Annotated in this window: 786 protein-coding genes, 4 tRNA genes, 13 pseudogenes and 2 riboswitches; of the genes and pseudogenes, 464 read left to right on the top strand and 339 right to left on the bottom strand. The window is 70.6% G+C overall.

The window, feature by feature from the left end; translation table 11 throughout:
- The first annotated feature begins 451 nt into the window (after positions 1–451).
- The 8 genes from rpmH to ACQPZQ_RS45325 all read left to right on the top strand — a co-directional run bounded on the left by rpmH (position 452) and on the right by ACQPZQ_RS45325 (position 5692).
- Positions 452–595: a 50S ribosomal protein L34 gene (gene rpmH, locus ACQPZQ_RS45360; protein ID WP_241041616.1), complete on the top strand. Its 144-nt coding sequence runs from the start codon at positions 452–454 to the stop codon at positions 593–595.
- Positions 596–608: 13 nt separating this feature from the next.
- Positions 609–965, top strand: coding sequence for a ribonuclease P protein component (rnpA, locus tag ACQPZQ_RS45355; RefSeq protein WP_433290685.1), 357 nt, complete (start codon positions 609–611; stop codon positions 963–965).
- Complete coding sequence (yidD, locus tag ACQPZQ_RS45350; protein WP_241041618.1) at positions 962–1249, top strand: membrane protein insertion efficiency factor YidD; 288 nt, start codon at positions 962–964, stop codon at positions 1247–1249. The genes rnpA and yidD overlap by 4 nt, the downstream gene beginning before the upstream one ends.
- Positions 1243–2394 (top strand): membrane protein insertase YidC, encoded by a 1152-nt coding sequence (yidC, locus tag ACQPZQ_RS45345; RefSeq protein ID WP_433290683.1) that lies wholly within the window; start codon positions 1243–1245, stop codon positions 2392–2394. The genes yidD and yidC overlap by 7 nt, the downstream gene beginning before the upstream one ends.
- A gap of 94 nt (positions 2395–2488) precedes the next feature.
- The gene (locus tag ACQPZQ_RS45340) at positions 2489–3007 is read left to right on the top strand and encodes a protein jag (RefSeq protein WP_433290681.1); all 519 of its coding nucleotides are present in this window, start codon (positions 2489–2491) and stop codon (positions 3005–3007) included.
- Between the two features lie 31 nt (positions 3008–3038).
- On the top strand, positions 3039–3695 hold the full coding sequence (gene rsmG, locus ACQPZQ_RS45335) for a 16S rRNA (guanine(527)-N(7))-methyltransferase RsmG (protein WP_344720757.1): 657 nt from the start codon (positions 3039–3041) through the stop codon (positions 3693–3695).
- 23 nt (positions 3696–3718) lie between these two features.
- The gene (locus ACQPZQ_RS45330; RefSeq protein ID WP_241041632.1) at positions 3719–4654 is read left to right on the top strand and encodes a ParA family protein; all 936 of its coding nucleotides are present in this window, start codon (positions 3719–3721) and stop codon (positions 4652–4654) included.
- 3 nt (positions 4655–4657) lie between these two features.
- On the top strand, positions 4658–5692 hold the full coding sequence (locus tag ACQPZQ_RS45325; protein ID WP_433290679.1) for a ParB/RepB/Spo0J family partition protein: 1035 nt from the start codon (positions 4658–4660) through the stop codon (positions 5690–5692).
- Positions 5693–5745: 53 nt separating this feature from the next.
- Here the strand turns inward: ACQPZQ_RS45325 and ACQPZQ_RS45320 are convergent, their stop codons facing one another.
- Entirely contained in the window at positions 5746–6690 is a 945-nt protein-coding gene (locus ACQPZQ_RS45320; RefSeq protein ID WP_433290677.1) for a D-alanine--D-alanine ligase family protein, read from the bottom strand.
- 3646 nt (positions 6691–10336) lie between these two features.
- Between ACQPZQ_RS45320 and ACQPZQ_RS45315 the strand changes: the two genes are divergently transcribed.
- The 3 genes from ACQPZQ_RS45315 to ACQPZQ_RS45305 all read left to right on the top strand — a co-directional run bounded on the left by ACQPZQ_RS45315 (position 10337) and on the right by ACQPZQ_RS45305 (position 11764).
- On the top strand, positions 10337–10588 hold the full coding sequence (locus ACQPZQ_RS45315) for a 2Fe-2S iron-sulfur cluster-binding protein (RefSeq protein ID WP_433290675.1): 252 nt from the start codon (positions 10337–10339) through the stop codon (positions 10586–10588).
- Complete coding sequence (locus ACQPZQ_RS45310) at positions 10585–10734, top strand: hypothetical protein (RefSeq protein ID WP_433290673.1); 150 nt, start codon at positions 10585–10587, stop codon at positions 10732–10734. The genes ACQPZQ_RS45315 and ACQPZQ_RS45310 overlap by 4 nt, the downstream gene beginning before the upstream one ends.
- Positions 10735–11530: 796 nt before the next feature.
- Positions 11531–11764 (top strand): hypothetical protein, encoded by a 234-nt coding sequence (locus ACQPZQ_RS45305; protein ID WP_433290671.1) that lies wholly within the window; start codon positions 11531–11533, stop codon positions 11762–11764.
- A gap of 2077 nt (positions 11765–13841) precedes the next feature.
- Here the strand turns inward: ACQPZQ_RS45305 and ACQPZQ_RS45300 are convergent.
- Positions 13842–14047, bottom strand: a pseudogene (locus ACQPZQ_RS45300) (M20/M25/M40 family metallo-hydrolase); the annotation flags it as partial.
- A 12-nt stretch (positions 14048–14059) separates the two neighbouring features.
- Entirely contained in the window at positions 14060–15364 is a 1305-nt protein-coding gene (locus ACQPZQ_RS45295) for a PLP-dependent aminotransferase family protein (protein WP_433299700.1), read from the bottom strand.
- A gap of 263 nt (positions 15365–15627) precedes the next feature.
- Here ACQPZQ_RS45295 and ACQPZQ_RS45290 point away from each other — a divergent pair, with 263 nt between their 5' ends.
- Positions 15628–16284, top strand: coding sequence for a GNAT family N-acetyltransferase (locus ACQPZQ_RS45290; RefSeq protein ID WP_241036536.1), 657 nt, complete (start codon positions 15628–15630; stop codon positions 16282–16284).
- A 140-nt stretch (positions 16285–16424) separates the two neighbouring features.
- On the opposite strand, the gene ACQPZQ_RS45285 is transcribed toward ACQPZQ_RS45290, so the two are convergent.
- The 9 genes from ACQPZQ_RS45285 to ACQPZQ_RS45245 form a co-directional block, all read right to left on the bottom strand.
- The gene (locus tag ACQPZQ_RS45285; protein WP_433290668.1) at positions 16425–17585 is read right to left on the bottom strand and encodes an N-acetylmuramoyl-L-alanine amidase; all 1161 of its coding nucleotides are present in this window, start codon (positions 17583–17585) and stop codon (positions 16425–16427) included.
- Positions 17586–17760: 175 nt separating this feature from the next.
- Positions 17761–18087 carry a thioredoxin gene (gene trxA, locus ACQPZQ_RS45280; RefSeq protein WP_241036538.1) on the bottom strand — a complete coding sequence of 109 codons (327 nt, stop codon included), beginning with the start codon at positions 18085–18087 and terminating at the stop codon, positions 17761–17763.
- Positions 18088–18127: 40 nt separating this feature from the next.
- Complete coding sequence (gene trxB, locus ACQPZQ_RS45275; RefSeq protein WP_433290666.1) at positions 18128–19126, bottom strand: thioredoxin-disulfide reductase; 999 nt, start codon at positions 19124–19126, stop codon at positions 18128–18130.
- Positions 19127–19218: 92 nt separating this feature from the next.
- Positions 19219–19920: a hypothetical protein gene (locus ACQPZQ_RS45270; protein ID WP_433290664.1), complete on the bottom strand. Its 702-nt coding sequence runs from the start codon at positions 19918–19920 to the stop codon at positions 19219–19221.
- Positions 19917–20468, bottom strand: a complete 552-nt coding sequence (sigM, locus tag ACQPZQ_RS45265; RefSeq protein WP_241036541.1) for an RNA polymerase sigma factor SigM — start codon at positions 20466–20468, stop codon at positions 19917–19919. Before sigM ends, ACQPZQ_RS45270 begins: the two co-directional genes overlap by 4 nt.
- 60 nt (positions 20469–20528) lie before the next feature.
- Entirely contained in the window at positions 20529–22229 is a 1701-nt protein-coding gene (locus tag ACQPZQ_RS45260; protein WP_433290662.1) for a protein kinase family protein, read from the bottom strand.
- 54 nt (positions 22230–22283) lie between these two features.
- Complete coding sequence (gene murJ / locus ACQPZQ_RS45255) at positions 22284–23942, bottom strand: murein biosynthesis integral membrane protein MurJ (RefSeq protein WP_433290660.1); 1659 nt, start codon at positions 23940–23942, stop codon at positions 22284–22286.
- Complete coding sequence (locus ACQPZQ_RS45250) at positions 23939–26527, bottom strand: DUF6049 family protein (protein WP_433290658.1); 2589 nt, start codon at positions 26525–26527, stop codon at positions 23939–23941. The genes murJ and ACQPZQ_RS45250 overlap by 4 nt, the downstream gene beginning before the upstream one ends.
- Entirely contained in the window at positions 26524–27018 is a 495-nt protein-coding gene (locus tag ACQPZQ_RS45245) for an NUDIX domain-containing protein (protein WP_241036543.1), read from the bottom strand. Before ACQPZQ_RS45245 ends, ACQPZQ_RS45250 begins: the two co-directional genes overlap by 4 nt.
- A 101-nt stretch (positions 27019–27119) precedes the next feature.
- On the opposite strand from ACQPZQ_RS45245, the gene ACQPZQ_RS45240 reads away from it, so the two are divergent.
- A complete protein-coding gene (locus ACQPZQ_RS45240; RefSeq protein WP_433290656.1) occupies positions 27120–28586 on the top strand; it encodes a CCA tRNA nucleotidyltransferase in 1467 nt (488 codons plus the stop codon).
- A 7-nt stretch (positions 28587–28593) separates the two neighbouring features.
- Here the strand turns inward: ACQPZQ_RS45240 and ACQPZQ_RS45235 are convergent, their stop codons facing one another.
- On the bottom strand, positions 28594–29922 hold the full coding sequence (locus ACQPZQ_RS45235) for an MFS transporter (protein ID WP_433290654.1): 1329 nt from the start codon (positions 29920–29922) through the stop codon (positions 28594–28596).
- A gap of 33 nt (positions 29923–29955) precedes the next feature.
- Here ACQPZQ_RS45235 and ACQPZQ_RS45230 point away from each other — a divergent pair, with 33 nt between their 5' ends.
- Entirely contained in the window at positions 29956–30561 is a 606-nt protein-coding gene (locus tag ACQPZQ_RS45230; protein WP_433290652.1) for a YqgE/AlgH family protein, read from the top strand.
- A gap of 11 nt (positions 30562–30572) precedes the next feature.
- On the opposite strand, the gene ACQPZQ_RS45225 is transcribed toward ACQPZQ_RS45230, so the two are convergent.
- On the bottom strand, positions 30573–31028 hold the full coding sequence (locus ACQPZQ_RS45225; RefSeq protein ID WP_433290650.1) for an SdpI family protein: 456 nt from the start codon (positions 31026–31028) through the stop codon (positions 30573–30575).
- A gap of 189 nt (positions 31029–31217) precedes the next feature.
- Between ACQPZQ_RS45225 and leuS the strand changes: the two genes are divergently transcribed.
- Complete coding sequence (gene leuS, locus ACQPZQ_RS45220) at positions 31218–34124, top strand: leucine--tRNA ligase (RefSeq protein ID WP_433290648.1); 2907 nt, start codon at positions 31218–31220, stop codon at positions 34122–34124.
- Between the two features lie 36 nt (positions 34125–34160).
- Here the strand turns inward: leuS and ACQPZQ_RS45215 are convergent, their stop codons facing one another.
- The 4 genes from ACQPZQ_RS45215 to ACQPZQ_RS45200 all read right to left on the bottom strand — a co-directional run bounded on the left by ACQPZQ_RS45215 (position 34161) and on the right by ACQPZQ_RS45200 (position 37820).
- Positions 34161–34859: an SDR family oxidoreductase gene (locus ACQPZQ_RS45215; protein WP_344720367.1), complete on the bottom strand. Its 699-nt coding sequence runs from the start codon at positions 34857–34859 to the stop codon at positions 34161–34163.
- 112 nt (positions 34860–34971) lie between these two features.
- A complete protein-coding gene (locus ACQPZQ_RS45210) occupies positions 34972–35562 on the bottom strand; it encodes a C40 family peptidase (protein ID WP_433290646.1) in 591 nt (196 codons plus the stop codon).
- Between the two features lie 544 nt (positions 35563–36106).
- On the bottom strand, positions 36107–37186 hold the full coding sequence (locus ACQPZQ_RS45205) for an inositol-3-phosphate synthase (protein ID WP_433290644.1): 1080 nt from the start codon (positions 37184–37186) through the stop codon (positions 36107–36109).
- Positions 37187–37199: 13 nt separating this feature from the next.
- Complete coding sequence (locus ACQPZQ_RS45200; protein WP_241036551.1) at positions 37200–37820, bottom strand: PadR family transcriptional regulator; 621 nt, start codon at positions 37818–37820, stop codon at positions 37200–37202.
- 155 nt (positions 37821–37975) lie between these two features.
- Here ACQPZQ_RS45200 and ACQPZQ_RS45195 point away from each other — a divergent pair, with 155 nt between their 5' ends.
- From ACQPZQ_RS45195 to ACQPZQ_RS45185, 3 genes are all read left to right on the top strand, one after another.
- Positions 37976–38392: a DUF5318 domain-containing protein gene (locus ACQPZQ_RS45195; protein ID WP_241036552.1), complete on the top strand. Its 417-nt coding sequence runs from the start codon at positions 37976–37978 to the stop codon at positions 38390–38392.
- A 249-nt stretch (positions 38393–38641) separates the two neighbouring features.
- Positions 38642–41023: a transglycosylase domain-containing protein gene (locus tag ACQPZQ_RS45190; protein WP_433290641.1), complete on the top strand. Its 2382-nt coding sequence runs from the start codon at positions 38642–38644 to the stop codon at positions 41021–41023.
- A gap of 124 nt (positions 41024–41147) precedes the next feature.
- Positions 41148–42668, top strand: coding sequence for a glycosyltransferase family 87 protein (locus ACQPZQ_RS45185; protein ID WP_433290639.1), 1521 nt, complete (start codon positions 41148–41150; stop codon positions 42666–42668).
- Positions 42669–42678: 10 nt separating this feature from the next.
- Here ACQPZQ_RS45185 and ACQPZQ_RS45180 read toward each other — a convergent pair whose 3' ends face one another.
- Complete coding sequence (locus tag ACQPZQ_RS45180) at positions 42679–43500, bottom strand: N-acyl homoserine lactonase family protein (RefSeq protein ID WP_433290637.1); 822 nt, start codon at positions 43498–43500, stop codon at positions 42679–42681.
- A 66-nt stretch (positions 43501–43566) separates the two neighbouring features.
- Between ACQPZQ_RS45180 and ACQPZQ_RS45175 the strand changes: the two genes are divergently transcribed.
- Complete coding sequence (locus ACQPZQ_RS45175; RefSeq protein ID WP_433290635.1) at positions 43567–45033, top strand: phenylacetate--CoA ligase family protein; 1467 nt, start codon at positions 43567–43569, stop codon at positions 45031–45033.
- A gap of 49 nt (positions 45034–45082) precedes the next feature.
- Positions 45083–45664 (top strand): NUDIX hydrolase, encoded by a 582-nt coding sequence (locus tag ACQPZQ_RS45170; protein WP_433299698.1) that lies wholly within the window; start codon positions 45083–45085, stop codon positions 45662–45664.
- Between the two features lie 27 nt (positions 45665–45691).
- Here ACQPZQ_RS45170 and ACQPZQ_RS45165 read toward each other — a convergent pair whose 3' ends face one another.
- Both ACQPZQ_RS45165 and ACQPZQ_RS45160 read right to left on the bottom strand, forming a co-directional pair.
- Positions 45692–47011 (bottom strand): glycosyltransferase family 87 protein, encoded by a 1320-nt coding sequence (locus tag ACQPZQ_RS45165; protein WP_433290633.1) that lies wholly within the window; start codon positions 47009–47011, stop codon positions 45692–45694.
- 121 nt (positions 47012–47132) lie between these two features.
- Entirely contained in the window at positions 47133–47903 is a 771-nt protein-coding gene (locus ACQPZQ_RS45160; protein WP_433290631.1) for a deoxyribonuclease IV, read from the bottom strand.
- A gap of 249 nt (positions 47904–48152) precedes the next feature.
- Here ACQPZQ_RS45160 and rpsF point away from each other — a divergent pair, with 249 nt between their 5' ends.
- The 6 genes and pseudogenes from rpsF to ACQPZQ_RS45130 form a co-directional block, all read left to right on the top strand.
- Positions 48153–48491: a 30S ribosomal protein S6 gene (gene rpsF / locus ACQPZQ_RS45155; RefSeq protein ID WP_241036557.1), complete on the top strand. Its 339-nt coding sequence runs from the start codon at positions 48153–48155 to the stop codon at positions 48489–48491.
- 10 nt (positions 48492–48501) lie between these two features.
- Complete coding sequence (locus ACQPZQ_RS45150) at positions 48502–49002, top strand: single-stranded DNA-binding protein (RefSeq protein WP_241036558.1); 501 nt, start codon at positions 48502–48504, stop codon at positions 49000–49002.
- A 57-nt stretch (positions 49003–49059) separates the two neighbouring features.
- Complete coding sequence (gene rpsR, locus ACQPZQ_RS45145) at positions 49060–49296, top strand: 30S ribosomal protein S18 (RefSeq protein WP_241036559.1); 237 nt, start codon at positions 49060–49062, stop codon at positions 49294–49296.
- A 43-nt stretch (positions 49297–49339) separates the two neighbouring features.
- Positions 49340–49789 (top strand): 50S ribosomal protein L9, encoded by a 450-nt coding sequence (rplI, locus tag ACQPZQ_RS45140; RefSeq protein ID WP_433290629.1) that lies wholly within the window; start codon positions 49340–49342, stop codon positions 49787–49789.
- Positions 49790–50326: 537 nt separating this feature from the next.
- Positions 50327–51736, top strand: a complete 1410-nt coding sequence (gene dnaB / locus ACQPZQ_RS45135; protein ID WP_344720749.1) for a replicative DNA helicase — start codon at positions 50327–50329, stop codon at positions 51734–51736.
- A 210-nt stretch (positions 51737–51946) separates the two neighbouring features.
- Positions 51947–52320, top strand: a pseudogene (locus ACQPZQ_RS45130) (transposase); the annotation flags it as partial.
- A gap of 335 nt (positions 52321–52655) precedes the next feature.
- On the opposite strand, the gene ACQPZQ_RS45125 reads toward ACQPZQ_RS45130, so the two are convergent.
- From ACQPZQ_RS45125 to ctaD, 5 genes and pseudogenes are all read right to left on the bottom strand, one after another.
- Complete coding sequence (locus tag ACQPZQ_RS45125; RefSeq protein ID WP_433290627.1) at positions 52656–53033, bottom strand: hypothetical protein; 378 nt, start codon at positions 53031–53033, stop codon at positions 52656–52658.
- A gap of 275 nt (positions 53034–53308) precedes the next feature.
- Positions 53309–53893 carry a peptide-methionine (R)-S-oxide reductase MsrB gene (gene msrB / locus ACQPZQ_RS45120; protein ID WP_433299695.1) on the bottom strand — a complete coding sequence of 195 codons (585 nt, stop codon included), beginning with the start codon at positions 53891–53893 and terminating at the stop codon, positions 53309–53311.
- A gap of 78 nt (positions 53894–53971) precedes the next feature.
- Positions 53972–54137 (bottom strand): annotated as a pseudogene (gene groEL, locus ACQPZQ_RS45115) (chaperonin GroEL); the annotation flags it as partial.
- A 226-nt stretch (positions 54138–54363) separates the two neighbouring features.
- Positions 54364–54711, bottom strand: coding sequence for a GNAT family N-acetyltransferase (locus tag ACQPZQ_RS45110; RefSeq protein WP_433290625.1), 348 nt, complete (start codon positions 54709–54711; stop codon positions 54364–54366).
- A gap of 877 nt (positions 54712–55588) precedes the next feature.
- Positions 55589–57343 (bottom strand): aa3-type cytochrome oxidase subunit I, encoded by a 1755-nt coding sequence (gene ctaD / locus ACQPZQ_RS45105; RefSeq protein ID WP_433290623.1) that lies wholly within the window; start codon positions 57341–57343, stop codon positions 55589–55591.
- Between the two features lie 565 nt (positions 57344–57908).
- On the opposite strand from ctaD, the gene ACQPZQ_RS45100 reads away from it, so the two are divergent.
- The 5 genes and pseudogenes from ACQPZQ_RS45100 to ACQPZQ_RS45080 form a co-directional block, all read left to right on the top strand.
- Complete coding sequence (locus ACQPZQ_RS45100) at positions 57909–58517, top strand: sulfite oxidase-like oxidoreductase (RefSeq protein ID WP_433290621.1); 609 nt, start codon at positions 57909–57911, stop codon at positions 58515–58517.
- A 1-nt stretch (position 58518) separates the two neighbouring features.
- On the top strand, positions 58519–58974 hold the full coding sequence (locus tag ACQPZQ_RS45095) for a DUF5709 domain-containing protein (RefSeq protein WP_433290619.1): 456 nt from the start codon (positions 58519–58521) through the stop codon (positions 58972–58974).
- A 187-nt stretch (positions 58975–59161) separates the two neighbouring features.
- The gene (locus ACQPZQ_RS45090; protein WP_433290617.1) at positions 59162–59488 is read left to right on the top strand and encodes a hypothetical protein; all 327 of its coding nucleotides are present in this window, start codon (positions 59162–59164) and stop codon (positions 59486–59488) included.
- Positions 59489–59769: 281 nt separating this feature from the next.
- On the top strand, positions 59770–60690 hold the full coding sequence (locus tag ACQPZQ_RS45085) for a ferritin-like domain-containing protein (RefSeq protein WP_433290615.1): 921 nt from the start codon (positions 59770–59772) through the stop codon (positions 60688–60690).
- A 137-nt stretch (positions 60691–60827) separates the two neighbouring features.
- Positions 60828–61019 (top strand): annotated as a pseudogene (locus ACQPZQ_RS45080) (transposase); the annotation flags it as partial.
- A 94-nt stretch (positions 61020–61113) separates the two neighbouring features.
- Here ACQPZQ_RS45080 and ACQPZQ_RS45075 read toward each other — a convergent pair.
- Complete coding sequence (locus ACQPZQ_RS45075; RefSeq protein WP_433299722.1) at positions 61114–61419, bottom strand: hypothetical protein; 306 nt, start codon at positions 61417–61419, stop codon at positions 61114–61116.
- Positions 61420–62336: 917 nt separating this feature from the next.
- Between ACQPZQ_RS45075 and fdh the strand changes: the two genes are divergently transcribed.
- From fdh to ACQPZQ_RS45040, 7 genes are all read left to right on the top strand, one after another.
- A complete protein-coding gene (gene fdh, locus ACQPZQ_RS45070; protein ID WP_433290613.1) occupies positions 62337–65543 on the top strand; it encodes a formate dehydrogenase in 3207 nt (1068 codons plus the stop codon).
- A gap of 255 nt (positions 65544–65798) precedes the next feature.
- Entirely contained in the window at positions 65799–66791 is a 993-nt protein-coding gene (locus ACQPZQ_RS45065; protein ID WP_433290611.1) for an iron-siderophore ABC transporter substrate-binding protein, read from the top strand.
- A gap of 242 nt (positions 66792–67033) precedes the next feature.
- On the top strand, positions 67034–67984 hold the full coding sequence (locus ACQPZQ_RS45060) for an alpha/beta hydrolase (RefSeq protein ID WP_433290609.1): 951 nt from the start codon (positions 67034–67036) through the stop codon (positions 67982–67984).
- Between the two features lie 405 nt (positions 67985–68389).
- Positions 68390–68809 (top strand): YciI family protein, encoded by a 420-nt coding sequence (locus ACQPZQ_RS45055; protein ID WP_433290607.1) that lies wholly within the window; start codon positions 68390–68392, stop codon positions 68807–68809.
- A 5-nt stretch (positions 68810–68814) separates the two neighbouring features.
- Positions 68815–70089 carry an RNA polymerase sigma factor gene (locus ACQPZQ_RS45050; RefSeq protein ID WP_433290605.1) on the top strand — a complete coding sequence of 425 codons (1275 nt, stop codon included), beginning with the start codon at positions 68815–68817 and terminating at the stop codon, positions 70087–70089.
- A gap of 582 nt (positions 70090–70671) precedes the next feature.
- Complete coding sequence (locus ACQPZQ_RS45045) at positions 70672–71106, top strand: hypothetical protein (RefSeq protein WP_433290603.1); 435 nt, start codon at positions 70672–70674, stop codon at positions 71104–71106.
- Between the two features lie 67 nt (positions 71107–71173).
- Positions 71174–71803, top strand: coding sequence for a DUF305 domain-containing protein (locus ACQPZQ_RS45040; RefSeq protein ID WP_433290601.1), 630 nt, complete (start codon positions 71174–71176; stop codon positions 71801–71803).
- Positions 71804–72031: 228 nt separating this feature from the next.
- On the opposite strand, the gene ACQPZQ_RS45035 is transcribed toward ACQPZQ_RS45040, so the two are convergent.
- On the bottom strand, positions 72032–72670 hold the full coding sequence (locus tag ACQPZQ_RS45035; protein ID WP_433290599.1) for a TetR/AcrR family transcriptional regulator: 639 nt from the start codon (positions 72668–72670) through the stop codon (positions 72032–72034).
- A gap of 91 nt (positions 72671–72761) precedes the next feature.
- On the opposite strand from ACQPZQ_RS45035, the gene ACQPZQ_RS45030 reads away from it, so the two are divergent.
- The 4 genes from ACQPZQ_RS45030 (at position 72762) to ACQPZQ_RS45015 (ending at position 77998) form a co-directional block, all read left to right on the top strand.
- A complete protein-coding gene (locus ACQPZQ_RS45030) occupies positions 72762–74141 on the top strand; it encodes an MFS transporter (RefSeq protein ID WP_433290597.1) in 1380 nt (459 codons plus the stop codon).
- 279 nt (positions 74142–74420) lie between these two features.
- Entirely contained in the window at positions 74421–75026 is a 606-nt protein-coding gene (locus ACQPZQ_RS45025; RefSeq protein WP_433290595.1) for a hypothetical protein, read from the top strand.
- 130 nt (positions 75027–75156) lie between these two features.
- A complete protein-coding gene (locus tag ACQPZQ_RS45020; RefSeq protein ID WP_433290593.1) occupies positions 75157–76836 on the top strand; it encodes an ArnT family glycosyltransferase in 1680 nt (559 codons plus the stop codon).
- A gap of 238 nt (positions 76837–77074) precedes the next feature.
- Positions 77075–77998 (top strand): decaprenyl-phosphate phosphoribosyltransferase, encoded by a 924-nt coding sequence (locus ACQPZQ_RS45015; protein ID WP_433290591.1) that lies wholly within the window; start codon positions 77075–77077, stop codon positions 77996–77998.
- A gap of 63 nt (positions 77999–78061) precedes the next feature.
- Here ACQPZQ_RS45015 and ACQPZQ_RS45010 read toward each other — a convergent pair whose 3' ends face one another.
- Positions 78062–78697: a TetR/AcrR family transcriptional regulator gene (locus tag ACQPZQ_RS45010; protein ID WP_433290589.1), complete on the bottom strand. Its 636-nt coding sequence runs from the start codon at positions 78695–78697 to the stop codon at positions 78062–78064.
- A gap of 50 nt (positions 78698–78747) precedes the next feature.
- Between ACQPZQ_RS45010 and ACQPZQ_RS45005 the strand changes: the two genes are divergently transcribed.
- From ACQPZQ_RS45005 to ACQPZQ_RS44995, 3 genes are all read left to right on the top strand, one after another.
- Positions 78748–79704 carry a zinc-binding dehydrogenase gene (locus ACQPZQ_RS45005; RefSeq protein WP_433290587.1) on the top strand — a complete coding sequence of 319 codons (957 nt, stop codon included), beginning with the start codon at positions 78748–78750 and terminating at the stop codon, positions 79702–79704.
- A gap of 175 nt (positions 79705–79879) precedes the next feature.
- Positions 79880–80497: a TetR/AcrR family transcriptional regulator gene (locus ACQPZQ_RS45000; RefSeq protein ID WP_433290585.1), complete on the top strand. Its 618-nt coding sequence runs from the start codon at positions 79880–79882 to the stop codon at positions 80495–80497.
- Between the two features lie 76 nt (positions 80498–80573).
- A complete protein-coding gene (locus tag ACQPZQ_RS44995; protein WP_433290583.1) occupies positions 80574–81242 on the top strand; it encodes a heme oxygenase (biliverdin-producing) in 669 nt (222 codons plus the stop codon).
- 27 nt (positions 81243–81269) lie between these two features.
- On the opposite strand, the gene ACQPZQ_RS44990 is transcribed toward ACQPZQ_RS44995, so the two are convergent.
- The 8 genes from ACQPZQ_RS44990 to ACQPZQ_RS44955 all read right to left on the bottom strand — a co-directional run bounded on the left by ACQPZQ_RS44990 (position 81270) and on the right by ACQPZQ_RS44955 (position 90301).
- A complete protein-coding gene (locus ACQPZQ_RS44990) occupies positions 81270–82481 on the bottom strand; it encodes a cytochrome P450 (RefSeq protein WP_433290581.1) in 1212 nt (403 codons plus the stop codon).
- Positions 82482–82565: 84 nt separating this feature from the next.
- Complete coding sequence (locus ACQPZQ_RS44985) at positions 82566–83408, bottom strand: DUF4097 family beta strand repeat-containing protein (protein WP_433290579.1); 843 nt, start codon at positions 83406–83408, stop codon at positions 82566–82568.
- Positions 83409–83478: 70 nt separating this feature from the next.
- Complete coding sequence (locus tag ACQPZQ_RS44980; protein WP_433290577.1) at positions 83479–84006, bottom strand: YlcI/YnfO family protein; 528 nt, start codon at positions 84004–84006, stop codon at positions 83479–83481.
- A 163-nt stretch (positions 84007–84169) separates the two neighbouring features.
- Positions 84170–85111 (bottom strand): helix-turn-helix domain-containing protein, encoded by a 942-nt coding sequence (locus ACQPZQ_RS44975; RefSeq protein WP_433290575.1) that lies wholly within the window; start codon positions 85109–85111, stop codon positions 84170–84172.
- 193 nt (positions 85112–85304) lie between these two features.
- Positions 85305–87611 carry a UvrD-helicase domain-containing protein gene (locus tag ACQPZQ_RS44970; protein ID WP_433290573.1) on the bottom strand — a complete coding sequence of 769 codons (2307 nt, stop codon included), beginning with the start codon at positions 87609–87611 and terminating at the stop codon, positions 85305–85307.
- A 316-nt stretch (positions 87612–87927) separates the two neighbouring features.
- A complete protein-coding gene (gene pcaD / locus ACQPZQ_RS44965; protein WP_433290571.1) occupies positions 87928–88701 on the bottom strand; it encodes a 3-oxoadipate enol-lactonase in 774 nt (257 codons plus the stop codon).
- On the bottom strand, positions 88698–89498 hold the full coding sequence (locus tag ACQPZQ_RS44960) for a CoA-transferase subunit beta (protein ID WP_433290569.1): 801 nt from the start codon (positions 89496–89498) through the stop codon (positions 88698–88700). The genes pcaD and ACQPZQ_RS44960 overlap by 4 nt, the downstream gene beginning before the upstream one ends.
- Positions 89495–90301 carry a CoA transferase subunit A gene (locus tag ACQPZQ_RS44955; protein WP_433290567.1) on the bottom strand — a complete coding sequence of 269 codons (807 nt, stop codon included), beginning with the start codon at positions 90299–90301 and terminating at the stop codon, positions 89495–89497. The genes ACQPZQ_RS44960 and ACQPZQ_RS44955 overlap by 4 nt, the downstream gene beginning before the upstream one ends.
- A gap of 146 nt (positions 90302–90447) precedes the next feature.
- On the opposite strand from ACQPZQ_RS44955, the gene ACQPZQ_RS44950 reads away from it, so the two are divergent.
- The 3 genes from ACQPZQ_RS44950 to ACQPZQ_RS44940 all read left to right on the top strand — a co-directional run bounded on the left by ACQPZQ_RS44950 (position 90448) and on the right by ACQPZQ_RS44940 (position 92716).
- On the top strand, positions 90448–90819 hold the full coding sequence (locus ACQPZQ_RS44950) for a BlaI/MecI/CopY family transcriptional regulator (protein WP_241036585.1): 372 nt from the start codon (positions 90448–90450) through the stop codon (positions 90817–90819).
- Entirely contained in the window at positions 90816–91778 is a 963-nt protein-coding gene (locus ACQPZQ_RS44945; RefSeq protein ID WP_433290565.1) for a M56 family metallopeptidase, read from the top strand. Before ACQPZQ_RS44950 ends, ACQPZQ_RS44945 begins: the two co-directional genes overlap by 4 nt.
- A 74-nt stretch (positions 91779–91852) precedes the next feature.
- A complete protein-coding gene (locus ACQPZQ_RS44940) occupies positions 91853–92716 on the top strand; it encodes an aldo/keto reductase (RefSeq protein WP_433290563.1) in 864 nt (287 codons plus the stop codon).
- Between the two features lie 233 nt (positions 92717–92949).
- Here the strand turns inward: ACQPZQ_RS44940 and ACQPZQ_RS44935 are convergent, their stop codons facing one another.
- Positions 92950–94443, bottom strand: a complete 1494-nt coding sequence (locus ACQPZQ_RS44935; RefSeq protein WP_433290561.1) for an SDR family oxidoreductase — start codon at positions 94441–94443, stop codon at positions 92950–92952.
- Between the two features lie 127 nt (positions 94444–94570).
- Between ACQPZQ_RS44935 and ACQPZQ_RS44930 the strand changes: the two genes are divergently transcribed.
- The 3 genes from ACQPZQ_RS44930 to ACQPZQ_RS44920 all read left to right on the top strand — a co-directional run bounded on the left by ACQPZQ_RS44930 (position 94571) and on the right by ACQPZQ_RS44920 (position 98975).
- The gene (locus ACQPZQ_RS44930; protein WP_433290559.1) at positions 94571–96727 is read left to right on the top strand and encodes a hypothetical protein; all 2157 of its coding nucleotides are present in this window, start codon (positions 94571–94573) and stop codon (positions 96725–96727) included.
- A gap of 165 nt (positions 96728–96892) precedes the next feature.
- The gene (locus ACQPZQ_RS44925) at positions 96893–97252 is read left to right on the top strand and encodes a hypothetical protein (protein WP_241036589.1); all 360 of its coding nucleotides are present in this window, start codon (positions 96893–96895) and stop codon (positions 97250–97252) included.
- A gap of 337 nt (positions 97253–97589) precedes the next feature.
- Positions 97590–98975 (top strand): MFS transporter, encoded by a 1386-nt coding sequence (locus ACQPZQ_RS44920; protein ID WP_433290557.1) that lies wholly within the window; start codon positions 97590–97592, stop codon positions 98973–98975.
- A gap of 243 nt (positions 98976–99218) precedes the next feature.
- Here the strand turns inward: ACQPZQ_RS44920 and ACQPZQ_RS44915 are convergent, their stop codons facing one another.
- Both ACQPZQ_RS44915 and ACQPZQ_RS44910 read right to left on the bottom strand, forming a co-directional pair.
- Positions 99219–100544 (bottom strand): amidohydrolase family protein, encoded by a 1326-nt coding sequence (locus tag ACQPZQ_RS44915; protein ID WP_433290555.1) that lies wholly within the window; start codon positions 100542–100544, stop codon positions 99219–99221.
- Complete coding sequence (locus ACQPZQ_RS44910; protein WP_433290553.1) at positions 100541–101149, bottom strand: NYN domain-containing protein; 609 nt, start codon at positions 101147–101149, stop codon at positions 100541–100543. The genes ACQPZQ_RS44915 and ACQPZQ_RS44910 overlap by 4 nt, the downstream gene beginning before the upstream one ends.
- Before the next feature lie 237 nt (positions 101150–101386).
- Here ACQPZQ_RS44910 and paaI point away from each other — a divergent pair, with 237 nt between their 5' ends.
- On the top strand, positions 101387–101770 hold the full coding sequence (gene paaI / locus ACQPZQ_RS44905; protein ID WP_433299693.1) for a hydroxyphenylacetyl-CoA thioesterase PaaI: 384 nt from the start codon (positions 101387–101389) through the stop codon (positions 101768–101770).
- 15 nt (positions 101771–101785) lie between these two features.
- On the opposite strand, the gene ACQPZQ_RS44900 is transcribed toward paaI, so the two are convergent.
- From ACQPZQ_RS44900 to ACQPZQ_RS44885, 4 genes are all read right to left on the bottom strand, one after another.
- Complete coding sequence (locus ACQPZQ_RS44900; RefSeq protein ID WP_433290551.1) at positions 101786–102859, bottom strand: nitric oxide synthase oxygenase; 1074 nt, start codon at positions 102857–102859, stop codon at positions 101786–101788.
- Positions 102860–103012: 153 nt separating this feature from the next.
- On the bottom strand, positions 103013–103762 hold the full coding sequence (gene trmB, locus ACQPZQ_RS44895; protein ID WP_433290549.1) for a tRNA (guanosine(46)-N7)-methyltransferase TrmB: 750 nt from the start codon (positions 103760–103762) through the stop codon (positions 103013–103015).
- Positions 103755–104825: a glycosyltransferase family 2 protein gene (locus ACQPZQ_RS44890; protein WP_433290547.1), complete on the bottom strand. Its 1071-nt coding sequence runs from the start codon at positions 104823–104825 to the stop codon at positions 103755–103757. The genes trmB and ACQPZQ_RS44890 overlap by 8 nt, the downstream gene beginning before the upstream one ends.
- A gap of 36 nt (positions 104826–104861) precedes the next feature.
- Complete coding sequence (locus ACQPZQ_RS44885; protein WP_241036594.1) at positions 104862–105590, bottom strand: glycosyltransferase family 2 protein; 729 nt, start codon at positions 105588–105590, stop codon at positions 104862–104864.
- Between the two features lie 314 nt (positions 105591–105904).
- Here ACQPZQ_RS44885 and ACQPZQ_RS44880 point away from each other — a divergent pair, with 314 nt between their 5' ends.
- The 7 genes from ACQPZQ_RS44880 (at position 105905) to ACQPZQ_RS44850 (ending at position 113326) form a co-directional block, all read left to right on the top strand.
- Positions 105905–107815: a DUF2339 domain-containing protein gene (locus ACQPZQ_RS44880; protein WP_433290545.1), complete on the top strand. Its 1911-nt coding sequence runs from the start codon at positions 105905–105907 to the stop codon at positions 107813–107815.
- Between the two features lie 77 nt (positions 107816–107892).
- Complete coding sequence (locus tag ACQPZQ_RS44875) at positions 107893–108687, top strand: hypothetical protein (RefSeq protein WP_433290543.1); 795 nt, start codon at positions 107893–107895, stop codon at positions 108685–108687.
- Entirely contained in the window at positions 108680–109018 is a 339-nt protein-coding gene (locus ACQPZQ_RS44870; protein WP_433290542.1) for a hypothetical protein, read from the top strand. The genes ACQPZQ_RS44875 and ACQPZQ_RS44870 overlap by 8 nt, the downstream gene beginning before the upstream one ends.
- A gap of 44 nt (positions 109019–109062) precedes the next feature.
- Positions 109063–110574, top strand: coding sequence for a TldD/PmbA family protein (locus ACQPZQ_RS44865; RefSeq protein WP_433290541.1), 1512 nt, complete (start codon positions 109063–109065; stop codon positions 110572–110574).
- On the top strand, positions 110571–111986 hold the full coding sequence (locus ACQPZQ_RS44860; RefSeq protein WP_433290540.1) for a metallopeptidase TldD-related protein: 1416 nt from the start codon (positions 110571–110573) through the stop codon (positions 111984–111986). Before ACQPZQ_RS44865 ends, ACQPZQ_RS44860 begins: the two co-directional genes overlap by 4 nt.
- A gap of 136 nt (positions 111987–112122) precedes the next feature.
- Positions 112123–112419 (top strand): hypothetical protein, encoded by a 297-nt coding sequence (locus ACQPZQ_RS44855; RefSeq protein WP_433290539.1) that lies wholly within the window; start codon positions 112123–112125, stop codon positions 112417–112419.
- Positions 112420–112441: 22 nt separating this feature from the next.
- Entirely contained in the window at positions 112442–113326 is an 885-nt protein-coding gene (locus ACQPZQ_RS44850) for an aminoglycoside phosphotransferase family protein (protein ID WP_433290538.1), read from the top strand.
- A gap of 30 nt (positions 113327–113356) precedes the next feature.
- Here the strand turns inward: ACQPZQ_RS44850 and ACQPZQ_RS44845 are convergent, their stop codons facing one another.
- Positions 113357–113902: a TetR/AcrR family transcriptional regulator gene (locus tag ACQPZQ_RS44845; protein WP_433290537.1), complete on the bottom strand. Its 546-nt coding sequence runs from the start codon at positions 113900–113902 to the stop codon at positions 113357–113359.
- A gap of 145 nt (positions 113903–114047) precedes the next feature.
- Between ACQPZQ_RS44845 and ACQPZQ_RS44840 the strand changes: the two genes are divergently transcribed.
- A complete protein-coding gene (locus tag ACQPZQ_RS44840) occupies positions 114048–115589 on the top strand; it encodes an MFS transporter (RefSeq protein ID WP_433290536.1) in 1542 nt (513 codons plus the stop codon).
- A 20-nt stretch (positions 115590–115609) separates the two neighbouring features.
- Here the strand turns inward: ACQPZQ_RS44840 and ACQPZQ_RS44835 are convergent, their stop codons facing one another.
- Complete coding sequence (locus ACQPZQ_RS44835) at positions 115610–116059, bottom strand: hypothetical protein (protein WP_433290535.1); 450 nt, start codon at positions 116057–116059, stop codon at positions 115610–115612.
- Between the two features lie 433 nt (positions 116060–116492).
- Between ACQPZQ_RS44835 and ACQPZQ_RS44830 the strand changes: the two genes are divergently transcribed.
- The 4 genes from ACQPZQ_RS44830 (at position 116493) to ACQPZQ_RS44815 (ending at position 122502) form a co-directional block, all read left to right on the top strand.
- Positions 116493–118319 (top strand): phosphoenolpyruvate carboxykinase (GTP), encoded by a 1827-nt coding sequence (locus tag ACQPZQ_RS44830; protein WP_433290534.1) that lies wholly within the window; start codon positions 116493–116495, stop codon positions 118317–118319.
- Positions 118320–118494: 175 nt separating this feature from the next.
- Complete coding sequence (locus tag ACQPZQ_RS44825) at positions 118495–118707, top strand: DUF3311 domain-containing protein (protein WP_433290533.1); 213 nt, start codon at positions 118495–118497, stop codon at positions 118705–118707.
- Positions 118707–120362: a monocarboxylate uptake permease MctP gene (gene mctP / locus ACQPZQ_RS44820; protein ID WP_433299691.1), complete on the top strand. Its 1656-nt coding sequence runs from the start codon at positions 118707–118709 to the stop codon at positions 120360–120362. Before ACQPZQ_RS44825 ends, mctP begins: the two co-directional genes overlap by 1 nt.
- Positions 120363–120624: 262 nt before the next feature.
- A complete protein-coding gene (locus tag ACQPZQ_RS44815) occupies positions 120625–122502 on the top strand; it encodes a hypothetical protein (protein WP_433290532.1) in 1878 nt (625 codons plus the stop codon).
- 34 nt (positions 122503–122536) lie between these two features.
- Here ACQPZQ_RS44815 and ACQPZQ_RS44810 read toward each other — a convergent pair whose 3' ends face one another.
- Positions 122537–122842, bottom strand: a complete 306-nt coding sequence (locus tag ACQPZQ_RS44810) for a hypothetical protein (RefSeq protein ID WP_433290531.1) — start codon at positions 122840–122842, stop codon at positions 122537–122539.
- 40 nt (positions 122843–122882) lie between these two features.
- Here ACQPZQ_RS44810 and ACQPZQ_RS44805 point away from each other — a divergent pair, with 40 nt between their 5' ends.
- From ACQPZQ_RS44805 to ACQPZQ_RS44790, 4 genes are all read left to right on the top strand, one after another.
- The gene (locus ACQPZQ_RS44805; protein WP_344720276.1) at positions 122883–123470 is read left to right on the top strand and encodes a peroxidase-related enzyme; all 588 of its coding nucleotides are present in this window, start codon (positions 122883–122885) and stop codon (positions 123468–123470) included.
- A 71-nt stretch (positions 123471–123541) separates the two neighbouring features.
- Positions 123542–124648 (top strand): glycosyltransferase, encoded by a 1107-nt coding sequence (locus ACQPZQ_RS44800; protein ID WP_433290530.1) that lies wholly within the window; start codon positions 123542–123544, stop codon positions 124646–124648.
- A complete protein-coding gene (locus ACQPZQ_RS44795) occupies positions 124627–125124 on the top strand; it encodes an acyltransferase (RefSeq protein ID WP_433290529.1) in 498 nt (165 codons plus the stop codon). Before ACQPZQ_RS44800 ends, ACQPZQ_RS44795 begins: the two co-directional genes overlap by 22 nt.
- Positions 125121–125627 carry a class I SAM-dependent methyltransferase gene (locus ACQPZQ_RS44790; protein WP_433290528.1) on the top strand — a complete coding sequence of 169 codons (507 nt, stop codon included), beginning with the start codon at positions 125121–125123 and terminating at the stop codon, positions 125625–125627. Before ACQPZQ_RS44795 ends, ACQPZQ_RS44790 begins: the two co-directional genes overlap by 4 nt.
- A gap of 10 nt (positions 125628–125637) precedes the next feature.
- On the opposite strand, the gene ACQPZQ_RS44785 is transcribed toward ACQPZQ_RS44790, so the two are convergent.
- On the bottom strand, positions 125638–126153 hold the full coding sequence (locus ACQPZQ_RS44785; RefSeq protein ID WP_433290527.1) for a hypothetical protein: 516 nt from the start codon (positions 126151–126153) through the stop codon (positions 125638–125640).
- Between the two features lie 138 nt (positions 126154–126291).
- Here ACQPZQ_RS44785 and ACQPZQ_RS44780 point away from each other — a divergent pair, with 138 nt between their 5' ends.
- The 3 genes from ACQPZQ_RS44780 (at position 126292) to ACQPZQ_RS44770 (ending at position 132670) form a co-directional block, all read left to right on the top strand.
- Positions 126292–127851, top strand: a complete 1560-nt coding sequence (locus tag ACQPZQ_RS44780; RefSeq protein ID WP_433290526.1) for an AAA family ATPase — start codon at positions 126292–126294, stop codon at positions 127849–127851.
- A 147-nt stretch (positions 127852–127998) separates the two neighbouring features.
- The gene (locus ACQPZQ_RS44775; RefSeq protein ID WP_433290525.1) at positions 127999–130311 is read left to right on the top strand and encodes a LuxR C-terminal-related transcriptional regulator; all 2313 of its coding nucleotides are present in this window, start codon (positions 127999–128001) and stop codon (positions 130309–130311) included.
- 79 nt (positions 130312–130390) lie between these two features.
- Positions 130391–132670 (top strand): helix-turn-helix transcriptional regulator, encoded by a 2280-nt coding sequence (locus ACQPZQ_RS44770; RefSeq protein WP_433290524.1) that lies wholly within the window; start codon positions 130391–130393, stop codon positions 132668–132670.
- Here ACQPZQ_RS44770 and ACQPZQ_RS44765 read toward each other — a convergent pair whose 3' ends face one another.
- The 4 genes from ACQPZQ_RS44765 to ACQPZQ_RS44750 form a co-directional block, all read right to left on the bottom strand.
- Positions 132671–133435, bottom strand: a complete 765-nt coding sequence (locus ACQPZQ_RS44765) for an amino acid ABC transporter ATP-binding protein (protein ID WP_433290523.1) — start codon at positions 133433–133435, stop codon at positions 132671–132673.
- A gap of 4 nt (positions 133436–133439) precedes the next feature.
- Positions 133440–134354 carry an amino acid ABC transporter permease gene (locus tag ACQPZQ_RS44760; RefSeq protein ID WP_433290522.1) on the bottom strand — a complete coding sequence of 305 codons (915 nt, stop codon included), beginning with the start codon at positions 134352–134354 and terminating at the stop codon, positions 133440–133442.
- 7 nt (positions 134355–134361) lie between these two features.
- The gene (locus ACQPZQ_RS44755) at positions 134362–134538 is read right to left on the bottom strand and encodes a hypothetical protein (protein ID WP_433290521.1); all 177 of its coding nucleotides are present in this window, start codon (positions 134536–134538) and stop codon (positions 134362–134364) included.
- Positions 134539–134644: 106 nt separating this feature from the next.
- Positions 134645–135559, bottom strand: coding sequence for an ABC transporter substrate-binding protein (locus ACQPZQ_RS44750; protein ID WP_433290520.1), 915 nt, complete (start codon positions 135557–135559; stop codon positions 134645–134647).
- Positions 135560–135770: 211 nt separating this feature from the next.
- Between ACQPZQ_RS44750 and ACQPZQ_RS44745 the strand changes: the two genes are divergently transcribed.
- The 5 genes from ACQPZQ_RS44745 (at position 135771) to ACQPZQ_RS44725 (ending at position 140467) form a co-directional block, all read left to right on the top strand.
- Positions 135771–136091: an Rv0909 family putative TA system antitoxin gene (locus ACQPZQ_RS44745; RefSeq protein ID WP_433290519.1), complete on the top strand. Its 321-nt coding sequence runs from the start codon at positions 135771–135773 to the stop codon at positions 136089–136091.
- Positions 136092–136299: 208 nt separating this feature from the next.
- A complete protein-coding gene (pdhA, locus tag ACQPZQ_RS44740; protein WP_433290518.1) occupies positions 136300–137547 on the top strand; it encodes a pyruvate dehydrogenase (acetyl-transferring) E1 component subunit alpha in 1248 nt (415 codons plus the stop codon).
- A 1-nt stretch (position 137548) separates the two neighbouring features.
- The gene (locus tag ACQPZQ_RS44735) at positions 137549–138523 is read left to right on the top strand and encodes an alpha-ketoacid dehydrogenase subunit beta (protein WP_433290517.1); all 975 of its coding nucleotides are present in this window, start codon (positions 137549–137551) and stop codon (positions 138521–138523) included.
- Positions 138524–138528: 5 nt separating this feature from the next.
- Positions 138529–139890 carry a dihydrolipoamide acetyltransferase family protein gene (locus tag ACQPZQ_RS44730; RefSeq protein ID WP_433299689.1) on the top strand — a complete coding sequence of 454 codons (1362 nt, stop codon included), beginning with the start codon at positions 138529–138531 and terminating at the stop codon, positions 139888–139890.
- 79 nt (positions 139891–139969) lie between these two features.
- Positions 139970–140467, top strand: coding sequence for an FxsA family protein (locus tag ACQPZQ_RS44725; protein ID WP_241036622.1), 498 nt, complete (start codon positions 139970–139972; stop codon positions 140465–140467).
- Here ACQPZQ_RS44725 and ACQPZQ_RS44720 read toward each other — a convergent pair.
- On the bottom strand, positions 140464–141027 hold the full coding sequence (locus tag ACQPZQ_RS44720) for an Rv1733c family protein (protein ID WP_433290516.1): 564 nt from the start codon (positions 141025–141027) through the stop codon (positions 140464–140466). The genes ACQPZQ_RS44725 and ACQPZQ_RS44720 overlap by 4 nt on opposite strands.
- Before the next feature lie 79 nt (positions 141028–141106).
- On the bottom strand, positions 141107–141736 hold the full coding sequence (locus tag ACQPZQ_RS44715) for an SIMPL domain-containing protein (protein ID WP_433290515.1): 630 nt from the start codon (positions 141734–141736) through the stop codon (positions 141107–141109).
- A 168-nt stretch (positions 141737–141904) separates the two neighbouring features.
- Between ACQPZQ_RS44715 and ACQPZQ_RS44710 the strand changes: the two genes are divergently transcribed.
- From ACQPZQ_RS44710 to ACQPZQ_RS44690, 5 genes are all read left to right on the top strand, one after another.
- Positions 141905–142669: a DUF1206 domain-containing protein gene (locus ACQPZQ_RS44710; RefSeq protein ID WP_433290514.1), complete on the top strand. Its 765-nt coding sequence runs from the start codon at positions 141905–141907 to the stop codon at positions 142667–142669.
- Between the two features lie 124 nt (positions 142670–142793).
- Positions 142794–143984: an AAA family ATPase gene (locus ACQPZQ_RS44705; RefSeq protein ID WP_433290513.1), complete on the top strand. Its 1191-nt coding sequence runs from the start codon at positions 142794–142796 to the stop codon at positions 143982–143984.
- Positions 143985–144192: 208 nt separating this feature from the next.
- Positions 144193–144510 carry a GroES family chaperonin gene (locus tag ACQPZQ_RS44700; protein ID WP_433290512.1) on the top strand — a complete coding sequence of 106 codons (318 nt, stop codon included), beginning with the start codon at positions 144193–144195 and terminating at the stop codon, positions 144508–144510.
- A 51-nt stretch (positions 144511–144561) separates the two neighbouring features.
- Positions 144562–147222 (top strand): VanW family protein, encoded by a 2661-nt coding sequence (locus ACQPZQ_RS44695; protein ID WP_433290511.1) that lies wholly within the window; start codon positions 144562–144564, stop codon positions 147220–147222.
- A 99-nt stretch (positions 147223–147321) separates the two neighbouring features.
- The gene (locus tag ACQPZQ_RS44690) at positions 147322–147750 is read left to right on the top strand and encodes a CBS domain-containing protein (RefSeq protein WP_433290510.1); all 429 of its coding nucleotides are present in this window, start codon (positions 147322–147324) and stop codon (positions 147748–147750) included.
- A 72-nt stretch (positions 147751–147822) separates the two neighbouring features.
- Here ACQPZQ_RS44690 and ACQPZQ_RS44685 read toward each other — a convergent pair whose 3' ends face one another.
- A complete protein-coding gene (locus ACQPZQ_RS44685; protein ID WP_433290509.1) occupies positions 147823–149673 on the bottom strand; it encodes an acyl-CoA dehydrogenase in 1851 nt (616 codons plus the stop codon).
- A 267-nt stretch (positions 149674–149940) separates the two neighbouring features.
- On the opposite strand from ACQPZQ_RS44685, the gene ACQPZQ_RS44680 reads away from it, so the two are divergent.
- Positions 149941–150903, top strand: coding sequence for a peptidoglycan recognition protein family protein (locus tag ACQPZQ_RS44680; protein ID WP_433290508.1), 963 nt, complete (start codon positions 149941–149943; stop codon positions 150901–150903).
- 30 nt (positions 150904–150933) lie between these two features.
- Here the strand turns inward: ACQPZQ_RS44680 and ACQPZQ_RS44675 are convergent, their stop codons facing one another.
- The gene (locus ACQPZQ_RS44675) at positions 150934–151755 is read right to left on the bottom strand and encodes a sugar phosphate nucleotidyltransferase (RefSeq protein WP_433290507.1); all 822 of its coding nucleotides are present in this window, start codon (positions 151753–151755) and stop codon (positions 150934–150936) included.
- 331 nt (positions 151756–152086) lie between these two features.
- Between ACQPZQ_RS44675 and ACQPZQ_RS44670 the strand changes: the two genes are divergently transcribed.
- Positions 152087–154744 (top strand): LuxR C-terminal-related transcriptional regulator, encoded by a 2658-nt coding sequence (locus ACQPZQ_RS44670; protein ID WP_433290506.1) that lies wholly within the window; start codon positions 152087–152089, stop codon positions 154742–154744.
- A 23-nt stretch (positions 154745–154767) separates the two neighbouring features.
- Here the strand turns inward: ACQPZQ_RS44670 and ACQPZQ_RS44665 are convergent, their stop codons facing one another.
- From ACQPZQ_RS44665 to ACQPZQ_RS44650, 4 genes are all read right to left on the bottom strand, one after another.
- Complete coding sequence (locus ACQPZQ_RS44665; RefSeq protein WP_433290505.1) at positions 154768–156255, bottom strand: dynamin family protein; 1488 nt, start codon at positions 156253–156255, stop codon at positions 154768–154770.
- The gene (locus tag ACQPZQ_RS44660; protein ID WP_433290504.1) at positions 156252–158099 is read right to left on the bottom strand and encodes a dynamin family protein; all 1848 of its coding nucleotides are present in this window, start codon (positions 158097–158099) and stop codon (positions 156252–156254) included. The genes ACQPZQ_RS44665 and ACQPZQ_RS44660 overlap by 4 nt, the downstream gene beginning before the upstream one ends.
- Positions 158100–158267: 168 nt before the next feature.
- Positions 158268–159128 (bottom strand): IniB N-terminal domain-containing protein, encoded by an 861-nt coding sequence (locus ACQPZQ_RS44655; RefSeq protein WP_433290503.1) that lies wholly within the window; start codon positions 159126–159128, stop codon positions 158268–158270.
- Positions 159129–159633: 505 nt separating this feature from the next.
- Positions 159634–160554 carry an IniB N-terminal domain-containing protein gene (locus tag ACQPZQ_RS44650; RefSeq protein ID WP_433290502.1) on the bottom strand — a complete coding sequence of 307 codons (921 nt, stop codon included), beginning with the start codon at positions 160552–160554 and terminating at the stop codon, positions 159634–159636.
- Positions 160555–160847: 293 nt separating this feature from the next.
- Here ACQPZQ_RS44650 and ACQPZQ_RS44645 point away from each other — a divergent pair, with 293 nt between their 5' ends.
- The 6 genes from ACQPZQ_RS44645 to ACQPZQ_RS44620 all read left to right on the top strand — a co-directional run bounded on the left by ACQPZQ_RS44645 (position 160848) and on the right by ACQPZQ_RS44620 (position 165344).
- Positions 160848–162860: an Hsp70 family protein gene (locus tag ACQPZQ_RS44645; RefSeq protein WP_433290501.1), complete on the top strand. Its 2013-nt coding sequence runs from the start codon at positions 160848–160850 to the stop codon at positions 162858–162860.
- A gap of 186 nt (positions 162861–163046) precedes the next feature.
- Positions 163047–163319, top strand: a complete 273-nt coding sequence (locus ACQPZQ_RS44640) for a hypothetical protein (RefSeq protein WP_433290500.1) — start codon at positions 163047–163049, stop codon at positions 163317–163319.
- Positions 163320–163352: 33 nt separating this feature from the next.
- Positions 163353–163826 carry a GNAT family N-acetyltransferase gene (locus ACQPZQ_RS44635; RefSeq protein ID WP_433290499.1) on the top strand — a complete coding sequence of 158 codons (474 nt, stop codon included), beginning with the start codon at positions 163353–163355 and terminating at the stop codon, positions 163824–163826.
- A gap of 48 nt (positions 163827–163874) precedes the next feature.
- Positions 163875–164693 (top strand): hypothetical protein, encoded by an 819-nt coding sequence (locus ACQPZQ_RS44630; RefSeq protein ID WP_433290498.1) that lies wholly within the window; start codon positions 163875–163877, stop codon positions 164691–164693.
- A gap of 28 nt (positions 164694–164721) precedes the next feature.
- A complete protein-coding gene (locus tag ACQPZQ_RS44625) occupies positions 164722–165108 on the top strand; it encodes an MmcQ/YjbR family DNA-binding protein (RefSeq protein WP_433290497.1) in 387 nt (128 codons plus the stop codon).
- Positions 165105–165344, top strand: a complete 240-nt coding sequence (locus ACQPZQ_RS44620) for a hypothetical protein (protein WP_433290496.1) — start codon at positions 165105–165107, stop codon at positions 165342–165344. The genes ACQPZQ_RS44625 and ACQPZQ_RS44620 overlap by 4 nt, the downstream gene beginning before the upstream one ends.
- A gap of 108 nt (positions 165345–165452) precedes the next feature.
- Here ACQPZQ_RS44620 and ACQPZQ_RS44615 read toward each other — a convergent pair whose 3' ends face one another.
- Entirely contained in the window at positions 165453–166367 is a 915-nt protein-coding gene (locus ACQPZQ_RS44615) for a LysR family transcriptional regulator (RefSeq protein ID WP_433290495.1), read from the bottom strand.
- Between the two features lie 71 nt (positions 166368–166438).
- Between ACQPZQ_RS44615 and ACQPZQ_RS44610 the strand changes: the two genes are divergently transcribed.
- Together ACQPZQ_RS44610 and dinB are read left to right on the top strand one after the other, a co-directional pair.
- On the top strand, positions 166439–166933 hold the full coding sequence (locus ACQPZQ_RS44610) for a cupin domain-containing protein (RefSeq protein ID WP_433290494.1): 495 nt from the start codon (positions 166439–166441) through the stop codon (positions 166931–166933).
- A gap of 43 nt (positions 166934–166976) precedes the next feature.
- The gene (gene dinB, locus ACQPZQ_RS44605) at positions 166977–168179 is read left to right on the top strand and encodes a DNA polymerase IV (RefSeq protein ID WP_433290493.1); all 1203 of its coding nucleotides are present in this window, start codon (positions 166977–166979) and stop codon (positions 168177–168179) included.
- Positions 168180–168387: 208 nt separating this feature from the next.
- On the opposite strand, the gene ACQPZQ_RS44600 is transcribed toward dinB, so the two are convergent.
- Positions 168388–169713, bottom strand: coding sequence for a phosphoribosyltransferase family protein (locus ACQPZQ_RS44600; RefSeq protein ID WP_433290492.1), 1326 nt, complete (start codon positions 169711–169713; stop codon positions 168388–168390).
- Between the two features lie 258 nt (positions 169714–169971).
- Positions 169972–170045, bottom strand: a tRNA-Gly gene (locus tag ACQPZQ_RS44595).
- A gap of 185 nt (positions 170046–170230) precedes the next feature.
- On the opposite strand from ACQPZQ_RS44595, the gene ACQPZQ_RS44590 reads away from it, so the two are divergent.
- On the top strand, positions 170231–171382 hold the full coding sequence (locus ACQPZQ_RS44590; protein WP_433290491.1) for a UDP-N-acetylglucosamine 2-epimerase: 1152 nt from the start codon (positions 170231–170233) through the stop codon (positions 171380–171382).
- Between the two features lie 23 nt (positions 171383–171405).
- Positions 171406–171987, top strand: coding sequence for a dCTP deaminase (dcd, locus tag ACQPZQ_RS44585; RefSeq protein ID WP_433290490.1), 582 nt, complete (start codon positions 171406–171408; stop codon positions 171985–171987).
- 19 nt (positions 171988–172006) lie between these two features.
- On the opposite strand, the gene ACQPZQ_RS44580 is transcribed toward dcd, so the two are convergent.
- Together ACQPZQ_RS44580 and ACQPZQ_RS44575 are read right to left on the bottom strand one after the other, a co-directional pair.
- The gene (locus tag ACQPZQ_RS44580) at positions 172007–172792 is read right to left on the bottom strand and encodes an ABC transporter permease (RefSeq protein ID WP_433290489.1); all 786 of its coding nucleotides are present in this window, start codon (positions 172790–172792) and stop codon (positions 172007–172009) included.
- Complete coding sequence (locus ACQPZQ_RS44575) at positions 172789–173739, bottom strand: ABC transporter ATP-binding protein (protein ID WP_433290488.1); 951 nt, start codon at positions 173737–173739, stop codon at positions 172789–172791. Before ACQPZQ_RS44575 ends, ACQPZQ_RS44580 begins: the two co-directional genes overlap by 4 nt.
- A gap of 138 nt (positions 173740–173877) precedes the next feature.
- Here ACQPZQ_RS44575 and ACQPZQ_RS44570 point away from each other — a divergent pair, with 138 nt between their 5' ends.
- Positions 173878–175074, top strand: coding sequence for a histidine kinase (locus ACQPZQ_RS44570; protein WP_433290487.1), 1197 nt, complete (start codon positions 173878–173880; stop codon positions 175072–175074).
- The gene (locus ACQPZQ_RS44565) at positions 175071–175718 is read left to right on the top strand and encodes a response regulator (protein ID WP_433290486.1); all 648 of its coding nucleotides are present in this window, start codon (positions 175071–175073) and stop codon (positions 175716–175718) included. The genes ACQPZQ_RS44570 and ACQPZQ_RS44565 overlap by 4 nt, the downstream gene beginning before the upstream one ends.
- Positions 175719–175722: 4 nt before the next feature.
- On the opposite strand, the gene ACQPZQ_RS44560 is transcribed toward ACQPZQ_RS44565, so the two are convergent.
- Positions 175723–176367: a class I SAM-dependent methyltransferase gene (locus ACQPZQ_RS44560; RefSeq protein WP_433290485.1), complete on the bottom strand. Its 645-nt coding sequence runs from the start codon at positions 176365–176367 to the stop codon at positions 175723–175725.
- Positions 176368–176491: 124 nt separating this feature from the next.
- On the opposite strand from ACQPZQ_RS44560, the gene ACQPZQ_RS44555 reads away from it, so the two are divergent.
- Together ACQPZQ_RS44555 and ACQPZQ_RS44550 are read left to right on the top strand one after the other, a co-directional pair.
- Positions 176492–177400, top strand: coding sequence for an AraC family transcriptional regulator (locus ACQPZQ_RS44555; protein WP_433290484.1), 909 nt, complete (start codon positions 176492–176494; stop codon positions 177398–177400).
- 52 nt (positions 177401–177452) lie between these two features.
- The gene (locus ACQPZQ_RS44550) at positions 177453–178355 is read left to right on the top strand and encodes a hypothetical protein (RefSeq protein WP_433290483.1); all 903 of its coding nucleotides are present in this window, start codon (positions 177453–177455) and stop codon (positions 178353–178355) included.
- 24 nt (positions 178356–178379) lie between these two features.
- Here the strand turns inward: ACQPZQ_RS44550 and ACQPZQ_RS44545 are convergent, their stop codons facing one another.
- Entirely contained in the window at positions 178380–180722 is a 2343-nt protein-coding gene (locus ACQPZQ_RS44545) for a heterodisulfide reductase-related iron-sulfur binding cluster (protein ID WP_433290482.1), read from the bottom strand.
- A gap of 432 nt (positions 180723–181154) precedes the next feature.
- Here ACQPZQ_RS44545 and ACQPZQ_RS44540 point away from each other — a divergent pair, with 432 nt between their 5' ends.
- The 11 genes from ACQPZQ_RS44540 to ACQPZQ_RS44490 all read left to right on the top strand — a co-directional run bounded on the left by ACQPZQ_RS44540 (position 181155) and on the right by ACQPZQ_RS44490 (position 193282).
- The gene (locus ACQPZQ_RS44540; RefSeq protein ID WP_433290481.1) at positions 181155–181418 is read left to right on the top strand and encodes a hypothetical protein; all 264 of its coding nucleotides are present in this window, start codon (positions 181155–181157) and stop codon (positions 181416–181418) included.
- Positions 181419–181422: 4 nt separating this feature from the next.
- Positions 181423–181908, top strand: a complete 486-nt coding sequence (locus ACQPZQ_RS44535; RefSeq protein WP_241036658.1) for a hypothetical protein — start codon at positions 181423–181425, stop codon at positions 181906–181908.
- Positions 181895–184903, top strand: a complete 3009-nt coding sequence (locus tag ACQPZQ_RS44530) for an ATP-binding protein (RefSeq protein WP_433290480.1) — start codon at positions 181895–181897, stop codon at positions 184901–184903. The genes ACQPZQ_RS44535 and ACQPZQ_RS44530 overlap by 14 nt, the downstream gene beginning before the upstream one ends.
- On the top strand, positions 184903–186822 hold the full coding sequence (locus tag ACQPZQ_RS44525) for a hypothetical protein (RefSeq protein ID WP_433290479.1): 1920 nt from the start codon (positions 184903–184905) through the stop codon (positions 186820–186822). The genes ACQPZQ_RS44530 and ACQPZQ_RS44525 overlap by 1 nt, the downstream gene beginning before the upstream one ends.
- On the top strand, positions 186812–187429 hold the full coding sequence (locus tag ACQPZQ_RS44520) for a hypothetical protein (RefSeq protein WP_433290478.1): 618 nt from the start codon (positions 186812–186814) through the stop codon (positions 187427–187429). Before ACQPZQ_RS44525 ends, ACQPZQ_RS44520 begins: the two co-directional genes overlap by 11 nt.
- 16 nt (positions 187430–187445) lie before the next feature.
- The gene (locus ACQPZQ_RS44515; RefSeq protein WP_433290477.1) at positions 187446–188438 is read left to right on the top strand and encodes a C40 family peptidase; all 993 of its coding nucleotides are present in this window, start codon (positions 187446–187448) and stop codon (positions 188436–188438) included.
- A gap of 37 nt (positions 188439–188475) precedes the next feature.
- Entirely contained in the window at positions 188476–188904 is a 429-nt protein-coding gene (locus ACQPZQ_RS44510; protein WP_433290476.1) for a hypothetical protein, read from the top strand.
- 167 nt (positions 188905–189071) lie between these two features.
- On the top strand, positions 189072–190931 hold the full coding sequence (gene dnaK, locus ACQPZQ_RS44505; RefSeq protein ID WP_433299687.1) for a molecular chaperone DnaK: 1860 nt from the start codon (positions 189072–189074) through the stop codon (positions 190929–190931).
- Positions 190928–191602 carry a nucleotide exchange factor GrpE gene (gene grpE / locus ACQPZQ_RS44500; protein ID WP_433290475.1) on the top strand — a complete coding sequence of 225 codons (675 nt, stop codon included), beginning with the start codon at positions 190928–190930 and terminating at the stop codon, positions 191600–191602. The genes dnaK and grpE overlap by 4 nt, the downstream gene beginning before the upstream one ends.
- Before the next feature lie 19 nt (positions 191603–191621).
- Complete coding sequence (dnaJ, locus tag ACQPZQ_RS44495) at positions 191622–192827, top strand: molecular chaperone DnaJ (RefSeq protein WP_433290474.1); 1206 nt, start codon at positions 191622–191624, stop codon at positions 192825–192827.
- A complete protein-coding gene (locus tag ACQPZQ_RS44490; protein ID WP_433290473.1) occupies positions 192824–193282 on the top strand; it encodes a heat shock protein transcriptional repressor HspR in 459 nt (152 codons plus the stop codon). The genes dnaJ and ACQPZQ_RS44490 overlap by 4 nt, the downstream gene beginning before the upstream one ends.
- A gap of 76 nt (positions 193283–193358) precedes the next feature.
- On the opposite strand, the gene ACQPZQ_RS44485 is transcribed toward ACQPZQ_RS44490, so the two are convergent.
- From ACQPZQ_RS44485 to ACQPZQ_RS44475, 3 genes are all read right to left on the bottom strand, one after another.
- Positions 193359–194531 carry a globin domain-containing protein gene (locus ACQPZQ_RS44485; RefSeq protein WP_433290472.1) on the bottom strand — a complete coding sequence of 391 codons (1173 nt, stop codon included), beginning with the start codon at positions 194529–194531 and terminating at the stop codon, positions 193359–193361.
- Positions 194532–194717: 186 nt separating this feature from the next.
- Entirely contained in the window at positions 194718–195740 is a 1023-nt protein-coding gene (locus ACQPZQ_RS44480; RefSeq protein WP_433290471.1) for a tetratricopeptide repeat protein, read from the bottom strand.
- Positions 195737–197005 carry an AAA family ATPase gene (locus tag ACQPZQ_RS44475; protein WP_433290470.1) on the bottom strand — a complete coding sequence of 423 codons (1269 nt, stop codon included), beginning with the start codon at positions 197003–197005 and terminating at the stop codon, positions 195737–195739. Before ACQPZQ_RS44475 ends, ACQPZQ_RS44480 begins: the two co-directional genes overlap by 4 nt.
- A gap of 125 nt (positions 197006–197130) precedes the next feature.
- Here ACQPZQ_RS44475 and clpB point away from each other — a divergent pair, with 125 nt between their 5' ends.
- Both clpB and ACQPZQ_RS44465 read left to right on the top strand, forming a co-directional pair.
- Positions 197131–199743 carry an ATP-dependent chaperone ClpB gene (clpB, locus tag ACQPZQ_RS44470; RefSeq protein WP_433290469.1) on the top strand — a complete coding sequence of 871 codons (2613 nt, stop codon included), beginning with the start codon at positions 197131–197133 and terminating at the stop codon, positions 199741–199743.
- Positions 199744–199920: 177 nt separating this feature from the next.
- Entirely contained in the window at positions 199921–200400 is a 480-nt protein-coding gene (locus tag ACQPZQ_RS44465) for a cupin domain-containing protein (protein ID WP_433290468.1), read from the top strand.
- A gap of 12 nt (positions 200401–200412) precedes the next feature.
- On the opposite strand, the gene ACQPZQ_RS44460 is transcribed toward ACQPZQ_RS44465, so the two are convergent.
- Entirely contained in the window at positions 200413–201657 is a 1245-nt protein-coding gene (locus tag ACQPZQ_RS44460; protein WP_433290467.1) for a flavin-dependent oxidoreductase, read from the bottom strand.
- Between the two features lie 191 nt (positions 201658–201848).
- On the opposite strand from ACQPZQ_RS44460, the gene ACQPZQ_RS44455 reads away from it, so the two are divergent.
- The 3 genes from ACQPZQ_RS44455 to pyrE are packed head-to-tail and all read left to right on the top strand — an operon-like array spanning position 201849 to position 203914.
- Positions 201849–202499 carry a hypothetical protein gene (locus ACQPZQ_RS44455; protein WP_433290466.1) on the top strand — a complete coding sequence of 217 codons (651 nt, stop codon included), beginning with the start codon at positions 201849–201851 and terminating at the stop codon, positions 202497–202499.
- 44 nt (positions 202500–202543) lie between these two features.
- The gene (locus tag ACQPZQ_RS44450) at positions 202544–203311 is read left to right on the top strand and encodes an SDR family NAD(P)-dependent oxidoreductase (protein WP_433290465.1); all 768 of its coding nucleotides are present in this window, start codon (positions 202544–202546) and stop codon (positions 203309–203311) included.
- A gap of 33 nt (positions 203312–203344) precedes the next feature.
- Positions 203345–203914 carry an orotate phosphoribosyltransferase gene (gene pyrE, locus ACQPZQ_RS44445; protein ID WP_241036675.1) on the top strand — a complete coding sequence of 190 codons (570 nt, stop codon included), beginning with the start codon at positions 203345–203347 and terminating at the stop codon, positions 203912–203914.
- A gap of 95 nt (positions 203915–204009) precedes the next feature.
- Here pyrE and ACQPZQ_RS44440 read toward each other — a convergent pair whose 3' ends face one another.
- The 3 genes from ACQPZQ_RS44440 to ACQPZQ_RS44430 form a co-directional block, all read right to left on the bottom strand.
- Positions 204010–205056, bottom strand: coding sequence for a hypothetical protein (locus tag ACQPZQ_RS44440; RefSeq protein WP_433290464.1), 1047 nt, complete (start codon positions 205054–205056; stop codon positions 204010–204012).
- Positions 205057–205177: 121 nt separating this feature from the next.
- Positions 205178–206380, bottom strand: coding sequence for a DUF4142 domain-containing protein (locus tag ACQPZQ_RS44435; protein WP_433290463.1), 1203 nt, complete (start codon positions 206378–206380; stop codon positions 205178–205180).
- A gap of 18 nt (positions 206381–206398) precedes the next feature.
- Entirely contained in the window at positions 206399–207727 is a 1329-nt protein-coding gene (locus ACQPZQ_RS44430; protein WP_433290462.1) for a ferredoxin reductase family protein, read from the bottom strand.
- Between the two features lie 1018 nt (positions 207728–208745).
- On the opposite strand from ACQPZQ_RS44430, the gene ACQPZQ_RS44425 reads away from it, so the two are divergent.
- Both ACQPZQ_RS44425 and ACQPZQ_RS44420 read left to right on the top strand, forming a co-directional pair.
- Positions 208746–209372 carry a TrmH family RNA methyltransferase gene (locus ACQPZQ_RS44425; protein ID WP_433299685.1) on the top strand — a complete coding sequence of 209 codons (627 nt, stop codon included), beginning with the start codon at positions 208746–208748 and terminating at the stop codon, positions 209370–209372.
- 122 nt (positions 209373–209494) lie between these two features.
- A complete protein-coding gene (locus ACQPZQ_RS44420; RefSeq protein ID WP_433290461.1) occupies positions 209495–210184 on the top strand; it encodes an HAD family hydrolase in 690 nt (229 codons plus the stop codon).
- 6 nt (positions 210185–210190) lie between these two features.
- Here the strand turns inward: ACQPZQ_RS44420 and ACQPZQ_RS44415 are convergent, their stop codons facing one another.
- From ACQPZQ_RS44415 to ACQPZQ_RS44405, 3 genes are read right to left on the bottom strand one after another with little or no spacing between them, the layout of a single operon-like run.
- On the bottom strand, positions 210191–210571 hold the full coding sequence (locus tag ACQPZQ_RS44415; RefSeq protein ID WP_433290460.1) for a hypothetical protein: 381 nt from the start codon (positions 210569–210571) through the stop codon (positions 210191–210193).
- 2 nt (positions 210572–210573) lie between these two features.
- Positions 210574–211212: a DJ-1/PfpI family protein gene (locus ACQPZQ_RS44410; RefSeq protein WP_433290459.1), complete on the bottom strand. Its 639-nt coding sequence runs from the start codon at positions 211210–211212 to the stop codon at positions 210574–210576.
- Positions 211213–211214: 2 nt separating this feature from the next.
- The gene (locus ACQPZQ_RS44405) at positions 211215–212210 is read right to left on the bottom strand and encodes a GlxA family transcriptional regulator (protein WP_433290458.1); all 996 of its coding nucleotides are present in this window, start codon (positions 212208–212210) and stop codon (positions 211215–211217) included.
- A gap of 78 nt (positions 212211–212288) precedes the next feature.
- On the opposite strand from ACQPZQ_RS44405, the gene ACQPZQ_RS44400 reads away from it, so the two are divergent.
- On the top strand, positions 212289–213356 hold the full coding sequence (locus ACQPZQ_RS44400) for a glycoside hydrolase family 76 protein (RefSeq protein ID WP_433290457.1): 1068 nt from the start codon (positions 212289–212291) through the stop codon (positions 213354–213356).
- A gap of 21 nt (positions 213357–213377) precedes the next feature.
- On the opposite strand, the gene ACQPZQ_RS44395 is transcribed toward ACQPZQ_RS44400, so the two are convergent.
- The 4 genes from ACQPZQ_RS44395 to ACQPZQ_RS44380 form a co-directional block, all read right to left on the bottom strand.
- Positions 213378–214091, bottom strand: coding sequence for a DedA family protein (locus ACQPZQ_RS44395; RefSeq protein WP_433290456.1), 714 nt, complete (start codon positions 214089–214091; stop codon positions 213378–213380).
- A gap of 91 nt (positions 214092–214182) precedes the next feature.
- A complete protein-coding gene (locus ACQPZQ_RS44390) occupies positions 214183–214827 on the bottom strand; it encodes a DedA family protein (RefSeq protein ID WP_433290455.1) in 645 nt (214 codons plus the stop codon).
- A 28-nt stretch (positions 214828–214855) separates the two neighbouring features.
- Complete coding sequence (locus ACQPZQ_RS44385; protein WP_241036686.1) at positions 214856–215080, bottom strand: hypothetical protein; 225 nt, start codon at positions 215078–215080, stop codon at positions 214856–214858.
- A 5-nt stretch (positions 215081–215085) separates the two neighbouring features.
- Entirely contained in the window at positions 215086–215670 is a 585-nt protein-coding gene (locus ACQPZQ_RS44380) for an RNA polymerase sigma factor (RefSeq protein WP_433290454.1), read from the bottom strand.
- Positions 215671–215775: 105 nt separating this feature from the next.
- Here ACQPZQ_RS44380 and fbaA point away from each other — a divergent pair, with 105 nt between their 5' ends.
- The 4 genes from fbaA (at position 215776) to ACQPZQ_RS44360 (ending at position 219287) form a co-directional block, all read left to right on the top strand.
- Entirely contained in the window at positions 215776–216807 is a 1032-nt protein-coding gene (gene fbaA / locus ACQPZQ_RS44375; RefSeq protein ID WP_433290453.1) for a class II fructose-bisphosphate aldolase, read from the top strand.
- Positions 216808–216886: 79 nt separating this feature from the next.
- The gene (locus ACQPZQ_RS44370; protein WP_433290452.1) at positions 216887–217300 is read left to right on the top strand and encodes a DUF3151 domain-containing protein; all 414 of its coding nucleotides are present in this window, start codon (positions 216887–216889) and stop codon (positions 217298–217300) included.
- 3 nt (positions 217301–217303) lie between these two features.
- Entirely contained in the window at positions 217304–218407 is a 1104-nt protein-coding gene (locus ACQPZQ_RS44365; RefSeq protein WP_433290451.1) for an FUSC family protein, read from the top strand.
- 217 nt (positions 218408–218624) lie between these two features.
- Positions 218625–219287: a lysophospholipid acyltransferase family protein gene (locus tag ACQPZQ_RS44360; protein ID WP_433290450.1), complete on the top strand. Its 663-nt coding sequence runs from the start codon at positions 218625–218627 to the stop codon at positions 219285–219287.
- On the opposite strand, the gene ACQPZQ_RS44355 is transcribed toward ACQPZQ_RS44360, so the two are convergent.
- From ACQPZQ_RS44355 to ACQPZQ_RS44325, 7 genes are all read right to left on the bottom strand, one after another.
- Positions 219263–220093: an urease accessory protein UreD gene (locus ACQPZQ_RS44355; protein WP_433290449.1), complete on the bottom strand. Its 831-nt coding sequence runs from the start codon at positions 220091–220093 to the stop codon at positions 219263–219265. The genes ACQPZQ_RS44360 and ACQPZQ_RS44355 overlap by 25 nt on opposite strands.
- A 4-nt stretch (positions 220094–220097) precedes the next feature.
- A complete protein-coding gene (ureG, locus tag ACQPZQ_RS44350) occupies positions 220098–220805 on the bottom strand; it encodes an urease accessory protein UreG (protein WP_433290448.1) in 708 nt (235 codons plus the stop codon).
- A complete protein-coding gene (locus tag ACQPZQ_RS44345) occupies positions 220795–221478 on the bottom strand; it encodes an urease accessory protein UreF (protein WP_433290447.1) in 684 nt (227 codons plus the stop codon). The genes ureG and ACQPZQ_RS44345 overlap by 11 nt, the downstream gene beginning before the upstream one ends.
- A complete protein-coding gene (locus ACQPZQ_RS44340; RefSeq protein ID WP_433290446.1) occupies positions 221478–223208 on the bottom strand; it encodes an urease subunit alpha in 1731 nt (576 codons plus the stop codon). Before ACQPZQ_RS44340 ends, ACQPZQ_RS44345 begins: the two co-directional genes overlap by 1 nt.
- On the bottom strand, positions 223205–223579 hold the full coding sequence (locus tag ACQPZQ_RS44335; protein WP_433290445.1) for an urease subunit beta: 375 nt from the start codon (positions 223577–223579) through the stop codon (positions 223205–223207). The genes ACQPZQ_RS44340 and ACQPZQ_RS44335 overlap by 4 nt, the downstream gene beginning before the upstream one ends.
- A gap of 1 nt (position 223580) precedes the next feature.
- Positions 223581–223883: an urease subunit gamma gene (locus tag ACQPZQ_RS44330; protein ID WP_433290444.1), complete on the bottom strand. Its 303-nt coding sequence runs from the start codon at positions 223881–223883 to the stop codon at positions 223581–223583.
- A gap of 70 nt (positions 223884–223953) precedes the next feature.
- Positions 223954–224670, bottom strand: a complete 717-nt coding sequence (locus ACQPZQ_RS44325; RefSeq protein WP_433290443.1) for a hypothetical protein — start codon at positions 224668–224670, stop codon at positions 223954–223956.
- Positions 224671–224723: 53 nt separating this feature from the next.
- On the opposite strand from ACQPZQ_RS44325, the gene ACQPZQ_RS44320 reads away from it, so the two are divergent.
- Positions 224724–226004: an adenylosuccinate synthase gene (locus tag ACQPZQ_RS44320; RefSeq protein ID WP_433290442.1), complete on the top strand. Its 1281-nt coding sequence runs from the start codon at positions 224724–224726 to the stop codon at positions 226002–226004.
- A 130-nt stretch (positions 226005–226134) separates the two neighbouring features.
- Here the strand turns inward: ACQPZQ_RS44320 and ACQPZQ_RS44315 are convergent, their stop codons facing one another.
- The 6 genes from ACQPZQ_RS44315 to nth form a co-directional block, all read right to left on the bottom strand.
- Positions 226135–226629: a universal stress protein gene (locus tag ACQPZQ_RS44315; RefSeq protein WP_433290441.1), complete on the bottom strand. Its 495-nt coding sequence runs from the start codon at positions 226627–226629 to the stop codon at positions 226135–226137.
- Between the two features lie 213 nt (positions 226630–226842).
- Positions 226843–226906, bottom strand: a riboswitch (Fluoride riboswitch).
- Between the two features lie 53 nt (positions 226907–226959).
- Complete coding sequence (locus tag ACQPZQ_RS44310) at positions 226960–228156, bottom strand: MarP family serine protease (protein WP_433290440.1); 1197 nt, start codon at positions 228154–228156, stop codon at positions 226960–226962.
- Positions 228153–228305: a hypothetical protein gene (locus tag ACQPZQ_RS44305; protein ID WP_433290439.1), complete on the bottom strand. Its 153-nt coding sequence runs from the start codon at positions 228303–228305 to the stop codon at positions 228153–228155. The genes ACQPZQ_RS44310 and ACQPZQ_RS44305 overlap by 4 nt, the downstream gene beginning before the upstream one ends.
- A 49-nt stretch (positions 228306–228354) precedes the next feature.
- Positions 228355–229053, bottom strand: coding sequence for an NUDIX hydrolase (locus ACQPZQ_RS44300; protein ID WP_433299683.1), 699 nt, complete (start codon positions 229051–229053; stop codon positions 228355–228357).
- Positions 229044–229706 carry a redoxin domain-containing protein gene (locus ACQPZQ_RS44295; protein WP_433290438.1) on the bottom strand — a complete coding sequence of 221 codons (663 nt, stop codon included), beginning with the start codon at positions 229704–229706 and terminating at the stop codon, positions 229044–229046. The genes ACQPZQ_RS44300 and ACQPZQ_RS44295 overlap by 10 nt, the downstream gene beginning before the upstream one ends.
- A 49-nt stretch (positions 229707–229755) precedes the next feature.
- Entirely contained in the window at positions 229756–230580 is an 825-nt protein-coding gene (gene nth, locus ACQPZQ_RS44290; protein ID WP_433290437.1) for an endonuclease III, read from the bottom strand.
- Between the two features lie 165 nt (positions 230581–230745).
- Between nth and ACQPZQ_RS44285 the strand changes: the two genes are divergently transcribed.
- The 3 genes from ACQPZQ_RS44285 (at position 230746) to ACQPZQ_RS44275 (ending at position 233239) form a co-directional block, all read left to right on the top strand.
- Positions 230746–230997 carry a hypothetical protein gene (locus ACQPZQ_RS44285; protein WP_241036703.1) on the top strand — a complete coding sequence of 84 codons (252 nt, stop codon included), beginning with the start codon at positions 230746–230748 and terminating at the stop codon, positions 230995–230997.
- A 181-nt stretch (positions 230998–231178) separates the two neighbouring features.
- A complete protein-coding gene (locus ACQPZQ_RS44280) occupies positions 231179–231853 on the top strand; it encodes a Crp/Fnr family transcriptional regulator (protein WP_241036704.1) in 675 nt (224 codons plus the stop codon).
- A gap of 105 nt (positions 231854–231958) precedes the next feature.
- Positions 231959–233239, top strand: a complete 1281-nt coding sequence (locus ACQPZQ_RS44275) for an MFS transporter (protein ID WP_433290436.1) — start codon at positions 231959–231961, stop codon at positions 233237–233239.
- Positions 233240–233247: 8 nt separating this feature from the next.
- On the opposite strand, the gene ACQPZQ_RS44270 is transcribed toward ACQPZQ_RS44275, so the two are convergent.
- Together ACQPZQ_RS44270 and ACQPZQ_RS44265 are read right to left on the bottom strand one after the other, a co-directional pair.
- On the bottom strand, positions 233248–234039 hold the full coding sequence (locus ACQPZQ_RS44270) for an MBL fold metallo-hydrolase (RefSeq protein ID WP_433290435.1): 792 nt from the start codon (positions 234037–234039) through the stop codon (positions 233248–233250).
- Complete coding sequence (locus tag ACQPZQ_RS44265; RefSeq protein WP_433290434.1) at positions 234036–234845, bottom strand: NUDIX hydrolase; 810 nt, start codon at positions 234843–234845, stop codon at positions 234036–234038. The genes ACQPZQ_RS44270 and ACQPZQ_RS44265 overlap by 4 nt, the downstream gene beginning before the upstream one ends.
- Positions 234846–234874: 29 nt before the next feature.
- On the opposite strand from ACQPZQ_RS44265, the gene ACQPZQ_RS44260 reads away from it, so the two are divergent.
- Entirely contained in the window at positions 234875–235774 is a 900-nt protein-coding gene (locus tag ACQPZQ_RS44260) for a Gfo/Idh/MocA family protein (protein ID WP_433290433.1), read from the top strand.
- Between the two features lie 9 nt (positions 235775–235783).
- Here ACQPZQ_RS44260 and ACQPZQ_RS44255 read toward each other — a convergent pair whose 3' ends face one another.
- From ACQPZQ_RS44255 to ACQPZQ_RS44240, 4 genes are all read right to left on the bottom strand, one after another.
- Positions 235784–239179, bottom strand: a complete 3396-nt coding sequence (locus ACQPZQ_RS44255; protein WP_433290432.1) for a hypothetical protein — start codon at positions 239177–239179, stop codon at positions 235784–235786.
- Between the two features lie 93 nt (positions 239180–239272).
- The gene (locus tag ACQPZQ_RS44250) at positions 239273–239860 is read right to left on the bottom strand and encodes a hypothetical protein (protein WP_433290431.1); all 588 of its coding nucleotides are present in this window, start codon (positions 239858–239860) and stop codon (positions 239273–239275) included.
- A complete protein-coding gene (locus tag ACQPZQ_RS44245) occupies positions 239857–240321 on the bottom strand; it encodes a RidA family protein (RefSeq protein ID WP_433290430.1) in 465 nt (154 codons plus the stop codon). The genes ACQPZQ_RS44250 and ACQPZQ_RS44245 overlap by 4 nt, the downstream gene beginning before the upstream one ends.
- 4 nt (positions 240322–240325) lie before the next feature.
- A complete protein-coding gene (locus ACQPZQ_RS44240; RefSeq protein ID WP_241036712.1) occupies positions 240326–240505 on the bottom strand; it encodes a DUF4177 domain-containing protein in 180 nt (59 codons plus the stop codon).
- Positions 240506–240578: 73 nt separating this feature from the next.
- Here ACQPZQ_RS44240 and ACQPZQ_RS44235 point away from each other — a divergent pair, with 73 nt between their 5' ends.
- Both ACQPZQ_RS44235 and ACQPZQ_RS44230 read left to right on the top strand, forming a co-directional pair.
- On the top strand, positions 240579–241607 hold the full coding sequence (locus ACQPZQ_RS44235) for an ArsA-related P-loop ATPase (protein WP_241036713.1): 1029 nt from the start codon (positions 240579–240581) through the stop codon (positions 241605–241607).
- Positions 241604–242776, top strand: a complete 1173-nt coding sequence (locus ACQPZQ_RS44230; RefSeq protein WP_433290429.1) for an ArsA family ATPase — start codon at positions 241604–241606, stop codon at positions 242774–242776. The genes ACQPZQ_RS44235 and ACQPZQ_RS44230 overlap by 4 nt, the downstream gene beginning before the upstream one ends.
- An 8-nt stretch (positions 242777–242784) precedes the next feature.
- Here the strand turns inward: ACQPZQ_RS44230 and ACQPZQ_RS44225 are convergent, their stop codons facing one another.
- Entirely contained in the window at positions 242785–243135 is a 351-nt protein-coding gene (locus ACQPZQ_RS44225; RefSeq protein ID WP_433290428.1) for a WhiB family transcriptional regulator, read from the bottom strand.
- A gap of 156 nt (positions 243136–243291) precedes the next feature.
- Here ACQPZQ_RS44225 and ACQPZQ_RS44220 point away from each other — a divergent pair, with 156 nt between their 5' ends.
- The 6 genes from ACQPZQ_RS44220 (at position 243292) to ACQPZQ_RS44195 (ending at position 252734) form a co-directional block, all read left to right on the top strand.
- Complete coding sequence (locus ACQPZQ_RS44220) at positions 243292–245721, top strand: penicillin-binding protein (protein ID WP_433290427.1); 2430 nt, start codon at positions 243292–243294, stop codon at positions 245719–245721.
- Positions 245722–245814: 93 nt separating this feature from the next.
- Complete coding sequence (locus tag ACQPZQ_RS44215) at positions 245815–246138, top strand: hypothetical protein (RefSeq protein WP_433290426.1); 324 nt, start codon at positions 245815–245817, stop codon at positions 246136–246138.
- A 247-nt stretch (positions 246139–246385) separates the two neighbouring features.
- Complete coding sequence (locus ACQPZQ_RS44210; RefSeq protein WP_433290425.1) at positions 246386–248371, top strand: bifunctional MFS transporter/dTMP kinase; 1986 nt, start codon at positions 246386–246388, stop codon at positions 248369–248371.
- Between the two features lie 10 nt (positions 248372–248381).
- Positions 248382–249533, top strand: a complete 1152-nt coding sequence (locus ACQPZQ_RS44205) for a DNA polymerase III subunit delta' (protein ID WP_433290424.1) — start codon at positions 248382–248384, stop codon at positions 249531–249533.
- 49 nt (positions 249534–249582) lie between these two features.
- A complete protein-coding gene (locus ACQPZQ_RS44200) occupies positions 249583–252378 on the top strand; it encodes a LuxR C-terminal-related transcriptional regulator (protein WP_433290423.1) in 2796 nt (931 codons plus the stop codon).
- Between the two features lie 122 nt (positions 252379–252500).
- Complete coding sequence (locus ACQPZQ_RS44195; protein WP_433290422.1) at positions 252501–252734, top strand: hypothetical protein; 234 nt, start codon at positions 252501–252503, stop codon at positions 252732–252734.
- 22 nt (positions 252735–252756) lie between these two features.
- On the opposite strand, the gene ACQPZQ_RS44190 is transcribed toward ACQPZQ_RS44195, so the two are convergent.
- Positions 252757–253485, bottom strand: coding sequence for a class I SAM-dependent methyltransferase (locus ACQPZQ_RS44190; protein ID WP_433290421.1), 729 nt, complete (start codon positions 253483–253485; stop codon positions 252757–252759).
- A 134-nt stretch (positions 253486–253619) separates the two neighbouring features.
- On the opposite strand from ACQPZQ_RS44190, the gene ACQPZQ_RS44185 reads away from it, so the two are divergent.
- The 4 genes from ACQPZQ_RS44185 (at position 253620) to ACQPZQ_RS44170 (ending at position 256297) form a co-directional block, all read left to right on the top strand.
- Positions 253620–253696 (top strand) — tRNA-Thr (locus ACQPZQ_RS44185).
- A gap of 369 nt (positions 253697–254065) precedes the next feature.
- Positions 254066–254797: an IPT/TIG domain-containing protein gene (locus ACQPZQ_RS44180; protein ID WP_433290420.1), complete on the top strand. Its 732-nt coding sequence runs from the start codon at positions 254066–254068 to the stop codon at positions 254795–254797.
- Positions 254798–254946: 149 nt separating this feature from the next.
- Positions 254947–255735, top strand: coding sequence for a hypothetical protein (locus ACQPZQ_RS44175; RefSeq protein ID WP_433290419.1), 789 nt, complete (start codon positions 254947–254949; stop codon positions 255733–255735).
- A 70-nt stretch (positions 255736–255805) separates the two neighbouring features.
- Entirely contained in the window at positions 255806–256297 is a 492-nt protein-coding gene (locus ACQPZQ_RS44170) for a putative immunity protein (protein WP_433290418.1), read from the top strand.
- A 27-nt stretch (positions 256298–256324) separates the two neighbouring features.
- Here the strand turns inward: ACQPZQ_RS44170 and ACQPZQ_RS44165 are convergent, their stop codons facing one another.
- Positions 256325–256855 (bottom strand): TetR/AcrR family transcriptional regulator, encoded by a 531-nt coding sequence (locus tag ACQPZQ_RS44165; protein WP_433290417.1) that lies wholly within the window; start codon positions 256853–256855, stop codon positions 256325–256327.
- 184 nt (positions 256856–257039) lie between these two features.
- On the opposite strand from ACQPZQ_RS44165, the gene ACQPZQ_RS44160 reads away from it, so the two are divergent.
- The gene (locus ACQPZQ_RS44160; RefSeq protein ID WP_433290416.1) at positions 257040–257471 is read left to right on the top strand and encodes a nuclear transport factor 2 family protein; all 432 of its coding nucleotides are present in this window, start codon (positions 257040–257042) and stop codon (positions 257469–257471) included.
- A 10-nt stretch (positions 257472–257481) separates the two neighbouring features.
- On the opposite strand, the gene ACQPZQ_RS44155 is transcribed toward ACQPZQ_RS44160, so the two are convergent.
- The 3 genes from ACQPZQ_RS44155 to ACQPZQ_RS44145 all read right to left on the bottom strand — a co-directional run bounded on the left by ACQPZQ_RS44155 (position 257482) and on the right by ACQPZQ_RS44145 (position 261074).
- Complete coding sequence (locus ACQPZQ_RS44155; RefSeq protein ID WP_433290415.1) at positions 257482–259179, bottom strand: esterase-like activity of phytase family protein; 1698 nt, start codon at positions 259177–259179, stop codon at positions 257482–257484.
- A gap of 495 nt (positions 259180–259674) precedes the next feature.
- Positions 259675–260349 carry a PhzF family phenazine biosynthesis protein gene (locus tag ACQPZQ_RS44150; protein ID WP_433290414.1) on the bottom strand — a complete coding sequence of 225 codons (675 nt, stop codon included), beginning with the start codon at positions 260347–260349 and terminating at the stop codon, positions 259675–259677.
- Positions 260350–260429: 80 nt separating this feature from the next.
- Positions 260430–261074, bottom strand: a complete 645-nt coding sequence (locus ACQPZQ_RS44145) for a dihydrofolate reductase family protein (RefSeq protein ID WP_433290413.1) — start codon at positions 261072–261074, stop codon at positions 260430–260432.
- Positions 261075–261285: 211 nt separating this feature from the next.
- Here ACQPZQ_RS44145 and ACQPZQ_RS44140 point away from each other — a divergent pair, with 211 nt between their 5' ends.
- Entirely contained in the window at positions 261286–263316 is a 2031-nt protein-coding gene (locus ACQPZQ_RS44140) for a GAF domain-containing protein (protein ID WP_433290412.1), read from the top strand.
- Between the two features lie 24 nt (positions 263317–263340).
- Here the strand turns inward: ACQPZQ_RS44140 and ACQPZQ_RS44135 are convergent, their stop codons facing one another.
- A complete protein-coding gene (locus tag ACQPZQ_RS44135; protein WP_433290411.1) occupies positions 263341–264864 on the bottom strand; it encodes an FAD-dependent monooxygenase in 1524 nt (507 codons plus the stop codon).
- Positions 264865–264946: 82 nt separating this feature from the next.
- Complete coding sequence (locus ACQPZQ_RS44130) at positions 264947–265573, bottom strand: TetR family transcriptional regulator (protein WP_433290410.1); 627 nt, start codon at positions 265571–265573, stop codon at positions 264947–264949.
- Positions 265574–265794: 221 nt separating this feature from the next.
- Between ACQPZQ_RS44130 and ACQPZQ_RS44125 the strand changes: the two genes are divergently transcribed.
- The 6 genes from ACQPZQ_RS44125 to ACQPZQ_RS44100 all read left to right on the top strand — a co-directional run bounded on the left by ACQPZQ_RS44125 (position 265795) and on the right by ACQPZQ_RS44100 (position 276442).
- Positions 265795–267099, top strand: coding sequence for an MFS transporter (locus ACQPZQ_RS44125; RefSeq protein ID WP_433290409.1), 1305 nt, complete (start codon positions 265795–265797; stop codon positions 267097–267099).
- Positions 267100–267139: 40 nt separating this feature from the next.
- Positions 267140–269497 (top strand): xanthine dehydrogenase family protein molybdopterin-binding subunit, encoded by a 2358-nt coding sequence (locus ACQPZQ_RS44120; protein ID WP_433290408.1) that lies wholly within the window; start codon positions 267140–267142, stop codon positions 269495–269497.
- A complete protein-coding gene (locus tag ACQPZQ_RS44115; protein WP_433290407.1) occupies positions 269494–270405 on the top strand; it encodes an FAD binding domain-containing protein in 912 nt (303 codons plus the stop codon). Before ACQPZQ_RS44120 ends, ACQPZQ_RS44115 begins: the two co-directional genes overlap by 4 nt.
- Positions 270402–270899 carry a (2Fe-2S)-binding protein gene (locus tag ACQPZQ_RS44110; RefSeq protein WP_433290406.1) on the top strand — a complete coding sequence of 166 codons (498 nt, stop codon included), beginning with the start codon at positions 270402–270404 and terminating at the stop codon, positions 270897–270899. Before ACQPZQ_RS44115 ends, ACQPZQ_RS44110 begins: the two co-directional genes overlap by 4 nt.
- Before the next feature lie 308 nt (positions 270900–271207).
- Entirely contained in the window at positions 271208–272659 is a 1452-nt protein-coding gene (locus ACQPZQ_RS44105; protein ID WP_433290405.1) for an MFS transporter, read from the top strand.
- Between the two features lie 1143 nt (positions 272660–273802).
- A complete protein-coding gene (locus ACQPZQ_RS44100) occupies positions 273803–276442 on the top strand; it encodes a Pls/PosA family non-ribosomal peptide synthetase (protein WP_433290404.1) in 2640 nt (879 codons plus the stop codon).
- 6 nt (positions 276443–276448) lie between these two features.
- On the opposite strand, the gene ACQPZQ_RS44095 is transcribed toward ACQPZQ_RS44100, so the two are convergent.
- Entirely contained in the window at positions 276449–277720 is a 1272-nt protein-coding gene (locus ACQPZQ_RS44095) for an MFS transporter (RefSeq protein WP_433290403.1), read from the bottom strand.
- A 418-nt stretch (positions 277721–278138) separates the two neighbouring features.
- Here ACQPZQ_RS44095 and ACQPZQ_RS44090 point away from each other — a divergent pair, with 418 nt between their 5' ends.
- Complete coding sequence (locus tag ACQPZQ_RS44090; RefSeq protein ID WP_433290402.1) at positions 278139–279065, top strand: LysR family transcriptional regulator; 927 nt, start codon at positions 278139–278141, stop codon at positions 279063–279065.
- A gap of 471 nt (positions 279066–279536) precedes the next feature.
- Here the strand turns inward: ACQPZQ_RS44090 and ACQPZQ_RS44085 are convergent, their stop codons facing one another.
- Both ACQPZQ_RS44085 and ACQPZQ_RS44080 read right to left on the bottom strand, forming a co-directional pair.
- On the bottom strand, positions 279537–280715 hold the full coding sequence (locus tag ACQPZQ_RS44085; protein WP_433290401.1) for a serine hydrolase domain-containing protein: 1179 nt from the start codon (positions 280713–280715) through the stop codon (positions 279537–279539).
- Between the two features lie 41 nt (positions 280716–280756).
- On the bottom strand, positions 280757–281134 hold the full coding sequence (locus ACQPZQ_RS44080; RefSeq protein WP_433290400.1) for a hypothetical protein: 378 nt from the start codon (positions 281132–281134) through the stop codon (positions 280757–280759).
- Between the two features lie 221 nt (positions 281135–281355).
- Between ACQPZQ_RS44080 and ACQPZQ_RS44075 the strand changes: the two genes are divergently transcribed.
- Positions 281356–281976 carry a hypothetical protein gene (locus tag ACQPZQ_RS44075; protein WP_433290399.1) on the top strand — a complete coding sequence of 207 codons (621 nt, stop codon included), beginning with the start codon at positions 281356–281358 and terminating at the stop codon, positions 281974–281976.
- A gap of 12 nt (positions 281977–281988) precedes the next feature.
- On the opposite strand, the gene ACQPZQ_RS44070 is transcribed toward ACQPZQ_RS44075, so the two are convergent.
- A complete protein-coding gene (locus tag ACQPZQ_RS44070; RefSeq protein ID WP_433290398.1) occupies positions 281989–282819 on the bottom strand; it encodes an MBL fold metallo-hydrolase in 831 nt (276 codons plus the stop codon).
- Between the two features lie 98 nt (positions 282820–282917).
- On the opposite strand from ACQPZQ_RS44070, the gene ACQPZQ_RS44065 reads away from it, so the two are divergent.
- The gene (locus ACQPZQ_RS44065) at positions 282918–284360 is read left to right on the top strand and encodes a carboxylesterase/lipase family protein (RefSeq protein ID WP_433290397.1); all 1443 of its coding nucleotides are present in this window, start codon (positions 282918–282920) and stop codon (positions 284358–284360) included.
- 125 nt (positions 284361–284485) lie between these two features.
- A complete protein-coding gene (locus ACQPZQ_RS44060; RefSeq protein WP_433290396.1) occupies positions 284486–285085 on the top strand; it encodes a dihydrofolate reductase family protein in 600 nt (199 codons plus the stop codon).
- Here ACQPZQ_RS44060 and ACQPZQ_RS44055 read toward each other — a convergent pair.
- The 3 genes from ACQPZQ_RS44055 to ACQPZQ_RS44045 all read right to left on the bottom strand — a co-directional run bounded on the left by ACQPZQ_RS44055 (position 285064) and on the right by ACQPZQ_RS44045 (position 287339).
- Positions 285064–285753 (bottom strand): cysteine hydrolase family protein, encoded by a 690-nt coding sequence (locus tag ACQPZQ_RS44055; protein ID WP_433290395.1) that lies wholly within the window; start codon positions 285751–285753, stop codon positions 285064–285066. The genes ACQPZQ_RS44060 and ACQPZQ_RS44055 overlap by 22 nt on opposite strands.
- 105 nt (positions 285754–285858) lie before the next feature.
- Positions 285859–286641 (bottom strand): class I SAM-dependent methyltransferase, encoded by a 783-nt coding sequence (locus tag ACQPZQ_RS44050; RefSeq protein ID WP_433290394.1) that lies wholly within the window; start codon positions 286639–286641, stop codon positions 285859–285861.
- Positions 286642–286688: 47 nt separating this feature from the next.
- Positions 286689–287339: a TetR/AcrR family transcriptional regulator gene (locus ACQPZQ_RS44045; protein WP_433290393.1), complete on the bottom strand. Its 651-nt coding sequence runs from the start codon at positions 287337–287339 to the stop codon at positions 286689–286691.
- Between the two features lie 98 nt (positions 287340–287437).
- Between ACQPZQ_RS44045 and ACQPZQ_RS44040 the strand changes: the two genes are divergently transcribed.
- The 4 genes from ACQPZQ_RS44040 to ACQPZQ_RS44025 all read left to right on the top strand — a co-directional run bounded on the left by ACQPZQ_RS44040 (position 287438) and on the right by ACQPZQ_RS44025 (position 291589).
- Positions 287438–288664, top strand: coding sequence for a cytochrome P450 (locus ACQPZQ_RS44040; protein WP_433290392.1), 1227 nt, complete (start codon positions 287438–287440; stop codon positions 288662–288664).
- Between the two features lie 86 nt (positions 288665–288750).
- Positions 288751–289713, top strand: a complete 963-nt coding sequence (locus ACQPZQ_RS44035) for an ATP-binding cassette domain-containing protein (RefSeq protein WP_433290391.1) — start codon at positions 288751–288753, stop codon at positions 289711–289713.
- Positions 289710–290501: an ABC transporter permease gene (locus ACQPZQ_RS44030; RefSeq protein WP_433290390.1), complete on the top strand. Its 792-nt coding sequence runs from the start codon at positions 289710–289712 to the stop codon at positions 290499–290501. Before ACQPZQ_RS44035 ends, ACQPZQ_RS44030 begins: the two co-directional genes overlap by 4 nt.
- A 221-nt stretch (positions 290502–290722) precedes the next feature.
- Entirely contained in the window at positions 290723–291589 is an 867-nt protein-coding gene (locus ACQPZQ_RS44025) for a helix-turn-helix domain-containing protein (protein WP_433290389.1), read from the top strand.
- A gap of 5 nt (positions 291590–291594) precedes the next feature.
- On the opposite strand, the gene ACQPZQ_RS44020 is transcribed toward ACQPZQ_RS44025, so the two are convergent.
- Together ACQPZQ_RS44020 and ACQPZQ_RS44015 are read right to left on the bottom strand one after the other, a co-directional pair.
- A complete protein-coding gene (locus ACQPZQ_RS44020) occupies positions 291595–294729 on the bottom strand; it encodes an ATP-binding protein (RefSeq protein ID WP_433299681.1) in 3135 nt (1044 codons plus the stop codon).
- A 32-nt stretch (positions 294730–294761) separates the two neighbouring features.
- A complete protein-coding gene (locus ACQPZQ_RS44015) occupies positions 294762–295523 on the bottom strand; it encodes a MerR family DNA-binding transcriptional regulator (RefSeq protein WP_433290388.1) in 762 nt (253 codons plus the stop codon).
- Between the two features lie 159 nt (positions 295524–295682).
- Between ACQPZQ_RS44015 and ACQPZQ_RS44010 the strand changes: the two are divergent.
- Positions 295683–296099 (top strand): annotated as a pseudogene (locus ACQPZQ_RS44010) (DUF6194 family protein); the annotation flags it as partial.
- 45 nt (positions 296100–296144) lie between these two features.
- Here ACQPZQ_RS44010 and ACQPZQ_RS44005 read toward each other — a convergent pair.
- A complete protein-coding gene (locus ACQPZQ_RS44005) occupies positions 296145–297032 on the bottom strand; it encodes an AraC family transcriptional regulator (RefSeq protein ID WP_433290387.1) in 888 nt (295 codons plus the stop codon).
- Positions 297033–297228: 196 nt separating this feature from the next.
- Between ACQPZQ_RS44005 and ACQPZQ_RS44000 the strand changes: the two genes are divergently transcribed.
- On the top strand, positions 297229–297987 hold the full coding sequence (locus tag ACQPZQ_RS44000) for an SDR family NAD(P)-dependent oxidoreductase (RefSeq protein ID WP_433290386.1): 759 nt from the start codon (positions 297229–297231) through the stop codon (positions 297985–297987).
- On the opposite strand, the gene ACQPZQ_RS43995 is transcribed toward ACQPZQ_RS44000, so the two are convergent.
- The 3 genes and pseudogenes from ACQPZQ_RS43995 to ACQPZQ_RS43985 all read right to left on the bottom strand — a co-directional run bounded on the left by ACQPZQ_RS43995 (position 297988) and on the right by ACQPZQ_RS43985 (position 299632).
- Complete coding sequence (locus tag ACQPZQ_RS43995; RefSeq protein WP_433290385.1) at positions 297988–298263, bottom strand: hypothetical protein; 276 nt, start codon at positions 298261–298263, stop codon at positions 297988–297990. It lies immediately after the preceding gene.
- Between the two features lie 90 nt (positions 298264–298353).
- Positions 298354–298509, bottom strand: a pseudogene (locus tag ACQPZQ_RS43990) (class F sortase); the annotation flags it as partial.
- A gap of 361 nt (positions 298510–298870) precedes the next feature.
- Positions 298871–299632 (bottom strand): class I SAM-dependent methyltransferase, encoded by a 762-nt coding sequence (locus ACQPZQ_RS43985; protein ID WP_433290384.1) that lies wholly within the window; start codon positions 299630–299632, stop codon positions 298871–298873.
- 43 nt (positions 299633–299675) lie between these two features.
- Here ACQPZQ_RS43985 and ACQPZQ_RS43980 point away from each other — a divergent pair, with 43 nt between their 5' ends.
- Positions 299676–300065 carry a YybH family protein gene (locus ACQPZQ_RS43980; protein WP_433290383.1) on the top strand — a complete coding sequence of 130 codons (390 nt, stop codon included), beginning with the start codon at positions 299676–299678 and terminating at the stop codon, positions 300063–300065.
- Positions 300066–300081: 16 nt separating this feature from the next.
- On the opposite strand, the gene ACQPZQ_RS43975 is transcribed toward ACQPZQ_RS43980, so the two are convergent.
- Entirely contained in the window at positions 300082–303510 is a 3429-nt protein-coding gene (locus ACQPZQ_RS43975; protein ID WP_433290382.1) for an ATP-binding cassette domain-containing protein, read from the bottom strand.
- A 116-nt stretch (positions 303511–303626) separates the two neighbouring features.
- Between ACQPZQ_RS43975 and ACQPZQ_RS43970 the strand changes: the two genes are divergently transcribed.
- Both ACQPZQ_RS43970 and ACQPZQ_RS43965 read left to right on the top strand, forming a co-directional pair.
- Positions 303627–304673 carry an alpha/beta fold hydrolase gene (locus ACQPZQ_RS43970; RefSeq protein ID WP_433290381.1) on the top strand — a complete coding sequence of 349 codons (1047 nt, stop codon included), beginning with the start codon at positions 303627–303629 and terminating at the stop codon, positions 304671–304673.
- Positions 304674–304744: 71 nt separating this feature from the next.
- Positions 304745–305143: a hypothetical protein gene (locus ACQPZQ_RS43965; protein WP_433290380.1), complete on the top strand. Its 399-nt coding sequence runs from the start codon at positions 304745–304747 to the stop codon at positions 305141–305143.
- 9 nt (positions 305144–305152) lie between these two features.
- Here ACQPZQ_RS43965 and ACQPZQ_RS43960 read toward each other — a convergent pair whose 3' ends face one another.
- On the bottom strand, positions 305153–305578 hold the full coding sequence (locus tag ACQPZQ_RS43960; protein ID WP_433290379.1) for a DUF1810 domain-containing protein: 426 nt from the start codon (positions 305576–305578) through the stop codon (positions 305153–305155).
- A 151-nt stretch (positions 305579–305729) separates the two neighbouring features.
- On the opposite strand from ACQPZQ_RS43960, the gene ACQPZQ_RS43955 reads away from it, so the two are divergent.
- Positions 305730–305921: a hypothetical protein gene (locus ACQPZQ_RS43955; RefSeq protein WP_433290378.1), complete on the top strand. Its 192-nt coding sequence runs from the start codon at positions 305730–305732 to the stop codon at positions 305919–305921.
- Here the strand turns inward: ACQPZQ_RS43955 and ACQPZQ_RS43950 are convergent.
- The 5 genes from ACQPZQ_RS43950 to ACQPZQ_RS43930 form a co-directional block, all read right to left on the bottom strand.
- Positions 305908–306972 carry a lysylphosphatidylglycerol synthase transmembrane domain-containing protein gene (locus tag ACQPZQ_RS43950; protein WP_433290377.1) on the bottom strand — a complete coding sequence of 355 codons (1065 nt, stop codon included), beginning with the start codon at positions 306970–306972 and terminating at the stop codon, positions 305908–305910. The two genes, ACQPZQ_RS43955 and ACQPZQ_RS43950, sit on opposite strands and share 14 nt — an antisense overlap.
- 6 nt (positions 306973–306978) lie before the next feature.
- Entirely contained in the window at positions 306979–307281 is a 303-nt protein-coding gene (locus tag ACQPZQ_RS43945; RefSeq protein ID WP_433290376.1) for a DUF3040 domain-containing protein, read from the bottom strand.
- Between the two features lie 158 nt (positions 307282–307439).
- Entirely contained in the window at positions 307440–308855 is a 1416-nt protein-coding gene (locus ACQPZQ_RS43940) for an FAD-dependent oxidoreductase (RefSeq protein WP_433290375.1), read from the bottom strand.
- A gap of 45 nt (positions 308856–308900) precedes the next feature.
- Positions 308901–309638 (bottom strand): acetate uptake transporter family protein, encoded by a 738-nt coding sequence (locus ACQPZQ_RS43935; RefSeq protein ID WP_433290374.1) that lies wholly within the window; start codon positions 309636–309638, stop codon positions 308901–308903.
- Between the two features lie 274 nt (positions 309639–309912).
- Complete coding sequence (locus ACQPZQ_RS43930) at positions 309913–310701, bottom strand: enoyl-CoA hydratase/isomerase family protein (RefSeq protein WP_433290373.1); 789 nt, start codon at positions 310699–310701, stop codon at positions 309913–309915.
- Between the two features lie 281 nt (positions 310702–310982).
- Between ACQPZQ_RS43930 and ACQPZQ_RS43925 the strand changes: the two genes are divergently transcribed.
- A complete protein-coding gene (locus ACQPZQ_RS43925; RefSeq protein WP_433290372.1) occupies positions 310983–313712 on the top strand; it encodes an ATP-binding protein in 2730 nt (909 codons plus the stop codon).
- A gap of 16 nt (positions 313713–313728) precedes the next feature.
- Here ACQPZQ_RS43925 and ACQPZQ_RS43920 read toward each other — a convergent pair whose 3' ends face one another.
- Together ACQPZQ_RS43920 and ACQPZQ_RS43915 are read right to left on the bottom strand one after the other, a co-directional pair.
- Complete coding sequence (locus tag ACQPZQ_RS43920; RefSeq protein WP_433290371.1) at positions 313729–314169, bottom strand: DoxX family protein; 441 nt, start codon at positions 314167–314169, stop codon at positions 313729–313731.
- 80 nt (positions 314170–314249) lie between these two features.
- Positions 314250–314693: a DoxX family protein gene (locus tag ACQPZQ_RS43915; RefSeq protein ID WP_433290370.1), complete on the bottom strand. Its 444-nt coding sequence runs from the start codon at positions 314691–314693 to the stop codon at positions 314250–314252.
- 452 nt (positions 314694–315145) lie between these two features.
- Here ACQPZQ_RS43915 and ACQPZQ_RS43910 point away from each other — a divergent pair, with 452 nt between their 5' ends.
- Positions 315146–316639, top strand: coding sequence for an aldehyde dehydrogenase family protein (locus ACQPZQ_RS43910; protein ID WP_433290369.1), 1494 nt, complete (start codon positions 315146–315148; stop codon positions 316637–316639).
- 4 nt (positions 316640–316643) lie between these two features.
- On the opposite strand, the gene ACQPZQ_RS43905 is transcribed toward ACQPZQ_RS43910, so the two are convergent.
- Entirely contained in the window at positions 316644–317165 is a 522-nt protein-coding gene (locus ACQPZQ_RS43905) for a PadR family transcriptional regulator (protein WP_433290368.1), read from the bottom strand.
- A gap of 113 nt (positions 317166–317278) precedes the next feature.
- Between ACQPZQ_RS43905 and ACQPZQ_RS43900 the strand changes: the two genes are divergently transcribed.
- On the top strand, positions 317279–318376 hold the full coding sequence (locus tag ACQPZQ_RS43900; RefSeq protein ID WP_433290367.1) for a MucR family transcriptional regulator: 1098 nt from the start codon (positions 317279–317281) through the stop codon (positions 318374–318376).
- 82 nt (positions 318377–318458) lie between these two features.
- Here the strand turns inward: ACQPZQ_RS43900 and ACQPZQ_RS43895 are convergent, their stop codons facing one another.
- Positions 318459–319619 carry an NAD-dependent formate dehydrogenase gene (locus ACQPZQ_RS43895; RefSeq protein WP_241036794.1) on the bottom strand — a complete coding sequence of 387 codons (1161 nt, stop codon included), beginning with the start codon at positions 319617–319619 and terminating at the stop codon, positions 318459–318461.
- Between the two features lie 444 nt (positions 319620–320063).
- Here ACQPZQ_RS43895 and ACQPZQ_RS43890 point away from each other — a divergent pair, with 444 nt between their 5' ends.
- Entirely contained in the window at positions 320064–320834 is a 771-nt protein-coding gene (locus tag ACQPZQ_RS43890) for an IclR family transcriptional regulator (RefSeq protein WP_433290366.1), read from the top strand.
- A 235-nt stretch (positions 320835–321069) separates the two neighbouring features.
- Here ACQPZQ_RS43890 and ACQPZQ_RS43885 read toward each other — a convergent pair whose 3' ends face one another.
- Positions 321070–325434: an HAD-IC family P-type ATPase gene (locus ACQPZQ_RS43885; RefSeq protein ID WP_433290365.1), complete on the bottom strand. Its 4365-nt coding sequence runs from the start codon at positions 325432–325434 to the stop codon at positions 321070–321072.
- A gap of 63 nt (positions 325435–325497) precedes the next feature.
- The gene (locus ACQPZQ_RS43880; protein WP_433290364.1) at positions 325498–325995 is read right to left on the bottom strand and encodes a hypothetical protein; all 498 of its coding nucleotides are present in this window, start codon (positions 325993–325995) and stop codon (positions 325498–325500) included.
- Between the two features lie 246 nt (positions 325996–326241).
- On the opposite strand from ACQPZQ_RS43880, the gene ACQPZQ_RS43875 reads away from it, so the two are divergent.
- Positions 326242–326676, top strand: coding sequence for a DUF3618 domain-containing protein (locus ACQPZQ_RS43875; RefSeq protein ID WP_433290363.1), 435 nt, complete (start codon positions 326242–326244; stop codon positions 326674–326676).
- 54 nt (positions 326677–326730) lie between these two features.
- Positions 326731–327645, top strand: coding sequence for a Dyp-type peroxidase (locus ACQPZQ_RS43870; RefSeq protein WP_433290362.1), 915 nt, complete (start codon positions 326731–326733; stop codon positions 327643–327645).
- A gap of 13 nt (positions 327646–327658) precedes the next feature.
- On the opposite strand, the gene ACQPZQ_RS43865 is transcribed toward ACQPZQ_RS43870, so the two are convergent.
- Complete coding sequence (locus ACQPZQ_RS43865; protein ID WP_433290361.1) at positions 327659–328417, bottom strand: Clp protease N-terminal domain-containing protein; 759 nt, start codon at positions 328415–328417, stop codon at positions 327659–327661.
- Between the two features lie 108 nt (positions 328418–328525).
- Here ACQPZQ_RS43865 and ACQPZQ_RS43860 point away from each other — a divergent pair, with 108 nt between their 5' ends.
- A complete protein-coding gene (locus ACQPZQ_RS43860) occupies positions 328526–329593 on the top strand; it encodes a YihY/virulence factor BrkB family protein (RefSeq protein WP_433290360.1) in 1068 nt (355 codons plus the stop codon).
- A 25-nt stretch (positions 329594–329618) separates the two neighbouring features.
- Here ACQPZQ_RS43860 and ACQPZQ_RS43855 read toward each other — a convergent pair whose 3' ends face one another.
- A complete protein-coding gene (locus tag ACQPZQ_RS43855; RefSeq protein WP_433290359.1) occupies positions 329619–329786 on the bottom strand; it encodes a hypothetical protein in 168 nt (55 codons plus the stop codon).
- A 632-nt stretch (positions 329787–330418) separates the two neighbouring features.
- On the opposite strand from ACQPZQ_RS43855, the gene ACQPZQ_RS43850 reads away from it, so the two are divergent.
- The 3 genes from ACQPZQ_RS43850 to ACQPZQ_RS43840 all read left to right on the top strand — a co-directional run bounded on the left by ACQPZQ_RS43850 (position 330419) and on the right by ACQPZQ_RS43840 (position 332448).
- Positions 330419–331411: a Gfo/Idh/MocA family protein gene (locus ACQPZQ_RS43850; protein ID WP_433290358.1), complete on the top strand. Its 993-nt coding sequence runs from the start codon at positions 330419–330421 to the stop codon at positions 331409–331411.
- 86 nt (positions 331412–331497) lie between these two features.
- On the top strand, positions 331498–331890 hold the full coding sequence (locus ACQPZQ_RS43845; RefSeq protein ID WP_433299679.1) for a VOC family protein: 393 nt from the start codon (positions 331498–331500) through the stop codon (positions 331888–331890).
- Between the two features lie 63 nt (positions 331891–331953).
- Entirely contained in the window at positions 331954–332448 is a 495-nt protein-coding gene (locus ACQPZQ_RS43840; protein WP_433290357.1) for a bifunctional nuclease family protein, read from the top strand.
- On the opposite strand, the gene ACQPZQ_RS43835 is transcribed toward ACQPZQ_RS43840, so the two are convergent.
- Together ACQPZQ_RS43835 and ACQPZQ_RS43830 are read right to left on the bottom strand one after the other, a co-directional pair.
- A complete protein-coding gene (locus ACQPZQ_RS43835; RefSeq protein WP_433290356.1) occupies positions 332416–333681 on the bottom strand; it encodes an MFS transporter in 1266 nt (421 codons plus the stop codon). The two genes, ACQPZQ_RS43840 and ACQPZQ_RS43835, sit on opposite strands and share 33 nt — an antisense overlap.
- Positions 333678–334139, bottom strand: a complete 462-nt coding sequence (locus ACQPZQ_RS43830; protein ID WP_433290355.1) for a MarR family winged helix-turn-helix transcriptional regulator — start codon at positions 334137–334139, stop codon at positions 333678–333680. The genes ACQPZQ_RS43835 and ACQPZQ_RS43830 overlap by 4 nt, the downstream gene beginning before the upstream one ends.
- Positions 334140–334187: 48 nt before the next feature.
- Here ACQPZQ_RS43830 and ACQPZQ_RS43825 point away from each other — a divergent pair, with 48 nt between their 5' ends.
- The gene (locus ACQPZQ_RS43825; RefSeq protein ID WP_433290354.1) at positions 334188–334631 is read left to right on the top strand and encodes an NUDIX domain-containing protein; all 444 of its coding nucleotides are present in this window, start codon (positions 334188–334190) and stop codon (positions 334629–334631) included.
- 27 nt (positions 334632–334658) lie between these two features.
- On the opposite strand, the gene ACQPZQ_RS43820 is transcribed toward ACQPZQ_RS43825, so the two are convergent.
- The 6 genes from ACQPZQ_RS43820 to ACQPZQ_RS43795 form a co-directional block, all read right to left on the bottom strand.
- Entirely contained in the window at positions 334659–335240 is a 582-nt protein-coding gene (locus tag ACQPZQ_RS43820; protein ID WP_433290353.1) for a hypothetical protein, read from the bottom strand.
- Positions 335237–336082, bottom strand: a complete 846-nt coding sequence (locus ACQPZQ_RS43815) for a carbohydrate ABC transporter permease (RefSeq protein WP_433290352.1) — start codon at positions 336080–336082, stop codon at positions 335237–335239. Before ACQPZQ_RS43815 ends, ACQPZQ_RS43820 begins: the two co-directional genes overlap by 4 nt.
- Positions 336079–336915, bottom strand: a complete 837-nt coding sequence (locus ACQPZQ_RS43810) for a carbohydrate ABC transporter permease (protein WP_433290351.1) — start codon at positions 336913–336915, stop codon at positions 336079–336081. Before ACQPZQ_RS43810 ends, ACQPZQ_RS43815 begins: the two co-directional genes overlap by 4 nt.
- Before the next feature lie 155 nt (positions 336916–337070).
- Positions 337071–338339: an ABC transporter substrate-binding protein gene (locus ACQPZQ_RS43805; RefSeq protein ID WP_433290350.1), complete on the bottom strand. Its 1269-nt coding sequence runs from the start codon at positions 338337–338339 to the stop codon at positions 337071–337073.
- Positions 338340–338373: 34 nt separating this feature from the next.
- A complete protein-coding gene (locus ACQPZQ_RS43800; RefSeq protein WP_433290349.1) occupies positions 338374–338592 on the bottom strand; it encodes a hypothetical protein in 219 nt (72 codons plus the stop codon).
- A 551-nt stretch (positions 338593–339143) separates the two neighbouring features.
- Positions 339144–340136, bottom strand: a complete 993-nt coding sequence (locus ACQPZQ_RS43795; RefSeq protein ID WP_241036811.1) for a LacI family DNA-binding transcriptional regulator — start codon at positions 340134–340136, stop codon at positions 339144–339146.
- A gap of 204 nt (positions 340137–340340) precedes the next feature.
- Between ACQPZQ_RS43795 and ACQPZQ_RS43790 the strand changes: the two genes are divergently transcribed.
- The 5 genes from ACQPZQ_RS43790 to ACQPZQ_RS43770 all read left to right on the top strand — a co-directional run bounded on the left by ACQPZQ_RS43790 (position 340341) and on the right by ACQPZQ_RS43770 (position 346272).
- Entirely contained in the window at positions 340341–340589 is a 249-nt protein-coding gene (locus ACQPZQ_RS43790; RefSeq protein WP_433290348.1) for a hypothetical protein, read from the top strand.
- A gap of 52 nt (positions 340590–340641) precedes the next feature.
- Complete coding sequence (locus tag ACQPZQ_RS43785) at positions 340642–341952, top strand: extracellular solute-binding protein (protein WP_433290347.1); 1311 nt, start codon at positions 340642–340644, stop codon at positions 341950–341952.
- Positions 341953–341972: 20 nt separating this feature from the next.
- Positions 341973–342845, top strand: coding sequence for a carbohydrate ABC transporter permease (locus ACQPZQ_RS43780; protein WP_433290346.1), 873 nt, complete (start codon positions 341973–341975; stop codon positions 342843–342845).
- 150 nt (positions 342846–342995) lie between these two features.
- On the top strand, positions 342996–343913 hold the full coding sequence (locus ACQPZQ_RS43775; RefSeq protein ID WP_433290345.1) for a carbohydrate ABC transporter permease: 918 nt from the start codon (positions 342996–342998) through the stop codon (positions 343911–343913).
- 34 nt (positions 343914–343947) lie between these two features.
- The gene (locus tag ACQPZQ_RS43770; RefSeq protein ID WP_433290344.1) at positions 343948–346272 is read left to right on the top strand and encodes a beta-glucosidase family protein; all 2325 of its coding nucleotides are present in this window, start codon (positions 343948–343950) and stop codon (positions 346270–346272) included.
- Positions 346273–346276: 4 nt separating this feature from the next.
- On the opposite strand, the gene ACQPZQ_RS43765 is transcribed toward ACQPZQ_RS43770, so the two are convergent.
- Positions 346277–348265, bottom strand: a complete 1989-nt coding sequence (locus tag ACQPZQ_RS43765; protein ID WP_433290343.1) for a TPM domain-containing protein — start codon at positions 348263–348265, stop codon at positions 346277–346279.
- Between the two features lie 118 nt (positions 348266–348383).
- Between ACQPZQ_RS43765 and ACQPZQ_RS43760 the strand changes: the two genes are divergently transcribed.
- Together ACQPZQ_RS43760 and ACQPZQ_RS43755 are read left to right on the top strand one after the other, a co-directional pair.
- Positions 348384–349025 carry a YczE/YyaS/YitT family protein gene (locus ACQPZQ_RS43760; RefSeq protein WP_433290342.1) on the top strand — a complete coding sequence of 214 codons (642 nt, stop codon included), beginning with the start codon at positions 348384–348386 and terminating at the stop codon, positions 349023–349025.
- 138 nt (positions 349026–349163) lie between these two features.
- Positions 349164–350018, top strand: coding sequence for an LLM class flavin-dependent oxidoreductase (locus ACQPZQ_RS43755; RefSeq protein WP_433290341.1), 855 nt, complete (start codon positions 349164–349166; stop codon positions 350016–350018).
- A gap of 73 nt (positions 350019–350091) precedes the next feature.
- Here ACQPZQ_RS43755 and ACQPZQ_RS43750 read toward each other — a convergent pair whose 3' ends face one another.
- Positions 350092–351297, bottom strand: coding sequence for a multidrug effflux MFS transporter (locus ACQPZQ_RS43750; RefSeq protein ID WP_433290340.1), 1206 nt, complete (start codon positions 351295–351297; stop codon positions 350092–350094).
- A gap of 141 nt (positions 351298–351438) precedes the next feature.
- On the bottom strand, positions 351439–352806 hold the full coding sequence (locus tag ACQPZQ_RS43745; RefSeq protein ID WP_433290339.1) for a glutamine synthetase: 1368 nt from the start codon (positions 352804–352806) through the stop codon (positions 351439–351441).
- 63 nt (positions 352807–352869) lie between these two features.
- Between ACQPZQ_RS43745 and ACQPZQ_RS43740 the strand changes: the two genes are divergently transcribed.
- Positions 352870–353862, top strand: coding sequence for an alanine racemase (locus ACQPZQ_RS43740; protein WP_433290338.1), 993 nt, complete (start codon positions 352870–352872; stop codon positions 353860–353862).
- 9 nt (positions 353863–353871) lie between these two features.
- Here the strand turns inward: ACQPZQ_RS43740 and ACQPZQ_RS43735 are convergent, their stop codons facing one another.
- Positions 353872–354474: a TetR/AcrR family transcriptional regulator gene (locus tag ACQPZQ_RS43735; protein WP_433290337.1), complete on the bottom strand. Its 603-nt coding sequence runs from the start codon at positions 354472–354474 to the stop codon at positions 353872–353874.
- An 83-nt stretch (positions 354475–354557) separates the two neighbouring features.
- Between ACQPZQ_RS43735 and ACQPZQ_RS43730 the strand changes: the two genes are divergently transcribed.
- The 3 genes from ACQPZQ_RS43730 to ACQPZQ_RS43720 are packed head-to-tail and all read left to right on the top strand — an operon-like array spanning position 354558 to position 357628.
- Positions 354558–355523, top strand: coding sequence for an SDR family NAD(P)-dependent oxidoreductase (locus ACQPZQ_RS43730; RefSeq protein ID WP_433290336.1), 966 nt, complete (start codon positions 354558–354560; stop codon positions 355521–355523).
- 39 nt (positions 355524–355562) lie between these two features.
- Positions 355563–356723 (top strand): pyridoxal phosphate-dependent aminotransferase, encoded by a 1161-nt coding sequence (locus ACQPZQ_RS43725; RefSeq protein ID WP_433290335.1) that lies wholly within the window; start codon positions 355563–355565, stop codon positions 356721–356723.
- A complete protein-coding gene (locus ACQPZQ_RS43720; RefSeq protein WP_433290334.1) occupies positions 356720–357628 on the top strand; it encodes an NADP-dependent oxidoreductase in 909 nt (302 codons plus the stop codon). The genes ACQPZQ_RS43725 and ACQPZQ_RS43720 overlap by 4 nt, the downstream gene beginning before the upstream one ends.
- A gap of 188 nt (positions 357629–357816) precedes the next feature.
- Here ACQPZQ_RS43720 and ACQPZQ_RS43715 read toward each other — a convergent pair whose 3' ends face one another.
- The gene (locus tag ACQPZQ_RS43715) at positions 357817–357957 is read right to left on the bottom strand and encodes a hypothetical protein (protein WP_433290333.1); all 141 of its coding nucleotides are present in this window, start codon (positions 357955–357957) and stop codon (positions 357817–357819) included.
- A gap of 480 nt (positions 357958–358437) precedes the next feature.
- Between ACQPZQ_RS43715 and ACQPZQ_RS43710 the strand changes: the two genes are divergently transcribed.
- The 6 genes from ACQPZQ_RS43710 (at position 358438) to ACQPZQ_RS43685 (ending at position 365003) form a co-directional block, all read left to right on the top strand.
- Positions 358438–360024 carry a peroxidase family protein gene (locus ACQPZQ_RS43710; RefSeq protein WP_433290332.1) on the top strand — a complete coding sequence of 529 codons (1587 nt, stop codon included), beginning with the start codon at positions 358438–358440 and terminating at the stop codon, positions 360022–360024.
- 124 nt (positions 360025–360148) lie between these two features.
- Positions 360149–360379 (top strand): hypothetical protein, encoded by a 231-nt coding sequence (locus ACQPZQ_RS43705; RefSeq protein ID WP_433290331.1) that lies wholly within the window; start codon positions 360149–360151, stop codon positions 360377–360379.
- A gap of 18 nt (positions 360380–360397) precedes the next feature.
- Positions 360398–360544 carry a zinc-binding dehydrogenase gene (locus ACQPZQ_RS43700; protein WP_433290330.1) on the top strand — a complete coding sequence of 49 codons (147 nt, stop codon included), beginning with the start codon at positions 360398–360400 and terminating at the stop codon, positions 360542–360544.
- Between the two features lie 60 nt (positions 360545–360604).
- Positions 360605–361153: a hypothetical protein gene (locus tag ACQPZQ_RS43695; protein ID WP_433290329.1), complete on the top strand. Its 549-nt coding sequence runs from the start codon at positions 360605–360607 to the stop codon at positions 361151–361153.
- A gap of 44 nt (positions 361154–361197) precedes the next feature.
- Complete coding sequence (locus tag ACQPZQ_RS43690) at positions 361198–361800, top strand: hypothetical protein (protein WP_433290328.1); 603 nt, start codon at positions 361198–361200, stop codon at positions 361798–361800.
- On the top strand, positions 361797–365003 hold the full coding sequence (locus tag ACQPZQ_RS43685) for an ATP-binding protein (RefSeq protein WP_433290327.1): 3207 nt from the start codon (positions 361797–361799) through the stop codon (positions 365001–365003). Before ACQPZQ_RS43690 ends, ACQPZQ_RS43685 begins: the two co-directional genes overlap by 4 nt.
- Positions 365004–365006: 3 nt before the next feature.
- Here ACQPZQ_RS43685 and ACQPZQ_RS43680 read toward each other — a convergent pair whose 3' ends face one another.
- Positions 365007–365279, bottom strand: a complete 273-nt coding sequence (locus ACQPZQ_RS43680; RefSeq protein ID WP_433290326.1) for a helix-turn-helix domain-containing protein — start codon at positions 365277–365279, stop codon at positions 365007–365009.
- Positions 365280–365312: 33 nt separating this feature from the next.
- On the opposite strand from ACQPZQ_RS43680, the gene map reads away from it, so the two are divergent.
- On the top strand, positions 365313–366092 hold the full coding sequence (gene map, locus ACQPZQ_RS43675) for a type I methionyl aminopeptidase (protein ID WP_433290325.1): 780 nt from the start codon (positions 365313–365315) through the stop codon (positions 366090–366092).
- A 114-nt stretch (positions 366093–366206) separates the two neighbouring features.
- Here map and ACQPZQ_RS43670 read toward each other — a convergent pair whose 3' ends face one another.
- The 4 genes from ACQPZQ_RS43670 to ACQPZQ_RS43655 form a co-directional block, all read right to left on the bottom strand.
- Complete coding sequence (locus ACQPZQ_RS43670; RefSeq protein ID WP_433290324.1) at positions 366207–367019, bottom strand: NAD(P)H-binding protein; 813 nt, start codon at positions 367017–367019, stop codon at positions 366207–366209.
- A 418-nt stretch (positions 367020–367437) separates the two neighbouring features.
- Positions 367438–367893: a VOC family protein gene (locus tag ACQPZQ_RS43665; RefSeq protein ID WP_433290323.1), complete on the bottom strand. Its 456-nt coding sequence runs from the start codon at positions 367891–367893 to the stop codon at positions 367438–367440.
- Positions 367894–367957: 64 nt separating this feature from the next.
- On the bottom strand, positions 367958–369922 hold the full coding sequence (locus ACQPZQ_RS43660) for an acyl-CoA dehydrogenase family protein (RefSeq protein ID WP_433290322.1): 1965 nt from the start codon (positions 369920–369922) through the stop codon (positions 367958–367960).
- Positions 369919–370575, bottom strand: a complete 657-nt coding sequence (locus tag ACQPZQ_RS43655; RefSeq protein ID WP_433290321.1) for a TetR family transcriptional regulator — start codon at positions 370573–370575, stop codon at positions 369919–369921. Before ACQPZQ_RS43655 ends, ACQPZQ_RS43660 begins: the two co-directional genes overlap by 4 nt.
- A gap of 80 nt (positions 370576–370655) precedes the next feature.
- On the opposite strand from ACQPZQ_RS43655, the gene ACQPZQ_RS43650 reads away from it, so the two are divergent.
- The 3 genes from ACQPZQ_RS43650 to ACQPZQ_RS43640 are packed head-to-tail and all read left to right on the top strand — an operon-like array spanning position 370656 to position 374159.
- Complete coding sequence (locus ACQPZQ_RS43650; protein ID WP_433290320.1) at positions 370656–371966, top strand: acetyl-CoA C-acetyltransferase; 1311 nt, start codon at positions 370656–370658, stop codon at positions 371964–371966.
- 1 nt (position 371967) lies between these two features.
- Complete coding sequence (locus ACQPZQ_RS43645) at positions 371968–373308, top strand: 3-oxoacyl-ACP reductase (RefSeq protein WP_433290319.1); 1341 nt, start codon at positions 371968–371970, stop codon at positions 373306–373308.
- The gene (locus ACQPZQ_RS43640; protein ID WP_433290318.1) at positions 373308–374159 is read left to right on the top strand and encodes a MaoC family dehydratase; all 852 of its coding nucleotides are present in this window, start codon (positions 373308–373310) and stop codon (positions 374157–374159) included. The genes ACQPZQ_RS43645 and ACQPZQ_RS43640 overlap by 1 nt, the downstream gene beginning before the upstream one ends.
- A gap of 34 nt (positions 374160–374193) precedes the next feature.
- Here ACQPZQ_RS43640 and ACQPZQ_RS43635 read toward each other — a convergent pair whose 3' ends face one another.
- A complete protein-coding gene (locus ACQPZQ_RS43635) occupies positions 374194–375159 on the bottom strand; it encodes a hypothetical protein (protein WP_433290317.1) in 966 nt (321 codons plus the stop codon).
- Positions 375160–375520: 361 nt separating this feature from the next.
- On the opposite strand from ACQPZQ_RS43635, the gene ACQPZQ_RS43630 reads away from it, so the two are divergent.
- Both ACQPZQ_RS43630 and ACQPZQ_RS43625 read left to right on the top strand, forming a co-directional pair.
- Positions 375521–377065, top strand: a complete 1545-nt coding sequence (locus ACQPZQ_RS43630; RefSeq protein WP_433290316.1) for an adenylate/guanylate cyclase domain-containing protein — start codon at positions 375521–375523, stop codon at positions 377063–377065.
- A 47-nt stretch (positions 377066–377112) separates the two neighbouring features.
- Entirely contained in the window at positions 377113–378021 is a 909-nt protein-coding gene (locus tag ACQPZQ_RS43625; RefSeq protein WP_433290315.1) for a DMT family transporter, read from the top strand.
- A 4-nt stretch (positions 378022–378025) separates the two neighbouring features.
- On the opposite strand, the gene ACQPZQ_RS43620 is transcribed toward ACQPZQ_RS43625, so the two are convergent.
- From ACQPZQ_RS43620 to ACQPZQ_RS43610, 3 genes are all read right to left on the bottom strand, one after another.
- Complete coding sequence (locus ACQPZQ_RS43620) at positions 378026–378919, bottom strand: biotin-dependent carboxyltransferase family protein (RefSeq protein ID WP_433290314.1); 894 nt, start codon at positions 378917–378919, stop codon at positions 378026–378028.
- Positions 378920–378989: 70 nt separating this feature from the next.
- Entirely contained in the window at positions 378990–379595 is a 606-nt protein-coding gene (locus ACQPZQ_RS43615; protein WP_241036844.1) for a 5-oxoprolinase subunit B family protein, read from the bottom strand.
- A complete protein-coding gene (locus ACQPZQ_RS43610; protein WP_433290313.1) occupies positions 379592–380362 on the bottom strand; it encodes a LamB/YcsF family protein in 771 nt (256 codons plus the stop codon). The genes ACQPZQ_RS43615 and ACQPZQ_RS43610 overlap by 4 nt, the downstream gene beginning before the upstream one ends.
- Positions 380363–380512: 150 nt before the next feature.
- On the opposite strand from ACQPZQ_RS43610, the gene ACQPZQ_RS43605 reads away from it, so the two are divergent.
- The gene (locus tag ACQPZQ_RS43605; protein ID WP_433290312.1) at positions 380513–381370 is read left to right on the top strand and encodes an SDR family NAD(P)-dependent oxidoreductase; all 858 of its coding nucleotides are present in this window, start codon (positions 380513–380515) and stop codon (positions 381368–381370) included.
- 99 nt (positions 381371–381469) lie between these two features.
- Here the strand turns inward: ACQPZQ_RS43605 and ppc are convergent, their stop codons facing one another.
- Positions 381470–384310, bottom strand: coding sequence for a phosphoenolpyruvate carboxylase (gene ppc, locus ACQPZQ_RS43600; protein ID WP_433290311.1), 2841 nt, complete (start codon positions 384308–384310; stop codon positions 381470–381472).
- 115 nt (positions 384311–384425) lie between these two features.
- A complete protein-coding gene (locus ACQPZQ_RS43595; protein ID WP_433290310.1) occupies positions 384426–385019 on the bottom strand; it encodes an SACE_7040 family transcriptional regulator in 594 nt (197 codons plus the stop codon).
- Positions 385020–385108: 89 nt separating this feature from the next.
- On the opposite strand from ACQPZQ_RS43595, the gene ACQPZQ_RS43590 reads away from it, so the two are divergent.
- Complete coding sequence (locus ACQPZQ_RS43590) at positions 385109–386773, top strand: sensor histidine kinase (RefSeq protein ID WP_433290309.1); 1665 nt, start codon at positions 385109–385111, stop codon at positions 386771–386773.
- Here the strand turns inward: ACQPZQ_RS43590 and ACQPZQ_RS43585 are convergent.
- The gene (locus ACQPZQ_RS43585; RefSeq protein WP_433290308.1) at positions 386749–387423 is read right to left on the bottom strand and encodes a response regulator transcription factor; all 675 of its coding nucleotides are present in this window, start codon (positions 387421–387423) and stop codon (positions 386749–386751) included. The two genes, ACQPZQ_RS43590 and ACQPZQ_RS43585, sit on opposite strands and share 25 nt — an antisense overlap.
- A 127-nt stretch (positions 387424–387550) precedes the next feature.
- Here ACQPZQ_RS43585 and ACQPZQ_RS43580 point away from each other — a divergent pair, with 127 nt between their 5' ends.
- From ACQPZQ_RS43580 to ACQPZQ_RS43560, 5 genes are all read left to right on the top strand, one after another.
- Positions 387551–389140, top strand: coding sequence for a carboxyl transferase domain-containing protein (locus tag ACQPZQ_RS43580; RefSeq protein ID WP_433299677.1), 1590 nt, complete (start codon positions 387551–387553; stop codon positions 389138–389140).
- Positions 389141–389167: 27 nt separating this feature from the next.
- Positions 389168–391183 (top strand): acetyl-CoA carboxylase biotin carboxylase subunit, encoded by a 2016-nt coding sequence (locus ACQPZQ_RS43575; protein WP_433290307.1) that lies wholly within the window; start codon positions 389168–389170, stop codon positions 391181–391183.
- 1 nt (position 391184) lies between these two features.
- Complete coding sequence (locus ACQPZQ_RS43570; protein ID WP_433290306.1) at positions 391185–392336, top strand: acyl-CoA dehydrogenase family protein; 1152 nt, start codon at positions 391185–391187, stop codon at positions 392334–392336.
- Between the two features lie 77 nt (positions 392337–392413).
- A complete protein-coding gene (locus ACQPZQ_RS43565) occupies positions 392414–393829 on the top strand; it encodes a fused MFS/spermidine synthase (protein WP_433290305.1) in 1416 nt (471 codons plus the stop codon).
- 40 nt (positions 393830–393869) lie between these two features.
- Entirely contained in the window at positions 393870–394259 is a 390-nt protein-coding gene (locus tag ACQPZQ_RS43560; RefSeq protein WP_433290304.1) for a YbjN domain-containing protein, read from the top strand.
- Positions 394260–394333: 74 nt separating this feature from the next.
- Here the strand turns inward: ACQPZQ_RS43560 and surE are convergent, their stop codons facing one another.
- Positions 394334–395134: a 5'/3'-nucleotidase SurE gene (surE, locus tag ACQPZQ_RS43555; protein ID WP_433290303.1), complete on the bottom strand. Its 801-nt coding sequence runs from the start codon at positions 395132–395134 to the stop codon at positions 394334–394336.
- Between the two features lie 106 nt (positions 395135–395240).
- Here surE and ACQPZQ_RS43550 point away from each other — a divergent pair, with 106 nt between their 5' ends.
- Positions 395241–396149: an aldose 1-epimerase family protein gene (locus ACQPZQ_RS43550; RefSeq protein ID WP_433299675.1), complete on the top strand. Its 909-nt coding sequence runs from the start codon at positions 395241–395243 to the stop codon at positions 396147–396149.
- Between the two features lie 74 nt (positions 396150–396223).
- Here ACQPZQ_RS43550 and ACQPZQ_RS43545 read toward each other — a convergent pair whose 3' ends face one another.
- Positions 396224–396562 carry a YybH family protein gene (locus tag ACQPZQ_RS43545; RefSeq protein ID WP_433299673.1) on the bottom strand — a complete coding sequence of 113 codons (339 nt, stop codon included), beginning with the start codon at positions 396560–396562 and terminating at the stop codon, positions 396224–396226.
- A 76-nt stretch (positions 396563–396638) separates the two neighbouring features.
- On the opposite strand from ACQPZQ_RS43545, the gene ACQPZQ_RS43540 reads away from it, so the two are divergent.
- Complete coding sequence (locus ACQPZQ_RS43540) at positions 396639–397613, top strand: helix-turn-helix transcriptional regulator (RefSeq protein WP_433290302.1); 975 nt, start codon at positions 396639–396641, stop codon at positions 397611–397613.
- A gap of 20 nt (positions 397614–397633) precedes the next feature.
- Here ACQPZQ_RS43540 and ACQPZQ_RS43535 read toward each other — a convergent pair whose 3' ends face one another.
- Together ACQPZQ_RS43535 and ACQPZQ_RS43530 are read right to left on the bottom strand one after the other, a co-directional pair.
- Positions 397634–398410, bottom strand: a complete 777-nt coding sequence (locus ACQPZQ_RS43535; protein WP_433290301.1) for a transglutaminase family protein — start codon at positions 398408–398410, stop codon at positions 397634–397636.
- Between the two features lie 74 nt (positions 398411–398484).
- Positions 398485–399426 (bottom strand): ATP-binding protein, encoded by a 942-nt coding sequence (locus ACQPZQ_RS43530; protein WP_433290300.1) that lies wholly within the window; start codon positions 399424–399426, stop codon positions 398485–398487.
- A 150-nt stretch (positions 399427–399576) separates the two neighbouring features.
- Between ACQPZQ_RS43530 and ACQPZQ_RS43525 the strand changes: the two genes are divergently transcribed.
- From ACQPZQ_RS43525 to ACQPZQ_RS43510, 4 genes are all read left to right on the top strand, one after another.
- A complete protein-coding gene (locus tag ACQPZQ_RS43525) occupies positions 399577–400029 on the top strand; it encodes a MaoC family dehydratase (RefSeq protein ID WP_241036859.1) in 453 nt (150 codons plus the stop codon).
- A 57-nt stretch (positions 400030–400086) separates the two neighbouring features.
- Entirely contained in the window at positions 400087–401301 is a 1215-nt protein-coding gene (locus ACQPZQ_RS43520) for an acetyl-CoA C-acetyltransferase (RefSeq protein WP_433290299.1), read from the top strand.
- Positions 401302–401435: 134 nt separating this feature from the next.
- The gene (locus ACQPZQ_RS43515; protein WP_433290298.1) at positions 401436–401942 is read left to right on the top strand and encodes a MarR family winged helix-turn-helix transcriptional regulator; all 507 of its coding nucleotides are present in this window, start codon (positions 401436–401438) and stop codon (positions 401940–401942) included.
- 9 nt (positions 401943–401951) lie between these two features.
- Positions 401952–403715 carry an MDR family MFS transporter gene (locus ACQPZQ_RS43510; protein ID WP_433290297.1) on the top strand — a complete coding sequence of 588 codons (1764 nt, stop codon included), beginning with the start codon at positions 401952–401954 and terminating at the stop codon, positions 403713–403715.
- A gap of 60 nt (positions 403716–403775) precedes the next feature.
- Here ACQPZQ_RS43510 and ACQPZQ_RS43505 read toward each other — a convergent pair whose 3' ends face one another.
- On the bottom strand, positions 403776–404279 hold the full coding sequence (locus ACQPZQ_RS43505) for an inorganic diphosphatase (RefSeq protein WP_241036863.1): 504 nt from the start codon (positions 404277–404279) through the stop codon (positions 403776–403778).
- Between the two features lie 154 nt (positions 404280–404433).
- On the opposite strand from ACQPZQ_RS43505, the gene dacB reads away from it, so the two are divergent.
- From dacB to hpt, 4 genes are all read left to right on the top strand, one after another.
- Positions 404434–405858, top strand: a complete 1425-nt coding sequence (gene dacB / locus ACQPZQ_RS43500) for a D-alanyl-D-alanine carboxypeptidase/D-alanyl-D-alanine endopeptidase (protein WP_433290296.1) — start codon at positions 404434–404436, stop codon at positions 405856–405858.
- 162 nt (positions 405859–406020) lie between these two features.
- Positions 406021–407037 carry a zinc-dependent metalloprotease gene (locus ACQPZQ_RS43495; RefSeq protein ID WP_433290295.1) on the top strand — a complete coding sequence of 339 codons (1017 nt, stop codon included), beginning with the start codon at positions 406021–406023 and terminating at the stop codon, positions 407035–407037.
- A gap of 119 nt (positions 407038–407156) precedes the next feature.
- The gene (tilS, locus tag ACQPZQ_RS43490) at positions 407157–408149 is read left to right on the top strand and encodes a tRNA lysidine(34) synthetase TilS (protein ID WP_433290294.1); all 993 of its coding nucleotides are present in this window, start codon (positions 407157–407159) and stop codon (positions 408147–408149) included.
- Positions 408150–408181: 32 nt separating this feature from the next.
- Positions 408182–408733: a hypoxanthine phosphoribosyltransferase gene (gene hpt / locus ACQPZQ_RS43485; RefSeq protein WP_433290293.1), complete on the top strand. Its 552-nt coding sequence runs from the start codon at positions 408182–408184 to the stop codon at positions 408731–408733.
- Between the two features lie 9 nt (positions 408734–408742).
- Here the strand turns inward: hpt and ACQPZQ_RS43480 are convergent, their stop codons facing one another.
- Positions 408743–409636 carry a serine protease gene (locus tag ACQPZQ_RS43480; RefSeq protein ID WP_433290292.1) on the bottom strand — a complete coding sequence of 298 codons (894 nt, stop codon included), beginning with the start codon at positions 409634–409636 and terminating at the stop codon, positions 408743–408745.
- Between the two features lie 298 nt (positions 409637–409934).
- Between ACQPZQ_RS43480 and ftsH the strand changes: the two genes are divergently transcribed.
- The 10 genes from ftsH (at position 409935) to ACQPZQ_RS43430 (ending at position 419434) form a co-directional block, all read left to right on the top strand.
- A complete protein-coding gene (gene ftsH, locus ACQPZQ_RS43475; RefSeq protein ID WP_433290291.1) occupies positions 409935–412337 on the top strand; it encodes an ATP-dependent zinc metalloprotease FtsH in 2403 nt (800 codons plus the stop codon).
- Positions 412338–412414: 77 nt separating this feature from the next.
- The gene (gene folE / locus ACQPZQ_RS43470; RefSeq protein ID WP_433290290.1) at positions 412415–412978 is read left to right on the top strand and encodes a GTP cyclohydrolase I FolE; all 564 of its coding nucleotides are present in this window, start codon (positions 412415–412417) and stop codon (positions 412976–412978) included.
- 59 nt (positions 412979–413037) lie between these two features.
- The gene (gene folP / locus ACQPZQ_RS43465; RefSeq protein WP_433299671.1) at positions 413038–413868 is read left to right on the top strand and encodes a dihydropteroate synthase; all 831 of its coding nucleotides are present in this window, start codon (positions 413038–413040) and stop codon (positions 413866–413868) included.
- A gap of 79 nt (positions 413869–413947) precedes the next feature.
- Complete coding sequence (folB, locus tag ACQPZQ_RS43460; RefSeq protein WP_433290289.1) at positions 413948–414358, top strand: dihydroneopterin aldolase; 411 nt, start codon at positions 413948–413950, stop codon at positions 414356–414358.
- Entirely contained in the window at positions 414355–414864 is a 510-nt protein-coding gene (folK, locus tag ACQPZQ_RS43455) for a 2-amino-4-hydroxy-6-hydroxymethyldihydropteridine diphosphokinase (RefSeq protein WP_433290288.1), read from the top strand. Before folB ends, folK begins: the two co-directional genes overlap by 4 nt.
- A complete protein-coding gene (locus ACQPZQ_RS43450) occupies positions 414861–415325 on the top strand; it encodes a DUF3180 domain-containing protein (protein ID WP_433290287.1) in 465 nt (154 codons plus the stop codon). Before folK ends, ACQPZQ_RS43450 begins: the two co-directional genes overlap by 4 nt.
- Before the next feature lie 41 nt (positions 415326–415366).
- Positions 415367–416644 (top strand): PrsW family intramembrane metalloprotease, encoded by a 1278-nt coding sequence (locus tag ACQPZQ_RS43445; protein WP_433290286.1) that lies wholly within the window; start codon positions 415367–415369, stop codon positions 416642–416644.
- Positions 416645–416798: 154 nt separating this feature from the next.
- On the top strand, positions 416799–417692 hold the full coding sequence (locus tag ACQPZQ_RS43440) for a Rossmann-like and DUF2520 domain-containing protein (RefSeq protein ID WP_433290285.1): 894 nt from the start codon (positions 416799–416801) through the stop codon (positions 417690–417692).
- Positions 417693–417727: 35 nt separating this feature from the next.
- Positions 417728–418564 carry a pantoate--beta-alanine ligase gene (panC, locus tag ACQPZQ_RS43435; protein WP_433299669.1) on the top strand — a complete coding sequence of 279 codons (837 nt, stop codon included), beginning with the start codon at positions 417728–417730 and terminating at the stop codon, positions 418562–418564.
- A 12-nt stretch (positions 418565–418576) separates the two neighbouring features.
- Positions 418577–419434, top strand: a complete 858-nt coding sequence (locus tag ACQPZQ_RS43430) for a type III pantothenate kinase (protein ID WP_433290284.1) — start codon at positions 418577–418579, stop codon at positions 419432–419434.
- On the opposite strand, the gene ACQPZQ_RS43425 is transcribed toward ACQPZQ_RS43430, so the two are convergent.
- Entirely contained in the window at positions 419350–420096 is a 747-nt protein-coding gene (locus ACQPZQ_RS43425) for a class I SAM-dependent methyltransferase (RefSeq protein ID WP_433290283.1), read from the bottom strand. The two genes, ACQPZQ_RS43430 and ACQPZQ_RS43425, sit on opposite strands and share 85 nt — an antisense overlap.
- Before the next feature lie 156 nt (positions 420097–420252).
- Between ACQPZQ_RS43425 and lysS the strand changes: the two genes are divergently transcribed.
- The 5 genes from lysS to ACQPZQ_RS43400 all read left to right on the top strand — a co-directional run bounded on the left by lysS (position 420253) and on the right by ACQPZQ_RS43400 (position 426919).
- The gene (lysS, locus tag ACQPZQ_RS43420) at positions 420253–421707 is read left to right on the top strand and encodes a lysine--tRNA ligase (protein ID WP_433299667.1); all 1455 of its coding nucleotides are present in this window, start codon (positions 420253–420255) and stop codon (positions 421705–421707) included.
- 116 nt (positions 421708–421823) lie between these two features.
- Complete coding sequence (locus ACQPZQ_RS43415) at positions 421824–422168, top strand: histone-like nucleoid-structuring protein Lsr2 (RefSeq protein WP_433290282.1); 345 nt, start codon at positions 421824–421826, stop codon at positions 422166–422168.
- An 81-nt stretch (positions 422169–422249) separates the two neighbouring features.
- Positions 422250–423050, top strand: a complete 801-nt coding sequence (locus ACQPZQ_RS43410) for a siderophore-interacting protein (RefSeq protein WP_433290281.1) — start codon at positions 422250–422252, stop codon at positions 423048–423050.
- Between the two features lie 174 nt (positions 423051–423224).
- Complete coding sequence (locus ACQPZQ_RS43405; protein WP_241036879.1) at positions 423225–425771, top strand: ATP-dependent Clp protease ATP-binding subunit; 2547 nt, start codon at positions 423225–423227, stop codon at positions 425769–425771.
- A gap of 146 nt (positions 425772–425917) precedes the next feature.
- Positions 425918–426919, top strand: a complete 1002-nt coding sequence (locus ACQPZQ_RS43400; protein WP_433290280.1) for a YihY/virulence factor BrkB family protein — start codon at positions 425918–425920, stop codon at positions 426917–426919.
- Positions 426920–426943: 24 nt separating this feature from the next.
- On the opposite strand, the gene ACQPZQ_RS43395 is transcribed toward ACQPZQ_RS43400, so the two are convergent.
- On the bottom strand, positions 426944–427639 hold the full coding sequence (locus tag ACQPZQ_RS43395) for a helix-turn-helix transcriptional regulator (protein WP_433290279.1): 696 nt from the start codon (positions 427637–427639) through the stop codon (positions 426944–426946).
- Positions 427640–427703: 64 nt separating this feature from the next.
- Here ACQPZQ_RS43395 and ACQPZQ_RS43390 point away from each other — a divergent pair, with 64 nt between their 5' ends.
- Positions 427704–428597, top strand: a complete 894-nt coding sequence (locus ACQPZQ_RS43390; protein ID WP_433290278.1) for an alpha/beta fold hydrolase — start codon at positions 427704–427706, stop codon at positions 428595–428597.
- Positions 428598–428638: 41 nt separating this feature from the next.
- Here the strand turns inward: ACQPZQ_RS43390 and ACQPZQ_RS43385 are convergent, their stop codons facing one another.
- Complete coding sequence (locus tag ACQPZQ_RS43385; RefSeq protein ID WP_433290277.1) at positions 428639–428860, bottom strand: hypothetical protein; 222 nt, start codon at positions 428858–428860, stop codon at positions 428639–428641.
- Positions 428861–429081: 221 nt separating this feature from the next.
- Between ACQPZQ_RS43385 and ACQPZQ_RS43380 the strand changes: the two genes are divergently transcribed.
- The 4 genes from ACQPZQ_RS43380 (at position 429082) to ACQPZQ_RS43365 (ending at position 432454) form a co-directional block, all read left to right on the top strand.
- Entirely contained in the window at positions 429082–429867 is a 786-nt protein-coding gene (locus ACQPZQ_RS43380) for a FadR/GntR family transcriptional regulator (protein WP_433290276.1), read from the top strand.
- A 58-nt stretch (positions 429868–429925) separates the two neighbouring features.
- Positions 429926–431014, top strand: a complete 1089-nt coding sequence (locus ACQPZQ_RS43375; protein WP_433290275.1) for a hypothetical protein — start codon at positions 429926–429928, stop codon at positions 431012–431014.
- Position 431015: 1 nt separating this feature from the next.
- Positions 431016–432146, top strand: a complete 1131-nt coding sequence (locus tag ACQPZQ_RS43370; protein ID WP_433290274.1) for an aKG-HExxH-type peptide beta-hydroxylase — start codon at positions 431016–431018, stop codon at positions 432144–432146.
- 146 nt (positions 432147–432292) lie between these two features.
- Positions 432293–432454 (top strand): hypothetical protein, encoded by a 162-nt coding sequence (locus ACQPZQ_RS43365; protein ID WP_433290273.1) that lies wholly within the window; start codon positions 432293–432295, stop codon positions 432452–432454.
- Between the two features lie 139 nt (positions 432455–432593).
- On the opposite strand, the gene ACQPZQ_RS43360 is transcribed toward ACQPZQ_RS43365, so the two are convergent.
- Together ACQPZQ_RS43360 and ACQPZQ_RS43355 are read right to left on the bottom strand one after the other, a co-directional pair.
- Complete coding sequence (locus tag ACQPZQ_RS43360; protein WP_433299665.1) at positions 432594–433346, bottom strand: SIR2 family NAD-dependent protein deacylase; 753 nt, start codon at positions 433344–433346, stop codon at positions 432594–432596.
- A gap of 90 nt (positions 433347–433436) precedes the next feature.
- Positions 433437–433742 carry an antibiotic biosynthesis monooxygenase family protein gene (locus tag ACQPZQ_RS43355; RefSeq protein ID WP_241036888.1) on the bottom strand — a complete coding sequence of 102 codons (306 nt, stop codon included), beginning with the start codon at positions 433740–433742 and terminating at the stop codon, positions 433437–433439.
- 19 nt (positions 433743–433761) lie between these two features.
- Here ACQPZQ_RS43355 and ACQPZQ_RS43350 point away from each other — a divergent pair, with 19 nt between their 5' ends.
- From ACQPZQ_RS43350 to gabP, 4 genes are all read left to right on the top strand, one after another.
- On the top strand, positions 433762–434550 hold the full coding sequence (locus ACQPZQ_RS43350) for an alpha/beta fold hydrolase (RefSeq protein ID WP_433290272.1): 789 nt from the start codon (positions 433762–433764) through the stop codon (positions 434548–434550).
- A gap of 23 nt (positions 434551–434573) precedes the next feature.
- Positions 434574–435140, top strand: coding sequence for a PadR family transcriptional regulator (locus ACQPZQ_RS43345; protein WP_433290271.1), 567 nt, complete (start codon positions 434574–434576; stop codon positions 435138–435140).
- On the top strand, positions 435137–435622 hold the full coding sequence (locus ACQPZQ_RS43340; RefSeq protein ID WP_433290270.1) for a peptide deformylase: 486 nt from the start codon (positions 435137–435139) through the stop codon (positions 435620–435622). Before ACQPZQ_RS43345 ends, ACQPZQ_RS43340 begins: the two co-directional genes overlap by 4 nt.
- A 92-nt stretch (positions 435623–435714) precedes the next feature.
- On the top strand, positions 435715–437124 hold the full coding sequence (gene gabP, locus ACQPZQ_RS43335; RefSeq protein ID WP_433290269.1) for a GABA permease: 1410 nt from the start codon (positions 435715–435717) through the stop codon (positions 437122–437124).
- Here gabP and ACQPZQ_RS43330 read toward each other — a convergent pair.
- The 4 genes from ACQPZQ_RS43330 to ACQPZQ_RS43315 form a co-directional block, all read right to left on the bottom strand.
- Positions 437071–437529: a 2'-5' RNA ligase family protein gene (locus tag ACQPZQ_RS43330; protein WP_433290268.1), complete on the bottom strand. Its 459-nt coding sequence runs from the start codon at positions 437527–437529 to the stop codon at positions 437071–437073. The two genes, gabP and ACQPZQ_RS43330, sit on opposite strands and share 54 nt — an antisense overlap.
- A gap of 2 nt (positions 437530–437531) precedes the next feature.
- Positions 437532–438416, bottom strand: coding sequence for an A/G-specific adenine glycosylase (locus ACQPZQ_RS43325; protein ID WP_433290267.1), 885 nt, complete (start codon positions 438414–438416; stop codon positions 437532–437534).
- A gap of 16 nt (positions 438417–438432) precedes the next feature.
- On the bottom strand, positions 438433–438921 hold the full coding sequence (locus tag ACQPZQ_RS43320; RefSeq protein ID WP_241036895.1) for a beta-class carbonic anhydrase: 489 nt from the start codon (positions 438919–438921) through the stop codon (positions 438433–438435).
- 97 nt (positions 438922–439018) lie between these two features.
- Positions 439019–439159: a hypothetical protein gene (locus ACQPZQ_RS43315; RefSeq protein ID WP_433290266.1), complete on the bottom strand. Its 141-nt coding sequence runs from the start codon at positions 439157–439159 to the stop codon at positions 439019–439021.
- A 113-nt stretch (positions 439160–439272) separates the two neighbouring features.
- Here ACQPZQ_RS43315 and ACQPZQ_RS43310 point away from each other — a divergent pair, with 113 nt between their 5' ends.
- The gene (locus ACQPZQ_RS43310; protein WP_433290265.1) at positions 439273–440067 is read left to right on the top strand and encodes a hypothetical protein; all 795 of its coding nucleotides are present in this window, start codon (positions 439273–439275) and stop codon (positions 440065–440067) included.
- A gap of 9 nt (positions 440068–440076) precedes the next feature.
- On the opposite strand, the gene radA is transcribed toward ACQPZQ_RS43310, so the two are convergent.
- Positions 440077–441444, bottom strand: a complete 1368-nt coding sequence (gene radA, locus ACQPZQ_RS43305; protein WP_433290264.1) for a DNA repair protein RadA — start codon at positions 441442–441444, stop codon at positions 440077–440079.
- A 19-nt stretch (positions 441445–441463) separates the two neighbouring features.
- Entirely contained in the window at positions 441464–442198 is a 735-nt protein-coding gene (locus ACQPZQ_RS43300) for a hypothetical protein (RefSeq protein ID WP_433290263.1), read from the bottom strand.
- A gap of 283 nt (positions 442199–442481) precedes the next feature.
- Here ACQPZQ_RS43300 and ACQPZQ_RS43295 point away from each other — a divergent pair, with 283 nt between their 5' ends.
- From ACQPZQ_RS43295 to ispF, 3 genes are read left to right on the top strand one after another with little or no spacing between them, the layout of a single operon-like run.
- On the top strand, positions 442482–442973 hold the full coding sequence (locus ACQPZQ_RS43295; RefSeq protein WP_241036899.1) for a CarD family transcriptional regulator: 492 nt from the start codon (positions 442482–442484) through the stop codon (positions 442971–442973).
- Between the two features lie 41 nt (positions 442974–443014).
- On the top strand, positions 443015–443683 hold the full coding sequence (locus ACQPZQ_RS43290) for an IspD/TarI family cytidylyltransferase (protein WP_433290262.1): 669 nt from the start codon (positions 443015–443017) through the stop codon (positions 443681–443683).
- A complete protein-coding gene (gene ispF / locus ACQPZQ_RS43285) occupies positions 443680–444147 on the top strand; it encodes a 2-C-methyl-D-erythritol 2,4-cyclodiphosphate synthase (protein ID WP_433290261.1) in 468 nt (155 codons plus the stop codon). Before ACQPZQ_RS43290 ends, ispF begins: the two co-directional genes overlap by 4 nt.
- 29 nt (positions 444148–444176) lie before the next feature.
- Here the strand turns inward: ispF and ACQPZQ_RS43280 are convergent, their stop codons facing one another.
- Entirely contained in the window at positions 444177–444611 is a 435-nt protein-coding gene (locus ACQPZQ_RS43280; protein ID WP_433290260.1) for a VOC family protein, read from the bottom strand.
- A gap of 95 nt (positions 444612–444706) precedes the next feature.
- Here ACQPZQ_RS43280 and cysS point away from each other — a divergent pair, with 95 nt between their 5' ends.
- Positions 444707–446098: a cysteine--tRNA ligase gene (gene cysS / locus ACQPZQ_RS43275; RefSeq protein ID WP_433290259.1), complete on the top strand. Its 1392-nt coding sequence runs from the start codon at positions 444707–444709 to the stop codon at positions 446096–446098.
- A 5-nt stretch (positions 446099–446103) separates the two neighbouring features.
- The gene (gene rlmB, locus ACQPZQ_RS43270) at positions 446104–447096 is read left to right on the top strand and encodes a 23S rRNA (guanosine(2251)-2'-O)-methyltransferase RlmB (protein WP_433290258.1); all 993 of its coding nucleotides are present in this window, start codon (positions 446104–446106) and stop codon (positions 447094–447096) included.
- A gap of 12 nt (positions 447097–447108) precedes the next feature.
- Here the strand turns inward: rlmB and ACQPZQ_RS43265 are convergent, their stop codons facing one another.
- The 3 genes from ACQPZQ_RS43265 to ACQPZQ_RS43255 are packed head-to-tail and all read right to left on the bottom strand — an operon-like array spanning position 447109 to position 449770.
- Positions 447109–447966 carry a metal ABC transporter permease gene (locus ACQPZQ_RS43265; RefSeq protein WP_433290257.1) on the bottom strand — a complete coding sequence of 286 codons (858 nt, stop codon included), beginning with the start codon at positions 447964–447966 and terminating at the stop codon, positions 447109–447111.
- Positions 447963–448805 (bottom strand): metal ABC transporter ATP-binding protein, encoded by an 843-nt coding sequence (locus ACQPZQ_RS43260; RefSeq protein WP_433290256.1) that lies wholly within the window; start codon positions 448803–448805, stop codon positions 447963–447965. Before ACQPZQ_RS43260 ends, ACQPZQ_RS43265 begins: the two co-directional genes overlap by 4 nt.
- Positions 448802–449770 (bottom strand): metal ABC transporter solute-binding protein, Zn/Mn family, encoded by a 969-nt coding sequence (locus tag ACQPZQ_RS43255; RefSeq protein ID WP_433290255.1) that lies wholly within the window; start codon positions 449768–449770, stop codon positions 448802–448804. Before ACQPZQ_RS43255 ends, ACQPZQ_RS43260 begins: the two co-directional genes overlap by 4 nt.
- Before the next feature lie 128 nt (positions 449771–449898).
- Here ACQPZQ_RS43255 and ACQPZQ_RS43250 point away from each other — a divergent pair, with 128 nt between their 5' ends.
- On the top strand, positions 449899–451002 hold the full coding sequence (locus ACQPZQ_RS43250) for a LacI family DNA-binding transcriptional regulator (RefSeq protein WP_433290254.1): 1104 nt from the start codon (positions 449899–449901) through the stop codon (positions 451000–451002).
- Here the strand turns inward: ACQPZQ_RS43250 and ACQPZQ_RS43245 are convergent, their stop codons facing one another.
- Positions 451003–451563: a TetR/AcrR family transcriptional regulator gene (locus tag ACQPZQ_RS43245; RefSeq protein ID WP_433290253.1), complete on the bottom strand. Its 561-nt coding sequence runs from the start codon at positions 451561–451563 to the stop codon at positions 451003–451005.
- Between the two features lie 91 nt (positions 451564–451654).
- On the opposite strand from ACQPZQ_RS43245, the gene ACQPZQ_RS43240 reads away from it, so the two are divergent.
- Positions 451655–452044: a hypothetical protein gene (locus tag ACQPZQ_RS43240; protein WP_433290252.1), complete on the top strand. Its 390-nt coding sequence runs from the start codon at positions 451655–451657 to the stop codon at positions 452042–452044.
- 9 nt (positions 452045–452053) lie between these two features.
- Here the strand turns inward: ACQPZQ_RS43240 and otsB are convergent, their stop codons facing one another.
- The 4 genes from otsB to ACQPZQ_RS43220 form a co-directional block, all read right to left on the bottom strand.
- A complete protein-coding gene (gene otsB / locus ACQPZQ_RS43235; protein WP_433290251.1) occupies positions 452054–452809 on the bottom strand; it encodes a trehalose-phosphatase in 756 nt (251 codons plus the stop codon).
- Entirely contained in the window at positions 452806–454236 is a 1431-nt protein-coding gene (locus ACQPZQ_RS43230; RefSeq protein ID WP_433290250.1) for an alpha,alpha-trehalose-phosphate synthase (UDP-forming), read from the bottom strand. Before ACQPZQ_RS43230 ends, otsB begins: the two co-directional genes overlap by 4 nt.
- A gap of 73 nt (positions 454237–454309) precedes the next feature.
- A complete protein-coding gene (locus tag ACQPZQ_RS43225) occupies positions 454310–455620 on the bottom strand; it encodes a threonine/serine ThrE exporter family protein (protein ID WP_433290249.1) in 1311 nt (436 codons plus the stop codon).
- 201 nt (positions 455621–455821) lie between these two features.
- Positions 455822–456400 (bottom strand): LysM peptidoglycan-binding domain-containing protein, encoded by a 579-nt coding sequence (locus tag ACQPZQ_RS43220; RefSeq protein ID WP_433290248.1) that lies wholly within the window; start codon positions 456398–456400, stop codon positions 455822–455824.
- Positions 456401–456875: 475 nt separating this feature from the next.
- Between ACQPZQ_RS43220 and ACQPZQ_RS43215 the strand changes: the two genes are divergently transcribed.
- Together ACQPZQ_RS43215 and ACQPZQ_RS43210 are read left to right on the top strand one after the other, a co-directional pair.
- A tRNA-Thr gene (locus ACQPZQ_RS43215) sits at positions 456876–456947 on the top strand.
- Positions 456948–457157: 210 nt separating this feature from the next.
- On the top strand, positions 457158–457910 hold the full coding sequence (locus ACQPZQ_RS43210; RefSeq protein WP_433290247.1) for a thermonuclease family protein: 753 nt from the start codon (positions 457158–457160) through the stop codon (positions 457908–457910).
- A 455-nt stretch (positions 457911–458365) separates the two neighbouring features.
- On the opposite strand, the gene ACQPZQ_RS43205 is transcribed toward ACQPZQ_RS43210, so the two are convergent.
- Entirely contained in the window at positions 458366–458800 is a 435-nt protein-coding gene (locus tag ACQPZQ_RS43205) for a DUF7144 family membrane protein (RefSeq protein WP_433290246.1), read from the bottom strand.
- 297 nt (positions 458801–459097) lie between these two features.
- On the bottom strand, positions 459098–459553 hold the full coding sequence (locus ACQPZQ_RS43200; protein WP_433290245.1) for a DUF7144 family membrane protein: 456 nt from the start codon (positions 459551–459553) through the stop codon (positions 459098–459100).
- A 532-nt stretch (positions 459554–460085) separates the two neighbouring features.
- On the opposite strand from ACQPZQ_RS43200, the pseudogene ACQPZQ_RS43195 reads away from it, so the two are divergent.
- From ACQPZQ_RS43195 to ACQPZQ_RS43185, 3 genes and pseudogenes are all read left to right on the top strand, one after another.
- Positions 460086–460307, top strand: a pseudogene (locus ACQPZQ_RS43195) (Rv3235 family protein); the annotation flags it as partial.
- Positions 460308–460347: 40 nt separating this feature from the next.
- A complete protein-coding gene (locus tag ACQPZQ_RS43190) occupies positions 460348–460482 on the top strand; it encodes a hypothetical protein (RefSeq protein WP_433290244.1) in 135 nt (44 codons plus the stop codon).
- 810 nt (positions 460483–461292) lie between these two features.
- Positions 461293–466296, top strand: a complete 5004-nt coding sequence (locus ACQPZQ_RS43185; protein ID WP_433290243.1) for an AAA family ATPase — start codon at positions 461293–461295, stop codon at positions 466294–466296.
- On the opposite strand, the gene ACQPZQ_RS43180 is transcribed toward ACQPZQ_RS43185, so the two are convergent.
- Positions 466181–466942 (bottom strand): hypothetical protein, encoded by a 762-nt coding sequence (locus ACQPZQ_RS43180; RefSeq protein ID WP_433290242.1) that lies wholly within the window; start codon positions 466940–466942, stop codon positions 466181–466183. The genes ACQPZQ_RS43185 and ACQPZQ_RS43180 overlap by 116 nt on opposite strands.
- A gap of 106 nt (positions 466943–467048) precedes the next feature.
- Here ACQPZQ_RS43180 and ACQPZQ_RS43175 point away from each other — a divergent pair, with 106 nt between their 5' ends.
- Entirely contained in the window at positions 467049–468251 is a 1203-nt protein-coding gene (locus ACQPZQ_RS43175) for an acyl-CoA dehydrogenase family protein (protein ID WP_433290241.1), read from the top strand.
- A 167-nt stretch (positions 468252–468418) separates the two neighbouring features.
- Here ACQPZQ_RS43175 and ACQPZQ_RS43170 read toward each other — a convergent pair whose 3' ends face one another.
- The 4 genes from ACQPZQ_RS43170 to ACQPZQ_RS43155 form a co-directional block, all read right to left on the bottom strand.
- Entirely contained in the window at positions 468419–470017 is a 1599-nt protein-coding gene (locus ACQPZQ_RS43170) for an ABC transporter substrate-binding protein (protein ID WP_433290240.1), read from the bottom strand.
- A 607-nt stretch (positions 470018–470624) separates the two neighbouring features.
- The gene (locus tag ACQPZQ_RS43165; protein ID WP_433290239.1) at positions 470625–472247 is read right to left on the bottom strand and encodes an AMP-binding protein; all 1623 of its coding nucleotides are present in this window, start codon (positions 472245–472247) and stop codon (positions 470625–470627) included.
- A 319-nt stretch (positions 472248–472566) separates the two neighbouring features.
- The gene (locus tag ACQPZQ_RS43160; RefSeq protein ID WP_433290238.1) at positions 472567–473628 is read right to left on the bottom strand and encodes an ABC transporter substrate-binding protein; all 1062 of its coding nucleotides are present in this window, start codon (positions 473626–473628) and stop codon (positions 472567–472569) included.
- A gap of 54 nt (positions 473629–473682) precedes the next feature.
- A complete protein-coding gene (locus tag ACQPZQ_RS43155) occupies positions 473683–474192 on the bottom strand; it encodes a MarR family winged helix-turn-helix transcriptional regulator (RefSeq protein ID WP_433290237.1) in 510 nt (169 codons plus the stop codon).
- Positions 474193–474562: 370 nt separating this feature from the next.
- Between ACQPZQ_RS43155 and ACQPZQ_RS43150 the strand changes: the two genes are divergently transcribed.
- The 4 genes and pseudogenes from ACQPZQ_RS43150 to ACQPZQ_RS43135 form a co-directional block, all read left to right on the top strand.
- Complete coding sequence (locus ACQPZQ_RS43150) at positions 474563–475477, top strand: LysR family transcriptional regulator (protein ID WP_433290236.1); 915 nt, start codon at positions 474563–474565, stop codon at positions 475475–475477.
- Positions 475478–475723: 246 nt separating this feature from the next.
- Entirely contained in the window at positions 475724–476836 is a 1113-nt protein-coding gene (locus ACQPZQ_RS43145; protein ID WP_433290235.1) for a sulfite oxidase, read from the top strand.
- A gap of 129 nt (positions 476837–476965) precedes the next feature.
- The gene (locus ACQPZQ_RS43140) at positions 476966–477604 is read left to right on the top strand and encodes an HD domain-containing protein (protein WP_433290234.1); all 639 of its coding nucleotides are present in this window, start codon (positions 476966–476968) and stop codon (positions 477602–477604) included.
- 67 nt (positions 477605–477671) lie between these two features.
- Positions 477672–477839 (top strand): annotated as a pseudogene (locus ACQPZQ_RS43135) (transposase); the annotation flags it as partial.
- Between the two features lie 128 nt (positions 477840–477967).
- Here the strand turns inward: ACQPZQ_RS43135 and ACQPZQ_RS43130 are convergent.
- Positions 477968–478207, bottom strand: a pseudogene (locus tag ACQPZQ_RS43130) (DUF4232 domain-containing protein); the annotation flags it as partial.
- A gap of 212 nt (positions 478208–478419) precedes the next feature.
- Between ACQPZQ_RS43130 and ACQPZQ_RS43125 the strand changes: the two are divergent.
- The 5 genes from ACQPZQ_RS43125 (at position 478420) to ACQPZQ_RS43105 (ending at position 483207) form a co-directional block, all read left to right on the top strand.
- Positions 478420–479775 (top strand): FAD-dependent oxidoreductase, encoded by a 1356-nt coding sequence (locus ACQPZQ_RS43125; protein WP_433290233.1) that lies wholly within the window; start codon positions 478420–478422, stop codon positions 479773–479775.
- Positions 479776–479828: 53 nt separating this feature from the next.
- A complete protein-coding gene (locus ACQPZQ_RS43120; RefSeq protein WP_433299663.1) occupies positions 479829–480224 on the top strand; it encodes a DUF3040 domain-containing protein in 396 nt (131 codons plus the stop codon).
- Between the two features lie 410 nt (positions 480225–480634).
- Positions 480635–481624 (top strand): class I SAM-dependent methyltransferase, encoded by a 990-nt coding sequence (locus ACQPZQ_RS43115; protein ID WP_433290232.1) that lies wholly within the window; start codon positions 480635–480637, stop codon positions 481622–481624.
- A gap of 39 nt (positions 481625–481663) precedes the next feature.
- The gene (locus ACQPZQ_RS43110) at positions 481664–481891 is read left to right on the top strand and encodes a hypothetical protein (RefSeq protein ID WP_433290231.1); all 228 of its coding nucleotides are present in this window, start codon (positions 481664–481666) and stop codon (positions 481889–481891) included.
- 83 nt (positions 481892–481974) lie between these two features.
- Positions 481975–483207: a hypothetical protein gene (locus ACQPZQ_RS43105; protein WP_433290230.1), complete on the top strand. Its 1233-nt coding sequence runs from the start codon at positions 481975–481977 to the stop codon at positions 483205–483207.
- A gap of 116 nt (positions 483208–483323) precedes the next feature.
- Here the strand turns inward: ACQPZQ_RS43105 and ACQPZQ_RS43100 are convergent, their stop codons facing one another.
- Both ACQPZQ_RS43100 and ACQPZQ_RS43095 read right to left on the bottom strand, forming a co-directional pair.
- Positions 483324–483665 (bottom strand): cupin domain-containing protein, encoded by a 342-nt coding sequence (locus tag ACQPZQ_RS43100; RefSeq protein ID WP_433290229.1) that lies wholly within the window; start codon positions 483663–483665, stop codon positions 483324–483326.
- A gap of 26 nt (positions 483666–483691) precedes the next feature.
- On the bottom strand, positions 483692–483964 hold the full coding sequence (locus ACQPZQ_RS43095; protein ID WP_433290228.1) for a hypothetical protein: 273 nt from the start codon (positions 483962–483964) through the stop codon (positions 483692–483694).
- A 345-nt stretch (positions 483965–484309) separates the two neighbouring features.
- On the opposite strand from ACQPZQ_RS43095, the gene ACQPZQ_RS43090 reads away from it, so the two are divergent.
- Positions 484310–484687 (top strand): cupin domain-containing protein, encoded by a 378-nt coding sequence (locus tag ACQPZQ_RS43090; RefSeq protein ID WP_433290227.1) that lies wholly within the window; start codon positions 484310–484312, stop codon positions 484685–484687.
- A 301-nt stretch (positions 484688–484988) separates the two neighbouring features.
- Positions 484989–485951, top strand: a complete 963-nt coding sequence (locus ACQPZQ_RS43085; RefSeq protein WP_433290226.1) for a LysR family transcriptional regulator — start codon at positions 484989–484991, stop codon at positions 485949–485951.
- A gap of 36 nt (positions 485952–485987) precedes the next feature.
- Here ACQPZQ_RS43085 and ACQPZQ_RS43080 read toward each other — a convergent pair whose 3' ends face one another.
- Together ACQPZQ_RS43080 and ACQPZQ_RS43075 are read right to left on the bottom strand one after the other, a co-directional pair.
- Positions 485988–486731, bottom strand: coding sequence for an SDR family oxidoreductase (locus tag ACQPZQ_RS43080; protein WP_433290225.1), 744 nt, complete (start codon positions 486729–486731; stop codon positions 485988–485990).
- Between the two features lie 70 nt (positions 486732–486801).
- On the bottom strand, positions 486802–487569 hold the full coding sequence (locus tag ACQPZQ_RS43075; protein ID WP_433290224.1) for an oxidoreductase: 768 nt from the start codon (positions 487567–487569) through the stop codon (positions 486802–486804).
- A gap of 502 nt (positions 487570–488071) precedes the next feature.
- On the opposite strand from ACQPZQ_RS43075, the gene ACQPZQ_RS43070 reads away from it, so the two are divergent.
- The 4 genes from ACQPZQ_RS43070 to ACQPZQ_RS43055 all read left to right on the top strand — a co-directional run bounded on the left by ACQPZQ_RS43070 (position 488072) and on the right by ACQPZQ_RS43055 (position 491283).
- Positions 488072–489013, top strand: a complete 942-nt coding sequence (locus tag ACQPZQ_RS43070; protein ID WP_433290223.1) for an NADP-dependent oxidoreductase — start codon at positions 488072–488074, stop codon at positions 489011–489013.
- A gap of 108 nt (positions 489014–489121) precedes the next feature.
- Positions 489122–489505 (top strand): cupin domain-containing protein, encoded by a 384-nt coding sequence (locus ACQPZQ_RS43065; RefSeq protein WP_433290222.1) that lies wholly within the window; start codon positions 489122–489124, stop codon positions 489503–489505.
- Positions 489506–489534: 29 nt separating this feature from the next.
- The gene (locus ACQPZQ_RS43060) at positions 489535–489807 is read left to right on the top strand and encodes a hypothetical protein (RefSeq protein ID WP_433290221.1); all 273 of its coding nucleotides are present in this window, start codon (positions 489535–489537) and stop codon (positions 489805–489807) included.
- 321 nt (positions 489808–490128) lie between these two features.
- Positions 490129–491283 carry an acyl-CoA dehydrogenase family protein gene (locus ACQPZQ_RS43055; RefSeq protein ID WP_433290220.1) on the top strand — a complete coding sequence of 385 codons (1155 nt, stop codon included), beginning with the start codon at positions 490129–490131 and terminating at the stop codon, positions 491281–491283.
- A 44-nt stretch (positions 491284–491327) separates the two neighbouring features.
- On the opposite strand, the gene ACQPZQ_RS43050 is transcribed toward ACQPZQ_RS43055, so the two are convergent.
- On the bottom strand, positions 491328–492005 hold the full coding sequence (locus tag ACQPZQ_RS43050) for a TetR/AcrR family transcriptional regulator (protein ID WP_433290219.1): 678 nt from the start codon (positions 492003–492005) through the stop codon (positions 491328–491330).
- 218 nt (positions 492006–492223) lie between these two features.
- The gene (locus ACQPZQ_RS43045) at positions 492224–493177 is read right to left on the bottom strand and encodes an alcohol dehydrogenase catalytic domain-containing protein (protein WP_433290218.1); all 954 of its coding nucleotides are present in this window, start codon (positions 493175–493177) and stop codon (positions 492224–492226) included.
- A gap of 541 nt (positions 493178–493718) precedes the next feature.
- Here ACQPZQ_RS43045 and ACQPZQ_RS43040 point away from each other — a divergent pair.
- The 6 genes from ACQPZQ_RS43040 to ACQPZQ_RS43015 all read left to right on the top strand — a co-directional run bounded on the left by ACQPZQ_RS43040 (position 493719) and on the right by ACQPZQ_RS43015 (position 501295).
- Positions 493719–494621: a helix-turn-helix domain-containing protein gene (locus tag ACQPZQ_RS43040; RefSeq protein WP_433290217.1), complete on the top strand. Its 903-nt coding sequence runs from the start codon at positions 493719–493721 to the stop codon at positions 494619–494621.
- A gap of 99 nt (positions 494622–494720) precedes the next feature.
- Positions 494721–495665, top strand: a complete 945-nt coding sequence (locus ACQPZQ_RS43035) for an alpha/beta hydrolase (protein WP_433290216.1) — start codon at positions 494721–494723, stop codon at positions 495663–495665.
- A 458-nt stretch (positions 495666–496123) separates the two neighbouring features.
- Positions 496124–497236, top strand: coding sequence for an alpha-hydroxy acid oxidase (locus ACQPZQ_RS43030; protein ID WP_433290215.1), 1113 nt, complete (start codon positions 496124–496126; stop codon positions 497234–497236).
- Entirely contained in the window at positions 497233–497610 is a 378-nt protein-coding gene (locus tag ACQPZQ_RS43025) for a RidA family protein (protein ID WP_433290214.1), read from the top strand. The genes ACQPZQ_RS43030 and ACQPZQ_RS43025 overlap by 4 nt, the downstream gene beginning before the upstream one ends.
- A 1003-nt stretch (positions 497611–498613) precedes the next feature.
- The gene (locus ACQPZQ_RS43020; protein WP_433290213.1) at positions 498614–499831 is read left to right on the top strand and encodes a lipopolysaccharide biosynthesis protein; all 1218 of its coding nucleotides are present in this window, start codon (positions 498614–498616) and stop codon (positions 499829–499831) included.
- Between the two features lie 312 nt (positions 499832–500143).
- Positions 500144–501295 carry a GNAT family N-acetyltransferase gene (locus tag ACQPZQ_RS43015; protein ID WP_433290212.1) on the top strand — a complete coding sequence of 384 codons (1152 nt, stop codon included), beginning with the start codon at positions 500144–500146 and terminating at the stop codon, positions 501293–501295.
- 24 nt (positions 501296–501319) lie between these two features.
- On the opposite strand, the gene ACQPZQ_RS43010 is transcribed toward ACQPZQ_RS43015, so the two are convergent.
- Positions 501320–502732, bottom strand: coding sequence for a serine hydrolase domain-containing protein (locus tag ACQPZQ_RS43010; RefSeq protein WP_433290211.1), 1413 nt, complete (start codon positions 502730–502732; stop codon positions 501320–501322).
- Between the two features lie 340 nt (positions 502733–503072).
- Here ACQPZQ_RS43010 and ACQPZQ_RS43005 point away from each other — a divergent pair, with 340 nt between their 5' ends.
- The 4 genes from ACQPZQ_RS43005 to ACQPZQ_RS42990 all read left to right on the top strand — a co-directional run bounded on the left by ACQPZQ_RS43005 (position 503073) and on the right by ACQPZQ_RS42990 (position 506369).
- A complete protein-coding gene (locus ACQPZQ_RS43005) occupies positions 503073–504599 on the top strand; it encodes a GMC family oxidoreductase (RefSeq protein WP_433290210.1) in 1527 nt (508 codons plus the stop codon).
- Positions 504600–504728: 129 nt separating this feature from the next.
- Positions 504729–505487, top strand: a complete 759-nt coding sequence (locus ACQPZQ_RS43000) for an SDR family oxidoreductase (protein WP_433290209.1) — start codon at positions 504729–504731, stop codon at positions 505485–505487.
- Between the two features lie 85 nt (positions 505488–505572).
- Complete coding sequence (locus tag ACQPZQ_RS42995; protein WP_433290208.1) at positions 505573–505713, top strand: hypothetical protein; 141 nt, start codon at positions 505573–505575, stop codon at positions 505711–505713.
- Between the two features lie 14 nt (positions 505714–505727).
- Positions 505728–506369, top strand: coding sequence for a hypothetical protein (locus ACQPZQ_RS42990; protein ID WP_433290207.1), 642 nt, complete (start codon positions 505728–505730; stop codon positions 506367–506369).
- Between the two features lie 99 nt (positions 506370–506468).
- On the opposite strand, the gene ACQPZQ_RS42985 is transcribed toward ACQPZQ_RS42990, so the two are convergent.
- Positions 506469–506867 carry an ArsR/SmtB family transcription factor gene (locus ACQPZQ_RS42985; protein ID WP_433290206.1) on the bottom strand — a complete coding sequence of 133 codons (399 nt, stop codon included), beginning with the start codon at positions 506865–506867 and terminating at the stop codon, positions 506469–506471.
- A 103-nt stretch (positions 506868–506970) separates the two neighbouring features.
- Here ACQPZQ_RS42985 and ACQPZQ_RS42980 point away from each other — a divergent pair, with 103 nt between their 5' ends.
- Complete coding sequence (locus ACQPZQ_RS42980) at positions 506971–508953, top strand: heavy metal translocating P-type ATPase (protein WP_433299661.1); 1983 nt, start codon at positions 506971–506973, stop codon at positions 508951–508953.
- A 73-nt stretch (positions 508954–509026) separates the two neighbouring features.
- The gene (locus ACQPZQ_RS42975) at positions 509027–509683 is read left to right on the top strand and encodes a nitroreductase family protein (RefSeq protein ID WP_433290205.1); all 657 of its coding nucleotides are present in this window, start codon (positions 509027–509029) and stop codon (positions 509681–509683) included.
- Positions 509684–509695: 12 nt separating this feature from the next.
- On the opposite strand, the gene ACQPZQ_RS42970 is transcribed toward ACQPZQ_RS42975, so the two are convergent.
- The 8 genes from ACQPZQ_RS42970 to ACQPZQ_RS42935 form a co-directional block, all read right to left on the bottom strand.
- Positions 509696–510199, bottom strand: coding sequence for a hypothetical protein (locus tag ACQPZQ_RS42970; RefSeq protein ID WP_433290204.1), 504 nt, complete (start codon positions 510197–510199; stop codon positions 509696–509698).
- A gap of 154 nt (positions 510200–510353) precedes the next feature.
- Entirely contained in the window at positions 510354–511034 is a 681-nt protein-coding gene (locus tag ACQPZQ_RS42965) for an NADPH-dependent F420 reductase (RefSeq protein WP_433290203.1), read from the bottom strand.
- 55 nt (positions 511035–511089) lie between these two features.
- Positions 511090–513591 carry an ABC transporter transmembrane domain-containing protein gene (locus tag ACQPZQ_RS42960; protein ID WP_433290202.1) on the bottom strand — a complete coding sequence of 834 codons (2502 nt, stop codon included), beginning with the start codon at positions 513589–513591 and terminating at the stop codon, positions 511090–511092.
- Positions 513592–513658: 67 nt separating this feature from the next.
- Positions 513659–513844: a hypothetical protein gene (locus ACQPZQ_RS42955; protein ID WP_433290201.1), complete on the bottom strand. Its 186-nt coding sequence runs from the start codon at positions 513842–513844 to the stop codon at positions 513659–513661.
- Between the two features lie 548 nt (positions 513845–514392).
- On the bottom strand, positions 514393–514737 hold the full coding sequence (locus ACQPZQ_RS42950) for an ester cyclase (RefSeq protein WP_433290200.1): 345 nt from the start codon (positions 514735–514737) through the stop codon (positions 514393–514395).
- Positions 514737–515168, bottom strand: coding sequence for a MarR family winged helix-turn-helix transcriptional regulator (locus tag ACQPZQ_RS42945; protein ID WP_433290199.1), 432 nt, complete (start codon positions 515166–515168; stop codon positions 514737–514739). Before ACQPZQ_RS42945 ends, ACQPZQ_RS42950 begins: the two co-directional genes overlap by 1 nt.
- 59 nt (positions 515169–515227) lie before the next feature.
- Complete coding sequence (locus ACQPZQ_RS42940) at positions 515228–515824, bottom strand: hypothetical protein (protein WP_433290198.1); 597 nt, start codon at positions 515822–515824, stop codon at positions 515228–515230.
- A gap of 84 nt (positions 515825–515908) precedes the next feature.
- On the bottom strand, positions 515909–516610 hold the full coding sequence (locus ACQPZQ_RS42935) for a GntR family transcriptional regulator (protein ID WP_433290197.1): 702 nt from the start codon (positions 516608–516610) through the stop codon (positions 515909–515911).
- A gap of 135 nt (positions 516611–516745) precedes the next feature.
- On the opposite strand from ACQPZQ_RS42935, the gene ACQPZQ_RS42930 reads away from it, so the two are divergent.
- Positions 516746–518119, top strand: a complete 1374-nt coding sequence (locus ACQPZQ_RS42930) for an MFS transporter (RefSeq protein ID WP_433290196.1) — start codon at positions 516746–516748, stop codon at positions 518117–518119.
- Complete coding sequence (locus ACQPZQ_RS42925) at positions 518113–518319, top strand: hypothetical protein (RefSeq protein WP_433290195.1); 207 nt, start codon at positions 518113–518115, stop codon at positions 518317–518319. The genes ACQPZQ_RS42930 and ACQPZQ_RS42925 overlap by 7 nt, the downstream gene beginning before the upstream one ends.
- A gap of 14 nt (positions 518320–518333) precedes the next feature.
- Here ACQPZQ_RS42925 and ACQPZQ_RS42920 read toward each other — a convergent pair whose 3' ends face one another.
- Positions 518334–519182, bottom strand: a complete 849-nt coding sequence (locus ACQPZQ_RS42920) for a nitroreductase/quinone reductase family protein (RefSeq protein ID WP_433290194.1) — start codon at positions 519180–519182, stop codon at positions 518334–518336.
- A 65-nt stretch (positions 519183–519247) separates the two neighbouring features.
- Here ACQPZQ_RS42920 and ACQPZQ_RS42915 point away from each other — a divergent pair, with 65 nt between their 5' ends.
- The 4 genes from ACQPZQ_RS42915 (at position 519248) to ACQPZQ_RS42900 (ending at position 521911) form a co-directional block, all read left to right on the top strand.
- Positions 519248–519679, top strand: coding sequence for a MarR family winged helix-turn-helix transcriptional regulator (locus ACQPZQ_RS42915; RefSeq protein WP_433290193.1), 432 nt, complete (start codon positions 519248–519250; stop codon positions 519677–519679).
- An 89-nt stretch (positions 519680–519768) separates the two neighbouring features.
- Entirely contained in the window at positions 519769–520293 is a 525-nt protein-coding gene (locus tag ACQPZQ_RS42910; protein WP_433290192.1) for an N-acetyltransferase family protein, read from the top strand.
- Between the two features lie 49 nt (positions 520294–520342).
- Positions 520343–520882 (top strand): AAA family ATPase, encoded by a 540-nt coding sequence (locus tag ACQPZQ_RS42905; protein ID WP_433290191.1) that lies wholly within the window; start codon positions 520343–520345, stop codon positions 520880–520882.
- Between the two features lie 183 nt (positions 520883–521065).
- Positions 521066–521911, top strand: a complete 846-nt coding sequence (locus tag ACQPZQ_RS42900) for a hypothetical protein (RefSeq protein WP_433290190.1) — start codon at positions 521066–521068, stop codon at positions 521909–521911.
- Positions 521912–521926: 15 nt separating this feature from the next.
- Here ACQPZQ_RS42900 and ACQPZQ_RS42895 read toward each other — a convergent pair whose 3' ends face one another.
- Positions 521927–523150 carry a serine hydrolase domain-containing protein gene (locus tag ACQPZQ_RS42895; RefSeq protein WP_433290189.1) on the bottom strand — a complete coding sequence of 408 codons (1224 nt, stop codon included), beginning with the start codon at positions 523148–523150 and terminating at the stop codon, positions 521927–521929.
- Between the two features lie 312 nt (positions 523151–523462).
- On the opposite strand from ACQPZQ_RS42895, the gene ACQPZQ_RS42890 reads away from it, so the two are divergent.
- A complete protein-coding gene (locus ACQPZQ_RS42890) occupies positions 523463–524263 on the top strand; it encodes an SDR family NAD(P)-dependent oxidoreductase (protein WP_433290188.1) in 801 nt (266 codons plus the stop codon).
- Positions 524264–524329: 66 nt separating this feature from the next.
- Here ACQPZQ_RS42890 and ACQPZQ_RS42885 read toward each other — a convergent pair whose 3' ends face one another.
- Positions 524330–524869 carry a GNAT family N-acetyltransferase gene (locus ACQPZQ_RS42885; RefSeq protein ID WP_433290187.1) on the bottom strand — a complete coding sequence of 180 codons (540 nt, stop codon included), beginning with the start codon at positions 524867–524869 and terminating at the stop codon, positions 524330–524332.
- 162 nt (positions 524870–525031) lie between these two features.
- On the opposite strand from ACQPZQ_RS42885, the gene ACQPZQ_RS42880 reads away from it, so the two are divergent.
- The 3 genes from ACQPZQ_RS42880 to ACQPZQ_RS42870 all read left to right on the top strand — a co-directional run bounded on the left by ACQPZQ_RS42880 (position 525032) and on the right by ACQPZQ_RS42870 (position 527065).
- Positions 525032–525946: a LysR family transcriptional regulator gene (locus tag ACQPZQ_RS42880; RefSeq protein WP_433290186.1), complete on the top strand. Its 915-nt coding sequence runs from the start codon at positions 525032–525034 to the stop codon at positions 525944–525946.
- A gap of 157 nt (positions 525947–526103) precedes the next feature.
- Positions 526104–526532, top strand: a complete 429-nt coding sequence (locus ACQPZQ_RS42875) for a PAS domain-containing protein (protein WP_433290185.1) — start codon at positions 526104–526106, stop codon at positions 526530–526532.
- Between the two features lie 134 nt (positions 526533–526666).
- Positions 526667–527065 carry a DUF805 domain-containing protein gene (locus ACQPZQ_RS42870; RefSeq protein WP_433290184.1) on the top strand — a complete coding sequence of 133 codons (399 nt, stop codon included), beginning with the start codon at positions 526667–526669 and terminating at the stop codon, positions 527063–527065.
- A 1436-nt stretch (positions 527066–528501) separates the two neighbouring features.
- On the opposite strand, the gene ACQPZQ_RS42865 is transcribed toward ACQPZQ_RS42870, so the two are convergent.
- The 4 genes from ACQPZQ_RS42865 to ACQPZQ_RS42850 all read right to left on the bottom strand — a co-directional run bounded on the left by ACQPZQ_RS42865 (position 528502) and on the right by ACQPZQ_RS42850 (position 531568).
- On the bottom strand, positions 528502–529263 hold the full coding sequence (locus ACQPZQ_RS42865; protein ID WP_433290183.1) for a methyltransferase domain-containing protein: 762 nt from the start codon (positions 529261–529263) through the stop codon (positions 528502–528504).
- Positions 529264–529428: 165 nt separating this feature from the next.
- Positions 529429–530181 (bottom strand): 3-oxoacyl-ACP reductase family protein, encoded by a 753-nt coding sequence (locus ACQPZQ_RS42860; protein WP_433290182.1) that lies wholly within the window; start codon positions 530179–530181, stop codon positions 529429–529431.
- Positions 530182–530280: 99 nt separating this feature from the next.
- Positions 530281–530889 (bottom strand): TetR/AcrR family transcriptional regulator, encoded by a 609-nt coding sequence (locus ACQPZQ_RS42855; RefSeq protein WP_433290181.1) that lies wholly within the window; start codon positions 530887–530889, stop codon positions 530281–530283.
- A gap of 187 nt (positions 530890–531076) precedes the next feature.
- Positions 531077–531568, bottom strand: coding sequence for an Ig-like domain-containing protein (locus tag ACQPZQ_RS42850; protein ID WP_433290180.1), 492 nt, complete (start codon positions 531566–531568; stop codon positions 531077–531079).
- A 356-nt stretch (positions 531569–531924) separates the two neighbouring features.
- On the opposite strand from ACQPZQ_RS42850, the gene ACQPZQ_RS42845 reads away from it, so the two are divergent.
- Together ACQPZQ_RS42845 and ACQPZQ_RS42840 are read left to right on the top strand one after the other, a co-directional pair.
- The gene (locus tag ACQPZQ_RS42845; protein ID WP_241036967.1) at positions 531925–532158 is read left to right on the top strand and encodes a hypothetical protein; all 234 of its coding nucleotides are present in this window, start codon (positions 531925–531927) and stop codon (positions 532156–532158) included.
- 55 nt (positions 532159–532213) lie between these two features.
- Complete coding sequence (locus tag ACQPZQ_RS42840) at positions 532214–532915, top strand: PASTA domain-containing protein (protein WP_433290179.1); 702 nt, start codon at positions 532214–532216, stop codon at positions 532913–532915.
- A gap of 46 nt (positions 532916–532961) precedes the next feature.
- Here the strand turns inward: ACQPZQ_RS42840 and ACQPZQ_RS42835 are convergent, their stop codons facing one another.
- The 3 genes from ACQPZQ_RS42835 to ACQPZQ_RS42825 form a co-directional block, all read right to left on the bottom strand.
- Positions 532962–534179, bottom strand: coding sequence for an FAD-dependent oxidoreductase (locus tag ACQPZQ_RS42835; protein ID WP_433290178.1), 1218 nt, complete (start codon positions 534177–534179; stop codon positions 532962–532964).
- A 214-nt stretch (positions 534180–534393) separates the two neighbouring features.
- Positions 534394–535041 (bottom strand): PadR family transcriptional regulator, encoded by a 648-nt coding sequence (locus tag ACQPZQ_RS42830; protein ID WP_433290177.1) that lies wholly within the window; start codon positions 535039–535041, stop codon positions 534394–534396.
- 447 nt (positions 535042–535488) lie between these two features.
- Positions 535489–536889: an MBL fold metallo-hydrolase gene (locus ACQPZQ_RS42825; RefSeq protein WP_433290176.1), complete on the bottom strand. Its 1401-nt coding sequence runs from the start codon at positions 536887–536889 to the stop codon at positions 535489–535491.
- A 260-nt stretch (positions 536890–537149) separates the two neighbouring features.
- On the opposite strand from ACQPZQ_RS42825, the gene ACQPZQ_RS42820 reads away from it, so the two are divergent.
- Positions 537150–537875, top strand: a complete 726-nt coding sequence (locus tag ACQPZQ_RS42820; RefSeq protein WP_433290175.1) for a Mut7-C RNAse domain-containing protein — start codon at positions 537150–537152, stop codon at positions 537873–537875.
- A 9-nt stretch (positions 537876–537884) separates the two neighbouring features.
- Here the strand turns inward: ACQPZQ_RS42820 and ACQPZQ_RS42815 are convergent, their stop codons facing one another.
- On the bottom strand, positions 537885–538913 hold the full coding sequence (locus tag ACQPZQ_RS42815; protein ID WP_433299659.1) for a sigma-70 family RNA polymerase sigma factor: 1029 nt from the start codon (positions 538911–538913) through the stop codon (positions 537885–537887).
- Positions 538914–539028: 115 nt separating this feature from the next.
- A pseudogene (locus ACQPZQ_RS42810) lies at positions 539029–540291 on the bottom strand (IS110 family transposase).
- A gap of 197 nt (positions 540292–540488) precedes the next feature.
- Here ACQPZQ_RS42810 and ACQPZQ_RS42805 point away from each other — a divergent pair.
- The 4 genes from ACQPZQ_RS42805 to ACQPZQ_RS42790 all read left to right on the top strand — a co-directional run bounded on the left by ACQPZQ_RS42805 (position 540489) and on the right by ACQPZQ_RS42790 (position 544168).
- Positions 540489–541316, top strand: coding sequence for an alpha/beta fold hydrolase (locus ACQPZQ_RS42805; protein ID WP_433290174.1), 828 nt, complete (start codon positions 540489–540491; stop codon positions 541314–541316).
- Between the two features lie 38 nt (positions 541317–541354).
- A complete protein-coding gene (locus tag ACQPZQ_RS42800; protein WP_241036980.1) occupies positions 541355–541645 on the top strand; it encodes a DUF1905 domain-containing protein in 291 nt (96 codons plus the stop codon).
- A gap of 307 nt (positions 541646–541952) precedes the next feature.
- Positions 541953–543311, top strand: coding sequence for an FAD-dependent oxidoreductase (locus tag ACQPZQ_RS42795; RefSeq protein WP_433290173.1), 1359 nt, complete (start codon positions 541953–541955; stop codon positions 543309–543311).
- 179 nt (positions 543312–543490) lie between these two features.
- Positions 543491–544168: a dienelactone hydrolase family protein gene (locus ACQPZQ_RS42790; protein ID WP_433290172.1), complete on the top strand. Its 678-nt coding sequence runs from the start codon at positions 543491–543493 to the stop codon at positions 544166–544168.
- Here the strand turns inward: ACQPZQ_RS42790 and ACQPZQ_RS42785 are convergent.
- Positions 544122–544943, bottom strand: coding sequence for a class I SAM-dependent methyltransferase (locus ACQPZQ_RS42785; RefSeq protein ID WP_433290171.1), 822 nt, complete (start codon positions 544941–544943; stop codon positions 544122–544124). The genes ACQPZQ_RS42790 and ACQPZQ_RS42785 overlap by 47 nt on opposite strands.
- A gap of 118 nt (positions 544944–545061) precedes the next feature.
- On the opposite strand from ACQPZQ_RS42785, the gene ACQPZQ_RS42780 reads away from it, so the two are divergent.
- Positions 545062–545979: a phosphotransferase family protein gene (locus ACQPZQ_RS42780; protein ID WP_433290170.1), complete on the top strand. Its 918-nt coding sequence runs from the start codon at positions 545062–545064 to the stop codon at positions 545977–545979.
- Between the two features lie 15 nt (positions 545980–545994).
- Here the strand turns inward: ACQPZQ_RS42780 and ACQPZQ_RS42775 are convergent, their stop codons facing one another.
- Positions 545995–547377 (bottom strand): acyl-CoA dehydrogenase family protein, encoded by a 1383-nt coding sequence (locus tag ACQPZQ_RS42775; RefSeq protein ID WP_433290169.1) that lies wholly within the window; start codon positions 547375–547377, stop codon positions 545995–545997.
- 217 nt (positions 547378–547594) lie between these two features.
- Here ACQPZQ_RS42775 and ACQPZQ_RS42770 point away from each other — a divergent pair, with 217 nt between their 5' ends.
- Genes ACQPZQ_RS42770 through ACQPZQ_RS42760 form a run of 3 tightly spaced genes read left to right on the top strand, consistent with a single transcriptional unit; the run spans position 547595 to position 550711 of the window.
- Entirely contained in the window at positions 547595–548935 is a 1341-nt protein-coding gene (locus ACQPZQ_RS42770; RefSeq protein WP_433290168.1) for a LytTR family transcriptional regulator DNA-binding domain-containing protein, read from the top strand.
- Between the two features lie 27 nt (positions 548936–548962).
- Entirely contained in the window at positions 548963–549748 is a 786-nt protein-coding gene (locus tag ACQPZQ_RS42765) for an isocitrate lyase/PEP mutase family protein (protein ID WP_433290167.1), read from the top strand.
- Positions 549749–549796: 48 nt separating this feature from the next.
- A complete protein-coding gene (locus ACQPZQ_RS42760; protein ID WP_433290166.1) occupies positions 549797–550711 on the top strand; it encodes a cation diffusion facilitator family transporter in 915 nt (304 codons plus the stop codon).
- A 24-nt stretch (positions 550712–550735) separates the two neighbouring features.
- Here ACQPZQ_RS42760 and ACQPZQ_RS42755 read toward each other — a convergent pair whose 3' ends face one another.
- From ACQPZQ_RS42755 to ACQPZQ_RS42745, 3 genes are read right to left on the bottom strand one after another with little or no spacing between them, the layout of a single operon-like run.
- Entirely contained in the window at positions 550736–552067 is a 1332-nt protein-coding gene (locus ACQPZQ_RS42755; RefSeq protein WP_433290165.1) for an alkaline phosphatase family protein, read from the bottom strand.
- Positions 552057–552599, bottom strand: a complete 543-nt coding sequence (locus ACQPZQ_RS42750; RefSeq protein WP_433290164.1) for an adenylyltransferase/cytidyltransferase family protein — start codon at positions 552597–552599, stop codon at positions 552057–552059. The genes ACQPZQ_RS42755 and ACQPZQ_RS42750 overlap by 11 nt, the downstream gene beginning before the upstream one ends.
- Positions 552596–553855, bottom strand: coding sequence for an acyl-CoA dehydrogenase family protein (locus tag ACQPZQ_RS42745; protein WP_433290163.1), 1260 nt, complete (start codon positions 553853–553855; stop codon positions 552596–552598). The genes ACQPZQ_RS42750 and ACQPZQ_RS42745 overlap by 4 nt, the downstream gene beginning before the upstream one ends.
- 95 nt (positions 553856–553950) lie before the next feature.
- Between ACQPZQ_RS42745 and ACQPZQ_RS42740 the strand changes: the two genes are divergently transcribed.
- From ACQPZQ_RS42740 to ACQPZQ_RS42715, 6 genes are all read left to right on the top strand, one after another.
- Entirely contained in the window at positions 553951–554574 is a 624-nt protein-coding gene (locus ACQPZQ_RS42740; RefSeq protein WP_433290162.1) for a TetR family transcriptional regulator, read from the top strand.
- Between the two features lie 146 nt (positions 554575–554720).
- On the top strand, positions 554721–556454 hold the full coding sequence (locus tag ACQPZQ_RS42735; RefSeq protein WP_433290161.1) for a peroxidase family protein: 1734 nt from the start codon (positions 554721–554723) through the stop codon (positions 556452–556454).
- A gap of 180 nt (positions 556455–556634) precedes the next feature.
- Entirely contained in the window at positions 556635–557306 is a 672-nt protein-coding gene (locus ACQPZQ_RS42730) for an RNA polymerase sigma factor (protein WP_433290160.1), read from the top strand.
- 35 nt (positions 557307–557341) lie between these two features.
- The gene (locus tag ACQPZQ_RS42725; protein WP_433290159.1) at positions 557342–558145 is read left to right on the top strand and encodes an anti-sigma factor domain-containing protein; all 804 of its coding nucleotides are present in this window, start codon (positions 557342–557344) and stop codon (positions 558143–558145) included.
- A gap of 52 nt (positions 558146–558197) precedes the next feature.
- Positions 558198–559778, top strand: coding sequence for a molybdopterin-dependent oxidoreductase (locus tag ACQPZQ_RS42720; protein WP_433290158.1), 1581 nt, complete (start codon positions 558198–558200; stop codon positions 559776–559778).
- A gap of 111 nt (positions 559779–559889) precedes the next feature.
- Positions 559890–560564, top strand: a complete 675-nt coding sequence (locus ACQPZQ_RS42715) for a fasciclin domain-containing protein (protein ID WP_433290157.1) — start codon at positions 559890–559892, stop codon at positions 560562–560564.
- Positions 560565–560623: 59 nt separating this feature from the next.
- Here the strand turns inward: ACQPZQ_RS42715 and ACQPZQ_RS42710 are convergent, their stop codons facing one another.
- Complete coding sequence (locus tag ACQPZQ_RS42710; RefSeq protein ID WP_433290156.1) at positions 560624–561736, bottom strand: MalY/PatB family protein; 1113 nt, start codon at positions 561734–561736, stop codon at positions 560624–560626.
- A 297-nt stretch (positions 561737–562033) separates the two neighbouring features.
- Between ACQPZQ_RS42710 and ACQPZQ_RS42705 the strand changes: the two genes are divergently transcribed.
- The 3 genes from ACQPZQ_RS42705 (at position 562034) to ACQPZQ_RS42695 (ending at position 564201) form a co-directional block, all read left to right on the top strand.
- Entirely contained in the window at positions 562034–562609 is a 576-nt protein-coding gene (locus ACQPZQ_RS42705; RefSeq protein WP_433290155.1) for a type VII secretion system-associated protein, read from the top strand.
- A gap of 142 nt (positions 562610–562751) precedes the next feature.
- On the top strand, positions 562752–563546 hold the full coding sequence (locus tag ACQPZQ_RS42700) for an alpha/beta fold hydrolase (RefSeq protein WP_433290154.1): 795 nt from the start codon (positions 562752–562754) through the stop codon (positions 563544–563546).
- 40 nt (positions 563547–563586) lie between these two features.
- Positions 563587–564201: a TetR/AcrR family transcriptional regulator gene (locus tag ACQPZQ_RS42695; RefSeq protein WP_433290153.1), complete on the top strand. Its 615-nt coding sequence runs from the start codon at positions 563587–563589 to the stop codon at positions 564199–564201.
- Positions 564202–564221: 20 nt separating this feature from the next.
- On the opposite strand, the gene ACQPZQ_RS42690 is transcribed toward ACQPZQ_RS42695, so the two are convergent.
- Together ACQPZQ_RS42690 and ACQPZQ_RS42685 are read right to left on the bottom strand one after the other, a co-directional pair.
- Positions 564222–565094, bottom strand: coding sequence for a TetR/AcrR family transcriptional regulator (locus ACQPZQ_RS42690; protein ID WP_433290152.1), 873 nt, complete (start codon positions 565092–565094; stop codon positions 564222–564224).
- A gap of 95 nt (positions 565095–565189) precedes the next feature.
- Complete coding sequence (locus tag ACQPZQ_RS42685) at positions 565190–566158, bottom strand: phosphotriesterase family protein (RefSeq protein ID WP_433290151.1); 969 nt, start codon at positions 566156–566158, stop codon at positions 565190–565192.
- 277 nt (positions 566159–566435) lie between these two features.
- Between ACQPZQ_RS42685 and ACQPZQ_RS42680 the strand changes: the two genes are divergently transcribed.
- Both ACQPZQ_RS42680 and ACQPZQ_RS42675 read left to right on the top strand, forming a co-directional pair.
- Positions 566436–567476: an NAD(P)H-dependent flavin oxidoreductase gene (locus ACQPZQ_RS42680; protein ID WP_433290150.1), complete on the top strand. Its 1041-nt coding sequence runs from the start codon at positions 566436–566438 to the stop codon at positions 567474–567476.
- Positions 567477–567503: 27 nt separating this feature from the next.
- A complete protein-coding gene (locus ACQPZQ_RS42675) occupies positions 567504–568571 on the top strand; it encodes an NAD(P)H-dependent flavin oxidoreductase (RefSeq protein ID WP_433290149.1) in 1068 nt (355 codons plus the stop codon).
- 1762 nt (positions 568572–570333) lie between these two features.
- Here ACQPZQ_RS42675 and ACQPZQ_RS42670 read toward each other — a convergent pair.
- The gene (locus ACQPZQ_RS42670) at positions 570334–570849 is read right to left on the bottom strand and encodes a pyridoxamine 5'-phosphate oxidase family protein (protein ID WP_433290148.1); all 516 of its coding nucleotides are present in this window, start codon (positions 570847–570849) and stop codon (positions 570334–570336) included.
- An 80-nt stretch (positions 570850–570929) separates the two neighbouring features.
- Positions 570930–571799 (bottom strand): alpha/beta fold hydrolase, encoded by an 870-nt coding sequence (locus ACQPZQ_RS42665; RefSeq protein ID WP_433290147.1) that lies wholly within the window; start codon positions 571797–571799, stop codon positions 570930–570932.
- Between the two features lie 355 nt (positions 571800–572154).
- Between ACQPZQ_RS42665 and ACQPZQ_RS42660 the strand changes: the two genes are divergently transcribed.
- On the top strand, positions 572155–573591 hold the full coding sequence (locus ACQPZQ_RS42660; protein WP_433290145.1) for an FAD-binding oxidoreductase: 1437 nt from the start codon (positions 572155–572157) through the stop codon (positions 573589–573591).
- A gap of 4 nt (positions 573592–573595) precedes the next feature.
- Here the strand turns inward: ACQPZQ_RS42660 and ACQPZQ_RS42655 are convergent, their stop codons facing one another.
- Positions 573596–574381: an SDR family NAD(P)-dependent oxidoreductase gene (locus ACQPZQ_RS42655; RefSeq protein ID WP_433290144.1), complete on the bottom strand. Its 786-nt coding sequence runs from the start codon at positions 574379–574381 to the stop codon at positions 573596–573598.
- 268 nt (positions 574382–574649) lie between these two features.
- On the opposite strand from ACQPZQ_RS42655, the gene ectA reads away from it, so the two are divergent.
- Genes ectA through thpD form a run of 4 tightly spaced genes read left to right on the top strand, consistent with a single transcriptional unit; the run spans position 574650 to position 577763 of the window.
- A complete protein-coding gene (gene ectA / locus ACQPZQ_RS42650; RefSeq protein WP_433290143.1) occupies positions 574650–575186 on the top strand; it encodes a diaminobutyrate acetyltransferase in 537 nt (178 codons plus the stop codon).
- Between the two features lie 2 nt (positions 575187–575188).
- Entirely contained in the window at positions 575189–576451 is a 1263-nt protein-coding gene (ectB, locus tag ACQPZQ_RS42645) for a diaminobutyrate--2-oxoglutarate transaminase (RefSeq protein ID WP_433299657.1), read from the top strand.
- The gene (locus ACQPZQ_RS42640; RefSeq protein ID WP_433290142.1) at positions 576448–576858 is read left to right on the top strand and encodes an ectoine synthase; all 411 of its coding nucleotides are present in this window, start codon (positions 576448–576450) and stop codon (positions 576856–576858) included. Before ectB ends, ACQPZQ_RS42640 begins: the two co-directional genes overlap by 4 nt.
- Positions 576858–577763, top strand: coding sequence for an ectoine hydroxylase (gene thpD, locus ACQPZQ_RS42635; protein WP_433290141.1), 906 nt, complete (start codon positions 576858–576860; stop codon positions 577761–577763). Before ACQPZQ_RS42640 ends, thpD begins: the two co-directional genes overlap by 1 nt.
- Here the strand turns inward: thpD and ACQPZQ_RS42630 are convergent.
- The gene (locus ACQPZQ_RS42630; RefSeq protein WP_241037040.1) at positions 577760–578545 is read right to left on the bottom strand and encodes an SGNH/GDSL hydrolase family protein; all 786 of its coding nucleotides are present in this window, start codon (positions 578543–578545) and stop codon (positions 577760–577762) included. The genes thpD and ACQPZQ_RS42630 overlap by 4 nt on opposite strands.
- 161 nt (positions 578546–578706) lie before the next feature.
- Between ACQPZQ_RS42630 and ACQPZQ_RS42625 the strand changes: the two genes are divergently transcribed.
- Positions 578707–579390: a DUF3159 domain-containing protein gene (locus ACQPZQ_RS42625; protein ID WP_433290140.1), complete on the top strand. Its 684-nt coding sequence runs from the start codon at positions 578707–578709 to the stop codon at positions 579388–579390.
- A 297-nt stretch (positions 579391–579687) separates the two neighbouring features.
- Positions 579688–580632 carry a hypothetical protein gene (locus ACQPZQ_RS42620; RefSeq protein WP_433290139.1) on the top strand — a complete coding sequence of 315 codons (945 nt, stop codon included), beginning with the start codon at positions 579688–579690 and terminating at the stop codon, positions 580630–580632.
- 25 nt (positions 580633–580657) lie between these two features.
- Here ACQPZQ_RS42620 and thiE read toward each other — a convergent pair whose 3' ends face one another.
- On the bottom strand, positions 580658–581326 hold the full coding sequence (gene thiE / locus ACQPZQ_RS42615) for a thiamine phosphate synthase (protein ID WP_433290138.1): 669 nt from the start codon (positions 581324–581326) through the stop codon (positions 580658–580660).
- Positions 581327–581373: 47 nt separating this feature from the next.
- A riboswitch (TPP riboswitch) is annotated at positions 581374–581481 on the top strand.
- On the opposite strand from thiE, the gene thiO reads away from it, so the two are divergent.
- The 3 genes from thiO (at position 581473) to ACQPZQ_RS42600 (ending at position 583641) form a co-directional block, all read left to right on the top strand.
- Complete coding sequence (gene thiO / locus ACQPZQ_RS42610) at positions 581473–582663, top strand: glycine oxidase ThiO (protein WP_433290137.1); 1191 nt, start codon at positions 581473–581475, stop codon at positions 582661–582663. It overlaps the preceding riboswitch by 9 nt.
- Positions 582641–582841 carry a sulfur carrier protein ThiS gene (gene thiS, locus ACQPZQ_RS42605; protein WP_433290136.1) on the top strand — a complete coding sequence of 67 codons (201 nt, stop codon included), beginning with the start codon at positions 582641–582643 and terminating at the stop codon, positions 582839–582841. Before thiO ends, thiS begins: the two co-directional genes overlap by 23 nt.
- Positions 582842–582843: 2 nt before the next feature.
- Positions 582844–583641 (top strand): thiazole synthase, encoded by a 798-nt coding sequence (locus tag ACQPZQ_RS42600; protein WP_433290135.1) that lies wholly within the window; start codon positions 582844–582846, stop codon positions 583639–583641.
- Between the two features lie 9 nt (positions 583642–583650).
- Here the strand turns inward: ACQPZQ_RS42600 and ACQPZQ_RS42595 are convergent, their stop codons facing one another.
- Together ACQPZQ_RS42595 and ACQPZQ_RS42590 are read right to left on the bottom strand one after the other, a co-directional pair.
- Positions 583651–583992: a VOC family protein gene (locus ACQPZQ_RS42595; protein WP_433290134.1), complete on the bottom strand. Its 342-nt coding sequence runs from the start codon at positions 583990–583992 to the stop codon at positions 583651–583653.
- Between the two features lie 7 nt (positions 583993–583999).
- A complete protein-coding gene (locus ACQPZQ_RS42590; protein ID WP_433290133.1) occupies positions 584000–584539 on the bottom strand; it encodes a gamma carbonic anhydrase family protein in 540 nt (179 codons plus the stop codon).
- Positions 584540–584635: 96 nt separating this feature from the next.
- Between ACQPZQ_RS42590 and ACQPZQ_RS42585 the strand changes: the two genes are divergently transcribed.
- Positions 584636–585493: a Gmad2 immunoglobulin-like domain-containing protein gene (locus tag ACQPZQ_RS42585; RefSeq protein WP_433290132.1), complete on the top strand. Its 858-nt coding sequence runs from the start codon at positions 584636–584638 to the stop codon at positions 585491–585493.
- Between the two features lie 12 nt (positions 585494–585505).
- Here ACQPZQ_RS42585 and ACQPZQ_RS42580 read toward each other — a convergent pair whose 3' ends face one another.
- Positions 585506–586117: a hypothetical protein gene (locus tag ACQPZQ_RS42580; RefSeq protein WP_433290131.1), complete on the bottom strand. Its 612-nt coding sequence runs from the start codon at positions 586115–586117 to the stop codon at positions 585506–585508.
- A gap of 120 nt (positions 586118–586237) precedes the next feature.
- On the opposite strand from ACQPZQ_RS42580, the gene ACQPZQ_RS42575 reads away from it, so the two are divergent.
- Positions 586238–587110, top strand: a complete 873-nt coding sequence (locus tag ACQPZQ_RS42575) for a hypothetical protein (protein WP_433290130.1) — start codon at positions 586238–586240, stop codon at positions 587108–587110.
- A gap of 34 nt (positions 587111–587144) precedes the next feature.
- Here the strand turns inward: ACQPZQ_RS42575 and ACQPZQ_RS42570 are convergent, their stop codons facing one another.
- Genes ACQPZQ_RS42570 through ACQPZQ_RS42560 form a run of 3 tightly spaced genes read right to left on the bottom strand, consistent with a single transcriptional unit; the run spans position 587145 to position 590304 of the window.
- Entirely contained in the window at positions 587145–588260 is a 1116-nt protein-coding gene (locus tag ACQPZQ_RS42570) for an XdhC family protein (RefSeq protein ID WP_241037060.1), read from the bottom strand.
- Positions 588253–589386 (bottom strand): vWA domain-containing protein, encoded by a 1134-nt coding sequence (locus tag ACQPZQ_RS42565; RefSeq protein WP_433290129.1) that lies wholly within the window; start codon positions 589384–589386, stop codon positions 588253–588255. The genes ACQPZQ_RS42570 and ACQPZQ_RS42565 overlap by 8 nt, the downstream gene beginning before the upstream one ends.
- 18 nt (positions 589387–589404) lie before the next feature.
- On the bottom strand, positions 589405–590304 hold the full coding sequence (locus ACQPZQ_RS42560; protein WP_433290128.1) for an AAA family ATPase: 900 nt from the start codon (positions 590302–590304) through the stop codon (positions 589405–589407).
- Between the two features lie 505 nt (positions 590305–590809).
- Here ACQPZQ_RS42560 and ACQPZQ_RS42555 point away from each other — a divergent pair.
- Positions 590810–591475, top strand: a complete 666-nt coding sequence (locus ACQPZQ_RS42555; protein WP_433290127.1) for a transglycosylase family protein — start codon at positions 590810–590812, stop codon at positions 591473–591475.
- Positions 591476–591550: 75 nt separating this feature from the next.
- Here ACQPZQ_RS42555 and ACQPZQ_RS42550 read toward each other — a convergent pair.
- Both ACQPZQ_RS42550 and moaC read right to left on the bottom strand, forming a co-directional pair.
- A pseudogene (locus ACQPZQ_RS42550) lies at positions 591551–592449 on the bottom strand (molybdenum cofactor biosynthesis protein MoaE).
- Between the two features lie 23 nt (positions 592450–592472).
- On the bottom strand, positions 592473–592952 hold the full coding sequence (moaC, locus tag ACQPZQ_RS42545) for a cyclic pyranopterin monophosphate synthase MoaC (RefSeq protein ID WP_277398731.1): 480 nt from the start codon (positions 592950–592952) through the stop codon (positions 592473–592475).
- Between the two features lie 407 nt (positions 592953–593359).
- Between moaC and ACQPZQ_RS42540 the strand changes: the two genes are divergently transcribed.
- Positions 593360–593947 carry a transglycosylase family protein gene (locus tag ACQPZQ_RS42540; protein WP_433290126.1) on the top strand — a complete coding sequence of 196 codons (588 nt, stop codon included), beginning with the start codon at positions 593360–593362 and terminating at the stop codon, positions 593945–593947.
- A gap of 96 nt (positions 593948–594043) precedes the next feature.
- Here ACQPZQ_RS42540 and ACQPZQ_RS42535 read toward each other — a convergent pair whose 3' ends face one another.
- Positions 594044–594631 carry a nucleotidyltransferase family protein gene (locus tag ACQPZQ_RS42535; RefSeq protein ID WP_433299655.1) on the bottom strand — a complete coding sequence of 196 codons (588 nt, stop codon included), beginning with the start codon at positions 594629–594631 and terminating at the stop codon, positions 594044–594046.
- Positions 594628–594810 carry a hypothetical protein gene (locus ACQPZQ_RS42530; RefSeq protein WP_241037072.1) on the bottom strand — a complete coding sequence of 61 codons (183 nt, stop codon included), beginning with the start codon at positions 594808–594810 and terminating at the stop codon, positions 594628–594630. The genes ACQPZQ_RS42535 and ACQPZQ_RS42530 overlap by 4 nt, the downstream gene beginning before the upstream one ends.
- Positions 594811–594938: 128 nt before the next feature.
- Between ACQPZQ_RS42530 and ACQPZQ_RS42525 the strand changes: the two genes are divergently transcribed.
- Complete coding sequence (locus ACQPZQ_RS42525) at positions 594939–597185, top strand: helicase-associated domain-containing protein (RefSeq protein ID WP_433290125.1); 2247 nt, start codon at positions 594939–594941, stop codon at positions 597183–597185.
- A gap of 6 nt (positions 597186–597191) precedes the next feature.
- On the opposite strand, the gene ACQPZQ_RS42520 is transcribed toward ACQPZQ_RS42525, so the two are convergent.
- The 5 genes from ACQPZQ_RS42520 to ACQPZQ_RS42500 form a co-directional block, all read right to left on the bottom strand.
- The gene (locus ACQPZQ_RS42520) at positions 597192–598388 is read right to left on the bottom strand and encodes a cytochrome P450 family protein (RefSeq protein WP_433290124.1); all 1197 of its coding nucleotides are present in this window, start codon (positions 598386–598388) and stop codon (positions 597192–597194) included.
- A 154-nt stretch (positions 598389–598542) separates the two neighbouring features.
- Entirely contained in the window at positions 598543–599115 is a 573-nt protein-coding gene (locus tag ACQPZQ_RS42515) for a GTP-binding protein (protein WP_241037077.1), read from the bottom strand.
- Between the two features lie 73 nt (positions 599116–599188).
- Positions 599189–599803, bottom strand: a complete 615-nt coding sequence (locus tag ACQPZQ_RS42510; protein WP_433290123.1) for a DUF742 domain-containing protein — start codon at positions 599801–599803, stop codon at positions 599189–599191.
- A 68-nt stretch (positions 599804–599871) separates the two neighbouring features.
- Complete coding sequence (locus tag ACQPZQ_RS42505) at positions 599872–600297, bottom strand: roadblock/LC7 domain-containing protein (protein ID WP_169397043.1); 426 nt, start codon at positions 600295–600297, stop codon at positions 599872–599874.
- Positions 600294–604235: a nitrate- and nitrite sensing domain-containing protein gene (locus ACQPZQ_RS42500; RefSeq protein WP_433290122.1), complete on the bottom strand. Its 3942-nt coding sequence runs from the start codon at positions 604233–604235 to the stop codon at positions 600294–600296. Before ACQPZQ_RS42500 ends, ACQPZQ_RS42505 begins: the two co-directional genes overlap by 4 nt.
- 459 nt (positions 604236–604694) lie before the next feature.
- Between ACQPZQ_RS42500 and ACQPZQ_RS42495 the strand changes: the two genes are divergently transcribed.
- Entirely contained in the window at positions 604695–606356 is a 1662-nt protein-coding gene (locus ACQPZQ_RS42495) for a DNA repair helicase XPB (RefSeq protein WP_433290121.1), read from the top strand.
- A 17-nt stretch (positions 606357–606373) separates the two neighbouring features.
- Here ACQPZQ_RS42495 and ACQPZQ_RS42490 read toward each other — a convergent pair whose 3' ends face one another.
- A complete protein-coding gene (locus ACQPZQ_RS42490) occupies positions 606374–607210 on the bottom strand; it encodes an NAD(P)-dependent oxidoreductase (protein ID WP_433299653.1) in 837 nt (278 codons plus the stop codon).
- A 575-nt stretch (positions 607211–607785) separates the two neighbouring features.
- On the opposite strand from ACQPZQ_RS42490, the gene ACQPZQ_RS42485 reads away from it, so the two are divergent.
- Positions 607786–608103, top strand: coding sequence for a PspC domain-containing protein (locus ACQPZQ_RS42485; protein WP_433290120.1), 318 nt, complete (start codon positions 607786–607788; stop codon positions 608101–608103).
- 25 nt (positions 608104–608128) lie between these two features.
- Here the strand turns inward: ACQPZQ_RS42485 and ACQPZQ_RS42480 are convergent, their stop codons facing one another.
- From ACQPZQ_RS42480 to ACQPZQ_RS42445, 8 genes are all read right to left on the bottom strand, one after another.
- Positions 608129–609175, bottom strand: a complete 1047-nt coding sequence (locus ACQPZQ_RS42480; RefSeq protein ID WP_433290119.1) for a LacI family DNA-binding transcriptional regulator — start codon at positions 609173–609175, stop codon at positions 608129–608131.
- Positions 609176–609347: 172 nt separating this feature from the next.
- Positions 609348–610103 (bottom strand): cupin domain-containing protein, encoded by a 756-nt coding sequence (locus ACQPZQ_RS42475; protein ID WP_433290118.1) that lies wholly within the window; start codon positions 610101–610103, stop codon positions 609348–609350.
- An 85-nt stretch (positions 610104–610188) separates the two neighbouring features.
- Positions 610189–611094 carry a PmoA family protein gene (locus tag ACQPZQ_RS42470; RefSeq protein ID WP_433290117.1) on the bottom strand — a complete coding sequence of 302 codons (906 nt, stop codon included), beginning with the start codon at positions 611092–611094 and terminating at the stop codon, positions 610189–610191.
- Positions 611095–611179: 85 nt separating this feature from the next.
- On the bottom strand, positions 611180–612298 hold the full coding sequence (locus tag ACQPZQ_RS42465; RefSeq protein ID WP_433290116.1) for a Gfo/Idh/MocA family protein: 1119 nt from the start codon (positions 612296–612298) through the stop codon (positions 611180–611182).
- Positions 612299–612331: 33 nt separating this feature from the next.
- Entirely contained in the window at positions 612332–613195 is an 864-nt protein-coding gene (locus ACQPZQ_RS42460) for an ABC transporter permease (protein ID WP_433290115.1), read from the bottom strand.
- Positions 613192–614118, bottom strand: a complete 927-nt coding sequence (locus tag ACQPZQ_RS42455; RefSeq protein WP_241037093.1) for an ABC transporter permease — start codon at positions 614116–614118, stop codon at positions 613192–613194. Before ACQPZQ_RS42455 ends, ACQPZQ_RS42460 begins: the two co-directional genes overlap by 4 nt.
- On the bottom strand, positions 614102–615229 hold the full coding sequence (locus tag ACQPZQ_RS42450; RefSeq protein ID WP_433290114.1) for an ABC transporter ATP-binding protein: 1128 nt from the start codon (positions 615227–615229) through the stop codon (positions 614102–614104). The genes ACQPZQ_RS42455 and ACQPZQ_RS42450 overlap by 17 nt, the downstream gene beginning before the upstream one ends.
- Positions 615216–616436 (bottom strand): extracellular solute-binding protein, encoded by a 1221-nt coding sequence (locus tag ACQPZQ_RS42445; RefSeq protein ID WP_433290113.1) that lies wholly within the window; start codon positions 616434–616436, stop codon positions 615216–615218. The genes ACQPZQ_RS42450 and ACQPZQ_RS42445 overlap by 14 nt, the downstream gene beginning before the upstream one ends.
- A 456-nt stretch (positions 616437–616892) precedes the next feature.
- Here ACQPZQ_RS42445 and ACQPZQ_RS42440 point away from each other — a divergent pair, with 456 nt between their 5' ends.
- Positions 616893–617300, top strand: coding sequence for a hypothetical protein (locus ACQPZQ_RS42440; protein ID WP_433290112.1), 408 nt, complete (start codon positions 616893–616895; stop codon positions 617298–617300).
- Between the two features lie 84 nt (positions 617301–617384).
- Here the strand turns inward: ACQPZQ_RS42440 and groL are convergent, their stop codons facing one another.
- Complete coding sequence (gene groL / locus ACQPZQ_RS42435) at positions 617385–619016, bottom strand: chaperonin GroEL (RefSeq protein WP_433290111.1); 1632 nt, start codon at positions 619014–619016, stop codon at positions 617385–617387.
- Between the two features lie 255 nt (positions 619017–619271).
- Entirely contained in the window at positions 619272–619475 is a 204-nt protein-coding gene (locus ACQPZQ_RS42430) for a cold-shock protein (protein WP_241040170.1), read from the bottom strand.
- A gap of 102 nt (positions 619476–619577) precedes the next feature.
- Between ACQPZQ_RS42430 and moeA the strand changes: the two genes are divergently transcribed.
- The 4 genes from moeA to ACQPZQ_RS42410 all read left to right on the top strand — a co-directional run bounded on the left by moeA (position 619578) and on the right by ACQPZQ_RS42410 (position 625493).
- Positions 619578–620804 (top strand): molybdopterin molybdotransferase MoeA, encoded by a 1227-nt coding sequence (moeA, locus tag ACQPZQ_RS42425; protein WP_433290110.1) that lies wholly within the window; start codon positions 619578–619580, stop codon positions 620802–620804.
- Positions 620805–621201: 397 nt separating this feature from the next.
- Entirely contained in the window at positions 621202–621951 is a 750-nt protein-coding gene (locus tag ACQPZQ_RS42420; protein ID WP_433290109.1) for a phosphatidylserine decarboxylase, read from the top strand.
- Entirely contained in the window at positions 621951–622940 is a 990-nt protein-coding gene (locus ACQPZQ_RS42415; RefSeq protein ID WP_433290108.1) for a CDP-alcohol phosphatidyltransferase family protein, read from the top strand. The genes ACQPZQ_RS42420 and ACQPZQ_RS42415 overlap by 1 nt, the downstream gene beginning before the upstream one ends.
- 264 nt (positions 622941–623204) lie before the next feature.
- Positions 623205–625493 (top strand): AAA family ATPase, encoded by a 2289-nt coding sequence (locus ACQPZQ_RS42410; protein WP_433290107.1) that lies wholly within the window; start codon positions 623205–623207, stop codon positions 625491–625493.
- 10 nt (positions 625494–625503) lie between these two features.
- Here the strand turns inward: ACQPZQ_RS42410 and ACQPZQ_RS42405 are convergent, their stop codons facing one another.
- Both ACQPZQ_RS42405 and ACQPZQ_RS42400 read right to left on the bottom strand, forming a co-directional pair.
- Complete coding sequence (locus ACQPZQ_RS42405) at positions 625504–626166, bottom strand: LytR C-terminal domain-containing protein (protein ID WP_433290106.1); 663 nt, start codon at positions 626164–626166, stop codon at positions 625504–625506.
- A gap of 54 nt (positions 626167–626220) precedes the next feature.
- On the bottom strand, positions 626221–626526 hold the full coding sequence (locus ACQPZQ_RS42400) for a DUF3263 domain-containing protein (protein WP_241040174.1): 306 nt from the start codon (positions 626524–626526) through the stop codon (positions 626221–626223).
- 159 nt (positions 626527–626685) lie between these two features.
- Here ACQPZQ_RS42400 and ACQPZQ_RS42395 point away from each other — a divergent pair, with 159 nt between their 5' ends.
- A complete protein-coding gene (locus ACQPZQ_RS42395) occupies positions 626686–627258 on the top strand; it encodes a peptide deformylase (RefSeq protein WP_433290105.1) in 573 nt (190 codons plus the stop codon).
- A gap of 62 nt (positions 627259–627320) precedes the next feature.
- Complete coding sequence (locus tag ACQPZQ_RS42390) at positions 627321–628232, top strand: S1C family serine protease (protein WP_433290104.1); 912 nt, start codon at positions 627321–627323, stop codon at positions 628230–628232.
- 14 nt (positions 628233–628246) lie between these two features.
- Here the strand turns inward: ACQPZQ_RS42390 and ACQPZQ_RS42385 are convergent, their stop codons facing one another.
- Both ACQPZQ_RS42385 and ACQPZQ_RS42380 read right to left on the bottom strand, forming a co-directional pair.
- Positions 628247–628885, bottom strand: a complete 639-nt coding sequence (locus tag ACQPZQ_RS42385; protein WP_433290103.1) for a response regulator — start codon at positions 628883–628885, stop codon at positions 628247–628249.
- Positions 628882–630060 carry a sensor histidine kinase gene (locus ACQPZQ_RS42380; RefSeq protein ID WP_433290102.1) on the bottom strand — a complete coding sequence of 393 codons (1179 nt, stop codon included), beginning with the start codon at positions 630058–630060 and terminating at the stop codon, positions 628882–628884. The genes ACQPZQ_RS42385 and ACQPZQ_RS42380 overlap by 4 nt, the downstream gene beginning before the upstream one ends.
- A 118-nt stretch (positions 630061–630178) precedes the next feature.
- Here ACQPZQ_RS42380 and ACQPZQ_RS42375 point away from each other — a divergent pair, with 118 nt between their 5' ends.
- Genes ACQPZQ_RS42375 through ACQPZQ_RS42365 form a run of 3 tightly spaced genes read left to right on the top strand, consistent with a single transcriptional unit; the run spans position 630179 to position 633275 of the window.
- Entirely contained in the window at positions 630179–630301 is a 123-nt protein-coding gene (locus ACQPZQ_RS42375) for a hypothetical protein (protein WP_277398841.1), read from the top strand.
- An 11-nt stretch (positions 630302–630312) separates the two neighbouring features.
- Positions 630313–631095, top strand: coding sequence for an ABC transporter ATP-binding protein (locus tag ACQPZQ_RS42370; RefSeq protein WP_433290101.1), 783 nt, complete (start codon positions 630313–630315; stop codon positions 631093–631095).
- Positions 631095–633275 (top strand): FtsX-like permease family protein, encoded by a 2181-nt coding sequence (locus ACQPZQ_RS42365; RefSeq protein WP_433290100.1) that lies wholly within the window; start codon positions 631095–631097, stop codon positions 633273–633275. Before ACQPZQ_RS42370 ends, ACQPZQ_RS42365 begins: the two co-directional genes overlap by 1 nt.
- Positions 633276–633279: 4 nt before the next feature.
- Here ACQPZQ_RS42365 and ACQPZQ_RS42360 read toward each other — a convergent pair whose 3' ends face one another.
- From ACQPZQ_RS42360 to ACQPZQ_RS42350, 3 genes are all read right to left on the bottom strand, one after another.
- The gene (locus ACQPZQ_RS42360) at positions 633280–633858 is read right to left on the bottom strand and encodes a Uma2 family endonuclease (RefSeq protein ID WP_433290099.1); all 579 of its coding nucleotides are present in this window, start codon (positions 633856–633858) and stop codon (positions 633280–633282) included.
- Between the two features lie 22 nt (positions 633859–633880).
- Positions 633881–634480, bottom strand: coding sequence for a class I SAM-dependent DNA methyltransferase (locus ACQPZQ_RS42355; RefSeq protein WP_433290098.1), 600 nt, complete (start codon positions 634478–634480; stop codon positions 633881–633883).
- Positions 634481–634545: 65 nt separating this feature from the next.
- Positions 634546–634986, bottom strand: coding sequence for a nitroreductase family deazaflavin-dependent oxidoreductase (locus tag ACQPZQ_RS42350; protein WP_241040182.1), 441 nt, complete (start codon positions 634984–634986; stop codon positions 634546–634548).
- 172 nt (positions 634987–635158) lie between these two features.
- On the opposite strand from ACQPZQ_RS42350, the gene thiD reads away from it, so the two are divergent.
- From thiD to ACQPZQ_RS42320, 6 genes are all read left to right on the top strand, one after another.
- Positions 635159–636016, top strand: coding sequence for a bifunctional hydroxymethylpyrimidine kinase/phosphomethylpyrimidine kinase (thiD, locus tag ACQPZQ_RS42345; protein WP_433290097.1), 858 nt, complete (start codon positions 635159–635161; stop codon positions 636014–636016).
- 139 nt (positions 636017–636155) lie between these two features.
- Complete coding sequence (gene thiC, locus ACQPZQ_RS42340; RefSeq protein ID WP_433290096.1) at positions 636156–637808, top strand: phosphomethylpyrimidine synthase ThiC; 1653 nt, start codon at positions 636156–636158, stop codon at positions 637806–637808.
- Positions 637809–637975: 167 nt separating this feature from the next.
- On the top strand, positions 637976–640267 hold the full coding sequence (locus tag ACQPZQ_RS42335) for a xanthine dehydrogenase family protein molybdopterin-binding subunit (protein WP_433290095.1): 2292 nt from the start codon (positions 637976–637978) through the stop codon (positions 640265–640267).
- Positions 640264–640848: a (2Fe-2S)-binding protein gene (locus ACQPZQ_RS42330; RefSeq protein WP_241040186.1), complete on the top strand. Its 585-nt coding sequence runs from the start codon at positions 640264–640266 to the stop codon at positions 640846–640848. The genes ACQPZQ_RS42335 and ACQPZQ_RS42330 overlap by 4 nt, the downstream gene beginning before the upstream one ends.
- The gene (locus ACQPZQ_RS42325; protein ID WP_433290094.1) at positions 640845–641660 is read left to right on the top strand and encodes an FAD binding domain-containing protein; all 816 of its coding nucleotides are present in this window, start codon (positions 640845–640847) and stop codon (positions 641658–641660) included. The genes ACQPZQ_RS42330 and ACQPZQ_RS42325 overlap by 4 nt, the downstream gene beginning before the upstream one ends.
- A gap of 63 nt (positions 641661–641723) precedes the next feature.
- Positions 641724–642773 carry a serine/threonine-protein kinase gene (locus ACQPZQ_RS42320; protein WP_433290093.1) on the top strand — a complete coding sequence of 350 codons (1050 nt, stop codon included), beginning with the start codon at positions 641724–641726 and terminating at the stop codon, positions 642771–642773.
- A gap of 4 nt (positions 642774–642777) precedes the next feature.
- On the opposite strand, the gene ACQPZQ_RS42315 is transcribed toward ACQPZQ_RS42320, so the two are convergent.
- Positions 642778–643428: a response regulator transcription factor gene (locus tag ACQPZQ_RS42315; protein WP_433290092.1), complete on the bottom strand. Its 651-nt coding sequence runs from the start codon at positions 643426–643428 to the stop codon at positions 642778–642780.
- Positions 643425–644624, bottom strand: coding sequence for a sensor histidine kinase (locus ACQPZQ_RS42310; RefSeq protein ID WP_433290091.1), 1200 nt, complete (start codon positions 644622–644624; stop codon positions 643425–643427). The genes ACQPZQ_RS42315 and ACQPZQ_RS42310 overlap by 4 nt, the downstream gene beginning before the upstream one ends.
- 121 nt (positions 644625–644745) lie before the next feature.
- On the opposite strand from ACQPZQ_RS42310, the gene ACQPZQ_RS42305 reads away from it, so the two are divergent.
- Entirely contained in the window at positions 644746–645345 is a 600-nt protein-coding gene (locus ACQPZQ_RS42305; RefSeq protein WP_433290090.1) for a hypothetical protein, read from the top strand.
- The gene (locus tag ACQPZQ_RS42300; protein ID WP_433290089.1) at positions 645332–646495 is read left to right on the top strand and encodes a DUF418 domain-containing protein; all 1164 of its coding nucleotides are present in this window, start codon (positions 645332–645334) and stop codon (positions 646493–646495) included. Before ACQPZQ_RS42305 ends, ACQPZQ_RS42300 begins: the two co-directional genes overlap by 14 nt.
- 2 nt (positions 646496–646497) lie before the next feature.
- Here the strand turns inward: ACQPZQ_RS42300 and ACQPZQ_RS42295 are convergent, their stop codons facing one another.
- A complete protein-coding gene (locus ACQPZQ_RS42295; RefSeq protein ID WP_433290088.1) occupies positions 646498–647796 on the bottom strand; it encodes a DUF4232 domain-containing protein in 1299 nt (432 codons plus the stop codon).
- Between the two features lie 178 nt (positions 647797–647974).
- Between ACQPZQ_RS42295 and ACQPZQ_RS42290 the strand changes: the two genes are divergently transcribed.
- Positions 647975–648640 (top strand): helix-turn-helix domain-containing protein, encoded by a 666-nt coding sequence (locus ACQPZQ_RS42290; RefSeq protein ID WP_433290087.1) that lies wholly within the window; start codon positions 647975–647977, stop codon positions 648638–648640.
- Positions 648641–648772: 132 nt separating this feature from the next.
- Positions 648773–650275 carry a GMC family oxidoreductase gene (locus tag ACQPZQ_RS42285; protein ID WP_433290086.1) on the top strand — a complete coding sequence of 501 codons (1503 nt, stop codon included), beginning with the start codon at positions 648773–648775 and terminating at the stop codon, positions 650273–650275.
- 12 nt (positions 650276–650287) lie between these two features.
- Here the strand turns inward: ACQPZQ_RS42285 and ACQPZQ_RS42280 are convergent, their stop codons facing one another.
- Positions 650288–651463: a GNAT family N-acetyltransferase gene (locus ACQPZQ_RS42280; RefSeq protein WP_433290085.1), complete on the bottom strand. Its 1176-nt coding sequence runs from the start codon at positions 651461–651463 to the stop codon at positions 650288–650290.
- A 61-nt stretch (positions 651464–651524) separates the two neighbouring features.
- Between ACQPZQ_RS42280 and mftA the strand changes: the two genes are divergently transcribed.
- From mftA to mftE, 6 genes are read left to right on the top strand one after another with little or no spacing between them, the layout of a single operon-like run.
- The gene (gene mftA, locus ACQPZQ_RS42275) at positions 651525–651626 is read left to right on the top strand and encodes a mycofactocin precursor MftA (RefSeq protein WP_241040196.1); all 102 of its coding nucleotides are present in this window, start codon (positions 651525–651527) and stop codon (positions 651624–651626) included.
- Between the two features lie 7 nt (positions 651627–651633).
- Positions 651634–651927 carry a mycofactocin biosynthesis chaperone MftB gene (gene mftB, locus ACQPZQ_RS42270; protein WP_433290084.1) on the top strand — a complete coding sequence of 98 codons (294 nt, stop codon included), beginning with the start codon at positions 651634–651636 and terminating at the stop codon, positions 651925–651927.
- A 19-nt stretch (positions 651928–651946) separates the two neighbouring features.
- On the top strand, positions 651947–653170 hold the full coding sequence (gene mftC / locus ACQPZQ_RS42265) for a mycofactocin radical SAM maturase (RefSeq protein WP_433290083.1): 1224 nt from the start codon (positions 651947–651949) through the stop codon (positions 653168–653170).
- A gap of 16 nt (positions 653171–653186) precedes the next feature.
- The gene (locus tag ACQPZQ_RS42260; protein WP_433290082.1) at positions 653187–655184 is read left to right on the top strand and encodes a mycofactocin system FadH/OYE family oxidoreductase 1; all 1998 of its coding nucleotides are present in this window, start codon (positions 653187–653189) and stop codon (positions 655182–655184) included.
- Positions 655184–657115 (top strand): mycofactocin system FadH/OYE family oxidoreductase 2, encoded by a 1932-nt coding sequence (locus ACQPZQ_RS42255; protein ID WP_433299651.1) that lies wholly within the window; start codon positions 655184–655186, stop codon positions 657113–657115. The genes ACQPZQ_RS42260 and ACQPZQ_RS42255 overlap by 1 nt, the downstream gene beginning before the upstream one ends.
- Complete coding sequence (gene mftE / locus ACQPZQ_RS42250) at positions 657112–657813, top strand: mycofactocin biosynthesis peptidyl-dipeptidase MftE (protein ID WP_433290081.1); 702 nt, start codon at positions 657112–657114, stop codon at positions 657811–657813. Before ACQPZQ_RS42255 ends, mftE begins: the two co-directional genes overlap by 4 nt.
- A 28-nt stretch (positions 657814–657841) precedes the next feature.
- On the opposite strand, the gene ACQPZQ_RS42245 is transcribed toward mftE, so the two are convergent.
- Entirely contained in the window at positions 657842–658987 is a 1146-nt protein-coding gene (locus tag ACQPZQ_RS42245) for an alkaline phosphatase family protein (RefSeq protein ID WP_433290080.1), read from the bottom strand.
- Positions 658988–659135: 148 nt separating this feature from the next.
- Between ACQPZQ_RS42245 and mftF the strand changes: the two genes are divergently transcribed.
- The 5 genes from mftF (at position 659136) to ACQPZQ_RS42220 (ending at position 665644) form a co-directional block, all read left to right on the top strand.
- Positions 659136–660638: a mycofactocin biosynthesis glycosyltransferase MftF gene (gene mftF, locus ACQPZQ_RS42240; RefSeq protein WP_433290079.1), complete on the top strand. Its 1503-nt coding sequence runs from the start codon at positions 659136–659138 to the stop codon at positions 660636–660638.
- A 294-nt stretch (positions 660639–660932) separates the two neighbouring features.
- A complete protein-coding gene (locus ACQPZQ_RS42235; RefSeq protein ID WP_241040204.1) occupies positions 660933–661451 on the top strand; it encodes a (2Fe-2S)-binding protein in 519 nt (172 codons plus the stop codon).
- 1 nt (position 661452) lies between these two features.
- A complete protein-coding gene (locus ACQPZQ_RS42230; protein ID WP_433290078.1) occupies positions 661453–663930 on the top strand; it encodes a xanthine dehydrogenase family protein molybdopterin-binding subunit in 2478 nt (825 codons plus the stop codon).
- Positions 663927–664778 (top strand): FAD binding domain-containing protein, encoded by an 852-nt coding sequence (locus ACQPZQ_RS42225; RefSeq protein WP_241040206.1) that lies wholly within the window; start codon positions 663927–663929, stop codon positions 664776–664778. Before ACQPZQ_RS42230 ends, ACQPZQ_RS42225 begins: the two co-directional genes overlap by 4 nt.
- Positions 664779–664882: 104 nt before the next feature.
- A complete protein-coding gene (locus ACQPZQ_RS42220) occupies positions 664883–665644 on the top strand; it encodes an SRPBCC family protein (RefSeq protein ID WP_433290077.1) in 762 nt (253 codons plus the stop codon).
- Positions 665645–665715: 71 nt separating this feature from the next.
- Here ACQPZQ_RS42220 and ACQPZQ_RS42215 read toward each other — a convergent pair whose 3' ends face one another.
- From ACQPZQ_RS42215 to ACQPZQ_RS42205, 3 genes are all read right to left on the bottom strand, one after another.
- A complete protein-coding gene (locus ACQPZQ_RS42215; protein WP_433290076.1) occupies positions 665716–666186 on the bottom strand; it encodes a PepSY domain-containing protein in 471 nt (156 codons plus the stop codon).
- A gap of 86 nt (positions 666187–666272) precedes the next feature.
- Positions 666273–667565, bottom strand: coding sequence for an ATP-binding protein (locus ACQPZQ_RS42210; protein ID WP_433290075.1), 1293 nt, complete (start codon positions 667563–667565; stop codon positions 666273–666275).
- A 9-nt stretch (positions 667566–667574) separates the two neighbouring features.
- Positions 667575–668258: a response regulator transcription factor gene (locus ACQPZQ_RS42205; RefSeq protein WP_433290074.1), complete on the bottom strand. Its 684-nt coding sequence runs from the start codon at positions 668256–668258 to the stop codon at positions 667575–667577.
- 112 nt (positions 668259–668370) lie between these two features.
- Here ACQPZQ_RS42205 and ACQPZQ_RS42200 point away from each other — a divergent pair, with 112 nt between their 5' ends.
- Both ACQPZQ_RS42200 and ACQPZQ_RS42195 read left to right on the top strand, forming a co-directional pair.
- Positions 668371–668829, top strand: a complete 459-nt coding sequence (locus tag ACQPZQ_RS42200; RefSeq protein ID WP_433290073.1) for a hypothetical protein — start codon at positions 668371–668373, stop codon at positions 668827–668829.
- 53 nt (positions 668830–668882) lie between these two features.
- Positions 668883–669641: a phytanoyl-CoA dioxygenase family protein gene (locus ACQPZQ_RS42195; RefSeq protein WP_433290072.1), complete on the top strand. Its 759-nt coding sequence runs from the start codon at positions 668883–668885 to the stop codon at positions 669639–669641.
- Positions 669642–669644: 3 nt separating this feature from the next.
- Here the strand turns inward: ACQPZQ_RS42195 and ACQPZQ_RS42190 are convergent.
- Positions 669645–670300, bottom strand: a pseudogene (locus ACQPZQ_RS42190) (alpha-ketoglutarate-dependent dioxygenase AlkB family protein).
- 104 nt (positions 670301–670404) lie between these two features.
- Between ACQPZQ_RS42190 and ACQPZQ_RS42185 the strand changes: the two are divergent.
- Positions 670405–671229 (top strand): isocitrate lyase/PEP mutase family protein, encoded by an 825-nt coding sequence (locus ACQPZQ_RS42185; protein ID WP_433290071.1) that lies wholly within the window; start codon positions 670405–670407, stop codon positions 671227–671229.
- 7 nt (positions 671230–671236) lie between these two features.
- On the opposite strand, the gene ACQPZQ_RS42180 is transcribed toward ACQPZQ_RS42185, so the two are convergent.
- Positions 671237–671950, bottom strand: a complete 714-nt coding sequence (locus ACQPZQ_RS42180) for a 2OG-Fe(II) oxygenase (protein ID WP_433290070.1) — start codon at positions 671948–671950, stop codon at positions 671237–671239.
- Between the two features lie 74 nt (positions 671951–672024).
- Here ACQPZQ_RS42180 and ACQPZQ_RS42175 point away from each other — a divergent pair, with 74 nt between their 5' ends.
- Both ACQPZQ_RS42175 and ACQPZQ_RS42170 read left to right on the top strand, forming a co-directional pair.
- Positions 672025–673044, top strand: coding sequence for a P1 family peptidase (locus tag ACQPZQ_RS42175; protein ID WP_433290069.1), 1020 nt, complete (start codon positions 672025–672027; stop codon positions 673042–673044).
- 32 nt (positions 673045–673076) lie between these two features.
- Positions 673077–674174: an alcohol dehydrogenase catalytic domain-containing protein gene (locus ACQPZQ_RS42170; RefSeq protein WP_433290068.1), complete on the top strand. Its 1098-nt coding sequence runs from the start codon at positions 673077–673079 to the stop codon at positions 674172–674174.
- 12 nt (positions 674175–674186) lie between these two features.
- On the opposite strand, the gene ACQPZQ_RS42165 is transcribed toward ACQPZQ_RS42170, so the two are convergent.
- The 4 genes from ACQPZQ_RS42165 to ACQPZQ_RS42150 form a co-directional block, all read right to left on the bottom strand.
- Positions 674187–674738: a L,D-transpeptidase gene (locus ACQPZQ_RS42165; protein ID WP_433290067.1), complete on the bottom strand. Its 552-nt coding sequence runs from the start codon at positions 674736–674738 to the stop codon at positions 674187–674189.
- 162 nt (positions 674739–674900) lie between these two features.
- Entirely contained in the window at positions 674901–675170 is a 270-nt protein-coding gene (locus ACQPZQ_RS42160) for a MoaD/ThiS family protein (protein ID WP_433290066.1), read from the bottom strand.
- A gap of 15 nt (positions 675171–675185) precedes the next feature.
- The gene (gene moaA, locus ACQPZQ_RS42155; protein WP_433290065.1) at positions 675186–676247 is read right to left on the bottom strand and encodes a GTP 3',8-cyclase MoaA; all 1062 of its coding nucleotides are present in this window, start codon (positions 676245–676247) and stop codon (positions 675186–675188) included.
- Between the two features lie 185 nt (positions 676248–676432).
- Positions 676433–677638: an acyl-CoA dehydrogenase family protein gene (locus ACQPZQ_RS42150; RefSeq protein WP_433290064.1), complete on the bottom strand. Its 1206-nt coding sequence runs from the start codon at positions 677636–677638 to the stop codon at positions 676433–676435.
- Between the two features lie 69 nt (positions 677639–677707).
- Here ACQPZQ_RS42150 and ACQPZQ_RS42145 point away from each other — a divergent pair, with 69 nt between their 5' ends.
- From ACQPZQ_RS42145 to ACQPZQ_RS42110, 8 genes and pseudogenes are all read left to right on the top strand, one after another.
- Positions 677708–678112 (top strand): TOBE domain-containing protein, encoded by a 405-nt coding sequence (locus ACQPZQ_RS42145; protein ID WP_241040223.1) that lies wholly within the window; start codon positions 677708–677710, stop codon positions 678110–678112.
- Positions 678109–678894 (top strand): molybdate ABC transporter substrate-binding protein, encoded by a 786-nt coding sequence (modA, locus tag ACQPZQ_RS42140; RefSeq protein ID WP_433290063.1) that lies wholly within the window; start codon positions 678109–678111, stop codon positions 678892–678894. Before ACQPZQ_RS42145 ends, modA begins: the two co-directional genes overlap by 4 nt.
- On the top strand, positions 678891–679727 hold the full coding sequence (locus tag ACQPZQ_RS42135; RefSeq protein ID WP_433290062.1) for an ABC transporter permease: 837 nt from the start codon (positions 678891–678893) through the stop codon (positions 679725–679727). Before modA ends, ACQPZQ_RS42135 begins: the two co-directional genes overlap by 4 nt.
- Positions 679728–679735: 8 nt before the next feature.
- Positions 679736–680206: pseudogene (locus ACQPZQ_RS42130) on the top strand (ATP-binding cassette domain-containing protein); the annotation flags it as partial.
- Between the two features lie 39 nt (positions 680207–680245).
- Entirely contained in the window at positions 680246–680839 is a 594-nt protein-coding gene (locus ACQPZQ_RS42125; RefSeq protein WP_433299649.1) for a TOBE domain-containing protein, read from the top strand.
- Positions 680840–680922: 83 nt separating this feature from the next.
- Positions 680923–681915: a hypothetical protein gene (locus ACQPZQ_RS42120; protein WP_433290061.1), complete on the top strand. Its 993-nt coding sequence runs from the start codon at positions 680923–680925 to the stop codon at positions 681913–681915.
- Positions 681909–682268, top strand: coding sequence for a GntR family transcriptional regulator (locus ACQPZQ_RS42115; RefSeq protein ID WP_241040227.1), 360 nt, complete (start codon positions 681909–681911; stop codon positions 682266–682268). The genes ACQPZQ_RS42120 and ACQPZQ_RS42115 overlap by 7 nt, the downstream gene beginning before the upstream one ends.
- Positions 682269–682428: 160 nt before the next feature.
- Positions 682429–683601, top strand: a complete 1173-nt coding sequence (locus tag ACQPZQ_RS42110; RefSeq protein WP_433290060.1) for a S8 family serine peptidase — start codon at positions 682429–682431, stop codon at positions 683599–683601.
- A gap of 21 nt (positions 683602–683622) precedes the next feature.
- On the opposite strand, the gene ACQPZQ_RS42105 is transcribed toward ACQPZQ_RS42110, so the two are convergent.
- The 5 genes from ACQPZQ_RS42105 to ACQPZQ_RS42085 all read right to left on the bottom strand — a co-directional run bounded on the left by ACQPZQ_RS42105 (position 683623) and on the right by ACQPZQ_RS42085 (position 689242).
- Positions 683623–685056 (bottom strand): aminobutyraldehyde dehydrogenase, encoded by a 1434-nt coding sequence (locus ACQPZQ_RS42105; protein ID WP_433290059.1) that lies wholly within the window; start codon positions 685054–685056, stop codon positions 683623–683625.
- 44 nt (positions 685057–685100) lie between these two features.
- Positions 685101–685904 (bottom strand): ABC transporter permease, encoded by an 804-nt coding sequence (locus ACQPZQ_RS42100; RefSeq protein WP_379660302.1) that lies wholly within the window; start codon positions 685902–685904, stop codon positions 685101–685103.
- 13 nt (positions 685905–685917) lie between these two features.
- Complete coding sequence (locus ACQPZQ_RS42095; RefSeq protein ID WP_433290058.1) at positions 685918–686784, bottom strand: ABC transporter permease; 867 nt, start codon at positions 686782–686784, stop codon at positions 685918–685920.
- Positions 686785–686880: 96 nt separating this feature from the next.
- On the bottom strand, positions 686881–688083 hold the full coding sequence (locus ACQPZQ_RS42090) for an extracellular solute-binding protein (protein ID WP_433290057.1): 1203 nt from the start codon (positions 688081–688083) through the stop codon (positions 686881–686883).
- Positions 688084–688171: 88 nt separating this feature from the next.
- A complete protein-coding gene (locus ACQPZQ_RS42085; protein ID WP_433290056.1) occupies positions 688172–689242 on the bottom strand; it encodes an ABC transporter ATP-binding protein in 1071 nt (356 codons plus the stop codon).
- A 103-nt stretch (positions 689243–689345) separates the two neighbouring features.
- Here ACQPZQ_RS42085 and ACQPZQ_RS42080 point away from each other — a divergent pair, with 103 nt between their 5' ends.
- Complete coding sequence (locus ACQPZQ_RS42080; RefSeq protein ID WP_433290055.1) at positions 689346–690152, top strand: FadR/GntR family transcriptional regulator; 807 nt, start codon at positions 689346–689348, stop codon at positions 690150–690152.
- Between the two features lie 1153 nt (positions 690153–691305).
- Here ACQPZQ_RS42080 and ACQPZQ_RS42075 read toward each other — a convergent pair.
- Positions 691306–693123, bottom strand: coding sequence for a DUF222 domain-containing protein (locus ACQPZQ_RS42075; RefSeq protein WP_433290054.1), 1818 nt, complete (start codon positions 693121–693123; stop codon positions 691306–691308).
- 543 nt (positions 693124–693666) lie between these two features.
- Here ACQPZQ_RS42075 and ACQPZQ_RS42070 point away from each other — a divergent pair.
- A complete protein-coding gene (locus ACQPZQ_RS42070) occupies positions 693667–693903 on the top strand; it encodes a hypothetical protein (protein ID WP_433290053.1) in 237 nt (78 codons plus the stop codon).
- Here ACQPZQ_RS42070 and serS read toward each other — a convergent pair.
- A complete protein-coding gene (gene serS, locus ACQPZQ_RS42065; protein WP_433290052.1) occupies positions 693900–695180 on the bottom strand; it encodes a serine--tRNA ligase in 1281 nt (426 codons plus the stop codon). The two genes, ACQPZQ_RS42070 and serS, sit on opposite strands and share 4 nt — an antisense overlap.
- A 138-nt stretch (positions 695181–695318) precedes the next feature.
- Between serS and ACQPZQ_RS42060 the strand changes: the two genes are divergently transcribed.
- Both ACQPZQ_RS42060 and ACQPZQ_RS42055 read left to right on the top strand, forming a co-directional pair.
- Positions 695319–696980, top strand: a complete 1662-nt coding sequence (locus ACQPZQ_RS42060) for an AMP-binding protein (RefSeq protein ID WP_433290051.1) — start codon at positions 695319–695321, stop codon at positions 696978–696980.
- A gap of 184 nt (positions 696981–697164) precedes the next feature.
- On the top strand, positions 697165–697554 hold the full coding sequence (locus ACQPZQ_RS42055; protein ID WP_433299647.1) for a cold-shock protein: 390 nt from the start codon (positions 697165–697167) through the stop codon (positions 697552–697554).
- Positions 697555–697749: 195 nt separating this feature from the next.
- On the opposite strand, the gene ACQPZQ_RS42050 is transcribed toward ACQPZQ_RS42055, so the two are convergent.
- From ACQPZQ_RS42050 to ACQPZQ_RS42040, 3 genes are all read right to left on the bottom strand, one after another.
- Positions 697750–698238 (bottom strand): DUF2771 family protein, encoded by a 489-nt coding sequence (locus ACQPZQ_RS42050; RefSeq protein ID WP_433290050.1) that lies wholly within the window; start codon positions 698236–698238, stop codon positions 697750–697752.
- Positions 698239–698261: 23 nt separating this feature from the next.
- On the bottom strand, positions 698262–700016 hold the full coding sequence (locus ACQPZQ_RS42045; protein WP_433290049.1) for an MFS transporter: 1755 nt from the start codon (positions 700014–700016) through the stop codon (positions 698262–698264).
- Between the two features lie 122 nt (positions 700017–700138).
- On the bottom strand, positions 700139–700918 hold the full coding sequence (locus ACQPZQ_RS42040; protein WP_433290048.1) for a glutaminyl-peptide cyclotransferase: 780 nt from the start codon (positions 700916–700918) through the stop codon (positions 700139–700141).
- 27 nt (positions 700919–700945) lie between these two features.
- Here ACQPZQ_RS42040 and ACQPZQ_RS42035 point away from each other — a divergent pair, with 27 nt between their 5' ends.
- From ACQPZQ_RS42035 to ACQPZQ_RS42005, 7 genes are all read left to right on the top strand, one after another.
- The gene (locus ACQPZQ_RS42035; protein ID WP_433290047.1) at positions 700946–701725 is read left to right on the top strand and encodes a DUF3027 domain-containing protein; all 780 of its coding nucleotides are present in this window, start codon (positions 700946–700948) and stop codon (positions 701723–701725) included.
- Entirely contained in the window at positions 701722–704670 is a 2949-nt protein-coding gene (locus ACQPZQ_RS42030) for a sacsin N-terminal ATP-binding-like domain-containing protein (RefSeq protein ID WP_433290046.1), read from the top strand. The genes ACQPZQ_RS42035 and ACQPZQ_RS42030 overlap by 4 nt, the downstream gene beginning before the upstream one ends.
- 30 nt (positions 704671–704700) lie before the next feature.
- On the top strand, positions 704701–706014 hold the full coding sequence (mshA, locus tag ACQPZQ_RS42025; RefSeq protein WP_433290045.1) for a D-inositol-3-phosphate glycosyltransferase: 1314 nt from the start codon (positions 704701–704703) through the stop codon (positions 706012–706014).
- A gap of 43 nt (positions 706015–706057) precedes the next feature.
- Positions 706058–706516: a YbjN domain-containing protein gene (locus ACQPZQ_RS42020; RefSeq protein ID WP_379658906.1), complete on the top strand. Its 459-nt coding sequence runs from the start codon at positions 706058–706060 to the stop codon at positions 706514–706516.
- An 81-nt stretch (positions 706517–706597) separates the two neighbouring features.
- Positions 706598–707224, top strand: a complete 627-nt coding sequence (locus ACQPZQ_RS42015; protein WP_433290044.1) for a class I SAM-dependent methyltransferase — start codon at positions 706598–706600, stop codon at positions 707222–707224.
- Between the two features lie 123 nt (positions 707225–707347).
- Positions 707348–708352: a DUF4349 domain-containing protein gene (locus ACQPZQ_RS42010; protein WP_433290043.1), complete on the top strand. Its 1005-nt coding sequence runs from the start codon at positions 707348–707350 to the stop codon at positions 708350–708352.
- 304 nt (positions 708353–708656) lie between these two features.
- Positions 708657–710234, top strand: coding sequence for an AMP-binding protein (locus tag ACQPZQ_RS42005; protein ID WP_433290042.1), 1578 nt, complete (start codon positions 708657–708659; stop codon positions 710232–710234).
- Positions 710235–710327: 93 nt separating this feature from the next.
- Here ACQPZQ_RS42005 and ACQPZQ_RS42000 read toward each other — a convergent pair whose 3' ends face one another.
- Complete coding sequence (locus ACQPZQ_RS42000) at positions 710328–710906, bottom strand: GNAT family N-acetyltransferase (protein ID WP_433290041.1); 579 nt, start codon at positions 710904–710906, stop codon at positions 710328–710330.
- 127 nt (positions 710907–711033) lie between these two features.
- Complete coding sequence (locus ACQPZQ_RS41995; RefSeq protein WP_433290040.1) at positions 711034–711621, bottom strand: hypothetical protein; 588 nt, start codon at positions 711619–711621, stop codon at positions 711034–711036.
- Between the two features lie 153 nt (positions 711622–711774).
- Between ACQPZQ_RS41995 and ACQPZQ_RS41990 the strand changes: the two genes are divergently transcribed.
- A complete protein-coding gene (locus ACQPZQ_RS41990; protein ID WP_433299645.1) occupies positions 711775–712377 on the top strand; it encodes a cadmium resistance transporter in 603 nt (200 codons plus the stop codon).
- Between the two features lie 21 nt (positions 712378–712398).
- Here the strand turns inward: ACQPZQ_RS41990 and ACQPZQ_RS41985 are convergent, their stop codons facing one another.
- Positions 712399–712836, bottom strand: a complete 438-nt coding sequence (locus ACQPZQ_RS41985; protein WP_433299643.1) for a GNAT family N-acetyltransferase — start codon at positions 712834–712836, stop codon at positions 712399–712401.
- Between the two features lie 109 nt (positions 712837–712945).
- On the opposite strand from ACQPZQ_RS41985, the gene ACQPZQ_RS41980 reads away from it, so the two are divergent.
- Positions 712946–713593, top strand: coding sequence for an IniB N-terminal domain-containing protein (locus ACQPZQ_RS41980; RefSeq protein ID WP_433290039.1), 648 nt, complete (start codon positions 712946–712948; stop codon positions 713591–713593).
- A gap of 13 nt (positions 713594–713606) precedes the next feature.
- Here ACQPZQ_RS41980 and ACQPZQ_RS41975 read toward each other — a convergent pair whose 3' ends face one another.
- From ACQPZQ_RS41975 to ACQPZQ_RS41960, 4 genes are all read right to left on the bottom strand, one after another.
- Complete coding sequence (locus tag ACQPZQ_RS41975; RefSeq protein WP_433290038.1) at positions 713607–713963, bottom strand: DUF1636 family protein; 357 nt, start codon at positions 713961–713963, stop codon at positions 713607–713609.
- A 245-nt stretch (positions 713964–714208) separates the two neighbouring features.
- Positions 714209–715504 (bottom strand): amidohydrolase family protein, encoded by a 1296-nt coding sequence (locus ACQPZQ_RS41970; RefSeq protein ID WP_433290037.1) that lies wholly within the window; start codon positions 715502–715504, stop codon positions 714209–714211.
- A gap of 29 nt (positions 715505–715533) precedes the next feature.
- Positions 715534–716295, bottom strand: coding sequence for an alpha/beta fold hydrolase (locus tag ACQPZQ_RS41965; protein ID WP_433290036.1), 762 nt, complete (start codon positions 716293–716295; stop codon positions 715534–715536).
- 12 nt (positions 716296–716307) lie between these two features.
- A complete protein-coding gene (locus tag ACQPZQ_RS41960; protein WP_433290035.1) occupies positions 716308–717186 on the bottom strand; it encodes a fumarylacetoacetate hydrolase family protein in 879 nt (292 codons plus the stop codon).
- A 144-nt stretch (positions 717187–717330) separates the two neighbouring features.
- Between ACQPZQ_RS41960 and ACQPZQ_RS41955 the strand changes: the two genes are divergently transcribed.
- The 3 genes from ACQPZQ_RS41955 to ACQPZQ_RS41945 all read left to right on the top strand — a co-directional run bounded on the left by ACQPZQ_RS41955 (position 717331) and on the right by ACQPZQ_RS41945 (position 719562).
- The gene (locus ACQPZQ_RS41955) at positions 717331–717993 is read left to right on the top strand and encodes a FadR/GntR family transcriptional regulator (protein ID WP_433290034.1); all 663 of its coding nucleotides are present in this window, start codon (positions 717331–717333) and stop codon (positions 717991–717993) included.
- 267 nt (positions 717994–718260) lie between these two features.
- The gene (locus ACQPZQ_RS41950) at positions 718261–718713 is read left to right on the top strand and encodes a MarR family winged helix-turn-helix transcriptional regulator (RefSeq protein WP_433290033.1); all 453 of its coding nucleotides are present in this window, start codon (positions 718261–718263) and stop codon (positions 718711–718713) included.
- A gap of 90 nt (positions 718714–718803) precedes the next feature.
- A complete protein-coding gene (locus ACQPZQ_RS41945) occupies positions 718804–719562 on the top strand; it encodes a GntR family transcriptional regulator (protein WP_433290032.1) in 759 nt (252 codons plus the stop codon).
- Positions 719563–719585: 23 nt separating this feature from the next.
- On the opposite strand, the gene ACQPZQ_RS41940 is transcribed toward ACQPZQ_RS41945, so the two are convergent.
- The gene (locus tag ACQPZQ_RS41940) at positions 719586–720092 is read right to left on the bottom strand and encodes a VOC family protein (RefSeq protein WP_433290031.1); all 507 of its coding nucleotides are present in this window, start codon (positions 720090–720092) and stop codon (positions 719586–719588) included.
- An 80-nt stretch (positions 720093–720172) separates the two neighbouring features.
- On the opposite strand from ACQPZQ_RS41940, the gene ACQPZQ_RS41935 reads away from it, so the two are divergent.
- The 5 genes from ACQPZQ_RS41935 to ACQPZQ_RS41915 all read left to right on the top strand — a co-directional run bounded on the left by ACQPZQ_RS41935 (position 720173) and on the right by ACQPZQ_RS41915 (position 724227).
- A complete protein-coding gene (locus tag ACQPZQ_RS41935; protein WP_433290030.1) occupies positions 720173–720730 on the top strand; it encodes a MarR family winged helix-turn-helix transcriptional regulator in 558 nt (185 codons plus the stop codon).
- A gap of 61 nt (positions 720731–720791) precedes the next feature.
- A complete protein-coding gene (locus tag ACQPZQ_RS41930; protein WP_433290029.1) occupies positions 720792–721394 on the top strand; it encodes an LpqN/LpqT family lipoprotein in 603 nt (200 codons plus the stop codon).
- Between the two features lie 35 nt (positions 721395–721429).
- Positions 721430–722164 carry a phosphoglyceromutase gene (locus tag ACQPZQ_RS41925; RefSeq protein WP_433290028.1) on the top strand — a complete coding sequence of 245 codons (735 nt, stop codon included), beginning with the start codon at positions 721430–721432 and terminating at the stop codon, positions 722162–722164.
- Positions 722165–722317: 153 nt separating this feature from the next.
- The gene (locus ACQPZQ_RS41920; RefSeq protein WP_433290027.1) at positions 722318–723523 is read left to right on the top strand and encodes an ATP-binding protein; all 1206 of its coding nucleotides are present in this window, start codon (positions 722318–722320) and stop codon (positions 723521–723523) included.
- A gap of 14 nt (positions 723524–723537) precedes the next feature.
- The gene (locus ACQPZQ_RS41915; RefSeq protein ID WP_241040262.1) at positions 723538–724227 is read left to right on the top strand and encodes a response regulator transcription factor; all 690 of its coding nucleotides are present in this window, start codon (positions 723538–723540) and stop codon (positions 724225–724227) included.
- Between the two features lie 61 nt (positions 724228–724288).
- Here the strand turns inward: ACQPZQ_RS41915 and ACQPZQ_RS41910 are convergent, their stop codons facing one another.
- The 4 genes from ACQPZQ_RS41910 to ACQPZQ_RS41895 all read right to left on the bottom strand — a co-directional run bounded on the left by ACQPZQ_RS41910 (position 724289) and on the right by ACQPZQ_RS41895 (position 727069).
- Positions 724289–724597: a hypothetical protein gene (locus ACQPZQ_RS41910; protein WP_433290026.1), complete on the bottom strand. Its 309-nt coding sequence runs from the start codon at positions 724595–724597 to the stop codon at positions 724289–724291.
- Positions 724598–724729: 132 nt separating this feature from the next.
- Positions 724730–726094: an MFS transporter gene (locus ACQPZQ_RS41905; protein WP_433290025.1), complete on the bottom strand. Its 1365-nt coding sequence runs from the start codon at positions 726092–726094 to the stop codon at positions 724730–724732.
- Positions 726095–726425: 331 nt separating this feature from the next.
- Positions 726426–726851 (bottom strand): DUF6941 family protein, encoded by a 426-nt coding sequence (locus ACQPZQ_RS41900; protein WP_433290024.1) that lies wholly within the window; start codon positions 726849–726851, stop codon positions 726426–726428.
- Positions 726851–727069 carry a hypothetical protein gene (locus tag ACQPZQ_RS41895; RefSeq protein ID WP_433290023.1) on the bottom strand — a complete coding sequence of 73 codons (219 nt, stop codon included), beginning with the start codon at positions 727067–727069 and terminating at the stop codon, positions 726851–726853. Before ACQPZQ_RS41895 ends, ACQPZQ_RS41900 begins: the two co-directional genes overlap by 1 nt.
- A 203-nt stretch (positions 727070–727272) precedes the next feature.
- Between ACQPZQ_RS41895 and ACQPZQ_RS41890 the strand changes: the two genes are divergently transcribed.
- From ACQPZQ_RS41890 to ACQPZQ_RS41850, 9 genes are all read left to right on the top strand, one after another.
- Positions 727273–728283 (top strand): hypothetical protein, encoded by a 1011-nt coding sequence (locus ACQPZQ_RS41890; RefSeq protein ID WP_433290022.1) that lies wholly within the window; start codon positions 727273–727275, stop codon positions 728281–728283.
- Complete coding sequence (locus ACQPZQ_RS41885; RefSeq protein WP_433290021.1) at positions 728280–729812, top strand: hypothetical protein; 1533 nt, start codon at positions 728280–728282, stop codon at positions 729810–729812. Before ACQPZQ_RS41890 ends, ACQPZQ_RS41885 begins: the two co-directional genes overlap by 4 nt.
- Entirely contained in the window at positions 729809–730660 is an 852-nt protein-coding gene (locus ACQPZQ_RS41880) for a sugar phosphate isomerase/epimerase family protein (protein ID WP_433290020.1), read from the top strand. The genes ACQPZQ_RS41885 and ACQPZQ_RS41880 overlap by 4 nt, the downstream gene beginning before the upstream one ends.
- Positions 730661–730761: 101 nt before the next feature.
- Positions 730762–731592 (top strand): thioesterase family protein, encoded by an 831-nt coding sequence (locus ACQPZQ_RS41875; RefSeq protein WP_433290019.1) that lies wholly within the window; start codon positions 730762–730764, stop codon positions 731590–731592.
- Between the two features lie 51 nt (positions 731593–731643).
- Entirely contained in the window at positions 731644–732456 is an 813-nt protein-coding gene (proC, locus tag ACQPZQ_RS41870) for a pyrroline-5-carboxylate reductase (RefSeq protein ID WP_433290018.1), read from the top strand.
- Between the two features lie 225 nt (positions 732457–732681).
- Positions 732682–732891: a helix-turn-helix domain-containing protein gene (locus ACQPZQ_RS41865; RefSeq protein ID WP_169399268.1), complete on the top strand. Its 210-nt coding sequence runs from the start codon at positions 732682–732684 to the stop codon at positions 732889–732891.
- Between the two features lie 179 nt (positions 732892–733070).
- Positions 733071–733172, top strand: a complete 102-nt coding sequence (locus ACQPZQ_RS41860; protein WP_010241351.1) for a 30S ribosomal protein bS22 — start codon at positions 733071–733073, stop codon at positions 733170–733172.
- Between the two features lie 164 nt (positions 733173–733336).
- A complete protein-coding gene (locus tag ACQPZQ_RS41855; RefSeq protein ID WP_433290017.1) occupies positions 733337–734374 on the top strand; it encodes an NAD-dependent epimerase/dehydratase family protein in 1038 nt (345 codons plus the stop codon).
- Positions 734375–735053: 679 nt separating this feature from the next.
- Positions 735054–736052 carry a lysophospholipid acyltransferase family protein gene (locus tag ACQPZQ_RS41850; protein ID WP_433290016.1) on the top strand — a complete coding sequence of 333 codons (999 nt, stop codon included), beginning with the start codon at positions 735054–735056 and terminating at the stop codon, positions 736050–736052.
- On the opposite strand, the gene ACQPZQ_RS41845 is transcribed toward ACQPZQ_RS41850, so the two are convergent.
- The 3 genes from ACQPZQ_RS41845 to ACQPZQ_RS41835 form a co-directional block, all read right to left on the bottom strand.
- Entirely contained in the window at positions 736049–736921 is an 873-nt protein-coding gene (locus tag ACQPZQ_RS41845; RefSeq protein WP_433299641.1) for an HAD family hydrolase, read from the bottom strand. The two genes, ACQPZQ_RS41850 and ACQPZQ_RS41845, sit on opposite strands and share 4 nt — an antisense overlap.
- 233 nt (positions 736922–737154) lie before the next feature.
- Positions 737155–738663, bottom strand: a complete 1509-nt coding sequence (locus tag ACQPZQ_RS41840) for a DUF5667 domain-containing protein (protein ID WP_433290015.1) — start codon at positions 738661–738663, stop codon at positions 737155–737157.
- A 187-nt stretch (positions 738664–738850) separates the two neighbouring features.
- A complete protein-coding gene (locus tag ACQPZQ_RS41835; RefSeq protein WP_433290014.1) occupies positions 738851–739654 on the bottom strand; it encodes a sigma-70 family RNA polymerase sigma factor in 804 nt (267 codons plus the stop codon).
- A 444-nt stretch (positions 739655–740098) separates the two neighbouring features.
- Between ACQPZQ_RS41835 and ACQPZQ_RS41830 the strand changes: the two genes are divergently transcribed.
- From ACQPZQ_RS41830 to ACQPZQ_RS41795, 8 genes are all read left to right on the top strand, one after another.
- A complete protein-coding gene (locus ACQPZQ_RS41830) occupies positions 740099–741670 on the top strand; it encodes an AMP-binding protein (RefSeq protein ID WP_433290013.1) in 1572 nt (523 codons plus the stop codon).
- Positions 741667–741924, top strand: coding sequence for a glutaredoxin family protein (locus ACQPZQ_RS41825; protein WP_379660299.1), 258 nt, complete (start codon positions 741667–741669; stop codon positions 741922–741924). The genes ACQPZQ_RS41830 and ACQPZQ_RS41825 overlap by 4 nt, the downstream gene beginning before the upstream one ends.
- Before the next feature lie 84 nt (positions 741925–742008).
- Positions 742009–743601, top strand: a complete 1593-nt coding sequence (locus ACQPZQ_RS41820) for a molybdopterin-dependent oxidoreductase (protein WP_433290012.1) — start codon at positions 742009–742011, stop codon at positions 743599–743601.
- A 205-nt stretch (positions 743602–743806) separates the two neighbouring features.
- Positions 743807–744487, top strand: coding sequence for a fasciclin domain-containing protein (locus ACQPZQ_RS41815; RefSeq protein ID WP_433290011.1), 681 nt, complete (start codon positions 743807–743809; stop codon positions 744485–744487).
- Positions 744488–744820: 333 nt separating this feature from the next.
- Positions 744821–745570, top strand: coding sequence for a redox-sensing transcriptional repressor Rex (locus tag ACQPZQ_RS41810; RefSeq protein ID WP_241040277.1), 750 nt, complete (start codon positions 744821–744823; stop codon positions 745568–745570).
- Complete coding sequence (locus ACQPZQ_RS41805; RefSeq protein ID WP_433290010.1) at positions 745567–746940, top strand: glutamyl-tRNA reductase; 1374 nt, start codon at positions 745567–745569, stop codon at positions 746938–746940. The genes ACQPZQ_RS41810 and ACQPZQ_RS41805 overlap by 4 nt, the downstream gene beginning before the upstream one ends.
- On the top strand, positions 746937–747905 hold the full coding sequence (gene hemC / locus ACQPZQ_RS41800; protein ID WP_433290009.1) for a hydroxymethylbilane synthase: 969 nt from the start codon (positions 746937–746939) through the stop codon (positions 747903–747905). Before ACQPZQ_RS41805 ends, hemC begins: the two co-directional genes overlap by 4 nt.
- On the top strand, positions 747905–749446 hold the full coding sequence (locus ACQPZQ_RS41795) for a uroporphyrinogen-III synthase (protein ID WP_433290008.1): 1542 nt from the start codon (positions 747905–747907) through the stop codon (positions 749444–749446). The genes hemC and ACQPZQ_RS41795 overlap by 1 nt, the downstream gene beginning before the upstream one ends.
- 167 nt (positions 749447–749613) lie before the next feature.
- Here the strand turns inward: ACQPZQ_RS41795 and ACQPZQ_RS41790 are convergent, their stop codons facing one another.
- The gene (locus ACQPZQ_RS41790; RefSeq protein ID WP_433290007.1) at positions 749614–750411 is read right to left on the bottom strand and encodes a hypothetical protein; all 798 of its coding nucleotides are present in this window, start codon (positions 750409–750411) and stop codon (positions 749614–749616) included.
- A complete protein-coding gene (locus ACQPZQ_RS41785; RefSeq protein ID WP_433290006.1) occupies positions 750408–750854 on the bottom strand; it encodes a hypothetical protein in 447 nt (148 codons plus the stop codon). Before ACQPZQ_RS41785 ends, ACQPZQ_RS41790 begins: the two co-directional genes overlap by 4 nt.
- A gap of 102 nt (positions 750855–750956) precedes the next feature.
- On the opposite strand from ACQPZQ_RS41785, the gene ACQPZQ_RS41780 reads away from it, so the two are divergent.
- The 11 genes from ACQPZQ_RS41780 to ACQPZQ_RS41730 all read left to right on the top strand — a co-directional run bounded on the left by ACQPZQ_RS41780 (position 750957) and on the right by ACQPZQ_RS41730 (position 761889).
- Positions 750957–751532, top strand: a complete 576-nt coding sequence (locus ACQPZQ_RS41780; RefSeq protein ID WP_433290005.1) for a hypothetical protein — start codon at positions 750957–750959, stop codon at positions 751530–751532.
- Positions 751533–751708: 176 nt separating this feature from the next.
- Positions 751709–752689, top strand: a complete 981-nt coding sequence (hemB, locus tag ACQPZQ_RS41775) for a porphobilinogen synthase (RefSeq protein WP_433290004.1) — start codon at positions 751709–751711, stop codon at positions 752687–752689.
- 111 nt (positions 752690–752800) lie between these two features.
- Positions 752801–753292 (top strand): DUF4282 domain-containing protein, encoded by a 492-nt coding sequence (locus tag ACQPZQ_RS41770; protein WP_433290003.1) that lies wholly within the window; start codon positions 752801–752803, stop codon positions 753290–753292.
- Between the two features lie 43 nt (positions 753293–753335).
- Complete coding sequence (locus ACQPZQ_RS41765) at positions 753336–754190, top strand: hypothetical protein (protein ID WP_433290002.1); 855 nt, start codon at positions 753336–753338, stop codon at positions 754188–754190.
- Between the two features lie 48 nt (positions 754191–754238).
- Positions 754239–755585, top strand: a complete 1347-nt coding sequence (gene hemL / locus ACQPZQ_RS41760) for a glutamate-1-semialdehyde 2,1-aminomutase (protein ID WP_433290001.1) — start codon at positions 754239–754241, stop codon at positions 755583–755585.
- A gap of 58 nt (positions 755586–755643) precedes the next feature.
- Positions 755644–756282 (top strand): histidine phosphatase family protein, encoded by a 639-nt coding sequence (locus ACQPZQ_RS41755; RefSeq protein WP_433290000.1) that lies wholly within the window; start codon positions 755644–755646, stop codon positions 756280–756282.
- Entirely contained in the window at positions 756279–756854 is a 576-nt protein-coding gene (locus ACQPZQ_RS41750; RefSeq protein WP_241040288.1) for a TlpA family protein disulfide reductase, read from the top strand. Before ACQPZQ_RS41755 ends, ACQPZQ_RS41750 begins: the two co-directional genes overlap by 4 nt.
- Before the next feature lie 99 nt (positions 756855–756953).
- A complete protein-coding gene (locus tag ACQPZQ_RS41745; protein ID WP_344725920.1) occupies positions 756954–757730 on the top strand; it encodes a cytochrome c biogenesis CcdA family protein in 777 nt (258 codons plus the stop codon).
- Between the two features lie 2 nt (positions 757731–757732).
- Positions 757733–759532, top strand: coding sequence for a cytochrome c biogenesis protein ResB (gene resB, locus ACQPZQ_RS41740; RefSeq protein WP_433289999.1), 1800 nt, complete (start codon positions 757733–757735; stop codon positions 759530–759532).
- Positions 759532–760467 carry a c-type cytochrome biogenesis protein CcsB gene (ccsB, locus tag ACQPZQ_RS41735; RefSeq protein WP_433289998.1) on the top strand — a complete coding sequence of 312 codons (936 nt, stop codon included), beginning with the start codon at positions 759532–759534 and terminating at the stop codon, positions 760465–760467. Before resB ends, ccsB begins: the two co-directional genes overlap by 1 nt.
- 108 nt (positions 760468–760575) lie before the next feature.
- Positions 760576–761889, top strand: coding sequence for an AAA family ATPase (locus ACQPZQ_RS41730; RefSeq protein ID WP_433289997.1), 1314 nt, complete (start codon positions 760576–760578; stop codon positions 761887–761889).
- A gap of 439 nt (positions 761890–762328) precedes the next feature.
- Here the strand turns inward: ACQPZQ_RS41730 and ACQPZQ_RS41725 are convergent, their stop codons facing one another.
- Positions 762329–762556 carry a BldC family transcriptional regulator gene (locus ACQPZQ_RS41725; RefSeq protein ID WP_169400036.1) on the bottom strand — a complete coding sequence of 76 codons (228 nt, stop codon included), beginning with the start codon at positions 762554–762556 and terminating at the stop codon, positions 762329–762331.
- A 158-nt stretch (positions 762557–762714) separates the two neighbouring features.
- On the opposite strand from ACQPZQ_RS41725, the gene ACQPZQ_RS41720 reads away from it, so the two are divergent.
- On the top strand, positions 762715–763074 hold the full coding sequence (locus ACQPZQ_RS41720) for a DUF4229 domain-containing protein (RefSeq protein ID WP_433289996.1): 360 nt from the start codon (positions 762715–762717) through the stop codon (positions 763072–763074).
- Here the strand turns inward: ACQPZQ_RS41720 and ACQPZQ_RS41715 are convergent.
- The 6 genes from ACQPZQ_RS41715 to ACQPZQ_RS41690 form a co-directional block, all read right to left on the bottom strand.
- Positions 763030–763911, bottom strand: coding sequence for a 1,4-dihydroxy-2-naphthoate polyprenyltransferase (locus tag ACQPZQ_RS41715; RefSeq protein ID WP_433289995.1), 882 nt, complete (start codon positions 763909–763911; stop codon positions 763030–763032). The two genes, ACQPZQ_RS41720 and ACQPZQ_RS41715, sit on opposite strands and share 45 nt — an antisense overlap.
- A gap of 9 nt (positions 763912–763920) precedes the next feature.
- Complete coding sequence (locus ACQPZQ_RS41710; protein ID WP_433289994.1) at positions 763921–765186, bottom strand: hypothetical protein; 1266 nt, start codon at positions 765184–765186, stop codon at positions 763921–763923.
- A 115-nt stretch (positions 765187–765301) separates the two neighbouring features.
- Positions 765302–766453 carry an o-succinylbenzoate--CoA ligase gene (menE, locus tag ACQPZQ_RS41705; protein ID WP_433299639.1) on the bottom strand — a complete coding sequence of 384 codons (1152 nt, stop codon included), beginning with the start codon at positions 766451–766453 and terminating at the stop codon, positions 765302–765304.
- 59 nt (positions 766454–766512) lie between these two features.
- The gene (locus ACQPZQ_RS41700) at positions 766513–767436 is read right to left on the bottom strand and encodes a 1,4-dihydroxy-2-naphthoyl-CoA synthase (RefSeq protein ID WP_433289993.1); all 924 of its coding nucleotides are present in this window, start codon (positions 767434–767436) and stop codon (positions 766513–766515) included.
- 133 nt (positions 767437–767569) lie between these two features.
- Positions 767570–768823, bottom strand: a complete 1254-nt coding sequence (locus ACQPZQ_RS41695; RefSeq protein WP_433289992.1) for a PP2C family protein-serine/threonine phosphatase — start codon at positions 768821–768823, stop codon at positions 767570–767572.
- Positions 768824–768876: 53 nt separating this feature from the next.
- Positions 768877–769083, bottom strand: coding sequence for a DUF4177 domain-containing protein (locus ACQPZQ_RS41690; RefSeq protein WP_241040297.1), 207 nt, complete (start codon positions 769081–769083; stop codon positions 768877–768879).
- A 135-nt stretch (positions 769084–769218) separates the two neighbouring features.
- Between ACQPZQ_RS41690 and ACQPZQ_RS41685 the strand changes: the two genes are divergently transcribed.
- The 11 genes from ACQPZQ_RS41685 to ACQPZQ_RS41635 all read left to right on the top strand — a co-directional run bounded on the left by ACQPZQ_RS41685 (position 769219) and on the right by ACQPZQ_RS41635 (position 780516).
- Positions 769219–769917, top strand: a complete 699-nt coding sequence (locus ACQPZQ_RS41685; RefSeq protein ID WP_433289991.1) for a GntR family transcriptional regulator — start codon at positions 769219–769221, stop codon at positions 769915–769917.
- A 106-nt stretch (positions 769918–770023) separates the two neighbouring features.
- Positions 770024–770836, top strand: coding sequence for an N-acyl homoserine lactonase family protein (locus ACQPZQ_RS41680; RefSeq protein ID WP_433289990.1), 813 nt, complete (start codon positions 770024–770026; stop codon positions 770834–770836).
- A 38-nt stretch (positions 770837–770874) separates the two neighbouring features.
- Positions 770875–772170, top strand: coding sequence for a hydroxyacid-oxoacid transhydrogenase (locus ACQPZQ_RS41675; protein WP_433289989.1), 1296 nt, complete (start codon positions 770875–770877; stop codon positions 772168–772170).
- Positions 772171–772226: 56 nt separating this feature from the next.
- Positions 772227–772718, top strand: coding sequence for an FmdB family zinc ribbon protein (locus tag ACQPZQ_RS41670; protein WP_433289988.1), 492 nt, complete (start codon positions 772227–772229; stop codon positions 772716–772718).
- A 4-nt stretch (positions 772719–772722) separates the two neighbouring features.
- Positions 772723–775605, top strand: coding sequence for an FAD-binding and (Fe-S)-binding domain-containing protein (locus ACQPZQ_RS41665; RefSeq protein WP_433289987.1), 2883 nt, complete (start codon positions 772723–772725; stop codon positions 775603–775605).
- 102 nt (positions 775606–775707) lie between these two features.
- Positions 775708–776532 carry a hypothetical protein gene (locus tag ACQPZQ_RS41660; RefSeq protein WP_433289986.1) on the top strand — a complete coding sequence of 275 codons (825 nt, stop codon included), beginning with the start codon at positions 775708–775710 and terminating at the stop codon, positions 776530–776532.
- Between the two features lie 141 nt (positions 776533–776673).
- Entirely contained in the window at positions 776674–777306 is a 633-nt protein-coding gene (locus ACQPZQ_RS41655; RefSeq protein WP_433289985.1) for a DUF998 domain-containing protein, read from the top strand.
- Positions 777303–778142: a patatin-like phospholipase family protein gene (locus ACQPZQ_RS41650; RefSeq protein WP_433289984.1), complete on the top strand. Its 840-nt coding sequence runs from the start codon at positions 777303–777305 to the stop codon at positions 778140–778142. Before ACQPZQ_RS41655 ends, ACQPZQ_RS41650 begins: the two co-directional genes overlap by 4 nt.
- A 31-nt stretch (positions 778143–778173) precedes the next feature.
- Complete coding sequence (locus tag ACQPZQ_RS41645; protein ID WP_433289983.1) at positions 778174–779001, top strand: aldo/keto reductase; 828 nt, start codon at positions 778174–778176, stop codon at positions 778999–779001.
- Between the two features lie 62 nt (positions 779002–779063).
- Positions 779064–779372 (top strand): adhesin, encoded by a 309-nt coding sequence (locus tag ACQPZQ_RS41640; RefSeq protein WP_344725887.1) that lies wholly within the window; start codon positions 779064–779066, stop codon positions 779370–779372.
- A 133-nt stretch (positions 779373–779505) separates the two neighbouring features.
- A complete protein-coding gene (locus ACQPZQ_RS41635; RefSeq protein WP_433289982.1) occupies positions 779506–780516 on the top strand; it encodes an aldo/keto reductase family protein in 1011 nt (336 codons plus the stop codon).
- Positions 780517–780609: 93 nt separating this feature from the next.
- On the opposite strand, the gene ACQPZQ_RS41630 is transcribed toward ACQPZQ_RS41635, so the two are convergent.
- On the bottom strand, positions 780610–782247 hold the full coding sequence (locus ACQPZQ_RS41630) for an ABC-F family ATP-binding cassette domain-containing protein (protein ID WP_433289981.1): 1638 nt from the start codon (positions 782245–782247) through the stop codon (positions 780610–780612).
- A gap of 135 nt (positions 782248–782382) precedes the next feature.
- On the opposite strand from ACQPZQ_RS41630, the gene ACQPZQ_RS41625 reads away from it, so the two are divergent.
- Entirely contained in the window at positions 782383–783177 is a 795-nt protein-coding gene (locus tag ACQPZQ_RS41625) for an MIP/aquaporin family protein (RefSeq protein WP_433289980.1), read from the top strand.
- 9 nt (positions 783178–783186) lie between these two features.
- Here ACQPZQ_RS41625 and ACQPZQ_RS41620 read toward each other — a convergent pair whose 3' ends face one another.
- Both ACQPZQ_RS41620 and ACQPZQ_RS41615 read right to left on the bottom strand, forming a co-directional pair.
- Positions 783187–785094: an FtsX-like permease family protein gene (locus tag ACQPZQ_RS41620; RefSeq protein WP_433289979.1), complete on the bottom strand. Its 1908-nt coding sequence runs from the start codon at positions 785092–785094 to the stop codon at positions 783187–783189.
- Positions 785095–785099: 5 nt separating this feature from the next.
- Positions 785100–785876, bottom strand: coding sequence for an ABC transporter ATP-binding protein (locus ACQPZQ_RS41615; RefSeq protein WP_433289978.1), 777 nt, complete (start codon positions 785874–785876; stop codon positions 785100–785102).
- A gap of 225 nt (positions 785877–786101) precedes the next feature.
- Here ACQPZQ_RS41615 and ACQPZQ_RS41610 point away from each other — a divergent pair, with 225 nt between their 5' ends.
- The 6 genes from ACQPZQ_RS41610 to menD all read left to right on the top strand — a co-directional run bounded on the left by ACQPZQ_RS41610 (position 786102) and on the right by menD (position 794220).
- Entirely contained in the window at positions 786102–786788 is a 687-nt protein-coding gene (locus ACQPZQ_RS41610; protein WP_433289977.1) for a hypothetical protein, read from the top strand.
- Between the two features lie 140 nt (positions 786789–786928).
- Positions 786929–788320 (top strand): ABC transporter substrate-binding protein, encoded by a 1392-nt coding sequence (locus tag ACQPZQ_RS41605; protein ID WP_433289976.1) that lies wholly within the window; start codon positions 786929–786931, stop codon positions 788318–788320.
- A complete protein-coding gene (locus ACQPZQ_RS41600; protein WP_433289975.1) occupies positions 788317–789336 on the top strand; it encodes a carbohydrate ABC transporter permease in 1020 nt (339 codons plus the stop codon). The genes ACQPZQ_RS41605 and ACQPZQ_RS41600 overlap by 4 nt, the downstream gene beginning before the upstream one ends.
- Entirely contained in the window at positions 789336–790265 is a 930-nt protein-coding gene (locus ACQPZQ_RS41595; protein ID WP_433289974.1) for a carbohydrate ABC transporter permease, read from the top strand. The genes ACQPZQ_RS41600 and ACQPZQ_RS41595 overlap by 1 nt, the downstream gene beginning before the upstream one ends.
- A gap of 597 nt (positions 790266–790862) precedes the next feature.
- Positions 790863–792533: a choline dehydrogenase gene (locus tag ACQPZQ_RS41590; RefSeq protein ID WP_433289973.1), complete on the top strand. Its 1671-nt coding sequence runs from the start codon at positions 790863–790865 to the stop codon at positions 792531–792533.
- A gap of 46 nt (positions 792534–792579) precedes the next feature.
- Positions 792580–794220, top strand: coding sequence for a 2-succinyl-5-enolpyruvyl-6-hydroxy-3-cyclohexene-1-carboxylic-acid synthase (gene menD / locus ACQPZQ_RS41585; RefSeq protein ID WP_433289972.1), 1641 nt, complete (start codon positions 792580–792582; stop codon positions 794218–794220).
- A 52-nt stretch (positions 794221–794272) separates the two neighbouring features.
- Here the strand turns inward: menD and ACQPZQ_RS41580 are convergent, their stop codons facing one another.
- On the bottom strand, positions 794273–795505 hold the full coding sequence (locus ACQPZQ_RS41580; protein ID WP_433289971.1) for an isochorismate synthase: 1233 nt from the start codon (positions 795503–795505) through the stop codon (positions 794273–794275).
- 94 nt (positions 795506–795599) lie between these two features.
- Between ACQPZQ_RS41580 and ACQPZQ_RS41575 the strand changes: the two genes are divergently transcribed.
- Entirely contained in the window at positions 795600–796085 is a 486-nt protein-coding gene (locus ACQPZQ_RS41575) for a DUF3592 domain-containing protein (protein WP_433289970.1), read from the top strand.
- A 4-nt stretch (positions 796086–796089) separates the two neighbouring features.
- Here ACQPZQ_RS41575 and ACQPZQ_RS41570 read toward each other — a convergent pair whose 3' ends face one another.
- Both ACQPZQ_RS41570 and ACQPZQ_RS41565 read right to left on the bottom strand, forming a co-directional pair.
- The gene (locus tag ACQPZQ_RS41570; protein ID WP_433289969.1) at positions 796090–796935 is read right to left on the bottom strand and encodes a DMT family transporter; all 846 of its coding nucleotides are present in this window, start codon (positions 796933–796935) and stop codon (positions 796090–796092) included.
- Positions 796936–797093: 158 nt separating this feature from the next.
- Positions 797094–797924 carry an inositol monophosphatase family protein gene (locus tag ACQPZQ_RS41565; RefSeq protein ID WP_433289968.1) on the bottom strand — a complete coding sequence of 277 codons (831 nt, stop codon included), beginning with the start codon at positions 797922–797924 and terminating at the stop codon, positions 797094–797096.
- Between the two features lie 154 nt (positions 797925–798078).
- On the opposite strand from ACQPZQ_RS41565, the gene ACQPZQ_RS41560 reads away from it, so the two are divergent.
- From ACQPZQ_RS41560 to ACQPZQ_RS41470, 19 genes are all read left to right on the top strand, one after another.
- The gene (locus tag ACQPZQ_RS41560) at positions 798079–799233 is read left to right on the top strand and encodes a glycosyltransferase family 4 protein (RefSeq protein WP_433289967.1); all 1155 of its coding nucleotides are present in this window, start codon (positions 798079–798081) and stop codon (positions 799231–799233) included.
- Positions 799234–799235: 2 nt separating this feature from the next.
- Positions 799236–800339: a glycosyltransferase gene (locus ACQPZQ_RS41555; protein ID WP_433289966.1), complete on the top strand. Its 1104-nt coding sequence runs from the start codon at positions 799236–799238 to the stop codon at positions 800337–800339.
- A gap of 106 nt (positions 800340–800445) precedes the next feature.
- On the top strand, positions 800446–801156 hold the full coding sequence (locus ACQPZQ_RS41550; RefSeq protein WP_241040324.1) for a demethylmenaquinone methyltransferase: 711 nt from the start codon (positions 800446–800448) through the stop codon (positions 801154–801156).
- Positions 801157–801243: 87 nt separating this feature from the next.
- A complete protein-coding gene (locus ACQPZQ_RS41545) occupies positions 801244–802554 on the top strand; it encodes a geranylgeranyl reductase family protein (protein WP_433289965.1) in 1311 nt (436 codons plus the stop codon).
- Between the two features lie 109 nt (positions 802555–802663).
- Positions 802664–803029 carry an NADH-quinone oxidoreductase subunit A gene (locus ACQPZQ_RS41540; RefSeq protein WP_232667592.1) on the top strand — a complete coding sequence of 122 codons (366 nt, stop codon included), beginning with the start codon at positions 802664–802666 and terminating at the stop codon, positions 803027–803029.
- Between the two features lies 1 nt (position 803030).
- Entirely contained in the window at positions 803031–803582 is a 552-nt protein-coding gene (locus ACQPZQ_RS41535; RefSeq protein ID WP_241040326.1) for a NuoB/complex I 20 kDa subunit family protein, read from the top strand.
- A 6-nt stretch (positions 803583–803588) separates the two neighbouring features.
- Positions 803589–804461, top strand: a complete 873-nt coding sequence (locus ACQPZQ_RS41530; RefSeq protein ID WP_433289964.1) for an NADH-quinone oxidoreductase subunit C — start codon at positions 803589–803591, stop codon at positions 804459–804461.
- A gap of 34 nt (positions 804462–804495) precedes the next feature.
- Complete coding sequence (locus ACQPZQ_RS41525) at positions 804496–805830, top strand: NADH-quinone oxidoreductase subunit D (RefSeq protein WP_433289963.1); 1335 nt, start codon at positions 804496–804498, stop codon at positions 805828–805830.
- 25 nt (positions 805831–805855) lie between these two features.
- Positions 805856–806659, top strand: coding sequence for an NADH-quinone oxidoreductase subunit NuoE (gene nuoE / locus ACQPZQ_RS41520; RefSeq protein WP_433289962.1), 804 nt, complete (start codon positions 805856–805858; stop codon positions 806657–806659).
- Positions 806656–807999 (top strand): NADH-quinone oxidoreductase subunit NuoF, encoded by a 1344-nt coding sequence (gene nuoF, locus ACQPZQ_RS41515; RefSeq protein WP_433289961.1) that lies wholly within the window; start codon positions 806656–806658, stop codon positions 807997–807999. The genes nuoE and nuoF overlap by 4 nt, the downstream gene beginning before the upstream one ends.
- Positions 807996–810449 (top strand): NADH-quinone oxidoreductase subunit G, encoded by a 2454-nt coding sequence (locus ACQPZQ_RS41510; protein WP_433289960.1) that lies wholly within the window; start codon positions 807996–807998, stop codon positions 810447–810449. Before nuoF ends, ACQPZQ_RS41510 begins: the two co-directional genes overlap by 4 nt.
- A 32-nt stretch (positions 810450–810481) precedes the next feature.
- On the top strand, positions 810482–811774 hold the full coding sequence (gene nuoH, locus ACQPZQ_RS41505) for an NADH-quinone oxidoreductase subunit NuoH (RefSeq protein WP_379658904.1): 1293 nt from the start codon (positions 810482–810484) through the stop codon (positions 811772–811774).
- Positions 811767–812309, top strand: coding sequence for an NADH-quinone oxidoreductase subunit NuoI (gene nuoI / locus ACQPZQ_RS41500; protein WP_344723221.1), 543 nt, complete (start codon positions 811767–811769; stop codon positions 812307–812309). Before nuoH ends, nuoI begins: the two co-directional genes overlap by 8 nt.
- Positions 812306–813157 (top strand): NADH-quinone oxidoreductase subunit J, encoded by an 852-nt coding sequence (locus tag ACQPZQ_RS41495; RefSeq protein WP_433289959.1) that lies wholly within the window; start codon positions 812306–812308, stop codon positions 813155–813157. Before nuoI ends, ACQPZQ_RS41495 begins: the two co-directional genes overlap by 4 nt.
- Complete coding sequence (nuoK, locus tag ACQPZQ_RS41490; protein ID WP_241037138.1) at positions 813154–813453, top strand: NADH-quinone oxidoreductase subunit NuoK; 300 nt, start codon at positions 813154–813156, stop codon at positions 813451–813453. The genes ACQPZQ_RS41495 and nuoK overlap by 4 nt, the downstream gene beginning before the upstream one ends.
- Before the next feature lie 179 nt (positions 813454–813632).
- Positions 813633–815543 (top strand): NADH-quinone oxidoreductase subunit L, encoded by a 1911-nt coding sequence (gene nuoL / locus ACQPZQ_RS41485; RefSeq protein WP_433299637.1) that lies wholly within the window; start codon positions 813633–813635, stop codon positions 815541–815543.
- Positions 815540–817207, top strand: a complete 1668-nt coding sequence (locus tag ACQPZQ_RS41480; RefSeq protein WP_433289958.1) for an NADH-quinone oxidoreductase subunit M — start codon at positions 815540–815542, stop codon at positions 817205–817207. The genes nuoL and ACQPZQ_RS41480 overlap by 4 nt, the downstream gene beginning before the upstream one ends.
- A 23-nt stretch (positions 817208–817230) precedes the next feature.
- Positions 817231–818808 carry an NADH-quinone oxidoreductase subunit NuoN gene (gene nuoN / locus ACQPZQ_RS41475; protein WP_433299635.1) on the top strand — a complete coding sequence of 526 codons (1578 nt, stop codon included), beginning with the start codon at positions 817231–817233 and terminating at the stop codon, positions 818806–818808.
- A 98-nt stretch (positions 818809–818906) separates the two neighbouring features.
- Positions 818907–819890, top strand: coding sequence for a polyprenyl synthetase family protein (locus ACQPZQ_RS41470; RefSeq protein ID WP_433299633.1), 984 nt, complete (start codon positions 818907–818909; stop codon positions 819888–819890).
- Here the strand turns inward: ACQPZQ_RS41470 and rarD are convergent.
- A complete protein-coding gene (gene rarD, locus ACQPZQ_RS41465) occupies positions 819866–820795 on the bottom strand; it encodes an EamA family transporter RarD (protein ID WP_433289957.1) in 930 nt (309 codons plus the stop codon). The genes ACQPZQ_RS41470 and rarD overlap by 25 nt on opposite strands.
- A 244-nt stretch (positions 820796–821039) precedes the next feature.
- On the opposite strand from rarD, the gene ACQPZQ_RS41460 reads away from it, so the two are divergent.
- Positions 821040–821561: a hypothetical protein gene (locus tag ACQPZQ_RS41460; protein ID WP_433289956.1), complete on the top strand. Its 522-nt coding sequence runs from the start codon at positions 821040–821042 to the stop codon at positions 821559–821561.
- A gap of 74 nt (positions 821562–821635) precedes the next feature.
- Here the strand turns inward: ACQPZQ_RS41460 and ACQPZQ_RS41455 are convergent, their stop codons facing one another.
- The 3 genes from ACQPZQ_RS41455 to ACQPZQ_RS41445 form a co-directional block, all read right to left on the bottom strand.
- On the bottom strand, positions 821636–822709 hold the full coding sequence (locus ACQPZQ_RS41455; RefSeq protein ID WP_433289955.1) for a 2-oxoacid:ferredoxin oxidoreductase subunit beta: 1074 nt from the start codon (positions 822707–822709) through the stop codon (positions 821636–821638).
- Positions 822706–824637 (bottom strand): 2-oxoacid:acceptor oxidoreductase subunit alpha, encoded by a 1932-nt coding sequence (locus tag ACQPZQ_RS41450; RefSeq protein WP_433289954.1) that lies wholly within the window; start codon positions 824635–824637, stop codon positions 822706–822708. The genes ACQPZQ_RS41455 and ACQPZQ_RS41450 overlap by 4 nt, the downstream gene beginning before the upstream one ends.
- Positions 824638–824766: 129 nt before the next feature.
- Positions 824767–825534, bottom strand: a complete 768-nt coding sequence (locus ACQPZQ_RS41445) for an enoyl-CoA hydratase (RefSeq protein ID WP_433289953.1) — start codon at positions 825532–825534, stop codon at positions 824767–824769.
- 124 nt (positions 825535–825658) lie between these two features.
- On the opposite strand from ACQPZQ_RS41445, the gene htpX reads away from it, so the two are divergent.
- Positions 825659–826522: a zinc metalloprotease HtpX gene (gene htpX, locus ACQPZQ_RS41440; RefSeq protein WP_241037151.1), complete on the top strand. Its 864-nt coding sequence runs from the start codon at positions 825659–825661 to the stop codon at positions 826520–826522.
- 15 nt (positions 826523–826537) lie between these two features.
- Here htpX and ACQPZQ_RS41435 read toward each other — a convergent pair whose 3' ends face one another.
- Genes ACQPZQ_RS41435 through ACQPZQ_RS41420 form a run of 4 tightly spaced genes read right to left on the bottom strand, consistent with a single transcriptional unit; the run spans position 826538 to position 828931 of the window.
- The gene (locus ACQPZQ_RS41435) at positions 826538–827335 is read right to left on the bottom strand and encodes an SRPBCC family protein (RefSeq protein ID WP_433289952.1); all 798 of its coding nucleotides are present in this window, start codon (positions 827333–827335) and stop codon (positions 826538–826540) included.
- The gene (locus tag ACQPZQ_RS41430) at positions 827332–827955 is read right to left on the bottom strand and encodes an ArsR/SmtB family transcription factor (RefSeq protein ID WP_433289951.1); all 624 of its coding nucleotides are present in this window, start codon (positions 827953–827955) and stop codon (positions 827332–827334) included. Before ACQPZQ_RS41430 ends, ACQPZQ_RS41435 begins: the two co-directional genes overlap by 4 nt.
- 50 nt (positions 827956–828005) lie before the next feature.
- The gene (locus ACQPZQ_RS41425; protein WP_433289950.1) at positions 828006–828362 is read right to left on the bottom strand and encodes a nuclear transport factor 2 family protein; all 357 of its coding nucleotides are present in this window, start codon (positions 828360–828362) and stop codon (positions 828006–828008) included.
- Positions 828359–828931, bottom strand: a complete 573-nt coding sequence (locus ACQPZQ_RS41420; protein WP_433289949.1) for a TIGR03086 family metal-binding protein — start codon at positions 828929–828931, stop codon at positions 828359–828361. Before ACQPZQ_RS41420 ends, ACQPZQ_RS41425 begins: the two co-directional genes overlap by 4 nt.
- A gap of 107 nt (positions 828932–829038) precedes the next feature.
- Here ACQPZQ_RS41420 and ACQPZQ_RS41415 point away from each other — a divergent pair, with 107 nt between their 5' ends.
- Both ACQPZQ_RS41415 and ACQPZQ_RS41410 read left to right on the top strand, forming a co-directional pair.
- Positions 829039–829866 (top strand): DUF6597 domain-containing transcriptional factor, encoded by an 828-nt coding sequence (locus ACQPZQ_RS41415; protein WP_433289948.1) that lies wholly within the window; start codon positions 829039–829041, stop codon positions 829864–829866.
- 40 nt (positions 829867–829906) lie between these two features.
- Complete coding sequence (locus ACQPZQ_RS41410) at positions 829907–830632, top strand: alpha/beta fold hydrolase (RefSeq protein WP_433289947.1); 726 nt, start codon at positions 829907–829909, stop codon at positions 830630–830632.
- Between the two features lie 36 nt (positions 830633–830668).
- Here the strand turns inward: ACQPZQ_RS41410 and ACQPZQ_RS41405 are convergent, their stop codons facing one another.
- Positions 830669–832348: an alpha/beta hydrolase fold domain-containing protein gene (locus ACQPZQ_RS41405; protein ID WP_433289946.1), complete on the bottom strand. Its 1680-nt coding sequence runs from the start codon at positions 832346–832348 to the stop codon at positions 830669–830671.
- 120 nt (positions 832349–832468) lie between these two features.
- Between ACQPZQ_RS41405 and ACQPZQ_RS41400 the strand changes: the two genes are divergently transcribed.
- Both ACQPZQ_RS41400 and ACQPZQ_RS41395 read left to right on the top strand, forming a co-directional pair.
- Positions 832469–833083 (top strand): PadR family transcriptional regulator, encoded by a 615-nt coding sequence (locus ACQPZQ_RS41400; protein WP_433289945.1) that lies wholly within the window; start codon positions 832469–832471, stop codon positions 833081–833083.
- A gap of 141 nt (positions 833084–833224) precedes the next feature.
- On the top strand, positions 833225–833656 hold the full coding sequence (locus ACQPZQ_RS41395) for an SgcJ/EcaC family oxidoreductase (RefSeq protein WP_433289944.1): 432 nt from the start codon (positions 833225–833227) through the stop codon (positions 833654–833656).
- Between the two features lie 100 nt (positions 833657–833756).
- On the opposite strand, the gene ACQPZQ_RS41390 is transcribed toward ACQPZQ_RS41395, so the two are convergent.
- Positions 833757–834248, bottom strand: coding sequence for a YajQ family cyclic di-GMP-binding protein (locus ACQPZQ_RS41390; protein ID WP_433289943.1), 492 nt, complete (start codon positions 834246–834248; stop codon positions 833757–833759).
- An 80-nt stretch (positions 834249–834328) separates the two neighbouring features.
- Here ACQPZQ_RS41390 and ACQPZQ_RS41385 point away from each other — a divergent pair.
- A tRNA-Tyr gene (locus ACQPZQ_RS41385) sits at positions 834329–834410 on the top strand.
- 385 nt (positions 834411–834795) lie between these two features.
- On the opposite strand, the gene ACQPZQ_RS41380 is transcribed toward ACQPZQ_RS41385, so the two are convergent.
- The 5 genes from ACQPZQ_RS41380 to ACQPZQ_RS41360 all read right to left on the bottom strand — a co-directional run bounded on the left by ACQPZQ_RS41380 (position 834796) and on the right by ACQPZQ_RS41360 (position 838953).
- Positions 834796–835401, bottom strand: coding sequence for a pentapeptide repeat-containing protein (locus ACQPZQ_RS41380; RefSeq protein WP_433289942.1), 606 nt, complete (start codon positions 835399–835401; stop codon positions 834796–834798).
- 784 nt (positions 835402–836185) lie between these two features.
- On the bottom strand, positions 836186–836596 hold the full coding sequence (locus tag ACQPZQ_RS41375) for a hypothetical protein (protein ID WP_433289941.1): 411 nt from the start codon (positions 836594–836596) through the stop codon (positions 836186–836188).
- A gap of 369 nt (positions 836597–836965) precedes the next feature.
- Entirely contained in the window at positions 836966–837169 is a 204-nt protein-coding gene (locus ACQPZQ_RS41370; protein WP_433289940.1) for a hypothetical protein, read from the bottom strand.
- Between the two features lie 286 nt (positions 837170–837455).
- Positions 837456–837911, bottom strand: coding sequence for a hypothetical protein (locus ACQPZQ_RS41365; RefSeq protein WP_433289939.1), 456 nt, complete (start codon positions 837909–837911; stop codon positions 837456–837458).
- Between the two features lie 250 nt (positions 837912–838161).
- Positions 838162–838953, bottom strand: coding sequence for an SDR family NAD(P)-dependent oxidoreductase (locus tag ACQPZQ_RS41360; protein WP_433289938.1), 792 nt, complete (start codon positions 838951–838953; stop codon positions 838162–838164).
- 57 nt (positions 838954–839010) lie between these two features.
- Here ACQPZQ_RS41360 and ACQPZQ_RS41355 point away from each other — a divergent pair, with 57 nt between their 5' ends.
- Positions 839011–839463: a winged helix-turn-helix transcriptional regulator gene (locus ACQPZQ_RS41355; RefSeq protein WP_433289937.1), complete on the top strand. Its 453-nt coding sequence runs from the start codon at positions 839011–839013 to the stop codon at positions 839461–839463.
- 102 nt (positions 839464–839565) lie between these two features.
- Here the strand turns inward: ACQPZQ_RS41355 and ACQPZQ_RS41350 are convergent, their stop codons facing one another.
- Positions 839566–840345 carry an inositol monophosphatase family protein gene (locus tag ACQPZQ_RS41350; protein WP_433289936.1) on the bottom strand — a complete coding sequence of 260 codons (780 nt, stop codon included), beginning with the start codon at positions 840343–840345 and terminating at the stop codon, positions 839566–839568.
- Between the last annotated feature and the right edge of the window lie 1125 nt (positions 840346–841470).

The following is an 841470-nucleotide window of genomic DNA, read 5'->3' as shown; positions in this document are numbered from 1 at the left end:
CGGTCCGGGCTCCCCTCCGGTCGTCGCTCCGGACGTGCTCGCGCCCGATCGATCGATCATCCCCAGGCTTGTCCACACCTGTGAGCAAGACGCTACGCGGACACGCAGCGACGAATGCGCGCGGGCCCGCGAAGGTGGTGGTGGCCGTGTTTCGGCGATCCCCCCGGATCGAACTGTGAAGGGCGCACGCTAACAATCAGAGCGACTTGCCACAAGCCGCCTGATCGCGCAAGGCTGCATCGGGATGACGAGGCGTGACCTGGTTTGACCCTCTGTGCGGCGGCTGCGTACCCTGGAATCAACCGCGCCCGCGCAGGTGAGCCGCGTGCTGTCCTAGGACCGCCGTCGGTTTGTGCGGGTGTCGCAGCACCACCGCACCACCAGTCCGAACCCGAAGCACGATGATCACCGACGGTCGGCTTTGCCGCGCCGTCGACCAGGAGAGCCGACCGTGAGCAAGGGCAAGCGCACCTTCCAGCCGAACAACCGCCGCCGGGCCCGTACCCACGGCTTCCGGTTGCGCATGCGTACCCGCGCCGGCCGAGCCATCATCGCGGCCCGCCGCGGCAAGGGCCGCGAGCGGCTCTCGGCCTGATTCGGCCGTCCCGGTGTTGCCGGCCGGATCCCGGCTAACTCGCCGGGACGAGTTCGCTTCCGTCGTTCGGCGGGGCCGGCGCAGCGGACGGTCACGGCTTGTCGTCCACATCTGTGGCGGGGCCGGAGACGGTGGGCCGCGGGCGGGGTTCGTCGTGAGCAGAGCAGTCGGAAACGCCGTCGTCCGGCACCGGGTGACGCGCAGACTCCGCCATCTCGTCGCGCCCCGGCTCCAGCAGCTCCCGTCGGATGCTCTCCTCGTCGTCAGGGCGCTGCCGCCGGCTGCTGACGCCTCGTCGGCCGAGCTCGCCGAGGACCTCGACGCCGGCCTGCGGAGTGCGATGCGAAAGCTTTCCGGGAGCTCACGATGACTGACGGCGCGCGCCGCTCCGTCGTGACGCGGGCGCTCATCGGCTTGTTGCACTTCTACCAGCACTGGATCTCTCCGGCGCTGCCCCCGACGTGCCGCTTCTACCCCTCCTGCAGTGCCTATGCGATCGAGGCGCTGCAGGTGCACGGCGTGCTACGCGGATCGTGGCTCACGCTTCGTCGGTTGCTGCGGTGTGCGCCGTGGCACCCTGGCGGTATCGACCCGGTGCCACCGCGCCGTTCCCGCTCGGCCCGGAACCACCTCGAGGAGCAAGCGCCGTGCTGAACTTCATCTACTACCCGGTCTCGTTCATCCTCTGGGTATGGCACAAGGCGTTCGGCTACCTGTTCGGTGAGTCCAGCGGCATCGCCTGGGCCCTGGCGGTGGTGTTCCTCGTCTTCACGCTGCGCGCGATCCTGTACAAGCCGTTCGTCGGCCAGGTGCGCTCGATGCGCAAGATGCAGGAGTTCCAGCCGGAGATCGCGAAGCTCCGCAAGAAATATGCGAACGACCGGCAGAAGCAGGCCGAGGAGATGCAGAAGCTCCAGAAGGAGCACGGCGTCAACCCGGTGGCCGGTTGTCTTCCCGTTCTCGTCCAGGTGCCGGTCTTCATCGGCCTCTTCCACGTGCTGCGTGAGTTCGGCCCGATCCTGCCCAACGGCGCACCGCGCACCGAGAACTACTACTTCGACGCGAGCGGCGTTCAGTCGTTCAACGACGCCAACCTCTTCGGCGCCAAGCTGGGCGCCTGGGTGACACAGGGCGAAGCGGCGTTGCGTGCGCTTCCAGGCGGTGGCACCACCATCGCCAACATGCTCATCGTGATGATCCCGCTGATGATCGCGGCGGGCATCTTCACCCACATCACGGCACGGCACTCGGTGGCCCGCCAGACCGCGGCGCAGGGTGAGAACCCGCAGACCGCGATCATGAACAAGTTGATGCTGTACGTCTTCCCGATCGGCGTCGTGGTCGGTGCGCCGTTCCTGCCGCTCGCGGTGCTCCTCTACTGGGTATCCAACAACCTGTGGACGCTCGGCCAGCAGTACGTGGTGTACCGGCGCATCGACGCCGAGGAGAGCACCAAGCGCGAGCAGGCGGTTGCCAACCGCCAGTCGCTGGCACCGCGCCCCGGCCAGAAGCCGGTGCGGCCCGAGACTCAGTCCCAGGATCAGCCGACGAAGCGGCCCGGCGCGAAGCCGGTCGCCCGCAAGCCGGATACGTCCTCCACGAACGGCACCACGAACGGCACCGCGAACGGCACCGCGAATGGAACGGCCAACGGTTCGGCCACGCCGGCCGCCGCCGGGGAGTCCTCAGCCAACGGCGCCACCAAGAGCACGAACAGCACAGCAGGCGACTCCGCGAGAAGCGCGCGCAGCGGTGGTGGCTCTCGGCCGCCCGCGCGGCGCCCGCGCAAGCGCCGCTGACGACGAGCCATCCGCGGTCGCCCTCGCCGGCGACCGCAGCGGTGTGCCGGGGCGCCCCGGTGTCATCGCAACCGTTTGGGAGAGGAGACGCATCGTGCCGAAGACTGCGCAGGACGGGGCCACCGAGAGCGTCGCTGCGAGCAGCGCCGAGGACCAGCTGGTGCGCGAGGGCGATATCGCTGGTGACTACCTCGAGCGGTTGCTCGACGTGCTGGACTACGACGGGGACATCGACCTCGACGTCGAGGCCGGCCGGGCGATCGTGAGCATCGACGGTGGTGACGACCTGGACAAGCTGGTGGGCGAACGCGGCGCGGTGCTCGAGGCACTGCAGGAACTCACCCGGCTCGCTGTACAACAGGCGTCCGGAAACCGCAGCCGGTTGATGCTCGACATCGCCGGCTGGCGAGAGGCGCGGCGTGAGGAGCTCACCAAGCTCGGCACCCGCACGGCGAAGGACGTTCTCGCCTCCGGCGAGTCCGTACGGCTGCGGCCGATGACCCCCTTCGAGCGCAAGGTCGTGCACGACGCCGTCGCTCGCATCAAGGGCGTGTCCAGCGAGAGCGAGGGCGAGGAGCCGCGGCGGCAGGTCGTCGTCTTCCGCGGTGCCTGACGTTCCGGCCACCCCCGTCTCGAGCGAGGGGGTGGCCGGTTCTGTTTTCGGGGATCGCTTGCCCCTCGCTCAGCGGTTCGCCGAGCACCTCGTTACGTCCGGTGTGGAGCGAGGTCTGATCGGGCCGAGGGAGGCTCCGCGAGTCTGGGATCGGCACGTCCTGAACTGCGCCCTCGTCGCGGAACTTGTGCCGAATGGCGCTCGTCTTGTGGATGTGGGTTCGGGAGCGGGGCTTCCCGGGATACCGTTGGCGCTGGCCCGGCCTGATCTCCGCATCGTCCTCATTGAACCCCTCGCGCGTCGTGTCGAGTGGCTCCACGAGGTCATCGCGGATCTCGGCCTGTCGATAGCGGTTGAACGCGGTCGGGCCGAGGAGACTGTGGTCCGGCGGCGATGGGAGGGAGCCGACGTGGTGACCGCTCGCGCCGTTGCGCCCCTGGCACGGCTCGCTGGTTGGAGTCTCCCCTTGCTGCGGCCGGGCGGGTTGATGCTCGCCATGAAGGGCGAGAGCGCCCCGGCCGAAGTCGAGCGGGATGCGGCGGCAGTCCGCAAACTCGGCGGCGGGATCCCACGAATCGAGCGGGCCGGGGTCGGAGTCATCGATCCCCCGAGCACGGTGGTCGTCGTGGAGCGGGTACGGGGAGCCGGCAGCCCCGAGCGCTCACGGCGCAGGAGAGGGCAGGCGTGACGTTCAAGGTGTCCCAGCACGAGATGTCCCAGCGCGAGATGCTCCACAACGTTTCACGTGAAACACCGGGATGGACTCCCATCGCGGAGGAGGCGGAGCGAGCGGCGCGGGTACTCCATCCCGACCGACACCGCATGCCGCGGCCGACGCACCGGCGCGTCCTGACCGTGGCCAACCAGAAGGGTGGGGTCGGCAAGACCACGAGCACGGTCAACATTGCAGCGGCACTTGCGATGCACGGTGTCCGCGCGATGGTGATCGACCTCGACCCACAGGGCAATGCCAGCACCGCCCTCGGCGTCGAGCATCGGCTGGGCACGCCGTCGGTGTACGAGGCATTGCTCGGCGAGATCCGTCTCGCCGATGCGGCGGTGCGGAGCACTGCCTCGCCCGACCTCCTGTGTGTTCCGGCCACCATCGACCTCGCCGGTGCCGAGATCGAGCTCGTCAGCATGGTGGCGAGGGAGAACCGGCTGAAGCAGGCGCTGTACGACGGATCGCTCGCCGAGCTCGGGGTGGACTACGTCTTCGTCGACTGTCCGCCCTCGCTCGGGCTCCTCACCGTCAACGCGCTGGTGGCCGCCAGCGAGGTGCTGATCCCCATCCAGTGCGAGTACTACGCGCTCGAGGGGCTCGGCCAGCTGCTGAGCAACATCGACCTCGTGCGGTCGCACCTCAACACGGCACTGCACGTTTCGACGATTCTGCTGACGATGTACGACGGGCGCACTAAGCTGGCCGACCAGGTCACCAACGAGGTGCGCGGCCACTTCGGCCCCACAGTGCTGCGTACAGTAATTCCCCGCAGTGTCAAGGTCTCCGAGGCACCCGGGTACAGCCAGACCGTGCTCGCCTACGACCCAGGCTCGCGTGGAGCGATGAGCTATGTCGACGCGGCCCGTGAGATCGCCGAGCGCGGAGCGCGCATGGACGTACCCATCGACCAAGACGGGCGGTAAAGGATGAGCGAGCGGGCAGGCCCAGCGGAGCGGGTGGCAACCCAGCGCAAGGGCGGGCTGGGACGTGGCCTGGCGGCTCTCATTCCCACCGCACCGCCTGGTGGCGCCCCGGCGGCGTCGGCATCCACGGCAGTTCTCACCGCCGCACCCGCCCCCTCGGCAGGCCCGTCATCCACGCCGCGTCCAACCCACCCGGTCGAGCTTTCATCCGTACCGGCGCCCAGCGCCGTCGCCGGGGCCGTTTATCGCGAGATCGACCTGGCCGCGATTCGGCCCAACCCGCAGCAGCCGCGCACCCAGTTCGACGACGAGAGCCTCGCCGAGTTGGAGCACTCGATCCGCGAGTTCGGGCTCCTGCAGCCGATCGTGGTTCGCGAAGCCTCCCCTGGTTCGTATGAGCTCGTGATGGGCGAGCGCCGGTGGCGCGCCGCGCAGCGAGCCGGTCTCGTTCGGCTGCCGGCGATCGTCCGGCGCACGAGCGACGACGCGATGCTGCGTGACGCGCTGCTCGAGAACATCCACCGGGTACAGCTCAACCCGCTCGACGAGGCGGCCGCCTATGAACAGCTGCTGGCGGAGTTCGGCGTCACGCAGACCGAGCTCGCCGACCGGTTGGGCCGTAGCCGTCCGGTCGTCACCAACACGATCCGACTACTGAAGCTGCCGGTATCGGTGCAGCGCCGCGTCGCGGCAGGAGTGCTCTCCGCCGGCCATGCTCGCGCGCTGCTCGGGTTGGACGACGTGGAGCGGCAGGAGGAGCTCGCGGCGCGGATCGTGGCCGAGGGCATGTCCGTCCGCGCCACGGAGGAAGCCGTCGTGCTCCTGCGGCGGGAGGCTCCCGCGTCCGCCAAGTCGGTGCGCCGCAAGACGATGCAGGCGCCCGGAATCCAGGACCTCGCGGATCGCCTGTCCGACACGTTCGACACCCGTGTGAAGGTCGAGCTGGGTCAGCGCAAGGGGCGGATCGTCGTGGAGTTCGGGTCCGTGGAGGACCTGGAGCGCATTGCGAAGCTCATGGACCGCCCCACCGAGGAGTGAGCCTGCCGTCGGATTTCACGTGAAACACGACGGCCGCGTTTCACGTGAACGCCTCAGCGTCGCGCCACCGCCCGCTCGATCAGAGCGGCGTAGAGGTCACCGAGCTTCATCCCCGCCGCCCGTACCGCAGTAGGCAGCAGCGAGGTCTCGGTCAGGCCGGGCGAGACGTTCACCTCGAGGATCTGCACCCGCCCGTCGCCGTCCACCACGGCATCCATCCGGGAGACGTCCCGTAGCCCCAGGAGTTGGTGCGCGGCCAGGGCGGTCTCGGCCAAGGCAGCGAGCGTCATGTCGTCGAGCCGTGCCGGGCAGTGGAACGTCGCGGCGCCCGGCGTGTATCGCGCCGTGTAGTCGTAGACGCCGCCCGCGTCGACCTCGACCGGCGGCAGGGCGCGTGGCTCCTCGCCGTCGTGAACGACGGACACGGCCACCTCGGTGCCGGTGACGTAGCGCTCGGCGAGAACTGTGTCGGCGTACGCGAGGCAGCTGACCATCGCGGCGGGAAGCTCCGCCCGCTCCTTCACCACCTGCGAACCGAGCGCGGAGCCCCCCTGGTCCGGCTTGAGCATCAGCGGGAGACCGAGGCGATCGACCATCGCGTCGAGCACCGCTTGCGCGCCGAGCGCGCGGAACGTCGTGTGCGGGAGCGCCACCCAGTCCGGGGTGTCGAGCCCGGCGCGAGCGAGCTCCGCCTTAGCGGTCGGCTTGTCCCAGGCACGTCGGCACGCTTGCGCCGGCGTGCCGACGAACGGAACCCCGAGAAGCTCGAGCACGGCCTGGACCGAACCGTTCTCCCCCTCGCCGCCGTGCAACGCGATCGCGACGGCGTCCGGCGGGTCGGAACGGAGACGCTCGACGAGCGCGGCGTCGACGTCCCACTCCCGCACCGAGGCGCCCGCCTCCGAGAGAGCAGTGGCGAGCCGCCGCCCGGAACGCAGGGACACCTCGCGCTCGTGGGAGAGGCCTCCGGCCAACACGGCCACAGTTCGTTCGGTCACGGCCGCATTCTGCGGCACGCCGATCTCAAGCGCCGTCTCGGCTCAACTCCCTCGTCTGCGTGACCGGCGTGCCGGGGGCATGGGCGCGCTGGAGGACCCCGGCTGGTCGAGGCGGACCCGGCGTTCGACGGCAAGTACTGCACGAGCCCTCCGGCAGACTGCATCAGCGCCCGCAACCGCTGGCATCCGCGAGCCACCGCGAGCGGTGGCGGCCGTGGGCCGCGCCCCGGCTCCGGGCCACCGATCGCCCCGCTCCCGTCCGCACGATTTCCGCCCCCGACCACACGCGCCGCACCGACGTCCGGTGGGTGCCTTTTACCCGCAATGTGGAGTGGGTCCTGGAGTCGTCCGAGCGTGTCGCGGGCCCATGGCGGGGCACAGGCGGAGTCGGAGGTGTTGGGAGCAGCGACCAGCGGTGCGCGAGCGCGCGCGATCCTGCGCAGGCGGTGCACCACGAGGAGAGGCGGATGACGAACGCCTCCGGCGGGAGACGACACCGCGCGCTTCCCCTGCCCCGCGATGGGCGGCCGTGTGCCCGGCCGCCGTTGTGGAGCTGAGCAACGGCGTGAGTGTCGGATGAACGCCTGCGGAAGCCCCTGCCCCGGTCGCTTTGCCGGCGCGACGGCGGGATCGCGAGCGAGCGGCTCCGGTCTCGGGCCGCCGATTCACGCGCCCGGACAGCGGGGCGGGATGGAGCGGGCGCAACTGCCGCCCACGCCGGAAGCGACCGCACCCCGGCGCACTCGGTCGAGCCGCGTGCCAGGCCGAGGCGGTGCGGATGTTCCGGCTGGACCCGTCGCGGTCTCGACGGCTCGCCGATCGGGCGAAGACTGCCGCGGCGCCCGCCGGGCCGGAGAGGGCGGAGCTGATCAACCACCGGCATGTGCCTCGGCCACTCCCAGAGCTGTCGGCCGACCGGGGATCGTGTTTCACGTGAAACGGCGTGGCTCCAGGGTGAGGACGGCCGTCGCCGCGCGGGTGCCGAGTCTGCGCACCGGGCTACCGGCATCTGGGAGGAACCCCGAGATGCGACCGAAGTGAGCCCGCCACACCCCCGCCGCGAGAGGAGCACGCGGCTCGCCCGCGACCCCCATCCCGCGGCGTCTTGCCGAACATGGGGGCGGGCATCCGGTCCGCGCGCCGGCGCTGTTCCGCGCAGGCGTCCAAGGCGGCGGTGCCAGAACACCGAGGACGGCGCCGAGGCCGACACGACCGCCTGGACCGTCGGCGCGGATCCGCGCGCCGGCAGCACCGCTGGGTCGCCGCGACAGCGGCGTCGACGGCAGTGAAGCCCGACTCAGGCAAGGAGCCACAACAAGCGCACTCAGTGGCAGCCGACCACGTCCGGCATTTCGCTGACACGGACTACTCGCCGACTCGCCGAAGGGGAAGGCGGGTGTCGGTCCTGTGGCGGGAAGGTGATGAAACCAGTCGACTTGCGTGGCCAACTGCTGGCGGCACGAGCCGGCACAGAGAACGCTGAGTGTGCGAGCGGAGACCGACGATGCGGATCCGCCGGCGATGTCAGGAAGCCGTGGATCGCCCGACGGTGCCGTGCGACGGCGCAGCCCGGCGAACCATCGCGTGACGGAATCGTCGCCAGCGCTCTGAGCGAGTGACCTTGCGCCGGAACGGAACGGTGACGAGTTGCCGAGGAGCGGCCAGGCGGCGGAGCCGTTGCAGTGCGCCCATTGAGCGAGCAGGCGACGGATCCGCTGCCGACGTGCCCGACGGACGGCCGCGTCAGCGAACCGCCATCAGGTCGGCGCAACCAGTGACCCCGTACCTATGCGACCGAGGCGTCCCCGTGCCGTGGGACTGGTCGGCTCGGGCGGGGGCGAGTGAGCCGCGCGCGGGGCTGGTCGACTCGGGCCACGGTGCCGTGCGGCCGGTGGTGTCGTAGGACTGACTTGGTGGCGAGATCCGGATAACCGTGCGGCGGAATCGACCGACCTGCGTGGCTGGGCGGAGCTGTGAGGCGGAACCAATCGGAGCCATGGGGCGGAGCTGATCGAGGCGTGGGGCGGAGTCGATCGAGCCGTGGGCGGAACGAGCGAACTTCGCGGCGGAACCGACCAATTTGCGTGGCGGGGCGGAGCTGTGCGGAGGAGCTGATCGAGCCGTGGGGCGGAGCCGAACGAGCCGTGCGGAGGAGCGGGCGAGTTGTGGGCGGAGCCGGGCGATCTGTGTGTCCGCGCCGAGTGAGCAGCGGGGCCGGGTTCGGGCAGGCTGTGGGGCGGAACCGAGCGGAGCGCCGGGGCGGAGCCGAACGAGCCGTGCGGAGGAGCGACCGAGCCCTGGGCGGAGCCGGGCGATCTGTGTCTCCGGGCCGAGTGAGCAGTGGCGCCGGGATCGGGCGAGCTGTGAGGCGGAACCAATCGGAGCCATGGGGGCGAATCGGGCGAGTTGTGCGGGCCGGATCTCTCCTGCGAACGGTGACCGCGTCACCGCGCCGACTGGGTCGCGTCGGCCGTCCGGGCGGCGGTGGCCGCAGGCCGCGAAGCGTGTGTTGGAGCGGCGTTCGATGCGGGCGGGCGATCTGGGCTCGGAGGTCCGCCCGACCGGTTTGGCCGCCACTCGCTCGCCGCGAACCACGTCCCCGCCAGAGGAGCGAGGCGGCAGATCTGGGGTGGTCAGGCGCAGGATCGAGGTTTCACGTGAAACACCGCGCCGCAACCCCCGGGCTCGGACTGAACAACGTGGCCGGGTCAGACGGCTCATCATGCCAACGGTCGACTTGTGCCGGCCGCGACGCCGATCACCCGAGACCACGTGGCGGCGCCGTTTGGCGGTTCGCCTATCCCGGAACGACGGTGGTGCGATCAGCAGCTAGCTGGCCTCGGTGCGCCGTGCGGCCAGAACGGATGACGCGTCTGGCGCGCTCTCATATCGAACCGACGCTGGAGGGTGGCGCGCCCCAGCGCACGTTCGGAACCGTCGCCGAGGAGCTCCGGCAAGAGAAGTCGGCTCCGCCGCGCGGGGCGCTCGGTCCGGCTTCCCCGACGAGTGATGCGGCGGTCCACGCCGACCTCCTCGACCCCGCGTTCGCTCTGTGCGAGCGGCACGAGGGAGGCGGCGGCCGGCGCGTGACACACGTAGCCGGGTCAGCCGAGGCGGGTCATTGCAATGTCCCCGGCCGGACCGTGCGCGCCCGTGCTCGCGGGAATCGGCGTGGAATCCGCCCCGCTCGGGCCGACCGCGGACGGCCCGCCCTCCCTCGGAAGCTGAACGTCTCAACGGCATCGCCCCCACGGCGTCACGCGCATTCCTCCCCGGGCGGACCTCGCGGGGTTGTCGTGTCGGTCGCGGCGGAGGACTCCTTCTCCGTGCCGGATCGATGGTTCACGCGCGGGACCAGCGTCCAGGGTGTGCGAATGCCGACCTGTGCCGCGGAGTATCGAGCCGCTGTCCGGGGCCGGTCCGCTCGGACGGCGGGTCAGACAAGTCGCGAGCTGGGCTACCCGGATAGCGACCCGCGGCTGTGTTTCACGTGAAACAGGTATGGAGCGCCGGTGTCGGCGTGGGTGCACGTCGCCCTGCGCGGCACCGTCCCGTCGTCTGCTGACAGACGACGGGAGCCGCCGAGTCGACCGATCGTTGCGCGGGCCGGCCGCTCGCGGCGGGAACGCAGGCGCTGACCCCCGGGGTGGAGTGTGGAGGATTGCCGCCTGGCGGCGGCCCGCGATCCCGGCACGGTCGGCTAGGCCCTCGCACGAGTGCCGGTGTTCCGAGCGTCGTCACCGAACATCTCGCTGCCGGGCCGGCCGAGCTCTCGGGCCAGGAGATCCGGGAGCGCATGACCGGCAACCTGTGCCGGTGTGGCGCTTACAACGGGATCGTCGAGTCGATCCAGGAGGTCGCCTCGGGCGACCTCGATCTGCTGGAGGGCGCGCGATGAGGCCGTTCGCCTACGTCAGCGCGCCGGACGTCGCCACCGCGTCGGAGCCCCGGGCGAACTTCATCGGGGGCGGCACCAACCTCGTCGACCTCATGCGCGAGGACATCGATCAGCCGGCCGCCTCGGCGGCTCTGCTCTCCCGGTAGCAGACAGACTCGGCCGTTTGCTCCCGCCCGGGCGCGAGGCATTCCGACGGCCTGTTTCACGTGAAACCACGCCAGGCCCGACAGCCGCACGCCACCAGTCAGCAACCCCCCCCGCACGCTCAACCCGGCGCCGGAGCCGAGGACCCAGCACGGCCAGCCGGCCCCGGAAGCCATCAGCTCGGCGGCTCCCGTCGCCTGGCCGCAGGCGGACTGGACGGCGTCGTCGATGGGTTCCGCCCCGCCGCCAGCACTCAGAACGCGCCATGTTTCACGTGAAACGGCGCTGTGCTCGACAAGCCGCGCCACCAGTCGGCAGCCGTACACACGCTCGACCCGGTGTCGGTGCGCCGGGGACCCAGCACGGTTGGCCCCGCCCGCAGAGCGACTCGGCCGACTCGGCGGCCCCTAGTCCGCCTGCACACGGAGAGGACGGGGGCGCGCACGGCAATGGGCTCGACCGGCGCCGGAACTCCCACGCCTTGTTTCACGTGAAACCGCGCCACGCTCGACAAGCCACAGCATCAGCCCGCAGCCCTACACGTACGCCTGGGGCAGCGCGCGCAGTCCCGCGCAGGCGGCTAGCCGTGGAAACGCTCGGCGGTGGCGACGCGGTGTTTCACGTGAAACCCCGATCCAGTGCCAGCCCGCTCATCCGATCACGGCGACCCGCTGGGCAGAGAAGGTTCCGGAACGATTCGGCCGACTCGGCGGCCGGATCGGACGGTGCCGCGGAGGGCGGCGGGCTCCGCCTCAGCGCTCGCAGCCGGCCGTCTGTTTCACGTGAAACACGCCGCGCTTGAAGCCGCAGCGCCCTGAAGACAACGGGTTCGAGCCGCTCAACTTCGTGGGCGTGACTGGCGAGCGGCTGCAGAAGATGACCGTTGCCAAGGTCTTCGGCGGCACCTTCGCCCGCCCGGTAGGCGAATCGTTCCCCCTGGCGGTTCTCCCCTACGACAATCCGTGCGACGCCAGCCGGCGCCGGCGTTCTCGGAAGCAGGCGCGCGACGCCAGGACGAACGCTCGGCGGTGACGACGCGATGTTTCACGTGAAACCCCGATCCAGCGCCAGCCCGCCTATCCGATCACGGCGACCCGCTGGGCAGAGAAGGTTCCCTCCGAGGCGCCTCCGCGACGCGCGCTAGCCGGGATAGGTGCGCGCAATGCGCTTGCTGCCGGGCGCCCGTGCCGCCCGGACGGTCGACGCGCGATGGGGGAAGCCGCCGAGTCACGGCTCCTTTGTCCGCGCGGCTCGGGACTGGGCAGGTTCTGCTGATGAGCCGGTGAGTTCCATCGAACGACCGGGCGAGTCGAATCGCGTGACTCGCCTCCTCGTGCGGCGAGGATGTGATGAGCGGACCGGGACCGCCGTCGTCGGGAGGACCCGTTGGATCGCATCCTCCACCGGCGGTCAGCGTCGCGAACTGATCGACCTTCCAGCCGGAGCGGTGGTTGCACTGGCGGACTCTTCCGCTGGCTTCGACGCCCGCCGCGACCGAGGCGCCCCCGTGCTGCGGGACTTGTCGGCTCGGGTGGCGTGGGCGAGTGAGTCGCGCGCCGGGACTGGTCGACTCGGGCCGCGGTGTCGGGCGGCCGGCGGTGGGGCAGGACTGAATTGGGCGGCGAGATTCGGATAATCGTGCGGCGGGACCGACCGACCTGCGCGGAGGAGCCGTGCTGCGCGGAGGAGCCGATCGAGCCGTGCGGCGAAACGAACGAACTCCGTGGCGGGCTGGGCGAGCTTTTCGTAGGAGCCGTGCGAGCTGTGGGGCGGGGCCGAGCGAGCCGTGCGGCGGAACGAACGAACGCCGCGGCGGGGCCGGGCGAGCTTGCGGAGGAGCCGATCGAGCTGTGGGCGGAGCCGTGCGAGCTGTGGGGCGGGGCCGAGCGAGTCGCGCGGAGGAGTGATCGGGCTGTGGGAGGAGCCGGGCGATCTGTGTGGCCGGGCCGGGTGAGCGGCGGGGCCGGGATCGTGCGACCTGCGGGGCGGAACCGAGCTGAGCCGTGGGGCGGGATCGGGCCGATCTGTGTGGCTGGGTGGAGTGAGCAGCGGGGCCGGGGTCGGGCTCGCCGTGGGCGGAACCGAGCCGAGCCGTGGGGCGGATCGGGCGAGCGTTGCGGAGGGGCCGACCGAGCGGCGGGGCAGGATCGGGCGAGCTATACGGGGACGAGGGAGCAGCGGGGCAGTGTCAGGCGAGCTGTTGGCTGAGCTGAACATAGGTGGGCGGGGCCGGGTGAGCTGTGCGATGGGCCGAGCACGCAGCGGGGTGGGGTCGGGTGAGCTGTGGGTGGTCCGGGCTAGCTGTGCTGTGGGGTGCGGAGAGCCGTGTCGAGGGACTGGCTGATCCGCGCTCTAACTGGCTCCCTCACGACACGGCGCCTGGTCCAGTAATCGCAACCGCCGACCGGCGGGTCCATCGCGGGCGCCCCAGGGCCAGCCGGAGCTCGCCTCTCTTTCACGGCGCGTGGTTCGACCCGCGCTCACCGCCGCTCGGGTGCCTGCTCCACCACGGCGGAGGCGGCGCGAGCGGCCAGCTCCGGTGTTGCGACGTGGTGGTCGATGCGCCCTCCCGTGTCGTTGTCGGAGGCCCGTCCCCCGTAGGGCCACCGGTACGGCCGCTGCTGCCCATGCCCGAGGCGACCGCCTCTACTGGTTCGAGCCCGATGTCCTCAGAGTCGGCAACGAGCCGGACGACGAGGTCCTCGCTCGCGCGCCGGGTGCTGCAGGACGGCGGACCTGCTTTCAGTATCGGGATCGGCTGGTCACGGCGCTGAACCGCTTGGGCCGCGTCGTCACCGCTCGGGATCTCGGTTGCGGGCCCGGCTTGTCGTTTCACGTGATCGGCTCGCTCATGCTGTGGGGCCGAGTGATCCGCGCGCCGCTGGTTTCGTCTGTAGCGAGTCGCACCGCCTCGACCGGCGATGCGAATCGCCGGGCCGCCCGACTCTCCTACCCTCGACCCCGCCCGCCCTGATGCGCCGCCTCTTTCGCGCTGCCGCTCGGCGTCCTGCTGCCGGATCGACTGCGCGCGCGTGCATTTCGACTGGCCACCTCGCGTAGCGAGGCCGTCGAATTGGGAGCGGCGGGGGTTTGCGCCTGCTGATGTGGCGGGCGGGTTCTGCACCCACTCCCGCGTGACGTCCGGACCGAGCAGCTCGTCGACCTCACGCAGGAACGCCTTCTCCCGCCCCGACAACACGCGGCAGTCGACCACCGCTTCGGCCGAGGAGGGATGACGTTGGCCTCGCAGCCCGCCGAGAGGTTGGCCGTGTCGCTTACGGTGGCGCCCACCATCCGGGCGAGCAGCCCGAGCTTTGGCAGCTCGGTTCAGGGGGTGTGAGGGCTGGGTGTCTGGGGGCCGTTGCGAGCCGGTGCCGGGCCGAGCGCCGGGCGGGTAGGCGTGCCGAACGTGCGCATGACGTCGAGCTCGGCCTCGAGCACTCCCGCGAGCCGCCGCACGCCCTCCGTGATGCGCTCGGGCGTCGGGTAGCAGTACGACAGCCGCAACTGCCGGCTGCCGAACCCGTCGGCGTAGAAGCCGGTGCCGGACGCGTAGGCGACGCGCGCGGTGACCGCCCGCGGCAGCATCGCCTTCGTGTCGACGCCCTCCGGCACCGTCAGCCAGACGTAGAAGCCGCCGTCAGGCACGTTCCACGTGCAACCGTCGGGGAGGTAGGTCTCGAGGGCGTCCAGCAGAGCGTCCCGGCGGTCGCGGTAGGCCTCGGCGAACGTCTTGATCTGGCTGTGCCAGTCGTGGCCGGAGAGGTAACGCGACACGAGCATCTGCGTGAAGCTCGGCGGGCAGAGAGTGGCCGACTCCGCGGCCAGCACGAGCCGATCGCGTACCGCGGGTGGCACCAGCGCCCACCCGACGCGCAGCCCGGAGGCGAACGTCTTGGAGAACGACCCGAGGTAGACCACCGACGAGTCGAGGGAGCGCAGGGCCGGGTAGGTGCGGCCGCTGAAGCCGAGGAGGCCGTACGGGTTGTCCTCCACGACGCCGACGCCGTGGGCGGCGCAGATCTCCAGCACCTCGGCCCGGCGCTCGACGGCGAGCGTGACGCCGGCCGGGTTGTGGAAGTTCGGGATCGTGTACAGGAACTTGGGAGTGATGCCCTGCGCCGCGAGCGTGCGGAGAGCATCGCGCAGCAGGTCGGGCACCAGGCCGTGCTCATCCATCGCGATGTGCACCACGCGGGCCTGGTAGGCCGCGAAACTGCCCAGCGCGCCGACGTACGACGGGCCTTCGGCGAGCACGACGTCGCCGGGGTCGCAGTAGATGCGGGTGACGAGGTCGAGCGCCATCTGCGACCCGACGGTGACGACCACGTCGTCCGGGTCGGCGCGGATGCCTTCGAGCGCCATCACCTCGCAGATCTGCTCGCGCAGGGCGGGCACTCCCTGCGCCGAGCCGTACTGCAGCGCCACCTCGCCCTCGCGCTGTACGAGGTCGGCCACCTCGGCCGCGAGTGCGCCGAGTGGCAGCGCGGCGAGGTTCGGCATGCCGCCCGCGAGGGAGACGACCTCCGGCCTGCTGGCGACGGCGAACAGGGCACGAATCTCCGAGGCCGTCATGCCCGCTGTGCGGGCTGCGAACCGCTCGGTTGGTGCTGCCGCTGCTGCCGTGTGGATGCCGAAGGGTCGTGGAGACGGGGGCGTGTCCGACTGCGGCACGGTGGATCCTCCCGGAGAATTCCTCGGCAGTGGGGATGTCGTTCAGCTAAGCAGGCTGGCCGAGTGTAACCGGGAAGGGGGAACATTCTTCAGTTCGTCGTGGGTGAGACACCGGTCGCAGTACTTGGGGTGTCCTTCCATGCTGGATCGATCTATCGTCGGAGAAGTCGGCGCGAGGGGCGGCGGCATTCCGATGATGATCTTGGCGCCGGAGGTTGCTCTTGTCCTGGCATGTGGCGCCCCTCACCCTGGACAATCTCGATGATTTGCCCAAGCGGTGCCGAAGGTGCGTGTTCTGGGAGCTGTCGGAGCACCTGGGTAAGCAGGCGGCCGACTTCGGTTCCACCGAGCTCGAGAAGGAAGCCTGGGTCTCCGAGGTGCTCCTCGAGTGGGGCTCGTGCGGACGCATCCTGCACATGGACGGCGTTCCCGCCGGCTACGTGATCTACGCACCGCCCTCAGCGGTGCCGCGCGCCGCGGAGATGCCCACCGGCCCGGTAAGCGCCGACGCCGTGTTGCTCACCACCATGCAGGTGATGCCGGAGTTCGCCGGCGAGGGTCTGGGCCGGATGCTCGCTCAGGCCGTCGTCCGTGATCTCACTCGTCGTGGTGTCAAAGCCATCGAGGTGTTCGGTGAGCAGCGCCCGGGCAACGAGCCCGCTTGCCTCATCCCCGCCGACTTCCTCCGCCGCGTCGGCTTCAAGACCATCCGGCCGCATCCGCGCTACCCGCGGCTGCGCATGGAACTGCGTTCGGCGATGACGTGGAAAGAGGACGTAGAGGCTGCGCTGGAGCAGCTGCTCGGCACGATCACGATCCCGATGCAGGCCAGCAGTGTGACCCAGGAGTCCTACCGTCAGGTACCCAGCCGCTCGTGATCGCCGCTCACAGCGGCGTACAGGGCGCGCTGTACGCCGCGCTGGCGGCCTGTGACGACCACCCTGGGGCGATGGGCCGATGGTGGGTATTGCACGCCCCAGGGTGGCGTACGTCGTGATTTTCCGTTCCGGAGCCCGGATCAGATGGCCTGTGCGCCGCGTTCCAGCTCGCGAGCCAGCACATCCGAGAAGGTGAACGTGCCGGTGGGCTGATCGTCCTGGCCCAGCAGGTAGAGCCGCTTCACGGCGACGAGGATGCCTTCGGCGACGACGTCACGGAACGCGGGATCCAGCAGCCGCCTGCGGTCACCGATGTGGGAGAGGTAGCCGATCTCCACGCGCACGGTGGGCATGCGCGTCAGTCGCAGGAGTTCCCATGTGCGGCCCTGCGTGCGGCAGTCGTGCATCGCGGTACGGGTGAGCAGCTCCCGCTGGATGAATCCCGCAAGAGCCTCACCGACGGTGGACGTGGCTCCAGAACCGTTGCCGAAATGGAACGTGGCAAGGCCCTGGGCGTGCATGCTCCGGTTGGCGTCGGTGTGCAGCGAGAGCACGAGGTCGGCGCCCGCGTTGTTGGCGAAGGCTGCACGCTCGGTCTCAGCGGGGCAGGTGTCCTCCTGCCGGGACAGCATCGCGTCCATCCCCGTGGCCGACATCCTGCCGACCAGCCGGCGCGCGAGGTCCCACATGAGGTCGGCCTCCGCGACACCGGCGGCGACGATGCCGCGGTCGGGTCCGCCGTGTCCCGGGTCGACGACGATTCGCTTGCCCCGCAAACGGGGCCCGGCCTGCCGCAGCAGCTCCTGTTCGCGCAGGAGGTGCGGACGGCCGCCGGTGACCTTCCGCCCGAGCTGGCGCAGGGACCGTAGCGTGGCGGGCCCGCAGAGTCCGTCGGGCAGGAGGCCGTACTCGCGCTGGAACTTGCGCAGCGCGGCCTCCGTCTGCTCGTTGAACACCCCGCCAGGGCGGCCGGGGTCGTAACCGAGTTCGAGGAGCCGCTCCTGCAGGGCGACGACGTCGTCGCCGCTCATCGGTGCAGAGATCATCAGGGCGAGCATGCGGTCGCCGAGGCTCCAGCCGGCCTCACGCAGCGCCCGGTAGGTAGCCGGCCCGACGATGCCGTCGGTGATCAGGCCCCGCTGTTGCTGGAAGGCCCGCACGGCCTGCTCGAGGGCGGCGTCGAACCGGTCGTCTTCCTGAGCTGGACCGCCCGTACTGTCACCGAGCAGGCCGAACCGTCGCAGCGTGGACCGGATCTCGACAACGTTGGGACCGCTGTCACCTCGGCGCAGCAGCTGCATGCACCCCTCGCTCGTTCGTCAGGCACCGACGTTTCGGTGCTGGGCCGTCGCTCATTGTGCCCTGCCGGTTCCCCGATGGGGGACGGCGGGCCGTGTCCACCGAATTTTGTGTCGTGATAGACAAGTACCCCGCTTCCGGCTTCGGGAAGCGGGGTACTTATGGGTGGTTCTGGACTCAGCCCAGGTAGTCGGCCAGGTCGGAGAGCAAGGCGGCCTTCGGCTTGGCCCCGACGATCTGCTTGACCGGCTTACCGTCCTGGAAGACGATCATCGTGGGAATGGACATCACCTGGTAGTCACGGGCAGTCGCCGGGTTGGCGTCGATGTCCAGCTTGGCCACGGTCAGCTTGTCCTTGTTCTCACCAGCGATCTCGTCGAGCACCGGGGCGACCATCTTGCACGGGCCGCACCAGGTGGCCCAGAAGTCAACAACGACCGTTTTGTCGCTCTTGAGGACGTCGGCGTCGAAAGAGTCGTCGGTGACGTTCACCGTGTTGGCCATTCTGATCTCCGTTCTCGGGAAAGAAACTAGTGAATTCGATTCAGCCGCTGACTACGGCGACCTGTTCGGCCGCCTGCCCGTATCCACCGCCGGCCAGTTCGCTGGGGACGGGGCCGTCGGCCAGCCAGCGCTCTGCATCGATCGCGGCCGAACAGCCGGTGCCGGCGGCGGTGATCGCCTGCCGGTAGGTGCTGTCGACGAGGTCGCCCGCGGCGAAGACGCCCGGGATCCCCGTGCGGGTGGAGGGAGCCTCGACCTGGACGTAGCCGGCCTCATCGGTGTCGATCTGACCCCGCACGAGCTCACTGCGGGGGTCGTGGCCGATCGCGACGAACATGCCGGACACCTCGAGGACGGACTCCTCTCCGGTGACCGTGTCGCGCAGCTTCAAACCCGAGACGCTGCCCTCACCGAGAACTTCGAGGACCTCGGTGTTGGTGCGCCAGTGAATCTTCGGCTCGTTCTGGGCGCGCTCCAGCATGATGCGGGAGGCGCGGAACTCGTCGCGGCGGTGCACGATCGTGACCGTGCGGCCGAAGCGCGTGAGGAAGAGGGCCTCCTCCATCGCCGAGTCACCGCCGCCGATGACAGCGATGTCCTTGTCGCGGAAGAAGAAGCCGTCACAGGTGGCACAGGCGCTGACGCCACGGCCCAGGAGCAGCTGCTCCCCCGGAACGTGCAGGTAGCGAGCGGCGGCACCCATCGCGAGGACCACGGCGCGGGCGCGGTAGGTGACCCCGTTGGCCACGACCGTCTTGACCTCGCCCTGCAGCGACACCTGCTCGACGTCCTCGGCGCGCAGCTCGGCGCCGAAGCGCGTGGCCTGGTTGCGCATCTGCTCCATGAGCTCAGGGCCCATGATTCCGTCGGTGAAGCCCGGGTAGTTCTCGACCTCGGTCGTGGTCATCAGGGCGCCGCCGAACTGGGTGCCTTCGAAGACCAAGGGCCGCAGCTGCGCACGCGCGGCGTAGACCGCTGCGGTGTAGCCTGCCGGCCCGGACCCGATGATGATCAGTTCACGCACCTCGTCGGTGGTCACTGGCGCGTCCTCCCTGTTGTCTCTGCCTGTCAACACGATCCCAGGGACGGGCATTCCTACTGCTACCGGGCGGCGACCGAGGGTGAGGCGGCTCACCCCCCGACCACCATTGACTCCAGCAACATGCCGTGACCAGGGCCGCATTCCGAGTCGACGACGACGACGTCGAAGGTTCCCAGCCGTCCGGTGACCAGCACGAGTAGCACTGCCTCCTGGCCGCCCAGCGTGACCTGGCGGCCTCCCACCAGGGGCGCGTCGGGTGCCAGCGCCGGTGCGGCGGCTCGCAGGCAACCGGCGCGTCGTGCGGGATCCGCCAGCGGGCCGGCGTCCACCGAGCCGACTGCGGAGCGAGCGACGGCAGCCAAGTTCACCCGGTCGATGGACGGGGCGGGTTCGGGTCGAGACGACAGCACGCCGGCGAGAACGAGCACGACGAGCACGGCGGCCACGCCGACCACGGCCAGCGGCCGACGCCACGACGACCTCGTGGCAGTCGTCCACGACCGGCGCCGCCGTGCGGGCCGTCGCTGATCGAGAGAGGAGACGGCCGGACTCGGCTCACCGGTCGCGGCCTCTGCCTCCAGAGCGGCCACCCATCGAGCGGCGAACTCCGGTGGTACGGGCGGTGCGGGCAGCTCGGCGAGCTCGCGGCGAGTGGCTGCGAGGGCGTGCAGTACCGCGGCCGACTCGGGGTGGGCCGCAGCGGCCGCGCGCACCTGCGCGGCCTGCGCCGGCTCCAGCACACCCCCGTGCAGGTCGGCGAGCTGCGCGAGGTCGGGGCGTGGAGGGGTCATCGCTCCTCCTCCCGCAGGTGTCCGAGCAGCACCGCCAGGCGTGCGCGGCCCCGTGCGCAGCGGCTCTTCACCGTGCCCACTGGCACCTCCAGCATCTCGGCGGCTTCCACCACCGGCCAACCCTGGACGTCCACCAGCACCACCGCCAGCCGCTGCTCGACGGGGAGCGCCGCGAGCGCGGCGTCGACGGACAGGCGCGTGACCAGTTCCGTGGCGAGGTCGGGATGCCTCGCCGGCAGCTCGCGCTCCGGCAGCGGGACCGTGCTGCGCCTGCTGTCGTGCCGGATCCGGTCGATGCACGCGTTGACGAGGATCCGGTGCAACCACGTGCGCACCGAGGCCTCGCCCCGGTAGGAGCCCGCCCGGCGGTAGGCGGCGACGAGGGTCTCCTGCACGGCATCGGCGGCGTCCTCGGGATGGTGGAGCGTGCGCAGTGCCAACCCCCACAGCCGGGATTGGTACCGCGTCGCCAGCTCGGTGAACGCGCTCGGATCGCCGGCCCGGTGCGCGGCCAGCAGCTCCGCGTCGGTGGGAGCCGGGGAGCGCACGACGCGGAGATTAGGTCGAGATGCCCGTCTCCCGTGGCCGTTCCGGAGAATTGATGGTGGTCAGGAGCCCGCGCGGTGGAACTGGACCTCGTCGATCTGGCTGACGTTGGCGTCGCCCCCGCCGCTGAGCTTGGTGATCCACAGCAGCACGTGGGTGACGGGCTGGCTCCCGGCGAGCGAGACAGGCGTGGTGCCGTCCCGGAGGGTGACCTCGGTGATCGGTGAGGTGTCGCGGAAGGACGAATCCGCGGCGGGAGCCGAACGCACCTCGATGACGGTGCCGGCGCTCGGCGACTCGATCTGCAGTTGGGAGAGCTGCACCGCCGAGGCGAACGACACCATCACCCCGACGCCGGGCTTGAGCGCAGGGAACTGCTGCTTGTAGATGAAGGTGCTCCACCCGCTCGACGGGTCGCCGTCGATCACGCGGGACACGCGGCTGGAGTTGTCGGCGTCACCCACCGGGTCATAGACCTTGACGCCCGCGACTGCCGCGATACCGCCGTCGCCGCCGACCTGTGGTGCGGCGTCGGCCGGGGCGCCGTTCGACGAAGCGGACGGGCTGTCGACGACGATGGGCGGCCCGTTGCCGTCCGAGAACACCGAGCCCAGCTGCATGCTGATGTAACCGATGACGAAGACCACGGCCACGGCGAGTGCGGTGAGTCCGATCGCGAGCTTGCGCTTCCGCCGCGGGTCGGGTGCAGCGACGGAACGGCCACCGTCCTGCCATACGTCTCCCGGGTCGGACGGGACGCCGTCGTGGGCCGGGGGGAACAGGGCCATGCGGTCGTGCTCGTCGACCACCTCGGTGAGCAGGCGGTTGACCGCCGCGGCGGTGTGGACGTGGCCGGGGGCGCCGTCAGGTCCGAGGGTGCCGCGGGCGAGGGTGTCGAGCTCGACGGGAACGCCCGGCCGCTGCTCCGACGGCGGCAGGAGTGCCCCGGCCGGGGTGCGCTCGGCCGGGCTCAGGCCTGCGAGGGCGGCGTCGGCGCTCGACAGCGGCCAACGGGCGGTGAGCAGGGTGTAGAGGACGGCTCCGAGTCCGCGCACGTCGTCGGCCGGGGTGACGTCGGGGCGCGGTAGGACGAAGGACAGCTGCGCGCGCCCCTCCGGGGTGATCCGTACCCGTTGAGGGTGGTCGCAGCCCAGAACCAGGCCGTGGCGGTGTGCCTCCTCGGCAGCCGCGGCGAGCGGAGCGACCGCCCGGGCTGCCGCGATCGGCTTGATGAGCCCCTCGGCCATCACCTCGGTGAGGCTGCGCCCGGGCACCCATTCGGTGACGGCGACTCCCAGCACGTCGTGCGGCATGCCGCCGGTGCCGGGAGTGAGGACGTCGAGCAGGCGGGCGCAGCCGCTGTGCTCGAAGCTGCCCGCGCGCAGTGCGCGGGCCACGATCGCGTCTGCGCGTGCCATGGCTTCGTGCTCGGACCCGCGGTCGGCGGGGAAGCGGCGCAGCACGGTGGCGCCCACGTCACGGCGCAGGATGGTGTCCTGGGCACGCCAGAACTCGGCGCCCGCCGCCGCGTCGGATCCGACGCGCGTGCGCAGGCGGTAGCGCCCGGCGAGCTCGGTGCCCGGGGTGGTGCCGGGCGGGACAGCGGGGAGGGTCGGGGCGTCCGGAGGTGACGCATTGTTCGCCGGGGTTCGGTCCTCAGGGCGCATCTGCTCCGGAACGACCGGTGCGGGCGTCTTGCTCGTGGGCGCGCCCCCATCCCATGGCGCCGCCGCACCCGACGGTGGGCTCGCCAACTCACTCACTGCCAGACCTCCCCGCACACTGCGAAACCACTCCCGCCCCTGTTGAAGAGTACGTCAGCGGGTGGTGCCGCGCCGAGGTTTGCGCCGGTCGACGAGCCGTTCGAGGCGTCCGAGTGCTGTGTCGATTTCGCGAACTCGCAGCAGCTTCATCGCGATGAGGGTGATCACTCCCATGATGACGGTTGCGACCGCGAGTTCGATCCACGCCCTCCCCAGAGTCGAGAGGACGCCGAGCGCCCCGTCGAGCAGGGTGATCGCTCCGAAGGCGACCAATCCGCCGACGATCGAGGCGACGAGTGTGCGTCCGACGCAGGAGAGCACCTCCCCGGTGGGAATCCGCCCCATCCTGCGTCGCAGCAGCATCTGGCCGACCACCGCACCGGCGAGGAAGGACACCGCGTTGGCGGCGGCCAACCCCAGCACGACGTCCTCGGCCGGCAGCAGGAGCGGGCACACCAGCAGCAGCGGAACCTTCACCGCGACGGTGAACAGCTGGATGAGCGTGGGGGTGCGGCTGTCGGTGAGCGCGTAGAACACCCGCAGCTGCAGCATCGTGACCGCGTACGGCAGCAGCCCGAAGGCTGACACGGCGAGCGTCGCGCCCAGCTGGGCGGCGCCGTCGAGGTTCGCCTCCCGAAGTCCGAACAAGGCGACGCCGACCTGCGAGCCGAAGATCGTCAGCAGCGCCGACACCGGCACGAGCAGGACGGCCGAGAGCCTGCTGCCCAGCGACAGGTCCGAAACGACGTCCGCGTTGCGGCCCTCGGCCGCCGCACGGCTCATCCGGGGCATCAGCGCCGTCAGCAGCGAGACGCCGAGCACGCCGTAGGGCACCTGGAGCAGCAGCCACGCGTAGGAGTAGATCGTGACCGACCCGGCGGCCGACGACGCGGCCACGCGTGTGGTGAGGACGAGCCCGACCTGTCCGATGAGCACGTACGCCGCAACCCACACCGCGAGGCCGCCCGCAGTGGTGAGCCGAGGGTCCCAGCCCCAGACAGGGCGGTAGCGGAAGCCGGCCCGGCGCACCGCCGGGATCAGCACCACGGTCTGCACGACGATCCCGAGCGTGGTGCCCAGGCCCAGCACGAGGAGCCGGGCGCTGTCGGGAACCAGCAGGTAGACCCCGACGACCCCGATGACGACGATGTTGTTGAGCACCGGGGCCCAGGCGAAGGCGCCGAAGGCACCACGGCTGTTGAGGATCGCGCCCAGCAGGGCGCCCATGCCGTAGAAGAAGACCTGTGGGAGCAGGAGGTAGGCCAGCACGGTGGCGAGCTGGGGATCGGCCGTGCCGGTGGTGTGGCTACCGAGGTAGAGCCGGGTGAGCAGCGGTGCGGCGAGCATCCCGGCTGCGGTCGCGATCAGCAGCGCGATCCCCGCGAGCGTGAGCAGCCTGCGGGTGTAGGTCTCGCCGCCGTCGCGGTCCTCGGTCTGGGCGCGTACCAGCAGCGGGATCATCACGCTGGACAGCACGCCGCCGATCAGGAACTCGTAGACGATGTTCGGCAGCGTGTTCGAGATCGTGTACGAGTCGTTGAGGATCGTGTCGCCCAGCACGGTGAACAGCGCCACCTGGCGCAGGAAACCGGTGATCCGGCTGACCAGGCTGGCCACCGCCATCAGGCTGCTCGAGCGCCCGAGCGACTGCTCCTTGCGCGGCACGACGACCAACTGCTCCGTCGGGCTGTCGTCCGGTGCGGGACCGCTCATGGGCTCGGGACGCGGGGCGGCGGCTGGGGCCCCCTGCCAGGGGGCCGGGGCGGCCCGTCCGGCCGGCGACGGGCCACCGGGAGGCGGTCGGTGGGCTGGAGGGGGTCCGGGAACGGGTCGCCGGTCTTCGCCGCCGGCGGGACCGGGCCATGGCCGGCCGGGCCTGGGCCGGGGTGCTCCGGGCTGAGGGGCACCGCCTGGTCCGGGGAACCCGGCAGGGGGCCCGTCGCCGGACCGACCTGGGCGGTCCGCGCCGGTTCGCCGCGGACCCGTCGGAGTACCCGGCGGACCGCCAGCACCACGAGCAGTGCCCCCGCGCTCGCCGTCAGCCACACGGTGATGGTGCCGTAAGCGGTGGAGCGCACGCGCAGGCGGCTCGGTGGTCCGAGCAGTTCCCCGTTCGGGGTGCGCACGGCCGCCTGGACGATGAACTGGCCCGAGCGGGTCACCTCGGCACTGACCCGGATCTGGCGGCGCCCCAGCGGTGGCACCTGCTGCGGCGGGATCGGCGCCACCCGCAGGCCTGCGGAGGGCAGGATCTGGACGTTGACCTCGACCGTGACCGGCAGCCCGTTGGCCACGGTGATCAGGATCGGGGCGTCCGACGTCCCGAGCGAGTACGGGCTGGGCGGCTCGAGCACTCGCACCGAGGCACGCAGATCCGCCACCCGCGCTGCCGCAGCGCTCGCTGCGGCGACCGCCTCGGCAGGCCGCCCGCGCCATGCTGCTGAGACGGGCCGCGCGAGGCCGCGTCGCAGTGGACCGAACGCCTCCTCCGGCGTGGCACCTACACCCGAGTCCGGGACGGCCGCGGAACTCAGGTCCTCGATCTCCTGCTCCGTCTTCCGGACGATGTCGACCGCACTGGTGGGTGTCTCCTGACCGCCCGAGCGCAACGGGTAGGCAGGGGCCAACGGGGCCGTACCGGCGGACGGGCCGGCCGCGAGAACCCCGTCGAGCGCGGTGGGCACGATCCGGCCCTCCCCGATCAACTGGTTGACCGTGGTCAGCAGGGCGGCGGCACCGTTCCCCTCCACCGCCCACTGGTGCGGGGGTGCGAGAACGAGGGGGCCCGCCGGGGCGGTCGGACCACCGGCGATCGGGCCGGCCTCGATACGGAAGACGAGCGCGCCGATCAGGTCCTGAGTGGACAGCGCGCCGACCGTCCCGGCGGGAGTGGACGATGCCACCGCTCCACCGGTGCTGGGATCCGGACCCGATGCGGCGCTGGGCCCGGCGGCTGCACGGGTGAGCAGCGGGTCGGTCAGCACCGCGAACTGTGGCAGGCGTCCGCCCACAAGGGGTACGACACCGCTGTGGCGCTGCACGCGGCCCTGGTCGACGCCGTCCGCGGACAGCAGCACCGAGCGACCGTCGGCCGACGCGATCTCGTCGAGAGTGGCGTCGTCGGCGACCCCTCCGACCGGCCAGGTCACCCCGGGTGTGACGGGGGCGTCGAGGACGTCGGAGAGGATCTGGCGACCGTCCCGGATGGTCTGGGCCGCGAGCTGCCCGAGGCCACCTCTCGTCAGAGCGACGAGATCTGCGTCGGCGTAGGGCAGCGCTATCACGCAGCCGCCCTTGGCCACCGCCGCGAGACTGTCCAGCCACTGCCCGGCCACCGCGGCGCCGGTGCCCGGCACGGGCGGGCCACCGCCGGGTTGCTGGACCTGGTAGCCCGCGCGCATCAGGGACGCGGTCTCCACCAGGTCGGGGTCGATGGCCAGACAGGTGGCAGCCCGCACCCGGGAGCCGGGGGGCGCGTCCGCGGCGAGCGCGGCGACGAGGCTGCCGAGTCGTCCGCTGGGAGCCATCGACGCGGCGAGGTCGTCGTCGGTGAGCAGCGTGGGCTCGCCCGGGACGGTCGAGACCCGCCGCGGCGTGTCGGTGATCGGGAACAGCATGGAGAACGGCGTGGCAGGAGGCGGCGGGGGCGCCACTACGGGTCCGGCCCGGCCCGGGCCAGGTGGCAGTGACAACACCGGCAGCAACATCCGCACCGCGGCCAACCGTGCCCGCCTGCCGTCGCTCGGCACCCCGTTGACGTTGACGAGCAGCTCGTGCACTCCGGTCTCGGCGAGCGCGAGAGACGAGTCGGGTGCGCCGCGGAGCGGAACGGTGAGCCGGACCGGCATCTGACCCCGTGGTGCGAGCTCCCCGGGGATGGGCGTGAACTGCGGGGTGATGGCGTCGGCTCTCCCGTCGCCGTCCAGCGCGTCGCGCAGCGCGCCCTCGGTCTGCAGCGCGTTGCCGCGCTGCATCCGGATCACCAGGTCGTCGATGGGCTGGTCGCCGGTATTCGTCAATGTGCCGCTAAATGTGAGCGTGGACGGCCCGGTCGAGGTGACGACACGCGGAGAGAGCTGCGTCAGGTCCAGCCGGAGCGGGCCTGCTGTGTCGTCCGGCCCCTGCTGGAACGGCTCCGGCAACGATGCGGCCGGACTCGGCGCGGCGTTCGCGGCCGTGGCTCCCGGGGCGCCGGGTAGCAGCCCGATGAAAGTCAGGCCTGCCAGTATCAGCCCCGTCAGCGCCAGCGCTGTGGCTACCCGAACCGGTATCGCGACCAGGGTCGCGATCCGTTTCACGCCGTCTCCTCCAACAGCTCCGTGGCCCGTCTGATCAAACGGCGCTCGTCGGCGTAGGCCAAGCGTGACTCGAGCTCGTGGAGTGGCACCCAGGCCACCTCGGAGACCTCGACGTCGGAGTCCGAGAGCTCGCCGCCGAGTGCGCGCAGCAGAAAATGATGCACGGTCTTGTGCACGCGCCGATCCTCGGCGACGAACCAGAAGTCGATGGTGCCCAGTGGTGCGACCACGCGGCCGATGATGCCGGTCTCCTCCTCGACCTCTCTCACCGCCGCCTCCTCGGCCGTCTCACCGGCTTCGATATGGCCTTTCGGCAACGACCACAACAGACGTCCTCGCCGGTCCAGGCGTCCGATCACCGCGGCCGTGCCCGACGCAGGGTCCACGACCAGTCCCCCGGCCGACGTCTCGTCGACAGTCCGCAACCGCCGCCTCCGGTCCGTGGGGCGGCTCGCTCGGCGCCCCCCGGAACGGCCGCGGGATGTGGACATGCGGCGATCGTATCGACCAGACCGGTTCCGGTGCCCGGCCAGCGCTTCGAGTGCAGCATCCTCGTCGCTGCTCGTAATGGGGACGCCTACACTGGCCCGCCGTGTCCGCAGCAGCCCTGGCGCCCGGCGCCGTTCCCCCTGATCTTGTGCGCGCCCAGGAGAATGCGGTCGTGGAGATGGTGCAGATCGGGGCCGTCGCCGAGGAGCTCGCCGGCCGCTTCGCCCTGGCGGGGCACCGGCTCTACCTCGTCGGCGGCAGCGTTCGCGACGCCTTGCTCGGTCGTGAGTCCGGGGACCTCGACTTCACCACCGACGCGCGGCCCGACGCGATTCTCGAGATCCTCTCCGGCTGGGCCGAGGCGGTCTGGGACACCGGCATCGCCTTCGGCACGGTCGGTGCACGCCGCCACGGCAGCACCGTCGAGATCACCACGTTCCGCGCGGACGCCTACGACCGGGTCACGCGCAACCCGATCGTGGCCTTCGGCGACAGCATCGAGGACGACCTCGTCCGACGCGACTTCACCGTCAACGCGATGGCCGTGGAGCTCACCGCGGACGAGCGCCGGTTCGTCGATCCGCACGGCGGCCTGGCGGCGCTCGCGGCCGGTGTCCTCGACACGCCGGCCACCCCCGAGGAGTCCTTTGCCGACGACCCGCTGCGGATGCTGCGCGCCGCGCGGTTCGTCTCCCAGCTGGGCCTGTCACCCGCGCCGCGGGTGGTCGCGGCGATGACGGCGATGGCGGGCGAGCTCTCCCGGATCACGCGCGAGCGTGTCCAGGTCGAGCTGACCAAGCTGATCTGCGGCACGCATCCGCGCCGCGCGATCGAGTTGATGGTCGACACGGGCCTCGCCGAGCAGGTGCTGCCGGAGGTGCCTGCGATGCGCCTGGCCATCGACGAGCACATGCAGCACAAGGACGTCTACACGCATTCGTTGGTGGTGCTGGAGCAGGCGATCGACCGGGAGGAGCCCGGCAGCCCCGACCTCGTGCTCCGCCTCGCCGCGCTGCTGCACGACATCGGCAAGCCCGACACGCGCCGCAAGGAGTCGGACGGGCGGGTCAGCTTCCATCACCACGAGGTGGTCGGGGCGAAGATGGTGCGGCGGCGGCTGCGCGAGCTGCGCTACCCGAAGTCGATCATCGACGACGTCGCCCAGTTGGTGTTCCTGCACCTGCGCTTCCATGGCTACGGCAGCGGCGAGTGGACCGACAGTGCGGTGCGGCGCTACGTCGCGGATGCCGGTCCCCTGCTCGACCGCCTCCACAAGCTCGTGCGCTCCGACTCGACCACCCGCAACCGGCGCCGTGCTGCCGCGCTGCAGCGCAGCTACGACTCGCTCGAGGACCGGATCGCGCAGCTGCGCCAGCAGGAGGAGCTCGACGCCATCCGGCCGGACCTGGACGGCAACGCAATCATGGAGCTGCTCGGCATCCCCCCGGGCCCGCTCGTCGGCAAGGCCTACAAGCACCTGCTCGCGCTGCGCATGGAGCGCGGACCGGTGTCGCGCGAGGAGGCGGAGGCCGCGCTGCGCGCCTGGGCCGCCGAGAACGGTCTCGGCTGAGTACCTCTCAGGTGCGGCGGGTGCGGCGCATCTGCTGGTCGTGCGCCAGGAGGCCGAGCACGTAGAGGACTGCCGCCGCCGCCAGTAGCCACGGGGCGTAGCCGTTGGGTGGGCTGAGCAGTGCAGCCGCGGCCACGGCCAGCACGTACCCGACGTTGAAGACGACGTCGTAGAGGGCGAAGACCCGCCCGAGCACCCCGTCGCCGGCCTCGCTCTGAACGGCGGCGTCGGTGCACAGCTTGACGATCTGACCCGTGGCGCCGAGCACGAACGCCGCGGCCAGGACGGCGGGCATGGACAGCAACGCGGCAAGTGCGAGCTGGGTGAGCGTGGCGACGATCAACGCCACGCGGATCGTGCGGGGACGTCCCCAGCGCCGCACCATCCACGGCGCGATCAGCGCCGCGACGCCGAGGCCCGCCGCAGCGAGCAGGACGGCCTCCCCGATGCCCGCGAGCCCGGCCCGGAACGGTCCACTGTCGATGAAGGAGTACCGGAACAGCAGCAGCGTGAGCAGGGTCGTGATGCCGACCGAGAACCGGTGGGCCGCCAACGCCAGGAAGGAAGCGGCCACCGAGGGGGTGGCGGCGGTGGCGCGTGCTCCGTCGGCGAGCCCGTGCAGCACCGTGACGGCCGTGCGGCGGGCCGGGTCGGTGCGGTCGGGGCCGAGAGCACCACGCCGGAACCTGGAGGCCAGCGCGGCGGCGAGCAGCGATCCCGCGACGGCGACCGTGGTGGTGATGGCCGAGCCCGTGTCGTCGGGCCCGACGATCTCGCGGAGCCCGATGGCGCAGGCTCCGCCGATCGCGGTCATGGCGGCGCCCACGGTGACCGCGAACGTGTTCGCCTCGACGAGGTGACGGCGCTCGACGACGTGCGGCAGCGCCACCGACAGGCCGGAGTTGACGAACCGGCTGACCCCCGCCACGGCGAGGGCGGCCAGGTAGAGGGCCGGCCCCGTGATGCCGGCGAAGACGACGGCGGCGACGACCACGATGAGCACCGCCCGGACGAGGTTGGCCCCCATCAGCACGCGCTTGCGGTCCCAGCGGTCGAGCAGCGCCCCAGCGAACGGACCGATCAGCGAGTAGGGCAGCAGGAGCACGGCCAGACCGGCCGCGACGGCGAGTGGGTCGGCCTGCCGCTCGGGGTTGAACAGCACAGCTCCGCCCAGAGCGGCCTGGAACACGCCGTCGGCCCACTGTGTGGCGAAGCGCACTGCGAGCAGACGCCGGAGCCCGCGCGTCCGGACAAGCCGGACGAAACCCAGCCGCTCGCTCTTCGCCGTGGCGGGCGTCCCCACGGCGACGGGCGGTGTCGGTCCCGATGTCGGCACGGGCGAAGGCTACGCGGCCCGTCGGATGCAACGATGGAACCTGTGGTGGACGACCGCTCCGGCTCTGGCAATTCCTCCGGGTCCGAGCCGGCGCCGGGCAGCCTGCTCGTCGCCGCGCCGGGCCTGCTCGACCCCAACTTCCTCCGCACTGTGATCTTCATGATCGAGCACCGGGAGCGGGGCAGCCTCGGCGTCGTGCTGAACCGTCCGAGCGAGGTGACGGTGCGCGACGTCCTGCCGGCATGGGCTGCGCTCTCCGCGGAGCCGCGCTCGGTGTTCGTGGGCGGCCCGGTGGAGGGCGAGACCGCACTCTGTCTCGGCGCCGTGCGCACCGGTTACGACCCGACCGCCGTGGAGGGGTTGGTACGGGTGCGGGGCCCGATAGTGCTGGTCGACCTGGACACCGACCCCGCCGTGATCGCCCCGAGCTTGCGCGGCATGCGGGTGTTCGCCGGCTACTCGGGCTGGGACGCAGGTCAGCTCGCCGGGGAGATCGAGCGCGGCGACTGGATCGTCGTGCCCGCGCTGCCCGACGACGTCATCTCCGAGAACGACGCGCTCTGGGGTCACGTGCTGCGCCGTCAGGGCATGCCGCTCTCGTTGCTCGCGACGTACCCCGCCGACGTCCGGCACAACTGACCCCGAAGGGATCAGCCGCGCTCGGATCCGGCCGGGAGCGATGTGGCCGCGTCGCGGCAGCCGGCCACGAGATCGCATCCCGCGCACGAGCCCGAGCAGACGGGCCCGGGCGGTGGCAGTGTCACGGCGCTCGCGGCGCGGTTTCCCACCATCCCGGCGACGCCCGCGAGGCCGAGCATCCCGACCACTGCCACGGCGAGCACGACCCAGCCCAGCGCACCGCCGGGACCGGCCAGCAGCGCCGCCCCGCCGGCGAGGGCCACCACGCCCGCGGCACCGGCCGGCACCGCCGCCGCCGCGTTGCCGACGGCGAACGCGTGGTCCGACCGCAGTGTGGTGGCCGTCCGGACCCCTACCCAGGCGTTGCGGCGCAGCCGCCCTCGGGCCCCGAGCACCGCGACGGCAAGGAGTGCGACGCCTGCGAGCACGAGCAGCGAACCCAGGACCAGACGCAGTGACAGCGGCACATCGACCAGCGTAGGTGAACCCGGAAGCGAGCCCGCAGCCAGCGGAGCTACCCTTGAGACGTGGCCCAGCGACTTCTTGTCTAGGCCGCGTCGCAGTCTCAGTACCCGGCGCGGCCGACCCCTCATGCCCGAGCGGCAGGGGGGTCTTCTGGTTTTCGGGCCGATTAGAGACCTCCCAGGAGTGGGGACATGAGCACGGACACGACCGCAGTGGCACCGGAGCGCGCCGACGGCCCGGCCGACGACGCTGAGCTGCCCTACCGGTACAACGCGGTACTGGCCGCGCAGATCGAGGATCGCTGGCAGGAGCGGTGGGAGCGCGAGGGCACCTTTCACGCGCCCAACCCGTCGGGTCCCTGGGCCGACCCGTCCGCCACGGAAGGCGACAAGGTCTACCTGCTCGACATGTTTCCGTACCCCTCCGGGTCCGGGCTGCACGTCGGCCACCCGCTCGGCTTCATCGGCACGGACGTGCTGGGGCGCTACCTGCGGATGACCGGCCGCACCGTGCTGCACGCGATGGGTTTCGACGCCTTCGGCCTGCCCGCCGAGCAGTACGCGGTGCAGACGGGCACCCACCCGCGCAAGACCACTGAGGAGAACATCCAGCGGTACAAGGCGCAGCTGCGCCGGCTGGGCCTCGGCCACGACGAGCGCCGCTCGGTGGCCACCACCGATGTCGAGTTCTACCGCTGGACACAGTGGATCTTCCTGCAGATCTACAACTCCTGGTACGACGAGGAGCAGCGGAAGGCCCGGCCCATCGCCGAGCTGGAGGCGGAGTTCGCGGGCGGCCTGCGGCGCACGCCGGACGGCCGTGGCTGGAACGAGCTGACCTCTGCGGAGCAGCGCCGCATCATCGACTCCCAGCGGCTGGCCTACATCTCCGAGGCGCCGGTGAACTGGTGTCCGGGCCTGGGCACGGTGCTGGCCAACGAGGAGGTCACCGCCGACGGGCGCAGCGAGCGGGGCAACTTCCCCGTGTTCCGCCGCAACCTGAAGCAGTGGATGATGCGGATCACTGCCTATGCCGACCGGCTGGCGGCCGACCTGGACCGGCTGGACTGGCCCGACTCGGTCAAGGCGATGCAGCGCAACTGGATCGGCCGTTCCGAGGGTGCGCAGGTCCGCTTCCCGGTCACCGGCGTCGACACGCCGATCGAGGTCTTCACCACCCGCCCCGACACACTGTTCGGCGCCACGTACATGGTGCTCGCGCCCGAGCACCCGCTGGTCGACGAGATCGTCCCCGACGCCTGGCCCGCGGACGTCGACGCGCGCTGGACCGCCGGTGCGGCCACCCCGCGCGAGGCCGTGGCCGGCTACCGCAGCGCGGCGGCCCGCAAGTCGGAGCTGGACCGGCAGGAGAACCGGGAGAAGACCGGCGTCTTCACCGGCGCGTACGCCACCAACCCCGTCAACGGGCAGGCGATCCCGGTCTTCGTCGCCGACTACGTGCTGATGGGCTACGGCACCGGCGCCATCATGGCCGTGCCCGCCCAGGACCAGCGCGACTGGGACTTCGCCACGGCGTTCGGCCTGCCGATCGTGCGCACCGTGCAGCCGAGCGAGGGCTGGGACGGCGAGGCCTACATCGGCGACGGTCCGGCGATCAACTCGGCCAACGACGAGATCAGCCTGAACGGGCTGGGGGTCGCCGAGGCCAAGCGCGCGATCACGGAATGGCTGGCCGCTCGCTCGGCCGGTTCGCCGGTCGTCCAGTACAAGCTGCGCGACTGGCTGTTCTCCCGGCAGCGTTACTGGGGCGAGCCGTTCCCGATCGTCTGGGACGAGGACGGCCTGCCCGTCCCGCTGCCGGACGACCAGCTGCCGGTCGAGCTGCCGGAGATCGACGACTACTCACCGAAGACCTACGACCCGGACGACGCCGACACCGAGCCGGAGCCGCCCCTGTCGCGCGCGAGCGAGTGGGTGGAGGCGGAGCTGGACCTGGGCACCGGCCGGGGTCCGCAGCACTATCGCCGCGAGACCAACACGATGCCGCAGTGGGCGGGCTCCTGCTGGTACTACATCCGCTACCTGGACCCCGAGAACAGCGAGCGGTTCGTCGATGCCGAGGTCGAGCAGTACTGGCTGGGCAAGGACCCGTCCCGCGGCCCGTCCGACCCTGGTGGCGTCGACCTGTACGTCGGCGGTGTCGAGCACGCGGTGCTGCACCTGCTGTACGCCCGGTTCTGGCACAAGGTGCTGTACGACCTGGGCCAGGTGTCGTCCGAGGAGCCGTTCCGGCGTCTGTTCAACCAGGGCTACATCCAGGCGTTCGCCTACACCGACGCCCGCGGCGCGTACGTGCCGGCGGAGGAGGTGGTCGAGGTGACCGCGGCCGACGGATCGGTCGGGTACTCGTGGAAGGACCAGACCGTCCGCCGCGAGTACGGGAAGATGGGCAAGTCGCTGCGCAACGTGGTGACCCCCGACGAGATGTGCGAGCGCTACGGCGCCGACACGTTCCGCCTGTACGAGATGTCGACCGGTCCGATGGACGTGTCCCGTCCGTGGTCCACACGCGACGTCGTGGGGTCGCAGCGGTTCCTGCAGCGCGTGTGGCGCAACCTGGTGGACGAGCGCACGGGCGAGCTCCGCGTCACCGACCAGGAGCCCGACGAGACCACGCTGCGCCTGCTGCACCGCGCGATCTCAGGCGTGCACGTCGACTTCGCGGCGCTGCACTACAACACGGCCGCGGCCAAGCTGATCGAGCTGAACAACCACCTGACCAAGGCCTACGCCGGCACCGGGGTGCCGCGCAGCGTGGCCGAAGCGCTAGTGCTGATGATGGCCCCGCTGACGCCGCACGTGGCCGAGGAGCTGTGGTCGCGTCTCGGCCACGAGGGCTCGCTCGCCCACGGCCCGTTCCCGGTGGCCGATGAGCGCTATCTGGTGGCCGACAGCGTCGAGTACCCGATCCAGGTCAACGGCAAGGTGCGATCCCGCGTCACCGTGCCCGCCGACGCGGACACCGACACGGTGAAGGCCGCTGCGCTGGCCGACGAGAAGGTGGCGGCGATGCTCGGCGGCCAGGAGCCGCGCAAGGTGATCGTCGTGCCCGGTCGTCTGGTCAACGTGGTGCTCTGACGATGCCGGCCGGCCTTCCCGCGCCGCCGTTGCGGGTCAGCGGGGGGCCGGGCGCAGCACGAGCTCGGTGAGGGCGGCGTCGTCGGGAGCTGTCACGGCCAGCAGCACGGCTCCGGCCACCGACTCGGGCCGTAGATAGGTCTCGGCCTGGTACTCGCCGCCCTCCTGGGCGACGACGCTGCGCTGCATCTCGGTGTCGACCCGCCCGGGGTGCACCGAGGTGACCCGCAGGCCGTTCGGCCCCTCCTCGGCCCGCAGGGCGTCGGCGAACGCCCTCAAGGCGAACTTGCTCGCCGCGTACGACGCCCAACCGGGCAGGGCGTTCAGGCCGACCCCGGCGTTCAGCAGCACGACGCGGCCCCGCGCCGCCCGCAACGCGGGCAGCAGCAGCCTGGTCAGCTCGGCCACCGCCACGACGTTCACCTCGAACTGGCGGCGCCATGTCGCGACCGGAGTCTCGGCGATCGTTCCGAGCGCGCTCATGCCCGCCGAGTGAACGAGGACGTCCAGCCGCTCCACGCCGCCCGCCGCCTCGGCGAGCGCCGCGGTGTCGGTGAGCTCGACGGGCCACGGGCGCGCCCCCGGCAGCTCTGCCGCGAGCGCCTGCAGTGCCTCCGTGTCGCGGCCGCCGAGCAGCAGGTCGTGCCCGGGCGCGAGCGCCCTCGCCACGGCGGCGCCGATTCCGCGGGACGCCCCGGTGACCAGGGCGAGGGGACGCAGGTCGAGCTCCGTCACGGGCGCGCACTCTACGCGGAACGTGATCGAGCTCGCGCTCACGTCCACAAGTGACAGCGTCCGCCCGGCCTGGGAGCCATCGGGGAGGTGTGGCCGGGCGGAGCTGCCCTGGTCAGACCCGGCGAGCCGAGTGGAACGGCATGCCGCTGATGTTGGAGACCTTGACGGGAGTGCCGGGCTGGCTGGCGTTCACGACCTTGCCGCCGCCGATGTAGATGCCCACGTGGCTGACGGGTGTGTAGAAGAAGACCAGGTCACCGGGACGCAGGGCGGACCTCGACACAGGCGTGCCGACCGTCGACATGGCCCGGCTGGTGCGGGGCAGGGAAATGCCGACCTTCTTGTAGGCCCAGGTCACCAAGCCGGAGCAGTCGAAGGCGGAGGGGCCGGCCGCGCCCCACCGGTAGGGAGCACCGAGCTTGCTCATCGCGTGGCTGACGGCGGCCGAACCGGCCCTGCTTGGAGCGGACAGGGCAACGTGCCTGACCGGCAGATCGACGGTCGGTGTCGTACGCGCCGGGGTTGTGCGTGCTGCCTCGGGTGCCGCTGCGTCGGGGACTGCTGCGTCGGGAGCGGCTGCTTCGGGAGTTGAGCGGACTGCCGTGTCGGTGGCGTTGGGGAGAACGCCGACCAAAGCTGCTGCGGCGGCAGCGGTAGCCGTGATGGCGAAGCGGGTCGCCAGGGCAGGCATGTGCTTGGACACAGGTGTCGTTCCTCGGGGTGAGCACCGCCTGACGTCCGCCGCCGAGGGGGGAGCAGGCGGCGCCGAAGGGGAGCGGATGCAGCAGGTCTCGACTTTCGAGGGCCGTGCCGCACCCCGCCAGTCAGGCGGTGACCCGGCGCTCGCAGCTCCGGTTGAGCGGCGATGTTCGCAGGGCCATCGCTGACGCTACGAAGACGTTTCTTGAATTTGTCATGACGCAAATCTCAGTTTCCGGAGTGGTTGCAGTGAGAGAGATCACTTGATCTTCCACTCGGAAAGAGCAGCAGCGTACGGGCGTGATCGGGGCGAATACCCGCCATTGGCGGCGTATTTATCGATGTCACAGTATGGTAGGGACCCCGGAGTCCGACCGGGTCTGCGACGCAAGAGTGAATTCGTTTCCGGAATGGAAGGAGTCGTAAGTAACGAAAAGGTTGTCGCTATGGAATGAAAAGGACTCCGGACAGCAGGCGGCCCCGGTCGCGGCGAAACGCCCACGACCGGGGCCGGGAAAACCAGCCTGCTGGATGCCCGCGCCGGGCGGTCAGCGCTCCCGCTCGCCGCGGATGAACTCCTCCACGGCCTGGCGGGCCACGTCGTCGCTGTACTGCTCGGGCGGCGACTTCATGAAGTAGCTCGACGGCGACAGCAGCGGGCCGCCGATGCCGCGGTCCTTGGCGATCTTCGCGGCGCGCACCGCGTCGATGATGATGCCTGCCGAGTTGGGTGAGTCCCAGACCTCGAGCTTGTACTCCAGGCTCAACGGCACGTCGCCGAACGCCCTGCCCTCGAGCCGCACGTAGGCCCACTTGCGGTCGTCGAGCCACGCGACGTAGTCGGACGGTCCGATGTGGACGTTGTCCCGACCGAGGTCACGGTCGACCTGGGACGTGACGGACTGGGTCTTGGAGACCTTCTTGGACTCCAGGCGCTCGAGCTCCTTCATGTTCAGGAAGTCCATGTTCCCGCCCACGTTGAGCTGCATCGTGCGGTCGAGCTGCACGCCGCGGTCCTCGAAGAGCCGCGCCAGCACCCGGTGGGTGATGGTGGCACCGACCTGGCTCTTGATGTCGTCACCGACGATCGGGATGCCCGCCGCGCGGAACTTCTCGGCCCACACGGGGTCGGACGCGATGAAAACCGGCAGCGCGTTGACGAAGGCCACGCCCGCGTCGATGGCGGCCTGCGCGTAGAACCGGTCGGCGGCCTCGCTTCCCACAGGCAGGTAGGACACGAGCACGTCGGCCTGCGTGTCCCGCAGCACCTGCGCGACGTCGACCGGTTGCTCGTCGGACTCGGTGATCGTCTCGCGATAGAACCGGCCCAGCCCGTCGAGCGTGTGGCCGCGCTGGACCGGCACGTCGAGCGGTGGCACGTCCGAGATCTTGATGGTGTTGTTCTCGCTGGCGCTGATGGCCTCGGAGAGGTCGCGGCCCACCTTCTTGGCGTCGACATCGAACGCGGCGACGAAGGTGACGTCCCGGACGTGGTAGCCGCCGAAGTCGACGTGCATCAGCCCGGGGACCCGCGTGGCCGGATCGGCGTCCGCGTAGTAGTGCACACCCTGCACCAGCGATGCTGCGCAGTTCCCGACGCCGACGACGGCGACACGGACCTGACTCATGGCCGGCTCCTCCTCATATTCCAGTGTGCCCAGGCCCCGGCTCACGGGTCCCTGGGTCGATCTGCGGGCGATGGTCGGCTTCGTCGCCGGTAGCACCTTCCTGTTGTGCCCGCTCGGTGGCGATCAGCTCGTTGAGCCAGCGCACCTCGCGCTCGCTCGAGTCGAGGCCGAGCTGGTGCAACTCCCGGGTGTAGCGGTCGATCTGCGCGCCTGCCTTGGTCAACGCCGACCGCAGCCCCTCACGGCGCTCCTCGACGGCGCGCCTGCGGCCCTCGAGGATCCGCATCCGGGCCTCGGCAGGCGTGCGGGAGAAGAAGGCGAGGTGCACGCCGAAGCTCTCGTCGTCCCACGACTGCGGGCCCGACTCGCTGAGCAGCTCGGCGAGTCGCTCCTTGCCCTCGGCGGTGATCCGATACACCCGTCTGGCCCGCCGCGACCAGGCACCCGGTTCGGGAGTCGGCTGGCCTGGATCCTCGACGATCAGGCCGGCGCGTGTCAGGCGGCGCAAGGCGGGGTAGAGCGAGCCGTAGGAGAAGACCCGGAACCCGCCCAGCCGCAGCCCGAGCTGCTTGCGCAGCTCGTAGCCGTGTACCGGTGCTTCGTGGAGTAGACCGAGGATCGCGAGTTCGAGCACGGGCGACCCCTCCTTCTGCTCCCGCCACCATGGCGTCGTTGATTATATCGGCTCGATACATCTGATCGCTGTGTCGAGCCGCACCCTGCCCAGCTGATCGGGTAGTCCGGAGGCGTTCTCCACGGGGGTGGTGACAGCCCGCGTACCCTGACCGAGTGCGCACCCAGCGACAGGTGGTCGACTACGCGTTGCAGCGTCGAGCGCTGCTCGCCGAGGTCCACTCCGGTCGGGTCGGGGTTGCCGAGGTCTGCGACGCCAGCCCGTACCTGCTCCGCGCGGCCCGGTTCCACGGCGAGCCGACCGACCAGACCTGCCCGGTTTGCCGCAAGGAGCGGCTCACCCAGGTCTCGTGGATCTTCGGCGACGCCCTCAAGCACGCCGCGGGCTCAGCCCGCAAGCCCGAGGAGATCGAGCAGCTGTCGAACTCCTACGCCGATTTTTCCGTTTATGTAGTGGAGGTCTGCCGCACCTGCAGCTGGAACCATCTCGTGCTGTCGTACGTCATGGGAACTGGTGATGCTCCCCACACCAGTGGCCGCAGGTCGGATCGCCGCCGGACCGCCGCCGAGTGACCGACTCCCCACCCCCGAACCCCCGGAGCACCGGTGAGTGATCAGTACCACCCCCGGCCCGGCGCGGTCGGGGGCCCTGGCCGCATTCCGCCGGGCGCCCCCGGTCCCCGATCCGGCCTTCCCCCGCGCCCACCGATGCCTGCAGGTCCGCCCCCCGGGGGTTGGGCCGCACCGCCTCCACCCCACCGTCCCGGGCAGCCGTATCCGGCTGCGCCGCCTCCGGGCGCGCGCGGCCGCGGCGGCCCGCCCGTGCCGCCCGGTGCACCCGGCAACGGTCGTGTTCCCCCGCAGCGCTACCGCGCGGACGGTCCGCCGGTCACGCAGCAGGGCGGTGCGCAGCGGCCGCCGTACAGCTCCGGCGACATGCCGCTGCTCACCCACGACGAGACCGGTGCCACATCGGTGGCGCGGGAGGGCGCGCTGGCCGTCGCCGAGCGCACAGAGGTGGTCTCCGGCGCTCCCGGGATGCCGCAGAAGCCGGCCCGCAAGGGCAGTCCGTGGCAGCGGGTGCGACGGATCCTCTACGTCCTCCTCGGTCTGGCGGTGATCGGGCCGCTACTCGCCTTCGTCATCGGCTGGATGATCTTCCCGGTGCCCAGTTCGGACGAAGCGGCGCTCACCCAGGTCGCCACGTTCACGTTCGCCGACGACCAGCCGCTGGCCACCGTCCGCCCGGAGAACGTCAACAGGGTCAGGATCACCCTGGACAAGGTGCCCCTGCAGACGCGCCAGGCCGTGGTGGCCACGGAGGACAACACCTTCTACTCCAACCCTGGCTTCGACATCACCGGCATCATGCGAGCGGTGTACAACCAGGTCACCGGGGGTATCGGTGGCGGTTCGACGATCACGCAGCAGTACATCAAGGTGTCCAGCGGACACGACGAGAACTCGCTGTGGCGCAAGTACAAGGAGGTCGTCCTCGCGGTGAAGATCTCCCGCGAGCAGACGAAGGACCAGATCCTCGAGAACTACCTCAACACGATCTACCTGGGCAGGGGCGCCTACGGCATCCAGGCCGCGGCGAAGGCGTACTTCAACAAGGACGTCGGCCAGCTGACGGTCTCCGAGAGCGCGATGATCGCCGGCATCATCCAGTCGCCGTCCAACTGGGACCCGGCGAAGAACCTCGACAACTCCAAGAGCCGATGGACCGTCTCGCTCGATCGCATGGTCGAGAACGGATGGCTCTCGCCGGCCGAGCGCGCGCAGCAGACGTTCCCCACCAACTGGCTTCCCGAGCCGCCCTCGTCCGGCGGCATGCCGAGCGACGATCGCTACCACATCTACGAGAAGGCGGTGCAGGAGCTCGCGACCAAGGGGATCACGCAGGACCAGATCGACACCGAGGGTCTGACGATCACCACCACCGTGCAGCAGCAGCGGCAGGCGCAGGCCGTCGACGCGATCAAGAAGGTGATGAAGGGCCAGCCCGACAACCTGCGCACCGCGCTGGTGTCGGTCGACCCGAAGACAGGCGCGATCCTCGCCTACTACGGCGGAGCCAACGGCCTCGGCACCGACTACGCCAACGCGATGCGTCAGCCCGGGTCGTCGTTCAAGCCGTTCGTGCTGGCCGCCGCTCTGCAGAGCAACGAGGGCATCGGGCTCGGCTCCCTGTACGACGGCTCGTCGCCGCAGGTGTTCGAGGGCCAGTCCGTCAGCAACTCGGAAGGCTTCAACTGCGACAGCTGCACAGTGCAGACGGCCATGACGAAGTCGATCAACACGATCTTCTACCGGATGGCTGTCGACGTCGGTACGCAGCGCGTGGCCGATGCCGCGCACCAGGCCGGTATCCCGTCCGACGTGGAGCTCGCGGCCCGGGGTGGTATCGCCCTCGGTGACTCGGAGGTCCACCCCGTCGACATGGCATCCGCGTTCGCGACGTTCGCCGACGACGGGGAGCGGCACGAGCCCTACATCGTCTCGAAGGTGGTCGCCGCCGACGGTCGGGTGCTCTTCGACCGCGGTGATGCCGCCGGTGAGCAGGCGATCCCTCAGCAGGTGGCGCGCAACGTCACCGAGTCGATGATCGACGTCGCGAGCAGTTCCCGCATCGCGCTGTCCGACGGCAGGCCCGTCGCGAGCAAGACCGGCACCGTGCAGCTGAACAAGACCAACCAGAACAAGGACGCGTGGACGGTCGGCTACACGCCGTCGATCTCCACCGCCGTGTGGGTCGGCAGCGACCTCAGCGACCCGATCAAGAACTCGGCAGGCCAGCCGATCTTCGGGCGCATGCTCCCCGGGTCGATCTGGCAGGAGTTCATGAACAACGCCCTCCGGGGCACGCCCAAGGAGCAGTTCTCCAAGTTCGTGCCCATGGGCGTGCCGCCGGCCGCCGACCCGGCGCTCAACCCGAACCCGTCCGGCTCGCTGTCCCCCTCCGGTACGCCCGGGGACGGCTCGGACGAGAACGACGGCCGTGGTCGCGGGAACGGCAACGGCCGGGGCAACTCGGATGACGACTCGAACGGCAACTCCGACGACGAGTCGGACTCCGGGTTCGGAGACGGCGGCCTCTTCGGCAGCGACAACGGCAACGGCAACAGCAACAATGGCAACGACAACAGCGACTCAGGGAACGACAACAACAACTCCGATAACCGCAACGGGAACAACGACTGATGACCGGGCGCGGCGCGAAAGGGTGCGCGACACCGACTGACGACACGGCCGGGTTCGCGCCGCAGTCCGGCCCAGCGGGGTGAGCAGGGCAGGGCGCGGGGCGGGGCCGCCCACTCTGTCCCGCGTGGTGCCCACCTGGACCGAACCGCTCGCGGCCTCCGCGAGCCGGATCGTCGGCGGTCCGCTGGGCCGCCACGCGCTGATCGGACGCAGCTCGTTCTGGACGCCGCTGCGCGTCGTGCTGCTCCTCGCGGTGATGGTGTTGGCGCTGGGCTGGCTGGGCAAGGCCCCGTGCCTGCAGCAGGGTCCATCCGCCGACGGCGGGGTGATGCTCGACTGGCGCAACGGCCGCCAGTACGTGGCGATGTGCTACTCCGACACTGTCCCGCTGTACGGCGTGGAGGGCCTCGACAGCGGGGCGCTGCCGTACCGGGACTCGTGGGTGGAGGGTGCGGGCACGCCCGACGAGCAGGTCCGCTACATGGAGTACCCGGTCCTCACGGGCTTCTTCCAGTACGCCAACGCCCGCCTCGCCGATGGCTGGCTCTGGCTGGTGCAGCAGGTTCCGGCACTACCGACGGCCCTGCCCGTCGTCGTGTACTTCGACATCTCAGCGGCCTGGCTCGCCATGGCCTGGCTCGTGGTGGTGTGGGCGGTGCGGATGCTGCGGACCGCGCGTCCGTGGGACGCCGCGCTCGTCGCGTTGTCGCCGCTGGTCATCGTGCACGCGTTCACCAACTTCGACACGCTCGCCGTCGCGTGCGCCACGGCCGCCTTCCTCGCGCTGGCCCGGCGGCGCCCGGTGCTGGCCGGGGTGCTCATCGGACTGGGCGGGGCGTTCAAGGCCTATCCGCTGTTGTTGCTCCTCCCGGTCGTTCTGGTCGCGTGGCGCCGCCACGACCTGCCCACGGGTGTGCGCACGGTGGCCGCGGCCGTCGTCACGTGGTTGGTGGTGAACATCCCGGTCGCGGTGGCCTTCACGCCGGGCTGGTGGGAGTTCTTCCGGCTCAACCAGACGCGGCCCGCCGACCCCGACTCGCTCTACTTCGTCGTCTCCTACTTCACGGGCTGGCCGGGTTTCGACGGTCCGCTGGAGCCCGGTCAGGCCGCGGTGGTGCTCAACACCGTGAGCGCATCGCTGTTCGTGGTGTGCTGTGCGGGATTGGCGGTGCTGGCGTGGCGGGCGCCGCAGCCGCCGCGGCTCGCGTCGCTCGGCTTCCTGGTGGTGGCGGCGTTCCTGCTGGTGAACAAGGTGTGGAGCCCGCAGTACTCGCTCTGGTTGGTGCCGCTCGCCGTGCTCGCACTACCGCGCTGGCGGCTGCTGATGGCGTGGATGCTGATCGACGCCCTGGTCTGGGTGCCGCGGATGTTCTACTACCTGACCCCAGCGCAGAAGGGGCTGCCGCCGGACTGGTTCCTCGGCGCGGTCGTCCTCCGCGACGCCATGGTCGTGCTGCTGTGCGTGCTGATCGTGCGGTCCATCCTGCGGCCCGAGACCGATCCGGTGCGCACGGCACGGTCGCGGAGCCGCTCGGACGATCCGGACTGGCCTGCGCCCCGCCCGTCCGGCACTCGTGAGGGGCCCCCGCTGCGGCCGGGGTCCGGAGTCGCCACCGACGCCGACCCCGTCCGCAACGGGTCCTGATCCTCCGGGATCACGCCAGTACGACAGCAACCTTGCCGGCGGCTCCGGGCGCCGTGGGGAAGCGCTCGCGCGTGCGGGCGTCGTGGCCCGGCACGATCGTGGCTCCGAACTCCTTGCCCATCCGGTTGATCAGCGCCAGGCCGTCGCGCATCTCGTCGATGTCGGTGAAGGCGAAGAACGGCCAGCCGTGCTCGATCTGCTCGTAGAAGTGTGCGGCGTCCGACGCCAGTACGAGCGGGCCGTTCGCCGTCTGCACGGTGACGACCAACTCGCCCGGGCAATGGCCTCCCACCGGATGTACCGCGATCGAGGGGGCGACGGCGGCGGGTTCGCGCACCAGACGGAGTCGGCCCTCGTCCTCGGCCCGTTGCACGACGGCGAGGTCGGCCTCCGTGGTGAACTCGCCGTTCAGGGCGCCGGAGGCGCGCTTGCCGAACCAGTAGTCGTACTCGCGGCCGCCCGAGACCACCTCGGCCGTGGGGAACAGCCCCAGGTGGCCGATGTGGTCGTAGTGGAAGTGGCTGGTGACCACCCGCGCGACCGAAGCGGGATCGATCTGCAGCAGTTCGAGGCACTCCGGAGGCGAGGTGACCGGAACCTCGCCCAGCCAGTCGCGCGCCACGACGTCGTAGCCGGTGTCGACGAGAGTGATCCCGTCGTCGCCGTGGATGACCCAGAAGTTGTAGTCCATCTCGAGCCAGCCGTCGGGGACGCCGTACGAGGCGTAGTCGTGGAACACGTCGCTGCGGCGGACGCGGCGCTCCGCGTACTTCACCGACAGAACTTCTCGCGCGGGAGCGAGCACAGCCGGATCGATCAATTCGACCTCCATGTCCGATCATCAGACTGTCCTACAACCGGTGGCAGCCTAGCCGACCGGGATCGCTAATCTCGGCAGATGCTCGACGAGCGACCAGCCGATGTTCTCGCCGCCTACAGGGAGTTCTTCGACGGTGCGGATTCCGGCGGCGAGGAGCGGGTCCTGAGGCTCTTCCACGACGTGGCGGGCTCGGTGCCGGCCTACCGGGAGTTCCTGCGGGACCACGAGGTCGACCCCGACTCGATCCGCTCCCTCGGCGACTTCCGCGGTCTCCCGTTGATGACCAAGGACACCTACCTCCGGCGCCATCCGCTGCCCCGGCTGTGCCGGCACGGCCGGATCGACGACAGCGACATGATCGCGGTGTCCTCCGGCTCGACCGGCCGCCCGACGATCTGGCCGCGGTCGCTCGTCGACGAGCTGCACATCGCCCGCCGGTTCGAACAGATCTTTCGCGACGGGTTCGGCGCGGCCGGCCGCAGCACGCTCGCCGTGGTGTGCTTCCCGCTGGGCACCTGGGTGGGCGGCTTGTTCACCGCCTCGTGTGTGCGGCACCTCGCGGCCAAGGGCTACCCGATCACGGTGGTCGCGCCGGGCAACAACAAGGGCGAGATCCTGCGCGTCCTACCGGAGCTCGGGCCGCACTTCGACCAGGTCGTCCTGCTCGGCTATCCGCCGTTCGTGAAGGACGTGATCGACACCGGAGTGGCCGAGGGCCTCGACTGGTCGTCCTACGCCATCAAGCTCGTTCTCGCGGGCGAGGTGTTCAGCGAGGAGTGGCGCGACCTCGTCGCGCGGCGCGCCGGGATGGCGAACCCCGTGACCGACTCGGCCTCGCTCTACGGCACCGCCGACGCCGGCGTGCTCGGCAACGAGACTCCGCTGTCGGTGTCGATCCGCCGCTTCCTGGCCGGGCGTCCCGAGCTGGCGAGTGAGCTGTTCGGGGATCTCCGGCTGCCCACGCTGGTCCAGTACGACCCCGGCAGCAGGTTCTTCGAGGCGCAGGACGGCACCCTGCTCTTCTCCGGTGACAGTGGCATCCCGTTGATCCGCTACCACATCGCCGACGAGGGCGGCGTGCTCCCGCATCGGGAGTTGCTCGACGTCTGTGTGCGCCACGGGTTCGAGCCGGTGCCCGGTCCTGCGCTGCCCTTCGTCTACGTCTTCGGACGGTCGCTGTTCGCCGTCTCGTTCTTCGGGGCGAACGTCTACCCGGAGAACGTTGCCGTAGCGCTCGAGCAGCCGGTGATCAGCGAGCAGGTCACGGGCAAGTTCGTCCTGGAAACGATCGAGGACGAGGACCGGAACCGCCGGCTGCGGATCACCGTCGAGCTCGCCCCCGGCCGCACGGTCGACACGGATGCCTTCTCGTTCGACGTGGCCGAGTCCGTCCGGCATCAGCTCCAGCGGCGCAACAGCGAGTACGCCCACTACGTGCCTGCCGACCAGCAGCTGCCTCAGGTGCAGCTGCGGGCCACGGGCGACGCCGAGTACTTCCCCGTCGGCGTCAAGCATCGCTACACGCGGCAGAACCCTGGCAACTGACCGTGCTGCCCAGGACCGTTCCGTGAGGCACGATCAGGACGTGGACAGCATGCGCTCGCGGGTGGTCGATGCCCTGCGCCGGTTCGACCGTCGTCCTGCCGAGCGGCCGGACCTCAAACGCGCCTCGGTGGCGATCGCGATCATCGAGCCGGGGTCGTTCCTGCTGACCCGTCGTGCGCCGACACTGCGGGGCCACGCCGGCCAATGGGCGTTGCCCGGTGGACGCAACGAACCCGGCGAGTCGCCAGGGGAGGCGGCGCGGCGCGAGCTCGCGGAGGAGCTGGGGCTCGTCCTGGGCGCGGACGCCGAGCTGGGCATGCTCGACGACTACCCCACGCGGTCGGGCTACGTGATCACGCCCGTGGTGCTCTGGGCAGGAACCGACGGGGAGCTGCAGCCGAACCCTGCCGAGGTGAGCGAGCTGCACCGCGTGCCCCTGGAGCTGATCGACATCGAGCCGCGGTTCCTCACGATCCCGGAGTCCGACGCACCGGTGATCCAGCTCCCGTTGTTCGGCCGGTTCGTGCACGCGCCCACCGGTGCGGTGCTCTACCAGTTCCGGGAGGTGGTGCTGCACGGGCGCCCCACGCGGGTGGCGCACCTGGAACAGCCGGTGTTCGCCTGGCGCTAGTGTCGCGGAAACCCCGTTTCCTCGCCACTAGGCCGGCGACGGGCGAACGGCCCCTGTGAGCGCGACCGGGGAGTCGGCCTCGCCGTCGGCCAGCCGGTCGGGCAGGCGGAGGAACACCACGAACAGGACGACGAGGAGCGCCGCCCGTCCCCAGACGCCGATGGCCACGGCCTGCGCCGCGAAGCCCTCGTAGATGCCGATCCCCACGCCGGTCTTCAGCGCGTAGAACCAGCGGAAGATGCCGATGCCCATCATCAGGTCGACGATCAGGTAGCCGACGACCCACCGCCACGGCACCTGCAGCAGCACGAAGAACGGCAGGAGCCACAGCGTGTACTGCGGGGAGTGCACCTTGTGCAGCAGCAGGAAGCCGCACAGCATCGCCGCGCTCACCGCAACCCAGGGGAAGACGCCGCTGCGGCGCCACCGCCACCAGCCCACAGCCGCGGCCACCGCGAAGGACAGCATCACGAGGCCTGGCGAGAGCCAGTTGATGACGGCCTGGAAGGCGACGTTGTCGGGTTCGGACTCCGGCCGGAATCCCCAGTACCAGATGGAGTTGGTGGTGAGGTCGACCTTGCGCAGCTCCTGGAACGTGAACGACGCGCGCCAGCCCTCGTACCCGGCCACTGCGAAGGGCAGGTTCACCAGGATGACGGTGCCGGCGGCGGCCAGCGCGACCCGCAACGCCGCGCCCCAGTGCAGCACCCCCGGCCGCGACGCGGTGAGCACGTAGAGCGCGAGCGGGAGCACGAAGGCGCCGGGGTAGAGCTTGAACGCGAAGCCGAGCCCGAGCAGGACGCCCGCCACGGCGCCCCGGTCGGCGAGGGACCGTTCGGTGCGCCAGCCGTGCATCACGAACACGGCCCCGACCGCGCAGGCCACCACGGGCAGGTCCCAGTTGTGGAACGCGTAGAGCACCAGCGGCGGGCCGAGCGCCCACACCAGCGCGCGCCATCGGGACAACCTGCCCAGCATCCAGCCGGTGAGCAGGCCGAACGGGGCCATCAGCAGTGCCGAGCCGAGCAGGAAACCGGCGTCGTTGTGCGCGAACAGCGCCCCGGCCCAGATGAGCATCCCGGTGAGCACCGGGTACTCGACCGTGCCGCCGACGAGCTGGCCTTCCGGGGTGATCGAGCCGTTGAGGTACGGGAAGACGTGGTGGTTGATCTCGCGGCCGAGCCACAGGTGCTGGATGTCGGAGTAGCAGACGTCGCGGTCGATCCGGATGTCGTAGTCGGGCTCGCTGCGGCCCGCCGCGTCGAACTCCGGTCCGGTGCAGCGGGCCTTGTTGGCGTAGCCGAGCACCAGCATGAGGCCGGTGAGCAGCACCAGCACGACCAGCATGGTGCGGCCTGCCCGGGATACGGGAACGGCTGCTGGAGCGGACCGGTCCGTTCGGACGGGGCCCACTGCGGAGCGTGTCACCGGCCGGCCCCGGCGCCGTCCGGTTCGTCCTGCGGACAGTTCACGACCCCAGCCGCTCGCGGAGGAACGCGATGTCGTCGGCCTGACCCTCGGCCGGCGTCTCGACGACCACCGGCGCGCCCGCGGCGGCGCAGACGGCAGCCAGCTGCTCGGGCTCGATGGTGCCGTCGGCGATGTTGGCGTGGCGGTCGCGGGCGGAGCCGAACTCGTCGCGGGAGTTGTTGAGGTGCACCAGGTCGATCCGGCCCGTGATCGACTTCGCCCGGTCGACGACGTCGACGAGATCCTCACCGGCAGCGAAGGCGTGGCACGTGTCGAGGCAGAACCCCATCCCGAACTCACCGACGGCATCCCAGAGGCGGGCCAGGGCGTCGAACCGGCGCGCCATGGCGTTGTCGCCGCCTGCGGTGTTCTCGATGAACACCGGCACGGCGAAACCGCCCTCGTCCATCTGCCGCTCGACGAACTTGCGCCAGTTCTCGAAGCCCTTGGCGGCGTCCTCGCCCTGAGTGACGTGGCCGCCGTGGACCACCAGGCCGATGGCGCCGACCTCGGCTGCTGCCTCCGCATGCTGGATCACGAGCTTGCGGGACGGGATGCGGATGCGGTTGTTCAGCGACGCCACGTTGATTACATACGGTGAATGCACCACGACGGCGAGCGGGCCCGTGCGCAGCTGCTCGGCCTGCGGGTGCGTCGGCGGCTTCTTCCAGCCCTGTGGGTCGGCCAGGAACATCTGCACGATGTCGGCCCCACGGTCGTCCGCCGTGACCAGCGGGTCGTCCTCGCGCACGTGGGCCCCGATGAGCATGCGGGCAAGCGTAGTGACCGCCCCCGACAGCCGTTCCCTGGCGTGGTCCGCTCGGCCCAACAGGGCCGCGGGGGCGACCAGAGCTCCACTCGTTCGCCCTGGTAGCCTCGTCATGTCGACCCGACCGGCGTCCTCCGGATGCCGCACGCGCTGCCCATTTGGGGTGGCCGTTTCTGTCGGGGCTTCCTGAGAACCTCCTGTCGCGGATGGACCGCGACCGTTCCAGTCCATAGGAGGTGAGTGGTTCTCATGCGTCATTACGAGCTGATGGTCATCCTCGACCCCAGCCTGGACGAGCGCACTGTGACGCCGTCCCTGGAGACGTTCCTCAACGTCGTCAAGAACGACAAGGGCACCGTCGAGAAGATCGAGGTCTGGGGCAAGCGCCGCCTGGCCTACGAGATCGCCAAGAACGCGGAGGGCATCTACGCCGTCCTCGAGGTCACCTGCGAGCCGGCCACCGTCGCCGAGCTCGACCGCCAGCTGGGGCTCAACGAGTCCGTGCTGCGCACCAAGGTGATGCGCCGCGAGCCGAAGCGGGCCGTCGAGCCGAAGCGGGCGCCCGCGCCTGCTGCCGCCGCGAGCTGAGGCGACAGCCATGGCCGGCGAGACAGTGATCACCGTGGTCGGCAACCTCACCGCCGACCCGGAGCTGCGTTTCACCCCGTCCGGCGCCGCGGTCGCCAACTTCACCGTGGCGGCCACCCCGCGCACCTTCGACCGCCAGTCCGGCGAGTGGAAGGACGGCGACGCGCTGTTCATGCGCTGCAACGTGTGGCGGCAGGCGGCGGAGAACGTCGCCGAGACGCTCACCCGCGGTATGCGAGTGATGGTGCAGGGCAGGCTGCGGCAGCGCAGCTTCGAGACCCGCGAGGGCGAGAAGCGCACCGTCGTCGAGCTCGAGGTCGACGAGGTCGGCCCGTCGCTGCGCTACGCCACGGCCAAGGTCAACAAGGTCAGCCGCGGTAGCGGCGGCGGTGGCTTCGGCGGTGGTTCCGGCGGCGGCGGTGGCGGCGGCGGCGCCCCGATGGACGACCCGTGGGGATCCGCCCCGCCGGCCGGCAGCGGCCCGGCGATGGACGACGAGCCCCCGTTCTAACCCAGAGACCACTCTCCGCCCGCGTGGCGGTATCGAGCACAACCAGGAGCAACCCCTATGGCCAAGCCCGTCCTGCGCAAGCCGAAGAAGAAGGTGTGCGCCTTCTGCAAGGACAAGGCCCAGGTGATCGACTACAAGGACACCGGCCTGCTGCGGAAGTTCATCTCTGACCGCGGCAAGATCCGAGCCCGCCGGGTCACCGGCAACTGCCGTCAGCACCAGCGTGACGTCGCGGTCGCGGTGAAGAACTCCCGCGAGGTCGCGCTGCTGCCCTACACCTCGACCGCCCGCTGAGCGAGCTCGCGAGCGAACCTCAGTACAGCGGAGGACCTACACCATGAAGCTCATCCTCACCGCCGACGTGCCCAACCTCGGTGCACCCGGCGACATCGTCGAGGTCAAGGACGGTTACGGGCGCAACTACTTGCTGCCCCGTTCGCTGGCCGTGGCGGCCACGCGTGGCGCGGAGAAGCAGGTCGCGGCGATCAAGCGGTCCCAGCAGGCCCGCCAGATCCGCGACCTCGGCCACGCCAAGGAGGTCGCCGGCCAGCTCGGCGGGCTCACGGTTACCGTCCGGGCCAAGGCGGCGGGCGACTCCGGCCGTCTGTTCGGATCGGTCACCGCGGCCGACGTCGTCGAGGCCGTCCGTGCGGCGGGCGGCCCGCCGCTCGACCGGCGCGCTGTGGAGGTGCCCGGTCAGATCAAGACCGTCGGCACCCACGCCGTCACGGTGCGCCTGCACCCGGAGGTCACGGCAGAGCTGGACATCGCCGTCGAGGCGAGCTGACTCGACGCGCTCACCGTCACCAACAGTAATCAGGGCGGGACGCGGGCCACGTGCCTGCGTCCCGCCCTGTTCTCTTTCTGGTTGATCTCGGACGCTCTCTCCCTTGCGCTCGCCGGCGGGTTCGCGGAAAGGTGACGGAGGCATCGCCGAGTGACCGTCCGGACGCGCCAGGTGTGTGCTTCGTAAGCGCGCCCGACACGCCGAAACAGTCTCGTCGGCGTGTCGTGACAAGAAAGTTGTCCACATTTGCGATCATGCCGGTGAGCTGCGGAGACACAGCGTAGAAGCTAGTTGTCCCCATGTGCTCCACAGGCTGCTCCCTACCCGCTCCTGGGCGGCTCTCGATCCGTCCCCACCCCGTCCCCAGCTCCGTGCACAGGGCGGTTTTGAACCGTCGGTGGAGCCCCATAACCTGCTCGCTCGGGGTCCGAGATCGCCTGCCCGGCGACAACTTCGGTTCACCGGAGTGTCACCCCGGACCCGGGAGGCGCTTCGAACGCATGTTCGATATGATAGTGACTGGGGGTGACGCTGCGTATGGCACTGGCTGACGATCGTCCCGCAGGTAGACCGCGCCCGGTGCGCGCGGCGGGCGAGGCAGCGCCGGAGCAGGGTGGCAGCGCATTCGACCGTCAGCCCCCGCAGGACCTCACGGCCGAGCAGTCGGTTCTCGGCGGCATGCTGCTGAGCAAGGACGCCATCGCCGACGTGGTCGAGGTGCTGCGGCCCGACGACTTCTACCGCCCGGCCCATCAGACGGTCTACGACTGCATCCTCGACCTCTACGGCCGGGGCGAGCCCGCCGACGCCGTCACCGTGTCGTCCGAGCTGCAGCGCCGGGGCGAACTGATCCGTCTCGGCGGCGCGCCGTACCTCCACACGCTGATCGCCACGGTGCCCACCGCGGCCAACGCCGCGTACTACGCCGAGATCGTCGCCGAGAAGGCCATCCTGCGGCGTCTCGTCGAGGCGGGCACGCGCATCGTGCAGCTCGGCTACCACGGCGCCGACGGAGCCGAGGTCAACGAGGTCGTCGACCGCGCCCAGGCGGCCATCTACGAGGTCACCGAGCGCAGCACCAGCGAGGACTACGTGGCGCTGGAGGAGCTCCTCCAGCCCACGATGGACGAGATCGACGCCATCGCGTCCCGAGGCGGCGTCGCGCTCGGTGTGCCCACCGGGTTCGCCGACCTCGACGCAGCCACCAACGGGCTCCACCCCGGGCAGATGATCGTTGTGGCCGCGCGTCCCGGTCTCGGGAAGTCGACGCTCGGCCTCGACTTCGCCCGCTCCTGTTCGGTCGCGCACGGCCTCACCAGCGCGGTCTTCTCGCTGGAGATGAGCAAGTCCGAGATCGTCATGCGGCTGCTCTCGGCAGAGGCACGCATCCGGCTCGCCGACATGCGCGCCGGCCGGATGAGCGACGACGACTGGACGCGGATGGCGCGGCGGATGAGCGAGATCAGCGAGGCGCCGATCTTCATCGACGACTCGCCCAACCTCACGCTGATGGAGATCCGTGCCAAGGCGCGCCGTCTCAAGCAGCGCAACGACCTCAAGCTCGTGATCCTCGACTACCTGCAGCTCATGACGTCGGGCCGCAAGGTCGAGTCGCGTCAGCAGGAGGTGTCGGAGTTCTCCCGGCAGATCAAGCTGCTGGCCAAGGAGCTCGAAGTGCCGGTGGTGGCGATCAGCCAGCTGAACCGTGGGCCCGAGCAGCGCACCGACAAGCGCCCCATGCTGTCCGACCTGCGTGAGTCGGGCTCGATCGAGCAGGACGCCGACATGGTCATCCTGCTCCACCGGCCCGACGCGTTCGAGCGCGACGACCCCCGAGCCGGCGAGGCCGACCTGATCCTCGCCAAGCACCGTAACGGCCCCACGAGCACGATCACCGTGGCCCACCAGCTCCACTACAGCCGCTTCGCCGACCTGGCCCACGGGTGATCGCCGCCCGCAGGATCTCAAATCAGATGTCGTAATCTCAGAACCGATGTCGTATGGATGTCGTATACGACATGGCTTGGGATTCTGTGTCCAGTCCCAGCGAGGTTTGCAGAGACTCGCGGCGTCAGCCCGCCCGGCGGTCCGCCACTCCCAACACGCCCGTCGAAACCCGAGGGTTGAGAGGAGCGCGATCCCGCTGCCCGCGCAGTCGAAGGGCATGCCCTGCACGCGGTGATCAGTGGGGTCAACGCTCACGACAGCACCCTGCTCGCGGCGCTGCTGGACACCAACCCGGGCGTCCGTCGGCCGGAGAAGTTGCACGCCGACAAGGGCTACGACTATCGCGGGTGCCGCCCCTACCTGCAGCGGCGCGGATCGCCCGCCGCGGTATCGAGGACTCCAGCCGGCTGGGCCGGGCGCGCTGGGTCGTGGAACGAACGATGGCGTGGCTGCTGAGTTACCGTCGTCTCGCGCTGCGCTACGACCGCACCCAGGCCACGCTCTCGGCGCTGCTCACCCTGGCCTGCACGCTGATCGGCCACCGCGGTGGAGATCCAACTGCGAGTTCGCCGCTTCTTCTGTGAGAATGCCAGGCTTTCGGCGCGGACGTTCGCCGAGCAGATCGTGGGGCTGACCGCGCGCCACGCGCGGGGCAGCCCGCTTCCGCGGCAGATGCTCGAGTCGATCGGGTTGGCGTTGGCCGGGCGGGCGGGTGCCCGGCTGGCCGGTGGGCGGCAGCCGCGGTAGCCCCGCTCGCTGATCTCCCGGAACAGGATGCTGGCGTTGCGCACCCCAGCGTTGAAGCGTTCGTGCAGGTAGGGCGTGAACTCGTCGAGCACGCTGGGTCGACCGGTGCGCGGCTTGGCCAGCAATTCCTCGACGCTGCTGGCACGGTAGAAGCGGCGCACGGTCTCCTTGGCTAGCCCGAGTTCCCGCATGATGTTCGTGATGGCCCTGCCTGAGCCTTGAGGGCCTGCACCCGCTCGTATCGGTCTTCGGCGCGGGTGACCAGCGCGGAGTTCTCGATCCGCCCGGCCTGCGCGACCGAGGCGGCCTCGGCCAGGTCGGCGGGGCGACCGGGCTGTGCGGGAATCTCGGGTGGGATCTCCTCGGCGGCGGCGCGGATGCAGCCGTGGTGTGCGGCGACGGTCTTCTCCACATGCTCGGCCAGGTTGTGCCACAGGTGCCGGCGGTCTGCGACCTGGATCGCATCGGGCGCGCCGGTGCTCGCTCTCTCGGCACAGACGCCACCGAGTTCGGCCCCGGCCGTGCGGGCACTGGCCGAGCAAGAGGTCACCGAGGTCCAGCTGCAGCCGACCGGCCCGGACATACATCCGGCGCGAACTGGAAGTATTCGCAGACGCCGTGCGTTCCTGAACACTCCTGAGCTTGCTCACCGGTGTGCCTCGGCCGCCGGACAGTCGGGTAGCCCTGGCGGCGTCTGGTGCGGGCGCATGTCGGTCGGTGAGCTCGCGACCGGAGTGGAGCCAGTGTCAGCGGCGTTTCTCCGTGCGGTTCTCCCGGGCGATCAGGATATGCCCGAGGCGGGCCGTCCGACTTGGGCGGGCAAGGTTAACTCACGCTGGCCGGCGGGTCGTCGGCGTCACCCTCCTTTTCGGCGCTGAATAGCTCGCGGTAATCACCGTACCCTTCGCGTTCCAGGTCAGCTAGGGGCACGAACCGCAGTGCAGCGGAGTTGAGGCAGTAACGGCGTCCACCTCTGTCGCGCGGACCATCATCGAAGACGTGTCCTAAATGACTGTCTGCATGAGTGGATCGAACCTCGACCCTGCGCATCCCGTAGCTCCGGTCGTCGAGCTCCGCTACATTGCGCTGGACGATCGGCTTTGTGAAGCTCGGCCAGCCCGTATGGCTATCGTACTTGTCGATAGAGGCAAAGAGCGGCTCCCCGGACACGACGTCCACGTAAATGCCCGGCTCCTTGTTGTCCCAATAGGCATTACTGAAAGCGCGTTCGGTTGCGCCCTCCTGAGTGACACGGAACTGCTCGGAGGTCAATCGAGCGATGGCCTCCGGCGATTTACCGTACTTCGGCTTCAAGTCATCTCCTCCGTTTTCGCTGTAGGTAGTATCGTGATAATGATTGCCTGGCCGACCAGAGATCAGCTGCCCGAACAGGTTGGTTGGCCCGCACACCCCTCCTGATCGCAACCGCAGCCTGCTAGGTGGCGGCCTGACAGCCAGACTAGACTGTCTAGTCCGATTATAGGCACGGCCTGCGGCGGCGTCGAGGGCCTCGCCCGCGGTGAGTCCGCGGACCTCCTCCGCCACAACGCCGCCATCGAGGCCGCCGTTGACCGCGATCTGCTTGAGCGGGGCCTCCAGGGCGACCTTGACGATGTTGGCGCCGGTGGGCCTCGTCACCGTCGAGGGCCGGGCCCTCGAATAGGCCGCCGGCAGGGCCTATGGGGCCTGGACGAGGCCCCGCAGCCCCGGCTCGGCATCGGCGGGACGTGCGAGCCGCCTCCCCCGCATGCCCCGGGGTTGAGGCCGGCTTTCGAGGCGCGCCCAGCAAGGCCGCATCACTCAGCTCGTCGCCGTGACAGCGCGTCGCCCGACCCTTGATAGTCGGACGTCCTAGTCCAATACAGGACCGCGGGCGTTCGTCAGTTGGCGCGTTCGCGCGGTGCGCGGTCGGGTACCTTCGCCTGGCCCGGGAATCGACTGTCGACGAGGTCCTTGTATTGAGGGTGGTCGGCAATGTAGTCCGCCACGAAGGGGCAGTAGTTGGTGAGTTTCAGGTCTTGCGCTCGTAGATCGTCCAGGGCGTGTTTGACAAGCCGGGTTGCGACCCCTCGGCCGCGGTACTCAGGCTCAACGATCGTGTGGGTGAGTGTCACGCGTTGGTCGCCTCGCGGAGCGTGGTAGACGATCATGCCGACTACCTGTCCGTTAACCACGGCTTCGTACGAGCCGCTGTCGCTGTTCTTCTGTACCTTCATCTCAGGGTTCACCTGGATTCTCCTGATATTTCCTTGAGCAGTTCGGTCTTCGCTGCCCAGTTTGGGCGGCTCGAGCCTGGCCAGGAGCCATCGTGCATCACTGATGCTCCCATCCTGTGCCGAATCGGCGAGGGCAAAGCAATCTCAGGGTTGTGGTCCCGTCGATGTCGTCGTCATCGCGCAACTCCGCTGCACGGCGTTATAGGTCCAACCCCACGTCCAAAGGGGTAGAGCAGCACTGACCGCGGAACGTAACGGGACCGTTTTGAACGGCCGTGTTACGGTCCGCGCTGACTCGACTAGCGGGCTATGTCTCGGCGACGAGCTCGACCTCCATCAGTTGGTCAGGGGATGCCCGCATGCTCGGGCAGCCGACCTGTTTCACCTCGTTGTCTCGGTGTGCCGACCCGAGGAGCTGCACGCGCAGCATCGACATCACAGGCACGATTCCACCGGCCACCCCGAGTGCGGGTTGTGGTATTAGGGTGAAGTGGCCGCCGATTCGCCCCGGCACCCCAAGCGCGTCTCCCACTTCGAGAGCGTCGTGGAGGAAGCCTGAGACCTCACCGCCCTGGAGGAGACCTCGATGGTGAGATCGATCTTGCACACTGCGAGGCCTGTTCCCCGCAAATCCGAGAGCGCTCCCGGCGTCGCGCATCGGTCGATGCCGTGATAATCGAGCGCATGATCGCCGACTTTCGACACCGGGGCTGCCGAACATGACATCGATCGCGATGCGATGGTTAGCATCCGCCCGGACGGCATTAGGCAGCCGGATCCCCCGCAGGAGCGCTCTGAGGATCAGACTTCCCCCTTCCTCCAGAAGTGTCGAGGCCGGATCGCAGTGCGCCGAGCCTCCAGTGGTTCCGCGGAGCACACCGCGTCTCCGTCAGCGTGATCGTGGGTCTGAGTTGGGTTGCGTTTCCTGCGCCGTGGCCTGAGCCGCCACTTCGGAGGGCGCGGCCCGGCCGCCGGCGTGTGCCTCGCGGCGGTAGCGCTCCACCATGTGCGGGTAGTGCAGCTCGAACGCCGGGCGCTCGGAGCGGATCCGGGGCAGCTCGGTGAAGTTGTGCCGCGGCGGCGGGCAGCTGGTGGCCCACTCCAGCGAGTTGGCGAAGCCCCATGGGTCGTCCACCGTGACGATCCGTCCGTAGCGGTAGCTGCGGAAGACGTTCCAGATGAATGGAAGCGTGGAGGCACCCAGGACGAACGCGCCGATCGAGGAGACTGTGTTGAGTGTGGTGAAGCCGTCGGTGGGCAGGTAGTCGGCGTAGCGGCGGGGCATGCCCTCGGCGCCGAGCCAGTGCTGCACCAGGAATGTCAGGTGGAACCCGACGAACGTGAGCCAGAAGTGCACCTTGCCGAGGGTGTCGTCCATCATCCGGCCGGTCATCTTCGGGAACCAGAAGTAGATGCCGGCGTAGGTGGCGAACACGATCGTGCCGAACAGCACGTAGTGGAAGTGCGCGACCACGAAGTAGGTGTCCGAGACGTTGAAGTCGACCGGTGGTGAGGCCAGCAGAACTCCGGTGAGGCCGCCGAGCAGGAACGTGACCAGGAAGCCGAGCGCGAACAGCATCGGTGTCTCGAAGGTCAGGTGGCCCTTCCACAGGGTGCCGATCCAGTTCACGAACTTGATGCCGGTGGGGATCGCGATCAGGAAGGTGGTGAAGGAGAAGAAGGCCAGCAGCACTGCTCCGGTGGCGTACAGGTGGTGGGCCCAGACCGCTACCGACAGCGCGGCGATGGCGATCGTGGCGTAGACCAGGCCCTTGTAGCCGAAGACCGGTTTGCGGGCGAACACCGGGAAGACCTCGGAGACGATGCCGAAGAACGGCAGCGCAATGATGTAGACCTCGGGGTGGCCGAAGAACCAGAACATGTGCTCCCACAGGATCGTCCCGCCGTTGGCGGGGTCGAACACGTGGGCGCCGAGTTGGCGGTCGGCCAGTAGGCCGAGTAGCGCCGCTGTGAGCTCGGGGAACGCGATGAGGATCAGGATCGCGGTGATGAGGATGTTCCAGGTGAAGATCGGCATCCGGAACATCGTCATGCCGGGGGCGCGCATGCAGACGATCGTGGTGATGAAGTTGACGGCGCCGAGGATCGTGCCCAGTCCTCCGACGACCAAGCCGACGATCCACAGGTCCGACCCGCTGCCAGGCGAGTGGAGGGCGCCGGACAGGGGCGTGTAGGCGGTCCAGCCGAAGTCGGCGGGCCCGCCCGGTGTCAAGAAGCCCGACAGTACGATCAGCCCGCCGAACAGGAACAGCCAGTACGAGAAGGCGTTGAGCCGCGGGAACGCCACGTCAGGGGCGCCGATCTGCAGCGGCACGATGTAGTTGGCGAAACCGAACACGATCGGCGTCGCATACAACAACAGCATGATCGTGCCGTGCATGGTGAACAGCTGGTTGTACTGCTCGTTCGACAAGAACTGCAGACCGGGGCGGGCGAGCTCGGCGCGTATCAACAACGCCATCGCCCCACCGGCCAGGAAGAACACGAACGACGTCACCAGGTACAGGATGGCGATGTCCTTCGGATCCGTCGTCCGCAACATCCTCGCCAGAACGGTCCCCGTGGCCGCACGGCGCACCGGTGCCGCACGAGCACGAACCGGAACCGGAACAACTTCCGTCATATCGCCTCCCGGACCAACCAGCCCGCCAGATTCACACCGCCTTCGCTCGACCGCTCGGCGAGCGTCTGCGCGGACAGGTAGACCGCTTCGCATAGCGAAGGGCAGTAGCTACTATGGGTAATCGTGGATCGTGAGGAGCGCTCGAACGACATAGGGTGAGGCTCGATGTCTCCGATGGCCACACGCAGACGCCCCTCTGGACTATCCAGGCCAACTATTAGGTCTTCTCGTTGGACTGTCAAGTCCACTGAGACCTGACTCCACCCATCTTCGGACGGAGCCAGAGACCAGACCGCGGGGGTGTAACTTGCGGCCTATGCCCCCTTCGCGCACCTACGTGGCCGCGAGCGCCTGCGGCGAAGAGGATCTAACCTCGCGTATGCACTGGACTTGACAGTACCAAATTTGACGGGTAGCTAGGTGTCGCACGGTCTGGCGGGTACCGCGTCAAGTTGTCCTGCGGTCGCTCGTGCTGGCCGGATGACCGGCAAGATTCGAACACCGACAGTGACGTCGTGGCGGCCAGCGCGAATCGCACGGCCGAACACAGACGAGAGGAACCATCATGCCGGCCACCAGAGGCTTCGCGGGGCGTGGCCACACGGCACGTGATTCGCACCTGCCGCCGGGTCAGTACGACGCCGGCGACGGGTGGCCCGTGCTGCACGCGGAAGCCACCCCGTCCATCCGCACCGATCGCTGGACCTTCACCGTCGACGGCCTCGTTCAGTCGCCCACCACGTGGAACTGGCAGGAGATCCAGGCACTCCCGGGGTCCCGGTACGAGGGCGCCATCCACTGCGTCACCACCTGGTCGAAGTTCGGCATGACATTCGACGGGGTCTCCGTCGACACCCTGCTGACGTCAGCCGGTCCACGCGACGACGCAGCGTTCGTCCTCGCCCGTTCACACACCGGCTACACCACCAACCTGCCGATCGAGGACGTGACCGACGGCAAGGCCTGGGTGGTCTGGAACGTGAACGGATCGCCCCTGGAGGAGATCCACGGAGGCCCGGCCCGGCTGCTCGTGCCCCACCTGTACTTCTGGAAAAGCGCGAAATGGGTGTCCGGGCTGACGCTACTGGCCCAAGACCAGCCCGGCTTCTGGGAGCGCAACGGGTACCACGACCGGGGAGACCCCTGGCTCGAGCAGCGCTACCAGGGAGATTGACATGTCCACAGATGACAATGACGCGACCGACGGCGTCGACATCGACTCCGGGCTCCTTCAGCCGGAGGACAGCCTCGACGACCGCGGGGTCGTGGACGTACTGGACGAGGGCTACTCCCCTCCGGACCGTCCGTGGGAGCTCAACGACTACGGCCTCACCGCGCGGGAAGCGGCCGAACACGAAAGCCTCGACGGCCGTCTGGCACGCGAGCTGCCCGACATCATGATCCCCGACGGGGACGGGCTAGGAGACACCTCGGACACCGACGGCGAGCTGTACGACAACGAAGCCGGCACGGCCCGCTCCGGGAGGTTGATCGACGTCGAAGCCACCGGCGAGATCGACGACTACGCCTACCTCTACGCGGTGGACATCGGTCGCGATGGCGGCGCGGCCTCCGCCGAAGAGGCCGCAGTACACATCGTCGCCGATGAAGACGAACCCGAACCGGTCTGAGAACGCCGACGCGCCTGAAACGACACTGCTGCTACCCGATCAATCAGTGGGTGAGACTCGCGAACCAGTGCGCACCCCATCGGACGGACGCGGCCCAGGATCGGAAGCAACACCCAGCTCGCGGCGCCTCGGACATCGACAGCGCGTCCCGTCCCACCAGGTTGAACATGTTCCGAAGGAGGAACTGATGGACGACACGCTCAAGAACATTCATATCGTGGATGGCGACCCTGTGATCGAGGGTCACATCGCCATCGCGGTTACGGCGCACGCCTTCGTGTACAACGACGGCTCCACCCAGGTCTTCGAATCCAGCGGGGCTACCACCTACGTCGAGCAGGGCCGGCCGACACAAGGCAACTGGTACGTCGATGACGGCCGCTTCTGCTCATTCTGGCCTCCCAGCTATCGTGCCTGCTACGACTTGCATTGGATCGTGGAGGAAGGCCGGATCGTCGGCGTGCGGTTCACCGAACCCAACCGGGGATCAAGCTTCGACGGCCGTTATCGGTGAGCCCGGTTTCCCGGCCGCACGGAAGGCGGCCGGCCGACGCCCTGCATTCCTCCGCCGACCGAGCCGAATCCTATGCCAACCTCCTGGTGAACTCGCCGGGTTCTTGGTTCCCGAGCCGTTCGTCGAAGGACGGTGCGGACTACGACGCGTACTTTGAGCTGAACTCGGCCACGTTCTTCCTTTTTCGTTTGGAAGGTAGCGGTGGTCTCGACAGCCGATTTGAGATCACAGCGGATTGCCTCTAGGCACGACCGTCATCATCGAACAACACAGGAGTCAGGATGTCTGAGAACCGCTTCATCGACGACGCCATCAACCGTAGCGCCGAAACCGCGGAAGATCGCGCCAAGCTCACCAGCATGGTCGCCGAAACCGCCACCGGCGCACCGACGACCGCGACAGAAGGAGGCGGGCCAAGTGACGGTTCGATCCTGAACTTCGCGCTCAACCTGGAGTACCTCGAAGCGGAGTTCTACCTTCGTGGCGCAACAGGTCAGGGACTGCCCGATGACATGGTGGGTGGGACAGGGACGCCCGGCCAGGTGTCCGGCGGCCGACAGGTCGCCTTCCGTAGTCCTCTGATCAAGAACATCGCCCGCGAGATCGCCATGGACGAGCGAGCCCACGTTGCGTTCCTCCGCGGCGCACTCGGTAACGCGGCCGCTGCGCGCCCACGGATCTCCCTTGACCACAGCTTTACCGCCGCGGCGACTGCGGCCGGATTGATCAAGCCCGGAGAGATCTTCGACGCCTATGCGAACGACCGAAACTTCCTCTTCGCTGCCTTCCTCTTCGAAGATGTAGGAGTCACCGCTTTCAAGGGTGCGGCACCGTTCATCTCCAACAAGACCTACCTGGATGCAGCAGCAGGCCTGCTGGCCACCGAGGCCTACCACGCCGGGATCGTGCGGGCCACGCTGTTCAGTGAAGGGCTCGCGGATGACTCGGTGTTCGACGCCGTGCACAAGATCTCCGCGGTTCGCAACGCGGTCAGCGGCCCCGCTGACGATGATCAGGATCTCGGCACCAAGGACGAGGCCAACCTAGTTCCCACCGATGAGTACGGCCGTGCATTCGGCAGGAGCGCCGCGCAGATCCTCAACATCGTCTACCTTGATTCTCAAGCAGGCTCCTCCGGCGGCTTCTACCCAGATGGACTTAATGGGGACATCGTCCAAGGCACCGGGCCCGCCGCGGGCTAGTTTCTGCCTCCGCCATTCAGCCGTGCCGACGGAAAGCTCATGGAGCGAGCGAGGCAGCTCAGTCGTGTGCGACTGTCTCAGAGCGTGTTTGAGAGGGCTCGGCGTGTCTGTGTGATCACCCGCCTGTCTCGGTTCCGGTGGACCGATGCCCGGACGTCAGACCGAGCCCCGTACCCACCAGCGCAGCTACCCGTCTGACACCAGCGACGCGCAGTGGGGAGTTGATCGAGCCGCTGCTACCGGCGACCCGCCCGGGTGGGCGGCGGGGGAAACACCCGCGGCGGGCGGTGGTCGACGCGATCCTCTACGTGGTGCGCACCGGGTGTGCGTGGCGGCAGATCCTGCAAGTCGTGGGCAGGCGGGTCCGTGAGCGGGAAGGCTGCGGCCCCGAGCCCTCGGCAGGGTTGGTGGACTCCCAGTCGGTCAAGGGCGCCGACACCGTCGGGACGGATTCCCGCGGGCGCGCAGGCCCGACACCACGGCGGAGGACGTCGCGCTGTCGACGAGCACGCGGTCGAGCGTGGAGAGTTCGACGAGCCGGTGCAGGGCACGCTTCGCGAACTTCGTGTGGTCGACGAGCGCAACGGTGCGGGCCGCGAACGGCGCGGTCAGTGGGCCGACGGAGCCCGCAACCGCCGACAGCACCGCGAGCCCGAACGCGGCGGCCGACATGACGAGCAGAGTTGGTAACAGGCCGGGGAGCACGAACCACAGCCTGCCAACGCCCACCGAGGGCTGTTACTCGCCACCGCGGGACCGCGCGCCGGGTTGACAGACCGATCGGGAGTCCCCCGCGGCCCACATCTGTCTCGACGAGCGGGGGAGCCAGTGCGGGAAGCAACAGCAGGTATGACCGGGACCGGCCGGTGGGCGATCGTGCGGCCACGGAGTCCCGAGCGCTCATGGGGGAGGCCCACCGTGTAGAGCAGTCCGGCTATTGTGCTGGCTCCGACGTTCTCGATGGCTTGCACGGTCGCGAGAAGCCCGAAGGCGGATCCGCGGATCTCGACCGAGGTGAACGCGGCCACGGCGGCATGTTCTGCGGTCTCGGTGCACCCGATCCCGATTCCGGCCAGCGCGAACGCCACCGTGGCATTCGTCTACCTCGCAGCCTGGATGCTGCTGGCTCTCGCGGTCCTCGGATGGGTCACCAGCACGCGGACAACGGCGCACAGCCAATGAGGCACGAGATCGGCTGCTCGGGTCCAGCGGTCTCGGTCTGGCGAGAACCATCGACTATGTGCGCTTGCGCCCCGGACAGAAGGGGCCAGGATTACCCGAACGGGCGATGTCCACGGCGCGCAAGCTGGGGATCGTAGGCCGGCCACGGTGTGAAGGATGAGGGCCGCCAGTTCTCGGCGCAGCCAGCCGGTGCAGTGGGGGCCTCCAATTGCGGGGAACGACATTAGTCTCCGTTGCGAGCATCCGAAAGGCGCGGCAGAGCCCTCGGTCGGTCCGCCGACGTCGGTCAACAACGGGAAAGTCAGCACGCATGACAAACAATCTCGTGTCTCGGACCACGAGTTCAACCGCGCGGTTCGCGAGTCAAGACTGCCGTTCGGTCGACGGTGGTTTCTCAGGGCTGTCGCCGGCGGGGTGAGCGGCGCGAGCGCTGCGGGGGCGTTGGACGGCTGAGGAGGCTGCTCGTGGGAGTGCGGCAGTGGCTCGGGAGTTGGCCGGTGATACGGCAGGTCACGGGAGCGGACTGGACCGCCCGGGGTGAGGCTTCCCGGTCGTCGCGCAGCGAGCACCTCGTACCGCGGACTGCGGAGGCCGACCGCGTCGTCCAGTCCATCTGCCCCTATTGCGCGGTCGGCTGCGGGCAGCTTGTGTTCGTGAAGGACGAGAAGATCACGCAGATCGAGGGTGATCCGGACTCGCCGATCTCGCTGGGGAAACTCTGCCCGAAGGGCGCGGCCAGCAGGCAACTCGTGCTGCTTCCCGACCGCGTCACTACCGTTCGATACCGGCGTCCTGGTGGGACGGAGTGGGAGGACCTCGACCTCGACACGGCGATGCAGATGATCGCCGACCGCGTGCTCGACACGCGACGCCGGACCTGGCAGGACACTGACGAGGATGGCCAGCCGCTGCGCCGCACGATGGGCATCGCGCACCTCGGCGGGGCCACGCTGGACAACGAGGAGAACTACCTCATCAAGAAGCTCTACACGGCTCTCGGCGCGATACAGGTCGAGAACCAGGCCCGCCTTTGACACTCCTCCACCGTCCCCGGTCTGGGGGCCTCGTTCGGTCGCGGCGGCGCCACGACTTTCCAGCAGGACCTCGCAAAGAGCGACTGCATCGTGATCCAGGGGTCGAACTTCGCCGAGTGCCATCCCGTCGGCTTCCAGTTCGTCATGAACGCGAAGATGCGCGGGGCGAAGATCATCCACATCGATCCCCGCTTCACGCGCACGAGCGCGCTGGCAGACCTGCACGTCCCGATCCGGGCGGGCTCGGACATCGCGCTGCTCGGCGGGCTGATCAACCACGTGCTCACCGAGGGCAAAGAGTTCCGCGAATACGTCGTCGCCTACACCAACGCCGCGGCGATCATCAACGACGCATACCGCGACACTGAGGACCTCGACGGGCTCTTCAGCGGCTGGGACCCGGAAAGGTCCTGCTATGACGTCGACACCTGGGCCTACGAGAGCGCCGGCCCGGGCGCCGACGAGCCGAGCGGATCGGTCCAGCAAGGCGGTCACCAGCACAAGTTGACCGCGGGCGGTGACAAGTACGGAAGTGGCGGCCCGTCGGTCGCCACGAAACCGCCGCGAGACGAGACACTGCAGCACCCGCGCTGCGTCTTCCAGATTCTCAAGCGGCACTACGCCCGCTACACCCCCGAGTTCGTGGAAGAGGTCTGCGGCATCCCGCAACACACGTTCCTCGAGGTCGCCAGGGCGATCACCGAGAACAGCGGGCGCGACCGCACGACGAACTGGTCCTATGCGGTGGGCTGGACGCAGCACAGCGTCGGCGTGCAGTACATCCGGGCCGCGGCGATCCTGCAGGCGCTGCTGGGCAACATCGGCCGCCCGGGCGGCGGGATCATGGCGCTGCGCGGGCACGCCAGCATCCAGGGCTCCACCGACATCCCCACGCTGTTCAACATCCTTCCCGGCTACCTGCCGATGCCGGCCGGCCCGCTCGGGGCGTCCCTGGCGAACTACATCGCCCCGGACGTCGGCGTTGCCGGGTTCTGGGGCGACATGCCCAACTACATCGTGAGCCTGCTCAAGGCGTGGTTCGGAGACGCCGCCACCGCGGAGAACGACTACGGCTTCGACTGGCTGCCGCGCCTGACCGGAGACCACAACAACTACCGCACTGTCCTCGACATGGCCGACGGGAAGGTGGCCGGCTACATCGTGGCCGGGGAGAACCCGGCTGTCGGCAGCGCAAACGCCCGGATGCAGCGGCTGGGCCTGGCGAAGGCGGACTGGCTGGTCGTCCGCGACTTCGCCTGCATCGAGACCGCGACGTTCTGGAAGAACTCGCCCGAGATCGAAACCGGGGAGCTGCGCACAGAGGAAATCAACACGGAGGTTTTCCTCCTGCCCGCGGCCAACCACGTGGAGAAGGAAGGCACATTCACCAACACCCAACGACTGCTGCAGTGGCGACACAAAGCCGTCGAGCCACCCGGCGACGCCCGCAGCGACCTGTGGTTCTTCTACCACCTCGGCCGAATCATCAAGCAGAAGGTGGCCGGGTCGGATGACCCTCGCGACGCCCCGATCAAGGCGCTCACCTGGGACTACCCCGTATACGGGCCTACGGCCGAGCCCAGCGCCGCAGCCGTGCTGCAGGAGATCAACGGCCACGGGACCGACGGGCAACTGCTCACCACCTCTTCCCAGCTTCGCGACGACGGCTCCACCTGCTGCGGCTGCTGGATCTACTGCGGCGTGTACGCCGACGGGGTCAACCAGGCCGCACGGCGCAAACCCGCCCGCGAGCAGGACTGGGTAGCCGCGGAGTGGGGCTGGGCATGGCCCGCGAACCGGCGCCAGCTCTACAACCGGGCCTCCGCTGACCCCGCCGGCAGGCCATGGAGCGAGCGCAAAGCGCTGATCTGGTGGGACGGCGAGAAATGGACGGGCCACGACGTACCGGACTTCCCGGCCGGGACCGCGCCGGACTACATCCCGCCACCGGGCGCGACGGCGGGGGCAGCGTTGGCCGGCGATGACCCGTTCATCATGCAGACCGACGGAAAGGCGTGGCTGTTCGCGCCTGCCGGGCTGGTCGACGGACCGATGCCCACACACTACGAACCAGCCGAGACCCCGCACAGCAACCTGTTGCACCCGCAACAGCCGCGCAACCCGGCGGCCATGCTGTACGACCAGCCAGGCAACCGGCACCACCCGAGCGGTTCCGAGGTCTTCCCGTACGTGCTCACCACCTACCGCCTCACCGAGCACCACACCGCAGGCGGCATGAGCCGACACCTGCCCCACCTCGCCGAGCTACAGCCCGAGGCGTTCTGCGAGGTCTCCCCCGAACTTGCCCGCGAGCGAGGCCTGACCCACCTCGGCTGGGCCACCGTCATCACCGCACGCAACGCGATCGAACTGAAGGTGCTCGTGACCGATCGGATGACACCGCTGCGCATCGAGGGGCACGAGACCCACCAGATCGGCGTGCCATGGCACTTCGGCCACAACGGGCTCGCCACCGGCGACAGCGCCAACGACCTGCTCTCGATCACACTCGACCCCAACGTCCACATCCAGGAGTCCAAGGTGCTCACCTGCGACATCCGACCAGGGCGACGCCCGCACGGCCCGGAACTGCGCGCGCTCGTCGAGGACTACCAGCGGCGGGCGGGCCTGGCGTGACTCGACACTTTGATCGGCGTGTGCCCTGGCTGGTTGCACGCTAATTGCGCGGCGGGCCGCGCCGAGGAGAAGCAATAAAAGGCATGGATGGGATCTAGGCCTGCGGCTGCCGGCTCACGAGGACCCGGTGTTCTTCGCCCCGTGGTCGCCCGTGACATCGGGGGCGTGTAGTGGTCGGCTCGTGCGTCATTTCGCCGTAGGCGCCCGGCCGGCGAAGTTATGGAAGGTTTGCCTAACTTCCGGTAGGAAGGTCGGGTGCGTCTCCGTCTCGCTCTCCTCGTCGCCGTCGGCCTCGCGGCGCTCGCCCTGCTCACCAGCTGTTCCTCGTCGTCGATCGAGCAAGCCGCGCCCGCGCCCACAACGGATGGCACTTACCCGGTGACGATCGACCACAAGTTCGGCAGCACCACGATCGCGGCGCCGCCGCAGCGCGTGGTCTCGCTCGGCTACACCGAGCAGGATGCGATCCTTGCGTTCGGCGTCGTGCCGGTCGGCGTGCGCTACGCCTTCGGCCCGCAGGACGATGTGTTCTTCCCCTGGGCCGACACGGCCGCAGGCAGCGCGACGCCGACGATCCTGCCGCGCGAGGAGGTCGACCCCGAGGCGGTCGCCGCGCTCCGGCCGGATCTGATCATGGCCGTGACAGCCGGGCTCGACCAGAACCAGTACGAGGTGCTGAGCCGGATCGCGCCGGTCGTCGTGCCGCCGAAGGAGTTCCGGGACTTCGGTGTGCCGTGGCAGGACCAGACCCGCATCACCGGCCGCGCCCTCGGCCAGAGCGGCAGAGCCGAGGAGCTCGTAGCCCGAGTCGAGGCGAAGTTCGCCGAGGTCAAGGCCGCGAACCCTGGCCTGATCGGGAAGAGTCTGGCGCTCTCCGGCCCCTCCTACGACGGCCGCTACCCCATCCACGCCAGCGCCGACACCCGCACGCGGTTCTTCGGCGAGCTCGGGATGGTGGTGCCGCCAGAGCTCGACGCGATCGCCGGCGACCAGTTCTACGGCTACCTGAGCCGCGAACAGGCCGGAATGCTGAACGAGGACGTGGTGGTGTTCCAGTCGGGCTCGCAGCAGGAGAAGGCCTCGATCGAGGCGGACCCGATCCTGAAGGTCGTGCCAGCCATCGGGCAGGGCCGGTCGCTGTTCATCGAGGGCGCCGACTACGACGCCCTGCAGTTCGCCAGCGCGCTCTCGCTGCCGTACCTGCTCGACTCGTTCGTCCCGAAGCTCACGGCCGTCGCGAAGGCGTGATCGAGACGCGACGACGGCGGTTCCGATCAGTGTGACCGGGCGCACGACCAACTCGGTACAAACTCAGTACTCACCTGTCCTACCCTGGCTGTGCCGTACTGGTGACCTAGCGCGGCCCGAGAGGAATCGAACGAGCGTCGCCCGGCAAGGGGTGTGTGCCAGTGGAAATCACCGAGCACGTCCTCAGGTCGCCGAGACACACCACGTCCTATCTGGCTGCGGGTCCGCCCGACGGTGCACTGATGATCTTCGTGCACGGCTGGCCTGCCACCGCACGGACCTGGAAGCGCCAGCTTCACTGCTTCGCCGCTCTCGGTTTTCTGGTGGTCGCGCCGGACATGCGCGGATACGGCAACTCGACGGTGCACGGATCATCCGACGCGTACGCCCAGGAGCATGTCGTCGCCGACATGCTGGAACTGCTCGATCACCTCGGCCGACGCAGCGCGGTGTGGATCGGACACGACTGGGGAAGCCCCACGGTCTGGAACCTGGCCGCTCACCATCCCGACCGCTGCGTTGCCGTCGCCAGCCTGTGCGTCCCCTACGCCCGGCTCGAACGCGGGTTCGATGCCCTCCTGTCGTCGGTCAACCGCACCACCTATCCGGCGGAGACATATCCGGCCGGGCAGTTCGACTACATGGCCTACTACGAACAGCACGCCGATGAGGTCATCGAGCTGTTCGACTCCGCACCGGCAGGCGTGGTGAAGGCGTTCTACCGCCGTGGTGATCCGGCGAGTATCGGCACCGTGTCGAGAACCGCCGTGATCAGCCGCGACGGTGGATGGTTCGGCGGGGCCGGCAGCGTGCCGGACGTTCCGCTGGACACCACGGTGCTCGGCGAGGTCGACCTCGCCGCGCTCGCCTCGTCATTCGCCCGCAACGGTTTCGCCGGACCGACCGCCTACTACCTCAACCACGTCGCGAACCGCGCCTTCGCGTCACGCGCCCCTGGGGACGGCCACCTCGATCTTCCGGTGCTGTTCGTCGGCGCGGCGTACGACCAGGTAGCCGACGTCGTCACCACGGACGCCGCCGAACCCATGCGACGCTGGTGCCGCGACCTCACCGAGATCACGATCGACGCAGGTCACTGGGTGGCCCTGGAGCAGCCCGAGAAGGTCAATGCTGCGCTGGCCCACTGGTTGGCCACCCGTACCGGGAGCTTCTGGCCGACCGGCTCGCCCTGATCCAGCGCCATGCGATCCTCTCGGCCTGCTCGTCCCGCTGCTCAACTGTGGACGCGATGTCGGGTAGCCGCGGGCGGCGGCTTCTCGTGATCGGTGTGACTCACGCCGCTGCACCTGCCGTGCGCGGGCCTGCGATTACCTAGACTCGCGGCGACGGAGAACGATCGTTCTGCTCGGTCGGGTCTGCCGGTCCGGCCGGTCGTTCCGGCCACTCGTCACGGCATCGGCGCATCGACACCCGGCAGGCACCGGACCATCAGCGGCAGGCGGCGAGGGAGACGTAGACGAGCGCGACGAGCACGGGCCGTCGATCACCGCGGCCCCGATGTCGATCCGGGCGCTTCACCGTTCGACCTGGGTGATGAGAGGGTCCGCACCGGGACCCGTCGACCACAGGAGCCGATCGTGAAGTACATGCTGATCATGCGCGCCACCGACGAGGCCTACGCCGCGTTCCAGGACGTGGGCTTCCTCTCCGAGGCCATCGAGCGGGTGGGCCGGTTCAATGAAGAGATGATCAAGGCGGGCGTCCTCATCTCCGCCGAGGGGCTGGACCCCGCGGAAGGCGTGGTCGTCGACTACTCGGCGGAGACCCCGGTGGTCACCGACGGCCCGTACGGCGAGACCAAGGAACTGTTCGGCGGCTTCTGGATGGTCGACGTGGCCTCGCAGGAGGAGGCCATCGAGTGGGCCAAGCGGGCCCCGATGTCCGGCCCTGGCGCGAAGATCGAGATCCGCCGGGTCGCCGACCCCGACGAGGGCCCGCACGACAACGAGTGGGTCCAGAAGGAGCGGGCCTGGCGGGACACCACCGGCCGGCGGTGACCGGGATGGACGGTCGGCGCGCCGTGGAGGCGATCTGGCGGATCGAGTCCGCCCGGATCGTCGGCGCGCTGGCCCGCTACACCGGCGACTTCGCCCTCGCCGAGGACCTCGCTCAGGAATCGCTGGCCGAGGCGCTGGTCAGCTGGCCCCGCGAGGGCGCACCCCGCAACCCGGCGGGATGGCTGCTCACCGTCGGCCGCCGCCGGGCCGTCGACGGCTTCCGCCGCCGCGCCGTCCAGGACGACCGTTACGCCGCCCTCGCCCGCGACCTCGGCGAGGGCGGCGCCACGTCCGGCGCCCCGGCCCCGCGCGAACCCCCGGACGGCGACGTGCTGTGGGATCCCGACCAGATCGACGACGACGTCCTGGCCCTGGCGTTCATCGCCTGCCACCCGGTCGTGTCGCGGGAGGCGAGAGTGGCGCTCGCACTGCGCGTGCTCGGGGGCCTGACCAGCGACGAGATCGCCCGCGCCTTCCTGGTCCCCACCGCCACCGTGCAGGCCAGGATCACCCGCGCCAAGAAGACCCTGGCCGCCGCCCGCGTCCCGTTCGAGGTGCCGCCCCCGCAGGACCGCCCGGCTCGCATCGGCTCGGTGCTGAGCGTGGTCTACGTGATCTTCACCGAGGGCTCGACGGCGACTTCGGGGGAGCGCTGGATCCGCACCGACCTGGCCCACGAAGCCGTCCGGCTGGCCCGCGTCCTGGCCCGCCTGCTGCCGCATGAACCGGAGGTACTGGGCCTGCTCGCGCTGCTGGAGCTCACCGCCGCTCGCTTTCCCGCTCGCACCGGCCCGTCCGGCGAGCCGGTCCTGCTCGAGGACCAGGACCGCGCCCGCTGGGACCGCGCCGCCATCGGCCGCGGCCGGGCGGCCCTCACCAGCGCCGCCCGGGTGGGCCGCGGCCTGGGCCCGTACGGCCTGCAGGCCGCCATCGCCGAGTGCCATGCCACCGCGCCGTCGGTGGAGCAGACGGACTGGCCCCGCATCGTCCTGCTCTACGACGCCCTCGGCCGCCTCGCCCCGTCCCCGGTGGTCGACCTGAACCGCGCCGTGGCCGTCTCGATGGCCGAGAGTCCGGCGGCCGCCCTCACGATCGTGGACGGGCTGGCCGCCACCCCCGAGTTCCGCGACTCCCATCTGCTCCCCGCCGTCCGCGGCGAACTGCTGACCCGGCTCGGACGGCCGGTGGAGGCCCGGGAGGCGCTGGGCCTCGCTGTGGAGCGGTGCGGGAACGCCCGCGAGCGGGAATTGCTGGAACGCAAGCGGGACGCGCTCGATTGACGTTCCGCAAGATACGTCGACGTTGAATGCCTGATGACGCTCCTGACGAGCGATGTTCACGCATCGCGACCCCGAACTCGAGGGAGCCGTTTCCTGAGGTGGGCGAACCGGATCGCCCAGAGCTGGTCAGGGATGGGCGGGGCGGCCGGCGCAGCCGTGAACGACGACCTCCCACGCTGAAACGAGGGCGAGACAGGCCGACGGTCGGGGTGCGACGCGATCCTCACGAGCGCGGTGCTCGGGGGCGTGCACACAGGCGTGCAGGAGTTGTGGCAACGAGTGCCCGTGTCACGCAGAGGTGGGGGTGGAGCGCTGCCAAGTGTGTGCCGACAAGTGCCGGCGTTGTCAGGCGGCTTGCCGCGAGCTCCTTGCCACACTTTGATCAACTCAGCCCGACATGCGGACCCAGCCGCGAGTAACCCAGGCTCGCCCGCGCTCGAACCGTCGCCGACGACCGTGTGAACGCTGGTCCATCCTTCGAACAGTCGTCGGCATCGTCGCGACCGTTGGGCATCATGGGACGTGATGGGTGAGCGAGCAGCACGGCCGGCGGCCACGCGTCTGTCCGCGTGGCGACTGATTGTGCTCGCGTTCACCCTCGCCGGAATCGTCGCGATGCACGGGCTCGCATCGACCGATCCCGCCGGGCAGCATCAAAGCGCGCTCGATGTGACGATGGCACCAGGAACCGTCGAGCCGCCGGCCGTCCCCGCTGTGCCTGCTCGTGGCCAGAGACAGAACGCGATGCCGGCAGCCCATGCGGCGCCCGTCGATCTGCCTACCCGTCTCAGCGACGGCGTGGTGTTTACACAGGGCAATCAGCACGACGGGCACGACCTGATGGCTGCGTGTTTGGCCGTTCTGTTGGGTCTGCTTGCCGCAGTCGCTCTCGCGCTCGTCGGGTCCTGGCGCGGATCCGACTGGATGGCCAACGCCACTCGTCGCTGGTCCACCGCAGCAGCAGCGAGAGCTCCGCCCCGGCCGCTGTTCCTATCTCTCTGCGTGTTCCGGAACTGAGGAGAAGCGCGCCCGGCGCATCCCGGGCCGCCGCCCCTTTGATCCCGCACACCCAGAGGAAGCTTTCATGCCGCTCCACCAGTTCGCCGCCGGAACCATTGCCGCACTCGCGCTGTCTCTCACGCTGGCCGCTTGCGGCGGCAACACCCCGACGACACCGCCCTCACCAGCCGGCGCCGCGTCGACCGCGGCCCAGCCGAGCCAGCAGTTCAACGACAACGACGTCCACTTCACACAGATGATGATCCCGCACCACCGGCAAGCGATCGCCATGGCCGAAATGGCCACCGGTCGCGCCCAGAACCCAGACGTCAAGGCGCTCGCACAACAGATCAAGAACGAGCAGGACCCGGAGATCCAGACCATGACCGGGTTCCTCAAGGCCTGGGGAGCTCAGGTAGTGCAGGACGACGCCATGGGCGGGATGGACCACGGAAACATGAGCAACGGCGACATGACAGACATGGCCGGGATGATGAGCCCCGAGGAAATGACCCAGCTCAGCAGCGCCGGCGGAGCCGAGTTCGACCGGATGTTCCTGCAGATGATGATCGCCCACCACCGGGGCGCGGTCACGGACGCACAGCAAGAACTGTCCGAAGGCATGAACGAGCAGGCGAAAGCCCTCGCCTCGAACATCGTTACCACGCAGACCGCAGAGATCAACCGCATGCAGCAATTGCTGCAGGCGCTCTGATCTCACCGGCTGTCCCGGTTCAGCCGGGGGCAGTGGCGGACCACGGCACTGCCCCCGACTGGCCATCTCGGCAATGTGTGGGCCAGTGACGTCGTTGCCTCCGCTCTGCAATCACCGTGACGGCAACCGCCCGTGCCCGCCGAGCACGAACTCCCTCACCACGACACCTCCCATCGCGCAGAACGTGCGTGGCGTCGCCTCGCCGCTAAGAGGGTGTCCCGCGCCGGGTCAGCTCTGTGTGGGTCTGGTGAAGGCGGCTTGCAAGGTGGCATCGATGACGTGTGGTGCGTCCTCGGTGGCGAGGCGGCCGGCGGCGATCTCGTCCGCGGCGCCATGCATCACCACGTGGGTCGTGGCGAGCAGCCAGCTCACAGGGAGGTCGGTGCGGAATGCGCCCTCCCGCTGCCCCCGTTCCAGCAGACCGCGGACGCGAGCCTCGGCCTTCTGGTGCAGTTCACGAATGCGCGCCGGGGACAGCTCCTTCTGCGCCGTGGCAAGCAGTGCGCGGGACTGGTCGACGAGCATCCAGCTCGAAGCGATCAGACGGCTGAACGCCTGACGGGCGTCTCCGTCCAGATTCACGTCCTCGAGGACAGCATCGCCACGGTCGAGGCTGTCGACGAGTGCTGCCTCGATCAGTTCTGGTCGCGTCCGGAAGTGGCCGTAGAGCGTCATGCGGCCCACTCCGGCCTCGGCGGCGATCTGCGCAACCGACGCGTCAGGATCCTTCCGCAGCGCACCCACCGTGGCCTGCAGGATCGCCGCCCGGTTCCGCTGCGCATCGGCCCGTGCATTAGACGCCCGGCGCCCGCCTGTCGATGAGCGTCGAGCGCTGCCGTCGGTCGCACCGGCCTTCATCGCCGCCATCGCACACCTCACAACTCGTACTGGACTGCTTGAGTTAGTCTAGCCGTCATAACTCGTACTCACATGCTCGACTTATGTCGAAGGAGGAGCCATGAGTAGCTACCCCAGACGCTGGCAGACGCTGGCGTTGCTCGGGATCGCGCAGTTCATGCTGATCTTGGATGTGACCGTGGTGGCGATTTCGTTGCCGCTGATGGGCGCCGACCTGGGCCTGGACCGGCAGACGGTGACCTGGGTGGTCAGCGCCTACACGCTCACCTTCGGCGGCCTGATGCTGCTGGGCGGGCGGATCGCCGACCTGATCGGCCCGAAGACGATGGTGATGCTCGGCCTGGCCGTCTTCACCGTCGCATCCCTGATCACCGGCGCCGCTCAGGATGGCGTCACGGTGCTGGCCGGCCGGGTCGGTCAGGGCCTCGGCGCGGCCATGCTGTCACCGTCGGCACTGTCGGTCGTGGTGCGGATGTTCGACGGCGATGAGCGGAACAAGGCGCTCGGGATCTGGTCCGCACTCGGCGGTGGCGGCGCCGCGGTCGGCGTGCTCGTCGGCGGCCTGCTGGCAGCCGGCCCCGGCTGGCCGTGGGTGTTCTACATCAACGTGCCGATCGGCGTGATCATCTTCAGTGTCCTTACTCGCCTGCTGCCGACGCTCCAGCCGGTTGAGAGCGGTCAGCGGCGCAGTGCGGACGTGCTAGGGGCCCTGCTGGTGACCGCGGCGACCGGGTCGGTGATCTATGCGATGATCGGCGCCGGAGAGGCCGGATGGCTCGCACCGCAGACGCTGATCACCTTCGCGATCGGCATCGTGTTCTACCTGCTGTTCGCGCGGCGGCAGCGCGCAGCAGCAGCGCCATTGATGGACCTCGGACTGCTGTTCCGACGACCGGTCATGGCGGGCACATTCGTGATCGCGATTGCGACTGCGCTGATGGTGGCCGTCTTCTTCCTCGGATCGTTCTACCTGCAGAACCACGCCGGTCTCGGGCCCCTGGTCACCGGGCTGCTGTTCCTGCCGGTGGCGATCGCGACCATGACCGGCGCTCAGCTCGGCGGCCGGATCATCGGCAGGTCCGGCGGGCGGGTCCTGGCGATCATCGGTCTGATCATCGCCGCAGCAGGCCTCGCGATCCCCGCGATCTGGCCTACCACCGTCGGCGTGGTCCTGGGCGTCAGCGTCGGATCGGCCGGGATCGGCACCCTGTTCGTGGTCGCCTCAGCCACCGCGCTCGGGCAGGTCGCCCCGCATGAAGCCGGCATCGCGTCAGGGATCGTCTCCACCTTCCACGAGTTCGGCGCCTCCATCGGGGCCGCGGTGACCTCGAGCGTCGCAGCGGCCAGCCTCGCCACCCAGGCCGAGAGCGGCTACGTCACCGCGTTCATGGTCGCGGCCGTCGCCGCGGTGTTCGGGGCGGTCATCTCTGGCGCGCTGATTTCCGGGCGCCAGGCATCGGCGGCCCCGTCAGTGCACTGACGACGACCCTCATTGAGCACGTTCCGAGTACTACGGCAAGCGAGCCTGGGTACCGTTCGGTGTTGCGGTATTCGGCAACATTGTTGTGGCGAGGTACCGCAGCGGGATCGATGGTGCCCTTCCTGCAGGATTGCTGCCGTAAGGGAGCGTCGTCGCCCTCGCTGTGTCGCCGAGGCCGCCAAGTGTGGCGCCGGCGGAGCGGGCGGTCAGGCGGCAACTATGTGACGGCCGGACCGATCTCAGCGTCCTTTCAACTTGGGCTCTCTAACCTTCCTGCCCGTGACCCGAGAGCCGGCGCAGCTGAACGTGGCCGCGTCCGGCCATGCTGTGGATCCGGTGAAGCCTGCATGTTCTGGCCCCTCAGGTCTGCGTCGCCTGGCCCTACTGGCCGTGATGGCAGTGATCGGTGGATTGCTGGTCCTGTGCTGCTGCTCCGAGGACGCGAGCGAGGCGCACTCGGCTGACGCACAAAGCGCGACGCCGCCGCTCAGCGATCTTGGTCACGCAGTGGCCGCATCCGATCCGCTCGCCGAGCATCTGTCCGACGTCGTCGAGGACGGGTCCCGGACGCTGTTCGTCGATACCGACGCCCTGGGGAGCCGACGCGATGACGGCTCGTTCACGGCAACGGTGGAGACGGGCACAGGTGTGTATGACGGGCTCGTCGCCACCGCTGCCCCGCATCCGGATTGCGATCCACATTCTGATGGTTTGGGCGCCATAGTTCTGTCGGCCGCACCCGCGCTCGATGGTATGCCGGGGCTCATCGTGCTTCCCGCGAACATTGATGCGCCTTCCGGCGGGGCCGGCTCGGGCCGGAACGCCGTGCTCCGTCAGGCCACACCGGAATCGTCTCCCTATCTGCTCTGCATCTTGCGGACATAGGCCGTACGGCTAGCTGACTCCACTTCCCGGACAGCGTCTTCGACGCATCCGCGCTACCCAACGGTCTGCTGAGGCGCCGTTTCCCTCCAAGGAGCTTGGCGTCTCCTCTTTTCTGCAAGGTGATTGAACTGTGTCTGCCAAAGAACGTGTGGGTCCGACCCACGAGGCGATGGTCGACGACCCCGGCCGCGCGTCCGATGGGGGAATCGACACCGTCGAAATTCGTCCGCGACTGCCGACGTTGCAGTGGTGGGTTCTGGCGATCGTCGGGATCGTGGTCGTGCTGTCGGTCGTGCGCGCATTCGGGCCGCTGACCTATCCGGGTGATATCTGGCGGCAGAGTGACACTGCCACTATCGCGCGCAACTTCGCCGCAAACGGCATGAACATCTTCTTTCCGCAGATCAACTGGGGTGGGGCGGGCCCCGGATATGTGGAGAGCGAGTTCCAACTGCTGCCGTGGCTGACCGCGGTGCTGTATCTCGTCTTCGGTGAACATGTCGCGCTGGGCCGGCTGGTCTCGCTGGGTTTCATGCTGGTGGCTGCGGGCGCGTTCTGGGGCCTGGCTCGGAGGCTGCTGCCCGCGACCGCGGCTCGGTGGGCGCTGGCAGCGTTCTTCCTCTCCCCGGCGTTCATGCGCTGGGGGACGGCGTTCATGCCCGAGGCGACGGTATTGGCGTTCTACATGCTTGCCCTGCTCGGGTTCTGTCGCTGGCTGCGCGAGGACCGGGTCATCTTCTTGGTGTGGGCCGCGGCCGCGACATCGATGGCTGCGTTGGTGAAGCCGACGTCGCTGCATATCGGGGCGGTCCTCGGGCTGTGGCTGGTCTTCGCCGCCCGGGACCGGTTGCGCCGGCCCTCCCTGTACGTGGCCGGCCTGGCGGCGTTGGTGGCGCCCGTGCTGTGGCTGCGCCAGGCGGCGTGGCTGCACGCCACGTACGGCAACACCTTCGGCGTGATCTCCGGCGGTGACAGCAAGTGGGGCAGCCTCGAGCTGTGGCTGAGCCCCGACTTCTACGTGGGCAACTTCCGCAGCGAGGCAATTTTCATCTACGGACTGATCGGGGTGCCACTGGCAGTGCTCGGCGCTGTGTGGCTATGGCGGCGCCGCTCGAATACCTCCCTCCCCGTGCCATTGCTCGCCGCCGGGGTGATTGCGTTGGCCGTGTACTACTTCGCGGTCGGCCGCTACAGCAGCACCGACCTGGGAATCCAGTACCACGTCTACTCGCTGCCCTACGCGGCACTCGCCATCGGCGCCGGATTTACGCCGGTACTGCATTGGGCCCGCAGACGATGGAGCCCTCTGACAATCGGAGTGACCGGCGCCGCGATGGCCGTGCTGTTGGGCGCCCAGTCGGTGAACGTGTTCATCCAGTCATTGCCGGATCGCTCCGGAGTCTTCGGGGCCTGCGCGACGCAGCTCGATGCGGTGTCAGATCCGGGGGAACTGGTGGTGGTCAGTACCACGAGCCGCACGATCGAGGACGGGGTAACCAACAACTACCAGGAACCGATCGTGTTCTTCCTCGCCGACAGGCGGGGCTGGAGCCTGCCCGCGGACAAGCACACCCCTGAGAGTGTGCAGGGCCTGCGCGCCGCGGGGGCGAGGTTCCTGGTGGTCGGCGATCCGCAGCTCGTTCCGGCCGGTGGGCCGCTGGCCGGATGGCTGGCCGACAACGCCGGCCAGATCCGCTCCTCCGCTCAGGACGGCTGCGCGATCTGGGACCTCGGCCAATCCCCCCGCCATTCTTCGGCCTCCGCGGGTGGGAGCGCTCCCGAGTCCGAGAACTCACCTGGCAACTCATGAGCCCACATCGCAACGGCCGAACGGCTGCCGGCAATGGTGGCCGGAGCCGCTTCGAGCCCTACTCGTCCGACCGACCCAGGAAGGTTCAGCTCGTGGCCGAACCCCTCGTCATTTCTGCTGCGATCCCCCCGCCTGGCTGGAGCCCGGTGTCATTTCGCGCGGCTGAGCCGCAGCCGAGGCCCTGTGAATCGTGCTGCGGCCCGCTCTCCGTCCGCCGTCTCTCCCGAAAGGGCGACTGATGACCAGTACCGACGTGCCGGCACAGGCCGTCCCACGGCTGCACCGCACGCCCGTGAGCGTTGCCCGCGGCGTCGTCAGGACGATGCGGCCGCGGCAATGGCTGAAGAACGTCTTGGTGCTCGCGGCGCCCTTCGTCGGCGGTGACCTGTTCACCGAGGGCATCGCGATCAACCTCGCCATCGCGTTTGCGGCGTTCTCGCTCGCCGCATCCGGCATCTACCTGGTCAACGACGCGAACGACGTCGCGGCCGACCGGGCGCACCCGACGAAGCGCAACCGTCCGATTGCGGCCGGGGTCGTCCCGGGTCCGCTCGCGATGGTGGTGGCCGGCGTGCTGCTGCTGAGCTCGCTCGCGCTGAGCCTGCTGGCGGGCGCGGGCCTCGTGATCGTCCTCGCGGTCTACATCGGGGTGCAGCTGGCGTACTGCTACTGGCTCAAGCACCAGCCGGTGCTCGACATCTGCATCGTCGCGTCGGGCTTCTTGCTCAGGGCGATCGCGGGTGGTGCGGCCACCGGTATCGCGCTCTCGCAGTGGTTCCTGCTGGTCGCCGGGTTCGGGTCGTTGTTCATGGTGGCCGGCAAGCGCTACGCGGAGATGATGCTGGCGGAGCGCACAGGCGCGAAGATCCGCAAGTCGCTGGAGAGCTACTCCTCGTCCTACCTGCGGTTCGTCTGGGCGTTGTCGGCCACCGTGCTGATCACGACGTACTCCCTGTGGGCCTTCGACATCGGCGTGGAGCAGCACAACACGGTCTGGTCGGTGATCTCGATCGTGCCGTTCGTGATCGCCGTGCTGCGCTACTCGGTGGACGTCGACTCGGGCAACGGCGGCGCGCCCGAGGAGATCGCGCTCGGCGACCGCGTGCTGCAGGTACTGGCCCTCCTCTGGATCGCAGCCCTGGTGCTCACGGTGTACGCCTAGCCCGGATACGAGCGCCGGCGGCTTGACGTAGGCGAGACGGTGGACCTGGCCTCGTCGGCGCTCTCATCTGGCGCGGCTTCCCGCCATCAGTGCCAGCCTGGCGGTGGGCGGGAGCGGCGCCGGCGTCGGTGTGGCCTGAAAAGCCTGGATCACGAGAGCGGCGAAGCGACGGGACGCCGCGACGCGGGCCGCAGGCGACACGGAGCGAATGCCGTCGTTCGCCATGAGCACCAGGATCATGTCGTCGAGGACGAAGTCGGGCCGCAGCCGCCCCGCCGCCTTGGCTCGCCGCGCCAGTTCGGCGATCGCCTTCAGCGCGTGGTCGCGGTTTGCGGCGAAGTCCGTGGCGTGCGGGTAAGCCGCCATGAACGCCGCAGTGAGCCCGCGGTCACGCGCGTGCAGCTCGCAGATCCGTTCGATCACCAGGCGGAAGCCATCCCAGGGATCCTGCTCCCGAAGGCCTTCATCAACGATCGCCCGACACGCCTGCACCTGGTCGGCGAAGGCCTCGGTGACCAGCGCCTCCTTGGCTGGGAAGTGCCGGTAGAGGGTGGCGGGCCCGACCCCTGCGCGCCGCGCGACCTCCCGCATCGGGACGGCCAGCCCCTCGGCGGCGAACAACGCGCGGGCCGCTTCGAGGATCCGGTCGCGGTTGTCACGGGCATCGGAGCGCAGGGAACGAGGCAGACGGTGGACCACTTCTCTCACTTCGGGTAAACGGACGGGCACGTCCGTTAGCTTCCGACGACGTGAAGGCGATCGTGATCAAGTCGTTCGGAGGCCCGGAGGGCCTCGAGGTGGTAGACGTCCCGGAGCCGGTCCCGGCTCGCGGCCAGGTGCTGGTCGCACCTGAGGCGATCGGCGTCGGTGGCGTCGACGCCGTCATCCGCCGGGGCACCCTCGGCTCCTACGGCTTCACCGAGGGCCACGTCCCCGGCAGCGAGGTCGCCGGCGTCGTGACCGCGGTCGGAGAGGACGTCGACCCGTCCTGGATCGGTCGCCGCGTATGGGCCTTCACGGGAACCGGCGGAGGCTACGTCGAACGTGCGGTCGCCACCGTCGAGGAGATCCACCCCCTGCCGGCGGACCTCTCGCCGGCCGACGCAGTCGCCCTCGGCAGCTCCGGTGTGGTGGCGCACTTCGGCCTCGCCCGCGCCCACCTCGCCGCCGGCGAGTCGGTGCTCGTGCGGGGCGCCTCCGGCAGCATCGGCACCACGACGGTCCAACTTGCTGCTCAGCAGGGTGCCGGCGCCGTGGCGGTCACCACCTCCTCGCCCGAGCGCGGCGAGCGCCTCCGCGAACTCGGTGCGACGCACGTGCTCGACCGCACGGCACGGGGAGGCTCGGGGTTCGACGTGATCATCGACATCGTTGCGGGCCCCAACCTGCCCGATCTCCTCGACTCGCTCAACGCGAACGGGCGCATCGTCGTGGTCGGGGCAGTCGGCGGCCTGCCGCCCAGCGACCTCGGCTCCAGGTTGATGGCCTCCTTTCAGAAGTCCCTGTCCATCTCCACCTTCAGCACCGCCACCGTGCCCGCCGCCGATCGACGCGCCGTGCGCGCTGCGCAGTTCGCGGCCGCGGCACGCGGTGAGCTCCGCACCGTGATCCATGACGTGCTACCGCTGGACCAGGCCGCAATCGCGCACCACCGGATGGACGCGGGCGAGGTGTTCGGCCGGATCGTGCTGACTCCCGGTCGGTAGCCGCACGGAGCATCCGATCGCTCCACCGGCGACCTGCAGCACGGACGGTGCGTGCGGCGCGGCGGATCCGCCGGCAGACCACGAATTCGGCACTCCGCGTTGCCCGTACGTCAGGATCTGATCGAGGCGCGTCGCCTAAGTTGGCCTTAGAGGCACGGGCGGAGGGAGGTGCGCGATGCCGAAGATCATCGGGGGCTCGCTGCATGCCCACCGCCAGCAGGTGCGGGCACGGGTTTTCGAGGTGCTGCGCACCCAGCTGTACGAGCGGGGGTTCGACGCGGTCACCCTCGCCGGGGTCGCGGCAGAGGCCGGCCTCGGCCGTACCGCGATGTACAACCACTTCCCCGACAAGGAAAGCCTGCTCGTCGCCTTCGTCGAGGCCGAGGCGGCCCGCTACGTCGACCGGCTGCGCGAGGCCGTCGACGCGGTGCCCGACCCGGTGGCCAAGCTCGCCACGTTCGTGCGGCTGCAGTTGCGTGTGCTCGCCGAGTACCACCTCCCGCCGGGCACCGCGCTGGCGTCCGCGCTCGCCCCGGCTGCGTACCGGCGAATTAGTGCGCACGCCGACCCGATCACCGAACAGCTGCGCGAGATTCTCGACGCCGGCCGGCTCGCGGGACGGCTGCCGGACGAGGATCCGGACATCCTGCTCCCGATGATCACTGCGGCGCTGACCAGTCGCCAGGTCGTCGACGTGCCGCCTGCGCAGCTGGATCAGGCCATCGAGGCCGCCGTCCGGTTCGTGCTGCGAGCAGTCGGAGCGAGTGCGGTCGACGAGGGGGCAGCGAAATAAGGGTCGCCTAACTCGCGGGGATGACCTAAGCTCTTTCTGACAAGGTGTCAGATCGTTGCCCCGAGGAGACGCCCCTATGCCGGTGACCACCAACCTCGTCTCGGCCCCGTTCTCCGCGACGCTGCGCGCCTCCACCAGGGCCGTCCACGAGCGCGCCAACCACTCCGGCTACATGAACGCGCTGTTGGGGAGCGAGCTCACGCTGGCCGGCTACACGCAGCTCGCGGTCCAGTACTACTTCATCTACCAGGCGATCGAACAGGTCAGCGACACGATGGCCGGCGACGACACCGGCCGCGAGTTCGTCTTCGACGAGCTGCGCAGGCTGCCGAAGCTCGAGGCCGATATGGCGTTCCTCGTCGGGCCGGACTGGCGTGAGACGATCCGCCCGCTCCCCGCCACCGAGTCGTACGTGCGACGCATTCACGAGGCGTCGGTGTGGGCAGGCGGCTATGTCGCCCACCACTACACCCGCTACCTCGGCGACATCGCGGGCGGCCAGATCATCCGCCGGCTGCTGGCCACGAACTACGGCATCGTCGACGAGGGCGCGCTGTTCTACCACTTCGACGAGATCGGCAGTGCGCCCGCGTTCCGCGACCGCTACCGCGCCAAGCTCGACGCCGCCCTGTGGAACGAGACCGACCGCACCAGGGTCGTCGACGAGACGCTCATCGCGTTCGAGTGCAACGTCGCGGTGTTCGCCGAGCTGGCCGAGGACATGCACCGGTACCAGGCGGCGTAAGGCCACCTGCCTCACCTGTCGACTTGATCACGCGTCCCAGGTGACCGGGAGGCTCTTCACTCCGTAGATGTCCGCGGTCTCCGGGCGCAGGCCAACCTCCTCGGCAGGTACGGCCAGACGCAGGGTGGGGAAGCGGTTGACCAGCGCAGGGAGCGCGACCCGCATCTCGACGCGGGCCAGTTGCTGGCCAAGGCACTGGTGGATGCCGTGGCCGAAGGCCAGGTGCCCGCCGTCCTGCCTGTGGAGGTCGAGCACGTCGGGATCGTCGAAACGCTCGGGGTCGCGATTGGCGGTGTTGATCGACATGATGACCGCTGTGCCGGACTCGATGGTCTGGCCGCCCAGCTCGACGTCCTCCAGTGCCGTTCGCATGAACGTCTTCGCGACGCTCAGGTACCGCAGCAGTTCCTCCACGGCCCGGTCGGCGAGCGCGGGATCGGCACGCAGAGCGGCTAGTTGCGCCGGGTTGCGCAGTAGCGCGAAGGTGCCCAGCGCCAGCATGTTCGCGGTGGTGTCGAGCCCGGCCGCCAGCAGAGTCAGGCTGATCCCCCTCAGCTCCTCATCGGTCAGATCGCTGCCGCTGAGGTCGCTGAGCACGTCGTCGGTGGGGTGCGCGCGCTTGGTGGCCACCAGCTCAGCGAGGTACTGCTGGGTCGCGAGGTAGGCCGCGATCAGGTCATCGTCGCTCGTCTCCCCGTTCATGAACTTGTCGATGTTCTCCTGGAAGGAGTCCCGCTCCTCGTAGGGCACCCCCAGCAGCTCGCAGATCATGATGGCGGGGATGGGCTTGGCGAATGCGGTCACCAGGTCCGCCGGCGGCCCGGCCTTCGCCATGGCGTCCAGGTGGTCGGTGGTGACCTGCTCGACGCGCTCGGCGAGCAGGCGCATCCGCCGGACGGTGAACTTGCCTACCAGCGGCTTGCGATAGCGGCTGTGCTGTGGCTCGTCCGTGAGGAGGAACTCGCCGGGCGACGCCGGAGGGACTTCGATGAGGTCGCCGTAGTCGATGAGCGGGTGGTGGCGCATGAGCTCCTTGCGCGAGCTGAAACGCGAGTCGGCCAGGACCGACCGGACCAGGTCGTATCCGGTGACCAACCAGCCCTGGTGCCCGTCGGGGAAGGGGTAGCGGCTGATGGGGCCGTGCCGGCGAGCGTCGATCAGCTCTGCCGGCGGGTCGAAGGGGCAGCCGGATTCGCGCGCCGCCGGCAGCGTCGTGACGGTGTGGACGGATTCACTCATGGTCATTCCTCATCTCGCGATAGTTCATATTCGGCGCGACTCGAAAACCGTGGTGCATTGAGAACGAGCGCGATCCACGCGCGGTCAGGAGCGGCGGATCGTGACGTCGCCGTAGGACGTGCGTGCTCGCACCTCGACGGTCTCGTCGGACTCCCCGGGCCTGCCGGCGGTGTCCAGTTGGTTGCGCACATGCCCGAACCCGGTGTTCACCTCGAGCCAAGCGGCGGTGCCCTCGGCGATGCCGATCTCGAGGTCGCCCGCGGCGGTGCCGAGAACGACCGTGCCGCGGACCACTTCGCCGAGGCGGATACCACCGTTGGCCGTTTTCGCTTCGACGCCGGCGCCGGCCCGGTCGATGGAGATCTCGCCGTTGGCCGTACGCACCCGCGCGTCGGCAGCGACCTCGTCGATCACGATGTCGCCGTTGGAGCTCTTGACGACCGCTGTTCCCTCGATGGTGCCGAGCCGGACCTTGCCGGTTCCGGTGGAGAGCTCTGCGTTGCCCGCGACGCCGTCCACGGTGAGGTGACCGGCGCCCGAGTTCAGGCGCAGCGGGCCGGTCCGCTCCAGCTGGGCGTTCCCGGCACCGGTCTTGAACCGGCACTCGCCGAGCCGGCCCGCGCTGCGGAAGTCACCCGCCTGTATCTCGGCGGACACCCGGGAACCGGTGGGCAGTTCGATGGACACGTCGACCGATCTGGTCTTGCGGGAGAAGTCGAAAACGCGCTTAGGGCCTGTGACCTGGAGAACGCCGTTGGTGTAGTCGACGCGGACCTGCTGCGCGGCCTTCACGTCGGACTCGTCGGACTCCTCACTGGGACACACCTCGACGACCGTTTCGGTCCGGTCGCTCGCGGTGATCCGCACATCGGCGACGCCGAGTTCGATCGTGACGGAGATCGGTTCGGGTGTCTCGAAATTGGGCATGGTTATCCCCTCATCATGAGTCGGTAGGGCGTCCCCGCAGATCAGGGACGTGTGATGGAAAGCGGTGTGGCTAGCGCACCCAGCCGGTGAAGCGCTGCTGGCTGCGTTTGATGCCGCGCGGCTCGGGGCGCTCGTCGCGGCCGCTGTGCAGGGCCGCGGCGGCCGCACGCACCAGCCAGGCGTTGACCGAGCGTCCTTCCTTGGCGGCGGCCTCTTCGATCGCGGCCTTGAGCTGCTCCGGCAGGCGCACGTTGATCCGCGCGGTGGGGCCGTCCTCGGTGATCGACGGAGCGCTGTCCGCGGCGTCGTCCTCCACCGCCGGGCTGTCGTCGGTCGCGTTCTGGAGCGGCTGCGCGGGCGGCGAGGCCACGACGAATTCCGGATCGCGTCCGCGCAGCCGCAGCTCCACCGAACCGGGGGCCAGGTCGCGGGTGATCTCGTCCGTGGCGGCCGCCAGCGCTTCCAGCAGTGTCATCCGGATCGCGGACTCGAGTGGGCCGGTGAGGCGCTCGACCACCGCACGTGCCTCGTCACCGCCGGCTTCGGCGAGTGTGGCGAACTCACGTCCGAGGTTGCCCACATACGAGGTCAAGTCCATGGCATCACTTTGGCACGCGAATGGCACCACTGCAAGCCAGATTGGCTCAGTATCGACGCCGGATGGCACCACGCACTGATGCGGTGGAGGGCGTTGGCGGGCTCGTCGATGAGCACGCACGACCTCGGGCCGGTACGTGGCCATGAGCGGCTTCGAGGTCGCGTCAGCCCTCGCTCGCCGCGCCGTTGTGCTCGCGGCGCCAGCCGGCCGGCGTCGTCCCGTACCGCCGCCGGAACGCCCGTTCGAACGTACTGAGGTCGTGGATCCCGACCGCAGTCGCGATGCTCGACATCCCGAGCCGGGCGTACCTCGGATCGGAGAGCATGGTCTGAGCAACGAGCAGCCGCTGTTCGCGAAGGAAGGCGCCGGGCGTGGTCCCGGTCCGTTCGAACAGGGTGTACATCCGGCGGACCGACACGTGGTGGCGCCGCGCCAGCTCCTCGACCCGCAGGTGCGGATCGGCCAGGTGCTCGCGAACGTGCACCCGCATCATCTCGAGCAGCACGTCATCAGGGCCGTCCCCGCCCGGCACGGAGGGGGCGACGTCCCGCAGCGCCATCGCCAGCAGATCGATCGTGGCCCGCCCGGCGTCCAGCCGTTGCTCCCCGGTGAGCTCGTCGGCCATCTCGAACAGCCGGCCGAGGTAGCCGGACAGCACCCGCATCCCAGGCGCTGCGGGGTCGATGCTGCGCGCGCACGCCTCGGTGATCTCGGTGGTCCGGAACGGGAGCAACTCGCGAGAGAAACGCAAGCTCATGCGCCGGGCCCCGGCCGACGAGGCCCACTCGAAGCGGCTACGGACCTCGGCGAGCACCCCCGTACCCGCCGCCAGCTCGGCGAAGCGGTCGTGCTGGCGGACGCGACACCGGCCGTCCACGTATATGCAGAAGAGCATCAGGTTGTCGACCGATGCTTTCACCGCCATTCGGTCGGTTCGGACTGCGGACATCCGCCCTGAATGCGATTGGGAGAGTGTCAGGGTTTCGCCCAGTTCCTGGATCGCCGCCCGTCCGCGGAAGTCGGGATCTGTCCGGGCGATCATCGGAAGGAAGAACTCACCGGCGACGTCTTCCAACTCCTCACCGGAGTACTCGATGATCTGCACGGCCTGAGGCTAGTTCCGCCATCATCCCAGGTCGGAGGGCTTTCGCTGAGATTGCTCGGAGTGCAGGTGGTGAGACTTCGACCGAGCGCACCTGGTTCGTTTCCTGTGGCTGGTTATCGGAAGGGGCCGGAATCCGCTTTCCCGCGGCGGAATCCGGCCCCTTTCGCGTATCCGCGCCGGGCCTCACAACCGATCAGACGTGCAGCAGCCCCAGCCGTCGGGTGGCGCGGGTGATGGAGACGTACAGGTCGGCGGGATTCTGTGCGCGGATCCGTTCCGGATCGACGATGACGACCGCGTCGAACTCGAGGCCTTTCGCCGACACCGGTGTGTGCACAATGGCCTGCGTGTCGCCGAGGTCGGGGAGGCCTGCGAGATCCGGGGCGATCACCGCCAGGGTCCCTCGACCCAGCTCTGCGGCCTCCTGGTCGACGGCCGCACGTACCTCGGCTGCGAGGTCGGCGGCCGGCACGGTGCGCTGCCACGGCTTCTCGCCCGTCGACCGAACCGATTCGGGCGCCCTGCGCTCAGGGGCGAACTCCGCCAGCACGCCGGCCGCCAGTTCCATGATCTCGGACGGGGTCCGGTAGTTGACCGTGAGCGTCCGGTAGGTCCACCGGGAGTCGAGGTGCGGACTGAGCACGTCGGCCCACGCCTGCGCTCCCGCCGGGGCGCTGCGCTGTGCGAGGTCGCCGACTGCGGTGATCGAACGGGAAGGGCATCGGCGCAGCAGTACGTGCCAGTCCATGGCGGAGAGCTCCTGCGCCTCGTCCACGACGATGTGCCCGAACCGCCAGTCGCGGTCGCCCGCTGCCCGTTCGGCGACGCTCATGAGGTGCTCCGGCACGTGACGGGCAGCGAGCACGTCCGCGGTGACGAAGTCGGTGGGGCGCAGCTCGTCGGGATCCTCTCCGGCGAGCTGGCGGTCGGCCGACTCGAGGATGGTCAGCACCTCCGCGGCGTATGCGCTGTCCGGTTCGCCTTGCTGCGCCTGCGGCTCCTGCGATGGTCCGAGCAGCTCGGCCAGCTCGTCGAGCAGCGGGGCGTCCGCCACGGTCCAGCCGCCGGCTTCGCGGTACAGCTCGGAGACGTCGATGTCCCCACCGGCGGCCGCCAGTCGTTCCCGTGACGCGTAGAGGTCGGCGAGTACCTGCTCCGGCGTCAGCGCAGGCCAGAGCCGCTCCACCGCGACATGGAAGTCGAGGTGCGATCGCAGGTCGTCGCGTAGCTCCTGGCGCAACTCGGCCGTCAACTGCGCCGCGCTGGCCGGCGCGAGCTCCGGGAGATCGCCGAGCTCACGCAGGATCTCGGCGAGCTCCGGCGGGTCCTGGAGGTCCTGGTTCAGACGCTCGACGCCCTGCTGGACGAGCAGGCTGCCGAGCGTGTCGCGGAACGTCGTCCGAGCCGCGTTGTGCGGCAGCCCGGTTGCGCGAGCGCGCGCCCGCGCCTCTGCCGCCGTCGCATCGTCGATCTCGACGGTGACGTCCTCGAGATCGATCGCGATCGGCGCTCCGGGTAGTTCCTCCCTGTCGGCGGCGGCGCGGCGCATCACGTCCACCATCACGAGGCCGCCTTTGAGGCGCGCCACGTCGTCCGGATCGACGGCGGTCGCCACAACACCGTGGCGCAGTCGGCCGGGCGTCGTGAAGACCACTGCGGACTCGCCCAGCGCCGGCAGCACACCCCCGACGTAGCGGATGAAACCTGCGCTCGGGCCGACCACCAGAACGCCGCTGCGCGCGAGCCGATCGCGGTGCGTGTAGAGCAGGTAGGCGGCTCTGTGCAGCGCGACCGCGGTCTTCCCGGTTCCCGGTCCGCCCTCGATGACGACGGTGCCGGAGAGCGGCAGCCGGATGATCGCGTCCTGCTCGGCCTGGATCGTCGTCACGATGTCGCGCATCGTCGAACCGCGAGGCGCCTTCAGCGCGGCGAGCAGTGCCGGATCGGAAGCGGACCCCGAATCGGTTTCAGCCGCCGCGCCACCGTCCAACACGTCGTCGTGGAAATCCACGACACGCTCGCGCGGCGCTGTGCCGGCGAGCTGGAAATGGCGCCGCCTGGTCACGCCGAGCGGTGTGGCCAACGTGGCGCAGTAGAACGGCTGCGCAGCCGGGGCGCGCCAGTCGATGAGCGCGCTTTCGCCGTCACTCGGGTCGGTGAGTCCTATCCGGCCGATGTAGCTCGTCGCCCCTTCGGTGTGGTCGAGCCGGCCGAAGCACAATCCGGAACGGGCGGCGGTCAGCGTGGTCACTCGCTCCGACCAGCGATGTACGGAGACGTCCCGCTCCCAGCGGGCGCTGAACTCGTCGCCCGTCGGCGCGGCGAGCATGTCATTCGCCTGAGCACCGGCCGCTTCGAGCTCGGCGGACAGCAGCGCATGCAGTGCGCGAAGTCGGGCGGTCTCTGCCTCGAGCTCACGTTCGAAAGGGGGTCTTCCCACGGCTTCCCCGCCCATGATAGTATTAACTTGCAAAGGACCGTTCTCATTCTCGAATGGCACCCTTCAGGATAACCATTCCGCACGATTCCGTGCAAAGCCACTCGTCCGGTCCGTGCAAGGACTACTTCGCCGTTTCCACGACGTGCGCCGCTGACCTGACGTCATTACCTCAGGCCGAGCCGATCGGCGCACGATCACCGCGGTCGACATCTCTCGGGCAGCACTGCAACGCGCCGCGACAGCCACGTGTGCCCCGGCGCGTTCGCGCATGGTGCCCGCTACTTCCCGCTCTCACACCAGTGACAGCGTCCTGCGAGCGCGGGCGCCCCACGACCAACATCACGGAACCCGTGTGCTGGTCGCGAGGTCCGGCCCGTCAGCGTCCCGCGTTCTCGGCGATCAGCGGTGTGGCCTCGTCGGCCCGCTCGATGGTCGCGAGGTGTGCAGCCTCCAGTACTTCCAGCCGCGCGCCGGGAATGCCGTCGACGATCGTGCGGGCATGCGGTTCGACGGGGGTGGACAGGTCGGCGGAGCCGGCGATCACCAGCGTGGGCGCGGAGATCGCGGGGAGCCGGTCGCGGTGGTCCCACACCTCGAGCGCCTGGCAGCTGGCCAGGTAGCCCTCGTCGGACGAGCCCGCGACCATGGCGACCGCCTCCGCGACGGCGTCGGGGTGCTCGGCAGCCCATCCGGGCGTGAACCAGCGGGAGACCACGGTCTCGGCGATCGGAGCCGTGCCCCCGTCGGCGACCGCCTTGATCCGGTCGGCCCACACCGACGTGTCCGGGAAGTTCGACGACGTGCAGCACAGGGTGAGGCTGGTGAGCCGCTGCGGCGCCTCGGAACCGAGGTATATCCCGACCATGCCGCCCATCGACAGACCGCACCACGCCACCTGATCGAGGCCCAGGTCGTCGAGCAGGGCGATCACATCGCCCGCGAGGTCGGCGATCCGGTAGGGCCCGGGGGGCACCGGGGACCCGCCGTGGCCCCGGTGGTCGATGCGGATCACGCGGAACCGCTCCGTCAGCGGCCCGACCTGCGGACGCCACATCTCCAGTGTCGAGCCGAGTGACCCCGACAGCACGATGACCGGCGCGTCGCGCGGCCCTTCGTCGACGTGGTGCAGCCGTACCGGACTCTCCGTCATGACTCTCCCGATCCCACCGTGCGCAACGAGCGCAACGTGTCCAATTCGGTGTCGCTGGGCGGCGCCGTGATCATCAGGTCCGCCGACACCTGTAGCGGCCAACCCGTCTCCGACCGCACCTGCTCGACGGTGATGCCGTGATGAAGTGCCGAGAGCACCAGCTCGGCGGTGTCCGGGTCGGGTTCGAGGACGCCGAGGTCGGTGATCACCCGGACCGGCCCCGCTCCGCGCAGTCCCAGGATCTGGCGGTCGAGCGGGCCACTCCCGTGCCCCACGGAGGTCACGAAGTCCACTTGCTCGACGAAGGCGCGCAGGCGGTGGCGCATCACGACGATCACCTCGCGGCACGACGCCGCGATCTCGGGAGCCCCACCCGATCCGGGCAGCCGCACGTCCGGCTCGTCGTACTCGCCGATCACCGTGGTGTTGATGTTGCCGAAGCGGTCGAGCTGGGCGCCGGAGAGGAACCCGACGTCGATCCGCCCGGGCTGCAGCCAGTAGTTGAAGATCTCGGGCACGCTGACGACGGACAGCGCCGACTCGGCGAGGATGCCGTCGCCGATCGAGAGCGGCAGCTCGTCGGGCCGGGTGTCGAGGGTGCCCGACTCGTAGATCAGCACGAGGTTGGGGGCGTGCAGGCGGCGCGCCAGGTTGGCCGCCGTGGACGGCAGGCCGATCCCCACGAAGCACGCCTGCCCGTCTCGCAGGGATCGGGCTGCCGCGATGCTCATCATCTCGTCGGCAGACCAAGTGACGGTGGCGCCCGGCTCCGTCACCCGGTCGGTCGTGCCGGTCATGCCGCCTCCTCGAGCGTGCGCAGCCAGCGGGTGAACGCCTCGCGATCGCGACTGATCGCGTCCCAGTTGCGGTAGGCGGCGTTGTCACGGTCGTAGTAGCCGTGTGCGTACGACGGCGCGGCGCCTCCGGGTGCCACCGCCACCGCATCGAGCACCCAGTTCGGGAGGATCACCGCCCCGGGAACCGGCGTCAGCTCGTCGACGATCTCCTCGACGGTGGCCAGGGAGCGCTTCGCGGCGAGCACCGCCTCCTTCTGCACCCCGGTGATGCCCCACAGCTGGACGTTGCCTGCCTGGTCGGCGCGCTGGGCGTGCACCACCGTGACGTCCGGGTTGAGCGCGGCCACGGCGGCGAGACGCTCGCCCGTGAAGGGGCACTCGACAGTGGAGATGGTCTCGGTGTGGGCGGGCAGGTCGGTGCCGGCGTAGCCACGCAGCACGGCGAACGGCAGCCCCGATGCGCCTGCGACGTAGCGGTTGGCCATTCCGGCGTGGCTGTGCTCCTCGAGCTGAAGGGGCGCCGGCCAACCGGTGGCGAGGGCGTCGCGCATCCTGTGCAACGAGCCGACGCCGGGGTTGCCGCCCCAGGAGAACACGAGCTTTGCCGCGCAGCCTGCGCCGATGAGCTGGTCGTAGATCAGGTCCGGAGTCATCCGGACGAGCGTGAGGTCTCGGCGTCCTTGCCGGATGATCTCGTGTCCGGCGGCGAACGGGATGAGATGTGTGAAGCCCTCGAGCGCGACGGTGTCCCCGTCGTGCACAAGTTCGGACACAGCCTGCGGCAATGACACGATCTTGGCCACGTGGAAACGCTAGTGCGCCCGGCCGGGCCGGGCAATCGAAGAGCGGGTGGCCGGCGTCCCCCCGTCGGGTGGCCGAGCGCGCGACGTTCCGCCGGGGGCCGCATCGGGCTTCGAGACCCTTATGCTGCTGCTCGGGGGGAGGACACGTGCGAGGTCTCGGTGAGCTCGAAGCTGCGGTCATGGACGTCCTCTGGTCGTCGCCGGAATCGCACCGGGTACGCGACGTCCTCGAGGAGCTTGCCCCGCAGCGCAAGCTCGCCTACACCACCGTGATGACCGTGTTGGACAACCTGCACCGCAAGGGTTGGGTCCAGCGCGAGATGGACGGTCGCGCCTACCGCTACCGGCCCAGTGCCACCCGCGAGGAGGTCACCGCCCGCGCGCTGCGCGATCTGCTGGATGCCTCCAGCGACGTCGAGACGGTGTTGCTGCATTTCGCACGTTCGGTCTCCGAGAGGGAGTCCGCGGTCCTGCGTGACGCGCTCGGCGAGGCGCCCGACGGCGCTGACGGGCGATGACGATAGCCCTCGCGCTGCTGCTCGGTTCCGCGATCGTCGCACTGACCGCACCGGTGTTGCTGCGGCATCTCGGTGCCAGAGCGGTCGACCCGGTTGCCGTCATCGTCTGCTGGATGCTCGCGGTGCTCGGCGTGTCGATCACCGTGTGCGCCGGCCTGGCGATCATGGCGATGCCGGGGTACGCGGCCGACACCCCGTTCGTGTATCTCGTGGGGCGGCGCTGGTGGTCGGCCGTGCAGGACGCCCCCCACTTCGCTGCCTACAACGCCGCGGCATGGGCCGCCGTCGTGGTTCTGGCTGCGGCCGGGCTGCGGCTCGCCTGGGTGGCTGTGCGGCACGGCCGGGCACGGCGCGCCCTGGTGCGCGATCGGCTCGACGTGCTGCGCATGGTCGGCACCACCGTTCCCTGTCGCGAGGGTGGTCCGCCGACGCTGTGGGTGCGATCGGAGCGAGGGCTAGCGTTCAGCCTGGCCGGCAGGCCGGGCACGATCGTGGTCACCGACGGGTTGCGCAGGCAGCTCTCGCCCGACGGTATCGCTGCCGTCCTCGCCCACGAGCGGGCCCATCTCCGCGGGCGGCACCACATGATCACCGCGTGGGCCGAGGTGGTCTCCGTCGCGTTCCCGTTCGTCGTACTGTTCCGGGCCGCCTCGCCGGCACTCCGGGAGCAGGTCGAGATCGCTGCCGACATCGCCGCCGCGCGCTCCTCGGGACGTGAGGCGCTGCGTGCCGCGCTGCTGGACGTCACCGGTTCCGGGACACCGGAGGTCGCACTCGCGATGGCTCGCGACGCGGTCGCCCTGAGGCTGCGCTACCTGGCCGTCGTCGCCGAACCGCCGTCCCTCCTCGGCACGCTCTCGCGCTGCGGGACGCTCGGCGTGCTGTTCGCCGTCACTCCGCTGCTGGCAGCCGCGGTGCTGCTGCGGGTTACGTCCGCCCTGGCCACCGCATTGCCGTGAGATCCCGGTGACATCGGGCGAGGCGCCGGTCACGAACTGCGGCGCCCGGTTCGTCACGGTGCAATCGTGACGGCGTGGTCACTCTTCATGACATCGGTCCCGAAATCAGTACGCGCTTCATGCTGCCGACCGGGCCGGTGGAGCGCCTCGGCTACGGCACCATGAGCCTCACCGGCCCCGGCGTCTGGGGGCCTCCGGCCGACCCGGACGCCGCCATCGCCGTGCTCCGCAGAGCGGCCGAGATCGGCGTCGACTTCTTCGACTCCGCCGACTCCTACGGCCCCGAGGTCACCGATGACCTCGTGCGCCGTGCGCTGCATCCCTACGAGGGCATCACGGTCGCCACGAAGGCCGGCTTCCTGCGGACCGGCCCGAGCAAGTGGCACCCCTGCGGCCGCCCGGAGTACCTGCGCCAGCAGTGCGAACTGAGTCTGCGCAGGCTCGGTGTCGAGCGGATCGACCTGTTCCAGCTGCACCGGATCGACCCGTTGGTGCCCGCTGACGAGCAGTTCGGCCTCCTCGCCGAACTGCAGGCGGAGGGCAAGATCGCCGCGGTCGGGCTGTCCGCGGTCGACGTCGACCAGATCGAACGCGCCACCGCCGTGGTGGATGTGGCGACCGTGCAGAACCACTACAACCTGCTCGACCGCTCGAGCGACGCCGTACTGCGGTACTGCACCGAGCTCGGCATCGGTTTCATCCCGTACGGCCCGATCAGCAAGGGCGAACTGGCCGCGCCCGAGAGCCCGGTGACCGAGATCGCCCGCCGCCTCGGCGCCACCGCTTCGCAGGTGTCGCTGGCGTGGCTGCTCCAGCGCTCGTCGGTGATGCTCCCGATTCCCGGCACGAGCAGCGCGGCGCACCTGGAGGAGAACATCGGGGCGCGAAGCCTGCAGCTCGACCAGGAGTCGGTCCAGAAGCTGGACGACGCCGCCTGACACCCAACCCCCGCGGGTCGCCCGGAACCTCCGCGCGAGTCGCCCCCGATCCGGTGCCCGAGCCGCCCGGATCCTGGCCCGCGAGTTGCCCAGCGTTGTGCCCAGGTCCGTCTGAAAGGACCCAGCGAGTCGCCCGAATTCCGGCCGCGAGTCGCTCGAAATCGCCGGTGAGCCGCCCGAAAGCGGGACGGGCCCTCGCCTGATCCGGCCCCACGTGCGTGCCGATCGATCCGCTATGCGATGTCAGCCGCCTCGTCGTGCCTGCGTTGCTGCCCGAGGCGCTCGGCGGTACGGGTGATGTTGCGGACCATGCCGCCGAACACGATGCCGTGGAACGGCGCCACCGACCACCAGTAGAGGTGACCGGCCAACCCGCGCGGGATGAACACCGCCCGCTGCTCGTAGGAGGAGCCGCCCGGCACCGGACGCACGACCATCTCGAGCCACGCGCGGCCCGGCACCTTCATCTCGGCACGCAGCCGCAGCATCCGGCCGTCGGCGCCGTCGCGGAGCTGCTCGACCCGCCACCAGTCCAGGGCGTCGCCGGTCTGCAGGCGGTCGGGATCACGCCGGCCGCGGCGGAGCCCGACGCCGCCGACGATGCGGTCCATCCACCCCCGCACGGCCCAGGCCAGCGGGAACGAGTACCAGCCACGCTCACCGCCGATTCCGGTGACCACCTCCCACAGTGCATCGGGATCGGCGGTGCCGGCGTGCTCCCGCTCGTCGAGATAGACGGTGCCGCCGGACCACTGAGGGTCGGTCGGCAACGGGTCCGACGGCATGTCGGCCACCGCCGCGCCCGACCACCTGGTCTCGACGTCTCCACCGGAGATCTTCGCCAGTGCCAGCTGGACGGCCCGGTCGTAGCCGGTGCGGCCCTCCGGCGGGTCGGGCACGTACTCGCGGATGTCCTGCTCGGAGCACACCACCTCGTGCACGAGCGACTCGATGAGCGGCCCTGCGATGCTCTTCGGCACCGGCGTCACGATGTTCACCCAGTGCGCCGAGAGGTGTGGCGTCAGCACCGGCACGGGGACGATGCGCCGCGACGGCAGGCCGGCCACCGCGGCGTAGCGCTGCATCATGTCGAGGTAGGTGAGCACTTCGGGGCCGCCGATGTCGAAGGTCCGGTTGACCTCCGGCGGGAGGGTGGCCGCTCCGATGAGGTAGCGCAGCACGTCCCGTACCGCGATGGGCTGGATCCGGTTGTGCACCCAACGCGGCGTCACCATCACCGGCAGGCGCTCGGTCAGGTAGCGCAGCATCTCGAAGCTCGCGGAGCCCGATCCGAGGATCACCGCCGCCTGCAGCACCGCGGTCGGTACGCCGCTGCGCAGGAGGATCTCGCCCACCTCGGCGCGCGACGCGAGGTGCTCGGACAGGGGGCCGTCGGGATGCAGCCCGCCGAGGTAGACGATCCGGCGTACGCCCGCGTCCCTCGCGGCCTGCGCGGTGATGAGGGCGGCACGGCGGTCGGTGGCGGCGAACTCGCGGTCCGAGAGCGAGTGCACCAGGTAGTAGAGGACGTCCACCCCCTCGCATGCTGCGCGGATGCTCACGGGATCCAGTAGGTCCCCGCTCACGATCTCGGCGCGCCGCGCCCACGGCACGTCCAACAGCTTCTCCGGATCGCGCACCAGGCACCGCACCGGGCCGGCATCGACCAGCCGTGCGGCGAGCCGGCCGCCGATGTACCCGGTGGCCCCGGTGACGAGGTAGCGCATCCCCCGATGCTCCCGGCCGTCCCCGAGTCCCGCGACTCGACCAGTCGCTGTTTCTCGGCCTCCCGCTCGTTCACTCCATCGTGATAGACATCCCCGCGAATCCGACGATCATGGGGAGGCCGCCGCGGTGGTAGAGGATGCGGCCGACTTGCTCGTCGATGCGCTGGCAAACGGACGCGAGCTCGACCTCGCCGGAGCGGCCTTGCCGGCAACGACCCTGGCGGCAGTGCTCACGGACACGCCGCCACCGGGAGCTCCGGCATTGCGGCTGAGGCGGGCCACCATCACCGGCCTCCTGCGGCTCACCGGCGCCGAGGTCAAGATGCCCGTCGAGCTGCGTGGGTGCGTGTTCGCCCAGATCCCCGACCTGCGGATGGCGCACTTCGCCGGTCTCGCGCTCACGGGGTGCCGGCTTCCCGGGCTCCGGGCCGGCAACGTGCGAGTGGCAGCCGACCTGCTGCTCGACGACGGGTTCACCGCGGCCGCACCGGTGCATCTCACCGACGCGCAGATCGGCGGGTCGCTCCGGTTGTCGGCAGGCAGGCTGCGAGGCGCCGGAGGCCGCGCGCTGATCGCCGACCGGATCGTCGTCGAGGGCACCTTCTACGCGCGGCGGCTACGCAGCAGCGGCGAGCTCCGGCTGCCCGGGGCGCGGATCACCGGCAACCTCGACTTCGGCGGCGCCGACCTCAGCAGCCCCACCGGCGACGCGTTGGACGCCACCGGCATCACGGTGGGCGGCAGTCTCCTCGCCGGTCGTCACAATGCCGGGCCGGATGTGGCCTTCTGCGCGTCGGGCCGCGTCCTGCTGGCGGGGTCCCGGGTGGGTGGTGACCTGGTGCTTTCCGGGGCGCGGATCGAGCGGGGCGCGGCGGCCGCGGCCGCCGATCTGGTGCCGGCGCCGGGGGAGAGCCGGATGCCGGTCGTCCCTGGCGGGATCGTCGACGGCGCGGCCTGCCTGGTGGCCGACCGCATCCGGGTGGAGGGAAACCTGGAGCTCGACGACGGCAGCCGCACCGACGGCACGGTGCGGCTGCCGAACGCCGTCGTCGGGGGATACCTGCGGCTCTCGGGTGCTCGGCTGGCCGGGCCGGCGGGCGCGTCGGAGTTCGGGATCGCGCTGCTCGGTGACGGGATGGACGTCGGCGGCGACCTCGAGGGTCGCGACAACGGACGCGGTCCACTCGTCTGTGCGGGGCAGTTGCGCCTGGTGGACGCCCACGTGCGGGGAAGCGCGAGCCTGTCCGGGATCGAGCTGGCCGCACCGGGCGGGTACGCGCTGCTCGCCGATCGGCTGCGCATCGGGGGCGAGTTCTACATGCGCCGGCTGCACTGCGCGGGCACCGTCCGGCTGCAGAACGCCGAGATCGGAGCCACGCTCGACTGCACGGCAGCGCGGCTCGAGAAGCCCCGGCTGCGGCCCGACGGCACCGCACGTCCGTCCCTCGATGCCCGTGCCGCGACCGTCGGCAAGGACATGGTCTGTTCCGAGGGATTCCTGGCCGCGGGTGGCGTTCGGTTGCGGCGCATGGAAGTGGGCAAGTCGGTGCAGTTCGTCGACGCGACCTTGGGCACTTTGCCGTCCACTGTCATTCCCTATGCCCTCAACGCCTATGGACTGGTGACCGGCGAGCTCATCGTCAGGCCGGCTGCGCCGCCCAGTGGAAGAGTGCGCCTGACCCAGGCTCAGGTCGGCACCTTCGCCGATTCCGCTCCGTTATGGGCGGCCGTTGGTGGCATCGATCTGGACGATTTTGATTACCAGAAAATGAATGACACACGTGTGATTGACATCCGTACGCGGCTACGCTGGCTCAAACAGGTGATGCCCGACTACGCTCCGGGACCATACGAGCAGTTGGCCGCCGCGTACCGGCGCGCGGGCGACGAAGAGCTCTCCGAGCGAGTGCTCATGGAAAGACAGAGCCGACGTTCCGCGGAGGCCGGAGTCGCCGGGCGGATCTGGGGCGTGCTCCAGCGATGGACGGTCGGGTTCGGCTATCAGCCCTGGTTGGCGGTCTGCTGGCTCGTGCTGTTCGCCGTTCTCGGCGGCACCTGGTTCGCGATGCACCCGCCGCCTCCGGTCGACGAGGGACAAAACCCCGTTTTCAATCCCTGGCTCTTCGCCGCCGACACGCTCCTCCCGATCGTGAACCTCGGACAGGACGGGTACTGGCGGTTGGACGGGGCATCCCAGTGGATAGCGAGTTCATTGGTGGCCGCGGGGTGGATCCTCGCCACAACGGCTGCAGCGGGCGCAGCACGAATACTCAAGCGAGTGTGAGCAGGGGCAAAGACCACCCGAACGAGCGGAACCGGGCCGCGGAGCTGTAACGGTCGCTCCGAACCCGTTTCCACGGCCGAGTGTCCCCGTTGTGGGTGTTAGTACGCCGAAAGCCGCACCAAGGCAGCACCATGGTGGCGCACAGGATCATGACGGAGGTGACGCGTGTCCCCAGCGACCCGCTACTCGACGACCGACGACGACTGGAGCCCGGCGACGGGTAGGCATGCCTTCGACGAGGACGCGGAGCTGACGCCGATCTTCCATGCGCTCACGCGTGGCGGCTGGCGAGCCCGCCAGCACGAGCCGGCCGCTCCGACCCCGCCACCCCGTGTCCCCGACCCTGTCGAAGCTTTCCGCCGGGATCCGTTGACCGCGCCGATTCCTGTCGTGAAGGACGTCGCTCCCGCGATCCCGGCCTCGCGGGTCGGCCCCGGGGCACACTCGGTGCCGGCGGCGCGTCACGAACTGACCGATGAGGGTCGGCACCACCGCAGGCGCAAGGCGATCAGCTCGCACTGGTGAGATCTGTGCGCCTCGGGCGCATGGACCAGCGGCCGCTGGGGAGTGGCCGTGCACGACGGCAGTAACTGCACTACTGCCTCTGACGAGGGCCGGGGTCACGTTGGGACCTCGGCACCGGGACCCCGGCCCTCAGCAGCACCCCGATTCCGCGAGTCGCCTCGTGAACTCGGGGACGTGACCCGCCTCACGATTCGATGACACAATGCGCTGTGGGACGGGCGATATCCATCGCCGCCCTTGGTGAGCAGATCTTTCATCACGGGCAGCGGAGCCATCTTCGAGGTTTGGCGGTCTCACGATCCAGTACTGACATCTCATTACGTGATGAGAGGTGGCGATGGATCGCCACACAACTCCTGACACCCGCGCCGGCCGGAAAGACGCGGCCGTCGGGTTCGCGGCGATCTGCTTCGCCTATTTCGCGATCATCCTCGACGGCAGCATCCTCAACGTGGCCATCCCGTCGATCCGGGACAGCCTGAACGGCTCCATGGCCGAGGCCCAGTGGGTGCTCAACGGCTACACGCTCGCCCTTGCCGCGCTACTCCTGACCGGGGGCGTGATGGGCGACAGGATCGGCCTGCGCCGCAGCCTGCTGTGGGGAACCGGGGTGTTCACGCTGGCCTCGGCCGCCTGCGCCGTGGCCCCGACCGTCGAGTTGCTCATCGTGGCCCGAGTCGTACAGGGCATCGGAGCCGCGGCACTGCTGCCCGCCACCCTGGCGCTGGTCCCCCACCTGTTCACGGAGCCCGGCGAACGAGCGCGCGCCACGATCGTCTGGGTTGCCACCGGCGGGATCGCCGTGGCCGTCGGTCCGCTGGTCGGAGGGCTGCTGATCGACGCACTCGGGTGGCGAAGCGTGTTTCTGATCAATCTTCCGGTCGGCATCGTGAGCATGGCGCTCGTGCTGTGGCGCGTAACCGCTCCACCGCCCCACGTGAGCAGGATCGATCACGCCGGTCAGCTCGCGGCCGGGGCCTCGCTGGCTCTGCTGACGGCCGGACTGATCCTGGGCGGATCGGCCGGATGGTCGTCACCGGCGACGATCGGCCTGCTGTTGGGCGGGATCGCAGCCGGCGCGGGGTTCTGGGTGGTCGAATGTCACTCGACCCACCCCATGCTTCCCCCGGCGTTCGTCAAGAACCAGATCCGCTCCACGGCGTTGGCCAGCGCCGCGCTGATGGGCTTCCTCTTCTACGGAACTTTGTTCGTCATGTCGCTCTACTTCCAGGACGTTCGCCACTGGCCTGCAGGCCGGGCGGGCGTGGCGTTGATCCCGCTGACAGTGGGCACGTGCATCGGGCCGCTGATCCTGTACCGGCCACTGGCCGACCGCTTCGGCCACCGGGTGATGCTCCTCGCCGGTTTCTGCTGCTGCCTGCTGGGCGTACTGGCACTCGGCCGGGCACAGCCGAGCACCTCCTACCCGACCCTGGCCGTCGGCCTGTTCCTGGTCGGTATCGCGAGCACGATCTCCTTCTCCGCCCTGACCTCGCTGCTGCTCTCGAACATCGCGGACCACCAGAGCGGTCTCGCCTCCGGCGCCCAGAACACCACGCGGCAGACGGGAGCCCTCATCGCGGTGTCGATCCTCGGTTCCGTTCTGAACGCACCGGACATGGCGGCTCGCGTCTGGCCGGCGTTCGCCGTACTGGCCGGAGCGAACCTCGTCGCCATCCTGATGAGCGCGGCCGCCCTTCGCGCACGGCAGCCTGCCGGATGAACGCCCGGACGCCGGTCCCAGCCGGAACCGGCACGCGATTCGCCGTTCGATGCCAGCGAGTCGTCCCGCCTTCACGGCGCGTCGCCCCAGGGACTCGGCGCGGCGCTGTGGAGAGTCTCGGGGCCTGTTTGTCCTGACGACAGCCCCCGCGCGCGAGAGTTGTCCACAAGGAAGCCCAGTTATCCACAGCTAGCCGTCAGTCCCCTGGCTGTGCCTTCACACCCGGGAGCGCGGGTGTTCCGGTCAAGCGTGCAGGCGGGCTGCCACTGTGCGCAGTTCGGCCGTGGCAGCGGCTCGGTTCACGCGCGTCGGCTCCTGGTCGGCGAGCACCTGCTCCCCCGCAACCCAGACATCCCGCACGAGCCGGGAACCTCCGGCCCACACCAGGTTCGACAGCAGCTGGGCGTCGTCCTCGGGGGTGACGAACGTGGAGTCGCTGAGGTCGACGTGAACGAGGTCGGCCCATCGGCCCGGTTCCAGCGCGCCGAGGTCGTCGCGCCCGATCGCGGCCGCGCCGTCCCGCGTGGCCATCAGCAGCAGCTCGGCCGCGGTGAGCGCTGCCGCGTCGCCGCTGCTGACGCGGGCGAGCAGTCCGGCGAGCCGGGCCTCGGCCCACAGGTCGAGATCGTCGCCGGAAGCCGGCCCATCGGTGCCGAGCCCCACGCGGACGCCCGCGCGTCGCAGCAACGACACACGCGCGATCCCGGCGGCGAGCTTGGCGTTGGAGCCAGGGCAGTGGGCCACGGCGGCGCCGCGAGCGGCCAGCAGCTCGACGTCCTGGTCGGAGAGTTGCACGGCGTGGGCTGCCAGCACCCGGCCGCCGAGCATGCCGACCTTGTCGAGCAACGCGGGCACCGAGCCGTACGCCTCGCGCTGGGCGAGGTCCTCCTCGGCGGCCTCCGCCACGTGGATGTGCACGAGCGCTCCACGCTCTCGCGCATGCTCGCCCACCGACTCGAGCGCCTCGGGCGGCAGGGTGTAGGCGGCGTGTGGTCCGTAGCCGAGCTCGATGCGCTCACCGGGACCCGACCGCAGCCCGTCGGCGTCGATCCGTGCCGACACCTCGTCGCGCATCTCCTGCCAGGAGCCGAGCCGGTCCCAGCCCGGCGCGGCGATGATGCCGGGGGTGAGGACGACGCGGGATCCCACCGTGGTGACGGCGTCGATCACCGCGTCGGTGAAGAAGTACATCTCGACGCTGGTGGTGCAGCCGGTACGGAGCAGCTCGACGCAGCCCGCGGTCATCCCCACCCGCACGTCGGACGCCTCGAGCTTGCCCTCTGCCGGCCACATCACCTCCTGCAACCAGCGCATCAGCGGCAGGTCGCCACCCATCCCCCGCAGTAGCGACATCGGGGTGTGGGCGTGGGTGTTGACGAGCCCGGGGAGGAGCGCGCCGGGCAGGGCGCGGACCGGTGCGTCGGTGGGCGGGGCCGAGGACCGCGGCCCGACGTGGGTGATCCGCCCCGTGTCGTCGACGTCGACGACACCGTCACGCAGCACGGTGCAGGCGGGGTCGCAGGGCAGTACGACCGGCGCGGTGAGCCGTGCCGCGAGTGCCGTTGTCATCGTCGCGCCTCCAGCAGCGAACGCAGTGAGCGGAACGGCGGCAGCCAAGCACCGCCCTCCGGCAGGGAGTCGAGCGTGATGCGCGGCAGGGGCTCGCGGAACACGCCCTCGATGTCTTCCAGGTCGATGAACTCGATGACTTCCGAGGTGAGTGCGAAGCTCGCGTGCTCACGGAACCCGATGACCGTGACGCTGGTGCCGTGCTTCTCGAGATCCTCGAGCGGCTCCCGGAACGCCCGTCCGTCACCGGATGCCACGACGACGTGGCGGAGCGCGCCCTCCTCGGCCCGCAGCCGGATGTGGGCGAGCATGTCCTCGTCGACGTCGGAATCCTCGGTGAGCTTCGGCTTTGCGAACACGGCGAAGCCCACGTTGCGCAACGCCTCGACCCACGGCCGGACGACCTCGGTGCTCCCCGGTACCACGTTGGTGAAGACGGTGGCTTCAGCGATCGCGTCCGGCCCGGCCAGATCCAGCAGCCAGCGGCCCACCGCGTCGAAGCGCGGCCTGAAGGTCGCCGTCGGTCGCGCGCCGAGCAACGAGCCGAGGCTCATGTCCATGTTGGGCGCGTCCCAGACCAGCATTACGCGCGGGGCCGTACCCATGGGGATGGCCGCCGTCACGGGCGTCGGGCCGGGGAGCAGTGCGGGGTCATGACCCGACCCTAGCCCTGTGTGAGCGATAGCATTCGCGGCGATGGACGAGAGCCGGGACGCCCTGATCCTGCGACGTGGCGCCCACCGGCGACGCCTACTTGTCCGGGTCGCGGCTCGGCCGAACGGCGGTTCGTCACGGTGACAGACGACACATCCGAGGCCGTCGCTGCGCGCGCCGCCGAGGCGATGCTTCGGGCCGACGCGGCCGGCCGTGAGGCCGGAGTCAGCCTGCTCGACGTGGGGCCGGGCCGGGCCGTGGTCGGCATGACCGTGCAGGCTCGCCACGTGAACGGCCACGGCATCTGCCACGGCGGATACCTCTTCCTGCTCGCCGACGCGGCCCTCGCCTACGCGTCGAACAGCCATGGCGTCTCGGCCGTCGCCTCGGGTGCCGACATCGCGTTCCTGCGGCCGGTGCCCCTCGGCGCACAGCTCGTGGCCGAGGCGACGGAACGGGCGCGCACCGGCCGGTCCGGCCTCTACGACGTCACCGTACGTAACGGAGATCAGGCGGTGGCGGAGTTCCGCGGACGCACCCGGCAGGTGCCAGGCCTGCCGCCGCCGAGCTGAGCCGGCGCGCGGGTTTCAGGGCTGCAGGAAGGCCGGGCGCGTGGCGGGGTCGGGCTCGTCGTAGTAGCGGTGGTAGACGGGGGTGAGCCCGCCCGAGACGGGCGGCACGATCCAGCTCCAGTCGGCGGGGCAACGCCGCCCGGCGCTCTCCTCGCGGGCCAGGTGGGTGAGGAAGCGTCGCGACTCGGAGTGGTGGTCGGCCATCGTCACCCCGGCCACGTCGAACGAATGCTGCACGGCCCGCACCATCTCGACCAGCGCGCGATCGCGCCACAGGGTGCGTTCGGAGCTGGTGTCCAGGCCGAGGCGTTCCGCGATGACGGGCAGCAGGTTGTAGCGGTCGGAGTCGACGAGGTTGCGAGCGCCGATCTCGGTGCCGAGGTACCAGCCGTTGAACGGAGCGGCCGGGTAGGTCACGCCGCCGATGTCGAGCGGCATGTTGCTGATCGCGGGCACCGCGTGCCAGCGCAGCCGCAGGTCGGCCAGCCACTCGTGGTCGGGGTGGCTGAGCGGCACCTCGAGCACGGCGTCGGCCGGGAGGTCGAAGATCTCCGGCTCGGCGTCGCCGTCCGAGATGACCAGCGGCAACACGTCGAATCGCCCGGGTGGCTCCGGGCGCTGCCATCCCAGTGCGACCGCGCGGTCGGTGAAGTCCGCGTACCGACCGTCACCGCGGACCTCCCCGCTGGGTAGGCGGTGGCCGGCGTAGCGCACGAGCTGGTCGTTGTGGATGCGCGGTCCGGGCCCGTCCGGCCGGTCGGGGGCGAAGACGGTGATCGTGGAACGGATCCGGCCGCCACGGGTGGCCTCGTGCAGGTGCTCGACGCACTGCGCGGCGACGTCGGCCGGTTTGGTGACGTCGCGCCGGTCACGAACGCGCAGGCTGTTCCAGTACAGACGGCCGATGCAGCGCGCCGAGTTGCGCCAGGCCACACGTGCGCCGAACGTCAGCTCGTCGGCCGTGTGGGTGTAGCTGCCGGTCGTCTCGATCTCGTGGCGGATCTGCCACAGCCGGTGATCGAATCTGGTGGTGGGCGAGGTCTCGGCATAGAACTGGTCGAGGAACTCCTGCGCCTCCGCGAGGTCCACGGAACCCCTCGCCGGTCGGGGGTTGGCGCGGGAGGTCTGGGGCTCGCGGGGAGCAGGAACAGCGGCGTTCGTTGCAACGAGCGATGACACTCGGCGTCTGGCCTTTCACTCGCCCGACACCCCTGGGGAGCGGGGTGCGTCCTTCCTACCTGGTCACGCTCTGTGGCCAGAAGGTGGCTCGGTGGAGACGCGACGGTACACGAGGTCGTGAACGGCGCGACCTTCGTGAACGGCGCGTTGCTCGAATTTCGTGACGGGTCGCCATTCCGGTCGCGGTGTCCATCCGTCGGGCTCCCTGGCCGCGGTGTTCTCGAGGAGGGGCTCGGCGTCGCAGACCTGGCGCATCTGGACGGCGTAGTCGTCCCAGTCGGTGGCCATGTGCAGCGTGCCACCCGGCTCGAGCCGCGACGCCGCCAGAGCAACGAAGTCCGGTTGCACGAGCCGCCGCTTGCGGTGCCTGCGCTTCGGCCAGGGATCCGGGAAGAAGACCCGGATCGCGGTCAGCGAGGCAGGCGGCACGCACTGGCGCAGCAGCGCGACGGCGTCCCCGCGCAGCAGAGCGACGTTCGTCAGATCGGCCTCGGCGAGCCGCATCAGCAGCTGGGCGAGGCCGGGCTCGAACACCTCGACCGCGATGTGGTCGACGTCCGGAGCGGCCGCGGCGAGCGCCGCCGTCGACTCCCCCATTCCGGACCCGATCTCCAGCACCAGCGGGGCGGTCCGGCCGAACCAGGCAGGTGGGTCGAACGGCTCGGCCCCGCTCAGCAGATCCTCGACGTCCCGGCCGCGGGTGTGCCACCACCGCTCCCAGGCGTGCTGCTGACCTTCGGTGAGGCGGCTGCGGTGGTGGACGAAGCTGTGGATCGGCGGGTGCTGCACCCCGGCGGTCCCGACCTCAGCCACCCGCGTTCGGGTGGGTGGCGGGCGCAACCGCTCCGTCGCCCTGCGCGGCGGGCAGCCGCACTCCATCGGTGGCGCCGGGCAGCTTGCCGCGCATGTAGCCGGCCCCGGTCCAGGCGAGCGCGGCGACGACGGCCGCGGCCGAGGTGATGTTGCGCTGCCGTAGCTCCCGCAACACGGCCCCTGGCAGCACCTTGGCGACGTAGCTGCGCTCGGTGGAGAGAGCGTCGTCGCTGCCCACGAGCTTGGAGACGGCAGCCTTGGACAGGCCCTCGGCCCAGCTGCGCCTGCGCAGGTAGGCCCACTCGACGCGGTCCTCGCTCACCCGGTGGTCGACGATCGCACGCGGCTCGAAGACGATCCGGATCTTCTCGCCCGCCCGCTGATAGGCCTGCCGGGCACGGATGCAGAGCTCGGTCTCCTCGCAGCCGAGCGGGTTCTTGCCGATCCGCCCGATGTCCTCCGCGAATCCCCCGACGCGCTCGAACACCTCCCGGCGGAACGACATGTTGCAGCCCATGAGGTTGCGCACCTCGGCCTGCTCCGTGGGCTGGCCGGTGTAGGTGCAGCCGACGATCCAGTCGAGCTCGCCGGTCGCGTCGCCGTTCCACGGCTCGGCACCGGGCAGGACGGTCGGACGTGCGGTGCGGACGAAGGCTCGCCCAGCCGGCCAGCGTGGGTGGGCGACCCCGCCCACCGCGGCGACCGTGGGGTCGCTGTAGGGCGCGAGCAGCGCGGCGAGCCACCCCGGCCGGGCCGCGGCGTCGTCGTCGAGGAAGACGATCACGCTGCCGGTGGCTTCGGCGATCGCGGTGTTGCGGGCGCCGGACAGGCCCTGCTTGTGCGCGTTCGGCAGGACCCGTACCCCGCGAGGGGCGAAGGCCTGCTGAGCCCGCGACAGGAGCGCATCGTTGTGGTCGACGATCACCATTGTCTCGACCGCGCTGATCTCCTGCGCGCTGACCTCCTGCGCAGCGACCGACTCGACAGCGGCGACGATGTCGTCCCAGCGCTTCTCGGTGTAGACGCAGATCACGACGGATGCCGTGACGGCGGTCGTACTCACGGGGCGGTCTCCTTCACGAATGGTGACCGCTCGTGTCTAGCGGCGGTCGAACTTGCGTCGGTCGGCACGCCGGTGCTCGGCCAGCAGCGTACGCAACACCCGGGTGCCATCGGCCCACGTGCGGAGGTTGGTCTCGCCGAACATCCGCTGCCGCTCGATCGAGGGCACCTCGGTGATCTTCAGCCCGGCTGCGGCGATCCGGCAGTTGAGCACCGTCTCGATCTCGAAACCGTCGCCCCACAGCATTCCGTCCGGCGGTGGCGGAGCGTCCACCGGGGGGAGCTCGAGGACCGGCAGCAGGTCGGCCCAGAAGGCGTTGTAGCCGTAGCAGAGGTCCGTGTACGTCGTGCCGAACAGCGCGTTCGCCACGCCGTTGAGCCCGGCGTTCCCGGTCTTGCGCAGCAAGGTGATGTCGTCGCTGCCGCCACCGGAGGTGAACCGGCTGCCCTTGGCGAAGTCGGCGCCCGCGACCAGGGCCGAGACGAAGGCGGGGATCTCGGCGGGATCGGCGGAGCCGTCGGCGTCGAACATCACGATGATGTCGCCGGTGGCCGCCTTGAACCCGCAGGCCATCGCGTTGCCCTTGCCCTTGCGGGTCTGCGTGATCGTGCGGACCGAGGGCAGGACGCGCTTGGCGGCCTCGATGGAGCCGTCGGTGGAGTTGCCGTCGACGACGATGATCTCGTGGACCGCAGGGCGGACCGCGGCGATCACCGGCAGGATGATCTCCAGGTTGCGTGCCTCGTTGCGCGTCGGCACCACCACGGAGACGGACGGGAACCGCGACCGGTTGGGTTGAGGACGAGGTCGGGGTCGGCGCAGCGCTCGCGGCCGACGAGCCGTCTCGTGGAGTGGCGTATGCGGCGCCGCCCCAGCGGGGACGGCTGGGCGGGCAGGTGAAACGGCGCTCACACAACCTCCAGACAAGTCCGCTCGATCCGGTTAACGAGACCGGGCCGAGTGGGTTGCGGGTGATCGGACACGAACCCCCCGGATGGGGGAACGTGATGAACTTGTGACCGGAACCAGGTAGTGATACGGACCCCGTTACGCACGGTGGGCCCCCATCCTTTCTCGGCATGAGCACCGAAACCAGGGATCCCTACATCGCTCTGTCGAGGGAACTTGCCTGGTTGGGACGCAGGATCGACGGGATCGGCGCGGAGCTGCTGCAGCTGCGCGCTGCTGCCGCTCCGGTCGGTTCCGGAGCGGCGCCGGCCGTGGAGGCGCCACAATCGTCACAATCAGGAGACGTGCGTTCGGTGGAGCAGGTTGCGTCGAATGTCGACCCTGTCACTCCGGCGAGATCGGATTCGCCCGACAGCAGCGTCGTTCCGCCGCTCCGCGAGGCCGGTCAGATGGCATCTCCCGCCCCTTCTCCCCAGGTGGTCGCGCCGCCCCGGTTGCGGTCACCGATCTCCGGAGCGCGGCTGCTCGCATGGGTCGGCAGCGGCGTCACCCTGCTCGGGATCGTCATGCTGCTCGTGCTGGCCGCGTCCCGCGGCTGGTTCTCACCGGCCGCGCGGGTGAGCGCGGGCGCGGTGCTCGGCGTGGCGCTGGTCGCCATCGCGCTGCGGCTGCACCGCCGGGAGAGCGCTCGAACGGGTGCCCTCGCGCTGGCGGCGACGGGCTTCGCGACGCTCTACCTCGTGGTCGCTGCGGCGACGGCGCTCTACGGCTACCTCCCGGACGTGCCGGCGCTGCTGGTCGAGCTGGTGGTGGCCGCCGCCGGACTCGGCCTTGCCGGCCGGTGGCGGTCACAGCTGCTCGCCGGCGGGGTGGTCGTGGGGGCAGCGCTGCTGGCGCCGGTGATCGTCACGGACTGGCTTCTGGTGGCACTCGTGCTGGCCCTGCAGCTGACCGCGCTGCCGATCGTGGTGCGCAGGCAGTGGCCCGTGCTCATGATCGTTGCGGCTGCCGGGCCGGTGCTCTTCGGATCGGGGGTGGGCGCCCTCGTCGCTGTGAACGGGGAGGACGCCGCCACGATCGCGGTCGTACTCGCCTGCCTGGCCGTCGGCCTCGGCACCGCCGTTCCCGCCGCGCAGCGGCTCCCGCGCGAGCCGGTTGCCGGGCTGGTCGCGGCCACGCCTGTTCCTGTGCTCGCCACGGGAGCTGCTCTCGGTGACTGGGGCGGTGCCGCGGTCGCGGGCGTGGCCGCGCTGGCGCTCGCCGGGTTCGCCGCGGTGCCCGGGCTGGACCGGCTCTTGCGGACTGTGGCGGTCACCGCGGCGACCGTCGCTCTCTTCCAGGCGACGCTGGTGGCGATGGAGGGGGCCGCTGCCACCACGGCGCTGCTCGGCCAGGCCGTGGTGGCGGCCGTCGTGGCCGCCGTGCTGCGCACGCGGACGCCACTGATCATCGCCATGGCCTACGGGACGGTCGGGGCGCTGATGGCGCTCGCGCAGGACGCTCCCCTCGTAGCGCTGGTGCTGTTCCCGGCATCCCCGTACGACGAGGCGGGCGCGAGCTCTCTCCTCGTCGGTGCCGGGGTCTCTGCCCTCGTGCTCGTGCTCGCGGTGGCGCTGCTCGTGGCGGGCGGGAGGGTCGGCCTGATCCGGCCCGATCAGGAGTCGGCACCGATGTGGGTGCCGATCGGGCTCGTCGGCCTGTACGGCGCGACGTCGCTGGTGGTCACCGTCGCCCTGCTGGCGTCCTACGACCGGGCCGGGTTCACGGCGGGCCACGCCGTCGTCACGGTGTCCTGGACGGTCGCCGCACTCGTGCTGCTGGCCCGCGGGATCAGCCGGTCGGCGCTGCGGATCTCCGGGCTCGTGCTGGTCGTCGCGGCGGTCGCGAAGCTGGTGCTGTTCGACCTCGTGGCGCTCGACGGGCTGGCGAGGGTGGCCGCGTTCCTCGGCGCGGGTCTCGTCCTGCTGGCGGCGGGCACCCGCTACGCCAGGCTCGTGGCGGAGGCCGAGACGAGGGCCGACCAGCAACCGGAGGAGGAAGACGATCAGCCGGTCGGGGACGTCCCGGCGGACCCACGCTGACGGTCGCCCGTTCGCGATCGCACACCGGCGGGCCTGTTCGGGCCCGCCGCAGGGGGAGGCGCTGCGACCCTGGCGAGATGCCCGATCGGTACGTCGATGCCGTCCGCGCTCGCCGCGCCGAGCTGCGCGCCGAGCGGAGCCTGCTCACCGGTGACCACCGCGCCGAGATTCGCAGTTGCCTCGCCCTGAGCCGGATCGCCGCATCCACCCGGTCCGGAGAGGCGTTCGCCTGCCTCGCACGGGAGGCGGCCGATCACGTCGAGGCCGCCGACCGCGCGGCGAGGCAACGGCTCCCCGCGCTCCTCGCCACGGCCGTCCACACGCTCGCGGTGGAGGTCCACGACGGGTGGGCGAGCGCCCTGCGTCCCGCGCTGCGCCGGATCGCGGCAGAGCGCGATCTCACGGTGGATCTGCAGTGGCCCCGGCTGCCGGCACCGCTGATCCCGGTCGTGCCGACGGTGGTCCCGATCCCGGCGGCGCCTCCCCGGTCGCTGCTCGCGGGCGCGGCCGCCGGGGCGGCGGTCTGGCGGCTCGCCCTGTTTCCCCTGGCCGTGCTGCCGCTGCTCGGGTTGCCCGTCCTCGCCGGGCCGACGCTTGCCCCACTCGCGATCGCCGCGGGAGTGGCGGCTGTGGTGGCCACGGCCCGGGTCCGGCGCACAGCCGCCGAACGTGCCCGGTTGCGCCGCCACATCGAACAGTCGCTCGCCACGGCGGCCCTCGCGGTCGACGCCGACCTCGGACGGCGGCTCGTCGAGCTCGAGCGTGCGGTCGTGCCTGTTCTCGACGCCGCGGTGCTCCGCCGCCGCGCCGCGGTCGACGCCGAGCTGGCTCTGCTGGCTCCCGCGCCCGCCGGGGAGGCGTCCCGTGGCTGAGAACCTGATACCCCGGCCCCGTCATCCCGCGCTCGTGCCCGACGACGACCCTGTCGACGCCGCCGGCGGCCCTGCGCTCTCCACCGGCGGTTTCGACGTCTCCTACGGGATCGACACCGACGGCGACAGCCGTGCCGACACGGTGGCCACCAGCGACGGTGTCGATCTCGTCCTGCTCACCGATCTCGATGGCGACGGCTTCGCCGACCAGATCCTCCGCATCGGACCGGACGCCGTGGTGCGGGAGCAGGCACCGAGCCCGGCGACGGGCGCGGCCGCCGCCGTCGCCGACGGTCTGCGCAACGGTGCCGAGGCGGGGTACGAACCGTGAGGTCGATACGGCGGGCTTCACCGCGGGGCAAGTAGGTTGCCGACATGCCCGTTGATCGCATCGACCCGGATTTCCGGGCCCTGCCGCTGGCCGCTCTGGCCGACGCCGCGTTGAGCAGGGGACGTGAGCTGGGTGCGCAGCACACCGACCTGCGGGTCGAGCGGATCGTGTCGCAGTCGATCGACCTGCGCGACGGCACGGTCACCGGCGTCGTCGACAGCACCACCGTGGGGCTCGCGATACGTGTGATCGTCGACGGGGTGTGGGGCTTCGCGTCGCACGTCGAGCTCACGCCGGAGCGGGCCGCCGCCACTGCCGAACGCGCGGTGGCCGTGGCACGCACCCTCGCGCCGGTGGCGATCGAGAGGGTCGAGCGCGCCGACGAGCCGGCCTACCCCGACGCCGTCTGGGTGTCGGACTACACCGTCGACCCGTTCACCGTGCCCACGCGGGAGAAGGTGGAGCTGCTCACCGAGTGGTCGCAGCGGTTGCTCGCCTCCGACGGCGTCGACCACGTGCAGGCCGCTGTCGCACAGGTGCGGGAGAACAAGTTCTACGCCGACACCGCGGGCACCACGACCATCCAGCAACGCGTCCGGATCGGGCCATCGGTCACGGCCACCGCCGTGGACCGCGCGGCGGGTGGCTTCGAGACGATGAGCGCACTCGCGCCCCCGGCAGGCCGGGGCTGGGAGTACCTCACCGGCGACGGCTGGGACTGGGACGGTGAGATCGGCCGGATCCCCGAGCTGCTCGCGGAGAAGACCAAGGCGCCGTCGGTGCAGGCAGGCGCCTACGACCTCGTGATCGACCCGACGAACCTGTGGCTCACGATCCACGAGTCCGTCGGGCACGCCACGGAGTACGACAGGGCGATCGGCTACGAGGCCGCCTACGCCGGCACCAGTTTCGCCACCCCCGACCAGCTCGGGAGCCTCCGCTACGGCTCCGAGCACATGCACGTCACGGGCGACCGCACCGTGCCGCACGGCCTGGCCACGATCGGCTTCGACGACGACGGGGTCGCCACCGGCGAGTGGGATCTCGTGCGCGACGGCGTCCTCGTCGGCTACCAGCTCGACCGGACGTTCGCGCCCCGGCTGGGGCTCGCCCGATCGAACGGGTGCGCCTTCGCCGACTCCCCGCATCACGTGCCGATCCAGCGCATGGCCAACGTGTCACTGCGCCCCGACCCCGCCCGCGACACCACCACCGACGAGCTGATCGCCGGCGTCGACCGCGGCATCTACGTCGTCGGCGACAAGTCCTGGTCGATCGACATGCAGCGGTACAACTTCCAGTTCACCGGCCAGCGCTTCTACCGGATCGAGGGCGGGAAGCTGGCGGGCCAGCTGCGTGACGTGGCCTACCAGGCCACCACCACCGACTTCTGGGGTTCGCTCGACGCGGTTGGCGGACCTTCCACATGGCTGCTGCACGGCGCGATGAACTGCGGCAAGGCCCAGCCCGGTCAGATCGCTGCGGTCAGCCACGGCTGCCCGTCGGCGCGGTTCCGCGGCGTCACCGTGCTCAACACCCAGGAGGAGGGCCAGTGATCCCGACGAGGCCGAGCGGCGCCGCGGCATCGGTGCTCGCGCCACAGGAGGTCGTGGAGCGGGCGCTGGCAGCGGGCGCACACCTACCTGGCTGCGCCGTGCTGGTGCAGGAGACGAGCGAGGCGGTGCTGCGCTGGGCCAACTCCACGATGACCACCAACGGGCACACCACGTCGGGCCAGGTCACGGTGATCGCGTTCGTCGCGCTCGAGGGCGGCACGGCGGCCGGTGTCGTCAGCTCCAGCGCCGCCGTCACCGATGCCGCGCAGCTCGACGAGCTGGTGCGCGGGGCGGAGGCTGCTGCCCGCGATGCCGGACCGGCGCGCGACGCCATGCCACTCGTCGAACCGGACGGCCACGATCTCGCCTGGGACGAGCCCGCTACCGAGACGTCGATCGGGGTGTTCGGGTCGTTCGTCGAGGGCCTGTCGGAGGTCCTGGCCGGGCCGCTGCGCCAGTACGGTTTCGCCAGCCACGAGCTGACCACGATCTGGCTCGGCACCTCCACCGGAGTGCGGCGGCGCTGGGTGCAGCCCACCGGTTCGGTCGAGCTCAACGCGAAGACGCCGGACCTCGCAGGGTCGGCCTGGACGGGTGCTTCCACAGCCGACTTCACCGACGTCGACGTGGTGGATCTCGCCGCGGCGGCGGCCCGCAGGCTGGAGTGGGGGAAGCGGCGCGTCACTCTGCCGGCAGGTCGGTACGAGACGCTGCTGCCACCGTCGGCGGTCTCCGACCTGATGATCTACCTCGCATGGTCGATGGAGGGGCGCCCCGCGCAGGAGGGCCGCAGCGCCCTCTCCGGTCCGAACGGACCGCGGGTCGGTGAGCTGCTGACCGACCTGCCGCTCACGCTGTTCAGCGACCCTGCGGCGCCGGGGCTGGAGTACGAGCCGTTCCTCACCGCCTCCCGCTCCGGTGAGGGGATCAGCGTCTTCGACAACGGCGCGCCCACCCGGCGGGTGGACTGGGTCGACCGGGGTGCGATCCGCGAACTGGCCTACTCGCGCGCCGAGGCCGCCGAGTTCGGCACGACGTTCACCCCGGCCGGGGGCAACCTGCTGCTCCACGGCGGCTCGGAGGCGTCGATCACGGACATGGTCGGGCGCACCGGGCGGGGCCTGCTGCTCACCTGCCTCTGGTACATCCGCGAGGTCGACCCCACCACGCTGCTGCTCACCGGACTCACTCGCGACGGCGTCTACCTGGTGGAAGACGGCGAGGTGGTGGGCGAGGTGGACCACAACTTCCGGTTCAACTACTCGCCGCTCGACGTGCTGCGCCGCACGTCCGAGGTCGGGGCCACAGAGCGCACGCTGCCCCGCGAGTGGAAGGACTGGTTCACCCGTACGGCGATGCCGCCGGTGCGGGTTCCCGAGTTCAACATGTCGTCCGTCTCGCTGGGCCGGTGAGGGTGCCACCGGACCTCGATGGGCGACCGGAAGGCGCTCTACGGGGTGGCCCTTCGAACCTGCGGGGGCTGGATGCCGTTGACTCAGAGGTGCGCCGAGGTCGTCGCTTTGTCATTGCTGCAAGGGGGGCCTACGGATGTCTTTCGAGGTGGTGAGCGTGTACACGCTGCTCGTCGGGGATGCTGGAGGCCCTCCGACAGTGAGCGTGCACACCACGGCCGACGACGCTTGGCGGGCACTGGACGCCGAGGTGCGCAGGCGGTGCCGGATGCGCCCGCGGCCGCGGCGGCGGATGGACGCCGAGGCGGCCACCCGGCTCGCCGACGCCTGGCGGGCCGGTGAGCCCGATTCACGGTTCTGGAACGTGGCCGTGCACCGGTTGCCGGTCCCGTTGCCCGAGATCGCGCGCTCGGCGGTTCCCGCATCACGGTGACGCACCGGCAGGATGAGGCCTCGTGGCTTCGTTCTCGCTGCCGGTCAGGCTCGCCAACGCGGTGGGAAGCGATGGCGCCGCGGAGCGCAGCGGCTGGATCGCCCGGCTCCCCGCCACCGTGCAGGACCTGGCGGATCGCTGGTCGTTGACGCTCGGTCCGCCCTTTCAGCCCGGCGGCGTCAGCTCGTGGGTGGCCCCGGCGCGGGACCGGGCCGGACGCGATCTCGTCGTCAAGGTCGGCAGGCGCCACGCCGAAGGCGAACACGAGGCCGCCGGACTACGTGTGTGGGCCGGGCGCGGCGCCGTGCACCTGCACGACGTGCACGTCGACCCGACCACGATCGCGCTGCTGCTGGAGCGCTGCCGGCCCGGCAGCACGCTGGAATTCGCGCGGGCCGAGCCGGAGCAGGACGAGGTCGTTGCCGGGTTGCTCCATGGGCTCTGGCGCGAACCGCACGCGGGGCATCCGTTCCGCTCGCTTGCGCAGATGTGCGACCACTGGGCCGATGAGTTCGAGACGTCCCTGGCCGCGGAGCCGGATGCGCTGGACCCGGGCCTGGCCCGCGCCGGCATGGCGCTGTTCCGGGAGCTGCCCCGCGCGGCGGGAACACAGAGGTTGCTGGTCACGGACCTGCATGCGGGGAACATCCTGGCTGCCCGCCGGGAGCCCTGGCTGGTGGTGGACCCGAAGCCGCACGTCGGCGATCCCGCCTACGACGTGCTCCAACACATGCTGAACTGCCGCGAGCGGCTCGTGGCCGACCCGCGCGGTCTGGCCCGTCGGATGGCCGAGCTCGCAGGCCTCGACGCCGAACGTGTGGAGCGGTGGCTGTTCGCCCGCGCGGTGCAGGAGTGCCTGGGGTGGCGGTGGCTGCGCCCGGTGGTCACCGAGCTCGCTCCGGCCTGATCACAGGACCACTCCGGGTGGCTGTCCTGGTCAGCTGTTGCCCGCGGCGAGGCAGCGGCGCAACCGTTCCAGCAGATCCTCCACACCCAGCCCGGGTGGCAACGGGGTGCCGGTGAGCGTGCGCAGGTAGAGCCCGTCTCCCACGAGCTGGGCCAGCCATGCGAGCAACGGGTCGTCGAGCTCGTCGCGCAAGGCTGCGTAGGCGTCGGCGTCGACTGCGGCCAACGTGTCGCGGGCGGCGTGGCCGGAGACGGTGTTGTCGGCGAGTCTCAGGACGGCGAGGTAGGTGCGCGTCATGCCGCCCTGCACGCCGCCTCCGGGTGCGGACGTGCGCACGTAGTACGCCACCGCACCGTCAGGGGCGGTGCGGATGGCCTGCGCGTCGGCCGCGCTGCGCTCGCGCAGCCGGTCGAGGAGCCCGGCGGCGAGCGCGTCCTTCGACGCGAAGTGGTACAGCAGCCCGCCCTTGGACACCGAGGCCGCCGCAGCCACGGCGTCGAGCGTGACGGCTGCGGCGCCGTGCTCGATCAGCAACGTCTCGTACGCGTCCAGCACACGGTCGCGGGCCTTCGCCATCGACCGAGTGTAGAGGCGGGGTGGTCTTGGCCACGTTGCCCACGTCAAGGGAACAACCAGGGGAACTGTACCGTCTAGACGGTATATTAACGCGAAGCCCCCCGATCATCGCGCCCCACTGACGGGCCCTTCCCCAGAGGACCACGTGACTGTTCTTGCCCCCGCCCGCCTCCCACTCGCCCCGGCCCGTGCAGGTCGGCGCGCGTGGGTCGGCCTCGCCGTCCTGCTCCTGCCCACCCTGCTGGTGTCCCTCGACAACACGGTGCTGGGCTTTGCCCTGCCCGCGATCAGCGCTGCGCTGACCCCGTCGGCGTCGCAACTGCTGTGGCTCGTCGACATCTATCCCTTGGTGCTCGCGGGTCTGCTCGTCACGATGGGCACGCTCGGCGACAGGATCGGGCACCGCCGGATGCTCATGCTCGGCGTCGCGGGGTTCGGCAGCGTCTCCGTGGTGGCTGCGTTCGCACCCGGCGCCATGTATCTCGTCGGAGCCCGCGCACTGCTCGGGTTCTTCGGCGCCATGCTGATGCCGGCCTCGCTCGCTCTGCTCCGCGAGCTGTTCACCGACCGGGCGGAGCGGCGGCTGGCCGTCGCGATCTGGGCCACCGGCTTCGCCGCAGGCGCGGCGCTCGGCCCGATCTTGGGTGGGGTGCTGCTCCAGCACTTCTGGTGGGGCGCGGTGTTCCTCGTGAACGTGCCGCCGATGGTGCTGCTGCTCGGGCTCGCCGGCCTGATGCTGCCCGAGTCCAGGGCGCAGGCCCCCGGACGGCTCGACCTGCTGGGCGTGTTGCTGTCGCTGCTGACCATGGTGCCGGCCGTGCTGGCGATCACGCTCCTCACCGAGGAGGGCTTCAGCGCGACGATGCTGCTCTTCCTCGCGGTCGGCGTGGGGTCGGGGGTCCTGTTCGTGCGGCGGGCCCGCGCGCGGCTGGCGGTGGGCGAGGAGCCGTTGCTCGACGTCTCGCTGTTCGCATCCCCCGTGCTGCGGGCGTCCGTGCTGGCCAACGCGACCACGATGTTCGCCCTGACCGGCCTGCTCTTCTTCGCCGCTCAGTTCCTGCTGCTCGTGCGCGGACTCTCGCCGATCGACGCCGGGCTGGTGCTGCTGCCCGGGTTCCTCGTGACGATCATCGCGGGGCTGTTGGCAGCGCGACTGGGCCGCGTCTTCCCGCTGCGCGTGCTCGTGCCGACCGGGCTCGGGCTCGCCGCGATCGGGTTCCTGCTGTGCACCCTCCTCGGCGGCCCCACGTCGGTCGGCCTGCTGGTCGTGGCGTCCGTGCTGATCGGCGGCGGGATCGGACTCTCGGAGACGATCACGAACGACGCGATCCTGTCGGCGGCCCCTCCGGAGCGTGCAGGCTCGGCGTCCGCGGTGTCGGAGACGGCCTACGAGATCGGGGCCGTGCTCGGCACCGCCGTGCTCGGTGGCGTGCTCACGGCCGTGTACCGCGCGGTCGTGCAGGTGCCGTTCGGTGCCTCACCCGCCGACGCGCACGCGGCGGGGGAGACCCTCGGTGGTGCAGTGGCCACGGCGGCGCGGCTCCCCGGTGCCGAAGGCGTCGCGCTGCTGGCGTCGGCCCGTGCGGCGTTCGTGACGGCGATCGACGTCACGGCGCTGGTCGGGGCGGGCACGCTCGTGGCAGTGGCGGTGGTCGTGCTGCTCGGCCTGCGCAGCAGGATGCGTTGAGGGGCCCGGCCGCCCGGGTGTCACTGACTCGGCGTTGCGGGGGGCGCAGGCGGGGCCTGCGCGGCGCTGCCCTGTGCCGGGGTGGCGCCCATGCTCCGCTCGGCCAGCCGCTCCTGGACGTGCTCGGAGATCTGGTCGGCCCGGCGCCGCTCCCGGACGCGGATGAGGACCAGCATGGAGACGCCGTACGCGATGCCGAGCACCAGCAGCACCACGCCGAGCCGCGCGACCAGCGTCTGGAACGGATCGTCGTTGCCGACGATGTTCACGACGGAGATGATCGCCAGCACGCCGAGCGTGATGAGGTGGAACAGCACCGAGAGCAGCAGGTTGACCGAGCGGGTGACCTTCTCGTCCTGGAAGACCTCTTGCAGGAACGGCTCACCGGCCGTCACCAGCAGCCGGCCGACGCCGAACGTCAGGGCGATCGACACTACGAGCAGGGTGATGTACATGCCGGTGTCGGTCATCGGGTCCTCCCCCTCGGACGGTGACCGGAACCTTACGCGGAGTACGCAGGCCCGACCACCGGAAGCGTGCCACGAAGATGGAGTGCCCAGAGGCCGTTCAGGTGATGCGGAGCACGGCAAAGTGGGGGATGTGGCGGTCGTCTCGATGATCGTCGGGGTGACCGGCGAAAGCCGTCACGCCCTGTCGACAACTCACTGGTCACCAGGGTGCAACACAGACGTAGCCCATTACCGCTGGAAAGCGTTTCCTGGTCATCTGAATCGATTACATGATCGGTCCTGTGAGTCAATCGACAGCTGCCAGCGGTGGGGGAAACCGGACACCGGCGGTACCGTCACTTTCTATCTTTGACCTGCACACCCGGCCGAGCAACGGATCGGGTGCGCGCAGCATTCCCGGGGACCGGGCGTCCCGGCGAGGAGCGAGGAAAACATGACAGCGATGACCGTGTCAGGGATCGACGAAGCGCCGACCGAGAACGCGCGCCTGCTGTCGTGGGTACGTGAGGTCGCCGAACTCACCAACCCGGACCGCGTCGTCTGGTGCGACGGCTCGGACGAGGAGTGGGACCGCATGACCACGCGCCTCGTCGAGGCCGGGACGTTCGTGAAGCTCAACGAGGAGAAGAAACCGAACTCCTACTGGGCCGCGTCCGACCCGGACGACGTGGCCCGCGTCGAGGAGCGCACCTTCATCTGCTCGGCGCGCGAGGTCGACGCCGGTCCTACCAACAACTGGATGGACCCGGCCGAGATGAAGGCCACGATGACCGAGCTCTACCGCGGCTGCATGCGCGGTCGAACGATGTACGTCATCCCGTTCTGCATGGGTCCCCTCGACGCCGACGAGCCGTTCCTCGGTGTGGAGATCACCGACTCCGAGTACGTCGTGGTCTCGATGCGCATCATGACGCGCATGGGCAGCGCAGTGCTGCCGCTGTTCGACGGCCCGGCGGGCGACAAGTTCGTTCCGGCGCTGCACTCCGTGGGTGCGCCTCTCGAGCCCGGTCAGAAGGACGTTGCGTGGCCGTGTAACGAGACCAAGTACATCACCCACTTCCCGGAGACCCGTGAGATCTGGAGCTACGGCTCCGGATACGGCGGTAACGCGCTGCTGGGCAAGAAGTGCTACGCGCTGCGGATCGCCTCGGTCATGGCCCGTGACGAGGGCTGGATGGCCGAGCACATGCTGATCCTCAAGCTCATCAGCCCCGAGGAGAAGGCGTACTACGTGGCGGCGGCATTCCCGTCGGCATGCGGAAAGACGAACCTCGCGATGCTGCAGCCGACCGTGCCCGGGTGGCGTGCCGAGACCGTCGGCGACGACATCGCATGGATGCGTTTCGGCGAGGACGGCCGCCTCTACGCGGTGAACCCCGAGTTCGGATTCTTCGGTGTGGCGCCGGGGACCAACTGGAAGACCAACCCCAACGCGATGCGCACCATCGAGAAGGGGAACTCGCTGTTCACCAACGTCGCCCGCACCGATGACGGAGACGTCTGGTGGGAGGGTCTCGAGGGCGACCCGCAGCACCTGACGTCGTGGCTCGGCGAGGACTGGACGCCCGACTCCGACAAGCCGGCTGCGCACCCGAACTCCCGGTACACCACGCCGATCTCGCAGTGCCCCGTCGTTGCGCCGGAGTGGCAGGACCCGAAGGGCGTGCCGATCTCGGCCATCCTGTTCGGTGGCCGCCGCAAGACCACCGTCCCGCTCGTCACGGAGGCGCGTGACTGGCAGCACGGCACGTTCATGGGCGCCACGATGTCGAGCGAGAAGACCGCGGCCGCCAAGGGCGGTCTCGGCCAGGTCCGCCGCGACCCGATGGCGATGCTGCCGTTCCTCGGCTACAACGTCGGCAACTACTTCCAGCACTGGGTGAACATCGGCAAGGGCGCCGACGCCGACAAGCTGCCGCGGATCTTCTACGTCAACTGGTTCCGTCGCGGCGAGGACGGCCAGTTCCTGTGGCCGGGCTTCGGCGAGAACTCCCGTGTCCTCAAGTGGGCGATCGAGCGCATCAACGGCACTGCGGCGGCCACCGAGACGGCGATCGGCTACGTGCCCACCGCCGACCAGCTCGACCTCGAAGGTCTCGACGCCCCGCTGGCCGACATCGAGGCGGCGCTGGCCGTCGACCCCGAGGACTGGAAGGCCGAGATCCCGCTCATCGAGGAGTGGTTCGAGGTGATCGGGGACAAGCTCCCCAGCTCGATGCGTGACGAGCTCGAGGCCCTGAAGCTGCGCCTGGGCATGTGAGGCGTCCGGCGGGCCGCAGGTTGTGTGAGTATCGCCATGCGGCCCGCCGGATCAGGCGCTCATACGATCGCGGAATATCTGCGATCGGGGGGCTTGTGTGCCAAATTCGAGGGATTTGAAAGTCAATAGTGGTGGTTCGTACGGTTTGCGCTGGAACGCCTGGAATCTCTTGCTCGTGGTGCCGTTCCTGATCCTGGTCACGCCCTGGATCAACAGCGTGGAACCGCGGTTTCTCGGGTTGCCGTTCTTCTACTGGATCCAGCTGGCCTGGGTGCCGGTGAGCGTGGCGATCGTCGCGATCGTGCATGTGCGCACCCGCGGCGGCCGCGCGCCGTCCGTCTCCGTTGCGAATGACGTCGATGCGCTGGATACGGGGTCCGGCCGGTGATCCGGGTGCCCGAACTGATCGTGTTCGCGGTGTTGTTCGTGGCGGTGTCGGCGCTGGGATTCGTCGCCGCCGGGTGGCGGCGCGGGCAGACGCTGGATCATCTGGAGGAGTGGGGGCTGGGCGGGCGCCGGTTCGGTTCCTGGATCACCTGGTTCCTCATCGGCGGTGACCTCTACACCGCCTACACCTTCGTCGCGGTGCCCGCGTTGTTGTTCGGCGCCGGCGCCGCCGGGTTCTTCGCACTCCCGTACGCGGTGATCGCCTACCCGCTGGTGTTCCTGCCGCTGCTGCGGATGTGGTCGGTGTCGCGGGTCAACGGCTACCTCACCCCCGCCGACTTCGTCCGCGGCCGCTACTCCAGCCCGGTGCTGGCCCTGTTGGTGGCCATCACCGGCCTGGTCGCGACGATGCCCTACATCGCGCTGCAACTGGCCGGGCTCGAAGCGGTGCTGCGCACGATGGGCCTCAACGCAGGCGGGCTGCTCGGGCACCTGCCGCTGCTGGTGGCGTTCCTGATCCTGGCCGCCTACACCTACCAGTCCGGGCTGCGTGCCCCTGCCCTCATCGCCTTCGTCAAGGACATCCTGATCTACATCGTGGTGCTGGTCGCCGTGGTCTACCTGCCGCTGCGGCTGGGCGGCTGGGCGGCCATCTTCAACGCCGCCGACGCCAAGTTCACCGCCACCCCCAGCCCCGCCGACGGGATCGTCCTGGGCGCGAACAACCAACTGCAGTACGTCACCCTCGCGCTCGGTTCCGCGCTGGCCCTGTTCCTCTACCCCCACGCCATGACCGGGGTGCTGGCCTCGCGCGGCCGCGACGTGATCCGCCGCAACATGGTCGCCCTGCCCGCCTACTCGTTCGTGCTGGGCCTGATCATGCTGCTGGGCTTCGTCGCGATCGCCGCCCACGTCCAGCCCATCACCAACGCCGCCACCGGCCGCCCCGACACCAACACCATCATCCCGATGCTGTTCGCCGACGAGTTCGGCCCCGTGTTCACCGGCGTGGCCTTCGCCGCGATCGGCATCGGTGCCCTGGTGCCCGCCGCGATCATGTCCATCGCCGCGGCGAACCTGTGGACCCGCAACATCTACAAGGAATTCCTGCGCCCCGACGCCACTCCCCACCAGGAGGCCAAGCAGGCCAAGCTCGCGTCGCTCGTGGTCAAGGTCGGTGCCGTGCTGTGCATCGTGCTCATCGACCCGCAGTTCTCCGTCGACCTGCAACTCATCGGCGGCGTGATCATCCTGCAGACCCTGCCCGCGGTCGCGATCGCGCTCTACACCCGCTGGCTGCACCGCTGGGCACTGATCATCGGCTGGGTCATCGGCATGGCCTACGCCCTCTACCTGCTCTGGATCATCCCCAACCCGGCCACCGGCAGCGCCCACTTCGGCGGCTCCGCCCTCCCGCTCGACCGGCTCCCGGTATTCGGCTGGCACCCCTTCGCAGGCTCTCAGCTGCAGATCTTCGTCGGGTTCGTCGCGCTGGCCGTCAACGTCGTCGTCTCCGTCGTGGCGACGCTCGTGCTGCGGGCCGCCCACGTCCCCGAAGGCGAGGACCGCACCACCGACGCCGACTACCACGCCGACGCCGACTCCGACGATCTCCCGGAGTTGGTGCCGGCACCGGCCGCAGTGGCCGGCCGATGAACATCGGGAGGCTGCCCGTCGGCGGGTCATGACCGTTCGGCCGGGAAAAGCGGCCGCTCCTCGGCCGAAGGAGCGGACAGGGCGCCACTTACCGGACACTCGGAATATTTCACTCATCCGGGTGACCGAACACCGCCCGGGGTGAACCGTTCGGTTGCCAACCGATTGCTCGGCGTGCCCCGTGAGGTGCAACATCCCTCACGGCGCTCGCGATACGAGGGGTGACCGTCGCTGCTCGGCGCCGGCAGTCGGAGGTGACCACGTGCTGGATGTCGGACCGGCGAACCAGAACGGCGAGGATCACGACCTCGCCGTCTTCGTCGATCGCCTGGCCGCAGCGGGGTCGGATCCGGCCACAGCGTCGGCCAAGGAACAGATCCGCCGATCCATCGCGGCGGGAGCGCCCCCGCCCGGGCTGCGCAGGCTCGCCGAGGCACTCGCGGCGTCCGTCGGGGAGCTTCCACCCCCGCAGCGCCACCCCGCCGAGGATTCGCGGTCGATCGTCGCGGCGATGCGGGACAACACCCTCGTGGTCCTCGAGGAGTTCGACCCCGCTGCCGTGGCGGGCGCCGTCGCGGCCCTGCTCGCCGACGGCAGGCGCGTGGTCGTCACGGCCACCGACGCCGTCGAGCTCGGAGCGGTTCGCACTGCGATGCCTGCGGATGCCGCGGCGCGGGCCCTCGACGGTCTACCCCCGCTCACCACGGCCGAGCTACGCGAGCTACGCAGGTTGCTGGCCACCTCCACCCCGGAGCGACGTGCCCGGGCCGCCCAGGAGCTCCCGGCCGACGGGCTGCTGCCCGCGCCGCACGAGGTCGCGGCGCTGTGTACGCAGGCCGACTGGAACAACTCGGTGAGCAACCGGGCGTCCATGGTCCCAGCGCTGCTGTCGAACCTCGACCCCGAGCGGCGCAACGCGGTGACGTCGGTGGCCCGCTGCGTGAACCGCTCGCTCGGTGCGCTGCCGCCCCGCACCGAGCACACCTGGATGCGGGGGCTGCTGTCGCATCTCATCTACGGCCAGAACCGCGCGCCGTTCGACCGGATGCTGGAGGACACCGCCCAGGCCGTCGCCGTCCTCGACCGGGCCCGCTACCTGCCACCTGTGTCCTTCTCCGCCACGCCGCCGCCCGGTGCGCTGGACGTACTGCGCCGGTACCGGGAGTACCTCGAGTCCGGAGGCCGGGCCCGCTCCTACTTCCGCAACTCGGTGCAGCGGGAGGTGCGGGCCATCCTTGCCCCGGCCCGCGTGGGCCCACGTGCCCCGGAGACCGCCGACGACATCCAGCGCGTCATCGAGCACCTCGAGCTCGGAGAACGGCGTCATCGCATCCACCTCGGGTGCATGGAGCTGGGCCTGCCCACGCCACGCAACGAGAGCGAGCTGTCCGAGCTGGCCGAGGGGCTCGTGAAGGTCGCGGCGGCGGCCCGCTCGGTCGGGGCCCTGCGCCACGACGTGCTGTTCCTCGCGCCCGACTCGCCGCTGTCGGTGCCCGACGTCGAGAGCGCAGAGGAGATCGCAGGCGCGATCCTCGAGTACGCCGACCACGGCGGGGCCATCATGGCCGAGCGCAGGCTGGACTCCATCGCAGGCGAGCTGGCCGCCCGGGGCGGTGCCGAGCAGCCACCGGAGTACGAGCAGGCCGTCGTCGCATTGCGGAAGCGCGACGCCAACGCCTACGCCGCGGCCTTCGACGCCCTCGCGGGGGCACGTCGCGACGTGCACGACGAGAACCTCCAGGCGACGCTGCTTCAGCGGCTGGGCGCCGGTGCGCCCGAGCTCGCCCAGGCCTGGACGGCGCTGGCCCAGAACGACCCTGCGGCGCTCGGCGTGGCCTCGTTCGTTCCGGTGGAGGCGCTGCTGGCGGCGGTCCCGCCTGCCGACAGCGCCGATGTCGTGCTGGTGCTGGACGCGTCCGAGCTCGGCGTCGAGCGGTTGCTGCTCACGGCGGTGGCCCCCCGGATGGTCGCGGTGGTCGCACCGGACGAGCAGCCGAGCGACACCCCCTCGCTGCTCAGCGTGCTGCGGCGGGCGTCAGCGCTGGTGATCCGCCGCGAGAGCAAGGGTGGCGGAGGCCGGGTCGTTCCCCTGAACAGCGGGAACCGCAAGACTGCTCCGGCCAGTTGGGCCGCGACCTGAGGGCGAACGTCGGCCGGAGGGGCGCTTCCTCTGTTCAGCCGCGCACCTGTTCCAGGAGTCCGATCGGGTCGTCGCCTGCCGTCTCGCGTTGCCAGCCGTCAGCGATCGGCCGATAGAGCACCCAGCCGCCGGGTTCCTCGTCGTTCGGGCGCAGCAGGGCGATCGGCGTGGCCGACCAGGCGGCGGAGAGCTCGGGGTAGGCGGGCGGTCGACGGTCGAGGATCGTGATCTCGTCGCCCTGGATCGTGTAGCCGATCTGCCACTGCTCACGCTCGGCCTCGGGCACACGGTCGGCGCACCAATGGGACAGGAGGGTGCGGATCTCCTCGGACACGGGCATGAGCGCATCGTGGCGCTTCTGGGGGCTACCGTCGAGGGCTATGGATGCTGCGCCGCACCCCGTGAGCCGGTTCGGCCACGTCGAGCTCGAGGACATGCCCGCCGACCTGCGCCGACGCATCGAGGTGATCACCGAGAAGTCGGGGTTCGTGCCGAACGTCTTCCGGGCGCTCGCCCGCAGACCCGCCGAGCTTCGCGCGTTCCTCGATTACCACGATGCACTGATGGACTCCGACGACGGCCTGAGCAGAGCGGAGCGGGAGCTGGTGGTGGTGGCCACCTCGGGTGCCAACCACTGCACCTACTGCGTGGTCGCGCACGGCGCCATCCTGCGGGTGCGCGCGAAGGACGCGGAGATCGCCGACCGGGTGGCCACGAACCCCTGGGGGGTCGAGCTGAGCCCACGGGAACGCGCCATCGTGGACCTGGCGCTGCTGATCGCCACCGACTCCGCATCGCTCACCGACGCCGAGCTCGACGACGCCCGGATGGCGGGCCTCTCCGAGGATGAAATCTGGGACGTCGGGGCGATCACGGCGTTGTTCGCGATGTCCAACCGCCTGGCCCATCTCACGGCCCTTCGACCGAACCCCGAGTTCTACCTCATGGGCAGGCTGCCGAGATCGTAGAACCTCTCCGTGCAGTCTCCGTGCAACCAGCAGGTCATGCGGTGGTGATGCAACCCAGGGACGATGCGCGAATGTCGAACCTCGTCGGGAAGCGGGTGGCGATTGTCTCCTACCGCCTTGGGATGGCCGACGGTGTGTCGGTCACGGCGAGCCAGTGGGCTGCGGGTTTCCGGCGTATCGGGATGCGGGTGCGGCTGGTCGCCGGGGACGGATGCCCCGACGTGCTCGTGCCCGGTCTCGCGCTGGACGCCGCGAAACCGCCGTCGCGACGGTCGCTGGACCAGGCGTTGCAGGACGCCGACGTGGTCGTGGCCGACAACGTGTGCTCGCTGCCGGTGAACCAGGCTGCGGGCGAGGCGGTGGCCGAGTACCTGCGGGGCCGCCAGGCGATCCTGCGTCACCACGACCTGCCGTGGGAGCGCGAACGGTTCGCCTCGGTGACGACGTGGCCGCCGGACGACCCGTCGTGGCGCCACGTCACGGTCAACGACATGGCTCGCCTCTCCCTGGCCGACCGGCGCAGCATCTCGGCCACCACCGTCTACCACGGGTTCGACGAGGTGCCGCGACCCGAGGCGCGCGACGCCGTGCGGGCTCGGCTCCAGGTCGGTGCCGGCCCGCTGGTGCTGCAGCCGACCCGCGCGATCGCCCGCAAGAACGTCGACGTCGGGCTGGCGCTCGCCGAGTCGCTGGGCGGCACCTTCTGGCTCACCGGCCCGGCCGAGGACGGGTTCGCGGACGAGCTCGCCCGGCTCTTGCGGAGGGCCCGGGTCCCCGTGCGGCGCGGGCTCCCACCGGGTGCCGACATGGCCGCGGCCTACGCGGCGTGCGACGCCGTGGTGCTCCCGTCGTCGTGGGAGGGCTTCGGGCTGCCGCTGATCGAGTCGGCGCTGCACCGAAAGCCGCTCGCGGTGGGTGACTTCCCGGTGGCCGACGAGCTCGCCGCGTTCGGGTTCCGCTGGTTCCGGGCGGCCGACCCCGAGCCGCTGCGCGCCTGGTTGGCCGATCCGGACGTATCGATGCTCGATCACAACGAGGCCGTCGCAAACAAGCACTTCGGGCTCGACGCGCTCTCCACGAGACTCGAACTGCTGCTGTCCGGTGCGCCCGTGTGCCACCATTCCGACACCGACAAGGATGCCGGAGGGCAAATCGCATGCGACTGCTTGACCGCCTGATCGCCCGCGCCCTGCGCGGCCCGCTGGATGCACTGGTTGCGGAACAGGTGGCCCGACAGGTCCAGGAACTGAAGCTGGACGCGCTGTACTCCTACCGCTGGCACGGCGACCGCTCGCGGTTGCACATCCCGGATACCGCCGTGGTCAACAACGCGCTGTTCAACATGTCCGGAGGCACGATCACGATCGGCGAGTACGCCTTCTTCGGCCACGACGTCGCGGTCCTCACCGGCACCCACGACATCGAGCAGTTCGGCCGTGCCCGGCAGTTGGCCTTCCCCAAGTCCGGCCGTGACGTGGTGATCGGTGAGGGGGTCTGGCTGGCCAGCGACGTCCTCGTGCTCGGTCCGGTCACCATCGGCGACCACGCCGTCGTAGCCGGCGGGTCGCTGGTGCGTGAGGACGTCGAGCCCTACACGGTGGTGGCGGGGCGCCCGGCGAAGGTCATCAAGAAGATCACGCCGCCCACCACATGAGGCTGGAGATCGGCGCAGGGGAGAAGCCGCACCCCGATTACGACCTGCACGTCGACCTGCTCGCGCTCCCGGACATCGAGGTCCGCTGTGCGATCGACCGCCTGCCGTTCGCGTCGGGCTCGCTCGACGCGCTACGTGCCAACCACGTGCTCGAGCACCAGAGCTACGAGCTCATCCCCGAGACGTTGCGGGAGTGGGCTCGCATACTGCGGCCCGGGGCGACGATCGACATCGGCGTCCCGGACGCGCGGTTCATCGCCACTCAGTGGGTCGAGGGCACGATCGACACCGCAGAGGCGAACTACTGGATGCTCGGCGGCCACTCCGAGCGCGAGGCCCACAAGGGTGTGGACGGACGCGGCGTGCCGCTGTGGATCTGGAACGCCCACCACACCATGTTCGACGCCGATTCGCTGCGGGCGGCCGTCGCGCCGTTCTTCGTCGTCGACGAGCTGTTCACGTACGACATCCGCAACCTGCGTCTGTACGCGACCAAGCCCTGACGGGCGCCTACTACGTCGACTTCGTCGGGTCCGCGCCCTCCTGCTCCGGGGCGCGCTCCGAGACCGCGAGCCACACTCCACAGAGACCGGAGACGAACAGCAGACCGGTGACGATGCCCTCGATCTGCAGCGGCGTGAGCCGGGTGGCGCCGGGCGGGACGAACGCGGCGGCCACCACGAGGGCGTAGAGCAGTGGGTCGACCACCGAGAGCTTCCGGACGGTGATGCGCCCGACCTGGCCGCCGCCGTGCTGGAGGTAGCGCACCGACTCGACCAGACCGATCAATCCACCCAGCACGAACGTGATCCGCCAGATCAGCCCGCCGTCGTTCACCGACGCCAGCAGCGAGGCGAGGCCCATCACGCCGGGCAGGAAGAACTTCAGGGTCACGTGCAGGGTGGTGGCGTGCCGCTCCGGATCGGTGCGCCATCCGCCGTGGGCGAACTGCATGACTGCGAACCAGATCGCGAGCAGCGTGAGGCTCATGCTGCTGAGGGTCTGGTAGAACGTCGTCGCCGGGTCCATGTCAGCCCTTTCGGGAGGGGGCGGCGGCGTCGATGCTGTGTGGCCCAGCAGGGTGAGCGGTATCGGGGAGACCCCGCGACCTCGCGGTATTTGGGTACCGTCGCCCCACGAGCGGGGGTTCCTGACCAGGGGTGACGCATGCCGAGGTCGGAAGGGGAGCTCGCCGGGCGGACGCTGGAACTGGCCCGGCTCGACCACGCGTGGGGCAGGGCGGCGCGCGGTGGCGTCGTCGTGGAGCTGGTCGGCGAGCCGGGGATCGGCAAGAGCGCACTGCTCGACGTCCTCACCGAGCGGGTGCGCGCCGACGGCGGCCTGGTGCTCCTCGGTCGCGGCGCCGAGTGCGAGCAGAAGAGCCCGTACGTCCCGCTCGCCGAGGCGCTGGGCGCCCACCTGCCCGCGGCCGGCCTGACCGCGCTCCCGCGTCCGCACGCGGTCGTCGGGTCGCTGCTCGAGCGGCTCGCCGCAGGTCGACCCGCGGTTCTCGCGCTCGACGACCTCCAGTGGGCGGACCGGGCGTCCGTCGCGTTGCTGGAGCATCTGCTCCGCGCGCCGCCCCGGGCGCCCGTGCTGTTCGTGCTCGCCCGCCGGTTGCTCCCTCGGCAGGAGCGGCTCGCCGCCGCGCTGGCCGAAGCAGCCGTATCCGGGCTCGTCGAGCGGGTCGAGCTCGGTCCACTCGACGACCGGGCGGCCGCGCGGCTCGTCGCCCCGACGGCCCGGCTGATGCAGCGGCGTGACGCGCTGGTGCGCCGATGCGGCGGCAACCCGTTCCACCTGCTCCACATGGCGCGCCACGGCGAAGGAGTCCCGGGGGCGGTCGTGGACCTGGTGGTCGAGGAGATCGAGCAGCTCGTTCGGGAGGCTCGATGCCTGCTGCAGGGCGCGGCTGTCGTCGGTGACCCGTTCGACCTCGACCTGGCGGCCGTGGCGGCGGGCACTCCCGTGCGGCCCCCGATCGACGAGCTCGTCGACGCCGGCCTCGTCCGTCCGGCCGACGCGATCCGCACGTTCCGGTTCCGGCACCCGCTGCTGCACCGGATCGTCCGCGACCACACGGGCCCGGGATGGAGCACCGGCGCGCACGGGAGGGCCGCCGTTGCGCTCGCGCGCGCCGGGGCGCCGCCGGTCGTGCGCGCCCCGCATGTCGCACGGTCGGCCCGGCCGGGTGACCGCGCGTCCGCCGGGCTGCTCATCCGCGCCGCCGACGACGTCGCGGCGCGCGTGCCCGGCGATGCCGAGCAGTGGTACGCGGATGCGCTACGCCTGTTGCCGCACGCCACCCCCACCGAGCGGGTCGTTCTGCTCACGCGGCGGGCCCTCGCCCTCGAGAACGCCGGCAGGCCGGGCGAAGCCCGGGCCACCTTCCGGGATGTCCTCGACCTGGTGGCTGCAGGCAGGAGCGCTGCCGGAAGCCCTCCCGAGGCCCACCGGGGGACCGCGCCGGGCTGCCGGGGCTCCGCCCGCGCCCCCGAAGGCGCCAGGATCGTCGTGCGTCGCGTGCTGCGGCCGCAGGCGGACGAGCTGACCGACCGGGAACGGATGGTCGCCGCACTCGTCTCCGAGGGCCGGACGAACCGGGAGATCGGCGCCGCACTGCATCTGGCCGAGAAGACCGTGGAGCGCTACGTCTCCCGGGTGCTCGGGAAGCTCGGTGCCCGCACCCGCGCCGCTGTCGGCGGTCTCCTCGTCCCGTCGCGGTGAGGGAGTGGGGCCGTGTCGGAGTCCCAGGGGTACCGCATAGGGGTTATCCCTGATGGTCCCGCGACTGTGGGCGGGACAGGCTGCATGTGGCCCGCTCTGAGGGGGTGTGCGGGCCGTTCGGAACCACGACGGGGAGGACCCGCCACGATGGTTGGGCGCGAGGTCGAACAGGCTTTCGCCGACGTCATCGTGGCTGAGGTCGCCGCAGGCTCGTCGCATGCCCTCGTGGTGTGCGGCGAGCCCGGCATCGGCAAGACCCTGCTGCTGGAGCATCTGGCGGGGAGCGCCGAGGCTGCGGGTTTCTTCGTCGTGGTCGGCCGGGTCGGCCGGGACGGGCAGGCGCCGCACGTCGCGGCGCTGTCCGCCGGCGGGGCACCGCTGCTCGTCGTCGTGGACGACGTCCACCGGGCCGACCCGGCCACCGTCGAGCTCGTCGACCGCATGCTGCGCCACCCGCCCGGCCACCGGGTGCTCCTGGGTATGGGGCTGCGACCGCAGTACGCCCCCCGCAGGCTGCTGCGGGCACTGCGGGCTGCCGAACGGGCCGGCACGCTGTCGACGGTCGAGCTCGGGCCCCTGCCCCCCGACCAGGCCGATGCGTTGCTCGATGGCCGTCTCCCCGATCCCGAGCGGGCCCGGATCCGCGAGGAGAGCGGAGGCAACCCGTTCTACCTGCGCGAGCTCGCACGCTCGGCGGCGGAGCCGTCCGACGGGCCGGACGGTGCCGGGCCGGGGGTGCCGAGCGGCATCGTCGCGTCGCTGCGCGAGGAGTTGGGCGCGCTGCCGGTCTCCGCAACACGGTTGCTCACCGCGGCCGCCGTCGTCGGGGACCCGTTCGAGATCGGACGGGCCGCGGCTGCCGCCGCACTGCCGGAGGGGGAGGCGCTCGACCTGCTCGACGAGCTGTGCAGTCGCGACCTCGTGCGTGCGACCGAGGTCCCCCGGTGCTTCACGTTCCGGCGCCCGGTGTTGCGGCGCGCGGCGTACAGGTCGACCGGCCCGGGCCGTAGTGCCGACGCACGCGCCCGCATCTCTCCCGCTGAGCCGGACTCCGCGGGCCTCGGCGGGCACACGCGCCAGGGGCCGGAGGCGCTGCGGCTGCTCACCGCGGCCCTGGGCGCCGTTCCCGACGCCGACTCGGCCACCGCCACCCGGCTGCGGCTGGCGATCGGTGCGGCTCATCTGTGGGCTGCCGATCACGAGCAGGCACGGAGCTGGGCGAGCCGGGCTCGCGACGCCGCCGGCACGGACCCCGCCCTGCAGGGGGCGGCGGCTGCACTGCTGGCCGGAGCGGCCGGTCGGGGCGGCTCCGTTGCCGAGGCCGGCGCGGCGGCCGACGAGGCGGCCGCGCTGCTCGATGCTCTCCCGGACGAGGTCCTCACCGCGCACATCGACGCCCTGCTCCTGCTGGGCTGGAGCGAGATCACGATCGAGCGGCCGGACCCCGCATGCCTGCACCTGCGCCGGGCGCTCGCCCTCGCCGAGCAGACGGGCCAGGTCCACCTGCTTCCCGAGGCGCGCTCCGCCCTCGCCGTCGCGCTGACCTGGACGGGCGCGCTGGCCGAGGCCGCGCGCAGCGGTGACGCGGCCATCGCCGGTTCGCGGTCGACGGGGGCACCCGACAGCCGGCTCCGCGCGCTGTGGAGCCGCTGTACCACCGCGATCGTCGCCGGGGATCTACCCGGGGCGGCGCGGCTGTGCCGGAGGGCGCGCGGGCTGTCCGGGACCACCGCCGAGATCGCTGCCACCACCGCGGAGGTGCGGCTCGTGGCAGGCGACCACAACGCCGGGATCGCTGCGTTGCGGGAGGCCGGAGGCGGAGAGGAGCTCCCGCGGATCCCCCGGAGCCACCGGCCCTACTGCTTCGCGTTGCTCACCGAAGCCGAGATCCGCTCGGGGCGCCGGTCCGACGCCACGGCCTGGGCCGAGCGGGCCGAGGAGGCGGCGACCGGTCTCGGTCTCGCAGGCCGCACCGGGTGGGCCCTGAGAGCGGCAGCGGCCGTCCGCAACGCCCACCGCGAGCACGCGCGGGCGGCCTGCCTGGCGCTGCGGTCCGCCGAATTGCTCGACGGCGCGGGGAACCCGATCGAGGCGGCCCGCTCGCGCACGCTCGCCGGCATCGCGCTGGGCGCTGCCGGACAGAGGTCCCGCGCGACGGCCGAGCTGGGCGAGGCGGCCGATGTGCTGGCTCGATACGGGGCCGCCGGGCTCGGTGCACAGGCAGCCGCGCTGCTGCGGGGGATCCGCAGCGGTGGAGCCGGAAGCACTGCCCGCGACGTGCTGAGCCCCCGCGAGCACCAGATCGCGCTGATGGTCGCGACCGGCCGCACCAACCGCGAGATCGCCGAGGAGCTGATGTTGTCGGTCAAAACCGTCGAGACACATCTCGGGCGGGCTTTCGGCAAACTCGGTGTCCCGACTCGGGCGGCTCTCGCAGCGCAGGTCAGAGCCGGGACCTGAGCGATCGGGGATTCCGCCGAGCGGGTCACGGGGCCTGCGTCACATGGTCCGGGCCGCGCCGCTGTGGAAGCATCCGGCCGTGGCCAGGACGACCGGCGCCGCCTCCGCGTGGCAGGTCGTGCCCGAGGACAGCGTCCACAACCTGCCCTTCGACCTCACGCGCTTCGTCGGGCGTGGCGCGGAGGTTGCCGCCGTCACGGCTGCGCTCGCCGAGCAGCGGTTGATCACGCTGACCGGGCCCGGCGGCTGTGGCAAGACGCGGCTCGCCACCCGTGTCGCCGTGGAGGTGCTCGGCCGGTTCCCGGAGGGCTGCTGGTTCGTCGACCTGGCCGCCACAGGCGACGCCGACCTCGTCCCGCAGCTCGTCGCGCAGGCCCTCGGTGTGCGTGAGCAGCCCGGCGTCCCACCGCCGGACGTGCTCACCGGCGCCCTGCGTGAGCGCACACTGCTCGTCCTGCTCGACAACTGCGAGCACGTCGTCGAAGCCGCGGCGGCGCTGGTCCACGCGCTGCTGGCCGGGTGCCCGCGCGTGCGCGTGCTCGCGACCAGCAGGCGGTCGCTCGGCCTGCCGGGTGAGATCGTCTGGCGGGTGCCGCCGTTGCTGCACGGCGACGCGGTGCGACTGTTCGTCGAGCGTGCCCGCAACCGGTTGCCCACCTTCTCGCTGACGCCCGCCACGTCGCAGGCGATCGGCGAGATCTGCCGGGGACTCGACGGTCTCCCGCTGGCCATCGAGCTCGCCACCGCCAGGATCACCGTGCTCGCTGCTCCGGAGATCGCCGCGATGCTGTCCGACCAGCTCGAACTCCTCGCGGGCGGCGATCGCGGCGTCGAGCCCCGGCACCGCAGCCTGGAGGCGGCGCTGCGCTGGAGCCACGACCTGCTCGACGATCCGCAACGGCTGTTCTTCGCACGGCTGTCGGTGTTCTCGGGCTGGTGGGGGTTGGACGCCGCCGCGGCCGCCGCCCCGGCCGACCAGCGTCCGCTCGACCTGCTGACCGTGCTGGTGGACCAGTCACTGGTGGTGGCGGAGGCAGGCGCCGGGGCCGGCGGGACCACCCGGTATCGGATGCTCGAACCGGTCCGCCAGTTCGGGCTCGCGCTCCTGGACGAGCAGGACTCGATGGCCGCTGCACTGGCCGCGCACGCCGCGTGCGTCCTCGCCCTCACCGGGCAGGCGGCTACGGGGCTCCAGGGCCCCGAGCAGCTGAACTGGCTGCACCGCCTTGACGACGCCGAGCCGGACCTGCGCGGAGCGGCCGCGACGCTGGCGCAGACCGGCGACGGGGAGCGCCTCGCGCGGCTCGGCTGGCACGTGTGGCTGTTCTGGTGGTTGCGCGGCCGGTTCAGCGAGGGGCGCCAGGCGATGGAGCAGGCGCTCGCCGTCCCGCTGTCGCAGCAGGCCCGGGCGCGGGCGATGTACGTGGCCGGCACGATGGCCTGCGGGCAGGCCGACTACCGGACGGCCGCCGACCTGCTCGACTCCAGCATCCGGTTCGCGCACGGTGTGGGCGACACCGCTGTCGAGACCTACGCGTTGAGCAGCGCCGGGTTCGCCGCGATCGGGCTCGAGGAGCAGGAGCGGGGCGTCGAACTGCTCGAGCGGGGTGTCGGGTTGGCGCTGTCCTGCGGGCAGCCATGGGCGGCGTCGTTCATGTCGTGCTTCCTCGGCACGATCGCCCGGGGCGAGGGCAGGCTCGACCGGGCGGAGGCCCAGGGACGCAGGGCACTCGACCTGGCCGAGTCGGTGGGTGACCGGGAGGGCGCGGCGATGGCGTCGCACCTGCTGGCCGGCGTGGCCATGGACGCCGGGCGCGATGCCGACGCCGCCGCCCGCTTCCGGGAGGGGCTGCGACTGGCCGCCGAGGTGGGTGACGCGCCGAACGTGGCGTTCTGCCTGCAAGGGCTTGCCACAGTGGACGCCGACCTACCGCGTGCGGTCCGGCTCTTCTCGGCCGCCGAGGCGCTGCTGTCGCGCGTCGACGCGGGGGGCTACGTCTCCGCACCCGACCAGGAGGGGATGCGCCAGGCGGTCGCCTCGGCGCGGGCCGGACTCGGCGAGGCGGCGTTCGCCTCGGCCTGGGCGAGCGGCCAGGACCTCGCCCCCGGGGAGGTGCTGGCGCTGGCGCTCGACCGCGGCCCTGCACGGGAAGGCACGGATCCCGACGGGCTCACCGCCCGCGAGGCCGAGGTGCTCGACCTCATCGCCGGCGGCCGGGCGAACAAGCAGATCGCGTCCGAGCTGTCGATCAGCGTGTCCACGGTGGAGCAGCACGTCACGCGGATCTACTCGAAGATCGGCGCCAGGGGCCGGGCCGACGCCACCGTGCACGCGCTGCGCCGCAGCGCCCGCCGCTGATCAGAGAACCTTCGACAGGAACGCCTGCGTGCGCTGGTGCCGTGGGTTGGTGAGTACCTGGCGCGGATCGCCTGCCTCGACGATGCGGCCCTCGTCCATGAACACCAGCGTGTCGCCGACCTCGCGGGCGAATCCCATCTCGTGGGTCACCACGACCATCGTCATGCCTTCGCGGGCGAGACCGCGCATCACGTCGAGCACCTCGCCGACGAGCTCCGGGTCGAGCGCCGACGTGGGCTCGTCGAAGAGCATCAGCCGCGGCTGCATCGCGAGCGCCCGCGCGATCGCCACCCGCTGCTGCTGCCCGCCGGAGAGCTGGGAGGGGTAGGAGTCGTACTTGTCCGAGAGGCCGACGCGATCCAGCAGCTCCATCGCGCGTACCAGGGACCGCTTCTTCGGCTCCCGCCGGACCGTGCGGGGCGCCTCCACGACGTTCTCCACCGCCGTCTTGTGCGGGAACAGGTTGAACCGCTGGAACACCATGCCGATCTCGCGCCGCTGGCGTGCCACCTCGGATTCGCGCAGCTCGTGGAGCTTGCCGCCGGACTCGCGGTAGCCGATGAGCTGGCCGCTCACCCGCATCGCACCGGCGTCGATGCGCTCGAGGTGGTTGATGCAGCGCAGGAACGTGGACTTGCCCGATCCCGACGGGCCGATGATGCAGGCGACCTCGCCGGGCATGACGGTCATGTCGATGCCGCGGAGTACCTCGACGTGCCCGAAGCTCTTGTGGACCTCGGTCGCTTCGACCATGGGTGTGGTCATGTCGTCACCGTGCCTGCTCTGGGGCCCGCCACGGCAACAGCCGTGAGCCCGTGGGACCGCGACTCGTGCCCCGCCCGTAGTGGCGCTCGATGAAGCCCTGCCCGATCGAGAGCACCGACGTCAGCGCCAGGTACCAGGCGGCGGCCACGATGAGCAGCGGGATCGTCTGGAAGTTGGTGGAGTAGATCCGCTGCACCGAGGTGAGCAGTTCGAAGTAGCCGATCACGACCACCAGCGAGGTGGTCTTCAGCATCGAGATGGTCTCGTTGCCGGTGGGCGGGATGATCACCCGCATGGCCTGGGGCAGCACGATCCGCCGCAGCGTCTGCGCCCGGGACATGCCCAGCGCTCCCGCCGCCTCCGACTGGCCGTGGTCCACCGACTGCAGCCCGCCGCGCACGATCTCGGCCATGTAGGCCGCCTCGTTGAGGCCGAGGCCGAGCAGGCACGCCGCGAACTGGTTGATCAGCTGGTTCGTGTCGAACGAGATGAACTCCGGGCCGAACGGGATGCCCAGCGCGAGCCGCGGGTAGAGCGCGGCCAGGAAGTTCCAGAACAGCAGCTGCGCGATCAGCGGCGTGCCGCGGAACAGCCAGATGTAGACGGCCGAGACGCTGGAGAGCACCGGGTTCGGCGACAGCCGCATGATCGCGAGCCCGATGCCGCCGACGATGCCGATCGCCATCGACAGCACGGTCAGCACGAGCGTGTTGCTCAGGCCGTTCAGCACCGGAGGGGAGAAGAGGTACTCCCCGACCACCGGCCAGCGGAAGCCGGGGTTGGTGAGGATCGTGTTGACGAGCATCGCCGCGAGCACGGCCAGCACGGCGACCGCGAGCCATCGGCCGGGGTGCCGCACGGGCACGGCCTTGATCGGCGGCGGCCGCCGCGTCGTCTCCACGGGCGGGGAGGTGGTCACTGCGAGATCAGCTCCGGATCTCGGAAGTGGATATCGCGCCGTTGGCCACGTTCCACTTCTCGAGGATCGTCTTGTAGGTTCCGTCGGTCATCAGGGACTTCACAGCACCCTGCACGGCTTGTGCGAACTGCCAGTGGTTCTTGCGGGATGATGCCGTACGCGCTGTGTCCCCTGGGTCCCCCACCACCCCGACGGTGCCGCCAGGGGTACCCCGACGAACACAGCCGGTGACGAACGGGTGGCGTACACCTTGACCTCCGGTACCTGACGGGAGCGCGGCCGCAGCGAATTCAGCTGCTGATCTCGGAAGTCGTGATCGCGCCGTTGGCCACGTTCCACTTCTCGAGGATCGTCTTGTAGGTCCCGTCGGCCATCAGCGACTGCAGGGCACCCTGCACGGCCTGGGCGAACTGCCCCTGGTTCTTACCCAGGATGATGCCGTAGGGCGCCGTGTCCCACGGCTCCCCGACCACCTCGACGGCTCCGCTGGTGGTGGTGACGGCGTAGGAGGCGACCGGCGAGTCGGCCAGCATCGCGGCGATGCGGTTCGACGTCAGCGCGAGTGTCACGTCGGTCTGCTGTTGCAGTTCGGTGACCTGGATCGCCGCCTTGCCCGCATCGGTGCAGGCCTTGCTGCGAGCGGCGATGTCGTCGACCTGCACGGTGCCTGCCTGCACGCCGACCCCGCGGCCGCACAGGTTGTCGGCCGTGATGCCGTCCGGGTTGCCGGCCTTCACCGCCAGGCTGGTGCCTGCCGAGAAGTAGCTGACCATGTCCACGGTCTGGACGCGCTCGTCGTTGACCGTGAAGGAGGACATGCCCAGCTCGTAGCGGGCACCTTCGATACCAGGGATGATCCCGGAGAACGCGCTGTTCTGGAATTCCGGAGTGAGCCCCAGCTTCTGGGCCACGGCTGTGCCGAGGTCCACGTCCATCCCGATGATGGTGGTGCCGTCCTGGGCGGTGAACTCGTTGGGCGGGTACGACGCATCCGTGCCGAACACGAGCTTGCCGTCGCTCGCGACCGAGGCGGGCACCATCGCCGCGAGCGCGTTGTCCTTCGGCGCGGCCGGGAGGGCCCCTGCGGTCGCCGAGTCGGGGGATGCGCCACCGCTGCCGTCCCCGGTGGCCCCGCAGCCGGCAAGGACTACGGTCAGCGCAGCAACGGCGAGCACGGTCGGTAACGAACGAGTGGTGGCGTGCACGATAACCTCCGGTACCTGACGGGGAGCTACGCCGGGATGCTGCCATTTCACCCCTGTATGGGCACTCACGGATTGGTCACTGTTGTGTGACGTCACGCTCCGTGACGCCTTGAGGATGCCAGGTGAGCGACGGCGCTAGGCTGGGTACAAGGACAACAGGGACAGCGTCGTTGCGCTGTCTGCGGTAGCACCACAACCACGGAGGAGCGCAATGCCGCTGTTCAGAAAGCTGGCCACCCTGGCCACGGTCGCGGAGGTCGCGCGCCGCTACGCCAAGAGCAACCCGGACCAGGCGGCCAAGTTCGTCGACCAGGCCGCCCAGTTCGTCGACAAGCAGACGAAGGGCAAGTACTCGGGCCAGATCAGCGGCGTCGCCCAGAAGGCGAAGGGCCTTGCCGGCATCCGGCAGACCCCCGGTGCCGGCGGCAACGGGTACAACCCCGGTTACGAGCGCCCCACGAACTTCAACCGGCCCCCCGGCAGCACCACGCCGCAGCCCGGCCAGTCGTACCCGGGAACACCGGAGCGCTGACAGCCGACTGCAGGTCCGACAACGGCACGTCCCCGGCCGGGGGACGTGCCGTTCGTGCGTGCGGACGTTGCTCCCACGCGCCGGGTCGATCGTGCCAGGATTGCGCCAGCGCCCGGATGCGGCGCCCTCACCCGGGCGTCGGGTTCGAACACGCGCCCGCCCCGTGCCGCCACGAGCGGTTGCGGGTCCCGAGCACGAGGAGGCAACCGTGACCGTCCCGCATGAGTGGGTACCGCCCGCCACCCTGGGCGCCGAGCAGCACCCGAGCCGCGAGCAGGTGCTGGCCGGCCTGAAGGGCACCGACGAGGGCGACCCCGACCTCGTCCAGCTCCTGACGCCCGAGGGCGAGCGGGTGTCCGACCCCCGCTTCGACCGCTACGCCACCGACCTCGACGTCGCCGCCCTGCGTGGGCTCTACCGCGACATGGTGCTGGTGCGCCGCTTCGACCGCGAGGCCAACGCGCTGCAGCGACAGGGTCAGCTCGGCATCTGGGTGCCGCTGCTCGGGCAGGAAGCCGCGCAGATCGGCGCGGGTCGCGCACTGCAGCCCCAGGACATGGCGTTCCCGTCCTACCGGGAGCACGGAGTGGCCTGGACCAGGGGCATCGACCCCACCGAGCTGCTCGGGATCTTCCGCGGCACCGACCAGGGCGGCTGGGACCCGAAGGCCACCCGGTTCCACCTCTACACGATCGTCATCGGCAACCAGTGCCTCAACGCCGCCGGCTACGCGATGGGCCAGCGGTTCGAGGGCCGGGTCGGCAACGCGGTCGGCGAGGGGGCCGACGCCGGATCGGTCAACGAGGCCACGATCTGCTTCTTCGGCGACGGCGCCACGAGCCAGGGCGACGTCCACGAGGGTTTCGTGTGGGCCGCGGTCTACGACGCCCCGGTGGTCTTCTACTGCCAGAACAACCAGTGGGCGATCTCGGAGCCCACCGAGCGTCAGTCCAGGGTGCCGCTCTACAAGCGCGCCGGTGGGTACGGCTTCCCCGGTGTCCGGGTCGACGGCAACGACGTGCTCGCCTGCCTGGCCGTCACGCGTTGGGCGCTGGAGGAGTGCCGCAGCGGCAACGGGCCGGTGCTCATCGAGGCGTTCACCTACCGGATGGACGCGCACACCACGTCGGACGACCCATCGCGCTACCGGTTGGCCGACGAACTGGAGCTGTGGAAGCTCAAGGACCCGATCGAGCGGGTGCGGGTCAACCTGGTCCGCGAGCACGGCGTAGGGCAGGAGTTCTTCGCGGAGGTGCAGGCCGAGTCCGACGAGCTGGCCGCCCGGTTCCGCGAGTTCTGCCTACAGATGCCCCCGCCCGCTCCTGACCGGATGTTCTCCGAGGTCTACGCGGGAGGCTCGCCCACCGTCGACGCCCAGCGGGAGGAGTACCTCGCCTACCACGAGTCGTTCGAGCCGGAGGGCTCCCTCTCCGGTGCGAGCGGGGAAGGGGCCTGAGATGACCGTTCTGACGTTGGCCAAGGCGCTGAACGACGGCCTGCGCGCGGCGATGGAGCGCGACCCGAAGGTTCTCGTGATGGGAGAGGACGTCGGCAAGCTGGGCGGCGTCTTCCGGGTCACCGACGGGCTGCAGAAGGACTTCGGCGAGCAGCGCGTACTCGACACGCCGCTGGCGGAGTCGGGGATCATCGGCACCGCCGTCGGCCTCGCGATCCGGGGTTTCCGGCCGGTGTGCGAGATCCAGTTCGACGGGTTCGTCTTCCCCGGTTTCGACCAGATCAGCTCCCAGCTCGCGAAGCTGCACTTCCGCTCGCAGGGCAAGGTGCGGATGCCGGTGGTCGTGCGCATCCCGTTCGGTGGAGGCATCGGTGCGGTCGAGCACCACAGTGAGTCGCCGGAGTCGTTCTTCGCCCACATCGCGGGGCTGAAGGTCGTGGCGTGCTCCAACCCGGTGGACGCCTACTGGATGATCCAGCAGGCCATCGCCTCCGACGACCCGATCATCTTCTTCGAGCCGAAGCGGCGGTACTGGGAGAAGGCCGAGGTCGATCTCGATGCCACGCCGATGCCACTCTTCGCGTCACGGGTCGCCCGTCCCGGGTCGACGCTGACGCTCGCGGGTTACGGCCCCGTGCTGCGCACGTGCCTGGAGGCCGCCACGGCCGCCGAGGCCGATGGCCATGACATCGAGGTGATCGACCTGCGCACGCTGTCGCCGTTGGACCTCGGTCCCGTCGTCGAGTCCGTCCGCCGTACCGGGCGGCTGGTCGTCGTGTCCGAGGCTCCGTCGGAATCCTCGATCACCGCCGAGGTGGCCGCGAGGGTGCAGGAGTTGTGCTTCCACTCCCTGGAGGCGCCCGTCATCCGGGTCGCGGGGTTCGACACCCCCTATCCGCCGTCGAAGTGCGAGGAGGACTACCTCCCCGATCTCGACCGGGTGCTGGACGCCGTCGACCGCTCACTGGCCTGGTGACGGGGATGCGTCGTGAGTTCGCGATGCCGGACGTCGGCGAGGGGCTGACCGAGGCCGAGGTCGTCACCTGGCACGTCGCCCCTGGCGACACCATCACCGTCAACCAGGTCATCGTGGAGATCGAGACGGCCAAGGCCGCGGTCGAGCTGCCGAGCCCGTACGCCGGCACGGTGGGGGCGCTGCTGGTCGAGCCGGGCCAGACCGTCCCGGTCGGGGCCCCGATCATCGCGATCGAGACCGCCGAGGCAGGCGCCCCCGCCCCGGCGGCAGGCGACACCGCGGAGGAGGGCGCGAAGATCGGAGAGGCGGGAGCCGACGGCCGTATCGCCACGCTCGTCGGCTACGGCCCCCGGCAGGGCTCGGTCCAGCGCCGCCCCCGCCGCGCCCCCGCCTCCGCACCTCCAGCGCCCCCGAAGCCGGACGAACGGGGCGCTGGTCCGGACCTGCCGGGCGAGAGTGGCGTCGGCGCGGGTGAGGGTGCACGGAACGGGACGAGCGCGGGTCCGGTCCCGCTCGCCAAGCCCCCGGTCCGCAAGCTCGCGAAGGACCTCGGCGTGGACCTGCGGTCCCTCGCCGGCACCGGTGCTGGTGGCGTGATCACGCGGGAGGACGTCACGGCCGCCGCTGCCGCGCCCGTCGCAGCCGCGTCCGCTCCCGCGCCCTCGGCCGGTGGGGTGCGGCGCGAGCCGATCCGCGGGGTCCGCAAGGCCACCGCGGCGGCCATGGTGAGCAGCGCATTCACCGCGCCGCACGTCACCGAGTTCCTGGCCGTCGACATCACCGAGACGATGGCCCTGCGCGACAGGCTGCGTGACACGCGGGATTACGCCGAGGTCAGGCTGACGCCGCTGGCGTTCGTCGCCAAGGCGGTGTGCCTCGCGGCCCGGCGTACCCCGGAGGTCAACGCGTCCTGGGACGAAGCGGCGGGCGAGATCGTCTACTACGACCGGGTGCAGCTCGGGATCGCGGCGGCCACTCCGCGCGGGCTGATCGTCCCCAAGGTGCGCGACGCCGACACGCTCACCCTGCGGGAGCTCGCCGCGGCGCTGGGCGAGCTCACTGCCACGGCACGGGCCGGCCGGACGCTCCCGGCCGACCTCGTCGGCGGCACCTTCACGATCACGAACGTGGGGGTCTTCGGCGTCGACACGGGCACCCCGATCCTGAACCCGGGTGAGGCCGCGATCCTCGCGGTGGGGGCCATCAAACCGATGCCGTGGGTCGTCGACGGCGAACTGGCGGTCCGTACGGTCTGCCAGCTCGCGCTGTCGTTCGACCACCGGCTGGTCGACGGCGAGCAGGGGTCGCGCTTCCTCGCCGACGTCGGCGCTCTGCTCACCGACCCGTCGCTCGCTCTCACCTGGTGAACGGCCGCCCGGCCAGGGCGGATGTTTCACTCGGGTGACCGATCCGTGACCACGAGGTCGGGAGCACGGAGGCCATCTCGTGCGTTACTACGGTATGGCGTTCGTCCTCCTGTACCTCGTCGTCGAAATCGTTGCGCTCATCGCGCTGTGGTCGGTGATCGGGTTGGGCTGGACGCTGCTCGTCCTGGTGGCCGGATCGATCCTCGGTCTGTGGCTCGCCCGCCGGGAGGGACTGCGTGCGGCGCAGGCGATCGGTGATGCGATGGCCAACCGCAAGGTGCCCACGGCGGAAGTGACCGATGGGATGCTGGTCGCCGCGGGTGGCGTGCTGCTCTTCGTCCCGGGCCTGGTCACCGACGTGGCGGGGCTGCTGCTCCTGCTCCCGCCCACCAGGTCACTCGTGCGCCGCAGGCTCGTGCTCGCCGCGGAGCGGCGCTCGCCGGGGCTGAAGACGGCGCGCATCCGCTCGCAGGGCACGGTCGTGGACGGCGACGTGGTCGAGGAGCCGCGTCCGTCCGACGGGCGGCTGGTGATCGAGGGCGGCACGGTGCCTGCCCCGGGCGAGCCGCGGAGCTAGGCTCGGCCGCTCCACTCCGGCTCGACCCTCGCCCAGCCGGTCTCCCAGTCCTCGGCGTCGATGGCGTCGAGCCGCGACCGGCACAGCGACACCGCGAGGGCGAGAACCGCCCAGCAGGCGAGCAGGGTGCTGAGCCCGGCCACCAGCCCGGCGCGGAGGGGGTCGGCGCCGCCGACGCGGGCGTCCACCACGCTGCCACCGGCGTCCACCGCGACGGGCACGAGATCACCCTTGGCGAGCCCGGCCACCACCGGCAGCTGTCCGGTGTGCTGCGTGCCGCCTGGCGCCGTCCAGCGCGCTCGGGTGGTCAGGGTGGAGGTCAGCATCGCCACCTCGGGCAGCGGCGACGGTTCGAGCAGTTCGGCCTGCACGAGCGTGGTGCCCGGGGCGGGGGCCGGAACCACCTGCTGCGCTGCGGCGGCCCCGCCGACCAGCACGGCCACGGCGATCGCCAGTAGCCCCAGCAAGAGCTGCGCGTGGCGCAGAGCCCGGCGTCCACGGTCGGTGGCACGGAAGAGTGATGGTTCCTGATCGTCGTCACGCGGCGTGGGGACATCCACGGGCGACATTGTCGGGTATGCACCCGATCAGCCGCAGGCACCACCCCGTCGTGTCGCGCAGACGAGTCGAACGGGCACGTCAGGTGACGAGCGTCCAGCTGATCGTGCAGCGCGCCGTGACCCGTACCGGCTCCGGTTCGAGCCCGAGCTCCCGGACGTCCGGGCCGCCCATCGAGTCACGCGCCGCCAGCGCGACCGCACCGCCGTGGGTGGGTGCGTCCGACAGCCTGCGCAATGCGCCCAGCCTGCCGCCGAGGGCCTCCGCGTAACCCTCCGCCCGCTGTCGTGCGTCGCCGACCGCCCGCCGCTGTGCCTCCCGCTGTGCGACCGCAGGGTCGGCGAGGATCCACCGCGGGCCGTGCACGGCGGTCGGCTCGGCGCCGACGATGGCCGAGAGCGCTCGCTCCAACCCGGTCGGGTCGGTCAGCGTCAGGGCGAGGTCCTCTCCGGCCCGGCAGCCGATCACGCGGTCGGTCTGCCATTCGTCGTGCACCCAGAACCGGCGGTTGCGGACGATGAGCCCTGGCAGCTCCAGTGCGGGTTCCGCGGCTGCCATCCGAAGGCCGAGCTCACGGACGGCGTCGCTCCGGTTCTCGGCAAAGCCGGTGAAGGTCACGTCGAGCTCGGCCTGGTCACCGAGCTGCTCGAACCAGCCGGTGCCCTCGGTCACGATCTCCGGGCCGTTCGGGTCGATCGGCGTTTCGGTCACACCGACAGGAAACCAGATCGCCTTCTCTTCGCCTATCTAGCAATGGTTCAAGAATGCTGAAGAGTATGAGATCGAGTGCGGCTGGATAATCGACCTCTGATGGCCCCTCCTCTCACGCGCTTGCGCAGCCTCGTGCGCGAAGGCCGGTCCGATGCGCCAGGACACCTCGTGGACGTTCTCGGACGGATCGGGCTCGTCGGGTACGGGGTGGTGCACCTGTTCGTGGCCTGGCTCGCGCTGCAGGTCGCGTTCGGCGTCCCGAACGCCCCGGCCGACGCAGAGGGAGCGGTCGGCACGATCGCCCGCACGCCGGGCGGGCTGATCGCACTCGCGGTGGCCGATGTCGGGCTGGTGGCGTTCGCGCTGTGGCAGGTCACGGCGGCCGCGATCGGCTTCAGATGGGTCGACGGGGGTGAACGCGTACGCAAGCGCGTCGGGGCCGTGGCGAAGGCGATCGCGATGTCGGCGCTCGCCGTCGTCATCGCCGACTACCTGCTGGACATCGGCTCGGCCGGCGGGACGACCGCGCAGGCGGCGGCGGCCGGCGTGCTCGGGCTACCGGCCGGGCGGGTGCTGCTGGGGCTCGGTGCGGGCACGATCCTGGTGATCGCGGGGGCGATGGTCTACACGGGGCTTCGGCGAACGTTCATGGGCGACCTCGACGTGCGCCGCCTGGGCCCGATCGCGCGGCAGACGATCGAGTTGCTCGGTGCGGTCGGTCACCTGGCACGTGCGCTCGCCCTCGGTGTGGTCGGCGTGCTGGCCGGGAGCGCCGCGTTGTTCGCCGACCCCGGGAGGGCCGGTGGGCTCGACGCGGCCCTGCGCACGCTGAGCGCCACGGCGCTGGGCTCGTCGTTGCTGGTGGTGGTGGCCGTCGGGTTCGCCGCGTTCGGGCTGTTCTGCCTGGCCGACGCGGGCACCCGACGGGCTTGATCGGCGTTTCTATTGATTTCTAGCTCTCAGCAGAGAGAGTTGTATACGAACCGATTCGCGACACGCCATCGGGTTCGATAGCCGCTTCTAGGCTGTGGGCAAGATTCGTGGATACCGTCCGATCGTGGATCCCGTACGCAACCCGTTCGCTCCAGGCGCCGGCCAGCGCCCGCCCGAGCTCGCCGGGCGTGACCGTGAGGTCGACGCGTTCGAGATCGTGCTCGAACGGGTGTCCCGCGGACGCCCCGAGCGCAGCCTGGTGCTCACCGGCCTGCGTGGGGTCGGGAAGACCGTTCTGCTCGGTGAGCTGCGTTCGATGGCGGTGCGTGCCGGGTGGGGCGCCGGGAAGATCGAGGCCCGCCCCGACGCAGACCTGCGCAGGCCGCTGTCTGCCGCGCTGCACCGGGCGATCCGGGATCTCGCCATGCGGCACAGCGCCCCCGACCGTGTGGACGAGGTGCTGGGCGTCCTCAAGGCGTTCGCCATGCGTTCCGGACCCGACGGGGCGAAGCTGCGCGACCGGTGGCAGCCCGGCATCGACGTGCCCGTGAAGTCGGGACGCGCCGACTCCGGGGACATCGAGATCGACCTCGTCGAACTGTTCACCGAGGTGGCGGAGCTCGCCGCGGACGTCGAGACCGGTGTCGCGATCCTCATCGACGAGATGCAGGACCTCCGTCCCGACGACGTATCGGCGCTCTGCGCCGCCTGCCATGAGCTGTCCCAGTCGCGGGCACCGCTCGTGGTGGTGGGCGCCGGGCTGCCGCACCTGCCCGCGGTGCTCTCGGCGTCCAAGTCCTACTCGGAGCGGCTGTTCAAGTACGTGCGGATCGGCCAGCTCGACCGTCCGGACGCCGACTTCGCCCTGCTCGCGCCGGCCGAGCGCGAGGACGCCTCCTTCGACGCCGATGCCCTCGACGCCCTGTTCGAGGCCTCCAGCGGCTATCCCTACTTCGTGCAGGCCTACGGAAAAGCCGCGTGGGACGCCGCGACGCGCAGCCCGATCAGCGCGGCCGACGTGAAGCTGGCGGCTCCGGAGGCCGAGGCGGAGCTCGCCGTCGGGTTCTTCGGCTCGCGCTACGAGCGCGCCACACCCGCGGAGCGGGAGTACCTGCGCGCCATGGCCGAGCTCACGGAGGGCCGAGACGACCCGGTGCCCACCGCCCAGATCGCCGAGCACCTCACCCGCCGGGCCTCGTCGCTGTCGCCCGCCCGGGACAGCCTGCTGAAGAAGGGGCTCGTCTTCTCCGCCCAGCGTGGCCAGATCGCGTTCACCGTGCCGCACTTCGGTCGCTTCCTCCTCACGCAGGCGTGAGCTAATGACCCGAACGGGTGAAAGGGGAGGATTACGAGGAGTGAAGTAACGCCCCGCCCTTCCGGTTCGATTCTCAGTACGACCCCGCGGTGCTGTCGGACCCCCGACCTGACAGCACTGCGGGGTCTTCTCGTTCCAGTGCGGTGCGTGTGCCCGATCTGCGAGGTCAGCGACGGCCACGCCGGGCAGGGGTCGTAGCATCTGGCCGGTGCAGGACCCGAAGCTCGAGATCCAGATGCTGCACGACCGCGTGATGGTCAAGCCGGAGACGAGCGGTGAGCGGCGCAGTGGCGCCGGCATCGTCATTCCGGCAACCGCCGAGGTCGCCAAACGTCTGGTGTGGGGAGAGGTGTTCGGCGTGGGGGCGAATGTCCGCACCGTCAAGGTCGGTGATCGGGTGTTGTTCGCCCGCGACGACCAGTACGAGGTCGACGTGCAGGGGACGACGTACCTGGTGCTGCGGGAACGTGAGTTGCACGCCGTCGCGACCGAGCGCACCGAGCACGGTACGGGGCTCTACCTGTGACGAACCGGGCCTCGTGAGGTTCGGTCCGAGTTTCGAGGGGAAAAGGACTTCATGCCCGAGCGGCAGTCCTCGCCCGGCGAGGTGACGTCCCGTCCGGACATGGACGGGGCGGAGAACGAGAACGGCCAGGTGCCGGAGGCGCAGGAGCGCTCGTCCGGCACCAACGGGGGAACGGAAAGCGCAATCACCGTGGGCGAGCAGGTGGCCGAACAGATCGAGGCATCGCCGCCGGCGACCGAGCCCGGTCCCGTCGAGCCCACGGCCGACGCGCCGACCGGGGCCGAGCCCGTACTGGACGCCCACACCGCAGTCGAGATCGCCCAGCCCGCAACCGAGGGCACCGGCGGCGCAGTGGCGCCGCCCACACAGAATCCCGCCGCCCAGGCGCCGTCCGGCCCGCCCGCCGAGGGAGCGCGGCCCGCGCCGCGTCCCCGGCCGCGCCCGCACCAGGAGCCCGACGGTCCCGACGCCGACGAGAGCCCGACCGTCCGCACTGCCGTCGGCGGCTCCGCGCCCGGCGACGACGAGGCCCCCACCGACCGCACGCCGCTCGCCGCTGCCAACGCTCCCGCCACCGCACCCCCGCGCGACCAGCCCCGAACAGGCGCCCCGAATCAGGCCGGGCGGAACGCGGGGGGCCAGGCGCAGAGTCCGGCGCAGGGCGAGGCGCCGACCGTGGCCGTCCGCGCCGGGGGCACCGCTCCGGCCGCCGCCGGCCACTCCGCGTCGACCGCCTGGTTCAACCCGGTCGACCAGGAAGCCACCCAGATGATCCCGCGGGCCGCCGTGCCGCCCGCCCCTGCGCCGCCCGCCCCCGTGCCGCCTGCTCCTGCGCCGCCTGCACATGTCCCGCCCGCTCCTGCCGCGCCCCCGCAGCCGGCCGAGCCCGCCACCGAGCGCATCCCGCTCGTGCCCCCGGCCGGCAGCGCCACCGCCTTCCTGGCCCCCGCCGTCGACGCCACCACCACCTCCATCGCGTCCCCTCCGATGCCTCCGCCCACCGGCGGTCCGGGCCAGCAGGCGGCCGCCCCCGGCGAGCCTCCCGTGCGCAAGCGCAAGCGCCGGATCCTCCTGCTCACGGGCATGGTCGGCGCGCTGGCCCTGCTCTACGTCGGTGACCTGGTGATCAACTCCGGCTCGATGCCCCGTGGGGTCACGGTCGCGGGCGTGCAGGTGGGCGGCCTCGGTCTCGACGAGGCCGAGCAGCGGCTGCACAGCGAGATCGACCCCCGCACGCAGCAACCGATCCAGGTCAGCGTCGGGGAGGCCCGCAGCGAGATCGATCCAGCCGCCGCCGGCCTGGCCATCGACTGGGACGCCACGCTGGCCGAGGCAGGCTCGCAGCCGCTCAACCCGATCACCCGCATCACGTCGTTCTTCAGCGAGCGCGAGGTCGGTGTCGTCACGAGGAGCGACGGCGAGGCGCTCAACGCGGCGCTGGAGGAGCTGTCGCCGATCGTCGACAAGGCGCCGGTCGAGGGCTCGGTGCGGTTCGACGGCACCGACCCGGTCCCGGTCGACCCGGTGCCGGGCCAGAAGCTCGACGTGCCGGCGGCGGCCGGTGTGCTGCAGGACGAATGGGCGGTCGGCCTGCCGGTGGCCCTTCCGCTCACCGTGCTGCCGCCGTCCACCACCCCCGAGGACGTCATCGCCGCCATCGACCAGGTCGCCCGCCCGGCCGTGTCGGGTCCGGTCGAGATGATCGGCGAGGGCGGCACCACCGGCACCGTCACGCCGGACGTCATCGCGTCGGCCCTCACGTTCCGCGCCGATGCAGGCAACCTGGTGCCGGAGATCAACACCGCTGCCATCACCGATGCGCTCAAGCCCCAGCTTGCGGAGTCGGAGCGGCCGGGTCGCGATGCATCGCTGGACTTCTCCTCCGGCAGGCCGGTCGTCGTCCCCTCGCAGGACGGTCGCGGCGTCGACTACGAGGCCAGCCTCGCGCCGCTGCTCGACGTGCTGACCGGTACGGGAGAGCGCGAGATCACCGCCGTCTACGGCGACCAGCCGGCCGAGCTCACCACCGAGGAACTGAACGCCCTCGGCATCACCGGTGTCATCGGTGAGTTCACCACCGGCGGTTTCGCCGCCGACTCCGGGCGCAACATCAAGCGGGCTGCGGAGCAGATCAACGGGATGATCGTGAAGCCCGGCGAGACGTTCAGCCTCAACCAGGCCACGGAGCCGCGCGACGCGAGCCACGGTTACGTCGAGGCCGGCATCATCTCCGACGGCCACGCCTCGCGCGGCATCGGCGGCGGTGTCTCCCAGGTGGCCACCACGCTCTACAACGCGTCGTACTTCGCGGGCATGACCAACGTGGCGCACAAGGAGCACAGCTTCTACATCAGCCGCTACCCCGCCGGTCGCGAGGCCACCGTCTTCGAGGGCGCCATCGACCTGAAGTTCCGCAACGACAACCCGACGGGCGTCATGATCCAGACGGTGTGGACGCCGAGCTCGCTCACCGTGCGGCTCTACGGCACGAAGGTCTACGAGGTGACGTCCACTCCGGGCCCGCGCACCAATCCGACGGCCCCCACCACCGTGACGATCCCGGCCGGCGAACCGTGCAGCCCGAGCCAGGGAGCGCCCGGGTTCACCATCACCGACACCCGCACACTGCGCAACATCAGCACAGGCGAGGCGCGCCACGAGACCCGCACGGTGCGGTACAACCCGTCGCCGATCGTCGTCTGTGGGCCGTGAGCTGGGGGCGCTCGGCGATCTTTCTCGGGCGCCAGGTCTTTCGCGATCCAGCTCACATTCGTACTCTCGGTAAAAGCCGAGTGGAACGGAGGGCTCGACATGCGTATCGCGGACGTGCTGCGGAGCAAGGGCAGTGACGTGGCGACGGTCGCCCCGAGTGTCACTGTCGCCGAGCTGATCTCCCAACTGGCCACCCACAACGTCGGGGCGCTACCCGTCGTCGACGGCGGGGAGCTGGTCGGAATCGTCTCCGAGCGTGATGTCGTGCGCAGGCTCGACGCCGCGGGGCCGGGGCTGCTGGAGGCCAGGGTCGGCGACATCATGATCACCGGGGTCACCACGTGTGCTCCCGGCGACAGCGTCGCGGACATCGCGGCCGTGATGACCAACCGCCGGTTCCGGCATCTGCCGGTCGTGGTCGAGGGTCAGCTGGCCGGAATCGTGAGCATCGGCGACCTGGTCAAGGCGCGGATCGACCTTCTCGAGTCCGAGCGCGAGCAGCTGCAGAGCTATATCGCGGCCGGTTAACGGCGGGCGGAGGCAACGGACAGGGCCGAGGGCGAATTCCGCCCCCGGCCCTGCCATTACCGCCCCCTGTGCTCAGAAGCCTGCTTCGGACAGCTCCATCAGCGAGTTGTCGGCCGTCTCGACCACCACACGCTGGGCCGTGAGCAGCGGGAGCACGGTCTTGGCGAAGAACCGGGCCACAGCCACCTTCCCCTCGTAGAAAGCGGCGTCCTTGACCGGACCGTCCCCGTCCTGACTCAGCGCCGTGAGCGCGACCTCGGCCTGGCGCAACAGTAGCCAGCCGATGAGCAGGTCGCCGACGGCCATCAGCAGCCGGACGGTGTGCTGCCCGACCTTGTAGATGCTCGACGGGTCCTGCGCGGAGGCCATCAGGTATCCCGTGAGGGCCGCGAGCATGCCCTGGACGTCGGCGAGGGCCACACCGAGCAGCGCGCGCTCCTCCTTGAGCCGCCCGTTGCCCGCCTCCGCCTCGAGGAAGGCCTGGATCTCGCCCGCGACGTGCCCGATCGCCTGCCCGTTGTCCCGCACGATCTTGCGGAAGAGGAAGTCGAGCGACTGGATAGCGGTGGTGCCCTCGTACAGCGAGTCGATCTTGGCGTCGCGGATGTACTGCTCGATGGGGTAGTCCTGCAGGTAACCCGAGCCGCCCAGCGTCTGCAGTGAGAGCAGGAGCTGTTCGGTGGCGCGTTCGGAACCGACCCCCTTGACGATCGGGAGCAGCAGGTCGTTGACCTTCTCGGCGAGCGTGACGTCCTCGCCCGCGGCCTGCCCGATGCGGATGCGGTCCTGGTAGGTAGCCGTGTAGGTGTACACGGCGCGCAGCCCCTCGGCGTATGCCTTCTGCAGCATCAGGATGCGGCGGACGTCCGGGTGGTGGGTGATCGTGACGCGCGGGGCGGCCTTGTCGAGCATCCTCGGCAGGTCGGCGCCCTGGACGCGTTCCTTCGCGTACTCCAGCGCCGCGAGGTATCCCGCCGAGAGCGTGCCGATGGCCTTGGTGCCCACCATCATCCGCGCGTACTCGATCACCTCGAACATCTGCGCAATGCCGTCGTGCACGTCGCCGAGCAGCCAGCCCTTGGCGGGGACGCCGTGCTGGCCGAACGTGAGCTCGCACGTGGTGGAGGCCTTGAGACCCATCTTGTGCTCGACGTTCGTGACGAAGGCGCCGTTGCGCTCGCCTGTCTCGCCGGTCTCGGAGTCGAAGAGGAACTTCGGCACGAGGAAGAGCGACAGGCCCTTCGTGCCGGCTCGTGGCGCGATCCCCGGACCCTCGGGGCGGGCCAGCACGAGATGCATGATGTTCTCGGTGAGGTCGTGCTCGGCCGAGGTGATGAAGCGCTTCACCCCCTCGACGTGCCAGCTCCCGTCGGCCTGCTGCACCGCCTTGGTGCGCCCGGCGCCCACGTCGGATCCCGCGTCGGGCTCGGTCAGCACCATCGTGGCGCCCCAGCCGCGGTTGATCATCAGCTCGGCCCAGCGCTTCTGCTCGTCGGTGCCGTTGCGGTGGACCACCGCCGCGAAGCTGGGGCCGGCCAGGTACATGAACGCCGCGGCGTTCGAGCCGAGGATGAGCTCGGCCGCGGCCCACTGCACGGTGGGCGGGATGCCATAGCCACCGAGCTCGGTGGGCAGGCCCAGCCGCCACCACTCGCCGTCCCAGAGCACCTTGTAGGCGTCCTTGAGCGACTGCGGCAGCGTGACGGTGTGGGTGGCCGGGTCGAAGACGGGCGGGTTGCGGTCGGCGTCGGCGAACGACTCGGCCAGCGGCCCCGTGGCCACGGCGTTCAGCTCCTTGAGCACCCCTCGGACGGTGTCGATGTCGACTCCGTCGAACGGCGCGGTGTCCAGCCGGTCCTGCACTCGGAACACCTCGAACAGGTTGAACTCGAGATCGCGCAGGTTGCTCCTGAAGTGGCCCATGTCCGGGACTCCTCACCACTGACTACTCGCCGGTAACAACGAGCATATTACTCACGGGTAACAGGGACAAGGCACTCAGAGGCCCCAGCTCGCTTCACACCTTCGAGTCCGCTGGTTGTGTCTTCCGCACGATGTGACGCATGGTCTCCGTGAGGCGAATGAGAACAATGCGACGGTCGTGACGGAGGCGATGTGGCTCGGGATCACGTGTCCCGCCGGGGATTCCTACTCGGTGGGCTGGCCGTTGTCGCCACTACCGGCGGCCTGGTGAGCACTGGCAATGCCTGGGCAGGCGAGCCGGAGATCATCGACTGCGACGGGTGGGGGGCCCGTCCGAACAGCGACATCGTGCCGATCTGGAACCAGCGACCGGTCAAGATTCTCGTGCATCACACGGCCACCCCCAACCAGTCCGATGTGAGCCGAGAAGCGGCCGACCGGCTTGCCCGCGGAATCCAGAACTTCCACATGGACAACCGCGGATGGCTCGACACCGGACAGCACTTCACGATCAGCCGCGGCGGGTACGTGCTCGAGGGCAGGCACCGCAGCCTCGAGGTGCTGGAGAGAGGCGAGCGCCAGGTCGAGGGAGCGCACTGCACGGGGCAGAACGTCGTGGCCATCGGCATCGAGAACGAGGGCACCTACACGTCGGTCGGTCCGCCGCCCGTGCTCTGGAACCGGCTGCGCGACATGTGCGCCTACATCTGCGACCAGTACGACATCGAGCCGACCGAGATCTTCGGGCACCGCGACTTCAAGGACACGGCCTGCCCGGGAGACGTTCTCTACGGCATGTTGCCGCAGCTGCGCAGCGAGGTCGCGGGCGTGCTCGGGCAGCATCTCAGCTCCCGTGTCGCGCTGAAGGAGTCGTGGCCGTTGCTGCGGGTGGCCGACCAGGGGCCTGCGGTGGCCGCCGCGCAGCATCTCCTGCGAGACGCGGGTATGACCGAGGTACAGCCGAGCGGGAGCTTCGACCGCACGACCTCCGACGCCGTGCGTCAGTTCCAGACGGTCCACCGCACGGAGGAGGTCAACGGCATGATCGGCGGCGAGTCCTGGCCGCTGCTCGTGCGCGCCGTGGCGCCCGGCGAGGACGGGGAGGCGGCGCGGGCGGCGCGCGTCCTGGTCGAGGCCCAGGCCGATCCCGTCGGCCCCGCTGCCGTGTCCCTCGTCGGCGCCGAGGACTGGCGCAGGCTCCTCTCGACTCCCACGTCGCTGGTGCGGTGACGCGCGACGCGTGTCACCACCGCCGGAGCGTCACCAGCCGCGGGATCCGTCCTCCCACAGTTTCCAGGGGGCCTTGCCCGTGGCCCAGTGCTTGTTGAGCCATTCGTAGTCCTTGTAGGTGTCCATCGCGGCCCAGAAACCCTCGTGTTTGTTCACCGTGAGCTGCTGGTTGCGGGCGAGTTTCTGCAGCGGCGATGCTTCGAGGAACAGGTCCTCGTCGTCGTCGAGATAGTCGTCGAGGAACGATCTCTCGAACATGAAGTACCCGCCGCTGACCCAGCCGTCGACATGTGTGGGCTTCTCGTTGAACTCCGAGACGACGTTCCCTGCGACCTGCATCTCACCGAACTTCGACGTCGGGTGCACCCCTGTGACCGTGCCGACGCGGCCACCTTCCGCATGGACAGCCGCCAGGTTCGCGATGTCCACGGCGCTCACGCCGTCTCCGTAGGTCACCATGAATCGCGGCGTGTCGATGTAGTGGCGAATACGACGCAACCGGGCGCCGGTTCCGGCCGCGAGCCCGGTCTCGGCAAAAGTGATCTCCCAGTTCTCGTCCGCAACGCCGTTGCGAAACTGCGGTTGGTGGTCGCCTGTGGACAGCGACAACGTGAAGTCGGACATGTGGGCGCGATAGTCGAGGAAGAACCGCTTGATCTCCCAGCCCTTGTAACCGAGGCACAGCACGAAGCGGCGGTAGCCGTAGTGGCTGTAGAGCTTCATGATGTGCCAGAGGATCGGGCGGCCGCCGATCTCGACCATGCCCTTGGGTAGCCGTTCGCTGGCTTCTCGAATGCGTGTGCCCTGCCCTCCGCAGAGTACGACGACCGGAATGTCCGTTTCTTCGTGCACTGCGTGCTTCCCTCCGCCGCGCCGGCCGCCGATGTCCGTTTTGAGGACGTCGCCGAGATCGACCACTTGATAGTGGAGAGATCGTGTTTGGGCAACAGCTGTCCTTGTGAGCATCTGCACCCCACGATCGGGGGCTGCGAGCCTGCGTGACTCCGGATGGCGGTGCCCGCTGACCCGATCGGCGGACATCTCCCCTGTTCACGGCGGTGGCGCGTGGAGACGCTCGCCACTCTCGGTAGGCTCCCGGGCGCCCATCGAACAGACGCACGACGGGGGTCAGCTGGTGTCGACGCGAACTCAGCCGGTTCCGGGGCTCGCGTCGGAGGGTGCGGTGGCAGGCGCACCGGTGGCCCGGCGGCTCGTCCGCGAGGCGGCCGCCGCGGGCGCAGGGGTGCGCAGGGTGGACATCATCGCCACGGGCGGCCACGGCAAGACCGTGCTGCTCGAGGCGATGTCCGGGGCCTTCCGGGACGCCGGCGTCCTCGTCCGGCACGACGTGCCCTCGCCCGGTGATCCGCTCGCGCCCGACACGGCGCTTCTGGTGGACGACACCCATCTGCTGAGCCCGGCCGAGCTGGACCGGCTCGCTGAGGTGGCTGCGGCTCCGCACGGCTATGTCGTGGTCGCCCACCGGCCGTGGCCGCGCCCGGCGGGCACCGCCGCCCTCGGCGCGACGCTGGCCGTGAGCCGGCCCCCGGTGGTACTCGACGCGCTCGACCGCGCCGGCGTGTCCGTCCGGGCCGGTCTGCTCATCGGCGGCCGGTCCGGCACGCCCGAGCACGCGCCCGCAGAGCTCGTCGACCAGGTACTCGTCCAGACGGCCGGGTCACCCGCTCTGGTCGATCGGCTGCTGACCGCCCTCGTCGAGCAAGCCGGTCCGGACCGCACCCGGATCGGGACGCCGAGCCGGCCGCCTGCGGGGCTGCTCGCACAGCTCGGCTACGCGGTGCACGGCCTCGGGCCAGGGGTCCGCGGACTCCTCCTGGCCCGCGCGCTCGGTGCGTCCCTGGAGGCCGAGGTCCTCGTCCCGCTCCTCGGCCTGCCCGACGGTGATGGTGCGGCGCAGCTCGACGAGTTCGTGGAGGCCGCGCGCGCGGCCGGCCTGCTGACCGCCGACGGCATGGCGGTGCCGCTGGTCTCGGCGGCGGTCCTGGCGCATACGCCGCAGGCGTCGCACGTGGAGATGCGGCGGGCGCTGGCCGAGATCGAGCTGAACCGCGGAGGCAACGTCCTCGCCGCCGCCCGTGGGCTCCTCGCCGCGGGTGCGAGCGGAGCGAGGGTGGCGGCCGTGTTCACCGCAGCCGCGGAGGAGGCGTTGCGGACGGGCGCCCCGGTGGCCGGCGAGTACTTCGAGGCCGCGGTCCGTGCGGGCTCACCCGCTCTGGAACTCGCGGCACGCCGGGCCGAGGCGGCGATGCTGGCCGGTGATCTCGACCTGGCTCTCGCCCAGGCCGACCAAGTGCTCTCGGACCCCGGCCAGGCGCCACCGGAGGACGCCGTCCGGGCCGGCACCGTGGCGGCCGCCGTTCTCGCCCGCCGGGGCATGCTCGCTCGCAGCGCGGAGCTGTACCGCTGGATGGGCAGTGCCTCGATGGGCAGCGCGGCCGTGCTGTCGGTGCCTGCGCTGATCGGCACCGGCGCGCTCGACGAGGCACGCGAGGTGCTGCGCGGCCCGGCCAGGGAACCCGGCGCCCCGCCCCGTCCGCCGACGCTGCTCGCCGGCGCCGAGGAGCTGATGGCCAAGGGTGTGTACGACTCGGTCGCCGGGTCGCCGACGGCGGCGCTGTCGCAGCTGACCCGCGCGGCGTCGCTGCTGGAGTCGTCGAACCGCGCGGCGCTGCTTCCCGACACCCCGGCCGCGCTGGCCGCGCTGGTCGCGGTGCACTGCGGGGAGCTCGACGTCGCTCAGTCGGTACTGGAGCGGGCGGTCCGGGTGGGTCTCGGCGGCCGCAGCGCAGCCACCCGGCACCGGCTGCTGCTCGGCTGGATCGCGCTCTTCCGCGGTGCCACCACGGCCGCGAGGGCGGCGCTCACCGCGGTGTCGCCGCCCGGCGCTCAGCTCGAGCCTCGCGACGAGTTCCTCGCCGCGGCGCTGGAGGTCGCACTGACCCGCCGCACCGGCGACCTCGCGTCGCTGATGCCCGCGTGGGGACGTGCCCGCGAGGCGATCGTGCGCCACCCCGTCGACCTGTTCGTGCTGCAGCAGCTCGGCGAGCTGTCGATCGCCGCCACGCGGCTGCGTGAGCCGAGCTGGGTGCGTCCGCACCTCGACGAAGCGGCTGAGCTGCTCGCGAGCCTGGGGGATCCTGGGCTGTGGGCGGCGCCGCTGGCCTGGTCGGGCCTGCAGGCGGCGATCCTCGCCGAGAGCCGCGAGGCCGCAACGCGGCACGCCGCTGCGCTGGAGGCGGCGGCGGGTGCCAGTCGGTACACCGCGGCGATGGCGACCGCCGCCCCGCACTGGGTGCGGCTGCTGGACTCGGAGGTGGACGCAACGGCGGTCGAGGCCGCGGCCCGCGGCCTGCACGCCGTGGGGCTCGCGTGGGAGGGCGGGAAGCTTGCGGGGCAGGCTGCGATCCGCACGCGTGACCGCAAGGCGATGAGCACGCTGCTCAGCTGTGCCCGCGCGCTGCAGAGCAGCGGGTCCGCAGGCCGGGCGGGGGCGGAGCCGGACGTCGTCGCGGACGCCGACACCGACACGGGCCCGGCAGGCATCCCGGTGACGGTGCCGGCGTCCCGGATCGCGTCGCACCCGGCCGATGCCGACGCCTCTGCCACCCCCGGAGACGACGGCCCGTTGAGCGAGCGCGAACGGGAGGTCGCCGCGCTGGTGCTCGAAGGGCTGACCTACAAGGAGATCGGCGAGCAGCTCTTCATCTCGGCGAAGACCGTGGAGCACCACGTGGCCCGGATGCGCCAGCGGCTCGGCTCAGGGAGCCGGGGGGAGCTGTTCGCCCACCTGCGCCAGATCGTCGGCACGCCCGAGCCCTGACGCGCGCCGCGGTCCGGCCTGCGTCAGCGGCGAAGGCCGGCGAGGATTCCCTCGCAGCTGCGGACCACCAGCCGCGCCATGTCCGACACGGCGCGGCCGGACATCGGGCTCTCGGCCCGCCGTTGCCAGCGGGCCGCGGCGTCCAGCGCGGCGCTCCACAGCTCGTCCGGTCCGGCGTCGGGTTCGAGCCCGAGGCGGGCGGCGGCCGACCCGCCGTCGCCGCCGAGCAGTCGCTCGGCCTCCTGCAGGGCCTCGGTGGGCATCTTTATCGCACCGGAGCGCAGCGTGGACAGCAGCCGCAGCTCGGCGAACTCGTGTGCGCCCGCGAGGATCCTCTCGACCTCTGCCACCAGCGGCGCCGCTGCCGGGCGCGGCTCCCTGGTAAGCACGAGATCCACGGCCAGCAGTGCAGAGCGGGCCTTGAGCAGGTCGCGGCGCTCGCTGAACTGGGTGGTGAGCACGCTGCGCAGCTCGTCGAGGCCGCTGCGCTTGACCAGCTCGGACGCGATGGCGTTCGGGTCCGTCACGCCCTGCCGGATCAGCGTGGTGGACAGTCGCACGCCGAACAGGCCGAAGCGCTCCATGAGCCGGGCGCGCGCGTCGGCGTCGGGCCCGGCCGTGCCGTCGGGGAGGTCGGTGCGGGAGAACCGGTCGACCGAGAGCAGCATCCCGTCGAGGTCGGATCGGGGAAGCTCGGCGAGGGCCGTGAGCGCGGCGAACTCGTCCTGGCGCATGGTGCGGCCGGTCTGGGCGAGCAGTCCCGCCACAGCGACGACGGTCTGGCACAGCCCCCGGATCTTCTCGTCGGCCCGGTAGCGTCGCGCGATCCGCCGCGCGGAGCTCAGCGCGTCCAGTCGCCCGACGCCGATCTCGTCGGCGCGGGACAGGACGCCGATCGTGTTGATCGGCGTCGCCTTGGCCACGCCCTGGTCGAAGAACGACTCGAGGAACCGCACGTCGGTGGCGTGCAGGTGGCGCATCAGGTAGATCACCGCGTCGGCCTGGCTGGGCGAGTCGTCGGGCGTGAGGAACGCGCCGGCTCGCGACGAGGTATCGCTGGAGAGCGACGCGATACCGGGCGTGTCGATGAGGGTGTGGGTGCGCAGGCTCTGCGACGGCCACTGCACCTCGAGCTTGTCCACGTCCTCGACACGCGTGCCCTGCAGGTCGAACTTCAGGGCACCGCTGGCCCGGCTGATCGTCAGCTGCCGTGGCGACGTGTTGCGCGGGAACATCGTCACCTTCGGGATCTGGGCGTCCAGGTACCAGGTGACGATGCGTGTGCACTCGCCGGCGTCAGTGGGGGCGATCTCCTCACCCACGAGCGCGTTCAGCAGCGTGGACTTTCCGGCCTTGACCTTGCCGGCGATCGCGACCCGCAGCGGTTCGTCGAAGCGGTTCAGGTTGTACTGCAGCCAGCCGACGGCCTGTGGGCTGTCGTGGTAGGCGTCGATCGTGCGTCGCAGCAGCACCCGGACGACGGACCCGAGATGGGGAGCGGGAGCGGTCACGACGAGGTCCCCGAGCCCGTCCGCGCCCTGACCGAGGCCTTTGCAGGGGCGGACACGTTCTTCACGAGCGCTCGCGCCCTGGTGGCGAGACCGTCGATGCGTTCCAGCTCGGCCTTCAGGTCGCGGATCCGCCGCTCGCGCTCGGAACTGGTGGTCTTCACGGCGTTCTGGGCCGCCATCACGGACGCGGCGAGCGACGTGCTCATCTCCTCGGCGATGGCGCTGAAGTGGTCGCGCAGCTGGCGCTGGCTGCGCCGGAGCATGTCGCGGGAGTCCTTGCCCACCTGGAAGGTCACCTCGTCGATGTGGCGTCGCACCGCCTGCTTCGCGTCGGACCGCCGCTTCAGCAGCTGCCGCTTGCTCTCGTCACGCACCGTCTTGATGCCCAGCGCGATACCTGCCGGTGCGCCCGCGAAGATCGGGAGGCCCATCAGGGCGCCGAGCATGCCGAACATCAGCACACCGCTGTAGCCGCCGCGCAGGCCGGTCAGGAGCTTCTGTCCGGTGTTGAACTTCTCCACCTCCGGCTGCACGAGCGGATTGACCTTCCCGGCCATCCCCTCGTCGTCGAACCGCAGCTCGGGCATCGCGATGTCGGCACCGGCCGCGAAGTGCTCGGCCACCTGACCCGCGAGCCAGCGGGCGCGCTCTGCGGCCCACACGAAGTTCGCCGACGCCGCCGAGGACACCTGCTGGTGGAACCACTCGGCGAACTGCTCCCAGATCTCGGCGGGGTCGGCGTCGTCGATGAGCTGCTCGGCCTCGCGCGTGATCGTGCGCAGGCGGTCGCGCAGGTCGTAGTCGATGTCGGACTGCAGGTCGGCGACCCCGTCGTTCAGCGTGATCTGCCAGCGCGACGAGCGCTGCTTGAGCTCGTCGGCGTGGGCCTTCGCGCGGGTCAGCTGGCCGACGAGCGACTCCATCCGCTCGGGATCCTGCTGGACCTCGAGCTCGGCCTTCATCCCCGCCGAGAGCTGCTCGGAGACGGACAGCACGTCGTGGCTGGTGGAGCGCCGGTCCAGGTCGTCGGACTGGGCGACGACCTTGTTGAGCAGGAAGTCCACCAGCTGCCGGAACCCCGACTCGTCCATGAGCGCGGCGTCCTGCGTCTTGGCGGCGTGCAGCCGCAGCATGGACGACACGGGGAACATCTCGGCGTTGATCCCGGCGTTCCCGAGGTGGCCGCGGTCGAGCTCCATGATGCGGCGCCAGTGCGGGTAGAGATCCGTCTTGGTGAGCACGCACGCGACGTTGGGGCACAGCTTCATCGCGGCTTCCAGGAACTCCAGCTCCGGGCCGGTGTACTCCTGGGCCGCGTCGGAGACCAGCAGCACGGCGTCGGCGCTCGGCAGCGCCGACATCGTGGCGGCGCCGTGCGCGGAACCCAGGCCGCCGACACCCGGGGTGTCGACGAGCACGAGCCCACCGGCGAGCAGCTTGCGCGGCAGCCCGACCTCGGCGTAGCTCAGCATCGCCTTGTTACCCGGGTTGCCGGCTTCGGAGACGTATTCGGAGAGCCGGGCGGCCGGCACCTCCATGCGCTCCGGGGGCCTGTCCTCGCCGCTCTCCCGCACCAATGCGGCGGTGGTGGTCTCCGCGTGCTTCACGACGGTCGGCACGGCAGTGGCGATGTCGTCGTCGACCGGGCACACGGGAGCGTTGACGAGCGCGTTGACCAGCTGGCTCTTGCCCTGCTTGAACTCTCCGACGATGAGCACGCGCACGTCGGGGTCGACGAGCCGTCGTCGCGTCTGGAGCAACCGGCCGCCGAGGTCGGGGCGGTCGTAGGCGGTGGTCGCCTTCAGAGCGAGGTCGACCAGTTCGACCGCTGCGGGTACCGCCACGGCGTCCCTGCCTCCTCAATGCTGCACGTGCAGGCCGGGGCCTGCGTCGTCTCCAGGACGACACCGGCCCCGCCACCTCGGAGAATCCCGTGGAGTGGCGGGGCCGGTGGTCACATCACCTGGAGATTACCCCGGCAGGGGGCAGCCTCCGGAGGCCGGTGAACCTCGTCAGTGGTCGATCGCGACGTCGTTGTGGCTCTGGACGTCGTTGTGCGTGGTGTTGTGCGAGTCGGTGTCGACATCGGTGTCGGTCTCGTTGAAGGAACCCGACGTGGCGTCGTTGTCCTGGTTGAACGAGTCCTCGAACTCGGTGTTGTTCTCGGTGGTCGTGGTGGTGTCGTTGAACGAGCCGTCGATGTCCTGCTCGCCGGTGGCGTCGCCGCCGACGGCGAGCGCGCCGCCGTCGCTGACGTTCACGTCCTCGAGGGAGGTGCTGTTGGCGTCACCGTCGCCGAAGGACGTGGTGTTGTCGTCGCCGTTGACGACGTCGTTGCCGTCGCCCACCACGTTGCCGTCGCCGCTGACGTTGCCGTCGCCGACCTGGTTGTCGTCGCCGGTGACGATGTTGGAGCCCTCGATGTCGTCGCCGGCCGCGACGGCGCCGTCGCCGGTGGCGGCGGTGGAGTCGATGTCGATCTCCTGGTCGAAGTCGCCGCCGCCGGTGTCGATCTGCTGGTTGACGGAGTTGTCGATGATGGTGTCGCGGTCATCGACGTAGTTGTTGGTGACGTAGGTGTTGACGTAGCGGACGGCGGCCTCGTGGTCGCTCTCGCCCTCGTGCTTCTCGGGGACGGGCGGCGGGGGGACGTGTCCGTGGCCGCTGGTGTGGCTGGAGCCGGTGTTGTACTCACGGCTGAAGTCGGCGTCCTGGTTGTCCTGGAGCAGGACGAGGGCGTCGTGGACGTCGTCGGGCGAGATGTCGCCGCACGGTGCGAGGTAGCCGTTGGGGTCATCCTTGAAGGCGGCCATGGCCTCGGGATCGCGGAAGAGGTTGAGCAGCAGATCGAGCAGCGAGGTCGAGGTGGTCATCTCGGATCATCTCCCAAGTGGTTCGGCGGGTTGCCGGTCGTCCCGGCGTTGCGGAGAAAGTTAGGGCGCTGCGCCGTTCGGGCCATCGGGGATCGTCCAGGGTCCTGATCCCTCATCCGTGCGGGGATCCGAGGCGCGGGTGCTAGGGGATCGGGGGATTAGGGGATCGTCCCCCTGGGCGGGGAGGGGAAGCCTCTCATGCGTGCGCTCGGTAGCGGGGACCCGTCGAGCCCGACCCGGGGATGCGCGAACGGGGTAATCGTCATCGGCGAATGGGCTACGGAGCGTGGACCCATCGGTGCACTCCCCCGGCGACCATCTGCGAGCCGTCGGGGGTTGTTTCGGGGCCGCCCCCCACGACCGGCGCTACGCCCGGGAGCTCGACCGGTTCGGAGGGCATGGGGCGATCCGCAGGGCTGGGAGACGGCAGCGGCCCCGCCCCTGCAGGTGCAGGAACGGGGCCGCCTCGCCGATCGGGGGAGTCGATCGGGATTGGGTGGAGAGATCAGTCGTCGATGTCGACGGTGTTGTGGCTTCCGACGTGGCTCACGGACTCGTTGTGCGAGTCGCTGTCGATGTCCGTGTCGGTGTCGTTGTGCGAGTTCTCCGTGGAGTCGTTGTCCTCGTTGAACGAGTCCTCGAAGTGGGTGTTGGTCGTGGTCGTCTCCTCGGACTCGTTGAACGAGTCGTCGACGTCGTAGGAGCCGCTGGCGTTGCCGCCGACCGAGATCGCGCCGCCGCCGCCGACCTCGACGTCCTCGAAGGAGGCGTTGTTGGCGTCGCCGTCACCGAAGGCGGTGGTGTTGTTGTCGCCGTTGACGACGTTGTTGTCGTCACCCGCCACGTTGTTGTCGCCACGGACGTTGCCGTCGCCGACCTGGTTGTCGTCGCCGGACACGATGTTGGAGTCCTCGATGTCCCCGCCGGCGGCCACGGCGCCGTCGCCGGTGGCGACCACCGAGTCGACGTCGATGTCCTGGTCGAAGTCGCCGCCGTGCGTGTCGATCTGCTGGTTCGTCGAGTTGTCGACGATCGTGTCGCGGTCGTTGACGAAGTTGTTGGTGATGTAGCGGTTGATGGTCTCGACAGCGGCCCGGTGGTCGTCGCTACCGTGGTCGTCGTCGTTGTCACGGCCGCCGTCGCGGTCGTGGTCGCGGTCGTCGTCACGGCCGTGGTCACGGTCGTTGTCGTCGTCGTGACGCCCCGAGTGGCTCGGGCCGTCCCAGCCGGTGTTGTGGTCCCGGTCGAAGTCGGCGGTCTGGTTGTCCTCGAGCAGCACGAGGGCGTCCCGCACGTCCGCGGGGCTCAGGTCGTCGAGCCCGTAGTACTTGAGGGCGGCGTCGGGGTCCTCGGCGTACCAGTCGCGGGCCTGCTCGTTGGTCAGCAGCTCGCGCAGGAACTCCAGCAGCGACATGTGCTCGGCCATGGTGATCATCTCCGATGTTCGTGTGCGGATCGTCGTGTCGGTCGGGGCCGACCGGCGTTGATGCAGAAGTTAGGAGCGGGGTGCCGCCGGGCCATCGGGGATCAGCCAGAGTTCTCCGACCCCTCCGGTAGGGGGTAGTTCGGTTGGCTGTGGGGGGTTTCGGTAAACACAGATGGGATCCGGTCCGTTTCGATACGTGACACGATCAGGAGCTAACGGACCAGCTTGTTACTGCGATTGCGAGAGGTGAGGACCGATCCGGCTACTGCCGGACCGGCTGTGAGGGGAGCACGATGAGCTACCAGCTCGGTATCGATCTCGGGACGACGTACACCGCTGCTGCCGTGTGCCGCTCCCAGGATCGGGGCTGGGCGGAGCCGGAGGTCGTCACCCTCGGCACCAGGAGCGCCATCGTCCCGTCGGTGATGTTCGTTGCCCCCGAGGGCTCGGTCGTGGTGGGTGAGGCCGCGGAGCGCCGCGCCCTGACCGACCCCGGCCGCGTCGTGCGCGAGTTCAAGCGCCGGATCGGCGACCCCACGCCGATCGTCGTGGCCGGGCAGGCCTGGGCCCCCGAGGAGCTGTCCGCTCGGCTGGTGCGGTGGGTCGTCGACCGCGTCGCCGAACGCGAGGGCGGGCCGGCCGATGGCATCGCCGTCACCCACCCCGCATCGTGGGGTGCGCACAAGCTGGATCTGCTCGCTGCCGCGCTCGCCGTCGAGGGCGTCACGGCCACGTTCCTGGCCGAGCCACAGGCCGCTGCCCTGCACTACGCCGCCGCCGAGCGTGTCCCCGCCGGCGCAGCCATCGCCGTATACGACCTGGGCGGCGGCACATTCGACGCCGCGGTCGTCCGCAAGGGCGACCCCGCGATCGCTCCGACCACGGCGGGATTCGGGTTGCTCGGCCGTCCGGAGGGCCTGGAGCGCCTCGGTGGCGTCGACTTCGACGATGCCGTCTTCGAGCACGTCTACTCGGGCCTGCCCGAGGCGTTCGCCGACCTGGACGAGACCGATCCGGCGGTACTGGCCGCCGTGGCGCGGGTTCGACGTGAGTGCACGGAGGCCAAGGAGGCCCTGAGCAGCGACACGGACGTCTCCATCCCGGTGCTCATGCCCGCGGGGCGTGGCTCGGTACGGCTGCATCGCAGCGAGTTCGAGGCCATGATCCGGCCGCAGATCGAGGAGACGGTCTCCGCGTTGCGCGCGGCGGTGACCTCGGCGGGCCTTTCTCCCGAGGAGCTCACGGCCGTGCTGCTGGTGGGCGGTTCCTCGCGGGTCCCGCTGGTCGCGCAACTCGTGTCCGAGCAGCTGGGCAGGCCGGTCGCCGTCGACGCCGACCCGAAGAACGCCATCGCCAAGGGCGCCGCTCTGGCGATCTCCCCCACCCCCACGGCGTCCTGGCCGGGTGCGGAGATCGAGCCCGTTCCCCCGGGCTTCGTGCCGTCGCCGAGGCCACCGGCGTTCGCGGAGGGCACCTCGGACCGGATCCCGGTGCTGGCGTCGGCCGGGGGCGCAGCTGCGGCCCCACCCGCCAGGCCCGCGCTGCGGTCTCTCACGCCGTCCTACGAGGTCGGCCCCGACGGTGTGTTGCGCGAGTCCGCCGTGTCCCTGTTCCCGGACACCGGCAGGCAACTGGTGGCCCCGCCGGCCTGGGCGCACCAGAAGGCGAAGGCGGAGCGCCCGGTCGGGCTGTTGGTCGGGATCGGTGGGTTGCTGGCCTCCGCTGCCGTCATCGCCGCGGTCATGTTGTGGCCCACCACGCCCTCCGCCGCCGAGGTCGGCGCGAACACGCCGAGCGACGCCGTGTCCACCCTCGCGCCCATCCCCGGCTCCGCGCCGGCGGCGCCCCAGCCCACCCCCGATGAGTCGGGCGCCAGGAACAGCGACGGAGGCGGTGGCGCCGCCCCCGATGGCGCTCCCGCACGCGGTGGGCCCCCTGCCGGCGGTCCGCGTGGTGGCGCCGCGCCGACGCCGTCCGCCGCCACCGGCCCACCACCGGGGGGCGCAACGACCACCAACCCGTCGCCGGTGACCACCACGACGGGGAACGCGACCAGCACCACCACGCGCGCCACCACCACGACCAACAGCACCCCGACCACTACCCGCACGACCCCGACCCCGACCACTACCAACACGACCCCGACCACTACCCACAGCACTCCGACCACTACCAACGGCAACACGCCCCCGGTCAACACGCTGCCGGGCGGGAGTACGGCGACCCTCGGAAGCCCCGCCGCTCCCACCGGCCTTGGTCCGGCTTCCCCGGCAGGGTCGCTCACAGAGGGATCCCCGGCGGTCTGACCAGGTGGGCCCGGCTGTCGTCCGGGCCTCGCGCCGGTCGTCGTTCCGCCGGGCGAGCGAGCGTGCTCGCTCGCCCGCCTTCACTCGTGTCGCTGTGGCGCCGCCCCGTCACATATGAGCAGGCTTCGGCGATGTAGGTGGGGTGTGGCGCCGACAGTGGGTGCCGGGGGGATAGGGAGATCTGTCGTGGTGAGGTTGGGCGGGGCGGTCATCGCCATGGAACTGGCGGCTTTGGGCGTCGCGTACGTGGGGTTCGGCTGGCTGGTGCTGCTGGTGGGAGGCCCGGTCGTGCTGGGGACGGTGTTGGTACTGGCGTTCGTCGGGATGTCGGAGAAGCCTCGGCAGATGCTGCACGAGCACCGCGCGCAGCGGTGGGATCCGCGTCAGGCGGTGGCGGGCGGCCTCATGAGTGGGTTCTTCACACCGGTGCCCAGCGGTGAGGACCGCTCGGGGCGCTGACCGGGTTCCGGTGGCGGGCGGCAGACTGACAATGTGCTCATCCGGCCCGCCCGCGCGGAGGAGGCCGGCGCCCTCGCGGCGCTGGCCGTCCGTTCCAAGGGGCACTGGCCCTACTCGGCAGCGTTCCTGAAGCGCTTCGAGCGCACACTTGCGCTCACGCCCGAGGTGGTGGCGTCGAACGACGTGCTCGTGGCCGAACGCGACAGCGTGGTCAGCGGGTTCTACGTCCTGCTGCACCGCGATGGGCTGGCCGTGCTCGACGACCTGTGGCTCGAGCCCGCCGAGATCGGCCGCGGGTGCGGGCGGAAGCTCTTCGAGCACGCGGCGGCCAGGGCGGCTGCGCGAGGCGCGCGCGTCCTCGAGTGGGAGGCCGAGCCGTACGCCGTGGGGTTCTACGAGCGCATGGGCGGCGAGACGGTCGGCTGGGTGGACTCGCCGCTCGGCCGGCGGCTCCCGGTGATGCGGCTGGGACTGGAGGGTCCGGAGGGCGGCACAACCACCCCCTAGTGGCGGGTCGGACGAGCGTCGGCCCTGCGGGGGCGGCATGCTGGCAACGTGCTGGTCGGGATCCTGCTCGCGACGGCCGCGATGGTCCTGAACAGTTTCGGCGCGCTACTCCAGGCCGAGGGCGCCCGGCGGGCCACCCGCAAGCGGCCCGCTTTCCTCCAGCCTCGGTTCGTCGCCGGGGTCGCGGTGGACTTCGTCGCGTGGGGGTGCGCCGTGCTGGCGCTCAGGGTGCTGCCGGTGTTTGCGGTGCAGGCAATCATCGGCGGCACCATCGCCATGACCGCCGTCATCAATGCCCGGATGATCGGGGTGCGGCTGCCCCTCGAGATCCGGATTGCCGTCGCTGTGTGTCTCACGGGTCTCGTCCTGGTGGCCGCCAGCGCGGGCACCGAGCAGCCGCCGATCCGCCCGCGTGGGGTGGACGTCGTCCTGCTCGTCTCGCTGCTGCTGCTGGCCGTCGCCGTTCTGGTGCTGCGGCAGGGCAAGCACGCGTGGCCGCTCGCCCTGCTCTCGGGCCTCGGGTTCGGCGGCACGGCGCTGTCGGTGCGGGCAGCCCACGTCCAGACCGGCGAGGGACTCGACCTGGCCCTGCTGCTCGGTCAACCGGCCACGTACCTGGTGGCCGGGTTCTGGCTGGTCGGGATGACCGGCTACACCGCAGCCCTGTCACGAGGTGACGTCGGTGCGGTCACCGCCGTGTTCACGGTGACCGAGGTGCTCATACCGGGGATGGTCGGTATCTGGCTGCTGGGGGACCCCGTTCGTCCAGGCTGGGCGTGGGTGCTCGCGGTGGGTCTGGCGATGGCGCTGGCCGGCACCGTGGTGATCGCGAAGGCGCCACCGCTGCGGCCGCCCCGCGTCCGCTGAGCGTCACCCGCCCGGTTCCGATTCGTCCATGACGGGAGGGTGCGCGGCACGCCAGGATGTGGCCGTGCTGAGCTGGGACGACGTCGTGACGATCGCGAGTGGGCTGCCGGAGGTCGAGCAGTCGACCTCTTACGGCACGCCCTCCCTCAAGGTGAAGGGCAAATCGTTCGCACGCCTCCGCACGGAGGCCGAGGGTGGGCTGGTGCTGATGTGTCAACTCGACGAGAAAGAAGCGCTGCTCGCCTCCGGCGACCCCGCGTTCTACACGACGCCGCACTACGACGGGTACGGCGCGATCCTCGTCGACCTGGAGAAGGTGTCCCCGCAGCAGCTGGCCGAGCTGATCGAGGACGCATGGCGCGAGCGGGCTCCGGTGCGTCTTCGCAAGGCGTTCGATGAGGAGAAGATGGGATGAGCGACCAGGAGATCACGCTGGTCGTCGGCCATCGCCTCACCGATGCTGAGCTCGACGCCCTGTTCGAAGCAGGCGCCGACGACACCGCACCCGAGCTGCGGGCCGATCGGACCGCCGTCCACTTCGACCGTGAGGCCGAGACGCTCGCTGACGCGCTCCAGAGCGCGCTCGCCGACGTCACCCGCGCAGGCCTGAAGGTCATTGCCGTCCAGGCGGGGGACGTCGCCGCTGCCTGAACCGGCACGAGCGAGCCCAGCGCCCCGGGACCACCAGGTCCCAGGGCCTTTCCGACCCGACGTCGCGAGAACACGTGCAGGACGCAATTGGGCTCAGGAAGCTGGTGCTCAACGGCCGCCTGGGTCCGGTCCGCCGGACGGGCCCGTCGGGGTCCGGGCGCGCTCGGCGAACTCGCGCACCCGTGCCGTCCGACCCGTGCGTGGCCACACCAGGGCCCACCGCGCGTCCGGCGCGTTGCGGAACGGCACGAACGCGATCGTCGGCCGCGCGAAGTACTGCCTCGCGTGCGCCGCGAGCGGGCAGACACCCTCGCCGGCGGCGATCACCGCGAGCAGTTCCTGGAACGTCGCGAGCGGGCGCCCGCGCCGCACCGGCTGCCCGCTCGGCGTCGTCCACGGTTCGGGCGGCTCCACCCAGTAGGGCGGTGCAGGGCGCGCCGCCCGGAACACCGTGTCGCGCGCCAGGTCGTCGAGTGTCACGGAGTCCAGCCGGGCGAACGGATGCCGCGCCGGCACCGCCAGCACCATCGGTTCGGTGAGAACGACCGGGCCGGTGGCGAGATCCGGCTCGGGGACGGGCAGCAGCGTGACCAGCACGTCCACCTCGCCCGCGCGGAGCAGGCCGAACGGGTCGGCGAAGTCGGCCTCCCGGATCTCCACCTCACCGTCGGCTGCACGGGAGCGGTACGTGTCGAGCACGCCTGCGATGAGGTCGGCCACGCCCGGGGCCTCGAACCCCACCCGCAGGACCCCGCCCGTGCCGCGGCCGGCGTCGGTCGCCCTGGCCACGGCGTCGACGATCTGCCGGTACGCGGGCGCGAGGTCGTCGCGCAACCGGGCGCCGATCGGGGTGGGCACCACGCGGCGGCTGGTCCGGTCGAAGAGCGGTGCGCCCACCTGCCGCTCCAGCTTCTTGATCGTCTGGCTGATGCGGGCCTGGGACACGTGCAGCCGCTCGGCGGTGCGGCCGAAGTGGAGTTCCTCGGCGAGCGCGAGGAAGATCTCGATCTCCCGGAGCTCCATAACGTCGAGGTTATCGTTCGAGGTCACTTCCGTCGTTGTTCGTGGCCTCGGCGACGACGATCGTCGTTGACATGAACACCGACACCAGCACGACCGGTCCGCTGCTCGTCCGTGCCTCCGAGGCCGAGACCCTCACGGGCGACCCCGGCGGCACGATCGCCCTGCTCGCCGACTCCGCCACCACGGGTGGGGCGATCACCTGCAACAGGTCGACCTTCAGGGCAGGCGTCGACGGCGCTCCGCCGCATTTCCACACCCGTGCCTCCGAGCTGTTCGTCGTGCTCAGCGGAAGGCTCCAGGTGCTCGTCGGCGACCGCGTCCACGTCCTCGACCAGGGCGACGTACTGCTCGTCCCGCCGCGCGTGCCGCACGCCTTCGGCGCCGTTGCCGGTGTCGACGCGGACGTGCTGTTCGTCTTCACCCCTGGCATCGACCGGTTCGACTACTACCGCCTGCTCGACCGCGTCCACCGCGGCGAGGCCGACCCGCGGGAGATCGGGGAGTCGCAGGAACGCTTCGACAACCACTATGTGGACAGCCCCCTCTGGCGTGAATCCCGCTCCTGAACGGGTGCGGTCGCTCGCTCCGACCGGGCATCGATGCGAACATATGTTCGTGTCCGGCGAGGGGACGATCCTGCATGCCGATCTGGACGCGTTCTATGCGTCGGTCGAACAACGCGACGATCCCCGGCTGCGCGGGCGGCCGGTGATCGTCGGCGCGGGCGTGGTGCTGGCCGCGAGCTACGAGGCCAAGGCCCACGGCGTCCGCACGGCGATGGGTGGCGCCCAGGCCAGGTCGTTGTGCCCGCAGGCCGTCGTCGTGCCGCCGCGGATGCCGGCCTACTCCGCGGCGAGCAAGGCGGTGTTCGAGGTCTTCCGCAGCACCACTCCGTTGGTGGAGGGGCTCTCGATCGACGAGGCGTTCCTGGACGTCGGCGGTCTCCGGCGGATCGCGGGGTCGCCGAGCGGAATCGCGGCCCGGCTGCGCGCAGAGGTACGCGAGCGAGTCGGGCTGCCCATCACCGTGGGGGTGGCGAGGACGAAGTTCCTCGCCAAGGTGGCGAGCGGGGTGGCCAAGCCCGACGGCCTGCTCGTCGTGCCGATCGGTGAGGAACTCGGGTTCCTGCACCCGCTCGCGGTGGAGCGGCTGTGGGGCGTGGGCAAGGTGACGGCCGCCAAGCTGCACGACCACGGCATCACCACGGTCGGGGAGGTCGCCGAGATCCCCGAGCGGATCCTGGTGTCGCTGCTCGGCCCGGCGCTCGGCCGCCATCTGCACGCCCTCGCCCACAACCGCGACCCGCGGCCGGTGCAGGCCGGCCGCAGGCGTCGGTCGATCGGCGCGCAACGCGCGATGGGGCGTCGCGCACCGAACACCCCGGAGGCTGTCGACGCCGTGGTCGTCGCGCTGGTGGACCGGATCGCGCGGCGGCTGCGTGCGGCCGAGCGGGTCGGCCGCACGGTCATGCTCCGCCTGCGGTTCGCCGACTACTCCCGTGCCTCGCGATCTCACACCCTGTCCCAGGCGACGTGCTCCACCGACGCGATTCTCACTGCGGTGCGGGCGCTCGTGGCCCGGGCCATGCCGGTGATCGAGCAACGAGGCCTGACCTTGGTCGGGGTGGCGATCGGCAACCTCGACGACGATGACGCCGTACAACTCGTACTGCCGTTCGACGAGGTGGCCGGCACCGCGCTCGACGCCGTGCTCGACACCGTCCACGATCGCTTCGGATCCACCGCGGTCACCCGCGCGGTGCTGCTCGGCCACGATCCGGGCCTCACCGTTCCGATCCCGCCGGACCGATGAGACGCGGCCGCGGGCCGGACTCAGGGTGCACCGAGGAACAGTGCGAATTTGCGCAGCGCGGTTCCTTCGATGTTTGCGTGGTGCCGGCCTCGCGGAGCCGGGCATCGCACACGACATGCGACGGCCGTCACAGTCACGCAGTTTTCGGTGGAACTACCGGGAATCGAACCCGCGTATTCAGTGTGGGAACCATCGTGTCGTGCACACGTCAGCCACTCGGTGCTGCGGCGGGGACGAGGTGCTCGGTGAACCAGGCCAGTGCAGCCGCTGCGGCCGCCTCGAGCGCGCCGGGTTCTCCGAACAGGTGGGTGGCGCCAGGGATGACGACGAGGCTGCTCTCGCAGCGCATCGAGGCCTCCGCTTGCCGGTTGCGGGCGAGCGCCTTCGTGTCCTGCCCGCCGACGATCAGCAGCGTCGGTGCTCGCACATCGCCCAGCCGCGACTCGGCGAGGTCCGGCCGCCCGCCACGGGACACCACTGCTCCGATGTCCGCGTATGCAGCCGCGGCGGCCCACAGCGCCGCCGCGGCACCCGTGCTCGCACCGACGTAGCCGACGGGCATGCCGGCGAACTCGGGCCGGCGCCGCACCCAGCCGGTCACCTCGGCGAGCCTGCCGGCCAGCAGTTCGACGTCGAAGACCTTGGCCCGGCGTGGCTCCTCCTGCGTGGTCAGTAGGTCGAACAGCAGCGTCGCCAGTCCCGCCTGCTGCAGGACCCCGGCCACGTACGTGTTGCGCGGGCTGTGCCGGCTGCTGCCGCTGCCATGCGCGAACACCACGACGCCGCAGGCGCCCTCCGGAACGGTGAGGCACCCCTTGAGCCGAACGTCCCCCACCGGTATCTCGACCTCGTCATCGCCGGCTGCGCTCACCTCGGCCGGCTGCTCGCGCACCGCACGCCGCAACAGGCCCACGACCTCCTCGTCGGAGACCTGGCGGAAGTCGTCGTAGAAGTCGGTTACGCGACCCGTTCGCCCGCCGACCTCCAGGCACACCAACTCGTCGACCTCGTTGCCCAGCTCGGCGGCCGAATTGGGAGAGCAGACCGGTCCTGCCACCACCACCCGGGCTGCGCCCTGCGCCCTGACGACCTGGCACGCCGCCCGAGCGCTCGCCCCGGTCGCGATCCCGTCGTCGACCAGCACGACCGTCCGACCGGCCAACGGAAGCGGCGGCCGATCGTGGCGGAACCGGTGGGCCCGCCGATCGACCTCGGCGCGCGCCCGCCCCTCGATCTCCGCGAGCTGCGCGTCGCTCACATCCGCCTGCTGGATGACCGGTTCGTTGAGAACCAGCACACCGCCCTCGCCGACCGCACCCATCGCGGGCGAGCGTTTGTGTCGATCGGGCTGGGCCGGGACTCCCAGCTTGCCCACGATGATCACATCCAGCGGCGCATCGAGCGCCTTGGCCACCTCGAACGCGACCGGTACCCCACCCCGTGGCAGGCCCAGCACAACCACGTCCTCACCCCGCAGTTGACGCAACCTGCCGGCCAACCGACGCCCCGCGTCCACGCGATCGGTGAACGGCATGGCACCCTCCCTGGAGACCGAGTCTTCGGGCGGCGACCCGGTCCACGGTAGGGGTATCGGGCCGTTGTCGCCGACCAGGCGACCTGGCGAGATCACCTTCTTGCGGCCGCGAAGGCAGGTCGATCAGCGTCACCAAGATCGCCACCGGGCGTTGACGCCGACGTGCCGAATGGCCCGGAAATGGTGTGGTTACTGCTGCGGAGTGCGCATAACAAAGGCCCAGGTGCGGTGAATAGCCCGCATCTGGGCCTTTACTCATGGAGCGGATGACGGGAATCGAACCCGCGTATTCAGCTTGGGAAGCTGATGTTCTACCATTGAACTACATCCGCAGAGTGATAGGGGAGAGCTTAGCACTTCACGCTGCGTAACGAGCAAGGCCAGGTCGGTCCCCCAAGAGGGTGGTTCTCATCCTCACGATCCGGTTACTGGGATCAGGGCTCGACGGCCGGTAGCCGTCCAGTCACACTGCTGGAGCCCCGTAAGGCCAGCTCCCCCGGCCGCGAAGGACCCGAGCATGACCGAGCTCGAACCGCCCCTGGGTTCGCTCCCGATCCAGGATCACGACCACGACGTCCTCCTGATCGCCGGCAGCCGACCGGAGGTCGCCCGCCTCGCGCCGGTGGCCACCGCGTTCGCCGACTCCGACCGGATCCGAGCCCTCACGGTCGCCACCGGACCGGACCCGATGACGGTCCACGAGGCGTTCGAGTCGCTGGGGGTGCCCGCCGACGTCACGCAGTTGCTGCGGGAGCCCCCCAGCCCGCAGCCCGCCGCGATCGCATCCCTGCTGATGACGCGCCTCGACGAGCTGCTGGTCGACCTCGATCCCTCCGCCGTCATGGTCTACGGCGGCGGGATGACCGCCGTGGTGGCGGCGCAGGTCGCCTTCTGGCGGCAGATCCCGGTCGTGCACCTGCAGGCCGGCGTCGCAGGCGACGATCTGCTGTGCCCGTTCCCGCAGGAGGCCAACCGGCGCGTGATCGGTCAGCTCGCGTCGCTCTTCCTCACCACCACCGGCGACGCCACGCTGGGCAGCCCTGTCGGGCCCAACGCCATCTCGGTGGGCGACACCCTGGCCGCCAACCCCCGCCCCGCCGATCTCCGGTTCGCGCGGCTGCTGCGCCGCGTATCGGCAGGCGGTCCGCAGGTGGTTCTCGTCGGCCTCGACCGTCCCGACTCCCTCGGCGTGCTCGCCAGCCTGCCCGACCTGCTCGACCGCGAACCCGGCATCGAGATCGTCGTCTACGGCGAGCTCGCGAGCCACGGTGCGGCCTACCCGCTGCTGAACCACCCGCGGGCCATTGTGGTGCGCAACCTCCCGCTCGCCGAGCTGGTCTGGCTCATCGCGGCCAGCGCCGTGCTGGTCTCCGACGATCCGGAACTGGTTGCCGACGCTCCCGGCCTCGGCACCCCCGCGGTGCTGGTCGACGGGCCGCACATCCCGGAGCCCGGCGACTCGATCCGCAGCATCCTCAGCCCCAAGGTCATGACCACGGTGCGGCAGGTGCTCGCGGCACCGAAGACGCTGCCCCCGCTGTCCGACGGCTTCGAGGCCGCCCGCGTCGAGCAGGCAGTCGCGTGGATGTTCGGGCTGTGCTCGTCTCCGATACTCACGTCGCCCTTCTCGTCGTCGCTGGACGATCCGGCCACCAACACCGAGGTCTGATCGGGCGCCGATACGCTGGCACTGTGCTGTTGTCGGACGGTGACCTGCGCAAGGAGCTCGAGGCGGGACGTCTCGTGCTCGAACCGTGGGATCCAGACATGCTCCAGCCGTCGAGCATCGACGTGCGGCTGGACCGGTTCTTCCGGGTGTTCCAGAACTCCTGGTACACCCACATCGACCCTGCCCAGCAGCAGGACGAGCTGACCACGCCGGTCGAGCCCGAGGGCGACGAGCCGTTCGTGCTGCACCCCGGAGAGTTCGTGCTGGGCTCGACGTTCGAGTCGGTGTCCCTGCCCGACGACCTGGCCGGGCGGCTGGAGGGCAAGTCGAGCCTCGGGCGCCTCGGCCTGCTCACCCACTCCACCGCGGGCTTCATCGACCCCGGCTTCACCGGTCACATCACGCTCGAGCTGTCGAACGTGGCGAACCTGCCGATCACGCTCTGGCCAGGGATGAAGATCGGGCAGCTCTGCCTGTTCCGGCTGTCGAGCCCGGCCGAGCGGCCCTACGGCAGCGAGGGCGTCGGCTCCCGCTACCAGGGGCAGCGTGGGCCGACGCCCTCGCGGGCGCACCGGAACTTCCATCGGGCCGACACCCGGCGCTGAGGCGGCACGACCACCGCTGTCAGTGCCGCGGGTCCCAGCGGAACCGCTGTGCTGCGAACGTCCCGAACACGGCAGGCCAGACCAGGAGCGCCGCGAGTGGCGGCAGGATCGCCGGCAGGCCCGCTGCGCCCGCCGACCAGGCGCCGCCCGTCATGGCGAGCTGGGTCAGGTCGCCCACCGCTGCACCCGGCACGACCATCAGGGCGGGCCACCAGCCGTCCGCGGGCGCGATCGCGGCCACGACCCCGACGCCGAGCATCAGGAACATCAGCGGCAGCGTCGTGATCTGTGCCCGTTCCGGCGAGGGGGTGACCACGCTCGTCGCCAGCGCCGCCGCGACGACGAGCGCCACCCCGCCGAGCACCGCCAGCACCAACGGCAGGGGATCGCTCGGCAGCGGCGTCCCGGTCACCACGTTGACCACCGAGAAGACCGCCAGCTGGAAGAGAGCGAGCACGACGCTCGGCGCCAGGGTCGCCGCGAGCAGGCCGCGGTCGGACAGGCCGCTGGTCCGCATCCGCTTGAGCACGCGGGTGTGCCGCCTGGCCACGAGTGTCTGTGTGGCCGTGAGGTACAGCCCCATCGTCATTGCCACGGCGAGCTGCAGCGTGATGCTGACGGCCTGTCGCGCCGGGTCGCCGCCGGACTCGAACTGGAAGCTCCAGAACACGCCCAACGCCACGGGCAGCACGACGGAGGACACAGCCACCGTCTTGTTGCGCATGATCAGCCGGGTCTCGGTGATCGCCAGTGCCAGAGCCCTGCTCGTCGGCGTGGTCGTGGCGGCCGCCATCGCGATGGTCATGCCCGGTCCTCCGTCTCGGTCCGTACGGCGTGGTAGATGTCGGCCAGCGAGGCGGGCGCGGCGCGCAGGTCGGGCAGCCGCACCCCTCGAGCGGCTGCCCAGGTCAGGAACATGGTCAGGTCGCCCTGCAGGTCGTCGGTACGGACCTGCAGCCGCGTCCCCTCGCGATGTGTGGATCCGCGCAGCTCAGGCAGGTCGACCGCGGCCCCCGGCAGCGTGACGGAGAAGCGCGCGGGCTGTGCGGCCACGATCTCGGCCAGCGTTCCGGCGACGGCCACGCGGCCCTCGTGCATGATCGCGATGCGATCGGCGAGGGCCTCGGCCTCCTCGAGGTAGTGCGTGGTGAGCACGATGGTGCGGCCCGCGTCCTGCAGCTCCTGGATGGCGTCCCAGGTGCGCCTGCGCGACTCCGGGTCGAGCCCGGTGGTCGGCTCGTCGAGGATCACCAGCTCCGGTGAGCCCCACACCGCCATCGCGAGGTCGAGCCTGCGCTTCTCCCCACCGGAGAGCTTCCCGACGGGCACATCGGCGCGGCCGGTCAGCTCGAAACGGTCGAGCAGCCGCCCTGGCCGGTCCGGCCGGTCGACGAGGCGCTGCCAGAGCATCAGCGTCTCCCGCACCGTCAGCTCCTCGACGAAGCCGCCCTCCTGCAGCTGCACACCCATTCGCGGGTGGAGCGCCGCCCGTTCGGTCGCCGGGTCGAGCCCCAGGACCGAGACGGTTCCGGCGCTGCGGGTGCCGAACCCCTCCAGCACCTCCAGAGTGGTGGTCTTGCCGGCGCCGTTCGTGCCGAGCAGCGCGAAGACCTCGCCCCGCCGCACGTCCAGGTCGATCCCTCGCACGGCCTCGAAGTCGCCGTACCGGACGCGCAGGCCGCGTACCGACACGGCTGTCATCTGCTCCGGTGGAGCCACCGCCCGCCCGGCCCGAAATGTCGCCTCTGTCATGAGATCCACTGTCCCGAGGTGGGGGACGGTGCCGGTAGTGGCGATCAGCATCGGTCGGGCTGACAGTGCGCAGCGGCCCCGATGACAGCTGTCATCAACTCCGGGCGTTGATCGCGATACGTCCGATACGTTCGGGCCGTGGAGATCTCGCAGCCGCTGCCCGGAGCGGAGGAGCGCACCGTCCGCGCCGCCCGCCGCTTCGGCCGGATCGGGCTGTTGATGACCATCGCCTGGCTGCTCGTGGTGCCGATGTCGATGACGCTGACCGGCTGGCCGCCCGCCGGGTACACCGCAGCGCTCCTGGCCCTCTTCGTCGTCGCGTTGGGCCTGCACGTGTGGCGGATCCGGGAGCTGACGAAGTCACTCGGCAGGCAGGCGCCCGCCTGGTTCATGATCGTCGCAGCGGTCGTCGGGTTGGCCGTGTCACTGGTGGCGCTCGCGGGGAGCCCGGTCGGGTTCTTCTGGGCGCTGGTCAGCGGTGTGCTGCTCGGCGACATCGTCGGGGGCTTGCGGGCCCGCTGGACCGTCGTCTGGGTACTCGGTGCGGTCGGTGTGTTGTTCGGGTCCGGCTACCTGGTGATAGTCCAGGCCTTCGGCGAGACGATGGAGCGGTCGCCGTCCATTCCGTTCTACGTCGCCGGTCTCGCCGCGTTCTTCGTCGGCTCGATGTGGACCCTCGACTTCGAGCGGCTCTGGTGGCTCAAGGCGGTCACCGACCTGGACGACTCGCGGCGCGTCGCCGCCGAGCTCGCCGCCGCCCGCGAGCGGCTGCGATTGGCCGACGACCTGCACGACATCCTCGGTCACGCGCTGGAGGTCGTGGCGTTCAAGAGCGAGCTGGCGTCGAGGCTGCAGGTTGCCGATCCGGAACGTGCCCGCTCAGAGATGGACGAGGTCCAGCGGGTGGCCCGGGAGTCGCTCGGCGAGGTGCGCGCCCTGGTGCGCGACGGGCGCTCGACGGACCTCGTCACGGAGCTGGCGGGGGCCCGGGCGGTGCTCGAGTCCGCGGGGGTCACGTTGGTGGTACGGGGCGACCCCACCGCGCTCGGACCGACCGTCCGCAACGTGCTGGGCCGGGTGTTGCGGGAGGCGATGACGAACGTGCTGCGCCACGCCCAGCCGAACCACTGCACGATCGAGATCGACGTCACCGACGGACACGCTCGGTTGCGCGTGGAGAACGACGGTGCCCTGCCTGCCGAGAGCGCGCCGCCGGGCACGGGCCTCGACGCGCTGGGCCGCTACCTCGACGAGCACGCCGGGCGGCTCGACGCCGGCCCCGGCCCCGACGGCACCTTCCACGTCGACGCAGTGCTGCCCGGGGCCGCACGATGACCACGGAGAGCGGCCCCGGGCGTCCCGCTCAGCCCGCTCGGATCCGGCTCGTGCTGGCCGACGACGAGTCCCTCACCCGGGGCGCGGTGAGCGCGCTGCTGGGCCTCGAGCCCGATCTCGTCGTCGTCGGCGAAGCCGCCACCGGCGACGAGGCCATCGCCCGTGTGCAGCAGCACCACCCGGACGTCGCCGTGCTGGACGTCGAGATGCCGGGCCGGGACGGGTCCGAGGTGGCCCAGTGGATAGCGGCCAACCATGCGTCGACGCGCTGCATCATCCTCACCCGCCATGCCCGGCCGGGCGTCCTGCGCCGCGCGCTCGTCGCGGGCGCCACGGGCTTCGTCACGAAGAGCGCTCCCGCCAGCGTGCTCGCCGACGTCATCCGCCGGGTGCACGGCGGCGGCCGCTACGTCGACCCCGAGCTCGCCATGACGGCGCTGATGACCGAGGACTGCCCCCTCACCGGTCGCGAGCTCGAGGTCCTGCGCGCCGTCGACGGGTCCGGCACGGCCGCCGACATCGCGCGGCGCGTGCACCTCTCGCCCGGCACCGTGCGCAACTACCTGTCGTCGGCGATGCAGAAGCTCGGCGTCGGGACCCGCCTGGAAGCGGTGGAACGGGCGCGCGACAGCGGCTGGCTCTGACCGTTCACCGGGTGGCGCGGTAGAAGCCGACACCGAGCCTGCCGCGGCCGCATTCGGCCACGTCCGTCAGACCGGCTTCGCGCATCCGCGTGGGGACCTGGTCCCCCACGTTGCCGTGCAGCCGCCTGTTCCGGCCGGCCCATCGGCTGAACACGCCGTGGGGCTGACCGGCGAAGTCGACGAGGTGCAGGCGCCCGCCCGGTCGCAGCACACGCCGCACCTCGGTGAGGGTGCGCTCCTTAACGGCCTCGTCGAGGTGGTGGAACATCAGGGCGGAGAGCACCCGGTCGACGCTCCCGTCCGGATAGGGCAGCTCTGCGGCACTCCCGAGGTCCCACTGCACGTCGAGCCCGTCACGAGCAGCCTTTCGCCGCGCACGGCCGAGCGCGAGCGGGTCGGGGTCGAGCCCGACGACATTCGCCTGCGGGTGCCGGCGCTTGACGAGGAGCGCGAGGTTGCCCGTGCCGGTACCGATCTCGAGCACCTGATGGCCCGCTGCGATCCCGGCCTGGTCGGCCAGCCTGCGGTGCATGGACCGCACGCCCACCAGCCGGGTGAAGGGGTCGTAGAGGGGCAGCAGCCCGTCGCGCCCCATCGCGGGGAGGTAGCCGTGTCCGTGCCCTCCGTGTAGCCGTGCAGACTCGCTCATGGTGATGCCCCCTGATTCATGCGACGATCCTTTGGTGTCATCCCCGAGTCTGGAACGGGACCCACCTGCAGCCAAGGATGGTTCTGCGGGAGCAGTAGCACGATCTTCGGCCCCGTCGACAGCTGTGGCCGGCACGGTGGACCAGGGCGTCCCCCTCTACGCCTACGTACGGCTACCCGGGGTGCCGCCCGTCGGCGTGCTGCGCTGGGGTGAGGTGCTGCGCCACGACGTGCAGCAGCGCTTGCATCCCCACGCACACGACTTCCTCGTACTGCTCTACGTGGAGCGCGGAGGTGGTTCCTTCCGCGTGGACGGCCGCGAGTGGCCGCTCGGCACCGGAGACCTGTTCGTGGTGGCGCCCGGTGAGGTGGTGACGCCCGGCGAGGGCGCCGATGGCGAGCACGGCACGGCCTGGGCGGTGTTCTTCCCCCCGGACGTGGTCGAGCCGAGCCTTCCCGGGGCCTTTCTCTCCTGGCGTGCACATCCCCTGCTGTTCCCGTTCGTGCGGGGCGTGGTGGGCGGTGCGCAGCGGCTCCACGTGCCCCACGCTGAGCGGGCCGGCTTCTCCGAACGCCTGGCCGCGCTCGAGCGCGAGCTCCGGGAGCGGCGCGACGGCTACAACGAGGCCGTTCTGGCGCATCTCACGCTCGTGCTCGTTGCCGTCTCCCGGCTGGCCGCCGACGTTTCCGGTGACCTCATGCTGCGGGACGAGCCGATGCTCGCCGCCGTATTCGACGTCATCGAGGAGAGCTACCGGCGTCCCATCTCGTTGAGCGACGTCGCGCGCGCCGTCGGGCTCACACCCGGCCACCTCACCACCGTGGTCGGCCGGAAGACGGGCCGCACCGTGCAGCAGTGGATCACCGAGCGGCGGATGAGGGAGGCGCGCCGTCTCCTCGCGGAGACCGCCCTCACCGTCGAGGCGATCGGCGCCAGGATCGGCTACCGCGACGCCAGCTACTTCATCAAGCGGTTCCGGCGTAGCCACGGCTGCGCCCCGCAGGAGTGGCGTCGCGCGGGCCGCAGCAGCTGACCCAGCGCGATCGCTGGGACACGGACAGTCCGAGCAGTAGATTCCGATACCGATGGATCCGCGACGTCCCACCCCGCCTCCGTGGCTGCCCGCGGCGCGTCCGCAGGTTCCCCCACCGGCCGTCCCCGAGCCCCCGCCTGCCGCTCCGCCTCCCGGGCCGCCCGCCCGCCCGCGGTTCGACTGGCGCAGGCTCACCCGCTCGCGTCGAGGTGCTGCCGGCCTCGCCATCCTCGCCGCTGCCCTGCTGCTGTGGCCGTTCTCGGGACTGTCGTGGATCCCCTGGCTGGCAGGGCTCGGAGCACTCATCGTCCTGCGAATACTGCGGCTGGACGGACTGCTGCGCGGATGGGACCTGCCCTTTGCGGGCCTGGTGGTCGTCGTCGGGCTGATGATGAGCACCGGCCCCTGGGCATGGGCGCTCGCGGCGAGCATCGGGGTGCTGATCGCAGGGCTCGTCCGGCTGCCGGCCTGGCGGCTTGCAGCAGTCGGTGCGGCGCTGTGCCTGATCACCGGCATCGGTTTCGCGGTGACGAACATTCAGCAAGGGCAGCAGGCCGCTGCGTCGTACGAGATGACGCAACAGCAGAACCGAGCTGATCAGGGCGCACCACGGCCGCAGAGCGTGCTGCCGTCGCTGCTCAACCGGATCGCCATGGGCAGTCCGGGCGCCGTCTGCGACAACCTGCTGAGCGAGCCGGCCCGCACGCCCTTCGCTGCCTCCGCCGGACAGCCCGACTGTGCAGCCGCGGTGATGGCGCTCGCGGCGCGCGTGTCGGACCGCATCCGGTACGCCCAGGCCGAGATCCCCTCGACGCCCACCGCCACGGGGATCGAAGCCGACGCGTGCAACATGAGCTGGGGTTCGGGTGCGCAGGCAGGGCCGCAGCTCGGCCACTTCACCATCGGCCCCGTGGCGCCGTCCCGCTACGTCGTGACCGGCTTCCGTCCCTGCTGAGCGCGGTCACGACGTAGCGGCTGGTCAGTCCCCGCCCGAGCCGGACTCCTGCGAGGCGGCGCCCTCAGGTCGCGCACTCTTCGGCTCGGCGCCGTTGGTGGCCGCACCGTCCGCCGAGTTGTGGGCCGAGCCCGCGCCGACGGCGTCCACCGAACCGTTGGTGTCGGCGGCCGTCGCGTCGCCACGCCTCACCGAGGCGAGCAGCATCTGGGAGACGTCGAGGATCTCGACGCCCGCGCCCTTGTCCTCGCTCTGGCGCTGGGTGAGGCCGTCGGAGAACATCACGCGGCAGAACGGGCAGCCGGTGGCGATCTTCTCCGCGCCGGTGCCGAGCGCCTCGTCCACGCGTTCGAGGTTGACGCGCTTGCCGATCTTCTCCTCCATCCACATGCGGGCGCCGCCTGCGCCGCAGCAGAAGGACCGGTCGGCGTGCCGGGGCATCTCGTTGAGCTTCACGCCCGCGGCCCCGACGAGCTCGCGCGGCTCCTCGTAGATCTCGTTGTGCCGGCCCAGGTAGCACGGGTCGTGGTAGGTGACGTCGGTCATCGCCCCGTCGGGCGCGGCGACCGGGACGAGCTTGCCCTCGCGCACCAGCTTGTTGAGCAGCTGCGTGTGGTGCACCACCTCGTAGTGCCCGTCGAGCTGCGGGTACTCGCGGCCGAGGGTGTTGAGGCAGTGCGGGCAGGTGGTGACGATCTTCCGGGTGCCCGGCTCGCGACCCTCGAACACCGCGTTGAGGACCTCGACGTTCTGCTGGGCGAGCATCTGGAACAGGAACTCGTTGCCCGAGCGGCGGGCAGGGTCGCCGGTGCAGCTCTCCTCCGGCCCGAGCACGACGTAGCCGACGCCGGCCCGGTGCAGCAGCTCCGCGGTGGCCCGCACCGTCCTCTTGGCGTTGTCGTCGAACGCGCCCGCACAGCCGACCCAGAACAGGTACTCGGTGTCGGCGGACAGCTCGCCCGACCCATCAGCACCGAAGACGGGCACCTCGAAGTCGAGGCTCTTGGTCCAGTCGAGCCGGTCCTTGGCGTTCTGACCCCAGGGGTTGCCCTTGTTCTCCAGGTTGCGGAACAGCACGCCGAGCTCGGACGGGAACTCCGACTCGATGAGCACCTGGTTGCGGCGCATGTCGACGATGTGGTCGACGTGCTCGATGTCCACCGGACACTGCTCGACGCACGCGCCGCACGTGGTGCAGGACCACAGCACGTCCGGGTCGATCACGCCGCCCTGCTCCAGCGTGCCGACCAGCGGGCGCAGCGCCTGCTCGGGCCCGGAGCCGGGCACGCGGGGGAAGCCCGCCTCAGGGACGGCGTGTCCGTGCTCCTCACCCGCGAGCTCCAGCGACCCGCCCTCAGGCACTTCCTTGCCGCCGATGATGTACGGCGCCTTGGCGAGCAGGTGGTCGCGCAGGTCCATGATCACGAGCTTCGGCGAGAGCGGCTTGCCGGTGTTCCACGCCGGGCACTGACTCTGGCAGCGACCGCACTCGGTGCACGTCGCGAAGTCGAGCATGCCCTTCCAGGTGAAGTCCTCGATCTTGCCGCGGCCGAACACGTCGTCCTCGCCCGGATCCTCGAAGTCGATCGGCTTGCCGTTCGACTCCATGACGGGCAGCGGGCCCAGCGCCTTGGGCAGGCGCTTGGCCGAGACGTTGATCGGCGCGACGAAGATGTGCAGGTGCTTGCTGTAGGCGATGATCACCGTGAAGGCGAGCATCACGCCGATGTGCAGCAGCAGCCCGACGCTCTCGACCACCTCGAGCGTGCCCGTCGACAGTCCGCCGAACAGGTGGCCGACGCCGATCGAGATGAACGCCCCTGAGGTGTAGGGGAAGACGCCGAGCGCGGAGGACGCGCCGCGGAAGAAGAACAGCGTCCACAGCACGTTGAAGATCATGAAGAGGATCAGCCACGCGCCGCCGGTGTGGGAACCGTAGAACCGGGAGGCCCGCGCCTCGCGCTCCGGGGCGTTGCGCAGCCGGATCACCGAGAAGACGACGAGGGAGATCAGGGCGGCGGCGGCGATGAAGTCCTGCAGGAACCCGAGCACCGGGGACCGTCCGATGAGCGGGATGTGGAAGTCGTGGTCGAACAGCGCCCCGTACGCCTCGATGTAGACCGTGATCAAGATCACGAAAGCCCAGAACGTGAAGAAGTGGGCCAATCCGGGCACCGACCACCGCAGCAGCTTGCGCTGCCCGAAGACCTCGACGAGCTGGGCCCGCAGCCGCGCGCCGAGTTCGTCCTTTCGGTCGTGGGCCGGCTGGCCGGACATGATCAGGCGATAGAGCCAGAGCGCCCGACGGCCGGACACCGCCAGGGCGACCACTGTCATGGCCAGTCCGATGACCAGTCTGACAACCACAGTCTTCCTCCCAGGGCTGGCGCGGCGAGCGGGGGCCGCGGGCCGCCCGCGAGCAGGGTAGACCGCTGGCCCCTACTTGCCACCGGGAACGATAGGGCCGTTCGGGGCTAACTTACCGGCCGGTAACGGCTTGTGCGATCCAACACGTGATGGCGTGAAAGTGCTGCTCGCCGTGCCCGTTTCTGATGGACCATCACTCGATCGGTACAGATAGTCGGACCACCAACAAATCCCTGGTCAGTCACCCTGTCGGCGGTGTCGGTGGCACTTGGTGCAACCTCATGACCGCCGTGCGGGCGACCTACTATGCTCCGGCTGGTCAGCATGGTCTACTCAACGCGGGATAGCTGAGTCCACACGTTCGGGTATCCACGAGCTCGGGGGGTCTGGTACGGGCAGCCCCGGGTGGGTAGCGCCGCAAGGAGGAGCCGTATGACCGGACCAGAGGTGCTTGCGCAGTACGCGCAGGAGAGCCTGAGCACCACCGGTCTCCAAGGGTGGATCCAGAACAATATCGTCCCACTCGTACTGCTCGCTATCGCAATCATCCTTCTATGGATCGGCGGGCGGGGCGACAACGCCGGCGTCGCACGGCGCAGCGTCGGGCTTCTGATCGGTCTGGTCGCGCTCGGCATCGCCGTCTCGGGTAACGGCCCGCAGATCGGTAATTTCCTCGCAAGCCTCCTCGTCGGGTGACCAGTTGCTCGTTCGCACCGACGACGAGATCTACCGCGTCGACTCCGTCTGGCTGGGTCCGCCGCGGGCCACGTTCCCCTGGCGTGCGCGCTACGTCAGCTACGGCGTCGGCCTACTCGTCATGATCGGCGTCATGTTCCTGCAACGGCGGGTCGGCATCGGGCTCGACTTCTTCTCCGTCGCATGGGCGCTCGTGATCACCATCGTCGTCACCCGTTTCATCGGCAAGCGCATCAACTACGAACGACCCCTCGGGCAGGTTGTGGAGCTCTTCCGTCACGAGATCACCGGACCGAGGGCGCGCACGGCCATCGGGGGTGGCGAGGTCCGCTCCGAGCACGTGCGGGTCGGTCCGGTCGTCCGGCCCCGCAAGTCGTCGGCAGACCGCGGTTCCCGGCAGCCGGCCCGGACCACGGGCAGAACCACGGGCCGTGCGAAGGGCCGTGCGGCGGCCGGGCGCGGGAAGGGACGGGCACGTGGCGCGACGTGACGCCCGTCGTGACAGGAGTCCCCTGGAGAGACAGCGAGGCAGGCGTCGCGGACGTGCGCTGGCGGGCGAGTCGGGTCTGCCCAAGTACGTGCCCGACATCGCGCTGCGGTCGATCGAGGGCCACCTGACGCGCACCGGTACCCAGGTGATGGCCTGGTATCGGCTCTCTGCCCAGGCCTGGAGCTTCCGCAGCGACTCCCAGCGCGAGGTGCTGATCCGGCAGATCGCTGCGCAGCTCGGGGAGCTGCAGGGCCGCTGGCTGCACCTGCGCGTCACGACGCGGCCCTACCCCGTGCACATGTGGGCGGAGTCGTTCGACCACAACGCGATGGGCCGCCTGCCCGACGTCGCCGGTGCCCTGGGCTGGGACGGGTTCCTCGAGGGTGAGCAGCGGCACCTCATGGGACTGTCGATGTCGGACAAGGAGGTCTTCCTCGGCATCGAGGTCTCCGGGCGGGGGATGCTCGACCGCTGGGTGGAGCGTGCCGCGCCGGTGCTGGGCAAGGTGGCGCCCGCCGCGGTGCGTGCCGAGCTCGCGGCGCTGGCCACCGAGGTCGGCCACCTCGACTCGCTCGTGGCGGGAAGCGGGCTGGACGCCGTGCCTGCCTCGGCCGACGACATCGCATGGCTCATGCATCGCTCGTGTTCGCTGGGCCTGCCCGCGCCGCGCACTCTCTCGGTGGTGCCCGGCGGTGTCACGCGCTGGGAGACCGAGGACCTCGCCGCGTTCACCGACGGCGTCGAGATGTACCAGGAGCCCTACGCGCCCACGGTCCGGGTGATCGGCCGGCTACGCACGCAGACCGTCTCCCGCAACGTCGCGGTGCTGTCGGTCGGGCTGATGGAGGGGCTGCGCATCCCCGAGGTCGACGACCCGTGGATGCAGCATTCCGACCGGCTCCCGTTCCCGGTGGACTGGTCGGCGCGCATCTACGTCCGGCGCCCCGAGGAGGTGGCCGGCGAGCTGCAGCGACAGATGGGCAAGGTCCGCAGCCAGATCCGGCACTACACACACGACCACGACCTCGATCCGCCGATGTCGCTGGCCCGCCAGGCCGACCGCGTGCTGGAGGTCGAGGACGAGCTGACCACCGGGCTCACCCAGCTCAACACCCGCCTCTACGGCTGGTGGCGGATCGCGGTGGCGGGCAAGGACGAGGCGGAGGCCGTGAGCCGGGCGCAGCAGGTGCTCGACGTCTACCGGCCGAAGGTGCAGATCGAGCACCCGGAGGCGCAGTACCGCTTCGCCCGCGAGTTCATACCCGGCGAGCCGCTCGCGTCCACCGCCTACCGGCGGCGCGGTTCGGTCACGTGGGCGGCGTCCGCCGTTCCCGCGGCCACCGCGTCGGTCGGCGACCGGCGCGGCATCATGATCGGCGAGACCTGCACGGCCACCCGGCGGCCGGTGGCGTGGGACCCCTGGCTCGCACAGGAGGTGCGCCGGGCCTCCGGGCTCACCGCCGTGGTCGGCGGGCTGGGATCGGGCAAGTCCTTCCTCACCGGCCTGATCGTCTACAAGACACTGCGCTCCGGTGCACGGTGGACGGTGCTCGACCCGTCGGGCCCGCTCGCCGAGCTCACCCGCCTACCCGAGCTCGCCCCGTTCTCCCGGCACATCAACCTCCTTCGCGCCGACCCCGGCATCCTCAACCCGTACCGGGTGGTCGCCGAACCACGCGCCGACCACTTCGCCGACGAGGAGGACCCCGAGCGGGCGTGGCGCCGTGAGCGCTCCCTCGCCGCGGCCACGAGACGGCGGCTCGTCCTGGACGTGCTCACGGGGCTGCTGCCCTACGACGTGGCGCGGCTGCCGCACACCCGCATCGTGCTGCTCCGCGCGGTGCGGGAGGTCGGTGGCGCCACCGACCGGCACCCTGGCCAGGTGATCGACGCGCTGCGCAGGCACGCGCGTGAGGGCGAGGAGCACGCCGGGGTGGTGGCCGACTTCCTGGAGGAGCGCCGCGAGCTCCCCCAGGCGGCGCTGCTGTTCCCCGACACCTCCCGCGACGACCCGTGGCACGCCGAGCGGGACTACCGGCTCACCGTCCTCACCATGCAGGGGATGACGCTGCCTCGGCCCGGCAGTCCGCGGGAGGAGTGGACCGACGGTGAGTCTCTCGCCGTCGAGCTGCTGAACCTGGCGTCCTGGCTCACCCAGCGCACGATCTACGACGCCGACCGCAACCTCCGCAAGGGAGTGGCGCTCGACGAGACCCACTTCCTGTCCCAGGTGCCCACAGGCAAGGTGCTCATCGACCGGCTCGCCCGCGACTCGCGGAAGTTCAACGTCCGCGCACTGTTCGCTTCGCAGCTCGCCGGCGACCTTCTGCGGGTGTCCGGGTTCGCCTCGCTCGTCAACGCCGTGTTCGTCGGGCGTACCGACGACGAGGAGGCGCAGGGTGAGGCACTGCGCCTGCTGAAGGTGCCCACGGGCGTGGGGTACGAGCAGATGCTCGGCACGCTGTCGCCACGGCCCCGCCACGACGACCGGCCCGACGACACGCCGCGCCAGTTCATCTTCGCCGACGGGCACGGTGGTGTGGAGAAGATCCGGATCGACCTCGAGGCTCCGCACCTCGAGCACGTCCGTGAGGCTCTCGACACCAACCCCGACGCCAGCCGGGTGACCACCCGCGCCGTGTCGGGCCGCACCGCTGCCGCGGTCCGCGCTCCCGACGAGCCCGCTCCCCGCGGCTCCGCCGTGGCGCCCCACATGCTCCGCCCTGCTCCCGGGCGCGAACGTGACCACGTGATGCTCGGCGACGACCTCGACGACGAGTTCGCCGACGTCGACGACCTGCTCACGGTGAACCGGCCGACCACCGGCTCCACCCGTGGCACGGTCAACGAGCTTCTCGACGACGAGGAGCTCGATCTCCTCGGCGACGCCGACGGCGGCGGCGACGACCGCCACCCCACCGACGACAACGGCGGCGGACATTCCGCAGACCAGGGCCAGGAGCGTGTCCGGGCGGTCGGGGAGGCCCGTCGGTGATGCCCGGGGGGCCTCCACCGGTCGCAGCCTGGCTGCCGGTGGCGCTGGTGCTGGGCGCAGCCGTCCTGGTCGACCTTCGACGCCGGCGCCGTCGCAGACGTGGTGACGTCCGGCCGCGTCGCCGGGTGGCCATCGGGATCGTCGTCGGTCTCGTCGCGGGCTCGGTGCTGATCGGGTCGCCTGCCTTTGCGCAGTCTCTGGACTGCAAGGAGTCGCCCGAGCCGGACCGTCCCGGCACCGGACTGGTCGGTTCGCTCGATCCGCCGACCTACGGGGTGGGTGAGCCCGGCAGCGTCTATGACGAGGTCGGGTACGCGGGCCTCGTCTGGCACAACTACGACCTCGGCTGCGCAGGCGCGGTCGTCAACCCGGCCACCAGCACCGACACCTGGCTGGGCAACCAGACGTTCAACGTCGCGAAGTTCCTCGTCGCCGGGGTCAACTGGGCCCACTACCTGATCGCCGACGGTGGCGAGGTGCTCGCCCCGCTCGACCAGCTGATCAGCGATGGCACCCGTGCGATGTACCAAGCCGTGTTCACCACGTTCATCGGCCCGGTGCTGCTGATCCTCGCGGTGCTGCTGCTCGTGCTCGCGCTGCGCGGGGATCTCGCACGGCAGACGCAGCGCGCCGGGTTCGCGGCGCTCGCCCTCCTCATCGGCTCGGCGGCGTACCTCGCTCCGGTCGACTGGGCGAAGGCGGCCGACCCCCTGCTGCTCAACGGGGTCACCGACATGCAGCAGGGCTTCCTCGGCCAGGTCGGGCTCGGCGACCGGGACACCCTGCCGACCGTGCTGGTCGACCAGGTGATCTACCAGAACTGGTTGCGCGGCGAGTTCGGCTCCCCCGATGTGCCACAGGCGAAGGAGCTGGGGCGCGACCTGCTGCGGGCTCAGACGTTCACGAAGCCCGAGGTCGCCGAAGGCCGCGACACGGTGCAGCTCGCCGAGCAGAAGAAGGCCGACTTCGCCGCGCTCGCCGGCCGCATGGGCGACCGGTACTCCTATTTCCAGGGCACGTCCGGGAGCCGCATCGGGGCCGGGCTGCTGGCAGTGGTGCAGGCGTTGTGCATCGCGCTGTTCCAGCTGTTGTCCAAGGTGCTCGTGCTGGTCGCGATGCTGTTGCTGCGGCTTCTGGTGATGACCGCGCCAGCGGTCGCCGTGGTGGCCGTGCTCAAGCCCGACATCCTCCCGGCGGTGCTACGCGTCGCGGGCGCGGCGATCGTCAACACCCTGGTCGTGGGAGCACTGGCCGGGCTCCACGCGCTGCTGGTGGTGTCGCTGTTCCGTCCCGGCAGCGGTGTCGATCTCTGGCTCGGGCTGCTCGTCACGGGCGTGGTCACGGTGGTGCTCTGGGCCGTGGCCCGGCCGTTCCGGCGGCTCGTGTCGATGGTGTCGCTCACCCGCGAGCAGTTCGGTGGGATCGTGCCCGGCGCTGGCTCCGGCCCGATGTCCCGGGTCTGGCTGCGCATGCGCGGCGGGCCCACCGAGGACCGGCAGTCCCGGTGGTGGAACGAGCGGCGCGATGCGGCGTCGGCCTACCCGTACCCCGACGGCGGGCGTCCGGAGGCCGAGCCGGGCATCCGGATCCCCACCCAGCAGGGCGCCCGGCCGGCGCGCCGGCGCGCGGAGTCCGAGGTGCCGTCTGCTCCCCTGCTCGTTCCGGCGGCCCGCCGCCCGGCTCTCCCCGCCGGGCCCAGCGGTGCGCGCGCCGGTGGGTCGACGCCGAGCTGGGCCGATCCCGGTGAGGTCGACGACCGCGTGATCTACCGCCGCCCGGACTCCGTGCCGCTGCGTCCGGGCGGAGCGCGTCCGGTGCAGGCCGAACTGGTCGACGGCGTCCCGGTGTATCGCATCTACCGGCCGCGTTCGGCGCCGGTTGCCTACAGCCCGAGCGGCGGGACCGGCCGTGCCGATTAGGTCGCCGCGCGGGCGGGCTGCTGCCTACCGCGGGGTCTGGCAGTGGCCACTGCAGTCCCCGGCCCGGCTCGTGATCACGGTGATCGTGGTCGTCGTGGTGGCAGGTGGGGTCAGCTTCGGTGTCACGTCGCTCGCCGGCCGCTCGAACGAGCGAGGCCTGCTCACCGGCCCGGAGCCCTCGAACCCGGCTTCCTCGGCGCCACGGCTCCCGGGATCGCCTGCCGTTCCGCTGACGCCTGCCCCGACGGCGCTGCCGCCCGTGCCGGAGCTCGAGCCTAAGAACCTGCCGCTGTCGCAGGCCCCGGCGGCCGCCCTCTCCGTGGCGGCCCGCTGGTCGGCCGCGTGGGTTCGGCCGCCGTCCGGCACCACCACCGATGAGTGGCTCGACGGGCTGCGGTCCACCACGACCGACGAGTACCTCGGGGTGCTCAGCGGCGTCGACCCCGCCAACATCCCGGCCACCAGGGTCACGGGGGAGCCGCGCGCGGTGCGGGTCTCCCCGCGGTCGGTGCAGGTCGCGGTGCCCACGGACGCGCTCACCCTGCTCGTCCTCGTGGTCGACACCGACACCGAAGGCTGGCGGGTCGCCGGCTACGACCGGACCTGAGGGCCGTGGACCGGCGATGAACCTGCTCCGGCCGCTGCGGCTTCTCATCCCGTTCGTCGCGATTGCGGCCGCATTGGGGTTGTTCCTCGGAGTCGGGTTCGTCCTGTTCAGCGCGGGGAGCGGGGCAGGCCGCTCGCAGTCGTTCGGGCCCTGTGACGCCGGGCTCGTCGGGGGCGGCTCCGGAATCCGGGCGAGCAACCTGAGCGACGAGCAGCGGCGCAACGCCGCGATCATCATCCAGACCGCCCGGAACATGGGCGCCCCGCCACGGGCCTGGCTCGTCGCGCTCGCCACGGCGATGCAGGAGTCCACCCTGCGCAACATCAACTACGGCGACCGGGACTCGCTCGGGCTCTTCCAGCAGCGGCCCTCGCAGGGGTGGGGGGCGCCGAGCCAGGTCACCGACCCCGTGTACAGCACCACGATCTTCATCCAGCGGCTCCTCGCCGTGCCCGGGTGGGCCGACATGCCGGTGACGGTGGCGGCGCAGATCGTGCAGCGCTCGGCCTTCCCCGACGCGTACGCCAAGTGGGAGGGCCTGGCCTCCGATCTCGTCCAGCAATTGGCCGACGTGAGCGATCCGGCCGGGTGCGGGCAGACGGCGACGCTCCCCCAGGGGGCAGCCGGGGCGGCGATCGCCTTCGCCCTCGACGAGGTCGGGAAGCCCTACGTGTGGGGCGCCACCGGGCCCAACACGTACGACTGCTCCGGCCTGATGCTGCGTGCCTTCCAGTCGGCCGGGATCAACCTTCCGAGGGTGTCGCGACAGCAGTTCTACGCGGGCGGTCACGTCCCCGTCTCGCAGGCGCAGCCGGGGGATCTGCTCTTCTACGCCTCCGATCCGTCCGACCCGTCCACCATCCATCACGTGATGCTGTACATGGGCAACGGGCAGATGGTGGAGGCGCCCTACACCGGGCAATCCGTGCGGGTGCAGCCCGTGCCGTGGAACTATTCGGAGCTCGTGCCGCTGGCCACTCGCCCGGGCACGTCACCGAACCGCGCTTAGGGTCCTGACCGGCGTCCCCGTAAGAGCAGGAGTAGCAATGCCACCCGAACCCTCCGTACCGGCATCCACGACCCCGCTGCAGGACTACCTCGATCTGCCTGCCCGTGGCGCCAACGAGGACTACCTGGTGGTTCCGCGTTCGCTCGCCCAGTCGATGCCGTTGCGGTGGCAGCAGGTGTTCGTGGGGCTGCTCGCCGATCTGCACGACGCCTACGGGGACCTGCCGTGGCCCGACTACCTCGTCGTGGCGAGCCGCTGGGAGCGGCTGGTCGATCTCGACGAGGAGCAGCTCGCGGCCGCGGGCTACGTGGCCGACCTCGGCCCGGACGGGGAGCTGGAGTACCGCGACAGCGCAGACCAGGTGGTGCCCGATCCGGAGGACCACCGCGTGCTCGCACCGGTCACCGATCCGCTGCCCCCGGCCTCTGCCGGCCGGATCGAACCGCGCCCCGCCGAGGCCCTGTAGGAGCTGCCGGTCGCCTCCGCGCGATGGAGCGGGAACACCCGCGCCGGGAACTGCGTTGGAGGGAACGAGCAAGTTGAGCGGGACCGACTCAAGGGTGCATCGCAGGCCCGGTCGGTACCGTGGAAGACTTGAGCGAACCGAACTCAAGCTACTCGGAGGCAATCACCATGGCTCGTGCGGTCGGCATCGACCTCGGGACCACCAACTCCGTCGTCGCCGTCCTCGAAGGTGGCGAGCCGACGGTCATCGCCAACTCGGAAGGTGCCCGGACCACTCCGTCCGTGGTCGCTTTCGCCCGCAATGGCGAGGTGCTCGTCGGGCAGTCGGCGAAGAACCAGGCCGTGACGAACGTCGACCGGACGATCCGGTCGGTCAAGCGTCACATCGGCACCAACTGGTCAACGCCGGACATCGACGGCAAGAAGTACTCCGCACAGGAGATCAGCGCGCGCGTGCTGCAGAAGCTCAAGCGCGACGCCGAGTCGTACCTGGGCGAGACGATCACCGACGCGGTGATCACCGTCCCCGCATACTTCGAGGACGCGCAGCGCCAGGCCACCAAGGAGGCCGGCCAGATCGCGGGCCTCAACGTCCTGCGGATCGTCAACGAGCCCACCGCTGCCGCTCTGGCCTACGGGCTCGACAAGGGCGAGAAGGAGCAGACCATCCTGGTCTTCGACCTGGGTGGCGGCACGTTCGACGTCTCGCTGCTGGAGATCGGCGAGGGCGTCGTCGAGGTGAAGGCCACCAACGGCGACAACCACCTCGGTGGCGACGACTGGGACGAGCGGATCATCACCTGGCTCGTCGACAAGTTCAAGAACAGCCAGGGCATCGACCTGACCAAGGACAAGATGGCGATGCAGCGGCTGCGTGAGGCCGCTGAGAAGGCCAAGATCGAGCTGTCGAGCCAGTCGACGGCCACGATCAACCTGCCCTACATCACGGTCGACGCCGACAAGAACCCGCTGTTCCTCGACGAGACTCTGTCGCGGGCCGAGTTCCAGCGCATCACCTCCGACCTGCTCGACCGCACCCGTGCGCCGTTCAACCAGGTCGTGAAGGACGCCGGCATCTCCGTCGGCGACATCGACCACGTCGTGCTCGTGGGTGGTTCCACCCGCATGCCGGCCGTCACCGAGCTGGTGAAGGAGCTCACCGGCGGCAAGGAGCCCAACAAGGGCGTCAACCCGGACGAGGTCGTCGCCGTCGGCGCCGCCCTGCAGGCCGGTGTGCTGCGCGGTGAGGTCAAGGACGTCCTGCTGCTCGACGTCACCCCGCTGTCCCTGGGCATCGAGACCAAGGGTGGCGTGATGACCAAGCTCATCGAGCGCAACACCACGATCCCCACCAAGCGGTCGGAGATCTTCACGACGGCCGACGACAACCAGCCGTCCGTGCAGATCCAGGTGTTCCAGGGCGAGCGCGAGATCGCGTCCTACAACAAGAAGCTCGGCATGTTCGAGCTGACGGGCCTCCCGCCGGCCCCGCGTGGCGTGCCGCAGATCGAGGTGTCCTTCGACATCGACGCCAACGGCATCGTCAACGTGTCGGCGAAGGACCTGGGCACCGGCAAGAGCCAGGCCATGACGATCACCGGTGGTTCCGCCCTGGGCAAGGACGAGATCGACCGGATGATGCGCGAGGCCGAGCAGCACGCCGAGGAGGACAAGAAGCGCCGCGAGGAGGCCGAGGTCCGCAACCAGGCCGAGTCGCTCGTCTACCAGACGGAGAAGTTCGTCAAGGAGAACGACGAGAAGCTTCCGTCCGACGTCAAGGACAGCGTCAACGCCGCTCTCGGTGAGGCGCAGGCCGCGCTGAAGGGCACCGACACCGACGCGATCAAGTCGTCGATGGAGAAGCTCGCCACCGAGTCCCAGAAGATGGGCGCCGCGCTGTACCAGCAGCCGGGTGCCGATGGTGCCGCCACTCCGGGCGCCGACGGCGGCCAGGCCCAGGGCAGCAACAGCGCCGACGACGACGTCGTGGACGCCGAGATCGTCGACGAGGACAAGGACAAGAAGTGACCGAACGCGACCACCGCAACGAGCGCAGCGAGAACGGCGCAGAGGGCGAGCGGGTCGTGGTCCGGAACCGGCGCCGGATCGACCCGGCGACCGGTGAGGTTCGCGTCCCGGCCGAGGAGTCGGCCGGGACCGCCCCGGAGGCGCCGGCACCGGACAGCGCGGCCGACGTCCTCGCGGCCGCGGAGCTCGCCGCCCAGGTTGCCGAGCGCACCGCCGACCTGCAGCGGGTCAGCGCGGAGTACGCCAACTACCGGCGGCGTGTCGACCGCGATCGCGAGAGTGTGCTCGTCGGCGCGCGCGTGCAGTTCGTCTCCGAACTGCTCACCGTGCTCGACGACCTGGACCGCGCCGAGGCGCACGGCGATCTCACCGGTCCGTTCAAGGCGGTTGCCGACAAGCTCGTCGCCGTCGTGCAGAAGTTCGGCCTGGAGCCGTTCGGGCTGGAGGGCGAGCCCTTCGACCCGTCGGTCCACGAGGCCGTGCAGCACGAGGGGGGCGGGTCCGGCGGACCGACGGTCACGGTGGTCTCGGCGGTTCTCCGCCCCGGCTACCGCATCGCCGACCGCGTACTGCGGCCCGCGATGGTGGCGGTCACCGACCGCCCTGACGACGGCACCACCCAGCCTCCGCTGACCACCACAACTGAACCCGGCCCCGCTGAGGGGCTCTGAAAGACGCGAAGGAGGCGGAGTGACCCAGCGCGACTGGATCGAGAAGGACTTCTACCGCGAGCTGGGCGTCACCTCCGGCGCGTCCGCGGACGACATCAAGAAGGCGTACCGGAAGCTTGCGCGTGAGCTCCACCCGGACGCCAATCCGGGTGACGCCAACGCCGAGGCGCGGTTCAAGACCGTGTCCGAGGCGTACGGGGTGCTGTCCGACGAGAAGAAGCGCCGTGAGTACGACGAGACGCGTGCGCTCTTCGCCGGTGGCGGCGGCTACGGAGCCGGCGGGGGCTTCCCCGGCGGCTTCGGCGGCGGCGCGGCAGGCCAGGGCTTCGACCTGAACGACCTGTTCGGCCGGGCCGGTGCCGGGTCACCCGGCGCGGGCGGGGCAGGCGGGCTCGGCGACATCCTCGGTGGGATCTTCGGAAACCGCGGCGGGGCCGGCACCACCACCACGGGCCCTCGGGCGCAGCGTGGTGCCGACGTCGAGAGCGAGCTGCGTATCGACTTCATCGACGCCGTCCGCGGTGCGGAGGTGCAGCTGCGGCTGTCGTCGCCGGGCCGGTGTGAGCGGTGCGGCGGCACTGGTGCCCGGCCGGGCAGCACGCCGCGGCAGTGCCCCACCTGTGGTGGCGTCGGCCTGGTCAGCCGCAGCCAGGGCGCGTTCGCGTTCTCCGAGCCGTGCCGCGACTGCCGCGGCACCGGCCGGATCATCGACGACCCGTGCCCCGAGTGCGGGGGCGACGGCGTCAGCACCCGCACCCGCCTGCTCACCGTCCGGGTTCCGGCCGGTGTGGCCGACGGGCAGCAGATCCGGCTCAAGGGGCAGGGCGAGCCGGGCCGGGGTGGTGCACCGGCCGGTGACCTGTACGTGAAGGTGCACGTCAGCCCCCACCGGCTCTTCGGACGGTCGGAGCGCAACAACGACGACCTGACGCTGACGGTGCCGGTCACCTACCCCGAGGTGGCGCTCGGCAGCACGCTGACCGTGCCCACACTGGACTCCACCGTGTCGCTCAGGATTCCCCCGGGCACCTCGAGCGGGCGCACGTTCCGGGTCCGCGGGCGAGGTGTGAAGCGGAAGAGCGGAAAGACCGGTGACCTGCTCGTCACGGTCGAGGTGGCCGTGCCGAGCTCGCTCGACGACGGTGCCACCGAGGCGTTGCAGGCTTACGCCGAGGCCACCAAGTCGTTCGACCCGCGCGCAGATCTGCTCGGGGGCGGGTCATGAGCACCATCCCCGGCGGCCCGGCGCTACCGCCGGGCGCCAACCCGGACAGCCCCATCTTCGTCATCTCGGTGGCGGCGGAGCTGGCCGGGCTGCACGCCCAGACGCTGCGCAGCTACGACCGGCTGGGACTCGTGAGCCCCGGTCGGTCGCCTGGCGGCGGGCGGCGCTACTCCGTTCGTGACATCGCCCTGCTCCGCGAGGTCCAGCGGCTCTCCCAGGAGGAGGGCGTGAACCTCGCGGGCATCAAGCGGATCATCGAGCTGGAGCAGCTCGTCGACGAGCTGCGCGCCCGGCTGGACGAGCTGACACACGAGCTGATGGCCGCCCACGCCGCGGCGGAGCAGGCGGCAGCGAGCGTGCACGCCTCGTACCGGCGGGACCTGGTGCCGGTGGACCGACGCCAGGCCTTGGTGGTGTGGCGGCCGAAACCGCGCCGCGAAGAGAAGCAGAGCTGACCGCACGTACCTCTTGGCCACCGCACAGACGTCCTGACGTGTGCGCGGTGGCCAAGACGTGTGCGTGGTGGCTTGGTCAGTCCATCGTGAACGGGTCGTACCGGATGCGGTCGAGCGGTGTGCCCGCCACCAGCATTCGCGACACCGTGGAGCGGATCATGGCCGGTGACCCACAGACCAGCACGTCGTGGTCGGCCCACGCCCCGTAGCGCGTGACGACGTCGGCCAGGGTGCCCCGCTCGGCGCCCGAGCCGCCCTCGTCCTTCTCGACGACGGGGATGATGTCGAGCCAGGTGTTGCTGTAGGAGAGCCGCCGCAGGCTGGGGAAGTCGTACAGGTCGTCCCAGGTGCGGCCGCCCACGAACACCTGGGTGCGGGGCTGCTCCTCGCGCGTGGCCAGGTCCTCGAGGAGGGCCTTGATCGGAGCCATGCCGGTGCCGCCGGTGACCATCAGAAGCTCGCGTCCCGTGCCGGCTTCGACGTGCATGCGGCCCATCGGCGGCCCGATCCGCCAGGTGTCGCCGATCCGGGAGTGGGCGACGATCGCCCGGCTCACCCACCCGCCGTCGACGGCGCGGACGTGGAACTCCAGGGTGCCGTCGCTCCTCGGGGCGTTGGCCGGGGACAGGTAGCGCCACAGGCGTGGCCGCTGGGGCGTCTCCACACTCAGGTACTGGCCCGCCCGGTACGGGATCGCCTCGCTGGTCTGCACCGTGATCACCGCGAGGTCCCATCCGACGCGTCGGTGGTCCACCACCCGCCCGAGCCAGGACGCGGGGCCGCGGTCGGCCTGTGCGGCACTGATCATGGCGGCGGCGACGATCGCGTAGGCCTCGGACCAGGCCTTCTGGACCTCCGGCGTCCATGCAGCGCCGGAGTGGTGGCTGATGGTGCCGAGCAGCGACGCCCCGACCGCGTCGTAGTGCTGGGCGAGCACCCCGAACTTGCGGTGGTCGCGTCCGAGCTGCTCGAGGAAGGGCGTGAGGTCGTCGGGCTGGTCGACCATCTGGACGACGTGCACGAGCGCCCGCAGCAGGCGGCTGCGCTGCACCTCCATGTTGACCGGGAAGAGGTCGCGGGTCTGCGGGGCGATCTGGAACAGCGTGGCGTAGAAGTACCGCCCGAGGTCGTCCATGTGCGGCTCGACCACCGCGAAGCTGGAACGGATCAGCTCGACCATTCCGGACTGCTCGCTGCGGGGCGCGCCGACGCTGGGGAGGTCGGCAGCGAGCAACTGTTCAGCGGTCATGGATGGCCGACTCTTCCTGCTCGATGATCGGGGGGCGAGGGAGGGGCGTCCCTGGCCGGGGCAGCCTAACGCTCCGAGAGCGCCTTGGAGACCCTCCGTGCCTGGACCAGATCGTGTGGTGGCAGAAATGCCTCGTCCCCACCGCCGACCGTTCGGCGAACCGGCGGTCCGCAGGCAGGCGCGGGGTCAGCCGTGGCGCAAGCGGCGCACCGTTCTCACGACGATCGCCAGGCCACCCAGCAGGCCCAGCACCAGCCACACCAGCGCAGCGAACACCCCGACCCCGGTGATCAGGACGACGACGAGGAGCAGCACGCACGCGGCGACGGCGGCGTACGTGAGGCGCAGCGGCCCGTCCCCCTGCAGCGCCGCACGGACCACGGGCCTGGTCTGCTTGGGGAGGTATCGGACGGTCCACCACGTCAGTCCGCCCGCGATCACCAAGGTCACGGCTGCGGCGATGCGGCCCGACCACGTCGAGTCGAGCGGATCCTCTCCGCTGGAGACGATCACGGCCACGGTGGCCACCGCGAGCAGCATCCGCAGCCGCCAGGACAACTGCCAGAGCACCGCAGTGATGGTCTGCATGACCTTGGGCATCCCCGGCGCGAGCATGCCGGCGTCGATGAGCCCGCGCAGAGCCTGCGCGGGGCGGTGCCCTCTGGCGTCGAGGACGGCCAGGTCGTGCCTGGCCACGGCATGCTGCGGATCGAGCCGGAGCACCTCCTCGTAGGCCTGGCGGGCCGTCTCCTTGTCCCCGAGATCGCTGGTGACGTCGGCGAGCAGGAAATGCGACGCCGGGGAGTTCGGAGCGAGCTCCACGACCCGCCCGGCGGCCTGTGCTGCCTCGGGCAGGCGCCCGGCCCGCTTCAGCACCTCGGCGTACATCGTGGCGCCCGGGGTCTCCTCCGGGGCGAGTGTCACGGCCCGATACGCGGCCTCGACGGCCTCGTCGTGCCTGCCGAGTCCGGAGAGGAGCGCGGCCCGCAGCACGTGCGGCCGGTCGAACTCCGGAGCGGCGGCCGACGCTGCTTCGGCCGCGGCCAGCCCGTCGACGAGCTGCCCGGACTCGTACAGCACGGCCGCCAGCCCCAGGAGCAGCCCGGGATCGTTCGGGGAGGCGGCGAGCGCCTCGCGCGCGGCCCGTTCGGCGTCGTCGAGCCGGCCGAGGAGGCGCAGCTGTTCCACGCGGTGGAACGCGGTCGTCACAGCTTCTTGTGCTTCCGTAGGTAGGCCGAGAGGTCGTCGTAGTCGCCGTCGGAGTTGGAGAACGCGACGACGTTGCGGGCCGTGGCGAACCACGCTCCGGTGCTCGGCCGGACCTCCTTCACGGCCGCCTCCAGGTCCTTCGTGGTCAGCGCGTGCAGCCGGCCGATCTGCATCGACAGGGCGAGGGCCCGCTCGGCTGCCGTGGTGCAGACGTGCGCGACGTCGGCCCCGGAGAAGTGTTCGGTGAGCCGGACGATCCGGTCGAGGTCGACCTCGGCCACCGGGCGGTCGCGCAGGTGGTAGCGCAGGATCGCGGCGCGCGCCGGGGCGTCCGGCGGCAGGACGAGCACCATGCGGTCGAACCGGCCGGGGCGGCGCAGGGCGCTGTCGACGTCCCACGGGTGGTTGGTGGCACCGAGGGTGAAGACGCCGTCGTTGTTCCCGCCCAGGGAGTCCATCTCGCTCAGCATCTGGTTGACCGTGTTACGCATGCTGTTGGCGTGGCTGAGTTGCGAGCGCTTCTGGCCGAGGGCGTCGAGCTCGTCGAAGAACAGCACGCACGGAGCGCGGCGCCGGGCCTCGGCGAAGATCCGGGCCATGTTGCGCTCGCTCTGACCGGTGTACATATCGAGGACGTCGGAGACGCCGACGGTGAAGAAGTTCGCCCCGAGCTCGCCCGCGACAGCACGGGCGATGAACGTCTTTCCGCAGCCGGGAGGTCCATACAGGAGCAGGCCGCCCGTGAGGGTCTTGCCGAAGGCCTTGGCGAGCTCCGGGTTGCGCATGGGTCCGAGGAAGGCGAGCTCCAGGCGCTGCTTGACGTCCTCCATGCCGCCCACGTCGGCCAGCCGGATGCCGGGCTGCTCGATGTCCTCGACGACCGGTGACGACTCGCCGTGGGCGAGCACCGGCTCCGGGGTGCCGGCGACCTCCTCCTCGGCGTGCGTCCAGTCGTAGCCTTGCAGCCGGTGCTGCCCCGTTCTGTCGGGAGCCGGCGGCGCTGCGGGAGCCGGCTCGGCAGGCGCGGGCGCGGCGGCCACCTCCGGGGCGGGGGGCGCTGTGAGCCCGCTGGTCAGACGTTGCAGGAGGCCCATTGCGTCGGTGTTGGACGCGTCGCGGGCCAGCACCTGGATGCAGTGCTGCAGGGCCTCCGTGCTCCGGCCTCTTTCGGCCAGCAGCCCGGCCACATGCAGCCGGAGCGGAACGTCGTCAGGGGCGGTGGTCACCGCCGTGAGCAGGCTGGTCAGGAGAACATCGTCAGACATCGGCCGGAAGTATCGCCGAGACAGGGGCCTGGCTTTGCCTTGAGCGGAACAGACTCAACTTTCCTTACGTTCTTCCAAGCGACGGGCACGATGGTGCCCAGGCGACGATGCAGGAGGTACAGGGGATGGACTCTTTCAACCCCACCACCAAGGCGCAGCAGGCCATCTCGGCCGCCGTGCAGGCTGCTGCGCTCGCCGGCAACCCCGATGTCGGCCCGACGCACCTGTTGGGAGCTCTGCTCGCCCAGGGTGACGGGATCGCGGTGCCGCTGCTCACGGCGGTGGGTGCTGATCCGGCGGCCGTGCGGGGTGAGCTCGCGCAGCTCGGCAACCGCCTGCCCTCGGCGGCAGGTGCCACGGTGAGCGCCCCGCAGCTGTCCCGCGATGCCATCGCGGCGATCACCGCTGCCCAGCAACTAGCCACGGAGATGGGCGACGAGTACGTCTCCACCGAGCACCTGCTGTTCGGGCTCGCATCGGCGCATAGCCAGGTCGCCGACCTGCTGCGCCGCCACGGAGCCACGCCGGAGGCGCTGCGCGAGGCGTTCAGCAAGGTCCGCGGCAGCTCGCGGGTGACGAGCCCCGACCCCGAGGGCACCTACCAGGCCCTGGAGAAGTACGGCGTCGACCTCACCGAGCGGGCCCGCAAGGGCGAGCTCGACCCGGTGATCGGGCGCGACACCGAGATCCGCCGCGTCGTGCAGGTTCTGTCGCGGCGCACCAAGAACAACCCGGTGCTCATCGGTGAGCCCGGCGTCGGCAAGACGGCGATCGTCGAGGGGCTCGCCCAGCGGATCGTGGCGGGCGACGTCCCGGAGTCGCTGCGCGGCAAGCGTGTCGTGGCGCTCGACCTCGGGTCGATGGTCGCCGGCGCGAAGTACCGCGGTGAGTTCGAGGAGCGGCTGAAGGCCGTCCTGAAGGAGATCACCGACTCGGCGGGCCAGGTCATCACGTTCATCGACGAGCTCCACACGATCGTCGGTGCGGGTGCCACCGGCGAGGGCGCGATGGATGCCGGCAACATGATCAAGCCGATGCTGGCCCGCGGTGAGCTGCGGATGGTCGGCGCCACCACGCTGGACGAGTACCGGCAGCGCATCGAGAAGGACCCTGCGCTGGAGCGCCGTTTCCAGCAGGTACTGGTGGGCGAGCCCAGCGTCGAGGACACCATCGGCATCCTGCGCGGGCTCAAGGAGCGCTACGAGGTGCACCACGGCGTCCGGATCACCGACGCCGCTCTGGTGGCCGCTGCCACGCTGTCCGACCGGTACATCACCGCCCGGTTCCTCCCCGACAAGGCGATCGACCTCGTCGACGAGGCTGCGTCGCGACTTCGCATGGAGATCGACTCCCGTCCCGTGGAGATCGACACGGTCGAGCGAGCCGTGCGTCGGCTGGAGATCGAGGAGATGGCGCTGGAGAAGGAGGACGACCCCGCCTCCCGCGACCGGCTCGACGCGCTGCGTGCCGAGCTGGCGGAGAAGCGCGAGGAGCTGTCCGCCCTCACCGCCCGGTGGCAGAACGAGAAGGGCGCGATCGAGAGCGTCCGCGAACTGAAGGAGCAGCTCGAGGGGCTGCGTGGAGAGTCGGAGCGCGCCGAGCGCGACGGCGACCTCGGCAAGGCGGCTGAGTTGCGCTACGGGCGCATCCCGGCGCTGGAGAAGAGGTTGGAGGAGGCCACGGACGTCACGGCCCCCGATGCCGACGTGATGCTGAAGGAGGAGGTCGGCCCGGACGACGTGGCCGACGTCGTCTCCGCGTGGACCGGTATCCCCGCGGGCCGCATGCTCGAGGGCGAGACGGCCAAGCTGCTGCGCATGGAGGACGAGCTCAGCAAGCGGGTGGTCGGGCAGTCCGAGGCCGTGCGCGCTGTGTCCGACGCCGTGCGCCGGGCGCGGGCGGGGATCGCCGACGAGAACCGGCCCACCGGGTCGTTCCTGTTCCTCGGCCCCACCGGCGTGGGCAAGACCGAGCTGGCGAAGGCGCTCGCCGAGTTCCTGTTCGACGACGAGCGGGCGATGGTCCGCATCGACATGAGCGAGTACTCGGAGAAGCACAGCGTCGCCCGGCTCGTCGGTGCCCCGCCCGGCTACGTGGGCTATGACCAGGGTGGCCAGCTCACGGAGGCCGTGCGGCGCCGTCCGTACACGGTGGTGCTGTTCGACGAGGTCGAGAAGGCGCACCCGGACGTCTTCGACACGCTGCTCCAGGTGCTCGACGACGGCCGCCTGACCGACGGCCAGGGCCGCACGGTCGACTTCCGCAACACGATCCTCGTGCTCACGTCCAACCTGGGCACGCAGGCGATCTCCGACCCGTCGCTCGACGATCGGGGCCGCAAGGATGCCGTGATGGCGATCGTGCAGCGACACTTCAAGCCGGAGTTCCTCAACCGGCTCGACGACGTCGTGGTGTTCCACGCGCTGTCCACGGAGGAGCTCACGCACATCGTCGACATCCAGCTCGACGTCCTGCGTCGCCGGCTGGCGAAGCGGCGGCTCACGCTGGAGGTCTCCGATGCGGGCCGCGAGTGGCTGGCCATGAACGGTTTCGACCCCGTCTACGGGGCGCGGCCGCTGCGGCGGCTCGTGCAGTCGGCGATCGGCGACGCGCTCGCGAAGGAGTTGCTGTCCGGCGACATCCGCGAGGGCGACACCGTGCGCGTCGACCTCGACCCCATGGCGAGCGGTGGCATGGGTGGTCTGATCGTCGGCCGGGCGATGCCCGCAACGATCTGATCCAGTCGCCTGACGAACGGGGAGGGTGCCGGGTCGGTCACATGTGGGCCGGACCAGCACCCTTCCCGCCGTGGTGCCCCCGAGATCTCGCCATCGTGGGCTCGTGCCTTGCGCGCGGTACGGATCTGCTGTGACATCGAATGGACGCAGACACCGAGATCACGACCAGGAGGGGACATGACCGCCGGCGAGGAGATCGTGCTCGGCCCGCTGCCCAAGGGCATCACGCTTGCGAGCGAGGGCATGAACAAGAAGGTGTGGAACGTGCTCGGCCACACCTACTCGATGAAGGCCGCGAGCGAGTCGAGCTTCGCCTTCGAGACCTACGACCCGCCCGGCACCGGCGTGCCCCCACACGTGCATCCCACCCAGGACGAGCACATCTACGTGCTCGAGGGAGTGTTCACGCTCTACCTCGACGGCCAGTGGGAGACCGCAGGCCCTGGCGACACCGTGCGGATGCCGAGGAACCTCCCGCACGCGTACTACAACCGCGGCGAGGTGCCGACCCGAGGGCTCTTCTGGGTCAGCCCCGCCGGGCGTCTCGCTGCGCTGTTCGACAACCTGCACAACCTCGAGGACCCCGCCGAGGTCGTGCGGCTCTCCGCGCAGCACGACGTGGACTTCCTGCCGCCTGGTTCGGTCGAGGGCGCCTGAGGCTCCCCGCGGTCACGACGGGCGGTTCACCTGCTCGCTCGACGACCCGGATGCCCGGGCGTACCCGCTGACCACGGCGTCGATCTCCTCAGAGGTGATCACGTCCTCGAGCCGGGAGAACCCACGGGGAGCCCGGCGTTCGACCTCGTCGATCACGACCTCCGGCCCGCCCACCCGGTTGCGCAGCACCACCTCGCTCGTGGTGGGTAGGCGGTCGTCCTCGTACGCCTTCAGCGCGCGGACGGGGTCGGCGTGCTCGGCGAGGTGGCTGCTGATGCTCGTGGCGTCGAGGATCGCCTGGCCGGCTCCGTTGGAGCCCATCGGATACATCGGGTGGGCGGCATCGCCCAGGAGCGTCACCCGGCCACTGGTCCAGTAGGGCAGGGGGTCCCGATCGCACATCGGGAACTCGAAGCGCTCCGGCGTCGCGCGGATGAGACCTCTGTGGTCGACGTGCGGAACGTGGAATCGATCGAGATGCCCCGCGAACTCGTCCAGGTCGGCGGAACGCGACCAGTCCTGACGACGGGGCGGTGGGTCGCCTTCCTGGCCGGTCAGCACGCAGACCGCCCAGTTGGTGAGGTTCGTGCCGGGGCTCCGCCCCTCCGCGATCGGGTAGATCACCAGCTTCGCCGCAATGCCGCCGGCGATGATCATCGAGCGTCCGGTGCCGAACTCCGGCCAATCCGTGGCTCCTCGCCACATCAGCACGCCGTTCCAGCGGGGCGGGCCCTCGTCGGGGAAGAGGCTGGCGCGCAGTGCCGAGTGGATCCCGTCGGCGCCCACGAGCACGTCGCCCCGGACCATTCCCAACGTCTCTCCGCTGAGATCGACGAACTGCGCACTCACCCCGTCGGCGTCCTGTTCGAACCCGACCAACCGGTGGCCGGTCCGCACCGCGTCGGGACCCAGACGCTCCAGCACCGCCCGCAGCAGCACGCCCTGCAGCCTGCCCCGATGGTAGGAGAGCTGCGGAAACGCGAACCCGGCCGCCGTGCCGCACGGTCTACGGAGAATCTCCTGCCCTAGCCGATGGTGGTACGACAGCTCCCTGATCCGGATCCCCGCCTCGTCCAGCCGGTCGAGGAGCCCGAGCGCGGCCAGCTCCTTCACCGCGTGCGGCAACGCGTTGATGCCGACTCCGAGCGGGCGGATGTGCTCGCTCTGGTCGTAGACCGTGCAGTCGATGCCTTCATGGTGCAGCCGTAGAGCGGTGGTGAGGCCCCCTATGCCCGCTCCCACGATGATGACCCGCATGACGGTTCCCCCCGTCGTATCGATCAGCCCAGGATGGACCAGAGAGGCCCGTCACACATCTGTCCGACTCGGATCGCCACCAACGAGTCGGTGGATGGCACCCCGCGTCCGTTCACCCAGGAGGCTGTACCGGCGACATCAGGTGATCGGGCGTCCGCGCAGATCGAGGACCATCGGTCTAGGCTCCGGCCGTGGGACTCTCACCGACGGTGTGGTTCGTCATCGCCGTGATCGCCTTGGTGCTCGGCGCCGGCCTGGTGTTCGCCGACCGTCGGGGTGTGCCGGGCGGCGCCAAGGACCGGAAACGTTGGGCTGCCACGCACGACTGGGAGTACCTCGACACCGATCCCGTGCTGCCGAGCCGGTGGCGCTACGGGACGATCCACCAGGGTGGGCCCGGGGTGGCCCGCAACCTGATGAGTGGTGACGTGCCCACCCCCGAGGGACCGCGGCACGCCTACGTGTTCGACCACGAGCAGGCAGGCCGGCTCAACTCCGTGCTGGTGGCGGTGCAGGTGCAAGAACAGCTGCCCGCAGCCGTGGAACTGCGGCTCCCGTCGGCCCCGCTTCCCGACGATGCCGGCCTCGACCTGCTGGAGCCCGTCGGCGAGCGGTACGCGTTCGTCTCCGACCCCGACGTCGTGCGGCACCTCATCACGCCCCGCCTGGCGAAGGCCAGCGACCTCGTCGGCGACGACGTCGAGCTGTTGTGGGCGGAGGAGTCCTGGGTGCTCGCCACCGCTCCGCTGGGGTCCAGCTCGGAACGCGTGCAGGAGCTGCTCGCCGACCTCGCCGAGGTGGCCGCGGTGCTCGAGCAGTCTCTCCGGGTCAAGCGGCGCTGACCTGCCGCGACGCCGTCAGGGTGGCGCCTCAGTAGGCTCCGTCCGTGCCCATCGCGCTCATCACCGGAGCCACTTCTGGCATCGGCGCCGCATTCGCATCCCGCCTGGCACGTGACGGCCGGGACCTCGTACTCGTGGCGCGGAACCGCGAACGCCTGGAGGCCGCCGCGGTCGGGTACCGGGCTGCCGGTGTCGCCGTCGAGGTGCTGCCCGCGGATCTGTCCGTCGAGGAAGAGCGCGCCCGGGTTGCGGCGCGGCTGTCGAGCGCGGATGCCGCACCCGTCGACCTGCTGATCAACAACGCCGGCTACACGACCGGTGGCCTGCTCGACGTGGACAGCTCGGCCTTGCGAAGCCAGCTCGAGGTCAACGTGGCGGCCGTGCTCGAGCTGACCGTCGCGGCCTTGCCCGGCATGATCGACAGAAGCCGCGGTGCCGTGATCAACGTGTCGAGCATCAGCGGGTTCCTGCCCGGCAACTCGCAGTACAGCGCGGACAAGGCGTGGGTCACGGCCTTCACCGAGGCGGTGGCGGCCAAGGTCGCCGCCACCGGCGTGCGCGCGATCGCGCTCTGTCCCGGCTATGTCCGCACGGAGTTCCACGAGCGCGCCGGACTGGACGTCGGCGGCCGGAAGGGCCCGTTCTGGCTCGACGCGGACCGCGTGGTCGAGGAGTGTCTGGCGGATCTTGCGAGGGGAAAGGTCGTGTCGGTACCGAGCCCGCAGTACAAGGTCGTCGCTGCCGTGGTGGATCTGTTGCCCCGGCCGTTGGTCCGGCGACTGGTCAACTTCGCCCAGCGGGACCGCAAGTGATCGTCCCCTCCGGCGCTTGTGAAGGATGACGGCATGAACCCAGACACCGAGCGGGAGGAGCTGGCGGCCCTGATCCGCGAGCTTGGCGTGGTGCACGGCCGCGTCACTCTGTCCTCGGGCGCCGAGGCCGACTACTACGTCGATCTGCGACGGGCCACCCTCGAACACCGGGCTGCGCCGCTGGTCGGCAGGCTCCTACGGGTGCTCACCGCCGACTGGGAGTACTCGGCCGTCGGCGGCCTGACCCTCGGCGCCGACCCGGTGGCCGATGCCGTTCTGCACGCCGCGGCGGCCGAGCGGGCGGCGCTGCCCGATACCCCGCCCGTCGACGCGTTCGTCGTGCGGAAGGACACCAAGCAGCACGGCATGCAGCGCCTCATCGAGGGACCGGACATCGCCGGGCGCAACGTTCTCGTCGTGGAGGACACCTCGACGACCGGGGCGTCCGTGCTCACCGCGGTGCGGGCGGTACGTGATGCCGGAGCCACCGTCGTCGGTGTCGCCACCGTGGTGGATCGGGACACCGGCGCGCGCCAGGTGATCGAGGACGAAGGAATTCCGTATCGAGCGCTGCTCGGGCTGGCCGATCTCGGCCTGGGCTAGCCCTCCGCGTACCCCCCGTACGACCGGAACGCGTGTGGCCGGCCGGGGTTCGCCCGGCACAGCCACACGCGTTCCGTGCGACGGCTCTGGTGGGGTTACTCCACCGTGATGCGCACCGCGTCGAAGGCGGGAGTCTGGTCGGCCCGCTGCATCATCGGGATGCGGTGGGAGCCGTCACCTGCCCACACCGCGCACTGGGCGGTGCCGGCGGTCGGCATCCCCGTCACGGTGATCTTCACGGTGTCGGGCTCGGCGCCACCACCATTGTCCTGCGTGGCGAGGAAGAACTCCGGCGCGGGCGCAGCGTCCGGCGCGGTGTCGGTGGTCTCGAGCATCCGGCAGGCGGTGTGGAAGTGCCCGCGCTGCAGGCCGTCCTCGTTGAGGAAGGAGCTCTCGAGGTAGTAGCCACCCGCTGCGGCACCGAGGAACCGGTCGCGCACCAGGTTGCGGGTGCTCACGGAGATCGTGAACTTCTCGTTCGCGCGGACGCTGCGGGGTGAGTCCGTGATGAGCAGCGACGGGCTCTTGTCCTCCGACGCCACCTCGCCGAACGCCGTGCTCACACAGCGCGGGGCGAGCTGGAAGCCGTCGTGGGGCTGGAGCTTGCTCTCCGTGCAGTCCCTGCCCAGCACGTCGAGCCCGTTGTTCTCGGCGGGCGGCTGCTCGTCGCCGTTGTCGCCCTGGCCGTTGTCGTCCTGCCCGTTGTTGCCCTGCCCGTTGTTGCCCTGCCCGTTGTTGCCCTGCCCGTTGTCGCCCTGCCCGTTACCGCCGCCGCCGTTGTTGTCGCCGCCGTTGTCATTGCCGTTGTTGTCGCCGCCTTGGCCGTTGTCGCCCTGGCCGTTGTCGCCGTTGTTGTTTCCGCCTTGGCCGTTCTCGTTCTGGCCGCTGTCGCCGTTGTTGTCGCCGTCTTGGCCGCCGTTTCCGCCGTTGTTGTCGCCGGAACCTTCTGAATTGTTGTCATCGGGGGCCTGCCCCGGGTTGCCGCCGTGGTTCTGGCCGCCTTCGGCGCTGTGGCCGCTGTGACCCGATCCGCCTGCCGGGGTCGACACGCTGCTGTTGCCCGAGGACGCGTATGCGTAGTCGCAGGCGGTGGGAAGGACGGTCACCACCAGGGCGGCCGCAGAGATCGCGAGCTTACGCACCGTGCTCCGGTGTCGTTCGCTTCTGGACGGGGACATGAAGCTCCGTTCGGGGTCGGGGAGCGGGGAACCGGAGAGCCGAGTGGCCACTCCGGCTGGGATCCGGCGGCTTGGGAGCGTTGAGCTAGCGCCGGGAATGGCGGGACTTGGCGGACTTGGAACGGCCGCCGCTGCGATGGGATCCGCTGTCGGACACGGCGCGGTGGGATCCGGTGCCGGACACAGCGCGCTGCGATCCGGTATCGGAGACGGTCCGGTGGGACCCCGTGTCGGAGACGGCCCGGTGTGAACCGGTCTCGGAAACCGTGCGGTGGGATCCGGTGTCGGAGACCGTGCGGTAGGAACCGGTGTCGGACACCGCCCGGCGGGACCCGCTGTCGGAGACCCACCGATGCGACCCGGTTTCGGTGACGGTGCGGTGGGGGCCCGTGTCCGAGACGCTGCGGGTCGATCCGGTGGTGGAGTAGGTCGAGGTGCCTGCGTCGAGTCCGGCGCCGACGGGCGACTCCAGGTGGGAGAAGCGGGGGCCTGCGATCGCCGCGACGGGCGTGAGTTCGGGGAGGGGCGCCGCGGCGGGTGCCGGGCTGCGCTGCGGCACGGTGACCCTGCTCCGTTTCGCGGCGTTACGGCTGCGCACGGCGGCGAACGCGGCGATGGCCGCGAGGAGCGCGGCGACGAACACCAGAATCGGCACGATGAGGTCGCTGGTCTGGGTACCACCGGAGAGCAGGCCCGGCGATGCCTCCGGGAGCGCCGCGTAGTCCACCAGACCCGTGCCCTCGAGATATCCGATGTGCCGGCTGACGAACGCGTTGGCCGTCTCGGCGAACTGACGCACCAGCTCGTTACGCGTGGTGGCCCGCACCTGAGCGATGATCGGCAGCACGGTGCCGTGCGCGTCGCGCAGCCGCTGGACGAACACGCGGTCGTAGTCCGAGCCCGTCTGCCGCGAGATCTCGTTCATCCAGCCGACCTGCTGGTCGCTGGGGCTGCTCGGCAGCAGCACGCCGAGCTGGTTGGCGGCCTTACGGACCTCCGCGTCGAGGTTGGCGTGTTCCTCGGAGATCTTCCGTCCGGCTTCCTGCACCTCGGGGGAGCTCGCCTGCGTCTCCGCCTGCTGACCCGTCGGTCCTTCCCAGAGGCCGGCGAGCCTCACCTTGACGAGCAGGTCACGGTCGGCCGGTCCCAACGGTCCCCACTGGGTCTGGGTCCAGCCGCCGGTGCCGGGAGTCCCGGCGGCCCACGATTGGTACACCGATGCGGACACGGCGAGGATCACGGCGACGATCACGGCGCGGCGAAGCAAGCGGGGGATACTGCGGAGCATCGGAGCCTTCCTGATGGTTCACACGAAGTCGAACTGTTCGGTGTGCACGCGGGCCGGTGCCACACCGAGGGTGTCGAGAGCGCTCAAGGCGTCCGTGACCAACGCGGGCGGGCCACAGATGAAGAAGTCGAGATCGTCGGGGTGCTGCCCTTCCGGAAGCACCATCGAGAGCAGGCCGGCACCGATGTCGCCGGTGTAGCCGTCCCAGCCGTCGTGCGGACGGCGCAGCACCTCGGTGACCACGAGATCGAGGTGGAACCGCAGCTCCGCGAGCTCGTCGCGGAACAGCAGGTCTTCCGGTGAGCTGGCCACGACGACCAGCCGGTACGGCCGCGGATCCCCCCGGTGCGCGGCCGTGCGGAGCATGCTCATCATCGGCGTGATCCCGACGCCGCCGGCGATCATCACGAAGCCGGCCCCCGCGCCGACGTCGTTGGTGAAGGCGCCGTGCGGGCCGTCCACCCAGACCGGGGAGCCCGGCGGGAGGCGGCGCAACGCGCGGGTGAAGTCCCCGGCGTGGCGGATCGTGAACTCGGTGGTGTCCATGTGCGCGCTGGAGGCGATCGTGAAGGGGTGCTCCTCGGCGGTCACCGACCGGTCCAGCCGGATCCAGGCGAACTGGCCGGGCGCGAAGGCCCAAGAGTTCACCGGCGGACCGTGCCGTTGGCGCCGAGGCTCCAGCACGAGCGTGCTCACCGTCGAGTTCTCGCGGCGCACTTCCCGGACCAGGAACTCGGTGGACGTGTCGAACATCGGGCGCCATGCCCAGCGGTAACCGAAGATCCCGACCACGATGGCCGCGAGCAGTCCGAAGACGGTGCCGGTCGCCGGCATGGCCACGAGGTGGTCGAGCCACCACACGTGCAACGCCGACAACGTGATCACCACGACTGCCAGCGCAACGTGGAGCCACCGCCACAGCTCGTAGCGAAGCCCCGTCCGCCCCTTCAGGGCGACGAGCGCGACGAGAGCGGCGAGTGCGACGGTCGCCCCGACCGCGGCACGTGCCCGGGCAGGGGCCGTCTCGAAGTTCAGCAGCGCGACGTTGGCCGGGTTCGCGGCGACGACGCAGGCGAGATGGACGAATACCAGCGTCGCCGTGACCACGCCGAGGAACCGATGGATGTCGATCACGCTCTCGATGCCGAACGCACGGTTCAGAGACCGGAGCCGGGACGGCAGGACCGCCGCCGAAACCAGCGCGGAGAGCGCCAGCAACCCGGTCACGACGGAGAGGTGATCCCACAGCGGCTCGTTGGGTGCGATCGCGAGCCACATGAGGGAGGGCGCGACGACGATGAGGCCGAAGACGCTCAGCCACGCCGTGCGCACCATCCGTTGATCCATGGGCGGGACGGTAGGAGGCAGCCTCAGGTCCAGGTTGCGAAGCTGAGAACGCAGTGGGCCGGAAGCGGCTGCTGGCGCGACGAGTGGTCGCGGTATTGCTCCGAATGTCCTAGTACTTGGGGCCGAATGCCGCGTAACACCCTCAGGTCCGGCTGCGATCTCGCCGCGCAAACCGCCGTTCGCCACTCGCCGCTGGCGGCCCACCGCACGAGGACGGACGTCGAGGACGAACGGGACCACCGGCACGACGGACGGATCTCGCCCCAACCGCCAGCAGCCGAACCCGGCGAGTCGCCCGTTCCTCGCACCGCTGACGGCTCCCCCACAAACACGCGAGTCGCCCGTATTCAGTTCGAGAGTCGCCCGACTTCTGGGCGCGCCGTCGTGTGGATCAGTGGGGGCGACCCGTGCCCCGGTGCGCGAGCCGCCCGTTCGCACACTACGAGCAGCCCGCCCCCGGCGCAGTGTTCGCGACGCAATCGTTGCCCTCCGGCACAACGAGCAACGGCCGAACCCGGGCACGGGCGGAGCGCGGGAGAATTCGGTCATGAGCAAGGACGAGACGGAGCCGGCCGAGGACGGGCCCGCACCAGCACGCCGGAGCGCAGCGACGCGGGACGGGCGGCTCGTCGACTCCGAACGGACACCTCACGCTCGGGACGAGGGCCACTCGCGGGAGGGCGGCGGCCGGGCGACTTCGGCGCGGGATTCGAGCGGCTCGCGTGGGGGTGAGGAGCGGGCGACTCACGCTCGGGATGAGGGCCACTCGCGCGCGGGGGGCGGCCGGGCGACTCCGGCGGAGGACGCGGGCAGCTCGCACGGGGGTGGCGGCCGGGCGGCTCAGCCGGAGGAAGCAGGCGACTCGCGGGAAGGCTGGGAGCAGCCGGCTCGGGGCCGGGTTTCGGGCGACTCGCGCGGGAGCGGGGAGCGGGCGACGCGGGCGGAGGAAGCGGGCGACTATCGGGGGGAGGTTGCCGGTGACGATGCCGAGGTCGGCGGCGGGCCCAGCGAGTGGCAGGTGCCGGGACAGGTCGGCGTCGGGCCGTGGCCGGGCGGCCGGACGGCCTGGCCACAGGGCGAGCGCTACGACCCCGACCTGCTCGAACACGGCGACGCGCGCAACGTCGCCGATGCCTATCGCTACTGGCGCCGTGAAGCCGTGGCCGCCGAACTCGCCCGGCGCGCGCATCCGTTCCACGTGGCGATCGAGAACTTCGGCCACGACCACAACATCGGCACGGTGGTGCGTACCGCCAATGCGTTCGGCGCGGCGGGCGTGCACATCGTCGGGCGGCGGCGCTGGAACCGCCGCGGCGCGATGGTGACCGACCGCTACCTGCAGGTGCACCACCACGACGACGTCGCCGGCCTGATGACGTTCGCGACGGAGCACGGGCTCGTCGTGGTCGCCGTGGACAACACGCCCGGCGCGCAGCGGCTCGAGACCGCGGACCTGCCGCGCAACTGCCTGCTGTTGTTCGGCCAGGAAGGCCCCGGGGTGACCGGTGAGGCGCACGCGGCCGCCGCGATGACGGTGTCGATCGCCCAGTTCGGCAGCACCCGTTCGATCAACGCGGGCGTGGCCGCTGGCATCGCTATGCACGCCTGGATCCGCCGGCACGCGGACCTGTCGGACGCGTGGTGAACGAGCCCGGCAGACGACGAACGCGCACTGGTTCATCGTGCCGGCGGACCCACTGCGCGCTCGCCACGAACCCGGTCGAAAACCCGGCTGGAGATCGGTCCTGAGGTACCTAGACTCCGCCCGTGACCAGCCGCCAGACGCTCGTGTTCGACGCCGACGACACGTTGTGGGAGAACAACGTCCTCTTCGAGCGGGTGATCGATGCGTACCTCGACTGGCTGGCACACCCCACCCTCGACCGGGCGGCCACCCGCGCGGTGCTGGACGAGGTGGAGCGGGCCAACGTCGTCGTCCACGGGTACGGCAGCGCAAGCTTCCTGCGCAGCCTCGGCGACACCTTCCAGCGGCTCAACGAACGCCCCGCCACGACGGCCGAGGCGCGCCGGATCGAGGAGCTCGCAGGCGCCCTGGTCAACCACGAGGTCGAGCTCGTGCCGGGGGTGGCCGAGACGCTCGCCGAGCTCGGCGAGCGCCATGACCTCCGCCTGCTCACCAAGGGCGATCACGCCGAGCAGCAGCGCAAGATCGACGCGTCCAACCTTGCGCACCACTTCCGCAGCGTGCACATCGTGGCCGAGAAGCGGGAGACGACGTACCGCGAGCTCGTTGCCGAGCAGGGGCTCGTCCCGGCCACCACGTGGATGATCGGGAACTCGCCACGGTCGGACATCCTCCCGGCCCGTGCGGCAGGCCTCGGGGCGGTGTTCATCCCGAACCGGTACACCTGGGTGCTCGAGCACGACGAGCTTGACCTCGACGACCATGGTGTGCTGCACCTGCAGCGGTTCACCGAACTGGTCGAGCACTTCTGAGGAGAGCTAGCAGAGGTACTCGGACGGCCTGCGGAGCATGGCGAGGAGCATCGCCGGCAGCATCAGGACGTGGCCGAGCACGAACATCGCATCGGCCGACAGCCAGCCCGCCCAGAACGGCGGGAGAAGCACCACGAACGGCACGTACATCGCCAGGCCCATCTCCGCGATGGCCACCCACCGGTGCCGGCGCACGGCCATCCAGAGGGCCATGCCCAGCGTCATGTTCGTGGCCATGACGAGAAGGTGGAGCTCGGTGCTTCCGTGCAGCTCGGGCCACAACGGCCCGAGCGCCACCATCCCGACGACCATCGCGAGCAGCATCTCGAGGAAATGGCGCCAGAAGCGGCGGTCGGCGAGCGCCGCGCGCCTGGCCTGCGCCGGCATCGTCATGACCGTGCCCGCCGGTACTCCTGCGCCCGCTCCATCACGGCTGAGCCGACCCGGCTGGGGTGCCCGGCGTCGAACGGGGGCTGCGGGTCGTACTCGATGAGCATCTGCGCCGCCCGCGCCGCCACGTCGTCGACGAGCACCTCGACGAGCCGGATGGCCATGTCGATACCCGATGACACGCCCGCTGCGGTGATCAGGCGCTCGGGCAGGTGCTCGACCACCCGTTGCGTCACGGGCACGGCACCGAGCTTCTCCAGGTGATCCATGGCCCCCCAGTAGGTGGTGGCCGTGAGCCCGTCGAGAAGCCCGGCCGCGGCGAGGACGAGCGAGCCCGTGCAGACCGACGTGGTGAATCGCGTGCGCGGGTGGACCGCGCGCAGCCAGTCGAGGTGGGCTCCCCCGTTGAGCAGGGCACGTGAGCCGGGTCCACCCGGCACCACCACGATGTCCGGCGACTGCACGTCGGCGAACGTCTTGTCGACCGTGAGGCCGAGGAAGCCGGTGTCGGCGCGGACCTCGCCGCGGTGCTCGCCGACGAACACGACGTCGTGCTCCGGCACGGTCTGCAGCACCTCGTAGGGCCCGATCGCGTCGAGCGCGGTCAGCCGGGGGAACAGCATGATGGCGACCTGCATGGTCACGTCCTTCCGTCGATGGGCGCGGTGGTGGCGAAATGCCGTCGGTACTGGTCGGGGGCCACGCCGATCCGGCGCAGGAACGCGCGCCGCATCGTCTCCGCGGTGCCGAAGCCCGCACGCGCCGCTGCGACGGTGACGAGCACCGGTTCGGACTCCAGCAGCCTCTTGGCGGCGTCGACGCGCACCTGCTCGACGTAGTCGCCCGGCGACCGCCCGAGTGCGCGGGTGAACTCGCGGCTGAAGTGGCGCTCGCTCATGCCCACGCGTGCTGCGAGGACCGGCACCCGCAGGTCGGCTGCCGGGTCGCTGTGGATGAGGTCCTGCGCGGCCCTGATCGAGGGCTGGCGCGCAGGCGGCGACCAGACGGGTCCGGCGAACTGGCTCTGCCCACCCGGCCTGCGCAGGAACACCACGAGCTCGCGCGCGACGTACTGTGCGATCTCGGCGCCGTGGTCGGCCTCGACGAGAGCAAGGGCCAGGTCGACACCGGCGGTGACGCCCGCGGCCGTCCAGATGCGGCCCTGCTGCAGGTAGATGGGGTCGGGACGCACGTCGACGGCCGGGTACCGGGCGGCGAGCGCCGGTGCGTAGCGCCAGTGTGTGGTGGCGGACAGGCCGTCGAGCAGTCCGGCGGCGGCCAGCGCGAACGCCCCCGTGCACACCGAGACGACCCGCTCGGCGCGTGGGGCGGCGCGGCGGAGCCACTCGACCAGCGGGTGGTCGGACGTCATGGCGCGTGACCCGCCGCCGCCCGGCACCAGCAGCGTGCCGATCTCACCCGTCTCCGGGAGCGGGCCGTCCGGGCACATGCGCATGCCGCTGTCGGACGTGACGGTTCCCGGGGTCTCCGCGACCAGGGTGACGCGGTAGCCCGCCCTCTCGGACCCGAGGTGGTCGAGTAGCCGCGTGGCACCCATCAGCACCTCGTGCGGGCCCGTGGCGTCCAGCGGCTGGATGCCGTCGAAGACGGGGATGACCACCTGGTGGCTGGGCATGTACTCACGGTGGTCGCACGACGGTATGGCGTCAACGACACGAACCCCACTCATTCGGCCATCGGGCAGACTGGCTCGGTGGCTGCCGCTGAGGTCGACTGGTCGGAACGGGCGGGCATCGCCGAGCGGGCGGTCGTCCGCCGCCACCTACGACGGCTCGCCGGGGTGGTGCCAGGCACCCGAATCGGACGCGTCCGGTGGCCGAGACCGTTGCCCTCACCCCCGGCGCCGTGGCACTACTGGTGGCAGGCGCACCTCCTGGACTGCATGGTCGACGCGCAGCTGCGCTCACCCGAGCGGCGTCGAGCCCGCGCGATCGCGGCGCTGGTCCGCGGCATCCGGCTGCACAACACGGGTTCCTGGCTCAACCGGTACTACGACGACGTCGCCTGGCTCGGCCTCGCGGTGCAACGCGCGGGACTCCTCGCCGGCCGCCCCGGCCTTCCCGCGCTCGCCGCGATCATCAACCGGCTGCACGAGGGGTGGACGGAGGGCGCGGGCGGCGGCATCTGGTGGCGGCGCGAGGACGACTTCAAGGCCGCGCCCGCGAACGGCCCGGCGGCGATCCTGCTCGCCCGTGACGGCCAGTCGGCGTTCGCCGCGGCGATCTGCGACTGGATGGCGGAGACGTTGATCGACCCGGACTCCGGGCTCGTCCGGGACGGGGTGCGGGTGGCCTCGGACGGCAGCATCCGCGCCGTCGAGCCCTACATCTACACCTACTGCCAGGGCGTGTACCTCGGCGCCTGTGTCGAGCTGATCGAACGCGACGGCCACCTCCGCTTCACGGACAGGGCGATGGCGATCGTCGACGCGATGACCCACCGGCTCGCTGATTCCCGCGGCGTGCTGCCCGGTTCGGGTGGGGGCGACGGTGGTCTCTTCGCCGGCATCACCGCGCGCTACCTGACCGATGCCGCGCTGCGCGTGCCGGAGCTCGCCGGCCCCGCGACACGGATCGTGCGGTCGAGCGCTACCGCTGTGTGGGACGGCCGGGCGGAGGTTCGCGGTGGACCGGTCTTCTCCGCGGAATGGAGCAGGCCCGCCTTCCCGCCCCACCCCGGGGTTCCGGAGGCCGACCTCTCGGTGCAGCTCTCGGGATGGATGCTGATGGAAGCCGCAGCACGGCTGCAGCGGGGCGGCTGAGCCGCTCCCAGCACTCGCGCCTCAGCCGGTGTCGCGGAGGCCCTCGTCCTGGTCCGGTTCCTCGGGTTCGTCGTCCGCCGGTGTCGTCGGCGTGTCATCGATCGGGCGGCGCATCTCCTGGCGATAGCGGAAGAGCCCGTAGCCGGTACCGACCACGAAGAATGCGATCGCGACGAGGGCCGCGGCGTCCTTGAGCCAGGGAACGACGTCGAGCAGCCCCGCGCCGTAGTACCCGAGCATGATCAGCGTGGGAACCCAGCAGACCGCGCCGACGGCGTTGGCGACGATGTAGCGCCGGTTGTCCATGCGGGCGGCGCCGGCGATCATCGGCGCGAGAGTGCGTACCCAGGGCACCCAGCGGGCCACGACGATGGCCCAGAACCCCCAGCGGTCGAAGAAGGCGCTGGCCCGTGCGAGGTTGGCGCGGTTGAGGATGCGGCCGTCGCGGCGCGCGAGCATCCGCGTGCCGGCGTAGCGGCCGACGAGATAACCCACCTGGTTTCCGGCCACGGCGACGCCGGTGGCCACCACCCCGAGCGTCCAGGCGCTGGCCTCGTGGTCGCCCTGGGCGAGCACGACTCCGGCTGCGAGCAGCAGCGTGTCGCCGGGCAGGAACATCCCGATGATGAGCGCGCATTCGAAGAAGACGAAGACGAGCACGACCACCCACACCGTGACCGGTCCGGCCTGGGTGAGGGGCCCGAGGGCGTGGTACACGGTGGGCGCAACGCTCACAGCACTCCAGGGTAGGTACCCCTGGGCTCGCCCGGGCGCTGAGCGGTGTTACCACGAGCGATGTCGCCCGGGGCGGTGTTACCCGGAGGTGTTACCTGGCGTGTGCGCCTGGCGTGCGGCGGGCGCGCAGCACCTCGATGACGATCGGCACGATCGACACGGCCACGATGGCGATGAGCATCAGCTCGATGTTGTTGCGCACGACCTCGAACTGGCCGAGCCAGAAGCCCAGCACGGTGACGCCCGCCGCCCACGCGACGCCGCCGATGAGCGAGTAGCCGAGGTAGCGCTTCGGTTCCATGCGGCCGACGCCTGCCATCACCGTGATGAAGGTGCGCACGACCGGCACGAACCGGCCGAGCACGATGGCGCGGTTGCCGTACTTGTCGAAGAACTCCTGCGTCTTGCGCACGTGCTGCGGCTTGAACAACCGCGACTTGGGCCTGTCGAACACCGCGGGACCGGCCGCGCGTCCGACCCAGTAGCCCGTGGCGTTGCCGGCGAAGGCCGCGACCACGAGGATCAGGCAGACCAGCCACAGCGGGGTCTGGATCGACCCCTGCGCCACGAACAGGCCACCGGTGAAGAGCAGGGAGTCGCCGGGCAGGAAGAACCCGAGCAGCAGCCCGCACTCGGCGAAGACGATGAGGGCGAGCCCGATCAGCGCCCACGGGCCGAGCCAGGAAATGATCGTATCCGGCTGGAGCCACTCGGGGCCGAGCGCGAGCGCAGTCACGGGAGGGAACGGTACCGGGCAGCTGTGGTCAGCCAAGGGCGGGGAGGAGCCCCGGCACCAGCAGCGACAACAGCGCGAGCGCGACGCCCAGCACCACGCCGCCGAGCAGCGCGATCAGCAGCGCCTTGCGCGCTCCCGTGGGGGATGCGGGGGTCGCCCGCGCCGTGCGGGGCACTCCGGGGCGACCCGCTCCCGACGCTCTGGCCCGCAGCGCCTCGGCGACGCGTCGCTCGGAATCGTCGCTCGTGCTCACAGGCATCATCGTGCCCCACCGCCGCTCATCACGCGCGCGACGGCCTCGAGCGCCCGGCTCGCCGTCGACTTCACGGTGCCGCGGCTGATGCCGGTGGATTCGGCGATCTCGGCCTCCGACAACCCGCCGTAGTACCGCAGCACCAGCACCTCACGTTGGCGTGGCGGCAAGGTGGAGAGCGCGTCGACCACGGCCTGGTGCTCGGACGACAGCATCGCCAGCGACTCGGCCGAGCGGGCGTTGACCTGGTGCGGCGGGACGTAGTCGCGCGCGGTGCGCCTGCGGCGCAGCACCGACCGTGAGCCGTTCACCACAGCCGTGCGCAGATAGCCGACGGCCGCAGCCTCGTCGCGGAGCCCTGACCAGTGCCGATGCAGACCGGTGAACGCCTCCTGGACGACGTCCTCCGCTGTGCTCGGATCGTCCACCAACAGCACGGCGAGCCGCACCATCCGCATCCGGTGGTCGCGGTAGAGGTCCGAGAGGGTGCGCGGCGTACCGGGAGCCGGTGCCGGCTCCCGGCTGGTGTCGATGCGGCGCAATCTGCTCAGCGTCTGCTCGACGGCGTTCTCCCCACCGTCGCGGATCATGCGACCCAGCCTAGTAGTGCGTACCTTCTCCGCTGACGGCGCCGTCGTCCTTTCATTGCGGGATACTGCGGCTGGAAACACCGAGGACGTCGAGGAGGCCCGACCGTGCCGATCGCCACCCCCGAGAAGTACAACGAGATGTTGGACAAGGCCAAGAACGGTGAGTACGCCTACCCGGCGATCAACGTGACGAGCACCGAGACGTTGAACGCCGCGCTGCGGGGCTTCGCCGAGGCGGAGAGCGACGGGATCGTCCAGATCTCCACGGGCGGAGCCGAGTTCCTCTCCGGCACGGCCGTCAAGGACATGGTGACCGGCGCCGTCGGACTCGCCGAGTTCGCGCACGTCGTCGCCGCGAAGTACCCGATCAACGTCGCGCTGCACACCGACCACTGCCCCAAGGACAAGCTCGACACCTATGTCCGTCCGCTGATCGCGATCAGCCAGGAGCGGGTGGCCCGCGGGGACAACCCGCTGTTCCAGTCGCACATGTGGGACGGGTCGGCCACCGAGCTGCACGAGAACCTGCGGATCGCCGCTGAGCTGCTCGATCAGGCCGTCAAGGCCAAGATCATCCTCGAGGTCGAGATCGGGGTGGTCGGCGGCGAGGAGGACGGCGTCGCCAACGAGATCAACGAGAAGCTCTACACCGCCCCTGGTGACTACGAGGACACCGTGGACGCGCTCGGTGCCGGCGAGAAGGGCCGCTACCTGCTGGCCGCCACGTTCGGCAACGTGCACGGCGTCTACAAGCCCGGCAACGTCAAGCTGCGCCCGGAGATCCTCAAGCAGGGCCAGGAGGTGGCCAGCCGCAAGCTCGGGCTGCCCGACGGCTCCAAGCCGCTCGACCTGGTCTTCCACGGCGGATCTGGTTCGCTGCTCGAGGAGATCCACGAGGCGCTGAGCTACGGCGTGGTCAAGATGAACGTCGACACCGACACGCAGTACGCCTTCACCCGCCCGATCGTCGGCCACATGTTCAACAACTACGACGGCGTGCTCAAGATCGACGGCGAGGTGGGCAACAAGAAGGCCTACGACCCCCGCTCGTACCTGAAGGCGGCCGAGGTCGGGATGTCCGATCGCGTCGTCGTCGCCTGCGAGAACCTGCGGTCCACAGGACAGACCCTCCGCTGATCGACCCTCGGCAGCGGGTGGGCCTGCTGCCCCGGCACTCGGAATCCGAACACGGCGGGGAAGGCGGCAAGATGCTGGCATGACGCTGCACGGCAACCTGCTCGGACCTGAGCCCACCCTGCTGCCCGTCGACCCGGCCGCCGCGGAGCTCGATCGCGGCGTCGCGCCGGAGGAGGTCGCGGCCGCATACCCGACGTCCTCACTGGCGTGGGCGGTGCTCGCCGAGCGTGCTCTCGAGAACGCGCTGACGATCACCGCCTACGCATACGCCCGCACCGGCTACCACCGTGGCCTCGACCAGCTCCGTCGTTCCGGCTGGAAGGGCTTCGGCCCCGTTCCGTGGTCGCACGAGCCCAACCGGGGCTTCCTGCGCGCACTGGCCGCGCTGCAGCGAGCCGCCGCCCTCATCGGCGAGACCGATGAGGCGGAACGCTGCCTGGCCTTCCTCACCGACTCCGATCCCGCTGCCCCGGCCGCACTCGGCCTGGGCTGACCCTTGCCAGCGGCGGTCCGGCTGGACCGGCTGGGCGTCCGGCTCCGGCGCGGCACCCATCGGCTGCGGGCGTCCGCGATTCCGATCACACAGTGCGCGGTGGCGGCGGGGCTGGCCTGGTTCGTCGCCCACAACCTGATCGGTCACCAGCGGCCGTTCTTCGCGCCGATCGCGGCCGTGATCAGCCTCGGTGTGTCGCTGGGCAACAGGCTGCGCCGCGTCGTCGAGCTGGTCCTCGGGGTGAGCCTCGGTGTGCTGGTGGGCGACCTGCTGATCTCCGCGATCGGGAGCGGCGCCTGGCAGATCGTCCTGGTGGTCGGCCTCGCGATGGCCATCGCGGTGTTCGCCGACGGCGCCACGCTGCTCGTGGCCCAGGCCGCGTCGTCCGCGGTGCTGGTGGCGACCCTGCTGCCACCCGGTCAGCAGGGCGGGATCGACCGCTGTATCGACGCGCTGGTCGGCGGTGCGGTCGGAGTGCTGGTCGTGGCCGTCCTGCCGACGGATCCGGTGGGCCCGGTCCGCCGCCAGGCGCGTGCCCTGCTCGACGAGCTGGCCACCGTGCTCGACCTGATCGCGGACGCACTGCGCAACCGTGACTCGGGTGCGGCCGCCCCGGCCCTGGAACGCGCACGGGCCAGCCAGCCGCTCATCGACGAACTGCGTGCCGCCCTGCGCGCGGGGCAGGAGGTCACCGCGGTCTCGCCTCTGTACCGCCGGCGCCGCCGGGTCCTCGGCCGGTTCGCGGAGCTCGCCGAGCGGGCCGACTACGCGATGCGCAACGCCCGTGTGCTCGGCCGTCGTGTCTACGTCGCCCTGGAGAACGACGAGCCCGTCACACCGGAGCTGCCCGACCTCCTGTGCGAGCTCTCCTCGGCCGTCCGGGCGCTGACCGGCCAACTCGGGCGTGAGGGCGACCGGGAGCGCGCCCGCGAGCCGGTGCTGGACGTCGTCCGGCACTCGTCGGAACTGTCGGGCGAGTGGAGTGGTGGGCCGTCGGAGCAGGTGATCGTGGCGCAGCTGCGTTCGATCGCGCTGGACCTGCTGCAGGCCACCGGCATGACCCGTGCCGAGGCCCGCGAGGCGATGCTGCACCAACCCCAGTCGTGACGAGATCGGCGGCCTGACGGGGCCGTGAGCGAGGAGTGTCGCCTGCCCTGGGGACCACCGGAACACCGTGGGAGCCCTCCCCGCGCAGGGCGGCCGAGTGGGCACAGAACGTGATCGGACCGGCCTCAGGTCGGCGATATGAGCGCCATCCGGGTGATCGTGGGTCCCAATTGCCGCGCGGCGGGAACCTGTCGTCCACAGCCGACGTTCTCGGCGCGTGCATCTGGTCGTTCGCTGGCTCCTCGCACCGTTCGTCCGATTCCTCTACCGCCCGGTCGTCCACGGTGCGGAGCGGGTCCCTCGCTTCGGTCCGGTGATCATCGCGGCCAACCACCGGGCCGCCGTCGACACCGCTGTGATCGCGCTGACCGCGGGCCGTCCCGTCTCCTTCCTCGGCAAGGCCGAGTACTTCACCGGCACCGGGCTACGCGGCCGTGCGTTCGCGTCGTTCCTCTCGGCGCTGGGCTACGTCCCCGTCGACCGTGCCAACGCCAAGGCCGGGCTCGCGGCGCTGGAGGCTGCCCGCGGCGTGCTCGACGACGGGGGCGCGTTCGCGATCTACCCCGAAGGCACGCGCTCCCTCGACGGCCGGCTGCACCGCGGCCACACGGGCGTGGCCACGCTCGCGCTGAGCACAGGTGCTCCCGTCGTCCCGGTCGCGTTGATCGGCACCGAGCGGGTGCAGCCCGTCGGCGCGCGCTTCCCGCGCCTGCGCCGTGTGACGGTCCACTTCGGCGAGCCGCTCGACTTTTCGCGCTACGAAGGGCTGGAGGGCTCGGGCATGATCCGTCGCGCCGTGACCGACGAGATCATGGACGCGATCGCCGGACTCTCCCACCAGGAGTACGTCGACACCTACCACGAGCGCCCGGCGGCCTGATCCAGCGAGCCTGAGCGCTCCGGCTCCGGCGGGGCCATTGCGGTCACCATCGCCGCGGCCCAGCCGGGGTGGCCTGCGATGGAGAGGGCGAGGCCCCGCTGCGCCGTCACCGCGTCGGGGCCTACGGCCATGGCGAGCGATCCACGGCAGGCGAGCGGGGTGAGCGACCACCACGGGCCGGCCAGGCCGGGGTGGGGGTCCTCGCCCCACACCAGCACCTCGGTGGCGAGCACGCGATGCTCGGCGAGGTGGGCCGCGGAGGCGTGCAGGGTGGGGTCGCCGAGTTCCTGCTCCTGCACCAGCAGCGGGCGGCCCGCTGCGGTGTCGACCACCCGTGTGAGCCCGCGGAAGCGGCCCGATGCCTCGCCGCTGCGGCCTGCGACCAGCACCTCGCGGCAGCGCATCCGGGCCCCGGCGCCCAGCTCGGCGTGCAGTTCGGTGCGGTGGTCTGCGCGCCGGGTGACGACGGTGGGCTCCGGCAGGTACTGGACGCCCGCCCCGTCGCCGATCCGTAGCCGGACGACGAGCCGGCTGCTCGCTCCCGCGCCCTGTCCGGGCAGCGCGACCGTGGCGGCCACCCCGGTGAGCACGAGGTCCGCCCCCGGCCCGACGACGACCTCGAGCCCCACGTCGTCACCGCCGAGCGGTGTGGTGGCCGAGCCGACCATGTGGACGGTGGCGGCCGGGGAACGGGCCGCGGCGGCGCCCCGCCGGGGCAGCAGCGTCAGCGGCGGCTGCGACTGCAGGTCGCGGACGACACTGCGTTCGCCGTCCTTCTCGACGACGATCCGGGCTCTGGCCAGCACGGCGTCAGGCCGCGGGGACCCGCACGGCGGCGAGCTGGGCGAGCACCCACTCGGCGACGTCGGAGGCGGCCGGGTCGGTCACCAGGGACTGTGCGATCACCGGCAGCTCTCCGCGCATGCGGTGCGCATCGGTGGTCATCACGACGAGGTCGGCGCCGACGTACGGGGCGAGGTCGACCTTGTTGATCACCAGCAGGTCGGCGGTGGTGACGCCGGGACCGCCCTTGCGCGGCACCTTGTCCCCGCCCGCCACGTCGACGACGAAGATCTGCCGGTCGATCAGGCCGCGGCTGAACACCGCCGTCAGGTTGTCGCCGCCGCTCTCCACGAGCACCAGGTCCAGGTCGCCGAACCGCTCCTCCAGCAGCTCGACGGCGTCGAGATTGGCTGTGATGTCGTCGCGGATCGCCGTGTGCGGGCAGCATCCGGTCTGCACGGCCTCGATGCGGTCGGGAGTGAGCACTCCGGCCCGGCGCAGGAAGTCGGCGTCCTCGGTGGTGTAGATGTCGTTGGTCACCACACCGAGGCGCAGCGTCGGCCCGAGCGTGCGGGCGAGGGCCGCCACCAGCGCGGTCTTGCCGCTGCCGACCGGGCCGCCGATGCCGATCCGCACCGCTCTCCCGGACGGGGTCGGCGCGATGTGTGGGTCGGGCTCGGTCGCCGTCGGATCGAGTGAGTGCCCGTGTCCGTGGCCATGGCTACTAGCTGACAAAGAGACGCACCTGCTCTCCGTGATGGTGGATGTGGGCCTGGGCCATGAGGTCGAGGACCGGCGCGCCCGGTGCGGGGAGCCGGTCGGACGGCAGCGTCGCGGCATGCGCGGCCTGAGCCACGACGGTGTCGAGCACGGGGCGCAGCGCGACGATCGCGGCGTTCACCGCCAGCGGGTCGAGCCCGAGCAGCCGCACCGCCGCCGAGGCCGGGCCGCTGATCGCGAGGTAGGCCACGCACTGGGCGGCCTCGGCCGGCGTGCCGCCGTCGATGCCGATGACGGCCCCGACCAGCAGTGCGTGATGAGGGCGGGGCGCCACGGCACACAGCGCGTCGAGCGCGGGCGAGGGCCAGGAGAGCCGGGCAGCGCGCAGGGCGGCCCGGCCCTGCGCGCGTGACGCGTCGCGCTGGGCTGCGGCGGGTGTGCGTGCGTCCAGTTCGGCGTCGAGCCCCGCCCAGTCCGCGGCCGGGTTCGTCGCCGCCACCACCGCGGCCGCCGCGAACGCAGCGCCGACGAGCCCCGCTGTGCGCAGGCGCCCGGACAGGAACGACCCCAGCTCGGGCACACCGGCGAGCAGCCCGCGGGACACCGCTTCCTCGAGCCCGCCCGAGTGGGCGTGCCCACCGCCAGGGAACCGGGCGTCGGAGAGGGTGAGGGCGGCCAGGCTCGCCATCAGAAGAGGAAGTAGCGCTGGGCCATCGGCAGCTCATCGACCGGTGCCGGCTCGATGAGCTCACCGTCGATGCGCACGGCGAAGGAGTCGGGGTCGACCCGCACGTTAGGCATGGCGTCGTTGCCGATCATGTGGTTCTTGGTGATGGTGCGGGTGTCGGCCACGGGCACCGGGCATTTCGCCAGTCCGAGCCGTTCGAGCGTGCCGAACTCCATCGCTGCGGCCGCCACGAAGTTCACGCTGGTGGCGGCTGCGACGGCGGGTGCGGCGCCGAACATCGGGCGGGCCAGCACGGGTTGTGGGGAGGGGATCGAGGCGTTGGCGTCGCCCATCTGGGCCCAGGCGATGAACCCGCCCTTGAGCACCAGGTGGGGGCGCACCCCGAAGAACTTGGGGTCCCACAGCACCAGGTCGGCGAGCTTGCCGACCTCGACCGAGCCGATCTCGTGGGCCATGCCGTGGGCGATGGCCGGGTTGATCGTGTACTTCGCGACGTAGCGGCGTGCGCGCAGGTTGTCCGCACGTCCGTCGCCGGGGAGCGCGCCGCGGGCGGCTTTCATCACGTGCGCGGTCTGCCAGGTGCGGATGATCACCTCGCCGATGCGGCCCATCGCCTGGGAGTCCGAGCTCATCATCGAGATCGCGCCCATGTCGTGCAGGACGTCCTCGGCGGCGATCGTGGTGGGCCGGATGCGGCTCTCGGCGAAGGCGAGGTCCTCGGGCACGTTCGGGTTGAGGTGGTGGCAGCAGATGAGCATGTCGAGGTGCTCGTCGATGGTGTTGACCGTGTGCGGCCTGGTGGGGTTCGTCGAGGACGGGAGGATGTTGGTGCGCTCGACGATCTCGATGATGTCCGGGGCGTGCCCACCGCCGGCGCCCTCGGTGTGAAAGGCGCTGATGGAGCGGCCGGCGATCGCGTCGAGCGTGGACTGGACGAAGCCTGCCTCGTTCAGCGTGTCGGTGTGGATGGCCACCTGCACGCCGGAGGCGTCGGCCACCCGGAGGCTGGCGTCGATCGCGGCGGGGGTGGTGCCCCAGTCCTCGTGCAGCTTGAACCCGCCGGCTCCGGCGCGTAGCTGCTCCCACAACGCATCGGTGCTGGTGGTGTTGCCCTTGCCCATCAGCAGCACGTTGATCGGCAGGTGGTCCATCGCCTGCAGCATCCGCCCGATCGAATGCGGGCCGGGCGTGACGGTGGTCGCCTTGGTGCCCTCGGCGGGGCCCGTGCCGCCGCCTGCGAGCGTGGTGAGCCCGGTGGAGAGTGCGGTGTCGACCAACTGCGGGCAGACGAAGTGGACGTGCGGGTCGATCCCACCGGCGGTGAGGATCATCCCGTTGCCCGCGATCACCTCGGTGGACGGCCCGATCACCAGGGCGTCGTCGACACCGTCCATCGTGTCGGGGTTGCCGGCCTTGCCGATCCCGGCGATCCGCCCGTCGCGGATGCCGACATCGGCCTTCACCACACCCCAGTGGTCCAGCACCACGACGCCGGTGATGACGACGTCCGGGGCGCCTTCGGCGCTGGTGCGCTGCGACTGGCCCATCGACTCGCGGATCATCTTGCCGCCGCCGAAGACCACCTCGTCGCCCGACGCCGGGCCGCGGCTCAGGTCGTCGGTGACCTCGATCAGCAGGTTGGTGTCGGCCAGCCGGATCCGATCGCCGACGGTGGGGCCGAACAGGTCGACGTAGCGGGAACGCTCGATCGCGGACACCGGCTCGGTCATGTGGCACTCCCGTAGGTGAGCGGGCCGGGTTCGTGGCTGCGTTCGTCCAGAGCGCCGGCGAACTCGACGCGCAGGCCGTGGACGACCCGCGCACCGGCCAGCGGCACCAGCGTCACCTCCCGCTCCACCCCCGGCTCGAACCGGACGGCGGTGCCGGCCGGAATGTCCAGGTGCCGGCCCCATGCCGCGGCCCGGTCGAATTCCAAGCCGAGGTTGGCGGCCGCGAAATGAAAGTGTGAGCCGACCTGTACCGGTCGATCTGCCGCGTTCGTCACCACCAGGGTGATCCGATCCCGCCCCGGATTCAGTGGAATGTCCCCTTCGCCCGGAATGATCTCGCCAGGGCCGCCCGACGCGCCTCCGCCCGCCACGTCAGGCGATCGGGTCGTGGACGGTGACGAGCTTCGTGCCGTCGGGGAACGTGGCCTCGACCTGCACCCGATCCAGCATCTGCCCCACCCCGTCCAGCACCTCGTCACGGGTCAGGACCTTGCGGCCGCTCGACATCAACTCACTGACACTGCGGCCGTCCCGCGCGCCCTCCAGGACGTGATCGGTGATCAAAGCGACCGCTTCGGGGAAATTCATCCGCAGGCCACGGGCACGGCGGGAGCGCGCGACGTCCGCTGCGACGTGGACGAGCAGCTTGTCGCGCTCCTGGGGAGACAGGTGCATTCAGCCAGTTTTGACCGGGATTGTTAACGGGATGGATCAGCGATGTTTCGTGACTCCCCGCGGTCACCCGTCAGGGGCGCACGAGCAACCAGTCCTGCGTGTGGCGGTACCAGGTCCAGCGCGGCACCTCGCGCGGATGGGCCACACCGTCGTTGATGACGATGGCCGGCTCACAACCCACTTGCACCGCCCGGCCAAGCGCCGAGCCCCGGCCGTGCGGCGCCCTCGGTGCGACCGCGCGCTCGCGCCCGTCCGGGGGCCGTCCGGTCCATCCGGCGCGCACGGCGATGCCGGCCGGGCCCGGCGTGACCACCAGTCGCCGCGTCCTGCCGCGAAGCACCAGAACCGAGTCGCAGTAGCACTCGCCTGCGATGTCGTGAATTTCCGCACGCCCGACGAGCACCCCGCCGGCGTCGTCACGGACCAGGGGGACGGGCGACGCCGCACCGGTGAGCGCGAGGCGCAGTGCGTTCTCCCCGGTCGGGAGGCCCCACGCGGCGGTCGCAGCCGACCGGGCGGAGGGCAGGTAGGCGACCTCGACGCCCAGCCGGTCGGTACGCAGCAGCCGGGTCAGCACGGCCGCGAGATCGGCATCGGTGCCTGCTACGACCACTCGCTGCGGCTCGTGTTCGGCGAGCACAGGGTCGACAGCGGTTCTGTCCGGTCTCGTGGGCAGGGCGACTTCGGGCACCCCGGTCACCAGACCACTACTGTTGACACCAAGCGGACGTGCCTGCCCGTCATCCGAGCAGGTCAGCAGCACCACTGTGGAATCGATCGTGCTCACGGGATCGGTTACCCTCCCCGCCGCGGTGATGGGCATAGGACTGGAGTTTTCACATGCCGGCGATCGTGCTGATCGGCGCCCAGTGGGGCGACGAAGGCAAAGGCAAGGCCACCGACCTCCTCGGGGGGCAGGTGCAGTGGGTGGTGCGCTACCAGGGCGGCAACAACGCCGGCCACACAGTAGTGCTGCCCGACGGGCAGGACTTCGCCCTGCACCTCATCCCATCCGGGATCCTCACGCCAGGCCTGCGCAACGTGATCGGCAACGGCGTGGTGGTGGACCCAGGTGTGCTGCTCGACGAGCTCTCCGGCCTCGAGGCTCGCGGTGTGGACACCAGCAACCTGCTGATCAGCGCGGATGCGCACTTGATCATGCCGTACCACGTGGCGATCGACAAAGTCACCGAGCGGTTCCTCGGCAAGGCGAAGATCGGCACCACGGGCCGGGGCATCGGGCCCGCCTACCAGGACAAGGTCGCTCGCGTGGGCGTGCGGGTGGCCGACGTCCTCGACGAGAAGATCCTGCACCAGAAGGTGGAGGCGGCCCTGGAGTTCAAGAACCAGGTGCTGGTGAAGGTCTACAACCGCCGCGCGCTCGACGTCGACGAGGTGGTGGACACGGTGCTCGCCCACGGCCGCCGGTTCGCCGACCGGATCGCCGACACCCGCCTGCTGCTCAACCAGGCACTCGAGGCCGACGAGACGATCCTGCTGGAGGGCTCGCAGGGCACCCTGCTCGACGTCGACCACGGCACCTACCCCTTCGTCACCAGCTCCAACCCCACCGCCGGTGGTGCGGCAGTGGGCTCGGGCATCGGCCCCAACCGCATCACCCGGGTCATCGGGATCCTCAAGGCCTACACCACGCGTGTCGGCTCCGGCCCGTTCCCCACCGAGTTGCTGGACGCGATGGGTGAGCAGTTGCGCAAGGCGGGCGGCGAGGTGGGTGTCACCACCGGGCGGCCGCGCCGCTGCGGCTGGTTCGACGCCGTGATCGGCCGCTACGCGGCACGGGTCAACGGGATCACCGACTTCTTCCTCACCAAGCTCGACGTGCTCTCCGGGCTGGAGAAGGTGCCGATCTGCGTGGGCTACGAGGTCGACGGGAAGCGGATCGACGAGATGCCGATGACGCAGACCGACGTGCACCACGCCGTGCCCGTCTACGAGGAGCTCCCGGGCTGGTTCGAGGACCTCTCCGGCTGCCGCACATTCGACGACCTCCCGGGCGCGGCGCGCGACTACGTGCACCGCATCGAGGAGCTCACCGGCGCGCCTGTCAGCGCGATCGGAGTGGGCCCCGGCCGCGACCAGACGATCACGCGCGACGTCTGAGGTCGGGACTGGCGGCCCGTTGGACGGCGACGCCGTCGCAACCCGTCCATCAGTGCCGAGGCGTAGGTCCCTGCGCGGGCGCGCGGTTCACGAGATGCCGCCCGGGGCCCGGCTTGTTGATGTGGCCGTGTCAGTTGAACTGTCCAGGCGGGACGACGAGAACCGGGCGGTTTTGGCGCTCGATCAGGGCGTGTGAGACCGAAGGTTGGACGAGCCGGGCGAGGGTGGCTCGGAGTCCTTCGCCGCGGGTGCCGACGACGATCATGAGTGCGTCGTGTTCGTCGGCTGCGGCGGCGAGCGCCCTGACCGGGTTGCCTCGGCAGGATTGGTAGGTCCATGCGAGGCCGCTTCGGGTGAGGGCGGCTTCGACCTGGTGACGCTCCTCGACGAGGGTTTGTTCGCCTTGCTCCTCCCAGTCGGCGGCGTCGGGGTCGATGGGGTAGTCGTCGAGGACCACGGCGTGGACGACGTGTAGTTGAGCGCCGAGTCGGCGTCCGAGCTCTGCGGCGACGGCGAGGGCGTGGTCGCTCGCGGTGTCGCGGCAGTGTCCGACGATGAGGGTGTTGGCCGGGTTCTTGCTGGGTGTGGCGGGCACTCTCTCGGGTTGTTCAAGCAATGCGCTCATGTCCGCGCTCCAGTTGACGTGCTCCACCGATTGTGTCGGGTGTGCAACTCGGATTGTTGTTGTGCGGCTCTTCCGGCGGGATGGCGGTAATCCGGGCAGCGGTACCCGCACCCACGCTGCGATCCGGCGACGAAGGACGACGGCAAGCCGCGGTGCTGCGGGACGGGAGAGTGGGGAACTTTTGCTGTCATGCCCTACCTCCAGAGTCGAGCCCTGTTGGTAGGAGCTATCAGCCCGGGGTGGGCGGTCAACGGCGAGCCCCATCGCCTGTGACCCACAGCATAAACCTCGCTGGGCCTTCGTGCGCGCTTCCCGCAGCAGCTGAGCGGCTCAGGCCGCGCAGCTACCCGTGTTCACTTCGCTGCGCAGCCCGGATGCGGCCTGCACGACGTGCGACACCTGGTCGACGGTGAGGACGAACCCGGTCTCCTGGTCGTCGAGCGCGGCACCGAAGACCACACCGATCACGGTGCCGTCGGGTGCCACGAGCGGGCCGCCGGAGTTGCCCGAGCGGACCACAGCTCGCACCGTGTACACCTCGCGGGTGACCTCGCCGTCGTCGTAGATGTCGGGGCCCTTCAGGTTGATCATCGACCGGATCTTCGCCGGGGTGGCGGTGAAGGGCCCGTCCAGCGGGTAGCCGAGCACCACGGCGTCGTCGCCCGGCTTGGCCGGCTGCGGATCGAACGTCAGCGGCTTCGCGGCCAGGTCCGGCACCCGCAGCACCGCGAGGTCGACGCGGGGGTCGTAGGACACCACCTCGGCGCTCAGCTCGACCGTGCGGCCGCGCCTGTTCACCACCTCGACGCCGGTCTCGGACGTGCCCGCGACGACGTGGGCGTTCGTGAGCACGAGCTGAGGTCCGATCACGAACCCCGTGCCCTCGAGCTGGCGGGCGCACGACGGGGCGCGGCCACGAATCTTGAGGACGCTGCTGCTCAGGTTCTCGATCACCGGGCTCTGGGCGAGCGCCGGATCGGGCGGGCCGACCTCCGTGATCGGTGTCTCCGCGAACGGGCTGAGCACGTCGGGGAAGCCGGAGTTGTTGAGTAGTTGCCGCAGCTCCGCGGGCAGCGCCTTGGCCCCTGCCGGCATCACCGAGTCGACGGCGCGGAGCACCTCCGACCCACGGACGCCCGAGGCGAGACCGGGGAAGCTCGCCGAGGCCAGTGGCAGCGCGACCAGCCAGGCCGCGATCACCACGGTGACGGCCTGCAGCACAGAGCCCAGCGTGGAGTCGACCTGCAACGAGCGATGGCCGGTGATCCGGTCGCGGATGCGGCGCCCGAAGAAGACGCCGGTGGTCTCGCCGAGGGCCACCAGCAGCACGACCACGACAACACTGACGATGACTCGCGTGGTGGGCGCCTCCACGCCCGCGGCCAGCAAGGGCGCCAGCCGGACCCCGAGCACCGCCCCCGTGAGCACCCCGACGAACGACAGCAGAGCCACCGCCATGCCGTGGCGCCAACCGGAGACGGCCGCGATCAGTGCCAGCGCCAGAACAACCCCGTCAACCCAACTCATCGCATGACCTCGCTGCGCTCGGTCGGCGCTTCGCTGGGGCGCTGTGTTGATGATTCGCTCGCGCGCTCGCTCATGGGCATGACGTCGCTGTGCTCGGTCGGCGCTTCGCTGGGGCGTTGTGTCGATGGTTCGCTCGCGCGCTCGCTCATCGCACGACCTCGCTCCGCGCGTCCAGCCCAGCCCCCCGGGGCCCCGCGCTCATGATCCTGCGACCTCCTGCCGACCGGCCCGTGCCGCCGACCACGCTGCGCCTAAATCGTCCACCCGTGTGGTGTCCCAAGGGCGCGCCCAGCCCCCCAGATCCAACAGGGCGGACAATAAGCCCCCCGTGAACCCCCACACCAGCAGCCCCGCTACGACGAAGGCGGGGCTGCTCGTACCAGAGGGATTACGCACCGTGATTCTGTTGGCGGGCTCTGCCAGATCGACGAGTGGCACGCGCACCACGGCTGCGGTCTCTGCCGCGTCGACCGCGTGCACGGCGACAGGGCGTTCCCAATGCGCGAGCACCGGGGTGACGACGAAACCCGATGGCGGGATGAACAGTTCGGGGAGCACGGCCAGCGGAACGACCCCTTCGGGTTCCACGCCGGTCTCCTCCTCGGCCTCCCGCAGCGCCGTGGCGACCTCGTCGCGGTCGTGCGGGTCGGCGCTGCCGCCAGGGAACGCCACCTGACCGGCGTGAGTGCGCAGGGAGCTGGCCCGCTCGACGAGCAGCACGTCGGGACCGTGCACCTGGTCCTCACCGAACAGCACCAGCACGGCGGCCCGGCGGGCATTGGCGCGGGGCGGGATGCGGTGGTGGCTCAGCGTCTCCGCGTCGGCTTCGCCGATCCGCCGGAGCAGAGGTGAGAGCCATTCCGGTGCGCGCTCCGGCTGCAGCCGCGTCACGACGATCCCTTCGACAGCCGGTCCACAGCGGCCGCGACCTCGTCGGCGCTGCGGAAGGGGATGGGTGGATCGACCATGACGACGCTGCCGTCGGCGCGCACGACGTAGGAAACGGGCAGCGCAGGCGGGATGCCGAGGGCGCCCCGAAGCGCGCCGTCCGGGTCGGTGACCGAGGGCAGCGTGACCTCGGTGTCGCGCAGGAGCGCCAGCGCGGCCCGGGGGTCGTCGCGCTCGTCGATGCCCAGCACGGGAACGGCGCCCGGCCGGGCCGCGTACTCGGCGATGGCCGGGAGCTCGGCGCGGCACGGCCCGCACCAGGACGCCCAGACGTTGATGAGGGCCGGACGCCCGGCGAGCGCGGCGCCGACGTCGACGTGGCCGGGTGCGCCGAGGCAGGGGACGGTGACACCCGCCAGCGGGCCGGCGGCCGGAGCGCCGCTGCCCGAGGGGCACGGCTCGATGCGTGCGGCGGCTCGCAGCGGAGCAAGCTCGGAGTCGGGTACGGAGACCGACTGTGGTGCGGTGGGCGCCTCGCCTGCGGTGGAGGGCTCGGATGCGCTGCGCGGCCACAGCGCGAACACTGCTCCCGCGGCGAGCAGGACGACGACCAGGGTGGTGATCAGCTCCGATCGCCGGACCTTGAGCTGCTCACGGCTCACCGCCGCGCCTCCCGGCCGCAACGGTGGGGCCGGCCCCGGACGAGCGAAGTCACGGCGCGTCCTGGTCCTCGCCGCCGGGCGCTGGTGCGGGTGCCTCGTCGTCGGGGATGCCGACCATGGCGAGCAGGTGCGGCCGCGACGGTCCCTTGAGGAGTGCGGCGGCCTTGATCGGATCGGTGGGGCCCGCGCCGTAGGCGGGGCAGTCGCCGGCCAGTGTGCAGGCGCCGCACGCTGGCTTACGTGCGTGGCAGACGCGGCGGCCGTGGAAGATCACGCGGTGGGAGACGATCGTCCAGTCGCGCTTGGGCACGAGCGCACCGACGGCGTGCTCGACCTTGACCGGATCCTCTTCCTGTGTCCAACCCCAGCGCCGGACGAGCCGGCCGAAGTGGGTGTCGACGGTGATGCCGGGTACGTCGAAGGCGTTGCCCAGGATCACGTTGGCCGTCTTGCGGCCGATCCCCGGGAGGGCGACCAGCTCGGGGAGGGTGTTCGGCAGTACACCGTCGTGCTTCTCGACGACGGCGGCACCGAGCCCGATGAGGGAGTTGGCCTTGTTCCGGAAGAAGCCGGTGCTGTGGATCATCCCTTCGAGCTCGGTGCGGTCGGCCTTGGCGTAGTCGATCGCCGTGGAGTACCGCCCGAACAACGCGGGCGTGACCGAGTTGACGAGCTTGTCTGTGCTCTGCGCGGACAGGATCGTGGCGACGGCCAGTTCCAGCGGCGTGGTGAAGTCGAGCTCGCAATGCGCGTCGGGATGGGTGGCGGCGAGGGTGCGAAGCATCCGGCCGACCCGCCGGGCCCGGCCTAGAGACGGCTCGCCGTCGGCCACCCGTTTGGCAAGGCGCGCAGCGTTCCGCGCAGCGGTGGTCACGCTTCGAGCGTACGGCGCCACCCCGACAAGAGGCGAAGGTGCCGGTTGGTCAGCGGTCATCACGGACCGTGACCGGCGGAATGTTACGAGACGATATCGACATGCCGACGTGCTCACCCCCTGCCCGACGGTCGCCATCACTCGTGCGGGAACATCAGTGTCGTCATGACTGCCTGGTTGTCAGTCCTCGTGCCGCTGCTGGTGATGTTCTTCGCGCTCGGGATGGAGCGTGTGGAGTCGAAGCTGCGTGAGGCCACTCTGCGCCCGGAGGAGCTCGAAGAGCTCCTCGAACGACCGCGCCCGGACGAGGTTCGGGCCCTTTTCAGGCAGGGCACGGGCCGCGCGCTCGAGCTGTTCCGGCTACGCAACCGGCGCGGCCGGGGGCCCCGCCCACCCAAGCGCAGCAAGGCGGCATGACCGGGCTCCGGTGGAGCCCTCAAGACCGGTCGAACCGCACTGAACTGGGCTTATACGTGATGAAAACGCCCCATGGTGGCCACCGGAGAGCGGTCGCGGCGGCACGCACCAAACGCACACCCCCTAGACTGGCGCGCCAGTGGTCCGCCGCGGCTGAGCGGCCGGAACGAGGGGCGGTGCAGTGGACGAGGTTCTGATCCGCGCGGGGATCTTCCAGGGGGTGGAGCCGCACGCGGCTGACGCTCTGGCTCAAGCGCTGGAGCCGGCGGAGTTTCCGCGTGGGCATGTCATCTTCGCGGAAGGTGAGCCGGGAGATCGGCTTTACATCGTCGGTAGCGGCAAGGTGAAGATCGGACGGAAGTCGCCGGACGGTCGCGAGAACCTGTTGATGGTGGCCGGGCCGTCCGACATGTTCGGCGAACTCTCGATCTTCGACCCGGGGCCGCGCACGTCGTCGGCCACCGCGGTCACCGAGGTTCGGACGTACACGATGGACCGCGCGGCGTTGCGGGAGTGGATCGGGAAGCGACCCGAGATCGCCGAGCAGCTGCTCCGGGTGCTCGCCCGGCGGTTGCGGCGCACCAACAACATGCTCGCCGACCTGATCTTCACGGACGTGCCTGGCCGGGTGGCGAAGTCGTTGCTGCAGCTGGCGCGGCAGTTCGGGTCGCAGGAGTCGGGCCTGTTGCGGGTCACCCACGACCTCACCCAGGAAGAGATCGCGCAGCTCGTCGGCGCGAGCCGCGAGACGGTGAACAAGGCGCTGGCCGACTTCGCCCACCGGGGCTGGCTGCGACTCGAGGGCAAGAGCGTGCTGATTCTCGAGCCCGAGCGGCTCGCTCGTCGGGCCAGGTAGCGCACCGACCTCCGTCGGCTCGGCTCTGCTCGACCTGACCGGGACCTGACGCACGGTAAGTCGCCAATCGGTCCTGCGGTAATGAACTGGTACGCACGTACCAGAATGTGTCACGCTTCTGGTGTGTCCTCATCGTCCGCATCGCTGTCCGACTACCGCGTCGTCCTGACGTCACCCGGCGCCCCGGGCCCCGTGCTCGCCTCCGTGGTCGGCCGTCTGCCGATCGCGATGATCGGCCTGGCCACGCTGCTCTTCGTGCAGCGCGCAACCGGCTCGTTCGCGGCTGCCGGTCTCGTCTCGGCGGGCGTGCTGGTCGGGGAGGGGACGGGCGCTGTCCTGCAAGGCCGCTTCATGGACCGGCGCGGGGCGACGAGGCCGCTGATCCTGGCCGCGATGCTGTTCGGGCTGGCGGTCGCCGCTCTGGCTGCCGCGGTCGAGGCCGATCGGCCACTGCCGGTGCTCGTGGCGCTCGCGGTGGTCGCCGGTCTCGTGCAGCCCGCCCTACCCGGAGCCTCCAGGGCTCTGTGGGCCGATCTCGTGCCGCCCGGCCCTCTGCGCTCCACCGCTTACGCCTACGAGGCGATCAGCCTCGAGGTCTTCTTCATCCTCGGTCCCGCGATCGCCGCGTTCCTCGTGGCTGCACCGTGGCCCGGCACCGGCTTGGCGGTGGCGGCAGCGGCCATGGTGGTGGGCGCCGTCGGCTTCGCACTCACCCCCGCTGTCCGGGCCCGGTCGGCCAGAACGACTCACGGCGGCTCACCCGCTGTCGGGCCCACGTCGCCAGGGCTGCTCGGCGTGCTGGCGGAGCCGGGAATGCGCACGGTGGCGATCGCGTCGCTCGGGTTCGGGCTCGTCGTCGGCACGGTCGAGGTCGGCGTGCCCGCGGTGACGGCTGCGGCCGGCTCAGCAGCGATGGGTGGCGTGCTGCTGTCGGCGTGGTCGGTCATGTCGGTGCTCGCCGGCGTGCTCTACGGGCTCCGGCCGTGGCCGCGCCCGTTGCACCTGCGGATGCCGGTGCTGCTCGGCGTGTTCGCGGTGTTCGTCGCCGCCATGGCGCTGACCGGGCCGTCGGGGTCGCTGGCCGTGCTCGTCGTGGCGATGCTCCTGGCCGGAGCCGTGATAACCCCGCAGGTCACCGCCCACTCGATGGCCGTGGACATCGCGGCCCCGGCCGAGTCGGCGACGGAGGCCTTCGGCTGGGTGATCACCGCCGCCACGATCGGGATCGCGGCCGGGCAGTCGGTGGCGGGGGTCGTCGTGGAGGAGGCGGGCCCTCCTGCGGCGTTCCTGGCCGGTGGTGTGGCAGGCGTGGTGCTCGCTGTGGTGCTGTGGCTGCGCCGGGGCACGCTCGCGACCACGCCTGCTGCGGTCCCCGTGGTCGCCTGACGGCGTCCTCAGCGCTCCGTGCGCAGGTAGTCCAGCTGCGCCTGCACCGACAGCTCCGCCGCCGGCCAGAGCGTCCGGTCGACGTCGGTGTAGACCACCTCCACCACCTGCCGTGCCGACGCGCCCTGGCCGAGCTTCCCGAGTGCGGTGCGGACCTGGTCGAGCCGCTGCTCGCGGTGGGCCAGGTAGGCCGACGCCGCCGCCGGGGCGTCCGGGAGCTCCGGACCGTGCCCGGGCAACACCGTGGTGCCGGCAGGCAGCTCGCTCAGCAGCCGGAGCGAATCCAGGTACGGGCCCAGGGCCCCGTCGGGGTGCGCGATCACCGTGGTGCCACGGCCCAGGATCGTGTCGCCCGTGAGCACGGCGGGTCCTGCAGGGGGACCGTCGAGCAGGAACGACAGGGAATCCGACGTGTGGCCCGGTGTGCCGACCACGCGCAGCTCGACTCCGGCGCCGGCCACCACGTCGCCGTCCCCGAGCGCCTCCGACCCCAGCACGAGCGAGGGGTCGAGGGCCCGTACCGGCGCTCCGGTGAGCTCGGCGAAGCGCCGTGCTCCTGCGGCATGGTCGGGGTGGCGATGCGTGAGCAGGACCAGCGCCACCGGACCGTGCGCGGCGACCCGGCGCAGATGCTCCTCGTCCTCCTCGCCGGGGTCGACGACCAGACACTCCTCCACGTCAGGAGCCCGGAGCACCCACGTGTTCGTGCCCTCCAACGTCATCGGCGACGGGTTCTCCGCCAGCAGCACCGACGCCAGCGCGGTGACGGGCCGCAGCTCGCCGTACGCGGGGTGGCTCATGCGCTCCCTCCGGGAGCGATGCGTTCGATGTCGAGCGCGAAGTCGGGGTCGCCCGGGAGGACGACGACGACCTTCTCACCATCGCGGCGCACCACCGGCGTCACCGGCTGCACCACGCGGTCGTCGGCGGCCGCGAGGACCGATGCGCTGTCGGGGTGCTCGGCGATCTCCTGCAGCGTGCGGACCGTGGGGGCCATCAGCTCGATCTCGCCGCGCTGCCAGTGCTCCAGCGCCTCGGACGGGTGCCACCACGTGGCCTCGACGGCCTCGGTGGTGTGGGCGTCGGCCTCCTGTCCCTCCGGGACGAGCGCCACGAAGAACACCGTGTCGTACCGGCGTGGCACCGCGGGGGGCGTGACCCAGCGTGCCCACGGACGGAGCAGGTCGGCGCGCAGCACGAGCCCGGTCTCGGTGAGCATCTCGGCGAGCGTCCGCTGCCGGGCGACCAGGTCGGCCCGGTAGCGCTCCACGTCTGCGGGTAGTTCGGGCGCGGCCAGCAGCACGCCGCACTCCTCGAAGGTCTCCCGCACCGCGGCCTGCACGAAAGCCCCTGCAAGCTCGGCGTCACAGCCGAGCCGCTCGGCCCACCAGCCCGGATCCGGTCCGGCCCAGGCCGGCAGCACCTCGCGGTCCGCTGCGGCGACACCTCCGCCGGGGAAGACCGTCATGCTGCTGGCGAAGGCCATCTCGGGCACCCGTCGTTGCAGGAAGACCTGTAGTGGGGTGCGCCCGGGCGGAGCGGCGGGGGCGTCTCGCACGAGCAGCACGGTTGCCGCAGGCCTCGGGACGACGGGCTCAGAGGGCATGAACGGACAGTAACCCGCGGCCGGGCAGGATGGGTGGTGTGGATCAGCTGCGAGTGGGTCTTGTCGGTGGTGGCCCGTGGGCCCGCAACGTGCACGGGCCCGGACTCGCGGCACACCCCGCAACGGAGATCACGGCGGTCTGGACTCGCAGGCCGGAGGCGGCAGGCGAGCTCGCTGCCGAGTTCGGGGGCCGCGCGTGCGACCGGCTCGACGACCTCCTCGACGACGTCGACGTGGTCGCCTTCGCCGTTCCGCCGCAGGTGCAGGGCGAGCTGGCCGTGCGGGCCGCCGCGGCGGGCAGGCACTTGATCTGCGAGAAGCCGCTCGCCGGTTCGGTCGAGGATGCGCGAGCGGTGGTGACCGCCGTGCAGCGAGCGGGTGTCCACTCCTCGATGGTGCTGACGCTGCGGCACTCTCCCGCGGTGCGCGAGTGGCTCGCGGGCCTGCCGTCGGCCCCGGCAGGCCCGGACACGGTGGCCTCGGCGCGCTGGCTCTCGGGAGCGCTGCTCGGTGGCCCCTACTCCGCATCGTCCTGGCGCATCGAGCACGGTGCGCTCCTCGACCTGAGCCCACACGTGATCGATCTCCTCGAAGCCGCCGTGGGCCCGGTCGCGTCGGTCGGCTGGGCGCACCACGACGAGCCCGACCTGTGGCGGTACGGCCTCGTGCACGAGGGCGGGGCCCGCAGCACCGTGACGATGTCGATGCGGCTGCCCATCGATCCGACGGAGACCGAGTTCGCGGTGTTCGGTCCGGGCACGTCCCACCGGCTCGCGGGCCGCACCGCAGACGCGTCCACCTGCTACGCGGCGCTGCTCGACGAACTCGTGGCCGCCGTCGCCGGAACAGGGCCGGCGCCGGCACTGGGCGTCGAGCAGGGCCTGCGTCTGCAGGAGCTCATCGAGCAGGTGCGCGCCGCCGCCGGATGACGGGCGGCGTCAGCCTGCCAGGTCGGGCGGATCCCTCCGGGGGTTGCCGTTGCCGCCGGAGCCGTTGCCGTTCGACCCGCCCGGCCCCGATCCGTTGGCGATGCCGGCCCGGCGGATGACCCGCGGTCGGGTACCGCCCTGGAGCTCGGCCTGGAGCCGGGCGAGCAGCTCGCGATCGGAGTCGCTGAGCCGCGCCAGCGACTCCGGCCGCAACCCGAGGTCGGCCCCACCTGCGTCGGGCCGAGGCGAGGGCGCCGGAGCGCCCTGAACAGGCGGCTCCGGGCGGGGTGCGGGTTCCGGCTCCGGGCGAGGCTCGGCCGGCGGCTCGGCGACGCCCTTGCCCTCGCCGATCTGTTCGTCGGCGTAGCGGTGCCGGGCGGGACGCCGGGGTGCGGGCCTGGGCTCGCGCGATGGCAGCTCGTCGTCGAAACGGGCGGCTGCTTGGCCCGGCCGAGGGGGGCCGACGCGCCGTTCGGGCACCTCGTCGGATGCCGACTCCGGCTCGTCGGGGCGCCGCGGCGGCCTGTCGGCCAGCGCCGATGGCGCCATCGCCCACGATCCCGACAGCCACTCGGAGGACCACTCGTCGTCGGCGCGAGCCGGCTCGCGGTCGTCGTCGCCCGGCGTCGGAGTCTCGGCCGCAGCACCGAGCGGCTTGTCCTCACCGATCGTGGGGTCGAGCAGGGGCTCCAGCAGCGGCTCGCGAAGCGGTCCGCTCAGCGGATCGTTCAGCGCGTCGAAGGCCGGTGTCTGGCCGAGCGAGCGGAAGATGTCGTCGTCCCGCGGCTCCTGAGGCGATGGGCGGGGCGGTTCCGCTGCCTCGGCGACCCGCTGCGGCAGCTCGGTGCGGGGCTCCTCCACGGGCGGTCCACCCGCCTGTCCGTTGACGTGCGTGCCGGCGGGCGGCGGGACGCTCTCGCCGCGGCGGGGCAACGGGCCCGGCGCCGGCGCGGGAGGGCGGTTGATCGGGGTGACCCCGGGACGCGGGGGTTGTGGTGCAGGCGAAGGCCGCGGCAGCCGGTCTCCCCGGACGGGGAGCGGGTCGGACGGCGGAAGGTCCTCCTCCTGCGGGTCGCTGAACAGCGGGTTCTGCTCCGCCGGTCGCCGTGCCCCGGTGCCACCTGGTCCCGGGCGCGCTCCGGTGTCCTCGGCCCCGAGTGGTGCTGCCGTGTCACCGGTGTCAGTCGGACGTTCTCCGAGCCCTGCTGCGTCGTCCCGTGCGTCGCCTGCGCGGTCGTCTGATCCGGGCTGCTCGGTGTTGCTACGAGTGCCGAGCCAGGCCGCGGTGTCGCTCCCACCGGGCGCGCGGTCGCGGGTTGTCTGGTCGTCGGGTGCGGGTGGTGTCGCGTGGTCGCCTGTGCCGTCGGCTGCGCCGGGTCGTGCTGCGGTGTCGGCGGAGTCGTCTGCGCGGTCGTCGACACCGGGCTGCGCCGTCTGCTCGCGAGCCCCGGGCCGTGTCTCGACGTCCCCGGTGCTGGTCGCTCGATCGCCCGCCGGTGGCTGTGCCGTCTGGTCGCGAGCGGCCGGTCGTGCTGCGGTGCCGCCGGGGCGGGAGCGGTCGTCGGCGCCGGGCGGTGGCGTCTGCCTGCGGGGACCACCGGGCCGTGCCTCGGCTATCGACCGTTCCAGGAGGGCTTCGAGTCGTGCTGCGGTGTCTCCTGCACCGGCCATGCGACCGGGAGCGTCGGGTCGTGGCGCGGCGGCTCTGGTGCCGCCTGCGGGGTCGCCCGTTCCCGGCCGCGTGGTGGGGTCGTGGGCGTCCATGCGTGGGGCGGTGTCAGCGGTGCTGGTCGGGTGCTCACCGGCTGCGGGCTGTGCGGCCTGGTCGCTGCGGGCGTCGAGCCGTGCCGAGGTGTCGCCGGTGCCGTTGGTGCCGGGCGGGGTGCCGTTGCTGCCGGGCGGGGTGCCGTTGTCGCGGGGTCCGGCGTGGTCGCTGCTGCCCGGCCGCGCTCCGGCGCCGGTCGCGTGGTCGCTGGTTCCGCGCTGTGCTGCGGGATCGCCTGCCCCTGGCCGTGCTGCGGGCTCACGCGCTTCGAGCCACGACGGGCCGCCGCGGCTTCCGTCACGTCGCGGGAGGTCTGCCGGCCATGCCCCGGGGTCCACTGCTCCGAGCCGCGCTGCTGTGTCGTCGGCGGAGGGTCGCGCGGGCGTGTCGCCCGGACCGGGCCGCCCCGCGGGATTGCCGGCCTCGCGGCGTGCTCCGGTGTCGCCGACGCCTGCCCGTCCAGCGCCCCCGTCGGTGCCGGGTCGTGCTGTCTGCTTGCGGGATGCGGGGCGCGTGGTGTCGGCGCCTCCCAGCCATGCCGCGATTTCGCCGACCACGGGGCGTGCTTTCGTGCCGCCTCCGAGCCACGCCGCGCCTTCGCCCGGTGCGGGCGGTGTCTTCGGGTTGGCTGCGGGGCGTTTTCTGGTGTCGGCGCCGCCCAGCCACGCTGCGCCTTCGCCCGGTGCAGGGCGTGCCGCCGGCTCGACGGCTCCGGCTCGCGCGGCGGGATCGTCGGCGCCACGGGGCTGGACGGCCGGCAGCGAATCGGTGCCTGCCTCCGACGACCCGGACTCCGTCGCCGCCGCGGGCCTGCGGTGCGGGAGCGGGCCGGCAGGCGGTGATTGGCGTGGGTCGGCAGGAGTGGCCGGCCGCGGGTCGGAGACGCCGGCTCGGGGCGGAGTACCCAGGAGGCCCGCGACGTCGGCCTGTGGTGGTGCCAGCGGGTGCCGGGCCCGGCGCGCGTCGGGGGACGCTTGCGCACCAGGGGTGGGCGCCGAACGCTCGGAGAGCCAACCGGGAAGCTCCGCGGCGCGCTCGTTCTCGTCGTCCCATCGGATGGGACGGGCACGGCGCAGGGCGGCTGTGTGGTACGCGGGCAGGGGATCGCCCGCGATGAGGACCTCCACCGAGGCGGGAACGCCTGCCCGATCGAGGATGACGGCGAGCTGGTAGGCCAGCACGTCGGTGGCCGGCGCTCCCGGCTGCGCCTCCACGAGCACCACCGGGTGCGGCAGGGGACCAGGAGCGGAACCGGCGGGTGTCAGGCGACGGGCGACGAGTACGCGGCAGCCCTGCAGCTGCCGGGCGGGCACGGCCAGCAGGGCCGCGGCCACGACGTCGTCGGACGGACCGGGCTCGAACCGGTGCTCCGAGCCCTCCTCGGGGCGTGCGGGAGGCAGCGTGGCGTCGGGGTCGAGGTCGGTGCGGGCGGAGCGGGCGGCGGCAACGAGTGCGGAGCGCACCGGCTGGGGGAGAACCGCGCAGGCGGCCACCAGGCTCGCGGTCAGGATCTCGACGGCGTGGGCGTCCTCACCCACGGCGACCAGCTCACGGGCCCAGGCCAGCAGGTCGTCGTCCACCCGGCCGGCCAACGACAGCAGCAGGTCGTGCGTCGTCTCCGGTGACGTCTCGTGCTCCACTCGGCCTCCCTCCCGTACGCCGGTCCGAGCCGACTGCCATGCGACGCCCTGGCACCGCCGAGTGTCAGTCCCCGCCCGTTACGCGTCGGTTGGTCACGCCCCCACGAGTGCGGACGGGCAGTGCCACAGCGACGCCGACCCAATGATGGCGGCCTGGTGGTACGCCGGTGGCTCTCCGTGCGGCGGGAGCACCTCCACACACGGTGTGCGGTCGCCGTGTGCCCGCAGCACGCGCTGAAGGGTTCCGGCGAGAACCCACGGCCGTTCGCCGCCGGACACGATGACGACACGCTGCCTGCCACGACCGCCGGTGCGCCACGCGTGGCGCAGCTCCACGCAGCCGGGGTGGCCGCGGACCACGGCGAGCACGCTCAGCGTGGCCTGGTCCGGTCCGTCCGGAGCCTCGAAGGCGACGACGAGATCGTCGGGGGTGTGGGCGGGAAGCACGGCGTCGAGCAAACGGCGCGAGGCGCCCCACTCACCGGCGGCGGCGGCGAGCATGTCGCGCTCGTCGTCGGTGAGGCCCACCCGGTGGCGCAGCAGCTCTCGGGGGAGGGTGGCGCTCAATGCGGACCGGCCGCTGTCGGCGAGCCAGTCGCGCATCCGCCACAGCAAGTCGTCTGGCAGCCTTCCGGCCAGCCGGACCAGGAGGTCGTGGCACGCCTGGTCGGCCGCGCTCACGGCCCTGACACCTCGACGACCAGCTCGACCTCGACCGGAACGCCCAGCGGCAGCTCGGCCACGCCCACGGCGGACCGTGCATGCCGGCCCGCCTCGCCGAAGATCTCGCCGAGCACGTCGGACGCCCCGTTGATGACTCCGGGCTGCCCGGTGAACCCGGGAGCGGAGGCCACGAACCCGACGACCTTCACCACGCCGGTGACGGCGTCGATCCCCACCAGGGCGTCCACCGCCGCGAGGGCGTTGAGTGCGCAGATCCGGGCGAGGCGGTAGGCCTCGTCGGGGTCGATCTCCGCGCCGACCTTGCCCGTGCCCGCCGGCTTGCCGTCCACGAAGGGCACCTGACCCGAGGTGAACACCAGCGAGCCCGTGCGGCGTGCCGGGATGTAGGACCCGGCCGGAGCTGCGACGGACGGGAGGGCGATGCCGAGCTCATGCAGACGATCGGTGGTGGTCGCCATGCCGTCAGCCCCTCACCGGTCGCTTGAACCAGGCGACGAGCTGCTCGGGGCTGGCGCCGGTGGTGACGGCGACCAGCTCCCAGCCGTCCCGGCCGAAGTTGTTGAGGATCGCCTGCGTGCTGTGGATCAGCACCGGAGCGGTGAGGTATTCCCATGTCGTGACCGAGGACCCTGGGCTGCTCATGAATGGTCACTGTAGCCAGCGCCTCATCCCGTTCGAGCGGCCGGGCGGACGCAGGCTCCGTAACCTGACAGACGTGACGTCTTCCCACTGGCCCGCCGCGCTGTCGGCGGCCCGCCTGCACGTCGTCTCCGGGAAGGGAGGCACGGGCAAGACCACGGTGGCAGCCGCGCTGGCGCTGGCGCTGGCGAGCGGTGGCCGGCGCACGCTGCTGATCGAAGTCGAGGGGCGGCAAGGCATCGCCCAGCTGTTCGACACGCCCCCGCTGCCCTACGAGGAGCGCAAGATCGCGGTGGCGCCCGGGGGTGGGGAGGTCAGGGCGCTCGCGGTGGACGCCGAGGCGGCGCTCCTGGAGTACTTCGAGCTGTTCTACCGGCTGGGAATGGCCGGGCGCACGCTGCGCCGCATGGGTGCCATCGAGTTCGCCACCACGCTGGCGCCCGGCTTGCGCGACGTGCTGCTCACGGGCAAGGCCAAGGAGTGCGTGAACCGCCGCGGGCCCGACGGCAGGCCTGCGTACGACGCGGTGGTGCTCGATGCCCCGCCCACGGGCCGGGTGGTGAGCTTCCTCGACGTCACGAAGGCGATGGCCGACCTCGCGAAGAGCGGGCCGATCCACAGCCAGGCCGCGGGTGTGGTGAAGGTGCTGCACTCGGACCTGACCGCGGTCCACCTGGTGACGCTTCTGGAGGACCTGCCGGTGACCGAGACGCTCGAGACCGTCGACGAGCTGTCCGTCGCCGGCTTCCCGACGGGAGCGTTGATCGTCAACCGGGTACGGCCGCAGTGGCTGCCGGACCGTTCGGTCGCCGCCGCAGCCAACGGGCGCGTCGACGCCGAGCGCATCCGCGCAGGGTTGTCGACGGCCGGGCTCGATCTTCCCGCGGACGTGATCGACGGGCTGGTCGCGGAGACCGTCGACCACGCGGTACGGGTGCACGCCGAGGGCCTCGCCCTCGCGCGACTGGACGAGGGGCCGCCGCTGCCCCGGCTCGTGCTCCCGCAGCTCGTGGAAGGTGTCGACCTCGGCTCGATCTACGAGCTGGCGGAGACGCTCGTCGAGCAGGGCGTGTCGGTGCCTGCGCTGAGTGGGGCCACGTCATGAGCCCGCGTGTTCCTGATCCGCTGGAGGTCGACGCGCTGCTCGACGACCGCGACACCCGCGTGATCGTCTGCTGCGGCTCCGGTGGCGTCGGCAAGACCACCACGTCGGCGGCGCTGGCGCTGCGGGCCGCGCAGCGCGGCAGGCGCACGGTGGTGCTCACGATCGACCCGGCACGCCGGCTGGCGCAGGCGCTCGGCCTGGAGGCCCTCGACAACGAGCCGCACCGCGTGGCCGGTGTGGACGGTCAGGGCGAGCTGCACGCGATGATGCTGGACATGCGCCGGACCTTCGACGAGATGGTCTACGCGCACGCCGAGCCGGGACGCGCAGAGTCGATCATCGAGAATCCCTTCTACCAGACCATCTCCTCGTCGTTCTCCGGCACGCAGGAGTACATGGCGATGGAGAAGCTGGGCCAGCTCGCGGCCACCGGCGAGTGGGACCTCATCGTGGTGGACACCCCGCCGTCCCGCTCCGCGCTGGACTTCCTGGACGCGCCCCAGCGCATGTCGAACTTCCTCGACGGCCGGATGATCCGGCTGCTCTCCGCCCCCGCCCGCGCGGGAGGCCGGGGCCTACGCAAGATCGTCGGGGCGGGCTTCACGCTGTTCGCCAAGGCGGTGTCCACGATCCTGGGCGGCCAACTGCTGGCCGACGCCTCGGCGTTCGTGCAGGCGTTCGACACGATGTTCGGCGGGTTCCGTGAGCGCGCCACGGCCACGTACGCGCTGCTGCGCTCACCCGGCACCGCGTTCCTGGTGGTGGCAGCGCCGGAACCCGACGCACTGCGCGAGGCCGCGTACTTCGTGGACCGGCTCTCCGCCGACGACATGCCGCTCGGCGGCCTGGTGCTCAACCGCACCCACCCGGTGCTGGCGCAGCTCTCGGCGACGAAGGCACGTGCCGTGGCCGAGGGGCTGCGCGGCGCGCCCCTGGCCGCCGCGGTACTCCGGCTGCACGCCGACCGGGTGGACCTCGCCGAGCGGGAGGACCGGTTGCTCTCCCGCTTCACCAGCGCCCACCCGGCCGTGGCCGTCACGAAGGTGCCGGTAGTGGCGGGAGACGTGTCCGACCTCGACGGGCTGCGTGAGATCGGCGCACTCCTCGCCGCGGGCGACCGGGAGCCGGCAGCCGCCGCCTCTCAGCGACGGCTGCGCTCGGCCCGGTAGCAGCGCGCTCAGGCCGACTCCTCCAGCTGCCCGAACTCCCGCTCGTCCACGGCGCGTGGGTCGGCCGATTCCTCCGCCACGGACGAGTAGTGGGCCGTGCGGGCATCGGCGAGCAGATCGGCCCACGAACGCACCCCGGGGCGGGCACGGAGCAGCGCGCGCCTCTCGCGTTCGGTCATTCCGCCCCACACGCCGAACTCGATGCGCTGGTCGAGGGCATGCGCCAGGCACTCGGTGCGGACCGGGCAGGTGCGGCAGAACTGCCGTGCCTCCCGCTGCCGGGCCCCGGTCACGAACAACCCCTCGGCGTCGACCGTGCGGCACCGTGCTGCCACCCGCCAGTTCCAGCGACCCGCCATGGCTCCTGATCCCCTTTCCGGAGTCGTGATCGTCACGACCGGCACAGACGGATTCTGGAAGCCTCTGGTTCCGCGGGTAACCGAGCAAAACTACTCAAATCAGCTGAAGGGTGACCTGACGGTAGGACGACACTCTCCCGCGTACCCTCATTGCCCGTGAGCCCCCGGCATCCGCTCCTGCGGCCCGCAGCCATGTTGCTCGGACTCTGCGTGCTCGCAGGGCTGGTCGTGGCGGGTATGGCGTTCCCGCTCGCCGCCGGGATCGGGGTCACGTCGAGCGACGTGGGAGACAGCGTCAACACGGTCTCCACCGATCTGGTCGACCAGCCCCTGCCGCAGACCACCACGATCACCGACTCGGCGGGCGTACCCATCGCCCGGTTCTTCGAGCAGAACCAGAACCGGCAAGCCGTGAAGGCCGAGGAGATCTCGCCCGCCATGAAAGCGGCGATCGTCGCGATCGAGGACCGGCGCTTCTACCAGCACCAGGGCGTGGACTGGCAGGGCACGATGCGCGCCCTCATCGCGAACTCCGCGTCCGGCGACGTCGTGCAGGGCGCGTCCACGCTCACGCAGCAGTACGTGAAGAACTACATGCTCTACGTCGAGGCCGAGACCGAGACCGAGCGGCTCAAGGCCACGGAGCAGACCCCGGCCCGCAAGCTCAAGGAAGCGCAGATCGCGCTGCAGATGGAGCGGGCGCTGAGCAAGGAGGAGATCCTCACCCGTTACCTGAACATCGTCTCGTTCGGCAACGGGGCCTCGGGGATCGCCTCGGCCGCGCGCACGTATTTCGACACCACTCCCGACAAGCTCACCGTGCCGCAGGCGGCGCTGCTCGCGGGCATGGTGAACAGCACCACCGCGTTCGACCCGGTCAGCAAGCCCGCGGCGGCGCTCGAACGCCGCAACATCGTCATCCAGCAGATGCGCGACCAGCAGATGATCGACCAGACGCAGATGCAGGCAGCGCTCGCCGCGCCGCTCGGCGTGGTCACTCCGTTGATCACCCAGCCCAACGGCTGCATCGGGGCCGGTGACGCCGGGTTCTTCTGCAAGTACGTGGCCGAGTACCTCACCGAGGCCGGCTTCTCCCAGGAGCAGCTCAACCGCGGCGGCTACACGATCAAGAGCACCCTCGACCGCAATGTGCTGGAGAAGGTGAAGGCGTCCCTCGTCGCGGAGGTTCCGCCACAGCAGGCCAACGTCGCCAACGTCATGTCGGTGGTGCAGCCGGGACAGGACAAGCACCGCGTGCTCGGCATGGCGTCGAGTCGCACGTTCGGCCTGGATGCCGAGGCCGAGGAGACGAGCTACGGGCTGCCCTACGAGCCGGTCAACCTCGGTGCCGGGTCGACCTACAAGATCTTCACCGCTTCCACGGCCCTGGAGAAGGGGCTGGGCATCAACTACCAGCTCGCCGTGCCGCCGAGCGGGTACGCGTCGCCGATCTACGTCGACGGCAACGGGCGTCCGCTCCCCGTGCAGAACGCGAGCAGCGGGCTCCCGGAGCGCCTGTCGCTCACCGACGCACTCGCTCTCTCCCCCAACACGGCGTTCATCAAGCTGGAGGAGTTCACCGGCGTGCCCGACGTCGTGGACATGGCGGTGCGGCTGGGCATGCGCTCGCTGGCCACCACCCCGTTCGTCGACCCGTCCACCGGACGTCCCACCGACCGCTCGATCGCCGAGGTCACCAAGGCGCAGAAGCAGGCGTCGTTCACGCTCGGGGTGAGCCCGACGAGCGTGCTGGAGCTGTCCAACGTGGGCGCCACCCTCGCCAGCGGCGGCATGTGGTGCCCGCCCAGCCCGATCGAGTCCATCACCGACCAGGCCGGCAACCCCGTGCCTCTCACCGAGGCCCCCTGCCAGCAGGTCGTCGACCGGGGCCTGGCCAACGCGATGATGACCGCGCTGAGCCACGACGACCTCAACGGCACGTCGGCGGGAGCCGCGCGCCAGGTCGGGTGGAACCGGCCGATGGCGGGCAAGACCGGCACCACGCAGCAGCACAAGTCGGCGGCGTTCGTCGGCGTCGTCCCGCAGATGTCCGGCGCGGTCATCACGTTCGACAACTCCAACTCGCCCCGGCCGCTCTGCGACGGCGCAGGTTCGCCGTTCGCCTGCCGCAGCGGCAACATCTTCGGCGGCAAGACCCCGGCCGAGACGTGGTTCGGTGCGATGTCGCCCCTGCTCCAGGGCCAGCCCGTGATCCCGTTGCCACCCGTGGAGCAGCGGTACCTGGAGGGTGGCGCGGAGTCCCGCGTTCCCGACGTCGTGGGCCGTAGCCAGAACGACGCTCGCGGCGCGCTGGAGCGGGCAGGCTGGACGGTCTCGACGCGCACGGTCGACAACGCGGCGGCGCGCGGCACGGTGGTCGGGCAGAGCCCGCGCGGCACCGCCCTTCCCGGCGAGACCATCGTGCTGAGCGTCAGCAGTGGAACCGTGCCGCCACCGCCCGCCGCTCCGGGCGGTCCGCCACAGGCGGGGCAGCCTCCGGGCGACGACCAACCGCCTGGCGATGACGGGGGCGACGGCGGTGGTGGCGGTGACGATGGTGACGGCGGCGACGGCGACGGCGGCTGATCGGGTGGCGTGCTGGCCCGACCGTGTGGTGACCGGTCAGCGGCGTGCCGGACGCGAGGTCATTTCCTGGTCCCGGGCCTAACATCCGCCACCATGACGGCGGAGGCAGGTGATGAGCAGGTCCACCCGCGCGGCCCCGGCGCAGGCTCGTCCGTTCCGAGCCCTGGCGGTCGGGCCGTTCCGGCCTCGCCGCACGGCGCAGGCGCGCCGCGTGGCCCAGCGCAGCCCGGTCGTCCACCCGGGACGGCCGGGGCCAATCAGCCCGAGGCCCGCCCGCCCGTCGTCGACGAGTTGGCCGTGCTGGGGTTCTCCCGGCACCTGCGGAGCCGGATCGGCACGCGCCTGTTCACGTGGTTCTTCGTTCTGGTGTTCGCGCTGATAATCGTCCAACTGATCTCCTCGCTGCTCGACCCGTAGCTCCGTTCTGTGAGCCGCACGGCCTGCGTGAGCGCTGAGAAGGTGCTGTGAGTGGCGTGCCCGGATGCGGGCCGTGTCGGTCAGCCGGGCTACCCTGGGCGATCGACGGCGGTCCCCGGTTCCGCCCAGGCCGGCCCCGGTGGGCGGCCGCCCGGCGAGGAGGTGAGGAGCGATCACCCCCGAGTCCGCTCCGCCCGAAGCACGCATGCAGGCGTTGTCGCCGCCCACCTCACACCGTGTGCGCAGTGTGTTGGCGATTCCCGCGTTCCGCCGGTTGTGGCTGGTCACGTCCGTCGCAGCCACGTGCGACTGGCTGAGCCTGCTGGCGCTGTCCGCGCTGGCCACCCAGCTCACCAGCGGCTACCAGGCGCAGAGCTTCGCCCTGGGCGGCGTGGTGGCCACGAAGCTGCTGCCGGCGCTGGTGCTCGGGCCGCTGGCGGGTGCACTCGCCGACAAGTTCGACCGGCGCGTCGTCATGGTCGTCTGCGACCTGCTCCGGTTCGGGCTCTTCGTGTCGATCTTCCTCATCGGCTCGCTGTGGTGGCTGTTCGCCGCCACGTTCCTCATCGAGATCTGCGCGCTGTTCTGGATTCCCTCGAAGGACGCCTCGGTCCCCAACTTGCTCCGACGACCCGACCAGGTCGAGACGGCCAACCAGCTCGCTCTCGTCATGACCTACGGCGTCGCGGTGATCACGGCGTCCGGCCTGTTCTCCGTGCTCTCGAGCATCGGCCGGGTGCTGGGCACCTCGGCGCTCTCGATGGTGTTCGTGGCGCTGGTCCTGAGCGGGGTCGCCTACCTGATCATCGCGCTCACGGTCTGGTTCCGCATTCCCGAGATATCCGGCCGGGCCACCTCCCGCCGGGAGGTCGCGCCCGGCGTGCTCGCCATGATGCGCGACGGGGCCACGTTCGTCGTGCGTACGCCGATGATCCGGGGGCTGGTCGTCGGCATCGTCGGTGCGTTCGCGGCCGGTGGCACCGTGGTCGGCTCGGCCACGCTCTACGCCGCGAGCCTCGGCGGCGGCAACGCGGCCTACGGCGTGCTGTTCGCCGCCGTGTTCATCGGGCTGGCGATCGGGATGGGCGCAGCGCCGCAGATGGCTCGCCGCCTGCCGCACAACCGGCTGTTCGGAGCCGCGATCGTGGCCGCCGGGCTGGCGCTCGTGCTGGTGGCCCTCGCCCCGCACCTGTTCGTGGCGATCGTGGCGGTCATGCTCGTCGGCGGATTCGCCGGCATCGCGTTCCTCACCGGGCTCACGATCATCGGCTCCCAGGTGGCCGACGAGGTGCGCGGCCGGATCGTGGCGTTCGTGCAGTCGATCGTCCGCCTGACGCTGCTCGGGTCGATGGCGGTGGTGCCGCTGTTCGTCGGCCTGGTCAGCGCCCGGCGCGTCGAGGTGCTCGGCTATCCCTTCCTCATCGACGGCACCCGGATCGTCATGCTGGCCGGAGGCCTCGTCGCCGCGGGTGTCGGGATGCTCGCCTACCGGCAGATGGACGACCGGCGCACCGAGCCCATGCTCCCCGATCTGCTCGCCGCTCTCCGCCGAGGTCATCCCCGGTCGGGGTCCGGCATGCTGATCGCCGTCGAGGGTGCTCCCGCGGAGGCCACCACCGAGCAGGCCGCACGCCTGGCCGCGCGGTTGCGGCAGGAGGGGCACGTCGTCGTCGCGATCGACGACGGCGAGCGCGACCGCGAGCGCTGGGCTGCCGCCACCCGGGAGGCGGCGCTGTCAGGTGTGCGGGCGAAGGCGCTCGCCGCCGCAGCAGTACGGGCCGACCAGGTCGAGCGGGTCATCCGGCCTGCCCTGGAGAGCGGCGCCGTCGTGATCGTCGACCGCTTCCTGATGAGTCCGCTCGTGCAGTTCGGCGTGGCGGCCGACCGGGCCGAGGCCGAGCTCGACCCCGGCGAGCTGGAGAACCTGGCCGCGTGGGCCACCGGCAGGCTCCGAGCCGACGTGTCCGTGCTGCTCGACCGCGCCCCCACCGAGACCGATTCGCCGGTGCGCGGCATCTCCGGTGAGGAGCACTTGCGCGTGCAGCGGCTGCTCACCGGGCTGGCGGCCGCCGAGCCCCACCGCTACGTCGTCGTTGACGCCGACGGCTCGTCCGACGAGGTGGCCGATCGCGTCCACAGTGGCATTCGGCCGTTCCTGCCACGGCGGCCGGCAGCCCCCACCGTCGACGACGCGGTCGCGGAGTCCCCCGCCCCGGCTCCCACCGCGCCATAAGCTGGACGCCATGACGGTGTGGGACGAGGTGGTCGGTCAGGCGTCGGCTGTCGCCGAGCTGAGCGCCGCCGCCGAGAACCCCGCCGCGATGACCCATGCGTGGCTGTTCACCGGTCCGCCCGGCTCCGGGCGTTCGGTGGCGGCCCGGGCCTTCGCGGCTGCGCTGCAGTGCCCGTTCCACGGGTGTGGCCAGTGCCCGTCCTGCCACACGGTCATGGCAAGCACCCATTCCGACGTGCGGGAGGTCGTCCCCGAGGGGTTGTCGATCTCGGTGCGGTCGGTACGGCAGCTCGTGCAGTCCGCCGCCCGTCGTCCCGTCAGCGGGCGCTACCAGATCCTGATCATCACCGACGCCGACCGGCTCACCGAGAACGCGGCCAACGCCCTCCTCAAGTCCATCGAGGAGCCACCCGACCAGACGATCTTCCTGCTGTGCGCGCCGTCCGACCATCCGGAGGACGTGCCGATCACCATCCGCTCCCGCTGCAGGCCGGTGCCGCTGCACTCCCCGTCGCCCGAGGCCATCGCCGACGTGCTGGCTCGCCGCGACGGGATCGACCCGGAGACCGCCACCTGGGCGGCGTCGGTGGCCGGTGGCCACGTCGGGCGGGCCCGGCGGCTCGCCCGCGACGCCGAGGCGCGCACCTACCGCGAGACGGTGCTGTCGCTGCCGCTGCGGATCCGTGGGCTGGGCGACGCGTTCGCCCACGCCGGTGATCTGGTGCGCAACGCCAAGGCCGAGGCCACGGAGCTCAGCGAGTCCCGGGACGCCGCGGAGCGGGAGGAGCTGGCCGTCGCCATGGGTGCCGGCGGCGTCGGCAAGGGGGTTGCCGCCGCCGCGCGCGGGGCGAAGGCGGCCGAGCGGGATCTGGAGCGTCAGCAGAAGTCGCGCAACACCCGCAACCAGCGCGACGCGATCGATCGCGCGCTGATCGACCTGGCCGGTTTCTTCCGCGACACGCTCGTGGCCGGTAGCGGTGCGCAGGTCGCCTTGACCAACCCCGACCGTGACGCCGACGTCCGTCGGGCGGCGAGCCAGTGGTCGCCCGAGTCGGTGCTGCGCAGGCTGGAGGCCGTGCTGGCGTGCCGCACGGCGCTCGACCAGAACGTCAAGCCGGAGATCGCCGTCGAGGCGATGATGACCGCCTTGCAGCGGGGCTGATCCACACCTCGCGCGGCCGGGCAGAATCTCTCGCGTGAAGCAGGAAGGGATGGTTGAGGCGTCCGTCTCTGCTCGCGAGGCCGAGGTGCTCGTCGCGGTCGGAGAGCACCTCACCAACGCCGAGATCGCCGCCCGTCTGTTCATCTCGATCCGCACCGTCGAGAGCCACGTGTCGTCCCTGCTGCGCAAGTTCGGGGTCAGCGACCGGCGCGCGCTGTCGTTGCTCGCCACGGAGAGGTCCCGCGACCCGGTGCCGCCGTCCGGACCCGCGTCCCGGCGAATCACCCCGTTGCCCTCGCCGCTCACGTCGTTCGTCGGCCGGAAGAGCGAGCGGGCCGAGCTCGCGGCAGCGCTCCGCGGGCCGCGGCTCGTCACCGCTGTCGGGCCCGGCGGGGTCGGGAAGACGCGGCTCGCGCTGGCCGTGGCCGCCGATGTGAGCGAGCGGTTCGCCGACGGAGTGTGGTACGCCGACCTGGTCCCGGTGACCGACTCCCCCTTGGTTGCGGCGGTCGTCGCCGGGGCGATCGGGCTCGGTGAGCAGCAGGGACGCTCGGTGCAGGACACGGTGCTCGCGTGGGCGGCGGACCGGCAGGCCCTGTTCGTGCTGGACAACTGCGAGCACCTGGCGGACGGGGTCGCGCTGTTCGTGGAGGAACTGCTGGCGCGCAGCCCCGGGCTCGTGGTGCTGGCCACGAGCCGTGCGCGGCTGTTGCTGCCGTTCGAGCGCGTCTTCCCGGTGGTCGGCATGTCCGTCCATGCCGGGGACGATGCCGAAGGTGGCGACGCGACCACGCTCTTCGAGGAACGGGCGACCGCGGCCGGCTTCCCGATCACCGCCGCCGACCGGAGCGGGATCGTGCGGATCTGCCGCAGCCTCGACGGCGTGCCGCTGGCGATCGAGCTGGCGGCGGCCCGGCTGCCCTCGCTCGGCGTGGACGGGCTCGAAGCAGGTCTGGCCGACCGGCTACAGCTGCTGACCGGCGGACGCCGCGTCGACAGCAGACACAGCTCCCTGCGGTCGATGTTGGACTGGAGCTACGCACTGCTCGACGAACAGACGCAGGCGGTGCTGCGCCGAGTGGCCGTCTTCGCCGGGGCGTTCCGCGCGGAAGACGCGGCGGCGGTGGCGGGATGGCCTCCGGTGGCTGCCCGCGAGATCGGCGTGCATCTCGCCGCGCTCGCCGACCACAGCCTGCTGGTGCCGACGACCCTGACCGACGGCACGCGCTACCGGGCGCTGGAGGCCGTGCGCCAGTACGGCGCCGAGCTTCTCGACGACACCGGAGAGCTCGTCGAGACCCGGACGCGACATCTGCGGTGGTCGCAGGACGCGGGCAGGGCCCTCCTGACCGTCGCCGACGTCGACAGCGTCGGGTGGCGCACGAGCTTCGACCGGCTCGGTGACGAGCTGAGGTCAGCTCTCGCCTGGTCGGCACCCAGACCGGACCACCGACGGGTCGCCTACGAGGGGAAGAGGCTGCTCGCGGCCCTGTGCTATCGCCGCGGCCTGCCGGGCGAGTCACAGTGGCGCTACGAGCAAGCGGCCGGGTTGGCCCCGGACGACCGGCACGCCGCCGTCGAGCTGCGCATGGCCGCGGGTGCCGCGGAAGCACAGCTCGCGGGGGACGAGGCGGTCCGGTTGCGTCGTGCCGCGGCGGCCGCAGCCCTGCGCGCGGGTGAGCCCGAGCGTGCCGGGCGGGATCTGGCACAGGCGGCCGAGCTGATGAACCGGGGGCCGGGGACCATGACCCGTCCACCACAGCCGGATGTGGCGCGGGCCTTGCTGGAGGAGGCCCGCGGTTACGTCTTCGGGGACCTCGTCTCGCAGGCTCGGCTCGCCACGGCCGAGGCGTTCGCGATGCCGGAGACCGATGCGCAGGCTCCGGGAGGGGCCGACCGCGCGCTGGAACTCGCCCGGAGTTCCGGTGATCGGCTGGCGGAGAGCGCGGCGCTGGACCGGCTCACCACCGTGCAGCTCGCCAGGGGCGACGGGCGTGCGGCGTTGGCGAGCGCGTTGCGGCGCATCGATCTGCTGACACCGGTGGCGCTCGACGCCGATGCGGGCTTCGAGCTGTCCGACGCGCACATCATGGCCGTCGAGTCGGCGATCGCGGCAGGCGACCTGCGTGAGGCGAGGCGGGTCGCCGAGCGTGTCCAGGACCTTCCCCTGCACCGCGAGGTCGGTCATGTCGCCGTTGCGCGGCTGATGACCGTGTCCTCGCTGGACGGTGACTGGGACGGCGCGCTCGCCGCGGGCGCGCGCTTCCGGGAGGGCTGGGAACGAGCGGGGCGACCGCGCGTCCCCACGCTCCGCCGCGCCGTAGAGGCAGTGGCCACGGTGCACGGTCTGCGCGGTGAGGCCGATGAGTGCGCCGCCTGGATGGAGATCTTCAACGCACTCGAGCCCCGAGAACGGCCGGAGCACGACAAGAACCCGCGCGCGTTCTTCAACGCCCTCCTGTTGCTCCATCTCGGTCAGCCCGACCGGGCGCTGCACGTGCTCACCGCTTCACCGGACGAGATCCAAGGCTGGTACCAGGCCATCTGGCGCCCCTGGTACGTGGCACTGTGGGTGGAAGCGGCGGTGCTCGCCGACGTGCCGGACGCGGCCGAGCGCATGCTCCGAGCCCGCCCGTTCATCGCCGACAACCCGGTCGCGGCCGCGCTCGTCGACCGCGCTGCCGCGCTCGGCGCGGGTGATCGCGATGGCGTGCTTGCTGCCGCCCGCGCCCTGGACGCCGCCGGGTGCCGGTACCAGTGGGCGCGCAGCCTGGTCCTCGCCGGTGGCGCCGACCGCGAACGGGGAGTGTCGGCGCTGCGCGCCATGGGCGCGACGGTCGTCTGACGACGGTACGTACGGGACGGCACGGACCGGGACATCCGTGTCCGTTCCGTACCGGACACGGATGTTCGGGCGCCCCTGGCAGCCGATGGTGGGTCTCGTCAACCAGCACCGGAACCGAGGACGTGACCACAGTGCTCCCCCTGAGCTTCCCCGCCGCAGAGATCGCGAACGACCGCCGACGTGTGCTGCTCGCGGAGGCCGAGGCGCACCGGCTCGCCCGTGTGGCCGCGCGATCGCACACCTCACGCAGGGGCCGCCTGCCCCGGCTCGCGGGCTTGTCGGCCCGCATCCGACGTGGACGGTCGAGCGGCGCCGCGTGTAGCGGGGTCGTGTCTGGTGGAGCCGTCGTGGAGTAGCCCGGCTACGACGCGCCGAAGGTCACGCTCCTGCCGGCAGGGAGGGCATCGTGAAGAAGATCATCGGGTTGTCGCCCGCTCCGCGGATCGGTGCGAGCCCGAGCTCGTCGCGCAACGCGTTGAGGGCCTTGTAGTCGGCGCGTGACCTGGCCCGGGACGGGGTGAAGAACGGAACGTCCTGCTCACCCAGCCACCGCACCACGACCTTGCCCTCGTGCATCGGGAGGGTGGTGCGGAAGTGGAAGACGTCGTGGACGCTCACCGGGATGCCGGCCGGCACGCGGGGGAACAGGTTGTCGAGGTACCAACGCGCGAAGCTGCCGTTGTGGGCGGCGTCGACGAACAGGTAGCCGGTGTCGGCGGGCACCCGGGCGAGGGTCTCCTTGATGTCGCCCTTCACGAACGTCCACCGGCCCTCGGCAAGGTCCGCAGGCACGTTGCGCACCACGTTGTCGATGATGTCGAAGCTGTGCAGGTGCCCCGTCCCGTTGTCCCGCAGTGCGCTGAGGATCCACGTGGTCGACCACCCGTGGAACGTCCCGAGCTCCATCACGGATGCGGGCCGGGTGGCGCGCAACAACAGGTAGGTGATCTCCGCTTCGAGGTCGTCGAGCTGGGGCGTCATGGTCGCCTTCATCGAATCGGCGTACTCCCGCTGAGCCTTCCCGACCGCGGCGAGCTCGCCTGCGAACTCTTTGTAGAGCTCGAAGATGTACCCCAGGTCGATCAACCTCAACTGACGGTCCTCCATGTGGATCTCTCCTACCCGCAAGGCGAGCGGCCACTCTATCGAGTGACTGGCGATCTGCTGGACAGGGCGATCAGCAGGGGGACCGTGGTGGCAGGGCGTCCGGACGCGGTCGCTACACTGACTGCGCACCATCGGCCGCCTTAGCTCAGTCGGTTAGAGCGACGCACTCGTAATGCGTAGGTCTGGGGTTCGACTCCCCAAGGCGGCTCCACCATCCACCTGTTCGGCGGGTAGCAGCTCGTCTGCTCACCCGCCCCTTGTGCCGCTTCCATTCGAGCAGTACGAGCACGCCCGTCGGCTCTACTACGTTCGCAGCCCCGAAGGACCGTCGTCGCCATTGTCGAGCAGTTCAGCTGAGGCGTTCACAAGATCCCGTCGCCCGACGACGCTAGAGGGGTTCGTCATCAGTACCCGAAATGCACCCGTTTGGGTGATTTTGGAGTACGAAGCTTGTCGCGCCTTTCTGCCGCTGAGTCACTGAGCGACAACAGCCCGTCACCAATTCTGGTCCCACCGACGGCTGTAGGTGCCCAGATGAAGCGTCAGCGGCCGCCGGCTGTCACGCGACGGGGAGGAAGACATGGCGATCAGTCCCCATCAGGGTTCCACCGGCGGCGGTACCGCGGCGACCATCACCGGCACGAACCTCGGCGGCGCGATCGCGGTGCGCTTCGATGGCCGGACGGCCGTCATCACGGCCAACACACCCACGTCGGTGTCGGTCCTCACGCCGTCAGGGACGGGCGTCGCGGACGTCACCGTCACCACGGGCGGGGGAACCAGCAGCCCGCAGCGGTTCTTCTACCTCCCGCCGCCGGTCGTCCTGTCCGTGTCACCCGCGTCCGGGCCGCTCGTGGGGGGAACCACCCTCACCATCACCGGACGCAATCTGTCCACGGCCACGTCGGTGGCCTTCGGCGCGAGCACCGTCACCCCCACCGTCGTCTCGGACGGGGAGATCACGGTTGTCGCCCCCGCGGGGGCGGCGGGTGTCGCATCCCTCGTGGTCACCACTCGCGGAGGGGTGTACTCGGGCGCGTCCTTCACCTACGCCGCCCCACCGACCGCCACCAGCTTCACGCCGACGACGAGCGTCCTGGCCGGCGGAGTCCTCGTGAGCATCACGGGCACCAACCTTGCGACGACCACCGGCGTGACGTTCGGCGGCACGCCGACCACGTTCGCCGTGCTGTCCCCCACGCGGGTCGCCGCTATCGCCCCCACCCGCGGGATTGCGGGTGCGGTCCAGGTCGCCCTCACGACGACGGGCGGCAGCGCGACCGCACCCGGCACCTTTCTGTACATCCTGTGACGGGCCGTCGGACGCCGACGGCCGGCTGAGGGCCCCGCTCGGGCCCGGACCCGCCACCCACTCGTCTACCGGTGCTTCCGCGCCGGTCAGCAGGCCGCCATTGTGGACTCTCGCCCATCAGGAGTCAGCGATGCGGGGAGTGTGGGGCCGTGAGCAGCTGGATCGTGAGCAACGTCCCGTCCGTGTTGCTCCTGGCCGCGCTCGTGGTTGGCGTCGCCGCCGGGACGGTAGCCGTATTGGCGTACGTCCGGCATCGTTTCCCCTGGCTCGCGGAAGGCGGGCACAACGACGTCGCGAAGGTCGGCTTCTCCGTTGTCGGACCTGTCTACGGATTCATGATCGGTTTCATCGTGGTCGTGCTGTGGGGCCAGGTCAATGCGGCGGACGAGGTGGCGCGGACAGAGGGAGCCTCGGCCGTACAGATGGCCAGGGACCTCAGGTATTTCGAAACGGCTGACAGCGACCGCATCCGCCAAAGCCTGCTGGAGTACGAACGTGCGGCAGTAGCCGAGTGGCCCCAAGCCGCGAGCGGTCAGAGCGCGCCGGAGGCGGAGAGCGCGTTGGCGCGTCTGTACGCCGCGTACGAGAGCGTCCAACCGCGCGACGACCGGCAACGGGCCGTCCTCGCGAACTCGCTGGCTTCCCTGGACCAGTTGAGTCTGTCGCGCACGAACCGGCTGGTCATGGCGGTGACGAACGCCGGCCCATCGTGGTCCTTGTGGCTGGTGATCTTCCTGCTCAGCGGGTTGGTGCTCGGGTTCGCCGTCATCTACGGCGAGACGCGGGCCCGCATGCACTATGCGATGGTCACGGCCGTCAGCGTGCTCGTTGCCGTCAACCTGTTCCTCGTCACGGAGTTGGCCCATCCACTCCTCGGTGAGCTGGGTACATCGCCCGAGGCGCTGAAGGAAGCGATCAACTATCTGGGACCCCAATAGCTCACGCTGCCGGGTGCCGGCCGCGCACGACGCAGGCGCCAGTGATCACCGCGGTCGTATCGTCGCCGCGGTGAAGAAGTACCCCGTGGACCATCAGCGCGCCATGGCTTCCTGGGCGGCCGACTGTGCAGAGCGCGCACTCCCACTCTTCGAGCGAATGCTTCCCACCGATAGCCGCCCACGTGACGCGATCGACGCTTGTCGCAGGTGGGTTGACACCGGCGTTTTCAGCATGGCTGCTATCCGCGGTGCCTCTCTGGCTGCTCACGCTGCGGCACGTTCGGCGACAGGGGACGACCCTGCGTGCTTCGCCGCCCGCGCCGCAGGTCAAGCCGTGGCAACCGCGCACGTACCGCAACACGCCTTCGGCGGCGCCTACTACGCCCTGAAGGCGCTGGCCGCAGCGAATCCGCAGGATGCCGAGGCTGCTGTGCGCGATGAACACGAGTGGCAGATGAACAGGCTTCCCGAGGTGCTTCGGGAAGAGGCGCGTAAGCGAGTGGTCGTGGAAGTGCGCAGGACAGGCGTCTTCGTGACGGTCACGAAGGACGACGATTTCTAGCCCGGCTCGTTGTGGGGCGCAGCTGGGTCATCTCCGGACGCCACCGTGACGTAGCCCGTTCATGAGGAGGGCGAGCAAGCGGTCGGCTCGAGCTGAGCTGTCCGGGGCGTCCTGGGCGGCCCAGGCGATGGCACCGACCATCTTGAGCACGTCCGCTTCATCCGCATCGCGGACCACCGCCCCTGAATGCTGCGCCCGCGCCAGCAACGCAGCCCCCACCTCGAACAGCTCCGCATGCCAGGTGGATGCCAGGCCGTTCCCGCGGTCGAGCGCCGAGTTCATCACCGCGGCCGCCAGGCCTCGGTAGGTCAAGGCATGCATGAGCGCGGCACGCAACCACGTGGACAACGCGTCGAATTCGTCTTCGGCCGTCAGCAGTCCGCGACCACGGCTGACCAACTCGGATATCTGCTCGGCGAGCACCGCCTCGATGAGATCCAGTCGAGTGGGGAAATGCCGATACAGCGTTCCGCTGGCCACCCCTGCCCGCCGAGCGATCTCATCAAGGGAGGCGTCCACGCCGAACGCGGCGAACGCGATCCTCGCCTGCTCGACCAACTGGTCGTAGTTGCGCCGAGCGTCTGCACGCCTCGGACGCCCCGCGTCCGACCGCGACTCGTGACCCGTCAGCGCGATCACCACATCCTTGCTAACCGGGGACACAGTCCGCTACCGTGCCCTCTAACCGGACTATGCCTCACCTTAATGGCGTGACGTGGTCAGAGCATGGAGGGCCGCCCGAATGCCGCTGCCGGAACGAGACCGGATGCAAGCAACTGGTGCGCGTGACGTGCTGGAGCGTCTCCGCCGGGCCGCTATCACCCAGTCCGCCGACGACATGAGCCGTCTGTACGCGGTGGACGCGATCCATGAATTCCCGTTCACCGCCCCAGGCTTCCCGTCCCGGCTCGAAGGCCGGGACGAAATCGTGAGCTGGATAGCCGCAGGGTGGAAGACGAACACGTTGACGTACGAGCGATACCGCACTCTCGCCACCTATGACACCGACGACCCGGAAACGATCGTCGTCGAGCAAGAAGCGCTCGGGACGAGCGCATCCACCGGCGATTTCGCGCTTCCCAACATCGTTGTGCTCACCGTGCGCGACGGGCAGATCGCCCGTCTGCGCGACTACGTCAACGTACTGGCGGCCGCAGCCGCCATCGGCCGTTGACCTCGGATGGCTAGCCGACGTTGATCGTCGCGGTGGCCGTGCTGGTTGCCGCGGCGCTGCCGGTCAGCTTGGTCATGTCGATACGCAGGAACTCGCCGTTGTCCTGCTGGCCGGTCGCGGGGCTGACCTTCATCTCGAGGTTGTACGGCGGATTGGGCGTCGCGTCGGAGATATCGGAGATGCCGAAGTCGCTGTCGTTGCTGATGATCAGCGTCTTGCCGCCGTCCAGCGCGGCGACGCCCTCGACCTTGTCGTGGGAGTAGAAGCGGCTGTAGCCGTCGACCGGGTTCGGGTCCAGCGACGCCAACAGGCCGTCCACGTCGAGGTACTGCGACTCGGCGACGGGCTTGATCCCGACGCTCTGGTAAGCGCTCAGCGCGTCGCCCGTCGTCAGCGGCTTCTCATCGGACGAGAGCGAGAGCGCCTCGATCGTCTTGCCGCCGACGAGTAGGCCCTTCGCCGGGTCGTAGGTGGCACCAGGCACGCGCGCCGACGGGCCGACGTCGGTCGCGCCGTTCAGGTCGATCTTCCAGAGTCGCTTGTAGCCGTCCGCTTTCGGGAACTTGGAGTCGCGCTCGTCGACGAGGAACGTCGTGTCCGACAGCGCGGTGATCTCGCTGTTGGCCGTGCCGTTCGAGTCCGGATCGTGCAGCAGATAGAGGTACTCGTGGAGTGCGTGCGTCTGCAGGTCATAGGTGACGATCCGCGTCGGGGCGATCTTCGTCGCGTCTTCACCATCCAGGTCGGACTGCTGGAGCCCGGACTGCATCAGGCCGACGAGGGTCTTGCCGTCCGGCGTGACGGTCAGGCCCTCCATCCCGCGGTTCGGCACGCGGTTGAGCAGTTCCTTGGGGAGCGTTCCGTCTTTCGGCGAGAGGCGCTGGATCGTGCGGCCGTTTGCGTCGAAGTGCGTGATGAACGGGCCGTACTCGTCCGAGATCCAGAACGTGCCGTCGGGCAGCGCGGCGATGCCCTCGGGGTCGTAGCCGTTCGGGTCGGGCGGGAGGACATGGCCGCCCAGGTCCTCGGTCGTCTCGCCCGTCGGGTTGTCGGTGTTGACCCGGCCCGAGTACGGATGGCCGGATTGGTCGGCGAGCGGGATCTCGCGGATCAGCGTCGCCCGACCGTCCGAATCCAGCTTGAACTGGCCGATGGACGGGTCGTAGTTGGGAATCGGCTCGATGGCGTCTCCGTTCTCAGCGGTGACGTTGGGGCCGCGATCCTCGAGTCCGTAGACCTCGTCGGGGTGGCCCGGCACCATCGTCACCGCTGAGCCGAACGAGCCTGCATTCAGCGGCACAGTGCCGTAGCTGCCCAGGGACGGAACGTGGTCGGAGTAGAGCGAGACGGCATTGCTCACCGTGTAGGTGAAGCTGTCGTGACCGGTGAACCCGGCGGCGGGGACGTATCTGAACGAGCCGTCGGGATTCAGCTGCACCGAGCCGTGCTGCGGTTGCGAGTGCACCAGCAGTTGAACGCTGCCGGCGCTGTCGCCTGCCAGGAGGCCGTGGGCGGCGTCGACCGAGAGCGCTCCGCCGGCCCCGGTCGAGTAGGTGGCGGCTTTCGCGACGGCATTCGTGGGCTCGACGGCTGCGTGGGCCTGGCCCGGCGTCAGCGGTCCGGCGAGGGCCGCCGCGGCTAGGACGAGGGTGGTGGCGGCGGCGCGCCGGGCGAGACGTCGGGGCGCGGTGGGGCGCGACGCTGGCATTGGGTCTCCTTGGCGGGGGCGAGCAACGCCGAAAACGTGTGGGCGCCTCGCGCGGGGAATATGATCGGCCCGTTGCAGATATGTGATCTTATGTGATCTTTATATGATGGGGAGCTGTCGGATCTGATTTCGGATCTTGCGATAAATCTACTAGATCGACAGTGTGTGGGCAATGCCCGTGGTAAACGGCACAATGGTAGGCGTGCTCTGGTTCCGCTAAACGACCGTCAACGATGCTCTCAAAATCCTGGCCGGTCGACTGGTGTGTTCCGGGCGATTTGCCCCGCGATGCGCTTGTTGTTCGCGGGTTCTTCTCGATCGATTCTCCGGCCCGCCGGCTCACGGTAACCGTGTGTTCGAAGATCTTGTGCCCGATTACCACGGGCTACTGATCCATTTCATCGGCACTGTCGAGTACGCGCGGCAATGCGGCCGATCGTGGATCTTTCGATGCTGCTCGCCGCCTCGTATCCCGAAGCGCCCGTTTCCCCTGCGTCACGTGTTCGTGGCGGGCTCCTCGGCCGGCCTGACACGGCCCCCGACGGCGATGCGGCCGTCCGGCTGCAGCCGGGTGCGGATTTCGGACCCGACACCCTGATGCACTGTCAGCGACCGCCCCAGCTCGGCGGTGAGCTGGAGCGCCGCTGCGCCCGTGGCCTCGTCCTCCACGATCGCGTCACCGCGGCGCGGGAAGGCTCTGGCCCGCACGACGCCGGCCGCCTCGTCCACCCATGCCCACGTGTACAGGAAGCCGTTGCCGGCGGGCGGACCGGGCAGGGCCTCGATCTCCGCGGGCGACGCGTACTGGTGCGTGGTCCGTCCGGTGACCCACTCCGGCCGGCCCGACACCCAGCTGAAGTCGCCGTCGGGCCAGGTCGGGACGGCGCCTGCCCCGGGGCGGACCACGTCGCACGCCCCCAACCGTGCGCGCAGCAGCCAGGACACCCCCACCAGCGGATGCCCGGCGAACGGCAACCGGATGCTCGGCGTGTAGATGTCGACGACGCCGCGGCGGACGTCATCGATGAACACGGTCTCGCTGTATCCGAGCTCAGCCGCTCGTTGCTGCCGCGCTGCAGGGCCGGTGTCACCGCCGATGATCACTGCGAGCCGATTTCCGGCTGTATGTCCAGGACCGCAGAAGACGTCGACGACCACGAGTTCAGGCACGCCCTCATCGCAGCACAACGAGCTGTGTCAGCCGATCAACGCCGGGCCCGCCGGCCGCCGGCACCGCGCGAGCAGCCCGGTCACCTCCGCCAGAACAGGTGGTGGGTCACGCCGCTCGGGCTGGGCACGACATCGAGGTGGAACCGGTCGAGCAGCTCGTCCGGCGACTTCCAGAGTTGCACGCCGGATCCGAGCTCTACCTGCGAGACGGCCACGTGCATGGTGTCGACGAGGTCGGCGTCGAGGAACTGCCGGATGGTGGTTGCCCCGCCGCCGAGCCGGACGTCCTTGCCCCCCGCCGCCTTCCGCGCCCGCTCGAGGACCGTGGCCGGATCGTCGTCGACGAAGTGGAACGTGGTGTCGGAGAGGGTGAACGACGGACGCTTGTGGTGGGTCAGCACGAACACGGGGGTGCGGAACGGAGGCTCGTCGCCCCACCAGCCGCGCCATTCGTGGTCCTGCCAGGGGCCGCGCTGCGGGCCGAACTTGTTGCGGCCCATGATCTCGGCGCCGATGTTGCGGGCGTAGTCCCGCGTGAAGTAGTCGTCGAGGCCGCGGCTTCCTCCTGGGTCGGTGCGCATGGGCCAGCTCGCCGTGGCGCCGGCCCAGGCGAACATGTCGCCAGGGTCGACGTCGCCGAACGGCCTCTCCAGGCTCTGGTTCTCACCGGCACCGAATCCGTCACGCGAGACGTTGAAGTTCTGCACCCTCAGCAGCTGATTCACGCGGGCTCCTCCTGCACTCTCGATGATCGGTAGACCACGCGGGCCGGACGGAATCATCGGCGGAATCGGCCCGATCATCGGAGATGCCGATCACACCGAGATAGCCGGGAAACGCATCCGGAGACCGGGGCTGTTCCTCGGCCGAGAGTGCGCTCTTCGGCGACGGCGCTGGTCAGGGGCGCTATCAGCCTGCTGCGGGTAACCTGATTCCGTGGCCCCATGGGAGCGGGCCCGCTGGCTCCCGCTCGGCGCGGAGATCGTGCTGGCGTTCATGACGGGCGCCGGCACTTTCGTGCTGGGAGCCGTAGTTCTCGCGAGCATCGATTCCGACGTCGTCGCCGCGCTCCTCGGCGCTGTTTGTCTCGTCGCCCTGACCGCGATCGCGCGGTTCACGAGCGTGGCGTACGCGGTCCCGGTCGGAATGGCGGGCATGCTCGCCTTCGACTGGTTCTACCTCCCCCCGACGCATCCGCTGGAGTTCCCGGACACCGCTAACCTCGTGGACCTCATCGTCTACCTGGTCGTAGCGGTTTTCCTGGGCGAGATAGCGGCGCATGCCGCCCGCCGCGCCCTTGCTGCCGAGCGCGCCCACGCGGACATCGCCGACGAGCAGGCGGCGCTTCGCCGGGTGGCGACCCTCGTCGCCAAGGGTGCACCAGCCGATGAGCTCTTCGCTGCGGTGGCGGCGGAGGCCGGCAACCTGCTCGACGTGCACGGCATCCGGATCGCTCGATTCGAGGACGTGACGGAGCTCGTCCACGTGGCCGAGTGGAGCAAGCCTGGATGCGCTCCAACCCCTTACGAGCGCGCCAAGCTCGAGGGAACGAGTGTGTCGGGCCAAGTGCTCAGCACGGGACGTGCCGCACGCATCGACAACTACGAGGACATCGCGGTGCGGGCGCCGTTCGCTCGTGGTCTGGATCTGAAGTCGGTCGTCGGTGCTCCGGTCGTCGTCGAAGGCCGCCGATGGGGCGTTCTGATCGCCTGGTCCGTGAGCGGCCCGCTCCCGGCCGACACGGAAGGCCGGTTGACCGGCTTCAGCGAGCTCGTCGGCACTGCGATCGCCAACGCGCAGGCCCGGATGGAACTGCGGAACTTCGCCGAGGAGCAGGCGGCGCTGCGGCGGGTCGCCACGCTGGTGGCAGGCGGAGCGGATCCGGCTGAGACGTTCGGCTTCGTCGCCGCCGAGGTCGGCCAGTTGTTCGGCGCCGACCTCGCGGTGGTGTTCCGTTACGAGCCGGATCGCACCGGCACGGTCGTCGGGCTGTGGAACGGGCCGGGCGTGGAGTTTCCCTGCACTGTGCGGCTCGGAGTGACGGGAGTCGGCCCGGCGGCGACGGTGCTGGAAACCGGCCGACCCATGCGAACGGACCGGTTCGAGGGCCCTGAAGGATCGATCTCGAGCTGCTTCGCGCATCTCGGTGCCCGGTCGGGGGCGGGCGCGCCGATCACCGTCGAGGGCCGGCTGTGGGGAGTGATGATCGCCGCGTCGCACGCGGAGCCGCTCCCGTCGGGCGCCGAGCTGCGGCTGGCGGCCTTCACCGAGCTGGTGGCCACCGCCCTGGCCGACGCCGACGCCCAAGCAGCGCTCACCAAATCGCGAGCGCGGATCGTGACCGCCGCCGACACCGCCCGCCGTCGCATCGAGCGCGACCTGCACGACGGCGCCCAGCAACGCCTCGTCGCCCTCGCGCTGCACCTGCGCGGCGCCGTGCAACAGGCGGTACCTCCCGGTGCCGACCACCTGACCGCGGAGCTGGATCGGGTGGTCGCCGAGCTGGGCGAGGTGCTGGACGACCTGCGGGAGCTCGCCCGCGGCCTCCACCCTGCAGCCCTCGCCGAGGGCGGCCTGCGACCTGCGCTGAAGATGCTGGCCCGACGCTCGGCCGTTCCGGTCAGCCTCGACGTCCGCGTCGAGGGCCGACTGCTCGAGCCTGTCGAGCTCGCGGCCTACTACGCCGTTTCCGAGGCGCTCACCAACACGGCCAAGCACGCGGACGCCTCCGGCGTCGACGTCAGGATGGAGACCGACAACGGGGTCCTGCACCTGAGCGTCCGCGACGACGGGCGCGGTGGCGCCCGTGCCGGCGGCGGGTCGGGTCTCATCGGCATCAAGGACCGCGTCGAGGCACTCGGCGGCAGACTCTCGCTGCACAGCCCGCCCGGTGCGGGCACGACCCTGCAGGTGTCTCTGCCACTCACTCCGAACGGGGCGGGGTCGAGCCCCCAGCCGGTCGAATGACGCGGGATGACCGTTGCCGGCGCTCTACGTCGCCTCTCCGAACCATCGGGTGAGCGCGGCTCGGAGCGTCGCCAGGTCGGGTTCGCGGTCGGAGGATGCCCAGGCGACGTACCCGTCGGGGCGGATCAGCAAGGCGGTGGGCCCGTCGGCCACCCGGCCTTCGACGAGGTCGACGCGGTCGTTCCATCCCTCGGCCGCGTTCGCCAGCGCGCCGGAGAGGTCGAGCAGCACCGGCCGCGCCGCCTTCATCAGCTCCGCCAGCTTCTCCCCGCCCTCGGTCGGTTCGAGGTCCGGAGCCCAGCGGCCGACCAGGGGATGGGGGTCGGTGAGGCCCCAGTCGTAGCGGATGTCGGCGCCGGACATCAGCTCGGCGATGTGCCGGACGACCCGCTCCTCGCCCAGCAGTTCGGCGAACAGCTCACGTAGGGCGGTGATCTCCGCGCCCGGCGAGATCAGCGCGGACTGAGCCTGGGTGTGCATCACCACCCGCTCGCTGACCGGTCGCCGCTCGCTCTCGTACGTGTCGAGCAGGTCATCGGGCGCCCAGCCGCGCACGGTGCCGGCGAGCTTCCAGCCGAGGTTCACGGCGTCCTGGAGCCCCAGGTTCAGTCCGGGGCCTCCGATGGCGGAGTGCACGTGTGCCGCGTCCCCGAGCAGGAGTACACGGCCGGCGCGGAACGACTCGGCGAGCCGGGTGTTGCCGCCGGTGCGGCGTCGCAGAAGGTGCGGCCCGTCTCCCTCGGGAGGGCCGAGTGGGATGTCCGCGCCGAGCACCCGCCGGATGCTGGCCCGCATCTCGCCGAGGCTCATCGGCCCGGCCAGCTCGTGCGCGGGGCGGTTCCACTCGAGTGTTGTGACCATCGGGCCTCCCGCGAACGGCGCGTAGACGAACACGCCGTGGTCGGTGCGGAAGTGGAAGAACGGCGGGACGTGGACGTCACCGGCGCGCACTCCGCCTGTGACGGGATCGAGCACGGACGCGGGCAGGCTCACGTGCGTCGACCGCGACACCGTGTCCTCACGGGTCACGCCCGGGAAGCCGATCCCGGCGAGCGTGCGCACCGTGCTGTGCCCGCCGTCGGCGCCCACGAGGTAGCGCGCCCGCAGTGCCTGGGTGCCTCCCGGCGTGTTCGCCTCGACGGTCACCCCGTCGCTGTCCTGTGCCATGGCGGTCACGTCGTGGCCGTAGCGCAGGTCCACCCCCAGCTCACGGGCGTGCGCTTCCAGGCGTCGGACGAGCTCGGGCTGGGGTAGGCCGAGGATGGTCAGCGGGTTGTCAGGCAGTTGATCCAGCAGTAGGGGCAATCCGCCGAACACGAACCGCGGCGCCGGGATCGGCGGCCCCGGCATCCCGCTCAGCCGTTCGTAGAGGCCGCGCCGGTGGAGCATGCGCACGACCTGCCCGACCAGTCCGTTGGCTCGGTGCTCCTGGCTGCGCTCGGGCAGCCGCTCCACCACCACCGGGCGGACCCCGGCCAGCCGCAGCTCGCAAGCCAGCAGGAGCCCGTTCGGCCCTCCACCTGCGATGATGACGTCCACTGTGGACATGATGATGCTCCTCACCTGGTGACGGAAACGGACACGACGAACCGGCCCAGGCGCTCCTGGGCGTACAGGGGTCAGGGACGGATCAGGGCTGGGAAAGGCCGGCCGCCAGCCGGTTGAGTGACTCGCGCAGCACGTGCGTGAACGGCACCGGTGGGTCGGCGTTGACCCACTGGTCCATCGCCACCCGCACAGCGGCCCACGCCGTGGCGGCGACGAGTCGTGGATAGAGGTCGCCTGCGTCGGTGCCGGTTCGTTCGGCGACCGCGACCGCGAGTTCGTGCTCGGTGGTGGCGTGCGCCTTGAGGAACTCGCCCTGCAGCGAGGGGTGCTCCATCATCAGCCGGACGCCCTGGGTCCACGCCGGATCGGGCGTCCGGCCCCGAACCCCCTGCTGATCGTGGTGGATCTGCGCGAGCACCGCTTCCACGATCGCCTCCCACAAGGGCTCGTCCGCAGGCCGGGCGCGCAGCAGTGCCGCGGTCTGCTTCGCCCGGTCGGCCTGACGGGCCGCGATCGCCTCCGGGATGCTCGAGAAGTAGTTGTTGAACGTCCGGTGCGACACCCCTGCCGCGGCTGCGATGTCCATCGCCGTGACGTTCGCGAGCCCGCGCTCGACGGTGAGACGGATTGCGGCCCAGCTCAGCGCGGTGCGCGTCTCCTGCCGCTTGCGCTCCCGCAGGCCGACGCGAGCGTCGCCGTCCGGTTCCATGGAGCCACCATACAGAATCTTGCGTCTGACGCAAAGATGCGTGCGGCGCAAGATTCGAGCGCAACTCCGTCCTGGTTCCGCGGCGTTGACCCCGCTGATCACGGCGCTGACAATCAGCGGGTGATCGTGCTGACGCGATCTCCGCCGTGGACCGGCCCGATCACTCGGAAGCTCCATCGGTCAACGTCAGCGAGGTCGATTTGTCCGGAGCACGAGAGTCCATGCGCGGGTCGGCGTGGCTGCCACGCGCCCACCCACTGTCCTGGGTGACGCTCGCGATCACGACGTGCGCGATCCTGATGACGGCGGTGGACGGCGGGATCCTCCCGGCCGTTCTGCCCGCCATCCAGGAGGAGTTCGGGCTCAACTCGACCCAGGCCGGACTGATCAACTCGGTGTTCTTCGCCGGCCTGATCGTCGGCGCGCTGGTCTTCGGGTGGGCCTCCGACCGGATCGGCACCGGATACCGCCGGACCTGGACCTGGAACGTGGCGATGCTGATCGGCATCCTCGGGGGCGCCCTGACGTTCGGCTTCGCGGGCAGCTTCGTGGCGTTCCTGCTGCTGCGCATCCCGATGGGGATCAGCCGGGGCGGATCGGAGCCGGTCAACGTCGCTCTCGTCAGCGAGTGGTGGCCCAGGGAGCACCGGGGATTCGCCGTGGGCGTGCACCACACCGGCTTCCCGTTCGGCCAGTTCCTCACCGGTGCGCTCATCGCCGTCGTGCTCGGTGTGGCCGGGTGGCGGGAGGCGTTCCTGCTGATCCCGCTGCTCGGCATCCCGATCATCGTGGCGCAGACCTTTCTCGGCACCAGGCGCAACCAGCAGCGGGTCTACGACTGGATCGACCGCCGCGGACTCACCCGCCCGCTCCCGGAGCTCTCCGTCCGCCACACCGGGTCGGCCCTCGCGCCCGTCCGGGAGGCGTTGAGCAACGCGAACGTCCGCTGGTCGGTCGTGCTGATCTTCCTCTTCCTCTGGGCGGAGGCCGGGGCCGTCACGTTCCTGACGGGGCAGTTGGTGGACCAGGGCATGAGCCTCGCACTGGCGGCCCTCCTCTCCGGGGCCTCCGGGCTGACGGGATGGATCGGCCAGGTGGTGTGGGGCGCATGGTCCGACCACGCAGGGCGGAAGTTCGCCATCCGGTTCCTCGTCATCGGCTGGGCGGTGACCCTGCTGGCGATGATCTTCATCTCGAGCCCGGCGAGCGCATGGATCGTCCTGCTCGCCTGGGGTCTGTTCCGCAACGCGCCCTTCCCTGTGGTCTACGCGCTGCTCATCGACTCGGTGCCGCGGTCGGCCGGCACGGCGATGGGCATCATGATCGGCATCGCGCTGGGACTGTCGGGCGTGCTCGCCGCCGCCGTTTCCGGGTGGATCATCGACGGGTTCGGGTTCCCGGTGCACTACGTCGTGCTGGCCGTGATCTGCCTGCTCGGCCTGATCCCTCTCGCCATGATCACGGAGACGGTGGGCGCCGGGCGGGGCGCCGGACAGGACGGGATGGCCACACGACCCGCCGGCTGACGGCAGCCTCGCCCCGGCGGAGAGGCCTAGTCTGAAGCGAGTGAGCGACTTTCCCGAGAGCCGTACCCCCGTCCAGCCTCCGGTGTCGCCGCCCCCTACCACCACCCACGTTCCCGAGGGAGCGCAGTCGTGGATCCTGGGGAGACGGGAGGACGCCCGGCTGATCACCGGTGCGGGCCGCTATGTCGGTGACCTCGACGTCGCCGACTGCCTCGACGTCACGTTCGTGCGCAGCAGGGTCGCGCACGGGCGGCTGCTCCGCGTCGACACGAGCGCGGCGGCCGAGGTCGACGGGGTGCTCGGCGCGTGGAGCGCGGCGGACCTGGGCGACGAACTGACGTACGTGCCCCCGTTCCGTCCCACGGGTGAGCCCGACATGCGTCGGGTCCCGGCGCTCGCGGACGGACGGGTGCGCTACGTCGGGGAGCCGGTGGCCGTCGTCCTCGCCGCCGACCGCTACGTCGCGGAGGACGGTGCCGACGCCGTGCGGGTGGACATCGACCCGCTGGCCGTGCTCGTCGACCCCGGCGCGGCCGCAGCGTCCTCCACCTGGCTCTTCGACGCGGTCGACAACGTCGTCTCCGACATGGAGTTCGGCGATCCCGTTCCCGACGAGGTGTGGCAGCAGGCCCACGTCGTCGTCGAGGGCGTGTACCGGCAGCCGCGCCTCGCTCCCACACCGATGGAGCCCCGTGCGATCCTCGCCGTGCCCGAGACGGACGGACGGCTGACGGTCTGGGTCTCCCACCAGGCGCCCCACCGGCTGCACCGGGACCTGGCCACGGCGCTGGAGCTGGACGCCGAGCGGATCAGGGTGCGCGTGCCGGACAGCGGCGGGGCCTTCGGCGCGAAGAGCGGCACATTCCCCGAGTACCTGTCCGTGGTGCGGCTGGCGCTGCAGTTCGGCCGGCCGGTCCGATGGCTCGAGGACCGCGCCGAGACGCTGTCGGGCGCCACGCACGGGCGGGGTCAGAACCAGCGGGTGCGCATCGCGGCCGACGCGAACGGCCGGATGCTGGCGCTGTCGCTCGAGGTGGACGCGGACATCGGCGGCTACCCGACCGGGGGGTTCTTCAACGCCGAGACCGGGCAGGCCGCAGGTGGTGTGTACCGCACCCCGATGGTGCACGCCCGGATCCGCACGGTGGTCACCAACACGACGCCCACCGCGCCGTACCGCGGCGCGGGACGTCCCGAGCAGGTCTACGCGGTGGAGCGCACGGTCGATCTTCTCGCCCGCAGGCTCGGGATGGATCCGGCGGAGCTGCGGCGGCGCAACTTCATCCCGCCGGAGGCGTTTCCGTACGAGTCACCGACCGGCAGGCGCTACGACAGCGGGCAGTACGAGTTGGCACTGGACAGGGCGCTGGAGCTGGTCGACTACGCGTACTGGCGGGAGGAGCAGCAGCGGCGTCGCCGGTCGGGCAGCGAGTGGCCGCTCGGCATCGGGATCTGCAGCTTCGCCGAGCGTTCGGGGCTCGAACAGAAGCCCATGGCGAACGAGTGGGCGGCCCTGTCCGTTGAGCCCGACGGGAGCGTCACCGCACGCATCGGCACCTGCTCCACGGGCCAGAGTCACGAGACCGTCTTCCCCGAGCTCGTGGCGCGCACCCTCGGCATACCGGCGCACAACGTGTCGCTCGTCCAGGCGGACACCGACGAGGTCCCACAGGGCATCGGTACCTTCGGGAGCCGGTCGATGCAGGTCGGCGGCGCGGCCCTGCACCAGGCGGCGCGCGACCTGATCGCGGAGGCGAAGCGGCGCGCCGTCGAGCCGGCAGGTGGCGACGCCGACTACGCGAACGGCGTCGTCAGCACCGGGGAGCGCAGCTGGACGCTCGGGGAGCTGGCGAACGCCTCGCCCGAACCGCTGCGGGTCGAGGGCGTCTACGACGGCCCGGCGGCCTTTCCGTTCGGCGCGTACGTGGCCGTGGTCGAGGTCGACCGGGAGCTGGGCAACGTGCGCGTGCTGCGCCTCGTCGCGGTGGACGACTGCGGCGTGGCGATCGACCACCAGATCGTGGAGGACCAGACGCGCGGGGGCATCGTGCAGGGGATCGGGCAGGCGCTGTACGAGGAGATGCCCTTCGACGACGAGGGCAGGCCACAGGCCGACAACCTGCTCGACTACCTGCTGCCGACGATCGGTGAGCTCCCGCCGCTCACTCTCGGCACCACCGTCACCCCCAACCCGAACAGCGCGCTCGGTGCCAAGGGTGCGGGTGAGGCCGGATGCATCGGCACGCCTCCCGCGATCGTCAACGCCGTGATCGACGCGCTGGGACCGTCGGCCACGGGTGGCGGAACGGCGGAGACGGACATCGGCGGGGTCCAGCTTCCGCTGACACCGGAGGCATGCTGGCTGGCCAGCGGCCTGCAGGAGGTGGGCGCGCGATGAAACCCGCACCCTTCGACTACGTGGCACCGACCGCGCTCCCCGACGCCGTTGCCGCTCTCGCCGAGCGGCCCGAGACGGCCCGCGTGCTGGCCGGAGGCCAGAGCCTGGTGCTGGAGATGCACTACCGCCGCGAGCGGCCCGCCCTGCTCGTCGACATCAACAACGTGCGCAGCCTGGACGCGATCACGGTGGACGGTGACGTGCTGCGCGTCGGTGCGCTCGCCCGGCACCGTGCCTTCGAGACGCCGAGCGTGGCGCCGGGGGCTCTGGGCCGGCTGCTGAGCAGAGTCAGCCCGTTCATCGCGCACCCGCCGGTACGTGCGCGCGGCACCATGGTCGGCAGCCTGGCCTGGGCCAATCCCGCGTCCGAGTGGTGCGCCACGGCCGTTGCCCTGGACGCCGCGATCGAGCTGACCGGGCCCGGCGGCACTCGCAGGGTGGTGGCCGGCGACTACTTTCTCGGCCCTTTCCGGACGGCACGGCAGCCGGACGAGATCCTGACGTCCGTGCGGCTGCCGCTGCTGCCCGGGCCCGTCGGTGAGGCGGACGTGGTCGGCGTCGGCTTCTGCGAGCAGCACCGCACCCACGCCAGCTTCGCCCAGGTCGCGGTTGTGGCGGTGCTGGCCCTGCGGCGCGGCGTGATCACCGGCGCCCGGCTCGGGCTGGCCGGGGCGGCCGATCGTCCGATGCGCGCGCATGACGCGGAGCGTCATCTGGTCGGCCAGGAGGCCGAGCCGGGTGCGTTCGCCCGGGCCGCCGAACTCACCGTGGCCGCTGCCGCTCCGCTTCCGGAGCCGCACGCGGGGGTCGAGTACAAGCGGAACGCGATCGGTGTGCTCGTCCGGCGGGCGCTGACGCAGGCACGTGAGGACGGCGAGGTCAACGTCGAGAGGCGGGCGGAACGATGACAGGGCGCACTCCGATACGCCTCACGGTCAACGAGGCCGAGTACGACGTGACGGTCGAGCCGCGGCGGGTTCTGGCCGACGTGCTGCGCGACGACTGTGGCCTCACCGGCACCAAGCTCGGCTGCGAGCACGGGGTCTGTGGCTCATGCACCGTCCTGGTGGACGGCGAGGGCGTGCGTTCGTGCCTGATGTTCGCGGTGCAGTGCGCGGGCCGCGACATCCGTACGGTCGAGGGACTGGCGGCGGACGGCCGGCTGCACGCCTTCCAGGAGGCGATCTCCGCCGAGCACGGGCTGCAGTGCGGTTTCTGCACCGCAGGGTTCGTGATGCTGGTGGTCGGGGCCCTGGAGGAGGAGCCGGCGATCGCCGAGGACCCCGAGCGTCTCGACGGGCTGCTGAGCTCGAACCTCTGTCGCTGCACCGGCTACGAGGGCATCCGTCGCGCCGTGCTGCGTGCGTACGGCAAGAAGGGCGCGGGCGAGAACGGCGCCTGAGGGTTCTCCGGTCCTGCGCCGAACCTCCCACCTGCTTCTCGGCGCGGTCGACGTGGATTTCGGAACTTACCGGGCACCTGCTCCTGTCGCTGCTCCGCTCGGCGGAAGAACGAGCCGTCCGAACTGACTACCAGTCCTGCCCGAAGGAGCAAAGCCGCGAAATCGGAGGCAGTTAGTTGCTTCGGGCGGATTGCCCAGGGCAGGTGATGCGTTGGGCTGACCCAGGGACGGACTTCGGGGGCTCGTTTCGGAGGAGGGCACAGCGGTTGATTCGTCGTCGGCAATCCGCTGGTGGCTCCGGAGTCCTCATGACGAACCCGGCCTCGTCGAAGGAATCCCGCGAATTGCGGGACCGGGCCGGCCAGGAGCTCGCCTCCTCGCTGGATCGCATCCCGTTCCGACGGGCCCACGTGCTCGTAGTGGTGTTGGTCGCGGTCGGCACACTGATCAATGCGATCGAGGAGTACAACGTCGGCCTGGCAGCGCCGCTGATCGCGAGCGAGTGGTCGCTGTCCCACGTCCAGGTGGGTCTGCTGACCACTCTGACGTTCGCCGGCATGGCGATCGGGTCGCTGATCGCCGGTGTCACCGCCGATCGCTACGGGCGGCGCGTGACCTACACCTACAACTTCGCGCTCTACACGGTGGGCGCGCTGCTCGCCGCGTTCTCCCCGAGTTTCGGCTGGCTGCTCGCCGCCCGGTTCATCGTCGGGATCGGACTCGGCGGGGAGACGAATACTGCGCTCACCCTCGTCGCGGAACTGATGCCCACCAGGTTCCGGGGCGCCGCGGTGGCCACGGTGAACGTCGCGGGCGGCGGCCTGGGGATCTTCGCCTCGTCCGCCTTGGCCGTCGTCATGCTCGGCCCGCTGGAGTCGGCGCTGGGCGGGCCCGAGGTCGCATGGCGCTGGTTGCTCGGGGTGCTGGCCATCCCCGCACTGCTGGTGTTCGTCTACCGCCGGTTCCTGCCGGAGTCGCCGCGCTACCTGCTCGTGGCCGGCCGGGTCGACGACGCGAACAAGGTGCTCACCAGGCTTGCTGCGAACCGGCTGCGGGCCGTGCGCGGCATGGAGGCCACCAGGTACATCGGCGGGGCGGAAGGCACGCGGCTCCCCCGGCAGCGGGTGCGGCTCGCGGAGGTGTTCGAGGGCCGGTTGGCTCGCAACACGCTGGTGATCTGGGTGGTGTCGGCGATGACGTTCGGCGCGCAGGTGGCCGTCACGGTCTTCATGCCGACGTTGCTGGTCTCCCGCGGTCTCGACGTCTCCACAGCGCTCGTCTACACCATGCTCATCAACGTCGGCGGGCTGCTGGGAGCCCTGCTGGCCACCGCGTTCGGATACTGGTTCAGGCGCCGGGTGGTGCTCGGCTACGGCGCACTCGTTGCGGTCGTGGTCGCGGTGGCGCTCGCCGGTTCGTCGAGCCTGGTCATGGTGCTCGTCCTGGGCGGGCTGCTGCAGCTGATGTTCATCCTGCTCAACACCACCGCCTTCATCTGGGCACCCGAGCTCTACCCGACACGGGTGCGGGCGTTCGGCACCGGCGCGATGGTGACGGTGTTCCTGCTGGCCGCATCGATCGCCCCGCTGGTGGCCGGGGCGGTCGCCGACGCGACCGGCGCCGGCGGCGTGTTCGTCACGGTCGGCGTGATGTACGTGATCATGGCTGCGGCGGTGTGGTTCGGCCCCGAGACCCAGGGGTTGTCGCTGGAGGAGGCCAGCGAGGGGTGGATCGGGGACACCGATCTCGACGATCACTGAGAAACCACAGCATGGACGTTCACGCGGGAAGTCGTGCTCTCAACGGTCTGTCGGCCAGACGGGTCTCCCGCTTCCGCCCAGATCGCGTAACGCGGGCGCGCCTTCGTGTGTACCTTCAACGACCACCGGATGGCCCCTCGGCGGTACGGCGAGGCCGGGTAATCTCCTCCCGCCGCGGTCGATCCCGGATCCTCGCCTCGGCCGATCACGCTGCCCGCAGCCGGGACGATGGCGGAGGGCGTGCCGATCTCGCCTGAATTCCCGTGGATCTCCAGCGCGTCGGCTACGCAGCGCCACAACGATCCTGACCTGCGGCATCGAGTACGCGCGCCCTTGCCGCCTCGACAGGCGCTGCCGCCGGCGTCCGGGCCGATGCGGCTGTGCCGCGCGAAGGGACGAGATGACGATCGGCGCCGCGCGGACCGGATCACCGTGGTCGGCATCGCAACAGCCAGGGCACGTCGCGGGTGACGTTGTTCCCCGGCGAATGGAGGAAAGGATCCAAGATCCCATCTGGCGCCTGGCGCACGAAGGCTACCCCAATTGCCGCTGCCTGCTGAGCGTGATTGGCGCAGCCTTGGTAAAAGGTGATTCTACTGGGCTTGACCTGCGCTTGACAGCCGGGCGTCGCCCACCACTAATCTGGTTCTGCGCGCCATAACGGGTGCGCTCTCAGTGGCGCCAGCGCTGATCATCATATGCGCTGGGGCGTGTCAGCATGGCCGAACGTGGGGAGCAAGGCCGGCAATGGATATGGTCGACGATCTGGCCGGGGCGGCATATTCGAACGTCTCCGTGGGGTTTCTCAGGACTGGCTCTGGTGGGTCCGACGATTCGTGGAGCAGTGGCGAGTCGAATGAGAGAGTCGGTGCCCCGTCCTCGGGTCGGGATCGACGAGGCCGTGGGGAGTCGCTGATCGGACGGCGGTGTTTCCGGGTGTCCGGGCCCGGCGCGTCCGTGGGTTGAGTATTTCCCTCGCACTTCTCGTGCGTTTTCCCATCCGTACACTCATGACCTAGGGAGCTCGCCCTCGTGGGAGAATATGTCGAGACACCGCTCGGATCCGTAGTTGAATCCTCAATAACGGAGATCCGGAACGGGGCCGCCAGTGCGACGGCCGGTACCGAGCGGAATCTCGCCGACGTGCTGGCCGGCGTCGTCGGTGTCGAGCGGGTGTCGGCGGACAGCAACTTCTTCGAGGACCTGGGCGCCGATTCCATGGTGATGGCGCAGTTCTGTGCGCGAGTGCGGAAGCAGCCCGAGCTCCCGGACGTCTCCATGAAGGACATCTACGAGCACCCGACGATCCGAGACCTGGTGACGGCGCTCGCAGCGACGGCACCCGCCCCTGTCGAGGAAAAACTCGCCGAGGTGCTGGCCGGCGTCGTCGGTGTCGAGCGGGTGTCGGCGGACAGCAACTTCTTCGAGGACCTGGGCGCCGACTCGATGGTGATGGCCCGATTCTGCGCGAAGGTCAGAAAGCAGGAAGATCTCCCGACCGTATCGATGCAGGATGTTTATGCGAATCCGACGATCCGCAGTCTGGCGATAGCGCTCGCGGTGCCGGCGAGCCCGTCCCCCCTCGAGTCGCTGTCTACGGCGGAGGTGGCGCAGCTGCGCCCGGTCGGCTCGTTCGGGTACGTCATGTGTGGGGTGGTGCAGTTCCTGGTTCTGGTCGGTTACGCCTACCTCGCCGCGTACATTCTCGAACGAGGATACAAGTGGATCTCCACCGCCCCGGGCCTGCTGGACATCTATTTACGTGCGACTCTCCTGGGTGTTATCGGTTTCCTGATCCTGTCCATCCTCCCGATCGTGGCGAAGTGGGTGCTCATCGGCCGCTGGAAGCCTCAGCGGATACGTGTGTGGAGTCCGGCATATGTGCGCTTCTGGATCGTCAAGACGTTGGTGCGGGCGAATCCATTGCTGCTCGTCGCCGGCGGTCGGACACGCACGAGCGCCAGTTCGCCGCTCTACGTGCTCTACCTGAAGGCCCTCGGAGCGCATGTCGGACGCGGCGTCGTGATCTTCTCCCGGAACCTTCCGGTGTGCACCGATCTGCTCACCATCGGTGACGGAACCGTCATCCGCAAGGACTCGTTCTTCAACTGCTACCGAGCCGAGTCCGGGGTGATCCGGACGGGCGCCGTCACCCTCGGAAAGGACGTTTTCGTCGGCGAGTCGACGGTGATCGACATCGAGTCCTCGATGGGCGACGGCACCCAGCTCGGCCATGCCTCCTCGCTGCATACAGGGCAGGCCGTGCCCGACGGCGAGCACTGGCACGGGTCGCCCGCGCAGCGCACCGAGGTGGACTACCGGACGGTCGAGCCGGTCGGCTGCACGTCTCTGCGGAGAGGCGTCTATGCCGGCTTACAGGTGGCGGGCCTGCTGTTCGTCGGCCTGCCGTTGCTGATCGGCGGGGTCGCCATGCTCCTGCTGGAGTTCCCGAGCCTCGCGACACTCCTGGACTCCGGGCCGCTGGCCTTCACGAGCACGGTGTTCTACGTCGACGCAATGATCGGCTCGGCGGTCCTCTTCTTCGGCTCCCTGCTCGTCGGACTCCTCGTCGTGGTCACCCTTCCGCGCCTGCTCAACCTCACCATCAGACCGGGCAAGGTCTACTGCCTGTACGGCGTGCACTACTGGGTCCACTACACGATCGCCCGGCTGACCAATATCAGGCTCTTCACGATTCTCTTCGGGGACAGCTCCTACATCGTCAACTACATGACTCGCGTCGGGCATGACCTGTCCGAGATCGAGCAGACCGGATCGAACTTCGGGCTGGACGTGCGGCACGAAACTCCGTACCTCAGCACGGTCGGCAGCGGGACGATGGTCGCGGACGGGCTGTCGATCATGAACGCCGATTTCTCGAGCACGTCGTTCCGCGTCTCTCGGGCATCGATCGGGGCGCACAACTTCCTCGGGAACAGGATCGCCTATCCGGCGCAGGGCAGGACGGGTGACAACTGCCTCCTCGCCACGAAGGTGATGGTTCCGCTCGACGGGAGGATCCGGGAGGGCGTCGGGCTCCTGGGTTCGCCGAGCTTCGAGATCCCGCGGACCGTGCGGCGTGACGCCGACTTCGGTCTCACGAGCCGGGACGAGCTCCGCCGCCGCCTGGCCGCCAAGAACCGGCACAACCTCGTCACGATCGGCCTGTTTCTCCTGGCGGGCTGGGTGTACTTCCTCGGGGTGGTCCTGTTCGGCATGGCCGCCGTGGACCTCTTTGACGGTTTCGGCGCCTCGGCGATCGCAGCGGCCTCGCTGGTGATCATCGCGTGGACGGTCGTCTACTTCGTGCTGGTCGCGCGGGCCGTCACGTCGTTGGTGACGTTGAGGCCCCAGGGCTGCTCGATCTACGACGTCGCGTTCTGGCGGCATGAGCGCTTCTGGAAACTCTCCGTGCCGGCGCACTTCCCGATCTTCAACGGCACGCCGTTCAAGAGCGTGATCTGGCGTCTGCTGGGCGTGCGGCTCGGGAGGCGCCTGTTCGACGACGGCTGCGACTTCGTGGAGAAGACGCCGGTCACGGTCGGCGATGACGTCACTCTCAACGTCGGGTCGGTCATCCAGTGCCACTCCCAGGAGGACGGCGCCTTCAAGTCCGACTACATCACGATCGGTTCCGGCTGCACACTCGGGGTCGGTGCGTTCGTCCACTACGGCACGACGATGGGAGACGGGTCCGTGCTCGAGCCCGACTCCTTCCTCATGAAGGGCGAAGAGGTCCCGCCCCACGAGCGCTGGGGCGGGAACCCTGCGCGCAAGATCTGAGTGGTCTCACCCGGTCTGCTGCCGTGGCGGCACGATCATCCGGCGGGTGTCCACCAGCACGAGCGCGGCGAGGCCGACGAGCGGGAGCAGCGTGAGCTGCACGAGGCCCGCGCCCTGCCAGCCCATGCCGGCCACGAGGCGCGCGAAGATCAGCCCGGACACGGCGGCGGCCACGTAGTAGGCCAGCATGAACAGGCCTGCCCCACGTCCGACGTGCTCGGGTCGCACGGCTCGCTGGAGCGCGGTGGTGCAGTTGGTGAACAGCACGCCGCTGGCGAAGGTGCCCATGAGGAAGGCGAGTACGTACTGGGCGGCCGCTCCCTCCGCCAGCTGGTACGCGGCGAGTGCGGTGAGCGACGAGCCGACGAACCCCACGGCCAGGAGCAGACGCTGGTCGACGCGATCGGCCAGCCAGCCCACCGGAAGCGCCATCATCGCCCCGAACCCGACCAGCGCCGAGGCGAGGGCGGCCTGCCCCGCTCCGAACTCGAGCTCCTCGCGAAGGAACGTCGGGTACAGCCCCAGGAATCCGTAGAAGACGAGTCCCGACACCGCAGATGCCGCTGCGAGGGCGAGAGCGTTGCGGTTGTAGGGGCTCGCGGGAATGTGGTCGTAGGTGGCGGTGTCGGTGGTGTTGTCCCGGCCGGCCACGGCCTCGCTCATCGACCGGGGCACCGTGACGATCAGGACGACGGCCATTGCCAGGCCCACAGCACCGAAGATGAGGAACGGGCTTCGCCAGCCACCACCAGCGACCGCCAGGCTCTGCCCGATGAGCGGTCCGAGGAACACACCCAGGCCGAAGGCGAGACCGATGAAACCAGCGGCGAAGGCGCGGCGGTGGAAGAAGTAGGCGCCGATGATCGCGTAGATGGCCGTGGCCTGCACGCCCTCGCCGACGCCACTCAGGAGCCGGTAGACGGCCATGTCCGCGAAGCCGGCCGCGAACGGTATGGCGATCGTGCCCAGCGAGTAGACGACCACGCTGATGACGACGATCATCCTGCGGGAGAGCCGGTCGAGCAGATATCCGGCGGGTAGTCCGGTGAGTGCGAGACCCAGGGTGAAGCCGGTGGCCAGCAGCCCGGCCTGGTCGAGCGAGAAGGCGAACTCCTCACGGATCTCCGGCAGCAGCGGGTAGAAGACCTGCCGGTCCATCGCGTTGAGCATGTACGACAGGCAGAGTGCCGTGAACCCGACGGCGATGGCCGCCGCGGACGTCCGCCGGCTCGGTCCAGAAGTGCTCGTCGCGTCCACGCCACCGGTCGGCCGCGCCATTGGAGCTCCTGGTGTCGGTGGATGTCCGCTGCGCGGACACTCGTCCGGCGACGAGTCGATGTAGCGTGACCGAGGCGTGGAGCGGCGTCAATAGGTCATTTCGGGCGGCCTGGCACCTCATCCGGACGGAGGCGGGCCGGGTGCCGCGGCGCGATGCGTCGGGCGCGGCGCCCTGACCGGTCCGGCGACCGAGAAAACGACCCGGTATCAGCGGCCAGTACGAGAACCTGACGAATTCGGTTTCACGGAATTACCGATCCGTGTGATGTTCCCGTGAAGCGCCCGCCGTGCTGTCCAGCCTGGTCGAGTAAAGCGCGGGAAACTATTCCCCGGGGCGCCGCAGAATCGAGCATCCCGCTGATTGGACGGTCCCGGCTTTCGGCGTCCGTGACTTGGCCGACGCGCTAATATCGCGGAGGTGAATAAGCCATCGACGGCTTCGGGTGCCGGTGTCGAGCTGCGGCTGCTTGCCGCACTCGTCGCCGTTGCCGACGAGTCGAGCGTCAGCGCGGCGGCGGTCCGGCTGCATGTGGCGCAGCCGTCATTGAGCCGCCAACTGCGAACCCTCGAGAGGCGTCTCGGTCTGACCTTGTTCGAACGGTCGGGTCGGCGGCTGCAGGTCACCGCCGCCGGCGAGCAGGTGGTCACTGCTGCCCGACGTGCCTTGGCCGCGGCCGACGACGTCGTTCACGCCGCTCATCGCGCAGCGGTCGGACAGGTCGGGCGCCTGCGGATCGCCGTGCTGCCCGGCACGTCACCGATGATTCTGGTGGGCGGACTGGCTGCCTTTCGCCGACGCCACCCGGAGGTGGAGACGACCGTCACGGAGTTGCCCGACGACGAACAGCACCGTGCCCTGCGCGAGGGACGTATCGACGTCGCTTTCAACGGGATAGTCGCGCCGCCGCAGGATCTGGCGCACCGAGTGCTGATGACCGAACCGCTCTGCCTCGTGGTGCCCAGCGGGCACCGGCTGGCCGGAGCGGACAGGGCGACCATCGGGGACCTGGCAGGCGAGCGAGTGGTGTTCTTCGACCGCTCGGTGCAGCCCATCGGGCATCAATGGCTCACCGAGCAGTTGCGGGCGGCCGGTGTGGCCACGGAACTGCAATCGGCGACGCTGATGAACATCTTCGCCACGGTTGCCGCGGGACTTGCCGTCTCGGTGCTGGTTCGCTCGTACAGTTCGCTCCTGCAACCGGCGGGTATCCGCTTCGTGCCCCTGACCGACGTCAGCGCCGACCTCATCATGCTCTGGAGGCCCGGTCCGGAGTCAGCCGTGGTGCGGGAGTTCCGTGAGGAGATGACGCTCGCCAGTCACGACGTGCTCGCGGCCGAACTCTGACGACGAGTGCGCGTGGTCAGTGCGACGCCGTTTCCGGCACATCGTCGTCGCACCGATCCGTGTGCGAGCGGAGCGACCCCGTCGTACGGCACGACGGGTCCTGCTCGTCACGAGTGCCGTCGAATTCGCACCGAAGCCTGGACCCATCTCGATCAGCGCGAGAGCGGCTGTCGCGATCGGCCACGTCGGCTGGGTGGTGCGACCGGCTCGTGGCAGTGGTATCACAATCCCTCGTCGGTGCGCGGTGTGACCGCAATGCTCCCGGTGCGGTGACCAGGAGCACCACCACTACCGCAATCAAAGCAAAGGCAAACATTCGCACGCCTGTTCGGCCCCCCTCGTTTTGCTCAGCCTACTGGGGTGGACTCCGAGGATTCATTGTGGTCCAAACCGGGCGACGGCACACTATCGGTGTCGATCGGGTCGAGTCGGAAATCCCGCCGCGGCGGGTCATGAATTCACCGGTACGGGTCATATGCCCTTCATTGCGGTGCGAACCGCATCGACCAGGAGCGCGGCCCGGAGATCTTGTGCGCCTTCCTTGATGTGGTTCATCACGTAGCCGAAGGCGAGTCCGGTTGCGGTGTCGGCGAAGCCGAGTGAACCGCCGAGACCGGGAAATCCGAAAGCGCTCGGGCTGTACCAGAACGTGTCGGGCGTGGGGAGGCCGAGACCGGTGCCGATTCGGACGGGTATGCGCAGGATCCGGTCGATGCCGCTCGCCCGCTGCGCGGTTGCCCCAGCCAGCGCGTCGGGTTCGAGGATGCGGTGCCCGTCGACCTCGCCGATGAGTGCGGCGTAGAAGCGAGCAAGTGCGCGGGCCGTGCAGATGCCGTTGGTCGAGGGCATCTCGGCACGCTGTTCGTCGGGGTTGTTGTGATCGAGCGCGGGTGTTACGGCTCTGAGCGAACGGACGGTCAGCGACGTCGGATCGGCGTAGGCCGCCATCACGTCCCGCACGGACTCGGGAAGGGCGTCCAGATCGATCCGGGACAGCGCATCGAAGTCGGGCACGGCCGCGATGATCCGGCTCACCCGGTGCTGCTCGGACTTCGGCAGCCCGATCCAGAAGTCGAGCCCGAGAGGCGAGGCGATCTCCTCGGCGAGGAAGGTGCCCAGGCTGCGGCCCGACACCCGCCGGACGACCTCGCCGACGAGCCATCCGAAGGTGAGCCCGTGGTAGCCGTGCTCGGTGCCCGGCTCCCAGAACGGACGCTGGGCCGCCAGCGCCGTCACCATCGGCTCCCAGGCGATCGCCTCGGCGGGCGTGATCGGGTGGTCGATCGCGGGCAGCCCGGCCTGGTGGGTGAGCAGCCAGCGCACCGGAATGCGACCCTTTCCGTTCGCTGCGAACTCGGGCCAGTACTCGGCGATCGGTGCGTCGAGGTCCAGTTCTCCGCGCTGGGCCAGCAGAAGCGCGCACGTGGCCGTGACGGCCTTGGTGGTCGAGTAGACGACCTGCAGGGTGTCGCTCTCCCACAGGCGGTCCTGCTCGGGATCGGCGATGCCGCCCCACAGATCGACGACCTTCCGGCCGTGCAGGTACACGGCGACCGCTGCGCCCACCTCGTCGTCTCGCTTCAGGTTTTCCGCGAACGCGTCGCGCACGATCTCGAAACCTGCTGTCGTGCCGCCGCCGATTTCAGGCATGCGTCATCGCCTTCTCCTTGCGTTACGTTTTCGGGCAGGCGCTAGCTGCGCCAATGGTCGACGAGCCAGGCGCAGATCTCGGGCTCGGTCATCTCGGGGAACTCTTCGGTGAGCGCGTCGAGCGCACGCAGCGCCTCGTCCCTCGTGAAATCGCGGGCGGCCGCTTCTCTGAGGTATTCCTGACGTGAGGCGGACGGGCGACCGCCGCCCGCACCACGGCCGGGTAGGCCTTCTCGCCACTGCATTATCTCGTCCAATCGCGGGGGTCGCCAGCCAGGCACCCCGTCAATGTCGACATCGGGCTCGGGGAATGGGTGACTCGAATCGCTCGGATAGCGCGAGCGCCATTTGTGCACCGCGTGCCGGCTCACGCCCAGCGCTTCGGCGATGCCGATGACGCCGAGGTAGTGCTCGGTCATGGTGCACCCAACTTTTCCGGCCGGCCTCCTGTGACGATCTGATGAGTACCACGCTCGGGGCTGGGGACTCGCAGTGGTGGACGAATAAAACGTCGTCTTCGGTCGAGACGAGGTTAACGGAGCAGTGGAACCTCGTCAACGTGAGAGACGATGTTCCGTGGTGCGTGAGCCGTTCGGCGATCACGCTCGGCCCGAGGCGCTCTGTCGGCCAATCTGGTCGCATGAACGACTGGACCGAATGGCACGGCGCCTACGACGACCCGGACAGTCCGCTGTCACAGCGACTTCTCGCCGTGCAGCAGCAGATCCGGCTGGCGCTCGATCGGACCTCGCCCGGGCAGGTGCGCCTGCTGTCGCTCTGCGCCGGGCAGGGCCGCGACGTCCTGCCGGTGCTGGCGACACACCCCCGCGGAGCCGACGTCACCGGCCGCCTGGTCGAGCTCGACCCGGACCTCAGCGCCGTGGCTCGCTCGGTGGCGCCGGCGTCCGTCGAGGTGGTGGAGGGTGACGCAGGCACCACCGCGGCCTGCCGAGGAGCGGCGCCTGCGGACGTGCTGCTGCTGTGCGGGATCTTCGGCAACATCTCCGACGAGGACATCGCGCGAACGATCGCCGCAGTGCCGGCCCTTCTCGTGGAAGGCGGGACGGTCGTGTGGACGCGCAGCACCCGCGCGCCGGACGTGACTCCACGGCTGCGCTCGTGGTTCTCCGACGCCGGGGTGGCCGAGACGGCGTTCGTGGCCGCGCCGCGGCCTGGATGGGCCGTGGGGGCAGGCGTGCTCAGGGCGCCGTCGGTCCCCCTCGAGCGCGACCGCCGCCTGTTCGGCTTCGTCGAGGCGTAGTCGCGCCGCCGGTCAGACCGGCTCTGCCGAGAGCTGCAGATATGCCCGCTCGACGGCCTGCAGCGCGAACTCGCCGAAGTACGGCACGTCCCGCGCGACCTCGACGGCCGGCCTGCCCGTCGCGTATCCGTCTCGCGCGACCTCGGCGAGCCGGGCCAGCTCGTCGCGCTGGCCTTCGACGAACGCCCGGTCGACCACGGCGCCGTGGCCGGGCACCACCGCGCCGCTGATCAAAGCCAACACCGCGTTCATGGTGGCCGGCCAGTCCAGCGGGAACCCGTCGCCGAACTGCGGTGGAGCACCCTCCTCCACCAGGTCACCGGCGAGCAGCAGGTCCGCGTCGGGCACGAGCACGACGAGGTCGTTGTCGGTGTGACCGCGCCCGAGGTGGCGCAGCTCCACCGGGCGACCGCCGACGTCCAGAGTTGCCGTGTCGTCCACCGGCAGGTCGGGCGGGTCGATACGGGTAGCGGTGAGCTGCGCAACCTTCTCCGCATCGCCCGCCTCCCGGTAGCGCTCGACGCGCCGGAGGCGCATCGCCTCACCATCGCGGGTCAGGGCTTCCACGCAGCGGCGGTGTCCCCAGATGCTCGCGGGGCGGAAGGCTCCGTTGCCGAAGCTGTGGTCGAAGTGCATATGGGTGTTGACCACTGCCCAGGGGTGCGGGGTGACGGTGCGGACCGCGTCGGTCAGCTCGCGACCCTGCTCCCAGGTCGCCCGCGTGTCGACCACGAGGCACGCGCCGTCGCCGACCACCAAGCCGACGTTGAGATCCATGTCGTGGTGGCGTCGCACGTACACGCGGTCGCCGACTTCGCGCCACCTCTCGGTCGCGCCGGTCACCTGGCATTCACGGACGCACAGTATCCGGAGCGGATGTTCGGGTCCGTGACCCTTCGCGGGGTCTGTCGGAGCCGATCATCCAGGACGACACTGCGGTCATGGATCGCGTAGTGATGACGTCGGCGGGCAAGGTTCGTGGACGGGCGGCAGACGGCGTGTCGCGTTTCCTCGGTGTTCCGTACGCTGCGGCCCCGCTCGGGCCCCACCGGTTCGCCCCGCCCGCCCCGGCGCCTGCCTGGGACGGCATCCGCGACGCGCTGGAGCACGGCCCGACGGTGCCGGGGCCCGGCTACCCGGCGCCGATGGACCGGATCCTCCCGGCAGTGGCCGTCCCGGGTGAGGAGTGGCTGAACGTCAACGTCTGGGCGCCGGAGAACGCCGAGGGTGCCCCGGTGATGGTGTGGATCCACGGCGGCGCCTTCGTCAACGGTTCGAACTCGCAGCCGACCTACGACGGCACGGCCTTCGCCCGAGACGGCGTGGTGCTGGTGGGTGTGAACTACCGGCTCGGCGCCGAGGGCTTCCTGCTGCTTCCCGGCGGCACGGCCAACGTCGGCCTGCTCGACCAGGTGGCGGCGCTGCGCTGGGTGCAGGACAACATCGCCGCGTTCGGGGGCGACCCCGCCAATGTCACCGTGTTCGGCGAGTCGGCGGGCTCGATGAGCATCGCAGCTCTGCTGGCGATGCCCGCGGCCACGGGTTTGTTCGGGCGGGCCGTCCTGCAGAGCGGCGGGCGCCACCCCGTCCTCTCGGCGGCGACCGCAGTGCGTATCGCGGGCCATGTGGCGGACGAGGTCGGCGTGCCCGTCGAGGAGCTCCGGCAGGTGCCTCCGCAGCGGTTGGTCAAGGCGCAGCAGGAGCTCGCCGTCCAGATGCAGTCGGCGCCCGACCCCGACCGGTGGGGCGAGGCCGCCGTGAACGGGCTGATCTACGCGCCGGTGGTGGACGGCGACGTCCTGCCCGACGTGCCGACAACCCGCATCGCCGACGGCGTCGACCTGCTCGTGGGGTCCACCAGGGACGAGTACCGGCTGTTCATCGTGCCGTCCGGCCTGATGGACGGTGCCACGGAGGTGACGCTGCAGGCCGTCGCGGCGAAGTACGGGTTGCCGGTCGGCGCGCTCGACGCGTATCGGGCGGTCCGGCCGGGCACGTCGCCCGGTGTGCTTCTCGCCGACGTCGTGACGGACTGGTTGTTCCGCATCCCGATGCTGCGGATCGCCGAGGCGCACGCGCGCACGTACGTCTACGAGTTCGACTGGGCATCGGCGGCGTTCGACGGCAAGCTCGGTGCCTGTCACGCGCTCGAGCTGGGCTTCGTCTTCGACAACCTGAGCAGGACAACCGGTCTCACGGGCCAGGACGCGCCGCAGGAGCTGGCCGACGCGATGCACCGGACGTGGGTGTCGTTCGCGACGAGCGGTGATCCGGGGTGGGAGCCCTACGGGCAGGAGCGCTGTGTGCGGCGTTTCGGCACGACGGTCGAGACGGTGCACGACCCCCGTGGCGGCACCCGCGCTGTGTGGGAGGGAATCCGCTGATCCAGTGACCCGCGTCGATCGCCGGTCACGGCTGTCCCCGGGTGGTCACCGATGAGTTCCGGGTAGGCCGCTGGTCCGCCTCATGTGGGCCCGACCAGCGGGCCGCTCACCACGCGGGGGCAGACATGACCAAGGTGACCGCCGGGATCACGATGTCGGTCGACGGCTACATCGCCGGACCGGACGACGGCCCGGGCAAGGGGCTCGGCGTGGGCGGTGAGCGCTTGCACTACTGGGTGTTCGGCGGACCGTGGACCTATGACGCCCCTCCCGAAGGAGGGGCCACCGGGGAGGACCAGGCCTGGTTGGAGTCGGTCATGGCCGGCCTCGGAGCGGTCGTCACGGGCCGGTGGACGTACGAGGCGGCAGATCGTTGGGGCGGCACCAACCCGGCGGGGGTGCCGTGCTTCGTCGTGACGCATCGGCCGGACGAGCAGCCGGACGGAGCGGGCTTCACGTTCGTCGACGGCGTGGAGAAGGCCGTGGCATCGGCGAAGGAAGCCGCGGGGGCCGGGCACGTCAACGTCATGGGCGGCGCCGATGTCATCCGGCAGGCTCTCGACGCCGGGCTGGTCGACGAGCTGACGATCATCGTGGCGCCGGTGGTGTTCGGCGCAGGCAAGCGGCTGTTCGACGGGTTCACCCGCCCGGTCCAGCTGCAGCACCTCGGCGTGCGGCAGTCGGCGCACGCGACGTTCATCGACTATCGGGTGCTTCCGGCCTGAGTCGACTCGCTCCAGTAGGCGGGATTGCGGCCGTAGTCGGGTGTGGTGAAGGCCCGTTCCCACGTCGCACCCGGGGCGATGAGATCCTTCCACGGCGCGACCTCGATGTAGAGGACGCGCATGGCGTTGAGGGCCGCGACGTGGAGGTCGGGACCGTCGGTGGAGACCGCATCGTCGGGGACGGCGACCTCGAAGTTGCGGCTGAGTGCCGCGCGGGCCGTCTCCTCGACGCAGACGTTGGTCTGCAGGCCTGCCACGATCAGGCGGGTCACGGCGAGGTTGCGCAGTAGTGGTTCGAGCTCGGTGTAGTCGAAGAGGCTGGGACGGCTCTTGTCCAGCACCATGTCGTCGGCCCGCGGTGCCACGGCGTCCATGATCTGCCGGCTCCAGACCTGTTGGGCCTGCGAGAGCTCGGGCATGCGGTCGGCGCGATGCCGGAGCAGGCGGGTGAAGCGCGGGTTGTTCCCGAGGGGACCTGCCGCACTGCCGACCCCGCGGGAGTAGATGATCGGAAGCCCCTGCTCGCGGGCGGCGGCCAGCAGAGCGGCGCAGGCGGCGACCGTCTCCTCCAGCCGCCAGATCGGTGGCCAGCCCAACGCGTCACGCATGCCGTCCTCGGCGATGTACGCGTTCTGCATGTCGATCATCAGTACGGCGGTCTGATCCATCGGACGTCCTTCCCGCGGCGGACCGGGGGGCCGGCAACCCTTCACGTCCATGGTGCAGGGCGGGGCCGCCGCGCCGCATGATTCACGTGAAACATTGCGTCCGCGTCAGCCGGGGCGCCGCTGCGCCACGACGACCAGCGCGTCCAGCTGGTCGAGCTGCTCGACGCCGGCGGCCTCGGCGAGCAGACCGGCCGCCACCACCTCGCCGAGCTCGGACCGCAGGTCAGCGGCGTGCTCGTTCCACAGCGTGTAGAGCCGCCGGAAGTGCTCGTGATGGAAGGCGTTGATCATCCGCGTCTCCACGGTGAAGCCCGCATCCTCGAGATGGCGCTCCCACGTGCCCGCGGACCCTGGCGCCTGCGCCCTGCTCTGTGCGGCCGTGAAGACGAGACGCCCGCCCACCCGCAGGATGCGGTGTATCTCGCGCAGCGCGGCGTCGAGGTCCGGGGCGAAGGGCAGCGCGTCGACGCTCACCACAGCGTCGGCCGTGGCGGGCTCCAGCCCGGTGGAGCCGAACTCGGCCACATGGAACGAGGCCTGGTCGTCGGCGAGGAACTGCGGTGCCCGTGACCGCGCCAGCTCGATCGCGACCGGGCTGATGTCGATGCCGACCAGACGGGCGGACAGCGCCCTGGCCAGCCACAGGCCCGGGCCGCCGCGGCCACATCCGAGATCCACCACCGTGCCGCCCGGTCCCAGCCGGAGACCGGCGACGAACTGTCCGAGCAGCCACCAACAGCACGAGCTGAAGGGGTCGACCTCCTCCGGGTACTGCTCGCCCATTGCCTCGGCCCAGAGTCTCCGCACGAGGCGGCTGTCGTGCAGCGCCCGGAACGCCTGGTCGTAGCCGTCCGTCTCCGTGATTGGTGTCGCAAATGTCTCATTCATCACCAAGAGACTCTCACGCCGCGGATCAACGTCCAGTGTCCTCGGCGCTAGGCGAGAAGGCCGCTGAGTACCCGCCGGAGGATCTCGGGGAACGGATCCTCGGTGGGCGGTGAGGGGAACTCCAGGGCCGCGAGGTGAGGATGCTTTCCCTCCGCGGCCACGTGGGCGACGTATCGGCGCGCGCCGGCGGAGCGGTCGGTCGGTGAGAGTTCGTTCTGGGCCACCGACGCGACCACGGCGTTGAGCATCGCGAAGGCGATGAGCTTGTCGCCGTCGCTGACCGGGTGATCGGCGAGCACGGCGAGGACGTGCTCGATCACCTCGATCGCGTTGGGGCCGACGACCGGGTGGCTGATGGCCAGGTCTGCCATCCAGGGATGCCGGCGGTAGATCTCCCGTGCCTGCAGTCCGACCTCGACGAGATCACCGAGCCAGTCGCCGGTCGGTGTGCCGAGCTCGTACTCCCCGGAGACGTGGTCGGCCATGAGATCGATCAGGTCGTCCCGGGTGTCGACGTAGCGGTAGAGCGAACCCGCGCCGGTACCGATCTCGGCCGCGACCTGGCGCATGGACACCGCGTCGAGGCCGGAGCGGTCGGCGAGCCGGACGGCTGCTTCGGTGATCTCGGCCCTGCTGCGCTGCGCCGGACGTCCCACGCCGGACTTCTCGGGGCGCAGCCAGATCACCTCGGACTCCATCGCACCTCCTCTGTCGATTGTTTGCGAACACCGTACTCGATCGGATACGTTTGCGAACGACGTTAGCGAACGGCGATCGCAAAGAGGGAGAGAACATCATGACCACTCCGGCCACCCACCTTCCCGGTGACCTGGCACCCGACCTCACCGACGACACCGTCGTGTTCGACTGGCTGACCACGATGCGCGAGGAGCACCCCGTCTGGGCCGATCGGTACGGCGTGTTCCACGTCTTCCGGCACGACGACGTGCTGGCAGCTCTGCGGGACACGGCGACCTTCTCCTCCGAGATGACCCGCGCCGTCGAGGGGGCGGCTCCCACGCCGGGGATGCTGACCCAGATCGATCCTCCCGAGCACCACGCACTCCGGAAGGTCATGAGCTCGGCGTTCACCCCGCGCTCGGTCGCCGCGCTCGAACCGCGCATCCAGGAGATCACCCGCGGCCTCCTCGACAGGGCCGGCGAGCGGTTCGACCTGGTCGACGCCCTTGCCTTTCCGCTGCCCGTCACCGTCATCGCCGAGCTGCTCGGCCTGCCGCCTGGCGATCACGCCAGGTTCCGGGAGTGGACCGACCAGCTCTTCGACGTGCAGGTAGGCGACCCCTCCGACCCGGAGGCTGCCGCTCGCCTCAGCGAGGTGGTCGCGCCGATGGTCGCCTACTTCCGCGACCAGGTCCGGCATCGCCTCGTCGACCCCGGCGACGATCTGATCTCACGCCTCGTCACCGCCGAGGTCGACGGCCGCACGCTCGACGAGACCGAGGCATCGAACTTCGCATTCAGCCTGTTGCTGGCCGGGCACATCACCACCACGACCCTGCTCGGCAGCATCGTCCGGACCTTCAGCGAGCACCCGCACCTGTGGGACGACCTGCGCGCCGCTCCCGAGCGTGTGCCCGACGCGATCGAGGAGGTGCTGCGGCTGCGCCCGCCGTTCGCCCAGCTGCCGCGGATCACCACCGTCGACACCCGGCTCGCAGGTCGCACCATCCCGGCCGGTGCCATGGTCACCCTCTGGGTCCTCTCCGCCAACCACGACCCCCGCGCCCACGACGATCCCGAACGCTTCGATCTCGACCGCGGCATCCGGGGACCGAGCCAACTCTCCTTCGGCCACGGGGTCCACTTCTGCATCGGCGCGCCGCTGGCCCGGCTCGAAGCCCGGGTCGCCGTCCACGGGCTGCTAGCCCGCTTCCGGCGGCTGGTCGTCGAGCTGGACCCCGGCCGACCGCACGGAGGCCTGCAGCCGTTCGGGCAGATCGCCTACGGGACCCGTCGTCTCCCGGTGGTCGCGGTGCCGGGTTTCGGCAGCGAAAGTCGCTGAAACCGAAGTGAAACCGCCGTGAATGCGGCGGGCCGCACGCTCTTCGCGGTCGTGGCAGCCAGCGCCACAGGACACGCGAGGACACAATGACAACCACATCGTTCCCGGCCGCGATCGCGGCGACGGGGCTACGCAAATCGTTCGGCGACAAGCTCGTGCTCGACGGCATCGACGTGCACGTTCCGGCGGGGACGATCTTCTCGCTGCTCGGCCCGAACGGTGCGGGGAAGACCACCACCGTCCAGATCCTCTCGACGCTCGTCACCGCCGACGCCGGGGAGATCCGCATCGCCGGTCACGATCTCGCCCGTGATCCCGACGCCGTGCGCGCCGCGATCGGCGTGACCGGGCAGTTCTCCGCGGTGGACAACCTCCTCACCGGCGAGGAGAACCTCCTCCTGATGGCCGACCTGCATCATCTGGAGCGGCGGGAGGGCAGGCGACGCAGCCGGGAGCTGCTGGAGCGGTTCGACCTGGTGGAGGCGGCCGCGCAGGCGCCCGCCACCTACTCCGGAGGCATGCGGCGCAAGCTCGACCTGGCGATGACCCTGGTCGGCGACCCGCGCGTGATCTTCCTCGACGAGCCGACCACCGGCCTCGACCCGCGTACCCGCCGCACGATGTGGGAGATCATCCGCGAGCTCGTCGCCGGTGGCGTCACGATCTTCCTGACGACCCAGTACCTCGACGAGGCCGACGAACTCGCCGACCGGATCGCGCTCCTCGACAACGGACGGCTGGTGGCCGAGGGCACCCCGGCCGAGCTCAAGCGGATGGTGCCCGGCGGACACGTCAGCCTGCGGTTCACCGACCCCGGGCGGCTCGCAGCGGCCGCCCTGGCGTTCCCCGGCTCCACGCGCGACGACGACACCTTCACCCTGCAGGTCGCGAGCGACGGCGGCGTCCGCTCGCTGCGTGCCCTGCTCGACCACCTCGACGGGGCAGGCATCGAGGCGGACGAGCTGACCGTGCACACCCCCGATCTCGACGACGTCTTCCTGTCCCTCACCGGCCGTCCGGCCGAGCAGCAGAAGGAGCTGGCCCGATGACCACCATGTCCTACGCAGTCCGTGACTCACGGACGATGCTGCGGCGCAACGTCCGGCGCATGGTCCGCTACCCGTCGCTGACGCTGATGCTCGTCGGGATGCCCGTCGTCTTCCTGCTGCTGTTCGTCTACGTCTTCGGCGGGACGCTCGGTGCCGGGCTCGGGGGCCCGATGGGAGGCCGGGCCGACTACATCGCCTACGTCGTGCCGGGGATCATCGTGATGACCGTGGCCGCGGCGGCCCAGGGCACCGCGATCTCGGTGGCCATGGACATGACCGAGGGCATCATCGCCCGGTTCCGCACGATGGCGATCTCGAAGGCGTCGGTCCTGACCGGTCACGTGGTCGGCAGCATGATCCAGACGCTGTTCGCCATGGTGGTGGTGATCGCGATCGCGCTCCTCGTGGGGTTCCGCCCGACCGCAGACCTGCTCGAATGGCTCGGGGTGGCCGGTCTGCTCGTGCTGTTCACGCTCGCGCTCACCTGGCTCTCGGTCACGCTGGGCCTGGCCGCGAAGAGCGTCGAGACGGCGAGCAACACCCCCATGTTCCTGGTGCTCCTGCCCTTCCTGGGCAGCGGTTTCGTCCCGACCGACTCGATGCCGGTGGTCTTGCGCTGGTTCGCCGAGTACCAGCCGTTCACCCCGGTCATCGAGACCCTGCGCGGCCTGCTGATGGGAACCGCGATCGGCAACAGCGCAGTGCTGGCGCTCGGCTGGTGCGTCGTGATCGGCCTGTTCAGCTACTTGCGGGCACGGCGGCTCTTCAACCGTGAACGGGCCCGGTAGGGCGAGGTCAGGACACCATCTCCGGTGCGACGGTCCACAGCCGCTCGGCGTCGGACTGATCCAGGGCGCAGGGAGCGACCCGCCACCCGGCGTGGCGGGTCGCTCCTCGAACACCGGAGCCTCGCTGGCCCGAACCCTCCGCGACGGTGAGTCCCTCAGGGCACTAGTACCAGCAGGAACAGGACGCGGCGCTCAATGGCTTCTAGCCTGGCAGTGTGGTGATGAGCAGCAAACTCGGCGACTACCTGCGGGTACGCCGCGAACGGCTGCGCCCCGACGAGGTCGGTCTGCCCGCGGGGGCCCGCCGGCGGGTGCCCGGACTGCGACGGGAAGAGGTGGCGCTGCTCGCCGGGATCAGCGCCGAGTACTACCTGCGCCTCGAGCAGGGCCGGGACCGCCATCCGTCCGAGCAGGTGCTCGACGGTCTCGCCCGCGCCCTGCAGCTCGATGCCGACGCGGAGATCTACCTGCACGAGCTCGCCAGCACCGGGCGGACGCCCCGACGCAGACCTCCTCGGCCGGAGCGGGTCAGCCCGAGCCTCCAGAGCCTGATCGACAACTGGACCACCACCCCGGCGCTCGTCCAGGGTCGCCTCATGACGGTGCTGGCCGCGAACGCGATGGCCGTGGCGCTCTCGCCGTTCTTCGCGCCGGGCGTCAACCCGCTGCGCGCGGCGTTCCTCGAACCGGAGATGCGCGAGTTCTACCGTGACTGGGACGAGATGACCGCGAAGACCGTCGCGTACCTGCGGTCGATCGTCGGGGCCGGTGTCGACGACCCGAGACTCGCCGAGCTGATCGGCGAACTCAGCCTGAGCAGCGAACGGTTCCGGATGCTGTGGGCCCGCCAGGACGTCCGCCTCAGGACGAGCGGGATCACCGGATTCCTGCATCCTCAGGTCGGCCCGCTCGATCTCCACTACGAGAAGCTCGCGCTGCCGGGCGCGCCCGACCAGATGCTGATCACGTACCACGCGGAGCTGGGGTCACCGTCCTACGAACGGCTCCAACTGCTCGCCCACCTGATGAAGCCGCCGTCGGCTCGCACCCGCGTTGCGACCGCAGCGCCGGTGGCCGACGAGCCGTAGCGGGATCAGGGCCGTTGCGCCAGCGCACGAAGGGCGGCGGCCGGCAGTTCGTCGCGATCCAGCCGTGCGTACGCCGCCGTCGCGTCGGCGTACCCCGCCGCGTCGGCCTGCTCGGCAGCGGCGCGGGCCCGGGCGGAGGACATCGTCGGCTGGAAGGTGCGGACGAAGTGGCACCGTTCCGCGAGCGCGACCAACCGCACCCCGGACGCCCTGGCGTCGCGGTCGGCGCTGCGCCTGCCGCGGTCGATGTCCACCATGCCCAGTGCGAGCAGCAGCGCTCCGTGGAGTGCACGTTCCACGTAGTACGTCGGCTGGGGATCGGCGCGATGGGTGAGCAACGTCGTGAGCGTTCGCGGCAGCTCGGCGGTGATCTCCTCGACGAGATCGAGCCTGCCGTGCTGGGCGTGGGCGACGACGACGGTGGCAAGGATCTCGACCAGCCACGGTCCCAAGCCGGTCGGCTCGCCCCCGGCGTCCCGCAGGCGTTCGACCGTGTAGCGCCAGAGCTCCAGACCGGCGTCGATCTCGCCGCGCATGAGCAGAATCTCCGCGTGCGTTGCGAGGTCCTCGCGGAAGGGCGGGACCGCCTCCTCCGTCACGTCGGAGCTCGCCTCCTTCCACGAACGCTCTGCCTGGTCGACGTCGCCGAGCTGCAGGTCCGCGATCACCCGGGACCACCGGATGCCGTTCTCGAACAGTCCCAGCTCCCCCAGGAGCTTGGCCTCCTCCAGGTGGTACCGGACCTCGGCCGCACGCTCCTCCTGCATGAGCAGCTCGCAGAGCCGGGCGTGAGCCATTGCCCTGAGCCACGGGCGTGCCGGACCGTCGAACGCGGCGACCATCCCTTCGGCGGCTGCGATGGCACCGGGCCGATCGCCCGCGTGGTCACGGACATAGCTGGCGACACCGTTGGCAGCCCCGGCGAGACACGGCTCGGGATCTGCGCAGAGCGCATCGAGCACCGTGTGGTCCGCCAGCTGCCGGGCCTGCAGCAGCAACGCCGCGATGGCACGCGCGGGCGTGTCCGGCCGGGCGGGCGGAAGCCGGCGCAGGACGACCAGCGGGCGTCCCGCGCGAGGTCCGTCCATCATGAACGTGCCTGCGGCGGAGATCGCCGCGGCCGTCCGCGTGACCTCGACGAGTTCGGGCGCCGGATGGAAGTGCGACAGGATCCGGCTGGTCTCCTCGGTCAGCGCAGTGAGCCGGGCGTGGTTGGACTCGACGAGCCACAGCACGGCCAGCACGGCCGCGGTGGCGGCGACGGTGGCGCCGTCGTCGCGGACCAGCCCGAGCCGCATTGCCTGCAGCAGGTTGTCCTGCTCCACGCGGATCCGGGCCGCTGCGCCGATGGGGTCGGCTCCGAGCGGCGATTCGTGCTGGGCGACGCCGAAGTCGCGGGCCCAGGCAAGAAACCTGGCGACGGCGTGAGCGTCCTCATCGGCCTCGTCACGGCGGGCCGCGCTGAACTCGCGCACCGTCTCGAGCATCCGGAAACGCGTGCCCATGGCCGTGTCCACGACCTTGAGCAGAGACTGATCCACCAGGTCTTCCAGGATGGTCAGGGCGTCGCCGTCGTCCAGGAGATGCTGCGCGGCCGTGGCGTCGAATCCGTCGGGGAAGGTCGACAGGGTCCGCATCGCGGCCTGAGCTGCGGGATCGAGAAGGTTCCAGCTCCAGCCGACCACGGCGTGCAGGGTGCGGTGCCGTTGCGGTGCGTCCCGGGGGCCGCCGCGCAGCAGCGCGAAGCGGTCCTCGAGCCGCCTGGCGATCTCCGCGACCGACAGCACCCGCACCCGGGCAGCGGCCAGCTCCACGGCGAGCGGCAGCCCGTCGAGGTGCCGGCACAGCTCCGTCACGGCCGCGGCGGGCAGGTCGACACCGGGCCGTGCGGCCCGTGCGCGGCGACGGAACAGCTCGACCGTCGTCGGCAGGTCCAGCTCCGGCAGCGCGTACACCGATTCCGACGAGAGGCCGAGCGGGGCGCGGCTCGTGGTGAGGACGCACAGCTCGGCGGTCATTGCCACCAACGTCTGGACGAGCTCCGCCGCACCGTCGAGGACGTGCTCGCAGTTGTCGAGAACCAGCAGCGTGGGGCCGGTTCCGAGAGACGTGAGAAGGCTGGTGAGGAGGTCAGGGTGGAGGGCGCGATAGCCGAGTGAGCCCCGCCGGGTCTCGTCGGCCTCGAGTGCCGATGCGACCTCGGCGGCGACGTCGTCGTCCGCCGTGACGCCGGCGAGCCCGACGAAGTGCACGACTCGCTGCTCCGCCTGCCGGCTCACGACGTGCGCGAGCCTGGTCTTGCCCAGCCCGCCCGGCCCGACGATCGACGTCACCCGGGACGTGCGGAGCAGGGCCGTCACCGCGGCGACGTCGTCGTCGCGGCCGAGCAGGGGGTTGGGCTCGTGCACGACACCCCGGCGGACCTGGGGCGCCGCGCTCCGCAGGAGCTGGTCGTACAGCGCTTGCAGCGGCGCGCCGGGATCGGTGCCGAGCTCGTCGCGCAACCCGCGGCGGTAGGCGTCGTACCTGGTCAGAGCGGCCGAAGGCCCCGCCGTCGCCGCTTCACAGCGCAGCAGTCCGAGCAGCACCTCCTCGTCACGCGGCTGCTCCCGCAGGAGCCCGGTGAGGCCGTCGAGCGCCTCGGCGTGGCGACCCAGCCGGGAGAGCTCCAGTGCACGGGTCCGCGCCAGCGACCGGTGGGCCGGGACGAGCTCGGTGCGCAGGGCCGACACCGGGTCGTCGGGCACGCCGTCGCCGGTGCCGTCCCACAGGCCGAGCCCTGCCTGCGCCTCCGCGAGCGCCTCGGCGTGGTCGCCGTCGCGGGAGTGCTGGGCGGCCGCCGCCGCGTGGAGCCGGACGGCCGACGCGTCGACCTGCGTCTCACCGAGTGAGAGCCGGTAGCCGGTGGGCGTGCTCAGGATGACCTCCGTGCCCAGCTGTGCCCGGGCGCGGGAGACGAGCACCTGGAGCGCCTTGGTCGGGTTCTCGGGCTGCTCCTCCGGCCAGAGTCCGTTCACGAGACGGGCCGTGCTGGAGCCAGTGCGTAGATCGTCGGCGAGCAGCGCGATCAGGGCTCGGATCCGCGGGCTGCTGATCTCTCGACCGCGGAACGACACCCGCGACAGCAGGATCAGCTCCATGGTCACCGGCACAGGTTAGAGGCCGGACCCGGTCATGGCGGCGGGCCGGTGAGCGCCCGTGCGTCGCCGCGCTCGTGGTCGAGATAGGCCAGCAGCGCGGCCGAACCCTGCAGGCGTCTCCTGCTGGTCTGCTCGATCTCCGCGTCGCGGCGGGCGAGTTCGGCCAGCGCGCGGGTGGTGCTGCCGGTGGCCCGCATCGTCTCGACGACGGGGTGGACGATCGCGAACGGGACGTTGCCGCGGCGCAGGACCGCGATGAGATGCGCCGTGCGCTGCTCCGCCGGTTCGAAGATCCGGTAGCCGGTGGCCCTGTCGCGGGTGGGGTGCAGCAGGCCGCGCTGCTCCCACAACCGGAGCACGGGCGGGCGCACCCCGATGGCGCGGGCGAGCTGTCCGATGAGCGCGTTCCGGCGCGATGACGGCGGCGGATCGGCGGCTGCGGCGGCGGCGAACGCCTCGGCGGCGGCCGCGATGCCGGCTCGCTCCCGCGCGAGGTCGGCGTGCCCGGCGTCGACGGCAGCGAGCGCGGCAGCAACGTCACCTTCGTGAACCGCGTTCATGATGACGCGAGCTCGCTCCCAACCGTGGCCCGCCGCGATCTGCCGAGCCGTCACGAGCGCCTCGGCGTGGCGCGCGGTGAAGATCCGGTAGCCGCTCGCCGTGCGTTCGACGGGCGGCAGGAGACCGGTGTCGATGTAGTTGCGCACCTGCTGGGGCGACACTCCCGCCATTCGGGCCAGCTCCACCAGGCGCCACCGGCGCTCCGGCTCTCCCGCTGATCGAGCGCTGATCACGCCGTGAGCATATGGGCTGTCCTCGGAGTTGAGGGTTTCCCCGAGGCCAACGGCGCTGTTCTGTGGCTATTTGTGGCGAAGTCTCAATTAGCAATTCAATGAGAGAATTGAAGCCGTACCGGTTGGACGTTGAAAGGATTCCGAGTGGACGCCGATGCGATGGCCGCCTATGTCATGGACGGCTTCGAGGGTGTGGTCGAGGTCCGGGCCTCCGGAGACTCGTTCTTCATGTACGACCCGAGCGACCAGCCGGACGACCGGCGGTTCCCGTTCGCCACGATCGTCACAGGTGATCGGTACGACCAGGTCTCCGAACTCGACCGGCCGTCGGCGTACCGGCTGAACATCGGGCTGCCGAAGGCCGAGTACGTGGCGCGCTTCGGTGCTCCGCCCTCCCGCCGCGACGGTGCGGGCTCTCTCGAGCAGTCGTTCGACTACACCGCGATGGATCAGGTGATGCCGCATCCCGTCTACGGGGCGCAGTACTGGGTATGTGTGCTGAACCCGGGGGAGCACACGCTCGGCCTGGTGCAGGAACTGCTCACTGTCGCCCACGCTTTCGCGGCGCGTAAGCACGAGAATCGTCACGCCCGCACGGAATGCCGTCCATCCGGCCCGGTTTCAGATCGAGGTGCGCAGGCGTGTGGCATCGTGGCTCGGCGGCGTGCCGAAGTGGCGGCGGTATTCGCGGCTGAACTGCGAGGGGCTGTCGTATCCGACGGTGTAGGCGACGCCGGCGATGTCGTCGGGACGCACGACGAGGAGCAGGCGGGCTTCGTGCAGGCGGATCTGCTTCTGGAACTGGATCGGGCTCATCGAGGTGACCGCATGGAAGCTGCGATGGAAGGCCGACGAGCTCATCTGTGACAGCCGGGCGAGATCGTCGACACGGATCGTCTCGGCGTAGTGGTCCCGAATCCAGCGGACGGCCCGGTTGACGTGGGTGAGGCTGCTGTCCGCGAGTCCGAGCTGGCGGACGGTGGCACCTTGATCTCCGGTGATCAGCAGCCAGAGGATCTCGCGTTCGATCATCGGCGCGAGCATGGGCAGGTCACGGGGTCGATCGAGCAGCCGCAACATACGCACGGCGGCGTCGATGAGCTCGAACGACGCGTTGCTGACCGCGATACCCGGCGGGGCCGCTGCAGCTCGGTGGCCGCGTGGGAACTGGCCCGCGGCAGGGTCCAGGAGCAGCTCGGCGATGACGGACGGGCGCAGCGTGAGCCCGAACCCGAGGGCGGGCTCCGAGGGGCTGGCCTCGGTGAACTGGCCGGTGACCGGAAGGTCGACGGAGGCCACGAGATACTGCCCCGCCCGGTAGTCGAGGACCCGATCGCCGAGCACGAGGCGCTTCGCTCCCTGTGCGATGAGCGCCAGCACGGTGCCGGACGTGGAAGCGGTCGGCGCGGCCGGCTCCTCCGCCACCGACACGAGCACACCGTCGATCGCGGTGGTCTCGGCCTCGCGCGCGTGCCGGGTGATGAGCGCACGCAACTCGTCGAGGGGCATGGCTCGATCCAAGCATCGACCCGTTGCAACGCCCAGCCTGCTTCTGGCGACAAAAGCAGGATTGTGCAAGAGCCCGGGAGGATTGCCCTACAGCTTTCCGCGCCCGCGCTGCTTCGCTTGACGAGTAGCGCCGCTGCGATCGAGACCCGGAAATCCAGGCCGACGGCAGCGCATCCATCAAGCGGAGAGGCAGTTCATGTCCATCGCGATCGTCACCGGTGGCAGCTCGGGCATCGGTCGGGGCACGGCCGTAGAGCTGGCCAAGCGCGGCTTCGGCGTCATCCTCACCTACGGCAGGAACAAGGAGGGCGGACTGGAGACCGTGGCCGAGATCGAGAAGCTCGGCGGCAAGGCCGTCGCGCTCCCGCTGGACGTCGGCGAGAGCCACAGCTTTCCGATGTTCACCCACGCCGTGGCGGAGGCTCTCGCCGAGACCTGGGGTGCCAGGACATTCACCTCGCTGGTGAACAACGCCGGCTTCGGGCAGATGTGCATGTTCGAGGACACGACCGAGGATCTGTTCGACGCGTTCATGCGCGTCAGCCTCAAGGGCCCGTACTTCCTCACCCAGGCGCTGCTTCCACTGCTGGAGGACAACGGCGCCATCGTCAACACCACGAGCACCAGCGCGCTCGTCACCGGCGTCGAGCCCGGGTACTCGGCCTACGCGTCGATGAAGGGCGGCCTCACGGTGCTGACCCGGTACATGGCCAAGGAGTTCAGCACCCGCGGCATCCGCGTCAACTCCGTCGCGCCCGGCCCGACGCGCACCCGACTCGCCGATGACGCGTTCACGAAGTATCCCGAGGTGATCCCGCAGCTTGCGGCGCAGACGGCGCTCGGCCGCGTCGGCGAAGCCGAGGACGTCGGCATGGTCATCGCCATGCTGCTCTCGGAGGAGGGCCGCTGGATCACCGGTCAGGAGATCGCGGTGTCCGGCGGCCACAACCTCTAGCTACGGCTTCGGCGCGGCATCGAGCGCGTCACATGCGGCTTCGGCGCGGGCGATTGCTGCTTCCACGCCTTTCAGCGCCGCCTGCAGCTCCTTGTAATGGCTCGAGTATGACTTGTTCTTCTCCAGCGCCTGGCCGAGCAGGGTAAATGTGCTAAATGATTCTTTGAAAGGTCCATAGGCCGTCGCAACATGGGATCTTGCCTGCTTGAGACTCTTGCGTATGCGCACCGAGGCCTTGCGGGTTTTCTCTTGGAGGCGTTCCCCGTCGGCAGCCACAGCATCCCCCTCGTGTCCGAACCGGAATGACCCTGTTGATCAGTACCGAGGGGTGCGGCCGCGGCGCTGATACGCCCCCTGTCCGGAGGGTCAGGCCGAGCTGACGAGAGCCGCGTAGACGACGATGTTGTCGCGGTAGCTGCGGGCCTCGCGGTCGACTTCGCCGCCGCAGGTGATCAGGCGGAGTTCGGCGCCCGCCACGTCGCCGTAGACCTCCTGGGTGGGGACGCGGTCCTTCGGGTACTGCCCGTAATGCCAGCCGCGACGATCACGCCGAATCCGTTGAACGAACGTCACGTTCGTGCAGTCCTATCGGACCGCGCCGCTCGTCCGGCCGATAAGGCGCGCCCCGGGGGTGCGGAGGTCCCCTGCCGGGCGAACGGCACGTTGGTCCAGTCCGAGCGGACGGCCGCCGTGGCGATCACCGCCATCTGTCGGTCCCGGCCGGCACGGCCGGCGCATGATCGTTCCGAGGTCCGGCTTTTCGCCCCCAAGAGGGCGCACACGCGCATCTCGTGGCGATCTTGGAGCGATGATCGTTCCGAGATCAGGTTCCCGCCCTCGAGAGGGCGCATCGGCCACCCTCGCGGCGATCAAAACCAGGGCGTCAGGTGATCACGAGGCGGTAGCCGAGGTCGAGGTCCTCCCGTTCGAGGAGGTCGTGGTGTCGCTGCTGCCAACGTCCGCCGGCCAGGTCGTCGGTCAGGTGTTGCATTGCTGCGCCGACGACCTCGGGCGGGAGAGCGGCGATACCGGAAGCAGCTGCCCGGACGGCCGGGTCGAGGTAGGCGTGCGGGCGACGCCAGTGCGCAGCGAGGAAGCTGTCCGTGCAGTCCGCGGGGACAGGTACGGGCCGGACTTCGACCTCCCCGTAGTGGCGGGAGAGCCCGGCGGTGACGGCGCCGAGGGCGGCGGCGCCGGCCTCGCGTCGTCCGATCTCCGGCAGGTACTCGCTGATCAACCAGAACGACCTCGACATCATGGCCGGATCCCACGTGAGCACGACCTGGCGCCGGGAGACCCTGACGAGCTCGTCGAGGCCATTTTCTGCGTCGACCCAGTGATGGACGGTGAGGATCGCGAGCCCGACATCCACTGCTCTGTCGGCGAGCGGGATCGCCTCCGCCGTCGCTCGTACGGCCGGGGCCGCGCCGGGCGGACGTTGGGCGAGCATGGTCACCGAGGGCTCCACAGCGAGCACCCGGCGATCGACGGGTTCGTAGGAGCCGGTTCCCGCGCCGACATTCACAACGGTGGTGGCGTCGCCCAGCGCACTGTTGACCAGGGCCTGGATTCGAGGATCCGGGCGGCGCTGAAGACCGTAGCCCCGGCCGAACGTCTGGTAGGGATCGTTGATCGCGGCCCGCATGCAGTCAGGCTCGCAGAGGTTGCTGCGATACGCTATCGAGGTCATGACGACTTCTCATGACGATCCCGCTCACCTCGTCGCCACATTCCTGGCCGCCTTCAATGACGGTGACGCCGCTGCTCTCGAGCAGGCGTACGAGCCTCAGGGCGTGCTGGTTCCTCGCCCCGGATTTCCGGTGACCGGTCCTGAACGGTCGGCGGCGAATGCCTACCTGCTCGACATGGCACTGCCCATGGATGCGCGGCCGAGGCACGTCTACGTCGCCGGAGACATCGCACTGCTCATCGTGGACTGGTCCCTTCGTGGCACCGCGCCGGACGGCACAGCTGTCCATCTCCACGGCACGGCCACGGACGTCGCCCGGCGCGGCGCCGATGGCGTCTGGCGGTACGTGATCGACAATCCGTTCGGGACGGCGTTGCTGCCTGCGTGATCGGGAGTTCGCCAGGTCAGCCCGCGAGGTGCGCCCACTGACCGGAGAGCTGGGACCAAGGGCCGGTGGCGACCACCCGTCCCTCCTCCAGGACGACGACGCAGTCGGCACGGGACAGGGCGGACTGCTTGGAGCTGCACCCCACGACCGTCACTCCGCGACGGCGCAAGGCCTCCCACAGCTCCACCTCGGTACGCGCGTCGAGTGCGGACGAGACGTCGTCGGCGACCAGGAGTTCCGCTCCGGTGGCCAGGGCACGGGCCAGCGCCAGCCGCTGAACCTGGCCGCCGGAGAGGCGCACCCCGCGGTGGCCGACCAACGCGCCGTGGCCGCCGGCCTCCTCCACGTCGGTCTGCAGCCGGGCGTCCGCAACGGCGTCCTGGAACTCGCGTTCGTGGTCGAGCGCGATGTTGTCGGCGAAGGACCCCGACAGCACCCGCGGCACCTGGCCGACGTAGGCGACCTGGCCCGGTCGGAGGAAGAGCTGCGGGTCGTCGATCTCGACGTCGTTCCACCGGATGCTGCCTTCGTGGTCGACGAGTCCGGCGAGGCTGGCCAGCAGGCTTGACTTGCCCGATCCCACCCGACCCGTCAGCAGCACCAGGGAGCCCGCGTCGATGTCGAGGGTGACGCCGTCGGTGCCGACGGTGCCGTCGTCGTGGACGGCGGTCACGTCCTCCAGGCTGAGCCGCTTCAACGGCACCCGGCCGGCGAGGGGCGGTGCCGGTGCCGTGCCGGAGGCGAGGTCCACGCCCGGCGGCAGGGTCATCAGGTCGGCGCCTCCTGACAGGTCCGTCGCCGCGTTGAGCCAGCGCCGGGCCACGGGCACCTCGGTCACCGCGGCGCCGAACACCGTGCCGAACCAGCCCGAGCCGGACACCGCGGTGCTCACCAGCAGCGCGGTGGCCAGGTCCCACACCCCGGTCAGGTGCGCGGTCCACGCCACCACCACGCCGACTTGGACCAGCAGCCCGGGCACGCCGTCGAGCAGCGTGCGCACCCGGTTCTCGCGCACCACCGCCGTGACCCGCCCCGCGTCGACGTGAGCCAGGTGGGCCTGTACCGCGGACGTCGCCGCGGCGAGCTTCACCGTGCGGGCGGCGTCCAAGGCCGAGACCAGTGACGTGCCGAAGCGGGCGCGTGCATCCCCGGCCTCGCGACCCGCCGCTCCGGCAAGGGGCGCACCCAGCGCCGAGACCGCCGCGGACACCACCAGAACCCCACCGATCACCGCTCCGGCCAGCAGACTCTGCCCGACGACGGCGGTGACCAGCACGATGAGCAGACCGTTGATCACGTCGACCCACCGGTCGGCGTAGATCACCAGCCGGTCCGAGTCGAGCGCGCGGGCGACGACCTCCCCCGGAGGCGTGCGGACGAGCCGGCGTTGCATCGTCTGTCCGCGCATCACGGCGAGGCGCATGCGCAGCGTCACCGCCCCCCACCACAGCGGGTAGGTGCGGAAGGCCAGCGCGATGGCCACCGGCGCCGAGAGCAGCGACGCCGTGAGTGCGCCTGCCGTGACCCACGGCGTGGAACCCCGCTCCAGGGCGGTGACCACCAGACCCCACAGCCACCCCGTGACCGCGCCGTAGCAACCCAGCAGCGAGGAGGCGAGGAACCCGAACGCACCGACCACACCCCAGCGCGGATAGGCGCGCAGCATCGCCAGAACGGTGCGGGTCAAGCCGGGCGGGGCGGGCGCGGGCGGCGGCGGGCGTTCCCGGCGCTCACCACGGCTGACCAGAACCCCGGCGTCGGCGGCGGGCTCGCTCTCCCCGGATGCGGCCAGCAGCTCTCGGAACGGCCCGGGCTCGTCGGCCAGCCGGACGCGGGGGCCGTGCTGGACGACGCGCCCCCGGTCGAGCACCGCCACGGAGTCGCAGCGCCGCGTGGTGGACAACCTGTGGGCGATGACGACGCCGGTGCGCCCGGTGAGCAGCCGGTCGGCGGCCCGGGTGACGAGGCGCTCGGTCTGCGGGTCCATCCGCGCCGTGGCTTCGTCGAGGACCACGACCGCGACGTCACGGACCAGCAGCCGGGCGAACGCGACGAGCTGCTCCTCACCCGCCGACAAGGTGCTGCCGCCGGTTCCCAGCCGCGTACCGAGGCCCTGTGGGAGGGACCGCACCCACTCGGTCAGCCCGAGGGCTTCGACGGCCCTCTCGACGTCGGCGCGCCGGACGTCCCTGAACAGGGTGATGTTCTCCTCGAGCGTGGCGGCGAGGATCTCGGTGCGCTGCGTGACCACGCCGACCGCGCGCCGCAGGTCGTCGATCGCCGTCGCCGTGACGTCCTGACCGGCGACGAACACCGTGCCGGGCGGTGGCTCCATCGCCCGCGACAGCAGCTTGGCCAGCGTCGACTTGCCGGCGCCGGTGCGCCCCACCAGCGCGCATGTCGTTCCCGCGGCCACCGAGAAGTCCACCGAGCGCAGGGCGAAGCCCCCGGGATAGCCGACGGTCAGGTCGCGGAACTCCACGGCGGCCGGGCCGGCCGGTACGGGCGCGCCGCCGGTGGGCTCCTGGGGAGCGGACAGCAGCCCGCCGATCCGCTGCAGGGCGCCCAGGCCCGCCTGCACCTCCGGCAGATGGTTGGTGACCTGGTTGAGCTGTCCGGCGAAGGTCGTGACCAGCAGCCAGAGGGTGACCAGCCCGGCCACTCCGAGCTGGCCTCCACCGACCAGCGCGGCGCCGCTCACCGCGACTGCGGCCAGCGCGGCGTGCACCACGAGGCCGGTGCGCAGGCCGACCTGGGTGGAGGCCGAGCACGTGGCGGCGGCGCGGAGCAGCACCCGCTGCGCGAGCCGCGCGTACTGGCGCACGACGTGCGGCTGGCCGAGGGAGGACCGCACATCGTCCCGACCCGCGATGGCCTCTTCCAGCTGGGCGGAGTGGTCGGACCAGGCGGCTTCCTCGGCGACCTTGCGATCGGCCACGACCGGGGTGAGCTTTCGCACCACGACCACGGCGAGCAGCCCCACCACCGGGAACCCGATCCACGCAGGCCACCACGCGAGCCCGGCGACCACCCAGGCCAGCACCGAGCGCAGCGCGGCGCGGCCCAGCTGCCACCCGGTGCGCCGCAACAGGACGCCTGCCTGACGGGCGTCGTCGTCGACGCGGTCGAGCACCTCGCCGACGGCCTGGTCCTCCAGTGCCGGCAGCGGCTGGTGGAGAGCGGCGTGCAGCAGATCGGCACGCAGCCGGCCCTCGGCACGCCCGACGACCCCGGAGAAGGCGGTGCGCCCGGCGGTGTCGAGCAGGCTGGATCCGACCAACAGGCAGGCGAGCAGTGCGACCAGCCATGCGGTGGGGCCCGCGGCCACCTGGCCGGCCACGACGGCGGCCAGGGTTTCGGCGGCGGCCGCGACGATCGCCACGACGACGGCGCCTGCCGACATCGGCCCGGCCAGACGTCGCCAGGTGAGCGGCTGAACGCGCACGTTCCTCCGCCCTTCGCACCGTCCGGTCCACCGAGACCGCTGATGATGTTCGGATCGAAACGCTAGCGTCCGTGCACCGTTGTCCGCTTCGGGTTTTCCGGCGGGATACTCCTCCGGTGGAGGCTGGTCCCGACCTGCACTACGCACGCACCAGCGACGGCGTGACGATCGCCTACCAGGTGCTCGGCCGGGGGCCGGCGGTCGTGTGGCTGCCGTCGCTGGGCAACCTGCGAGCCCAGTGGCGCGTGCCGGTGCTGCGGGCCGCCTACGAGCACCTCGCGCGGTCGATGACCCTGGTGCTCTACGACGGGCGTGGCATGGGCAGCTCCGACCGCCGGATCGACCCGAATGAGCTGGACCTCGACGCGCACCTGCGCGACCTGGACGCGGTGGTCACGGCGGCCGGGCTCGAGACGACGGCGCTGCTGGGCTACTACCACTCCACGACGACCGCCATCGCCTTCGCGGCCGAGCACCGGCGGCAGGTCACGCGAATGGTTCTCTTCGGCGGGGCGGCCCGGTTGCGCGATGCGATGAGTCCGGTGCAGACGCAGGCGTTGCTGTCGCTCGTCGACCAGGACTGGGATCTCTTCGCCGACACCGCTGCGCACGCGTGGCTGGGGTGGGCCGCGGGAGAGTCAGGGCGCCTGGTCGCCGAGGGATTCCGCAGCGCGGCCGCGCCAAGCGTCGCCAAGGCATGGTTCGCGGCCGCCGCGGCGATCGACGTCACCGATCGGCTGCCCGAGGTCGCCGCACCGACGCTCGTCCTGCACCGCCAGGGAGAACGGCAGATCCCGGTGGAGGTGTCCCGCCGGCTCGCCGAGGCCCTCCCGCACGGCCGGCTGGTCGAGCTGGAGGGCTCGTCGCCGACGTTGTTCATGGCGAACGCCCGCGGGGACCTGGAGCTGGTCACCCGCTTCCTGACCGGCGGTGACGTCGTCCCACCCGCGGTGCCCGCCACCCCTCCTGCCGACGGCGTGACCGCACGCGAACTGGACGTGCTCCGGTTGGTGGCGGCAGGCGAGTCGAACGCGGGCATCGCCCGCAGCCTCGGGATCACGGTGCACACCGTCGAGCGGCACACCGCCAACCTGTACCGCAAGATCGGCGCGAGGGGCCGGGCCGATGCGACGGCCTATGCGCTGCGTCGTGGCATCGCCTGACGGATTTCCGCCATCGGTCCTACCGGGCGACCTCGATGCGGGACGCAGTCGGCGACAGGACGATCACGAGCATGACGACGACGCGATCCACCCCGCCCACGATGGCCAAGGCGAGCGCCCCCATCGCCCGTGTACTGGCCGGGCGGCGCTTCTTCCCCCTGTGGGCGGTGGTGCACCACCGTGGCCGCAGGACAGGACGGGCGCTGTCCGTGCCGGTCGCCGTTCGGGCCACGGCTGACGCCTTCGTGATCGTGCTGCCCTGGGGCCCCCGCACGAACTGGGCACAGAACGTGCTCGCGGCCGGCGGTTGCGTCCTCACATGGAAAGGCGTCGACCACCGGCTCGACCGGCCAGAACTGATCACCACGGCCGACGCGCGACCGTACTTCGGGACCGCGACGTGGGCCGTGGTGAGACGGCTGCTGCGGGCCGAGTCCTTTCTCCGGCTCCACCGCCAGGTGCAGTTGTGACGTCGCGCATCACAGCCGGCTGGTCGTGGCCTCGTCCGGCTCGCCTCCGAAATACCGGGCGAGCACATCGCGGAACACCTGCTGGTCCGGCGCCGCGCGGGCGAAGAGCGTCATCGACGATCGCAGTTTCTGCGCGTCGACCGGCCCGAACACCTGCAGCGCGCTCACGCCGTCGAGGTCGGCGAGAGCCGAGGCCGACTCGATGAGGCGCGGCCCGAGTACCGGGTGGGCGAGGTAGGCCTGGGCCTCCGCGAGACCGGAGATCGCGAAATGCCGGGACGTCTCGCTCAGGCCGAGCCCGGCGATCTGCGGGAAGACGAACCACATCCAGTGGCCGCGCTTGCGGCCGGCGCGCAGTTCGCGCAGCGCCAGGTCGTAGGTGCCGCCGGCGTCCTGCGCGTCGACGAAGCGGTTGAGGTCGAACGGGTCGGTCACCCCACGCAGGTTCGTCGGTGTCCCCCGACGGCGTCAATCCGGACCCGAGAAGCACGAGAGCATGACGATTCCGGCCCCGTAGAATTGGGGCCGGAATCAGGAACGCATATTCGTTCATTCTGGCGCCGCACGTTTGTTCTACGATCGCCTCATGCCGGATCTCGACGGCCCCAGCGACGGGGGCGATTCCGTGTGCTGGCTCGACCAGTTGTGCCCGGAGTGCCGCGCCATGCCGACGCCGGAGTCTCCGGAGCGCTGCTGGCGGTGCGGTCACCTGCTGGCGGAGGAGGCCGTCCGAGCGACGCACACCGACGGTAGGGACTCCGGCTTCACGCAGGAGTGAGCTCCGGCGCGTGGCGGTGCAGATGCAGTGGAGCGGTGTGGATCCACAGCGCGTACACCAGCCAGCCCATCAACGCGAGACCGAGCCACGTGATCAACCGGTAGATCAGCACGCTGGCGGCCGCCTGCGCCGCGGGCACGCCGGAGGCCAGCAGCAGCGCGAGCAAGCTCGTCTCGGCCAGCCCGGCGCCGCCGGGGAAGATCTGCAGAGCGATGCTGGCCTGCACGAGCAGGAAGCCCACCAGAAGCCCGCCCCACGGCACTGAAGCGCCCACCGCCGCGACACTGGCGGCCAGACTGAGGAAGTCCAGCACCCACGTAGAGGCCGCGATCGCGATCAGGCCGAGCCAGCGCAGGCCGCTCGGCTGCAGCACCGTGAGACGGGCGGACAGCCGCCGGGAGACCTGGTCGGCCCGCTCGGCCCACGCGGCCCGGCAGGTCTTGCACACCCCCGGCACCCATTGGGCCACCAACACCAGCCCGCGCACGCCGTGGCGCAACACCTCGGGATGGGTCAGCAGCTTCCACGCGCCCACGGCGCCGAGCGCGATGACCACCGCGAGCGCTATGCCGAGGACCAGGGGGATGCGGCCCACGACCCCCAGGCCGACCGAACCGAGTACCAGCAGGCTGAGTGTGGCGATCACCCCGGCCACCAGCACCGACCACGAGGCCAGGGCCGAGTCGACCTTGCGGCGCCGCAGTTGGTCGATCGCGTACAGGATGGCGCCTGCCCCGCCGACCACGGGGATCGTGGTGGACACCGCGTTCTCGACGAAGTTGATGCCCTGGACGGTCGGGACCGACAGCCGGGCCCCGCCGACGAGGAGAAGCTGCCGGTGCAGCTCGCCGTACACCACCAGCGCCGAGACGCCGAACGGGATCGCGACGAACAGCCATCCCCAGCGGAGGTGGTCGAGCGAACCGAAGGCCTCGTCCGCCTGGCCTACCAGTCCCGGAACCAGCCAGGCCAGGTAGCCGACAGCGGCGCCCACAACAACCCAGTGCAGCGCCGTCTGCCAGTGCTTCTTGATGAACGCTCCCCAGGCCAACGCGCTCTACTTCCCATCCGGTCCGGTGGTCCGGTGGAGCGGCCGCTCCTTCGCCACGATGAGAAGAAGCGGGTAGACGGTCAGCAGGGTGAGCCCTCCCGCGACAGCGATCGCGGTGACGCCGGTCACGAGTCCGACCAGCCCCAGCAGCACACACACCGCCAGGGTGACGGAGGACGCCCTGGTCGCCCACAGTCGGCGGCGCGGCCCCATGGGCGCAGCGAGCCTGCGGACGAGCTCGGGATCACTCCTTCTCGTGAAATCCGCAATCCGGCTCAGCTGTAGGAATTCATTGTGATCAAGGGACATCTGTTCCGCCGTCTGATCGTTTTGAACTGAGTATACGTGGGTGGCAATGCGGCAAGGCCTTTGCTGTCGACTTCTCGATGGCTTCACCGCTTCGTGGTACCTGAGCCGATCGGTGGCCGGATCCGTATCGGGCTTGATCGACCGATATGCGTCGATGGTCAGGCATGTGACCCGTGCGGCTCGTCCACGCGCACGACCGTGGCGAGCACGTCGTTGAACGCTTCCGTCGAACTGGGATGGGTGTAGATCGCGTCGCGGAGTTGGGTCGCCTTGATCCCGTATCGCATGGCGAGAGTGACCGTGTTGATGAGCTCCTGCGCGTCGATGCTCAGGAGCGCGGCGCCCAGGATCTCGTCCGTCCAGGCGTCGATCACGAACTTCATGATTCCCCGGGTCTCCTCGACGGCGTACGCGCGAGGCATCGCCACGATCTCGGCGACCGGCTGGCTCGTGATCTTCACCAGGTGTCCCGCTTCGCGTGCCTCCCTCTCGGTCAGCCCCACGGACGCGAACGGCGGGGTCATGAACAAGGTGCGGGGAACCGCCACCCGGTCCGCCGTCGAGCGCCTGCCCTCACCGACGAGCTGGTCCACCACGATGCGGCTGTCGTCGAGGGAGATGTAGGTGAACTGCGGGCCGCCGTTGACGTCCCCGAGCGCGTAGATGTGCGGCTGGCTCGTGCGCAGGTACTCGTCGACCTCGACGGCTCCGTGCGACGTGGTCCGCACGCCGGCAGCCTCCAGCCCGAGGCCGCGGGTCGCCGGCACACGGCCGGTGGCGGCGAGGATCGCGTCGACCTCCTGGGTGTGCTCCAGGCCCCCGTTCTCGAAGACGACGGTGGCATCGTTCTCACCGTCGCGAATCTCCAGCACGCGCGCGCCGGTGATGATCTCGATGCCCTCGCCCGCGAGGATGTCCTCGGCGACGGCAGCGACGTCGTCGTCCTCGCGGCCGAGAATCTTCGGCGCGGCCTCGAACACGGTGACGTGCGAACCGAACCGGGCGTAGATGGCCGCGAACTCGATGCCGAGGTAACCGCCGCCCAGGATCGCGAGCCGTTCCGGCAGGTCCGTCGTGTGGATCAGGTCGGTGCTGGTGAGGGCGTACTTGCTGCCCCGCAGCCCGGTGATATCCGGAATGACCGGTTCGGAGCCGGTGTTGATCAGGATTTTCTCGGCGACGATGGTGAGCCGGTCTTCGCCCACTCCGACAGCGACGGTGTGCGGGTCAACGAAAGTGGCCCGCCCGGTGATCACGGTGATGGTGTCGGCGTTGTTCAATGCGTCGTAGTTGCCGCTGCGGAACAGCGAGGTCAGCGCCTCGACGTGCTGGACGGAACGCTCGTAGAAATCCTTCACCGAGTCGCCCGACCGGCGTTTGCCGGAGTGGTGAACGAGCGCTTTCGTCGGCACGCAACCGACGTTGGGGCACGTGCCCCCGTACATCTGGTCCGACTGCTCGACGAGTACCACACGCTTTCCGAGGCCGCCGACCGTCGCGGCGGTGACCTTGCCGCCCTTGCCGAACCCGATGACGAGAACGTCGGCGTACAGGGTCTTGTCCGTGGTGTCCATGGTGTCCAGTTCTTCGAAGGTCGATCTGTCCGATGGGGAGTGGAGCTACTGCCCGACCTTGACGCCGGGCTCGCCTGCGGCGTACTGGATCGGGTTGCTGGTCAGGACGTCGGCGGCCTGCAGGGTGTGTCGCTTTCCGGTGGGCAGGACGGGCCGGTTGAAGGCGGCTTCGAGCATCAGTGCGGCGGCGAGGTACCAGGCGATGAGGGCGCTGATGATGAGCAGGTAGGCGCCGATGACCAGCACGGTGGGGGTGGCGGCGAGCAGGGCGATGGCCAGGAGTGTGGAGCCGGCGGCGAGCATGACCAGCAGGGCGGTGAGTGCGGTGTTGTCGGCGGTGGCGGCGATGGCGCCGACCCAGGTGATGGCGGCGAGGACGACGAACCAGAGTCCGAAGGCTCCGGGTGCGCTGCCGCTGCCGGTGGTGGCTGGTGGGAGGGCGCCGAGTGCGATGAGCAGGGTGTAGAGGCCGTAGGCGATCCAGAAGGATCCCCAGATGCCGTGGATGGCGGTGGCGATGGCGTCGCGGGCGCGGTAGGCCCACATGCCGGCGAGGAATTGGGCGATGCCGCCCGCGGTGAGGGCGAAGGGGAACAGGACCAGTGGGGTGTCGGTGCTGCCGTACCAGCCGGCCAGGTTGGCGGCGACCATGAAGGTGGCGGCGGCGAAGCCGAACAGTCCGAGGATGGATGGTGCGGCGACTGGTGACAGCACGATGGTGCTGTGGTCACGCCAGAAGGCGTGGTCGGCGGTGTCGGCGTCGGCTGTGCGTCCGTTGGTCATCGTGCTCACTTCTCCTCCAGATGTTTCGTGTCGGATCGTCTTTCTGCGTGCGTCTCCCTTCGCCGGTGTCCCACCGGCGCGATATGGGGACCTCGTCACGGCTCGCGACCGTTCATCCGGGGGCCGTGTATCCCTTTCAGCGTCACCTTCCGGCCACGCCCATCGCACCCGTGGAAGTCTCTGGCGTGTCGTCCCGGGTGCCGGTCCCGTGCACCCGGGACAACACACCGCTGGGGGCGGACGACCTGTAGGAGCCGTGACATAGGCCCGGGTGTCACGTCTGGTTCTGGTAGGGCAGGTCGGCCGCGGTGAGACCTTCGAGCGCCATTCCGAACGGGACGTCCTGGAGGATCCGGCGGCGCAGGTTGGCGTTCAGCGTCTGCTTCTGCAGGGCGCGATAGAGAGCCGGTTTCGCGGCAAGGCTGCGGGCGACCTGCACGCCGCGCTCGAGGGCGTGGTCATGGGCGACCACCTCGTTCACGACTCCCCACTGCAGGGCTGTCTGCGCGTCGATCTGCTCGCCCGTCCAGAGCAGCCACTTGGCGCGGGCCGTTCCCGCGATCTCCTCCCAGGCGACCTGCACGCCGTCGCCGCCGGTAATGCCGAACTCGGGGTGTGGGGAGTCGCCGTACGTCGCCCGCTCCGACGCGATATGGATGTCGGAGAGGAGCAGATACTCGGAATGGACGGTCGCGGGCCCGTTGGCGACGCCGACCACGGGCATCGGCAGTTCGATCAGACGCTGGAGCACCTTCGAGCCCTCGGTCCGCGTCTTCTCCCATGCGGCAGGCTTGAAGATCTCCCCGAGGCTCGGCCCGTCGATCTGATCCATGAACGCGTCGCCGGTGCCGGTGATGACCAGGGCCCTGTTGTCCCTGTCCAGTGAGATCTCTTCGAGTGCAGCCGGGAAGTCCTGGTGGGTCCGGCCGGTGAACACCACCGGACCCCCGTCGGTGTGGAAGCGCAGCAGGAGCACACCCTCGCTGTCTCGCCCGAAGGCGAGGTTGTCGTATTTGTCGAAGTACTCCGGGGTGACCAACGCTGTCTCCTCTGTGCTGGGCATCTGGCAGAGGCACGATCGGCGGCGTGGCGTCTCGATCGAACCCGTGAAAGTCCCGGGACCCGTGCGGCGTCGGCGTCATGTGACGGCTCGTTGCCGGGCATAAGTGACACCCGTCTCGCGGGGACTGCCGGACACCCGCAAGCGCTGGTACGAGGCTCGGCGGTCGGCGACCCCCGCCGCCGTGCCCCGGCGCGGCATGGCCGACATGTGGCGGCCCGCATGACGGCGTGCGGATACTCGGTAGGTGGCCCGACGAAGACACACGCTGGTGGTGTGACCTGTTGTTACGTGACCGGCACAGCGAGCGCGGCACGCTCGACCGGCTGTTGGAGGCCGTTCAGGCGGGCGAGAGCCGCGCGCTGGTCCTGCGCGGCGAACCGGGTGTGGGCAAGACGGCCCTGCTCGAGTACATGGCCGAGCGGGCGGCCCAGCGTGGGCTCGGGGTGGCACGGGTCGTCGGTGTCCAGTCGGAGATGGAGCTCGCATTCGCCGGGTTGCACCAGTTGTGCGGGCCGATGCTGGACCGTGCCGAGCGGCTGGCCGGGCCGCAGCGTCGAGCGCTGTGCACGGCTTTCGGGCTGAGCGACGGCCCCGCCCCGGATCGCTTCCTGGTGGGCCTGGCCGTGCTCGGCCTGATCGCCGAGGCGGCCTGCAAGCGCCCGCTCGTCTGCGTCGTGGACGACGCCCAATGGCTCGACCGCGCCTCGGCCCAGGCGCTGGCCTTCGTTGCGCGCCGGCTGGAGGCCGAGTCGGTGGCGATGGTCTTCGCGGCCCGGGCCCCCGACGAGGTCGTGGAGCTGGAGGACCTGCCGGCGCTGGAGGTCACCGGGTTGGCCGCGGACGAGGCGCGAGCGCTGCTGGGCGAGGTGGTGCGCGGCCCCGTGGACGACCGGGTTCTCGACCGGATCGTCGCCGAGACGCGGGGCAACCCGCTGGCGCTGCTGGAGCTGCCGCGCGGGCTGACGTCCGCGCAGCTGGTGGCGGGGTTCGGGTTGTCGGGTACGCAGGCGCTTCCGCGGCAGATCGAGGAGAGCTTCCGGCGACAGGTGGCGACGCTCGATGCCGAGGCCCGGCAGCTGCTGCTGGTGGCCGCTGCAGAGCCGGTCGGCGACCCGGTCCTGGTGTGGCGTGCAGCCGAGCGGCTGGGAATCGGCTCCGCAGCGGCGGCGCCGAGCGTCGCCACCGGGCTCGTCGAGATCGGCACGGTGGTGCGGTTCCGGCATCCGCTGGTGCGGTCGGCGATCTACTGGGCGGCGTCGCCGGAGGAACGGCGCAACGCACACCAGGCGCTGGCTGACGCCACCGATGCCGAGACGGATCCCGACCGGCGGGCCTGGCACCACGCGCAGGCCGCGGCCGCTCCGGACGAGGACGTCGCCGCGGAGCTGGAGCGATCGGCCGATCGGGCGCAGGCGCGTGGCGGACTGGCCGCGGCCGCCGCGTTTCTGGAACGCGCGGCCGAACTGACTCCTGAGCCGGCGCGCCGGGCCGACCGCACGCTCGCTGCGGCTCAGGCGACGCACCACGCAGGGATGCCCGATACGACCCGGCGATTGCTCGCCCTCGCGGAGGCGCTCCCACTGGACAAGCTCCAGACCGCTCAGATGGACCTGCTGCGCGCCCGGATCGCCTTGACCGTGAACCGGGGCCGGGAAGCCCCGCCGCTGCTGCTCAGTGCCGCCAAACAGCTCGAGCCGCTCGACGTCCGGCTGGCCCGCGAGACGTACCTGGACGCGTTGCTGGCGACGATGTTCGCCGGCGGACTGGCCAACGACGGCGTGCGGGACGCGGCCGAGGCCGCCCGTGCCGCGCCGGCGCCCGTGCAGCCCCCGCGCGCGCCCGATCTGCTCCTCGACGGCCTCGCGATCCGCTTCACGGACGGTTATGCCGCGGGAGTGCCGAAACTCCGGCAGGCCCTGTGTGCTTTCCGCAGCCCGAAGCTCTGCCCGTCGGAGCTGCATTGGCTCTGGCTCGCCCACATCACGGCCGGGAACCTGTGGGACGAGGCGACGTTGGAGACGTCGCGCCACCTGGAGCTCGCCCGGGATGCGGGCGCGCTCACCACTCTCCCCCTCGCCCTGACCTCACGTATCGGCTCGCTCGTGTACCTCGGCGAACTCGCCGAGGCTGCCGGGCTGCTCCAGGAGGTGGAGTCGGTGAGCTCGGCGACCGGGATCCCGGTCGCGCCGTACGGAGCCCTCCTGCTCGCGGCCTGGCGCGGCCGGGAAGCCGATGCATTCCGGCTGATCGAGACCACCACCGAGGAGGTACTCCGCCGGGGCGAGGGTTTCGGGCTGATCATCACGGGTGCCGCGGACGCGTTGCTCTGCAACAGCCTGGGACGGTACGAGGACGCCTACGCCGCGGCGCGGCGGGCGAGTGAGTACCCGCCGGTGATGGGCGTGGAACCGTGGGGCGTGCTGGTCGAGCTCATCGAGGCGGCCACCCGGGGCGGGCGGCCCGAGCAGGCGGCAGGCGCTCTGGAGCAGCTCGTCGAGACGACCCGGGCCAGCGGCACGGACTGGGCGTTGGGGATCGAGGCGCGGTGTCGTGCGCTGATGAGTGAGGCCGGTGGGGCCGAGGACGCCTATCGGGAGGCGATCGAGCGGCTGGGCCGGACGCGTATCAAGGGTGAGCTTGCGCGGGCGCATCTGGTGTTCGGCGAGTGGTTGCGCCGGGAACGTCGGCGGTTGGATGCGCGTGAGCAGTTGCGGTTGGCGTTCGAGTCGTTCTCGGCGATGGGGATGGAGGCGTTCGCCGGGCGTGCGGCTCGTGAGTTGGGGGCGACCGGGGAGACGGCACGTAAGCGGAATGTGGAGACCAGCAGTGAGCTGACGGCTCAGGAAGCGCAGATCGTGCGGTTGGTGCGAGAGGGTTTGTCGAATCCGGAGATCGCGGCGCGGTTGTTCTTGAGTCCGCGCACGGTGGAATGGCATTTGAGCAGGATCTTCGGGAAGCTCAACATCACCTCCCGCCGCCAGCTGCGTAGCCGCGCCTACCAATCGCTGTAGCGCGGGCGCCCTCGCCTCAGTCGGACGACGCCGCCGTGGTCGGGTGGCGTCGCGCGGCCAGCAGGCCGTCGAGGCTGTACCGCCCGCCGCCCACTGCCGCCACCAGCAGCGCGACCACCGCGATCAGGCCGACGAGCTCCCAGCCGCCCTGATCGACGAAAACGCCGTTGCGGACGTGGACGATGATCAGTGCGCCCAGCATGTCCAGCGCGACCAGGCCCGCGGCCACCGTGGTGACGAGCCCGACGAGCAGCAGCAGGCCGCCGCCGAGCTCGGCGACCATCGCGTAGAACGCGGAGACCGTCGGCAACGGGACGCCCATCGACCCGAAGGCCGCGCCGGTGGCGCCGATGCCGTCCGTGAGCAGCTTCTGGAGGCCGTGTGCGACGAGCACGACGCCGAGGAGGACGCGGGCGACGAGGACGGCGATGTCATCGCCAGGACGGGGCAGGGTCATGGGGATCTCCGGGTTCGATCGAGCTCTCGACTGGTGGAAGGGGCGCCGACGCGCCCGGTGTGCGGACCGGCCCTCCGTCGTCAGCGCACGCCGACCGCCGGCGTCTCCTCACGCATGCGCAGCAGGTGGGCCACGCTGTAGCGCCCCGGACCGGTGGCCGCGATACCCAGGAGGCCGGCGCCGAGCACGCCGACGAGCTCCCACCCCCCGTCCGTGACGAAGATGCCGTTGGGGATGTGCACGAAGACCGCGGCGCCCGCCATCGTGATGAGCTCCAGTCCGGAGACCAGGAGCGTGGCCACGCCGGCGATCATCAGCATGCTGCCGGCGAACTCGACGACCGTCACGAACGACGCGGAGATGATCGCGAGCGGGATGCTCATGGTCTCGAAGCCCCGGGAGGTCTGGCCGATCCCGTCGATCGCCAACTTCTGGTAGCCGTGGGCGAACATCACGACGCCGATCACGACACGGGTGATCAGCAGTACCCAGTCGCGCGCGGGTGCAGGGAGAGATCGGTACATCGGGGAGCTCCAGGAGGCACTCGGTGATTGGCCCCGACTCTGGGGCCGGGTAAGTCAATCGAACGGGATGGCTCGAACTGCCCCGTTCGGGTGGCTACGCGGCGGCCGAACGACGGAGAGCGACGAGCAGTAGGCGTAACGCAACGCCCTTTTCACCCGGTCGTGTTCGGTCAGTCACCCCTCGTCCGATGCCGTTCGGCGCTCGTCGTCTCGGCGACCGCGAGGGCGGTCGGGAGCCCGGCTGCAGCACGCGGTCAATACCCGCCCTGCGGGCTCGGAGGGGACCTGCGCCCGCCCCGTGATCGTTCGCCTCGTACCTGGCCGGATGGGCGGGGACAACTGCAGAGAATCCGCTTTTGCGGGCTCATCTCTGTCGACGTTCCGCAGATGCGGTGGTTCCATGGCGTTCTGGGTCGTGGCGGCGAACCAGTCTGATTCCAGCGAGGAGGACGATGATGACCCTGGCGTTCGAGGCCCCCCGCATCCAGGAGGTCGTGGGATCGCTCAGCCGCAAGATGCTGATCAATGGCGAATGGGTCGACGCGGCGTCGGGCTCGACGTTCGACAGCGTCAACCCGGCCACCGAGGAGGTACTCGCCTCGGTTGCGCACGGTCAGGCGGAGGACGCCGACCGGGCCGTACGCGCGGCGCGTGCCGCGTTCGAGGACGGTTCGGCGTGGCGCAGGATGCCCCACGGGCAGCGCGGCCGGATCATCCACAAGCTCGGTGACCTGATCCTGGATCACCTCGAGGAGTTCGCACTCCTCGAGTCGTTGGACAACGGAAAGCCCTTCGCGGTGGCCAAGGCGGCGGACGTGCCGTTGGCGGCCGACATGTTCCACTACATGTCGGGCTGGACCACCAAGATCGAGGGCAGCACGCTGCCGATCTCGGCGCACGACCCCGACGCCTACCTCGGGTTCACCCTGCGGGAGCCGGTCGGTGTGGCGGCGCAGATCATTCCGTGGAACTTCCCGCTGTTGATGGCCGCGTGGAAGGTGGCCCCCGCGCTCGCGGCGGGGTGCACGATCGTCCTCAAGCCGGCCGAGCAGACGCCGCTGTCAGCGTTGCTGCTCGGTGAACTGGCGATGCAGGCGGGGCTGCCGCCGGGTGTGCTCAACATCGTCACCGGCTTCGGTGACGCGGGCGCGGCGCTGGCCGCGCACCCCGACGTGGACAAGGTGGCGTTCACCGGGTCCACCGAGGTGGGCAAGCAGATAGTGCAGGCGGCGGCGGGCAACCTGAAGAAGGTCACCCTGGAGTTGGGCGGCAAGTCGCCCAACGTCGTCTACGCCGACGCGGACATCGAGAAGGCCATCGCCGGATCGGCCAACGCGATCTTCTTCAACCAGGGCGAGTGCTGTGTCGCGGGCTCCCGGCTCTACGTCGAGGAGTCGGTGTACGACCAGGTCGTGGAAGGCGTCGCCGAGCAGGCCCGCAACATTAAGGTCGGCAACGGGCTCGACGAGTCGACCATGATGGGCCCGCTGGTGTCGTCCGAGCAGTTCGACCGGGTGACCGGCTACATCAGCTCGGGCCGCGACGAGGGCGCGAACATCATCGGCGGCGAGCGGGTGGGCGACAAGGGGTACTTCGTGGCCCCGACGATCCTCACCGGCACTCGCGAGGAGATGAAGGCCGTTCAGGAGGAGATCTTCGGTCCCGTCGTGGCCGCTGCGCCGTTCAACGCCGACCGCGACATCCTGCCCACCGCCAACAACACGAACTTCGGGCTGGGCGCCGGGGTGTTCACCCGCGACATCGGCAAGGCCTACCGCACCGCCCGGCGGCTGCGGGCGGGGACGGTGTGGGTCAACACCTGGAACGTGTTCGACGCGACCCTCCCGTTCGGCGGCTACAAGGAATCCGGGTGGGGCCGCGAGATGGGCCAGGCCGTCTTCAACAACTACATGGAGACCAAGACGGTGATCACCGACCTGAGCTGATCCGTCAGCGGGTGGTCGATGCGCGGGACAGGTCCTCCACGAAGTCGAGGGCCGATGCGGTGGTCGCCCGGCGCCAGCTGAACAGCACGGCGTCGAAACCGGTGTGCCGGGCGGCCTCCGCGTCCAGCGCTCGCGCGATGGTCGTCAACGTCTCGCGCTGCTGGGCGAGCACCGGGGCTGGGTCGCCGCGACGGCGGTCCAGCAGCGCGAGCTTGACCAGGAAGTGCGAGCGCATCTCGCGGACATGCTCGACCGGGGTCTGGAGCCACTTCTCGGCCTCGCGGTGGCCGAGGAGGGTGCTCGCATACACCGTGCGTTGCGGCCCGGCCTCGGACTCCACCGCATCGGGCCGCACCATTTCGGCCTCGAGCAGCCTGCCGAGCGCGCGGTACACGACCGGACGAGGAAGGTGCCAGACCCTTCCGAGCTCGCCGTCACGGGCCGTCAACGCGGCCACGGCGAATCCGTGCACCGGTCGCTCGTCGATCACGCTGAGCACGATCCACTCGGCCAGACCGAGATGCATCGGCTCAGCCTAGTGCCGAGGAAACGCGGCACCGGACAACCTCGCCCGGGCGGTTCGTTCAAGGCTAGTCTCAGTGATACTAGTGGCCATCGTTCCCCGCCTCGGGAGGCCTGATGTCATCAGCGGAGACAGCGTGGACGGCGCTGCCGTATCCGCCGGAATACGTGCCGTCGACGTGGGTGCGCGGTCGATCTGTGCACGAAGTGGCCGGGATGCTGCCGGACGGAACCGTTCACTACGCCCCGATCGGCGTGGTGATCGGGGACGGCCCGGTGGTGATGTGCCACCTCTGCGGGGAGTGGTTCCGGTCGGTGCTGGCGCACCTGCGTTCCCACGGCTGGAGCCAGGAGGCCTACCGGACGGCGTTCGGTCTCGAACGGGGGCAGCCCTTGGAGGGCACCTCCACCCGGGAGCGCCGGGCGGCAGCGCTGACCGTCCGCAGGTCGACCGACCCCGCGATCCGTGAAGGGTGCGATGTCGGGATGCGCTGGGCGAAGTCCGGCGGGCTGAGCAGGGCCGCAGCGCTGGCGGCACGTGGCAGGCCGCAGCCCGAGCAGCGCCGTCGCAAGACGCTGGCCACGCTGGCAGCGATCTCCTTGGAGAAGCGGGCCGCCGCCACTCGCCGGTACGCGGACGAGCGACTGCGCGAGACGGCCACGGCCGCGGCGGAGCGCCTCGGGTTCTCCGACATCGGCACGCTGGTGCGTGAGCGCATCCGCGACGGTTCCAGCCTCGCGGCGATCAGCCGTGCGGCCGGCCTGCACAAGGACTGGCTCAGCCGGCATCTCGCCGCGGTCGACCCGGAGGCCGCCGCAGCCGTCGACGACGAGGTCCGTGGCAGGCGCCGGGCCCGCTGGGATCAGTCGTGGCTGCCGGTGGTGGAGACACTCGGGTTCCCGGACGTCGCCGCGTACCTCGAGGACCGGCACCTGCGCAAGCACTGGACCGTGGCGGCGATCGGCGTCGAGGTCAGGATGTCGCGGCCCGCGGTCGAGTCCGCAATGCGGCGCCACGGGATCGATCGGCACCTGCACGCGACCTCGCGGTCACGCACGCAACGGCGGGCCGATGCCATCGCGCACCGCTTCGGCTTCGACAGTATCGACGACTATCTGTCGGCCCGTCGCGGCGAGGGCCTGTCCTGGAAGCGGATCGCCCAGGAGTGCGGCGAGGCGGAGACGTGGGTGCGCAGGCGCGCCGGACTCTGCTGAGTCGCCGATCGGGAGACCGCCGGCGGAAATGACGGACGGGCCGGGGATGCCGTACGGCACCCCGGGCCCGTGCCCCGGTGGATCAGCTGTTGGTGCTGTAGGAGTGCGCTCCGGTGCCGGCGAGCTTTCCGGCGTCGACGATCAGGTACTCGTCGCGGATCGGCGTGCCGGAGAAGTGCGACTCGAGGATCTCCCGGGTGCCTGCTGCGTAGCGCGCCTGCGCCGAAAGCGACGAGCCCGAGATGTGGGGGGTCATTCCCTGGTGGGGCATGGTCCGCCACGGGTGGTCGGACGGAGCGGGCTGCGGGTACCAGACGTCACCGGCGTACCCGGCGAGCTGGCCGCTCTCCAGGGCGCGCACCACCGCGTCCCGGTCGACGATGAGCGCGCGGGCGGTGTTGACCAGGTAGGCCCCGCGGCGCATCTGCGAGAGCAGCTCTTCGCCGAACATGCCCTGCGTCTCGGGGTGCAGCGGCGCGTTGATGGTGACCACGTCGCAGTGCGGGGCCATCTCCTGCGTGGTGGCGTGGTAGGTCAGGCCGAGTTCCTCCTCGACCTCGGCCGGCAGGCGGTGCCGGTCGGTGTAGTGCAGCCGGACGTCGAACGGGGCGAGCCGGCGCAGCACGGCGAGCCCGATCCGCCCGGCGGCGACCGTGCCGACGTCCATGCCCTCGAGGTCGTAGGAGCGGGCCACGCAGTCGGCGATGTTCCAGCCGCCCTTGCGGACCCACTCGTGCGACGGGAGGTAGTTGCGCACGAGCGAGAGGATCATCATCACGACGTGCTCTGCGACGCTGATGCTGTTGCAGAAGGTCACCTCGGCAACGGTCACACCGTGCCTGATCGCCGCGTCGAGGTCGACGTGGTCCGAACCGATGCCCGCGGTGAGCGCGAGTTTGAGGTTGGGGGCCTTCGCGATCCGCTCCGCCGTGAGGTACGCGGGCCAGAACGGCTGGGAGATCACGACCTCGGCGTCGGCGAGGTGGCGGTCGAACTCCGAGTCGGCCCCCTCCTTGTCGGACGTGACCACCAGTTCGTGGCCCAGGCCTTCCAGGTACTTCCTCAGCCCGAGCTCGCCCGACACGCTGCCGAGGAGCTGACCCGGCGTGAAGTCGATGCCTGCCGGAGTGGGAAGCGTCTGCCCGTCCGGGTAGCGCTCCAGCACGGGAAGGGTGTCGCGGGCGTAAGTGGACGGATATCCGTCAACCGGGTCGTCATACAGGACGCACAGCACCTTCGCCATCGTCATCTCCTTGAATGTGGGGATTTCCCTTTCTGTAATAACAGTGCTGGACGGCAGGCGTGCCCGGCAACAGTTTCGAGAACGATTCTCGCTATGACCTCATTCATCGCGTCGATCGTCCGAGGCTGGAGCGTTCCGGGCTGCGGAGACCACGCGGCGAGCGCGGCGGGGCGGGGGACCTGCGGTGGCGCAACGCCCGACGTAGCGCCGTAGAAGCGGAGTGAACGCGTGATCGCATCCGAATTTGCGGGTCCTTGGGGCCAGTACGGCGTGGTGGCGCCGTTACCGGAGGTGGTGGCGCTCTGCTGCTGCGGGCCGAACGGGCGGCGTGAGCCTGCGGGTAGGCGCGCAGCGACGGCGTCGCGAATGCGTCCGATCGCCCGCTAGTTACAGTGATACTAGTGAAGGTCTCGCCGGTACACGCGTAAAGCAAGGGGAGAACAGGTGTCGTCGGACGTGCCCGCGGTCGAGAAAGCCATCCGGATCCTGGAGCGCCTCGCCGCGGAGTATCCACGTCCGGTATCCCCGGCCACGCTCGTCGCCGACCTGGCCCTCAATCGCAGCACCTGCTACGGAATCCTGGCCACATTGCGTGCCCAGGGATGGGGCGCCTCGCCCGAGCGGGCAGGCTGGACGCTCGGGCCGCGGCTGCTCACCGTCACCCGCACCGGCGAACACACGGCCGAGGTCGTGCGTGAGGAGCTCGACGAGCTGAGCCGGCGACTGGGCGCCGTCACGGTCGCCGTCGTGCCGGACGGCTCCGGGAAGTTCGTCGTCGTCGCCACGGGTGAGTGCACGCAGGGGATCAGGGTCAGCATCGGGATCGGTGATCGGCTGCCGGAGCCGGCCACGGCCGTGCGGCAGGTCGCCGCCGCATGGGGAGTGCCGGGTGCGGCGTCGAGGCATCGCCTGTCGCTGGAGATGCGCGATCACGCTGAGGTCCTCACCCGGGTACGCGCGGACGGGTTCGGGCGCAGTGCCGGGGCCGCCGATCAGCCGCACGGCGTCGCCGCGGCTGCCGCGTTCGACGTCGACGGCCGCGTTCGCTTGGTCGTGACGGTGCTCGCGATGCCCGACCGGAAACCGGACGAGGAGATCGACAGGATCGGCCGCGCCGTTCGTGACGCCGCCGCGGCGATCAGTACCCGTACGGGCGGAGCGTCACCGACCCACGACGTGCGCAGCGATCCACCGGTTTCGGGGGTCGGCAGGTGAGGTCGGTGCGCCGCCCGTGGATCAGACGGTGGCAGGCCGCAGCGCTCCCCAGAGGGATCGCGCGACCCGCACCGCGAGCCGCTCGAGCAGGGAAGCCGCAACAGCGACCAGCACCGCGGTGAGCATCTCAGTCATCGCATCCGCCTTCCGAGGAATTGCTCCAGGATCGGTGGCGGTGGTGAGCATTGCGCGCCGGTGGACTGGATGTCCGGTAGCGAGAAGATGACGAGCGCGTTCAGACGCGGGTCAGGAGCCGTTGCGCCAAGAGCTGGGCTCCGGTGGCCCCCACGGCCGCGGTGAGGGCGATGGCCCACTGGTGAGGAAGGAGCGGCCGGGAACCGACCACCCGGCTCACGCCGGGTACCTGGACCGCGATCGCCAGCAGCACCATCGAGCCGGCGACCGCGGCGGCGACCAACGGCGTGCGCCCGCGCACGGCGAGCGTCTGCCCGAGCTGGGCGCCGACGAGCGCGACGAGCCCTGTCGTGCTCGCCTGCCCGGCCGTGCTCACAGGCCGGGCCAACAGCCACGCGATGCCTGCTGAGGTCGCCGTGATCGCGGCCCGGACCTGGATGCCGCGGATGAGCGCGCCGCCAAGGGACTGTTCGGGGCCTTCGGCGAGGAGCTGTTCGGGCGTGGCATCGGCGGGTGGCCGGACGGCGACGGCCATGGCGGGCAGGACGTCGGTGAGGAGGTTGATCAGCAGCAGCTGCCGAGCGTTGAGGCCACCGTTGCTGCCTGCGATGCCGGTGGCGAGCGTGTAGGCGATCTCGCCGAGGTTCCCGCCGAGCAGGATGGACAGCGCGTCGCGCACCGAGGTCCACATGCCGCGGCCCTCGACGATCGCGTCGGTGATCGTCTCGATCCGGTCGTCGGTGACCACGACGTCGGCCGCCTCCCGTGCGGCCGCGGTGGCCCTGGCGCCCAGCGCGATGCCCACGTCGGCGAGCCGGATGGCGGGCGCGTCGTTGGTGCCGTCGCCGGTGACGGCCACCGCGAGACCGCGTTGCTGGTACAGCTGGACGATGCGGGCCTTCTGGGCGGGGGTGACGCGCGCGAAGACGGCCGCGGACGGCAGCGCTTCCACGAGCTGGGAGTCCGTGAGCTCCTCGAGCTCGGCGCCGGTCATCACCGTGCGCCCGTTGAGCGCGTCGAGCTCGCTCGCGATCGACTGCGCCGTGCTCGGGTGGTCCCCGGTGATCATGGCGATCTCCACACCGGCGGCGCGCAAGGTCGCGACGCTCTGGGCGGCGGTCGGCCGGACGGGGTCGACCAACGCGACGAGCCCGCGGAACTCCAGGTCCGTGACGTCGTCCTCGGTCAGCTGGATCCGGTCCGCGATGCGCCGCTGGGCCACGGCGAGCACGCGGTGTCCTTGCAGGGCCAGCCGGTGCACCTCCTCGTCGATCACGGCGCGGGCCCGCTCGTCGAGCGGCTGGGTCTCGCCGTTGCGTCTGCGGGCGCTGCAGAGCGGGAGGACGACCTCGGGAGCGCCCTTGAGGCTGATCCGCGTGCCGGTACGGCCGCGCCACAGGGTGGCGTGGTAGGCCCGGCGGGACTCGAAGGGGAGCTCGTCGAGCTGCTCGACGACCGCGTGACCGTTCTCCGCGCTCACCCCGAGCGCGCGGGCGCCGCGCAGCACCGCCCGGTCGGTCTGGTGGGTGACCTGGTGGGGATCGGCCAGGAACGGGCTCGCCCGCACGGCGGTGGCGACGACGTCCTGCAGGTCGGGGCGCAGCGGTTCGTCGACGCTCACGGTGTCGGTTCCGTCGGACACCTGCCGCAGGCTGATCCGGCCCTCGGTGAGCGTGCCGGTCTTGTCGAAGCAGAGCACGTTGACCCGCCCGAGAGCCTCGATCGTCGACGGGTTGCGGACCAGGGCTCCGCGGGCGGACAACCGGCGCGCTGCCGCGAGCTCGGCCACCGTCGCCACGAAGGGCAGCCCTTCCGGCACGGCGGCCACCGCGAGGCTGACGGCGCGGGTGAGCGCGATCCCTGCCGGCCGTCGGCGCAGGAGGTCGGACACCACCAGTACGACTCCGGCACCGATCGAGATGGGAAGGGCGCGGGCGGTGAGCTTGCGCAACCGGATCTCGACCCCGGTCGGCGGTGCCTGCTCGCCGTTCCGACGCATGGCCCGGCCTGCCTCGGTGCGGTCACCGGTCGCGACGACCACCGCGTCGGTGCGGCCGACCGCGACCACCGTGCCCTCGTAGAGCATGGAGTTCCGGTCGGCGATGGCCCGGGCGCTCGTCGCGCGGTTCGACTTCGCCACCGGCACCGACTCGCCCGTCAGGGACGACTCGTCGATCTCCAGGTCATGGCCGGTCAGGACGCGGGAGTCCGCCGGTACCGCGTCCCCGGCCTGCAGCCGGATCACGTCGCCCTCGACCAGCTGGTCGGCGCGCAGCTCCACATCGGACTCGCCGCGCCGGACCTGGACGCGTGCCGCGCTGCTCCTCCGGAGCGTGCGGAGAGCCCGCTGCGCTCCGACCCGCTGCACGCCGCCGATCAGGGCATTCACCGCGAGCACGGTGGTGATCAGCAACGGGTCGAGGATCGAGCCGGTCGCCGCCGAGACACCGGCGCCTGCCGCGAGCGCCGGGGTGAGCGGGTTGGCGAGCTCCTCCAGCGACGCCTTGGTGATCCCGACATCGTGCTGTTCATCGGTGGCGGGCCGGTCGCGCTGACGCAGGTGCGACTCGTGCTCGCTGAGCCCGGTGCGGGCGCTGTGCAACGACTGCAGCACAGCGCGCGCCGACATCGCGTGCCACGGCGTGCGGTCCGCGGGTATCGGCCCCGGCCGCCTGGCCAGCGAGATCCCCGACCAGGTACCGAGGCCGAGCGCGACCAGTGCGGCTGTGTGCACGGGGATCGCGGCCCGCCTCGCGGCGCCGGTCGGAGGCCCGAGGACGGCGAGGAGTCCTCCCAGTCCCGACCCCCCGACGGCGAGCTGGGCGGACCGGTGACTGACCTGCTGGGCCACCCCGATCGCGTCCAGCAGCAGACACACTTCTCCGGCCGTCCGCGTGAGCACGTCCGCGGTCCACGGCGGGGGCTTCCCGGGGCCGACCACGCCGATCCCGACGTCCGCGGCGACGAGCGCGGTGCGATGGTTCCGGCTGACCACGGCGACGACGTGGCCGTCGGTCTGCAGCGCCCGCACGGAGTCGGTCAACGCGGCCCCGCCGGGTACGGCGCCGTCGAGCTCCAGGCGTCGCGAGAGCTCGCGGGGGCCACCGACGAGCACGAGGCCGGCCCGGGTGGCCGCGGCCACCACGGACTCGGCGAAGGGGTCCAGCGCCGGTGAGATGCCGATGAGGGCGACCGGCTCGCTGCCGCGCCGCAGGGTCAGCACCGTGGACGACCGGCGTCCGAGTGAGGCGGCGACCTCGCCCAGCCGCCCTGTCGGCTCCGGCGCGGTCGGCTCGACCGACCATCCCTCGTTCGTACGCGCCCGCAGCGGCCTCCGCAGGTCGACCAGGTCGTGGGCCCGCTCGACGAGCTCGGACAGGTCGGAGCCGGGCCCCTCCGCGACGGGCACCACGTCGTCGACGGCCTGGCGGCCCGTCAGCAGGACGTCGTCGTCCAGAACGACCGTGTCGACGCGGTCGAGCCGGCGCAGCACGTTCCGGTCGAGGACGAGCGTGCCTTTCGCAGCGGCGTCGCGGCCGAGCTGAGCGGCGAACCCCTCGCGGCCCGACCGTGCCGCCTTGGGGGCACCGAGAGCGAGCGCGGTGGTCGCGAGCGGCACGGAGCGTGTGGCGGCCAACAGCGCGGCGGCGCCGCCGAGCGCGGCCAGCGGCGTCAGGTCGGCGACCTTCTCGACCGGGCCCGGCGGAATCGGTGCGGGGCGCGGGCCCACCGGTCGTGGCATGGCTCGATGCGCGCCCTCCTGATCGGCGAGCGCGTCCTCCCAGGCGGACCAGACCCGGCGGCGCGCCTGGTTCTCCTGGAAGAGGGCGAAGCGCTGGCATGCGTCGGCGAGCAGCCCGAGCGGGCGCTTGCCGAGCCCGTTGGACAACGCCGCTCCGGTGCTGAGCAGCGCGTCGGCCGCGGGTTCACCCACGGCCCTCGCGACGTAACCGCGCAGCCGGGGGGAGGCGTCGATCAGCGCGAGGACCGACGCAGGGAGCGCGACCGGTGCGGCGGGCACCGCCCGGCCGACAGTCGTGTAGACGAGCGCGGCGGTGTGGATGCCCAACAGGGCGGCCTCCTGCAGCGCGCGGCGGGCGTTCCCCGGATGTTCCTGGCGCGTGTACGGCTCCGACGAGAGCCCGTTCTCCTGCTCGACGTCCGCCACGAGGTCCAGTGCCTCGGACACCGGGAGCAGGTCCGGGTCGAACTCGACCATGACGTGGCCGAGAGCCGCGTTCACCTCGGCGCGGCGGACGGCAGGATGTTCGGCGAGCTGCTCCTCGACGGCCGCGGCGACGGCGGCGTCGCTGGTGTGCACCCCGCGCAAGGGAACGTGCACCCGGCCCGGCGCCACCGTCGTGGCGTCGGAGGTAGCGGCGTAGGCCAGTTCGGCCAGCCCGTTCGCTGCGCCGAGGACGGTGCCCACTGCGCCACCGGCAAGGTCGAACACGCTCTGCAACATCTGCCCTCGCACACAACGGACGAGCCACGGCCTCTGCCGCGGCTCGTCGCTCCAGGGATCAGGTCAGTTCCGTGGCCTCGCCGCGCGCATTCCACCTACCTGTGGACCGTCTCCTCGCGGCTCGGGTTGCACCTCTCCCCGGCCGGCCAGAGCGCTTCCGATTCCGATCGCCGCCGCCACCGGCCATTCGATCGCTCCGACGACCGCGGTGGCCGCCAAGCCCCCGAAGAACAACAACGTCTTCGGTGGCGGCAGAACGGACAGCGCCTTTCGTCCGGCCGAGTCGAGATCCTCGCGGGTCGGCGGACGCACCTCCGGCATGCGGATCTCCGGCATGTGGATCTCCGGCATGTGAATATCCGGAACCCGGAACTGGGCGGTCATGAACGGCAGGTTGACCGTGGCCGACCGCTTGCCCTCGAAGCGGCCTTCGGCCGGTCGATCCGGCCGCACCTCCCCTGCGAGACCGCTGGTGCCACCAGCGGAGATAGTGCCTGTGGGCTTTCCCGGCGACCGCGGCACGCCGGTGCCCCTGTCTGCGGTCCTCGGCCTGCCTGCCACGGCCCCTCCTCCTCGCTCTGCGCGCTGCTCGAGATGGAATCAGAGCGTTACCTGGGTGGCGGGGAAACAAACGTCGTATTGACGGATCGGGGCCGATTGACTGCACGGGTTACGACGGTCGCCGGACAATGATCGAAAATTGATCGCTTTTGCCTGGTTCGTCCCTCACCGGGGTTGGCGAGATGGGTAAACGGTCATTTCATGGAGGGCAGGCAGGGGACGGCGTAGTCACGAAAGGGGCGCCAGATGGGCACGGGTGCGAGGAGCGAGGGCAGCGGTGACAGCGAGGACGACGCGGTGCCCGTGGCCCCGGACCGTCCTGTCGTGGACGGTCGCACGATGTCGCCCGAAGAGCTCCGGGAGGAGGTCGAGGAGCTTCGCGACGAGCGTGTGGTGCACATCGAGCAACTGCGCGCCGAGCTCGGCGACACCGTCGAGGAGCTCGCTTCGCGCTTCGACGTCTCGGCGCGGGTGCAGGCCAGGAAGGACGAGACGGTCGCGGCGGCGCTTCGGCAGGTCGACGAGCTCTGTCGCATCGTGACCGACAAGGTCGCGGAAGTGCGCAGGTTCGTCAGGGAGAAGCCGGGCGCGGCGGCCGGGGCGGCCGCCGCCCTCCTGCTCCTGATCGTGCTCCGCAGGCGCCGGCGCAAGGCCCGGTCCGTGAGCTCCGAAGAGGGCTGATCGACGCCCAGGGGCGGCGCCGGGCGGTGGCGGTGCTTTGCGAGCATGGCGATCATGAGCGCGCAGCCGGGCATCTTCGCCCTCGGTACTCCGGAGCACGGATACCTCGAGTTCGATCTTCGGCCCGGGGCACGTGCGGTCGATCTGGTCACGGCGGCGGCCGGGTTGGTGGGGCCGCTGTCCACCACCGGCGGCGTCAACCTGGTCGTCGGTCTCCGCCCCGAGCTGTGGGCGGAGGTGGCGGACCGGGCCGACGTACCCACCGGAGCCCGTAGCTGGGAGGAGGGTGTCGTCGGCCCGGACGGATTCACGATGCCCGCCACCCAGCACGACGCGTGGCTGTGGCTGGCAGGTGGCGATCGCACCGCCGTGTTCGACAACGGCCGCGTGGTGATCGACGGCCTGGCTGAAGTTGCCGTGCTGCGGCGGGAGACGGCCGGCTGGCTGTATCGCCACGACCGCGATCTCACCGGGTTCATCGACGGCACCGAGAACCCGTCGCTGTTGGAGGCGCCCGAGGTGGCGCTGGTGCCTGCCGGATCGCCCGGGGCGGACAGCAGCGTGGTCCTGTTCCAGCTGTGGGAGCACAACAGCGACGGGTGGGAGGGGCTGGCGCAGGAGGAGCAGGAGCGGGTGATCGGCCGGACCAAGCCCGACAGCATCGAGTTCGACGACGCCGTGAAGCCCGCCGACAGCCACGTCGCACGAACCGTGCTCGAGGTCGACGGCGTCGAGCTGGACATCTTCCGTCGCAACGTCGCCTACGGGACCGTGTCATGTCACGGCACGGCGTTCGTCGGCTTCAGCTTCGACCAGTGGCGGCTCGAGGAGATGCTGCGCCGGATGGCGGGCGTGAGCGACGGGATCCGTGACGCGCTGACCCGCTACACACAGCCCGTCACCGGCGGGTACTACACGGTTCCCGCGGTCACCGCGCTCGCCCGGTTCGCCCCACCCGAGGACGAGTGACGGGACGCCCCGGTCAGCGCTGCCCCTGCTGCCCCTGCTGCTGCTGCTGCGCGATGAGAGCCGCTGTGGTGGCGACGATCGTGGTCTCGGCGTTCGCCTTGGTCACACCGAGGCCCGAGAGCAGTCCCTTGCCGTCCTCGACGTCCAGCAGCGCGAGCAGGATGTGCTCGGTGCCGACGTAGTCGTGGTCGAGGCGCAGCGCTTCCCGGAACGTGAGCTCCAGGACCTTCTTCGCCTGGGAGTCGAACGGGATGAGGGCCGGCACCTCGGCGGCCGCTTCCGGAAGGGCTGCCGTGGCGGCCTGTCGCACGGCCTCCAGCGAGACGCCCTGCGCGACGATCGCCTCCGTGCCGATCGAGCCCGGCTGACCCAGCAAACCCAGCACCAGGTGCTCCGTCCGGATCTCGGCGTTGCCCGCCGCCCGTGCCTCGTTCTGTGCGCCCACCACCACGAACCGCGCCCGAGGGGTGTACCGGCCGAAACCCTGGCTCGGATCGAGATCGTTCGCCTCGCCCGGCGCCTTCGGCATGAACCGCTTCTGGGCTGCCTGCTTGGACACGCCCATGCTCCGGCCGATGTCGGTCCAGGACGCACCGGAGCGCCGCGCCTGGTCGACGAAGTGGCCGATCAGGTGGTCGGCCAGATCGTCGAGGGCGCCGGCGACCACGACGGCGCCTTCGAGCTGTTCGAGAGCACCGGTGTGGGCCTTCTTGATGGCGTCGATCAGGTCGTCGAGCCGAACGGGGTTCGTCATGCGGACGGGATTCGTCATGCGTCAACCCTAAGTTGACGATCACCCTATCGTCAACCTGAGGTTGACGGCCCTTTATGATCGACTACCCGCGGGGACAGTCCGGAGCGAACAGCGCATCCTTACCCGATGACGGGGCCGAAGGACGGGGAGCCGGTGTTCGACGACGAGCGCCCGGTAGAGGCGACGTCCGACATCCGCCCCGGGCGGCGCCATACGGTGCGCCGGGTGCTGGGGCGCACGGTCAGCAGCGCGTGGGAGGACGACCTCTTCAGCGAGTCGGCATCCGCGGCGTTCTGGCAGACGTTGTCGCTGCCGCCCCTGCTGCTCGGCCTGTTCGGCCTCCTCGGCTACACAGGCGGCTGGTTCGGCCCGGACACCGTCACGGCCGTCCAGCAGTGGATCATCAATCTGACGAGCGGGGTGTTCAGCCGCAACGCGGTGGACCAGATCATCGTGCCCACAGTCGCGGACGTCCTGACCACCGCTCGCGGCGAGGTCGTCTCCTTCGGGTTCGTGCTCAGCTTCTGGTCGGGCTCGTCGGCGATGGCCGCGTTCGTCGACGCGGTCACGCGGGCGTACGGCCAGTACCAGCTGCGCAACCTCGTCTGGCAGCGGATCCTCGCGATCCTGCTCTACCTGGTGGGCCTCGCCATCGGCATCGTCGTCCTGCCGATCGTCGCGCTGGGGCCCGACCGTCTCCTGCCGCTCCTGCCCGACACGTGGGAACCCGTCGCGGCGCTGGTGCTCGGCTCGCTCTACTACCCGGTGATCGGAGTCGTGCTCACGCTCGCGCTCACCACGTTCTACAAGATCGCGCTGCCGTTCAAGCCGCCGTGGTACCGCGGTCTGCCCGGCGCCGTGCTGGCGGTCGTGGTGTTCTTCGTCAGCGCCACCGGGCTGCGCTTCTACCTCGACTGGATCACCAGCACCGGTTACACGTACGGCGCTCTGGCGGCGCCCATCGCGTTCCTGCTCGGCATGTTCTTCATCGCGCTCGCGATCGTCCTGGGTGCGCACCTCAACGCAGCTGTGCAGTCGCTGTGGCCCGCTCCGCTGCGCCGGCGGGGCAGGCCCGCCGAGCAGCCGGACGCGGCGGAGGAACTCGCCCGCGCGATCCGCGCCGCTCCCGAAGCTGCTGCGGCGGTCCTGAAACGCCTCGGCTACACGGTCACACCCGACGTCCGCAAGGGTTGACGATCCGGCGTCGGCGGACGCCGGATCAGCGGCCGGAGCGTGCTCGGAGGCGGTTGGTCGCCCTCTCTGTCATCGCCAACCAGGCCTCCTGCTGCAGCTTCGCCACGGCGTCGATCACCGAGCAGAAGAGTGTGACGGGCCTCCAGGCCAGGTCGATCCCCACTGCGAGGGCCCTGAAGGGCTCCATCGGCACGGGCCAGTCGGCTCCCTGAGACGTGCCGGTCTGAGCCCCCGGCCGTCCCGCGGGTCCGGGCGGCCCGGGCTCGCCGCGCGGGCCTCGCTCGCCCGGGGCTCCCCGCTCGCCGCGGGGTCCTTGCTCGCCGGGTGCACCGGCAGGTCCCGGCTCCCCGCGGGGTCCGGGCTCGCCGGCGGGACCCTGCTCGCCGCGTTCACCGGCTGGTCCCGGCTCTCCGACAGGCCCCTGCTCGCCGGCAGGCCCCTGTTCGCCCTGCTCGCCGCGGACCTGTGCGCTACGGGCTGTCGTCCCCGCCGTCCTGGCGGTGCTGGCCGGTTGAGCTGCCGCGCGTTGCGTGCGCCGCGGCGACGACCTGGACCGCTGCCCCTCTGCCGGCTGGTCCGGGTCGGTGCCTCGGCGGTCAGGCGACGATTCCTCTGCCACTACGCTCCTTCGTTCCGATCGTTCGGCCGGACACCCCACTGCGTGGCCGGATCTGGATGCCGCTCTTGATAGGTATCCCAGGCAAGGATCGACAATTCAAGCGATCGGAGTCGGAACATCACATCCACCACCGTCTCGAACGTACGTTCGAGGTTGTCCACCGGGTTGTCCACAGCTGTGGAGTGCCTGACCGGCAGGATGGGGGAATGAGCATCGTCCGCTGGGGAGTGGTGGGACCAGGCCGCATCGCGGCGAAGGTCGTGGCCGACTTCGTGCACGTGCCCGGGGCCGAGGTCGTCGCGGTGGCATCGCGCTCGGCCGAGCGGGCCGAGGCCTTCGCCGACGCCCACGGCATCGGCCGCTACCACGCGTCCTACCGCGCCATCGTCGAGGACGACAGCGTCGACGTCCTGTACATCTCCACTCCGCACCCGCAGCACCGCGCCGTGGCGCTGGCAGCTCTCAAGGCGGGGAAGGCGGTGCTCGTGGAGAAGGCGTTCACGGTCACGCCCGCCGCCACCCGGGAGATCGCGACCGCGGCCACCGACGCCGGGGTCTTCGCGATGGAGGCCATGTGGACGCGCTTCCAGCCCGCCGTCGTGCGGGTGCGGGAGCTGATCGCCGAAGGCGCGATCGGCGACGTCCGTGGCGTGCAGGGGGAGTTGGGGGTGAAAGCGCCCACCGACCCGCTGGACCGCTACTACAACGCCGCAATCGGTGGGGGCGCCCTGTTCGACCTCACCGTCTACCCGATCTCGTTCGCGCAGATGGTGCTGGGCACGCCGGACACGGTCGCCGCCCACGGCACGCTCGACGCCGCTGGCGTGGACATCGAAGAGGCCGTGCTCCTCGGCTGGGCCGACGGGCGCACCGCCTCTCTCTTCTGCTCGCTCCGCTGCGCCACCCCGGGGCAGATGCGCGTGTACGGCACCGAGGGCTGGATCGACGTCCCGCCGCGTTTCCACCACCCCGACACGTTCGTGCTGCACCGCACCGGGCGCAGCCCGCAGGAGGTGACGCTTCCCCACACCGGGGGCGGCTACGCGCACGAGCTGCGGGAGGTCACCGACTGCATCCTGGCGGGGAGCAAGGAAAGTGCCGTCATGCCACTGGCCGACACGGTCGCGGTGCAGGACGTCATGGGCGAGGTCGCCGACCGGCTCGGCATGCATCCCCAGGAAGGTCCCGCCGAGCTGTAGCGCGGTCGGCCGGCCCGCCCGGTCCCCGTCCGGATCCCGCTGATCGGGCTCGGCGCGCGGTTGTCCCGCATGATCGTCGCGTGCAGATGCGGATCGATCTCGTCACCATCGTCGTCGAGGAGTACGACCCCGCGATCGCGTTCTTCGTCGACGTCCTGGGCTTCGAGTTGGTGGAGGACTCGCCGTCGCTCACGAACGACGGACGGCCGAAGCGCTGGGTCGTCGTCCGGCCGCCGGGCACCCAGACGGGGCTGCTCCTTGCTCGCGCCGACGGGGACCGTCAGGCCGGCGCCGTGGGGAACCAGGTGGCCGGCCGGGTCGGGTTCTTCCTCCAGGTGCCCGACTTCGACGCCACCTTCACCCGGATGACCTTGGCGGGCGTCGAGTTCGTGACCCCACCCCGCACCGAGGCCTACGGCCGTGTCGCCGTGTTCCTCGACGTCGCAGGCAACCGGTGGGACCTCCTCGGGCCGCTCTGAACACCGGCCCGCGGACGGACAGGAGATGTCGCGCGGCCGCAGGCGGTGTCGCACACTGCCGGGATGCGGGAGATGCGTGTGCTGCGGTTGGTGGTCCACACGCGGACGCGGGAGCCGGTGCTCCTGCTCGGTGAGATCGACGGCGACCGCTGCCTGCCGGTGTTCCTGCACCGCGCCCCGGCCGAGGTGATCGCGGCCGGGCGCCGGAACGAGTCCGACCCGCCGCTCACCCAGGACGTGCTCCTGCCCGTAGTCACGGGTCTCGGGCACCGGCTCGACGGCGCCGAGATCACGGAGTTGCGCGACGGCCGGTTCTCCGCGGCCCTCGTGTTCGACTCGAGCACCCGGGTGCCGGTCCGGCCGAGCGACGCACTGGCCGTCGCGGTGCGGTACGGGCTGCCGATCGGCGTCGCCGACGAGATCCTCGACGACGTCGGTCAGCCGATCACCGACCTGTTCCCCGACGGCACGGACGCCCCGCCCGACCAGCAGCTACGCGACTTCCGGGAGTTCCTCGACGACGTGTCACCCGACGACTTCGGCAGCGCGGGCCGCTGACTCCCGCCGGACGTGGATCGCTCCCAACCCGGCCGCGACGAGGCACGCCAGCGCGCCCAGTATCAGTCCGGCACGCCCCCCGAAGTGTCCGCTGACCAGGCCCGCGATCGGGCCGCCGATCGGGGTGGACCCGAGGAACGCGACGGCCCACAGCGCCATCACCCGTCCTCGCATGTGCGGGGCGGCGGTCAGCTGCAGCGTGCTGTTGCCGGTGGACTGGAAGGCGACGCTCGCCGCCCCGACCAGGCCCATGCCCAGCAGTGCTACGAGCAGTGTCGGGGAGAGCGCGACGAAGAGCAGTGCCACGCCGAACGCGACGGCGCCGATCACCATCGACCGCATTCCGGTGCGTCCACGCGCAGCCACGTAGAGCCCGCCCATGACCGCGCCCACACCCATGGCAGCGGTCAGGAACCCGTAGGTGCGCGCGTCTCCGGCGAACGTCTCGCTGGCGACGATCGGCAGCACCACCTGGAACTCGTACGCGAGGCAGCCGACCAGCGCCATCATCAGCAGCGGGACCGCGAGCCGCGGGGTCCGTCTCACATAGCTGAGGCCCTCGCGCAGCTGCCCGGGCGCCCGCGGCGCCGGTGTCGAGGGGTTGAGCTTCGAGACGTCGAGCCGGGTGAGCGACACGACGACCGCGACGAAGCTCGCCGCGTTCAGCAGGAAGCACAGGCCGATGCCGCCGGTGGCGATCACGATGCCGGCCACGGCCGGACCGACCGCCCTGGCCGAGTTGACGAGCACCGAGTTGAGGCTCACCGCGTTGCGCAGATCCGTCGGGCCGACCATCTCCAGCACGAACGACTGGCGTGCGGGGTTCTCGAAGCTGTTGTTCAGTCCGAGCAGGACGGCGAGTACGTACACCTCCCACAGCCGGACCGCTCCGGTGATCGTCAGCAGCCCGAGCAGCAGCGCGAGCACGCCCATCATCGACTGCAGGCCGATCATCAGCTTGCGCTTGTCCATCCGGTCGGCGATCACGCCGCCGTAGGGGCCGAGCAGGAGCGTCGGCAGGGTCTGCAGCGCGACGACCACGCCGAGCGCGGTGGCCGAGCCCGTGAGCTGGAGGACCAGCCAGGACTGCGCGATCGTCTGCATCCAGGTGCCGACGAGCGAGATCGACTGCCCGGTCAGGTAGCGGCGGTAGTTGCTGTTGGACAGGGACGCGAAAGTCTGTCGGCGTAGCGCATCCAGCGGGGCGAGTGCCCGCTCGCCGACCACGGTCATCGGTTCTCCTTGCGTGGGCTGTGTGGGGAGCACTGGTCTGCGAGTGACTCCAGGGCCGGCAGGGCGGCGAGCAACTCGGCCGCGCTGGCCTCGGAAAGCCCGGTGAGTCGTTCTCTGAGCAGCTCGGTGCGTTCGTTGCGCACGCGCAGGTGCTCCGCGGTGCCTGCGTCCGTGCATTCGACGTGGACCACTCGCCGGTCGTCGGGATCCGTGCTGCGCCTGAGCAGGCCGCGGTCCTCGAGCTTCGCGACGATGCGCGACAGCATGGTGGGGTTCACGCCTTCGGCGTCGGCCAGATCGGACAGCCGTACCGACCCGAGTCGGGAGACCGTGGCCAGCACGGACGCCTGGGTGCGGGTCAGTGAGGCGCCTTGGGACTGGCGGTCGAGCAGGCGCGCGATGCGGGACAGTGCCACCCGGAGCCGGATGACGTCGTCGTTGTCGAAGGTCTGCGTCATGTCGCCTCCCCATGTAGTTGCCTGCCAATAAGCAACTATACTCCTCAGGTGACCCGAGCGTTGATCGCGGCCGGAGCGTTGTTCGTGGACGCCGCAGAGCGGGTGCTCATCGTCGAGCCGACCTACAAGGAGACGTGGGAGATCCCGGGCGGGATGGTCGAGGACGGCGAGACACCCCGTGAGGGATGTGTGCGGGAGTTGCGGGAGGAGCTCGGCCTCGACCTGGCGCCCGGCGCGCTGCTGGTCGTCGACTGGGCCCCGCGCGAGGGTGTCAGCCGGGTGCTGTTCGTCTTCGACGGCGGTGTGCTGGACGATGAGCAGGTCGGCGCGATCAGCCTCCCGTCCGACGAGCTGGCCTCGTGGACCTACGTCCCGCGCGGCGAGCTCGCTCCCCGACTGGCTCCGTGGCTGCATCGCCGGGTCGTCGCGGCGCTGGGGGCGAGGGCGGCAGGCGAGACCTGGTACCTGGAGTACGGCGTCCGAGCAGGTTGACCGATGGGGCCGACGGCGGACGTGGAATCAGCGCTGCCGGGCGTCCGCACGCGTCTCGACGGCCGTGCCCGCCAGCACCAGGCAGCCCAGCGACAGCGGCAGCAACGCCGGGAGCTGCCACGTCAGCACCGCGACGGCGACGAGCGCCCCGGCCAGCAGGGCACTGCCGGAGAGATCGGCACGGGCGCGGGACGCCGCGAGCCGGATCAGCGCGACCCACGACGGCCCGTCGGGACGCCACTGCGCCGCGGCGCGCAGGAGGACGACGAGCGCGCCCGCGCCGGCAGCCGCGACGACCACCGCCACAGCCGCGCCACCCGGCACCGGAGCCCGGAGCAGGACGAGCGCGTCGAACCCGAGGAGTGCCCCGCCGCCTACCACGCCGACCGCTGCGGGTGCGCTCGTCCGAAGGGCTGCGCGCAGGTCGCTGACAAAGGTGCGGGCACCGCAGGCCCGATGGTCGACGATTCTGCGTACGCCCGAGCACCCGGCCGCCAGCGCTGCCGGAAGCGTGACGACGGGCAGCGCCGCCACTGCCACCAGCACGCCGAGCAGCAGGCACTCGGCGAAGAGCTCCAGCCTGCTCACGTGCGTGGTCTCCGTGGTCATCCCTTCACCCCCGACGTCGCCACGCCCTCCACGAGGTAGTGCTGGAAGGCCAGGAAGAACAGCAGCACGGGGACGAGCGCAAGCAGCGACACCGCGATCATCGCCCCGTAGTCGGACGTGGTGGTCTGGTCGATGAAGGCCTGCAGCGCGATCGGGAGCGGGTAGTTCTCCGGGCTGTTGAGATACAGCAGCGGACCGAGGAAATCGTTCCACGTCCAGATGAACGTGAAGATCGACACGGTGATCAGCGCCGGCCGTGACAGCGGGAGGATCACGTTCCAGAACAGTCTCAGGTGGCCGCAGCCGTCGATCGTGGCGGCCTCGTCGAGCTCCTTCGGCAGAGTGCGCATGAACTGCACGATCAGGAACACGAAGAACGCCTCGGTGGCGAGGAACTTGCCGATCAGCAGGGGTACGAACGTGTCGATCAGTCCGGCCCGCTGGAAGATGATGTACTGCGGAATGATCATGACGTGGAACGGCAGCAACAACGTGCCGATCATCATCGTGAACATGAGGCCGCGGCCACGGAAGCGCAGCCGGGCGAACGCGTATCCCGCCATCGCCGACGACGCCACCGTGCCGAGCACGGCGAGCCCGGCCAGCACCACGGAATTGCGGAAGAACGTCCACACGCTCACCCCGGCGATACCCTCCGCGGCCCGGGCGTAGTTCGCCCCCGTCGGCTCGGCCGGAAACAACTCGAGGCTGCCGACGATGTCCGTCGACGGTTTGAACGACGCCCCGATCGTCCAGGCCACCGGGTAGAGCAACACCACGAGGATCGCGAGCGCGGCGGCGTGCCAGACCACCCGGCGGACACGGGTGCTCATCGCGTTCATGAGTTGCTCCCGTCGTTGTAGAACACCCACGAGCGCGAGGTGCGGAAGAGCACCGCGGTGACCAGCCCGACGGCGAGAAGGAGCATCCACGCCATCGCCGACGCGTACCCCATCCGGAAGTCCTGGAAGCCGCGTTCGTACAGGTAGAGCGTGTAGAACAGCGTCGACCCCGCGGGACCGCCGAGACCGTTGCCGCTGCTCACCACGAATGCGCTGGTGAACGCCTGGAAGGCGCCGATCGTCTCCATCAGCACGTTGAAGAAGATCACCGGTGACAGCGTCGGCAGGGTGATCGACCAGAACTTGCGCCACGCGCCCGCGCCGTCGCACTCGGCGGCCTCGTACAACTCGCGCGGAATCTGCTGGAGCCCGGCCAGGAAGATCACCATCGGCGCGCCGAACTGCCACACGGCGAGCAGCACGAGGATCATCAGCGCCCGCGACGGATCGCCGACCCACCCGCCCGACGGGAAGCCGATCGCCGTGAGTACCCGGTCGACAGCGGCGTCGTCGCTGAAAAGGGCACGCCAGGTGATCGCGATGCTGACGCTCGCGCCGATCAGCGAGGGCGCGTAGAACGCCGAGCGGTAGAACCCCTGAGCCCTGCGCGGCCGGGCCAGCAACATCGCGACAGCCAGCGCGACGGCCAGCTTGAGCGGAGCCGAGAGCACCACGTACGTGAGCGTGACCAGCACGGACTGGCGCCACCGCTGGTCCGAGAACATGTCGATGTAGTTCTCGAGCCCGACCCACTCCGGCGCCGTGAACAGGTTGTAGTCGGTGAACGACAGGTAGAGCGACGCCAGCATCGGCCCCAGCGTCAGCAGGACCATGCCGAGGATCCACGGACTCAGGAAGAAGTACCCGGCCGGTCCGTCCGAGCGCAGCGATCGCCGCGTGCGCCCGCCCGTCCGGAGGTGGGCCTGAGGGGGACCGGCGCTCGGCGGAGGGCTCCCGGACAGAACGGGCCCCGCACTGGCCCCCGCCGTCACCTGAGCGCTGCCTCGGTCTCGTTGAACCACTGCGCCACGGCGTCCTGCACCGAGATGCGGCCGTAGGCCAACTCCTCGTTGATGCGCAGGAAGGCGGAGTCGGCGGTGCCGACGCCTGCGGGCGGGAGGGTCGACGGCACCGTCAGGTATTGGGCGATCGTGTTCTCGTACTCGGCCACGGCCGCATCGGTCGCCGACAGCTTCGGGGTGGCTGCCTCACGCTGCGCGTTGCTGGCCGGCAGGCCGCGGTTACCACCGAAGATCTCCCCGACGCGCGGGTCGTTGACCATGAAGTCGATCAGCTCCGCGGCCTGCCGCGGGTGGTCGGTGCCGCTGAACGCCGAGAGCAGGATGCCCGGACGCAGCCGGAGCCCCAGGTCGTCGGGGTTCGAGCTGGGCAGCGCGCCGAGAGCGAGCTTCCGCTCGGACTCCCCCGCGTACCGGGTGAGCATGCTGTCGAGGTTCACGGTGGACGCCGCGAGGTCGGCGCCCATCACCGTGACCGGCAGGGCCTGTGCCACCTTGTCCTGGGGCGGGAACGCACCGGCCGCGCGCAGGTCGACGCCCTGCTGCCAGAACCGCTGCAGGTCCTCGTGCGTGGCCTCGATCCGGCCGTCCTCGGTGAACAGGACCTTGCCCTGCTGGCGCAGCCAGATCTCGAAGACACCCATGATCGACGTGTAGTCCCACGCGCCCGCCATGCCGGCGCTCCGGGCAACCTGGGTGACCGCCGCTCCGTACTCCTCCCAGGTCCAGCGCTCGGGGATCGCGACGCCGGCGGCCTGGAACGCCGCGGGGTCGTAGATCATCCCCCAGGTGTTGCCCGACAGGGCCACCGCGAACCGCTCCCCACCGACCACACCCGCCTGCTGCAGGCCGGGCAGCAGATCGTCCACGGGGACGGGGTTCTCCACCTCGTCGAGGTTCAGCAGCAGGCCACGGTCGCCGTACTCGCGCAGGTAGCTGAAGTCCATCTGCAGGACGTCGGGCGTGCCACCGCCCGCCGACTCGGTGTTGAGCTTCTGCCAGTACTCGGCGAAGTCGGAGAAGTTCGGGACGATCTTGATGTCCGGATGCTCGGTCTCAAAGATCGCGATCGCCTGCTGCATGAGCTCGGCCCGATCGGCGTTGCCCCACCACGAGTAGCGGAGCTCGACCGGGCCGCCCTCATCACCGCCGCTTCCTCCGCAGGCGGTGAGGACCATCAGGAGGGCGGCGGCCAGCGCAGCCAGCAGCCGGGACCGGTGACGCTCTCCGTTGAGCATGCGTTTCTCCAGGTCGGTAGGAATCAGGACTGCGTCAGGAGCCAGGCGGCCGGACAGCGACTTGCAGCGGGTGGACGTAGGGCAGCGGCGACTCGAGTTGTGGGTCGCACGGATGGGTCACGTACCGCATCAGCTGCCTGCAGTCGTGGGAGACCGACACCGAACGACCGTGGTCGTGCTGCAGGCCGAGCCCGTGGGCGGAGGGCTCGGCCTGCAGGCCCCCGTCGGGGTCGCCGGCGCCGGTGTAGGACATCAGCGGTCTGTTCCGTGGGGCAGGGGGCGCGTGCTCACGGATCTCCGATCGACGATGACGGGGAGCGGAAAGCGCTTGCTACGTTCGCACAGGATGAACAACCGCACAATCCGTAAATTTCCGAAACTTCCGACCCGGCCCCGCCCGGGCCGCAAGCCCCGCGACATGGACACGTGACGCAGAAACGGGGGCCGTGCGAACAGCGACACGTGTCCATGACGCTGCCTACTCGGGCCGGCGCGGGGTCGCGCGCGAGGTGCTGTGCGTGGCCAGTGCTTCGCCGCTGGTGCCGTCCGGATGATCGGCGCGAGATCCACGTTTCCGCCCTCGCGAGGGCGCATACCCTGATCTCGCGACGATCTTGGCGACCATGATCGCTCCGAGACCCAGGTTTCCGCCCCCGCGAGGGCCGATATCCCCATCTCGCGGCGATCTTCGCCGGACCCCGGTTCTGGCGGGGCGGGGTCCGGCTTCGGCAGCCCGCCCGTCGCGAATGGACACATCACGCGGTCGCTCCCGCCTCGGAGGCGGGAATCGGCGGCCGGTGGGGGTCAGGGCTTGGGGGCTGGGCCCGTGCTCTCGCGCACCACCAGGTGCGTCGCCAGTTCCACGCGGGGTGGGGGTGTGGTGTCCTCCGCCGCCAGCGCCAGCCGCACGGCCTCGCTCGCCATCCGCGCGAGGGGTTGGCGCACCGTCGTGAGCTGCGGGGTCATGTCCTCGCAGAAGGCGATGTCGTCGAAGCCGACCACGGAGAGGTCCTCGGGGATGCGCAGGCCACGCGCCGCTGCCTCCTGATAGACGCCCACGGCCTGCATGTCCGAGCCGGCGAAGATCGCCGTGGGGGGCTCGGCCAGGTCGAGCATCTGCTGGGCGCCCAGCCGGCCGCCATGGGGCCGGAAGTCGCCGAAGTACACGAGGTCCTCGTCGGGCGCGATGCCGGCGCGTCCCAGGGCGGCCCGGTAGCCCTCGACGCGCTCCTGGCTGCACACCAGTTGCGGACGCCCGGAGATCACGCCGATCCGGCGGTGCCCGAGGGAGACCAGGTGCTCGACGGCGCTGAGCCCGCCTGCCCAGTTCGTGGCACCGACCGTGGCGAACGACGGGTCGCTCCCGCCCACCGGGTCCAGCAGCACGATCGGGGTGTGCAGGGCGCCCAGCTGCTCCACCACCTCCGGGTCGGGCTCGCTCACCACTAGCACGAGGCCGTCCGAGCGGCGGGCCGTCAGGTGGTCGAGCCACTGCCGGTCGCCCGCGGGGCGGTTCTCCGCCGAGGTGAGGACGATCTGGGCGCCCGCCTTCCTGGCCTCGGCCTCGGCGCCGCGCAGCACCTCGACCACCCAGGGCGAGTCGAGGCTCGGCAGCACCATGTCCACCAGGCCGACCCGCCGCTGGATGCCGGGCTTGCGTCGCTGGTAGCCGCGGTCGGCCATCACCTGCTTGACCCGTAGTCGGGTGGCCTCGGCGACGTCGGAGCGCCCGTTCAGGACCTTGGAGACGGTCGGGACCGACACGCCGGCGTGCTCGGCGATCTCCGCAATCGTCACGCGGCTGCTGGTCGTGTCCAGGGATCCTCCCGAGCTCGGGCCGAGGGCGGCGCGAATGCTAGTCGAAACTTTCTGCGGCGGTCACGGCGCGATATCGGTCGGCCGCCGAGGGCTTGACGATCGCCGGATCGGGAACCTACGGTCGGCCACCTTGAATCGCAAGTCTCGGAAAGTTTCGGCGCCTGGCTCGAAGGGGAGTCCGCAGTGACCAGACGACCTCAGGGCGCCGCCTCGTCCCGCATCGCAGGACGAGCGGCACGACAGCTCGATCCGGCCGGTCGGCAGTGCCGTTCGCGCGGCACCGACCGGTTCCGGTGCCCGGGACTTGTGGACATCTTCCTCGGTGAGCGGCCGATCGCCGTCGACTCCGAGCGGCACGCTCTCGCGCAGTCGCGCGCCCGGCGGACCACCCCGCAGCAGCCCGCCGACACCCGGGTCGTGGCCGCTGCCTGACGGGGGCACAGGCCGCGACCGACCACCGATTCCACTCCCCGAGGGAGAGCACATGCCGACCTGGTCCACCATGCGGACGGCGCTGGCTGCAGCCGCCGTCGCGCTGACCGTCACAGCCACCGCCGCCTGTGGCACCGCCGGCCCCGCGGGGGCAGGCGGGGGCGGCCTCACGTTGTGGACGCTCAAGAACGAGGGCATCAACGAAGTGCAGCAGGCCGCCGCCGACTCCTTCAACGCCGGTGAAGGCCCGGACATCGCACTCCGGATCTACGTCAACGACCCCTACAAGGCGGCGCTGCAGACGGCGATCGGATCGCCGAACGCGCCGGACGTCTTCTACAACTGGGGCGGCGGCAACCTCAAGGGTTACGTCGACGCCGGTCAGGTGGCCGACCTGAGCGCCGCCCTCGACGCGAACCCCGCAGTGAAGGACGCCTTCCTGCCCAGCGTGCTCGACGTCGGAACGATCGACGGCAAGGTCTACGGCATCCCGATGCAGGGCGTGCAGCCCGTCTCGTTCTTCTACAACAAGGACGTCCTCTCGACGGCCGGCATCAGCACGTTCCCCACCACCTGGCAGGGCTTCCTGGAGATGGTGGACAAGCTCAAGGCCGCCGGGGTGCAGCCGATCGCCCTGGCCGGCTCGCAGCCGTGGACCGAGCTGATGTACCTGGAGTACCTGCTGGAGCGCAACGGCGGTCCCGAGAAGTTCCAGGCGATCGTCAACGGCACGCCGGGTGCGTGGAGCGACCCCGCGGTGGTCACGTCGCTGCGCCAGATCAAGGATCTGATCGACCGTGGCGCGTTCGGTAGCAACTTCTCGGCGGTCAACTACGACAACCAGGGCTCGCAGGCGCTGCTCACCAGCGGCCGCGCCGCGATGGAGCTCATGGGCTCGTGGGAGGTCACGAGCCTCAACGACAACTTCCCGGACTTCGTGAAGGCGGGCAAGCTCGGCTGGGCCGACTTCCCCGCGGTCGAGGGCGGTGCCGGTGACCCCAAGGTCATCGTCGGCAACCCCAGCAACTTCTACTCGGTGGCCGCGAGCTCGTCGGACGTCGCGGCGGCCACGAAGTTCCTGATCGACAACATGACCAGCCCCGCCTACGTCAAGGGCATGATCGACGTCGGCCAGGTGCCGGCCATCAAGGGTCTGGACCAGCAGATCGCCACCGGCGAGTTCGCCGACTACAACCAGTACGTCTACAAGATGGTGCAGGACGCGCCGAGCTTCACGCAGTCCTGGGACCAGGCCCTCCCGGCCGACGTCTCCCAGGCGATGCTCACCAACCTCTCGCAGGTGTTCCTGGGCAGCATGACGCCTGAGCAGTTCGGCCAGGCGATGGACGCGGCTTCGCGGTGAATCGATCGTCCCATGTGGACGTGGCACGGCCCGGCTTCGGCTGGGTCGTGCCCGCCCTGGTGTTCTTCGCGCTGTTCGCGCTGGTCCCGATGCTGGCGCTGATCTACCTCAGCTTCACGACCTACGACGGGCTGAACCCGCCGGTGTGGGTGGGGATTCAGAACTGGCGGACGCTGGCCGGGGACCAGGTGTTCCTCGACTCGCTGCGGCTCTCCGGGATGCTCACGCTGCTGTCCTGGTTGTTGCAGACGGCCGTCGCGTTGCCGCTCGGTGTCTATCTGGCAGGCAAGCAGCGCACGCGGGCCGTACTCGCGGCGATCTTCTTCGTGCCGCAGCTGATGTCCGGCGCCGCGATCGCGGTGCTGTGGGGCACGCTGTTCGACCCCAACTTCGGGCTGGCGAGCGTGCTGGGCCCGCTGGTCGGGGTGCCTGACGGCAACTTCATCGGCAGCCCGTCACTCGCGTTGTACGTGGTGCTCTTCGTGATCTCGTGGCAGTTCATGCCGTTCCACACCTTGTTCTACCAAGCGGCGACCCGGGCGATCCCGGAGTCGCTCTACGAGGCGGCCACCCTGGACGGCGCCGGCCGGTGGCGGCAGTTCCGATCGATCACGGTGCCCCAGCTGCGGCACACGATCATCACTTCCGGTGTCCACATCATCGTCGGGTCGCTGACGTACTTCGAGATCGTCCTGATCATGACGAACGGGGGGCCTGGCACCGCCACCCGGATCCTGCCGCTGCACATGTACATCGAGGGCTTCCGCAGCTTCGAGATGGGCTACTCCGCTGCCCTCGCCGTGGTGCTGCTCGTGATCGGCACCGTGCTCTCGCTCGTGATCACCCGAGTCACGGGCTACCGCCGGATGGCCAGTCAGCGGGAGGGCTTGTGACCGAGCTTGCGAGGTCACCGTTGGACACAGCACGCCCCGGCACGGGTCCGACGAGCGTCAGCGAGGAGGGCATGTGACCGAGCTTGTGAGGTCACCGTTGGACACAGCACGCCCCGGCACGGGTCCGACGAGCGTCAGCGAGGAGGGCCTGTGACGACAACGAGTCCCTCGACGTCGCGCCCGGCGCCGTCGCCGGCTCCTCCCACCGGGACGCCGGGGTCGCCGCGCAGGCGCTCCCGGCGCTCGGGCGCCTACCAGCGGCCCAACGTCGTCGGAGGCCTGGGTGCGGGAGTCTGGCTCGTCATCGTGGGGGTGCCGCTGTACTTCCTGGCGGTCACCGGCCTCCGGGCGTCCGGTGCGTATCTCGCCGACGGCCCGATGGCGCTCCCGACGAGCCTCACCGCCGAGAACTACATCACCGTCCTCACGTCGCAGTTCCCCCGCTATTTCCTCAACAACCTGCTCGTGACGGCGGCGTGCGTCGCGATCGTGCTGGTGCTGGCGCTGCCCGCCGCGTTCGCGATCGTGCGCAGCCGCAGCCGGCTGGTCTCCACCGGATTCTCGGTCGTCCTGCTCGGCCTGGCGGTGCCGGCCCAGGCGGTGATCGTGCCGTTGTACCTGATGATCACTCAGCTGCGGCTGTACGACTCTCTCCTCGCGATCATCCTGCCGACGGCGGCCTTCGCGCTGCCCCTGTCGATCGTGGTGCTGACGTCGAGCCTGCGGGACGTGCCGACGGAGCTGTACGAGGCGATCGCCATCGACGGGGCCGGCACGATGCGCACGCTCTTCTCCCTGGTGCTCCCGCTGTCACGCCCCGGTCTGGCGACGATCGGCATCTACACCGCGCTGCAGGCCTGGAACGGGTTCCTGTTCCCGCTGGTGCTGACCCAGGACCCCGCCGTCCGGGTGCTCACGCTCGGGCTGTGGGACTTCCAGGGCCAGTACGGCACGAACGTGCCGCTGGTGACGGCCGCCGTGACCCTTTCCCTGCTCCCCTTGCTGGTGGTCTACCTGCTCGGGCGCCGCTTCCTGCTCGCGGGCCTCACCGCGGGCACCGGCAAGTGAACCTCCCCGATCGCCGAACTTCCGAGAGGACGTCATGAGTACCGACGTGTCCACCACGAGCGCCGCGACGGGCGTCGACGACCCACGGGTCGCCGAGCTCGTCGCCCGCATGACGCTCGAGGAGAAGCTCGCCCAGCTGGTGGGCCTGTGGGAGGGGCGGGGCGGCTCCGGCGAAGGCGGCGACGTCGCTCCGATGCAGGACGCGATGCAGGCCGACGAGAGCGGGTTCGAGGAGTACGCCCGGCACGGGCTCGGACATCTGACCCGTCCGTTCGGCACCGCGCCGATCGACCCCGTCGAGGGTGCCAGGGCCCTCGCCGTGAAGCAGCGCTGGCTCACCGAGCACACCCGCCTCGGCATTCCGGCGCTGGTGCACGAGGAGTGCCTCACGGGGCTCGCGGCCTGGAAGGCCACCACGTTCCCGGCGCCGCTGTCCTGGGGCGCGAGCTTCCACCCGGAACTGGTGGAGGAGATGGGCGCGGCAATCGGACGGTCGATGGCCGCGCTCGGTGTCCACCAGGGGCTCGCTCCCGTGCTCGACGTGGTGCGGGACGCCCGCTGGGGCCGGGTCGAGGAGTGCATCTCCGAGGACCCCTACCTGGTCGGCACGGTCGCCACCGCCTACGTGCGGGGCGTCCAGAGCACCGGTGTCGGGGCCACCCTCAAGCACTTCGTCGGGTACTCGAACTCGCGGGCCGGACGCAACCTCGCGCCGGTGCACGCCGGGCCGCGCGAGGTCACCGACGTCCTGCTGCCCCCGTTCGAGATGGCGGTGCTCGACGGCGGCGCGGACTCGGTGATGAACTCCTACGCCGAGATCGACGGCCTTCCGGTCGCCGCCGACGCCGGTTTGCTGACCGGCCTGCTGCGGGAGCGGTGGGGTTTCGCGGGCACGGTGGTGTCGGACTACTTCGCCGTCGCGTTCCTGCACACCCTGCACGGCGTGGCGGCCGACCTGGGTGACGCCGCGGCGCAGGCCCTCGTGGCAGGCATCGACGTCGAGCTGCCCACCGGAACGGCCTACCTGGCTCCGCTCGCCGCCCTGGTGCGTTCCGGCGAGCTGCCCGAGGAGGTGGTCGACCGTGCCGTGTACCGGGTGCTGGCGCAGAAGGCCCGGCTCGGCCTGCTCGACGCGGTGTTCGACGAGACCGCCGTGGACGACGTCATCGATCTCGACCCGGCCGGGCACCGGGCGCTCGCCACGCGGCTGGCCGAGGAGTCGGTGGTGCTGCTCGGCAACGACGGCGTCCTGCCGCTGGACCCGGGCACCGGGAGCCGGATCGCGGTGGTCGGCCCGAACGCCGACGACACCTCGGCGCTCTTCGGCTGCTACAGCTTCGCCAACCACGTACTCGCCCAGCACCCCGGCACCGAGCTCGGCCTCGATGTGTCGAGTGTGCTCGGCGCGCTGCGGGCCGAGCTGACCGGCGCGAACATCGAGTACGCCCGCGGCTGCGACGTCGACACCGCGGACACCACCGGCTTGGCCGTCGCCGTGGCCGCCGCCCGGGAGGCGGAGCTCTGCGTCGCGGTGGTCGGCGACCGGGCGGGCCTGTTCGGCCGCGGCACCTCCGGTGAGGGCTGCGATGCCGAGTCGCTGGACCTCCCGGGCGTGCAGCGACAGTTGGTGGAGGCGCTGCTGGACACCGGCACCCCGGTCGTCCTCGTGCTCCTCACCGGGCGGCCGTACGCAGTCGGGTGGGCGCTCGACCGGTGTGCGGCCGTCGTCCAGGCGTTCTTTCCCGGGCAGGAGGGCGCCGCGGCGATCGCCGGGGTGCTGTCGGGCCGCGTCAACCCATCGGGCCGGCTCCCGGTGAGCCTGCCCCGCTCCGTCGGCGCCCAGCCCTACAGCTACCTGCACCCGAAGCTCGGGGGTGCCAGCTCGGTGAGCAACATCGACACCGAGCCGGTGCGCCCGTTCGGCCATGGGCTCTCCTACACGGCGTTCGAGCACGCCGACCTGCGTGTCGTCGCCGAGCAGGTGGCCACGGACAGCGCGATCCAGGTGGTCTCCCGTGTCACCAACACGGGCGACCGGGCCGGCACGGAGATCGTCCAGCTGTACGCCACGGACGTCGTCGCCACCGTGACGCGTCCGGTGGTGCAGCTGCTGGGCTACGCCCGCGTGCACCTGGACGCGGGCGAGAGCGCCGAGGTCACCTTCGACGTGCCCACTCAGCGGCTCGCCTTCAGCGACCGGCGGATGGTGCGGGTGGTCGAGCCGGGCACGATCGAGCTCTTCGTCGGTACGGACTGCGAGACCCCGGTGCTGACGGGAGCGGTGGAGCTGACCGGACCCGTCCACGAGGTGAGCTCGGCCGACCGCCGGCTGGTGGAGGTGACGATCAGCCGGGCCTGACCTGTCAGAAGCGGCCGCCGCCACCGCGGCGGCCGCGCGTCGCGGAGCCACCGAAACTGCCGGGGCTCCGCCGGGGGGCGCCGCCACCGAAACCGCCACCGCGGCTGCGGCTGCGACCACCGCCGTGGTAGCCGCCGCCGGAGCCGGCCAGGATCCCGCCGAGGATCAGGCTGCCCAGGTCGATCCCGCTCGACGCGGTGGGCGACGGGACCGGGCGGGACCAGCGGGAGACGTCCGCCTGCGCGAGCCGCAGGGCCTCCTGCGCGAGTGCGTCGGCCTGCTGCGCCTCCCGTAGCGCGGCGACGGGGTCGCCGCCGGCGCTCGCCTGCTGCAGGTGCCGCTGTGCCTCGGCGAGCCGGGTGCGCGCCTCGCTCCCGACCGCGCCGCGCCGGGTCGCGATGAAGTCGCCCGCCGCCGCGACGGTGGAACGGGCGGTGAGCACGGTCTGGTCGAGGGCCGCGGCGGCGCGGCGGGCCCGGTCCTTCGCCATCCTTGCCTGGTCGAGGCCCTGATCCAGCGCGGTGCCGGCTTCGTCGAGGAGCCGCAGTGCGGAGATCGGGTCGGGCTGCTGTGCTGACGCGGCCTGGTCGGCTGCCGCCACAGCGGCCTCGGCCCGTGCGACGACCGGGCCCAGGTCGCCGGCATCGTTCGACGCCGACAGCGCCCGGGCCTCGGCGAGGTCCTGCACCACCTCCGCCCGGGCGGCGGAGACCCGCCCTGCCGCATCGGCGAGCTCGGCCTCCCGTCGCCCGATCCCGTCGAGCAGCGTCTCGGCCTGCGTGATCGCGTCCTCCGCGGCCCGCCCGGACACCACGGCGGCGGCCGGGCCGGGGGTGGTGAGTTCGGTGCGCGCCTCGTCGACCTCCGCCTGTGCCGCGGTGAGCAGTTGGCGCGCCTGGTCGAGGTTGCCCGCCACCGGGGCCAGCGCGGGGGCGGCGTAGCGCCCTTGCAGCGCGCTCCAGCTCGTCGCGACCTCCGGAAGCCGGGCCGTGACGGAATCGAGCCGCCCGCCCAACCCGGCGATGTACTCCGGTGCCTTCGCCTCGAGGCCACGCAGCTTGTCGAACGCCTCGACCTGCGCGTCCAGCCGCTGGTCGGCGGCACCGGCCGTGCGGATGATCCGGCCGTACATCGACCGCTTCGTCGGCTCGTCCTCGGGCTGGTCGTCGTCGAGCTGCTGGCGGACCTCGAAGGCGTCGAGCATGTCAGCGCGTGACTGCTCCAGTGCGGCCGCGAACTCCGCCACGGCCTGGTCGCCGAAGTGGGCGCGGGCCGCCGACAGCTCCTGCTCGGAGGTGCGCACGGCGTCGTCGACGTCGATGAGGGCGGCGCTGGCCCGGTACGCGAGGTCGTCGGTGGAGACGTCGCTGAACTCGTCGCGCTGCGCGGGCGGAGGTGGGCCCGACCCGGCAGCCGCCGGCGCACCGGCCAGCGCCTTCTTCCGTCGACGCGCGAGCAGGTACGCCCCGCCGCCGAGTACCGCGGCGCCGCCGATGACCAGCACACCGACCGGGACCTGGCCCGGGCCGGAGGTGTCCGCCGTGCGCAGCCCGTCCGCGAGACCGATCGCCGCGCCTGCCCAGTCGCCTGCGGCCAGCCGCGGCTCGACGTCCCTCGTGCGGATGCGGTCCGTCTCGGCCACCGAGAGCGGGAACCCGTCGGCGACCGAGACGTAGTACGCGCGGTCACCGGTGGCCACCGCGAGGAGGACGTCCTCGGTGCCGAGCTGGGACAGCTGCGCGGTCTGGTCGGCCCACGCCTGCGGGGAGGCCCCGTCGAACGAGTTGACGTAGACGACGAAGAGGTCGATGCCGTCTTCGGCGCGCAACCGCTCGATCGCGGCGTTGACCTGCTGCGCCTGGCCGGGACCGAGCACCTGCGCCTGGTCGCTGACCCGGTCGACGAGCCGGAACGGTGGCTCGGCGAGCGCCACACCGGCGCCGCCGGCCAGCAGCGCAGCGAGCAGGGCAGGGATGATGGACAACCTGCGCACGACGACCTCCGCTATCCGGGGACGTCGCCATCATGTCGGCTCGCAGCCCTTTGTGCCGGGAGTCCACCTGGCGGGGATTGGCCCTGGTCACGACCGGGGGACCTCCGAGGATGGGGCAATGGCCGTTGTCGATCTACGCCCGCTCCCCGTCAACAGGCATCCGGCCAGGCGGATCCCGCAGCTGCTGGCGGGGCTGGTCCTGTACGCGACCAGCATGGCGATGCAGATCCGCGGGGCGCTGGGGATCAACCCGTGGGACGTGCTGCACGAGGGGATCGCGGAGCAGACGCCGCTCAGCTTCGGCTCGGTCACGGCCATCACCGGCGTCCTGGTGCTGCTGCTGTGGATCCCGCTGCGCCAGCGGCCTGGCATCGGGACGGTCGCGAACGTCGTCGTGATCGCCCTGGTCGTCGACGCCGCGCTGGCCGTGATCCCGGAGCCGGCAGGGCTCCCCGCGCGCATCGCGCTGCTGGTGGGCGGCGTCGTTCTGAACGGCGTCGCGACGGCGGCCTACGTCGGGGCGCGGCTCGGCCCTGGCCCGCGCGACGGACTGATGACGGGTCTGGCCGGACGCACCGGCTGGTCCGTGCGACTGGTCCGGACGTGCATTGAGGCAACTGTGCTCTTCGCCGGATGGCTCCTCGGTGGCACAGTCGGGGTGGGCACCGTGTTCTACGCACTCGCCATCGGGCCGCTCACACAGGCGTTTCTCCCCCTGCTGACAGTGCGGGACGGCCGAGGCGAACGTGAGGGTTCCTGATCCACAAGATCAACCGGACGCAGGTTCGGCGGGAGCCGGCCCTAGGCTTGGTTGAAGGCTCACCGACGCGCCTACACGGATTGAAGGCGTCGGCCTCGCCGCGCCTCGACCACCTCATCGATCGGCCAAGGAGATTTCATGAAGATCGGTCTCGGGCTTCCGAACCAGGTCCGGAACGTACGCCCCGACACGATCCCGCTGTGGGCGGCGAAGGCCGAGGAGGCTGGCTTCTCCACCCTGGGCACCGTCGGTCGCTACGCATACCCCGGCGTGAGCGACACGGTCACGCTCGCGGCTGCGGCGGGCGCGACCAGCACGATCGGGCTGTTCAGCCACGTCATGCTCGCCCCGGTGTGGCCGGGAGAGCTCCTGGCCAAGGAGCTGGCAGGCATCGACGGGGTGTCCGGTCACCGGCTCACGCTCGGGCTCGGCATCGGCGGGCGTCCGGACGACTTCGTCGTGGACGGGTTCGGGATGAGCGGCCGCGGCAAGCGGTTCGACCGCGACCTCGAGATCTACCGCAGCGTCTGGAACGGTGACCCGGTCGGGGGCGGCGTCAACCCCGCTGTGCCCACCGGCACCCGTCAGATCCCGCTGCTCTTCGGCGGTTTCAGCCCCGCGGCGCTCGGGCGCATGGCGCGCATCGGCGAGGGCTACGTCGGTGCCTCGATGCCGGCGTCCATGGTCGCCCCGTCCTTCGAGGCCGCCAGGGCGGCGTGGACGGAGGCGGGGCGCCCCGGCCAGCCCCGGATCGTCGCGATCGGCTACTTCGCCCTCGGCGCGGAGGACCAGGGTCGCGCCAACGTCAAGGACTACTACAGCTTCCTGGGCGAGGAGATGTCGAACGGATCCGCCGCCGGTGTGAGCGGCTCGCCGGAGGCCGTGCGCGAGGCGGTCAAGGAGTACGAGGACCTCGGCGCCGACGAGTTCATCCTCATCGGGACGACCGACGACGTCGACGAGGTCTCCCGCGCGGCCGAGATCGTCTTCTGACCTTCGGCTACGTCGTACCGGCCAGCAGCGGCCGCCGAGCTGTCCCCCGACGCCCGCGGCCGCTGCCCGCCGGTCAGTGCACGACCGCGGCTTCCAGGGCCACGGCCGAAGGCTCCAGGTCGGGCAGCCGCCACGGCCGCACGACGACAACGAGGACGAGCGCCGAGAGCCCCAGCCCGCCGGCGACGATGGTGGCCATCGCGACGGCGTTGTTGCCCAGCACGCCCACCAGCGGCGAGACGAGCGCGCCGACGCCGAACTGCACCGCACCCAGCAGGGCGGCGGCGGTGCCGGCCGCTTCTCCGTGGCGTGACAGCGCGACGGCCGGGGCGTTGGGCAGGGCGAGGCCGACGGCGAACAGCACCAGCCACAGCCCGACCAGGAACCCGATCACCCCGCCCAGACCGAGCAGCGCCACCGTGAGCAGCACCAGCCCGGCCGCCGAGCCCGCGACGACGGCGGCAAGCAGCAGCTGACGCGGTTCGAAGCGGCGCAGCAGCACCGGGTTGAGCTGCGTGGCTGCGATCAGCCAGATCGCGGCCGTGCCGAAGACCAGCCCGAACACCTGCTCGCTCAGTCCGTACTCCTCCTGGAAGACGAACGAGGCGCCGGAGACGTACGCCATCACCGCCGACATCGCGAGACCGGCGACGAGCACGAGCCCGAGGAACGTACGGTCGCGCAGCAGCCCGCCGTAGGTGCGCAGCGTGCCGAGCACGCCGGTCGTCTGGCGGCGCTCAGGGGGAAGCGTCTCCGGCAGGGCCCGCGCAGCCACCGGGATGAGCACGAGCCCGATGACGGCCAGCACCGCGAACACCCCGCGCCACGACGTGAACGCGAGGATGTAGCCGCCGACCGTCGGAGCGATCACGGGAGACACGCCCATCACGAGGATCAGCCTCGAGAGCAGGGTCGCGGCTGCTCGCCCGGAGTAGAGGTCACGCACGATCGCGAGTGCGATCACCGAACCCGCCGCTGCGCCGAGGCCCTGCAGCACACGCAGCCCGCCGAGCACCTCGATGGAGGGTGCGATCAGGCAGAGGGCCGAGGCGAGCACGTGCACGGCCGTTCCGGCGAGGAGCGGCAGCCGCCGGCCGAAGCGGTCCGACAGCGGCCCGATGATCAGCTGCCCGAGACCGAGCCCGAGCAGAGTGCCGGTGAGAGTCAGCTGCACGGTGGCCGAGGACGTCAGCAGATCCGTGCTGATCGTCGGCAGTGCGGGCAGGTACATGTCGATGGTGAAGGGCCCCAGAGCGATGAGCGCGCCCAGCACCAGCACCAGCCGGAGGCGAGCGCCCCGGGTGTCCGGTACTGCCGGTGGGACACGATCGGGAGTCAGCGTCACGAAGGTGTGAAATCCGCGGCCTGCGAATGCTGTTCCCGATCACCCGATCGTGTGAGCCAGCTCTCGGCCCGCGCCTCAGTAGCGCCAGCGCAGCCCGGCGAGGACGTCATCGGGTGATCGGTCCTCGGCCGCCGCGGCGTCGGATCGCCGGACGGCGAGAAACGCGCCCAGCAGGTCGTCGCCGAGCACGGCCGGGATGCGCGGGTTGCCCGTCAGAGCGGACTCCTGCTCCGCCTGGGTCCGCGGGAGCAGGGCGATCTTCTGCCCGGCGCGCTCCTTCTCGCTCCACGACCCGGGGTCGGCCTGCACGGGCGGTTCGAGCGAGAGCTCGTCGGCGACGCCGGCTGCGCCCGCGGCGAGCACGGCGGCCAGCGCGAGATAGGGGTTGGCGGACGCGTCCGACGTCTTGAGCTCGACGTTCGCGTGGTCGGACCCGAGGAACTTCGAACCCGGCACGTACCGCAGCGGCGCCTCCCTGTTCTCCACGCCCCAGAACGCGAACGCCCCCGCGAAGAACCCGGGCCGCAGGCGGGCCAGCGACCCGAGGCTCGGTGCGGTGATCGCCGCGACGGCGGGCAGGTCCCGCAGCAACCCGGCGATGTAGGCGGCGCCCTCGGCGCCGGGGCCTTCCGGATTGCCCGCGAGCAGGTTGCGTCCGTCGCGCCAGACGGAGCTGTGGATGTGCCAGCCGTTTCCGGCGGCGGCCTGGGCAGGGAGCGGCGCGAAGCTCAACCGGAGCCCGTTGCGGCGGGCGGCTGCGCGCAGCGTCTGGCGGGCGAGGAGCTGGCGGTCGGCGGCCGTCACGGGATCGCTCGGCGCGAGGGACAGCTCCATCTGGGCCGGTCCGTACTCGGCGTGCAGCTGCCCGATCTCGAGGCCGTTCGCGGCGAAGTCGCGAAGAACGTCCGCCATGAACTCGTCGACCGCGAGGAGCGCGTGCGGGCTGTACGCAGGCCCGGGATGAGCGGGCACGAGCTCGTCGGGGCCGCCTTCCGCGTACACGCCGAACTCGATCTCGTAGCCGACGAGCGCCGTCAGTCCGGCCCTGCCCAGCTCCTCGACCTGCCGCTCCAGCACCGCGCGCTGGTCGTAGGGCCAGGGAGCGCCGTCGGCGTCGAGGATCCGGCCCGGCGCCCAGGCCAGCGCCGGCTGACCGGACAGTGGTACGAGCCCGTCGAGCACAGGTACGAGCCGGACGTCCCCGGACGGCGACGAGAGCCCTTCGTGGGCGTACGTGATCGCATCCGAGCTGTCGAACACGGCGAAGAGCGTGGTGACGCCGATGCCGGTCTCGGCCACCCGGGGCAGCGCGGCGACGGGCACGGTGCGCGAGCGCGGGATCCCGTTGTTGTCCGCCCAGCTGATCGTCACGCCTGCGACACCGGCGTCGGACAGCTCGGCGGTGACGGTCCGGACGTCGAGCGGCACGTCGGATGTGGTCATAGCGGCGAGAATCCTCCGCGGCGACGCAGCGCGCCAACCACCACGCTGGTTAGCGTGGCGATCATGCGGATCGACGAGCTCCCCACGCCCGCGTTGCTGGTCGAGCGGGCCCTGTTGGAGTCCAACCTCGACACGATGAGCGCCGCCCTGCCCGGGACTCGGCTGCGCCCGCACGTCAAGGCGCACAAATGCAGCGCGCTGGCGCGTCGCCAGCGCGCGAACGGCCACCCCGGTTTCACCTGCGCCACGATCCGGGAGTGCGAGGTGCTGGCCGCTGCCGGGCTCGGCGAGGACCTGCTGCTGGCCAACGAGGTGCTCGACATGCGCCGCCTCGGAGAGCTCGTGCGGTCGGGAGCGCGCGTCACTGTCGCCGTCGACTCGCCGGAGACGGTGGCGGCGGCTGCGGCGGGTGGAGTGCGCGAGGTGCTCGTCGACGTGAACGTCGGGCTGCTGCGGTGTGGCTGCCCGCCGCAGAAGGCGGCCGATCTCGCCGACGCGGCCCGCCGGGCGGGGCTCGAGGTGCGCGGGGTGATGGGCTACGAGGGCCACCTCATGCTCGTGGCCGATCCGGCCGACCGGGCCCGGAAGACCGCTGAGGCGATGGCGCTCCTGATGTCGGCAGCCGCTGACGTGGGCGGAGAGGTGATCAGCGCGGGCGGCACCGGAACGTACGCCGACAACACCTGGGCCACCGAGATCCAGGCAGGCTCCTACGCCCTCATGGACACCGCCTACGGAGCGATCGGGCACCCCTTCGGGCAGGCGTTGTCGGTGCTCGGCACGGTCGTCTCGGTGGCGGCCACGCACGCGGTCGTCGACGTCGGGCTCAAGTCGCTCGGGATGGACCACGGGCTCCCCACCATCGCGGATGCCAAGGTGCGGTTCTGCTCGGACGAGCACACGACGTTCGTGCCGCGGACGCCCGTGCGGGTCGGGGACCGGGTCCGGGTTCTGCCGGCGCACGTCGACCCGACGGTCGTGCTGCACGAGCGGATGCATGTGGTGGACGGTGCCGAGGTGGTCGAGACCTGGGACATCGACATGCGGGGTTGGTGAGTTCGAGCGCTATGCAGGCCTGCCCAACGCGATTGCGGCGGCCCGCTGCATCGCCGCCCTGACCTGCTCGGGTGATGCGCCGCGATGGAGGCTGGCGATCGCCGCGGCGTTGACCGCGCCCATGGCGGCGCCGACGAGGGCCGCTGCGTCGATCTCGTCCAGCTCGTCGGGATAGGTGTCGTGGAGAGCCTCGGCCAGCCGCGTCTGCGCGGTGAAGGATGTCTGCAGCAGCCGCGCCTGAACGGCCGGCACGGACGTGAGCAGACGTGCGCGAACAGCGGCGAGCCCGCTGGACAGGTCGCCGGCCCATGAGTCGGCGATCATCACGTCCAATGCCCTGGCCAGCACGTCGCGTACCGGTTCGTCCGGGCTCCGTTCGGAGATGGCGAGCGTGCCCGCGTCGACCCTGGCTGTGGGATCCCCGAGTACCACGTCCTCCTTGGTGGGGAAGTGCAGGAAGAAGGTCCGGGTGCTCACGTCTGCCTCCTCGGCGATGTCGGCGACCGTGGTGCCGTCGTAACCCTTCTCGCCGAACAGCCTCGTGGCGGCGTCGATGAGCGCCGTGCGGGTGTGCTGCTTCTTCCGAGCGCGGCGGCCCGTCCCGTCCTGCATCCGTCAACATTACTACATTGACTGAATCAGTTCATCAGCTGTATCAATGTGTTCAGTGCATCGAGGGGGCAGACATGGGTGTAATGAGCGGTCGCACAGTGCTGGTCACGGGAGCGGGACGGGGCATCGGCCGGGCGGAGGCGCTCTACCTGGCCGCGGAGGGCGCGAACGTCGTCGTCAACGACCCGGGCGTGGAGATCGACGGCTCGGGTGGCGACAGCCGGGTGGCTGAGGCGGTCGCGGCGGAGATCGTCGGGGCAGGCGGTCGCGCGGTGGCCGACACGGGCAGCGTCGCCTTCTGGGATGACGCCCGCCGCATGGTGGATGTCGCGGTCGAGGCGTTCGGTGATCTGCATGCGGTGGTCAACAATGCGGCGATCGAGGTCAGCAAGGCACTGGAGAGGCTGACCGAGCGCGATTTCGACGACGTCGTCGCTGTCAAGCTCAAGGGGACGTTGGCGGTGAGCCGGTGGGCGGCCGCCTACTGGCGCGACCGCGCGGCCGCCGGGGTGACTTCCGACCGCGCGATCGTCAATACCGTTTCCGGGTCCGGTCTGCTCAACCCGTTGCCCACCCATTCCGGCTACGCCGCGGCGAACGCCGGGGTGGCGGCGATGTCGTCCGTACACGCTGTGGAGCTGGCCCGGCTCGGGGTCAGGGTCAACTGCGTGAGCCCGTCGATGATCAGCACCCGCCTCACGGCAGGCGTGCCGGGAATGGACCGGACCGCGGGCGCGGGCGGAATCGACCCGACGGCCCCCGTGGTGGTCGCGCCGCTCGTGGCCTACCTCGCGAGCGCGGGGTGCCCGCTGACAGGCCAGGTGCTGTCGGTCCGCGGTGGCGCGATCACAGTGAACGTCGGATGGTCCCGTGGAGCCGAGGTGACCAAGGGCGGCGGGTTGTGGACCGTCCCGGAGCTGGCCGCCCGGCTGGAGACGTTGGATCTGGAGGACCCGTTCGAGCGGCTCGCTTCCGCCCTCGATGGAGCCCTCGGCCGGGCGGGCCGCGCACAGATCGAGACAATGGTCGCGGACCAGCTCAACGCCTGATCCACGGTGACCGGCCGGGCCAGCGGTTACGGTGGGCGGATGCTCGTCGATCGGATGCGCCCGCACACCTCCACGATCTTCGCCGAGATGTCGGCGCTCGCCCTGCGCACTGGTGCGATCAACCTCGGACAGGGTTTCCCCGACACCGACGGGCCGCCCTCGCTGCTCAGCGACGCCGCGGCGAACATCCAGGGCGGGATCAACCAGTACCCGCCGGGCGTCGGCATCCCCGAGCTGCGCTCCGCCGTGGCCGAGCACCAACGGCGCTTCTACGGGCTCGAGGTCGACCCCGACGCCGTGCTCGTCACCACCGGGGCCACCGAGGCGATCGCCTCCGCCGTGCTCGCGTTCTGCGAGCCGGGCGACGAGGTGGTGACCTTCCAGCCCTACTACGACTCGTACGCCGCCACGATCGCGCTGGCCGGCGCGGAGCTGCGCGCGGTGCCGCTGCGGCCCCCGTCGTTCGGGTTCGATCCCGACGAGCTGCGCGCCGCGTTCTCGGCCCGCACCCGGCTCGTGCTGGTGAACACCCCGCACAACCCGACGGGCGCGGTGTTCGACCGTGAGCAGCTCACCCTGATCGGCGAGCTGGCCGCCGAACACGACGCGGTGATCGTCACCGACGAGGTCTACGAGCACATGACCTACGACGGACGGCCCCACGTGCCGATGGCCACCCTTCCGGGCCTGGCCGAGCGCACGCTGACGATCTCCTCGGTCGGCAAGACGTTCTCGGTCACCGGCTGGAAGGTCGGCTGGGTGAGCGGGCCCGCTGAGCTCGTCTCGGCGGTGCGCGCGGTGAAGCAGTTCCTCACCTACGTGAGCGGTGCCCCGTTCCAGCCCGCCATCGCCGCCGCGCTCGGGCTGCCCGACTCCTTCTACACCGGCCTGGCTGCCGATCTGCAGCGCAAACGGGATCTGCTCTCCAACGGGCTGAGAGAGGCGGGCTTCACCGTGTTCGACACGGGCGGCACGTACTTCGTCGTCACCGACGTCACGCCACTCGGGTTCAGCGACGGCGCCGAGTTCTGCTGGAGCCTGCCGGAGCGGATCGGCGTGGCCGCCGTCCCGGTGTCGGTGTTCTGCGCCGACCCCGATCTCGGGCGCTCGCTGGTCCGCTTCGCCTTCTGCAAGCGCGACGAGGTGCTCACGGAAGCCGTGTCGCGCCTGGCGGCCCTGCGGTCGGCGGTGCAGGCATGAAGGCCTACGGCTTCACCGCGTTCGGCGGCCCCGAGAACCAGGCGATGCTCGACGTCCCGGTTCCCACGCCGGGCGTGGACGAGCTGCTCGTCCGGGTCCGCGTCGCGGGGGTCAACCCGGGTGACTGGAAGCTCCGCGACGGCGGATACGGCGACGTCACGCTGCCGGCGGTGCTCGGCCGCGAGGTGGCCGGCACGGTCCTGGCGGTCGGACCCGGCGTCGAGGGCTTCGCGGTCGGCGACGAGGTGTTCGGCGGCACGCCTGACATGGTGGGCGGGTGGGCCGAGCAGTCCCTCGTGATCGCGTCGTTCGCAGCGCATCGCCCCGAGAGCGTGAGCCCGGCCGATGCGGCGGCGCTCCCGGTGGCCGCCGGCACGGCGTACGACGCCCTGAACGGGCTCGATCTCGCGCCGGGCTCGACGTTGCTCGTCAACGGGGCGGGCGGCGGAGTCGGCGTGGTGACCCTGCAGCTCGCCCGGGCCCGGGGTCTTGTCGTGATCGGCACGGCGAGCGAGAGCAAGCACGACCTCGTGGCCTCGTACGGCGCCACGCCCGTGGTCTACGGCCAGGGCGTGGCCGAGCGGATCCGCGCCGCCGCGCCCCAGGGCGTCGACGCGGTGTTCGACACCGTCGGTGGCGGGGCACTGCGCGCCGTGGCCGAGGTGCTGGCCGACCGCTCGCGCCTGGCGACGATCGCCGACCGGGCGCTCGTGGCCGAGCTCGGGGGCAAGGGGGTGGAGCGCGACCGCAGCACGGCAGTGCTCGCCGCGCTCGCGCAGCTGGTCGCCGACGGAGCGCTCGACCCGAACGTCACCGATACCCGGCCCCTCGACGAGGCGGGTGCCGCGCTCGCCACCGTGGAGGCGGGGCACACCCGGGGCAAGGTGGTGATCGAGGTCGGGTGATCGCGCCGCAGTGGTGGTCATGCGAGCGGTCTGCGGTTCGTGCGACCTCGGCGAGCCCGGCGGCGAGAGCTCCCGAGAGATGGTCGCCGCACTGCCCCGGGGCGACCGGCCCGACCGACAGGTAGGTCAGCACGTTCTTCGCCGCCAGCGTCAGGAGCGCGGGTAGCTTCCTTCGGCACAGAAGTGGATCACGTCGACGACGCCCGGTTGTCGACGAGCGGACGGTCCGTGATCGCGGCAGCGGCCGGCACGGATGCCGCCACGAGTACACCCGCGGTCAGGGTGACTGCGCCGGTGCCGGCAAGGCTTTCCCGCAGCATTCCTGACATTTCCCGTTCCGCCCCTCTCCGGCGGGTCGGTTCCGGGCCGATAAACGGCCGGAGAATTCTCATCACGCGTGACCTCGAAAAGATGTCATCCGTAGAGTGAGGTGATTCATTCTGGCGGGCCGCCATGAGTCGCCGTGGTAAATCGATCCCTTTTGGTGGCTTTTGCTCCCTGTTCGCCGTGCGGGTCAACAGGGAAGACCGGGACTGATGTGGACGGTGATATCGCGGGTGTGAATGGCGGCTGTCGCTTCGATCAAGATCCGTACTACGGTGCCCAGACCACTGCTTACCGTCGCGCCCGCACGAACGCCGGCCCGGCAGCGGTGTGATCAGGGGTGACGCATGAATCGACATGAACGGGACGATTACTACATCGTGGGGGAAGGTGTCTATCGAACCGATCGGAACGGCGCACAGCTGCTCGCACGTCCGTCCACACTGGATCAGTATCGAAAGTTCCGGTTCTCCCGCCTCGGGCCGATGGGCGATCCGATGGACGACGCCGCGCGGCAGATCGTCGAACAAGTGGCCGATGTGATGGCCGGGAAGGGGGTGACCGATCCGGATTCGCACGATCCCGTCATTCCTGCCGGCTTCACCTATCTCGGTCAGTTCGTCGACCACGATCTCACCCTGGACAAGACCGCGGTGCATCTCGGCCAGGACGTCTCGGTCGCCGAGCTGATCCAGGGCCGCTCGGTCTCGCTGGACCTCGACTCGCTGTACGGGCTGGGGCCGGCGCGCGATCCGCAGTTCTACGACCCCGACGGTGTACACCTGCGCACCGGTTCGACCGTCGGCGCCGCCTTTCCGCCGGACACCCCGGTGGCGAACGCCGATCAGGCCGGGTTCGACCTCCCGCGTTCGGGACAGGGGGCCACGCCGGCGGAGCGACGCGCGCCGGTCATCCCGGATTCGCGCAACGACGAGAACCTCGTGGTGGCGCAGACGCATCTCATGTTCATTCGGTTCCACAACACCGTGGCCGGCATGTTCGCAGAGCAGGGATTGACCGGAACCGCGCTCTTCGAGAAAGCGCGTGAGGAGGTCACCAAGCACTACCAGTGGATTCTGCGCACCGACTTCCTCCCGCGAATCGTCGACCAGGCGGTCCTGGACGACGTCTTCACGAACGGGCGCAAGTTCTTCGAGGTCTCGCCCACGTCGGCGGACGGTGCGGGCGAGCAACAGACCCAGGAAACGATTGATGCGCCCACGATGCCGGTGGAGTTCTCGGTCGCCTCCTATCGGCTCGGGCACAGCATGGTGCGGGACGCGTACGAGTGGAACGCCGTGTTCCGGACGGGCGGGCCCGGTGGAGTGGCGCCGCTCGGTTTCCTGTTCCGGTTCACCGGCACCAGTGGGAACTTCACACCCGGATCGGCCACCGACCTCAGCGACCTCAACGACGTGAACGCGGCCGGCCCGGAGCGGCTGCCGAGCAATTGGATCGCGGACTTCCGCCGGCTCTACGACTTCTCGGAGGCCCAGCGGCCCGACCTGAAGCCGGCCGACGGCCTCGTGAACGTGACCAAGCGGATCGACACCCTCCTCGTCGACCCTCTGCGTCAGCTGCCCGAAGGGGCGTTCGACGGGCGGACCGCGGCCGTGTCGACCGTGGGGCGGGGTCTCAACCTGGCCTTCCGCAACCTCACGCGGGCCGGGATGGTCAGGCTCGCCACCGGGCAGCAGATGGCGGCCTTCCTCGGTGTGGAGGTGCTCAAGCCGGACGTCATCCTCGCCGGTAACGGCGGCGCCGTGCTGCCGACCGCTTCGGACGCCCAGCCCGGCCTCACCGACGAGCAGAAGGCCTGGTTCGGGGAACACACGCCGCTGTGGTTCTACATCCTGCGCGAGGCCGAGGTGGCGCAGGGGAAGGTGACAGGTGTGGGCGCCCGGATCGTCGCCGAGGTGTTCCACGCGGCGATGGAGGCCAGCGCCAACTCCATCGTGCGTGACCAGGCATGGCGCCCCTCTTTCGGCCCGGACGCCGCCACGTTCCGGATGGTCGACATGTTGCTCTTCGCCGTGGCGGGCAAGGAACAAGTGCTTTTCCCTCTGGGCTGAGCGACGGGACCGGTGGGCCGGGGCGCGGACGGCCCGGCCCACCGGCGTCCGGGGTGGGACAGAGCCCCCGGTCGGATCTGTCCGGGGCGGATGGCGCTCGAAGCCGTCCAGTTCAACTGGGCCGTTGCTCCGGGCGACGTGTGGAGCCCGGTCCTACGGCGCCACTCCCGTGGAGTACGGCGACGGGGTGGCCGAGCGGATCCGCGCCGCCGCGCCCCAGGGCGTCGACGCGGTGCTCGACACCGTCGGCGGCGACGCATTGCGCGCCGTGGCCGGTGTGCTGTCCGACACGTCACGCCTGGCAACGATTGCCGACCGGCCACTCGCCGCCGAGCTCGGGGGCCACGGCGTTTAACGCGACCGCAGCACCGCGGTGCTCAGCGCGCTCGCGGGGCTCGTCGCCGATGGCGCGCTCGATCCGCACGTCACCGAGGTCCGCCCCCTCGACGAGGCAGGCGATGCACTCGTCATCGTGGAGGCCGGGCACACGCGTGGCAAGGTCGCGATCCGGGTCAGCTGACGTGATCAGCCGCCGGCACCCGCCGCGGTGCCGGTGGACCGAGGCAGGCACAGTGACGCCGTGACGGCGAATCGGCTAGGTCTGCTGATCGGTGCGGTTTTCGGGACGATCTACGTGGTGGTCAACGCGGGCACGCTGGGTTCGCCGGTCGGCCTGCTTCTGCAGGTGGTGGGTGTCGCGGCCCTCGTCGGGCTGCTGGTCGTCATGTTCCGGTCCCGCCCGGCGCCGGCAGCGGCCACGGCACGTAACGCCGTCGGGTTCGGCCGCTGGTACTGGGTCGTCGTCGCCGCCGAGGTGGTCGCCTTCTTCGCGGGCACCGCGGTGCTGCGCGGGCCGCTCGACCTCCCGCTCGCCGTCCTGCCCTGGATCACCTTCGTCGTCGGCGTGCACTTCCTCGGGCTCGCCAAGGTGTGGAGCGCACCCTCGCTGGTGTGGGTGGGGGCAGGCCTCACGGCATGCGGTGTGCTCGGCCTCCTGGTGGCCGTGATCGGTGCCGGCGAAGCGGTCGTCGCCGTCGTCGCCGGTGTGGCTCCCGGGCTGCTCCTGCTCGGAGGCAGCTGGTGGGGCGCGGTCCGCGGCGGTCGGGAACCGGCCGCAACCGCAGAGTGACCCGGCAACGACCCCTCGAAGACCCCGATCTCGGAGGACGAGAAGTGCCCACTGACCAGCTGACCGTGCGCGAGCGAGCCACCCTGATGGCCCTGATGGCCGAGGCCCGCGAGCTGACGAACGCGGAACTGCGCGACGCGGCAGGCTTCACGCTCGACGGCCGGTACCGGCGCAGGCTGAACGAGCAGAAGCTGGTGACCTCCAGAAAGGTCGGCCGCGGCTTCGCGCACGAGCTGACCGACGACGGCTGGGCCTGGTGCACCGCCGAGCTGTCCATGGAGCGTCCCGACCGGGCGGGTTCGCTGGGCGGAGCGCTCTACACCGTGCTCGCCGGGCTGCAGCGGTACGTAGCCAGGGGCGGCCTGCTCCACGAGATCTTCACGCCGGACGTCGAGGTACTGATCCGGAATGCGTACCGGGAACTCGCGGACGCACCTGGCCGCTGGGTCGGCCTCGCCGAGCTGCGGGAGAAGCTGCTGGGCGTGTCCCGAGCCGCGGTCGACGCCGAGCTCGAACGGATGGCGAGCAGCCCGGGCGTGCACATCCAGGCCGAGTCCAACCAGAAGACGCTGACCGAGGCCGACCGTGCCGCCGCCGTCCGGTTCGGGGGCGATGAGCGGCACATGCTGATGATCGAGGCAGAATGACCGACGAGGAGCGGATGGCGCTCGAAGCCGTCCAGTTCAACTGGGCCGTCGCTCCGGACGACGTGTGGAGCCCGGTCACGCACCACGTCGACGGTCTGCACGAGCGGGTTGCGAAGTCCGTGCTGGACTCCGTGTCGGCAGCGCGGGCGAGCCAGGGAGCGAGCCCGATCGGGGTCGTCCTGCAGGGCGACCGCGGTGTGGGCAAGACGCACCTGCTGCGGTGGGTGCGCCAGCAGGTGCAGGAGAGCGACGGGTACTTCTTCCTGGTCAAGCTGCTCGAGGGCCACGAGTTCTGGCGCAGCGCCGTCCACGGGATCGTCGACGGCTTCTTCGCCGGGCAGGTCGACCAGCTCACGCCCCTCCTGCGCCGCCTCGCCGCGCTCGCCGGTATGTCGCCGCTGGCGCAGACCCGCATCGCAGGAATGCTCCCGCTCTTCCGCGAGGACCTGGACGCGCTCGTCATCGGGATCGGCAGCGTCGATCGTCAGGTGTGGATGGAGTGCCAGAACACCCTGCGGGCGCTGGTGCTCTACCGGGCCGTCCATCCGGAGCTGCAGGAGATCGGCTACGGATACCTGACCCTCGACGGCGACGTGGAGGAGTCCGCGCGGCTGGAGTGGGGTTTCCGGCGCGGCACCCGGTCGCGTCAGCTCGTGTTGCGCGACCTCTCCCGGCTGCTCGCGCTCACGGGGCCGACCGTGATCGCCGTCGACCAGATCGACGGGCTGATCAACCAGTCCGACGAGGCGACGACGGACGCGGCCTCCGTCACGGCGAAGCGCAGCGCACTGGTCGGCGAGATCGCCGACGGGCTGATGGAGCTCCGGGAGGTGACGCGGCGCACCTTGTCGATCCTCGCGTGCATCCCGGCGTCCTGGGAGACGATCAGGAGCAGCGCGGTCATCTCCGCCGCCGATCGGTTCCGCGTGTCGATGCTGCAGGGTGCGATGCCCGACTCGGACGTCGCGCGGGCGATCGTCGCGCAGCATCTCGGCGGGTGGTACGCCGAGGTCGGCTTCACCCCGCCCTACGACACGTGGCCCGTCCGGCCGTCGGCCTTCGAGAGCGCGAGCGCGCGGACCTTCACGCCGCGGCGCCTCCTGCAGCGCGTCGACGCACACATCCGCAAGTGCCTCGACTCCGGTGAGCTCATCGAGCTGGACGATCTCGCGGACGAGCCGGCCCCCGTCGGTCCGCCCCAGCCGCCTGATCCCCGCGAGCTGCAGGCGATGGACGCGTGGTTCACCCGGTTGCGCGATGAGGCCGACGTCGGCACGCCGCTTCGCCAGGACAGCGAGGACGACTGGATGCCGCCCCTGCTGACGGCGGGGTTGAGCGCGTACATCGCCGAGCTCGGCGAGGCCGGACAGCATCTGGCGGTGGATCAGGTACGCGGGAGGAAACCCGCGTTGCACGCGCGCCTGCGCCGGACGCTCGACGAGCGGACCGAGGACGAGGTGCACGTCGCCTTCCGCGGGATCGCGCACTCGCACGCCCGTGCGGTGCAGAGCCGGATCAGCGCGGCGAGCACCGAAGCCGGCCTGAGGGCCGGCGGGGACAAGCGCACGCTCGTGCTGATCCGCAACTCCGCCTGGCCGAGCGGCCCGGTGACCGCCCGGGTCGTCGCCGAACTGGAGGAGCAGGGCGGGGTCGTCGTCCCGATCAGCGAGGACGACCTGCGCACCTTCGCGGCGCTGGAGGTCATGCAGCGGCCGCAGAAGCCGGGGTTCCTGGAGTGGCTCGCCGCCCGCAGGCCGGCTGGGTCGACCGAGCTCTTCCGGCGCACCCTCGGCGATGTCGCACCCCCGCAGGTCGCGGCTTCCCCCTCGGAGGACGCCGACGCCGCGCCGGTGGCCGAGCCCGCGCTGCCTCCACCGGCCGACGATCCTCCGCCCGCCGGGAACCTGGAGCCGACCGCCGAGCGGCCGGAGCCCCCACCGCGATGGCGGCCCAGCCCGGTGCCCCGGCCCCGTGTTCCGACGGTGCCGGTCGGCAGGTCGGACACCCACCAGCGGGACGTCCACGTGCCGCTCGAGTCGCTGCGCAAGCACACCGTCGTCTTCGCCGGGTCGGGTTCGGGGAAGACCGTGCTCCTGCGGCGGCTGGTCGAGGAGTGCGCCCTCCACGGCGTCTCGGCGATCGTGCTGGACCCGAACAACGACCTGGCCCGCCTGGGCGACGCATGGCCGGAACCGCCGCAGAACTGGCACGACGGCGACGCGGAGAAGGCCGCCACCTACCTCGACCAGACCGAGGTGGTCGTGTGGACGCCCGGCCGCTCGAAGGGGCGGCCCTTGGCGTTCCAGCCGCTCCCGGACTTCGGCGCCGTCCTCGGGGACGACGACGAGTTCGCCATCGCGGTCGGTGCGGCCGTCGCGAGCCTCGCCCCCCGCGCGCAGCTGACCGGGCGGAAGGTCGAGTCGGGCAGGGCGGTGCTCCGGGAGGTGCTCACCTACTACGCCGGCCACGGTGCCTCGTCCCTCGACGGGTTCATCGACCTGCTCGGTGACCTGCCCGAGGGCATCAGCGGGCTGCGCAACGGCCAGAAGCTCGCCGCCGAGATGGCGGAGGCGCTGACGGCCGCGATGATCAACGACCCGCTGTTCGGCGGCTCCGGGGAGACCGCCGACCCGTCGGTGCTGCTCACACCGAGCGAGGGGAATAAGGCGCGGATCTCCGTGATCAGCTTCATCGGGCTGCCCGCCGACGAGCAGCGCCAGAGCTTCGTCAACCAACTGCAGATGGCGCTGTTCTCCTGGGTGAAGGCGAACCCGGCGGGCGACCGTCCGCTCGGCGGCCTCTTCGTGTTGGACGAGGCACAGACCTTCGCGCCGTCCGGTGCGATGACCGCGTGCACCGAGAGCACGATCTCCCTGGCGTCGCAGGCGCGGAAGTACGGTCTGGGCCTGGTCTTCGCCACGCAGGCCCCGAAGGGCCTGCACAACCGGATCCCCGGAAACGCCGCCACCCAGTTCTTCGGCTACCTGAACTCGGGCACGCAGATCAACGCCGCCACCGAGCTCGCCAGGGCCAAGGGGGGTCAGGTGAGCGACATCTCCCGGCTCAGCTCGGGCCAGTTCTACGTCGCGAGCGAGGGCCTCGCGTTCGAGAGGGTGCACGAGCCGATGTGCTTGAGCCACCACCCACCGAGCCCGCTCACGTCCGAGGAGGTGATCAAGCGGGCCGTCGAGGGGCGGGCGTGACGGTCAAACGGCCTGCACGTTCCGTTCCTCGGGCACCGGTGCGGTAGCGGCCACGAGCTCGTCCAGCGACAGCCCCAGGGCTCCGGCCAGCGCGGACACGGTGAAGAACGCGGGCGTGGGGATGCGACCCGTCTCGATCTTGCGCAGCGTCTCCGCGGAGATGCCGGCGTCACCGGCGATATCCGCGAGGCTGCGGTCTCCCCGCGCCGCGCGCAGCAGCGCGCCGAGCCGCTCCCCGCGCTCGCGGTCGGCCGGGGTCAGGGGGACACGCACCATGGCACCGATAGTAATACCGGTATAGTTATCGACATGATTGAGATGAAGACCCCGGCTGAGGTCGACGCCGTCCAGGCCGCAGGGAAGATCGTGGCCGACGTCCTCACCGCTGTGCGGGAGCACGCCGCCCCCGGCGTCGCACCTGCCGAGCTCGACACGCTCGCCGCCGACCTGATCGCAGCCGCGGGCGCACGGCCCACCTTTCTGGGCTACCACCCGAGGTCCGCCCCCTCGGCCTACCCGGCGGTCATCTGCGCGAGCGTGAACGACGCGGTGGTGCACGGCATCCCCGGACGTCAGCCGCTGCGCGACGGGGACCTGCTCAGCGTCGACCTCGCCGTGCACCTGGACGGCTGGTGTGCCGACGCGGCGTTCAGCACCGTTGTCGGTCGGGCCGACCCGCGCGACGTCGAGCTCATCGAGACGACGGAGCGGGCCCTCGCCGCCGGCATCGCCGCCGCCGTGCCGGGTGCCCGCATGGGCGACATCGCCCACGCGATCGGCGTCGTCGGTCGCGCCGGCGGGTACGGCCTCCTGGCCAACCACGGGGGCCACGGTGTCGGGCGCGAGATGCACGAGGCCCCGCACGTGCCCAACGAGGGCCGCGCGGGTCGTGGCCTCGTCCTGCGTCCGGGTCTGGTGATCGCGATCGAGCCCATGTTCCTGGCCGGTGGCACCGACGACTACCGCCCCGACCCCGACGGCTGGACCCTCCGCGCCGCCGACGGGAGCAGGGCCGCCCACACCGAGCACACGATCGCCGTCACCGACGACGGGCCGCGGGTGCTCACGGCAGGCCGCCCCACGAGCTGACCCGCCCGCTCGAGACGTGCCGGCCGTACGTCGTTGCTCGGGTCGGGGACGCCGGGCCCCGCAGCCGATGGTTGCGCGGAGCGATCCCCCTCAGCGCCGAGCCGAGACCGAATCTCAGCCCAGCGCCGCAACCACCGCGTCACGCATGCCGGTGGCCGGTCGCCCGAGGAGCTTCTCGAGATCGTCGGAGGGCTCCGCGAACAGGCCCGATGCGATGAGGTTGTGCACGAACGCGGCCGGGCCGAGGTCATCGGCCGGCACCGCCCGGTAGGTCACGGGCCGCCCGGACACCTCGCCGAGGATGCGGGCGAGGTCGGGCACCGTCCAGAGAGCGCCACGCACCTCGTACGCCACGCCCTCGTGTTCCGTGCCCGTGAGCGTTGCGGATGCGGCGAGTGCGAGATCGGTGATCGTCGCGAAGTTGACCGGCTGCCCGCCGTCGGCGGCCACCAGCTCGCCGGACTCGACGGCCGAACGCAGCCCCGGGTTCACGAGCGCCTCCATGTAGAAGGTGTTGCGCAGCAGCGTGTGGGGCACGCCGGACTCGCGCAGCATCTTCTCGGTGGCGGTGTGGTCGGCGAGGAACCCCACGCCGTCCTGCGCCCCGATGGCGCTGGTGTAGACGATCCGGCCGACCCCGGCAGCGCGCGCAGCGTCGACCACGTTGCCGTGCTGGCGGACCCGGGTGCCGGGGGTGATGTCGGGCGAGGAGACGAACAGCAGGACATCGGCGCCCGCAAAGGCCGTTCGCAGCGACCCCGGGTCCTCGTAGTCCCCGGCGCGGACCTCGACGCCCTGGTCGGCGAGGGCCGCGGCCTTCTGCGGAGTTCTCGCCACGGCAACGAGATCGGCGGCCGGCACGCGGGTGAGCAGGTCCTTCGCGACGATTCCCCCGAGCTTGCCGGTGACTCCGGTGACGACGATCATTCCTGCTCCTCCACAACCCTCACGCCAGGACGAGATGACCGTAGGCGTGCCGGCCGATGCGCCGCGATGCCCACCCCGGAGCTGATCCGGCACCGCCCCGCGGTCGGGGTGATGCTGCGGCCCTGGTCGATCGCGGCCACCGTCCGCCGAGCACTCGACCGCTGATCTCGGCCCGCCACCGTCAAGATCGCCTCGAGACCGGCCGATCCGCCCTCGTCGGGGCGAGAACCCGAATCTGGGATCGATCATGGGCTCGACACCGATGATCGCCGCGAGTGTGGCCGATGCGCCCTCCCAGGGGCGGGAACCCTGATCTCGGAACGATCACCGCTCCAAGATCGCCGTGAGATGAGGGTGCGCGCCCCCGTGGGGGCGGAAAGCCGGATCTCGGAACGATCACTCGGCGACGGCCCGTGCGTCAGGTTGCCTGCTGCTCGTCCTCCGTCCACTCGTCCTGGGGCTCGCCCGGCCGGTGCACGCCGAAGGACCACTCGAAACCCTCGGGGTCGACGACCCGGAATCGGTAGTTGCCCCACTCCGTGGCCTCGGGCTTCCAGATCGTGGTGGCGCCGGCGTCGACCGCGCGGGCGTAGAGCGCGTCGACGTCGTCGGGTGCGGGGACGCTCAGGTAGAGCCCGTAGCCCATGGTGGGGCCCTTGCGCGGCGGGCGCTCGTAGCCGTCGTGGTCGCTGAACACCACGACCACGGCGTCGCCGAGCCGAAGCTCGGAGTGGGCGATGCCACCCTTCTCGTCCGGGAACGACATGGTCGTCTCGAACCCGAAGGCCCGCTGGAGCCACGTGATGGCGGCCGGGGCGTCGCGGTACCCGAACAGGGCGTGGAGATCGGCGAGGGGCTGTTTCGTCTCGGTCACCCGATGAGGATGTCCACCTCAGCGGTCAGTTCCTGTCCTGATATTCACGCGACTCCGTTCGGGGTCAGCCCACTGCCGCCAGATCCGTGGGCTCCTCGTTGGACGGGGTCGGGTCCGTGGCCGGTGCCTCAGGGTTCCGCTCGCCGTCGAGCAGCGGGCAGTCGAGCCAGGCCTCCGGGATACCGAAGGCGTCCACCAGCGTTCTCGCATGTGGGCGCAGCGATCCGCAGAGCGCGTTGACAGCCGCGGTGATCGCCTTGGCGCGGCCCGGGGTGAGGTATCCGTGCTCGACGAAGAACGCGCGGTCGGCCTCGATCACCGAGAGGGCGTGCAGCCCGCGCACCTGGTCGAGCAGGCCGCGTGCGTCCGGGCTCTCCACCCGGTCGACGGCGGCTGCGAAGGCGTCGAACACGATCCGGTCGACGTGCGCCCGTGCGGCCACGAGCAGGTGGTCCTGGGCACCGTTGAAGACGGCGAACTGGTCGGCCCCCGGCGAAAGTGCCCGGCGCATCCGCCGCGCTGCTGCTGCGAGGAGGTGCTCCTCGCGCTCGACGAGCAGCCACCGCTGGTAGGAGCGGTCGCGCACGTCGCCCCGCCGCAGGACGGCACGCAGGCCGGTGCGCTCGGCCAGTGAACCGGCCACGAGATCGGCCGCGAACCGCGCCTTGCCCGCCAGGTCGAGCTTCCCGACGCGCCGTGCGTAGTCCGAGAGCAGGGTCTTCGCCACCAGCTGCAGCAGAACGGTGTTGTCGCCCTCGAAGGTGGTGAACACGTCGGTGTCGGCCTTGAGTTGCGGGAGCAGGTTCTCCGCCAGGTAGCCGGCGCCGCCGCAGGCCTCGCGGCAGGTCTGGATCGTGGCGGTGGCGTGCCAGGTGGCTACCGACTTGATGCCTGCGGCCCTGGTCTCCAGGTCGCGCTGCCGATCCTCCACGCCGGTGCCGGAAGCCTGCTCCCCGTCGAACGACTGCAGGTCGTGCATGTCCGACACCAGGTCGCCCTGCGCGAAATGCAGCGCGTAGGTGGTGGCGAGCGCGGGGAGCAGTTTGCGCTGGTGGACGAGGTAGTCCAGTACGACCACCTCCTCGCCCGTGGCCGGGTCGGAGAACTGCCGCCGGGTCGCGCCGTAGCGGATGGCCAGGGCGAGCGCCTTCTGGGTGGCCGTGCCCGCCCCGCCCGCAACACTGATCCGGCCCCGGACGAGCGTGCCGAGCATCGTGAAGAAGCGGCGCGAGGAGCTCTCGATGGGGCTGGAGTAGGTGCCGTCCTCGGCCACGTCGGCGAAGTGGTTGAGCAGGTTCTCCCGCGGCACCCGCACGTGGTCGAACGAGAGCCTGCCGTTGTCGACGCCGTTGAGGCCTGCCTTGCGTCCGCAGTCGCCGATCGTCACGCCCGGCATCGGCGTGCCGTCCTCGGCACGAATGGGCACCAGCAGCGCGTGGACGCCGTGGCTCGTGCCGCCGGTGATCAGCTGGGCGAACACCACGGCCATCCGACCGTCCCGCGCGGCGTTGCCGATGTAGTCCTTGCGCGCCCCGGCGTCGGGCGTGTGGATCTCGAACTCCTGCGCCGCCGGGTCGTACGTGGCGGTGGTGCGCAGGTGCTGGACGTCGGAGCCGTGGCCGGTCTCCGTCATCGCGAAGCAGCCGAGCAGGTCGCCATCCATGATCGTCCGAAGGTACTTGTCGTGATGACGAGAAGTGCCGAGCACCTGGACGGCCCCACCGAACAGGCCCCACTGCACACCGGCCTTGACCAGCAGGGAGAGATCGCCGTATCCGAGTGCCGCGAACGCCGTGACGACGCCTCCGACGTCGCCGCCCCCGCCGTACGCCGGGTCGAAGCCGAGGTGAGGGCGACGGCTCTCGGCCAGCAACCGCAGGTTGGCCGTGGTGAGCTCCCGGTACTCCTCGGTGCTCAGCCCGGGATCCGGGTTGAGTGCGAGCGCGCCGAGTTGCGTGCGGACATCAGCGCGGACGTCGGCCCATCTGCCGTCGAGGACGCGCTGGAGTTCGCGGGCGTCGACCGTCATGCAAGTTCCTCTTCCTTCTGGGCGGCGGCCGGGGGAGCCACGACGCCGGAGAGCCCGGACCAGGCCAGGGCGGTGAGCTGAGCGGCGAGCTCGTCGCGAGTGGTGCCGGCGGGCCGCGCCAGCCAGTTGTCGGCGGCCGCCCGTACGAGCCCGACGACCCCGTGACCCCATGCCGCCGCGGCGCTGGTGGCCGAGCTGGCGCGGCGGAGGTGCGCGGCGATGACGGCAGCGGCCTCGTCGCCGATCAGCGAGACGAGATCGGCAACCGGGTCGGCGTCGAGTGCGCGGTCGACGAGGGGGCGGTGCACGACGAACCGATAGACCTCGGGGTCGTTCTCGATCAGCCGCAGGTACGCGGCGATGGCGGCGGCGGTTTTGGCGTGGGGTCCGTCGGCGCCGTTCATGGCGGCACGCACCTGCGCGACCAGCACCTCGGCCACGCGGGCGCAGACGGCGACGTAGAGCTGGGTGCGGTCGGTGAAGTGCCGGTAGACGACGGTTTTGCTCGTGCCCGCCGTGGCCGCCACCTCGTCCATTCCCACGCCGGCCCCGTGCGTGCGGATCGCAGTGATCGCGGCGTCCGTCAGCTCGGCACGGCGAGCGAGCCGATGGGCGTCCCACCGGCTGGTGCGCTTGTCCCGCAGTGCCTTCACGGGACCGACAGTACCGTGTACTTTGAGTATCGGCTACCGATGGGTAACACCGTCCAGAAGCCTCAACCCGGGAGGAACCCGTGCCGGAGAGCCGGAAGGCCGCCGTGATCGGCGGCAACCGCATTCCCTTCGCCCGCGCGAACGGCGCGTACGCCCGCGCGTCCAACCTCGACATGCTCACGGCCACGCTCGACGGCCTCGTTGCCCGGTTCGGCCTGGCCGGGGAGCGGCTCGGTGAGGTGGCGGGCGGTGCGGTGCTCAAGCACAGCCGCGACCGTGACCTCACCCGCGAGGCCGTGCTCGGCAGCGCGCTCTCGCCCTACACCCCGGCATACGACGTGCAACAGGCCTGCGGCACGGGCCTGGAGACCGCGATCCACGTCGCCAACAAGATCGCCCTCGGGCAGATCCAGAGCGGCATCGCGGCCGGGGTCGACACCGCGAGCGACGTGCCGGTCGCGCTGAACGACGACCTGCGCCGCGTGCTGATGGAAGTCAACGGAGCTCGCTCGCTCGTCGCCCGGCTCAACGCGCTGCGCGGCCTGCGGCCAGGCCAGATCGTGCCGGAGATCCCGCGCAACGCCGAGCCGCGCACGGGCCTGTCGATGGGTGAGCACGCCGCGCTCACCGCGCTCGAATGGCACGTGGGGCGGGAGGAGCAGGACGAACTGACCGTCGCGAGCCACCGCAACCTCGCCGCCGCCTACGACCGCGGCTTCTTCGCGGACCTGGTGACGCCCTACCTGGGGTTGACGCGGGACCAGAACCTGCGCCCCGACACCTCGGTGGAGAAGCTCGCGAAGCTGAAGCCAGCGTTCGGCAAGGGTGAGGGCGCCACCATGACGGCGGGCAACTCCACACCGCTCACGGACGGCGCGGCAGCGGTGTTGCTGGCGTCGGACGAGTGGGCCGCCGAGCACCGGCTCCCGGTGCTCGCGCACGTCGTCGACGCGGAGACGGCCGCGGTCGACTTCGTGCTCGGCTCGCCGGGCCGGCCGGTCGACGGGCTGCTCACCGCACCGCTCTACGCCGTGCCGCGGCTACTCGAACGCAACGGGCTCACGCTGCAGGACTTCGACTTCTACGAGATCCACGAGGCGTTCGCGTCCACGGTGCTCGCCACGCTGAAGGGCTGGGAGGACCCGGCCTTCGCGAAGGAGCGGCTCGGGCTGGACACTCCGCTCGGCCCGATCGAGCGGTCGAAGCTGAACGTCGTGGGCTCCTCGCTCGCCACCGGCCACCCCTTCGCCGCGACGGGCGGGCGCATCGTCGCGACCCTCGCGAAGCTGCTGCACGAGAAGAGCAGCGAAACCGGGACGCGCACGCGCGGGCTGATCAGTATCTGTGCAGCGGGCGGCCAGGGCGTCGTCGCGATCCTCGAGGCGGGATGACATGTCGAACGACACTCTTCGCGATCTCTCCCAGAACTCCCTCGTCCGGCGGCTGGGCGTGCCCCGGATCCCGGTGCTGCGCCGCTACTCACCGGGCCAGCCGCTGCTGGACGGGCCCGCGCTCGTCGGTGCGGTCGGCGCGGGCCGGTACGCCGAGCAGATCCGCGCACTGCTGAAGGACGCCGAGGTGGCCGATGCCGGCGATGGCAAGGTCGCTGCGGCCGTCCTCGACGCCACCGGCGTGCGCACGCTCGACGACCTCGCTGCGGTTCGCGAGTTCCTCACCCCCGCCGTCCGGCGGCTGGGCCCGTCGGGGCGGTTGTTGCTGCTCGGTCCGGAGCCCGATCCGTCCGGCGTCGAGGCGGCGGCCGCCGCCCAGGCGCTCGACGGGCTGGTGCGCTCGGCGGCCAAGGAGGTGCGCGCAGGCGCGACGGCGAACCTGCTCGTCGTGCACCCCGACGCGCCCCCTGCGGCTGCCGACTCCGCTGTGCGGTTCTTCCTCTCGGCCCGGTCGGCGTACGTCGACGGGCAGGTCGTGCGGATCGGGGTTCCGGTCGGCCCGGCCCAGGACCCGATCGGGATGGATGCGCCCGACGAGGTCGAGCGGCCGCTGGCCGGGCGGGTCGCCGTGGTCACCGGCGCGGCCCGCGGGATCGGTGCGGCCATCGCCGACACGCTCGCCCGCGACGGAGCCACCGTCGTCGCCGTCGACGTCCCGGCGGCGGGCGAGGGGCTCGCCCGGGTGGCGAACCGCATCGGGGGCACCGCGCTGCAACTCGACATCACGTCGTCCGATGCCTCCGAGCGGCTCCTCGCACACGTCCGGGAGCGGCACGGGCGCGCCGACATCGTGGTGCACAACGCCGGCATCACACGCGACAAGCTGCTCGCCAACATGGACGCCGACCGCTGGAACGCGGTGCTGGCCGTCAACCTGCGGGCGCAGCTCACGATCAACGAGGCGCTGCTCGCAGGCGACCTGCTGAGCGACACCGCGCGGGTCGTGTGCATCGCGTCCACCAGCGGGATCGCCGGCAACCGCGGCCAGACCAACTACGCGGCGAGCAAGGCGGGCGTGATCGGGATGGTGCGGGCGCTCGCCCCCCGTTTCGGGGAGCGGGGCGCGACGATCAACGCGGTCGCGCCGGGCTTCATCGAGACCGAGATGACCGGGAAGATGCCGATCGGCACCAGGGAGGCCGGGCGCCGGATCAACAGCCTGCGCCAGGGCGGCCTGCCGGTGGACGTCGCCGAGACCGTCGGCTGGCTCGCGCAGGCCGAGAGCGGTGGGATCACCGGCCAGGTCGTGCGGGTGTGCGGGCAGAGCATCCTGGGGGCCTGATGAGCACGGGTGGCGCGGGGCTGGGTCTGATGCCGCTGTACGTGAAGGCCGCGGTCGGGTCGATCGGGCCGCGCGCGTCGGTGCTGCCGGTCGGTGAGCGCTCGCGGGAGGGCGTGTCCGTGGATCGCGGGCACCTCGCGGACTACGCGCGCGTGTGCGGCTTCCCGGTCGAGGACGTGCTGCCGCCGACGTATCCGCACGTTCTGGCATTCCCGCTGCAGGTCGAGCTGATGGCCGGACGCGACTTCCCGCTGCCGCTGCCCGGGCTGGTGCACATCGGCAACACGATCAGCGTGGACCGTGAGATCGACGCGGCCGAACCACTTGCCCTGCGCGTGTACGCGGAGCGGTTCGTCGCGCATCCGAAGGGCGCCCAGGTCGACCTCGTCACTCGGGTCGACACAGACGGTGAGCCGGTCTGGCACGGGCGCAGCACGTACCTTGCGCGCGGGGCCCGCGCGCCGGAGGGAGTGACCTCGCCGGCGCCGACGCCGCCGGAAGCCCCGGACGGCCCCGCGGTCGCGACGTGGCGGGTGGGTGCCGACACCGGGCGGCGCTACGCGGGCGTCAGTGGTGACGTGAACCCGATCCACCTGCACCCGCTCGCCGCGCGTGCGTTCGGTTTCCCGCGGGCCATCGCCCACGGGATGTGGACCGCCGCCCGGGCGCTCTCCGCGTTGCAGGGCCGACTACCGGCGGCGATCACCTACGACGTGTCGTTCGGCAAACCCCTGCTGCTGCCCGGCACGGTCGAACTGCACGCCGCACCGGTGGACCGCGGCTGGCATCTCGCTGTTCGCACGGATGACCGCACGTACCTCACGGCCGTCGTCCGGGAGGCGGGTGCGTAGCTGCGCTGACGGGGACGCTCCGAGGCACCGTGTTCTAGGAGCAGCCGGGGATGGCGGGGCGGCAGTTGTTGGGCTGGTTGGCGACCACGGTGCTGGTGGTGATCGTGACCGTGCCGGCGAGCCGGAAGATGCCACCGCCGTCGGCGCCGCTACCGACCGCCCGGTTGGTGATCACTGCCACGTTCTGCAGGACAGTGGTGCCCGTGTCGTTGTAGATGCCGCCGCCTTGGGCGTCCGTTCCGGTCGCGGTGTTGCCCAGGACCTGGCCGTTCCTGACGGTCAGCGAGTCGCCGTTCCACAGGCCGCCACCTTCCGCCTCGTCGCCGCCGGCGACGTTGTTCAGGACCGGGCTGCCGGAAAGCGTCAGGTCGCCGAAGTTCCACACACCCCCGCCGGACGCACCTGAACCCGTCGCGTCGTTGCCGTCGATACGAGTGTTGTTCAGGGTGAGTGGGCTCGCGTTGAGGATTCCACCGCCGAAAGGCTCGGCGGCCCCGGTGATCGCATGATTGCCGATGACCGTGCTGCCGGTGAAGGTGGCTGTGGTTCCTTGGTTGTTGAAACCACCGCCTTGAACCGCGGTGTTGTTGCTGAGGGTGCTGTTGTTGACCTCCACCGTGCCCAGACTGTAGATCCCGCCGCCTACCTGGGCAGCGGTGTTGCCGGTGACGGTGCTGGTGGAGAGGGTGAGGCGGCCGCCGTCGACGAAGATCGCACCGCCGTTGTCGGCGCGGCCGTTGCGCAGTGTGAGAGCGCTCAGGGTCAGGGTCGATCCGGGGGCGACTCGGAAGAACCGGAAGTCCGGGGCCGACGACGAACGGGTGATCGTCGCGGAGTTGCCGTTGATGCGAACCGGCGTGGTGATGATCGGCAGACCGTTATCGGGGTTCTCCGGTGTGGTGAGCGTGTAGGTGCAGGCGGGGGTGAGGTTCAGCGTTCCACCGCCGGCCGTGTTGGCGGCGGCCACCGCGTTCTTGAGGGCGGCCTCGTTGCACGGCACAAGGCTTTGTGCGAACGCCGTCGCAGGCAGACCCAGCAGAACGCTGCTCAGAACAACCGTCCCAACCAGGAACCTACGACCACGCAGCATCGACGACCGTCTCTCGTATTCCAGGGGCGATGAGTTGTACGGCCGGCACGTTAGAGAGGCTCTGTGCGCAGGACGCGAACCCGGCCGTGGCAGTCATTCGATCGACAACACCGATTCACCCACCGGAGGAATGCGCGTGGGTCTCCCGACAGGGACACATGGCGCTGAATCGGTGCGCCTGGAACAGCGATACGTGACCATGTCGCAGAGGGCGGCCTTGCTCGGGCGACGGGTGTCGGCTCGGGGGTTTCGGGCTCTAAGGTGCTCGATCATGGCCCGGTTCGTGATCGACCGGTCGACACGGATCTCGCTCGCTGTGGTCGTGCTGATCGCCAACCTCGCCGGTGCCGCCGTGGTGCTCGTGCTCGCGGCGTGGGTTCTGCCCGAGGGGCCGCTCGCCGACCCGTCCACCGTGCGGCTGATCAACCTCCTGACGTTCTGTGGGTACCTGGTGCTCGCTGTGCCGGTCGGGCTGCTCTGGGGTGCCCTGCGCTTCCGGCTTCCCCGGGGGGACGCCGACACCGAGCAGCACCTGGTGCTCCACGGTCCGCTGCGACTGGTCACCGTGCAGGCCGTGCTGTGGGGAGTGGCCGCCGCCCTGTTCGTCGTCCTGAACGCCGGCTGGTCCCTGCGGCTCGCGGCGTCGGTCGGGGAGACGATCGTGCTCGGCGGGATCACCACGTGCGCGCTGTCGTACCTGCTCAGCGAGCGCATCCTGCGGCACACGGCAGCGCGCGTGCTGTCCGCGAACCCGCCGCGGCAGCGGGTACTGCCCGGCGTGGTCGTGCGGGCGCTGCTCTTCTGGGCGCTCGGCACGGCGGTGCCGGTGGTCGGGCTGCTGCTGTCCGCGGTGTCGGCCCTGGCCTACGGGGACGTGTCGCCGGGACGGCTCGCCGTGATCGTGCTGACCGTCGGTGGCGCGGCGCTGGTCGCCGGTCTGCTGGTGACCGTCGGGGCGGCCAGGGCGGTGGCCGACCCGGTGAACGCGGTGCGCCGCGCGATGCGCCGGGTGCAGGGCGGTGATCTCGAGGCGAACGTCACCGTCTACGACGGCACCGAGCTCGGGCAGTTGCAGTCCGGCTTCAACACGATGGTCGCGGGTCTGCAGGAGCGGGAGCGCATCCGTGACCTGTTCGGCAGGCACGTCGGACGGGACGTGGCCCGTGCCGCCGCTGCTACGGGAGAGGTCCGGCTCGGCGGCGAGGTGCGTCGGGTGGCGGCGCTCTTCGTCGACCTCGTCGGCTCCACTACGCTCGCCGCGCAGCGCCCGCCCGCCGAGGTGGTCGGACTGCTCAACCGCTTGTTCGCCGTGGTCGTCGAGGTGGTCGAGGAGCACGGCGGCTGGGTCAACAAGTTCGAGGGGGATGCCGCCCTCGCGGTGTTCGGAGCGCCCGTCGGCATCCCGGATCCAGCGGGCTCCGCGCTGGCCGCCGGCCGGGTGCTGGCCGCGCGGCTGACCGCCGAGCTGCCGGAGGTCACAGCGGGGATCGGCATCTCCGCGGGCGACGCCGTGGCGGGGAACGTGGGTGACGTGCGCCGCTACGAGTACACCGTGATCGGAGACCCGGTGAACGAGGCCGCGCGGCTCACCGAACTGGCCAAGGCCGCGCCCGGCCGGGTGCTCGCCGCCGGGTCCGCGGTCGATCTTGCGGGCGCGTCCGAGGTGGCTCGATGGACGGTCGGCGACGCGGTCGTGCTGCGTGGCCGGGGCGCGGCGACCAGGCTCGCGAGCCCGAACGACAACCCGAAACCGGGGGAACCGATCGTCGAAACGGATGGGCGCCGCGGAACCCGTCAGAATCTTGGTGCTGGATGACCGAAAACCGCGTGGATGGGGTAGGTGTCCGGAGCTAGCGTCAGCGCGTGACCCAGCAGGCGCCCGCGCGCGTCGTACCTCCCGTCCCCGCCTCCCGCTACCGGTGGGGCGCCTTGGCCGCCGTCGTGGTCACGGTGTGCGCGTGGGCGTCGGCGTTCGTCGCCATCCGCGCCGTCGGGCAGTCCTACGGCGCCGGTTCGCTGGCACTGGGTCGCCTTCTCGTCGGGTGCCTCGCCCTCGGCGCCGGACTGCTGGTCAGCAGGCGCTGGGTCACCCCGACCGCGCGGGAGTGGGGGCTGATCGCCCTGTGCGGGGTTGCGTGGTTCGGCGTCTACAACGTGGCGCTGAACGCAGCGGAGCAGCAGGTCGACGCGGGGACCGCGGCGATGGTGGTGAACGTCGGCCCGATCCTGATCGCGCTGTTCGCGGGGTGGCTCCTCGGCGAGGGCTTCCCGCGGTGGCTCGTGGTGGGGGCACTGATCGCGTTCGGTGGAGCCGTGCTCGTCGGAGCGTCCACCGCGCAGCTGGACCGGTCCGACCTCCTCGGCGTGGTGCTCTGCCTCGTCGCGGCCGTCACCTACGCGGTCGGTGTGCTCTCGCAGAAGTCGGCGCTGCGCAGGCTGCCCGCCCTGCAGGTCACATGGCTGGCGTGCACGATCGGCGCCGTCGCGTGCCTGCCGTTCGCGCCCGCGCTGTTCGCCGACGTGGCCGCCGCCCCCGCCGAGGCGACGGCCGGCCTGGTGTACCTCGGTCTCGTGCCCACCGCGCTGGCCTTCAGCACCTGGGGCTACGCCCTCGCGCGGATGGACGCCGGGCGGTTGGGCGTCACGACGTACGTCGTCCCGCCGATCACGATCGTGATGTCGGCCGTGCTGCTCGGTGAGCTCCCAGCGGCGCTGGCGCTCGTCGGGGGCGCGATCTGCCTGATCGGTGTCGCGCTGTCCCGACGCCGGTAGCAGGTCAGGGCTCGTCCTTCCACGGCGGCGCCACCAGGACGAAGCGGACGCATTGACCGGGCCGTACCTGGGCCGCCCGGTCGACGTCGGCGTCGAGCACCACGGCAGCCACCGGGTATCCGCCCGTCACCGGATGGTCGGCGAGGAACAGCACCGGCTCCCCGCCGGGCGGCACCTGAACGGCTCCCCGCACCATGCCCTCGGTCGGCAGCTCGCCGGAACCGGCGCGCTCGATCCGCCCGCCCTCCAACCGCATCCCGACCCGGTCGCTGCGGCTCGACGCCGTCCAGATGGTGCGGGCGAGAGCGTCCGGATCAGCGAGGCGGTCCGCGCGCGGACCGGGAACGGCCCGCAGCGTGACGGGGCCGCCGGTCGGTACCGCCACCGGAGCCACGTCCACCAGCGGCAGCTCGGACGGCTCCGGCCCGAGGGGGAGCACGACGCCGGGTTCGAGCTTCGGCGGGCCGAGCCCGGCGAGCACGTCCGTGCTACGCGACCCGAGCACCGGATCGACGGCGATACCGCCGCGTACGGCGAGGTAGGTGCGCAGGCCGGTCGCGGGTGTCCCGAGTCGCAGCACCTGACCCGGTCGCAGTGTCAGAAGCGCGTGGTGCCCGGCGGGGCAGCCGTCGATGTCCGCCGGGGCCGGGGCACCGGTCAGCGCAACGGTGAGCGGCACGGGGTTCTGCTCCGCCGCGCGCACGGTCAGGCCGCCGAACACCACCTCGATGCCTGCGGCGTCCTCCGAGTTGGCCACGAGCCGGTTGGCCAGGCGGAGCGCGAAGCGGTCGGCGGCTCCCGAGCGTCCCACGCCGGACGCGGCGAGCCCCGGTCGTCCGAGGTCCTCGACGAGTGCCAGTGCGCCGGTGGCCAGCACCTCCAAGGCTCGCTTGCTCACCGCACTCCCTCGCTGCGCTCGGTCGGCGCTGCGCGAAGGCGCTGTGACACTGATTCGCTCGCAAGCTCGCTCACCGGGCCTCCACGAACCGGACGGTGCCCCCGGGCTCGAGCAGGGCACCACGCTCGAGATCCCACAGCACCGCGTCGGTGCGACCGATCAACTGCCAGCCGCCGGGCGACGCGCGAGGGTAGATACCGCTGAACTCACCCGCCAGCCCGACCGACCCCGGCGGCACGGACGTCCGTGGCTCGGCCCGGCGCTCGACGTCCAGGCGTGGATCGCCCCCTGCGAGGTAGGCGAAGCCCGGCGCGAACCCGCCGAAGGCGACCCGCCACGGCGTGCCCGTGTGCGCCTCGACCACACCCGCCGCGCCGAGCCCGGTGAGCCGCCCCACCTCGTCGAGGTCGGGCCCGTCGTAGACGACCGCGATCTCGATGTCCTTCCCGTCCGGCGGCGGCGCGCCCGGCTCCACGGGCAGCGCGAGCACCGCCCGGCGGGCCGCGACCAGGTCGGTGCGGGGGACGAAGGTGAGCAGCACCGTCCGCGCCGCAGGGACGACGTCGAGCACGCCGTCGGGTGGGTCCGCGCGCACGGCGTCAGCCAGCGCGAGCACCTCGGGTAGTCCGTCGACCTCGATGAGCAGCCCGGCGTCCCCGTACGGCAGCACCTTCACCCTGCGCGCTCCCCGGCGAACGGCGTCACCTCGACACCCGCGCCGTCCAGGCCCGCTCGGACCGCCGTGGCCATCGCCACCGCTCCGGGGGAGTCGCCGTGCACGCACGCCGACTCCGCGTCCACCCGTACCTCGCTGCCGTCCACGGCTGTCACGATCCCGGACTCGATCATCCGCAGCAGCCGCGCGGTCACCTCGTGCGGGTCGTGCAGCAGCGCGCCCGGCTGCGAGCGGGGCACGAGCGTGGCCTCCGGGGTGTATCCGCGGTCGACGAAGAACTCGCGCACCGTCCGCAGTCCGGCGGCCTCGGCCGCGCGCAGCAGCGCCGAGCCGGGCAGCCCGAGCACGGGCAGCGATGCGTCGTACGCGCGGACCGCCGCCACCACCGCCTCGGCCTGCGCCTCGTGGTGCACCACCGCGTTGTAGAGGGCTCCGTGCGGTTTGACGTAGCGCACCGCGGTGCCGCTCACGCGGCACATCCCGTCGAGTGCACCGATCTGGTACACGATGTCGTCGGCCAGTTGACCCGGCTCCACGTCGATGAACCGGCGGCCGAACCCCGCCAGGTCGCGATAGCCGACCTGCGCGCCCACCACCACCCCGGACGTGGCGGCCTTGGCACAGGTGTGGCGCAGCGTCGAGGGGTCGCCGGCGTGGAAGCCGCAGGCCACATTGGCCGAGGTGACGAGGTCGAGCATCGCGTCGTCGTCGCCGAGCACCCACCGGCCGAACGACTCGCCGAGATCAGAGTTGAGGTCCACGCTCACAGGGTTGTCCAATCCGCTTCGCGGGGAACCGGGACGCGCCGGATCACGGCCGCTCAGGGTCTCCGGAGCCTATGGATCGCCGGACAACGCGGCAAGGACGAGCCCGGCGGGCCACCCGTCGTCGCGCCTCCGGCAGGCAGGATCGACGTCATGACGGATGATTCTCCTGCTGCACTCGTGACCGGTGGCGGCAGCGGCATCGGACGGGCCACCGTGCGGCGGCTGGTGAAGGACGGCTGGCGTGTCGTGGTCGCGGACCTCAACGCCGACAACGGCGAGGCGACGGCCGCCGAGCTCGGTGCGGCCGCCCGGTTCGTGCGTACCGACGTGGCGCAGGAGCCCGACGTGCGCGCCGCCGTCGACGCGTGCGTGGACCGATTCGGCCGGATCGACTGCGTGGTGAACAACGCCGGTGTCGGGGGCGCCTTCGGGCGGATCACCGAGATCGAGGTCGAGGACTGGGACTACACGTTCGCCGTGCTGGTGCGCGGGGTGTTCCTGGGGATCAAGCACGGGGCCGCCGCCATGCAGGCAGCCGGGCGGGGCGGGTCGATCGTCAACGTCGCCTCGATCGCCGGGTTCGCGGCGGGTGCGGGACTGCAGGCCTACTCGGCCGCGAAGGCCGCCGTGATCAACCTCGGCAAGGTGGCCGCCACCGAGCTCGGGCCCGATCGGATCCGCGTCAACACGGTGTGCCCCGGCCTGATCGAGACGCCGCTGGTCGGTGCGGGCCGCGCTGACGCCGCCGACCGGATGGCCGCGGCGATCGACAAGGCGCAGCCGTGGCCGGACCTGGGGCGCCCGGATGACATCGCCGAGGTCATCGCGTTCCTCGCCGGGCCCGCCGTGCCGTTCCTCACGGGCGAGCAGATCACCGTGGACGGAGGCGTGATCGCCGCCGGGCCGCGGCTGGACGAGGCGTACGGCGGGGATCCGGGTGCGCGCGGCTACGTGGGCGTCAACCGCGGCACGACGGGCGAGGGGCCCACGGTGCGCCGTCAGCCCTGATCTGCGCCCGGCGCCCGCGACTGGACCGGCGGCGCGCTCGCACGGACCTCTCGGACGAGCGCGCCGCTCGTTCAGCTCGGTTGCGAGTCCCGGCGGCGGTCAGCCGGTGTTGCGCAGACCCGCGGCGATGCCGTTGATGGTCAGCAGCAGCGCACGGTGCAGGTCGGGGTCGGGTTCGTCGGTGGTACGGCGCTGGCTGAGCAACTCGACCTGCAGGTGGTGCAGGGGTTCGAGGTAGGCCGCGCGCACCGCGAGGGTGTTGCGCAGCACCGGGTGGCGGGCCAGGAGGGTGGAGCTCCCGGTGAGCCGCAGCACCTCGCCCAGGGTGCGCTCGTGCTCGGCGACGATGTCGTCGAAGATCGGGTGCAGGTCGGGCTCCACCAGCTCGGAGACGTAGAACCCGGCGATCCGCAGGTCGGTCTTCGTCAGCGTCATCTCGACGTTGCCGAGCAGGTTGGTGAAGAACGCCCACTCCCGCATCTCGTCGAGCACCTCGCCGTAGCCCGCCTCGCGCGCCGCACGCAGCCCCGTGCCGAGCCCGTACCAGCCGGGCACGACCATGCGGGTCTGCGTCCAGCCGAACACCCACGGGATGGCGCGCAGGTCGTCGAGGGTCGGGGCACCGCGGCCCGGCCGCCGGGACGGGCGGGAGCCGACGTTGAGCCGTCCCAGCTCGTCGACGGGGGTGGCCGACGCGAAGAACTCGGGGAGGCCGGGCCGCCCGACGAGCCCGCGGTAGGTGTCCCGTGCGGCGTTGCTGACGACGTCCATCACCTCGTCCCAGCGGTCCAGCTTGGCGCCACTCCAGCGAGCCGACTGGTGCAGGAGCGTGGCCTCCAGCACCGCGGCCAGCATGGTCTCGAGGTTGTCGTGGGCCAGTGCGGGCAGCGAGTACTTGTCGGAGATCACCTCTCCCTGCTCGGTGACCTTCATCGTGGCGTCCACCGACCCGAACGGCGCCGAGGCGACGGCCTCGGCGGACGGCCCGCCGCCGCGCCCGACCGAGCCGCCACGGCCGTGGAACAGCCGCAGCCTGACCCCGTGCTTGGCGCCGATGTCGCGCAGCTGGCGCTGCGCCCGGTGGATCTCCCATTGCGACGTGGTGATGCCGGCGCCCTTGTTGGAGTCCGAGTAGCCCAGCATCACCTCCTGGAGGTCGCCGCGGTTGCGGACGTGCTGGCGGTAGGCGGGCACGGACAGCAGGCCGTCGAGCAGCTCGCCCGCCTGGGAGAGCTCCTCGACGGTCTCGAACAGCGGCACGAGGTCGATCGACGAGCGAGGGTTCCGGTGCAGCTCCACCATGAACGCCTCGCGAGCGAGGACGGCGACGGCCAGCACGTCGTCGACGCCCTGGCACATGGAGACGATGTAGGTCCGCGCCGCCTCCTGGCCGTACTCGTGCTGGACGTCGTGCAGCATGTCGAAGGTCGCCAGCACGTCCACGGCATCCGCGGGGAGGCCGTAGTGGCGACGCACCAGCGGGCGTCCGCCCTCCAGCTCGCGGGCGAGGAGCTGCGTGCGCTCCTCGCGGGACAGCTCCGCGTACGGCTTCGGCAGCTCGCCCAGCGCGTCGTAGACGGCGCCGAGGGCCTCGTGGTGGCGCGCGCTGTGCTCCCGGACGTCGAGCTCGGCGAGGTGCAGCCCGAGTGCCCTCGCGGTGCGCAGGGCACGGGCGAGCGTGCCGTCGGCGATGCGTCCGCCGAGGTGGCCACGCAAGGAGCGGTCGATCACCGCGAGGTCCTCGACGTACGCCTGCGAACCCAGGTAGTCGCGCCCCGGCTGGTGCTCACCGTGCTGCTTGATGCGCGCGTGGGTGTTCGCGAGCCGCGCCCGGACGTAGGAGAGCTTGAGCCGGTACGGCTCGTGCGCGTTGAGCCGGATGAACCGGTCGTGGATCTGCGGAAGCGCCCGGCGGTCGCGCGCCAGCGAGCTGCGCAGCTCCTCGGACACGCCGATCACGCGGGTGGAGATGCTCAGCTCGCTGACCAGGTCCTCGACCAGGCCCTCGTGGATGCGGATGGCCCGGTCCGAGTACAGCTCCAGCACCTCGCGCGTCACGGCCGGGGTGACGTTGGGGTTCCCGTCGCGGTCGCCACCGACCCAGCAGCCGAGCGCGAGCGGACGCGCCCCCTCGGGCACGGTGAAACCGGCCGCGCGTACCTCGCGCTCGAACTCGCCGAGCAGCTCGGGCACGGCGGTACGGCCCAGCTGCTCCATGTACCAGCCGATCGCCCGGGCCTCGTCGGCGACGGTCGGCTTGTCGGGGCGCAGCTCGTCGGTCTGCCAGAGCAGGTCGACGAGGGCGGCGAGCTCCTCGTCCGGCGCCCCCCGGTCCAGGGCGGTGGCCACGCGCCGCACGATCGCGAGCACCGACTGGCGGGAGGACTCGGTGGGGTGCGCCGTGAACACCGGCCGCAGTTCGGTGCGGGCCAGCACGGCCTGCACCTCCGCATGGTCGGGTCCGCCCTCGTCGGTGGAGCGGGCGAGCCGCTCCATGAGCCGGCGCAGTGGGCCGCGACCGTCGGGATCGGAGCCGGCGAGCTCCCTGGCCCGGTGGCGCTGCTCCGCGATGTTGGCGAGCTGGAAGTACTGCGAGAAGGCCCTCGCCAGCGACACCGCGGTGCCGGTGTCCAGCCCGGAGAGCAGCTTGGTGACCTCGGCGTCCCCGTCCCCGCCCGCCGCGATCGCCGACCGCGAGAGCCGCCGGACCTGCTCGACGAGCTCCAGCAGCTCGGGCCCACCGTGGTGCGCGAGGGTCTGGCCGAGCATCGTCGAGAGCCGCCTGATGTCGGCGCGCAGGGCGTCGTGCCCGGACGCCGAGATCACACCGGCATGGGCCGCGACGTCGCGGGGAGCGCCGTCGGACCGCGCGGTGGCGGCGTCGGAAGGCGACAGATCCGGTGGCCCGGTGTCGAACATCGAGCGCACAAGATCGCTCACTGGCGTCTCCGATTCGGCCGTCGGGGCCGTTCGCGCCGGTGGGAACGACAGGACGAGCCGACATCGTCCCCTCTCCACGGTGCCGCGCGCCAGCCCCTGGACCGTCCGGAATGGATCAGCCGGGCAGGTCCAGCAGCGCCGCGAGCGCCATCCGCGTCAGCACCGCCGCCACGGCGGGTGCGCGCTCCACGTCGAACCCCGGGGCGCTGTGCGGGGTGGAGTTCAGCAGGCCGAACGCGCCGTGCGCGGCGATCCGGGCCGACTCGACGGGCAGACCGGGGTGCACCCGCTGCAGCGCGTCCACCCAGATCTCCACGTAGGTGCGCTGGAGCAGACGCACCCTCCTGCGTGCCTCGACCGGCAGGTTCGCCAGGTCGCGGTCCTGCACCACGATCAGCTCCGGCTCGCGCAGGGCGAAGTCGGCCTGGAACTCGACGAGAGCCGTCAGCACCGTCCGCGGGTCGTCCGACGACCTGGCGCGGGCCTGTCCGCCGGCGAGCAGGTGCTCGCTGATGCCGATGAGCATCTCGGCGAGCAGCGCCTCCTTGCCGGGGAAGTGCCGGTACAGCGCGGGTCCGCTGACCCCGACCGCCGCTCCCAGGTCGGCGATGCTCACGCCGTGGAAGCCGTGCTTGGCGAACAGCTGCGCCGCGACCGTGAGGATCTGCTGCCGCCTACCGCCTGCCGGCACCACCGGGGACGCTGCCACCCGGGCAGCGTAGCCCTCGTGTTAATACCTGCTAACCCACTTGTGGTCGCCCTCAGCAGGGTCACAGCGCCGATCGTTACGCTCGTAGGATGGCCCGGCTACCGAAGGCGATTCGCGCGCGCCTCGGCGTCCGCACAGCGTCGGCGCTGTCTGCCGCCGCGGTGGTCGCCATTGCGTTGATCGTCGCGGGTGCGGCGCTCGTCTTCCTGGTCGGCCAGTCGCTGCGGGCCACGGTGAAGGACTCCGCCGAGGACCGGACGAAGCAGATCGTCGAGCGGGTCGAGGGCAACTACGAGGGCTCGGCCAACGAGAACGCCCGAGAGGCGATCGACGTCCTCGCCACCCCGGACGACCTGGTCCAGGTGCTCGTCAGGTACGAGTCGGACGACGACGAGGACCACGTCACGGTGATCGAGGCCGGTAGCGACGCCGCAGGCCGGGCGGCGGCGCTGTCCACGATCACACCCGACGACGGGAAGTCCGTCGTGTTGCCCAACACCGAGGTCAGGCGCGCCGACGGCGTCCCGGCCAAGGTCGTGCTGGTGGCGGCCGGGGCGGTGTCCGCGGGCGACCACGTCGTCGTACTGGTGGCGATGCCGCTGAAGCCCGTCGACGACGCCACCAGCACGTTGTTGTTCTACCTGATGTTCGGCGTGCCGATCCTCATCCTCATCACCGGGCTCACCACGTACTTCTTCGCGGGACGGGCGCTGCGCCCGGTGGAGGCGATCCGGTCGCGCGTGGCCGCGATGAGCGAGAAGGACCTGTCCCAGCGCGTCCCCGTGCCCCCCGCTCGCGACGAGGTGGGCCGCCTGGCCGAGACGATGAACGCGATGATCGAGCGGCTGCAGGACGCTCAGGGCGTCCAGCGCCGGTTCGTCGCCGACGCCAGCCACGAGCTGCGCAGCCCGCTCGCCACGATCGCCACCGGTCTCGAGCTCATGCAGCGCGGCTCGAACGAGCCCGGCACCGTCACGGCGCTGCGGGGTGAGACCGAGCGGCTCAACCGGCTGGTCGACGCGCTGCTGCTACTCGCCAGGGCCGACGAGCGCGGGCTGCAGCCGCGCCGCGAAGAGGTCGACCTCGACGAGGTCGCCGAGTCCGAGCGTGGCCGCCCCTCCGAGAGCCGGGTGGTGGCCGAGGTGCAGACCGAGCCGGTTCGCGTGATCGGAGACCGCGGCCAGCTGGCCAGGGTCGTGCGCAACCTCGTCGACAACGCGCGCCGGCATGCCCGCTCCCGGGTGGTCGTCAGGGTCATGCGGGAGGGCGGTATGGCGGTGGTGGAGGTCTCGGACGACGGACCGGGTGTGCCCCTCGAGGACCGGGCCAGGGTGTTCGACCGGTTCGTACGCCTCGACGCGGCCCGGGCCAGGGCGGACGGAGGCTCCGGGCTGGGCCTGGCGATCGTCGCCGAGGTCGTGGCGGCCCACGGCGGCACCGTGGAGGTGGACGACGCGACGATCGGCGGGGCGCGGTTCCGCGTGCGCCTGCCCGCGCAGCCGCCCGTGCCCGTCGGCGACCGCACCCCGGCTGTCCCGTGGCAGCCCGTCGCTCCCACGCCGACGGCGCCCACCCCAGCGGTTGCGCACTTGCAGCAGCCGGTGCGCGACGAGGATGCGAAGCGCGATCCGGAAACGAGGCCGTGGGGCCTGCCGGCCGTCCCGACCAGCCCGCCCGTCGGTCTCCCGTCGCCGCGGCGCCGGTCGGCTCAGCCGGGCATGCCGGGCGGTCAGCCCGGCTCGGTCATCCGGTAACCCACCCCGCGCACGGTGTCGATGCTCCGCGTGCCGAACGGCGTGTCGATCTTGCGGCGGAGGTAGCCGACGTACACCTCGACGACGTTGACCTCGCCCTCGTAGTGGGCGTCCCAGACGGCGCGCAGGATGTCGGTCTTCGTGACGACCTCGCCGGCGTGGCGCATCAGGTGTTCCAGCACGCCGAACTCGCGCGGGGTCAGCGTGATCTCGGTGTCTCCGCGGTGCACCCGGTGGCGGGCGGGGTCGAGCCGCAGCGTGCCGACGTTCAGCACGGCGGGTCTGGCTTCCCCGGAGCGCCGCAGGAGGGCGCGCAGCCGGGCGAGGAGCACGACGAACGAGAACGGCTTGACGAGGTAGTCGTCGGCGCCGAGGTCGAAGGCGTCGGCCTCGTCGTACTCACCGTCCTTGGCGGTCAGCATGAGCACCGGGGTCCAGATCGACGCCGCGCGCATCCGTTCCAGCACGCGGTAGCCGGACAGGCCGGGCAGCATGATGTCGAGCACGACGACGTCATGTTGGTGAGTGCTCGCCGCTGCCAAGCCGGCGAGGCCGTCGTGCACGACGTGCACGGAGTGGCCCTCGTTGGTCAACCCACGCCGCACCATCTCGGCCAGCGGTACCTCGTCCTCCACCAGCAGTACCCGCACGATCAAACCGTATAGGGCATGGGCGGGGTGTCCCTCCTCCCACCCGCCGTGGCGGTACTGGCATCACCCGGTTAATGAGCGTTAACATCGGCGCCAGTCGACCGAGGGAGTCAGCATGCCCGTCGTCATGTCCGCTCCGGTGCTGCGCAGCGCGGTCGACCCAGCGGGGCAGGACTCCGCACGTCACACCGCTGCGCACCGGGAGCTGGTCGCCGACCTGCGGCAGAAGATCGCGGCGGCCCGGCTGGGCGGCCCCGAACGTTCCCGCATCCGCCACGTCGAGCGCGGCAAGATGCTGCCGCGCGATCGGGTGGACTCGCTGGTCGACCCGTCGAGCCCGTTCCTCGAGCTGTCGCCGCTCGCCGCCGGTGGGATGTACGACGACGAGGCCCCCGGTGCCGGCCTGATCACCGGCGTCGGACGGGTGGCGGGGCGCGAGTGCGTGATCGTGGCCAACGACGCCACCGTCAAGGGCGGCACCTACTACCCGATGACGGTCAAGAAGCACCTGCGCGCCCAGGAGGTGGCGCTGCACAACCGGTTGCCGTGCATCTACCTCGTCGACTCCGGGGGCGCGTACCTCCCGGAGCAGGACAACGTCTTCCCCGACCGGGAGCACTTCGGTCGCATCTTCTACAACCAGGCCACGATGTCCGGGCTCGGCATCCCGCAGATCGCGGCGGTCCTCGGCTCCTGCACAGCGGGCGGTGCGTACGTACCCGCGATGAGCGACGAAGCCGTGATCGTGCGCAACCAGGGCACGATCTTCCTGGGCGGCCCGCCGCTGGTGAAGGCGGCCACCGGCGAGGTGGTCACGGCCGAGGAGCTGGGCGGGGGCGACCTGCACTCGCGGATCTCCGGGGTCACCGACCACCTCGCGAACGACGACGCGCACGCCCTGCGGATCGTCCGCTCGATCGTCGCGACGCTGGGGCAGCGCCCGGTGCGGCCCTGGGACGTCGTGCCCACCGAGGAGCCCGCCGTCGATCCCGCGACGCTCTACGACGCGGTGCCCACCGACTCACGCACGCCCTACGACGTGCGCGAGGTGATCGCGCGGATCGTCGACGGTTCCCGCTTCCACGAGTTCAAGGCCGAGTACGGCACAACTCTCGTCACCGGATTCGCGCGGTTGCACGGGCACCCCGTCGGAATCGTCGCGAACAACGGGATCCTCTTCTCCGAGTCGGCGCTCAAGGGCGCGCACTTCATCGAGCTGTGCGACCAGCGCGGTGTCCCGCTGGTGTTTCTCCAGAACATCTCCGGCTTCATGGTCGGCCGCGAGTACGAGGCCGGCGGAATCGCGAAGAACGGGGCGAAGATGGTGACGGCCGTCGCCTCCACGCGGGTCCCGAAATTCACCCTGATCATCGGTGGCTCCTTCGGCGCGGGGAACTACTCGATGTGCGGGCGGGCCTATTCGCCGAGGTTCCTCTTCATGTGGCCCAATGCGCGTATCTCGGTGATGGGTGGCGAGCAGGCGGCCACGGTGCTCTCCGCTGTGCGCGGCGACGGGAACGGCGAGTCCGAGGAGTCCTTCAAGGAGCGCATTCGCGCCCAGTACGAGCACCAGGGCCACCCGTACTACTCCACTGCGCGGATCTGGGACGACGGCGTGATCGACCCCCTCGACACGAGAACGGTCCTGGGCTTGGCGTTGAGCGCAGCGGCCAATGCCCCCCTCGAGACGCCCCATTTCGGCGTCTTCCGGATGTGACTTCCCCGACCAGCAGGAAGGCTTCGCGTGTTTGACACCGTGCTCGTCGCGAACCGGGGTGAGATCGCCGTGCGCGTGCTGCGCACGCTGCGGCGGCTCGGCGTGCGTTCCGTCGCCGTGTACTCCGATGCCGACGCCGACGCTCCCCACGTCGCGCTGGCCGACGTCGCCGTCCGGATCGGGCCGGCGCCCGCCGCGCAGAGCTACCTGTCGATCCCGGCGGTGATCGAGGCTGCGCGGGCCACGAGCGCGCAGGCCATCCACCCTGGCTACGGGTTCCTGAGCGAGAACACCGCCTTCGCCGCGGCCTGCGACGAGGCCGGCATCTCGTTCGTCGGGCCACCGGCCACCGCGATCGAGGCGATGGGCGACAAGATCCGCGCCAAGCAGACCGTCGCCAAGGCGGGCGTGCCCGTCGTCCCGGGCTCGGACGGCGCAGGCCTCTCCGACAACGACCTGATCGCGGCCGTCGAGCAGATCGGGTACCCGGTGCTGCTCAAACCCAGCGCGGGCGGTGGTGGCAAGGGCATGCACGAGGTGCACCGTCCCGACCAGCTCGCCGACGCCATCGCAACGGCCCGGCGCGAGGCCCGCGGATCCTTCGGTGACGACACGCTGCTGGTGGAGCGGCTCGTGAGCACCCCTCGGCACATCGAGATCCAGGTCATGGCCGACACGCACGGCAACGTCATCCATCTCGGTGAGCGCGAGTGCAGCCTGCAGCGGCGCCACCAGAAGATCGTGGAGGAGGCGCCGTCGGCGCTGCTCGGCGAGACGCAACGCGCCGCGATGGGCGCCGCGGCGGTCGAGGCGGCCCGCGCGGTGGGCTACACCGGCGCGGGCACGGTGGAGTTCATCGTGGAGGGCGACCGGGCCGACGGCGATCTCGCCTCGAACGGGGCCTTCTACTTCATGGAGATGAACACCCGGCTCCAGGTGGAGCACCCGGTCACCGAGATGGTCACGGGGCTCGACCTCGTCGAGCTGCAGCTGCGGGTGGCCGCGGGCGAGCCGCTGCCGATCGGGCAGGAGGACGTGCGCCTTACCGGGCACGCGGTGGAGGCGCGGGTCTATGCCGAGGACCCGGCCTCGGGCTTCCTGCCGACGGGTGGCCGGATCCTCGCGCTGCACGAACCGCAGGGGCCGGGGGTGCGGATCGACTCGGGCGTGGCGGAGGGGTTCGTCGTCGGCTCGGACTACGACCCGATGCTCGCCAAGGTCATCGCCCACGGCAGCGACCGGCCCGAGGCCCTGCGTCGCCTGGACGCCGCCCTGCGCGACACCGTGCTGCTCGGCCTCGACACCAACGTCGGCTTCCTGCGCGCCCTCCTCGCCGACGACGACGTCCGCGCGGCGCGGCTGGACACCGGCCTCGTCGGCCGCCGCGGCACCGCGTGGACCACGTCGGAGCTGCCCGCCGACGTGCTGGCCGCCACCGCGGCCCACGCGATGCTCGCGCTCGAACCCGCCGGGCCGGTGGTGGACCCCTTCGACGTGCCCGGCGGCTGGCGCGTCGGTGAGCCTGCCTGGACCACGTGGCAGATGCTGGTGTCCGGGCACGAGCCCGTCGTCGTGCGGGTTCGCGGGCGCGCAGGGGCGGCCGAGTGCGTCGTCGGCGACGACCCTCCGGTCGGTCTGCGGGCCCGTTGCGTCCCGGGGTCGCGCGACCTCGAGGTGACGGTGGACGGCGTCACCCGTCGCTACCAGTGCGCCCATGCAGACAGCACGTTGTGGATCGGCCGTGACGGGCTCGCCTGGGGCGTTCGTGAGCAGGCCCCCCTCGAAGCGGCGGCCACGGCCGATGAGGGCGCCGGCGGCCCTGTGCTCTCCCCGATGCCCGGCACCGTCACCGTCGTCGAGGTCACCGAGGGCCAGCAGGTGCGCGCGGGCCAGCGGCTCGTGGTGGTGGAGGCCATGAAGATGGAGCACGTCCTCACCGCGCCCATCGACGGGGTGGTCCGCGAGCTGCGGGCCCGCACCGGCACCACCGTGGCGCGCGACGCCGCGCTCCTGATCGTCGAACCCGGCACCGAGGAGGAATGAGATGGACCTCACGTTGAGCGGCGAGCACGAGGCGCTGCGGGCCACCGTCGAGGACTTTGCGCGCAAGGAGGTGGCGCCGGTCATCGGGGAGTTCTACGAGCGTGGCGAGTTCCCGTACGAGATCGTGGCGAAGATGGGCGCGATGGGCCTGTTCGGCCTGCCCTTCGACGAGGAGTACGGCGGCATGGGCGGGGACTACTTCGCCCTGTGCCTCGCGCTGGAGGAGCTCGCCCGCGTCGACTCGTCGGTGGCGATCACCCTGGAGGCCGGGGTGTCGCTGGGGGCGATGCCGATCTACCGGTTCGGCTCCGAGGAGCAGAAGCGGGAGTGGTTGCCCGCGCTCGTCGCCGGCGAGCGGCTCGGCGCGTTCGGGCTGACCGAGCCGGGCGGCGGCTCGGACGCAGGCGCCACCCGCACCACCGCCCGGCTCGACGGCGACGAGTGGGTGATCAACGGCTCGAAGGCCTTCATCACCAACTCCGGCACCGACATCACCTCGGTCGTCACGGTCACCGCGATCACGGGCGGCACGGACGCCGCCGGGCGCCGGGAGATCTCGGCGATCATGGTTCCGGCCGGCACACCGGGTTTCCGGGTGTCGCAGAAGTACTCGAAGGTCGGCTGGTCGGCCTCCGACACCCGCGAGCTCTTCTTCGACGACTGCCGGGTGCCCGCAGGCAACCTCCTCGGGCAGCGGGGCCGCGGCTACGCCCAGTTCCTCTCGATCCTCGACGAGGGCCGCGTTGCGATCGCGGCGTTGTCGGTCGGGCTCGCGCAGGGCTGTGTGGACGAGTCGGTGCGCTACGCCCACGAGCGTGAGGCGTTCGGCAGGCCGATCGGCAGCTACCAGGCCATCCAGTTCAAGATCGCCGACATGGAGGCGCGGGCGCACACGGCGAGGCTGGCGTACTACGCCGCCGCGGCGAAGATGCTGGCAGGCGAGCCGTTCAAGAAGGAGGCGGCGATCGCGAAGCTGGTGGCCTCGAACGCGGCGATGGACAACGCCCGCGACGCCACACAGGTCTTCGGGGGCTACGGGTTCATGAACGAGTATCCGGTGGGTCGCTTCTACCGTGATGCGAAGATCTTGGAGATCGGCGAAGGCACCTCCGAGGTTCAACGGATGTTGATCGCCCGGCAGCTCGGCCTGTAGCACCCCGCTGGCGCCACGGGGGTCGTCCACCGGAGGATGGTGGGGTGAACGCCCTGTTCGCCCGGATAGTCGTGATTGTGAGCGGTGCCGCAATCTTGGTGGTGGAGACGCTCTCCACCCGGCTCGTGGCGCCTTACGTCGGTCTGACCATCGAGTCCACCACGGCCGTGATCGGTGTGGCGTTGGCCGGGATCGCGGCCGGTGCGTCACTCGGTGGCCGCTGGTCCGACGTGCTGCCACCGCGCCGGGTCGCCGCCGGTGCACTGGCCGTCGGCGGGCTGGGCGTGCTCGTGGTGCGCCCGCTGATCCGGCTCCTGGGTCCGGGGCTCGGCCCGGGCCCGTACGCGGCGGTGGTGCTGGTCGCGGTATCGACGCTCGTGTCGGTCACCGCGCTCGCGATGGTGACGCCTGCCGTCACCCGGGCTTGCCTTTCGAGCGTGGACGGCTCGGGCGCGGTGATCGGCAGGCTGTCGGCGGCCGGCACGCTCGGGTCACTGGCCGGGGTGTTCCTCACCGGTTTCGTGCTGGTGTCGTTGTTGCCGACCACGGTGATCCTGCTGGTCACGGCAGGAGCTTGCCTGACGCTGTCGGCGGTCACGGCCTCAGTTCGCACGCGGACAGCGGTGGCAGGGGTGGCCGTCGCGACGGCGGTGGCAGGCGCGCTGCTGGTGGTCGTGCCCGGGCGCTGCGACGTCGACACCGTCTATTACTGCGCCCGTGTCGAGACCGAACCGGGGGATCCGAACACCCGCATCCTCGTGCTCGACGATCTTCGCCACTCGGCTGTCGACCTCTCCGACCCCACCCGCCTGCAGTTCGCGTACACCCAGCGCTTCGCCGACGCGATCGACGCGGCCTTCCCGGGCAGGGGAGCGCTTCAGACGGTGCACCTCGGAGGGGGTGGGTTCACGATGCCCCGCTGGCTCGCGGCCACCCGTCCGGGCAGCACCTCCACCGTGCTCGAGGTGGACGCCGGGGTGGTCGAACTGGCCCGTCGCGAGCTGGACATCGACTCCATTCCCGGCACGTCGGTGCAGATCGGGGACGCCAGAACGTCGCTGGCGAGCGTGCCGACGGCGTCCGCCGACGTTGTGGTGGGCGACGCATTCGGCGAGCGGTCGGTGCCGTGGCATCTCGCCACGGCCGAATTCATGGGCGATGTGAACCGGGTGCTGCGCATCGACGGTGTCTTCGTGCTGAACGTGATCGACGACCAGCCGTGGCACCTGCTCGCCGCCGAGATGGCCACCGTCGCGAGCCGGTTCCCCCACGTCGCACTCCTGGTGCGACCGGATCAGCTCGCCCCGGGCGGCGGGGGCAACGCCGTGATCGTCGCATCCGACCGGCCGCTCGACGCCACCGCGATGGCCGCCCACGCCGCCGCTCACGGCGAGCCGAACTCGGTGCTCGGCGACGACGCCGCCCGCAACTTCGCCGCCGGTGCCCAAGTTCTCACCGACGACTGGGCGCCGGTCGACCAGCTGAGAGGCTGAGCACGGTACGGTCCGCACGACCCGAGGGGAAGGTGGCGTGGTGGCCAGCTGGGACGATCTTGTGTCCTTCGTCCGCGTGCGCTACGAGATCATGCGGCAGGTCGAGGACGAGCTGTGGTTCAACCTGCCGACGTCGGGCGAGCGCACCCAGCTCGTCGTGGTGCGGCTGGTGAGCGGAGAGGACTCCCACCAGTGGGCCCAGATCACGTCGCCGATCGGGCGGGCCGCCGACCTGGATCTCGCCCGGCTGCTCGTGCTCGCGGGTGAGTCGATCGCCGGCGGTGCCGTCGCCACCGACGGAGTGGTGCTCTTCCGCCACTCGATCCCGCTGGCGGACACCGCGCTCGACGGCTTCGACCGCTCGTTCCGCGTGGTGGTGGAGGTGGCCGACCGGCTCGAGCACGAGCTGACCGGCTCCGACGAGCACTGAGCCGGCGCACCGGAGCCTGAACGAACGGGCCCTCCGTCCAGAACTGGCGGACGAGGGCGCCGCTCGTCCCGGCCCTAGCCCGCTCGCCTGCTCGGAGTCACCCTGTCCAGCACGCCCGGCCGATCGGTCACGCCGACCAGCTCCGTGAGGGTCGGGTGGCCCGCCGCCAACAGCGCCGCGTCCTTACCGGGTTCCAGCGGCGTCGACATCCTCGCCGACTCGGAGTGCAGCACCTCGCCGTGCTCCCCGCTGCGGTGGTCGACGCGAACCTGGACCGTGCCGAACGTCGAGAGCCCGGCTTCACGCAGCTCCCCGACCTCGGCGATGGGCAGGTTGGGCACGTTCAGCGACAGGGCGGCGGGGTCCGGGGCCGCGAGCAGCACGTCGAGCACCTCGGGCAGGAGATGCAGCACGGTGTGCCAGTGGGGGTTCTCCGGCGCCGGGTCGGCGAGGTCCAGTGACACGGCCAGCCCGCGCCACCCGTGCATCAACCCGGCCAGCACCGCGTTCACCGTGCCGGAGTGCAGCACCGCGTGACCGAGGTTGGCCCCGAGGTTGATGCCGGACAGCACGACATCCGGCTCGGGGTCCAGCCAGCCGCGCCCTGCCGAGTGCACGATGAACGCCGGGTGCCCCTCCACCGCGTAGGCCGGCACACCGGGCAGGCCGGCGAGCTCCCGGCGGTGCACGCGGGTGCGGTTGCCGTCACGGATCGAGAGCACCGACCCACCGACACCGCTGGCGTCGACGTGTGGCGCGGCGACGACCACCTCGAACCCAGCGGCACGCGCTCCGTCGGCGAGCGCGTGCAGCCCGGGGGAGTCGATGCCGTCGTCGTTGGTGATCAGGGCACGGAGACGTCGCGAATGGGCCACCAGTTCACCGTAAGGGAGGAAGGTGACCTGGGGGCGACGCGCCCGTGACCCGCAACGGTCCCCGCCGCCACGGACGTAGGCTCCGCCAGTGGCCACCCGCATCCCCATGCCCCCCACGGGCGAGCAGTTCGAGATCCGCTCCGGTGCCGTCCGCGCGGTCGTCACCGAGGTCGGTGCGGGCCTTCGGGCCTTCGAGTCGGACGGTCGCCCGTACATCGAGACGTTCGACGAGTCGGCACGCCCACCACGCGGGTCCGGCAACGTCCTCGTCCCGTGGCCCAACCGCACCGCGCACGGGCGCTGGACGTGGAACGGGCAGCCGCAGCAGCTCTCGTTGAGCGAGCCCGCGGCAGGCAACGCGATCCACGGGCTGCTCCGCCACGCCTTCTACCGCACGGGCGAGCTCACGCCGGACACCGTCACGCTGCACGCCGTGGTCGCTCCGCAGCCGGGCTGGCCGGTGCCGCTCGAGACCAGCGTGCGGTTCGCCGTGCGGGCGGACGGGCTCACCGTCACCCACCGCGTGCGCAACGTGGGGGCCGATCCGGTCCCGTTCGGTGTCGGGGCGCACCCGTACCTTCGGGCAGGGGACGAGGCCACCGACGACTGCGTGCTCACGCTGGCGGCCGCGTCGACACTCCCGCTGGAAGGCGGCCTGCCCACGGGCCCGGCCGAGCCCGCCGATGGCGATCTCGACTTCCGGGCGGGTCGGCCACTTCGCGGCCGTGAGCTCGACCACGCCTTCGGCGACTGCACTCCTGCCGGCGGGGACACGGTGGTCCGCCACCGGCTGACCGGACGCACCGCGGGCGTCGAGCTGTGGGCCGATCCCGACTTCGCCTGGGTGCAGGTCTTCACCCCCGACGACCACCCCGGGCGGGGCCGCGCGGTCGCCGTCGAGCCGATGACCTGCCCTCCGGACGCGCTGAACTCCGGAACCGGGTTGCTCGTCGTCGAGCCGGGCGAGACGTGGAGCGGGAGCTGGGGCATCCGACCGCTGGAGATCTCCGGCTGATCGGGCAAGCTCGCCGCGTGGCGGGCATCGGGCCGTCCGAGGCACTCGCCGAAAACCGGCCCACCGCTGCCCCGCTACGGCATGAGTACCGGCTGGTCAACGACCCATAGCCACGACCCGTCCGACTGGCGGCGGGCGATCTCGACGGTCAACTCACCGGTGGTCAGCGTGGACACCGTGAGTGCCAGGTCGCCGCTCACCAGCGCTGGATGCTGCCTACCCGGCGAGAGCACCGGCGCGGCCGCCACGAACTGCTCGTACACCTTGCGGATCTCCGCATGTCCGGTCGCGAGGTTGCCCGGCGGAAACGCCAGCACAGCGTTCGGCTCGTACAACGCCACCAGCCCGTCGACGTCGCCCGCGTTGCCGCGCTCGATGAAGTATCTGCCCAGGTCGTTCGGCTCAGTGGCCACTGTCTTGCTTGTCATGCAGATGAGCCTCCCAACAAATTACGACATCCTGTGTCGTGTATTCCGATAACGTCCTTTCATGCGAGCCGATCGGTTGGTATCGCTGGTGCTGCTGCTGCGCCGGCACGGTCGGCTGTCCGCGGCCGCGCTGGCCGGCGAGCTGGAGGTATCCACGCGCACCGTGCTGCGCGACATCGAGGCGCTGTCCGCTGCCGGCGTCCCGGTCTACGCCGAGCGCGGCCGGCACGGCGGTTTCGCATTGCTGCCCGGTTTCCAGACGGAGCTCACCGGGCTGAACCACGACGAAGCACTCGCACTGCTGGTCGCCGGATCGCGGCGCGGCGCGCAGGCATTCGGCCTCGGCTCGGCGCTCGCCTCGGCCATGCGCAAGGTGGTCGACGCGCTACCCGAAAGCCATCGGGCCACCGCGGCCGGCGCGGCCCAACGCTTGCTCATCGACCCGGAGACCGACCTGCTCTCGCGCCGGCTGGTCGCCGAGGAGGTGCCCGACGCCATAGTGACCGAGATCCGGCGCGCGGTGTTCGCCGGACACAAGCTGCGCATCCACTACGCGGCCGTGCACCAGACCCCGAAGTGGCGCACGGTGGACCCGATCGGCCTGGTCACCGTACGCGACCACGGCTACTTGCTGGCCACGAAGTCCGGCGCAGACCGCACCTACCGGCTGTCCCGAGTCCTGGCCGCCGAGGAACTCACCGCACCCGCACAGCGACCGGACCGGGTCGATCTGGACCGGGCCTGGCAGGAACGCAGCACGCAGTTTCGGACCGGCGGCGACCAGGTCGCCGTGCTGGTACGGGTGGACGCGGCACGGCGGGAGGATCTGCTGCGCACCGCGCTGGCCGTCCGCGCCGAGGAACCCGACGCGGACGGCCGGCTGCGACTGGAGGTGACCTTCAGCGATCCGCGACACGCCGAATGGGCGCTGTGGCAGCTCGCCACGAGCGCGGAAGCCCTGGCTCCGCAGTGGTTGCGCACCGCCCTGCGCAACCGCGCCGCCGCGATCGCCGCCTGCTACGCAGTGTCATCCTGAAAGTTGATGCGAGCGCCGGCTCAGTTGAGGCGGGCACGCAGAGCGCGGGCCGCGGTGCGCAGCAGCTCGGCCCGCTCCGGCGGTGCCTCCGGAAGCTGTTCCTCCAGCACGCGGGCCCCGTCGATCCAGCGGGCCTGGTCGCCGAGTGCGCCGGCCAGCTCGAGCAGGTCGGGGAGCCCGGCGCCGGGCAGGGCGAGCCGCATCCGCACCACCCACTCCAGGTCGTCAGGACGCCGCCGGGCCCGGTAGATCAGGCGGAGGTTCTCGAGCATCCGCAGCAGGATCGACGGCGTCGCGGCGGTGGCCAGCAGGTGCGGCCCGAACGGCACCTCGGGGCCCGCGCCCGACGCCGTGCGGAACAGGGCCTCGGCCGCGGCGTCGTCGAGCTCGACACCGCCGTGGAACACGTCGAGGAGGACCTGCGAGTCGATCGCCCGCACGAGGAAGTGCCCGGGCATGCCCACGCCTTCGAGCTCGATCCCGGCCCGCCTGCCGACCTCGATCGTGACCACGGCCAGCGTGATCGGTATGCCCAGCCTGCGCTCGAGGACGTGGTGGAGCAGCGAGTTGCGCGGATCGTGGTAGTCGCTGACATTGCCGGCGAACCCCTCCTGGACGAACAACCGGTCCACCAGCGCGTCGAGCGAGGTGACGCCCTCGGCGAGGCGGTCCAGCTCGCGCAGCCAGCGTCCGGTGTCCAGGTCGGCGTCCGCACCTGCGGCAAGTGCGAGCGCGGCACGGTCCAACGGCGGGTCGGGCCGGCCGACCAGCTCGGCGAAGCGCGCAACCGTGTCCACCTCGACATGGTGAACCTCACGGCCCCGCGCGTCGACGTTCTGCCCGGTTCGCCGCGGCTTCGTGACCCGGCTCGTCAAACGCGCATCTGCACCCGGATGACCGTGTTGCCGGGCTCGCTCCACACCTCGAGCGTGTCGGCCAGCTCCGAGGCGAGCCACAGGCCACGGCCGCGGGCGCCGTCCGGTGGCGGGATCGTCATGCCGGGGAACGGCACGCTCATCCGGCCGTGATCGGCGACCTCGGCCACGACGTCGGGCCCGTCCCACATCCGCAGCCGGCCCCGCCCCGCCCCGTGCTCCACGCTGTTCGAGGCCAGCTCGTTCACCGCGAGCACGAGATCGGCGCCGCGGTCTGCGTCGAGCCCGGCCATCACGGCGATCCGGAGGACCAGGTGGCGCAGATCGATCAGGTCGTCCTGGCCGAAGGGGAGCTCCGCGACCGGTGGACCGAGGCCGGGTGGCGGTGGCGGCGGGTAGTCCACCACCGACTCCTCCGGTTGCCGGTAGCGCTTACTGGGCTCGGGGCCGTTGGCCGTGGCGACGAGCGGATGGGTGGCCTCCACCGTGGGCAGGTCGGCGACGTCGTGATCGACGGGGCACAACACCGTGATCGGCAGCCCGGCGGTGGCCACGTTCACCCCGATGTCCAACCGGGCCCAATGGAGAGGTCCGCGGTCGACCTCCATCTGCTGGCTCACGACCAGCGCACGACCGCCGGGGTTGGTGATCCGCCTGCTCGTCCTGGCCCACCGCACGGCCACGGTGAACGCCGGCATCCTGTGCACCTCGAACGGGTCCTGGAAATCCACCTCGGCGGAGTCGCTTCCGAGCGCGCGGCGCAGACCTGCGCAGGTGGGCTCGTCCAGCACCGCGACGACCGGATCCCCCGCCGACACGGCGGCCGCGATCCGTGGAGCCAACCGTTCGACGAGGTGAGCAGCGGAGGAGTACGGCATCGCCTCGTGCCACGCGCCATCGGGTCTCGGGGGCGTCGTCCTCTCCGTTGCGGTCCCCATCACGTCCCGTCCCTGCCGATGATGCTGACTTATAGGCGCGTACCCGCTCGGAGCAGGGCGAACCACCCAGCCGGGTGTGGCAGGGTGAATCGGCGGTCGAGATCGCCCTGTGCCACGGTGGATCAGCGGAGTACGAGATCAGGAGTGACGATGCGAGTCTTCAACGGTGTCGACGAGCTGCGCGCCTCGGTGGGCACCCAGCTCGGGGTGAGCGACTGGGTCACGATCGACCAGACCCAGATCAACACCTTCGCCGACGCGACCGGTGACCACCAGTGGATCCACGTCGACGAGGAGCGCGCGAAGGCGGGCCAGTTCGGCACCACGATCGCGCACGGGTTCCTCACGCTCTCGCTCCTGCCCGTGCTGGTCTCGCAGATCTATCGGATCGAGAACACGAAGATGGGCATCAACTACGGCCTGAACAAGGTGAGGTTCACCTCGCCGGTGCCCGTCGGGAGCAAGGTCCGGGGGAGCATCGAGCTGATCGATGTCGCCGACGTCGCCGGAGGGGTCCAGCTCACCAACAAGGTCACGGTGGAGATCGAGGGGTCCGAGCGGCCCGCGCTCGTGGCCGAGTGGTTGACCCGCCAGTACGTGTAGGACTCGATCGACAAGAGCAGTCAAGCGGTACGACAGGACGACGAGGGAGACGACCTGATGCGCGAAGCGGTCATCTGCGAGCCGCTGCGGACACCGGTGGGCGGCTTCGGCGGCTCGTTGCGGGACGTGCCCGCCCACGAGTTGGCGGCCACCGTGATCCGGGGCCTGCTGGATCGCACCGGACTCCCACCGGACGCCGTGGACGACGTCCTGCTCGGGCACTGCTACCCCACGATGGACGCCCCGGCGATCGGCCGGGTCGCCGCGCTGGACGCCGGCCTGCCCGTCACCGTCACAGGGCTGCAGATCGACCGGCGCTGCGGCTCCGGGCTGCAGGCCGTGCTGTACGCGGCGATGCAGGTGCAGGCAGGCGCGTCGGAGGTGGTGCTGGCGGGCGGCGCGGAGTCGATGTCCGGAGCGTCGTTCTACTCCACGTCCATGCGCTGGGGCGCGAAGGGCGGCCCCGGTGTGATGCTGCACGACTCGCTCGCCCGTGGCCGGGTCACGGCCGGAGGGATCAACTTCCCGGTGCCCGGAGGCATGCTCGAGACCGCGGAGAACCTGCGCCGCGAGTACTCCATCCCGCGTGAGGAGCAGGACGAGTTCGCCGTCCGCTCCCACCACCGCGCCGCGGCCGCGCGTGAGGCGGGGCGCTTCGCCGACGAGATCGTCCCGGTCACGGTGAAGGGCCGCAAGGGCGACACCGTGGTGGACACCGACGAGCACATCCGTCCGGACTCCTCGGTGGAGAAGCTGGCGACGCTGCGCCCGGTGCTCGGCCGCGACGACCCCGAGGCCACCGTCACCGCGGGCAACGCCAGCGGACAGAACGACGGCGCGTCCATCTGCGTGGTCACGCACCCGGCGAAGGCTGAGGAGCTCGGCCTGCGGCCGCTGGTGCGGCTGGTCTCGTGGGGTGTGGGCGGCGTGGCGCCCGCCACGATGGGGATCGGGCCCGTTCCGGCCGTCGCGAAGGCAATGGATGCAGCCGAGCTCACGCTCGCCGACATGGATCTGATCGAGCTGAACGAGGCGTTCGCCGCTCAGGTGTTGGCGTGCACCCGTGAGTGGAAGCTCGCTCCGGAGGACTTCGATCGGCTCAACGTCAACGGCTCGGGCATCTCGCTCGGCCACCCGGTGGGCGCCACCGGCGGCCGGATCCTCGCCACGCTCACGCGGGAGATGACCCGTCGCGAGGTCCGTTACGGCCTCGAGACGATGTGCATCGGCGGGGGCCAGGGCCTGGCCGCGGTGTTCGAGCGGGTCGCCTGAGGTCGCGTCTTCTCACAGCACGGCCCACGTCACACGTGTGCAGGTTGCCGAAGCCGGACGGCCGGTACATCCTTGCATGAGTCAAGCTGTTGCGTGACACATGCAAGCCGACAATCTCCTCAGGGGGCCCAGCCGTGCCGTTCGACGACGAGCTCGTCATCGCCGACGAGGTCGGCAGCCAGCTCATTCGGCTGGTCCGGCTGATAGAGCGCAAGCAGGTGCAGTATCAGGCCGAACACCCGGACGCGGTGGAGCGGGCCACATACCACCTGCTCGTCCATCTGGTGAACGACGGGCCGCGTCGCGCCGGGTCGCTCGCGGAGGCCGTGCACTCCGACCCGTCCACCATCAGCCGCCAGATCGGCCACCTGGTGCGTCTCGGCCTGGTCGAGCGCACCGCCGATCCGGTGGACGGGCGAGCGACGCTGCTGGCTGCCACAGACGAGGGCAGACGCGTGTTCGAGGAGAACCGGCGGCTGCGCAACGAGCGGATCGCCGAGATGCTCGCGGGATGGTCCCCGGACGACCGGCACGCACTCGCCGAGTTGCTGGCGCGGTTCACCAGCGACTTCGAGAACTCGATGCTCCGGTCGGCCGAGGCCGCTGCCGCCCCGATCGATGCAGCGGCCGTGCGCTCCTGAGAGGCCCGCATGACCGAGCCCCCAGCTGATCCGGCAGGCGCTCGGTCCGCCGCCCTGGACGGGGGCGCGCTCACCCATCGGCAGATCCTGACGATCTTCGCCGGGCTGATGCTCGGGATGTTCCTCGCTGCGCTCGACCAGACGATCGTGGCCACCGCGATCAGGACGATCGCCGACGACCTCGACGGGCTCAGCCTGCAGGCCTGGGCCACCACCGCGTACCTGATCACGGCCACGATCACCACGCCGCTCTACGGCAAGCTCTCGGATCTCCTCGGACGCAAGCCGCTGTTCCTCACCGCGATCTCGATCTTCGTCGTCGGCTCGGTGGCGTGCACCTTCGCCACATCGATGCTCCAGCTCGCGGCCTTCCGCGGGATACAGGGGCTCGGGGCCGGCGGGTTGTTCTCGCTGGCTCTGACGATCATCGGCGACATCGTGGCGCCCCGGGAACGGGCCCGGTACCAGGGCTGGTTCGTGGGCGTCTTCGGCACATCCAGCGTGCTCGGGCCGGTGGCCGGGGGGTTCCTCGCCGGGCACGCGGAGATCCTGGGCATCACCGGGTGGCGGTGGGTCTTCCTCATCAACGTCCCGCTCGGCATCGTCGCGCTGATCGTCGTGACGAAGGTGCTGAACGTCCCGCACACCCCGCGGGAACACCGCATCGACTGGCCGGGCGCGCTCGCGCTCACCGTCGGGCTCGTCCCGCTGCTGATCGTCGCCGAGCAGGGCCGGTCATGGGGATGGGCGTCGCTGCCCGCCCTTGCCTTGGTCGTGATCGGAGTGGCCGGGCTCGGCGCGTTCGTGGTGATCGAGCGATGGATGGGCGACGACGCGCTGCTGCCGCTGCGGTTCTTCCGCAACGGCGTGTTCCGGTCGGGCGTCGTGGCCTCGTTCATCGCCGGCACGGGCATGTTCGGTGTGCTCGCGGTGCTGCCGCTGTATCTGCAGATCGTCAAGGGATCGTCGCCGACCCAGGCCGGGCTGCAGACCGTGCCGCTCGTGCTCGGCATCATGTCGATGTCGGTGTTCTCCGGCCAGTTCATCTCGCGCACCGGCCGGTACAAGGTGTGGCCGGTCATCGGGATCTCGCTGATGATCGCCGGATCCGCAGTGCTCTCGCGAGTGGACGTCGCGACGCCCTACTGGCGCACGGCGGTGATCATGCTGGTGTTCGGCTGGGGGCTCGGTGCGGTCATGCAACCGCTCACCCTGGCCGTGCAGAACGCGATGCCGCCGCAGGACATGGGCGTCGCCACCGCCTCGGCCACCTTCTTCCGGCAGATGGGCGGCACGCTGGGCACGGCGGTGTTCCTCTCCGTCCTGTTCGCCCAGCTCGGTGACCGGGTGGCAGACAACCTCCGGGCCGCGTCCGCCACCCCGCAGTTCCGCGGAGCCGTCGCTGATCCCGGGGTTGCCGCCAACCCGGCGAACGCGCCGATCCTCGACGCGGTGCAGGGCCGTGCCGAGCTGTCGCTCGACGACTCGTCGTTCCTCTCGTCGGCCGACCCCGAGGTGAGCCGGCCGATCCTCGACGGATTCGCGGAGTCCATGAGCGTGGTGTTCATCGCGGCCTCGGCGGTGCTCGTGATCGGCCTCGTCGCCGTGGTCACGCTCAAGGAGGTGCCGTTGCGCGCTCAGTCGGGCATCGATGCCCGGCGCGGTGAGGAAGCGCCTCCCGTGGCCGCCTTGGGGCCTTCGGCTACGCCCGTCGTCCTCCCCGCGGAAGCCGCGGTTCCGGACGCCGGGCGCGCAGCGAGGGACCGGCACTGAACAACGGGCGGCGGTGCCCGAGACCGGGCAAGGGAGCGGCCGCCTCGATCGGGAAGTTGGTCAGTGCTCGTTCTCGTGCTCGGCGGCGTCCTTCGCCCGCTGCCATGAGGTCTTGATCTCCCGCTCGGCGTCGGCGCGGCCCACCCAGGTGGCGCCCTCGACGCTCTTGCCCGGCTCCAGCGTCTTGTAGATCTCGAAGAAGTGCTGGATCTCCGCCCGGTCGAACTCGGGCAGATGGTGGATGTCGCGCAGGTGCTCCTGGCGTGGGTCGTCGCTCGGGACGCAGAGGACCTTGTCGTCCCCGCCCTTCTCGTCCTTCATCCGGAACATGCCGATGGCGCGCGCACGGATCAGGCAACCAGGGAAGGTCGGCTCCTGTACCAGCACCAACGCGTCGAGCGGGTCGCCGTCCTCGCCGAGGCTGTCCTCGATGAACCCGTAGTCGGCGGGGTACTGAGTGGCGGTGAAGAGGGTCCGGTCCAGCCGGATCCGTCCGGTCCGGTGGTCCACCTCGTACTTGTTGCGACCCCCCTTGGGGATCTCGATCGTTACGTCGAAGTCCACAGCACTCTCCTGCTGTTCAGAAGCGGGCATTGACGGAGCCGATGCCGGTCGGGCGACCGGCTCCGGCGCCTGCCTCTAGTGTGGGGGACCGCGTCGGCCCACTCGTGACCGGCCGACCTGTGCTGTTGTGCCACTGCGAGGGGGAAGGAGCGGCATGGGCTTCGGGCGGCGGATCGGTGACAGACTGCGTGTGTCCGGTAGCGGTGCGCGACGCAGCTTGATAGTTCTCGTGGTGCTCGCCGTCCTCGCCGCGTCCGGCAGCGCCGTCGCGCTCACCGGCCCCATTCTCGTGCACCGGCTCGGCCTGTCGCAGACCGACGAGACCGTCCTGCCGTCTTCGCCGCTGCCGATGCTCCAGCCGCTCCAGGGCGACGCGCCCCGGCCCACCGCAGCCGGGGTGGCTGCTGTGCTGGACGGCGCTGCCGAAGCCCTGCCGGGGAAGTTCACCGGCATCGTCGTCGATCCGGCCACCGGGCAGACCATCTGGCAGCACACGCCAGAGGTCACGCTGACCCCGGGCTCCACGGGCAAGCTGCTCACCGCGGCCGCCGCACTGCTCACGTTCAACCCCACCGACAGGTTCGTCACGCGCGTGGTGCAGGGGCCGCAGCCCGGCACCGTGGTGCTCGTCGGGGGTGGAGACCCCACTCTCACCACCCTGCCGCCCGGCCAGGAGAGCGTGTACCCGGACGCCCCGCGGATGTCCGACCTCGCCGCCGCGGTCAAGAAGGCGGTGCCCGGCCCGATCACCCAGGTGCTGGTCGACACGAGTCGCTACCAGGGACCGACGATGGCCGAGGGCTGGGACCCCGCGGACGTGGCCGCCGGCTTCATCACCCCGATCGAGCCGCTCATGGTCGACGGTGGCCGGATCAATCCGAAGCTGACCGAGGGGCCCCGCGTCCCTGACCCTGCGATGGCTGCCGGCCGCGCGCTGGCACAGGACCTGGGCGTCGACTCCTCCGACGTTGCAGAAGGCACGGCCGCAGCGGGTGCGAAGTCCGTCGCCGCGGTGCGATCGGCTCCCGTCGCGGTGCTCGTCGAGCAGATGCTGCGCGACTCCGACAACGTGCTCGCCGAGATCTTCTCCAGGGAGATCGCGATCGCCCGCCACGGCGCCCCGACGTTCGCCGGCGGCGTGCAGCAGACGGCCGCCGCGCTCGCCCAGGCGGGCTTCGACCCGACCGGCGCCGTCATGCACGACGGGAGCGGGCTGTCCACCGAGGACCTCGTGCCCGCCCGCCTGCTCGGGCAGCTGCTCAGCGCCGCCGCCGCGCCGGCCATCGGTCCGGACGACACCGAGTTCCTGCGCCCCATCATCACGGGCCTGCCGGTCGCAGGCGCCGACGGCACCCTCGCGGGCCGGTTCGGCCGCACCGGGGTCTCCGGGCCGGGCCGCGGGGTGGTGCGGGCGAAGACGGGCACCCTCACCGCCGTCGCCAGCCTCGCGGGGGTCGTCTCCGACACCGACGGGAGGCTGCTGGTCTTCGTGTTGATGTCCAACGGTGTGAGCCCCGCCACCATGCGACCGAAACTCGACGCCATGGCTGCGCAGCTGAGCCGCTGCGGCTGCCGTTGAGCGCAGCCGCAGGCTCTTCGAAGGGTCTGCACTCGGTGTCGCCGAGCAGGGCGTACCGGGCGTCCGTTGCGTAGCGTGGGTGATGTGCCGCACGTGACCGATGCCCTCCAGCCAGACCAATCGCAGCCCGGTCCAGCCGGCTCCACGGAGCGCGGCCTCCCCGTGGACTGGGAGCTGGCCCGGCGCACCGCCACGCGGCTCATGCAGCCCGGCCCGGACGCCACCCCGCAGGAGGCCAGGGAGCTCGTCACGCGGCTGCGGTCGGATGCGGCCGTCGCCGAGGGGCACGTCCGGGAGATCACCGGCCTGGGAAAGGGCCTGCCACTGCTGCCAGCCGACGTCGTGGACCGACCGGCGTGGGCCGCGGCAGCCGTGCACGGCATGTCGGCACTCACCGCCGACGCGCAACTGCCCGCCGTGTCCCGTGCCGCCCGCGCCCTGACGGCCCGCACCGCGGGCCTGCAGGTCGGCGGCGTCGTCGCGTACCTGGGAGGCCGGGTTCTCGGCCAGTACGACCCGTTCGGCGGCCCCGGGGGCGATGGGCGGCTGCTTCTGGTGGCGCCGAACGTGCACGCCGCGCAGCGGGCACTGGACGTGCCGGCCACCGACTTCGGCCTCTGGGTCTGCCTGCACGAGGCCACCCACCGGCTCCAGTTCACCGCCGTGCCGTGGTTGCGCTCGTACTTCGCCGCCGAGGTCGCCCGCTTCCTCACGATCACACAGAGCAACGACCGCATCGTGCTGCTGGACCGGCTGCCGGAGGTGCTGCGCGCCGTGCGCTCCACGGGCGGTGACTCGCTGGCGATCGTGGAGCTCCTGCAGGGCCCTGAGCAGCGGGCCGTGCTCGACCGGCTGCTCGCTCTCACCACCTTGCTCGAGGGGCACGCCGACCACGTCATGGACGCCGCAGGCCCCGGTGTGGTGCCGAGCGTGGCCACCATCCGCTCCCGGTTCACCACCCGCAGACGCGGCACCGGGATCGTCGACCGGGTGCTGCGCGCCGTGCTCGGCGTGGAGGCGAAGGTGCGCCAGTACGCGGTCGGCTCCGCGTTCACCCGGCACGTGGTGCTCGCCGCCGGTATGGACGGCTTCAACCGGGTCTGGGAGAGCCCCGAGACCCTCCCGACCCGCGCCGAGCTCGCCGACCCGGGCGCCTGGCTGCGCCGCATCCACGGCTAGTCCCTCATCCGATAGGGCCGGACCGACGTGCCGTTGGTACGGCAGGTTCGTCCGCCTCCGGCAGACTCGCGCCCGGGATCCTTGGGGGTGCTGGCGGATGGAGAGGGCAGGAGGGGCTGGTGGCCGAGCGGGCACAGCGTCGCGTCGACCCGGCGGTGGCCGAGGTCCGGCGTGCCGTCCGGGCCGCGCTCGCTTCGCTGCCCGCCGCGTACCGCGCCGCCCCGCTTCTGGTGGCGTGCTCCGGTGGCGCCGACTCGCTCGCACTCGCCGCTGCCACGCTGGCCGTCCGGGACAAGCGGGACGTGCACGCGGCCGTCGTCGATCACGGCTTGCAGGAAGGCTCGGCGGAGCTGGCGGCGGCGACCGCGGATCGGCTGATCGGCATGGGGGCCATCGCGTCGGTGCACCGCGTGCGTGTGGACGGCCCCGGCGGCATGGAGGCGGCGGCGCGCCGGGCCCGCTACCTCGCACTCCGCGCCGCCCGCCCGCACCCGGACGCGCCGGTGCTGCTCGGGCACACGCTCGACGACCAGGCCGAGACGGTGCTGCTCGGGCTGGGCCGGGGATCGGGGCCACGGTCGCTGGCCGGCATGCGGGAGTGGGACCCGCCGTGGTTGCGCCCGTTCCTCGGGGTGCGACGGTCCGTCACGGCGGCGGCCTGCGCGGCGTGGGGCCTCCCGGTGTGGGACGACCCGCACAACGTCGACCCGAGGTTCACGCGGGTGCGGCTGCGGCACGAGGTGCTGCCGCTGCTGGAGGAGGTGCTCTCCGGAGGTGTGGCCGCCGCGCTCGCGCGCACCGCGGCGCAGCTCCGCGAGGACGTCGACACGTTGGACGCGCTCGCGGCCACACTGCTCGCCGAGATCCGTGAGGGCGACGCGCTGCGCGTCGAACCGCTCACTGCGGCAGCGCCCGCCCTGCGCAGGCGGGTGCTGCGGTCGTGGCTGCTGGGCTCATCGGTGACCACCCTCACCGATACGCAGTTGCGCGCCGCCGACCTCCTCGCAGGTCAGGGTCCGGATCGTGGCGGTGTGGCCCTTCCTGGTGGGTTGGAGCTGGTGCGGGAGCGTGGCAGGCTCTTCCTGCGCCCGGTCCGCTGGCATTCCGGCTGATCTTCCCCCGATACCTGCAGGAGGACGTCCGCGTGTACGACGGCGACATCGCCACGACGCTGGTCACCGAACAGGCGATCCGCGACAAGATCGCGGAGCTGGCGGCCCAGATCGGGGCCGACTACGCAGCCGAGAAGGCGGAGTCGGACCTCTTGCTCGTCGGGGTCCTGAAGGGCGCCGTCATGTTCATGACCGACCTCGCCAGGGCGCTCCCGCTCCCGGTGCAGCTCGAGTTCATGGCCGTCACCTCCTATGGCTCGGCCACCTCGTCCTCCGGGGTGGTGCGCATCCTCAAGGACCTCGACCGGGACATCGCGGGGCGCAACGTGCTGATCGTCGAGGACATCATCGACTCGGGGCTGACGCTGTCCTGGCTGCTCAAGAACCTGGAGTCGCGCCAGCCCGCCTCGTTGCAGGTGTGCACGCTCCTGCGCAAGCCGGACGCGGTGAAGGTCGACGTCCCGGTGAAGTACGTGGGCTTCGACATCCCCAACGAGTTCGTCGTGGGCTACGGCCTCGACTACGCCGAGCGTTACCGCGATCTTCCCTTCATCGGCACGCTCGACCCCGCCGTGTACGCCTGAACCCGCCGCTCACCCCACCGGCGGCCCGGCAGGCGCGGCCAGCTCGCGGGCCGGCACGCGAGCTGGGCTGAACTGCTCGGTGCCGAGCACGAGCTGAACGTCGCCGAGACCACCGTTGGCGTTGGCGTATCCCAGCGCGCCTGCGAGGTCGCTGACTCCGTTGCTGACGGGCAGGGGAGCGAGGTTGAGGGTCGACAGGATGCCGACGGCGTCGCCCTGCTCGTCGACGAAGGCACTGCCGGAGTCACCGGGAACGCCCGGTGTGAGCGTGTAGACCTGGTGGCTTCGGCCACCCCCGGCCTCGGCGGCGGCGATCCCGGCCTTCGGGCTCAGCGCGGTGATTCCGGCCCGCAAGGGTGAGTTTCCGTAGCTGAAAACCCGCTCACCGGTGTTGAGTCCGTCGGTGTCCATCCCGGTGGGCCCGCCGAAGAAGGGAATGCTCGGGTTGACGTCCGTCACGTCCTCGGGCGCTATCTCGACCAGTGCGAAGTCGTTGTAGGCGCAGATGTCGGGGTCGGTCTCCCCGTTCTCCTGCATCGTGACCCAGGAGCTGTACGCGAGTGTGCCGCTGCGGTCGGAGCCGTCCGCCGCCTCGATCGTGACGGGCGTGCCGAGCGGGAGGCTGCCGGAGTCGCACCCGTTCGTCTCCGTGGCCTCGCCGGTGCCGGCGCAGTGCGCGGCCTGGCCGAGGAACGTCCTGTCGCCGGTTGTGAAGACGAAGTTGCTGGTACAGGCCCCGCCGCCGATGGTGTCGGTGACGACGCCGGGGTGGATCAGCGCGGTGTCCGCGGGGGCCCATCCGGCCGGTTCCGGTGCCGCGGATGCCGCTGGTGCGACGAACGCGCTGAGCGCCACCGCGCCCACTGCGACAGCCACCGCGACACCACGAAACCGCACCGTCATGAGCACTCCCCCGTCGCCTGCCCGCGCGGTCAATGTTGATCACCAACCGCGGGCAACTTAACGAGGGTGCTCTGCGTGAGATACCCCGGGTTGCCGGGAATGGCGGGGTGGGAACACGGATTCGCTTCCGGCCGTTGTACCAGCACGTACCCAAGTGGGGCGTACCGATCGACGTCGACGACGCGGCTTGAGCTCAGGACCGCTATCCTGGCGGACTCAGGGCCGGTCAGTGTGCTGCGCCGGGTCTCCGTCGGAGAATCTCGCCAGGGAGGGTGAAGGCCGCCACGGCCGAAGCTGCATGGACCGCAAGCGCCTGCTCCGCAACCCGCTGATCTGGATCCTCGCCGCGATCCTGGTCTATTTCACGTTCAGCGTGCTCTTCGACGACACGCGCGGCTACACCCAGGTGCCCACGTCCGTCGCGCTCAGCCAGATAAGCAGCGGCAACGTCAAGGACGCGCTGATCGAGGACAACGAGCAGCAGCTCCGCCTCACCCTGAACCAGCCGGTCAACGGCGGCACGCAGGTCATCACCCAGTACCCGGCGCAGACCAGCGGTTCCATCGTCCAGGCGCTGGAGGCGGCTTCCAACAAGCCGTCGTTCAACACGGTCGTGCGCCAGGAGTCGTTCCTGACCACGATCCTGATCTACCTCATCCCGCTCGGCCTGGTGCTGCTCATCCTCTTCTGGATGATGAACAACGCCCAGGGCGGCGGCAACCGGGTGATGTCGTTCGGCAAGTCGAAGGCCAAGCAGCTCAACAAGGACATGCCGAAGACCACCTTCGGTGACGTCGCGGGCGCCGACGAGGCCGTCGAGGAGCTCCACGAGATCAAGGACTTCCTGCAGAACCCGGCCCGGTACCAGGCTCTCGGCGCGAAGATCCCCAAGGGCGTGTTGCTGTACGGCCCGCCCGGCACCGGTAAGACGCTGCTCGCGCGTGCGGTCGCGGGCGAGGCGGGCGTGCCGTTCTACACGATCTCCGGGTCCGACTTCGTCGAGATGTTCGTCGGTGTCGGTGCCTCCCGTGTGCGCGACCTGTTCGAGCAGGCCAAGCAGAACTCTCCCTGCATCATCTTCGTCGACGAGATCGACGCGGTCGGCCGCCAGCGCGGCGCAGGCCTCGGTGGTGGTCACGACGAGCGTGAGCAGACGCTCAACCAGCTGCTCGTCGAGATGGACGGGTTCGACGCCCGTGGCGGCATCATCCTGATCGCGGCCACCAACCGCCCCGACATCCTCGACCCCGCGCTGCTGCGCCCGGGTCGTTTCGACCGTCAGATCCCGGTGGGTGCCCCCGACCTCGCGGGCCGGCGCGCGATCCTGGCCGTGCATTCCAAGGGCAAGCCGTTCGCCAACGACGTCGACTTCGAGGGCCTGGCCAAGCGCACGGTCGGCATGTCCGGCGCCGACCTCGCCAATGTCATCAACGAGGCCGCCCTGCTCACCGCGCGGGAGAACGGCACGCTGATCACCGGCGCCGCGCTGGAGGAGTCCGTCGATCGCGTCGTCGGCGGTCCGCGGCGCAAGAGCAAGATCATCTCCGAGCAGGAGAAGAAGATCACCGCCTACCACGAGGGCGGCCACGCACTCGCGGCCTGGGCGATGCCCGACCTCGAGCCGGTCTACAAGCTCACGATCCTGCCGCGCGGGCGCACCGGCGGCCACGCCCTCGTCGTCCCCGAGGACGACAAGGGCCTGATGACCAGGTCGGAGATGATCGGCCGGCTGGTGTTCGCGATGGGTGGCCGCTCGGCGGAGGAGCTCGTGTTCCACGAGCCCACCACCGGCGCCTCCTCCGACATCGACCAGGCCACCAAGATCGCCAAGGCGATGGTCACCGAGTACGGCATGAGCGCACGCCTGGGCGCCGTCCGCTACGGCCGCGATCAGGGCGACCCGTTCCTCGGCCGCTCGATGGGCAACCAGGCCGACTACTCGCTCGAGGTCGCCCACGAGATCGACGAGGAGGTGCGCGCGCTCATCGAGGCCGCGCACACCGAGGCGTGGGAGATCCTCAACACCTACCGGGACGTCCTTGACGACCTGGTCTTGGAGCTCCTGGAGAAGGAGACGCTCAACCGCAGGGACCTGGAGCGGATCTTCGACAGGGTCGAGAAGCGCCCGCGGATCACCGCGTTCAACGACTTCGGTGGACGCACCCCGTCCGACAAGCCGCCGATCCAGACGCCGGCCGAGCGTGCGAGGGAGCGCGGTGAGCCCTGGCCACCGCACACCGAGCCGGTGCGCCAGCCGGCCCCGGTCGGGTCCTACCCGGGTGGTGGCGGCCACCCGGTGCCCACTCCGGGGCCCAACGGAGGCCCGGTGCCCGCGCCCGCGCCCGGTCCGCCCGGTTATCCCGGGCAGCCGCCGCTCCCGGCAGCCGCCCCCGGTGGTTACGGGCCGCCCTCGGCTCCGCAGCAGGGATGGGGCTCCGGTCAGCAGCCCAACCCCAGTGCGCCCGGTTCGGGCCAGCCCAACTCCGTGCAGCCCAACTACGGCGCTCCGGCCGACTGGCGTCCGGCCACCACCCCGCACGGCCAGCCGTGGCCCCCGGCGGGGCAGTGGCAGCAGCCGCAGTGGCCGCAGCAGACCGCTCCGCCCGCCGCCGCAGGCAACGGCCACGGCGACGCGCCTGCTCCACCCCCCGAGCCGCCGCGCGAGAACGGCAAGGGTCCGGACGAGGACGGGTCACGCTGAGCTGGGAGGCGTTGGGCGACACCGGGGCATCCGCAGCTGAGACCTTCGACAGAGCAGCAGCGAACGGAAGACCGACGATGGACCGGCCCCGTGCCGAGGCAGCCGTACGCGAGCTGCTGATCGCGATCGGCGAGGACCCCGATCGCGACGGGCTTCGCGACACGCCGGCCCGAGTCGCCAGGGCCTATGAAGAGATGTTCGCCGGCCTCTATGCCGATCCGGACGCCGTGCTGGAGAAGACCTTCGACGAGCATCACCAGGAGCTGATCCTCGTCAAGGACATCCCGATGTTCAGCACCTGTGAGCATCATCTGGTTCCCTTCCACGGGATGGCACACGTCGGTTACATCCCGAACGTCGACGGACGGGTCACCGGCCTGTCCAAGATCGCCCGTCTGGTCGACCTCTACGCGCGGCGCCCCCAGGTGCAGGAACGGCTCACCGGGCAGGTCGCCGACGCACTGGTGCGCAAGCTGTCGCCGCGCGGCGTGATCGTCGTGATCGAGGCGGAGCATCTCTGCATGGGCATGCGCGGGGTCCGGAAGCCGGGCTCGCGCACCACCACCTCGGCGGTGCGGGGGATGTTCCAGTCCTCGTCCACATCACGCGCCGAGGCGCTGGCGCTGATCAGGAGCGGGTGAGGCGGGTGGTTGCCCGCACGGACCCGCCCGGACTGCCCCGGCCCGGGCGGTGCGTGGTGATGGGTGTCCTCAACGTCACGCCCGACTCGTTCTCCGACGGGGGCCGCTACCTCGATCGCGACCACGCTGTGGCCCACGGCGTCGAGATGCACGAGGCGGGCGCCGATCTCGTCGACGTGGGTGGTGAGTCCACGCGCCCCGGCGCGCAGCGCATCGAGGCCGACGTCGAGAAGGCCCGTGTCCTGCCGGTGATCCGGGATCTGGTGGCCGAGGGTGTGCGGGTCAGCATCGACACCACGCGGGCCGCGGTCGCCGAGGCGGCCGTCGAGGCCGGCGCGCAGGTGGTCAACGACGTCTCCGGTGGGCTCGCCGACCCCGCGATGGCAGCCACGGTCGCCCAGGCCCGGGTCCCCTTGATCCTGATGCACTGGCGGGGCCCGAGCGACCGGATGAACTCCCTCGCCACCTACGAGGACGTGGTCGCCGAGGTACGTGACGAGCTGGTGGCCAGGGTGGATGCAGCGGTGCTCGCCGGTGTCGAGCCGTCGTGCCTGGTGCTCGACCCCGGCCTCGGCTTCGCGAAGACCGCCGCGCACAACTGGGCGCTGCTGCGCAGGCTCGACGTGCTCACCGACCTCGGATTCCCGGTGCTGGTGGGCGCATCCCGCAAACGCTTCCTCGGCCAGTTGCTCGCTGGCGCCGACGGCACGCTGCGGCCGGCCCGGGAACGGGACGTGGCCACGGCGGCGGTCAGCGCGCTGGCGGCCTCGAACGGCGCGTGGGGGGTCCGTGTTCACGACGTGCACGACACGCTCGACGCGGTCGCGGTGGCCGCGGCATGGCAGCTGGGACGATCTACGGCGCGAGCAGTCCCACAGGACGGCCGATGATCGCGAGCGAGTCATTGACGCAGCGCCCGCGCACGGTGACGTCTCCCGATGGGCCGGGCGAAAGCAGCGAGGGCGTGCGATGAGCGAGCAGCGTGCGACGAGCGACCGGATCGAGCTACGCGGCCTGCGGGTCCGCGCGAACCACGGGGTGTTCGACCACGAGCGGCGTGACGGGCAGGACTTCGTCGTGGACGTCACGGTCTGGATGGACCTGGCTGCCGCCGCGGCGTCCGACGACCTCGCCGACACCCTCGACTACGGGGCGCTCGCCCAGCGGGTGGCCGGGATCGTCGGCGGGGAGCCGCGCAACCTCATCGAGGCCGTGGCCGGGCGCGTCGCCGATGACGTCATGTCCGATGAGCGCGTGCAGGACGTCGAGGTCGTGCTGCACAAGCCGCAGGCTCCGATCCCGCTGGAGTTCGCCGACGTCGCCGTGGTGGCCCGGCGTTCCCGCCGCAGTGATCCGAAGTCCAGGATCATCCCAGCGTGAGCCGCGCCGTGCTGTCACTCGGGTCCAACCTCGGCGACCGGTTCGCCCACCTGCGGGCGGCCGTCGAAGGATTCGCGGACGTGCTCGTCGCGGCATCACCGGTGTACGAGACGGCGCCATGGGGCGGTGTGGAGCAGGACGACTTCCTCAACGCCGTGATCGTCGTGGACGACTCCGGTGCCGACGCGTGGGACTGGCTGCGCCGGGGGCAGGGCCTGGAGACGGCATCGGGCCGGGTCCGGGAGGTGCGCTGGGGCCCCCGGACGCTGGACGTCGACATCGTCACGGTGGAGGGGCCGGACGGTCCCGTACACAGCGACCATCGTGATCTGCTGCTCCCGCACCCCGGCACGCCGGAGCGGGCCACCGTGCTCCGCCCGTGGCTCGACGTGGACGCGGACGCCGTGCTGCCCGGCCACGGCCCGGTGAAGGCGCTCCTGGCGGCCCTGGGGCCGGACGCAGAGGCCGGGATGCGGCGGCGTGACGACCTGGTGCTCGCGCCGTGACGCTCACCCGCCCCCGCCACCTGTTCGCCGTCGCGCTCGTGACGGCGCTGCTGGTGAACCTGCTCGTGCGGTTCACATACAACTCGCTGCCGCCGTTCCCGCTTCCTGCCGGGGCCACGCTCGGCGTCCTCGGGGTGGCGGAGGCTCTGGTCGGCAGCGGTCTGCGGGCGCGGATCCGGCACCGCCGCCCCGGCACCCCGCCGGTCCAGCCGCTCACGGCGGCGAGGGCGGTGCTCGTGGCGAAGGCGTCGTCGCTCGCCGGAGCGATCATGGCGGGCGTGTGGGCAGGCCTGCTCGCCCACGTGCTGCCGCGAGCCGCGGATGTCACCGCCGCGGCCGCCGACTCGATCGCCGCCGGGGTGGGGCTGGCCTGCGCGCTCGTGCTGGTCGGAGGCGCTCTGTGGCTCGAATGGTGCTGCCGTACCCCCGATGACGACTCCGGTGACGAGCCGGGTGAATAACGCGTGCACGGCTCGTAGCGGCCGCCCGTAGGCTCCCCCTCATGGCCCAGGCCACGCAGATCATTCCCCTGCCCACCTCGAAGCGACAGCGCCGTGGTGTGCTCGCGCCCGTACTCGGGTTGATAGCCCTCGCCGTCTGCGGGCTGGTCGTCATCGGCATGGTGGGCAGCAGCGTCGGCCCGGGCGGCGTCCTTGTCGGCGCATTGTGTGCGTTGCTGCCGGTCGGCCCCGTCGTCGCGACGTTCCTGTGGGTCGACCGCTGGGAGCCGGAACCGGCGCGGATGCTGCTGATCGCGTTCCTGTGGGGTGCGTGTTTCGCGGCCCTCACGGCACTGCTGATCAACTCGAGCGCGGTGCTGGTCGCCGACGAGGTGCTCGGCCGCGGGAACGGCGACCTCTTCGGCACGGTCGCGATCGCTCCCGTGGTGGAGGAGGCGGTCAAAGGCTCGTTCCTGGTTGGCCTGCTGATCTTCCGCAGACGTGAGTTCGACGGGATCGTCGACGGGATCGTCTACGCCGGGCTGATCGGCGCGGGCTTCGCCTTCACCGAGAACATCCTCTACATCGGACGGGCGTTCGCCGAGGGCGCCGTGGTCGGGCAGGGCAGTGGCGTGGTTGCCGTGCTCCTGCTGCGCGGCGTCCTCTCGCCGTTCGCCCACCCCTTGTTCACGGTCATGACCGGCATCGGGGCCGGGATCGCGGCGCGCAGCCGGAGCGTGCGCATGGCGCTCGTCACGGTGCCGCTCGGCTACCTGTTGGCGGTGATCCTGCACGCCCTCTGGAACGCGTCGGCGTCCCTTTTCGGCGGCACGGTCTTCTTCATGGTGTACGGGTTCATCATGGTGCCGCTCTTCCTGGCCGTGGCCGGCGTCGTGGTGTGGCAGCGCCGTCGCGAGCAGCGCATCGTGATCGAGCAGCTCCCGGGGTTCGCCCAGGCCGGGTGGATCGCACCGAGCGAGGTGCCGCTGCTCTCGAGCCTGGCCGGCAGGCGGGGGTGGCGGGCGGCCGTGCGGCGGGGTTCGGGCAGGCACGTGGAGAAGGCCGTCTCGCAGTACCAGTACGCGGTCACCGAGCTCGCGTTCCTCCGGGCGAAGATGGCGCGGGGATCGGTCGGTGACTCCGGGATGTACTGGCACGAGGAGGCGTTGGGCAAACTCCGGAAGGCCCGGGCTCGTGCGGTGGGCCATCCCGAGGGGCTGACGGTGGCCATGCGGCATCGGGGCCACCACAACTGGACGCCGCCGCCGCCCGGACCGCCGCCGACGGTGGCGATACCTCCCGATGCCCCGCCCCAGAGCTGGCCGCCCCGGCGCCGCTGATTCGCCGCAGGTCGGCCGGCACTCGCTCCGGTGAAGCCCGCCACGGCTCCTCTGCGGCGCTGCGCCGCCGCGTAACCTGTGGTCGCGCCGCCGACGTCGGCCGTGACTCTTCGTCCGGTGCCGGAGCGGTCCACCGGCCGAGCGAGGAGATGAGATGAGTTCAGGCAGGCCCGCCCGGCTCGCCGTCGGGGTCGTCTCGGCCGGCCGCGTAGGTGCCGTCGTGGGGGCGGCGTGGGCCGCAGCAGGGCATCGGGTCGCCGCAGCATCCGGAGTGTCACGCGATTCGGTCAAGCGAGCCGAGGCGTTGCTGCCCGGTGTGCCGCTGCAGCCTCCGGACGAGGTGGTGACGGGCGCAGATCTCGCACTCCTCGCCGTGCCGGACGACGTGCTGCCCGGCCTGGTCCGTGGCCTGGCTGCGGCGGGCAGCTTCCGTCCCGGCCAGATCGTCGTACACACCTCCGGCTCCCACGGGATCGCCGTGCTGGCCCCCGCCGCCGAGCACGGTGTTCTGCCGCTGGCTCTGCATCCCGTGATGACGTTCACCGGCCGCACGGAGGATGTCGCCCGGCTCGCGGGCTGCAGCGTCGGAGTCACGGCAGCGGCAGGCGACGAGGCGGCCTGGAGCGTGGGCGAGGCACTCGTCGTCGAGATGGGGTCGGAGCCGGTACGCATCGCCGAGGAGGTCCGCCCGCTCTACCACGCGGCGCTGGCGCACGGTGCCAACCACCTCGTCACCCTCGTCCGCGACTGCGTCGACACCCTGGAGAACGCAGGCATCAGCCCCGCTGATCGCCTCATCGCCCCGCTGCTGTCGGCCGCGCTGGACAACGCGCTGCGGCACGGGGACCGAGCGCTGACGGGCCCAGTGGCCCGCGGCGACGTCGAGACGGTGCGCACGCACCTGCGCGAGCTCGCCGCCGCCGACCCCGATCTGGCCGCCACCTACCGCGTCCTGGCCGCCCGTACGGCGCGTCGGGCAGCGGCGGCGGGTTTGTTGTCCGAGTACGCCGAGAAGGACGTGCTCGCTCTTCTGGAAGGCTCCTCGTGACGGTTCGTACGCAGGGCGGGTACGCCGCCGGTCAGCTGACGGTGCACCGGTCGCCTGCCGAGATCGCGCCGGTCACCCGCGCGCTGCGGGCTGCAGGCCGCAAGGTGGTGCTCGTCCCGACGATGGGCGCCCTCCACGAGGGGCACCGCGAGCTCATCCGGCACGCGCGGCGCACCCCCGGGGCCACCGTCACCGCTGTGTCGATCTTCGTGAACCCCCTGCAGTTCGGCGCGGGCGAGGATCTCGGCCGCTACCCCAGGCCGCTCGAGGCCGATCTCGAGGTGTGCCGCGAGGAGGGCGTCGAGCTCGTCTTCCTCCCCGGTGCCGCCGACATGTACCCCGACGGCGCCGACACCACGATCGTGCCCGGCCGGCTCGGCAGCGAGCTCGAGGGCGACGTCCGGCCCGGTCACTTCGGCGGGGTGCTCACCGTCGTCGCGAAGCTGTTCCACATCGTCGCCCCGGACGTCGCGTTCTTCGGCGAGAAGGACTACCAGCAGCTCGTGCTCGTCAAGAAGATGGTGCGCGACCTGAACTTCCCTGTGGCGGTGGTGGGCGTCCCCACGGTCCGTGAGCCCGACGGGCTCGCGCTCTCTAGCCGCAACGCCTACCTCTCCCCGGACCAGCGGCCCCTGGCCGCCACACTGCAGCGTGCGCTGTCCGCCGGAGCCGCGGTGTCCGCCCGGGGCCCGGAGGCCGTGCTGGACGCCGCCCGCGCGGTGCTGGCCGAGGAGCCGGCACTCGAGGTGCAGTACCTCGAGCTGCGCGACCCCGACCTCGGCCCGGCTCCCGAGGCCGGTCGGGCGCGGCTGCTGGTCGCGGCGCGGCTGGGGAGCACGCGGCTCATCGACAACGTCTCCGTACAGCTGTAGGAGGACGGTGTCGTGCTGCTCTGCGTGGATGTCGGCAACACCCAGATCGCGCTGGGGCTCTACGCGGACACCGACTCCGACGGCGAACCCGAGGTCAACCCGCCCCTGGTACGCGACTGGCGGATGCGCACCGAGCCTCGGATGACCGCCGACGAGCTCGAGGTCGCCTTCGACGCGCTGCTCGGCCGGTACGCCGCCGAGGTCACCGGTGTCGCGGCGCTGTCCACCGTGCCGAGCCTGCTTCGTGAGCTGCGGTTGCTCATCGACCGGCGCGGCGGTCCGAACGTGGTCGTCGGGCCCGGGGTGCGTACGGGTGTGCCGCTGCTGGTCGACAACCCGCGGGAGGTGGGCGCCGACCGCGTCATGAACACCCTCGCCGCGCACCGGTTGTTCGACAACACGTGCATCGTCGTCGACTTCGGCACGTCCACCAACATCGACGTCGTGTCGGCGAAGGGGGAGTTCCTCGGCGGCGCGCTGGCCCCCGGCATCGAGATCTCGTTGGAGGCTCTGGCCACCCGGGCGGCTGCGTTGCGCACCGTTGAGCTGGTGCGGCCGCGCTCGGTGATCGGCAAGAACACCGTGGAGTGCCTGCAGTCCGGCGTGCTCTTCGGCTTCGCCGGTCAGGTGGACGGTCTGGTCCGGCGCATACTCGCCGAGCTGGGACCCAAGGCGGACCCGGTCACCGTTCTGGGCACAGGCGGCCTGGCACCGCTGATGGCCGGGGCGTCCGAGACGATCACCGAGTTCGTGCCGGACCTGACACTGCTGGGACTGCGCCTGACCTATTTGCGCAACATCCGCACCACGTCGGTGAACAGCGGCAGTTCGAACTCGCCTGCCGACGTCTCCGGTCGCGTGGCCAAGTAGTCGCGCACGCGGGCGAGTGCGGCGTCCCGGTCGGCCGGCTCGGCCACGAGCGCCCACGAATGCGTTGAGAGCGTGGCGAGCAGACCTTCGACCGAGGTGCGCACGGCGTTCGGATATGCGCTGTGCTCGCTCGCCTCGAAAGCGGGATGTTCGGGCAGATGCAGCCCCGACTCGGCGCGGTCGCGGACCCGGAGCCCGATCAGGCCGGCCGCATCGTGATAGCCCCGCACCCATTCCACCGTGGCGTCGTCGCCGTTCCACAAAGCGGCCAGCACTCCGCCGGGGCGCAGCACACGGGCGATCTCCGGCAGGGCCCGCTCCGGGTCGAACCAGTGGAACGCCTGGCCCACCAGTACTGCGTCGACCGATTCGTCGGGCAGGGGGATCGCCTCTGCGCTGCCCTCGCGCGCGTCGACATCCGGGAAAAGAACCCGTAGTTCGGCGAGCATCGGTGGGTCGGGCTCGACAGCGATCACCGGACCGCGGGCGAGCAGTGCGCCCGTGAGCTTGCCCGTGCCCGCAGCCAGGTCGAGGAGCTGACGATCGGGCCGATCTGCCACCGGCTCCAGTGCCCAGTCGACGGCACTGTCGGCGTACTCGGGACGATGGCGCGCGTATTCGGCGGCAACAGTGCCGAAGGACCGGGCCCGGGGAGTCGTCACGCTTTCGACGTTACGTCACCACTTGATCCGGGGCACTGGAACTTCTGTCACGACGTCGGGGGGTAACCGGGGAGCGGTGCCGGTGCGGGCGTCACTAACCTTGACAGCGTGAGCACCCAGCCTCTCGACGGCCCAGACAACGAGCTGCCCGAGCAGATGCAGGTGCGCCGTGCCAAGCGGGCGGAGATGCTCGAACAGGGCCGGGACCCTTATCCGGTGTCTCTCGAGCGCACGCACACCCTGCGCGAGGTGCGTGACGCACACCCGGACCTGCCGCCGGACACAGGCACCGGTGAGAAGGTCGGCGTCACCGGACGAGTGATCTTTCTGCGTAACACCGGAAAGCTCTGTTTCGCCACCCTTCGCGAAGGCGACGGCACGGAACTGCAGGCGATGCTGAGCCTCGCGCTGGTCGGCGACGAGGCTCTCGCCCGCTGGAAGTCCATTGTGGACCTCGGCGACCACGTATTCGTGCACGGCGAAGTGGCGACGTCACGGCGGGGCGAACTGTCGGTGATGGCCGACCGCTGGGAGATGGCGTCGAAGGCCGTTCGCCCCCTGCCGGTGGCGCACCGCGAGCTGTCCGAGGAGATGCGCGTTCGGCAGCGCTATGTCGACCTCATCATGCGGCCCGAGGCGCGAGAGATGGTCCGCAATCGGGCTCACGTCGTCCGCACGCTGAGGAGCGTGCTCCACGACCGCGACTATGTCGAGGTGGAGACGCCGATGCTGCAGCTGCAGCACGGCGGCGCCACTGCGCGTCCGTTCGTCACCCACGCCAACGCGCTGGACACCGATCTGTACCTGCGGATCGCTCCGGAACTGTTCCTCAAGCGATCCGTGGTGGGCGGTATCGAACGGGTCTTCGAGATCAATCGGAACTTCCGTAACGAAGGCATCGACTCCACGCACTCACCCGAGTTCGCCATGCTCGAGGCGTACCAGGCGTACGCCACCTACGACGACATGGCAGATCTGACGCGAGAGTTGGTACTCGCGTCTGCGCAGGCCGTCTTCGGTTCCACGACCGTCCGCCATGCCGACGGCACCGAACACGATCTGGGGAAGCCTTGGCGTTCTGTCACGCTGCACGGGGCAGTCTCGGAGGCTGTCGGGCAGGACGTGACCCTGGACACCTCCGTAGAGGAACTGCGCAAGCTCGCGGCCGCTCACGACGTCGAACTCAAGGATTCTCTGAGCGCCGGTGAGATCGTGCTGGAACTGTTCGAGAAGCTCGTCGAGCACACACTCGTCGAGCCGACGTTCGTGCGGGACTACCCGATCGAGGTTCGGCCGCTGACCAGGCGGCACCGTACGGACCCGCGGCTCGCAGAGGCCTGGGACCTCATCGTGTTCGGCACGGAGCTTGCCACCGCGTACTCGGAACTGGTCGATCCTGTGGAGCAACGGGAAAGGCTCTACGCCCAGTCTCTCCTGGCCGCTGCGGGAGATGTCGAGGCGATGCAGGTCGATGAGGACTTCTTGCGTGCCATGGAGTATGGAATGCCGCCCACAGGTGGGATGGGAATGGGCATCGACCGGCTCCTGATGGCGCTGACCGGTCTCGGAATCCGAGAGACCATTCTGTACCCGATCGTGCGTTCTGAGTAACTACCCGGAGTGTTCGAGGTTCCCACTCGACAGTCGCACTGAATTGGATATATCGTGCGGCTCGATGCGGCCTCCCCCCGCAGAACAAGAGCGATGAACTATGGAGGGCTGCGACGGTGGCGCAGATCCGTGAGATCCGGCTGATCGACGACCTGGACGGTCAGGCTGCCGACGAGACGGTTGAGTTCGGTGTCGACGGCAAGAACTACGAGATCGACCTCTCGAAGGACAATGCGGAGAAGCTGCGGGACTCTCTCGCCGCGTTCGTTTCGGCAGCGCGTCGTGCCGGTGGTGGCCGGCGTCGTGGTGGTTCGGCATCCAGTAGTTCGGCACGGCGTCCGTCGATCGATCGGGAGCAGAACCAGGCTATCCGCGACTGGGCCCGCAAGCGGGGTATGAAGGTGTCCGACCGTGGCCGCATTCCGGCCGACGTGCTGGACGCGTACCACCAGGAGAACTGAGATCAGCGACGGGTGAGGGCCGGCCGTGCGCCGGCCCCGTCCTTCTGGTTAGGGTGGCCTCACTTCGGCAGAGGAGGTCCCGTGGCCCGCAGGACGACCGTCTTGGAGGTCCGCCGCACGGAGCGGCTGACTCCACACATGATCCGCGTGGTGGCCGGGGGCGATGAGCTCAGCAGCTTCCCGGACACGCCTTACACCGACCGCTACGTGAAGATCGTCTTCCCCCGCGCAGGCGTCACCTATCCCGAGCCGTTCGACATGGATTCGATCCGTGCGCAGCTCCCCCGGGAACAGTGGCCGGTCATGCGCACGTACACGGTGAGAGCTTTCGACCAGGCCGCCGGTGAGTTGACGATCGACGTCGTACAGCACGGCGACGCGGGTGTCGCAGGGCCGTGGGCGGCGAGTGCCCGCCCGGGCGACGTGTTGCGGCTCCAGGGGCCAGGTGGTGCCTATGCGCCCGACCCCGAAGCGGACTGGCACCTGATGGTCGGAGACGAAAGCGCGCTACCCGCTATCGCCGCGGCGTGCGAACGCATCCCGGCGGGAGTGCCGGTACTCGCCGTCCTCGAGGTCGAGGACGAGGCCGAGCAGCAAGAGCTCCGCTCTCCGGCCGATCTGCGAGTCACCTGGCTACACCGCACCACAGGTATCCCCGACCAGCTCGCCACAGCGGTTCGGGAGCTGACCTTTCCGTCGGGTCGAGTTCACGCGTTCGTGCATGGTGAGGCGGGCGCCGTGCGCAGCGTGCGTATCCATCTGGTGAACGAGCGCGAGGTGGCGCGCGAGCAGCTGTCGGTCTCCGGATACTGGAGGCGAGGACGCGACGAGGACGGCTGGCGAGAGGACAAGGCCGCCGAGCGCGCGCTCGCTGCGAGCTGACCAGCGGATCCGTCGGGGTAAAGGGTTGCGGGGGAATCGGCGCCGGGGTTGCCGCGTTGTTTTCAGTTGCGCAAGACCGAGGCGACCATCGGTCCCGGGCCGATACAGTGGTACCCGGGGTGTACGCGGCGCAGCGCGCGCCGGTGCATGGCGCAGCCCAGGCTAGGAGTGTAAATGTTCGAGAGGTTCACTGACCGAGCGAGGCGTGTTGTCGTTCTGGCGCAAGAAGAGGCCAGGATGCTCAACCACAACTACATCGGCACCGAGCACATCCTCCTTGGCCTCATCCACGAGGGCGAGGGAGTGGCCGCGAAGGCCCTGGAGTCCCTCGGGATCGCACTGGAGGGCGTCCGCCAGCAGGTCGAGGAGATCATCGGTCAAGGTCAGCAGGCACCGAGCGGGCACATTCCGTTCACGCCGCGGGCCAAGAAGGTGCTCGAGCTGTCGCTGCGCGAGGCGCTGCAGCTCGGCCACAACTACATCGGCACCGAGCACATCCTGCTCGGCCTGATCCGCGAGGGCGAGGGCGTCGCGGCGCAGGTGCTGGTCAAGCTGGGGGCCGACCTCAACCGGGTCCGTCAGCAGGTCCTGCAGCTGCTGTCCGGCTACCAGGGCAAGGAGCCTGCCGAGGGCACGTCCGGTGGCCGCGGCGAGGGCACCCCGTCCTCCTCGCTGGTCCTCGACCAGTTCGGTCGCAACCTCACCCAGTCGGCCCGTGAGGGCAAGCTGGACCCGGTCATCGGCCGGGAGAAGGAGATCGAGCGGGTCATGCAGGTCCTCTCCCGGAGGACCAAGAACAACCCCGTCCTGATCGGCGAGCCCGGCGTGGGCAAGACCGCCGTCGTCGAGGGGCTGGCCCAGGGCATCGTCAAGGGCGAGGTGCCCGAGACGCTCAAGGACAAGCAGCTCTACACCCTCGACCTCGGCTCTCTGGTCGCAGGCTCGCGCTACCGCGGTGACTTCGAGGAGCGCCTCAAGAAGGTGCTCAAGGAGATCCGCACACGCGGCGACATCATCCTGTTCATCGACGAGCTCCACACCCTGGTGGGTGCCGGTGCCGCCGAGGGCGCGATCGACGCCGCGAGCATCCTCAAGCCGATGCTGGCCCGTGGCGAGCTGCAGACGATCGGTGCCACCACGCTCGACGAGTACCGCAAGTACGTCGAGAAGGACCCCGCGCTGGAGCGCCGCTTCCAGCCGATCCAGGTGGGCGAGCCGAGCGTCGGCCACACCATCGAGATCCTCAAGGGCCTCCGCGACCGGTACGAGGCGCACCACCGCGTCACGATCACCGACCCGGCCCTGGTTGCCGCGGCCACGCTGGCCGACCGGTACATCAGCGACCGCTTCCTGCCTGACAAGGCGATCGACCTGATCGACGAGGCAGGCGCCCGGATGCGGATCCGTCGCATGACGGCGCCGCCGGACCTGCGCGAGTTCGACGAGAAGATCGCGGCCGTGCGTCGCGACAAGGAGTCGGCGATCGACGCGCAGGACTTCGAGCGGGCCGCGCACCTGCGCGACTCGGAGAAGCAGCTTCTCGCGCAGAAGGGCGAGCGGGAGAAGCAGTGGAAGTCCGGTGACCTCGACGTCATCGCCGAGGTCGACGACGAGCAGATCGCCGAGGTGCTCGCCAACTGGACCGGGATCCCCGTCTTCAAGCTCACCGAGGAGGAGACCACGCGTCTGCTCCGCATGGAGGACGAGCTCCACAAGCGGATCATCGGTCAGGAGGAGGCCGTCAAGTCGGTCTCGCAGGCCATCCGCCGCACGCGGGCCGGCCTGAAGGACCCGAAGCGTCCGTCCGGCTCGTTCATCTTCGCCGGCCCCTCGGGTGTCGGTAAGACCGAGCTGTCCAAGGCGCTGGCCAACTTCCTGTTCGGCGAGGACGACGCGCTCATCCAGATCGACATGGGCGAGTTCCACGACCGCTACACCGCCTCGCGGCTCTTCGGTGCCCCTCCCGGGTACGTGGGCTACGAGGAGGGCGGCCAGCTCACCGAGAAGGTGCGCCGCAAGCCGTTCTCCGTGGTTCTGTTCGACGAGATCGAGAAGGCCCACCAGGAGGTCTACAACACCCTCCTGCAGGTCCTCGAGGATGGTCGCCTGACCGACGGTCAGGGCCGCACGGTGGACTTCAAGAACACCGTCATCATCTTCACCTCGAACCTCGGCACGCAGGACATCTCGAAGGCGGTCGGCCTCGGGTTCGCCCAGGGCAACGACGAGACGTCGAACTACGAGCGGATGAAGAACAAGGTCAACGACGAGCTGAAGAAGCACTTCAGGCCGGAGTTCCTCAACCGTATCGACGACATCATCGTCTTCCACCAGCTCACCGAGGAGCAGATCATCACGATGGTCGACCTCATGATCACGCGGGTGGAGGCGCAGCTGGCCAACAAGGACATGGCCATCGAACTCACGCCGGCTGCGAAGGCGCTGCTCGCACGGCGCGGGTTCGACCCCGTGCTGGGCGCTCGGCCGCTTCGCCGCACCATCCAGCGCGAGATCGAGGACCAGCTCTCGGAGAAGATCCTCTTCGGCGAGGTGGAGCCCGGTCAGATCGTGGTGGTCGACGTCGAGGGCTTCGACCCGAAGGCGCCGGAGGGATCCCGGGCCGCTGACGACAAGGCCAAGTTCACCTTCCGGGGTGAGCCGAAGCCCGTCACGGTTCCCGACGCCCCGCCGGTCGACCTGGCGAAGTCCAGCGACGACTGATCTCCAGTAGCACCACCGCCAACGGCCCGCCCGGACCTCGTCCGGGCGGGCCGTTCGCCGTCTCCGGCACAGCCCCGCGAGCCGGCGAGGTGAACCGGACGAAATCTTTCTCCGCGTAACGACCAGCGGCCGGTAGGTTCCCCGGCGTGAGCTCGGTTCGCGTCGTCCCCGAGACCGAACTGATGTCCGGAGAGCAGCTGTCGGCCGACGACGCCTGGCAGACGGTGCGCCGCTACGGCCTCGCCCACCTGCTCGCCACTGCGTTCGTCCGCTTCCGGTACGGCGACGGCTTCAGCCATGCCCGTGCCTTCGCCTTGCAACTCGCGCTCGCCGCGGTGCCCCTCGTGATCGCCGGGGCCGGGCTGGCGAGCGCGCTCGGAGCGGAGTCGTTCGCGGAGGTGGTCGCCCGCACCGTGGTGGCGATCTCGCCCGGCAGCAGCGACTCTCTGCTCACCGAGGTCCTCAACGGCCCTCCCGACGAGGGCAGCGAGCGGGCCGAGATCGTGGTGGTGCTGGGGTTGGCCACCGCGTTCGCGGCGGCGACATCGGCGTTCGCCCAGCTGGAGCGTGGCGCCAACCGGATCTACGGCACCAAGCGGGATCGGCAGGCTCTGCGCAAGTACGGCCGGGCCGCGGTGCTGACGGCGACAGCGGGGGTCGCCATGACCGTCGGGCTGTTGCTGATCGTGGCAGGCGAACCGTTCGGCGAGGCCATGGAGCAGGTCTACCGGTGGGGCGACGGCGCGGAGGAGGTCTGGGACGCCCTGCGGTGGCCGGTCGGGATGGCGGCCCTCGTGGTGGCGGTGACGCTGCTGTTCGAGCATGCACCCCGGCGCCGCCAGCCCGGGCTGAGCTGGCTTGCCGTCGGCGCGACCGTCACCGTGCTGGCCTGGCTCGTCGGGTCCGGGCTGCTCGCGCTGTACGTCGTGGCCGCGGCGGGGTTCGGCGACACCTACGGGCCGCTAACCGCCGTCATGGCGTTGCTGCTGTGGGCGAATGTCACGGGCATCGCCCTGCTCGCCGGGCTCGCGCTGGCAGCGCAGCTCGAGGCGGTACGGGCCGGCCGCCCCGACCCACTGCTGCCCGACAGCGACGACGACGGGATCCCCGACGACCTGGACGAGCACCCGGGCTCCCCGGCCCGCTGACCTTGCGGCTGGCCCGCTCACGGATCAGCGGAGGGTGACGGGGCGGGCGTCGTCGGGGGGTGTGCCGAACAGCGTGGCCGCGTCGTGTTCGGGAGCGTGCTCGCCCGTGAGGTGGGCAGAGGTGATCCGCGTGGTGCGAAACCACCTGGGGCCTTGCCGGAGGCGGCACCAGGCAAGGAGAAACCAGTGGCCTTTCGTCGCCGCCAGTGCCACCGGCTCGACGGACCGCTCCGTGATGGCGCCGGACGCGTCGGTGTAGCGCATCACCACCACCTGCTGCCGGCGCACCGCCTCGTCCAGCACCCTCGCGACAGCAGGCCGGGGCGCAGGTTCGGGCGTCCGCAGCCACAGCCGTGCCGCGATCGCCTCGGCGCGTTCTCGCTCTGCGTCGGGCATCGCCGCGAGCACCTTCGACAGCGCGCTGCGCCCGTCCACCGCGAACGGCAGGGCCGGTAGCGCGGCCAGCGCCACCGCGATGGCGGCCGCCTCCGCGCCGGTGATGTTCAGTGGCGGAAGCGTGGCGGAGTCCAGGACGTAACCGCCGCCGGGCCCTGCCTGTGCCCACAGCGGGAGCCCGGCCTGAAGCAAGGCCTCGATGTCGCGCTTGATCGTCCGGGTCGAGACCTCCAAGCGCTGGGCCAACCATGCACCGGTGCGTCCGCCAGCGCCCGCGGCGCGGAGTTCCTCGGCGATCGCGTACAGCCGTTCGGTGCGGTTCACGCGTGGAGAATGCCGGAATAACGGTGACATCACGGTGTCACCGACACTGCGAGAACCTTCCCCCATGACGATCAGCGCGACACACCGGATCCACCGCCTCGACGGCCGTCGCGTCGCGGTGCACGACCTCACGCCCGATGCGCCCGCCGGCGCGCCGGTGGTGCTGCTCTGTCACGCGGCACCGGGATCCGGCGCGTTCGACCCTGACCCCGAGGCAACGGCCGCGCGCGGGATCCGGCTGATCTCGTTCGACCGGCCGGGCTACGGCGGGTCCGACCCCGTGGGCGACGGGGCGTTCGCGACAGTGGACGGAGCAGCGGACGACGCGGCCGCGCTGTTGGAGACCATCCTGGAGCCGGGCGCGACGGCGGCGGTGGCGGGCTGGTCCGCAGGCGGACGAGTAGCCCTCGCACTCGCGGCCCGGCGCCCCGACCTGGTCTCTCGCGTGGCCGTGATCGGCACCCCGGCGCCCGACGAGGACGTGCACTGGATTCCGGAGGAGCACCGCGCGGGTATCGAGGCGCTCCGAGATGCGCCTGCCGCCGTCGCGCACGAGGCGCTGGGGGCCGCGTTCGCTCCGGTGCTGGCGGCACTCAGCGGCGACGCCCGGTTCGGTCTCGTGGGGATCGACGAGGCGGACGGGCCCGTTCTCGCGGAGCCCGGTGTCGCCGATCGGCTGCGCGCGATGCTCGACGAGGCTCTCGCACAGGGTGGGGCCGGGTTGGTGGCCGACATCGCCGGTTACACGCTCCGGCCGTGGGGCTTCGACCCGGCCGACGTGAAGGCGAGTGTGCTGCTCAGCTACGGCTCGGCGGACCACATCGGCCAGGCGCACGGCCTGTGGTGGCACCGCGCGCTGCCGGACGCCCGGCTGGACGTGGTCGACGGTGCGGGGCACCTGGTGGTGGTGCCCCGCTGGAAAGCGCTGCTGGCGTTTCTCTGCCGAGAGGCTGTCTGACAGCCGAGGCAGCCGACTGCGTGGTTGTTCGCAGAGCGGTCTCACCGTGGCAGAGGTGGTCCGACATCCTCAGGTGATACCGACCCGGGTTCCGCCGGTGCCAGCGTGCGTGCCGGAGCGGCGGATCCTGACTCGGGCTCGATGACGCCCAGCCCGTACACGAGCAAGGCGAGGAGGCAGGCCGCGAGTACCAGCGCGACCAGCCGCCAGTAGACCAGGAGCAGCAGCGCGACGAAGACGATCGCGATGTAGGACGCCGACATGTCCGTCTCCCCCCATTGGTGCCATTTCGTCACCGATAGGGTGACCCGACAACGGACGTCTGTCAACTGGTGTCAGGAGTCTGACGACTGTAGTCCTTCAGGTCGGTGGACAGACGTCCGCGATTCCATTACCGTCAACCTGCCTCCCTCGCTGATCCGCTGATGGGAGTCGGAGACCTGTCGCGGGGCGCAGCTGCACTGGGCGCAGACAAGAGGGAGAGATGGACGCCGACCGGGACCCTCAGCTCGAACTCAAGCTGGATGCAGGTCGGCCATTGCCTGAGGTGATCGCCGACAAGGTCCGTGAGCTGATCGACGCCGGAACCTACAAGCCCGGCGGCCGGCTCCCCAACGAGTCCGAACTCGCGCGCGGCATGAAGGTGGCGCGCAGTTCGGTGCGAACAGCGCTGCAGCGGCTGGAAGCCATGCATGTGCTCGAGGTGAAAAGGGGCCTCGGCTGGTACGTCCGGCGCACGCCTCCGCCTGCTTCCACGAGCCCGCCTTCCTGGTTGGAGGGCCGTCACTACCGGATGAGCGACCTGTTCGAGCTGCGTATCGGCCTGGAAGGACTCTCAGCGAGTCTGGCCGCGCTGCGCGCCACGGAAGGCGAGATCGAGGACATCGCCAAGCTCAACCAGCAGCACAAGGAGGCGGGCGACGACCAGGACGAGCTCCTGCACACCGACGAGGCCTTCCACGAAGCCATCGTTCACGCGAGCCACAACGACCCGCTGATCGAGACGTACCTGCGTATCGTCGCCGAGCTGCGCGAGTGGCGGTATCAGAGCTACGCGGTGCGAGGGGTGCCCCAGCGGTCGTACCGAGAACACTCGAAGGTGGTGCGCTACCTGCGTAATCGCGACTCCGGTGGCGCGCGGTTGGCCATGAACAGCCACCTGCAGCGGCCCTATGACGAGCTGACCGACATCGACGACGAACCTCTCGACACGATGTACAGCGGACCAGATGTCGAGCCGGAGTGGCACAACCGCAATCCGGACGGGTAGCGCTCATCCGCCCGAGTGACGATGATGTTGTCGGGACTCGGCGAAACGGGTGGGGTGTATGGCGGTCGTCCTCGTGCTGGCGGCCGCCGTAGGTCTGTTGGTGCTGACCGCGTTCGTAGGCCCTGGTCTGGCCGCGCCATGGTTCCGCGTGGTGTACGTGGTCATCTTGTGGGTGGGCCCGTTCCTCCTCGTGCTGCTCGCCGTACTGATCGGCCGCCGCCATGCGACCTCGCGGCTGCAACAGGCGCTCGCGGACATCGCTGGGCCTGCCCTAATCGGCTCGATGTCGCCGCGTGCCGCTCTCGGGTCGCTCTTGCCGCGCGTCTACGGCAAGGGTTCGCACGAGGACGTCCTGGTCGGAGTGCTTGGTGGCTCGGGCAGGGATCCGGCGGGCAGCGATACCGCAGTGAGCCGGGGGACGACCGCGTACTTCCGGCTACGCGCGATCGACGAGTTCACCAGCGACAACGATGTCACCTGGACCCACGACTTCTCCGGCGTCCGGAACAACCACACGCTGGTGGTCTTCGCCACCTCGGATCCGGTGATCGCCGGACTCATCCCCCGGGAACGCATCTTCCCGCTCTTCGAACTCTGGCTGATGGACGAGGATCACCTCGAGGACTTCGTCCCGACCTTGCGCGAGAACGCGCGCATCGGAATCTCGTACATCGACGTCGATGGTTTCGACAGGAAGGTGGATCCGACACCACTGCGCGGAGAGGAAGTGGCTGTACGGGACTACGGCCAGTTCGTGCGGCTGCCGGAAAATCTGGATCGCAAGAACGTTCGCATCGTTCAGTTCGACCTTTACGATCTCGTCGACCCTGATCACGTCGTCGAGTCCATCGAAACGCTCTCGTTCCGGGTTTCAGTGCGGAATTCGAGTGCCTTGGGCTATGTAACGTGGTCGCCGCCGCACCCGTGTTTCGTCCACAAGATCACGTTCGACGTGGAGGAGCTGCCGTTCGAGGGTCAGCGGCTCGCCTACCTTGTGCTCACCTCGACGCTGCAGAAGGCCGGGTTGCCGACGAGCCAGGTCTGGCAGGAAGTCTCAGACCGGATCGAGGTCAAGGTGGACTCCTGGATGCTGCCTGGTCACGCTGTGACGCTACTCTGGCGGCCCCTCGACCCAGCGGAGCCCTGACATGCCACTCGGTGTCGCCGAACTGCAGCGCGCCCACGCGCTGTTCGGCGCGCCCGACGAGGTGATCGCCCAGCGACGGGCATTGTATGCGGCGCTCCTGGAATTGTTCTCCGATGACATGCCGCTGGAGCGGGTCGACGACATGCTCGACAGCCCAGCCGTCCGGGGCCACCTCGGTGCAGTTCTCGCCGGCGATACCCACTTCGTGGCCTCGCGTTGCTGCTCGATCGATGAGCTTGTGGATGAGAGCTGCAAAAGGGAAATCGAGGGTTGTGTCGTGCGGCTCGCCTCCTCGGTATCCGCGCGAGAAGGGCTGGCCGACGCGGTTCTCCGTATCAGTGACGAGTTGCAACAATATGGCGCGGATGCGCCGCGTGCAACTCTCGTAACCACGGCCGACCGCCCGGATATGGGTGCACTGTTCGGGCTGCTCGTGAAAGGAATCGAGCTGGCAGTGCATCTGGTGCCGGCTCTGGCATTGGATCTACTGCCGCACGTCAGTCTGTTCGCCATCCTTGCCCGAGACGCGTCCGATCGGCTCGGCTCGGCATCTGCGCGCGAGTTCCCGGGGCTGGTTCTCATCCCGGAGCCGCGGTCTCCTCTCGAGGTGGCCGAGGCCCTGATCCACGAAGGTGCCCATCAGAAGTTCTTCGATCTGGCCACCACGCGGGCTCTCTTTGGCGAGCCTTCGGACCAGCCGCCGCAGTTCTCGCCATCATGGGCGCCGGCGGGGGCACCGAGCTGGCCCATCGAGCAGACCTTTGCGGCGTGGCATGCCTACTGTTGCCTGAGTGTCGTCAGGGATTCGCTCGGTACGTTGAGTGTTCATGAAGATTCATTGCTTCCACGCGCCGAACAACGGCGCGTGGAGATCGGCGAGTGGCTGCTGGCACACGGCGATGCCTTGGGACGGGACGGGCATGCGTTCCTGGGCGCGATGCTTGACCGCCGCCCCGCCCGCGAGGGTACGGATACCCCGGTGGATGTCGCTCGGTCGGTGATCGCTGCTGACGAATCGTCGCTGGTCCGTAGGGTGGGCGAGCGCACGCTCGTCGTGACACGGTCCAGCCCGGTCGAACTTCTGTGGCTCCACTCCGACGTTCTGGACGCGAGCGCCCGACGTGAGTTGTAGAACATCGAATAGTCGTACTGCAAACGAAACGTCCCCTGGACGACTGGTTTAGTCCTGCGAGTTTCGGGGTCGATGTCGAAAGCTTTTTGACATTACGCTAGTTTGCGGGCCTTACCTGCCCGCACTCTGGAAGGTCGACGGAGCCCATGGCCCAGGACGTCGAGGACAAATCGCTGTTGGCACCCGCAGTACGGGTGACGTGGATCGGCCCGCAGCGGCCGGTGGAAGGCGGCACGGTGTTCGTGAAGCCTGCGGTCGAGGCCGCGGCTGCCGAGACCGAGGTCACCCCGGCCGAGCAATCGGTATAGGCGGCACGGGTCGACGTCTCGGTGTCGGCCCGCTCCGCAAAAGATCGGCGGATCGATCCACGGCAATCGGCGCATCCGGGCAGGGGGTGCGGTCGAATGCCGGTCGGAACCAGCAAGGCTAGTGGCTGCGCTGACGTCCTCAGCCGAGGATTTCTTCCAGCGCTAGGAGGGTGGCCTCTGCGGGCGCGGCGATGGGGACGCCGCGGCCGTGCCGCACCTCCGGCTCGCGAGGGTTGATCCGCACCAGCGCACCGGACGCCGCGCTGGCCCGCTCCGCCTCCCGGCGCACGGTGGGGAGGGCGTTACCCGCACCGAGCTCCACGACCGCGAGTCGCTTCCCCATGGCGCGAAGCTCACGAAGCCAGGTGTTGTGCGCCCGCATCTGGTCGGCGGCGCGATCGGCGATCCATTCCATGTCCCCGAACATCAAGATGTTCGGACGGGCGAGCGCACCGCATGACGGGCAGGACGGCAATGGCGCGATAGCGCGCATCGTGGCGGTGTCGACGTCGACCGAGATTCCGTCGGCAGGCCACACCGGCTGTCCACAGTCGATCATGCACTGCAGGAAGTGGATGGATCCGTGGCACTCGGCCACCTGCTCCTCGTCGAATCCGGCGCACTGGAACTGGCCGTCGACGTTCGAGGTGAACACGCGCGTCGGCCATCGCTGCGCCCACTTCAGCAGGACGCCGAACCCGGCGTGCGGCACGGTTCTCCGGTACAGCGCCAACCGGTGCCCGTAGAAGCCCCAGGCCAGCTCCGGGTCGGCGGCGAAGTGCACCGGGTCGGCGATCTCCTCGAACCGCAGCCCCAGGCCCCGATAGGGCGGGTAGGCCCGCCAGAAGCCTTCGGGGCCGCGGAAGTCGGGCAGGCCCGAGTCCACGCCCATCCCCGCGCCTGCGCACACCAGCAACGCATCGGCGCCGGCGATCAGTGCCGCGGCTGCCGACGCGTCGGCGGGGTCAGGGCGCAACGAGGCTCAGGACGCGGTGGAACGCTGCACTACCTCGAACTCGAGCAGAGACGCCCCGGTGGCCACGGGCTTGGCGCGCTCGCCGCCGTGCGCCTCCGCTGCCGGGCCGTTGCGCCAGGCCTGGAACGACTCCTCGTCCTCCCAGTGGGTGAGCACGAAGTAGCGGGTCTCGCCCTTGACCGGACGCAGCAGCTCGAACGAGATGAAGCCGGGCTGCCCGTCCACCGCGTGCAGCCGGTTGGCGAACCGCTTCTCCAGCTCGGGTCCTGCGCCCTCGGGCACCTCGATCGCATTGATCTTCACGACTGCCATGGGACCTAGGCTAGTCGGGATGCGGCGGCGAATGCTGACCAGCGACGGCCTGCAGCTCGCAGTCGTCGAGTTCGGCGGGCAGGGCACCCCGATCGTGGTGCTGCACGGGCTGATGGGCAGGGCGACGACCTGGTGGCCGGTGGCGCAGTGGCTCGTCGCGCACGGACGCGTGCTCGGCTTGGACGCCCGCGGCCACGGCAGATCCGGAGCGCAGGGGCCGTGGACCACCGAACGCATGACGGCCGACGTGGCCGAGCTGCTCGGCGAGCTCGGACCGAGCGTGGTGGTCGGGCACTCGATGGGCGGACTGCACGGGCTCGTGCTCGCCGCGCGGCATCCGGAGCTGGTGCGGGCGCTCGTCGTCGAGGACATGGGCGTGGATTTCCGCGGTCGCAGCGCCGACGACGCCCGGGCGTGGTTCGGCGCGCTCCCGCAGCCCTTCCCGTCGCTCGCCGCGGTCCGCCGCGCCTTCGGCTGGCCTCGTCCCGAGTTCGGCGACTACATGGCGGAGTGCGCCGAGGAACGCCCGGACGGCTACCACCTGCTGGCCCAGGTGGAGTACGCGACCGAGATCGCAGCGGAGTGGGCGGAGGTCGATCACTGGGACGCCGTGGGTGCGGTTCGCTGTCCGGTGCTGCTGGTCGAGGCCGAGGACAGCATCGTGCCCCCCGGACAGATGGCCGAGATGGCGCGTCGGATGGCGGCGGCGGATCACGTGCGGATCCCGGGGACTGGCCACCTCGTGCAGTCCGGCGATCCGGAGGCGTACCGGTCCGCGGTGGAGTCGTTTCTGAGTACTCACATGTGAGTACTCATGCTTTACTCCGGTCCGTGAATCCCACCCGGCTGTTCGTCCTGAGTGCACTCGCGAAGCGCGGCGCGATGTACGGCCATCAGATCCGCCGTGACGCGCGCGTCGATCGGGCCGAGCTCTGGTCCGACGTCCGCCCCGGCTCGCTGTACGGCGCACTGCACCGGCTCGAGGGCGAGGGACTCGTGCGGGCGTTGCGCACCGAGCAGGAGGGCAACATGCCTGCACGCACCGTCTACGAGATCACCACCGAGGGCAGGCGTGAGCTGCACGTTCTCCAGACGGAGGCCTTCGAGGAGGTCCAGTTCCGGCCCGATCCGGTCGATCTCGCGCTCGCCACCGGCTCGGACGTCGACGAGGCCACGTTGCGCGGCTATCTCGTCGACCGGAAACGGGCGCTGACGGCGCGGCTGTCCCAGTTGGATCATCTGCACGACCGTGCGTGGCCGGACCAGACCGTGGCCGACGATCTCGTGGTCGAGCACGCGCGGCTGCGGCTGCGGGCGGAGCTGGAATGGCACGAGATGGTGATCGACCAGCTCGGCAAGCTCACCGCCGCGACCGAGACCCAGGAGGTCGGACGATGACGGTCCGGCCCCTGCGCCTCATCGGCGACCCCGTGCTGCGGACGCCCTGCAACCCCGTCACCACATTCGACTCCGCCCTGGAAACGCTGGTCACCGACCTGCTCGACACCGTGCGCCTGCCCGGACGGGCCGGCCTGGCCGCCAACCAGATCGGGGTGGCGCTCGCGGCGTTCTCCTACGACGTCGACGATCGGTTCGGCTACGTGCTCAACCCACGCCTCGTCGAGACCGACGGCGAGTACGACGGCGACGAGGCGTGCCTGTCCGTGCCGGGGGTGCACGCCCGGCGGCTGCGTGCCGCCTACGCGCGTGTCGAGGGCGTCGACCTCGACGGGCGCCCCGTGGTGATCGACGGCACGGGCGAGCTGGCCCGATGCCTGCAACACGAAACCGACCACCTACGCGGCGAGCTCTACATCGACGCCCTCACCGGAGAGCGCCGGCGCGCCGCCATGCGGATGCTGCGACGCGCCCCGGCCTGAGCGCCCGCGAATCGTGATCGACTCCGAGTGGTGGTGATCGTCCGGCGGTGTGACGATGCATGGGCTTCGCAATGGGGGGAAGGGGACGGCCCGTGGCCGAGGTGGACACCGCGCTGAGCTCAGGTTTGAAAAACCGGCACGTCACCATGATCAGCATCGCGGGGGTGATCGGGGCTGGTCTGTTCGTCGGCTCGTCTGCCGCGATCGCGACGGCGGGTCCGGCCGTCCTCATCTCCTACGCGTTCGCGGGCCTGCTCGTCGTGCTCGTCATGCGAATGCTCGGCGAGATGGCGGCGGCGCAGCCCGACTCCGGGTCGTTCTCCACCTACGCCGACCGCGCGATCGGCCGCTGGGCCGGGTTCAGCGTCGGCTGGCTGTACTGGTGGTTCTGGGTGTTGGTGATCCCGCTCGAGGCCACCGCCGCGGCCACGATCCTCAATTCGTGGATACCCGCCGTTGCCCAGTGGGTGTGGGCGCTGGCGATCACACTGGCCCTCACGGCCACGAACCTCTTCAACGTCGCCAAGTACGGCGAGTTCGAGTTCTGGTTCGCGCTGCTCAAAGTCGTCGCGATCATCGCGTTCATCGCCATCGGTGTGCTGGCGGTGCTCGGTCTGCTGCCGGGCAGCGATGTCAGCGGCGCGTCCCGGCTGTTCGACCAGGGCGGCTTCCTGCCGAACGGCATCGGCGCCGTGGTCGCCGCGGTGCTCACCACGATGTTCAGCTTCATGGGCACCGAGATCGTCACGATCGCGGCCGCGGAGTCGGAGAAGCCTGCCGAACAGATCGGCCGCGCCACCCGTTCGGTGATCTGGCGGATCTCGGTCTTCTACCTGGCGTCGATCCTGATCGTCGTCGCCCTGGTGCCGTGGAACAGCCCAGCGCTCGCGGAAGCCGGCTCGTACCAGGCGGCGCTCGAGGTCATGGGCGTTCCCGGCGCCAAGGCGATCGTCGACGTCGTCGTGCTGGTCGCGGTCGCGAGCTGCCTCAACTCGGCGCTGTACACGGCGTCGCGGATGATCTACTCACTCGGTCGCCGCGGCCAGGCGCCGAGTGCCGTGATGCGCACGACGGCGGACGGCGTGCCTCGCGTCGCGGTGCTCGCCTCCACTGCCGTCGGCTTTCTCGTCGTGATCGCCAACTACCTGGTGCCAGAGGCGGTCTTCACCACACTGCTCGCCACGTCCGGGGCGATCGCGCTGCTCGTCTACCTGGTGGTGGCGGTGTCCCAGCTGCGGCTGCGCGCGAAGCTGGAGCAGGAGGGCGCCGCCATGCCCGTGCGGATGTGGGCCTACCCGTGGCTGACCTGGGCCGTCGTGATCGTGATCCCGGTGATGCTCATCTACATGGCCACCCGGGAGTCGTCGCGGTTCGACCTGGCGATGACCGCGCTGATCGCCGTGGTGGTCGTCGTGGTCGGGGTCGTGACCTCCCGCCGCGGCGAACGGTCAGCCGATCTCCACCTCGACGACACGCGCGCGGACCGGAGTGACCGGGTGTAGCGCGGCGAACGCGTCGGCGGGCCGTTCCTCGGCCAGCACGCAGTGCGGCAGCCACGTGCCGGGCAGGTAGGCGGCGACGGGCGCGCGCACCCGCCCGGCCAGCGCGTCATGCACCGCGGCGTGCACGGCGAGGAGCTCCGCGTCGACCACGGCAGCCAGCACGAGCTCGTCGGCGCGCCCGGCCACGGTGCCCAGCGTGGCGAGCCAGATCGAGGGCAGGGCCAGCAGCCGCAGCTCGGCGGCCAGCGCCTCCCTGGCCGGCTGAGGTACGGCCCCCGCCGCGGCGACGGTGACGGCGGGCGTGTCGGTCGGCACCGCGAGCCCCAGCGAACGCAACCGTGCCCGGAGCGCCTCCACCTGGGCGCAAGCGTCGTCGTCCAGCCGGAAACGGACCGTCTGCGCCATCGTCAGGCGGGCAGCGCGAAGCGGCCGTCGTCGTGCTGCTCGGCGAGGCCGTCCACGAGCAGTGAATGCAGGCAGCGATCCCGCTGCGCCGCATCCGACCAGGCCGCGTCCAGTGCCGCCCGCTCGACGGGGCCCGGAGCGTCGCGCAGCACGTCGAGCAGCCGGCCGCGGACCTGCCGGTCGGTGCCGGCGAACGCCTGCACCGGCTTGCGCGGCCCGGAGTACTCGGGCCGGCCTGCCGCCTGCCATGCGCAGACCGAGCGGACGGGACAGGCGCCGCAGCGCGGACCACGAGCGATGCAGACCACCGCGCCCAGCTCCATCAGCCCGGCCGATACCACCGCGGCCGACGCATCGTCGCCCGGCAGCAGCGCATCGACATCGGCGAGATCGGCGGTGGTGCGCGCCGGTCCCGCGTCTCCGCGGCCGTGCACGGCACGGGCCACGACCCGCCGGACGTTCGTGTCGACCACCGGGCACCGCCTGCCGTACCCGAAAGCTGCGATCGCACGGGCCGTGTACGAGCCGATGCCGGGCAACGCCTCCAGCGCGTTCACGTCCGACGGCACGACGTCGCCGTGCGCCCGGGCGATCTCCGCGGCCGCCTCGTGCAGACGCAGGGCCCGGCGCGGGTAGCCGAGCTTGCCCCAGGCCCGCAGCACGTCGGCCCGCGGCGCCGCAGCCAGCGCCGACGGGACCGGCCACCGTTCCATCCATGCCGTCCACACCGGCTCGACGCGCGCCACCGGCGTCTGCTGGAGCATGAACTCACTCACCATGACGCCCCACGGAGTGGTCTCCGGACGGCGCCATGGCAGATCCCGGGCGGACGCGCGGTACCAGTCGAGCACGAGAGCGGGCAGTGACACGGTCGACGATCGTGCCACTGCCACTCCTCCGGCCTCAGACCACCTCGTTCAACTTGCCCGTAGCCACGTCGAAGACGAATCCGCGCACCTGGTCGGTGTGCGGGACGAACGGGTTGGCCTTGATCCGCTTGATGGACTGGCGGACGTCCTCGTCGACGTCGGAGAAGGTCTCGACCGCCCACTCGGGCTTGATACCGGTCTCGTCCTGGATGCTCTTCTTGAACTCGTCGTCGGTGAAGGTCAGCATCCCGCAGTCGGTGTGGTGAATGAGGATGATCTCCCTGGTGCCGAGCAGCCGCTGGCTGATGGCCAGCGAGCGGATCTCGTCGTCGGTGACCACGCCGCCGGCGTTGCGGATCACGTGGGCCTCGCCCTCGCCGAGGCCGAGGATGCCGTAGACGTTGAGCCGGGCGTCCATGCACGCCACGACGGCGACGTTCTTGGACGGGGGCAGCGGCAACTGTCCCGCGAAGGTCTCTGCGTAGCCGGCGTTGTTCGCGAGCAGTTCATCCGTGATGGACATCGGTGTCTCCTGGTTCGGAACGAGATGCCGCAGGCGAGCGCCCACGACAGTGGGACGCGCGGAGGCCGCGTGGCGACCGGGGAACGTGCGCGGTGCGCTACGCGGCCGGGCGACAGAACTCGTCGAACTGCATGATCCGGCGGCTCGGCCAGAAGGCCTCGAGCAGCACCGGTGTCCGGATCATGTCGAGAAGTGAACTCGCTCCGCCGGGCGGGTGCAACCCATTCAGCAAGGTCAACCGCGCCAGGAGTGAACCTGCTCCGCCGACAGTGTGCAAACCGGCGCGTCGCGACGCGCCGAGGCAGGGCCAATTCCGCAACGTATGGTAATCGCTTCGATACTCTTCGTGACGTGTGGGAGCCGGTTGGGCCGCTACCCGCGTCCGTCTACTGGAGGCGGCGCTGGGTGGCGATCGCGTCCACGGCCACTGTCCTCGTGATCGTGGCCTGGGCCGTCGTCATTGTGGTGGCGTCCGCCGCAACGTCCAACACCCCCACGACCCGGGCCGCAGTCCATTCAAGCGCGTCCGCTCCCCAGCAGGCCTCACCGTCCCCGGAAGTTGCGCCGGCGTCTGCCCCGCCGCCTGCGCAACCGGGGACGGTGGGGCCTGCGCCCACCGGATCCTCGCCGTCGAGCGAGCAACTGCCCCCCTCGTCGGGCGCAGCCATCGCCGCTGAGCAGTTGGTGCCCGACGACACCCCGCGCCAGTCCGTACCGGTTCCCCCGCCGGTGCCAGTGCCGGCGACCGGCCCGGTGCCCTGCACGAACGAGATGCTGACGGTGGGCGCCGAGATCGATCGCCCCGAGCATCGGGTGGTGGATCGGCCGGTGTTACGGCTCGTCGTCACCAACGTGAGCGATCAGCCGTGTATCCGGGACCTCGACTCGGCCAGGCAGGAGATCGTGGTGTGGGGGCCCGGTGGCGCACGGATCTGGTCCAGCAACGACTGCGTCAACGCGTCCACCAGCGACCTGCGAACGCTCGTGCCCGGCCAGCCCGTGGCGTTCGCGGTGCGGTGGGCGGGGCGCACCTCGACCCCGGGATGTGCCGCGCCGCGCACGGTGGTGCCGCCGGGCAGCTACAACGTGATGGCCAGAGTGGACAACGCGATCAGCGCGGCAACGCCGTTCCGGCGGCTCCCCTGACGGACCGCCTCAGCGGATCGCGTGCAGCACCGATCCGACGTCGCGGACCTCGGTGATCTTCATCCCCGCGGGAGAGGCGCCGTTGTCGGGCGGTACGAGCGCGTGCGTGAAGCCGAGGCGGGCGGCCTCGGCGAGCCTGCGATCGAGCCCCGTGACGCGACGAACCTCACCGGCCAGTCCGATCTCACCGAGTACGACGACATCGGGTGGCAGCGCGACGTCACGGCGCGCGGAGGTGATCGCGAGCGCCAGTGCGAGATCGGCCGCGGGTTCGACGACCCGCATCCCGCCCACGGTGGCGGCGTAGACCTCGGCGTCGTGCAGCCGCACCCCCGCCCGCTTCTCCAGGACGGCGAGCAGCATCGCGATGCGCGCGTTGTCGAGCCCGCTGACCGCACGCCGCGGGCTGGGGATGTCCTTCCCCGTCACGAGTGCCTGGAGCTCAGCGGGGAGTGGACGGCGACCGTCCATGACCACGGTGACGGCGGTGCCGGGCACCGGCGGACCGCCGAACCGTGCCAGGAAGAGCCCGGACGGGTCGGGCATCCCGACGATGCCTTGGTCTCGCAGTTCGAAGCAGCCCACCTCGTCGGCGGGCCCGAAGCGGTTCTTGACCCCACGCACCATCCGGAGCGTGGAGTGCTTGTCCCCTTCGAATGCGAGCACGACGTCGACGAGGTGCTCGAGCACCCGTGGGCCCGCGATCGCGCCGTCCTTGGTGACATGTCCCACGAGCAGCACCGGCAGGCCGCGTTCCTTCGCGAGCCCGGTGAGCGCCACGGTGACCGCGCGGGTCTGCGTCACGCCGCCGGGGGAGCCGTCCGCGTCGCCCGTGGACATCGTCTGCACCGAGTCGACGACGAGCAGGTCAGGGCGCAGTTCGTCGATGTGGCCCACGATTGCGCCGAGGTCGGACTCAGCGGCGAGGTAGAGCTCGTCGTGGACGGCGCCGGTGCGCTCGGCGCGCAGTCGCACCTGGCCCGCGCTCTCCTCGCCGGTGACGTACAGCACGCGACCTGCGCTCGCCGCCTTGGCCGCCACCTCCAGCAGGAGCGTGGACTTCCCGACGCCGGGCTCGCCCGCGAGCAGGACGACCGAGCCGGGGACGAGGCCACCACCGAGTACTCGATCCAGTTCGGACACGCCCGTGGGTCTGGAGCGGGCCGAGTCGAGCGCGACGTCCGCGATCCGGCGGGCAGGGGCGGTGGGGGCGCCGGCCGCGACCCTCTTCCTCGCGGGCGCGGCGGCCACCGGGGCCGACTCCTCGAGGCTTCCCCAGGCCTGACAGGACGGGCAACGCCCCACCCACTGGGCGGCGAGGTGTCCACACTCGACGCAGCGATAGCCCCCACGGGCCGTGCGGGTGCGGGGTGTCACGCCTGTGGTGCGGGCACGGTCACTCGGCCGTGTTCTCGCGCGGGCCGGTGGGGTTCTCGACCGGGATGGGCACCTGGATCTGGCCCGCGTTCTCGAACGTGAAGGTGACCGGGTAGGTCGGGCCGGCCGTGATGTCCTCGCGGAGACCGGTCAGCACGATGTTCGCCTCGCGAATGCCGCCGGAGACCGGCGGAGTGGCGGGCGGCGGCGTCGATCCACCCGGTGCGGGCGCGACCGTCGTCGGAGCGGGCGCTCCAGGAGCGGCGGGAGCACCGGGTGCGGCGGGGGCACCAGGCGTGGCCGGTGCACCGGGCACGGCCGGGGCGCCAGGAACCGCCGGCGCGCCAGGAGCTGCCGGGAGGGCGGGCACCGCCGGGGCCGCCGGAGCGCCCTCGACAAGCAACCGCTGGCCCGGGGCGAGGTCGGACGTTCCGGTGATCTGCACGGACGTGGCGATGGGGCTCGACACCGAGACCAGCCGATCGGCCTGGGAGCCGGCGTTCACGATGCTCAAGGACAGGGGGGCGCTGCCACCGCGGGGGTAGACAGCCGCGCCCTGGGCCCGGTCGTTGAACTCGATGACCGAGTCGCGGATCGCGATCGTGCCCACCTGGACGTTGGCGCCGTCCACGGCCGAGAGTTGCGTGTCGGTCTGGGTGATCTGGCCCGCCCCGCACCCGGCGAGCGTGACGGCCGCGGCTACGGCCCCGACGAGGGCTGCTGCGGTCGGACGGATACGCACGATGCGGCTCACGGGTCTGACGTCCTTCCTGGCGGGCCATCACGTCGTGCTGCGGGCGCAGCGGTGCAACAGACGCGGACGGCTGACGTCCTCGCCGGTCACTGGCTTCGGCCTGCACGAGCCTAACGCCCCCTGTAGGAGCGCCTGGCGCGGTCCCCCGCAGCGGCGACTATAGCTGCGCCTGCACGTTTCCCGCTGGTTGTCAATCCCCTGACCTGCGACGACGGGCCGGGTCGGGCAGCGGTGCCAGGTCCGGCCGTGTTAACCTGGTTCCAGCGAAAGGGGCAGAGGACACATGGCTTTCAAGGTCGGAGAGACCGTCGTCTACCCGCACCACGGTGCCGCTCTCATCGAGGCCATCGAGACTCGGACGATCAAGGGCGAGGAACGTCAGTACCTCGTCCTCAAGGTCGCGCAGGGTGATCTCACGGTGCGTGTTCCCGCCGAGAACGCCGAGGTGGTCGGTGTTCGTGACGTGGTGGGCCAGGAAGGTCTGGACAGGGTGTTCGAGGTGCTTCGCGCCCCGCACACCGAGGAACCCACGAACTGGTCACGCCGGTACAAGGCGAACCTGGAGAAGCTTGCCTCAGGGGACGTGAACAAGGTTGCCGAGGTCGTCCGCGACCTGTGGCGGCGGGAGAAGGATCGCGGACTGTCTGCCGGCGAGAAGCGCATGCTTGCCAAGGCTCGCCAGATTCTCGTCAGCGAGCTGGCTCTCGCCGAGGGCACCGACGAGGAGCGGGCCGAGATGCTTCTCGACGAGGTCCTCGCCACCGCCACGGCCTGAGCGCACGCCCACTGTCCCAATCTGCTGGCCACGGTCAGAGCATGAGCACGCTTGCCGTGGTGGTGGCCGGCGGTCCTGACGAGGTAGATGTCCTCACGGCTGTCGGTGGCGAACCGATGGTCGTGAGGTCCGTGCGGTCGCTGCTGGCCACGGATCTCGTCGACCATGTCGTTCTGCTCGTTGCGGATGAGCGGCGTGATGCGCTGGTACGAGCCTGCCTTCGGTTGTCCGTGAGCGTGCCTATGCATGCGTTGTCCGATATGCAGCCACACGCCCCTCAACGAGCCGATGCCACTGCGGGTGACGGGCCGATCACGATCAGTTCGGCAGACGTCGTCGTCGTGCACGAGGCGTCGCGACCGTTCGCGCCCGCCGCGCTGGCCACGGCTGTCGTGGCCGCAGTCCGCGAGGGCCACGAGATGGCCGTTCCCGTCCTGCCGTTGGTCGACACCGTGAAACAGGTGGACTCCGACGGCCTTGTGCAGGGCACGCCGGACCGGTCGGGGTTGCGTGTGCTGCAGACGCCCCTCGCGGTGCGAGGTGATCTCCTGCGCCCCTCGCTTGTCGCCGATCCACTGGCGTTTGCGCGCCACCACGCCGCCTCGTGCGGCACCGTCCACACCGTTCCGGGCCACTCGGCTGCGTTCGCCGTCCACAGCGCCTGGGACCTCGAGCTCGCCGAGCTGCTGGCGAAGAGGATCGAACGATGAGAGTCGGCGTGGGCACCGACGTGCATCCGGTCGAGGCGGGCCGCGAGTGCTGGGTCGCGGGGCTGCACTGGCCCGGGGTCGCGGGGTGTGCCGGCCATTCCGACGGTGACGTCGCCGCGCACGCTCTGTGCGACGCGCTGCTGTCGGCCGCAGGCCTGGGTGACCTCGGAGCGGTGTTCGGCACGAGCCGCCCCGAATGGAGCGGCGCGAGCGGCGTGGCGCTGCTCGGCGAGGTGCGCAGGCTTCTGACGGCCGACGGCTGGACGGTCGGCAACGCCGCCGTGCAGGTGATCGGCAACGCACCGAAGATCGGTACGAGGCGGACCGAGGCACAGCAGGTGCTCTCGGAGGCCGTTGGCGGACCGGTGTCGGTCTCGGGCACCACCACCGACGGGCTCGGGCTGACCGGCCGCGGCGAGGGCGTCGCGGCGATAGCCACGGCCTTGCTCGTCGCGATCCCCTGACCCCCACACCCGGAGCGGGCCAGCGTCCGTCACGCCTCGTGCATCGCGTCCAATCGGCTCTGCACCTGACCTGCGTCGAGCTGTTCGATGCGCTGGCTGAGCATCCACTGGTGACCGAACGGGTCGGCGAGCCGGCCGCCGTAGTCGCCGTATCCGTGGTCGGCGAGCTCGAAGATCACCGTCGCGCCCGCCGCCAGCATTCGCTCGGCCACCGCATCGGCGTCCGAGACGTCCAGCGACATGATCACCGGAATGCCACCGCCACTGGGTGCCGGGTCGCCGTCGCCCGCGTCCTTCACAGCGAAGCGGGCCGGTCCTGCCGTCACCAGGCTGTGCACGACCCGACCGTCAGCGCCGGTGTAGCGCTCGAGCACCTCAGCGCCGAAGGCGGCCGTGTAGAAGGCGAGTGCGGCGTCGGCGCCCTCCACGACGAGCCGGGGGTGTAGTCCGAGAATCTCAGTCATGGTGCGGAGTTTGGCCGGTTGTGAGCTTCGCGTCGTGGACGAAGCGGAACTGCCCTGGTAAACCATGCGGACTACGGGTCCGTACTCTGGAAGATGTGAGCCTGCGCCTCTTCGACACTGCCACCAGAAAGCAGCGGGACTTCGTCCCCCTGCGGGCCGGGGCTGCGTCGATCTACGTCTGTGGCGCCACAGTGCAGGGCCTGCCGCACATCGGGCACGTCCGCTCCGGGCTCAACTACGACGTCCTCCGCCGATGGCTGGCCCACAAGGGTCTCGACGTGATGCTCGTGCGCAACGTCACGGACATCGACGACAAGATCCTGCGCAAGGCGGCGGCCGCCGGTAGGCCGTGGTGGGAGTGGGCGTCCACCCACGAGCGCGCCTTCGACGCTGCGTACGACGCGCTCGGCTGCCTCCCGGCGTCGATCGAGCCGCGCGCCACCGGCCACGTCCCGCAGATGGTCGAGCTCATCGAGCGGCTCATGGAGCGTGGCCACGCCTATGCAGCCGGTGGCGACGTCTACTTCGCGGTGCGCACCTTCCCTGAGTACGGGGCCCTGTCGCACCAGAAGGTCGACGACGTCGCCCAGGGCGAAGGAGAGGGCGGCGCGAAGCGCGACCCGCTCGACTTCACGCTGTGGAAGGCGGCCAAGCCCGGAGAGCCGTCGTGGGCCACCCCGTGGGGCCGTGGCCGTCCCGGATGGCACCTCGAATGCTCGGCGATGTCCACCTTCTACCTGGGCCCCCAGTTCGACATCCACGGCGGCGGGCTCGACCTCGTGTTCCCGCACCACGAGAACGAACGTGCGCAGTCGAACGCGGCGGGCGACCCGTTCGCGCGGTACTGGCTGCACAACGCCTGGGTCACCATGGGCGGCGAGAAGATGTCGAAGTCGCTCGGCAACACCCTCTCGATCGACGTGCTGCTGCGCCGGGTCCGTGGCGTCGAGTTGCGGTACTACCTGGTGGGCCCGCACTACCGCTCGTCCATCGAGTACTCCGACGCCGCGTTGCACGAGTCCGTGGCCGCCTATCGGCGTATCGAATCGTTCGTCCACCGTGTGCGTGAGCGGATCGGCACGCCGGAGCCCGGAACGCTCTCCCCGGAGTTCGTCGAGGCGATGGACGACGACCTGGGCACCCCCGGCGCGTTGGCCGCGATCCACGGCACCGTGCGCGAAGGCAACAGCGCTCTGGACGCCGGAGACCGTTCGGCTGCGATGCGCGCGGCCGAGTCGGTGCGTGCGATGACGGGTGTGCTGGGGCTCGACCCCCTCGACCCCCACTGGGCTGAGGACGACGGCACGGTGGATGCCACCACGGGCGCGCTCAGTGCCTTGGTCGAGGATCTGCTCGCGCAGCGTCAGGACGCACGAGCCCGGCGCGACTTCGCGGCTGCCGACGAGGTGCGAGACCGGCTCACCGCTGCCGGGGTGTCCGTGGAGGACAGCTCCGACGGCCCCACTTGGTCATTGAAGGACGTGTAGGCACATTGCCCGGTAATTCCAAACGTCGTGGTGCTATGCGCAAGGAAGGCACCAAGAAGGGCATGGTCGTCGGTTCCGGAGGGCAGCGTCGCCGTGCCCTGCAGGGCAAGGGACCCACGCCGCCCGCGGAGATGCGCCCCGGTCATCCCGCGGCCCGCAAGGCGGCGAGATCGGCCGCGGGCGCCGGGAAGTCCGGCAAGGGCGGCGGTGGTGGCCGTGCCACCGCGGGCAACCGCCGCAAGCCTGGCGACGGCGAGACCCCCGAGACGGTGCTGGGGCGCAACCCGGTCGTGGAGTGCCTACGCGCGGGGGTGCCTGCCACCGCGCTGCACGTCGCGATCGGCACCACCACCGACGAGCGGGTGGCCGAGGCGGTGCACCTCGCCGCCGACGCTGGGGTATCGATCCTTGAGGTTCCCCGCCACGACCTGGACCGGATCACCGGCGGGGCGTTGCACCAGGGCCTCGCGCTGCAGGTGCCGCCCTACGAGTACGCGCACCCCGACGAGCTGCTGGAGATCGCGTCGGAGTCGCCCGAGCCGGGGCTGATCGTCGCGCTCGACGGCGTCACCGACCCCCGCAACCTCGGCGCGGTCGTCCGCTCGGTCAGCGCATTCGGTGGCCACGGCGTCGTCGTGCCGCAGCGCCGGGCAGCGGGCATGACGGCCGTCGCGTGGCGCACCTCAGCGGGCACGGCCGCGCGGCTCCCGGTGGCACGGGCAACGAACCTCACGCGCACCCTCCGCGAGTACGCCACGGCCGGCTTCATGGTCGCCGGGCTCGACGCGGAGGGGTCGGTGTCGCTCGACGACTTCGAGCTCGCGGCCGATCCGTTGGTGCTCGTCATCGGTTCGGAGGGCAAGGGCCTCTCGCGGCTGGTGAAGCAGACCTGCGATGTCACGGTCTCGATCCCGATGGCGGGGCCGGTCGAGTCCCTGAACGCCTCGGTGGCCGCCGGCGTCGTCCTGGCCGAGATCGCGCGCCAGCGCCGCCACTGAGCCCAGGAGGGCTCAGGCGGTGGCGACGCGGCGGCTGCGCAGCCGGGCCACCACCCGGCAGCCGACGTAGCAGAGGAACGCGATGCCGGCGACGTAGCCGGATACCGGGAGCCCGGGCGCGAGCGACATGACGGTGCCCCCCACCAGTGCGAGCTCGGCGAACAGCACCGCGAGCACGGTGGCCAGCAGCGGGTTCGCGGTCACGCGCGCGGCCGACGCACCCGGTGCGATCATCACCGCCAGCACGAGCACGGCGCCGACGATGGGCACGGCGAGTGCGGTGGTGAGCCCGATCAGCACCGCGAACACCAGCGACAGGAACCGCACCGGCACGCCACGGGCCAGCGCGACGTCCGGGTCGGTGCTCGCGAACAGCAGCGGGCGGTAGAGCACCGTGAGCGTGCCGATCACGAGCACGGCGACGACGGCGAGCACCACCAGATTGGTGGAATCGACAGACACGATCGAGCCGGTCAGCAGCCCGAACTTGTTGGAGGCCCGGCCGCTGTAGAGGGCGAGCAGCAGTACACCGAGGCCCAGGCCGAAGGCGAGGACGACGCCGATCACGGAGTCGCGCTCGCGCTGGCGCAGCCCGAGCAGGCCGAACACCAGCCCGGCGACGACGGCCCCGACGACAGCTCCGATCTCCACCCCGATGCCGACGAGCAGCGCGGCTGCGCCACCGGTGAACGCGAGTTCCGCGGTGCCGTGCACGGCGAACGCCATGCCCCGCGAGATGATCAGAGGCGTCAACGCGCCCGCGACGAGCCCGAGCACAGCACACGCGATCAGCGCGTTCTGCACGAAGGGCAGCGCCAGGAGCTCACCTGTGCCGGAGAAGGTGAAGAGCCGGCTCAGCACCTCGTTCATGCCGACTCCTCGTGATGCTCGTCGTGCTCCTCCGCGCCGACGACGACGAGCCTGCCGCGCACCTTCACCACGTCGACGCGGGTGCGGTACAGCTCCGAGAGCACGTCCGACGTCATGACCTCCTCCGGCGGCCCGACCCGGAACCGGCCGTCGACGAGGTACAGAACGCGGTCCACCAGCGGCAGCACGGGGTTGATCTCGTGGGTGACGAACAGCACCGCGGTGTCGGCCGAGCGGCGGCGCTCGTCGATCAGCCGGGTGACGGTGCGCTGGTGCGAGAGATCGAGCGAGAGCAGTGGCTCGTCGCACAGCAGCACGTCCGGGTCGCCGACGAGGGCTTGGGCCACTCGCAACCGCTGCTGCTCGCCGCCGGAGAGCCGCCCGACCGGTGAGCCCGCATATGCGGTGCCCCCGACGGCCGCGAGCGCCCGGTCGACCCGTTCGCGCCGGGCCCGCATGCCGCGCACGCCGAGGCCGAGCCGGTGCCCGTCGAGGCCGAGGCCGACGAGGTCGCGGCCACGCAGCGGCAGGTCGGGGTCGAGCGCCTTCTGCTGGGGCACGTAACCGATGTTGGGGCTGCCCCTGCGGGGCGCCCGGCCACCGACCCGCACCTCGCCTGCCGACAACGGGAGCAGCCCGAGCAGCACGCGGACCAGGGTGGTCTTTCCCGAACCGTTCGGGCCGAGGACCGCCACGAACTCACCGGGCGCGACATCGAGGTCGAGCCCCTCCCAGAGGGTGCGGGAGCCGAACCGGACCGCTGCGGAGCGCAGCGACACAGCGGACTTCGTGACCGGAAGCCGGGACACGCCGGACGCGGTGGTGTGGGAAGTGGTCACTGCGGGCTCCCGTTCAGAGCGTTGGCCAGGGCCTCGATCTCGGAGTTCATCCAAGTGATGTAGTCGTCAACACCTGCGGGAAGCGTTTCCGTCACCATGACCACCGGGATCTTCGCGGCCTGCGCCGCCTGCTCCACCTGTGTGGTGGTCGGTGTCTCGGTCTGGGCATTGAGGATCAGGGCACTCACCGGGTTGTTCGTGAACAAGGCGAGGGTCTGCTGGAGTACGGCCGCGGGTGGGTCCGTGTCCTCCTCGATCGCGCGCGCGAACTCCGGCGGCGTCACGTCGGTGAGCCCCGCGCTCTGGATCAGGTAACCCGGCACCGGCTCGGTGACGGCGACGCGGGCACCGGGATGGGCGGCGCCGATCGCCTGCTCCTTCGTGAGGAGGTCCGCCACCTTGCCCTTGAAGGCCTGTGCGTTGGCCGTGAAGAGGTCCGCGTCGGCCGGATCGGCCGCGCCGAAGTCGGTTGCAAGCTGATCGGCCACCTTCTGCACGGTGGGCAGGCTGTACCACAGGTGCTCGTTGAAATAGGGGTCCGAGGCCGCGTCTTCGCCTCCCGCTCCCGCCGTCGGATCCAGCCCGGACAGCGCGGTGACGTCGATGGAGACCGCTTTGCCGCCGGAGGATTGGACCAGCCGCTCCATGAAGTCGTCGTACCCGCCGCCGTTGTAAAGGATCACATTCGCGGTGGCCACCTTCGCCGCGTCACCCGGGGTGGTCTCGTAGGAATGCGGGTCGGCTTGCGGATCGTTGATCAACGAGGTGACGTCGACCCGGTTGCCCCCCACGGCCCGGGCGATGCTGCCGTAGACGTTGGTCGAGGTGACGACCTTGATCGGTGGGTTGCCCTGCGGGGCAGCGGATGGGGGCGGGGCAGGGGCACTTCCTGAACCGCAACCGGCGAGAGCGAGCGCGGCCAGCACGGCCAGCGTGGCGAAAGCGCCGGAGCGGCGGAACAACATGGTCGAAGTCTCCCCAAAGCGAAGTTATTGATAACCGTTGTCGTTCACTCTAGCGCTGTGAGCTTTCGCTCTCCCGGTCGGCGGCTCACGACTTTCCCGGTGACCAACTGAACCGTTACGGTTCAGCGATGTCCGGGCTTCCGAACGTCCGACGTCCCGCGACTCTGGCCTCGTTGGCTGCTGAGCTCGGTGTGTCGCGGACGACGGTCTCCAACGCGTACAACCGTCCTGACCAGTTGTCGGCCCCGCTGCGCGCGCGGGTGCTCGAAGCCGCCAGGCGCCTGGGCTACCCCGGGCCGGATCCGGTGGCTCGCTCGCTGCGCACCCGCAAGGCCGGCGCCGTCGGACTCCTGCTCACCGAAGCCCTTTCCTACGCCTTCCGCGACCCCGCGGCCACCGGCTTCCTCGAAGGACTCGCCCTGGCCTGCGAGCAGGCGGGCCAGGGGCTGCTGCTCATCCCGGTGAGCCCGGAGCACGCCGACGTCACGGCGGTACATCAGGCGGGCGTCGACGGGTTCGTCGTCTACTCCGTTCGCGAGGACGACCCCCACTTCTTGGCGGTCCTCGAGCGTCCGGTCCCCACCGTCGTCTGCGACCAGCCGACCGGCGTCGACGGGGTCGACCGCGTCGGTGTCGACGACCGCGCGGGCATGCTCGCGCTGGCCCGTCACCTCACGGGGCTCGGACACCGGCGTGTCGGCGTGCTCTGCATGCGCCTCGGCGCGGGCCGCAACGACGGACCCGCCTCCGCCGAGCGGCAGGCGAACGCCACCTACCCGGTGCAGCGTGAACGGCTGGCCGGCATCCGTGATGGACTCGCGGAGGTCGGCGTCGACTGGTCCGGGGTGCCGGTGTACGAGCGGTTCGAGCACAGCGTCGATTCCGGACGGGCGGGGGCGGCAGGCCTCCTCTCGGCCCATCCGGAACTCACGGCGGTGCTCTGCACTTCCGACATCCTCGCGCTCGGCGCGCTGCAGCATGCCGCTGACCGGGAGCTCTCGGTTCCCGACCAGCTCACGATCACCGGTTTCGACGGCGTGCCCGAAGCCGCCCGCGCCGGGTTGACCACGGTGAGCCAGCCGCTGCTGGAGAAGGGGCGGGTGGCGGGGGAGCTCCTGCTGGAGCGCGGCGAACGCAACCGCCCACGCCGGGTCACGCTGCCCACGGAGCTGACCCTCGGTACGACGAGCGCCAAGCCTCGCGCCGACCAACGCTTCTTCTCGGGCTGGTGATCAGCCGCCCGCACTCAACCGGGTGGTGACGGAACGGGCCAGCGTCGCGACGTCCGTTCCCGGTTCGGGGCTGACCATGCCCTCCAGGAGCAGGGCCGAGAGGCCGTGAACCAGGGCCCACCCGGCCAGGGCGGTCGTCGTGGTCTCCGATGTGGCCCCGCGGTCGTGGCTGCTCGCCCCGGCCCGTAGCCGGTCGCCGGCGCGTTGCTGGGCCGCTACCAGCTCCGGATCGTCGCCGCGAATGAGTCCGGGAGCACGCATCACGGCGAAGTGTGCTGGATGTGCGGTGGCGAACAGCACGTAGGTGACGCCGAGCTCGGCGAAGCTCTGCTTCTGCTCGCCGGCCTCGGTGAGAGCGCCGGCCAGAAGTGACCATCCCTCGACTGCCAGCGCGGTGAGCAGCCCGGTCTTGTCCCCGAAGTGGTGTGTGGGGGCTGCATGTGAGACACCGGCCCGGCGCGCCACGTCGCGCAGGCTGATCGCGGCAGGCCCCTGATCGGCCACCGCCTCGAGTGCGGTGTCGAGAAGGGCCCGGCGCAGGTCGCCGTGGTGGTAGGGCATGGCGACAGATCATATCCCAGATCTTTACGTTGACAAGATCGCTGGCCACGTGCAATCTTTCCACTGTCAAGACCGATACTGAGGAGGAAACGTGCCTGCTCTGCCCTGGATCCCCGTCCACGAGCCCGCCCCGGCCGGCGAGATGGTTGTGATGGCGTCGCGCTTCCGCGTCAAGGGGTACCGGCACGTCGTGCCGTTCCTCGTCGACTCCATCCGGATCCTCGCCCAGATCCGGCGCGCCGACGGCGCATTGGGCGTATCGCTGGTGGCACACCCCCTGCGCCGCGAGTTCTTCACGCTCAGCGCCTGGACGGACCGTTCCGCGCTCGACGCCGTGGTGGGTTCGGAGCCACACCGTTCCGTGATGAGGCGCCGGCGGGCAGCCATGGCCGACTCGGTGTTCACGTTCTGGACGGCGTCCACCACCGCATTGCCGCTGACGTGGCAGGAGGCCGACGAGCGCCTTGCAGCGGCGGCCTGACCCGGCTTGCTATCCGTGCAGCGACGAGCGGACGGCCAGCAGCTCCTGCAGAAGCGTGGCGACCTCGGGAGGGCTGGGAACGCGATACTCGGCGGCGGTGTCGCCGGGACCGACCTTCACGCCCACATCGCCGGCCCGGAGCCGGAGGAACGCCGTCTCGTCGGTGACGTCGTCGCCGACGAACAGGACCGCGTCGGGCTTGGTGCGCTCGCGGAGCACGTCGAGCGCGAGGCCCTTGTTCACCTGCAGCACAGCCAGGTCGAGCACGGCCTTGCCCGGCGTGACCTCGATGCCCTCCCAAGAGGCTGGCCCGGTGCGCACGGCCTCGAAAACGCGCTCGCCCACGTCGGCAGGTGCGTTGCGGACGTGCACGGCGATCCCGGCGGGCTTCTCCTCCAGCCTGACACCGGGTTCGCCGTCGACGAGCTCGTGCAGCTCCGCGCGGAGCCGGTCGAGCCGCTCGCGCTGTGCGTCGTCGAGAGCGGCACCTCCGTCGTCGAACTCGCCGCCGTGGCTCCCGATGAGACGGATCGGGCTTCCGAACCCCGAGACGGCGGCCAGGTCGGCCAGCCCGCGTCCGGACACCAACGCGACGGTGGTGTCCGGCAGAGTCGCCAGCGAACCGATGGCCGCGGCCGCCGTGGGGAGCGGCCGGGCGTCCGAGGGGACGTCGACGATCGGGGCGAGCACACCGTCGAAGTCCAGGGCTACGAGAAGGACCGGGACCCGGGCGATCGCCCGTACTGCCTCGTCGAGATCGCTCACGACGCCGCTCCCTCGGCGGGCGGCAGCCCGAGCGCGTCGAGGAAGGAGCGTGCCCACCGGTCGACGTCGTGCGTGAGCACCTGGCGGCGCAGTGCGCGCATCCGCTTCTGGCCTTCCTCCGCAGGCATCGTCAGGGCCACCTGCAGGGCGTTCTTCACGCCGTCGGTGTCGTGCGGGTTGACGAGAATGGCTTCTTTCAGCTCGTGTGCCGCGCCGGTGAACTCCGACAGCACGAGTACGCCGCCGTTGTCGTGCCGGCAGGCCACGTACTCCTTGGCCACGAGATTCATCCCGTCTCGCAGTGGCGTCACCAGCATCACGTCGGCGGCCACGAAGAAGGCGGCCAGTTCCTCGCGGGGCAATGACTGGTGCAAGTAGTGCACGGCGGGGTGGCCGACGCGGGCGTACTCGCCGTTGATCCGCCCGACGGACTGCTCGATGTCGTTGCGCATCTTCTGGTAGTGCTCGACGCGTTCGCGGCTGGGCGTCGCCAGCTGGATCATCACCACGTCCTCCGCGCTCACCCGGCCCTCGGTCAGCAGTTCCTCGAGAGCGCGCAGCCGCACGTCGATGCCCTTGGTGTAGTCCAGCCGGTCGACGCCGAGGACGACCTTCTCGGGCTCACCGAGGTCGGAGCGGATCTGCTTGGCCCGTTCGAGCACCTCGGGGGTGCGGGACAGCTGGTCCAACGCCGCCGAGTCGATGGAGATGGGGAAGGCGCCGAGTTTGACGGTGCGGCCGCCGAAGGTGACCTCGGTGCGGCCGTGGCCGGGAATGGCGTCGGTGAGGCGGGTGGCCAGCCAGCGGAAGTTGCGGACGCCGCCGGGGGTGTGGAAACCGACGAGATCGGCTCCGAGGAGCCCCTCGATGATCCGTCTTCGCCACGGGAGCTGCATGAACAGCTCGGTGGGCGGGAACGGGATGTGCAGGAAGAACCCGATGCGCAGGTCGGGCCGCAGCTTCCGCAGCGCGGCGGGGAGCAACTGCAGCTGGTAGTCCTGGATCCAGACCGTGGCGTTCCGGCTGGCCACCTCGGCCACCACCTCGGCGAACCGTTCGTTGACGCGGACATAGGCCTGCCACCAGTGCCGGTGGAACGCGGGCGGCGCGACCACGTCGTGGTAGAGCGGCCAGAGCGTGCCGTTGGAGAAGCCCTCGTAGTAGTCCTCGACCTCACGGGCGGACAGGCGCACCGGGTAGAGCTGCAGGCCGTCCTCGACGAGCGGCTCCACGTCGGCGTCGGCCAGACCCGGCCAGCCGACCCAGGCGCCTTCGCGGCTGCGCAACATCGGCTCGAGGGCGGTGACGAGGCCGCCGGGGCTGCGCTTCCAGCGCTGCGATCCGTCGGGCAGCTTCTCGAGGTCGACCGGTAGCCGGTTGGCCACCACGACGAAGTCGGCATCGGAGAGCGTAGTGCCGGTTGGCATGTTCCTCCTCGTACATTCGCCAGCTCGGCGCAAGTGTGAAGGCTGCTGGCCGCTGCCACCTTCTGGCGAAAGCCTACTGCCGCGGATGCTCGTTCGTGGTGTTTCCGGGAGCTCGCCGACGGACCCAGGGACGCGTGACGAAGTCGCCGAAGGTCACCCCTGCCGCGAGCGCGAGCCCGATGGCGAGCGCGAGGGTCACCGTCACGAGTCCGTCCGCGAGTCCCTCGACGGCCAGTTGGTAGAACCCGCGGTAGGCGGTGAGGCCGGGCAGCAGCGGGGTGATCCCGGCGAGGATGACGACGAGCGGCGCGACCCTCCCGCCCCGGCGAAGCAGACCGGAGGCGATCCCCACGACGACCGCTGCCACCCCGGTGGCGGCCACCGGGCCCAGGTCGACGAGCTGCCTGAGAGCGCCGTATGCAGCCCAGCCGGCCGCTCCCGCGGTCCCGGCGGCCAGCAGCGGGCGCAGCCGGGCGTATCCGGCGAGTGAGAACGCCGCGGCGCCCACGGCCGACGCGAACACCGCGATTCCGTACCAGCCGGGCCCCTGCGGCAGCGGTCCGGCCACCTGGAGCGTGAGCCCGAATGCCAGGCCGATCTTCAGGGCGAGCACGACACCGGTGAGCAGCCCGGCCGAGAGCAGCGCGATCTCCGCCGCCCGTCCCGCCGCCGTGACGTAGTAGCCCGAGATCGCGTCCTGCACGGTGCCGACCACCGAGAGCCCCGACAGCAGCACCGTGATCCCGGCGGCGACCACCAGCGAGGGTTGCGTACCCGCCGGAAGGACGCCTCCCGCGAACATCGCGAGGCCCGAGCCGGTGGCGATCATGCCGCCCGTGACCTGCTGGAAGAACGAGGGCAGGCCCCAGCGGTTGAGGATGCGACCGATCCGGTCGATGAGTGCGGTCACCATGAACGCGGCCAGCGCGGTGATCGGGGCGGCGCCGAGCAGGAGGGCGATCGACCCGGCCAGCAGGGCCCAACCCAGGGTCGCGACCCAGCGGGGGTACGGGTGCGGGGCGGTCACCGCCTCGGTCAGCACGGCCGAGGCGTCCTCGGCGTCGATCTCGCCGTGCTCCACCCGGTCGACGATCTTGGCGACCTCCGCGAGTCGGGTGAGGTCGAGCGACCGGTGGCGGACCAGCCGCATCGACGTCACGGGAGCGGCCGCCCTCCCGCGGTGACACGAGACGGTGATCGACGTGAAGGTGATGTCCACTTCGACGGTGGCGAGCCCGCAGGCCGCGGCCACCCGCATCATGGTGTCGGTCGTCTCGCCGGCGCTCTCACCACTGGAGAGCAGGACCTCCCCGACCCGCATGCACAGGTCGAGCACCTGCTGCACGTGTGCGTCGTCCGGGACCCGGGGGCCGAGTGGTCGCATCAGCGGCACGGTGGGTGGCCCTGCGCGTAACAGTTCGTGCGCCTCGCGGCTCAGAACAGTGCGAACCCGTCGGGTCAGACGTCGGGCCGTTGTCACGACGAATCACCGGTGATCAGACCGGCCGCGATCAACTGCGCCATGGCCGCCAGGGTAGGTGCCGAACTGGCCTGCGGCCGAGTCTCGGCCTGTGCACGGTCTGTTCTAGACGTCGAGTTGCTCGCCGGGGTAGATGAGATCCGGATCGTCGATCACATCGCGGTTCCGCTGAAAGAGCCTCGGCCAGGTGGTTCCGTGATCCTCGGCGATGCCCGAGAGCGTGTCTCCGCGCTTCACCACGTAGTGATCCCGCTCAGTGGGAGGACGCCTGTCGGGCTTGTGCGGCGGCTCCCTGTCCGGCTCCGGTTCGGGTGCTTCCCTGATCCGGGGCTCGGGGATCTCGTCGTCCATCTTCGGCCCCCAGCATTCCTCGGAGGCTTTCCACGGGTTGTAGCCCTCGTTGGAGTACGCCCGCTCTGCCACGAGGCGCTGTTCTTCGTACGTGGCATAGATGGCCCTGCGTGCGAACTGCTGGCCGCCGTATCGCCGCCACGTGCCGTCCACGAACTGAAAGTATCCGCTGGCCGTGGAAGGCCCAGGATTCTCGACGTTCCGACCGCCCGATTCGCATTGCACGATAGGTCCCCAGTCGCCGGCTCTGGCCACGCCGGACGGCGACAGCGCAGCGACCGCGGCCACCACGACGACGGTTCCCCACCTGGCTCGGCCGGCGTAGGAACCCATGGGCTGGCTGTCCAGCTAGTGCCGGACCTCGGCCACGAGACCACCGGCGCCACGAGAAGGTCGCTTCCCGCTCGATGCCGGAGGTGCGTGCATTTCCCGTCCTCCGATCATTGACGCGAGTTGGCGGCAGTCAACGGTAACGGAGCTGGGGTCGACATTCCGGTCGAACGGTTCGGGTACCTCCTGATGGCCCAGGAGCTGCTCGAAACGACGTACACGGCGACTACGGAGCGTTCTGCGTAACCTTTGCCGTTAGTCAACGATCGTCCGGACGCTTCTCCGTCGCCGCTCCGGGCCGAGACAGGCGCATGGCCTATGGCTGCCTGGTCCCGGACCGATGCCGTCGGCCGCTCCGGCGCATGTCACCATGTACCCAGGTCTTGACGCTGGACGGCTGGGGTACGCAGCGCCGTCAGGGCGTCCGGTTCCTGAAGATCGTCTGGTCTGCGTTCGCGGGCCAGCAGCGTGTGAGTCGGCCGGTGTAGCTCAGTGGTAGAGCAACCGCCTTGTAAGCGGTAGGTCGTCGGTTCGATCCCGACCTCCGGCTCTCACCAGGGAATATAGCCCCTGGAGCATGCTCGATCAGGATCGAGCAGCAACCAGCACGGCGGTCGTCACCGCCGCGCTGCCCCTCCGCTGACGCTCCGGTAGCTGCTCGCGTCTACCTCTGAGCTGCACCGGCCTGTAACGCACGGTAAAGCACCGGCGACATGCCGTGGCCGGCCGTGCCCCCGACACGGCCGACAGGGGAGGAAGCGTGGCTAGGAAAAACAACGCAGCCGCAGGCTGCCTGTGGCTGCTCGGGCTGTTCGTCGTGGTCGCCGCGTGCAACGGCATCACGGGGGGAGGCGACGCAGAGGAGACCACCACCGCGCAGGCACAGAAGTCGCCGATCGAGCTGCTCGACGAGCGTTGCCACAACGATGACATCGTGTACGAGGCTGATCGCACTTGCTTTAAGGGCGGCGAGCTGGTCACGGTCAAGCGGGCCGTAGACGGAGACACCGTCGAGCTGGCTGATGGGCGTTTGGTCCGGCTGTTCGGGTTCGACGCACCTGAGCCGGACCAGTGCGCTGGCCCCGGCGCTACCGAGTATGTACGCGGGCAAGTCGAAGGTCGGCAGGTGAAGATCATTGCGGAGTCGGGCGTGGACAAGGTGAAGGACGAGTTCCTCCGCTACATCCAGTACCCGGATCCCGCTTCGGTACTTGAGTCGCCGCTGTTCACGGAAGACCTCGGCAGGAACGTCGTCTCCACAGGATGGGCGAAGGTCTATGAGAACGGCGCAAACAGCAAGTACCAGAAGGCGATCACGTTCTCGGCCGAGTACGCGCCGTACCACCCGGAGGGGATGTACGCACCTCCCTGCGGTAAGCCCAAGGTCTACGGCGATGACGACGGCAACGGCACTGCCGACTGGGAGGAGCACGTCAGCGTCAACGGCCCCAACGTCAACCTGCCGGACGGAGCCCTGACCGGAGGGTTCTGCGCCCATCGTCGGTGGTGTTGATTCTCGGACGTTGTCATGTTCGTCTCCGCCGTGCTCGGTGGCACTGGAGGGTGCCTGCTCGGAGTGAACGGCGCCGACTGGCTCAACCGGAAGCCCGGCAGGGCTGCACCCCCTCAGGTGAAGAAGGGTCGATCATGGTCCGCGCTCGGTAAGCTCCGACCCGTCGTGCTCCGCTACGGCGCCTCGACACAGGACGCCCAGGGGATCCCTTGACCATCTACCGTCCCTGCTCCAGATGTCAGCGTGAGCACGCGCCGTACCGCTTCATCTACGGGTGGCGCCCCTGCAAGTGCGGACGCCACTCCACGGCGTGGTGTCGCGACGACAACGGGGTCCTCGAGTTCAAGGGGCGGTGGTCAAGCCCGACGACAGGTCCGGTCGGACCGACGCGATGCATCACAAGCTCGTGGCCCAGCTCGAGCGGTTCGGGCAGTGGCAGCGCAGTGCCGCGGTCCTCAGTCCAACATCGTGGGTGAGGCGGCCGCCGCCTCCTTGCCGAAGACGCACAGCGCCCACATCACGACCACGCTCAACACGATCCCGATGATCGACAGGCCCGGGTGGTGTGACAGCGACAGGAAGCTCACGACAAGGCTCACCAGGGCCAGCAGAATCCCGATCAGGCGTCCCCACAGCTGCCCCGTGATGACCGCCATCCCCGCGAACGCCACCAGCACTCCGAGCAGCAGGTGCGCCCAACCCCAGGCGACGGTGTCGATCGAGAAGACGTGGTGGACCCCCTGGACCGCGACCTCGCGGCCGACAAGCGCACCGGTCCCGGTGACGATGTGCAGCACGCCCAGCACGATCATGGTGAGACCGGCGAACCTGGCGAGCCCGGTTGCCCACAACGTCGACGTGTCTCGCGGCGCCTGCGGCTCGGTGGTCATCCGGCTGCCCTTCCTGCGTCGTCTCCGGCCGGTGTCCGGGCCGTGACGAGCGTCGTCGCGGGCGCCGCGGTCGTCGTCACCCCTGCTGGGTGAGGGCCCTGCGCCCAGGAATGCACCCCGTGCTCAGCCGCCCGCTGCCGGGACCCGCGGTCCGCGACGTCCGGCTGGTTGGCCGTCTGCGACGTCCGGGTCCCGGGTGTCCGATCGGTCGGCCTCAGTCTCGCGGCGCCGCGCGGATACCTGCACCACGCCGAGCGGTCTCGGCGAGCGTCTGTTGTCCGGCGCGCGCCCTCCCCGTCAGCGGTTCTGCAGTTCCCGCCCGTGCACGACAATCGCGTAGATCACGATGACGTCGACCGCGATCAGGATGGTCGACCACACCGGGTACGCGGCGATGAAGGCCAGGTTCACCACCGCGCTCACGATGGCGATGACGATCCCGACGGCGCGCGCGAGTATGTTCCCCGCCAGGAGCCCGAGCCCAGCCGCAATAGCGATCACGCCGATCGCGACGTGTAGCCAGCCCCACGCGGTGTAGTCGACGTTCACGACCAGTCCCTCAGCGCCGACCAGGTAGTAACCACGGTCGAAGATCGCGACAAGACCCTCGATCACCTGGAAGAATCCGAGCAGGATCAGCATGAGTCCGGCAAAGACAACCCAGCCGACCCAGCCGCTGATCTCATCCGCAGTGCGCGTCGCGGAGTGACCGGTCGAGGCGGAACCCGTTGTGGGTCGGTAGGCCTCGGTCATGACGTTCTCCTCTCTGTGCATGCGGGATCGATGGTTACGTGGGTGGGGGGCCCTGACCTCATCCACAACGGGCGAGGAGCGCATGGTCCGTTTGCGGACGATGCACGGGTCATCGACGCCGCGGAGGTATTGGAGACCTCCGGTCACATCACGCGGCCAGCGCATATTCGTGTACGAGGCCGGCCGCCAGGCCCACCGGAAGGCGCGGAGCCCAGCATGACCTGCTGCGGACAAGCCCCCACGGATTCGGCGAAACGCGTACCAGCCCGCCACCGCGCAGCCGCCGCCGTCGGTGGTGGCGTGTCCGTACTGCGGTGCAACGGTTGCGACCGGCGGCGATTGAGGAGGCGGACGGAGAGCGGGCCGCGGTGGTCGCCGGTCTGCCGGATTCCGGGGCGCCGCGTGTTCCGGTGGCGCCGGTGCTTGGGGCTGATGTTGGAGGTGATCGACGGCCGCCGCTCGGCCGGACGCTTGATGGGGTGGTGGCGCCGTCGGTGGTGCGCTACGCCCGGGCCGCGCGCCTGGCCGGGCCCCTGTGCGGGTGTCCCGCCTGCGGTCGCTGCGTATGTGCTGCCCGACGGAGGAGGCCCTCGAGGCAGCGGCGGTGGGTGATCGTCAGCGGGTCCGAGCGGTTGCGGCTCGGTTCGAGCGCGAGCGGACCGGATGGCGCTTTGTCGCGGTGCGTATCCTGCGACCGCCCGGCTATGCGCCCTCACGGCGCGGGGATGGGGACAGGTTGGGGGCCTGTGGATGAATGTGCCCGTTGTGGTGGGGGGTCGGGCACGATGCGGGGCGTGCCGACTGACGTTGACGACCCGACCACCCCGCGAGGTTCGGCTTCAGGGTCGGCGGTGGCCGAGTTGTTCGCGCCGGTAGTGGCGGAGCGGGGGCTGGACTTCGAGCCGGCGCCGGTGATCGATGGTGCTTAGCCGTCATGACACGGCTCGTGACACGAGTTGGAGTCACGTCGTGGCGTCCGAAGTGGCTGGAGAGGTCGATCGCGTGGCGGTAGTCGCCGGTAGAGGCAGTGGTGTGGGCAGCGCGACCGTCTTGTAAGCGGTAGGTCGTCGGTTCGATCCCGACCTCCGGCTCCACGCCTGACCAGCACTTTTGGCTCTGCCGAACGAGGCAGATCGGGCGTCGTGGCATCAAACGTGGTGCGAGGCGTCCTACGATCTTCCCGTGCCGCGCCGTTCCGCCATTGGTTCCCGCGCGCGAGGAGAAGCGGAACCCGCGGACGAGCGCGACCGTCGATCAGCTGCTCACCCGCTATCTCGACCAGTTCGACAGCGCCCCGATGACGAACGCGGCGACCGCCTGATCAACCAGATCCCCCGCACCAGCACCAAACCGCTGGCCCGATTCAAGGCCTATGGTGACCACCGCAACCGCACACCCGGCTATGGACCGCCACCCATCATCCGAAGCCAAACCGTCCCGCATCATCTGGAACCCGGCATGCGCGCCGGTCGCTGTGTCGAGTCGCGGTCAACTCGCCGCTGTACCTGTTTCGAGGTCGGCGGGGGTGGGTGTCCGCGGGAGGGCTCCGTCGTCGCGATCAGTGCTCTGCTCCTGTCCAGGGCTCGCCGAGGCTGTCCGACCGGTGGCGAAGGAGGCCGAACCGCGATTGCAGAGCTCCTCGTGGGGGCTGCTGGCTGCGGTGCTCCAGCCACCTGCGGTCACCGAGGACCACTTGTGCAAGCGGCGGTCAAGGCGTAGACCGTGCGCGGAGGTGCCGGATGGGGACGGAAGGGGCCCTGCGGGGCCGGGATCCGCCCGCTCGGGCCGAGGTAGTGCTGCAGGAGAGCGCACGCACGCGGGTGACGCGGGTGTCACTGCCGGGGGGCGCCGTTGTCCGGAAGGAGCCGCTCGGGCCGGACGCGCCGAGGCGGCTGCGGCACGAGGAGGCGATCCTCGAGCGGCTGCGCGGTGTCGACGGGGTCGCACAGCTGGTGGAGGCGCCACGTTACCCAGCGTCGATCGTGCTGGTCGACGCTGGCGGCACCACTCTGGCCGGGCTGGCCAAGCCGCTGACCGTCGACGAGCTGATCCGGCTGGCCGGCATGTTGGCCCGAGCGGTCGCGGGAATGCACCGCCGCGGAGTGATGCACCGGGACATCACTCCGGCCAACATCGTGATCTCCGACGAGGGTGCCCCGTGCCTGGTGGACTTCGCGTTGGCGACGTCGTTCGCCGAGATTCGCCCCGAGTTCACCCACCACAGCGAGATCGTCGGGGCGCTGGCCTATCTGGCCCCCGAGCAGACGGGGCGCACCGGCCGGTCGGTGGACCAACGGGCCGATCTGTATGCGTTGGGTGCGACGCTGTACGAGCTGGCGACGGGCCAACCGCCGTTCGGTACCGGCGACCCGCTACGCCTCACCCACGATCACTTGGCACGGGTCCCGGTGCCGCCGGCCCAGGTGAACCCGGCGCTGCCCGCCCCGCTGTCCGAGATCGTCATGCATCTGTTGGAGAAGGAACCCGACCACCGCTACCAGACCGCGGAAGGTCTGGCCCACGACCTGGACCAGGTGCGCGACGCCCAGGCACATCCGGCGGCGGCTCGGGTGCGAATCGGCGAGCACGACGTTCCGCTGCGGCTGCTGCCGCCGTCACGGCTGGTGGGACGCGGCGGCGAGGTGCCGGAGCTGGAGGCGGCGTTCGAGGAGGCGCTGGCGGGCCACTGCCAGGGTGTGCTGGTCAGCGGAGTGCCCGGGGTGGGCAAGACCGCGCTGGTCGATCAGCTGCGGCCGGTGGTGACGGGCCGGGATGGCTGGTTCGTGGCCGGCAAGTTCGACCAGTACCGGCGGGACGTCGAGTTCGACGCGGGTAACCAGGCGTTCCGGGCGTTGGGTCGGCTGTTGCTGGCCGAGCCGGACGACAAGCTGGCCGAGGTCCGCGAACGGATCGTCGAGGCGCTTGGCCCGAACGCGGGTCTGCTCAGCGCTACGGTGCCGGAGTTCGCGGCGGTGCTGGAGGTGCCGCCGGATGCGGGGGATCCGCTGACCGCGCAGGTACGGGCGCAGCGAGCGGCGGTGCAGGTGCTGCGGGCGGTGGCGTCGCGGAAACGGCCGGTGGTGGTGTTCGTCGATGATCTGCAGTGGGGCGGGCGCACCCCGCTCGGCTTCATCGATCTCGTGCTGTCCGAGGAACCGGTCGAGGGCCTGTTGCTGGTGGGGGCCTACCGCGACACCGAGGCGGACGCGGCGCATCCGCTGGCCGTGCTGCTGTCCCGGTGGCGCGAGCAGGCCGGCGTACGGCAGGTGCAGCTGGACAACTTGCCGGTGCCGGGCCTGGTCACCATGGTGGCGGAGATGCTGAACGCGGACCGGGCCGCGGTGGCGGGGCTGGTCGAGGTGATCTACGAGCGCACGTCGGGTAATCCGTACGAGGCGGTGGAGCTGCTCAACGCGCTGCGCCGCGAGGGCGTGCTGACCGCGACGACCGCCGGGTGGCGGTGGGACGACGCGGCCGCGCGGGCTCGTCTGGGCGAGTCCGAGGTGGGCGGGCTGCTCGCGGCGCGGGTCGAGGCGATGCCGCCGGCGTCCCGCGCGCTGGTCGAGGCGATGGCGTGCCTGGGCGGGCGAGCTGAGGCAAGTCTGCTGCAGACGGCCACCGCCGCACCGGCGGGAGTGGTGGACCAGCAGCTGGCGCCCGCGCTCGACGAGGGCGTCCTGGTGGTGGAGCCGGGGCTGCGTGAGGCGGTGCGGTTTCGCCACGACCGGACCCGCGAGGTCATCCTGGGTGGGCTGGACCCGGCGCGGCGACGCGCGCTGCAGCTGGCCATGGCCCGGCGGCTGGCCGGGGTACCGGAGTTGTACGCGGTGGCGGCCGAGCAGTACCTGCCGGTGATCGACGCCGTCACCGATGCGGCGGAGCGCCGGCTGGTGGTGGGGCTGCTGCGCCGTGCCGCCGACCAGGCCAGATTGATCGGGGAATACGCCCTGGTGAACGCGCTGCTGGTCGCAGCGCTGCGGCTGATCGAGCCGGGGGAGACCGCCACGCTGATCGAGGTGCGTACCGGCCGCCACGCCGCCCTCTACAGCCTCGGGCGACTGGACGAGGCGGACGAGGAGTACCACACCCTCGAGCGGCTATGTCCCGACGCGATCCGACGGGCCGACGCGACAGCGGTGCAGGTGAGCAGCCTGACCCACCGCAAACGCTTCAGAGAAGCGATCGATCTGGGCCTGGAGTCGCTGGCTGAGTGCGGCATCGTCGTGCCTGCGGCGGACCGACTCGGTCAGGAGCTCGACCACCAGTTCGAGTATCTGTACCGGTGGCTGGACACCGACGCCGCCGATGATCTGACTCGGCCGGAGATCACCGACCGCACGTTGCTCGCCGCGACGCGCCTGATCAACGCAATCCAAGTGGCGGGCTACTTCGTCGCCGACCACGCGACGTCTGCCTGGCTGTGCCTGGAGGCGCTGCGGATCTGGATCGAGCACGGACCGGGACAGACCCTTGTCGGGCCCGCCTCCATCGCGGCCTTCCACGCCGTGGCACAGCGCGGCGACAGCGCCGCCGGATATCAGGCGTTGCGGCGGATCCTGGCGGTGGGTGAAGCCCGCGGCTATGAGCCCGATACCTCGCTCGCGCGCCGGGTGTTCGGCATCCTCAGTTGCTGGGTCGAGCCCATCGAGACCGGTGTCCAAGCCACTCAGCGTGCCCGCGAGGGGCTGATCGCTGGTGGTGATCTGGCCTACGTCGGCGTCACCTACTACGCGACCGCCTACTTCCTGCAGGACTGTGCGCCAACCCTCGACCACCTCGTCGACCAGGTAGAGGCGGCGCTGGCCTTCGCACGGCGCACCGGCAACGAACAGACCGACCAGGTGCTCGACAGCTACCGGTGGCTGGCGGGCGTGCTGCGCGGCGAAAGCTCCGCCGCAGCCGGTGACGCGGTTCCCGCCGACCGGTACGCCGACAACCCGCTGGCACTCGTCCTGGCACACATCGCCCGGGCAGTCGCCGCAACCGTCTTCGGCCATCCGGTCGTCGCGGCGCGACACACCGCCGCGGCGATGCCGCTGCTGCCAGCCGCCCTGGGGTTCTACCCGACCGCCGTGGCCCACCTACTGCGCGGGCTCAGCCTGGCCGGACAGGCCCGCGCCACGGACGGTGCGGAGCGCGAGGGTCTGCTGTCCGAGATGGACGATGTGATCCGGTGGCTGGCCGCCCGTGCTGCGGACGCGCCGGACAACTTTCTGCACCTGCTGCGGTTGCTGGAGGCCGAGCGGGCCTGGGCGGTCGACGACTTCCGCGCCGCCGCCCTCGCCTTCGACACCGCCCGACGCGAGGTCGCTGCCCGTCAACGACCGTGGCATCGGGCCCTGATCACCGAACACGCGGCCCGTTTCCACCTGGCCCACGGCCTCGACCACGTCGGCCACGAGCTGCTCGCCCAGGCCCGCCAGGCCTACGCCGCGTGGGGCGCCACCGAGAAAGTCGACCAACTGGATTGGGCCTACCCCACCCTGCGGCCCGGGACCGACACGATCGCCGTCGACAGCGGCGATCAACCCGCCGATGTTGGCCACCAGCGGTCCACGGTCACCACCGGCACGCTCGACCTTCTCGGCATCCTGTCGGCCTCCCAGGCACTCAGCTCCGAGACCAGCATCGAACGCCTGCACGCCCGCGTCGTCGAGGTGCTCAGCGCGATGACCGGCGCCACCGGCGTGCACCTGCTGCTGTGGAACACAGAGCGCCACGACTGGCTGCTCCCCACCCCCAACAGCGACACCGGCACCACCCACATCGCGGACACCGCCCGGGACGCGGGCACCGCCGAGGAACCTGTGGTCCCCCTGTCGGTGCTGCGCTATGCCCAACGCCTGGGCGAACCCCTCGTGGTCGCCGACGCCACCGACGACGACCGCTTCGCCCGCGACCCCTACTTCACCGACCTGCCGTGCTGCTCCCTGCTAGCCGTCCCGATCCTCAGCCGGGGCTGCCTGCGGGCGGTGCTGCTGCTGGAAAACCGGCTCATCCGCGCCGCGTTCACCGCCGACCGGCTCGACGCGGTCACCCTCATCGCCGGCCAACTCGCCGTCTCCCTGGACAACACCCAGCTCTACGCCGAGCTCACCACCTCCCGCGCCCGCATCGTCACCACCGCCGACCAGACCCGCCGCCGCATCGAACGCGACCTGCACGACGGCGCCCAGCAAGAACTGGTCGCCCTCGCCCTACAAGCCCGCGCCGCCCAAGCGCTGATTCCCCCCGACGCGGTCGAGCTGACCACCCAGCTCGACGACCTGGCCACCCGGGCCAGCAGCGCCCTGGACGAGTTGCGCGAACTCGCCCGCGGCATCCACCCCGCCGTCCTCGCCGAAGGCGGCCTCCCTCCCGCACTCCACACACTCGCCCGCCGCTGCCCCATCCCGGTCGAACTGGACATCCACACCGACGGTCGGCTGCCCGAACAGATCGAGATCGCCGCCTACTACCTGATCGCCGAGGCCCTGACCAACACCGCCAAACACGCCCACGCCAGCACCGTCCACGTCACCATCGACACCACCGAACACGACGACACCGGCACCATGCTGCGGGTTCGCGTCCGCGACAACGGCCAAGGCGGCGCCGACCCCACCCTCGGAACCGGCCTGATCGGACTCACCGACCGGGCCGAGGCACTCGGCGGCCACCTCTCCATCCACACCGCACCCGGCGCAGGAACCACCCTGCAAGCCGAACTCCCGCTGCCCCCCGCCCACAGGGGTTCCGGCTGACAGAGCCACTCCCTCGTCGGCCTGTTCCCGGACTCCTCGTCAGGCCAAGGAATCGACAGCTCAGCCACGGGGCCGGCAGCGCGTACGGCCTGCCGACGAAGGACTGGTGCCCCGCCGTGGTGAAGGTGCGCACGGGCTCGTGGCCGGGCGACCAACAAGACGGCCGCGCAACCGGACACGTCGTCAGGTGGTGGGACGCCATCACCGACCTCAACCGGCAGCTACCCGACCACCAGGCCACATATTCCCGCTTCGGGCGCGTGACGATGGCGAACTCGCGTAGGAAAGCGTCGGCTGACGCCCCACACATCGCTCGACCAACTGCGCGTGCAATGCGCGATGCCTGCCCCGAACGCGCGTTCCGCATCGGTTCAGAACCCCGCATGGGGAGCAGCCTTCGGCAGCTCGGCCAATCCCCACCGACTGGCGGTCGGCTCAGCCGATGGCCCATCCGATCCTGTTTGGTCCGCAGATAGCGGACGTTGTGCGGGTTCTCGGCCACCGGGAGGCCGACCCGGCCGACGATCTGCAGGCCGTGCCCGTCGAGGCCGCCGAACTTCGCCGGATTGTTCGTGATCAGGCGGAGTCTCTGGACACCGAGATCGGTGAGGATCTGCGCACCCGTGCCGTGGTTGCGTGAGTCCACGGGCAGACCCTGCGCGGTACACTGTCCCGCTCGTGAAGCGGCTGGCCGTTGCTCGGAATACGCCTAGCGTTCTGCTTCACATTCCGTGTCGAACGGAGTACAGGCCATGGCCGACAATCTTGACCGGGCGCAGGCCACCGGAGCGGGAACCGAGCCGGACCGCGACGTGATCGCCCGCGCCACCGCTCTGGTGCCGCTGATCCGTGAGCACGCCGAGAAGTCGTCGCAGGAGCGACGCGTGGTGCCCGAGGTCGTTGACGCCCTCGAAGAGGCTGGGCTGTTCAAGCTCCTCGTGCCGCGCCGGCTCGGCGGCCTGGAGACGAACCTGCGCACCATGATGGAGTGCGTGGCGGAGGTGGGACGCGGTGACGGCTCGACCGCCTGGACGGTGGCACTGCTCAGCGTGTGCACCTGGTTCTCGACGACGTTCTCCGACGAGGCGCAGCAGGAGATGTACGCGACGCCGGACGCGAAGGCGTGCGGCGTCTTCTCTCCGCCGCTGAAGTCGGAGCGGGTCGAGGGCGGCTACCTCGTGAGCGGTCGTTGGGCGTACTCGTCCGGGTGGTTCGCCGCGACCTGGGCGACCTTGGGCATCGGCGTCGAGGGAGACGACCCGCGCGGGCTGGCACTCATCCCCTCAAGTGCCTGGAAGATCGAGCCGACCTGGTTCGTGGCCGGCATGAAGGGCTCCGGCAGCGACACGATCGTGGTCGAGGACCACTTCGTGCCCGACCACCGCATCCAGCGGTTCGCCGACATGGTCGAAGGCCACTTCAGCACGTCGCACAAGGCCGACGAACAGAACGCGAACATGGCGTTCATGCCGGTTGCCGCGATCATTCTGGTCGGCCCCCAGATCGGTCTCGCGCGGCACGCGATGGAGCGCACGCTGGCCGGGCTGCCGAAGAAGAACGTCGCCTACACCTGCTACACGAACGCCCGGAACTCGCCGACACATCAGGTCGGGGTGGCCGAGGCCGCGACCCGGTTCGATCAGGCCGAGATGCTCATGCAGCGCGCATGCGCCGATATCGACGACGCCGCGGCGCGCGGTGTGCGGCTCGACAGGCTGACCAGGGCCCGCGTCCGCATGGACAGCGGAATGATCGGGGAGCTCGTCAAGGACGGCGTGGACCGGCTCATGACCGCCAACGGGGCGTCGTCCTTCTCCGACGCCAACGTCCTGAGCATGATCTGGCGGGACTCTGAGATCGCGGGCCGGCACGCGCTGATGATGCCCGAGCTCGGCAAGGAGGCCTACGGTCGCCTGCTGCTCGGTGCCGACGAGCCGCTGCCCATCGACGTCTGATCGCCTACCCATCCCAGGGTCCCGTAGGACCGCCGCGTGCTGCGCGCTGCCGCCCCGACCAGCGCGGAGTGGCTGTTCTGCCATGTTTACGGTCGCGGGCGCAATCAGGCGCAGCTGATCCCGGGTTGGCCGTACTCCTTCGTCGCCGCGCACAGGCTGGCACTACATCAGGAGCCCGACCGGTCGAGCCAGAGATTGGCGTAAAAAAGGTCGCGCGTGATGTAGCGCTGGACTCCTCGGACGTCGGGCAGTGTGATAGTCGACATGTAGCTTCGGTTGAGGAACAGCAGCGCAAGATCCTGGTTGACCAGACGTTCGACCTCGCCGTAGAGGGTGGTGCGTTCGGTCTCGTCAGTGCTGCTGGCGGCCTGGTCGAGGAGGCGGTCTACCTCTGGATTGGAGTAGGAGCCGAAGTTGATCGATCCGTCGGTGTGTAGGAGACGGGACGCGGCGGGGTAGGGGTAATCGAACGAGGTTCCGTTTGGCACCAGTTCGAAGTCGCCGCTCTGCAGGATGCTTCCGGTGAACTCGGCGAGGTCGTAAAGCTCCACCTCGACCTGCATGCCCGCCGCCGCGAGTTGGGCCTGGACAAATTCGCCTAAGGTGACGTCGGTGCGGCTGGCTTTGAAGGAGAACGCAGCGCTGCCGCCGTCGGCGACATAGTCGGCGACCAGTTGGCGGGCTCGTTCCAAGTCGAATTCAGGGTATCCCTGCCCGGCCGTCGGGTTGTCAAAAGGGCTCCCCGTGGCGAAAAGGCTGTCTGAGCTGATGAGCTGGTTGCTGTAGAGACTTGCGGCGAGAGCTCGGACGTCGATGGCGTGCGCAACAGCCTCGCGCATCCGGCGGTCGTCAAAGGGGGGACGGGAAAAATTATAGGTGAAGAAGAAGCCGCCGTTGCTGGGCCCGTAGTAGACGGTGAAGCGGGGGTCGTCGTAGGCGCGGAGAAGCTCGGTCGGATATCCCCCGTTGATGAGGTCGACGTCGCCGTTGATGATCGAGGCGAAGCGGGTCTCGGTGTCGGAGAGTGGCCGCACCTCGAGGCCGTCGAGCCGAGGTAGTCCAGGCTGCCAGTAGTGCTCGTTGCGTTGGAGGAGCATACGGCTGTCGCGCTGCCAGCTGGTGAGCCGGAAGGGGCCAGCGCCGACGGGGTGGGCGCCGACTTCGTCGCCGTACTGCGCGATGGCGGCCGGCGAAATGATCATTCCGAGGGTGCCGGCGAAGATGCCTTGGGTGAAAACGGCGGGAAAGTTGCCGAGCGGGACGGCGAGTGAGAACTCGACGGTCAGCGGATCTATCGCGCGCATCGCGGTGATCTGTCGGGCGTAGGCAGCGGCTGGGGAGGCAGGAGCGTCGATGTGGCGCTGTGTGTTGATGACGACGGCCTCTGCGTCGAGTGGGGTGCCGTCAGAGAAGAGCACGCCGTCGCGGAGGCGCATCACCCAGGTGCGCGCGTCGTCCGGAGTTTCCATGGACTCGGCCAGGTAGGGCACGACCTCGCCTCCAGGGCTCAGTCGCAGCAGGGAGTCGTAGACGGCAGGGGCGATGAGGTTGCCGTTCTGCACAGTGGGATCGAAGCTGGCGACCTCGCGATCATTGCCGATGATCAGCGTGCCACCGGTCCGCGGTTCGCCCTCGGTGGCGGGGTCCCCGCCCCATGGCCGTACGGGCACCAGTGGTGAGCGACCGTCCGCGCCGCCGCCCTGGTTGACCCCGACCGCTCCGCACGCCGCCAGCAGCGCTGCAACCATCGCGACGGCGACGGCCATGACCGGTCTCCTGGGACGGGCCCTGCCGACCCTCCCCCGTAGGTCGTGCAGCATCACGTCTCCTCACCGAGCACGCCGCTCTCCGCCGCATGAGCGTATTCAATCTTGAAGTTAGCAATAGGAACTGTCAAGAACCCAACTCCCGACCCGCTAGTGAGGAAGGCTCGGCGAGCTCATCAGAAAGCTGACGTTCGGGTCCATGTTTCGCGAGCAACGGCGAGATCTGGATCGCGCCTGTATCTGCAGGTTTCAACCCTCGTGTCAGTGCGGTGGCGTTGTCGCCTCATGGGATCCCGACCTGAACCGGCCTGAATAGAGGAACCATCGTCGGCCTCCCCGGGTCCGGCTGGTACGCCCGACCTCGACGTCCGATCATGCGACTGGCTCGCAACCGCCTCCGCCGCACCGAGCGCGACGCCGGGCGCGGGGGACCTTCACCAGCGACGCCCACACCGGCGGATGTATTGCACGGGTACAGGTGCAGATCCGCGTCGAGCCGGCTGTGGACGAAGTTGCAGCACTGCTGGATCTCGAGCCGGGCAGCGAGGTCCTCGTGCGAGACCGTGTCATGTTCGCCGCTTGTGCGGCGTGAGCTGCACGGAGCCGATCATGCGGTCGCGGTGTGCGGGTCCTCGAACTGGCGCCTGGCCCAGCCCAGGTCGGCCTTGCCGGTGTTGGCCCGCTGCACCTCGGGCACGAACATGAAGCGGCGAGGTTTCTTGTAGCCGGCGAGGCGGGTCGCGACGAAGGAAGCGAGCTCGTCCGGGTCGACGGCCGCGCCGCGTTCGAGCGAGACCACGGCAGCGACGGTGCTGCCCCAGCGCGGGTCGGGCAGCCCGAGCACCACGGCGTCCCGCACAGCGGGGTGCTCGTGCAGCACGAGTTCCACCTCGTCGGTGTAGACCTTCTCACCGCCGGTGTTGATCACTGAGCTGCCGCGGCCGAGCAGCCGCAGCCGCCCATCGGCCTCCAGCAGCGCCATGTCGCCGGGGATGGAGTAGCGCACTCCGTCGATGTCGTGGAAGGCGCCGGCGGTCTTTTCCGGGTCGCCTTCGTAGCCGGAGACCGGCGCCACCGGTGCGGCGAGGACCCCGATGGTGCTGGAGCCGGGTTCGACGTCGTGGTCGTGCTCGTCGAGGAGGCGGGCGCCGGGGGCGAGCCGAAAGGTCCCGGCCTCGTCGTCCTTGCTGGCCCGGGTGAGCATGGAGGTGGCGTAGATCCCGCCTTCGGACGCGGCGATCGTGTCGATGAGGGCGAGGTCAGCATGGGTGAGTAGGCGCCGTTTCACTCCGGTGCTCCACACGGCGCCGATGCTGCGGATGCGGCGCAGTGTGTCGATCCCGGGCGGTCGGCCGGCGGCCGCGGCCTCGTCCAGGGCGTCGAGCAGGCGCAGCGCGAACGCGTCCCCGACGATGACGAGGTCGGTGACGCCGTGCCTGCGGATCGTCTCGAGGATGTCCGCCCCTGTCGTGGTGCGACCCGGCAACAGGGCCACCGGGGCGCCGGTGGCCAGCGCGCCGAGCGCCGAGTACAGCCCGGTGCCGTGCATGAGCGGCGGCGCGGGGAGCAGCACCATCCCGCCCGGGTCGTGCGGGTCGAGGTCGAGGGCCTGGTTCAGGGCCTCGACGTCGTCGGCCCGCGCGGTCACGCCCAGGGCGGCGAACCAACCGGACCGCACGCCGCGTAGCCGCTCGGTGTGGCTGCCCAGCACGGCTTTGGGGTAGCCGGTGGTGCCGCCGGTGAACAGCAGCCACTCGGTGTCCCCGCGCGCACGCCGCGGCTGCCGGGGTGCGGCGGCGACCTCGGGCCCGAACCCGCCGGCCGGGTCGATGGTGACCACCAGCCGGCAGTCGTGCAGGACCGCGGCGGCCTCCCGCGCGATGTCGACCAGGTCCGGGTCGGCGATCACCGCCCGGGCCCGGGAGCTTGCCAGGATGTGGCGGACCTCCTCGGCCCGGTACCGGTAGTTCACGTTCACCGGGGTCGCGGTGACCTTGAACAGCGCGAACAACGCCACCAGGTACTCGGGGGAATTGCGGGCGTGCAGCGCCACCCGCTGCCCGGCCCGGATCCCGCAGGCCGCGAGGTGACCGGCGAGCCGGTCGGCCGCCTCGTCGAACTGCGCCCAGGTCAGCACCCGCTCCCCGGCCATGACCGCCACCCGGTCGGGGGCGAGGTCGGCGATCTGCTCGAAGTGCGAGGCGAAGTTGTCCTCCAACCCGGCGCCCATCAGGCCGCCCCGTCCTTCCTGTTTTTCCCGTGCTTGCCGTCCTTGTCCAGCCCGAACAGCCGGGCCGCGTTGTGCAGCATGATGTCCGGTTTCGCCCTGTCGCGGATCTCGAGGTCGGCGTGACCTGCTTCTCGATCTCGAAGAGGCGATCGTCCTCCGGCACCCGCGGGTACGGGACGTCGATCGCGATGTCCATGTACGCGGTGCACGGCTGCGCGGTGACGACGAGCATCCGCGACGCCACCAGCACCTCGGTGTCGAGGAACTCCGGGACAACGGGCCCGACAGCTGTCTCGCTGGTCCCGGTCGTTCCTCGTACTCATGACGACCCCGTCCGCAGGTCGGTGCGGAACAGCCCCTCGGGCACCGCCGGCACGAAGTTGTCCGCGCCGAGCACCGGGATGAGCTGCTCGATGAGCCGGCTCTCGGCGTCGACCTGCTCCTGGGTCCAGTCGGGGATGTAGCGCGAGGCCACGCGTTCCTGGAGCAGTTGCGGGGCCCGCGGGTCGGTCAGGTCGACCGACCTGGCGTAGTCGGCCCACACATTCTGGTCGCTCTGGATGAAAGCGATCGTGTCGTCGAGCGCGGCGCTCAATGCGTTGAGCACACCGCAGTGGGACTCCGCGTACTCGTCCGTGCTGGCCACCATGACGTGACCGGGCAGCTTGCCGAACTGCTCCTGGTAGTCCTCGGAGATGTCGCTGAGGACGCGGTACTTGTCCGACAGCATCGCCCGCACGGTGGCGACGGTCCCGATGAGCGCAGCGTCGACGTTGCCCGCGTCGAGTAGGCCGAGCACCGCGGCGTCCGGACCCTCGATCACGTCGACGTCGTGTTCGAGGCTGTCGATGCCGTATTTCTCCTTGGCCACCAGGGAGGCGAGCCCGAACGTGATGCCCGAGGGGCCGCCGAACGCGCCGAGCTTGCGCCCACGCAGGTCGGAAAGGCTGCGCAAGTCCGAGTCCTTTCGCGTCACCACGACGTTCGAGGGGCTGGTCAGAACATCGAAGATCATCGTGCCGCGGCCCTGCTCACGGGCGGTGGCCATCGCGGTGAGCCCACCGAAGCCGACGTCCACGGCCTTCTGCGCGATCGCGGTGTGCAGGGCGGTGGGGTTCTGGAACGGGCTGATCTCCAGCTGGAGCTTCTGCTTCTCGGCGAAGCCCTGCTCCTGCATCACGAACATGACGAGGTCCTGAGCGCCGGGGTTGACACCGAGCCGGAGACTCTGCCGTTCGGTCAGCGGCCCGCAGCCGGCCGCCGATGCCGACGCCGCGTTACCCCCACCGCCGCCGCATGCCGCGAGCGCGATGCTCAGGACGCCCAGCAGCGCCAGTGGCCAACGCCGTCTCCTGGTCCGATCGGATGGGGAGCACTTCATCGTGATCTCCTCTCGCACCGGCCGTCGTTCGGAGGCGCGCTCCGGGGACGGGCCTCAGTTCTCGGTGACGCGAGCCGTCCCGGCTGCCGACACGATGGCCGGGTCCGATCGCTGAAAGACATCCGTCGCGGCGTCGTAGATCGCCACCAGCGACTCGTGCAGCACCTGCTGGTGCTCATCGGGTACCGCCTGCAACAGACGGTCGTTCACTGCCTCGAGCGCAGCGTCGCCCGCCTCCTTCGCCTCGCGCCCTGAAGGGGTCAAGCTGAGCACGATCTGGCGTCGGTTCTGAGGGTTGTCCTGCCGCTCGAGCAGGCCGCGGCGCACCAGGCCCTCCACGCTTCCGGAGACCGTCGGGAGGGTCAGGTTGCCGAACGCTGCGAGCGCCGCCATCGAAGTGTGGCCCTCCGCGACCCGGCGCAGCATGCGGTGCTGACGGAACGTGAGCGAGGTGTCCAGCTGTCCAAGAACCCGCCCGTAGAGGCGGTTCAACCGGGCCGACGCCGAGACGAGAAGCACGCCGAGGTCGTTGCCGTGCCCGGCGTCGGGCCCTGCTGGACTCATATCACTCCTTGATAGGGGTCCTAACAGTTAGGGCCCCTATAGTGAACAGCGTCACTCGATCGAGTCAAGAGGTTGGCGGGCGTGCGAGAGCGCGTGACTCGGCCAACACCGCCGGCACGTGCTCGGAGGGGTGCCGGTCAGCCCGATCGGTCAGGCCCGAACCGCCAGCGGCGCCGAAGCCGAACCCAGCTCTCCCGACGCCTGCCGAGGCTGCGCGGATCGCCGGGCGGCACCCCCACGCTCGGCCATGCTGAAATGCAGCGGCTCGACGTACTTCAGGTTGTCCGGGCATGGGGCTGCTGATCGGGGCATCCGGGCCGGCGATCATCGCTACCCTGGGGCTTTCGGTGCCGATACATAAACTCCCGTGATGCCCCTTCCGTCTCGAGTCAGTGATCTGACCAGCTTCGACCTGCTGCTGAGTGTGGCGAAGCTGGGCAGCATCGGGCGCGCGGCAGCGGCGCACCAGTTGTCCCAGCCGGCCGTGAGCGCGAGATTGCGGCAACTGGAGCATCAGGTCGGCGCTCGCCTGCTGGAGCGGGGTGCACGCGGTGCGCGGTTGACGACTGTTGGTGAGCTGGTGGCCGGTTGGGCTCAGCCCGCGGTGGATCGCGCAGCCGATCTTGAAGAGGGCATCGCGGCCTTGAGGCGGGACCGGCACACGCATCTGCGGGTCGCCGCCAGCCTGACCGTGGCTGAGTACTTGCTGCCCGCGTGGTTGATCGCGTTGCGGTCGGTCGACCCGGACACGATGACCGCGCTGAGCTCCGGGAACTCCGCCGAGGTCGCCGCTCAGATACTCGCCGGGGAAGCCGAGATCGGTTTCGTCGAGGGACCGAAGGTGCCCGGAGGCGTGCAGGCTCGTGAAGTCGCGCGGGACGAGCTGGCTGTGGTGGTGGCGCCATCCCACAGGTGGGCGCGGCGGAGGCGGGTGCGCGCCGCGGAGCTGGTCAAGACACCGATGGTCAGCCGGGAGCCGGGCTCCGGTACCCGGCAGGCCTGGGAACAGGCGGTGCGCGAGCAGCTCGACACCGACGTGGCCGCTCCGATCCTCGAGGTGTCCTCGACCACGGCGATCAAGGCGGCGGTGATGGGAGGCATCGGTCCCGCGGTGCTCAGCGTGCGCGCTGTCACGGCCGAGCTGGTCGCCGGAACGCTGGTGCGGCTGGCCGTGCCCGGTCTGGATCTGACGCGGCGAATGCATGCGATCTGGCCGGCCGGGAACACCTTGCAGGGCCCGGCCAGTGACTTGTTGGCCATCGCACTGCGAAGCGCGGTCGCCTGATCTTCGTTGGCCGACCGAGTCCTTTCTGCCGTTGCGCCGTCGCCGACGCAGTGACGAAATCCCGTGGCTCATCGCTCCGCACAGCCGACATACGAGCGGACCCATAAGCGCCGGCTATGCATCCATCAGCGATTCCGCCAGCTCGACCTGGGCAACCACGCACACAGTGGAGCTATGACATCTTCGAGGGGCGCCCAGACCACGACTGGGGCTACGTCTGCGATCGACCACGACGGGCGCGGCGTCGTGAAACCCACGCCGGCGGAGGTGATGGAGGACACCGGCAGTGGGCTGGACTACGGAGTCCGGCCGGATCGGATGCCGGGCCTTCTCACTCCGACCGATCGCTTCTACATCCGCAGCCACGCACCAACGCCACGGGTGGATGCTGCGACGTGGACGCTGCGGGTCGAGGGAAGCGGCGTGCACGAACCGGTCACCTACACCTACGACGATCTGTGGAACCGGTTCCCACACGTTTCGGTGGTCCGCACGATCGAGTGCGCAGGCAATCGCCGGGTGTTGTTCGGTGAGGAGGTCGGTCGGCCGTTCGCGGGCACGCAGTGGGGGCGGGGTGCGATCGGGACCGCGGAGTGGACCGGCGTCCGGCTCCGCGACCTGCTCGAACCGGCCGGAATCACACCGAAGACGCGCGAGGTCATGCCTGAAGGGCTTGACGAGATCCGGGCCCGTCGGCCATTGCCGCTGGACAAGGCGTGGGCCGACGACACCGTGGTCGCGTTGGCCATGAACGGTGAGGTGCTCCCGCCCGATCACGGGTTCCCGGCCCGGCTGGTGGTGTCCGGGTGGCTCGGCGCGGCGAGCATCAAGTGGCTGGGCAGGATCGAGGTCTCCGAAGAGCCCCTGTACGTGCCCTGGAACACCGTGGACTACGTGCTGATCGGCCCGGACTTCCCCGCGGAGGGACCAGCGCGGGGACCGGTGATCACCGCACTCCCGGTGGCGAGTCTGGTGGAGCTGCCCTGGCCCGCGCGGCTGCAGGCGGAGCCGCAGGTGATCCGCGGGCGGGCGTTCGCGGGCGAGAACCGGGTGGCGCGGGTCGAGTACCGCATCGACGACGGCCCCTGGCAGGACGCCGCGATCGAATCGCCGACGACATCGGGGGTGTGGGTGCGTTGGCAGTTCCACTGGGATCCGGAACCGGGCGAGCACACGCTCCGAGTCCGCGCCACCGACGACCAGGGCAACACGCAACCGGAGTCCTCCACCTCGAACGAACTGGGGTACCTGCAGACTTCGGTGCTGGCGCACCCCGTGCGCGTCGAACCCGCGACCCGTCGCGAGTGGGCACACCGGGCGGAGAAAGCTGATTCCGGGGTGAACGGCAGGGCCGCATGACCATGTGGCCACTCGGACGGCACTCGTACGTCGTCTCTCGTCGATGATTGAAGTCGAACGACCTGGATCTCGCATTATCGGCCGTCGCTGACGGTTGGTACAACAAACATGGACCGTCAGGAGAAAATCATGAGTGAGTACATCGCCGGAGTCGCCATCCCCGACTCTCGGATAGCCGATGAGACAACCGCCTTCATCCAAGACGTAGAGTCGCCAGTGCTGTACCACCACTCCCGGCGAACGTATCTGTTCGGGGCGCTGCACGGTCAGCGTCTTGGGATCAAGGCCGATCCAGAGCTTCTTTACGTCGCAGCGATGTTCCATGACCTCGGGCTGGTGGAGGGGCACCGAAACCTGACTCGGCGGTTCGAAGTGGACGGTGCCGACGCAGCCCGTGACTTCCTGCTGTCGCACGACGTGCCCGCCGATGCTGTACGTCGCGTCTGGTTATCCATCGCCGTGCACAGTACGCACGGAATCCCAGAGTTCATGGAGCCCGAGGTCGCGCTCCTGGCGGCCGGAGTAAGAATCGACGTCGACGGCGCCGGCCTGGACCTGCTCGACCCGGTTGCTATCGAGGAGATCATCGCGGTGCATCCTCGGTACGACTTCAAGCGCCAGGGACTGAAGGCCATCGCCGAAGGGGTCAAGGACCGGCCCGGCACCCTCCTCGGAACGATCGCAGCGGATATGCTCGCGCACTACTCACCCGAGTTCAAGCGCGTCGACTTCGTCGATGTCGTCAGGAACAACGCCTGGCCTGAATAGGTCGGAGAGCGTGTTCGAGATGTCCCGGCGTGTACGTGATCATGGCGGGGTCGTCCACGGCGGATCGATGCCGGGACGCACCAGCCGAGGCAGGTCCGGCCGTGCCAGGTACCCGTCGGATCCAACCGATCGGCAGTGGGAGTTGGTTGAGCCGCTGCTACCTGTGCCGAAGACGGGTGGCCGCCCGCAGAAGCACCCGCGGCGCACGATCCTCGGTTCGAGGGGTGTCGTGGACAAGGTCACGCGTGGCACGCGGATGCACCCGTGACCAGACGGACGACGATCACGGGGCCGTGACCGTCTGCACGAACAGCTGCGGGTCGGGGTGTGCCGGCGCAGCCGGTGCCGTCCGTCGGAACGGAGAGCCGCGGTGTCACCCAGGGGATAGACCCGCAGCCCAGGCACCGGCGTCGGCTTGCAGACCGCCTCGTTGAAGTTCAACACGTTGACGAGCTGGAGCTGGGCAACTGCGGTGCCGCCGGGCGGAATCGGCACCTGCCGTCCGCGTTCGCCCGCGGCGTGCGGATGACGGCAGGCGGCCTGGCAGGGACTGGGCGCGGGACGGGCGGTGTGAGGCGCCGGAGCGGTGGCGGGTGCGTGCAGGTGTCGGCGGATCCGGTCGCCGATCAGGGCAAGGGTGTTGGGCTTGTCTCGAATAGTTCAAGTGACGCTTGCGGTGACGATCTGTTCTTCCGAGCTGTCGCGCCCACCACACTCGAGGCCAAATGTACGGACGTTGTCCTAGGTTAAATGTACGTACATTCGACAGGTCCTCGACCAGGACCGCGACAGCCCGAAGGAGAGTTGTGCCGAACGTGGACGACACGCATTTCGATCTTGTGGTGATCGGATTTGGCAGAGGCGGCAAGACGCTGGCCGCCGCGATGGGGCAGCGCGGCAAGCGCGTCGCTGTCATCGAGCGGTCGGCGCAGATGTACGGCGGCACCTGCCCCAACGTCGGGTGCGTACCTACCAAATCGCTGATCCATCACGCCGAGACCGGCGCCTACCACGGCGAAGCCGTCGAAAAGACCCGGAACCTGACCACGAGGCTACGCGGCATCAACTTCTCGATCCTCGACACGATGGACTCGGTCACGGTCCTCACCGGCCGGGCCGCTTTCGTCGACCCCAAAACGGTGGAGGTCAGCGCCGGCTTCGACAGCATGACCGTGACCGGCGAAACCATCATCATCGATACCGGGGCCGAGCCCGTACTGCCCGCCATTCCCGGGCTCGCCGCAAGCACCCGCGTCCACACGAGCACCGATCTCATCGGGCGGGACAACCTCCCACGGAGGTTGGCCGTGCTCGGCGGTGGGCACGTGGGCATCGAGTTCGCCTCGATGTTCGCGCAGTTCGGCAGCGAGGTGACGGTGCTCGACCAGGCTCCGCGCATCCTCGGTCATGAGGACGACGACGTCGCAGCGGCTGCGGAACAAGTGCTGGCCGACACGGGAGTCCGGTTCGTCCTCGGCGCTCAGGTCATTGGGCTGTCCGAGACTGCTGAGGGTGCCGAGCTCGACTACCGGCAGGGTGACGATGGTGGCACGGTGGCTGTGGATGCGGTGCTGGTTGCGGCCGGCCGCAAGCCCGCCACGGAAGGCCTCCGATTGGACCTCGCGGGCGTGGCGACCACGCCCGGCGGTGCGGTCGAGGTGGACGATCAACTGCGCACGCGCCAGCCCCACATCTTCGCGGTCGGCGATGTCAAGGGCGGACCGCAGTTCACCTACGTCTCCCTCGACGACAGCAGGATCGTCGCCGACCAGCTCACCGGCCTCGGAACCCGATCCACTGCCGACCGCCTACACATCCCCTACGCGCTCTTCCTGACGCCCCCATTGGCGCGGGTGGGGCTCACTGAACGAGAGGCGCGCGAGCAGGGGTATGCGGTGAAGGTGGCAGAGAAGGCGGTCGCGGAAATCGTCGCGATGCCCAAGGCGAAGATCCTCGGAGAGACCCGGGGGCTGATGAAATTCGTCATCGACGCGAAGACCGACCTGATCCTCGGCGCCGCCCTGCTGAGCGTCGACGCGCAGGAGCTCATCAACCTCGTCACGCTGGCAATGCGTCACGGCGTGACCGCGGGCGATTTGCGTGACGGGATCTACACGCACCCGTCGTCGACTGAAGCCTTCAACGAGGTGCTGGCCGCTCGGCGGAGCTGACCGAGCAGGAAGGAAAGACATCTCAGAGCGTGTTTGAGAAGATCAACCGTCGCATGAAACGGTGCGTTGTTGTTGCAATGATAGGACAAGAACCCATGTCCCTTGACCATAGTGAATTCGTACGATTGAGCAGGATCGCAGAGTCGCTCAGCAGAAGCGACCCTGAGTTGGCGCGTAAGCGCGCCGCGCCCATGCGTCGTAGCTCGCTCTGGACTGTGCTGTGCTACCTGGTGCTTTCCATGTTCGGGTTCGTGGCCCTGGCGGTCGTGGCGATCGGCGATACCACCTCGCTGGGCAACTCGATCGAGAAGAGTGCGTTGCACGGGAACGAGAGGACGGCGGCGGACTTGCGGCCGCAGGTGCACGACCAGGTCGACGAGCACTCCAGTGGGCACCGCGCTCTGCTGATGGGCCTCCCTGTCAACTACGGCGCCGCCGATACTCGCTGACGACATCGGTCGCCAGGCCAGTTCGCCGGAATGACCGGCCGGCTTCGCAGCGAAGTGGTAGCGGCGTCGTGAAAGTGCCGGTCTGGCTACGACTGATGCCTTCCGGCGATCAACCGTCGAATGTAACCTGTCGGAATTCGTGGATCGGTCCGCTCGACCCATGGTCGCGGCACGCTGCTCGGCCGTCATCACGGCGCCCGAACCGGCAGGATGCAGCATTTGCGCCTCGGCTTTGGCCTGCAGAAATGTTTACGTGCCGTTCCGGTTGGGGGAATCTTGGTGGTGCACGTTACATGGGAGATCACTTCTCGGCGTGTTAAAGATTAATCATGGCCAACTGCGATAACGTTGAGGATTGCAAGTTTGCAGATCGTATCTTCAACATCTACACCGACGCATTGCTCACCTATATGATTGATTTGGGGCACCGCGCCGGCCTGTTCGAGGCTGCAGCCGCCGGTCCGGCGACCTCGCACGTCCTGGCCGGGCGTGCGAGGTTGCAGGAGCGGTACGTGCGGGAATGGCTCGGCTCGATCGTGGCCAACGGAATCATCGCTTATGACCCCGGTACTCGCGAATACACGCTCCCGCCCGAACACGCTGCGTCCCTCACCGGAGCCGGATTGGCAAACATGGCCCCGACGGCGGGAATGGTCGTGATTTATGGCAGGCACCTCACGGAGCTCGAGCACGCTTTCCGGGCGGGTGGGGGAGTGCCGTACTCGCGGTTCGGTCCCGAGTGGGCCGAGAAGATGGACCAGGTCAGTCGCGGGCCGGTGGACGAGTTGCTGGTGGACCGCTGGCTGCCATTGGTGCCCGGGCTGCCCGAACGCTTCACCGCGGGGGCCCGGGTGGCCGATATCGGCTGTGGCAGCGGACATGCCCTTGCGGTGATGGGGGCGGCGTTCCCCGCGTCGACGTTCGTGGGCTACGACATCTCCGAGGACTCGATCGAACGGGGTCGGGCCGAGGTCTGTGAAGCCGGGCTCTCGAACGTCACGTTCGAGGTGGCCGACGTGGCCGAGCTCGAGCCCGAGCAACCGTTCGACGCCGTGTTCGCCTTCGACGCGATACACGACCAGGCCAAGCCCGCGGCCGTGCTGCGCGCGGCTCACGATGCGCTGGTGCCCGGCGGGACGTTCTTCATGATGGATCTGGCACTGTCGAGCAAGCTCGAGGACAACATCGGCAACCCTCAAGCTCGGTGGACCTACTCCTCCAGCACGCTCTACTGCATGACCGTCTCGCTGGCCGAGGGCGGAGCCGGGCTCGGCGGTGCCTGGGGTTGGCAGACTGCGAAGCGGATGCTCGCCGAGGCCGGATTCGGTGAGGTCGTCACCCACCGCCCGGCGCCGGGCTCCGAGCGGAACATGATCTACGTGACGCACCGGCCGAGCTGATCTACTACCGCCGCGCGGCCAGGCGCTCAGGCCGACGAGGTGATCGACCGCCTGCGGTCCCGCGTCGCGACGTGGTGGCTTCCCGACGGGGTCGAGTTCATCGACGAGGTGCCCAAGACCGGCGTCGGCAAGTTCTCGGAGAAGGACCCTCCGCGAGAAGTTCGCCGGCTACCAGGCAGACACCTGACCACCGCGCGCCTCACGTGCAAACCGCGTCCTCCCGAACTGTGCGGCTCCCGCGGCCTGTACTGCGCCACAGCCCGATAGCGGTGACCGGTTTCACGTAACTCGGACCAAGAAGCCCAGCCATCTCGTGCCTATCGCCCGCGAACACTAATGAGGAGAACCTGATGACGCTGAAGGATTCCAGTCTTTGGGCCATCGATCCGCCGGAGCCCAACCTGACGCCGGAGGAGCTGATCGCGCGGGCCGCGGCGCTACGTGGGAACCTGCGTGAGCGTCAGGCCGAGTGCGAGCGGCTGGGCCGTCTCCTCGACGCGACGCTGCAGGAGTACCTCGACGCCGGCTTCTATCGGGTCATGCAGCCCCGGCGGTTCGGCGGCTACGAATTCGACTTGGATACCTTCTTGAGCGTCACGGTCGAGCTGTCGCGCGGGTGCCCGTCGAGCGGCTGGGTCTTCGGGCTCATGGCCACGCACAACCTCATCGCCGGCCTCTTTCCGGAGCAGGCACAGGCCGAGCTGTTCGGCGACGGCGACTTCCGCTGCTCGCTCTCCGCCCTCCCGGTGCCTGTGCTGAGGGTCGAGGGTGGCTACCGGGTCAGTGGTTGGTGGGACTACGCGTCCGGCTGTGAGGTGGCAACGCACTTCATCGGCGGCACGAGCGTCGCCATGAAGCGGGGTGGCGAGGTTGTCGACACGCGATTCATCGCGATGCGCCGGGACCAGTTCGAGATCATCGACAACTGGGACACGCTCGGCATGCGCGGCACGGGCTCGCGGCGCGTCGTGGTCGAGGATCTCTTCATTCCCGAGCATCACACGGTGCCGTCGCCGAACCCCTTGCGGCCTATCGTGCAGTTCCCCGGACGCGGCCTGTACTCGAACCCGGCGTTCTACGGATCGCTGGCGTCGCTGCTCGTCTCCGAACCGGCCGCGGTCTGTGTCGGCATCGCACGGGCTGCGATCGATGAGTACCACGAAAACATCCTGACCAAGCGACAGTGGGGGCCGACGTCGCCGCAGCGCTGCGAGTTGGCGGTGTTTCAGCGATTGCTCGGGGAGGCGACGGCCTATGTCGACACCGCCGAGGCGGCATTGCATCAGGTCGCACGCATGTGGACCGAGCTGGCGCGACGCTCGATGGAGACCGACGTGCTGGTGAGCGATGCCGACGACCGCCGCCTGGTCCTCATCGAGCAGCAGGTTGTCGAGCTGGCGTCTAACGCGGTCGAGGCGATCTTCCGCACGAGCGGTTCGAGTGCGTCGAGCCGAGGCCAGCGGATCGAGCGCTACTTTCGCGACCTCAGCATGATCCGCACGCACGCCACGCTCCAGTTCGAGCGCACGTGGGAGAATGTCGGCCGCTTGCGGCTCGGGCTCCAGCCACAGATGCCGTTCTAAAGGTCGTCGAGGTCAGTGCCGGGAACCGATGATGTAGTTGCTGGTCGAGGCTGTGTGTGGTGTCGAGCAATCCTCCTTTAATCCGCGGGGTACACGGCTCATGACGGCTGCCCTCGTCAATGTGCGGGCACCGACACGCAGACCATTGTGGTGTCCTCGAGGGCCTCGACGACCCCGGGCGCCTGCTCCGGAACGTGCACGAAGTCGCCTGGGCGCACCGTCACGGCGTCGCTCCCGGCGCCCACTCGTAGCGCTCCGCTGAGCACCACCCATACCTCCGCGTAGGAGGCCGGCAGGTCGGCACGCGCCCCCGCGTAGAAGAACGACGTGTAGGCGCTCATCGACCTGCCGGCCTCCTTTCCGAGGGCGGGCGCAATGAGGATCCGGTCGCCGAAACGGATGGCGTCGTCGCCGATCGCCGAGCTGAACCTGCGGGCCTGCGAGGGCGTGGCAGCCATGCCGGAACCTCTCTCTGCGGTAGTGGTCAGGCGTCGAGTTCGGTCGCGGCGACGGCGTGCACGGGCGGGGCCTGGATCCCGAGCTCTCGTGCGATGGCCGGGATCTCAGGGTCCGCGAGGAACTCGTCGTAGTCCTTCGCGTCCCAGTCGAAGACTGACCACACCCGGTAAGCGTCGTCGGGATCGAAATAGACCCGGGCTCCCCGGCAACCGTGCTCCCGCCGCTTCTCCGCCCCGACGGTCTCGAAGACCTCCAGGAACCGAGCGGGGTCGGTAACCCTGGCGATGGTGACGATCACTACACGCTCCTCAGCGCCATGGACGACTTCCGGCCAGTCGATCAGGACCGTAGAACCTCGACTCGAGTTGAGGTCAAGTGCTGGCGATGATGACCCGAAGAGCATCCTTGGGTTCTTGCGGGCGGTTGCCGCGGACCTCGACCGGGATCGTCGTCTTGCAGGGCGAGGGCGACCATGGTCTCCGCCGGAACCCGGTCTCCCAGGTCTCGATCATCCAGGCCGGGACCCCAATATTCACACGAAGTGTGAGTAGGGCATTGCGGCAACGAGAAGCCCCAAAATCATCTGAAGATCTTCGACTTCGACCGGGATAGCCTGTTCGACGACGTGATGAGAGGCGGAGGCATGGCGACGGCGACGTTCTGGAAAGAAACCGACTCGACCGATCTGCGGCACCAAGAGGCGATCCACGAGGGAATCGGCACGATCGTCCGGAAGATGTTCTTCCGTGAACAGAGCCGGCTCCCCATCCGCTTCGATATCTGGGAGCTTCCCCCCGGCGCCAGCGAAGGCGATCACACCCACGGCGGCAGGGAGGACGATCGGCCGCTCGAGGAGATCTACTACTTCCTGCAGGGCAGCGGCATGATGCGAATCGCGGGTGAAGAGGTCGCGGTGGCGCAGGGCGACGCGATCATGGTGCCGCCCGGCGTCGATCATGGCCTCTACAACACCGGCACCGAGCCGATGCGGCTGTTCCTGATCTTCGGCCGGCCGACGTAGGCCACTCCCGGCCCTCCCCGCACGCGGCTACAACCGGCTTCCTGCCTGGGCGGACGCATCCAAGGCCGCGCTCGCCCCTGCGGAGGTAACGGACCGGCACCGTTCGGCGGCTGACGGCACTGATAGCGCAACCCCTCGCGGTCATCGCCGCGGCTGATCGTGTTGACCGGCAAGGTCGATCGGAAGTCGACGACCGTGTAGCGGCACCACGAAGGGCCAGAAGCTGCGCGTGGGATCGACTTACACTATTACAGCCATGATAACGGGGGACCGCGGTCCACCCCGGAGAGGGACGGAGCCGATGAGCCTTCGCCAGTTCGAGTACGCCCTGGCCGTTGCCGCTGAGGGCTCGGTGACGGCGGCAGCGGAACTACTGCACGTCGCCCAGCCGTCGGTGTCCCAGCAGATCCGCAACCTGGAGCGGGAACTCGGCGTCACACTGTTTGCCCGCACGTCGACCGGGCTTGTGCCCACCGTGGCCGGCCGCGCGTTCCTGCGGGAGGCGGAGGTCGCGGTGAGCGCGGCGCGGCGGGCGAGGGCGACGGCGCAGGCCGGCGCCGGCGCGCTGGTGGGCGAACTGGTGGTCGCGGTGCAGATGGGCTTTGGTACGCGGCAGCTGCCGGGCGCGCTGAGCGCGTTGCGCCGCCGCTTCCCGCGGGTCGAGGTCACGGTCTTCGAGGAGCCGAGCTCCGCCGAGCTGGAGCGGCTGTGCAGCCGGGGCGTGCTGGACCTCGCGCTGATGGCGGCGTGCGATCGGAGCCCCGATGACGCCCACCACCTCGGCGACGAGGAGTTCGTCGTGGTGCTGGGCGCCGGGCACCGGCTGCTCGCCGCCGACCGGGTCGAGCTGCGCGAACTGGACGGAGAGCCGTGGGTGAGGTTCGACCGCGACAGCGCGCTCGACGGCGTGTTGCTGAACGTGCTGCGGGACAACGACGAACTGACTCCGACCACGGCTGCCCGCGTGTCCCAGACGGTGACGGCCGTGCGCTGGGCCGCCCATGGGCTGGGGGTGACGCTCGTCCCGGCCTCCGCGGTGCCCCACGATTACGAGCACCTCGTGCGCCCGGTGTTCCCGGTCGTGTCCCAGCCCGTCATCGCCGTGGTCCGGCCCGGCGCAGGCCCGGCGGAGACGACCCTGCTCGAACTCGTGCGTCAAGAGACCTGGTACGACACCGCCTCCTTACTCACCGGCGTCCTGACGGCCGAGGCGAAGAGTGTCGGGGACCCTGGACGCTGTGGAGAGCCTCTTGGCCGGTCGTAGCCGGGCCTGAGCCCAGGGCAGAACAGTAGGACGAGCTCAGAGCTGGGTAGCGCCTCCGTCCACGACGAACTCGGCGCCGGTGGTGTACGTGGCGTCGAAGGCGAGGAATGCGGCCGCCCTGGCGACCTCGTCGGGGGTGCCGAAACGCTGCATGGGATTGGCCGCGACCCGCTGCGCCTTGAACTGCTCAGCGGCCTCTTCGGTCATCGTGCTCTCCAGGATTCCCGTGTCGATGGGACCGGGGCTGACCGCGTTGACACGAATTCCGCGTGGAAGCAGCTCGCGGGAGAGGGTGCGGGCCATCGAGCGCAGCGCCGCCTTGCCGGCCGCATAGACGCTGGTCTCAGGTATGCCGACGACGTTCGCGATCGAGGTGGTGAGGACGACGCCGGCGCCCGTGCTCAGCAGCGGGGCGAGCTTCTGAACGGTGAAGAAGGCGCCTTTGACGTTGATCGCGAACAGCTCGTCGTACGCCTGCTCGGTCGTCGATGCGAAGGGCGTGATGGGTGAGATGCCGGCGTTGACGAACAGGGCCTCGAGCGTGCCGAATTCGCCCTTCACGCGGTCTCCCAGAGCATCCAGGTCGGACAGTGAGGCCACATCGCCTCGGACGGCCACCGCGTTCTTGCCGAGCCGCTCCCGCGCTGCGTCGAGCGTGGCCTGGGAACGACCGGTGATCACCACGCGGGCTCCGCCGTCCACCATCAGGTTCGCCAGCGCGAACCCCATGCCGCTGCCACCACCCGTGATCACTACGTTCTTGTCGCTGTACGCGCCCATGCCAGGTTTCCTTCGTTCTTTCTCTCACTGATCGGATATGTTGTCGAAACCGGCCTTTCCGCCGTCGGAGTCAAGCCCTGGGGTATTCGCCGCCGTCCACGCCGAGAACCCTCCCGGTCAGCCAGCTCGCTCGGTCGGACACGAGGAACAGCACCGCGTGGGCGATGTCGTCAGGCCGACCATCGCGCCCCAGCGGAGGGGTGTCGGCCGGGCCCGGCCCCACGCCCAGGCTCTCCCAGTGCTTCCGCGTTGCTTCGCCGCCGGGGGTGGAGACCCTGCCCGGACTCACGGTGTTGACCCGGACTCCGAACGGGGCCAGCTCCGAGGCCATTCCCCGGCTGTAGTTCTCCAGTGCCGCCTTCGCTGCCTGGTAGTGCAGGAACGGTGGTACCGGGGGGACGAGCGCGGCCGTGGAGACGTGCACGATCGCCCCCGAACGTCGTTCCTGCATCTCCGGCACCAGCAGCGAGTCCAGCCGCACCGACGCCAGGAAGTTCAGTTCCAGCGCGTCCTGCCACTCCTCGTCGGGAATGGCCAGAGCGCCCTTGTGCGGTCGCGCCCCACCTGCGTTGTGGACCAGGATGTCCACACCGCCGAGCGCCTCGTGTGCGGCCGCGGCGAGTGCCTCCGCTCCAGCCCGTGTCCGCACATCGGCTGCCACGAAGGTGGCCCCCTCCGGCACCGTGCTCATGGCCGACCTGGCGGTCGTGAGCACGTCGGCGCCCGCGTCCAGGAGTTGGCGCACGATGGCTGCCCCGATTCCGCGCGAGCCACCCGTGACCAGGGCCCGCTTTCCCACAAGCTCTCGCGTTCCCGATCCGTTCTCGACCGTGGTCATGCCGCCCAGCCCTTTCGAATGTGTTTGTCCGCTCGTCAGAGGAAGGATCGACGTGCGGGCGGCGCGAGTTTTTAGAGAAATCGCGCCGCGCGCTCGTCGAGCTGTTTTCAGCCTACGTCCGGAAAATAATGAGAGGCAAAGACGAAATGTCAGCAGGCGGCATAGGGAACTCCTATGGCGTCCCGGTCCCTCTCTGCCGTGACCGGCGCCGAGCGCGGCGAGCAGCGGTTGCGGCGGTCCCAGCGCGCGGTGACGGTGGTGAGGAACGGGCACTGACGGCGTAGCCCGGCGCAATCACGGTGGCGAGCCGGCCCGCGGCAGTCAGTAAGACGCCGAGCTCACCACGGGCGGCAGTCGGCTCGCCCGGCGACCGCACCGGGCGAGCAGGTAGGCGCGTACGGACATCGAGGCTTCCAAGCCCGGCCCCTGGCAGATCGCCGTCAGATTACAGTACGGTGGTGTAACGTATCACGTCGACGGCGGCACGAGAGGGCGGATCCCCATGGGGCGCATGATGGCGTTGCGGGCGCACACCAGGGGTGGGCCCGAAGTTCTCATGTACGAATCCGCGCCATGGCCGACCGCGGGCGCGGGGGACGTACTGGTCAGCGTCGACGCGGCGGCGATCACGTTCGACGAACTGAGCTGGCCCGAGACGTGGGTCGTCGGCGGGGTCGACCGGACTCCGGTCATCGTGTCCCACGAGTTCTCCGGAGTCGTGGCCGCACTCGGCGACGGTGTCACCGGATTGTCGGTCGGTGACGAGGTCTACGGGCTGGTCCCGTTCGACCGGGACGGCGCCGCAGCGGAGTACGTCAGCGTGCCGGCCACGAGCGTGGCCATCCGGCCGTCCACGGTGTCGCATGTCGTCGCGGCGGCCGCGGTGCTCCCGGCGCTGACCGCATGGGAGGCCCTCGTCGAGCATGCGGCAGTGGAACCGGGCAGGCATGTGCTGGTGCACGGCGGCGCCGGTGGTGTCGGGTCCTTCGTCGTCCAGTTGGCGACGGCGTTGGGTGCGAGCGTCACGGCCACCGTGCGCACGCGTGACGTGGAGTACGTCCTCGGTCTGGGGGCCGAGCGGGTGATCGACACCGACCAGGAGTCGCTGGACGCGGAGACAGGCGTGTTCGACGTCGTGATCGACGCCGTCGGGCGAGACATACCGGAAGCCTTGTTCGCGGCGCTGCGTCGTGGCGGGCGCCTGATCGCCCTCCAGGAGCCTCCCTCGGAGGAGATGGCCGACAAGTACGGCGTCACGGCCCTGTTCTTCATCGTGACGGCGGAGCGCGACCGGCTGGCCCAGCTGGCCGCCATGATCGACGCCGGCAAGCTGACGGTCGCCGTCGCGGCGACGTTCCCCCTGGCCGAGGGCCGAGCCGCCTACGAGAGCGGCGCTTTCCGGAGGCCCCGCCCGGGAAAGACCGTGCTGGTCGTCCGGTTCTGACCGGACGAATGATGCTCCCGACGTCCCCGGACGAGCCTGGGGATCAGACAGTCCATGATCAGACAACACAGAAAGAAGCACTCTGAAATGCCTGCTGCCTCTACACGGATGACGCAGAAAGATCTGCTGGAAGTCGTGCCACCGTTTATTGCGCAGGGGTCTTCTGCGATGGTCCGACTTCTCGAGCTGCCGCCGGGAGACCCTGGTATCGCTCCACACCGTCACTCCGGACCCGTGTTCGGCTACATGCTCGAGGGGGAAATGCTGTTCGAGCTCGAGGGTGGGGCGCCGTATCCGATCAAGGCGGGAGAGGCTTTCTGGGAACCGGGTGGCGATGTCATCCACTACACGGTCGCGAACCTGCTCGACGACAGGACGAGCCGCTTCGTCGTGGTCATGCTGTGCGCTCCTGGAGTTGAGATGATCACGATGGTCGACGATGAGGAGCTTGCGGCCAAGGCAAGCGAGCGGATTCCCGCACCTACTCGGTAGGGGCGTCTGGCGGCTGTCCCGGAAAGTCGATGCAGCCGTCGAGGGCAGCAACCGCCGACCCCGAATCCCACCTGCTGCAGGTTGCCACCAGCTGGGAGGTGGTCGGACGCCACTCGGAAGAGTTTCCATCGGACGCGAGGGCGGAGATGCTCGCCCGCTATCCCTGGCCGGGATTCGGCGCGGAGGTGCTGGCGTGCTTCGAGGGGCGCAAGCCGGACGGCGCCGCCGCCGCATCGGTCGGCAAGAAGGACATGGCCGGGCGCGTCGCCGCGAATCCCCTCGAAAGCCACCCGGCCACCTGAACCCGGGGGCCGCGAACTCCGCAGGCTGTCCTGGTACCGCGCGCCTTGATGCAATGCCGCACTTCGTGGTCGAGGTGGTATCGGCGACGTGCGCAGCTGCTGACCGGTTGATCGATTGAGGATCAATGTCCCACTGATCAGTCGCTGTTCCACAAAACACAGACCGGTCGAGGCGTCAATCCCACCCTGTATGGTCATTGGTGTGCCCGCTCAGTCGCCGTCGCGCAGAGCGCCGAAATCCCAACTTTCTGTGGAAACCGGCGCAAGTGGGGCCAAATCAACCCGTGGAGAACAATACAAGTGACAAAGGAGAGGAAAGTCATGTTTCAGGACTCCGGTCCGGTGTTGTCCGGTGATCTGCTCAAGACGTTGCACTCGCGTGCGGGTGACTACGACCGCGAGAACGCCTTCTTTGCGGACGACCTGGCGGACCTGCGCGAGGCCGGATACCTGCGGGCTGCCATTCCCGTCGATCGCGGTGGGCTGGGGCTGAGCCTCGCGGAGCTCAACCGGGAACAGCGGCGCCTGGGATATTGGGCGCCGGCCACCGGGGTGGGCATCAACATGCATCTGTACTGGACCGGGCCGACGGCGGACTTCGCCCGGGCCGGGGACGCCGGGGTGGACTGGCTGGTCGAGGAGATCGTGGCAGGCAAGGTCTTTGCCGCCGGTCACGGCGAGCCCGGCAACGACATAGGCCTGTTCGACTCGTTGACGGCGGCGGTCCCGGTTGCGGGCGGTTATCGGGTCAGCGGGCACAAGGTGTTCACGTCCCTCTCGCCGGCTTGGGACTGGCTGGGCATCCACGCTCGTGACGACAGCGACCCGGAGCATCCCAAGGTGGTCCACGGGTTCGTCGCACGTGACAGCGAGGGCGTACGTACCGAGCCCACCTGGGACACCCTCGGCCTGCGCGCCACGGCCAGTCACGACACGCACCTGGACAACGTGTTCATGCCGCACGAGCGGGTCGTCGGGATCTTCGATGTGGGCGCGGTGCCCGACGGGTTCGTCTTCGCCATCCTGCCGTGGGTGCTGCCCATGTTGGGCAACGTTTACCTGGGGCTGGGCCGCCGGGCGGTGGACGTGGCACTGGACACCGCGCAGCGGCGCACGACCAAGAGCACCGGTGATGCGCCGGTGGCCAGTAAGCCCTTCGTCCAGTACCTGGCGGCGGAAGCAGAGCTGGTCCTGGAGGGGGCGACGGCGCAGCTGGACGAGCTGACCGCAGGCCTGACCGCGGGGGTGGACTACGGCGATCGGATCTTGCTTCGGCTGTTCGCGGCGAAGGAGAACGCCACCCGCGCCGCGCGGCAGGCCACCGAGCTGGCGATGGAGATCGTCGGTGCCGGCTCGCTGCACCGGCGCGGCGAGCTGGAGCGGCTCTACCGCGATGTCCGGGCCGGGGCGTTCCATCCGCCCAACAGCGAGGCGGTGCACGACTTCATCGGCCGCTCCGTGCTCGGGCAGCTGTAGCCGACCCCTTGGTGGATGGCCGCGAGGCGACTGGAACCACCGGGCTAGAGCGTCACCGCGCGCTTGGCCGTGCCGGTGGACCGCCGTGTGCCGGTCGTCTTCGCGATGCCCGGCCACAACACGCCGACCACCGCCTCCGCGATGTTCTCCACGCTCTCTCCGCGGTAGAAGGCGGCGTGGTAGCTACCGAAGCACAAGGTGGCGATGGTGTGCTTGTCGATCTCGTCGCGAACGGCGCCGCGCTCCTGGAGCTGCGACAACACGTTCTCGACCAGGGCGACGCGTGGTTCGACCGCGTGCTTGCGGACGATCTCGAGCAGCTCCGGGGTGCGGACCGCCTCACTGGCGAAGTTGCTCATCAGCACTATGGCGTCCGGGTTGTAGTACGCGGGATCCAGTCGGCGGACGGCCTCGACGAGGGCTTCCCGTGGCTCCATCCGGCTCAGATCGAGCGTGTGCATGCCGTGTTCCTTGCGGAAGCCATAGTCCAGCGCGTCGACGACCAACTCGAACTTGGTGCTCCACCGCCGGTAGAGCGTGGGGCGGCTGACGTTGGCGTCGGCAGCGATGTCGCCGATGGTCATTTGCGAGTAGCCGTCGCGGACGAGGCGGTCACGGGTGGCCAGGATGATCGCCTCGTCGATCGTGGCGTCGCGTGGTCGCCCGCCGGGACGCGAGCCGGCAACGTCGGTGTCAGCGTGCTCGTCGCGTGCCCGGACCATGCACCCACCCCATATCGATGTCGACCACGGCATCGTATCCGATTTCGTTACGATCAGTGGCTGTTGCGCAGTGATTACGGGCATTCTACGTAACGTATGTCGATATGTCGCGAGAGTGGCGAGGGTGACGCGCAGTGATTTGATCTGACGAGAGTGCCGACCAGGCGCATCAGCTGTCTTGCCGTGCCCTCCGGTGGTCAGCGATCGGCCGACAGCGGTCAGTTGAAGGTGATGACCGACCGCCCGCCGGAGTCGCCCTTGGCCATGGCGCTGAGCACCGTGTTGGCATCGCGCAGGTCGATCGGGGTGAGCTCGGGCAGGATGCCGTGCGCCGCCGAGAACGCGAGGGTGTCGCGCGTGTCGTGCGGGGAGCCGGACGGGTTGGCCATGACGTGCAGCCGGTTGAGGGCCATTGGCTCGGTGGGCAAGCTCAGCGGCTCGGGGCCGTACCCGCACAGCACGAGCGTGCCGTCGGGCGCGAGGCCGGTGAGCGTCGCCGCGGCGGCCGAGGTGGACGGTGAGGAGTTGAGGATCAGGTCCGCACCGCCGTCCCAGGCCCTGAGCGCCTCGGCCGGGTCGGAGTCCTCGGTGGCGATGAACCGCTCGGCGCCCATCTCCCTGGCTGCTGCTTCGCGCCGGTTCGACCGGCTGATGACGGCCACGCGGGCTCCCATGGCGACGGCGTAGCGGACCGCGAGCGCGCCGACACCGCCCGCGCCGACGATCGCGACCCGTGAGGTGGGGGTGATCCCGGCCTGGCGGAGGCTGTTGAACGCGGTGAGCCCCGCGCACATCAGCGGGGCCGCGGCGACCGGGTCTAGCCCGTCCGGCAGCGGGATGACGAAGTCGGCCTTGAGGACGGCGTATTCGGCGTAGCCGCCGTCCATGACGATCCCCGTGAAGCGTTTCTGGCGGCAGAGGATCTGTTCGCCACGTACGCAGTAGTCGCAATGGCGGCAGGAGTCGCCGAGGATCTGGGTGCCCACGGAAGTGCCGACCTCCGGCCACGACACGCCGGGACCGGTAGCGGCCACCACCCCGGTGATCTCGTGGCCGGGGACCACCGGGAAACGGGCGATCGGCCAGTGGCCCTGGAGTACGTCCAGGTCCGTATAGCAGACTCCGCACGCTGTGATCTTGACCAGGACCTCGCCAGGGCCTGGTTCGGGCACCTCGCGTTCGGTGAATGCGAGCGGCTCATCGATCGCGGTAGCAACGGCAGTAAGCAATGCCTGGACCTCAATTCGGTTGCATGTAGTGATGACCTCGATCCGGGAAACCCATGTGGATCGACGATCTGAGAGGACGAGGAGTTACCTCGTCACCGCTCGTCCCCCCGCCACGCCACGCTCGAGTGGATCCCTGCGTTCGGGTCGGCCGGCTTGGCCGCTCGCGGGACGACGTTCATCTTGGTGTAGAAGGTGTGACCCGGCATTCGGCCGAGCGGGCGCAATCCGCCGGGTCCGTGGCGTCAGGGTGGAAACGTCGTACCCGGTCACCCGTTCCTCGCTCGACACGTTGACCACCTCTCCTACGCAATGCTGACAAAACGGTCCGCGTCACATCCGTCGTGCGCCCGGTGAGCGTTCAGGTTTGCTCCGGCTGTGCGGCGTTACCCAGACCCCCGCTCTGCCTACGTCGCACGTGACTACCACCGGCAGGGACAGGCTGGCGGGCGGCGACCAAGGAATTGCCGGCGCAATAGTGGAGGGCATGGCTACCCACCTCGACCCCGGCACCGACCAGGCGGCCGTGTCGTGCCCTGGCTCGAGACCAGGCCATGAGCGCCACCTCGACCCGCGCACCGAGCTGAGCGAGTTCCTGCGCACCCGCAGGGCCCGGTTGAAGCCGGCCGACCTGGGGCTCGCCGAGCACGGCCGTCGGCGCCGGGTGCAGGGCCTGAGGCGTGAGGAGTTGGCGCACCTCGCAGGGGTCTCCGTGGCGTATTACACGCGCCTCGAGCAGGGCAACGCCCGCAACGTCTCGGTCGAGGTGCTGGACGCGATCTCCGGTGCGCTCAAGCTCTCCGACGCGGAGCACGCCCACCTGCTGCACCTCGCCAAGCCGAAGCAGCGCAAGCGCAGGCCCGCACCGCAGCGCCAGCAGGTGCGGCCCGCGCTGCTGGAACTGCTGACGGCGATCGAGGGCGTACCCGCGTACGTGTGGGGCCGCCGCTCCGATGTGCTGGCGTGGAACCGCATGGCTTCCGCGGTGTTCGGCGACTGGGCGGCGCGTGCCCCGCAGGATCGGAACTGGGCCAGGATCGCGTTCCTCGACCCGGTGGCCCGGCGGCTCTTCGCCGACTGGGGGTCCAAGGCCTCCGACGTGGTGGGGCACCTGAGGCTGGACGCAGGCCAGCACGTCGACGATCCTCTGCTCGCGGAGCTGATCGGGGAGCTCTGCATGAAGAGCGATGACTTCCGGACCATGTGGACTGCCCACGACGTCAAGAGGAAATCGCACGGCAGCATGCGGTTGATGCACCCGGTGGCGGGTGAGCTGACGTTGCGCTACGAGACCTTCACGCTCCCCGGTGACGAAGAGCAGTCGCTGGCGGTCTACCACGCCGAGCCTGGTTCGCCGTCGGAAGAAGCGCTGCGCCTGCTGGAGGGATGAGGCGGACGCCTCGCGGGACCGGTCGGCTGCCGCGCGGGAGTGAGCCCGGACAGTGTGGGGTCAGGCTCAGTCGCACTGGCCGCAGAGTGTGGCGGTGACATGGTGGAGGCGGCGTCCGGGGCTCGCCGACGGTCAGCGCTGCGGATGGGTATCACGAAGCCACCGGCCGTCGCGTTCGTGAGTCGCGTGGAGGCCATGGTGGGTGGGGCACCCGAGAGCGTCGACGGTTCAGCGAACGGGGCAGACAGGTTCACCCATCGCATCGTCGATGGCGTAGCGATCACGCAGTGCGATCCGCCGGGAACACGTCGCGCTCCGATGCTCCTGGTCCACGGTGGATGCCACGGTGCGTGGCAGTGGGAACCCTGGCTGCCCTGGCTTGCCCGTTCCGGGCGCACCGTGATGGCCATCGACTGGTTCTCCCACGGCATGTCACGCCGACTCGAGCATGACGAGTGGGTGCACCGAGGCATTCTCGATGTTCAGACCGAGATCGGCGTCGGCGTGGATCAGGCTCCCGGACGTCCGGTCCTGATCGGTCACAGCATGGGTGGTTTGGCGTCGCTGGCGTACGCGATCAGTCACCCGGGGCGCATCGCGGCTCTGGTGCTGCTCAGTCCGGTGGTGCCGGCCCGATTCAGCGGAGCCCCGATCGAGGTCCCGGTCGACCGCGAGGGCCTCTGGCCCGTCCCGCCGCCGGAGATCGCCCGGCAGCTCTGGTTCGAGACGGCTCCCGAGGCCCACCTCGCCGCGATCTACAGCCGGCTCCAGCCGGAGTCGTCCCAGGCGGTGTGGGAGGCCACCCGCTGGACGACCGGACTCGCCGTCGACGCTCTCGACGTGCCCGTACTGGTGGTAGTCGGCGCCCGCGACCAGCTCACCCCGCCGGACGTCGTCGCCGGCCTCGCCGAGGGCATCGGAGCCGCGTTCATCACCCTCGATGGCGTCGGCCACGGCGTCGTCTTCGACCCGGGCTGGCCGGCACTGTGCGAGCGCATCGACGGCTGGCTCACGGCCGTCGAGGAGCCCGGCACGGAAAGCTGATCACGAAGTATCGGTAGAGCTGGATGCGGGGTAACGATCGTCGCGGCGCGGCGACCTGCTCCCGGCCGCCGTTCACGACTGTCCCGTGGTTTTCACGAGATTCTTCCGCCGGGAATCGTGGATACGCACCTATGGCCGGGGAGGTCGCTCACCCACCCTGTAGTCATGACTGGCTGCTGCCCGCGCTGATGCCGACTGTTTCCCCGGCCACCGAACGGCGGACACGTCGAACGCCGCCCGCAGCGGACGGGTACGACCGAATTGGTGGATTCCACGGGACGGCGCACGGAGGCGAGTTGGTCTGGGCCAATTCGCGTGAACCTTCGGGCGCACCCGCCGGCGCTGGACACCGCGCCGTTCTGAGGCATATCGGACGGCGGTCAACGGCCATCCACGACATGGAATACGCCGCTCGCGCTCGGCGACCGGCTGCGAGTGAGAACAGGAGAGAGGCCCTGATGACGGGAACACCCCAGAGAGCACTGAGTTTCTTCGCCGGTGGTGCTGATTTCGCGACACTGTCGGAGATCGTCGATGTGGCGCGTGCCGGGCTGGCGTCCGACGTGCGCGACTTCCTCGACGGGGGCGCCGGGCAGGAGGTGACGTTGGGGCGCAACCGGGATGCGTTCGGACGCTGGGCCTACCGTCCGCGGGTCATGACCGGGCTGGGCGTGCCGGACACGGCCACGTCCTTTCTCGGCATCGGACTGGGGATTCCGGTGCTGACCGCGCCGTTCGGCGCGGATGGGCTGTTTCATCCCGAAGGGCACTGTGCAGTGGCTCGGGCGAATGCGGCCGAGGGCGCGGTCAGCATCGTGCCCGAGGGAGGTACTCACGCGATCGAGACGGTCGCGGCGGCCGCGCCGGTGGCCGCCCGGATCGCCCAGCTGCACCCCATGGGCGACCCCGCGAACTTCGCTGCGATGTTGCGCCGGATCGAGGACGCCGGCTACGACGCGGTGTGTGTGACCGTCGACTGCCCGACCGCTGGTTGGCGTGAGGGCAACCGCCGTAACAGGTTCGATCCGGACCCGGCCGTCATCAGCGGTAACTATCCCGCTGGGGGCCCCGTCGCGTTGGAGGAGGTTTTCGGGCAGCTGTTCACTCGCACCGAGCCGGTGTGGACGTGGGCGCAGCTCGGTGAGCGGATGACGGTGACGCGGCTGCCGTGGATGGCCAAGGGTGTCCTGACCGCTGAATCCGCGTCGGCGGCGGTGGACGCCGGTGCGTCCGCGGTTCTGGTGTCCAACCACGGCGGACGCCAGCTCGATGGGACGCCCGCAGCGTTGGACCAGCTGCCTGAGATCGTTGCGGCGGTCGGTGGCCGTGCACAGATCGCTCTCGACAGCGGTGTCCGTTCGGGCAGCGACGTGGTCACCGCGCTGTCCCTTGGCGCCGACGCCGTCGTGATCGGCCGGCTCGCGGCCTACGGGCTTGCGGCGGCAGGCGAGGCCGGGGTCCGGCGCGTCCACCAGCTCGTGCGCGAAGAGATGCAGACGATCCTCACCCTGCTGGGAGTCGGCAGCGTGCGTGATCTCGGCCCGGAGTTCCTGCAGAAGGTCCGGCCGTGATCGTCCGTCTGCCCGGGCAGCTGCCCGCGATCTCCGGGGCCGTGGTGCACGCCGACGTGATCTACACGGCCGGGATCGTCGCCCCTTCGGTGCTCACCGGCGCCCCGACGGGGATCGCCGAACAGGCGGCCGAGGTCCTCGACCTGCTCGACGACGTGCTCCATCAGGCAGGCGGCGAACTCGCCTCGGCGCTGCGCGTGGAGGCCTACCTCGCCGATCCCGCCGACATGCAGGTATGGAACGCCGCCTTCACCGCGAAGTGGCCGGCGGCACCGCCCGCCCGCACCACCGTCGCCCTGACGCTGGCGGCACCGGGCGCGCTCATCGAGGTGCAGGCCATCGCCGCCGTGACGCACGCGCCGAGCGGCGGATGAGTTTCTGCGACGACTGCCGCGAAACCGCCCACGGACACACCGCCTGACTTCTTTGTGATCGCCGGCCGACGGACGGGATAGCGTTCGCCCTGATCGAGCCCGCCTGTCCAGCCGGGCCTGAGCCGGGCGAGCTGCGCGAGGCGACGGGCACGTCGGCCGCGCTCGTGATCGCGCAGCCCGCCAGTTCAGATGCTGCGATTGCCACGTTCGTGCCGGCCGCGACGGCGCGGCCGCCGGCGTCTGGGTGCGCCGCGGTGATCGACACACGCCTCGGCGCCCACCCCAGCACGGTTCTCGTCCGACGAGATCGACGGCAGGCGACGTCACCACCATCGAGGCCACGACCGCTCCGCCTCTGACATCGGCGCCTGCGGAACTCGACCCAGCACGACCGAGTCGGCCGCAGGCATTTAGTGTCCTCTCGAACCCGACAACACGGGCGTGCGTCCGGTGACGGGCGTCAGGCGCGAGGTCGTCCCAACGCGGCGTCGGTGGCGGAGGCCCCATTGACTCTTCGAACATGTCGAGCGGCGCACCGACATCGTCGGGGCAGGAATGTCAGGCGGTCGCAGCGGAGCTACGCTCAGTTGCGGTGTGCTGGGGAGGTTGGTCGGTGATGGTTCGTCGACGACCTCGAGAGGGCCCTGATGAGCGCACCCGGCCGGCCTGGACATCCCCTCCTCGCGCATGGGAGCCGGGGTGAGGACCGGCGTGATCGAGCCCTGCTCGACATCTTCGGCCGGACCACGACCGTCCCTGTTGTGCCTTGCGTCCACGTCATCGGCTGGATCTCGGGCCGATTCAAACCCGCCGGACAACTCAACTGAGCCGCTCGGACCCGACGCCGGCATGCATTCGGAATAAGGACACCTTGGACGAGAACCAGAGGGTCAGCGCGCACGCCGTCGGTGACCAGGATGAGTCGACTCGGACGTCGGCCGTCTCCGTCGACGAGGCACGCGATCACACAGCGCGTCGGCGCTGGCGCGTGCCCAGTTTCGAGTTGAACGCCGTCGCGCTGATGTCGGCGACCGCGATCACCGGTGTCGTCGGGTTGGCGTTCTGGGCAGTCGCGGCGCGCCTGCCGCCCGCGGAAGTCGGGCGCGCGTCGGCCGTCCTGTCCACCGCCACGATGCTGTCGCAGTTGTCCAGCTCCAACATGGGCGTCCTGTTCGGCCGCGTCCTCGCCGCCGCAGGCGTGAAGTCACGCCGTCTGGTCCTCGGCGGGTATGGCATCGCGATCGCCTTGAGTCTTGTCCTCGGTGCCGTATTCGTGCTCATCATCCCCAACCACCTCCTGGCCGGGACCGTCGAGAAACTCACGTTTCCGCTGCTCGTGGCGCTTTTCTCGCTGTTCGCGCTACAAGACTGGGTGTTGACCGGCATACGCAAGGCGGTCTGGATACCCGTCGAGCAGTTGTTCTTTGCGATCGCCAAGCTCGGCCTGCTGGTGCTTTTCTCCGTCTGGGCGCTGCATAACGGCATCGTCCTGGCGTGGATGCTGCCGTGTCTGCTCGCCGTGCTGGTCGTGAACGCGGTGCTGCTGGGGCGGACGCTCCCGCGCCGCAGAGAGCCCGTGGCGGCGGACATGCCTGATCGCCGTGGCCTTGCCAGGATCTTCCTGGCGGAGTACGCAACAGGCGCGGTGATGTACGTGGTGCCGCTCACCCTCCCGCTCCTGGTGGTGGCGGTCCTCGGAACCGAGGCCAACGCCTACTACGCGGTGCCGTGGCTCATCGGCGAGTCGCTCGGTCTCCTGATCTACAACATCAGTTCGTCGTACCTGGTCGAGGCGGCACACGACAAGCGTCGCATCGCCGCGTTGATGGCCCGGACGATCCGGTTGATCGCTCTGGTCGCCGTGCCCGGCGTCGCCGTGGTGGTGATCGCCGCGCCCTGGATCCTCTCCATCATGGGACCCGAGTACGCCGACCAGGGATCGACCGTCCTGCGCTTGATGGTCGTGGCGGTCCTCTTCAGCACGGTTTCCACCCTGTATGTGGCGATCTGTCGGATCCAGTTGCAGATGGCCCGGGTGGTCGTCATCGAAGCGATGATTGCGGTGCTCGTCATCGCCCTCGCGGTCGCGTTCATACGCCCGCTGGGCATCGCCGGCGTCGGTCTGGGCTACCTGGTCGCGGAACTGATCGTCGCCGTGGCGACGATTCGGCCATTGGTCCGATTCCTGCGAGCGAACGGTTTCTCGTTCCGCCAAAGGTGATCGCTGGTACAAGTCCTTCCCTTCAGGCGCCGAGGGCAGCAAGGTCCATCTGTCGTGGTTCGCCAGAGTCGGCGTGCGATGGATCCGAACCCGGACAGATGCCCCAGATGGGGACTAATCGACGTCGGGTCGCTACGGTGGGTAGGCACCAGACGATGCGGCGAGATCGAGGGAGCTTCACATGAGGGCGACAGGCTGTGCTGTCCGCCACAGATGTCCGCGACGAGGTTCTCGACGCGTGACGTGGCCCGTCTGCACGGTTGTGTCGGGGTCGTAGTGCTCGAGGTAAGTCGGCTGTCCTCTCGTGAAGCCGTGGAGAAGATCCGCGAGGAGTGGACCGAGCTTCAAGACCGCAGCGAAAGCGTCAACCCGTTCGTCGGGCCGGAGTGGACGATCCACTGGATGCGATCCCTCATGCCCCGAACCGACGAGGCGTGGATCCTGACCGTCCGCGATGCCGGGCGGCTCGTCGGTGTCGCGCCGATGCATCTGCGCACGTACCGGCTCGGGATCCGCAGGCTGCAGATGATCGGAACCGGCTCGCCGTGGGTGGGTCCGTTCGAGGCGCCTGCCGTGCTCGCCGCGCAGCCGCAGGGCCGCCAAGTGGCACGTGCGCTGATCGAATACCTCGCCACGCAGCAACGGGCATGGCATCTGGTCACGGTCGCGCTGGGGGAGAGCGGCGATTGGCTCGAGCCGGGATGGCTCACCGCGCCGGACTTCACGGTGGTCGCTTACAAGACCACCCCCTTCGTCGTCCTCCCCCTTCCCCTTGCACCGCGCGGACCCTCCGAGGGGAGGCGCAACCTCAAGGAGGCTGTCCGGCGGGCACGCAACCGGCTCACGAAGCGATTCGGGGCGGACGGCTGGCAGGTCGAGGGCATCACCGAACCCGACGCGATCCGGTCCGCCTCGGAGGAGCTCTTCGCGTTGCACCGGGCCCGATCGGAGTTCAGGGCCCGCGGCGACGAGCACGGCGACGTGCTCGCTGATCCTCGTGTGCGCGCCTACGTCCTCGACGTGATCGCCGATCTCGCCCAACGCCGCCGAGTCACCGTCTACCGGCTCGTGGCCGAGGGGCAAACGCTGGCTGCCCAACTCGTGCTCAACACGGGCACGGCCGCGTTCATCTCGCTCTCGGGGTTCCGCTCCGATGCCTGGGATTACTCCCCGACCAACTACCTGCAATGGATCGCGGTCACCGAAGCGGCGGAGCGTGGCATCTCCGAGGTCAACTTCTCCTCGTGGCCCACTCAGGCCAAGCTGCGCTGGAGCCGCCTCGTTCGGTCCACTCCGGAGTTCGTCGTGATCGGACCCAGCCGGTTCGCAAAGCTGGTGGCGGCGCCCGCGTTCCTCACGGCGTCCGCAATGACCGGCTATCGGCGCGAACTGGGCGTGGCCACCGTCCGCCAATTGTTCAAGCGCGTGGAACGCACCCGATCCGCAGACCGTCCCGCCTCGTGAGGCCACACGTCTGGCTTGCGATCGTCACCGCGTAGTGGGGGTCGGCGTTGCGGGAGGTGCCACCGGTATCCCTGGATAGACTTGATCGAGCACTTTCAGCAGCAGCGCGTTCGCCGTGTGCTCACCGTCGAGCGACACGGTCAAATTCGTCCATATCACGAGCGTCACCTTGTTGTCGGGGTCGTAGCCGATGAAGGAGTTGAACCCGGGTAGCTCGCCACCGTGGAAGTACATGGAACCGTTCGGCGCGAAGCGCTGCTGCGAGATGCCGTACCCGTACTGCTGGCCGTCCGGTTTGGCTGGGTCCTCGGGTTGCACGCTGTCGAGCCACTGCCGCTGGAAATCGGTATTGAACACCCGTCCTTCGACCAGCGCCCGGATCCAGGTGGCGAGGTCCGTGGCGGTGGCGACGGCGCCTCCCGCGGCCGAGGCGTAGGACGTGTTCTGGTTGGTGTAGTCGGTGGGCTGGAGCGTTCCGGCTCTGGCGGCGGCCTGCATGTCAGGCGGGTAGGGGGCGTCTACCAGGGCGAACGCGGATCCGCCGTACATATAGCCGTGGGAGTAAGGATCAGGGATCGAGGTGGAGTCGATCGCCGGCAGCATGATCCGTTGCAGGCCCTGTGGAGCGAACAATCGGTCCTGGAGGATTGTGGCCAAGGGTTTGCCGTCGATCTTCTCGGCAACCAGGCCGAGCAACGCGTAATTGGTGTTGTTGTAGGCGTATTCGGCGCCGGGTGGGAAATCTGGCGGGCGCTGGAATGCGATGGCCAATACTTCCTGTGGCGTCCAGACCCTCGTCGGGTCGGCATCGAGAGCGGCGGAAAGCTCGGGCGCGTCCGTGTAGTTGTACAGGCCGCTGCGCATCGTCAGCAGTTGGGCGAGGGTGATGTTCTCACCGTTGGGCACGTCCGGAACGTATCGCGACACCGGATCGGTGAACTGGAGCTTGCCTTCCTGTGCCATCAGCACGATGGCCGCCGCGGTCATCGTCTTGGTGTTCGAGGCGATCCGGAACCAGGTGTCAGCGCTGGGCGGCGACTCGGCGCCCTGCAGCGTGGTGCCGGAGACGGTGGTGAAATCGCCCTGGGGGGTCCGGAGCACGACCACGGCGCCGGGAATCAAGAGCTCCTTGACGGTTGCATCGACGGCGGCCTGAAGCGCGGCCGGGTCGATCGTCTTGAGCACGGACGGGCCTGCCGGTCCGGTGGCGGTGGGAGCGGACCCGGTGGACTCCGGCGTGGAGTTCGCCGCGCAGCCCGCGGTCACCAACAGGACTACGCAGACGGCGAGCCGCATGAGCCGGCCAGGTCGGCGTCGTCGCCGGGATCGTCCAAGGCCCGTCTGCATTTCATTCTCCTGTCGATCGACAGAGAAATCCATCCTGATCTTCAGCCGGTCCGGATTGGTGAATCGGCCATGATGGAGCAATCCCGGCATCGAAGGTTCCGCCGACCGGGGGTGAGCAACAGACTTTCATGCGCCAGATAGGTGAATCACATCCGTGGCCCTCGGCGAACTGCTCGTGCAACGGCCAGGGCGTACGTGGTCGGTGTTCGGATCTTGCGGTGCAGCGATCGCTACTGGTCAGGGGCTGCGGCGGACGGAAGGTGCCGGCGCCGCTGGGTCGGCACCGCGCCGAGCAAGCGGATTCTCCTTGAATGACACCAGTCATTGAGCGTTCCGTGCCTGCCGAATTAGCGTCGATGAAGCAGGTCTGTTTTCAGTGCCGCCACGGGCGCCTGACCGGCCGGATACCACAAACCGAAGGAGCGCTCAGGTGACATCCGCGGTAGATAGCTGTGAGTACGTCGTCGTGGGCGGCGGCACGGCGGGTTGCGTGATCGCATCGCGGCTGTCGCAGGGTGATGGGACACGGGTGCTGCTGGTGGAGGCGGGCGGTGAGCAGCAGGTCGCCGCGATCTCGGTGCCGGCCGCGTGGCCAGGATTGGTGCAGAGCCCCTTGAGCTGGGGAGACTTCACCGTGCAGCAGGCCGCCACCGGCACGACGGTCATGCTGCCGCGCGGGCGCGGGCTCGGTGGATCGTCGGCGATCAACGCGATGAACTTCATTCGAGGCCACCACACCAGTTACGACGCCTGGACCTCGGCCGGGGCGAAGGGCTGGGGGTTCGACGATCTGCTGCCGTACTTCAAGCGCAGCGAGAACGTCGTGGGCGGTGACCCGGATCTGCGTGGCCTCGACGGCCCGCTGACCGTGGCACCGGCGAACCCGGGGAACCCGGTGGTGGCGGCGCTCCTCGACGCGGCCGAGCAGACCGGATACCGGCGGGCCACGGACATCAGTGGCGGGCTGGAGGAGGGTTTCGGCTGGTCGGACCTGAACGTCGTGGGCGGTATCCGCCAGGACGCGTTTGCTGCCTACCTCTCTCCGGTGATCGAGCGGACCAATCTGGACGTGGTGACGAATGCTCTCGTCCACCGGTTGCGGATCGAGCACGGTCGATGCACCGGGATCGACTACAGCGTTGCCGGGGAGCTGGTCTCGGTCGCCTGCACCGGCGAGGTGGTCCTGACCGCCGGCACCATCGGCTCGGCGCAACTGCTGATGCTCTCGGGTATCGGCCCGGCCGGGCAGCTGCGGCGAGTCGGGGTGGACGTGCAACTGGACCTGCCCGGAGTCGGCGAGAACATGCACGACCACCCGATCGCCAACGTCGTCTACCGGGCGGCCCGACCGGTCCCGGCCGCCCGCTTCAACCACGGCGAGGCCATCGGCCTGCTGCGCAGCGGGCCTTGGGTGACCGCTCCTGACCTGCAGTTCGTGTTTCTCGACGCCCCCGGACACATCCCGTCCGCCGACGCGCCCGAGCAGGGCTACACCATCGGCGTCTCGGCGATCACCCCGCGCAGCCGCGGCACGGTGCGCCTGGCCGGCGCCGAGCCGGGCCGGGCGCCGTTGATCGACCCGAACTACGTCGCCGACGACCACGACATGGCCACCATGGTCGCCGGGCTGCGGCTGGCTCGGGAGATAGGCCGCGCGCCCGCGCTCGACCCCTGGCGCGACGCCGAGGTGGTGCCTTGCCTGGACGACGACGAGGGCCTGCGCAGTTACGTCCGCCAGACGCTCGCTTCCTACTCACATCCTGTGGGCACCTGCCGGATCGGCGTCGACGCCACCTCCGTCGTCGACCTGGAGCTGCGGGTACACGGCATCGAGGGCCTGCGGGTGGCCGATGGCTCGGTGATCCCCGCGATTCCTTCGGCCAACACCAACGCCACGGTCTACGCCATCGCCGAGCGAGCCGCTGATCTCATCCTGCACAGCTCGCATTCCCACTGACGGGCGTATACGCGGGTCGCGCGTCACTTCACCCGCCGCGGGTGATGAGCTGGGCCACCGGCCGGTCAACGCTGGTTCGAGTGATCGACCCGCCGGCCCCGACACGGTGGGATGACCCGGGACGCTCGGATGAGGGGATACGTCGTGAAGATCGTCGTGATCGGTGGGACCGGGCTCATCGGGTCGAAGTTGGTGGCCATGTTGGGGGAGCACGGGCATGAGGCGGTGCCGGCTGCTCCGAGTACCGGCGTGAACACGATGACCGGCGAGGGCCTTGCGGAGGTGCTCGACGGTGCGGCGGTCGTGGTGGACGTGTCGAACTCTCCCTCGTTCGCCGACGACGCGGTGATGGAGTTCTTCCGGACCGCCACCACGAACCTTCTCGCGTACTCCGCGAAGGCGGGAGTCGCGCACTACGTGGCGCTGTCGGTGGTGGGCACGGAGAGGTTGGCGGAGTCGGGCTACTTCCGGGCGAAGATCGTCCAGGAGAAGCTGATCCGTGAGTCGGGCCTGCCGTACTCGATCGTGCACGCCACCCAGTTCTTCGAGTTCGTCAAGGCCATCGCGGATTTCAGCACGGTTGACGGCACGGTCCACCTGCCGCCGGTTCTGATCCAGCCGATGGTGTCCGACGACGTCGCCGCTGCGGTCGGTCGCGTCGCGGAGGGGGAGCCGCTGCACGGGCTCCGCGAGATCGCCGGCCCGGGGCAGTTCCGCCTCGACGAGTTGGTGCGCATCGGCCTCGAGGCCAAGGGCGACCCCCGGGAGGTCGTCGCCGACGAGCAGGCCCGCTACTACGGGGTGCGGCTGGGCGAGCGGACGCTGCTCCCTGGGCCGGATGCCCAGCTCGGGGAGATCACCTTCGAGGAGTGGCTCGCCCGGCAGTGAGCGCGAACCGATAGGACGGCGGCGGGCCGCCCGGTACCCGAGCCGGCAACTCGTCGCCGGACCGCGCGCGGACGCGGTTGCAGTCGTGGTGCGTGTTCGGCGATCAGGGCTGCTGCTCGAGGCGGTGGTCCGGCGGGTCGGGGTGGAGCCGCTGACCGCCGACGAACTGGAGCAGACTGGCCGCACCGGCACCCTCTCGTGGTTCTACGTCCGGGATGCGACCTGAAAGGCGCGGAGAAGATGACCGACGCCGACGTGCTGGGTGCGCGGCTCCGGCACGTCTGTTGGATCGGTGGCGGGAGCGGTGCGGGCAAGTCGGTCATCGCTCGTCGCCTGGCGGCCCGACACGGCCTCCGTCTCTACGCGACCGACGACATGATGTCGGATCACGCCGGCCGCAGCACGCCGGAGGACTCCCCGTTCCTGAGCAGATTCGCGGCGATGGACATGGACGAGCGATGGGCCAACCGTTCTCCGGAGACCATGCTCGAGACGTTCCACTGGTTCCGGGGCGAGGGCTTCGACCTGCTTGTCGATGATCTCCTCCGGCTGCCTGAGGAGCCTCGCGTGATCGCCGAGGGCTTCCGGTTGCTGCCGTTTCTCGTGAAGCCTCTCCTCGGCGTGCCCGGTCACGCCGTCTGGCTTCTCCCGACGCCCGACTTCCGCCGGGCCGCGTTCGAGGCACGCGGTTCGTTGTGGGAGATCGCCCGGAAGACCAGCGATCCGGAGCGGGCCCTGCGCAACCTGCTGGAACGCGATCGAATGTTCACGGAACGTCTTTACGGAGAAGCGAAGCAACTCGGACTGCACATCATCGAGGTCGATACCACGATGACGGAGGACGATCTGGCAGGGCGAGTGGCGGAGGTGTTCGAACTCTGACTCCGCGGAGGCCGGCGAGCGGGAGGGTCGCCGCGCTGAGCGGGCCCGCCGTGTCCTACGACCAGGACGTCAACCACTCCGGAGGCGCCAGGAGCTCCGCTAGCGCAGAGATGCTCCGGGCGGCGTCGGAGCGTCCGGGCTGTCTGCGGTGGCGCCGTCGTCTCCCGGGCCATGGCCGCGCTCGAGATCGTGGTCGGCGTGAAAGAGGGCCTCCGTCAGCAGCCGCCGGACGTGCTCGTCGGCGGCCGTGTAGTACACGTAGGTGCCTTGGCGGCGGCCGCGCACGATTCCGGCCAACCGCAGCTTCGACAGGTGCTGACTCACCGCGGTGGGTGCGGCACCGACCAGCTCTGCGAGGCAAGCGACCGACGTCTCGCCCTGTAGCAGCGCCCACATGATCTTCATCCGCGTGGGGTCGCTGAGCATGCGGAACGCGTCGGCGGCGTGCTGAACCTGCTCGTCGTCCGGCATCCGGAACCCCGGCAGCGAGGCATGCATTCGGCGATTCTATCCATGCCTGCAGAACTGATGAGCTGCTCAGCAATGTAGCTCACTGCTTATATGCGTACCTGCGCAGGTACGCTCCTGCGCTGTGACGGTTGTGCAGGAAAAACCTCGACCCACTCGTCCGGCGCGGGCTTCCTGGGCATGGGTCTGGGCCGTGGCCGAGGCGCGGTGGGCGGTGATCGCCGCGGTGCTGTTCGCGGCCGGCGGGCTCGCCCAGCTGGCCGACGCGCCGGCCGTTCTGTGGTGGGGCCTCTACCTGGGGTGCTACCTGGCCGGCGGTTGGGAGCCGGCATCGGCCGGATTGCGCGCGCTGCGGCAACACACGCTGGACGTCGACCTGCTGATGATCGTTGCGGCGCTGGCGGCCGCGGCGATAGGTCAGGTGTTCGACGGCGCACTGCTGATCGTCATCTTCGCCACGTCAGGGGCGTTGGAGGCGGTCGCGACCCGCCGTACCGCCGATTCGGTGCGGGCGCTGCTCGACCTGGCGCCCGAGCGTGCCGTGCGGATCGGGCCACACGGACGTGAAGATGTGGTGGAGACCGCCGAGCTCGTCGTCGATGACGTCGTGCTGGTTCGTCCGGGGGAACGGATCGGTGCCGACGGAGAGGTGCTCGACGGCGTCAGTGAGGTGGACCAGGCCGCGATCACGGGCGAACCCTTGCCGGTACTCAAGCAGCCAGGGGACGAGGTCTTCGCCGGCACGGTCAACGGCACGGGGGCGCTTCGCGTGCGGGTCGAGCGCCCGGCCGCGGACTCGGTGGTGGCCCGCATCGTGGCGATGGTCGAACGGGCCTCCGCCACCAAGGCGCGAACGCAGCTGTTCATCGAGCGGGTCGAGCAGCGGTACTCGGCGGCCATGGTCGTGGCCACGTTGGCGCTGGTCGCGATTCCGCTTGCTCTCGGTGCGGCGTTCGAACCGACCCTGCTGCGGGCGATGACGTTCATGATCGTGGCCTCCCCGTGCGCGGTGGTGCTCGCGACGATGCCGCCGCTGCTGTCCGCGATCGCCAACGCCGGGCGGCACGGGGTGCTGATCAAGTCGGCGGTCGTCATGGAGAAGTTCGGCCAGGCCACGGTGGTGGCGTTCGACAAGACCGGCACCCTGACAGAGGGTGCGCCACGGGTCGCCGAGCTCGCCACGGTCCCGGCCGCCGGCATCTACGCCGACGAGGCACTCACCCTGGCCGCCGCCACTGAGCGGTCCAGCGAGCACCCGATCGCCCGCGCCGTGGTGGCGTTGGCTCGCGAGCGCAACCTGGATCTACCCGCCGCCGACGGCTTCACTTCGGCACCAGGTCAGGGAGTGAGCGCGACCGTCGCCGGCCGACGTGTCCGGGTCGGTTCCCCGGGCCTTCTCATCGCCGGCGGAGACGGGCCCGACGAGGAGACGATCCAGCAGGCTCGCGGTCTCGTCCGGAAGTTCGAGATGGGTGGGCGGACGGCCGTGGTCGTGCTCGCCGACGATGTTCCCGTCGCTGTGCTGGCCATCGCCGACCGGCTCCGCCCCGGCGCCCGCGAGACCGTCACTGCGCTGACCGCCCTCACCGGACACTCCCCGATACTGCTGACCGGCGACAACCAGCGCGCCGCAGAAGCACTGGCGTCCGAGGTCGGTATCACCGACGTGCGAGCATGCCTGCTCCCCGCCGGGAAGGTCGACGCCGTGCGCGCCCTGCAAGGCGACGGGCATCGGGTTCTCCTCGTCGGAGACGGCGTCAACGACGCCCCCGCGATGGCCACCGCCCACCTCGGCGTAGCGATGGGCCGGCAGGGCTCCGACCTCGCCCTGGAGACCGCCGACGCGGTCATCGTCCGGGACGAGCTGGACACCCTTCCGAGCATGATCGGGCTGTCCCGGCGGGCACACCGCGTCGTCCGGGCGAACCTGCTCATCGCCGCCACCGTGATCGTTCTGCTCGTCGGCTGGGACCTCATCGGCACGCTGCCCCTCCCGCTCGGCGTCGCCGGTCATGAGGGGTCCACGGTCATCGTCGGCCTGAACGGGATGCGGCTGCTGCACTCCCGTGCATGGCGTCAGGTCCAGGGCGGGCGCTCCCCGCGGCGGAGACCTTGATCGCGGAGCATCGGGAGATGCTGGAGCCGGTCGTATGCTGCAGGAGCTGACCGGCCGCCCGATGAGGAGCCCTGTGGACCACACACGCCTGTCGATGACACTCGGTGATGCGATCTTCACGCAGCGGGCGATACGCCGGTTCAGGCCGGACCCTGTGCCGATCGCCGACCTGGAACTGATCGTGTCAGCAGCGGCGAAGGCTCCGAACGGCGGCAACAGCCAGATCGCGCGTTTTCTCGCCGTGAACGACCCCGACCTGATCCGCGAGTTCGGGGCGCTCTACCGCGAGGCGTGGTGGGCGAAGCGTCGGGACGCGGAGGGCTGGACCGGGCCCGACGACCTGACCGAAGCCGAGCGCGTCCAATGGGCGTCATCCATGCGGCTGGCCGATGACATGAGCGGCGTTCCGTGCGTGGTCTTCGCCCTGTCCGTGCCGCCCAACGGGGCGGGCTCGGTTCTCCCGGCCACCCAGAACCTCATGCTTGCTGCACGCGGGCTCGGCATCGGTTCGGTGCCGACGACCCTCCACCCTTCGGTGGAGGACCGGTTCCGGGAGATGTTCGGGATTCCGGCCGAGGTGGCGTTTCACTTCGCGATCCCGCTCGGTTACCCGGCCGGGAGCTTCGGCCCGACGAAACGCCGAGCGACCTGGGAGACCACCTACCTCAACCGGTGGGATGGCGCCGTGCCGTGGGCACCGGCGGCAGCTTCGGCTGGTCCCAGCTCCTGACCGGCACCGACTTCAGCGGGGCGGGAGCGGTGCGCGCTCGGCCCGGCTCGCGGCAATGCGTTGAGTGGCCAGCTCGCGCGCCTGGTCGAGGTCGCCGCCGGTCAGGCGCTGGAGGATGTCCGACAGCGGTGTGATGCGGCCGCGACCTCCCCAGTAGCCGTCCGCGATCTCGGTCGGAAAGACCCAGACGCGGGTGGCGTCCCGGGGGCGGGCGCCCTCTTCGGCATCGAGGACGGCCTCGGTCACCTCGGCGACGACCCCCTCCCGCGCGGATCGGTCGAGCTGTCCCTCGGGGACCGTGACGACGATCTTGTATCGAGGTTCCTCGGCCGGTAGGCCCCCGACGTGAACGGCGACCGGCCGGTGCAGGAAGGCCCAGGAGACCGCGCGGGTCACCCGGTCCGTGGGGTCGAACCCCTCGTGCCTGATCAGGATGTCGGTGAGCCGGCCGAGAAGGGCCGCTTCGGCGTCAGGTCGCAGCGCGCCCTCGGGCACGTAGACGTCCAGCATGGGCACGGCAGCCTCCTGAGTTCGGTTATGCAACTCAGACCTACGCTACGCAGCTGAGTGGAGAACTCAACTCACTGGCGACGGGCGGCAGCCCGGCGACCGACCTGGACCACGTCCGGCCCGGGTCGGTCACCGCTCTGTTGCGAACAACGTGGTCCGCCTAACGCTCTGCGGCCGCCAGGGCGCTGCGGACGGCGTCGGCGTTCCCGGGCTCGCCCGGCGACTCCACGAAGTTCGGGTTCCCGCCGGCATAGATCGGGCCGTACGCCGGGGTGCCGGGCTGGAAGCGCCAGCCCTCGGCGAGCGGGCCGGCATCGACCGTGTCGTAACCGATCCCGTCGAGGAACGCCGTCACCGCTGCCTTTGCCTGCGCGTCGTCGCCCGTGATCGCGAGCGCGCTGCGCTCGGGAGAGCCGGCCGGCCGCGGCAGGGCCTGGAGGTGCCTGAAGAAGATGTTGTTGAAGCCCTTGACGACCTTGGAGGTCGGCAGGTGTTTCTGGAGCAGCTCACTGCTGGTGGTGGAGCCGTTGTCCAGCTCCGGGATCTGCCCGTCGCGCTGCGGGTAGTAGTTGTTGGTGTCGATCACGGGCTTTCCGGCGAGCGGTTCGACAGGCACGCTCTGATAGGCCTTCAGGGGGATGGTCACAACGACCACGTCGCCTGCCTCGCCTGCCTCGGCCGGCGTGGCGGCCCGGGCCCGCGGCCCCAGCTCGTCGACCAGTTCCTTGAGGGTCTCCGGCCCGCGCGAGTTGCTCAGCACCACGTCGTAGCCGCCGGCGACAGCCAGCCGCGCCACGGTCCCGCCGATCAAACCGGCACCGATCAGTCCAATTGTCGTCACATCGGCAGACAGCCCCGAAATGCGACGGTCTATTCCCGCGTGAGTGAGCGCGCGGTCATCTCCGCAGTCCGGTGCGTGCGACCTCGCCGTGGTGTGGCACCGGCGTCTCACCGGTGTGTCCGCGATGGTGGCCGTTCGGCGGGCCGGTTTCGTGGCGGTGGCGCGGCGACGGCGGTGTGACCGGACGTCCCGGGAAGGAGGCGTCGGAGCGGTCGCGCTGCGCAGGCGGCTGCCGGTACTCGGTTCGTGGGGGGAGCACCGCGGGTTGCGGAGGAAGCGTGCGCGGCTGCGGTGTGGGAAGCCGGTCGAACGTCGATCGTGGACGGTGGTCGGCTCGGATCCTGGGCGCTGGGGCAGACTGCGGCGGGTTCTCGGCCGCGGCGCGATGCCGTCCTGGCGTGGGACGGGGCCCGTTGCTCCAGCCCGCGGAGGGCACGACCGGAAGCCTGCTGGTGGTCGCCGTCGTGTCGCGACCTGCCGGTGTGCCGGCCGTGCGGGACGGCGCAGCAGGGGGCGGGTAGTCCCGGCCGAGCGTCTTGACGGGCCGGGCCGGGAGGATGCGGGCGAACCGTGTGGTCGCCGACGTGCTGTCCGCAGCCGCCCATCGCGGCCGGGCCACGGGAAAGCTGGTGGTGGGCGCGTTGGCCGGAGGGCCGACCGGCGCGCGGCCCGAGGCCGCGCCTGCAGCGATCGGGCCGACGGGCTGACTGGGCTGGTCGGGATGGTGCAGCTGGTAGAGCCGTGTGTAGCCGGGGTGACGGCCCAGGAGTTGCTGATGGGTGCCCATACCGGTGATCACGCCGCCGTCGAGGAACAGGATCTGGTCGGCGTCGGTGACGGTGAGGAGGTTGTGCGAGATGACGATCGTCGTTCGGCCACTCATCAGCCTGCGCATCGGCTCGAGCACCCGCTGCGTCGATTCGGCGTCCAGACCGGTGGTCGGTTCGTCGAGGAGCAGCACCGGTGAGTCGCGGATCATGGCTCGGGCGATCGCGAGGCGCTGGCGCTGGCCACCCGAGAGCATTCGGCCGCGCTGCCCGATCCGGGTGTCGTAGCCCTCGGGCAACGCGGAGATGAACCCGTGCGCGTCCGCGGCGACCGCAGCGGCGGTGATCTCCTGGTCGGTGGCGTCGGGTTTGCCGTAACGGATGTTGTCGGCCACGGTGCCGTCGAACACGAGGGTCTCTTGCAGAACCGCTGTGACGTTGCGCCGCAGATCGCTCAGCGACAGATCCCTCAGATCGCGCCCGTCCAGCGTGATCCGGCCGTTGGCGGGGTCGTAGAAACGGAGCATCAGCTTGGTCAGCGTGGTCTTGCCCGCGCCGCTCGCCCCCACGATCGCCACCTTGGTGCCGGGCGGGACCTGGTAGCTGATCCCGCGCAGGACCGCCTTGTCGGTGCCCGGGTAGCTGAACTCGACGTCCTCGAACCGAACCTCGCCAGAGGCACGGGCCAAGGTGCGGGGGACCTCGGGCTCGACGACGCCGGGCTCCTCGTCGAGGACCTCGATGATGCGCTCGGCGCTGGCGCTCGCGGAGTAGAGCGAGTTCCACAGGTTGCCGAAGCCGCTGATGGGTCCGTAGAGCTGGGTGAGGTAGGCGACGAAGACCAGCAGACCACCCAGAGTGATCCGGTTGTTGGCCAGTTCCCACACCGCGATGCCGACGACGAGCAGCACACCGATCGTCTCGAGCAGGCTGCTGAACGGGGAGAACAGCGCTTCGAGTCTGGTGGCGGTCATCTGGGCCCGGAAGCTGCCCAGGTTCTCCTCCTGGAACCGGTCCACCTCGTGTTCTTCACGGTCGTAGGCCTGAACCAGCGCGACGTTGCCCAGGGACTCCTCGGCCACCGCCGTGATCGAACCCGAGCGGCGCCGGCGCTCCCGTGAGGCGTCCTTGATGCGCCGCGAGAACACTCGGGCCAACAACAGGAACCCCGGCGCGGCGACGAATGCGGCCAGCGCCAGCTGCCAGTTCAAATAGAACATGGCGGCAGTGAAGAATGCGATCTGGAACGTGTAGCTCAGTGCCACGTTGACGCCGGTCAGGACCAGCGACTCGATCGCGCCGACGTCGCCGGTCAGGCGGGAGAGGATGTCACCGAGCTGGTTTCTCTCGAAGTATCCAAGAGATAGTCGTTGGATATGTGCGAAGAGTCGAACCCGCAGGCTGAGAACGAAACGCTCGCCCACCCACACCGACATGTACTGGTCGGTGAAGTTCAGTAGTCCCTCGAGCAGGGTGATTCCCAGGTACGCGGCGGCCACCGCCGGGAACAACCGGTAATCGTGCGGGGTCAGCACGTCGTCGACGAGGATTTTGAACAGCCAGACACTGACGGTTGCCAGCGCCGGGCTGATCGCGGCCAGCAACAGGCTCAGCACCATGCGCCCGCGGAACGGGCGGGTCTCGGGCCAGAACCGGCGGAAGATCGACCGGACCTTCAGTCGGGGGGCCTGCTCGACCAGCGACGTCCCGCCTCCGGCACCGTCGTCGTCCGCCGGTCCGTTCTCGGGCGCCGTGCCAGCGGAAATGGCATCGGCCGATACGGCTGACATGAAAGACCCCCTCCGTCACGCGGCCCCACCCGCGCATGTCGGGTGGGGCCGCGTGTAGTCAAGAAGCTCAGCGGCAGTGGCCGCCGGAGTGGTTCTTGCCACCGTCGTGACGGTTGTGGTGGTTGTGCTTGTGGTGCCAGCTCACCGGGCGGTGGTCGTGGTCGTCGTGACCGTGGCCGTGGTCATGGCCGTGGTCGTGCCCCTTCGGGGCGTCCTTGCATCCCTTGGAGGGGCTCCAGCCGAAGTTAGCCATGTCGTTCCTTTCCTAGCGTTTCGTACCTCGGGGAGCGAGGTCCGATTCGTGACCCCGGGGAGTGGGATCGCATCAGGTACATCGGAGCCCAACCGCAACCTGTTTCTCATGAACTCGTGATCTCGCCTGGATAGCGCAGCCGAACCTGGCGAATCCGGATGAAATCGGACAGATCGTGGATAGTCGGAATCCGTTGAAACCGGATAAAACTGGGCGCTGAGGTTGCTCCGAACAGTACGACCCGGTCAGGTTGGCCGCTGATCGGGTGAATCCCGTCGTGGCGGGTTCGTCCTGGGTATGCCCGTGCATTCCCGGACGCTCACCGGGTGTTCGCGCATCACCCGAGATCGCCGGGTTGCACCGCATCTGACCTGCGTAGAGATCAACGTAGTGACGCCGACCACTATGGAGGATCGGCGGAGGCGGGATCCGTTGTGGCGCGGAGTGATCGCAGGTTGCGGTGATGGCTCGGTGTTGCGGCCGACCACTGTGCTGCGGCCACCCTCACGTCGAGCAGTGCGTGCTGACGGCTCGCAACCGTCTGCCCGTCATATGTCTCGCCGGAGGGCGGAGAGCCCCCACAACTCGGCGATGCGCCCGTCGCGTACCCGGAAGATCTCCAGCATGGTCGGCGCCTGCTCGTCCGACACCCCGTGCACACTCGTGCGGACGGCGGCCCTGTCCCCTTCCACGACCATGTCCTCGACGACCACCTGGGCGTCGGGGAACGTGTCGTGGAAGCGCTGCCAGGACCGTGTGACTCCGGCCGGGCCGGTGGTGCCCAGCGGATGGCTGTAGAAGTCGGCGGTGAATATGGAGTCGGCGGCTTCGTGGTCGTGAGCGTTGAACGCCGCATACATCCGCAGGGCGGCTTCCCGCACCTCGTTGCTCATCATCGCTCCTGCTCGGTCATGTTCGTTCGGATGCGCCGCAGGGTGCGCAGGACTGTGTTCTGCTCAGCTGTGCTGATCCCGGCGAGCAGCCGTTCCTGGTACGCCTGGTGCGACCGCTCGAGGTCGGCAGCCACCTGCTCGCCTGCGGAAGTGAGTGCGGCGAGGGTGTAGCGGTTGTCCGCCGGGTCGAGGCGGCGGCCGGCGAGTCCCTCGGCCTCGAACTGCTTGACCAGTCGAGTGACGGTCGCGCCGTCGAGGCCCATGGCTTGGCGCAATGCGCTGTGGCTGGTCTCCCCGGCCCGTCGCAGCCGGACGAGCGCCTGCACCCGCTGGGCGTTCATGCCGACGTGCTCGGCAAATGCGTGCCGCAGGTCGCCGCAGGTCTCGGCGAGCTCGCGGAAGAACGTGTCCTCTGGTGTCTCCTCGGTCACCGATGATTTGTAGCCTCAACTCTTGATGACGTCAAACGTTGCCGGGGAACCGCGAGGGATCAGTAGCCGGGTGCGCGCTCGCCGTCGGTCTTCTCGGGGTCGGTGACGAGCAGGTGTACGGCCGGCACGTCGACCGTCCGCACGGTGACCGACAGCCGGTGCGGCGCGGCCGTGGTGGGGGTGAAGGGCGTGGTCCAGTCCTGCCAGCCGCAGCCCGCCGGTCTGCACTCGAGCTCCAGCAGTAGCGGCTGGTCCGCCAGTACCCCGCCCGCCGGATCGGTGAGGCGGACGTGCAACTCCACGGAGGCGCTGGGGTCGGTGCCGCTGTCGTCGTTGATGGGGTTGACGAACAACGTGTGCTCGACGCCGGGGTGCTCGACGTGGATGTCGAACTCGCGAACAGGGGCCGGGGCGCCTACCGCCACCCCTGTCGAGCCGTCGGCGTCCACCTCGAACAGGGTGGTCCGCGCGATGCTCGAGTCGAGCCAGTAGGCCCCCACGCCGAGGAGGCTCCCGACGACGAGGATTCCGGCGGGGACGGCCCACCCGACGTTCCGTAGTCGGGTGCCGCCGCTTACCTGCCCGTACACCGCGAGCGCCGCGAAGCCGGCGCCGCAGCCGACTCCGACCAGCAATAACACGATGCTCGTCGACACGCCCGGAGGTCGGTGGCCCGCCGATCTTCGTTACGACGCGGGTCTCCGCAGCAGCCGGCAGCGCCGATCTGTGCGGCCGGTCCTTCAGTCGGCCTCGCTCGGAACCTCGATGATCACCCCGAGCAGCTGTGCCTCGGCGGCGTCGAGGTAAGCGCGCAGTTCTGCGAGTGCACCCGCCCGGTCCCCCGCGTCGAGCAAGGTGGCGATGCGGCGGTTGCCCTCGATGTAGGGCTGGTGCAGGTCCTGGTGATCGGGCATGAGGAGGAACGCCAGCCTCAGCTCGGCCAGTACGTGCTCGAACATCGCGGTGATGTGGGTGCTGCCGCACGCCTCCACGAGAACGCGGTGGAAGTCGATGTCGGCCGTGCCGACCGCGTCCCAGTCCTCGCGCTCGGCAGCCTCGGTGGCGGTCGCGACGCGTGCGGTGAGTGCGTCGCGAACGTCGCTGTTGTGGAGAGCGGCGTCGATCCCGAGCGGCTGGATGAGACGGCGGGTCTCGTAGATGTCGCGCACATCGGCGGCGGTCACGGTGCGCACGTACACCCCACGGTGGAGAGCGTGCTCGACCAGCCGCTGGTGGGCGAGCAGCCGGAATGCCTCGCGAACCGTGTTGCGGGAGATCGCGAGGGCCGCGGCCACGGCTTCCTCCCGCAGCTTGGTGCCTGGCGGCAGCTTCCCGTCGGCGATCTGCCGCCGGAGCGTCTCGGCGGCCTGCTCTGCGGTGCTCACGCGCTTCGGCAGGGCTGGGAGCGCCATCACGGCGTCGACCGGATCGGCCGCGGTCACGGGGGCCACCTTCCTTCGGTTGGCCGTCACCCTACCCCGGCCTTCGTAGGGTGAGTGGACCTCCCTCTTGTTAGATTGTTGACAATCCCTACTGTGACTGGCATCTCACCCCACGTCGAAGGTCGAGGAGAACCGATGTCAGCTGCGTCCGTGGAACGAGCTGCTCTGCAACCGTCCTCAGTCCGCCGGGTCGTCGTCGCGAGCCTCGTGGGCACGTCACTCGAGTGGTACGACTTCTTCATCTACGGCACGGCCGCGGCGCTCGTGTTCAACCAGCTGTTCTTCCCGAGCTTCGAGCCGCTCGTGGGCACCCTGCTGGCCTTCACCACCTACGCCGTCGGATTCATCGCCCGCCCGCTGGGCGGCATCGTCTTCGGGCACTACGGCGACAAGGTGGGACGAAAGAACGTCCTCGTTGCCACGCTGCTGCTGATGGGCGTGGCGACGTTCGCGATCGGCCTGATGCCGACCTACGCGACGATCGGCGTTTGGGCCCCGGTACTGCTGGTGGCCCTGCGCTTCCTGCAGGGACTGGGGCTCGGCGGGGAGTGGGGCGGGGCCGTCCTGATGACTCTCGAGTCCGGCGACCCCCGCAAGCGGGGGCTCAACGCGAGCTGGCCGCAGGTCGGGGTGCCGATCGGTCTTCTGCTCGCCAACGGCGTGCTGTCGTTGATGGGCGGGGTCACCGGGGACGGCGCGTTCCTGTCCTGGGGTTGGCGCGTCCCGTTCCTGCTCAGTGGTCTCCTTGTGCTTGTCGGTCTCTGGATCAGGTTGTCCGTCGCGGAGAGCCCGCTGTTCCAGGAGGTCGAGACGAAGCAGGTCAAGGCGAAGGCGCCGATCGTCGACGTGTTGCGGCGGTACCCGCGGCAGGTGCTTCTGGCCGTCGGGGCACGGCTCGGAGTGGATGTCGCGTTCTATCTGTTCGTTCTTTTCATCACCACCTACGTCGTGACCTACCTGGAGCTACCCCAGAGCTACGCCCTCAACGCCGTGCTCATCGCCGCGGCGTGCCAGGTGGCGTTCATTCCGTTCTTCGGTTCGTTGTCCGACCGGATCGGTCGGCGGCCGGTCTACCTCGCGGGGGCGATCGGGGCCGCGATCTGGTCGTTCGCGTTCTTCGCGCTGCTCGACACCGGGAGCTTCCCGCTGATCGTCGTGGCCGCCGTCGTGGCATTGGTGCTGCACGCTGCGATGTACGGCCCGCAGGCGTCCTTCATCGCCGAGATGTTCCCGACGCAGGTGCGCTACAGCGGCGCCTCCATGGGGTACCAGCTCGCCGGTGTCGTGGGAGGTGCACTGGCTCCGATCATCGCGACGGCCTTGTTGAGCAGCTACGACAGCTCAGTGGTGGTGTCCCTGTACGCGGTGGTCGTCCTCGCGGTCACGGTGCTGTGCGTGCTGATCGCGAAGGAGACCGCGCGGACCGATCTCACCGCCGGAGATGCGGAGTTCCGGGCCGGCGTCGAGGACCGGAGCGCGCCCGTACGAGACGGCAGCGGGCCGTGTTGATCACGGTGGTGGTCGCCGGGCTGGCTGTGCTGGTCGGGATCGCCGTGATCATCGGATGGGCCGACGCACTGGCGCGCAACGGGGCGTGGACGAGGATCGCCGCCGCCCGTCACGCCGTCTGGCTCGACGAGCAGCAGCTCGGGGCCGGGATCGGTCGGCCGAGGTGCTTCGACTGCCCGTTGAACCAGACCAATCGGTGACCACCCGGAACACGTCAGGCGGCGTCGAGGGCCGGGCCGAGGTGGGCTTCCTCGTAGGCGTAGTGCTCGTCCAGGTCCTCGGCCAGCCGGTGAAGGTCGTCGCGCAGTCGCACGGCGACCTCGCGCGAAGGTGCTGCGGTCAGCAGGGCCAGCGTCTCGGTGATCTGCACGTTGAGCGCGGCAACGGCTTCGTGCTCGCGCGTCAGGTGGTCGAGAGCGGGCTTGAGTTCGGGGAAGTCGGCAGCCAGGCGCGGGAAGACGCCGCCCTCGCGGGAGTGGTGGGCGTGCAACGCGCCGCAGAAGGAGAGGCAGTGCCGCTGGAGCTCGTTGGCCGAATCGGGGAGTCGCCCGTTGCCGGCCAGGTAGGTGTCGACCGCTGTCAACGTGTCGTCGAGTTGTTTCCGGAGGCCGGCGTGGATCTCCTTCAGTTGCGCGGTCGCGGCGCCGACCCGCGCCGGCGTGAGGGCGACGACCTGGATCACGCGGGAGGTGTTCTGCTGATAGGCGGCGAAGGCGGGCTCGCGGGTCGCTTGTTCGTCGTACAGGCGGTCGCGCTCGGCGCCGGTGACTTCGGTGGCGAGCGCGTCGTACCTGGTGTCGCCGATCTCGACGGTGACGGTCGGGTTGGCCCGGAGGTTGTGGAGCCAGGCGGGCGACTGCGGGCGACCCGCGTTCGTGGCGAAGATGATCAGGCGACCGGCGTCCTCGGCGAACGCGATCGGGGTGGTGCTCGGACGGCCTGAGCGGGCGCCGGTCGTGGTCAGCAACAGCAGGTTCGCGTCCTTGAACATGCCGCCGAGCGCCGCCGGGACGCGGCCGGAGTTGGCCCGGAACTCGTCGATGACCTCGCGGTTGGGATCCATGCGGTTACCCTCACCCTGCCTGAGTAGTTTAGCTTTGCAAGCAAAGTAGTTTTGGAGACAAAGGCATGTCAAGCGTCGACGACAGCATCCGGACGTTGTTGCTGCTGATGCCGCGGATGGTGGGGCGGACGAAGCGGATGAAGGTGCCGAACGAACTCGCCGGCCTGAACCTCGCGCCTCGGCACCTGAGTCTGTTCGCCTACCTGCTGTTCGACGGCCCACTCGGCGTCAACGACCTGGCCGAACGCCTCGAGGTCACGCCCGCGACCGTCAGCCTGATGGTCGGCGAACTGACCCGGAAAGGCATCCTCGACCGCCGCGAAGACCCCACCGACCGCCGCCGCGCCATCGTCTCCCTCGCCGAAGACCACCGCCCCGCCATCGACGCCTGGCTGGCCCGCAGCGCCCGCGCTTGGCGCCTGGCCCTCGAACCTCTCACCGACGCCGAACGAGCCCTCTTCATCACCACTCTGAAGACCTACGAAGACGCCCTCTGAGCTGACGTCCGCCGAATGGCGCTCGACCTCGTCGCCGCTCGCGAGCAAAACAGCAGCGGTGGAAGAGGCCTCCGTGGCAGCCTCCGGCCGTGATCGAGATCCGCGCTGCAGAGGTGAGCGATGCGGGCGCGATCGCGGCAGTCCACGTCGCTTCCTGGCAGGTGGCCTACCGCGATCTGCTCCCCGAGGGCGTGCTGGACGGCTTGTCGGTCGCCGGTCGGGAACAGATGTGGAGCGCGATCCTCGGTGAGCTGTCGCCGCGTAGTTCGGTCTACGTCGCGGCACGTCGCGGCGCCGTTCTGGGATTCGCGTCGATCGGCGCGAGCCGGGACGGCGACGCCGGTGGCGACGTGGGCGAGCTCGGCGCGTTCTACCTCCAGCCGGGCCACTGGCGGCAAGGCATCGGAAGCCGTCTTCACACCGCCGTGGTCGCCGGTCTCTGGGATCTCGGGTTCAGCGCCGCCACCCTCTGGGTGCTCGAGGGCAACGACCGAGCACTGCGCTTCTACGAGCAGGCCGGATGGGTTGAGGACGGGCAGTTCAAGGTCGACAGGGGGCCGGGCGGCGTAGAACTCCGTGAGCGGCGGATGCATCGAGCACTGACGGCTGTGTGAATCGGAAATGACTTCTCTCGCACCGATCTCGTGGTTAGCGTCGCCTGTCGTGAAGGGTGAAGTGATCATCCTGACCGGGCCGCCGGGTGCCGGGAAGACGAGCGTGGCCGCACTGGTTGCCGGTGACGCTGCGCGGCCGACGGTCCATCTGGTGACGGACTCTTTCTATCGCTCCATCCGCACCGGCTTCGTGTTGCCGTACCTCCCTGAATCCGAGCGCCAGAACGAGGTCGTCGTCGACGCGATCCAGGCCGCTGTCACCGCTTTCGCGCGAGGTGGGTACGACGTGGTGGTGGACGGCATCGTGGGCCCGTGGTTCCTGGGCCCGTTCCGGTCGGCCGCGGAACGTGACCACTTGCAGATGTCGTACGTGGTCCTGCGTCCGACCCTGGAGGTCACCCTGTCCCGCGCAAGGGAGCGCGCCGACGACGAACTGAAGGACGTCGGTGCGATCACGGGCCTGTACGAGCAGTTCGCAGTGCTCGACGAACTCGAGCACCACGTGATCGACACCAGCGCCCTCGCCGAGAGACAGGCGGCTGCAGAAGTCCGGCGAGCTGTGGCGTCGGGTCGATACCGCCTCGCTTGACGTGTCACGTGGTCCGTACGGAGCCCGTGGATCGAGTGAACAGCGCAATTTCTTCGGCTGGTCAGGCCAATATTGCGATGATTGTGCAGATCAGGGTCGCGTGGCGTTGTCATGTCGGGAACTTGGGTGGACCCTGGTCGCTTGATTTGCTGATACGGCAGCCGGGCGGTCGCTGGGGGTGTGATGAACGAACGGCGCCGTGCGGCAGCACAGAAAATCCTCGGCGCCGCCGTTGTGACCGCCATTGTCCTGGGAAGTGTCACGGGCTTGTCCATGGCCACGTCGGAATCATGGCTGCCGCCACCGGCGGCCCCTGCTGCTGCGTCGCTGCGGCCTGTTCCGGCCATCGGCCCAGGTGATCTCGATGATCCACGCCTCACGGCGGCATTGAGCTCGTGCTTCACGGACTTGGATTCCGAGTACGCGAACGCGCCGAACTTCAAGGTGTGGGTCGAGGCGCTGCACCGAAACAGCGAGCGTGTCGCACGGTCATTGCTGATGGAGCTTCGAGTATTTGCCGCGAAGAACGACAAATTGGCTTACCGGGCGCTCGACTGCACACTGCGAACCGTGGATACGTGGAGACGTCCGCAACGACCGGCGCGGCCTGAATGTGCAGCGGGCGAGCAGCGAAGTGGCATCGACCTCAGCGGGGCGCGGGGCGGCGGCTGTCGCCCCGACCGGACCGCCCGTGCCGAGGAGCCCGACCGTTCAGCCCGTACGCCGCGGCCGCCCGAACGAACAGAGCTGCCCGACAGCCGGCCGGCGAAGCCGGAGCGGGCGAAGCCCGTGCGGCCGCCCGAGCCGCCGATGCCTGCGCCGTCGAAGCCGGAGCGGCCGAGCCTCGCGCCGTCGAAGCCCGACCGGCCGCCGACGACCGCGCCGTCGAAGCCTGCGCCCTCGACATCCGAGTCGTCGCCTCCTGAACGGTCGACACCTGAGCAGTCGACACCTGAGCGGCCGACGTCCCCGCCGTCGAACCCCGGATCGTCGACGCCTGAACAGACGGAGTCGGACGAGTCGGAGTAGTAGGCCGCGAGCCGGCTACTTCATCGGCGGAGGGTCGGACGGCGCAACCTGGGCGGCGATCTGTCGCCAGAGTTTGTCGGCGACGTTCGTATACGCGCCGGTGGTGGGATCGAATGCCTCGGGCTGGTAGGTGACCGCGACAGCGATGGCGATCTTCTGCGACGGCAGATACGCCTCGACCGCGGACTCGCCCGAGAACAGTGGGTTCTGCAGGAGCCAGTTGCCACTGATGACGACGCCCAGACCGTAGGTGTAGGCGATGTTCTGGTCGAAGCACGCGGCACAACCGGCAATCGCCGTCGTTCTTCCTCGTAGTTCTGTGGACACCATCTTGGCGTAGGACTCGGGTGAGAGCAGTTGACCGGAGTTGATGGCTGCCGCGGTCACGCTGAGGTCGTGGAGGTTCGTGGTCTGGATGGCACCCCGAGCGAGAGTCCACGACGGGTTCCAGTAGGTCGACTCCTCGTAGAACGGGACGCCGGCCGGGATCTGCAGGGCCTGGCGGCGTTCGGAACTGAAGGCGTGCAGCACGGGCTCCGTGATGGCTGCCGTGCCCGGGTCCGTGGTGTTGTCGAGCCCGAGCGGGCCGAGGGTCTTCTCCCGCAAGGCCGTCGCCAGGTCTTGACCGGTGATCTTCTCCAGTGCCAATCCGAGGATGACGTAGTTGGTGTGCGCATAGTTCCAGTTCGTTCCGGGCTCGTACATCAGCGGCTTCGAGACCGCGTAGGAGAGTTGCTCCTCCGGCGTCCATTGCTTGAAGGGCTGGGCGTAGCTCGCCGCTATGAACTCGGGTTCCTGAACGAAGTCGACGTATCCCGATGTCATCTGGGCGAGCTGGCCGAGGGTGACCTGGTCGGTGTGCGGGATGTCGGGCAGCCACGTCGACACCTTGTCGTCCAGGCTGACCTTTCTCTCGTCGACGAGTTGCAGCAGCAGCGTGGACATGTAGGAGATCGCCACGGCACCGTTGCGAAAGTGCATGTCGGTGCTGGCAGGAACACCGGTCATCGATTCGCCGAAGGCCTGTGTGATGACGTCCTGGCCATCGATCGTGACGCGGACGAGCACCGCCTTCAGGTGCTCGGTCGTCATCGTGTCGCGCACGACCTTCACCACGGCATCGGCCTTGACCGGGTCGATCGACGCACCTGGTCCGGCCGCGGACGGGGCGCCGTTGCTCGAGGACGTGCACCCGGCGAGGATCACGACAAGGGCCGCCAGGACGGTCGCCTTGCGCATTGCGTCATCCCTTCGATCTGATCAATTCTCGGAACACGCGCGCATCGGGCCTCCGAGACTAGTGCGCGGCCACCGATAGAGCGGCGGTGTTGCATGCTTTCGTGTGCTGATGTTCCGCGAGCCATCGCTCCTGTCGTCGGAGAAATTCTGATCCTGGGACCGTAGTCGTGGAGGTCGCGCCCTCTCGTCTTGATGTCTGATATGGGCGACTCACGCGGTCTGCTCAGGTTCGCTCTCAGCGGGTATTCAGGAACTCAGCGTCCCTTCAGCAACTCAGCGTTCCTTCAGTCGATGATCCGTAGCGTCCGGATCATGCCTACTGCACTCGTCACCGGAGCCAGCCGCGGTCTTGGTGCCGTGTTCGCCACTCGCCTTGCCCGCGACGGCCATGACCTCGTTCTCGTCGCTCGCGATCGGATGGGGTTGGAGCGCGTATCGGCGTCGGCACGGCAGTGCGGGGTGGCGGTCGAGGTCGTGGTCGCCGATCTCAGCGACGAGCGGGGCTTGGCCGCGGTGCAGCGTCGGCTCGCTGATCGCAGCAGGCCGGTCGATCTGCTGGTGAACAACGCCGGCGTCGAGGGTGAGGGCCAGTTCGCGGTCGCCGACATGTGGGACCTGCAGGCTGAGATCGACACCAACGTCACGGCGGTGATGCGGCTGACCAGGGCTGCCCTGCCGGGGATGATCGAGCGTGGCCGCGGTGGCGTCGTCAACGTGGCGAGCTTCGCCGGCTACCTCGCCGGTCCGGGCAACGCGTACGCAGCGACGAAGGCGTGGGTGCTGACGTTCACCGACACGGTTTCGGCGTCGCTCGCAGGCACCGGCGTGGGCATGATCGCGCTCTGCGCCGGCCGGATGCGCACCGGCAAGCACCCGGTGCCGGAGGGGGCGTCGGCGATGTGGCTGGAGCCCGAGGCCGTGGTCGACGAGTGCCTGGCCGATCTCGCGCGCGGCCGCACCTTGTCCGTGCCAGGTTGGCGTTACCGGGCCGTTGTCGACCTGCTGGAGCTCCCGCGCCGCACGCTGCGCACGCTGGCGAAGCTGGCTGGTCGTGGCCGCCAGCAGCAGCCGCCCGCCGAAGCCGCCACGGTGCGCCTGCGCGCAGCGGCGTGACCCGTTCCTGAGCTGCTCGGCCCGCGATCGAACGGGTGAGGCTCGCAACGGGGAGCACGGCCGGCATCACACCGTTGAGTCCAGGCTCTCGGCTCTGGCTCGACGCAATTCGTACGCGACGGTCGGCCACATCTTGCCCTTGACTTCGCGCAGCTGGTCTCCCGACGGATCACGGATGAACCCTGCGCGTTCAACGGCTGCTCGGGAAGGGGCATTGTCGGCGTGGGTCCACAGGCGCATCACATGGAGATCCAGGTGAGCGAAGGCCCAGCGCGTCAGGAGCGTGATGGCTCGACGCGCTACGCCTCGGCCCCGCACCTCGGCTGCCACCCAGTACGAGATCTCGCCTGTCCGATCCGCGTGGTCGAGGGCGATGTTGCCCAGGCGGGCCCCGGTGCGGGCATCCGAGATCAGGAACCCTTCATGTCGTGGGTCCGTCGAGAGCGCGCTGATCGCATCCGCTACATCCGCCGCGGTCAGGTTCGAGGCGTCGGTTGTGAACCGCTGGATCTCGACGTCCCTGGCGCAGCGCGCGTACCACTCCGCGTCCGATGGGGCCCAGTGTCGTAGAACGATCGTGCCGTCACCGGGGTGCGACGCGTCCATGCAACGAGCCTCGCAGAAGACGGGTAACCCGCCCAGCCGGACGGCGCCGCCGTCGGCCCGTCTTCAACGGAACGCTGGCACGTCACATCGCTTGAGGGCAGCCATCCGTCTTGCTTCACTGCTGACAGCGCATCGGGACACGCAGGCGAAGGCGGGCACGATATGGATCTGCGGCAGCTGAGGTCCTTCGTCGCCGTCGTGGAGGAGGGCGGTTTCGCCAGGGCCGCGCAGAGGTTGTTCCTTTCTCCGCCCGCGGTCACCGCTCATGTCAAGGCACTCGAGCGCGAGATCGGTGCGCGGCTGCTGGAGCGCTCGCCGCTCGAGCTCACCGACTCCGGGCGACGACTGATGACCTGCGCTCGAACCCTCCTGGAAGCTGAGCAGAGGGCACTGCAGGTGGCCGACGCCCCGGCCGACGGCGAGGTTCTGAGGGTCGGAGTCATGGGGCACGGTTCCGCCGAGCTGACACCGGCCACGATCGCGGCGTTCGCCCGCGCCAAGCCGGACGTCACCATTCGCCTCGTTCCCCTCTCCTTCCAGGAACACGTCAGTGCTCTCGTCGAACGTCGGGTGGACGTCGCCTTCGTGCGACCGGCGCCGGTCGACGACCGGATCGTCTCGGACGTGATGACCACGGAGTCGCGGATCCTGGTGACCTCCCGGCGGAGCGAGCTCGCCGCCGCGGCATCGGTGTCGGTCGAGGAGGTCCTCGATCTGCGGTACGTGGACATCCCCGCGGCCAGCCCGCGCGAGTTCGCCGACTTCATGTACTTCGGACGGGCGCGGAACGGTGACCCGGTGCGGCGGTCGGAGGACGTCACGTTCACCCCGCACGACGTCCTCCTCAGCGCGGCCCTCGCGCGGGGGGTCGGTTCCTCGGTGCAGAGCTTCCGTCGCTTCTACAGCTGGCCGGGAGTCGCCTTCGTCCCGATTCGCGATGCGCCCGTCGAGCAGACGGTGCTGGCCAGCCGCGCAACGGATCGGCGACCCGTCGTCGCTGCGTTCCGCTCGATCGCGACAACTCTGGCGAGCACGGTCAGCGCTGTCGACGGTCGTTTCTGCGGCCCCCGTGCGTGACGGCGCCCGTCGGGCGAGTAGCCGCCGCCGGCACGTACGCAAGGCTTGATTCACCGATCCTGAATTGTGCCCCAGCCATCGGCCTGATCGATCTAGCGTCCCAGGGGTGGTCAAAAAGGACAGAAAGCACCGCGAAACGCAGGCGAGTGACCGGACGATGCATGGATGGAACCTGAGCCTGCTCTCCGACGAGATCCTCGAGTGGGCAGGCGTCGGCGTCACGATCCTCGACCCTGCAGGCAACGTTCTCTACTACAACCGATGGGCGGAGCAGAACCTCGATCGGGAACCGGAGTACCTCGGAAACGACGTCCGTGGCAGGCATCGCCGGCAGATCACGAATCCGCGCTTCGACGCGATGCTCGCGCTCTTCGAGGAGGGTCGGACAGAGCCGGTTCGATACGTCGCGCGTCCCTACGGCAAGACCACGATCCTGGTGACCGTCTCGCCGATCATTGTCGACGGACGTATCGCGGGGTATTCGCAGATCGTCCTGCTGAAGGACGAGGTACAGGAACTGTGCCGCCGATTCGATGAATCCGGCCGGAAGTCGTTCGAGCAGGAGATGCTGCCTCACGGTACGTGATCTTGGTGTGCCAGCCGGCCCACGGCTCGGCCTCCCTCGGGTGACCGAGGTCATAGAACGAAGGTCGGACCCCCTCCGTGTGATCAGCGCGAGTGATTCAAGGCGACATGAACTCATCTGTGGGGGTAGTTGGCATGCAGTGGTACGCGAAGGTCCTGCGCCAGTACGCGGACTTCAACGGTCGCGCTCGGCGAACCGAGTACTGGATGTTCACGCTGGTGAGTGTGATCGTCGGGCTTGTCCTCGGCCTGGTGGACGAGGTCGTGTTCGTGGGTCCGGGGCTGTCCACGACCGGGTGGCTCGGCACCGTCTACTCGGTGCTGCTCATCATCCCGACCCTGGCCGTCGGCGCCCGCAGGCTTCACGACACCGGCCGTAGCGGGTGGTGGCTGCTCATCGGCGTGATCCCGCTGATCGGCGCGATCGTGCTCATCGTGTTCTTCGCGCTCGAAGGCCAGCGCAGCAGCAACGCCTACGGGCCCGACCCCAAGGCTGTTCCCTCCAGCACCCCCGCCGGTTCCTTCACCGGCTGAGCGAGACAGTCAAGCTTGCAGCGGTCTGCCCGGGGGCGGACCGCTGCTGTGCGTTCAGGGGCTGCCGAGAGTCGTCGCCGTGGTTGGCCCTGGAGCTTGATCGTCGGTTCGGGCCCCGGAGCAGGGTGTATCGCGGTTGGGGGTTCCGAAATGGTGATCATGGACGGTGCCGGGCGGCTGTGCGGGAGCCGTCAGGCAGTCCGACTTGACGCCGGAGGTTGATCGTCGGTGCGGGCCCCGCAGCAGGGTTCAGCGCGGGTGGTGGACCCGAGCTGGTGATCATGGTCGCGCAGGCCGGCGGGGTGCGGGCCATGGTCGGTGCGGCCGGATGCGACGCATGATCGTCGGTTCGGGCCCTACGGCAGGGCGGGGCGCGGTTGCTGGTCCCGAAATGGTGATCATGGCAAGACCGGTGGGTTTGCGGTGGGCCGCGGTCAGTGCGGCCGGATTTCTGAGCTTGATCATCGGTTGGGGACGTGGGACCGCGTGTGGTCGGGTTGACGGTCCCGAAATGGTGATCATGAGAGCTGGTCGACAGCCGTGCGGGAGCTACCAGCAGTGCGGCTTGGCGCTGGAGGCCGGTCCTGGTTGGAGTCTGTGTTTGAGGGCCCTTGCCGGTGTCCGGTTGGCGGTGATGGTCGGATCGGCCGCCTGCCTGTAGGCCGGTCACGGGACTGAGGTTGATCGTCGGTTCGGGCCCCAGCAGGGTGCGGCGCGGTTGCGGGTACCGAAATGGTGATCATGGCGGGCGGACCGGCGGGACTTGGAGCCACGTCAGCGCGGTCGGATGCCGGCGCATGATCGGCGGTTCGCGGTTGAGGGCCCGAGATGGTGATCATGAACGGTCTGCCGGCGGCTGTGCGGGAGCGCGGCCTGTCGCTGGAGATTAATCCCGGTCGGGACCTGGATCCGGGGTGTGATGCGGCTGTCGGTCCCGGCGGCCGGTCGTGGCTGGGTCGGGAGGGTCTTGAGGTTGATCGTCAGTTCGGCCCCATCGCAGGGTGTGGCGCGGTTCGTGGTTCCGAACTGGTGATCATGATGGGCGGGTCGGCGGGCGTGCGGGGCCCATGGTCGGTGCGGCCGGGTCCCGGAGCATGATCGTCGGCTCGGGCCATGGCGCAGGGTGAGGTGCGGTTGCCGGCCCCGAACTGGTGATCATGGGCCGGCGGGACTTGCGAGCCACGGTCAGCAGAGCCGGGTCTCGGAGCTTGATCGTCGGCTCGGGACTGGGCGCAGGGTGTATCGCGGTTGGCGGCCCCGAACTGGTGATCATGGGGCTAACAGGCCTGCGGGAGCTTGCGGGCCAGGTCGGTGCGGCCGGGATCTCGGAGCTTGATCGTCAGTTCGGGCCCCACCGCCAGGGTGTGGCGCGGTTCGCGGTCCCGAAATGGCGATCATGAACCGGGCGGCCTGGCGCAATACGTCGTGTGGCTGGGTCAGTCCGGCTTGCGCGCCTCGATGAGAAGGCGCTGGCTGTGGGCGACGAACGGGCCGTCGGACTGAATGCGGTCGTGGAGCCGGGCGAGCTCGTCGTGGTAGCTGTCGGCGGTGAAGCCGGGGACGGTCCAGAGGACCTTGCGGAGGAAGTACACGACGGCGCCGACGTCGTGGAACTCGCAGCGGAGGGCCTGGGTTCGCAGGTCGGTCACGATGAGGCCGGCCGCCTCCGCACCCGCAGCCGCACGGGAAGGGCTGCGGTTCTGGCTGACGGGCTGGGCGCCCATCATGAAATCGATCAGTTCCTGGTTCGATCCGGCGCCCACGTGCTGGGCGAAGTACGTGCCGCCTGGTTCGAGCACTCGGGCGATCTCGGGCCAGACCACGGTGGTGGGGTGCCTGCTGACGACCAGGTCGAACGTCTGCGCCTGGAATGGGAGCGTCCCGTGATCAGCGGCCCGGACGACGAACGCCTCCAGTGGCCGGAGGTTTCCGCACGCGACCTCGAGGTTCGGCGGCCAGGACTCCGTTGCGGCCAGCAGCCGTGGAGGGTTCGGGACCTGTGCGAGGACTTCCCCGCCGCCGGTCTGAACGTCGAGTGCCGCGCGAGCGCGCGCCATCCGCTCCGACATGGAACGGAGGTAGCCCCATGAGGGACGCTCTTCGGTGGCCCGGCCCTCGAGCCAGGAGAAGTCCCAGCCCACCACGGGTGCAGCGTTGCCCTCGGCGATGAGCTGCTCGAAGTTCAACGACGCAGTCATCGGCTCAGTGTCGATCTCGGGCTGGTGTCCGGCAACGCGGTTCGTACCGGACGCGGCTGATCAACGAGCGGGTGCCGTCGCGATATGCAGGTCACGGCCCGCTACGACGGTCATGCCGGCTGGCCTGACCGGGAGCAAGCAGGCCCGTTGTTCAGAGTTGGTCGACTAAGAGGTGTAGCCGCCGTCGATGTTCAGGCTGGCGCCGGTGACGAAGCCACCGTCCGGGCCGGCCAGGAACGACACGAACGCGCCGATTTCGCTGACGTCACCGAACCGGTCCAGGGCCATCGCGCTCAGCATGAGCGGCGCGGCCGGGCCGGTCGCGGAGTTGCCGTCGGTGTCCACCGGGCCGGGTTGGACATTGTTGATGGTGATTCCCTTTGGCGCGAGCTCGCGCGCGAGCCCTTTGGTGAGGCCCACAATGGCGCCCTTGCTCGCGGCGTAGATCGAGATTCCGGGGAACGGCACCCGCTCGGCGTTGATGCTGCCGATATTGATGATCCGGCTGCCCTCGCCCATGTGTTTGAGCGACTCACGGATCGCCACGATCACCGCTCGTACGTTCACCGCCAGGGTTCGGTCGATGTCGGTCATCGGCATCTCGTCGATCATCGCGAACGAGCCGCCGCCGGCATTGTTCACGAGGATGTCCAGCCGCCCGAACCGTGTCACGGTTGCGGTCACCGAGCCGATCACGTCCGCCTCGACGGTGCTGTCCGCATGGATGGCGAAGGCGGTGCCACCGGCCGCCGCGATGTCCGCTGCCACCTGTTCGGCCTGGTCCTTGGAGCTTGCGTACGTCAGCGCCACGGTCGCGCCGTCCGCGGCCAGCCGTTTCGCGATGCCCGCGCCGATGCCCCGCGAGCCTCCGGTGACCAGGGCGACCTTGCCGTCGAGCGGACCAACCGTCGCGTTCACACGCACCCACCGTCCTATATCTGTACCGATCGGTATAAAGCTAGGCCGGTTCGAGGCGGGACGTCAAGGCGGTCGGGCCTGGGCTCGGCCGCCAGGGGATCAGCTCGTCGACGCGGCGACCAGCGTGTCCCAGCCGGCCATCGTCATCTCGCACACGCGATAGAGCTGGGCGCGAGTGGCGCCACCGGCTGCCTGCACCGCGATGCCCTGGAGAAGTGTGCAGACGTAGCGCGCGAGCTCCACGGTGTCGGCATCCGGCGGCAGGTCGCCCTCGTCCTGGGCGCGCTTCAGCCGAGCCTGGATCGCGGTCTCGCCCGACCGTCGCAATGCGTCGAGCTCCTGGCGGATCGGAGCGCTGTCCGGGCCGGTGGCGAGCGCGCCCTGGACGAGGAGGCAGCCGTTGGGCAGGCCGCGGCCGGTCGTCGCCTCGGATGCGCCGCGCAACAGGTGCTCGACGACGGATCGGGCGGTGGGCTCTTTCAGCGACTCGAGCAGGTAGACCGCGCGTTGTTCGGAGTACCGCTCGAGAACGCGACGGAACAGGGACTCTTTGTTCCCGAAAGCTGCGTACAGGCTCGGCCGGTTGATGCCGAGCGCATCGGTCAGGTCGGAGATCGCGGTGCCTTCGTAGCCCTGCCGCCAGAACACCAGCACTGCGCTGTCGAGCTTCTGGTCGAGGTCGAACTCGCGGGGACGTCCTGTCCGCATGCTGCCTCCGTGGATGCCTGATCCAGTTCCGGTCATATCTTACCGAACGGTACAGATCTAGGGCGGTGATCACGGGAGCCGGTACCCATCGGCTGCCGAACGGGGCCTGGCGGCGGGTTCGCCGGCCGGCCCCGTCCGCAGCCGAATGATTCATGTGGTTCTTGCCCGGGTTCTCGGCACGAAACGATCAGCCGAACACCCAACCGCCGTTGTTGCCGCTGTTGTGGATGTTGACCAGGCCGCTGCCGCCGCCGCACGGGCAGGGTGTGGGTGGCGTGGGCGGGTCCGGTTCGCTCGTGACCTGCACCGTCGTGGTGGCATTGGACGCGCCGCAGTTACCGAAGCCGTTATAGGCGGCGGTGATCAGGTGTGGGCCCTCGGTGGTGAACGTGGTGGTGAGCGACGCCTGGCCGCTGGCGTTGAGCGGCACCGTGTCCAGAATGTTCATGCCATCGGCGAACGTGACGCCGAGCCCGCCCTGCGGTGGGAATCCGGGGCAGGTGACCGTCGCGGTCAGGACGACCTGCTGTCCGACGGTCGCTGAGGACGGTGACGCCTGCACTGTGGTCGTCGAATTCACAGGTTGAGCCCAGGCCTGTGATGCGAACACAAGCATCCCGGCAAGCGCGAGGAATGTCAGAATGATGCGGCGGGTGGCCCGCCTGTAGCGAAATTCCACTGTACCCCTACTCATTTTCGAGGGCGATTTCCACGCCGAATCGGTCCACGTGGAAAAGCTGGTCAGAATCGCGCCCGGACGGCAGCAAGTAACGCACCCTATGGGCGAACCGGGCAACGCGGACCACTCGTCAGGGGGCGGTTGTTCACCCCACTGTTATGGCGGTTCGCCCGGGGCGGGTGATGGAGTCGGCGGCAGTTTCAGATCAGCGGCGGCGCCGTCCTGATCGGCGATATTGAGCGTGTCGATGATCCGCGGAACCGGCGAACGGGCGATGGGCTGCCGGGTCCAGGGGACGACGACCGCGTTGGGGATGATGGGGAGTACACGACCCGACGGGCAGGGGAGCTGATCTCGTGACGGACGAGGAGTTGGTCGTCGAGTTCGCGCTGACCCGGCTCGACAACCCGGGCCTCGACCTCGAGGACATCGCCGCGTTGGTCGTTCGCCGGGTCGGCCCGGACCGGATGCTCGAGTTCGCGTCGCGCAACCTCGCCACCCGGGACGAACTGCGGGGCGGTGCATTCGAGTCGGCTGTCGAGTACGTGCTCCGGACGGTGCTGAAGTTGCGGGACGACGTGGGCGACTGACGGCAGGGCGAGCCGCGGTCTTGTTGCCCGCGATGTGTCAGGTTAACCTGACGGCATGGCTGGGCGTAGGGATCCATGGCCGGAGGGCCGTGATGCGTGGAGCCGGCTCGATGGCTGGGATCACGCCGGCCCGGTCGGCGAGGCCGCGGGGTCGCGCGCCGGAGACGCTGCCCTGGACGCGTTGTCCGATCTCGGGGTGGTGCGCCGGCTGCTCGACCAGACGGAGCTGGCCGCGGTGAGAGCGGCTCGCGCCAACCGGAAGAGCTGGGCCGAGATCGCCACGAGACTGGGCATGACCCGTCAGTCGGCGTGGGAGCGCTGGCGCGATCTCGACGGCGATGAACCGAGCGGAGCCTCCCGTGCCCCGGCGAGGGCAGGCGACGAACCGTCCCGGGCCCGCGGTCAACGAGCAGTGGACGAGGCTGCGCGGCACGCGGCCGCCGCCCTCACCGCCGTAGTCCCGGACGTGGGCGGTCTCTCGTGGGAGAACGCCCGCGACACGCTCCTGCAGGCACACCTCGTCGCGGTCAACGCCGATCCCGATCTCCCGCCCTTCCTGGGCTGGGAACTGTCGGGCTACGTGGTCGTCGACCAGAAGCCGGGCGCGGGCGCGCGCGTTGCACTGCACTCGCCCGTGACGCTGTGGCTGGAGCGCGGGCCCGGCCCGGCCGGGGTGCGCAGCCCGCTCAACCCGTCGCCGCCCCTCAAGACGATCCGCGGAGCCGTCGACGAGACCACGGGCGAGAGCGTCCGATGACGACGGGCCGGCGGCGCCAGGGTCGTTGACGCCGCCAGCCGGTTCGTCAGCCGGCGGCGCGCACGGGCCCGGTTGCCGGCACGATCGTCGCGTCCCAGTCGATGCGGAAGCGCTGCTCCGGTCCTACGGTCTTTTCCGGGTTCATGGCGACCTTGATCAGGATCGACATCAGGACCGGCATCAGGGCCCGCGCGACCGGGCCGGGAGCCTTGGCATGGTTGATCTTCGCTGCCCGCGAGGCGATCTTCTCCACCCTGCGGCGGCGCAGACCCTCGTAGGTGGCGAACGCGGACGGCACGTCCGGGAGGTCGCGAAGGCAACGCGCCACCTCGACCGCGCTCTCGATCGTCAGCGACGCGCCCTGGCCCGAGCTGTTCGACGGCGCGTGTACCGAATCGCCGACCAGCACCATCCGACCGCGGTACCAATGCGGCACGCTCGGCATGATGTGCAGCGACCCGACGACCTGTAGCTGGTCTGCGCTGGTGCGGCGGGCCAACTCGCCGCCCGGGTCGTCGTCGGCGTACGTCTCGCGCAAGATGCGGAGCCACTCCTCGGCCGGCACCTTCCGGGCCTCCGCCAACGACATCGGCCGCTCCTGCGGCAGATTTGCGCCCCACACCGTGCCGCCCCCGGGCTGAGGCCAGTAGAGGTAGAAGGCGCGTCTGCCGAACGCGAACGTCATGGTGCCGGGCCTGGCGGGCACCTCGACGTCCGCGAAGCCCTCGAAGCCGAGCATTCCGGTGTAGTTCGGGCCGGGCGCGTTCGGGTCGATCAGCTTTCGCACCGTGGAGTGCACGCCGTCGGCGCCGATGAGCACGTCGGCGGTGGCGGTGCTGCCGTCAGCGAACCGCGCGAGGACGCCGGACGCCGTCTGCTCGGCGTCGACCAGGCGGGAGCCGTGCACGATCCGGATGCCTCGTGCGCGCGCCATCGCGTGCAGCGACCGGTACAGCTCGGCGCGGCGCACCACCTGCAGCGGCGGCACACCGGCCAGGCTCGGGAGCGCGAGTTGCTTGGCACCGAACGTCATGACCGTCGTCGACATCGGGTGTGCGTGCGCGAGCAGGGCGTCCTGCGCGTCGATGGCCTCCAGCGCAGCCCGCCCGTTCGGGGCGATCGCGATCGTGCCGCCGATGCCGTCCGCCGTGCTCGGGTAGGCCTCGTGGACCGTCGCCTCGATGCCGGCCTTGTGTAGTGCCATCGCCGCGACCGGCCCGGCGATCCCGCCGCCGATGACCAGTGCTGTTCTCACGTCCGTCATTGCTTCTCCCCCACAGGGCATGTGCCGGCACCAGCCCCTTCGGGGCAGCCGGCCGGGTTTCGGATTGCGTGCGTCCGAACCGTCGTCGGGGAGTGCGCCCGGTTATCCTCGTGACTGCCATCTCGTGGCCGGGTCGCCTTCCGCGGCTGCGGTTCGAGGGTCAAGGGCCCGGTGGTGGTGTTGCCGCACCGCTGCCGGGCCTCTTCGTGAACGACTATTCCGTCGTGCCGCTCCTTTCGGCCGGCTCGCGCATCTCGGGCGGTATCTCGCCCGTCTCGTGCCAGGCCCCCCACGCGGCGAGACCCGGAAAGGCGTTGGAGCTCATCTCGTCGAGCACGGAGCGGATCCACGCTGCTTCCGCCTCGCGCATGGCGAGCTCGTACTCGGTTTCGATGAGGAAGATCCGCGGGACGTTCTCGGCGTGGGTGGCGAGCGAGTCGCGCCTGCCGGCGATCTCCTCGTGGAGCAACGCGAGCCGCTGCCGCAGCAGGTTCATCGCCTCCTGCGGCGGCAGGACGGTCACCACCGAGAGGCCGGCTGTGAACTTCGGGTGTTCCCGCTGCGGAGTGGAGATCAGCTCACGCACCCAGTCGACGAGCTCCTCCCGCCCGGCATCCGTGATCCGGTAGACGGTGCGCTCGGGGCGGGCCCCCTGTCGTGTGCTCTCGACGGCTTCGACGAACCCGTGCTTGGCGAGGTTGCGCACGACTGTGTAGAGCGACCCCCACTTGATCTCCATGTCCTCGTCCTTGCCCCACTCGCGCAAGGTTCGGCCCATCTCGTAGGGGTGCATCGGCCGCAGGGAAACGGCCGAGAGCACGGCGAGTGCCAGTGGGTTGCCGACCCGGCGCTGCTTGGCCACTTCTCACCCCCGTCCACGAATGCTCGTCGACGAGTATACGCACACGAGTAGTCGGGGTGCATCTGCCGGTGCCGTTCGTGTCGGGTGGCGGATGAATCAGCCGACCGCAGGGGCTCGACCGGCTTGATCACGGCGGTGGTGTGCAGGCTGGTCGGCGATGAGATGCCCGGCAAGCAGCGGCTCGGCGCAGAACACCGTGCCGAGCCGCTTCACGGCAGCAGTTGCGGCGACGGCACCGTCGGCCGTCGCCGTGTTGGGTGGCTATGGACTACTGATGGCGCTGGCCATGCGGCTGTCGGCGTCGTACCTGCGGTTGCCGTTCATGTCAGCGCGTGGGCGTTCACTTTCGGCTGGGGCGGGGTCGGCTGCTGCCGACCCCGCCCGCGACCGGCGTCCGGGCAGCCGCAGCGCTACGGGCAGATCCCTGACGCTCGCAGGCGAACGTGGTCAGGACGCGGCTCGCGTCGGGTGGCCGACGGGGAGGTGCGGTGTAGCGGTCGTCAAGCCCAGCTCCACCGCGCGTGAGTAGTCGTCGTCGACCAGCACGACGTCGCGGCCGAGGCGGTCCAGCAGACTCGCCGCGATGCTGGCCCGGAATCCCGACGCACAATGGACCCACAACTGCCCGTCGGGGAGCTCGTCGAGCCGTGTCAGCAGTGAGTGCATCGGGATGTGCGTCGAACCGGGTATCGATCCGCCGGCCCGTTCGTCGTCGCGCCGCACGTCAAGCACTGCGACGTGGGTGTCGTTGCGGACGGCGTCGAGCTGGTCGAACGTCTTGCGCGGGTAGGCGCGAATCTCGTCGGGCCCGGCCAGGCTGTCCGGGGTGCCGACCGCTGATCCATCGGGCCGGTCGATGCCGATGCGCACGAGCTGCCGCTGCGCATCGGCGATCTGCTCGGCGCTCTCGCCGACGAGGGTCAGTGGCGTCCCCCAGGGGATGAGCCAGCCGAGATAGGTGGCGAACTGCTGACCGAGCTCGATCCCGATGCTGCCCGCGATGTGCGCGGCGGAGTAGGCGGTGCGGTGACGCAGGTCGACCACCCATTCGCCCGCCTCGATCCGGCTCCGCAGCTCGGCAGGCTCGACGGGCCGGACGGGCGAGAGGTCCGCAGGTCCGGGGCCCTGCCGGTTTCGCGCGCCCATGTGCGCGTAGTAGCTCGGGAAAGCGGTGAGTCCCGCGATCAGGCGCTCGACGAACTTGTCCTCGTCGTCCTCGGTGAGGGCGTCGTTGCGGATGCGCTCCAGTCCGATCGTGCTGCCGCTGCCCCCGGTGGCGGAGCCCGAGGAGCAGAAGCTGCCGAACCCGTGCGTCGGGTAGATCGCGTCCGAGTCAGCACTCAGCTCGACCAGCCGGTGGGCCGAGCGGTACTGCGCGTGCGTCAGTTCCTCCGTGCGCGCGGTGTCGACGAGGTCGGTGCGTCCGACGCTCCCGTAGAGCAACGACCCTCCGGTGAACAGCGCGGCGGGCCCCGTCCCGTCGTCGACCCGGTACGACAGGTGGGTATCCGTGTGCCCGGGGGTGGCGATGACGCGGATGCGCATCCCGCCGACCTGGAATTCGTCACCGTCGTGCGCGGGATGCCGGTCGAATTCGACGTGGTCCGCCGCGGCCACCACGTAGCGAGCACCGGTGCGGCGGCTCAACTCCAGTCCGCCGGTCACGTAATCATTGTGGATGTGGGTCTCCAGAACGGCTTCGCATTTCAGGCCGAGGTCCGCGAGCACGCGCTCGACTCTGTCCAGGTCTCGCTGCGGATCGACGACGATCGCTGACTGACCGTCATGGGCGATGTAGCTCCGATCGCCTAACTCGCTGGTCTCGACGACGTCCACCGTAAGGTTCATGCTCCCACCCCTCACTTGGCGTAATGACCGTACATTAGCTCGGATCTCTCAGTATGTGAACGAGACTGTAGTCACCGACGTTCGGTGGGGCGCGGCGGAATATCGCTTTCCTCCACGTTCATGCGCCGAAAGTGCAGAAATGACCGAAAAGGCGATATCGCATCGGAGCTGGAAGCTGCGCGTGCCCCGGGCTGTGCCGGAGCTCGGCTCGGCGCAGACTCGGCAGGAGCCGGGTACGCCCCGGTGGGGAAGGACTACCGATGGAACTGGTGATCCGGCCGGCCCCCGGACTGAGGTTGTTCCTCGCGCCCCGTCGACGGCACGCACAGTTCGAGGTGCCGTACGACGGCGCGGCGTCGCTCGGCCACGTCGTGCAGTCCCTCGGCATTCCGCTCACCGAGGTGGGCACCGCGACGATCGATGGCGTCCGGAGCGGCCCGTCGGTGTCGCCCCGCCCGGGCGCAGTGATCGAGCTCACACCTCCGCCCCGCCCGCAGAAGCTGCCGCACGGCGTCGGATTCCTGCTCGACGTGGGGCTCGGCACGCTCGCCCGTCGGTTGCGTCTGCTCGGCGTCGACACGGCGTACGGCAACGATGCGGACGACGCCGGCCTCGTCGAGCGGGCCGGAAACGACCGCCGGATCCTGCTCACCCAGGACCGCGGCCTGCTGATGCGGCGCGCGCTGTGGGCGGGGGCCTACGTCCGTGGGCAGGGAGCCGAGGCGCAGCTGGCTGACGTGCTGGATCGTTTCGCGCCGCCGCTCGCGCCGTGGACGCGCTGCTCCGCCTGCAACGGCGAGCTGGTGGGTGTGCCGAAGGGCGAGGTCGCCGATCAGCTGGAACCCGGAACCCGGCTCCGTTACGAGCAGTTCGCCCGCTGCGTGTCCTGCGGCCGCGTGTACTGGCACGGCGCGCACGGGAGGCGGCTCGACGCCGTCGTCGCGGCCGCCCTCAAGACGGTCGGCGAGCGCGCGCCCACCGGATGAGCGGCAGCGTCACGTACTGACGGGGAACGCGGCGGGCAGTCCGAGGGGCGCGAAGTGCTCAGCGCCGATGAACGAGGTGATCTCGGAGATCCGTTCGTCGCGGATGGTCAGCACGTCGATCGACCAGCTGAGGTGCGCTCGGGCGTCGTCGTTCCAGAGGTAGGAGCCCACGGCAGGCTGGCCGTTGGCGCTGGTCGGGAGGTGTCGCCAGGAGCCGCAGCTGGTGAGCGGGATCGCCACGGCGAAGTCGATGACGGCGTCGAGTCCGCGGTACCAATGCGGCAGCGGCGGCATCGACCACGTGATGTCCTCGGTGAGCAGTGCCACGAGCGCGTCGGCATCGCCGCGTTCGAGCGCGGCGGAGTAGCCGGCGACCACGGCCCGCAGACGCTCGTCGTCGAGCTCCCGCAGGGTCTGCTGCTGGCTGCGGGGTGGGACGCGCTCGGCCACGATCCGGCGGGCGCGCTGGAGGGCGCTGTTCACCGAAGCGGTCGAAGTCTTCATCATCTCGGCGATCTCGGCGGCGGAGAACCCGAGCACCTCGAACAGCAGGAGCGCGGCCCGCTGGTTGCCCGGCAGGTGTTGCAGAGCGGCGACGAACGCAAGTTCGACGGCCTCACGCTGCTCGTAGCGTGCGTCCGGCGAGGCGGCCCCGGCCGCGAGTCCCGTGTCGGGGTACGGGCCGAGCCAGGCGACGTCGGCATGCGGAGCGTCGCCGACGACAACGCGCACGCTGGACGGGCCGAGATCCACCGGCAACGCTCGTTTGCCTCGGCGGGCGACGAGGTCCAGGCACGTGTTGGTGGCGACGGTGTACAGCCAGGCGCGCAGCGAGCTGCGGCCCTCGAAGCGTGCGAGTCCTCGCCACGCCCGCACAAGAGCGTCCTGGAGGGCGTCCTCGGCGTCGTGTGTGGAGCCGAGCATGCGATAGCAGTGGGCGTGCAACTCGCGGCGCAAGGGCTCCACGAGGCGGGCGAAGGCGGCGTCGTCACCGGCGCGTGCCCGCGCCAGACCGGTGTCCTCGTCGTCCTCTGACAGCGGGTGCGCGGTCTTCGTGACGTTTTCGCTCACACGCGATGATTCTGCCCCACCGCAGGAGTCTTGTTCGCCGACCGAGTACCACCACGTCGCTGCAGGAGTTTCAATGACCGTGTCAAGCCGCAGTAGCGATCCGGGGCGGTGCCTCGGGGGTGAAGCTGCGGTTGTCGCGGATCAGGGCCCAGACCAGATCGATCAGGCGGCGTGCCAGCGTGATCAGCGCGTGGATGTGTCGCTTTCCTTCGGCTCGTTTGCGCTGGTAGTAGACCTGCGATGGCCCGCCGTCGCGTTTGATCGCCGACAATGCGGCGAGGTAGAACACCCGGCGCAGTCCCCGGTGGTAGCGCTTGGGGCGGTGCAGGTTCCCGCGGACCCTGCCCGAGTCCCGGGGCATCGGTGCCAGCCCGGCGTAGGCGGCCAGCCGGGACGGGGTGCCGAAGGCGGCAACCAGGTCACCGCCGGTGTCAGCGAGCAGTTCCGCGCCCAGGACCGGCCCGAACCCGTCGATGCTGGTGATGATCTGCGCGTGCGGGTGCTGCGCGAACCGGGCTGCAAGCTGCTTGTCCAGGTCTTTGATCTCGCGGTCGAGGTCGAGCAGTTGCGTTGCGAGCCGGGCGATCAGCGGCGCGGTGACAGCCTCACCGGGCAGCGCGACGCTCTGCTCACCGGCCACCGCGACTGCCGTCGCCGCCATGGTGGGGATGCCGGGGGGCCACGCGCGCTGCCTGCGCAGGTAGTCGGCCACGTCCTCGACCCCGGCGGTGCGCAGCCGGGCGGGGGTCTGGAACCCGGTCAGCAGGATCAACGCCGAGCGGGTGGAGTAGTCGAAGGCCTGCTCCAGGCCGGGGAAGATGGAGCCGAGCAGCTCACGGATCCGGTTGACTCCGCGTACCCAGTCGGCCATCAGGTCTTCTCGGCGCGCGGTCAGGACCCGCAGGTCACCGACGATCTGGTCAGGCGCCCGTACCGGGGACAGATCCGCGCGAAGCCGGGCGGTCTCGGCGATGGTGTGCGCATCGCGCGCGTCGGTCTTGGCCTCGCCGGTGAACGCGCCGGCCATCCGGTTGACCAGTCGGCCGGGCACCGACAGCACCTGCTGCCCGGTCTCGAGCAGCAGCGCCAGCAACAGCGCCGCAGACCCCGAGGTCATGTCCACCGCCCACACCACCTCACCCAGCGCGGACGCCTTGCCCACCTTGGCGTGGGTGCGTGTGATCAGATCCTCGATCGCAGCCTGGCCGTTGCCGATCTTGCGGGAGAACACCACCTTTCCGTTCTAGTCGATCGTGCATGCGTGATGGAACCGTTTGCCGACGTCGATCCCGACCCACAACTTCCTGTCCGCCACCTGCTCACGTTCCCCGTTTCTGCAGCTCATAGGCCCATGGACGACCCTGCCAGCAGCTCCGTAAACAGCGACCGTGCGCAGATTTCAATCAGCGGCCAAGGCGTCCAGAACGGCGGAGCGGCCACTCCTGCGAAACCACCCAACGGCAAGACTTCATCAGCCACACCCCGCCGTTCCGAGCATCCGGGACACCTCATCCCGAACATCAACAACCTTACGGAGGCTCCATGAACCAGACGACCACCGTCACTGCCGGGCACCTCGAGGTCCCGGGTGCGCGACTGCACTACGAAGTGAGGGGCACGGGGCCGCTGGTGGTGCTCGTGGGCGCCCCGATGGACGCCTCGGCGTTCGCGCCGCTGGCCGACCTCCTCGCAGTCGACCACACCGTGCTCACCACCGACCCGCGAGGCATCAACCGCAGCTCGGTCGACGACCGCGACGCGGACTCGACGCCGGACATGCGCGGCGACGACCTCTCCCGCTTGCTCTCCCACCTCGACGCCGGCCCTGCCGTCGTCCTCGGCTCCAGCGGCGGTGCCGTCAGCGCCTTGGCTCTCGTGCAGGCCCACCCCGAGCAGGTCCACACCGTCGTCGCCCACGAGCCGCCGCTGGAGAAGCTGTTCGACGACCACGAGGAGATCCACGCACAGACCGACGACCTGATCGCCACCTATCTCGCCGGTGACGTGACAGGAGCCTGGGCGAAGTTCTTCGCTCAGGCCGACATCGCCATGCCAGAGGGCGCTGTCGAGCAGATGTTCGGCGGCGAACGCGACCCGCGGACGGTGGCCGACGAGCACTTCTGGTTCGCCCACGAGATGCGGCCCACCACTCGCTGGCAGCCCGATCTCGCCGTCCTTCGTGCCGTCCCGCCCCGGATCGTGGTCGGTATCGGAGCCGAATCGGCCGGCGAGTTCTGCGACCGCAGCTCGAGGGCACTCACCGCGGCGCTCGACATCGAGCCGACCATGTTTCCCGGCGGGCACATCGCCTTCGTCGACGACCCCATCGCATTCGCCACGCGCCTGCGTGCCGTGCTGCTCGAGAGCTGAGCAGCGAGTTTTCATCGACCGCAGACAAAGGACTCAGGATGAGCACGCAGAAGACCGGTCAATCACTCGACCATGCATTCACCGCGCCGATCGAGAAGGACGGAGCCTTCGCCACCTACGTGACCGTGCCAGGATCAGCCGAGCTCCTCGGGACGCGGCGGGCCGTGAAGGTGAGCGGAACGATCGACGGCCACCCGTTCACCGCTACCCTCATGCCGTCGGGCAATGGACCGCACTGGCTCCCTCTCAGAGCTGCCCTCTGTAAGGTCATTGGAAAGAGTCGGCTCGGCGACGAGGTGAGCTTTCATCTCGAGCAGCGGCTCAGCTGACGGCCTTGTCGGGGATCCTTGCGGCAATCGGCCCGGGCCTGCTCGCCAATAGCCGTGAGGCGCGTATAACCGGCACGGAGTAGGCAATCCGATCTTTTCGTGTGGTGGCGGCGGTCCGCGCGAATTCGGACGCAATCGGTGTTGATCTGTGAGGCCGAACACCTTTCCGTGATTCGCGCTCGACTGTAACGTCATTCACAGGAACTCGGCCGCGCGGGACTTCTGAAAACCGGGTGAGTCGAGCAGGTTTCATGTGGCTCGATCTGTGGCCGCGGTGGATCTCGCACACAATCCCCAAGGAGTTTCGATGGGCTCGGTCTCGTCTCGTCGACATGCCATCGTCATCGGTGCCTCGATGGGAGGTCTCTCCGCGGCCAGGGTGCTCAGCGAGAGTTTCGAGCGCGTGACGCTGGTCGACCGGGACGATCTGCCCGCTGAGCCGGCTCCGCGTCGTGGTGTGCCACAGAGTCGTCACCTGCACGGTCTGCTCGCCCGGGGCGGTGAGGCGTACGAGGAGCTCTTCCCGGGGATACGCGACGAGCTGATCGCGGCCGGCGCGATAGCCGCCGACACGCAGTCGGACATCCACTGGCACTTCGACGGACACCTGCTGCGGCCCGACCCGTCCGGACTGGTCGGATTGGCGGTAAGCCGCCAACTCCTGGAGCTCACCGTCCGCTCGCGGGTTGCGGCGCTGCCCGGGGTGACGATCATCGATCGCTGTGATGTCACAGGCCTGACGACTTCTCCGGACAAGCGCCGGATCACCGGCGTACGTATCCGGCACCGGGACGGGACGGCGGAGTCGGCGCTGGACGCGGATCTCGTGGTCGACGCCGCGGGCCGGGCCACCCGCACTCCGTTGTGGCTCGGGGAGCTCGGCTATCCGCGGGCGCCCGAGGAGGAGGTCCGAATCCAGCTCACCTACGTCACCCAGGTCTACCGTCGCGAACCCCGCCATCTCGACGGGCGAATCGGCGCTTCGTACAACTATTACCCCGGTCAACCGCGTGGTTCGTTCATCCTCGCGCAGGAGGATAATCGCATCATCCTCACCCTCGTCGGAATCGGCGTCGGCGGAGGCGAGGAGCTGCCGACGCGGAACGCGGCGATGGCCGAGTACGCCGAAAGGTTCGGAGCCCCGGAGATCGCCGAGATCATCCGTACCGCCACCCCGCTCACAGAACCGGTATTGATGCGCTACCCGGCGAGCATCCGCAGGCACTACGAACAGTTGGGCCGGTTCCCGGATGGCTATCTCGTCGTCGCCGACGCTCTCTGCGGCTTCAATCCCATCTACGGCCAGGGCATGACGGTCGCTGCTCTCGAAGCTCTGCTGCTGAGGCGCCTGCTGCGCGAGGACAGTGGCGAGGTGAATCGCCGGTTCTTCCTGGCCGCAGCGACAATGCTCGACACGCCGTGGGGTCTGGTCGTCGGTAACGACCTGCGGTTCCCGGATGTCGCGGGCGAGCGAACCGAGGAGATGTCGGCCGTGGATGAGTACCTCGAGCGGTACCGGGAAGCGGCGGCGAAGGATGCCGTGCTGGGAACCGAACTGCTCAGGGTGGCCAACATGCTCGACGAGCCGGCCCGGCTGATGGCTCCGGACCTCCAGGAGCGGGTGCTCCGCGAGGCCGGTCCGGTTCGGCGGGCATCCGCGGCCTAGCGCTGGTCGGGAACGGCTGAGCCCACCAATGGTGGATTTCAAAATTCGACGAAATGTGCTATGCTGCATTTTGCTGTAGTACGTTTCCGGCCGTGATTACGTGCTTCTCCAACTCGCACACGGTTACGGCCACGCCTGTCGTCTATCGCGATGACGACGTCGTACTCGACGGAGTCGTGATGCGCGATTCCTCCATCACGGAGCCCCGCCCCGGTGTTCTCGTCGTGCACGGCGGCGCCGGTCTCGACGACCATGCGCGCGGCCGGGCGCGGCGGTTCGCAGAGCTCGGTTACGTCGTGCTGGCCGCGGACATGTACGGGCGGGGTGTGCGGGGGGATCGGCAACGGATCATGGAGCGGCTGGCCGCGTTCCGGGCCGACCCCGGCCTGCTCACCCGGCGCACCCAGGCGGCGTTGGACGTACTGGCGACCACACCGGGCGTCGACGGGCCGCTCGCTGCCGTGGGGTACTGCTTCGGCGGGATGAGCGTGCTGGAACTCGCCCGTGCAGGGAGTTCGGTGGCGGGGGTGATCAGTGTGCACGGAAGCCTGCTGACCGATCGGCCGGCTCGGCGCGGCACCGTACACACGAAGATCCTGGTCTGCCACGGCGGCTCGGATCCCCACGTTCCCTGGGCCGAGGTGCACGGCTTCGTCGAGGAGATGACGGCGGCGGAGGCGGATTGGCAGCTCACCGTCCACGGCGGCGCGCTGCACGGATTCACCCACGACGGGGACACCGGACAGACTCCCGGGGTCGCCTACAGCGAGGCCGCCGACGCCCGGAGCTGGGCGGAGATCCGCTCCTTCCTCACCGAGATCTTCGACGGTCGCTGTGGGTCGTCCGACGCCGGATGACCCGCAGCTCGGTCAGATATCTCTTTGTCACGGTGCCGCCGAACCGCGTGTCGATGAGGGAACCGATACCGCTGATCAACCCGTCCTGCTGCGGCGCAGGCAGCGCCAGGTGGTTCGAGTAGGTCAGTAGCAGCGCCAGGTACTCCGACGTCGTGTACTCGGCTTCCCATTCGTAGCGACGTAGCACGGCGGGCTCGAACAGTTGGCGGTCTTCGAGATCCGGCCGCGCGACGGGTATGGCGTCGGCACTTTGCAGCCGCAGCCCGGGCGGTGTCAGCGGATCCCATTTCTCGTAGTGACGCTGCACGTCCACGAAGAACTGATCCGTCCCGCCTGCGATGTGGTGCGTGTCGATGACGGCGAGGGACCCGCCTCGGCGAAGCACCCGGGCCGACTTCGTCAACCGTGTCTCGGGGTCGATCCAGTGGAACGATGTCGCCGCGACCACCAGGTCGAAAGCATCCTCGGCCAGCGGGACCTCCTCGAAAGCCCCGACAACGACCTGGACGCTCGGGTACGCCGCCGTGTTTCGCCGTGCGACGTCGGCCAGCGCAGCTCCCAGCTCGACGGCGGTGACGGTCGTGCCGAGTCGGGCGAGGGGCACCGTCAGTTGTCCCGTGCCGCACCCGATCTCGAGCACCCGGCTGCCTGCCTGCAGGGCGGCGAGGTGTCCGAGATCCTCCACGGTCTGGCGGGGATAGCCCGGCCGCACGCGGTCGTACCGTTCGGCGACGGCGTCGAAGGTCTCGCGGAGCCGAGCAGTTCTCCCGTCCATCGGTCCACCCCACCAGTTGACGGTGTGGACCGACGACAGGTTTGTGGTCAGCCGTCCCGCAGCACGCGACGCGAATCTCGATCGCGAGTCAACGGTCGGCTCTGTCAGCCTTGCCGGCATGTCGGGTTCGGGAGGCACGCGCTTGTCGTGGACCGATCTGCCCTCCACCGTGCGCGACGGAGTGGCGGACGTACTGAGATCGCCGGTCGTCGAGGCACGGTCCCAGACCGGGGGCTTCTCGCCGGGATCCGCCGACCGCGTCGTCACCGCCACCGGTGAGCGTGCTTTCGTCAAAGCCGTCAGCGCCGCGCAGAATCCGGACAGCCCCGGTATGCACCGGCGCGAGGCCCGCATCACCGGGGCGCTGCCGCCGGGACTGCCCGTTCCGCAACTGCGCGGAACCGTGGATGTGGACGGCTGGATCGCCCTCGTTCTGACCGACGTCGACGGCCGGACTCCCGCACTACCGTGGCGTCACGACGAGCTGGCCGCCGTGCTCCACGCTCTCGAGGTCATCAACCACGCCGCCACGCCCTGTCCGCTATCCGAGCTGCCGGTCGCTCGGGATGCCTTGGCCGAGGACCTCGCGGGCTTCGACCGGCTCGCCGCCGACGGCGCCAGCATCCCCGGACTGGACGGATTGCGCGATCTTGCCGATCGCGGCGTGAAGGCGCTGGTCGGCGACACACTCGTGCACACCGATCTCCGGGCCGACAACGTGCTGATCACCGCCGAAGGAGCGGTTCTCGTCGACTGGCCGTGGGCGTGCCGAGGTCCGGGCTGGCTGGACACGCTCACGGTGCTCGTGGAGGTCGACCGGTACGGCGGGCACGACACTGACGAGCTACTGCGGACGACCCCGGCCACCCGTGACGCAGACCCCGAGGACCTGACCGCCGTGCTCGCCGGGTTCGCGGGCTTCTTCCTGGACATGGCACGACGGGACCCACCCCCTGGTATCCCGCGCTTGCGTGAGTTTCAACGTGCCCAGGGCGAAGCGCTGCTCACCTGGGTGCGGCGGCGCCAGCGAGACTGATCTCGTGGTCGGTCGTCATGCGTGAGTCAGCCGCTCCTGGGGCCGGCCTGCCGGACCCTCCGGCCGTTGGACGGTGTCGATCGTCTCCATCTCCTTGGTGAACTCGACGTACTCGTCGTCCATGAGTGCGCGAGGGTTGAAGTCCGGACTGGCCAGCACGCCGTGGACGCGGCGGCGCTGCATTCCGAAGTTGCCGCCGTCGTAGATCGGGAGGATCGCTGCCTCCCTGAGGAACTTCTCGAACATGTGCTTGCGGTCGGCGCTGTTGACTCCGACGACCTGCAAGCACTTGTAGACGCTGTCGAGGAGCGTCTCCGTGCAGTAGGTCTTGTTCAGCGCGCCGATGAGCTCGCCGTGGTAGTCGTGCTGGTCGATGTAGTGCGCGGCCTTCCAGCAGAAGTAGCGGCAGGCCTCGATGCGCGCGGCGACGTCGCCGAGCACGTATCCGACGTTCTGGAAGTAGATCATCGGGTGCGGGCTGCCTGCGGTGTAGGTCTTCGCCCAGTCCAGGGCTGATTCGTACGCCGCTCGGGCCACCCCGACGGCGGCGATTCCGGCGACCGGGCCGGACCAGGCGAAGTTGCGGTTGATCAGCAGGTCGCCGTTGCCCAGGGTGCCTTCCACGAGGTTCGACGCCGGCACCCGCGCGTTTTCGAAGATGATCTCCGAGTTCGGCGTGAGGCGGTGTCCGAAGGTGTCGATCAGGTTGTACGTGACGCCGGGGGTGCCCCGCTCGACGAGGATGGCCGAGAGCCCCTCCGTCCCACCCTTGGTCGGGTCCGTCCGCACCACCACGAGGTTGATGTTCGCTCCCCGCCCGTCCCAGCCGGCGACGTTGCACGGCCAGTACTTGCGGCCGTTGAGTACGTAGCTGTCGCCGTCGAAACGAGCGGTGACGCCGATGCCGACGGGGTGGGGAAGTGGGGTGTCGAAGTTGGCCGTGCCACCTGGCGTGCCGGGCGGCTCGCTGGCCGCGTAACCCGCGATCCATTCCCCGGAGGGATCCGATGTGGCGGCCTGCATCACGCGTTTCTTCTGCTGCTCCGTGCCCCAGTACCAGACGGGCATGAGTGCGAGCCCGTTCACCAGAACCGTGCACGCGAAGCCCGGGTCGACGGCGCAGATCTCCTCGGCCGCGAGGATAAGCTCGATATTCGTCAGGCCGCCACCGCCGTACTCCTTGGGCAGCATGCCGAACGCGATACCCCGTTTGTAGGCCTCCACGTACGCCGGTTTGGTCATCTGGAACGCCTTCAACGGATCGGGTTCCCGGTCCGCTTCGCGTACCACCGGCGCGAGCACGTTCTCGGCGAAGTCCCGTGCCGCGAGCTGGACCTTCTTCTGATCGGCGCTGAGCGAGAAGTTGATGCCGGCCGATTCGCTGAACTCGATGGACATTCCCGGATCTCCTCATCTGACCGCGATGATCTTCCGGGGCCGGGTGGACCGGCTCCGCGGCACTGCGCGGGTCGGCGCCCGCGCGGCTAGCCTGTGCCCTGAGTCACTCTGGCCTGCACGCGAGCAGCGCGAGAAGGGACCTGGCATGGACGGCGTCCATCCGAATCCGAACGGTCCTCTTCGCGGCACGAAAGGGACCGCGGCCGCGTGCGGCGTGATGACGGAAGAGCAGCGCAGGGTCATGGCGGCGTGGGAACGGTTCGTCTCCGGAGAGGACGCAGTGGACGGCGTTCGGGCCGGCATCCTGCTGTCCTGGTACCGCTGCCGCGACGTACACCAGGTCGACCCGCTCCGGGCGGCAGTACCGGCCGCAGAGGCCGGCACCGAGCACTCCGTTGCGCAGGACATGCTCTTCACGAGGCTCGGCGGAGCCGCCGGTGCGAGCTGGTCCGAGCTGCATCCCGCCCTGGTCAGCGTGACGGACGGCGCCGGACGCATCCTCGCGAGCTGGGGACCCCATCACGAACAGACGGTTCTGGATCCCGGTTTCTCCTGGTCGGAAGCCTGCAGCGGCACGAACGGGATGGGGACGGCGCTCGAACGCCCCGGCCTCGCATCGGTGCAGGGCGCAGAGCACTGGTGCCGCGACCTCCATCAGTGGAACTGCGCCGCAATCGCGATACGTGACCCCGTGAGCCACGCACCCGTCGCCGCGCTGGACGTTGCGCGCCGGGGTGACGAGCTGCCCGGCTGCGCAACCGAATGGCTGCTGCGCACGGCGGCCACCTTCGAGTCGGAGCTGCGTGACCAGGCCGTGCGGAACGGCCGACGGCTCGCCGACGCCTTCTCGGAAGCCGAGTCCGGTGTCGCCGGAGCGCTCCTCGCGGTGGACGTGGCAGGCAAGCTCGTGGCGGTGAACGAGGCCGCAACGACGCTGTTCGGCGTCGTGTGCTCGAACCCGGCGGTCGATCCCAACGCACGGGTGTCGCCGGGGATCCCTCATCTCGCCGAGCTCGTCGAGAAAGCGGTTCGGCGAGCTCGGAAGAACTCCGACTGGCGGGGTTTCGCCAACCTGTACACGCCTGCCGGCAAGGAGCCCTTCACCGTGGAACTGCGGCCCGTGCGCATCTCCTGCGACCCCGTGGGCGTGCTCGTGGTGGCGACCGACAGCCCGGCCGGTGAACCGTTGACGCGCGTCGAGTCGTCGCGGACCAGGGGCTATCCACCTCGGATCCCGGCCATGCGGGGCACGCGGATCGTCCTGCTCGCCCCGCATGAGATCCGGTATGCCGAAGCGAACAGCCATGCCGTGTGGTTCGTGACGGATCAGGGCCGCCTGCTCGCCGCGACGCGAGGTATCGACAACGTGGAGCGGCAGCTCGATTCGTCGACGTTTCTCCGGGTGCATCGCCGCTACATCGTCAACGTGAGCCGGATCAAGGAGGTCGAGCCGGGCTTCAAGGGATCGCTCACCCTCGCCATGAGCTGCGGGGAACAGGAGGGAATCGCCGTCTCACGTCGCTACGCGGCCCGTCTCAAGTGCGTGCTGGGCCTCTGAGGCCGCCGACGGCTCTACCGTCGTCCCATGAGCGTGACGTTCCACGAGCTCCATCACGGTGAGCGGCCCCTGGTCCTGCCCAACGCCTGGGATGTGCCGTCCGCGCTGGCCTTCCTCAACGCAGGCTTCGCGGCGATCGGCACCACCAGCTTCGGTGTGGCGTCGAGCCTCGGACGTCCGGACGGCAGGCGATCGACGAGGGACGCGAACCTCGGCCTTGCCCGCGAGCTGTCCCGGCTGCCCTGCCACATCACGATGGACATCGAGGACGGCTACGCCGACGAGCCGGAGATCGTCGCCGAGTACGTCGCGGAACTGGGCGTGGCAGGGATCAACATCGAGGACAGCACCGCCGAGAAGCTGGTCGCGCCGCGCGCCTTTGCCGCGAAGGTGGCGGCCGTGAAGGCTCGCTGCCCCGGGCTGTTCGTCAACGCTCGCGTCGACACCTACTGGCTCGGGCAGGACGCGACCGTCGCCTCGTCGCTCGAACGCGCCGCCGCCTACGTCGAGGCCGGCGCCGACGGTGTCTTCGTCCCCGGCGCGGCCGAACCCGCGGTGTTGCGCGAGCTGGCTTCCGGCATCCCGGTTCCGTTGAACGTGCTGGTCGTGCCGGGCCTCTCGCTCGACGAGCTGGCGGCGCTGGGAGTACGCCGGGTGAGCACCGGGTCGCTGCCGTATCGGGCGGCGATCCACGCAGCGGTCGAGGTGGCAGAAGGGGTGCGTGACGGCCGCGCAATCCCTGGAGCGACGCCGTACCAGGACCTGCAGTCGCGGCTCGTCCGCTACGAGCAGAGTCCCGGCTCGGTGCCCTGATCGGGCAGTTCTGTCGACGAGTCGCCCCCGGCTGTGAACGATGAGCCGATGGCCTCTACCCGCTCGCCCGACAGTCGCGCGCTGCTGATCTCGACGTGGACGTCGGCCGCGTTCGCCGTGGTCGCACTGGTGTGGGGACTGGCGACAGGGTCGCAGCTGATCGTGTTCGACGGGCTGTACTCGTTCGCGAGTGTCGGGTTGTCGCTGGCGGCGGTGCTCGCACTGCGCACTGCCCGCAAGGGCCCCGACGAGCGATATCCGTGGGGACGGGAGGCCTGGGAGCCGCTGACGGTCGTGGTGAAGGCGGCCGCGCTCGCGGGCCTGAGCATCTACGCACTCGTCAGTGCGGTCGGGGAGATCCTTGCCGGCGGGCGGGACATCGACGTCGGATGGGCCCTGCTCTACGGCGTCGTCGCCACCGTGGCGGGCGCCGTCGTGTCGCTGATACTGCGGCGGCGCGCCCGGGCAGGCGGATCCGACCTCGTCCGCGCGGAGGCTGCCGAGTGGGTGGGCGACACGCTGCTCAGCGTGGCCGTGCTCGCGGGGTTCGTCGTCGCTCTTGTGTTGGAGCAGACCGGGCGCTCCGACCTGGCGCGCTACGTCGACCCCGCCATGGTCGCGCTGGTCTCCGCGGCCTTCCTCCCCGTGCCGGCCAAGCTCGTCGTCTCGGGGTTCCGGGAGCTGCTGACGATGTCGCCTGCCCCGCACTTGCAGGCTCGCATCGCGGCCGCCGTGAGCGAGGTCGAGCGCACCTACCGGTTCGCGGAGTCGTTCGTCCGGGCGTCGAAGGTCGGCGGACGGCTGGACGTGGCGGTCGAGTTCGTGGTCGACGACGACTCGACCGCGCAGACGGTGCACCAGTTCGACGACGTGCGTGCGGATCTGGAGGCACGCTTCGAAGAGTTCGACCACCTGACGTCGATGTCGGTCGGGTTCACGGCCGACCGCAGGTGGGCCCTTTAGTCATCGCTGTAATCACCGCGGCAGTCACCGCCCGGCGTCCCCGAGACGCATCGGCTCCGGATCGTCCGCGAGCGCGACGACGGGGCGGCGGGTGATGCGGTGGCCGAGCAGCACGGGACGGTTCGCGTGACCCAGTAGCAGGGCCAGCAGCTCGTCGGCTCGGACCACCCCGTACCAGCCCTGCCTGGCCGGCTCCTCCCCGAACTCGGTGACGCCGTCGGCGCGGACCGTCGGCCCGGCCACGACCAGCGGTGTCGGCTCGCCTGCGTGCAGCAGCGAGTGGGTCGAGGGGGTGGCGTGGTCCCCGGTCACGGCCACGATCGCGCGCTCGGCGAGCGGGGCCAGTCCGGCGAGGCCGCGGTCGACGGCATCGAGGACGTCCCGCTTGGCGTGGGGGAGCTTCGTGTGTCCCGCCCCGTCTGTGGCCTTGGTGTGGACGTGGACGAACCGCGCGCCTGCCGTGATCAGCTCGTCGGCGGCCGCGAGCCGGGCCGCGAGATCCTCAGCGAGGTCGTCGATCGGGGCGAGGTGCCGCTGCGCCATGCCGAGCACCGTCGCCAGCCCGCGGTAGAGCCGGGTGCTCGTGACCGCCGCGCCGGCGACACCGTTCTGTTCCATGAACGTCGGGACGGCACCGCGCACGCCGGACCACTTCGTCGTGAGGACGTCGAGCGCGGGCAGTCCACGCGCGGCCCGGTCGGCGTTGACGGGGTTGCGGACCAGGCGCTCGCGGGCGATGCGGAGGATGCCGGTGAGGTCCCGGGCGAGGGCCTCAGCGCCGGGGCTCGTGGCGACGGGCCGCAGCCACGGGTGGAACGTCTCGAAGAACGGGTCGGAGTCCGTCACGTCCGCGCACGAGTGACCCGCGAGGGTGAGCACGGCCTCGCCGCGCCCGCCGAGGGGACACAGCGCCGCACCCTCACGTCCGAGCACGGGAGCGAGATCGCGCAACAGGGCGTCGGCGTCCGTGCCGTCGGACGGTCCGGCGCGTCCCGTGATCCACAGCTTGTCGCCGTCGGCCCGGGACGTGCGCAATGCGGCATGGGTGATCGCCACGCCCGGCTCGACGTCGAGGCCGGCACCGAGAGCTTCCAGCACAGCCCGGCCCACGAAGGGGACGGGCGAGTAGCCGAACATCGCCCAGTGCGCGAGCTCCGAGGTGGGCGCGCGTCCCCAGCCGAACGGGAGGTGCCACCCGCTGGCGCCGCGGCGGGCGAGCGCGTCGAGGTTCGGGGTGGCGGCGGCTTCGGCAGGCGTACGGCCTGCGAGCTCCGGGATCGGCCGGTCGCCCAGGCCGTCGAGAACGACGAGCACGATGGGCAACCGGTCGTCGAGCACCTTCGGCTCAGTGGTCATCGCGGGCTCCGTGCGCTGCGAGCAGCTCACGCAGCAGGGGGACGGAAGAAGTCGCCACGAGCTCCTCCCACGCCTCGCCTGCGGCGAACCGCCTCCGGATCTCCGAGGCCGACACGTGCCCGGCCGGGTCGCCGTCGAGGAGCTGGACCTCGTAGCCGCCGTCGGCGAGCAGGCGTGCCTTGTGCCGCTCCCAGTCGCTGTAGGCGCGCACGACCTGGCGGGCCGCCTGCGGCACGTACTCGTGCCAATGCTGGGGCCTGGTCAGGTCGAAGGGAACGACGGTCGACCGGCCGGTGAGGTCACGCTCCGCGAGCGCGACGGCGAGCAGCCACGCCCGCTCGAAGTAGGTGAACGGGTTGGCCGACGCGCGGTGGCGGTGCTGCGACGTGGCCTCCTCGTGCCGTGCCCCGAGGTCGGGGTTGGTGACCGCTACGACCAGATGATCGGCATCGCGGAGCGCGATCTCGAAGAGCTCGAGATGCTGGCGGTGCACCGGCTGGAACCGGCCGGTGACACACACCAGGGCCGTCAACGCGGCTCCTCGGCCCGCGCCCGCAGCAGCCCTCTGGCGATGGCGTTGCGTTGGATCTCGACCGTGCCGGCCGGGATGCGGAGGTTGCGTGCGACGCGGAAGAGCTTCTCCTCGGGCGAGCCCTGCAGCAGCCCGGTGGCCCCGCGGACCTGGACGGCGTTGTCGGCGACCCGGAAGAACGCCTCGTCGTTGATCACCTTGACCAGGCTGATCAGCCGGGGCGCGTCCCGATGCAATGGCATCGCGAACGGGCCCATCTCATCGAGCTCCGCCTGGGCGACGAGCGACGTGGACCGCGCCTGGTAGATGTCGGCGTCCATGTTCGCGAGCAGGTGCTGCACGGCCTGCAGCTCGCCGATGGGCCGGCCGCCGGAGCGCCGGTCGCGGGCGTAGCGCAGCGACCGTTCGAGCAGCCAGTTGCCCCAGCCCGCACACATCCCGCCGCGGCAGAGCCTCCGCCAGTTGATCCACATCATCGCCAGCCCGAACCCGTCGCCGATCTCGCCGACGACGTTCTCCGCCGGAATCCGGACGTCGGTGAACTCCAGCTCACCGGTCAGTCCGTCGCCCAGCATCGTGGGGATGTCGGATCCGCGACGGACGCCCGGCGCGTCGGCATCGACCAGGAACATCGAGAGCGACCGGGTGCCGGCGCCCGGCTCCGTCACGGCGACGACCTGGAGGACGTCGGCGAAGTGCGCGTTGGTGATCCAGGCCTTGTGCCCGTTCAGGATCCAGTCGCTGCCGTCGGGTCGGGCGTGGGTCGACATGGCGAGCACGTCGGATCCGACGTCCGGTTCGGTGTTGGCGAACGCCACGGTGATCTCGCCGGCGATCAGCGGGTCCAGGTACTGCTCCCGGGCCTGCGGCGAACAGTGCTCCACGGCGGGGTTCGGCCCCTCGGTCCAGGCCAGCCCCGCCAGCCCGAGGCCGAGCCCGGCACGGCGGTAGACGAACTCCTCGACGTGGTGCATCTCGACGCGCGAGAAGCCGCCGCCACCGACCTCGGCGCTGGTGTGCGGCGCATAGAGGCCGGCCTTGCCCGCTCGGCGCTGCACCTCGCGCCGCGCCTCCCACACCAGGGGATGCATCCGACCGGCCTCGTCGAGGCGGGGTTGCCAGGCCGAACCGACGTCCTGGCGGGCGAGCTCCTCCTCGAGCGGCGCGACGTCATCGTCGAGGAAGCGGCCGAACCGTGCGGTGTAATCCGCAACCCGCTGGCCCGGGGTGATGACGGCGTTGCCGCTCCGCGTCATCGAAACGATCTCCTTTACCGGACTGTGAACGATGTTCATTGTTCTGAACGCTATTCGCACGCTAGCTTCGCCGCAGCCGATACGGAAGGGGAGCCATGGCGGAGACCACACGTGCCGACCGCCGCGGCGCGGTCGTCGAGGCGAAGCGGGCGATCATCCTCGAGGCAGCCCTGCGCGTCTTCACGACCGCCGGCCTGCGCGGCGCCAGCATGCGCGCGATCGCCAAGGAAGCCGGTTACGTGCCCGGTGCGATCTACGCCTATTTCCCCAGCAAGGAACACATCTACGCCGCCGCGCTCGGCGAGTCGCTGACGAGGCTCCGTGCGGCCACCGAGGCCGCCGCCGCATCCGCCGACGATGCCCGAAGCCGCTTCGCCGCCGCGGGCCTCGCGTTCTTCGACTTCTACGACGCCCACCCCCGTGACCTCGACCTGGGCTTCTACCTTCTCGGCGGCGGCATCGCGCCACGCGGGCTCTCCGACGACCTCAACCGCGGACTCAACGCCGCGCTGCTCGCCACCCTCGATCCCGTTCGGCAGGCCGCGGGCGAGCTGAGCGCCGACACCGACCGCGCGACCGCCGCAACCGCCGACGTGTTCGCCCACGCCTCGGGGCTGCTCCTGCTCGCCCACACCCGTCGGCTGGACCTGTTCCGGCTCGACGCCCGCGAGCTGATGCGGCGCCACCTCGTACAGCTCGCCGAAAGCCTCACCTCCTGAGCGCGCCGGAGACCCATTCGTCGAGCAGTTCGAGGGCGACGGGCCGTGGTCGACCTCCGTGTATCACCGATATGGACGTATCACCAATACGGACGAAACCGTCCTAAGAGCGCGAAGACGACACCACTCGCGACTTGGAGACAGCCTTGACCCAGGCTCCGGAACTGCCCCGTGAGGACGTCAACGAACCCGTACCCGCTGAGCAACCACTACACCTGCCTCGCGTCCTGACCAACCTGAGTCACGGCGGCCACGTGGCCGGCGACGACGTGAACAAGGTGGACCCGAACCGCGACCCGGACGACTCGATGCGCTGGGCGCGGGTGCGGGCGACGAGCACCCCCTTCGGCTACATGTTCGACAAGCTGCGCGGCGTCTACCCCGCTGCGCACCTGCCGGTCGAGCCCTCTGCAGGCGTGGTGGCCTCGTTGAAGGCTTTGGGCACGGCCATGGCGGAGCAGCCCGGCGACCCGACCGGCGGGGACTCGGACATCCCGCCGATCTACACGTACTGGGGTCAGTTCGTCGACCACGACCTGACGGCGAATACCGACCGCGACGAGGACATCAGCATCACCGAGGTGCCCTTCGAGCCGCTCCGGCCCGAGAAGGTGATGCGGGACCTGCGCAACCTGCGCCAGCCCCGGCTCAACCTGGACTCCGTGTACGGGCACGGGCCGGCTTCGTCGGGGCAGCAGGATCAGGTTCCCTACACAGGACATCGCCTGGTCATCGGCCCGTTGACCCCGGCCTCGCTCCCCGGGCAGGCGGTGCTGCCCGGCGCCGATCTCCCACGGGTCGACAAGAAGGCGCAGATCGGGGACGGCCGCAACGACGAGAACCTCATCGTCGCGCAGCTTCACCTGGGCTTCCTGAAGTTCCACAACGCGGTTCTCGACTGGTTCGCGGCGAACCCGACCAGCCACGTCACCGGCGACGGGAGCTTCGAGCGGGCCCGCCAGCTGGTGGAATGGCATTACCAGTGGATCACGGTGCACGACTTCCTGAAGAGGATCGCGCAGCCCGAGGTCGTGGACGACCTGCTGAACGGCCGCATCGAGCCACGGTTGGCGCTGTCCACGAACACGCCGCAGGACGAGGTCTTCATGCCGCTGGAGTTCTCGGTCGCCGCGTACCGATTCGGCCACAGCATGGTCCGCGCCGCGTATGACTGGAACATCAACTTCGGCGTCCCCGAGAACGGCGTTTTGCGCGCGCCGTCGTCGCCCTTCGAGCTGTTGTTCCTCTTCACCGGCGGCGGCGGATTCGCCGATGATGCTCCGACGCTGCCGGACAACTGGCCGGCACAGTTCGAGCGCCTCACCGGGTTCGAGCTACGGCCGGATGGCACGGACGAGGCGGTGCCAGTGCGCTGCGCGCGCAAGATCGACACCCACCTCGCGCCGCCGCTGGCTGATCTCCTCAACGAGGGGGAGGGACAGACCTCTGATCGGATCAAGCGAATCCTGAAGCGGTTGGCGGTCCGCAATCTCCTGCGCGGCTACCGGTTGGCCATCCCCACGGGGCAGGCCGTGGCCCGCACGCTCGGCGTCGAGCCGCTGAGCGAGCAGGAGCTGATCAAGGACACGCCGCCGCCCTCGCCGCTTCACGACGCACTGGTCGACGGCGGGTTCATCGAGGAAACGCCGCTCTGGTTCTACGTGCTCAAGGAGGCGGAGGTCCTGGAGCAGGGTGATCGACTCGGACCGGTGGGCAGCCGGATCGTGGCCGAGACGATCCTCGGTCAGCTGCGCGCCGACCCGACCTCGTTCGTCAACCAGAACTGGGATCCCACCCAGGGAGTGACGACCGGCCCGGCCGATACAGACGTGGTCGACTCGATCATCACGTTCCTGCGGTTCGCCGGAATGCACACGTAGACGAGGACCCGTAGCGCGTGCGGGCGGGAGGAGTGCGGTGCGCCTCCCTCCCGCACGTGCGTCTCGGAATGCTCCGGGTGACGACGGCCGGCGTCGGCCGGGAGGGCGTCGAGAAATTTTTCCAGGCGGATCGAACCGATCGACGTGCCGCTGCGAACGAATGGTGTGAGGATCCCGCGGGTGGCAGATGTCGCCGACACACCGCGCGCGCCCGACCGGAACGGTCCCGGCGGGGACGTGCCTGCCGTCGGTGATGCCGCCGGCAGGTCCGACGAGGAGCTCGTGCGGTCCGTGGTGGACGGCGCCGAGTCCGGGCTGGCCGCGCTCTACGACCGCTACTGTCGGCGCGCCTACTCCCTTGCCCGCCGTGTGTGCGTGGACGACGGGCTGGCCGAGGAGGTGGTGCAGGAGGTGTTTCTCGCCTTCTGGCGGGAGCCGCGGCGCTACGACCCCCGCCGCGGCAGCTTCGGCACGTGGATCCTTGCTGTCGTGCACCACAAATCGGTCGACGTGGTCCGGCGCGAAGCGGCGATCCGGCGGCGGACCGTGCCTGCTGCCGAGGAGGGCAAGGAGCGACCCGCCGACACAGGTCCGGGTGCGGACCACGGTGCGCTGCGTGCCGTCGAGGCGGGCCATGTCCGGGACGCGCTGAGCGCGCTACCACCCGACCAGCGCCAGGCACTCGCCCTGGCCTACTTCGGCGGATACACGCAGCGAGAGGTCGCCGCGATCACGGGCGTCCCGCTGGGCACGGTGAAGTCGCGGATGTTCAACGGGGTACAGCGGTTGCGCAGCGCCCTCGGTCCCGTGCTGGGAGACGTCTCCGCCGATCTTCCTGGTGGTGCCAGATGAACGCCCCGGGCTCTGACGAGCCGAGGTCCTGTCCGATGAACGATCAGGCGGTTGCCTGGGCGCTGCAGGCGCTCGAACCCGACGAGGAGCAGGCCATGCGGACCCACCTCCCGGGCTGCCGCTCCTGCCGGGACATGGTGCGGGAGACCGAGCTCGTCATGGGGGAGCTGGGAGCGTCCGTGGAGCCTGTCGACCCTCCGGCCCGGCTACGCGAGAACATCCTCGCCGCGGCCGCCGAGACCCCTCAGGCTCGCCCCGTGGAGACCTCCGTCGCGGAGGAACCCGACTCCGGGGGCGCCGCAGCCGCGGGCGCGGTCGTCCGGCCGGCTCCCCGCGGCAGCGCGCGCTGGTGGATGGGCTCGCGCCGGCGTCTCGTCGCCGCGGCCGTTGCGGTGGTGGCGGTGCTCGGCACCGCCGGCGGCCTGGTCGCGCACAACATGCAGGGACAGCAGCGGGATGTTCAGATCGCGCAGCCGCAGACGCTGGACGGCCTCGTCGGCCAGCTCCAGAGGCCCGGCACCAGCCGCGCGACGCTCAGCACGAGCACGGGGGAGGCGGTCGCGGCCGTGCTCGTCAGCCCCTCGGAACGGACCGTGGTGACCGCCGGTCTGCCGCCGAACAACCGCGCCGACACCACATACGTCGTCTGGGGCCTGGGAGCCGGTGACCCGCGCCCGCTGGGCGCGTTCGACGTGCTCGCCCCGGGAGCGGGCGTTCACGACGTCGGCGCAGTGACCGCGGGCCCGGAGTTCTCCAGCTACGCGATCTCGCTGGAGCCCGGTCGCTCCCTGCCCGCCACGCCCACCACGGTCGTGGCCAGCGGAGCGGTGCAGACCTGACCAGCGGCGGGATCGGGCGAACCGGTCCGGCGCGGCGTTCGAACGTCGTTGCATGAGCGTATCCACGTACCCGGCTCCTCCGTCGACCTCGGGCATTCCGCGGGTCGTGGCCGGAATGATCGGCGGACTGGCCGTCGGTGCGGCGCTCGCCTCCGGGCATCTCGTGGCGGCCCTGATCTCGCCGTCGTCCTCGCCGTTCCTGGCCGTGGGTGACACGGTCATCCGGTTCTCCCCGCAGCCCCTCACCGAGTTCGCCAAGACGACGTTCGGCACCGCCGACAAGCCGGTGCTTCTCGGTGGGATGGCGGTCGTGCTGGCGATCCTCGCCGTCCTCACGGGCCTGCTCGCCCGCAGGCGAGCGGCACCCGGTGTCTCTGTGGTGGTCGTGCTCGGACTGCTCGGATTGGGGGCGGCGATCCTCGCTCCGGCGTTCACCCCGCGGGATCTGGTGGCTCCGTGCGTGGCGCTCGTGGTGGGTGTCACGGTGTTCGGAGTGCTCCACGCGCTCGCGCGGCGCACCTACTCCGGGACGGCTCAGGAGCCCGGTCCGGGCCAGGTGTCGCGGCGGGCCGTGCTGGTCGGGACGTCGGCGGCGGTGGCCGTCGCATCGCTCGCTTCCGCCGGGGCGGGACAGTTCCTCGGGCGCGGTGTGGAGGACTCCCGGCGGAGGGTGACCGAGCGTCTCGCGCGACTGCGCCTTGCCGAGCGGGCCCCTGCCATCCCGCCCGGATCGGCGTTCCCCGAGCTGGGCACCCCGACCTTCCTGACGCCGAACCGGGACTTCTACCGGATCGACGTCGCACTGCGGATCCCGGCACAGCGGGCCGAGGACTGGGCGCTGCGGATCCACGGCATGGTCGAGAACGAGCTCACGCTCACCTTCGACGACCTGCTCGCCCGTCCGCTCGTGGAACGCACGATCACCATGACCTGCGTGTCCAACCCGGTCGGCGGCGAACTCGTCTCCACGGCGAACTTCATCGGGGTCGACCTGCGCCGCGTGCTGCTCGATGCAGGCGTCCGGCCCGGGGCGGACCAGGTATTCGCGACGAGCGTCGACGGTTGGTACACCGGCACCCCCACGGACGTCGTTCTCGAGGAGGGGCGCGGCGCGCTGCTCGCGGTGGGCATGAACGGCGAGGCGCTCCCACCCGAGCACGGATTCCCGGTCCGCATGGTTGTGCCCGGCCTCTACGGCTACGTCTCGGCCACGAAGTGGCTGACCGATCTCGAGCTCACCACTTTCGGCGCCGAATCCGGCTACTGGCTGGAGCGCGGCTGGGCGCAGAAGGCGCCGATCAAAACCCAGTGCCGCATCGACGTCCCACGCGGCTTCGCGACGGTCCCAGCGGGACGGGTCACCGTCGCCGGAATCGCCTGGTCCCAGCCCACCGGAATCAGCCGGGTGGAGGTGCGCATGGACGGAGGCCCCTGGAAGGAAGCCGGTCTCGCGGACGAGGTGAACCCCCGAACCTGGCGAATGTGGCGCGCCGAATTCGAACTGGCGCCCGGTAGCCACACCGTGCAGACGCGAGCCACCGATCGGAACGGAAACACCCAGACCGAGATGCGCGCCGACCCGATCCCGGACGGCGCATCCGGATGGCCGGCCACCATTTTCACCGTGGCCTAGGCGACCGTATTCCCGTCGTCAGAAAGTTATCTCCGCCGGCGAACCGGAACCGCCCACGGATCGAATGCTCGACGAGCCCGGATACACCGGGTCGAGTTCGAGGAGGAAACCGTGCGAAAGACCCAGCGATTCGCTGCCGTCGGAATTCTGGCCGCTCTGGCCGTGGCTCTGGCGGCTTGCGGCGGCTCTGAGCAGCCGGCTGCCGGCGGCGCGATGGCCGCCCCTCCCGCGCCGATGAGCGCCGCTCCTGCGGCGGCCGACGGCGTCACCACCAACGCCGATGTGTTCGGTCCGGCCTGCGGCAAGCTCCCGCAGGGTGACGCGCCCGGCTCGCTGAACAACATGGGCCCGCAGCCGGTGGCCAGCGCGGCAAGCACCAACCCGCTGCTGACCACCCTGGTCACCGCGGTCAAGGCGGTGCCCGGGCTCGCCGACACCCTGAACTCGCAGAAGGGCATCACAGTGTTCGCTCCGTACAACGGGGCGTTCGACGAGGCCAAGTCGGCCATGGGCGACGAGGCGTTCAGCGCGCTGCTGGCCGACCAGCAGCAGCTCGGCGGCCTGCTGTCCTACCACGTCGTCCCGAAGCGCTACGACGCCGAAGGCCTGGTCGAGGCCGGGAAGGTCACCGAACTCGCAGGTGGCGACGTCACGATCGGTGGCACCGCCGCCGCGCCGACCGTCACCGACGGCCAGGGAAACACCGCGAACGTGCTGTGCGGCAACATCCCGACCTCGAACGCCACCGTGTTCGTGATCGACAAGGTGCTCATGCCGGCCGGCTGACCCTGCTGCCGGGCCCGGGGCGCCCAGCGCCCCAGGTCTCCGGCCGTTCGCGAGGTGCGTCAGGCGACGGCTGCGGCCATCCGCCGGACGGCCTCGGTGAGCAGCGTCTCCGACGTGCCGACGTTCAGCCGCGCGAAGCCGCGGCCGGGCGTGCCGAAGCCCGGGCCGGGTTCGAGCGCGACACGACCCCTGGAGAGAAATGCGGCCGCGGGGTCGTCGCCGAGATCGAGCGCCCGGCAGTCCAGCCATGCCAGGTAACCGGCCTGGGGCTCCCGGTAGCCGACAGAGGGCAGGTGCTCGGCCAGCAGGGTCGTGAGGAGGCGATGCCTGCCGCTCACCTCGTCGATGATCTGGTCGAGCCAGTCGTCACCCTGATCGAACGCGACTTCCGACGCGATGACGCCGAGCAGGCCCGCGCGGTACTGAAGCTCCTCGGGCAACCGGTCGAGCTCGGCGTCGACCTCGTCGGAGCCGGCGATGGCGAGGGCGCATTTCAGCCCCGCCGTGTTGAACGCCTTCGAGGCCGAGGTGAACATCACCGAGCGGGAGTCGCCGAGCGACGCGAACGGCGTGTGCCGCGCGCCCGGCAGGGTGAGCGGGCCGTGGATCTCGTCCGAGAGCACGAGCACGCCGTGGCGTTCGGCCAGCGCGGCGACCGCTTCGAGCCGCTCGCGCTCGAGCACACGGCCGGTCGGATTGTGGGGGTTGCAGAGCAGGAAGGCCTTGGCGCCGGCGACGAACGCGCGCTCGAGCCCGTCGAGATCGAGCTCGCCGTCGGCCAGTGGCACCTCCACGATCCGGCGGCCGGCCTCCCGGATGTCGACGAAGAACGGCGGGTAGACCGGCGGGGTGATCACGACGCCGTCGCCCGGGGCCGTGAGCACTCGCAGCACCTCCACGACACCGGTCATCACATCGGGCACCACCCGCATACGCCCGGCATCGGGCGACCAGCCGAAGCGCCGCTTGGCGAATCCGGCAAAGGACTCGAACACGCCTCCCGGCTCGGCGTAGCCGAGGTCGCCGATCTCGATCGCCTCGAGCAGAGCATCGCGGATGGGAGGTGCGAGCGAGACGTCCATCTCCGCGACGAAGGCGGGCAGGACGTCGGACGGGTACTCGACCCACTTCGAGCTTCGGCGGCGCTGGAGCATCGGCAGTTCGAGGAACACCCGGGCGATGCTGCCATAAATGGGGTGCTGAACTCGGGGTCGAGAAGCCGGTCGCGACGAAATGCGCGGGTTGTCCGCAGGGTGTGCGTCCCCGGCGGCCGGGTGTCCGAGTTCACCTCCTGCTGCTCACCCGCAGGCAAGGGACACGGCGGATCCCCGATACCGACGGGGCGAACACGCGTTCCGCTGACGTCCGCCCGCTCCGCGCTGAACCGCATCCGCACCACGATCCGTTTCCGATGCGAGTCCGGCGTACTCGCAGTCGCGGCGCTCGTATCGCCGGCGTCGAAGAGATGAATGGAGGCGGCGATGGCAGCGTCAGCGGACAATCCTCCGCCGGTCACCCCCGAGTTGCGAGAGCGTGCCCGGCAGAACCCGGGATCTTGGGTCTATTCAGTGGATCCCGCATATCAGGATGTCGACGATGTGCCTGAGTGGGCCGTGGTCGGTGCGTACCGGGTGGACGAGAACGGCGAGATCGCCGAAGAGTTCATCCCCAACCCCCGCTACCGCCCATCCCCGGTGGCATTGGGATTCGCGGCTCCCGCCAATGTGCTGGAGGAAGCCATGCAGAAAGCGGTCACCGGACACGGCGGCGCCCGTGAGGTTCGGGCAGCCCTGCGGGATGCAACGGTCTTCACCCCGTTCACCCCGAGCCGGGACGGCCTGATCGTGCTCGACGACGGCCTGGGCCACGGTGTCGTGCACGCGTTCACCTCGGAGCTCTACCTCCCCGACGTTGTGGTCTGGCGGCATTGGGAACGACTGCAGGTGCGAGAGATCGCGCCCCTGCTCGGCGACTGCTACCTCGTGCTCGACCCGGGGAGCGCCATGGAACTGCGTGTTGCCGGCACGGGCCTCGACCGGTTGTGACGTGCGTCGGACCGGACGTGAGGCGAGAGAGCTTGAGCACGAAGCCGGGGATGAACCTGGATGGTCATTAAGCTGATCATCTGGTCGCGGCCGCCGGCCGCACGGCCCCTCGGGCACACATCCGGAAAAGGGGAAACTCTGCATGTCCTATCTCGAGACCGGTGACTCGACGCTCTTCTACACGGTCACCGGCAGCGGAACGCCGGTGGTGCTCGTGCACGGCTGGACCGCTGACTCGACCGACTACTCGTGGCTCATTCCGTTGTTGGAGAAGCATTTCCGTGTCATCGCGTACGACCTCCGAGGTTTCGGTAAGTCGGCTCCGGCCGACGCGTACGGCATGGATCGCCAACTCGATGATCTGACGGCGGTCATCGAGCACGTCGCAGGCGAGCCCGCTCTGGTCGTCGGGCATTCGCTCGGTGGGGCGATCGTCTCCTCGATGGCGGCGGAGCGCCCGGAGCGCCTGCTCGGGGTCGTCGCCCTGGACGCGCCGTACGCGGCCGGGGAGGGCGCTCGAGCGGGTACCGAGGGGATGCGGGAGCGACTGGCCGGGGAGCACCCCCAGGAGGTCGTGAAGTCGTTCTTCAGCCAGGTCAGCTTCACCGACCAGACGCCCGACTGGCTGCGCACCTTGGTGCTCCGCCGAGTGGAGTCGGTGTCGTCGGCGATGATCCAGGCAGGTTTCGCGGCGCTCTGGGACCACGCCCCCATCGCGTTCCGGCCGGAGTCCGACCGCTACCTCTCCCGGCGCACCGGCCCCGTGCTGGTCATCCACAAGAACGCCGCCAGCGCGGCGTACGAGGAGACGACCTTCCAGCACCCCGCCTCTCGGACCGTCGTCCTGCCGGGAGCCGGCCACTGGGTACAGATCGAACGCGCCGAGGAAGTGAGCGCGGCCATCCTGGATTGGTGGCCGACCGCACGAGCCGGGTAGCGCGAGTATGGGTGGTGGCCCTACGACAGAGGGAGACGTGGTGGACGGAGCGCTGACACGCAAGGGAGCGGCCACGCGAGCCCGCATCATCGAGGGTGCGGCCGAGGTGCTGCGAGAGAAAGGGGTGGCCACCACCACCCTCGACGACATCCGTCTGCGCACCGGCACCAGCAAGGGGCAGCTGTTCCACTACTTCCCGGACGGTCGCGACCAGCTGCTCCTCGCCGTCGCCGAGTACGAGGCGAACCGGGTGCTCGACGACCAGCAGCCCGATCTCGGCTGCCTGACGTCGTGGTCGGCGTGGTACCGCTGGCGTGATCTCGTGCTCGAGCGGTACCGCGCGCAGGCGGACACGTGCCCTCTCGGCGCGCTGTTCCTGGAGGTCGGGCGGGCCACACCCGGCGCGAGGGCAGTGACCCAGCACCTCCTCGTCACGTGGCAGGCCGCGCTCGCCGCCGGCATCCGCGCGATGCAGGAGCAGGGTGAGATCCCGGCCTCGCTCGACGTCGACCAGGCCGCGGCCGCGCTGCTGGCCGGGATCCAGGGTGGGGTGACGATCATGCTGTCCACCGGGCAGAGCACGCACCTCGAAGCCGCGCTGGACACCGGCATCGCCCGCCTGCGCGCCCTCGGTGCCGACCTCGCCACGACCTGAACTTCCCGCGACGCCCGCGGTTACGTGTGTTCGTCCGGTGTCCGATCGACCGTGAGGCCGATCCCGTTGATCCACAGGCGCGTCAGGGTGTCGATCGCGGTGCTGCGATCGTGCTCCTGGCCGTAGGTGAGCCACACGCGCGTCGCGTGACCGACCATCGCCGCGAGGGCGTCACCGGCATGGCCGGGATCGAGCCGGGGGTCGACGATCCCCGCTTCCTGCCACCGTCGAAGGCTCCGCGTGATGCGTTCGGCCGACGCCTGGTGGGCGGCCAGGCGCAGCGGCATCAGTTCGGGGTGCACCGACATCGCCTCGTCCGCGCGCATCGTCAGCGTCGCGAACTGCTTGTGCCCGTCGAAGTAGTGCGCGATCGCCTGCCGGATCCGCCCTGCGGCGTGCTCCCGCCGGGCCTGCGGGGAGACCCGCGGCCGGTCGGCGGGGGGATCCGGCACCTGCGGCAGGTCCGCGATCATCTCCCGCATCACCGCGGTGAACACGTCCTGCTTCGAGGAGAAATAGGTGTAGAACGAGCCGACCGCGGTGCCCGCCTGCTCTGCGATGTCGCTGACACGCACGTGGTGGTAGCTCTCCCGCTCGAAGCACGTGCGGGCCGCCGTGACGAGGGAGGCTCGGGTGCGTCGGGCCCGCGCACTCAGGGCCTTGCCTGCCTCCCCGTCGTCCTGCGCCGGCGGCTCCGCGCCCATGACCTCCCGGTACGCCTGTTCCTTCGACCCGAAGTGGGCGTAGAAGGTGGACACCGACACCCCGGCCTCGCGCGCGAGGTTCGCGATGTGGGTGTCGGTGTAGCCACGCGTGCGGAACAGTTCTTCGGCCACGCGGTCGAGCGCCGCCTGCTGCCTCGTGCGTCCCCGTGGAACGGTTCGCCCGGTCACGCCGGCACGTCTTCACGCGTTGTGTCGCCGCACCCCTCTGCGGCGGCAGCGGCGTTCGGTTGTGGATCCACCGGCCGAACGTACCGGGCGGGTAGTCAAGAAGCGTTCTGCTCCAGGATGCGGCGGGGGTTGTCCACCAGCATCGTGGTCAACTGCTCCTCGGTCACCCCCGCCTTGCGGAGCGCGGGCAGGACGTCGTCGACGATGTGGGTGTAGTTCCAGTCCGGGGCGGCCTGCTCCTTGAAACCGGCCGGGAACCAGTCGATGTGGCACGACGCGTCGTGGGACAGCACCACACGGTCGGCGAGCCCATCAGCGGCGAGTGCGGCGACGGTCGCCACCCGCTCGTCGCCCGGCAGCAGGAAGTCGAGCCCGAAGCGATCCATCCCCACGTACGAGCCGTTGTCGATGAGCTCGTGCAGGTAGTCGAGGTCGGCCGTGTCACCGCTGTGGCCGAGCACGACCCGCTCGAGGTCGACGCCCTCGCGGCGCAGCACCTCCTGCGCGACCAGCCCGGTGCGGTGGCCTGCGCTGGTGTGCACCGTGATCGACACCCCGGTGCGTTTGTGCGTCTCCGCGACCGCCGTCATCACGCGCTCGACGCCGGGGGTGAGCTCGGCCTCGATGGCACATTTGAGGAACGCCGCCTTGATCCCGGTGCCCGCGATGCCCGTGGTGATGTCCCTGACGAACAGGTCGACCAGCAACTCCTCGCCGCCCAGGAGCGTGCCCGGGCCTTGGAACAGCAGGAACGGTGGGATGTCGCCGAGGGTGTAGAGCCCGGTGGCGGCGACGATGTTGATGTCAACCTGCTCGTTGACGCGGGCGATCCGCGCGATGTCACGCCCGAGGCCGACCACGGTGGGGTCGACGATGGTGCTCACCCCGCGGTCCTTCAGCGTCGTCAGCCGCGTGACGGCGTCTGCGATGCCCTGCTCCTCGTCCCACCAGTCGGGGTAGTTGCGTCGCATCTCCTCGTTGAGCACGAACACGTGCTCGTGCATCAGCACGGTGCCGAGATCGCCGGCCTCGACCGGCCCTCGAACCGTCTCCACCTGTCCCACCAGCCCGCCTCCATCGTCGTCCAGCTGCCGTCAGAATCATAACCGAGATTGACGTCGGATTCAGATCTGGTGGATTTCGGGCGAACGGTTCTTCTGGCTGGTTATCGGGGTTTCACCGCCGATAATCCGACCGGCTGTTGACGACCCGGCACGCGCATGATCGGGTGGAGAACGTGCAGGTCGGAGCACTGATCTGGATAACGGGCTTCTATTCCGTATCCGTACGTACCCGGTCCTGGAATTGTCGGATGCCGCCGCGCAGGAGGGGAGCGCGACCATGCGCTGGAGCTGCGATGAATCGACCATCACGACGCCGCTGACCCGGGAGTACGGGCTCCGGCACCCGTTCGTGGGCGCCGGCATGGCCTTCGTGGGCTACCCGCCGCTGGCTGCGGCAGTGAGCAACGCCGGAGGCCTCGGTGTCATCGGCGCCAGCCCCGACCCGCCGCCCAGCCTGCCGGTGATGGTCGCGGAGCTGCGTGAGCTGACCGACCGGCCGTGGGGCGTGGACCTGATCTGTGCCGAGACCGGCCTGGGTCCGGCCTGCACCGACGGGCACATCGACGCGTGCGCTGAGCTCGGCGTGCCGCTGGTGGTGTTCCACCACGATCCTCCGCCGGCCGCCTGGGTGCGCAGGCTCACCGGCGCGGGCGTGCGCGTCTGGATGCAGGTGTCCTCGATGGAGCTCGCCACCGCGGCGGCCGGGCTCGGCGTCGAGGGACTGGTGGCGCAGGGCGTGGAAGCCGGGGGTCACGCCCGAGGGGTCGTGCCGCTGCACGAGCTGCTCGCCGGGATCCGCACGCGGTTCCCCGAGCGGCTGCTGCTCGCGGCGGGCGGAATCGCCGACGGGGCGGGTGCCGCCGCTGCGCTGCGGGCAGGCGCAGACGGCGTGTGGGTCGGAACCAGGCTCGTCGCGTCGGCCGAGAGCCACGCCCACCCGGAGTACAAGCGACGCCTCGTCGACGCCGCCGGGCCGCCCGTGATGACCATCGCCTTCGGGCCCGAATGGCCCGGGCAGTGCTACCGCGTGCTCCCCACGCGCACGGCCGCCGAGTGGGCCGGCCGCGAGGATCGCCTTCCCGACCCGCCGCCCACCACCGTCATCGGGCACACCGTCCTGTTCCCGCACAGCGCGCGGCTGCCCTACGACATGCCCAAGTTCAGCGCCATCCCGCCTATCGCGGACACCACTGGTGACTGGGACGAGATGGCGTACCCGGCGGGTGAGGGCGTCAGCCTCATCCGCGACGTCCCACCCGCTGGACAGGTCGTCACCACCATGATGAGCGAGGCACACCGCCTGCTCTCGGCGAGCTGAGCGGGACCTTCGGTGGAGGAGGAGAACGTGGCCGACGCGCGAGAGCGGGCGCAGAGGTTCTGCGAACGGTTCGGGCTGCAGGTGCCGATCCTGCAGGCGCCGATGGCGGGATCGTCCCCACCGGCGCTGGCCATCGGAGTGGCCGAGGCCGGCGGCATGGGCGCCCGCGGCGTGCTGCAGGACTCCCCGGCGGGCATCGCCGACTGGGTGGAGCAGTTCCGCTCGGGGTCCTCCGGTGCCTTCCAGCTGAACGTCTGGATCCCGGACCCGCCTACCGGTGACCCCGCCGAGCGCGAACGCAGAGTCGAGCAGGCCCGCGAGTTCCTCGGCCGGTTCGGCACGCCCGGAGAGGCCGCGGGGCCCGTGCCGCCGGTGTTCGAGGAGCAGTGCGAAGCCATGCTGGCCGCGCGCCCCACGGTGATCTCCTCGATCATGGGCTTGTTCGAACCGGGCTACGTCCGCAGGCTGCACGAGCAAGGCATCGCCTGGTTCGCCTGCGCCACCACCCTGGAGGACGCGCTCGCGGCCCAGGAAGCCGGTGCGGATGCCGTGGTTGCGCAGGGTATGGAGGCCGGCGGCCACCGCGGCGCCTTCGACCAGGACGCCGCTGAGCGGACCGACGTCGGGCTGTTCGCCCTTCTTCCCTGGTTCGCCGACCACCTGCGCGTCCCGATCATCGCGACTGGTGGCGTGGCCGACGGACGCGGCCTCGCAGCAGCCCTGGCGCTGGGCGCGAGCGCGGTGCAGGTGGGCACCGCGTTCCTGCGCTGCCCCGAGACGAAGATCAGCAAGGAATGGTCCGCCGCCCTGGACGGCCTGGCCCCGGAGGCCACCATGACCACCCGCGCCTACACGGGGCGCGTGGCGCGCGCGGCACCCACCCCGTACCTCAGGGCGTGGACCGAACCCGGAGCCCCCCGCCCCGCCCCGTTCCCGGACCAACTGCGACTGGTCGGCCAGTGGCGACGGGGCACCCCGGACGGCCTGGACCGCGCCAACCTCTGGGCCGGCCAGAGCGCCGCCCTGGCGACCGAGGAACCCGCCGCGGCGGTGGTCAGCCGCATGTGGCGGGAGGCGTCCGACCTGCTCGCCTGACGGCCCAGCCGCCGATGATCGTTCCGAGATCAGAGTTTGCGCCCTGGGGAGGGCGGACAGCCCGATCTCACGGAGATCATCGCGGGGGTCCTGATTCCGCCGGCCGGCCAGCGACCCATGATCGTTCCGAGACCCGGGTTTCTGCCCCTGGGATGGCGCGCAGCCCGATCTCACGGCGATCTTGGTTGCGGTGATCGTTCCGAGGTTCGAGTTTCCGCCCCGTGGAGGGCGGATCGGCCGATCTCGTGGCGATCATCGCGCCGGAAGGCGGCGGGTTCCGACGGGCCTGCCAGGCAGCCACATGAACGTTCACAGGGTGGCTATTCGCCGCGGTGAGGGCGGGTCGGCCGATCTCGTGGCGATCATCGCTGGGAGGTACGCGTTCGGACGGGCCTGCCCGGCACCTTCATGATCGTTTCGAGGTTCGCGGATTCGCCCTCGGGAGGGCGCGGAGCCCGATCTCACGGCGATCTTGGTCGCGGTGATCGTTCCGAGGTTCGAGTTTCCGCCCCGTGGAGGGCGGATCGGCCGATCTCGCAGCGATCTTCGCGCAGGGAGACTCCGGCTCCGACGGGCGGGTCAGGATTAGCACGTGATGGTTCCGAGATCCGGGTTCTCGCCCTTACGAGGGCGGACCGGCGGATCTCGTGGCGATCTTGGCCGCGGTGATCGCGCCAGATCCGGGTTCGCGCTCTTACGAGGGCGGATCGACGGATCTCGTGGCGGCCATCGGGCCGGGGGGTGGCGGGCTCCGACGGGCGGCCAGGCGGGGGCATGATCGTTGCGAGGTCTGGGGTTTCGCCCCGGCGAAGGCAGATTGGCGGATCTCGCGGTGATCTTGGACGCGTTGATCGTGCCAGATCCGGGTTGTCGCCCTTGTGGGGGCGGATTGGCGGATCTCGTGGCGATCATCGCGCTCGGACCCTGGTTCCGGCGGCTGGCTCGGCGGCCCATGATCGTTGCGAGATCCGGGTTGTTGCCCTTGCGAGGGCGCGTCGGCGGATCTCATCGCGATCTTGGGCGCGCTGATCGTGCCCAGGTCCGGGCATTCGCCCTGTGGCGGGCGGGTCGGCCGGCCTCGTGGCGATCATCGCGCTCGGAGACCCCGTTCCGATGGGCTGGCTAGGCGGGCGCATGATCGTTCCGGGAGCAGGGTGTTCGCCCCGGCGAGGGCGGATCGGCGGATCTCGACGGTGATCTGGCCGCGTTGATCGTGCCCAGATCCGGGTTGTCGCCCTGTGGCGGGCGGGTCGGCCGGCCTCGTGGCGATCATCGCGCTCGGAGACCCCGTTCCGATGGGCTGGCTAGGCGGGCGCATGATCGTTGCGAGATCCTGGTTCTTGCCCTTGCGAGGGCGCGTTGGCGGACCTCGTGGCGATCTTGGCGTAGGTGGTCGTTGCGAGATCAGAGTTTCGGCCCTGTCGAGGGCGGATCGGCGGATCTCGTGGCGATCAACGCGCTCGGACCCTGGGCCGGTGGCTCGCTGGCTCGGCTGCCCATGATCGTTCGGGGATCTGGGATTTCGCCCCTCGAGGGCGCATAACCCGAACTCGTGGTGATCTTGGTGTGTTGATCGTTGTGAGATCAGGGTTTTCGCCCTGTCGAGGGCCGATCGGCGGATCTCGTCGCGATCATCGTTCTCGGATCTTGGGTGCTCGGCTGGCTCGGCGGGACCGTGATCTATCCGAGGTCACGATGTGCGCCCTTGCAGGGGCGCGTAGCCCGGTCTCGTCGTGATCTTGGCGCGCTGGGCCTGTTCGTCTCACGCTTCGGGAAAGCTCCACCTGGTCTGGCTGTACGGGGCCTTGCCGAAGCCGAACGCGGTGGTCGGCTCGATCCGGTACACCAGGGCCAGGCCGTTGCCGCCGGCGAAGCCGCCTTCGCGGACGTCGAAGTGCCACTCGCTGCCGTACTTCTTCTCCCACGCGTCGGCGAGGGCCTGCAGCCGGTGCGGGTCCGTCACCCGCTCGGCCCGGCCTTCGACCACCAGGTCCAGTCCGCCGTGCAGGGCGTTGGCTCCGGTGGTGAGGACGACGTGGGGGTTGGAGGCGAGATTGTGTGCCTTGCGTTCGTCCTCACCTGTGCAGATGTGCGGGGCGCCGTCGAGCCAGACGCTCAGCAACGGGGTGACGTGGGGGCGGCCGTCCGGTCGCACCGTGGACAACCAGGCCACTTCCGCCGCGGCGAACTGCTCCTGGGCACCTGCCCATGGGGTGGCCGTGGCTCCGGGATCGCCGTAGCGGTGATCGATGGTGGTGTCCGGTTCGGTGCGCTGCATCCTTGCTCCTCATCTCGTGTTGCTGGTGCTTCCCGAGATGGAGACCGTGCCGGGCGGTGGTTCTCATCGCCCACGGTTCGTCAGGTGAAGAACTCGGTGAGCAGTTCGTTGACGCGCTCCTTGGCGGTGACGGGAAAGAAGTGGCCGACGTCGGGGAGCTTGACGTAGCGCCAGGGCCCGGTCACGTACTTCTTCGACTCGATGATCTGACGCTCACCGAGCGCCGGATCGTGCTCGCCGTGGATGGCGAGCACGGGACAGGTGATCGGCGGCAGGTCGACGCCGAAGGAGTCCTGGGCGAACACCACCGGCGGCATGTTGGCGCGGTACCAGTTCAACCCCGCGACGAGCGCGCCGGGGCGTTCGAGGTCGGCGAGCTGGCGGTCGACGTCCGGGTCCTGGCCGCGGGGGATCCCGCCGTGGATCCAGCGGCGGAACATCGCCCAGTCGTCGAGCGGCAGTTGCTCCTCGGCTGCCTGGAACTGGAACCACAGCATGTACCAGGAGAGCTGTTTCTGTTCGAGCCCGGCGCTCATGAAGGCCTCCGGATGCCCGACCGAGAGCGCGGCGAGGTGGCGGACGCGGTCGGGTGCGGTGGCGGCGAGGCCCCAGCCGATCGGCGCGCCCCAGTCGTGGGCCGCGATGGAGACATGGTCGACGCCGCAGTGATCGAGTAGGTCGGTGACGTCGGTCGTGAGGGCGGTGAGGGAGTAGGCCGCGGGGTCGGCAGGACGGTCGCTGTCGCCGAACCCGCGCAGGTCGGGCGCGATGACCCGGTGGCCGGCGTCGACGAGCGCACGGATCTGGTACCGCCACATCGTCGCCCGGTCGGGAAAGCCGTGCAGGAGCAGCACGGCGGGCCCTGTCCCCACATCGATGACGTTCAACGTGGCCCCGCTCAGCCCGATCCGGGCGGCCTCGAATTCGTGCGGATCGCGCTCTCCGGTCATCGGTCCCCCCGTGTGAATTGCCGCCGGCAGCTGCGGAGCAAGCCTATGTGCATTCACGTCCGCCGCCGGCACGGAATATGCGGAGAATCGACGCGCTCCGCGGCATGGATGCGTCAGCGATGGCGGAGCGGACCGGCAGGGGCGCCAGGAGCAGCGCCGATACCTGCGGATGGCCTCCGCTGCGACGGTCGGTAGCCGGAGCGCGTTCGATCGTCAGGCGGACGGCCGAGTGCCGAGTACTGCACTGAAGAGGCGATGTGCCGTGTTTGCGCCGCGCGTAACGTCTGCGGCCGACTTTCTCGCCGGCAGTGCACTCTCCGGGACCGCAGGCCGCCAGGCTAAGGGGTTTGGACCCATGAGCGTTGACGTCATCGCCCGCGATGGTTCGCAGGTGCGCGTCCCCGACGACGCGGTGGCCGAGCTGGCATCGCGCATGCGGGGTGTGCTCGTGAGGGGCGACGACCCGGCCGCCGCGGCCGAGCCGTGCGAGGTGTGGAACGCCATGCACGTCGGACGCCCCGCGCTGACGGCCCGCTGCTCGGGCACCGCCGACGTCGTCGACGCGGTGAACTTCGCCCGGGAGAGAGGCCTGCTGCTGGCGGTGCGCGGCGGCGGGCACTCGGTCGCCGGGTTCTCCACGGTGCAGGACGGCATGGTCGTCGACCTGTCCGGGATGCGGGGCGTCCAGGTCGATCCCGACCGGCGGCTGGCCCGTGTGCAGGCGGGGGCGCTGCTCGGGGACGTCGACCGGGAGACGCAGGCCTTCGGCCTCGCGACGCCGCTGGGCCGGGTGTCCGAGACGGGAGTGGCCGGCCTCAGCCTCGGCGGGGGTTATGGCCACCTGCAGAACCGGCACGGGCTGTCCTGCGACAACATCGTCGCGGCGCAGGTGGTGTGTGCCGACGGGGAGATCCGCACCGCCTCGGCCGGCGTCAACCCCGATCTGTACTGGGCTCTGCGCGGGGGCGGCGGCAACTTCGGGATCGTCGCGTCCTTCACGTTCCGGCTGTGCCCGCTCGGGCCGACCGTGGCCTTCGCCGGGACGTTCTACCCGCTGGAGGATCTCGCGGACGTCGAGCGCCGATGGCGCGACCACGTCGTCGGCGCACCCGACGCCGTCACCTCGTTCGTCGTCTCGTTGACCTTTCCGGCCGCACCCGGAATGCCCGAGGTGATCCACGACCGGCCGGTGGCGGTCGTCGGCGGTCTCTACGCCGGAGATCCCGAGGACGGGATGCGGGTGCTGCAGCCACTGCGCGAGCTGGGCACCCCGCTGTTCGACCTGTCACAGCCGATGCCCTACAGCGTGGTGCAGTCCTCGTTCGACCCGCTGTTTCCCCGCGGGGTGCTGCGCGCCTACTGGAAGTCTCAGTACCTCGACGCGCTCACCGACGATGCCATCGACGCGATCGCCGCGCGGGCGATCGACCGGCCGGGTCCGATGACCCTGGTCAACACCTTCCACATCGGTGGTGCGGTGCACGCCGTCGGAGCGGAGGAAACGGCGTTCGCGGAGCGGTCCGCACCGTTCATGGTGTCGTTCGACACGATGTGGACGGACTCGGCGCAGGACTCCGAGGCCGTCGACTGGGGCCGGTCGGCGTGGCAGGAGATGGCCAAGTTCGGCAACGGGAACGTCTTCCTGAACTTCACCGGCCTTGCCGACGAGCCGGCGCAGGCGGGGGTGGACAGCGCGTTCGGACGCAACCTGCGCAGGCTCGCTCAGGTCAAGGCGGCCTACGACCCGGACAATCTGTTCCAGGTGAACAACAACATCCTGCCGGCGTCGTAACCGCTCAGACCTCGTGTGCCTCCGGGTCGTGCGCGAGCACGGAGCGGCCCCCGTCGACGGCAACGGTGGCACCCGTGATGAAGCTCGCCTCGTTCGACAGTAGGTGGGCGATCGTGGCCGCCACCTCGTCGGGCCTCCCGACCCGGCCGGCCGGATGCAGGAGGCGCATCTCCTCCTCCACCCGCGCCGCAGCGTCCGGTCCGAGTTCGTGCAGCAGCGCCGCGTACCGCTCGGTGGCGATCGAGCCGAGCGCCACGGCGTTCACCCGGATCCCATGGCCTCCGTACTCGACGGCTACGGCCCTGGTCAGCCCCTCGATCGCGGCCTTGGCCGTGACGTAGGGAGTGCAGCCGGGAACCGCACGCCCCGCTTGGTGGGACGACACGTTGACGATTGCCCCGCCCGTGCCCGCGGCGAGGAAGCGGCGCACCGCCACCGTGCTGCCGATGACCGCCGGGGCGAGGTTCGCTGTCACGAGATCGATCACCTCACGCGCAGACGACGTGTGCAGAGAGGCGTCGCGGAACAGCGCAGCGTTGTTCACCCATCCGCCAAGCGGCGCAAGCTCTTCGGCGCGATCGGCCGCTTGAGCTGCGACGTTCTCGTCCGAAGCATCGCCGACGACCGCCACAGCTGTAGGGTGTTCGACGAGCCAGCCCAGGGACGTGGGGTCGAGTTCGACGGCGACAACGAAGCCGCCGTCACGGATGAGCCGCTCGACCACAGCGCGTCCCACGCCACGGCCACCACCCGTGACGACGTAGGAGCAGGAGATACCGCTCGTCGTCATCGCGCCTTTCACATGGCGCAGCCAACCAGTCCACGTGGATCACTGTGACCAACGTTGCACACACGTGATCCGCAGATCGATCCGGCGGTGGCCACGGGCTGGGCGACGCACCGCCGAGACCGGCGGTGAGCAGGCAGCTTCCTGGGGTACCCGCCCACGCCTGCGCCAGACCTGGAGGTGACAGGGAACGTGATGCACCGTGAGGTGACGAGAGCGAGAGAGGCGCGAACCCGGCGGACCGGTTTCTTTACTGTTACTTTCCTCTGACATGGCCGCCTCTGCCACGGACTCCGCTGCAGCTGTCCGAACCGTCGGAAGAGCACAGCTCTGCCGTCCAGATGTGGATGACGGAGTTGCGTGCTGGCGACTTGCTGTAGCCACCCAAGTACTCGACGTCAACTCGCGTTATGCCTACCTGCTGTGGTTCCGAGATTTCGCGGCGACCTCGATCGTCGCGAAGATGAATGGCGAGATCGTCGGTTTCGTGTCGGGATACCGGCGTCCTGACGAACGGCGCACCCTCGTCGTCTGGCAGGTCGCCGTGGACGAGCAGGCTCGTGGCCAAGGCCTGGCTGCGGCGATGCTCGACTCTCTTTTCGACGGTGTGCCCGACACCGATCATCTCGAAACCACGATCACGCCCGACAACGCGGGGTCGATCGCTCTCTTCCGGGCTTTCGCCAAGCGGAACGATGCAAAGGTACGGCGCAACGAGCTGTTCGGGTCGGACCTTCTCGGTGCAGGTCACGAGCCCGAAATCCTCTTCAGAATCGGTCCGATCGAGCGACCTGAGACGCAAGGATGATGATGACCGTTTTCGAAGACCTGGAATCTGAGGTACGAAGTTACTGCCGGAGCTGGCCCGTGGTGTTCGACACCGCGCAGGGTGCACGCCTGAACGACGTCGACGGCCGCTCCTACCTCGACTTCTTCGCGGGCGCCGGCGCCCTCAACTATGGGCACAACCCCCCGAAGCTGAAGGGGCCGATGCTCGAGTACCTGGCCAAGGACGGCATCACGCACGGCCTGGACATGTACACGGTGGCCAAAGGTGAGTTCCTGCACACCTTCGAGGAGATCGTGCTCAGGCCGCGCGACCTCGAGTACAAGGTGCAGTTCCCCGGACCCACTGGCGCCAACTCGGTCGAATCAGCGCTGAAACTCGCCCGGAAGATCACCGGCCGAGAGTCGATCATCAACTTCACGCACGCCTTCCACGGCATGACACTCGGCGCGCTGTCGGTCACCGGAAACTCGATGAAGCGGGGTGGCGCCGGGATTCCGCTGGTGCACGCGACACCGATGCCATTCGACAACTATTTCGACGGCACGGTGCCCGACTTCCTCTGGCTGGACCGTCTGTTGGGCGACGCCGGCAGTGGCCTCAACTACCCGGCGGCCGTCATCGTAGAGACGGTTCAGGGTGAGGGCGGAATCAATCCTGCCAGGGTCGAATGGTTGCAGGGTCTCGCCGATCTCTGTCACCGGCACGACATCCTGCTCATCGTCGACGACGTGCAGATGGGCGTCGGCCGCACGGGACCGTTCTTCTCCTTCGAGATCGCCGGCATCCGTCCGGACATCGTCTGCCTGTCCAAATCGATCAGTGGATACGGGCTGCCGATGGCGCTCACCCTGATCAAACCCGAATACGATCAGTGGGGTCCCGGTGAGCACAACGGGACATTCCGAGGCAACAACCTCGCATTCGTGACTGCCACTGCGGCGCTGCGCGAGTTCTGGTCGGATGACGTCATGGAGCGATCAACAATCGCCAAGGGCGAGCGCACAGAAGCAGCGCTGACGGAGCTGGCCGCAGAGTCGAGCGTGGTCGAGTTGACGCCGAAGGGCCGCGGACTGGCGCGAGGCCTGGCCTTCTCCCAGCCGGAGCTGGCCGCCAAGTCGTGTGCTGCGGCATTCGGCCGAGGGCTGCTGATGGAGACGTCGGGCCCGTCCGACGAGGTCATGAAGATCATGCCGCCGCTGACGGTCACCGACGCCGAGTTGGAGGAGGGTCTCGCCATCGTGCGTGATTCCGTGCTGGCGACTTTGGAAGGGGTCTCGGCGTGATCGTGCGCACCCTCGAGGAGATCACCGACACCGAGCGCGACGTCAAGACCGAGCACTGGCGCAGCAAGCGGATCGTCCTGGCGGGCGACGGGGTCGGGTTCTCACTGCACGAGACCGTGCTGGAGGCCGGCTCGATCAACGACTTCTGGTACGCCCACCACATCGAGGCCGTCTGGGTCATCGAGGGCGAGGGCGAGCTGCACGACAAGGACAACGACGTGACCTACCAGCTCCGGCCTGGCTCGGTCTACGTCCTGAGTGGCCACGAGCACCACCAGTTGCGTCCGCGTACGGAGATGCGGACGGTCTGTGTGTTCAACCCGCCGGTGACGGGAGGCGAGGTTCACGACGAGAACGGCGTCTACCCCCTGATCGTCCTGCCAACTCCGGAGGAGGAGGCTTCCTGATGACCTTGGTCGACACCGCTACTGCCGACCGTTACCCCACCCGCGTCGCCGATCGGCCCGCATTGCTCGACCGCGTCGAGCCCACCGTCTGGGCCGGCACGGATGTGCCCGGTCATCTGTCGCCCGACGAGCTCGCCGCGCACGAGCGTGACGGCTTCGTCACGGTGCCGGAACTGCTGACACCTGCCGAGGTGGCCACGTACAGCGCGGAGCTCGACCGGCTGGCCTCGGACCCCGCGATCCGTGAGGACGAGCGCACGGTCGTCGAGAAGACGTCACAGCAGGTGCGCTCCATCTTCGAGGTGCACCGGATCAGCGACGCCGTGGCCGCGCTCGTCGCCGACGAGCGGGTGGCCGGGCGGGCCCGCCAGATCCTCGGTTCCGACGTCTACGTCCACCAGAGCCGCATCAACTACAAGCCGGGCTTCGGCGGCGGCGGCTTCTACTGGCACTCGGACTTCGAGACCTGGCACGCCGAGGACGGGATGCCCACGCCGCGGGCGGTGAGCATCTCGATCGCGCTCACCGAGAACTACCCGCACAACGGCTGTCTCATGATTATGCCCGGGTCGCACCGCACCTTCGTCGCGTGCGTGGGCGAGACGCCGGCCGACCACTACAAGGAGTCCCTGCGCGAGCAGGAGATCGGTACTCCCGACCCGGAGAGCCTCACGACCCTCGCCGACCGGCACGGGATCGCGATGCTGACCGGTGCGGCCGGTTCGGCCACGCTGTTCGACTCCAACTGCATGCACGGCTCGGCCAGCAACATCACGCCGTACTCGCGGTCGAACATCTTCGTGGTGTTCAACAGCGTGGACAACGGCCTGACGGAGCCGTTCTCGGCGCCGTCACCACGGCCGCCCTACATCGCCGCGCGGGAGATCACGCCGATCCCGCACTAAACGGCGGGCTGCCTGCCGTCGAGGTCGAGGGGGAGCAGGTCCGGGCGCTTGGGTGTGAACCCGTCGCCCGTCCTGCGCCCCCTCAGCCGTCCGCGGACGTACGGCATCACGAAGTTGCGCATCCAGACGAGGTCCTCCACCTGGCGGTGGCGCCACGGCGCAGGGTCGGCCGCAGGCAGCGGGACGCGCCAGTCCTCGGCGACGGGCTCGCCGAGCGTCTCCAGCACGCGTAGCGCAACGCGCCGGTGTCCCTCGGCGGTGAGGTGCAGGCGGTCCTTGCCCCAGGTGCGGGGATCCGCCAGCGGGGCCATTCCCCAGAGGTCGACGACCGTGCTGCCGTGGCGCTCGGCGCTGGCCCGCATCAGCTCGTTGTAGCAGGCCACCCGGCCCCGCAGGCGGCGGATGAGCGGATGCATCCGGCCGAGGTCGAAGCCGGTGAAGACGAACACCTGCGCGCCGGTGGCGGTGACCCGTTCCAGCGCGGCGTCGAAGCGGCGCGCGAGGTCGTCGGTGTCGCAGGTGAAGCGGATGATGTCGTTGCCGCCTGCGCAGAACGCGATGAGGTCCGGCTGCAGCCGCTCGGCCACAGGGAGCTGGTCGGCGACGATCTGGTCGAGCAACTTGCCGCGTACGGCGAGGTTGGCGTAGCGATACCCCGGCCTGGTGGCGCCCAGCCGCTCCGCCACTCGGTCGGCCCAGCCCCGCGGCGTACCGTCCGGCCGCCAGTCGTCCAGACCTTCCGTGAAGCTGTCACCGAGCGCCACGAAACTGTTCCCGGCCACTTCACGTCCTTCCGTTCATGTCCGCTTCACCCCGGTGTTGGGTGCAGATCGCTCCAATATCACCCAGGAGTAGCGGCGCGCGCCAGTGTCGGCCGGGTGATGTGCGGGCTCCGAAGGAGCGTGAAGCGCGCATCCGGGGGGAGATAAGGCACGCTTGCCTGGTGGCTCGTCGCAATCCCAAGCCCGACGCGTCGCTGGCGCACATCCTCGGTGGTCACGGCGGTGCGATCGACGCGACGGTGCCGGTCGTCGGGTTCGTCCTCGTCTTCACACTTGCCGACGCGGCGGCCTGGACGTCCCCCATCGCTTGGGCGGCGGGTGCGGCGCTGCTCACAGCCGTCGTCATCGCCGTGGTCCGGCTGGCCGGTGGCAAGCAGCCGCGAGCCGTGCTGTTCGGCCTGCTCGGAGTGGCAGTGGCCGTGCTCGTGGCGCTCTACACCGGCCGGGCCGTCGACTTCTTCCTCGTCCAGATCGTGTCCAACGCGGCGAGCGCGCTCGCCTGGGCGGTGTCGATCGTGATCAGGTGGCCGCTGCTCGGCGTGGTCGTGGGCACCCTGCTCGGCCAGCGCACCCGCTGGCGGCGCGACCCCGACCTGCTACGCGGCTACCAGCGGGCCAGCTGGTTGTGGGTCGGCCAGTACCTGGTGCGCCTGGCCGTGTTCCTGCCGTTGTACGTGGCCGACGCCGTCGTCCCCCTCGGCATCGCGCGGGTGGTGCTCACCTGGCCGCTCGTCGCGCTGTGCGTGGCGCTGTCCTGGCCGGTGCTCCGTTCGGCCCTGCCGGACGGCCATCGTGGTCTGCGCCATCCGGCAGAAGGAGATGCCGGCTCCCGTTCGGCGACGTGAACGATCTCACCCGACGTTGATCGTCTGGAGCGATCCGGAACGATCGTGCGTTGAAGAGCCGGTACCCGACCGCCGAAGACGTGATCGTCCACAGGAGCCATGCAGCAGTTCCCCAGCGCCCCACGTCCTGACCAACCCCGCAACGGCGGGAGCCACGGCCATCCTCCCCGGATTCCGGCGCCTCGCGCTCCCGGGAACCAGCCGCCGAAGAACCGGATCCCCTCGCCCCGGTCCCCGCAGCCCGAGCCAGCCCGGATCGTCCCGGCCACCGCTACGACGGCGGGCCAGCAGACGGCGGTGCAGACGCAGCCGAATGCCGCCGCCGTCGGCCTGACGATCAACAAGGTGATCGCCGGGGCCGGTGCAGCCGCGACCAGCGCCGTTCTCGGGTCGTTCTTCGGTGCGGAGGGCACGGTGGCGGGCGCCGCGCTGGGGTCGGTCGCGAGCACCGTGGCCACCGCGGTCTACCAGCAGTCGCTCGACCGAACGCGCGATCGGTTGGTGGCGCGGGTCCGGGTGCCCCGGCGCGGTTCCGAGAACGCCCCCGCTGCCGGTTCGGCTGTCCCCGGCCCGGCCCTGGCGGCGGAGCTGGCCGCCGAGGTCACCATGCCGATGCCGCGCATCTCGCCGGAAGGGGCGACCACGCAACTGCGCGTCGAGCCCGCCGTGCCGGCGCGGACCTCACGGCGCCGCTTCGTGCTGTGGTCGGCGGCGACCGTGCTGATCTTCGCGCTGAGCATGCTCGCCGTCACCGGTGTCGAATGGGCCAAGGGCTCCACGCTCACATCGGGGGAGTCCGGGACGTCCGTCGGGAGGGTGTTCGAGGGCAGGCACGAAAGCTCGAGCAAGCACGACGAGACGGTCGAGCCGTCCACGAGGCCGGAGCCGTCGAGGTCTTCCGAGCCCACCACCACCGAGCCGAGCACCAGCGACAGCACCAGGTCGACGGGCACCCCGGAGAGTGGCGCGAACCCGTCGACGGCCCAGGACTCCGGCGGAAATCCCACCTCCCGGGCCGACGTTCCGACCCAGGGTTCGGGCGCGACCGGCGACTCCGGGAGCGGCGGCTCGAGCAACGACCGGTCGGACAGCAGCGGCTCCGGCAGCGACGGTTCCAGGAGTGGCGACTCCGGAAGCGGCGGTTCCAGCGGCAGTGGTTCCGACAGCGGTGGCGCAGGCAATGCCGCCGGGCGCGCTGTGCCGACGCCGCTCGTCCCGGTGCCGGGGGCTCAGGTGCAGTGAGTCCCGGCCGCCCGACGCGGGACGGTCAGGCGCGGACCCGGGCGGCGAGAGCGGCCGCGGCCGCCCGGGGGTCCTCCGCCTGCGTGATCGCCCGCACCACGACGATCCGGTCGGCGCCTGCTGCCAGCACCTCGTCGAGCCGGTCGTGGTCGATGCCACCGATGGCGAACCACGGTCGCGACGGCGACCGGCCGGCGACGGTGCGCACGAGGTCGAGGCCGGGTGCCGGGCGGCCCGGCTTTGTCGGTGTGGGCCAGCAGGGGCCGACGCAGAAGTAGTCCACGCCCGGCTCCTCCGCGGCCCTCGCGGTCTCCTCGGCGCTGTGCGACGAGCGTCCGATGACAACCTCGTCACCCACGATCTTGCGCGCCCATTCGACGGGAAGGTCATCCTGTCCGAGATGCAGCACGTCGGCCCCGGCGGCGAGCGCCACGTCGGCGCGGTCGTTCACCGCGAGCAGCGCCCCGTGCCGGGCGCACGCCTCGGCGAGAACCTCCAGCGCCGCGAGTTCATCCCGAGCCTCCAGGGCGCCGTCCGCGCCCTTGTCACGTAGCTGCACGATGTCGACGCCGCCGGCGAGCGCTGCGTCGGCGAACTCCGCGAGGTCGCCGGTGCGCCGACGCGCGTCGGTGCAGAGGTAGAGGCGGGCGTCGGCCAGTCGCGCGCGCAGCGCGTCTCCGTCGAATCCGGGCACGGGGACCGACCCTACGCGGCTGCATACGCAGCGCGTAGGGTGAACCGCAGGTGACGCACGGGAGCCCGAGTCACGGGCTGAGAGGGGATCTGAAGATCCCGACCGTCGAACCTGATCCGGGTCATGCCGGCGCAGGGAGCGGGGAGATGACGAAGTCACGGTTGGCATTCATCGGTGCAGGTGTGATCGGCCTGTCCTGTGCATGGCGGGCAGCGTCGGCGGGGCTGCGGGTCACGGTGGTCGACCCTGCGCCCGCGTCCGGGGCGTCCTGGGTGGCAGGCGGCATGCTCGCCCCGGTCACCGAGGCCTGGCCCGGCGAGGAGGCGCTGCTGGAGCTCGGCGTCGAGTCCGTGCGGCGCTGGCCGGGCTTCGCCGAGGAGCTCGGTACGGCGGCGGGCCAGTCGGCCGGGCTGCGCACCGAGGGCACCGTGGTGGTGGCCACGGGGTCGGGCGACCGCGCCGAGCTGGACACGTTGGCGGATTACCTCGCCCGGCTCGGCCGCGCGGTCGAACGCCTGTCCGGCCGGGAGCTGCGCCGTCTGGAGCCCGCCCTGGGGCCTGACGTCCGCGGTGGCTTGTCCGTGCCCGGCGACCTCGCGGTCGACAACCGCATGCTGCTCGCCGCACTGCGGACGGCCGCCGAGCGGGCCGGGGTGACCTTCGTGGAGAGCGCCGCGCGCGCCGTCCTCGACGACGGAACGCGCGTCACCGGCGTGCGGACCGACGGCGCCGACCTGGAATCCGACGTCGTCATCGTCTGCGCGGGCGCCCACTCCGGCGCGTTGCACCCGGTCCTCACCGGCCTGGTGCGCCCGGTCAAGGGTGAGATCCTGCGGCTGGCGCACCGCGCCGGGGCATTCCCGCCTCCGAGCCGCACCGTGCGGGCCCTCGTGGACGGGCGCCCGGTCTACGTCGTGCCGCGTGACGGGGGCGGCCTCGTCGTCGGCGCCACGCAGGCCGAGACCGGCTTCGACACCGAGGTGACCGTCGGTGGCGTGCGCGACCTGCTGCGCGACGCCGAGCGCGTGCTCCCCGGCATCGCCGAGTACGCGCTGGTCGAGAGCGCCGCCGGCCTGCGCCCCGGCAGCCCCGACAACCTGCCGCTGGTGGGCCCGCTCGGCCCGGAGGGGCTGCTCGTCGCCACCGGCCACCACCGCAACGGGATGCTGCTCGCGCCGGTCACAGCCGACGCCGTGCTGCAACTGCTGTACGGCCGTCCGGTACCTGATGCGATGCGCCCGGCCGATCCAGCACGCGTCACCGGCGCCGCTCCCAGCGCAGACCGAGGCCATCGGTACCCCGAGGAGGTTGCACGTGCACGTGTGGATCAACGGTGAACAGCGCGAGCTCGGCACGGGTGCGAGCGTGCTCGACGCCCTCGCGTCGCTGGGCGCGCCGAGCACCGGCGTGGCGGTGGCGGTGAACGGTGAGGTCGTTCCGAGGGCCGACTGGGCAGCCACCACGCTTGCCGACGGTGCTCGGATCGAGGTGCTGACGGCGGTGCAGGGAGGATGACGATGATCGGAGACTCAGTGACGAGCTCGTCCGTCGAGGGCGAGGTCCTAGTAATCGGCGGGCGGAAGATCTCCTCCCGGCTGATCATGGGCACCGGTGGCGCCTCGAACCTGGAGATCCTGGAGCGGGCGCTCGTCGCGTCCGGCACCGCGCTGACCACCGTGGCGATGCGGCGGATCGACGCGGCCACCGGCACGGGGGTGCTCGACCTGCTGCGCCGCCTCGACATCGAGGTGCTGCCCAACACGGCGGGGTGCCGCACCGCAGCGGAGGCCGTGCTCACCGCGCGGCTGGCGCGCGAGGCACTCGAGACCGACCTCGTGAAGCTCGAGGTCGTGGCCGACGAGCGCACCCTGCTGCCCGACCCGATCGAGCTGCTGGACGCTGCCGAGCAGCTCGTCGACGACGGGTTCACGGTGCTCCCCTACACCAACGACGACCCCGTGCTGGCCCGCAAGCTGGAACAGGCGGGCTGCGCCGCAGTGATGCCACTGGGCTCGCCGATCGGCACCGGGCTGGGCATCCGCAACCCCCACAACATCGAGATGATCGTGGCCGCGGCTTCGGTCCCGGTCGTGCTGGACGCCGGGATCGGCACCGCGTCGGAGGCCGCGGAGGCGATGGAGCTGGGCTGTGACGCCGTGCTGCTCGCCACAGCGGTGACGCGGGCGGGCAACCCCGAGCGGATGGCGCACGCGATGCGGCTGGCGGTGGAGGCGGGGCGCGCCGCGCGGGAGGCAGGACGCATCCCGCGCCGCTACTGGGCGCAGGCCTCCTCCCCGGACCCCGACCCCAGCTGACGACGGCCCTCACTCCACGAAGCAGAACTCGTTGCCTTCCGGGTCGTGCATCACCTGGAAGGAGCCCTGCGCATCGGTGACGACGTCGCCGATTCGCGTGGCCCCGAGCGCCACGGCCTCGTCCGCGGCCGGTCCGATGGCCGGCACGGCGAGGTCGAGGTGCAGCCGGTTCTTGGTGGCCTTGGGCTCGGGTACCGCCTGGAACGCGAGCCGCGGCGTGCGCGGCGGATCGACGTAGGACCACGACGCCGCACGGTCCACCGGCTCCCCGCCCAGCAGGGCCGCCCAGAACCGGACGAGCCGCGCCGGGTCGTGGCAGTCGACGACGATCTCGTCGAGTCGGGCGCGCACGTGCCCCTCAGCCCTCGTGCACCGGGACGACCGGTGTGACGCTCGCGCGGTGGCGCCGGGCCAGCTCCTGGTAGATCCCCGGGTTGCCCTCCACCCACCAGCGGGCGGACTGCGTCAAAGGCCCCTTCACCCTGGCCACCGTGTCCAGCACGAGCTGCTCGTCGGACACCACGGTGTTGGGCGCGACGGTGGCGCCCGCTCCGATCAGGCAACGCGCCCCGATGCGGGCGCCGTCCTGGATCGTCGAGCCGTTGCCGATCAGCGCCTCGCGGCCGATCACCGCACCGTGCACCACGCAGAGGTGGCCGATCGTCGCGCCCGGACCGACCTCGGTGACGGGATCCGTTCCGCCGTGCAGCACGCAGCTGTCCTGCACGTTTGCGCCCTCGCGGACGATGATCGGGCCGAAGTCGGCGCGGAGCACCGCGTTGTACCAGATGGATGCGTGTGCCTCGACGTGCACGTCGCCGACGAGCGTGGCGGTGGGAGCGATGAAGGCGTCGGGATGCACGGTCGGGGACTTACCCTCGAACGAGAACAACGGCATGGGCCGCAGGGTGCCACCCGGGCGCGTCCGGCGCGTCGTGCGGGCGGCCGGGCGGCATCCGGCACGGTGGAACCGAACCCTGCGGAGGTGCTCGGGATGCTCGTGCGACGTGGTACTCCACTGGCCCTCGTCGTCCTCGCGGTGCTCCTCGGTGGATGCAGCGGCGCGCCTCCGCCGTCGGGAGACGCATCGGGTCCCGCCAGGACCGCCGAGTCGGGCCCACCCTCGAGCCCGCCGGCGTCCGATGCGGTCGCACTGCCCGTCTACTACCTGGCATCGACCCCGGCCGGCATCCGGTTGCAGCGGGAGTTCCACCGCGCTCCGTCCACCGACGTGGCGAGCGACGCCGTGCGGGAGATGCTGGCCGCCCCCACCGGGATCGATCCCGACTACCACTCGCACTGGCCGCCCGGTACCCAGCTGCGCAGCCCGGTGCGCACCGAGAACGACGCGATCGTCGTCGACCTCGCTCTTCCGCAGGATGCCCAGGTGGGCGCCGAGTTCGCGCAGCTCTCGGTGCAGCAGCTGGTGTTCACCGTGCAGGCCGGGCTGCAGTCCACCGACCCCGTGCGGATCCTGGTGGACGGTGCGCCCGTGGACCAGCTGTGGGGAGTCGCCACGGCCGAGCCGGTGGTGCGCGGCGACGAGTACGCACTCCGCTCCCTCGTGCAGATCGACGGGCCCGCCCACGGTGCCGTGGTGGGGCCCAACGTGGAGGTGATCGGGGAGGCCGCGGTGTTCGAGGCGACCGTCGGATGGCAGGTGCTGCGTGGCGGTGCGGTGCTGAAGTCGGGCTTCACGAGCACGACGGAGGGCCAGCGGTTCGCTCCGTTCGCCTTCACGGTGCCGCTTGCGCCGGGGGAGTACGTCATCCGGGTGCTGGAGGACGACCCGTCGGACGGCGAGGGACGTCCCGTGCTCACCGACGACAAGGCCGTGACCGTGCGGGGATGAGGGGACCGGCGCTCAGTCGGGCGGGCGCGCCGGGGCACGCAGGCCCAGGCTCCGCAGCTCGAGCGCCGCAAGCCCGTGCACGACGGCCCGGTCGTCGCGCCGCCATGCGGCGGCCGGATCGGGCGACACCTTCCGCAGCCGCCGGACCGGTTGGCGGGTCATGGCGCGCAGGGCCAACAGGTCGGAGTCGACCGACCGCACCGCGACGGCCGACCGGGCCGCCCGCGCGTAGCGGATGCGCAGCGGCAGCCACAGCAGGAGCACCGGCAGCGCCCCCAGCACGATGATCCCGATCTCGGCGCCGAGCGCGACGGACGCGATCGTCTCCATCTGCTGCCGCCCCGCAGCGGCCAGCGCGTCGCCCGCCCCGGTGCCGGTGCCGAGCCCGCGCGCGAGATCGTCCCCCACGAAGGGCACCTGCTGCGCGGTCCGTGCCGCGTCGTCGAAGGCGCCGCGGATCGTGTCGCCCGCGCCGGCGAGCGCCCGCGAGGGGCCCTGGAGGGCGAGGATGAGCTCGCGCGCGGCACGTCCGACCACCACGCACAGCACCACCCAGCCGACGGCCAGCGCGTCCGCCAGGAGCTGGAGCATCACCCGCACCGGACGTTCGGCGTAGAACCGCATGGCGGCGCAGCTTACGACCATGAAGCCGCCCGAGCGCGCGATCGTTCAGGCCTCGACCTGAACCAGTGCGCGCTCGACGGCTCGGGGAACCGCCGGTGGGCCGGTGCCGTCCAAGACCGCATGGATCTCACGCGTCCGTTCCGCGGTTCCGCCGCCGTCGCGGCCGGTGTCGTCACCCGGGGGGCGTTGTACGGCCCCGGCTACCGGCGGCTCTATCCCGGCATCCACATCGCTGAGGGACCTGCCCTCGATCTCCTCACATGGTCCCGCGCAGCCCACGAACTCGTCGCGCCGTGCGGCGTACTCGCCGGCTACTCGGCCGCGGAGCTGCACGGCGCCTCCTGCGCGCCCGAGGGCGCACCGGCAGAGGTGATTCTTCTGGACGGATACCGACGCCGGGCGGGCCCGATGCTCGTCGTGCACCGCGACACCGTGGGTCCGTGCGAGATCAATCGGGTCGACGGGCTGCGGCTCACCAGCCCGGAACGCACCGCTGCCGACCTCGCGCGGTGGGCACCGACCCTCATCGAGGCCGTCGTCGCCGTTGATGCCCTGTGCCACACATGCGGGCTCGACCCCGCGACGATCATTCGGTCCGTCCCGCCCGGGGCACGCGGAGCCGCGCGACTGCCGCGCGTGCTGGCTCTCGCCGATCCCCTCGCGGAGTCGCCGATGGAGTCGCGGATCCGGCTGGCGATTCTCCTCGCCGGCCTTCCTGCTCCGGTGTCACAGCATCCGGTCGTGGTTGGGGGCAGGCGATTCCTCCTCGACCTCGCCTACCCCGAGGTGCTGCTCGGCATCGAGTACAACGGTGCCGAACACCTGCGGCCGGATCGAGCGTTGCGAGACCTCGAGCGCGAGCAGCTCCTCGTCAGAGCAGGCTGGCGCATACTGCGCTTCGGCGCCGTGACCGCGCTGCATCACCCGCGGACGATCGCCACCCGAGTGCGCGCCGCGCTCGCGCTTGATCAACGCGCATCGGCTCATTTGTGATCATGAGCCGGTGTGCGTTCGGCCGGGGATGCGCTCAGCCGACGTGGATCGGGCCCTCGCGTTCGGCCAGGCGCGAGCCGGCGCCGCCCCAGTGCAGGGCGATCATCTCGGCCGCGATCGACACCGCCGTCTCCTCCGGGGTGCGGGCGCCGAGGTCGAGCCCGATGGGCGACGACATGCGCGCGATCTCGTTCTCGGTCACCCCGACCTCGCGCAGCCGCTCCAGCCGGTCCTCGTGCGTGCGCCGCGAGCCCATCGCGCCGATGTACCCGACCTCCGGCAGCCGCAGGGCCACCTCGAGCAGCGGGACGTCGAACTTCGGGTCGTGGGTCAGCACGCACAGCGCGGTGCGGTTGTCGATCCGCCCCGCCTCCGCCTCGGCGGCGAGATAGCGGTGCGGCCACTCCACGACAACCTCGTTGGCCCCCGGGAAGCGGGACGCGGTGGCGAAGACGGGACGCGCATCGCACACGGTGACCCGGAAGCCCAGGAAGGTGCCGATCTTCGCGACGGCCGCGGCGAAGTCGATCGCCCCGAACACGATCATCCGCGGCGGCGGGGCGAACGACTCGACGAACACGTCGAGGCCCTCCCCACGGCGCTGCCCGTCCACCCCGTAATGGAGCATCGTGTTGCGCCCCACATCGAGCAGGCCGCGGGCGTCGTCACGGATCGCGTCGTCGAGCCGATCCGAACCCGTGCCGCCGTCGGTGTGGTCGGGCCACACGATCAGCCGCTTGCCGAGCCGCTCCGCCGGCCCCGACACCACGGTGGCCACCGCCACCGGCGACTCGTCGCGGATGGCCTCGGCCACCGCGCCGAGCTGGGCGTAGGTCTCGGGATCGACCTTCTCCACGAAGATGTCGATGATGCCGCCGCAGGTCAGCCCCACCGCGAAGGCGTCGTCGTCGGACACGCCGTAGCGCTGGAGTACCGGCCGGCCCTCGGCCAGCACCTGCTGCCCCAGCTCGTAGACCGCTCCCTCGACGCAACCGCCCGACACGCTGCCGACGGCTTCACCGCCCGGCCCGACCAGCATCGACGCGCCGGGCTGGCGCGGCGCGGAGCTGTAAGTCCCGACCACTGTCGCAAGCGCAGCGGTTTCGCCCTTCTGCCACCAGCCGTCCAGCTGGCTCACCACGTCACGCATGCCGTACCACCTCGAGCAGTTGTTCCAGTGTGGCGAGACTGTGCCCTGCCAACAGATCGTCCAAGTACGGAAGGGCTGCGACTATTCCACCTTGCACGGGCGCGTAGCCCTCCTTGCCGACGTGCGGGTTCACCCACACAAGCCGGTGGGCGAGCCGCCGCAGCCTGGCCATCTGCTGGGCCAGCAGGTCGGTATCGCCGCGTTCCCAGCCGTCGGAGAACACGACGACGACCGCGCGTCTGGCCGCACCGCGCTGCCCCCAGCGGTCGACGAACGCGCGCAGCACCTCGCCCAGCCGGGTGCCGCCCGACCAGTCGGGGATCGCCTTGGCCGCCGCGGCGAGCGCGCGTTCGGGGTCGCGCATCCGTAGCTCGCGGGTGACCCGGGTGAGCCGGGTGCCGAGGGTGAAGGCCTCGACCGCACCCGGCGAGCGGCGCACCATGACATGGGCGAAACGCAGCAGCGCGTCGGCGTAGGGCTCCATGGAGCCCGAGACGTCGACGAGCAGCACCACCTTGCGCGGCCTGCGCGAGTGGTCGTGGCGGTGCAGCTCACGCAGCTCGCCCTGGTTGTGCAGGATGGCGCGCAGGGTGGCCCGGGCGTCGGTATTGCCGTGCCGGGACGGTCGCAGGCGGCGTGAGGAGCGCGACGGCAGCTCCGGTTGCAGCAGCGCGATCAGCCGCCGCAGGTGCTCGCGCTCGGCCGGGGTGAGGTCTCCGAAGTCGCGGTTGCGCAGCACCTCGGTGCCGCTGGCCCGCGCCCGGATGACCGGCTCCGGGCGCCCGTCCTCCCCGCTCTCCTCTTCTTCTTCGGACGGGGTGAGCGCGGCCAGCTTCGGGGGCGGCTGCCGGTGGTCGGTGATCTGGGTGCGGCCGCCCTGCGGCGGGGTGAACCAGTCCTCGAAGGCCCGGTCGTAGCGCGGCAGGTCGTCGGGGTCCGAGCAGAGCGTGAGGCGGCCTGCCCAGTACGTCTGCATCCGGCTCGTGACGTCGAGCGCGTCGAGCGCGGAGAGGAACGCGGCGGTGCGGTCCGTGGTGATCGCCAGCCCGGCGTTGCGGAGCACGACCGTGAACCCGACGAGACCGGGAACCGGATCGTCGGTCGGTGCCGGCGTCGAAGTGGTCATGGCGTGGACATAGTGGTCTCAGGAAGCGAGCAGGGCGTCGAGCTGCGTACGGACGCGGTCGGCGTCCTCGCGGTACTTGAGGACCGCCCCGAGCGTGGCGGCCGCGCTGTCGACGTCCAGATGCCGGGCGCCGACGAGCTGCAGCGCGCGGGCCCAGTCGAGTGTCTCCGCGACGCCCGGCGGCTTGAGCAGATCGGCGCGGCGCAGTTGCTGCACCGCACCCGCCACCTGCGCGGCCAGCCGCTCGGGCAGGCCGGGTAGGCGTGAGTGCAGGATCTCGATCTCGCGCTGCAGGTCGGGGTGGTCGAGCCAGATGTAGAGACAGCGGCGCTTGAGCGCGTCGTGAACCTCACGTGTGCGGTTGGACGTGAGCACCACCAGCGGGGGCGTGGTGGCCCTGATCTCGCCGACCTCGGGGATGGTGACAGCGTGCTCGGTGAGCACCTCGAGCAGGAACGCCTCGAACTCGTCGTCGGCGCGGTCGATCTCGTCGATGAGCAGCACGCTCGGGGTGGACTGCAGAGCGCGCAGGATCGGGCGGGCCAGAAGGAATCGCCGGTCGTAGAGGGACGCCTCGACGGCGTCGGCGTCGAGCCGCTCACCGGAGGCCTCTGCAGCGGCCTCGAGGGCGCGCAGGTGCAGGAGCTGGCGGGGGAAGTCCCAGTCGTAGAGCGCCTGGGCTGCGTCGATCCCCTCGTGGCACTGCAGCCGGATGAGCTCGGCTCCGAACACCTCCGAGAGGGCGTGGGCCAGCGCCGTCTTGCCGGTGCCCGGCTCGCCCTCACAGAAGAGGGGTCGGTTCATCTGCAGGGCGAGGAATGCGGCGGTGGCGATGCCGTCGTCGGCGAGGTAGCCGGTGGAGCGCAGCGCAGCCGCCAGCGCGGCGGGCGAACCCGCGGCGTTCGGGCGATCGGTCACGGATCCAGCATGACTGAACGACGCGGCCACAGCCACTGCGGGTGAGGGCGCGCGAACCCGTGTGGGGCTCGGGAACGGGTCCGTCCCCAAGGCTGTCGCTACTCTCTGTAAGCGGTCGATCTACTGCCGTACTGACAATACTTCCACTTTGATTGTATTTCATCCCCTCAGATGACGTCGTAATCGAAGCGCCGCCTGACCTGCGGATATCCGGACATTGCCGAGTGGTTACGCGTTCTAAGGTGACCCCGGTCACCCGATCGGGGTTTGACGTTTTGCCATGGGTGGCTCGTAGCGTCTACCGCCGGTCGTTCCGAGAGGGCCGACCGGAATACATCCGGATCCGCCGCGCCAGGGCCCTGTCCCGCGGTTCCGGTCCGTCGAGAAGGAGACGGGACAGGGCCAAGGAAGCTATTTCGTCAAAAGTCGCTCTGCGGCCTTGACGAGGTGGCAGGAGCTGTTCGTCGGGGCACACTCCCAGCCTCTGACGTGCAGGTTCTCCTTGATGGCGTGGTTTGGAGAGCAACAAATGACTTCTCGACCTGATTCGCGCAAGGGCCGAAGTCTGCTGCGTCTGGCAGTTGCCGGTGCAGTTGCCGTTGGTGTCCCGATTGCCGTTGCCGGCACCGCCAACGCGGCCCCCGACAACGTGTGGGACAGAGTCGCCCAGTGCGAGAGCGGCGGAAACTGGCAGATCAACACCGGAAACGGGTTCTCCGGCGGTCTGCAGTTCACCCCGTCCACCTGGCGAGCCTTCGGAGGGAAGGGTTCAGCACACCAGGCCAGCCGTGAGCAGCAGATTGCCGTGGCAGAGCGCGTGCTGGCGGCGCAGGGCTGGAACGCATGGCCGGTGTGCTCGAAGAAGGCAGGCGCGCGGTCGTACACGTCCCAGACGCGGGCGGTGCACACCTCGCAGCAGGTCCAGGTCAACTCAGCGCCGGCCGAAGCCAAGGCGCCCGCCAAGAAGGCTGCTCCCGTCGCGGAGCACACGTCGGCCCCCCGGCTGACCAAGAACGGAGCGGACTACACCGTCGTCAAGGGCGACACACTGTCCGCGATCGCGGCTGATCGTCAGCTCCAGGGCGGCTGGCCCGCCCTGTTCGAGCGCAACAAGGACGTTCTGAGCAACCCGAACGTCATTCAGATCGGCCAGCAGCTCGACCTGGCCTGAGGCCATTCGTGCGCGGGTGCGGTCCCACCCCGCCGTCCGTACCCGCGCACGGCCCCGGCGATGGGCCGCTCGACCTCAGGTCGAGCCGACCCATTCGTCGGTGCCGTCGGTGAAGACCTGGTGCTTCCAGACCGGCAACAGGCGCTTCACCTCCTCGACCAACTCTGCGCAGGTCTCGAAGGCCTCGCGTCGATGATCCGCCGCGACGGCGCAGGCCAGTGCCACGTCGCCGATCGCGAGCCGGCCGACCCGGTGGCTCACCGCGATCGCACGCACGCCGTGCGCGCGGGCGGCGATCTCCGCCGCCACCTCGGCCACGACCTTCTCCGCGCTCGGATGGGCGCTGTACTCCAGGCCCCGGACGGACCGGCCGCCGTCGTGGTCGCGCACCACGCCGGCGAATGTCACCACCGCCCCGGCGGCCGCCTGATCGACGAGCGCGGCATGTTCCGCGACGTCGAGCGGCGCCTCGCCAACGGCGGCCCGCAGGACTGCGGCTCCGGTTGTCGCCTCCGTCATCGGTGATCGCCTCCTCGAAGCTGGTCCACCGCGTGCTCCAGCACGTCGGCGAGGACCGAAAGACCGTCGCGAACTCCACCTGTCGATCCGGGCAGGTTCACCACGAGTGTGCGCCCTGCGACGCCGGTGAGTCCGCGGGAGAGCACCGCCGTCGGCACCTTCGGTGCTCCGGCGGCGCGGATCGCGTCGGCCAGTCCGGGCACCTCGTAGTCCAGGACGGACCGGGTGACCTCGGGAGTCGCGTCGGTGGGTGAGATTCCGGTGCCGCCCGTCGTGATCACGACGTCGACGCCGTCAGCAACGGCTGCCCGCAGCGCGTCCCCGACCGGTTCGCCGTCGGGCACCACGGCCGGGTCGGGCGTCTCGAACCCGCGCTCGCGCAGCCAGTCGACGATGAGCGGCCCTCCGCGGTCGGCGTAGACCCCCGCCGCGGCCCGGTTGGATGCCGTCACCACGCGGGCGCGGCGGCCGGGTGCGGTCACGAGCGGTCCTCAGGGCGCGTCCAGGTGCCGGTCTTGCCGCCCTCCTTGCGCTCCACCTGCACCCTGTCGAGCACGGCGGCGGGGTCGACGGCCTTGACCATGTCGTGCAGGGCGAGCCCGGCCACGGCGACGGCCGTGAGGGCCTCCATCTCGACGCCGGTGCGGTCGGTGGTGCGGACGGTGGCCTGGATCCGTACCTCGGCGCCGTCGGCCTCGAGATCGAGCACGACGCCGCTCAGTGCGATCGGGTGGCACAGCGGCACGAGGTCGGGCGTGCGCTTGGCGCCCATGATCCCGGCGATCCGGGCGGTGGCCAGCGCGTCGCCCTTCGGCAGGCCGTCGCGGCGCAGCAGGTCCACGACTTCCGTCGTGGTGCGTAGGACGCCGGTGGCGACCGCGGTGCGCGCGGTGGGTTCCTTGCCTGTGACGTCCACCATGCGGGCGGCACCGGCGGTGTCGACGTGCGTCAGCTCCACATCAGAACCTTACGGCGTGGCACATGTGGGTGCTCACGGAGCGGAGCCGAGCCAGGTTCAGGTGATCTGCCTCACGTCGAGGCAACCATCGGCGCTCATACGCGTTGCTAACGCGACTGGCTGATCAGCCAGAACTCCACCGCGTTGCGCCGTTCAGCCTATCGTGGCAGCCCTTTGCCTTCGGCATGCGGCGGGTTTGCTCATGGCCGACCCGCACGTACCGTCCTTCGCGGCCCACCGGAACTCCCCAGGTTCCGGCCGAGCCCCGGAACCGCAGCGCTCCCCTGTCCGGCGGTTCCGGCCCCCGTTGCCTGACGAAGCGCGGGACAGGAAGGACTGTGGCGGCCCCCGCCGCCCCGCCAGCTCCCCGGCGGTATGTCCATGCGCAGCGCACGGAGATGCTTCAAATGGCGCGCTACCGCGGTCGTCATCGTGCCCCCACCACCACCGGGCGGACCATCGCCCGCACCGCAATCGCCGGAGCTGTTGCCGGGGCACCGCTCGTGATCGCCGTGCCGGCGGCCCACGCGGCCACCGACAGCACCTGGGACCGCGTCGCGCAATGCGAGAGCGGCGGCCGGTGGGACATCAACACCGGCAATGGCTTCGAGGGCGGGCTGCAGTTCACCCCGAGCACGTGGAGAGGTTTCGGCGGCGCGGAGTTCGCCCCCGCCGCACACCAGGCCACCAGGGCCCAGCAGATCACTGTCGCCGAGCGCGTGCTGGCCAAGCAGGGCTGGGGCGCCTGGCCCGTCTGCTCGCGCAAGGCCGGTGCGGTCGGCGAGTCCGCGACGCAACGCAGCGCCCCCGCCCAGCAGGTGCGGCTCAGTGCCCCTGGCACTGCCGGCTCCTACGTGGTGAAGAGCGGGGACACGCTCGCCACGATCGCGAGCCGGCACGGTGTTGCCGGCGGTTGGAAGGGCCTGGTGCAGAAGAACCCCGGCCTGGCCGCCAACCCGAACCGGATCGCCCCCGGTCAGCACATCACCCTCTGAACCACCCTCCGAGGCTCCGGAAGGTCACCAACCCTTGAACCCTCCGGCCCAGCCCGCTGACCCGCTGCCGACCCCGCAACCCGGGCGAGGCGCGGGTCAGCGGGACCTGAAGCGGGCCAGCTGCTCGGGGGTGTCGACGTCGTCGGGGTCGGCCAGATCTCCACACTCGACGAGAACAAGGTCCGGATTCCCGGCCAGATAGCCACGGGCGCCGGCGTCACCCACGGCGGCCGCGCGCACGCCCGCCCAGTGCGACCGCCCGATCAGCACCGGATGGGCCGGTCGTCCGTGGTACGCGGCACGCACCAGGACGTCGGGGTCGCTACGGGCTGCGATCCGTCGCACGGCCTCGGCGGTGACGCCCGGCAGATCGACGAGGTGGACGAGTGCGGCGTCGGGCACCGGGTCGAGCGCCTCCAGCGCGGCGAGCCCGGCGCGGAGGGAGGCGCCCATCCCCTCCGCCCAGTCGTCAGCCACGGTGATCCGAACGCCGGGAGGGACGATCTCGGCCACCTTCGCGGCCGAAGCGCCGAGCACCACCATGAGCGGCGAACAACCGCCGTCGGCGAGCACTCGCAGGGCGCGCCCCACGAGTGGCTCGCCGTCGAGCTCGACGAGTGCTTTCGGGCCGCCCATCCGACGGCCCGCGCCCGCCGCGAGCAGCAGGCCGGCGGGGTGGTCTATCGGTTGATCTCCGTGACGGGGTGCACGTACGGCACCTCATCCAGCGGGAACTCCAGGTCACCGAAGGGCGACAGCGAGCCCTGCCGGGTGCTGGCGAGCTCGCTCACCGGATGTTCGCCGTCGGGCAGCTCCGGCCACGTCGGGTCGATTCGGCCCTCACGGGCTGCCTTGGCCACCATGTCCTCCTCGTGGTTCGCGCGTCACCGTCGATTATCCCGTACGGGACGCGGTGGTGGGGGACCGGTGGGTGGGAGCGACACCTGATACGAGCGTCGTCCTCGCCGGCGCGCCGACTACCGTGGTGGGGATGCCCACACCGCTGGTCGACTGGCTGCGCGCCCAGGACGACGAGATGCTTGCGGCCCTGCTAAGGCTGCGCCCGGACCTGGCCGTGCCGCCGCCCGCGGATCTCACCGTGCTGGCCACCCGGGCCGGCATCCGGGCATCCGTCCATCGTGCGTGTGACGATCTCGACAGGCTCACGCTCACGGTCCTCGAGGCGCTCGTCGTCGCCGGTGCCGAGAGCGCGCCGACGTCGCTCAGCGAGCTGCTCCGCCTGCTCGGCCCCGATCTATCGGAGGCCGCTGTCCGCCGCCCGCTGAGGGCGCTGCGCGACCGCGCACTCGTCTGGGGGCCCGACGAGGAGCTGTCGCTCGTACCCGCCGCGTTGGACGTGGTACCGCGCCATCCCGGTGGGCTCGGCCGCGAGTCCGCGGGTCTGGCGGCGTCCTCGGGGCTGCCCGAGCTGATCGCTTCCGTGGCGCCCGACGAACGCCGGGTGCTCGAAGCGCTGGCGGCCGGGCCGCCCATCGGGCGCAGCCAGGCGGGCGCTGATCCGGAGAGCCCGGTCGGGCGCCTCCTCGCCCGTGGCCTGCTGATGCGGGTGGACACCGAGACGGTCGAGCTACCGCGGCAGGTGGGTCTCGCCCTACGCGGGGACCGGCCGTTGGGCGCGGTCCCCGTCACGCCGCCCGACATCGGGGCGAGGGACCGCGGGGCCGACGCCGTGGACCGCACCGCGGGTGGAGCAGCCCTGGGCGTGCTCCGCCAGCTCGAGCTGCTCGTCGCGTTCTGGGGGCGCACCCCGCCGCCCGTGCTGCGCTCCGGTGGCCTGGGTGTACGCGAGCTGCGGCGGGCGGCGAAGGAGATGGACACCGACGAGAGCAATGCCGCGCTCCTGGTCGAGCTGGCAGTGGCCGCCGATCTGGTCGGGGAGAGCGACGGGGTGGCGCCGGACTGGGTGCCCACCACCAACGCCGACGTCTGGGCGGCGGGCGGCCCCGAGCTGCGCTGGTCATTGATCGCGCGCACGTGGCTGGATCTGCCACGACTGCCCGGGCTGGTCGGACGCAAGGACGACGCGGGGCGTCCGATCTCGGCCCTGTCCGATGCCGTCCGGCGCCCGCTCGCTCCCCGGGACCGGCGCCGTGTGCTCGCGGGGCTTGCCGAGCTGCCGCGTGGCGTTGCGCCCGGTTCCCCGGCCGCGCTCCGCGATGTCCTCGCGTGGCGCGCACCCCGGCGCGGGGGCCGGCTGCGTGACGAGGTGGTGGACTGGGCGCTCGCCGAGGCCACGGTGCTCGGCGTCGTCGCACTGGACGCGATGTCCACACCGGGCCGGGTGCTCCTCGACGATCCCGGCGGGCTCGTCGCGGCACTCCGTGCGGCCTTGCCCGAGCCCGTCGACCACGTGCTCCTGCAGGCGGACCTGACCGCCGTCGCGCCTGGCCCGTTGGAACCACAGCTGGCTGCCGAGCTCGGCCTCGTCGCCGAGGTGGAGTCGGCAGGCGGGGCCACTGTCTTCCGCTTCACCGATGCCACGGTGCGCCGTGCGCTCGACGCCGGCCGGACGGCCACCGAGCTGCACGAGCTGCTCGCCAAGCGGTCGGCCACCCCCGTGCCTCAGGGCCTGACGTACCTCATCGACGACGTCGCCCGCCGCCACGGACGGCTGCGCGGTGGTGTGGCGTCGTCGTTCCTCCGGTCCGACGACGCCGTGCTGATCGCGGAGGTGCTCGCCCATCCCGACAGCGTCACCCTGGAGCTTCGCCGAATCGCGCCCACGGTCGTGGTCTCGCCGCTGTCACTCGGCGAGTTGCTCGACGGGCTGCGGGCCGCCGGTTTCAGTCCCGCCGCCGAGGACACCGGCGGCGCCGTTCTCGACCTCTCCGACCGGGGCAGACGGACGGCGCCGCGCCGCCGTTCGCTGGGCCGCAACGGCGCGCCACCGGAGCCGGGCGCCGAGCAGCTCGCCGCCGTCGTGTCCCGGATGCGGGCCGGGGACGCGCTGGCCGGAATCCGGCGGGACGTCACAACGCCTGCGGCGAACAACGGGCGCATCCCCGACCTGCTCCGTTCGGCCGTCGCCGCTCGCCGCAGCGTCTGGATCGGGTTCGTGGACGGGCACGGTGTCGCCGGGGAACAGGTCCTGGAACCGATGAGCGTTGGCGGCGGGGTGGTGGAGGGCCGGGACACGATGGACGGCGGCCTGCACCGCGTGCCGCTGCACCGGATCACCAGCATCGCGCTGATCGAGGACTCTCCGGACGGGTCCTGAACGGGATCAGGAACCGACGCGGATCGGCAGCCTCTCGAGTCCGTGCATGACGGGGCTCCGGCGCCACCGGAGATCGGCCGGATCACCGTCGAGCTCGATCGCGCCGAACTTGTCCAGCAGCCGCCCGATGGCGACCTGTGCCTCCAACCGGGCAAGGGGCGCGCCCACGCAGTAGTGGATGCCGTGGCCGAAGGCCAGGTGTCCGCCGCCGGTGCCGCGAGTGATGTCGAACCGGTCCGGATCGGGAAACTGCCGAGGATCGCGGTTCGCGGCGAGCAAGGAGATGAGGACGAACTCGCCCGCGGGGATCTCGACCTCGTCCACGCGTACCGGCTCGGTGGTGAACCGCAGGGTTGCGAGGTTGAGGGAGCCGTCGTAGCGCAGGAACTCCTCGACCGCCTCCGGCAGCAGGGACGGGTCGGACCGCAGAGCCGTCAGCCGGTCGGGATGCCGCAGCAGGGCGAGCACTCCGTTGCCGATCAGGTTGACGGTCGTCTCGTAGCCGGCGACGAGGAGCAGGAACGCCATCGACAACAGCTCGGGCCCGCTCAGCTGGTCGCCCTGGTCCGACACGTGCACGAGGTCGGAGAGCAGGTCCTTCGTGGGTTCGGACCTCTTCTCCGCGATGAGAGCGGTGAGGTAGGCCCTCATCTCCTCGTCGGCGGTCCGCACGTCGTCGGGGGACGCCGCCGCGACGAAGGGGATGACCCATGACCGGAACTTGGCCTGGTCGTCGGCCGGAACGCCGAGAATCTCGCAGATCACCGCGATCGGCAGCGGCGAGGCGAACGACTCGATCAGGTCGGCCCGGCCGACCGCGGCGAGGTCGTCGAGGAGGCTGTCAGTGATCTGCTCGATCCGGGGGCGCAGCCCGGCCACTGCACGGTTCGTGAACGCCTTGTTGACGAGCCTGCGCAGACGGGTGTGGTCGGGTGGGTCGGTCTGGAGCATGTGAGCGAAGAGATCCAACCCGTAGACCTGGCCCGCGCCATCCGCGAAGAGCTCCTTCGCCCGGGTGCTGTCCTTGCTCAGCCGTGGGTCCGAGAGGAGCGCCTTGGCGTCGGCGTAGCGGGTGACGAGCCAGAAGCCGAACGCGGAGGAGAGCGAGGCGTACCGGACGCGCCCCTCCGTCAGGAGATCCCGGTACGTCGCGTGTGGGTCCTGGAAGAACTCACGGCCGAGCCTGAACGGTTCCTCGTGCACGCTGCCCCCAGCCGTACCCGGACTCGGGGTACCGGCGCGGTACCCCGCAGATCCAGTACAGCCAGAACGCCCCGGCGCGTCTCCCCGGTGTGGCCCACTTCTCAGTGGGCGGAACCGGGCAGAGCGCCGGGGCGCTGGTGTGCCTGCCGATGGATCAGCGAGCGCCTGCGGTCATCCGGTGCTGCATGGCGTGCTCCACCAGCGCGATGAGCGTCTGTTTGGTGGACTGCCGGATGCGGGCGTCACAGCTGACGATCGGGATCGACGGGTCGATCGACATGGCCTCCCGAACGTCTTCGATGCGGTGCTGCAGCAGCCCGTCGAAGCAGTTCAGGCCCACGACGTAGGGCAGCCCGCGGTCCTCGAAGAAGTCGATCGCCGCGAACGAGTCGGCCAGCCTGCGAGTGTCGACCAGTACGACGGCGCCGATCGCACCGCGCACGAGGTCGTCCCACATGAACCAGAACCGGTGCTGGCCCGGGGTGCCGAACAGATAGAGGATCAGCTCCGAGTCGAGCGAGACGCGGCCGAAGTCCATGGCCACCGTGGTGGTGACCTTGTTGGGAGTGGCCGCGAGATCGTCGACCTCGGCGCTGGCCTCGGTCATGACGGCCTCTGTGGTCAGCGGAACGATCTCCGAGACCGAGCCGACGAAGGTGGTCTTACCGACGCCGAAGCCACCGGCTACCACGATCTTGGCCGAAATTGTCGCCGCAGTGGCGATCATCTGCTGTCCGAATCCCCCCGACTGACTGGTCAACGCCGACGCTGAGCGAGGGGGCGACCCGTCAGTTGGGTAACTAGAGCCGACGGAGTCCACTCAACACCCTTTCCATCAGAGCGAGGTCCGGCATGTTGCCGGCGCTGCTCGCGGTCTGGTGCACGGTCACCATTCCGAGGCCTGCCATGTCACTGAGCAGCACCCGGGCAACCCCGAGCGGGAGCGACATGAGCGCGGCGACCTCGGCGACCGAGCGAACCTGTTCGCACAGTTCCGCCACGGCTCGGTGCTCGACCTGCAACAGACCTATCTGATCCCGGCCACGCTGGCTGGTGGACACGAGAGTCTCGATGGCCAGATCGATGCTGGCCTTGGTTCGACCACGGGTCCAGGCGTAGGGCCGAACCGCCGCCGCACCCATCCCCAAGCCGATCTCCTCCGCCTCGAGGTTGCGGAAGTCGATCGGAGCCGTCGGTGGTCCTGGCCGGACCTGTGGGGGCGGCGGGGTCGTATTGCCCCCCAGCTGCTCCGCTTCGGTAGGGACGTCGTCGTTCAACTCGACATCGGCGCCTCGCCTGCGCCCCCACTTGCGGCGGCGCGGCGAACGGCGAGAGTCGAAACTGAAGCCGTTCATGACGTCGGCGAAAGTTGGCTCCGAGGATTGCCGGCGCTCGTCGTCGGGACCGGAGGTCATCGGACTCACCTGCCTTCCTACCGATCATTTGCGAACCGGGGGTCGTACCTGGTGGTCGTGCTGGTGCTTCAGAAGCCGCCGAAGGAGCCCTGAAGCTCGGCGCGCAGCTCGGGGGTGAGCAGCTGGCCGACGCGGTCGACGAGCAACGTCATCTCGTAGCCGATGAGGCCGATGTCGCAGCTGGGCGAGGCGAGCACGGCGAGGCACGAGCCGTCGCTGATGGACATGAGCAGGACGATCCCGCGGTCCATCTCGACGACCGTCTGCACGACGCCACCGGCGTCGAAGCAGCGGGCCGCACCCTGCGTGAGGCTGACCAGCCCGGACGACACAGCAGCAAGCTGGTCGGCACGGTCGCGGGGCAGCCGGTCGGACGCCGTGAGCAGCAGTCCGTCGGCCGACACCACGATCGCGTGGGCGACACCCGGCACGCGCTCAGCGAAGTTGGTGACCAGCCACCCGAAGCGGCTCGGCTGCGTCTGTGGCGCCGTCATGAAGACTCCTCGTCGTGATTGACACCAGCGTTTGTGGGCTTAGTACCACCGTTGGCCTCTGAACCCGGGTCTGCCCCGCCGACGCCGCGCAACCGGCTTTCGCGGCCTTGACGGACGCCGTGCTGGTAACTGGCGAGCCGGCCCCGGACGGTCTCCGCGCTACGCGCCGAGGAGACCGGAGGTGCCAGCACCGCAGATCCTGCGCTGCCCGGAACGAGGCGCGCCCGTGGGCGGCGCTTCGGCAGTCCGGCAGCCGTCATCTCGTCGGCCTGCTCGGCCCCCACGCTGCTCGCCGCGCGCCAGCCCTCGTCCGCGAGGCTCGCGAACTCCTGGTCGGACGCAGATGCAGAGGCAGAGACGGGCGCCGCGGGCTCCGGCGTGGCCAGCTTCTCCGGGACCGGCCGGGCCGGCCGGGCCGACACCGACGGTGCAGGTGCCGGGGTCGGAGCAGGCGCGGGAGCAGGTGCCGGGGCGGGTGCAGGAGCAGGCGGCGGAGTCGGAGCCGGCGGCGGGGGTGGTGGCGGAGTGGGTGCCGACGGCGCAACGGGCTTGGGAGCCGGAGCCAGAGCCGGAGCCGGGGCCGGCGGCGGCGTTGCTGCCGCCGGGGGCGGGGTGGGCGCCGGTGCCGGAGCAGGGGCTGCCAGCGGGTGCGGTGCCGGAGCAGGCGCCGACAGCGGGTGCGGCGGCGGCGGACGGAAGCCGCGCTGCTGCGACGGCCGCCCTGCACCGCCCTGCTCCGTCTGCCAGTTGACCGGGATGGGCCGGTTCGAGCGGAACCACGCCGAGGCGATCTCCTCGAAGATCGGCGTGGTCTCGCTGAGGTCGAACTCCTCCTTGCGAGAGCTCGGCGCCGCGGGTGCCGGCTCGGCGATCACCGGAACGCTCGGCGCGAACAGCTCGTCCGCCTCGCCGGGCGACTGCGCGGCCGCGGCCTGAGGGGCCTCAGCCTGTGCCTGCTGGGCCTGCTGAGCTGCCTGAGCCTGCTGGGCTGCCTGAGCCCCCGACTGCGCGGACTGAGCAGGCTGGGCGGGTTGCTGGCCACGTTGCCCTGGGCTCTGCGGGAACGGTCGCGGAGTGGACTGCTGCTGCTCGGGCCGCGGGTTGGTGGGCCGTGGCGGCGGCAGCGGGTTGCTGCGACCGAGGATGGGCATCGGCATCGTGAGCGGCGAGGGCGGAACCTGGGTGGGCGTTCCCCGCTGCGGCTGGGCCTCGCTGCTGAACATCGTGTCGGCGGGGAAGGCACCGGTCGGCGGTGCGGACGGGCTCTCGTCGGGCGTGTTGTCCTCGGCCGGCTTCGGGTCCTGATCGCTGCCCGATGATCCCGTAGTCGCCTTCTGCTCACCGCTCGTGGCGGCCTGCTGACGGCTGGTCGATCCGGAATCTTCGGAGCGTGTGGACTTGAAGGTGCCGGTCTGCGAGCTGCCGTTGGGGGTGGCGGGCTCGCGGGGCGTGTACCCGTTGAGCGAGGCCGTCTCGCTGGTGGTGCCCCACAACGAACGAGCGGAGTCGGGCTGCACACCGTTGCGGTAGGACCCGGTGTTCTGCGAGCCGGGCGGCTGCTGGGAGCGATGCTGCTCCCGCCGTTGCTGCTGTTGCTCGGCGATCTTCGCGGCGTCGGCCGCAGCCTTCGCCGCCAGCTCCCGGGCCCTCTGCAGCTGCATCTGCTGCTGCTCCGCCTTGGCCTGGTCGGCTGCGGCTTGCTCTGCAGGATCCGGCCGGTTGTTGGACGGCGGTGGGGGGTTCGGCCCGTCGGGACGCACCGACTGCCCGGGCCGCCTGGTGGGCAGCTTTCCGAGCGAGCCGTTCACCGGCGGCTGCGGGGCGAACAGCTGCCCGTCGTGGCCGGCCGGGGCGTCGAAGACACCAGCCGGGTTGGCCGGACCGTCGGTGCCCGCGACCAGCGCCGAGAGCGATCCCGGACGAACCGTGCCGTTGGTGCCCGGACGCTGCGCCGTGAGCGTGTTGGTGCGGGTGGGAATCGCAGCGGCCGGGCGTTGGATCTCCGCCGGCTCGTTGGAGGAGGGGATGAGGTAGCCGGGCACGGTGACCGAGGCCGTGAGGCCCGCACCGGGACCGCCCGCGGACGAGGTGCTGAGCCGCACGCTGATGCCGTGGCGGGCGCCCAGGCGACCGACCACGAACAGGCCCATGCGCCGGGACGCCGAGACGTCGACGCCGGCGGGACCGCTGAGGCGCTGGTTGGCGTCGTTGAGCTCGTGGTCGACCATGCCGACGCCGCGGTCGGCGATCTCGACGACGATCGAGCCGTCGCCCGTGCGGGCGGTGCTCATGACCACCTGCGAGTCGGGCGGGGAGAAGCTCGTGGCGTTGTCCAGCAGCTCGGCCAGGAGGTGGACGAGGTCGGACGCCGCCCGGCCGACGACCGTGACCGACGGCGGGGCCTGCACGACGATGCGCTGGTACTGCTCGACCTCGGACACCGCGGCGCGCAGCACGTCGACCATCGGGATCGGCGCGATGTTGCGCTTGGCGAGGTCGGTGCCTGCGAGAACCAGCAGGTTCTCGCTGTTGCGCCGCATACGGGTGGCGAGGTGGTCGAGCTGGAACAGGTTGGACAGCTGGTCCGGGTCCTGCTCGTTGCTCTCCAGCTGCTCGATGAGCTGCAGCTGGCGCTCGACGAGTGCCTGACTGCGGCGGGAGAGGTTGACGAACATCGCGCTGACGTTGGACTGCAGTGCCGCCTGCTCGGCCGCCAGGCGGACCGCCTGCCCGTGGACCGCGTCGAACGCCCGGGCCACCTGGGCCACCTCGTCTCGGCCGCCCAGTGGCACCGGGTCGACTTCCACGTCGGGTGTCTCGCCTGCACGCATGCCCTCGACCGCCTGCGGCAGCCGCCGCTCGGCGACGTCGAGTGCGGTGGTGCGCAGGATCTGCAGCGACCGGAGCAGGGCCCGGGCGACCAGCACCGCGATCGTGGCGCCGATCAGCAGGCCGAGCATCAGGATCACCGAGTTGAGACCGGCCTCGTTGCTCGCCCGCTCCTCGGCCGCCGCGCTGGAGGCGGACAGTGCCTTGCGGATACGGGTGGAGGCGCGGTCGGCCGCAGCGTCCGCGTCGACGTAGGCGGCGTCCCACTCTGTTGCGGTGACCTGGATCGTCCTGTTGGCCGCGGTGCCAAGGATCTTGGCCTTCAGGTTCTCGCGCTGCGTGTTGGCCGTCTCGTCGAGCGGGTTACCGACGACACCCAGGGTGAGTGCTGAGGAGTACTCGCGAGCGGCGGCCGTGAGCTGGCTGTCGGCGGCGGTGGCTGCCTCGGCGTCCTGCGGCCGGAGCCTGCCGCTCTTGATGGCCGCTCCCAGCTCCGTGTGCTGAGCGGCCAGCTGCTCCGTGATGTTCATGACGGCGGTGAGGGCGTCGGGCAGCCCTCCGATGCCGGGCGTGCTCAGCTGCCGCAGCAGGGCCCGGCCGAGGATGTCGACACTGTCGATCACCGCGGTGTAGCGGGTGTTGATCTGGTCGAAGTCGACGGCGACGTTCTGTGCGGCGTCGGTGCGCAGGGGAGCGAGGGTCTGCAGCTCGCGCTCGGTCTTCTGGAGGGCGCTGCGGGTGGTGACCTCGAGCTCGCTCGTGCCGTGGACACCCGCGAGCATCTGGTCGATCTCGGTGTCGGTCTGGCGGAACCCGTCCTCGAGCGCGGCCCGGTTGTCCGTACGGTTGCCCGCGGCGAACAGCGTGGACGCGTGACGCTCGGCGCGCAGGGCGTCGGCAGTGGTGGAGACTTGCTGCGCCACCTCGAGGAGCCGGCTGCTGCGTCCCAGCTCAGCGGCCTGGCTGGCCTGGTCGGACACCCGGAGGACACCCAGGGCCAACGCCAGCAAGGCCGGTATGAGACAGACGATCACCAGCTTCCAGGCCAGCGTCCAGTTACGCGGGTTGAACCGCTCGGACCATGTTGGTCCGGTCTCGGTGCTGGTCACGTCAACGTCCCCCTGACGCTTGCCTGCGCAGATCGGGTGAACTCTGGCACGCGCTGATGATCGGCCGCGAGCCCGGACCAGCTGAGCTGCAGTCCAGGGGCGGTGGGTGGCCGGGATCGGGTCACAGGCCCGGGGAGCATTGCTATGAGCATCGGGTCGATCCGTCGCGCCTTCATGTTGGGGGCGGGCTGGTCGGGTGTTCCGGCCCGCATCATGCGCGCTCCGCCGGCTCCGACACGCGCCCTCTGGGGAAGGGCGATGACCGCCAGGACCCGGTACGATCGCGGTGGCACACGTGCACTTTCGGACAGAGCCGGCACAGCATAACCGAAGTCGACGCCGACCCTTTCTCCGAGGCCGGGCGGGTGGCGTTCCCCCGATCAGATCAGTCGCCCACCGCTCACCGTTGATCCGATCCGGCCCAGCCATGGGCCGGATTTCATGAGGAGTACCACAGGTATGACCGACGGGCCGCTCATCGTCCAATCCGACAAGACGCTGCTGCTCGAGGTCGACCATCCGGCCGCAGCGGAGGCGCGCTCGGCGATCGCACCCTTCGCGGAGCTGGAGCGCGCGCCCGAGCACGTTCACACCTACCGGGTCACCCCGCTGGCGCTGTGGAACGCGCGCGCCGCGGGCCACGACGCCGAGCAGGTGGTCGACGCGCTCGTCCGCTTCTCGCGTTACGCGGTGCCGCAGCCGATGCTCGTCGACGTCGTCGACACGATGGGCCGGTACGGGCGCCTGCAGCTCACGAACTCCCCCGTGCACGGGCTGGTCATGGTCGCGTTGGACCGGGCCGTGCTGGAGGAGGTGCTCCGGCAGAAGAAGATCTCCCCGTTGCTGGGGGCCCGCATCGACGACGACACGGTGCTCGTGCACCCGTCCGAGCGCGGGCACCTCAAGCAGGCGCTGCTGAAGATCGGCTGGCCCGCGGAGGACCTCGCGGGCTACGTCGACGGCGAGGCGCACCCCATCGACCTGGCCGAGGACGGCTGGACGCTGCGCGACTACCAGCGTGACGCCGTCGAGGGCTTCTGGGCGGGTGGCTCCGGGGTGGTGGTGCTGCCGTGCGGCGCGGGAAAGACGCTGGTGGGTGCGGCCGCGATGGCGCGGGCGAAGGCCACCACGCTGATCCTCGTCACCAACACCGTGTCGGGCCGCCAGTGGAAGCGGGAGCTCATCGCGCGCACCTCACTCACCGAGGACGAGATCGGCGAGTACTCCGGCGAACGCAAGGAGATCCGCCCGGTCACGATCGCCACCTACCAGGTGATCACCCGCAAGACCAAGGGCGAGTACAAGCACCTCGAGCTGTTCGACTCGCGCGACTGGGGTCTCGTCATCTACGACGAGGTGCACCTGCTCCCCGCCCCGGTGTTCCGGATGACCGCCGACCTGCAGTCCCGGCGCAGGCTCGGGCTCACGGCCACGCTCGTGCGTGAGGACGGGCGTGAGGGCGACGTCTTCTCGCTGATCGGCCCGAAGCGCTACGACGCGCCATGGCGCGACATCGAGCAACAGGGCTGGATCGCTCCCGCCGACTGCGTGGAGGTACGGGTCACGCTCACCGAGGCGGAGCGGATGGGCTACGCCGTGGCCGACGCCGAGGAGCGCTACAAGACGGCTTCCACCGCCCACACCAAGGTGAGCGTCGTCAAGGCGATCCTCGACCGGCACCCCGGCGAGCCCGCGCTCGTGATCGGCGCCTACCTCGACCAGCTCGACGAGCTCGGCGGCGTGCTGGGTGCCCCCGTCATCCAGGGCTCCACGCGCAACAAGGAGCGTGAGGCGCTGTTCGACTCCTTCCGCCGGGGCGAGCTGCCGGTGCTCGTGGTGAGCAAGGTGGCCAACTTCTCGATCGACCTGCCCGAGGCCAGCGTGGCCGTGCAGGTGTCGGGCACGTTCGGCTCCCGGCAGGAGGAGGCCCAGCGGCTCGGCCGGTTGCTCCGGCCGAAGGGCGACGGCCGGCAGGCCCACTTCTACTCGGTGGTCTCACGCGACACCCTCGACACCGACTACGCCGCCCACCGGCAGCGGTTCCTCGCGGAGCAGGGCTACGCCTACCGCATCGTCGACGCCGACGATCTCCTGGGGCCCGCCGTACCTGACGTCGGCTGAGCCGGAGAGCCGTCGCGTCAGGACGATCGCGGGTGGCGCACCGCCTCCACCACCGATGCCATGTCGTCCTCGGCGTGGCCGGCGTCGGCAGCCGCGGAGAACTGGTGCTGCAGCGCGCGCATCAGGTTGTCCTCGGCGCCCACTCCGCGGAGTGCGTCGGCGATGAGCGAGGCGTCCTTGGCCGCACCGGCGGTGGTGAACGAGGTGGAGTAGTCCCCTGACATCATGGCGCGGCCCTTGAGCTGGGCGTATCCGCAGTCCAGGCCTCCGCCTGCGATGGTGTCGAGGAACTGCTGAGGGTCGACGCCGAGCCCTTCGGCGAGCCCGATGGCCTGTGCGGTGCCCCCCATGATGCTCAGCACCCACGAGTTCGCCACGAGCTTGAGCCGGTGGCCGTCGCCGGGGCGGGGGCCGACCCACATGGTGCGGGAGCCGACGGCGTCGAACACCGGCGTCACGGCGTCGCGGAGGTGCTCCGGCCCTCCGGCCAGCACGAGGAGCTTGCCCTCCTCGGCAGGCTGGCGGGTGCCCAGCACCGGGGCGTCGACGTAGTCGACACCGGCCCGGTCGGCGAGCTCGGCCAGGCGCAGGGCACCGTCGAGCCCCACGGTGCTCGACTGCACCCAGATCGCCCCCTTCGCGGCAGACGGCAATGCCTGTTCCATCACCGATTCCACGGACGCTGCGTCGAAGAGCATGGTGACGATGACGTCCGCTCCGGCCACCGCGGAGGCCGGGTCGTCGGCCACGGTCGCGCCGTCGTCGGCGAGCGGGCGTGCCTTCTTCGCGTCGCGGTTCCACACCGTGAGGGCGAGCCCGGACCGGGCGATGTTCCTCGCCATGCCGGCACCCATGATGCCGGTGCCGAGCAGGGCCACGGTCTTCGTCGTCGTGGTGGTCACGGTCGTTCTCCTCGTGTCGCCGGAATCGGATGCAGTGCGGCCGGGGCCGACCCGGCAATGCCTACAGGGCCCAGGTCGCTTTTGTCGGCGCCTGCACGATCATGGTCATCAGCCGGTATGTTGCTCCGCCGCTCCAGGCCGTTCCGAATGAGGCAAGAACGAATTCCGAAAGCAACCGGCCGGGACCGGCGGCCTGCGCCGTTCCTCCTCGATCACCTCGGACGATCCCATGGTCGGAGCGGTAGTCGCGCCGACGAGGTGGCGATCGGCCCGGCGACTTCGATCTGGCTACGGCGACGGTGCCCAGCGGCGACGCTAGCACGTCCGATAGCACGGGGCCGATCTTCTGAGCCCGCGTGCGGCCCCCCGGAAAATCGACAAAGAACGCGCATCGGATATGTCGTTCGCGACGTATCAGAGTGGGTGGAGCCGCCGCCGGCCCCGAGCAGGCTCAGGGCCGGGTTCAGGGTCGGAATCCGGTGCGTTCCCCGAGGCCGGGAGCCCGTCGCGGCGGCAGGCTCGAAGCCATGGAGCAGATCACCGACCCGGCCACCGCCCGAACCACCCCCGACGCCGACCAGCCTCCCTTCGCCGAGCAGCCGCCGTTCAATGGTCAGCCGCCCCTCGCGGAGCCGCCGCGGGCCGCGCGTCCGGCGTTCCGCCTGCGCCGCAGCCGCACCGACCGGATGCTCGCCGGTGTGTGCGGCGGGCTCGCCGAGAGCCTCAACGTGGACCCGGCCCTGATGCGTGTCGGCATGGTGGCACTCACCGTGATCGGTGCGGGAGTGCCGGTGGTGGTCTACGCCGCGGTGTGGTTGATCGCGCCCGAGACCGACGCGCCCTGAGATCCGCGGGTCGCTGTTCAGGGGTTCACGGGACCGGGATGCGCTCGGGCGTGGTCTCCCGCAGGATCACCTCTCCGCGCACCCGGCGGATCCTGGGCTGGTCGGCGGCGGGCCCGAGCACCAGGTCGAGGGCCCAGGCGCCGAGGTCCTCGAGCGGCAACCGCACGGTGGTCAGGGCCGGGGTGGCGTCGCGCAGTGTGACGATGTCGTCGAATCCGGCCACGGCCATCGCCGACGGCACCGCGATCCCGCGGTCGCGCAGCGCTGCCATCGCGCCGAGCGCCATCACGTCGTTGACCGCGAAGACGCAGTCCACGTCGAGGCCGCGGTCGAGGACGTCGATCATCGCGTCGTAGCCGCCGTCGCGCGTGAACCCGCCGTATGCGGTGACGTCCTGGCCGATCTGCACTCCGCAGCGGGCGGCGCCCTCGCGGAACCCGGCGCAGCGGTCGCGCGCGGTCAGCAGGTCGGTACGGCCGGCGAGTATGGCGAAGCGGCGGTAGCCGCGGGCGCACAGTGCCTCCGCGAGCGCCCTGGCCCCAGCACGGTTCTCCAGGACGACCGTGTCGGCGGCGATCTTGCGCTGGCTGATGAACGCGACGCGGCCGCCGGACTGCTCGAACGATCGCACCTCGGCGCCGAGCCGCTCGGTCAGCTCGCGGTCGTACACCCTACTTCCCACCACGATCACGGCGCGCGCCCGCTGGCTGCGGAGCGCCGCGACGTAGTCGATCTCGCGTTCCTCCCGGCCGAACGTGCAGGCCATCGTGACGACGAGCTGGTGGCCCTCGGCCGCCCTGATGGCGCCTGCTGCGATCGAGGAGAAGTAGGGATCGCCGACGTCGCCGATCACCAGCCCGACGAGGTTGGTGTGGCCCCGCGCCATCGCCTGGGCCTGCGCGTTGGCCGAGTACTGCAGGGCCTCGGCCGCTTCAAGCACCCGTTCGCGCAGGTCGGGACGCACCCTGCGGGTGCTGCCGTTGAGCGCACGCGACGCGGTGGCCAGGGAAACCCCGGCGGCGCGGGCGACATCGAGAAGCGTGACCGACGCGTTGGTGACGCGGTCGCTCATGGCCTGCCTCCTGCACTGCGACATCGAGGGCCGGGCCACGGATGGGGCGGTTCGCGCGGGAAATGCGCCGGCGGCCTGTGCCGGGGCGGCCCGAGATCTCTGTTCGCAGAGAGTACCGGTCACCACTCGGTAGGAAAGCGCATTCCCCCTGCTGGAGTAGGTGGCGTGCGGGTCAGCGTGCCGCCTCGACGGATCCGGCCGCCGCCATCCGCACCGGATCGTAGGGGGAGAGGTAGCCGCACATCCCGAGGGTGGTGGGCGGAGGCTGCTCGATCCGCGCCACGCTGGCGTCCCTCAGGTGGGAGTGATCACCGCAGGCCAGCGCGGCCAGCTGTTCGTCGGTTCGTCCACTCGCCGCGGCCGCTCCCTCCGCCCAGCGCGCCCGCCACTCCTCGAGCTGGGGCCGGACCAGCGCCGCAGCGGATGCGTAGAACTCCTCCAGCGCGTTCCCGTCCCCCGCGGCCGTCCGCCGAGTGAGTTCGGCGAAGCCCTCGATCGCCAGGTCACGCCTGGCTCGCGCGCGTTCCGGCGACGCCTCCCCGCCCGCGTCTGACAGCGACCTCGCACGCTCGTACGTAGCGCGGTCGGTGAGGTGCGCCGGAGGGAACGTCAGCACCGCGTCGCCCGCCTCCGGCAGCCCGCTGTTCTGCATGAGCGCCATGACATTCAGGTCGCCGTCGTTCACCGCGCGGTGGATCGTGCCGGGGGTGAACCAGACGACGTCCCCGGGCTGCAACGGCGACTCGGTGAATCCGCTCGCCGTGAGCGTCTGCAGCCTGCCCTTGCCCCCGACCACGATGTAGCACTCGGAACAGCACAGATGCATGTGCGGCGAGCCCCCGCACAGCCCGTCGGCTGCCTCCCACGGGTAGACGCGCAGCGCGCTGATCCCCACCGCGCCCGGGAACTCGGGAAGACCGCCGCTCATCGCGTGCCCTCGCTGGACTCGGGCGGCCCATCGGGAGACGTCACCGTGCGCGGGCGCTGAGTCCATGGCTCGCTCGCAAGCTCGCTCACAGGGCGTGCTCCGCGGCGAGGCCTTCGATCTCCTCGCGCGTCCAGATCCGGTCGGCGACCACCAGACGGTGCTGGAGCGTGAGCGTCTCGCCGTCGGCGAGCGTGATCTCCTTGTCGAAGGCGGGCGAGGGGTTCACCGCGGGGAACGGGTCGTTGCGGACGAACCAGGTGATCGTCCCGTGGCTGGTCGACCCGGCGAGGACGAGCAGAGTGGAGCCGCCGTCGACGTCGTCGTTCTTCCCGGTGTAGGCGAGCCACGGAGAGTCGCTGGTGCCCATGGTCTCGGGCCCGCCGCCACCGCCGGCCGTGACGATCTCACCGCCGGTGAAGCCCCGGGGGCCGCGCCAGAAGAACCCGGTGTAGCCGGCGTTCGTCCGCCCATGGGTGGTGGGGCTGCCCAGCTCCAGCTCCTCACCGCGGATGTTGAGCAGCTGTGTGGCGAAGTCGAGCGCCCAGATGCCGCGTTCCACGTCGACGCCGTGCCAGCGCAGCGTGCGGGTCTCGGCCACCCAGCGCTCGCCCGTCGAGGCCACCCAGGTGAGCGTCTCGCGCAGCGTGAGCTCGTCGCCGGTCAGGTCGATGATGTCGAACCCGTCGTGCCGCATCGCGCCGACGTTGTCGAGCGGCACGTAGCCGCGCCCGTGCACGTAGGTGTTGCCGCCCCAGAAGTTCTGCCCCGACACGTGCGACCAGGTCATCTGGGCGCCCTTGTGCCAGCGGTGGTCGTGCGGGCGGTACGCGGAGACGAGCGCACCGGACAGCGTGCGCATCGGGTGCATGTAGGGCTTGGGCGCCTCGAAGGCGGCCACCCCGGGCCCGTAGACGTAGCTCGCGATCTCGACCTCGCCGACCGCGACGCCGATCTTCATACCGTGCTCGTGCGTGACGGTCAGAGCGCTCATCGCTCGCCCTCGCTTCGCTCGGCCGGCTCGTATGGAGACGTCACAGGGCGCAGGCGCAGTGACATTGATTCGCTCGCAAGCTCGCTCATCGAGTCACCCCCGCCGTGATGCCTGCCGAGTAGCGCCCGCCGCCGTCGAGCTGTGCGTAGAAGGGGTTGCCCGGCTCCAGCTCTGCCCGGTTGACCGGGCTGCCGGTGATCGCCGACTGGTACAGGCCCGTGATGAGCTCCAAGCTGCGCCGCCCGTCCGCGCCGCTGACGGCCGGTCGCTCCGCGCGGTCCATCGAGTCGAGAAACTCGGCGAGCTGCACGTTGTGGGAGCTGCGTACGTCCGTGGTGGGGAGCCACCCGGCTGCCCGCTCCTCGGCGACACCGCGCAGGGGTGTCCAGGTCCAGTGCGAGTTGTCGTACCCGTAGAGATGCGAGACCTCGACCGTGGCCTCGGAGAAGTCGAAGCGCAGGTAGCTGACCTCGCGCGGCGACAGGACACTGTTGACGACCGACACCAGGGCGCCGGACTCGAACGACACCGCGGCGAGCGAGACGTCCTCGGTGGCGATCCGACGGTCGAGCGTGCCCATCATCGCGCGGACCTCGCGCCAGTCGCCGAGCAACGACAGCATGAGATCCATCTGGTGGATTCCGTGCCCCATCGTGGGGCCGCCGCCCTCGGTCTCCCACTTCCCGCGCCACGGAACCTCGTAGTAGGCGTCGTCGCGGTACCAGAGCGTGTGGCAGATGCCGACGAGCGGGCGCCCCAGGGCACCTGCCGCGATGTGCTCGCGCAGCGTGCGGGCCGCGGAGCCGAAGCGGTGCTGGAACACGTACCCGACGTACGGGCCGCCGTCCCGCTCGTCCGCCATGAGGCCGTCGTACTCGGCAAGGGAGAGCACCGGTGGCTTCTCGCACCACACCCAGGCGCCCGCACGCAGGCAGGCCTGCACACCGGCGTGATGGACGGAGGGTGGGGTACAGATGATCGCCAGGTCGGGCTGGTCGGTCGCGAGCATCGTGTCGAGGTCGGTGTAGCTGTGCTCCACACCCCACTCGGCGGCGAAGGCCGCCGCACGGTCGCCGTCCACGTCGACCACCGCCACGACCTTCGCACGGCCGTCCTGCGCCTGGATGGCGGGGATGTGGCGGCCGCCGGCGATGGCGCCCGTCCCCACGATGGCGACCCGGTACTGCTTCCTGCCGTCTGGCATGTGCACGAACTCCTCGGGTTGATTCCCTGCGATTCAGCGGTGCCGCTGGCGGATGGCCTGGGATGGAGTGACGAAGCGGAGGCTGATGGCGAGGCCGAGGACGGCGACGAGCATGTACGTCACCGCCATTGCCGCCGTGAGTGAGATGGGGACGCCGCCGGGGTCGGAGATCGCGCCGAACAGGGCGACGACCAGCGTCTGGGTGTCTGCGCCGGAGACGAAGAACGTGAGCTCGAACGCGCCGAGCGTGCGGACGAGCACGAGGATCCCGGCCGCCAGCATCCCGGGCAGGAGCAACGGGATCAGCACCCGCGTGAACAGCCGCCAGTTGTTGGCCCCGAACACCCGCGCGGCGTTCTCCACGTCCGGCGAGATCTGCTCGACGAACGGCACCATGATCAGCACGACGAGCGGGAGCGTCGGCACGAGGTTCACGAGCACCACCGCCGTCATCGAGCCCCCGAGCCCGACGCGGTACATGAGCGCCGCGAGCTGCACCGCGTACGTCATCGGCGGGAGGATGATCGGCAGCAGCATCAGCAGCATGACCACCGAACGGCCCGGGAATGCACGTCGGGCGAGCAGGTAGCCGGCCGGCACACCTGCCAGCAGCGCGATCACGACGACCGCGATCCCGGCCTGTGCCGTGTTGACCAGCGCCTGCGACATGCCGGTGCTCGACCAGGCCCTGCCGTACCAGGTGGCGGTGAGACCGTCGGGCCACCAGCCGCCCCGCCACGTCGTGGAGAACGACTGGACGACGACCGATGCCAGCACCCCGAGGATCACGGCCACGAAGCACCCGGCGGCCACCCATGTGATGACGGCGGTGAGCGTGGGCCACTCGCGGCGGGGCCGGGCGGGCGGCGCGGTCGCCGGCAGATCGAGGGTGGTCATCCCTTGCCCCCGCTCGCCGGGCCGCGGTAGAGCCGGTTGCGCAGGAGCATCAGGACACCGAGGATCACCAGCTCCAGCACGGTCATGACCACCGCGATGGCCGCGGCCGCCGGGTAGTCCGAGCGCTGGGAGGCCGCCTGGTAGATCGGCAGCGTGAGCACGTGGGTGGCGTTGTCGGGCTGGCCGACCAGAATCGCCGAGGGGAACACGGCGAACGCCTCCACCAGGCACAACGTGAACGCCGTGATGAGGCCCGGGGTGGCCAGCGGCATGATGATCCGCCAGAACCGCGCGGCGCGGCCCGCGCCGAGGGTGGCCGCGGCGTCCTCGATGGAGCGGTCGATCCCGCCGAAGAAGCCCATGAGCATCACGAACGCGAACGGGATGCTCACGAGCAGCGTGGCGATGAACGTGCCCGTGTAGTTGTAGATGAACTGCTGCTCGGGGATCCCGAGCGAACCCAGCAGCAGGTTGATCCACCCGGTCGGCGAGAAGACCTGGGCCATCCCCTGCGCGATGAGCACGGAACCGAACGTCAGCGGCAGGAGAACCACGAGCGTCAGGAAGCGGCGGCCCGGGAAGTCGCGGCGCATCCGGAACGCCAGCGGCGCGGCGGCCGCAACGCTCAGGACGGCCACCGGCACGGCCAGCCGCAGCGTCTTCCAGATGGAGTCGCGCAGGTAGGGGTCGCCGAAGAAGTCGGTGTAGTTGGCGAAGGGGTCGCTACCCCGCAGCGGCTGGAAGGAGATCGAGAGGCCGTAGCCGAACGGGTAGAGGAACAGCGCCGCGATGATCAGCACGGCGGGCAGGATCAGCAGCAGGGTCCAGTCGACGCCGCGCTCCGCGAGCCGGTGCCGCAGCGGCTGCGGCGGCCGCGCCGACGGCGTGGTGGCCCGCGAGTCCGGCTCAGCCGTGAGCGTCATCGAGCACCTCCACCGGCCGCTCGGCGGGGAAGACGAGCACCCGCTCCTCGGGGGCGCCGAGCGTGATACGCGCGCCTGCTGCCACCGGCTTCTCGGTGCGGAAGTGCAGCACCACGCCCTGCTCCGTCCGAGCGCGGACGGCCAGCTCGCGCCCGTGGTACTCGACCACCTCGGCGAGCGCGGCGACGTCGTTCACCCCGGCCCCGCCGAGCACGATGTCCTCGGGCCGCATCGCGACCATCGCCTCGGAGCCTGCTCGCAGCCCGGCCGCCGGGTCGGCCGTGCCGCGCAGCCGCAGGTCGCCTGCGACGACGCAGACCTGTCGCGGGTCGCTCTCCACCTGCTCGACCCGCGCCGTGATCATGTTGCGGTAGCCCATGAAGCCTGCGACGTACGCGCTGGCCGGTTGCGTGTAGACCTGCTCGGGCGTCCCGCTCTGCTCGAGCCTCCCGCCGCGCAGCACCACCAGCCGGGTGGCGAGCGACAGCGCTTCCTCCTGGTCGTGGGTGACGTAGAGGACCGACAGCTCCCGCTCCTGGTAGAGCCGTTTGATCTCGGTACGCATCTCGATACGCAGCGCGGCGTCCAGGTTGGAGAGAGGCTCGTCCATGAGCACGATCTCCGGGTCGATCGCGAGCGCGCGGGCGATCGCGACCCGTTGCTGCTGGCCGCCCGACAGCTGTGACGGGAGCTTGCCTGCGTGGTCGGCGAGCTGCACGAGATCGAGCGCGGCCTGAGCACGCCTGCGCCGTTCCGCGCGGGGGACCTTCCGCATGGAGAGCCCGAACTCGACGTTGCGCGCCACGGTGAGATGCGGGAACAGCGCGTAGCTCTGGAACACCATCCCGAACCCGCGCTTGTCGGCCGGCAGGGAGTCGATGCGCTTGTCGTCGCGCCAGATGGAGCCGGTGGTGAGCGGCTGCAGACCCGCGAGGCAGGCGAGCGCCGTGGACTTGCCGCAGCCGGACGGGCCGAGCAGCGCCACGAACTCGCCGCGCGCGAGCTCGAGGTCGAGGTCGGTCAGTGCCGCCGTCTTCCCGTACCAGCGCGACACCTGACGCATCTGCAGGGAGCCGAAACCGGCCGCCGGCAGGCGGTCAGTTGCCGACATGGCTGCCGACCTCCCGCTGCCAGATCTCGAACGCCTGCACCTGCTTCTCGGGCGCGAGCGGCGCGTGCGTCTCCCCGCTGGTCAGTGCCTGCGGGTAGAAGTCCGGCCTGCCCCACTGCTGGAGCAGCGCCCGGCCCTCCGGCGAGGCGTCGGCGGCCGTGACGTTCTTGTTCGCCGTGGTGAGCGAGCCGGTGGCGTAGGTCAGCGCCTGCTGGTCGGGCTGCAGTGTCCACTTCATCAACTCGAGCGCCACGTAGAGCGCCTCGGGAGTGACACCCTTCGGCACCATCATGTAGTGGGCGTCGGTGATCCACTTCTGGTCGGTGAAGAGCCCCACCTGCGCGGTCGGCGCCCACGTGCCGTCCCGGCGGCTGTTGATGTCCATCGAGACGATCGTCGGGATCACCTGCAGCTGCCCGGAGCCGAACTGCTGGTTCATGATCGTCGAGCTCGGCGGGTAGGAGCTGACGTACTTGCCCAGCTCGCGGAGATAGGCCCAGGTCTTGCTCCACCCGTTCTCCGGGTCGGACGGATCGCTGTCGCCGAGCATGTAGGGCAGCGACATCATGAACGTCCGGCCGGGGCCCGAGTTCGGTGGCTGCGCGTAGGTGAACCGGCCCGGGTTCTCCCGAGCCCACGCCAGGAGCGCGTCCGGCGTGGTGGGCGGCTGGGCCACCTGGTCGGGGTGGTAGGCGAGCAGCGGACCTGCCGGGTTGTACCGGTTGACGATGCCGAATCCGCCCGCCATCTCCTGCAGTTCGGTGCCGCTCGCGTCGAACACCTGTGAGAGGTCGGGGAGGCTCGCGGCGTAGTTGGGCAGCAGCGGCATCATGAGGTTCTCGGTGCGGGCGGCGCCCATCACGTCCGTGCCGCCGACGACCACCGTGATGTCCACCGTGCCCGCCAACTGCTGTGCCCGGACCTTGCCGGCCACGTCCGGCGCGGGCGCGGACTGGTAGTTGATGCTCGAGACCAGCTCGGGGTGCGCCTTCGCGAAGTTGTCGTAGATCGCCCGGTTGACGGTGACGTTGCCCGCGCCGTCGAGCAGGGTGAGGGTGATCGGACTGGCCGGCTTCACGGGTGTGACCACCTCGTCGGCCCCGCCCGCCTGCTGCGCGCCCGGCGCGCCGCACCCGACCAACCCCAGCACCACCACGGCCGCCAGGCCCAGACCGAGCCGACCTCGTCCCGTACCACGTCTGATCACGATGTACCTCCATGTACGGCGTGACGGAAAAGCGGCGGAAATTCGGGGATGCGCTTTCCGGACAGGCTTGGTAACCGCTTTCCAGCATGACCCGGCCCGCCGGACGGAGTCAAGACCAGCGCCATGCGGAGGTCTGGTAGACGAGGCGGGCCCGGCTGGGCGCGGAGGCGAACGGGCGGACCGGTGGTGCGGATCCATTGGACGGCCGTGCCGTTCGTTCGGGGCGGGCGCGGCTCCGTAGATCTACCGACTGATCCCCGTAGTTCTCCGGGGGCCGGGGGCGGGCGTGCTCGCTAACTTTGGGGACGTGGACGAGGCCACCGCACCAGCGCCCCCTGGGGGGACTGCTACGGAGGCGGCGCTGGTAGCCGGGGGGCTCAGCGGTGGTCTCGTCCATATGTCCGGCCACCCGGGGTTGATCCCGGCGGGTGTCGGCTCCGTCCGGCGGGATCGTTCGTGTGGGAGCAGCTGCCCGTGATCGCCGCGAAGCCGGGGCCGGTGCGCGCCTCCTACGGTCGGATCATGGAAGAGAACACCGCACCGGCTCCCCGGGGCGGTGTCCTGTACTGGATCGCCTTGGCTCTGATGATCCCGCTCTCCCTGCTGACCGCCTTCTTCGGCGTCGTGGCGGGTTCGCTGTTCGCCCTGTGCTACGACTCGGGCACGAGCTCCGCGGCGGACCGGTGCGCCGCGGTCGGTGTCTTCCTCGTCGCGGCCTCGCTCGCGTCGCTGCTCGTGCCCGTCGTCTTCGGAATCTGGGGCAAGCGGGCAACCACCCGGGCCCAGGTCGCTGCCCGGCTGGGCATCTGTCTGCTCGGTTACGTGGTGCCGTTGCTCTTCTTCGGGGCGGTCACGCTGCTCTGAGCTCGTGCAGAACGCCGCAGGGGCGGCACCCGGAATCGGGTGCCGCCCCTGCTTGACGTGCGGGTACTGCGGGGTGGGACGGACTCAGAAGTCCATGCCGCCCATGCCGCCCGACGGGTCGCCGCCGACCGGGGCCGGGTTCTTCTCCGGCTTGTCGGCGATGACGGCCTCGGTGGTGAGGAACAGGGCCGCGATCGAGGCCGCGTTCTGCAGCGCCGAGCGGGTGACCTTGGCCGGGTCGATGATGCCGGCCTTGATCAGGTCCTTGTACTCACCGGTGGCCGCGTCCAGGCCCTCGCCCGGGTTGAGGCCGCGCACCTTCTCCGCGACGACACCACCCTCGAGGCCGGCGTTGACCGCGATCTGCTTGAGCGGGGCCTCCAGCGCAACCTTGACGATGTTGGCGCCGGTGGCCTCGTCACCGTCCAGGCCCAGGCCCTCGAACAGGCCGGCACCGGCCTGGATGAGTGCCACGCCGCCGCCGGCGACGATGCCCTCCTCGACGGCCGCCTTCGCGTTGCGAACGGCGTCCTCGATGCGGTGCTTGCGCTCCTTGAGCTCGACCTCGGTGGCCGCACCGGCCTTGATCACCGCGACACCACCGGCGAGCTTGGCCAGGCGCTCCTGGAGCTTCTCGCGGTCGTAGTCGGAGTCGGTGCGCTCGATCTCGGCGCGGATCTGGTTGACCCGGCCCGCGATCTGGTCGGCGTCGCCGGCACCGTCGACGATGGTGGTCTCGTCCTTGGTGACCACGACCTTGCGGGCACGGCCCAGCAGCGACAGGTCGGCGTTCTCCAGCTTGAGACCGACCTTCTCCGAGATGACCTCGCCACCGGTGAGGATGGCCATGTCGGCCAGCATCGCCTCGCGGCGGTCACCGAAGCCCGGGGCCTTGACGGCAACGGACTTGAAGGTGCCGCGGATCTTGTTGACGACCAGGGTGGCCAGGGCCTCGCCCTCGACGTCCTCGGAGATGATCGCGAGCGGCTTGCCGCCCTGCATGACCTTCTCCAGCAGCGGGAGCAGGTCCTTGACGGTGGAGATCTTGGAGCTGACCAGGAGGATGTAGGGGTCCTCGAGCTCCGCCTCCATGCGCTCGGCGTCGGTGACGAAGTAGGGCGAGATGTAGCCCTTGTCGAAGCGCATGCCCTCGGTGAGCTCGAGCTCCAGACCGAAGGTCTGGGACTCCTCGACCGTGATCACGCCTTCCTTGCCGACCTTGTCCATCGCCTCGGCGATCAGCTCACCGATCGTGGAGTCAGCCGCCGAGATCGAGGCGGTAGCAGCGATCTGCTCCTTGGTCTCGACCTCCTTGGCGGTCTTCAGCAGCTGCTGCGAAACGGCCTCCACGGCCTTCTCGATGCCCCGCTTGAGCGCCATCGGGTTCGCACCCGCAGCCACGTTGCGCAGACCCTCACGGACCAGCGCCTGCGCCAGGACCGTCGCGGTGGTGGTGCCATCACCCGCGATGTCGTCGGTCTTCTTGGCAACTTCCTTGACCAGCTCGGCCCCGATCTTCTCCCACGGGTCCTCGAGCTCGATCTCCTTGGCGATCGACACACCATCGTTGGTGATGGTGGGCGCGCCCCACTTCTTCTCCAGGACGACGTTGCGACCACGCGGGCCCAGCGTCACCTTGACAGCGTCGGCGAGGGTGTTCATGCCGCGCTCGAGCCCGCGGCGCGCCTCCTCGTCGAAAGCGATCATCTTCGCCATGGGGGTGTTGTCCTCCGATTGGGATGACACGAAAGTCTCGCGTCGAGCCCGGCGCCCGCGACGGACGACCGACAACCCTGCGCCGGTCTCACCCGCTCGACATCTGGCACTCTACCGTGCCGAGTGCCAGTCCGGTTCTAGCACTCGCACCTGTCGAGTGCAACGTCGCCCGAACGTGATCGGAAGAGCCGAAATGAGTCGGGGGGACCGGTTCGACCGATCCCCCCGCTGACGTCACCGAGCTTGCGGCGCGCCTCAGATACGACGTACTGCGTCGGCCTGGCTGCGCCCGTCCCGACCCGCCGTCGTCTCGAACTCCACGCGGTCGCCCTCGTCCAGCGTCCGGAAACCGTCTGCCTGGATCGCGCTGTAGTGGACGAAGACGTCCGGCCCACCGTCGGTGGCGATGAAGCCGAAGCCCTTCTCCGCGTTGAACCACTTGACCGTGCCCTGAGCCACGGCACCTCCATGTTCCTCGCCGATCTATGGACTCGACGCTACCCAAAAACCGGCCCCTGCGCCCTCACGAGAATCGGTGGAGTGGTCGGGCAGGATGCGTCTGTGGCGAGCTTCCGGAGGACCGTAGAAGAGCATCGCGCGGCTGTTGCCGCGCTGCTGCCGCCGATGCCGGCGGAGGACGTCCTGATTGCGCAGGCCAGGGGCCGGGTGCTCGCGTCCGACGTCGTGGCCGCCGTGTCGCTGCCCTCCTTCGACAACTCCGCGATGGACGGGTACGCGGTGCGCGCCGCCGAACTGATCGGCAACGGTGACGGCGAACCGGTGGAGCTGCCCGTGGGCGCCGACATCCCGGCCGGGCGGCTCGACGTCCCGCCGCTCGAGCCCGGCACCGCACACCGGATCATGACGGGGGCGGCACTTCCTGCCGGTGCCGATGCCGTGGTGCCCGTGGAGGACACCGACGCCGGTACCAGCACGGTGCGGGTCACCGCGGTGCCGAAGCCGGGCGCGTACGTCCGGTATGCGGGCGAGGACGTGCGGGCGGGCGATGCCGTCCTGCGGGCCGGCACGGTGCTCGGCCCGGCGCAGATCGGGGTGGCGGCCGCTGTGGGCTGCGCCACGGTGTCGGTGCGCAGGCGTCCCAAAGTGCTCGTGCTGTCCACCGGTTCCGAACTGGTGGCCCCGGGCACGGAACTGCAACAGGGACAGATATACGAATCGAACGGGCCGATGCTGGCCGCCGCCGTCGAGGACGCGGGTGGGGAGGCGGAGCTGTTGCGGTTCGTGCCGGACGACGTCGAACAATTCCTCGACCGCCTCCGGCAACGGCTTGATGCCGGGCAGGTCGATCTGGTTCTGACCTCGGGCGGCGTGAGCGCCGGAGCCTATGAGGTGGTGCGCGACGCGTTCACGGAGCGGGGCGTCGAGTTCGGCAGGGTGGCGATGCAGCCGGGTGGGCCGCAGGGTGCCGGCCGGGTCGCCGAGCTGGGCGGGGTCTGCGTGGTGACGTTGCCGGGCAACCCGGTCAGCACACAGGTGTCGTTCGAGGTGTTCGTCCGTCCCGCACTGCGTGCCTCGTTCGGGCATCCGCACCCCGAACGGCCCCTCGTGACGGCCACGCTGAGTGAGCACTGGCGGTCTCCGGCGGGCCGCCGTCAGTACCGCCGAGGCCTCCTCGACGCGGTCGAGGGCACCGTGCAGGAGGTCGGGACATCGGCCTCACACATGCTCGGCTCCTTGGCCAGGGCGGACTGTCTGGTGGTCGTACCGGAGGACGTGACGGAACTCGACGCGGGCGCCGCTGTGGAGCTGTGGTTGCTCGAGCCCTGATCCAGTGCTTAGAATGTGACGTAGGTCACGCACTAGAGAGGCAACAATTTCCGCCGCCACGACGTCTTACTGATTGGGTGTTCGGCCGATCGGTGCACATCACAGGCTTTAGGGGGCTGTGATGTGGACGATCGATTGGGTACTCGGGGATACTTGGAGAACGACCCGGGGAGACCGGGGTCGCTTCGCAAAGACCTACCGCCCGTCGCTGGGGAGCGGACGAGCGGTTCCACGGCCGGGGTCGTCGTCTCGGGGGATGACGGCCCCGGCCCTTTGCTTTCCGCCGAACCCCACTCCGGTGACGGCAGTGTGGCACACGGTGACGAACTGCCTTCGCGTACCGTAGCCGCCGCAGCGACCGTCGCGTGTCACCATCCGGAGGAGCCGACCAGCCCCCATGCCCGACCGAACCGGGGCCCATCCCGGGGCCTCCCCCTCTGCGTCGTCCCCTGCAGGACTGTCGTTGCCGCACGTCGCCGGGCTGATCAGGGCCGCTGTGCCCCCCATGCATCCCGGAGGCCGCCCGCTGGTGGCGGGCGTGGCCGTCGCTGCAGCACTAGTGCGCGCCGTCACCGGCCGCGGCGCCGTGGCGGGCGCGATCGCCGCCGGCGCCACCGCCGCCTTCTTCCGTAATCCGCGCCGGGTCCGGCCGCCGCTCGACGGCGTGGCGCTCTCGGCTGCCGACGGCACCGTGGCCACCGTCTCCGATGTGCTGCCGCCGCCGGAACTGGACCTGCCCCGAATTGCGGCTCCCCGCGTCAGCGTCTTCCTGTCCGTGCTCGACGTGCACGTGCAGCGAATCCCGGCCGACGGGCGCGTGCTCGCCGTCGAGTACCGGCCGGGCCGATTCCTGTCCGCCGATCTCGACAAGGCCAGCGAGGACAACGAGCGCAACGCGTTGCTGCTGGAGACCACCGCCGGCGTCCGGCTCGGGGTGGTGCAGATCGCGGGGCTGCTCGCGCGCCGCATCGTCTGCGACGTCCGTCCCGGCACCGAGGTGGCAGCGGGCGAGACCTACGGCCTCATCCGGTTCGGCTCGCGCGTGGACGTCTACCTGCCCCCGGGCTCGCGGGTCACCGTCGCCGTCGGGCAGCGCACGATCGGCGGCGAGACCGTGCTGGCCGAGCTTCCCACCGGGGGGTCCTGATGCCCGCCCCCGCATACAACGCCGGCATCCGGCTGCTGCCGAACGCCGTCACGGTCCTGGCCCTCTGCGCCGGGCTCTCGGCGGTGTACTTCGCGCTGAGCGGCCGGTTCGAGCTGTGCACCGCCGCGGTCGGCGCCGCCGCCCTGTGCGACGCGCTCGACGGCAGGCTGGCCCGGCTGCTCGACGCCAGCACCCGGATCGGTGCCGAGCTCGACTCGTTGGCCGACCTGGTGTCGTTCGGCGTCGCCCCGGCACTGGTCCTCTACATCTGGGCGCTGGAGGGCAGCCGGTTCGGCTGGATCGTCGCGCTGGTCTTCGCCGTCTGCATGGCCCTGCGACTGGCCCGGTTCAACACCCTCATCGACGTCGAGGACGAGTACCCCTTCACCAAGGAGTTCTTCGTCGGGGTGCCGGCCCCCGCGGCGGCACTGTCGGCGGGCCTTCCGCTCTACCTCACCCTGCACTTCGGGCCCGGGTGGTGGTCGGCTCCGCTGCTCGTGGGGCTGTGGGCGCTGGCCGTGGCCGCGCTGATGGTGAGCAGGCTGCCGACACTGTCGTTCAAGACCGTGCGGGTGCCGCAGAAGTACATCGCTCCGCTGCTGGTGCTGGTCGGCATCGCCGCCGCGTTGCTGATCACGGCACCGTTCCTGGGTCTGGCGATCGTCGCCGTGCTGTACCTCGGGTTGATCCCCTACAGCGGCTACCTGCACCGGTGGCTCACCCGGCATCCCGAGGCCTGGGGCGTGCCGGTGCGGGAACGCCGCGCCGTCGCCCGTGCGGCGCGCTCCGCACGCAGGCTCGGGCTGCGCTCCCCGCTGCGCCGCCGCGTGGCGGGCCGCGCCAGCGCCATGGCCCGTGCCGTGCGCCGCTTCGGCGACGACCCCGCCGGGGCGATGCAGCGCCGGATGCCGAACGGCCGGGCACCCGGCCCGGCCCAGGTGCCGCGCAACAGGCTGCGCCTGGGCCTCCGCAGAGTCCGCCGCCGCTGAGAAGCCGACACTTCGGAGCCGTAGCGCTGTCCGGCAACCGCCCAGGACAGCACTACGGCTCCGCGATTTCGTGGGGTGCGGGGGCGCTAGCGTCGCGGAAACGAGGTTCCTTGCCCGGATCCGGTGTCCAGACGGATGGATCGCAAGGCGGAGGAGGCGCCGATACCGCTGTTGTATCGGGGCCGACGACAACGCCGCGAGGCGCCGTCTGGGCGCCGGAGGCGGGTAAGACGACCTCGTTTCCTCGGCGCTAGCGTTCAGCTTGTGAGCGCCCCCTCGATCACTCTCGTCGCCCGGCTCGCCGCGTCCGCCACGGACGCCAGGCGTGGCGTCGTCCGGCTGCATCCCGAGGTCATCGACGCGCTGGGTCTGCGCTCGTGGGAGGCCGTGACCCTCACCGGAGCCCGCGTGACGACGGCGCTCGTGGCCCCGATCGACGGGCCGGCCGGTCAGGCGACCCTGGACGACGTCACTCTCTCCAACGCCGGGCTGTCCGACGGTGCGCCGGTCGTGGTGGCTCCGGCGGCGGTCGAGTCCGCCCGCCGGGTGCTGCTCACCGGCTCCCGCCTCGCCCGTGCTGCCCTGACGCCCGAGGTCGTGCGGCTCGCCCTGCTGGGCAAGGTCGTCACCGGCGGCGACGCCGTCTCGCTGCTGCCCCAGGACGTCGAGCCCCTGCCCGGCCTCGACGTGGGCACGGCCCGCCGCCGCGTCGCGGGGGCGCTGGGCAGCGCGTGGACAACGGAGCTGCTCACCGTGGCCACGGTGGAACCGGCGGGAGCGGTGGCCGTGCAGCCGAGCACGGTTGTGGGTTGGGAAGGCGGCCCGGCGACCGGCGTTCCGGTCCAGGGGACGGGCGGGTCCGCTCGGGGCGCGGAGACGGCGTCATCGCGGCCGTCGGGAGCCGCGGCCGCCGCAGGCGCACGACGCACGCCGGAGCCCGTTGCGGTGACCCAGCAGGAGGCCGCCGAGCCCGCGGTCGCCGTCGAGGACCTGGTCGGCAACACCGACGCGGCCCGCCGGCTCGTCGAATGGCTGGAGCTGACCCTCGATCGGCCGGACCTGCTCACCCGCCTCGGTGGCTCCGCCCGGCTCGGGGTGCTCCTCACCGGCCCCGAGGGCGTCGGCAAGCTGACGCTGGCACGCAGCACGGCCGCCGCGGTCGGTGCGTCCTGCGTGGAGCTCGCGGCGCCGGGTGTCGCCGCGCTCGAGGCGGGCGCCGCATCCCAGCGGGTGCACGACGTGATCGGCTCGGCGCGGGCCGCGGCGCTGGCGGGCTCGCGGACCGTGCTGGTGGTCACCGACGTCGACGCCCTGCTCCCCGCTGCCTCCCCGCCCCCGCTCGCCACGATCGTCCTCGGCGCGCTGCGGGAGGCGGTCGAGACGCGTGGGCTCGCACTGGTCGCCACGACGGCGTCGCCGGAGTCGGTCGATCCGCGGCTGCGGGCCCCCGATCTCGTCGACCGGGAACTCGGGCTGGCGCTCCCCGACCTGCGCACCCGCACCGAGCTCCTGCGCCGGCTGCTGTCCGCCGTGCCGCTGGCCGACGGCGTGGACCTGAAGACGGTCGCCGAGCGCACCCCCGGCTTCGTCGCCGCCGACCTCGTCGCGGCGCGCCGGGAGGCCGCCGTGCAGGCTGCGCTGCGCCACGCCGGTGACGGGGAGCCCCGCATCTGCCAGCAGGACCTGCTCGATGCGGTGGCCTCCGTGCGGCCGATCTCCATGTCGTCGTCGGACACCCTCCAGACCGGCGGGATCACGCTCGACCAGGTGGGCGACATGGTCGAGGTCAAGCAGGCGCTCACCGAGGCGGTGCTCTGGCCGCTGCAGTACCCCGACTCGTTCGCCCGCCTCGGCGTCGCCGCTCCCCGTGGAGTGCTCGTCTACGGGCCGCCCGGCGGTGGGAAGACGTTCCTGCTGCGCGCGCTGGCCGGCACCGGGCAGCTCAACGTGCTCGCTGTGAAGGGTGCGGAGCTGCTCGACAAGTACGTCGGCGAGTCGGAGCGCGCGGTGCGGGAGCTGTTCCGCAAGGCGGCGGACGCGGCGCCCGCCCTCGTGTTCCTCGACGAGGTGGACGCGCTGGCGCCGCGGCGCGGCCAGTCGTCCGACTCAGGGGTGGCCGACCGGGTGGTCGCCGCGCTGCTCACCGAACTGGACGGGGCGGAGCCGTTGCGCGACGTGATCGTCGTCGGCGCCACGAACCGGCCGGAGCTGATCGACCCTGCGCTGCTGCGGCCGGGCCGGCTGGAGCGGCTGGTGTACGTCCCGCCGCCGGACGCCGCCGCGCGCGCCGAGATCCTGCGCGCGTCCGGGAGGAACATCCCGCTGGCCGACGACGTCGACCTCGACGCCCTCGGCGAGGAGCTCGACGGCTACTCGGCGGCCGACTGCGCCGCCGTGCTGCGCGAGGCCGCGCTCGCGGCGATGCGGGAGTCGCTCGACGCGGCCGTGGTGACGGGTGCGCACATCGCCGCAGCCCGGGCCGCTGTTCCGCCGTCGCTCGACCCCGAGCAGGTGGCGGCCCTGGAGGCCTACGCCGACCGCCGTCAGTCCTGACGGAGGTTCGTCAACGGCCCTGGTAGTCGTTGGTGGCGATGACGATCAGCCCCGGGCTCGCCTCGTCCAGGCCCGAGAACCGCGGCTCGACGCGGAGTGAGAACTGGTCGGCGAGGGCCTGTGCCGCCTGCTGCTCACTCGTGCCCGGCCGGTAGTAGACGGTGCTGGTCGGGATGATCCCCGACGGGTAGTTGCCGACCTCTTCGACCTGCCAGCCGGCGTTGCGGAAGTCGGCGGCGGCGCGTGCGGCGAGCCCGGTGATGGTGCTGTTGTTGTAGACCCGCACCGGTGCGCGGACGGCGCCGGTTCTGCTCGTGCCGCCCGAGTCGGCGCCGGCCTGGGAGGACGACGCATTACCGCCGGGTGCGCTCGTGGGAGTGGGGGTGAAGGACGGCACGGGGACGGTGGCCAGGCTGGTGGGGGCCGGGGCTGCCGGGGCGGAGGCCGCCGGAGTGGGGGTGGCCTGTGGCACGGCCGGCGCGCTCGGCTCCGGGGTGATGCTGACCTGTGTGGACAGGGGAGGCGGGGCAGCCTGCTGGTCGCTGCCGGAGCCGCCCCCGCCGGTGGCGTAGGTGGCGAGTCCGACGACGCCGGCGATGATCCCGATCCCGATCAGCGCGAGACCGCCGATTCGCAGCGGAGACGGGCCCCCTGACGAAGCGGGTGAGGTCACGTATGCCTCCGGTGGGGGGTTAGTTCCAATCAGGCCGGGGCGATCATGGTGCCTCTACCACGGCTCCATGCCCAGCCGACGCGCCGCGCGAGTGCGCTGGCGGCTGGTGCGCAGCCGACGGAGCCTCCGCACCAGCAGTGGGTCGGCCGCGAGTGCCTCCGGCTTGTCGATCAGCGCGTTGAGCACCTGGTAGTAGCGGGTGGCCGACATGTCGAACAGCTCGCGGATAGCCTGTTCCTTCGCACCGGCGTACTTCCACCACTGGCCCTCGAAGGCGAGGATCTCGCGCTCCCTGCGGTCCAGCTCCCGATGGGCGCTTCCGGTCGAGGACTCTCCGCTGGGTCCGATGGCGGACTCCATCACGCTCCTTGCTGGCCGGCCTCGCGAACTGCGAATCACATGCCTGTCATTCGCGGCGGCCATTCAACCACGATGGACCGACGAGAACCGGGGAGGCACGCACCACCCGGTGGAGTGGACCGACGATCAGTGATGGGCTTCCGACTAATGTCGGCGAACGTGGCCGTACGACCCATCCGCATCATCGGTGACCCCGTCCTGCACACGCCGACCCGTCGCGTCGAGGTCTTCGACGACGGGTTGAAGGCGCTCGTCGAGGACATGTTCGAGACGATGGCGGCGGCCGAAGGCGTCGGCCTCGCGGCCAACCAGATCGGGGTCGACCTGCGGCTGTTCGTCTACGACTGCCCTGACGAGGAACGGCGCGAGAGGGTGCGCGGGGTCGTCGTCAACCCGGTGCTGGAGACGTCGGAGCGGCCCGAGACGATGCCCGACCCGGAGGACGATGAGGAGGGCTGCCTCTCCGTGCCCGGCGAGCACTTCCCGACGGGCCGCGCGGAGTGGGCCCGTGTCACCGGCGTGGACCTCGACGGGGCGCCGGTCGAGGTGGAGGGGCGCGGCTTTCTGGCCCGCTGCCTGCAGCACGAGACCGACCACCTCGACGGCGTGATCTACCTGGACCGGCTCGTGGGCCGCAACCAGCGTGCCGCCCGCAAGATGCTCAAGCACACGGGCTGGGGCGTGCCCGGGCTGGAGTGGGATCCCGCCTCCCAGCAGGCCGAGGACGTGTAGGAACACGTAAAGGCAGACTTACGTTCCTTCTTCTGCAAAACTGTAAGCAGAAGGAGGTCGCCGTGGACGAGCTGGACTCCTACTCCCGCACGGTCAGCGCGGTGGCTGCCGAGCTCACCGGGCGCGTCGCGGCCATCCGCACCGGTCGTGGCAGCGGCTCGGCGGTGCTCGTCGACGCCGACGGGGTGCTGGTGACCAACGCCCACGTGGTCGGTGATGCGCACCGGGGCAGGGCCGACTTCGTCGACGGAACCCAGACCGACGTGATGGTCGTGGGCACCGACCCGCTCTCCGACCTCGCGGTGCTGCGCGCCGTCGAGCCGGGTGACCTGCCGCAGCCGGTGCAGCTCGGCGACGCCGACCAGCTCGTCGTCGGCCAGCTCGTGGTGGCCGTCGGCAACCCGCTCGGCCTGGCCGGTTCCGTCACGGCGGGTGTCGTGAGCGCGCTCGGGCGGGCGCTGCCCACCCGCAGCGGGAGCGCAGGCCGGGTGGTGGAGGACGTCATCCAGACCGACGCGGCGCTCAACCCCGGCAACTCCGGCGGCGCGCTCGCCGACAGCCACGCGCGCGTCGTCGGGATCAACACGGCAGTCGCGGGCGTCGGCCTCGGGCTGGCCGTGCCGGTCAACGCGACCACCCGGCAGATCGTCGCCACCCTTCTCGCGGACGGACGCGTGCGGCGCGCCTACCTCGGCGTCGTCGGCGCGCCTGCCCCCGTGCCGGCCTCGGTCGCCGAGCGGTACAGCCGCCGCAGCGGGCTACGGCTCGTCGAGGTGATCGGCGGCAGCCCGGCAGCACACGCCGGGCTGCGGGCCGGTGACCTGGTGCTCGACGTCGGCCGTCGCCCGGTACAGGACGCGCAGGGCATCCAGCGCCAGCTCTTCGGCGACGCGATCGGGGTGCCGCTCCCGGTCACCGTGCTGCGCAACGGAGCCATGGTCGACGTCGTCGCGGTTCCCACCGAGCTGCGCTGAGGACGCTCCGGGGATCAGCCCACGTAGCCGTGCTCCCACGCCCACGCGGCGATCTCCACGCGGTTACGGGCGGCCAGCTTGCTCTGCACGTTCGTCAGGTGCGTCTTCACCGTGGAGAGCGAGACGAACAGCTCCGCCGCGATCTCGGCGTTCGTGCGGCCGCGGGCGACGGCCCGTACGACGTCGAGCTCGCGGGGGGACAGCGGATCGCGCAACGCCGATCCGCCTGCCGGCCGGCCTGCCAGGTGCTTGAGCAGCCGCACGGTGACCGACGGGGACACGAGCGCGTCGCCCGCCGCTGCGGCCCGCACCGCCTCCACGAGCAGCCGCGGTCCGGCGTCCTTGAGCAGGAACCCACAGGCGCCGGCACGCAGGGCGCCGTACACGTACTCGTCGAGGTCGAACGTCGTGACGACGACGATCCGCGGCGGCGTGGGGTCGCTCATCAGCGCGCGGGTGGCCTCGAGCCCGTCCAGCTCGGGCATGCGGATGTCCATCAGCACCACGTCCGGCCGCAGCGCGCGGGTGCGCGCGACCGCGTCCACGCCGGTGCCGGCCTCGCCGACCACCTCGACGCCGTCCTCGGCGGACAGGATCAGCCGGAAGCCGGTGCGCACCATCTCCTGGTCGTCGGCGAGCACGACTCGGATCACCGGGCGCCCCGCAGCGGCAGCCGGGCCGAGACCGTCCAGACGCCGGGCGCCGTCGGTCCCGCGGTCAGCGTCCCGTCGAGCGCTCCGACCCGTTCGGCCATGCCGGCCAGCCCGAAGCCGCTGGAGCCGGCACGGGGCACCACCCCGGCCGCGGGCACACCGTCGTTGCGCACCGACACCAGCAGAGCCTCCTCACGCATCCGGACGTCCACCTCCACAGCAGTCGCGTCCGGAGCGTGTCTGCGGACGTTGGTCAAAGCCTCCTGCACCACCCGGTACCCGGTGGCGGCGACCCCGGCCGGGAGCACGGCTTGCTCCAGCCCTGGCGCGGTGGTGAGCCGGACGAGCCGGGACTCCGGGTCGAACCGGTCGACGAGGGTGCGGACCTCGCGCAGCTCGGCACCCGGTGTGCGCGTGGCCTCGGCGTCCTGACCGCGTAGCACTCCGACCATCCGGCGCATCGCGGCCAGCGCGTCCGTGCCTGCCACCTCGATCGCGGCGAGCGCCCGGTCGACGTCGTCGGGTGAGCGGCGGGCCACGACCGAGGCGGCCTGCGCTGCGACGACGATGCCCGTGACGTGGTGGGCCACCACGTCGTGCAGCTCCCGGGCGAGCTCCATCCGCTCCGCCGACCGGACGTCCGCGAGTGCGGCCCGCCGGCGCGTCTCGACCTCGCGCAGCACCAGCCCGATGGCGACGGCCCCGCCCCATCCGAGCGCGCAGGGCAGGCTGAGCGCACGGGCATCGGTGCCGTCGAAGCGGGTGAGCGGCGACGCGACGATCGCCACCGCGGCGGCCGCGGTGAGCAGAAGGGCCCGGCGTAGCTCGCACTGGCGCAGCACGGCGACGACGAGGACGGCGAGCGCCAGCAGCTCCGTGAAGGAGAAGTAGAACTGGGGGCCGATCCCGAATCCCAGCAGGGTCACCGCCGGGGTCATGGCAAGGGCCGAGATCGCGAGCGAGGCACCCACGGCGAGCACCGCGACGGTGACCAGATCCGCACCCGGACGCCTGCGCAGCAGGACGATCCCGGGTATGAGCAGGCTCGCGATGATGGTCACGACGTTGCCGGTGTTGTAGGCGAGGAGCGAATCGGGCACGAGCCACAGCGCGTAGGCGGTGACCTCTGCGATGAGCCCGGCGTTCCGCCGGAACCAGCGGAGCAGGCGGATCATGAGGCGAGCCTATTGCGCACGGGCGCCCGTCCCCTCGGCCAGAAGTACGAGGCCGCTCCGTCCGGTTCCGTCCTCCGGACGAGGTGCGCAGGGCCCGTCCGCAGAGATCGTTGCGACCATGACGGACCTGATCGGAGCGGTGCTCGGCACCGCGGCGTGGACGGCAGGCCTCCTCGTCCTCGCGTTGATGGCGGCGCTGCCGCTGCTGGAGAGCCTCGGCACCCCGGGGGGACGGCGGTGACCCATCCGTCGATGCCCGCGACGGGCCGCCCCGCCCCGGTCGCGGCCCGCCACCTGCGCCCCGCAGCTCGTGCGATCGGCCTCGTGAAGGTGCACGGTCGCGGCGACGCCGCCGTCCGTGCGCTGGACGGGGTGGACCTGACGGTGCCTGCCGCGCGCTTCACCGCGATCATGGGGCCGTCCGGCTCCGGCAAGTCCACGCTGATGCACCTGCTCGCCGGGCTGGACACCGCCACGTCCGGCCACGTCCTGCTCGGGGACACCGACCTCGGCACGTGCAGCGACGCTCAGCTGACGGCCCTGCGCCGGGACCGGATCGGGTTCGTGTTCCAGGCCTTCAACCTGCTACCTCAGCTGACCGCCGAACAGAACATCGACCTGCCCGCGCGGCTCGCGGGCCGCCGTCCCGACCGGGCGTGGCGTGACCACCTCGTCGGCCTGCTCGGTATCGCCGACCGCCTCACGCACCGCCCCACCCAGCTCTCCGGCGGGCAGCAGCAACGGGTGGCGGTGGCGAGGGCCCTGCTGGGCCGGCCCGAGGTGATCTTCGCCGACGAGCCGACCGGCAACCTGGACACCGCCAGTGGCCACGAACTGCTGCACCTGCTGCGTACCTCGGTACGCGAACTCGGCCAGACGGTCGTCATGGTGACGCACGACCCCGTGGCGGCCTCGTTCGCCGATGAGGTGGTCCTGCTGCGGGACGGCACCGTTGCCGGCTGGCTTCCCGAACCGCGTCCGGAGTCCGTCCTGTCCGCACTGTCCGCGCTCTCCGGCCCCCGGGCGGGTGTGTGATGGCCGCCGTCGCGGCGACGCTGCTCACCGAGACTCGTCGCAGGCCGGGGCGGCTGCTGCTCACCGGGCTCGCGATCACGGTCGCCACGGTCTTCGCCGCCGGCACGTTCCTGCTCGGCGAGACGCTGCGCGCGTATCTCACGACGACCGTCGAGAAGACGCCCGAAACCACCGCGGCCGTGGTGCTGCCACAGCGCATGCCCGAGGACGCCCGTGGTGCGGACCTCGTGGCCCGGGTGGCCGCGGTGGACGGGGTCACGGACGCCGTCGGCGTCTGGGCGGCCTACCCGACGGTGAGCGGCGCCGGTTCGGCCACGACGTGGCACCTCGCGTCGGATCCGATGGGCGGTCCCCTCACCCGGCTGACCGAACCTCTCCTGCAAGGCAGGCTTCCCGCGGGTCCGGACGAGGTCGCTGTGGGCGAGACCACGGCCACACGCACCGGCCTCGCGCCGGGGCGCACGGTCACGGTGGACGCGGGCGACGCGGGGCCGCGAACCGTCACGGTGACCGGCGTGGTGCCGCTGCCGGACAGTGCGATCAACACCCTCTTTGCCACTCCCGACACGGTGGCGGGGCTCGGCGGCTCGCTCGACCAGGTGGACGTCGCTGCGGCTCCGGGGGCGGACGCCGCGGCGTTGTCCGGCCGCGTCGCGGCAGCCCTCGGCGTGCCCGCCGCGGTGCGAACCGGCGCGGAGCAGCGTGCGGCCGAGGTCGAGGACGCGTCGGCTTCGGTGACGGCCGTGCTCGCGGGAGTCGGGGTGTTCGCGGGTCTGGCCGTCGTCGCGGGAGCCGTCGTCGTCGCGTCGACCTTCCGGATCGTGCTCACCCAGCGGCGCACGCAGATGGCCCTGCTGCGGTGCGTGGGAGCCAGGCGCGAGCAGGTGGTGCGAGCGGTGCTCGTCGAGGCGGTCGTCACGGGCCTGGTGGCCGGTGTGCTGGGTCTGGGTATCGCACTCCTCGCGGGCTACGGGCTGCTCGCCGCGATGCGGGCGTTCGGCGCGGAGAGTGCTCCGGGCCTGGTGGTGTGGTGGCCGGGGCTCGCCGGTGTGCTCCTGGTGGCCGTACTGGCGACGGTGCTGGCAGGCGTGGCACCCGCGCTGGCGGCGGCCCGGATCCCGCCCGTGGCCGCGCTGGGCGTGGCCGACGCCGGGGAAACCGGTGTCCCTCGTGCCGGCCGTCGGATCGCGGTCGCCGTCGCACTTGCGGTGGTGGCGGGTGGGCTCGCCGGACTCGCACTCACCATGCCGGGCGACGGCTCGCTCGCCCTGGTCGTCGTGGCGTTCTCCGGGATGGTCGCGTTCGCCGCGCTCGCCGTCGCGGGTCCCGTGCTGGTGCGGGGCATCGTGGCCGTGGCCGGACGGCCGCTCGCCGCGCTCGGCGGTGCCGCGGCCCGGCTCGCGGTGGCCAACGCCGCTCAGGTGCCGCGGCGCACCGCCGCGACGATCTCCGTGCTGGCGCTCGGCGTCGGCTTGACATCGGCGCTGCTGGTCGGCATCCAGACCACACGGTCGGGGGCCGAGCGGAACCTCGCGGAACAGTTCCCGGCCGATGTCGTGGTCAGCGCCGCGAATGCCGGGAGCGCAGCGTCGCTGGCCGCCCGGCTGACCGCCGATCCCCGGCTCGCCGTCCGCGCCGACGGGCCCACGGTGTTCGTGAACCCGGCCCCCGGCGTGTCCGAGGACGTGGCCCGCACGGCCGTCGAACAGGGTGTGGGCGGTACGCAGGGGCTGATGGTGCAGTACGCGGGAGACGCGCGGGCCGAGCTGGACTCCGTGCTCGGGACGGCGCAGCTGATCGGGTTCGGGCTCGTCGGGATGACCGCCCTCGTCGCCGTGGTGGGAGTGGGCGTCACGCTGATGCTGTCGGTGACCGAGCGGACGCGGGAGACGGGGTTGCTGCGTGCGGTCGGGCTGTCGCGGCGCGGCGTCCGGTCGATGGTGGCCTGGGAGGCGGCGCTGAGCGGGGCGGGAGCCGCCGTGATCGGAGCGGTGATCGGCTCGGTCTACGGGGCATTCGGCGCGGAGGTTCTCAACCTCGCCGAGGGGCCGCCTGCGTTGCCGTTCCCGTCGCTGGCGGTGCTCGTCGTGGGGGTCGTGGTGGTGGCGGCGCTGGCGGCGACCGTGCCGGCCGTCCGCGCGGGCCGGGTGCCCCCGATCCGCGCCCTGCAGGAGGCGTGAGGGGCTAGAGGAGCGCGCCGAGGTCGATCTCGACGGGGAACGGCTCGGTGGCCGAGAACGTGCCGGTCACCGAGCCGGCGTCGGCGTATCCGAACTCGCCCGCGAGGTGACAGGCGAGGAGGGAGACCGGGTCGGTGGTGTCGATGATCCAGTAGTGCGGGATCCCCGCGTCCGCGTACTCGCCGCGTTTGTGGACATGATCGGTGCGCCGCGAGCCGGGGGACAGTACCTCCATCACGACGAGCACCTCGGAGGCTCGGATGGTCCCGCCCTCGGCTCGCACCCGCTTGCGCACCTCCCGGGGCACGACGACCAGATCGGGCCGGCGGACGGTGCCGGGGGCCTCGGCGGGCGCGAGTTCGAGATCGACGTCCATGGCCGGGATGACCTCGAGCCCGGTCGGCAACTGGCCGTGGAGCCGTACCGCGATCTCCAGCGCCGCGCGGTTGTGGTCCGGCGCTGGGGTCGGGGTCATCAGCAGTCGACCTTCAACCAGCTCGCTGTAGCCCGGCTCGATCTCTCCGATCTCGAGGTACTCGGCCACAGTCAGCAGGTGGGTCGGCGCCACCGGCCGGATCGTCACGGGACGGAGTCTGGCACGCCGGTCAGCGGCGGCGTGCGAGCAGGAACTGCTGGGTCTCGGTGCTTCCCGCCCCCGGAACCTGCACCTCGTCGCACTGCAGCACGTCGAAGCCGGCAGCCGTGACGACTGCCGACAGTTCGGGGGTGGGGTAGGCGCTGACGGCCATGGGCACGCCGAGGAACTCGATCTCGACGGCGTCGAGGTCGCCGGCGACCATCCCGAGAGCCAGCAGGCCGCCCTCGTGCATGCGGGCGGCCAGGCCCGTGAGCACCGTGGAGATGTCGGCGCGCGACAGCATCAGCAGCGCGAAGAACGAGGTGACGGCGTCGAACGTGCCGAGGGCGGGGTCGAGGTCGCGCAGGTCGCGCTGCTCGAACCGGGCTGCAGGCACCCGCTCCCTGGCGAGCCGCAGCATCCGATCCGACTCGTCGACGCCGAGAACCGCGAGACCTGCATCCGCCAGTTGCCGGGCAGTGGGGAAACCGGCGCCGCACCCGTGGTCGAGCACCCGCGCCCGGGACGGCAGCCCGGAGATGAGGTCGCGCCCTAGGCCGAGCTGCGCCTCCCGGTCGCTGAAGGCCTGCTCGTAAGCCTCGCCGATCCGATCGAAGACGGCACCCATGGTCGTCGAGGATCCCTCGGCGCTGCCCCCGGCGCCAATGCCCGTGACGCCGGGGGCGCCGGGGATCAGTCCGTGATCGGGTCGAGCACGAAGACGGGGATCTGCCGGTCGGTCTTCTTCTGATAGTCCGCGTAGGGCGGGTAGGCGGCCACGGAGCGCTCCCACCACTCGGCCTTCTCGTCGCCGAAGACCTCACGTGCCGTGTAGTCCTTGGTGACGGTGCCGTCCTGCAGGTCGACGTGCGGGTCGCCCTTGACGTTGTAGTACCAGACGGGGTTCTTCGGGGCCCCGCCGAGCGACGCGACGATCGCGTACTGCCCGTTGTTCTCCACGCGCATCAGCGGCACCTTGCGCAGCTTGCCGGTCTTCGCGCCGCGGACGGTCACGAGAACGACGGCCCGATCCTGGATCGTCTGTCCGTCGGTCGTGCCGTTCTCGATGATCTTGTTGGTCATGTCCCGGACCCAGTCGACCGGGCTGATCTCGAACTCACCCTTCAGAGGCATGTCAGCTCCAAACCGCGTCGGCCCCCCGGCCATTCCGTGATCTCTGGCGCACCAGAGGCTCTTCAGGTTACGGTCGGGACAACGCGGGAGCTCGTAGCAAGCGGGCTGAGAGGGTGGCTGGCGCCGCCGACCGAAGGAACCTGTCCGGGTAATGCCGGCGTAGGGAGGCGACATGGGGGAACCGACGGTGGGCGTCACGCCGCCGAGGGTGCTCACGATCGCGGGCACCGACTCGGGCGGTGGTGCCGGCATCCCGGCCGACCTGCGCGCGTTCGCGGCGTGCGGGGTGCACGGATGCGTGGCGGTCACAGCGGTCACGGTGCAGAACTCCGTGGGCGTCACGGGTGTGCACGCCATTCCGCCGGAGGTGGTGGCAGCCCAGATCGAGTCGGTCGCCACCGACATCGGGCTGGACGCGGCGAAGACCGGCATGCTCGCCAGCCGTCCGATCATCGAGGCGATCGTCGGGGCGTGCGACCGGGTCGGGATCGGTGGCAGTGGCCCCATCCCGTTCGTGATCGACCCCGTCGCGGCGTCGATGCACGGCGACCAGCTGCTGGCCGACGAGGCTCTCGACGCCTACCGCACGCTGCTCTTCCCCCGCGCCACCGTCATCACCCCGAACCTCGACGAGGTGCGGCTCCTGATCGACATCGACGTGCACGACCGCACCGCCCAGTACGAGGCGGCGAAGGTGCTCCACGGCCTCGGTCCGCGATACGTGCTGGTCAAGGGCGGGCACCTGAGCGAGGACACCGATGGCTGCGTCGACCTCCTCTACGACGGCCACACCTTCACCGAATTGCCCGGCCCCCGCTTCGACACCGGCAACACCCACGGCGGCGGCGACAGCATGGCGGCCGCCATCACGTCCGGGCTCGCTCGCGGGCTGGCGGTGCCGGAGGCCGTCGTGCTCGCCAAGCGCTACATCGTGGAGGCCGTCCGCAACTCCTACCCGCTCGGCGCGGGCCACGGCCCGGTGTCGCCGCTCTGGGCCATCCGTCACTGGTGGGAAGAGCCCACCCCCTGATCTCCCGGCCGTTCGGCCGGTGAGCACAACTGGAGATGACACGCGGGAGCTCGTGGTGAAACGGGCTGAGAGGGCGGCTGACCGACGCCGCCGACCGCAGAACCTGTCCGGGTAATGCCGGCGTAGGAAGGACGATGCCATGACGGCACTCGAGGACCGCACCGTCGCACCGAAGGTCACCACCGGTCCCATCCGGGGCTCGCACAAGGAGTACCTGGACGGTCCGGACGACCTGCGGATCCCCGTCCGCCGGATCGAGCTCAGCACCGGCGAGTACCACGATGTCTACGACACGTCGGGGCCCTACACGGACGAGGACGCGGAGATCGACGTCCGCGCGGGGCTCCCGGCTCTGCGCGCGCCGTGGATCGCCGCGCAGGAGCCCGTCGACGGCGCGGCCACGCAGCTGGCGTGGGCACGGGCCGGGGTGATCACCCCGGAGATGCGGTTCATCGCCGTCCGCGAGGGTGTGGACGCCGAGCTGGTGCGCTCCGAGGTGGCGCGCGGCCGGGCCGTGATCCCGGCGAACCGGCGCCACCCCGAGTCCGAGCCGATGATCATCGGGAAGTCGTTTCTCGTGAAGATCAACGCGAACCTCGGCAACTCGGCCGTGTCCTCCTCGATAGAGGAGGAGGTCGAGAAGATGGTGTGGGCCACGCGGTGGGGCGCCGACACCGTCATGGACCTGTCCACCGGCAAGAACATCCACGAGACGCGCGAGTGGATCCTGCGGAACTCGCCCGTCCCGATCGGCACGGTGCCGATCTACCAGGCCTTGGAGAAGGTGAACGGCGACCCGGCGGCGCTGTCGTGGGAGGTCTATCGCGACACGGTGATCGAGCAGTGCGAACAGGGCGTCGACTACATGACGGTGCATGCTGGCGTGCTGCTGCGCTACGTGCCGCTCACCGCGAAGCGCGTCACGGGCATCGTCTCCCGGGGCGGGTCGATCATGGCCGCGTGGTGCCTCGCGCACCATCGCGAGTCGTTCCTCTACACGCACTTCGAAGAGCTCTGCGACATCCTGCGCACCTACGACGTCACGTTCTCCCTGGGTGACGGGCTGCGGCCCGGTTCGATCGCCGACGCCAACGACGAGGCCCAGCTCTCCGAGCTGCGCACCCTCGGTGAGCTCACGGCGATCGCCCGCGCCCGCGACGTGCAGGTGATGATCGAGGGGCCGGGCCACGTCCCCCTGCACAAGATCGCGGAGAACGTGCAGTTGGAGGAGCTGTGGTGCAGCGAGGCGCCGTTCTACACCCTCGGCCCGCTCGCCACCGACATCGCACCGGGCTACGACCACATCACGAGCGCGATCGGCGCCGCCACGATCGCCGCGCGCGGCACCGCGATGCTCTGCTACGTCACGCCGAAGGAACACCTCGGGCTCCCGGACCGTGACGACGTCAAGACCGGCGTGATCACGTACAAGATCGCGGCACACGCCGCGGACCTCGCGAAGTGCCACCCGCACGCGCAGGCCCGGGACGACGCCCTGTCGGCGGCGCGGTTCGAGTTCCGCTGGCTCGACCAGTTCCACCTGGCGCTCGACCCGGACACGGCGCTCGCCTTCCACGACGAGACGCTGCCCGCCGAGCCGGCCAAGGCCGCGCACTTCTGCTCCATGTGCGGCCCGAAGTTCTGCTCGATGCGCATCACGCAGGACGTCCGGGAGTACGCCGAGGCGCACGGGCTGACGAGCGTGGAGGCGATCGAGGCCGGGATGTCGGAGAAGGCGGACGAGTTCACCGGCGCAGGGGGCAGCGTGTACCTGCCGCTGTCGGAGGCCTGAGAACCTCCCCTTATTGCCGGGAGCCACGTCGACGCCGCGCACCGCGACGCGAACGTGGCTCCCGCGCAAAGCGCTGGTCACCGACGGTGTGAGCGCCCGAAGCATGTGCCGGAGAACTTGTCACGCGGTCAGACGAAGAAGTGTCCTGGGAGCTAGGCTCGCAAGCGATGAGCATCATGGGCACGCGTGTGGTCCGCACCGAGGATCCGGTGTTCCTCTCCCGGGGCGCCACATATACGGATGACCTGACCGACGAACGGCTGAACGGTGCGCTGCACCTCACGTTCGTGCGGTCTCCACTTGCGCACGGTCGGATCACCGCCGTCGATGTCGAGGCCGCCCGCGAGGCGCCCGGTGTCGTCGGGGTGTTCACCGGCGCCGACATCGACCTCGCTCCGGCGCTGCTGTTCGCCGGCGCGAACCCCGGCATGGTCCGGCCCTGGCTGGCCACCGACAAGGTGCGGTTCGTCGGCGAGCCGGTGGCCGCCGTACTCACCGAGCACTCCTACCAGGGGCAGGATGCCGCCGACCTGGTGGAGGTCGACTACGACCCGCTTCCCGCGGTGGTCGACCCCCGCGAGGCGCTGAAGGACGAGGTCCTCCTCTTCGAGGAGGTGGGCACCAACCTCGCAGGCGGCTTCGGGCACGACCAGGAGTTCGACGAGCACTTCTTCGACGGCTGCGACGTCGTCGTCACGCGCGACATCGTCAACCAGCGGCTCGCCGCCGCGCCCTTGGAGACACGCGCCGCCGCGGCCGTGTGGGGCGACGACGGGCGCGTCACGCTCTGGGCGTCCACGCAGAACCCGCAGTCCGCCCGCGACGAGATCGCCGGCTGGCTGGGTGTCGACGCCGCTCTGATCCACCTGATCGCCCCGGACGTGGGTGGCGGTTTCGGCGCGAAGATCGGGGCCGACCCCGAGTTCGCGCTGGTGGCGTGGTTCGCGCAGCGTCTGCAGCGGCCCGTGCGCTGGAACGAGACCCGCTCGGAGAACCTCACCGGGATGCTGCAGGGCCGCGCGCAGCTGCAGACCATCACGATCGGTGGCAACCGCGACGGCGACGTGCTCGCCTACCGCCTCGACGTGCTGGCCGATGCAGGTGGCTACCCCCGCCTCGGCGTCTTCCTTCCGTTCTTCACCCGCCAGATGGCGCCGGGCGTCTACGACATCCCCAAGGTCGAGTCCCGGGCGCGCACGGTCGTGACCACCACGACGTCGACGGGTGCCTACCGGGGCGCCGGTCGTCCCGAGGCCACGGCCGCGATCGAGCGGGCCATGGACCTGTTCGCCGCCGAGATCGGCATGGACCCCGCCGAGGTCCGCAAGCGCAACGTCGTGGCGCCGGACAAGTTCCCGTTCGAGACCAAGGGCGGGGCGATCTACGACAGCGGCGAGTACGCGAAGGCGATCGACCGCGTGCTGGATGGGGCGAACTATGCCGAGCTGCGGGCCGAGCAAGCGCGGCGCCGCGAGCGTGGCGACGTCGTCCAGCTCGGCATCGGGATCTCCGCCTACGTCGAGATCACCGGTGGTGGCGCGTTCGCCGAGGACGCCTCCGTCGAGGTGCACCCGGACGGCACGGTCACGGTCCTGACGGGCACGTCGCCTCATGGCCAGGGCCACGCCACCGCGTGGGCGATGCTCACGAGCGACCGCCTGGGAATCCCGATCGAGAAGATCACGGTCAAGCACGGCGACACCGACCTCATCCCGCGTGGCGCGGGAACCATGGGTTCCCGGAGCCTGCAGACCGGCGGCGTCGCCGTCCACCAGGCGGCAGGCGAGCTCGTGGAGCTGGCGAAGCAGCGGGCCGCCGACGTGCTCGAGGCGAACGTCGACGACCTGGAGGTCGCCGACGGCGCTGTGTCGGTCCGGGGCACGGACACCAGCGTCTCGCTCGCGCAGCTCGCGGAGCGGGAGCAGCTGAGGGTGGACAGCGTGTTCGACAGCGGGGCGCCCACGTTCCCGTTCGGCGCGCACGTCGCCGTCGTGGAGGTGGACGTCGAGTCCGGCAAGGCCGTGGTCGACCGGGTCGTCACGCTCGACGACGCCGGGCCGGTCGTGAACCCGCTGCTCGCCGAGGGTCAGCGCCACGGCGGCATCGCCCAGGGCATCTCCCAGGCGCTGCTGGAGGAGGTCGTCTACGACGACGACGGCAACCCGCTGACGGCCACCTTCGCCGACTACGCGTTCCCGTCCGCGGCCGAGCTGCCCAGCTTCACGCTGCTGGCAATGGAGACGCCGACCACCCTCAACCCGCTCGGGGTGAAGGGCATCGGCGAGGCCGGCACCATCGGCGCCACTCCCGCGGTGCAGAGCGCGGTGGTCGACGCCGTGTCGCACCTGGGCGTCCGCCACATCGACATGCCGACCAGCCCGCTACGGGTCTGGGAGGCGATCAATGCCGCGCGCAGCGAAGGCGGCACGCGCAACGACCGCTCCGGGGGAGCGCAGTGACCACATCGACGAACCAGACCGTCAAGGTCGGAATCACCGTCAACGGCTCGGAGACCACGGCCGACGTCGAGCCGCGTCTGCTGCTCGCGCACTACCTGCGTGACGTGGTCGGGCTCAAAGCCACCAACATCGGGTGCGACACCACCTCCTGCGGCGCGTGCACCGTGCTCGTGGACGGCGAGTCGGTCAAGTCGTGCACCGTGCTCGCGGTGCAGGCCGACGGGCAGTCGGTCACCACGATGGAGGGGCTCTCGGCGAACTCCACCGAGCTGCACCCGGTGCCCGCGGCGTTCCGCGCCGAGCACGGCCTGCAGTGCGGCTTCTGCACGCCCGGCATGGTGATGGCGACGGTGAGCCTGCTGGAGGAGAACCCGAAGCCCACCGAGCGTGAGGTGCGCGAGGGTCTCGAGGGCAACCTCTGCCGGTGCACGGGCTACCACAACATCGTGCGCGCGGTGCTCGCTGCGAGCGGCCAGAACCCCGACGCCGCACAGACCACCTCCGTCGCGGCGGACGCCGATCAGTCCCCGGCCGGCGGCGTCGAGTCCGCACCGGGCTTCTCCACCGGGAGCGGTGCATGATCCCCGTCGCCTTCAACTACGCCCGCCCCGACTCCCTCGACGGCGCGCTGGCGCTGCTCGCGGAGCACGGCGAGGACGCCACGGTGCTGGCCGGTGGCCACTCGCTGCTGCCCGTGATGAAGCTCCGGCTCGCCGCCCCCGAGGTCGTCATCGACATCGGGCGGCTGTCCGAGCTGCGCTACATCGAGGTGCGGGGCGACGAGGTCGCGATCGGGGCCGGCACCCGGCACCGCGCGGTGGAGTCCTCCGAGGTGCTGGCGGCCGAGGTGCCGCTGCTGGCGGCGGTGGCCCGCACCGTCGGCGACCCGCAGGTGCGCCACCGCGGCACGCTCGGCGGTTCCCTGGCCCACGCCGACCCGGCGTCCGACCTGCCGGCGGCGGTGCTCACGCTCGGCGGCACCATCGTGTTGCGCGGCCCCCAGGGTGAGCGCGAGGTGCCGGCCACCGACTTCTACACCGGCGTGTTCTCCACGGTGAAGGAGCCGGGCGAGCTGATCGTCGAGATCCGGGTGCCCCGCACGGGGAGCGCCGGGTGGGGCTACGAGAAGTTCGTCCGCCGTGCCAATGACTGGGCGATCGTCGGGGTTGCCACAGTGGACGGGCGCGTCGGCCTGGTCAACATGGGCGCCACCCCGCTGCGGGCGACGGCCACGGAGGCCGCTCTGGCGGACGGGGCGTCGATCGAGGAGGCCGCCGCACTGGCCGCCGAAGGCACCGAGCCGTCGAGCGACCTGGCTGCCACCGCGGAGTACCGCCGCCACCTGGCCAGGGTCCTCACCCGCCGAGCGCTCACCACCGCTGCTGCCCGCTGACCCGTCCAGGGGACGATCCGCCGTTTCGCGCATGACATGGGTGAAACGGGGGAACCGGGAGAAATGGGCCTCGAGGAGTCCGCGCCGCCCGGGGATCGCAATGGAGCCTTCCCGGACGGTCGACGGCTCATCGCAGGTCGCTATGCCCTCGGCCGGGTACTCGGTATCGGGTCCTCGGCCGTGGTGCATCGCGCCCGCGACCTGATGAGCGGCGCCGAGGTGGCGGTCAAGCACTTCCACGCGGGCGCCTCCGCATACGACCGGCGCCAGCAGCGGCAGGAGATGAAGCTGCTGGCCCGGCTGCGTCACCCCGGCCTGGTCGGGCTGCACGACGGTGGCACCGCGGACGGCAGGCCGTTCGTCGTCACCGATCTCGTCGAGGGGCCGACGCTGGCGCAGCGGATCAGCCGGGGTCCGCTGGCGCCGGGCGCGGTACAGATGCTCGGCAGGCAGCTCGCCGAGGCGTTGGCCCACGTGCACAACGGCGGGATCATCCACCGTGACGTGAAGCCGGCCAACGTCCTGCTCGACGGCCTCCGGCCGCGCCTCGCCGACTTCGGCATCGCCCGCACCGTCGACGCGACCGTGGCGACCGCCAACGGGTGCGTGGTCGGTACCGCTGCATATCTCGCGCCGGAGCAGGTCCGCGGGGAGCATGTCGGACCACCCGCGGACGTCTACGCGCTCGGGCTCGTGCTGCTGGAGGCGCTGACCGCGCGCCGCGAGTACCCCGGTCTCGCCGTGGAGTCGGCGACGGCACGGCTGCACCGCGCTCCCGCGGTGCCCGCCGGGCTGCCCCCCGGATTCGGTGAGCTCCTCGAGGCGATGACGAGGGACGACCCACGCAGGCGGCCGACGGCCGCCCAGGTCGCTGCTGTGCTGGCCGCCGACCCGTACCTGCGGCCGCGCGGTTCATCGGCGGGCCGGTTGCACGGGCGCCACCGGCAGCAGCCGGGCCGCTGGTGGCAGCGCAGGCCCCTGGTGTCCAGGATCGTGCTCTGCATCCTCACCGCGGCGGTCGCGGTGCTCACCGTGGCGTCGACGTCGACGTCGGACGTCCCTGCCGCGGCCGAACTGGATCAGTCGCCCGCACCGTCCGGGGTCACGAGGTAGCCCCTCAGCCCATCAGGCCAGCGTCCTGGGCTGCTATCGCGGCCTGTACGCGGGAGCGCAGGCCGAGTTTCGTCAGCACCCGCGACACATGCGTCTTCGTCGTCGCCTCCGTGATCACCAGCGCCGCCGCGATCTCGGCGTTGGACATGCCGCGCCCCAGGCACGTGAGCACGTCGGTCTCCCGCGGCGTGAGATCGCCGAGGCCGGCAGGTGGTTGCGGGCGGCGGGTCGGTGGGGCGAGGCGCGCGATGACCCGCCGGGTGACCTCCGGCGCGAGCACCCCGTCGCCTCTGGCGACGGCCCGCACGGCCGCGAGCAGCGACGGCGCGTCCACGGACTTGAGCAGGAACCCGGCCGCCCCCGCGGCGAGCGCGTTGTCGACGTACTCGTCGAGGTCGAAGGTCGTGAGGACGAGGACCTCACACACCCGGTCCGGTGTGCCCACGATGCGGCGGGTCGCCTCGATACCGTCGATGCCCGGCATCCGGATGTCCATCAGCACCACGTCGGGCGCGGTCTGCCGGGCCATCGCGACGGCCGCGAGTCCGTCGCCCGCTTCACCGACGACGCTGATGTCCGGTGCGGAGTCGAGGATCATCATCAGCCCGGTGCGGATCGCCGCCTGGTCGTCCGCCACCACCACTCGCACCGTCACCGCGGCACGCCGTCCGGGATCGGCGTGGGCAGCGCCGCGCGCACGCTCCAGGTCCGTCCGTGGGCGCCGGCCTCGACCGTGCCGCCCACCGCGCTCGCGCGTTCACCGAGTCCCAGCAGACCGGTACCGGTACCGCCGGCCGGTGGGGCGTCGGCGACGAGGTCGTTGTGCAGCTCGATCACCAGTTCTCCGTCGTGGTGCAGCAGGGTCATCCGCACGCTGCTGCCCGGTGCGTGCTTGGCCGCGTTCGTCAGCGACTCCTGCACGATGCGGTACGCCGTGTGGTCGACGGCGGCCGGGATCGGCTCCGGTGCCGAGCGCCGGTCGTCCACGTCGATGCGCAGCCCGTTGGCCCGTCCGGCGTCGAGCAGGGCGTCGAGCCGGTCGAGGCCGGCCGGCGACGTGAGCGGCTCCGCCTCTGCCGGGTCGTCGGCCCGCAGCAGGCCGATCATGGTGCGCATCTCGGCGAGTGAGGCGACGCTGTTCCGGCGCACCGACGTGAGCACCCGGCGCAGGGTCGCCGGATCCGCATCGGACATCGTGAGAGCCGCCTCCGACTGGATCGCGATGGCCGAGAGCTGCCCCGCGATCACGTCGTGCAGGTCGCGGGCCATCCTCGTGCGCTCCGCTGTGACAGCGGCAGCGCGGTCCAGTTCGGCGACGCGGCGGGCCTGTTCGGCACGTTCGCGCTCGGCGTCGGCCTGCTCACGGTGATGGCGCACCTCGTGGCCCCACAGCACGGGTACCGCCAGCACCAGGCCGAGGTTGAGCACGGTGAGCAGGGCCGCCCGGCCACCGTCGGAGATGAGGCTGGCCAGTCCGAGACCGCCGGCCACGACCGCCGAGGCGCCCGTCACCATCTGGCTCGTGCGCTTCGTGCTGAACAGGACGGCGCAGTAGAGCATGTCGCCTGCCACCAGTACGGACCCGAGGGGGCTGCTTCCTGAGCCCAACAGGCCGGTGAGCACCGCGGCGCAGGCGACGGCCAGTCCGAGCACCGGCCGCTCGCGCCGTTGCGTCTCACCGAGGCACGCTGCGGCGAGCACAGCCAGCCCCGTCCACAGTGGCGGCGTGGCCTGCCCGGGTTGCACGGACACCGCGACCTCCGGCACGACGAGCAGCAGAAGCCCGCCGACCACGAAGTAGGCCACGGCTCTGAGCGCGTCCTGCGCACGCTCCCGCCCCGACAGCCGCACGCGGACATTTGAGCACGCGGGCTTCATCATTCGCGTCAATCGAAGGTCGTACGCCGGCGGCCGGCGAGATCGGTCCGAGGGCCGACGACCGGAGCGTCCCCGGCGGGAACCATCTCCCGGCATGGGGGATTTTCTGTCGGACAACCCGCTGGTGCTGCTCATCGGCGCCTGCGAGGTGGGCTTCTGGGTGCTGCTCGCCGCCGGCCTCGCCGCGCGGTATCTGCTGCGGGCCCGCCGGCTCAGCACCGTTCTTCTGCTGCTCGTGCCCGTCCTCGACGTCGTGCTGGTGTCGGCGTCACTCGTCGACGTGGCGGGCGGCTCGCCACCCGGCCTCACGCACGGGCTGGCCGCGGTCTACCTCGGCGGAACCGTCGCGTTCGGACACACGATGATCCGCTGGGCCGATGCCCGGTTCGCGCACCGCTTCGCCGGAGGGCCGACGCCGCCGCGGCCACCCCGCTACGGCGCCGCGAAGGTGGCGTACGAGTGGCGGGAGTGGAGCAAGGCGGCTCTGGCCTGGGGGATTGCGCTCGGCGTGATGCTGCTGACGGCGACGGTGGCCGGCACCGGCGTGCCCCCGCCGCTCGACTGGCCCGCCGACCCGATGTGGGGCTGGGGCAGCCGAATCACGGTGGTCCTGCTGATCTGGTTCGTCGGGTGGCCACTGTGGACAACACTCGCCCCGCCCCGTGCCCCGGAGACCACCGATGTCCGCGGCTGAGCCTGCTCCGGCCGGGGGACGCATCGCCGTGCTGGACATCCTGCGCGGGATCGCGATCCTCGGCACGTTCGCATCCAACGCTTGGCTCTTCGCCGTTCCGGGCGGCGCGTCCGTCTGGCTGTCGGGTGGGCTCCTGACGCAGGACCCGGTGGAGGCGGGCCTTCGGCTGCTGTCCAACGGGAAGTTCCTCGCGTTGCTGACGCTGCTGTTCGGCATCGGTATCGAGCTGCAGTACCGCTCCGCGCTGCGCCGCGGCCTGCGGTGGCCGGGCCGGTACCCGCTGCGGGCGCTGATCCTCTTCGTCGAGGGGGTGCTGCATTACGTCCTCGTGTTCGAGTTCGACGTGCTCATGGGCTACGCGGTGGCGGCGCTGCTGGTGGCGTGCCTGATCGGGCGCAGTGACCGGGTGCTCCGGGCGTGGATCGCGGTCGTCGGCGCCGTGTTCGCCGCGCTGGTGTTCGGGATCACCGCGCTGCTGCTCGCGGTTCCGGACACCCCTGGCCCGCAGCCCGTGGCCGACCCCTCCGCCACCGCGAGCTGGCCGGCACAGGTGGCCGACCGTCTGCAGTTCTTCCCGCTGTTCCGCATCGAGATCCCGCTGATCATCCCGTCGGCCACGGTGCTGTTCCTGACCGGAGCGCTGCTGCTGCGTGCGGGCGCGCTGACCGACACGCCAGCGGGCGTGCGGATCCGCCGACGCCTGATGGTCGTCGGGTTCGGTGTGGCACTCCCGTTGAACGCGCTCACGGCGTTCGGCAGCCCGGACTGGTTCCTGGTCGACCGCTACCTGCTCCCGCCGGTGGTCGCTCTCGGCATCCTCGCCCTGGTGACCACCGTCGTGCTGAGGACGCGGTGCGCGCCTGGCCCGGCCCGGCGCGGGCTCGCCGCCGTCGGGCGGACGGCGCTGTCCTGCTACGTGGCGCAGAACGTGCTCGGTGCGTTCCTCTGCTACGGCTGGGGCCTCGGTCTCGCGGCCCGTTTCGCCGACGCGCCGCCGTGGTGGGTGGTCGGCTTGTGGGCAACCGTGTGCGCGGTGCTGATGGTGGGCGCAGTGCTGTGGCTGCGGTGGTTCGACCGTGGGCCGCTGGAGCTGATCGCGCACCGCGTGCAGGGGATGGGGCGCGCGCCGGCGCGAGCCGGGAGCGGGTGAGGTCAGGGCACGCCGGGGCGCCAGGCGTCAACGTGGACTGTGGCCCCGTCGACGACATCGAACGGGGGCGGCCCATCACCGAGTGGTACGGCGCTCGGGTTTGCCCCTCCCGGCAGCACGACGTCGAGCGTCTGCGGCGTCTTATGGTCCGCCGCGGCGCCGTACCCCTTCCAGAACACGGTGAACGCGGCCGTTCCACCGGGGGCGACGCCGACCCGCCGGGCGGCGACCGGCAGGCCCGGCCGCGCGATGGATTTCGGCTCGACCACGAGGTGGAGCGGGCGGCCGCCCTGCGCGATGGTGATGGCGGCGAACCCGTCGAGGTAGCAGGGACGGCGCCCGTGGTGGGTCGCGACGATCGTGACGGCCCTGGAGCCCATGGTCGCGTCCCACCCGGTGGTGCTCCACGTGAGATCGTCGGGCGCGCACGGGGTATCGGCCTCGACCGGTGGCGCCGGGGCGGGAGCGCTCGATGTGGTCGGCTGTTGGGGCGGGGGCGCGGCCGGGTGCAGTTGCGGCACAGGCGGCGGGGTCGCGTCCGGTTTCGTGTGCGGCACCGCCATGAACACCACGTACCCCACGACCGCGACCGCGAGCGCCGCGATCACCGTTCCGGCGCGTCGCTGTACGAGGCGGGACTCGCTCAGGCGCCCGGCCCGTGCTTGCACCGCTTGATCCAGCAGGACGGCGGCGACGAGGACCGCGGCGTTCGCGATCACGAACGGCGCCAGCGCGCGGTAGAGGACGGCCGGCAACGCCCCGACCGTGATGGCCACGGCGCTCACCGAGAGCCCGATCGTCCAGCCGGCCCGCACCGACCGGCGGGGCGGTGCGGTCCGGAGTTGGACCCAGGCCAGCGCGTGCCCCTGGAGCAGCCAGAAGACGCAGAGCGCAACCGGGAGGGCCTGGAAGGCGAAGAACATGGAGCCCAGCACGAGGAACCCGAGCACCCCGCCGAACGTCACGCCCACGAGGGCGGCGGCCCCGGCCCGGCCCCACACCGGCAGTGGATAGGCCGTGGTGGGCTCTGGGGTCCCCGGTAATGCGCGCCAGATGAGGGCGAGGCCGGCCAGAACGACCACGATGCCGATGCCCACCACCCACCACATCGCCTGCAGCATCGCGGTCGACTCCGGTGTGACGCAGCGGTCGTGGAGGCTGCACTCGCCCGGGTCGAACCAGAAGGGGGTGTACCGGGCCGCGACCACGGCGCCGACCAGCATCACCAGCAGCCCGGCGACCGTGACCGTCCGTGCGGTCCGGAGCCGCCATGCGGTCGTGGCGACGTCGATGTCCAGCACGGAAAGGCACCCCTCGTCCCGCGCGGGACGAGGCCGCGCCCGGCGGCACTCTAGGGGGCGTGGGGTGGGTGATCTCCGCGGGATGCGTTCCATTCGTCCGTTCCGGCCGGGACGACATTTCTTCGAATGGTTAGGATCATTGCGCTCGACCAGCCGGGACGGTCGGTAGCTTGACAATGTGGCGCCCGATACCGAAATGGACGACGTCGCCGGTCGCAGCGTGGTGCGCAGCGTTTTTGCGCTCCTGCGTGAGTTGCGGGAGGAAACCGGGCCGATCGGCGTGAGCACGCTGGCCCGGCGCACCGGCCTGCCGAAGTCGACCGTCCAGCGGCTGCTGATGCAGATGGCGGCGGAAGGCGCGGTCGAACGGGTGGACCGGGCATGGACCGTGGGCCCGTCCCTCGGCCGGTCCGGTCCGGGTTCACGGTCGCTGTCCGGGTTGCGGTACTTGACGCGCCCGCGCCTGCGGAGGATCGCGATGTCCACCGGCGCGTCCACCTTCCTCCTCGTCGGGGACGGCGCGGGGCCGGTGACCCTGGACCAGGTCAGCGGCTCGCTGGTGGATCCGGCCATCCCCCCGGAATGGCAGATGCGGGCGGCCGCGCACCCGGCATCGGCCGCGTCCCTGGCCCTGACGGTGGGAGGTACAACCGTCGAGCGTGGCTCGGTCGTGCCGGAGTACGAATGCCTCGCCACGGTCTTCCCGCTCGCCTCCGGCAGCGCCGCCCTGCTGAGCGCCACGCTTCCGCTCGGGAGTGGGATCGATCGGTTGGCGAGCACATTGGACCGGGTAGCCGAAACGATCAACGCCGAAGCCGGCCGGCTGGCGAGCGACGGGTGGTGACGTTTTCTCGTTCCGCTCAGTGGCACAGCGCCGCTACATTCCGGAACCGGTCGGCAAGCTGAATAGGAACGGCGCGCCCGATTTCTCGGGAGGAGCCGATCGAACATCGTTTCATCCGGAGGACTCGGCGCAATGGTTCCGGCAACATCGGTGCACGATTTCATCGTCGTGGGCGGCGGCAGCGCGGGCTGCGTGCTCGCCGCTCGGCTGTCGGAGGACGAGAATGCACGTGTCCTCCTGCTGGAGGCCGGCGACCGTGTCCCGCTGGAGCACGCGGCCGTTCCACCTGCGTGGCCGACCCTGTTGGGGTCGTCGTTGGACTGGTGCACCAGCACCGTCGAGCTCGCCGCCACCGGGGGCGCGTTGCCGTGGCCGCGCGGGCGCGGGCTGGGCGGATCGTCAGCCATCAACGGCATGCTCTTCGCGCGCGGACATTCGTCGAGCTACGACGCGTGGGTCGGCGCAGGTGCCACGGGATGGGGGTATGCCGACCTGCTCCCGTACTTCATGCGCACCGAGAACGCCGAGGGTCGCGATCCGGAACTGCGGGGCGTCGGCGGTCCGCTGACCGTCGCTCCGGCACGACCACCGCATCCGGTGATCGGGGCGCTCCTGGACGGGGCGGCCGAGCGTGGTCACCCGACGGCGATCGACATCAGTGCAGGCCGGTACGAGGGGTTCGGCCTCCCTGACCTCAACATCGTCGACGGAGTCCGGCAGAGCGCCGCCGACGCCTACCTCGCGCCGGCGATGCGGCGGCCCAACCTGGACGTCGTGACCGGCGCGCATGCCTTCCGCGTGACCGTCGACAGTGGACGCTGTACGGGGGTGGAGTACAGAGTCGGCGCCGACGTGGTCACCGCCGCCTGCACGGAGGAGGTGGTGCTGGCGGCGGGTGTCGTCGGGTCCGCCCAGCTGCTTCTGCTGTCGGGCATCGGCCCGCAGGCCCATCTGCGCGACGTCGGCGTCGACGTGGTGCTGGATCTTCCCGGAGTCGGTGCGAACCTGCACGATCATCCGATGTCGAGCGTCGTCTACAGCGCGGGGCGGCCGATGCCACCGGGTCGGCACAACCACGGCGAGGCCTGCGGTCTGGTGCGCAGTGATGCGGCGTCCGACGCCCTCGATCTGCAGATCCTCTTCGTCTCCAGCCCGTACCACAACCCGACGATGCTCGGGGCCGAGGTGGGCTACTCGATCGCGTTCTCGGTGATGGACCCCCGCAGCCGAGGGTCGGTGCAGCTCGCCTCGGCCGACCCGGCCGCGGCCCCACTCGTTGACCCGGGCTACTACACCGACGGACGAGACCTGCAGGTGATGGTCACCGGCCTGCGGATCGCACGGGAGATCGGCACGGCGGCCGCGCTGGATCCCTGGCGCGGAGAGGAGGTGCTTCCGGGCCCCGGTGTGGACGACGACGGCGCCTGCGACTACCTCCGGATGAACCTCCTGCCGTATTTCCACGGCGTGGGGACCTGCCGGATCGGGGCCGTGGTCGATCCGGACCTCAAGGTGTACGGCATCGACGGGCTCCGCGTTGCCGACGCGTCGGTGATGCCGTCGATCGTCTCCGCCAACACCCAGGCCACGGTCTGTGCCATCGCGGAGCGCGCTGCCGTCCTGCTCGCGGGATGATCTGCGGCCCGGTCAGGGCGTGCGGCGAGCCGACCAGGAGCGCGTGACCTCGACGAAGCCGCGGCGCGTGTACCAGGTTCGGGTCCAGTCGTCCGCGGCCACGTCCAGGACGACCAGGTCGCAGCCCGCCTGCGCTGCGAGAGCCATCCCGGTGCGCAGCAGCGCGTCGCCGTGCCCCTGGCGACGGTGGTCCGGCTCGGTCGAGATCGCGTCGATCAGTGCGGTTCCGCCGTCGATCTTGAGGACCGCCGAGGCGACGAACCGCCCACCGGCGGGGACGGCGAGGTGGCGCACGTCGAGCACGGCCTCCTCGAGCCGCCGGCCGTCGAGGGCCTCGGCGATCAGCGCGGGATCCATCCCGGGCAGGTCCCGCCGCCAGGCGGCCTCCGCCAGGGGCCGCAGCTCGGCGGCGTCGACCTGCGTCACGCGGGCGACCGGCTCCCCACCCGCGGGCGCCGCCATCCCCACCAGCTCCTGTACCTGCCAGCCACCCCCGGCGAGCCCCGCGGCGGTTTCCGCCAGGTGCGCCCCCGTGAGCAGGACCCATCGCTCGGTACCGCCGTCGAGGACGCGCTCCGCGTCGGCGGTGACCTGCGCGGCGTCCGCGCGGCCGCTCACCAGGAGCTGGTTGTGTTCGGGAGAGCCCGGCACGGTCGTCGTCCGGATCGCGACCCCGCCCGTCACCGGCACCTCCGCCGTGGCGATCCGGCGCAGCAGCGACGGCTCGAGCACCGCGTGGCGCCAACCCGGATCGACGGTGCCGAGGACAGGCGCGTCGAACCCGCCGTCGGGGCGCGGGCGGTAGGGCAGCACGCCGAGCACCGCAGCTGCCGGCACCGGGCCGTAGGCGTGGGGGAAGCGCATCGAGGCAGGGTCGGTCGGGAGCCCCGGTTCGAAGCGGACGGGGACGACGATCCGGTCCGGGTCGAGCACGAGCAGCACCAGATCGGTGCGGCCCGGGAACAGTCGCCCTGCGGGCAGCGCGACCTGATCAGGTGTGGACAGGTGGACGAACCCCACCTCGTCGAGCGAGGGCGGCGCGATGACGCCGGCGGTGAGCGCCGTGCGCCACTCGGCGGGCGTGGCCAGATGCAGGAGGGGAACGAACACGAAAGCAGCATGCCCGGCGGTCGCGACCACGGCCGTCCCGGTCCTGATCCCGGCGTTGACGAACGCGAGCCTTGTCATTGGCACCGGGTGCCAATTAACGTGCGGGCCGGATCACCCCGTCGTCGGCAGGAGATGACCCATGTCCCCCATCGAGCAGTCCGAGTCCGTGACCGAGGAGCCCGTCGTCGAGGAGACGCTCGTCGAAGAGGTGTCGATCGACGGCATGTGCGGTGTCTACTAGCGACCCGGTGCCCACCAGCGACACGGCAGGGCGCGGGTTCGACCCCGACCTGCCCTATCGCTGCAGCCCGCAGGTGGCGGTGCGTCCCGAACCCTTCGGGGCGCTCGTCTACCACTTCGGAACCCGCAAGCTGTCATTCCTGAAAACCCCGCAGCTCGTCGCCGTCGTATCCGGCTTGGAGCAGCACGACTCCGTCAACGCCGCGATCGACGCGGCGGCCGTCGAGGAGACGCAGCGCCCGGCGTACCTGCGGGCCCTGGCCGGGCTGGCGGCGAACGGCACCATCGAAGAGCGGTCCTAGAGATACAGATGGAGTGGCAGTGAAGCTGGTCGATCATTTCCAGTACGGCCTGAACTCGCCGATCTGCCTGACCTGGGAGCTCACGTACGCCTGCAACCTGGCGTGCGTGCACTGCCTGTCTTCATCCGGGCGCCGGGATCCGCGGGAGCTCACCACCGCCGAGGCCAAGGGTGTGATCGACGAGCTGCAGCGGATGCAGGTCTTCTACGTCAACATCGGCGGCGGCGAGCCGACCGTGCGATCGGACTTCTGGGAGCTGCTCGACTACGCGGTCGGCCACGACGTCGGCGTCAAGTTCTCGACCAACGGGATCAAGCTCGACGCGACGCGGGCGCGCCAGCTGGCGGCCACCGACTACGTCGACGTCCAGATCTCCCTCGACGGCGCCACGGCCGCCGTCAACGATCACGTGCGCGGCCCCGGCTCGTACGCCACCGCGATGCGGGCGCTGGAGAACCTCGCGGATGCCGGCTTCGGCCAACCGAAGATCAGCGTCGTGATGACGCGGGAGAACGTCGACCAGCTCGACGACTTCGCGGCCATCGCCGACAAGTTCGGCGCCCAGCTGCGGATCACACGGCTGCGCCCGTCGGGACGCGGGGCCGACGTGTGGGACGAGCTGCACCCGACCGCCGAGCAGCAGCACCAGCTCTACCAGTGGTTACTGGCGCACGGCGACAACGTGCTCACCGGCGACTCGTTCTTCCACCTCTCCGCCTACGGCGAGGCGCTTCCCGGGCTCAACCTCTGCGGCGCGGGCCGCGTCGTCTGCCTGATCGACCCGGTCGGGGACGTCTACGCGTGCCCGTTCGCGATCCACGAGAACTTCCTCGCAGGCAACGTCCGCTCGCCGGGTGGGTTCCAGCATGTGTGGCGGGAGTCGGAGCTGTTCGCGGAGCTGCGGCAGCCGCAGACCGGCGGGGCCTGCCGGAGCTGCGGTTTCTACGACTCGTGCCAGGGCGGTTGCATGGCGGCCAAGTTCTTCACCGGCCTGCCCCTCGACGGCCCCGACCCGGAGTGCGTGCGCGGCTTCGGTGAGCAGGCTCTCGCCGCGCGCGACGAGGCCGTCGCCGTCCCGCGGTCGGACGTGGACCACTCCCGCTCCGCTCCGCGGAACTCGCGCCGCCCCGTCCCGGTCACGATCGGGCGCCGGCCCGACAAGGCGTGCGAGACGAGCCCGCTCGCCGGGATGGCCGGTGACGCGTCCGACTCGCGGCTGCGGATCCCGGTCGCGGGCTCGTGAGGAGCCGTCCCCTTCGGTGTCCGGCGCGAGCCTCGTCCGGCCGGTCGTCCTGAGGGGACGGACCGCACCCAGCCGCGTGCTGTTCGGTCCACACGAGACCAACCTGGCCCGCGACCGCGAGATCTCCGACCGGCACGTCGGCTACTACGCGCGGCGCGCCGCGGGCGGCACCGGTGTGATCGTCACCGAGGTGGCGAGCGTGCACGACTCCGACTGGCCCTACGAGCGCGCGCCACGCGCCGCCGACGCCGTCCCGGGATGGGCCGCGGTGGTGGACGCCTGTCGCCCGCACGGCACCCTCGTGCTCGCGGGGCTCGGGCACGCCGGTGCGCAGGGCAGCTCGGCGTACGGGCAGCAGGCGCTGTGGGGGCCCTCGGGCGTCGCCGACGCGGCGAGCCGTGAGGTGCCGATGGAGATGGAGCAGCCCGAGATCGACGAGCTGGTCTCGGGGTTCTCCGCCGCAGCGGTGCTGGCCGCGCAGGCGGGGCTGGATGGCGTCGAGATCAACGCGGGGCAGCACTCGATCCTGCGCCAGTTCCTCTCCGGGCTCACCAACCGGCGCGCCGACGCCTACGGCGAGGACCGCGCCCGGTTGTTGCGTGAGGTGCTCGCGGCTGTGCGGTCCGGGCTCGACCGCGACGGAACCGACGGCCGCGTCCTCGGCCTGCGGCTGTGTGCGGACGAGCTGGCCCCGTGGGCCGGGATCACGCCGGAGCAGGGCGTGGCGACCGCGCTCGCGGTGGCCGGGGCGATCGACTATCTCGTGGTCGTCCGCGGCTCCGGGATGTCGGTCTTCGCGACCCGGCCCGACCTGCACGTCTCGCCGGGGTTCAACCGGTCGCTCTGCGGCGCCGTCCGCTCGGCACTCGGCGGAGCGGTGCCGGTGGTGTTGCAGGCCAGCGTCGTCGACCCCGTGTTCGCGCAGGCGGCGCTCGACGAGGGCATCGCCGATCTCGTCGAGATGACGCGAAGCCAGATCGCCGAACCCGACCTGGTCGCGCACGTCCGCGCGGGAACTCCAGAACGCATCCGGCCCTGCACTCTGTCCAATCAGCACTCCATCGTGCGTGACCCGCGCAACCCGATCGTCTCCGACGAGGCCGAGCCGCGGGCAGGCCACGAGACGGAGGACCCGCCGTGCGACTCGCGCACTCGTACGGGCCCGGCACGGCGATCCGTGCTCGTCGTGGGGGGCGGGCCGGGCGGGATGGAGGCCGCGCGGGTGCTGGCGTTGCTGGGGCACCGGGTGCGGCTGATGGAACGGGCAGACCGGCTCGGCGGGGCACTGCTGCTCGCCGCGGCCGTGGGCGGTCGGGAGCGGATGGGTGTGCTCGTGCCCTGGTGGGAGCGGGAGCTGATCCGCTTGGGCGTCGAGGTGGAGACCGGCGTCGAGGCCGACGTCCCGGGGCTCGACGCCGCCGAGCGCGCCGGGACCGGCGTCCTGCTCGCCACCGGCTCGCGGCCCGGACCGCGTCCCTACACGAGCGATGTGCCCGTCCTGTCCGCCGCAGAGTTCGAGGCCGGCGTACTCGCCGCGGGATCCACGGAGGCGGCGCTGGATAGACTGCCTGCGGGCGACGTCGTCGTGCACGACCCGATCGGCGACTGGACGGGCGTGGGCGTCGCCGAGCAGGTGGCCGCCGCGCGGCGCCGGGTCACGATCGTCACCCGGGATGCGGTGGCGGGCGTCCAGCTCTCCCGCACGGGTGATCTGGTGCCCGCCAACACGCGCTTGCAGCGGGCCGGGGTGGTGCGCGAGCTGTACTCGCTGCTGCGCGGCGTGCACGGTGGCTGTGCGGTGCTGGAGCACGTCTGGACGGGGGAGCGCCGCGAGATCGACTGCGCGGTGGTGATCGACTGCGGGCACCGCCTCCCGGAGGACGAGCTGTGGGCTGCGCATCCCGAGCTGCCCCGCGTGGGCGACTGCATCGCCCCTCGCACCGTGTACGAGGCCGTGCTCGAGGCGCGGCGGGCCGCGGCCGAGTTCGACGCGGTCGCGCAGGCGGTCGCGTGATGCTGTTCTCGCCACTTAAACTGGGGCCATTGACCCTGCGCAACCGGATCGTCTTCTGCGCGCACCTCACCAATGCCGCCCGCGACGGACGCCCGACGGCCCGGCACGCCGCCTACTACGCGGCCCGTGCGGCCGGCGGAGCCGGGTTGGTCATCACCGAGGAGCACTCCGTCCACCCGGCTGACCGGCCCTACGAGAAGCTGATCGACGGTGCCGATCCCGATGCGATCGCCGCCCACCGCGGGATCACCGATGCGGTCCACGCACACGGTGTGCCGGTGCTGGCGCAGCTCAACCACAACGGCGCCCAGTCCTGCGGCATGCACTCCCGGCTCCCCGTATGGGCGCCGTCGCCGGTGCCGGATCCGATGTTCCGCGAGGTTCCGAAGGCCGTCACCGCCGAGGAGATCCAGGAGCTGGTCGCCGGGTACGCGCTCACCGCCGGACACTGCGTCGACGGCGGGTACGACGGCGTGGAGCTGCAGTGCTCGCAGGCGTCGATCCTGCGGCAGTTCCTCTCGCCACTCACGAACCTGCGCACCGATCGGTACGGCGGTCAGCTGGTCAACCGGGTGCGGATCGTCCGCGAGGTCGCCGCCGCCGTGCGCGAGATGATCGGCCCGGATCGGGTGCTCGGGGTCCGCCTCTGCGGTGACGAGGGCATCCCCGGCGGCACCTCGGTCGCCGATGCGGTGCAGACCGCCCGGTTGCTCGATCACGACGGGGTGATCGACTACGTCAACACCTCGGTGGGGGTCGCGACGGCGACACTGCACCTGGTCGAGCCTCCGATGGGCGTGCCGGCGGGCTACGCGCAGGCCGTCCCGTCCGCGATCCGGGCGGCGGTGTCGCTGCCGGTGATCGGCGTCGGCCGGTTCACCGACCCGGCACAGGCCGAACGCGCGATCCGGGTCGGGGAGTGCGACCTCGTCGGTGTGGTCCGCGGGCAGATCGCCGACCCGGGCTTCGCAGGCCGCGCCCGCGCATCCCGTCGGATCCGCAGCTGCACGGGGTGCAACCAGGAGTGCGCGGGGCGCGTCGGGCTCAACATGCGGCTCGGATGTGTGGTCAACCCCCGCGCGGGCCGTGAGGGGGTTCCACTCCCCCCGCCCGCACGGCCGGGGCGGCGGGTGCTCGTGGTCGGTGGCGGGCCGGCGGGGTTGCAGGCTGCGGCGACAGCCGCCGGGCGGGGGCACCGGGTGGTGCTGTGCGAGCGCCTGCCCCGGACCGGCGGTCAGGTGGCAGATGCCGCCTTGGCACCCGGTCGGGAGGAGTTCGGAGTTCTGGTCGACGACCTGTTGCACGAGTGCCTGCGGCTCGGTGTTGATGTGCGGACCGGCAAGGAGGTCGACCTGGCCGCAATCAAGCAGCAGGAGCCCGATGTCGTCGTGCTCGCCACCGGCGCCCGGCCGGCGCAGCCGGGGTGGGCCTGCGGGCTCGACCGCGTCGTCGACGTCCGCGACGTCCTCCGCGGCGCCGCCGAGCCGTCCGGCACCGTCCTGGTCTACGACGAGCTGGGGTTCCATCACGGCACATCGGTGGCCGAGTTGCTGGCCGCGCGCGGCTGCGTCGTGGAGATCATGACGCCAGGCATGGTCGTCGGGCAGGATCTCGGGCTCACCCTCGACATGCCCGGATTCCACCGCCGGGCGCGCGGGGCCGGCATCGCGCTCTCCACCGACAGGACGGTTCTCGGCGCGGTCGCGGTCGCGGCCGGCGTCCGGTTGACCGTGCTGCACCATCCCGTCGGCGCCGTCTCCGAGACGGTTTGCGACTGGGTGGTCTGCGCCGTGCCGCCGCTGCCGGAGAACGAGCTCTGGACGGCGCTGCGCAGCCATGATGTGCCCGTGCACCGGATCGGCGACTGCGTGGCTCCGCGCCGGGTGCACGCCGCCGTCCTCGACGGCCATCGGGTGGGGGTCGCGCTGTGAACGTCCGGCTCGGTGAACGCACGTGGACCGAACTGGCGCCGGAGGCGAAGCCCACCGTGCTCGTGCCGGTGGGATCGCTGGAGCAACACGGTCCGCACCTCCCGCTGGACACCGACGCGCGGATCGCGACCGCCGTCGCCCACCGGGCTGCGGACGCCGACCCGTCGTTGCTGGTCGCTCCCGCGGTGGCCTACGGCGCGTCCGGCGAGCACGAGGGCTTCCCTGGCACCCTCTCGATCGGGCACGAGGCGCTGAACGCGGTGCTCGTCGAGCTGGGCCGATCGGCCGGCCACTGGGTGCGGCGGCTGGTCTTCGTCAACGGGCACGGCGGCAACTTCCCGACCGTGTCCGAGGCCGTTCTCCGCCTGCGGGACGAGGGCCGGGACATGGCGTGGTTCGGCTGCGGCGTGCCGGGCGGGGACGCGCATGCCGGGCGCACCGAGACGTCGATCCTGCTCGCGCTGGAGCCCACGCTCGTGCGGGAGGAACTGGCGGAGGCAGGGAACACGGCGCCGCTGGCCGAGCTGCTCCCGACCCTGCGCCGCGCCGGGATCGCAGCCGCCAGCCCGAACGGGGTGCTCGGCGACCCGGCCGGTGCGTCCCGCGAAGAGGGCGATCGCCTCCTCGCCGAGATGGGCACGGCGCTTCTGGAGGCCCTCTCCCGCTGGACTCTCGACCGCCGAGGGCGCCTGGCGTGAGCCACGGGCGACTCCCGGGGGTCCCGCGTCAGGAGGTGCGGGCCACCAGGAGCGGGACGAGTTGTTCTTCCACCGACAGTGAGCCGTGCTGGCCGGGCAGCCGGGAGATGATCGGCTCGGCGACCGACCTGGTCACGGCCGCCGTGCCCCGCGCCGCGGCGACGACGTCACCGATGCGGCCGCGCAGCTGTGGCATGACCTGACCGAACCAGCCTTCCGCCACGGCCTGGTCGCCCGGCACGACCCAGGCGTTGTCCCCCAGCACCGAGCGCCAGGTGGCCAGCACGTCCTCCGTCGCCCCTGGCCGGACGTAGACGTGGCGGGAGCGCGCGTCGCCGCCGAGCAGCAGCACGCCCTCCTGCAGCACGGGGTCGGTGTCGGCGTCGAAGATCCGATCGACGGCGACCATGCCGTGGTCGCCGGTCACCACGAGCGCGGCGTCGCTCGGCAGGTGCTCGGCGATCAGCGCGACCAACCGGTCGACCTCGCTCAGCTGCAGCCGCCACGCCAACGTGCCCGGCCCGTGCAGGTGCCCGAGGAGATCGAGATCGGCGTGGTAGCCGTAGCAGAGCCGCCTGCCCGCTCCCGTGAGCCCGGCGATGATCTCGGCGGCAAGGTCGCCGAGAGCGTAGGTGCCCCGGAAGTCGCCGCCCCGCAGCGCCGCCCGCGTGAGTCCGGATCCGCCGAACTCCTGTTTCGAGACGACCGTGACGGCGACGCCGGCGGCTGCCGCACGCTCCAGCGCGGTCGGGGCTGCCTGCACCTGCTCGGGTGGGAGCAGTTCGCGCATGTCGATCGCGCCGTCCGCGCCCTGGGTCGTCCAGCGCAGCGTGTCGAGCAGTTCGCCGTCGTCGGCGCGGAAGGAGATGCCGACCATCCCGTGGGCCCCCGGCGGCAGCCCCGTGCCGAGCGAGGTGAGGCTGATCGACGTGCTCGAGGGGAACCCGACGGTGAGCGGTCCCGCGTCGGGCAGGCTCGCGAGGAACGGTGCATCGGCCGCGTGTTCGCGCAGCAGCTCGGTGCCCAGGCCGTCGACGAGCAGCAGGGCCGCTGCTCGGACCGGTTCGAACGCCAGCGCCGGAGGTCCACCCGGCACTCCGAGTGCCGAGAGGATGGCCGGAAGCACCTCCGCGAGTGAACGGTGGCCGTAGTCGGGCAGGACCGGGACGTTCATCGGAGTCAGCCTGCCACCACGGCCAGCACCGTGCCGCGAATGGTGAGATGCCTCGCCGAGTGATGATGTCGCTTCGGGCAGGAGAGCCCTACGGTGACGGGGTGCTCGACGTCGGCGTGGCAGGAGTTTCCGGCCGGCGGAGGCCTGCGTGACGGCCACGGGTCCGGCGGAGAGTGCGCTACCGCTCGGGTTCGGGGTGGCGCTCGACCGCCGGGTCCGCACCCTCGACGACGGCGCGGTGCTGATCGGTGGTGCACCGCCCCGGCTGCTTCGCCTCTCCGACGCCGGAAGGCGCCTGCTCGCGCACGGGCGGTGCACGGTGACGGGCCAGGAGTCGGGCGCCCTCGTCCGCAGACTGCTCGACGCGGGGATCGCGCACCCGGTGGCCGAGCCGGTGTCCGCCGTGCCGGCCGTGGCCGAGGTGACGGTCGTGGTGCCCGTGCGGGACCGGGCGCCGGAACTGGCGCGCCTGCTCGCCGCGCTTCCGGACGGGCTGGGCGGCCTGGTGGTGGTGGACGACGGATCGGCGGACGAGGGCGCGGTCCGGGCCGTGGCCGAGGCGGGCGGCGCCACTGTCCTGCGGCATCCGTCGGCCCGCGGCCCGGCTGCTGCGCGGAACGCGGGCCTCGCGGTCGCGACGACCCCGCTCGTCGCCTTCCTCGACTCGGATGTGGTGCCCCGGCCCGGCTGGCTGCAGCCGCTCCTCGCGTGTTTCGCCGATCCCGCCGTCGGCCTCGCGGCGCCGCGGATCGTCGCACTGCCCCCGGCCGAGCCGGTGCCGCCGATCGGCGGGTTACTGGCCGCGTACGAGGCCGTGCGGTCCTCCTTGGACCTCGGGCCCGACCCTGCGCTGATCGTGCCGCGCTCGAGGGTGGCGTACGTGCCGAGCGCGGCCCTGCTCGTGCGCCGCAGCGCGGTCGGTGCCGGATTCGACGAGCGGATGCAGGTGGCCGAGGACGTCGACCTGGTGCTGCGCCTGCACGAGGCCGGCTGGCGGCTGCGCTACGAGCCGAGCGCCCGCGTCGCGCACGATCACCGGACGACCTTCGGCGCGTGGTGGCTGCGCAAGGCGTACTACGGCACCGGGGCCGCGCCCCTCGCGATGCGGCACCGCGGTTCGGTGCCGCCGATGGTGCTGAGTCCGTTGGCGGCCGCTGTCGGCGCGTTGACGCTGGTCGGAACCGCACGGGCGGCGGCAGCAGCGGTGGCGGTGAGCGCGGTCGCTGCCGAGCGGCTCTCGCGGAAGCTGCCGGTACGCCGGCCCCGCCGGGCCGCGGCGCGTCTCGTGGCAGCGGGAGCGGTGGGCGCTGTCGCGCAGACGGCCGACGCCGTGACGCGCCACTACTGGCCGGTGTCGCTCGCGGCATGCCTGCTGTCCCGCCGAGCGCGCCGCACGGTGCTGGCCGTCGCTGTGACTGAGGGCGTCGTGGACTGGTGGCGCCACCGCGGTCGCGACCCCGAGGCCCGGCCGGGGCTGCTCGGGCACCTGCTGGCCCACCGGCTCGACGACCTCGCCTACGGCTCGGGTCTGTGGTGGGGTGCACTGCGCCACCACACTGTGGAACCACTGCGACCGGTCGGAACCGGGATCGCAACGGACCGCGCGACGGCGAATCGAGGTGCCCCGGAGGCGGCCGTCCGTCAGGGCTAATCCGAAAGGGTGATTAGCTCGCCTATTTGGATCCGCTGTTGCGGAGCTGTCCAGCGGCTATCTCCGCTTTCGCGGGGACGTCGCACGAGTGCCCTGAAGTTCGCCCCGCGGTCACCCAGGGGTAGGTATACCGGTGCGAAGGGGATCGGTTGCACCGTCGGATCAACAGCGGTGTGATGTGCTCGCCGCCACAACGGGGTGGCGGCCCGGATGGTGGTGCGACCACCTCGGCCGGCCCTCCGGAACACATGCTGGCGCGATACGACACCGTGGTCGCGGTTGAGGAGAAGACTCATGGCACAGGTCCGGGTCACCGTCGACGGCGTCCAGTACGCCGACGACGTAGAGCCCCGCACATTACTGGTTCATTACCTCAGGGAGCGCCTCGGCAAGACCGGCACGCTCGTCGGTTGCGACACCAGCAACTGCGGTGCCTGCACCGTCCACCTGAACGGGCAGAGCGTGAAGTCCTGCTCCGTACTGGCTGTTCAGGCCGACGGCGCCGAGGTCACGACGATCGAAGGAATCGCGCGTGACGGCAAGCTGCACCCCGTGCAGGAGGCCTTCAACGAGTGTCACGCGCTGCAGTGCGGCTTCTGTACTCCGGGCATGATCATGCAGTCGATCGACCTGCTCGGAGACAACCCCGACCCCAACGAGCGAGAGGTCCGGGAGGGCATCGAGGGCAACCTCTGCCGCTGCACCGGATACCAGAACATCGTCCGCGCGGTGCAGAGCGCCGCCGAGAAGATGAAGCCGGGCGTCCAGGCCGACGTTCAGTCGCCGGTGTCCGTGGCCGGAGGGGGCGACTAAAATGACCGCGACCGCCGAACCCACCGTCGAGTTCGGAAAGGCCAGAACCCGCAAGGAGGACGCCCGCCTCATCACGGGCCGCAGCCGATACACCGACGCGATCACGCCGGCGGGCACGCTGCACATCTCGGTCGTCCGCTCGCCGCTGGCGCACGCCACGATCATGGGCGTCGACAAGACCGCAGCCGAGCAGGCCCCGGGCGTCGTGGGTGTCTACACGGCCGCGGACCTGGGCGTCGAGCAGGTCGGCCTGCCCTGCGCTTGGCCGATCACACCGGACATGAAGGCGCCGCAGCGTCCCGTGCTCGCCACCGGCACCGTGCACTTCGCCGGTGAGGGCGTGGCCGTCGTCGTCGCCCGCAGCGCCGCCGAGGCCCGTGACGCCGCCGACCTCGTCGATGTCGAGTACGAGCCGCTCGAGCCCGTGCTCGACATGGAGGCTGCGCTCGCCGAGGGGGCCACGCTCGTCCACCCCGGCCTGGGCACGAACGAGAACGCCACCTGGGTGTTCGACTCGGGTGAGGCCGGCACCGGCGCGAGCGTCGCCGACGCGATCTCGGCCGCGGAGGCCGACCCCGACCAGGTGGTCGTGCGCCGCCGGTTCATCCAGCAGCGCCTGATCCCGGCGTTCATGGAGCCGCGGTCGGCGGTGTGCGACCCGACGGGCGAGCAGCTCACCGTCTACGCCGCCACGCAGGTGCCGCACATCCTCCGGACGATGACCACGGTCACGCTGGGTGTGCCGGAGAGCAAGCTGCGGGTCATCGCCCCCGATGTGGGCGGCGGCTTCGGCGGCAAGATCGGCGTGCTGCCCGAGGAGATGCTCGTCGTCGTCCTCGCGCAGAAGCTCCACCGGCCGGTGAAGTGGACCGAGAGCCGCTCCGAGTCGATGCTCGCCGCCCACCACGGGCGCGACCAGATCCAGGACATCACGATCGCGGCCAAGAAGGACGGCACGGTCACCGGCCTGGACGTGAAGCTGCTGGCGGACATGGGCGCCTACCTCGGGCTCGTCACCCCGGGTGTGCCGATCCTCGGCGCGTTCATGTTCAACGCGATCTACAAGATCCCGGCCTACAAGTTCACGTGCACCAACGTCTTCACCACGAAGACGCTGACCGACGCCTACCGGGGCGCCGGGCGGCCGGAGGCCACGTTCGCCATCGAGCGGATCATGGACGAGCTCGCTGTCGAGCTCGGCCGCGACCCGTTGGAGCTGCGCGAGCAGAACTGGATCAAGCACGAGGAGTTCCCGTTCACCACGGTGTGCGGGCTCACCTACGACTCGGGCAACTACGAGCAGGCCACGCAGCAGGCGATGGAGCTGTTCGACTACGCAGGCCTGCGTCGTGAGCAGGAGGAGCGGCGACGCTCGGGCGACCCCGTGCAGCTCGGGATCGGCATCTCGACGTTCACCGAGATGTGCGGTCTCGCCCCCTCGCGGGTGCTGGGTTCGCTGTCCTACGGCGCGGGTGGCTGGGAGGCCGCGAGCATCCGGATGCTCGCCACCGGCAAGGTCGAGGTGATCACGGGCGCCTCGGCGCATGGCCAGGGCCACGAGACGGCGTTCAGCCAGATCGTCGCCGACCAGCTGGGCGTGCCGTTCGAGGACGTCGAGGTTCTGCACGGCGACACGCAGATCTCGCCCAAGGGCCTCGACACCTACGGCTCGCGCTCGCTGGTGGTCGGTGGCATCGCGATCGTGAAGGCCGCCGACAAGGTCATCGCGAAGGCCAAGAAGATCGCGGCGCATCTGCTCGAGGCGTCCGAGGACGACATCGAGTTCGCGAGCGGCAACTTCACCGTGCGCGGCACGGACAAGGGCAAGTCGATCCAGGAGATCGCGTTCGCCGCGTTCGCGGCGCACGACTACCCGGAGGACATGGAGCCCTCGCTCGACTCCGACGCCGTGTACGACCCGGAGAACTTCTCGTTCCCGCACGGCACGCACCTGGCGGCCATCGAGATCGACACCGAGACGGGGCACGTCGACCTGCGCAAGTACGTCTGCGTGGACGACGTCGGCAATGTGGTCAACCCGCTCATCGTCGAAGGTCAGGTGCACGGCGGCCTCGCCCAGGGCATCGCGCAGGCCCTGTTCGAGGAGGCCAACTACGACGAGGAGGGCACCCTGGTCAACGGCACGTTCGTCGACTACACCCTTCCGTCGGCGGCCGATCTGCCGAGCTTCGACACCCGCGTGGTGAGCACTCCGTCCACGTCGAACCCGCTCGGCGTCAAGGGCGTCGGCGAGGCGGGCACCATCGCCTCGACGCCCGCGATCGTCAACGGTGTGCTCGACGCGCTGCGCCCCCTCGGCGTCAGCGACATCGGGATGCCGTGCACGTCGCAGCGCGTGTGGCGGGCCATCCAGGACGCAAAGGGGCGTTCCACTCAGGAGACCCCGGTCGACACCCACTCACCGGGTGCCGGTCTGGGCTCGATCGACCCGAACAATCCGCAGGGAGAGGTCCAGTGATCCCGTCCAAGTTCGATTACGTCAAGCCGTCGTCGGTGGCCGACGCCATCACGGCGCTGCGGGACGGCGGGGACGACGCGAAGATCCTCGCGGGCGGCCAGAGCCTGATCCCGGTGCTGCGGCTGCGGCTCGCCGCGCCCTCGGTGCTCATCGACCTGGGCGGCATCCCGGAGCTGCGAGGCGTCCGCGAGGACGGCGACCGGATCGCGATCGGTGCGATGACGTCCTACTACGACGTCATCCGGGACGACCTGGTGAAGCAGCACGTCACGCTGCTCGCCCAGGCCACGGAGACGGTGGCGGACAACCAGGTGCGTCACCGGGGCACGATCGGTGGCTCGCTGGCCCACGCCGACCCGGCAGGTGACCTGGGTGCCGTGGCGCTGGCACTCGACGCCGAGATGGTGATCGCCGGAGCGGAAGGCACGCGCACCGTGCCGGCGAGCGAGTTCTTCCTCGACTACTTCACCACGGCGATCGGTGAGACCGAGATCCTCACCGAGATCCGCTTCCCGAAGTACACCGGTTGGGGAAGCCACTACGAGAAGTTCAACCGCACCGCGCAGGCTTGGTCGATGGTCGCCATCGCGGCGGCCATTCGCGTGGACGGCGGATCCATTGCGGAGGCCCGAGTCGGGCTGACCAACATGGGCACCACGCCGATCCGAGCCACGGGCGTCGAGCAGGCGCTCGTCGGGCAGCCGGCCACCGCCGACGCCGTGCGCGCCGCAGCCGAGCACGTCACGGAGGGCACAGCCGCTCCGAGTGACGCGGACGCGGCTGCGGACTACCGTGAGCATCTGGCCAAGGTGCTCACCGGCCGCGCGGTTCTGGCGGCCGCGGGCTGACGTTCGTCGCTAAACCGTGGACGCCTGCTCCGATCACAGGGGCAGGCGTCCACGGCTTTTACGCCCCTCGGCGATCGACCAGGGGTCCGAGGAGGAGATAGCTCATGCAGTTGGAGAACAAATTCACGATCGAAGCGCCGATCGAGAAGGCATGGGAGGCGCTGAACACGCCGGAGACCGTGGCTCCGTGTTTCCCGGGCGCCACTCTCCAGGAATACGAGGGTGACTCCTTCACCGGCACCGTGAAGGTGAAGCTCGGGCCCATCTCGCTCACGTACAAGGGCAAGGGCACGTACGTGAAGCGCGACGACGACAAGCACGAGGTCGTCATCGAGGCCAACGGTCGTGACTCGCGCGGCAACGGCACGGCGAAGGCCACCGTCACCGGCACGATGACGGCCGACGGGCCGGACCGCACGGCCGTCACGATGGTCACCGACATGACGATCACGGGTCGGCCCGCGCAGTTCGGCCGCGGTGTCATCTCGGACGTGGCCGACAAGATCATCGGCCAGTTCTCGGCGTGCGTCGCCAGCAAGCTCGCGCCCGAGCAGGCCACGGGGTCGGCCGCGCAGTCGTCCACCGGCTCCGAGACCGCCGCAGGCGGGGGCAGCACCAACGGGTCCGGCGCGCCGGCCACGGCCACGGCCACCGCCGCCAAGGGCCCGGTTCTGGCGTCCGCCCCCAGCACTCCCGCGCCGGCGAGTGTGCCGAGGGTGGCCGCGCCGTCGATGCGCAGCGAGGTGGACGCGATCGACCTGCTCGACACCGCGGGTGCCCCGGTGCTCAAGCGGTTGGCCCCGGTGGCGGGTGGCCTCCTGCTGTTGCTGATCATCTTCCTGATCAAGCGCAGCCGCTCCAGCTGACGAAGCCGCCCGAGCGCCACGTTCCGTCACACGGCGTGAACGTGGCTCTCGGGCGTCAGGCCTGGGGTCGGTCAGCGGTCGCCACCCCGGTCGTCGTCCCGGTCGTCCCGGTCCCGGTCGTCCCTGCCCCGGTCGTCGTCGCGCCGGTCGTCGTCGGCGTCGACTCGGGTGATCGCGCCGGTCGTCGCGTCCACGCGCACGTCGTGCTCGCCCGTCCGGCCCACGATCTCGACCTTCCACTCCATCCGGCCGTGCTCGAACTCCCGCTCGATCTCGGTGACCCTCCCGGTGCCCATGTGCGCCAGGGCGATCGCGGCGGCCTCGTCGCGAGAGATTTCGCCGACGCGGGTGGATCCTGCCGGTGTCGTGACCGGGACCGTGGTGGGAACCGTCGTGGTGCTGCTCCCGTCCTGGACGGCGACGGGCCGAGGGGTGGCCGTGCCGCTCGTGTCGTTCGTGGCGGCAGTGGCGATCGCGGTACCGCCGATCAGCAGTGCGGCGACCGTGGCGGTCGTGGCGATCACGATGCGGGGCGTGGGCATTTCTGCTCCTTCAGGTCGTTTGTCCGTCGACCTGGACACTGCCGATCATCGGGCTAGCGCCACGCTGCAAGAGTCCTAAGCGCGCCTTAGGCCGGAGTGTCAGGGCCACCGAGGTCGACCACGACCTCGAGCCCGCCGTCGGCGGAGCGACCCAGCTCGAGCCGCCCTCCCGCCTGCTCGGCGCTGCGGCGGGCGATGTCGAGCCCGAGGCCCGTCGATCCGGCGCCGCTGGCGCCGCGCCGGACGGCTGCCCCGTCCGACAGGCCCGGTCCGGAGTCGGCGACCACGAGCCGGGCGCCGCCGTCCGGTCGCGGCGCGAGCCGCACCGCGAACGACGTGCCGTCCGGAGTGTGGGCGAAGACGTTGCCCAGCAGCGCGTCCACGCAGGCCGCGAGGTCGGCGGCGCCCAGCCCGACCGGCAGTGGTCCCGGCGCGATGTCGACCACCGTTTCCCGGTCGGTGTCCTCGGCCAGCACGTCCCAGAACGCGACGCGCTCGCGCACCACTGCTGCGGCGTCGCTGCCGGTGCGTCCCGCGCCCGGGCCGGTGCCACGGCGCCTGGCCTGTTCGATCGCCTGGGTGACCGCCCGCTGTACCGCGTCGACGCCCGCGCCGATCCGGGCCGCGTCGCCCTGAGCGGAGAGCGCCTCGGCGTCCAGGCGCAACGCGGTGAGCGGCGTGCGGACGCGGTGGGCGAGGTCGGCCACGGTCTCGCGCTCCTCGCGCAACAGTTCCGTGATACGGGCGGCCAGTCCGTTGAGTGACTCGGCGACCACGCCGAGCTCGCTGGGCGCGCTGCTGTCGGCTCGGGCGTCCAGCTCGCCGATGGCGAGGCGGTGCGACACCGCTGCAAGGTCGGTGGTGGACCGGACCAGGGAGCGGGCGAGGCTGTCGGCGACCGCGAGGCTGAGCCCGAGCAGGCCGACACCGAGCGCTCCCAGCATCAGCCATGCCCCCGGAACGCCACGGCCGAGCTCGGCATCAGGCACGAACGAGCGGATCACCCCGGCGCCACCGGTCTGGTCGCGCACCGCGAAGACGATCTCCCGGCCGCCGTCCACCTCCGCGGAGCTGCTCGTGCCGAGCGCTCCCAGCTCGACGAGCGGAGTCCGATCGGCGGCCGAGCCGAGGACGGTGGCGTCGGCGAGGAACACGCTGACGGCGTCGGGCGAGCTGAGATCGAGCTGCTGGACGGCGAGCGCGAGGGTGGCCCGGTCGGTGGTGCCCACGAGCGAGCTGAGCGACTGGGCCTCGACGGTGGCGGCCTGCACCGCCCGGTCGGCGGCGACGGTGCGCAGCAGCAGGGCGAGCGGCACGAGGAAGGCGATGAGGACCAGCGACGTCGTCGCCCCGACGAGAACGAGGATGCGGCGGCGCATCTGCTCTCCTCAGCCCTGCGGTGCGGAGATCCGCACCCCGACGCCGCGCACGGCGTGCAGGTAGCGCGGATCTTGTGCGGTCTCCCCGAGCTTGCGGCGCAGCCAGGAGAGGTGGACGTCGACGGTCTTGTCGGCGCCGCCGTAGGGCAGCCGCCAGACCTCGGTGAGCAGCTCACGCTTGCTGACGACCTGGCCGGAGCGGGCGGCGAGGTAGTGCAGGAGGGCGAACTCGCGAGGTGTGAGGTCGAGCGCGGTGCCGTCGAGGCTCGCCTCCCGCGACCGCGGGTCCACCCGCAGACCGCCCACCACGACCGCCGCGTCGGCCGCGGTGTCCCCGCTGCGGCGGAGCACGGCCCGGATGCGGGCGTCGAGCTGCGCAGCGCTGAACGGCTTCACCAGGTAGTCGTCGGCGCCCGCGTCGAGCACGGCCACGATCTCGGCCTCGTCGTCGCGGGCGGTCGCCACGATCACCGGCACGCGGCTCGCCCCGCGCAACATCCGCAGCATCGTGGTGCCGTCGAGGTCGGGAAGGCCGAGATCGAGCACGACGAGGTCGGGCCGGTTCGTCACGGCCGACTCGAGCCCGGGGAGCGCTGCGCCTGCGGAGTCGACGGCGTGACCGCGCTCCGTCAGTCCGCGGATCAGCGCGCCGCGGATAGCCGGGTCGTCCTCGATGAGAAGTACCTGGGCCACCTGCCGAACCGTAGGACAACGGAGATCGTTCCACGCGACATCCGTGCCACGGCGGCTTTGCGATAGTGCGGCCTTAGGAGTGTCTTAACCCCCGCCACGACAGGCTGAGCGGATGTCGACGCCTCGACGCACACACCCGGCTCTCGTCGCCCTCGCCTGGGCGGCGGCCGTGGTCGTCGCGACGCTCGTGGGGATGAGCGCGGTCGGCGCGATCGGCACCGGCATCCTCGGGGGCGGGCAGCAGCCGCTCACACCCGCCGAGGTCGACCAGGCCCTCGCCGCAGCCCGCTCGGCGCCGACTCCGCCGGTCGCTGCGCCACCACCGGTATCCCCGACACCTCCCTCGCCTGCTGCCGCCGACGTCGTCGCGAGCCCCGGCGGCACGATCGTCGCGCGATGCACAGGCGGCGTCGTCGAGATCGTCTCCGCGAGCCCCGCGCAGGGCTTCCGGCTCGACGACGAGCGCGAGGGTGCCCGCGTCAAGTTCGAGTCCGAGGAGGAGACGGTGGAGGTACGGCTCCGCTGCGAGAGCGGCCGTCCGGTCGGTGCGGTGCGGCTCGACGACGACTGATCGGCCGTCGAAATCCGGTGGTCGCAGAGGGCCTGGTCCTGCATCGTGAGGCCGTGCGAGCACTGACCGACGAGCAGGTCGACCGTTTCGTCGACGACGGCTTCGTGCACGTCGAGGGTGCGTTCCCGCGCGAGCTGGCCGATGCGGGCCGGGAGCTGCTGTGGAAGGCCACCGGCTGCGACCCCGAGGACGCCGCCACGTGGACGCGGCCCGTGATCAGGCTGGGCAACTTCCCGCAGGAGCCGTTCCGCGCCGCCGCGAACACACCGCGCCTGCACGCCGCGTTCGACCAGCTGGTGGGGCCAGGGCGCTGGATTCCGCAGGGAAGCCTCGGCACCTTTCCCGTCCGGTTCCCGCACCCGGACCCGCCCGGCGACGACGGGTGGCACGTGGAAGGGAGCTTCGCGAACGACGGTGGCGGCTACCAGTTGAACATCCGGTCGCGCGGACGGGCGTTGCTGATGCTGTTCCTCTTCTCCGACGTCGGCCCCGACGACGCCCCCACCCGGGTCCGCGTCGGTTCGCACCACGATGCCGCCCGGCTGCTCGCGCCCTATGGCGACGAGGGGGCCGAGTTCTTCGCCTTCGCGCGCGAGGCGGTGCCGGCCACCGAGCACCGGCCGGAGGTCGCGGCCACAGGAGCGGCGGGCGACGTCTACCTCTGTCACCCCTTCCTCGTGCACTCCGCGCAGCCCCACCGCGGCGCGACACCGCGGTTCATGGCCCAGCCACCCCTCCTGCCGAGAGGCGAACTCGATCTCGAGCACCCGGCGTCACCCGTGGAACGGGCCGTGCACCACGCGCTGGCGTGACCGTCAGGCCAAACCCGAGACGCGGAGCGTGATGTTGAGCCTGCCCACGGCGAGCCCGGTGTCGGGCAGGTCGAACGCGGGGAGCAGCTTCGGCACGCCGTGGTAGGCCAGCCTGCTCTCGTCGCCGAAGACGATCAGATCGCCGGAATGCAGCTCGACGTCGGTCCACGGCCGGCCGCGGTTCTCCGTGTTGCCGAAGCGGAACAGGCACGGCGCCCCGATGCTGAATGAGACGACGGGATCCAGCGACTCCTCGTCACTGTCGCGGTGCAACCCCATCTTCGCGCCGGCGTCGTAGTGGTTGATCAGAGCGATGTCGGGCCGGTAGCCGCGGGCGCGCTCCGGGTCGTCGTAGGCCTCGGCGAGGGCATCGCGGCCGAGGTCGCCGAGCCAGTCGGGGAACGGGGTGACCGGCGAGCCGTCCTGGTCGTCGCGGGTGCGGGAATAGCGGTAGGGTACCAGTGCCAACCCAGGCAGACGCTGCGCACCGACATCTGACCGCCGTTCGGCATGACGGCCGCGCGGATGCCCGGACCCTCGCTCGCCCACTCCCGGCAGGCCCGAACCAGCTCGCGCTGCTTGTCGAGATCGAGCCAGTCCGGCACGTGCACCGCACCTGGGGCGAGCACCCGCCGCTCCCGGGGATTCAAGCCGGGTATCACGGCTCCAGTGTCCCGGAGCCGCGGTGACACGTCAGGGGATCGGGGCGGTGCCGTCCAAAACCCGCGAGTGCACGACGGGGGGTACGTGATCACATAGCGCCATGACGACTGACACGACGGCGACCGCCCACGCGACCCGGTTCCGGCAGCTGCACGAAACCGGTGTGCTGGTGCTGCCGAACGCGTGGGACGCGGCCTCAGCCCGTCTCATCGAGGACGCCGGTGCGCAGGCCATCGCCACCACCAGCGCCGGCCTCGCGTGGAGCCTGGGACACGCCGACGGCGATCACCTTCCCCGCGAGCTTGCGGCCGATGCCGTCCGGCGGATCGTGAACGTGGTTAGCGTGCCGGTCACCGCCGACATCGAGACGGGCTACGGCGAGACCCCGGCCGAGCTGTGCAGCACGATCGAGGCGATCATCGGGGCGGGCGCGGCAGGGATCAACATCGAGGACGCCGGGGCTCCGCTGCGGGAGACCGGCGAGCAGGCCGGGCGCATCCGCACCGTGCGCGAGGCCGCTGATGCGACGGGCGTGCCGCTGTTCGTCAACGCCCGGATCGACACCTACCTGCGCCAGGTCGGCGACCCGGCGGGCCGGCTGGACGAGACCGTCTCGCGGGCTCGTGCGTACATCGACGCAGGTGCGGACGGGATCTTCGTGCCCGGTCTGCTCGACGCCGAGACGTTGCGCGAGTTGGCGGGCCTGCTCCCGGCCCCGCTGAACGTGATGGCGGGACCGGGGGCCCCTGCGGTCGCGGAACTCGCTGCGCTGGGGGTGCGCCGGGTCAGTGTCGGCACGGCGATCGCGCAGGCGGCGTACGCGGTAGCGCGCCGTGGTGCGCGAGAGCTCCTGGACGGCGGTACGTACGACTCGCTGGCGGTGGGCGGTGTCGACTACGGCGAGCTGAACGCGCTGCTCTCCTGATCCGCCGTCAGCGCGCGTTGTGGAAGATGATGCCGAGCACGTGCCGCTCGCCGCTGTGCACTGCGCTCACGCCGTGGCGCATCTGCACGCGGTGGTAGCCCCGTGAGCCGAGTTTCGGCCGGTTCCGTACCGGGAAGATCACCGCTTCGCCCTGGCGCGGACGCACCACGACCGGCCGGGACTGCTGGCGGGGGCGCTGCTCGACGAACACGCTCTCGCCGCCGGTGAAGTCCTCGTCCGGCCTGCTCAGCATCACCAGGAACTGCAGCGGGAACGTGAGGTCCCCGTAGACGTCCTGGTGGAGGCAGTTGTAGCCACCGGGGCCGTAGCGCAGCACGAGCGGGGTGGGCCGGTGCTGGCCCAGCGCCGCGCATTCGGCCAGCAGCTCGTCGAGCGTGGTGGGGAACGTGCGCTCGCCGAGGCGCTCGGCCCACCGGTTGGCGATGGCGGCAAGGGGCGGGTAGAGCTGCTCGCGCAGGGTCTGGACCAGCGGCGGAAGCGGGTCGGCGAAGTAGCGGTAGCTTCCCTCGCCGAACGCGTGCCGGGCCATCACGACCGTGCTGCGGAACCGCTCGACCTCGTCGAACATCGCGACCACGCTCGAACACTGCTGCGGCGACAACAGCGGTGGGGTGGTGGCGACACCGTCGGCGTCGAGCTGTTCCTGCAGTGCCGACCAGTCCAGACGGTGCAGGGCACGTTCCGGTGCAGCGGTACTCATGGCTCCACTGTCACCGATACCCGGGCCCGTTGCTGGCGGGAAACGGCCACCGGGTCAGGGCAGGATTGCCGTTTATGCAGACCGGACCGAACAACGCCCTGACCGACGTGCCCGGCCTTCGCGTCGGGCACGCCTCCCTCGCCGGTCGCGGGGCGCTGAGTGGCACGACGGTCGTGGTCGCGCCGCCCGACGGAGCCGTTGCCGGGGTTGACCTGCGCGGCTGGACGCCCGGCACCCGCGAGACGGATCTCCTCGACCCGGGCCGGATGGTGCAGCGGGTGCATGCCGTCGTGCTCACCGGCGGCAGCGCCTACGGGCTCGCTGCTGTCGACGGCGTGATGGCGCGGCTGGAAGCGGAGGGATGCGGGTTCGCGGTGCCCGGCGGGGTGGTGCCGATCGTGCCCGCCGCCGCCATCTGCGACCTGGGCCGCGGCGGGGATCCCGGAGTGCACCCGGACGGATCGGCCGGCGCCCCCGCGTTCGACGCCGCGAGCACCGGTCCGGTCGCCCAGGGGTCGGTCGGAGCGGGCATCGGGGCCGTTGCAGGCGGGCTGAAGGGAGGCGTGGGCACCGCGAGCACGGTGCTTGACGGGGGCGCGGTGGTGGCCGCGCTCGTGGTCGTCGACTCGGCGGGGTCGGGTGTGGACCCGGCCACCGGCACGCTGCGCGGAGCGCGGGCCGGGCTGCCCGGCGAGTTTCCGGACGAGGCCGTGGCCGAGGCCGGACGATCCGCGCTGCTCGCGGCCGCGGCAACCCCGCCGACGGCGGACCCGGCGACGACGCTCGCGGTGGTGGCCACCGACCTCGCACTGGACAAGGCGGGATGCGCCCGGCTGGCTGCGATGGGCCACGACGGGCTCACCCGCGCGATCCCGGCAGGCCACACGGGCTCCGACGCCGGTGTGATCTTCGGTCTCTCCACCGCCGCTGGTCCCGCTCCGGGGATGCTGGACCTCTTCGTGCTCCACGCCGTGGCCGCCGACGTGGTGGCGCGGGCCGTCGCGCACGCGCTGCTCGCGGCGTCCACCGTAGGCGCGGACTCCGGCTCGTGGCCCGCCTACGGTGATCTTGCGATCCGGGCCGTGTCAGATTGAGACGATGAGCCCGGCGGATCGGCCTAGCGTGCGTGAGCGCCGTCACAGGTGTGGCGGAGCACCGTCGCGAGGAGGAGCCGATGAAGGCGCTCGTCTACCACGGCCCGGGCGAGAAGTCCTGGGAAACCGTTGCGGATCCCAAGCCGATGGACCCGACCGACATCGTCGTGCAGATCGACACGACAACGATCTGCGGGACGGACCTGCACATCCTCAAGGGTGACGTCCCCACTGTCGAGCCGGGCCGCATCCTCGGACACGAGGCCGTGGGCACCGTCGTCGCCGTGGGCACGGCCGTGACCGGTCTCAAGGTCGACGACCGGGTGATCGTCCCCGCGATCACGTCCTGCGGGCGCTGCGCGTACTGCAAGCGTGGCATGCCGAGCCACTGCCAGGGAACCGGCGGAATCGGCTGGATCTTCGGCCACCTCATCGACGGCACGCAGGCCGAGTACGCGCGCGTGCCGTTCGCCGAGACGAGCGTGCACAAGGTGCCCGACGGGGTGACCGACCAACAGGTGCTCTTCCTCACCGACATCCTGCCCACCGGCTACGAGGTGGGCGTCCGCAACGGCCGGGTGAAGCCGGGCGACGTCGTCGTGGTCGTGGGGGCAGGCCCGGTCGGCCTGGCCGCGATCCAGACCGCGGAACTCGCGGGAGCCGCCACCGTGGTCGCCGTGGACGTCGCCGACTCGCGGCTCGAACACGCCGTCCGGTTCGGCGCCGACCACGTCCTCAACTCCGCCGGCGGGAACATCGAGGAGCTGATCGCCTCGCTCACCGACGACGGACTGGGCGCCGACGTCGCGATCGAGGCCGTCGGGATCCCGGAGACGTTCGACCTCTGCACCCGCGTGGTCCGCCCCGGCGGCGTCGTGGCCAACATCGGCGTGCACGGCCACCCCACGACGCTGCACCTCGAAGACCTGTGGATCAACAACGTGACCATCACGACCGGGCTCGTCGATGGGACGACCGTGCCCATGCTCATGAAGCTCGTTCAGTCCGGCAAGATCGCGGGCGATCTGTTCGGCACCCACGAGTTCGCGCTCGACGACATGCTGTCGGCCTACGACACCTTCGCCGAGGCGGGCGCGAACAACGCGCTCAAGGTGGTGATCAGGAGGTAGCCCGCAGGCGTGTTAGCGGACTTGGACCTCGTCGCCGATCTGCAGAGTCTCGAAGAAGGCGACCGCATCGTCGTGCGAGAGGTGGACGCAGCCGGCGCTCTGCCTCTGCAGGCTTCCCTCGTGGAAGGCGATGCCGCCGGGGGCGAAGAACACCGAGTACGGCATCGGCGCGTTGTTGAACTCGGCGCTGCGGTGGTCCTGCTCCTTGCGCTGCACGGTGAACGTGCCCGGCGGGGTCTCCTGGCCAGGCCCACCGTGGGTGATCGGGACCGCTCCGCGCACGACCTGCCCGTCCTCGATCAGCCAGGCCTCGTTGTGCGCGAGGTCCACGCAGGCCTCGGCGGTGATCGTGCAGGGCGTGCCCGGCACGATCACCGCCTCGTCGCCCGCCGGTGTCACGTCGCCTGCCGGAGCGGTGGCCGCTCCTGGCGTGGCGGCCACCGCGAGGCCGGCCAGGGGCGACGCCGTGAGGCCGATCATCCCGGCGCCGACCGCTCCGGTCAGCGCCGCCGCGCGACCCGCTCCCGCCCACGGGCGGACCTTCTGCTTGCTGTGCCTACCCATGTGCGCCCACGTCCGCCTTTCACGCTCCCACCCGCCCAACTGGGTGGCGCGGAGGGAGGTGACGGGCGGTAAACGTGATCAACATTACAGTGCGTGCATCAGGCGGTCTCCGATTCCCCCGTTGGGAGGACGTGGGACCGGTGATCCCCGGGCGGAGCGGGTTCAGCCCCCGGCAAACGGCGGAAGCACGTCGAGCGTGGCGTTGTCGGGGAGCCTGGTCGACCGGTCGCGCACGGCGACCTCGTCGAGCAGGAAGCTGCAGCGGTCCAGCACCCGGGCCAACTCACCACCGTGCCGATCCCCGACGGCGGCGAGCACGCTGTCGACGGTGACGTCGCCGGCCAGCTCCAGCGGTTCCGTCTCAGTACCTGCGGCCGCCCTGGCCGCAGCGAAGTACCGGACGGTCACGCGGGTCATCGTGGTCGTGCTCATGTCTGTCATCCTCGCTCAGCCGCCGATCGCGCTCATCGGGCGGTCCGGCTGGAGGAAGCCGGGGTCGTCGATGCCGTGGCCGGCGAGCTTGCCCCACATGGCGTTGCGCCAGACGTCGGCGATCTCGGCGTCGGTCGAGCCGCCGCGCAGCATTGCCCGCAGGTCGGTCTCGGTGCGCGCGAACAGGCACGAGCGGATCTGGCCGTCGGCGGTGAGCCGGGTGCGGTCACAGGCGCCGCAGAACGGACGCGTGACGGACGCGATGACGCCGACCACGGCGGGGCCGCCGTCCACGAGCCAACGCTCGGCAGGGGCGCCGCCACGCTCCGTGGGGTCGGGTGTGAGCTCGAAGCCCTCCTGTAGTCGCTGCATGACCTCGCCGGCAGTGACCATCTCCGAGCGCTCCCAGCCGTGCTGGGCGTCGAGCGGCATCTGCTCGATGAAGCGCAGCTCGTACCCGTTGTCGATCGCGAAGCGCAGGAGCGGGACTGCCTCGTCGTCGTTCACACCGCGCAGCAGCACCGTGTTGATCTTGATCGGGTTGAGTCCGGCCGCACGTGCGCCGGCGAGCCCGTCCAGAACGTCGGAGAGCCGGTCGCGCCGCGTGATGCTGGCGAACCGCTCCTCCTGCAGCGTGTCCATCGAGACGTTGAGGCGGTTGACGCCGGCCGCCGCGAGCGCTTCCGCCCGGCGGGCGAGCCCGACGCCGTTCGTGGTGAGCGAGATGTCCGGCCGCGGTTCCAGGGCTGCCGAGGCGGCGATGATCCCCTCGAGCCCCTTGCGCAGCAGCGGCTCACCGCCGGTGAACCGCAGCTCCTCGACGCCGAGGTCGCGCACCGCGATGGTGATCAACCGCAACAGCTCGTCGTCGGTGAGCTGCTCGGCGCGAGGCATCCAGTCGAGGCCCTCCGCCGGCATGCAGTACGAACAGCGGAGGTTGCAGCGGTCGGTCAGTGAGATGCGCAGGTCGGTGGCCACTCGGCCGAACGAGTCGATGAGTCGGGGGTCGGCGGGGCGGGCTGGGTCCCGGGGCGCGGCACGCCGCACCGCGGGGATGCCGAGATCGAGAGCCGTCACAACAAGAGCCTAACCGCCCTGAATGCCCCTTTGCGCGGCGACAAACCGCAGCTCAGGAGCCACCTCCGCATCTGCGGACGCATGCCGGTCCTCTGTTCCGCAGCTGCTGATCCGTTCCCCGTCTTCGGCTATTCAAAAGGAGCGGTTGATCACGCTGCGGAACAAGGAGCCAGCATGCGGTTCGATCAGGCGTGCCGGGCCAGTTCCTGACGGGCGACGGTGCGCATGTGCACCTCGTCGGGACCGTCGGCCAGGCGCAGGGCCCTTGCCCAGTTGTAGAAGTAGGCGAGCGGCAGGTCGTCGCTCATCCCGGCCCCGCCGTGGATCTGGATGGCCCGGTCGATCACGTCGCACGCGATGCGCGGGCACACCACCTTGATCGCCGCGATCTCGGTGGCCGCGCCCTTCGACCCGAACCTGTCGATCAGCCAGGCCGTCTTCAGCACCAGCAGCCGGGCCTGCTCCACCTCGATGCGCGACTGCGCGATCTGCTCGCGTACGACGCCCTGGTCGGCCAGCGGCCTGCCGAACGCCACACGTGAGTTCGCCCGGCGAACCATCAGGTCGATGGCCCGCTCGGCCATCCCGATCAGGCGCATGCAGTGGTGGATACGTCCCGGGCCCAGCCGGGCCTGCGCGATCGTGAAGCCGCCACCCTCCTCGCCGAGCAGGTTCGCCGCCGGCACGCGCACATCGTGGAACACGAGTTCCGAATGCCCGTGCTGATCCTGGTAGCCGAAGGTCGGCAGGTGCCGGACGATCTCCAGTCCGGGGGTGTCGCGGGGCACCAGCACCATCGACTGCTGCCGGTGCGCCGCGGCGTCGGGGTCGGTCTTGCCCATCACGATGAAGATCTTGCAGCGCGTGTCGGCCGACCCGGAGATCCACCATTTCCGCCCGGTGATCACGTAGTCGTCGCCGTCGCGGTGAATTCGGGTCTGCACGTTGCGGGCGTCCGAGGATGCGACGTCGGGTTCGGTCATCGCGAATGCCGACCGGATCTCGCCCTCGAGCAGCGGGGCGAGCCACTCCTGCTTCTGCTCGGGCGTGCCGAACAAGTGCAGCGTCTCCATGTTCCCGGTGTCCGGCGCCTGGCAGTTGATGGCCTCGGGGGCGATCACCGGCGACCAGCCGGAGATCTCGGCCACCGGCGCGTACTCGAGGTTCGACAGGCCGGAGACGCTCGGCAGGAACAGGTTCCACAGACCGCGGGAACGCGCCTCCGTCTTCAGCTCCTCGACGACGGGCGGCAGGTCCCACTCCTGCGGAGTGCCGCGCCGCTCCGCGCGGAACGCGTCGTACTCCGCCTCTGCCGGCAGCACCTTCTCGTCGAGAAACGCCCGCATGCGCTTGGTGAAGTCGGCAGCAGCGGCGCTGGGTTCGAAGTCCACGACCTGCACCCAACCACAGCGGAACCCCGGCGTGGGCGAAGTCGCATTCGCGGCTTTAGGATCTGTGGCGTGCCGCAATTCAGGATCTCCGATGCCGCTCGTCTGCTGGGAGTCAGCGACGACACGGTGCGTCGCTGGGTCGATGCGGGAACGCTTCCGGTCCAGCCCGACGCCTCGAACCGCAAGGTGATCGACGGCGCGGCGCTCGCCGCGTTCGCGCGCGAGAACGCACACACCCCACCCGACCCCTCCGACGTACAGAGCTCGGCGCGCAACCGCTTCGTCGGGCTGGTCACTTCAGTGATCACCGACACGGTGATGGCCCAGGTCGAGATGCAGTGCGGGCCGCACCGGGTGGTGTCCCTGATGTCCAGTGAGGCAGTGCGGGAGCTGGGGCTCGAGCCCGGCGCCCTGGCCGTCGCAGTGATCAAGTCGACCACGGTCGTCATCGAGACCCCCGGAGGAAGTTCATGAGAACGCGGATCCTGACCGCCACGGCGGCGGCCGGGCTGGTGCTCCTAGCCGGATGTGGCGGCGGAGCGCCGAGCGACACCAACGCCGGTGGCGCGCCCGCGCCGGAGAACCGCACCCTCACGGTCCTGGCCGCCGCGTCGCTGACCGAGACGTTCGGTGAGCTGGAGAAGCAGTTCGAGACCGACAACCCGGGTGTGGACGTCGTCATGAGCTACGGGGGCTCGTCCGACCTGGCGCAGCAGATCGTCAACGGGGCGCCCGCCGATGTGTTCGCCTCGGCGAGCGACGCCACGATGAAGACGGTCACCGACGCCGGGCTCACCAACGGGGCGCCCACGACCTTCGCCAAGAACGTGCTGGAGATCGCCACCGTGCCGGGCAACCCGAAGGGCATCACGTCCTTCGCCGACCTCGCGAACCCCGACCTCAAGGTCGTCGTCTGCGCCCCGCAGGTGCCCTGCGGTGCCGCCGCCCAGAAGGTCGAGACCTCGACGGGCGTCGACATCAAGCCGGTCAGCGAGGAGACCGACGTCAAGAACGTCCTCGGCAAGGTCACGACCGGCAACGCCGACGCCGGCCTCGTCTACGTCACCGACGTCACGGCGGCCGGGTCCCAGGTGCAGGGCGTGAACTTCCCGGAGGCCGAGCAGGCCACCACGAACTACCCGATCGCCACGCTCAAGAACGCCCCGCAGCCCCAGCTGGCCCAGTCGTTCGTGAGCCTGGTGACCGGTGAGCAGGGTCAGAAGGCGCTGCAGGCGGCAGGCTTCGGAACGCCGTGACCGCAACCCTCGGCGAGACGCCGACCCGACGCCGGCCCGATGACCACGAGGTCGGCGTCGGAGTTCCCCGTCTGCTGTGGGTACCCGCCGGGCTGGCCTTCGCGCTCATCGCGTTGCCGGTGCTCGGGCTCGCGATCAAGGCCGACTGGCCGCAGGTGCCGGCGCAGCTGGTCAGCCCCGCCGCGCTCGACGCACTGCGGTTGTCGCTGATCACCGCGACGATATCGACGCTGCTCTGCATCATCTTCGGTGGCCCGCTCGCCGTGGTGCTGGCGCGCAGCAGGCTGCCCGGCCTGCGGCTGCTGCGTTCGGTGGTGCTGCTGCCGCTGGTGCTCCCTCCCGTCGTGGGCGGGTTGGCGTTGCTGTACCTGCTCGGGCGCACCGGGTTCGTCGGTCGCGGGCTGGATCTCGCGTTCGGCGTGACGATCCCGTTCACCACGAGCGCGGTGGTGCTGGCGCAGACGTTCGTGGCGATGCCGTTCCTCGTCGTCAGCATGGAGGGCGCGTTGCGCACCGCCGGCCGACGGTACGAGGCGGTGGCGGCCACGCTCGGGGCGTCGCCGGGGCTCGCCTTCCGGCGCGTGACGGTGCCGCTGGTCCTGCCGGGGCTCGCTTCCGGTGCGGTGCTGGCGTTCGCCCGGTGCCTCGGTGAGTTCGGGGCGACGGTCGCCTTCGCCGGGAGCCTTCAGGGCACCACCCAGACGCTGCCGCTGCTGGTCTACCAGCTGCGGGAGACCGACGTGGAAGCAGCGGTGGCGCTGTCGCTGCTGCTGGTCGTGGTGGCCGTCGCGGTGATCGCGGTGGCGGCGCCACGCACCGTCGAAGTCCGGTGAGCGGCCTCGACGCGCGCGTCGTCGTGCGACGCGCGGCGTTCACCCTCGACGTGGCCCTCCATGCCGAGCCGGGGGAGGTGCTGGCGGTGCTCGGCCCCAACGGGTCGGGCAAGTCGACGCTGCTCGGGGTGCTGGCCGGCCTGTTGCGCCCGGACGAGGGGCACGTCCGGGTCGGGGACGAGCTGATGACCGATGCGGCAGCACAGGTGCTCGTGCCGCCCCACCAGCGCGGAGTGGGGTTGCTGGCACAACAGGCCCTGCTCTTCCCGCACCTGACGGCCGTCGGGAACGTCGCCTTCGGCCCCCGGGCACACGGCGTACCGCGCCGCGAGGCGGAGGCGCGGGCCCGCGAGCTGCTCGAAGCGGTCGGCGTGGTGGAGCTGGCCGACCGGAAACCCGCCCGGATGTCGGGCGGTCAGCAGCAGCGCGTGGCGCTGGCGCGCGCCCTGGCGCCGGACCCGGGCCTTCTGCTGCTCGACGAGCCACTGGCAGCACTCGACGTCGACGCGACTCCGGCGATGCGCTCGCTGTTGCGCCAGATGCTGCGCGGTGAACGGGCGAACCGCCCCAAGCAGACCGCCGTCCTGGTCACCCACTCGGCGCTCGACGCACTCGTGCTGGCCGATCACGTCGTGGTGCTGACCCAGGGTCGTGTGGTGGAGGAGGGCCCCGTCCGGGACGTGCTCGCCCGCCCGCGAAGCGCGTTCACGGCGCGGATCGCCGGCCTGGACCTCGTGCCGGGCACGGCGTGCCCCGAGGGGCTGCTGACGGCCGACGGCTTGGTCGTGTCGGGCATGTCCGGTCGGGACGGAGAGGTTCCCGTCACCGGCGAGCCCGCGGTTGCGGTGTTCCCGCCCTCGGCGGTGGCGGTCTTCGCGGATCGGCCTCGCGGAAGCCCGCGCAATGTCGTGCCGGTGCGCCTGGCGGCGATCGAGCCGCGCGGCGACATGGTGCGGCTGCGCGCCAACGCGGCACCCGGCGGCCCGCACTGGGTGGACGGGCTCGCTGCCGACGTGACGCCCGCGGCGGTGGCCGATCTCGCCGTCGAGCCGGGAGCGGAGCTGTGGTTCGCGGTCAAGGCCGCCGAGGTTGCGATCCACGCGGCCGACTGATCTCCAGGTTCGTTGAACCATCTCCCCTCATGGTCCGTGACTTGTTATAGTTGTTTGCGAACAAGTCACGTGGAGGGGGAATCATGGCTGGTCAGTTCGGGGGGACGTACCGGCGCGCGACGGTCACGCTCGTGCCGCCCGTGGTAGCCGCTGCAGTTGTGGTGGGCGTGTACGCCGCGCTCGCCCATCGGCTTCCGGCCCAGGCGTACGGGACGGGCGGATTCGGGGACTCGACGTCCTGGGGCCACATGCTCGGGGTGAGCGTCGGATGGTCGGTCGCCGCGATGATCTGGGGTGGAGCCTGGCTGTACGGCCGTCGCCGGATTCCGACGGCGCAACGGTGGATCGGTGTGAGCACATGGGTTGCGTCGGTGCTGATCGCCGGCTACGTGCTCCAGTTCGTCCTGCGCAATGTGGATCTCGCGGGCCTGCCCGCACGGCCCGAGCCCGCCTGGGCCTCGCCGCTGGTCGTCGTGCCCGTGCTCGTGGTCGTGGGGCTCGTCGCATGGTGGGCGATGGGTCCCGACCCGGAGCAGCCGGACGCAGCGACCGGTCCTCGGCCCGGTGCTCCACGTCTTCAGCTCTCGGGTGGGGAGCGCGCCCTGTTCACGCGCTCGGTGTTCTCCCGGCGCAGTCTCGCGTGGACGCTCTTCTGGGTCGTGCTGGCCGTGTGGCAGTTCGCCACCGGAACCAGCTACCTGGTCGCCACCTTCTCGGTGTTGGCCGCGCTCGCGGCGGCGTGGCAGTCCTGGGTCCGTGTCCGTGTCGACGAGCAGGGTGTCCGGGTCGTCCAGCCGCTGCTCGGGCGGGTCATGCTCGGAGTGGAGACCCGGCACCTCGTCGAGGCGACGGCGGGCACGCTCGACCCCCGCGCCCTGCCTCGCGGGACCTACGGCGTGTTCCACACCCCGCAGCTCTCCGGCTACCGGGCGAGCGTCAGTGGGGACGTGCTGCGGCTGCAGACGTCGAACGGACACTGGTTCATCGTCACCGTCCCCGGCGCGGCGACGGCTGCGGGCCTGGTGAACACCCAGCTGGACCGGCGGCGCGAGACAGCGGGCGACGACCGTTGCTGATCCGCATCGACCCGACGTCCGCCGTACCGCTGGGCGACCAGGTGGCCGCCTCGGTGCGGCGGGCGATCGCCGATGGGCAGGTTGTGGCGGGAGAGAAGCTACCGCCGGCCCGGGAGGTCGCCGAGTCGTTGGGCATCAACCTGCACACAGTGCTGCGCGGCTACCAGCGCCTGCGGGACGAGGGGCTGGTGGATCTGCGCCGGGGTCGCGGCGCGGTGCTCACCTCGGCGGCGACGAGCGGCCAGGCCAGGATCGCCGAACGTGCGGCCGAGCTGGTGGATCTCGCCCGCAGCATGGGTCTCGGTGAGCAGGACGTGTTGGGGCTCGTCCGGAGCGCGTTCCAACAGGGATAGCGATGGGCCGGCGGATCCGTCGTGGGGCCGGATCCGCCGGTCATCCGCTGCTCTGCGTAGTCACGGATGACGCAGTGCAACGCACAACCGTCACATCCGTAACTTACGACCCTATCGTGTCTCTGTTCCCAAAGTTGCTGTATCCGTAGCGTCGCTCCACGTGACGCGCCTGCCCACGTGGATCGCCCCGGTGGCGACCGCACTCGCGCTCCTCGGTGCGTTCGTGAGCCCCGGGAGCGCGGAGGCGCTCGTCGAGTCGCCCCGGACTGTCGAGTACGTGGTGCACACCCGCTCCGCGGCCGACACGGCGGCCGTCGCCGGTGCGCTCGGCGTCCGGCCGACGGTCACGTTCGACCAGACGTTCGCCGGCTTCGCCGCCGGCCTCGATCAGGCCCAGGTCCAACGGCTCGGCGCGCTGCCCGGCGTGGTCGGCTTCGAACAGGACCGCAGACTGGACGTGCTCGTGCCGCGAGCCCTCCGTGGACTGAAGGCGCTCGAAGGCGTCCAGGACAGCCCGCCCAACTGGGGGCTCGACCGCATCGACCAGCGCGGGCTCCCACTCGACGGCCGATTCACCACGCGGGCGACGGGCGCAGGCGTGACGATCTACGTGTTGGACACCGGCATCGACACGACCCATCCCGAGTTCACCGGGAGGGCCACGGCTGGGCTGAACTCTGCCGACGACGTCAACGGCGACTGCGACGGCCACGGCACCGTGGTGGCGGGCATCGCAGGCTCCTACCACTACGGGGTGGCCAAGGAGGCCCAGTTGCGCTCGGTCAAGGTGCTCGACTGCAGTGGCTCGGGCTCCTTGTCGTCCCTGCTCGCGGGTATCGACTACGTGGCCAGGGACCACCGGGGCCCGTCCGTCGCGGTGATGTCGTGGAGCTACGGCCAGTCGGATGTGCTCACGTCAGCGGTGACGGAACTCGTCAACAGAGGCGTCTTCGTGGCCTCGTCCGCGGGCAACTCCGGTTCGAACGACTGCGGGTCGGCGCCGCGCGCATCGCGGGGTGTGCTGGTCGTGGCGAACTCGACCATCGACGACGAGCGGGGACCGAGGTCCTCCACAGGAGACTGTGTGGACCTCTATGCCCCGGGCACAGCTATCAGGTCGACCTTCCCCGGCGGCGGCACGGCGTCCTACACGGGCACGTCGATGGCCGCGCCGCACGCCGCCGGGGTGGCGGCCCTCTACAAGCAGACCTACGGTGACGCGCCCAGCAGCACCGTGGAGCAGTGGATCGTGGGCAGCGCGACGCCGGGCGTCATCGACGGCGGCGGCGCGGATGGCACCCCGAACCTCCTGCTCTACACGGGCGGCCTGTGACGAGTCAGCTGCTGGACCTGCTCAGTACTTGCTCATGACGTGCTTGATGCGGGTGTAGTCCTCGAGCGAGTACCCCGACAGGTCCTTGCCGTAGCCGGACTCCTTGAACCCACCGTGCGGCATCTCCGCGACCAGCGGGATGTGGCAGTTGACCCAGACGCAGCCGAAGTCCAGGGCACGCGACAGCCGGATCGTGCGGGAGTGGTCGCTCGTCCAGACGCTCGACGCGAGGCCATAGGGTGTGCCGTTGGCGAACGCGACGGCCTCGTCCTCGTCGGTGAAGGTCTGCACCGTGATGACCGGGCCGAAGACCTCGGTCTGCACGATCTCGTCGTCCTGCTGCAGCCCGCTCACCACGGTCGGCGGGTAGAACCAGCCCGGGCCGTCGGCCGGCGCGCCACCCGTGAGCACCCGCGCGTGCGACGGCACCCGCTCGAGCAGGCCCGAGACCTTTGAGAGCTGGTCCGGGTTGTTCAGCGGCGGGATGAAGAGGTCCTCGGCGCCGGGCTGCTCGTCACGGGAGAACAGGACGCCACCTGCCTCCGTGGCCAGTGCCTCCGCGAGCGCGTCGGCCACGTCGGCGTGCGCGATCACGCGGGTGGCCGCGGTGCAGTCCTGACCGGCGTTGAAGAACCCGGCCACGGCGATGTCGGCCGCGGCGGCCTTGACGTCGACGTCGTCGAACACGATGACCGGCGCGTTGCCGCCGAGCTCGAGGTGCACCCGGGCGACGCGGGACGCCGCGGCGGCGGCCACCGACTTGCCTGCCGGGATGCTGCCCGTGATCGCCAGCATGGCCGGGATCGGGTGCTCGCTCATCGCGACGCCGGTGGAGCGGTCGCCGCACACGACGTTGAGCACGCCGGGAGGGAGCGCCTCGGAGAACAGCTCACCGAGCCGGACCGTGCTGGCCGGAGTGGTGTCCGACGGCTTGAGCACCATGGTGTTGCCCGCGGCGATCGCCGGGCCGATCTTCCAGATCGCCATCATCATCGGGTAGTTCCACGGCGTGATCGAGCCGATCACCCCGAGCGGTTCCCGTCGGATCGACGAGGAATGACCCTCCATGTACTCGCCCGTGGAGCGGCCCTCGAGGTGCCGGGCGGCACCGGCGAAGAACCGGAGCTGGTCGACCATCGGGCCGATCTCCTCCGACAGCGTCAGCCCGGTGGGCTTGCCCGTGTCGCGCGCCTCGATCTCGACGAGCTCCTCGCCGTGGGCCTGGACGGCGTCGGCCATCGCGAGCAGCGCGTTCATGCGGTCGCTCGGCGTGGTGTCGCGCCAGCCCCCGTCGAAGGCTCGCCGAGCAGAGCGGTAAGCGGTGTCGACGTCGGCGGGCCCGGAGAGCGGCGAGGTTGCGTACACCTCGCCCGTCTTCGGGTCCGAGATGTCGAGGGTGCGCCCGTCGGCCGCGGGTGCTGGCTTACCGTCGACGATGTTGTGGAACGTCTGCATGACGGGCCCCTCTCACTTCGTGTTTGTTCACTTGGTAGCCGCGCTTACTTCGTCGCTGCGCCGGCGGAGTCACCGGACAGCCGGTTGGCCAGGTAGACCGGGAGCACCGAGATCACCACCAGCACCGCGGCCGCGACGTTGACCACCGGCAGCTGGTTGGGTCGGAAGAGGTTCTGGAAGATCCACAGCGGCAGCGTCTGAAGGCCTGGTCCCGCGGTGAACGTCGTGACGATGATCTCGTCGAAGGACAGCGCGAACGCCAGCAGGGCACCGGCAACGATGGCACCACGCAGCGCCGGGAACGTGACGTGTCGCCAGGTGGCCCACGGCGTGGCTCCGAGGTCCATCGAGGCCTCCTCCAGCGTGCCCGCCATCCGCCGCAACCGCGCGGAGGCATTGTTCACCACGATCACGATGCAGAACGTGGCGTGGCCCGCCACCAGCGTGAAGAACGTGAGCCCGCCCAGAACCTGGGTGAACATCGTGTTCAGTGCAATACCGGTGACGATGCCCGGCAGCGCGATCGGCAGCACCACGAGCAGCGACACGGCGTCGCGGCCGAAAAACTCGTAGCGGGTGAGCGCCAGCGAGGCGAGGGTGCCGAGGACCACGGCGACGAGCGTGGCCAGCAGCGCCACTTCCACCGAGGTGAGCAGGGCCGCCCGCACGCCGTCGTTGGTGGCGGTGACCTGCCACCAGTGCAGGGTGAGGCCCGGTGGCGGCCACGCGAACACCCTGCTCGTCGAGAACGAGTTGAGGATCACCAGCAGCAGCGGCACGTAGACGAACGTCAGGACGCCGGCGGCGGCCGCGCGCAGCAGCCAGCGGGCCGGGGTGGAGAGGATCACGGATGCCGCCCTCCTAGAGCCGGGACAGGGCGCCGGTGCGCCGGATCGTCAGCAGGTAGGCCGCCATCACGATCAGCGGCAGGATGGCCACGGCTGCGGCGAACGGAAGATCGACCGAGAAGGTCGAGTAGACCATGTTGCCCAGCATCTGATGGGTGCCGCCGACGGTCTGCACCGTGATGTAGTCGCCGAGCGACAACGAGAACGTGAACACCGAGCCTGCGGCGATCGACGGCGCGAGCAGCGGCAGCATCACGGTGCGGAAGGACGTCCACGGGCGGGCGCCGAGATCCGCGGTGGCCTCGAGGAACGAGCCGCGCATCGAGCTGATCCCCGCGTACACCGGCAGCACCATGTAGGGCAGCCAGAGGTAGGTGAGGGTCACGATCACGGCGATCCAGCCGTAGCCCGGGCTCAGCGAGCCGAGGAGACCGCCCTCCGGCACGAGCAGCATGCGCCACGCGTAGATCTTGACCAGGTAGGACGCCCACAGCGGGGTCAGCACGAGCGCCACCAGCACCGGGCGCGAGCGCGGACGTGCCACGAGCGCCATGTAGGCCGCCAGCGGGAGTGCGAGCACGACGCAGAGCAGCGTGACGCCCACCGCCACCCCCACCGTGCGCAGAGCGGTGAGCAGGTACTCCGGCGTGGTCAGGACGTCGACGACGTTGTCGGTGGAGAACTCGTACTCGATCCGCCCGGTGAAGCTGTTGGTGCTGAAGAAGGCCGTGGCCAGCAGCAGGGCCAGCGGCGCGATGTACAAGAGGACGAGCCAGACGAGCGCGGGCGTGAGCAGACCGGTGAGGCGAAGGACCGGTCGACGGTGCAGCACCGCCTGCAGGCGCCGCGACAGGGCGGGCGGCGCCGGGGTGCTTGTCACGCTGGACAAGATCTCCTCCACGATGCGAGGTACGGCCGGGTGCGACCCACCGTGGTGAGTCACACCCGGCCGCGGGTGTCGATCTGTGGTGCTGGCTCAGCTGTTCTGGAGCTCGGTCCAGGCACGGACCCAGTCGTCGTAGCCGATGCACTCCACGTCCCGGCGACCGTCGATGCACTGCTCGATGGGGGTCGTCCAGTAGTAGACGTTGTCCCAGAAGCCCGTCTCCTGCGCGTGGTACTGGGTGCAGTGGTCCGGGTTCTTGGTCAGCGCGCAGGACTTCGTGTTGGCCGGGGCCTCACCGAAGTACTCAGCGACCTGCGCGTTCGCCTCGGGGGAGACGATGTGGTTCAGCCACTGGTACGCGCAGTTGATGTGCTCGGTGTTCTTCTTGATCATCCACGTGTCCGACCAGCCGGTTGCTCCCTCGACGGGCTTGGTGGTGCCCACCGTGGTGGCGTCGGTGTTGGCCAGGTTCGCGGTGAGCTGCCAGCCCATCCCCTCCGACAGGGTGCCGGAAGCGAGGCCCTGGCCCTGCTTCACGTAGTCGCCCCAGTACTCGCTCAGCATCGGCTTCTGCTGGCGCAGCAGCGCGATCGCGGCGTCGAACTGCGTCTGGTCGAGAGCGTAGGGGTTCTTGATCCCCAGCTCCGGACGCTTGGCCATCAGGTAGACGGCGGCGTCGGCGATGTAGATCGCGTCACCGTAGGCGCTGAGCTTGCCTGCCGCCGGCGAGCCGGGCTCCCACATGTCCGCCCACGAGGTGGGCGGGGTGGGGTGCGTGGCGAGGTTGTAGAGCAGCAGGTTCGCCCCACGGCCGTGCGGGATGCCGTAGCTCTTCCCGGCAACGGTGTTCCAGGGCTTGTTCTTCAGGTCGGGCAGGATGTCGGCGTAGTTGGGGACCAGGTCGGTGTTGATCGGCTGCACGCGGTCGCCGTAGACGAGCCGCAGCGACGCGTCACCGGACGCCGAGACCACGTCGTACTCGCCCGTGGAGAACAGCTGCACGGCCTCGGCCGAGGTGGCGAACGTCTTGACCGACACCTGGCAACCGGTGGCCTGCTCGAACGGGGTGACCCAGTCGACGGCCGGGTCGGTGGACCCGTCCTCGGCATAGCCCGGCCACGCCAGCACGGACAGCGCCCCCTCGCCCTGACCGACGGGACCGGCGTAGGCGGTGGCCTCCGGCGGGGAGTCGTCCAGAACCGGAGCAGTGTCCTCACTGCTGCCGCACGCGGCGAGTGCCAGCCCGAGGGCTCCGACCAGCGCGACTGTGCGCAGCGCTGTCTGACATCTCATATGGATCTCTCTCTCCCGTTCTCTCAGCAGCGCGGTCGGGCGACGGCGCGACTCGTTATCCCCCGGGGCACACTTCCCCCGAGGTGGCTCACATGAGACGGACCTCGTGCTCCGGCTTCCACGAGAGCCGGACTGCCTGGCCGCGGCTGAGCGGCTGCCCGTCCGCACCCCCGTTGAGCAGCAGGGCGGACAGCACCCCACCGGCTTCGAGGGCGACGACGCAACGTGTGGTGGCCCCGGTGTAGACGAGCTCTTCGACGACTCCGTCAGCGCTCGTCCGATCCGGGACGGCCGGGGTGTCGGCGGGGGCGACGCTGATCTTCTCCGGCCGGATGCTCCAACTGCCATCACGGCCGAGCACCGACTCGGCGGCCTCCCCGGCCAGGACGTTCGAGGTGCCGACGAACCCGGCGACGAACGACGACGTCGGCCGTTCGTAGACCTCCTGCGGGGACCCGGACTGCGCCACGCGACCTTCCGAGAAGACGATCGTGCGGTCGGCCAGGGTCAATGCCTCGTCCTGGTCGTGCGTGACGAACACGAACGTGATGCCGGAGGAGCGCTGGATCTCCTTGAGCTCGATCTGCATCTGCTCGCGCAGCTTCAGGTCGAGCGCGCCGAGCGGCTCGTCGAGCAGCAGGACCGCTGGCCGGTCGACCAGTGCGCGGGCCAGGGCGACCCGCTGACGCTGCCCGCCGGAGAGCGCCGTGGGGTTGCGGTCCTCCAGCCCCTCCAGGCGCACGGTGGCCAGCGCAGCGAGCGCGCGCTCCCGGCGCTCGGCCCGCGGGACACGTGCGATCCGCAGGGGGTACTCGACGTTCCGCAGCACCGACAGGTGCGGGAACAGCGCGTAGTCCTGGAACACGGTGTGCACATCGCGGTCGAACGGCGGAGCCGCCGTGACGTCGCGATTGCGCAGCAGCACCGTGCCGGCCGTGGGCTGCTCGAAGCCGGCGATCAGACGTAGAACCGTGGTCTTCCCGGAGCCCGACGGGCCTAGCAGCGTGACGAACTCACCCTCGGCGATGTCGAGGTCCAGGTCGTGGACCGCGACCACTCCACCTGAGAACTCCTTGCGGACACCGCGCAGGGAGATCGCCGGAATCTCGCCGGTGTGCTGCTGCGGCGTGACCGGGACGGATCGAGCGACAGACGGCACGCACCCCTCCGAGTGATATTCGAGGATAACTTATGAGTTTATATGTTTTGAGTCAAATGCTGTGTCAGTCTGGTCTCTCCGACGCACAGAGGAGATGGGACGGGTGCGCAGGGACAGGCCAACGCTGACGGTGGGAGGTAAAGCTGGGGTCTTCGCCCCCCTCGAGGTCAGTAAGCGTGCCGACGCGGTAGTGCGTCGGCTGTCGGAGGGTATCCGCCTCGGTCTGCTCCTCCCCGACGAGCACCTGCCCAGCGAGAGTGACCTCGCTGAATCCTTCGGGGTCTCCCCGGTGACCATTCGGGAAGCGCTGACGACGCTGCGTGAACAAGGTCTGGTCGTCACCCGCCGGGGCCGCGGCGGCGGGAGCTTCGTGCGGGACGTTCGTGGCGAGGCCTCGGACCTCCTCCGCGACCGGTTGCGCGAGGTGAGCCCGTCGGAGCTGCGTGACCTGGCAGACCACTACGTGGCGATCAGCGGCACGAGCGCCCTGCTCGCGGCCTACCGCGCCGGTGAGCAGGAGGTGGCGTTGATCACTGCTGCCGTTTCGGACCTGGAGTGCGCCACCCACGCCGCCGCGCGGCGCCGGGCCGAGTTTCGCTTCCAGGTGGAGCTGGCAGCCGCAGCGCAGTCACCGCGCCTCACCCGCGCGACGATCAGCCTGCAGTCCGAGGTGGGGCCCCTGTTGTGGCTGGCCACCTCCAGCGACGCCGACCGCGCCGAGGTGCTGCGGCGCCACCGCGAGATCCTCGCCGCCGTAGCCGCGGGGGACGGCACACGCGCCCGATCCCACGCGGTTGCCCACGTCTACGCCGCGCTGGCCCGGGCCATCGCCCTCCAGCTCACGCTGCTGGCGGAGGACGAGGACGAGGATGCGCAGGCCGGCACGGCGGCCGAGGAGCGTGCCTGGTGACGATCTCGTTCAGGGGCTGGTCAACCGGGGTTCCGTAGCTGTGCGACAGCGTTCGTTGCCGTCGACCTGCGTCGCCTGGCTGGGCAGCGCTCCCCGTCCCGGGTCGCGGGTGCACGCCTGTACCGCGCCGATCCGGGCCGGCCGTCTCGGTCCTGGGGGTGCCCGGTTCGCTACTGGTCGGGTCCGGCCTCGCTGGTCGGACAGTGTCTGGCTCCGCGCGAGAGCGGGGGATGACCCGGCTGGGCTGGTGAACCGTCCCCGGCGGGTGACCGGGCTGCCCCGGGCATGCGGTGCCGGGCGGAACGGGCGTGCGAAAACGTTGCACCGCACCGGCGTTCGGGCTTCTGATGGGATCTGTGGTCGAATTTCAATTCTCGGCGACAGGCCTTCTCGATGAGATATTCAACAAGCCTTCTGTCGTCCGCCCGGGTCGACAACGGTCGCATTTGGAGAATATTTCCCGTACACATTTTTTGTAGGTCTGAATATTCCTTTCCTGATACATTCCCCCCGAGCCGAACAAGCTTTCATCCGTCGTGTCAGTACTTAGTGACACGACGTCGGGTGGGCCGTTTCCGGTGATCATCGGACTATCGGCCGCGATATCGGCGGCAGACGCGTCGATCGCGCGCCGAGCGGTCGGGCAGCAGTCTCCTCGCTCGACAGGGTTGGCTCGGCCGCCGACTCGACGCCACGTGCGGCGGACCGGAAGCGCTCTGCTGAACGGAGTCGATCATGATCCGCTGTTCGGTTCAGCCCTGTTCGGCCGATTAGGCCAAGACGCACGCTTGTCCCAACTGATCTGTACGAGAGGTTGATCCGCTCTGATCGATATGACTGCTCGCCTCCTGTAGGAACGCCCAGTCGTCGGCCTGTGGCCGCCGTTCCGTCGGTCGCGGCCGGGCGGGAGGCCCGAGGGCCGTCGTTGCTCTGGGGTGCGGTGGCGGAGGGCGCGGGTCGGCGTCGGACGATCGACGAGCAGCGCCACGCCCGCTGCTCCTTCCGGCGCCCGACGCGCGCGCAGCGTCTCGCCAGGATCGGCGTAGCCGCGATCAGCCTCGGCGAACACCGGAGTGCCTGGCGAAGGCCGACGGCCGCCGGGTAGCGACCCGGAGGCGCTGACCGACCCGATGGCCACGGGCAGGACGGGCGCTCAGAACGGTGGTGGTTCATCGTCGGTTGCCGTGGTGGGGCGGGGTTCGGTGAGTGGTGGTGGGTCGACTCGGTAGGTGTGGCCGCTGGGTGTGGTCCAGACGATCGACCCGTCGACGTATTGGGTGACGCTCCACCCGGGGTAGCCCTTCAGTCGGTGGTGTGGCCGGCATTTGGGTCCGAGGTTGGCGGCTGAGGTGGGGCCTTGGTTGTTGGTGGGGTTGTAGGGCTGGTTGTGGTCGAGGTCGCACAGGTGTGCGGGTACGCGGCAGCCGGGGTGTTGGCAGTGCTGGTGGCGGGCGATGAGGTGTTCGGTCAGGTGTGGTGGTGGTCGGTAGCGGGTGGTGCCGTAGTCGAGCAGGGCGCCACTGAGGGGGTCGGTGACCAGTCGGCGCCAGACGCTGTCGGGATCGGCGGCGAGTTCTCGGGCGTGTTCGGCGGGGATGGGGCCATAGCCGGCGAGTTCGCCGGGTTCGTTGCTGGTTCCACGCAGGGTGTCGAACGGGACGGTGACCCGGATCTGCACCGACACCTTGTTGGTCACCGCGGGCACCCCGCCGTCGGGTGCGACTCCGGGTAGCCGCTCCGATCCCGGTATCGGCGAGCCCGACTCGGTGATCGGGAGGCTGTCGTCCAGGGAGCTGGCCGGGGTTGTGGGGGTGGTGTCGGTTGGGGTGTGGGCAGCGGTTGTCTGGGTGTCAGCTGCCCCGACGCCACTCCGCTTGGTTTCGGTGGGCCCGAGGGCAGATGTGGGAGTGGTCGACGCGGTGCTCGTCGCGGTGGCGGGCTGTGGAACAGCGCCGGCGGTGGTCGTGGTTGCGGCTGCTGTCGTGGTCTCGGGTGTGGCTGCGCGGGTCCTGGCGGCGGTCGAGGTGGCATGGCGGGAGTGGGCTGTGCCCGGGATGGAGCCGCTCGCGACGGTCGCGGCAGGGATCGGGGTCGTTGCCGGGGTTGCGTCGGAGTCCGTCCCGCTCTGCGAGCCTGGTCGCGGGGTGTCGGCGCTCTTCGCCGCCACCTGTTGGCTGGCGTTGCTGCAGAATCCGGTCTCGCGCAGCACCAGATCGACCAGGGCGTCGGCGCGTCGGGCGGCCATCGGTCGTTCGTCGGTGCTGCCGCAGCCGCGGGCGTGTTGATCCAGTACGGCGAAGGTGCCCACCGCCTCGGCCGCGGGCAGGGTCGCGGAGAGGGTGGCCATGCCGTCGCGTTCCGGGTAGAGCACCACCCCGCGTTCGCGGCGTTTGCGTTCCCGCCGCCGCAGCGCAGCCTCGGAGTCGACGCGCAGGACGGCGCGTCGGACCGCGGCGCGCAGTTGGCCGTTGGTCTGCTCCGGGGCTCGCGGCAGCACCTTTTGTTCGACCGCTGCCGCCGCGGCGGGGTCGAGGTCGGCGCAGCCGTCGGTGATGATCCGCGCCTTGGTCAGGGTGATGGCCCCGGCGTGCAGGGCGGCGAACGTGGCCGGGAACTCGTCGACCAACTGTCGGGCCTCACCGACTCGCCACGCGGCGCCACCCGGGGAGAGCCGCAGCATCAAGGCGACCTCGGCGTGCGCGGACTCCACCGCCTGCACCTGGTTCAGCCCCAGCGGAGGAGCGGTTTCGGCGGTGGCGACGAACTGGGTGATCTCCTCGTACTGGCGTGCTTGGGCCCAGGCGATGATCTTCTCCCAGCCCCCGATCCGTTCCAGCAGTTCGAACCGATCGGAGGTCGGCTCGGCCTGGGCCAGGAGCATGGTCATGATTCCGTCGGGGGTGTACCCGGACCAGGACAGCGGTGTGGTCTGCGGGTCGGGCGCAGTCTCCACACCACTATTTTCGAACATGCGTTCGAGTCTAGTCGCGGGCACCGACAATTCCCTCCCGCCGTGCCATCGACGGGCCAGTCGGGCGGACGGTTGGCGAGACCGGTCGATGCGACTGGAGCCGAGGCGCTGCCGTGGCGCAGTTCGATGTCGACCAGGAACGGGTTGTTGTCCGCTGCTTGCGCGAGTGGGATCCGTCGCCAGTCGCCCCGCGCATGCCTCCCCGCTCCGAGTGGACCGGGCGACCGTCGGTCGACGGAGGCGGCTGGACGCCCGACCTGCCGGCCGCTCGCTGATGTCGACCGGCTCGAGCGTGACCCCGCGATTTTCGGCATCCGCGACCGGTCAGCCGCGGCACGGTCTGCGGGCTATTCCGTCTGCGCGGTGCCGAGCCACGCGCACGGCGCTGCCCCAGCTCGTGCTCGCCGCGCTCGGCCCAGACCCATCATCAGCCGGAGTGGACCTGACGCTGCGGCCCGGTCGGCCCGTGACGTGTCGGTGCCGTGCGAGCATGGATTGATGGATGCCGCTCGGCAGCAGCCGTCAGACTCCCGCAAGGACCCCGTGGACGAGCTGAGAGAAGCAGCGGAGACCCTGCGTGGGTTCGTGCCGCAGTTTCGTGACGGCCGCCCGGTGAGCGAGTTCGTTCCGCTCGCGATCGGGAAGCTGATCGACGCAGTGGCCGACTCGATCGCGAGGGGGGACGACGTGCGCGACGCGATCAGCGGGAGCGCGTTGGAGATCGCCCGCCACCTGCACTACTTCCCCTCGGGGCCCTCCGAGCCCTCCGACAAGCCTTAGGGCGTCAGCTCGGTGAAGCCGGTGTAGGGAACCAACGCGTCCGGGATGCGGACGGAGCCGTCGGCCCGCTGCCCCTGCTCGAGGATCGCGACGAGCGTGCGGCCGACCGGCAGGCCCGAGCCGTTGAGCGTGGCCGCGAAGCCCCGTGCCCCATCCTTGGCCTTCGTGCGGATGCCGGCCCGGCGCGCCTGGAACGTGCCGAAGTCCGAGACCGACGAGATCTCCCGGTACTTCTGCTGCCCGGGCAGCCACACCTCGATGTCGTAGGTGAACTCGGCGGAGAAGCCGATGTCGCCAGCCGCCAGCTTGACCACGCGGTAGGCCAGCCCGAGCCCCTGCATCGCCGCCTCGGCGTGCGAGAGGAGCACCTCCAGCTCGTCGTGCGAGCGCTCGGCCTCGACGATCCGCACCAGCTCGACCTTCGAGAACTCGTGCAGCCGGATGAGTCCGCGGGTGTCGCGGCCGTAGGAGCCTGCCTCCGAGCGAAAGCACGGGGTGTGTGCGGTGTAGGCCAGCGGGAGGTCCTCGACGGCGAGGGTCTCCTTGGCGTGCAGGTTGGTGAGCGGCACCTCGGCGGTGGGGATGAGGTACAGCTCGCGGTCGGCCACGCCGGTCTTGAACAAGTCCTGCTCGAACTTCGGCAATTGGCCCGTTCCCGTCATCGTGACGCGATTGACGAGGGTGGGCACCGACCACTCGAGGTAGCCGTGTCGTTCGGTGTGCAGGTCGAGCAGGTAGCGGGCGATCGCGCGCTCCAGCGCCGCGCCCTTGCCGCGGAGAATCGCGAACCGCGGGCCGGCGAGCTTCGTGGCCCGCGGCAGGTCGAGGATGCCGAGCTTCTCGCCAAGGTCGACGTGGTCGAGCGGGGTGAAGTCGAGCGTCGGCGGCTCACCCCAGGTGCGGACCATCTCGGCGTCCTCGTCGGACGCGCCGTCGGGTAGGTCGTCGCTGGGCAGGTTGGGCACGCCGAGCAGGAAGTCCTGCAGTTCCGCCTCCAGCTCGCGGTGCTCGTCCTCGGCAGCCGAGACGATGCCTTTCAGCTCCCGGGCACGGCTGACGAGTGCGTCGCGCTCCTGCGGGTCGCCTCCGCGCCCGGCGCTCTTCACCGCAGAAGCGACGCGCTTGGACTCCGCCCGTGCCTCGTCGCCGCGCTGGATGGCGGAGTTGCGCCGCGACAGCAACTTCTCGAGGGACGTGACGTCCAGGGCGAAGCCACGCCGTGCGAGCTTGCGGACGGCGTCGGTGGAGGGATCGAGCAGGACTCGCGGGTCATGCATCACCCGAGGGTATCGCCGGGCGCGACCGCATTCCGGAGCGCCTCCTCTACTGGAGGTGGCGGTGCCCCTGGTGATCGCAGCAGGATATGCGCCGTGTCACAGAGCAGTGGCACGTGATGCAGACGAAAGGTCCCTGCCGTGTCCGCTGCCGCCCCCGCTGTCCCCTCGTATGCCTCCGGCACGTCCGACGTGCCCCTGCTCGGCGACACCATCGGCGACAACCTCGACCGCACGGCCTCCACCTACCCGGACGGGGAGGCACTGGTGGAGGTGCCGACCGGGCGGAGGTGGACCTACACGCAGCTGCGGGACGACGTCGACGTGGTGGCGATGGGCCTGCTCGCGGCGGGCCTGGGGAAGGGCGATCGCGTCGGGATCTGGGCTCCCAACGTCGCCGAGTGGACGCTCATCCAGTACGCCACGGCGAAGATCGGCGTCGTTCTCGTCAACATCAACCCGGCCTACCGCACCCACGAGCTCGAGTTCGTGCTCAAGCAGGCCGGTGTGTCGGTGCTGGTGGCAGCCGTCAGCTTCAAGACCTCCGACTACGCCGGGATGATCGAGCAGGTCCGGCCGGACTGCCCCGAGCTGCGCCAGGTGATCCTCATCGGCACCCCGGACTGGGACGAGCTGGTGGCGGCAGGCCGGGCGGGTGACCGGGCCGAGCTGGCGCGGCGGCAGAGCGAGCTCAGCCCGGACGACCCGATCAACATCCAGTACACCTCGGGCACCACGGGCTTCCCGAAGGGCGCAACGCTCAGCCACCACAACATCCTCAACAACGGCTACTTCGTGGGACGGCTCTGCGGCTACACGTCCGCGGACCGGGTGTGCATCCCGGTGCCCTTCTACCACTGCTTCGGCATGGTGATGGGCAACCTCGGCTGCACCACGAACGGCGCCACGATGGTGATCCCCGGTCCGGGGTTCGACCCGAAGGCCACGCTCACGGCCGTGGCGCAGGAGCGGTGCACGTCGCTCTACGGGGTGCCGACGATGTTCATCGCGGAGCTCAACGACCCCGGCTTCGGGAGCTACGACCTGTCCTCGCTGCGCACCGGGATCATGGCCGGATCGCCGTGTCCCGTGGAGGTGATGAAGCAGGTCGTGGACCGGATGGGCATGACCGAGGTGACGATCTGCTACGGAATGACCGAGACGTCGCCGGTGTCGATGCAGACCCGGGCCGACGACTCGCTGGAGCGCCGGGTCTCCACGGTGGGCCGGGTGCACCCGCACGTCGAGATCAAGATCGTCGACCCTGAGACGGGCCTGACCCTTCCGCGAGGGGAGCCCGGCGAGCTCTGCACCCGTGGCTACTCGGTGATGCTCGGGTACTGGAACGAGCCGGAGAAGACGGCGGACGCGATCGACCGGGCCCGCTGGATGCACACCGGTGATCTAGGCGTGATGGACGCCGACGGCTACGTCAACATCACCGGGCGAATCAAGGACATGGTCATCAGGGGTGGGGAGAACATCTATCCCCGGGAGATCGAGGAGTTCCTCTACACCCACCCCGACGTGCTCGATGCGCAGGTCGTCGGGGTGCCGGACGCGAAGTACGGTGAGGAGCTGTGTGCCTGGGTGACGATTCGGGAGGGCGCCGCCGAGCTCACCGCCGAGGCGGTCCGGGAGTTCGCCACCGGCAAGCTCGCGCACTACAAGATCCCGCGTTACGTGCTGGTCGTCGACGGGTTCCCGATGACCGTCACGGGCAAGGTCCGCAAGGTCGAGATGCGCGAGAAGAGCGTGGAGTTGCTCGATCTCGGTGACGTGGCCGCCACTCATCACGCGTAAGTGCAGGGCTGCTCCCGTTCGACGGCTGCGTAAAGGGGTGCTTGCGGTCTAGGGTGGTCGCACGCGTCCCGGTGTCGCTCGACGGGCCAGACATAGCGACGGCCCAGGCATCAGGGGCGCGTTCGTCGTGCTGTCCACCGAGGTACTGCGCGGCGCAGGGTCGATCGAGGAACGGGTGAGCAGGGTGCCGACCGGCAGGGTCAAGTGGTACGACTCCGAGAAGGGGTTCGGGTTCCTAGCTCAGGACGGCGGTGAGGACGTCTACGTCCGAAAGGCTGCGCTGCCGGCCGGGGTGCAGGCGCTGAAAGCAGGGCAGCGCGTCGAGTTCGGCATGGCGGAAGGCCGCCGCGGACCGCAGGCGTTGTCCGTGCGGCTCGTCGATACGCCGCCGTCCGTCGTGGAAGCCACCCGGCGGCCCGCCGAGGATCTGCACAGCCTCATCGAGGACATGATCCGGCTGCTGGAGACCAAGGTGCAGCCCGACCTGCGCCGCGGCCGCTACCCGGACCGCAAGACGGCCAAGCTCGCTGCCGAGGTGGTGCGCGCCGTCGCGCGGGATCTCGACGGCTCCTAGGAGCGCGCTGAACAACTCGGCCCTACTGCGCGGCGCCCAGGCGCGCCCTCGCGGCGTTGTCGTCGGGCCCGATACAACAGCGGTATCGGCCCCTCCTCCGCCTCGCGATCGCCCGGGTGCGGGTGTCCCGCAAGGACACTGCACCTGGATCACCGCTCGCTACGGGCGGAGTTGTTCAGCACCCTCCCAGCCGCGTCACCCGGTCGTGTTGAGCACCCAGCTCGCGCGGATCGGGAACTCGATCTCCCCGGTCTCCGGGTCGCTCTGCGGCGGTGGTCCGTACTGCTGCACCTGAGCGGTGACGAGCCGGTCGTTCGGCGCCGGTAGCTCGAGCGTGTAGTCCTTCTGCGCGTTCGGGGCGAACACTGGGCTGCGGCCGTCGGTCTGCGTCCCGCCCGGGTCGCGGTAGGTGAACACCACCTGCCACGGCGTCTCGGAGATCTCCTGCGGCACCGTCACCTTGAGCGCGGTGCCCACCGGCACGGCGAGCCGCACGGGAGCACCTGGGTCGCCCTTGCAGTCGGTGAGCTTGATGTCGCAGTACTGGGTGGGTCGCGCGACGGCGGTGTCCTGCCCGGCCGCGAACGTCACCTCGGGCGGAGCCGCGCTTCCGCATCCGGCCAGCACGAGTGCTGCGACCGGAAGCGGGAGAAGACGGCCCAGGTGACGAAGACGGCGTGGCACCGGTCCACCCTACGGTCGGCCGGTCAGCGCACCGCCCGGGCCGGTGGGGGCGCCGCGGAGCGCACCCGGTGGCCGAGGATCGGCAGCAGGCTGCCGCCGCGGCTCACGAGTGCCGTCTGCACGCCCGCCAGCGCGACGACGGCCGCGACCACCGCGAACCCGATCCAGAACGTGGTGTGCGGCAGCAGCACGCCCAGCGCGCCGCCGAACACCCACGCCAGCTGCAGCACCGTCTCGGAGCGACCGAACGCCGACGCGCGCGACTCCTCGGGAAGGTCGCGCTGGATCACGGCGTCGAGGCTGACCTTGGCGATCGCGCTTGCCGTGGCCCCGACGAGCCCGACGAGGGCCGCTGTGAGGATGCCGGGGAACACGGCGGCCACCACGGCCACGGTGACGGCGGCCGCGATGCAGGTGAGGATCGTGCGATCCGACCGGCCGAACTGGCGACGGGAGCCGACCGCGTTGCCCAGGAAGGATCCCGCCCCTGCCGCGGCGCCGACGATGCCGATCAGGAACAGCTGCCGGGCCGGGTCGGACTCTGTCTGGCCCTTCACCACGAACGCGACGAACAGCGTGAGGAACCCGGTGAGCACGCGGACCGCGCCGTTGCCCCAGAGCGAGACCACCACCGGCCGGCCCATGGGGCTGCGCTTGCCGCGCCTGGTGGTGCGCAACGTGGCCGGCACCTCGCCGGCCGTGGACTCCACCCACCGCGGGATCCGCAGGCACAGCACGGTGCCGACGACCGACAGTGCAGCCGTGTAGAACAGCGCGCCCGGTGATCCGGAGAACGACGCCACTCCGGCCGCTCCGGCGCCGAAGACACCGCCCGCGACCAGCCCGAACGTCGTGAGGCGTGAGTTGGTGGTGACCAGCGTGATGGTGGGTGGCAGGACCCTCGGCGTGACCGCCGCCTTCAGCACCGAGTACGACTTGCTGAGCACGAGCATGCCGAGCGCGGCCGGATACAGCAGCCAGGTGTCGTAGGAGAACGCCATCACCACCGCGAGCACGGCCCGGCCGGCGAACGAGACGGCCAGCGCGGCGCGGCGCCCCCGCTGCAGCCGGTCGAGCAGCGGCCCGATCACCGGCGCGACCACGGCGAACGGGGCCACCGTGATCACCAGGTAGAGCGCGACGTTGGCCTTGCTCTCCGCGGTGGCCGCGGCGAAGAACAGCGTGTTGGCCAGGGCGACCGCCACGGCGGCGTCCACCGCGTAGGTCATCATCGTGGCGTAGGTCAGTGCGGTGAGCCCGGAGCGATCGGCGCCGTCGGCGGTGGCGGCCCGCTGGAACGCCCGGATCCCGCTCTGGGTCAGCTGCCGGCCGCGCAGCGCCGCCACCCGCGTGACGGTGAGCTTGCGTGGCATCCGCGGCGTGGGCGGCTCGTCCTGGCCCTCGGGGCCGGGAGCAGGCGGCGGGTCCGTGTCCGCGCGTGGCACGTCGTCGGGGACATCGGCTGCAGAACGCCGACCGGGCTCAGGGGGTGGCGGCCACGACGGGGGCGGGGTGCGGCGGTGGGCTGCCGGGTCGTAGTCCGGGTCGTCGTGCCAGGGGTAACGCCTTCGCGGCTCGTACGGCGACCGCTCGGACGTGGAGGACGGCGTGCGGGTGGCCGGCTCCGTCTCCAGAGGGAGGGTGCGATGTGGGGTGGCGGGCGGCGCGACCTTCGCGGCGCGCTCGCCGTCGACCGTGACCCACGTCCGGCGGCCGCCCCGCCGGTTGCGGCGGGGTGGGAAGGATTCGGAGCGGGGCACGTGGTCATTCTGACGCATCGGCGGCCTCTTCGCGGACCTTCGCCGCGCACCCGAAAGGTGCGCTCGCAAGGCACCGGATCAGGCGAATCGCGGTCGGGACGGGAGCGGGCGGCCAGCGGGTGCAGGTGGGTGCGCGGGGGTCAGGCCGGGACGAAACGGACGCGGAACATCGACGGCCAGTTCTTGCCGGTGATCAGGTACTCCCCGTCACCGACCGCGGCGATCCCGTTCAGGACGTCGGCGTTGGCGCGCTGGGCCGGGTTCAACAGGCCGGCTGCGTCGACGACCGCCGTGACGTGCCCGGTGGCCGGATCGATGCGCACGATCCGGTCGGTCTGCCACACGTTGGCCCACACCTGCCCGTCCGTGCACTCGAGCTCGTTGAGCTCGGTGACCGGTTGCCCGTTGAGTGTGACGGCGACCGAGCCCATGTCGGCGAACGTGGTGGGGTCCTGGAAGTGCAGCTGGTCGCTGCCATCGCTGCGCACGAGCCTGCTCCCGTCGTGGCACAGCCCCCAGCCCTCGTCCGCCAGCGGCAGCCTGCGCAGCAGGGTGAAGTTCGTCCGGTCCCACTCCAGCACCACGTTGTCGCGCCACGTGAGCTGCCAGATTCGGTCGCCGACGACCGTGATGCCCTCTCCGAAGAGCCTCTCCGGCAGCGGGACGGACCGGCGCACGGCGCCGGTGGCCGGGTCCACCTCACGCAGCTGGGACTTCCCGGCGAGTCCCGTGCCCTCGTACAGGCCGCCGTCCGCGATCTCGAACCCTTGCGTGAACGCGGTGGAATCGTGCGGCAGCACGGCCAGCACCTCCGGCCGCAGGGCGGATGCTCCGGCGTCGGGGGGCGCAGCAGGGGAGGCGGCACCGCACCCGGCGAGCATGAGTACCAGTGCCCCGGCGAGTGCATGCCCGAAGGTCATGGCGTGGAGGGTGGCACAATCCCTTCGGTGAACGCTGTACCGACCCTCGACCCGCCTGTCCGGCTCGTGGCTGCGGTGGAGCAGGCCCGGTCCGCTGCCATCGACGAGGCTGCCCTCGACGTGGGCGCCACTGCCGCTCCCGGCCTGGTCGGCGAGCACCTCGAGGCCGTGTCGGAGGGACCTGGCGGCGTCACCCACTACTTCGACGCCACCTACGGCGGTTACCGCGGCTGGCGATGGTCGGTCACCCTGGCCACCGGCGGCGACGACACGCCGATCACGGTGAGCGAGGTCGTCCTGCTGCCCGGCCCCGATGCGCTCATCGCACCTGCCTGGGTGCCGTGGGGCCAGCGCGTCCAGCCCGGCGACCTCGGCGTCGGCGACCTGCTGCCCGCCCCGGAGGGCGACGAGCGGCTCGTTCCCGGATATCTCGCCTCCGCCGACCCCGCCGTCGAGGAAGTCATGGTGGAGGTCGGCCTCGGCCGCCCGAAGGTGCTGTCGCACCGGGGCCGCGAGCTCGCTGCGCAGCGGTGGTTCGAGGGCCCGCACGGCCCGGCATCGGACATGGCCCGCGCTGCCCCCGGCCGTTGCGGGACCTGCGGGTTCTTCCTGCCGATCGCCGGCTCGATGCGGGGCGCGTTCGGGGTGTGCGGCAACGAGTACGGCCCGGCCGACGGAGCCGTCGTCGCCGTCGCCTTCGGGTGCGGGGCCCACTCCGACGTACAGGTGGAGCCGGTCTCACCGGTGGCCGTCGCCGAGCTCGTGTACGACGACGGGGTCGACCTGGAGCCGGTCGAGAAGGGGTGAGCGCACCCAGCGTCGGCGCTGCGAGCGTCGTCATGGATCCCTTCGGTACGGCCGCACTGCGCGCCGCGGTGCTCGATTCCTGGGCGGGGTCGCCCACTCGTTTCCGCGAGGACGCCAACGCCGAGGAGGACCTGCGTCTCGGCGGCTACGCCGATGCGTGGTTCGTCGAACTCGCCCAGAACGCCGCCGACGCGGCCCGGGCCGCCGGGCAGCGCGGGCGCCTGCGCGTCCAGGCCGTCGACGGCGAGCTGTGGGTGGCCAACACCGGCGTACCGCTGGACGCGGCCGGAGTAGCGGCGCTGGCCTCTCTGCGGGCATCCGCCAAGCGCGACGACCCCGGTTCCGTCGGCCGATTCGGGGTCGGGTTCGCCGGGGTGCTGGCAGTGTCCGACGCGCCGCGGGTGGTGAGCACCGCAGGAGCGGTGGCGTTCTCCGCGAGGCGCACCGCCGAGGCGGTCGCAGCGCTCCCCGGCCCGGCGGCCGAACTGGCCCGCCGTGACGAGCCACCCGTGCTGCGACTGGTGTGGCCCGTCGACGAGCAGCCGACCGCCGGGTTCGACACCGAGGTGCGGTTGCCGGCGCGTCCCGGCGTGGACCTGCACGCGCTGCTCGCCCAGGCCCGCGCGGGCGCCCCCGACCTGCTGCTCGCCCTGCCCGACATCGTCGAGATCGCCGTCGGGGACGAGGTCCTGACCAGGGTCGACGGACCGGGGCCCGGCGAGGTGTCGATCGGCGGGCGGCGGTGGTTGCTCGCTCGTCGGGACGGCACCCACGCCGCAGACGATGCGCAGACACAGGCCACGGAGGAGCGGTCGCGCCGTGACTGGACGGCCTGCTGGGCGTTGCCGCTCACGGCCGACGGCAGTCCCGACCCCCTCGCCGAGGGCGTCCTGCACGCTCCGACCGCCGCCGCCGAACGGCTCGCGCTGCCCGCGCGGCTGATCGCCACCGTCCCGCTGGAGCCCGACCGCCGCAGGGTCCGTCCGGGGCCTGCCACCGACCGGGTGCTGGCCGGCGCGGCGCAGGCCTACCTCGACCTCGTGCGTGCGGTCTCTCCTCTCCAGCGGCTCGCACTCGTGCCCGAGCCCGGATTCCCGCGTTCCGAGCTCGACGGGCGCCTGCGTCAGCTGCTCCTCGACGCGTTGCGCACCGCGGCCTGGCTCCCCGCCGCCACCGGCGCCGAGCTCGTGCCCGGCCGTGCGGAGTGGCTCGACCTGCCCGGCGCCGATCTTCCGGGCGCGCCACTGCCCGGCCTGCTCGCCGAGGCCGGGTTCCACCGGCTGCTGGCTCCTATGGCCACCACGGCGGGCCCCGCCGCGCTTGCCGAGCTGGGTGTGCACCGGCTGACCGCGGCCGAACTGGTCACCCGGCTGTTCGGCGTCGAACGTCCGGCCGCGTGGTGGCGCACTCTCTACGCCGAGCTGGCACCGATCGCCGACACGGTTCCGGGCCTCGTCGACGAGCTGCGTGCGCTCCCCGTCCCGCTGGCCGACGGCCGCGTTGCCGCAGGCCCGGCCACGGTGCTCCTGCCGCCCGAGGACGGCACCGATGCCGCGCGGGCGGTGCAGCACATCGCGGCCCTCGCCCTGCCCGGCCTGCACGTGGCCGACCCCGCGGCGGTGCACCCGCTGCTCAGCCGCCTCGGTGCCACCGTCGCCGACCCCGCCGGACTGCTCGAACACCCCGCGCTGACCGAGGCCGTGGAGCGGTCCGTGGACGACGCCGAGGCCGGCCTCGACACCGGCCCGCTCGCCGAGGCGGTGCTGGAGCTCGTGGCCGAGCTCGGGAGCGCGCCCGCAGGCCTGGCGGCAATGGCGCTGCCGGATCGCGAGGGGCGCCCCGCCCGTGCCGACGAGCTGATGCTGCCCGACGCCGCGCTGCGTCCCCTGCTGGCCGCTGACGTCCCGCTCGACGTGCTGGACGAGGGCCTCGCCACGCGGGTGCCGCGGTCGGCGCTCACGGCTGTCGGCGTCGTCGACGGGTTCGCGGTGGTCACCGACGAGGAGCCGGTTTCTCCCGACCACGACCTCGACGACGAGGAACGCTGGTGGGATTCCCTCGATGCGCCGCCCACGCGGCTCGTCGCGGTGCGCGACCTCGACCTCGTCGCCGACGACGCCTGGCCTGCCGCGCTCGCTCTGCTCGGAGCCGTCCGGGAGACGCGGGCCGCAGTGATGGCACCTGGCTCCTACACCGCGTGGTGGCTGGGCAGGCACGCCCGGCTCGGCGGCCGCCGCCCCGGCCACTGGCGCCTGCCCACAGCGGAGGCACTGGCGGCGCTCTACGACCCGCCACCCACACCCGACGACGCCCCCGGCGTGCTCGACGACGAGGCCCTTCTCGCCGCCATCGGGGTGCGTGCCGACCTCGCGATCACCGACACCGCGGTGGCCGCCGACCTGTTGGCCCGGCTGGTCGATCCGGACCGCCACCCCGACGTCGCGCTCGTGGCGGACGCGCACGAGGCGCTGGCGGAGGCTGTCGCCGTGGGACGCGTCCGTTCCGCCGACCTCGACATGCCGGAGCAGGTCAGAGCGCTCGACGGCAGCGTCGCGGACGTCGACGTCGCCATGGTGCTCGACGCGCCGTGGCTCGCGGCGGTGCTCCCGGCGGGTGAGCTCGTCACGGGCGGCGACCCGGTGGCGTTGGCCGAGCTGCTGGACCTCCCGGCCGCTTCCGAGATCGTCGCCGCCGACGTGGAAGGGCCCGGACGCACGGTGCGCTGGGCGGAGATCAGTGACGTCGTCGTGGCGTGCCACACGCTCGGGGTGCCGGTGCCCCCGGGTGAGCTCGCGCTCCACGACGAGCTGTGGGTGGTGGTGCGACGCCCGGTGAGCGGCCGCTTCAAGGTGCTGAGCTGGCGTGACGCGTCGGGACGGTGGCATGCGGCAGACCCGCTGCGGGCCCTGCTCGGTCTGCTCACAGAGGACGAAGCCGTCGGGTGACCGCCGCGGCCGCGTGCTACACAGGAGCCCGTGACCTCCGCCAGTGACGGTGCGGCGCGCCGACCCCGCCGGGTGTGCCTGCTGTCTGTGCACACTTCGCCCCTGGAACAGCCGGGCACCGGCGACGCCGGCGGCATGAACGTCTACATCGTGGAGACCGCCCGTCGGATGGCTGCCCGCGGTGTTGACGTCGAGATCTTCACCCGCGCGACCTCGTCGGAGAACCCACCGGTGGTGGAGCTGACACCAGGTGTGCTGGTCCGGCACGTGGTCGCCGGGCCGTTCGAGGGGCTCGGCAAGCACGAACTGCCGAGCCAGCTCTGCGCCTTCACAGCGGGCGTGCTGCGCACGGAGGCCCGCCACGAGCCCGGCTACTACGACATCGTGCACTCGCACTACTGGCTTTCCGGACAGGCAGGCTGGCTCGCGAGGGACCGCTGGGGAGTCCCGCTCGTGCACAGCGCCCACACGCTGGCACGCGTGAAGAACGCGGCGCTCGCCGATGGCGACCCGCCGGAGCCCAAGGTCCGGGTGATCGGCGAGGACCAGGTGGTCGCCGAGGCCGACCGCCTCATCGCCAACACCGACGAAGAGGCGCGCCAGCTCGTGGAGCTCTATGGCGCCGACCCTCACCGCACCGCCACCGTCGCGCCCGGTGTGGACCTTGCCCGCTTCACCCCCGGCGACCGTGGGGCGTCCCGCCAGGCGCTCGGCCTCGCCCCGGACGCCGTGGTGCTCGCGTTCGTCGGCCGCATCCAGCCGCTCAAGGCTCCCGACGTGCTGCTGCGCGCAGCGGCCGAGATGCTCCGCCGCGACCCCGGGTTGCGGCCACGGCTCGTCGTGCTGGTCGCGGGCGGCCCATCCGGCAGCGGCCTGGCCGAGCCCACGGCGCTGCAGGAGCTGGGCTCCTCCCTCGGGATCACCGACGTGTTGCGGTTCCTGCCTCCCCAGACGAGGCAGAACCTGGTGGACGTCTACCGGGCTGCCGACGTCGTCGCCGTACCGAGCCACAACGAGTCGTTCGGGTTGGTGGCACTGGAGGCCCAGGCCTGTGGCACGCCGGTGGTCGCGGCGGCGGTCGGCGGGCTGTCGGTGGCCGTGGCTCACGACCGGTCCGGCCTGCTCGTGCCGGGGCACCGGGCGGAGCAGTGGGCCGACGCTCTCGGCGCGGTGATCAGCTCTCCGGGTCGCCGTGACGAGCTGGGCAGCGGTGCCGTGCAGCACGCACACAAGTTCTCCTGGGAACGCACGGCCGACGCGCTGCTCGCCACCTACGCCGAGGCGGCCGCCGAGTACGCGGAACGCCAGGGGCTGGTGGTGCGCTCGACGATCCCGGCGGGATGATCGGTCCGTGAGCACGGAGGACGTGGCGGCTGTCGAGGAGCGGGTGGCGGCCGCGCTGGCCGAGTTGGAGGCCGACCACCATCGGCGCGGCGCGGGGCAGTTCCTCGTGACGCTGCCTGGCACCAACCGGCTTCAGACGCACTGCTGGCTGCTGGTCCGTGAGCACTCGCTGTTCGTGCAGGCCTTCGTGTGCCGGCAGCCCGACGAGGACCACGACGCCGTCTACCGGTTCCTGCTGCAGCGCAACGCCCGGCTCTACGGCGTGCACTACGCGCTGGATCGGGTCGGCGACATCCATCTGATCGGACGGCTCTCCCTGCACGCCGTCACGACCGCCGAGCTCGACCGCGTGCTCGGTCAGGTGCTGGAGGCCGCCGACGGCGACTTCAACACCTTGCTCGAACTCGGCTTCGCGTCCTCGATCCGTCGCGAGCACGCCTGGCGGCAGGAGCGGGGCGAGAGCCTCGCCAACCTGAAAGCCTTCGAGCATCTCTTCGACTGACGCGTTTGCCGTTCTTGCAAGATCTCTTGTCATCCGGCGGTGTCAGGCTCGACAGTCGACCCTTCGCAGAAGGGAACATCGATGGACGAACGCTTCACCGCTCCGTTCTGGGACGAGCGCTACAGCTCGGCCACCCGCATCTGGAGTGGTCGGCCGAACCCGCAGCTCGTGGCCGAGGTCGCCGGCCTGCCGCCCGGCACCGCCCTCGACGCCGGCTGCGGCGAGGGCGCCGACGCCACCTGGCTCGCGCAGCAGGGATGGCGCGTGACCGGGGTGGACGTCTCCGCCGTCGCCCTCGCACGGGCGGCAGCCCATACCGATCCGGCGATCGCCGACCGGATCACCTGGCAGCAGGTCGACCTGCTTTCCGGCTGGGCTCCCGAACCGCTGGCCCACGACCTGGTCAACTCCCAGTTCATGCACTTCCCCAGCGCCGTACGCGACAAGGTGTTCGCCGGCCTCGCCGCGGCGGTCGCCCCCGGCGGCAGCCTGCTCGTCGTCGGGCACCATCCCTCCGATCTCGAGACGACCGCCCGGCGGCCGCCGGACCCGGACCTGTTGTTCACGGCGGAGGAGCTCGCGGCGGCCCTGGACCCCGCCCAGTGGGACGTCCTCGTCGCCGAGGCCAGGCCACGCCTGGCCGACGACCCGGACGGCCGGGAGATCACCGTCCACGACGCGGTCCTGCGGGCTCGCAGGCATCCCTGAGCCAGGTCGGCATCCGGGTCGTCCCAGCGGTCGTGACGCGATCGTGACCAGCCCCGACCAACCGTGATCCACGCCGTCACCGTCCTTCCCCCGACACCCCGGGCTCGCCGGGGCGAGGAGGCGGTGACGGTGGCTCGGTGGGGCAGACGCAAGACGGTGGTGGCCGCGGTGGCGGTGGTCGGAGTGCTTGCGGTCGGCACCGGTGTGGTGCTCGTCGGCTTCTCGACGGGAGGTAGCTCGCCGGGAGTCGCGACCGTGGCCCCTGCGCACCCCAGCTCCGGGCCGGCGGTGAAGGGCGTCGTCCCCATGGACGGCGGGGCCGGGGCGTACTCGGAACGTGCGGCCGGGAACGATGCGCGCTCGGTCGCGCCTCAGGCAGTGGTTCCGGACAAGGCGGCCGGCGTCTCGGTCGGCACCGTGCAGCCGCAACTGGTGCGCACGGCCCAGATCTCCGTCGAGGTGAAGGATCCGACGGCGTCGTCGCGGCAGGTACGGACCGCAGCCGCCGGCGTGAACGGCTTCGTCACCGAGGAGCAGTCGAGTGACACCGGTGGCCTGCTGGTGCTCCGCGTGCCGGCCGACGCGCTCGATCGCCTCATCGACGACATCGCGGCCGTCGGGCGGGTGGTGGGGCGCAGCAGCCAGGTGCTCGACGCCACCGAGGAGGTCGTCGACCTCGACGCGCGGGTAACGAGCCAGCAGGCCAGCGTCGCTCGGGTGCGGGCGTTGCTCGCGGAAGCCCACTCGATCGGTGACGTGGTGGCGATCGAGTCGGAACTGGCGCGCCGGGAGGCCGACCTCGACTCGCTGACGAGCCGCCTCGACGCCCTGCGCGACCGGGTGGCGCTGTCGACGTTGACCGTCGATCTGCGGTCTCCGGGAGCCCCGCCGGTGGGCGACCAGCCCCCGCCGGGGTTCCGGGACGGTCTGGTGGCGGGCTGGGACGGGCTGCGTGCAGCAGGCACCGCTGCGGCCGCCGTGATCGGGTTTCTCTTGCCGTTCCTGCCGGTGGTAGCCATGCTGGGCGGGATCATCTGGCTGGCCAGGCGTGTTGTCCGGGCTCGGAGGGCACCGGCATCCGCAAGTGCGGGTGGGCGGAGCGGCCCGGGATCTGAGGGGGAGTCATGAACTCGGGCCACTCCGCTTACACCACCGCATCAACCGCACGATCGGGGGCACCGCACGGTTGTGGGTTCCGGTCACGGCGAGGGGACGCCGCGCCCGGCTCGGTGCCAGCGAGTGGGGCTCACCGGACCGACGACGATCACGATGTCAGTGATCCATGACCAGAACAACACTTTCGTGTTACCCCATTCGGGTGTTTCGGTCGCGGAGCCCGTGACCTCGCGTTCGTCTTAGAGTTGGCGTCGCCCGATCTGTGCGCCGTTTGGTGGAACCGGCAGTGCTGACAGTCGCAAGGGAGTCCCGAAAAATGCCTCTCCGTAGTCCCTACCCGGATGTCGAGGTCCCCGAGGTCTCGCTCTTCGACTTCCTTTTCCGTAACTTCGGCGAACGGGCTGATGCCGCGGCGCTGGTGGACGGCGGGTCCGGGGCGACCGTCACCTTCTCCGAGCTGGAACGGATGGTCCTGAAGATCGCCGCGGGGCTCGCGGAGCGCGGCATCGGCGCGGGTGATGTGGTGGGCATGTTCGCCCCGAACACGCCGCTCTACCCCGCGGTGTTCCACGGCGTGCTGCGCGCCAACGCCATCGTCACCAGCGCCAACTCGCTCTACACGCCGGGCGAGCTCGCGCACCAGCTGATCGACTCCGGCGCCAAGCTGCTGTTCACGGTCTCGCCGTTCCTCGACCGGGCCGCAGCGGCGGTGGCCCAGGCCGGGCTGCCTCCGGAGTCGATCATCCTGCTGGACGGGCAGGTGGACGGCCATGCGTCGCTCGGCGACCTCCTGGCGAGCGAGGCGGAGGCGCCGGCACAGACGGTGGGCGCGGAGGACACCGCAGTGCTGCCCTACTCGTCGGGTACCACCGGGCGCGCCAAGGGCGTGATACTCACGCATCGCAATCTGGTTGCGAACCTGCTGCAGATCGAGCGCATGGGAAAGGTCTCCCCGGAGACCAGGATCCTGGCCGTCTTGCCGTTCTTCCACATCTACGGCATGACCGTGATGATGAACCAGGGTCTGCACAAGCAGTGCACCGTGGTCACGATGGCGAAATTCGACCTGTCGGAATTCCTTCGTGTCATCGCGGAGTACCGGGTCAATCGCGTCTACATCGCTCCTCCAGTGGCTGTCGCACTCGCCAAGCACCCGATGGTCGACGACTACGACCTGTCCTGCATCGACATCATCATCTCGGGTGCCGCCCCGCTCGACGCCGAACTCGGCCACGCGGTCGCCGCCCGCCTCGGCTGCACCGTGCTGCAGGGCTACGGGATGACGGAGCTGTCACCGGTCAGCCACGCCATGCCCGACGACCGCACGGACATTGACCTCAACAGCTCCGGCTTCGCCCTTCCCAACATCGAGTGCAAGCTCGTCGACCCGGACACCGGCCGGGAGGTGGGCCCCGGCGAGCGGGGCGAGCTGTGGGTCAAGGGCCCGAACGTGATGAGCGGCTACCTCAACAACCCCGAGGCCACCGCGATCACGTTGGACGACGAGGGCTACCTGCACACCGGGGACGTCGCCACGGTCACCGAGGAGGGCGTGTTCTCGATCGTCGACAGGGTCAAGGAGCTGATCAAGTACAAGGGCTACCAGGTGCCGCCCGCCGAACTCGAGGCGTTGCTGCTGACGCACGACGAGATCGCCGACGCGGCGGTCATCGGGGTGCGGGACGCCGAGGGCGAGGAAGTGCCGAAGGCGTTCGTCGTCCGGCAGGCGTCCGGGGCGGATCTCACCGCCGAGGACGTCATGACCTTCGTCGCGGAGCGCATCGCGCCGCACAAGAAGGTGCGCGTGGTGGAGTTCATCGACGAGATCCCGAAGTCCGCCTCGGGCAAGATCCTTCGCAAGGACCTGCGCGCCCGGGAGGCCCAGGCGAGCTGAGTGGAGAAGCCGGTGTGCGGCCCTGACGAGCGCAGAGGCGGGGCGAGCCAGGGCGATCTACGGCGCCCATCAGACTGGTCCAGGACGCTCAGGTCATCCCTCCACAGCGGACGGTGGGTGCGGAACGTCGGGGCCCTGGGCTGTGCTGCAGCAGCCGCTTGTGGTGGCGCGCGCTGTTCGAGGTGACAAAGGGAGCTCCATGAGGGCGGCGCTGAACCCGGAGAAGTCCTTCCGGCCCACCTCGGTGAACCCGTAGCCCCGATAGATCGCCTTGAGTGTCTCGTTGTCAGCCGAACAATCCAGCCGGAAGTACTCGGCTCCCGCATCGAGACCCATGCCTCGGGCAGCATCGAGCATCACCCGCCCCAGGCCTCTGCGGCTGTGCTCGGACCCAACCATGAGCCCGTGGACATACACCGCCTTGCCCGGGGTGTCGGTCCAGAACTCCTCATCGGACCAGATCACGCGCATCGCTGCGAGAAGCTCGGCGGCAGGTGGGGCGAGCACCCACCACTGTTCGCCTCGCACCTGCGTGGTGACGTGATCGATGCTGACCATGCCGATCGGCCACTGCCGGATACCGCGGGTAGCCAACCAAACCTCGCGCGCACGACGCATGGAGAAGATTGCTCCGACGTCAGCCTCGGTGGCGAGGCGCACGGGAAGTGACATGTCGTGACCGTATGGCCTCTGATCGGGAGTGCCCGTGCGCGCCCCCTCGGCCGATCATGCACGCCGGCTCGGCTCGCCCGCTCCTGCCTTCGGCCCACGTGTGACCGGCGGATCCAGCTACCCGGTCCTACCCCGCATAGCGACGTAGTGACCACAAGCCGCGCTTCGGGGCGTCCGCATTCCCCGCCGCGAGATCGAGAGTGGCTATTCCGTCTCCACCGGGCCCCAGCGCTCGCACGACGGGCGGGTGAGTCCTCCAGACCACGAGCAGGCGTCCGTGTCTCGGGGCCGGCTTCAGCTCTCCACGGCCGAGATCGACCACCGCGACCTCGCGGGCCACACGTAGTTCCGCATAGCTGACGAATTGCGGCCGATCAGGCAGGTACGACCCGGAAGCGAGTGCCGTGCTGCCCCCACCTGTCGAGGTCAACGCGCCGAGCATGTCAGCGGCAGGCGGTCGGTCGGCCAGGCCGTCCTCGTCGTCGTTGTGGCCCCCGCCGCCCAGACGGCTCCATTCCCCGTTCTGAAAGGCGAGCGTGTGAATCTCGTGCCAGAACGTACCGTGCCCACGGCGGACGAACCAGGTAGCCGCCGCGTAGCCGTGGACGTCGTAGGCCACCGCAGCGAAGCGGCGCCGCCTGCTCAACCGGATCGGGTCGGCGTCGAGCCCTGACTCGATCAGGCGGACGCTCTCGACTGAGGCGTCGTAGGCCATGACACGGACCCTAGCTGCTCAGACTGGCTCCGATCGTGTTGACGACCTGATCGGTCGGAGGGGTCCGGAACGAGGTCCGTCAGGGCTCTTGGGCGAGTGAGCGGATGATGTCGTAACCGCGGTCGCCCACACATGGGGTACGGAGCAGGAGTGTTGTCGTTCGGACTCGTCGCACGGGCCGCGGGCATGTTCGCGGTGACCAACATCGACGACATCCTGATCCTCGCGCTGTTCTTCGCCCAGGTCCGGCACCGTCCGCGGGGAGTGGCGATCGTGGTGCTGGGCCAGTACGTCGGATTCGCGGCCATCCTCGCGGCTGCAGTCATCGGTGCCCTTGGTGCTGGTCTCCTCCCGGAATCGGTGCTCCCGTACCTCGGTCTGCTGCCGATGATCTTGGGTATCCGGGCGGGGTGGAAGGCGTGGCGAGAACGTCACGACGCCGCCGACGGGGACTCACCGGTGGGCGAGCGCAGCGACGTCGGCATTCTGACCGTCGCCGCCGTCACGCTGGCCAACGGTGGCGACAACATCGGTGTCTACGTCCCCGTGTTCGCCAACTCGGGCACCAGCGCCATGGTCGTCTACCTCGTGGTGTTCCTGGCGCTGGTCGCTGTCTGGTGTGCCGCTGGGCGGTTCTTCGCCACGCGGCCGCCCGTCGCCCGTGCGCTCGCTCGGTGGGGCCATGTCCTGCTGCCGGTCGTCCTGATCGCCATCGGCATGCTGATCCTGATCGAAGGCGGAGCGTTCGGCCTGTAGATGCCGAAACGGCGAGCCGGGTCAGGGCTCCATGGCGGGGCGGGCTCCGGGGCGTTCCATGTAGCCGCTGTCGGGCGGGGCGAAGCCGAACCGCTTGTAGAGCGAGTGTGCATCCCGCGTGTGCAGGGCCCAGCGGAAGATGTGCCCAGGGCCCTCGTCGACCATGAACCGGACCAGTTCGACGCCGAGGCCCTTGCCACGCACCGACGGGTGGATGTAGACGTCGGCCAGGTAGGCGAGTGAGACGCCGTCGGAGAGGGCCCGGGCGAAGCCCACCGTGGCGCCGGACGCCGTCTCGTAGGCAGCGACCACGCGCCATGCGCCGTCGATCTGCTTCTCCACGTCTTCCCGTTCGCGCCACCGTGCCCAGTACGCCTCGGTCGACAGGAACCGCCACACGGCATCCCGGTCGATCCGGCGAGGGTCGTCATCCAACTCGAAAGCACCGAACACGGAGATCACGGGACGACCCTGCCATCCGGTCCACCACCAGGCCATCCGATAACAGGTCGTGCACACGTCAGGCGCGAAGTGTGCCGAAGCGGTTACGGTGGTCGGCGATCGATTCGTGACCATCCCGGAGGTCGCTGTGCCGCAGCCCCTCTCGTTGCTGGACTTCCTACGCGGGTTGCAGACCGACGCGGACTTCCGTTCTGCGTTCACGGCCGACCCCGAGGCCACCATCGTCGAGCACGGACTGGACGGGCTCAGCCCCGACGACATCCACGACGCATTGGTGCTGGTGGAGGACAACGAGACCGCCGACTTCGACCACGACTACGCCGCTGCGACCGGTGCCGTCCATCCCGCGCCGCCGCCTGCCGAGGGCGAGGACGGGCCTGCAGCGCAGTACCTCAGCGAGTACCTCGCGAGCGTCTTCCCCGGAGCGGACGCCCCTGTCGCCGACGGATGGAGCACCGCGGACCCTGACCTCGACTTCGATCTCGGCCCGTTCGCGTCCGGCAACACGCCCGGTGCCACCCATGACGGCATCGGCTTCGGGGAAGGGGCGGACGGCCTCGCTGCGGATGTCGACCTCGACGCCGACCCGGGATCCGGTCCCGAGGTCGGAGACCAGTTCGCGGGCCAGTTCAGTGACGCGTTCGGCGGTGGCGCAGAGACCTTCGACGGTCCTGCCTTCGATGACGACGGACCTGACGACGTGACCGAACCGCATCACGCCGCGCCCGACGAACCCCACCATCCGATCGACTGAGCGCCGAGCCCGACTACCGCGCCGGGTCGTGCCCGCGTTTGGGCGTGACGCTGCTGATCCGGTCGGCCAGCTCGGCCGGCACCTGCCAGTCCCCGGGAGTTCCGGACGCGCACGCGTCGTGTGCCTCGGCGGCGGCGATCACTGCCGCGGCATGGCCGGCGTCGAGCCGCGAGAACCGGACGCGCGCCTTGCCTGGTCCGTCGACAGCGGCGACGCCGTCGTCGGGGCAGCCGCCGAGGCACTGCACCTTCCGGACCGTCACGGCCGCCCCGCCCGGCTGCTCGGCGATCGCGGCTGCCAGTTCGCGGCCGAACTCGCCCGAGCCGCGGGTGTCGTAGCGGGGGCACGTGCGGCAGATCAGCAGCGTCATCGCAGTCGACCGCGCCGCGTATGAACGGGGGAACTGACCTCGTTCGTCATGGCGCCATCTCTTTCCTGGTGGCGATGCGGGTGCACGGCCGGGTGTGCAACGTGCTGACTGGAGAACGGCTCGATCAACGGCGTCGACCCCCGGATCGACGGGGGTCGGCGAGCACTGACCGTGGCCCGTGGGGGTGGGCCACGGTCAGGCGTACCGCCGGGAGAGTCATCCGGCGGGTCTCCGAGGCACCGTCGTCAGACGGAGGCGGGTGCCACGTTGCGGTCGCTGCTGCCCGGGTTGGGCGGTGTCGGCGCGGGCTCGTCGGCCGCCTCCTTGTGGAAGCGCCCGTCCTTCATGATGTAGTCGAGCTTGTCTCGGTCCTGCAGCACCGTGATGTCGGCGAGCGGGTCGCCGTCCACGAGGAGCAGGTCGGCGAGGTAGCCGGGCTGCACCTTCCCGAGCTCGTCGGGGCGCAGCATGATCTCGCCGCCCCACGCGGTGGCGGCGATGATCGCCTCCATCGGCGTGAACCCGAGGAGCTCGACGAAATGCTCCAGGTCGCGGGCGTAGGTGCCGTGTGGGGTCCAGGCGAAGCCGTAGTCGCCGCCGGGCAGGACCCTCACGCCGCGCCGGTGCATCTCGCGCAGCCCCTGGATGGCGGTCTCCAGCTCCTTTTTGTAGCCGACGGCCTCCGCAGCCTCCTGCGGGAACCCGAACGACTCGGCCTCGTAGAGCGTGGCGACGAGCCAGTTGATGCCGGGCGCCACGAACACCCAGTCCTTGTTGGCCTCGAGCATGTCCATGCCCTCGGCGTCGGTGAAGCTGGCGTGGTAGATGATGTCGACCTTGTTCCGGACGCACATCTTCACGCTCTCGGCGCTCCGGGCGTGTGCGCAGACCCGCTTGCCACGGCGGTGCGCCTCCGCCACGGCAGCGGCCGTCTCCTCGTCGGAGAAGTAGGTGTCCTCGGCCCGCTGCGTGCCGGTGATCTCCTCGCCGGTCATCGACAGCTTGATCTGGTCGACGCCGATGTCGATCAGCTCACGCACGGCCTTGCGCATGCCCTCCGGACCGTCGGCGAACTTCGTGATCGACTTGATCAGCGCCCCGCCGGTGACCGCGATCTCCGGGCCGTTGGCCAGGTAACGCGGGCCGGGGATACGGCCGGCGTTGATGGCATCGCGGCAGACCACGTCGAGGCGTTCCTTCGCCGACGCGGCCCCGAGGCACATCGTGTAGCCGGAGTCGATGTAGGTCCTGGCCGACTCGATGCAGAACAGGAGGTGTTCCTCGACCGGCAGCGTGCCCAGGCCGTCGAGGTCGGCGCTGTTGTTCCAGCTGAAGTGGGTGTGGGCGTCACAGAGCCCGGACATCAGGGTGCGTCCACGGCCCTCGATCACCCGGGCGCCGTCGGCGGCCCCGGGGACGACGTCGCCGACGGCGGCGATGCGGTCGTTCACGACCAGCACGTCGCCGGGATAGGGATCGGCTCCGGTGGAGTCGAGGATGCTGACGCCGCGGAACAGGATCTTGCTCGTCGGGACGGGCACGGTGGGTCTCCTCGTCACTGAGGGCGGAACTACAGGAACTTGAGCAGGAGGTCGGTGGTGGCGCGGGCCGCCTCGAGCGCGGTCCAGTGCCCGACGCCCGGCAGGATCTCCACGGTCGCCGAGCCGTGCGCGGTGGCGAGCTCCTGGCTCGCCTCGGGCGGCCCGACCTTGTCGTCGGAACCGGTGACGAGCAGCAGGGGGAGCTTCGGGTCGATGGGGCCGGGGTCGGTGGCGGCGGCGAGCGCCTCGCAGTTGCGGGCGTAGCCCTCCGGGTCCTGGCGCATCACGAGCTCGCGCACGAACGCAGCCACCTCGGGCCGGTCGCGGCGGGTGGTCTCGGACAGGGCGTTCGCGACCACACCGGGCGCCACGGCTGCGGTGCCCTTCTCCCGCAGAACGGCGGCCCGGTCACGCTGGGCCTGCCGGCCGGCCTCGGCGGGCTCCCGCACGGCCCCGAGTAGCGCGAGCCCGGAGACGCGGTCGGGGTGGCGGGCGGCGAGCACGCGCACGACGAGGGTGCCCATGGAGTGACCGACCACCTTGGCGCTGTCGACGCCGAGCTCGGCGAGCACGGCGGCCAGGTCGTCGGCGTGGGACTCCACGCTGATGCCCTCGGCCACCGGCGAGCGGCCCGCTCCGGCGGAGTCGACCCGGATCACGCGGAAGCGGTCGACCAGTGCGTCGGCCTGGACCTGGTAGAAGTTCGAGGTGCCCCCGAGCCCGTGCACGAGCAGCACGGCAGGGCCGTCCCCCTCGACCTCGACAGCGAGTTCCTTACCGTTGACCTGCACAGTGGTCCTCTCTCAGCGGATGCGGTTGGACAGCGTGCCCAGGCCGGTGATCGTGATCTCGACGACGTCGCCGCTGGTGAGGAAGCGCGGCGGGTCGAAACCGAGGCCGACCCCGGCGGGCGTGCCCGTGGCGATGAGGTCTCCGGGCAGCAGCGTGGTGCCGGCCGAGATCGTGGCGATCAGCTCCGGCACATCGAAGATCAGGTCCTTGACCGGCGCGAACTGGCGACGCTCCCCGTTGACGGTGGTCTCCAGTTCGAGCGCGGTGACGTCGCCGATCTCGTCGGCGGTGACGGCGTAGGGCCCCATCGGGCAGTGGGTGTCGAACGACTTGCCGAGCAGCCACTGCTTGTGGTCGCGCTGCACGTCCCGCGCCGTGACGTCGTTGATGATCGTGTAGCCCCACACGTGGCTGTAGGCGTCCTCACGGGAGATCCCGCGGCCGCCCTTGCCGATGATGACGGTGAGCTCGCCCTCGTAGTCGAGTTCGGTGGTGGGGCCGGGGTCCACGAGAGCACCAGGACCGGTCACGGCCGTGGTGGCCTTCGTGAACATGATCGGCTTGTCCGGGATGGCCTCGGAGCGGCTCGGGGTGTCGTAGCCGCTGCGGCCGAACTCCGCGGCATGCTCGCTGTAGTTCTTGCCGACGCACCAGATGTTGCGCCGCGGTTCGGGGATCGGGGCCAGCAGCTGGACGGATGCCAGCGGCACCGAGGTCAGCTCGGCCGAGCGCTCGGTCAGGAGCGGGCCGAGCTCGTCCCACGCGCCGATCACGTCGAGGACGCCGGCTCCCGGCGGGAGCAACTCCTGGACGTCGTGGACCGCGTCCCCGTCGGCGCTGACCACGCCGACTCTCGGCGCGGCCCCGGCGGAGAAGGTCACCAGCTTCATTGCTCACACCAATCTCAACCAATTGAACCAATCGGAACCTGATCGACCGTACGGTGTCCCGGCTCTGCTGTCGATAGCGGGCAGGCGAACGATCGGCGACGGCAAATTGGTCACGATTGGTTCGGCGTGCGGTAGGGTACGGCTGTGCTGGCGGTCGAGAGGTCCCTGCGTGCGCTGCTGGAGCAGGGCACGCAGGACGGCACGCTCGGCCCCGGCTCGAAGCTCCCCACGGAGCGCGACCTCGTGGAGCGGTTGTCCGCGCCGCGCAGCGCGATCCGCCGCGCACTCGATGTCCTCGAGCGCGACGGAGTGGTGATCCGCCACGTCGGACGGGGCACGTTCCTCACCGAGGCCGCACTTCCGCCCGCCGACGGTGCACCGCCTGACACCAGCCCCGCCGAGATCATGCAGGTGCGGTTGCTGATCGAACCGCCGGTTGCGGAGCTCGCCGCCCGGGTGGCCACCCAGGCCGATCTCGACCGGATCGCCGAATGCCTCCACGGCGGTGAGGGCAGCGAGGGTTTCGAGGACTTCGAGGCCTGGGACGCCCGGCTCCACCGGGCCATCGCGCTCGCCGTGCACAACGGCCTGCTGATCAGCATGTTCGACGTGATGAACACCGCGCGCAGCCTGCCGGTGTGGGGCAGCCTCAAGCGGCGCACCTCCAGCCCAGAGCGGCGGCTGCGCTACCACGAGGAGCACGCCGCGATCGTCGAGGCGCTTCGCGACCGCGATCCCACCGGTGCCCGCGACTGCATGCGCCGGCACCTGCAGAACGTCTCCGACAATCTGCTGGGCCGCCACTAGTGTCGCGGAACGGGGTTCCTTGCCCGGATCCGGTGGCCCAGGCGCAGTGTCTCTGCGGGACACCCGCACCCGGGGTATCGCAAGGCGGAGGAGGGGCCGATACCGCTGTTGTATCGGCGCCGACGACAACGCCGCGAGGCGCCGCCTGGGCTGCGTTGTCGTCGGAGGCGGGTAAGACGACCTCGTTTCCTCGACACCAGCCCGAATCGCGTCCCTCGGGCGGGTGCGGGGTGCCGGAGCCGGGCGCGGCAACATACGGTGGGACGTATGGCGCAGCAGGCACAGATACGGTCCTCACCGGTCGACGAGCAGCTGTGCTTCGCCATCTACGCCGCGTCCCGGGCGATGACCGGCTACTACCGTCCCCTGCTGGACGCGATCGGGCTGACCTATCCCCAGTACCTGGTGATGCTCGTGCTCTGGGAGCGAGGGGACGCCACCGTCACCGGGATCGGGCAGGCCCTGCAGCTGGAGACGGGCACGCTCTCACCGCTGCTGCGCCGGCTGGAGACGCTCGGGCTCGTGCGCCGCGACCGCCAGGTCGACGACCAGCGTTCCGTTCTGGTGACATTGACGCCCGCGGGCCGTGCGTTGGAACGCGATGTCATCGGCACGCAGAAGCGCGTGGGGGAGGCCACCGGTCTCAGCCGCGCCGAGAGCGTCGAGCTCCGTGAAGCGCTGCACGGGCTCACCGGCCGCCTCCGCGCGGCCGCAGGCTGACCTCGGGCGTACGGAGACCACTGTGATGAGCACCTACCACTACGCCGCGCACCGGAAGACCTGCCCGCCGTCCGCAACCAGGGGGACGACATGACGGCGCGCACGCTCGACCGTCTCGCCGGCGAGCCCCTGTGGGCTCAGCTGCTGGCCGACCTGCGTCGCCGACTGGAGCGCGACGAGTTCGGCGTGGCCTTCCCCGGCGAGCTCGCTCTGGTGGCCGAGTACGGCGTCAGCCGCCACACCGTGCGCGAGGCGGTGCGGCGGCTGCGGGACGAGGGCCTGGTCATCGCCGGCCGCGGCCGCACTCCGCGCAGGGCCGAACCCGCGGAGATCGAGCAGCCACTCGGTGAGATCTTCAGCCTGTTCTCGGCGGTGGAGGCCACCGGTCAGGTGCAGCGCAGCGTCGTGCGCACCCTCGACGTCCGTGCCGACGGCGTGGTCGCGGCCCGGCTCGGGCTGGAGGAGTCGACGCCGCTGGTGCACCTCGAGCGGCTGCGCTTCGCCGATGCCGACCCTCTTGCGGTCGACCGTGTCTGGCTGCCCGAGCGGCTCGCTGCGCCACTGCTCGACGTCGACTTCAGCCGCACCGCGCTCTACACGGTGTACGCAGCCCGGTGCGGCGTGCGGGTGACGGGCGGGAGCGAGCGGGTGCGGGCCGTGGTGCCCAACGAGGCCGAGCGCGAGCTGCTCGGCATCGGCGCCGGCGTGGCGGCTTTCGCGATCGATCGGCTCGGCTGCGCGGGCGAGCTGCCCGTCGAGTGGCGGCAGACGCTCGTGCGTGCCGACCGGTTCAGCGTGACCGCGCGCTTCTCCGCGCGGGACGGCTACCGCATGGGTGGAGGGATCTGAGCCGGAGCGCTCCTAGCGCGGGCTCAGCTCGCGGCGACCGAGACGCCGGTGCCGCCCTGGGTGTCGGCGCCGTAGCGCTCAATCTCGGCGTCGATGTCCAGCGCGAGGGTCCGGATCGTCTCGTCGCCGGTGAGCAGGTGGGCCGGTACGAGCCAGCTGACCTCGAACTCGAGGCCGTCGGGGTCGTGGGCGTACAGGGCCTTGGTGGATCCGTGGTCGGAGGCTCCTACAAGTGAGCCGCGCTCAGTGAGCACGGCCGCGATGCGCTTGAGCTCGGTGAGCGTGTCGACTTCCCAGGCGAGGTGGTAGAGCCCCACCGTGCTGCGGCCGGCCTGTGACGCCCCGGCGGAACTCCCGATCACGAAGAGGCCGAGGTCGTGGTCGTTCGTCGAGCCCTCGGCCTGCAGGAAGCTCGCGCGTCCCGGCATGTTGTGAACGATCCGGAAACCGAGTGCGTCGGTATAGAAGGCCACGCTCCGGTCGAGGTTGCGGACGTAGAGCACGGCGTGGTTGAGACGTTGGACGGGCATCCGGTCCTCCGACGAGTCTGTGTCGAACACGACGGTACGTCAGAAAATGTGAGGGTTCAACTTCTAGGTACGCTGAGGCTGTGGATGGTGACGAGGAACGCTGGCTGACGCCCGATGAGCTGCAGACGTGGTTGTCCTACGTGGCCACGACCACACTTCTGGAAGCCGCGCTGGATCGGCAGCTGCAGCGTGAGGCGTCGATGTCGCACGCCTACTACCAGATCCTGGCCATGCTCTCGGACTCTCCGCGGCGGACGCTGCGGATGAGCGACCTCGCCGCCGTCACGCAGAGCTCGCAGAGCCGGCTCTCCCATGCCGTGGCCCGGCTCGAGGGCAACGGCTGGATCCGCCGGGTGCCCTGCCTCGACGATCGGCGCAGCACGCTCGCCCAGCTCACCGACGACGGCTTCGCGGCGTTGGCCGAGGCCGCACCGGGCCACGTCCGGACCGTGCGCGAGCTCATGTTCGACCGCCTGACGCCCGAGCAGGTGTCGCAGCTGCGGGAGATCTGCACCGTCGTGCTCGGCGGGCTCACGGTGGAGCACCGGGGTAAGGCTCTGCTGGAGAGCATCATCGAGCGCTCGGGCGAGGCCGCGAGGAAGGCCGAGCAGCCCTGTCCCGACTCGCGTAGTTCGTAGCCGCTGATCCCGTCCGTCCGACCATGGGTGATCATGTGCCCCTCGGTCGGAAGGGGGCGGTATGTGGGGCACACGCTGCGGCTTGGCGCTGGTGTTGGTGGCGGGAATGGCGCTCGCCGGTTGCTCGACCACCGTTGCGGGCGTCGCTGCTCCCGCCCGGGCGAGCGGCTCGTCGTCCGCCGCTCCGGCCTCGGCGCCGTCGGGCAAGCCGTTCAAGGACGCGCAGGGCCGCTTCACGCTCAACCCGCCTGCCAAGTGGGTGATCGACGACAGCGGGGAGCAGGGGACGGCGGCGCTGTTCCTGGAACCCCGGTCAGCGGCCACTGAGGCACGGGGGTTCAGTGCCAACATCAACGTGCTCGTCGTCCCTTCACCGGTGGACCTGTCCACCGCCGTCACCGGCGCCCGGCAGGAGCTGACGAGCCTCGACGGCTACGCCTCCACCACCGACGAGTCGCTCGTGCTGCGCGACGGCACGCCTGCGCATCTGCTCGGCGGGACGTTCGTCGATCCCGGGTCGGGGCTCGAACTGCGCAACGAGCAGCTGTTCGCCGTGCACGACGGCTCCGCGATCGTGGCGACGGGCACGTCGCTGGCGGACGACTGGGAGACCTATGAACCCGTGCTCGACACCGCACTCCGGAGCCTGACGGTCGACGCATGAGCCAGTGTCGCCCCGCGCCTGGCAGAGTTGCCGCCATGGGAACACTGGTGCTGCTGCGACACGGCCAGAGCGTCTGGAACGCCGAGAACCTGTTCACCGGGTGGGTGGACGTGCCGCTGTCCGAGACGGGAGAGCAGGAGGCCCGCCGCGGCGGTGAGCTGCTGCGCGAGGCGGATCTGCTGCCCGACGTCGTCCACACCTCCGTGCTCCGCCGGGCGATCTCCACGGCGAACCTCGCCCTCGACGCGTGCGACCGCCACTGGATCCCCGTTCGCCGTGACTGGCGACTCAACGAGCGGCACTACGGCGCGCTGCAAGGCAAGAACAAGAAGCAGACGCTGGACGAGTTCGGCGAGGAGCAGTTCATGGAGTGGCGGCGCTCGTACGACGTCCCGCCGCCCCCCATCGAGCTCGGCTCCGAGTTCAGCCAGGACGGCGACCCCCGCTACCACGACATCGAGGTTCCGCGAACGGAGTGCCTCGCCGACGTGGTCGAGCGCTTCCTGCCGTACTGGGAGTCGGCGGTCGTGCCCGACCTGCGGGCCGGCAAGGTCGTTCTGCTCGCCGCGCACGGCAACTCGCTGCGCGCTCTGGTCAAGCACCTTGACGGGATCTCCGACAGCGACATCGTGGGGCTGAACATCCCCACGGGCATCCCGCTGCGCTACGAGCTCGACGACGACCTTCGGCCCACGGAGCCCGGCGGCACGTACCTGGATCCCGAGGCCGCCCTCACGGCCGCCGCGGCGGTGGCGGCACAGGGTCGCTGAGGTCTGTCCCTTCGCAGCCGTCCTGTGCTGATTCCTGGCCGGGTGAACGTGCTGTGAACTGCGGTCGAAATCTGGCGTTCTGCGACGTCATCAGGATCACGACCTGCACATGAACTGGCCCTTACCGTTGCCGTGCTGCCTACGATGCGGTCTGTGAACCCGCTGGTGTGCGTGGCGATCGCCGTCGGCGCGCTCGTGCTCGGCCTCGTAGTCGGGGCCTGGCTGGCTCGTCGTCGGGCCGTCGCCACCCCGGTCGGCGTTGCACCCTCCCCCGGCCCGCCCATGGCGGACCTCCTCCAACGGGTGTTCCGCTCGGCCGACGAGGGCCTGGTGGTGCTCAACCGTGGCGGTGAGGTGGTGCTGCACAACGCACGCGCCGTAGAACTCGGGGTCGTCCGTCTCGGTCGTCCCGACTCCCGTGCCGCCGCCGTCTGCCAGCAGGTGCTGGAGTCCGGGGCGTCGATCGCCGTGGACCTGTCGCCGCTCGACCACCGCGGACGCCAGCCCGCCGCGGTGCTGGCTCACGTCCGCCCCCTCGGCGACGGCTTCACCATGGTGGAGGCGGGTGACACGTCCGACGCCGTGCGGCTGGAGGCCACCCGGCGCGACTTCGTGGCCAACGTGAGCCACGAGCTCAAGACGCCCGTGGGCGCGGTCGGGCTGCTGGCCGAGGCCGTGCTCGACGCGGCCGACGACCCGGTCGAGGTGCGCCGCTTCGGCACCAAGATCCTCAACGAAGCCACGCGGCTGGGCAACCTCGTCACGGAGCTGATCGCGCTCTCCCGGCTCACCGGGGCCGAGCGACTGCCCGAGATGGGGGTCGTCGACGTCGACGAAGTGGTGCGCGAGGCGCTCGCCCGCTCGCGGCTCTCCGCCGAGTCCGCGCATATCGAGATCATCGTGGACAGCCCGACCGGCCTGGAGGTCGAGGGCGACCTGACGTTGCTGGTCACGGCCCTGTCCAACCTCGTCGAGAACGCGATCGCGTACTCGCCGCCCGAGGCGTCGGTGTCGGTCTCCCGGCGCCGCGCGGGTGAATGGGTGGAGATCGCCGTCACTGATCGCGGCATCGGCATCGCCCCCGAGCACCAGAAGCGGGTCTTCGAGCGGTTCTTCCGCGTCGACCCGGCGCGGTCGCGCGCCACCGGGGGCACCGGGCTCGGTCTCGCGATCGTCAAACACGTCCTCGCCAACCACGGCGGCGAAGTCCGGCTCTGGAGCAGTCCGGGCACTGGATCGACATTCACCATGCGGCTGCCGGCCCACGCGGAGCCTGACGACGAGTCCGGCGCGGACAGCGCCGGCAGCGCCCCGGCCGACCTCGTCCGGCGGCCAGAACTACCCGATCGAGTCGGGTGAGCTGGGAGGAACCCATGACCAGAGTGCTCATCGTGGAGGACGAGGAGTCCTTCGCGGACCCCCTCGCCTTCCTGCTCCGCAAGGAGGGTTTCACCACCGCCGTGGCAGCCACGGGGCAGGACGCGCTCGAGGAGTTCGACCGCAACGGCGCCGACATCGTGCTGCTCGACCTCATGCTCCCCGGCATGAGCGGCACCGATGTCTGCAAGGCGCTGCGCTCCCGCTCCACCGTGCCGGTGATCATGGTGACGGCCCGCGACAGCGAGATCGACAAGGTCGTCGGCCTCGAACTCGGCGCCGACGACTACGTCACCAAGCCCTACTCGGCCCGCGAGCTCATTGCGCGCGTCCGCGCCGTCCTGCGCCGCGGCGGCGACGGCGTCACCGAGACCGACGGACTGCCCGGCGTGCTGGAGGCAGGCCCGGTACGGATGGACGTCGAGCGGCACGTCGTGTCGGTCAACGGCGACGACGTGGCGTTGCCGCTCAAGGAGTTCGATCTGCTCGAGTACCTGCTGCGCAACGTGGGCCGGGTGCTCACCCGCGGCCAGCTGATCGACCGGGTCTGGGGAGCCGACTACGTCGGCGACACCAAGACCCTCGACGTCCACGTCAAGCGGCTGCGGTCGAAGGTCGAGGCCGACCCCTCCGCTCCCAAGCACCTGGTCACCGTGCGGGGGCTGGGCTACAAGTTCGAGAGCTGAAGGCTCGAACGATCACCCCCGGGGCCTCGTGCGAGGCTCCAGGGGCGTCGTAAGGGCCCGATCAGTCGGTTTCGGCCAGACGTGGGACCACCACGAGACGATGTAGTGCCTGCGCGGCTCGCAGAGAGCGCTCTGCGTCGTACAGGTGTTGGCGAATGTCGCTACCGGCCGTGCTGTCTTCGTCGTACTGGACGATCTGCAGATTCATGCTCAGCTCGTCGAGTTCGTCGAAGCTCACTGCGATGTCCGCCAGCGCTTTGGCCACGTTGGCGCTGAACTCTGTGCGTGCGTGCTCGACGCGCTCCTCGCGATCCGTGAGCTGGTCGGCGAGGCCCGTGGTGGGCTGACCGATGCTTTCAAGATTCGTCATGTTGCGATCTCCTCCACCTCGGAGACTTGATCATCGCGGATCAGGCACTCTCGCCGAGAAGCGGGACAGCTGCCCGTTCGAGAGCTGACCCCCGATCCACCGGCGGGCGTCACGACGACCCTGCCGGTGGCCTCAGGCCGTGCGGCCCCGGAAGCCCAGCTGCCCCCGTGCGAGGGCAGGCGCATCCCGGTGTTCCCGGGCGAGGAGGCCGTCGCTGTAGTCGGCGGTGCGGGTCTCGGCCAGGAACGGCAGGCATACCAGGGAGAGCACGGCGATCCCGATGATGTACCAGGAGATCCCGGTCGTGGAGTGGGTGCCGGCGAGTATGTCGGTGGCCACCAGGGGGCTGATGCCGCCGCCGACGATCCCGGCCACGCCGTAGACGAACGAGGCGCCCGTGTAGCGGTAGCGCACGCGGAACAGTTCGGGGCACCACGCGCCGAGCGGCCCGTAGATCAGGCCGAAGCAGAGCAGCCCGACGACCATGGCCACCCCGATCAGCAACGGCCGGTGGGTCTGCATCAGCCAGAAGAGCGGGAAGGCCCACACCGCCGACAGCACGGCCGCCGCGATGCACACCGGGCGCCTGCCGACCCGGTCGGAGAGCGCCGCGAATCCGAGCGTCGATGCGGCCATCACCGGTGCCGCCACGATCTCCTCGATCAGCATCGTGGTCTTGTCGATGTGCAGAGTTCCTGTGGCGTACGACAGGCAGAACGTCGTGATGACGTAGAACAGCATGATCGCCAGCACGAACCCCAGCGTGGCCAGCACGAGCACTCCCGGCTGGCGCCGCCACACCTCGACGAATGGCACGCGAACCCGCTGGCCTGCGTCCAGCGCCGCGCGGAAAACCGGCGTCTCGGCAATTCGTATCCGGATGTAGTAACCGATGACGAGAAGCACGGCCGAGGCCCAGAACGGAATGCGCCAGCCCCACGAGACGAACGCCGCCGGACTCATGACCGAGCCCATCACCAGGTACAACACGTTCCCGAGCACGAGCCCGATCGCCGGGCCGATCTGCGGAAAGGCGGAGTACAGGCCTCGGCTGCGCGACGGGGCGTACTCGGTGGCCAGAAGCACGGCGCCACCCCATTCGCCGCCCAGTCCGATGCCTTGCAGGAAACGCAGAACCGCCAGCAGGACCGGTGCCGCCACGCCGATCGAGGCATAGGAGGGCACGCAGCCGATCAGCACCGTCGAGAGCCCCATCAGCAGCAACGAGACGATCAGCATCCGCTTGCGACCCAGCCGGTCACCGAAATGGCCGAAGACCACCGCGCCGAGCGGGCGGGCGATGAAACCCACCGCGAACGTGGCCAGCGCGGCCAGCGTGCCGGCCGTCGCGGAGAACGACGGGAAGAAGAGCTTGCCGAACACCAGCGCGGCCGCGGTTCCGTAGATGTAGAAGTCGTAGAACTCGATCGCCGTGCCGATACAGCTGGCGACCGCGATCCGGCCGCGCGAGGGCGCCCCGGTGGCGACCGCGGTCATGCCGGCCGGGGAGCGTGGAGCGGCCCGTGGCCCCGGTTCTCGAGTTGCTCTCCCGGGTCATTGCTCATTGCTGTGTCCTGTTCCTCCCGGAATCGGCGCAGCGCGGAAAACACACCGAACTCCGTGCTTTCTCGCGATACGCCCAGATATCCGAGAATCTCGGATGCGTTCCCTGTCGTAGGCCGGGATCAAGTATCGGCCGACCTTCGGCCGGGCCGCAGTGGCTGTATCCAAGCTCACTCAGGCGCCGGTTCGCATTCGATCCCGCGCCGCGGCATGGTCCGACCGACACATCGGGGTGCAGTTCCGATTTTCCGGGTTCGGTGCCCGGCTACTTGCGTCGCACCGTGAACGATTCGCTCACCGTGTGCTCGGCGAGGTCGAGCCGCCATTCGTAGCGGCCGGGTGGCAACGGCATCGGCGGAATGGAGATCGCCAGCACGGCGTCCAGCATGCTGCCCGCGGCGACCCCCGGTGGCCTGCCTGCCTCGATCTCGCCGGCATGGCCGATCGCGAGCTGATTGCCGTCCATTCCCGGAAGGGTGACCTGGTGGCCGTCGGGATCGAGCAACTTCAGTTCGAGGCGCAGCCTCTGGTTCGCGCGGTCCCAGGGAATTTTGATCAACAGCGCCACTGCCTGTGGAGCGGTCGGTGAACTGGTGACCGACCAGCCCGCGCCGAGCATGTGCAGCTTCCCGGAATGGTCCGCTACCGCGGCGTCGCAGAGGATCAGCTTGATGTCGAGCGGTGATGCCATCAGTTGGCGCGCCCGATGGCGGCCAGGTTCGTTCCGGCGGGCAAGCCACCGAACGGCAGCTCCAGGTGCACGTTCTCGGAGTAGGCGGGGGCCATGGCCGCGCTCGGGCTCGTCGATGCCGTGTACTCGGCCCGGCTTCGGATGAGCCGTGCGAGGTCTCCCCCTGCCTGCGCCGCCGCCGTCATGTCGTGGTCGTCCATCTCGGGCCCCTCAGCCATGACCACCATCCTGTCCCCACGAACCGGCGATGTCAGCACCCGGCGCGCGCAGCGATCAACGCGCGGGTCGACCGAAACCCGACGTCAGACGCACAACCGGGCGTTCGGGCGGTCCGGGAGAAGGTGGCAGTACGTGATGGGCCGTCGCTCATTGTTACGGGATCGGTCACGGGCACGTCACGGGCGCGCAGTAACCTGATCACGTGCGCCTTGGTGTGCTCGACGTCGGTTCCAACACCGTCCACCTCCTCGTGGTGGACGCTCACCGTGGCGGGCACCCGACGCCGATGATGTCCGACAAGGTCGAGCTACGGCTCGCCGAGCACCTCGATCCGTCGGGGGCGTTGACCTTGGCCGGTGCGCAGGCGCTCGTCCGGGCCGTGCAGCGAGCACGTGCCACGGCGGCGGAGGCGGGGTGCGCCGACCTGCTCGCGTTCGCCACCTCCGCGCTGCGCGACGCCACGAACTCCGTGGCGGTGCTGGCCGAGGTGCGCGAGCGCACAGGGGTGGCGCTGGAGATCCTCCCGGGCCCCGACGAGGCCCGCTACACCTTCCTCGCGGTCCGGCGCTGGTACGGCTGGTCGGCCGGGCGGCTGCTCGTGCTCGACATCGGAGGCGGCTCACTGGAGCTCGCAGCCGGACTCGACGAGCTGCCCGCTGTCGCCGAGTCGCTGCCGCTGGGCGCCGGGCGGCTCACCCGCGAGTGGTTCCGCAGCGACCCACCGCCGCGCACCGAGATCGACCGGCTGCGCGAGCACCTCGACCATCAGCTCGCGCCCGTGGTCCGCAGCCTGCGAGTCGCCGGCGCCCCCGACCTCGCGGTCGGCACGTCCAAGACGTTCCGTTCGCTGGCCCGGCTCACGGGCGCTGCTCCCGCGGGGGCAGGCCCGCGGGCGCGCCGGGTGCTCACCCACGTAGGGCTGCGCCAGCTGTCCGCGTTCATCACGCGAATGTCCTCCGGCGACCTCTCCGAGCTCGACGGCGTGAGCCCCAGCCGGGCCCACCAACTCGTCGCGGGCGCGCTGGTCGCGGAGGCCACGATGCGGGCTCTGGAGGTGGTCCAGCTCGAGCTCTGCCCCTGGGCATTACGCGAAGGGGTGATCCTCAGAAGGCTGGACACGCTCGATGGAATGGCCCAAACAGACCGCTCGGCGCAGGACGCCCTGAGTGGACTTGGATGCTTGACCTCGTACGAGGCACGGTGTACGGGATGAGTTCCGATACCGACCACCCGCGTCAGCGCACTGTCGCCGAGCTGCTTGCAGCGCACGGCGATTCCGGTGCGACCGGCCGTCGCCGTCGCCGGCGGGCTGCCGACGACGTGCCGGGTGAGGACGACGCGCCGCCGCCCGGCCATGTGACCGGGACGTTCGGGCCGCAGTGGCAACCCACGGCGGAGCCCGACCGGTCCATGCTGCGCGAGCGCGTGCCGCCGGCCCAGTCGCAGCCGCTCCGGCAGCCGGAGCGGGAGCCACAGCCGTGGGAGTCGGATCAGGAGCCGCGTGAGCGGCGGGCGCGCGAGGCGCCGCCGTGGGAGTCGAGCTCACGCGACGCACCCTCCTGGGAGCCGCAGCCGCGGGAGCCGTTGCCGCGCGAGTCCTGGGAGTCCCGCACCCGGGACGCTCAGTCCCCGAAGCCGCAGCCGCGCGAACCGCAGCAGCCGCGGATGCGGGAGGCACCGCCTTGGGAGTCGATCAAGCGCGACACGCCGCCGCGGGAGGCTCGGCCGCGGGAGCCGCAGCCCTGGGAGGCACAGTCTCCGGGGCCGCAGGCACGCGTGCGCGAACCGCAGCAGCGCGATCCGCTCGGCATCGACCCGCTGCCCCCGCGCGAACCCCGTCAGCCGGAAGCCGCTCCGCGGCAGCCCGGGTCGCGGGATCCGCTGGCGCGCGAGTTCCCCCCACGCGAGCCGCAGCGCGACAGCCGTCCGCGCGAGGGCGTGACATGGGAGCCCCGGCAGCGTGATCCGCTGCCGCCGCCCCGCGTCGACCGTGACTCCGAGGTCCGCCCGGCCCCGCCGGTCGTCCGCGATCGGCCTGCGCCGGTGGTGCGCGAACGTCCCACCGAGCTGATCGCACCGGTCCGGGATGCGCGCTCCGGTGCGCTGGACGCCCCGGCACCCGGCCGCGGCGCGCCGCCTCGTCCTGGTGCTCGGCCGGAGTTCGGCGCCGACGGCGACTCCGGGCCGGCCACCGAGATCGGGATCGCCCCCGCTGGTGCGGAGGCGTGGCACCACGATCGCACGCTCGAGCGGCGCGGGGCCCCCGCCGACGACGGCGGCCCGCCCACCGAGGCAGCCGCGCCCCTGGACTTCGACCACCCGGCAGGCCTCGGTCGCACCGATCGCGAGGACTTCGACGGCGACGCCGACTACCACGGCGAGCCGGAGGACGACCTCGACCACGACGACCAGGACGGCGAGCCGGACGATGCCGGCGAGCGGGCCGGGCGGCGGCAGCGCCTGCCCAACCTGGCCGACTCCGCGGGTCAGGTCTGGGCCGCCGTGGTTGCGCAGTGGATCGTCGGCGCGATCGGTGGCGCGGCCCTCTGGGTGGGCTTCCGCTTCCTGTGGCGCGGCCTCCCGGTGGTGGCGCTCGCGGCGGCGGTGCTGGTCACCGCCGGTCTGGTCGTGATCGTGCGGGCCCTTCTGCGCAACAACGACATGCGCACCACCCTGTTCGCAGTTCTGGTGGGCCTGCTCCTCACCGTCTCGCCGGCGCTCCTCGTACTCCTCGGGAGATGACGACGGTGCGGTCCGAGGTCCGGCCTGCTGCGCCCGTTGCCCTCTCCAGCGCCTCTGTCTATCCCGAGCGGGCGGCGGCGGCGTTCGAGTTGGCCGCGGAACTCGGATACGACGGCGTCGAGCTGATGGTCTGGACCGACCCGGTGAGCCAGGACGTCGCCGCGATCGACCGGCTCGCCGAGCGCCACGGTGTGCCGGTGCTGGCCGTGCACTCGCCCTGCCTGGCCATCTCACAGCGCGTGTGGCACTCCGACCCGATCGTCCGCATCCGTCGGTCCGTGTCGGCCGCGGCCACCCTCGGGGCGCGCACGGTGGTCGTCCACCCGCCGTTCCGCTGGCAGCGCAAGTACGTGGCTCAGTTCGCCGACGAGGTGGCACGCGCCGGGGAGCATGTCGGCGTCGCACTCGCGGTGGAGAACATGTACCCGGTCATGCGTTCCACCGTGCGCACGGTGCCCTACAGCCCGGGCTACGACCCCACCGACGTCGGGTACGCGCACTACACGCTCGATCTGTCGCACACCGCGGCCGCGGGCTCCGACGCGCTCGCCATGCTGGAGCGAATGGGCAGCGCGCTCACCCACGTCCACCTGGCCGACGGCAGCGGGAGCGCCCGCGACGAGCACCTTGTGCCGGGACGTGGCACCCAGCCCTGCGCCGAGGTCTGCGAGCGGCTCACCGCGAGCGGGTTCGGCGGGGTGGTCGTCGTCGAGGTGAGTACGAGGCGTTGCCGCACGCGCCAGGACCGCACGGAGCTGCTGGCCGAGTCGTTGCTGTTCGCGCGGCTGCATCTGCAGCCGACGGCCGACGCCACGCGGGCGAAGAAGGCCGCGCACACCGGCTGGTAGACAACGTCACATCGCAACCGCTGGGGTCTGGTGCCCTCGCGGTGATAGTTCTGGTAAGTGCATCTTCGCGATCGACATCCTGCCCGCGGTGGCGGTGCGCGGTGACGGCCGGCGCCGATGTCCGCTCGGCGGCCAAGCCGTTCAGTGAGGCCACGGCCCTCGAGCCCCTCGGCGACGGGCGGTACAAGGCGGACCTCGGACGGGACTGGTCCTTCGGTCCCAAGGCGCACGGTGGCTTTCTGCTCGCGCTGCTCGCGAAGGCCGGGTTGGCCCGGCTCGACGCGGAGACGCCGGGAGCGGCCCCCGACCCACTGTCGGTGTCGGCGGACTTCCTGCGCGCTCCGGATCTCAGCCCCGTGGAGCTGGGCACCGAGGTGCTCAAGGTGGGCCGCACGGCCTCGGTGGTGGCGGTCCGGATGATCCAGGACGGCAGGACGATGCTGGCGGCCACGCTGACCGCAGGCCGGCTTCCCGACGACGAACCGCGCTGGGCTGACCTGCCCGACCTGCCCGCCGAACCGCCTGCTGACGCCACCGACCCGAGCGCCGGGCGCGCGTCGAGCTCCCTCCACCATGCGTGCGATCTGCGGCTCGACACCCCCACGCTCGCGTACCTCCGCGGGGAGCGGGGCCGGCCGGTGCTCCGCGGCTGGGCCCGTCCACACGGGGAGCCGACGGACGTCCTCTTCGCTCTCCTGGCCGGCGACATCCTGCCGCCGTCGGTGTTCAACCTGGGCGAGGCGGGCTGGGCGCCCACGGTGCAGCTCACGGCCCTCGTGCGGGCCCGTCCCGCCCCGGGGTGGCTGCGCATGGAGGGGCGGTCGAGCGCCCTTCTCGGCCCCTGGTTCGACGAGGACGTCACCGTGATCGACTCGGCGGGCAGGCTCGTCTGTCAGGCGAGGCAACTGGCTCTCGCTCCGCTCGCGCGCTGACCGGGAGCGGCCGACGAGGGCGTCCGCGCGGCGCGGGCTACCGTCACGTGCATGACACGGATCGCGGTGCTCGGAGCGGGGAAGATCGGAGAAGCGCTGCTGGCAGGCCTGCTCGCCGCCGGCCACGGCGCCGACCAACTCGTGTTCACCGAGCGACACCCGGAGCGGGCCGAAGAGCTGACCGCGCGTCTCGGGGTGGCTGCGGCCGACGTGGCCGCCGCCGCTGAGATCGCCGACATCATCGTCGTGGCCGTCAAGCCTCAGGACATTGCGCCCGTCCTCGCCGAGCTGAGGCCTGCTCTGCGACCCGGCACGCTGGTGGTCTCGCTGTGCGCGGGGCTGCCGACGGCGCTCTTCGAGGGCGCGCTGCCGGCAGGCACGCCTGTCGTCCGGGTCATGCCGAACACGCCGATGCTGGTGGGCGAGGCGATGAGCGCCATCTCCCCGGGCAGCCACGCGGCCGACCACCACCTCGCCACGGTGGAGAAGCTGCTCACGTCCGTTGGCCGGGTCGTTCGCGTGCCGGAGTCGCAGCAGGATGCCGTCACGGCGCTGTCCGGCTCCGGGCCGGCGTACTTCTTCTTCCTCGTCGAGGCGATGATCGACGCCGGGATCCTGCTCGGATTGCCCAGGGCGGTGGCGGCCGACCTGATCATCCAGTCGGCGTTCGGGGCAGCCCGCATGCTGCGCGAGTCCGACGACCACCCGGTGATCCTCCGCGAGGCCGTCACCTCTCCGGCAGGCACGACGATCGCGGCCATCCGGGAGCTCGAGCGGCACGGGGTGCGGGCGGCGCTCATCGCAGCGATCGAGGCGGCGCGCGACAGGTCGGTCGAGCTGGGCAGGGCGGCGGAGCAAGGCTGATCATCCCTCCGAGGGGGGTGCGGCCGGGCGGTGCTGACCCTTCGGACGGGCACTAGGCCCGAACGGCCTAGTGAGGTCACCCTGACGCGGGGCTGAATTCCGCCCCGGAGTGCCCTGGGGGTGTCGAAGCCGTCACAAGGGCACCGCTAAGCTCACGGGGAACATCTGGAGCCGTACCCGGCCGCAGCCGGGGACGTCCGGTGCGACCACGAAAGCGGTGATCGGATGCCGTCCGAGCCCCCTGAGATCCACCTCGCGCAGGTGCAATTCCTGACGGTGGCCGAGGTCGCGGCGATGATGCGGGTCTCGAAGATGACGGTGTACCGCCTGGTGCACGGTGGGGACCTGCCTGCCGCACGTGTCGGCCGTTCGTTCCGGGTGCCCAAGCGCGCGGTCGAGGAGTACCTCCGCACCGCGTACTTCGACGCGGGTTGAGGACGCAGTAGAGCTGACGTACGGCTGGCGGGCGCAAAGCGGTGTCAACTGCCCGGTAGAGTGGGCGCCCGGTCATCGCCCGGCCAGACGCGCGCCCGTCGCGCGGTAGCCGTCCGGGCACACCGCACACATCAGTGGCCCTCCTCGGGCCGCGCCACGACCAGGAAGGGTCGCCACGCATGGGTTCAGTCATCAAGAAGCGCCGCAAGCGGATGTCGAAGAAGAAGCACCGCAAGCTTCTGCGCAAGACCCGCGTGCAGCGTCGCAAGCTCGGCAAGTGATCGCAGCGGCCGGCGCCCGTGTCGCCGGCCGCGCCGCGGTTCACCCGCTGGTGGTGCGATTGTCGCCCGCATCGGTGTGCCCGCTCACCTCGTGCCCTTTGGAGCCCCCGGGGGTCTAGCATCGGTCACTCGATGCATCCGATCGCAAGCCTGGGGTAGAGCCGATGACGCCATCCGTCGTGCTCGTCACCGGGGTCAGCCGTTTCCTGGGTGGTCACCTTGCCGCCCGCCTCGCGGCCAACCCCGCTATCGAGCGGGTTCTTGCCGTCGATACCGTGCCGCCCCCGCGAGATCTACTGCGTCGGATGGGGCGTGCCGAGTTCGTTCGCGCCGACATCCGTAACCCGCTGATCTCGAAGGTCATCTCCCAAGCCTCTGTCGACACCGTCGTCCACGCATCGCTCTCGGCCAACCCCGGCTCGTCCGGTGGCCGCACGACGATGAAGGAGATGAACGTCATCGGCACGATGCAGCTTCTCGCTGCGTGCCAGAAGGCGCCCACGGTGCAGCGGATGGTGCTCAAGTCCACCACCGCTGTGTACGGCTCCAGTCCGCGCGACCCCGCGATCTTCGACGAGTCGATGACGCCGAAGGACCTCCCGTCCGGCGGCTACGCGAAGGACGCCGCGGAGATCGAGGGCTACCTGCGTGGGTTCGCGCGTCGCCGTCCTGACGTGTCGGTCACGGTCCTGCGGTTCACCAACTTCATCGGGCCCCGCATCGACACCGTGTTCACCCGCTACTTCTCGCTGCCCGCCGTCCCCACCGTTCTCGGTTACGACGCGCGGGTGCAGCTGCTCCACGAAGAGGACGCTCTCGCCGTGCTCGAACGAGCGGCCAGCGAGGACATCCCCGGCGTCTTCAACGTGGCCGCCGACGGCGTGCTGCTGTTGTCGCAGGCCATCCGCAGGGCCGGCCGCATACCCGTCCCCGTCCCGAGCCCCGCGGTCGGGCCCGTCAGCCGCGTCTTTCGCAGCGCGCGGCTGGTCGACTTCTCACCGGAGCAGATGCGGCTGCTGAACTTCGGCCGCGTGGTCGACAACAGCAGGCTCAAGCACCAGTTCGGATTCAGCCCGCGCTGGACCACTGGCCAGGCCTTCGACGACTACGTGCGTGGTCGCGCGCTGCGCCCCGTGCTGGGTCCGAAGCAGGTCGAGTCGCTCGAGCGACGGGTACTCGCCGCTGCGAGGACTCTGCGATGACTGCGATGACTGCAATGACTGCGATGACGGGCACAGCGCTTGCGCGTAGCGCCGGTCGAGCGTGGGAGCTTGCGAGCGAATCAGTGTCACAGCGCTTGCGCGTAGCGCCGATCGAGCGTGGCGGGGGAGTGCGATGAGGGAGCGTGCGAGCGAATCAGTGTCACAGCGCTTGCGCGTAGCGCCGATCGAGCGTGGCGGGGGAGTGCGATGAGGGAGCGTGCGAGCGAATCAGTGTCACAGCGCTTGCGCGTAGCGCCGATCGAGCGTGGCGGGGGAGTGCGATGAGGGAGCGTGCGAGCGAATCAGTGTCACAGCGCTTGCGCGTAGCGCCGATCGAGCGTGGCGGGGGAGTGCGATGAGGGAGCGTGCGAGCGAATCAGTGTCACAGCGCTTGCGCGTAGCGCCGATCGAGCGTGGCGGGGGAGTGCGATGAGGGAGCGTGCGAGCGAATCAGTGTCACAGCGCTTGCGCGTAGCGCCGATCGAGCGTGGCGGGGGAGTGCGATGAGGGAGCGTGCGAGCGAATCAGTGTCACAGCGCCTGCGCGCAGCGCCGACCGAGCGCAGCGAGGGAGTGCGATGAGCGAGGACATAGCGATGACACAGCGGCGCAGGTCCGTCCGGCGTGAGGGGTTTCCGCCGCCGGGTACTCGCGCCAAGGCATCAGCAGGGGAGGGAGCCGTGTCCGAGGCCCGCATCATCCCGCTGCATGCCACCGACGACGAGGTGCTTCCGCGGTGGCGCCCCGGCGAGTCGAGCGGTCGTTCCGCCGCCGCCGCTGCGGATGACGACGCGGATCTCGGTCTGCCGCGCGAGCCGGACGCCGAGCCCGAACCGGCAGCCTGGGAGGAGGCGCTCGGCGAGACGCTCGCGTTCCTCCGGCGCCGGCTCTCCGGTGACTACGCCGTCGACGACTTCGGCTTCGACGCCGACCTCACCGACAACCTGCTGCTCCCCGCCTTGCGGCCGCTTTACCAGAAGTGGTTCCGCGTGGAGACGATCGGCATGCGGAACGTGCCGGACATCGGTGGTGCGCTGGTGGTGGCCAACCACTCGGGCACGCTGCCGCTGGATGCGCTGATGACGGCTGTGGCCTTGCACGACGACCACCCGGCCCGCCGCCACCTGCGGATGCTCGGCGCGGATCTGATGTTCCGGCTTCCCGTGGCCGGATCGCTCGCCCGCAAGCAGGGCAGCACCCTGGCGTGCTCGCCGGACGCGGAGCGGCTGATGTCCTCGGGCGAGCTCGTCGGCGTGTGGCCGGAGGGCTTCAAGGGCATCGGCAAGCCGTTCCGGGACAGGTACAAGCTGCAGCGGTTCGGCCGCGGCGGCTTTGTGTCGGCCGCGCTCCGCACCGGTGTGCCGATCGTGCCGTGCTCGATCGTCGGCGCCGAGGAGATCTACCCCAAGATCGGCGACCTGAAGCCGCTTGCCCGGCTTTTCGGAGCTCCGTACTTCCCGGTGACGCCACTCTTCCCGCTGCTCGGCCCGCTCGGCCTGATCCCGCTCCCGTCGAAGTGGTACATCGAGTTCGGCGAGCCGATCCCGACCGACACGATCGATCCCGCGGATGCCGACGATCCGATGACGGTGTTCAACCTGACCGACCAGGTGCGTGAGACGATCCAGCACACCCTCTACCGGCTCCTGAGTCAGCGCCGCAACGCCTTCCTCGGCTAGCGCTTGCGGGCCGCGAGACCCGCCGCCACGGCCCCGGCGATGGCACCGACACCGATCACCGACGGCACACCGATGCGCGCTGCCTTGCGGCCCGTACGGAAGTCGCGGATCTGCCAGCCACGTTCCTTCGCGACGTCCCGCAGCTCCGAGTCGGGGTTGACGGCGACGGCCGTGCCGACGGCCGAGAGCATCGGCACGTCGTTGACCGAGTCGGAGTAGGCCGTGCAGCGGCGCAGGTCGAGACCTTCCGTGACGGCGAGCGCGCGCACCGCGTGCGCCTTCGCCGGGCCGTGCAGGATCTCGCCGACGAGACGCCCGGTGTAGATCCCGTCGACGCTCTCGGCCACCGTGCCGAGAGCGCCGGTGAGCCCGAGCCGTCGCGCGATGATCAACGCGAGCTCGACGGGTGTGGCCGTGACGAGCCAGACCCGCTGCCCGGCGTCGAGGTGCATCTGAGCCAGCGCCCGCGTGCCGGCCCAGATCCGGTCGGCCATCAGTTCGTCGTAGATCTCCTCGCCCAGCTCGGTGATCTCCGAGACCCCACGCCCGGCGACGAACGACAACGCGGTGTCGCGGCCGGTGGTGGTGGAGTACGCCGTCTCGCGGCCGCCCACCCGGAACTTGAGCTGCTGCCACGCGAAACCGGCGAGGTCGGCGGTGGTGAAGAACTTCCGTGCGGCGAGCCCGCGCGCGAAGTGGAAGATCGATGCGCCGACCATCATCGTGTTGTCGACGTCGAAGAACGCGGCGGCGGTGAGGTCCGTGAGCGGAACGTCGGGCGGGCCGGTATCGCCTGCCGCAACAGCGGCCGCAGCCGCGGCCTCGCCTGCGCGCACCGCGGGATCGGACGAGTGGGCGGCCTCGAGCACTCCGGGCGTCTCCGCGGCACCAGCCAGCTCACCGGAACCGATGGGTGAGAGGGGCTCGTCGGGTTCGTCTTCTGCAACCACGTGCGAGGCCTCCGGGTGCGGTTCGGGTCCCTCCCCAGCCTACTGGGCGGGTCCGGTCGGACAGTGCGTATCGGGCGGCGGGACCGACGACGAGACCGCCGCAGAGGGTCTCTCCGCGGCGGTCTCGTGGGTGTCTCCGGTTGATCGGCAGGTCAGCCGATGGTGATTCCCGGCATGCCCGGAAGCAGCGGGGGCAGCGTGACCGGGGGCAGCAGCCGCGGCAGGCCCGGCGCCGGCGTGTCATCGTCGTCGCCGTTGCCGTCGTTGTTTTCCGAGTTGCGCGACCGTGTGGTCGTGGACGTGTCGTCCCGGTCCGACCCCTCGTTCGAGTCATTGCCGAACAGGTTGCCGTCGGAATCGAGATCAGGCAGCAGTGAGGGCGGCTCGTCGGCCCCGGGCGTCTGCGTCACGTCGCTGGTGGGGTCGTCGTTCTCGCCCGGCGTGGTCGAGGACGGGTCCTGGTCGGTCTGGTGACGCCCGTTGCCGCCGGTGGTGCCCGTCTCCGGGGCGTCCGAGTCGTGCGGCCGCGGGGCGCACGCGCCCGCGGCGGGCAGCGGGCCGAGGTCGTCGGTGCCGGAGGTGACCTCCGAGCAGGACGAACGCGCGGTCAGCGCCGTTGTGCGTCCGACGAGCCGATCGAGCAGCTTGATGGCGCCTTCGGCATCGGCAGCCGCCGTGTCGGGCAGGGCGGGACGCAGCGTGGTGAGCCGGTCCGCCTCTTGGGAAGCCCAGCTCTGCAGGTCACCGAGGGCCGTGGTGTCGGCGGTGCTGCTCTTGTCGGCCTTGAGCAGGAGTCGTGAACCCTCGCCTGCCGCAGCGTCGAACTCCTGGATCGCGGACGCGTACACGTCGGGGGCGACGGGAGCCTGCGGAGTGCGGTCGACCAGCTTCTGCACCTCGTCGAGCCTGGTGGTGGCGATGTCGAGGTGGCGCCGGGCCTTGGCCGACTCGTCGAACGTGAGAGCGAGGCCTGCGGACTCGGCCACCCGCTTCAGCGCGTAGAGGTTGTCGCCGGGAAGCGCGTCGCGGCTGGCGAAGACGCCGCCGCCTGCGATGGCGAGCAGCATGACCAGCGCGGCCGAACCCACGAACACCGCCCTGCGGCGCAGACCGCTGCCTGCCGGAGTGGTGGCGGGGCCGCGCGAGCCGCGGGCGCGGCCGGCGGGCCTGCTCACGGTGCGCCGCGAGCTGTGCCGTCCGGGCCTGCCGGCCGGTGCGGACGGTGGCGTCCCCTCGGCCGTCGCGGCCTCGGTCGTCGTGGCCTCGACCGTGGTGTCGCCGCCTTCGTCGCCGCGCCCGGTGTAAGCCGGCAGCTTGCTAGTGACGGCGGAGGCGTTGACACCCTCCTGTTGTGCCGGGAAGGACGGCTCGTTGATGCGGCCGAGCGGAGCGGTCTGCTCCTCGGCCGACGGTGGTGGCACCGGCGGCTGGGGGCCTCTCGGCCTCCGGTCACCCTGCTCTGCGGCGAGCACCGCCATGAGCCGCTGCTTCGCGCGCGCCTTGGCGTCCGGGTCCGGCGCGAAGGCCGCCCCTCGGGATCGCAGCATCGCCACGATCTCCAGCTCGCGGGCGAGGTCGCCGTCACCCGCGAAGCCGGGGGGTGTCCCCTGCTCCACGGCGGCGGCGAACCGCTCTGCGTCCTTGCCCTGTCCGGCGGGCATGTTGGCCGTCCTCACTGCATCCCTGCGCTGTCAGTCTGCGCGCCGCGGTGGTGCGTCGCGGCGCGACGTTCAGCTGTACAACGAGCCGTCGCCCGGCCGGTTACGGGAGCGGGACCGTTCACCGCATTGAGTCGTTCATTCGCCGCACCCGTAACAACCTGGATGACTTGTGCGATATCGCGCCCACTCATCGGATGCCCTCCGGTAGCAGCTGGGCGAGTCTGCGGACCGCGCGGTGCTGGAGCGCTTTGACGGCCCCTTCGTTGCGATCCATGATCTCTGCCGTCTCGGCCACCGAGAGGCCCTGCAGGAACCGGAGCTGGATGCATTCCTGCTGGTCAGGGTTGAGCTTCTTGACGCAGCGCAGCAGCTCGTCGTTGGTGGCGCCGTCCAGCACCTGCTGCTCGGGCCCGCTGGTGCTGGGCGAGAGCTCGATGATCTCGTTGGTGGTCTGCTCCAGCCGGTACCGGCTGGACTTCACGTGGTCGAAGATCAGGTTGCGGGCGATCGTGACGAACCACGCACCGATGTCCCGGCCCTGGTAGCTGACCGAGCTGATGCGGCGAAGGGCCCGGACGAACGTCTCCTGGGTGATGTCCTCGGCGAGGGTGCGATCGCCCATTCGGAAGAGGACATACCGGAAGACGACCTCGTAGTACCGGTCGAACAGCTCGCCGAAGGCGACCATGTCGCCGTTCTGGGACGCCTTGACCAGTGCCCAGGCCCCGGTCTCGTCGGGATGCCCGTAGGACTCGGCTGACTGCGCTGACTGCGCGCTCGCTGTCACGGAATGGTCCGAGCCGTCGGTGTCGTCGGAACCGTCGGTGCGCTCGCCGGGGCCCGCGGGGTGCCCGGAGGGCGCGAGGAGCGCACCGGCCGGGCCGGGCTCGGAGCTGTACGGCCGCTGCCTGGGGAGCGGTGGGCCGTCAGGGGGAGCAGGGCGCGGCGGCCTGCGGGGCGCGCCGACGCGGGGAGCGGTGGTCGGGGGCATTTCTACCTCTCCAGCCGCCGGGTGACGGGCGGTCTCAGTGGGGAGCAACCGGGGCTGACGCGAGAACCGGGTCATGACTCCCGGCTGGTCCTGCAGCCGTGACTGACAGGACGCCGCGGGACAACCCGCGGTGTGCTGGCGGCAACGGTTCGCATGCCACTCCCTTGGGTGAGTCTCGCGGCGATCACTGAGTGTCGGAACGTCGAGTCGGGTGTAGCGGCGGAGCATACGACCGGCAAAGTGGGGCGAAGCAGGCACCACCGCTCGCCGTGGCTACGTTCCGGTGAGTGGACGACTACCGGCGGTCAGCGTCACTGGTCGCTGCGTGTCGGTCAGGCGCAAGGGTTGCGCGTTTGCGATGAGCGTCGTCACGGCCGCGCCGCGCGGTTCGTGCCAGACTTCGCCGCAGGCTCCCCCGCCCGCAGCGCCGACCCCTGGAGAACCGTGTACAGCCCGACCAACCGCCGCGAGGAGCGGGCACCGGCCCACGTCGCCGATCTGGTGACCCGGGCGGCGGCCCGAGTGCCGAAGCATCCCGCAATCGTGGACGTGAGCAGCGGAATCACCATGACGTGGGCCGAGTTGGACGGTGCCGTCTCCGCGGAGGCCGCCCGTCTGCGCGGTGCCGGGGTCGCCGCGGGTGATCGGGTGCTCGTCCGGCTCGGTAACGAAGCGGGTTTCTGCGTGGCGCTGCTCGGTGCGCTGCGCGCCGGAGCCGTGACCGTGCCGTTCGGCCCGATCGGCGTGGCCAGGGAGCTCGAGGTCGTGCTCGCCGACTGCCGTCCTGCCGTCGTGGTGGCTGCGGAGGGTGACGACACCGCGCGGACCTGCGCCGCCGCCACGGGCGCCACGGTGATCGCTCCGCCCGATCTCGGGGCACGGGCCGAGGTTCCCGCCGCCGGCGTCGGCGGGGACGGGGAGGAGATCGCCCTCCTCGTCTACACATCGGGCACCACGGGCAGCCCGCGCGGCGTCCGGCTCTCGCACCGCGCGTTGCTCGCCAACCGGGAGCAGACGGCGGCGCTGCGGCCGTCGCCGGTCATCCCCGTGGACCGCGTGCTGCTCTCGCTCCCGCTGTTCCACATCTTCGGACTGGCCGCAGGCCTCCTGCAGGTCTGCTGGGCGGGCGCCACCCTCGTCCTCGTCGAGCGGTTCGAGCCCGCCCACGTCGCCGAGGTGCTCGTCGAGCACCGGGTGAGCGTGCTGGCGGGCGTGCCGTCGATGTTCCGGGCACTTCTCGACCTCCCGCCGGACGAGCTGCGCGCGGTCAGTGCCGGCATCCGGCTATGCACGTCTGGCGGCGCGCCGCTGCCCGCGGAGTGGTTCGCGGACTTCCGGGCGGCCACCGGGCTGACGATCGTGGAGGGGTACGGCCTCACCGAGGGAGGGCCCGTGCTGACCACCACGGCGGTGGACGGCGGCGGGAAGCCCGGTTCGGTGGGACGTCCGCTGCCCGGCGTCGAGCTGCGGCTCGTCGACAAGGACGGCGTCCCGCTCGACGGCGAACCCGAACCCGACCTCGGCGACCTCGACGACCTCGATCTGGACCACTTCGACACCCACGACACCGGTCTGGTCGCCGTACGGGGGCCGAACCTGTTCTCCGGGTACTGGCCCGACGGTGCGGGTGGCCCGGACGAGGAGGGCTGGTTCCGCACCGCCGACGTCGGCTTCTTCGACGCCGAGGGCGACCTGGTTCTCGTCGACCGCTCGTCCGACGTCGTGGTCGTCAACGGCTTCAACGTCTACCCGCGCGAGGTGGAGCAGGTGCTCGAGGAGCTCCCGGGCGTGGCGGAGGGCGCGGTCGTCGGGGTGCCGCACGACGTCACCGGCGAAGAGGTCAAGGCAGTCGTGGTGCGGGCCGAGGGTGCCGAGCTCACCGAGGAGGACGTGCGCGCCCACTGCGCCGAGCGCCTGGCTCGGTTCAAGGTCCCCACGGTCATCGAGTTCGTCGACGCGCTTCCGCGAACCCCCACCGGCAAGGTGGCCAGGCGGCAGCTGGCGGGTCAGTCGTGACGGCGGCGGACGGGACCGCGGTGCCGAAGGTCGTGCTGTACACGCGGGAGGGGTGCACGGCCTGTGCCGCGGCCGAGGCCGACGTGGCCCGGATCTGCGGCGAGCTCGGCCACAGCTGGGCCGCCGTCGACGTCGACTCCGACGCGGAGCTGTGCGCCGAGTACGGCGACCGGGTGCCGGTGATCGTGATCGACGGCAAGGAACACGGGTTCTGGAGGGTCGAGGAGGCGCGCTTCCGCGCCGCGCTGTCCTGAGTGGAGCGGTGTGACCTGCGGACCGTCCGCGAATCGTCATGGTTCGGGCGGCCATCCACCAGCCCGCAGGGCCACACTTCCTCTGTGAGCACGACGACCACGGTGCCGCCCCGGCCGGCCGGGGCGACCCGCGCCCGCATCCCGCGCGGCTCCGCCGTGCTCGTCGGCGTGCTGGCCGTCGCCGCGGCGATCGGCTTCGGGCACCTGGTGGCCGGCTTCGTCTCGCCATCGTCATCGCCGTACCTGGCGGTCGGGGACACGGTGATCCGCTACGCGCCGCAGCCCGTCACCGAGTTCGCGAAGACCGCCTTCGGCACCTCGGACAAGGCCGTTCTGCTGAGCGCCATGGGGGTGATCCTGCTGGCCGTTGCGGCGGCCGCGGGTCTGATCTCACGGAGCAGCCGCACCCCGGGTGTGCGCGTGGTCGTGGTCCTGGGCGTGCTCGGGCTCCTCGCCGTGGTCACTGCGCCCGTCTTCTCCCCGCTCGACGTCCTCGCGCCGCTGGCATCGATGGCCGCCGGTGTCGGGGTGTTCCGGCTGCTGCACAACCTCGCTCTGTCGCTCGACGATCCGCCGTCCGCGTCCGGGCCGACGGCAGGGGTGTCGCGCCGGGCGCTCCTCATCGGGTCCTCCGCCGCCGTGGGTGCCGTCTCGATCGGAGCGGGCATCGGTGGGCAGGTGCTCGGCCGTGGTGTCGTCGAATCCCGTCGAGCCGTCACCGCTTCGCTCGCGACGCTCCGGCCGGCCCGGCCCGCTCCCGCGATCCCGCCGGACGCGGCCTTCCCACAGCTGGGCACCCCGACCTTCCTCACGGCGCCCGCGGACTTCTACCGGATCGACGTGGCGCTGCGGCTCCCGCGGCTGCGCGCCGAGGACTGGTCGATGCGTATCCACGGGATGGTCGGCAAGGAGCTCACGCTGCGGTTCCAGGACCTGCTCGACCGGCCGCTGGTCGAGCGCACGATCACGATGACGTGCGTTTCCAACCCGGTCGGCGGCAACCTGATCTCGACGGCGAACTTCATCGGTGTCGATCTGCGCGACCTCCTGCTGGAGGCGGGTGTCCGGCCGGGCGCCGACCAGTTGCTCAGCACCAGCACGGACGGCTTCACGGTCGGCACGCCCATGTCCGTGTTGCTGGAGGAGGGCCGGGGCGCGCTGCTCGCGATCGGCATGAACGGCGAGGCCCTGCCACAGGAGCACGGCTTCCCGGTGCGCATGGTCGTCCCCGGTCTCTACGGCTACGTGTCGGCGACGAAGTGGGTCACCGACTTGGAGGCCACGACGTTCGCCGCCCGGAGCAGCTACTGGGTCGACCGCGGGTGGGCCGAGCTGGGGCCGATCAAGACCGAGGCGCGGATCGACGCCCCGCGCTCGTCCGCGTCCGTACCGGGCGGGAGGGTGACGCTGGCCGGCATCGCCTGGTCGCAGCCGACCGGGATCAGCAAGGTCGAGATCCGGGTGGACGGCGGGGCGTGGCAGGAGGCCGAGCTCGCAGCCGACGTCAGCGGGGACACCTGGCGGATGTGGCGCGCCGACGTGACCCTCGCACCGGGCAGCCACACCGCACAGGCCCGGGCCACCGACGCCGACGGCAACACCCAGACGGAGACCGTCGCCGACACGGTTCCGGACGGGGCGACGGGATGGCCCGCCACGACGTTCAGCGTCACCTGAGCCGGACTTCGCGGCCGCGATCTGCCGTCGGCCGCGCCTTTCCTGCCGCTCGGCCGATTCGGCCGCTGTTCGTCAGGCGACGCGCGATGGGGGAGGCGCTGTGCCGTGACGGCAGCGTGACGCGCAGGATGTGAACCACATTCGACGAAGCAGAACGTGGTGGCGACGCGTCCGGGGCGACCGGAGTGCCCGAGGAGGAACATCCGTGCGACAGACCCGGCGCCTGGCAGCACTCGGAGCCATGACGGTCCTGGCCGTGGCGCTGGCAGGTTGCAGTGCCTCCGAGGTGCCGCCCACGCCCGCTCCGACCAGCGCTCCGGACGCTGCCGCACCGACGTCCGGCGCGGCCACGGCCGACGACGGCGTGACCACCGTGGACGAGGTGTTCGGTCCGGGATGCAGCACGCTGCCGCAGGGGGACGCGCCGGGTTCGGCGGCCGCGATGGCGGGCCTGCCCGTGGCCGCAGCCGTCGGCTCCAACCCGTCGCTCACCACGCTGGCTCGCGCGATCTCCGCGGTGCCCGGCCTGGCCGAGACCCTGAACGCGCAGCGAGACATCACCCTCTTCGCCCCATCCAACGCCGCGTTCGACGCGACGAGAGCCGCGCTCGGTGACGAGGCCTACAACGCGCTGATGGACGATCCGCAGCAGCTCAGCACGCTGCTCTCGTACCACGTCGTCGCGCAGCGTTTCGACGCTGCAGGGCTCGTGCAGGCGGGGACCACCCCCGAGCTCACGGGCGGTGAGGTGACCATCGGCGGCACGGCCGGGGCCCCGACGCTCACCGGCGGCGACGGCACACAGGCCACGGTGCTGTGCGGTGATCTCCCTACGAAGAACGCCACGTTGTTCGTGATCGACAAGGTTCTCCGGCCGGCCGATTGAGGGCCCGGTGCTGCCCGGTTCGACCTCGTGGAACGCGACCGACCCCGTCTCGTCGCGGGCTCCGCTCGGCGGCCCTTCTTGGATGTTGCGCACGATGAGCGGGCATCGTGGGGCGACTACCGGTCGTGACGTGCCGAACACCCACCCGAGCACGACCAGGTTCAAGATCGCAACTTTGTGCGTGCCTTCACAAGCGACTACCGTGTATTCCAGTCGCCGTCAACGCCCGATCCCGGGGTACTCGGCCGGGTGCATCGGCCCGTGGGTGTGTGGTTCGGTCGCCCGAGTACGCAGCAAGAAATCCGAGTACAGCACCATCGAGGAGACGTGAGCGTGACGAAGCCGCCGCAGGCCGGCTCCGAGGACGCAGCCGCCGCGGGGCTGCGGGCCATTCCCGAGGCCAGTGTCGCGCGGCTCGCCCTCTATCTCCGGATGCTCGGCGAGCTCGCCGAGCAGGGCGCGGAGACGGTCTCCAGCGACGAGCTGGCCGGCGTCACCGGGGTGAACCCGGCCAAGCTGCGCAAAGACCTCTCCTACATCGGCTCCTACGGCATCCGCGGTGTCGGCTACGAGATCTCCGCGCTGGTCCGCCAGCTCGAGCGCACACTCGGCCTGGACCACCTGCAGGCCGTCGCGCTGGTCGGGGTGGGAAACCTCGGCCACGCGCTCGCGGGCTACACCGGATTCGGCGGCCGCGGGTTCCCGGTCACGGCACTGTTCGATGTGGATCCCGACCTCGTCGGGATCCACATCAACGGCATCATCGTCGAGCACGTCCGGTCGATCCCGCAGATCTGTGCGGAACGCGGGGTCACCATCGGCATGATCGCCACTCCCGGGCCGGCCGCCCAGGGCGTGTGCGACCTGCTCGTCGGCAGCGGCGTCCGCTGCATCCTCAACTTCGCCCCGGTGGTGCTGCAGGCGCCACCGGAGGTCGAGATCCGCAAGGTCGATCTGGCCGTCGAGCTCCAGATCCTGGCGTTCCACGTGGCACGCAGACGCCTGGCCCAGCAGGACGGGGCCGTGCTCGACGGCCAGGTCAACGGACACGCGACGAACGGTTCCGGAGGGATGCTCACGTGAGCGTCTTGGTAGTTGGTCTCTCGCACCGCAGCGCTCCGGTGGAGGTGCTGGAGAGAGCCGCTGTGGTGGCGGACGAGGTACCCAAGCTGCTCGACGAGATGCTGCGCGCCACACACGTGTCCGAGGCCGTGCTGCTCTCCACGTGCAACCGCATCGAGGTCTACGCCGTCGTCGACGCGTTCCACGGCGGTCTCGCCGACGTCTCCGCAGTGCTGTCCCGGCACGCCGGGATGCCGCTGCCGGAGCTCACCGAGCACGTGTACGTGCACTACGCGGGGTCGGCCGTGCAGCATCTGTTCGCCGTGTCCGCCGGGCTCGACTCCATGGTCGTCGGCGAGGCGCAGATCCTCGGGCAGCTGCGCAACGCGTACGCCGCCGCCGACAAGGTGGGCACCGTCGGCCGCGTTCTGCACGAGCTGGCCCAGCAGGCGCTCCGCGTCGGCAAGCGGGTGCACGCGAGCACCGGCATCGACTCAGCGGGCGCCTCCGTCGTGTCCGAGGCTCTTGCCGACGCCGCTGCCGCGCTCGGGGGGAGCCTGGCGGGCCGCCGGGCGGTCGTCGTCGGCGCGGGCGCGATGGGCTCGCTGGCCGCTGCCCACCTGCGGCGCGCGGAGGCCGCCGAGATCGTCGTGCTGAACCGCTCGCCGAAGCGCGCCGCCCGTCTCGCGGAGAACACCGCAGCGCAGGGCACCCCGGCCCGGGCCGGTGGACTCGACGCCCTCGCCGGCGAGCTGGTGGACGCCGACCTCATGATCGCCTGCACCGGCGCCGTCGGCACCGTGGTCGACGAGGCCACCGTGGCGGATGCCGTCGCCGGCCGGTCCGCGCGCCCGCTCGCCGTCTGCGACCTCGGTCTGCCCCGCGACGTGGACGCGGCGGTCGCCGCTCTCCCCGGCGTCACGGTGATCGACCTGGTGGCCCTGCAGCGCAGGCTCTCCGACGGCCCGCGCGGCGCGGCCGTGGCCGCCGCTCAAGAGCTCGTGGCCGAGGAGGCGCAGGCCTACCTGGCCGCACAGCGCTCCGCCGAGGTCACGCCCACCGTCACGGCACTGCGCAGGCGCGCATCGGAAGTGATCGACGCCGAGCTGCTGCGGCTGGACTCCCGCCTCCCTGACCTGGACGCCCGGGTGCGCGACGAGTTCACCAAGAGCGTGCGGCGTGTGGTGGACAAGCTCCTGCACACCCCGACGGTGCAGGTGAAGCGGTTGGCCGAGGGGCCGGACGGCGACAGCTACGCCGCTGCGCTGCGCGCTCTGTTCGAGCTCGACCCCCAGACGCCTGCCGCTGTGGCCCTCCAGCGCAGCGGTGACGTGATCGCCGCCCTGGAGGCTCGTACCGAGCCGGCAGGTCCGGAGGAGGCGACCGGATGACTCTTCGTATCGGTACGCGGCCCAGCACTCTCGCACTGGCGCAGTCCACTCTGGTCGCGGAGCGGCTGCGTTCGGCCGGGTACGACGTCGAGCTGGTGGAGGTGTCCACGTCGGGCGACCGGTCGATGGTCCCGGTCGCCGAGCTCGGCGTGGGCGTGTTCGTGTCCGCGCTGCGCGAAGCGCTGGTGAGCGGCCAGGTCGACGTGGCCGTGCACTCCTACAAGGATCTGCCGACCGCGCCCGACCGCCGGCTGCACCTGGCGGCGGTGCCTCCGCGGGAGGACCCCCGCGACGCACTGGTCGCCCGCGACGGGATGGTGCTCGGCGAGCTGCCGCCCGGGGCGAGGGTGGGCACGGGGGCGGCGCGGCGGCGGGCGCAGCTCGACGCGCTGGGTCTCGGCATCGAGGTCGTGCCGATCCGTGGCAACGTCGACACGCGCGTCGGCAAGGTGCACTCGGGCGAGCTCGACGCCGTGGTCGTGGCCGCGGCCGGGCTGCGCAGGCTCGGGCGCATCGACGAGGCCACCGAGCTGCTCGACCCACTACAGATGCTTCCCGCCCCGGCCCAAGGTGCACTCGCGGTCGAGTGCCGGGCCGACGACCTGGAGCTTGGTCGTGCGCTCGCACTGGCGCTCGACGACGAGTTCACCCGGGCCGCCGTCATTGCGGAGCGCGCGGTGCTCGCCACGCTGGAAGCAGGGTGCAGCGCGCCGGTCGCCGCACTGGCCGACGTGGTGTCCGACTGGGAACCGATCGCCGGACCGAACGGCGAGGAAGAGGACGGACGCGCGGTGGACCGCCTGTCGCTGCGGGCCGTCATCGGCACGACCGACGGAGGCCTGTTGCGCGCCTCCGTCACCGGAAACATGGACGACGCCGAGAAGCTCGGAGCGGCCCTGGCCGCCGAGCTTCTCGACATGGGGGGCTTCTCCGCCCTCGGAGAACAGCTGGATCGGGAGATCTGATGAACCGAGCACCGAGTACCCCGGGACGGGTCGCCTTCGTGGGCAGTGGCCCCGGCGATCCCGGCCTGCTGACCGTCCGCGCGCGCGAGGCTCTCGCGAATGCGCCGTTGGTCATCACCGATCCGGATGTCCCCGAGATCATCCTGGGCCTGGTCGCCGATGGCGCCGAGGTGCGGCCGGCGGTCGGCCAACCGGCCGACGTCGCCCGCGACCTGGTCTCCGAGGCCCGCTCCGGCCGTACCGTCACGCGGCTGGTCAGCGGCGACCCGCTGACCGTCGACTCGGTGGTGCAGGAGGCCATCGCGGTGGCTGCCGCCGACGTGCCGTTCGACGTCGTGCCCGGTGTGCCTGCCGGCACCGCCGTTCCGGCCTACGCAGGCGTGCCGCTGGGGTCGGCGCACATCGAGGCCGACGTCCGCGCGGGCGTCGACTGGCCCCGGCTCGCCGCGGCACCGGGCACGCTGGTGCTGCACGCCTCCCCGTCGCACCTGTCGGAGGTGGTGGGCGCCCTCACCGAGAACGGGATCGCCGCGCAGACACCGGTGGCCGTCACCGCGGGGGGCACCGCCACCACGCAGCGGACGGTGCAGGCGACGCTGGCCACGATGGCCGCCGAGGCGGCCGATCTCGAGGGCCAGCTGGTGGTCACCGTCGGCCCCGAGGTCGGGCTGCGCAACGAGCTGTCCTGGTGGGAGTCGCGCGCGCTGTACGGGTGGCGCGTGTTGGTGCCCCGTACCAAGGACCAGGCCGGAGCGATGAGCGACCGGCTGGCCGTGCACGGCGCCACCGCGGAGGAGGTGCCGACGATCGCCGTCGAGCCGCCGCGGTCGCCCACGCAGATGGAGCGGGCGGTCAAGGGGCTGGTGGACGGCCGCTACCAGTGGGTGGTGTTCACCTCCACCAACGCCGTGCGCGCGGTGTGGGAGAAGTTCGCCGAGTTCGGTCTCGACGCCCGCGCCTTCTCCGGAGTCAAGATCGCCTGCGTCGGCGCGGCCACCGCCGAGAAGGTGCGCAGCTTCGGCATCGTGCCCGAGCTGGTGCCGTCGGTGGAGGAGTCGCAGGAGTCCTCGTCCGAGGGGCTGCTGTCGATCTTCCCGCCCTACGACGACGTGCTCGACCCGGTCGACCGCGTGCTGCTGCCGCGCGCCGACATCGCCACTGAGACGCTCGCCGCCGGTCTGCGCGACCGCGGATGGGAGATCGACGACGTCACCGCGTACCGCACGGTCCGCGCGGCGCCGCCGCCCGCCCCGATCCGCGAGGCGATCAAGACCGGCGGGTTCGACGCGGTGTGCTTCACCTCGTCGTCCACGGTGCGCAACCTGGTCGGCATCGCCGGCAAGCCGCACGCTCGCACGATCGTCGCGTGCATCGGCCCGCAGACGGCCGAGACGGCCCGTGAGTTCGGCCTGCGCGTCGACGTGCAGCCCGACGAGGCGCGCGTGCCTGCCCTGGTCGACGCCCTGGCGGCACACGCTGCCCGGCTCCGTGCCGAGGGTGCCCTTCCGCCCCCGAAGAAGGCGAAGGCCCGCCGCCGCTGAGCCCGAGTGAGCGGCACTTCCGCCCGACAGGTCGAGCGGAAGTGCCGCCGCTCGCGGTCACATCAGCTAGATATCCCGGACGATCCGAGCCGGGCTCACCGGCTACCCGTGCATCTGCCCGCTGTAGCGGCGCGCCCGCATTTGCCGGCCCGACGCGGGACGGGCGCTCAGTAGTTCTTGACCACCGACCGTGGGACGGTCCGCCACCGCCTGCGCCCGTCCGGGTCGACGACCGGTGGCTCCACCAGCAGGACCGCCTGGCCGCCGAGCAGGACGGGGCGTACCCAGTCGCCGAGCTCGATGAGCTCGCCCGCCGTAGGTTCCTGCTGCTGGTGGTCGCGGACCTGGTCGATCGAGACGAGGTCGAGCAGGCTGCCGGCGGTCATGTCGCCGCTGATCTCGCGGATCCCCGGCATGAACAGAAACAGCCCGTCGCCACCGGAGAGATGCAGGCCCACGGCGGCGAGCGCGCCCAGTACGCCGTCCTGCGTGCCGCCGTGACCGCTCAGGTGCACGCCCGTCTCCGCCGCCAGCGTCCGCGCGCCCGCCGTGACCAGCACCTCGCGCTTCGCCCGTCGACCGAACTCGACGAGCTGCTCCCGCCGGCTGCTGCCCTCGGGCAGGTCAGGAAGGACCGCCACGGCCAGCCCTGGGTCGGCAGCGGGTGGGCAGACTCGCTCGAGGAACCTCCCGGCGATCTCGACGACAGCGGGCACCACGGCCGCGGGATCAGTGGCCAGGCTGCGCCATGCGATGCACGCGCTGGAGTTGTGGGACGTGTAGGGGATACGCGGGTCGACCAGTAGCTGATGACGGGTGGCGCCCGCCGCGCTGCCGAGCTCCGCCTCCTCCAGCTCCGCGATCAGCTGCCGGCAACGCCGGCCGGTACCCGGGCTCGTGAGGTCGTCGGTGTCGTCGATGCCGATGAGCAGGTCGACGCCAAGCAGTGCTCTTCCGCTGGTCACGGGTTCGCCACCAGAGCGGTCACGTCGCGCACCCACCGGTTCGTGGGCAGGTCCGCGCCCGCGAGTTTGACGGTGCCGCGGTTGGTCACGGCGAGGATCGGCCGCGCGGCGAGGTCCGTGGCGGACAGGGTCTGGGCGGGATCGCGACCCTCCACCCGCAGCACCGACACGTCCGCCACTCCGGCCTTGTCGAGAACGCTACGGATGGTCGGGCCGGTCTGGACCTGGTCGCCCGCCGACTGGGGTGTGTCCACGTCCACCTGCTGCAGTGTCTGCAGCGCGGCGAGATCGAACCGGGCGAGCTCCCGGTCGCCGTCCCGGATCACCACGGCTCCGTTGCTCGACTCGTCGCCACCGGCGCCTCCACCGGTGCCGGCAGATCCGCATGCGACCAGGGCCGCTGCCAGAACAAGGCCGACCACCGCTGTGTAACTCCGCCGCATCCGCGACTCCTTTGGAGTTCAGTCCTCATATATGAGGGGTTACATGCGAAATGGGTTCGCAGGTGCGGTTCTATCATGGTCATCGGGAGCTATGCTGCCGACATGAAGTCCTGGGCTGTGCCGGCCGTCTCGAGCGGTAGCCGGGCAGCGGATCGCGCTCGAGATCTCGCACTGCCGCTCGTCGCCGTCGCTGGGATCGTGGCGGTGGCCGACCTGCGCATACCCGTCGGGCTGCCCGGTCACCGAGGGCTGATCTGGCTGACGCTGCTCGCCGCCGTGGCGCTGTCGGTCCGCCGGCCCGGTGTGGTCACTGCCGTCGGTGCGGCCTCGACCGTGCTCACTTTCGCGCTGGGCAGCACCGTGGGCGACCCGCGGTATCTCGCCGCAGCGATCCTCCTGGACGCGACACTGGCCATCCCCATCGTTCGGCGCCATCCGGTGCTGCTGGCGCTCGCGGCATCGCCGATCCACCTCGTCGCGCTCGTCGCCCCGTTGCTGGGCGCGGTCGGAGTCGGCGGCGCGCTCGTCGGGTTCGGTTCGGGGCTCGCGACGAAGGTGGGCTTCCACCTCGCCTTCGGCCTCGTCGCAGGACTCCTCGGGTGGACGGTCGCGGCCGCCCTGCGGTGCTCCTGGACCCGCGGCGAGGGAGTGCCCGCGCGGAGCCGAGTTCGTCCCTGACGAGCCGGTGCGGCGGCCTGGGTGATCTCCCCGCTCCGGGCCGTACGTAGCGGATGCCTCGCACCTTTGCCCGCCGTGGCGGGAGCGCCACCGGAGGAATGAGCGACGCTCGCGGACACAGCATTTCTTCTGCCCGCGCCTGCCGGCGGTCCGCCGCCGGGTCGTAGCCTGGCTTCATGGCCTTCCCAGCTCATCGGCCGCGGCGACTGCGATCCACTCCGGCCCTGCGCCGGCTCGTCGCCGAGATCGACCTGCGACCCCGTCACCTCGTGCTGCCGATGTTCGTCAAGGAGGGCGCGAACGAGCCGGTTCCCATCGCGTCGATGCCCGGAGTCGTCCAGCACACCCGCGACTCGCTGCGGAAGGCGGCCACCGAAGCCGTGTCCGCCGGGGTGGGCGGGCTGATGCTCTTCGGCGTGCCCGAGCGCCGGGACGCCACGGGTTCCGCGGGCGTCGACCCCGACGGGGTGCTGAACGTGGCCCTTCGCGATCTCCGAGCCGAGGTCGGGGATGCCACCGTGCTGATGGCCGACACCTGCCTCGACGAGTTCACCGACCACGGCCACTGCGGAGTGCTGGACGCCGAGGGCCGCGTGGACAACGACGCCACGCTCGCCGTCTACGCGGAGATGGCCGTGGCGCAGGCCGAGGCGGGGGCGCACCTGCTCGGCCCCAGCGGGATGATGGACGGCCAGGTCGGAGCCATCCGCGAGGCGCTCGACGCCGCAGGCCACGTCGACACCGGCATCCTCGCCTACACGGCGAAGTACTCCTCGGCGTTCTTCGGCCCGTTCCGCGAGGCGGTCGAGTCCCAGCTGCGGGGCGACCGCAAGACGTACCAGCAGGACTCCGCCAACGTGCGGGAGGCGCTGCGCGAGCTCGCGCTCGACCTCGAGGAGGGCGCCGACATGGTGATGGTCAAGCCCGCGCTCGCCTACCTCGACGTGCTGCGCGCCGTGGCGGAGACGGCCGACGTGCCCGTGGCCGCCTACCAGGTCTCCGGGGAGTACGCGATGGTGGAGGCCGCCGCGGCGAACGGCTGGCTGGACCGCGACCGCACGGTGCTCGAGACGCTCACCGGGATCCGCAGGGCCGGTGCCGACATCGTGCTCACCTATTGGGCCACGGAGGTGGCGGGGCGTCTCACTACGGAGTGAACTTGCGGGGCCGTGACCGCTTCGCAACGCTCAATACGGCCGATAGAAACCTGAATGCGACCAAGCGGGCGATACGATCGCGACCCTCGTGACCGATCGTGGAGGCTCGCAATGACGTACGACCCCGGCAACCCCGGCGATCAGCCCCAGCCGCCCGGCGGCCAGGGCTGGTCCGGGGGGCAGCAGCCGCCGTACCCGGGAGGGTACGGCCAGCAGCCTCCGCAGGGGTGGGGTCCGCCTCCCGGCCAGCCGCCTTACGGCGACCCCTCGGCGTACGGGCCGGGGCCAGGGCCAGGACCGGGGCCCGGCAACAGCCCGCAGGCGCAGGCCAAGGGGTTCTTCGCGGCCTTGTTCGACTTCGGGTTCAACCACTTCGCCACGCCGTCGGTCGTGAAGATCATCTATGTGGTCGGCCTGGTGCTTCTGGGGCTCGCCTACATCGGGTTCGTCATCGCAGGCTTCGTGCAGGGCGTCGGCCCCGGGCTGCTCGTGCTGATCCTCGGTGCGATCGTCGCGCTGTTCTACCTCACGCTGTTCCGCATCACGCTCGAGTTCTACTACGCCGTGGTCCGGATGTCGGAGGACATCCACCACCGGCGCTGAGACCTGCGTGGACAGCGAATCGGACCGGCCCTACGGTAACGCCGTGAGCAGCACACCGTCCGATCCCGGGCGTGGGGACCAGAAGCCTGAGGGCGGTCCTCACCGCGACGACCGTGCGGACGGCACGCAGCAACCTGCGCCGTCCGAGAGCCAGGCGGAGGGCGCCCAGTACGGCGCGCCCCCCGCCGGCCAGTACGGCGGTCAGCCGGGTCAGTACGACCCGTACGGCCAGCAGGCGGGCCAGCCGGGTCCGTACTACGGGCAGCCCGGCCAGTACGGCGCGCAGCCCGGTCAGTACGGGCAGCCGGGCCAGTACGGGCAGCCGGGTCAGTACAACCCGTACAACCAGCCCGGCCCCTACGGCGGCCAGCCCTACCCGGGCGGGCAGGGCGGCTACGCGTACAACCCGTACAGCACGCCCTACCCGGCCGGGCTCGACGAGGCCGACACCGCTCCCGTCGAGCGTCCCAGGATCATGATCCTGTCGTTGGTGTTCGTGATCCTCAGCGCGTTGCCCTTCCTGGGCATCGGACTCGTGCTGCTGGTCGCGGCGGACAACGGGGCGCAGGCCTTCGATCCCGAGCAGCTTCGCCAGATCGAGGAGGCCGGCGTCTCGGTCGCCGAGATCATCCGCGTCGCGGGCGGGGTCCTCCTTGCCGTCGCCGCGCTCTACATCGGGTTCGCCGTGCTCGCCTTCATCGGACACAACTGGGCCCGGATCATCCTGACGATCATGACGGTGGGGTTCACGCTCCTGGCGCTGAGCACCGTCTTCTCCGGACTCGGCGGCGACAACGCCAGCCTGTTGTTCATGCTGGTCGTCACGATCCTGTCGATCGCAGGCACCGTCGTCCTCTACACGCCGGACGCTCGTCAGTTCTTCGCCGGACGCCGCTGACCCGCACCCCTGCCACTTCGAGCACGACGCGGTGCAAGACTGGCGGCCGTGGGAAGCTCGCCTACCTCGTCCATCACCGATACCGGCGCCGGCACCTCAGGCCGCCTCTTCGAACGGGCCTGCGCCGCGATCCCCGGCGGGGTGAACAGCCCGGTGCGGGCGTTCACCTCGGTCGGCGGCACGCCACGCTTCATGGTCTCCGCCACCGGTCCGTGGCTCACCGACGCCGACGGCAACCGCTACGTCGATCTCGTCAGCTCATGGGGACCGATGATCCTCGGCCACGCGCATCCGGCCGTGGTCGAGGCCGTCCGCTCCGCAGCGGCCGACGGTCTGTCCTTCGGCGCCCCGACGCCGGCCGAGATCGAGCTAGCCGAGGAGATCATCTCCCGGGTCGACCCCGTGGAGCAGGTGCGGCTGGTCAACTCGGGTACCGAGGCGACGATGAGCGCGATCCGGCTCGCGCGTGGTATCACCGGTCGCCGGGTGATCGTGAAGTTCGCAGGCTGCTACCACGGACACGTTGACGCGCTGCTGGCACAGGCCGGCTCCGGCGTCGCCACGCTGGGCCTGCCGACCAGCCCCGGGGTCACCGGGGCCCAGGCCGCCGACACGGTGGTGCTGCCCTACAACGACCTCGACGCCGTCCGCGCTGTGTTCGCCGAGCGCGGTAGTGACATCGCCTGCGTCATCACCGAGGCCGCGGCCGGGAACATGGGCGCGATCGCGCCACGTCCGGGCTTCAACGCCGGGCTCCGCGAGATCTGCCATGCCCACGGCGCCCTGCTCGTGGTCGATGAGGTGATGACCGGATTCCGCGTGTCGCCCGGCGGCTGGTTCGGCCTCGACGGGGTGGCGGGCGACCTCTACACCTTCGGCAAGGTCATGTCGGGCGGGTTGCCCGCGGCCGCGTTCGGCGGTCCGGCCGCGCTCATGTCGCACCTCGCGCCCGCCGGGCCGGTGTACCAGGCGGGGACGCTGTCGGGTAACCCCGTGGCCGTCGCCGCCGGTCTGGCCACCCTGCGCAACGCCACCGCCGACGTCTACGCGGCGCTCGACGCGCACGCGGCCCGGCTCGGCACGATGATCGGCGACGCGCTGCGCGCCGAGGGGGTGCCCCACCGCGTCCAGTTCGCGGGGAACCTGCTCTCGGTGTTCTTCAGCGACGACGAGGTGCACGACTACGCGGGGGCGCAGGCCGCAGCCACGTGGCGGTTCCCGGCGTTCTTCCACGCGCTGCTGGAGCGGGGGGTGTACCCGCCCCCCAGCCCGTTCGAGGCGTGGTTCGTCTCGGCGGCGCTCGACGACGACGCCTTCTCCGTGATCGAGGCAGCCCTGCCGGCGGCGGCCAAGGCAGCGGCGACGGCCACCCCTCCGGCGGAGGCAGCACAGTGAGGCACCGCTGCTCCGCCATCGCGGTCGTGACGGGGCAGGCCACGGCGAGGGCCGGCGCGTGAGCAGCGGAGTGCGCACCGTCGTGCATCTGCTGCGCCACGGCGAGGTGTACAACCCCAGCGGGATCCTCTACGGCAGGCTGCCCGGGTTCCACCTCTCCGAGCACGGGCACAACCAGGCCGAGATCGTGGCCAAGGCGCTCGCCGACGCCGACATCACGGTCGTGCACGCCTCGCCGTTGCAGCGTGCGCAGGAGACCGCCGCGCCGGTCGCGGCCGCCCACGGCCTGGAGGTCATCACCGACGAGAGGCTGATCGAGGCGGACAACCGCTTCGAGGGGAAGACGGTCTCGGTCGGCGGCGGGGCGCTGCGCGTGCCGCGGTACTGGCCGCTCCTGCGCGACCCCTTCACGCCCTCCTGGGGTGAGCCGTACCTGCGCATCGCCCACCGCATGCTCGCCGCGGTGCACAGCGCGCGCACGGAGGCGGAGGGACACGAGGCGGTGTGCGTCTCGCATCAGCTGCCGATCTGGACGCTGCGCCGGTTCGTCACCGGCCAACGGCTCTGGCACGACCCCCGTCGCCGCCAGTGCGCACTCGCGTCCCTGACGTCGCTGGTGTTCGTCGGCACCGAGCTGACCCAGCTGCAGTACAGCGAGCCCGCCGGCGGCAGCAGCCCAACGGTGACCGGCGCATGAGACGGATCGCGATCGCCGTGGCCGCAGCCCTGTTGCTGCTGGTGGCCGGGTGTTCCACCACGAAGGATGCGGTGGACGAGGGCACGAACTTCGAGTTCGTCGCACCTGGCGGGCAGACCACGATCCTGTACGACCCGCCGTCGAGCCGCGGCCGGGCGCCCGCGATCAGCGGACCGAGCCTGCTGCACGACGGTCAGACCGTCGGGGTGAGCGACTACCACGGCAAGGTCGTGGTGCTCAACATCTGGGGCTCGTGGTGCGGCCCGTGCCGGGTGGAGGCGCCCGAGCTGCAGAGCCTGCAGGACCAGACGGGGGCCGTCGTACTCGGTATCGACGTCCGGGACGACCGGTCCGCGGCCACCGACTTCGTCCGTGACCGGAGCATCACGTTCGACTCGATCTTCGATCCCCCCGGCCGCAGCCTCGCCGCGCTGAGCGGCTACCCCCGCAACACCGTGCCGTCCACGATCGTGATCGACCCGCAGGGCAGGGTGGCTGCTGTGTATCTGACGTCGATCCGGGTGAGCGAGCTGGCCCCGCTGGTGAAGCGTCTGCAGGCCGAGCAGGCCTGAATCGGTCACCCGGTCGGAACGGTTCGAAACCGTTGATTCACTACACGTTGTAGAACCCGGTGCGCGCGGCGCCGGGCGCCGGGCCTACGCTCGTGGTCGATGGACCCCACGACCACCCTCGCGGTCTCCGGCCCGCTGCTGCTCGCGGTCGCCGTCGCCGTGCTGGCGGGGGCCGTGAGCTTCGCGTCTCCGTGCGTCGTGCCCCTCGTGCCCGGATACCTCGCGTATCTCGCGGGGCTGGTGGGCGCCGACTCCCCGCCTGCCACGCTCGCCGAGGCGCGGGAGCAACGCAGCGGGCGATGGCGGGTGGCCGGGGCGGCGGCGCTGTTCGTGGCCGGGTTCACGGTCGTCTTCGGAGCCATTCTCGTCGGCGTCGTCTGGTTGTCCGACGCGCTGGTGGCCAACCAGGGCGTACTGCAGCGGGTCGGTGGCATCGTCATGATCGTGATGGGGCTGGCGTTCGTCGGGCTCATCCCCGTGCTGCAGAACGAGCGCCGGGTGCACTGGGTGCCGCGGCTCGGGATCTGGGGAGCGCCCCTGCTGGGTGCGGTGTTCGGCCTGGGCTGGGTGCCGTGCATCGGCCCGACGCTCGCCGGGGTCGTCGCGGTGGCCGCAGGCACCGGCGGTGGCTCGTTACGCGGCGTCGTCCTCACGGTGGCCTACTGCGCCGGGCTCGGCGTGCCGTTCGTGCTGATCGCGCTCGGGGCGGCGCGGGCCGTGCGCGCCCTCGGCTGGTTGCGCCGCCACACACGTGCGATCCAGATCGCCGGCGGGGCGCTCATGCTGGCCGTCGGGTTGCTGCTCGTCAGCGGTCTGTGGGACGGGCTGCTCGCCCAGCTGCAGACCTCCGTTGCCGGCTTCACCCCGGTGATCTGACGATGGCGACCTCGACGGAACTGGCGACTCGCCCCCCGGAGAAGGGCGACCCGCGGCCGGCGAACGGGTGGATCGCGATCCTGCGCAACGCCTGGCGGGCGCTCACGTCGATGCGGACGGCGCTCATCCTGCTGTTCCTGCTCGCGCTGGGTGCGCTGCCGGGCGCGCTGCTGCCGCAGCGCTCGCTCAACCAGCAGCTCGTCGACCAGTACTTCACCGACCACCCGACGATCGCGCCGCTGCTGTCTCACCTCGGCTTCTTCGACGTCTTCGCGGCGCCGTGGTTCGCCGCGGTCTACCTGCTGCTGATGGTGTCGCTGGTCGGTTGCGTCCTTCCCCGGACCATCGAGCACGCGAAGGGCCTGCGCGCCGCACCCGTCGCGACGCCGCGCAACCTCGCCCGGCTGCCGCACCACGCCACCGCCACCCTCGACCTCTCCCCGGACGAGGCCGCCGAGCGGGTGCGCGGCAGGCTGCGTGGCTGGCGCAGGACGGAGAAGGAAGCCGGCTCCGGTCGCACGATCTCTGCGGAGAAGGGCTACCTGCGTGAGGCCGGCAACCTGCTGTTCCACCTGAGCCTCATCGGACTGCTCGTCGGGTTCGCCGGCGGCAAGCTGTACGGGTACGAGGGCCAGGTCATCGTGATGTCGGGCGGCGGGCAGTTCTGCAACACCGGCATCCTCGGCTACGACTCCTTCCAGGCCGGCCTGCGAGTGGACGGCACGAATCTCACGCCGTTCTGCGTGCAGGTGAACGACTTCGACGCCACCTACCAGCCGAACGGGCAAGCCGAGAGCTACCGCGCCGCCATCGGTTACCAGACCACGGCCGACCTGCAGTCCGGTCACGTGAACCAGTGGCGGCCCTACCAGCTCGAGGTCAACCATCCGCTGCGCCTGGACGGCAGCCGCGTCTACCTGCTCGGCAACGGGTACGCGCCGAAGTTCACGGTGACGTTCCCCAACGGGCAGCAGCGCACCGGCGAGATCCAGTGGAAGGCCGTCGACCAGAACACGATGCTGTCGGAGGGCGCCACCAAGTTCGAGCCGCCGGGCGTCACCGACGAGCAGCAGCGCCGCTCCAGTCAGCTCGCCATCACGGGACTGCTCGCGCCCACGAGCTCGCGGGGCAACGTCGTCACGTCGGTGTTCCCGGCGCTCGACGACCCAGAGGTCGCGATCGACGTGTACCGCGGGGACCTCGGGCTCGACGACGGGCGCGGTCAGTCGATCTTCGAGGTGGACCAGAGCCAGATCGACTCCGGTGCGCTCAAGCGGATCGTGCGCACGAACCTCGTGCCGGGCCAGTCGGTCACGCTCGACGACGGCACCACCGTGCGCTTCGACAGCGTGCAGAAGTGGGTGTCCCTGCAGGTCAGCCATGACCCGGGGCAGGACGCCGTGCTCGTGTTCGCCGTGCTCATGCTCGTCGGGCTGGGGTTGTCGCTGAGCATCCGGAGGCGCCGCTTCTGGGCCAGGCTCGTCCCCACCGCGGACGGCACCCGGACGGTCGTGGAGATCGGTGGCCTCGCCCGCACCGACCGGGCGGGCTACGGCGAGGAGTTCGACCGCATCCGCGCGGATCTCCTGGGTGGCCCGGCCGATGGCGATTCCCCGGCGGCTGATGCCCAGACCGGTGATTCCCCGGCAACTGATTCTTCGGACGACGATTCCCCAGGGCTCGATTCTCCCGGCGAGGATCTTCCCGCAGGCGACTCCCGTCAGGACGCCTCCCACAGCGGCAGTTCGCTCGGCGACAATTCCGCCGCCGACGGCTCGGTCACGGCAGCGAAGGACGGCTGATGCTCTCCGAATTCGCCCTCTACAGCGATCGCCTCTTCATGGCGGCCGTCAGCGTCTACGTGCTCGCGATGGTTCTGCACGGCGCCGAGTACGCGGTGCAGAGATCCGCGAAGGCGGTACTGGTGGGTGCCGGCGGTCCGGCACTCGACACGAGGTCCGACGAGCCCCGGCCGGACGCCCCCGCCGGCCGCAGCCGGGCCGAGCGCTTCGGGCGGATGGGCGTGTCGCTCGTCGTGCTCGGGGCCGTGCTGCATGCCGCGTCGATCGTCCTGCGCGGGCTCGCCGCCCAGCGTTGGCCGCTGGGCAACATGTACGAGTTCACCTCGGCGATCTGCCTCGCGGCGATCGTGGCGTGGCTCGTGATGCTGCGCCGGTCGCCGGCAGCACGCCCTGTCGGGCTCTTCGTGCTGTTGCCCGTGGTGATCCTGTTGTTCCTCGGCGGCACGGTGTTGTACGCGCCTGCCGCGCCCGTGATGCCCGCGCTGCAGTCGTACTGGCTGGTGGTGCACGTCACCACGGTCAGCATCGCCTCTGGCCTGCTGATGGTGCCCGGCGTGGCCAGCCTGCTGTTCCTGCTGCGGCGGTCCGGTCGCCTGGCCGACTTCGCCGACAAACTGCCGAGCGCCGACGCGCTCGACCGGCTCGCCTACCGCGTCACCATCGTCGCTTTCCCGCTCTACACATTTGCGATCATGGCCGGCGCGATCTGGGCTGAGGCGGCATGGGGCCGGTTCTGGGGCTGGGACCCGAAGGAGACCGTGGCATTCGTGGCCTGGGTCATCTACGCCGCGTACCTGCACGCCCGCGCCACGGCAGGCTGGCGTAACGGCCCGGCGGCATGGGTGAACGTCGCCGGTTTCGCCGCCATCGTCTTCAACTTCTTCTTCATCAATATGGTGGTTTCCGGCTTGCATTCCTATGCCGGACTCGGCTGATCGGACTCGTAACACTCGCACTGGCGCGTGTGGCTCGACCGGACGCATGAGCGCGACTACCGTCGGCCTTTGTGCAGGTGATCAGCGGTCGGCCTGGTGGGATGTCGAATGACGGAGCGTAGCCCCGGGGACGATCGCGACTACCCGGACGGCTCCGTGGGTCGTTATGTACGCGAGCGCTGGGGCACCCTCCCCAGCCGCACGCCTCCCTCCGGAAACCCGGCTGTGCCGGAACCCGACCCGCCGGGGCCGACCTCCGCACCGGTGATGCCCGCCGCGCCGGCGGATGCCTCGCCCAACGGTTCCGGCGCCGCCGCCGGGATGCCGTGGGGCCATGCGGTTCCCGGCGGGGACCGGCCGTCCGACGCGCAGGCCACGCCTCCGCATCCGTGGCGCTCGAGCGGGGCGGGCCCGCGTAGCCGCGGATGGACCGATCCCGCCGCTGTGGCTGCGCAGGAGGCGCAACAGGCGCGTAGCGGGTCGGACCAGCGTCATCAGGAAACGACGGACCTCTCGTCGGCCCGCCTGCTGCGTCAGACTCCGCGCCCCCCGCAGTCCGGGTGGCGCCTGGCGGTCTACAAGATGTCCGGGCGTTTGATCAACCCGGGTGAGAGCCCCTCCGACGTTCGACGGCGCGAACTCACCGCTCGACTCAACAAGCCTTTACTCGGCTGCTACAAGATCGCGATGCTCAGCCTGAAGGGCGGGGTCGGAAAGACCACCGTGACTGCCACCCTCGGTGCGACGTTCGCCTCACTTCGCGGCGATCGCGTGGTTGCGGTGGACGCCAATCCCGACCGCGGGACGCTCAGCCAGAAGATCCCGCTGGAGACCAGCGCCACCGTGCGCCACTTGTTGCGGGACGCGCAGCGGGTGCGTCGCTACACGGATGTGCGCGCATACACGTCGCAAGGACCGTCGCGCCTCGAGGTACTGGCCAGCGAGCAGGACCCAGCAGTCTCCGAAGCATTCAGCGAAGAGGACTACCGGCGCACCATCGCGCTGCTCGAGCACTTCTACAACATCGTGCTCACCGACTGCGGCACAGGACTCATGCACTCCGCCATGTACGGCGTGCTGGGCCTGGCCGACCAACTGATCATCGTGTCGTCGGGATCGATCGACGGGGCACGCAGCGCGTCCGCAACGATGGATTGGCTCGACGCGCACGGGCACGGTGACCTGGTACGGAACTCCGTGGCGGTACTCAACTCCGTGCACCGGTCCTCGGGCGGCGTCGACCTGGACCGGGTGGCTGAGCACTTTGCGGCACGTTGCCGAGCAGTGGTGCGAGTTCCGTACGACCCTCATCTCGAGGAGGGTGCGGAGGTGGATCTGGACCGTCTGGCGCCTGCGACGCGGCTTGCGCTTCTGCAGCTCGGTGCTGCGGTGGCGGATGCCTTCGAAGGTGCCTCGGTCTGACGGCGGTCCGGTGGCCGCAGTGCCACAGGCCGCCGCCTGATGGGTTTCACCGCCGCTTCATGAGCGACGTCGTTCAGTGGTGGTGAGCCGGAGCGCCCCGGCCGCAAGGGCCGGGGTGCCAGCTCAGGCGCCGGGAGGGTCGTCCCGTCGCCGGACTCTCTCGTCGAGTTGACGAAGGAAGTCGGGGTCATCATCAGGACCGCTGACCCGTGGCCTCCCGGAACCCGTGATGGGCCGGCGAGGGGGTTGCGGAACCTGCGAACTGCTGGTGCTCATCGCTTTCCACAGCACCAGAGCGATGACCGCGGCGCCGACGAACGCGATGAGGAACAACACTCCAACCACCTCCGGCGTCGAGGTTAGCGGAGCAGAGGCGTCAGGGTGGCGGAGAGCCTGATTGCTGTCCGCACCGTCACGCGCACAGCTACTACCAGGGCGCTCAGGGGCGCGACGGCGGTAACGTGGCCTCACTGGTGAGGTCGGCCAGCATGCTCCGCACCTCCGACTCCCGGAAGCGACGGTGTCCGCCGGGAGTGCGGATGGAACCGATCCGACCGGCGGACGCCCAACGCGTCACGGTCTTGGGATCGACGCGGAAGAGAGCCGCCACCTCGCCAGGGGTGAGCAGGCGCTCGTTGCTGCTGGCCTGAGTCGTCGTGATTGTCATGTGGACCTCCAGAGCCGCGGGGCGTTTCCGGGCCATCGTGACACCTGGGACCCCACGTACTCGAACGGTTGTCCGGAGGTAAAGGGCTCTTCAAGGACGAACCGGACACGAATCGGACACCGCAACGCGTCGCCATCCGGCGGACGTAGGCTCACGATATGACCTCGCCACCCACCGGGCACCCCCCCGCGGGGCAGCGACTGGGTCTCGCTGCCACCGTAGGGCTTTACGCGCTGGCCCGGCTCGGTCTCGTTGCCATCGTGACGGCGATCATGCTCCTGACGGGCACGCCGTTCCTGATTGCGCTGCTCATCGGCCTGATCGTCGCCCTGCCGTTGTCCATGGTGCTCTTCCGCGGACTGCGCAGCCGCCTCGACACGGCGCTGTCGGAGAGCCGTAGTCGGCGGTCGAGAGAGCGTTCCGCATTGCGGGCGCGGCTGCGTGGTGAGGGGGATCTCCCCGCCGCACCGGGCTCAGGCGACCTGCCCGAGCGCCAGCCCGATTCCCGTGAGGACTGACCAGGCGAGCAGGAGAATGCCCGTTTGGGACAACACGCGAATCAGTTTACGACCGGATGCCCCGCTCAGGACCTCGCGCGCCAGCATCACAACGAGCGGCAGAGTCAGCAAACCGAGCAGCATCGGCCAGCTGCGCAGGCCCGCTAGCAGCGACAACAGCAGTGGCACGGTCACGAGTGCGACGTACAGGCGGCGGGTGTCGGTGTCGCCCAGCACGACCGCGAGCGTGCGCTTACCCACAACAGTGTCTGTTGGGATATCCCGCAGGTTGTTTGCAACCAGCACCGCACATGTGACCATGCCCACTCCGACGGCTGTGACGATCGCGAGGGGCCCGGGCGGACCGCTCTGCGTGAGCACCGTTCCCAGTACCCCGATGGGGCCGAAGAACACGAAGACCGCCACCTCGCCCAGGCCGGAGTAGCCGTAGGGCCGCTTCCCGCCGGTGTAGAACCACGCCCCTGCGATGCAGAGGGCGCCGACGGCGATCAGCCACCACTGCTGGCTGAGTGAGACCAGCGTGAGCCCGGCCAGTGCTGCGATCGAGAGAACGACGATCGCGATGGTCCGCACCGCTGCCGGTTCGGCGGCCTTCGACCCCACCAGCCGCAACGGGCCGACCCGCTCGTCATCGGTGCCGCGAATGCCGTCGGAGTAGTCGTTCGCGAAGTTCACCCCGACGACCAGCGCCACCGCGACGATCAACGCGAGCACGGCGCGCCCCGGCGCGACGACGCCTGCGCCGATCGCCGCGCCCGTGCCGGCGAGGACGGGGGAGACGGCGGTCGGCAGGGTGCGGGGGCGTGCGCCCTCGATCCATTGCGCGATGGTGGCCACGGGCAAACGTTATCCGGCTGGGGTGCCGGTGTTCACCGGTGCACCGGCGGCTCCCGTCGTGCAGGCCGTCACCGCTCCCAGGTCGGGCACCGCCGCCGCGTCGAGGTACTCGGCGGTGCCGATGCGCAGCCACCGGTCCGTCCCCTGGCCGACGGCGCACTGCACGGGCACCATGGCCTGCTGCGCGACGATCCCGGTCACCTCGGCGCCCGCGTGCGGAGCCGCCAGCACCTTCGGGGTGCCGACAACCTTGGACAGACGCTCGGAGCCGGTCCACAGGTAGTCCACCGTGACCCACGCGTTGTCGTCGAGTTCGAGGGCGTCCCAGAAGAGCCCGTCGGCGAGGTCGATGCCTGCGGGGTTGAGGACCTCCCGGTCGGACTGGTCCTTCCCGTCGTTGTAGTCCTCCTTGTACGCGGCCTGGGCCTGTGGCAGGCCTTGGGCGAGGTCGGTCCACTCCTGGCGGACGTCCTCGGGGTTCCAGTAGTCGTCCCGCGTGTTCCACGGCCCGACGTCCCAGACCGGGGCGAACGCGCAGCGGCCGTTCGGCGCGCAGACCTTGACCGAGTAGTCGCTGGTGTCGCGGGGCGACAACCCGCGCCGCGACGGCAGGGCGACGAAGTGGTCGCGTTCTGTGATCACGTGCCCGTTCGCCGTCGTGCCACCGACGAGGCCTTCGCGGGTGGCGAACACGCGGAACTGGAGCGCGCCGTGCTCGCCGACGGGCGCGGCGAGCGGCCTCGTGGCGGGCCGGGCAGTGAGGGTGACACTGCGAACGGTGGGTCCGGCGCCCGGCGGGCCTGCGAGCACGAGCCTGCCCTGCACCTCGGACGAGGGTTCGGGCAGCTCCGCGACCAGCGCATCGGGGTCCGGCTGGGCGGGCACCCACTCGGTCCAGCCGCCGTTGCTGCGGCGGCCCCGCACGTCGACGACGGCCGTGCTGCCGGCGGGCACGTCGCCGACGACGGTGGCGACGACCTGGTCCGTCGGGGCGGGTAGCTGCTGGGACCGGAGCGTGAGCAGCCCGGTCGGCACAGCGGCGGCGCCCCTGGGCACCGGTGCGTCCTCGACGGGGGCGAGGAAGGCACCCGTGCCCTCCAACTGGACGGTCCCGCCGACGATCCGGACGCCCGCAGGATCGCCGGTGGCGAGGTCGGGTGCCCAGGAGGCGATGGCCACCGGTTGTGCGACCGCCGGTGTCGCCAGACCTGCCGATAGTGCGCTCGCGAGGACGAGTGATGCCAGTGGTGCTGCCGTCGCGACCAGGCCACGCATGGCGCTCCCTGTTACTCGTGTGACTGGAGTGGTCTACGAGGCGCAGCACATATCACGAAACTGTAGCGGTCAATCAACGGAGAGTGAGGGCCACGATGGAGTGGTCCTGTCCGGGTCAGTTCCCCGGGACCTGCTCCACGGCGAGAAGGGCCGCTACCGCGCGCCGGTCGGGCTTGCCCACGCCGCGCAGCGGGATCTCGGCCACGGTGCGCAGCAGCCGCGGTACCGCGGCCCGGCCGAGCTCATCGCGCACCGCGTCCCGGAGCCGGTCGAGGCGTGCCGCTGCCGGTTCGTCGCCGTCCGGGGGGTCCACGACGAACGCCGCCGCCACGACCTGGCCCCACTCCGCGTCCGGCAGCCCGACGACGCACGCTGCGCGCACACCGGGCTGCGCCACCAGCACGCGCTCCACCGCGGCAGGCGCCACGTTCTTCCCGCCGGTGACGATCACGTCGTCGGCGCGGCCGAGCACCTCCAGCCGGCCGTCGCGCCACCGGCCGAGGTCGCTGGTGCTGAACCAGCCCTCGCCGAACACCGCTGCGGTCCCTGCAGGGTCGCCGAGGTAGCCCTCGGCGAGGGTGGGGCCGCCCAGGCGGATCCGGCCGCTCTCGTCGATGCCGACCACGACCCCGTCCAGCGGGACGCCGTCGTAGACGCAGCCGCCCGCCGTCTCGCTCATGCCGTACGTGGTGACGATCCGTGCACCCACGTCGCGGGCGCGGGAGCGCAGCGCGGGTTCCAAGGCGGCCCCGCCGACGAGCACGGCGTCGTAGCTGCGCAGCGCTTCGAGAGCGGCGCCACCGGCGTCGAGGATCCGGGCGAGCTGGGTGGGAACCAGGCTGGTGCACCGCCTGCCGGCGGCGAGTTCTCCGGTGGCGGCCGCGAAGTCGGCGGGCCGGAAGCCGTCGCGCAGGTCCTGCAGCACCGGGGCTGATCCTGCGAGCAGGGAGCGCACGATCACCTGCACCCCGGCGACGTGCTCGGCGGGAAGCGCGAGCAGCCACGACGCGGGCCCGCCGAGCCGATCCGCGGTGGCCGTGGCGGACGCGCGCAACGCCGCGGCCGAGAGCACCACGAACTTGGGGTCACCCGTGGAACCCGAGGTCGGGATCACCAGCGCCACGCCCGGCCCGGGTGCAGCCGTGGGCGTCGCGGAGGAGCCGGGCGCCCGGGGCAGCAGGGCCGGGCCTCCGTCGAGCGCCTCCCGGAGCGCGGCCGCGAGTTCGGCGACCGCGGCGGGCGACCCGTCCACGGGCACGATCCGCAGGTTGTTCACCCGTTTGCCTCGCTATCGCTGTGAACCCGACGGCCCGTACGAGCGTGTGCTCAGTAGTGCCATGGAAACGGGGACCAGTCGGGGTCGCGCTTCTGCAGGAACGCGTCGCGGCCCTCCACCGCCTCGTCGGTCATGTACGCGAGCCGCGTGGCCTCGCCCGCGAAGAGCTGCTGGCCGACCAGCCCGTCGTCCTGCAGGTTGAAGGCGTACTTGAGCATCCGCTGCGCGGTGGGCGACTTGCCGTTGATCTCCCTGGCCCACTCCAGCGCCACCTTCTCCAGCTCCGCGTGCGGCACGACCGCGTTGACCATGCCCATCCGGTGCGCGTCGGCTGCCGAGTACTCGCGGCCGAGGAAGAAGATCTCGCGGGCGAACTTCTGGCCCACCATCCGCGCCAGGTACGCCGAGCCGTACCCGCCGTCGAACGAGCCCACGTCGGCGTCGGTCTGCTTGAACCGGGCGTGCTCGGCGCTCGCCAGCGTGAGGTCGGCCGTGACGTGCAGCGAGTGGCCTCCGCCCGCCGCCCAGCCGGGCACGACCGCGATCACCACCTTCGGCATGAACCGGATCAGGCGCTGGCACTCCAGGATGTGCAGGCGACCGGCCCGCGCAGGGTCGACGGTGTCGGCCGTGTCCCCGGAGGCGTACTGGTAGCCGGTGCGCCCCCGGATGCGCTGGTCGCCGCCGGAACAGAACGCCCAGCCGCCGTCCTTCGGAGAGGGCCCGTTCCCCGTGAGCAGCACACACCCGACGTCCGGGGTGGTGCGAGCGTGGTCCAGCGCGCGGTACAGCTCGTCGACGGTGCCGGGACGGAAGGCGTTGCGCACCTCGGGCCGGTTGAAGGCGATGCGCACCGTGCCGCCCTCCGGCCCGGCGGCCACGGCCCGGTGGTAGGTGATGTCGGCGAAGTCGAAGCCCTCGACCACCCGCCAGGCGGCGGGGTCGAACAGCTCGGACGGGGCAGCGGTGTTCACGAGCACCGACCCTATGTGGGACGCACGCCGGCCGGAGCCGCCACCTGCCCGTACGGTGCGTGCCGGCCGTGATCGGTGCCACGTCCCACGGGTTCACACCCCGCAGCGCCGGCCCGGTGTCCAACGCACCGGATCAGCGCGACTGCCGGTCCCGGCCGTTGTCGGCGAGGTGCGCGAGCAGGCGTTCCGCCGCACTCCCGGACCACTCGACGAGCACGAGCGTGGCATCGTCGCGCAGCTCACCTCTGCGGTGCTCACGCACGGCATGGGCGAGGCGGCGCAACGTCTCCGGAGCCGGGAGCTGCGCTGCGGCGGCATGCTCGGCCAGCTCGACGAGCCGGGCGACGCCGAACTCCTCGCCGGTCTCGTCCCTGGCCTCCACCACGCCGTCGGAATGCAGCAGGATCCGGTCGCCGGGCTCGAGGAACTCCTCACCGAGATCGTCGGGCTGGGGCATCATCGTCGCCACCCGCCCGAACGGCATACGGAGCACGGCGTCGAGCGTGCGCACGGCCTTTCCCCTGCGCAGCAGCACCGGGGGCGGGTGCCCGGCCACGAGGTAGCGCAGCCGGCCCGACTCCAGGTCGAGCCGGGCGAGCACGCCGGTGACGAACCGGTGGTCGCTGAACTGCTCGGTGAGCGCGGCGTCGATCCGGCGGGCGATGGCGGGCAGCCCGTGGCCTTCCCGGCGGGCGGAGCGGGAGGCCGCGAGCGTCACCGAGGTGGTGAGGCCTGCGCTCAGGTCGTGGCCGGAGGAGTCGAAGATCGCGAAGTCGGTACGCGCCGCCGCGACGGCGTAGTCGAAGGCGTCGCCGCTGACGTCGTAGGCGGGTTCGAGCACCGCGGCGAGCGCGAGCCCCTGACCGCCGACGGTCAGCGGGGGTAGGAGCTGCCAGAGCAGTTCCCCGGCCACCGACATCGGCCGGGAGCGCCGGGCCACGGCCAGCTCGTCGTTCTGCATGGCCTTGGAGACCGTGAGGTGCGCGACGAGCGCAGCGACCGCCAGGCAGTGCTCGGCCAGCACAGGGTCCGTGGAGTTCATGTGGGCGGGCAGCACCACCCGGCACACCCCGAGGCGTTCCGCACCGTCGATCAGCGGCACCCAGAGCAGGCGGCGACCGTCGTCGTGGCCGCCCTCGTGCACCGCGCCGAGCTGGTATGCCCGCCCGGCCAGCGTGCCGTCGATGCGCAGTGGGTCGCCTGCGCCGGCGCGCAGCGGGCGCAGATGCTCCTGCTCACGATCGGCGACGAACAGTTCCGGGTGCAGGTCCAGCGGGGCGAGAGCCGCCTCGAGCATGTCGCCCAGTGAGTTGCCGGCGATCAGGTGGGAGGCCGCGAGTATGTCGAGTATCGCCCGGTGCCAGCCGGGGTCCAGGCGTTCCACCACGTCCCGAACCTAGCGCGGGCGGACGCCCTGCCGGCCGGACCGGACCGCGGCGGTCAGCCCACCGGACGTTCCAGCGTGACCAGGAGCCCGTCCACCCCGCCGGGGCCGACCCGGCCCTTCACCTCGGTGGACGTGATGGCCTTGAGCTGCCAGCCCTGCGCTGCCTCGTCGTTCAGCAGCTTCTCCAGCTTGTCGGCCGAGAGCTTCCCGCCGATGAGGCTCTCGCGCAGCTGCAGGACCCGGTACTCGTATCGCGCCATGATCCAAGATTGCCAGCAATTCGTCAGTCGGCGAACGGGCCCCGGGCCGGGTGCCGCCGCTGGCAGGATCCCTCCCGTGCGAACCCTCTCCCAGGCCGCGGACGCGCCCCTCCCGTCCCGCCCCGGGGCGGCGGGGTGAAGCAGGTCCGGCAGACCGAGTCGGTCAACGCCCAGGTGCTGGACGCGCTGCGCGCGGCCGTCATCACGGGAGAGCTGCAGCCCGGCACGCTGCACTCGGTGCAGACGCTGGCCACGCAGCTCGGCGTCTCGCGCACGCCCGTGCGGGAGGCGCTGATCAAGCTGTCCCAGCAGGGCATGGTCCGCTTCGAGCGCAACCGCGGGGTGCGGGTGCTGCAGACGTCCTTGCACGACCTGGAGGAGGTCTTCGCGCTGCGCCTGCTGCTGGAGGTGCCGGCCACACGTCGCGCGTGCCGGCAGATCGACGAGGCAGGCCGCCGTGAGCTGCGCAGGCTCCACCAGGCGATGGAGCGCGCTGCCCGTGCCGGGAACGAGTACCGGATGTGGGAGCACGACCGCCGGTTCCACCTCGTGCTGCTGCAGGCGTCGGGAAACCTGCGGCTCGCCACGTACGTCGACGGGCTGAGGGACATGGTGCTGCGCCGCGGCGTCTCGACGGTGAGCCGGTCACGCAGCCTCGACGACATCGTGGCCGAGCATCGCGAGGTGCTCGACCGCATCGACGCCCGTGATGTGGCGGGCGCCGCCGAGGCGATGCGGGCCCACCTCCTGCGCACCGCGGAGCTGCTCATCGCGCAGGAGGCGGGGGCGCCTCCGGGCAGCGTCGACGTCGATCTGGGGTGGACCGGACCCTGATCCATGGTCGAGTGCGAATGCATTGACGAGTGGCATGCCACATGCCACGGTCGGCCCTGGTACGCGCTGGGCGCGCGGGCCGTATCTCAATGTCGAGAGGACCACGATGGCGACTGCGAACAAGGTGAGCGTGATCCCGTGCGGGGCGATGACCGCGGACCTGACCTGGTTGCTGTTGAAGCCGGGGCGCTCGATCGTCGATCGGAGCCACAAGAACAACCCGGCGCCATGGGTGGACGTCCCCTCCCACTGTGTGCTCGTGGAGACCGACGAGGGCAAGATCCTCTGGGACACCAGCTGCCCGCGTGACTGGGACGAGCGCTGGGGGCCGACCGGCCTGCAGGAGTTCTTCCCGTACGACAAGGTCTCGGACGACGAGTACCTCGACTCCCGCCTGAACCAGATGGGCGTGGGGCTCGACGAGATCGACTACGTCATCCTGTCGCACCTGCACTTCGACCACGCCGGCAACGCCCAGATGTTCAAGAACACCAACGCGAAGCTCGTCTGCCACGAGAAGGAGCGGGAGTTCGCCTTCGGGTTCGGTGGCCTGTTCAACGGCGCGCACCTCAAGACCGACTACGAGGGCCTCGACTTCCAGACGGTCTCCGGCGACACCGAGTTCCTACCCGGGGTGAAGCTCATCGAGACGCCGGGGCACACCGTGGGCACGATGTCCATGCAGGTCACCCTCCCCGACTCGGGCACGATGATCTTCACCTCCGATGCGGTCTACATGGGGGAGAGCTACGGCCCTCCCGCCACGCCCGCGGCCATCGTCAACAACCTGGAGCAGTTCTACGCATCGGTGGAGAAGCTGCGGGGCATCCAGGAGGACACCAACGCGACGATGGTGTTCGGGCACGACGCCGAGCAGATCCACCAGCTGCGCCTGGCGCCGGAGGGCTCGTACACGTGACGCCCGTCGACGTACTTCTTCCCGCGGAGGCGAAATAAATGACAGTGCCCGACGTGGAGCTCACCGAGGAGACGATCTTCACCTGGGGTGCGCCGCCCTTGAAGTTCGGCGCCGGCGCCTCTGACGAGGTCGGCTTCGAGATGGCCGGTCTCGGCGCGAAGCGCGTGCTGATCGTCACCGACCCGGGGATCCATTCGCTCGGGGCGCCGCAGCGCATCGCCGACAACCTGCGGCGCTACGACATCGAGTCGGAGATCTTCGACGGCGTGCACGTCGAGCCCACCGACGACTCGATGAACAAGGCCACCGAGTACGCCCGCGCGCAGGGGCCGTGGGACGGGTTCATCGCCGTCGGCGGCGGGTCGGCGATCGACACCGCCAAGGCGATCAACCTGCTCACCAGCCACCCCGGCGAGCTGATGGACTACATCAACAAGCCGATCGGCAACGCCAAGACGCCGCCGGGCCAGCTCAAGCCGCTGATCGCGATCCCGACCACGGCGGGAACCGGCTCGGAGTCCACTGCGATGTGCGTGCTGGACATCCTGTCGATGAAGGTCAAGACCGGGATCAGCCACTGGCGGCTGCGCCCGACCCTCGCCGTGATCGACCCGCTGCTGACGATGAGCCTGCCGGCCCAGGTCACCGCGGCGTCCGGGATGGACATCGTCTGCCACGCGGTGGAGAGCTACACCGCGCGCTGGTACACCACGTTCGACCGCAAGAAGCCCGAGGAGCGGGTCACCTACTGCGGCTCCAACCCGGTGTCGGACCTGTGGTGCGAGAAGGCGATGAACCTCATCGCGCAGTCGTTCCGCAAGGCGGTGCACGAAGGCGCCGACAACCTCGAGGCGCGCTCGAACATGATGATGGCCGCCACGTTCGCCGGAATGGGATTCGGCAACTCGGGCGTGCACATCCCGCACGCCAACGCCTACCCGATCGCCGGGATGGTGAAGGACTACCACCCCGCGGGCTATCCGGAGGAGGAGCCGATGGTCCCGCACGGGCAGTCGGTGTCGCTCACCGCGCCCGAGGCGTTCCGGTTCTCCTTCGAGAGCGCGCCGGAACGCCACTTGCGGGCGGCCGAGCTGATGGATCCGCGCGCGGACAAGGTGAACGACCCGCGCGAGCAACTTCCGTCGGTGCTGATCTCGCTCATGCGCGACATCGACATCCCCAACGGGATCGGCGCCGTCGGCTACACCGAGTCGGACGTGCCCGACCTCGTGCCGGGCACGATGAAGCAGCAGCGGCTCCTGGCCACGTGCCCGAAGACGCCGACCGAGGACGACATCGCCGACATCCTGACGAAGTCGATCCAGAACTGGTGAAGGTGGCGGCGGTCGACCGACCACGTCGACCGCCGCCGTTCCGCTCGGAGGGGCATATGCCGATCTACGTCTTCAAGTGCGAGTGCGGGATGCGCTTCGAGCACCTCGCCTCGTTCGGCGCGGCCGCTCCGGCCTGCCCGTCCTGCGGCGGGGAGACGCGCAAGATCCCGGCGGGGTTCAGCCTCGGCGGTCAGGCCGACACGGGGCTCGCGAAGGAGCAGATGCCCCAGACCTGGCGCGGCACCTACGAGGGGAACCGCGAGTACGTCACGGGGCTGCGCCGGCAGTGGGAGCGGCGCCAGCGGCTCGAGGCCAAGCACCCGGAGCTGGCAGGCGACCAGCGGCCGATCATCGCCCATGAAGGGCGCTATCACGACGTACCGCTGCGGGCGGGCGACCCGGTGCCGGGCGCGGCGAGCGGCCACGGCCACGGCCACGGGCATGGCCACGGGCACGGTCATGGTCACGGCGACAAACCGGCCGCGGCCCCTGCGGCCAAGCCCACGTCCGGCTCGGAACGTGCGTCATCGTCGAACACCCCAGACTGAACCCGTGAGCACGCCCCATCCCATCTCTTCCGACACCGCCGACCTGCACGCCGACCTCGCCAAGGCCGTCCGTGGGCCCGTCCGGTTCGACACCGCCACCCGCGCGATGTACTCCGCCGACGCCTCGAACTACCGGCGGGTGCCGATCGGGCTGGTCACCCCGCTCGACCCCGACGACGTCGAGGCCGCTGTGTCGGTCTGCAGCACTCACGGGGTGCCGGTGCTCCCGCGTGGCGCAGGCACGAGCATCGCCGGACAGGCGGTCAACACGGCGGTGGTGCTGGACTTCACGAAACACCTGAACCGGGTGCTGGAGATCGATCCCGAGGCCCGCACGGCGCGGGTCCAGCCCGGCCTCGTGCTCGACGCGCTGCGTGACGCGGCCCGCCCGCACGGCCTGACGTTCGGGCCCGACCCGTCCACGCACAACCGCTGCACGCTGGGCGGGATGATCGGCAACAACGCGTGCGGGTCGCACTCGGTGGCCTGGGGCAAGACGGTCGAGAACGTCCACGCGCTCGACGTGCTCACCTACCGCGGGGAGTACCTGCAGCTGGGCCGGGGCGTGCCTGCCACCGGACGCGTCCCCGACGCGCTCCGCAAGCTCGCAGAACGCGCAGGCGACGGCGTGCGCGCGTCGTTCCCTGATCTCACCCGGCGGGTGTCCGGGTACAACCTCGACCAGCTGCTCCCGGAGAACGGTTTCGACCTGGCCCGGGCCGTCGTCGGGACCGAGGGCACCTGCGTGACGGTGCTGGAGGCGACGGTCCGGCTCGTCGAGTCGCCTCCGGTGCGCGCGCTGGCGGTGCTCGGCTTCCCCGACGCCTACCTGGCCGCCGACCACGTCACCGTGGTGCGGGATCTCGGCCCGTTGACGATCGAGGGCATGGACGCCGGGCTGATCGCGGCGCTGCGCGCGCACAACCCGGCGGAGACGGCATCGCGCACGCTCCCCGAGGGCGGCGGCTGGCTCTACGTCGAGACCGGCGGCGCCACCCGGGCCGAGGCCGAAGCCGCGGCGCACGCCGTCGTCACGGCGATGAAGCCGTACGGGGCGACGAGCGTGGTCGTCTCCGATCCGGCGGCGATGAAGGCGCTGTGGCGTATCCGGGAGGACGGCGCCGGCATCGTCACGCGCTCGCCCGACGGCGGCGAGGCCTGGCCCGGCTGGGAGGACGCGGCCGTGCCGCCGGAGCGGTTCGGTGCCTACCTGCGCGAGTTCGACGCCCTGCTCAGCCAGCACCGGCGGCGGGGCGCCTACTACGGGCACTTCGGGGACGGCTGCCTGCACATCCGCATCGACTTCGACCTGGCGAGCCCTACCGGGATCGCCGATTTCCGCAGCTTCATGGAGGACGCGGCCGACCTCGCCGTCGCGCACGGTGGTTCGCTCTCGGGGGAGCACGGCGACGGCGCCGCGCGCGCCGAGCTGCTCCCTCGCATGTACCCGCCGGAGATCATCGCGGCGTTCGAGGAGTTCAAAGGGGTCTGGGACCCCGACGACCGGATGAACCCCGGCCGGGTCGTCCGCCCTGCGAAGCTCGACGAGGACCTGCGCGTGTTCGTCGGCATGCCGACCCTCCCCGACGAGCCCGTGCTGGCGTTCGGGCACGACCGCGGTTCGTTCACCCGCGCCACCCGCCGCTGCCTCGGAGTGGGCAAGTGCATCACCGACCACGGCGGGGTGATGTGCCCGAGCTACCGCGCGACGGGCGAGGAGATGCACTCCACCCGCGGACGTGCCCGGCTGCTGTTCGAGATGGCCTCCGGAGAGGTCGTCACCGGTGGCTGGCAGTCACCCGAGGTGGCCGAGGCGCTGGACATGTGCCTGTCCTGCAAGGGCTGCAAACGCGACTGCCCGGTGGGCGTGGACATGGCCGCCTACAAGACCGAGTTCCTCGCTCAGCGCTACCGGCGCAAGCTGCGACCGGCGTCGCACTACTCCATGGGTGCCCTGCCGCGATGGCTACGCCTGGTGGGACGGCTCCCGGCCCGCATGGTCGACGGCCTGAACGCCGCCGGGCGGGGCAGGCTGGGGGCGCTGGCGAAGCGGGTGGGCGGGATCGACCCGCAGCGCGCGATCCCGCCGATCGCCCGGCGCCGCTACACCGGTGTTCGGCGGAGCCGGCGCCATGCCCGCACGGCCGACGCATCGCGGGGACGTCTCCTGCTGTGGCCCGACACCTTCACCAACCACTTCGACCCCACTGTCGCCGCCGCCGCCGTCGCCGTGCTCGAACGGCTCGGCTATGCCGTCGAGCTGCCGCCACGCGAGGTCTGCTGTGGGCTCACCTGGACCTCCACGGGCCAGGTCGACACCGCGCGCCGTGTGCTGCGCCGCAGCCTGCGCACGGTCGAGCCGTGGCTCCTGGAGGGGGTGCCTGTCGTCGGGCTCGAACCGTCGTGCACGGCGGCGCTGCGTGCCGACGCCGCCGAGCTGCTCCCCGGCGACCCGCTCGCCGGGCTCGCGGCCACCGGCGTGCGCACCTTCGCCGAGTTGCTCGCCCAGCACGCCGACGAGTTGCGGGACGGCGTCGTCACGCAGGGTCTGCGGGCGCTCGTCCAGGTGCACTGTCACCAGCACGCCGAGCTCGGCAACGACGACGACCGCGCCGTCATGGCCGCGCTCGGCGTCGAGGCCGAGGTGCTCGACTCGGGCTGCTGCGGGCTGGCAGGCAACTTCGGGTTCGAGAAGGGCCACTACGACGTGTCGATGGCGTGCGCCGAACGGGTGCTCCTCCCTGCGGTACGCGCGGCGGACCCAGCCGTTGCCGTCGTCGCGGACGGCTTCAGCTGCCGCACCCAGCTCCGCCAGGCCGGCACCCGCGAACCGGTCCACCTCGCGCAGCTGGCCGCCCACGCGCTCGGCCTCACCCCGACCTCCTGACCTGGACCGACCAGGAGCCCGTCAGCGCCTCGTGGCGTAACGCACGACGTGGCGCAGCGAGCTCACTCCAGGACGCTCGTTCCACCGGGGACGGGAGAGGACGTGACCGGCGACTCAGCGGCAACACCGACGACCGGCAGCCCGAGCCGTCTCGGGCGGATACTGGACGGGCCGCTCACCGGCCTCTCCCCCTGGATCGTGCTGGGCGTCCTGGAGGGGGAGGGCTGGATCGAATGGGCTGCGGGGATCGCCCTTGCACTGTCCGTGGTCTTCCTCGTCGCCGACATCGCCCGAGGGCGTTCCCTGAAGCTGCTCACCGTGGTCGATGTGATCTTCTTCGCCGGGCTGCTCATCCTCGTGCTGCTGATCAACCCGGTCGGCAAGGCGTGGCTGGAGACCTGGATCGGGGAGATCAGCAACATCACGCTGGTGCTCATCGCTGCCGGTTCCATGCTCGTGCGCAGGCCGTTCACCCTGCAGTACGCCCGCGAGCAGGTCGACCAGAAGTACTGGCACCTGCCGACCTTCGTCCACACCAACTACGTGATCACCGGCGTGTGGGCAGGCGCGTTCCTCGTCTCCGCCGTCGCGGGTTTCTACGGCGACGCCGTGCTGCAGAACAGCAACAACATCTGGACGGGCTGGGTCATCCAGATCGGAGCGATCATCGTGGCGCTGCAGTTCTCCGAGTGGTACCCCGGCGTCGCGCGGGCTCGGGTCGCGCGGGAGCAGGGCCGCACCGAGCCGTCGCCGTCGGTGGTCTCGCTGCTCGACCCACTGGCCAGGTGGCTCGTCCCGATCGGCATCCTCAGCCTCGTCCTCGACGGTGGGCCGACCTGGCTGGGGATCGCCTTTATCGTCGCGGGCTTTGCGATCCCGGCACTCCTGCGCCAAGCAGACCGAGCGGCCCCGGCAAGTACCGGATGACCGCTTGTCCCCGGCTCGGATCGGGTGTGGACCTGGGCGAGCGATTGCGGGGAACGGCGCCGCCCCGGTCGTCGTTCACGGTGCAACCCCGCGCTCCCCAGGAGGAAGCCCGTGTCCGCTCCTGCACCTCCTGATCGTGCGATGACGAGGACGCTGGCGGCGTTGGGGCTGGTGGGCGCGGGGATCGCGGTGGTGCTGGTGGGGCTGCTGCACGTCGTGGCGGCAGACCAGGTCAACCCCGTGCGGCGCACGATCAGCGAGTACGCGCTCGGCGACTCCGACTGGATGTTCGACGTCGGCGTGCTGGGGCTCGCGGCGGGTTCCGCGCTCGTGCTGCTGGCCCTGGTGCGGGCCGGGATCGTGCCAAGGCGCTCGATCGCCGCGGCCCTCCTGGCGGTCTGGACGGTGGCACTCGTGGCCGTCGTCGCGTTCGACAAGGCCAACTGGTCCGTGGGGCCGACGCCGAGCGGGTACGTGCACCGCTTCGCGAGCCTGGCCGCGTTCAGCAGCCTGCCCCTGGCGGCGCTGGCGCTCGGCAGGCGGTGGCGGGCCGATCCGCGGTGGGGTGCGTTCGCGGCCTGGTCGCGGTGGTCGGGCGCGCTCACACTGGGGTGGCTCGGCGTGATCGTCGTGGCCGTCGCGTTGCGCCCCTTCACCGGTGTGCCGTGGTGGCAGCTGGTGCCGCTCGGGCTGGTCGAGCGCGGGTTGGCGATCACCGCCGTCGTCACTGTCGTCGTGCTCGGCCGGTGGGCCGCGAGGGAGGTCACCCCATGACGGATCGGGCGCTCGTACTCGGCGGTGGGGGCATCACCGGAATCGCGTGGGAGCTCGGGCTCCTCGCCGGGCTGGCCGAGCGGGGCATCGACCTCACCGGTGCCGACCTCATCGTCGGCACGTCGGCCGGTGCCGTGGTCGGCGCCCAGATCGCCACCGGCGTCGACGTCGAGGAGCGGTACGGGGCGCAGCTTGCCCAGCCCCCGGGCGAGCGCGCCGCGGCGCTCGACAAGGGCACGATGCTGCGGCTGGGGCTCGCGATGATCGGGCGACCCGACGCGCAGCGGGTGCGGGCCCGTATCGGGAGGCTCGCGCTGCGGGCGAGCTCCGTGCCCGAGGCCGAGCGGATCAGGGTGATCGGGGAGCGGTTGCCGGTGCACGAGTGGCCGGAGCGCGCGCTGCGCATCACCGCCGTCGACGCCCACACCGGCGAGTTCGTCGTGTTCGACCGCGACGCCGGCGCGCCGCTCGTCGAGGCCGTGGCGGCCAGCTGCGCGGTGCCGGGGATCTGGCCGCCGGTGACCACGGCAGGGCGCCGGTTCATCGACGGCGGGGTGCGCTCGCCGGTCAACGCCGACCTCGCCGCCGGGTTTCCCCGGGTCGTCGTCATCGCACCCGTCGTGCGGGGGATCGGGCCGTTGGTCGGCGTGGACGCGCAGGTCGCTGCGCTGCGCGCCGACGGGTCCCGGGTCACGGTGGTGAGCCCGGACACCGCGGCGGTGACGGCCATCGGTCGTAACGTGCTCGACCCCGCGCGCCGGGCCCCCTCGGCACGGGCCGGGCGAGCACAGGCTGCTGCGGCTGCCGAGGCCGTGGCCGAGGTGTGGAGCAGTTAGCGCCGGGCGCCTCGTGGGTAGCCTCCGGTTCATGTCGCGCGTACCGAATCTTCGACTCAACAACGGCGTCTCGATCCCCCAGCTGGGATTCGGCGTTTTCCAGATCGACCCGGACCAGACCGCCCCCGCCGTACGCATGGCGTTGGAGGCCGGCTACCGGCACATCGACACTGCGCAGGGCTACAACAACGAAGAGGGCGTCGGGCAGGCGATCCGCGAGTCGGGAATCCCGCGCAGCGAGGTCTTCGTCACCACCAAGCTGGCCAACAGCCGCCACGGTCACGACGAGGCGATCGCTGCCCTCGACGAGAGCCTTGGGCGCCTCGGCCTCGACCACGTCGACCTCTTCCTGATCCACTGGCCGCGTCCGAAGGCGAACCTCTTCGTCGAGACCTGGCGGGCCTTCGAGAAGATCGCGTCGGACGGCAAGGCGCGCGCGATCGGGGTCTCCAACTTCCGCGTTCCCGACCTCCAGCGCCTGGCCGCGGAGACCGGCACGGTGCCCGCACTGAACCAGATCGAGCTGCACCCCTGGCTCCCGCAATCCGAGCTCCGCGCCTACCACCAGAAGCACGGGATCGCGACCGAGGCCTGGAGCCCGCTGGGCAAGGGCGGGGACCTGCTCGCCGAGCAGGTGGTCGTGGCGCTCGCCGAGAAGTACGGGAAGAGCCCCGCCCAGATCGTGCTGCGCTGGCATCTCCAGCTCGGCAACATCGTCATCCCGAAGTCGGTGACGGCCTCGCGTATCAGCGAGAACATCGACGTGTTCGACTTCGAGCTCTCCGACGACGATGTGGCGAGCATCAGCGAGCTCGAGAACGGCCGTCGCCTCGGACCGGATCCCGACGTCTTCGGCTGATCGACCACCGATCGGGCTGCTCCACGCTGCGGGCAAGGCCTCGTCGCCCTAGCGTTGCGCCGATGTTGGCAATCACCGATAACGCGGCCGAAGCCATCAAGTCCCTGACCACCGACGCCGAGCTGCCCGACGGTGGGGGCCTGCGCATCTCCGCCCCCGACCCTGAGCAGGGCCTAGAGCTCTCCCTCGCAGGCCAGCCCGGTGCGGAAGACGTGGTCCTCTCCGGCGAGGGGGTGAGCGTCTTCCTCGAACCGACGGCGGCGGAGGTCCTGGACGACAAGGTGCTCGACGTCCAGCCGGTACCGGGTGCCGACGGCCAGCCCGAGCTCCGCTTCGCCATAGGGCTGCAGGAGGGGCAGCCGGAGGCCTGAGCCTCGCCCCGAGTCCCCCAGGGGTGGTACGACCGGTACGTGCAGTGTGCCGGCGTGCCACCCCTTTTGACGTCGCACGTGATGTGATCCCGCCCCCGTGGTGCCCTGTTCGCCCTGGACATAGTGTCTGAGCGTGGACTATCGGTATTTGGGCGACTCCGGATTGAAGATCTCGGAGATCACGTACGGCAACTGGCTCACCCATGGGTCTCAGATCGAGAACGACGCCGCCACCGCGTGCGTCCGCGCTGCTCTCGATGCCGGAATCACCACCTTCGACACCGCTGACGTCTACGCCAACGGCGCGGCCGAGACCGTGCTCGGTGAGGCGCTGAAGGGCGAGCGCAGGGCGTCGCTGGAGATCCTCACGAAGGTCTACTGGCCCACCGGGCCGAAGGGGCCCAACGACAGCGGCCTCTCCCGCAAGCACATCATGGAGTCGATCAACGCGAGCCTGACCAGGCTGCAGACCGACTACGTCGACGTCTACCAGGCCCACCGGTACGACACCGAGACTCCGCTCGAGGAGACGATGCGGGCCTTCGCCGACGTCGTGCGGGCGGGCAAGGCGCACTACATCGGGGTCAGCGAGTGGACGGCCGAGCAGGTGCGGGCTGGCCACGCCCTCGCGACCGAGCTCGGGATCCAGCTCGTCTCGAACCAGCCGCAGTACTCCATGCTCTGGCGAGTGATCGAGGCCGAGGTCGTCCCCACGTCGGCGGAGCTGGGGGTCAGCCAGGTCGTCTTCTCCCCGATCGCGCAGGGCGTGCTCACCGGCAAGTACAAGCCGGGTGCGGAGCTTCCTTCCGGGTCACGCGCCACTGACGAGAAGGGTGGCGCCACCACGATCAAGCGCTTCCTGAACGACGAGACGCTCACCCGCGTGCAGCAGCTCGAGCCGATCGCTGCCGACCTGGGCCTGTCGATGGCGCAGCTGGCGGTGGCCTGGGTGCTGCAGAACGACAACGTCGCCGCGGCCATCATCGGGGCGAGCCGGCCCGAGCAGGTGGCAGAGAACGTCAAGGCCTCGGGTGTGAAGCTGGAGCCGGAGGTCATGAAGCGCATCGACGAGGCGCTGGGCGACGTCGTGGACCACGACCCCGCCCGCACCGCGATGAACGCGCCGAAGACCCGGGTGAGCTGATCGGCCCGGCCGACGGTCCACTGGTCGCTCGCGCACCGGTACCAGGGCGCTCATCCCGCCACGGCAGCCGGTGCGCAGGCCACCGGTGGCGGCTCATGACTCCGTGAGCTGCCCGTCCGCCACCGTCCAGCGGCGGGTGGCGCGAACGGTGTCGAGCATGCGCCGGTCGTGGGTGACCAGCAGCACCGTGCCGGGGAATGAGTCGAGCGCCTGCTCGAGCTGCTCGATGGCGGGCAGGTCGAGGTGGTTCGTGGGCTCGTCGAGCACCAGCAGGTTCACCTCACGGGCCTGCAGGAGGGCGAGCGCCGCCCGGGTGCGTTCGCCGGGGGAGAGCTCGTTCGCGGGGCGCGGGGCGTGGTCCCCGGTCAGGCCGAACTTGGCCAGGAGCGTGCGGACGTCCGACTCGGGCCAGTCCGGCACCGCCTCGCCGAAGGCGCGGGTGAGCGGCTGCGGGCCCAGGAAGAGGCCGCGGGCCTGGTCGATCTCCCCGAGCCGGACACCCGAGCCCAGCCCTGCCGCCCCGGAGTCGACGGGGATGCGGCCCAGCAGCGCGCCGAGCAGCGTGGTCTTGCCCGACCCGTTCGCTCCGGTGATCACGATGCGGTCGGCCCAGTCGACGCGCGCGTCGATGGGGCCGAGCGTGAACGAACCCCGGTGCACGACCGCACCGGACATCGACGCGACGACGGTGCCGGAGCGGGGTGCGGCCGCGATCGTCATGCGCAGCTCCCACTCCTTGCGCGGCTCCTCGACCACCTCCAGCCGCTCGATCAGCCGTTGCGTCTGGCGGGCCTTGGCGGCCTGCTTCTCACTGGCCTCCGCGCGGGTCTTCCGGCTGATCTTGTCGTTGTCGGTCGCCTTGCGCCGCGCGTTGCGCACGCCCTGGGCCATCCAGTTGCGCTGCATCTGGGCCCGCTCCTTGAGCCCACCGACGGTGTCGGCGTACTCCTCGTAGGCCTCGCGGGCGTGACGGCGGGCCACCTCACGCTCGGCGAGGTAGCTGTCGTACCCGCCGTCGTAGACGCCCACCTGCTGCTGAGCGAGGTCGAGTTCGACGACGCGGTTGACCGTGCGGGCGAGGAACTCGCGGTCGTGGCTGACGATCACCGCAGGCGACCTCAATCCCTGCACGAAGCGCTCCAGGCGCTCCAGGCCGTCGAGGTCGAGGTCGTTGGTCGGTTCGTCGAGCAGGAGCACGTCGTAGCGCGAGAGCAGCAGCGCGGCGAGCCCCGCGCGGGCGGCCTGCCCTCCGGAGAGGGCGGTCATCAGGGTGTCCAGGTCGACCGCCAGCCCGACCTCGGCGGCGACGTCGGCCGCACGCTCGTCCAGATCGGCCCCGCCGAGGGCGAGCCAGCGGTCCAACGCGGCGGCATAGGTGTCGTCGGAGCCCTCGGTACCTTCCGCGAGCGCCTCGGCGGCCTCGTCCATCGCCGCCTGGGCCCCGCTGACGCCGGTGCGGCGGGCGAGGAACGCGGCCACCGTCTCCCCTGGTCGGCGGTCGGGCTCCTGGGGGAGGTGCCCCACGGTCGCGTCGGGCGGGCTGAGGACGATCTTGCCTTCTTCCGGCTCGAGCTCACCTGCGAGGAGTCGTAGCAGCGTGGATTTGCCGGCACCGTTGGCGCCGACGAGCCCGACGACGTCGCCGGGTGCGACGACCAGGTCGAGACCGGAGAACAGGACGCGGGCGCCGTGGCCGGCGGCGAGATCGGTGGCCTGGAGGGTGGCGCTCATGGCGCCGTCCACGCTACTGCCCGCGACTGCGCAGGCCCGCTGCGGTCAGGTTGCGCCGTCGTCCGGTATCGGTTCGACCCGTCAATTTTTCGTAAGGGCGAATGATCGTCATTTTTGGTGACTACACTCGGGGTCATGAGCGCGCCGACCGATCGTCCGCCGTGCCCGCCACCACTGCCGTTGTCGCGGTCGCTCGATGAGCTCGGACTCACCGCGGTGCTGTTGTTCCTGGTGGTCAGCGTCACTCGGTGGCTTCGGGCACCGTCCTCACCGATATACGTGGCCGACCTGGGGATCGCACTCGCCGTGATCGGGGCCTTCAGCGGCCTCCTGCTCGTCGCGTTGATCCTCTCGCCACCCGGGCGCCGCAGCGGTGGGCACATGAACCCGGCCGTGACCGCCGCGTTGTGGCTCATGGACGTCTTCCCCGGGCTGTCCGTGCTCCCCTATGTCGTCGCCCAACTCACGGGATCGGTTCTGGGGGTCGTCCTCGCACGTCTGACGTGGGGCCCGATCGTCGGGTCCGCGGACATCGCGTACGCCGCGATCCGCCCCGCGCCGACGTGGGATCCGCCTGCGGTCTTCCTCGCCGAGGTCGGCTGCACCCTCGGACTGATCCTGCTCGTCGGGTTCTTCCTGGCACACCCGCGGTGGCACCGCTTTCTGCCGCCCGCACTCGCTGTCGCGCTCGCAGCGATCATCGCTCTCCTCGGGCCGTTGAGCGGGGGATCCGCGAACCCGGCGCGCCAGTGGGGTCCGGCCCTGCTGAGCGCTCAGGGCACGGACCTCTGGATCTATCTCGTCGCCCCGGTCATCGGTGCGGTTCTCGGCGCCGGGCTCCACCACCTCCTGATCCGCCGCTTCCACACGCACCAGCCGCTGACGTACAACCTCTCGGGCCCCGAACCCGCGCGAGCCGGAGCTGCCTGAACCGGTGCCCTACTCGCGGGCGCCCAGCAGGGCCACGGGCTGAGTACGGGTGGCGGAGAGCGTGGTGAACACGCTCGTCGCGCCCGTCACCAGGAACGCACCGGCGCCGACGGTGAGGACGAACGTCCACGGCAAGGACAGCGTGGCGACCCCGGCGATCGCGCTCGTCGTGCCCAGCACCGCGATGAACGTGGCCGCCGCGGCGAGCGTGCCGAGCAGCAGGCCGATGACCGTGACCGCCCACGACTCCACCAGGGCCATGCGAACCACCTGGCCGCGGGTCAGGCCTCCGGCCCGGGCGGTGGCGAACTCCGCCCGCCGCGCCGATGCCCCGACCACCACGGCGTTGGCCACGCCGATCAGCGCGTACATCCCGCCCAGGCCCATGATCACCAGGAAGACGCCGGCGCTCGTGTCGCTCCGCTCCGCGGCGTCACGCGCGATCCAGTCGTCCACGGTGAGCACCTCGCCCACGGCGCCGAGTGCCGCCGTGACCGTCGCAGGGTCGGCGCCGGGCGCGAGCGCGACGAAGGTCCGGGAGGGCGCGCCTGCGAGCTCGGGCGTCGGTACGAGCCCCGGCGGGAGCAGCAACTGCGGGCCACCGGCGATCCGGGTGGGCACCGCGGCGACCACCGGCAGCGGTCCGAGGTCGCTCTCGCCCGCGCGGACGGCGACCGTCGCACCCGCCCCCGGCATGTCCCCGGTGGGGCCGCTCGCAACGGCGCGCCCCTGCAGGGTGGCCAGCGTCCCGGTGCCGGGGTGGAACCGCTCGTAGGCCTGCGGGTCGACGACGAGGCCGGTGCCCGTCGAGGTCTCGGCGTCCTCACCGCTGCCGACGGTGACCCAGATCGGCACCGCGATCTCGGTGGAGGCACCGGCCACGCCGGGAACGCCGCTGATCCGCTCTCCCACCGGACCGGTGGTCTCGACCACGAGATCACCAGTTGTGCCCCGGCGTTGCTCGACCTCACCGGCGGCCGCGAAGGAGGTGAGCGCCCCGCTCTGCCCGAGCACGATTCCGACCAGCACGATCAGCGGTGCGGCGACCGACGCGCTGCGCCGCACACCGTCGCGCAGGTTCGCCCTGGCCAGCTCGGTGAGCACGCCACCTCCCCCTACGGGGAGCAGGCGGGCGACCCCTGGCACCAGCAGCGGGCTCAGCGCGCTGAAGGCCACCGCCGCGCACAGTGCCGCGTTCACGGCCATGGCCTGGCCGCCCCCGCTGCCACCAACGGGCGCCAGGATCACCAGGCTCACGGCGCCTGCGAGGAACAGCAGTCCGATGCCCCATCGGCCCGCCGTCATCACGCGGGCCGCCTCGCCGGTGTCCCGCAGCGCCTCCAGCGGTCGCACGCGGGACGCGCGCCGCGCAGCGACGAGCACCCCGGCCAGCGCGATGCCGATGCCGACGCCGATCGAGACGCCGAGGATCCAGGTGCGCCACTGCGGCGTGAAGCCGGGCGGCACGAAGCCGAGCGTCTCGAGGAGCCACGTCTGGAACGACATCACGGCCAGGCCCACCGGGACCCCGGCGGCGGTGCCGATCGCCCCGAGCAGCACGGCCTCGCCGATGAGCAGCCGGCGGAGCTGGCCGCGACCGGCTCCGGCAAGGCGGAGCAGTGCGAGGTCGCGGCGCCGCTGGGCGACGGTGAACGCGAACGTCGACCCGACGATGAACACCGTGAGGAAAGCCGAGAAGCCGAGGGTCAGTGCGGAGAGGGTGATGGCGAGCTCGGTGCCCTCGGTGAAGGCGGCGTACTCGGCCGCACCGAGCCCGGCCGGGGTGTCGAGGGTGGCCGCGGAGATCAGGACGAGCAGGGACGACTGCACGAGCGCGACGCCGAGGCACACGGTCAGCGCGGCCCCGATGAAGAGCGCCCAGCGCTCGGTGAATGTGGACCAGGACAGTCGCAGCATCGGTCTCAGCGCTCCAGTGCCACGAGGCGGTCGGCCACGTCCCGGGCGGTGGCACCGACCATCAGGTCGTCCACGCGCCCGTCGCGCAGGAACACGACGGCATCGGCGTGAGCCGCCGCGGCCGGGTCGTGCGTGACCATCACGATCGTCTGGCCGCCGTCCACCATCGCGCGCAGGAGGGCGAGCACGGTGCGCGCCGACGTGGAGTCGAGAGCTCCGGTCGGCTCGTCGGCGAACAGCACCTCGGGGCGGGTCACCATCGCGCGGGCGATCGCCACGCGCTGCTGCTGGCCGCCGGACAGCTCACGTGGCCGGTGCCGGGCGCGGTCGGCCATGCCGACGGCCGTGAGCACGGCCCGTACCTGCGATCTCGGTGGTCGTCTCCCGGCAAGTCGCAGTGGGAGCGCCACATTCTGCTCCGCGGTGAGCGCCCCGAGCAGGTTGAAGCTCTGGAACACGAACCCGACGCGGTCGCGACGGAGCGCGGTGAGCTCGCCGTCGCTCGCCCCGGTGATGTCGGTGTCGCCGAGCAGCACCTGCCCGGCGTCGACGCGTTCGAGGCCTGCTGCGCAGTGCAGCAGCGTCGACTTCCCCGAACCCGACGGGCCCATCACCGCGGTCCAGGTGCCACGGGGGAATTCGAGGTCCACATGGTCGACGGCGCGTACCGCCGCGGGTCCGGTGCCGTAGGTGCGGCTCACACCGCGCAGTGCCACGGCGGGGGTGGTGCGGGGGCGCATCGCCGCAGGGATCATCGGCGCGGGGTTCGTGGTCGTCGTCATGGGGAGATTCCATCGGCCCAGGTCCCCATGGGCATTGCGCTGCGCCCCCGAGCGCGAGGTGGGGAACGCCCCACCCGGCGGTGCGCCTGCCGGATGATCGACACCGCGGGGCAACGGCAGACTGATGGGGAGAACGCAGAAACCCCGGTGATGTAGCTCGTCGCGGTGGACGGCCAGGGATCGCTCCGGGGTCTTCGCAGGCCAGTTTAGAGGAGCGACCAGAGGGTGTCGACCTCCCCGCCCGGAGGATGCCGGTCCGTAGTTCCTGTCGTCGGCGCCGCGCGCATCCAGGACAGGCTCGCCGTCCCCCGTGTGGCCACCTACGTCGAGGCCTGCCAGGGCGACCTCGACCGCGCGCTGCTCCTCTATCGGTGGAACGCGATTCTTGCCGGGGCGCTATGGGAGACACTCGGCCACACCGAGGTCCTGCTCCGCAACGCGATCCACGACGCCCTCACCACGCGCCACGGGATGCGCGGAATCGCCGGATCCTGGTTCGACGACGTCGACGGCGAACTCGACCGGCGTGCGCGTGACGAGATCATCACGGCCAAACGACGCGCGCGCCGCAGCGCCGGCGTCGGCGTCCCACCCGGAAAGATCGTCGCGGAACTGCCTTTCGGGTTCTGGCGGTATCTGCTCGCCCGCCGCTACAGCGCCACCCTCTGGCCCGCCATGCGTCACGCCTTTCCGCACCTACCGGGACGTGATCGGGTGCAGCTGGAGGAACCGGTGATCCGCCTGCACCAGGTCCGCAATCGCATTGCGCACCACGAGCCCCTCATCCGCGAGGACATTCCCGCCCGCGTCGCCGACCTGGAGGCCGTGCTCGACGCCATCGACCCGGCACTGCGGGTATGGGTCCGCGACGACGGCGGACGACTCGGCGCGATCATCGACCAGCGTCCCTGATGAGGCTGTATCGAGCCCGCGATTACCGCTGGACGACGTAATGACTGAGCAAAGTGATGCTCATTCGGAGGTTGTGGATCAGCGACCGGAGGGGTTCACTGGCCGCACTTCGCATCGGTCCGACCGGGGGAGACGTCCGGATGAGAGGTGTGGCTCGCCGTATCGGGGCGGCTCTGGGTCTGGTGACCGTGCTGCTCCTCTCGGCCTGCGCCGGCGGGGGTGGGGACGACGGCGGCGAGCGGCGTATCACCGTCTGGACGGCCGACACCCTCCCCGACCGCGTGGCGGCCACGCAGGCGATCATCGCCCGGTTCACCCAGCAGACCGGGGTGCAGGTGGAGCTCGTCGGCGTCGACGAGGACCAGTTCAACCAGCTGCTCACCAGCTCGGCCGCTGCGGGGGAGCTGCCGGACGTGATCGGATCGATCCCCCTGTCATCGGTCCGCACGCTCGCCACCAACGACCTCGTGAACGTCGAGGCCACCGCCGCCGTGGTCGACGCGCTCGGCGCCGGCACCTTCGACCAGCGCGCCCTGGAGCTCACCCGCGACGGCGACCGTCAGCTCGCGGTGCCGAGCGAGGCGTGGTCGCAGCTCCTCTACTACCGGCGGGACCTCTTCGACGCCGCGGGGCTGCCCGCTCCCACCACCTACGCCGACATCCTGAACGCGGCCCGCACGCTCACGCGCGACGGCCGCGTGGGCTTCGCCGGAGCCACCGCGCCGGGTGACGCCTTCACCCAGCAGACCTTCGAGCACATCGCGCTCGCCAACGGGTGCGAGCTCGTGAACAGCGCAGGCGAGATCACCATCGCGAGCCCGCAGTGCGTCGCGGCGTTCGAGTTCTACCGCGACCTGATCACGAACTACTCCGTGCCGGGCACCCAGGACGTCGACACGGTGCGCGCCGCCTACTTCTCCGGGCAGGCGGCGATGGCGGTGTGGTCGACGTTCCTGCTCGACGAGCTGGCCGGGCTCCGCAACGACGCCAAGCCCAGTTGCCCGGAGTGCGTGGCGGACCCGATGTTCCTGGCCCGCAACACCGGTGTGGTCACGGCCCTGCGCGGCCCGGACGGCACCGCTCCCGCCCAGTTCGGCGAGGTGGTGAACTGGGCGATCACCTCGGAGGCCACCAGCGATCTCGCCCAGCAGTTCGTGCAGTTCATGATGAGCGACGGCTACGTCGACTGGCTCGCCTTCGCCCCGGAGGGCAAGTTCCCCGCCCGGTCAGGGAGCACCCCGGGCGGCACGGAGTTCGTCGACCGCTGGAAGACACTGCCGGTGGGCGTCGACACCGAGGGGCCGCTCACGCAGTTCTACCCACCCGAGGTGCTCAACGTCCTGGCGACGGGACCCGAGGCCTTCGCGCGGTGGGGGATCACCCAAGGACAGGGCGACCTGATCGGCGCGTCACTCGGTGAGCTCCCCGTTCCGGCGGCGGTCGCGGCCCTCACGAGCGGAGCCGTCGACGCGCCGGGTGCAGCCGCCCAGGCCGAGGCCGCTCTGAAGTCGATTCAGGACTCGCTGCGGTGAGTGCCGGTGTCGGCCCCGCAGTCGGCACCGCGTCTGCAACGCCGGCCGGCGGCCCCGTCCGGCCGGGACGCCGCTCCGGGAGCGGGCGCACCCTGCGGAGCGCCGAGGCCCGCGCCGGGCTCGCGCTGATCTCCCCGACGCTGGTCATCGTCCTGGTGATGGTGGTGCTGCCGATCATCTGGACGGTCCTCCTGGCCTTCCAGCGGTTGCGGCTGCTGAACCTGCGCAGCTCGGGCCTGTTCGGCAACTTCACGCTCGCCAACTTCGCCACTGTGTTCGGCTCGTCCGGGTTCTGGGGAAACCTCACGACCACGCTCGCGTACTCGGTGTTCGGCACGGCGGCGGCGATCGGGGTGGGGCTGATGGCCGCGCTCGCATTGCGGCGCAGGTTCCGTTTCCGCGGGCTCGTCCGGGCGGCGATGCTGCTGCCCTACGTGGCGCCGATCGTCGCGGTGACCTATGCCTGGAAGACCATGCTCAACCCGCAGTTCGGGGTGGCAAACCACTGGGGCACCCGGCTGCTGGGCTGGGACGAGCCGATCGCGTTCCTGAGCCAGCGCTACAGCGAGGTGTCGATCTTCGGCTGGCAGGTGGGGATCCCGACGGCTCTGCTCACCGTGATCGCCTTCGAGGCGTGGCGGTCGTTCCCGTTCGCGTTCCTGTTCCTGACGGCGCGGTTGCAGGCCGTGCCGTCCGTGCTCGAGGAAGCCGCGAGGGTGGACGGTGCCACGATCTCGCAGCGCTTCCGGTACATCGTGTTCCCGCAGCTACTGCCGACGATCGCGGTGCTCTCGGTGCTGCGGTTCATCTGGACGTTCAACAGCTTCGACGACATCTACCTGCTGACCGGCGGTGGCGCCGGCACCGAGGTCATCAGCGTCGCGGTGTTCAACTCGCTCACCGCCCGCGGCGACATCGGCGGGGCGGCCGCCCAGTCGCTGGCGCTCGCCGCGGTCCTCGCCGTCCTCATCGGCCTCTATCTGTGGCGGATGGCTCCGCGAGAGGAGCAGTCCTGATGGCCGGCACCGAGGTGGGTCTGCCGCCGTCTGCGTCCGCCTCTGGCCCCGCACCGCGACGCTTCAGCCGTGACGAGGTGGAGACCCGCGTGTTCGGCGTGCTGCGTGTGGTCGTGATCGTGGGGCTGCTGATCGTCACCCTGTTCCCCTTCTACTACATGGTGTTGCTGTCCTTCCGGCCGCTCGACCGGGTGCTGCAGGACCCCGGCGCACTCTGGGTGGGGCCGTCCGAGTGGGACCTCGGCAGCTACCTCACCGTGCTCGCGTCCAGCGCGTCCGGGGGCCAGGGCTTCCTGCAGTTCATGGCCAACAGCGCTCTCGTCTCGTTCGGCACGGTGGCGCTCACGCTGCTGATCGCGTTGCCGGGCGCGTACGCCGTGAGCAGGTTGCAGTTCTTCGGCAGGCGGCAGGTCGGCGTGCTCTTCCTCGCTGTCTACCTGTTCCCGAGCATCCTGCTGGCGGTGCCCCTGTTCGTGTTCTTCAGCCGGATCGGCCTGCGTGGCTCGCTCGTCGGCCTGCTGATCGTCTACGTCTCCCAGATCGTGGCCGTGTCGATCTACATGCTGCGCAACTACTTCGACACGGTTCCGGTGAGCCTCGAGGAGGCCGCTGCGATCGACGGGTGCAGCAGGCTCGGCGTGATGCGCCGGATCAGCCTGCCTCTGGCGATGCCGGCGATCGTCGCGAACGCCCTGTTCGTCTTCATGATCGCGTGGAACGAGTTCCTGTTCGCGCTGCTGTTCCTCGTCGAGGACCGTGACCGCTGGACGGTGTCGCTCGGGCTCTCCCAGCTCGCGGGCGGCATCGAGATCCCCACCACCGTGCTGATGGCGGGCTCGGTCATCGTGACGATCCCGATCATCGTGGTCTTCTTCGCCTGCGAGCGGCTCCTCACCGAGGGCCTCACCGCCGGTGCGGAGAAGGGCTGAGGCTCAGGTTCGGTCGCGATCAACCGGTCGTCGGACCTCGCCCATGGCTCGCCTGGCAACTCTGACGCGCGGTGAGACACGGCTCGGCTGAGTGAACGGCCGGTAGGGCCGTCCGGGTGAACGTGACACGGCGGGACGGCTACCGTCCGCAGCACCGCTTGCTCCGCTCACCGACCGGGCGAAATTCTCGCACCAGGAGGGGTGACACCCGATCGAAGCAGGGAGGTGCCGTCCCGCCCGGGACGAACGCCCGCGGCGCGGCCGAGTTCCGGCTCGGGCGGTCAGCCGTCCGGCGACCGGGCCTCCGCGGAGGCCGGTAGCCCGTGTGATCAGGTAAAACGGTCCGGATCAGCGCCTTTGTCCCGTTGCGCCTGCGGACCCGTGATCGTCCGCACCACCCACGGCGTTGTCTCCCGGTCCGCTTCGTCCGGCCGGTTCGGGCGATTGGTACTACCGCGACTAGTACTATCGCGATTCCCGCTTCTGACACGAATGTGTCGGTCGCTTAGCGTCTGTCGCAGGTTTCCTTGCGGTCCCTCGAATGGGTTAGCCTTCCCGGCCTCCCCAGCGTTTGACAGCCCCCGACAGGAGTGGCACATGCAGGCCCCGTACGACTTCATCATCGTGGGTGGCGGCTCTGCCGGCAGCGTGCTGGCCAACCGGCTGAGCGTCGATCCCGGCGTCCGCGTACTGGTGCTCGAGGCCGGTCGGCCGGACCACAAGTGGGATGTCCTGATCCACATGCCGGCCGCGCTCCCGTTCCCGATGGGTCGCTCGTTCTACGACTGGCGGCACCAGACCGAGCCCGAGCCGTTCCTGCGGGGACGCCGGCTGAAGGTGCCCGCGGGGCGTCTCCTCGGCGGCACGAGCAGCATGAACGGGATGATCTTCCAGCGCGGCAACCCGCTGGACTACGAGCGCTGGGCTGCCGACCCCGGCATGGACAACTGGGACTACGCCCACGTCCTGCCCTACTTCCGGCGCAGCGAGGACTCCCTCACCGACACCCCGTTCCGCGGCCGCGGCGGCCCGATCACGCTGGAGCGCGGCCGCGCGGCCAACCCGCTGTTCGGAGCGTTCCTGCAGGCCACGGAGCAGGCCGGCTACCCGACCACGGAGGACGTCAACGGCCAGCGGCAAGAGGGCTTCGGCCGGTTCGACCGCAACATCCGCGGCACCCGCCGGTGGTCGGCGGCGCGGGCCTACCTGCACCCCGCCATGGGCCGGCCGAACCTCGAGGTGCGCACCGGCGCCAACGTCACGCGCGTGCTCTTCGACGGCACCCGCGCCATCGGCGTCGAGTACACCGACCGCCACGGCAACCGCGAGCAGGTCATGGGCGGCGAGACGGTGGTCTGCGGGGGCACGGTCAAGTCCCCCCAGATCCTGCAGCTGTCCGGGATCGGCGACGCCGACCGGCTCGGCGCGCTCGGCGTGCCGGTGGTGCACCACCTGCCCGGCGTGGGTGAGAACCTGCAGGACCACCTCGAGGTGATGGTGCAGCACGTGTGCACCCAGCCCGTGTCGCTCGGCCCGACGTCGTCGCTGAAGAACGCGCCGTCGATCGGTTTCCAATGGCTGTTCCTGAAGAGCGGGCCCGGGGCCACCAACCACTTCGAGGCGGGCGGCTTCGTGCGGAGCAACCCGGACGTCGCCTACCCGAACGTGATGTTCCAGTTCCTCCCCATCGCCTCGCGCAGCTACGAGTCCTCGCCCACGGACCGGCACGGGTACCAGTTGCACGTCGGCCCGGTCTCCTCCGATGCGCGCGGCTACGTCCGGATCCGCTCGGCCAACCCGACGGCCACCCCGTCGATCCGGTTCAACTTCCTGTCCACCGAGCAGGACCGCCGCGAGTGGATCGAGTCCGTGCGGATCGCCAGGGAGATCCTCTCCCAGCCCGCGTTCGCGCAGTTCGACGGCGGTGAGGCCGCTCCTGGGCCTGCCGTCCGCACCGACGACGAGGTGCTGGCCTGGGTGGCCGAGCACGCGGTCTCGGCGATGCACTACGCGAGCACCTGCCGGATGGGCACGAACGAGGACTCCGTGGTCGACCCGTCCTCGATGCGGGTGCACGGCACCGAGGGTCTGCGTGTGGTGGACGCCTCGGTGATGCCGTACGTCACCAACGCCAACACCTTCTCGCCGGTCGCCATGATCGCGGAGAAGGCGTCTGACCTGATCCTCGGTCGTACGCCGCTGGCCCCGCAGTACGAGCAGTTCCACCGCCACACACCCGCACAGGTGGGGACGACGTCGGTCAGCTAGCACCGTCCCCGAACGGGAACTGCGGCGCGCGCATAGGCTCGACCTCGTGAATCCGTCGACGATGCAGGCCCAGGTGATCGTCGACGAGCTGATCCGGTGTGGAGTCACGGACGCGGTGCTGTGCGCGGGTTCGCGCAACGCACCGCTCTCGTTCGCGCTCCACGCGGCCGACACGAGCGGCCGGCTCCGGCTGCACGTGCGCATCGACGAGCGCACGGCCGGCTTCCTGGCGCTCGGGCTCGCGCTGCGCTCCCGTCGTCCGGTGCCGGTGTGCACCACCTCGGGCACGGCGGTCGCGAACCTGCATCCGGCGGTGCTCGAGGCGTCGTACTCGGGCGTGCCGCTGATCGTGCTCAGCGCCGACCGTCCTCAGGAGATGGTCGGGACGGGAGCCAGCCAGACGATCTCGCAGGCAGGGATCTTCGGCTCCGCCGTCCGGCTCGCGCTGAGCGGTGGCGCCGGAGGAGGCTCGGAGGACAACGGCCGCTGGCGTTCGCTCGTGGACCGTGCCGTCGCGGCGGCCAACGGTGCACTCGGCGGGCAGCCGGGGCCGGTCCAGCTCAACCTGCCCTTCGCCGAACCCCTGGTGCCCGACGGCACCGGCGTCGCCCCCGCAGGCCGGGCCGGCGGCGAGCCGTGGACCTCGGTGGCCCCCGTCGTGCGGGAGGCGCCTGCGCTCCCGCTCGACCCGTCCGCGCCGACGCTCGTCATCGCCGGGAGCAACGCCCCGGACGGTCTGCGCGACCTGCCGGTCCCGGTCATCGCGGAGCCCTCGTCGGCACCGTGGCCGGATTCCGTCCGCACCGGTCCCTGGCTGCTCGGGACCCCGGCTGCAGAGTCTCTGAAGCCGGCTCAGGTGGTGGTGGCGGGCCGTCCCACGCTGCACCGGCCGGTCCAGCGGCTGCTCGCCGACCCGTCCGTCGCCACCTACGTGCTCGCCGATCCCGACGGGGCCCCGTGGACCGATGTGGCGGGCACCGTCCGGGCCGTCGGTTCGCTGCCGAGCCTCACGCCTGACGGGTCCTGGACGCACATCTGGCAGACAGCCGACACCGCCGCCGCGAAGGCGCTGGACCACGCCTTGGACGCGGGCATCGCGCCCGTCGGGCTGCGGCTGGCCCGGTCGGTGCTCGCCGCCCTGCCCGACGGTGGACAGCTCCTGCTCGGCTCGTCGAACCCCGTGCGGGACGTCTCGCTCGCAGCGGCCCCGCGGCACGGGCTCACCGTGCTGAGCAACCGTGGCGTCGCGGGAATCGACGGCACGGTGTCGACGGCGCTCGGGGCGGCTCTGGTCCACGACGGACCGGCGTACGCGCTGGTCGGCGACCTCACGCTGCTGCACGACGCCACCGGGTTCGTCATCGGGCCGGACGAGCCGCGGCCCGACCTCACCGTCGTCGTCCTCAACGACGGGGGTGGCGGGATCTTCGGGCTGCTGGAGCAGGGAGCGCCCGAGCACGCGGCGGCGTTCGAGCGGGTCTTCGGCACGCCGCACCAGGTCGACCTGGCCGCGCTGTGCGCCGCCACCGGCGTCGGTCACGTCCGGGTGGACGTCGCCGACGTTGCAGCCGCACTCGCGCCCGCGCCCGGCCTGCGGGTGGTGGAGGTGGCTGCCGAGCGCCCCACACTCCGGGCGGGGCACGCGGCGCTGCGGGCCGCGGTGGCTGCCGCCGTGGCGGCAGCCTGATCGGCGGCGGCACCACGGGAGCCACGGCCGCGGACAGCGGTCGAGCAGGCCGTCAGTTGCCGGCCTGCAGTGCGTCGCGTACGGCCACCATCTTCGCCGCGGCCTCCCGCGCCTCCTTGTGGGGATCGGAGTCGGCCACGATCCCGCAGCCTGCGAACAGCCGCGCGACCGGACCGTCGAGCTGGGCGCAGCGCAGCGCGATGCCGAGCTCGCCGTCACCGCTGCTGTCGACCCAGCCCACGGGCCCGGCGTAGCGGCCGCGGTCCATCCCCTCGAGCTCGGTGATCAGGCGGAGCGCGGCCTTGCGGGGCGTGCCGCCCACCGCGGCCGTCGGGTGCACGGCCTCGGCCAGCTCCAAGAGCGATGCGGGGTCGGTGGGGTCGAGGGTGCCCCGCACGTCGCTGGAGAGGTGGGACACGTTGTGCAGCGCGATCACCCCCGGCTGCTCCGGCACGTCGAGCGTGCTGCAGAGCGGGCGGAGCGCGTCGGCCAGCGAGTCGACGGCGAGGGCGTGCTCGTGCCGGTCCTTGGCCGAGCCGAGCAGCTGGCCCGAGAGGTTGTCGCCCGAGCCCGGCCAGATCGTGCCGGCGAGCACCCTGGACTCGACGACACCCGCGGTGCGCCGCACCAGCAACTCGGGCGTGGCTCCCACCAGCCTGTCCACCGCGTACGACCAGCACGTCGGGTACCGCTCGGCCAGCCCGCCGAGCAGGAAGCGGGGATCGAAGGGTTCGTCGCCGACAGCCAGCAGGTCATGGGCGAGGCACGCCTTCTCGAGCTCACCCGCCCGCATCCGGCGCACGGCCTCGGCCACGGCCGTCCGGTATCCGGCGACGGGGAGCATGCCGTCGGCGAAGCGCAGGGTGCCGGTGGGGCGCACCGGGCTGACCGCGCGGACGGCCGGAGGCCCGTCCCCGAACTCGGTGACCCACGACAGCCCATCGCGCCGGCCGACCAGCACCCGAGGCACCACGAGCGTCGAGCCCTCGGACGAGTCGGCGAAGGTGAAGCTGGCGAAGGCCACAGGTCCCGTGCCGGGCACCTGGACGTCGTCGGTCACGCGCAGCCGCCTGGTGAACGACTGCCACCAGGCGTCCGCCTGGGTGAAGCGCTGGGGCCCGGTGCCGGTGAACCGGGCAACTTCCCCCCAGCCGACGAGGCCGTCGGAGCCGCGCACCCACGACAGCGGGTTCTGGTCGTCGGGGAGGAGGTCGATCAGCCGGCCCGGGTCGTCGATGAGCCGCGTTCGCACGCCCAACCCGCCGGACAACGGGGCGATTGTCACGAGCCCGAGAGTAGGAGCACGCGACCTGCGGTGCGCGGCGGGTCGGCGAGGTGCCGCCCACAGCGTGGTTCCACCAGCCAATAGAATGCGCTCTGTGACGACTGGCACGGGGCGTGGCGACACCCGGGCCGTCGACGAGCTCGCGGCACTGGTGCGCCCCGCCGTACAGGGGATTGCCCGGCGGCTCCCCGAGATCGTCGCCGGACTGGCGGTGGTTGCCACCGTGCTGGCCGTACTGGCCCTCGCGGGTGCCGCCGTCGACGACCGTGCGATCGACGCCAACCCGGCCGTCGCCCAGGCGGAGGTGCTTCCCGGCTCGTCGTTCTCCCGCACGCTGGTCCGGTTCACCGTGGCCAACGGGGAAGCGGTCGTGCCGGAGCACGGGGTCTTCTACCCGTGGGGCCTGCAGGAGGGTGCGGACGTCGCGGTCGAGTACGACGTGACCAAGCCCGAACTCGTACGGGTCGCCGGTCGCTCCGCGATCGACGGGGTGCTCCCGCTGGGGATCGGCGTGCTCGTGCTGTGGGCGGTGCTGGGCCCGCTCGCCGTGTGGTTGCGCCGTCGGCGCGCCGGCGCCTGAGAGGTCACAACCGAGCGGACCGGGCCCGTGAGCCCGCGCGGGTGGCGAACGCCACCCCGAGCACCGCCACCACCATGCCTGCGATGGCGACCGGTCCGAGGGTCTCGCCGAACATCGCCCACGCCATCAGCGCCGTGATCCCCGGAACGAGATAGAAGTAGCTGGTCACCTGCGATGCCGCGCCGCGGCGCAGCATCAGGAAGAGCAGCGAGATCCCGCCGCCGGTGAGCACCAGCACCGACCAGGCGAGCGCGCCGATGAGTTGGGGTGTCCAGTCGAAACGGAAGTGCTCGAACGCCAGCGTGAACGGCAGCGTCACCAGCAGCGAGGCCGCGAACTGGACGACCTGCCCGGTGCGCAGATCGAACTCCGGGCAGAACCGCTTCTGGTACAGCGTGCCTGCGGTGATCGCGAGCAGTGCCACCGTGGTCAGTCCGAGCGTCAGCGGCGTCAGGCCCGAGGTGGTGACCTTGCTCGAGACGACGAGGGCGACTCCCGCGAAACCGAGCAGCAGCCCCAGCACCTGCAGACGTCCGAGCCGCTCGCCGAGCAGCGCCGCGAACACTGCGGTCAGCACCGGCTGCAGGTTCACCACCAGCGCCGTGACACCGGCCGGCATCCCGGCTGCGACCGCCGCCCACACACCGCCGAGGTAGCCGGCCTGGATGCCCACACCCGCCACCGCGATGTGGCCGGCCTGCCGCCAACCCGGCCAGGGCGCCCGCGCGACGAGCGCGAGAACGAGCATCAGCACGACGACCCCGGCGTAGCGCAGGATCAGGAAGCTCAGCGGTTCTGCGTAGGGGGCCGCGTACTTGGCCACCACGAAACCCGACGCCCAGATCACCACGAACAGGAACGGGGTGGCGCGTACGGCGAGCGTCGCGGAGGACTCCGGCTTCGAGATGGTGGCGATACGGCGACCCTAACCCGCAGCCCCCGAGCGCCCACCGCCCGAGCCGCCCGCCATTCCCGCGAGTTGCCCCTGCTCGGCTCGGTCGCCCGGCTCTATCGGTCGGCGTGCCACCAGCCGAGCACCTCGTCCAGCGAGCCCGGCACCGCGACGACCATCGCGCCCGAGGGAAGCGGGTTCGGCCGCCCCTCCCCGTCGACGATGAGCGCGCCGGCCTCGGCCGCGAGGCACGCGGCGCCCGCGACGTCCCACTCCCGGTAGCTGTCGAGCACCGCGGCGACGGCGTGCCCGAGCGCGACCTGCGTGATCGCGAGCGCCGCCGACCCGAGCACCCGTACCCCCGCGTGACCGGCGGCGGCCTGGCGGGTGAAGCCCGGCGCACGCTCCAGCGAGAGTTCCGCGCAGATCAGGCCGCCGGTGGGGGACCGTGGCGTCACCGTGACCGCCACGCCGTTCGCCCGCACGCCCCGGCCGCGGGCGGCCGCGTAGATCTGGGCCCGGCTGGGGTCGGCGATCACCCCGACCACCGGCCCGTAGGCGTCCACGAGCGCGAGGCTGTAGGCGCACCACGGGAATCCGGCGACGTAGTTGGCCGTGCCGTCGACGGGGTCGACCACCCACCGGTACGGCGCGGTCGCGGCGTCGCCGTCGCTCCCGAACTCCTCGCCGACCACCGGCACCCCGGGGAACTCCGATGCCAGCACCCGGCGGGTGTGCCGTTCCAGGGTCCGGTCGGTGTCGGTGACCCAGTCGAACGGGTTCGCTTTGTGGGTGGCACCCGGCTGTTGGCCGCGGCCCGCGGTGGCCGTGATCACCTCCGCGGCGTCGTTGGCCAAGCGCCCGGCCACCTCCAGAGCCTTGGAGAGCAACCCCGCCTCGACCGGGAACGGTGTCGAGGGTGCACTCGGGTGCGGCTGGACGGTCATGTGGCCCGAGCGTCGGCGTGTCCGGTGTCTCCGGTGCGTCGCTCAGGTGTCGTGTCATGGATCACCCGGCCAACTGTGTGCCCGACATGGGCTGTTGGCCGTACGTTCGGTGGCTCGTCAACACTTCGCCCCACGGGCAGGCAACGGTGCCTCCGTGCGAGTCGCCATCGTCTCCGAGTGCTTCCTGCCCGTTGTCAACGGCGTGACGAACTCCGTGCTCCGGGTGGTCGAGCACCTGACGGAGGCGGGTCACGAGGCGTTGGTGATCGCGCCAGGGATGGACGGTCCCCTGGAGTACGCGGGTGCTCGGGTGGTGCGGGTCCCGGCGGTGGATCTGCCGGTCGTCTCGTCGATGCCGGTCGGGGTGCCCAGCAGGCGCGTGCTGACGGCGCTGCGCGAGTTCGCGCCCCACGTCGTCCACCTGGCCGCGCCGTTCGTCGTCGGGTACCGCGGGCTGGCTGCCGCCCGCCGGCTCGGCATCCCGACGGTCGCCGTCTACCAGACCGACGTGGCCGGGTTCGCCTCCTCCTACGGCCTCGGTCTGACGGCACGTGCGGCGTGGCGCTGGACGTGCCGGCTGCACGGCCAGGCCGACCGCACCCTCGCCCCGTCGAGCTGGGCCACCGAGGCGCTGCGTGCGCGTGGCGTTCCGCGGGTGCACCAGTGGGCGCGCGGTGTCGACACCGGACGGTTCACCCCGCACAAACGCAACGACGGCCTGCGCGCCCAGCTGGCCCCGGGCGGCGAGCTGCTCGTCGGGTACGTGGGCAGGCTCGCACCGGAGAAGCAGGTGGAGCGGCTCACCGCGCTGGCCGACGTGCCCGGCATCAGGCTCGTGGTGGTGGGTGACGGCCCGAGCCGGGACCGCCTCGCGGCGGCGTTGCCGACTGCAGCGTTCCTCGGTTTCCGCGGCGGCGACGAGCTGGCCCGGATCTACGCCTCGCTCGACGTCTTCGTGCACACCGGCCCGTCGGAGACCTTCTGCCAGGCTGTGCAGGAGGCGCTCGCCTCGGGGCTGCCCGTGGTCGCGCCGGACGCGGGCGGGCCTCGCGACCTCGTTCTCCCCGGCCGCACCGGCTACCTCGTGCCGCCTCACCCCGACGGCTCCGAGGGCCCTCACGACCCGCGGTCGATCGCGGCCGACGCCGAGCTCCGTGCCGCGGTCGTGGCGCTCACCGACCCGGCGACCCGGGCCCGCTTCGGCGCCGCAGCCCGGCAGTCGGTGTTGCGTCGTACCTGGTCCACGGTCTGCGACGAGCTGCTCGCGCACTACGCCGAGGTCATCGGCGCCACAGCCGCGGCCGCCTGACGGTGCGCATCGTCCAGCTGGCCAACTTCTACGGTCCGCGCTCGGGCGGTCTCCGCACGGCCCTCCACCACCTCGGCGCGGGGTACGTGGGCCGCGGCCACGAGGTGGTGCTCGTCGTGCCCGGCCGGCGGTCGGCGGACGAGCGGCTGCCTGCCGGAATCCGCCGTATCACCGTCGCCGCGCCCCGGCTGCCCGGCACCGGCGGCTACCGTGCCGTCGACCCGTGGCGCGTGCAGCGACTGCTCGAACGGCTGCGGCCCGACGCCATCGAGGTGTCGGACCGGCTGACGTTGCGCGGGTTGGGCGCGTGGGCGTCACGGCGCGGGGTGCCGAGCATCGTGATCTCCCACGAGCGCCTCGACCGGCTGCTCGCGCAGTTCCTGATGCCCGAACCGGCCGCGCGACGGGTGGCCGACTTCGCGAATGCCCGGATGGCGGCGGCCTACGACACCGTGGTGTGCACCACGTCGTTCGCACGCGCCGAGTTCGACCGCATCGGCGTGACCAACGTTGCCCAGGTGCCGCTGGGGGTGGACCTCCGGACGTTCTCGCCGCTGCACCGGGACACCGCCCTGCGCAGCACGCTGGCCCGCCGCTCCGAGACCCTGCTCGTCCACTGCGGGCGCCTCTCGCCGGAGAAGCACCCGGAGCGCAGCATCGACACGGTGGCTGCGCTGCGCGATGCGGGGCACCGGGTACGCCTGGTCGTCGCCGGTGACGGGCCACGCCGCCCGCTGCTGGAGCGGCGGGCCGCCGGGTTGCCGGTGACGTTCCTCGGCTTCGTGCCCGACCGCTCCCGGCTGGCCCGGTTGCTCGCCTCCGCCGACGTCTCGCTGGCCCCCGGTCCGCACGAGACGTTCGGCTTGTCGGCGCTGGAGGCACTGGCGAGCGGTACTCCCGTGGTCGTCTCGGCCTCGTCGGCGCTGCCGGAGATCGTCGGGCCATCGGGGGCAGCTGCCCTGGACCGGCCCGAGGCCTTCGCCGCGGGCGTCACCACCGTCCTCGCCGCGGACGAGGGCGTGCGCCGGGCTGCGGCGCGGGCCCGGGCCGAGCAGTTCGGGTGGCCGGAGTCCGTCGGACGGATGCTCGCCACGCTGACCGTCTGACCGTCTGCCTGTCTGAGCGCCCGCGTGGGACGGGCTGCCCGGGGGTGGGAACGGGCGACTCGCGGGGGTGGGGAGGGTGGCTCGCGGGGCAAGTAGCGTTTCCCGTGTGAGCCGCGCCGACCTCGACAAAGACCCGCACGACGTCGCTGTGATGTTCGACGCCGTCGCGCGCCGCTACGACCTGACCAACACGGTGCTCACCGCCGGGCAGGACCGGCGCTGGCGGGCGCTCACGCGTGAGGCGCTGCAGCTTCGTCCCGGCGAGAAGGTGCTCGACCTCGCCGCCGGCACCGCTGTCTCCACCGTGGAGCTGTCGCGATCGGGCGCGTGGTGCGTGGCGGCCGACTTCTCGCTCGGGATGCTCCGCGCTGGCGCCCACCGGGCGGTGCCGAAGGTGGCGGCCGACGCGCTGCACCTGCCGTTCCGCGACGCTGTCTTCGACGCGGTGACGATCTCGTTCGGCCTGCGCAACGTCGCCGATCCCGACCTTGCTCTGCGCGAGTTGGCGCGCGTCACCCGTCCGGGCGGCCGCCTGGTGGTGTGTGAGTTCGGCCGTCCGACGTTCGCGCCGTTCCGCGTCGCCTACCACCTGGGCCTGGAGAGGGTGCTCCCTGCGGTCGCGGATCGCGTGTCGAGCAACCCAGCGGCGTACCGCTATCTGGGTGAATCGATCCGCGATTGGCCTGCTCAGCCCGTGTTGGCGCGGCGCGTCGCCGCGGCGGGCTGGAGCGACGTCGCATGGCGCGACCTGGCCTTCGGCGCAGTTGCTCTGCACCGCGCTCGCCGTCCGTATGACACGCAGGGGCCAGTCGGGTGACGCTACGCCCGGGTGGCGGGCGCGCGGGCGTGGACGAGGGTGCATAGACTCGTACCGACTTCGTGAATCTGTTCACAAGGAGCCGTTTTGGTCGCGCCCGAACCCACCACCGTCGGCGGGCGACCGGACGCCGACGCCGACGTCATCGTCGTCGGTGCCGGTCCCGCCGGGTCTACCGCCGCCGCGTACTTGGCACGTGCCGGTCTCGACGTACTCCTTCTGGAGAAGTCGACGTTCCCGCGGCCCAAGGTCTGCGGCGACGGCTTCACCCCTCGCGGCATGAAGCAGCTGATCGATCTCGGCATCGACTGCTCGGAGCAGAACGGCTGGCTGCACAACAAGGGCCTGCGGGTCGTCGGCGGCGGCGTCACGCTCGAGCTGGAGTGGCCCACGCTCTCGAGCTTTCCCAACTTCGGGGCCGTCCGGCCCCGCCAGGACTTCGACGAGCTCCTGGTGCGCCACGCCGAGAAGTCCGGTGCGCGGCTGCGCGAGGAGACCACGGTCACCGAGGCCCTCACCGACGAGCGGACGGGCCGGGTCACCGGTGTGGCCGGCACCACGGGGAAGGGCAAGGACAAGCGCCCGGTCTCGTTTCGCGCGCCCCTCACCCTCGCCTGCGACGGCGTGAGCGCCCGGCTCGCGCTGAGCCTGGGGATGGCCAAGCGCGACGACCGGCCGATGGGCGTGGCGGTGCGCCGGTACTACAACAGCCCGCGCACGCACGACGACTTCCTGGAGAGCCACCTCGAGCTGTGGGACCGGTCGAACCCCGCCGACCCGAAGCTGCTGCCCGGCTACGGCTGGATCTTCGGGATGGGCGACGGCACGTCGAACGTGGGTCTCGGGATCCTGTCCACGAGCAAGGCCTACGGATCCACCGACTACCGCGCGCTGCTGAAGTCGTGGCTCGACGGCACCCCGGAGGAGTGGGGCTACCGCGACGAGAACGCGGTGGGCACCGTCGGCGGGGCCGCCCTGCCGATGGGCTTCAACCGCACCCCGCACTACCGGCCGGGCCTGCTGCTCGTGGGCGACGCCGGCGGGATGGTCAACCCGTTCAACGGGGAGGGCATCGCCTACGCGATGGAGTCGGCGGCGATCGCGTCGCGCTGCACGGTGCAGGCGCTGGCGCGCTCGGGTGCGTCGGCCGAGGCCGCGCTGGCCGGTTACCCCACGGCCATGAGTCAGGCACTCGGCGGCTACTACCGAATAGGCAACGTTTTCTCGAAGCTCATCGGCAACCCGACCGTGATGGGCATGGCCACGAAGTACGGTCTCCCACGCGCGACGCTGATGCGGTTCATCCTCAAACTGCTCGCCAACCTCTACGACCCGAGGGACGGGGGGTTGAGCGACCGCGTCATCACCGCGATGACCAGAGTCGCACCGAGTTTGTAGTTACTAAGGCTTGCCTGGCTGCGGCCAGGGCCGTCAGCCGACTTAGTGTCGGCGAGCGGTGCCATCGAATCAGGAAGACTCCGCTACTAGTAGACGACAGGGCTGACGGATGCTCGATCCCTACCTCCCGCTGGTGCTGCTGTTCGCGCTGGCCGGTGCGTTCGCACTGTTCTCGGTGACGGCCGCGCCGTACGTCGGACCCCGGCGCTACAACAGGGCGAAGCTCGACGCCTATGAGTGCGGCATCGAGCCTTCGCCCCAACCCGTCGTGGGCGGCGGCCGCATGCCGGTCGCCTACTACCTCACGGCGATGCTGTTCATCCTGTTCGACATCGAGATGGTCTTCCTCTACCCGTTCGCGGTGAGTGCCGACGCGCTCGGCCTCTTCGGGCTGGTGGAGATCGTGCTGTTCATCGTCACGGTCGGCTTCGCCTACATCTACGTGTGGCGGCGCGGCGGGCTGGATTGGAACTGAGATGGGTCTGGAAGAGCATCTGCCCAGCGGCGTCCTGCTGACCAGCGTCGAGAAGCTGGTCAACTGGACGCGTAAGTCCTCGCTGTGGCCCGCCACGTTCGGGCTGGCCTGCTGCGCGATCGAGATGATGACCACCGGCGCGCCGCGCTACGACCTCGCGCGCTTCGGCATGGAGGTCTTCCGGGCCTCGCCCCGTCAGGCCGACCTGATGATCGTCGCCGGCCGGGTGAGCAACAAGATGGCCCCGGTCCTGCGCCAGATCTACGACCAGATGCCCGAGCCCCGCTGGGTGCTGGCGATGGGTGTCTGCGCCTCGTCCGGCGGCATGTTCAACAACTACGCGATCGTGCAGGGCGTCGACCACGTCGTCCCCGTCGACATGTACCTGCCCGGCTGCCCGCCGCGGCCGGAGATGCTGATGGACGCGATCCTCAAGATCCACGCCAAGATCATGGACGAGCCGCTGGGCGCCAAGCGGGCCGCGGCGCTCGCGGCGAGCGGCCACAAGACCGAGCTCGTCCCGTCCTCGATCAAGTTCGCGAAGAAGAAGTGACCGGGAATGGCTGACGAACAGAACGGCACGTCCGGCACGTCGAAGGAGAAGGCCGAGGCGACCGGAGGGCCGCAGTCCTCCGCCGAGACGAGCGGGCCCGACACCGCAGCCCAGCGGGCTGCGGGTGGCGAGCCGCCTGCCGGCGGTGAGCCCGAGCAGACCGACACCGCGATCGACGCGCACGTCAACGGGCAGACGCCCGAGGGCGGCACGCGGATCCCGGCCGGGAGCACCCGCGAGCGTCACGGGATGTTCGGGGTCCACGGCTCCGGCGACACCTCGGGCTTCGGCGGCCTGCGGTTGCCCGGGCACGTCCCGGCTCCGGCCGAGCGGCCGTTCGGTGGCTGGTTCGACGAGTTCGCCGACGACTTCGGCGATGCGCTGGCCGAGCGTGGCATCCCGCGGGGCGCCGTGCAGCAGATCACGATCGACCGCGGCGAGATCACGTTCTACGTGCGGCCCGACCGCATCCGCGAGCTCTGCCGCACCCTCCGCGACGACGAGGGCCTGCGCTTCGAGCTGTGCTCCTCGGTCTCCGGTGTCGACTACGGCGAGGGTGTGGCCCAGCGACTCCACGTCGTCTACCACCTGACGTCGATGACCTACCGGCGCCGCATCCGGCTCGAGGTCGCCCTCGACGTGGACGACCCGCACGTGCAGAGCGTCGTCGACGTCTACCCCACGGCCGACTGGCACGAGCGCGAGACGTGGGACATGTTCGGTGTGATCTTCGACGGTCATCCGGCGCTCACCAGGATCCTGATGCCGGACGACTGGGAAGGGCATCCCCAGCGCAAGGACTACCCGCTCGGCGGGATCCCGGTGGAGTACAAGGGTGCGGAGATCCCGCCCCCGGACCAGCGGCGGTCGTACACGTGACCGCGTACCGACCCTTCTCCGCGGAGGCGGCGACATGACGGACATCCGCGACGACGCTCCTGCTCCGGACGCGTACGCATCGCAGCGCGAGACCACCGAGGGCACGGTCTACACCGTCACCGGTGGCGACTGGGACACGTTCCTCGACGAGGAGCACGACGACCGCATCGTCATCAACATGGGTCCGCAGCACCCGTCCACCCACGGGGTGCTGCGGCTGGTGCTGGAGCTCGAGGGCGAGACGGTGACGCAGGCCCGGTCGGTGATCGGCTACCTGCACACGGGTATCGAGAAGAACTGCGAGTTCCGCACCTGGACCCAGGCCGTCACGTTCGTGACGCGCATGGACTACCTCTCGCCGCTCTTCACCGAGGCCGCCTACTGCCTCGGTGTGGAGAAGCTGCTGGGCGTCGAGGTCCCGCGCCGCGCGCAGGTGGCCCGCGTGATGCTGATGGAGATCAACCGGATCGGGTCGCACCTGGTCGCCCTCGCCACCGGCGGCATGGAGCTGGGCGCGCTCACCGGCATGACGGCGGGGTTCCGCGAGCGCGAGGAGGTGCTGCACCTCCTCGAGTTCCTCACCGGGCTGCGCATGAACCACGCGTTCATCCGGCCCGGCGGTCTCGCCCAAGACCTCCCGGAGGACTGGGCCGAGAAGGTCGCCGACTTCGTCAAGATCATGAAGCAGCGGCTGCCCGACTACGACAAGCTGCTCACCGGCCAGCCGATCTGGCGCCAGCGCCTGGAGAACGTCGGCTATCTGCCGGTCGACGGCTGCCTCGCCCTCGGTGCCACCGGGCCCATCCTGCGGGCGGCGGGCCTGCCGTGGGACATGCGCAAGGTCGAGCCGTACAGCGGCTACGAGGAGTACGACTTCGAGGTCCCCACGGCCACCGAGGCGGACTGCTACGCGCGCTACCGGCTGCGTGTCGCCGAGATCCACGAGTCGCTGAAGATCATCGAGCAGGCCGCGGCGAAGATGGAGCCGGGGCCCGTCATGGTCGCGGACCGCAAGATCGCCTGGCCCGCGCAGCTGTCGATCGGTGCGGACGGCATGGGCAACAGCCTCGAGCACGTCCGCAAGATCATGGGTCAGTCGATGGAGTCGCTGATCCACCACTTCAAGCTGGTCACCGAGGGCTTCTCCGTGCCGGCCGGGCAGGTCTACTCGGCGGTCGAGTCGCCGCGCGGCGAGATGGGCTGCCACCTGGTGTCGGACGGCGGCACGCGCCCGCTGCGCGTCCACGTCCGTGACCCCAGCTTCGTGAACCTGCAGACGATGCCGGCGATGAGCGAGGGCGGCATGGTCGCCGACGTCATCGCCGCGGTCGCCTCGATCGACCCCGTTATGGGAGGCGTGGACCGTTGAGTGAGATCGCGAGTGAGGTAGCGAGATGACGCTGCCGGAAGGCACCCCGGAGTCGTACGGCGAGCTGACCGCGCCGGAAGAGGTCGTGTGGGAGCCGGTGACGCAGGAGCCGTCGCCGGTGTCCCCCGTCTTCGACGAGCTGACGCGGCAGCGCACCAAGGAAATCATCGGGCGCTACCCCCAGTCACGGTCGGCCCTCCTCCCGCTCCTGCATCTTGTGCAGTCGGTGGAGGGTTTCGTCAGTCAGGACGGGATCCGCTTCTGCGCCGAAGCGTTGGAACTGACCACCGCCGAGGTCTCCGCGGTAGCCACCTTCTACACAATGTACAAGCGCAGGCCGTGCGGAGAACACCTGGTCAGCGTGTGTACGAACACACTCTGCGCGGCTCTCGGCGGCGACGAGATCTACAAGCGACTCACCGACAAGCTCGGAGTCGGACACGAGGAGACCGCGGGTGAGCCGGGTACGCCGGGCTCCATCACTCTCGAACACGCAGAGTGTTTGGCCGCTTGCGACCTCGCTCCGGTGCTCCAGGTCAACTACGAGTACTTCGACAACCAGACGCCGGAGTCGGCCGAGGAACTGGTCGCCGCGCTGCAGCGCGGCGAGCGGCCCGCCCCCACCCGCGGCGCGCCGCTGACGGACCTCAGGACCGTGGAGCTCGAGCTGGCCGGCATCTTCCCCGACCTCGAGCGCAGCGTCGAAGGCCCGTCGATCGCGCCGGAGACGGTGCGCGGCGCTCAGCTCGCGGCCGACCGCGGATGGGTCGCCCCGTCGATGCCCGACGCCCCTCCCGCCTTACCGGATCTCCCGGAGAAGAAGTCATGACCACTGCCCAGACGAATCCGCCGGCGCCCGATCCGCTCACCCCGGTGCTCACGCGTCGCTGGCGCTCGCCCCGCTCGTGGTCGATCGACACCTACGAGCAGCTGGAGGGCTACCAGGCGCTGCGCCACGCGCTCACTGCCCAGCCCGACCAGCTCATCCAACTGGTGAAGGACTCCGGTCTGCGCGGCCGCGGCGGAGCCGGCTTCCCCACGGGCATGAAGTGGAGCTTCATCCCGCAGGGGGCCACCGGCCCGGGCGCCAAGCCCAAGTACCTCGTGGTGAACGCCGACGAGGGCGAGCCGGGCACCTGCAAGGACATCCCGACGATGATGGCCGACCCCCACTCGCTGGTGGAGGGCTGCATCATCACGTGCTACGCGATCCGCTCGAACTTCTGCGCAATCTACGTGCGTGGCGAGGCGCTGCACTGCATCCGACGGGTCCGCCGCGCCGTGGAGGAGGCCTACGCCAAGGGCTACCTCGGCACGAACATCCTCGGCTCCGGCTTCGATCTGGACATCGTGGTGCACGCCGGTGCCGGTGCGTACATCTGCGGCGAGGAGACGGCGCTGCTCGACTCGCTCGAAGGTCGTCGCGGTCAACCTCGGCTCAAGCCCCCGTTCCCGGCAACATCTGGTCTGTACGCCTCGCCCACTGTGGTCAACAACGTCGAGACGATCGCCTCGGTTCCCGCGATCGTTCAGGGCGGCAGTGACTGGTTCCGGCTGATGGGCTCGGAGAGGAGCCCCGGCCCGAAGATCTACTCGCTGTCGGGGCACGTGGAGAAGCCCGGCCAGTACGAGGCGCCGTTGGGCATCACCCTGCGCCAGCTGCTGGAGCTCGCGGGCGGGATGAAGGACGGGATCCCGCTCAAGTTCTGGACGCCGGGCGGTTCCTCCACCCCGATCTTCACCGCCGAGCACCTCGACGTTCCCCTGGACTTCGAGGGCGCGGCCGCTGCCGGCTCCATGCTCGGCACCACCGCGGTGCAGGTCTTCAACGAGACCGTCTCCGTGCCGTGGGCCGTCATGAAGTGGACGGAGTTCTACAAGCACGAGTCGTGCGGCAAGTGCACCCCGTGCCGCGAGGGCACCTACTGGCTCGTGCAGATCCTCGAGCGCATGGTGCACGGCGAGGGCACCGAGGCGGATGTCGAGACGATGCTCGACATCTGCGACAACATCCTCGGCCGCTCGTTCTGCGCTCTGGGTGACGGTGCGACCAGCCCGATCACGAGCGCCATCAAGTACTTCCGCCAGGAGTTCCTGGACCTGATCGCCGAGCAACCCGCGGTGGCACGTCCGGAGCAGCTGGCCGAGCTGACCGGAGCCACGGCATGACACTCGCTCCTGAGGAGAAGAAGGAGGCGCGGCCCGTACCCGAGGGCCACGTCCGCCTCACGATCGACGGCCTCGAGGTCGACGCGCCCAAGGGCGAGCTGCTGATCCGCACGTGCGAGCGGCTGGGGATCATCGTCCCGCGCTTCTGCGACCATCCCCTGCTCGACCCCGCGGGCGCCTGCCGCCAGTGCCTGGTCGAGGTGGAGATGGGCGGGCGGCCGATGCCGAAGCCGCAGGCCAGCTGCACGATGACCGTGGCGGACGGCATGGTCGTCAAGACCCAGCACTCCTCCCCGGTAGCCAAGAAGGCCCAGGAGGGGGTGATGGAGCTCCTGCTCATCAACCACCCGCTGGACTGCCCGATCTGCGACAAGGGCGGCGAGTGCCCCCTGCAGAACCAGGCGATGAGCACCGGCCGCACCGACTCGCGGTTCGTCGAGACCAAGCGGACGTTCCCGAAGCCGCTCCCGATCTCCACGCAGGTGCTGCTCGACCGCGAGCGCTGCGTGCTCTGCCAGCGCTGCACCCGGTTCTCCGAGGAGATCGGCGGCGACCCGTTCATCGACCTGCTGGAGCGCGGTGCGCACCAGCAGATCGGCGTGGCCGAGGACAAGCCCTTCCAGAGCTACTTCTCCGGCAACACCATCCAGATCTGCCCGGTCGGGGCGCTGACCAGCGCGGCGTACCGGTTCCGCTCCCGCCCGTTCGACCTCGTGTCCACCGACGGGGTCTGCGAGCACTGCGCGTCGGGCTGCGCCCAGCGCGTCGACACCCGGCGGGGCACGGTGCTGCGGCGCCTCGCAGGCAATGACCCTGCGGTCAACGAGGAGTGGAACTGCGACAAGGGGCGGTTCGCGTTCCGCTACCTCCGCTCGCCGCAGCGGATCACCCGGCCGATGGTCCGCGGTGCCGACGGGGTGCTCGCCGAGACGTCGTGGACCGAGGCGCTCACCGCTGCGGCGCAGGGCCTCCTCGCCGCCCGCGAGGGCGGCATCGGGGTGCTCGCAGGCGGCCGGCTGACCGTCGAGGACGCGTACGCCTACGGCAAGTTCGCCCGCGTCGCTGCGCACACCAACGACATCGACTTCCGGGCCCGCCCGCACTCGGGCGAGGAGCTGGAGTTCCTCGCCGCGCACGTCGTCGGCCAGGGTCCCGAGACGCTCGACTACGCCCGCCTGGAGGCCGCGCCCGCGGTCCTGTGCGTGGCGTTCGAGCCGGAGGAGGAGTCGCCGATCGTCTTCCTGCGGCTGCGCAAGGCGGCTCGCAAGCACGGTCAGCGGGTGTACCACCTCGGTCAGTGGACCACGCCCGCGGTGGAGCGCACGTCGCTGGAGCTCGGTTCCGCCGCCCCGGCGGCCAAGGACAACCTGGTCCGTTCCGTGCCGGGCGCCGAGGCGGCCGTCCTCGGCGAGCTCCCGGCGGACGTCGTCGAGGCGCTGACCGGCGGCGGTGTGATCCTCGTCGGTGAGCGCGCCGCCGAGGTTCCCGGTCTGTACTCCGCCGTGTCGGCGCTCGCCGCCCGCACCGGTGCCGCCGTCGGCTGGGTGCCGCGCCGGGCCGGTGAGCGCGGCGCGCTCGACGCCGGCGCAGCGCCCACGCTCCTGCCGGGAGGCCGTCCCGTCGCCGATGCAGCCGCGCGCGCCGAGGTCGAGTCGGCATGGGGCCTCGCGGCGGGCACGCTGTCCGCCACTCCGGGGCGCGACACCGACGAGATCCTCGCGGCCGCCGCCCTCGGCGAGCTGGCCGCGCTGGTGGTCGGCGGGCTCGACCCGCACGACCTGGCCGATCCCGCCGCCGCCCTCGCCGGGCTGCGGGAGGTCGGGTTCCTGGTCAGCCTGGAGATGCACGCCTCGGCCGTCACGGAGCTGGCCGACGTGGTGCTCCCGGTCGCCCCGGACGCCCAGCGTTCCGGCAGCTACCTCAACTGGGAGGGCAGGCGCCGCGAGTTCGGGCCCGCCCTCGACGCGAGCGGCGTGCTTCCGGACTGCCGCGTGCTCGACACGCTGGCCGTCGAGATGGACGTCGACCTGTTCACGCAGACGCCGGCCGCTGCGGCCGGAGAGCTCGCCCGCCTGGGCTTCGCGGCACGGGCCACCTCCGCTGCCCCGTCGGTGCCGCCGGTCGAGCCGCTGCGCCCCGGCTTCGGTCAGGCGGTGCTCGCCACCTGGCGTCAGCTGGTGGACGAGGCCGCGCTCGCCGTCGACGAGCCTGCACTGGCGGGCACGGCCCGGCCCGCGTACGCGCGGCTCAACGCCGCCACGGCCGAGCGGCTCGGGCTCGTGGAGGGTGAGCCGGCCACGGTGCGCACCGACCGCGGTGCGGTCTCGCTACTCGTGGCACTGGCCGACCTGCCGGACGGAGTGGTGTGGCTGCCGGCGAACTCGGCCGGGAGCCACGTGCGCAGTGTTCTCGGAGCCGGTCACGGTGACCTTGTGGGGGTGACGGCATGACCACCAACCTGCTCGCGCAGGCGCAACCCGGCATGACGCGCACGCAGCAGCTGCTCGCGGACGACCCGATCTGGTTGATCATCCTGAAGGTCGTGGCGCTCTTCGCGATCGGCGTGGTGCTCACGCTGTTCATGATCAACCTGGAACGCAAGGTGGTGGGTCGGATGCAGCAGCGTCCGGGCCCGAACCGGGTGGGCCCGGGCGGTTGGCTGCAGAGCCTCGCCGACGGGCTCAAGCTGGCGTTCAAGGAAGACATCATGCCGGTGATGGCCGATAAGCGGGTGTATTTCATTGCGCCGGTGATTTCGACGATTCCGGCGTTCGTGGCGTTCTCGGTGATCCCGTTCGGTGGCGAGGTGTCGATCTTCGGCGAGCCGACGGTGTTGCAGTTGGTGGATCTGCCGGTGGGTGTGCTGGTGGTGCTGGCGTGCTCGTCGATCGGGGTCTACGGGATCGTGCTGGGCGGGTGGGCGTCGGGGTCGCCGTATCCGTTGCTGGCGGCGTTGCGCAGCGCGGCGCAGGTGATCTCGTATGAGATCGCGCTGGGGCTGTCGATCGTCGGGGTGATCCTGTACGCGGGGTCGTTGTCGACGGCGGACATCGTGTCGGCGCAGAGCAGCGGGTGGTATCTGCTGTTGCTGGCGCCGAGTTTCGTGGTGTTCGTGATCTCGATGGTGGGGGAGACCAACCGGGCGCCGTTCGACTTGCCGGAGGCGGAGTCGGAGTTGGTGGGTGGGTTCCACACCGAGTATTCGTCGTTGAAGTTCGCGCTGTTCTTCCTGGCCGAGTACGTGAACATGGTGACGGTGTCGGCGATGGCGACGACGTTGTTCTTGGGGGGTGGGCAGTGGCCGTGGCCGTTGTCGTTCCTCAATGCCAACGGGTGGTTGCAGTTCGTGGCGTTCTTGATCAAGACGTTCATCTTCTTGTTCGTGTTCATCTGGTTGCGGGGGACGTTGCCGCGGTTGCGGTATGACCAGTTCATGCGCCTGGGTTGGAAGGTGCTGGTCCCGGGCAGCCTGTTGTGGATTTTGATCATCTTCGCGATCCGTACCTATCGCACCAGTGGCACGGGCAGTGTCACGACGTTGCTGGTGGCGGTGGGGATCGGGTTGGCGGTGGTGTTGGTGGTGGCGTTCCTGGTGCCCGACCGCCGGGTCGAGGAACCGGTGATCGAGTTGGCCTCGGACTACCCGGTGCCACCGCTGGACCTGACGGTGCCCACACCGTCGCGCCACAAGCTACGCCCGCGCGCAATGGACGCCGAACCGGAACGAAAGCCGGTTCTGACGGGTGGTTCCTCCAAGGAGACCGACGATGTTTGAGTTCTTCAAGGGCTTCGGTGTCACCTTCTCGACGATGTTCAAGAAGGTCGTCACCGAGGAGTACCCGGAGAACTTCCCCCCGGCCGCGCCGCGGTACCACGGCCGCCACCAGCTCAACCGGCATCCGGACGGGCTGGAGAAGTGCGTGGGCTGCGAGCTGTGCGCCTGGGCCTGCCCGGCCGACGCGATCTACGTGGAGGGCGGGGACAACACCGAGGAGGCGCGCTACTCCCCGGGTGAGCGGTACGGCGCGATCTACCAGATCAACTACCTGCGCTGCATCGGGTGCGGGCTCTGCATCGAGGCCTGCCCCACCCGCTCGTTGACGATGACCAACTTCTACGAGATGGCCGATGACAACAGGCAGGACCTGATCTACACGAAGGAGCAGCTGCTCGCGCCGCTCCTGCCCGGCATGGAGCAGCCGCCGCACCCGATGCGCCTGGGCAAGGACGAGCAGGACTACTACGTCCAGGGTCCGCAGCTGGCGCGGAAGAACCCGGAGACCGACCCGGTGGGGGAGCAGGTCAGATGAGTGTGCTCGCGCAAGCACTGCCGATGCTCGCGGCCGCAAGCGCCCCTTCGGCAGACACCGTCGGTGTCGGCGAGGCCGTCGTCTTCTGGATTCTCGGCCCGATCGCGCTGGCCGGCGCGCTCGGCATGGTGTTCGCCCGCAACGCCGTGCACTCGGCGCTGGCGCTGGTGGGCACGATGTTCTGCCTCGCTGTCTTCTACATCGTGCAGCAGGCGCCGTTCCTCGGCTTCGTGCAGATCATCGTCTACACCGGCGCGATCATGATGCTGTTCCTGTTCGTGCTGATGCTCGTCGGCAGGGACAGCTCCGACTCGGTCGTCGAGGTGCTGCGCGGTCAGCGGCTGGCGGCGCTCTGCCTGGGCGTCGGGCTGGCGGTGCTGCTGGTGGCCGCCATCGGGCGCTCGCTCACCGCCGTCACGTCGGTGGGGCTCGCCGCGAACGGCGCGGGCTACAGCGGCAACGTCACCGGGCTCGGCGCGCTGATCTTCACCAAGTACCTCTTCGCCTTCGAGCTCACGTCCGCGCTGCTCATCACGGCGGCGCTCGGCGCGATGGTGCTGGCGTTCGCGCAGGGCAAGAGCCACGCCAAGCGCGGCCAGCGCGAGACCGTCGAAGCCCGGCTCCGGGGCGAGCACGACCGGATCTCGCCGCTGCCCGGTCCCGGTGTGTACGCCACGGCCAACTCGGTGGCCGTCCCGGCCGTGCTGCCGGACGGTTCGATCGCCCCCGAGTCGCTCTCGGCGATCATCGACGGCACCCGCGTGGAGCCCGTCGACGAACCGCACCCGGACGCCCACGCCCTCACCGGTTCCCGGTCCACCGACGACACCTCCGAGGAGACCCGGTGAGCCCCACCTACTACCTGTTGCTCTCGGCGCTGCTGTTCTCCATCGGCGCGGTGGGCGTGCTGGTGCGGCGCAACGCGATCGTCGTGTTCATGTGCATCGAGCTGATGCTCAACGCCGTGAACCTGAGCCTGGTGACGTTCGCGCGGATCAACGGCCAGCTCGACGGCCAGGTGATGGCGTTCTTCGTGATGGTCGTGGCGGCCGCCGAGGTCGTGGTCGGTCTCGCGATCATCATGTCGATCTTCCGCACCCGCCGGACCGCGTCGGTCGACGACGCGAACCTGCTGAAGTACTGAGACTAGGAGCTCCCCGTGCTCACCCCGCACCAGTTGCCGCGGTCCCGGCGCGAACGTCGTCGGCCGGCGCCCACTCGTGACGTCCGTGCCGTGATCGGCGCGGCCACCGCCCGGAGCCCGCGGTGACCGCCGTGCTGGCCCAGGCCACCGAGCTTCCGGAGGTCGGTGCAGCCACCGGTATGGCCTCACTGGCCTGGCTGCTGTTCACGCTGCCGGCGCTCGGGGCACTCGTGCTGTTCGTCGCCGGGCGGCGGGCGAACGCGTGGGGCCACATCCTCGGCGTGCTCACCGTGGTCGCGTCGTTCGTCGTCGGTCTGCTGATCTTCCTCGAGACCGTGTCGCTCGACCCTGCGCAACGCACGCGGGAGCTCTCGCTCTACGACTGGATCTCGGTCGGTTCCCTGCACATCGACTTCGGGCTGCGGCTCGACCCGCTGTCGCTGACCTTCGTGCTGCTGATCACCGGTGTCGGATCGCTGATCCACATCTACTCGGTCGGCTACATGAGCCACGACCCTGGCAGGCGGCGGTTCTTCGCGCAGCTCAACCTGTTCGTCGCGGCGATGCTGCTGCTCGTCCTGGGCAACAACTTCGTGATGCTCTACCTCGGCTGGGAGGGCGTCGGTCTGGCGTCCTACCTGCTGATCGGCTTCTACCAGGACCGCCCGTCCGCGGCCACCGCCGCGAAGAAGGCCTTCCTGATGAACCGCGTCGGTGACGTCGGGCTGGCCCTTGCGATCTTCCTGCTCTGGACGCAGCTGGGCACGCTCCAGTACACCGAGGTGTTCGAGCGGATCGGCGAGGTCTCCACGCCTGCGCTGATCGCGATCACGCTGTTGCTGCTGCTCGGTGCCTGCGGTAAGTCCGGCCAGTTCCCGCTGCAGTCCTGGCTGCCGGACGCGATGGAAGGCCCCACTCCGGTGTCGGCGCTGATCCACGCGGCCACGATGGTCACGGCCGGCGTCTACCTGATCGCGCGGGCGAGCCCGATCTACAACCTCACGGAGACGGGCAGGCTGGTCGTCACGCTCGTCGGCGTGATCACTCTCCTGATCGGGGCGATCATCGGCTGCGCCTACGACGACATCAAGAAGGTGCTCGCGTACTCCACGGTCAGCCAGATCGGCTACATGATCCTCGCGGTCGGCCTCGGACCGGTCGGTTACGCACTGGGCATCGCCCACCTGCTCGCCCACGGCTTCTTCAAGGCGGGGCTCTTCCTCGGTGCCGGGTCGGTCATGCACGCGATGCACGACGAGGTCGACATGCGCAGGTTCGGCGGCCTGGCCAAGTACATGCCGATCACGTTCGTGACGTTCGGCCTCGGCTACCTCGCCCTCATCGGCTTCCCCGGCCTGTCCGGCTACTTCACCAAGGACGCGATCATCGAGGCCGCGTTCACGGCTCCGGGCTGGCAGGGCTGGGTGTTCGGGCTCTCGGCCGCGATCGCGGCCGGTATCACCGCCTTCTACATGACCCGCCTGATGCTGATGACCTTCTTCGGCGAGAAGCGCTGGGAGAAGCTCCGCACGGCCGACGGCGAGGAGTACCACCCGCACGAGTCGCCGCCCTCGATGACGGGGCCGATGATCGTGCTCGCGATCGGGTCGGTCTTCGCAGGCTTCCTGCTCACCTACAACAACGTGCTGGCCATCTGGCTGGCCCCGTCGGTCGGTGAGCAGGTCGAGCCGGAGCACGCCGCCCTGTCGCACACCGAGGTCACGATCCTCACCCTCGTGCTCGCCGCGCTGGGTGTGCTGATCGCCTACCTGCTGGTCGGCAGGCGGCCCACACCCGTCGAACGTCCCGAGCCGGTGTCGCTTCCCGTTCAGGCGGCCCGGCGCGACCTGTACGCCAACGCGATCAACGAGACGCTCATCGCGCGGCCGGGCACCTGGCTCACCCGCGCGCTGGTCTACGTCGACAACCGCGGGGTCGACGGCCTGGTCAACGGCACGGCCGCGTTCCTGGGTGGTAGCTCGGGCCGTCTGCGCCGGCTGCAGACCGGGTTCGTGCGCTCCTACGCGCTGTCGATGCTCGGCGGCTCGGTGCTCGTCGTGGCGGCGCTCCTGGCGGTGCGGTTCGCATGAACGCCGGTTCCGTGAACTCAGGAGGAAGCGTGTTGCTCCTCGTTCTTCTGCTCCTTCCGCTCATCGGCGCGCTCGTGGTGGCGCCGATGAAGGAGAACCCGCGGCTGGCCAGGCTCGTCGCGCTCGGGTTCGCGCTGGTGGAGCTCGTGATCACCGCGATCACCTGGCTCTCCTACTCGGTGGCCGACGCCGCGAGCGGCACGCGGTTCCAGTTCGAGCTCTCGGTGCCGTGGATCCCCGCCTTCGGCACACGGTTCGCGCTCGGCATCGACGGAATCGCGCTGGTGATGCTCGCGCTGATCGCCGTGCTGGTGCCGATCGTGATGGCCTTCTCCTGGGAGGAGAAGCTCCCGGAGGGCCGCACGAGGTCGGGCTTCTTCGCATTGCTGCTCGCCACCCAGGGCCTGCTGGTCGGCGTCTTCGCCGCCACCGACGTGTTCCTGTTCTACGTGTTCTTCGAGGCCATGCTGATCCCGATGTACTTCATGATCGGGCGCTTCGGCGGCCCGCGCAGGCAGTACGCGGCGGTCAAGTTCTTCCTGTACTCGCTGCTCGGCGGGCTGATCATGCTCGCCTCGGTGATCGGCCTCTTCGTCGCGAGCGGCGAGCAGCTCGGGCAGGGCACCTTCACCTGGACCGAACTGCAACGGATGGCGGCGTCACTGCCGGAGTCCACGCAGATCTGGCTCTTCCTGGGCTTCTTCGTCGCGTTCGCGATCAAGGCACCGCTGGTGCCGTTCCACACCTGGCTGCCCGACGCCGGTGCCGAGGCACCGGTCGGCGCGGGCGTCCTGCTCGTCGGCGTGCTGGACAAGGTCGGCACCTTCGGCTTCCTGCGCTACTGCCTCCCGCTGTTCCCGCTCGCGTCACAGCAGCTCGCGCCGCTGGTGCTCACCCTGGCCGTGATCGGGATCCTGTACGGCGGCCTGCTCGCGGTGGGCCAGACGGACATGAAGCGGTTCGTCGCCTACACCTCGATCGCGCACTTCGGGTTTATCGCGCTCGGGATCTTCGCGTTCTCCACGCAGGCCTTCGCCGGGTCCACGCTGTACATGGTCAACCACGGCATCTCCACGGGGATGCTGTTCATCGTGGTCGGCCTGCTCATCGCGCGCGGCGGGTCGCGGCTGGTCACCGACTACGGGGGCGTCCACAAGCTCGCCCCGTTGCTGGCCGGCACGTTCCTGCTCGCCGGGCTCTCGTCGCTGGCGCTGCCGGGCACCAACTCGTTCGTCAGCGAGTTCCTGGTGCTCGTCGGCTCCTACCCGCGCGAGCCCGTGTACACGATCCTGGCCACCGTCGGCATCATCTTCGCGGCGCTCTACGTGCTGTGGATGTACCAGCGCACCATGCAGGGCCCGGTGCGCGGCGCCGCCGTCCTCGGCGCGCTGGAGCGAGCGGTACCAACTGCCGCCTCCGCGGGAGGAAGTACGTCGGCGGGTGGCCCGGGCACCATGCTCGACCCCGGCGTCGCCGCCAAGCGCGGCGGATCCGGGTTCCCGGACCTGTCGAAGCGTGAGATCGGCGTGCTGACGCCGCTGATCGTGCTGATCGTCCTGCTCGGGTTCTTCCCGGGTCCGGTGCTCGACGTCATCAACCCGTCCGTGGTGGCCACCATGAACGAAGTGGGTCTCACCGACCCGGTGGGAGGACAGTCCCGGTGAGCAGCCTGGCTCAGGCGCCCCTCATGGCGCCGCCCATCGACTACGCCGCGATCGCGCCGCTGCTGATCGTGCTCGCCGCGGCGTGCATCTCCGTGCTGGTGGAGGCGTTCCTGCCACGCCACCAGCGCTGGCCCGCCCAGGTGACGCTGTCGATCGTCGCCGTCGGCGCGGCCGGGCTCGCGCTCGGCCTGTACGCAGGCGGCACGCCCGACGGCATCACCACGCTGGCCGACGCGCTGGCGGTGGACCGGCCCACGCTCTTCCTGTGGGGCACGCTGCTCGCGCTCGGCCTCGGCGGCATCCTGCTGATCGCCGACCGTTCCGTGGAGCCCGGCGGCGCGTTCATCGCCTCGGCGGCGTCGCGGGCCGCGGTTGGTGCCGGCGGTGGCGGTGGCGGCGGCGGACGGCTCGACCTCCCGGAGGACCGCTCCTACGGCACGCCGGGCCTCGCGCCCACCATGCAGACCGAGGTCTTCCCGTTCACGCTGTTCGCGCTCGGCGGGATGATGGCGTTCGTCGCCGCGAACGACCTGCTCACGATGTTCGTCGCGCTCGAGGTGCTGTCGCTCCCGCTCTACCTGATGTGCGGGCTCGCCCGGCGCAGGCGGCTGCTCTCGCAGGAGGCGGCGGTCAAGTACTTCCTGCTCGGCGCGTTCGCGTCCGCCTTCTTCCTGTACGGCCTCGCGTTGATCTACGGCTACGCGGGCTCGGTGCGGTTCACCGACATCGCCACCGCGGCCGCCGGTTCGGCACGGTCCGACGCGCTGCTGCTCGGCGGGCTCGCCCTTCTCGTCGTCGGCCTGATGTTCAAGGGTTCGGTGGCGCCGTTCCACACCTGGACGCCGGACGTCTACCAGGGCGCACCCACGCCCGTCACGGCGTTCATGGCGGCCTGCACCAAGGTTGCTGCGTTCGGCGCCATCCTGCGGGTGCTGCACGTGGCCTTCGGGGACACGCGGTGGGAGTGGCGCGGGGTGCTCTGGGCGATCGCCATCGTGTCGATGGTGATCGGCGCTGTGCTCGGTCTCACACAGACCGACATGAAGCGGATGATCGCCTATTCATCCATCGCGCACGCCGGATTCCTGCTGCTCGGTGCGATCTCGATCACAGAGCAGGGCGTCTCGAGCACGCTGTTCTACCTGCTGGCCTACGGCTTCACCACCCTCGCCGTGTTCGCCGTGATCAGCCTGGTCCGCAATGCCGACGGCGAGGCCACCCACCTCTCCCAGTGGGCCGGGCTCGCCAAGCGGTCCCCGGTGGTGGCCGGCGTGATGACGTTCCTCCTCCTCGCGCTCGCCGGAATCCCGCTGACCAGCGGATTCACCGCCAAGTTCGCCGTGTTCTCCGCGGCGCTGTCCGACGGGATGGCCCCGCTCGTGGTGATCGCGCTGGTGGCGAGCGCCGTCGCCGCGTTCTTCTACGTCCGTGTGATCGTGCTGATGTACTTCAGCGAGCCTGCCGTCGACGGTCCGACCGTCACCGTGCCCGGAGCGTTCACCACCGCGGCCATCACCCTCGGTGTGCTGATCACACTGCTGCTCGGAATCGTTCCGACACTGGCCTTGGACTGGGCAGGTGGCGGCGGGTTCGTAGGGTAGGTACGTCATCGAGCTCGCGGGCTCACACTGAACACAGCAGTGACGCTGAGGCGGCCGACGAGCGTCACCGAGGAGCGTGCGTGGGTACGAATGCGATTATGGGTGTCGAGCTCGGCGACGCCGAGCTCGCCGCGGCCACTGCCACAGGTCTGGACAGGGTCGAGGAGCTGCTGCGCCGTGAGGTGCGCAGCGACTACGGGTTCGTCACCGAGACGTCGCTGCATCTCATCGATGCGGGTGGCAAGCGGTTCCGCCCGCTGTTCACGCTGCTCGGGGCGCAGATCGGGCCGCACCCCGACGTGCCAGAGGTGATCACGGCCGCGGCCGTGGTCGAACTGATCCATCTGGCGACGCTCTACCACGACGACGTCATGGACTCGGCCACGATGCGCCGCGGGGCGGAGAGCGCCAACTCGCGGTGGGACAACAGCGTCGCGATCCTCACCGGCGACTTCCTCTTCGCCCACGCCTCCCGGCTCGTCGCCGATCTCGGGCCCGACGCCGTGCGCATCATCGCCGAGACGTTCGCCGAACTGGTCACGGGCCAGATGCGGGAGACCCGTGGCCCGCGCCCGGGCGAGGACCCTGTGCAGCACTACCTGCAGGTGATCGCGGAGAAGACGGGGTCGCTGATCGCCACCTCCGGCCGGTACGGCGGCATGTTCTCGGGCTGCCCGCCCGAGAACGTGGACGCTCTGCAGCGCTTCGGGGCCACGATCGGCACCGCCTTCCAGATCTCGGACGACATCATCGACATCGCGTCGGCCTCGGACAGGTCAGGCAAGACTCCCGGCACCGACCTGCGTGAGGGCGTGCTCACGCTGCCGATGCTGTACGCGCTGCAGGACACCGGTGCGGACGCCGACCGGCTCCGGGTGCTGCTGGCGCGGCCGCTCACCGACGACGCCGAGGTCGACGAGGCGCTCGCCCTCTTGCGTACGGGTTCCGGGCTCGAGCGCGCACGCACGATGCTCGCCGCCGAGGCCGCGAGCGCCCGCGCCGAGCTCGGGAAGCTCCCGGAGAGCCCCGCCGCCGAGGCTCTCGCCTCCCTCACCACCTACGTGGTGGATCGCACCGGCTGACGCTCCGTCAGGCGACCTCGACCCGCTCGGGCGGCCCGCACCAGGTCGACGGTGAGGATCACGAGCGCCAGCCACACCAGGGCGAAGCCGGCCCAGCGCACGGCCGGCATCGCCTCGCCGACGACCAGCACACCCCAGAGGAACTGCAGCGTCGGCGTCAGGTACATGAGGGTGCCGAGCGTGGTGAGCGGGATCCGGCGGGCAGCGGCGCCGTAGAGCACCAGCGGGAGCGCGGTGACGGGGCCTGCCGCCATGAGCAGCACGATGTGCCACGCACCGTGGTTCACGAGCGTGCCGGTCCCGCCGATCTGCAGCACCACGATCAGCACGGCCGCGAGCGGGCCCAGCACCACGCCCTCGGCCGTGAGACCGGCAGCTGAGCTCAGGGGAACCGACTTCTTCAGCAGGCCGTACAAACCGAACGAGACGGCCAGCGCCAGCCCGAGCCACGGTGGGCTGCCGGTGCTGACGCTGATGATCAGCACGGCCGACGTGGCGACACCGAGCGCCACCCATTCCAGGACACGTGGCCGCTCGCGCAGCACCAGGACCCCGAGCAGCACGCTGACCAGGGGGCTCATGTAGTACCCGAGCGCGATCTCGACGACATGCCCGATCGCGACGCCGTAGATGAACACGCCCCAGTTCACGGCGATGCACACCGCTGCCGCTGTGACCGTCAACCAGTGGCGCAGCGCGAGCCCGCGCAGGTCGGACCAGCGGTGTAGCAGCGACAGCACCACGGCCATCAGCACGAGCGTCCACAGGATCCGGTGGGCGAGCACCTCGATCGGTGCAGCCGGGTCGAGGAGCGGCCAGAACGCCGGGAAGAGCCCCCACGTCACGTACGCCCCGACGCCGAGCAGCACGCCGCGACGATCGAGATGGGTGAACGGGGCAGTCACCCTCCTATCAGAACATTCGACGCAGGGCGTTCTCCTGGCGCCACCGGCGTCACATTGCGTCCGGTCACCGCTCCTGGAGACGGTTCGGGCCGAACGGGTGGTGGCCGTGCACTGTTCGTGTCGATTCGCTGAGAACTTTCACCCACGGGTGAACCCTCCGACATGGTCCGATCGAGGGAGGGCGATGCGCGTAGCGAGCGCGGGTCCTGACGTGCCGAGATCGTCGTCTCTAGGGGGAAGCGACATGTGGTGGCTCGTCGGCCAGGTGTGGCTCCTGTGCGCGATCGCGTTCCTCGCCGGGGCCGGTGTGACGTGGCTGGTGTTCGTGCGACCTGCGGTGCCACTCCGCCCGACGGTCCTGCCCGGACCCACGGGAATGGCGCCGTGGTCGGGCCCACCGCCGCCACTCCCATGCCCCGCGACCCCGGCACCGACCGAGCAGCAGGAACCGATCCGACCCCCCGCCGACCCGGCTCTCGCGGTGCTCGATCACGAGCGGGAGGTCGCCCGGCGCGAACAGGAGCTCGCGCGGCGCCACCGGAGCATCGGCGCGGCCGCGGCAGCCGCGCTCGATGGGCTCGGCGTGGCTCCGGCGTCCCGGCCGTCCCCCGAACGTCCCGGATCGGACGGCTCCGCCGGTGCGAAGGACGATGCACGAGCGGACGGACGGGCTCAGGCCGGCGCCACGCCCCAGCGGCCACGCAGGGCAACCATGCCGTCCGAGATACCGGCGCAGCGAGCCCCGGTCGAGCCGGCGCCGCCCTGACCCATGCCACGAACGCAAAGGGCCGGCCGACCGGATCGGTCGGCCGACCCGAAGCGGTCGGTCTCTCGCGTGCGTCAGCCCGCGACGGTCCAGGTGTCGCGACCGTTGATCAGGGCCTGCAGGTCGGCCGTGCGGCCGCGGCGGGCCTCGTCCACCTGCGCCCTGGCGGCGTCGTCGTAGGTGCTCCGCTCAGCGTTGCGGAAGATGCCCGTGACCGTGTGCGTGAGGTTCTGGTCGGACAGCCGGGACAGCGCGAACGCCAGGTTGTGGTCGGTGGCGTCGTGCACGACCACCTTGTCGGCGCCGACCTCGTCGACCTTCGCCACTCCCAGGCCGAACCCCTCCTGGACGACGGCGTAGCTGCCCAGCCCGTCCTCGGCCTCGGGGCCGAAGCGGATGGGCTGGCCGTGACGGACGGGGATGAGGCGCTCGGTGGCCTCCTCGCCCTTCCGCAGGACGTCGAAGCTGCCGTCGTTGAAGATCGGGCAGTCCTGGTAGATCTCGACGAGAGCCGTGCCGCGGTGTGCCGCGGCCGCGCCGAGCACCTCGGTGAGACCCTTGCGGTCGGAGTCGAGCGCCCGGCCGACGAACGTGGCCTCGGCCCCGAGGGCCACCGAGATCGGGTTGAACGGGTGGTCGACCGACCCCATCGGGGTGGACTTGGTGACCTTCCCCTCCTCGCTCGTGGGCGAGTACTGACCCTTGGTCAGCCCGTAGATCCGGTTGTTGAACAGCAGGATCTTGAGGTTGACGTTGCGCCGCAGCGCGTGGATCAGATGGTTGCCGCCGATCGAGAGGGCGTCACCGTCGCCCGTGACGACCCACACCGACAGGTCGGGCCGGGTGACGGCCAGGCCGGTGGCGATGGCCGGGGCACGCCCGTGGATCGAGTGCATCCCGTAGGTGTTGAGGTAGTACGGGAACCGCGACGAGCACCCGATGCCCGAGACGAACACGGTGTTCTCGCGCTTGATCCCCAGGGTGGGGAGGAACTGGCGAACCGCGGCCAGTACGGCGTAGTCACCGCAGCCGGGACACCAGCGCACTTCCTGGTCGGAGGTGAAGTCCTTTGCCGTCTGCTTCTCGTCGGTCGTCGGGACGCCGTCGAGCCCACCGAGCTGCGGAAGCCCGAGGTCGATCGCGGTCATGCATGCACCCCATTGATGCGATTCGGGTTGATGCTGTGCGGGTTCAGGTAGTCCAGGAAGACGTCCTGAAGCTCCTCGGCCTTGAACGGCAGGCCTGAGACCTTCGTGTAGCTCTTCGCGTCCACCAGGTAGCGGGCGCGCAGCAACACCGACAGCTGGCCGAGGTTCATCTCCGGCACCAGCACGGTGCGGTAGCGGGAGAGCACCTCGCCGAGGTTGGCCGGCAGGGGGTGGAGGTGGCGCAGGTGGGCCTGGGCGACCTTCTTGCCCATCGCGCGGACGCGGCGGGCGCCCGCACCGATCGGACCGTAGGTGGAGCCCCAGCCCAGCACCAGCAGCTCCGCGTCGCCGGTGGGGTCGTCGACCTCGATGTCGGGCACGGTGACGCCGTCGATCTTCGCGGCCCGCAGCCGGACCATGCGGTCGTGGTTGTCGGGGTCGTAGGAGATGGATCCGCGTCCGTCGGCCTTCTCCAGACCGCCGATGCGGTGCTCCAGCCCCGGCGTGCCGGGCACGGCCCACGGGCGCGCGAGCGTCTCGTCGTCGCGCAGGTAGGGCCAGAACTCGTCGGTGCCGTTGGGAGCGTTCGGCTCCGTGGCGAACTTCGGGTCGATGGCCTCGAGCGTGGACGCGTCGGGCACCTTCCACGGCTCGGAGCCGTTGGCGAGCGACCCGTCGGAGAGCAGCAGCACCGGCGTGCGATAGGTGACCGCGATGCGCACGGCCTCGAGCGTGGCGTCGAAGCAGTCGCCGGGCGAGCGCGGCGCGATGATCGGCACCGGGGCCTCGCCGTTGCGGCCGAACATCGCCTGCAGCAGGTCGGCCTGCTCGGTCTTGGTGGGCAGACCGGTGGACGGGCCACCGCGCTGCACGTCCACGATCAGCAGCGGCAGCTCCAGGGCGACCGCGAGCCCGATGGTCTCCGACTTGAGCGCGATGCCGGGACCCGACGTGGTGGTGACACCGAGCGCGCCGCCGAACGCGGCGCCGAGCGCCGACCCCACACCGGAGATCTCGTCCTCGGCCTGGAACGTGGTGACGTTGAACGCCTTGTGCCGGGACAGCTCGTGCAGGATGTCCGACGCCGGCGTGATCGGGTACGAGCCGAGGAACACCGGCAGGCCGCTGACCTGGCCGGCGGCGATGATCCCGTAGGCGAGGGCGGTGTTGCCGGTGATCTGCCGGTAGGTGCCGACGTCGAGCTTCGCGGGCGCCACCTCGTAGGTGACCGCGAACGCCTCCGTGGTCTCGCCGTAGGCATGGCCCGCGCGGAACGCGAGGATATTGGCCTCGGCGACCTCGGGGCGCCGCGCGAACTTCTCGCGGAGGAAGCGCTCCGTGCCCTCGTGCGGGCGGTGGTACATCCAGGACAGCAGCCCGAGCGCGAACATGTTCTTCGCCCGCTCGGCGTCCTTCTTGGACAGCCCCGTCTCCTCGAGGGCGCCACGGGTGAGGGTGGCCATCGCGACGGGGAACACGGAGAACTGCTCGAGGGAGCCGTCCTCCAACGGGTTGGCCTCGTAGCCGACCTTCGCGAGGTTCCGCTTGCTGAATTCATCAGTGTTGACGATCAGCACGCCGCCGGGAGGAAGGTCACCGATGTTGGCCTTCAACGCGGCAGGGTTCATCGCGACGAGGACGTCCGGGCGGTCACCGGGGGTCAGGATGTCGTAGTTCGCGAAGTGCAGCTGGAACGACGAGACACCCGGCAGGGTGCCGGCAGGAGCCCGGATCTCCGCGGGGAAGTTGGGCAGGGTCGACAGATCGTTGCCGAAGGCGGCGGTCTCGGAGGTGAACCGGTCGCCCGTGAGCTGCATGCCGTCGCCGGAGTCACCGGCGAAGCGGATGACGACTCGATCGCGCTGGATTACCTCAGGGCCGCCGCCGGGTTGTGTTGTGGGCTGGTCGACGGCGGTGTCAGAAGTCATTCGAGGTCGGTCCTCGGGTCGTCGGAGCTTACTGAGGCTTGCCTTGGGAGGTTAACTCCCGCTACGTCTGAGTGTCCTCGCACCCCGGTGGATGTCACACCTCACCGTTCGTACGGGTGCATGCGCCCGTTACCCCTTTTGTCCACGGGCTGAGCTGCTGATCTTCGCCTGGAGAGCCGCCAGTCGCTGTTGGAACTCGTCGGAGTTCACCGACGCCGCCTGTGCTCGCACCTCTACCTCAACAGCTTCGGCCTGCGTGTCCATCCCAGCCGTGAGACGCAATGTCGACTTTGTTGTGCGGACGAGATCGGGCGGCGCCGCCGCGGCCCGGGCGGCGAGCTCCACAGCCGCCGCCACGACGTCGTCGACCGCGCGGTAGACCAAGCCGATCCGCGCGGCCTCCTGGGCGTCGAGGACGTCACCGAAAAGTGTGAGCGCCGCTGCCCCCTGCGGGCCGAGCACGCGCTGCGCCATCCACGTGTAGCCGCCGCCCGGGTGCAGTCCGAGCGGCAGGAACCGGGCGTCGAACCTCGCGCGCGGGCCGGCGAGGCGCAGGTCGCAGGCCAGTGCGAGGTTGAGCCCGGCCCCGACCGCCGCGCCGTTCACGGCCGCGATCGTCGGCAGCGGGCACTCTGCGATGGCGAGGAAACCTGCATAGACGTCGAGGAGGGTCGCGGGGTCGGCCTTGGCGAGCTCACCCAGGTCGCCGCCGGCACAGAAGGCCGGGTCCTCGCCCGTGACCACCACGGCGCCCACGGCGTCGTCGGCGGTGACGGTCCGCACGGCGTCGGCGAGCTTGCCGGACAGGTCGAGGTTCATGGCGTTGCGACGTTCCGGGTTGGACAGGGTCAGAACGGCGACGCGGTCGGTGATCTCGGTGCGGACTGCGGTGGCCATGGCCGCATCTTGCTCTACGAGAGCCGCGATCGCGCCGTCATGCCGGTCACGTCGCGCGCCTTTGCTCGTCCGGAACACGCTCAGGTCGTTGTTCGTTCACAGATCGGGACAGGAGGGACCCGAAGTGCACAGGTCGTGGAACGGGTTGAAGACCGCGATGCTGCTCGGCGGGCTGAGCGCGTTGGTGCTGCTCGTCGGGTCGCTGTTCGGGCGTGGTGGCTTGGTGATCGCGTTCGTCGTCGCTCTGGGGATGAACGGCTATGCCTACTTCAACTCCGACAAGATCGCGCTACGTGCCATGCACGCGCGCCCGATCACCGAGCCGGAGCACCCGGTGATGTACCGGATCGTGCGCGAGCTCTCGCAGACCGCGCGCCAGCCGATGCCGCGCCTCTACATCTCGCCCACCGCTGCGCCCAACGCCTTCGCCACCGGTCGCGACCCCCGCCACGCCGCTGTCTGTGCCACCACCGGCCTGCTCTCCCTCCTCGACGAGCGGGAGCTGCGAGCCGTCCTCGGCCACGAGCTGAGCCACGTCTACAACCGCGACATCCTGATCTCCTCGGTGGCCGGGGCCCTCGCCTCGATGGTGAGCCTGCTGGCCAACATCGCGATGTTCGCCGGCCTGTTCGGGGGCGGCGACGAGGATCGCCCCAACCCGATCGCGCTGCTGTTGATCGCGTTGCTCGGGCCGGTTGCCGCCGGTCTCGTGCAGATGGCCGTGAGCCGCTCCCGGGAGTACCAGGCCGATGCGAGCGGCGCAGCGCTCACCCGCGACCCGTTGGCGCTGGCCTCGGCCCTGCGCAAGCTCGAACGCGGCACCCAGCTCGCCCCGCTGCCCCCCGAGCCGAAGCTGATGTCCCAGTCGCACCTGATGATCGCCAGCCCGTTCCGGGCGGGCGAGCAGGCGGCCCGGCTGTTCTCCACCCACCCGCCGATGCAGGATCGCATCCGGCGGCTGGAGGAGATGGGTCTGCGGTACCGCTGAGCGGGGAGCCGCGGCTCAGCGCACGTCCGCGGCGCCGGCGGGCACGGGGAAGTGGCGCGTGAGCCAGGCCTGCCACTCCTGCGTCAGCGCAGCCGCGTCCACGGCCCCACCGTAGAAGTAGTGGTAGGCACTCACGCCGCAGCCGTCGGAGCCCTCCGCACCGAAGCGGTGCAGGCCTCGCGCCGACCGGACGCCGAGGAACTCCTCGGTCATGACGTCCACGACACCGGTGATCGGCGCCGGTCCGTCCGGGGCGAGGGTGACCTCGCTGCCGAGATCGGGGCGCCCGGCGAGCCCCAGCCCGCCGTACAGCACGGGCCAGACCGTGTGGGCCGTGCCGGACGTCCAGCTCATCGTCACCACGTTCTGCGCGGGCAGACCGCGGAAGTGGGCGAAGTAGCTGCGCAGGTTCTCGAAGAACAGGCTCCAGCCCGCGTCGAAGCTGTCGTACTCGCCGTCCCAGTCGGCGCCGTCGAGGAAGCCGCTCTGCACGAACCTCACCACTGTGCCGCCGCCCTCGCGGCCTGCCACGAGGAATTCGAAGGCGTAGTCGGGACTTCCGTCGGCCGGCGGCTCGGCGGACCCGTAGGCGAACCGGCCCCGTCCGTCGGCCGAGACCGGCTCCCATGCCGTGATCCGGCCGGTCGTCTCGAAGCCGGAGCCGTAGTCCTGCCCGACGGCGCCACCTTCGCGCGGCTCCACGCGGTGCGGCACGAACCACGTGGCGATGCCGGGCTCGGTCGCGATCGCCTCCCACACCTGCTCCGGGTCGGCGGCCAGCTCGATGTCCTTCTCCAGTCGGCGTTCGCTCATGTCGTCTGCTCCCGGGGGGTCTCGGCGCGCGCTGGGTCGTCGGTGCGTGCGCTGGGGTGCACCGCGACGACCACCCGGTGCGGGCGGCCCCCCGGTGCCGTTTCGTCGTGGTACTTGGACACGAGCGCCGTGACCGCGTTGGCCAACTCCTCGGCGAAGGCCGCCCTGTCGCTCGCCGAGGCGAACCGGACCTCGCCGTCGATCGTGAAGGTCGCGAGCCGCTTGCCTGCGGTCGTGGCGCCCCGCACGAGGTCACCGACCTCCCGTACGGTCCGGGCGGCAACGGCGATCAGCCAGCGTGCCGAGAGCCGGTCGGGCGCCCGCTCCGGGTCGGGTGCAACGGCGCCGAGCGCGGCAGGCGATATCACGTAGCTCGACGCGGTGGCCTGCAGGATCCGCTCGGTCATGTTGCCCTTGCGGCGCTCCTCCACGAGTTCGACGAGGCCGTGGTGCTCCAGCGTGCGTAGGTGGTAGTTGATCTTCTGCCGGGGAAGCCCCACCTTCGCGGCGAGGCTGCTGGCCGAACCCGGCTCGGCCAGCTCGGCCAGCAGCCGGGCGCGCACCGGGTCGAGGGAGACACCGGCCGCGGCCGGATCGTCGATGACAGCAAGCTCGTGCACCGCCGTACGGTCTCTTTGACAAGAAAGTTTGTCAAGGGCTGGCCGGCGTGTCAGCCCTTCACGTAGGCGAGCTTCTCGGCCACCAGCCCGTCGCGGACGGAGAACACGTCCACGCCCCGCACGTGCCCGGAACCCCATGAATAGCGCCAGCGCACCACCACCCGGTCGCCTGCCTCGATCAGCTCCTCGGTGGTGAACCCCCCGTCCGGAGCCCCGGCGAACAGCGCCGTCCAGGCCTCCCGCACCGCGTCGGCGCCGACGTGCCTGCGCCCGTCCGGCGGGCTGGTGTCCTCGAACACGCAGTCGCCTGTCATCGTGGCCATGATCGCGTCGACGTCCTGGGCGTCGAACGCCGTCTGGAAGCGCTGGACGGCGGCGAGGGCACTGTCCGGATTCCCGCTGCTCATGGCGTCCTCCCCATCATTCCCAGCAGCTCGGCCTGCGCGCCCGCTCCGGCCGGAACCTCGACCCGCGGACCGATCGCACCGATCTCGCGGTAAACGGCCTCCATGGGGCCGAACCACTCCCGTACGGCCACGACCACCTCCGCATCCATCGCCTCGTCCGCGCTGAGCGCACGCGCCAGGTCGACGGCATGGACGAGGTGGTCGGCGGCGAGCTGCAAGGCGTACTCGCTGCCCGGGTGGTCGCCGAAGGACAGGTGCACCACGCGGTCCAACGCTCCGTCGGCGAAGACGGCGGAGAGCGCCCGGGCCGCGGCGTCGTCGAACGCACTCACCGGGTCGTCGCCGAGCAGGTCGCCTGCGAAGCGGTCACCGACTTCATCGATCGTCTCGCCTGCGAAGAGCGGTGGGGCCCACCGCTCCTCCTCGACGATGTGGCGTACGAGGTCCCGCACCGTCCAGCCGGGAAGCGGCGTCGGTGCGTCCCAGCGGCCGTCGACGGCGTGCACCTGCGCCCCGAACTCGGCGCTGCACCGGGCGTAGATCTGGCGGACGTCCACCGCTGTGAGCATGCCCGTCACCTGCGCTTTCCAGAAGCCCCGTCCGGGTGCCCACGCCGCCCGGCGCGTGCCATCGCGCGACGCGCCGAATTGTCGGGGTCCGCGGGCATCCTGAGTACGTGACGCAGGTGCCGATGCCCACCACGAGCGAACACGGCGTGCTCGGTGAGCACACCACGGGTTTCTCCGTCGACCGTTTCCCGCCGGCGCCCGATCTCGCCGATCTCGTCGAACGCCACTGGCTCGTGTCCTGGGAGCTGGAGCCCGGACGCGAGGCGTCAGTCACCCTGCTGCCGCATCCGTGCGTCAACCTCGTGCTCGACGACGGGCAGCTCGCGGTCTCCGGGGTGGGGCGCGATCGCTTCACCTACGTCTACCGCGGATCCGGCCGCGTGTTCGGCGTCAAGTTCCGGCCGGGGGCGTTCCTGCCGTTCCTCCGCGCGCCGGTCTCCGGCATCACCGATGCGGTGCTGCCGGCCGAGCAACTGTGGGGGCCGGCCGCGGCCGCGCTGGCTGCGCGCATGACGGCGGCGCCGGGCGTCGACGACCTGGTCGCGCTGGTCGAGGCCTTCCTGCGTGAGCGCCTGCCGCCGCCTGATCCTCAGGTGGAGCTGGTCGGCCGGATCGTCGCGGCGCTGCTCCACGACCGCACCATCAGCCGGGTCGACGACGTCACCGAGCGGTTCAACATCAACCCGCGCACCTTGCAGCGGCTGTTCCAGCGCTACGTCGGGGTGAGCCCCAAGTGGGTGCTGCGCCGCTACCGGCTCCACGAGGCCGCCGCCGTGCTCGCCCGCGAGCAGCATCGGCCGTGGGCGGAGGTCGCGGCCGAGCTGGGCTACTACGACCAGTCCCATTTCATCCGCGACTTCACCGCAGCCGTCGGCCTCACCCCGGTGGCCTACGCGCAGGCCTGCCTGCGCTCCGAGGCCCCGGTGAGTGCCTGAGTGCTCGCTCGCGGGTGATCAGATGCGGGATGCTGCCGGCGTGACTTCGCTGCGCGTGCGTCGCGGCGGCGCCGAGGCGCCCGTCGTGCTGTTGCTCCATGGGCTGGGTGCCACCTCCGAGGTGTGGCACGGGGTCGTCGCGGCCCTCGGCGACCGGGCCTGGGTGGCCCCGGACCTGCCCGGCCATGGGCGCTCGCACCCGTTGCCGCAGTACACCTTCTCGGCGACGGCCGAGGCGGTGGCCGACCTGGTCGATCCCGCCGGCACGGTGATCATCGGCCACTCGTTCGGCGGGGTGGTCGGGCTGCACCTTGCGAGCCGCCCCGGTGTGCGTGCGGTGGTGGGCCTCGGGATCAAGGTCGCCTGGACGCCTGACGAGCTCGCCCGCGCCGCGAAGCTCGCCGCCCGGGAGCCCGCTCGTTTCGACACGCGTGATGAGGCCGTGGCCCGCCACCTGCGGGTCGCCGGACTCGACGGCCTCGTCGACATGGATCACCCGGCCGCGGCCGCCGGTGTCGTCGAGGAGGACGGTCGCTGGCGCCCGGCGCTCGACCCGCGGGCCTTCGGGGTCGGCGAACCGGGCGTCGCTGCCCTGCTCGCCGTAGCCGCGGTGCCGGTGGTGCTGGCCCGGGGGCAGCACGACGCGCTCGTCAGCTCCGAGGATCTGCTCGAGCTCGCCCCGAACGTCGTCGACCTGCCCGGCCTCGGCCACAACGCTCACGTGGAAGACCCTGCGGCGGTCGCCGCCCTGGTCACGCGTTTCTGATCGCCGGCGGCAGGACCGACGAGCCACCGCCGGCACTCATGCCGATCGTGGGCCGGGCGTCGATGTCCAGGTCTCGCCGAACTCCAGGGTGACGACCTGGATCCGCTGCTCGCGTCCTGCGAGGTCGGCGGCGAGCTGGGCGGGGGCCGGGTCGCCCGGCGGATAGTGCACCGGGATCACGGTGTGCACGCCCAGCCACATGGCGGCGATCGCTGCCTCGGCCGGCGGCAGTTCGGTCACCGTGACCGGTCCGATGCGCGCGCCGCCGATGCCGAGCACGGCGATCTGCGGCCGGTACAGCTCACGCCAGGTCTTCAGGTCGGCGGACAACGAGAAGTCGCCCCCGCACAGGATCCGACTGCCGGCGGCGGTGGTCAGCAGGTAGCTCATCGGCTGGTCCGACAGGAACTGGCCGTCGGAGCACATGCTCGAGGAGTGGCGGGCGTCCAGCGCCTTGATCGTGACGTCCCGGCAGCCGAACTCGACGCCGGAGACCATGGGCGCGCAGCGTCTGGACGGGACGGCGTGGCTCAGGGCGTGCTGGTAGAGCGCGGGGCCGCAGACGAGGATCGCCTGTCCACCCCGGACGATCTCGATGGCCTGGCCACGGTGGTCGTAACCGGCGTGGGTGACGGCGACGACGTCGGAATCGGACAGCTCCTCCGGCGTGACAGGGCTCTCGGGGAGTCCACTGTGGATTCCTTCCGGGTCGGCCTGGTAAGGATCGACCAGCACACGCGTGCCCTGCTCCGTCGTGATCTGGTAGCCGGCCCAGCCGACCCGGCGGATCGTCAGCGGCTGCGGCGGCTGTTCGAGGCCGCCGTGCAGCCAGGACGTACCGAACTCGGCGATCCGATCGAACATCGTCTCCGCTGCGTCGGCGCAGGCGACGGGAAAGCCGTGGATCATCCCGTCGAAGAGGTCGAGTTCGACCTCCACTCCGGCGGCGTCGGCGCGTTCGGCGAACCGGACAGTGTCGTCGAGGAGCAGTTCGTTGCTGCCGGCGCACAGAAGCAACGGCGGAAGGCCGGCGAGCTTGCCGAACAGTGGTGATTGCGGCGAGCCCGCCGGATCGGCCTCGCCGAGATACGCCTCGCGGACGGCATCCAGCTCCGCCCTGCCAACACCGTCCTTGCCCTCGTTCGCGGTGATCGAGGCGCCGGAGAACGTGAAGTCGGTGATGGGGGAGACGGAGACGGAGGCGGTGGGCAGCGCGTGTCCGGTGCCGGCCAGTTCGGTCAGTGCCGACAACGCGAGGGTGGCACCGGCGGAGTGGCCGACGAGCACCACGCGCGACGCGGGGCGCCGTCCGAGAAGTGCGTGAAGGGCCGTCAGTACGTCCTGCAGCGCGGCCGGGTAGGGGTGGGCAGGCGCGAGCCGGTAGTGCAGGAGCAGCACCGGCATGCCGAGCGCGTGCGACAGAGGCGCGGCGAACACTTCGGGAGGTTCCTCGTACTGGAAGCGCCGACCGTGCAGATACAGCGCCACTGCCTCGCCCGCGGTGCCTGCCGCGGCCACCCACTCACCGGTCACCTCGTCGGCCCGCCACGGGGTGGTCGCGAAGGGCGGGGTGCGCGATGCCCAGCTGTGGTCGAGCACCACCTGCCCGGTGTCGGCTGAAGCAGGGGCATCGCCGGCGTCAGTACGCGTCTTTCTCAGTACGTCGCCGATCACGCCCAGGTCGTCGGGCGATGCCGGATGACGCGTGGTTCGCACGTCTCCTCCTCGGACGAGCACACGACTACGCCCCCTCTCCCAGAATGCGCCGAACCGCAACGATTGTGGTCCCTATGGCAACCTGCCATAGTGCGATCTGCATCAGAAGAGGTGGTGGACGTGGCACTGCGCCGTGCGGATCGAGACCTGCCGGGGCTCACCGTGCTCGCGTTGCTGATGACCGGCCCGCGCCACACCTACGAAATGCACCGGATGATGATCGACACCCACAAGGACTTCGTCACCGGACTGCCGCGGAGCATGTACCACTCCGTGGAGCGACTGCTCCGCGACGAGCACATCGTCGTCGCCGACACGGTTCGCGACGGGTCACGGCCGGAACGCATCGTCTACGCGCTGACGGACACCGGCCGGGCCGAGCTGATGGCCCGCGTACGCAGGCTCCTGGAGACACCGGACCCGGACGCGACCCTGCTGGTGGCGGGCCTGTCCTTCGTCGCCTGCCTGCCACCCGCCGAGGCGGCGGCCGCGCTCCGCGCCCGTCGCGATGCACTGGCCGAACGCTGCACGGAACTGGAGCGGGTCCTCGCCGAGACGCCGGTGCCGCGTGTGCTTCTGCTCGAGGTCGAGTACGAGCTCGGCCGCACCGCGTCCGAACGTGACTGGCTGGGAACGATCGTGGCCGACCTGGATTCGGGGCAGCTCGACTGGCCTGAGGACGTCGCAGAGCTGGCGGCTCTCGCCGGACCTGGTCCGGAGGCGCCGCTGAGCTGATCGACAAGACGGCCCGGGGCGGCGTTGGCGCGCCGCTCCCGGACCGGAACCGCATGCACGCAACCGATGGTCACGCGGCACGGCTCGGGATTGCACCTGTGAGCGTAGTGCGGCGTGGTCGCGTCGACAGAAGGGTTCACCATGTCCGCAACAACCCCTGACCTCATCGACCACACACTCGCCCGCATGGCCGCGGCCTGGAATGCCGGTGACGCCGCGGCGTACGCGGCGCTGTTCACCGCCGACGCCACGTACGTCGCGTTCAACGGGCAGATGATGCGCGGCCGCGCCGCGATCGAGGACGGCCACCGCTGGCTCTTCGAGGGACCGCTGCGCTCCTCCCGGATGACCCACTCCGCGGGGCCCGCCGCCGCGGAGCGCCACGTCCGGTTCATCCGGCCCGACGTCGCGCTCGTCCACACCGCGGGAGGCGGCGTCCAGCTCGCCGGAACCGCCGAGCTGACCCCCGACCGGGAGTCGGTGGTGTCGCTGGTCCTCGTCGAGGACGACGGCTCCTGGTGGATCGCGGCATTCCAGAACACCCGGCGTCAGCACGCGGGGCCGAAGCCGTGAGCAGCTGACGACGGCAGCTCCCGATGGGGCCGCACGTGCTCCTTCTCGGAGGAGCACGTGCGTGTCCCCTCACTGCTCCGTGCTGGGCGGAGCTGCTGTGTCAGCGGTAGTTGGTGAACTGCAAGGCGATCCCGAAGTCCTTGTTCTTGAGCAGCGCGATCACGGCCTGGAGGTCGTCCTTCTTCTTGCCCGAGACACGCAGCTGGTCGCCCTGGATCTGGGCCTGCACACCCTTGAGCTTCTCGTCCCGGATGACCTTGCTGATCTCCTTCGCCTTGTCCGACTCGATGCCCTGAAGGATCTTGCCGCTGATCTTGTAGGTCTTCCCGGAGATGGCGGGCTCGCCCGCCTCGAACGCCTTCAGCGAGATGCTCCGCTTGATCAACTTCTCCTTGAACACCTCGACGGCCGCGAGCGCCCGCTCCTCGGTCTCCGACTCGATCGTCAGGGCCTCCTCGCCCGCCCAGGCGATCGACGTCCCGGTCCCCCGGAAGTCGAAGCGCTGCGATAGCTCCTTCGCGGCCTGGTTGAGGGCGTTGTCGACCTCCTGCCGGTCGACCTTGCTCACCACGTCGAACGACGGGTCGGCCATCACGTGCCTCCTTGGCGACCGGGCCCCTGCTTGGCCCGGTTCATCGCTGTCGTATCCTTCATCCGCGCCACGGCGCACCTGGCAGGTTGCCCGAGTGGCCAAAGGGAGCGGACTGTAAATCCGTCGGCTTAGCCTACGAAGGTTCGAATCCTTCACCTGCCACACCCAGGCCGAACGGCCCCTGAACTGCGGAAACGCAGGACGGGGGTCGTTCTGCTGTGTCCGGTGATGTCCGGCGCTGGCCGGCCGTGCCCGGCGGGTTGTGGCAAATGCGTGGTCAGGTCGAGCCGTCTCGTGGTGGGAGGCCGAGCGACAGGGCGACGCGGTGCCGGGCGGCGTCCTCCTGGCCGGCGATGCACTTCGCGTAGACACGCAGCAGGACGGCCACGTGCGGCTAGCCGCCCTTCGGGACTTCTCGCCAGAGCGCGATCGATGCTTGATCCAGACGCCAGCATCCCGCCGCCAACGCCCCGTGTGCGAGCCACAGCATGGGCTCGGAACGACGGGCGCTCGGCACGTGCGTCCCTACCGCTCCCCACACGGTTTGCTATTCGATGGCGCCGGTGAGGTCGGCGCTGTCGAGGTTGGCGCCGGTGAGGGTGGCGCCGGTGAGGGTGGCGCCACCGAGGTTGGCGTTGGTGAGGTTGGCGCCGGTGAGGTTGGCGCCACCGAGGTAGACCTCGGTGAGGGCGCCACCGAGGTAGTCCTCGGTGAGGTCGGCGCCGAGGTAGGCCTCGGTGAGGTTGGCGCCGGTGAGGTTGGCGCCGGTGAGGTTGGCGCCGGTGAGGGTGGCGCCGGTGAGGGTGGCGCCGGTGAGGGTGGCGGCGGTGAGGGTGGCGGCGGTGAGGGTGGCGTCGGTGAGGTTGGCGCCGGTGAGGTTGGCGCGACCGAGGTAGGCCTCGGTGAGGTTGGCGCCGGTGAGGTTGGCGCCGGTGAGGTCGGCGTCGGTGAGGTCGGCGTCGGTGAGGTCGGCGCTGTCGAGGTTGGCGTTGGTGAGGTTCGCGCCACCGAGGTAGGCCCAGGTGAGGTTGGCGCCGGTGAGGTCGGCGCCAGCAAGGTTGGTAGCGTCGGGGACGGGGATGGTCGCTAATCTGGCATCTCGCAGACAGCCGCGCGACCAATCGATCCGCCAGTATGCGTAGACCCGTTCCATTGCACCTCGGGCGAGGACGTCTAGCGCAGCTTGAACATCTGGGGCCACGGGCTGGTCTGGACAGGCGTTGGTCGGCGTCCTCGTCCTTGGCTCCCTGGCGGCTTCTCCAACGAATGTGGCTAGCACGTTCATGATTGCCAGTTGGTCGTCTTGGGAGTCGTGGGCGACCTTTTCTAGGACGTAGATACCGCCGAGGCGTACTTGCAGGTTATCACGGGTGCCTAGTTGCTCTACGGCCTTTGCGATTCCCTCGGTGATCCGCTGTTGTTTCAAATCCTCACTCTGGCCTCGGGCGGTTACGTACTGGGGAATCGCAAAGGCGAGGCTGACAAGTACTGCGCCTAAGGTCAGGATCTGGGTCAAGTCCAAGCGCCGCTTCGGGCTGGTACCCGCGGGCCGAGTGGGACGGGGAAGCTGTGCTCCCGCAAGATTGCGAGCATTGAGCTTCACCAGGCGTGTCGACTTGCCAGAGCGGCGACGGGCTGCGGCGACGCGGCGACCGATCATGCTGTCTGATCATGCCAGTCTGGCTGCTGCTTCTGCGGTGGGAGCGGTGTTCTGGGTGTGGAAAATGTCGAGACGTGCTGGTCAGGACGACTCTCTCATCGGCATGATTGGTTGCCTGTAAATCCGTCGGCTTAACCTAGAAGTTTCGAATCCTTCACCTCACACCCAGGCGGAACGGCCCCTGAACTGCGGAAACGCAGGACAGGGGCCGTTCCGCTGTGTCCGGTAGCGTCCGGCGTCGGCCGGCCGTCCCCGGGGGACTGTGGCAAATACGTGGTCAAGTCGATCTGTCGCGCGGAGGGAGCCCGAGCGCGAGCGCGACGCTGCGGCGGGCGGCCTCTTCCTGGCCGGCGATGCACTTGGCGTAGACCCGCAGCAGGACGGCCACGCTGTGGCCGGCCCACTCCGCGACCTGTGTCGGCGGTACGCCGGCGTTGAGCCACGTCGAGACGGCAGCGTGGCGTAGGTCGTACGGCCGTCGCGCGAGTGGTGAGGCCACCTCGTCAGGTGTCAGCGCCTCGGTGCGGGCATTCGCCCAGACGCGCCCGTAGCTGTCCGAGAGATCGCCATCACCGGCGCGCATCGATCCGAACAGGCGTCCCTTGCCGTTCGCCCCGAACTCGTCCAGATGGGCCCGCAGGAGGGCTGTCAGAGGCGGAGGGGACGAGGCGGATTGCCTCTCGGGCACGGTGCTTCAACCCGCGCTCGTCACGACGTCGCCCGCTGTCGCTCCATGCCGCCCCGGTCGTCGGAGGGGAGCCGGGGAGAAATAGCTCTCCCCAACCCTCGGAGGGGATGTGCAGGGCCGATACCGGGACGTGCGCGGCCTCGCTGGGTCGGAGGGCGGCGTGGTACATCAGCCCGAAGAATGCGACGAGTCGCTTGCCCGACTCGCCTTGGCGACTCACTGCGGCGAGCAGTCGGCCGGCTTGTTCCGGGTTGACGACTACGCGCCGGTCGACCCCCTCAACAGCACGGCGAGCCCTGACATGTAAGGCTGGCGGCTCCCCTTCAAAGGCTCCATCGTGGGTTCGAGACCCACCGGGGCACCTCACCCTCACGCAGCCTTGGCGATCAGGCTGCCATCCTGACCAATCAGGGCGATGTCGTGATGACGCTCCGCCCAGTCGATCCCGCAGAACCTCAGCTCGGTCTGCTGTTTGTGCTGGTCATCTCCCTGGCCGGGTCGCGCGGCGCCCTGATGACAAGGCTCGTTGGCCTTCCTCCCGATGAGCCGTCCGCGATCCCAGCGATCCCGCACGGTCCCGGGTTCGCGTCAGACTCGAGGCTCTGGAGTGACGGAGGGGCGCCCCGTGCGGGCGGTCTCGGACCACGATCAGAACCTCACCGCGCCACGCCGCTGATACGCCGATCTCGAGACGCCCGGCAACACATGGCGAGCGACAATGTCAGGAGTACCCGTCTCGCGAGAGGGCTCAAAGCCCATGGAGATCACCAGGCGTCTGCTGACACGGCCGCTCAACAGCCATTAGGAGATCACCTCGAACGCGGGCAGTCAAAGACGAGGCAACCGGCTCGATTGCCGATTAGTCGAGACCGCGCGCGTACCTTGTCGCCTTGAGGACGGCCTCAAAGTCGATGTCGAGGCTTGGATTTGCGGCCTGCATTTCGCCGAATTCCCACATGACGTCATCGATCGTCCCCCGACGTGACAGCGCCACAAGCTCTTGATGAACATAGTCGCTGACCGAAACGCCTGCAGCGGCCGCGCGGACACACAAGGTGTGCCATACGTCGTTTGGCAGGCTGTAGGTTCTGTGCAGAACGCGCGCGTCGTAGTCGATCTCAGGCTCTGGGAGGCTGCGGCTGCCTTCCTCGGCGGCAAGTTCCACCACGTTGTCGATGGGCGCCCGCTCCTTCGCCAACGTGATCAGCTCGTGTCGTATGTGATCGGCAACCGAGGATGCGCCTGCCCGACGAGCGCGCCGGTGGAGGAAGTCAGCGGTCGCAGGGGGTAGATCCTCAATGAGGACAGAGGTCATTTCGCGAGGCTAGGACAGTGCCGGTACGGGACCCGACGTTCGTGCGATGAGTGGCGTCCTGCCCGAGCCGGGCCGCTCTCGAACGACCGCTGGAGTACTGGGACGTCGTCGCCGCTTGCGTACTCACGGCCCCGAAGTCGTCGCCGGCGTGGGCCACTAGGCGGACGGCTATCGGCTCTGCGACGTCCGCTGCCCAAAGAGGATCATCGTGGCGCTGTTCGAGGGGCTCGGCTGAAGCGTCCAGAGCGGATCAGACGCTCTTGATCATTCCGCCGTCGATCACGAGGTCGGAGCCGTTCATGTTGGTTACCAGCCCGGATGCGAGCAGAACCACGAGCGAGGCGATCTCGTCCGGATTCGTGAACCGGCCGGTGGACATGCCGAGCACCCCCGGCAGCTGATCGGTGAAGTCCTCCGGTTCCACGCCCGCGCGCCGGGCGAGCACGTCGCGGGGCCCGCCGGGGGCGGTCCACACGTCGGTCCACACCGGGCCGGGGGAGATCGTGTTCACCCGCAGCCCACGGCCGCCGAACTCCTCGGCCAACGCCTTGCCGAGGTTCGACAACGCGGCCTTGGCCGCGGACTGCGCGACCATGCGCGGCTGCGGTATCCGCGCGTTCACCGAGCTGATGTTGACGATTGCCCCCTGCCGGTCGAGGAGGGAGGGCAGCGCGGCACGGGTGGCGCGGACGGTGGACATCAGCGTCAGGTCGACGGTGTGCTGCCATCCGCCGTCGTCGAGGGCGAGGAACCCGCCGGCCGGGATCGCGGTTCCCGCGACGTTGTTGACCAGCAGGTCGATCCCGCCGTGCCGGTCGAGAGCCATCTGCACGAGTTGGCGGGGTCCGTCCGGCGTGCCGAGGTCAACCTCCAGCACGTCCGGTGTCGTCGCTGCGAGGTCGGGCGACACCGTGCGGCTGCCGGCGACCACGGCGAACCCGTCGTGGGCCAGCGCCCGGACGGTCGCCAGGCCGATCCCCCGCCCCGCTCCGGTCACCACGGCGATACGCGGCGCCACCCCCGACGAAGTCGCTTGCGTCATGATAGTGACCCTAAGGCAGTCGCTTTTATCACACAACCAAGCAGCTAGACTGCGTGCGTGCTGCCTCGGAACTACCCAGGGATCACGTGTTCGATCGCGCGCACGCTGGAAGTGGTGGGCGAGAGGTGGACGCTGCTCATCGTGCGCAACTCTCTGGCGGGGATGACGCGGTTCGAGCACTTCCAGCAGTCGCTGGGCATCGCGCCGAACGTGCTCACCGATCGACTGGCGCGCCTCACCGACGCGGGTGTGCTCGCCCACCGCAAGTACCAGGACCGGCCCGAACGCTTCGAGTATGTGCCGACCGACAAGGGCCGCGCGCTCTGGCCGGTGCTCGCCGCGATGATCGCGTGGGGGGACAGCTACTACCCGCCGCCAGCCGGGTCGCCGAAGCTGCTGTTACACGACGGGTGCGGGGGCCGGATCGCAGCGGAGCTGATCTGCACCAGCTGCGCCGCTGCGGTTGCGCCCGACGCGGTGACTGCCGTCGACGGCCCCGGCGCGCCCTAGTACTGCTGTAGTACTGGGCTCACCTTCGCCGGCAACATCATCGAGACCGCACTCGGTCCTATGCCTCGCACACGCCCGAGCACAGTGGACTCCAGCCCTGAGTCAGAGAACGCCCAGAGAGCTGATGCGGTGTCGCAGCTCGTTATGCACGTCATGGTCCGCCGCGACGATGAGCCCGACCCCGGTGCTGATGTCGTCCCCTCGTAGGTCGGTCACGATGCATCCGGCCCCCTGACAGAGAGCGATGCCAGCAGCGAAGTGCACGCTTCCGCGTAGGTCGCCGTCGTTGACGTATGCGGCTCTATGCCCGGCCGCCACCCAAGCCAGAGCAAGGGTTGTCGCGCTGACTCTCGGTGTCATCCACTCTCGCAGCCCACGATCACGGAGCAGGGACGAGGTCGCGACATCCCATGGCTCATCTGCATTGAGTTCGATGATGCGGTTCTTCGCGCTCGGACTCAGCGGTGTGTCGCTATCTTCGTTCCGCACCCCTGCGTTCTCTCCGTCGGTCCAATAGATGAGTCCACGCCGAGGGTCACCTACAGCCGAAATAGTGGGCGAGCCCGCGAAACAGAGCGCAACGTTCGTGCAGTAGTCCCCCGCGCCGGAGGCGAAGTTGCGGGTGCCGCAAAGGGGATCCACCAACCACACGCGCGACCCCGCTCCCCCAGACTTGCCAAGCTCCTCGCCCTCGATCGTGTCATGCGCTCGACCTGCGCGGAGCACCGATCGAATAGCGCGTTCCACGTCGATGTCCGCAGCCGTTGCGAAGTCGGCTGAGCCTTTCCGAGTACGCTCGAGCTGCTCGCCCGACATTGCCCGGACGACGTCCATACCAGCCTGCACCGCATCAATCGCCAGTTCGGTATCTGTGCTCTGCATCGGAGCCCCCCGCTGCTCACGTTCTGTCCCCGTCACGCGTCGGTCGACGATGAAACCCGAAGCACCCGGCTTGCGCGTCTGCCTGGTGCTGTCCCTCCGCTCGGGTTCCGAACTCTCATCCTCTCCCCTCAAACGGGGCCGGTCCAGATGACCACAGGCGGGGCACAACGGCTTGACGAGACCCACGCGACGTCAGATCGAGCGTCGCCGACGAGCAGTGGGAACTCGCGCGAGAGTAGGAGTCGCTCGGAGACTGAAGATCCAGGGCTCCGCTCGCGCCCGGCACCGGTTCGGAGATCAGGTGAGTGCACAGGAGAATCCAGCCAGGACCCACCGTGCGAGGGGTAAGAACAACCGCGCGGACTGTGCACGGACGCAATCAGGTGGAGCGGTCTGCCGCAGGTCAGAGCCGATACGACAGCGCACTGCAAACCCGTCGACTCAGCCTACGAGCGTTCGAATCCTTCACCTGTCACACCCCGGCGGGACATCCTTGAACTGCGAAAACGCAGGACGGTGGCCGTTCTGCTGTGGGTCCGGCTGTGTCCGACTCCTACCGGCTCAGAGCGGCTGTCTGTAGGCCCTCCGAGGGCCGCTGCGCGGGGGAGGCGCGGCCAGCGTTGCCCCGAGACTTCGGCGGCACGCCCTGTCGCCTTCAAGGCCGTTCTGCGCCCCGACCGCCTGCGTGAGCACGGCGCGCAGGATCCGTTGACCCTCCGATGTTCGTGTCGTAGTCGTACCTTTGCGTGCTGCGCTCCGTCCACGTTCGCCCGGAACCCGGCGGCCTCAGCCCGCACAGGTGCCGTCCCGGCGCGAGGTAGCAGGCGACGAGGCGACGTTCGCAACTTTATGGCGCACTGTCTCAGCGCGGATCCGCGGTCGAGATTGTGAGGTTAAGAATCTTGTTGATCGGCGGTGACTTGCGCTGGAGGCAGGGTGAGCTCGCCGGTCTGTCCGGCTTTTCCAGGTTCCTCGGGTTGGGGGTGGGCAGAATCACTGGGCGATCAACATCGCATGGGTAAACGCGGTAATCGTGTTGAACGCTGTCAGGAACGCGGTCTCCCACGGCCAGTTGTGGGGAAAGGCGCCGCGCGGAGCGGACAAATCGTCCTGGGATGGTGAACA

It is taken from the genome of Pseudonocardia sp. CA-142604 (genome assembly GCF_050948475.1).
GTDB lineage: Bacteria > Actinomycetota > Actinomycetes > Mycobacteriales > Pseudonocardiaceae > Pseudonocardia > Pseudonocardia alaniniphila.
The sequence above is the reverse complement of the archived record's forward strand: the minus strand, read 5'-3'. Positions and strand labels throughout refer to the sequence as shown.

Bases quoted from the DNA above. Each gene is read 5' to 3' on its own strand.
- yidD (WP_241041618.1), top strand. From the start codon at position 962: ATGACTGACGGCGCGCGCCGCTCCGTCGTGACGCGGGCGCTCATCGGC.
- ACQPZQ_RS45330 (WP_241041632.1), top strand. From the start codon at position 3,719: ATGTCCCAGCGCGAGATGCTCCACAACGTTTCACGTGAAACACCGGGA.
- ACQPZQ_RS45325 (WP_433290679.1), top strand. From the start codon at position 4,658: ATGAGCGAGCGGGCAGGCCCAGCGGAGCGGGTGGCAACCCAGCGCAAG.
- ACQPZQ_RS45310 (WP_433290673.1), top strand. From the start codon at position 10,585: ATGAGGCCGTTCGCCTACGTCAGCGCGCCGGACGTCGCCACCGCGTCG.
- ACQPZQ_RS45285 (WP_433290668.1), bottom strand. From the start codon at position 17,585: ATGCAGCTGCTGCGCCGAGGTGACAGCGGTCCCAACGTTGTCGAGATC.
- trxA (WP_241036538.1), bottom strand. From the start codon at position 18,087: ATGGCCAACACGGTGAACGTCACCGACGACTCTTTCGACGCCGACGTC.
- ACQPZQ_RS45270 (WP_433290664.1), bottom strand. From the start codon at position 19,920: ATGACCCCTCCACGCCCCGACCTCGCGCAGCTCGCCGACCTGCACGGG.
- murJ (WP_433290660.1), bottom strand. From the start codon at position 23,942: ATGAGCGGTCCCGCACCGGACGACAGCCCGACGGAGCAGTTGGTCGTC.
- ACQPZQ_RS45245 (WP_241036543.1), bottom strand. From the start codon at position 27,018: ATGTCCACATCCCGCGGCCGTTCCGGGGGGCGCCGAGCGAGCCGCCCC.
- ACQPZQ_RS45230 (WP_433290652.1), top strand. From the start codon at position 29,956: ATGGAACCTGTGGTGGACGACCGCTCCGGCTCTGGCAATTCCTCCGGG.
- leuS (WP_433290648.1), top strand. From the start codon at position 31,218: ATGAGCACGGACACGACCGCAGTGGCACCGGAGCGCGCCGACGGCCCG.
- ACQPZQ_RS45205 (WP_433290644.1), bottom strand. From the start codon at position 37,186: ATGAGTCAGGTCCGTGTCGCCGTCGTCGGCGTCGGGAACTGCGCAGCA.
- ACQPZQ_RS45180 (WP_433290637.1), bottom strand. From the start codon at position 43,500: ATGGAGGTCGAATTGATCGATCCGGCTGTGCTCGCTCCCGCGCGAGAA.
- ACQPZQ_RS45175 (WP_433290635.1), top strand. From the start codon at position 43,567: ATGCTCGACGAGCGACCAGCCGATGTTCTCGCCGCCTACAGGGAGTTC.
- ACQPZQ_RS45170 (WP_433299698.1), top strand. From the start codon at position 45,083: ATGCGCTCGCGGGTGGTCGATGCCCTGCGCCGGTTCGACCGTCGTCCT.
- ACQPZQ_RS45165 (WP_433290633.1), bottom strand. From the start codon at position 47,011: ATGCTGGTCGTGCTGGTGCTGCTCACCGGCCTCATGCTGGTGCTCGGC.
- ACQPZQ_RS45160 (WP_433290631.1), bottom strand. From the start codon at position 47,903: ATGCTCATCGGGGCCCACGTGCGCGAGGACGACCCGCTGGTCACGGCG.
- rpsF (WP_241036557.1), top strand. From the start codon at position 48,153: ATGCGTCATTACGAGCTGATGGTCATCCTCGACCCCAGCCTGGACGAG.
- ACQPZQ_RS45150 (WP_241036558.1), top strand. From the start codon at position 48,502: ATGGCCGGCGAGACAGTGATCACCGTGGTCGGCAACCTCACCGCCGAC.
- rpsR (WP_241036559.1), top strand. From the start codon at position 49,060: ATGGCCAAGCCCGTCCTGCGCAAGCCGAAGAAGAAGGTGTGCGCCTTC.
- rplI (WP_433290629.1), top strand. From the start codon at position 49,340: ATGAAGCTCATCCTCACCGCCGACGTGCCCAACCTCGGTGCACCCGGC.
- dnaB (WP_344720749.1), top strand. From the start codon at position 50,327: ATGGCACTGGCTGACGATCGTCCCGCAGGTAGACCGCGCCCGGTGCGC.
- ctaD (WP_433290623.1), bottom strand. From the start codon at position 57,343: ATGACGGAAGTTGTTCCGGTTCCGGTTCGTGCTCGTGCGGCACCGGTG.
- ACQPZQ_RS45100 (WP_433290621.1), top strand. From the start codon at position 57,909: ATGCCGGCCACCAGAGGCTTCGCGGGGCGTGGCCACACGGCACGTGAT.
- ACQPZQ_RS45095 (WP_433290619.1), top strand. From the start codon at position 58,519: ATGTCCACAGATGACAATGACGCGACCGACGGCGTCGACATCGACTCC.
- ACQPZQ_RS45090 (WP_433290617.1), top strand. From the start codon at position 59,162: ATGGACGACACGCTCAAGAACATTCATATCGTGGATGGCGACCCTGTG.
- ACQPZQ_RS45085 (WP_433290615.1), top strand. From the start codon at position 59,770: ATGTCTGAGAACCGCTTCATCGACGACGCCATCAACCGTAGCGCCGAA.
- ACQPZQ_RS45060 (WP_433290609.1), top strand. From the start codon at position 67,034: ATGATCTTCGTGCACGGCTGGCCTGCCACCGCACGGACCTGGAAGCGC.
- ACQPZQ_RS45050 (WP_433290605.1), top strand. From the start codon at position 68,815: ATGGACGGTCGGCGCGCCGTGGAGGCGATCTGGCGGATCGAGTCCGCC.
- ACQPZQ_RS45040 (WP_433290601.1), top strand. From the start codon at position 71,174: ATGCCGCTCCACCAGTTCGCCGCCGGAACCATTGCCGCACTCGCGCTG.
- ACQPZQ_RS45035 (WP_433290599.1), bottom strand. From the start codon at position 72,670: ATGGCGGCGATGAAGGCCGGTGCGACCGACGGCAGCGCTCGACGCTCA.
- ACQPZQ_RS45030 (WP_433290597.1), top strand. From the start codon at position 72,762: ATGAGTAGCTACCCCAGACGCTGGCAGACGCTGGCGTTGCTCGGGATC.
- ACQPZQ_RS45015 (WP_433290591.1), top strand. From the start codon at position 77,075: ATGACCAGTACCGACGTGCCGGCACAGGCCGTCCCACGGCTGCACCGC.
- ACQPZQ_RS45000 (WP_433290585.1), top strand. From the start codon at position 79,880: ATGCCGAAGATCATCGGGGGCTCGCTGCATGCCCACCGCCAGCAGGTG.
- ACQPZQ_RS44995 (WP_433290583.1), top strand. From the start codon at position 80,574: ATGCCGGTGACCACCAACCTCGTCTCGGCCCCGTTCTCCGCGACGCTG.
- ACQPZQ_RS44990 (WP_433290581.1), bottom strand. From the start codon at position 82,481: ATGAGTGAATCCGTCCACACCGTCACGACGCTGCCGGCGGCGCGCGAA.
- ACQPZQ_RS44985 (WP_433290579.1), bottom strand. From the start codon at position 83,408: ATGCCCAATTTCGAGACACCCGAACCGATCTCCGTCACGATCGAACTC.
- ACQPZQ_RS44980 (WP_433290577.1), bottom strand. From the start codon at position 84,006: ATGGACTTGACCTCGTATGTGGGCAACCTCGGACGTGAGTTCGCCACA.
- pcaD (WP_433290571.1), bottom strand. From the start codon at position 88,701: ATGACGGAGAGTCCGGTACGGCTGCACCACGTCGACGAAGGGCCGCGC.
- ACQPZQ_RS44960 (WP_433290569.1), bottom strand. From the start codon at position 89,498: ATGACCGGCACGACCGACCGGGTGACGGAGCCGGGCGCCACCGTCACT.
- ACQPZQ_RS44945 (WP_433290565.1), top strand. From the start codon at position 90,816: ATGACGATAGCCCTCGCGCTGCTGCTCGGTTCCGCGATCGTCGCACTG.
- ACQPZQ_RS44935 (WP_433290561.1), bottom strand. From the start codon at position 94,443: ATGCGCTACCTCGTCACCGGGGCCACCGGGTACATCGGCGGCCGGCTC.
- ACQPZQ_RS44920 (WP_433290557.1), top strand. From the start codon at position 97,590: ATGGATCGCCACACAACTCCTGACACCCGCGCCGGCCGGAAAGACGCG.
- ACQPZQ_RS44915 (WP_433290555.1), bottom strand. From the start codon at position 100,544: ATGACAACGGCACTCGCGGCACGGCTCACCGCGCCGGTCGTACTGCCC.
- ACQPZQ_RS44910 (WP_433290553.1), bottom strand. From the start codon at position 101,149: ATGGGTACGGCCCCGCGCGTAATGCTGGTCTGGGACGCGCCCAACATG.
- paaI (WP_433299693.1), top strand. From the start codon at position 101,387: ATGCTTCGGGCCGACGCGGCCGGCCGTGAGGCCGGAGTCAGCCTGCTC.
- ACQPZQ_RS44880 (WP_433290545.1), top strand. From the start codon at position 105,905: ATGAGCACCGAAACCAGGGATCCCTACATCGCTCTGTCGAGGGAACTT.
- ACQPZQ_RS44875 (WP_433290543.1), top strand. From the start codon at position 107,893: ATGCCCGATCGGTACGTCGATGCCGTCCGCGCTCGCCGCGCCGAGCTG.
- ACQPZQ_RS44865 (WP_433290541.1), top strand. From the start codon at position 109,063: ATGCCCGTTGATCGCATCGACCCGGATTTCCGGGCCCTGCCGCTGGCC.
- ACQPZQ_RS44855 (WP_433290539.1), top strand. From the start codon at position 112,123: ATGTCTTTCGAGGTGGTGAGCGTGTACACGCTGCTCGTCGGGGATGCT.
- ACQPZQ_RS44845 (WP_433290537.1), bottom strand. From the start codon at position 113,902: ATGGCGAAGGCCCGCGACCGTGTGCTGGACGCGTACGAGACGTTGCTG.
- ACQPZQ_RS44835 (WP_433290535.1), bottom strand. From the start codon at position 116,059: ATGACCGACACCGGCATGTACATCACCCTGCTCGTAGTGTCGATCGCC.
- ACQPZQ_RS44830 (WP_433290534.1), top strand. From the start codon at position 116,493: ATGACAGCGATGACCGTGTCAGGGATCGACGAAGCGCCGACCGAGAAC.
- ACQPZQ_RS44810 (WP_433290531.1), bottom strand. From the start codon at position 122,842: ATGCCCGTGTCCGAGGAGATCCGCACCCTCCTGTCCCATTGGTGCGCC.
- ACQPZQ_RS44805 (WP_344720276.1), top strand. From the start codon at position 122,883: ATGGATGCTGCGCCGCACCCCGTGAGCCGGTTCGGCCACGTCGAGCTC.
- ACQPZQ_RS44800 (WP_433290530.1), top strand. From the start codon at position 123,542: ATGTCGAACCTCGTCGGGAAGCGGGTGGCGATTGTCTCCTACCGCCTT.
- ACQPZQ_RS44795 (WP_433290529.1), top strand. From the start codon at position 124,627: ATGCGACTGCTTGACCGCCTGATCGCCCGCGCCCTGCGCGGCCCGCTG.
- ACQPZQ_RS44790 (WP_433290528.1), top strand. From the start codon at position 125,121: ATGAGGCTGGAGATCGGCGCAGGGGAGAAGCCGCACCCCGATTACGAC.
- ACQPZQ_RS44785 (WP_433290527.1), bottom strand. From the start codon at position 126,153: ATGGACCCGGCGACGACGTTCTACCAGACCCTCAGCAGCATGAGCCTC.
- ACQPZQ_RS44780 (WP_433290526.1), top strand. From the start codon at position 126,292: ATGCCGAGGTCGGAAGGGGAGCTCGCCGGGCGGACGCTGGAACTGGCC.
- ACQPZQ_RS44775 (WP_433290525.1), top strand. From the start codon at position 127,999: ATGGTTGGGCGCGAGGTCGAACAGGCTTTCGCCGACGTCATCGTGGCT.
- ACQPZQ_RS44765 (WP_433290523.1), bottom strand. From the start codon at position 133,435: ATGACCACACCCATGGTCGAAGCGACCGAGGTCCACAAGAGCTTCGGG.
- ACQPZQ_RS44745 (WP_433290519.1), top strand. From the start codon at position 135,771: ATGCCGCTGTTCAGAAAGCTGGCCACCCTGGCCACGGTCGCGGAGGTC.
- ACQPZQ_RS44735 (WP_433290517.1), top strand. From the start codon at position 137,549: ATGACCGTTCTGACGTTGGCCAAGGCGCTGAACGACGGCCTGCGCGCG.
- ACQPZQ_RS44730 (WP_433299689.1), top strand. From the start codon at position 138,529: ATGCGTCGTGAGTTCGCGATGCCGGACGTCGGCGAGGGGCTGACCGAG.
- ACQPZQ_RS44695 (WP_433290511.1), top strand. From the start codon at position 144,562: ATGCCCGAGCGGCAGTCCTCGCCCGGCGAGGTGACGTCCCGTCCGGAC.
- ACQPZQ_RS44690 (WP_433290510.1), top strand. From the start codon at position 147,322: ATGCGTATCGCGGACGTGCTGCGGAGCAAGGGCAGTGACGTGGCGACG.
- ACQPZQ_RS44685 (WP_433290509.1), bottom strand. From the start codon at position 149,673: ATGGGCCACTTCAGGAGCAACCTGCGCGATCTCGAGTTCAACCTGTTC.
- ACQPZQ_RS44655 (WP_433290503.1), bottom strand. From the start codon at position 159,128: ATGACCACCTCGACCTCGCTGCTCGATCTGCTGCTCAACCTCTTCCGC.
- ACQPZQ_RS44650 (WP_433290502.1), bottom strand. From the start codon at position 160,554: ATGGCCGAGCACATGTCGCTGCTGGAGTTCCTGCGCGAGCTGCTGACC.
- ACQPZQ_RS44645 (WP_433290501.1), top strand. From the start codon at position 160,848: ATGAGCTACCAGCTCGGTATCGATCTCGGGACGACGTACACCGCTGCT.
- ACQPZQ_RS44625 (WP_433290497.1), top strand. From the start codon at position 164,722: ATGACGGGAGGGTGCGCGGCACGCCAGGATGTGGCCGTGCTGAGCTGG.
- ACQPZQ_RS44620 (WP_433290496.1), top strand. From the start codon at position 165,105: ATGAGCGACCAGGAGATCACGCTGGTCGTCGGCCATCGCCTCACCGAT.
- ACQPZQ_RS44615 (WP_433290495.1), bottom strand. From the start codon at position 166,367: ATGGAGCTCCGGGAGATCGAGATCTTCCTCGCGCTCGCCGAGGAACTC.
- ACQPZQ_RS44610 (WP_433290494.1), top strand. From the start codon at position 166,439: ATGAACACCGACACCAGCACGACCGGTCCGCTGCTCGTCCGTGCCTCC.
- dinB (WP_433290493.1), top strand. From the start codon at position 166,977: ATGTTCGTGTCCGGCGAGGGGACGATCCTGCATGCCGATCTGGACGCG.
- ACQPZQ_RS44600 (WP_433290492.1), bottom strand. From the start codon at position 169,713: ATGCCGTTCACCGATCGCGTGGACGCGGGGCGTCGGTTGGCCGGCAGG.
- ACQPZQ_RS44590 (WP_433290491.1), top strand. From the start codon at position 170,231: ATGACCGAGCTCGAACCGCCCCTGGGTTCGCTCCCGATCCAGGATCAC.
- ACQPZQ_RS44580 (WP_433290489.1), bottom strand. From the start codon at position 172,792: ATGACCATCGCGATGGCGGCCGCCACGACCACGCCGACGAGCAGGGCT.
- ACQPZQ_RS44575 (WP_433290488.1), bottom strand. From the start codon at position 173,739: ATGACAGAGGCGACATTTCGGGCCGGGCGGGCGGTGGCTCCACCGGAG.
- ACQPZQ_RS44565 (WP_433290486.1), top strand. From the start codon at position 175,071: ATGACCACGGAGAGCGGCCCCGGGCGTCCCGCTCAGCCCGCTCGGATC.
- ACQPZQ_RS44560 (WP_433290485.1), bottom strand. From the start codon at position 176,367: ATGAGCGAGTCTGCACGGCTACACGGAGGGCACGGACACGGCTACCTC.
- ACQPZQ_RS44550 (WP_433290483.1), top strand. From the start codon at position 177,453: ATGGATCCGCGACGTCCCACCCCGCCTCCGTGGCTGCCCGCGGCGCGT.
- ACQPZQ_RS44540 (WP_433290481.1), top strand. From the start codon at position 181,155: ATGACCGGACCAGAGGTGCTTGCGCAGTACGCGCAGGAGAGCCTGAGC.
- ACQPZQ_RS44525 (WP_433290479.1), top strand. From the start codon at position 184,903: ATGCCCGGGGGGCCTCCACCGGTCGCAGCCTGGCTGCCGGTGGCGCTG.
- ACQPZQ_RS44515 (WP_433290477.1), top strand. From the start codon at position 187,446: ATGAACCTGCTCCGGCCGCTGCGGCTTCTCATCCCGTTCGTCGCGATT.
- ACQPZQ_RS44510 (WP_433290476.1), top strand. From the start codon at position 188,476: ATGCCACCCGAACCCTCCGTACCGGCATCCACGACCCCGCTGCAGGAC.
- dnaK (WP_433299687.1), top strand. From the start codon at position 189,072: ATGGCTCGTGCGGTCGGCATCGACCTCGGGACCACCAACTCCGTCGTC.
- ACQPZQ_RS44490 (WP_433290473.1), top strand. From the start codon at position 192,824: ATGAGCACCATCCCCGGCGGCCCGGCGCTACCGCCGGGCGCCAACCCG.
- ACQPZQ_RS44485 (WP_433290472.1), bottom strand. From the start codon at position 194,531: ATGACCGCTGAACAGTTGCTCGCTGCCGACCTCCCCAGCGTCGGCGCG.
- ACQPZQ_RS44475 (WP_433290470.1), bottom strand. From the start codon at position 197,005: ATGTCTGACGATGTTCTCCTGACCAGCCTGCTCACGGCGGTGACCACC.
- clpB (WP_433290469.1), top strand. From the start codon at position 197,131: ATGGACTCTTTCAACCCCACCACCAAGGCGCAGCAGGCCATCTCGGCC.
- ACQPZQ_RS44465 (WP_433290468.1), top strand. From the start codon at position 199,921: ATGACCGCCGGCGAGGAGATCGTGCTCGGCCCGCTGCCCAAGGGCATC.
- ACQPZQ_RS44460 (WP_433290467.1), bottom strand. From the start codon at position 201,657: ATGCGGGTCATCATCGTGGGAGCGGGCATAGGGGGCCTCACCACCGCT.
- pyrE (WP_241036675.1), top strand. From the start codon at position 203,345: ATGAACCCAGACACCGAGCGGGAGGAGCTGGCGGCCCTGATCCGCGAG.
- ACQPZQ_RS44435 (WP_433290463.1), bottom strand. From the start codon at position 206,380: ATGCTCCGCAGTATCCCCCGCTTGCTTCGCCGCGCCGTGATCGTCGCC.
- ACQPZQ_RS44430 (WP_433290462.1), bottom strand. From the start codon at position 207,727: ATGGATCAACGGATGGTGCGCACGGCGTGGCTGAGCGTCTTCGGCCTC.
- ACQPZQ_RS44415 (WP_433290460.1), bottom strand. From the start codon at position 210,571: ATGCCGGCGCAGGCCAGGCGCGCGGCGCTCGCCGACCGCCGCTTCTGG.
- ACQPZQ_RS44410 (WP_433290459.1), bottom strand. From the start codon at position 211,212: ATGCAGGTCGCCATCATGCTGTTCCCCCGGCTGACCGCGCTCGACGCG.
- ACQPZQ_RS44405 (WP_433290458.1), bottom strand. From the start codon at position 212,210: ATGCCCAGCCACCAGGTGGTCATCCCCGTCTTCGACGGCATCCAGCCG.
- ACQPZQ_RS44380 (WP_433290454.1), bottom strand. From the start codon at position 215,670: ATGATCCGCGACGGTGGGGAGAACGCCGTCGAGCAGACGCTGAGCAGA.
- ACQPZQ_RS44370 (WP_433290452.1), top strand. From the start codon at position 216,887: ATGACGCTGCACGGCAACCTGCTCGGACCTGAGCCCACCCTGCTGCCC.
- ACQPZQ_RS44345 (WP_433290447.1), bottom strand. From the start codon at position 221,478: ATGGCGAGCCTGGCCGCCCTCACCCTCTCCGACGCCCGGTTCCCTGGC.
- ACQPZQ_RS44340 (WP_433290446.1), bottom strand. From the start codon at position 223,208: ATGACCGAGCCGGTGTCCGCGATCGAGCGTTCCCGCTACGTCGACCTG.
- ACQPZQ_RS44330 (WP_433290444.1), bottom strand. From the start codon at position 223,883: ATGCACCTGTCTCCCCAGGAGCGCGACAAGCTGCTCGTCCACGTCGCA.
- ACQPZQ_RS44320 (WP_433290442.1), top strand. From the start codon at position 224,724: ATGCCGGCGATCGTGCTGATCGGCGCCCAGTGGGGCGACGAAGGCAAA.
- ACQPZQ_RS44315 (WP_433290441.1), bottom strand. From the start codon at position 226,629: ATGAGCGCATTGCTTGAACAACCCGAGAGAGTGCCCGCCACACCCAGC.
- ACQPZQ_RS44310 (WP_433290440.1), bottom strand. From the start codon at position 228,156: ATGAGTTGGGTTGACGGGGTTGTTCTGGCGCTGGCACTGATCGCGGCC.
- ACQPZQ_RS44305 (WP_433290439.1), bottom strand. From the start codon at position 228,305: ATGAGCGAGCGCGCGAGCGAACCATCGACACAACGCCCCAGCGAAGCG.
- ACQPZQ_RS44285 (WP_241036703.1), top strand. From the start codon at position 230,746: ATGACTGCCTGGTTGTCAGTCCTCGTGCCGCTGCTGGTGATGTTCTTC.
- ACQPZQ_RS44275 (WP_433290436.1), top strand. From the start codon at position 231,959: ATGTGTCACGCTTCTGGTGTGTCCTCATCGTCCGCATCGCTGTCCGAC.
- ACQPZQ_RS44270 (WP_433290435.1), bottom strand. From the start codon at position 234,039: ATGAGCCACCCCGCGTACGGCGAGCTGCGGCCCGTCACCGCGCTGGCG.
- ACQPZQ_RS44265 (WP_433290434.1), bottom strand. From the start codon at position 234,845: ATGCCCTCTGAGCCCGTCGTCCCGAGGCCTGCGGCAACCGTGCTGCTC.
- ACQPZQ_RS44260 (WP_433290433.1), top strand. From the start codon at position 234,875: ATGGGTGGTGTGGATCAGCTGCGAGTGGGTCTTGTCGGTGGTGGCCCG.
- ACQPZQ_RS44245 (WP_433290430.1), bottom strand. From the start codon at position 240,321: ATGGCGACCACCACCGATCGTCTGCATGAGCTCGGCATCGCCCTCCCG.
- ACQPZQ_RS44240 (WP_241036712.1), bottom strand. From the start codon at position 240,505: ATGAGCAGCCCAGGGTCCTCGGTCACGACATGGGAATACCTCACCGCT.
- ACQPZQ_RS44230 (WP_433290429.1), top strand. From the start codon at position 241,604: ATGAGCCCGCGTGTTCCTGATCCGCTGGAGGTCGACGCGCTGCTCGAC.
- ACQPZQ_RS44225 (WP_433290428.1), bottom strand. From the start codon at position 243,135: ATGGCGGGTCGCTGGAACTGGCGGGTGGCAGCACGGTGCCGCACGGTC.
- ACQPZQ_RS44215 (WP_433290426.1), top strand. From the start codon at position 245,815: ATGACGGCGGAGGCAGGTGATGAGCAGGTCCACCCGCGCGGCCCCGGC.
- ACQPZQ_RS44205 (WP_433290424.1), top strand. From the start codon at position 248,382: ATGACGGTGTGGGACGAGGTGGTCGGTCAGGCGTCGGCTGTCGCCGAG.
- ACQPZQ_RS44200 (WP_433290423.1), top strand. From the start codon at position 249,583: ATGGTTGAGGCGTCCGTCTCTGCTCGCGAGGCCGAGGTGCTCGTCGCG.
- ACQPZQ_RS44190 (WP_433290421.1), bottom strand. From the start codon at position 253,485: ATGGAGGACCGTCAGTTGAGGTTGATCGACCTGGGGTACATCTTCGAG.
- ACQPZQ_RS44180 (WP_433290420.1), top strand. From the start codon at position 254,066: ATGGCGATCAGTCCCCATCAGGGTTCCACCGGCGGCGGTACCGCGGCG.
- ACQPZQ_RS44160 (WP_433290416.1), top strand. From the start codon at position 257,040: ATGCCGCTGCCGGAACGAGACCGGATGCAAGCAACTGGTGCGCGTGAC.
- ACQPZQ_RS44155 (WP_433290415.1), bottom strand. From the start codon at position 259,179: ATGCCAGCGTCGCGCCCCACCGCGCCCCGACGTCTCGCCCGGCGCGCC.
- ACQPZQ_RS44135 (WP_433290411.1), bottom strand. From the start codon at position 264,864: ATGTCCACAGTGGACGTCATCATCGCAGGTGGAGGGCCGAACGGGCTC.
- ACQPZQ_RS44130 (WP_433290410.1), bottom strand. From the start codon at position 265,573: ATGGAACCGGACGGCGACGCTCGCGTCGGCCTGCGGGAGCGCAAGCGG.
- ACQPZQ_RS44125 (WP_433290409.1), top strand. From the start codon at position 265,795: ATGCGCGGGTCGGCGTGGCTGCCACGCGCCCACCCACTGTCCTGGGTG.
- ACQPZQ_RS44115 (WP_433290407.1), top strand. From the start codon at position 269,494: ATGAAACCCGCACCCTTCGACTACGTGGCACCGACCGCGCTCCCCGAC.
- ACQPZQ_RS44110 (WP_433290406.1), top strand. From the start codon at position 270,402: ATGACAGGGCGCACTCCGATACGCCTCACGGTCAACGAGGCCGAGTAC.
- ACQPZQ_RS44105 (WP_433290405.1), top strand. From the start codon at position 271,208: ATGACGAACCCGGCCTCGTCGAAGGAATCCCGCGAATTGCGGGACCGG.
- ACQPZQ_RS44095 (WP_433290403.1), bottom strand. From the start codon at position 277,720: ATGGCGCGGCCGACCGGTGGCGTGGACGCGACGAGCACTTCTGGACCG.
- ACQPZQ_RS44085 (WP_433290401.1), bottom strand. From the start codon at position 280,715: ATGCCTGAAATCGGCGGCGGCACGACAGCAGGTTTCGAGATCGTGCGC.
- ACQPZQ_RS44080 (WP_433290400.1), bottom strand. From the start codon at position 281,134: ATGACCGAGCACTACCTCGGCGTCATCGGCATCGCCGAAGCGCTGGGC.
- ACQPZQ_RS44075 (WP_433290399.1), top strand. From the start codon at position 281,356: ATGAACGACTGGACCGAATGGCACGGCGCCTACGACGACCCGGACAGT.
- ACQPZQ_RS44065 (WP_433290397.1), top strand. From the start codon at position 282,918: ATGGATCGCGTAGTGATGACGTCGGCGGGCAAGGTTCGTGGACGGGCG.
- ACQPZQ_RS44060 (WP_433290396.1), top strand. From the start codon at position 284,486: ATGACCAAGGTGACCGCCGGGATCACGATGTCGGTCGACGGCTACATC.
- ACQPZQ_RS44055 (WP_433290395.1), bottom strand. From the start codon at position 285,753: ATGGATCAGACCGCCGTACTGATGATCGACATGCAGAACGCGTACATC.
- ACQPZQ_RS44050 (WP_433290394.1), bottom strand. From the start codon at position 286,641: ATGAATGAGACATTTGCGACACCAATCACGGAGACGGACGGCTACGAC.
- ACQPZQ_RS44045 (WP_433290393.1), bottom strand. From the start codon at position 287,339: ATGGAGTCCGAGGTGATCTGGCTGCGCCCCGAGAAGTCCGGCGTGGGA.
- ACQPZQ_RS44040 (WP_433290392.1), top strand. From the start codon at position 287,438: ATGACCACTCCGGCCACCCACCTTCCCGGTGACCTGGCACCCGACCTC.
- ACQPZQ_RS44035 (WP_433290391.1), top strand. From the start codon at position 288,751: ATGACAACCACATCGTTCCCGGCCGCGATCGCGGCGACGGGGCTACGC.
- ACQPZQ_RS44030 (WP_433290390.1), top strand. From the start codon at position 289,710: ATGACCACCATGTCCTACGCAGTCCGTGACTCACGGACGATGCTGCGG.
- ACQPZQ_RS44025 (WP_433290389.1), top strand. From the start codon at position 290,723: ATGAGCAGCAAACTCGGCGACTACCTGCGGGTACGCCGCGAACGGCTG.
- ACQPZQ_RS44020 (WP_433299681.1), bottom strand. From the start codon at position 294,729: ATGGAGCTGATCCTGCTGTCGCGGGTGTCGTTCCGCGGTCGAGAGATC.
- ACQPZQ_RS44005 (WP_433290387.1), bottom strand. From the start codon at position 297,032: ATGCCCCTCGACGAGTTGCGTGCGCTCATCACCCGGCACGCGCGCGAG.
- ACQPZQ_RS44000 (WP_433290386.1), top strand. From the start codon at position 297,229: ATGTCCATCGCGATCGTCACCGGTGGCAGCTCGGGCATCGGTCGGGGC.
- ACQPZQ_RS43985 (WP_433290384.1), bottom strand. From the start codon at position 299,632: ATGCGGGCCGCGATCAACGATCCCTACCAGACGTTCGGCCGGGGCTAC.
- ACQPZQ_RS43980 (WP_433290383.1), top strand. From the start codon at position 299,676: ATGACGACTTCTCATGACGATCCCGCTCACCTCGTCGCCACATTCCTG.
- ACQPZQ_RS43965 (WP_433290380.1), top strand. From the start codon at position 304,745: ATGACGACGACGCGATCCACCCCGCCCACGATGGCCAAGGCGAGCGCC.
- ACQPZQ_RS43955 (WP_433290378.1), top strand. From the start codon at position 305,730: ATGCCGGATCTCGACGGCCCCAGCGACGGGGGCGATTCCGTGTGCTGG.
- ACQPZQ_RS43945 (WP_433290376.1), bottom strand. From the start codon at position 307,281: ATGTCCCTTGATCACAATGAATTCCTACAGCTGAGCCGGATTGCGGAT.
- ACQPZQ_RS43940 (WP_433290375.1), bottom strand. From the start codon at position 308,855: ATGGACACCACGGACAAGACCCTGTACGCCGACGTTCTCGTCATCGGG.
- ACQPZQ_RS43935 (WP_433290374.1), bottom strand. From the start codon at position 309,638: ATGACCAACGGACGCACAGCCGACGCCGACACCGCCGACCACGCCTTC.
- ACQPZQ_RS43930 (WP_433290373.1), bottom strand. From the start codon at position 310,701: ATGCCCAGCACAGAGGAGACAGCGTTGGTCACCCCGGAGTACTTCGAC.
- ACQPZQ_RS43920 (WP_433290371.1), bottom strand. From the start codon at position 314,169: ATGACCCTGCCCCGTCCTGGCGATGACATCGCCGTCCTCGTCGCCCGC.
- ACQPZQ_RS43915 (WP_433290370.1), bottom strand. From the start codon at position 314,693: ATGTACCGATCTCTCCCTGCACCCGCGCGCGACTGGGTACTGCTGATC.
- ACQPZQ_RS43910 (WP_433290369.1), top strand. From the start codon at position 315,146: ATGATGACCCTGGCGTTCGAGGCCCCCCGCATCCAGGAGGTCGTGGGA.
- ACQPZQ_RS43905 (WP_433290368.1), bottom strand. From the start codon at position 317,165: ATGCATCTCGGTCTGGCCGAGTGGATCGTGCTCAGCGTGATCGACGAG.
- ACQPZQ_RS43900 (WP_433290367.1), top strand. From the start codon at position 317,279: ATGTCATCAGCGGAGACAGCGTGGACGGCGCTGCCGTATCCGCCGGAA.
- ACQPZQ_RS43895 (WP_241036794.1), bottom strand. From the start codon at position 319,619: ATGGCGAAGGTGCTGTGCGTCCTGTATGACGACCCGGTTGACGGATAT.
- ACQPZQ_RS43885 (WP_433290365.1), bottom strand. From the start codon at position 325,434: ATGTTGCAGAGCGTGTTCGACCTTGCCGGTGGCGCAGTGGGCACCGTC.
- ACQPZQ_RS43875 (WP_433290363.1), top strand. From the start codon at position 326,242: ATGGGCACGGGTGCGAGGAGCGAGGGCAGCGGTGACAGCGAGGACGAC.
- ACQPZQ_RS43870 (WP_433290362.1), top strand. From the start codon at position 326,731: ATGAGCGCGCAGCCGGGCATCTTCGCCCTCGGTACTCCGGAGCACGGA.
- ACQPZQ_RS43865 (WP_433290361.1), bottom strand. From the start codon at position 328,417: ATGACGAATCCCGTCCGCATGACGAACCCCGTTCGGCTCGACGACCTG.
- ACQPZQ_RS43860 (WP_433290360.1), top strand. From the start codon at position 328,526: ATGACGGGGCCGAAGGACGGGGAGCCGGTGTTCGACGACGAGCGCCCG.
- ACQPZQ_RS43850 (WP_433290358.1), top strand. From the start codon at position 330,419: ATGAGCATCGTCCGCTGGGGAGTGGTGGGACCAGGCCGCATCGCGGCG.
- ACQPZQ_RS43845 (WP_433299679.1), top strand. From the start codon at position 331,498: ATGCGGATCGATCTCGTCACCATCGTCGTCGAGGAGTACGACCCCGCG.
- ACQPZQ_RS43840 (WP_433290357.1), top strand. From the start codon at position 331,954: ATGCGGGAGATGCGTGTGCTGCGGTTGGTGGTCCACACGCGGACGCGG.
- ACQPZQ_RS43835 (WP_433290356.1), bottom strand. From the start codon at position 333,681: ATGACCGTGGTCGGCGAGCGGGCACTCGCCCCGCTGGATGCGCTACGC.
- ACQPZQ_RS43830 (WP_433290355.1), bottom strand. From the start codon at position 334,139: ATGACGCAGACCTTCGACAACGACGACGTCATCCGGCTCCGGGTGGCA.
- ACQPZQ_RS43820 (WP_433290353.1), bottom strand. From the start codon at position 335,240: ATGACCACGGAGACCACGCACGTGAGCAGGCTGGAGCTCTTCGCCGAG.
- ACQPZQ_RS43815 (WP_433290352.1), bottom strand. From the start codon at position 336,082: ATGAACGCGATGAGCACCCGTGTCCGCCGGGTGGTCTGGCACGCCGCC.
- ACQPZQ_RS43810 (WP_433290351.1), bottom strand. From the start codon at position 336,915: ATGGTCCTGCTGACGCTGGGGCCGATGCTGGCGTCGCTCTACCTGTCG.
- ACQPZQ_RS43805 (WP_433290350.1), bottom strand. From the start codon at position 338,339: ATGCTCAACGGAGAGCGTCACCGGTCCCGGCTGCTGGCTGCGCTGGCC.
- ACQPZQ_RS43800 (WP_433290349.1), bottom strand. From the start codon at position 338,592: ATGTCCTACACCGGCGCCGGCGACCCCGACGGGGGCCTGCAGGCCGAG.
- ACQPZQ_RS43785 (WP_433290347.1), top strand. From the start codon at position 340,642: ATGCCGACCTGGTCCACCATGCGGACGGCGCTGGCTGCAGCCGCCGTC.
- ACQPZQ_RS43770 (WP_433290344.1), top strand. From the start codon at position 343,948: ATGAGTACCGACGTGTCCACCACGAGCGCCGCGACGGGCGTCGACGAC.
- ACQPZQ_RS43760 (WP_433290342.1), top strand. From the start codon at position 348,384: ATGGCCGTTGTCGATCTACGCCCGCTCCCCGTCAACAGGCATCCGGCC.
- ACQPZQ_RS43755 (WP_433290341.1), top strand. From the start codon at position 349,164: ATGAAGATCGGTCTCGGGCTTCCGAACCAGGTCCGGAACGTACGCCCC.
- ACQPZQ_RS43745 (WP_433290339.1), bottom strand. From the start codon at position 352,806: ATGACCACATCCGACGTGCCGCTCGACGTCCGGACCGTCACCGCCGAG.
- ACQPZQ_RS43740 (WP_433290338.1), top strand. From the start codon at position 352,870: ATGCGGATCGACGAGCTCCCCACGCCCGCGTTGCTGGTCGAGCGGGCC.
- ACQPZQ_RS43735 (WP_433290337.1), bottom strand. From the start codon at position 354,474: ATGCAGGACGGGACGGGCCGCCGCGCTCGGAAGAAGCAGCACACCCGC.
- ACQPZQ_RS43730 (WP_433290336.1), top strand. From the start codon at position 354,558: ATGAGCGGTCGCACAGTGCTGGTCACGGGAGCGGGACGGGGCATCGGC.
- ACQPZQ_RS43725 (WP_433290335.1), top strand. From the start codon at position 355,563: ATGCTCGTCGATCGGATGCGCCCGCACACCTCCACGATCTTCGCCGAG.
- ACQPZQ_RS43720 (WP_433290334.1), top strand. From the start codon at position 356,720: ATGAAGGCCTACGGCTTCACCGCGTTCGGCGGCCCCGAGAACCAGGCG.
- ACQPZQ_RS43715 (WP_433290333.1), bottom strand. From the start codon at position 357,957: ATGTCAGGAATGCTGCGGGAAAGCCTTGCCGGCACCGGCGCAGTCACC.
- ACQPZQ_RS43710 (WP_433290332.1), top strand. From the start codon at position 358,438: ATGGGCGATCCGATGGACGACGCCGCGCGGCAGATCGTCGAACAAGTG.
- ACQPZQ_RS43685 (WP_433290327.1), top strand. From the start codon at position 361,797: ATGACCGACGAGGAGCGGATGGCGCTCGAAGCCGTCCAGTTCAACTGG.
- ACQPZQ_RS43680 (WP_433290326.1), bottom strand. From the start codon at position 365,279: ATGGTGCGTGTCCCCCTGACCCCGGCCGACCGCGAGCGCGGGGAGCGG.
- map (WP_433290325.1), top strand. From the start codon at position 365,313: ATGATTGAGATGAAGACCCCGGCTGAGGTCGACGCCGTCCAGGCCGCA.
- ACQPZQ_RS43670 (WP_433290324.1), bottom strand. From the start codon at position 367,019: ATGATCGTCGTCACCGGAGTCACCGGCAAGCTCGGGGGAATCGTCGCG.
- ACQPZQ_RS43660 (WP_433290322.1), bottom strand. From the start codon at position 369,922: ATGACGGTCGACGCCCGCGAACTCCAGCGCGTCCTCGACGGCAGATGG.
- ACQPZQ_RS43645 (WP_433290319.1), top strand. From the start codon at position 371,968: ATGTCGAACGACACTCTTCGCGATCTCTCCCAGAACTCCCTCGTCCGG.
- ACQPZQ_RS43640 (WP_433290318.1), top strand. From the start codon at position 373,308: ATGAGCACGGGTGGCGCGGGGCTGGGTCTGATGCCGCTGTACGTGAAG.
- ACQPZQ_RS43630 (WP_433290316.1), top strand. From the start codon at position 375,521: ATGGCCCGGTTCGTGATCGACCGGTCGACACGGATCTCGCTCGCTGTG.
- ACQPZQ_RS43605 (WP_433290312.1), top strand. From the start codon at position 380,513: ATGACGGATGATTCTCCTGCTGCACTCGTGACCGGTGGCGGCAGCGGC.
- ACQPZQ_RS43590 (WP_433290309.1), top strand. From the start codon at position 385,109: ATGGCCCGGCTACCGAAGGCGATTCGCGCGCGCCTCGGCGTCCGCACA.
- ACQPZQ_RS43580 (WP_433299677.1), top strand. From the start codon at position 387,551: ATGTCCGCTCCGGTGCTGCGCAGCGCGGTCGACCCAGCGGGGCAGGAC.
- ACQPZQ_RS43570 (WP_433290306.1), top strand. From the start codon at position 391,185: ATGGACCTCACGTTGAGCGGCGAGCACGAGGCGCTGCGGGCCACCGTC.
- ACQPZQ_RS43550 (WP_433299675.1), top strand. From the start codon at position 395,241: ATGCCCCCCACGGGCGAGCAGTTCGAGATCCGCTCCGGTGCCGTCCGC.
- ACQPZQ_RS43540 (WP_433290302.1), top strand. From the start codon at position 396,639: ATGCGAGCCGATCGGTTGGTATCGCTGGTGCTGCTGCTGCGCCGGCAC.
- ACQPZQ_RS43530 (WP_433290300.1), bottom strand. From the start codon at position 399,426: ATGGGGACCGCAACGGAGAGGACGACGCCCCCGAGACCCGATGGCGCG.
- ACQPZQ_RS43525 (WP_241036859.1), top strand. From the start codon at position 399,577: ATGCGAGTCTTCAACGGTGTCGACGAGCTGCGCGCCTCGGTGGGCACC.
- ACQPZQ_RS43520 (WP_433290299.1), top strand. From the start codon at position 400,087: ATGCGCGAAGCGGTCATCTGCGAGCCGCTGCGGACACCGGTGGGCGGC.
- ACQPZQ_RS43510 (WP_433290297.1), top strand. From the start codon at position 401,952: ATGACCGAGCCCCCAGCTGATCCGGCAGGCGCTCGGTCCGCCGCCCTG.
- dacB (WP_433290296.1), top strand. From the start codon at position 404,434: ATGGGCTTCGGGCGGCGGATCGGTGACAGACTGCGTGTGTCCGGTAGC.
- ACQPZQ_RS43480 (WP_433290292.1), bottom strand. From the start codon at position 409,636: ATGACGGTGCGGTTTCGTGGTGTCGCGGTGGCTGTCGCAGTGGGCGCG.
- ftsH (WP_433290291.1), top strand. From the start codon at position 409,935: ATGGACCGCAAGCGCCTGCTCCGCAACCCGCTGATCTGGATCCTCGCC.
- folE (WP_433290290.1), top strand. From the start codon at position 412,415: ATGGACCGGCCCCGTGCCGAGGCAGCCGTACGCGAGCTGCTGATCGCG.
- folP (WP_433299671.1), top strand. From the start codon at position 413,038: ATGGGTGTCCTCAACGTCACGCCCGACTCGTTCTCCGACGGGGGCCGC.
- folB (WP_433290289.1), top strand. From the start codon at position 413,948: ATGAGCGAGCAGCGTGCGACGAGCGACCGGATCGAGCTACGCGGCCTG.
- ACQPZQ_RS43445 (WP_433290286.1), top strand. From the start codon at position 415,367: ATGGCCCAGGCCACGCAGATCATTCCCCTGCCCACCTCGAAGCGACAG.
- ACQPZQ_RS43440 (WP_433290285.1), top strand. From the start codon at position 416,799: ATGAGTTCAGGCAGGCCCGCCCGGCTCGCCGTCGGGGTCGTCTCGGCC.
- lysS (WP_433299667.1), top strand. From the start codon at position 420,253: ATGCAGGTGCGCCGTGCCAAGCGGGCGGAGATGCTCGAACAGGGCCGG.
- ACQPZQ_RS43405 (WP_241036879.1), top strand. From the start codon at position 423,225: ATGTTCGAGAGGTTCACTGACCGAGCGAGGCGTGTTGTCGTTCTGGCG.
- ACQPZQ_RS43390 (WP_433290278.1), top strand. From the start codon at position 427,704: ATGACGATCAGCGCGACACACCGGATCCACCGCCTCGACGGCCGTCGC.
- ACQPZQ_RS43385 (WP_433290277.1), bottom strand. From the start codon at position 428,860: ATGTCGGCGTCCTACATCGCGATCGTCTTCGTCGCGCTGCTGCTCCTG.
- ACQPZQ_RS43380 (WP_433290276.1), top strand. From the start codon at position 429,082: ATGGACGCCGACCGGGACCCTCAGCTCGAACTCAAGCTGGATGCAGGT.
- ACQPZQ_RS43375 (WP_433290275.1), top strand. From the start codon at position 429,926: ATGGCGGTCGTCCTCGTGCTGGCGGCCGCCGTAGGTCTGTTGGTGCTG.
- ACQPZQ_RS43370 (WP_433290274.1), top strand. From the start codon at position 431,016: ATGCCACTCGGTGTCGCCGAACTGCAGCGCGCCCACGCGCTGTTCGGC.
- ACQPZQ_RS43365 (WP_433290273.1), top strand. From the start codon at position 432,293: ATGGCCCAGGACGTCGAGGACAAATCGCTGTTGGCACCCGCAGTACGG.
- ACQPZQ_RS43360 (WP_433299665.1), bottom strand. From the start codon at position 433,346: ATGGGCGTGGACTCGGGCCTGCCCGACTTCCGCGGCCCCGAAGGCTTC.
- ACQPZQ_RS43355 (WP_241036888.1), bottom strand. From the start codon at position 433,742: ATGGCAGTCGTGAAGATCAATGCGATCGAGGTGCCCGAGGGCGCAGGA.
- ACQPZQ_RS43350 (WP_433290272.1), top strand. From the start codon at position 433,762: ATGCGGCGGCGAATGCTGACCAGCGACGGCCTGCAGCTCGCAGTCGTC.
- ACQPZQ_RS43340 (WP_433290270.1), top strand. From the start codon at position 435,137: ATGACGGTCCGGCCCCTGCGCCTCATCGGCGACCCCGTGCTGCGGACG.
- ACQPZQ_RS43330 (WP_433290268.1), bottom strand. From the start codon at position 437,529: ATGGCGCAGACGGTCCGTTTCCGGCTGGACGACGACGCTTGCGCCCAG.
- ACQPZQ_RS43320 (WP_241036895.1), bottom strand. From the start codon at position 438,921: ATGTCCATCACGGATGAACTGCTCGCGAACAACGCCGGCTACGCAGAG.
- ACQPZQ_RS43295 (WP_241036899.1), top strand. From the start codon at position 442,482: ATGGCTTTCAAGGTCGGAGAGACCGTCGTCTACCCGCACCACGGTGCC.
- ACQPZQ_RS43290 (WP_433290262.1), top strand. From the start codon at position 443,015: ATGAGCACGCTTGCCGTGGTGGTGGCCGGCGGTCCTGACGAGGTAGAT.
- ispF (WP_433290261.1), top strand. From the start codon at position 443,680: ATGAGAGTCGGCGTGGGCACCGACGTGCATCCGGTCGAGGCGGGCCGC.
- ACQPZQ_RS43280 (WP_433290260.1), bottom strand. From the start codon at position 444,611: ATGACTGAGATTCTCGGACTACACCCCCGGCTCGTCGTGGAGGGCGCC.
- ACQPZQ_RS43265 (WP_433290257.1), bottom strand. From the start codon at position 447,966: ATGAACGAGGTGCTGAGCCGGCTCTTCACCTTCTCCGGCACAGGTGAG.
- ACQPZQ_RS43255 (WP_433290255.1), bottom strand. From the start codon at position 449,770: ATGTTGTTCCGCCGCTCCGGCGCTTTCGCCACGCTGGCCGTGCTGGCC.
- ACQPZQ_RS43250 (WP_433290254.1), top strand. From the start codon at position 449,899: ATGTCCGGGCTTCCGAACGTCCGACGTCCCGCGACTCTGGCCTCGTTG.
- ACQPZQ_RS43245 (WP_433290253.1), bottom strand. From the start codon at position 451,563: ATGCCCTACCACCACGGCGACCTGCGCCGGGCCCTTCTCGACACCGCA.
- ACQPZQ_RS43230 (WP_433290250.1), bottom strand. From the start codon at position 454,236: ATGCCAACCGGCACTACGCTCTCCGATGCCGACTTCGTCGTGGTGGCC.
- ACQPZQ_RS43225 (WP_433290249.1), bottom strand. From the start codon at position 455,620: ATGCGACCACTCGGCCCCCGGGTCCCGGACGACGCACACGTGCAGCAG.
- ACQPZQ_RS43220 (WP_433290248.1), bottom strand. From the start codon at position 456,400: ATGGGTTCCTACGCCGGCCGAGCCAGGTGGGGAACCGTCGTCGTGGTG.
- ACQPZQ_RS43205 (WP_433290246.1), bottom strand. From the start codon at position 458,800: ATGACCACCGAGCCGCAGGCGCCGCGAGACACGTCGACGTTGTGGGCA.
- ACQPZQ_RS43200 (WP_433290245.1), bottom strand. From the start codon at position 459,553: ATGACCGAGGCCTACCGACCCACAACGGGTTCCGCCTCGACCGGTCAC.
- ACQPZQ_RS43185 (WP_433290243.1), top strand. From the start codon at position 461,293: ATGGGGACGGAAGGGGCCCTGCGGGGCCGGGATCCGCCCGCTCGGGCC.
- ACQPZQ_RS43175 (WP_433290241.1), top strand. From the start codon at position 467,049: ATGGCCGACAATCTTGACCGGGCGCAGGCCACCGGAGCGGGAACCGAG.
- ACQPZQ_RS43170 (WP_433290240.1), bottom strand. From the start codon at position 470,017: ATGGCCGTCGCCGTCGCGATGGTTGCAGCGCTGCTGGCGGCGTGCGGA.
- ACQPZQ_RS43165 (WP_433290239.1), bottom strand. From the start codon at position 472,247: ATGGGCGCCGGGTTGGAGGACAACTTCGCCTCGCACTTCGAGCAGATC.
- ACQPZQ_RS43160 (WP_433290238.1), bottom strand. From the start codon at position 473,628: ATGAAGTGCTCCCCATCCGATCGGACCAGGAGACGGCGTTGGCCACTG.
- ACQPZQ_RS43155 (WP_433290237.1), bottom strand. From the start codon at position 474,192: ATGAGTCCAGCAGGGCCCGACGCCGGGCACGGCAACGACCTCGGCGTG.
- ACQPZQ_RS43150 (WP_433290236.1), top strand. From the start codon at position 474,563: ATGCCCCTTCCGTCTCGAGTCAGTGATCTGACCAGCTTCGACCTGCTG.
- ACQPZQ_RS43140 (WP_433290234.1), top strand. From the start codon at position 476,966: ATGAGTGAGTACATCGCCGGAGTCGCCATCCCCGACTCTCGGATAGCC.
- ACQPZQ_RS43120 (WP_433299663.1), top strand. From the start codon at position 479,829: ATGAAACGGTGCGTTGTTGTTGCAATGATAGGACAAGAACCCATGTCC.
- ACQPZQ_RS43115 (WP_433290232.1), top strand. From the start codon at position 480,635: ATGATTGATTTGGGGCACCGCGCCGGCCTGTTCGAGGCTGCAGCCGCC.
- ACQPZQ_RS43105 (WP_433290230.1), top strand. From the start codon at position 481,975: ATGACGCTGAAGGATTCCAGTCTTTGGGCCATCGATCCGCCGGAGCCC.
- ACQPZQ_RS43100 (WP_433290229.1), bottom strand. From the start codon at position 483,665: ATGGCTGCCACGCCCTCGCAGGCCCGCAGGTTCAGCTCGGCGATCGGC.
- ACQPZQ_RS43090 (WP_433290227.1), top strand. From the start codon at position 484,310: ATGGCGACGGCGACGTTCTGGAAAGAAACCGACTCGACCGATCTGCGG.
- ACQPZQ_RS43085 (WP_433290226.1), top strand. From the start codon at position 484,989: ATGAGCCTTCGCCAGTTCGAGTACGCCCTGGCCGTTGCCGCTGAGGGC.
- ACQPZQ_RS43080 (WP_433290225.1), bottom strand. From the start codon at position 486,731: ATGGGCGCGTACAGCGACAAGAACGTAGTGATCACGGGTGGTGGCAGC.
- ACQPZQ_RS43075 (WP_433290224.1), bottom strand. From the start codon at position 487,569: ATGACCACGGTCGAGAACGGATCGGGAACGCGAGAGCTTGTGGGAAAG.
- ACQPZQ_RS43070 (WP_433290223.1), top strand. From the start codon at position 488,072: ATGGGGCGCATGATGGCGTTGCGGGCGCACACCAGGGGTGGGCCCGAA.
- ACQPZQ_RS43065 (WP_433290222.1), top strand. From the start codon at position 489,122: ATGACGCAGAAAGATCTGCTGGAAGTCGTGCCACCGTTTATTGCGCAG.
- ACQPZQ_RS43060 (WP_433290221.1), top strand. From the start codon at position 489,535: ATGCAGCCGTCGAGGGCAGCAACCGCCGACCCCGAATCCCACCTGCTG.
- ACQPZQ_RS43055 (WP_433290220.1), top strand. From the start codon at position 490,129: ATGTTTCAGGACTCCGGTCCGGTGTTGTCCGGTGATCTGCTCAAGACG.
- ACQPZQ_RS43050 (WP_433290219.1), bottom strand. From the start codon at position 492,005: ATGGTCCGGGCACGCGACGAGCACGCTGACACCGACGTTGCCGGCTCG.
- ACQPZQ_RS43040 (WP_433290217.1), top strand. From the start codon at position 493,719: ATGGCTACCCACCTCGACCCCGGCACCGACCAGGCGGCCGTGTCGTGC.
- ACQPZQ_RS43035 (WP_433290216.1), top strand. From the start codon at position 494,721: ATGGTGGAGGCGGCGTCCGGGGCTCGCCGACGGTCAGCGCTGCGGATG.
- ACQPZQ_RS43030 (WP_433290215.1), top strand. From the start codon at position 496,124: ATGACGGGAACACCCCAGAGAGCACTGAGTTTCTTCGCCGGTGGTGCT.
- ACQPZQ_RS43010 (WP_433290211.1), bottom strand. From the start codon at position 502,732: ATGCCGGGATTGCTCCATCATGGCCGATTCACCAATCCGGACCGGCTG.
- ACQPZQ_RS43000 (WP_433290209.1), top strand. From the start codon at position 504,729: ATGAGGGGATACGTCGTGAAGATCGTCGTGATCGGTGGGACCGGGCTC.
- ACQPZQ_RS42990 (WP_433290207.1), top strand. From the start codon at position 505,728: ATGACCGACGCCGACGTGCTGGGTGCGCGGCTCCGGCACGTCTGTTGG.
- ACQPZQ_RS42985 (WP_433290206.1), bottom strand. From the start codon at position 506,867: ATGCATGCCTCGCTGCCGGGGTTCCGGATGCCGGACGACGAGCAGGTT.
- ACQPZQ_RS42960 (WP_433290202.1), bottom strand. From the start codon at position 513,591: ATGTCAGCCGTATCGGCCGATGCCATTTCCGCTGGCACGGCGCCCGAG.
- ACQPZQ_RS42955 (WP_433290201.1), bottom strand. From the start codon at position 513,844: ATGGCTAACTTCGGCTGGAGCCCCTCCAAGGGATGCAAGGACGCCCCG.
- ACQPZQ_RS42950 (WP_433290200.1), bottom strand. From the start codon at position 514,737: ATGAGCAACGAGGTGCGGGAAGCCGCCCTGCGGATGTATGCGGCGTTC.
- ACQPZQ_RS42930 (WP_433290196.1), top strand. From the start codon at position 516,746: ATGTCAGCTGCGTCCGTGGAACGAGCTGCTCTGCAACCGTCCTCAGTC.
- ACQPZQ_RS42920 (WP_433290194.1), bottom strand. From the start codon at position 519,182: ATGGATCCCAACCGCGAGGTCATCGACGAGTTCCGGGCCAACTCCGGC.
- ACQPZQ_RS42915 (WP_433290193.1), top strand. From the start codon at position 519,248: ATGTCAAGCGTCGACGACAGCATCCGGACGTTGTTGCTGCTGATGCCG.
- ACQPZQ_RS42900 (WP_433290190.1), top strand. From the start codon at position 521,066: ATGAACGAACGGCGCCGTGCGGCAGCACAGAAAATCCTCGGCGCCGCC.
- ACQPZQ_RS42895 (WP_433290189.1), bottom strand. From the start codon at position 523,150: ATGCGCAAGGCGACCGTCCTGGCGGCCCTTGTCGTGATCCTCGCCGGG.
- ACQPZQ_RS42890 (WP_433290188.1), top strand. From the start codon at position 523,463: ATGCCTACTGCACTCGTCACCGGAGCCAGCCGCGGTCTTGGTGCCGTG.
- ACQPZQ_RS42885 (WP_433290187.1), bottom strand. From the start codon at position 524,869: ATGGACGCGTCGCACCCCGGTGACGGCACGATCGTTCTACGACACTGG.
- ACQPZQ_RS42880 (WP_433290186.1), top strand. From the start codon at position 525,032: ATGGATCTGCGGCAGCTGAGGTCCTTCGTCGCCGTCGTGGAGGAGGGC.
- ACQPZQ_RS42875 (WP_433290185.1), top strand. From the start codon at position 526,104: ATGCATGGATGGAACCTGAGCCTGCTCTCCGACGAGATCCTCGAGTGG.
- ACQPZQ_RS42870 (WP_433290184.1), top strand. From the start codon at position 526,667: ATGCAGTGGTACGCGAAGGTCCTGCGCCAGTACGCGGACTTCAACGGT.
- ACQPZQ_RS42865 (WP_433290183.1), bottom strand. From the start codon at position 529,263: ATGACTGCGTCGTTGAACTTCGAGCAGCTCATCGCCGAGGGCAACGCT.
- ACQPZQ_RS42855 (WP_433290181.1), bottom strand. From the start codon at position 530,889: ATGCGGACAGGACGTCCCCGCGAGTTCGACCTCGACCAGAAGCTCGAC.
- ACQPZQ_RS42840 (WP_433290179.1), top strand. From the start codon at position 532,214: ATGGCTGGGCGTAGGGATCCATGGCCGGAGGGCCGTGATGCGTGGAGC.
- ACQPZQ_RS42835 (WP_433290178.1), bottom strand. From the start codon at position 534,179: ATGACGGACGTGAGAACAGCACTGGTCATCGGCGGCGGGATCGCCGGG.
- ACQPZQ_RS42825 (WP_433290176.1), bottom strand. From the start codon at position 536,889: ATGAACCTTACGGTGGACGTCGTCGAGACCAGCGAGTTAGGCGATCGG.
- ACQPZQ_RS42820 (WP_433290175.1), top strand. From the start codon at position 537,150: ATGGAACTGGTGATCCGGCCGGCCCCCGGACTGAGGTTGTTCCTCGCG.
- ACQPZQ_RS42805 (WP_433290174.1), top strand. From the start codon at position 540,489: ATGAACCAGACGACCACCGTCACTGCCGGGCACCTCGAGGTCCCGGGT.
- ACQPZQ_RS42800 (WP_241036980.1), top strand. From the start codon at position 541,355: ATGAGCACGCAGAAGACCGGTCAATCACTCGACCATGCATTCACCGCG.
- ACQPZQ_RS42795 (WP_433290173.1), top strand. From the start codon at position 541,953: ATGGGCTCGGTCTCGTCTCGTCGACATGCCATCGTCATCGGTGCCTCG.
- ACQPZQ_RS42790 (WP_433290172.1), top strand. From the start codon at position 543,491: ATGCGCGATTCCTCCATCACGGAGCCCCGCCCCGGTGTTCTCGTCGTG.
- ACQPZQ_RS42785 (WP_433290171.1), bottom strand. From the start codon at position 544,943: ATGGACGGGAGAACTGCTCGGCTCCGCGAGACCTTCGACGCCGTCGCC.
- ACQPZQ_RS42780 (WP_433290170.1), top strand. From the start codon at position 545,062: ATGTCGGGTTCGGGAGGCACGCGCTTGTCGTGGACCGATCTGCCCTCC.
- ACQPZQ_RS42775 (WP_433290169.1), bottom strand. From the start codon at position 547,377: ATGTCCATCGAGTTCAGCGAATCGGCCGGCATCAACTTCTCGCTCAGC.
- ACQPZQ_RS42770 (WP_433290168.1), top strand. From the start codon at position 547,595: ATGACGGAAGAGCAGCGCAGGGTCATGGCGGCGTGGGAACGGTTCGTC.
- ACQPZQ_RS42765 (WP_433290167.1), top strand. From the start codon at position 548,963: ATGAGCGTGACGTTCCACGAGCTCCATCACGGTGAGCGGCCCCTGGTC.
- ACQPZQ_RS42760 (WP_433290166.1), top strand. From the start codon at position 549,797: ATGGCCTCTACCCGCTCGCCCGACAGTCGCGCGCTGCTGATCTCGACG.
- ACQPZQ_RS42755 (WP_433290165.1), bottom strand. From the start codon at position 552,067: ATGACCACTGAGCCGAAGGTGCTCGACGACCGGTTGCCCATCGTGCTC.
- ACQPZQ_RS42745 (WP_433290163.1), bottom strand. From the start codon at position 553,855: ATGACGCGGAGCGGCAACGCCGTCATCACCCCGGGCCAGCGGGTTGCG.
- ACQPZQ_RS42740 (WP_433290162.1), top strand. From the start codon at position 553,951: ATGGCGGAGACCACACGTGCCGACCGCCGCGGCGCGGTCGTCGAGGCG.
- ACQPZQ_RS42725 (WP_433290159.1), top strand. From the start codon at position 557,342: ATGAACGATCAGGCGGTTGCCTGGGCGCTGCAGGCGCTCGAACCCGAC.
- ACQPZQ_RS42720 (WP_433290158.1), top strand. From the start codon at position 558,198: ATGAGCGTATCCACGTACCCGGCTCCTCCGTCGACCTCGGGCATTCCG.
- ACQPZQ_RS42705 (WP_433290155.1), top strand. From the start codon at position 562,034: ATGGAGGCGGCGATGGCAGCGTCAGCGGACAATCCTCCGCCGGTCACC.
- ACQPZQ_RS42700 (WP_433290154.1), top strand. From the start codon at position 562,752: ATGTCCTATCTCGAGACCGGTGACTCGACGCTCTTCTACACGGTCACC.
- ACQPZQ_RS42680 (WP_433290150.1), top strand. From the start codon at position 566,436: ATGCGCTGGAGCTGCGATGAATCGACCATCACGACGCCGCTGACCCGG.
- ACQPZQ_RS42670 (WP_433290148.1), bottom strand. From the start codon at position 570,849: ATGCAGCGCACCGAACCGGACACCACCATCGATCACCGCTACGGCGAT.
- ACQPZQ_RS42665 (WP_433290147.1), bottom strand. From the start codon at position 571,799: ATGACCGGAGAGCGCGATCCGCACGAATTCGAGGCCGCCCGGATCGGG.
- ACQPZQ_RS42660 (WP_433290145.1), top strand. From the start codon at position 572,155: ATGAGCGTTGACGTCATCGCCCGCGATGGTTCGCAGGTGCGCGTCCCC.
- ACQPZQ_RS42655 (WP_433290144.1), bottom strand. From the start codon at position 574,381: ATGACGACGAGCGGTATCTCCTGCTCCTACGTCGTCACGGGTGGTGGC.
- ectA (WP_433290143.1), top strand. From the start codon at position 574,650: ATGGCCGCCTCTGCCACGGACTCCGCTGCAGCTGTCCGAACCGTCGGA.
- ectB (WP_433299657.1), top strand. From the start codon at position 575,189: ATGACCGTTTTCGAAGACCTGGAATCTGAGGTACGAAGTTACTGCCGG.
- thpD (WP_433290141.1), top strand. From the start codon at position 576,858: ATGACCTTGGTCGACACCGCTACTGCCGACCGTTACCCCACCCGCGTC.
- thiO (WP_433290137.1), top strand. From the start codon at position 581,473: ATGACGAAGTCACGGTTGGCATTCATCGGTGCAGGTGTGATCGGCCTG.
- ACQPZQ_RS42600 (WP_433290135.1), top strand. From the start codon at position 582,844: ATGATCGGAGACTCAGTGACGAGCTCGTCCGTCGAGGGCGAGGTCCTA.
- ACQPZQ_RS42590 (WP_433290133.1), bottom strand. From the start codon at position 584,539: ATGCCGTTGTTCTCGTTCGAGGGTAAGTCCCCGACCGTGCATCCCGAC.
- ACQPZQ_RS42585 (WP_433290132.1), top strand. From the start codon at position 584,636: ATGCTCGTGCGACGTGGTACTCCACTGGCCCTCGTCGTCCTCGCGGTG.
- ACQPZQ_RS42580 (WP_433290131.1), bottom strand. From the start codon at position 586,117: ATGCGGTTCTACGCCGAACGTCCGGTGCGGGTGATGCTCCAGCTCCTG.
- ACQPZQ_RS42575 (WP_433290130.1), top strand. From the start codon at position 586,238: ATGGATCTCACGCGTCCGTTCCGCGGTTCCGCCGCCGTCGCGGCCGGT.
- ACQPZQ_RS42570 (WP_241037060.1), bottom strand. From the start codon at position 588,260: ATGCGTGACGTGGTGAGCCAGCTGGACGGCTGGTGGCAGAAGGGCGAA.
- ACQPZQ_RS42565 (WP_433290129.1), bottom strand. From the start codon at position 589,386: ATGACCACTTCGACGCCGGCACCGACCGACGATCCGGTTCCCGGTCTC.
- ACQPZQ_RS42555 (WP_433290127.1), top strand. From the start codon at position 590,810: ATGGCGTGGTTTGGAGAGCAACAAATGACTTCTCGACCTGATTCGCGC.
- ACQPZQ_RS42540 (WP_433290126.1), top strand. From the start codon at position 593,360: ATGGCGCGCTACCGCGGTCGTCATCGTGCCCCCACCACCACCGGGCGG.
- ACQPZQ_RS42530 (WP_241037072.1), bottom strand. From the start codon at position 594,810: ATGGTGGCCAAGGCAGCCCGTGAGGGCCGAATCGACCCGACGTGGCCG.
- ACQPZQ_RS42525 (WP_433290125.1), top strand. From the start codon at position 594,939: ATGCCCACACCGCTGGTCGACTGGCTGCGCGCCCAGGACGACGAGATG.
- ACQPZQ_RS42515 (WP_241037077.1), bottom strand. From the start codon at position 599,115: ATGATCGCCACTGCGGCGACAATTTCGGCCAAGATCGTGGTAGCCGGT.
- ACQPZQ_RS42510 (WP_433290123.1), bottom strand. From the start codon at position 599,803: ATGACCTCCGGTCCCGACGACGAGCGCCGGCAATCCTCGGAGCCAACT.
- ACQPZQ_RS42505 (WP_169397043.1), bottom strand. From the start codon at position 600,297: ATGACGGCGCCACAGACGCAGCCGAGCCGCTTCGGGTGGCTGGTCACC.
- ACQPZQ_RS42495 (WP_433290121.1), top strand. From the start codon at position 604,695: ATGACCGACGGGCCGCTCATCGTCCAATCCGACAAGACGCTGCTGCTC.
- ACQPZQ_RS42490 (WP_433299653.1), bottom strand. From the start codon at position 607,210: ATGGGTGCCGGCATGGCGAGGAACATCGCCCGGTCCGGGCTCGCCCTC.
- ACQPZQ_RS42485 (WP_433290120.1), top strand. From the start codon at position 607,786: ATGGAGCAGATCACCGACCCGGCCACCGCCCGAACCACCCCCGACGCC.
- ACQPZQ_RS42480 (WP_433290119.1), bottom strand. From the start codon at position 609,175: ATGAGCGACCGCGTCACCAACGCGTCGGTCACGCTTCTCGATGTCGCC.
- ACQPZQ_RS42475 (WP_433290118.1), bottom strand. From the start codon at position 610,103: ATGAGCGGCGGTCTTCCCGAGTTCCCGGGCGCGGTGGGGATCAGCGCG.
- ACQPZQ_RS42470 (WP_433290117.1), bottom strand. From the start codon at position 611,094: ATGAGCGCTCTGACCGTCACGCACGAGCACGGTATGAAGATCGGCGTC.
- ACQPZQ_RS42465 (WP_433290116.1), bottom strand. From the start codon at position 612,298: ATGCCAGACGGCAGGAAGCAGTACCGGGTCGCCATCGTGGGGACGGGC.
- ACQPZQ_RS42460 (WP_433290115.1), bottom strand. From the start codon at position 613,195: ATGACCACCCTCGATCTGCCGGCGACCGCGCCGCCCGCCCGGCCCCGC.
- ACQPZQ_RS42455 (WP_241037093.1), bottom strand. From the start codon at position 614,118: ATGACGCTCACGGCTGAGCCGGACTCGCGGGCCACCACGCCGTCGGCG.
- ACQPZQ_RS42450 (WP_433290114.1), bottom strand. From the start codon at position 615,229: ATGTCGGCAACTGACCGCCTGCCGGCGGCCGGTTTCGGCTCCCTGCAG.
- groL (WP_433290111.1), bottom strand. From the start codon at position 619,016: ATGGCGAAGATGATCGCTTTCGACGAGGAGGCGCGCCGCGGGCTCGAG.
- ACQPZQ_RS42420 (WP_433290109.1), top strand. From the start codon at position 621,202: ATGCCCGACCGAACCGGGGCCCATCCCGGGGCCTCCCCCTCTGCGTCG.
- ACQPZQ_RS42415 (WP_433290108.1), top strand. From the start codon at position 621,951: ATGCCCGCCCCCGCATACAACGCCGGCATCCGGCTGCTGCCGAACGCC.
- ACQPZQ_RS42400 (WP_241040174.1), bottom strand. From the start codon at position 626,526: ATGGAGTCCGCCATCGGACCCAGCGGAGAGTCCTCGACCGGAAGCGCC.
- ACQPZQ_RS42380 (WP_433290102.1), bottom strand. From the start codon at position 630,060: ATGATCCGCCTGCTCCGCTGGTTCCGGCGGAACGCCGGGCTCATCGCA.
- ACQPZQ_RS42375 (WP_277398841.1), top strand. From the start codon at position 630,179: ATGACGGACCTGATCGGAGCGGTGCTCGGCACCGCGGCGTGGACGGCA.
- ACQPZQ_RS42370 (WP_433290101.1), top strand. From the start codon at position 630,313: ATGCCCGCGACGGGCCGCCCCGCCCCGGTCGCGGCCCGCCACCTGCGC.
- ACQPZQ_RS42365 (WP_433290100.1), top strand. From the start codon at position 631,095: ATGGCCGCCGTCGCGGCGACGCTGCTCACCGAGACTCGTCGCAGGCCG.
- ACQPZQ_RS42355 (WP_433290098.1), bottom strand. From the start codon at position 634,480: ATGGGTGCCGTCTTCGATCGGATCGGCGAGGCTTACGAGCAGGCCTTC.
- ACQPZQ_RS42350 (WP_241040182.1), bottom strand. From the start codon at position 634,986: ATGCCTCTGAAGGGTGAGTTCGAGATCAGCCCGGTCGACTGGGTCCGG.
- thiD (WP_433290097.1), top strand. From the start codon at position 635,159: ATGGGGGAACCGACGGTGGGCGTCACGCCGCCGAGGGTGCTCACGATC.
- thiC (WP_433290096.1), top strand. From the start codon at position 636,156: ATGACGGCACTCGAGGACCGCACCGTCGCACCGAAGGTCACCACCGGT.
- ACQPZQ_RS42335 (WP_433290095.1), top strand. From the start codon at position 637,976: ATGAGCATCATGGGCACGCGTGTGGTCCGCACCGAGGATCCGGTGTTC.
- ACQPZQ_RS42325 (WP_433290094.1), top strand. From the start codon at position 640,845: ATGATCCCCGTCGCCTTCAACTACGCCCGCCCCGACTCCCTCGACGGC.
- ACQPZQ_RS42320 (WP_433290093.1), top strand. From the start codon at position 641,724: ATGGGCCTCGAGGAGTCCGCGCCGCCCGGGGATCGCAATGGAGCCTTC.
- ACQPZQ_RS42305 (WP_433290090.1), top strand. From the start codon at position 644,746: ATGGGGGATTTTCTGTCGGACAACCCGCTGGTGCTGCTCATCGGCGCC.
- ACQPZQ_RS42300 (WP_433290089.1), top strand. From the start codon at position 645,332: ATGTCCGCGGCTGAGCCTGCTCCGGCCGGGGGACGCATCGCCGTGCTG.
- ACQPZQ_RS42285 (WP_433290086.1), top strand. From the start codon at position 648,773: ATGGTTCCGGCAACATCGGTGCACGATTTCATCGTCGTGGGCGGCGGC.
- ACQPZQ_RS42280 (WP_433290085.1), bottom strand. From the start codon at position 651,463: ATGACAAGGCTCGCGTTCGTCAACGCCGGGATCAGGACCGGGACGGCC.
- mftA (WP_241040196.1), top strand. From the start codon at position 651,525: ATGTCCCCCATCGAGCAGTCCGAGTCCGTGACCGAGGAGCCCGTCGTC.
- ACQPZQ_RS42255 (WP_433299651.1), top strand. From the start codon at position 655,184: ATGCTGTTCTCGCCACTTAAACTGGGGCCATTGACCCTGCGCAACCGG.
- ACQPZQ_RS42245 (WP_433290080.1), bottom strand. From the start codon at position 658,987: ATGAACGTCCCGGTCCTGCCCGACTACGGCCACCGTTCACTCGCGGAG.
- ACQPZQ_RS42235 (WP_241040204.1), top strand. From the start codon at position 660,933: ATGGCACAGGTCCGGGTCACCGTCGACGGCGTCCAGTACGCCGACGAC.
- ACQPZQ_RS42230 (WP_433290078.1), top strand. From the start codon at position 661,453: ATGACCGCGACCGCCGAACCCACCGTCGAGTTCGGAAAGGCCAGAACC.
- ACQPZQ_RS42220 (WP_433290077.1), top strand. From the start codon at position 664,883: ATGCAGTTGGAGAACAAATTCACGATCGAAGCGCCGATCGAGAAGGCA.
- ACQPZQ_RS42215 (WP_433290076.1), bottom strand. From the start codon at position 666,186: ATGCCCACGCCCCGCATCGTGATCGCCACGACCGCCACGGTCGCCGCA.
- ACQPZQ_RS42210 (WP_433290075.1), bottom strand. From the start codon at position 667,565: ATGCGCCGCCGCATCCTCGTTCTCGTCGGGGCGACGACGTCGCTGGTC.
- ACQPZQ_RS42200 (WP_433290073.1), top strand. From the start codon at position 668,371: ATGTCGACGCCTCGACGCACACACCCGGCTCTCGTCGCCCTCGCCTGG.
- ACQPZQ_RS42185 (WP_433290071.1), top strand. From the start codon at position 670,405: ATGACGACTGACACGACGGCGACCGCCCACGCGACCCGGTTCCGGCAG.
- ACQPZQ_RS42180 (WP_433290070.1), bottom strand. From the start codon at position 671,950: ATGAGTACCGCTGCACCGGAACGTGCCCTGCACCGTCTGGACTGGTCG.
- ACQPZQ_RS42175 (WP_433290069.1), top strand. From the start codon at position 672,025: ATGCAGACCGGACCGAACAACGCCCTGACCGACGTGCCCGGCCTTCGC.
- ACQPZQ_RS42165 (WP_433290067.1), bottom strand. From the start codon at position 674,738: ATGGGTAGGCACAGCAAGCAGAAGGTCCGCCCGTGGGCGGGAGCGGGT.
- ACQPZQ_RS42160 (WP_433290066.1), bottom strand. From the start codon at position 675,170: ATGAGCACGACCACGATGACCCGCGTGACCGTCCGGTACTTCGCTGCG.
- modA (WP_433290063.1), top strand. From the start codon at position 678,109: ATGAGAACGCGGATCCTGACCGCCACGGCGGCGGCCGGGCTGGTGCTC.
- ACQPZQ_RS42125 (WP_433299649.1), top strand. From the start codon at position 680,246: ATGCGCTCGCTGTTGCGCCAGATGCTGCGCGGTGAACGGGCGAACCGC.
- ACQPZQ_RS42120 (WP_433290061.1), top strand. From the start codon at position 680,923: ATGGCTGGTCAGTTCGGGGGGACGTACCGGCGCGCGACGGTCACGCTC.
- ACQPZQ_RS42105 (WP_433290059.1), bottom strand. From the start codon at position 685,056: ATGCAGACGTTCCACAACATCGTCGACGGTAAGCCAGCACCCGCGGCC.
- ACQPZQ_RS42090 (WP_433290057.1), bottom strand. From the start codon at position 688,083: ATGAGATGTCAGACAGCGCTGCGCACAGTCGCGCTGGTCGGAGCCCTC.
- ACQPZQ_RS42075 (WP_433290054.1), bottom strand. From the start codon at position 693,123: ATGTTCGAAAATAGTGGTGTGGAGACTGCGCCCGACCCGCAGACCACA.
- serS (WP_433290052.1), bottom strand. From the start codon at position 695,180: ATGCATGACCCGCGAGTCCTGCTCGATCCCTCCACCGACGCCGTCCGC.
- ACQPZQ_RS42045 (WP_433290049.1), bottom strand. From the start codon at position 700,016: ATGCGTCAGAATGACCACGTGCCCCGCTCCGAATCCTTCCCACCCCGC.
- ACQPZQ_RS42040 (WP_433290048.1), bottom strand. From the start codon at position 700,918: ATGACCTTCGGGCATGCACTCGCCGGGGCACTGGTACTCATGCTCGCC.
- ACQPZQ_RS42015 (WP_433290044.1), top strand. From the start codon at position 706,598: ATGGACGAACGCTTCACCGCTCCGTTCTGGGACGAGCGCTACAGCTCG.
- ACQPZQ_RS42005 (WP_433290042.1), top strand. From the start codon at position 708,657: ATGCCTCTCCGTAGTCCCTACCCGGATGTCGAGGTCCCCGAGGTCTCG.
- ACQPZQ_RS42000 (WP_433290041.1), bottom strand. From the start codon at position 710,906: ATGTCACTTCCCGTGCGCCTCGCCACCGAGGCTGACGTCGGAGCAATC.
- ACQPZQ_RS41995 (WP_433290040.1), bottom strand. From the start codon at position 711,621: ATGGCCTACGACGCCTCAGTCGAGAGCGTCCGCCTGATCGAGTCAGGG.
- ACQPZQ_RS41975 (WP_433290038.1), bottom strand. From the start codon at position 713,963: ATGACGCTGCTGATCTGCCGCACGTGCCCCCGCTACGACACCCGCGGC.
- ACQPZQ_RS41960 (WP_433290035.1), bottom strand. From the start codon at position 717,186: ATGAAGCTGGTGACCTTCTCCGCCGGGGCCGCGCCGAGAGTCGGCGTG.
- ACQPZQ_RS41950 (WP_433290033.1), top strand. From the start codon at position 718,261: ATGGCGCAGCAGGCACAGATACGGTCCTCACCGGTCGACGAGCAGCTG.
- ACQPZQ_RS41945 (WP_433290032.1), top strand. From the start codon at position 718,804: ATGACGGCGCGCACGCTCGACCGTCTCGCCGGCGAGCCCCTGTGGGCT.
- ACQPZQ_RS41940 (WP_433290031.1), bottom strand. From the start codon at position 720,092: ATGCCCGTCCAACGTCTCAACCACGCCGTGCTCTACGTCCGCAACCTC.
- ACQPZQ_RS41930 (WP_433290029.1), top strand. From the start codon at position 720,792: ATGTGGGGCACACGCTGCGGCTTGGCGCTGGTGTTGGTGGCGGGAATG.
- ACQPZQ_RS41925 (WP_433290028.1), top strand. From the start codon at position 721,430: ATGGGAACACTGGTGCTGCTGCGACACGGCCAGAGCGTCTGGAACGCC.
- ACQPZQ_RS41915 (WP_241040262.1), top strand. From the start codon at position 723,538: ATGACCAGAGTGCTCATCGTGGAGGACGAGGAGTCCTTCGCGGACCCC.
- ACQPZQ_RS41910 (WP_433290026.1), bottom strand. From the start codon at position 724,597: ATGACGAATCTTGAAAGCATCGGTCAGCCCACCACGGGCCTCGCCGAC.
- ACQPZQ_RS41905 (WP_433290025.1), bottom strand. From the start codon at position 726,094: ATGACCGCGGTCGCCACCGGGGCGCCCTCGCGCGGCCGGATCGCGGTC.
- ACQPZQ_RS41900 (WP_433290024.1), bottom strand. From the start codon at position 726,851: ATGGCATCACCGCTCGACATCAAGCTGATCCTCTGCGACGCCGCGGTA.
- ACQPZQ_RS41895 (WP_433290023.1), bottom strand. From the start codon at position 727,069: ATGGCTGAGGGGCCCGAGATGGACGACCACGACATGACGGCGGCGGCG.
- ACQPZQ_RS41885 (WP_433290021.1), top strand. From the start codon at position 728,280: ATGAGTTCCGATACCGACCACCCGCGTCAGCGCACTGTCGCCGAGCTG.
- ACQPZQ_RS41880 (WP_433290020.1), top strand. From the start codon at position 729,809: ATGACGACGGTGCGGTCCGAGGTCCGGCCTGCTGCGCCCGTTGCCCTC.
- proC (WP_433290018.1), top strand. From the start codon at position 731,644: ATGACACGGATCGCGGTGCTCGGAGCGGGGAAGATCGGAGAAGCGCTG.
- ACQPZQ_RS41865 (WP_169399268.1), top strand. From the start codon at position 732,682: ATGCCGTCCGAGCCCCCTGAGATCCACCTCGCGCAGGTGCAATTCCTG.
- ACQPZQ_RS41860 (WP_010241351.1), top strand. From the start codon at position 733,071: ATGGGTTCAGTCATCAAGAAGCGCCGCAAGCGGATGTCGAAGAAGAAG.
- ACQPZQ_RS41855 (WP_433290017.1), top strand. From the start codon at position 733,337: ATGACGCCATCCGTCGTGCTCGTCACCGGGGTCAGCCGTTTCCTGGGT.
- ACQPZQ_RS41840 (WP_433290015.1), bottom strand. From the start codon at position 738,663: ATGCCCGCCGGACAGGGCAAGGACGCAGAGCGGTTCGCCGCCGCCGTG.
- ACQPZQ_RS41835 (WP_433290014.1), bottom strand. From the start codon at position 739,654: ATGCCCCCGACCACCGCTCCCCGCGTCGGCGCGCCCCGCAGGCCGCCG.
- hemC (WP_433290009.1), top strand. From the start codon at position 746,937: ATGACTCTTCGTATCGGTACGCGGCCCAGCACTCTCGCACTGGCGCAG.
- ACQPZQ_RS41795 (WP_433290008.1), top strand. From the start codon at position 747,905: ATGAACCGAGCACCGAGTACCCCGGGACGGGTCGCCTTCGTGGGCAGT.
- ACQPZQ_RS41785 (WP_433290006.1), bottom strand. From the start codon at position 750,854: ATGCGGCGGAGTTACACAGCGGTGGTCGGCCTTGTTCTGGCAGCGGCC.
- ACQPZQ_RS41780 (WP_433290005.1), top strand. From the start codon at position 750,957: ATGAAGTCCTGGGCTGTGCCGGCCGTCTCGAGCGGTAGCCGGGCAGCG.
- hemB (WP_433290004.1), top strand. From the start codon at position 751,709: ATGGCCTTCCCAGCTCATCGGCCGCGGCGACTGCGATCCACTCCGGCC.
- ACQPZQ_RS41770 (WP_433290003.1), top strand. From the start codon at position 752,801: ATGACGTACGACCCCGGCAACCCCGGCGATCAGCCCCAGCCGCCCGGC.
- ACQPZQ_RS41750 (WP_241040288.1), top strand. From the start codon at position 756,279: ATGAGACGGATCGCGATCGCCGTGGCCGCAGCCCTGTTGCTGCTGGTG.
- ACQPZQ_RS41745 (WP_344725920.1), top strand. From the start codon at position 756,954: ATGGACCCCACGACCACCCTCGCGGTCTCCGGCCCGCTGCTGCTCGCG.
- resB (WP_433289999.1), top strand. From the start codon at position 757,733: ATGGCGACCTCGACGGAACTGGCGACTCGCCCCCCGGAGAAGGGCGAC.
- ccsB (WP_433289998.1), top strand. From the start codon at position 759,532: ATGCTCTCCGAATTCGCCCTCTACAGCGATCGCCTCTTCATGGCGGCC.
- ACQPZQ_RS41730 (WP_433289997.1), top strand. From the start codon at position 760,576: ATGACGGAGCGTAGCCCCGGGGACGATCGCGACTACCCGGACGGCTCC.
- ACQPZQ_RS41725 (WP_169400036.1), bottom strand. From the start codon at position 762,556: ATGACAATCACGACGACTCAGGCCAGCAGCAACGAGCGCCTGCTCACC.
- ACQPZQ_RS41720 (WP_433289996.1), top strand. From the start codon at position 762,715: ATGACCTCGCCACCCACCGGGCACCCCCCCGCGGGGCAGCGACTGGGT.
- ACQPZQ_RS41710 (WP_433289994.1), bottom strand. From the start codon at position 765,186: ATGCGTGGCCTGGTCGCGACGGCAGCACCACTGGCATCACTCGTCCTC.
- ACQPZQ_RS41690 (WP_241040297.1), bottom strand. From the start codon at position 769,083: ATGGCGCGATACGAGTACCGGGTCCTGCAGCTGCGCGAGAGCCTCATC.
- ACQPZQ_RS41680 (WP_433289990.1), top strand. From the start codon at position 770,024: ATGGCGACTGCGAACAAGGTGAGCGTGATCCCGTGCGGGGCGATGACC.
- ACQPZQ_RS41675 (WP_433289989.1), top strand. From the start codon at position 770,875: ATGACAGTGCCCGACGTGGAGCTCACCGAGGAGACGATCTTCACCTGG.
- ACQPZQ_RS41670 (WP_433289988.1), top strand. From the start codon at position 772,227: ATGCCGATCTACGTCTTCAAGTGCGAGTGCGGGATGCGCTTCGAGCAC.
- ACQPZQ_RS41655 (WP_433289985.1), top strand. From the start codon at position 776,674: ATGACGAGGACGCTGGCGGCGTTGGGGCTGGTGGGCGCGGGGATCGCG.
- ACQPZQ_RS41650 (WP_433289984.1), top strand. From the start codon at position 777,303: ATGACGGATCGGGCGCTCGTACTCGGCGGTGGGGGCATCACCGGAATC.
- ACQPZQ_RS41645 (WP_433289983.1), top strand. From the start codon at position 778,174: ATGTCGCGCGTACCGAATCTTCGACTCAACAACGGCGTCTCGATCCCC.
- ACQPZQ_RS41640 (WP_344725887.1), top strand. From the start codon at position 779,064: ATGTTGGCAATCACCGATAACGCGGCCGAAGCCATCAAGTCCCTGACC.
- ACQPZQ_RS41630 (WP_433289981.1), bottom strand. From the start codon at position 782,247: ATGAGCGCCACCCTCCAGGCCACCGATCTCGCCGCCGGCCACGGCGCC.
- ACQPZQ_RS41625 (WP_433289980.1), top strand. From the start codon at position 782,383: ATGAGCGCGCCGACCGATCGTCCGCCGTGCCCGCCACCACTGCCGTTG.
- ACQPZQ_RS41620 (WP_433289979.1), bottom strand. From the start codon at position 785,094: ATGCTGCGACTGTCCTGGTCCACATTCACCGAGCGCTGGGCGCTCTTC.
- ACQPZQ_RS41615 (WP_433289978.1), bottom strand. From the start codon at position 785,876: ATGACGACGACCACGAACCCCGCGCCGATGATCCCTGCGGCGATGCGC.
- ACQPZQ_RS41605 (WP_433289976.1), top strand. From the start codon at position 786,929: ATGAGAGGTGTGGCTCGCCGTATCGGGGCGGCTCTGGGTCTGGTGACC.
- ACQPZQ_RS41595 (WP_433289974.1), top strand. From the start codon at position 789,336: ATGGCCGGCACCGAGGTGGGTCTGCCGCCGTCTGCGTCCGCCTCTGGC.
- ACQPZQ_RS41590 (WP_433289973.1), top strand. From the start codon at position 790,863: ATGCAGGCCCCGTACGACTTCATCATCGTGGGTGGCGGCTCTGCCGGC.
- ACQPZQ_RS41565 (WP_433289968.1), bottom strand. From the start codon at position 797,924: ATGACCGTCCAGCCGCACCCGAGTGCACCCTCGACACCGTTCCCGGTC.
- ACQPZQ_RS41540 (WP_232667592.1), top strand. From the start codon at position 802,664: ATGCTCGATCCCTACCTCCCGCTGGTGCTGCTGTTCGCGCTGGCCGGT.
- ACQPZQ_RS41535 (WP_241040326.1), top strand. From the start codon at position 803,031: ATGGGTCTGGAAGAGCATCTGCCCAGCGGCGTCCTGCTGACCAGCGTC.
- ACQPZQ_RS41530 (WP_433289964.1), top strand. From the start codon at position 803,589: ATGGCTGACGAACAGAACGGCACGTCCGGCACGTCGAAGGAGAAGGCC.
- ACQPZQ_RS41525 (WP_433289963.1), top strand. From the start codon at position 804,496: ATGACGGACATCCGCGACGACGCTCCTGCTCCGGACGCGTACGCATCG.
- nuoE (WP_433289962.1), top strand. From the start codon at position 805,856: ATGACGCTGCCGGAAGGCACCCCGGAGTCGTACGGCGAGCTGACCGCG.
- nuoF (WP_433289961.1), top strand. From the start codon at position 806,656: ATGACCACTGCCCAGACGAATCCGCCGGCGCCCGATCCGCTCACCCCG.
- ACQPZQ_RS41510 (WP_433289960.1), top strand. From the start codon at position 807,996: ATGACACTCGCTCCTGAGGAGAAGAAGGAGGCGCGGCCCGTACCCGAG.
- nuoH (WP_379658904.1), top strand. From the start codon at position 810,482: ATGACGCGCACGCAGCAGCTGCTCGCGGACGACCCGATCTGGTTGATC.
- nuoI (WP_344723221.1), top strand. From the start codon at position 811,767: ATGTTTGAGTTCTTCAAGGGCTTCGGTGTCACCTTCTCGACGATGTTC.
- ACQPZQ_RS41495 (WP_433289959.1), top strand. From the start codon at position 812,306: ATGAGTGTGCTCGCGCAAGCACTGCCGATGCTCGCGGCCGCAAGCGCC.
- nuoL (WP_433299637.1), top strand. From the start codon at position 813,633: ATGGCCTCACTGGCCTGGCTGCTGTTCACGCTGCCGGCGCTCGGGGCA.
- ACQPZQ_RS41480 (WP_433289958.1), top strand. From the start codon at position 815,540: ATGAACGCCGGTTCCGTGAACTCAGGAGGAAGCGTGTTGCTCCTCGTT.
- nuoN (WP_433299635.1), top strand. From the start codon at position 817,231: ATGGCGCCGCCCATCGACTACGCCGCGATCGCGCCGCTGCTGATCGTG.
- ACQPZQ_RS41470 (WP_433299633.1), top strand. From the start codon at position 818,907: ATGGGTGTCGAGCTCGGCGACGCCGAGCTCGCCGCGGCCACTGCCACA.
- ACQPZQ_RS41460 (WP_433289956.1), top strand. From the start codon at position 821,040: ATGTGGTGGCTCGTCGGCCAGGTGTGGCTCCTGTGCGCGATCGCGTTC.
- ACQPZQ_RS41455 (WP_433289955.1), bottom strand. From the start codon at position 822,709: ATGACCGCGATCGACCTCGGGCTTCCGCAGCTCGGTGGGCTCGACGGC.
- ACQPZQ_RS41450 (WP_433289954.1), bottom strand. From the start codon at position 824,637: ATGACTTCTGACACCGCCGTCGACCAGCCCACAACACAACCCGGCGGC.
- ACQPZQ_RS41445 (WP_433289953.1), bottom strand. From the start codon at position 825,534: ATGGCCACCGCAGTCCGCACCGAGATCACCGACCGCGTCGCCGTTCTG.
- ACQPZQ_RS41435 (WP_433289952.1), bottom strand. From the start codon at position 827,335: ATGAGCGAACGCCGACTGGAGAAGGACATCGAGCTGGCCGCCGACCCG.
- ACQPZQ_RS41425 (WP_433289950.1), bottom strand. From the start codon at position 828,362: ATGAGCAGCGGGAATCCGGACAGTGCCCTCGCCGCCGTCCAGCGCTTC.
- ACQPZQ_RS41420 (WP_433289949.1), bottom strand. From the start codon at position 828,931: ATGCTCACAGCGGTGGACGTCCGCCAGATCTACGCCCGGTGCAGCGCC.
- ACQPZQ_RS41395 (WP_433289944.1), top strand. From the start codon at position 833,225: ATGTCCGCAACAACCCCTGACCTCATCGACCACACACTCGCCCGCATG.
- ACQPZQ_RS41390 (WP_433289943.1), bottom strand. From the start codon at position 834,248: ATGGCCGACCCGTCGTTCGACGTGGTGAGCAAGGTCGACCGGCAGGAG.
- ACQPZQ_RS41380 (WP_433289942.1), bottom strand. From the start codon at position 835,401: ATGGAACGGGTCTACGCATACTGGCGGATCGATTGGTCGCGCGGCTGT.
- ACQPZQ_RS41365 (WP_433289939.1), bottom strand. From the start codon at position 837,911: ATGACCTCTGTCCTCATTGAGGATCTACCCCCTGCGACCGCTGACTTC.
- ACQPZQ_RS41360 (WP_433289938.1), bottom strand. From the start codon at position 838,953: ATGACGCAAGCGACTTCGTCGGGGGTGGCGCCGCGTATCGCCGTGGTG.
- ACQPZQ_RS41350 (WP_433289936.1), bottom strand. From the start codon at position 840,345: ATGCAGAGCACAGATACCGAACTGGCGATTGATGCGGTGCAGGCTGGT.